Below are 922,746 nucleotides of genomic sequence, written 5' to 3'. Positions count from 1 at the left end.
GGATGGTCTTGAAGATGCCGAGACCGGTCGTCTGATGGGCGCTTTTGCCCAGGAAATGGCTGACAAGAAGGGCTATACCCGCGAGGAGATGGACGAATATGCCATCCGCTCCCTGACCCGCGCCAAAAAAGCCATCGAAGAAGGCCTGCTGAAGGACGAGATCATCCCGGTGACCGTCAAGACCCGGAAGGGCGATGTGGTGGTTGAAGACGATGAACAGCCCCATAACGCGAACATCGAAAAGATCCCGACCCTGCGTCCGGCCTTTGCCAAAGACGGCACAGTGACTGCCGCCAACGCGTCCTCCATTTCGGACGGCGCTTCCGCGCTGGTCCTGATGCGCGAATCCGAGGCCGAGAAGCGCGGCCTCAAGCCACTGGCCCGGATCGTCGGCCACAGCACTCAGTCCCAGCACCCGTCCGAGTTCACCTGTGCCCCGGTCGGTGCCATTGAAACCCTGTTTGCCAAAACCGGGTGGAGCAAAGACGATGTTGACCTGTTCGAGATCAACGAGGCCTTCGCAATGGTTGCCATGATGCCGATCCGTGAACTGGGCCTGGATCCGGAGAAGGTCAACATCCACGGCGGCGCCTGTGCCCAGGGCCACCCGGTCGGCTCCACCGGCTCACGCCTTCTGGTTACCCTGATGTACGCCCTCCAGCGCTACGGCAAGAAGAAAGGTGTTGCCGCACTCTGCATTGGCGGCGGCGAAGCCACGGCCATGGCCATCGAGATGCTCTAAATCTCGGTGTGTGGCAGGGGCGGGAGCCCTTCCCGAAACACGCTGTAAATACGTCCCTGTACGCTTGACGGCAGCATCCATGCTGCCGACAGTTCCGGGAAGGGCTCCCGCCCCTGCCAGTCATACCTTTGAGTAGGCGTCCCCGATAATCCTTTTCGCGTCTCGCATGATCCGTTGAAAGCGAACTCATTGGCCTGGCGCCGAGGGGATGAATGTTACTCCGGGAATGTCGGCGGCCAAGGATGGCCGACGTCAAGCGCACATGGATGTGCTCGTAGCGGTTCCCGGAGAAACATTCATCCCCTCGGCGCTTCGCCCAACCTGGGACGACCATCAGAATCGCGAAAAAACCACAAAAACCAAAGTGGTTGCATCCAATTTTGTTGTCTATAGTGATTTTGTGCGACGAAACCCGGCGGTAACAGGGGTGTGAGAGCAAAATCATACTTTTGACTGATCAAAGCGCCACAGGGCGTTAGCTATAGTGCCAACATCACGAGCACTGTGCATGAAGCCTCCAATACATCGTGAACACCAATAATCAGAGCAGCGACTCAGAACAACAATGGAGTAGCCTTCCAATGACAAGAAAAACACATCAATGGCAGCGTTGGACCAAGTTACCGCTGGCCGTGGCAGTTGCAGCCGGTATGTCCGGCCAAGCATCCGCACTATCGTTTTATCTGGGAGACGTTGAAGCCCAGTTCAACACCACACTGTCTGCCGGTGCCGGCTGGCGGGTTGAAGACCGTGACAAGCGACTGATTGGCCAGGGTAACCTTGGCCCGGAATACACACCCGGTCAGCCCCTTGCCAACATTGGTGCCTCCACCAACAACTACGACGACGGCAACCTGAACTTCGAGAGTGGCGACACCTACTCCAAGATCGTGAAGGGTAACAGTGAGCTCTATCTCAACTACAACGTTGACAGCTCCTACCTCACCCGTGTCGGTGGTCTTCTGCGCGGCCGTTACTGGTACGACTTCGAACTGAAAGACGAAAGCCGTGCCGTTGACTTTGTTGGCCAGCGTCGCGAACTCAACGAAGAGGCCAAAGACAACGCCTCTGGCGGTGAGATTCTGGACGCCTACGTATTCTCGGACTGGTACTTCGGAAACATTCCGGTCAGCGTTCGTTACGGTAAGCAGGTTCTGAGCTGGGGTGAGAGTACCTTCATCCAGGGCGGTATCAACGTTATCAACCCGGTTGACGTACCTGCGTTCCGTGCGCCAGGCTCCGAACTGAAAGACGCCCTGCTGCCGGTTGAAATGTTCTACATGTCGGCGGGCGTGACCGAGAACGTCACTGTCGAGACCTTTGTTCAGGCGGACTGGGAGCCTGTACGCCCGGACGACTGCGGTACCTTCTTCTCCACCAACGACTTTGCCGCTGACGGCTGTGGCCCGGTGCTGCTGGCTGGCCAGCTGCCGGATTCCCAGGCATTTGCCCAAGGCTTCATCGCCCCGCGTCTGGGTGACCAGGAAGCCGACTCCAAGGATCAGTTCGGTATGGCGATCCGGTGGTACGTGCCCGAGCTGAACGATTCGGAACTGGGTTTCTACTACATCAAGTACAACAGTCGCCTGCCGTATGTCAGTGGTCTGGTGAACAACCCGTCGAATCCGGGTACCAACCAGCAGAGCGATCCGAATCTGCCGCCGTCCACGTTCCCGAGCTACTTTATCGAGTACCCGGAAAACATCAACCTGTACGGCATCAGCATCAACACCACCACCCCCGGTGGCTGGTCACTGGGCGCCGAGTACAGCTTCCGTGACAACGTCCCGCTCCAGTGGAACGCTTTTGAGCTGATCTTCGGTGGTCTTCAGCAGCGTGGGCCGAACGGTGAAATCCTGAGTGACCTTGAGCGCCAGCGTCTGGCTGAGACCAATGGTGCCAACCTCGCCGGTAAGCCGGTTGCAGGGTACGATCGTTTCAACGTGTCTCAGGCGCAGTTCACTCTGATCAAGTTCTTTGACCAGGTGATGGGAGCCAGCCGCCTGTCTCTGATTACCGAATTTGGTGCGACCTACATCCACGACCTGCCAGATCCTGACGAGGCTCGTTACGGACGCTCCGGTACCTTCGGGATTGGAACGCTGCCTCTGGAAGGGCCGAATTTCACAGGAGATTTCTGTCGGGCCGGCGCGAACATCAACGTCAACTACTGTAACAACGAAGGCTTCACAACCGACTTCTCCTGGGGTTACCGTACCCGCCTGGTGTGGAGCTACCCGAACGCACTGGCTGGTGTGAATCTGTCGCCGCAGCTGGCCTGGAGCCACGATGTGCAGGGTTACAGCCCGCAGCCGGGCGGCGCCTTTAACGAGGGCAGCAAAGCCATCGGCCTGTCTCTGGAAGCGGTATACCAGAACAAGATTACCGGTGAGATCGGTTATACAAACTTTTTCGGCGGCAAGCCGTACAACGAGTTGACTGACCGTGATTTCGTGAGTGCCAGCGTTTCCTACTCATTCTGAACCGGAAAGAATTCGTTTAACGAGGTAATTTAAATGAAACTGAACAAGAAACTACTGGCCACAGGCGTTCTGGCAGCAACCATGTTTGCTGGTCAGGCCTGGGGTGCGGTTTCTGCTGAAGAAGCGGCCAAGCTGGGTAATTCGCTGACCCCCATGGGGGCCGAGAAAGCCGGTAACGGCGGTGCGATTCCTGCTTGGACAGGCGGTCTGACCACACCTCCGGCGAATTACAAGGGCGACGGTGTCTATGTAAACCCGTACCCCAATGAAAAGCCGAAGTTCACAATCGATCAGAGTAACGTGGACCAGTACGCCGACAACCTGTCCCCGGGCCAGGTTGCCATGATCAAGCGTTACGATGACTACTTCATGCCGGTCTATGAGACGCACCGCTCGGCTGCGTATCCAGAGCCTGTCATGCAGCAGACCATGGAAAACGCCACCGAGGTGGAACTGATCAAGAACGGTAACGGCCTGGGCAATTACAAGTCTGCAACGCCGTTCCCAATTCCCCAGAACGGTCTGGAAGTCATCTGGAACCACATCACCCGTTATCGCGGTGGCTCTGTCATGCGTAACGTCGGGCAGGTAACGCCGACAGAAAGCGGTGACTTCTCAGTGGTTAAATTCCAGGACGAGCTGACCTGGAGAACCTACCTGGAAGACTTTGAGCCGGGCATGGACCCGAACGTGCTGTTCTACTTCAAGCAGGCGATCACCGCTCCGGCGCGTCTGGCCGGTAACGTGCTGCTGGTGCATGAGACCATTGACCAGGTTGCCGAGCCGCGTCGTGCCTGGGTATACAACGCGGGCCAGCGTCGCGTTCGCCGCGCACCCCAGGTTGCCTACGATGGCCCGGGTACCGCAGCCGACGGTATGCGTACCTCCGATAACTTTGACATGTTCAACGGTGCACCGGATCGTTACAACTGGGAGTTGATCGGCAAGAAGGAAATGTACATCCCGTACAACTCCTACAAGCTGGTTGATCCGAGCCTGACCTACGACCAGATCATCAAGGCTGGTCATATCAATCAGGACTTCACCCGCTACGAACTGCACCGTGTATGGCACGTACGTGCAACTCTGAAGGAAGGTGAGCGCCACATTTATGCGCAGCGTGACTTCTACATTGACGAAGACTCCTGGCAGGCCGCGGTCATCGACCACTACGACGGTCGTGGCGAACTCTGGCGGGTAGCGGAAGCTCACGCCATGCAGTTCTACGATCAGGTGGTTCCCTGGTACGCCATCGAAGTCCTGTACGATCTGCTGTCCGGTCGTTATCTGGCCCTGGGCCTGACCAACGAGGAAGAAGAGCCGTACACCTTCGGTGTTGAGCGTCGCTCACGGGATTACACCCCCGCCGCTCTGCGTCGGGCCGGTACCCGGTAAACCGGGCTGGATCGGACAAACGGCGGACCCTCGGGTCCGCCGTTTTTTTATCGCGCTATAAAATCCTTTCACGTCAAAATTTTGCAGCCCACCCCTCAATTGGTTTAACCTCTCACTCATACTAAAGGCGTACCCGATGTCGGTCGCCATATTGGAGTGCCTGTTAAGAACCACTTTTCCGACGGGGACAGGATGCCCGTTACGGATTGAAAGGGGCAGTGCGTGAAACCATTGAATGATGGCTGTGCAGCCAACGACGAGTTCCAGTCAGCAAACGGCGGTCTTCAGCGGGGTGAATTGGTCCGGGATCTATTGAGCCAGAGGGTTCAGGTTCCCCGTATTCCGTCCGATGCACTGAAACGCCCCAGGCTGGATCAGAAAATTGCCGACGCTCTGAGCTCCAGAGGTGTGCTTTTTCTGGAGGCCCCCTGTGGTTACGGCAAATCTCACAGCCTGGTCAGTGCGCTCGACGCCTCTCATGTGCCTGAGGAGCAGGTTCGCTGGATTTCCCTGAACGCCCAGGATAACGCCCCGTCGCGTTTTCTCACTCTACTTTCCATTGCCCTGAATTTGCCGGAAACCCTCGAGCAGGGCGTCCAGGGCGGCGCGAGCTTCTCGGACCTGCTCTCCCTGATGTTGATGGCCATGGCTCGCAGCGGCGGGCAACAGCCGAAGGTGCTGGTTCTGGATAATCTGCAGAACCTGAGCAATCCGGCGGTTGTGGATGTGCTCCAGCAACTGGTCTGCGATTGCCCCTCAGGCTGTTCCGTTGTCTTGATTTCTCGCAAAGCGCTGCCCTTCGAGACCCACAGCCTCGAGCTTGAAAACCGGTTTACGCGCATTGGTGTCGACGCCCTGGAATTTTCCCGCTCGGAAACCTTTGACTTCTTCCGATCAGCGACCGAGAGCAGTCAGATCACCAGCGTGGCGGTTGACAGCCTGTATGACAGGACAGAGGGCTGGGCCACACCATTGGCCCTGTATCGTCGTGAGGTTTTCCGTAATCTTGAGCGCAAGCCAATCCAGGAAACGCCCTGTGTTGAGCGGTTTCTCAAGGAATCGGTGCTTGGCCAGCTCACGCCTGGCCAGATCCGGGCCATGCGAGGCATAGCGGAACTCGAACTGTGTTCAGATGAGCTTTTCCTGGCACTGGCGCCCCTGTTGCCGGAGGTCGGCCTTTTGCCATCGCAGGCCCTGGAAAAGGGGTTGCCATTGAGGTCGATGCCCGGTCGCGGGCGCTGGTACCGGTTGAACCCGCTACTTCAGGAGTGGCTGCAATCACCCGCGATGGCGGGATACGCAGAGCGAATGCTGCAGGCCAGTCGATGGTTTGGTGCACGTGACCAGTTTCCCGAAGCGCTCAAGTACGCACTGCTCGCCGGTGACGCGGATGAGGTCATCCAGATTGCCTCAGAAGGGTCGGAGGCTTTGCTTCTGGGTCAGGATACCGCCTCTCTGCTCCGGCTTCGCAAGAGCCTGCCGGCGCAACTGCTCGAACGCAGTGTGCGCCTGAAGATTGTCTACAGCTGGGTGCACGCGATCGGCGGCCAGTTTCGGCAGGCCCGCGCACTCATTGAAGGTCTGTCGGCAGAGGATGCTGAGTCTCAGGCTACCCGAATCGCCGCGCTCCGGGCGTTTATCCTGCGGGGTGAGGGCAGCGTGGGCCCGGCACTGGCAATGGCAGACCGGGCGATGGCCGGGGGCGAGATGAGCCCCCAGGGCCAACTGGTGACCCAGATGGTGCGGTCAAGTGCGCTGTGCGCCCTCGGTCGCTTTCAGGAAGCCCGGGAAGCGAACCGGATAGCGTCAAAACTGGCTCGGGAAGCCGGAGATTCCGGTTCGGAGGCGCTGGCGGTGTATGCCCATGCCCGGATTGAACTTGGAAAGGGCGCACTCAAGCACGCCGAGCAATTGCTTCGCACGGGGCTGGACACCACGATGCAGGAGTTGGCACGTCCGGCCCGGATTGGTGAAACCCGGCTTCAGCTGAATCTTGCCCTGGTACTATGGCATCAGGGGCGGGAAGCGGAGGCGGATCGCCTTTTGGTAACCTGCGGTCGTCATGCGGAGCAGACCCGGGATCTGGGCCTGTTGCTGGCAATGACTATCCGGGTTCTGATGTGTCGTGCCCAGGGCCGGGTTGAGGACGCCTTTGTCTGGATTGGCCGGGCGGAGCGTACCATGCACGCCTGGCAGGTGGACGAATCCCTGTTCGTGCCGGTTCTTGAAGCGCTGAAGGCCAACTGCTGGCTGTCTCAGAATCAGATCGACAGCGCCGAGCAGGCGGTGCAGAAACTGGCGCCATATCGAGAAGCCGGCTGTGTTCCCGAACTGTTCCCCATGATGCCGGGGCTGCTGGATTGCCTTCAGGTGCGCGTTGATATGGCGAAGGGCGACCTGATTCGCGCCAGGAAGATCCTTCAGGGTATTCGCGATCGCTACGAGGGTGTTATTCCACGGGGCGTGGAGCTGCATATGCGCTTGCTGGAATCGGTCATCCTCCTGGATGAAAAGGGTACAACGGCTGCCCAGAAGGCACTGCAGGCTGCGGTGGCCGAAGCGGCCCGTGAGCACTTCATCAGTCCCTTCGTGGAATTGCGGAGCGAGCTGCAGGAGGTTATGGAGAAGACCTTTGGCCTGCTGCCCGAAGGGCCATTCAAGAGCGCGCTGGGCGGTCTTTTTGAACTGCAGGAAACGACCCTGGGCGCAGAGTCCCTGCCTGAACCCATCAGTGAGCGTGAGCAGGGCGTTCTGGAGCTGATCGCCAAGGGGCTCTCGAATCAGGAAATTGCCGATAAGCTGCACATTTCACTGCATACGGTGAAGACACACGCCCGGCGTATCAATGCCAAGCTGGAGGTGAAGTCCCGGACACAGGCCATCGTAAAAGCCCGGGAGCTCGGGCTCCTGTAGCGTTAGGATCAGACCGGCGATTCGGCCTTGAGTGCTTCTATCCGGTTATCTTTTTCTGCCCAGATCTGGCTTACCCAACGCTGGAACGCAACCCGCGTTTCCCGGTTGTTCTCGTAGTCCATACCCAGGAATTCGCCTGGTATCTCCCGTACCCGGATATCAATGATGATGCGCCGGATTCGTCCGCACAGATAATCCCAGAACCCCGCCTTGCCTTCCGGATATACGATGGTGACATCCAGCATGGTGTGAATCATCTCACCCATGGCGCCCAGCACAAACGCGGTGCCGCCGGCCCTGGGTTTCAGCAAGTTTCGGTAAGGGGAATTCTGGCGGTCGTGTTTCTCCTGGGTGAACCGCGTGCCTTCCATGAAATTGAAGATGGTTACGGGGGTATAACGAAACTTCTCGCAGGCCGCCTGAGTAGCCGCCACATCCTTGCCTTTCAGCTCAGGGCGCCTGGCGATTTGTTCTTTGGTGTGGCGATGCATGAAGGGAAAATCCAGTGCCCACCAGGCGATGCCCAGAAAGGGAACCCAGATCAGCTGTTTCTTCAGAAAGAACTTCAGCAGTGGGATGCGACTGTTGAGCACATACTGGATAGCGGGAATGTCGGCCCAGCTCTGGTGATTGCAGGTTACGAAATACCAGTGCTGGCGGCTGAGGTTGTCGGCGCCCCGAACATCCCAGGCTACCCGATGCAGCAGGTCCATGAGCAGGTTGTTAAAGCCGATCCAGACCCACGCAATGTTGTTGAGAATAACGGTGCAGGCCTTGCGCACGGACGTTAAGGGTAACGCCAGTTTCACGATCGCGAACACCATCAGAACAGGAAAGAGAATTAATGTGTTACACAGGATCAGCAGGGCCGCCAGGGTTCCCTTTAGCGGCGCGGGCAAAAAATCGAGCATCTGGGAGAATCTCTATCCTTCGTTAGGAGTGGCGCTCAGTGAAGACTGGCCGGGCAAGAGCTGGGTTTCCGCTTGTGTTGAGGCCAGTTGTTGCAGGCTGCCAGGCTTCAGGTTTCGGACCACGCTACGAAAATCATCGTCGTAGAACTCCAGGTTGTTGTAATGAATCATGGCCCGGATCTCTTCTACGTATTCTTCGCCTCTTTCGGAATAGCCAAGCAGGCCTTCCGCCAGTTCGATGCCCGACAGGGGTTCCTCATTTTTCCGATCCTTGAGTCGCACATCCCGCAACAGCTGATAGGTGGGATGGCGGTTGAGATTCTGGATGTAGGCGCGTACCGAGCGATAGGGTGAGGAGAATTTGGCCACCTCGTGGCTGGCGCCCTCTTCGCGGCCCCGGGGCACGAGGCCGCAGCCCTTGGAGAAGCACCACTGCCCGAACAGGTTGTTGCCCTGGGTGGCAAAGCGGGACGTGCCCCACGCGGATTCATTGGCGGCCTGGGCGAGGATCAGCGAAGGCGGAATGACATCCAGGCGTTTGTGCAGCAGGGCGAACTGTTCTTTGCTGCCCGGTTCCGCATCCACCCGGAGCCGCTCGGCCTGCTGGGCCAGCCAGTCGTATTCTTTTTCGGTCAGTTCGTCCTTGTTGGCGAGGCTATCCAGATAATCGCGTTCAATGAGAATACGGGAATTGGCCAGAACGATCCTCGGATACAGGAAGGAGAAAAACTCCGCTTTTTTCTGGGTAGTGTCCTGATACTGGGAAAAGTCTGGCAATGGCTCGTTGGCCCAGCCTGGCAGCGGGGGGAGTGATGCCAAAGCCGGCTCAGAGCCGGTGTTGTCGGATTGTCGTTGGGCAAGGCTGGCGTCCGGCACGTAAAAGCCGCCACCGATAGCGAACGCAATCAGGGGCACCAGAAGCACAAACGCCCGTTTACCTGCAGACATAAAACCTCTCGTTAAAGCCGATATAGCAATAATTATAACAGGTTATACGGGCGCGTCTGCGTCTTGGCTCAGGTCCGGCAATTCCCTCTACGGCAGCCGCGTTGCGAGGACCAGGCCGATCTGCTCCTCATCGCCGGCGGTGGTGCGGTATCTGAGGTAGAACTGGTCCTGGCTGGCCGTGTAGAACCCCTCCATCGTGAGAGGGCCAGACGTAAACCTGACCTGACCGCCACCCAACGTGCCATTGTAGGTCAGGCTGACATCGGATTGCTCCACGAGCTTCGGGGTTGTAACCGTTTGATTGGCAACATCATGTGTGCTGTTCAACGTAACCGATGAAAGCGTTGCCTGGGTGCCTGAGTCGATGCGCAGAAGGGCATTGTCGAAATGCCTCAGGCGGTTGGCGTCGGGTGCCAGACCCAATGCTACGCCCTGAAGGCGGAACTGTCCGGTGGTGGGCGCGCTGTTGCTGGTCTGCTCGCCGGCAATCAGCAGGCCGTCACCAAAGCCGCTGTCATCCAGATTGAACGCCAGCAGGCTGCCATCGGGCGTGCTGGCGCCAACCCCCAGGTCGGGCTGCTCCAGATCGCCGGAGGGGGTGCTGATGTCGAGGTTCAGTCGGCCAATATCGCGGTTGCCATTACTGAGCCGGGCCGTCCGACTGCTGAGTGTCCAGGGTTGGGTCCGGGTGCCGGTGTTGTCGCTGGTAACCGAGCCTGAGGAATCACGCTGTACGGTGGTGACCGCTTGCGCCTGGACCACGTTTCCGGAATCCGTTTGCCAGTCGATCTGCCAGGTGCCGAAGCCGCTCTCTACCGCCAGGGGCGTTGCATCTTCGCTGAATCGGGAGCTCAGATACACCACGTTGTAGTCTCGGTTGTCGAGGATGTCGGCGTTGAAACCATCCTCTCTGAGCAGGTTGATTTCGAGTACGGAAAGATAGTGATCTTCGAGCGTGCTCAGTCTCTCCAGGCGCTCGCCCACCGGTTCCAGTTCAATGGCCTTGCCTGCGGTGAAATAGCCGCTGATAACCCGGTCGGGGCCTGTGGTATTGTCGGGCGGCACGCTGGTGAAGGCGTCAAGATAGTAAGGGTTGCGGGTCCAGCCGATGATGGTGGAGCTACCCCTACCGGTAATGCTCTGGAACAGGGCCCGGCCAGCCAACAGGCGGGTATCGCTGAGCAGGGTTGCCGCACCCGGGGAGGAGGCGTGGGTGTTGCGCTCCCAGCGTTCGGAGCCCCTGAGGTAGAAATTGTTGCCCTGCTCGTGGATCAGGGCCTCGCGATCGTAGGGAATGTCGTTGGCCAGGGAGGTGACGTTAATGCCGAAGGCGTCGAAGCTGGTCAGAGTCAGAGCGGGGTAGACGTAACCGGTGCCGTTGGCGTCAGTAAGCACTTCCTCCTGTGCTGTCCGGATGCCCCATTGGCCAGACCCGCTGATCGAGGGTTCAAGGAACGTCTGGCCCAGTTCGATACCGAGGAATACCGAATTGTAATCGGCGGAGCTGGCGCTGATTTTCCCGGAGGAGTTTTCATCCAGAAGCGCGTAATCGGCCATGGCGCTGACGTAGCGTGCGAAATCGCCGCGTGCTTCCAGGAGGTCGAGGGCACCGGAGAGGCCCAGGTTAGAGGGGATCTCAATCTCGAAATCGTGGACCTGGTCGGCGAGCGTCGACCACACATACTTGTTCAGGCACAACTCGCCGCCGGCGTCATTCACGCAATCCAGAATGCCCTGAAACTCCGTGCTGGTGTAGCGGGCAAGTGTATTGCGTACCAGATATTCGGAGAACGGATTCACCTTGACATCGCGATCGGCGTCGGCCGCCAGCGCGCGCATCACGGTGTTGTCAAAACTTGCCTCGATCACCACATTCGGGCCGAGGGGCAGCCCGTTGGTGAACCCGATAACGGTAAAGCCCTGCTCGTCGGTGCGGGTTTCGATGGCCGGTTCGCCCAGGTTTTGCAAGGCGGTGTTGGTAAAGTAAACGCTCACCCTGTCGGGCTGAACGATCCTCAGGTTTCTCCGGGTTGGCGTGCCCTCGGATGTAACTCCGGCGGGCACCTCCATGGTGATCCTCACTTCATTGCGCGCCAGGCCACTGGTGTTGTTGGAGTCACCGGTGCTCCCGGAGCTGAAATCGTTGGCCGGGTTTTTACTGCTTCCGAAATCATTGGGCTCGTTCCGGGCACCCTCCACGGCGTCCTCGCCGCTGCCGCACCCGGCTGCCAATAGAAGTATGGAGGAGAGGAGTAATCCGAGAGAGAGTCGCATGCCTGAGCTGTCCGTGCAGGAAATACAGGTCGTCAGTCTAGCAGTGGTCAATCAGGGAAAGCGTGAGGAGAAGCACAAAGGATGGAGAGGGGGGGTTCCAGAAGAGCGGGCGCCCGGTTCGGGCGCCCGCGCAGGGCTGCGGGTCAGAAGAAGATCTTCATGCCAGCCATAACGCCCTCGTCGAGATTCACGTCGCGGTTGGTACCTTCAATCTCGGTGTTCAGGTAACGGTAGCCAGCGAACAGCTCGGCGTTGCGGATAACCCGATAGCTGCCGCGCAGCTCCAGGCTGGTCATATCATCGGAGTCGCCAAACGACAGGATGCTGGGCGCATAATGCAGGCCGCCGGTAAAGGACAGGCCCGGCACGCGGGGAATGTTCACGGTGGCGAAGCCACCAAGGCCAACAGCGCCGCCATCGGCCCGGTTCTGATCCCAGTAGATGCCGCGCATGCCGATCCCGGCGGTGGTAGGCAGGTTACCGATGGCCGTACGGCCCTGGGCATGGAAATCCGCGTTGAAGATGTCGCGCCCGCCCTCGTGGTAGGTGTAACCGGTACCCAGCTGCAGATCGTTGTTGCTGCCAAAGAAGTTTACCTGGCCTTTCACTGAGTCATTGGTAAGGCTCAGGTCGACATCACCCGCGAAAGCCGGAGCAGCCGCCAGTGAGAGAAGCATCAGGGAAATCCGGGTCGCTTTCATACGTACACCTTCTTGGTTATGGACAGATTGGCGGTATGTTAACGGGGCGTTTGGCACCACTCAACTTAAATGGCAGTAAGTCCGCGTTAACCTGAGCGTTCTTGATTGACCTTGGTGGGCTCAGTGTCGGGTGGTTTCACCGCCCTGGTCGAGATCCTCCGGCGATGCGTTTTCCGCGGGTACCCGGTATTCCTCGTTGGCCCAGGCGCCCAGGTCAATCAACTTGCAGCGCTCGGAACAGAAGGGGCGCCAGGGGTTGGAGTCGGTCCACTCCACGGATTTCTTGCAGGTCGGGCAGTCAACGTTCATGGCAGCCTTGGTCAGTTTAACGGAACAATGGAAATCGCTGGCTATCGGCGCCTCACTCGGAGGGTGTGGCCGATGCCTTGCAGTATTGTTCCAGCACTGCCCGCAGCATTTCAATATTGACAGGCTTGGCGACGAAGGAATCCATGCCGCAGCGGCGACAGCGCTCCTCGTCCTCTTCCATGGCACTGGCGGTCAGGGCGACCACCGGAGTGCGGGCCCGATTGTGGGTTTTCTCCCACTCGCGGAGCCGGCGGGTGGCTTCAAAGCCGTCCATGCGAGGCATCACGCAGTCCATGAACACCAGATCGAACGGGTGCCACTGCCAGAGACTGGCTGCAGCCTCGCCATCGTTGGCGGTCATCACGTCGCAGCCGAGTTTTTCCAGCAGGCGACGCGTGAGGGTTCGGTTGACCGGGTTGTCTTCCACCAACAACACCTTCATCCGACCGCACGGCAGTTCCCGGCGGCGGGCGGTGTCGGACACAGATTGCAGGGAGAACCGGGTGAGGAAACGCCGCTCTTCCCGGGCCGCATCGGCAAACAGCTGGTTCAGGATGGGTGTCAGGCAGGATTCCCGAAGCGATTTACTCAAAAACGCGTCGGCACCGGCCTGGCGGAAATGCTCGGCATCGCCCCGCTGGGGGTTGGAAGAGAGAATCAGCAGGCGCATGTCGGCCCAGAGCGGGTTGCTGCGAATCTGCCGGCAAAGCAGATCGCTGTCCATGTCCGGCACGAAGCCGTCGAGGATGATGGCGTCGAACGGTTGCTGGCCGTCAAAGGCTGTGCGTAGGGAGGTGAGCGCCTCTCCGGCGGACTTCACGGCTTCAATGTGCACCTCATGCCGGGACAGCATCTCCAGGGTGATCTTGCGCGACAGCTCGTAGGAATCCACCACCAGTATCCGGCGGTTTTTTACCATCCGGGTGTCTGGGCGTACCCGGGTTGCGCTCTCTGGAGCAACGGGCAGGGTGAGCTCCATCCAGAAGGTGGACCCTTCCCCGGGCCGGCTTTCCAGGTCCATGGAACCGTCCATCAGGTTTACCAGCTGCCTACAGATGGTCAGTCCCAGGCCTGCTCCAGGCAGCTGGCGCTGGAACTGTTGCCCCAGTTGCACGTAAGGCTCATACACCAGGGGAATATCCTCCGGATTGATGCCCACGCCGGTGTCCTCCACAGCCAGGCGTATACGTGCCTTGTCGTCTCTGCGTCTCAGCACTTCGATGCTGATCAGCACGTGACCGGAATCGGTAAACTTGATGGCGTTGGAGGTGAGGTTGAGCAGTATCTGGCGAATGCGCACCGGGTCGCCCTTCAGGGCCCAGGGCAGGTTCTCGTCAACACGCAGCTCCAGGGCCAGCCCCTTTTCCCGGGCACGAGCGCCCAGCATGTGCACCAGATCGTTGAGGGTTTCCCGCAGATCAAAGGGAATCTCGTCCAGTACCAGCTTGCCGGCTTCCATACTGGAGATGTCCAACAGGTCGTTGATGATGGCGGAGAGGCTTTCCGAGGCACTCAGCAACGTGTGTACGTATTCCCGCTGCTCCTGATCCAGAGGTGTGTCGGTCAGCAGATTGGCGTAACCGAGCACCGACTGCAGCGGAATGCGCAGCTCGTGGCTGACGTTGGCCAGGAACTGGTTCTTGGCGTGATTGGCGCGAACGGCCTCATCCCGTTCGCCCTGGGACTGAATGGTGGTCTGGCGCAAGGAGCGGGTGTCTTCAAGGATTTGCAGGCGCATCTTGTTGAGAGCCTGTTCCAGCTCGGAGAGCTCATCGGGTGTTCGTGGTGCCTTGCGCTTGAGCTTCAGCGGGTCGACCAGGGCGTCGAGATTCAGACGGGCGGCGTAATCGGCCATGGCCTCCAGGTGTCGTGACAAGGTCAGGCGAACGATGATCAGGAGCCCCAGTGTGCCCAGCATCACCACAATGGATTGGAACAGCAGGTTCAGCAGCGCCCGGTTGCGCAGATCTGAATAGATCTGGTCGACGGAGGAGGTGACTGTCAGAGTGCCGACTTCTTCCGGTGGTCGAACGTTGGAGCGGTCGAACACCAGCGGAAAGGTTTGGGAGATAACCCGGCCCTCGGGATAGGTGCCGGTGCTGAAGGCCTCGCCGGTGGAGGTGACCACGCGGGCGTACTGGATGGCCGGCACCGCTTTCATGTCGTCCAGGCTGTTGGCCACCTCGCTGAAATTCATCAGCCAGATATTGTTGCTCATGCTGCCAGACACCAGCTCGGCCGCCTTGGTCTGGGTGCTGAGCAGTTCATCTTTCCGGCGCTCGAAATCGCCAATCATCTGGACGCCGGTTGCCACCAGCGAAAGCACAACACTGAACAGGAGCACGTAGGCCAGTAACCGCGCCGCCAAGGGCCGTATTCCCAATCGTCTGAACAACCGTGTTGAAGGCAAGGCACATGTTCCCTGTGTCGGCTACAAACTGAACAGTAAGAGTCTAACAGACCGTTAGCACTTCGACACGCTTCTGTGACGGGCCATTCACGAACCGGAACCGCACGTTCAGATCGTACAGGTGGGCGCCGTAAATGCGCTCCTCATCTCGGCCCCGACGAAAGGACGGGCGTGGATCGTAGGCGACCACATCCTCGATCAGCGCCCTCAGTTCGGGGTAACGATCCGGCGGCAGCCCGGCGAGCTGCGTTTCGGCCTCTGGGAGGAAAACCACATCCAGTCTGTCGGTGGGGGGCGAATCGGCCCAGCCGAGCGTTGCCTCAGGTAGCGAATCGGCAAACGGCAGGTAGGGTTTGATATCAAGAATGGGCGTGCCCTCGATCAGATCGTGATCGCTGATGCGCAGAACCAGCTCATCGTTCTCTCGAACCAGACCCTCATTGCGAACCACCGACAGCCCCAGGCTGTTGGGGCGGAAGGGCGAACGACTGGCAAACACACCCATCTTGCGATTGCCTCCCAGGCGCGGGGGCCTGACCACGGGCCGCCACTCGGCTCGTACGGCTTCGTGAAACTGGAAGGTGAGCCACAGGTGGCTGGCTGTTTCGAGGCCCCGGAAGGCGTCCTCGCGATCAAACGGAGCCTGTATGACCAGGTCGGCCCGGGCATGGCGGGTAAGCCCGGGCTGACGCGGTACGCCAAACTTGTCACGAAAACAGGAGCGGGTAATTGCCACTGGCGTTAACGTAAGCGCCTCGGCGGCAGGCCTTGAGGGGTGTCTTGGCATCAGAAACGATCTTCCTCGATAACGCCGGAGAAAAACATCTCGACCCGGAAAATCAGTGACGCCCGATCCTTGAAACTGTCCTCCCTCGGGAACTCAAGGGCCGGAATCAGCTCTGCAAACAGCCAGTTGCTGTGCAGGCGGTAGCGGAAGGTGACGTCGCCGAAGGCGGAGGTTGTACGCCATCCCGGCTTGCTCTCGCCGAGCACGCCGATTCGGGGAGTTACAATCAGCCGGTTATTCATCTGTTTGCGCAGACTGAAAATCTGCGCCGCTACGAATTCCTTCTCCCGGTGAATCCATTCGAGCTCGGAGGATGAGCGGAAATACCAGCCATTCCAGGTTGGCCTTCCGGCTCCTATCCAGGTGCGCTCGCCCCAGCCGTCCTGATGGAAGTAGTACAACCGCTGCTGGGCGTTGATGATCCAGTTATCGTCCAGTCTCCATCGCTTCTCTGCGGTAGCGCGCCAGAAGGCATCCGGCGGGAGCCGCAGGCGTACACCCACATCGCTGGAAAAGTTAATGGCGTCGCCAATGCGGGTGAGATAGCGCAGGGCGCCGGTGGCTTCGGTATCGGACCGCTCGGGTTCGGTTAGCTGGCGGTCGCGCTGGCGCTCGCCAAGTGGAATGAGTTCGTCACTTTCACTCTCGATAACCAGTCGCAGTTTGCGTTCGGTTGTTGGGATGTCCAGCCGGAATCGGGCTTCGGGTTCGAACTGGGCCGGATCGCCGTACTCGGATTCGGTGGCAAAGCCCAGGCGCAAGTAGCTTTCGTTATTGGGCAGGCTTCGTTCGCTTCCGGAGAGGGTGCGGTCGGCCCACTGTCCCAGGGATTGTACCTTGGGGCTTTGAATGCGCTCCTGGCGCAAGACCCAGTTACTGAACTTCAGCCAGTAGGAATCCCGGGGCTCGGCCCAGTACTCATCCGGCTCAAAGGTAAAGAAACCGATGGGCAGGCGTGACGGGGACAGAATGTCTGCCACGGGCCGCTCCTGAACCTCGAAAACCGGCTCGGCGGCGTGCGAAACAGGGGGAAGTGCGAGAGCGAGGTACGCCAGCAGGCCTGCATGCCAGGCGCGAAAAGAACTGTCAGCCAAAGTCCACCATTAACCGTTCATGCAGGTCGCGAACCTGACGTTCGACCTCATCCATGGGCCGATCATTATCAATCACCGCATCCGCCCGCTCAAGCCGTTTTGCCCGGGGCATCTGGGCGGCAATGATCCGCTCCACCTGTTCCCGGCTGTTGGTGTCGCGGGCCATGGTGCGGGCGATCTGGGTTTCCTCGGGTACATCAATGACGATTATGCGGTCCACGAGTTCGTGCTGGTCGGTTTCGAGCAGCAGGGGAGAGACAAGCAGAACGTACGGGATGGAAGCCAGACTCCCCTCTCCCCTCGCGGGAGAGGGGCAGGGGCGGTCCGACGTATCGGAGAGGGGGCTCTGTAATTGCCTGATAAGCTCATCCCGAATGACCGGATGCAGCAAGCCCTCGAGCCACTTCCGCTCCTCCGGCTCTTTAAATACAACGCCCCGCAGCTGGGCCCGATCCAGTGCTCCGTCTGCGGTCAGGATGCCGCTCCCGAAATGCTCGGCAATCCGCGCGAGTGCAGGCGTACCCGGCTCTACCACCTCGCGGGCAACGTCATCCGCATCCACCCAGTGCACGCCGAGCTCCCCAAAGAGACGCGCCACCGTGGATTTGCCGGAACCAATACCCCCGGTGAGGCCTACAATTGCCACTCAGACCCCCAGATAACCGAACCAGAACGCCTGGATTTCCGGACCAAACCACAGGCAGAGCAAGCCCGCGGTCGCCAGATACGGACCAAAGGGAATCGGCACCTCACGCCCATGCTTCTTGAACACCATCAGGCTGATGCCAACAACCGCACCTACCACAGAGGACAGCAGAATCACCGCCGGCAGAAGCTGCCAGCCCAGCCAGGCGCCCAATGCCGCCAACAGCTTGAAATCACCGTGGCCCATGCCTTCCTTGCCGGTGACGATCTTGAATAGCCAGTACACCGACCAGAGCGATAGATAGCCGGCGACGGCGCCCCAGAAGGCACTGGTGAACTCAGTGAGCACGCCAAAGTAATTCAGCACCAATCCCAGCCACATCAGGGGCAGGGTGATGCTGTCTGGCAGCAACTGGGTATCAAAGTCGATCACCGTCAGCGCAATCAATGCCCAGACCAGCAGAAGCGCCCAGAGCGCGGCCTCGGTGGGGCCCAGTAATGAGACCGTGACAACCGAAAAGATCGCGGTTACTGCCTCGATGATCGGATAGCGGGGTGAGATGCGGGCCTTGCAGGAGGCGCATTTTCCGCCCAGAACCAGGTAGCTCACCACCGGAATATTCTCCCAGGCCCGGATGCCATGACCGCAGGAGGGGCAGGTGGAGGCGGGCTTTGACAGGGTAATGGTTTCTTCCTGCTTACGTTGCTTCTCCGGGATCTCCAGAAACTCCTCGCACTGACAGCGCCAGTCCCGGTGCATGATTTTTGGCAGGCGGAGGATGACGACGTTGAGGAAGCTGCCTATGCAGAGGGAGAACAGGATGACGGTCAGGTATAGGAGCCAGGGTGTGGAAAGGAAGGTATCAAGACTTAACATCAAGTTTCTCAGTTATCGGTAATTAAGCTCCCCTCTCCCCCGGCGGGAGAGGGGCTGGGGGAGAGGGGGGAAGGACTTACCCAACAACCTGTCCCATCTGGAAGATTGGCAGGTACATGGCGATGATCAAGCCACCCACCAAAACACCCAGGACCGCCATGATCATTGGCTCCATGAGTGCGGTGAGGTTATCGACCATGTCGTCTACGACGGCTTCGTAGTGCTCAGCCACTTTTGCCAGCATCTCATCAAGGTTACCGGATTCTTCCCCAATGGCAGTTAGCTGGACGGCCATAACAGGGAAAATGTCCTGCTGACGCATGGAGGATTGAAGCTGCGTACCACTAGATACATCGTTTTTAATGCGCTGGATGGCGTCGCGATAAACCGCGTTGCCGGTAGCACCTGCCACCGAGTCCAGAGCATCCACAAGGGGCACACCAGCGGCGAAGGTGGTGGAGAGGACTCGGCCGAATTTGGCCACTGCAGATTTGTCGAGAATCTCACCTACAACTGGAAGCTTCAGCACGTATTTGTCGACGAAGTCGGAGAACTTCTGCGAGCGGCGCTTTGATTCCTTGAACAGAAAGATTACCCCCACAATGCCGAGAAGCACCACAAACCACCAACTCTGGAGCCATTCCGATAGTTCGACCACCATTTGGGTGAACACCGGTAGTTCTGCGCCAAAGCCTTGAAAAAGGCTTTCGAATTGAGGTACGACTTTCACCAGAAGGATAGCAGTCACAATGATCGCCACAACTATTACGGCAATCGGGTAAGTCATTGCCTTCTTTACTTTTTTCTTGAGGTTTTCTGTTTTCTCAAGATAGGTCGCAATGCGATCGAGCATGGCCTCAAGTGCACCGGCCTTCTCTCCGGAATCGACAAGGTTGCAATAAAGATCATCGAAATGCCTTGGGTGCTTCCGCAGTGATCCGGCAAAACTAGTGCCCGAAGATATGTCGTTGCGAATTGACATCACCAATTCCTGAAGCCCCTTATTTTCAAGGCCGTCTGCAACAATATCGAAGCTTTGCACAAGCGGTACGCCAGCCTTCATCATCGTCGCCAACTGTCGAGTCAGCATGGCGATATCAAACGGCGTAATCTTCTTGCTGCCGCCGAACAAGGGTTTGGGCTTCTTCTTGACCTTGTCCGGAATAATTCCCTGCTTGCGCAGCTGCGCCTTCACCAGGGCAAGGTTGGAACCGGTCAACTCGCCCTTGGATTTGTTGCCCTTCCGGTCTTTTCCTTCCCAAACGTACGATTCCAGCTTCTGTGCTTTCTCTGCCATGCTTAATCCTTCGTCACGCGGTTGGCTTCCTCAAGGCTGGTTACGCCCTCAATTACCTTCAACAAGGCGGACTGGCGCAAATTGCGGAAACCTTCTGCCTGAGCCTGTTTTGCAATTTTGATAGAGCTGGCTTCTTCCATAATCATGTTTGCCAACTCGTCAGTAATCTTGACCACTTCGTATATACCGACGCGGCCTTTATATCCTCCATTGCATTTATCACAGCCCTTGGGGCGGTACAACGTGAAGCCTGTATCAATTTGTTCCTGTGTGAACCCTTCCGCCAAAAGGACATCGTGGGGGATGTCCGCGGCTTGTTTGCAGGAATTGCAGAGTCGCCGGCCCAAGCGTTGAGCAATAATGAGGCTTACTGACGTAGCGATGTTAAATGCAGGTACACCCATGTTCATCATCCGCGTGAGCGTTTCAGCCGCACTATTGGTGTGAAGCGTGGATAGAACAAGGTGACCGGTTTGCGCGGCTTTGATTGCGATATTCGCGGTTTCAAGATCGCGGATTTCACCGACCATGATGACATCCGGATCCTGACGCAGGAACGCTCGAAGCGCCTCAGCAAATCCTAGGCCGACTTTGGTGTTAACGTTGACCTGGTTGATACCCTCAAGGTTGATCTCTGCGGGGTCTTCCGCTGTGGAAATATTCCGTTCATTGGTATTGAGGATGTTGAGTCCGGTATACAGCGAGACGGTCTTACCGGAACCTGTCGGGCCGGTCACTAGTATCATGCCCTGTGGCTGCTCTAGCGCATCCAGGTAGAGTTGCTTTTGATCTTCCTCGTAACCTAGAACGTCGATGCCCAGTTTCGCTTGGCTGGGATCCAGAATCCTCAGAACAATTTTCTCACCCCAGAGTGTGGGCAGTGTATTCACCCGGAAATCGATGGCTTTGGTCTTGGACAGCTTCATCTTGATGCGGCCGTCCTGAGGTATGCGCCGCTCGGAAATATCGAGCTGAGCCATGATTTTGACTCGCGCGGAGATCTTCGGAGCGAGTTTGATTGAGGGGCGGGACACCTCTTTGAGAATTCCGTCAGTACGGTACCTTACGCGGTAAATCTTCTCATAAGGTTCAAAGTGAATGTCTGACGCGCCACCGCGGATTGCGTCCAGTAGCATCTTGTTTACGTATTTCACTATCGGAGCGTCGTCGACTTCGCTTGTTGCAACCGCTCCGTCGTCTTCTTGTTCGCCTCCTTCGGTTTCAACACCTTCAAGATCTGCGTCTTCAAGGTCACCCATGGAGGTGTCCTGGGTTTCGAGATACTTATCTATGGCTTCCCGGAGTTTGGCGTCGTCTACCAGAACAGCGTCTGTGCTCAGACCGGTGTTAAATTTGATCTCATCCAGCGCCTGGATGTTAGTTGGGTCTGATACCGCTATGAAAAGCCGATTACCCCGCTTAAATAGGGGCAGGGCGTTGTGCTTCCTGATGAGTTTTTCGTCTACAACCTTTTCGGGCATCATTTCGGGTAGTAACGCCGATAAATCTAGGACAGAGACTCCAAACTCCATGGCTGCAGAAAAAGCTAGCTTGGAGCTATTCGCCAAATCGTTTTGAGTTAGATAGGTAATCAGGGGTATGCGATTCTGAGAGGCCTGAAGGAAAGCATCTTTCGCCGCGGCTTCATCAATGAGTCCATCATCCACGAAACGCCTTGCCAGGCCAGTAAGTGTGATATTGCTTTTATTGGTAGACATAAAAAGGGTAAAGAACGCCGTCTAAGTGACTGAAACTGGTATTTTGTAGAATGCCTTGAGTTTAGATGGCCAGTAAACGTTTGGAAAGCTATTCCGCGCCTATACCCTCGGTTTGAAAATTTCTTCAACTGAATTCATCAGGAAAGTGACCAAAAGTGTCACCCACTGACGCCGAGGGACAGTCGGAGTCTGATAGATCTTATTTGAGATCTCGGTCACATATCTACCCAGATTACTGAAAATAAAGGACGTTTAAGTCAAGTTATGGTCGTAATGAATCTTGGCACAAGGGGTGCATTGCACTACGCAGGCTCAAAAAGTCGGTCGCGGGGCGCGACTCCACCTGACCCGGGCCAGTAAAGAAGATCAACGACAAACACAGAGGTCGATAATGAAAAATATGCAAATTAACCACGCCCAGAAGGGTTTCACTTTGATCGAACTGATGATCGTTGTTGCGATCATTGGTATTCTGGCTGCTATCGCTATTCCTCAGTATCAGGACTACACTGCTCGCACTCAGGTCAACCGTGCATACAGTGAGCTGTCTTCGCTGCGCACCGCTGTAGAAGAGAACCTGACCCGCGGTAACACCTCTTTCACGTGGGGAGATCTCGGCCACGTTCAGTCTAACTTGACCGACTCTATCACCAGCACGACTTCTCTGAGCTTCGCTGGTGGCGCGGGCAACCTGTCCGTTACTCTCGGTGGTAACGCTGGTGCTGGTATCCAGGACGCTGTTATTCAGCTGAGCCGTACTTCAGACGGCACCTGGACTTGCACCATTGATGGTTCTTCTGCCTCTGACTGGAAGGCCACTTACGTGCCAGCAGGCTGCACCAACTCTTAATATTAAGAATTGGAGCTAAAGGGCGCCCCGCAAGGGCGCCTTTTTTTTAGGCAATGACCCGTCCTGAAATACGTTGTCATCTGGAGATGCAGAGATGGACAACGTCACTCCCACCCGCAAGAAGCGCACGCAGCGTGATTACAACCTGGGCTTTAAATTAGCGGTTGTTGATCAGGTCGAAAAAGGCGAGCTCACCTATAAACAGGCCCAAAGGACCTACGGCATTCAAGGGCGCAGCACGGTTCTCACTTGGCTGCGCAAGCATGGTAGATTGGACTGGTCCCTGCCGAGGAACTCGCCCATGAACCGATCCCAGGAAACGCCCGAGCAGAAGATCAAGCGACTTGAAAAAGAGCTAGAAGATGAGCGTCTTCGCAATCTCCTGCTCAATGAGATGGTCGATATTATGGATCGGGAATACGGAGCCGGTCTGCGAAAAAAGTATTTATCCAAGGAGCGCGTACGCTGCAAGCAAAAGGCAAAGTAAGCCTGAGCAAAAGCTGCTCGCTCTTTGGAGTAACACGCCAGGCGGTTTATCAGCGTCTTCAGCGGCGGAGAAGGCGCCAAAGTGAGCTGGAGCCGGTTAAAGCGCTTGTGCAGCAGATTCGAAAACGATTGCCGCGACTGGGAACACGCAAGCTGTATTATCTGTTGCGCGAAGAATTTCAGGCCCTTGGCATCAAGCTGGGTCGAGATGGTTTGTTTGATTACCTGCGTCAGCACCAGTTACTGGTTCATCCGAAGAAAAACTATACGAAAACAACCGACAGCCGCCATTGGATGAGGAAGCATCCCAACCTGTTTGCAGGATGTGAGCTGCATCGTCCCGAGCAGGTCTTCGTGAGCGATATCACCTACGTCGAAACAGATGAGGGGGTGCATTATCTATCCCTGGTTACGGATGCCTTCTCACGCAAGATCATGGGCCATAACCTCAGTCACGAGATGAAAGCTTCCGATACCGTGGCCGCGCTGAACCAGGCCGTCCGTCATCGTATGACCGACCAACCCCTGATACATCATTCGGATCGAGGCATCCAATACTGCTCTTCTCTGTACCAAGGAGTGCTGCGGAAACATCAGATTCGGCCATCCATGACCGATGGGTATGATTGCTACCAGAATGCTCTTGCTGAGCGGATCAACGGCATCCTCAAGCAGGAGTTCCTGATCAATCGATGTCGAACCTTTGCCGAGTTGGGCGTACTGATCAAGGAGTCTGTTGATGCCTATAATACCTACAGGCCACACCTCAGCCTCGGCATGAAAACGCCACAAGAGGTACATGAAAAAGCCAGCACCCGAGGGGAGCTGGCTTCAACAAAAACCGTCAACGTATATTAGGACGGGTCACAAATGCTTTATGGAGATTGCTAAGGTGCTGAGATTTTTGCTGGTTCTTTTATTTTGCTTGGGATTCCTGCTGCCTTTTCATTTTTTTCCATACCAGGACCTCCCAAACAATTTGGCTGGCATGTTGGTGGCTAACATTCTTTTTTGCGCAACCTTGGTGATCTATCGAAACCAGCGGATCGCTCTTCCCGTTTCAGGATTGATGATTCTGCTGCTTGGGGTTTTGACAGTTTTTTCATCGCTGGCGCAAGGTGAATTCTTGTTCAGTGATTATTCTTATCTGATGTTTCTCCTTTCAGGCGTCTTGGTTGCTTCGGCGGCTGCGACAATACGAGAGCAGGGCGCGGAGCTCACCCCTCTTTTGGCAAGAGCTCTATATTGGATGGCCATCACCACGGCGACTTATGGGCTTCTGAGGCACTACGGCATATTAAAGTTTCTCTTACCTTGGATAACAGGTGAAACACCACGTCTGTTGGGACCATTGAATCAGGCGAACCTGACTGCTCTGGTTCTTGGGTTTGGTGTGATCTCAAGTTCTTATTTGCTGGTTACCAACCGGATGCGATGCCTCCCAGTACTATTGTCGGTGTCCTATCTGGCCATGGCTGCAGGTTTGACTGGTAGTCGGGCTTTTGTCGCTTTCGTCTCATTGATAATACTGTTGCCCTTGGCGAAGCTGATTTTGTCTCCTGCAAACTTCAGACGGGATTTATTCTCGCGGGTATTTTTTGGTCGAGGGAAACAGCTCGCTTTTACTTTGGTGACCACAATCGCGATTACCTTTCTTTTCCCCAATATTAGTCGGCCGTTAACAGATGTTCTTGTTGAATCCGGATTTATACAGCGGGATGAAGAAGAGTCTATCTCGGATCGTTTCAGGCTCACAGACAACTATAGGGCAGAAGAATGGCGAAAACTGGAGGTTTATTGGGAAGTTGGGGAAAATCCGCTTACTGGTTTCGGGCCGGGGAGATATGGTGTTTTCAGTTTTGAAGCCGACCAAGCAGTCCAAAAGCCCATCAGAATGGGAACATTATGGACGCACGGGCATAATTTGTTTGTGAATGTGTTCGTGGAATTGGGCATTTTGGGGCTATTTGCGGTGCTCTTGATTTTAGGGTACCTCCTTTTCCTGTTTTACCGATGCTCATTCAAGTCGACAGATTTTTTTGTTTTTTCTCTGCTGGGGGCGCTGCTTGTCAACAACATGGTTGAGTTTTCCTTCTGGTTTTTCAGTTTCTTCGCTCTGGCGATCATTTTGGTAGCCCAAGTAGACCGAAAAATAGGCCTCAGGTTTTCAGTAGCTGCAATTCCAGTTTCGATTGGGGTTGCTGTACTTGCTACTGCACTATTGTCCACTGCCTATGTGGCAAACGATGTTTGGGCTTCGGTTAGGGGTTTCCACAAGGTAAACCTCAGTGATGAAGAGCAATATGCTTTTTTCGATGCCAAAAGGAATCGATTCGTTGGTGGTGAAGCTTTGAAAGCCGAAATCCTAAGAGAGCAGGTGTCGTTGTTTGGGGTGAATGCTCAGATACAAGAATTGGAAAGGTATATGTCTTGGCGACCGGAAATGGTCTTCATGTTAAGACATGCGGTTCTGAGATCGATCAAAGGGCCAAAATTACAGGCCTGCGAAAGAGTAAAACAAACTGTCGGTTTTTATCCGAATTCGATTGAACGTTTGGCGGATGAACTCCTTGAAGCCAAACGCCTTGGAGCGACGTTTGATATTGCCTACATTCACGGTTGTCTGGCTGAAGGCATGATGTATTGGGTCAATCGCAGTAAGGGTGCCGACAGTCCAGGCGAAGGTTGAAAGAGCTTATGAGAAGGCTTGAATCAGGCGTCGTCGGAGGAGGCAGGGCCCGCCTGTTGATCTTGACTTTTTGCTGTTTGCTCTTAGTTGCCATGTCGCTGAGCCTTTTTGGTGGCCTTCTGCCACTACCATCAGGTGGCTATTCTGCTCAGCGCATAGCCCTTTGTTTGTTGCTGGCGGCTGTTGTCATTGTCGGGGCTGGATTGTTCATGCTCAATCCAGGATTTATGCGGCAGCACTCTTGGCCGCTAGCTTTGGTTGCTGGTGTGAGTGTATCCCTCCTCGGACATGGGGCGATATCTGAGAACCCCTTTAGGTGGGTAGAGCCAGGCCTTTACATTGGCTTTCTGCTAACAGTGGTCATCTTGGGGGGGATACTTGGGAGGGATTTGGCTCCACGTGCTTATATTGAGCCCGCAGTGTTCCTGGTGGGCGCAGGCGTTGTCGTGTATGCGGCTTTGGCGCTTATCTATGTTCTGTTCTGGCTTGCGGAGCCTCAATCGAAAATATCTGAATACCTTCCCTGGGGGTTCGTAAATATTCGTTACTGGAGTCAGCTTTTAACTTGGTTGATTCCTCTCCTTCCGCTGGCGTTGACTGCTGTGAGGCCTGCAAAGTTCCGCTTGTGGAGAGTGGCGATTATTATTGCTGGGGGAGTCTGGATCTGGATGGCGCTGCTCTCCTCGGCACGGGGCTCGCTGCTCAGTCTCGCAGCCGGAGTAGCGTTCGTATGGATTGTTTTTCGTCGCGACTCCGAACCCTGGTTGCGGCAGTTTCTTTTGTTTTTAGTGGTTGGATTAATTCTTTGGGTTTGTCTATCTATACTAGCCCCGTTGCTCCTGGGGGTCGAGGTAGGGGGGCGCGAACTCGGAACCGGGTCCTCAGGTCGCCTTATTATGTGGCAGGAAGCTTTAGCCATGAGCGGTCAGAACTTCCCGTTCGGAATGGGGCCCCAATCGTGGCTTCTACATAAACCCCTAACCGATGGCTATCAGAGTTCCAAGCCTTTTGGCCACCCCCACAACATGTATCTTATGTGGGCAGCTGAGTATGGGTGGGTGACAGTTCTGTTGCTCGCCTCGCTGCTCTTTGGTTTAGGAAGGCGAGTACTTTACGTTGCAAGACTAGGTATCTTTACAAACTCCTCAAGGGAGCATTTAGTGCTGTGTGGATTTGTTGCTTCTGTTGCTGGAGCGCTTACCCACGCCTCCATGTCCTCGGTTTTTATTGTGCCATCTTCCATGCTGGTAGGGGTGTTCGTTTTGTCGGCACTATGGGCTCTCCTTCAGGCTAGACCGAAAAGTAGCGGAAGACATTTTTCTGAAGTCCCCAGCCCGCGCAAATTCTTGGCAACAGCGGCAAGTCTCTTAGTTGCTTGCGTTGCGACTGCATGGTTAATAGGCGTTTTTCATTACCATCAGGCGATGCTAGAGGACAAGCCGCTTTACCTAGAGCAATCACCACACTCTTTTTTCCCCAGGTTTTGGTACCACGGCTATTTCCCAAGGGAATATGCACCTTAGTCGCATCTCTCACTGCTATTTAGAGTTGGCTGATGATTTGCATGTTCGTTGAAAGATACGAACTTGCGAATTGGAGTAACGGAAACATGGTAATCGATAGTCCTTGCGTTAGTCAGCGTGGTTTCACGTTGATTGAGTTAATGATCGTGGTCGCAATTCTTGGGATTATTTCTGCGAGTGCTATTGCTGTCTATCGAGAATTCGTTCCAAAAAGCCAGGTATCTCGGGTGGTTGGAGAGCTCTCGGCTTTGAAAACCGGGTTTGAAGAGCGCGTATCACAGATGGGTAGCGTCACCAATGCCAGTTTGGGTTACGTACCTTCAGATCTTACGACTGGCAATACCTCTACAAATATAAGCGTACTCAATGGTGACGGTTCAGGTCATATGCAAGTGACCCTTGGGGGCAATGCGCATCCCGCTGTGTCAGGCGTTGTCGTTCGACTTACTCGAAATGTCTCTGGTGTTTGGTCATGCGTCATAGCTCCAGGTGGCGCTGCAGACTGGAATGCGACCTACTTACCTCCAGGCTGTTCTGAGAGCTGAGGGTTGGAGGCATCAAACCTCCACCTCCTCCCCCAACTCCGGCACCTCAACATCCCACCCAAACCTATCTCGAATACGCTTACGCATAACATCGCTGGCCACCATTTCCCCGTGCGTCACATACACCTTCTCTGGCTTCAGGGTGCCTTGCTCCAGCCAGGCAAGGATTTCATTGTAATCCCCGTGGGCGGAAAGCGAGTCCAAGTTGTGGATCTCAGCCTTCACCGGCCAGTACTCCCCATGGATTTTTACGGATTCCGCGCCGCTCACCAGTGCATCCCCACGAGTTCCTGGAGCCTGGAAACCCGCAAACACAATACTGTTGCGTGGGTTGGGTAGCAGAGTTTTCAGGTGGTGCAGTACCCGCCCGCCACTGGCCATGCCGCTGGCGGAAATAATCACACAGGGGTAGCGCACGGAATCGAGCTCGATGGATTCCTCCACCGTGCGGACAAACTCCGTTTTGTCGTCGATCAGTTCGCATTGCGAGGCGTTGAGTTTGTGTTCCTTGTGGTGTTTGCAGAAGATCTCCGTCGCTTTGATGGCCATGGGGCTATTGAGAAACACCGGCAGTTTCGGGATTCGGCCTTCACCCATGATCTTGTGAATCACATACAGAAGCATCTGGGCGCGGCCCACCGCAAAGGCAGGCAGAAGAACAATGCCGCCGCGGCCGGCCGTTCGCGTGATGATGCCGGCCAACTCAGCCTCGGGGTCGATATCACTGTGGGCCCGGTCGCCGTAGGTGGATTCGCATATCAGTACATCGGCTTTTTGCAGGGGTTCGGGAGGCCTCATGATGATGTCGCTCTGGCGCCCGACATCGCCACTGAATACGACCGTTCGGGCGCTTTCGCGGTGATGAACATGCACACAGGACGAGCCGAGGATGTGTCCTGCTGGTGTAAAGGTTACCTGGAACCCTTTAACGGGCTCGAAAGTCTCGTGGTAATGCAGGGACTCGAAGTGTTTCAGCGCTTCCCGGGCGTCTTTTTCGGTGAAGAGAGGCTCGGGTTTCTCATGTTTGGAGAACTTTTTTCGGAACGCATACTTGGCGTCCTCTTCCTGGAGGAAGCCGGCATCCGGCAGCAGTACCTTGCACAGCTCGTGAGTGGCTTTTGTGCAGTAAACCTTGCCCTTGAAGCCGTTCTTCACCAGCGCGGGCAGGTAGCCGGAATGGTCTATGTGGGCGTGGGTTAATACCACCGCATCAATGGTTGCGGGGTCCACCGGAAACGGCGCCCAGTTGCGCTTTCGCAGGGTTTTTACGCCCTGGTACATGCCGCAATCCACCAGCAGACGGTGTTTGTCATCCGACAGCAGGTAGCGGGAGCCCGTAACCGTGCCAGTTCCGCCGAGGAAACGAAGTTTCATGGAGCCATCCTCATCGATGTTCGTGTGGTGAGTGCTACTATGGCTTATCATAGTTCATAACGTTTTGATCTGAGGCAGGAAACCCACCCATGCAGCTAAGCTCCATTCTTCCCGATGTGATCAGGGTAGCCGATGAAGTCAGCGACAAGGTGCTTCGCATCTACCAATCGGACTTCAAAGTCAGCTACAAGGCCGATGAATCACCGATTACGGCAGCGGATACCGCAGCCCACGACATTATCGTGCGGGGCCTTCGCGGCATTTCCCATGACATCCCCATTCTCTCGGAAGAGGGCAGTGACATCCCCTGGGACGAGCGCAAACACTGGCGCCGATTCTGGCTGGTGGATCCCATTGATGGCACCAAGGACTTCACCCAGCGCACCGGGGAGTTCACGGTCAACATTGCGTTGATTGAAGATGGTGAGCCTGCTCTGGGGGTGGTCACGGCGCCGGCATTGAAAGAGGCTTACTGGGGCGTGAAGGGTGAGGGCGCATACAAGCGGGATCGCTCAGGGAAGGTACACCGCATTGAGGTGGCAGAGCCGAGATCGGTTAAGCGCGTGATGGCAAGCAAGAATCATCTCAATCCGGAAACTCGTGAGTTCATTGAGAAGCTTGGTGAGCACGAGCTGGTGCAGGCCGGAAGTTCGCTGAAGTTTTGCCGGATAGCGGAAGGCCACGCTGATATCTATCCGCGCCTGGGGCCGACTTGCGAGTGGGATACGGGGGCCGCCCAGGCGGTGCTCATGGCAGCCGGCGGCAAGGTGCAGACACTCGAGGGCGGCCCGATCAAATACGGTAAACAAGATGTGTTAAATCCGTATTTTATCGCTGCCGGTGGCTGGTACAATCACCGCCTATGACATGGTATGCACTCCAACACAAACCCGCCCAAGGTGATCGGGCTTTTCAGCATCTCCAGAATCAAGATATTACCTGCTTTTACCCGAAAATCACGGTAGAAAAGATCAAAGCCGGCAAGCGCTCTAAAAAGCTGGAGCCACTGTTTCCGGGCTACCTGTTTGTAAAACTGGAACAAACCGATCCCAGATGGGCAAAGCTGCGCTCAACACGCGGTGTTTTAAGGATTGTCGGTTTCGCCAACGAGCCCGCCGCCGTAAGCGATGACGTTATCCGGCACATCGGGGAAAGCCTGGACACCGTAGCAGAGCAGGGCGGCATCAAGCCCGGGCAGGCTGTAGAGCTGAATGAGGGCCCATTTGAGGGCATCAGCGCCATCTTCGAGGCGTATGACGGCGAAGAGCGTGCCATCGTACTGATCAGCTTCATGCAAAAACAGCAGAGGGTTACTGTTCCGGTCTCCGCCTTGCTTAAGCCGTAAGGTATAGGTGCATTTTCAATACTTTAACAATTGTTTGCGGATCATCCCCCGGAAAATCCGGCCCCCTGGCATTTGTCACTTGCGCGTCATGAGTGTAGCCGTAAAATACGCCCGCTCTTGAAACAGAAAATTCATCCACCGACAAGGACGCTGTTGGGGTTCTGCTGTTCCCTCCTAGATTGCGCCTCCTGTCCTCTAAAAGTTCTATTTCTTAATGACCGTAAAACACTGGGCTCTGGTCAGTGGGGCGGTAGCGTGCCAGAAACCTTCATGAACGATTTTTCAAGAACCAAGTTCCACCCGTATCCGCTTACCAGGGTCCGGTTATCCCCGCCCCAGCATGAGCATCCTCTTGCACCGATGACCCGCGCACCCATCAAGTTTATTTTTTGGGGGCAGTGGGCTGTTGCGACGGCATTACAGGTCACCCTTCTGTTAATTCTGACACTCGATAAATCAGGCGACTTTCCCTCCACTTACCGAGTTCTTGCGGTGCTTTCTTCCTTGGTCGCAATCCCTCTTTGTGCACTCTACCGTGTATTCAGCACTCGCAATGGTTACCTCGTTGGCATTGCAAGGTTCGCTGCGGCTTGGGCGACACTCGTGGCAACACTGTTTTTTATTGGTTTTATCACCAAAACCAGTGAATCCTACTCCAGGGAGGTGGTTCTCCAATGGGTGGTTGGCGCTTTTCTGTTGCAGTCAACAGTGTTTGTGCCGCTGCACAATTTGGCACTACGGGTTGAGGCAAAACTGGCATTGACTCGTGTCAGCTTGGTGATTGGCTCGGGTCAGCTCGCTTACAATTTGGCCGCTAAACTACGTTACGAGCGCAGTGAAAATATGCTCGGATTCGTGGTGCTCGACGACGATCAAGACAACGAATTCGAAGAAGCGAGTTACTTTCCAACGCTCGGATATGTCAGCCAACTGCGCGATATTATTCGAACAAGTCAGGTAAACCGTGTTTATATTGCACTGCCTGCTCAGGAAACCGATCAAATAGAAGGTCTATACGTAGACCTCCTGGACGCTAATGTAGACGTCGTCTGGGTACCGGATTTCGCTAACCTGAAACTGTTGAACCACAGTATCCACAACCTGGGCGGAATGCCTGCTATTCACTTGAACGAAAGCCCCCTGACGGCATTCCCCAGCAGTGCGCTAATGAAATCGCTCATGGACAAGTCGCTAGCGCTGGTGGGTATTATCATGCTCAGCCCGGTTTTCCTCGCGTGCGCCATCGCTGTAAAGTATTCCTCCCCGGGCCCGGTACTCTTCCGCCAGAATCGCCATGGCTGGAATGGCAACATTATTGAAGTATTGAAGTTCCGTTCCATGAAGGTCCACAATGATGCGGGGGTTAAACAGGCGCAGAAGCAAGATCCCCGTGTCACCCCCATCGGCCGCTTTTTGCGGCGCTCCTCCCTCGATGAACTCCCGCAACTATTCAATGTGCTGAAAGGCGATATGTCTTTGGTTGGGCCCAGGCCACATGCTGTGGCCCACAACGATTACTACTCTGACAAGATTCTCGCCTACATGGCCCGCCATAGAATCAAGCCTGGCATCACAGGTTTGGCCCAGATCAGTGGTTACCGCGGCGAAACCGAAACACTGGATAAGATGCTGAGGCGTGTAGAGCTGGACCTTGAATATATTAACCACTGGAGCTTGTGGTTGGATGTCAAGATCCTAATAAAAACTCCGCTAACGTTGTTCTCCAATAATATTTACTGAACCGATAGGGACCGCAATGTCTGTATCCCGACTGAAAAGACTGACGATCTCAGGCGTAATACTTGCAACTTCAACTGCATCAAGTGGCGCGCCCTGGCTCGAGCCTGGTGATGCCAGAGCACGGCACTCGCTACAAAAGCTGGCCGACCGAGGGCATTACGACAAAGGCGTAACGACATGGCCTGTGATGTGGGCCGATATCGATAGCGGTGTAAGCAATTCGGTTGCCGCAGACGCAGGCGCCGTTGGCTCCCAGGCAGCTTATCTGAATTTTGAACGGGAACAGTTGGGCAGCCCGGGAGCAAGATTTGAAATTCAGGCTTCCGGCAGTACGGAAGCCACATCAATTCGTGGATTTGCCAGTCAGCCAAAGGAGAAAGGTGAGCTCTCGGTTAATCTGCAGTGGCAGGGCGAATATGTCGCGCTGGGAGTCAAGCCCAGTGTGGTGGCCAATGCCTCCGACGATGAAACCCTCAGATTAGACGGCTCATATCTCGCGGCCACCCCAGGCAACTGGGTGGTGGGTGCCGGCGCTATCGAGCGATGGTGGGGGCCTGGATGGCAATCCGCCATGGTACTCTCCACCAATGCCCGGCCCATGCCAGCGGTTTGGCTGAACCGGAAAGACACCTCGGCGCCGGAATCCGATTGGCTGAATTGGATTGGGCCCTGGAATCTCACAGTCTTCGCCGGCGAGATGGAAGAGGAAAGAATCGTTTCCGATATTAGGCTGGTAGGTATGCGCCTCAACCTGCGCCCGATTCAGGGCCTGGATCTTGGTTTTACGCGAGCAATCATGTTCGGTGGGGAAGGCTACCCCGGAGGCTTCTCCACCTTCTGGGATGCCTTCATCGGAAATGACAACTCCTACGACGGGTCTGATCCAGGTAACCAGATTGGCGCAATCGACATCCGCTACGGCTTCCCGGTGGGGGGGCAGTCAATGAGTCTCTACATGGAGATGATGGGTGAGGACGAGGCCGGATACATCCCGTCACGGAAATCCTGGTTGTTTGGAGTCGACTGGACCAGTCAGCTCCTGGGCGCAGACCAGCAATGGTTCTTCGAATTCACCAATACGCTTGCAGACGACATAGTGGGCGACGCCATTCCAAACTACGCCTACAGCCATTTTCGCTATAAAACCGGTTACCAATACTACGGACGTAATATGGGATCCACCTTCGATGGAGATGCTGAGGCGCTGACGGCTGGCCTGTTTCATTTCCTGCCCGATGGTAGTAACGTCTCGCTGGCGCTGACCTACGCAGACCTCAATAACGATGGAGGTAACCGCGTTTCTCAGCCAGATAATGATATCTTTTACTTCGTCCCGGACGGCGCCCAGAAAGTGGCTATTGTCAAAGCCGGGTACGGGACCGAAGTACTTAAAGGTTGGCTGGACCTTAACCTGCACGCCACCGATAAAAAAATCGAGCTTTTAGGTGGTGAACAAGACCAGTGGGCCGCCAGTGCAAGCTGGACCTACAGATTCTAAAACTCCGCGATACAAACTCAGAAACGGAATTACGTAACCGTGAACCTGAAAAAACGCCTGCTTATCTTCGCACTGCTGCTGCCCATGGTGGCTGCGGCCCAGTCGATTACGCCCGCTCAAGTTGAACAGTTTAAGAGCCTGCCCAAAGCCCAGCAGGAGGCGCTTGCAAGGCAATATGGCGTAGACCTGAACGCATTGACTGGCGGCAATACAGCTGCCGACCGACCACAACCGGTTCAAGTGGTTGAGCCAGTTAGCCAGATCACCGATCAGGAACGCGACAAGGCGTTGGCAGAACAGGCCGAGGAACAAAAAACAGCGGAGAAGAACAATGGCCTCAAGCCCTTTGGCTACGATCTGTTTGCTGGAGACCCCAGCACCTTTGCTCCGGTAACGGAGATCCCGGTGCCTGCAGACTATACGATGGGTCCTGGAGATGTGCTTCGCATTCAACTATGGGGTAAGGAAAATCAGAATCTTGAGCTTCCCGTAAGCCGGGATGGCACCATCAGCTTTCCCGATTCCGGCCCCCTGAGTGTGGCAGGTCTGAGCTTTGATGAAGCCCGGGCGCAAATCAGAAAGCGGGCCTCAGAACAGTACATTGGTGTACAGGCCAGTGTCTCACTGGGTGAACTGCGAAGCATGAGAGTTTTTGTTCTCGGAGAGGCAAGAAACCCGGGTTCGTACACCGTCAGTTCGCTATCTACCATCACCAATGCACTGTATGTGTCTGGCGGTATCAAACAAACCGGCTCCCTCAGAAACGTGCAGCACAAGCGCGATGGTAGATTACTGGGCGCTCTGGATTTGTACGAACTTTTGCTGAAAGGTGACAGCCGAAATGACAACCGCCTTCAGGCAGGAGACGTTATCTTCATCCCGCCAGTGGGAAAACGAGTCGGTATCGAGGGTGAAGTGTATCGGCCAGCGCTCTATGAGCTGGATGGTGAAAACACCTTGTCACAACTGGTCAGTATGGCCGGCGGTCTCACGCCTCAGGCCTACCCGCAACGCATTAACATAGAGCGAACAAACGAAGACTTTCTGCGCATCATCGCGGAGGCTGACTACACCAGCCAAAACGGCCGGAAAGCCAATATCCAGGCAGGCGACAGAATTACCATTCCCTCCATAGCAGACATTACCGGTCAGTACGTAGAAGTTCAGGGAGCGGCAGTCAGAACCGGCAAGTTCGCCTGGGTTCCTGGTATGCGTGTAAGCTCCCTGATCAAGAATTTGGACGCAGATCTGTCTCCTGTGGCCGACAAAAAATACGCCGCGGTTGTTCGCACAGACCCTGAAAATGACACCATATCTGTGCTGAACCTGCAGCTGAGGGAAGTCGTGCGTAACCCTGGTGGCCAGCAGGATCTCCAGCTGCAAGAAAAAGACCGATTGCTGTTTTTCTCAGACGCGGGAAAAATTGATATCGAAAGCGACGCGGATCTGGCGAATCAACCGGAGAGCAAAGCAAAAGTCGACGAAGTGCCTGCCAGTGATACCTTCACGCGCGAAAATTTATTTGAACCTGTGATCCAGCGACTGAAGGCCCAGGCCAGCCCGGCCCAGCCGCAGCAAACCATTGCGATCAGTGGTCCGGTGCGATACCCCGGTGAGTACCCCCTGCCTGCTACCCAAAGGCTGGAAGATGCCATTTTTGTGGCAGGTGGCCTGAAAGACTCGGCGTCGCTCTACCAAGCCGAGATAGCCCGTTACACCGTAGATGAGGACGGCGTGGGCCAAACGCGCATTCTTAACGTGAACCTGTCGGATGCCATGGCAGGTAGAGGCAATATCGAATTGCAAAGCCGCGACAGGGTACTGATCAAGTCCATTCCCGAGTTCGCCAAAACACGCACCATTGAACTCAAAGGAGAAGTCCGTTATCCGGGTATCTACACCTTCCGTGATGGCGAAACCCTCAAAGACGTACTCCAACGCGCCGGTGGTTTGACAGAGAATGCATTCCCTCGCGGAGCCGTGTTTACACGAGAAAAACTGCGTCAATTGGAAGCTCAGCGCCTGCGCGAAGCCGAAGAGCGCCTGCAGGGCGATTTGCTAGGCGTACAGCTAGAGGGTGACAACTTCGGCGGCCAAACCTCGCAGCGTATCCAGCAAGTTGAAGACCTCTTGGAGGATGTCCAGAACAGCCGCCCGGTTGGGCGAATGGTCATTGATCTTGCGGCTGTTGTAAGCGATGAAAACTATCAGCCGATTCGCCTGCAAGAAGGCGATAGCCTGACCATACCCACGATTCCCCAGGCGGTTTCTGTCTTCGGGGAAGTTCAATTCCCCACCAGTCATCTGCACCAGCCCGGCTTGACAGTGGATGACTATCTTGAGCGTTCCGGTGGTCCCACCCGGCAAGCAGATGAAGACCGTATTTATGTGGTCAAAGCCGATGGCTCCGTTATGCTTCCGGAGCGCAGCCGCTGGTTTGGTGGTCGAAGCCAGCAGCTGCAACCGGGCGACACTATCATTATGCCGATTGATGTAGACCGCCTGAATCAGCTTGAACTCTGGACCAACGTGAGCCAGATCGTTTACCAGATGGCGCTGGGCGCCGCGGCAGTAGGAAACCTCTGATGAACGAAACAGCGCCACAACCGACTTATTACCCAGACGATGAAATCGACCTGCGGGAACTGTTCGCCACTCTGTGGCGAGGCAAATGGATAATAATTCTGACGACAGTTGTGTTCGCGGCTGCAGGCGTTGGCTACGCGCTCTACAAACCCAATATCTACCAGTCCAGCGTACTGGTGGCGCCGACCCAGGACGAGGGCGGTGGCCTCAGCGGCCTCGCAAGTCAATTTGGAGGGTTGGCGAGCCTTGCTGGTATTAATCTGGGTGGCGGAAACTCGAATCAGACCGTTATTGCCAAAGAAGTGCTGCAGTCGCGTGCCTTCCTTTCCAGTTTTTTCCGTCGCCATGACTTGGAAATTCCGTTAATGGCCGTGGAAGGTTGGAATAAGAAGACCGGGGACTGGGTGTACGACCGAGACAAGTACAATCCCGAAACGGGCGAATGGCTGCCTGACAGCGATGGTGACAGCTATAAACCTACCGATTGGGACATGGTAGAAGCCTTCCGGGAAGACCACTTCAGTGTTGGCGAAGCCAAAGACACCGGTATGATTACGGTGAGCGTGAAACACTATTCCCCTGTTCTGGCAAAGGAGTGGGCGGAAAAGCTGGTGCAAGATATCAACGAACACATGCGTAAGCAGGATGTGGAAGAAGCAGAAGCCCGGATAGCGTACCTCGAGCAAAAGCTGGACGAAACCAACATTGCGGGCATGCAGCAAGTGTTCTACCAGCTCATCGAGAATGAAACCCGTACAGTGATGTTGGCCAATGCCCAGAAAGAGTATGTGTTTAAAACGGTCGACCCCGCGGTTGTGGCGGAGGAAAAGGCAGAACCGAAGCGGGCGCTCATCTGCGTAATTGCAACGCTTCTGGGTGGCATGCTCGGGGTATTTATTGTGTTTATCAGAGTGTTTATCAGAGGTTCCGATGGTGAGAGCTCTAGCCAGAACAATACCGGCGATACATCCGCGTAATGAAGCAGCTGGTCATCAGGCTCACCAATCTCGGCCTGCGGGGCACTACCTTAGTCAGCAAATTTCTGCTGATTTTCATGCTGGCGAGGTTTTTGGAGCCCGCCGAGCTGGGCTTATTCGGCCTGCTGACGGTTACCATCAGTTATGCGCTCTATTTTCTGGGCTTTGATTTCTACATCTTCACTACGCGAGAGATCCTGAAAGCAGAGCCTGAAAATCGAGGCCAATTGCTCAAAAGCCAGGTTGCTCTCAGCCTGATTTTGTACGCGGTGTTTCTGCCGCTCACAGTTGGTTTGTTCGCCCTGGAACTGCTCCCTTGGTGGTTACTTCCATGGTTCCTGGCCATTCTGGTATTGGAACATATAACCCAGGAGCTGAACCGTCTTCTGGTGGCGCTGCAACGGCAACTCGTCGCTAGTTGGGTTTTGTTCTTTCGTGCTGGCGCTTGGTGTGTGGCAGTAGTTGCCGTTATGTTCCTCAATGAGCCCAGCCAGGAACTGCCAACCGTACTTACCGGTTGGATAGTCGGCAGTAGTATCGGGATGTTGATTGGTGTTGCCGTTTTATGGCGAATACCGATGGGTGGATGGCTTCAAAGTGTAGATTGGGGGTGGCTGAAAAAAGGCCTGAAGATTGCGATTCCCATGCTGATTGCCACACTTGCATTGCGTGGCATCTACACCGTGGATCGGTACTGGTTTGAAGCCCTCGCAGGGCTGGATGTGCTCGGGGCGTACGTGCTTTTTATTGGTATGTGCATGGCGTTGCTGGGCTTTATGGATGCGGGCGTGTTTACTTTCCTATACCCGGCTATGATCGCCGCCCATGCCAACAACAATGCCGCAGAATTCCGGAAAAAGTACCACCAGATGGCCTGGCAGACGGTAGCCCTTACCGCGCTGTTCTCTGCGTGCGCGTGGCTGGCGGCCATGCCGTTACTTCAGTGGCTGGATAAACCGCTTTATCTTGAGCGTATTGACCTGTTTGCCTGGCTGCTTCTCTCCACCGGTCTGTTCGTTGTCGGCATGATCCCGCATTATGGCTTGTACGCCAGGGGCAAAGACAAGGCGCTGATTATTGCCCACATCGTCGGATTCGTGGTTTTCCTGGCCAGTACTGCTGCCCTGGCGCCGATAGTCGGAGAACTAGCAGTGCCTTTTGGGCTGATTTCCGCCTTCGCATTTATGCTGGTCTGGAAAACCTTCCAGTTCTACCGATTAACACCCGCCGACTGGCGGTGATACCATTCATCTTTAAAGTAAAACCCAGAGAAAGTGACTATGCTCGAAAATTCCACCATCCTCGTCACCGGCGGCACCGGCTCCTTCGGCCATAAATTCATTCCAATGACCCTGGAAAAGTACAACCCCAAGAAAATCATCGTGTTTTCCCGGGATGAAATGAAGCAGTGGGAGATGGCGAAGTTGTTCCAGGGCGACGACCGCCTGCGCTTCTTTATTGGTGATGTCCGGGACAGAGACCGCTTATATCGGGCGCTGGATGGTGTGGACTACGTAGTGCATGCAGCCGCCACCAAAATTGTACCCACCGCCGAGTACAACCCGTTCGAGTGCGTTAAGACCAACATCCACGGCGCCATGAACCTGATCGACGCCGCCATCGATAAAGGCATCAAGGGCGTTGTGGCTCTCTCCACCGATAAAGCCAGTAGCCCAATCAATCTGTACGGTGCCACCAAACTGGCTTCTGACAAGCTGTTTGTTGCAGGTAACTCCTACGCCGGTGGCCACCAAACCAAGTTCTCCGTGGTACGGTATGGCAACGTAATGGGTTCCCGCGGCTCAGTTATCCCGTTTTTTATGTCTATCAAAGACAAAGGCGTACTGCCCATTACCGACCCCCGTATGACTCGTTTCATGATCAGCCTGGAGCAGGGCGTGGAGCTGGTATGGCATGCCTTTGAAGACATGGTGGGCGGCGAGATCTACGTGAAGAAAATTCCGTCTATGAAAATGACGGATCTGGCCCGCGTTGTCGCCCCAGACGCCGAGCAGGAAATCGTAGGCATCCGCCCGGGCGAGAAACTGCATGAGCAGATGATTGGCGCCGAGGATTCTTACTTCACCTACGAGTACCCTGAGCACTTCAAGATCCTGCCCAACATCAATGATTGGGGAACCTGCAAAGAGCGCATCAAAGACGGTAAGCCAGTGCCCGAGGGCTTTGTGTACGCCAGTGATAACAACACCGAATGGATGACAGACGAAGAGCTGCAATCCTGGATTGATCGCCACAACAGCGAAATTGGCAAGATCTGACCATGATTCCCTACGGTAAGCAGGACATTAACCAGGCGGATATCGATGCGGTACTAGAGGTGCTGAAGTCAGACTTCCTGACTCAGGGCCCGATGGTGCCTAAGTTTGAACAGGCAGTGGCAAACCACGTGGGGGCCAACCATGCGTTGGCGGTAAACAGCGCCACATCTGCGTTGCACATTGCCTGCCTGGCATTGGGCCTTGGGGAGCGCGACTGGCTATGGACCACGCCTGTTACCTTTGTAGCCTCCGCTAACTGCGGGTTGTATTGTGGTGCGCAGGTCGATTTTGTGGATATTGACCCACAAACTTACAACCTGTGCCCGGTTGCGCTTAAGAAAAAGCTTGAACAGGCAAAGCAGGAAGACCGTTTGCCGAAAGTGGTGGTGGCAGTTCACTTGTGCGGCCAGCCGTGCAACATGGAAGCGATTGGTACTCTCGCAAAAGAGTACGGCTTCAAGGTAATTGAAGACGCATCCCACGCGATTGGCGGCAAATATCAGGGCGAGTTCATCGGCAACTGCCGCTACAGTGACATAACCGTATTTAGCTTCCACCCAGTCAAGATTGTGACCACTGCCGAAGGCGGTATGGCGGTAACGAACGATGCTGAGTTAGCGGAAAAGATGAACCTGCTGCGCAGCCACGGCATTACCCGAGACCCAGCCTTGATGACCCATGAACCTGACGGGCCCTGGTATTATCAGCAAGTGGATCTGGGCTTTAATTACCGGATGACAGAGCTTCAAGCCGCGTTGGGCGTAAGCCAGATGCAGCGGTTGGACGATTTCGTAGCTCGGCGCCATGAACTTGCAGCGCGCTATGACCAGCTCTTGGGCGCGCTGCCGCTGACACTTCCCTGGCAGCATCCCGACAGCTACAGCGGGCTTCATCTCTATGTAATTCGATTGCAGTTGTCGCAAACCCATCTGAGCCATCGGGAAGTCTTTGAGGGTTTGAGAGAGCGGGGCATTGGCGTAAATCTGCACTATATCCCTGTGCACACGCAGCCGTATTACCAACAGATGGGCTTTAAGGAAGATGATTTTCCGAACTCAATGGCCTACTACCGAGAGGCTATCAGTATCCCTATGTTCCATGGGCTCACCTTTGAAGAGCAGGATAGGGTAGTTTCGGTTATAGAAGAGATTCTGGGTAACGTAAAATGACATCTGCAAAGCGTGTTGCGGTTATTCCTGCCCGGGGTGGAAGCAAACGAATCCCCCGCAAAAATATCCGGGATTTCTGTGGTAAACCGATGATTGCCTGGCCGATTGAGGCCGCGATGGAAAGCGGATGTTTCGACCGAATTATCGTATCCACAGATGACCGCGAAATTTCTGAGCTAGCGATGCAGTTTGGCGCAGAAGTACCCTTTGTGCGGCCAGCAGAGCTTTCCAATGATTACGCCGGGACTTTGCCGGTCATTCGGCACGCCGTGGACTGGCTGCAGCGGAACGGCGAGCAGATTGAATATGCCTGTTGCATCTACGCAACGGCCCCGTTTATCTCCTCAGAGGATATCCAGCGAGGCCTGTCGCTGATTCGGATGGAGAGAGCAAATTATGCATTCTCTGTAACAAGTTACGCTTTCCCAATCCAGCGGGCTATCCGGATTACCGAACGTGGCCGCGTGGCTATGTTCCATCCAGAACACTTCCATACCCGTTCGCAGGATTTGGAGGAGGCATGGCACGATGCCGGTCAGTTCTACTGGGGTGCGGCTGAGGCATGGCTTGAGGAGCGTGCGGTATTCTCAGAGGGCTCTGCTCCCGTAATGCTCCCCCGCCATAGGGTGCAGGATATTGACACCCCTGAGGATTGGAGCAGGGCAGAGTGGATGTTTCGTGCCATGCAGAACGCAAAGGCTAACGAATGAAGGTCGTCTTTCGAACCGATGCCTCCATCCGGATTGGGACTGGCCATGTAATGAGGTGCCTGACACTGGCCGAAGAGCTTCGTCGACAAGGGCACACTTGCAGTTTTGTATGCCGTGACCTTCAAGGCCACATGGGGCCTGTAATTTCAGATAGAGGCTTTGGTGTTGAATTATTGAAAGCGCCTGTCAGCGGAGATCTGGACCAGTTGGACAAGGGGATTCCTCATGCACCGTTGTTGGGAGTTCCGTGGCAACTGGATGCTTCCGGGACGCGCGCTGCGCTTGATCGTCTGGATCCGGACTGGTTGATAGTTGACCACTATGCGCTGGACGCTCAGTGGGAGCGATATACGGCCTTAGCAACAAAGAAAACAATGGTGATTGATGACTTGGCAGATCGTTCCCATCACGCCGACGTTCTTCTCGATCAAAATGCGGTCAGTCTGGATACGCGAGAGCGCTATTTCGCCAGAATAAACCCTGATTGCCGTTTGCTTTTGGGGCCGCATTTCGCTCTTTTGGGGAGTGACTATGCTTCGTGTGCGAAAGCTCTCCCTCGGAGAGACGGAACCATATCCAGAGTTTTGGTTTTTGTTGGTGGAAGTGATCCATACCATTTAACGGAAACTTATCTGGAAGTCCTTAAACGGGAGGAGTTTGCTTCACTCTCGGTTGATGTTGTTATTGGCCGGAATCATCCCTCTCCCGAAAATGTCGAGGGCCTCGTTAAGAACAGAGCGAAGGCGAGGCTCTACTCTGAGTTGCCAACTCTCTCTGCACTGATGATCCGAGCGGACTTAATGCTAGGTGCCGGTGGTTCGACCAATTGGGAGCGAATGTGTCTCGGTTTAAATTCTATTGTTGTAAGTGTTGCGCCGAATCAGGACCAGGTTAACCATGAATTGCAGAGCAAAGGACTGATAAAGTTTTTAGGCAAAGCTGAGAACGTTCATCCTGAAACGATAGCTACTGCCTTGCAGGAGCAGGTAGAGAATCCCGCAATGATGGAGACCAGGGCTGAAAAAATGCGTGCATTGGTTGATGGGCAGGGTTGTAAGCGCGTTGTTCAAACACTTACGGATCAGGTTGCTTGATGAATTGTTTTAAATTAGTTCCGTTCAATCCAGAGAATACTGAAAGTGTGCTGGCGTGGCGGAACTCCGAGCGTATCAGGTTAAATATGCTGGATGACTCCACTATAGCTAATGACGATCACGGCAGATTCTTACGGGCTCTGGATACAGATGACTCACGGGCGTACTTTGTCGTTGAGTTAAGAGATACACCGGTTGCAGCCATATACTTTACAGGGCTTGGCGGGAAAGAAGTGACCTGGGGTTGTTATATTGGCAGTGAAAAAGCGATACCTGGTTTGTTCGTGGGGCTAGTCATTATTGCGATCAAATACTCTTTTAGCTTCCCCGCGACCGAGAGCATGCGAAGCGAGGTCGCTTCTCATAACGCCAACCCTATAAAACTGAATCGGTTTCTTGGCATTCCGGAGACAGGTAAGATTTTGCGCTCTACCTCGAGCGGCAGGGAGGTAGAGTTCATCGAATACCGGCTTGTTGCCGGGACCATAGAACCTGTTCTCAACAAAGCGACAAAAGTTATCCCGAGTTCCATTAGAACAGCATGTGAAAATTTAAAAATTGGAGAACTAGATGCAAGTACGTGAAGTTATTCTTGAGCTGTTTGATGAGGCGCTAGAATCGACGGAATCATCGTTACGATGTGGGGAATTAACTGATGACACAGTACTTCTCAATAGCGGTCTCGATTCATTAGGTTTTGCAATCCTCGTCGCAAGGTTAGAAGAAGAGTTGGGGTTTGATCCCTTTGTGGAAATGGAAGAGGCTGTGTATCCCACAACATTCGGTGAGTTCGTCGCCATTTATGAGAATCGGGCTAAGTAGGTTCAATTGTGATTCTGGAAGAGCTACTGAAAAAAATCAGTGACGATCAGGTTTTGTGGGTTTCGCCAGAAGGACAGAAAACTTCTGGAGACCTGATGCGAGACATTGCTGCCTGTAGGGATTTATTGCGAGGCATCGATGCTTCCAGGGTAGCCCTTGAGTTGGCAGACAGCATAGACGCTCTTACTTGGATGATTGCGCTTGATGGAGTGGCGGAAGTTGTTTTTCTGGTTCCTGATTCACTCAGAAGCTCTGATGACTATGGTTCCTTGAAAGCACGTTTTCAGCCGACCCTCTCTGTCGATGAATCGTTTTCAGGCAACGCTCCGGAAAAAAGAGGCGACTTTTCAGGGAACCCCCAGGCAGCTGTTAACACCCTTTGGGTGTTGGCAACGTCTGGAACCACCGGGACGCCTAAGCTCATCGAGCATTCGACGGATAGCCTGACTAGGACCTGTAAACTCGACCCCAATCGAGGGCGAGATTTCATTTGGGGCCTGGTATACGATCCGTTCAGGTTCGCCGGCCTTCAGGTGGTTCTTCAGGCCTTAGCGAGTGGCTCTCGGCTTGTTCTTTGTAACCATATTGGGAACATTCGAGATCAGGCAGCCTTCCTTCGGGAAAACAATACAAATGCGCTTTCGGCAACCCCCACCTACTGGCGGAAACTGCTGATGAGTGGTGTCTTGGGAGATCAGCAATTCAGGCAGATTACCCTCGGTGGCGAGCCGGCAGATCAATCGATCCTGAATGCGCTTAAAGCGGCATTTCCGAACGCCAGGATCGCGCATATTTACGCCTCTACAGAGGCAGGCGTTGGTTTTTCCGTAACAGACGGTTTAGTGGGTTTCCCTGTTCAATACTTGGACCAGGGAGTGGCTGGAAACCAGCTCCGAATTAGTGAATCAGGAACATTGCTGATAAAACCCGAGAGATATGTTCCTTCGGCTGGCGGAGCCTCAATGGCAAACTCTGATGGTTTTATCGATTCGGGGGACCTCGTGGCCATGCGTAACGAGCGCGTTTTGTTTCTGGGCCGCGATTCGGGTGCTATCAACGTTGGCGGCAATAAGGTCGTTCCTGAGGAAGTTGAGGCCGTAATCCGGGAAGTGGACGGTGTTGGCGAGGTACTCGTGAAGCCCAAAGGAAGTGGTGTGATGGGGCAACTCGTAACGGCTGAGATTCAGCCCAGAACGCCCGATACGGACAGGGCAGCCCTGAAAAAGGAAATCATGAGTCACTGTAGGGCGCGGCTTGAGAAATATAAGGTGCCCGCTCTCATTCGGTTTGTGACTGAAATTGAGCACAATCCAACTGGCAAGATCAGCAGGAAATAACGTTATGGATTTAGTACTGGTTTCCGGAGGTACCCGGGGTTTGGGTCTCGCAATTTCAAAGCGGTTGGCTGCAACAGGTTACAAGGTCATCGTAGTAGGCAGAAAATGTTCTTCCGAGTGCGAAGAATGGCTGGCAGTTACCGACAATGCCGTGTTCGAACCGTATGATTTTTCGGATACATCGGGTATTCATGAGTTCAGCCAGCAAGTGACAAAGAAATACGGTCGTCTCTATGGCCTGGTAAACAATGCGGCTTTAGGGCTTGATGGTGTTCTGGCGACCATGCATGAAAGCGATATATCCAAAGTTCTTCGGGTTAATGTTGAGGCGCCGATTCTTCTGACAAAATACCTCCTGCGACCGATGTTGATTAACAGGAAGGGGAGAGTTATCAACATCTCTTCCATCATTGGGAGCACAGGTTTTAAAGGCCTTGCAGTTTATGGAGCCACAAAGTCTGCCATGAACGGCTTTACAAAATCTTTGTCTCGGGAAGTAGGAAAGGCCGGAATAACGGTTAATAGTGTGGCACCCGGGTATATGGCGACGGACATGACCCAGGGACTTGAGGGCGAAAAGCTGGAGTCGATAAAAAGGCGAAGTCCTCTTGGTGAGCTTGCACATGTGGACGACGTAGCAAGTATGGTGAACTACCTGATGTCCGACGATGCCAAAATGATAACCGGCACTGTAGTTACCGTGGATGCGGGAAGCACGGCATGAAGTTTCAGATTCGCCGCGGTTCCGAAAAAGATGCGGAAGGGATTGTTCGCCTTTTTTCCGAAGGAGGCAATCCGCACGGTTGGAGCATGCAGAAGTGGCAACATTATTATCAGGAATATCCCGAAGGAGAAACGGTCTTTTTCGTTGCCGAATCAGAGCATGGAATTATCGGACATTATGGTTTATTCCCGGTCACCATTGGCGAATATAAGGTCTATATGGGGGCGCACGCCTATGTAACCGAATCCGTTCGGGGTTTGGCGGTGATCTCACGCTTAATGAAGTCATTAGACGAATTCTGCATTGATAATGGGATCCCTTTTATAGTTGGCTTTGCTAACCAAAGGTTTACTACCGTAAAAACCACATTGTTCCGGTGGAAGACCCCGTTTTTCGCGAGCTTTGTAACTACCGATGACTTTGATCCTGAGGAGTTTATAGACAGGCCCTTTAGTTTTAACTACTCCGATAACTGGTTGAAGTGGCGGTTTGGAGAAGTTGACCAGCCAGTGATTAGCAAATATCAGAATAAAGAGAGCGCTACCCCGGTCTTTCAGCTCTTACATACGGAATCGCGTGTAACCGCCGCTGAGCATGGGCTCTCGAAGTTCGAATGCTGGTCTCCATCGGGGTACCAGAAAGAGCCGGAAAAAGAAGTTTTCAGTCAGCCGTTTTCCGTAAAAATCTATGACAAACAATGGGGTGGCCCCGACCTTCTGAATCCAGAGAACTGGCACATTCAGATGGGGGACTCCGATACCTTTATCTTCAAGGCTAAATAAAATGGAAGCAATCAAGATAGGCGATCGCCTCGTTGGACCCGATCAGCCGCCGTTTATCATTGCGGAGATGTCGGGTAATCACAATCAATCGCTCGATCGGGCCATGGAGCTGGTACAGGCAGCTTCAGAAGCTGGCGTTCACGCTCTTAAGCTTCAAACGGCAAGCCCTGATGGTTTGACGCTGAATGTCGATAGCCCTGAATTCCTGATTGACGACCCGTCTAGCCCCTGGCATGGGCGCAACCTTTATCAGCTTTATAAAGAGGCTGTTACGCCATGGGAATGGCACAAGCCGATATTTGAGCGTTGCCATGAATTGGGCCTAACCGTGTTCAGTTCTCCTTTCGAGCCTTCGGCAATCGACCTGCTCGAAGAACTCGACGCTCCGTGTTACAAAATCGCTTCGTTCGAGTTGGTTGACCTTCCGCTCATAAGGAAGGCCGCAGCTACCGGAAAACCTCTGATTATGTCCACAGGCATGGCCTCGGTTTCCGATATACACGACGCGGTAGAAGTGGCCAAAGGCGAGGGTAATCACAACCTGATCCTCCTGAAATGTACATCGAGTTACCCTGCAACAGCAGGCGACGCAAATATTGCCACTATCCCTCACCTACGGGAAATGTTCGGTTTGCAGGTTGGGTTGTCGGACCACACGCTTGGTATTGGTGTGCCCTGTGCAGCTGCCGCGTTGGGTGCAACCGTCATTGAGAAGCACTTTACCCTGAGACGATCAGACGGCGGCGTAGACGCCTCGTTCTCACTGGAGCCTCACGAATTCTCGGCACTCGTTGAGGAAAGCGAGCGCGCCTGGGCAAGTGTTGGCAGCGTTGTCTATGGTGGCGCCGAAATTGAGAAAAAATCTCTTAAATTCAGACGCTCCCTCTACATTGCAAAAAGCGTCAAACAAGGTGATGTACTGACTGAGGAAAACCTGCGCATTGTTCGTCCAGGCTACGGATTAGCGCCTAAAAACATCGATGTGTTGCTGGGAAGAAAGGTGAACAGGGATCTTGCGGCCGGCACCGCCATGAAGTGGGAGTTCATTGGATGAGCAAAAATGTTCTGGTGGTAGCCGCCCACACCGACGACGAGGCTCTAGGCTGCGGAGGTACCATCGCTCGCCACGTGGCGGAAGGAGATATCGTTTACGCTGTTTTTCTGGCGGATGGAGTGACATCCCGCCCAGGTGCTACACCTGAAGAGTTAGAGCAGCGGAATGCAGCTGCAGAAAAAGCCCACAAGATACTGGGAATAACCAAAGCGTACATGCTCGGTTTTCCGGACAACCGTATGGATAGCGTTCCGCTATTGGATATTGTTCAAGCACTAGAAGCGGTAATCGAGGAATTAAAGCCACAGGTAGTCTATACCCACCACTACGGTGATCTAAATATCGATCACCGCATTACCCACCAAGCAACAATGACTGCTTGCAGGCCAATGCCAGGCTCCTCAGTGCTTGAATTGTATGCATTCGAGGTGCTATCGGCAACCGGTTGGAATACTCCAGGGGCTACCCCTTTTGTTGCTAACGCGTACATAGACGTCTCAGGCTTCATGGGAAAAAAGATGGAAGCGTTACGGGCCTATGAGTTGGAAATGCGGTGTGAACCCCATCCAAGATCGTTTGTGAATGTGCAACGATTGGCCGAATTTAGAGGAAACACTGTCGGCTTAGCGGCGGCGGAGAGCTTTCAACTGCTCAGAAGTATTGATGTTTTTAGCAAATAGTCAGATAAAGCGTTAGCAAAAGCAATACAGATACCTGCTAAAGTCTGTTCGAGCGATGAACAGCTTTCTGTCTGCGTTGTGTTTGATCATTCGGTTAAGGCTTCGTTTTAAAACGGTCTGGTCGAGACTTTATATTCCTCTGTCTCAAAGCAGTATTCGCAACCGAGTTAATATGCATAACCTATTTATCGCTCTTACACCGCTCCATGTTATAACGGCAACTTGCTCAGATAAACGTGAGCCAGAGGACCTCGTTGTACTCATTGATCAGAACGGATGCTTATTTTATTTTTACGAAATAATTCGCCACTCTGACCTAATTAAAAACCTTAAATATGTAGATGCGTCTGCATTACTGGATAAGATACCTTCTTACTTCTTTAATAATAAGAACCCAATATCAACCCGCTTTGAAAAAAATATTCGTCATCTGACCGACCGAAAATATGAACATGTCTACGTATTTAACGATCTCGCACCAGAAGTTCAACTTATTTTAAGTCGAATAAATTTTTCGACCGTGCACTACATCGAGGACGGAAGCGCAGCCTACAACTCACACTATGTTGCTAGAAACATATATAAAGAAATTATTATAAAGGTGCTCTTCGGTGGATTTTATGATCCAATAAATGTAATTGGAACATCGAAATATATCTTTGATGGGCTTTATTCATACCCGGAAAGCGTGAGGGCAGAGAATAAATCAAAACCGGTAAAAAAGCTAAGCTTTAAAAAAGATTATAGAAGTAATTTGAGGTTGTTGGCTCACCGCTATAGAAATATTTATGGCAAGAGTGACGACACAAGAAAAAAGTGCATAATATTCGTTCCACAAAGTCAGGAATCAGATATTTCAAAGTTGGTAAGTAATGCCCAATCAAATGCTGGAATGCTCGGTTTTTCCGATCTTCAATTTATTTTAAAGTTTCATCCCTTTTCAGATGTAGAGATCGAAAGTGAAGTTTTGAGTGATGAGAGACTTATTTTGTGTCCCAGAGAAATGCCTGGAGAACTTTTGCCCGAGATTTACAAGAACGTGGTGCTAGTTCTAGGTGAGGGAAGCACTATACTTATGAATATAAGAAGGTTCTACGATAATATAAAAGTTTTGAACCTTGCAAAATCAAGTCCGAGCTCTTACGATAAATTTCTCACGAAGATAGGGGTGATCAATTAGAATTGCTAAGGGAGCTGCTATGATTCTAAGAATCTTAAAGAATAGCTTTTACCTTACGGTGCGAATTGATATTGAATTCTTTGAAAAAACGAGATTGTTTTTTGCGCCAATTCGATCCCGCTACCATTTATTTACTCTGTTCGGAAATTACAGGTGCGCATAGCAGTTAGGCCAGTTAAAAAATACTATGCCCTTTCTTACCCATTTTTTTGGTTTTTGGGTCTATATCTATTATTTTTCATTCCATATTTTCTATGGTTCTTTAAAACCGCCACAGGTAAGCGTGATTCGGTGATTGATGGATTTTTATTATTTTTTTTATATCAATTTTTGTCTCTCGTAATTGGCTTTTACTGGAATTCAGAATTTCAATATGCCCGAGTTCCAAATATTCTGCATAATATGGCTGTGTTCTTGTTGATTCCAGCAGGATACTTGATGTGTGCAAGGCCCGGTGTGCCACAATCGGTGCTCAGTTTTTCTCGTCGGATTCTGTTTTCCTTTTTCTTGCTCTCTTGTTTTGTCTTTGTTTACTCTTATGCTAGAAGGGATGCATTGGTATTCTCTTACCCATGGGCCGATGTTTATTTATCTAGGGTCGGATTTATTGGTGGAATTACAATGCCTCGCGTTTCCCTGTTTGCTCCGTATGTGAATGGAACTGCAATACTTTCTTTTTTGACTTATTCAATCTATCTGCATAAAACTGGGGAGCCGGCGCTTTCGAAGCTGATAATTGGTTTTCTTTCACTTTCCATTGCGCTGTTTGCTGGTTCGCGGATCGTTGTTTTTTCGATATCTATTTTGATATTTCTTTCTTTGATTCGCGGAAGATTGTCCTTGATTCTAATATTTATTCTTCTTCCAGTTATATTATATTTATTTTTAGAGATAAATTTTTTAGCAGCTGTTCAATCTGCTCGAAGCGGCTCCAGTGAGACGCGAATGTGGATTTATCAAGTCGGATTAAACTTGATGTTCGAAATTAACTTGCTTACAGGTCTAGGGATAAAGCCCTATATTGATTTGATACCAGATTATCCCGTTGGGTCTCACTCCACCTTTATTGGCTATGTTATAAAACACGGTCTTTTTTCATTGCTATTTTTGTCTGCCTGGCTGTTCTTTGTGGTTAAAGTAACTGCCGATAAAATTTCAGCTTTTATATTTGCTCAAGTTGGAAGCCTTCCGGCGATTGCAACTATGCCGGTAGCACTATTGGTTTTTATGTTTGAAGATGTTGATGCATATGAGCTGAATGCGCTTCTTTTTGGCTTTCTTCTTTATTTTTGGCTTCAAAAGGATTGTTCTGGTGACAAATGCCGCCGAAAAACCTGTTTTAGATAAATTATCGAAAAATCAACAGATCGAAAATAAGTGCCTGAATTCATTCGTAAATCCCTATTCATATATTCTTAGAAGAAAGGGGTACACTGGTATCGATCATTGGTATGTTGACGGTCAATTCGCGGTTTGGTTTCTTAATTTATTCGGCTTCAATGTTAAAAGAAGGTCTTTTGATATGACCTCATTAGCACCAGAGGTTTTTGGTTTCTGCGAGGATAATGTTAAGAGTATTGTTTTTGTAGGCGCTTCCGCAGAAGATGTCGGAGAATTTGTCAATGTCGTCCGTGAAGAATATCCAAAGCTCAATATTCTATTTTATCGTAATGGGTTCTTCCAATCTCAGTCAGATATTGAAGATACTCAACTTAGAATTATCAATGAGGATCCCGATTTTGTGATATGTGGCATGGGTGCGGGTAAACAGGAGGACTTCTTAATAAAGCTTCGAGAAAATGGTTGGTCCGGTACGGGTTATACCTGTGGGGGGTTCATTCACCAAACCGCTTCCGCTGGCATCAGATACTACCCCGCATGGGCTGACAAGCTTCATTTGAGATGGCTTTACCGTATGATCGATGAGCCGAAGCTTATTAAGCGGTATTTTAAATATTATCCTATTTTTCCATTTTTCTTGATTTATGATTTTTGGAGAAGGCGGCCTTAAGTTGAGATTGCTTAACTTCCATTATGGAATTCGATTGGTGGCTCATTAGTTTTCCTTATTTCGCGATCAAAGGAGCGGAGATTTCCGGAGGGTTAGTGGTGTCTCCAATAACTTGCTCCTCAACGGTTTGGTGGTTGAGCCAATTAGGAGTCAGATGTCGTAGTAAAACATTGGCCTCATGGCCACCTTGAATGTCAGCGCGCCCTAGTCCTTGTCATTGAAAGGCATTACTATCTCGTACTCGCTACTGCATGCCTTGCCGTTGCGTGTAACGCCAGCTTTTTTTGAATGGAGGTGCCTCAATATTCCTCCTGCTTCTGTTCTTGCGGTTTCGTTAGGTGTGGCGATGACATCCTCTTTGTCTTTGCAGCAGTAAACCTTTGTCCCGAGGCGGTTTGAATCCAGGTTAGCCTTTTGGGGCCGTTCTGCTCGCCGAGGCCGAAAAAATATTCGCATTGTAGATTTTTCGATGCTGCTCCAACGTGGCCACGAGTGCCCTCAAAAGGGGGTGTTTTGGACTAGGGCGACGTTTGTTGATTAACGTGCTACTTTGAGTTCGATGAGTATGTTTGGGACAGAGGGGTAAGTCTAGGCTGTTTCCGGCACTGGTTTCGAATCGCTGGGAGATGAGTTCGATATTGTGGGATTTGAAGAGAAGTGTTGCCGGTCCTCATTAACATTAGCCGGGAGTCTTAACTTCAAGTGATGGTTGCTGAAATAATCAGGCTTTTGGCGTAAACTGCCGCCCACCTTCAAGAAAGCGGGCTTTCGTAGATTACGATGGCCCGTTTCTGTTTGGTGGGGGCAAAATTTTTGTTGCTGGGTCGTTGGGGACAACCTTATCAGAGATCAGAACCCCGCTCGTTAAGAACGAATTTAGGTCGTTAACCGTATTTAGAGGTTCATAATGTCATCTTCAGAGTCTTTTCTGGTTGAGCTGGCGGCTTTGCTGGTCCGTCTCAGAAAGCTTTTTTTGGGGGCCTTTGTGTTCGTATTGATTGCGGGCGCAAGCTTTCAGTTGTTAAGCAAACCGAAGTACCAATACGTCACTCTCGTTAAGCTGGCGGAAAATGGCGAAGGTGATTTGATCGAGACCAGTGAGGGCGTGATTACATCCATTGAATCACAGTGGCTGCCTCGGGTTTGGAGGGAGTTCCGCGGTAATCGCGATCAAGTACCATCCTTTGAGGTAGATGCAAGAGAGGTTGAGGGCGGTTATATCATCTTAACCTCGGTAGGAGCCTCTGATAATGCCTCTGAAATCGACAAAGTGCATTCCGCTCTGGTGAATAGTGTGGTTGAGCGCCAGGCTGAACTGGTGCGATTGGTGAAGGATAAACTAAAGGCTCAAATCGAGGTGGCTGAGAAAAGCCTTAAAACGGTTAGTCGAGGAGAAGGTTCGGAGTCCTCGGTGTCGGGGGTTCTTGAGACCTTGGTGTCTCTGGAAGGGCGTCTGGCAGGCATGCAGAACGCCGAAATAAGGGTAGTAGCTCAGCAGAAAGAGAAGTCGCTTGGGCTTGACCTCCCTGTCCGGCTGGCGTTGGTATTTTTGATGTCGGTTATTGTTGGCGTTTTGGCGGTACTGTCTTTTCAATTTGCAAATCAGGTTCGCGAGAAAGTGCGGGGAGACACCGGCCAGCTGTGATTCAGTCGCGTGATTTCTGATATGAGACCCCGAATCGGTTTTTCCTGGTTACTCTTACCGTTTCCAGCGGTGCTCGGTGCTTTTATGTACACTGGATGGGTGTTCGAGGGGTACCACTGGGGGTATCTAGGCGTGATGCTGGTCTGGATGCTAGCGGTTATCCTCGGTTTTGGGGTTGTTATTGCGGTGTTCCCGGCGCGCTCGCCGGAAATGCGGTTGAGCTATCGAACGATTGATTTCCGGTGGGATCTTGTGCTCTTGGTGTTAGGAGCACTTGCAATTGCAGCGCTGTTTTACGACCGGTACTTCCTACGAGGGATTGACTATTTGGAGGTGGGTGTCGCCAAAGGCCGCGCGCTCCTCAACGCAGCGGACCATCAGAGCACGGTTTTCAGTATTTTCGGTAATTTCTTTCTTTACTCCTATCTTTTTCCACTCATTCGCTCAATTTTGTTCTGGGAAGAACGACAAACCCGGGTACATATAGCTGTTACTTCAGTTGTCGTCCTGGAATTGGCGGCCGTTTCCTATGTGATGGGTGGCCGCACGGCCATTCTGCTCGCGATTGTGGTTGGTTTGGGTAGTCTTGTTCTTCGCCAATTTGTGGGGAAAACCTATCGGCCCGCTTTTTTCAGTTTCACCAAGTTACTTATACTTACAATCGTCGCAACTATGGTCTTTGCCGTGTTCTTCTGGTTTCGGAGCCACGCTTTCGGTGACGGCAGTTCCTTCGACTACTACTTGAACATTTGCGGTCATCTAACAAGCGGCACGTTTCTTCAATGCGATTTCGGAAGCGCCAGCGGAGCCTGGCGGGACGTCTCCAATTATCTTCACCTGGTACTTTTGTATGGCACCCATGGCACTTGGCTGACCCAAGAAATAGTGCAGTCGGGTATGCCCCAAGGCTGGATTACACCCCAAGGATTGTTTGCTGTACTTTTCTCGCGATTTGGTGCAGAAGCCCCTCCCACGGCTTTTGCCGGGCTTTGGGTTCCGGGTCCTGCGTCACTACTACACGATTTTGGGTTCTGGGGCATGCTATGCTTCGCGGCCACATTAGGAGGAGTCGCTGGGGGGCTCATACGCTATCAAAGGGCATGCGGTGTAAATTTTGCTGCTTACGCCTTGGTTTTCTTGGTGGCGTACTGGTTTCTATCATTCTTGATCTTTCCGTTGAATATTCCTGGGTTTTTGATTTCGGTCTGGCTCGGGTTGTTTTTTTGGCTGACGCACTTGCTATTGAGGACAGTTAAAATGCTAATTACTGAAAGGTTTTCATGAGGATAGGTCTAACCAATATCTTTTCGTTCCGCCCCCATGCGGAGCACCTTGAGTTCATGGCTCGGCTGCTTGAGGATGCTGGCCATGAGGTCGTTTTTCTGACATGTGACTCCGCAGTCAATACCTGCTATGTCCGGGAGCTCCGGGGACGGTCTCGTATTCGCGAATGCGCTCAGTGCATCATAGGCGGTATTCGTAGCTACCGTAGCCATGGCATAACATCGATCGATTCAAAAACTTCAGACTTAGATTCTGCTGACCTGGACCGTCTTGCTTTATCAAGCTCTGCGACACTCACGAGGACGGAATCCGAGCGCGAATGGGATGAGCCAGCCGTCCGAAAGGTTCGTCAACGCTTGGCGGAGCCGATAAGCCAAGTTTATGAGAGTGCTCGAGAGTGGATTTTGAATGAGGGTATCGAAGGTGTTATTTGCTTTAACGGGCGGATGGATTTACCCCGCGCGGTTACATTTGCTTGCGAGTCTGTGGGTATTCCGTACATTACTCATGAGAGAACCTGGTTTGGGGACGGTATTCAACTCATTCCTAATGGCAATTGCCTCTCACTCAAGGCACTTGGTGATCTGGTTCAAGAATTTGATGACAAGCCCCTTAATGCAGTTCAGGCCGCCATTGCCGGGAAGTTGATTGGTGATCGTTTTCTGCAAAGAAACTCTTTGGAGTGGCGGCTTTATAACAAGAATCCGGAACCTGCCCCTTGGCCGCTGGAGACCGATGGTAAACGAGTGCTGGTTTTGCCCAGTAGCAAGAACGAATTTGCAGGTCACGTCGAGTGGCGAACAGATTGGGTGGATAACACCGAGGCACTGGACGATTTCTTTGCGGCGTTTGGTGTAAAACCGAACCAGGTGGTACTTCGCTGCCATCCGAATTGGTCAGAATCTATCGGCAGCGTGGATGGAAGTCGATCACTATGTCTCTACACTCGTTGGGCCGCCCAGAGAGGAATTCATTGCATTCGAAGTGAAGAAAAGGCTAACACTTACGATCTGATTCAACAGGCCGATATTGTGGTGTTGAATGGCGGCAGCTCTGCGGTAGAGGCGGGAGCGTGCGGTAAGCAGGTGGTGTGTTTGGGCCCGTCAACATACCAAGAGGCCGGATTCGTTCATGTGTTTCGTTCGAAGCAGGATCTGAGAGAGAGGCAAGGGGAGCTAGCATTGGACCCAAATGAGGTTCGACGTAAGACCCTCCGGTTTCTATACGTGCGTTCACACCGATTCCCTCAGTTCGTTCCATATGTAAAGGCGTTAGAGACGACGAAATACTGTTATTTCAAAGGCGCTGACGCCTCGGTATTAATAGATATGCTCAGGGAAGGAAGGATCTTTCCTGGCGATCCTGTTCATGCTGCGTCGGAAGTGGAGGAAAATGAGGTGCTGACAGCATTGGAGAATGCTGATTGGGGAAAGCTATCGGATTTTAAGGCGCCAACGGATGTAAAAGTTCAATATGACATTGACAGGCGGCCAGGGCTGAAATGGATTGACGGTTTCAGGGCAAAATTCGCGAGAGGAGATCGGGTCGGATGAATCGAGGCGAACCAAAGGTGTCTATTGTGATGCCTGCCTACAACGCTGGTCAGTATATCGATGCCACTATTGGCTCAGTATTGAATCAATCTGAGCCAAATTGGGAGCTAATCGTCGTTGATGACTGTTCCACAGATGACACACGGGACAGAGTTCGGCGGCTAACCGAATCGGACTCGCGTATTCGTCTTGTTACGCTGGATAAGAACTTTGGTGGCCCGGCGGGACCAAGAAACGTCGGCGTCGGAGAGGCCCGAGCCAGATTGGTGGCATTTCTGGATTCAGACGATATTTGGCACCCTGAAAAGCTGAGTGTTCAACTTAACGCTGTAACTGACGAGGCGTCTGCGTTCATATGTAGTGCGATGATAGATTTTACGGATGATCGCCGTCTGCGATTTTGGCCGATAGCGGACGCTTCAAAACAAGAGGTTTCTTATTTTCAGCAATCAGTTAGGGCTCAGATTCCTACGTCCAGTGTGCTTGTGTCGAGAGAGTTGCTGTTAAAAACTCCGTTTCGGGAAGAGCCTGCCTATAAGGCTGTCGAAGATTATCATTGCTGGCTCCGGATTCTTCAGTTGGTGGGGCATTGCGTTAAGGTAGATGCACCTTTGCTTTGGTATCGAAAAAGTGAGGGGCAGATTTCAGGCTCCAAACTCATGATGATGCGAAAGGTTTTTATGGTGCACCGCGAGTTTCCGGGCCGTTCGCTGATTACGGCCTATGCTTTCACATTCACCCATGTTCTGGGTGGATTGTATTTTCGATTTTTGAAAAAAGGTATGTGATATGCGGATTCTGGTAACCGGGGGAGCCGGCTTTCTCGGCTCTCACCTCTGTGAGCGCTTGCTCTCTGAAGGTCATGATGTGTTGTGCGTTGATAATTTCTTCACCGGCCGAAAGCGCAATATTGCGCATTTGATGAACAACCCCTATTTCGAGGTGATGAGACATGACGTTACTTTTCCTCTCTATGTTGAGGTAGATCAAATATACAATCTCGCATGTCCTGCATCCCCCGTTCACTATCAACATGATCCAGTACAGACCACAAAAACCAGCGTGCATGGCGCCATTAACATGCTGGGTCTTGCCAAGCGTCTTCGAGCCCGGATTTTTCAGGCATCAACGAGCGAAGTTTACGGTGATCCAGAGGTGCACCCACAGCCGGAAAGCTATTGGGGTAAGGTGAATCCTATTGGTATCCGTTCCTGTTACGACGAGGGCAAACGGTGTGCTGAAACACTTTTTTTCGATTATTACCGCCAACATAACTTGCCAATAAAAGTGGCTCGTATCTTCAATACCTATGGTCCGAGGATGCATCCGAATGATGGCCGCGTGGTGAGCAACTTTGTTGTTCAGGCTTTGAAGGGTGAAGACATCACAATTTACGGAGAGGGCCAACAAACCCGAAGCTTTTGCTACGTCGACGATTTGATCGAGGGCTTCGTTCGGTTAATGAATTCACGGGAAGAATTTACAGGGCCAGTGAATCTCGGGAATCCAGGTGAATTCACCATAAAAGAATTGGCCGAACGCGTAATCGAGCTGACCGGCTCATCTTCTAAACTGATTTTCCATCCGCTCCCTCAGGATGACCCCAAGCAGCGTCAACCAGATATCCAGCTGGCCCGTTCGGAACTTGGTTGGGAGCCGACCATTAAACTTGATGATGGCTTACGTAAAACCATCTCCTACTTTGATGAACTACTCGCAATGAAGAACCTGGATTGAAGGATCGTATGGGCAAAAAGATCTTGGTTACCGGATCGACCGGATTTGTCGGTCGTGCCCTATGTGAAGCGTTTCGTGAGACTGGCAAAAGTGTTGTTGGCGTCGGGCGCTCCAGCTGCAAGGAAAGTGAATCTGAGGGTGTAACCTACCTTCAAATAGATCTCGAAACCGGGGATCTTTCTCAGGCATTTTCAGGGGATATCGATTGTGTTGTTCACCTGGCCGGGCAGGCCCATGGCAAGGTCGGAGACAAAAGGCAGCAACTAGAGGGCTTTCGACGCGCCAACGTCGATGCGTCACTCAGGCTTGCAAAATTGGCTATTGAAGCAGGTGTTCGTCGGTTCGTATTCGTCAGCTCTATCGGGGTTCACGGAACCAGCACGAGTGGCGCTGCCGTTTCTGAAAGCACATCCTTTAATCCCGTTTCGCCTTACGCGCTATCCAAGCTTGAAGCGGAGAGGGAACTGACCAGGATTTTTAACTCTGCACAATCGGCAGAACTGACAATTGTTCGACCACCGCTGGTCTATGGTTCGGAAGCGCCCGGTAACTTTGGCAGGTTATTGAAAGTGGCGAACTCACCAGCGCCTCTGCCTTTTGGCATGTGTACAAATCGTAGAAATATGATATCGCTGGCTGGACTGGTGGATTTTCTGGTTGTCTGCGCTGACCATCCTGGGGCAGCTCGCCAGTCGTTTGTTGTGGCAGATACATCGGCCGTCTCTACCAAGGATGTCCTGGCGTCGCTAAGAAGGGGAATGGGACGAGCGGAGCGACTTTTTCCCGTGCCGCCCGTAATTATGGCGGGCGCATTAGGGGCATTGGGTAAGCGCGACATGTATAGCCAGCTATTTGGCGACCTTGAGATCGACAACGAAAAGGCACGCGAACTGCTTGGCTGGGCGGCCTGTGATAACACGGAGCTGGAGCTTGAGCGAATTGGTCAACACTATGCTCATTCGCGTGCATGAAACTACTTTTGCTATAGGTTTGTAGGTAAAAATGAAGATTGCAGTGGTGGGTACAGGGTACGTAGGTTTATCGAACGCGGTATTGCTCTCGCAGCATAATAAGGTTTTTGTTCTCGATATTGATGAGCAACGGGTCGCAATGGTGAATAGCAGACAATCACCGATAGAAGATCCGGAAATTGAGGACTTTCTATCGTCGAAGCAACTCAGCCTTCAAGCAACAACTGATAAAGTTGAAGCCTATAAAGATTCGGATTTTGTGGTTATCGCAACGCCTACGGATTACGATCCGGAGACCAATTATTTCAACACGAAAACTGTGGAGTCGGTGATTTCAGATGTCGTCGAGATAAACCCCGACGCTTTAATGGTAATCAAATCTACGATTCCGGTTGGTTACACCCACTCAGTAAGAAAGCAATTTGGTACCGAGAATATTATCTTTTCTCCGGAATTCTTGCGGGAGGGGCGAGCCCTGCACGATAACCTGCACCCATCTCGCATCGTTGTTGGTGAGCAGTCGGAGCGCGCTCAAACCTTTGCTGGGTTGTTGCGCCAAGGGGCGTTAAAGGAAGATATCCAGGTTCTGTTTACTGAATCCACGGAAGCGGAAGCCATCAAGCTATTTGCGAACACGTATCTCGCCATGAGGGTTGCTTTCTTCAACGAACTGGATACTTACGCTGAGACCCATGGGCTGGATAGCCGGCAGATTATAGGTGGCGTCTGTCTGGATCCTCGCATCGGTGATTTCTACAATAATCCGTCTTTCGGCTACGGAGGATATTGCTTACCGAAAGACACCAAGCAGTTATTGGCTAACTATTCGGATGTGCCCCAGAATCTGATTAAGGCCATCGTCGATGCCAATACTACACGGAAGGACTTCATCGCTGATGCTGTGCTCCGAAAGAACCCGAAGTGTGTCGGAATTTACCGCCTGATCATGAAGTCGGGCTCTGATAACTATCGAGCTTCTGCAATACAGGGGGTCATGAAGAGAATTAAAGCTAAGGGGGTTAAGGTGATTGTTTACGAGCCTGTCATCACAGCATCTGAATTCTTCGGGTCGGACGTTATCAATGATGTCGAACAATTCAAGGATGAGTGTGACGTTGTGATCGCAAACCGCCTTGTTCCGGAGTTGGCGGATGTTAGGGAAAAGGTCTACACCCGGGATCTATTTGGTAGTGATTGAGCGAGCCAACGAAACCCGTAAGTGTCTGTTGGATCATGTGAGGACTGTAAGTGATCAGGTTGTTCGATGTTTTATTCGCTTTACTGGGATTAATTCTAGGGGCCCCGGTATTGATGCTGCTGTTACTCGTTGGTCTGTTAGACACAGGGTCGCCTATCTTCCGGCAGGAGCGTGTAGGGCGCTACAAGAAGCCTTTTACGCTGGTAAAGTTCCGTACTATGAAAAAGGACACCGCATCGGTCGCCAGTCACTTGGCTTCGTCGAACGCCATCACTCCTTTTGGCCGGTTTCTGCGCGGCAGCAAACTCGATGAGTTACCGCAGCTTTGGAACGTGCTCAAGGGGGATATGAGCCTTGTCGGTCCCCGACCTTGCCTTTTCAATCAGGAGGAGTTGATTGAGGCCAGGGAACTTCGTGGAGTGCTTGCTTTCAGGCCCGGGATCACGGGCTTGGCTCAGGTGAACAGTATCGACATGTCCACCCCCAGGCTGCTGGCTGAAACTGATCAGAAAATGCTGGACAATTTGACGCTCGGAGCGTACTTCAAATATATCCTCATGACAGTTTCAGGAAAGGGCTCCGGAGATAGAGTGCCCGGATCAGGTGCCTAGCGTGAAGGACTCACAATGATTAATACCTTTCTGAATTTGCCCAGAGTGCACAAGCGGATTATCTCCGTAGCGTCTGACGTAGTGGTATTGTTCTTTGCGATCTGGGCAGCGTTCGCCTTGCGTCTGGAGCAGCAATTATGGGTTCCGGATCGTGGGCATCTGATTGTTGCTGGTATTACGGTTGTCTTCACAATCGCAGTCTTCATTCGCCTTGGGTTATATCGTGCCGTTATACGTTTTCTTGGTGACAAGGCATTCCTTACGATCGTGTATGGCGTGTTCCTTTCAGCTCTCGCGTTGATCGTATCTGGGTATCTTTTGCAGGTGCTGGTTCCCCGTTCTGTACCGATAATTTACGGAGCCCTGGCATTTGTCTTCGTGAGTGGCACTCGCCTAGGTGTCCGTATGTTGGTGAATCATCCACATCATCGTAATAAAGAGCCCGTTGCAATTGTCGGTGCCGGAGAAACCGGTATGGCCCTCGCTTCAGCGCTGCGCCAAGGAACGGAGTACCGCCCAGTAGTATTTGTAACTTTTGATCGGGCCCATCATAAATCGATGATTGATGGACTGCCGGTGGTCAGCTTTGAGCTGATTGCGAAGAATATGGCCAAGTACGATGTACGCCGTATTCTTTTGGCGCTGGATCCTCACTCTCTGGTGGATCGCAAGGAATTGCTTAAGCAATTGGAACCACTGTCCATACCTGTGCAGACGGTTCCCTCGGTATCAGAACTGGTTGCTGGCCAAGCAAGAATTAATGACATTCGGGATCTTGAGTTGGAAGATCTGTTGGGCCGAGACCCGGTTCGACCGGATGCCGCTGTGGTCGCTGCGACGCTCTATGGCAAATCCGTGATGGTAACAGGAGCTGGTGGCTCTATCGGCTCGGAGCTTTGCCGACAGATCATTCGCCACAAACCTCGTGTACTGGTGCTCTTTGAGCAGAGTGAGTTTTCTCTTTATCGGATTGAGCGTGAACTCTCTGCCATCAGTCAGGTTGAGGGGCTTAATGTCGAGCTGCACCCGGTTTTGGGAAGCGTCGTGCACCGTAAACGATGTGAGGTTGTGATGCGGGCTTTCGGCGTGGAGACGGTTTATCACGCTGCAGCATACAAACACGTGCCCCTTGTAGAGCACAACGTAATCGAAGGTATTCAGAATAATGTGTTTGGTACTTGCCACGTAGCCGAAGCTGCTATTGCATCGGGGGTAGAGCGGTTCGTATTGATTTCGACGGACAAAGCGGTGCGACCTACCAACGTGATGGGCGCGAGCAAGCGCATGGCAGAATTGGTGCTGCAAGGGTTGGCGCAACGACAGTCGAAGACGATTTTCTCCATGGTTCGGTTTGGCAATGTACTTGGCTCCTCGGGTTCCGTGGTTCCTCTGTTCAGAGATCAGATTCGCGATGGTGGGCCCATTACCGTAACCCATCCGGATATCATTCGTTATTTCATGACCATCCCGGAAGCCAGCCAACTTGTTTTGCAGGCGGGTAGCATGGGGCAAGGCGGAGAGGTCTTCGTTCTGGATATGGGAGAGCCGGTGAAAATTGCCGATCTGGCGCGGAAAATGATTCACTTGATGGGGCTGGTTGAAAAAAGCGAGGACCAGCCGGATGGGGATATCGAGATCATTTTTACAGGGCTTCGACCTGGAGAGAAGCTTTATGAAGAGTTACTGATTGGCGACAATCCTCAGGGTACTTCCCACCCTAGAATTATGATGGCCAGGGAGGCAGCATTGTCGTGGGTCGAGGTCGAGCAAATTCTCGATCGTTTAATGAAAGCCAGTCAGGAATTTGATTGCCGCAGCGTTATTGAGACTTTGAAAATGGCGCCCACGGGATTTGCGCCCACAGGTCAAGTAGCAGACCTCGTTTGGTGTACACGGGATGAAAGCGAATCTGAGGTCGATAACCGGCTAGGTAACGTTCGTAAATTGCCGTTTAAGTGAAGATATTTGGAGTGGCGCTTGCCACTCATTGAGTGTCTTACAGATATAATTTAGGACAATCTCAACAAGGACTGTTGATGATGATAGATATCTCCCATCACGGCGCCACCTCTGGCGTAACCGGCTCGTGCCATGAGCTGACCCTGTCCGACAAGGGCAGCCCGTCAGGCATTCTCATAGACTGCGGCCTGTTCCAGGGCCAGGACGAAGGCCGCGGCGCCTCCGCCTCCGATCTCTCCATCGATTTTCCCATAAGCCATATCCGGGCCCTGGTGGTCACCCATGTGCACATCGACCACGTGGGGCGCATTCCCTATCTGCTGGCCGCCGGGTTCGAGGGTCCGATCATCTGTTCCGAACCCTCAGCTATCATGCTGCCAGAGATTCTGGAAGATGCCCTCAAAATTGGCTTTACACGGGACCGCGATCTGATTGAGCGGGTGCTGAATCTGATCCGCTTTCGTTTGGTGCCGGTGCCTTACGGTGAATGGCACGAGGTGTTGGACGACGGTGAGTGCTCGCTATCGGTCCGGTTGCAGCGGGCCGGGCACATCCTCGGATCGGCGTACGTAGAATGCGATGCCCGTTGTGGTGAGGTAGAGGAGCGGATTGTGTTCAGTGGCGATCTTGGCTCGCCCCATGCGCCCCTATTGCCTGCGCCCGATTCGCCGGAGCGGGCAGACCGACTGGTTATTGAAAGCACCTACGGTGACAAGGACCATGAGAACAGGGAAACACGGCGGTACCGGTTGAAGGCGGTACTCGTACATGCGCTGGAGGATGGTGGCACGGTGCTCGTGCCGGCGTTCAGTATTGGGCGGACGCAGGAGTTGCTTTACGAGATTGAGAGTTTGATTCACGAATTTGGGGAGCAGCCTGTTGGCGGGGTGTCGGATTACGCGCCGCGCGGCGGCGCTAATCCGACCTACGAAAGTGCCTCTGATTCCGTAGGTCGGATTAGGCAAAGCCGTAATCCGACAAGCGACCTGAACTGGAACGATCTCGAAATCGTTGTTGATTCTCCTCTGGCTGCGGAGTTCACCCGGATTTACCGCGATTTGAAGCCATACTGGGATGCTGAAGCAACAGAGTTGGTTCGGCAGGGCCGGCATCCGCTCTCCTTCGAGCAGCTCACGGTCATCAATGCCCACGACGATCACCTGAATGCGGTGGATTATCTGGCCCGCTCCCATCGCCCGTGTATTGTGCTGGCGGGCTCCGGTATGTGCGCCGGGGGCAGGATCGTGAACTACCTGAAAGCGATGCTGGAGGATCCGCGCAACGACGTGTTGTTTGTTGGCTACCAGGCGGCCGGTACGCCGGGGCGGGATATCCTGAAGTACGGCCCTCGTGGAGGCTGGGTGGAACTGGATGGTGAGCGTTTTGATATTCGGGCCCGGATTCATCAGGTGGGCGGTTATTCTGCCCACGCCGGGCAGAGTGACCTGATTCGGTTTGTTGAAGGCATGCCGGTCCCGCCGAGAGAAATTCGCATTGTCCATGGCGATGCGGGGGCGAAGCAGGCACTGAAAAGGTGTTTTCAATCCGCTTTCGATACATACATAATCATTCCAGCTGAATAGAGCCGACAGGCACAACTGTATTTCCGGAAAGGGATGTCATATGAAGAAAATTGCGGTGATTGGTCTTGGGTACGTGGGTCTTCCTCTGGCCGCAGCGTTCGGTGAGAAGCGCACGATTGTTGGTTTTGATATAAACAGCCGACGTATCGCAGAACTGCAGGAAGGAATCGATTACACCCGAGAGGTGTCTCGAGAAGAGTTGTCTGCGGCTTCAGGATTATCCTTCACCAGTGAGCTGGAAGGTATTCAAGACTGCCAGATTTATATTGTGACGGTTCCCACGCCCATTGATGAATACAAAACACCGGATCTGACCCCACTGGTAAAAGCCAGTGAAACGGTTGGAAAGGTATTAAAACGCGGCGACATTGTTATTTACGAATCGACGGTTTACCCCGGTGCCACGGAAGAGGTTTGTGTTCCGGTGCTGGAGAAAGTGTCTGGTCTGAATTTCAACCAGGACTTTTTTGCCGGTTATAGCCCTGAGCGAATTAACCCGGGCGACAAAGAGCATCGGGTCACCAGCATTATGAAAGTAACGTCCGGCTCAACGCCGGAGATCGCCGACGAAGTGAACGAGCTTTACGCAAGTATTATTGCCGCAGGCACGCACAAGGCGAGCTCCATCAAAGTGGCCGAGGCAGCCAAGGTCATTGAGAACACCCAGCGCGATCTCAATATCGCGTTGATGAACGAATTATCAATGATCTTTGCCCGTTTGAAGATTGATACTCACGAGGTGCTTGCCGCTGCGGGTACCAAATGGAACTTCCTGCCGTTCAAGCCCGGTTTGGTGGGCGGGCACTGCATTGGCGTTGACCCGTATTATCTCACTCACAAAGCACAGGCCATCGGCTATCACCCGGAAATTATACTGGCTGGCCGCCGAGTAAATGACAATATGGGGCCGTACGCCGCATCGGAATTAGTGAAAGCGCTCATTAAAAGCAATCATGCGGTTGCCACGTCCAGGGTGCTGGTCATGGGCTTTACCTTCAAGGAGAATTGCCCGGATATCCGAAATACACGGGTTATTGATGTGGTTCGCGAACTTGAGGATTTCGGGTGTACCGTCGATATCACCGATTGCTGGGCCGACAACGAAGAAGCCCAGGAAGAATATGGAATCTCGCTTCTGGATTCGCCGAAATCGGGAGATTATGACGCGGTATTTCTTGCCGTCCCACATCGCGAATATGCTCAAAAAACAGCCAGTGAATTGAGGGCATATTTAAAACCCGGAGGCGTATTATTTGACCTGAAGGGTGTGTTGCCATTAGGTGATGCAGATTTGCGATTGTAGAAATATTCGGTAATCCGCGTTCAAAAGCCGGCGACCAAGCCGGCTTTTTATTAAGGCTTCGTAAATAAATAGTTTTGCCTTGGCTGAATTATTTCACTAATATCTTTGGTGACTTTTAGTCAACTCCATCTGAGTATTTGAAGTTTTTAAAACCCCTATTTGAATAAGGTTTTAATTCCATGGCAAAGATTAACGATTATTACCAGAAGAAACAGCTTATGGAAAAGCTTGCGGCAGAGCTGGAGAAGCTTGAAAAAGACCAGGCTCTGAAGGGCGAACTGGAGTTTGAGAACAAGGTTCGCGCTCTGATGAAGGAGTTTGACAAGTCACCGAAGGACGTGCTGCAGATTCTTACCGCCATCGATCCTTCCGTCGCTGGCGCCAAGGCCGATGTGGCAACCGGCAGCCGCCCGAAGCGTCCGCTGAAAACCTACAAAAACCCTCACACCGGTGAAGTGGTCAAAACCCGCGGTGGTAACCACAAGACTCTGAACGAGTGGCGGGAGAAGCACGGTAAGGAAGCGGTGCAGAGCTGGCAGCAGGATTGATTTCCAGCCCCCTCTCCCCCGGCCCCTCTCCCGCGAGGGGAGAGGGGAGAATGACGACAGAGTCTGCGGTCTGCTCTGTTTAGCCCCTCTCCCCTCGCGGGAGAGGGGTTGGGGAGAGGGGGCGATCTTTAACCAACCACCACCCGGTTCCGCCCACCTTCCTTGGCCGCATACAGCGCCTCATCGGCCTTCTGCATCCACTGCATGTAATTTTCTGGCTCGTCGGTCAGTTGGGCAATGCCGACGCTCACGGTATACCGGATCGGCGCCACGCTGGTTTCCACCACACTGTGCTCAATGGTCTCGCGGATGCGCTCGCATATAATCCGCGCGCCTTCGGCATCGGTTTCCGGCAGGATAATCCCGAACTCCTCGCCGCCGTAGCGTCCTGCGCTGTCTGACTGACGGATGGCGTTGCGGGTGAGGCTGGCGGTGTGCTTGATTACCTCGTCACCGGCCAGATGCCCATGGGTGTCATTGATCGGCTTGAAGTGGTCAATGTCGAACATCACCAGGCTGGTGGTGTGGCCGTAACGGCGGAAGCGTTCGAATTCGGCATCCACCAGGTTCTCCCAGGTGCCACGGTTGAGCAGGCCGGTCAGGCGGTCGGTCATGCTCAGCTTGGCTAACTGCTCGTTGGCCCGTTCCAGCGCCATTTTGCTGCTGGCGATGTCAGTCACGTCGTACACCATCAGGCAGACCTTCTCCACCTCACCGGTGGGCCCTGATAGAGGGCTGATGGTGAGGTTCTGGAACATGTATTCCTCGGTGCCGGTGATGGGGCGGGTGTTTCGGAACTGGAACAGGTAGGGCCGCTGCTCCCAGGAGGTAAACGCCCGGGTGTTCAACAGTGCCACCGCATCCACCTTACGGGTCAGCCAGGCCTTGGGAATGTCCGGGAACACGTCAAACAGCACCTGGTTGCGGATCTTGCTGGCGGTGATCCCGCTGTGGTTTTCCATGAAGCCGTTCCAGGCCTGCACCCGGAAGTCCAGGTCCAGCACCACCAGGCCCACCTCAACCGATTCGATCATGTCCACCAGCCAGTGGAAGGAGTTCGCTTCAACGTCGTTCATGGTCATGGGTCAGTCCACCAGGTACTGCAGGCGATCTTCAAGGAAGGGCACGGAATCCTCGGTTAACAGGATCAGCATGTCGCATTCAATGTCCCGATCTTCCAGGGTGTAACAGATTTCGATACACAGCAGCTGTTCTTCCCGGGCGCTATGGTGCTCAAGCAACTCGCTGATCTGCCGGTGCTGCCCCAGTACGGTCGGGTGGCCGAGACCCAGTTTGAGGTCGAGCTGATCGCCGATGCCTTTCAGGAATGCCCCGAACAGGATGCTCGACATGTCCATCAGCACCTCCACATTCACGGCTTCACCCTCAAGGCCCTCGTAGTGCAGGAGCTCTGCCATTTCCTGGAAACTAGCGTCGGCAAACAACAGGAGCGCCTCTCCGGCAATGCCGGCGCCGGTAAAGCCCTGGCAGACGGCCGAATAGGTGTCACTCTCGCTCACCGAGGATATGGCCATGTGCAGCTCGGAGTTGGCCAGAAAGGCTACCTTGGGAATGGGTTGCTTGACGAAAACCCGCAGTAGTCTGGCCAGCAGATCCGAGGAGCGGCCCATGGCCACGTTGGAGATTTCCTGCAGGTAGTCATTCAACGACACCGAGATTTCCGGGGCTGCCTTGCCCGAGCTTTTCAGGCTGCTGTCCTGGAGCGCGACATCTTCCAACTCGCCCGGGCGGTACATCCCGTATTCCATCAACAAATCGAGCACAATGCCGGTGTCGGTGGGTTTCTTGATGAAGTCGAGCGCGCCCAGCTTTTTTACCCGCTCACGGGCCTCCGGCTGGATATCGCCAGACACAACAATGGTCATGACCGGCAGGTCTTCCCGGCGCACGTGCTCAAGCACCTGGTAACCGTCCATTTCCGGCATGTTCAGATCCAGGAACATGAGCTCGGCTTCCCGGGCGCGCAGTCGCTCCAGGGCTTCCGCGCCGTCTTTGGCAAAACTGACCTCTCCACGCAGACCCTCTGGCAGGGCGCGGGCCATCTGTTTTCTGGCAAGAGCGGAGTCGTCGCAGATCAGTATGCGGGTGGTCATGTGTGAATGGCCGTTGGTGTGAGCAAAATTTGGGCGCTTAGTATAGCAGCGCGTTAATTTATGTACATGTCAGCTACATCAATCGTAATCTTTCGTAAGGCACTGTAAGTTCTGAGGGAGTTGTGTTTGTGACTGTGTTCAAACTTGCTCATCTATTGCGGAAGTGTAAGCAGTGATTGTGACTCCGCTCACTCTATTGGCCGATATGCCTTGGTTATAGTGTGTTTGCGGCAAATAAAAAGTGAAAAGACCTGCTGCCTGCGCCCGGAAAAACAGAAAAACAGAAGAATCGACGGCGCGCAGATGAGTCGGGCGTCGGAAACTGACTCAAGCCACTACTTCAGAGACACAAGATTATGAGACAGCAAGCGTACGGATACGCTGCCGTCACCCTGTTCTGCCTGGGGATTGTGCCCGTTGTCCAGGCCGAATTGCAGCCCATTTCAGATGACACGATGGGTGAGGTGACCGGGCAGGCTTTTATGCAGGTTGAGAACATCCCGGGGACCAATCACGAGTTCACTCGCATGACCCTGGGTGTGGATGTTGAAACCCGCGTGAATGTGGACAACATCAAGGTGGGTGAAACCGACCAGGGAATTGACTTCGCGGCGCAACATCTCGCCCTGGGCCACATTGCGCGAACCGACGGCGTGCAGTTCAATGGCCGCAGTTACAGTGCCGGAGAAACCGTACACTTCGAGGCCATCCAGCCCTACATAGAACTGGCTTCAGACCCCACAGAGGGTGACCGGCTGTCTGGCTTTCGGATGGGCTTCGCACAGGCCCGGGGGTCGGTGTCGTCGCTGACGAGTAGCTTCAGCGGCAATATCGGACTGAAGCTGGACGATGGTTCTGGAAACGTCTACGACGCCACCTTGTTTGACCAGAACACGGTAGCGACGGATTACCGTGCCAGCCACATCGGTATCAATGACGGAACGGCCGATTGCGCCGCCGGCGTTAATTGCGCGCCGCTCACACAGCTCCAATCCCTGATTGTCGGCGAAGAAAACACCGACGGCACCACTGGCTTTACCAGCGACTTCTTTATTGGTTTCCAGCGCGAGGGTGTGGACTGGCAGAGCCCGGACGGTTCCACGGTGATCAACGCAGGCCAGGGTGTTTTCATCAACCTGCCCACCAGTATGACTGTCAATATGAACCAACTGATCACCCAGGGTGTGGATCGGTTGCAGACACACAGGCAGGATATGGGGACGAAGCTGTTTTAAATGCTAAACTCCAGCCTGTTTGTTATTGACCTGGCAGGAGTTCAGTCCCTTGATCCGCTCGTTCTACTGGCACGACTACGAAACTTTCGGGGTAGACCCGGTGCACGACAGGCCCTCCCAGTTTGCGGGTGTTCGCACCGATGCGGATCTGAACATTATCGAAGACCCCCTGGTGATTTACTGCAAGCCAGCAGACGATTACCTGCCATCACCCGAAGCCTGCCTGATTACCGGCATCACGCCGCAAAAGGCCCTGGAAGACGGTTTTCCCGAAGCCGAATTTATTGCCCAGATCAACGAGGCTTTCAGCCAGCCGGGAACCTGCGTGGTGGGCTACAACAGCCTGCGCTTCGACGATGAAGTGACCCGACACACCCTGTACCGCAATCTGCGGGACCCCTACGCCCGTGAATGGCAGAACGGCAATTCCCGCTGGGACATCATTGATATGGTGCGCCTGACTTACGCTTTGCGCCCGGAGGGCATCAACTGGCCCCGCAAAGAAGACGGTAGTCCGAGTTTCCGGCTGGAAGAACTCACCGCAGCTAACGGCATTGCCCACGAAGCCGCCCACGACGCCATGTCGGACGTGGAGGCGACGATTGCCGTGGCGAAGTTGATCAAGGAAAGGCAGCCGAAGCTTTTCGATTTTGTGCTTCAAAACAAGGACAAGCACTCTGCCAGGAATATGCTGGATACCGCGAGCATGAAGCCTGTGTTCCACATCTCGGCGAAGTATCCGGCGAGCCGTGGATGCTGTGCCTTGGTGGCACCGGTGGCCGAGCACCCAACCAACAAGAACCTGGTGATCGTGTACGACCTTCGTGAAGATCCTTCCGAGCTGATCAACGCGTCAGCCGAGGAGATTCGTGCTCGCGTTTTCACGGCCCAGTCTGAGCTGGGAGAGGGCGTAAATCGGTTCCCTCTGAAAGGCGTGCAACTCAACAAATGCCCGGTACTGGCGCCGGCCAACATGCTCTCGACACTGTCGCCTGAGCGCCTCGAAGAGCTTGCGCTTGACGGTGACACACTACGGGCCAACCTGGCCAAGTTACGTAAGGCGCCCGATCTCCCTGCGAGAATCGCAGACGCCTTCGACCAGCCTCACGAGAGCGATCTGACCGATCCCGACGAACAGCTCTACGCTGGCGGCTTTATCAGCAAGGCCGACCGCGAAAAGCTGAACTGGGTTCTTGAGCAGCCGGTGGAAACCCTCGGTGAGATCGACGTGAACTTTGAGGACGACCGGCTGCAGGAGCTGCTGTTCCGCTATCGGGCCCGCAACTATCCGGGCACTCTCCAGGGCGAGGAGATGGAGCGTTGGGAGAAATTTCGCAGTGAGCGGTTGATGCACCCCAAGAAGGGCTGGCGATCACTGGAGGCTTATGGGCAGGAGTTGCAACGTCTGGCTGCGGATCCGGAACTGACGCCCGAGCGGCGGCATATTCTGGAGGATCTGCATTTGTATGGGGAGTCTTTGATTCCTTATATCTGATAAGGATGTTGGCTCCGGTGGAGCCGCCGCATTGATTGCCCCCTCTCCCCCGGCCCCTCTCCCGCAGGGGGAGAGGGGAGGGTAGTCGCAGTCTGAGGGGCTTCGCTATGTAGCCCCTCTCCCCTGGAGGGAGAGGGGTTGGGGAGAGGGGGAGAAATGGCAGGTTACCCCCTTTCAAAACCGGGCAGGAAGCCCACTGAGTTTTCAAGGATGAACTATGCACCAAACCGCTTTCGCTAAGCACCTGCGTAAAAACATGACCGATGCCGAAAGGCATCTCTGGTATCACCTTCGAGCCTACCGCCTTAATGGAAAGCGCTTTCGCAGACAGCAGCCGTTAGGGCCGTATATCGTGGATTTTGTGCATTTCGGATCGCGAGTGATCGTTGAGGCGGATGGAGGGCAGCATCATGAGTCAGCTTATGACAGGGAAAGAGATGCGTGGCTAAGAGCCCAGGGTTACAGGGTTTTGAGATTCTGGAACCACGAGATCTTGCGGCAGACGGATGTGGTGCTTGCGGAGATTGATCGGGTGGTAGAGGGGGAGTTGGATTGAGCGGCGAGAGTTCTTCCCCCTCTCCCCCCGGCCCCTCTCCCGCCAGGGGAGAGGGGAGGATAACAGCGTAACCAGGCGGATTTTGCTATTAAGCCCCTCTCCCGTGTGGGGACGTGGGAGGTTAACGACATAACCTGGCGAGTATCGCTATTTAGCCCCTCTCCCCCTGAGGGAGAGGGGTTGGGGAGAGGGGGCGGCGGTCTACTCAACTCACCGAATCTGCATCAACGCCGCTTCACAAAATAAACACTCAGATTCTGCCCCATCAGACTCTGCACCTCACTCCCCAGTGCTTCCGCCTGGATCTGCTGTTGCACCGGGCCTGTAGCGAGGCTGTGGCCGTCCTCATCGCGCGCTTTCACAAGCTTCCAGTCCACTTCGTTGCTTACCAGCGCCATCAGTGCCTTCAGTTGCGCGGTGTCTTGCTGGCGGAACCAGCGGTCCCGGCAGCCGCCCAGGCTGTAGAAATCGGCGTCGGAAATCAGGTCGTGCCAGGTGCCGTCCTGCCGGTTTGCCAGTGCCATGCGGCGTAGCTGACGCAAGGTCTGGCGGGTTGGTTGCAGCTGATGCTCGCTGATCAGCCTGCGAATTTGCCGATCGCCAGTGGTTTGCTCACTCACGGCGGTGTGCATATGCACTACGGCACCGCCCGCAGTCGCTTCGCTGACCAAAGCGGCGAGCGACAGGTCGATCATGGCCGGTGAGGGCAGGCGGCCAACCTCGATCCAGTGAACCTGGTGCCCGTCTGCCACGAAGCGCTGGGCGATAGACCAGGGCCAGAACACAATGTTGTCCAGGCCCATGTCCCCGGCCATACGGGTAGCCTTGGCGATGTTTGTCAGGGATTCGTCCACAGCAATCACTTCCACGTCATCCAGATAGCGGGCCAGTTCCATGGCGCGCTGGCCAGAACGGGCACCGAATACCATGATGCGCAGGGTGTTCGGGAGGTTGTCCGTGGCCAGCCCGAGTTCGGTGGCCATCAGGGCTTTCAGGCTGGATTCGCTCTGGTAAGCCAGTTGCGACCAGGCCGGCCAGGCCTGGGGCACGTCGGATTTCTCGAGGCAGAGCTCTTCCGCCTTTTCGTCGAAGTTCTGTTTTACGGCTTCTTCTTCGGCCCGGTCGTAGTAGCTGGCGGCCAGCACGGGTTGGAGTGCCAGAGGCCAGTCCACCAGGTTCCACTGGCCAAGTCGGGGCGCAAAGCTTTGGTGGAACAGGGCTCCGTACATGGCGCTGATCATCAGCGAACCGACCATGCCGTCCTGCTCTTCACCCATGGCAAGTTGTGCCTGGATGCTGTCGTTAATCGCAGACACCAGGCGCGATTCATCATCTTCTGCCGTCAGGGCATACCCGGTTCTGTCGGCGTACTGTGCAATGGCCAGGGTCAGGCGTTGCAGCTCGTCGCGCAGCTCCACGGTTTGTGCCACTTCAGCGATGATGGCCCGGCGAAGCAACGTCACCAGTTCTTCCACCGCCGGGTTGGGCATCAGGGTTTTCTGAAGGGCAAGGATCAGAAGTTCGTCCTCGGAAGCGGCATCCAGGAAAATCTGCGCGTCTGGATTGTCCAGATCGTACTGTTGATGAATGATGGCGGCGACGAAACGGCCAAGCTCTTGATGCGGCAGACCGTCCCGCTGAAGCAGGGCAATGGCATCCAGGGCCAGGGCGGAATCGGCGGTGTTAACGTGCAGGTGCGAGGCACAGCTGAGCATACCGCTGTATACAGAGTCCCACTCGGCGCCTGTCTCAAGCAGCTTGCGGTAGTGCAGGTAGGCCACATCGAACTGGCCCTGCAGTCGTTTGGCGTGGGCCACCCCGCAAAAAGCGGCGGCCGATTGCCGGTCGTAGTCCAACGCCTGCAGGAAGTAATGCTCAGCCAGCGCCGGACGCTCGGTTTTCAGCGCCCAGTAGCCCAGGTTGCAGTATTGCTGAGCCTGCCCAGGTTGTTGGTCCAGGCTGGCGTTGAACAGGGCGTGGGCCCGCTCAAACTGCCCGTCATCCAGTTCCACCCGGCCAAGCAGGCCCAGGGCACCGGCGTTCTCCGGCTCAAGCGTCAGAGCTTCGTTCAGATAACCGCGACATTCCTGACGCGCCTTTAGCCGCTGGATGTGGCTGAGACCACCGCTGTTCGATTCGCCGTAGGCGAGGTTTGCCTGCAGCAGCAGGCGAGCCACCTCAGCCTGGGTAGATCGGGAAACCTGGACTTGATGCTTGGCTTGCATGGGACACCTCGTGAATTCAGCCGCATTGGGAAGCGGCAAAGGTCTGCAGTTTTTTTGACGGTTTGCCGTGCTTTGAGGGAGGTATTGCGAAAGGTGTGCCAGTTTGGTGATGGGGTTGGCCAGTGTTATTGAGGGGAGGTTGAGTCCGCTCAGTAGGTCGGATTAGCGAAGCGTAATCCGACAAACTCACGAAGATCTCTAAATCAACCGCACTGGCCCCGGATAACGTGCAACCAGCTCATCAGAGGTAAGCAGCAAAAAACCCTCAGCCTCTGCCTGGGCAACCAGAATCCGGTCGAAAGGATTCTTATGTATGTCGGGAAGGTGGCCAACTGCAAGTGTGTGTTGCGAGGTGATCGGCAGTTCAGAATAGCTATTATCGACAAAGCCGCGCCTCAGCAAATCAGGGTCAACTCTAATATCCGGCCGCGCAGACCATTTTCGATAATGACTTCCCAAAGGCTGGCAGCACTGAAAAACAGGCGGCTCTCTTCATTGCCGCTCAGTTCCGTCGCCTCCGGTGATAGTTGGAAAGGCTCAGCTGCCGCCCAGAGCAGAATGTGAGTATCCGGAAGCAGATTCACGTCAGCCTCCGAACATGTCGACTATCTCATCCTGACCCATCCGATCGAAGTCATCTGGTACGGTGAATTCACCAGCCATGAAGCCGATCCTCTTTCGCTGGCCTGCTTCGGGGGACTCGTAAGCGGTTACGCGGGCCACCGGTTTACCAGCTTTTGCGATAATGAAGGCTTCACCCTTGGCCGCACGAGCCACAAGCTGCGACAGGCGGGTTTTTGCTTCGTGCATGTTGATGGATTCCATGGTTTGCGCACCTAAACTTAGCTAAACAGGCCTAGTCTAGCGCCCAGTTTTTATCCGAACCACCGTGAATTAAGAGCAATCTTAAAGCAAAACGGCCGGGCTAATGACCCGACCGTTTTGATTTCACTGTCTAGTTTTACGCCTTTAACCCTGTAGCAGCTGCAGGACCTGCTGTGGTCTGGCGTTAGCCTGGGCAAGGACGGACAGGCCGGCCTGCTGGAGTACTTGGGTTCGGGCCAATTCGGCGGATTCTGCTGCGAAGTCTGCATCGCGAATTCGCGAGCGAGCCGCAGACAGGTTTTCCGAGGTGGTGCTTAAGTTAGCGATGGTCGATTCCAGTCGGTTTTGTGCAGCACCTAAATCGGCTCGAATACCGCTGATCGTCTCAAGAGCTGCATCGACAATGGCCAAAGCGTCGGTTGCACCCTCAACAGTGCTGATGTCCACCCCTGCGACATCCTCAGGGTTTGAGCCGATCGAGGTGTCCTCCGGAGCACTCAAGATGCTTCCCGTATCTACGGCGGTCGGCGCGGCCTGAGTTGCGCTTGACTGAAGCGCAAAGCTGACTGCTGAATCAAAGGTTATCTCACCCGCAACCCGAACGCTGTCATCAACAGGCGCCGTTGGGCCACTGTTTAGCACAGTCGCAGAAGGATCGCCGCTGCCCCGAACAGCAATCTCCTGTCCATCAGCCGCCGTGAAATCCTTGATGAGGATGTCTTTGCCTGTTGGATGAGTCAGTGTAATAGATCCATCGTCCTCAACCTTCGCAGTAATGCCTGTGCGGCCGGATGATGAGTTGATTTCTTGGGCTAGTGGTGAAAAGTCATTCTGGTCTGTAATCTGGGCAGAAACTGTCGCTTCCGATTCCCCATTGGACAGGGTTAACGTGACCGTCTGTGGGACCGAGATAGGAGTGCCGGTCAGATTGTTGCTCACGCTGAGTTCAGTTCGGGCAGATGCGCTTACTCCAGTGGTGGCAGCTGAAGAATTGATTGCTGCGGCAATAGCCTCTGCTGTGTCGCCCCGCTCAATACTGACCGTCTGCGTGTCCAGAGAGCTGGAGATTGTCAACGTTTGTTCGCCGATTGTGTTTTGAGCCAGGACCGTCGATGTAGCTTCAGTGGCCGAACCCGTACCAGAATTGAGCGTGTTATTGGACGCAGTAAGCGTGTTGTTCGCTAGATCCTTAATTCGGGCGCCCTCAATTGAAACGGCAATTGTCTGGTTTTCGTTCGCGCCTGCTTGGAACTGCTGTGCCTGGAAAGAGCCATCAAGGAGTTTTAAGCCGTTGAACTCAGTGGTTGTAGCAATGCGCTCAAGCTCTTCCTTTAATTCATTGACCTCTGCCTGAAGTGCTTTCCTGTCAGATGCCGAGTTCGTGGCGTTTGCAGACTGAACGGCCAGTTCCCGAATCCTCTGAAGAATATTGCCGGACTCCCCGAGTGCGCCTTCCGCAACCTGTGCCAGCGAAATGCCATCATTCGCGTTCCTAATAGCTTGATTGAGCCCCTGGATCTGAGACGTAAAGCGCTCGGATATGGCTAACCCTGCAGCGTCGTCTTTCGCGGAGTTGATTCTTAAACCTGATGAGAGCCTTTGGAGTGCTACATTGGCTTCACCCTGGGTGGCATTCAGATTACGCTGCGCGTTCAGCGAAGCAATGTTGGTATTGATGACCTGAGGCATATCTATTCTCCCTGCTCAGAGGTGCCGGAAGCTTGGTGCCCGATCTTTAATGGGAACCTCTGCCGGCTGAAATTCGTTAAATTGCCGTTTTTCAGGGTGACAAGCGAAGGATGTGCCAGTTTCTATGGGGGAAAGCTTATCGTTTTGTTTTTAAACAGGTTTCTATGTCTCGTGGTCTTCTCAGGAAAACATAACGCGCCAAAGAGCTGCCGTTTGGAAGGAATTAAATTGCCGGTTTTACATTTGTTAACAAAAACGGAGGTTTTTTTTTCTAAAGCAACCGGAAATGGCGCCGTTAAGTGGTGTAACAGGGCGGCGCTCCCAGACTGAAAAAGGGCGCCAGACCTTTTCCATGAAAAAACGACATCCGTCGAAGGAGAAGCATTATGGCTCTCGGTATTAACACTAACATTGCGTCGATATCCGCTCAGAATCAGCTTCAGAAGTCTCAGGATTTGAGCAATCAGGCTCTCGAGCGTTTGTCCTCGGGTCTACGTATTAACTCTGCTAAAGACGATGCGGCAGGTCTTGCAATTTCTACTCGTTTTCAGTCCCAGATTTCAGGTCTGAATGTTGCCCAGCGAAATGCCAATGACGGCATCTCCCTGGCGCAGACCACCGAAGGGGCGCTCGAAGAAATTACTAACAACCTCCAGCGAATTCGTGATCTGGCCGTTCAATCTGCAAACGCCACAAACAGTGATTCGGATCGTCAAGCCCTCAACGACGAAGTTCGAGCTCGTTTGGACGAAATTGATAGAATTTCCAGCCAGACCGCGTTCAATGGATTGAAAGTCCTGGATGGAACCTTTGGGCGGCAAGATTTCCAAGTTGGCGCGAATGCTGGTGAGACCATCGGAATCGACTTAACGCAAGGAACACGGATCAGTCAAATAGGGGCTGTTGCCGAAGACACACGAACTGTTGCGGGGACTGCGCTTGCTGCTGGCGATCTAACGATCAAAGTCGGTGATGGAGACGCCAAGACTATCGGTGCTAGCGCCGATGGATCCGCAAAAGCAGTTGCTGCTGCGATCAACGCCGCGAATGTCGGCGGGCTAAATGTAGACGCTACTAACGTCCAGGAGTTAAATTTTGCAACCGTAGTGGGTGGCGATGCTGGTGATACCTACAGTCTAAAGATAAATGACGTAAATATCTTTTCTGCGCAAGACTTGGGTGCAGGGACTAATAGTATCACTGCAGACGACTTTGTGGCTGCAGTCAACGCACGTACGGATGAGACTAATGTTCGTGCGGTGAACGATGGTGGGACAGTTTCGTTGATCGCTGATGATGGCGAGAACATTAAAATTGAGCAAACTGTAGCCGAGTCAACTAGTACTACTGCTGCAACAGTGACTGGTGGCTTTACTACTGCGACCGATGTCGAAGATACTTCTGTAACGATTGACAAGGTTGGCACCGCAGTGACGTTGAATGGCTCGCTCACGTTGGAGTCTTCAGAGAACATTGTTATTGGGGGAAACACCCCGTCCAATGCCGGATACTCTGTCGATGAGGTAATTCTTTCTTCTGGCTCTATTGAGTCATTGGGGGTCGGTACCGTCGACGCTGCAAATGACGCCATCAAGAGAGTAGATGCTTCCTTGACTGCAGTGAACAGCCTCCGAGGTGAACTGGGCGCCATTCAGAACCGCTTCGAGTCCACCATCGCAAACCTGGCAACCACCTCAGAGAACCTGAGTGCCGCCAACAGCCGGATACTGGACGCAGACTTTGCCGCAGAAACCGCGAAGCTGTCCAAGGCCCAGGTGCTGCAGCAGGCTGGTATCTCCGTACTTGCCCAGGCGAACGCCCGGCCGCAGCAGGTTCTGTCCCTCCTGCAGTAATGGGGGCATGGCGGTATGAACCGGAGTCTACGGGCTCCGGTTTAACGCCGTTTGAGGATAGCGAGGTAAAGCTATGAATGACGTTAACCTGAACAGCCCGGATCTGAAGCTGGTTCGTACCAGTGAACAAGCCCTGGCTCGGGCAATTTCGTCATCTCAGGCCGTAGGCAGGAATGCCTCCGACCTTGCTGGTTCGTCATCCGCTGTCAATCAAGCGCCGGGCGCCGAGAGAGCGCGGGAGGCCTCGAAAGCCGAAAAGCTCCAGGCAAGAAGTGAGGTCCAGCGGGAAGAGCTTGATGAAGCGGTGAGCCAATTGAACGATTTTGTTCAGAATGTGCAACGGGATCTGCAGTTTGAGGTGGATAACGAACTTGGGCAGACGATCGTGAGAGTCGTGGATCAGTCGACCCAGGAAGTCATTCGCCAGATTCCTGACGAAGTGGCATTGAGGTTGGCAGAAAACTTGCAGCAGGATGAACCGCTGACGTTGTTCAGTATCAAAGTATAAGAGCAGTTGCTCTTAGTTCAGCCGATACGAACAACGGTATTTCAGCACCGCCGCACCCGTGAGGGTCCGGCGGTGTTCTGCGTATTGGGTGCGGCGTAAAGATGGGCGCAGAAGAAGGTTTTTTTCTGACCCCCGGAGTTGCATCGCTGTTACATAGCGTTACAAATCGGTGGAATAAAAAGGCAAAGTTTTGCCGCTTTTTGCCGATAAACTGAACAATTAAGAGATTCGCCCCCTTGAGGAGGCATTGGCATGGCAAGCATTTCATCGCTGGGTATTGGTTCTGGCGTTCTGACCTCTGATCTTGTTGATCAGCTGGTTCAGGCCGAGCGCGCGCCCACTGAAAACAGGCTTAAACAGAAAACAGAGCAAACGCAGGCTTTGTTGTCAGCTTATGGCAAGCTCCGCAGCGCTATTACAGAACTGCGCCTACCCATGCGCCAGCTCAGTGCTCCGGATAATCTCAAGGCGTTTTCTGCAAGCTCGTCCAACGAAGGGATCGGGGTTTCCGTCGATAGCACCAAGGCCAGTCGCGGCACCTACAGTGTTGATGTAACCAGTCTTGCCGGCGCGCAGGCTTTGGCTTCGCGGGATGTGTTTGCAGATCGTGATGCAACCAGCGTCGGGCAGGGCACACTGACGCTCAATGTTGGCGATAAAACGACGAACATTACCATTGACGGCAGCAACGACACGCTCCAGGGACTTGCCAACGCCATCAATGATTCGGATGCGGGAGTTTCTGCGGGTGTGATTGACACTGGAAATGGCTTCCAGTTGGTCCTATCTGCAGACGAGACTGGAACGGCGAATGCGGTAAGTATATCAGTATCCGGTGATACCGGTGGTACAGACACCGACAACCAGGGATTGTCTCGATTTGCGTTCAACAGCGGCATGGATGTCGATGCCGGTTTGAAAGAGACGATTGCGGCTTCTGATGCTGTTATGAAAATAAACGGTGTTGAAGTTACCCGCTCGACCAACAGTTTCGAGAATGTAATCGACGGTTTGACTTTCGACATCACGGAGACTGGCTCCTCGATTATCAAGGTTCAGCAGGACTTTGGTGCGGTGGCCGATCGTGTGCAGGGTTTTGTCGATAAATTCAATGTGCTGCAGTCCACGATTGATAGCCTTGCTGGATTCAATGCCGAAGCTGGCGTGGGTAGCCTTCTCACCGGTGACAGCACTGTTCGCTCAATCCAGAACCAATTGCGTCAGGTACTGACGCGGGTTGTGCCTGGCCTGGAAAATTCGAGCGTTCGCAGCCTGGCCGATGTGGGTATTACCACCAATTTTGAAACCGGTGGCCTGCAGTTTGATCGCGCCAAATTTGAAGAGCAGCTGAAGAACAATCCGGACGATGTGACGGCGCTGTTTGCGGAGCAAGGCCGTACAACAGATAGTCAGGTCGAGTTCGTTCGGAGCGGCTTGAATACTGAGCCGGGCCGGTACGAAATCAACATCACCCAGGCTGCAACCCAGGGTTCGCTTGCTGGTGCCGCGTTCACTGCACCCGTGACAATCGGCGTGGGCAACGACGAGCTGACTTTCCGGGTAAATGGTGAAACGTCCGTCAGCGTGCAGCTAACACAGCAAACCTACAACACCGCTCAGGAACTAGCGGATGAGATCCAGGCCCAATTAAATGCAAATAACGCCTTGAAGGCGTCGGGCTCGAGTGTCCAGGTGGGTGTTGGAAGCGGTGGAGAACTGACCTTCACATCTTCAGACTACGGCAGTGATTCGAACGTTAGCCTGACTACAGTTGAAGACGGATCCGCTTACGGTTTGTCGGTTGCCACCGGAACTTCCGGCCTGGATGTCGCAGGCACGATCGGTGGCCGCACCGCTGAAGGAGACGGCCAGGTACTGTTTCTTGGAAACGGTAATGGCGGTGGGTCCGGCTTACAGGTTCGGATCCTGGGCGATCAGACGGGGAGTCGGGGCTCGATTACCTTTGTTGAGGGGGTAGCGGAGAGAACGGTTGATCTCGTCAGCAGTTTTGTAGGTGCAGATGGTGCCATTGAATCTCGGACTGAGAGTCTCAATCGCGACCTGGAACAGATTCAGGAGAACCGGGCTCGACTGGAAGAGCGTATTGCCGCATATCGCGAGCGGCTGGTTAGCCAGTTCTCAGCGGCAGACTCCCTTATCTCCCAACTGAATAGTACCCGGGATTACGTAAGCCAGCAGTTGGCAGCGCTTGCGCCCCAGAACAACCGGAACAACAACTGATCGGCCCCAGCCGGTTAGCGAACCAAGAGGTCTGATATGAACGGTTTACAGGCATACCAGCGCGTAAACACCCAAACCAGCATCACTGATGCCGATCCCCATAAGCTGATCCAGCTTCTGTACAACGGTGCTATCGAGCGCATCAACATGGCCAAGGCCAAGATGCAGGCGAAGGATTACGGTGGAAAGGCACAACTGCTGAACAAGGCCATCGAGATCATTGGCGGGTTGCGGTCATTCCTCGACTTCGAGCAAGGCGGCGATCTGGCTGCGCGACTCGAGGCGCTCTACGATTACATGGAGCGGACCCTGCTTGAAGCCAGCGCCAAGAACGATGTTCAGAAGCTGGACGAGGTGCTCAACCTGCTGCGTTCCGTGAAAGAAGGCTGGGATGGTATTCGCGACGAGGCGATTGGTCAGCAGAAGGCTGGTTGACGCGAAGCGAGAATCTCCCCCCCTCTCCCCAACCCCTCTCCCGCCGGGGGAGAGGGGCTTTATAGCCATTCCCTCCGCTGTCCCGTACAATATCGCCCTTATTTTCAACACATCCATTCTGTTCAGTCTGGAGCAAGGGCATGTCTGATATCAAAAAGGTGGTGCTGGCCTATTCCGGTGGCCTGGATACTTCCGTGATCGTGCGGTGGTTGCAGGACACCTACAACTGTGAGGTGGTGACCTTCACCGCCGACATCGGCCAGGGCGAGGAAGTGGAGCCGGCGCGGGCCAAGGCCAAGGCGCTGGGAGTCAAGGAGATCTACATCGAGGACCTGCGCGAGGAATTTGTGCGCGATTACGTGTTCCCGATGTTCCGCGCCAACACCATCTATGAGGGGGAGTACCTGCTGGGTACCTCCATTGCCCGTCCCCTTATTGCCAAGCGTCTGGTGGAAATCGCCAACGAGACCGGCGCCGATGCCATCTCCCATGGTGCCACCGGCAAGGGTAACGACCAGGTGCGTTTCGAGCTGGGCGCCTACGCGCTGAAGCCGGGCGTGAAGGTGATTGCACCCTGGCGTGAGTGGGATCTGAACTCCCGCGAGAAGCTGCTGGCTTACTGCGACGAGCGCAACATTCCGGTGGAGAAGAAGAAGGGCAAGAGCCCGTACTCCATGGATGCCAACCTGCTGCACATCTCCTACGAAGGCATCAACCTGGAAGATCCCTGGGCGGAAGCCGAAGAGGATATGTGGCGCTGGAGTGTGTCTCCGGAAGCCGCTCCAGACAAGCCCACCTATGTGGAGCTGACCTACAAGAAGGGCGACATTGTCGCCGTCGATGGCCAGGCCATGAAGCCCCACGAGGTGCTGGAAACCCTGAACAAGCTGGCGGGTGCCAACGGCATCGGTCGTCTGGACATCGTCGAGAACCGCTACGTGGGCATGAAGTCCCGCGGCTGCTACGAAACCCCGGGCGGCACCATCATGCTGCGGGCGCACCGCGCCATCGAGTCCATCACTCTGGACCGCGAAGTGGCTCACCTGAAAGACAGTCTGATGCCCCGCTACGCCGAGGTAATCTATAACGGCTACTGGTGGTCCCCGGAGCGGGAGGCCCTGCAGGCGCTGATTGACCAGACCCAGGCCTACGTGAACGGTACGGTTCGTCTGAAGCTCTATAAGGGCAATGTGGATGTTGTCGGCCGGAAGTCTGAAGACTCCCTGTTTGACGAGAAGATTGCCACGTTCGAGGAAGACCAGGGTGCGTACGACCAGAAGGATGCGGAAGGCTTCATCAAGCTGAATGCCCTGCGGTTGCGTATTGCTGCGGGTAAAGGCCGTAAGCTCTAAATAATACCCTGAGCCTTTGAGCTCGGTGGAGTCGCCGGGCAGGTACCGCTTTTCAGGACACGCTACGAGCACATCCCTGTGCGCTTGACGTTGGCCATCCATGGCCAACGACAGTCCTGAAAAGCGCTGCCCGCCTCGCTTTTCAGGCCTCCGGGTTCGTCCCTGACTGACGAAACTCCCCCGGCGTTTTCCCCGTCACCGCTTTAAACTTCCTGTGAAACGACGTGGTTTCACTGTATCCCAGCCTCAGCGCAATATCCGGAATAGCCAGCTCGCTGTTGCGAAGATAGTCCTCGGCCATGGTTTGCCGCACCTCGTCCAGCAGTTTCTGATACGACACCCCCTCCTGGTTCAGCTTCCGTTGCAGCGTTCGGCTGGTCATGCCGAGGTCGTCCGCCACCATGTCCTGCCGGGTAATGCCGTGCATCAATTGCTGCTGGATGCTGTGGCGAACCCGGCTCGAGAGGTCGCTGTCGGTATCCAGAGCGGCCAGTTGGCTGAGGGCATGGGCTTCCAGGGTTTTGCGAAGCATGGGGTCCGGTTGGCGCAGGCGGGTTTCCAGCAGGGATTTCTTCAGCGTGATGCTGTCCTCGCCCGCCGAGAAGATCACCTGGCACCGCCAGCGTTCCCGGTAGGCCTGTTCCACCCCAGCGCCAGGTGAGGGTCGTTGGAGTCTCACGCAGCTTGGGGATGCCTCCTGGTTGTCGGCCAGCCAGCGGGCGTAGTTCACCCATGAAGCGAACACGTTGTCGACCAGGTGCGGGCGCACCACCGGATCGGTGTAGTTGCAGTTCCAGTTGAGCCGGATGTCCTCGCCCTTCATGGCCAGGCTGGTGGTACCCATGTCGCCTACCAGCTTCTCGAACGGAGCGATTCGTGCCACGGCCTCGCCCAGAGTGGCGCAGCTCATGGTGATGTAGCCCAAGACGCTGTAGGAGCCGGGCTGAACAAAATCTCCGGTTTCCAGGCCCAGGATCGGGTTGCGGGTCTGCTCACACAAACACCGGATAAACCGCTGGAACTGATCGCCGTTGATGCGCCCGTCGTCGGTGTCGAGGATGGTTGGGTTAAGGCCCACCGCTTCGAAAATCTGCCGGGTGTCGACGCCTGCCGATTCAGCGGCACGGACATACTGGCGGAGGGCGGCGACGGAGGCGGTTCCGAGGGATGTCATGGTTCGACTACTGCATTGGCGCTATTGGAATGGTTGTAACAGCAGTATAACGGATCTTGAGGCAGGTTAGGCGTGAGGAGAGTTCAAGCTATGGTGCCTGGCTAAGCGGTGGTGGTGTCGGGAAGGCTTTCCCAGAAATGTGGAGCGCCAAGGACGGCGCGACCAAGCCCTACAGGGATGTATTCACGGGCGTTTTCTGGGAAAGCCTTCCCGACACCGCCGCCGCGTAACTCCAATATAAGACGTAAAAGCCAGAAAATAAAAAGGCCAGCTAAAGAGCTGGCCCAAAAACAAGGAAAGAACGAAAGTGCCTGAAAAATTCGTTAATCCGGTGGACTTCATTCCCCATATGGCGGCGGAGGTACTACACGGCTCCTCCACCATGGGGGATACTGCTTGAATCCACGATGTCAGAATAAGCCCCTCGCTCACTCCTGTCTGTTTGTGATGTGTGTCCCAGTGTTACCGAGTGTGTCCCCAAGGCTGACACTGGTTGCTGGATTATGCCGTTGCGCCAATCTCCGGCACGACTTCCGTGAACCGCCGGGTATCGTAGGCGTCCACCAGCCCGTGAACCGCCGCCCGCTCCATGTCCTGGGTAGACGGAGTGCCCTTCTGGGCGTCGGCCTTGCAAAGCACCATGCCTGCTTCCACCGAAATATAGCCGGCGGTGGTCTTCAGGGCCTTGTGATTGATACCGTCGAACACCCGCCGGAAGGCGGTGGTGCTGCAGTGATCGCTGTTGGGAAAATAGGCGATGATCGCGAACTGGTTGTCGCCAACGCGGCACAGGGCATCGATGGGCCGGATCAGCGTGCTCAGCCGGCGGGCAATGCCGATGGCCAATTCGCTCATAACCGTGGGCGGATGCTTGCGCTTGAGTTCCTGCCAGTTGCGGATGCCGCACAGAACATAGGCCGTACAGCCACCCCGGGACTCCGCGTGACGCAGGGTCTTGTTCAGGCGCTCGCGGCCATAGCGGGTGTTACACAGGCCGGTTTCCAGATCGATGATATTGGTGGATTCCAGCTCCCGATTGTTCTCGATCAGCAGGGAATTGGCCCGCAGCAGGGTGTTCTGGCGGTCGGCCATGCGGTCCGCCGCAAAAATCCGGGGAATGAGCTGCTTGGTCATGTCGGACTTGTAGATGAAATCGTCCACACCCCGATCAAACGCTTCCGATAATGCCTCCACGCTCTCCCGTGCGGTCAGCAGGATCACATAGGTGTAGTGGTTGTCCTGTTCATCCTGCTGGCGCACCTGGTCGGTCAGCGCCAGGCCGTCCATCTCGGGCATCAGCCAGTCGGCAATCAGCACGCTCACCGGCCGCTGCTCGATCAGCTCCAGGGCCGCCGGGGCATTGTTGGCGATGCGTACGTCGCGATAACCGGCATTTCGCAGCGTGCGGCTTACCACCATACTGCTGAATTTCGCGTCGTCTACTACGAGGATGGGAAGGTCCAGGTTCGGCATTGTTATCGTCTTCTACCAGTCCGTTGTCAGGTGCGGGAGATCCCGGGGGTTGGTATCATCCCCAGCAAATTCCGGCAGTATACCTTCTTACCCAGTGGGAGAATAACGACCATGCCTTCTTTTGACATAGTTTCGGAAATTGATATGCACGAAGTCACCAACGCGGTGGACCAGGCCAAACGGGAGCTGGGTAACCGGTGGGATTTCAAGAATGTGGAAGCGGATATCGAGCTGGACGACAAGGGCATTACCATCAGCGCGGAGCAGGAATTTCAGCTGGAGCAGCTGATGGACATGCTGCGCATGGCGTTCGCCAAGCGGAACATCGATACCCGGGCGCTGGCCGAAAATGGCGATAGCAAGTCGGGCAAGCTGGTGAAACAGCACCTACAGCTCAAGCAGGGCATCGAGACCGACATGGCCAAGAAAATCGTCAAGATGATCAAGGACCAGAAGATGAAGGTTCAGGCCAGTATTCAGGGCGACAAGGTTCGCGTTACCGGCAAGAAGCGTGACGATCTTCAGGAGGCCATTGCCATGCTGCGCGAAGCCGAGCTGGATATCCCGCTGCAGTTCAACAACTTCCGCGACTGATCCGGAGGCCTGATCATTCTTACCGGCAACCGCCTGGCTTTGATCCGGGACACGCTGTACACCTACACCCGCTGGCAGGTCATTGCGCTCCTGTTCCTGGGGTTTTCCGCCGGCCTCCCGTTCCTGCTGGTGTTCTCCACCCTGAACGCACGGCTGGCGGATGTGGGTGTGGAGACGGCCACCATTGGTTTCTTCAGCTGGCTGGGCATTACCTATTCCATCAAGGTGTTCTGGGCGCCGGTGGTGGATCGGTTGCAGCTGCCGCTTCTGGACCGGCTGCTGGGCAAGCGCCGCAGCTGGATCCTGTTCGCCCAGATGGGAATTGCCACGGGTTTGTATCTGATGGCGCAAGTGGATGCCACCACGGCGCCAGAGATCATGGCCCTGTGTGGTCTGCTGGTGGCTTTTTCCTCCGCCACTCAGGATGTGGCCATTGACGCCTACCGCATCGAGATTGCCGAGGAGCGGTTGCAGGCGGCGCTGGCGGCCACCTACATCTTTGGTTATCGGCTTGCCCTGCTGGTAGCCGGAGCGGGCGCCCTGTATCTCGCAGAGTTCTGGTCCTGGCAGGTGTCCTACGAGGTCATGGCGGCCTTGGTGGGCGTGGGGGCGCTCACCGTGCTGGTGGTTCGCGAACCGGCGGTCAATCATTTCGCCGCCGCCCAGGACATCGCCCATAAAATCGAACAGGAAGCCGCGCGGCGCAGCCACCTGAATCCGCGCCTGGCCCGGCTGGTGGGCTGGTTTTATGCCGCCGTGGCGGGGCCTTTCCTGGATTTCTTCCGGCGCTATCGGGAACTGGCGCTGATCATCCTGTTGATGGTAGCGGTCTACCGGATTTCCGACATCGCCATGGGCGTGATGGCCAACCCCTTTTACCTGGATTTCATGGGCTTCAGCAAAACCCAGGTGGCGGATGTGACCAAGATTTTCGGCTTTTTCATGACCATCGCTGGCTCACTGATCGGCGGGGTGCTGGTGGTTCGTTATGGCGTGCGCCGCATTCTTCTGCTCGGGGCCGTTATGACGGCGGCCACCAACCTGTTTTTTGTGGGGCTGGCCCAGTACCCGCCCAATATCATGACCCTTGCCGCCGTGGTCAGCGCCGACAATCTCAGTGGTGGTATTGCCAACGTGGCCCTGATTGCCTGGCTCTCAAGCATGACGAGCGCCTCGTTCACCGCCACCCAGTACGCCCTGTTCAGCTCGCTGATGACCCTCCCGGGCAAGTTCATCGGAGGCTTCTCTGGCATCGTGGTGGCAGGGTTCGGTTATGCGGAATTCTTCCTGATTGCCGGACTTATGGGCGTGCCCGCCATTCTGCTGGCGGTGTTCATGATCCGACACGGTAATCGGCTGGATGCGCTGGCACCGAGAAAAAGAGAAGCGGAGCCCGATGGCGAATGGGAGCGCAGCTCGGTCTAGGCAGAAGGCGGAATAAGCGGAGCGTGATCCAAAAGAAGACGAGGCGCCAGGAGATATGTCAGAGCCCACAAAAGATCAGAGAATCTGGCAAGTCGTTGCCGCCATTCCACGCGGCAGCGTCGCCAGCTATGGCCAGGTTGCCGCCATGGCCGGCCTGGGGCGCCAGGCCCGATACATAGGCCGAGCCTTGGGCAAGCTGCCGACCGGCCACAGCATCCCCTGGTTCCGGGTTATCCGCAGTAATGGCCAGATCGCATTTCCCGAAGGCTCCGAGGCTTACGAAACACAGGTGAACAGATTGAGGAGTGAAGGTGTTGAGGTCACCACCGGTCGCGTCTCCATGAGCCGATTCCAGTGGCAACCCTAGCGCAGGTTTTCAGCCGAAGGGGTTCTACAGCCGGAGAGCCCCGTCCACCTCAACTATCCGTCCGGAGAAGTAGTCGTTCTCAAAGATGAACGCCGCCGCCGAGGCAATTTCTTCGGGCTTGCCCATGCGCTTGAGCGGAATACCTGCGGTCATCTTCTCCAGGGCTTCCGGCTTCATGGAGGCCGTCATTTCAGTCTCGATGAAGCCCGGGGCGATGCCCGCACAGCGGATGCCATAGCGCGCGAGTTCCTTGGCCCACACAGGCACCAGGGCTGACACGCCAGCCTTGGCGGCGGAGTAGTTGCTCTGGCCCATGTTGCCCGCGCGGGAAATGGAGGCGATGTTGATGATCGCGCCCTGGTCACCATTCCTGATCATCTGGGTAGCTGCTTCCCGGCCACAGAGGAACACACCGGTGAGGTTGACGTCGATTACCGCCTGCCACTGGGACAGTTCCATCCGGCGCTCAATCTCGCCGTCTTTCACTTTCACCATCAGGCCATCGCGAAGGATACCGGCGTTGTTCACCAGGCCGTTCAGGTGGCCGAAGTCGTTGACGATGGCCTGGAAGGTTTTCTCAACGTCCTCTTCTTTGGCGACGTTGCAAACGTAGCTACGGGCCTCGACGCCGGCGGCCTTGCACGCGGCAACGGCTTCATCCAGCTTTTCCGGCACCAGGTCGATCAGCGCGACTTTCGCACCTTTGGCCGCGAGATATTCACCCATGGCACGGCCAAGGCCCTGGCCACCGCCGGTAATTGCAATCACGGAATCTTGAAGTTTCATGGTTTGCCCTAATCACTATTGTCAGGTGGTTTTAAGGTTGCTGTGCGTCCTTTTGCCTTGCACATTGGTGCGGAAGACCATGTGCGGGGCTTGGCTTATTGTTAAAACTGAAGGGCTGCGAGTATACCAGACCTTCCAAAACTCCAGTTCAGTCCCCGAGGTCCCGATGTCCGTGTTTCTGTTTCTATTCATCATCATGCCCATCGCCGAAATGGCGGTGTTGATCAAGGTAGGCGGCATGATTGGTGTGCTCAATACCGTCGGTCTCGTGCTGCTGACCGCCGTGATCGGCGCCTGGCTGTTGCGCCAGCAAGGCCTGGCAACACTGCTGAAAGCCAACCAGCGACTCAACAGCGGGGAATTGCCGGCCAGGGAGGTGGCTGAAGGGCTGATTCTGGCCGTAGGCGGCGCCTTGTTGCTCACGCCGGGCTTTATCACCGACACCGTTGGCTTCCTCTGTCTGATCCCGGGTAGCCGTCACTGGCTGGCCGCCCAGGCCCTGAAAAGGATGGTGGCTTCCGGGCAGAGTCGCAGCTTCTATTTCCGGGCCGGTGGAGGCGCGGATCCCTTTGGTCAGGACCCTTTCGGTGGTCGCGGAAACCCCTTCGGTCGGCAGCGGCCGTTTGATCGGGACAGTGACGGCAACATCATTGAAGGCGAGTACCGGGACGAGACCGAAACCGACCGGGATCGCATCGAAAAAAAGTGAAAAAATTTTCCTGCCGGGTGTTGAAAACCACCGGGCCAGCCCCAGATAAGTCCCACAAGTTCGCTGCGGGCCTGTAACCGCTGAAATCAGTTGGTTATCAAGCCGGGCAATTTGTCGGATTACGCGTTGCTAATCCGACCTACATCAACAATGTCATTGCCACATTAATCTGACTATTGGAGAAGCCGAGCAATGAAAATTCGTCCGCTACACGATCGTGTTGTCGTACGCCGTAAGGAAGAAGAAGAGAAAACTGCGGGTGGCATCGTGCTGCCGGGTAACGCCAAAGAGAAGCCTTCCCAGGGCGAAGTGATCGCCGTGGGTAATGGTCGCATCCTGGACAACGGCGAAACCCGCTCACTGGCGGTCAAGGTGGGTGACACCGTGGTCTTCGGTCAGTACGCCGGTAACACCGTCAAGATCGACGGCGAAGAGCTCCTTATCATGAGCGAGAGCGACATTTACGGCGTGCTCGAGTGATCGCCGAGGCGAATCGCACGAACTCTCATTAATCCGATTGGTTCAACGATTTCGGTTTAACGAACAGGAATAGAAGACATGGCAGCAAAAGACGTTAAATTCGGTGATAGTGCACGCAAGCGCATGGTCGCAGGCGTCAACATCCTGGCAGACGCGGTGAAAGTAACCCTCGGCCCGAAAGGCCGGAATGTGGTACTGGAGAAGTCCTTCGGCGCACCGACCATCACCAAAGACGGTGTGTCCGTGGCCAAGGAAATCGAACTGAAAGACAAGTTCGAGAACATGGGCGCCCAGATGGTGAAGGAAGTGGCTTCCCAGGCCAACGAGAGTGCCGGTGACGGCACCACTACGGCTACTGTACTGGCCCAGTCCATCGTTAACGAGGGCATCAAGGCCGTCACTGCCGGTATGAATCCCATGGACCTGAAGCGTGGCATCGACAAGGCCACTGCCGAGGCCGTGAAAGCCATCCGTGAAATGGCCAAGCCCTGTGACGACAGCAAGATGATTGCCCAGGTAGGCACCATCTCCGCCAACGGCGACCAGACCATCGGCAAGATCATCGCCGACGCCATGGAGAAAGTCGGCAAAGAAGGTGTAATCACCGTTGAGGAAGGCCGTGGCCTGGAAGACGAGCTCGACGTTGTTGAAGGTATGCAGTTCGACCGCGGCTACCTGAGCCCGTACTTCATCAACAATCAGGACAACATGTCCGCCGAGCTGGATGACCCGTACATCCTGCTGGTCGACAAGAAGATCTCCAACATCCGCGAACTGCTGCCGGTGCTGGAATCCGTTGCCAAGGCGGGCAAGCCGCTGCAGATCATTGCCGAGGACATCGAGGGCGAAGCCCTGGCGACTCTGGTTGTGAACAACATGCGTGGCATCGTGAAAGTCAACGCCGTCAAGGCGCCGGGCTTTGGTGACCGTCGCAAGGAGATGCTGCAGGACATCGCCATCCTGACCGGTGGTACCGTGATTTCCGAGGAAGTGGGTCTGACCCTGGAGAACACCACTCTGGACGACCTGGGCACCGCCAAGCGTGTGAACGTGACCAAGGAAAACACCACCATCATCGGCGGTGCCGGCGCGCAGGCAGACATCGAAGCCCGCGTTGAGCAGATCCGCAAGCAGATCGAAGACAGCACCTCCGACTACGACAAGGAGAAGCTGCAGGAGCGTGTGGCCAAGCTGGCTGGCGGTGTTGCCGTCATCAAGGTGGGCGCCGGTTCTGAAGTGGAAATGAAAGAGAAGAAGGCTCGCGTTGAAGACGCGCTGCACTCCACCCGCGCTGCCGTTGAAGAAGGCATCGTGGCGGGTGGTGGCGTTACCCTGATCCGCGCCATTGCGGCCCTGGACAAGGTGGATGCCATCAACGAAGAGCAGAAGGCAGGCGTCAACATTCTGCGCCGTGCCATGGAAGCGCCGCTGCGTCAGATCGTGTTCAACGCAGGCGGTGAGTCTTCCGTTGTGGTTGCCAAGGTGAAGGAAGGCGAAGGCTCCTTCGGCTTCAACGCTGCCACCGAGCAGTACGGCGACATGCTGGACATGGGTATCCTGGATCCTGCCAAGGTGACCCGTTCATCCCTGCAGGCGGCCGCTTCCGTGGCGTCTCTGATCATCACCACCGAGGCGATGGTTGCCGACGAGCCGGAAGACGAGAAAGCCGGCGGCGGCATGCCAGACATGGGTGGCATGGGCGGAATGGGAGGCATGGGCGGCATGATGTAATGCCGGCCAGACTCCAGGCAGCGCTTCATTCCTGAAGTGCTGCCCGGCCCACATCGAAAACCCCGCGTTGGTTCACGCTAACGCGGGGTTTTTGTTTTTTTGTCATGAACTTGCCTATGGGCTTTGCTAGACTCGGCTACCGGTCCATTATCTGTGCAACGCTGAATGAGTGACGCCCAACCCAAATCCTTTCTGCGCCCAGGCAAGCTGCTTGTGCTTCTGCTGCTGGGGCTGATTGTTTACTGTCTGGCACTCGCTGTTCTGGTCCCCGCCGGCTGGGTGTGGCATCACGCCTCGGGTTTTGTGACCCTACCGCAACAGGTTCAGGTTCGCCAGGTTGCCGGCACGCTTTGGGACGGCGAGGCGGGCGTGGTGGTTGCAGGGTTCCCGGTTCGCGTCGACTGGCGCCTGAACACGCCAAGGGCCACCGAGCTCGCGTTGCCAATCGATATTTCTGTGGCATCGTCACACTCTTCCCTGAACGGCAATGTTACGATCGGATGGCCGGCCAGCGCCCGGCTGGAGGCCAGCGGGCAGATCACGGTTGCCGAGTTCGAGGAGCTGATACGCCAGAGCGGTGGGGCCATGATTGAGGGAGAGGTTACGGTTGATCGATTACAGCTGGCCTGGGCAGATAACCGGCTGGTTGAGGCCGAGGGCATTGCCCGATGGCAGGGCGGGCTGGTGACCTGGCCCATGGGCGATCAACGCGGCCAGGCAGAGTTTCCACCCATGCAGGCCACGATGGACACAACCGAGGGCGGCGTTGCCCTCACGGTGTCTGCCCAGGGTGGCGAAGGCCCGGCGGCGGATGCGACCGTGTTGTGGAACGGAATGCTGGAGCTGCGGGTCTACAAACGCATGGTGGATCTTGCCGGGCAGCCCTGGCCAGATACCGCGCGCCCGGGAGACATTGTGTTCCGGGTTCGTCAGCCGCTGGTTCCCGGGCTGTGACCATGTTGCCGTTGAATGAACGGGTAAGCAGGAGATCGACCCCATGGCGTTACTGAGCACGCCGGCGCAAACCCGGGTATCGCGGGCGTTCGCCAACCTGCTGCTGTTGGCATTGGTGGTGTATCTTGCGGTGTTCATGGCCCGGATCAGCTGGCTGATTGCCTGGGATGACCGGCCTGTGCCGCAGGCGCCAGCTTCCGAGGGCCCTGGCTTGGCCGGAAGAAGCGCCGGGCAGAGCGCGTCGATGGCGGTCTATGATTTCTTCGGCCGTTCGGAGAGCCCCGGCCAGGTGGCCGAAGCGGTTCGACGCTCTGCACCGGAGACCCGCCTGCGTCTGCGCCTCGAGGGCGTTCTAGTGGGACAGCGTCCGGAAGACTCCGGTGCTATAGTTGCGGGAAGCAATGGTGAAACGGCGTATTACCGGGTCGGTGACCTGCTACCGGGCAACGCGGAGCTTGCGGAGGTTGAGCCGGGGCGGGTGCTCATTCGTCGGGGAGGACGCTACGAATCCCTGACCTTCGAGGAGCAGGAGTCCTCGGAACTGGTTGCAGAAGTGGCCACCGAGTCGGCAGAATCATCCCCGGATGCGTTCCTGGCCAATGCCAGGGAACAGATTGATAGCCAGGGTGTTGCCGCTCTCGCGCCGTTTGGCCTCAGCCCGGTGGACCAGAGCGGGGCGTCGGGGTACGTCTACGACGGCTCCAACCCCATGCTCAATGCCGTCAACCTGCAGGCCGGCGATGTGATTACCGCCATCAACGGCCAGAGGCTGGGGGATATCAGCCAGGACAAGTCGCTGCTGGAAAGCTGGCGGGGCCAGTCCCAGATTGACATAGAAATCGAGCGTGACGGATCCATCCTCACCATCAGTTATGCCATACCCGAGCAGTGGCGCTGACCGGGTTCATCGAAACAGGACGAAATCGCCAGATGTATAACCACAAGATCAATTTTCTGCGGGCGCTTGTCCTGCTGGTTCTGCTCCCGTTCATGTCCGTGGCCCATGGACAACAAGCCGAAACCTGGAGACTGAACCTGAAAGATGCCGACATTCGCGCTTTCGTAACCCAGGTGGCGGACATCACCGGCTACAGTTTTGTGGTGGATCCGCGGGTGAAGGGGAAGGTCACGGTGCTCTCCAGCGCGCCCATGAACAAGGATGAGATTTACGATCTGTTTCTGGCGGTTCTCAACGTGCACGGCTTCACGGCCATACCTGGTGAAGAAGTGATCAAGGTGGTCCAGCAGGTGGATGCCAAACAGTCCGCCGAGTCTCTGAACCGCTTTGAGGAAACGCCCTCCGAACAGCTGATCACCCGCGTGATCCAGATCGATAACGCCAACGCCCTGGAACTGGTGCCCATTCTGCGACCCCTGGTGGCCAAGTACGGTCACCTCGCCGGTGTGGCGGCGGCGAACGCACTCATCATCAGCGACCATTCGTCCAATATCCAGCGCATCGAGCAGATTGTCCGTGAGCTGGACAGCCCGTCGAAATACGAGGTGGAGGTGATCCAGCTGCAGGAAGCCTGGGTGGGGGACATGGTAACCCTGCTACAGGAGCTCGCCCCGGATGAACTGGGCCGCGGCGGCGGTGGCGAGAACGTTGCCCGTAAATACAGCGTGACCGCCGACGAGCGCAGCAATCGGCTGATTCTGCGGGGTGACGAGACCTTCCGTGACAAAATGCGCGGCCTTATCCGGCAGCTGGACCAGCCTTCGGCTACCGGTGGCACCACCAAGGTGCTGCGTCTCAAGCACGCCGATGCCAAGAATCTGACCGAAATCCTCAAGGGAGTCATGGGTGAGCTGGTGAAAGAGAGCGCCGGTTCCGGTGGCGCAGCCGGCGGTTCCAGGCCAGAGAGCAACTTTGCCGTGTTTGCCGATGAAGGCCTGAACGCCCTGGTGGTTCGGGGTGAGCCCTCCCTGATGCAGGAAGCGGAACAGATTGTTGCCGCCCTGGATGTGCGTCGGGCTCAGGTAATGATTGAAGCGGCCATTGTCGAGATCAGCGACGAACTGGGTCAGGATCTGGGCGTGCAGGTGGCGGTTGGCGACGAGTCCGGGGAATCAACCCCGGTGGCTGGTACCAACTTCGGCAATGTCGGGCGCAGCCTGGGTGAGGTGCTCAGCGCGATCCTCACCGAATCCGCCATTACGCCGGCCACCGGCGGTATCACCATTGGTGCGGGCCAGCGTGATGAGAACGGCATCAGTTGGGGCATCCTGCTGCAGGCGCTGTCTACCTCCTCGGCAGCCAACCTGTTATCTACGCCCAGCATTATCACGCTGGATAACCAGGAGTCCGAGATTACCGTGGGTCAGAACGTGCCGTTCCGGACCGGGCAGTACACCGCAACCGGCAACAACGCCACTAACCCCTTCACCACCATCGAGCGCCGGGACGTGGGCCTTACTCTCAAGGTAACACCGACCATCAGTGCCGACGGCCTGGTGCGCCTGGTGGTGGAGCAAACCACCGAAAGCGTGGCCGACAGCATCGAGAACGCCTCGGACATCGTCACCAACAAGCGTGAAATCAAGACCACGGTTCTGGCTGACGACGGCGAAACCATCGTTCTGGGCGGCCTGACGCGGGACGATTACCAGGTTAACAAGAGCAAGGTGCCGCTGCTGGGGGATATCCCCGTGCTCGGGCGCCTGTTCTCCTCCGAGTCGGAGCGTCGGGTGAAGCGGAACCTGCTGGTGTTCCTGCGCCCGAAGATTCTGCTGGGCAAGGAAGAGGCTGTTGCTGCCACATCAGACAAGTTCGACCAGCTGTGGGAAGTCAATCTGAACATCCGCGAAAAGCTTGGCATTCCCTCGTCTGAGGAGGGCAACCCGACGGCCGATACGCTGTTCGAAGAGGGCACCACCCGGGTTCAGTAACCCGGCCCCTCAAACCGACAGGGGCGGCATCGGACAGTCTATCTGGTCCGCCACCAGTCGCATCAGCTCATACTCCCGCGCGTCTACCCGGCCGTCCCGGGTTATGCAGTAGCCACAGGCATCAATCACCGCCGGCTTGAGTAGCGGTGACAGCCCGTTAAGGGCTGTGAGCGCCTCCCGAAGCTGACGCATGGTGACCTTCTCCAGGGTCGGCGCCTTGTCACTGCGGCCGTCCACAAAGCCCGCCATGGCCTCCTGGTACAAAACCTCTGCCTCGTCTTGGTTTTCGGTGCCCGCCCGTGCCAGCAGGCTGAGAACCCTCTGCAGCGCCGGAAGCACTGGCCGGTAGCTCTTGTAGCGAACGGGAACAACCCGCTCCGCCTCGTCGCCCAGATGCCGTGACAGGAAGCTGGTCAGGGCCAGTTCGAACAGGGTAACGCGGTTATCCGCGGCCACCAGTTTCTGGACGTTGGTGATCAGCAGTTCCCTTTCTTCCGGATCCAGCTTGCGCAGTGCCGGCATCGCCAGCTCAAGGGCAGGAAACCGCACGCCCTCACCGATGGTCTTGAGCGCAGGTAGCAACTTATCGAGCAGGTCGGGCTGGCTTCCAAGCACCGGATGGTCAGGCAGGAGGCCCAGCCGTTCGGTTTGCTGTTGGCGAGGCAGTTCGCTGATCAGCAGCCCGTAGCACAGCTGAATGGCGCCTGCCCGGGTGTACAGAAGATTCCGGAAGGTGGCCGGAAGCCGCTCCAGGAACTGCAGGGCGAAATCTTCACTGCGCCGATTGACCGTGCCCACCTGGTCGGAGAATTTACGTGTGTTGGTGGGCGGCGAAAGACTGGATGCCAGGGGCGAGGTGGAAGCCCTGGGCTGCCCGCCCGCGAATGCCGCCGCCCCGGCTGAAGGCGCAGGGCCGGAATAGAGACGGTTGCCTGGTTCGGTGTCACGAAGCCGGCTCCGGAGCCTGGCGAGCATACCTGGTTGGATTGCATTGATCCGCTCTTCAACCGGGGGATGTGAGGCCAGAAGGGAAGTGAACTTCATCCGGGCGCTCTCGCCAAAGCACATGTGGTTCATGTCGCTGGCGTGACTGGTGGTGTCCAGGAAGCCACCCTTGAGGCCGATCTTGAACAGGGCGCCGGCAATGCCTTCCGGATTCCGGGTAAACTGGACCGACGAGGCATCGGCCAGCATTTCCCGTTGCCGTGAAACCGCAGCCTGGATCAGCCGGCCAAAGAACACACCTACGTAACCGATTACAAACAGGGCCACGCCGATGATGCCCATGGCTGCCTGGGCCCGCCCGTCCCTTGATCGACCCACCCGGTGGCCCCGATAGAAGGAGGCCCGCAACAGGAAACCGCCGATCTGCCCGATCATCAGGATTCCCGCCAGCAACGCAATCAGCCTTACGTTTAGGCGCATGTCGCCGTTCAGGATGTGGCTGAATTCATGGGCCACAACGCCCTGCAGCTCGTCTCTGGTGAGCTGGGTAACCGCTCCGTGAGTCACCACCATCACCGCCTCGCCCGGTGTGTAGCCGGCAACAAAGGCGTTGACGCCGGTTTCCTGGTCCATCACGTAGAGCTCGGGAACCGGCACGCCACTGGCGATGGACATTTCCTCGACAATGTTGCGCAGCTTGCGCTCGTCGGCGTCACGGGTATCCGGATCGATGGGGCGTGCGCCCACCATTTTGGCAACCCGGCTACCGCCGCCGGCCAGGTCAACCCAGCGCAGCAACGAGCCGAGCACGATAAGGCCAACCACGGTTGCGGCCGTCAGCAGCCCGTGGCTCGACAGCAGCCAGTTGTGAAAGGCGAGCCCGGAGCTTTCACTACGGGTCACCAGGTAGCCCACCAGGCAAACAGCCAGGGTAATCAGCGCAACGGCGGTCAGGAACAGAAACACCAGCAGGCTGGTGTTGCGCCGGGCGTGGGCCTGGCGCTGGAAAAAACCGGGATGAGCCATGGGTGAGGGCCTCAGAAGGCCACTTTGGGTGCCTGGCGGGCCTCGGGGGATTCCAGTTCAAGCTGGGAGGTTTCCTTGAACGCAAACATGCCCGCCACGATGTTGTTGGGAAACTGCTCCCGGAAGGTGTTGTAGCTCATCACACCATCGTTGTAGGCCTGGCGGGCGAAGGCCACGCGGTTCTCCGTGCTGGAAAGCTCTTCCATCAGCTGTTGGATGGTCTCGTTGGCCTTCAGGTCCGGGTAGTTCTCTGCCACCGCATAGAAGTTGGCCAGGGCCTTGGTCAGCAGGTTCTCGGCGCTGCCCAGGCGCTGGATCTTGGTGCCATCGCCGGGGTCCCGGGCGGCGTCTTTCTGGGCGCTTACCGCATTGTTGCGGGCTTCCATGACCTGGGTGAGGGTGGACTTCTCATGGCTCAGGTACGCTTTGGCGGCCTCTACCAGATTGGGGATGAGATCGTGACGGCGCTGCAGTTGCACGTCAATTTGCGCAAAGCCGTTCTTGAATTGATTTCTCAGTGAAACCAGGCGGTTGTAGATAAACACGAGGTAGAAGACAACGACGGCAATAACAATCAGGCCAATGACGGTGGTACCCATTGCGGCTCCTCAGAGAGATGAATCAGGCGTTATTTTCCACAATCTGCTCGTGGAAACCCTTAACGAAGGTCTCAAAATCGCGGGGCGATAGCGGCTTGCTGAAATAGTAGCCCTGAGCCAGCTTGCAGCCTCGCTGGCTCAGGTAGTATTCCTGCTCGGCGGTTTCCACCCCTTCGGCGACCACGGACAGGTTGAGGCTTTTGCCCAGGTCGATGATGGTGTTGGCAATTCGGGTGTCTTCTTCATTCACCAGCAGGTCGCGGATGAACTGCTTGTCGATTTTCAGGTGCTGGACCGGCATTTGCTTCAGGTAGGTCAGTGAGGAGTAGCCTGTACCAAAATCGTCGACCGCAATGCTGATGCCGGCCTGGTGCAGCCGGTGTAGTTTGGCGACAGCATCGGAGAGGTTGGTCATGAAACTGGTTTCGGTCACTTCCAGTTCGAGCCGGCCCGCCGGGATGTTGTGTCGTCGGAGTGTGTCCAGGACGTCTTCCACAATCGTATTCTGGCGCAGCTGAACCGCCGACAGGTTCACGGCGATGCGCAGCGGTGCGCCGTCTGAGGCCCAGCGCGCGGCCTGCCAGCACGCCTGATCGAGCACCCATTGCCCGATTTCGACAATCGAGCCGTTGGCCTCCGCCACAGGTATGAACAGGTCGGGCGGCACCAGGCCCCGGATCGGATGCTCCCAGCGAAGCAGTGCCTCGGCGCCGATCACCCGCTTGCTCTCTAGGTTGATCTGGGGCTGATAAACCAGATGGAACTGGTGGTTGGCCAGGGCCTTGGCGAGATCCTTCTCGAGCTGTTTCCGGTCGCGGATTTCCTGGTCGATACTGGCGACGTAGAACTGGAAATGGTTCTGCCCGTTCTGTTTGGCCAGAGTCATGGTCTGTTCGGCACACTGCAGGAGTCGATCGGCCTGTCCGGTATCCGAGGGGTAAAGTGCGACGCCCATGGTAGCCGTCATGGCGATGCTCTGGTCTTCCACCAGCATGGGTTCGCTGATGCAGGCCAGAATCCGATCGGCGGTGTCGGCCGCCTGGAAGCCGTCACGGAGGCCTTTCTCCACAATGACAAACTGGTCGCTACCGAGCCGGGCAATGGTGAAGCGGGCGTTGTCGAGCTTGCTGGTGAGCCGGTCCGCGATGGTCTGGAGGATAAGATCCCCCGACCGGAAACCGCACTGTTCGTTAATGGACTTGAAATCATCGATGCCACAGACAATCAGCGATAACTGAACGCCACGCTTGTTGGCCTCCTCGATATCCCTAACCAGCAGCTCCATGAACGTGTCCCGGCTGGGCAGTCCGGTGAGCTGGTCGTAACGGGACAACCGGCTCACCCGGTCTTCGGCTTCCTGGTGACGTTTCTGGCTGTCGCCAATGGCAACCAGCAGGTTGTTGGTGGCGTTGACCCACAGGCCCAGCTCGTCACTCTGATGCCCGGAGGGCGTGGTCACCAGTCGGTCGTCCGGATGCGCCGGGTCCACCTGTTTGACCGAGGCAACGATTCGTAGCAGCGGCCGGGTCAGCAGGAGGTGGAACACGTAGAACAGCACCATACCCAGTATCAGGGCGGTGGCGATGCCGGAGGCGAAGGTCACCGCTGCCCGGTCCAGCCAGGTGTTGGCGGCCGGTGCGGTATCGTAGTGGACATCGAGGTAGCCGTAGACCATGTCCGGATTGGCCTCGCGGGACAAAGGCTCGCGAAACTGGCGTTCGTCCTCGAAAATCGGGTCGGTCAGTGGACGAAAGGCCGCCTCCAGCAGAGGGCGGCTCCGCTCACCCAGGGGTGTGCCGTCCGGGTGGACGATACGGGCCATATGCACGGACTGTTTGGCGAAGAGACCGTCCACCACCTGCTGGGCAAGATCCGAATCAATGCTGAACACCGCCTGGGTTGCAGCATCCTTGATCATCGCGATGGTCTGGCGGGCATCGTTATCGAGTACGGCGGACACACGCCTGGCGTCCAGCACAACCTGTACGGTGCTGACGACAATACCGCTGATCAGGGCCACGGCAAGAATCCAGCGCAGTATCCGTGAGCCCAGCCGATGTTCTACCTCAAAGGAATTCTGCATTCAGTACTGTCTTTAATCCGGTTCCGTCAGGACGATCGTTTCACAAACGGCAATGTGAAAAAAATCGGACAATGGGCGACCCCCTTGAGGCCGGCCTGTAGATTACCCGTCAGTATGGTTCAGTATGGCCATATCTTCATGGAGTATCGGCGATTTTTTTGAATTATTCAGAGAGCAGTTGTATCGATTTGTAATTGTGTCGGAAAGGTAGACACAAAAACGCCCGCGCGAGGCGGGCGTTCCTGTCTTGGCCCCTGGGGGCCGCTAGCTCGAGTCCGGACCGGATCAGGCCAGGTTTTCGTTTACGAAATCCCAGTTCACCAGGTTCCAGAATGCCTCGAGGTAGTTCGGGCGGGAGTTCCGGTAGTCGATGTAGTAGGCGTGTTCCCAGACATCGACGGTCAGTACCGGCTTGTCGGCGCCGGTGAGCGGGGTTTCCGCGTTGCTGGTGTTCACGATGGCAACACTGCCGTCTGCTTTCTTGACCAGCCAGGTCCAGCCAGAACCGAAGTTGTTGGCGGCCTTGTCGTTGAATTCTTTCTTGAAGTCCTCGAAAGAACCAAAGGCTTTCTCGATGGCTTCCTTGGCGGCGCCGGTGGGCTCACCACCACCGTTCGGGCTCAGGCAGTGCCAGTAGAAGGTGTGGTTCCAGACCTGAGCTGCATTGTTGAACAGCGGGCCGCTGGCGCTCTTGATGATGTCCTCGAGGGACTTGTTGGCATTGTCAGTGCCTTCGATCAGGCCATTGAGCTTGGTTACGTAAGTGTTGTGGTGCTTGCCGTAATGGTACTCAAGCGTTTCCTGAGAGATGTGCGGTTCCAGTGCGTTCTTTTCATACGGCAGTGCGGGAAGTTCAAATGCCATGAGGTCGTTCTCCCTGTCTCTCTGTTTGTGTTTACGTTCACCACCCCAATATAGGGGCGGTTTGATCGATATCAACCCTTTGCTGTCAAAGAGCTTTTGAACTCGGGGCAGCCTGGCAGGAACTGGGCGCAGGTCTTTACGCGCCAAACCAGTTCCTCGTAACTGTCGGCCAGGATATTCACATGGCCCAGCTTCCGGCCCGGGCGCTCTCCCTTGTTATAGAGATGCACGTGGGCATAGGGCAGTTCGAGGATGCGCTCGATGTCGCCATGCTCGCCGATGATATTGATCATGCAGCTCACGCCCCGGGGGGCAACATTGCCCAGTGGGTGCCCGCTCACGGCCCGGATGTGATTCTCGAACTGGCTGGTCATGGCGCCTTCGATGGTCCAGTGCCCAGAGTTGTGCACCCTGGGGGCCATTTCGTTGGCAACGAGGCCATTAGCAGTCTCGAAAAGTTCGAGGGTTAATACGCCAACGTAGTCCAATTCGTTCAACAGCGCCTTGATGTACCGCTCGGCGTCTTCCTGTACGTGCTTTTCCAGCTTTGGAGCCGGAGCGATGGAGTAGCGCAGAATGCCCTCATGGTGGGTATTCTCGGCCATCGGATAGAACGCCAGGTCCCCGTCTTCCGCACGCACTGCGATCATCGACACTTCCCGGTGAAAGTCCACGAACTTCTCGACAATCAGCCGTGGATGACCGATGGACGCCCAGGCCGCCTCGGCTTCTTCCGGGCTTCTGAGCACCGCCTGGCCCTTGCCGTCGTAACCCTCGGTGTTGGACTTGGCAACCACCGGGCAGCCCAGGGCTTCGGCGGCTGCTTTCAGAGAAGCCGCGCTGTCGGCGATTTTCCACTCGGGTGTCGGGATCCCGAGCTGCCCGAACAGGGTTTTCTCGGCTTCCCGGTTCTGGCAGACCTGCAGGGCCCTGGGGCAGGGGTGCACCGGCTTCTGGCTGGCGATCTGCTCAGCAACGTCCACCGGCAGGTGTTCGAACTCGTAGGTCACGCGGTCCACGCGGGAAAGGAAGTCATCGAGGTATTCGCCTTCGCGGTCGATGATGACTTCGCCCAAGCCTGCGCTTGGGCTGCCAGACATGTCATAGAAGACAAAGGTCTTGGCCAGTGGATACCCGGCCAGCGCCAGCATCCTCCCGAGTTGTCCGGCGCCCAGTACACCAATTCTCATTTGAGCTCTCCTGCCGTTTCTTGCACCGAGGTTAATATTACGGATCCTGAGGGTCGGGGTTGTCCAGTATGGTTTGCGTCTGGGTTGAACGGAATTCTTCCACGGCGTTGCGAATGCTCTCATCGAAGGTGCCGAGGATCTGGGCAGCCAGCAAGCCTGCATTGGTGGCACCGGCTTTGCCAATGGCCAGGGTGCCTACGGCAATGCCACCGGGCATCTGGACGATAGAGAGCAGGGAATCCAGGCCGTTCAGTGTCTTGGACTGTACCGGCACACCCAGTACCGGCAGGGCGGTCTGGGAGGCAACCATGCCCGGCAAATGGGCCGCGCCGCCGGCACCGGCGATAATGACTTTCAGGCCGCGGTCGGCGGCGGTTTTGGCGTAGTCGAACAGGAGGTCCGGGGTGCGATGGGCGGAGACGACTTTGGTTTCGTAGGGCACGCCGAGTTTCTCTAGCATGGCGGCAGCGTGTTCCATGGTGGGCCAGTCGGATTTGGAGCCCATGATGAGTCCTACAAGCGGCTGCATGTGCAACATCCTGTGATAATTGGAAAGCCGGCCATTGTATGTTTTGCCTACCTACCATGCAACAAAGCCCGGTGCTTGGCGCCGTTGGGAAGGCTTTTCCGGAAAACGCTACGAGCACCCCTCCGGGGTCCAGCCAGCAATCACAGATTGCCGTCGTTCGCCTGTCGCATGAAGCTTCGCTTCATCAGCGCTCCGTCTCACCCATGTGCGCTTGGCTGAAGCCATCCATGGCTTCAGACATTTCCGGAAAAGCCTTCCCAACGACGCCCCGAGCTGAGGTGCAAGACGCCAGGGGACTCCCAACATTTTTACCCGTGCCTAAGTACAGGTATTATCAGACCCTATCGCTGTAACCGTCCATAGTCAGGAGCTGTAATGGAACCCATCCGTCCAGATGATGATGAACTGAGGGCCGAACGACCGATCGGCAGTGCCGAGCCAAAGAAAACGGCGGAAAGGAAGCCCGGGTCTTCAGGTAGCAAGGCGTCGGCGGGCGGCAAGGCGGAGCCGCCGGCGGGCGGAGCGCCGTCCGGTGGACGGAAGGGGGGCAACGGAGGTGGCGGACGCGGGAGCTCTGCGCTGCTGTGGGTGTTGCTGGTTGTGGTGGCAGCGGCTGCTGGTGCCGGCTGGTACACCCAGGAGCAGCGGGTTCAGGCGTTGGAGAGTCAGCTTGAGGAAGCGGACTATTGGGCGCGGCAGAGCAAGCTGGCGTTGGCACGGTTTGAAGGTGAGCTGTCGGAAACCGGCGAGAATCTGCAGGAGCGGGGTGAGTCGCTGGAGGACAAGATTGCGGCTCAGGAGAAGCGGCTGGATACCGCGGACAGCGAGATCCGCAAGCTGTGGGCGGTGGCCAATGAGCGCAACAAGAAGCGCCTGGACGAGCACCAGGAGCGGCTGGCCGCGCTGGACTCGGGTCTGGCAGAGAATGACAAGGCCATTGGTGCGGTTGAAGCATCGGTTGAGCAGGCTCGTCAGTCGTTGTCCTCCGACATTGCTGCCCTGAAAAACCAGACTGAAACCTCGGTGGCGGCGTTGCAGGACGCGAACCGGCAGGCAACGGAGCAATTGACCCGTCTCAGCCAGCAGCTGGCGGATGTGGATCAGGTGATCGAGAACCGGATTCGGCGTTTCGAGCAGGAGCAGAAGCTGGGCATCAGCGGGCTTGAGGGCCGTGTGGCCGCCCTGGAGCGGGAAACCGATCAGCTCGCCGGGGATAGTCGGGTGCAGGCCCTCAGCAATGAGCTGGCAAACCTGAAGCGCACGGTGGACTCTATTGATGCCTCTCGGTCGCAGCTCACCTCGCGGCTGGTGCGGCTTTCGGAAGAAGTGAATCAGCTTCGGACCCAGGTCAGCGGACAATAAACGCTGGCCTGAACGGGCGGTATCCCGGGTTTTGTAACGGTTTGTAGCCAGCCCTTGCGGTAGCTCTCATTTCTGCCGTTTGCCAGTTGTTATGATCGGGCAACTCGCAATCAGGATGAAGAGTTGCCAACCATGAAAACCCGAGTGCCTTCCGTTCCCGCTTTTCTCCGGCCGCTGGCTGCGGCGCTGCTGTTGCTGGCCTTGTCCGGCTGTACGGTGTACCAGTCTATTGGCAAGAGTGTCGGTTCGTTCCTGCATCCGGTGTCCGGGCACGATTTCGTTCACATCGATAACGACAGCTGGGACCGTCGAAACGCGCTGCTGTATTTCTATCGCACTCACTCCCAGTGGGCGGCCGACGAGATCGAGGCGCCCAGCGTTTACATAGACGACACCCATTACTTCAATATACGTAATGACAGTTTCACCTGGCTGGAAGTCAGCCCAGGGGAGAGACACATTGCCATGCGCAGGCCGCTGCTGGGTCTCGAGGGGCTCAATTCGTTCAGTCTGAGCCTTATTGCAGACGCCACGCTCAAGGTTGAGCCAGGCAAGATCTATTACCTGCGGTATAACGAGCTGACAGAGCCCGACCAGCGGCATCCGCAGCTGGATCCGGACCATCCGCTGGCCCAGGGAGATCTGCAACTGGTGACGCGTGACTATGCCATGCAGGCCGATGAGCTTGTGTCTACCCGTTTTCTGAACAGTGACCTGTTGGCGCCAAACCATGCGGCGACCTCGATCGTGGAAGTAACGGAAGACGTCGACTATGAGCGCAAGCGGGTATTGCTCGAGGAAGAGCGCGAACTGGAGCTCGAGCGCTTGAAGGCCGAGGGCAAGTATGAATCCGCGTCCTGGTTCTGGCCCTTCGGTGGCGGCCCGACCGTTCCGCTGGAAACAGACCGGAAAATCGAGAAACTCGAGCGCGAGTACGCCGAGCTTGAACGTGAGCGGGAGCGTCGCGAGGAGGCGGAGTCCGGCGGTGGCTGGTGGATTTTCTGACGGCTGGCTACACTGTTGGCAGGTATACCGCTTGGAATTGAAACCCCATGTCGCTCAAGGATTCTCTCAGACTTCGTTTTGAAAAACTGACGGATGATGTTGTGCCTCAGCTCCTCGAGGGCTGGGGCGATCTGCAGAAACGTCTGGATGCGCTGAATTGTTCCCTGGCCGAGCGGTCCGTTCCTCAAGACCGTCGGGCCCGGGTGAGTGAGCTGTCGCTGCAGGAAAAGGCCCAACGGGCCGGGCAGCGCAAGCCGGCGCTCCGTAGCGTAAAATCCGTGCCGGACAGTGCCGCTGGCAAAAAGGGAAATTGAACGAAAACTGTCCGTTTTTTAAAGGCTTGCAGGTTTTTTCAGAAAATTCCGGGAAAATATTTGACACCGTCAGCCAAATGCTTAAAATGCGCCTCTCACTTGGTTGAGACAGCTGCGCTGACAACCGGGTGACAGGCTTCAGATGTTCGGCAAAGCGTTACGCCAGCCGTAAAAGCTTTGGGAACGAAGCCAGAAAGTGGGTGGTTAGCTCAGCTGGGAGAGCATCGCCCTTACAAGGCGAGGGTCACTGGTTCGATCCCAGTACCACCCACCACTTTCAAGCGCATTACCGGATCACCCCATCCGGTTTCAGGTTCAGGCCCACGGGCCCGAATTGATGCGGAGCGGTAGTTCAGTTGGTTAGAATACCGGCCTGTCACGCCGGGGGTCGCGGGTTCGAGTCCCGTCCGCTCCGCCATTTTTCCCGGGTGGTTAGCTCAGCTGGGAGAGCATCGCCCTTACAAGGCGAGGGTCACTGGTTCGATCCCAGTACCACCCACCATATTCCAAAAAGGGCCGATCCGAGAGGATTGGCCCTTTTTTTGTGCTTGTGTTTTGTGCTCGAGGAGCCGGATCAGCCAAAGGCATGATCCGACGCCCAGTCCCGTAGGTCGGATTAGCCGAAGGCGTAATCCGACACCACGATCCAGGTGTAACGTTACTTGCCGATCAGAGACTGCCCACACACCCGCACAACATTACCGTTCACCCCGCCGGACGCAGGGCTGCAATACCAGGCAATTGCCTCTGCCACGTCCACGGGCAGTCCGCCCTGAGACAGGCTGTTCATCCTTCGGCCAGCTTCTCGGATGGTCAGCGGCATGGCGGCGGTCATCTGGGTTTCGATGAAGCCTGGAGCAATGGCATTGATGGTCACGCCATTCTTGACCTGCCGGGCCATTGCCTCGACATAGCCGATCACGCCGCTCTTGGCCGTTGAATAGTTGGTCTGGCCAAAGTTACCGGCAATGCCGCTGATGGACGAGATGCAGACAATCCGGCCGTTGGCTCTCAGGAGTTCCCGCTTGGCCAGTTCCTCGTCGATCAGTTCTTCGGCTGAAAGGTTCACGGCAATGGTCATGTCCCAGAAATGTTCCGGCATGTTGCCGAGGGTTTTGTCCCGGGTGATGCCGGCATTATGGATAACCAGATCCACTCCGCCGAAATGCTCTTCAACAAAGTCTGCGATCAGCTTCGGCGCCTTGTCATCGGTGATGTCGCACGCCAGGGCCTTGCCCTTGATGGCGCTTGTGACTTTTTCAAGCTCTTCCAGCGCTGGCGGGATGTCGAGGCCGATTACGGTGGCGCCGTCCCGGGCCAGGGTCTGGGCGATGGCGGCGCCAATGCCCCGTGAGGCGCCTGTGACCAACGCAACCTTTCCGCTCAGGGGCGCCACCGGGTTGGTTGCCGACGCCGGCTCGCTTTTGCTGACACGGACCACCTGTCCGGAGACATAGGCCGAGCGGGCCGAGAGGAAAAAGCGGACGCTGGAGTCCAGCTGCTTTTCCGCGCCTGGTGCCATCCATAGAAGGTTGGCGGTGGCGCCTTTCTTGCCGATTTCTTTGCCAACGCTGCGCACGAAGCCTTCCAGTGCCTGCTGGGCGGCTGCCTGTGGTGCCTTTCGGCAGCTGGCCGGGTTCTGCCCAACCACCAGCACGCGCGCGTTTTTGCCCAGCTTTTTGATGGTGGGATGGAAGAAGTCGTACAGTGCCCGAAGCTCCTCCGGGTTACGGATGCCGGTGGCATCGAAAACCAGGGCGCTGAATTTTTGTGATACCTCGGAGGCGAGATCCATTGGCTGGGCCTTGTTGCCGGCCTTGGCGGAGTCGTTCAGGCGGTCGCTGCCGTTGGCGTGGTGAAGTGTTGCCGCGCTTGCGCCGAGCGTGGCGCCCAGTGCTGCAATGGCCTTGCCGCCGTTGGCGGCACCGATCAGCACGTCGCCCTCGATAAACGGTTGGTCGGTGCGCTTGAGTCGTTTCAGGGGCACCGGGGCGGGCAGGCCCAGGGACTGGGCTGCGGTCTTGCCTACGGGGGTGTTGACTATCCTCAGGTAGAGATCAGACATTGCGGTTCCTTGTGGTTGCAGTCGAGTGACGGATTACGAATCGTCCTACAGGTTAAAGAATCGGCCAGTTTTTGGATTGACTCAATGCCTGTAGGGTGTTGTCAGGGGTGCCAATGAGGCGTTGGGCGTTCACGCTAGACTGTTGCGAATAGAATTTTCACCCGGGTGTGGGAATCATTGGGAGTTCACTTCCCAAAACACGCCCGTGAATACATCCATGTAGGGCTCGGTCGCGCCATCCTTGGCGCTCCACGGTTTTGGGAAGTGAACTCCCAATGATCCCTCGAGCATCACGGTTATCTCCAAGAGGAATGGATTGATTATGGCAGAAGCATCAAAGACTCCGCGAAAGAAGACCAGTTCATCGAAGAAAGCCTCGGCCGCGCCGGCCGGCGTTCGTCGGGTGGCGGTTATTGGGGGCAACCGCATTCCGTTTGCCCGCTCCAATACCGCTTACAGCAAGATCAGCAACCAGGAGATGCTGACCTCAGCGCTGCGTGGGCTGGTGGACCGATATGGTTTGGAGGGGCAGCGCCTGGGTGAGGTGGCCGCAGGTGCGGTGATCAAGCATTCGCGGGATTTCAATCTTACCCGTGAGGCGGTGATGAGCTGCGGTCTGGCGCCGGAGACGCCGGCTTATGATGTTCAGCAGGCCTGCGGAACGGGGCTTGAGGCGGCTATTCTGGTGGCCAACAAGATTGCCCTGGGGCAGATCGAGTGTGGTATTGCCGGTGGCACCGACACCACCTCAGATGCGCCCATCGGCGTGGGTGAGGGGTTGCGGGAGATTCTGCTGGATCTGAATCGCGCGAAGACTGCTGGCGAGCGACTGAAAATTCTGGCGCGGTTCCGGCCGGCGCATCTGAAACCTGAGATTCCGCAGAACGGCGAACCTCGCACCGGGATGTCCATGGGTGAGCACGCCCAGGTTACGGCGAAGGAGTGGGCCATTCCCCGGGAGGATCAGGACAAGCTGGCGTGGGCGAGTCATCAGAAGCTGGCGAAAGCCTATGAGGAAGGCTTCTTTGCCGATCTGATGACGCCGCTGGCGGGGCTGGAGAAGGACAATGTGCTGCGTCCGGATACCACCCTCGAGAAGCTGGCGACGCTCAAGCCAGTGTTCGACCGGGAGAATGGCACCATGACTGCCGCCAACAGCACCGCGCTGACCGATGGCGCTTCCTGCGTGCTGCTGGCCAGCGAGGAATGGGCCAAGGCGCAAAACCTTGAGGTGAAGGCCTGGCTGACCTTCTCCGAGGTGGCCGCGGTGGATTTTGTCGACAAGAAAGAAGGCTTGCTGATGGCGCCCACCTACGCTGTGCCCCGGATGCTGGAAAAGGCCGGCCTGACTCTGCAGGATTTCGATTTCTATGAAATTCACGAGGCCTTTGCCGCCCAGGTGCTCTGTACCCTGAAAGCCTGGGAGGATCCGGCTTTCTGTAAGGAGCGGCTGGGGCTGGATAAGCCGCTTGGCAGCATCGACCGGGACAAGCTGAATGTGAAAGGCAGCAGCCTGGCTACGGGACACCCGTTTGCTGCTACCGGCGCGCGTATCGTGGCCACCCTCGCCAAATTGCTGGAGGAGAAAGGCAGCGGTCGCGGCCTGATTTCCATCTGCGCTGCCGGCGGCCAGGGGGTAACGGCGATTCTCGAGCGATAAGTTTCCGGCCAGGCTGAGGTTTCCTTTGACAGGGGCGACCTCACCCCTTATCATGCGCGCCACGTTGATCGGGGGCTTCCCCGAGAAACAACCAGTTTGATGCGGGGTGGAGCAGTCTGGTAGCTCGTCGGGCTCATAACCCGAAGGTCGTTGGTTCGAATCCAGCCCCCGCTACCATCTTTTGAATAAAGCCCGCTTATGCGGGCTTTATTGTTTCTAGCGGGCACTGTTGTTTCTCAATACCCCTCCGGTTTAACAAATCCTGCCAGTCCCGCCTCTTCGAGCAGTCCGGCAAACCCAATGGTTGTCAGATCCATTCCCGGCGCGCCGATAACCTGCACGTTGTAGGGCAGCCCGTTTTTTGCCCGTCCAAGGGGCACCGAGGTAGCCGGCAGGCCGAGCAGGGTGGCCAGGGCGATCCAGCAGAACTGGTCCAGGTAGGCCCTCGGTTTGCCCGCCACGGTAATTCGTCGTTTGAACACCGGGTTCGAATGGTCGTGGCGGATGGCCGTGGTCGGTGTAACCGGCGTCAGCAGGACATCCACTTCCTGAAACAGGGATTCGATCTGGGCGCGCATTTTCTCGCGCATTTCACTCCACGCCATCCATTGGTGAACCGGCTGGTTCACGCCCCGGCCGTATTCTCCGATGCAGGCTGTGGCGGGGCCCAGGAACTTGAGCCAGGGTTCGAGCCGGGCAATCCATTTCATCTGTCGACGCTGGGACGGCTTGAGCGAGGTGCTGAGCAGACTGCCCAGCAAATTGAAATACGCCGGCAGGATGTGCTCCAGAGCCAGCAAAGGGTGCCGGGCCTCGGTTACCAGGGCGCCGCGGTCGGCAAGGGCGGTACCCAGATGACGGTAGGCCTCTGTCAGTTCCGGTTCCACCGGGCACAGCGGATCCTCAAGCCACAACCCCACCCGGGCCTGATCCAGGCTGGTTACCGACGCGGGCGCAAGCTTGAGGGCCCAGCTGCGCTGCTGGTCCGCCCGGGGGCCCGCAATCACCTTGAGCAACAGTTCCAGATCCCGGGCGTTGCGGGCCATGGGGCCGCCTTCTGCCAGGTCGGGCTGGGACTGGGTGCCGGGTGGTCCGGGGATATGGCCGCGAAAAGACACCAGCGAGCGGGAGGGTTTGTGGCCGAACACGCCACAGAAATGGGCAGGGGTCCGAATGGAACCGGCCAGGTCGCTGCCTACTTCCAGCGGTGTCATGCCCGCGGCCAGCGCAGCGGCGGCGCCGCCCGAGGAGCCACCGGGCGTATGGGCCGGATTATGGGGGTTGTTGGTGACCCCGAAGAGTTTGTTGTAACTCTGCAGGTCGGTGGCATAGATGGGCACGTTGGTCTTGCCCAGGATAATGGCCCCGGCGTTTTCCAGTTGCGCGATAACATCGGCGTGGCGCCCGGGTTTGTGGTCCCGTAGCGGCGATGCCCCGGCGGTGCAGGTCATGCCGGCGACTTCCCAGGTGTCCTTGATGGTCAGGGGTAAGCCGTGCAGCGGGCCTTTTACCTGCCCGGCGGCACGGGAAGCGTCGGCCTGGCGGGCACTGGCCAGTGCCTGCTGTTCGTCCAGGGTGATAATGGCGTTGACTTGCGGGTTCACCTCCCGGATCCGCTCGAGCAGGGCGCGAGTCAGTTCTTCACTGGACAGGGCGCCGGTGTCCAGTTGTTCAAGAAGCGTGTGGGCCGACTGATAATGCAGTGAATCCATGGGTATTCTCTTGTTGTTGGTCGCTTGCAATAACTCTCTGGATCAGGGCAGTTCGGCTCGCCAGTGTTTGACTTTGACCTGGCCCTTGATGGCTTCAATGATCTCAATAATCAGGTTGATCAGCGCTTCATTTTGGGCCTGGTTGGCCCGAACGTCGTCGGGAGAGGGCAGGAAAACATTTACGATGTCTTCGATGAATGCGTGGTTGGATGCCGAGGCGAGATCTTCCAGGATCTGGTGGATGACGTTGGCGACGATGTCGCCAACCGCTTCCTCGAGGGTCTCCTGGATGGTCGGCCCCACCACGGGAAGGTATTTCAGGCGGGATAACTCAAGGTTCTGTTTCAGGGCATGGTCGACCCGATCCTCCAGGTAGCTCCGCAGGGCCCCCCGGTTGGGCACATAGCCCTGCTGCGCGGCCTCGGCTACCCGCTGCGAAATCCAGTCGGATAACATGTCCCGTCTCGGGTAAAGAATGTCGTCCTGAATCTTCTCGAAGAGCGGTGAGCCTCGCTTCACTTCCTGCTGGACACCGCTCAGAACCTTGAGCACGATCCGGTCCGACAGCTCCTCCATGAATGCTTCGTAATAAAAATTGATAAACCGGTAGATGCGCGTGTTGGTAATGTCGATGATCTTGTACTGGTGCAGCCGGTAAATGATCGAGATCACCCGGAGAATCCTCAGGAAACGCAGGCTGCCGACCGGAATGCAGCCCACCAGATCGTACCAGTGTATAAATGGATAGAAATACCAGCGGTCGTAGACCTTCGCCTTCACGGCATAGCCCCAGCGCAGGAAGAATTCACCCAGAAAAATGGAGACAAAAATCAGGTCGTAGAAAATGAAGCGTTCGTGGATGGGATGGTAGAGCGACTGAAGCGTGGGCGCGTGCTCTTTGAGCAGGCTCTGGACCGCCACGAAGTTGTAGATGGAATCCCAGATGATGAAGGCCAGGTTGATGATCAAAAGACCCAGCATCAGAAAGTCGATGACGAACCAGATCAACTGGTGGCTGGATTTCAGGTTCTCGCGGTTTATTTTCAGCATTCGCCTGCGCCTGGTTGTGTGCTAAGTCTCTGACAGGTTAGCGTATTTATGAGCGGCGCACGACTCAGCGTGGATTTCGGTCACCCACTGCCAGTAAACTCCTTTCCATGAACGAAAATCCTCCTCGCACTCACCAACGTTGAACGCCCGGATGCAGTCAATCCATCATAAGGTACCAACTGGCTTCGTCCGGCTTCTTGCAGCCTGGCTGTGCTGCCTGTCCTTTCCGGTGCTGGCGCAGCAGGTGGAGATCAGGATGGAGGGCGACTACCCGGCGCTCAAGGACAACGCAGAGGCGTTTATTGGCGAGGTGGAAGGACGGAGCGAGGGTAACCTGAGGCGTTTTGCGCCCACGGCCGTTGATCAGGCCCGCAAAGCGCTCAGGGCCCTGGGTTACTATTCGCCGCTGATCACCTGGACTGTTGAAGCGGGCGATTCCGAGGATACGGCGACGCTGGTTTTGACCATAAACCCGGGAGAGCCGGTGCGGGTGACAAGCCGGGTGGTGGAGATACGGGGCGCCGCGGCCGATGATGAGGCGTTTACCGCCAACCTCCCCGCCCACCCAGCGGAAGGTGACATTCTCAACCACGGCGAGTACGCCACTCTGCGCAATACCATAGAAAACCGGGCGCGCCGACGTGGCTATTTCGACGGCCGGTTTGAGACGCGGACCTTGAGGGTGGACCCGGACCGGCGCAGCGCTGAAATCACACTGGTCTATGAAAGCGGTGACCGTTATCGGTTGGGCGAGGTGAGTTTCGAGGAGGGACACTGGTTCGAGCTGGACTTGCTGCGGGATTTCGTAACGTTTGAGCCAGGCACGCCCTTTCATTCCGATGAAATCGCCAAGCTGAATCGCGATCTGCGGAGCAGCGGCTATTTCCGGGGCGTTGATATAGACGCTTCTCCGTCCCAGGCCGAGAACGGGGTGATTCCGGTTACGGTGGCCCTTGAGCGACGCGAGGCGCGCTCGGTGGCGGCCGGTGTGGGCTTCTCCACTGACGTGGGGCCGCGCTTTCGCGGGACCTGGCGGGAGCACTGGATCAATCCGATGGGCCACAAGCGCGGGGCCGAAACCGAGCTGTCCGTACCCCGGCAGAATCTGAGCACCTGGTACGAGCTGCCCCTGGATCCGCCGATGACAGATCTGATCCGCCTGACTGCTGGTTACCAGCGGGAGGATATAGAGAACGTCGAATCGGAACTGCTGACCCTCGGCCAGCAGTGGCAGCATCAGCTGGACAGTGGCTGGCTGCAGGTTCTGTCACTACGCTGGGAAGGGGAGCGGTTCAACATTGGAAACGACGAAACTGGCACCAGCTCACTGTTCCTGCCAGGCGCCGGTTATTCCCGCATTCATGCGGACTCGCCGCTGGATCCCTCCCGGGGCTATCGATTGCAGCTGGATATGACCGGCTCGCACAGGGCGTTGTTATCGGACGTGGATATCCTGCACGTTAACGCCCTTGCCAAGGGTCTGTTCACGCTGGCCGAGAAGCACCGTTTCCTGGGGCGGGTCCAGGCTGGCGCCGTGGCCACCAACCGGTTCGAGGATGTGCCGCCTTCCCTGCGATTTTTTGCCGGCGGCGACCAGAGTGTGCGTGGCTATGGCTATGAGACGCTCTCGCCCGAGAACGAGAACGGCGTGCCGGTCGGTGGCCGCTTCCTGATGGTGGCCAGCGCCGAGTACCAGTATCAGTTTGCTGACAAGTGGCGGGCGGCGCTGTTTGTGGATCACGGCAATGCCGTCAATGATGTCAACGATCCTCTCGCCACCGGCGCGGGCGTCGGGATTCGCTGGATCAGTCCGGTCGGTCCCCTGCGCCTGGATGTGGCAAAAGGCCTGGACCCTGAGTTTGGCGGTGGTTGGCGAATTCACTTTTCCATGGGGCCCGAGTTGTGACACAGACCCCGGACACACCAGACAGCAAGCCTGCTCCCCGGCGCAGTCGTGGGCTGCGGTTCTGGTTATTGCTGTGTCTGGGGCTGCTGTTGCTGGTGCCGCTTCTGTTGTTGAGCGCGGTGCTGCTGGCCCTTCGGTCCGAGACCGGCACGGCCTGGGTGATCGATCAGGTGCCCGGTCTTCAGGTGGAAGCCGATCGCGGTTCGCTGTTCGGTCAGTGGCAGGCCCAGCGTCTGGTCTGGCGCGGCTATGGCGTGGAAGTCGTGGTGCAGTCGCCCCTCGTGGACTGGTCGCCGTCCTGCCTGTTCCAGAAGCAGCTGTGTGTTGATCAGCTCAAAGCGGAGGCGCTGAGTGTCACCCAGTTACCGCCGGCAGAACCTTCGGCCGACGGCGGCAGTGCCGTCGCACTACCCGGCATTGATCTCCCCCTCGGGATCCGGATAGATGGCGTGCGTCTGGGACCCTTTACGTTCAACGGTAATACCGTGTGGGACCGGTTTGAACTGGATGCTGGCGGGTCCGGTGCCGATTGGCAAATCGACCGGGTGTGGTACCGGCTCGGGGACTACACCGTCTCTGCCTCGGGACGCGTTGAAACCCGGCGGGATTGGCCGGTCTCGCTGGATGTTACCGCCACGCTGCCGCCACCTGAAGGTGATCAGTGGACTATCGACGCTCGCCTGTCGGGCACAGTTCGCGATGTGCAGGTGTCGGCCCGCAGCAGCGGCTATCTGGAGGCTCAGCTGACCGGGCGGGTGGCGCCGCTGGATCCCTCACTTCCGGCACGGGCGCGGATCAATTCGGAGCGGTTCCAGCCGGTGACCGCCATGCCCGATACCCTGGTGTTGCATGACTGGTTTCTGGAGGCCCGTGGCAGCCTTGCCGACGGTTTCCAGACGCGGGGTGAGGCGCGGTTGCCGGGCACGGCGGGACCCGTGCAGTTGGCGCTACAGGGGAAGGTGACCACCCGGGACGCTCGCGATATCCGGATTGAGCTGAACACCCGGAGCGCAACTGGCGAGGGTCAGGGTAGCGCCGTTGCCAGTGGCCAGGTGAGCTGGCAGGAGGGCCTGAAGGCGGGCGCCAACCTGCGCCTGCGCGAATTTCCGTGGTATACGCTGGTTCCCGGGTTAGAGGCGCCGCCGGTGAATCTGAAGGCCCTGGACGGCAACGTGTCCTGGAGTGATGGTCGCTACCAGGCGGATCTGACTGCCGAAGTGGACAGTCCCCAGGGTACGGCCACCCTGGCGACGAAGGTGAACGGTGACATGGAGCAGGTGACGCTGACCGACCTGTCAGCCACCACCGGTGCCGGCGCACTGGCGGGCAAAGGATCGGTCCAGTTCGCGGGCCCGCTGTCCTGGGATGCTGCTCTGAAGTTGCAGGATTTCAATCCCGGTTACTGGGTTCCGGTACTTGAGGCGAGTCTCAGTGGCGACGTCGCCAGTAGCGGGCAGCTTCGCGAAAACCGTATTCCGGACCTCACCGCATCCTGGCAACTGGACGGAACATGGCGCTCCAACGAGGCTTCATTGTCTGGCTTGCTGGACACGTCATCCGGCAACTGGACGTTGTCGGATCTTGCGCTGGTAGTCGGCGAGAACCGGGTTGAGGGTTCAGGCACCTGGGGCGACACCCTGGCCGGGGATCTGGCCCTGAGCCTGCCGACGCCGGAACTGTTGCTGCCGGGACTGGGAGGTGCCCTGGAGACTGAGCTGACCGCAGGCGGCACGCCAGAGAACCCCACCGGGACGTTAATGGTGAACGGCCAGCAGATGCGCTGGCAGGATCAGGTCGCCATCGATGCACTGAATCTGGAGGCGGTCCTCAAAACGGGCCAGCGCCTGGACGGAAGGCTGGAGCTTGCCGAGCTGCGCGGGTTCGGTCAGGTGCTGGATACCGCCGCCCTTGAGGTGCAGGGTACCCGTGAGCAACACTCCGTTCGCCTCGCCGTTGACCACCCGGAAGCGAATGTTGAGCTTGTTCTCGAAGGGGGCGCACCGAAGGATTGGCAGGGCTGGCAGGGTGCGCTGGCGCGTGGTGAGATCCGGGTACCCGAGCAATCCCAGGTCTGGCAACTGGCGTCGCCGGCAGCGCTGGCCTATGAGGCCGGTGAACTGACCTTCGGCCAGCACTGCTGGCGCTGGCAGCAAAGTTCAGTGTGCGCCGATGACCAGACCCTGCTTCCTGTGCCCCGTATTGCCTACACCATCCAACGGTTCCCCGCGCTTGCCCTGGCGCCAGTGCTTCCCGACACCCTGCGATGGGATGCCAGGATTGACGGCACCATCGAGTTCACCACCACCGACCGGGGGCCGGACGGACGGGTTTTCCTGGATGCGGGCGACGGCCAGTTCGAGATTCTGGTGGACGGCGAGTGGGAGACGCTGTCCTACAACGTGTTGTCGACGGAGCTCACCCTCCGTCCGGAGCAGGCCGACCTGGCCATGCGCCTCTCCGGTCCCGGGGTAGGGGAATTTGGCCTGGATCTGGGGCTGGATCCGACCGCTCCGGACCGGACGGTGGATGGCGAGTTTCGACTCCAGAACCTCGACATTGCCGTTGCCGGATTGCTGTCGGGGCTGGACCAGGTGGCCGGGCGTATTGATGGTCAGGGGCGGCTGTCGGGCCCGCTGATGAAGCCGGCGGTGAACGGCGAACTGCACCTTACGGGTGGCAGTGTGTCGGACCCCCGATTGCCGGTGCCGATCGAGGAGATGGTCGCCAGCGTTCAGCTGTCGGGGTATTCCGCCGAGATCAGCGGGCGTATCCAGAGTAACGCCCGAAGTCAGACCACGCTGGATGGGAACATTGACTGGGAGCAGTCGCCCCGGGGAGAGGTGATCATTTCCGGGAGCCGGGTGCCATTCCACATCGAGCCCTATGCCCAGCTGGAGGTGGCGCCGGATCTTACCATCCGATTCCGGGACGGCACCCTGATGGTGTCCGGGGAAATTGCAGTGCCCAGGGGGAACATCGAGATCAAGGGGTTGCCTGCGCAGGCCGTGTCGGTATCTGAAGATGAGGTGATTGTCGGGGTTGAGCGGGAGGAGCCCCTCGTTACCAACCTCAATATGGACGTGCGGGTGATTGTCGGTGAGGATGAGGTAAGCTTCAGCGCCTTTGGTGTAACCGGGGATCTGGAAGGGGCGCTGCGAATTGGCGACAACATGGACACACGCGGTACGTTGCAGCTGGTCAACGGTCAGTACGAGGCCTATGGCCAGGAGCTGGAGCTGAGACAGGCGCGGCTGCTATTTGTTGGCAATCTGACGCAACCCTATCTGGACATCGAGGCGGTTCGAAAGGTGGGCACGGTGGTCGCCGGTATACGATTGAGCGGCCCCGTCCAGTCGCCGGAGACAACGGTCTTTTCCAACCCGGACATGCCGCAGACCGATGCCCTGTCCTACGTGATTCTGGGTCGTGCTCCGCAAAGCCGCGGCGACGAGGGACAGATGAGTCGTGCAGCCCTGTCACTGGGACTGACGCAGGCCAACAAGGTGACCGGCCAGATCGGCGAGGAGTTCGGTATCCGCCAGTTGACCCTCGAAGCGGAGGGTACGGGTGAACAGACATCTGTAGTGGCCAGTGGTTACCTGACCGATGAACTGAGCGTTCGCTACGGCGTCGGAATATTCGAGCCTATCACCACCGTGGCTCTGCGTTACGACCTGGGGCGGTACTTCTATCTCGAAGCCGCCAGTGGTCTGGCGGCTTCACTGGACATTTTCTACACGCGGGATTTCTGATCGCACGCCGGCTCCGGGGGTCACTCCAGCTCGAAGGTGGCGCTTACCGACGCCTCGATTTCCCGCTCGCCCACGCTTGAAATGCTGTCCGAGGCGGACTTTGCCTCCGCCATCATCATGGGAGCGGGGCGATGTCCGCCGTTGATGTTTATGGTTACGACCTCGCCGCATCCCTGGTCGAGCTGCTTCGCCACGAATTGGCAGCGGGCCCTGGCATCGGCAATGGCCCGCGCCAGCGCCTCCTGTTCCAGTCCGGTCTCGTTGGAGTGGAAGAACTGGTGTGGCCCCAGATGGTAGTCCAGGCCGATGGCCTGGGCTTCCTGGAGCAGGGGATTGAGCAGGGTGAGGTCGTTGATGCTGAAGCTGATGGTCTGGGAGGCAACCGCACGCGTCTCGGGCTCCTTGCTTCGGTCTGTCGGTGGCAGGGTGCGGGTATAGAGATTAACGGTTGCATCGCTGTAGTCTTCAAGACGGTCCCGGTAGTCGGCAATGCCCTCACGCCACTGCGACATGAGGCTGGCGACCCTTTCGGTGGCCTTCTGGGGCAGGGCATGCTCGGCGCTGGCGGTAAACTGCAGCCGGGCACTGTCGGGCTCATAGCGGACCCGGCCCTCGCCCGTGAGTGTGACCTCTCCAGCTACCGCCAATGCCGGCGCCAACAGGACAAGGCTGACGCCGAGGCGCCGTTTGAGTTTCTGTAGATACATGGTGTGCCTCCTATGGGCGCGAATCTGCGCGTCGATTGTCAGATGTCGCCGGTATCCGGATCCAGCCGGGCCAGTTTCAGTTTGCGGGCGGCCGCCACGAACTGGGCAAAGATGCGCCGGTGTCCGCCGTGGTACAACAGGTATTCCGGGTGCCACTGCACACCCATGAGCCACTGCCCCCGGGTGTTTTCGAAGGCCTGGACGAACAGATCGTTGTCCAGTGCCGTCACCCGGAGGTCACGGCCAAGCCGCTTGATGGCCTGGCTGTGAATCCGGTTGGCACCGATAACCGGCGAATCCATGGCCTGCTCCAGGCGGCTGGCGGTGACCACGCGAACGGTTTGCAGTGGCAACAGCAGGGGCCGGTGACGGGTGTTCACTCGCAGCGGCGTGACGTTCTGGCACAGGGATCCGCCCCGGAACACATTGATAAACTGGGCCCCGCGGCAGATGCCGAGCACTGGAATGCCGGTGGCTTCTGCGCCTTCCAGAAGCGCCTGGTCGGTGGCATCCCGTTTCCTGTCATAGCGGGCGCTCACCTGCGGTTGCTGTCCGAAGCGTTCCGGATGCACATGGGTGCCACCAGAGAGGACCAGACCGTCCAGCAGGGTCACGTCGACACGGGCGCCGGGCCTTATGTAATAGGTGCGCGCGCCCTGTAGACGAAGCCCCAGGCCGATAAGCCGGTGAGCCAGGCTTTTTCGTGTGGGACCGCTGATGCCAATGGTCAGGCCGGGTACGTCCGGCTCTTCTGCCAACCTTCGTTCAGACATAGCCCTTCTTGCTCAGCCAGTCCTCGATGGTTTCCCGCCAGCTGTGGGTCAGGTTGTGGAGACTCAGTTTCCGGCGCTCCCGGAACAGGGCCCGCAACTCAGCGAGGTCGTCGGCGCGGTTGGCCAGTTGTTCAAGCACTACCCAGTCGTTCCACACGGTGGAAAAGTGCCAGTCGGGGTTGTTGATGTCGCAGTCGGGCAAGCGGTAGTGGAGCGTGGGCCGGCTTTTGATGCGCGGGTCCTGAACGTGCTGTTCGAGGCGATCGCTGTCGAGGTGCGCAAACAGGGGCAGCAGATCAAGGGCGCGGTTCCGGGTTGGATTGTATTCCAGGTAGTCGTCAATCAGTTGCGACAGATCCGGATGATAGTCGTCTTCCATCAGCAGCTCGGTGTAGCGGGTATGCCATGGCTCGATGTAGGTGGTGAACTTGCGACTGACATCCAGCTGATGTCGATGTTTCAACCAGTCGTAGAGCCCGGCAAATGCCTGGAAGTACCTAACCAGGGTAGCTGGCTGCAGGTCCGGCAGTTCGGGGTTCAGCTGCAGACCGAACGCGAAGTAGATGGCTTCCCGGCTGCCCAGGGCCCCGGCCTCCCTCAGGTTGTCCATCAGGGATTCGATCACGCCGAGATTGGCAAACGGGATCGGTGGGCTGACGATCTCAAGGGGCACGATCCGTTCTGCGGCGGCATCGATCACATCCATCGCCTGGCCACCGAACTCGCGCAGGGATTCGGGAAGTCGTTCATCGGTCAGATCCAGATCCTTGATGGGATCCGAGTCCAGCTCAACGGTAAATTCACCCAGCCCGGTTTCAATGGTGGTCACATAACGTGATCTGAGATCGGGAATGCCCTTCAGGAGCTTTGCCGACAACGCGACCAGATCGTCATAGCCAAGGCCCGACAGTTCAATTTCTACGCCAACCTTTCGGTCGTCTCCCTCCCGTGTCTTCAGAATATCCGGCATCCTGCAGGCTCTGGACTGTGTCATGGTACTCCCTGGTGTGAGTTGGCGTTGGTTCACCATAACACACACCCGCGAACACCACCGTTAAGCGCGGGCAAGAAATTGGACGGATCGGCTTTACACTGGATAAAACACTGTATATAGTCTGATTACTGTATAAAAAAACAGGGCCTGGAAAAGGCTCGTAAAGACATTGAAACAGCGGTCAAGACAGAACTCAGGCCCTCAGCCAGCGGAGTAGGTCAATGAAGCTCACAGCAAGACAGTCACAGGTACTGGACATCATCCGCCGATACGTTGATGAAACCGGTTACCCGCCTACCCGCGCCGAAATTGCGTCGGAACTGGGCTTCCGGTCGGCCAACGCGGCAGAGGAACATCTGAGAGCGCTGGCCCGCAAGGGCGCCATCGAGATGGTGCCCGGGGCAAGTCGCGGTATCCGACTGCCGGAAGCGGAAGCGGATCTGGGGTTGCCGGTGATCGGGCAGGTGGCAGCCGGTAGTCCGATCCTGGCCCAGGAGCACATAGAAGACCACTGCACACTGCAGCCTGAGTTTTTCTCGCCATCCGCCGATTACCTGCTCAGGGTGCGTGGCATGAGCATGAAGGATATCGGGATTCTTGACGGAGATCTGTTGGCGGTGCACAGCACCCAGGATGTCCACAACGGCCAGATCGTGGTTGCCCGGGTAGGTGACGAAGTCACCGTGAAACGCTTTCGACGCGAGGGCTCCAAGGTTTACCTGATTGCCGAGAACGAGGAATTTGCGCCGATTGAGGTGGACCTGGCCGAACAGGAACTGTTCATCGAAGGGCTTGGTGTAGGTGTTATCCGTCGCTCCGATCTGCACTGATCGGCCCAGACAACGGCAGAACCATTTGAATAACGGGTGAATTATGGAACAACTCAGCTTCAACCAGAATCTCGCTTACCAGCCGAATGCCCTGTCCGGTTCCATGTCGGCGAATGTCACGCGCGAGCGACGCACGGTTATCCGTGCCCGGCGGAACCCGGAGCCGGAGGGTGTCACCGGTTCCCAGGCCCCCGGTAACGTGACCGAGATCATCCTGCCGCAGGGTCAGGTGGAGAATTTCCAGTTGCTGTTGCCCATGCTCACCCAGCTGAACCAGGAGAAGCGCTGGCTGGCCTGGATCGATCCTCCCCAGGCGCTCGTCAGCAAGTGGCAGAAAATGCACGGAATCGTGGCTGGCGAGCTGCTGGTGCTCCGCTCAACGCCGGAATATCCGGCCCAGGAGCTGGCAGAGAGAGCCCTGAGCGCGGGCACCTGCCATGCTGTCGTAATGTGGACGGGCAAGCTCGGCAGGGCTGCGCTCGAATCACTGCAGCAGGCATCGGCCAAGGGCAACAGCCACGGCGTTGTGCTCAGGCAGCGTTGAGCCTTAGTGGAGGGTGTAGGAAGGCTGGGCGTCTTCCACGGCATCCAGCTCATCATCCTCCCAGTCAATATCGTGGGTGACGTTGCCAACCGCCTCAATGCCAGCGGCGATCATGGCCTTGGCAACCGACATATCCCGATCTTCCATCATTTCGCGGGCTTCCGCAGAGAAAGAGATCTTCACCAGCGGCGCACTCTCATCGTCAATGCGGCGCAGCGCGTAATCGCCATTGCTGAGTTGAACAATTTCAAAAAACGACGGTGACATTCATTAAGCCTTTACGTTGTTGAATTCGTGGTATCCGGGGCAGGTCTGGCTCTACCACTCGCTATGTTGCTCTTCCAGCTCATTGGCGAACTGTTTGATAGCGGCGAGGGTTTCGAGCAGTGCCGATACTGAGCGATCAGGGCCAGTCTCGGCGGAGATGGCAATGATGTTTTCGGCACTGACCGTTTTCCGCGTGGCCGGCGGCCGCCCCTGCGACGTTTCCAGCTGATCCAGGTGGTTCCACCAGCTTCCGGCGGTTTGCTCCAGCTCCCGCAAGCGTATGACCTCGCTGGACTCCTTCCCGATCAATGTGCCTAACGCTCCGAGCGTATCTGGTTGTCCTGATTTGTCCTGATACAACCTGGCAATCATCACCAACAGAAGTTGGCGGCCCCTGAGCATTAGCTCGATGGCGCCTTGTAGAGCCGCCTCGCGCTGCAGGGCCTGTTCCGTGCCGGCAGCGCCGGCGCCAGCCTCAGCTGCGCGTTCAATCTGCCGAAGCAAGGTGCCGGCCAGAAACAGTTTTTGAGAAACGAGTGAATGCCATTGAGAGGCCATGGGATACCTGCGCGATCAGACGCGGATGAACTCCGGAAAAGTTGACCCGGCAGTATACCATTTTTGTCGGCAGATTTCGCCCTTGCCCTGAATTCTGCATGAGCGCTGCCACGATGGGGGCACGCGAGTTGCGTGTTTCACAATAAAATACAAACGATCACTTGAAACGGGCGTTTGAATTTGGCAAAAAGGGCCACCAGCGTGCGTCGGGAACAGCGGTCGCAGCGAACCAACAGCATGAATTTCTGGAGGCCAGAGGGATGCGGAGTCACGTTCTAGCGGGTGTTGCAGTATTTTGTATGGGTTTTTCAGGGCAAGTCCTGTCGAAAGTGGCAGCCGCTGAAGCCGAACGACTGGGCGGAGACCTTACCCCGGTCGGAGCCGAGCGGGCCGGCAATGACGCAGGTACCATTCCTGAATGGACCGGAGGACTTGCGACACCTCCAAAGGCCTGGCGCCCGGGGCAGGTGGAAGTGGATCCCTACCCGGAAGACGATGCCCTGTTCGTGATCACGGCTGGCAACCTCGACCTGTACCGGGACAAGCTCACAGACGGCCACATCGCCATGCTCGAGAGGTACGGGCCCGAGTTTTTCATGCCGGTGTATCAGACTCGCCGCAGTGCCGCGTTTCCCGAGCATGTCTATGACAAATTCCGGGAAAACGCTGTCACAGCCGAACTGCTGGACAACGGTAATGGGGTGCGCGACACCATTATGACCAGCCCGTTCCCGATTCCATCCAACGGACTGGAAGCAATCTGGAACCATATCCTGCGTTATCGTGGTGAGGCCATCTCTCTGCGCAGTGCCTCGGCAACCCCGCAGGTCGACGGTTCTTTCAATCCGGTCGTGAATGATTACGACTATTTCTTCGCGTACAGCCAGAAAGGCGCCGAACTGGCCGAGATCGACAACAAGATCTTTTACCTGAAAACCGATACGGTATCGCCATCCGCCCTCGCGGGCACCATCACCCTGGTGCACGAAACTCTGGATCAGGTGCGTTCGCCCCGCCTCGCTTGGCGTTACGATTCCGGATCCCGGCGACTCCGCCGGTCACCCAACCTGGCCTATGAGACCGACCTGCCCAATTCGTCCTCCCTGCGCTCGGTTGACCAGAAGGACATGTACAACGGGGCGCCGAACCAGTACGACTGGGAGCTCAAAGGCAAGCGCGAGGTCTACGTGCCTTACAACGCCTACCGGCTGCACAACCCGAAAGTCCGCGCCGAAGACGTGATTGGCGCGGGTCACATCAATCAGGAACTGACCCGCTATGAGTTGCATCGGGTGTGGGTGGTTGAAGCCAAGCGCCGCACCGGGATCAGCCACATCTACGACCGTAGGGTGTTCTATATTGATGAGGACAGCTGGCAGATTCTGGCGTCTGAAGAGTACGATGAGCAGGGGAACCTCTGGCGGGTGTCCGAGGCTCATAACATCAGCTATTACAGTGAGCCGGTGTTCTGGACTACCATGGAGATGACCTACGACCTCAAGGCTGGGCGTTACTACATCGACGGACTGGACAACGGATTTCCGGCGTACAACTTCAAGCCGGGTTACCGTGGCAATGAGTTCACCGCTTCAGCGGCCCGTCGAGCCGCCCGCCGCTGATACTCCGGGAGAAAGGCATGGCAGACCCACAAGCGCATCTGGCGCGACTCGATGAACTGATGGCGAAACTGGGCCGGGCGCTCGCGGATCAGGACTGGGATGCCATGGCCCGTCTCAATGAACAGGTTAAGCCTGCGGTGGCGCCACTGATGGCCTGCCTGGAGGCGGGAGAGATTGAAGCCGAGCCGGTGAGACTCCGGCTCGAGGAACTGCAGCAGTTTATTGACGCGGCCGATCAGTCGGCCCGTGCGGCGCGTCAGGAGGCCGAGGACGGACTCAAAGGCGTCAACCGCAATCGCAGCGCCGCACGGGCCTACCAGAAGGTTTCGTCTAACCCGTCAAAATAGCGTCATAAAATTGACTCGGCCGGTCTTACAGTCTTAAATACCGCACAAATCCCCCAAGAGTTTGGTTTTAATGTCTAAAAATAACAAAGTGCTGGTGCTGAGCGAGGACGAGTCAAGACGTCGGGACCTGGTCACCATTCTTGAGTTCATTGGTGAGGAGCAGATTCTCGCAGGCGACGAAGCCAGAGCGCTTTTGGGCAGTGGTGACGACGACAGTCTGGCGGATATTTCAGTGGCCGTGGTGAACGGCGAGGACGCCGGTGCCCTGGAGAACATCTCACTGGTTTGCCGGGCCGCCGAAGGTATTCCGCTGCTGGTTACAGGTGACCCAAGCCTCAAGGGTCTGCCTGAAGAGATGGGATCCCGGATCATCTCCCGCATGGAATGGCCACTGAACTACACCAAATTTGTGGATTCCCTCTACCGCGCCCAGATCTACCGGGACCAGTTCAGCCGCTCCCGGGAGCGCGGGCAGCAGCGTGGTTTGCAATTGTTTCGCAGTCTTGTCGGGACCAGCCGAAAAGTTCAGCAAGTTCGCCAGTTGATGGAGCAGGTGGCGGACAAAGACGTCAGCGTGCTGATCACCGGCGAATCCGGTACCGGCAAAGAGGTGGTTGCCCGGAACCTGCACTATCACTCCTCCCGCCGCGACAAGCCGTTTGTTCCGGTCAACTGCGGTGCTATTCCTGCCGAATTGCTGGAGAGCGAGCTGTTCGGCCACGAAAAAGGTGCGTTTACCGGTGCAATTACCGCACGGGTTGGCCGGTTCGAGCTGGCCGAGGGAGGCACCCTGTTTCTTGACGAAATCGGTGATATGCCACTCAACATGCAGGTCAAGATCCTGCGGGTTCTGCAGGAGCGCACCTTCGAGCGGGTTGGCAGTAACCGTACCCAGTCGGCTGACGTACGGGTTATTGCGGCCACCCACAAAAATCTCGAGGACATGATCGGCGCCGGTGATTTCCGTGAAGACCTTTACTACCGGCTTAATGTGTTTCCGATTGAAATGCCGGCGTTGCGGGATCGTGTGGAAGACATTCCCCTGTTGATCAACGAGCTGATCTCCCGGATGGAAAAGGAAAAACGCGGCTCACTGAGGATGAATTCGGCGGCCATCATGAGCCTGTGTCGGCACGACTGGCCGGGCAACGTTCGCGAACTGGCCAACCTGGTGGAGCGGCTGGCCATTATGCATCCGTATGGCGTGATCGGAGTCCAGGAACTGCCGAAAAAGTTTCGCTATGTGGATGACTACGATGAGAACCGCCCCGTGGAGGACACCGGCATGCCCTCCGGAATTCCCGGGCTGGTGGGGCTCGATGCGCCGGCCTTGCTGCCGGTCAATGGCATCGATCTCAAGGACTATCTCTCCAATCTGGAAAAACAGCTGATCCAGCAGGCGCTGGACGAGGCGGGTGGTGTGGTCGCAAGGGCCGCCGAGAAGCTGCGTATCCGCCGGACCACCCTGGTGGAGAAGGTCCGGAAGTACGGACTCCGTGAAGAGGAATCCGAACAGCCTTGAGCTCTTTTAGATAGCCCTGGGTGACATTGGAGCGGCGTCAAAGGATCGTAAATCCTGGCGTCGCGCCACCTTCATACCGACGTAAAACCGTCAATAATGACCTCTCTCTTTTCCTTTCCTTCTGAAATATAAAGAAAAAACCAAGTTGGCACGGTGCTGGCTTATTAACCTGCAAACGAAGTATCCGAACACAGGGTCCGCTGAACCAGGGCCGATCGGGGAGTCAGGTTATGAGTCAGGCACAGTTTCTTTTGCAGTCCCGCGTTGGCGAGCAGGTTGGTGAGCAGCAGGCCAATGCCGCGGCGGATGTGAACGACAAGGTCACCGCGTTGTTCCCTCAACAGGACGACGAGGCGGTCGATTCCGCCCTGGAACTGTTCAACCGGATGTCCCGCCAGATCACCGACTCCTACCGCACCCTGGAATCCCGGGTAAACCAGCTCTCCGGCGAGCTCAATCAGGAATCCCGGCAGCGCCAGCAAGAGCTGGAAGAAAAGGAACAGCTGGCCGACCGGCTCTCGACCCTGCTCAAGGCCCTGCCGGCCGGTGTGGTGGTTCTGGACAGCCAGGGGGTGGTAACCCAGACCAATCCGGCGGCCATCGCCCTGCTCGGAGAGCCGCTCGACGGCGCTCGCTGGATTGACGTGATCCATCGCTGCTTTGCGCCCCGGCGCGACGATGGTCACGAGGTGTCCCTGAAAGACGGTCGCCGGGTCAGTATCGAGATCCGGACCATGGAGAACCAGCCCGGCCAGTTGATCCTGCTGACCGATCTGACAGAAACCCGTCATCTCCAGGCACAGCTGGCTCATGCCCAGCGTCTCTCGGCGATGGGCAAGATGGTGGCCTCTCTGGCCCACCAGATTCGTACCCCGCTGTCAGCCGCCATTCTCTATGGCGGTCACCTGAGCGAAGAAGACCTGGATGAGGAGATGCGCCAGCGCTGTGCCTCACGTCTGATGTCGCGATTGACCCATCTGGAGCAACAGGTAAGGGACATGCTGATTTTCGCCCGCGGCGAGACCCGGCTGGCGGAAGAGCTGTCTGCGGATCGCTTGGTTCATGCGTTGGCGTCGGCGGTGGAAGGGCTGCGACCGGCCGCTGGAGCCTCCGTGAGCCTGGACAACGCGCTGAGCGGTGATTGCCGTTTGATGTGCAACCGTGACGCGCTCGTCGGCGCGTGTACCAATCTGGTCAATAACAGTCTGGAGGCGGGTGCTACCCGGGTGTCACTGCAAACCCTGGTGGATGCCGGTGAACTGGTGGTCCGGGTCATCGATAATGGCCCGGGCTTTGCGCCGGAGGACTCCGACCGCCTTATGGAAGCCTTTTACACCACCAAGTCCCACGGAACCGGTCTCGGTCTTGCGGTTGTGCAGGCCGTGATCAAGGCCCACCAGGGCCGTTTTTCCATCGAATCGCCAGAGCAGGGGGGCGCTGTTGCCACCCTGCGTTTACCGTTACTGCGCAACAGAGATTGATCGGAGGTACCCATGGCCAAGGCCCAGATACTCATCGTTGAGGATGATCGTGACCTGCGGGAAGCGCTGGTGACGACCCTTGAGTTGGCAAAATTCCGCGTTCGCGAGGCGTCCAACGCCAGTGAAGCGCTGGCCCGACTGGCCGAGTCGCCGGTGGACATGGTGGTGAGCGATGTCAACATGCCCGGGTTGTCCGGGCACGAGTTGCTGGCAGAGGTGCAGCGCCTGTACCCGGGCCTGCCGATGATGCTGATTACCGCCTATGGCCAGATCAGCGACGCGGTATCGGCCATGCAGGCGGGAGCGATCGATTATCTGGTCAAGCCCTTCGAGCCCCGGTTCCTGGTCGATGCCGTCAGCAAGGTAGTGGGTGGCGGAACCCGGAAGGCTGGTGATGAGCCGGTGGCAGAAGATCCGATCAGCAAGCGAATGTTCCAGTTGGCGGCAAAGGTGGCTGCCAGCGATTCGACGGTGATGATTTCCGGCGAAAGCGGTACCGGTAAGGAAGTGCTGGCACGGTATATCCACCAGCAGTCCCCCCGGGCCGATCAGCCGTTCGTAGCCATTAACTGCGCAGCAATACCTGAGAACATGCTGGAGGCCATCCTCTTTGGCCACGAAAAAGGCGCCTTTACCGGAGCGGTGTCTTCGTCTCCGGGCAAGTTTGAGCAGGCCAACGGCGGCACGATTCTGCTGGACGAGATATCGGAAATGGACCTGGGACTCCAGTCCAAGCTGCTGCGGGTGCTGCAGGAGCGGGAAGTCGAGCGGGTGGGTGGTCGCAAGACCATCAGCCTGGATGTGCGGGTTGTGGCGACCACGAACCGGGATCTGGCGGATTACGTGCGCGAGGGCAAATTCCGCGAAGATCTGTATTACCGCCTGACGGTGTTCCCAATGCATTGGCAGCCGTTGCGGGAGCGTCCACTGGACATCATGCCGCTGGCAACCTCTCTGCTCAAGCAGCACGCCCGCAAGATGAAACTCACAGGCATCAGCTTTGCTCAGGATGCCCGCTCGGCCTTGATGAACCACCGCTGGCCGGGCAACGTGCGGGAGCTGGACAACGCCATACAGCGGGCGCTGGTGCTGCATCAGGGCAACGTTATTCATGCCGGCGATCTCTGCCTGGAACTGGGCATTACCGGTCGGCAGGATGGGCACGCACCGGCGCCGACACCGCAACTGGTGTCCAGACCGGAGTCAACAACTGAGTCGGGCGACGCCGTCGCGGACAACCGGTCCGAAGGCGTTTTCCCGGGCGAGGCGCATGGGTCGGCCTCCGAGGCGGTATCGCTGGGAGATGATCTGAGGCAACAAGAGTTCCGTATTATTATCCAGACGTTACGCAAGGAGCGTGGGCGCCGTAACCGGGCCGCGGAGCAACTGGGCATAAGCCCCCGGACGCTTCGCTACAAACTGGCCCAGATGCGAGACGCCGGTATCGATCTGGACGCCGAGATGTCCATGGCTTGACCCCCTGCAAAAGAACTCCTTCATTGGCACCCTTCGGGGTGCCGTTTTTTTACCGGACGCCCCCGATATGTCCGGTCCCCGGAAAGCCCTGTCAAAACTCCGTCATTGGCTCTTGGTGAGTCGAAAATTTCGGGCTTAAGATGCTGATAAATAGCAATAAAAAGGTATTGGCCTGCCGATTGCTTAGGCTTGCTCAACAGAGTCTCGGTTGAGAATTCCCAGAGCAAAGCTGCCCTTCCCGGGGGCAGAGCCAGGAGTAAGATATGGTTCAGCGTGCCGACATCAACAGCGTTTTGTCCGATATCCGGTCCCTGCGTTCACAGATGATGCAGAACCAGCGAGTCGAACAGGATCAATCGGTTCGTGGCCGGATTGACGGCCCGCGCCAGACCCAGGAAACGCAGGAAACCCCGAGTTTCAGCGATATGCTGGGTAAGGCAGTCAACAACGTGAACGATCTTCAGAAGACCGCCAGCGATCTTCGCACCGCCTACGACATGGGCGATCCCAACGTGGATATTACCCGGGTGATGATTGCCGCCCAGAAATCCTCTGTTTCCTTCGAGGCACTGACCCAGGTTCGTAACCGGGTGGTTCGGGCCTACGAAGACATTATGAACATGCCGATCTGATAACGGAGCAGAGTGATGGCCAGCGTACCTGCAGAAACCAATGCCTCCAACGTGCCCGCGGCCCGTGAGGGCGACGCGCCGGAGAGCCGGAGCGACCTGTTCCTGGGCTTCAACCGCCTGAACCTCCTGCGTCAGATCGGCCTGATGGTGGGGCTTGCCGCCAGCGTCGCGCTTGGTCTCGCTGTTGTGCTTTGGGCCCAGGAACCCAATTACCAGCCTGTGGTGGGCGACCTTTCCTCCTATAACCCCCAGGATGTCACCAGCATTCTCGACAGCAACGGCATTGACTATAAGATGGATCCTCGTACCGGCGCGCTGCTGGTGCCTTCCGAACAGGTTTACAATGCCCGCCTGAAGCTGGCCGCCGAAGGCGTAACGGACCAGAAAACCATGGGCTATGAGCTGCTGGACCAGGAGCGCGGCCTGGGTACCTCCCAGTTTATGGAAACCATCAGCTACCGCCGCGGTCTTGAGGGTGAGCTGGCCCGCACCATTGCAAGTATGCGCGGTGTGCGCAACGCCCGGGTGCACCTGGCCATTCCCGAGCGCTCGGTATTCGTGCGTGACGCCCGTGATCCTTCCGCCTCGGTATTTCTGGAAGTGTTTGCCGGCCGTCGCCCGGAACAGGAGCAGATCAGTGCGATCGTCAACCTGGTGGCGGGCAGCGTGCCCATGATGACCAAGGACCAGGTGACCGTTGTCGACCAGAACGGCAACCTGCTCACCGGCATGGAAAGCAAGGGTGAGGCCGACCGTATGCAGGACCAGTACGAATACACCGCCAAGGTCGAGGAGCGATTGACCCGCCGTGTGGCGTCCCTGATTGCGCCGATCGTTGGCGATGGTCGCTATCGCGCCGAGGTCTCGGCGGATCTGGATTTCTCATCCGTTGAGCAGGCAGAGGAACTGTTCAACCCGGAACAGCAAGCGGTGCGTAGCGAGCGGGAGCTTACCGAGCAGCGGGCGACCGGCGCACAGGGTGGTATTCCGGGTGCACTGTCCAACCAGCCGCCGGCCGACGCCACCGTGCCCGAGCAGGCCGCCGGTGCCGACGGTGAGGAAGGCGCCGCAGCGCAGCCGGTAAACGTGCGCAGGGAGTCCACCCGCAACTATGAAATGGACCGCACTGTCAGCTACGTGCGCCAGGAACTTGGTCGGATCAAGCGGGTAACGGTTGCCCTGGCCGTGGATGACATGAAAGTGGTGGATCCACAGACCGGCGAGGTCAGCTATCAACCCTGGCCGGAGCAGGAACTGCAGCGCCTGAGTATGCTGGTGCGTGACGCCGTGGGCTATTCCGCTGCCCGCGGAGACAGTGTGACCGTTATGAACACTGCCTTTGCGCCTGAGGAGACTGTGGAATTCGAAGCGCCCGGCTTCTGGGAACAACCCTGGTTCTGGGACCTGATGAAGCAGGTGCTGGCGGGACTGGTGATTCTGGTGCTGGTGCTTGGCCTGCTGCGCCCGACGCTCAAGAGCCTGTCCGGTGGCGGTCAGAGAGAGCGCGGTCTGGATACCTCCGACAGCGGCTATGGCGGGCTGGACGAGATTGAGGGTGGCGACGAGTTGCGCAAGGCCATGTCGTCCCAGGATGACCTGCTTTTGCCGGGCGCTACGGACAGTTATGATAGACAACTGAATGCACTGAAAGGGCTGATCGCGGAAGACCCGGCGAGGGTTGCCCAGGTGATGCGCCAGTGGGTGAACGTCGATGACTGAACAAGCCAACCAGCAGGGGGCCGGTACCCCGCAGAAACCCCAGCGGAAGATTCCCCGGGTTGAACAGGCCGCCATCCTGCTGATGTCTCTGGGTGAGGCCGACGCCGCCGAAGTGCTCAAGCACATGGGGCCGAAGGAGGTTCAGCGGGTAGGCGTTGCCATGGCCCAGATGAAGGACGTCAGCAAGGACGACGTGACCTTCGTATTGAACCAGTTCGTGGACGCCGTTGGCGGCCAGACTGGTCTGGGCGTGGGTAACGATGAATACATCCGCGCCATGCTCACCCAGGCCCTGGGCGATGACAAGGCCGCCAGCCTGATTGACCGGATTCTCATCGGTGGCAACACCACCGGCCTCGACACCCTCAAGTGGATGGAACCCCGCGCTGTTGGCGACATTATCCGCTATGAGCACCCGCAGATTCAGGCGATCGTAATTTCCTACCTTGACCCGGACCAGGCCGCGGAAATCCTCGCCACTCTGGATGACAAGGTGCGTCTTGATGTCATGATGCGGGTAGCCTCGTTGCAGAGCATCCAGCCCCAGGCCCTGCAGGAGCTCAACGATATCCTCGAGAAGCAGTTCTCCGGTGGCGCAGCCTCCCAGACCAGTCGGATCGGGGGTGTCAAGCGGGCTGCGGACATCATGAACTTCATGGATCGCAGCATTGAGGGCAGCCTGATGGACTCCATCAAAGACATGGATCCGGACCTGGCCAGCACCATCGAGGACCTGATGTTCGTGTTCGACAACCTCAAGGAGGTGGACGACCGCGGTATTCAGGCGCTGCTGCGCGAAGTGTCCTCGGAAGTCCTGGTGGTGGCCCTGAAGGGTGCCGACGACGAAGTGCAGGAGAAGATCTTCAAGAACATGTCCAAGCGTGCCGCGGAATTACTGCAGGATGACCTTGAGGCCAAGGGGCCGGTCAAGGTCAGCGAAGTGGAAGCGGCCCAGAAGGACATCATCACCATCGCCCGACGCATGGCCGAGGCCGGAGAGATCTCCCTCGGTGGTGCCGGTGAAGAAATGATGTAATGAAAGATTCCACCCGCGACCGCAACCGCATTCCCAAGGAGCAGCTGACAGCCTATGAGCGCTGGGAGCTGCCGTTGCTTGATGAGCGGGGAAACGAAGTGCCCCGCGAGGAAGAGCGTGATGTCAAACCGTTGACGGCGGCGGACATCGAGGAAATTCGCAGAGCCGCCCGCGAGGACGGTTACAACGAAGGCCGCGAACAGGGCTATGAGGCCGGGTTTGCTGAGGGCCGGGAGTCGGGTCACAAAGAGGGGCTGGACTCCGGTCTTACGGAGGGTCGAGAGCAGGGCAAGGGCCAGGGCTACGACGATGCCCGCAAGGAAATTGACACCAAGCTGGATCGCCTGGAACACCTGCTTGGGGAGCTGCTGCTGCCAATCAAGCGCCACGAAGATGAGCTCGAGACCGCACTGGTCAACCTGACCACGGTGCTGGCAAGAGCCGTGGTTTACCGCGAGCTCACCCTGGATTCCTCCCAGATCCAGCAGGTGGTTCGCCGGGCCATGGAATCCCTGCCGTCCACTGCCGATAATATCCGCATCCGTGTCCACCCCGACGATGTTGAACTGGTGCGAGAGGTCGCCGGGCGCCTGGATGCGTCGGCCGCCGTGGTCGAAGACAGCAGTATTCTGCCGGGTGGCTGCCAGGTAGAAACCCGCCACAGCCTCGTGGACTTCACGGTTGAGAAGCGATTCCAGCGTGCGGTTCAGGGCATGCTGGATCAGCAGATGGAAGGCAGTGAAGGCGGTGAAACCGAAGAACTCGACTCCCTGATGGAGGACCTGACCGGTTTCCATCGCGACGTTCTGGATTCCACTGAGCAGGACGCCCCCGGAGACGACGATGACCTCGACTCTCGCTGAACGCCTGAGCCGGTTTCAGGATTATCTTGGCACCGGACCCGAACCCGAATTATCCGGCCGCCTGACCCGCATGGTTGGTCTGACCCTCGAATGCGTGGGTTGCCCCATGGTGGTGGGCGACCGCTGTGTCATTTTTGGCCAAAGCGCAGGCAACGTGGAAGCAGAGGTGGTGGGCTTTGAGGACGACAAGGTCTACCTGATGCCGTTGACGGCCATTGAAGGGCTCCGGCCCGGTGCCCGGGTGGTGCCTCTGTCGGCAGCGAGCCGCGTGCCGGTGGGCCCGCAGCTGCTTGGCCGGGTGGTGGACGGCAGCGGCGAGCCGCTTGATGGCAAGGGCCCGCTTCAGGCCGAGGCCCGGGTGTCCTTGACCGGCGATATCATTAACCCGCTCAACCGTGCGCCTGTACGCCAGTCCATGGACGTCGGCATTCGCGCCATCAACGCGCTGATGACCGTAGGGCAGGGGCAGCGTCTTGGCCTGTTCGCCGGCAGTGGTGTGGGTAAGAGTATGCTCCTGGGCATGATGACACGCTTCACCGATGCCGACATCACGGTGGTGGGCCTGATTGGCGAGCGGGGTCGTGAGGTCAAGGAATTCATCGAGGATATCCTCGGCGACGAGGGCCTGGCGCGTTCTGTGGTGGTGGCGGCGCCGGCCGACGACTCACCGCTGATGCGTCTGCGGGCTGCCATGCTGACCACACGGATTGCCGAGTATTACCGGGACCAGGGCAAGCGGGTGCTGTTGCTGATGGACTCCCTGACCCGTTATGCCCAGGCCCAGCGGGAAATTGCGCTGGCGGTTGGCGAGCCACCCGCGACCAAAGGCTATCCGCCCTCGGTGTTTGCCAAGTTGCCGCAGCTGGTTGAACGTACCGGTAACGGCCGCCCCGGTGGTGGCTCGATCACCGCTTTCTACACGGTTCTCACCGAGGGTGATGACCAGCAGGATCCGATTGCGGACGCCACAAGGGCGATTCTCGACGGCCACATCGTGCTGTCCAGGCGCCTGGCAGAGGAAGGACACTATCCGGCCATCGACGTGGAGGCCTCCATCAGCCGGGTGATGCCCCAGGTTACCGAAACCGAGCATTTTTCGCGCGCCCAGCGTTTCAAGCAGGTGTACTCCCGGTATCAACAGGCCCGGGACCTGATTTCCGTGGGGGCCTACGTGAAGGGCTCGGATCCGGAAACCGATTTCGCCATCACCCACATTGGCAACATGCGCCAGTTCCTGCAGCAGGGGCTGAACGAGAGCGCGCCCCTGGGCGAGAGTATCGAACAGTTACTCGCGGTGGTGCCAGAACGCCGGTCGCCCGAGCGGCGCCGGTCGGCTGTGCCAAATCCCTCGGGTACCGGCGGCGGAGGTGAGGCCTGATGCTTCGGTCCCGTCGTCTGGAAGTGGTTCTGACCCTTGAGGAGCGAAAGGAGCAGGAAGCCCTGGAGCGCATGGGAGAAGCCAGGAAGCAGGTTGAGCAACAGCGTGAACAGGTTGAGAACCTGCATCGTTACCAGCAGGAATACCGTGACCAGATCCGTAACAGTCAGCAGGGCGTGGTTCAGGTGACCCGTCTGCAGGCCTGGCAGGCCTTCATTGCCCAGCTAGACCAGGTGATTCGCCAGCAGCAGAAGCAGCTGGAACAGGCCGAAAAGGTGTTCGAGGCGCGCAAGAAAGCGTGGCAGGAGGCCTGGGAGCGACGGCGCGGCATGGAGAAGTACATCGAAAGCTGTCGGCAGCAGGAGCAGCGAGAGCAGGACCTGCGAGAGCAGAAACTGGCTGACGAAGCGGCCGTGCGGGCCTTTCAGCGCCGGCAGCGCTGAAATACCAGAACCGCCGGCGCAAAATGGATGCAAATCCGGTCAACTCAGCTATCCTTTACCGGTAAGGGAAAGCGGGTGGACGCCCGCGGAAACATTGCTCGTGATGCCCATGGAGGTTTGGAATGCCGATTCAGACGCGCCGCGATGATAACGGTCAGACCCTTGTTATCAGCATTGAAGGGCGTTTTGATTTCAGCACTCACCAGGCCTTCAGGGATGCCTACGAGCACGGTGACCCTTGCGTGCAGGATTACATCGTGGATCTGTCCGAAACCACCTACCTCGACAGTTCCGCCCTGGGTATGCTGCTGTTACTCCGGGACTACGCGGGGGGCGACAATGCCCGGGTTGTCATTGAGAACTGCAACAGCGACGTGCGGCGGATTCTCTCCATTTCCAATTTCGAGCAGCTGTTCCAGATTCGCTGATGCCCGAGCTCTTCCGGAGTTCTCATGGATGATTCCGTTGCAGAACACGGCCCTCTCAGGATCCTGATTGCCGACGATTCCGACAGCGACCGGCTCATTCTAAAGACGCTGCTAAAACGCCTGGGGCATGACGTGGTGGATGTCACCAACGGCTCTGACGCCGTTGACCGCTTCCGGGAGTTGTCGCCCGATCTGGTCTTGCTGGATGCCCTGATGCCGGTGATGGATGGTATGGAGGCCGCCCGTCAGATCAAGGACCTGGCCGGCGAGAAGCTGGTTCCCGTCATTTTCCTGACTTCCCTTTCCGAAGCCGGTGCCCTGGCTCGATGCCTGGAGGCCGGAGGCGACGATTTCCTCGGAAAACCCTACAACCGCATAATTATTGAAGCCAAGATCAAAGCTTTCAACCGGATGCGGCTTATGCACCAGACGCTGTCCAACCAGAGAGACCTGATCCGTGAGCGCAACCGGCAGTTAACCGAGGAGCAGGAGGTTGCCAAGCGGGTGTTCGACAACGTTGCACACTCCGGCTGTCTGGATGCCGACAATATCCGCTATCACGCTTCCCCCCAGTCAATCTTCAATGGCGATGTCTTGTTTGCCTCCCCCAGGCCTTCGGGCGGCATGCTGGTATTCATGGGCGATTTCACGGGCCATGGCCTGCCGGCGGCCATCGGCGCCATGCCGGTGGCGGAGATTTTCTATGGCATGTCCAGCAAAGGCTTCAACGGCCAGGACGTGCTCAAGGAAATCAACCAGAAACTCAAGCGTATTCTACCCACAGGCATGTTCTGCTGCGGTGCCATGATCGAGGCGGATTTCAAGCACAACCAGCTCCAGGTATGGAACGGAGGGTTGCCGGATGGCTGGTTGGTACGGGGTAACGGAGAATCCGAGCTGCTATCCTCCCGCCATCTGCCGCTGGGTATCCTTGCCCCCGAGGTGTTCGATGCCGAATTTGAACGGATCGGAACCCGGCTAGGGGACCGGCTACTGATGATGACAGACGGCTTCCTGGAGGCGGCCAATGCGGATGGTCGGGTGTTTGGTGAGGCAGGGGTTCGGGATACCCTGAGCTCACTCAATCGCGAGACGCATCCGTTCGATGCCCTCATGTCGGCGGTGCGGGAGTTCAAGGGGAGCCCCGGTGATGGCGACGATCTCACCCTGTGCTGCCTGGATATGAGCGATGAGACGGGCATGCCCTCCCTGACGGATAGGGTAACGCCTTCCGCCCTGGCAGGTCCGGCGGAATGGCGGTGCAGTTACGAGGTGCGTGAGCAGACCCTGGGTGAATTCAGTCCGCTGCCTTTGCTGCTGCATATCTGTATGGAGGTGCCCGGGCTGCGTCGTAAGAGCGGCGAAATCTATACCATGCTGGCGGAACTCTACAACAACGCCCTGGAGCACGGTGTGCTCAAGCTGCCGTCGGAGTGGAAGCAATCCCGAGACGGCTTCGGCCAGTATTACGCGGAACGCCGGCGGCGCCTGGCTGAAGTTGACGGCCACTACATCCGCTTTACCCTGCATCACTCACTGAAAGACGGGGGTGGCAGGCTACGCATTATCTGCGAAGACAGTGGTCAGGGGTTCGACTTCCACAATCACCCCGGGCTGGGAACCGAGGGGCTGCCGCTGAGCAGAGGGCACTACTCTGGTCGGGGATTACTCCTGCTCAGGCGTCTTGCCGAGTCGATCCGGTTTCATGGTCGCGGCAATCATGTTGAAATTGTGTACGATTGGCATTTTTCCGAGACCTCCGGCCAATAGGGGGTTACGGTATTGAACACACAAGGAGGGTTGGTCATGGGTGACAAACCACACCTAGATGAAGAGGCTCTGGCGGAACTCCAGGATGTGATGGAGGACGAATTCGAAGTTCTGATCCAGACCTATCTTGCCGATTCACAGGATCGCATTCATAGTCTTCGGCAGGCGCTGGAGGCGGATGATTGCGACGCCTTTACCAAAACCGCCCACAGTTTCAAGGGCAGCTGTATCAACATCGGAGCGCCCAGGCTCGGGGAGCTCTGTCGGCAGGCGGAGCAAACCGGGAAGGCGTCAAGGCTTGATGAGGCACCCGCGTTACTGGACGCCATAGACACCGAATTCCGGCAGGTCACACAGAGGCTGCACGCGCTTCTGGTAAGCTGAAACGATCCATGGCATCACATTTGCTTTGACTATCGCATAACGGAACAAACCGCCTCTACCACGGCTACAAACCGGCAAGGTAAGGGCGATCATGCGATAAAAGCGGCAAGAGGTTGCCATGGCCCAGATGGTTCTCCCCCAAACCCCCGCGCCCGGGACCCACAAGGATCCCGGCCCGTCAAAGTCTGTTTCCAGCCAGGATCCGGCCGACAGGAAAAACGATTTCGAATCTGTCTCAAAGGCGGAACAGCAGCGTCTTGATCGCAAGCAGGCCGAGCGCAAAGACGCTGAAAAAGCCCAGGACGCAAAAGCCCGGGACGCAGAAGCCCGGGAAAAGACCAGTGAATCCCGGCAGGAGTCGCCCAATCAGGCAAAGGCCGGCGAAACCTCCGGCAATGCGGCGTCCAGGGACGCGCAGGCCAGTAACGGGCCTCAGGAGACGCAAGACACTGCAGAACCTGTGTCGGCGGACGCACTGGCGGCAGGGAACGGTGAATTGGCCGTCGATCCAATGCTGTTACCGCTCACCTTTGCTGAACTGCAAAGCCTCGTGAACCCCCAGGGTGCCCGCGCAATGGAAGCGCCCGCGGTGGCAGCCGGGCTACAGAACGCCATGAACGGCCAACTCAGAGAGAGCGGGCTTCAGACAGCGTCGCAGGGCTCGCTGAACGGATTGCGCGGCGTCGCCATCGGCCAGACAATCCCAGGGAATCCCAGCGCGGTGCAGGATGGGTCTACGGCAGAATCCCTGAAAGCGTCACTGGTGACCGAGCTGGGCCGTAACCCGGATGCGGGCTCGCTGCCTGCTAACGGTCGGTTCCAGTCGGCCATGGATCTGGTGTCCCAGCAGGCGGCCGGCGGAAACAACACGGCCCGTCTGACGCCAGAAACAGCCGCACCCCTGCGTGGCTATGCCACCTCCATTGATGTGCCGGTTGGCCACGCCGAATGGGGTGACAAGCTGGTGGGTAAGCTGAGCTGGCTCACCGCCAGAAACATGTCAGTTGCCGAAATTCACCTGACGCCACCGGACATGGGCCCCATGGAAGTCAAGGTGCGCGTCCAGAACGAGCAGGCCAGCATCACGGTCCACTCTGCCAATCCGGTGGTACGTGACCAGCTTGAACTGAACTCCCACCGCCTGCGTGACATGCTGAGCGAGCAGGGGCTGTCCCTGGCCGGCTTTGATGTCTCGGATTCGCCCCAGCAGCAGTCCGGACAGCAGGAGACTGCAGACGGCCAGGCCGCCGGGGGCACCGGCACCGCTCTCGTTGACGGGGATCCAGACGCCGATGGTAGCCACGCCCATACCCTGGATCTCAGCTGGAAGGGCGAAGTGGACATCTTCGCCTGATCGTTTGTCCTGCCTCTTCCAAACTCCTTTGCCCATCCTTCCCTGCAACGCTAAACTGCGGTTCTGAACGGGAAGGCTGGGTGTTCTGGCCCGCCCTTTGCATCCACTCCTGAAAAGTCGCGGAAAAGCGCTTCCGCCGACGGATTTCTGGCAAAGCGGACACTATGGCTGAAAACAACGAAACTCAGGCGGCGCCTGCCAAGAAGGGTAAACTCAAGCTGATCATCATGCTGGTTGTGGTGGTGATTCTGGCCATCGTACTGTCGGTAGTAGGAACCCTATGGTTCCTCGGCGGCGGGTTGCCGGGCATGGGCGATGACTCCGGCGAAGGGCAAGAGGTCGCCGAGGAGACGTTTACCCCGAGCAATTACCATGTCCTGGACAAGGCGGTGGTTACTACCATCCAGGCGGAAGGGCGGCAACGTTACGGCCAGGTTCACCTGGCGCTGGAGTCTGGCAGTCCCCAGGCCCTCGAGGCGGCCATGCTGCATATGCCCCTGATCCGGAGCCAACTGGTGATGGTGCTTGGCAGCAGCGACTTCAACAATCTCCAGACACCGGAAGGACGCCAGGCACTGGCTGACCGTATGCTGGCCACCGTGAACCAGGTGCTGGAACAGGAAGGCGAGGCCCCGATCAAGCGGGTGTTGTTCACGAACTTTGTTGTGCAATAGGGCACTAGCCAGGCATATCAGGGGCAGGACTAAACATGCAGGACTTGTTATCACAGGATGAAATCGATGCGCTCCTCCACGGTGTGGACGACGGCGACATTGATACCTACGAAGAAACCGACGATACAGGTGTAAAGTCCTACGACCTCTCCAGTCAGGACCGCATTGTCCGGGGACGGATGCCGACCCTGGAAATGATCAATGAACGTTTTGCCCGCTATACCCGGATCAGCCTGTTCAACCTGATGCGCCGAAACGCGGACGTCTCCACCGGGGGTGTCCAGATCATGAAGTTTGGCGAATACATCCACACCCTGTACGTGCCCACCAGCCTCAACCTGTGCAAGGTTCGCCCATTGCGCGGCACCTCCCTGTTTGTGCTCGACGCCAAACTGGTCTTCAAGCTGGTGGACAACTTCTTCGGGGGCGAGGGTCGCCATGCCAAGATCGAGGGACGGGAATTCACACCCACTGAAACCCGTATCGTGCAGATGGTTCTCGACCAGGTATTCCACGATATGAAGGAAGCCTGGCACGCGGTGCTGAAGGTAGACTTTGAGTACCTCAGTTCCGAGGTGAATCCTGCCATGGCCAATATTGTGAGTCCTAGCGAGGTGGTGGTGGTCAGCACCTTCCACATCGAGCTGGACGGTGGCGGGGGCGAACTGCATTTTGCCTTGCCGTACTCGATGATTGAGCCCATCCGGGACGTTCTCGACGCCGGTGTTCAGAGTGACATCGACGACGTGGACGAGCGCTGGGTGAATGCCCTCCAGGAAGACATCAAGGACGTGAGCGTGCCCATCAATACCACGGTCTGTCGGAGGAGGATCTCCCTGCGGGATATCGCCAAGCTGAAAGCCGGCGACATCATTCCCGTGGAAATTCCGGAGCAGTTGACGGTGACCGCCAACGGAATTCCCATCTACAAGGCCACGCTGGGTACCCGTGACGGAAAACTGGCACTGAAAGTTCAAGAACGGGCAACGCTGCCCAAGGTCAAGAAACAACTGAAGGTGGGACGTAATGGCTGACGACGACAAGAAAGACGAGCAGGAGCTCAGCGAAGACGAGAAGCTGGCCGCCGAGTGGGAAGCCGCTATGGAGGAATCCGGCGATGACGGTGACCGCGAGGACGAGTGGGCCGCTGCCATGGCCGAGGCCGGTGAGTCGGAAGACGACGACGTCCAGGCGGCGCCAATGGAAGAGTTTGGTCAGGACAGCAGTCCGGCCAAGGGCGGTGGTCAGGCGCCTGACATTGATGTGATTCTCGATATCCCGGTGACCATTTCCATGGAAGTCGGCAACACGCAGATTCCCATCCGAAACCTGCTGCAACTGAATCAGGGATCGGTGATTGAGCTCGACAGACTGGCCGGTGAGCCCCTGGATGTGCTGGTAAACGGCACCCTGATCGCCCACGGCGAGGTGGTCATGGTCAACGAGAAATTCGGCATTCGCCTGACCGACGTGATCAGCCCGGGCGAACGCATCAAACGGCTGCAGAAATAACATGCGATTCTCTTTGCCGGGCGCTCTGGCGCTGTTTGTCACCGCTCCTGCCTGGGCGCAGGAGGCCGCGAACACGGCCGCGAAGCAGGCGCCAGTGCGGGCGCCCGACACCCTGGGCACTATCGTCAGCCTGGGATTGGGACTGGTGGCCGTGGTTGCCGTGATCTATGGCTGCGCCTGGATCATCCGGCGCATGAATGGCATGACGGGCATGAACAACAACGCCATCAAGGTGGTCTCCGTGATGGCCATTGGCGCCCGCGAACGCATTGCGCTGATCGAGGTGGGGGGGCAGCAGATACTGCTTGGCATCACGCCTTCTGCCATTCGCACGCTGCACGTATTCGACGAACCTGTGGTCGATGCCAGTGCCGCCGGCTCCGGGGATTTTGCCCGAAAGCTGCAGGGCATGATCGGTAAGTCCTGGACCTCGCCGACAAGGAATGACTAGGGCCATGCGAGCCGAAACCCTGAAACGACTGCTATCCACGTTGATAGGCATTGCCGGCCTGATGTTGCCGGCATTCGCCATGGCCCAGGATGCCACTGGCGCCACCGGCATTCCCGGTATTCCGGCCTTTACCGTGACACCCGGCGAAGGCGAGGGTGCGCAGGAATACTCGGTGACCCTGCAAATCCTGGCGCTGATGACCGCGCTCACGTTCCTGCCGGCGATGCTCATGATGATGACGTCGTTTACCCGCATCATCGTGGTGTTCGCCATACTGCGTCAGGCCATCGGCCTGCAGTCGACACCGTCCAACCAGATTCTGCTGGGCCTGGCGCTGTTCCTGAGCATCTTTATCATGAAACCGGTGCTGGAAGAGGCGAACCGGGTGGGGCTTCAGCCCTACCTGCAGGAGGAAGTAACCTCGCTGGAGGCGGTAGAGCTGGCGAGCCAGCCATTCCGCAAGTTCATGCTTGAACAGACCCGCGAGGACGATCTGGCCCTGTTCATGCGAATTGCCGACGTGCAGTACGACACGCCCCAGGATGTCTCGTTCTGGGTGCTGATGCCGGCCTTCGTAACCAGTGAGCTCAAGACTGCGTTCCAGATCGGATTCATACTGTTCATACCGTTTCTGATCATCGATATGGTGGTGGCCAGCGTGCTTATGGCCATGGGTATGATGATGCTGTCTCCGATCATCATCTCGCTGCCGTTCAAGATCATGCTGTTTGTCCTGGTGGACGGGTGGGCCCTGATCATGGGAACCCTGGCCGCCAGTTACGGAATATAGGAGCCGCGTCATGACCCCGGAAACCGTCATCGACATCCTCCGAGAAGCCCTATGGATGATCGTGCTGCTGGCGTCGATCATCATCGGCCCTGGCCTGGTCATTGGCCTGGTGGTCAGCACCTTCCAGGCAGCAACCCAGATTAACGAACAGACCCTGAGCTTCCTGCCGAGGTTGCTGGTCACGCTCATTGTGATCATCGTCTGGGGCCCATGGATGCTGACTCAGTTGCTTGATCACGCCAACCGGCTGTTCGGCAACATACCCTACCTGATCGGCTAGCGGATGATACCGGCGGAGATCAGCGTCGACCTGATCGGCCAGTGGGTCGGTCAGCATCTCTGGCCGCTGTTTCGCCTGGCCAGCTTTCTGATGGTGATCCCCATTTTCGGTACCCAGCTGGTTCCGGCCCGCGTGCGCCTGGGGCTGGCGTTGCTGATGACCGTCCTGATCGTACCCATGATCCCTCCGGTACCCCAGGTGGACGCCCTGAGCGCCGACGCCGTTGTCATCAGCCTGCAGCAGATCCTGATCGGGGTGGGCATGGGCTTCGCGCTGACGGCCCTCTGGCAACTGTTTGTTATCGCCGGCCAGATGATCGCCATGCAGATGGGCCTTGGCTTTGCCTCCATGGTCGACCCGGCCAACGGCGTCAATGTACCGGTGTTATCCCAGATCTACACCATCACGATCACGCTACTGTTCCTGGCCATGAACGGCCATCTGGTGGCCTTCGAGGTCTTCATAGAAAGCTTTCGCACATTGCCCATCGGCATGGAAGGCCTGGGCCAGGCCGGCGTCTGGGAACTGGCCCACCGGATCAGCTGGATGTTCGCCTCCGCCATGCTGCTGGCGCTGCCGGCGGTAACTGCGGTACTGATCGTCAACATCTCCTTCGGCGTGATGACCCGCGCCGCGCCCCAGATGAACATCTTCGCCCTGGGTTTCCCGATTGGCCTGATTTTTGGATTGTTTGCCATATGGGTGCTGCACGCCAATTTCCTGCCGCACTTTGACCAGCACACCCGCGAGACGTTTGAATTTATGCGGGGTTTGCAGGGGCAGCCTTGAATTTCTCTCATGTGCGCCTCGGAGACTCCACGCAGTGAGTATGCAGAGGCGGGTGGGGCAAGCTTTCCAAAACTGTGCGGAGCCATGGATGGCGGAGCCAAGCGTACAGGGATGTATCCACAGCGTGTTTTGGAAAGCTTGCCCCGCCCGCCGAAACTGACAATTTCGGAAGACCGGAATGGCCGAAGAAAACGACAACAGTCAGGAAAAAACGGAAGAGGCCACCCCCCGACGACTTGAAAAAGCCCGGGAGGAAGGCCAGACCGCCCGCTCCAAGGAACTGGCCACCATGGCCGTACTCCTGGCAGGCGCCGGCGGCCTGCTGATGTTTGGTGCCAGCCTTGGAGCGTCGCTGGAGGCGATCATGCGCGACAGCTTCGTGATCGAGCGCTCCGCCATCTTCGACATGCGCCACATGAGCGTCCAGCTGATTGCATCCGCCAAGGAAGCGGCCTGGGCACTGGCGCCCATTCTGGTGATGCTGCTCATTGCCGCCATCTTCGGCTCCATCGGCATTGGTGGCCTGCTCATCAGCGGCAAGGCCGTGGCGCCGAAACTCAACCGCATGGACCCCATCAAGGGCCTGGGCCGCATGTTTTCCGCGCGCTCCCTGGTAGAGCTGGTCAAAGCCATTGCCAAAGTCGGCCTGGTCATGGCCCTGGCGATCCTCATTCTCAACCTGCGCACCGAAGACCTCCTGGCCATTGCCGAGGAGCCGGTAGTGCCGGCCATGGAGCACGTACTCTGGACCATCGCCTGGAGCTTTTTCCTGCTGTCCTGCGCCACCATCATCATCGCCGCCATCGACGTGCCCTTCCAGATTTACGATCACCAGAAGAAACTGCGCATGACCAAGCAGGAGGTGAAGGACGAGTACAAGGACACCGAGGGCAAGCCGGAAGTGAAGGGCAAAATCCGCCAGCTCCAGCGCGAAATGGCCCAGCGCCGGATGATGCAGGATGTGCCCAAGGCCGACGTGGTCATCACCAACCCGACCCACTACGCCGTAGCGCTCAAGTACGATCAGAAAGCCATGGCGGCGCCGGTGGTGGTTGCGAAGGGCGCCGATGAGGTGGCCTTTAAGATCATGGAAATAGCCCGGGAAAACAAAGTCGAGATCCTCAGGACGCCGCCGCTGACCCGGGCGGTCTATCACAACACGGACCTCGGCGAGGAGATCCCCGATGGCCTGTACATGGCCATTGCCCAGGTGCTTGCTTACGTGTTCCAGCTCCGCCAGTTCTGCAAGGGACGTGGGCCCAAGCCCGGCATGCCCGATTTCCCGATTCCGTCGGATTTGCGGCGGGACGTCTGAGTTTGAAGTTGGGTTCCTTTTGGTAGCCTGAGGGTTTGGGAGTTTGCGCGGTTGTGGGTGGCCTTTTCAGGACACGCTACGAGCACATCCATGTGCGCTTGACTGTGGCCATCCATGGCCACAGACAGTCCTGAAAAGGCCACCCACAACCGCTTATCAAACCCCTTCGATATCGCTGAGAAATACTTATTTAACTCCGGAGCTTTTGGCGGATTCCCTTCAGGTTTGCGAGGTTTGTGGGGCTGCCTCCCAAAAATGTCGGCGGCCAGGGATGGCCGACGCCAAGCGCACATGGATGTGCTCGTAGCGGTTTTTGGGAGGCAGCCCCACGAACCTCTTCCACCCGAACCTGCAGGCTAGGGCAGGAGTCGACTGGCTAGATCAGCAACCAGCCTCGATAACTCGAACCATCGGCTCGCCGCGGCTTTCGGGAATCGGCAAGATTCCATACCAGGAGCGCGGGTCATGCACGGTGGCCGAGGCGAATCCACAGGACAGGAAATGCTCCCGTGCCTGAGCGTCAGTCTGGAAGTGGAAGGATACCTCGCTGCGGGTTACTGCCCCGAGGATGCCTCCCAATGCTTCCAGGGTAGTGTTCAGCAGAGGCTGGGAGGGCTGGTAATAGCTCTCGGACAGATAGATGGACCCGGGACGTGAGGCCATGGCTGCAGACAGGCGGCGCCAGAACTCGGTGATGGTCTCGAGGGAGAAGTAACTGGTCAGGCCCTCGGTAATGATGATTACCGGCTCCCGATTGTCGAATACCCGGTCGATGACCTTTTCCAGCTGGTACTCGCCATGGTCGGCCAGAATATCGATGGGCGTGACCTGGTGATGGTCGCCCAGGCGGCCGGCGGCCATGAGCCTGAGGGCCTTGCGAGCGGCCATGTCGGGCAGGTCGGCTTCGACCATGTGGAGCAGGGGGTGTTTCTGGCGTAATCGAATGCCCCTTGGGGACATGCCGCAGGCGATTTCCAGGACCTGGGTGATGCCCTTTTCTTTGATGGCCTGATCAATCAGGTGATCGATGATCAGGTGACGTTGTAACAGGAAAGTTCGGATGTTGCCGCCGATGGCTGCCTTGCTGGCGGCTTCGAACGGGGTCATCAGCCGGTAGAGCCAATGGCCTTTTTCGGTGGCCAGGGCATCGTCGGAGATCCCGTACCGGTGCCAGACGGCACCGGTATACAGGGCGGTAAAGCTGATGCCGGAGCTGTCAGTCGGCTTTTTGCTCATACACCGCTTTGCCCCAGGCCTCGCGACTGCCGGGCAGTATCAGGTTCAGGATGATGGCGGCGACCGCGCACAGGGCGATGCCTTCCAGGTGTCCGAGTACCATGCCACCGATGCCGAATACCAGGGTGACACCCACGATCACCAGGTTGCGGGACTGGGCCAGGTCCACCTGGTGGCGGATCAGGGTGTTCAGGCCAACAACGGCAATGGAGCCGAACAGCAGGCACAGAATGCCGCCCATGACCGGTACCGGGATGGTCTGCAAGGCCGCGCCGAATTTGCCGACGAACGCCAGCACGATGGCAACGCCGGCCGCCCACCACATCACCTTCGGGTTGAAGTTCTTGGTGAGCATCACTGCACCGGTTACCTCCGAGTAGGTGGTGTTGGGCGGCCCGCCAAGCATGGAAGCGGCGCTGGTGGCCAGGCCGTCACCGAGCAGGGTGCGATGCAGGCCGGGCTTTTCCAGGTAGTTTTTGCGGGTTACGTTGCCGATCGCGAGCACGTCGCCGATGTGTTCGATGGCCGGCGCAATAGCCACGGGCACCATGAACAGGATGGCGCCCCAGCTGAATTCCGGGGCCACGAAATTGGGCATGGCAAACCAGGCGGCTTCACGAATCGGGGTGGTATCGACAATGCCCACGAACGCAGACAAAACGTAACCGGTGATCACGCCGAACATGATCGGGATGAGCCGGAAAATGCCTTTCGCCCACACCGACATTACGATGGTCACCGCCAGGGAAATCATCGCAATCCAGATGGCAGTGTCGTAGGGAATCAGCTGTGTGGAGCCGTCACCGGTGCGGCCGGAAGCCATGTGTACAGCCACCGGTGCCAGGCCCAGGCCGATGGTCATGATGACCGGTCCGATGACTACCGGGGGCAGCAATCGCCGGACAAAGCCGGTGCCGCGCAGGCGGACCAGTCCGCTCAGTACGATGTAGAGGATACCCGCCGCCATCAGGCCGCCAAGGGTTTCCTCCATGCCGAAGCGGCCCTTGGATGCAATAACCGGTGCGATGAATGCGAACGAGGAGGCCAGGAAGATGGGAATCTGGCCGCCGGTCACCACGTGAAAAATCAGGGTGCCGAGGCCGGCGGTGAACAGGGCTACGTTGGGATCCAGGCCAGTAATCAGCGGCATCAGAACCAGGGCGCCGAACGCCACCAGCAACATCTGTGAGCCGGCAATGGCCTGTTTCCAGACCGGGTCGTTGGTGTGGTCCTGCATGTTTATACGTCCTTCTGCTTGGTGCCGAAGATCTTGTCACCGGCATCGCCGAGACCCGGGAGAATATAGCCTTTCTCGTTCAGACGCTGGTCAATGGAGGCCGTATAGATGGACACATCCGGATGCTTCTCGAGGACTTTCTCGATACCCTCCGGTGCGGCCACCAGCACCAGGGCGCGGATTTCCGTACTGCCCGCCTTTTTCAGCAAATCGATCGTGGAGATCATCGAACCGCCGGTTGCCAGCATGGGGTCGACGATCAGCGCCATCCGCTGATCCAGCTCGCCCACAAGCTTTTCCAGGTAGGTGCTTGCTTCCAGGGTTTCTTCGTTGCGGATCTGGCCAACGACGCTCACACGGGCCACCGGGATCAGGCTCAGCACGCCATCCAGCATGCCCAGGCCGGCTCGCAGGATCGGCACGATGGTGATTTTCTTGCCGTGGATCTGCTCCACGGTGACCGGGCCGGCCCAGCCCTCAATGGTTTTTTCCTGAAGGTTGAAGTCCTTGGTGGCCTCGTAGGTCAGCAGTGCGCCGACTTCCTGTGCCAGCTCACGAAAATTCTTGGTGCTGATGTCCGCACGGCGCATCAGGCCGAGCTTGTGGCGGATCAGGGGGTGTTTTACCTCGTGGATAGGCATGGGGTCACCTGTGGTCTGTGTGTGGTCGATCAAATGGCGCAAGGATACCGCATCTGGCTGAGCGAGTCAGGCCGCCAGCCGGCGTCATTCCGAAAAAATAACCGGTGTGGTACGGATCTTGCCGCTCATCTCCGAAACGACGCCCCGGCGTCAGATTTTCGACCCTGAGAGCGCCCTCGGGCACCGCCAATCGGAGAAGGTTCCGGCATGGACAGAGCTTTGGTCCTTAACAACGTCAAATCCCTGACGCGGGGCAATATCGGCATTCCCCTGATGCTGATGGGATTGCTGGGCATGATGATCCTGCCCATGCCGGCGTTCCTGCTGGACGTCTTCTTTACCTTCAACATCACCCTGTCAATCGTCATCCTGCTGGTGTGCGTGTACGCGCTTCGGCCCATGGAATTTGCCTCCTTCCCGACGGTGCTGCTGGTAGCCACGCTGCTGCGTCTGGCGCTGAACGTGGCGTCTACCCGAATCGTACTGCTCAACGGCCACGAAGGCGGCGATGCGGCGGGTAAGGTTATCCAGTCGTTCGGTGAGGTGCTGATCGGCGGTAACTACGCCGTGGGTCTGGTGGTGTTTGCCATCCTGATGATCATCAACTTCCTGGTGGTTACCAAGGGTGCCGGCCGGGTGTCCGAGGTGAGCGCCCGCTTCACCCTGGATGCCATGCCCGGCAAGCAGATGGCCATTGATGCCGACCTTAATGCCGGCCTGATCAACCAGGACGAAGCCAAGCACCGGCGCGCCGAGATTGCCCAGGAGGCAGACTTCTACGGCTCCATGGACGGTGCCTCCAAGTTTGTGAAAGGCGATGCCATTGCCGGTCTGCTCATTCTGTTCATCAACATTGTTGGTGGTGTTGCCATCGGTATGCTCCAGCACGGTCTGGATTTTGGCCTGGCCATGCAGCGCTACGCCTTGCTGACCATTGGTGACGGCCTGGTGGCCCAGATTCCGTCACTGCTGCTGTCCACATCGGCCGCCATCATGGTGACGCGGGTCACCTCCAGTCAGGACATGGGCGGGCAGATTCTCCAGCAGATGTTCAGCGCCCCCAAGGCGCTGGCCATTGCGGCTGCCATCCTGATCATCCTCGGCCTGATTCCGGGCATGCCCCACTTCGCGTTCCTTGGGCTGGGTGGTCTTGCCGCCGGCGCCGCCTGGTACATCTGGAAGCACCAGCGCCAGACCGTGGAGGAAGACGGCGCGTTTCCGGCGCGGGGTGGTGGTGCGCCGCGGCCTGCGGGCCGGGATCTGCCACCGGGCGGTGATGCCGGGGGCGATCAGGCGCGGCAACTGCCGGCGCCGGGAGAGACCCGTGAGCTGGGATGGGATGACGTCGCCACGGTCGACATTGTCGGGCTGGAGGTGGGTTACCGGCTGATCCCGCTGGTGGACAAGTCCCAGGGAGGCCAGTTGCTCAGTCGCATCAAAGGCGTCCGCAAGAAGCTGTCGCAGGACCTCGGCTTCCTGATGCCGTCAGTTCACATTCGGGACAATCTCGACCTGATGCCCAATGTTTATCGCATCACGCTGATGGGCGTGACCATCGCCGAAGCCGAGATTCATCCCGATCGGGAACTGGCCATTGATCCGGGCCAGGTGTTCGGCAAGGTGGAGGGGATCCAGGGCAAGGATCCAGCCTTCGGTCTGGATGCCATCTGGATCGAGCCCGACAAGAAGGACCAGGCCCAGACCCTTGGCTATACGGTGGTAGACGCCAGCACCGTTGTGGCGACCCATCTCAATCAGGTTCTGCAGAAGCACGCCCACGAGCTGCTGGGCCATGAAGAAGTCCAGAAGTGGCTGGACCAGCTGGAGAAGATATCGCCGAAACTGGCTGAGGAACTGGTACCGACCACCGTCTCCATCAGCCTGCTGCTGAAGGTGCTTCAGAACCTGCTGAAGGAGGAAGTGCCGATCCGGGATATGCGCTCCATCGCCGAGGCGATCGTGAACGTGCATCCGAAGAGCCAGGATCCGAAGCTGCTGACCACCGTGGCCCGCCAGTCGCTGCGCAGGATGATTATCCAGAGCATCTGCGGCAACGAATCGGAGATTCCGGTGATTACGCTGGATCCAGACCTGGAACAGTTATTGCTGAAGTCTGTTCAGCAGAGTCAACAATCCGGCGGTCAGGAGGATATTGGCCTGGTTCTGGAACCGAACATGGTTGAGAAGCTCCAGCGTTCGTTGCAGGACAGCGTCCAGCGGCAGGAAATGCTCGGCAAACCGGCCATCCTGCTGGTGTCCGGCCCGCTGAGGCCGGTGCTGGCGAAGTTCGCCAGCTACGGTGTGGAGCGGCTGCACGTGCTCTCCTACCAGGAAATACCGGATAACAAGCAGATTACGATTGTGGCGTCCGTTGGCCAGTAACGGCGCGGATGACAGAACGGACAGCGCCGGAACGGCGTTGCCGGTGGAGGAAGAGGCATCATGAAAGTAAAACGGTTTTTTGCTCAGACCATGGCAGAGGCGTTGAAACAGGTCAGTGAACAGATGGGGCCGGACGCCGTCATTCTTTCCAACCGGCGCGTGGATGGTGGTGTCGAAATTGTGACGGCCCTGGACTACGACGAAAATATGGCGCGCCAGCGTCTGGGAAGCCGGGCCGAGGAAGCCACCAATGGCTCCCGGCTGGCCGAATTGCAGGCCGACCAGCACCGTCGGCTCGAGGACGAGCTGAGCCGCTCCCGCGATCGGATTCGCGAGGTTCGGGAGAAGCGGGCCGGGCAGGGTGCCGGTTACGCCCGGGCATCGTTTTCAGACATTCAGCAGGTGGTGGACGAGCAGACTGATGTCCAGGCGCCGTCGACCGGCCGCACGGGTGAGGCCTATTCCGATGAGCTGGCGCAGATGCGCGCCGAGATCAGCTCGCTGCGCGACCTCATGCAGGGCCAAAAACCGCAGTCTCCGGTTGAGCCGTCGGCCACCAGCGCCGTCCAGCAACGGCTGGCGGAACGGCTGCAGGAATTTGGTCTTGGCAACGAGCTGGCGGTATCCATTGCTCGCCGCCACAAGGCCGGACGTCTTGAGGACGGCTGGAAACAGTCCCTCAAGATGCTGTGTACCGGCGTACGCACGGCGCGCACCGAGTGGCTGGACCAGGGCGGCGTGTTCGCCCTCGTGGGTCCCACCGGCTCGGGCAAGACTACTACAATCGGAAAACTGGCGGCGCGCTATGTGCTCAAGCATGGCTCGGACGCCGTGGCGCTGGTTACTACCGACCGCTACCGGGTCGCCGCCCACGAGCAGCTGTTCGTGTTTGGCCGTATCCTGAATGTGCCGGTACGGGTGGTTGACGAGAGCCACAGCCTGGATGACATTCTTGATGAACTGTCCGACCGGCATCTGGTGCTGATCGACACCGCCGGTCTGACCAGCTCTGACAAGGGCTATCAGGAACAGTTGGCTGAACTGGCCCAAAGCCACCACAATGTCCGGACGCACCTCGTGGTGTCGGCAACCAGTCAACCGCGGATCATGAAATCCGTGTGGCATTGCTATAAGATGGCAAATCTTGCGGGCTGTGTGATGACCAAGGTAGACGAGGCCCTGACGCTCGGCGAATCCCTCGGCTTTATCATGGAAACCGGCCTGCCTGTGGCCTATTACACCGACGGGCAGAAGATTCCGGAAGATCTGCACCACGCCCAGGCCGTTCCGTTGGTGCGGCTGGCTGTCGATCGCCTGAAAGCCCTGCAGCGACAGCAGGCGGTTGCTGAGGGTGCCTGAAGAGCGAGACCCCTTATCGGATGCGTGGCAGGTGTCCGGACACACAAGACCCGGTTAAACGTGGCGAGAGACAAAAACGAGTATGAGCAAAGCACATCCGGTACAGGTGATCGCGGTTTCGGGCGGCAAAGGGGGCGTTGGCAAAAGTAACGTGTCTGTGAACCTTGGCATAGCGCTGGCCCAGAAAGGGCGCAGGGTTGTGCTCCTCGACGCCGACCTCGGCCTTGCGAATATCGACGTACTGCTCGGCATTACCGCGAACCGGAATCTCCAGGACGTGCTGGCCGGAGAGTGCGATCTCAAAGACGTGCTGGTGAATGGCCCCGGGGGTATCAAGATTGTCCCCGCCTCCTCGGGTACCCAGCGTATGACCCAGTTGAGCCCCATGGAACATGCCGGGCTTATCAATGCCTTCAGCGAGCTGGGCGACCAGATAGACGTATTGATTGTCGATACCGCCGCCGGCATTTCCGAATCGGTGGTGAGTTTTCTGCGGGCTTCCCAGGAACTGCTGCTGGTGGTGTGTGATGAGCCCACCTCCATCACTGATGCCTACGCACTGATCAAGCTGATGAACCGCGACTACGGCACCAACCGCTTCCGTATTCTTGCCAACCAGGTGCGTAACGAGCAGGAAGGTCGCCACCTGTTCGAAAAACTGACCCGTGTTACCGAGCGCTTCCTTGATGTAGCGCTACAATATGTGGGATTAGTGCCCTACGATGAAGCTGTGAAAAAAGCGGTTCAGCGACAGCGAGCGGTACTGGATGCCTACCCCCGGGCCAAGGCGTCCCTGGCCATCAAGGCACTGGCGGAAAAAGTGGATAACTGGCCGCTGCCGTCGTCGCCCCGGGGACATCTGGAATTTTTTGTGGAGCGGCTCGTCGAAGTCTGAATCGGATCCTGTCAAACAACACCGGATACATGGCATTGGCGAACAATCTCGGTATCTACAACCAGTCTGGCACCCAGAGGCCCTCCCGGCTTGTGGAACAGCATGCGCCCCTGGTGAAGAAAATCGCCCTGCACCTGATGGCGCGGCTGCCGGCTTCTGTACAACTGGAAGACCTGATGCAGGCCGGCATGATCGGGCTCCTGGAGGCTGCCCAGCGATACAGCTCCACCCGCGGCGCCACCTTTGAGACCTACGCCGGCATCCGGATCCGGGGTGCCATGGTGGATGAGATCCGCAAGGGCGACTGGGTACCACGCTCTGTGCACCGGAACGCCCGCCGAATCTCCCAGGCCATCAAGGCCGTTGAAGACCGTCTTGGTCGTGAGGCGACCGACCTTGAAGTCGCCGATGAGCTGGGCATGGGCCTGGCCGAATACCATTCATACCTTTCCGACGCCAACAGTGGCCGACTTTTTAGTCTCGATGAGCTCAATGAATCCGGAGAGCTGCCGATAGAAGAGACAGAGACCCAGGACAATCCCCTGGAAGGGCTGTCATCGGATGCCTTCCGACGCAGCCTGGCCGAGGCGATTGAGGATCTGCCGGAGCGCGAGAAGCTGGTGCTGAGCCTGTACTACCAGGAGGAACTGAACCTCAAGGAGATCGGTGCGGTGCTTGGCGTCAGTGAGAGCCGGGTCAGCCAGATTCACAGTCAGGCGGCATTGCGACTGAGAAGCCGGTTGTCGGACTGGCACCAGGGTGCCGGTCGCTGAAGAGCGCGCTGTGTGTCCGCACTCAGGCAGACTGTAGCTTTTGGTAACCGACGCTTTACAACCGTGGTAAAGGCCTGACAATAAGCGGTTAAAACAGCGGCCTGCTAGACTTCGAGCAGATAGGTCAAACGAATTCCGGGTGTTACTAACTGGAGGTCCCATTGGACAAGAACATGAAAATCCTCATTGTGGACGATTTTTCCACAATGCGACGGATCATCAAGAACCTGCTGCGTGATCTCGGCTTCACCAACACCGATGAAGCGGACGACGGCAACACCGCGCTGCCGATGCTCAGAAGCGGCAAATACGATTTTCTGGTGACTGACTGGAACATGCCCGGCATGTCCGGTTTTGATCTCCTGAAGGCGGTCAGGGCCGACGAGAATCTCAAGACCCTGCCGGTGCTGATGGTTACCGCAGAAGCCAAGCGTGACCAGATTGTCGCCGCTGCCCAGGCGGGTGTGAACGGGTATGTTGTCAAGCCGTTCACCGCCGCAGTGCTCAAGGAAAAGATTGAGAAAATCTTTGAAAGAATCCAGTAACCAGAGGTCGGATGGCTCTCATGAGCGATAGCAAACAGAACCATCGGGGCCTGGAACCGGAGGTAACGGAAAAACTCGAGCGGCAGGCCGCCGAGCTGGCGGAGAGCGTCAGCGCTGGCGATTATGCCAAGGCCATGACCCTGATCAATGAACTCAGCGAGGTTCGCGATCAGAGTCTGTATCGGGAGGTGGGCCGGCTGACCAGAAGCCTGCACGAAGCCATCCGGAACTTCCAGATAGATCCCCGAAATGCCGAACAGCAGGAGGCCCTGTCCAAAATGACAGATGCTTCCGACCGGCTTGAGTACGTGGTGCAGATGACCGGTGAAGCGGCCAACCGAACCATGGACCTGGTGGAAGAGACCATGCCGGTGGCCAATGCCCTGCGGGACGAAGCCTCGTCGCTTCGCGATGAATGGCAGCGCCTTCGTCGTCGCGAGATGCAGCCAGCGGAATTCCGGGAGCTGTACGGACGGATCGACCGATTTTTCGTCAGCATGGCGACAGACGCCGACACCATGTACAACAACCTGTCTGAAATTCTTCTGGCCCAGGACTTCCAGGATCTGACAGGGCAGGTGATCCAGAAGGTCACCGCTCTGGTCAAGGAAGTGGAAGAGCAGATGCTTAGCCTGGTGGTCATGGCCAGCCATGTGGATCAACTGACAGGCACTGTCCACCAGCTTGAAGAGCGGCACGAATCCGCGGAACAGGGTGTCGGGCCGCAGATCAAGGCCCACGAGCGGGAAGATGTAGTTTCGGGACAGGACGACGTAGACGACCTGTTGTCCAGTCTCGGTTTCTGATTAAAGAGGATAACGCATGGCGTTCGATGCTGATGAAGAGATTTTGCAGGACTTCCTCGTGGAGGCCGGCGAAATACTCGAGAAGCTGTCAGAGCAGTTGGTAGACCTTGAGCGACATCCGGATGACAGTGATCTGCTCAACGCCATCTTTCGTGGCTTTCACACTGTAAAGGGCGGCGCCGGCTTCCTACAGCTTGAGGCGCTGGTGAACTGCTGCCATTCGGCGGAGAACGTGTTCGATATCCTGCGCAACCACAAGCGTAAGGTGGATTCTGAGCTCATGGATGTGGTTCTGGAAGCTCTGGACCATGTGAACGCCATGTTCGAGCAGGTGCGCAACCACGAAGAGCTCACCCCAGCCCCGGACGAGCTGATTGCGCGCCTCGACGCGTTTGCGCAGCCGGAATCCGAGGACGCTGCCGCCCCGGCGCAGCCCGCCGAGCCGACAGAGACCGCGGAAGCGGCCGAAGAGGGCGGGGACATCACCGACGATGAATTCGAGCAGCTGCTGGATGCGCTGGCCGATGAGCCGAATGCCTCGACACCCGAAAAATCAGCGTCGGAAGCCAAGAGCAGCGACGCGTCCGGTGATGACGACATCACCGACGACGAATTTGAGGCGCTGCTGGATCAGCTCCATGGCAAGGGGCAGTTTGCCGGTGCGCCAGCAGCCGATGAGCCGTCCTCATCCGGCAAGGATGAAACGGGCAGCGCCGGGGGGCAGGCTGCCGACAAGTCGTCGGCGGGAGCTGGCGACGACCTGATTACCGACGACGAGTTCGAAAAACTGCTGGACGACCTTCACGGCAAAGGCGGTGGCCCCACGGCCGGTAAGACCGACGGCCCAGCGAAGCCTGAGAAGCCCCAGGCAGCGGATCCCAATTCCACGAAACCCAAGACTGCCAAACCCGCCGAGCCCACAAAGCCCGACGAAAGACCGGCAGCCAGGGGCGGCGCTGCACCCGCCATGCCGTCGCGGGACAACGCCCCTGCGGCGGAGACCACCGTTCGGGTAGACACCAAGCGCCTGGACGACATCATGAACATGGTCGGCGAGCTGGTACTGGTGCGCAACCGTCTCCAGCGCCTGGGCGCGGAAAGCGAAGACGAACACATGCACAAGGCGGTTTCCAACCTTGATGTGGTAACCACCGATCTGCAGTCGGCAGTGATGCAGACGCGCATGCAGCCGATCAAGAAAGTGTTTGGCCGGTTCCCACGAGTAGTACGTGACCTGGCCCGGAGCCTCAAGAAAGAGGTCAATCTGGTCATGCACGGTGAGGAGACCGACCTGGACAAGAACCTGGTTGAGGCCCTGTCTGATCCTCTGGTGCATCTGGTTCGCAATTCCGTCGATCACGGTATTGAGTCGCCGGAGGTGCGGGAGAAGGCCGGCAAGCCCCGCCAGGGCACGGTCACCCTGTCAGCGGAGCAGGAAGGCGACCATATCCTGCTTTCCATTGAGGATGACGGTGCTGGCATGGATCCGGAGGTCCTGCGTCGCAAGGCCGTGGAGAAGGGCATCTACGACCAGGACGCGGCAGACCGGCTTACCAGGACCGAATGCTACAATCTGATCTTTGCCGCCGGCTTCTCCACCAAGGAGCAGATCTCCGACGTGTCCGGCCGTGGGGTCGGCATGGACGTGGTGAAGACCAAGATCGGCCAGCTCAACGGACAGTTGAACGTTGAGTCCGAGCTGGGCAAGGGCTCGCGAATTGTCATCAAGGTGCCGCTGACCCTGGCGATCATGCCAACCCTGATGATAATGCTCGGCGACCAGTCGTTTGCCCTGCCGCTGGTGAACGTGGTGGAAATTTTCCATCTGGATCTGACCAAGACCAACATTGTTGATGGTCGCGAGTGCATCGTGGTTCGGGAACGGGTGTTCCCGCTGTTCCATATCAAGCGCTGGCTGGTTCGGGACGGCTCTTCCCAGGAGGTGCCGGAGAACGCCCATGTGGTGATTGTTGCCATGGGAACCAAGCAGGTGGGCTTTGTGGTTGACCAGTTGGTCGGACAGGAAGAGGTGGTAATCAAACCGCTGGGCCGCGCCCTCCAGGGAACCCCCGGCATGGCCGGTGCGACCATCACGGGCGATGGCCGGATTGCACTGATTATTGATGTTCCAAGCCTGTTGCAGCATTACGGCTGAGCTGAACCGCGCAGGTGATACCGGGCAGATAGCGAAGGATTGGGTAGGAGAATTGGATGACAGTTTCTGTCCTGGTCGTTGATGATTCAGGTTTTTTTCGAAAACGGCTGACGGAGATCCTGACCAGTTCCGGCCAGATCAAGGTGGTGGGTGCCGCCACTAACGGGCGCGAGGGTGTGGAGCTTGCAGAAAAGCTGCGTCCGGACGTGATCACCATGGACTACGAGATGCCGGTAATGGACGGCATCACCGCCGTGCGGGAGATCATGCGCAAGCGCCCGACACCGGTACTCATGTTCTCGTCCCTTACCTACGAGGGAGCACGGGTCACCCTGGACGCGCTCGAGGCGGGAGCAGTGGACTTCCTGCCCAAGAATTTCGAAGAGATTGCGCGCGACAACAGCCAGTTACAGAAAATCCTCATCGACCGGATTCTGGACGTGGCTCGCAGCCGGCCCGGTAACAAGGCGGCGCCAGCCGCTCCCGGGCCGTCGGCGCCGTCAGGCCGGGAGCCATCTCCGGCGTTGCGGTCCCGAACGGCGTCGGTGGAACGGCCTCGTTCCTCACTGCGGGAACGGCCCGCCACCCCGGCACCGGTCGGCGACGCAGAGACTGGCCGGCGCCCGGTCCGGCGTGGCCCCGCCAGGCATTACGCCGTGGTGGGTATTGGCACCTCCACTGGTGGACCGGTGGCCCTGCAGAGGGTGCTGACGGCTCTGCCGGCCTCGTTTCCGGCGCCCCTGGTGCTGGTTCAGCATATGCCGGCCAGCTTTACCCCCGCCTTTGCCGAACGGCTGAACAAGTTGTGTCAGATTGAAGTGCGGCAGGCCGAAGATGGCGATGTGCTCCGGCCCGGACTTGCATTGCTGGCGCCGGGCGGCAAGCAGATGATGATCGAGAACCGGAGCGGCCAGGCCAGGGTTCGCATACTGCCCGGGGACGAGCGCCTCAATTACAAACCTTGCGTGGATGTCACTTTCGGTTCGCTGGCTCGCAGCTTTCCCGGCAAGACCCTTGGTGTGATCCTTACCGGCATGGGCTCGGATGGCAAGGAAGGTTGCCGGCTGATGAAACAGAGCGGATCAGACGTCTGGTCCCAGGATGAGAAATCCTCGGTCATTTACGGCATGCCCATGGCCGTTGCCAAGGCGGGTCTGACCGACGAAGTGCTGTCACTGGATGACATCGGCCCCCGGTTGATCGAGGGCGTTAGCTGATGGATATCCTCTCCCTGCTCGGGGTTGTTCTCGGTTTTGCCGCGATCCTCGGTGGCAATCTGCTTGAGGGCGGTGCCCTCGCGTCGCTGTTCAATGCCCCGGCGGCGATCATAGTGATCGGTGGCACCCTCGCGGCAACCATCCTGCAGACGTCCTGGCCCATGCTCAAGCGGGCCTTCAGTCAGGTCCGCTGGGTGTTCGTGCCGCCGTTCATCAGCCTGGAGGACGGCATTGGCAAGGTGATCGACTGGAGTGTGAAAGCGCGAAAGCAGGGGCTTCTGGGGCTTGAAGGGCTGGCGGAGCGGGAGCCGGAAACTTTCGCCCGCAAGGGATTGCAACTGCTGGTGGATGGTGCCGAACCGGAAACCATTCGCAGCATCATGGAAGTGGATCTGGAATCCCGGGAACAGCGGGATCTGGAATCGGCCAGAGTGTTTGAGGCCATGGGGGGCTATTCGCCCACCATCGGTATCATCGGTGCGGTCATGGGTCTGATTCAGGTGATGACCAATCTGGAAGATCCTCAGTCCCTGGGCAGCGGTATTGCCACTGCTTTTGTGGCCACCATTTACGGTGTTGCCCTGGCCAACCTGCTGTTCTTCCCTGTGGCCAACAAGATGCGGGGCATTGTGCGCGAGCGCACCCGCTACGAAGACATGATGATTGACGGCATTATTGCCATCGCCGAAGGCGAAAACCCGAAATCCATCGAATTGCGGCTGCGGGGCTTCCTGCAGTGACCGCACGCAGGCCAACTTATGAGGCGCCGTAGGCAAGCCCAGGACGATCTGCACAACAAAGAGCGCTGGCTGATTTCCTACGCCGATTTCATCACGCTCCTGTTCGCCTTTTTCGTGGTGATGTATTCGGTGTCCTCGGTGAACCAGGGCAAGTATAAAGTACTCTCCGAAACCATGACCGGCGTCTTCAACGCGCCCCAGCGGTCCTTCCAGCCCATTGAGGTGGGAGACCAGCCCCGGCGGTCCCTCGAGGCTCCAGCCGAAGACGTGATTCCTCCGACGGTAACGGAAGCCCCGCAGAACCCCGAAATGGACGCCCAGGCCCGGACTGAAGCCCTCCGCGCAATGGCCGACCAGCTGGCACTGGAATTTGATGAGCTGATCAACCAGGGGGTAGTAACCCTGGAGACCAGCGACCGCTGGCTCGAGCTCAATCTGCCGAACAGCCTGTTGTTTGGCAGTGGCGATGCCGAGCCTCATTACGATGCCTTTGAAGTGGTCGAGAAGATTGCCACGGTTCTGAATAACCGGGACAACGCCGTGAAGGTTGAGGGCTTTACCGATAACCAGCCGATCAACAGCTCCCGCTTTCCATCCAACTGGGAACTGTCCGCAGCCAGGGCGGCGGCGGTCGTCCGGATGCTGGTGATGGAAGGCATTGAGCCGGAGCGGTTGGCGGCGGTTGGCTATGGCCAGTACCAGCCGGTAGCCCGTAATGACACCGAAGCGGGACGGCAAAGGAATCGCCGGGTGGTATTGCTGATTTCCCGGGATGCCAGTATCCGGGGCGCGATGCGCTGACAGTTCTCCTCGGCAGATGCGTATATGCCGGTTGGCATGGTTCCTGTATTACTTCCGGTTAATATCAAACGACGGCAACCGCTTGCCGGTATTCCTGTTCGCCGTTCGTTCAAGTTGCCCGCAGACTGGCCGATAACCCCTCAGGTACGCGCCGCGGGCTGTCGGCGAAATGACCTGTCTTCTGGAGAACCAAAGCGTGCGAATCTGGGCAGTAGCCAATCAGAAAGGTGGTGTGGGTAAAACGACAACCGTGGTCACCCTCGGCGGATTACTTGCCGAACGTGGCAAACGGGTACTAGTCGTTGACCTGGACCCCCACGGCTCGCTGACCAGCTGGTTTGGTTACGATCCGGATACCATTGCCCACAGTGTGTTCGACCTTTTCCAGCACCAGGGCAAGGTGCCACAGGGACTGCCAGCCCAATTGATCACGGAGACCAGCTGCAAGGGACTCTCCCTGCTGCCGGCCAGCGCAGCGCTGGCGACTCTCGAGCGCCGCATGATTGGCGTTGAGGGGATGGGGTTGATCGTTTCCCGGGCATTGACCCAGCTGTGGGACGACTTTGACTACGTGCTGCTGGACAATACCCCGTCACTGGGCGTTCTTATGGTAAACGCCCTGGCCGCGGCCCAGCACCTTATTATCCCCGTGCAAACGGAGTTCCTGGCCATCAAGGGCCTGGAGCGGATGTTGCACACGCTTCAGATGATCATGCGATCCCAGAAGAATTCACTTGCCTACACCATTGTGCCGACCCTGTACGATCGCCGTACCCAGGCGTCGGTGAAAAGCCTCAACCTGTTGCGCAAGACCTACCGGGACACACTCTGGCAGTTTGCGATTCCGGTGGATACCAAGTTCCGGGATGCCAGCCAGGCAGGCGTGGTCCCGTCCGCGCAGGATGCGGAAACCCATGGTGTTCGAGCCTACAGCCATCTGTTGGACGATCTGATGTCGCGGATTGGCCAGGTGAGGGAGCGTCAGCATGGCTGACGAAAAGTTGACACGGCTGGCGGACCCGGAAACCGCGATCGCCAGTTACCTGGACGAGTTGCTTCACACCGCCACAGATACCGCCCGGCGTGAGGAAGGTTCCGAATCCCTGGCGCCGGAAGCTGCACCAACGAAACCGGCACCCGCGCCTCGCCCGGCCGTTACCGCCGAAAAACCGGCACCTAAGCCGGAGCCAGCCAGGCCGGAGCCAGTCAGGCGGGTCAGGGCGACACCTCCGGAACCGGCCAGAGCAAAGACGCCGGTGGCCCCTCACATTGCGGAGCCGGTGGTCCAGAAAGCAGAGAAGGCCACGGCCGAACCAGCGCCTGTGGCGCCACCGTCCCGGCCTGAGTGGTCGGACAAGCCGTTCGAGTGCCTGATCTTCACGGTGGCGGGGCTGCAGTTGGCCGTGCCGTTAATACTGTTGGGCGCGATTCACCGGATTGAGGACGAGATCCGCCCGATTCCCGGCAGCCCCCGCTGGTACATGGGCATTCGGGCCGATCGTGACCAGAACCTGCGGGTGGTGGACACCGCCGAGTGGATCATGGCCGGGCGGGTTCCGGAAAATGCCCGGGACAATTACCGGTTTGTGATTCGGCTCGATAACAGCGACTGGGGCCTGGCCTGCGACGATGTGGCCCAGTCCTTCACGCTGAAGCCCGACGAAGTGCGCTGGCGAACTGCCCGCAGCAAACGGCCCTGGCTGGCCGGAACCGTGATTGATCACATGTGCGCACTGATTGACGTTCGCACCATGGCCGACTTGCTGATCAGGGCGGAAAGAGAGCACCATCTGGACTTGAGCTGAAGCAAACAACCGTTACCGAATGAAACCGAGCCTAGCTGGCACGGTTTGTGCCCTTAACTATAGTATTGGGCACTGATGATAATTTTTTGACGATCAGGTTGCCCGCCGGGCAGCCCCAGAGGAGAAACATCGCTATGGCATCCCCGAGCGGAAAAACCAATCAGGCCCAGGACGACCAGGTACTGCAATACGTTACCTTCCGGCTGGATGATGAGACCTACGGTCTGAATGTCATGCAGATCCAGGAAGTGCTGAGATACACCGAGATTGCGCCGGTTCCCGGTGCCCCGGACTACGTACTCGGCATTATCAACCTGCGGGGTAACGTGGTTACGGTCATCGATACCCGCCGCCGTTTCGGTCTGGCGGATGCGGAAGTGACCGACGCCACCCGGATTGTGGTGATGGAATCCGCCAATCAGGTCATGGGTATTCTGGTGGATTCGGTGGCCGAAGTGGTTTACCTGAAGTCCAGTGAAATTGAGACCGCACCGAACGTGGGTAACGAGGAAAGTGCCAAGTTTATCCAGGGCGTGTGCAACAAGGATGGCGAACTGATCATACTGGTCGAGTTCGACAAGATGCTGTCAGACCACGAGTGGGCTGAAATCGCGGCACTGTAACCGGGGCAACCCGCCCAGCGCCCTCCGATGGATGCCTTCCGTGGCCACAAACGGGAGACATCCGTCATGTTTGCAGAAATTCCGTCATACCTTCCCTGGGCCCTGACTGTCACCGCACTGTCCCTGGTTTTCGTGCAGGGATTGATGCAGCGGCGCCAGATCCGCAGCCTGCGCGACCAGCTCAAAAACCGGTGCGATACGCTGGGGCGGGAATTGCACGCCACCACCAGCGGCAGCATGGGCGTGGGCCAGCGTCTCGTTAGCTGCGAGCGACAGCTCCACGAATTGCGCAGCACGCTGGATGAAATGCGACAGAACGATCCGCTGCGGATTTCCTATGATGAGGCCTCCCGCCTGGTTGATCTCGGTGCTGATATCGACGATCTTATGAACACGTGCGGAATATCCCGTCCCGAGGCCGAGCTGGTGTCAGCACTGAGGAAACGTCAGGCGGCCTGATACCATGCCGTTACGGACGTTGCCGAATGAAAAGAGTGTATCCGAGGGCCCTTGAGGCCCTCCACGCAGTAGCTCGCCACGATTTTGTTGCCGGCGCCGACCTGGTCCCTTCCATTACCGGCCATTCCATTCCCCGCCAGGAGACTGTTGCCCACATCCTTTCGCTGATTCCGGAGATCGAGCCGGATCAGGTGGTCATGCACGTGGGCGGCGGCTCCGGGTATCTGGCGGCGGTGCTCGCTGGCCTGGCCCATCGTGTCATCTATGTGGACAAAAATTCGGTTGTGGCTGAGGCTGCCCGGGAACGTTTCCTTCGCCTTGGCAAGCACAACGTGGACGTTCTCGTGGACAGTGCCGAAGAGCTTCTTGAGGTTGATGAGCCCTGTGATCTGGTGCTCTGCACCAGCTTTGTTGGCCAGAGAGATAGCTTCGTTGGTCTGCTGCGTGAGGGTGGCCGCTTGGTGATGCTCGAGGGACGGGCGGGTCCCGTGCCGAGTCTGGCCATGTTCGTGAACCGGAAGGGGCAGCTTGAACGCGAGCGGACACTGGGATGGGTGGATTTCAACCGCAACGCGGAGCAGATTCTGATCGACCTGGGTGTGGTCGATGATCGGATTCTGGCAGAGGCAAAAGCCGAGGCGGCAAAACAGAACGCTCGCCTTCTGGATGTTCTGCGGCAAAAGCTGAACATGGACGAGCTGGACCTTTATCGTTCCCTGGCCCGGCAACGCGGACTCACGTTCACTGACGCAGATACTTTGCTGCCGGCACTCGACCCGGCGCTGTTTCGGGGGTTTTCCAGAACCTTTCTGGATCTTTCCCGGTTGATACCCGTTGCCCGGGAGAATGGACGAATCACCGTGGTGACCGACGATCCGGACGCCCGCACAGATCAGTTGGAGCGCCTCAGTCCCAATCAGGTAATCGAGTGTCTCCTGGTCACGCCCACGGACTTCCGGCGCATCTGGTCGGCCCTGGATCTCACGGTAAAGGGCCGGAACTTTGTTGCCGAGCAGGCCGGGGAGACCAGGGCAGCCGGTGATTCGTCGGTAAGTGCCAGCGCTACCCTGGGCGGAGAAGCAGGGGACGGCCATGTCAGCCCTTATCTGGTTTCTGTCTATGAGGCCATCCTGCTGGACGCCGTCAGCGAGAAAGCCAGCGACATCCACATCGAGCAATACGATGCACGGGTCCGAATCAGGCTCCGGGTGGATGGTGATCTTCATGATCTGCCGCAGTACCAGTTGTCGCCGCGGGAAATCAGGGGAGTGATCAACGTGATCAAACTCCGGGCAGAGCTCAACATTGCCGAGCACCGATTGCCCCAGGGAGGGCGATCTCGCCTCCAGCTTGGCGACATGGCCTATGATCTTCGCATTCAGACCCAACCCTCATTGCACGGCGAACATGCCATCATAAGGTTGCTGCCCCAGACCGGGCGCGCCATGACCATTGCCGAGCTTGGTATGTCGCCGGCCATCGGCGCGCGGTATCAGCGCCTGCTGGATAACCCCGCCGGGCTTGTGCTGGTGGTCGGTCCGACCGGCTCCGGTAAATCCACCACCCTGTATGCCGGTTTACAGACCCTGGCCGACGATGGCCGGCGCAAGGTGATCACCGTGGAAGATCCCATCGAATACTCGATCGATAACGTTCAGCAAACCCGGGCACGCCCTGAAATCGGATTCGGGTTTGCTGACGCCATGCGGGCGTTTGTCCGGGAAGACCCGGATGTGATTCTGGTTGGCGAGATCCGCGACCAGGAGACGGCCCTGGAGGCAATCCGCGCGTCGCAAACCGGTCACGTGGTGCTTTCAACCCTCCACTGTAACGACGCCGTGGATTCGCTGCAGCGTCTCTTTGACCTGGGCATTCATCCCAACTCCATCGCCGGAGAACTGCTGGCAGTCATTGCCCAGCGGCTGGCGAAACGAATCTGCAGCCATTGCCGGCAGCCGTCCCAACCCGATCCGGTGATCCTCTCGGAGTTGTTTCCGGACGGGCCGCCCGCCGATTTCCGGTGCTTTGAAGGCGCCGGCTGTGACAAGTGCAGCGGGCGAGGTACCCAGGGACGAGTTGCGATTGTGGAGTATATGGAGGTGGACCCCGGCGTTCGCAATGCAATCTCCAGTCAGCCGCCTATCGGCGAGCTTCGCTGGCGAGCGCTCGATGTGGGCCTGGTTACGATGCGCGACAGCGCCCTGGATCATGTGATTGAGGGGGTTATCCCGCTTTCGGAACTGCCCCGGATCCTTCCAAGGGAGCGAATGGCGCCGGAAATTCGTGGCGGACGCAGGAGCGAACAATGACTCACACATCAGCGGAACTGAAAGCCGCGCAGAGGGAGCCTGCGGAACAGGTCTACGAGAACGAGCTGACACGGCTTCGTGGCCTGGATCTGGGGCCGGTGCCACCCGGCTGGCTGATGTCGCCCCGTGCCGTTGAGAAGTTCGTCATGGGCGATGCGGAACTGGGTATCGAACGTAAATTCGTGGCCGAACGCACCCTGGTGATACGCATCATCATTTCTTTGTGTACCAGTCGAGGATGCCTTTTGGTTGGCGAACCGGGCACCGCCAAATCCTGGCTGTCTGAATTGTTGACCGCTGCCATTTCGGACTGTTCCACCCTGACCCTTCAGGGAGGCGCCGTGAGCGGCGTGGGACAACTGCTGTACACCTGGAATGAGTCGATCCTCCAGCGCCTAGGCCCCTGTCGGGAGGCGCTGGTGCCCAGTCCCCTGCTGCGGGGCATGATGGAGGGGCGGCTGGTCCGGTTCGAGGAGATCGCCCGTTGTCCGCAGCCCCTGCAGGATGCGCTTCTGTCGGTGCTGTCCGACCGGGTGGTGGTGATCCCGGAACTACCGGGCGACGATGGCATTGTACTGGCGCGGGACGGTTTCAATGTGGTGGCCACTTCAAACAGTGTGGACGCCGGTGTTCACCACATGAGCGCTGCTCTGAAGCGGCGGATGGATTTCGAGGAAATTCGCCCCATCCAGAACCTGAAAGACGAGATGGACGTGGTGCTTCGCGAGGTGCGCCGGGCCAATCAGCGGGCCGGTATTACGGCGGATCTTGATGAGTCCGTAATCGAGGTTCTCGTGACCCTGTTCCACGAACTGCGCAATGGGCAGACCCTGGACGGACGCAGCACTGACCGATTGGCCGGGGCGGCACTGTCCACGGCAGAGGCCGTTTCCGTCGCCCATGCCGCGAGCCTTAATGCCTGGTATTTCGGTGGTGGGCAAATGACAGTTGAGCATTTGATGCACCACATCGTGGGATCGGCGCTCAAGGATCAGCCGGAAGACCGGCGCAGGCTCCGGCACTATTTCGACACGGCGGTTGCCCCAAGGCGTGGGTCCAACTGGCAGAACGCGTGGGCGCTCAGGTCACTTATCCGCTGAAGGGTCGGTGGAGTCGGGCCTCCGGTCCTCGGGCGTGAAACCCCGGATGTGGAAGGCGAACGCCAGGATCTCCGCAATTACCCGGTACAGCGACTCCGGAATCTCCTCGTTCAGCGACAGTCGGGCAAGGATGCTCGCCAACTCGGCGTTTTCATACAGCGGCACGCCATGGTCGCGGGCAATGCGAATGATTTCTTCGGCCAGTTCGTGGGTGCCGGTGGCGCTGATAGTCGGGGCCCGCTCGCCATCATAACGCAGCGCCACTGCGGCGCGACTGCTGAAGTCCTGATCTGTACTCATGCCCGGGTATCCACCAGTCGATGTTCCAGACGGGTAACGCTGCCCTGAGGGGTCCCCCTCCGGCATTCAAGATCCGACACTTCCAGGCCCAGGTCGGTGAGGCTTTGCCGCAACAGCGGCAGTTCTTCGTTGACCCGTTGAAGGGTACTCTGTTTTTCTGCCCACACTCGGGCACTGACCGACTGCTGGCGGAGGGCCACATCGAAATGCAGGGGGCCTGCTTCGTCGAGATCCATGGCCAGCGACAGGCGCCACTCGGCAACCGCTGCGGCCGGAGTCTTGTGATCCGATTCCTTGTTCTCCGGGTACTGTTCAATCCTGAGCTGGGCCAGCCTGGGCTCATGCTGCGGGGTTAGCCAGGGCAAGTCGAGCAACAGGGTGGACGCCGGAGCACCAGCCTCGGCGCCGCCCCGGGCCGTGAGCGCCTGGCTGTGCAACTGGTTGACGGTGATACGGTTCAGCATACCGGCCAGCAGCCGGAGCATCTGCCCGACCGTTGCCGGCTCGCCACCTGCTGTTGGCTGGGGCGTTGTCAGAGGTTGGGGAAATTGCAGGGGGGCCCGCATCAGATCGGCAGTTGCCAGTGGCGTGAGACGGTTGAACTGCTCTGGAGGCTGACCTTGCTGGGCCAGTAGCGAGGTCACAATCCGCCCGAGGGCGAGCTTCAGATCCGGAAGCTGGGGTGAGGGCGCCTGGGCCAGTCGTGATTCGGCAAACAGGCCGCTTTCCGACATCCACTGGCGCACTTGCCTTGCGATCTGTGGCTGGGTACCGTCGCCGGGCGACAGGCTGGTACTGCCCGGCAGTCGGGACAGCATCTGCTCAACGGCCTGCCGGGCTGCTTCCGGCAGAGGCTGAGGTATGCGGGCGGAGGGGAGTTGACCCGGCAACGGATCCGGTTTCAGTCCCTGTTTGAGAGCCCCCAGTAACTGTGCCAGCCCGGCGTCCAGACTCTGTTGCCAGGGCAAACGCTGCGCCATGGCGCGCGCTATTCCGGCCTCCGGAGCTGGTGCCAGTTTGCCCATCAACTGCAGCTCGTTGCCGGCCCGCATCACTTTGACCCAGTCGCCCGCGGCATACTCGGTTTTACCGGTGGCGGCCTGTACCAGCAGGGATTTGCCTCGCACATCCAGCAGCAAATCGGTGCCTTTGCCACCTTGTTGCTGGATGATTTCCGCCACCCGGGCCAGAGTGGTCTCCCGGTTGGCGAGCTGGAGCTGGTCCAGCAACTGCCTCGCCGAGGCGGGGGTTATTGGCTGCCCGCTCTGGCCCGGACCTGCGGCCGGTTCGCCGGAACCGCTGGTCGGTGTCTGCCCGGTTCTGGTTGTCGACACGGGCTGAGGCTGGGGTGCCGGAGGCTGTTGTCCGCTGGGTAGTTTCATCGCCACCGAATTGATGTTGAACAAGAGTAATCGGCACGGGCTTTCGCTATAATACGCCGCGCCGGCCGGCCGCACCTGTTTCGCCACTGACTCAAGGGTAGCGCTGGCAGCGGCTGCGAATACACCCGATGCCGTCAACACGCGCATCGTCCTGGTTACGGGGACCTGATGTCTGAGCCGCTATTACAGGCTGTCGACCTGCAGTGCGAACGGGATGAACGATTACTTTTCCGTGATCTCTCGTTCTCCATAGTGCCCGGTACGGTCACCCGTGTCGAGGGCCCCAACGGCTCTGGCAAGACGACGCTTTTGCGGATTCTCGCCGGCCTCAATGACGCCTGGTCAGGGCAGATTCTCTGGTGTGGTGCGCCCAGGTCTGACAGCCGGGAAGCGTTCCTGCGCAATACCCTTTACCTTGGCCACCGGCCGGGCATCAAGGCGCTGCTGACGCCGGTCGAGAACCTGCGCGCGCTCACCGCCGGGCGGCGGCCCCTGCCGGACAGAGTCCTGCGTCAGGCACTGGCGGGTACCGGCCTGGCGGGCTTCGAAGATGTGCCCTGCCGTACCCTGTCCGCTGGCCAACAACGGCGGGTTGCATTGGCACGTTTGCTGGTGGCGGACGAACCGCTCTGGCTGCTGGACGAGGTCTTCACCGCCATCGACCTGGATGGCGTCGGTGCGATCGAATCGCTGCTTCAACAACGGGCAGCCGAGGGTGGGGCGGTGGTGGTGACCACCCACCACGAACTCCAGCTGCCAGGTATGCAGCGCATCGTACTCGGGGAAGGGGGCGTTTCATGAACGCGGCTAACCGGCCTTCCCTGGCACTCCAGCATGAGACTCCTGGAGTGTTGTCCGCCATGGTTGCGGTTTTCAGCCGGGATCTGCGAGTGGCGCTCCGGCAGCGTCAGGACCTTCTCAATCCCTTGCTGTTTTTCGTAATGGTAGTGGCACTTTTTCCCCTGGGAGTCAGTCCGGAAGTGTCATTTCTGAGAGAAGCCGGAGCGGGTATCCTGTGGGTTGCGGCGCTGCTCTCGGTTCTGCTGTCGCTGGATCACCTGTTCCGGCACGATTTTGAAGACGGCACCCTCGAGCAGCTGGTGTTACAGCCCCACCCGCTGTTCTTGCTGGTGCTGGCCAAAACCGCGGCGCACTGGGTGCTCACCGGGCTGCCGCTGGTGGCGTTGGCCCCGGTTCTCGGCGTGATGGTGCATCTGGACGGGAACTCCATCGGAGTTTTGTGTCTAACGCTGCTGATCGGTACACCGGTACTGAGTCTGATCGGTTCCATCGGCGCTGCATTGACTCTTGGTTTGCGCTCGGCAGGCGTGCTCTTGTCCCTGCTGATCATTCCACTGTACATTCCCGTGCTGATTTTTGGCACGGGCACCGTGGCTTCGGCCGCAGAGGGCGCCCCGGTGGCTGCCTATATGGCCCTGATGGGGGCACTTCTGGTGCTGGCACTGACCCTGGCACCCTTTGCGTCGGCGGCGGCACTTCGAATCAGCCTGTCGAACGGATGAAACAAGCTTACGGTAAGACGGTGACCATCTGATGTGGCAATTTTTTCACAAGCTGGGCTCGCCCAAATGGTTCTTCGGCATAGCGACCCGACTCATGCCCTGGCTGCTGGTTGGTGGTGTCGCGCTGCTGCTGACTGGCATTGTCTGGGGGCTGGCGTTCGCCCCCAAGGATTATCTGCAGGGTAACAGCTACCGGATTATCTTCATCCACGTACCCACCGCGTTTCTGGCCCAGTCGGTGTATGTCATGATGGCCGTTGCCGCGGTGGTGACCCTGGTATGGCGCATGAAGCTGGCCGATGTCTTTGTGAAGGCGGTGGCGCCTGTGGGCCTGGTTCTCTGCTTCCTCTCGCTGTTTACCGGTGCCGTGTGGGGAAAGCCCACCTGGGGCACCTGGTGGGTGTGGGATGCAAGGCTGACCTCCATGCTGATCCTGCTGTTCCTTTACGGCGGTGTGATCGCGCTTGACCGGGCCATCAACGACGAGAAGTCGGCAGCCCGGGCTGTGGCCGTGCTGGTACTGGTGGGCGTGGTGAACATTCCGATCATCCAGTACTCGGTGGAGTGGTGGAATACCCTTCACCAGCCATCCACGTTCAAACTGACCGAGAAACCGGCGATGCCAGCGGAGATGTGGGTGCCTTTGCTTCTGTCGGTACTGGGACTGTACCTGCTGTTTGGCTGGCTGGCCTGTCTGCGCATGCAAACCGAGATTCTGCTCAGGGAGCAGCGCACCCGCTGGGTAAAAGAATTTGTGATGGCCGGGAGGGGCTGACCAATGGCGTTTGATTCCTTTTCGGCATTTGTGGTGATGGAGGGTCATGGACCCTATGTCTGGGCGTGCTACGGCGTTTTTTTCCTGCTGATGATCGGTTTGATGGCCATCTCGCTTCGCCGCAGAAGGGCTGTGATCGAGTCCTGTCGGCGCGGGTTTGAGCACCAGGCGGACGGGCACAGCCAGCAGGCTTCGCAACAGCCGGTGGCGGCCTTCACCCGGATCAAGGTTTCCCAAGACTGAGTGGCAGGTATCTGATGCATCCTATCCGAAAAAAAAGGCTGACCATTGTGCTTTTTCTGGTGCTGGGGCTGGGGCTGGCCGTGGGGCTGACCACCTACGCCCTGAGGCAGAACATCAATCTTTTCTACGATCCCAGCCAGATCTCCGCCGGCGAAGCACCGGTCGATGTGCGGATACGTGCCGGCGGCATGGTGGAAGAGGGCTCGGTAAAGCGTGATCCGGACAGCCTTCGGGTAGAGTTCCGGGTGACGGATTTCAATGCCTCGGTGCCGGTTGAATACACCGGTATTCTGCCGGACCTGTTTGCCGAGGGGCAGGGTGTTGTGGCCATGGGCCGGCTGGACGCCAACGGGCGCTTTGTCGCCGATCAGGTGCTGGCCAAGCATGACGAGAACTATATGCCACCGGAAGTGGCCGATGCCCTGGAAAAGGCGTCCAAAGGACAGCACAAGGCCGGTGGCACCGCTGACACCGTATCCTATTGAACGACTCAACTGACAGCCTGGCTTCTGGAGGGCTTTGATGTATCCCGAACTCGGACAGCTCGCACTGATTCTCGCGCTGTTGCTGGCAGTACTCCTCTCCGTGGTACCCCTGGCGGGCTCACTGACCGGCCGTGACAATCTTCAGGCGTTTGCCAGGCCCCTGGCCTCAGGCATGTTTGTGTTCATTGGCCTGGCGTTCGCGCTGCTGACCCACGCCTTTGTCACCGATGACTTCTCCGTGGCCTACGTGGCCAACAACAGCAACAGCATGTTGCCCTGGTACTACAAATTCAGTGCTGTATGGGGCGGTCATGAAGGCTCGCTGCTGCTCTGGATCCTGATGCTGGCGGGCTGGACCCTGGCTGTGGCCATCTTCAGCCGCCGTCTGCCTTCGGTGATGATTTCCCAGGTGCTGTCAGTGCTGGGTATGGTGACCGTCGGTTTCCTGCTGTTCATCGTGATCACCTCCAACCCGTTTGATCGTCTGCTGCCGAATGTGCCCGCCGATGGCGCCGACCTGAACCCGCTACTCCAGGACTTTGGCCTCATCGTTCATCCGCCCATGCTGTACATGGGATACGTCGGCTTTGCCGTGGCCTTTGCCTTTGCGGTGGCCGCGCTGATCAATGGCCGGCTGGATGCAGCCTGGGCCCGTTGGTCGCGACCCTGGACCACGGTGGCCTGGGCCTTCCTGTCGCTGGGCATTGCGCTTGGCAGCTGGTGGGCCTACTACGAGCTCGGCTGGGGCGGCTGGTGGTTCTGGGACCCAGTTGAAAACGCCTCGTTGTTGCCCTGGTTGTCGGGAACCGCGCTGATGCACTCGCTGGCGGTGACCGAGAAGCGCGGCGTATTCAAAAGCTGGACCGTCCTGCTGGCCATCGTTACCTTCGCCCTCAGCCTGCTGGGTACTTTCCTTGTGCGTTCCGGCGTGCTCACCTCGGTTCATGCATTCGCCTCGGATCCCGAGCGCGGTACCTTCCTGCTCGGACTGCTCGCGGTTACGGTGATTGCCAGCCTGGCGCTCTATGCCTTCCGGGCGCCGGTGGTTCATGTACGCTCCCGTTACGGCTCTCTCTCAAGGGAGGTTTTCCTGTTGCTGAACAACGTGCTGCTGGTGTCCGCCACGCTCCTGGTCGCCGTCGGCACCCTGTATCCGTTGGTTCTGGACTACCTGGAGCTGGGCAAACTGTCCATTGGCGAACCCTTCTTCAACCTGACGTTCAGTCCGCTGGCCGTTGCCACCGGTCTCCTGTTGGGCGCCGGTATCTTCTCCCGCTGGAAGAAAACCGACGGTGGCTGGCTGGCGCGCAAGCTGCTCTGGCCCCTGGCGGTCAGTACTCTGGCCACCACGGCCATTCTGATCGGTTATGGCGGATTCAAGCCCTGGGCGTTCATCGGTGTGTTCACGGCGCTTTGGGTGACCTTGGCCACTCTCTGGGATCTGTGGGACAAGTCGTCCTCGCGCAAAGGACGCCTGCACGGACTCAGAAGACAGTCCCGCAGTTACTATGGCATGGTGCTGGGCCACCTGGGGCTGGCCATCACCATGGCCGGTGCCACCGTGGTGTCCAACTACGGCATAGAACGGGATGTCCGCATGGTGCCGGGGGACGTGGCAGAGGTGGGAGACTACCAGTTTGCGTTCAAAGAGATCGGCGCCCGGCAGGGCCCTAACTTCAGCGCCCAGTACGGCACCTTCGAGGTAATGCTGGACGGCGAGCGCGTCGCGGTTCTGCACCCGGAAAAGCGCCAATACCCGGTGGGCATGAGTGTGATGACCGAGGCCGACATTGACGCCGGTCTGTTCCGGGACATTTTCGTGGCCATAGGCGAGCGTATTACCGATGAGGCCTGGGCCATACGGCTGCAGTACAAGCCGCTGGTACGCTGGCTTTGGCTGGGCGCCCTGTTCATGGCGGCCGGTGGCTTCCTGGCCATTGCCGATCGGCGCTACCGAATCAAGGAACGTGCCTCGGAGCGGGCGCCGTCCCCAGTCTCTGAAAGCGGATCTGGTGCCTCGGCGGGAGCGGTTTCATGAAGCGCTTTCTGCTGTTCCTGCCTTTGCTGGTTGCCCTGGTTATCGGGATTGTCCTCTTTGCCGGGATTGGCAAGGACCCGACCAGGCTGGAATCGGTGCTGGTGGGCAAGCCCGTGCCGGAATTCAGTCTTAAGGACCTGCACGATCCCGAGGTTCAACTGACCAGCGAGCTGTTCCGGGGCCAGGTCACCCTGCTGAATGTCTGGGGAACCTGGTGCCCGGCCTGCCGGGACGAGCATGACGACCTCATGTGGCTGGCGAAGGAAAAGAATGTGGCCATTATTGGCCTGAACTACAAGGATGACCGGGACGAGGCGTTGGCCTGGCTGGACCGCCTGGGCGATCCGTACCGAAGCGTCATCTACGACCCCAGAGGCACACTGGGGTTTGATCTGGGCGTCTATGGCGCACCGGAAACCTTCGTGATCGACGCCTCTGGCGTGGTCCGGTATCGCCACGTGGGTGTGGTCAACGAGACCGTCTGGGAGCAGACCCTGCTGCCGGTGGTGAACGAGGCGCGGGGGAACGGATGATGGCCCGCAGTCTGATCGTTGCCCTGGTTCTGCTCTTTGCGTCCGGCGCGATGGCCGAAGTAGCCGATGTCTATGATTTCGCAGACCGGGCCGAGGAACAGCGCTACCAGGAGCTGATTTCCGAGCTGCGTTGCCCGAAGTGCCAGAACCAGAACATTGCGGATTCCAACGCGCCCATTGCCAAGGATATGCGGGATGAGGTGTACCGCATGATGCAGGACGGTGCGAGCAATCAGGAGATCACTCAGGCACTGGTGGCACGCTTCGGCGAATTCGTCCGCTACAAGCCGGAACTCGACAGCCGTACCTTCCTGCTGTGGGCAACGCCCGCCATTGCCGTGTTGGGCGGATTGCTGGTGGTGGCTGGCGTCGTGATTCGTGGGCGCCGCGTTGCCGCCGGACAGCCGGCCCTGAGCGCCGAAGAAAAAGCGCGGGCCGATCGCATGCTTGCGGACGGCGACGAGCAGCGCCGCTCCTGATTGACAACAGGGCACACCGGCGACAGGCGATGCTTTGTAAGTCCTTCTCCCATTGAACCATTCTGAATCTGTGACTGAGACTTCATGACCAACACTTTCTGGATTGCCGCAACGGTACTTATCATCCTGGCCTTGGCGTTCGTGCTTTATCCGGTGTTTTTCCACAGGACCAGCGCCAGAAAGCAGGCCGATCTGAAAAACCAGAACCTGATGGCCTACCGCACAAGGATGAAGGAGCTGGACAACGAATATGACGCCGGCATCCTGGATGACGACAACTACCGTCAGCTCAAGGAAGAGCTGGCTGGCAGCATGCTTGACGATGTGCCCGAGAACATGACTTCCCGGCCGGTGGTGAGCGGAAGGAAAAGCGCCATGGCGGTGGCCCTGGTGTCGATCCTGCTGATTCCTGCTGCCGCGGTTTTCCTTTATGAGCGTTGGGGCGCCATGGACCGGGTGGAGCAGTTCCTCACCATGCAGGACATGGCCAGTTCCGATGAGGCCCGACAGGCCCAGATGGCCGACCTGTCGCAGCAACTGAGGGAGCGCTTGCTCGCCAGCCCGGACAACCCCGAAGGCTGGGCCATGCTCGGCCGCACCTATATGCGCCTGGAGAACTATGAAGACGCGGCCTGGGCCTTCCGGCAGCTGGCCACCAACGTCAACGGGGACCAGCGCGCCCAGGCGGTTGCTTACGGGTTGGCCGCCCAGGCGCTGTTCTTTCAAAGCCAGGGCACGATGACCGATGAAGTACGAGCCGCCATCGATCAGGCTCGCCAGCTGAATCCGGACGAAGTGAATGCCCTCGGGTTGCTGGGGATCAATGCTTTCAGCCAGGACAATTATCGCGAGGCTATACGCTACTGGGAGCGGATCGAAACGGTTGCCCCGGATCACCCCCAGTTGCCGTCCATCCGTGAGGGAATTCGCGAGGCCTATACCCGCCTGGGTGAACAGCCACCCGCGCAGAAAGGCGAGCCTGGGCCTTCTGGCCCGGGGGTCACTGTTCAGGTAACGCTGGCTGATAATTTTAAGGGCCAGGTTCCGGACGACACCACGCTGTTTGTGTTTGCCCGCGAAGCGGGGAGCAGGCAAGGGCCGCCGCTGGCGGTGGCTCGGCTGACGGCGGCGCAGCTACCGGCAAAAATTCGCCTGGACGACCGTTACGCCATGTCGCCCCAGGCCAGTATTTCCGGCGCCCGTGAAGTGATGTTGACCGCCAGGCTCAGCCGTTCCGGTAACGTTGCCGCCCAGGCCGGTGACTGGCAGGGCAGCACGGATTCTCCGGTGCCTGTGCTCGAAGACCAGGGAACCCCCGTTGAGCTGGTGATAGATCAGCAATTGATTGACTGACGGCTGTCGGGCTGCTCCCGGGCGGCGTCAGCCGAGGCCCTGGGGGTACAACGGCGGCAGGTCGGAGTCGTCGTCTGTTGCCCGGGATTGCCGTATTTCCTGAAGTGATTTTGCCAGCAGCCGGCCGTCCCATGGGGCTGGTTCCTGCCCGCCTGGATCAGGCGCAAACAGCCGGGCCTGCAGACGTCGGATCTCCGCGAGCAGGGTGCTGTGCCCGTAGTATTGGGCCACCTCGGCTGCCGAATGGAAGCCTTGCCCGGGCGCCTTCAGGTTGGCCCAGGCCACCAGCAGCTCTGGCGCCGCTGGTGACCCGTCACGGGCGGCCCGGATCAGCCGTTCATAAACTGCCCGTTCGTTGGCATCGTCGATGACCCCGGCCGGTCCGATGTCGCGCTGGCGAGAATGCTTACGGGAGTACCACCAGGCCAGCGCCGTGATCAGCCAGAGCAACGCCAGGCCCAGACTGGTCCAAAGCCACGGGTTGTCGGTTGCTGACGCAGCCTGCGCAGCACTGGCGTTGGCTTTTTCCGGGGTGCCCGGATTCGCGCTGGTTGCAGCAGCTTCTGCGGGGGCGTTGGTGCCCGGCGCCGCCCCGGCTTCAGTTACCGTGAGGGTCCGCGCAGGAATGACGGCAACGCGTTCACGGTCGGCCTCGGTGTCCCACCAGGGAATACGAATGGCCGGCAGGGTCATGGTGCCGGGTTGCACGGGTACCATGGCAACCGACTGGCTCAGGGACGATGTCAGGCCGGTAGGGGTGGTTTCAGTGTTCCGCTCCGGCGCCTCCGGGTAGCTCCGAAGGCCGTCGGGAACCTGATCGGGCAGAGGCGGTAACGTTTCGGAGGGCAGGCCGGCGGCGGTCATCCGGATTTCGCGGGTCAGGTTTTCACCGGTGGTCACTTCCAGGCTGGGAGGCAGGCCAGATTCTTCCAGTGCCAGTCCGGTCGCCGGCAGCCAGGTCTTGCCGCTGAACTGCGCCGGAACGTCCTTCACCGGTACCTCGAACAATTCCTCACTGTCTCTCAGGAACTTGAGCTTGCCGGCGCTATCCCGCATCTGGCCCTCGAACCGGATGGGGGGCAGTTTGAGCATTCCCGGGCGCTGGGGAAACAGAGCGTAGCGTCGCTCTACAACGCGATACCGCATACCATCCCGATACTGGGACGATTCCTGCTGCCGGCCCAGAGATTCGATGATCACATGGGGATGATCGGGTTCGGACAACTCGCCCCGAATCAGATTGCCCCGGAAAAACAGCCGAACGGTCAGGATCAGCTGCTCCTGGACGTACACCTCTGCCTTGTCTGCAGAGAGCTCGATGAAACTATCCCGGCCGGTTGCCGCCTGGTTTGGTGGTGTGCCGTCTACCACTTCGATGGTCACCGGCTCGGACACCGATTCACGGAACTTGAGCGCCGGAATAGTCAGCTCGCCGGTCTTTTTGGGCGCTAACTGGTAGGTCCAGGTGATTTCGCCCACCATCCGGCTGTTCACGGTCCGGATGCTGTATTGCTGATTTCTGGCCAGGATCTCGAAATCAGGCTCGACCTTTTCGATGTTGGGGGCGGGCAGGTTCGACATGTCAAAATCGAACAGGTTGCTGAGGTTGATATCGATTTCCATGCTGCCCTTGACGGTCAGCGTCAGGACCTCACCTTCGTACAACCGGGTCCTGTCCGGTTCGACGGTTAGTTGCTGGTTCTGCGCCTGGGCTGGAAGCCCGATGGCCGCCAGCCACAACAGGCAGAGGATCGATGTAAAGATCCGCTTTACCATGGTGTATCCCCTTCATCGGATGGAGTCTGGCGCTGCTGATACTGCTGCAGGAACTTGCGTTGCAGAAGCCCGCCCGGGTTGTCGGGTACCCGCCTGAGCCACTGTTCCTGGCTTTGTGTCAGGGGTGTTTCGGAAATCTGGGCCTGCGCCTGGCTCTCGCCATTTTCTGTTCCCGCTTCGCCTGAAGACTCCCCGCGGGACTCCCTCTCGCCTTGGGGTTCTTCCGGAGGGCTGTCGCCGTCCTCGCCCTGTTTGTTCTGGCCTTGAGTGTCTTGTCCCTCGTTACGCTGGCCCTGGGTGTCGCTGGTCTCATTTCCGGGATTCTGATTACCCTGGTCCTGGCTATTCTGATTCTGCTGGCTCTGCCCGGAATTGTCGGGTCTGCTATTGTTTCCGGACTGGTTTTGCTGGCTGTCTGAGGGGCTGTTGTTCTTGCCCTGATTCTTCTGCCTGAGCAGATCCTCGACCAGTTTCCGGTTGTGTCTGGCATCCTCCATGTCCGGGGCCTGGGCGAGCGCCTTGTCGTAGGCCTCAAGGGCCTGTTCGAGCTTACCCGCCCGTGCCAGCGCGTTGCCCCGGTTGTAGCTGGCCTGGGGGCCTTGCGCCTGCGCGAACGCCTCCGCTGCCTGGTCGTATTGCTGCGATCGGTACAGCGCGGAACCGCGCCAGAACGGATCGTCCAGGAGGCGAGCCGCCCGTTCCGGATTGGACTGGATCAGGGCTGGCCCCAGTTGATCTTCCCGCTGCCAGAGCTCATCCCAGCTGATGGCTTGGGCCGGGCGGGGCAGCGCCGGCAGCAGCGCCAGCGCCAGAACGGTGAGGGCACCGCGGCGCCAGCCAAGAAGAATCAACGGCAGCGCCAGCCAGAGCAGCCAGTAACCGTCGTCCTGCCAACGGCTGACGGTCAGGCCGTCCTCGGATTCCTGCCAGTCTTCCTGCGCTTGCGGGCTCAGTTCGAGGGCATTGATATCCGCATTGTCCAGGGTGAGCTCATGGCTCTGCCCGCCGGTGTTTCTGGCCAGCTCCGCCAACTGCGCGGGTTCAGCCCGGCTGATCACGATTTCGCCGTTCTCACGAATAAAACCCCGACGGGCCAGGGGAATGGGCCCGCCTTCCTCGGTGCCTACCACCAGAGTGCTGAGCGTGAACGGGCTGTCCGCAAGCGCTTTACGTATCGGGGCCCGGTACCGGTCGCCGACCGAATCGGTGATCAGCAGGATGCGACCAGTTCCGGGAGCGCCCTGAGCCAGTAATTCCCTGGCGCGCAGCACCGCCAGATCGGCACGATTGCCGGTGGCGGGCATGATGACCGGGTCCAGCACATTGAGCATGCCCTCAATGGTCCTGCTGTCGTCGGTCAGGGGCGTCACCACGTGGGCGTCCCCGGCGAACACCAGAAGCCCTGTCAGGCCGCCTTCGCGCGCTGCGAGTATGTCCCTGATCTTGCGTTTGGCCCGGGTCAGCCGGTCAGGCTCCACGTCCGTTGCCAGCATGGAAAGCGACAGATCCAGTGCAATCAACAGGCTGTCGCCGGGCTGTTTCAGAGGTGTGGGCGCCTCGCGCCACGCCGGGCCGGCAAGAGCGAGGGTGAGCAGGGTGATCGCGAGCATCGCCGGAATGGCGGGTGAAGCGCCGGGTTGCCTGCCGGAACGACCTTCGCGCTGGAGCACCGGTGTCAGCAGCCGCGCGGGAATGAATCGTGACCAGCCGCTGTCTCCCAGGCGCACATGACGCAAGGCGAGGCCAACGAGGGGCACGGCCAGCAGTAACAACAGCCAGAACGGACGCAGGAAGTGGAACTCAGCCAACATCGGTTTGCTCCTCGGCACCAGGCCGCCCGGCACCGGCAAGTTTCCCTGCGTGCCTGTAGAGAAACAGGATCAGCCACAGCAGCACCGCAAAACCGGCCGGCCAGACGTAGAGTTCGGTCACGGGGCGGTAATACTTGCCTTCCAGTTCGATGGGTTCCAGACGGTTGATGCTGTCGTAGATCAACTCCAGCTCGGGCAAACTCCGGGCACGGAAGTACTCGCCCCCGGTTTGTTGGGCCATCCGGGTGAGAAGGTCCTCATCCAGGTCACGGGACGGATTGACCCGGCGCGACCCGAGTAGCCCACGCTGCACCATGGATTCGGCGCCAATCCCGATGGTGTATATCCGCACGCCAGCGGCGGCCGCGATCTCGGTGGCTTTGTCGGGTGTGATTTCGCCTGCGGTGTTGGCACCATCGGTCAGCAGCACCACCACGCGCTGATCCTGTGGTCGGTCCCGAAGACGCTTGGTTGCAAGGCCGACGGCATCACCAATGGCGGTCGCACGCCCTGCCATGCCCAGACCGGCCTCATTCAAGAGGGTTCTCAGGGTTTCCAGATCGAAGGTCAACGGCGCCTGAACGTAGGGTTCGGTGCCGAAGAGTATCAGCCCGAGCCGGTCACCCTGTCGGCGGGTGATAAAGTCATCCAGTACCCGTTTGACGGCCTGTAGCCGGTTGATGCTCCGCCCCTGCAGGATCATGTCCTGCTCGTCCATGCTCGGTGAAATATCAACCACCAGCATCAGATCCCGGCCCGAGACCGGCATCTGCACCTGTTCGCCAACGTGCTGCGGGCGGGCGAGGGCAATAACAAGAAGCACCCATATCAGGAACAACAGTAGTCGCTGCCAGAAGGGCACAGCGGACCCTTTCCGGCTCACACCGGGCAGGTCTGAAAGCCAGTGCCCTACGGGGAGCACCGGCGCATCCACCGATTGCCCCCGGGGTTTTCGCCATTGAAGCAGTACCGGCAGCGCAATCAGCAGCAATACCCAGGGCCAGGCCAGTGTCAGCATGTCTGACCTCCCAGCCAGAGCCGGGCGAAGGCAACCGCTTGTGCCGGCTGCGCGGATGCTGATGGACGCCAGGTGCTTTCCACCAGGGCTTCCACCAGTGGCCTTGAGGCAATGCGGTCCCGGGGCGATGTGGCAAGCAGGAACGTCACCCAGTCCTCTCCCGACATGGCCTCCGGGTGCTGCTCCGGATAACGCTCACGCGCAGCTATCTTCAGTAGGGTATTCAGGGCAGTGAACCAGTCGGGCTCCGGACGAGCGGTCTGTTCAAGCGCCGCCAGTTGCCTGCGCGCGGTTTTCAGCCAGCGGTTCCGGCGCCGGCGTCGCTGAAGCCACCAGGCCATCGCCGCCAGAACGGCCAGCAGAATCAGAGCCAGGACCCACCAGCCCGGCGCGGGGGGCCACAGTCCACCGGTTGCCGGCAAGTGAATGTCCCGGAGCTGGCTCAGGGGATCCTGCGGGTTCATCCGATGCGTCCTCCCGGGCCCAGAAGGGATTTCAGCGTGACCGCCGGGTCCCCGGCCGTCGAGATGTCAGCCGCTGCCACCCCAGAGGTTCTGAAGCAGTCTTCCAGTTGCCGTTCGTGACTGGCCACTTTCTGTCGCCAGGCGCGCTGGAAGCGGGGATTGCCGGCGTCGAACCATACCGGCCCCTCGGGGCCGGCCACGGCCAGGCGGCCGCTTGCTGGCAGGGACTGCTCCAGGGGATCCTGGACCCTGAGGGCGCTGACTGCATTGTGCCGAGCCAGGGCGCCCAGGAGGGTGCTGGTTTCAGAAGAAATGTCGAGGAAATCGCTGATCACGAAGATTCGGCTGCCGGTGTGGGCGACCCGCCTTGCTTCGGTAAGAGCTCTGTCCAGTCTGCCGTCGCCGGCCCCGGTTTCGGGTGCAGGGCCACGGTCTGCGGTGCGCTGCCTGTTTGCCAGTGCGTCGAGCAGTTTCAATACCGACTTCTTGCGTCGGGCCGGGCGCAGTACCTCCAGGGCCTCGCCGTTGAACACAATCCCGCCCACCTGGTCGCCGGCGGACAGCGCCAGCCACGCCAGAATGGCCGCAAGCTGGGCGCATCGAACCTGCTTGAAGGCACCGGTGCTTGCGAAATAGAGGCTGGGGCCGAGATCGCACAGCAGCAGGACCGGTCGCTCCCGCTCTTCCTCATACAGTTTGGTGTGGGGCTCCTGGCGCCGGGCGGTTACCCGCCAGTCGATGCTGCGGATGTCGTCACCGGGCTGGTACAGTCGCACTTCCGCGAACGCCATGCCCCGGCCACGCTGGGGTGACCTCTGCAAACCCGACTGGCGCGACCGGACCGGGCGCGCCGAGGGCAGCCTCAGGGCCCGGGCGTCTGCCTGTAGCCGGATCAGTTCCGGTAAACCGATGTGTGTGGTCGCATTGGTCATGCCCATGGTTGTGGGTTCCCGTGCCTTGCTTCAGCCGTGACTTGGTTGCTGACCGGTTTCAGGCACTTACCGGTACCCGTTCCACCAGCCGCTCGATCACGGTATCGGCGGTCATGCCCTCGGCCTCGGCTTCAAAGGTGAGCAGAATCCGGTGCCGGAGCACGTCGAAGGCGATGGCCCGGACATCGTCCGGCGTAACGTAGTCGCGACCGTCCAGCCAGGCCAGCGCCCGGGCGCATCGATCCAGGGCAATGGTACCCCGGGGGCTGGCGCCAAAGGCTGTCCAGCGGGCCAGTTCCGGATCGAGGGTGGCCGGGTCCCGGGTAGCCAGAACCAGGGCCAGCAGGTACTGCTCCACGGCGTCGGCCATGTAGATGCTGGCGACCTCATTGCGGGCCTCGAAGACCTGCTCTGCGGTGAGCTTCAGCTCCGTCTTCGGGAGGCCGTGGCGGTAATCGTTGCGCGCCAGCTGCAGAATGGCCTTTTCCGCCTCCGCCGAGGGATAGTCGATCATCACGTGCATCAGGAACCGGTCAAGCTGGGCTTCGGGCAGGGGGTAGGTGCCCTCCTGTTCGATCGGATTCTGGGTGGCCATCACCAGAAAGAGTCGATCGAGGGGAAAGGTGCGCATGCCAACACTCACCTGACGTTCGCCCATGGCTTCCAGCAGCGCCGACTGCACTTTTGCCGGGGCCCGGTTGATTTCGTCGGCCAGTACCAGATTGTGGAAAATCGGGCCACGCTGAAACTCGAACTGGCCGGTTTCCGCCCGGTAGATTTCACTGCCGGTAACGTCCGAAGGCAACAGGTCGGGGGTGAACTGGATGCGATGGAAGTCGCCCTCCAGGTGATCTGCCAGCGCCTTGATGGCTGTGGTCTTGGCAAGCCCCGGGGCCCCTTCCACCAGCAGGTGGCCATCCGCAAGCAGGGCGATCAGGAGGCGATCCACCAGTTTGTTCTGTCCGATTATCCGTTTGGCTAACTGTGCCCGTAACTTTCCGAACGTATGCTGTAACGACATTGGAAATGACTGCTCCCTCTCGCTGAGGCTCTTCCGGGGAAACCCGTATCGTTCATAGGTAGTTGCCGCAGTTTTGGCGTCTGGCCGGCAAAAATCAAGGGTTTGACTATGCTTATGTGACGATACCCCGATTACGTTTCTTTCACACTAACTGAGGTCGACCATGAATGCGCTGACAGTGGCCAGCAAGGATCAATTCTTTGAACAGTTGGCTGAGGCTTTCGCGAAAAAGATCAACAAGACCGAAGCTAAAAAAATCAGCGAATTTGCCAAGCAGCATTACGCCCATATACCCCTCGAGGAACTTGTAAGCCGACGGTTCGCAGACACCTATGGCGCCGTATTGGCCGCCTGGCAGTTTCTGCAGAAGCGCTCCGCCGAGGAGACGCCCGTCTCCGTGTTCAATCCGGATCTGGAGAGTGACGGCTGGCAGTCGACCCACACCGTGGTGTTTATCCTGCACCCGAATATTCCCTTCCTGATTGATTCCCTGCGTATTGCCATCAACCAGCGGGAAATCGGTACCCACTCTATCCAGCACTCGATCCTTCAGGTGGAGCGCGACAAGGCCGGCAAGCTCAAGAAGCTTCACTCCACCAAGAAAACCGCCTCCGAGTCCTCCTACGAGGCGTTTATCGTTCTCGAGATTGATCGTCACAGCGACCCGCAGGATCTCCGGGATATCGAGGATTCGCTGCAGCAGGTTCTGCACGAGGTTCGCATTGCCGTGGCGGATTTCCCGGTTGTTACCGAGAAGGTGAACGAGATTCTCGGCGAGCTCGACAGTACCACAGCCGGCATCAATGACGACCAGAAGGCCGAGGCCCGCGCGTTTCTGGAGTGGCTGTCTCGTGACCACTTCACCTTCCTGGGTTATGACGAATACGATTTTGCCAAGGACAAGAGCGGGATGGTGGTCCGTCGGGTCGAGAATTCCGAGCTGGGGATTCTCAGGGTCAATAACGAGCGGCCGGATCGGGTGCGGCTGAACGAACTGCCGCAACGAACCCGGCATGAGATGACCCGAAGTGATGACATTTTCATCTTCGCCAAGTCCGCCCAGCGCTCCCGCGTACACCGGCCGGCCTACCCGGACTACATAGCCGTCAAGAAGTTCAACAGCAAGGGCGAGGTGGTTGGCGAGCGTCGTTTCCTCGGCCTGTACACGGCCCGGGTCTATAACGAGCGCCCCGATGAGATTCCGCTGCTGCGCCGCAAATTCCAGGCGGTGATGAAGCGTTCCGGTTTCCTGCGTGATGACTATGCCGGCAAGGAACTGGAACAGATCCTCACTGTGTATCCCCGCGACGAGTTGTTCCAGATCGAACCGGACGAGCTGTTGAAGGTGGCCAAGAGCATTCTGTATATCCAGGAGCGCCGCCGCATCGAAATATTCATGCGCGAGGACGTGTACGGGCAGTTTGTCACCTGCCTGGCGTTTTTCCCTCGGGATATCTACAACACTGAGCTGCGCCTGAGGGTGGAGCAGGTCCTGGTGGACCGTCTGGAGGCGGAGGACGTGGAGTTTGTTACCCACTTCTCCGAATCAGTGCTGGCCAGGGTCCAGTTCACCATCCGGGTGCCGCAGGTGGAAAACCGCCAGTTGCCCATTTCGGAGATTCGCGAAAAGGTCATCGAGCTGGCCCAGTCCTGGCGGGATGGGCTGTCCGAGGCCCTGAGCGAGGCTTATGGCGAAGAGCAGGGTAACGAGCTGTACCGCCTGTGGGCCGGCGGCTTCCCGCCGAGCTACACGGATATGTTCTCACCCCGGCGGGCAGCGATCGATCTGGAGCACATCTCTGCGTCGGCCAGCCGGCATGACCTGGCCATGAGCTTTTACCGTGCCCTCGAAGAGGACGAGAGCACTCTCCACTTCAAGCTGTTCTACCCGGACGAGCCACTGCCACTGTCCGATGTGATGCCGGTGTTCGACAACCTGGGTTTCCGGGTCATTGGTGAGCATCCGTTCGAGGTAACTGACCGCCACAACAAGACCGTGTGGATCCACGATTTCACTCTGCAGGCCTACACCGGCAATGTGGTGGATATTCACCGTATCCGGCCAATCTTCGAGGACCTGTTCCGTCGGGTCTGGCATGGGGAAGCGGAAAACGACGCCTTTAACCGGCTGCTGCTGTCCTCCTACATGAGTTGGCGTGAAATTGCGCTACTGCGAACCTACGCCCGGTACATGCGGCAGATCCGCTTCTCCAACAGCCAGACGTTTATTTCCAACACACTGGTCAATCATGTGTCGCTGGCGCGGCTGTTGCTGGATTTCTTCGAGATCCGGTTCAACCCCGAGCGGTATCAGAGCCCGGGCAAGAGCCAGGCTGCCCAGCAGAAACTGGAGATCGAGTTCAATGCCGGTCTTGAGGAGGTGGACAACCTCAGTGAAGACCGGGTGCTGCGTCTGTACCTGGAGCTGATGCAGGCGACCCTGCGCACCAACTATTACCAACTGGACGAAGCTGGCGGACCCAAGCCTTACATCAGCGTGAAGTTTGACCCGTCACGAATCCCGGACATGCCGCTGCCGATGCCGATGTTCGAGATTTTCGTGTACTCGCCGCGGGTGGAAGGCGTGCACCTGCGCGGTGGCAAGGTAGCCCGAGGGGGGCTGCGCTGGTCTGACCGTTTCGAGGATTACCGGACCGAGATACTGGGCCTGGTTAAAGCGCAGCAGGTCAAAAACGCGGTCATCGTGCCGGTGGGTGCCAAAGGCGGCTTTGTTGCCAAGCGCCTGCCCGATCCCTCGGATCGTGAGGCGTTCCAGACTGAGGGTATCGAAGCCTACAAGACCTTTATCCGAGGCCTGCTCGACATCACCGATAACCTGGTGGAGAGCGGCATACAGCCGCCCGAGCGGGTCATCCGCCACGACGATGACGATCACTACCTGGTGGTAGCCGCCGACAAGGGCACCGCCACGTTCTCGGATATCGCCAATGGCCTGGCCGCCGAATACGGCTTCTGGATGGGCGATGCCTTTGCCTCAGGCGGCAGCAACGGCTACGACCACAAGAAAATGGGGATCACGGCCCGGGGCGCCTGGGTGTCCGTGGAGCGACATTTCCGGGAAATGGGCATCAACCCGGCGCTGGATGAATTCACGGCCATCGGCATTGGTGACATGGGCGGTGATGTGTTCGGCAACGGCCTGTTGTGCTCCGAGAAAACCAAGCTGGTGGCTGCCTTCAACCACGTGCATATCTTCATTGACCCCTCGCCGGATCCCGAACGCAGCTTCAAGGAACGCAAGCGCCTGTTCGCTTTACCCCGTTCCGCCTGGACCGACTACGACAGCAAGCTGATATCCAAGGGCGGCGGGGTGTTCAATCGCAGCGCCAAGTCGATTCCGGTGAGCCCGGAAATGAAAAAGCTTCTGGGCATCAAATCAGACCGCGTACCACCGAATATGCTGATCTCGCACATCCTCAAGGCGCAGGTGGATCTGCTCTGGGTCGGCGGTATCGGCACCTACGTAAAGGCCAGCAGTGAGTCCCACAGCGATGTTGGCGACAAGGCCAACGATGGTCTTCGCATCAATGGTTCCGAGCTTCGCTGCAAGGTGGTGGGCGAGGGCGGCAACCTCGGTCTGACCCAGCTCGGACGTATCGAGTACGCGCTCCGTGGCGGACGTCTGAACACAGACTTCATCGATAACTCCGGTGGCGTGGACTGCTCCGACCACGAAGTAAACATGAAGATCCTGCTGAACCAGGTGGTGGCCATGGGTGACCTCACCAACAAGCAGCGGAATATCATGCTGGAGGAGATGACGGACGACGTTGCCGAGCTGGTGCTCAAGAACAATTACCGGCAGACCCAGGCCATCAGTATCGCCAGCGAGGACGCGGCGACACGGCTGGAAGAGTATCGTCGGCTGATGAATACCTTCGAGAACGAAGGCAAGCTCAACCGGTCGCTGGAGTTCCTGCCGGACGACGAAACCCTGTCCGAGCGCAAGCTCGACAAGAAAGGCCTTACCCGACCAGAACTGTCGATCCTGATTTCCTACGTGAAAGGCGATCTCAAGCAGACCCTGATTGACAGCACGCTGCCGGACGAGCCGCTGCTGGCCGGCGAAATGTACAAGGTGTTCCCACGGGATCTGACCCAGAAGTTCTCGAAGGAGCTGGGTGAGCATCAACTGCGTCGGGAGATCATTGCCACCCAGATTGCCAACGACATGGTCAATCACATGGGCATCACCTTCGTGGAGCGGCTTAACCAGAGCACCGGTGCCGATGCCGCATCCATTGCCCTGGCCTGGATCATTGCCCGGGATGTGTTCCGGATCGACAACTGGTGGGACCGGATCGAGGATCTGGACTTCCACGTTCCTGCACAGCTGCAGATGGAACTGATGCAGGACCTGATGCGCCTCATGCGACGTTCGGTGCGCTGGCTGCTGCGTAACCGCAGGGCCGAGCTCAGTATCCAGAACCACATGGAGCGCTTTGCAGACAGTGTCTGGGCGATCACCGCCGGCCTGCCTGAATACCTCGGGGATCAGGCTCGCACCGCCTGGGAGAAACGCCACCAGGCGCTGGTGGACGCCGGGTTGCCATCGGAACTGGCTTCCGTAGTGTCCGGCACCGGTCACCTGTACTCGTCGCTGGGCATTATCGAGGCTCAGGAGGCGTCGGGCATGCCGCTCAAGACTGTGGCCAATCTCTATTACGAGCTGGGCGACCGGCTTGACCTTGGCTGGTTCGCCAACGCCATTGCCGCGCTGAAGCCCGCGTCGCACTGGCAGGCGCTGGCCCGGGAAAGCTTCCGGGAAGATCTTGACTGGCAGCAACGGGCGCTTACCACCGGCGTGCTGAAAATGGCCGGCAAACCGGAGGATGTGCCGGCCTCGGTCGAGGCCTGGCTGGACCGGCACCAGCACATGATTGATCGCTGGAAGTCCATGCTTTCCGAGCTCAAGGGTGTGAGGGAGCCGGAATACGCCATGTTTTCCGTCGCACTCCGGGAACTGCTGGATCTGGCGCAGAGCACCATGCACCAGCCAGCCCCCGATACGGCGACTCCCCCGGATTGAGTATTGCGTTCACTGCGGTATTCCCGTTCAATCGGCGGGCGCCAAAACACATGAGGGAATCGGACAGTGGGACAGCTTGACCATCTTCTCGAGAAGAACCGGGCCTGGGCGGATGGTATCAAGGCCCGGGACCCGCAGTTTTTCCATCGCCTGTCGAACCAGCAGGCGCCAGAGTATCTGTGGATCGGGTGCGCGGACAGCCGCGTACCCGCAAACCAGATTGTTGATCTGCTGCCGGGCGAGCTGTTCGTGCACAGAAATGTGGCCAACGTAGTCGTGCACACCGATTTCAACTGCCTGTCGGTGCTTCAGTTCGCCATTGAGGTGCTCAAGGTCAGGCACGTGCTGGTTGTGGGTCATTATGGCTGCGGCGGGGTGCGTGCCGCCATGCTGAACGAGGGCTTCGGGCTGATCAGTCACTGGCTCCGCCATGTTCAGGATGTACGTGACCGTCATCAGGAGGTGCTCGATGCACTGCCCAGCATCCAGGACCGTGTGGACCGCCTGTGCGAGCTGAACGTGGTGGAGCAGGTGGGGCATGTATGCCAGAACGCCATCGTCCAGGAAGCCTGGCTACGCGGGCAGCCGTTGACTGTTCACGGTTTTGTGTATGACGTTGGCGACGGCGTACTCCGGGATCTGGGGCTTTCGATCGGCTGCGAGGAAGATCGTGAATCCGCCCGCCGTGCCAGCATTGAAGAACTGGTGCAGAGGCCCGTTCGTTCGGGGCGCCAGAAAAAAGAACTCCAAAGAATGTTAAATTGCGTCAAAAAATCGTGACCAGCGTCACTTGGTGACCCTCGGCGTCATCACAGCCCGCCGCGCGTCTTCTTGATACAGTCAGTTCTGCAGTATTGAGGAGGTGGATCATGAAAGAACTGATGCAGAAAGCCCTGACAGCCCTCAGCCAGCGCAAAGAGGTCTCCACCGGCAGGCAGTCCCGGGACAATGGCGGTAAAGCCGCAGAACCCCACGTGGCCGAAGACTGGGGCATGTCGCCCGAGGATGCCCTGAGGGTCGGTACCGTGGCCCGCTACAAATAACCCCCGCGACCTTGTTCCCGCACCGTCCCTTGCCCGGGAGACGCGGGGACTGTTTACGGGTAAAGTAGCCCCCTCGGTAATAGCCAAGCGGGACCAGCTGATTCATGTCTTTACCCAATTCCCACGAAGCCCTGCTCAGAAACCGGCACCTGTTGCGCGGCCGGGTCGCCTTGATCGGCGTGACGGCTCGCGCCCTTCTGGCAGATCTGCCCGAGGGTGGGTTGGCCATGAGCGAGAATGCAGGCGTGTGTGCCGCTCTGGCAGGGCAGGCTGACTGGCAGATTGCTTTTGGCTACGAGGATCCCGCTCTGGCCGAGGGCGCATTCGACACTCTGGTGGTTTTTCTCCCCAAGGCCCGCGCTGAGCTGGACATGCGTCTTGCCCTGGCATTATCTCTCGCCAATGATGGCGGTCGCCTGGTTCTGGTAGGTGAAAAAAAGGAGGGGGTGGCCGGCGCGGTAAAGCAGCTTCGTGCAGTGGCTCCCCAGGCCGCCAAGGTGGACAGTGCCCGGCATTGCCAGGTCTGGTGCGCCGACGACATTCGCGGGCACGCCAGGTTTGTTCTGGCGGACTGGTTGCGTTGGACTGCCGTTGAATGCGAATCCGTGACCCTCGACGTGGCAGGCCTGCCTGGTATTTTCAGCAATGGAGAGTTGGACGAGGGCACCAGGATGCTTCTGGAAACGCTCAGCAGCAGGCCATTGCGTGCCAGTGCCGTTCTGGATTTTGCCTGTGGGGCGGGCGTGATAGGCGCCTGGCTGAGCCAATGGTACAAGCAACACGGCAAGCCGCCGGTGACGGTGGACGCCGTGGATGTGCAGTCCCAGGCCCTGGTATGCGCCAGGGCGACCTACCAGCGTAACGGTGTTTCCGGCCGGATCATGGCCTCCGACGGCTTGTCCGAGGTTGCCGGGCAATGGCCGGCGATCGTCACCAACCCCCCCTTTCACAGTGGTGTCAAAACCGATCTCTCAATGACCGAACGTTTTCTGATGGACGTGGCCGGCCACCTTTCCCCCGGCGGAGAACTCAGGCTGGTGGCGAACAGCTTTCTGCCCTACGAAGCCTTGATGCAGCGATTTGTCGGGCCGGTCGAGCGCCTGCGGGAGGACCGCCGATTCACCGTCTATCGGGCGTCTCGAAGGGCCTGAACGAAAAAAGCCCCTGGGGTAAGGGGCAAAGGGTTGGCGTCCAGAACAACGGAGCTAACCGGAAAAGGGTGTTCAGAGTGAACGCCTTTAACGTTAGGCTTAATTTCTAGAATAAACAGCCTAGAATGACCGCTTTGTGACAAAACCCACCCAGGATGCCCGAAATGACAACTGCCGAGCTGGCGCTACCGAAGTTGCCGCTTTCCCTGCGACTCACCCGGCCAGGAGCCTCGGACCCCACATTGCGCGCCTGGGATGCAGCCGACGAACTGTTGATTGAGCAGGCGCACAGGCTGGCCGAAGGCCGACAGCCCCGGGTTCTGGTTGTGGATGATCAGTTCGGAGCGCTGTCCCTGGGGGTTTCGGCATTGTCTCCGACCGTGGTTGCCGACAGTGCCACGCTGCCGGAAGCCCTGGAGTACAACGGACGGCAGAATCCGGAACTGAGCCCTCCGCTGTCGATTCACAGCTGGCTTAACCCACCCACGGGCCCTTTCGATCTCGTGATTATGCGTATTCCCAGGCAGGCGGATTATCTGGCGTGGCTGCTGCGCTGGCTCAATGAGGTGATGACGGACTCCGCACAGCTTCTGGCCGGGGGTATGATCAAGCATCTGCCTGATCGCAGTGTCGATGTCTTTGCCAAAGCCGTACAAACCGATCAGGTGCTGCCCGCACGCAAGAAGGCTCGTGTCATTGTCTGTTCTCCGGGGCGGACCCGGCTGGGGGAGTGGGCGGAATGCTGGAAGGGTTATGAGGGTGTCGCCGGCTGTGCCCGTATTGAGGCCCTGCCCGCTGTCTTTGCCCGTGATCGGCTCGACATCGGCAGCCAACTTTTATTGCCGCACGTGATTGAGTCAGTGGGCACAGCCGCCGGGGAAACCCGGGTGTTGGATCTCGCCTGTGGTAACGGGTTGCTGGGGCTGGCCGCGTTGGGCCGATGTCCCGGGCTGGCAGTGACGTTCAGCGACGTGTCCAGCCAGGCGGTGCTCAGCGCCCGGCGCAACGTCGAGCGCTCGTTTCCCGGTGGCCGTGTGTCATGTGTTCACCGGGACGGAGTGCCGGAAGATCAGGGCCCCTGGGATCTGATCCTGCTCAATCCGCCGTTTCATGAAGGTGGCGTGGTGGGGGATCACATTGCCCTCCGGCTGTTCAGCCAGGCCTCTCGCAACCTCGCGACTGGCGGTCGGTTGCTGATGGTTGGCAACCGGCATCTGGGCTATCACCGCAGTCTTGAGCGCTTCTTTACCCGGGTGCAACAACGGGATGCCAGCCCCAAATTCGTGGTTTTCGAGGCCAGCAACGATTGAGTTGCCGGCCTCTCAGAGGGTAGGGGCCGGGCGGTCGTAGCCCAGCCGGGCCAGTGTGTCGACAATGGTCTGGGTCTGGCTGTCTATCTCGATATTGACCCGTTCTCCCTCGGCGGCTTGGCCAAAGGTGGTGGCCCGCAGCGTTTCGGGAATCAGGTGGACATTGAACCGGTTGCCCTTCACTTCGCCGATGGTAAGGCTGGCGCCGTTAATCGCTATATAGCCTTTCGGAAAGATGTAGCGGGTCCAGGCTTCCGGTACCTCGAACCACAGAGTGACGTTATTTTCCGGCCGCAGAATTTCGACAATGCGTGCCGTGGTGTGAACATGGCCCGAGAGCAGATGCCCGCCAATCTCGTCACCGATGCGGGCGGCCCGCTCGAAGTTCACGGTGCTGCCCGCTTCCAGGTCGCCGAGGGTGGTCAGTCTCAGGGTTTCCTGCATGGCGTCGAAAAACAGAACGTCGCCCTCCTGGCGGGTGACCGTGAGGCAGGTGCCGTTGATGGCTACGGAAGCGCCAATCGTGACCCCCTCTGTACTGTGTGATGGCAGCCGAATGGCGAACGTGCTGAGGCCGGGCCGGGCGGTGATCTCTTCGACGGTTGCGATACCCTGAACGATGCCTGTAAACATGAGGTGACCTCCCGAACTGATGTGCGGCTTCCGTGTTGGCGAGAGCGCAAAGGATAGCGAGCACGCCGGTCAATGCCAAGGGCAGGCGCCAATGGTGGTCAGGCAAAGCAGGGTTCAAGAAACCTGGCCGGTGGCCGATAAACGTGTATCAACCCAGATCCGGACTGCCTGCAATGGCCGAAAACCAGACCAATGTGACACAAGCGGACGGGCCGACCCAGGCGCCGGTGCTGCGGCCCGGCCGCGCTGCCGATCCCGTGCCTGTGCCAGCTGCCGGAGCCGTAAAGGAAGCGCCTGCGTCGTCACCGGCCCAGGCCCCCGCCGATACCGGCAAGACCGATACGACCACCGGCTCCGACAAGCCTTCTGGTTCGGCAGAGGACAGCGGGCAAACCGAGAGTGGAAACGGTGCAAAATCCGAGCGTGTGCTGGCGGAATCGCGGCAACGGAAACTGCGTCTCATGCTGCGGCAATGCGATCGGGTGCTGCTGATGGATTTTGATCTTCTGGCCATGAATGGCTGGCCAGACAATTACGCCATGGCGTTGGCACGCCGGAACCGGGACCTCTGGCTGTTCAGCGCCCTGATCGCGGCCGTCGTGTTCCTGAGCGGGCTGACCGGATTTGTGCCGGCCTGGATCGCCGGGGGCGGGTTCGGGGCGTTTGTGATCATCCTCCTGCTCGGCATGCCGGCCATTCGCCGGATCTACACCTCCAGACCCTCTTACCTGGATCTCGTGCTTGCCCGCCAGCGTATGCTGCGGGAGGCCCGTCAGCATATCGCCCGACTTGAAGGGGATGACGGTCTCATCTGGCAGTGCGCACAGATGGCCGAGTTCAATCCGGCACTCAGAAACACCCGGTTCAGTCACCTGCTCAGGCTATCGGAGAGCCGGGTTCTGGCCAGGAACCTTTCCCGGCGCGAGCATGTGAGGCTGTACCTGATCTACTTGCTCGAAGCCGAGAAAGCCTACGGGCGCGTTGAGAAGGCCTTTTTCGAGGGACACCAGGACGCGATTGATCGGGGTTGGGATGAGGTGGCTGTCGAGCCCCCGCCACGAACTTGACATGCGGGCCTTTCAAACGTATGTTTGAAACAGACGTTTGCTAGAGGCATTAAAACAAGATGGCGCAATCTGATACGGTCGATCGCATTCTCGATGCAGCCGAGGAGCTGTTCGCTGAGCGTGGCTTTTCTGAAACTTCGCTCCGAATGATAACCAGTAAGGCTAAAGTAAATCTGGCTGCTGTCAATTACCACTTTGGTTCAAAGAACGCGTTGATTCATGCTGTCTTTGCGCGCTTTCTGACACCTTTCTCAGCAACCCTGGAAAAGGCGTTTGATGATCTCGAAGCGCGCTGTGATGGCACGCCACCCACCCTCAACCAGACGCTCTGGGCGCTCACGGAGAGTGCCGTACGCATGCCCCAGCGTAACGAGAAGGGCATTTCCATCTTCATGCGTCTGCTGGGTCTGGCCTACACCCAGTCTCAGGGCCATCTGCGAAAGTTCCTTGAACAGGAGTACAGCGAGCCGTTCAGCCGGTTCATGCGGCTGCTCAAGGAAGCCACGCCCCAGTTGTCATCGGTGGACCGCTACTGGCGGATCCAGTTCATGCTGGGCGCCACCGCGTTCACAATGTCCAGTAGCGACGCCCTGCGGGATATCCTGCAGAACAAGCTGGGTGTTGAAACCTCGGTACAGGAAATTGCCGCCCGGTTGGTACCGTTCCTGGCAGCCGGCATGCAGGCCCAGGACACCATGCTCATCCCGCCCCCGAGCACCAAGGTCTCGGTTGCCTGAGTTCCGCTCTCTCGGTTAGGCTTCCCTGATCCATCAAGGGAGCCTGACCAGCGGTGATCGATCCCCAACCTCCAAGCATCGACATTGATCTAGGACGCCAGCAGCTGACCCTGCGCGCCAGTGACGGCGAATCTGTAGCTGTCTATTCCATCTCCTCCGGTCGCAATGGTGCCGGTGAACGGGATGGCAGTGGCTGCACCCCCCGTGGCCAGCATTTCATCCGCGCGCTGATCGGCGCCGGTCTGCCCTCCGGCACCGTGTTTCGCGGGCGGCGTCCCACCGGGGAAACCTACACGCCGGCGCTGGCCGATGAGCATCCAGGCAGGGACTGGATCCTGTCTCGCATTCTCTGGCTTTGCGGCCGGGAGTGGGGAAAAAACCGGGGCCCGGGAGTCGATACTTTTCGCCGGTTCATATACATTCACGGCACGCCGGACAGCGAGCCCATGGGCGTTCCGTTGTCGCACGGCTGTATCCGGATGCGCAACGCCGATGTGATTGACCTGTTCGACCGCGTCAGGCCCGGTACCGCCGTTCTAATCCGCTAAACCTTACTGAAGCCGAGGAATCCGATGATCGGGGATATCACAGCGATGGTGAACAGCTGGATCGAGAATTTCGGTTTGCTGTCTGAGAGTTGGCGCGTCGGTATCGTCGTATTTGCGCTGGTCTTCGGCACAGCGGCCGTCGCCTATCTGGCCAGCCATGTGATCGGAGCCCTCGAAAGGAAATTTGCCAGAACCAACAACCTCTGGGACGACACGCTGCTGCACGCTGCGCGCAAGCCGGTGGTCGCTTTTGTCTGGTTACAGGGTGTGTACTGGGCCGCGGAAGTGGCCCACCGTTACTCCGAGGCAGAGATCTTCAAGGCCAACGCCACGGTCCTTCAGGTAGGCTTTATTTTCATCCTGGTCTGGACGCTCCTTCGCCTGATCAAGGAGGGCGAGAATATTCTGATTTCGCCCATGAAGATGCAAAAGCCCATGGATTACACCACCGTGAATGCGGTGAGCAAGCTGTCCAGGGCCGTGGTCATCATTACCGCCGTGCTGATTGCCATGCAGTCCCTGGGTTACAGCATATCGGGGGTTCTTGCCTTTGGCGGCGTGGGCGGCATCGCTGTCGGCTTTGCGGCCAAGGATCTGCTGGCCAACTTTTTTGGCGGCTTCATCATCCACCTCGACCGCCCCTTCAAGGTGGGCGACTGGGTGCGCTCACCGGATCGGAACATCGAGGGTACGGTCGAGCACATCGGTTGGCGCCTGACCACCATCCGCACCTTTGACAAGCGCCCTCTGTACGTCCCCAACGCCACCTTCACCACCATAGCGGTGGAGAACCCGTCGCGAATGACCAACCGCCGTATCTACGAAACCATCGGTATCCGCTACGTGGATGTCGGGCAAATGGCGAGCATCGTTGCCGATATCAAGTCCATGCTGCAGGGCCATGACGACATTGATTCCGACCAGACCCTGATTGTGAACTTTCTGGCGTTCAATTCGTCGTCGTTGGACATCATGGTGTACACCTTCACCAAAACCACCGAGTGGGTTCGCTTCCATGAGGTGAAACAGGACGTGTTGCTCAAGATCAGCGACATCATTGAAGGCTATGGCGCCGAAGTCGCCTTTCCGACCCGTACTCTTCATCTTCCCAACGGTGTCCGTCTGGCCGGCGAGGATCGGGATGAGGGAGACGATCACGCCGAAGATGCGGAGCCGCGGCGTAATGCTGCCAGGGGGCAACAGGCGCGTGGCAGCCGTGGCGATATCGATAATTCAGGAGATTCAGAATGACAGCACCGGAGAAAATGCACCCTGTAGGCATCATCGGAGGCACCGGGCTTACCACCCTGTCCGGCCTGCAGATTTCCGGCGAGCGCCAGGTGCAGACCTCCTGGGGCGTGCCCTCTGCGCCGCTGGTTGAGGGACGACTGGGAGACCAGCGGGTGATCTTCCTGGCGCGACACGGCAACCCTCACCGGATCCCGCCCCATCAGGTGAACTACCGGGCCAATCTCCGGGCGCTCTACGACGCGGGTGTGCGCACGGTCATCGGGGTCAATGCGGTAGGAGGTATCCATCCCGACATGGGGCCGGCCCATGTTGTGATTCCGGACCAGATCATCGACTACACCTGGGGGCGCGACAGCACCTACTTTGAGGGTGAGCTGGAGTCGGTCACCCATATCGATTTCACCTGGCCGTACGATGAGAGTGCCCGCCAGATCCTGATCGACGCGGCGGGCGCCGAGAATGTCCCGTTCTCCGGCTTTGGCGTGTACGGGGCAACCCAGGGGCCGCGCCTGGAGACGGCGGCGGAAATCATCCGCATGGAGCGTGATGGCTGCGATCTGGTGGGCATGACCGGCATGCCGGAAGCCGCCCTGGCGGCGGAACTCGGCATGCGCTATGTCTGTCTCGGGCTAGTAGTAAACCGCGCGGCCGGCAAATCCGACCACATCATCACCATGGAAGAGATCGAAGAGGCCATCGACCAGGGAATGTCCGGCGTGAAGCGGATTCTGGAGGTGTCGATGGCCGGACTCGGGGTGCTTACTCCGCTTTCTCAACCTTCTTGAAGAAAATCAACACGCCCAGGGTGGGGGAGTCCAGGAAGTGGACTTCCTCGCTGCGCATTCTCCGCGTTTCACGAATCCAGGTGACCAGTTCCAGGGGAGCGGGTTCGGCAAAGGCGGACATTGTCGGATTTGCAGCCGGATTGGCGGATTGTCCGGGGTCTTCGGCCGCAGTCTCGGTCGCCGGCGATTCCATGGCGCCTGTCGATTCGGCGGGATCCGCTTCCGGGAGCGCTGAGTCGGTCGTCCCCGCCAGCTGCCAGTGATTCAGGTGCACGTTGACGTGCAGGTACCGCTGGCGATCAATCGTGATGGTGCCCTCCACGGCGCGGGTATTGGCTTCCTCGAGCCAGTCTCCCACCTCAACCCGCAATGCTTCACCCTGGTAATCTGGCGGAAACGCTTCATACCAGCCTGCCGTGGCCAGTACCCGGTAGCGACCGCTGCGCTCCAGCCGCTCGGCTGCCGACGCCAGATGCAGTTCGTTCCTTGGTGCCAGCTTCAGTGTGGTCCGCGCGGTGCCGTCCTCACCAACGGCCCAGAGTACTTCCCCGGTTTCCGGCGTGGGCTCTACTTCCCGGTCTGCCATCTTTTCATTGACTGCCTCGGGCGGCACGATGCGTTTCAGGATGACAAACTCGGCCCGATAGTAGTCGTCCGGTATGGTTTGTCCGGCTGGCGAGGCGGCCTGTTGGGCGGAGGCCAGGGCTGACAGAGCCAGCAGGAGAGCGGCGAGCGTGGCCCTGGTTGCGACCTGGTACCAGCGAATTCCATCAATCTGCAAGGGACATACTCCACGTGTTTGTCGGGCGTTCATGATCAAGCCGGGGCGCTGGCGGGCGGCGCAAGTTCGGCAAGCATTCTCGAAATGCCGTCGAGTTTACCACCGGTTGTCGCATCGTTCAGCCGAAAGCGAAAGCTGTTGGCCCCCTCAAGGCGGTACTGGTCAGGGGCGGATTGCACTTTTTTAACCAGCACCAGCGGATCCACTGGTGTCGAACTGCCAAACTCGAAGCGCCCCCATTCCTTGCCAGCGTCGACTTTGACGATGCCCAGGGCCTCCGCCTGTAATCGAAGCTCGGTCTGGCGTACGAGATTTTTTGCCGGCTCCGGTAATAATCCGAACCGGTCGATCATCTCAACCTGAAGTTCTTTTAATGCGTCCCGGTCCCCGACACTGGCGATGCGCTTGTACAGCATCAATCGATTGTGGACATCCGGCAGGTAATCTTCCGGGATCAGTGCGGGAATTCGCAGGTTCATTTCAGTGCCGTGGCTCAGGGGCAGGTCGGCATTGGGTGTTCGGCCTTCCCGGATCGCCTGCACGGCTTCATCCAGCAACTGCATATAGAGGGTAAAGCCAATGCTCTCGATCTGGCCACTCTGCTCCTCGCCCAGCAGCTCGCCCGCGCCACGTATTTCCAGATCATGGGTGGCGAGCATGAACCCGGCCCCGAGGTCCTGGGCCTCGGAGATGGCGTCCAGGCGTTTTTTCGCGTCTGCGGTGATGGCTTTGGGGGGCGGCGTCAGAAGATAGGCGTAGGCCTGGTGGTGGGATCGGCCCACGCGACCCCGCAGCTGGTGCAGCTGGGCCAGGCCAAATTTGTCTGCCCGTTCGATGATGATGGTGTTGGCACTGGGAATGTCGATGCCGGTTTCGATGATGGTGGTGCACACAAGCACGTTGAACCGCTTGTGGTAGAAGTCCGACATGATCTGCTCGAGTTCTCGCTCGCGCATCTGCCCGTGGGCGACACCGACGCGGGCTTCGGGAATAAGGGCACGAAGGTCCTGGGCGGTCTTCTCGATGGTGGCAACGTCGTTGTGCAGGAAGTAAACCTGGCCGCCCCGGAGAATTTCCCGCAGGATCGCCTCTTTCACCATGGCGTCGTCCCGCTGACGCACGAAGGTCTTCACCGACAGGCGCCGCGCCGGAGGGGTGGCGATGATCGAAAGGTCGCGCAGGTGGCCCATGGCCATGTTCAGGGTGCGGGGGATCGGCGTGGCCGTGAGGGTCAGCATGTCCACTTCCGCCCGGAGCGCTTTCAGCTTTTCTTTCTGCTGCACACCAAACCGGTGCTCCTCGTCGATGATCACCAGCCCCAGGTTCTTGAAACGTATGTCGCCCTGCAGCAGCTTGTGGGTGCCGATGACAATATCCGCCTTGCCATTCTCCACGGCCTCCAGTGCCTTGCTGGTCTGGCCCGTTGTTCGGAAGCGGCTCAGCAGTTCCACCTGCACCGGGGTGTCCGAAAACCGGTCCCGGAAGGATTCGTAGTGCTGCTGGGCGAGCAGGGTGGTGGGCACCAGTACCGCCACCTGCTTGCCGGACCAGGTCGCCATGAACGCGGCTCGCATGGCCACTTCGGTCTTGCCGAAACCGACGTCTCCGCATACCAGCCGGTCCATTGGTCGTTCGCTGGTCATGTCCTCGATCACCGACTCGATGGCCACCTGCTGGTCCGGTGTTTCCTCGAAGGGAAAACCGGCGGCGAATGCGCGGTAGGCCTCTTTCGGGTCCTCGAAACTGAACCCCTTGCGGGCTTCCCGGCGGGCATAGACATCCAGCAGTTCCGCGGCGGTATCGCGGATTTTTTCCAGGGCTTTCTGCTTGGCGGCACTCCAGCGATCGGTGCCAAGCTTGTGCAAAGGCGCGTGTTCGGTGTCGGTGCCGGCGTAGCGCGAGATCAGATGCAGGCTGGAGACCGGAACGTACAGTTTGGAGCCGCCGGCGTATTCCAGCATCAGGAATTCGCTGGACTCGCCCTCCACGGTAATGGTTTCCAGGCCAAGGTAGCGACCCACGCCATGGTCAATGTGAACCACAGGAGCGCCGATGCGCAGCTCGGACAGGTCCCGGAAACCGGCGTCATCGGCTTCGGTGGGTTTTTCCCGCCGGCGTCTCTGCAGAACACGCTCGCCGAACAGGGCCGTTTCCGTAATCAGGGCAATGGCATGGTCTGGTAATGTCAGGCCCTGCTCCATGGGGGCAATGCTGATCGCCAGGGGGCAGTCCGGGGCCGCCAGAAAATCCTGCCAGCCGGACACCGTGGCCAGCTCAAGCCCCTGGCCTCCCAGATTTTCAAGTAACGCCTCGCGGCGGCCGGAAGACTCGGCGCACAGCAGCACCCGCCCGTTGAATTCGTTCAGGAAGCGTTTGAGGCGACCGGAAGGGTCGGCGGCCCGACCATCCATAGCAACGTCAGGCAGGGCGGCGGTTGAGCAGTTGAAGGATCCCGCGGATTCGGCGGTGTCTGAAGACAGTGTGACTCTGGCAAAACGCTTGAGCTGTCCGAACAGTTCGTCCTGCTGCAGGAACAGCTGGGTTGGCGGCAGGATAGGCCGGAGACGGTCGTGACGACGGTCCTCGTAGCGGTTACGGGTTTCGCTGTCGAAATGGCTGACGGCTTCATTCAGGTCTGCTGCCGTGAACACATGGGTGCTGCCCGGCAGGTAATCGAACAGTGTTGCGGTCTCGTCGAAGAACAGCGGCAGATAATACTCGATACCGGGGGGCGTGATGCCGTGGGTCACGTCCTGGTAGATCGGGACGTCGCGGTCCGCATTGGGAAACTGTTCAAACCAGCGGCTGCGGAACCCCGAGCGGGCTTCCTTGTGCCAGGGAAACTCGAACGCCGGCAGGAGCTCGATGCGGTCTATCCGGTCAATGGACCGCTGGGTTTCAGGATCAAAGGTGCGCAGCGTTTCTATTTCATCATCGAACAGATCAATCCGGTAGGGCTGGCTGGCGCCCATAGGGAAGATGTCCAGAATCGCGCCGCGCACGGCGTACTCGCCGTGTTCATAGACGTTCTCCGCGTGGCGATACCCGGCGGCTTCCAGTTGCTGGCGCCAGGTATCGATGTCCAGGGATTGGCCCACTTCCAGCAGCAGCGTGTTGCCCTGCAGGTAGTTCACCGGTGGCAGTCTGTGCATCAGAGTCCGGGCCGGCACCACGAGCACCCCCTGCCGGGTGGAGGGCAGACGGTGCAGCGTGCGGATTCGCCGGGAGGTAATGTCCTGATGCGGAGAGAACAGATCGTAGGGCAGGGTTTCCCAATCGGGGAGCGAGAGCAGCTCCAGGCCATCTGTTGTTACCGCCGGGCCATCTTCTTCTGCAGGCAGCCCCAGAAAGAAGCGCATGGCCTGCTCAAGCCGAATGGCCTCATCGGTGCTGCGGGTGATCACCAGAGTCAGCCCCTGATGCGCCCGGGCGCTCTCGCAGATGGCCAGGGCGTCGCTGCTACCATGCAACTGGCCCCAGGTACGGTGGTCTCCGGGTTTTGCCGGAAATTCCGGGGCAATCATGGGGCTGGACGCGGGGTGGTTGGTGACACCTTGGCTCATGGACAGTCTGGTTCTCCTGCGGTGGATGTCCGGGCGATGACAAGGCGCGTATTCTAACGCCCGCCGGTGATGCTGTCATGGTAGCGGCCGGGCTACTGGCGTGGGGCGCCTGCGGGCGGCAAAGATACGAAGGCGGGGGCCGGCTGTATTTGCGGTCGGGAGGATTAAGTTGGATAATGTGCGCCCAATTTTCCAAGTGCCAACTGCAGAGGTCCAAGCGTGAGTCACGAACAGATCAATCAGCACCTGTCCAACTGGACGGAAAGAGAATCCACTGCGGAAGCCATGATTCCGCTGATCGGCCGTCTCTACCGCAAGAACAACGTGGTTACGTCTGTGTATGGCCGCGCCATCATCAACCAGTCGGTGATCGACATCATCCGGGCGCACCGGTTCGTGCGTCAGGTTGAAGACAGCGAGCTGTCGGTTCACGACACGCTGCCCATATTGCAGGCCATGGACAAGCTGGAGCTGGGTCGTGCCCACGTGGACATCGGCAAGCTTGCGGTCAAGTTCAAGGCTGCGGGTGGCGATCTGACCGAGTTTCTCAAGCGCGAGATCGGAACGATTGTGGGGCAGTATCCGGCGCAATCCGAGGAAGACGCCAACAAGGGCACCAAGGATGTGGTGCTGTACGGTTTCGGCCGCATTGGTCGTTTGCTCGCCCGTATCCTGATCGAGAAGGCCGGCGGCGGCAACAACCTGCGTCTGCGTGCAATCGTGGTGCGTAACGGCGGCGCCGAAAACGATCTCGAGAAACGCGCCAGCCTGTTGCGTCGCGACTCCGTTCACGGCCCGTTCGACGGCACGATCACCGTGGATGAGAAGGAATCTGCCCTGATTGCCAACGGCAACTACATCAAGGTGATCTATTCCGACGGTCCGGACAAGGTCGACTACACCCAGTACGGCATCAACAACGCGATTGTGGTGGACAACACCGGTAAATGGCGTGACGAGGCCGGCCTTGGCCTGCACCTCAAGTCCAAGGGCGTGAGCCGGGTTATCCTGACTGCTCCGGGCAAGGGCGACATCAAGAACATTGTCTATGGCATCAACAACGACTGGATTACCGACGAGGACAAGATTCTCTCGGCGGCCTCCTGTACCACCAACGCCATCACGCCGGTGCTGAAAGCTATTGATGACGAGTACGGGATTGAAGACGGTCACGTGGAGACCGTGCACTCCTACACCAACGACCAGAACCTCATCGACAACTACCACAAGGGCAGTCGCCGCGGACGCAGTGCGCCCCTGAACATGGTCATTACCGAGACAGGTGCGGCCAAGGCTGTCGCCAAGGCCCTGCCGGCCCTGAAAGGCAAGCTGACCGGTAACGCCATCCGGGTGCCGACGCCCAATGTGTCCATGGCCATCCTGAACCTGAACCTCAAGAAAGAGGTGGATGTGGCCGGGGTGAACGACTACCTGAGAGACATGGCTCTGCACTCGGAGCTGCAAAAGCAGATCGACTTCGTGAACTCGCCGGAGGTGGTGTCCACCGATTTTGTTGGCTCCCGTCATGCCGGCGTGGTGGATGCGCAGGCAACGATTGCTGGCGGCAAGCGCCTGATCCTGTATGTCTGGTACGACAATGAGTTCGGCTACAGCGCCCAGGTGGTTCGCGTGGTCAACCAGATGGCTGGTGTTACCTATCCGATCTTTCCCAAGCGCGCACGGGACTGATCTGCGCCTGGCGTCCCGGTGAACATGCGGGCCCTGAGAACCCCGGCAGCGAGAGCTGTCGGGGTTTTTCTTTTGTGCCAGAGTGTGAAGTGGGCGGTTTACGAAGCGGTACAAACCCATTCTGGTTTCTGGTGGAAATAGAATTCCTTAATCCTTATAATTGGCGCGATTTTGGGTACGTCTGGCACTCCGTTTCTCATTCACTTCCTGGGCCGCAGTGGTCGGGCGTTACGAATCCATTAAACAGTTTCTGATGATTGGACGAGGCTAATGATCAAGATCAAAAAAGGCCTGGATCTTCCCATCAGCGGCGCTCCCGAACAGACCATTACAGATGGCAAACCCGTTCGCCACGTGGCGTTGATCGGTTTTGACTACATCGGCATGAAGCCGACAATGGCTGTGAAAGAGGGGGACCGTGTCAAGCGCGGCACGCTGCTGTTCACGGACAAGAAGACCGAGGGCGTTCGTTACACTTCTCCGGCTGCCGGCGTTGTGAAAGAAATTAACCGCGGTGAGCGGCGGGTGTTCCAGTCGATCGTTATCGAAATTGATGGCGACGATGCAGAAACCTTTGCCCGTTACAGTGAGGCAGACCTGGCGGGCCTGGAACGTCAGCAGGTTGTTGACAATCTTGTGGAGTCGGGTCTCTGGACGGCGTTCAAGACGCGTCCTTACAGCAAGGTGCCGGCAATCGACTCGGCCCCCCATTCCATTTTTGTCTCGGTCATGGACACCAACCCTCTGGCGGCCGACCCGACCGTGATCATCAAGGAGAACAGCCAGGCGTTCGAGAAAGGCCTGACCCTGCTCACCAGGCTGACCACCGGCAAAGTCTTCGTGACTGGCAAGCCCGGCTCCAATGTGTCTGTTCCCAAGTCAGATGCGGTGGAAGTGCACCAGTTTGACGGTGTGCATCCGGCTGGCAATGTGGGTACCCATATCCATCATCTCGATCCTGTTTCCGTCAGCAAGACGGTCTGGACCATCAACTATCAGGACGTGATCGACATCGCCAAGCTGTTCGAAACCGGTGAGTTGCCGGTCGAGCGGATTGTGGCCATCGGCGGTCCGAAAGCCCTGAAGCCCCGACTGGTGCGTACCCGTGTCGGTGCCTGCCTGCCGGAACTGCTGGACGGCGAGATTGCCACAGACTGCGAGGTGCGGGCCATTTCTGGATCCGTGTTCGGTGGTCGCCGGGCGGATGGACCCTGTGCCTACCTGGGTCGGTTCGCCAACCAGGTGTCGGTGCTGGAAGAGGGCAACAAGCGCGAGTTCATGGGCTGGCTGTCGCCGGGCCCGAACAAGTTCTCGGTGCTCAACATCTACCTGTCCAAGCTGACGCGCGGCAAGCTGTTCAATTTCACCACCACCACCAACGGCAGTGAGCGCGCCATGGTGCCAGTGGGAGCCTATGAACAGATCATGCCTCTGGACATTCTGCCGACCCAGCTGCTGCGTTCGCTGATTGTCGGCGACACCGAAATGGCACAGAAGCTCGGTGCACTGGAGCTGGATGAAGAAGATCTGGCGCTGTGCACATTCGTGTGCCCGGGTAAATATGAGTACGGTCCGATTCTCCGCGAGAACCTGACCCGAATCGAGATCGAGGGCTAATACGATGGCTATCAGACAGTTTCTCGATGGAATCGAGCATCATTTTGAAAAGGGCGGCAAGTATGAGCGCTGGTATGCGCTCTACGAAGCTGTGGACACCATTTTCTATACTCCCGGAAAGGTGACCTCAACCACGGCTCACGTGCGTGATGGCGTTGATCTCAAGCGCATCATGATTACCGTGTGGCTGTGCACCTTCCCCGCCATGTTCTTCGGTATGTGGAACATCGGCTTCCAGGCCAACAGCTTTCTGGCGGCCAATCCGGATGCCATGGTGGCCGATGGCGGCTTGCGCACGGCCTTTATCCAGGCGCTGGCGGTAACCGGTGCCGGTGCCGGCGTATGGGATAACTTCGTCTACGGCATGGCCTACTTCGTGCCCATCTACTTCGTGACGTTTGTGGTGGGTGGTTTCTGGGAAGTCCTGTTTGCCACCGTGCGTCGTCACGAAGTGAACGAAGGCTTTTTTGTAACCTCGGTGCTGTTCGCGCTGATCTGCCCGCCCACCATCCCCCTGTGGCAGGTGGCCCTCGGTATTACCTTCGGCGTGGTGATCGGTAAGGAAGTGTTTGGCGGTACCGGCAAGAACTTCCTGAACCCGGCGCTGACCGGCCGCGCGTTCCTCTACTTCGCCTACCCGGCCCAGATTTCCGGTGACACCGTGTGGACCGCCGTCGACGGCTTCAGCGGCGCAACCGCCCTGAGCTGGGCAGCGTCTGGCGGCCTGGAAGCGCTCGAGAGCCAGATTGGCTGGATGAACGCCTTCATCGGCACCATTCAGGGTTCCATGGGCGAAACCTCCACCCTGGCCATTCTCATCGGAGGCCTGATTCTGCTGGTGATGAAGATTGCCAGCTACCGAATCGTGGGTGGTGTGTTAATCGGCATGATTGGCATGTCGCTGCTGCTGAACCTGGTTGGCTCTGACACCAACCCGTTCTTCGGTGTGCCTGCCCACTGGCATCTTGTGATGGGTGGCTTTGCCTTCGGCATGATGTTCATGGCAACGGATCCCGTCTCGGCGGCCATGACCAACACCGGTCGCTGGTGCTTCGGCATCCTCGTGGGCGTGATGACCGTGCTGATCCGCGTGATCAACCCGGCTTTCCCGGAAGGCATCATGCTGGCGATCCTGTTCGCTAACCTGTTTGCGCCGCTGATGGACCACTACGTGGTTCAGGCCAACATCAAACGGAGGCTCGCTCGTGGCTAAAGCTAAAGAAACCGTCTCCCGCACACTGATTGTTGCGCTGGTTCTGAGCATTGCCTTCTCGGTTGTGGTTTCCACCGCGGCCGTTATGCTGCGCCCGGCGCAGATCAAGAACCAGAACCTGGATATCAAGACCAACATCCTGTCGGCGGCCGGCATGCTGGAGCCCGGCTCCAGTGCCGATGAAATCGAACAGCAGTTCGCTCAGTTCGACGTCCGGCTGGTTGACCTTGATACCGGTGAATTTGTTGAGCCTTCCGCCGTGGGCGTGCAGGACCCGATGAAGTACGACATGTACAAGGCGGCGTCTGATCCGGCGATGTCGGTCAACATTCCTTCTTCGGAAGACAAAGCGGGCATCAAGCGCCGACCCAACGTAGCCAAGGTTTACACCATGAGCGAGAACGGCGAGATCACCCGGGTGGTTCTGCCGATTCACGGTTATGGCCTGTGGTCAACGCTGTATGGGTTCATTTCGCTTGAAGGCGATCTGAACACCATCGAAGGCCTCGGCTTTTATGCCCACGCTGAAACACCGGGACTGGGTGGTGAAGTCGACAACCCTCGCTGGAAGCAGCAATGGACCGGCAAGGAACTCTACAACGAGGACAAGACCGAGCCGCAGATCCAGCTGGTGAAAGGTGGAGTCAGTGCCAACACGCCGGAAAAGGAGCACAAGGTTGATGCGCTTTCCGGTGCTACCCTGACCAGTCGTGGTGTGCAGCAGCTTGTCAATTACTGGATGGGCGACCGCGGATACGCGCCTTTCCTGAAAAAACTTCGTGAAGGGGAGGTCTGATCATGGCAGATGCATCCGCCAAACAGGTTCTCTTCGAACCAATCTTCAGCAACAACCCGATTGCCCTGCAGATCCTGGGTATCTGTTCTGCGCTGGCGGTCACCACGAGCATGAACGTGACCCTGGTTATGTGTGCCGCGGTAATCGCAGTAACGGCGTTCTCCAACCTGGCGGTTTCGCTGGTGCGAACCCAGATTCCGGGCAGCATCCGGATCATCGTTCAGATGACCATCATTGCCTCCCTGGTTATCGTGGTGGATCAGGTGCTCAAGGCCTACGCCTATGAAATATCCAAGCAGCTCTCGGTGTTCGTGGGTCTGATCATTACCAACTGCATCGTGATGGGCCGGGCGGAAGGCTTCGCCATGAAAAACGGTCCGTGGCTCAGCTTCCTCGACGGCATCGGCAATGGTCTTGGCTATTCAGTACTGCTGATTTTCGTGGCGTTCTTCCGTGAACTGCTGGGCGCCGGCTCGCTGTTTGGCGTGTCTATCATGCCGGTCGTCAACGAGGGCGGATGGTACATTCCGAACGGCCTGTTGCTGCTTCCGCCGAGCGCGTTCTTCATTATTGGTCTGGCAATCTGGGGCCTGCGTACCTGGAAACCGGAGCAGGTTGAAGAGCCGGATTACAAGATGTCTCGTCACGTCGCCAAGGAGGCCTTCTGATGGAACACTATATCAGTCTGATTCTTAAGGCCGTATTCGTTGAAAACATGGCGCTGGCGTTCTTCCTGGGGATGTGTACCTTCCTGGCCATCTCCAAGAAGATTGAGGCGGCAACCGGTCTTGGTATTGCCGTGGTGGTTGTACTGACGGTCACCGTTCCCGTAAACAACCTGCTCTATAACAGCATTCTCCGTGAGGGAGCGCTGGCGTGGGCGGGTTTGCCGAACGTGGACCTGAGCTTTCTCGGCCTTCTGACGTACATCGGCGTTATTGCCGCGATTGTCCAGATCATGGAAATGGTACTGGACAAGTACATCCCGGCTCTTTATGCCGCATTGGGCGTGTTCCTGCCTCTGATCACCGTGAACTGCGCCATTCTGGGTGCCTCCCTGTTCATGGTTGAGCGGGATTACACCTTCGGCGAGAGTCTGGTGTACGGCTTCGGTGCCGGCCTTGGCTGGGCCCTGGCTATCATTGCGCTGGCGGGTATCCGAGAGAAGCTCAAATACAGTGACGTTCCCGAGGGCCTGCGTGGCCTGGGCATCACCTTCATTACGGTTGGTCTGATGTCCCTGGGCTTCATGTCCTTCTCCGGTATCTCACTGTAATTCACCCGGTGATTCGGTTTAACGAAAAGGCGAGACCATGAATACAGAAATCATTCTTGGCGTGGTCATGTTCACCGTTATCGTACTGGCCCTGGTCGCAGTGATTCTTGCGGCCCGGTCCAGGCTGGTAAGCACCGGTGATGTGACCATCGAGATCAACGACGATCCAGAACACACGGTCAAGACCGAAGCCGGCGGCAAGCTGCTCGGTACGCTGGCCAACAACGGTATTTTCCTGTCCTCCGCCTGCGGCGGCGGCGGCACCTGCGCTCAGTGCAAGTGCAAGGTTCTGGAAGGTGGCGGCGCCATGCTGCCCACGGAAAAGACCCACTTCACCAACCGTGAGGAAAAGGAAGGCTGGCGTCTGTCCTGCCAGGTTCCGGTGAAGCAGGACATGAAAGTGGAAGTGCCGGAGGAATTCTTCGGTGTGAAGAAGTGGGAGTGCGAGGTTATCTCCAACCACAACGTTGCCACTTTCATCAAGGAACTGGTACTGAAGCTGCCTGAAGGTGAGGAAGTCGACTTCCGCGCCGGCGGTTACGTGCAGCTGGAGTGTCCTCCCTACGAGATCGATTTCAAGGACTTCGATATCGAGGAAGAATTCCACGAGGACTGGGACAAGCACAACATCTGGCGCTACAAGGCCGTCAACAAGGAAGAGACTATCCGGGCCTACTCCATGGCGAACTACCCGGAAGAGAAGGGCGTGCTCAAGTTCAACATCCGTATTGCTACGCCGCCTCCGGGTACCGACCATCCGCCGGGCATCATGTCCAGCTATGTGTTCAATCTGAAGCCGGGTGACAAGGTGACGGTGATGGGGCCGTTCGGTGAGTTCTTCGCCAAGAAGACCGATGCCGAGATGGTGTTCATCGGTGGTGGTGCCGGTATGGCGCCGATGCGCTCTCACATCTTCGACCAGCTCAAGCGTTTGAACTCCAAGCGCAAGATCAGCTTCTGGTACGGGGCACGAAGCGTCCGCGAGATGTTCTACGTGGAAGACTTCGACATGCTCCAGGAAGAGAATGACAACTTCGAGTGGCACGTGGCCCTGTCTGACGCGCTGCCGGAAGACAACTGGGAAGGCCCGACCGGCTTTATCCATAACGTGCTTTACGAGAACTACCTCAAGGACCATCCGGCACCTGAGGACTGCGAGTTCTACATGTGTGGGCCCCCTATCATGAACGCATCCGTCATCAAGATGCTCAAGGATCTGGGTGTTGAAGATGAGAACATCATGCTGGATGACTTCGGGGGCTAAGCACGACTGATGACAGCCCGCATGATCCGACCCGCCAGGGTGACCCTGGCCAGCGCGCTTTCAGCGCTGGCCCTGGTTGTTCTGGCGGGTTGTTCGTTTCAGCCCGAGGAACAAGTCTGGGAGATCTCCGGGCCGGTATTCGGCACCACCTACCACATTAATGTCGTATTGACGGAAGATCAGGAAAGGCTCGAGACTCTGGCCAGTGGCATCGAAGCCGTTCTGGAGAACGTGGATGCGTCCATGTCTACCTGGCGCTCCGATTCCGAACTCTCCCGGTTTAACCGGATGGACGACCAGTCCGAATGGGTACCGGTGTCGAACGGCATGCTGGAAGTGCTGCAGACCGCCCAGGAGGTCTCAAGGCTGACCAGTGGCGCCTTTGATGTGACCATTGGCCCGGTGGTCAACCTCTGGGGTTTTGGGCCCGAGGCGCGGCCAGAGCAGGTGCCTTCGCCAGAGGCGCTGGATCAGGTGCTGGCTGCAACCGGTTTTGAAAAGCTGGAGCTGAGGGCGGATCCGCCGGCGGTGAGGGCGACGCCAGCCCAGTATGTTGACCTGTCCGCCATTGCCAAGGGCTACGGCGTGGACGTGGTGGCGCGGTTTCTCGAGGGAGAGGGCATCCAGGCGTACCTGGTGGAGATTGGCGGCGAAGTGCGTGTGAACGGCCGCAAGCCCGACGGTAGCGCCTGGCGGCTCGCGATAGAGCAGCCGGTGTCTGAGGGTCGGCAGGTAAACCGTGTGGTGGCGCTCGAATCCCGCGCTATGGCAACATCGGGTGATTATCGTAACTATTACGAATCGGAAGGTCGTCGCTATTCCCATACAATAGACCCTGAAACCGGTGAGCCCATAACTCATAACCTGGCCTCGGTTACGGTTCTGGCAGACGACTGCATGACCGCAGACGCCCTGGCAACAGGCTTTAACGTGATGGGATACGAGAGAGCCAACGAACTGGCGGTGCGGGAAAACATTCCCGCCTATTTTATTGTCCGGACGGAAGACGGCTTCGAGACGCATCAGACACCGGCCTTTTCGTCCTTTGTGACTCAATAGGGGAGGGCAACATGGGTACCTTTCTTCTGGTTCTGTTTATTGTGGTGCTGTTGGTGGCGGCCATGTCGATTGGCGTGATTTTCGGTCGCAAGCCGATCAGTGGCACCTGTGGCGGCATTGGTGCCCTCGGCATCAGCCAGTCCTGCGAGATCTGTGGTGGCAACACCAAAAAATGCGAAGAGGAAAACGAGCGTCTTGCCAGGAAGGGCGGTGAGGAGCTCGCTTACGATGCGACCAGGGCAGACGGGCAATAAGCCTCCCTGGTGTTGCTGACGCACAATACATACCCACGACGTAGATAAGGAGTCACTGCGCGCATGGCAGAACATCATTACGACGTCGTCGTTATCGGCGCCGGACCGTCCGGCGAAGGCGCGGCGATGAATGCGACGAAACACGGCAAACGTGTCGCGATCATCGAGGACAAGCCGACCGTTGGTGGTAACTGCACTCACTGGGGCACCATCCCCTCCAAGGCGCTGCGTCACTCCGTCAAACAGATCATTACCTTCAATACCAACCAGATGTTCCGGGATATCGGCGAGCCGCGCTGGTTTTCCTTCCCGAGGGTGCTCCAGAATGCCCAGAAGGTGATCGGCAAACAGGTAAAGCTGAGGACCCAGTTCTACGCCCGTAACCGGGTGAATCTGATCAACGGCCGCGCATCTTTTATCGACAAGAATCGCATTGAGGTCCGTGGCAGTAAGTCCTCGGAAATCCTGCACTTCAAGCAGGCGATCATTGCCACCGGCTCACGGCCTTACCTGCCGCCCGATGTGGATTTTCGCCACCACCGGATCTACAACTCCGACACCATTCTCAACCTGTCGCACACCCCTCGCACCCTCGTGATTTACGGTGCCGGGGTTATTGGTTCTGAGTACGCGTCAATCTTTGCCGGCCTGGGTGTGAAAGTGGACCTGATCAACCCGGGCAGCCGGCTGCTGACGTTCCTGGACGATGAAATCTCGGATGCGCTCAGCTATCACCTGCGTAACAACGGTGTGCTGGTGCGTCACAACGAGCAGTACGAGAGTGTGGTGGGCGATGACCATGGCGTGGTGCTTTCGCTGCAGTCGGGCAAGAAAATCCGCGCCGATGCGTTCCTATGGTGTAACGGGCGCAGCGGTAATACCGAGAAACTTGGTCTGGAAAACATTGGCCTGGTGCCCAACGGCCGTGGCCAGCTCGCGGTGGATGAGCACTACCGGACCGAGGTGGAGAATGTCTACGCCGCAGGCGACGTGATTGGCTGGCCGAGCCTGGCCAGCGCTGCCTACGACCAGGGACGCTCAGCCTCCTCGGACATCGTTCAGGACGAGTACTTCCGGTTCGTCTCTGACGTGCCAACTGGCATCTACACCATTCCTGAGATCAGCTCCGTAGGCAAGACCGAGCGCGAGCTGACCGAGGCCAAGGTACCCTACGAAGTGGGGCAGGCGTTCTTCAAGGACCTGGCGCGCGCCCAGATTACCGGTGAGGCGGTGGGCATGCTGAAGATCCTGTTCCACCGGGAAACGCGCCAGATACTGGGGATTCACTGCTTTGGCGACCAGGCTGCCGAGATCGTGCACATCGGCCAGGCCATCATGAACCAGGAAGGGGAGGCCAACTCCCTGAACTACTTCATCAATACCACGTTCAATTACCCGACCATGGCGGAAGCCTATCGGGTGGCCGCACTGAATGGGCTGAACCGGATCTTCTGATCCGTGTCAGCGGGAACTCGGGCTGAGATGGAACGATTTATCCGGCCCGATCCCTTCCTCCCCAACCGTCTCGATCGTCTCCTGAACGGGCAGATTCAACAGGGTGCGGGACCGGTTATCAAAGAATATCCGGGTGCTCGTGGGATAGTCGGTGATAATGCTGTCCACGCCCATGCCTTCAAGTTGCAACATGTCGTGAATGCGGTTCACCGTCCAGGTGGATACATGCATTCCCCGCCGATGGGCGCTCTCAACCAGCTCTTTTGAGCACAGCTTCCAGTTGATGCAGAGGTACTCGCAGTGTAGCCGGGTGGCCACATTGATGGGCTTGGGAAATTTCCGGTCGCTGACAAGTCCGATGCGGATATTCCGGTTGCGCCGGCGAATCTCGTGCAGAAACCAGGTGTCGGAGGACGTAATAGCGACCTTTTCGTACAGATCCCGCCGCTGGATGATCTCGGTCAGGCGATTGCACAGGATGTTGAGTCGCTGACGCTTGTCTTTTTTTACCTCCAGTTGCAGATGCTCCAGATCGCTGAACTGATCCAGCAGGTCCTCCAATGTGGGGATGCCGGTTGCCGTTGGCCAGGAGCTGGTGTTGCGCCGGGCATCCATGGCTGCCAGCTCCTGGGCGGTATACTGGCTGATGCTCCCCTTCTGACTGGTTGTACGGTCCACGGACAGGTCGTGGACCAGCACCGGCTTGCCATCCTTTGAAAGAACAAGGTCCAGCTCGAAATGGCGAATGCCATGCCGATAGGCGTGGCGAAATCCGGGAAGTGTATTCTCGGGCGCTTCTCCCTTGGCGCCCCGGTGTCCGTAGACGATCATTCTGCTGTGTTTTCCTTCAGCCGGTCATAAATGGCCTGGCGTTTTTTCCAGGTGTCGTGGCAGAGCCGGATGTCCTCCAGGTACGCCGGTAATTCATTCATCAACAGGGCTTGCGGGCCATCCACCAGAGCCTTTTCCGGCTTCGGGTGGAAATCCACCAGCACCATGTTGGCGCCGGCAATGACGCCCTGCGCGGTGGCGTGCATCACATCCAGGATGCCTTCGGGGGACTGTTCCCGGCTACCCACGGAATGGGATGGGTCCACGCACACGGGCATACGTGTGAGGCGCTTGACGGCGGGCACATGGGCAAAGTCGACCATGTTCCGGTGCGGCTGGCCGGCCTCGGTTTTCATGCCGCGCAGGCAGAAAATGACGTTGGCATTACCTTCGCTGGCCAGGTACTCGGCCGCGTTCAGGGATTCGTTCAGGGTAATACCGAACCCCCGCTTGAGCAGAACCGGGTAGGTGCTCTGGCGGCCGATGGCCTTCAGCAGTTCAAAGTTCTGGGTATTGCGGGTACCCACCTGCAGCATGACACCGGTTGGCCGGCCCAGTTTTTCGAGACAGTTGTCGATTTCCTCAATGTGGCTCTCGTGGGTGATCTCCATGGCGATCACCTTGATGCCGTGCTTGCCCGCCTTCTCGAACACCCAGGGCAGGCAGCCCCGGCCGTGGCCCTGAAAGGAATAGGGGTTGGTGCGCGGCTTGTAGGCGCCCATGCGCGTGCATACCTCGCCGTGATCTTCCAGAGCCTGCATCATCATTTCGACGTGCTCTGGTACATCCACGGCGCAAAGCCCCGCAAAGACATTCAGGTTGGACTGGCTGAACTCCACGCCGTTGTAGGTGAACCCGCTCTGGCGACGATCGTCCCGGTGCCGGCCAAGGATCCGGTAGTCTTCCGAGATACGGATGGCGCGCTCAACAGCGGGAAGGGCTTCGATTTCTTCCTTGTTGAGGGACTTGGTTTCCCCCAGGAGATAGATCTCGGTTAACCGCTGGCTGGCACCCTGTACCTCGTGGACCCGGATCGATACTCCCGGCAGATGCTCCAGGTAGTGCAGGGTGGTGCGGTACTCCTCGCTGTCCAGCGAAATGTTCGGATGCAGAATGGCTAGCATGATGTCTCCTTTCAGGAACCGGTGTCTTCAGCCCGGTGCCGCGCCTGCATGTACTCTCTGTGATTAAGATGCAGCAGGTCCGCCATGCGGCGAATAAGGTGTTCCTCGTATTTATCGATACGACCATCGGCAAAGGCCACGCGCCAGATACTCTCGAGCAGGGCCTGTTTGTCCTCCTGGTTGAGGTGCTCGTTGATCAGACCGGTAAACTCGTACATTGAGACGGCATCGTCCGCATGGCTAAGCGCATCGGCCAGGATTTCCTCGGCTTCCTCCCGCGACACCTGGTGCGCTTTTACCGCGCCGTCGACAATGGCCTTCAGCTCCCGTTCGTCCTCGTGCTGGTCGACCCTCGACAGCTGAACCATAAGGGCGGTGGCCGCCACGGCCAGTTGGTGGCTGTCGGGTTCCGGCTGATTGCCCTCGGGGCTGGCAAAGAGCTTTTTCAGTCGCTCGATCATGGTTTGGCTATCTGCTCCACTACGGTCGGTCGGGCCTGCTCTCAGGCGGCTTTGGCAAGTTGCCGCACCCGATGCTCCAGCTCGATCTGGTCGGCGGTGAACCGGCGAATGCCATCGGCCAGTTTTTCCGTGGCCATGGCGTCTTCATTGGACTCCCAACGAAACAGCTTTTCATCGATGGCGCCGGGACGGTCCTGACTGCTGGCAGACCCGGGCGCCAGTCGGCGCGGCAGCTCCCCGGTATCGTCCTGCAGTTCCTGCAGAAGGGCCGGGCTGATGGTGAGGCGGTCGCAGCCGGCCAGCATCTCAATCTCGCCGGTGTTCCGGAAACTGGCGCCCATGACCACGGTATCGAACCCGTTAGTCTTGTAGTAATTGTAGATCCGGCTTACCGACAATACCCCGGGATCCTCCGCGGCGGCGTAGCTGTTCCGACCACTGTTGGCCAGGTGCCAATCGAGGATACGACCCACGAAGGGTGAGATCAGGAAGGCACCCGCCTGGGCGCAGGCGGCGGCCTGGATAAACGAGAACAACAGGGTAAGGTTGCAACGAATGCCCTCTTTCTCGAGCTGCTCCGCCGCGCGAATGCCCTCCCAGGTGGAGGCGATCTTGATCAATACTCGGCTGGTGTCCACGCCCTGGCGATCGTACAGCTCCACCAGTCGGCGGGCGCGCTCCAGAGTGGCTTCGGTGTCAAAGGACAGGCGCGCGTCCACTTCGGTGGATACCACGCCCGGGATCAGGCCCAGGATCTCTTTTCCGGCCAGTACCGCCAGGGTATCCGTGGCCACAGTCAACTGCTCGGCATCGGACCCGCCCTGCCGGCGTGCCTCGGCCACGGCTTTGTCCAGCATCGGGCGGTAAGCCTCGGACGCGGCGGCTTTCAACAGCAGCGACGGATTGGTGGTGGCATCTTCCGGCCGCCACTTGGCAATGGCCTCGATATCGCCGGTGTCGGCCACGACTGTGGTCATGGCTTTCAGTTGTTCAAGTTTGCTGGTCATTCGTTCTGTCGTCCCGGTTGATCTGTTACTGGCACGCCCGACTCCCGGGCGCTGGCTATACGCCTACAATAACGGGCCGCCCTGACAGGAACAAGACAACAAAAGGTATGGCGGTGATTGACGCCGGTTACGCTTCGGCAATCTCGGCGTCAGGTTCGCGCACTTTATCGAGCGCTGTTTCGATGACTTCGAGGCCAGCGCCGGACTTGTGGGCGTTTTCGCTGATGTAGCGTCGGAACTGGCGGCCTCCGGGTTGGCCGTGGAACAGCCCGAGCAGGTGTCGGGACATATGGGTAAGGTAAACGCCCCGCTCCAGTTCACTCTGGATGAACGGCAGCATGGCCCGCAGTGCTTCGTGTCTGGTGCGCACCGGGGCGTCGGTGCCAAAGAACTCCGGGTCCACGCCGGCCAGCAGCCAGGGATTATGGTAAGCCTCACGCCCGAGCATCACCCCGTCGGTGTAACGCAGATGCTCGTGGCACTCGTCAAAGGTCTTGATGCCGCCGTTAATGATAATCTCAAGCTCCGGGTAGGTCGCCTTGAGCCGATATACCCAGTCGTACTTGAGTGGCGGAACTTCGCGATTTTCCTTCGGGCTCAGGCCCTCAAGAATGGCAATCCGGGCATGTACGATAAAGGTTCTGCAACCGGCGGCGGCCACTTTCTCCACGAACTCGCAGAGGTCGTCCCAGGATTCGCGGCCATCAATCCCAATGCGGTGCTTGACCGTTACCGGGAGGTCTGTGGCCTCGATCATCGCCCGTACCCCCTCTGCCACCTTGTCGGGGTGGCCCATCAGGCAGGCGCCAATCATGTTGTTCTGCACGCGATCGCTCGGGCAACCCACGTTCAGGTTAACCTCATCAAATCCGTAGTCCCGGGCCAGCTTTGCGCAATGGGCCAGCTCGCCGGCATCGCTGCCACCGAGCTGGAGCGCGAGCGGATACTCGGCCTCGTCGTGGCGAAGAAAGCGCGCCGTGTCGCCATGAATGAGGGCGCCGGTGGTGACCATCTCAGTGTACAGGAGCGTGTGTCGACTCAGCTGCCGGGCCAGGTAACGATAGTGGCTGGTGGTCCAGTCCATCATCGGGGCCACGCAGAAGCGGCGGGAAAGGCCGGGTTCGTTTGTTGTGGCGGAAGGTGATGATATGACTGACATTTCGGTTACCTGATCGACTGAATTGCGGGCAAATCCGGTTACTACGCGGCTGAAAGCGTCCTAGTTTAACAGGGTTGGCCGGCTGATTTCCGTAGGGCTTTGGCGAAGCCCGGGTGAGGCTTTAGTTCGCCACTGCGGTTTCATCTGTCAGGGCGCTAGCCTTTCAAGAAGCTCGGCGGCCGACCCTTCGTGGCAGCCCGATGCGTTCTGCCCGCACCAGAGTGGTGAAAAATCGCCTGAGCCCGCCGCCTCGGCTGCCGCCCGTAGTGGTGCGACTGCGCCTGTGGCGAGAGGAAATGGGGGAGCCTCTCGGGAAATCGGGCCAAGCTCCCGGACCACACGGTTTACAATGCCCCGCGCCGGGCCTCCCGAGAACACATTGGTAACAGCAGTATGCCGGGCATTCGGGCTTTTCAGTGCTTCTCTGTGCACTGGCCTGGTGGTTGCCTCGCGACACAACAGAAAGGCGGTGCCCACCTGGGCGGCGACAGCGCCGAGATCCAAAGCGGCTTTTACGCCCCGGGCATCGGCAATACCGCCGGCGGCAATTACCGGGATTTTCACCTTGGCGACGACCTGGGGCAGCAGGGCAAACGTACCCATTTGGGTGGTCATGTCTGTGGTCAGGAAGATGCCCCTGTGGCCACCAGCCTCAAGACCCTGGGCAATGATGGCGTCGACACCGTGTTGCTCGAGCCAGACGGCTTCTTCAACGGTGGTCGCTGTGGACAGAACCTTGGCGCCCGTTCTGCGGACACGCTCCAGCAGAGAGGGTTCTGGCAGGCCGAAATGGAAACTCACAACTGCTGGGCGGAATTCCTCCACAATGGCGGCCGATTCAAGGTTGAAGGGCATTCGCCCTGGCCCCGAACTGATGGAATCAGAATTGATACCGAATTCCTGATAGAAAGGTTCCAGGGCGCGGCGCCAATTCTGTTCACGTGTTTCATTCTCGACTGGGGGCGTGTGGGCGAAGAAATTGAGGTTGAACGGGCGTCCGGTGGCTGCCTTTAATGTCTTGAGTTCAGCGCGCAGAGCATCCGGGCCCAGCATGGCACAAGGGAGAGAGCCCAAACCGCCTGCGTTTGAGACCGCAGCGGCGAGCCTGTAGTCCTGAACTCCGGCCATAGGCGCCTGGATTATCGGCAGTTCTGTTCCGAAAAAATTGCTCATGATCTCTCCCTCAAGTTGACCCTGGCATCAAATCTTCGCGGCAGCCACATGGTCGTTGCCGGCGCTGCGGGTCGACCAGATCGGATACGGTATGCCGGCAAGCCGATTCATTATAAAGGCGTGAACAAGAAGCAAACCAACGCCGGCCATCAGTATGGGCAGTTGGGCCGGGTCTGGCATCAGCCCCAGGGACACAATCAGTGCCGTCGCGCCGGCAGGCGGGTGAGCCACGCGAAGCAGCACCATCAGGCACCCCGTCAGTCCCAATGAAAGTGATGCGGCGCCCACTCGCGCCAGATCGACGCCGGTGACAAAGGCCGAAGGGTGGTGCTGCAGGCCAAACAGGTAAAGGCTCAGTAGCCCCGCCAACGCCCCGATTAGGTGGCCGCACAGTGTGTTTCTTGGTGACGCCGGCTGGGCAAGAGGAACATAGAACAGGATAAAGGCCGTAGCGCCCAGGGACGGAAAGATAAAGGCTTCCTGTGTGATCAGCGCGACGAAGGAGACCAGCGCTATGCTGAGGCTACCGTTGATCAGATTGAATGCAGCCATCACCGTGGTTCGGCTGTAGCGGCTTGCCAATCGCTCAAGATGTAAGGTCCGGATCAGCCCCCGGACCAGTTGCCAGCGCAGTTGCTCGTTCCGTAATCCCATAACCGATTGTGCCCTGATTTGGTGCAGAGAAAGGCGGGCGATCCTAATCAATGAGTAAAATCAAGGCAAACCGGTATTTTCGATAACCCTAAACGATTCAGGGCGGTCCGTCCTCGCCAGCGTGGCTGATCAGCACGCCGGGCGCGCCCTCTTCGAGCCGGGCCCGGATATGATCCGGAACGGGCAGCTTGGACATGCTCGAAGGCCGGATCATCACGTCGGTGATAGAGGAATCCGCGATGAACTGGCCGTCACTGTACCGGTAGAACTCCAGGTGCAGGGTGAACGAGGTGTTCCCGATCCTCCCGGTTCGTATCCGGGCTTCCAGAACATCATCAAACCGGGCAGGTGCTTTCCAGTTCACCGTAAAGCTCACCACCTGGAAGTCCAGGTCCTGATCCAGCAGGCGCTGGTAATCCCCGAACAGTACCCGAATGTATTCGTTCACGGCGATGTCCACAAAGTCGCCATAGCGTGCGTTGAAGACAACGCCCTGGGCGTCGCATTCGCCGTAGCGCACGCGGAAGCGGAATCTGAAGACGTCATTTTGCGGATGGCTCATGGCAAATATCTCTAACCGGTATCGGAACATTCTGAGAGTAACACGAGTGTGGCGTTGCCATGGTCAGGCGATTGAGAGAAGTCTATGAGGCGTTGGTGACAGCTATTGACCGTCGGATAGCGGGTGCTGGTCACGGCAGACAAAGGCTGGAATGCGGAAAGTGAGTAATATTTCAGGATAATCCAGAAACCGAGGTATCCACGTGTCACGTCCTGAACCAAGCTCAAGCCAGGCCTCTAGAAACAATGCACGAATCTATATCACCGGCGGTGCCAGCGGCATCGGCTTTCAGCTGGCAAAGCTTTATGTGCGCGCTGGCTGCGCCGTTACACTGTTTGATATCCAGTCCACAGAAGCTGCCGTTACCGAGCTTTCCGCCCTCTCCGGTGCGATCCCGGTGCGTGCCTTCGTACTCGATGTCAGTGACGCGGCGTCGGTTCGGGAAGTGTTTGATCAGGCCGCAGCGGAAGCTGCGCCGGATGTGGTCATCCACTGTGCGGGTATCTGCATGGCCGCGCCATTTGATGAGATCGGCGATGATGCTTACACCAGGCTGATCAACATCAATCTGCTGGGCTCCCGCCATGTGGCGGCTGCGGTGCTGCCTCACATGAACGCGGGCTCCCATCTTGTCTTCGTGGCGTCCATGGCGGGGCTGGTGGGGTGTTACGGATACTCGGCCTACTGTGCTTCCAAATACGGAGTGGTAGGGCTGGCGGAAGTACTGCGTATCGAACTGGCGGCGAAAGGTATTGATGTGTCTGTGGTCTGTCCGCCGGAAGTGGAGACGCCGCTTGTGGTCGAGGAGCGGAAAAGCCGGCCGCGACAGACGGAGGCGCTGAAGCTTATGGCGGGAACGTTGCCGCTGGAGTATGCCGTAGCACAGATTCGACGGGGCATTGACCGGCGCAGATTCCTGATCATTCCCGGTAAGCGGGCGCGGGGGTTGTGGTTCACCAACAAGCTTCTGCCCGGATGCCTCACCCGCTGGCTGGCCGATTTTCTGGTCAAGCGCTGAAGTCGCGGACAGGGACCCTGACAAAGTAACCGGGCACTTGGGGTGCCGATAGGGTGGCGGTCAATCCGGGCCGGACTGTGGTTGCCGAAACGATGCCAGAATGTTCTGCCTTATTCCCGAGTGCTCCAATTCTTTCAGGGTTTGCGCCAGTTCTTCGGCGAGGCCCTGGTGACGCTTGTGGAGATAATGATGGAGCGTGAACTTTGCAACTGCATCAGGCAGGATGTTGAGCTTTTGCCATTTGCGCTCGGCAAGCGGCGTGATGCCTTCAATATCTGCAACGAAAGCCAGGTCAACGCGGCCCGACTCGAGCAGATGGAAAAGCTGATCGTAAGTTTCTGCGAGCATAACGTTCAGGCTCAGAGCCTCGGCCGCCTGTTCAGCGATCAGTACACCTCTACGAACGGCAACTGTCCAGTGATCGGCGTCTTGGTTCGCTGGCAGTATTGACAGTCGGTGATCCCGCGCCACAGCACGCAGCTTGCCTCTTAAAAGTGGAAATTCCACCCTGATCAAATCAGGATACTGGGCAGCCACAGAGCCGATTCGGAACAGATCGCCGTCCAGTTGACCTTTATTGGCCATGAACAACGCTCTTCTGGAAGGCGTTGTCACGGCGTCCATGCGAATACCAAGCGTTTCATAGGCTTCATTGAGTATCCGTATCGCCGCAGATGTGCTTGGGACGTTGTCGATAACAGCAATGCGCACGGAGTCAGGGCGGCGGTGATCAGAGGGCCTTGCAAGCGTTGGTAGAGTGAGGAGTACCACGAATCCGACAATGATTAGAGCTTTCGGGCTCATTGTTGTTATAACTCCCCGCACCAAAGGCCATGAAGAGTGACATGTAAACTCCATGAAACCAGGCTACGGAGGAAATTCCCTTCGGTCGATATTTTTGAGTAACTGGATTTTCATCATGTTTTCTGACGGCAGATAGTCGAGGCGACGTAGGCTTCCACAGAGGGCGTATAGAAGCTGAAACCGCCTGCGAGTAGACTGGCGCCTCGTTCCCCTGATTGGAGTAGTAGCGATGCCACTGATGGTCCAGGCCCTGTTGCCGGTGTTTGTCCTGATCATGTTGGGGCACCTGTTCCGGCGTCTGGATTTTCCGGGAGGCGATTTCTGGCCCCAGGCGGAGCGCTTTACCTATTACGTGCTCTTTCCGGCCATGCTGGTGTTCAAGCTGGGGCAGGCGAGATTGCCGGTGTCCGCCTATGGTGATATCGCCGTACTGATTGGTGCCATGCTCTTGAGTATGACGCTGGTACTGGTGCTGGCACAGTGGGTCTGGCGCTGGCAGGGGCCTGTGTTCTCGTCAGTTTATCAGGGAGCGATCCGGTTCAACTCCTACGTGGGGCTGGCGGCCGGGGGTATGCTTCTTGGCGATCAGGGGCTCTCTCTCACCGCCATTGCAGTGGCCATCATGGTGCCGCTGCTGAACCTGCTGTGCATTCTGATGTTTTCTCTGGTGGCGACGGATGGCCCGGTTCGGCTTGGGCCAGTGCTGCGGGCTATTATCACCAACCCGCTCATTGTGGGTTCGGTGGTGGGGGTTGTCTGGAGTTTCTTTGAGTTAGGTTTCCACCCGCTGCTCGCCGGCATTCTGGAACCCCTGAGCAACCTGGCATTGCCCATGGGGCTGATGACGGTTGGGGCCGGGCTGCAACTGAAGGCGCTTCGGGGAGCTTCCATGCCCTTTATCGTGTCCTCGGTGTTGAAGCTGGTGGCGTTCCCGTTGATCACGGCCGGGCTGGCCTGGTTGTTGGGACTCGACGGCCTGATGGTTCAGGTCGCGGTGCTGCTGGCGGCGTTACCGACGGCCACCTCGGCGTATATCCTGGCACGCCAGCTGGGAGGCGATGCCCCCCTCATGGCGGGCATCATCAGCGGCCAGACCTTACTGGCCATTGCCTCCATTCCCCTGATGTTGAGTATCCTCTGGTAGGCATTTGAGTACGGCGTCGACGATGCTTTGCTGGAACTGGTTGTAACCGTCCGATGATACCGCCACGTCGGTGGCCAGGGGGTCCCAGGTGCTGAAGGTGACATTCAGGCCCTGGGTGATCGAACGCCACCATTGGCGATTGAACTGGGGCTCTGTGAGCAGGCAGGGATGATTAGCCTTGCGCAGCTTGTCCTGCACCCCGGCAATATGCCGTGCGCCGGGAGAAAGCTCTGGATTGAGGGTGAGGACGCCGTCCAGCTGCAGATCGTAATGCCCGGCGAATCGGGTGAATGCATCGTGATAGGCAAACAGGCTGATGTCGTGGGCGGGTGCCAACTGCCTGCGGATGGTTTCGTCCATTTCCCTCACGCTGTCCGTGAAACGCGCCAGGTTGCTGTCCAGCGCACGAGTGTCCACGCCTTCGAACGCTGACAGGGTCTGATGGATGGTCTGCGCCATCTCAATGGCCAGTTCCGGATCAAGCCAGATGTGCGGATCTTCGCCGTCCCCGTGGTTGTGGCCGTCGTCGTGTGCCTGCGCATCGTGGCCGTGATTGTCATTTCCAGCGTGGTCCGCGTGCTCTCGGTGGGTGTTGTCGTGGTCGTCGTGCTCGTGTCCGTCGTCCCCAGTATTCGCTTGGTCCCGGGCCATGAGGGCCACAGTCCGGTGCCGGAACTCCTGCCCCGAAACCAGTCGGCTCAGGAACGTTTCCATTTCCGGCCCCACCCAGAAGATCACCTCCGCTTCCTCAAGCGCCCTGCGCTCGGACGGCTTCATGCTGTAGGTGTGCGGGCTTGAGCCGGGTGGTACCAGGGTGGTGGACTGCATGTCGTCCGTGGCCACGGCACGAACGATCAGCTCAACCGGTTTGATGGAGGCGACGATCTCTACGGCTGCCTGGGGGGCGGTGCTGAACGCCAGAGCGGCGAGGGCCGGGGCAATGGCTTTAGGGGAAGCGCGCATGGGCACTGAGTCCTGTGTCTGAATAGTAATGTTATAATATAACAAACATGAGGGTCATGCGAAAGTGGGCGATGGCCGGTATAATGCGTTCCTTTTAACGGCCACTGATTTCAGGAAGGTTTCATGACTGTACGTACCCGAATTGCTCCGTCACCCACCGGTGATCCTCACGTTGGTACCGCCTACGTGGCCCTGTTTAATCTCTGTTTTGCCCGACAGCACGGCGGGCAGTTTATCCTGCGGATTGAAGATACCGATCAGGCCCGGAGCACCGCGGAATCCGAGCAGGATATTTTGAAGGCGTTGCGCTGGCTGGGCCTGAACTGGGACGAAGGTCCCGATGTCGGTGGACCCCACGGCCCCTATCGCCAGTCAGAACGCAAGCATTCTTACCGCCAGTATGCCGAAGACCTGGTAACGGCTGGCCATGCCTTCTATTGCTTCCGGACACCGGAAGAGCTGGAGGCCATTCGTGAGGAACGCAAGGCCCAGGGGCTCAACCCTGGTATCAAGGGCGATCTCGAGTTGCCGGAAGAAGAGGTGAAGCGTCGTCTGGATGCAGGTGAGGCCTATGTGATCCGGATGAAGGTGCCGGATGAGGGTGTCTGCGAAATTGAAGACATGCTTCGTGGCACCATCGAGATTGATTGGGCGCAGGTGGATTGCCAGATCCTGCTCAAGTCTGACGGCATGCCGACCTATCACCTGGCCAATGTGGTCGACGACCACCTCATGGGCATTACCCACGTGCTGAGGGGTGAGGAGTGGATCAACTCGGCCCCCAAGCACAAGCTCCTGTACCAGTATTTTGGCTGGGATATGCCGGTTCTGTGCCATTTGCCGCTGCTGCGCAATCCGGACAAGAGCAAGCTGTCCAAGCGCAAGAATCCCACCAGCATCAACTTCTACGAGCGGATGGGCTTCCTGCCGGAGGCGGTCACCAACTATCTGGGCCGGATGGGCTGGTCCATGCCCGACGAACGGGAAAAGTTCACCCTGGATGAAATGATCGAGAACTTCGACATTCAGCGTGTTTCCCTGGGCGGCCCGGTGTTTGATGTCGAGAAGCTTCGCTGGCTGAACGGCCAGTGGCTGCGTGACGAATTGAGCGAAGAGCAGTTCATCGAGCGCATGCGCCAGTGGTGGTTCAATGAAGACGCCCTCCGTGCCCTGGTGCCGCACATCAAGGGCAGGGCGGAAGTGTTCTCGGATGTGGCACCCATGGCCCAGTTCATGTTCTCCGGCATGCTCAACCTCAAGCCTGAGGATTTTGCCCATAACAAACTGGACGAAGCCCAGATAAAGCGGGTGTTGCAGTTCACTCTCTGGAGGCTGGAGGCCCAGCGCCACTGGAGCAAGGACACCATCTTTGCCGACATCAAGGCGCTGGCCAAGGCCATGGATCTGAAGATGGGGGATTTCATGTTCGCCATCTTCGTGGCCATTGCCGGAACGCCCAACTCCTGGTCGGTGATGGACTCCATGGCTTTGCTTGGACCCGACATGACCCGCTCGCGGCTGCGGCACGCACTGGAGGTGATGGGCGGGTTCTCCAAGAAGGAAACCAAGAAAGTGGAAAAAGAATACGCCGCACTGGGCGCGTAATAACCGGTTTGGCGAAGAAGTAATCGATCTGGACAGGGACGTTCAGAAAACTGAAAAAAAGTGTGTTCAAAAGGTTGACGCCCATAGGGCGTATCCTTAATATACGCAGCCGTTGAGGGGCCATAGCTCAGCTGGGAGAGCGCAACACTGGCAGTGTTGAGGTCAGCGGTTCGATCCCGCTTGGCTCCACCAATTTCTAGTCCCCTTCGTCTAGTGGCCTAGGACTCCGCCCTTTCACGGCGGCAACAGGGGTTCGAACCCCCTAGGGGACGCCAATACGGCTTGACGGTTTAGTCCACCGGAAAGCCATCAAAAAAACCGCCTTCGAGGCGGTTTTTTTGTGCCTGTCTGATAGATTCCGGGAAAGGAGAGCTGCGCCCTCCGTCAGCGGATGGCAATTGCCCCTTTGCCCACCCCCTCAAAAGCCTTAACACGTATGCTGTCAGTAGGGAATTCAACTTTGAGCTTGTCCGCCATGTGAGCGGCAATGAGTTCCACCGTGGTGTCCGTATCCAGCATGTACACGCGCTCTTCTGGAAGAACGAGTGCGAACTCGCCCTGATTCGCTTCGTATTCGAAGGTGACATACCGAACACCGTCTTCGCCCACGTGACGCCGCACCACGTCCTCTTCAGAACCGACATAGATGTCCCGCCACAGGGTCGACCAGCGGCGCTCCAGGTCGTAATCGCGATGGCCATTTCGATCAATCCGGATTGGTGAGCGGTGGCCGTGGGCGATGCGCTGGCAGTTGCCCAGATGCTTCTTCAGTCCGTGCACATAGTGATAGTAGGCACCGTCTATCTCCTCTTCGCGGAGATTGATTTCCACGGAGGTCACGTTGGCGGGAAGTACCGCCTTGATTTCGCGTTCGAGCAATTCTGCAACCGCCGACGGTACCACACGGTCAGCGGATAGCCAGACAATGGCCTCATCCGGGGAACGGTGAAGGATCTCGCTGCCGTCGGTGAGGGCCCAGGAAAAGGTATCTGGCTTCTCTTCGTTCCAGGACAGCCCCTGATACCCGCGGGGAATCACCAGCCGGTGGTCGACCCGCTCATCGATAACCCGCTTGATGGTGCGCTTCACGTTGCTGAAGTCGAACACCATGCCCTGTTCGTCCAGCTCACCGCCCAGCACCACATCCGCAATCCAGCTTTCGCCCACCAGGCCCCGGGTCGGGTCCAGGTAGGCAAAGTCGATCACAGTCAGGTTGTCTACAAACAGATGGTTCATCAAAATTCCGGCGGGTATGGTTGATTGATGGGCGGATTCTAGCAAAAATCACCGAATACAGCAGTCTGGCAAATGGCCAGGGCTTCATTTCTTTTTAACCGTTGGAACCACCATTCTGAACCTCGTCAGGCGCAGCCAAAATCACCAATTCCCAACACTGGTTCTGGCTGCCGGCGCAGCGCGCCGGTTTGGACGCCCCAAGGCGTTGTTGCCTCTGGGTTCCAGCGGGGCATCCCGAAAGCATACCGACAACCGCACGCTGCTCGATTCTGCGATTGCCCAGGGGCGGGTGCTCAGTCCAGATGTCCGGGTGCTGTGCGGTGCCTGGTACCCTTTGATCCGGTTTCGTGGCCGTCGGCAACCGTCGGCCTGGCTGCGGGTGCCGGAGTGGTATGAGGGGCTGTCGGCGTCGCTGCAGGCGGGCCTGCGCAGTGTCGGGCCGCAGGCCAGGGGCGTGTTTGTGCTGGTGGCAGACCAGCCGCTTCTGGATCTGAACGCGCTGGCAGCCTTTGGCGAGGCGGCCCGCTGTTTTCCGGATCAGCCCATCGCCGCGGACTATGGCGACCGGCCGGGCGTTCCTGCCTACCTGCCCCGGTGGCTTTGGCCGTTGGTGATGGATCTGGAGGGGGACCGGGGTGCGGGTGGCCTGCTGGCAGAAGTGCAGGCAACACGTGTCGTGATCCCGGGAGTTCACGAGGACGTGGATACCCCCGGGGATTGGTTGAGGGTCAGGGCACTGCTCAGCCAAACAGACCGGAAAGCCAGGCAATCCCGACGCTGAAAATCCCCAGGCTGACGGCCAGGCCGATCGTGTAAACCCGCGAGGAGGCCGAGCGCTGCTGCGCCACGAACAGATCGATGGTGCGCTGGGCGATGTCTTCAGCGGTTTCCCTTGAGATCTCGTGGGCCTGTTGAATGGCCTCGGATTGCAGGGTTTGCCAGAACTCCGTGTCGATGGTCTGGACACTGGTGATGTGGTCTTTGAGTTCAGCCATGTGTTCGCTGGTAAACCCGGAGTTCTTCTTCAGTTCCTTTCTCAGGGCGGCCAGTTCGCTGCCCAGGTTGAGATTGACCTCGGCGGCGACATCATCCCGGAGATTGCGAGTGCGTTCTTCCACGGTCTCCGTCAGCGCCTGCAGGCGTTCTTCGATGGCAGACTCCTGTTTGCTGCGGGTCTCGTCGAGGGCGCGCTTGAGGTGGTCAAACTGCTCGTCGAACAGGGAACTGAGTAGCTCGTGAAGACGGTTGTTGATGTGGGTTTTCACGGCCGAGCGGGCAATCTGCTCGATCAGTTCACTGGTCAGGGGCACCACGCTGGACTGGGTATTCGCACGTCCCAGGCTGTCGGCAGGCTTGGGGGAGAGTTCCACCGAGGCATCCGCAGGAACGTTCAGCCAGTCATCCTGCTCCGCCGGTTCCGGGTTCTGTGCCGGTGGTTCAGGCAGGGTGCCGCTGGTTACGTCGCTGGCAAGCTGGTCGAGTACTTCCATAAGCCCTTCGGTTTGCGGCGGCTTGGTAAGGATATTGTACACCCCGAAATTTTTTGCCTCTTCCATGAAGGTTGAGGACTTTTTGGAGGTGCACATGATGATGGGTATACTAGCGGTTTCCGGATTGCCCTTGATTGCCTTGGTGGCCTCCACGCCGTTCATTCCCGGCATCAGGTGATCCATGAAAATAACGTCCGGGCGGCCATGGCTGTTCAGGAAGTCCAGCGCCTCCTCTGCCGAACCTGCCATGTTGACTTCCATATCACGACTCTCCAGCAGTTTGCTCAGGGCAAAACGTGCCACTTTGGAGTCATCGACCAGCAGAGCGTTCTTGATCGCCATGTCACTACCTCAATCGTTTACTGCAAACGCGTTTGTCATCGGGCTGTGAATGTCTACCAGCCTTCCAGTGTCGGGCACTCGGTGGCCCGGTAGCTCTTGTCCCGATAACAGACGCCGGGCTCGGTGGTGCGGGCAGTGAAAATCTCCCCTGCCGCGGTGGTCAGGCGCACCTGGCCGTAGGGCTCTCCGTGTCGGAATGTGGCTTCGATGGAACTGCCATTGGGGTTCTTGATCAACCCCTTGCCGTGGAACTTGCCCGCAATGTACTGACCCTCGTACTTCTTGCCGTTGGCGAACACCTCAGAGCCGGTACCGTGGAAAGCTCCATTGGAAAATTCGCCTTCATAATGGCGACCATCAGGGTAGGTCAGGGTGCCGTTGCCGTGGAATTCGTCATTGCGAAAGCCACCCACATACAACATGCCGTCGGCGGTGGTCAGAGAGCCGTGGCCGTTGAGCTGGCCGTCCTGCCAGTGGCCTGTGAGTATGTCGCCGTTGGCGAGAGTTAAAGTGCCCTTGCCGTTGAACTGGTTGTCCTGGAAGTCTCCGGAATAGCGGGCGCCGTCGGCACCGCGCCAGACGCCTTCGCCATGGCGCTTGCCCCCTGACCATTCGCCCTCGTAGCGGCTGCCGTCCGGATACCAGGCGGTGCCTTCACCATCGAACTCGCCTTCCACAAAATGGCCTTCGTAACGCAGACCGTCAGCATTCTCGTAGGTGCCGTCGCCCGTCTTAACGCCGCCAATCCAGGTGCCGTCCTGGTAATTAACCGTGGTGTAGGCCTCAAGCTGACCCACCAGAGTCATGTTGCGGCCGGCCTCAAGGGTGACCTTCCGGGACCAGGGCCGGTAGCCCTGCTTGGCAATGGTGACATCGTAGTCTCCGGGCTCCAGTTCCAGATCGAGGCGGGTAGCGCCGTAGGTCTTGCCGTTGATGGTGACCTGGTCGCCCACGACGTTCGATCGAAGCACCAAGGTGCCCGTGGTTGGGGGCGGGGGCGTTGCTTTGCCCTGTTCCCGGGGGGCTGGAGCCGCATCATTGCGCGTGGTCATGGCGCTGGCGGGTTCGGCAACTGCCAGCATCTGCGGATCATCCGGCATCGGGGCAATGGTAAACGGAGCGTTGGCAGGGTTCTGGCCAAGGTCTGCAGGCGCAGTATCGTTGCTGGTGCCGGTATTTGCCGCGGAAATCAGGCTGGTAGTGGCTGGGGCATCCTCCACGGTTTTCGCATTCGTTACCGGCGCCGGATCGGCTGCTTTGGAAGGGGGCTCTGTGGCGGCGACAACGGTGGCGGTGGCAACGGCTTGCTTAACAGATGGCGCCTCAAGGGTTTCCGTCAGCCGAAACTCATCCCTTACCGACGCAAACCCGGCGGTAACCAGCAGCATGAGTGCGAGGGCATTGATGAACAGAAGCGGTCTGAAATCGACCATGGAGAAACCCCTTGATCCTGCATTCTGGAATTCGGTTTACCGCTTCATCTTAACCAGTGATTGCAACCTTATGTAACAGAAAGTGTCTGGAGTTAACGAGAATGCAGGCCAAATCACACTTTGTCCGGAAGCTGGTCATGGTTGAGCTGCTCCCATGATCTCATGTACACGTCGGCCTCGTATTGATAGGGCGATCGGAATGGGGTCAGGACAAAATCGAACACAAGGAAGAAGAAGCCGATGGACGCCCATGCGATCACCAGAGTGCTGATGGTGGTGGCCTGGACCTCCGGATTGGAGTTGACGAAATCCTGCAGGAGGGGAATGAGGTCCGAAGCCATCACCACCGGGTTGAAACTGGCCAGAACGAAGGGCACCCAGAAAGCGATGAATACCGGGAAAAACCCGAACGACCAGAGCAGGCGGCGCAGCAGGTAGATGGCCACTTCGCGCCAGAACCGCTGCCGGATTTCCGGCACCTTGCGGATGCGTTCGAGATAGCGGCGACGTTCCGCCCAGTAAGCGGCAACTTCCGGGGCATCAACGGCCCTCGATTCGGGTGCGGGTGTGGTCATGGGTGGGCGGGGTACCTTCTGGCTACTCGACTGGTGCATGATAGTCGATACTACGTGTTACCCTACAATTCTCCAATTGTTTAAAGACAGGATAGATTGAATGGCTGCAGTGATCGACAACGCAATTCATCCGGCCTTTGAGAAGCTTCGCAGTCACCGGATCGAGACCCTCAACCTTGAGGTCGAGGAGTATCGCCACAAGAAAACCGGGGCCCGGCACCTGCACCTGGCGGCCGACAACGATGAGAACGTGTTCTTCGTTGCGCTTCGGACCTTCCCGATGGATTCCACCGGCGTTGCCCACATCCTGGAGCACACCGCGCTGTGTGGCAGTGAGCGCTACCCGGTGCGGGATCCGTTCTTCATGATGATCCGCCGGTCGCTCAATACCTTCATGAACGCCTTTACCAGCAGCGACTGGACCGCCTATCCCTTTGCCAGCATGAACCGCAAGGATTTCGACAACCTGCTGTCGGTGTACCTGGATTCGGTGTTTTTCTCGAAGCTGGATCCGCTGGACTTTGCCCAGGAGGGGCATCGCCTGGAGTTCGACAAGCCGGAGGATCCCTCCACGGATCTGGTCTATCGGGGCGTTGTCTACAACGAAATGAAGGGCGCCATGAGTTCGGCCACCTCCCAGCTCTGGCAGAACCTGAGCAGCCACCTGTTTCCGACAACCACCTATCACTACAACAGTGGTGGCGAGCCCGACCACATCGTGGATCTCAGCTATGAGGACCTGGTCAGCTTCTATCGTCATCACTACCACCCGAGCAATGCGATTTTTGCCACCTACGGCAATATCCCGGCCCGGGAGCACCATGAGAAGTTCGAGGAGCTGGCACTCAAGCGCTTCGACCGTCTGGATATAGAGCTCCCGGTGCGGGACGAGAAGCGCCTGTTCGCGCCTGTGCGCGTAGAGCAGGGCTATGCGGTGAATGAAGGCGAGGGCACCGAGAACAAGACCCACATCGTGGTGGGCTGGCTGCTCGGACACAGCTTCGACCTCCAGGAGAACCTGGAAGGCCAACTGCTCTCAGCGGTGCTTCTGGAGAACAGCGCCTCGCCTCTGATGCGCGCCCTGGAAACCACCGATCTGGGCCATGCGCCATCGCCGATGTGTGGCCTGGAGGATTCCAACCGGGAAATGACCTTCGTCTGCGGCATCGAAGGCAGCGAGCCGGAAAAACAGAAAGATCTGGAAGCCCTTATTGAATCCACGCTGTTGAGCGTGGTTGAAGAGGGTGTCAGTGAAGAACGGCTGGAGGCGATCCTGCACCAGTTGGAACTGCACCAGCGGGAGATTGCCGGCGACAGCTTCCCCTATGGCCTGCAACTGATCATGAGCGCGATCGCGCCAATGGTGCATGGCGGCGATCCCGTGGAGCTACTGGACCTCGAACCGGTGCTGGCGAACCTGCGTGAGAAAATTCGTGATCCTCAGTACGTGCCGGACCTGATCCGTCGCAAACTCCTTGAAAACCCGCACCGCGTTACCCTGACCCTCCGTCCGGACGAAAAACTGGAGCACCGCCGGCAGGCGGCGATACGCGATGCTCTGGCCCGTCGCAAGGCCGAGCTGACCGAAGACGAAGTCCGGATGATTGTCGAGCGTGCACAGGCGCTGGAAGAGCGGCAGATGCGCAAGGACGACGATTCCATTCTTCCGAAGGTGGATCTGTCGGACGTGCCCCTGCAAATGCCCGAGCCCGAGGGCCGTTACGACGGTGACATTGCCGCCACGGTCTATGCCCGGGGTACCAACGGCCTGGTCTACGAGCAGGTGGTGGTGCCGATGCCGGCGCTTACCGAGGAAGAGCTGCTGCTGGTGCCGTATTACACCACACTGATCTCCGAGGTGGGCTGTGGAGAACTGGATTACCTGCAGATGCAGGACCGGATTTCCGCGGAATCCGGCGGTATTGGTGCATCGTTCAGTGCCAAGGGCCGGATCGACGATGTGCAGGACCTTTCCGGCTACATCATCTTCAACGGCAAGGCGCTGGCCCGGAACCGCGGCGCCCTGACCAGGCTGCTGCGGGATGTCTGTACCAGCGCCCGCTTTGACGAGCAGGAGCGGATCCGCGAGATCATCGCCCAGATTCGCGCTCGCCGGGAGCAGGCAGTCACTGGTAGTGGCCATGCCCTGGCCATGGGCGCGGCGTCGCAGGGCATGAGCCCGGGCGCCTGGCTGTCATTCCGCCTGGGTGGGCTGGCCGGTATCAAGGGCACCAAGGCGCTGGATCGGGCGCTGAAGGATGCCGGTGAGTTGTCGGCCCTGTGCGACAAACTGACGGCCCTTCATGACAAGGTCCGTAATCAGGCTCGTGAGTTCCTGGTGATTGGTGAGGAGGAGCAACTGCCAGCCATGGTAGACGACCTCAAGTCCGCCTGGGGTGATGTACCTGGTGCCTCCGGCTCAGCCTGGAAGATGGACCCGGTCAACTACACCACCCGTCAGGCGTGGCTAACCTCAACCCAGGTGAATTTCTGCGCCAAGGCCTACAACACCGTTCCCGTGGATCACCCGGACGCCGCGGCCCTGACCGTGCTGGGTGGTTTCCTGCGCAATGGTTACCTGCACCGTGCCATCCGCGAGAAAGGCGGTGCCTATGGTGGCGGCGCCGGACAGGACAGTGTGAACGGCACCTTCCGCTTCTTCTCCTACCGGGATCCACGGCTGGAAGACACGCTGGCGGATTTCGACAAGGCCCTGGAGTGGTTGCAGACCAAAGAGCACGACTATCAGGAGCTGGAAGAATCCATTCTGGGCGTCATCGGTCAGCTGGACCGGCCCCGCTCACCGGCGGGCGCTGCCCGGCACGCGTTCCACAACAAGCTGTTCGGTCGCACGCCGGAGCAGCGCGCCCGCTTCCGTGAGCGGGTGTTGGCGGTAACGCTTGATGATCTCAAACGCGTGGCCGGCACCTGGCTGGTGCCGGAAAAGGCCAGCACGGCTGTGGTCACCAGCCCCGAAAACCGGGACAGGGTGCAAGCGCTGGGTCTGGATATTGAAGAGTTGTAAAAGGCACAGGGCCGGATGACGTCGCCATCCGGCCCTGCTTTACGCTACATCTAACCGTTCAACGATTACGCTTCAGTCCCGTCGTCACCATGATCCGCGTGGAAATCTCCTCAATGGAGTAAGCGGTGGTGTTCAGGTAGGGAATCCGCTCACGCCGGTACATCAGCTCGATCTCTTCAATCTCGTGCATACACTGCTGAATGGACGAGTACCGTGAGTTGGGCCGACGTTCGTTGCGAATGGTGGCCAGGCGCTCGGGGTCGATGGTCAGGCCGAAAATCTTCTCTTTATGGGGCTTCAGCGCCGTCGGCATCTGCTGGTCCGCCAGATCTTCCTCGGTAATCGGGTAGTTGGCTGCCTTGATGCCGTATTGCAGGGCAAGATACAGACAGGTGGGGGTCTTGCCGCTGCGGGAAGCGCCCACCAGAATCAGGTCGGCCTCATCGTAATGCCGCGTGCGGGCGCCATCGTCGTTGTCCAGGGCGAAGTTGACCGCGTTGATGCGACGCTCGTAGCTGCCTTCATTGTTGATGGCATGGGACTTGCCCACGGAATAGGACGAGGAGGATTGCAGCTCCTGCTCAAGGGGATTGAGAAAAGTCCCGAAAATATCCACCATGAAGCCGTCAGCGGTGGCAATGATGTCACGGATGTCGCTGTTTACGATGGTGTCGAAGACCAGCGGCCGGGCGCCGTCGATTTCGGCGGCTTTGGTGATGCGCTTGACCATCTCCCGGGCTTTGTCCTCGTCATCAATGTAGGGAACGGTGATCCGTTCGAACTCGATCTTTTCAAATTGGGCCAGAAGGCTGTGCCCGAGGGCCTCGGCAGTGAGGCCTGTGCCGTCAGAAATGAAGAAAGCGGTGCGTTTCATGCTGTGAAGTCCAGTTCCTTTGTGCCCTAGGTAATTTCCGCAGGTTACAGTATCATACACGCCAAGTTCGAGACTCCGCAGTGGATATTGCCTGCTTTGCCGCTCTATATCGCTGGCCCGGTTTGCTCTTTGCTACACAGATTCAAGGGAGACGTGCTTTGGAAGATTACATTATCTGGTTTGATCACCTGGGAATGTCCGACGTTGATCGGGTGGGCGGCAAGAACGCCTCTCTTGGCGAAATGATCAGTAATCTCGCCAACGCAGGTGTTACCGTTCCGGGTGGTTTTGCCACCACGGCACACGCCTATCGTGAATTCCTCGCCACCGATGGCCTCAAGGAGCGCATCGACAACGCCCTGGACGTTCTGGACATCAACGACGTTAACGAATTGGCCCGGGTCGGCGCGCAGATTCGCCAGTGGATTGTTGATACCCCGTTCCCGGACGTCCTCGAAAACGCCCTGAAAGAGGCCTTCGCCCAGCTCCAGGACGGCAATGAGCACATGGCCGTTGCCGTGCGCTCTTCCGCTACCGCTGAGGACCTGCCGGACGCGTCCTTCGCCGGCCAGCAGGAAACCTTCCTGAACGTGGTGGGCCTTGAGCAGGTGCGCACCTCGGTCAAGGAAGTGTTTGCCTCCCTGTTTAACGACCGGGCCATTTCCTACCGGGTGCACCACGGCTTTGATCACAAGATGGTGGCCCTGTCGGCCGGTATCCAGAAGATGGTGCGCAGTGAAACCGCCGCCAGCGGCGTAATGTTTACCCTGGACACTGAGTCTGGCTTCCGCGACGTGGTCTTTGTTACCGCCTCCTACGGCCTGGGTGAGACCGTCGTGCAGGGTGCGGTGAACCCGGATGAATTCTACGTGCACAAGCCGACGCTTGAAGCTGGTCGCCCGGCGGTGCTGCGCCGTAATCTCGGTAGCAAGGCCATCAAGATGGTCTACCACACCAGCCCCGGCGAGGGTGAGTTTGTGGAAACCGTGAAGGTTGAGCAGGACGACCGTAATCGCTTCTGCATCACCGATGCCGAGGTGGAAGACCTGGCGCGACAGGCCATGATCATCGAGAAGCATTACCAGCGCCCGATGGACATCGAGTGGGCCAAAGACGGCGATGACGGCAAGATCTACATCGTTCAGGCCCGCCCTGAGACCGTGAAGAGCCGGGCAGCGGCTAACGTCATGGAGCGCTACCTGCTCAAGGAAACCGGCAAAGTGCTGGTGGAAGGGCGCAGTATCGGCCACAAGATTGGCAGTGGCCCGGTGAAGATCATCACCAGCATCAAGGAAATGGACCGCGTGCAGGCCGGCGACGTGTTGGTAACCGACATGACCGACCCGGACTGGGAGCCGGTCATGAAGCGAGCGTCTGCCATCGTGACCGACCGCGGCGGTCGTACCTGCCACGCGGCGATCATTGCCCGTGAACTGGGTATCCCGGCGGTGGTTGGCTGTGGCGATGCCACCGAGCTGCTGAAAGACGGCCAGGAGGTCACGGTGTCCTGTGCCGAAGGCGACACCGGCATGATCTACGAGGGTGCCCTGGATTTCGAGCTGCGCGAGAACACCGTGGATTCCATGCCCAATATTCCGTTCAAAATCATGATGAACGTGGGCAACCCGGACCGCGCTTTTGACTTCCAGGCTCTGCCGAACGAGGGGGTAGGCCTGGCCCGCCTGGAGTTCATCATCAACCGGATGATCGGCGTGCACCCAAAGGCATTGCTGAACTTTGACGGCCTGCCCCGGGACATCAAGCAAACCGTCGAGAAGCGGATCTCGGGCTACAGTTCGCCGGTGGATTTCTACGTCGACAAGCTGGTGGAGGGGATTTCCACACTGGCTGCCGCTTTCGCGCCCAAGAAGGTGATCGTGCGGCTGTCGGATTTCAAATCCAACGAATACGCCAACCTGATTGGCGGCACCCTGTACGAGCCGGACGAAGAAAACCCGATGCTGGGCTTCCGAGGCGCGTCGCGGTATATCTCCGAGACCTTCCGGGACTGCTTTGAGCTGGAGTGCCGTGCCTTGCAAAAGGTTCGCAACGACATGGGCCTGACCAATGTCGAGGTTATGGTTCCGTTCGTGCGTACGGTCGGTGAGGCAGAGCAGGTGGTGAACCTGCTGGCGGAGAACGGTCTGAAGCGAGGCGACAATGGGCTGCATGTGATCATGATGTGCGAACTACCGGCGAACGCGCTGCTGGCGGACGAGTTCCTCGAACACTTCGACGGCTTCTCCATCGGCTCCAACGACCTGACTCAGCTGACCCTGGGTCTCGACCGGGACTCCGGCATCATCGCGCACCTGTTTGACGAGCGTAACGAGGCCGTCAAGGTACTGTTGTCCAACGCGATTCAGGCCTGCAAGAAAGCCGGTAAGTACATTGGCATCTGTGGCCAGGGGCCATCTGATCACCCGGATCTGGCCAAGTGGCTGATGGAGCAGGGTATTGATACCGTCTCCCTGAACCCGGATTCGGTGCTGGATACCTGGTTCTTCCTGGCCGACGAAAAGATCGACTGAGTCCAATTGCAGGAAAAGGAGCGCAGCAACGTGACCAAGATTATTACCCCGGATCTTTGCGACGAGTATCCGGAAGTCCAGGTGGTTGAGCCAGGCTTCAATAACTACGGTGGCAACAAGGCGTTTGGCGGCGAAATCGTGACCGTGAAGTGCTTTGAGGACAACTCCGTGGTGAAGGAGCAGGTTGGTCTGCCGGGCAACGGCCGTGTGATGGTGGTGGATGGTGGCGCCTCAAAACGCCACGCCCTGCTCGGTGACATGCTCGCGGAGAAGGCTGCCAACAACGGTTGGGCCGGCCTGATCATCTACGGTTGTGTGCGCGACGTTGACGAGATCGGCAATACCGCACTGGGTGTTCAGGCGCTAGGCACCCATCCGAGAAAGAGTGAAAAGCGCGGGCTGGGTGACCTGAACGTGCCGGTGACCTTCCACGGAGTGACGTTTCATCCGGGCCACTACGTGTACGCCGACAACAACGGCATTATCGTTTCCGAGAAGCCGCTGGTCTGAGCGGTTTCCGGATCCCGGATACAGAAGCGGCGGCCATTGGCCGCCGCTTTTCATCTCAGCGTGTGACTTCGCTGATGTTCGTGCCCAGCAGGAATCCGTCTCCCTCTGGCTCGCAGCGGATTACCTCGCAGACGGTTTCCAGGGGAGGAAACTGGTCACTGCTGGGATGGAGGACGGTCTTGAGTTCCTCGCCCGGTGCAATTTCACGATCCACATACAATTGCATGCCGGTGGCGCTCAGGTCTCGGCACACGCCCCTGAACTGATTGCCCTGACTGTCAGTGATCTCGATCTCCGAGTTCACCTGCATGCGATGAAAATCACGTTTTTCAGAATAGTCCTTCATGGCATCAGGCCCAGTTGTCGGTCTTTCTTGTTGGTTTTAGCATCGGGATAATCAGCGCCAAGAGCACGCCGCCCAGCACCAGGCCAGCTCCCAGCAGCATGAAATCGTACTCTTTACTGGCTTCAAGTCGCTCGTTCTCAGCCGTCAGCACTTCGAGATCGTTGCGGATGCGCTGGTTTTCCTCCCGAAGCTCCCGGTTACGGCGCTCCAGGTTGATGGAGTCCGCCGCGATGCTCTTGATGCGCTGGAGCTCTTCCTGAAGCTCCTGGGACTTGTTTGAGAGCGAATTCTCCGCACTCTCCAGAGCATTACGCTCGTTAACCACCTCGCTCAACTGTTCCTTGACCCGTGCAAGTTCCGCCCGGGTGTCCTCGAGCTGACGGTTAGCCGTCCTGAGTTGATCGGCGGCGATGGGCGTCTCGCTTAGATACTGGCTGGAAACCCAGCCTTCAGTGCCTTTGGGCGTGCGCACGAGCGTGTAGCCGGAATCGGAGGTTTCCAGCACCTCCAGGGGAGTACCGCTTGGCACGGCGTTCTCGATAATACGGAACTGGGAACCGGCGCCCGACCGGACAGGGAGATACAGCTGGTCGTCAACCCAGACGGTCTTGGCCTGGGCCACGGCGACGGACGATACGGTTAGCAGAGCAATGATGGCAAGGCGAAAAAGCGTCACTGGTTACGTTCCCTGAAATCTGCAATTGAAATCGGAGCCTGATCAAAGGCGCAATTCTGTCACAGATGTCGCCCTGTGCAAGCGGGCCACCATTACAATCCGCTCATGCGGGCGTCGCTGTTCACGGCAGCACGGCCTTGAACGGTTTTACGGTGACTTTCTCGTAAACCCCGGCTTCCACATAGGGGTCTGCATCGGCCCAGGCCCGGGCGTCTTCGAGTGAGTCGAATTCAGCAATCACGAGACTACCTGTGAAACCTGCATCACCTGGCTCAGGCGTGTCCAGGGCGGGGTGCGGGCCGGCAACCAGCAGGCGCCCCTCCGCTTTCAGGGATTGCAGGCGTTCAATATGAGCGGGTCGGGCAGGCTGTCGCAATGGCAGGCTGTTCTCGACATCTTCACTGATAATCGCGTAATACATTCAGCTCTCCGAAAAGACATTCTGTCAAAGCTACGAGGAATCGATCAGCGGTCGTGCGGTGAAGATATGGCTGGTAGACTGCAAGGGCAGGCTACTTCATCGATACGCCACTGATTCAGGATGTCACGTGACTATACCGCAAGACCGGGTTTTGTGCATTGATCTGCATTGCCACAGCACCGCATCGGACGGTACACTCTCGCCGGCCGCGCTGGTGGCTCGCGCGGCCGAAAAAGGTGTGACCCACCTGGCGCTGACCGATCACGACACCATCAGCGGGCTGTCCGAAGCGGCTACTGCCGCCCGGGCACATGATATCCAGCTCATTCCGGGGACGGAGTTATCCTGCCTCTGGAAGAGCCGCACGATTCACATCGTCGGGCTCGACTTTGACCCGGCCGACCCCGGGCTACTGGCGGCGCTTGAGCAGCAGAACGACAATCGCTGGGCCCGGGCTCGGATGATCGCCTCCCGGCTGGAAAAGCTGGCGGTGCCGGACCTTCTTGATCGCGCGACCGTCAGGGCCGGGGGCGATGTCCCCGGGCGACCCCACTTTGCCGAGGTTCTGGTGGAGCGGGGCGTGGTGCGTAACGCGGCTCAGGCCTTCAAACGCTATCTGGGCACGGGCAAGGCGGGGGATGTAAAAGCCTATTGGCCGGATTTGTCGGAAGTCGTTAACTGGATCAACGCTGCCGGTGGAATCGCGGTGCTTGCTCACCCGCGCAAATACCAGCTGACGGCGACCAAACTCCGGGAACTAACCGCCGAATTTCGAAGGGCAGGGGGGCGAGCACTGGAGGTGTCCACCTCCGGCCAGTCGAGCGGAGACCTTGGTTTCCTTGCGGAGTTATGCCGGAAAGAACAACTGCTGGCGTCCCAGGGTAGCGATTTTCACTTTCCGGGAGCGCCCTGGTGCGAACTGGGGCGTATCATGAAAATGCCAGACGGGCTTGCGCCGGTCTGGCAAAGTTTCAGGCAGCCTGTTCAGACAGCGGCGACGGCTTAGTCCGGCGCGTGGAAGAGCAGGTAAAGGTCGGTCAGTGAGTCCGGGATAGCGTCAGCCATCTGCCGGGACAGCTTCTCGCTATTGCGTACCTTCTGGAAGTCCTCGTCGTCAAATAACCCTGACAGCGTCAGCATGGGTACCATCAGATCCGCGGCCTCTTCCTCGCTGGCCGCCTCGAGCCATTCTTCCTCATGCGCGAGGAAGGTGTCCACAAAGCCTGCGCACCAGTTTTCCAGCGCGTTCATCGGGTCACCGTCCTCTGGCTCCGGTAGTTCAAGCGTTTGGCCCATGTCCAGGGCGTGAGCCATATCCCGGGCCAGTTGCTCGGCACAACGCTGGAAAACCTCCGGGATGCCGGCGTCGGGGACATTGTCTGTCCCCGTTGCCAACCGGAAGATCTCCTCGGCACCCAGTTCTGTGGGCCCGACCACGCTGGCGCAGACAACTCCGTGGAAGCCGAAGAAGTCCAGGGCGTCATCGCCCCATGGCTCGGCGAACAGAATGTCTTCCAGCGCTTCAATGTCGGCGTTCGATAACATCGGTCAGTTGCTCCCGGCCTTTTTGGCTTCTTCCGCCGCTCTCTGGCGCTTGCGCACTTCACGCGGGTCATTGTAGGCCCTGCCCGGCGTGACCGGTACGTCAGCAGCTGGTGCTTCCGGAGCTTTTGATTCCGCAGCCTTCGACGATTCGGCTTTGGGCTCGGCGGCTTTTTCAGGCTCAGAAGCCTTGCTGGCTTTCGCCGGCTCAGCCTGCGTCGCTTTGGGTGCCTCTACCGCCGGCCTGGCAGGGTTCTCGGTCTTGGCGGGTTGCTGCTCGGCAGCAGATGCAGGCTGCGAAGATGGCTTTGCAGCCTCAGCCGGGGTTTTGGCCGGAGCGGCTTCCTTGCCTGACGACGGCTGTTTCTCCGCTGACGGCTCTTTGCCGGCTGAAGGCTCTTTATTGGCTGACGGCTCTTTACCAGCTGAGGGCTCTTTACTCGCTGATGGCTCTTTACCAGCTGACGGCTCCTTACCGTCTGAGGGCTCCTTGCCAGCTGAAGGTCCTTTATCCGCCGAAGGCGCTTGCTCTACTGCAGGCTTTTTGTCTGCAGACGGCTTTTTCTCTTCTGACGGCTGACGATCGCTCGCCGGCTTCTGCTCGGCCGAAGGTGCTTTATCAGCTGAAGGTTCTTTAGCGGCTGAAGGTTCTTTACCAGTTGAAGGCTCTACCTGAGCTGACGGCTCTTTGTCTTTCGCCGGTGCTTTTTCGGCGGACTGGCCCTTGGCTTCGGCTGCCTTCCCGTCGGTCTTGGGCGTTGACGACTCGGTGGTTTCCTGGCGCTTGGGTTCAGGCTTCTCGGTCTTTTCAGCCTTGGACTCGGGCTTGTTGCCGGAGTTGGCACTCTCTTTCTGAGGCTGCTCCGCCTTGGCTTCGACCTTTTCCGGCGCCTTCTCGGCGGCCACCTGCTGTGACGGCTCGTTCTTCAGTTCCTGTTTGCTGTCGTCCCGGCCGTTCTCGGGCTGGGTGTCCTTCTGGTGCTTCTCGCTGCGAGCCGCCTTGCGGTCTGCCGGAGTGGACGCCGGAGCTTCAGAAGGGGAGCCATCGCGGTTTCGCTGACGACGGGGCTTGCGGCGCTTGTCGTCGGAGCCAGACTTGTCGGCGGCGCCGGATTTCGCAGCGCTGTCCTGCTGGGCCTGGTCCTTTTGCTCGCGGTTGTCTTTCTGGTCCCTGGACGGCTTGTTACGACCACGGCCCTGGTTGTCGCGACGATTGTCGCGGCGGTTTTCAGAGCCTTTGTTGTCGCCGCCTTTACCGTCATTACGGTTGTCCGAACCCTTGTTATCAGAGCTCTTGTTATCAGATCCCTGGCGATTCTGGTTGCCGCGGTTCTGGTCTTCGTTGCGACCGCGCCCGCGGTTGCGGTTGTCGTCGCCGCGGCCCTGCTGGCCACCCTGGCGACGGTCGTTACCACTGCGGTTGCCGCCGGAGCGCTGGTCATCGCCACGGGCAACCCGGGACTTACGACGGTCCTGGCGGCCCTGGTTACGGCGTTCGTCGCGCTGGTTGCGGCCCTGGTCCTGCTTTTCTCCCTGGGTCTGCTCCTCGCCGTTGAAGAATCCGGCAATCTTGCGCCCGAGCCGGCGGAAAAGGCCTTCTTCCTGCTCTGCTGTTTCCTCGGCCTTGGACGCGGCGGGTACCGGAGCCGGTGCGGTCGGGCGGATGGCCTTGACGGCCGCCTGTTCGCGAACCGGTTTCTCCGCCGGTGGTGCCTCGAAGATTTCCTCTTCGCGCTCGCTGTATTCCTGGGCGACCTGGTGGCTGGAGATGTGCTCCGGCGTGGTTTCGTCCTGGCGCATCCGGATGATTTCGAAGTGCGGCGTTTCCATGTGCGGAACAGGAACCACCACAATGTTCACTTCCTGGCGGGCCTCAATGTCGGCCAGCTGCTTGCGCTTTTCGTTGAGCAGGAAGGTGGCCACGGACACAGGCACCACGGCCCGGACCTCGCCGGTCTTGTCTTTCGAGGATTCCTCGTAGATCAGGCGCATGATGCTCAGCGCGAGGGATTCAATACCACGGATGGTGCCCTGGCCTTCGCAACGGGGGCACACCTCGCTACGGGTCTCCCCCAGGGACGGGCGCAGGCGCTGGCGGGACATTTCCAACAGGCCGAAGCGGGAGATCTTGCCAACCTGGACCCGTGCCCGGTCGATTTCCAGCGCCTCGCGCATCTTCTGTTCCACTTCGCGCTGATGCTTGGCCGGAGTCATGTCGATGAAGTCGATCACGATCAGGCCGCCCATATCCCGAAGGCGCAGCTGGCGGGCGATCTCTTCCGCCGCTTCCAGGTTGGTCTGAAGGGCGGTTTCCTCGATGTCCTGGCCCTTGGTGGCCCGGGAGGAGTTGATGTCGATGGAAACCAGGGCCTCCGTGGGATCGATCACGATGGAGCCGCCGGAAGGCAGCTTCACTTCCCGCTGGAACGCGGTTTCGATCTGGCCTTCGATCTGGTAGCGGCTGAACAGCGGAATCTCGTCCTTGTACAGCTTGATCTTGTTCTCGAAGGTCGGCATGACCGCACGAACAAAATTCAGAACGTCTTCGTACACGCCGTTGGCGTCGATCAGTACTTCGCCGATGTCCTGACGCAGGTAGTCGCGTACGGCACGGATGATAACGTTGCTTTCCTGGTGGATCAGGAACGGGGCCTTGCGCTCACCGGCGGCCTGGGTAATGGCTTCCCAGAACTGCACCAGGTAGTCGAGATCCCATTGCAGTTCTTCGGTGGTACGGCCGATGCCTGCAGTGCGCACGATGATGCCCATGGATTTCGGCACCTGGACATCGTTCATGGCTTCTTTCAGCTGGGACCGTTCGTCACCTTCAATACGGCGCGAGATGCCGCCGGCCCGCGGGTTGTTGGGCATCAGCACCAGATAACGGCCGGCCAGAGAAATGAACGTGGTCAGGGCGGCGCCCTTGTTGCCACGCTCTTCCTTGTCGACCTGGATGATTACTTCCTGGCCTTCGGAGACCACATCCTTGATGTTGATCTTGCCTTCAATCTGGCCGGGGGATTTCTTGAAGTACTCCTTGGAGATTTCCTTGAGCGGCAGGAAGCCATGGCGCTCGGCGCCAAAATCAACAAAGGCGGCTTCCAGGCTGGGTTCGACGCGGGTAATGCGGCCTTTATAGATGTTTGCTTTCTTCTGCTCGCGGGAGCTGGATTCAATATCAAGGTCGAACAGACGCTGGCCATCGACCAGGGCCACGCGCAACTCCTCGGGGTGAGTTGCATTGATGAGCATTCTCTTCATGGAAAGAAATCGTTCCTGTCGTTTAAATTGACAGAAAACCGGAGGGGTTCGCACCAGCGAAGCGGAATGTGCGTGCCGCGGGCCCCGTCACACCAGGGGCGGACCGGCGGCCAGACGAATCAGACCCTTTCGGGGATTGATCCTTTCGGTCTGAGACCAACGCCGACGGTCCGGCTGCCTGTAGGCAGGGAGAGGTCGTGTAAGGTTCGTGTCTGTTGACGCATGTTATCCGATGTCAGGTTCACTCAGGTGCCTGGGTCTCACGTCGTATTCGTATGCTGGACGGCCCGGCCCTGGGTGGCAATGATTCTTCGCGATGTCGCCCGCGGTTTTCCGCGTGTTTTCCATCTCCCGGGTACAGGCAGCAGTCTTTCAGGGATCTGGCCTGGTCCTCCGGGAGTTCTTCTCTCGCCGTTCCCAGTAGTGATTGGGTGCTCGGCGTTCAAACTCTCGAATAGTGTCGGTATACTTCTGCCGCTCCGGCTTCTGACGTGAGTTGGTCAGGCCGTAGACAAACGGCAGAGCACGCCGGAATATAACAGTATTCAGGCAGCCGTTCAATCCTGTATTCAAATCGCCACTTAAGGTTCTGCATGTCCCCCAAATCCAGGCGCCCGAACTCGCCGACATCCGGCGCTGATAAGTCCTCCGGCACTTCCCGGCCGAAGGGGGGCGGCGCTCCTGTTCAAGGCGGGGAGGTTCGTCAGGGCGTTCAGTGGGTCACGGTTGACGAAGACAACGAGGGGCAGCGCCTGGATAACTTTCTGCTGGCCCAGTTGCGAGGTGTGCCCAAAAGCATTATCTACCGGGTGGTCCGCAAGGGAGAGGTTCGCGTCAACAAGGGTCGGGTCCGGCCTGATACGCGCCTGAAGGCCGGGGATCAGGTACGGATTCCGCCGGTGACCCGAAAGCAGAAGCCGGAAACCGTGGCGCCGGGGTCCCGCGTGCAGGGGGTGATGGAAGCTGCCGTGGTGTTCGAGAACGATCAGATGCTGGTGGTGAACAAGCCCTCCGGTATCGCGGTGCATGGTGGTAGCGGCTTGAACTTCGGGCTCATCGAAGTGCTGCGCTCGGCCCGGCCATCGGCCAGGTTCCTTGAACTGGTGCACCGTCTTGACCGTGACACCTCGGGGTTGGTGATGGTCGCCAAGAAGCGCTCGGCCCTGCGCTTCCTGCAGGATGAGCTGCGCCGCAAGCACATCCGCAAGGTCTATCATGCGCTGGTGTCTGGGGACTGGCCCGATGGAGTAGACCGGGTGGAGGCGCCGCTGCTCCGCTATGAAATGCCAAATGGTGAACGCAGGGTACGGGTCGACGACGCCGGCAAGCCGTCCCTGACCACTTTTCGCTGTCTGGCCCGCTACCAGGGCTACAGTCTGGTGGAGGCTTCGCCGATTACCGGGCGTACCCACCAGATCCGCGTGCACAGTGCCCAGGTGGGTCATCCGATTGCGGGCGACGACAAGTATATGGATGATGTCAGCCTCAAGGCATTCCGGGCGGTAGGTGGGCAGCGCCTGATGTTGCATGCCCGCGTCCTTGAATTCACATTGCCGGTGTCGGGCGAGCCTATGCGGCTGGAGGCGCCCTACGACGAAGCATTCAATAGCGTGCTTGAGAAGCTCGAGGCGCGCTCGAAAGGAACCAGATCATGAACGTCAGAGTGGTAATTTTTGACTGGGACGGGACCCTGGTGGATTCGGTCGAGCACATTGCCGACAGTCTGCACCAGGCGGCGACTGACCTGGGGTATCCGGCGCTCGAGCGGGAGGCATACCGTGACATTATTGGCCTTGGCATGGTGGAGGCGCTGGAGAAGCTGTATCCGGGTATCAGTCGGGAGGAGATGAACCGGATCCGCGAAGGCTACGCTGGCTATTTCTTCAAGAAGGTGACCACGCCGCAGAACGTCTTCGAGGGCATGGCAGACGTGGTTGCGGATCTCCGTAACGCGGGCCGGCAATGCTCGGTAGCCACCGGCAAGAGTCGCCGCGGGCTGGATTCGGCGCTGGTGTCCAGCGGTCTGGGGGGGCATTTCGAGATCACCCGGTGCGCGGATGAAACCCGCTCCAAGCCCGATCCGACCATGCTCAAGGAGATCCTGCAGTTCTATGGGATCGAGCCTGAGGATGCTGTGATGATTGGTGATACCCGCTACGACCTGGAGATGGCGAAGCGCATTGGCATGCCCTCCATTGGTGTTGAGTGGGGTGTCCACAAGCGCGATGTGCTCGGCGACTACGATCCTCATGCCATCGTCGAATCGGTACCCGAACTGCGGAGAGTGCTGGGGCTTTGAGATTGCCTTGTCGTCAGACGGCTGGCCGCCGGGTCGACGGTTGTTAAGGGTTGAATGTTGTTAACAGGATGCACGCATGAGTGACTGGGAATCGGACAAGCCCGCAGACTGGGGCGACAAGCCTGTCGAACCGGGAAATGAGAAGGAAAGCAAGCCGCTGTTCGGGCGCAAGTCGCCGAACCTGCCGCCGGAGTCCGGCCGCGACTGGCGGCTGATTGAAAAACTGGTGATGTCGCTGCAGGCCGAGCAGCGTCGCAGTCGTCGTTGGGGGATCTTTTTCAAGCTGCTGACCTTCGGGTACCTGTTTGCGCTGCTGTTCATGCTGCGGTTTCCCCTGGGCGAATCCATGGATGCGGTCACCGGTAAACACACCGCCCTGGTAGAAATCAACGGCACCATCGCCGCCGATGAGTTGGCCAGCGCCGACAATATAGTCGGCTCCCTGCGCAGCGCCTTCGAGGAGGAGCAGTCGGTGGCTGTGATTCTGCGGATCAACAGTCCCGGCGGCAGTCCGGTACAGTCGGGATATGTCTATGACGAGATAAAGCGCCTGCGCGAAGAGTATCCCGACAAAAAGGTGTATGCGGTCATTTCAGACATCGGAGCCTCTGGCGCCTACTATATTGCCGCTGCGGCCGATGAGATCTACGCGAATCGGGCCAGTCTGGTGGGTTCCATTGGTGTGGTCTCGGGCGGCTTTGGATTTACCGGTGTGATGGACAAGGTGGGTGTGGATCGTCGCCTGTACACCGCCGGGGAGAACAAGGCGTTCCTGGATCCTTTCTCACCGGTCAACGAAGACGAGGTGCAGTTCTGGGAAAGCGTTCTGGAAAGTACTCATGAGCAGTTTATCGAGGCGGTGAAGCAGGGCCGGGGCGATCGGCTGGCCGATGATGAGCGTCTGTTCAGCGGTCTGGTATGGAGTGGTGAGCAGGCGGTGGAGCTTGGTCTGGTTGACGGCCTCGGCAGCGCATCACATGTGGCCCGCCAGATCATCGGTCAGGAAGAGTTGGTTGACTACAGCCGTCGCAAGTCTCCCTTCCAGGACATCGTCGATCAACTGGGCGTGGCTTTTGGTGAAGGTTTTGCCAGCCAGATGGTCGAGTCTCGCCTGGAGCTTCGCTAACGGGTATTCTCCGCTGGCCGGTCTTCGAGCAGAGGGTTCCGGCCCCAGCGGCAAAGCATTTCATTCAGGGCGATGAGGGGCAGCCCGATCAGGGAATTGGGGTCACGGCCTTCAAGGGCGTCGAACAGGGCGATGCCCAGTCCCTCCATCTTGAAGCTTCCGGCGCAGTCGTATGGTTGTTCCCGCGCCAGGTAGGCCTCGATTTCCCTGTCGGACAGGTCCCGGAATCTTACCTGGTAGGGTTCGCAAAGGCGCTCGAGCTTTCCCGAATCGGCGTCCAGCAGGGCAAGGCCAGTCAGGAACAGCACCGGATGTCCGCTGCTCAGGCGGAGCTGTTCCGCCGCCCGTTCATGGTTGCCCGGTTTGGTGAGTATTGTGCCGTCTGGCAGGCAGGCAACCTGATCCGATCCGATGATCCAGTGTCCGGGAAAGCGGTCTGCCAGTGCCCGAGCCTTGGATTCGGCCAGTCGCAGAGCCAGCGCTTCTCCGGTTTCGCCGTCCAGCGGGGTCTCGTCAGCGTTCGGGCTGGCACTGGTGAATGGAAGTTCCAGCCGTTGTAACAGAGCCCGCCGGTAAGGAGAAGACGAGGCCAGCAGGAGGGGCTTGGGACGCATGGCGCGGGTTCCTTTTGATGGCGGTGTTGGCAAACATTTGCGGGCGTTATCGTAAATTACACCTATCTGTCTGGAAAGCCCCGCCAAAAAGCAACGAAGTCTTTGACAGCCGAGGGCTGCGCCCCTAAAATTGCGCGCCTATGTCAAACGCGTCACTCGCCGAGCTGCCCAAATCTGTTGATCCTTACAGGTTGGCGGAAAATAACAGCACACTGGAGGGAATGGTTCCCCTCAGCGGGCTTGGCCGTTTCCGCGAAGCGGTTCTCGGACTACCGGAAGGTGCCCAGTGCCGGGTAAGACTCTCGTTCACGATGGACGGAGAGCGTCGCCGGATGGTGAAGGGCGAGCTGGAGGCCCCGGTGCAGCTGGAGTGCCAGCGATGCCTGGGACCCATGGAAGCGACGCTGAGTTCCAGTTTCGTGCTTGGTCTTGTGACCAGCGACGAACAGGCGCAGCAGTTGCCTAAAGAGCTGGAGCCGTTTCTGACCGAAGATTTCAGTGCCGATCTCTGGTCGATGGTCGAAGACGAACTGCTGCTGGTGTTGCCGGCGTTTCCGCTTCATGAGCGGAGTGATTGTCCCGCAAGGGAGGCGCTGGCGACCCTTGAGCCGAAAGGCGAGGCCGCTGCGCCAGCGAGGAAATCCGGCGACAATCCGTTTAGCGTTCTGGCGGATCTGAAAAAGACGAAGCATTAGGAAGAGGTCTGCCCCGGTTCAAGGCAGGCATCGAATCCAGGAATACAGGCCGCCCTCCGGGTGGCACAACGTTTACGACAACAGGTCAGGAGCATAACCATGGCTGTACAGCAAAATCGCAAGACCCGTTCCAAGCGTGGCATGCGCCGTTCACACGATGCACTGAGCGCTGCTGCTCTGAGCACTGACGCAACTACCGGTGAAGTTCATCGCCGTCACCACGTGTCTCCGGACGGTTTCTACCGTGGCAAGCAGGTAATCGAAGCGCGCGACGAGTAAGCTCGTTGCCGATATGAGCCGCCCGGAATCAGATGGCAGAACGGTGAAACCCGTCACCATCGCGATTGACGCCATGAGTGGCGACCGCGGGGCGGCCGTGGTGGTTGCGGCATCGCTTCAGGCGGTGCGCGAAAACGAAGCCTTGAGCATCATTCTGGTGGGTATCCGGAGTGAGCTTGAGGCTTTGTTGCGTGAGGGGCACGCGAGAATCCGTATTGTGGAAGCAGCGGACGTGGTTCGCATGAACGAGCGCCCCTCCCACGCCCTCCGACACAAAAAGAATTCCTCCATGGCCATCGCTCTGGCGCTCGTTCGGGATGGCGAAGCCCAGGGGTGTGTCAGCGCCGGAAACACGGGCGCTCTGATGGCCTTTGGTCGCAGCCTGATACGGATGTATCCGGGCATCGAGCGGCCGGCGATTGCCAAGCTGATTCCCTCGCTCAGAGGGCGTTGCCATGTCCTGGACCTCGGTGCCAACGTGGATTCCACGGCCGAGAATCTCTACCAGTATGCTCTGATGGGGTCGCTGATGGCGTCGGCGATCTGCCGACAGGCTGAGCCCCGCGTTGCTTTGCTGAACGTGGGCGAAGAAGAGATAAAGGGCAATGAACAGGTTCGGCTGGCCTCGCACATGCTCGCGCAGTGCGACTCCATCAACTATATCGGCTATGTAGAAGGCAGCGATCTCTTCCGGGATGTGGTCGACGTGGTGGTGTGCGACGGTTTCGTTGGCAACATTGCGCTGAAAACCGGTGAGGGCGTCGCCGGGCTGCTGATTGAATTGATGGAACAGGCGTTCACCCGCAATCTTTACGGCCGACTGGTGGGCCTGCTGGCCAGGCCGATCATAGGCCGGCTCCTGCAACTGATGGACCCTTCACGCCACAACGGCGCCAGTCTTCTGGGACTCCAGGGTGTGGTGATCAAGAGCCACGGCAACGCCAACGAGCGGGCGATGCTATCGGCCATCCGTCAGGCGGTTCGGGAGGTCGAACTGGAAGTTCCCCGTCGCATTAATGAGCGTCTTGACGATCTCATGCTCTGATTCTTTCCCTGAGACTAAAGTCTGTCGCGGTTCTGCGAGTCATTCGCGGATAATTGGCCTAACTTGTACTATTGGCTAATCTCACGTAACCCCTCAATGACGATAAGATTCCGCTTATGAAATCAGCCTTTATTTTTCCCGGACAAGGGTCACAATCGGTTGGCATGCTTTCGGCGGCCGCTGAAGCCTGGCCGATCATCGACCGTACTTTCGGTGAAGCCTCCAACGTGCTTGGGTACGATCTCTGGCAGGTGTGCCAGAAAGGCCCCGCCGACGAACTCAACCAAACCGCCGTTACTCAGCCCGCATTGCTGACAGCCAGTGTGGCGCTCTGGCGTCAATGGTTTGTGGCGGGCGGTGGCAAGCCGGACTTTGTTGCCGGGCACAGTCTTGGCGAGTACAGCGCCCTGGTCGCTGCGGAGAGCCTGGATTTTGTTGAGGCGGTGAAGCTGGTTCGTCTTCGTGGCGAATTGATGCAGGACGCTGTTCCGGCTGGCGAAGGCAAAATGGCCGCGATTCTGGGGCTTGAGGATGACGATGTGATCGCCGCCTGCGAGCAGTCGGCCGAGGGTGACGTGGTGTCGGCGGTCAATTTCAATGCGCCCGGGCAGGTTGTTATCGCCGGCTCAGCGGCCGCTGTCGATCGCGCGGTGGAGGCCTGCAAGGAGAAGGGTGCCCGTAAAGCCATGCCCCTTCCGGTCAGCGTGCCTTCCCACTGCGCCCTGATGAAAGGTGCGGCCGAGGAGCTGGCCAAGGCGTTGGACGAGGTTCGCTTTAACGACGCTGTCATCCCGGTAATACAGAATGTTAACGCCGCAGCCGAGACGGAATCGGCTAGACTGAAGGCCAACCTGCTGAAACAGCTCTATTCTCCGGTGCTCTGGACCGATTCGGTTCGAGCCCTCGTCAACAGTGGCGTGGAAGTGTCCGTGGAATGTGGAACTGGCAAGGTCCTGGCCGGACTGGTCAAGCGCATAGACCGCTCTCTTGCGGTACACAGCATCGAAGATCCGGATTCGCTGGCCAAGGCGTTGGACGCCTTTGGCCAGTCCTGAAACGAAAGGGAGTGATTCATGTCTCTGGAAGGTAAAACGGCTCTGGTCACAGGCGCTACCCGCGGCATTGGCAAGGCCATTGCGCGGGCGTTGGCTGAACAGGGCGCCGAAGTTGTTGGCACTGCCACCAGCGCCGCAGGCGCCGAGACCATCACCAAGGACCTGCAATCGGCCGGGTTCAAGGGCTACGGCATGGTCATGGATGTTGCCGATCCGGCGAGTATCGAGGCCGGCCTGAAAGAACTGACGGAAAAATCCGGCGCGCCGCTGATTCTGGTCAACAACGCGGGTATCACCCGGGATAACCTGTTGATGCGTCTCAAAGACGACGACTGGGCCACGGTTCTGGAGACGAACCTCTCGAGCGTCTACCGTACCAGCAAGGCGGTGCTGCGGGGCATGGCCAAGGCGAAGTGGGGCCGGATCATCAACATCAGTTCCGTGGTTGCCGGTATGGGCAACCCCGGGCAGGGTAACTACTGCGCCGCCAAGGCCGGTGTCGAGGGCTTTACGCGCAGTCTTGCCAAGGAAATGTCGAACCGGGGCATCACCGCAAACTGCGTGGCGCCCGGTTTTATCGACACGGATATGACGAAAAAACTGGACGACAAGCAGCGTGAGGCTATGCTGGAAATCATACCTGCGGGTCGTCTCGGTGAGCCGGAAGAAGTAGCCGCTGTGGTGGCGTTTCTGGCATCCGATGCAGCCGGTTACGTGACGGGTGAAACCATCAATGTGAACGGCGGGATGTACATGGGATAGCTCCCGAAGCGGGGCTGTGCGCAACTCCTTGTCGCACAACATGTTTGACAGAGTCCCTGCTTGTTTGCAGGTAGGGTTTAAACTAAACTGGCAGCACGAAAGTTGCTTGGTTGACACACAAAGTGAGGACATTATGAGTACAGTTGAAGAGCGCGTGAAGAAGATCGTTTGTGAACAGTTGGGCGTTAAAGAGTCCGAGGTTCAGAACTCATCTTCTTTTGTAGAGGATCTTGGCGCTGACTCACTGGACACCGTTGAGCTGGTCATGGCACTGGAAGAGGAATTTGAAACCGAGATTCCGGACGAGGAAGCCGAGAAGCTGACGAGTGTTCAGGACGCGATCGACTACATCGTCGCGCACACCTGATACTCTGCATTCAAGCAAGCCAGGCAAAAAGCCGTCCTTGTGAAACAGCGAGGGACGGCTTTTTTATTGCCCGGAAATCCGGTTCAATCTTCCTTCAGACACACATGGACAAGATCAGGTGCAAGGGGTTATGACCAAACGGCGAGTTGTCATTACAGGCATGGGCATGCTGTCTCCACTTGGAAACGATGTGGCATCGTCCTGGGAAGGGGTGAAGGCGGGGCGCAGCGGGATCGGAATGATCGACCGTTTTGACGCATCTGGCTACAACACCCGCATTGGCGGGGCAGTTCGGGACCTCGACATGGAGCCCTATCTGTCTGCCAAGGACGCCAGAAAGCTCGACGCTTTCATTCATTATGGTCTGATTGCTGCCCAGCAGGCGGTGGACCACAGCGGTCTGGAGTCGTTCGACGGACTGGACAGGGAGCGAGTGGGTATCGCCATTGGTTCCGGGATTGGCGGCCTCGAGTACATCGAAAAGAGCGTGATCACCATGGATAATTCCGGGCCCCGGAAGGTGTCACCGTTCTTTGTGCCGGCCTCGGTCATCAACATGATTTCCGGGAACGCTGCGATCCGCTTCGGCTACCGCGGTCCCAATATTGCCATCGTGACTGCCTGTACCACCGGCACCCATAACATCGGCTATGCCGCCCGCACCATTGCCTACGGCGATGCCGACGTTATGCTCGCCGGCGGTTCCGAAATGGCTACCACCCGCACCGGCATGGCGGCGTTTTCCGCGGCCCGGGCCTTGTCGACCCGTAACGATGAGCCGGAAAAGGCCAGTCGTCCGTGGGATCGGGATCGGGACGGTTTTGTCCTGAGCGATGGCGCCGGCGTAGTTGTGCTCGAGGATCTCGAACATGCGCGTCGTCGTGGTGCCACTATCTACGGCGAAGTGGTTGGCTTCGGTATGAGTGACGACGCCCACCACATCACGGCTCCCCCGGAGGACGGTGAGGGCGCGGCCCGTTCCATGGCCAATGCCCTTCGGGACGCCGGTCTCAAGGCTGAAGAGGTTGATTACATCAATGCCCATGGCACTTCCACCCAGGTGGGGGATGTCGCGGAAGTGGCGGCTGTAAGGAAGGTATTCGGCAGTCATGCCGACAAACTGGCCATGAGCAGCACCAAGTCCATGACCGGTCACCTGTTGGGTGCCGCCGGCGCCGTGGAGGCTATTTTTTCGGTGCTGGCCATCCAGGACGGAGTGCTTCCGCCCACGATCAATCTGGATAACCCGGACCAGGGATGTGACCTCGATCTGGTTGCCCACACCAGTCGCGCTGCAGACGTTCGCGTGGCGTTGTCGAATTCTTTTGGATTCGGTGGTACCAACGGAACCCTGATTTTCCGACGCTTCGAGGACTGAGCAACTCGTGTTCCGCCTTATCTGGGCCGATGAGAGTGGCCTGCCGGCTGATGACCGGGGAGCAGCCTACGGCGACGGCCTGTTCGAAACCATCCGGATGGAGGGACAGCAGGGGGTGCTGTTGTCCCGTCACCTTGAGCGGATGGTCCGGGACGCCCGCCGTCTGGGAATTTCGGTGGCCCACCGTGATCTGGCAAGGGTCTGTTCGGAGGCTGTTGAGCGCCTCCATGCCCGGTACCGGGGAGGCTGGGTGCTCAAACTGGTGCTCACGCGGGGCAGTGGCGGTCGGGGTTACCGCCCCGACTCTGCCATGCAGCCCAACCTGATGGTGCAGTCGTCTCCGCTGCCGCCAACCCCGGGGCCTGAGGGCGTAGTTGTCGACTTTTCACGCATTCCCCTGACCGTCAACCCGCTACTTGCTGGCATCAAATCCCTGGGGCGTCTTGAGCAGGTGATGGCGGCGGCAGATATCACCGAACCATTGTTTGAGGTGGTCATGTCAGACCGGGACGGTCACCTGGTGGAGGGAACCCGTACCAATATCCTGCTTCGCCATAACGACACCTGGGTGACGCCGCCAACGGCCAGCCTGGCGGTTGCCGGCGTCCTCCGGCAGTGGTTGCTCGAGCGGCTGCGGTACCGGGGTGAATCGGTGGTGGAGCGGCCGGTCACCACGGACGATGTGTTGGGACGGGAATGCCAGGGCCTTTTCCTTCTCAACAGTGTGCTCGGAGTGGTTCCCGTTCGCACAATTGCTGGACACGATTTGCCTGTGGACAGCGGACTTGCGACAATCTTCAATCCTCTCGAAATACTGGAATAATCGTTTGATCAAGAAGTTACTGCTTGCCTGCGTCAGTGTCGCGGTGCTGGCCGCGGCCGGAACCGGTCTTTGGGTGTGGCAGGGGCTCCAGAGCCTCGAACGCCCGGTAGAGCTGGAAGAACCCGTGCTGTTTAACGTTCCCCAGGGCGCCACTTTCAGTGAGGTTGCTGGCCGGCTTGAAGCCGAAGGCCTGGTGCCGGACCGACTTTGGCTCAGGGTATTCGGTCGTCTTTACCCGCAGCAGTCGGTGATCAAGGCCGGAGACTATGAGTTTCTCGATGGCATGAGCCCCAGAGAGATGGTGAAGATCATGGTCTCGGGCGATACCAAGCACTGGTACGTGCAGTTTATTGAGGGCTGGACCTTCCGTGATATGCGTCAGGCCCTTGCCCGCGCCGACCGACTGAACAAAGTGACCAGCGACTGGACGGATGAACAGATCATGTCGGCGGTGGGTGCCGAAGGTGAGCATCCTGAGGGTCGGTTCTTCCCGGATACCTACGCGTACACCAGCAGCGGGTCGGACCTCGAGCTGCTCAAGCGGGCCTTCAATCGCATGGAGCAGGTTCTGGCCGAGGAGTGGGCGGCACGGGAAGAGGGGCTGCCCTATGACTCACCCTACGAAGCGCTGATCATGGCGTCGATCGTAGAACGTGAGACAGGAGCGCCGCACGAGCGTGAGCAGGTCGCGGGCGTGTTCGTCCGTCGCCTTCAGAAGGGCATGCGCCTGCAGACCGATCCGACTGTGATCTATGGCATGGGAGACAGCTACCAGGGCCGGATCGGTCGACGGGATCTGCGCACCTACACCCCCTACAACACCTACCGGATCGACGGGTTGCCGCCTACACCCATCGCCCTGCCGGGCCGGGAAGCCATACACGCTGCCCTTCACCCCGACGACGGCGATGCGCTCTATTTCGTGGCCCGTGGTGATGGCACCCACAAATTCTCGCGCACGTTGGCCGAGCATCAGAAAGCGGTGCGCGAGTTCCAGCTCAATCGGCGTGACGACTATCGCTCGTCCCCGGCGCCCGAGGAAGCGGCTTCCGAGGAGAAGGACAAAGGGGGCGCAGGGTGAATCAGCGAGGACTGTTCATTACCTTTGAAGGTACCGAGGGCGTTGGCAAGTCGACCCAGCTGGCCAACGCTGCCAGTACGCTTCGCAGCGCAGGCGTGGACGTGCTCGTCACCCGGGAACCGGGTGGTACGCCGATGGCAGAGGCTATTCGTGAGCTGCTGCTGGCGCCCAGAGACGAAGCGGTTCATGAGACCACCGAGCTTCTGCTGATGTTTGCCGCCCGTGCCCAGCACTTGCATACCCGGATCCTGCCGGCCCTGGACAGGGGGCAGTGGGTACTCTGCGACCGGTTTACCGATGCCACTTTCGCTTACCAGGGAGGCGGTCGCGGCGTGTCTTCGGAGCGCATCGCGCTGCTTGAAACACTGGTGCAGGGCAGCGTACGTCCGGATCATGTCATTCTCCTGGATGCTCCGGTGGAAACCGGCATGGCCCGAGCCCGGAACCGTGGCGAGCTGGACCGGTTCGAGCAGGAGGATCTCGCGTTTTTCCAGCGGATACGGGATACCTATCGCCAGCGAGCCGCCGACGCGCCCGACCGGTATCAGGTAATCGACGCAAATCGTCCACTCGAGCAGGTGTCGTCTGACGTTTCCGGGTTTTTCTCCCGTATTGCCGGAATTTGAGGATTTCCGGGCCGATTTTGCCCACTTCCGTACACTTTTTTTAATGTTCTGCTTTAATTGATGTACATTCTCAGTTAACAGTCGGCAGTTACATGGTTAACGCAAAGCTCCTGAAACTTCCCATTGCTGCCCATCGGCACCGGCATGAGCATCATCAGATTGTCGTCGGGGTTCGGGGAGAAGCTGAACTGAGTGTCGATGGCACCGGCGCGTTGCTGGATACCTGGCAGGCCATCTTTGTACCCACCGAGGCACGCCACGACTACTGCGGCAATGCCGGTAACCACGTTCTTGTTATCAACCTCGACCCCCTGGCACCTGCCATCAATACGCCGGCCCATGCAGACTATGAACGCATGATGCGGGTGTTCGAGAAGCCCCGCACCCTGCACATGGACAGTCGCCTTCAGAGCCTGGTTCAGTTCACTGCCAGTGAATTCAACCGCGCCCCCGAAAACACCACGCTCCAGCAGCATCTGGCTGCCAGCGTCCTCTACTGCATGGCCGACAGAATCGCCGGCGGCCAGGCCCTGTCTTCCAATCGTCATGGCGTCAGCCCTGAGGCTATCCGGTCCTTTATCCTGAACAACCTGCATCGGAAGATTACGGTTGAAGACATGGCGGGTGAGGCGTGTCTCAGTGTCAGCAGGTTCCACGAAGTGTTCCGGGAAGCGGCAGGCATCACGCCTCACCAGTTTCTTCTGCACACGAGGCTGGACCAGGCCGCCCAACTTCTTGCTACCACCTCTTTGACCGTTTCCGAAATCAGTTACCGAACCGGGTTTTCGTCCCAGAGTGCCCTGACCAATGCGTTGCGCAAATACAAGGGAACCACGCCCTCAAGGCTTCAGGCGGGCAAGCGAGCCGCTTGAGGCGGGTGTGGAACGCCAGTCCCGTAGGATTGTGTAAAAGAATCGTAGAATTTCGTAAGCCCGAAAAAGAAGGTGGTACTAACGTATAGCGCTTGGATCTCCCGCTCCAGATTGGACGGAAATCAGGTAAACAAGAAGAACAGTGCAGCCTGTTGGCTTCCCGGCCAGCACTGTGCTTGGCGAGCGGATCGCAATCCGACTCATTAAACCGGAGGAGCTCTATGGCTATTGGTGTTTGGATAAGTCTCTTTGCGTATTTTGCGCTCATGATCGCCATCGGCATTTTTGCGATGCGTCGATCGACGTCGTCATCCGAGGATTACATGCTCGGTGGTCGGGCCCTGAGTCCGAAGGTGGCAGCCTTGTCTGCCGGTGCTTCCGACATGAGTGGCTGGTTGTTGCTGGGTCTTCCCGGTGCGTTGTTCGTGTCTGGTCTGGGATCCGCGTGGATTGGTATCGGCCTGCTGGTGGGTGCCTTTTTCAACTGGGTGCTGGTGGCGCCGCGTCTGCGGGAGCAGACGGTGCACTACGGCAATGCCATTACCATACCGTCGTTTCTTGCCAACCGTTTTCCGACCAAGGCACTGTCGCTGCGAACGGTGTCTGCCATCGTGATTGTCGTGTTCTTTGCGGTCTACACCGCCTCTGGGCTGGTTGCTGGTGGCAAGCTGTTTGAAAGCGCGTTTGCCGGCATTTTCAATTTTGGCGGTCTGAGTGACTACGCGGCCGGTATCATCATCACCCTGGGTGTGGTTCTGGCGTATAACGTCGTCGGTGGCTTCCTTGCGGTGAGCATGACCGACTTCGTGCAAGGCTGCATCATGATGCTGGCGCTGGTGATCATGCCGGCGGTTGTGCTGTTTGGCGAGGGCGGCGGTGGATTCGCCCAGGCATCCCAGACTCTTAATGAAGTGGACCCAACGCTGCTGTCATGGACGGAGGGGCTCACGTTTATTGGCTGGCTGTCGGCAGTCACCTGGGGCCTTGGCTATTTCGGTCAGCCGCACATTATTGTCCGCTTCATGGCCATCCGTACCCTGAAGGACGTGCCCGTGGCCAGGAACATCGGTATGAGCTGGATGCTGATCTCTCTGGTCGGTGCGATTTCGCTGGGTATTTTCGGTCGGGCCTACGCGGTGCGCAACGGCATGGACATCGCCGATCCGGAAACCATCTTCATCATTCTGTCCGATCTGCTGTTCCATCCGCTGATTACCGGCTTCCTTTATGCGGCATTGCTGGCGGCAGTGATGAGTACCATTTCCAGCCAGCTGCTGGTGTCGTCGTCGTCCCTGACTGAAGACTTCTACCGCCTGTTCCTGCGTAAGGAAGCCACGGATCGCGAGTGTGTGACGGTTGGTCGGGTCTGCGTGTTGCTGGTTGGTCTTGTGGCTGCGGTGATCGCGTCCGATCCGGATTCCCAGGTCCTGGCGCTGGTCAGTAACGCCTGGGCAGGCTTTGGCGCCGCCTTCGGCCCGCTGATCATCCTGTCCCTGATGTGGCCGCGCACCAACGGTGCCGGCGCGGTAGCCGGCCTTGTGGTGGGTGCAGTGACTGTCATGATCTGGATCTCCCTCGGCTGGAACGGCGAGTTTATGGGTGGTCCCGGTGTATACGAGATCATTCCGGGCTTTATTGCCGCCTGGATTGCCATCATGGTGGTCAGTCTGGCTACTGAGGACGCTGGCGAATACCAGGCGATCAGCCGGTAACCCAGCGGTTGTCCGGTGTCGGGCTCCGACACCGGACACCAGTAGACGCCATCGGTGTCATTGAAAACCCCCGCGCTCAAGGCGGGGGTTTTCTCGTTTACGAAGGTCGGTTGCGAGTACCCTGGGTATAGCCAATGGTCGCAATAGAGAGATTTTTGCTGGTAGCGGTCTGAACCAGACGCTACATTTATTGCCGTTAGCTCTGGGCTACAAAAAAAATAATGGAGAGAGGACAAAGAGTTATGAAAACCAATTGGTTTGTGAAATCAACCCTGGGGGCGCTGACGGCAACCCTCGTCTCGTTCTCTTCGGCGCTGCACGCCGAAGGCAATTATGTAATGGGCACGGCAACAACGGGCGGTACCTACTATCCCGTGGGCGTTGCCATCTCCACGTTGGTAAAGGTGAAGCTCGAGCCGCAGACCAACATTTCTGTGTCGGCCATCAGTTCGGCGGGTTCCGGTGAAAACCTGAAGCTGATGGACGAAGGGCAGATCCAGTTTGGCATTCTCCAGGGCCTGTACGGCGCCTACGCCTGGAACGGTACCGGTCCGGTACCCAAGGCCTACAAGAATCTGCGTTCGGTTTCGATGCTCTGGCAGAACGTTGAGCATTTCGTGGTTCGCAACAACATGGTGGAAAGCGGCACGATTTCCGATATGACCAACCTGTATGGCGAGAGTTTCTCCATTGGTGCCCGCAACTCTGGAACCGAGGGCTCTGGCCGCTTCATCCTGGGTAAACTGGGCGTTGATCTGGAGCAGGTGGATATTGCATACCTGGGCTATGGTCCCAGCGCCGATGCCATGCAGAACGGCAACATTGACGGCATGAATATTCCCGCAGGTGTTCCGGCATCGGCTGTGACCAGAGCCTACGCCAATCTGGGAGGGGAAATTACCACCCTGAACTTCACCTCCGAGCAACTGGCCCAGGTAAACAGCGATTTTGAGCTCTGGACGCCGTACACAATTCCTGCAGGCACGTATCCGAATCAGGAAGCCGACATCAACACCATTGCCCAGCCGAATATCCTCGCAGTGCGCGCGGACGTTCCGGAGGAAGATGTGTATCAGATCACCAAGACGATCTATGCCAATCTTCCCTTCCTGAACAATATTCACCCGGCCACCAAGGCCATGGCACTTGAGAAGGCCATTGCGGGTCTTCCCATGCCCCTGCACCCGGGCGCAGCCCGCTTTTATCGTGAGCAGGGTCTGACCATTCCTGAGCGACTGATTGCGGAATAGGCGTGGTCAACTCACCAGACAGCGGATCTCCTGACGGAATCAAGGGGATCCGCGACGAGAGTGCCAATGGCGCCACGGAACGGATTAATCACCGGCTTCTCGGGCCGGTGATCTTTGTGGTCGCCGTTGCCACCTCGTTAATTCATCTCTACTTCAATACAGTCTCCACCCTGTCGGAGCTGTGGACCTCCGCGCTTCATTTCGGGCTGTTCGGGCTTATCTGCGCCCTCACAACCCCCATGTTCCGGATGCGCTCGCCCGGCGGGCAGCGGCTTGTTCTCGGGGTGGATGTTGTTCTGGGGCTCGCGGCTCTGGGATGCGCCGCCTATCTGATCCTGTTTGAGAGTGCGCTCTACCAGCGCGGCGTTAACTTCAACACTGCCGACTGGGTGGTTTCAATTGCGTCTGTCCTGCTGATCCTGGAGTTCGCACGACGGACCGTTGGCTGGTTCATTCCGGTGCTTTGCATTGCGGCGCTGTCCTACGTGGCCTGGTGGGGCCAATACGTGGATGGCATTTTCAACTTCCCGGGGCTGACCTGGGAGACGGTGCTTTTCCGCTCTTACCTCGGTGGTCAGGGCATGCTGGGGTCCATTGCCCGTATATCCTGGACCTACGTATTCATGTTCATCCTGTTTGGGGCGTTTCTGGTGAAGTCAGGGGCAGGGGACTTCATCATTGAACTGGCCCGCTGCGCCGCGGGGCGTTTCACCGGCGGCCCTGGATTTGTGGCGGTATTTTCCTCGGGCCTGATGGGGTCCGTGTCCGGTTCCAGTGTCGCCAACACGGTATCCACTGGCGTGATTACCATTCCACTGATGCGCAAGGCTGGTTTCCCGGCGCGCTTCGCCGCTGGCATCGAGGCGGCAGCGTCTACCGGGGGGCAGTTGATGCCTCCGGTCATGGGTGCCGGCGCGTTCATCATGGCTTCGTACACCCAGGTGTCCTACCTCACGATTATTTCGGTCGCCGCCCTGCCGGCCCTGCTTTATTTCCTTTCGGTGGCGATGTTCGTGCGAATCGAAGCCAAGCGCAGCCACGCGGTCAAACTCGAGGATGACAATTCGCCCTCATTGATGACCGTATTGAAAGACGGATGGCACTTCCTGTTACCGCTTTTTGTTCTTGTGGGTGCCCTGGTGTACGGTTTCACGCCTACCTATGCGGCCGGCATCGCCATCCTGTCGGTGATAGTGGCGTCCTGGCTTTCGAGCAAGCCCATGGGCGTGAAGGACATACTCGAAGCGCTGATGATGGGGGCCCGGAATATCACCACCACCGCCATCCTGCTCATTACCGTGGGCCTGATCGTGATGGTGGTTTCGACCACCGGCATCGGCAATACCTTTTCGATCATGATCACCGACTGGGCGGGTGGCAGCCTGCTGGTGACCATCGTGCTGGTGGCGCTGGCATCGCTCATTCTCGGGATGGGTTTGCCGGTTACTGCGGCCTACATTGTGCTGGCAACTCTCTCGGCACCGGCCATCTACCAGCTGATTGCCCAGAGCCAATTGCTCGATCTGATCATGAGCGGCAATCTGCCGGAGCAGGCCAGGTCCATTTTCATGCTGGTGGCGCCGGACAAGATGGAGTTGCTCGGAGCGCCCATGGACCGGGCGACCGCAACCCAGCTCCTGGCACTGGTGCCCGACACCTTCAGTACCCAGCTGCTGGAGCAGGCGCTCTCGCCAGTCACTCTGTCGATGGCGCTGGTGGCGGCGCATATGATCATTTTCTGGCTGTCGCAGGACTCCAACGTTACCCCGCCGGTCTGCCTGACCGCGTTTGCGGCTGCCGCCATTGCCGGTACGCCGCAGATGCGCACAGGCTTCACGGCCTGGAAGCTCGCCAAGGGGCTGTACATCGTTCCGCTGCTGTTCGCCTATTCACCGCTGATCACCGGCGATTTCGAGCAGATGCTGACCGTCTTCTGTTTTGCCCTGTTCGGCATTTACGCCATCGTTGCCGGCCTTGAGGGGTATCTGGAACATCCGCTGCATCCGGTCGTTCGGCTGCTCATGTTCCCAGTGGGGCTGCTCATGCTCTGGCCCCATGGTCAGCTTCTTCTGGACCTGGCTGGCCTGGCCCTGTTTGTCGTCGCCTTCATCTGGAGCAGTCGCCAGGGGCGCCGCCCCTCTGCGCTGGCGGCTGAATAACGGAATCCTTCCATGACGTTGACTCTCTATGAGGTTCTGGCACTCCTGGCGCTCGGTGGCGTCGCCGGCTTTATCAATGTTCTCTCTGCCGGCGGTTCCATGTTGACCCTGCCGTTGCTGATGTTCCTGGGGTTGCCTCCCCAGGTAGCCAACGGCACCAACCGGGTCGCCATCACCCTGCAGAGCATTACCGCAGTCGGCAGTTTCTACCGCATGGGCCATGGCAACCTGATGGTCAGCCTGTATCTGGCCGTGCCCGCCATCCTGGGCTCACTGCTTGGGGCCTGGATTGCCAGTGGCGTGCCGGATGCGGTGTTCGAAGCGGTTCTGATCACGGCGATGATCGGCGCTTCGGTATTCATGCTGCTGCCCCAGCCTTCATTGGATACCCGACCCCTGACCACGGAGCGTCTGACGCCTGTGGTCTATCTGGCGATGTTTTTCGTCGGGATGTACGGGGGGTTCATCCAGGTAGGCGTGGGCGTGCTGTTCATCGTGGTGTTGTACCACATGCTCAAGATCGATCTGCGCCAGGTGAACGTACTCAAGGTGGCTATTGTTCTGCCCTTTACCGTTGCGGCACTGCTGGTGTTCGCTATTAACGATCAGGTGCGGTGGGGCATGGGGCTGACTCTGGCGGCCGGCAACGTCACCGGTGCCTTTATCGCCACCCGGGTAAACATGAGCAAACAGGGCGCGCGATGGGTGAAGATCATTACCCTGATCATGGTGGCCGCCATACTGGTGAGACTGATTTTCTACTGATAGCCAACTGATGAGGTGCACACTGTGAAAGCGATGGTTATTGAACAGTTCGGGGGGCCGGAAGTGTTCGTTGAACGTGAGGTCGCGACCCCGGAGCCGGCTGAGGGGCAGGTCCGCATCAAGGTCGTTGCTTCGAGCGTCAATCCCCTTGAAACCAAGATCCGCTCGGGCCTTGTCAAAACCGGACCCGCCATGCCCGCCATTCTCAATGGCGATGTGTCGGGCATCGTCGACAAGGTGGGACCCGGCGTTACCGGATTTGCCGAGGGCGACGAGGTATTTGGTTGTGCCGGCGGCGTTGGCCAGTGGCAGGGTGCCCTGGCGGACTACATGGTTGCCGATGTACGGCTGCTGACCCGGCGAACACCTGCCATAGCCCTGCCTTTGAACGAATGCGCCGCCGTGCCGCTGGTGTTCCTGACGGCCTGGAGCGCTCTGGTGGATCGTGCCCAGCTCCAGCCGGGCGAACATGCCCTGATTCACGCAGGTACCGGTGGCGTCGGCCATATGGCGATCCAGATTGCCAAATACCTGGGCGCACGGGTTGCCACCACGGTCTCCAGCGAGGCGAAGGCGGAGGAGGCCCGCCGTCTGGGTGCCGATGACATCATCTTCTACAAGGACGAGTCGGTGGAAGACTACCGGCAGCGCCTGACCGACGGCAAAGGCTTCAGCCTGGTGTTCGACACAGTTGGTGGCCAAAACCTGGATCGGACCATCGAGGCCGCCGGCGTCAACGGGCGGATGTGCTCCATCAATACCCGCTCAAGCCATGATCTCACCCAGATGCACTCCAAGAGTCTGACCCTGCACGTAATCTTCCGTTCGATATCCCTGCTGCACGGCGTTGGCATGGATGACCAGCCAAGGCTGCTGCAGGCCATGCAGGATCTGCTGGAGCAGGGCAAGGTGCGGCCGCTGATCGACAGCCGGCGGTTCCGGTTTACCGAGATTGGCGCAGCCCATCGCCACCTGGAATCGGGACAGGCCATGGGCAAGATCCTGCTGGAGCGCTAGCCTTCCACCAACGAAAAACGCCAGCCCGAAGGCTGGCGTTTTCATGGAGTCATACCCCTGAGGGCGGTGCTCAGGCCACGTTGGCCTCAGACGCCTTCTTGGTGTAGTCCTCCATCTGGTCGAAGTTGAGATACTTGTAGATCTCTTTCGACATGCTGTTCAGGTCCTTGGCGTACTCCATGTATTCTGCAGGAGAGGGCAGTTTGCCCAGAACCGCACCCACCGCTGCCAGTTCCGCAGAGGTCAGGTACACGTTGGCACCATCGCCCAGGCGGTTCGGGAAGTTACGGGTGGAGGTGGACAGCACGGTGCTCTTGGGAGCGACTCGCGCCTGGTTACCCATGCACAGGGAGCAGCCCGGCATCTCGGTGCGCACACCGGCGGTGCCGTAAGTGTTGAAGTAGCCTTCTTCCATCAGCTGCTGCTGGTCCATCTTGGTGGGCGGAGACATCCACAGACGGGTGCTCAGCGGGCCCTTGTGCTGTTCCAGCAGCTTGCCTGCGGCACGGAAGTGACCAATGTTGGTCATGCAGGAACCGATGAACACTTCGTCCACCTTGTCGCCAGCCACTTCGGACAGGAACTTGGCGTCGTCCGGATCGTTCGGGCAGCACACGATCGGCTCTTTGATGTCGGCCAGATCGATCTCGATCACGTGGGCGTACTCGGCGTCCTTGTCGGCGCGCATCAGCTTCGGATCGGCCAGCCACTCTTCCATCTGCTGGGCGCGACGCTCCAGGGTACGCGGGTCGCCGTAGCCTTCGGCAATCATCCAGCGCAGCATCACGATGTTGGAGCGCAGGTATTCGGCCACGGACTCTTCGGACAGGTTGATGGTACAACCGGCTGCGGAGCGCTCGGCGGAGGCGTCAGACAGCTCGAACGCCTGCTCAACGGTCAGGTGCTCCAGACCTTCGATTTCCAGGATGCGACCGGAGAATTCGTTGATCTTGCCTTTCTTCTCAACAGTCAGCATGCCCTGCTTGATGCCGTACAGCGGGATCGCGTGTACCAGGTCACGCAGGGTGATACCCGGCTGCATCTCGCCCTTGAAACGCACCAGAACCGATTCCGGCATATCCAGCGGCATTACGCCGGTGGCAGCCGCGAACGCCACCAGGCCGGAACCGGCCGGGAAGGAGATGCCCATCGGGAAACGGGTGTGGGAGTCACCACCGGTACCTACGGTGTCCGGCAGCAGCATGCGGTTCAGCCAGGAGTGGATGATACCGTCGCCCGGACGCAGGGACACACCGCCACGGGTGCGGATGAAGTCCGGCATGGTGTGCTGCATTTCCACGTCTACCGGCTTCGGGTAGGCGGCGGTGTGGCAGAACGACTGCATCACCAGATCGGCCTGGAAGCCCAGACACGCCAGGTCCTTCAGCTCGTCACGGGTCATCGGACCGGTAGTGTCCTGGGAGCCCACGGTGGTCATGTGAGGCTCGCAGTAGGTGTTCGGGCGAACGCCTTTGCCTTCCGGCAGGCCACAGGCCTTGCCAACCATCTTCTGGGCCAGGGTGAAGCCCTTGTCGCCGGCTTCCGGATCCTTCGGCAGGCGGAAGATGTCGGTGGCACCCATGCCCAGAGCCTGGCGGGCCTTGTTGGTGAGGCCACGACCGATGATCAGCGGAATACGACCGCCGGCCTGAACTTCGTCCAGGATCACGTCAGACTTGAACTTGAACTCGGAGATGGTTTCGCCGGCCTCGTTCAGAACCTTGCCCTCGTACGGGCGGATCTCGATCACATCGCCCATGTTCATGTCGTCAACCGGGGCTTCGAATACCAGGGCGCCGGCGTCTTCCATGGTGTTGAAGAAGATCGGGGCTACCTTATTGCCGATGCACACGCCACCAGCACGCTTGTTGGGTACGCCCGGGATGTCTTCGCCGAAGTACCACAGCACGGAGTTGGTGCCAGACTTACGGGAGGAACCGGTGCCAACCACGTCGCCTACGAAGGCGACCGGCAGACCCTTGGACTGGATTTCCTCGATCTGCTTGATCGGGCCAGTAACGCCGGGCTCTTCCGGCTTCAGGCCGTCACGCTCCATCTTGTACATGGCGCGGGCGTGCAGGGGAATGTCCGGGCGGGACCAGGCATCGGGAGCCGGGGACAGGTCGTCGGTATTGGTTTCACCCGTTACCTTGAACACGACCATCTTCATGCTCTCGGGCACTTTCTTCTTGTTGGTGAACCACTCGGCGTTGGCCCAGGATTCAACCACTGCCTTGGCAACGGCGTTGCCCGCGTCCATCTTTTCCTTCACATCGTTGAAGGCATCGAACATCAGCAGGGTTTTCTTGAGCTGCTCACCGGCCAGTTCGGCCAGTTCGCTGTTGTCCAGCAGGTCGACCAGAGTCGCGATGTTGTAGCCACCCTGCATCATGCCCAGCAGCTTGACGGCGTACTCTTTGCTGATCAGCGGAGAAGAGGCCTCGCCTTTGACAACGGCAGTCAGGAAGGCAGCCTTCACGTAAGCGGCTTCGTCGACGCCCGGCGGAATGCGGTTTTCCAGCAGGTATACCAGCGTTTCTTCTTCGCCGGCGGGCGGGTTCTTCAGCAGTTCCACCAGAGCTGCGGTCTGCTCGGCATTCAGGGGCTTGGGAGGAATACCCAGGGCTTCACGTTCGGCAACGTGTTCACGATAGGCTTCTAACACGATATGGACCCTCATCAGTTGGTATGTCCCGCATCCGTGGGCACGGAGCCCGGCGGGAGTTTTGTGGCGAAAAGGCCGCAGGAGCCTCTGAATAAGGCCTCAAATCACCGATGGGGTTTCAGGATTTATTCAGAGACTCCTTGATCTGGCGCTGCATTCTATAGGAAACCCCTTATAAAGTTAAGTTGGACAGTGGTCGGACCAATCTGCTACGTGCGGTATACTCCCTGGCTTTCATTCCATGAATCAGTCAACGATATGAACGCGGCCCTGCAAGACATTCACGATTTCCTGCCTTGTCCAACGCCCCGGCGGTGGATCGACAACGCCCTGGAAAACCAGGACCTGATGCTGATTGACCACGCCCATTGCGAGAAAAAGGCGGCCTCCACTGCGCTGAGTCTGATGTACCGGTACGTTGATAACACCGACCTGCTCAACAAGATGTCCCGGTTGGCGAGGGAAGAGCTCCGGCATTTCGAGCAGGTGCTGGCCATCATGAAGAAGCGGGGCGTGGAATACGGCCACCTCACACCCTCGCGCTACGCGGCGGGACTTCGCCAGGAGGTTCGCACCGAAGATCCGGGGCGCCTGGTGGACGTTCTGGTGGTCGGTGCGATTATTGAAGCCCGCTCCTGTGAACGTTTCGCGGCGCTGGCGCCACATCTGGATGACACGCTCGCGGCTTTTTACACCAGCCTGCTGAAGTCGGAGGCCCGGCATTACCGGGACTATCTGACTCTCGCCGAGCAGGCGGCGGGCGAGTCAGTGACTGGACGTGTGCAGCGCTTCCTCGAACTGGAGCGGGCCCTGATCGAGGCGCCGGATTCGGAGTTCCGGTTTCATAGCGGGCCGTTAGCCTAGGTTCCGGCAGAGGTCGATCCAGGCGTCAATCCCGGCGCTCCGGTATTTCTGTTTATGCAGTATGAAATAGAACTGGCGGTCGAAACGGCGGTGCTCGGGTACCGACAGCGGTACCAGGCTGCCCCGTCGGAACGCATCGGCCAGCACCACTTCGGACAGGCAGCCGATACCCAGATCGGCTTCGACAGCGCGTTTGATGGCCTCAGTGTGCTCCAGCTCAAGCAATACGTTCAGATCCGGAAGCAGGCCGTGCATGCCCCGTTCAAAGCTCTGACGGGTTCCGGACCCCGGTTCCCGCATGATCCAGGTTGCCTCCACCAGATCCTCATCGGTCAGTGCACCTTTTGCGGCCAGGGGGTGAGTGGGTGAGCAGAAAACCACCAGCTCATCACCTCGCCAGGGTATCACCTCAAGCTCGGGCGATTGCAGCTCCCCCTCGATCAACCCGATGTCCAGCTCGAAATCCTTGACCCGCCGGGCGATGGTGCTGGTATTCGCCACTTCCAGCGACACCCGTGGATGGGTAGGGGTATTCATGTATTGGGCCATGACACCCACGGCCAGATAGTTTCCGATAGTGAGCGTGGCGCCAACCTTCAGGGCACCCACTTCGGTGTGTTTACTGAGGGCCTGCTCCAGTTCGTTGGCCTGGGCGAGCACTGCTTCGACCTTCGGCCGGTAGAGACGGCCCAGTTCATTGAGCTGGAGTCGTTTGCCGACCCGATCGAACAGCTGGATGTCGAACTGGTTTTCGAGCTCTTTCAGGGCGCTGCTGGCCGCTGACTGCGACATGGCAAGGGAATCCGCGGCCCGGGTAATGTTCTGGAAATGGGCCGCTGCGAGAAACACCTCCAGCTGTCGGAAACTGTATTTCATAACGATTCGCTCTATATCGGCTCACTCGAATAAGGTTATGAGAATATCCCATTTTCCCGATAGGTTAATGCCGGGTTACACTAGACGCAATCTGAAATTGAAACTGTCGCCGTAACAGCGCAACGAACAGGCAAGAGGTTTACATGAGCAACCTGATCAAAGAGAAAGTGACCAGCGTCCATCACTGGAACGACACCCTGTTCAGCTTTACCACGAGCCGGGACCCCGGGTTTCGTTTCAAGAACGGCCATTTTGTAATGATTGGCTTGGAAACCGACGGCAAGCCGCTGATGCGTGCCTACAGTATCGCCAGTGCCAACTACGAGGAGGAACTGGAGTTCTTCTCGATCAAGGTTCAGGACGGCCCGCTGACTTCGCGTCTGCAGAAAATCCAGGTGGGCGATGAAATCCTGGTGAGCCGCAAGCCAACCGGCACCCTGATTCTCGATAACCTGCTGCCCGGCAAGAACCTCTGGTTGATCAGCACTGGCACCGGCCTTGCGCCTTTCATGAGCATTATCAAGGATCCGGAAGTTTACGAGGCCTTTGACAAGGTGATCCTGACCCACGGCGTTCGCTATGTCTCCGAGCTGGCGTACCAGAAGGAAATCGAAGAGCTGCCGGAAAACGAGTACTTTGGCGATATGGTCAAGGGCAAGCTGGTGTACTACCCGACCGTCACCCGGGAAGAGTTCCGTAACCAGGGCCGGCTGACCGATGCCATGGAGACCGGCAAGATTACCCGCGACCTGGGTCTGCTTGATTTTGATCCGGAAAACGACCGCTTCATGATCTGTGGCAGCCCGAGCATGCTCAAGGATACCTGCGCCATCCTGAACGACATGGGCTTTGAAGAGGCCCGGGGCGGCAAGATGGGGCACTATGTGATCGAGCGGGCCTTTGTGGAACAGTAAACGGGTTCTCTCGAGGCCATAACCCCATAATCAATAAACCGGAGCGTGATGCTCCGGTTTTTTTATGCTTGTATGGATGGCGCGGGCCTTGGTGCGGTCTGACTGTACCAATGGCGACACGGCGTGTACCTGCGGAAAGGCAACAAGGAGGCATTAGTGGTAAAGAGAATGGGCTCGCGGATGGGGGCTGTCATCATCGCATTCCTGATTGCATGGGTGGCCGGCACATTGATTGGAACAGTGGTCCAGACCCAGTTCAACCTGCTGGCATTGCAGAATCTCGGAGTAGCCATCAGTCTGGAGGCGCGTTGGACCGCCACATTGCATGACCTGCTGAATTTTGCTCCGTTGTACGCCGCCCTGTTTGGCACCAGTTTCCTGTTGTCCCAGGCCCTTGCCGCGCCTTTACTTACCTGGCTTCCAGGGTGGATGCGCGGCCCGGGGCACGCTGTTGCCGCGGCGGCCGGTCTGTGGACTGCTTTCGCGATCACCAATGCGCTGCTGCCGATGCCGACCCTGATTGCCGCAACCCGTTCGGTTACGGGCTTGTTGGCCATGTTGCTCACAGCTGCGTGGGCAGGTTGGCTGTTTGTGAGGCTGGCCGCAACCAGAAGGCCACGTAGGGGCGCTGTGTCTCCAGTCGTGGCGTGCGTCCTGGTGCTGGGTTCCTTGGGGGTTACCGACACTGCCCGAGCCCAGAAAGTTGTTGAAGACTACCAGGTGGAGACCGTGGCCTCGGGTCTGGAGCACCCCTGGTCCGTTGCCTTTCTCCCGGATGGCGGTGCCCTGGTGACCGAGAGAGCAGGGCGGCTGCGCCGGATCACGCCGGAAGGTCAACTGGTGAAGGCGCCGATCAAGGGTGTGCCGTCGGTGTTCAACAGTGCCCAGGCAGGCTTGTTTGACGTAGTGCTTTCGCCAGACTTTGCCGACGATCGTCGGATTTTTCTGGCCTATGCCTGCGGCACCGAAGCGGCCAACCAACTGTGCGTTGCCAGGGCGCAGTTGCAGCAAAGCCAGCTCAACGGAGTGGTGGAGATCTTTCGCGCCAGGCCTGCCAAGGAGGGCGGTGCCCATTACGGTGGCCGGATGGTATGGCTACCGGACGACACCCTCATCGTCACGCTCGGTGACGGGTTTGATTACCGGGAGCAGGCCCAGAAACTGTCAAGCCACCTTGGCAAGATCATTCGGCTGAATCCGGACGGCTCGGCGCCGGCGGATAATCCGTTTGTTGGCCGCGAGGGGGCTCTTCCTCAAATATACAGCTACGGCCACCGTAATGTTCAGGGCCTGGTTTACGACGCCCAGGAGGACCTTTTGCTGGCTCACGAACACGGCCCCCGGGGTGGGGATGAAATCAATGTGATCGAGCCGGGCAAGAACTATGGATGGCCGATTATCAGCTATGGCATCGACTACACCGGGGCGATGATTACCCCGTACACGGCGCGGGAAGGCATGAAGCAGCCGCTCCTGCAGTGGACCCCGTCGATCGCCCCGTCGGGCATGACCCGTTACCGGGGGCATCTGTTTCCGGAATGGCAGGGCGACCTGCTGGTAGGCGCCCTCGCGGCCAGGAATGTTCACCGGGTGACACTGAACCGCTTGCAGGCGAACGACGCCGGCACTTTTTTCGGGGAGCTCGATGCCCGTATCCGGGATGTCGCCACCGGGCCCGATGGCGCCCTGTACCTGTTAACGGACAGCCCCGACGGTAAATTGCTGCGGGTGACACCTTTGGCAGGGAGCGACGTTCCGTCCTCTGAAGTCGAACTGGCACTGTCGCCGGGACAGCTTGATTGGATTGGTGAGCAGATATTCCGGAACGAATGCGCCGGGCAAACCCGGTGCCTGGTTCACTGGAACGCCGGGGAGGCCTTTCCGTCCCTGGGTATCGGGCATTTCATCTGGTATCCGGCCGCAGTTGAAGGCCGGTTTGTGGAGAGCTTCCCTGCCCTGGTAGATTTCATGCGTCGGCGCAACGTCGAACTGCCGGAGTCGCTGGCTGAACTTCGCCCGTTTGATGCGCCCTGGCCCAACCGTGACGCTTTTCTGCAGGTATCGGATTCCGCGAGCGTTGAGGATCTTCGTGCATTTCTGATGAAGACCCGGGCCGTTCAGACGGAATTTATCTATCACCGGGCCAGGGAGTCCCTGAGCCGGGTCATTGGCGCTGCCCCGGAGTCGAAAACGGACATGGTGACGGCGCGCGTGGCTGCTCTCAGCGAGACGCCCGGCGGTGTCTATGCCCTGATCGACTATGTCAACTTCAAGGGTGAGGGGTTGGCCGAGTCCGAGCGCTACAACGGTGAGGGCTGGGGCCTTTTGCAGGTGTTGCTGGCCATGTCTGGCCATCCGGCCGATACCGCGCTGGATCAGTTCCGGGAGGCGGCGGCCCGTGTGCTCACCCGCAGGGCAGACAATGCCGAGGCGCCCATCGAGCGGGAACGGTGGCTACCGGGATGGCTCAAGCGTGTCGAAACCTACGTGGAGCCGGCTTCAACGGTCATTCCTGAATAAATTCCCGAAAAAAGCTGGTTGTTTTTCCGAACTTTGATCTACCTTTATAGGGCACTGGCCCCGAGGTCGCTTCGTTTGGGAGCGTTCGGGCGCAGGCTGGCACTGTATGAGTGCAAATTATCGACTCACCGGGCGCCAGAACTTTCTGGACGAACTCAGTGCTGGATAAAAACAATACAAATCAATTGGTTGCGATGAATGGCTCGCAAATTGCTGAGCCAGCATGTTGCAAAAACCAACAGATGTTCGGAGAAATGACAATGAGAAAGACGAAATCGATTGCCCTGGGGATTGCTCTGGCTGTAGGCGCACTGGGTGCAACCAGCTCGATGGCCGCTACCACGCTTGAGAATGTGAAATCGAAAGGTCACCTGCAGTGCGGTGTCACCACCGGCCTGCCGGGTTTCTCACAGCCAGATGATAAAGGCAATTGGACAGGGATCGATGTAGACACCTGCCGGGCCGTCGCAGCCGCAATTTTTGGCGACGCATCGGCGGTTGAATTCACGCCGCTGACCGCCAAGGAGCGATTCACCGCCCTGCAGTCCGGCGAGATCGATATGCTCTCCCGTAACACCACCTGGACGCTGACCCGTGACGCATCGCTGGGTCTGAACTTCGCCGGCGTCAACTACTACGACGGCCAGGGCTTCCTGATCAACAAGAGCCTCGGCGTGACCGACGCCACCCAGCTGGACGGCGCGTCCGTGTGCATCCAGGCGGGTACAACCACGGAGCTGAACCTTTCCGACTACTTCCGTGCCAAGGGCATGGAGTTCAAGCCGATCGTGTTCGATACCTCGGAACAGACCGTACAGGGCTTTTCCGCTGGCCGTTGTGACGTGCTGACCTCCGACCGGTCTCAGCTCGCCGCGCTGCGCTCCAAGCTGCAGGATCCCAGCGCCGCCGTTATCCTGCCCAATACCATCTCCAAGGAGCCGCTGGGTCCGGTGGTGCGCCAGGGCGATGATCAGTGGTTCAACATCGTCAAATGGGTTCTGTTCACTCAGGTCAACGCCGAGGAGCTGGGCGTAACCAGCGCCAACGCCGACGACATGCTGAAATCCGACAACCCGAACATCCAGCGCCTGCTCGGCACGGATGGTGATATGGGCGCCAAACTCGGTCTGCCGGCGGACTATGGCCACAAGGTGGTCAAGCTGGTGGGCAACTACGGCGAAATGTACGACCGCAACGTGGGTCCGGACACCCCGCTTGGTCTGGATCGCGGCATCAATGCCCTCTGGACTGAAGGCGGCATCATGTATGCGCCGCCGGTCCGTTAAGACCTGAAAGCACGCAGACGCGCCCCGCCCGACGGGGCGCGTTCCGCACTCTCTGATGAGGTAATTTGCAGGGACGCTTTTCGGGACATTCCATGAAAAAACCAACGAACGTAAACAAACCAGCGGCCGCCAAGCCCTGGTACGATCCTCGCGTACGAGCACTGTTTTTCCAGGTTGTTGCCATTGCCCTTGTTTTCTGGGCGGGCTGGACCCTGGTCGACAACACCCTTGCCAACATGGAGAGCAGGGGTATCAGCACAGGCTTCGGATTCCTGGATGAGACCGCCGGCTTCGGCATCATCATGAGCCTGATACCCTACGATGCCACCATGAGCTACGGCAGGACCTTCTGGGTGGGTCTGACCAATACGCTCCTGGTATCTGCTCTCGGTATCGTCGCCGCCACAATTCTCGGTTTCATCATCGGTGTGGCCCGGCTGTCGAGCAACTGGCTGGTGGCCAAGGTGTCGCTGGTCTACATCGAAGTCATCCGTAACATCCCGCTGTTGCTCCAGATTTTCTTCTGGTATTTCGCCGTCCTGGGCGCGCTGCCCTCGCCAAGGCAGAGTATCGACGTGGGCGGCACGGTGTTTCTGAACAACCGGGGCCTGTATGTTCCGGAGCCGCTCACTCAGGACGGATTCGGCCTGGTCTGGCTTGCCCTGCTGGTGGCCATCGCCGCGGTCATTGGTATCCGTCTCTGGGCCAAAAAGCGACAGCTGGCGACCGGGGAGATCTTTCCCACGTTCAAGGTGGGGCTTGCCATCCTCGTGGTGTTGCCCGCGTTGGCCTACTTTGCCGCAGGCAGTCCGCTGCAGTGGGAGATGCCGGAGCTTCGGGGCTTCAACTTTGGCGGTGGTATTACCATTATTCCCGAGTTGGCAGCGTTGTGGCTGGCGTTGTCCCTGTATACCGCGAGCTTTATTGCCGAGATCGTGCGTTCGGGCATCCTGTCGGTCAGCAAGGGCCAGACCGAGGCGGCCAAGGCCCTGGGACTGCCCAACGGACTCACTCTCCGTCTGGTGGTTATTCCCCAGGCCATGCGGGTGATCATTCCGCCGCTCACCAGCCAGTACCTGAACCTGACCAAGAACTCCTCGCTGGCAACGGCGATCGGCTACCCCGATCTGGTGGCGGTGTTCATGGGCACGACCCTGAACCAGACCGGCCAGGCAGTAGAGGTGGTGGCCATTACCATGGCGGTGTACCTCACCATCAGTCTGACGATCTCCCTGTTCATGAATATCTACAACAGGGCCGTGGCGATTAAGGAGCGATGATGGCTGAGTCAACCATGAAACCACCCAAGAAAGCTCTCAGTCCGGTCAAGTGGATGCGGGAGCATCTTTTTTCTACCTGGTACAACACACTGTTGACCCTTGCTGTGGGCTATCTGCTGGTTACCAGCATTGGGCCCCTGGTGAACTGGGTGTTCCTGGAGGCCAACTTTACCGGTCAGGATGCCAGCGACTGTACCGGAGCAGGTGCCTGCTGGCTGTTTATCAGTCAGCGCCTGAACTTCTTCATCTACGGGTTCTACCCGGACGAACTGCAGTGGCGAGTCAACCTGATGTTCGCGCTGCTGGCGCTGGCCTTTGTGCCACAGTTCATCGAACGCTTCCCGGGCCGCAAATGGCTGGGTATTTTCGGCATGACAGGGCTGCCGCTGGTTGGCTACTTCCTGATTCCGGGCGGTATGTTCGGCCTCGAGGTGGTCGAGAGCACCAAGTGGGGCGGCCTGATGCTGACGCTTATCCTCGCGTACATCGGTATTCTCGCCTCTCTGCCTATCGGCATCCTGCTCGCTCTTGGGCGACGTTCCGAGATGCCGATCATCCGCGGCCTGAGCGTGGTGTTTATCGAAGTGTGGCGGGCGGTGCCTCTGATTACCGTGTTGTTCATGGCCTCGGTGATGCTGCCTCTGTTCCTGCCCGAAGGGGTCAATTTCGAAAAGCTGGCCCGTGCGCTCATCGGCATCACCTTGTGGCAATCGGCTTACATGGCCGAGGTCATCCGGGGTGGTCTGCAAGCGATTCCCCGGGGGCAATACGAAGCGGCTGACGCACTCGGCCTGGGATACTGGCGCAAGATGGGGCTGGTGATCCTGCCGCAGGCGCTGAAGATGGTGATCCCGGGCATCGTGAATACCTTCATTTCGCTGTTCAAGGACACCACGCTGGTGCTGATTATCGGCCTGTTCGATGTGCTCGGCACGGTGCAGTCCACGGTAACGGATCCCGCCTGGCAGAACGTCGCAATCGAGGGCTATGTCTTCGTGGCCTTCTGCTTCTGGGTGTTCTGTTTCGGCATCTCCCGGTACAGCCAGAATCTTGAACGCAAACTCGACACCGGTCATAAAACCTGATGGGTAACCCAATGACAGAACAAACCCCTGAAAAACAGCCGTCTGCCCAGGGTGGGGCGGGCAACAAGCCGGACATCATCCGGGTGGAAGGGATGCACAAGTGGTACGGCGATTTCCATGTCCTGAAGGACCTGAACCTGACCGTTGCCCAGGGCGAGCGAATCGTGATCTGCGGCCCGTCCGGCTCCGGCAAGTCCACCTTCATCCGGTGCATCAACCGTCTGGAGGAGCACCAGCAGGGCAAGATTATTGTTGATGACGTGGAACTCACCGACGATGTCCGCCAGATCGACAGCGTGCGCAGGGAAGTGGGCATGGTGTTCCAGCACTTCAACCTGTTTCCTCACCTGACCGTGCTGGAGAACTGCTGCCTATCGCCCATCTGGGTGCGCAAGATTCCCCGTAAGGAAGCCGAGGCCACCGCCATGGAGTACCTGGAACGGGTCAAGATACCCGACCAGGCGCGCAAGTACCCCGGTCAACTGTCTGGTGGTCAGCAGCAGCGGGTGGCGATTGCCCGGGCCCTGTGCATGAAACCGAAGATCATGCTCTTTGATGAGCCCACGTCGGCACTGGATCCGGAAATGATCAAGGAGGTTCTGGATGTCATGATCGAGCTGGCGGGCAGCGGCATGACCATGCTCTGCGTAACCCACGAGATGGGCTTTGCCAAGACCGTGGCCGACCGGGTGATCTTCATGGACGGTGGTGAGATTGTTGAGGAGGCGCCGCCCCACGAGTTTTTCAACAATCCGCAGGAAGCGAGAACCCAGAAGTTTCTCAAGCAGATTCTGGCGCACTGAGGCCGGAAGACGAAAAAAGCCGGGACTATCCCGGCTTTTTTCATTTCAGCGGCTGTTTTTTTAATGCCGGCTCTTCATCAGGGCGAGCTTCCAGCCACCAGACATTCTGATCCCAGTCACCCAGGACAATCCGTTGTGCAGGCTGCCCGTTGGCGATGAGTTCGTGCACCGCCGGCCGGTGGGTGTGGCCGTGGATCATTCGTTGAACACCATGGTGCTCCATGTCTTTGACCACCTCTTCGGGCGTGACATCCATGATGAATTCTTCCTTGCCCTGGTTCTTGGCCATGCTGATTTCCCGAAGCTGACGGGCCATCTGCTGGCGGTCCTTCAGAGGGCGCTGCAGAATCATCTGCTGCCACTGCGGATTGCGCATGTTGGCCCGGAACTTCTGGTATTCCACATCGGCGGTGCACAGGCTGTCACCGTGCATCAGCAGGGTGGGGGAGCCATAAAGGTCGATAACGGTCGGGTCGTCCAACAGGGTGGCACCGGCACGGGCACAGAAATCCTCGCCAATCAGAAAATCCCGGTTGCCATGCATGAGGAACACGCGGGTACCGCTGTCGCTGAGCTGGCGCAGGGCGCCCGCCACCTGCTCCTGAAGAGGGGTACGTTCATCATCGCCAATCCAGGCCTCGAAGAAATCGCCCAGGATGTAGAGGCTTTCAACGCCTGTCGCTTTCTCGTTCAGAAAGGCCAGGAAGGCCCGGGTAATGTCCGGGCGCGATTCTTCCAGGTGCAGGTCGGAAATAAACAGCGTGGTCACGCGTCCTCCAGAACCTCGGCTTTCTCGATAACCACATCGTCTGCCGGTACGTCCTGGTGGCCGGCACGCATGGTGGTACGGACTGCGCGAATGGCGTTGACCGTATCCATGCCTTCCACCACTTTGCCGAATACGCAGTAGCCCCAGCCTTCGGCGTTCTTGGCGGTGTGGTCCAGGAAACCATTGTTCTCGACATTGATGAAGAACTGCGCCGTGGCGGAGTGCGGATCCATGGTCCGGGCCATGGCGATGGTGCCCTGCATGTTGCTCAGGCCGTTGTCGGCCTCGTTCTGGATGGGCTCGCGGGTTTTACGTGGGGTCATGCCTGGCTCGAAGCCGCCGCCCTGAATCATGAAGTTGCTGATGACGCGATGGAAAATGAGGCCGTCGTAAAAGCCGTCGCGGACGTACTGTTCAAAGTTTTTCGCGGTTTCCGGAGCCTTGTCGTAATCCAGTTCCAGCTTGATGTCGCCAAGATTGGTCGTCAGCAGAATCATCAGGGTTTCCTGTTCAGAGGTGTTTGGAAAGATGGGTTGTGTCAAACCCGTATTGTACTGAAGAGTTTGCCCCGATGCATGAGTCCGGAAAGGATTTGTGAGTATAATAGGCGGTTTAAGATTCACCCCTTTTAACAGAGATTGTATGAGCGCCGAGTCGAAGAAAGCCCATAACTTCATCCAGAGCCTGATCGAGGACGCCATCGCCGGCGGTGAACATACCGGCAAGGTGGTGACCCGCTTCCCACCAGAGCCCAACGGCTATCTGCACATTGGCCATGCCAAATCGATCTGCCTCAATTTCGGAATTGCTGAAACCTTTTCGGGCGAGTGCAATCTGCGCTTCGACGACACCAACCCCGAGAAGGAAAACCAGGAATACATCGACGCAATCAAGCAGGACGTGGAGTGGCTCGGCTACGAGTGGGCCGGCGATGTGCGCTACGCCTCTGACTACTTTGACGCCCTGTACGATTTTGCCGAGGAGCTGATCGAGCGGGACAAGGCCTACGTTTGTGCCCTGTCTGCCGACGAGATGGCTGAATACCGCGGCAGCCTCAAGGAGCCGGGCCGGAACAGTCCCTACCGGGATCGTCCGGTGGAGGAGAGCCTTAAACTGTTCCGGGACATGCGCGATGGCAAGTTCCAGAACGGTGAGCTGGTGCTGCGGGCAAAGATTGACATGGCGTCCCCGAACATCAACCTGCGCGATCCGATTCTCTACCGGATTCGCTACGCCGACCACCATCAGACCGGCAACAAGTGGTGCATCTACCCGATGTACGACTACACCCATCCGATTTCGGACGCGCTGGAGGGGATCACCCACTCCCTGTGTACGCTTGAGTTTGAGGATCATCGACCACTCTACGACTGGGTTCTGGACAACATTTCGGTGCCCTGTCACCCCAGGCAGATCGAGTTCGCGCGCCTTAACCTCAACTACACCATCACCTCCAAGCGCAAGCTCAAGCGCCTGGTGGATGAGGGCGTTGTGGATGGCTGGAACGATCCGCGTATGCCCACCATCTCCGGTATGCGCCGTCGCGGCTACACGCCTGAATCGATCCGTAATTTCTGCGACATGATTGGTGTGAACAAGGCTGGCGGCACGGTCGACGTGGGCATGCTCGAGCACGCCATCCGTGAGGACCTGAACAACCGGGCACCTCGTGCCATGTGCGTGATGCGGCCGCTCAAGGTCACGCTCACCAACTACCCTGAGGGCCAGACCGAAACCCTGAGCCTGCCGGTACATCCTCAAAACCCGGACATGGGCGAGCGCGAAGTGACCTGGAGCCAGACCCTGTTCATCGACCGGGAAGACTTCGAAGTCGATCCTCCCCGGAAGTGGAAGCGGCTTGCACCGGATCAGGCCGTACGCCTGCGGGGCGGCTATGTGATGACCTGCCGGGAAATCATCCGGGACGACAGCGGCGAGATTGTTGAGCTCAAGTGCGAATACGACCCGGCTACCCTGGGCGTGAATCCCGAGGGCTACAAGCCGAACGGTGTGATTCACTGGGTGTCGGCGACCGACAGTGTAGAGACCGACATCAACGTTTACGACCGCCTGTTCAACCACGAGTCCCCCGACAGCGACAAGGAAGGGGACTTCATGGACCACCTGAATCCGGAATCCCTGGTGGTGCTGCGTGGCGCCCGGGTGGAGAAGAGTCTGGCCCAGCCCCGCACGGATCTGCCGTACCAGTTCGAGCGGGAAGGTTATTTCTTCTGCGATCAGGAGCAGACGGCCGCGGCCGGTCGGCCGGTGTTCAACCGCACCGTCACACTGCGCGACTCCTGGGGCAAGGGGGGCAAATGATCCGGATCCACAACACCCTGACCCAGCAGAAGGAAGAGTTCCGGCCCATCGAGCCCGGCAAGGTGCGGATGTACGTGTGCGGCATGACCGTATACGACTACTGCCACCTGGGCCATGCCCGGGTGCTGGTGGCGTTCGATGTGATCACCCGTTACCTGCGTCATCGCGGCTACGAGGTGCACTACGTTCGCAACATCACCGATATCGACGACAAGATCCTGCGCCGGGCCGATGACAACGGCGAGCCCTACACCGAGCTCACCGATCGCATGATTCGCGCCATGCACGAGGACGAGGCCCGCCTGGGTGTGCTGTCCCCGGACGAAGAGCCGCGAGCAACGGCGTACATCGACGAAATCATCGCCATGATCCACAAGCTGATCGCCAGCGGCCACGCCTATGCCGCGGATAACGGCGACGTGTATTTTGCGGTGGATTCCTTCGAGGGCTACGGCAAGCTCAGCAAGAAAAAGCTGGAAGACCTGCTGGCCGGTGCTCGGGTGGACGTACAGGAAGCCAAGCGCAGTCCTGCGGACTTTGCGTTGTGGAAGGCGGCGAAGGAAGGTGAGGTCAGTTGGCCCTCTCCCTGGGGCGACGGTCGTCCCGGCTGGCACATTGAGTGCTCTGCCATGTCAACCTGCTGCCTGGGCGATACCTTCGACATTCACGGTGGCGGTCCGGACCTGCTGTTTCCGCACCACGAGAACGAGATTGCGCAATCCGAGTGTGCCACCGGTCATACCTTTGTGAATACCTGGATGCACGCTGGCGCCATTCGGGTGAACAAGGAGAAGATGTCCAAGTCCCTGGGCAACTTCTTTACCATCCGGGAGATCATGGAGACCTACCCGGCGGAGGTAGTCCGCTACTTCCTGGTGTCGAGCCATTACCGCAGCCAGGTGGATTACTCCGAGGACAATCTGGCCGAAGCCGGTCGCACCCTGACCCGGCTTTATCACGCCCTGCGCGGCATCGTGCCGGCAAAGGCGGCCGATGTGCCCGAAGGTGAGCACGATCAGCGCTTTGCCGAAGCCATGGACGACGATTTCAACACTGCCGGTGCCATTGCCGTCCTCCATGCCGTGGCCAACGAGATCAACCAGTTCCGTCGCGATGGCCGGGAAGACGACGCCAAGCGCAGCGCCGCGGTGTTGGTGCGCCTTGGAGGCGTGCTGGGTCTGCTTCAGCAGGATCCGGAGGCTTTCTTCAAGGCTGGCGTCGATGTTGAGCTCTCGGCCGAGGAAATCGAGGCGATGATCCAGGCCCGGGCTGACGCTCGCAAGGCGAAAGACTTTGCCGAAGCGGATCGCATCCGGGACACGCTGGCGGGAAAGGGCATCATCCTGGACGACTCCCGGGAAGGCACGACCTGGCGCAAGGCCTGATTGAGGCGTCCGAGCGCTTGGTCTGACCAGTTTTGTGCTCGCAGGCATGATCTTGTAAGGATTTTCCCTTACAATGCGGCGCTCAAATTAGAATGCCCTCTCGTTCGGAAAGAAGAGGGAGTCGGGAAACAACCCACTGAGGCAGACAACGATGACAGAACGCGTACAAGTCGGCGGCATTCAGGTCGCCAAGAATCTGTATGATTTCGTGAACAACGAGGCGATTCCGGGCACCGGAGTTGATGCCGACAAATTCTGGGCCGAGTTCGACAAGATCGTGAACGAGCTGGCACCGCGCAACCGCGAACTGCTGGCCAAGCGCGACGCGATCCAGGAAAAGATGGACAGCTGGAATCGTGACCACAAAGGCCAGAAGATCGACATGGCCGAATACAAGGCGTTCCTGAAAGACATCGGCTACCTGGTCGATGAGCCCGCCGAGTTCAAGATTTCCACCTCCAACGTGGATCCGGAAGTGGCCACCCAGGCTGGTCCGCAGCTGGTGGTGCCGATAATGAACGCGCGCTTCGCCCTGAACGCGGCCAACGCCCGCTGGGGTAGCCTGTACGACGCGCTCTACGGAACCGACGCCATCTCTGAAGAAGGCGGTGCCGACAAAGGCCCGGGTTACAACCCGGTTCGTGGTGCCAAGGTCATCGAATGGGCGCGCAACCTGCTGGACAGCTCCGCACCGCTGGCCTCCGGCAGCCACAAGGATGCCGCCAAATACCTGGTTGACGGCGGCAAGCTCGTGGTCAAGCTGCAGAACGGCGAAACCACCGGCCTGAAAGACGAAGCCGGTTTCGTGGGCTACACCGGCGCTGCCGACGCCCCGGCCGGCGTGCTGCTGGTGAAGAACGGCATGCACTTCGAGATCCAGATCGACGCCAGTCACCCGATCGGCAAGAACGACGGTGCCAACGTCAAGGACGTGCTGATGGAGTCTGCCCTGACCACCATCATGGACTGCGAAGACTCGGTTGCGGCGGTTGATGCCGACGACAAGGCACTGGCTTACCGCAACTGGCTCGGCCTGATGAAGGGCGACCTGGAGGAAACCTTCGAGAAGGGCGGCAAGCAGCTGACCCGCAAGATGAACGCCGACCGCACCTACACCGCGGCCGATGGCAGCGAGCTGGCTCTCAAGGGCCGCAGCCTGATGTTCATCCGGAACGTTGGCCACCTGATGACCAACCCCGCCATCCTGCTGAAAGACGGCAACGAGATCCCCGAGGGGCTGATGGACGGCCTGATCACCTCGCTGATCGCCATCCACGATCTGAAGGGTAACAGCCAGTTCCAGAACAGCACCAAGGGCTCTGTGTACATCGTCAAGCCCAAGCAGCACGGCCCGGAAGAAGTGGCCTTTACCAACGAATTCTTCGGACGCGTTGAAGATGCCCTCGGCCTGCCGCGCTTCACCCTGAAGGTGGGCATCATGGACGAGGAGCGTCGTACCACCGTCAACCTGAAGGCGTGTATCCACGCGGCGAAAGAGCGCGCGGTGTTCATCAACACCGGTTTCCTCGACCGCACCGGTGACGAGATTCACACCTCCATGGAGCTGGGTCCGTTCATCCGCAAGGGCCCGATGAAGCAGGCAACCTGGATCAACGCCTACGAGCAGTGGAACGTGGACATTGGCCTGGAAACCGGTTTCTCCGGCGTTGCCCAGATTGGCAAGGGCATGTGGGCCATGCCGGACCTGATGGCCGGTATGCTGGAAGCCAAGATCGGCCATCCGAAGTCCGGTGCCAACACCGCCTGGGTTCCGTCCCCGACCGCGGCCACCCTGCACGCCACCCATTACCACCAGGTGAATGTGTTTGATGTCCAGAAAGAGCTGTCCAAGCGCCAGCGTGCGGCTTTGGAGGACATCCTGACGGTACCTGTGATGGATGATCCGTCTTCCCTGAGCGCCGAGGAAATCCAGCAGGAGCTCGACAACAACGCGCAGGGTATCCTGGGCTATGTGGTGCGCTGGATCGATCAGGGCGTCGGCTGCTCCAAGGTGCCCGACATCAACAACGTGGGCCTGATGGAAGATCGCGCTACCCTGCGGATCTCCTCCCAACTGCTGGCCAACTGGCTGCATCACGGCATCTGCACCGAAGCGCAGATTGAAGAGACCATGAAGCGCATGGCCGCGGTTGTGGACAAGCAAAACGCCGGCGACCCGGCCTACCGCAACATGGCGCCGAACTTCGATGACAGCGTTGCCTTCGAAGCCGCCATGGCGCTGGTGCTGAAGGGTTGTGAGCAGCCGAACGGGTACACCGAGCCGCTGCTGCACGCCTACCGCCTGAAGGCGAAAGCCAAGTTCGGTCAGTAATACGGACGCATAAAAAACCCCGCTTCGGCGGGGTTTTTTATGCTTGTCGGATTACGGCTTTGCCTAATCCGACCTACCGGAAAACCTGCACTCTCTCGTAGGTTGAATTAGGCGAAGCCGTAATCCAACACTCCGTGAGTTCAGTCTTTGTGCAATACGTCAGCGGCGTACAGGGTATTCTGCAGCAGGGTGGCAATGGTCATCGGACCCACGCCGCCGGGCACCGGCGTGATGTAGGCCGCTCGTTCCGACGCCGTTGCGAAATCCACGTCGCCGTGCAGTTTGCCGTCGTCCATCCGGTTGATGCCGACATCAATCACCGTGGCCCCGGGCTTGACCCATTCTCCCCTGATCAGTCCCGGTTTGCCCGCAGCCGCCACAAGAATGTCCGCTTCTGATACGAACTTTGGCAGGTCCGGAGTAAAGCGATGGCAGACGGTCGTGGTAGCCCCCTTGAGCAGAAGCTCCATGCTCATGGGGCGGCCGACGATGTTGGAGGCGCCGACAATGACCGCGTGCTGGCCCTTGTAGGGCGTGCCAATGCTGTCGAGCAGGGTGATGATACCCGCCGGTGTGCAGGGCCTCAGCGTTGGTTTGCGCTGCATCAGCCGGCCAATGTTGTAGGGGTGGAATCCGTCCACGTCTTTGTCGGGCCGTATCTTGACCAGAATGGGGTCGGCATCCAGATGGTGGGGCAGGGGCAACTGAACCAGAATGCCGTCGACGGAGGGATTCTCGTTCAGTTCATCAATCAGTGCTTCCAATGCCTCCTGGGAGGTGTCTTCCGGCAGGTCGTAGGACAGGGACAGGATTCCGGCCTGCTCGCAGGCCTTGCGCTTGTTGCCCACGTATACCTGTGAGGCGGGATCGTTGCCGACCAGTACCACAGCCAGGCCGGGCGCGCGCAGCCCCTGCTGCCGACGGGCTTCCACGCCGGCGGCAACCTGCTGTCTCACCTCGGCGGCAATCTCTTTTCCGTTGATCAGTTTGGCGGTCATGTCTCGTCTTTTCGGTTGGACATCAAAAAATGAAGGCCGGGCATTGTCTCATGCTTCCGGCGTAACTCCAATTCGCAGGCCGGGGCCAGCGCCGGAACTTTCCTCGCCCCGACCGGTCAGCTTACATGCCCGCATAGGGGGAAATTGGAAATCCGTGTTGACGGAGCACGCCGGCGCCGGTAATATGCGCGCCAACTTTGCTGAGGCACTTGTTGTTCAGTTGCAACGGGGTATAGCGCAGTCTGGTAGCGCGCCTGCTTTGGGAGCAGGATGTCGGGAGTTCGAATCTCTCTACCCCGACCACTTACTGTACGAGTCCGGATTCCGGACACATTCGAGCAGGAGTGGTGGACAGCCAGGTGGGCGAACGGTCAAGCGCCCGTAGCTCAGCTGGATAGAGCATCCGCCTTCTAAGCGGATGGTCGCAGGTTCGAGTCCTGCCGGGCGCGCCATTAAACGTTGGCACCCGCGCCGGAGCGACCGTAACCAGCAAAGTTGAAAGCTTCACGCTGTTGCGTGGTGCTTGAGGAAAGACAAGTCCCTATGTGGTGGACGTAGCTCAGTTGGTAGAGCTCAGGATTGTGACTCCTGCGGTCGAGGGTTCGAACCCCTTCGTCCACCCCACTTTTCCCTCTTGTTCGATTCCGCGTGTGATGAATCCATTGATGGCAGGCTGGTCATCAGGCACTCTTCACCCTGTTGTGCGCGAGTGGCGGAACTGGTAGACGCGCTGGATTTAGGTTCCAGTGGGGCAACCCGTGAGAGTTCGAGTCTCTCCTCGCGCACCACCCCTTTCTTTTCCATGTTATGCCCCCATAAATCACACCAGACCGCAGGGTCGTCGCTGACGTTGGCCAATGCCGCGTAGAGTGATTCTCTCGGCGGGCCAAAGCATGATAAACTACCGGCTTTTAATTTTCGGTCCTTTTGCGGGCAGGCTCCCGTAACCGGACTTTTAGTATTAATTTCATTCACCTACAGAATCTGTAATTTGAGGATCTTCCATGCAAGTGTCTGTTGAAACGACCTCCAACATCGAGCGTCGCATGACGATTGGTGTGCCCGCCCAGGAAATCGACCAGGCGGTTCAGAAACGCCTGCAGGAAACCGCGCGTACCGTTCGTCTTAACGGTTTCCGTCCGGGTAAGGTGCCCATGAGCGTGGTGAAGCGTCGTTTCGGTGACAGTGTTCGTCAGGAAGTTGTGGGCGAGGTCATGCGCGACAACTACATCAAGGCACTGCAGGAGCAGGACATCAACCCGGCGGGCTGGCCGAAGTTCGAGCCGAAAACCATGGAAGAGGGCAAGGATCTGGAGTTCGTTGCCACTTTCGAAGTGCTGCCGGAAATCGAGCTGGGCGACCTGAGCAAGATCTCCGTTGAGAAGCTGACCTCCGAGATCACCGACAAAGACGTCGACAACATGATCGACAACCTGCGTCGGCAGCAGGCCACCATGAAGGAAGTTAAGCGCAAGTCCAAGAACAAGGACGTGCTGACCATTGACTTCAAAGGCTTCATCGATGGTGAGGAGTTCGAGGGCGGTGCCGCCGAAGGCCATCGTCTGACCCTCGGTTCCGGCCAGATGATTCCGGGCTTTGAAAAGGCCATTCAGGGCGGCAAGGCCGGCGAGGACATGGAAATCGAGGTAACCTTCCCGGAGGATTACCACAACGAAGAACTGGCGGGTAAGCCGGCCAAGTTCGAGATCAAGATCCACAAGGTGGAAGAGCCGCAGTTGCCGGAACTGGATTCCGAGTTCTTCAAGAAGTTTGGAATCGACGCCGAAGACGAAGCCGCTTTCCGCGAAGAAGTGAAGAAGAACATGGAGCGTGAGCTCAAGCAGGCCATCTCCAACAAGGTCAAGAACGACGTGGTCGACGGGCTGGTGGAGAACACCGAGCTGGACGTACCGGCCGCTCTGGTCGACCAGGAAATTGATCGTCTGCGCCAGGATGCGGTTCAGCGCTTCGGTGGCCAGGTTGACTTCCAGCAGCTGCCCAAGGAGATCTTCGAAGAGCAGGCCAAGCGCCGCGTGAAGACAGGCCTGCTGTTCCAGGAAGTGGTCAAGCAGAACGACCTGAAGGCCGACCCGGCGAAGGTAGATGAGAAGATCCAGGAAATCGCGTCTACGTATGAACAGCCAGAGGAAGTGATCGCGCACTTCAACAGCAACCCCGAGCAGAAGGCCCAGATCGAGTCCTCGGTGCTGGAAGATGCGGTGGTTGACCACGTGCTGGCCCAGGCCAAGGTCAAGGAAAAGAAGGTCAAGTACGAAGAGGCCGTACAGGCTGGTCAGCCGCAGCGCTGATTTGCCGCGGGGGCAGATTTTCCGCCCCCGAGCGCCGTCCCACGAAACAGCCGGCATGTCCGGCTGTTTTCATCTGGGGCCGCTGCTGGCAAAGTAACGGGTGCAACACCAATGAAACTGCCGTGGCCCATGGCCACGACCCATTGTCCATAAGGAGTTCAGGCGCATCATGACGCAGAAACCAATTGAGGGTCCCGCAATGGTTACCAATTCCGGGCTGGTACCGATCGTTATCGAGCAGACGGCCCGTGGTGAGCGGTCTTTTGACATCTACTCCCGCCTGCTCAAGGAGCGGGTAATCTTTCTGGTGGGCCCGGTTGAGGACCACATGGCGAACCTGATCGTGGCGCAGCTCCTGTTCCTGGAATCAGAGAACCCGGACAAGGACATTCACCTGTACATCAATAGTCCGGGCGGTTCGGTGACGGCCGGTATGTCGATCTACGACACCATGCAGTTCATCAAGCCTGACGTGGCTACCCTGTGTGTTGGCCAGGCCGCCAGTATGGGCGCCTTCCTTCTGGCTGGTGGCGCTGCCGGCAAGCGGGCGTGTCTACCCAATTCACGGGTGATGATTCATCAGCCGCTGGGCGGCTATCAGGGGCAGGCCACGGATATCGAAATCCACACCCGTGAGATCCTTAAGATCCGTCACACCCTGAACTCCATCCTGGCCCACCACACCGGGCAGGATCTGGACACCATCGCCAAGGATACGGATCGGGATAACTTCATGGATCCGGCCCAGGCGAAAGAGTACGGGTTGATCGATTCAATACTTGATAAGCGCGTACCGAATAAATAATACTGGAAGTAATCGCATCATATATGGCCGGCGTAATGCAGGTATGACGCCGGCAGAACGAGATCAGAGGTATTTCAATGGCAGATGAAAGAAACGGCAGGGGCGACGATAACGGCAAGTTGCTCTACTGCTCGTTTTGCGGAAAGAGCCAGCATGAAGTCCGTAAGCTCATTGCAGGGCCCTCGGTGTTCATCTGCGACGAGTGCGTCGACCTGTGCAACGATATTATCCGGGAAGAAATCCAGGAGAATGCCCAGGAAGAGCCGAGCGATCGCCTCCCGACGCCGTCCGAAATCCGGCACACGCTGGATGAGTATGTGATCGGCCAGGATCGCGCCAAGGTCGTTTTGTCGGTCGCGGTCTACAACCATTACAAGCGTCTGCGCTATGGTGAAGGCAAGGGCGATGTCGAGCTCGGCAAGAGCAACATCCTGCTCATCGGTCCCACCGGCAGCGGCAAGACCCTGCTGGCGGAAACCCTGGCGCGCATGCTCAACGTGCCCTTTACCATCGCCGATGCCACCACGCTGACCGAAGCGGGCTACGTGGGTGAGGACGTCGAGAATATCATCCAGAAGCTGCTGCAGAAATGCGATTACGATGTCGACAAGGCCCAGCGGGGCATCGTCTACATCGACGAGATCGACAAGATCTCCCGCAAATCGGACAACCCGTCCATCACCCGGGATGTCTCCGGTGAGGGCGTGCAGCAGGCGTTGCTGAAACTGATCGAGGGCACGGTGGCTTCGGTGCCGCCCCAGGGCGGGCGCAAGCACCCCCAGCAGGAGTTCCTGCAGGTGGACACTGGCAATATGCTGTTCATCTGTGGCGGTGCCTTTGCCGGTCTGGACAAGGTCATCCGCGAGCGCACGGAAAAGAACAGCATCGGCTTTTCGGCCTCGGTTGCCAGCCAGGATGATTCGAAGAACACCGGCGACATCATCAAGGATGTGGAAACCGAAGATCTGGTGAAGTACGGTCTGATTCCGGAGTTCGTGGGTCGTCTGCCTGTGGTTGCGACCCTCAACGAACTGGACGAGGAAGCACTGGTCCAGATCCTGACCGAGCCCAAGAACTCCCTGACCAAGCAGTACCAGAAGCTGTTTGACATGGAAGGTGTGGAGCTTGATTTCCGGGATGACGCGTTGCGTGCCGTTGCCCGGAAAGCCATGGACCGGAAAACCGGTGCTCGCGGCCTGCGTTCCATCATGGAGGCGACCCTGCTGGATACCATGTACCAGATACCGTCTGAGCATGATGTGACCAAGGTGGTGATTGATGAGAGCGTGATCAGCGGGGACTCCGAGCCCTTCAAGATCTACGCGAGCAGCGATCACGCCAAGGCCGTGCCGGAAGATTGAGCCGGCGGTTTCCGGTCACACAAAAAAAGGGGCGGCAACGCCCCTTTTTTGCTTTCCTGTATCCCGATATTCCTACCTTGTTTCGTTTGGTAAAAAGATTGCAATTTTTACGGGCGCCCCAATGAAGGGTGATATGCTGAAAGAAATACCGTCAGAGGACTCCCTATGACCCGGATATCCGAAAATACCGTGCAAGAATACCCGCTGCTTCCACTGCGTGACGTGGTGGTGTTCCCGCACATGGTGGTCCCGCTGTTTGTGGGCCGTGAAAAATCCATCCAGGCGCTGGAAGCCGCGATGGAGGGAAGCAAGGAGATTCTTCTGGTAGCCCAGAAGGACGCTTCCACCGATGAGCCGGGCCCAAAGGACGTGTTTGGCATGGGAACGCTGGCAACGGTTCTGCAGATGCTCCGTTTGCCTGATGGCACAGTCAAGGTGCTGGTGGAGGGCAACGCACGCGCCACAATCAGTGATATCACCGAGGGTGAATACCTGTCTGGCAGCGCCATGCTGATGGACGAGGAGTCTCTGCCGGATCGCGAGAAAGACGTTCTCGTGAAGACCCTGATGGACGAGTTCGAGAAGTATGTGAAGCTCTCCAAGAAGGTGCCCTCGGAAGTCTCCAATGCCCTGACCGGTATCGAAGAGCTGGAGCGACTGGCGGACACCATGGCGGCGCACCTGGAAATGCGCATCCCCGAGAAACAGGAGTTGCTGGAAGCCCTGGATATCCGCAAGCGTGTCGACCTGCTGCTTGGCAAGCTGGATGGCGAGATCGACCTGATCGAGGTGGAGAAGCGTATCCGCGGCCGCGTCAAAAAGCAGATGGAGCGCAGCCAGCGCGAGTACTACCTGAACGAACAGATGAAGGCTATCCAGAAGGAAATGGGTAACCTGGGCGAAGGCAACAACGACTTCGAGGAGCTTGAGCAGAAACTCGAGGAAGCCGGATTGCCGGAAGAAGCCCGCAAGAAAACCGAAACAGAGCTTAACAAGCTCAAGATGATGTCGCCCATGTCGGCAGAAGCCACCGTGGTGCGCGGGTACATCGACTGGATGCTGGCGGTGCCCTGGAAAAAGCGCAGCCGTGTGCGTCACGACATCGAGAAGGCCCGTGAGATCCTCGACCGGGATCATTATGGCCTGGATGAGGTCAAGAAGCGGATCCTGGAATACCTGGCAGTTCAGAGCCGGGTGAAGAAGGTGAAGGGTCCGGTGCTTTGCCTGGTAGGGCCCCCTGGGGTGGGTAAGACTTCCCTGGGGCAGTCCATTGCCCGGGCCACCAACCGCAAGTACACACGCATGGCCCTGGGCGGCGTTCGTGACGAAGCCGAGATCCGCGGCCATCGCAAAACCTACATTGGCGCATTGCCCGGCAAGCTTCTGCAGAAGCTGTCCAAGGTGGGCGTGAAAAACCCCCTGTTCCTGTTCGATGAAATCGACAAGATGGGCATGGACCACCGTGGCGATCCGGCCTCTGCGCTTCTGGAAGTGCTTGACCCGGAGCAGAACCACACCTTCAACGACCATTACCTGGAGGTTGATTACGACCTGTCCGACGTGATGTTCGTGTGCACCTCCAACTCCATGGATATTCCGCCGGCGCTGCTGGGCCGGATGGAGATCATACGGATTCCCGGGTACACCGAGGACGAGAAGGTAAACATCGCCCTGCGTTATCTGCTGCCGAAGCAGATCAAGGCCAACGGCCTGCGCAAGGACGAACTCGAGCTGCCCGAGGAAACCCTGCGGGATCTGATTCGCTACTACACCCGTGAGGCGGGGGTGCGTGGCCTGGAGCGCGAGATTGCCAAGATCTGCCGTAAGGTCGTTCGGGACCACGTCGAGAGCGGTGACAAGGCCTCTGTGGTGCTCAAGCCAGACATGCTCGAAGACTATTCCGGCGTGAAGAAGTTCAAGTACGGCCTCGCCGAGGAAACCAACCAGATCGGTCAGGTGACCGGGCTGGCCTGGACTCAGGTCGGTGGTGAATTGCTGACCATTGAATGCGCCCTGACCCCCGGCAAGGGCCGGGTGGTGAAAACCGGGTCCCTGGGTGATGTCATGCAGGAATCCATCCAGACCGCCCTGACGGTCGTTCGCAGTCGTGCTCCGGGCCTGGGCCTGGCGGACGATTTTCACGAAAAACACGATCTGCACATTCACGTTCCGGAGGGCGCCACGCCCAAGGACGGTCCCAGTGCGGGTATCGGGATGTGCACGGCGCTGGTATCGGCACTCACCAAGATTCCGGTGCGGGCCGATGTCGCCATGACCGGTGAAATCACTCTGCGTGGTCGTGTTCTTGCCATTGGCGGGCTCAAGGAAAAGCTGCTGGCGGCGCACCGCGGCGGCATCAAGACGGTTCTGATTCCAGACGATAATGTCAGGGATCTCAAGGAGATACCCGAGAATATCAAGGAGTCTCTGGAGATCCGTCCGGTGAAGTGGATCGACGAAGTGCTGGACATTGCCTTGGCCTATCCGCCGGAGCCGCGGACCGAGGAGTCGACCACTGAGGCCGGATCAGGTAAACCCCGCGACGACGAGGGTGATGCCTCGGAACGCATAAATACACATTAAAGACTTGATGAGTTGTTGACATGCCAGAGAGCCCGTTGGTATAACTGTTTCGCCGTGAAGCAGCCAATACCAAGGGCTCCCGCGCAGTTAGTGCCTATTCCGATCACCGGTATAAAGCCGCAAGGAATAAGAAAACTGAAGAATGGAATTCTCTGACCGCTTATGCGATAGTCGAGAACGTCCGAGAAAAAACAAACCAACCTATAACATCTTCAACCTGAAATCGAAGGGGTTTAGTGTGAACAAGTCCGAACTTATCGATGCAATTGCAGAGTCCGCAGATATCTCCAAAGCCGCCGCTGGCCGTGCTCTGGATGCCATGACCAACTCCATCACCGGTGCCCTCAAGAAAGGCGATCAGGTTACTCTGATCGGTTTCGGTACCTTCTCCGTTAAAGAGCGTGCCGCTCGTACCGGTCGCAACCCGCAGACTGGTGCCGAGATCAAGATTCCGGCCTCCAAAGTGCCTGGCTTCAAGGCAGGCAAGGCCCTGAAAGACGCCGTTAAGTAACGGTTCTTTCTCAGGTGGTTCCCCTTGACGGGGGCCACCCAAGAAGAATTCAAGGCGCATTCCGAACAGGGTGCGCCTTTTTACGTTAGGCCCGTCCACGCCAGCGCGCTGAAACGAATTACACTGAACGACCTTGAACAGGGATTCGGGAGACACATGCTTCAAGACATTCGGGAAAATGCCCAGGGCACGATCGCCAAGATCATCATCGGCCTGCTCATCGTGTCGCTTTCTATCTGGGGAATGGACGCCATTGTTGGCGGTTTCTCCGGTGAGCCGGAAGTGGCCACGGTAAACGGAGAGGACATTACCGAGCGGGAATTCCTCCGGCTGGTCCAGATGGAGAGCCAGCGCAGGCTGTCCAGCATGGAAACCCCGGACCCGTCGATGCTTAACGAGGACCAGATTCGTGCGGACGTTCTGGATTCCCTGATTCAGCAACAGGTGCTGATCCAGGATGCCAACGCCCAGGGCCTTGAGCTCAACGACGCGGATATCGATTCTCTGATTACCCAGATGCCCCAGTTCCAGGTAGACGGTCAGTTCAATCGGGACCGGTTTGTGGCTACCGTCCGCAACATGGGCATGGGCGTGGGTGAGTTCCGTGAAGCCATGCGCAAGCAGTATGTGGTCAATCAGATACGGGCCGGCATCGCCCAGAGCGGTGTGGTTGCCGATCAGAACGCCCGGCAGTTGCTGCAGATCCAGAACCAGACCCGTACCTTCCGGGTGCTGAGCATTCCGGCGGCCGAGGTTGCCGACAGTGTTGAGGTATCAGCCAACGAAGTCGAAACCTTCTACCAGGAGAACTCCGGGCTGTTCCAGCAACCGGAGCGGGTCGATGCGGCGTACATTACGCTGTCACTTGGTGCCCTGGCAGAAACTATCGACATCACCGACGAGGAAGTCCGGGCCTACTACGAGGAACGGGCGGCGGACCTCGCCAGTGAAGAGCGACGCGCATCCCACATCCTCATAGAAGAAGGCAGTGACGCGGACGAGACCATGGCGACCATTCAGGAACGCCTCGAAGCTGGAGAGTCCTTCGAAGATCTGGCCCGTGAATACTCCATTGATACTGTATCCGCAGAAGAGGGTGGCGATCTTGGCTATGCCGGTCGCGGCATCTACGATGAGGCCTTTGAGGAGGCCCTGTTCGCCCTCGAAGAGGGTGAAATCTCCGAGCCGGTGCGCAGCTCGTTCGGTGTCCATCTGATTCGTCTGGAGGACATCCGGCAGTCAGAAGTGCCGTCACTGGCGGAAATGGAAGACCAGCTGCGTCGCGAGCTGGCCCGTGACCGGGCTCGGGAGAAGTTTGCCGAGATTCGCTCACAGCTCGCCGACTCGGCGTATGCCGCCGATGATCTGACGGGGCCTGCTGAAGAGCTGGGCCTTGAGGTACGCGAGGCAACCGGTATTACCCGCGACGGAGGCCAGGCGCCCTTTGATCATGCCGGTCTGGTGCGCCAGTTGTTCTCTGAAGACGTACTGGAGGCCGGCTACAACACCGAGCTGATTGACGTGGGCGACAATGTGTCGGTGGTGGCGCGGGTGCGTGAGTACCATCCGGCCGAGCAATTGCCCCTGGACGAGGTACGCGAAGATATCCGGGGTACACTGATGGCCCGTAAGACCCGGGAGGCTTTGGCCGAGCGGGCGGATGCCCTGATCGCCGATCTCGAGGCCGACGGAAAGCTTGAAGGCGAGGGCGAGTGGACCCGCTACGAATCGTTGTCTCGCAATGCGTCGGACGTAGCTCCGGCCGTTATGCAGCAGGTGTTCTCGATGGCGCGCCCGAACGAGGGCCAGACCGCTTACGCCAAGGCCGTTTCTGACACTACGGCGTCGGTCATTGCGCTTGAGCAGGTTACCGATGGCGAGGTTGCCGAGGACAGCACCGAGCTGGAGCAACTGCAGCAGTTCCTGGCGTCTCTCGAAGGTCAGCGTGAATACGCGGCTTACCAGCAGTATCTCAGGAACCGCGCGGAGATCGAGCGGCCCTGAGCGAATTGAAAGGCTGAGAAAAGTCTTTCGAGGAGAGCCCGGTGCGATTGCCCGGGCTTTTTGTTATTCGGCCTTCTGGATATACACCTGGGGTACTTCACCTCGGGTGTCAAAGTAGAATCCGTACACCGCCGTTTCCGGTGGCGTGAATCGGAAGTTCTCGAACACCGCCGAACAGTTGGCGTTCACCGGTTGGTTCAGTTCCACCACCTCGTCCTCCTTTTCGGAAAGGTAGCCGCAATTGGTGCCACTGCTCCAGTTGGCGTCCCCAAACTTGAATTCGTAGGGCTGGCCGTCGGCTTTCAGCTCCACCTGCGTCCGGTACAGGCCGGCTTCCACCTTCTTGACCTTGTATTCTGGCAGGGCATCCCACCAGGCAAACTGGCCTCTGAGGTAGAGAGAGTCACTGTAGTCCCTGCCGCCGCCCGTTGAAGCGCAGCCAGAGATGGCGAGCACAGAGGCAAGGGCCAGGGTGGTGAGTTTCTTGTTCATGGTGTTCTCCTTGATTGTTGTTAGAGCCATCGGCATGGCCGATGGCGGGGTGTTACTGAATGAATGGCCAGATCACCGGGCAAAGACCGCGACAGACAGCGCAGGCACCGTGAAGTCGCCTCCCGAAACGTTTGCGGTGGTGCCCGGAGAAGTGTCGGCGGCGACGAGAAACGGGCCGGCCAGTGAGGTGCCCAGTGTCTGTTCGGTGTTGCTGGCATTGATCACGACAACGAGTTCATCGTTGGCGGCATCCAGCTCTGCCAGGTTGCCGCTGCCATCATCGAGCAGGCTGAATGCGATCAGGCCGGGAATCTGGTCTGAGCCGGTGTTGAGGAAGCTGAGGCGGTCCTGGACGTCCTTTGCCGTTTGCAGTCGGAACAGGGGGCTGCTGCGGCGAAGCGCCAGGAGCTCCTTGATCTGGGCATCGGTGTAGGCAATGGCGGCCGGTGTCGGATTGGCGTTGGCTCCGGCCGACTGGATGACTTCAGTGATCAGGTCCCAGTTGGCGCCATCCTTGTCCTGGCGGGGCAGGCCGCGGTTCCAGGCTGATGTCTGGTAGCTGAAATCCACTTCGTTGTACCAGTCCCCGGAATCGTAACTGTCGCGTTCCATGGACTTCGAACGCAGCAGCTCCGAGCCCATGTGCAGGAACGGAATGCCTTGGCTCAGGATGGGCACCGCCAGGCTGACCACCTGCATCTGCGCTCGCTGCTGGGTGGTTGCCGCATAGTCGGTCTTGTACTGGTTGTTGTCCCACAGGGTCTGGTTGTCGTGCTTGGACACGTAGTTGATGATTTCCTGGGGATCGGCGGTGTAGCCGGCGCTTTGCCCGTTGTAGTCGATCTCAGCACCCGTGGTGAGCTGGTCGTTGACCGCAACAAAGCTGTAGTCCTTCAGGCTTCCGGCAATGCCTACGCGGATCCAGTCGCTCACCTGCAGTAGACGGGCTTTTTCCCCGGCGCTGCCGCTGTTGCGATCATTGGGAAAGGTGAACAAGCCGTTGCCGAAGCCCTGGTTGGCACGGATGGCATCGCCTCCGTCGAAGGGCCCGCCGCCGCGTACAGCGTCCCGCAGCCGATCATTGAACGAGCCAATTCCGGTGCCGGCCATATTGGGCTGGATGGCGTTTACACCCCGGGCGTTGTTAGCCACCTCGCCGAAGTTCCAGGCCTCGCCGTAGAAGTAGGTGTCCGGATCGACCGCCTGCACTGCCGTCAGTGCCTTGTCCATGTTGGCCAGCATGTGATGACCCATGAGGTCGAAACGGAAACCGGAAATCTTGTACTGGTCGGCCCAGGTCACCAGCGAGTCCACCATCAGCTTCTCCATCATGGCGTGTTCGCTGGCGGTGTTCTCGCAGCAGGTGGACTGCTCCACCGCGCCGGTTTCCGGATTCTGTCGGTGGTAGTAGCCCGGCACCAGCTTGTCGAGTACCGAATTGGCGGCGAGGCCAGAGGCATTGGTGTGGTTGTACACCACGTCCATGACCACGTTCAGGCCCAGGTTGATGGCTGCCTGCACCATCTCCCGGAACTCCAGAATCCGTTGCGTGCCATTGGCATCAGAGGCATAGCTGCCTTCCGGGACGGTGTAGTGAACCGGGTCATAGCCCCAGTTAAAGCTGTCCAGGCTCCGGAAGGTGCTATAGAGGGCCTGGGCATCGCCGGTGAGCGGATCGAAGCTTGCCAGAACGTCGCGTATGGGTTGTCCACTGTTGCAGTACGAGGCGTAGGTGTCGGCGGCCTCGGACGAGAGGTCACACAGGCGACTGAACGGATCGTCGATATCGACGACTTCCGACGGGTCCTCATTGACGGTGGCCATGTCGAACGCCGGCAGCAGGTGCAGGTGAGTGATTCCGGCATCCGACAGGGACTTCAGGTGTGCCACGCCATCCACACTGCCGTCGGACGGTGCCGCGAAGGCGCGGTACTTGCCACGTACGGCAGGATCCTGGGTTTCATCGGTGGCGCTGAAGTCACGGATATGGGCTTCATAGACAACCACGTCCTCTGGCGCCGCTACCGCAGGCGGTTCAACCGAATCCCAGCCCGCTGGCTTGTAGGCCGAGTCCAGGTCGACCACCTGGGCATACTGACCATTGGTAGAGAGGCTCAGGGCATATGGGTCCGATACCATGGTGGTCTTGATGGCGTCCGTCCGCGGGTGATAGACGGTGACTTCGTACTGGTAGAACTGCTCGTTCAGTTCGGCCAGGCTGCCGGTGTAGCGCCAGACCCCATCGGACTCCGACATGGCGACCGGATAACCGGGCACCAGGGCGCCGGTGGCGTCGAAGGCGTGAAGTCTGACGTTCTGGGCCGTGGGCGCCCAGACGGCAAAACCGACGTCACTGCCGTTGATCACAGCACCCAGTTCGCCTGCATAGGCGTAAAGGTCATCCAGCACGCCGGGAATCTGCACCCGGGTCGCCATCACAAGCTCGTCGCTGCCGTTATACCCGGCCACCACGAGTTGCCCTTTCAGTGCGGATCGGATGTCGCCGCTGGTCGCCTGAACTTCGAAGGCGGGCCAATTGCTCAGGTGGGGAAACTGCGTCGCCAGTGACGGCGCCAGGGTGGTGGCGGACAGGGCGATTGACTCTCCACCTGCCATCGTTTCCTCCGGTGTCACCCGGATGTCAGCCCCGGCGTCGTGGCGAAGTTCGAGGCGGGCGAGACTGCCGGCATCCTTGACCACCAGCGTGGTTTCGTCCAGCCAGTGGGCCGATGCGCCGGCGATGGTCACGGCTTCGGCCTCGAGCGGGGTCTGGGACAGTTGCTGGCTGCCACTGAGGGTGAAGATGCGATTGCCAAGGGCGCCAAAGTGCCAGCGATGGTCCTGGCCCCCAAGATCTTTCTCATCACCCTTGTGCATGATGAAGTTCAGGCATTCGCCTGACTCACGCATGGGAATGAAGTAATAGGCACCGTAGGTATCGTTAATCCCATCGGGCAGTCTAGGGGTATTCCACTCGGTGGCCACGCCCTCAGCCAGACCATCGCAGCCATCGGCGGGATTGTTCCACAGGTGCAGGCCCCAGCCGCTGTAGTTCTCATCGGTGCGTCTGTAGTAGAGCAGGGCTTCGTTCTCGCCGGGTTCGAGCAGCGGGTCGGTCTGGCCGCCTCCGCCGGTTACCGGGTCATCGCTTCCGGAGTTACAGCCAGTCAGTGCCAGCGACAACGCCAGCATCAGGCTGCCTGCAACCAATCGTTGCTCAGGCATGGGAAATCCTCTTTTCCATTGTTTTTGTTGGCTTTGAGCCCTTTCCGGGCTACTTCATGGTTGCGCGATCCGGTGGCCGGAACATCCTTCAGCGAGGAATTTTTCGGGGCGTAGGCGCAATGGGCCGAGGGGTAGTAGGAATGGCGCAGAAGCGGATAAAAAAGGGGCCGGCAGATGCCGGCCCAGGAGGTCCAACGAGAGTGTGGTATTTAAAGCCTTACCACCAGGCTTCGATCTGGGCACCGATCTGGATGTCGCCATCAATGCCTTCACCGCCGCGAGCAGACTCAGCTTCATCACCGAAGAACGTGGCGGCATAGGCGCGAATAACCGGGCGGGCCCAGTAGCCAGGGCCGGCCTGCCATTGCTGGGCGATGGCAAACTTGCCGAGGTCCTGGGATTCAGTGAACCAGGGACGGTCGGTATCGCTGTAGCCGACTTCGATGGCCGTGCTCATCACCGGCGACCAGTTATAGATTGGTCGGGCAACAATGCTCAGGCGTTCGCCGTCTTTGGCGGACGGATCGTGGGATTCGGCCTGTTCGTAGACCACAGAGTGGCCAAGATCCCAGCCTTTACCCAGTTTGATGACACCGTGGTTCAGCACGCGCCAGCTGGATTCGAAATAACCGGCCACATTACCGTTGTCGACGCGGCCGCCACTGGCATTCTCCGCCAGGGCGAAGCCCATGGAATCAGCACCGTACTGGATAGCGAACTTGTTAAAGCCACCCATGACGCCTGAGGAAAGCTCGGCGGTGAAGAAATAGCCGTTCTCGTCCTCAATGCCTGCTGCTTCCTGGGCGTCGGTCAGATCCGCCATGGCGTAGATGCCGATCAGCTCAAGGTTGTTGCCGCCTGCCAGGGGGAAGGAGTAGCGGACATCGACCTTGTTGTTCTGCACAAAGTCTTCGCCGTCACTGGTGTCTGAGTTGGTGTAGGCCAGAGACAGCTGACCGGAGCCGGCCGTGATGTTCTCGATACCTGCGCCGTAGCCGGCGTTGCTAACATAAAAGAGGTCGAGCTGGTGAATGTCTTTCCGCTTATAGAACCGCTTGCCCGCCCAGAGCGTGGCACCCGGCAGTGATTCAATCACGTTGTTGGCGGAGACATACAGCTGGCGCAACGCGATGTCGCCACCGCCGTAGGGGTCAGAGCCGTTAGCGGTGGTTTCCTGGTTGGTGAAATCCACGTTGTTGATATTGTTGAAGCCGTTCAGGGCCTGGTAGTCGTTGCCCTGGCGATTGGCACTGTAGGCAAGCATGGAATCGAAGCGGAAGGTCTTGCCGTCCTGGCTGAACAGTTCATCACCCAGGGCAAGTTCGGCGTAGGTGTCGCACTCATCGGCCAGCCGTCCCACATAGTGGCCAGTGGCGCCGCTGCCGAAACAGGTCTGCTCACCACCGCTGCCAATGTTGGTGGATACGCCGGCTCGTGCGTAACCGTGAAAGTCCACGGCCAGGGTCGGGGTTGCCAGCACGGCGGCCGTGACGGCTGCGGCCAGTGGAAGCTTGTTCAGGGTAAAGCGCTTATTGTTTTGCATCATCTGTGTCCTGTGCTTCTTGTGATTTTTAATGCCAGGGAAGCGGAATCTCCGATCACTGAACGGGGTTCAGCGACTGCCGGATCAGGCTTCCGGTTCCCGCGATAGCAGCTTCTGCCAATCAGACATTGGGAAACCGGATTTCATAGTGTTGTAACGTAAGGGTTAGTACATCCTCCGCCCTGAAAAAATTGGGGGGTGAGTTTTCAGGGGGAGGAGGGGCGTAGGAGGATGAGCCCTCGGGGTGGTGGCTTTGCTAGGGTATGCCCGACGGTTCAGTTGTTGGGGAACCGGGTCGGCTTGAGGCTTTCCTTGATCTTTTTCAGGTGCCCCAGAAAATCCGCACCCCGCTTGAGGGTAACCCCGGTGGCGAGAATGTCGATGACGGTCAGATGAATGATCCGCGACGACATGGGCATGTAGACCTCGGTGTCCTCCGGAGCGGTAACGCCGAGCACGACGGTACAGATCTCCGCCAGGGGCGAGTCCGGGTTGGTGATGCCAATCACAGTAGCGCCGTTGGCGCGGGCAAGCTGGGCAATGTCCACGGTTTCGCGGGTGCGCCCGGTGTAGGAGATCAGGACAATCACGTCGCCTACATTGGAGCCGGCCGCCACCATGCGCTGCATCAGCGCGTCGTCGTAGGACATGACCGGGATGTTGAAACGGAAAAACTTGTGCTGGGCATCCAGGGCCACGGAGGCCGAGCCGCCCATGCCAAAGAAATTGATCTGCTTGGCCTGGATCAGGTAGTCAATCGCGGTCGCCAGGGCCTTGGGGTCCAGGGCCTGGCGCGCCTTGTCCAGGCTGGCTATGGTGCTGAGCATGATCTTGTCGGCGAATTCGGCAACGGTGTCATCCGGTTCCACGTTCTGGCCGATGTAGGGTGTGCCCGTGGCAATGCTCTGGGCCAGGCGAATCTTGAAGTCCGGGAAACCGGTGGCCGAGAAACCCCGGCAAAATCGGTTGACGGTGGGTTCGCTGACGTCCGCGGCCCGGGCCAGGGCGGCTATGCTGTACCGAGTAGCCGCGGTTGGGTCCCGGAGAATCGCCTCGGCCACTTTCCGCTCGGATTTGTTGAGGCTGTCCAGTCGGGACTGAATGTCCTCGAGCAGGTTGTCGTCACGGTGCGCCTGGTTCGCGGCCATTAATGCTACTCCCTGAATCATGGGCGGTCTTTGTTGTAAAAACGCGCTGATTATACCGCTTTTTTACCGGTTTTGGGGTAGTAAAAATATCATTAATGAGAGTTTTTTCTTGGAATATTGATTTTTGAATGTCATTATTTGTTTAAAATTACTACATCAGTCCGGCCCTCGTGCGATTCGAGGGCTTGCCCACCAGAGAGAAGGAACCAATGGTCAACAAGATCAATACCCGTTGTGACCTGATGCTTTTCGGCGCCCTGGGCGATCTGGCCCAGCGTAAACTGTTTCCGGCCCTATATCAGCTTGAGCGTGCCAACCTGCTGGCGGATGGCAGTCGCGTACTGGCCATCGCCCGCACCGAAAATGATACCGCCGGTGTTCGCAAGCAGCTCCTCGAGAAGCTGAAACAGTATGTGAAGCCCGAGGAATTCGATCAGAAGGTGGCAGACGCCTTCCTGTCCAGGGTCGACTACCAGGTTCTCGACTTTAATGATCCGGACAAATTCGGTGTGCTCAACGAGTGGCGGGACGATGCCAACAACGAGCTGATCGTTTACATGGCCACCCCGCCGTCCATGTACGGTGTGATCGCCCGTAACCTCCGGGCCGCCAGTTGCTGTACCGAGCAGACCCGGGTGGTTGTGGAGAAGCCCATCGGCCACGATCTCGAGTCCTCGAAGGTGATCAATGATGAGCTGGGCGAGGTTTACAACGAAAACCAGCTGTTCCGGATTGACCATTACCTCGGTAAGGAAACTGTCCAGAACCTGATTGCACTGCGCTTTGCCAATAACCTGTTTGCCTCCCAGTGGGACCAGAACCATATCTCCCACGTGGAGATTACGGTGGCGGAGAGCGTGGGTATCGAGGGCCGTTGGGGCTACTTCGACAAGGCCGGTCAGATTCGGGACATGATCCAGAACCACCTGCTACAGCTGCTGTGCCTGATTGCCATGGACCCGCCTTCGGACCTGTCTGCCGACAGCATCCGGGATGAAAAGGTCAAGGTGCTCAAGGCGCTCAAGCGGATCACGCCGGACATGATGGACAGCTACGTGGTGCGCGGCCAATACACCGCTGGCACCAGCAACGGCAAGCCGGTCCCCGGTTACCTGGAAGAAGAGGGCGCCAACAAGGGCAGTGCCACCGAAACCTTCGTGGCCCTCAAGGCGGAAATCGACAACTGGCGCTGGTCCGGGGTTCCGTTCTACATCCGTACCGGCAAGCGACTGCCCGAGAAGCTGTCGCAGATCATCATTCACTTCAAGCCGGCGCCCCACTACATCTTTGATCCGGACCAGAAGCATCTGGCCAATAACAAGCTGATCATCCGCCTGCAGCCGGATGAAGGCATGGCCCTGAAAATCCTGACCAAGGACCAGGGCCTGGACAAGGGCATGCGCCTGCGGCAGGGCCCGCTGGAGCTGACGTTTTCCGAGACGTTTGCCACCGACCGCATACCCGACGCGTACGAGCGTCTGCTGTGGGAGGTAATGAAAGGCAACCAGTACCTGTTTGTGCGCCGGGATGAGGTGGAATATGCCTGGCGCTGGGTCGACCAGGTCATCCAGAACTGGAAAGACGGCGGCGAGCCCCCCAAGCGCTACGCCGCCGGCACCTGGGGCCCTGTTGCCTCCATCGCCATGATTACCCGGGATGGAAGGAGCTGGTATGAAGATGTCTGACCTGCGATTGCCTGACGGCGTTGCCGACCGCTCCGGCGAGACCGCCAATGACGTCGCCCTGGCGCTGGCAGACTCGGTCGCCGGTTTCCTCGATGCCCGTCTGAAGGAAGCGCCGAGGGCGAGCCTGGTGGTTTCGGGGGGCTCTACACCCCTGCCGTTCTTTCAGGCGCTCTCCGGCAAGGCACTGGATTGGAGCCGGGTGGACGTGCTGCTGGCGGACGAACGCTGGGTTGATGAAGCCAGCGATGCCAGCAACACCCGCCTCGTGCGGGAACACCTGTTGCAGAACAATGCGGCGGCAGCTCGATTTCTGTCGCTCAAGCAGCCGGGGGCGACACCGGCCGAGGGTCTTGACCGGGTGAGGGCGGAGCTGGCTGAGCTCGGGCTGCCGATTGATGCTCTGATTCTCGGTATGGGTAATGATGGCCACACAGCCTCACTGTTCCCGGATGCGCCTGAGCTTGAGGCGGTCATGAACCCCCAATGCCAGGACATCGTGGCTGCAACAACTCCGGCATCCCAGCCGCAGAAGCGCATCACCCTGACCTGGCCACCGCTGCGCAATGCCCGCTTCACTGCCCTGCACCTGAAGGGCGAGGACAAGCTGCAGACCCTCGAAAAAGCACTCTCCGCGCCTGATCGTGTTCTGGAAATGCCCATCCGCGCGTTTCTGAAACCCGGCCTGCAGGTGTTCTGGAGCCCCTGAGTACCCCCGACTTTTGCTACGGAGAAAACCATGAATCAGTTATCCGACTTTCATCGCGAGCGCGTCAGGGCAGTACTGAATGCTTCCCCCCTGGTGCCCGTCATCGCTATTCACGATCTTGAAGACGCCGTGCCCCTGTGTCGCGCCCTGGTGGATGGCGGCATCAACGTTCTGGAAATCACCCTGCGCACCGAACACGGCGTAAAGGCCATCGAAAAGGTTCGCGAAGCCATCCCCGAAGCCTGGGTAGGTGCCGGGACGGTTACCAGCATTGCCCAGTACCGCCAGGTGGAAGCCGCCGGCGCCCAGTTCGTGATCACCCCGGGCGTCACCGAGCCCATCCTCCAGTTTGGCGTGACCTCTGAGGCCCCGCTGCTGCCAGGCATCGCCACCATTTCCGAGATGATGGTGGGCTACAACCTGGGCTACCGCGAGTTCAAGTTCTTCCCGGCCGAAGTCGCCGGCGGCATCCCGGCCCTCAAGGCCTTCGGCGGCCCATTCCCGGACGTCACCTTCTGCCCAACCGGCGGCATCCGCCGCAACACCGCCGCAGACTACCTGGCCCTTAGCAACGTCCAGGCTGTCGGCGGTAGCTGGCTGACGCCACCTGAGGTGGTAGCCGCCAAAGATTGGGCCCAGATTACCGAGATCGCCCGCGGCAGTCTTGCTGACCTCTGACTTCGGTTGATTGTCCGTGTAGCCTGATTTCTGGGAGTTTTCGCCCTTTGGGGCACGGCTTCCGGGAAACGCTACGAGCACCCCTGCGGGGTCCAGCCAGCAATCACAGATTGCTGTCGTTCGCCTGTCGCATGAAGCTTCGCTTCATAAGCGCTCGGTCTCACCCATGTGCGCTTGGCGCTGGCCATCCCTGGCCAGCGACATTCCCGGAAGCCGCGCCCCAAAGGGCTTGTTAAATCTCACGATATCGCCAGTTCGCGTTGAGATGTCGTCACGCTGTCGTTTGGTTAGACCTGAAGCCCTTAATCATGAACTGACGGCCCTTTTTCCAGGCCTGAATGTGTTGTTTAAGTGTTTGGGGTAACGAATCCGGTTGCTCCATTCCATCTCTGGCATTCGAAAAGCTGTCACATCGGAATAACTGAAAGATCTTGAAGGAGGGAGTGGGGTTCCCCTTTCCAAAAATGTCTGTGGCCAAGGATGGCCACAGCCAAGCGCACATGGATGTGCTCGTAGCGGTTTTTGGAAAGGGGAACCCCACTGCCGCCCGGCACAGACCTTCAGGCTACAAGGTCGAACACCAGACGACTGCGGGCTTTAATACCAAAAGAAAGAATCAGCGAATATCCGACCCAACTCGAACAATCTTCATGGTATTGGTCCCACCCTGCGCATTCACATAATCGCCCTTGGTGATCACCACCAGATCGCCATCCTTCACCGCACCACGGCTCACCAACTCCGAGACCGCCAGTGAATTGGTCCGCTCATTGGGAATTTTCGCGGAATCGAACGGCACCGTCTGCACACCACGGAACAGGGCAACCCGATGCTGAGTGGTGTGGTGCCGGGAGAAGGCGAAGATCGGCAGGCTGGACTTGATGCGGGACATCAACCGGGGCGTGGCGCCGGTTTCGGTCATGCAGATGATCGCTGACACACCTTCCAGGTGGTTGGCCGCGTACATGGCCGACAGGGCAATCGCCTCGTCGACGGCTTCCATGCTCTCGTGAATGCGGTGCTTGGATTGGTGCATGGAGGGGTGCTTTTCCGCGCCCAGGCAGATGCGCACCATAGCCTCCACCGCCTCTTTCGGGTAATCGCCCACGGCGGTTTCGGCCGAGAGCATCACTGCGTCGGTGTAGTCCATCACCGCGTTGGCCACGTCCGACACCTCGGCACGGGTGGGCATGGGGCTGGTGATCATGGATTCCATCATCTGGGTGGCCGTGATCACCGCCCGATTGAGTACCCGGGCCCGGGAGATGATGTGCTTCTGCACGCCCACCAGCTCGGCGTCGCCGATTTCCACCGCCAGGTCACCGCGAGCCACCATGACCGCGTCGGAGGCTTCGATCACGGCATCGAGAGCTTCCACGTCGTGAGCCAGTTCGGCCCGCTCGATCTTGGCCACCAGGCCGGCGTTGGAGCCGGCATCCCTCAACAGGCGTCGGGCGATGTGCATGTCCTCGGCGGTGCGAACGAAAGACACGGCCACGTAGTCCGCGCCCAGTTTGGCGGCGGTCACGATGTCCTGTTTGTCCTTTTCAGTCAGCGCCTCGGCGGAAAGACCGCCCCCGCGCTTGTTCAGGCCCTTGTTGTTGGACAGGGGGCCGCCGATCAGCACGGTGGAGGTGATGCTGTGGTCGTCTACCGACTGCACTTCCATTTCAATGCGGCCGTCGTCCAGTACCAGAATGTCGCCGGGTTTGACGTCGTCAATCAACTGCTCGTAGTCGATGCCGACACGCTCTTGGGTGCCGGCTTCCTTGTCCATCGCGGCATCCAGCACGAAGGTCTGGCCGGCATTGAGGGTGACCTTGTTGTCGGCGAAGCGGGCGATCCGCAGCTTCGGGCCCTGAAGGTCGGCCAGCAGGGCAACAAAGCGGCCCTGGGCGGCTGCAGCCTCCCGTACCCGTTGGGCGCGGCCAATGTGCTCCTCCGCGCTGCCGTGGGAAAAATTCAGCCGGGTAACATCAACGCCCGCGCCGATGATGGCGGCCAGGGACTCTGGCGAGTCGGTAGCGGGGCCGAGGGTGGCGACAATTTTGGTACGCCTGAGCATGGTTGTTGTCCTTTGGTTCTTCAAAATGATCACTGACCGGCCTGGATCAGGGCGATGGCGTTGTCCAGCATGCGGTTCGAGAAGCCCCACTCATTGTCGTACCAGGCCATGACCTTTACGTGACGGCCCAGAACGCGGGTGTGATTGGCATCGAATACGCTTGAAAGCGCGTTGTGGTTGAAATCCACGCTGACCAGCTTTTCGATATTGTAGCCCAGAACCGGGTTGCCTTCGGCCGCCGCTTTCACCGCCTGGTTCACCTCCTCCACGGTGGTGTCGCGCTTGGCAATAAAACCGAAATCCACCAGGGACACATTGATGGTGGGTACCCGGACGGCCAGGCCATCAAGCTTGCCGTTCAGCTCCGGAATCACCTTGCCAATGGCAGCAGCAGCGCCGGTCTTGGTGGGGATCATCGACTGGGTGGCGGAACGGGCGCGATAGAGGTCGGAGTGGTAAACGTCGCTGAGCTTCTGGTCGTTGGTGTAGGAGTGGATGGTGGTCATCAGGCCGCTTTCGATGCCGATCGCGTTATGCAGCGCTTCCACTACCGGTGCCAGGCAGTTGGTGGTACAGGAGGCGTTGGAGATGATCTGATGGTCAGCGGTCAGGGTGTCGTGGTTTACGCCATAAACCACCATGGCATCGGCATCCGGGCTTGGTGCCGAAATGATCACCTTGTGGGCGCCGGCGGTCAGGTGCGCTGCGGCCTTGTCGCGCTTGGTGAACAGGCCGGTGCATTCGAACACCACATCCACCTTGTGGTCTTTCCAGGGCAGTTCCTCGGGATTGCGCAGGGCGGTTATGGCAATGCGGTCACCGTTAACGGTCAGGGATTCGGCGTCGTGGCTGACGTCGGCATCAAATCGGCCGTGAACACTGTCATACTTGAGCAGGTGAGCGTTGGTTTCGGCATCGCCCAGGTCGTTGATGGCCACGACTTGAAGCTGGTTCCGGTAGTTATTTTCATACAACGCCCGGAGCACATTGCGGCCGATACGGCCAAAACCGTTAATTGCGATACGGATAGTCATCGTTCGACTCCTTGTTTGGTTGTTTTTTGTTCGATATGTCTGTGCAATGTAGTAAATATAACAACAAAAAAAGAAGAAATGAACGATCTAACGGTGGAAATACCAAAAAAAGGAGGTAAAATTACGTCTAAAAGCGATCACTCTAATAATGTACGCAATGGAGCCCACCATGCACCCGACCGTTGACAAGGTTACCCAGCGAATTATCGAGCGTAGTCGCTCCACCCGGCAGGACTACCTGAACCGGATGAATGCCCTGAAGGCCCAGTCTCCCCATCGCAGCTCGCTGTCCTGCGGCAATCTGGCCCATGGCTTTGCGGCCTGTAACCAGGGCGACAAAGACACCCTGAAGTTTATGAACAAGGCCAATGTGGCCATCGTGACCGCATACAACGATATGCTTTCGGCCCACCAGCCCTATGAAAAGTTCCCGGATCAGATTCGCGAAGCGGCCCGGGGTATGGGGTCGGTGGCGCAGGTGGCGGGCGGTACGCCGGCCATGTGCGACGGTGTCACTCAGGGCCAGCCCGGCATGGAGCTGTCGCTGTTTTCCAGGGACACCATTGCCATGAGCACTGCCGTGGCACTCAGCCACAACATGTTTGATGCCACGCTGCTGCTGGGCATCTGTGACAAGATCGTTCCCGGCCTGCTGATTGGTTCCCTGAGCTTCGGCTACCTGCCTACGATCCTGGTGCCGGCAGGGCCCATGCCATCGGGCCTGCCGAACAAGGAAAAGCAGCGGATTCGCCAGCTGTACGCCGAGGGCAAGGTGGGCAAGGAGGAGCTGCTGGAGGCCGAGAGCAAGTCCTACCACAGCCCGGGCACCTGCACCTTCTATGGCACCGCGAACAGTAACCAGCTGCTCGTGGAGGTGATGGGCCTCCATCTGCCGGGTGCGGCATTTGTGAACCCCGGCACCCCGCTGCGTGACAAGCTGACCCAGGCAGCCACCGAGCAGGCCATCAAGCTCTCCAAGCCCCACGGCGGCGAGCTGGGTCTGGGGGACATGGTGGATGAGAAGAGCATTGTTAACGCCCTGGTGGCGCTGCTGGTGACCGGTGGTTCCACCAACCACACCATTCACTGGATCGCGATCGCCCGGGCGGCCGGCATTATTATCGACTGGAATGACTACGCCGAGCTGTCTTCCGTGGTGCCCTCGATGACCCGCATCTACCCCAACGGTCAGGAAGATGTGAATGCATTCCATGAGGCCGGCGGCACGCCCTTCCTGATCCGGGAACTGCTCAATGGCGGCTTCCTGCACAACGATGTGAATACCGTGGCCGGTTACGGGCTGGAACGCTACACCGAAATGCCGGAGCTGGAGGGCGACCGGCTGGTCTGGAAGCCGGCGCCCGAGAAAAGCCTGCGCCCGGATGTATTGAGTACGGTGGCCGAGCCTTTCGCGCCTGACGGTGGGCTGCGGGTGCTGGACGGCAATCTGGGTCGCGGTGTGATCAAGGTCTCTGCCGTGGCTCCGGAGCATCGCACCGTTGAGGCGCCGGCGGTGGTATTCAACGACCAGAACGAGCTCAAGGCGGCCTTTGAATCCGGGGATCTGGACCGGGACTGTATCGTGATCGTGCGCTTCCAGGGGCCCAAGAGCAATGGCATGCCCGAGCTGCACAAGCTCACGCCTTATCTTGGTGTGCTGCAGGATCGCGGCTTCAAGGTGGGGCTGGTAACCGACGGTCGAATGTCCGGGGCCTCCGGCAAGGTGCCGGCTGCCATCCACGTCTATCCGGAAGCGCTCGATGGCGGCCCGCTAGCCCGGGTTCGCAACGGTGACCTGGTGCGTCTGGATGCCGGGTCCGGTGAACTATCGGTGCAGGTGGATGAGCAGGAATTTGCCAGCCGCGAGTCGGAAAAAGCCGATCTGAACGGGTATCATCACGGTTACGGTCGGGAGCTGTTCGGCTGGATGCGCCGTGCCGCCAGCAACCCCGAGGAAGGTGCCAGCTTTTTCTGGAATCACGACGCATGACCACAACTCATTACTCGCTGGTGGGCGACATCGGCGGTACCAACGCCCGGCTGGCCCTGGTAGAGCAGGGCAGCGTGCAGCCGCAGGCCATCGAGATTCTGCCCTGTGGCGATTACGACAATCTGGACGACGCTGTTCGGGATTATCTCGCCCGGGTTGGCGTTACCGAGGTGGGTGAGGCCTGCCTGGCGGTGGCCTCGCCGGTCCGTGGTACCCAGGTGCGCATGACCAACAACCACTGGCGATTTGATACCGAAGAGGTGCGCGCACAGTTCGGCTGGTCTGCGTTCAAGGTGATCAACGATTTCACCGCCATGGCCCTGGGTGTTCCCCACGTGGCAGAGGACCGCCTGGTCCATGTGTGTGGTGGCCCGGGCGACGGACACCGGCCCAGGCTGGTGATTGGTCCCGGCACGGGCCTCGGCGTCTCAGGGTTGGTACCGATCAAGAACGGCTGGGTGCCCCTGATGACCGAAGGCGGTCATGTGGATTTTGCACCCACCGACGACACCGAAATGGCGGTGCTGAGAATTCTCAAGGCCAGGTTCGGACGGGTGTCGGTGGAGCGGATCCTGTGCGGCCAGGGTCTGTTGAACCTCTATCAGGCCCACGCGGAGATCCAGGGTGTGGCAGCGCCTCTGGATGCACCGGAAAAGATCACCGCCGCGGCGGTAGAGAATACTGACGCGTTGGCTCGCCACACGCTTCGTCATTTCTGCGAGCTGCTCGGCCGGGTGGCCGGAAATGGCGTTCTGACCCTGGGTAGCACTGGCGGTGTTTACCTGTGCGGGGGCATTCTGCCCAGATTCCTGGATTTCTTCCTGGAGAGTCCGTTCCAGAGCGGGTTCGAGGACAAGGGCCGAATGCGCCCGTTGCTGGAATTCACGCCCGTTTATGTGGTCACTGAGCCGTACACGGGCCTGCTCGGGGCTGCCGAGGCGCTGGCCAACCCCGAAGTGTGAGTGCCTGTTACAGGTAGTGCACCAGTTGGCGTTGATCAAACCGGTACTGGCGGTTGTACACGCCATTTTCGGCACGACGACCGGCGGCGACCACCATGGTAACCAGGTTCTTGGCGGGCAATTTGAGCAGTTTGCGCACCCGGCATTCGTCGAATCCCTCCATCGGGCAGGAATCGAAGCCGTGAGCCCGCAACGCCAGCATGAGATTCTGGGCCGCCAGGGCGGTTGACTTGGTGGCCCAGATTTTCATCTCGCAGGGTGAGTAGGGGCCCCGCGGCACCGGCCGAGTGAGTCCAACAGCCAGGCCCGCCGCCTTCTTGGCCAGACCCAGTACGCCCAGAGGGCCCTGGTTGTAATGAATCGGGGCGACCTTGCGGTAATACTTCTCGACGATAGGTGGCATGGTCTCTTCAGGCCAGTCCTCGAGAGCCTGGCGGGCGTGGTCGCGCCAGGAATCGGGCCGTGCCACTACCACAATCAGCACCGGGGCGGATTTTGCGGCGTTCTGGCCCAGACAGGCGTGGGCCACCTTGGCCTTCAACTCCGGTGTTTGCACCACGTAAAACGCCCAGGGCTGGAGGTTGCTGGAGTTGGGCGCCAATGTCGCAAGCTCCAGGCAGTCCTCTAGCACCTGCCCGGGAATGGGCTCATCGGTAAACCGGCGGATGGATCGGCGCGAACGGACGACTTTGCGGAATTCTTCAACGTCGATCTCCGGAAGGCTGGTCGGGCCGGCTTTTGCGTTCATGGTGCGTCCTCGGGTACTTGTTACGAGTGAGAAGTGCTCCTATCGTTACGGGATTCGCGAGATGATGCAATCGCCGGGGAAGCCAATAACCGATGACTGACGAGCTTGCACACCTTAGTTTTGATCAACTGGTCCGCCGGGTGCGGGCCTGTACGATCTGCGCGGACTATCTGCCCCTGGGCCCGAGGCCGGTCATCCAGATGGCCGAAAGCGCCCGTATTCTGGTGGTAGGGCAGGCCCCAGGCCGACGCGTACATGAGACCGGGCTGCCGTTCAACGACCCCAGCGGCGACCGGCTCCGGCAATGGATGGGCGTTACCCGGGACACCTTTTACGACGAACAGAAAATGGCCATCCTGCCCATGGGCTTCTGTTATCCGGGCACCGGCAAGTCCGGCGATCTGCCTCCCAGGCCCGAGTGTGCCCCGGCCTGGCGACAGGTGCTGCTGGATCGCTTGCCCCATATTGAGCTGACCCTGGTCATCGGCCAGTACGCCCACGCCTGGCACCTGCCCGGACCGCGGCGATCGGTCACAGAGTCGGTTCGGCAGTGGCGGGAGCATTGGCCCGCCGTGCTGCCCATGCCGCACCCAAGCCCCCGAAACAATCTGTGGTTGCGACGTAATCCCTGGTTTGAGGCCGACGTAATCCCCGCACTGCAGAAGCGGGTGGCGCGATTACTGGGACCCGGTGAAGACGATTAACCGCCTGCCACTTCCCACTGCCTCAGCAGGTCCTCGTAGCGAATGGTGACGCCTTTTGGCTTTTCGTTGGCAAGCCTTGGTTTAGGGGCGCCAGGTTGAGCCAGCCACCACTCGGCTCCCCGAACGTCGGCGCCTTCCGCCATCTTCGGCCCACAGTCACCGGCCAGAAAGTTGCGCTCGATGACCGAGAGTGTACGGTCCTGGGCGGCAGCCAGGTTGTCTAGCGCCTGCTGAGGGCTCACCCTGCCGGTTACTGCGTCTGCGATGTTGGGCCACCAGAGCTTGGCGAGGCGCGGGTAGTCCGGCACATTAACCCCGGTTGGAGACCAGGCAAGCCGCGCCGGGCTGCGGTAAAACTCTACCAGCCCGCCCAGGGCCGGCGCCTTCTGCTGCATTTGTGGAGACTCCAGGTCAGACAGACGGATCGGAGTCAGTCCGTAAAGCGTTTTCTGCAGCGAGACCGTTCTTGAAACTGTGAACTGGGCATACAACCAGGCCGCTTTCTGGCGCTCTGCGCCCATGGCGCGGGGTATGGTCCAGGCGCCAACGTCCTGGTAGCCCAGCTTCATGCCGTCCTCCCAGTAGGCACCGCGCGGAGAGGGTGCCATACGCCATTTCGGCGTGCCATCCTCGTTAACGACTGGCAGTCCCTCACGGGTCATATCGGAGGTAAACGCCGTGTACCAGAAGATCTGTTGTGCAACCTGGCCCTGTGCCGGAACGGGGCCGGCCTCGGAGAAAGTCATGTCACGGGCTTCAGGCGGGGCAAAGCGATCAAGCCAGTCAATGTATTTCTCGAGGGCATAGACCGCAGCCGGACTATTGGTGGCGCCACCACGACTGACCGATGATCCGACCGGATGGCACCCTTCCATGCGAATGCCCCATTCGTCCACGGGCAGCCCGTTGGGAATGCCCCTGTCGCCAGCGCCTGCCATGGAGAACCAGGCATCGGTGAAGCGCCAGACTCGGCAGTGTAAACGCCTTGCCCTCGCCCTCCATGTAATCGCTCAGCGCGAGCGCCCAGCCGCTGCGAGCGTGTGTTCCGATCATGTCGGAGTCATTCACGAACGCATCATAGCGACCCTTGGCCGCCATGATGCGCTGCAGGTTGATCTGCCGGATCACTTCACCCTCGGGCTTGCGGTCATGGGTAACGGCAATACCGGTCAGTTGGGAGAAGGCCGGGGCCAGTACCTCGGCTTCGTAATTGTGGGTAGGCAGTTGCTCGGAAAGAACCGATATCTCCCCGTTCTGCAGGCCGCTGGCGGCATGAACAAACCACGCCAGTTCCTCGGCCTGCTCTTCCGGCGACAGGGTGGAGTCAGGGAAGTGGTCCGCAATCAGTGTGCGAATAAGCGATTGTTTTTCCAGTGACAGTCCGTCGAACAGGGGACCGGCCAGAGTGGTGCGACCGAGCAGGAGCGTCAGGATAACCAGAGCGGTGAATGTTTTCATGATCGCCTCTTGTTTTTGTTTGTTTTCGTACAAAAATCGATCATAGAGTTCATAAAAAGGTTCGTCAACGAAAATATTTCATAGTCAATTTGCGGGTGTTAAAAATAATTAAAACAGATAGTTAAGTGTATTTTTGTGGATTTCAGCAATACTGAAATCTAACTAAACGAAAATTTTTTCGATCATAAACTTTTCATTTGAAGTGTTCGGCGCTAGATTTGTTCTGTTTCGAACTGTCTGATCTTCGAACGAAAGCGAATCGCAGTTCGTTAACGGTGCTGACAAGCGGCCTCAGTGTCGGTGGTCAGTGCGACTCAAGCGCTAACAAAAACAGGAAGCTACCATGATCGAAAACAACAAAGTTCCCATGTCGTCCAACTCCCGCTCTTTCCGCAAGGCGCCCCTGGCAGCCTCGCTGCTTCTGGCTGCTGGCGTTGCCACGCCGGCCATGGCCGAGGTTTCCCTCGAATCCGACAATGGTTGGAAGGTAGGTTTCAACGGTCACATTCCGATCTTTGCCGTGTTCGGAAACTATGATGAGCCGACCGACGAAGACTCCTTCACAATCACAACCGGCTTCAACCCGGCGACTCTTCAGACCAACATCTACGCACCGACCCAGAACGGTCTGCAGGTCTCCGGTCACTTCCAGATGAACGCTGACATTGCCCCCGGAGACGCGGAGGCTAATTTCCGCAGCCGGGTGTCCGAAATTGCCGTTGCTGGTGGTTTTGGTACGGTGAACATCGGTAAGGGCTTTGGTATCTATGGCGTGCCTGCCATTGGCGACAATGGCAGCGGACTGGGTGTGGGCCTGATCGGCGGGCCGGATCAGGTTGCCGCGACGGCTGGCCGAATTGGTAACGGTTACTTCTATGCCAACTTCACCCCGCGGGTAATGTACACCTCCAACGACCTGGGTGGCCTTCAGTTCAAGGTGGGTCTGTTCAGCCCCTCCAAGGTGGACGGCGTGGCCGACGCGGAGTACACCATGCCCCGGATCGAAGCCAACGTGGTTTATTCCGGCAGCAACTTCTCTCTATGGTCCAGCGGTTTCACCCAGGACGTGGATTCCAAAACCGGAGCCTTTGATGACTACACCATGTCCGGTGTCGACTTCGGTGGCTCGGTCTCCCTGGGCGATCTGACGGTTCGCGGTAACTACGGCATTACCAAAGGCACCGGCAACTACGTGTTCGCTGCACGCCTGGACCCGAACGAAGAAGAAGCCAGTCAGTGGTACGTCGAAACCACATACAAGCTCAACCGCACCACCCTGGGTGTCAGCTACGGTGAAGGGGAGGACGATTTTGTTGCCGGTGATGGCGACGATACCGATCTGACCATGCTGTTTGCCCGGTATGCGGCAACCGACAACCTGACCCTGATGGCGGAATACACCACCCTTGGTACCGGTAACGGCCAGGGAGAGTACGACGCAATCATCTTCGGTTCGCAGCTGACGTTCTGATTGGTGCGTTCTGGGGCCAGTACCCTGATAACTCGAAGCAAAAAAGGTTGGGGTTAACGCCTCAACCTTTTTTTCAGATTCCGGGGATGTCTGGGAGCCTCTGCCTGCCCGACTTCTCCACAGCCCGGAATCTACGGTTTTGGCACCAAAAAAGCTCCGGGCGGAGATCATCCGGCCGGAGCAAAGATGCCTGAGAGAGCGTCAGGCGCTGTGGTGGAGAGCGGTTCTGTGAGTCTGTGGCGTGACCGTTTTCATCAGGTAACGGTCCAGGGCTTCGACATCGGACTCCGAGGCGTACAGTCCCTGCTTGGTTCGGCGCCAGAGAATATCCTCGGAGGTCATGGCCCATTCGTTGCGGACCAGATAGTCAACTTCCCGTTCATAGAGTGTGCCCGCGAAGTGCCCGCCCAGGTCCTCCATGGCGTGACAATCCCTGAGGATCTCGTAGCTGCTGGTGCCGTAAGTGCGTACGTAGCGTTCGATGACTTTCTTTTCCAGCCAGGGGAAGTCCCGCTTGAGGTTAGCCTCGAGTTCCTCATGGTTGGCGAAATCACCACCCGGCAGCACGCCGGTCTTGGTCCAGCGCCCACCGGCTTCCGGGAAGAACTGGCAAAGCTTGTCGGTGGCGGCCTCGGCCAGTTTTCGATAGGTCGTGATCTTGCCGCCGAATACCGAAATCAGCGGCGCCTTGCCTTTCTCGCTGTTCACCTCGAAGGAGTAGTCCCTCGACGCCTTCTGGGCATTCTCTTCCTCGTCATCCATAAGGGGGCGGACCCCGCTGTAGGACCAGACCACATCCGACGGCGCCAGTTGACGCTTGAAGTGGGAGTTCACGATGTCCAGCAGGTAGTCTGTTTCCTCCGGGGAGATTTTTGCCTTCTTCGGATCACCCTCGTAATCCACGTCTGTGGTGCCCACCAGGGAGAATTCGTCCTCGTAGGGAATCACGAACACAATCCGCTCATCCTCGTTCTGGAGAATGTAGGCCTCATCCCCCTTGTTCAGTCGTGGCACCACAATGTGGCTGCCCTTGACCATGCGGATCATCTTGGGCGCCGGCATGGACAGCGTCTCGCCGAACAGTTTGCTGACCCAGGGGCCCGAGGCATTGACGATTGCCTTGGCCGTAACGGTGGTTTCGCGCTCGCTGGTCATGTCACGCAGGGTGATCTTCCAGTGTGTGTTGCCCTGTTCGGCCTTGACGCACTTGGTGCGGGTGCGGATCTGCGCGCCGAACTGCTGGGCTTTTTTCGCGGTTAACACCACCAGCCGGGCGTCGTCTACCCAGCCATCCGAGTATTCGAAGCCTTTGGTGATATCCGGCTTCAGGGGGTCCGAGCTGTCAAAACGGATCGAACGGGAGCCCGGGAGAATTTCCCGCTTGGCCAGGTGGTCGTAAAGGAACAGGCCGGTGCGGATCATCCAGGCCGGGCGCAGGTGAGGGCGGTGGGGCAGGCGGAAGCGCATAGGCCACATAATGTGTGGTGAGTTCCGCAACAATGATTCCCGCTCGGCCAGAGCTTCCCGCACCAGACGGAATTCGTAGTGCTCCAGATACCGGAGGCCGCCGTGTATCAGCTTGCTGCTGCTCGAAGAGGTCGCCGATGCGAGGTCATTCATTTCGCACAGTAGGACTTTCAGTCCCCGTCCTGCTGCATCCATGGCAATGCCGGTGCCGTTGACCCCACCGCCAACGACAACAACGTCAAACTGGTCGTGCTCCATAGTCATTGTTGGTCATCTCCTGACGCCAATTTGGATAAGACGCACGGTTCTTTCGCGCGCATCTCAAAGTTCTTAACGCGGTCTGCCTATCATTATGCGAAAGGCATGGATCTTCGTAAAGGAAAAATTAGAAAAAAAGCGAAAATATGTTGGCGGTCACATTTTCGAAAAGGGAGGGAATCGAAAAAACGCTGTCAGATCAGACGAGGTGCAGCTGAACGTTGTGTTCGGTGAGGAGCTGACGAATTTCCACTGGCGGCTGCTGGTCGGTAAACACGTGGTCGGCCTGGGTGATGCTGCCCAGCCGGACCATGGCGTTGCGGCCGAACTTGGAGTGGTCCGCCGCGAGCAGCACCTGCTGAGAGTTGGCGATGATGGCCTGGGCTACCCGCACTTCGCGGTAGTCGAAATCCAGCAGCGAGCCGTCGTTGTGGATGCCGCTGATGCCAATGATGCCGAAGTCCATTTTGAACTGGTTGATGAAATCACGGGTAGCTTCGCCAACGATACCGCCGTCCCGGTTGCGCACCTCCCCGCCGGCGATGATGACATGGAAGTCTTCCTTGGCGGAGAGTATGGAGGCAACGTGCAGGTTGTTGGTAACCACCTGCAGATTGTTCTTTTCCAGTAACGCCTTGGCGATGGTTTCGGTGGTGGTGCCAATGTTGATAAACATGGAGGAGTTGTCGGGGATCATCTCCACCAGAGCTTCGGCAATGCGTTCCTTGGCCTCCAGGTCCATGATCTTGCGCGCCTGGTAGGCGGTATTGACCGTGCTCGAGTCAATGCCGGCGCCGCCATGGTGTCGGCGGAGTTTTTTCTGTTTGGCCAGCTCGTTGAGGTCTCGGCGGATCGTCTGGGGCGTGACCTTGAACTGGTCCACCAGCTGTTCAGTGGTCACAAATCCATTCTGCTGGATCAGCTCCATGATCAGATCCTGTCGACGACGCTGTGCCATTCAAACCCCCTGTGCCTGAGTGATCGTTCTCATTCGAAATGCTGCATTGGCGAAAATATTCTGAAGTTTAGTTGTTTTCAGCGGCTTATGCAGCTCTTTTGGTGCGCTCTGGCCCGTCAGTGCGCGATTGTCGTGAAAATGACTTGGCTTTGATGTTCAAAAAGGTAAAAATGCGAAAAAATAAGAAAGCGAGGTCGAACAAACCATGAGCCAATACATACTTTCCATCGATCAGGGCACCACCAGTTCCCGAGCTATCCTTTTTGACCTGCAGGGCAACATTCACGCCACCCGTCAGCAGGAATTCCCCCAGCAGTTCCCCGCCAGCGGCTGGGTTGAGCACGACCCGGAAGCCATCTGGTCCTCGGTAACGCAGACCTGTGATGCGGTGATGTCGGAAGAATGCGGCGAGCGGGGCGAGGTGGTGGCTGTGGGCATTACCAACCAGCGGGAAACCACCCTGATCTGGGACCGCAAGACCGGCGAACCGGTCTACAACGCCATTGTCTGGCAGGATCGGCGTACCGCCTCCTACTGCGAATCCCTGAAGGCCGAGGGCCTGGAATCCTGGGTCAACGGAAAAACCGGCCTGCTGATCGATCCCTATTTCTCGGCGACAAAGATCCGCTGGATTCTGGAGAACGTTGCCGGCGTGCGCGAGCGAGCGGAGCGCGGCGAGCTGGCTTTTGGCACCGTAGACAGCTTCCTGCTCTGGCGGCTGACTGGAGGCCGGGAGCACCGCACGGATGCCACCAACGCCAGCCGTACCCTGCTGTTCAATATCCACACCCAGAAATGGGACCCGGAGTTGCTGGAGCTTTTCGGCATACCCGAGTCCCTGCTGCCTGAAGTTATGGACTCGGCGGACGATTTTGGCCAGATCACCCACGGTGGTGCTCTCAACGGCACCTCCGTCCTGGGCATTGCCGGCGACCAGCAGGCCGCGCTGTTCGGACAGACCTGTTTCGGGATCGGCATGGCAAAGAGCACCTACGGTACCGGCTGTTTCCTGATGCTGAACACCGGCGATAAAGCCCTGCAGTCCAAACACCGGTTACTGACCACCGTGGCCTATCGGGTGAACGGCAAGCCGACCTATGCCCTGGAGGGCAGCATCTTTATTGCCGGTGCCACCATTCAGTGGCTGCGTGACGGTCTTCAGCTCATCCGTGACGCCTGCGAAACCGAGCCGCTGGCGGAGGGGACGCCGGTGGATCACGGTGTCTATCTCGTACCGGCGTTTACCGGCCTGGGTGCGCCCTACTGGGACCCCAACGCGCGCGGGGCCATTTTCGGGCTCACGCGGGATACCGGGATCAAGGAAATCGTGACCGCCGGTTTGCAGTCGGTGTGCTACCAGACCAAGGATCTGCAGAAGGCCATGGAGAAGGACGGCATTCGTCCCGTTACCCTGAGAGTTGATGGAGGCATGGTGGCCAACAACTGGGTACTGCAGTTCCTGGCCGACATCCTGGGCGCGCGGGTAGACCGGCCTTCGCTGGTGGAGACCACCGCCCTGGGTGCTGCCTACCTGGCCGGCCTGAAAGCTGGTGTCTACAGCTCTCTGGAACAACTCTCCGACCTGTGGCGGTGCAACCGGAGTTTTGAGCCGGTCATGACCAAGGAGCATCGGGACAGCCTTTACGAGGGTTGGATTCAGGCGGTCCAGAAACTGTAACAACGGCCTGCGGTTTATCCCGCCCCGCGGGAACCAGGGTTAGCGAACGCCCAGTTCCCGCAGGCGCTTGTAGAGCGTATTGCGACTGATGGCCAGTTCGCGGGCCGCCTGCGAAATGTTGCCGGTGCACTTGTGGTAAACCTGAAGAGTCCGCGCCAACGGGTCCGCTGGCTGCGTGCCGTTCGCAGGATCCACCGTGTCAGGGACGGGCTCCTGCGTTACTTCAACAGCACTGGCTTCAAATTCGGCCAGGAAATCTTCTGGCAGGTGCCAGATCTGCAAATCCTCTCCGTCTGCAATCGCGATCGCAACCCGCAGAACGTTGACCAGTTGCCGGATGTTGCCGGGCCAGGGATGGTTCTCGAGAGCGGAAAGCACACGTGGCGATAACGTGTCACTCTGGCCAGGGTCCCGATGCCGATCGTAGATCGCCTGAATCAGCTGCCGTCGGTCGGCACGGTGCCGGAGGGCGGGGAGTTCCACGCACAGGCCGTTGATCCGGTAATACAGATCGGCCCGGAACTCGCCGTGGTCGATGCGGGTGGCAAGCGGTCGGTTGGTCGCCGTAACCAGCAGAATGTCTACCGGGACGCTCTCGGTGGAGCCAACGGGTGTCACCACCCTTTCCTGCAACACCCGCAGTAGCCGCGACTGTGCCGATAGCGGCATCTCGCCGATCTCATCCAGAAACAGAATGCCCTTGTGCGCTTTGCGGATGAAGCCGACGGAACCCTGGGCCCGGGCGCCGGTAAAGGCGCCGGCTTCGTACCCGAACAACTCCGATTCCACCAGTTCTGGCGGTATCGCCGCACAGTTCACGGCCACCAGAGGCTGATCTCGTCGCTGTGAGGCATGATGCAGGGCTTTCACCAGAACCTCTTTGCCGACGCCGGTCTCTCCGGTGATCAGCACCGGAACCCCCCGCTGAAGAACCTTCAGGCTCTGGCTGGCACAGCGTTTAACCGCCGAATCTCCGTATTCCAGGTGATTAATATCGAGCGGCTGGCTGCCGGGCTGATCCGTTGGCAGCGGCGCCGGAGCGCCCTGGGGTTTGGTGCCGGGCACGTTGGCGGGTCGCCGGACCCGGGCGTACAGCCTGACCCTGCTGCGGGTGGTCAGCTGAAGGGGGTCGGTTTCCGGATGGCCGAGAATGTGATTGCGGTGTGTTGTGAACAGCTCATCGAGCCGGGTATTGGCGGTCGCGGTGGCGAGCAGCTGGTCCGCCCGCTGATTGCCGGCAATCACATAGCCGGCATCATCGCAAACGAGAATGCCCGACCAGGGACTATCGAAGTTATCGGCTGTTGTGTTGAGCGTAATCTGGAAATGGTCCGCTCCGAACTGCCGACTGATCAATCGGTTTTCCACCGACTGCGAGAGCAGCCGGACCATGCCCAGGGTGTGAGCCTGTGGCAGATAGGCGTCACTGAACACACTCAGCACGCCGGCAATCTGTTTGTGGGCGTCAAAAATCGGGGCGGCAGACCCGATGATACTGCGATTGGATTTCAGAAAGTGCTCGTTGCGCTGGATCTGGACGGGAGCACCGATGGCGATGGCGGTGCCGATGGCGTTGGTGCCGCAATTCTGTTCCTGCCAGTTCGCGCCCGGCCGGAACCAGGGTTTCAGTCGCGCCTCGGTAATACGCTCATCGCCCCAGCTGTTCAGCACCGTGGCGTGCTGATCTGCCAGCAATATCAGGCAGCGGCTGTTGGACAGAACGTTCCGGTAGTAGGGCAGCACTTCGGCCTCGGTTACCGAGAGCAGTTCCTCGTATTTTCGTGTGATTTCCTCCAGACGAACCGGTTCCGGGCAGAGTGGGGTGGGCTCGTGATCCTGGTCGAGCCCCCAGGCAATGCAGCGATTCCAGGAATTGGCGATAACGTCTCGATCGTCCGAATATTCGTTTCTATCCATCAGCAAACACTCGACTGTTCGTTTGTTGTTCTGGGTCACGTCCCTGCGAAAAAAACAGGCCCAACGGCCCTGGATTGTTGCTCAATGATCTGTGCAATTGGTGTTCACGTCAATGTTCAATTTGAACAAAGTATTGCTAAACGAACATTCGTATTTTCGAATAAGAAATAATCGGTTTCAGAAAAAGGCATGCATTTCAGTGTTATAGGTAAGAGTACCTATGTCACGTGTGGATCTGGTACGGGCTTTGCGTACAAAGATTCGAAATCGAATTTCCAGGGCCCCGTTGAGTGGGCCCGGAGTGCGTTTCCACAAGAACAAAAAGGAAAACCTATGTCCTTAACACTGGAAAATATTTCCCGTGCTGTCGACGGTGTCGACTACATACGGGATGCCAGCCTCACCTTCGAGGCAGGTTCCTTTAATGTTCTGCTCGGCCGCACACTGGCCGGAAAAACCTCACTGATGCGTCTGATGGCCGGTCTGGACAAGCCCGACACCGGCCGGCTGATCTACAACGGCACAGACGTAACAGGGCAGAGCGTTCAGGACCGCAATATCTCGATGATCTACCAGCAGTTCATCAATTATCCCAATCTCACGGTGTACGAGAACATCGCCTCGCCACTGCGTCTGGCAAAGATGGCGGAATCGGAGATCGATCGGCGGGTCAAGGAGACGGCCGCCATGCTCCGGATCGATCCGCTGCTCAAACGTTACCCGCTGGAACTGTCCGGCGGCCAGCAGCAGCGCACGGCCATGGCCCGGGCCCTGGTGAAAGACGCCACCCTCGTGTTGTTCGACGAGCCCCTGGTGAACCTGGACTACAAACTCCGGGAAGAACTGCGGGCCGAACTGCGGGATCTGTTCCGGGAGCGCCAGTGCATTGCGGTGTACGCCACCACGGAAGCGAATGAAGCGCTGGCCCTGGGCGGCACCACCACGCTCCTGCACGAGGGTGGAGTGGTACAGACCGGGCCGGTCATGGACGTTTACCGCGCGCCGGTGAACACACTCGCTGCGCAGTTGTTCAGCGAGCCGCCCATGAACATGATCCGCGGTCGGGTTTCAGAAACCGAAGTGACCTTCGACGAGTATTCCCACCACGCTCTTACCAAGGAACTGTCGAAGCTCGCCCCGGGTGATTACTGGTTCGGTATCCGTCCCAGCCACATTGGCCTGGTGCCCACCGGAGACGACGATCTGGAAATGTCCATGGAGGTGGAACTGAGTGATATCAGTGGCTCGGAAACCTTCATGCACGTGGAGAACAGCCATTTCGAGATGGTGCTCCAGCTCATGGGCGTGCACCAGTACCACACGGGCGCGCCCATCAAGGTGTACCTGCCCATCAATAAGCTGTTTGTGTTTGATAGCAACGAGCAACTGGTGCACACGCCGGCCCGGGTTGCAGGAGGGTCTCAGTAATGGCTGAAATTCAGTTGAAATCACTTGCCCACAGCTATGTGAGCGCGCCAACGGGACCGGACGATTACGCCATCCGCCAGCTTGACCATGTCTGGCACAAGGGCGGCGCCTACGCCCTTCTCGGGCCCTCCGGCTGTGGTAAAAGCACCATGCTGAACATCATTTCCGGTCTGGTTCAGCCCTCGGAGGGGGATGTCCTGTTCGACGGCAAGCGCGTGAATGAGCTGTCGCCCCGGGACCGCAACATCGCCCAGGTGTTCCAGTTCCCGGTTATCTACGACTCGATGACAGTCTTCGATAACCTCGCGTTCCCCCTGAAGAACAACAAGATACCGGCGTCCAAGATCAAGGCACGGGTGCACGAGATCGCCGAGGTTCTGGAAATCCAGGACAAGCTCTACAAGAAAGCCAAGAACCTCACCGCCGACGAAAAGCAGAAGGTGTCGATGGGGCGGGGGCTGGTACGGGAGGACGTGTCCGCCATCCTGTTCGACGAGCCTCTTACGGTCATTGATCCGCAGCTGAAGTGGAAGCTGCGGCGCAAGCTCAAGCAGATTCACGAGCAGTTCGACATCACCATGGTGTACGTGACCCACGACCAGCTGGAGGCGTCTACCTTCGCCGACAAGATCGCGGTGATGTACGGCGGCCAGATTGTTCAGTTTGGCACGCCCACGGAGCTGTTCGAGCGGCCGAACCACACCTTTGTTGGCTTTTTCATTGGCAGTCCGGGCATGAACCTCATTGAGGTCCAGCGCTGCCCCCGCGGAGTCTGCTTCGGCAGCATCGTGGTGCCCCTGGACAGCTGGAAGGTGGAGGCGCTCCAGCGCCTCAAGTCCGGCAATATCAAGATCGGTATCCGCCCGGAGTTTGTGGAAATCTCGGCGCAGCCCTCCGATGAAACCTTCGAAGCCGAAGTCCGGGACGTTGAAGACCTGGGCACCTACAAGATCGTGACTGTTCAACTGGGACCGGAGACCCTGAAAGTCCGCCAGAACGAGGACTTCTCGGCCGACATCGGCTCCCGGGTGCATCTGTCATTCCCCAGTCAGTGGCTGATGCTTTACGTGGACGAGTTTCTGATCAAGGAGCAGGAATAATGACCAAGACTCCCAATAATCGCGCCTGGTGGCTGGTGCTGCCGGTCTTCTTGCTGGTGGCCTTTTCGGCCCTGATTCCTCTGATGACTGTTGTGAACTATTCGGTTCAGGACATCTTCGGACCCGGCAGCGCCTACTACGTAGGCACCGAGTGGTTCGAAATCATTCTCCATGACGAGCGACTGCAGGAATCGCTGATCCGGCAGTTCATTTTCTCCGGCGCCGTTCTGCTGATCCAGATCCCGCTTGGCATCGGTGTTGCGCTGATGATGCCCAAGTCCGGCATCAAGGCGTCCCTGGCGCTGATCCTGCTGGCGATTCCGCTGCTGATTCCGTGGAACGTGGTGGGCACTATCTGGCAGATCTTCGGTCGTGGCGACATTGGCCTGTTTGGTTGGGCACTGAACTCCCTGGGTTTTGACTACAACTATACCGGGGACACCCTCGATGCGTGGCTCACGGTATTGCTGATGGATGTCTGGCACTGGACCCCGCTGGTGGCGCTGCTCTGTTACTCCGGGCTTCGGGCCATTCCGGAGGCGTTCTACCAGGCTGCGGAGATAGACCGCGCCTCCCGGTGGGCCGTATTCCGTTACATCCAGCTCCCGCGCCTCAAGAACGTGCTGATCATCGCCGTGCTGCTGCGGTTCATGGACAGTTTCATGATCTACACCGAGCCCTTTGTACTGACCGGGGGCGGTCCGGGCAGCTCTACCACCTTTTTGAGCCAGACCCTGACCACCATGGCCATCGGCCAGTTCGACCTGGGGCGCGCAGCCGCGTTTTCACTGATCTACTTCCTGATCGTGCTGCTGATTTCATGGCTGTTCTTTACCGCCATCACCGCCGCCGACAAAGAAAAATAAGGAGACTGTGATGAAACAGACACGATCCAAGAACCTGGGAATCACGATCTTTATCGTGCTTCTGCTGACCCCGATCTACTGGCTCCTGAACATGTCGTTCAAAACCAACCAGGAGATCCTGAGCGGCCTGACTCTGTGGCCGGAAAAGTTCACCTTCGACAACTACGCGGTCATCTTCACCGACCCTAGCTGGTACAACGGCTACATCAATTCGATGATCTACGTGTCCATGAACGTGGTGATCACCCTGTTGGTGGCTTTGCCAGCGGCCTACGCGTTCAGCCGGTACAAGTTCATCGGCGACAAGCACCTGTTCTTCTGGCTGCTGAGTAACCGGATGGCACCGCCGGCGGTGTTCCTGCTGCCTTTCTTCCAGCTGTATTCGTCCATTGGCCTGTTTGACACCCACATTGCGGTTGCCCTCGCGCACTGTCTGTTCAATGTGCCGCTGGCGGTGTGGATCCTGGAAGGGTTTATGTCCGGTGTGCCTCGCGAATACGATGAGATGGCCTACATTGATGGGTACAGCTTCCCGCGCTTTTTCGTGAAGATTTTCCTGCCGATGATCCGATCAGGCATCGGGGTGACGGCTTTCTTTGCCTTCATGTTTTCCTGGGTTGAGCTTCTGCTGGCGCGGACCCTGACGTCGGTGGATGCCCAGCCCATCGGCGCGATCATGACACGGACCGTCGGTGCCAGTGGTATTGACTGGGGCGTTCTGGCTGCGGCCGGCGTGCTGACCATTATTCCCGGCATTCTGGTGATCTGGTTCGTTCGCAACCATGTTGCCACCGGGTTCGCCCTCGGACGCGTTTAAAGGAGAAACAACATGCTTGCGTGGATGAACTGGACTCCGTCGGTGGCGATCTTCTTCGCTGTCATTGCCACCATTCTTGCCGTCATGACCGTTTACGAAATTGTGTCGCCCTGTGTGGAACGCAAAGGCTTTCTGCCGATATCCACCACCCGTGGTGACCGCCTGTTTATTGGTCTGTTGTCGGCCGCTTATATCCACCTGACCTTCCTGGCGGTGAGTGACATCACGCTCTGGATTGCCCTGGCCGTCTCGGTGGTCTGGCTGCTGGTGCTGCTGCGGTGGGGGTGATTGGAGAGGGCGGTCGGAGGTTGTGTTAAATCGAACATCCGGCCGCAAAAAAACCGACAAAATTGCTTGTAAAGATTTCGAAAACGAACTATTTTTTATGGAATGATCGGAATCGATCATTGATCGGTTCCGGACTCAACGGATAGCGACCCTAAAGCGCTATGAAACCGGAACGGAACACCCGGTGATTCGTTCCACTCAAAACAAGACGAACGAGGTTGGATATGTTCAAGAACAATAAATATCCCCGAACCCTGTTTCTGAGCGCCGCGATCGGTGCGGCAGGACTGGGTTTGAGCCTGCAGGTCAGCGCGGATCAGTACACTGAGGCGGCCGAAAAGTGGGTGAATCAGGAGTTCAAGCGGTCAACCCTGACCAAAGAACAGCAGATGGAGGAAATGAAGTGGTTTATCGAAGCCGCGAAAGAGTTCCGTGGCATGGATATCAATGTTGTTTCTGAAACCATCGCAACCCATGAGTACGAGTCCAACGTTCTGGCCAAGGCGTTTTCCGAGATCACCGGCATCAACCTGACGCACACGCTGATCCAGGAAGGTGACGTGATCGAGAAGCTGCAGACCCAGATGCAGTCAGGCCGGAATATCTACGACGGCTGGGTGAACGACTCTGACCTGATCGGTACCCACTTCCGCTACGGAAAAGTATTCCCGGTTGAGGACATCATGAAGGGCGAGGGCAAGGACCTCACGCTTCCGACCCTGGACCTGGACGATTTCATTGGCCTCGACTTCACCACAGGCCCGGATGGCAAGCTCTATCAACTGCCGGATCAGCAGTTTGCCAACCTCTACTGGTTCCGCGCCGACTGGTTCGAGCGCGAAGACCTGAAAAAGCAGTTCAAGGACATTTACGGCTATGAGCTGGGTGTTCCGGTGAACTGGTCCGCCTATGAGGACATTGCCGAATTCTTCTCCGTGCACGTGAAGGAAATCGATGGCAAGCGCGTCTACGGTCACATGGATTACGGCAAGAAGGATCCGTCCCTCGGTTGGCGTTTCACGGACGCCTGGTTTTCCATGGCCGGTGCCGGCGACAAGGGCCTGCCCAACGGTTTGCCCGTGGATGAGTGGGGCATTCGGGTTGAGGAATGTCATCCGGTTGGTGCCAGCGTCAGCCGGGGTGGCGCCACCAACGGCCCGGCCGCCGTGTACGCAACCACCAAGTATGTTGACTGGCTGGAGCAGTATGCGCCGCCCGAAGCCCAGGGTATGACCTTCTCAGAGGCCGGCCCGGTGCCCGCCCAGGGCAACATCGCCCAGCAGATCTTCTGGTACACCGCTTTTACCGCAAGCATGATCAAAGACGGCCTGCCGGTGGTGAACGAGGACGGTACACCCAAGTGGCGGATGGCGCCATCTCCCCGTGGACCCTACTGGGAAGAGGGCATGAAGCTGGGTTATCAGGACGTGGGTTCCTGGACCTTCATGAAGTCCACGCCGCAGAAGCGTCGTCTGGCCGCCTGGCTCTACGCCCAGTTCACCGTGTCCAAGACAGTATCCCTGGAGAAAACCATCGCTGGCCTGACCCCGATTCGCGAGTCTGATATCGAATCGGATGCCATGACCGAAATGGCGCCGAAACTCGGTGGTCTGGTTGAGTTCTACCGCAGCCCGGCCCGGGTGCAGTGGTCGCCGACCGGTACCAACGTGCCGGACTACCCCAAGCTGGCACAGCTGTGGTGGCAGTACATTGCCCAGGCAGCCAGTGGTGAGGCTACCCCGCAGAAGGCTCTCGACGGTCTGGCTGAAGCACAGGACCGCGTGATGGAACGTCTGCAGCGGGCCAACGTTCAGGAAACCTGTGGTCCCAAGCTGAACGAGCCGCGCGATCCGCAATACTGGCTGGACCAGCCGGGCGCTCCCAAGCCCAAGCTGGCCAATGAAAAGCCCCAGGGCAAGACCGTTGCCTATGACGAGCTGTTGAAAACCTGGGAACAGGCCCGCTAAGGCGCAGGTTCCCTGAAGAGCAATGCCTGCCGTAACAGGACCCGTTGGTTACGGCAGGCAGAGCACCGTTGTCACGGTGGGTTTTGGCCGGTTGCTTATAGTTCCCCCCCCTTTAAAGCATTTCAAGGAAACCCCTCCCGGGGTGACCCTGCCGGCCCTTTTTTCCTCCGTTTTGCCCGCCTGAGCGTCCCGCCGGCGGGAAGGGGTCTGACAATGACAGGAATTTCCGTTATTCACCGTTTGTACGCGGGCTTTGGCCTGCTGTGCCTGATTATTGTGTGCTGGGGTGCATTCAATATCGGCATCATGTCGTCCTTCTCGGACACGACGGACAAACTCACAACGGACGTGTTTCCACTTAGCCGATTGGTTCAGGACATGGAGGCCCACCGGTCAGAGGCCGGCAAGATTGTGGTCGAGATTGTAGCGGCCGAAGACCAGATGTCTCTGGACGCGACATCCACAAAGCTGAATGCTGTACTGGGCGCGCTGGATACGCGCCTTGCAGAAATGCCGGACAGGCAACCACAGTTTAGCCAGGCAAAACAGGCTGCAGAGGCCGAGTTGTCTGGCCTGAGACGCGTCTCAGAAGATCTGGTGTCATTGCGGGGAGAGGTTCTGGCGGTTTCTGAATCGGTAAACAGTGGCCTGAGCGAGTTTCTTGCCAATAATGCGGAGATCAAGCGATTGCTGGTCCGGGAAGGAACTGAGCCGGCAGTCAGTGATATATACATTCGCGATCTGTTCACGACGGTGATGGAAAACCTGGCGAACATTGAACTGCTCATCATGCAGATGGTCAGCACGGAAGATGCCCGCAAGCTCGGCGCCATCGTCGAAAATCTCCGATTCAACACCCAGACCATCGAGCAGGATATCTCGGCACTGGTGGAAGAGGTGCCCCGGCTGGAAGCGTTGCCGGCGTTGGTGCAGTCTTTCCTGTCCGCGGTTAACGACGAGCGTGGCATCATCAGCCAGTTCTCTGGCTATCGACAGACCCGCCTTGAACTGGACCAGGCGGCCATGCAGGCGGAAGGCCGCCTGTCGACCCTGGCCTCTGTGCTGGACGAGGCCGGGATGAATGTTGCCGAGCGCGCCAGCGCCTCGGTATTCGCCCTCGATGAAACGGCCCGCAGCTCCGAGGCGCTGGTGTACGCCTTGCTGCCGGCGGTTCTGGTGCTTGCCGTTATTACTTCGTTTCTGCTGGGACGGATGATCAGCCGGCCTCTTCAGGCTACCCATGAGCACCTGGCTGCCATGGCAGAGGGAGACTATTCACAAACCCTGGATTTCCCCGCACGCGGAGAGTTCATCCACCTTAAAGGGTCCGTCAATCAGCTATCAGAGGCCATGGCTACCGTACTGGGAAGCCTCCAGCAGGCGGGATCGGACATTTCCATCATTGCCTCCGGCAATGCGCGTTTTGCCCGGGACTTCAACGAGCGCATCCGCTCGCAGTCCGACGAGCTCGGTGCCATCGCCGCTGCCATGACCCAGATGGAGGCGTCGGCACGGGAGGTGGCCGGCTCGGTGCGCGAAACCCACGGGCTGGTGGGTGAGGTCAACGGGCAGGTAGCCGATAACCGGTCAGCGGCTGAGCGTGGCATGGACTGTGTCGCCGGTCTGGAAAACCAGGCCGAACAGACGGCCAGAAAGTTGCGCCAGCTTGAGCAGGCGTCGCTGGATATTGGCCGGATTACCCAGGCCATCGACGACATTGCCAACCAGACCAATCTGTTGGCGCTGAACGCGGCCATCGAATCGGCCCGCGCGGGAGAGGCCGGGCGGGGGTTTGCCGTGGTGGCCGATGAGGTGCGGGGCCTGGCACAGAAGACAACCGAAAGCACGGACACCATTCGGGGCCTGGTAGAGGATCTGCAGCGTGAAGCGTCGGAATCGGTGCAGTCGATGGACCACAGCGTGGAACAGTTGCGATCGGTCCGGGAAGTGATGGAGAGCGTCTCCGAAAACGCCGACCGTATCGGCGTGGCCATGGCGCAGATACAGCAGGGCGCGGAGCACATTCGCCATGGTATGGATGAGCAGGAAAGTGTCAGTCAGTCTGTGGCACAGCAGGTTGGTGACATTAGCAGCGAGGCGGCCCAGAGCCTGGAAAGTATCGATGAGCTGGTCACCACCTGTGATCGCCTGGAGGATTCGGTTACCAGTATTGAAACACTGATGGCCCGTTTCCGGATTCACTGAGCGTTAAACCGTCGCTAAGGATTGTTTGTTTGCATATAACAAACTCGTCTGAAGCGGCGGCTTTTTTGGGTTGATAATGTTCGTTTACGAATATTAATATCGTTTTAAATGTTCGAAAAACAAATAACTGGTTCGAAAACAACAATGATGCAGCAGGAATGATTATGGAACGCATTCAATCAATCAGGGCCCGGGAAATTCTGGACTCCCGGGGATTTCCCACAGTGGAAGTGGACGTTGAACTGAGAAACGGCGTCCTCGGCCAGGGCCGTGTGCCCTCCGGGGCCTCCACGGGAACCCGGGAGGCCCTGGAGAAGCGTGACGGTGATGCCGGCCGCTACAACGGCAAGGGCGTTCTGCAGGCGGTGCAGGCCGTTAATGAGACGATTGCGCCGGCGCTGGCGGGCCGCGTGATCTTTGATCAGCTGGTCATGGACCGGCTGATGTGCGAGATGGACGGTACGCCCAACAAGGCCCGATTCGGGGCGAACGCCATTCTGGCGGTATCGCTGGCCATTGCCAATGCCGGGGCGAACTATCGTCAGCAGCCGCTTTACCGGTATCTCGCAGAACTCTATGGGTGCACGGGCCCTGGTGTCCTGCCGGTGCCCATGATGAACATCATCAACGGCGGCGCCCACGCTGATAACAACGTGGATATTCAGGAGTTCATGATCCAGCCCGTGGGCGCACCGAGTTACAGTGAAGCGCTCCGTATGGGCGTTGAGACCTTCCACGCCCTGAAATCCCTGCTGCGCAAGAACGGGTTGTCTACCGCGGTGGGCGACGAGGGCGGATTCGCACCGGATCTTCGCTCCAGCGAGGAAGCCCTCGACCTGATTCTGGCGGCCGTGGAAAAGGCCGGATACCGGCCCGGGTCAGACGTGGTCCTGGCTCTGGACTGCGCAGCCTCGGAGTTTTTCGAGAACGGCCATTACCATCTCAAGGGCGCGGGTCAGCAGTACACCTCCGAAGGTTTCTCGGATTATCTGCTGGACCTGGCCATGCGCTACCCCATTGCCTCTATTGAGGACGGCATGGATGAGAGTGATTGGAACGGCTGGAAACTGCTGACCGAAAAACTCGGGGAGCGGGTGCAACTGGTGGGTGACGACCTCTTTGTGACCAACACCGCGATCATCTCGGAAGGCATTCGCATGGGCATCGCCAACTCTGTGCTGATCAAGTTCAACCAGATTGGCACGCTCACGGAAACCTTCGACGCCATCGGCATGGCCCAGGACGCCGGTTACACCACCGTGATCTCCCACCGCAGTGGGGAAACCGAAGATACCTTCATCTCCGACCTGGCGGTGGCCACGAGGTCCGGTCAGATCAAGACAGGCTCGCTGTGCCGATCAGACCGGGTGGCCAAGTACAACCGCCTGTTGCGCATCGAGCAGGACCTGGGCGCACACGCGTTCTACCCCGGCGTTGGTGCCATCCGCTGTGCCCTCGATACCTGATACCGCTTTCCGGAGAAACATCATGAGAAAACCCATCCTGATCGGAAACTGGAAGATGAACGGCAGCCTGCAGGCGAACCAGGCACTGATGGTGCGGGTACTGCCCCGGCTACGACTGTTCCGGAAATCGATTGATCTGGCCGTGTGCCCGCCGTTTCCCTATCTGTTCCAGGTGAGGGATCTGTTGGGCTACACCGGCATCATGCTGGGTGCCCAGAACGCCTCCAGCTTTGTCTCCGGCGCCTACACCGGCGAGGTAAGCGCCACCATGCTTCAGGAGATGGGCTGTCGCTATGTGCTGGTGGGGCATTCCGAGCGGCGGGCCCTGTTTGGTGAGAGTAACCAGGAGGTGGCCGCCCGCTATCGTTCGGTGCAGTCGGTGGGACTGACGCCGGTGCTTTGTGTGGGCGAAACCCTGGAGGAACGGGAGTCCGACCAGACTGCGCTGGTCATTGAACAGCAGTTGCAGGCGGTGATCGATGAAGTAGGTTTGGCCGCCATGGCCAGCGGAATCGTCGCCTATGAGCCGGTCTGGGCCATCGGCACCGGTCGTACCGCCACACCGGAGCAGGTGTCGGCGGTGCACCAGCAGATCCGGCGGTTCTTCGCCCGGAGCGCGCCGGAGGCCGCAGAGGACATCAGCGAGACGGTTCGGATTGTCTACGGGGGCAGTGTGAAGGCAGGCAATGCCTATGAGCTGTTCAGCCTGTCGGATGTGGATGGCGGGCTGATTGGCGGGGCATCCCTGCACGCCGATGAGTTCGGAACCATTGCGGGAGCTCTGGCAGAAGCGTCCGGCGTTCTCGAGGGGGAGTGTGAAACAGACTGACCGAATCGGCGGTCAGTCCTTCGAGAACACCGGGCGCCGCCGGTATCGGGATCTCAGAGCTGAAGCGGCTTGCCGGCCTCCCGGCGTCTGGCTTCCCATTCTTCCCGTGTCTGGGCGGCTTCGTCGCCCGACATGGAGTCGATGATACTGAAGTAGTCAGAGCTGTACTCGTCTGCAACCACGGTATTCCGGGGCTTGATCTTGACCACGTAGACCGTCTGCACGTTCTGATGGTCAAAGGCGCGCCAGTACTGCTCGTCTTTCAGGAAGCTGTAGCGGTGGCCTTCGAGCGCACGGATCACGCTGGCGGTGTTGGTGGTGCCGGCCCGCTCTACGGCGTCCTTGTACTGGTACACGATGCTGTAGGCGGAGGCCGCCGCGGTGGACGGGCGCATCTCGTAGCGCTCGGAGAAGGCTTCCACAAACGCCTTGCCGCGGGGGTAGTTACGCTCATAGGGCAGGTTCCATACCCAGGGCGAACCACCCACGATGCCCTCCATGATGGTGGGGCCCACCTGTCTGGCCATGCCCAGGGTCAGGTTGGGCACCACAATCTGCATCTTCTCGGTCAGCCCCATTTCATAGGCAACGTTCAGGGCGCGGACCATGTCATCGCCAAACAACACCATCATCAGCACCTTGGCGCCGCTGGCGTCGGCTTTTTCCAGGGCCTCCCGGAAGTCGGTAATCAGGGCCCGTGGGAAGGGGGTTTTCACACCCTGGTGGCGGGTGGTGTCTTCCGTGCCGGAGAATTTCCGCACGGATTCCTCAACCGACCAGCCCCAGGTGTAGTCGGCGGTGATGTAGAAATAGTCGTCGTTGGCGTGGTTGGTGGTCAGGTACTGGCTGAGCGCCTTGGCGGCCATCCAGGCGTTGTAGGGCTCCCGGAACATATGGGAGTGGCCCTCGGCACCGGTGGTGGCGTTGGAATAGGTGAGGGTGCCGAAATAGATCCGGTCCCGATCCCGGGCGGCCTTGCCGGAGGCAATGGCGACAGCGCTCGAGACACCGCCGAAGACCATCTGGACCCCTTCGCGATCAATCAGTTGGGCGGTGTTCTCTGCGCCACGGGCGGGTTCGCCCCGGGTATTGCGGATAACCAGTTCCACCTGGCGACCCAGGATGCCGCCCGCCTTGTTGATCTCGTCCACTGCGAGGAAAGCACCCAGGCGCTGCTGCAGTCCCTGATCCTTGTAGCGGCCGGTTTGCGGGTAATTGAGTCCGATTTTCAGGGTTTCGGCAGACACCGTGGTGGTAACGAGCAATAGCAGGAACGCAGAAAAGAGCACTTTTCTGATAGTCATTCGGGTTGGCCTCCAGGTATTCCGCGCCACTGGGGAAGTGCGCGTCTTTTTTTGATTATTTGTTGACCGCCTAAGTGTCGGCACTGGGGAGGACCGCAACAATGGGACTAAAGTGGAAGTTTGGGTAACAATTTGTAGGTTGGTGAACGCCGTCCCAGCGTTCACGCGACCGGCATCTTGCGCATGGCTTCGAGCAGTGCAAACCACAGGGGCCGTGACAGTCGGGCCCGGCTGCCACGAAGCGCTGCCTGAATCCGGTCTGCGCGAAGTGAGCCCAGCACCGGAATGGGCGCGCCGGGAATCTGACGCAGCCAGGCGATGGCAAGCCCGGTTTCGCACAGCCCGGTTTCAGCCCGGGCGGCTTCCAGCAGGGGCGCAGGCAGGGCATTCGGCAAGCTGCCGCCGGCCAGCGGCGACCAGGCCAGCCAGCGCAGGCCGTCGCTCAGGTGGGCTTCCAGGGTGCCGTCGAACAGGGCAGCGGTGTGGCTCAGGGAAAGTTCACTCTGGTTGCACACCAGGGGCAATCCCGTGTGCTGTTTGAGCCATCGCCATTGCTCAGGCAAGAAATTGGAGACGCCAATGTGGCGTATCTTCCCGGCGCTGACCGGCCGCTCCAGACAGGCCATCAGCGAATCCGCCTCGAGCAGCGGGTCAGGGCGGTGAATCAGGAACGTATCAATCTGCTCAACTCTCAAGCGGGCCAGGGAAGCGTCGATGGCCTCGGCCACGTGGTCGGCTTCGGCCCGATAGTGCTTGGTGCGCCAGCCGGACGGGTCGCGGTGGGCGGGCACAATGCCGGTCTTGGTAATGATGCGAAGGTGGTTTCGCAACTCCGGCGCGGCTGCCAGCGCATCACCGAACCGTCGTTCGCACTCACCGTCGCCGTAGATGTCGGCATGATCGAAGGTATCCACGCCTTCGTCCAGGCGCTGTTCAATCCAGGCCGCGAGGTTGGCGGGGTGGCACAGGTCGGGATGGTCCTGCAGGCGCATCATGCCGGCAATCAGTGGGGTTTCCCCGAGAAAATCCGAATAGCTCATGATTGTTCACTTCTGTCCGAAGGCGATGACCACCGTGTCATCACCCTGAGTTCTTGAAAACACATAGGGTTGCTGGCTGATCAGCTTGTGCTTGCCGGCGCCCACGGCCGGGTGACGCTCCCGGAACTGTCCAAGTTTTCGCCAGTGCTGAAGGATGTCGCTCACCTCATTACCCTCGATGGCCGCCCAGTTCATGTCGGAACGGGTGCCCTGGTGAGGGTCGGAACCGGTCGCACCGAACGGCCGCCCGGATTCGTCGCCGTAGAATACCTGTACCGCGCCGGGGGTGAGCATCAGCGCGCCGGCAGCCCGCTTCTGCAGTATCGGGTCGTTGTCGGCAATCTGGCTGAACAGTTTCGTATCGTGGGAGGAGATATAGCTTAGCACGTTGAATGGGTCCGGCCCGTTTAGTCGCTGAGCGTAGTCGCTGTAGATGGATTCCATGGCCGGCAGACAGGCGGCACCGGCCCTGGCTTCCTCCTGCAGGTCGAAGTTGATGACGGCGTCGAATCCGGCATCGAAGTAGGCGCTCTTGCGCACGGAATGGGGGAACACTTCGGCCACCATCCAGAAGTCTTCTGCAGGCAGGGCAGCCTGCGGGTTCCGTCGGCGATAATCGTCCAACGCCGCCTGGGCGGCCAGCTTGAGTTCCAGCCAGGCCTCGGGCTCCACGTGCTTGGCGGTGTCTACCCGGAAGCCGTCCACGCCGAATTCCCGCACCCAGTCGGTCAGCCAGGAAATCAGGTAGTCCCGGACCGTGGCGTTCTCCAGCTGGGTGCTGCGTGAGGTCTGCTTGTTCTGCAGGAAGATTGGCAGATCCACGGATTCGCTGGCTTCGGTCTTGAAGTCGGGCAGGAAGGCCAGGGAGCCGCGCTTTTCGTCAATGGAGGCGTTGGGGGGCGTATCGTAATCGGCAATGCCGGCTCGAACCCAGTCTTTGCCCCACCAGCGGCGCCAGTCCGGATGGTCGTAGTCGATAAAGGCGTGGTAGGCATGGAAATTCTCCCAGGACTCCGGCTGCCAGTCGCCCCAGCGCTCCGGCAGATGCTTCTCGAAGCCCTCATACAGGGAACCAAAGTCAAAGGTCTGCATGTCCTGCAGGGTGCTGTAGCCCGGATGATTCATCACCACGTCCATCACCACGCGTATGCCGCGCTCATGGGCCTCGTTCACCAGTGCCCGAAACTCCTCCCGGGTGCCGAAGTTGGCGTCCGGCACGGTGAAATCGAGGGCATAGTAGCCGTGGTAGGCGTAGTGCTGGAAGTCGCCCCGGTCGCCGCCGCCAACCCAGCCGTGAATCTGTTCGAAGGGCGGGGTAATCCAGAGAGCGTTCACGCCCAGGGACTTGAGGTAGTCCAGCTTCTCGGTGAGGCCGACGAAGTCGCCGCCATGGAAGGTGCCGATCTCGTCCTTGCCGTCGGGTTTGCGGCCATAGTTCAGATCGTTGCTGGAAGTGCCGTTGGCAAAGCGGTCGGTTACCGCAAAGTAAACGGTGGCGCCGGCCCAGGTAAATTGGCCGGTGGCGGCGTCGGCTTCTTCAAGCAGAACCAGACCTTCCGCATCGTTGCCCGGGGTCATGGTCACGGTGCCATCGCTTACCCTCGCGGTTTTTCCGGTGTAGAAATCCCGAACCAGGGTGCCGTCCGGGAAGGCGGAGCCCACCGGAATCGTCATTTCGGCTGACGTCGCCTCACAGAATCCCTTGGTATCATTAACCGAAGGTGGTCCTGCCACCGCCATCGGTGTTTGTGGGTCCGTGCCCGGACCGGAGGCACAACCGGTTAAAAGCAGGCCGGTCGCGATACCGGCGAACAGCGGGCAGCGGCCCGGACAAAGTTTCGGGCTCCATGGGATGAGGCGTGGCATAAGAGGCGCTCCTGTTCGGTTTCTTCATTATTGTGGGTGCCATCAGAGCAGACTCCGCCCCGGGGTGGTAGACGGAATTTTCTACGCCTGACTACTCCCCTCTACTACGCCTCGGTGATTGAAATAAGGGGTGATGCGTAGTCGCGACATTTGTCACACAGTGCCAATACTCGCAAAAGAAACCTTTGCGTTCGGTCCGGCCCAACCACCTCGCGACTGGCCGGAAAACAACAATAAGGCAAGAACACACAGAGGAATTACCTGATGAATCGTCGAACTTTTATCCGCAGTACCCTCGCCGCATCCATTGTTGCTGCCACCTTCGGTGTTTCCGCGCCCGCTTACGCTGAAATTGAGGAAGGCAAGCTGGTTGTCTGGATTAATGGTGACAAGGGGTACGATGGCCTGCAGCAGGTCGGTGACTGGTTCACCGAGGAAACCGGAATCCCTGTCGAAGTTGCCCATCCCGACAGCGCAACCGACAAGTTCCAGCAGTCCGCCGCCACCGGCAACGGCCCCGACATCTTTATCTGGGCCCATGACCGATTCGGCGAGTGGGCCCAGAGTGGCATCATCTCCGAGATCAAGCCTTCCCAGGAGGTCATTGACGCCAACTACGATTTCACCTGGGACGCCGTCACCGTGGACGGCAAGAAGTACGGTTACCCGATGGCAGTGGAATCCATCGGCCTGATCTACAACAAGGGCCTGCTGCCGGAGCCCCCGGCGTCCTTCGAGGAAATCCCCGCCATTCACAAGGAGCTGGCCAAAGACGGCAAGCGGGCGATTCTGTGGGACTACAACAACACCTACTTTACCTGGCCAATGCTGGCCGCTGCCGGCGGCTACATCTTCGGCGAAAATGCTGACGGCACGGTGGACGTTTCCGACACCGGTGTGAACACCGAGGGCGCTATCAAGGGCGCGAAAACCCTGAAAATGCTCATTGAAGAAGGTGTGATGCCCCGCGGTGCCGATTACAGCGCCATGGAGGCCAGCTTCAACAAGGGCGAGACCGCGATGATGATCAACGGCCCCTGGGCCTGGGGCAACCTGGAGAAAAGCGGTATCGACTTTGGCGTTACCACACTTCCGAAAGTGGCTGGAGAGCCCAGCAAGCCGATGGTGGGTGTGATGGCGGCGACCCTGAATTCCGCCAGCCCCAACAAGGACCTGGCCGTGGAATTCCTCGAGAATTACGCGCTCTCCGTGAAGGGCCTGAAAATGGTCAACAGCGACGTTCCCCTGGGTGCGGTGGCCAACAAGGAATTTATGGAGGAGCTGTCGTCGAATCCTCACATCAAGGCCACTTTCGAGAACGCCAAGCTGGGTGAGCCCATGCCAAACGTTCCCGCCATGGGTGCGTTCTGGTCGTCCATGGGGCCGGCGCTGCAGAATATTACCTCTGGCCGCCAGCCTGTTGAAGACGCACTGAACGCGGCGGCCCAGCGGATTACCCGCTGATAGGCCCTTGACCGCCGACCGGCCGTACGCGGACCGGTTGGCGGATGTTGGGACCTGTGTGACACCCGACCGTTGCCAAACGGGCAACGGTCCTCTGCGGGCTGACTACAATGATAACCGATACCCTGTCCTCCTCCGGTTTTGAAAGCAGACCTACCATGACCCGAGTCTTTCTTAAGTGGGGTGCACTGGCGCTACTTGTCGCCGCTGCGCTCTACCTGATCCTGGCGCTCTACGTTCAGCGTGAGTTCGTATTCGCCATGCTGTTCCTGGTGCTGACGGCCTCTGCAGTGGCGGTTTTTGTGAGCAGGAAGCTCTACGCGCATCGCTATATCTTTCCGGCCATTGCCGGCATGGGCCTGTTCGTGATTTTTCCGCTGATGTACACGGTGGGCATCGGCTTTACCAACTACAGCGCCAGCAATCTGCTGAGCTTCGAGCAGGTAAAAGAAAACCTCCTCAGCCGCAGTTATCAGTCCGATTCCGTGCGCTACGATTTCGATGCCTACAAGACGCCGGATGGCTATGTTCTGTACCTCGAGGGCAAGCATCAGGATCTGGTAACCCCGCCCATCGATCTGGCGGCCGGTGAAACCCGGGCTCCTCTGTTCCCGGCCACCTCGGTTCCCGACGGCGAGCCGCTGCAGATACGGGATGTGATCAAACTCCGCCAGGAATTGGCCGGTCTCAAGCTGATTACCGATGACAACCGGGAACTCAGCCAGGCGTCGCTGCGATCCTTCGCCGCGATTCATCCGCAGTTCACCCTGCACGACAACGGCACCCTGACCAACCAGCAGACCGGCGTGACCTATTTCCCCGACCATGACATCGGATTCTATGTCAGCCCGGAAGGTGAGAAGCTGGTGCCCGGCTGGACCGTGAATATTGGTTGGGACAACTACGTCAAGGTTGTTACCGATCCGTCGATTCGCGGGCCGTTTTTCCAGATCTTCGTCTGGACGCTGACGTTTGCGGTGGCGACGGTGGTGTTCACGCTGGCGCTCGGCCTGCTTCTGGCCAACCTGCTGCAGTGGGACCAGATCCGGGGCAAGGGCTTCTACCGCACCATGCTGATTCTGCCGTACGCGGTTCCGGCCTTTATTTCGATACTGGTGTTCAAGGGGCTGTTCAACCAGAACTTCGGCGAGATCAACCTGGTACTGGAAAACCTCTTCGGCATTCGTCCCGACTGGTTCAGCGATCCGGCCCTGGCCCGCACCATGATCCTGATCGTGAATACCTGGCTGGGCTACCCCTACATGATGCTGCTGTGCATGGGCCTGCTGCAGGCGATCCCCCGGGACCTGTACGAGGCCTCGGCCATGGACGGCGCAGGGCCGGTGAACAACCTGTTCAATATCACCCTGCCACTGATCATCAAGCCGCTGATGCCGTTGCTGATCGCCAGCTTCGCGTTCAATTTCAACAACTTTGTCCTGATTGCACTGCTCACCGGGGGCGCCCCGGATATCATCGGTGCCAGCACCCCGGCCGGTACCACTGACCTGCTGGTGAGCTACACCTACCGCATTGCGTTCCAGGACTCCGGGCAGAACTTTGGTCTGGCCGCCGCCATTGCCACCGCGATATTCCTGGTGGTCGGGGCGCTGTCACTGATCAACCTCAAGCTGTCCAAGATCAAGGTGTAAGGAGCTTTTTATGGCCATGGTTGAACCCCGCTCCACCAAATACCGCGTGCTGGCGTCCCACCTCGGGATGCTGGCGTTCATCGCGATCATCCTGTTTCCGCTGCTGATGGTGATTTCCATCTCGTTCCGCAGTGGTAACTTCGCCTCCGGCAGCTTGCTGCCGGAAAACCCCTCGCTGGAGCATTGGTACCTGGCGCTGGGTATTCCTTACACCGGGGAAGACGGTGTCACTACCCAGCCGCCGTTTCCGGTGCTGCTGTGGCTGTGGAATTCCATCAAGATAGCCGTCATATCCGCCGTATTGATTCTCGCGCTGTCCACCACCAGCGCCTACGCCTTTGCGCGTATGCGGTTTGCCGGCAAGGGCTTTGTGCTCAAATCCATGCTGATTTTCCAGATGTTCCCACCGGTGCTGTCGCTGGTGGCCCTCTATGCGCTGTTCGACCAGATCGGCAACCACGTGAGCTGGCTGGGCCTGAATACCCATGGGGCGGTGATTGTGGCTTCGCTGGGGGGCATGGCCCTGCACATCTGGACCATCAAGGGCTATTTCGACTCCATCGACCGCTCCCTGGAAGAGGCGGCCATTGTGGATGGCGCCACGACCTGGCAGGCATTCCGGTACATTCTGCTGCCGCTGTCAGTACCGATCCTGGTGGTGGTGTTCATCCTGGCGTTCATCATGACCATCATGGAGTACCCGATGGCGTCGATACTGCTGGTTGACACGGAAAAGCTGACTCTCGCGGTGGGTGCCCAGCAGTACCTCTATGAGCAGAACTATCTGTGGGGCGACTTCGCGGCCGCGGCGGTGCTCTCGGGCCTGCCCATTACCGTGATCTTCCTCTATTGCCAGAAATGGATTGTCGGCGGCTTGACCGCCGGTGGCGTCAAGGGATGATGCCGTTGTTGTTCCCCCGACTTCCCTGAAGTCTCTCCCGGGCCGGCACGGAAGATCCCGTGCGGCCCTTACGCGAGTATCGCGTCTTCCAGCGTTAACTTTCGCGACCCGGTCAGGTTACTTTCCCCCCTGCTGACCGGGCTTTTTTTGTGCCCATAAAAAAAGGCCGGTACGTGACAGAACCGGCCAAAGGAGTAAGCCCTCAAGGGGCGACGACAGATCGAAAAAATGAGGGGCCAGCGGCCCCTCGGGGGTGGGTCAGAAGTCGATGCAGGGTTCGCGGTAGAGGCGGGGGCAGGCGGTACCGTCCTGCCGGAACAGGTGGCATTTGTTGGCGTTCATACCCAGGGTCACGCGGGTGCCTTCCTGAACCGGATTGCTGCCATCGGTGCGCATGGTAAGCACGCCCTCTACGTTGTTCACATCCAGGTGCACCAGGGTCTGGTAACCCAGGCGTTCAACCACGTGCACTTCGCCTTCCAGGTACATGTCCGCCTCCTGGCCCTCGGTGAGGTGCTCGGGGCGGATGCCAAGGGTGACGGTTTCACCTTCTGTAAGCCCGTTGCCGTTTACCGGTAGCTCCAGTTTGTGGTTGCCGGGAAGTACCACGGTGACCGCCTGGGCACTGGCAGCAGCCACAGTACAGTCGATGAAGTTCATCTTCGGGGAGCCAATGAAGCCTGCCACGAACCGGGTTGCCGGGTAGTGGTAGAGTTCCATGGGCTTGCCCACCTGGGCGATGGCGCCGTTGTCCAGAGCGACAATCTTGTCGGCCATGGTCATGGCTTCCACCTGGTCGTGGGTCACGTAAATCATGGTGGCTCCCAGCCGTTTGTGCAGACGCGAGATCTCGATGCGCATCTGCACACGCAGGGAGGCGTCCAGGTTGGACAGGGGTTCATCAAACAGGAACACCTCGGGCTCGCGGACGATGGTCCGGCCAATGGCCACCCGCTGACGCTGGCCGCCGGACAGATCTTTTGGCTTGCGCTCAAGCAGCTTGTCCAGCTGCAGCAGGTTGGCGGCGTCCTGGACCCGACGGTTGATCTCGGCCTTGTTGGTTTTTGCCAGTTTCAGGCCGAAGGCCATGTTCTCGGCCACGTCCATATGCGGATACAGGGCATAGGACTGGAACACCATGCCCACTTCCCGCTCTTTCGGGGGCAGGTCATTGACCCGATCGTTGCCGATGTACATGTCGCCTGAGGTAATGTCTTCCAGCCCCGCGATCATGCGCAGCAGTGTGGATTTACCGCAGCCCGAAGGCCCGACAAACACCACAAATTCGCCGTCCTGGATGTCCAGGTTCACGTTTCGGGTTACCTGGGCTTCGTCGTAGCTTTTGCAGATGTTGCGTAAAGTGACGCTGGCCATAAGTCTCGTCTTCTTGTTGGTTCAGTGAGGTCTCAGATCCGGGCGATATCCACGCCCCAGGGTCCAAGGGTCAGTTCTTTGCCGTGCCATTGGCCACCCACAAAATCCGGGGTGTCCGGTTCGGAGATGCCGGCATGGGCCATGGCAATGGTGGTCGGGGTGTCACTGAGGTTCAGGGCGACCATCAGGGTTTTGCCATCCAGGCTTCGGGTATAGACCAGTGTGTTCCTGGGGCTCTTTCTGAACTCGATGTCGCCCGTGAGCAGCACCGGCTGGCGTTTGCGCCATCCCAGGAATGCCCGGTAGGCCGCCAGTACCGAATTGTCTTCGGCATGCTGGATCGCCACCGCGGCGTTGTAATGATCATCATAAACCGGCAGCCATGGCCGCGCATCGGAGAAGCCGGCGTGGGACTCCTGGTGATGCCAGACCATGGGAGTGCGGCAGCCATCGCGGCCCTTGTATTCGGGCCAGAAGTTGATGCCGTAAGGGTCCACAAGGTCTTCGTAGCGCAGTTCGGCTTCGGTAAGCCCCAGTTCCTCGCCCTGATAAATGCAGACGCTGCCACGCAGGGTGAGCAGCATGGCCATGTAGGCCTTTAGCTGCTGCTCGGATTGCGCGTTCCAGCGGGTAGCAACCCGGGCAACGTCGTGGTTGCCGATGGCCCAGCAGGGCCAGCCGTCGGTGAGCTTACCTTCGATGGTGTTGACGGTCTTGTGGAAGAAGTCGGCACCGTGCTGCTCGGTAAGCAGGTCGAAGGAATAGGCCATGTGCAGCTTGTCGCCGCCGCTGGTGTAGTCCGCCATGGTCTGTAGCGAATTATCGTCGCCGATTTCACCCACGGTAGTAGTGCCGGGGTACTGATCGAGCAGTGCCCGCAGGCGTTTCAGGAACTCGATGTTCTCAGGCCGGGTCTTGTCGAATTTGTGGAACTGGTAGGCGTAAGGATTTTCCTTGCGCACGCCTATGGAGCCTTCAGCCACGGCCTTGCTGGCCGGATTGTCCCGAAGCCTGGTGTCGTGGAAGCAGAAGTTGATGGCGTCCAGGCGAAAGCCGTCCACGCCGCGATCCAGCCAGAACTTCACATCCGACAGTACCTGTGCCTGCACCGCCGGGTTGTGGAAATTCAGGTCCGGCTGGCTGGTCAGGAAGTTGTGCAGATAATACTGCCTGCGACGGCTGTCCCAGGCCCAGGCGGAACCGCCGAACACCGACAGCCAATTGTTGGGAGGCGTGCCGTCGGCTTTCGGATCGGCCCACACGTACCAATCGGCTTTCGGGTTGTCCCGGCTGGCGCGACTTTCAACAAACCAGGGGTGCTGGTCTGAGGAATGGCTCAATACCTGGTCGATCATGATCTTCAAGTCGCGCTTGTGGGCCTCCGCGATCAGTTCGTCGAAGTCCTCAAGGGTGCCGAAAATCGGGTCCACGTTGCGGTAATCGGAGACATCGTAGCCGAAGTCCTTCATCGGCGAGGTGAAGAACGGCGACAGCCAGATGGCGTCTACGTTCAGGCTGGCAATGTAGTCGAGCTTCGCGGTGACGCCCGGCAGGTCGCCAATGCCGTCGCCGTTGGAGTCGTAAAAACTGCGTGGATAAACTTGGTAGATGACGGCGCCACGCCACCAGTCCGGGTTCTTGATCATGTAGCCTCGCTTGTTAAACCGGCGGTAAACATTCTTATTGTTGAGAGTGGGAGAAGAACTACCCAACTAGACTTGAGTCATACTGCGGCCGGCGGCGCTGCCATTCATCCTCCTGCGCTACTTTTTGTTGGCGTAGTCGGGGGGAGGAGGGGGGCGTAGTAGGGGTGAGACCGGGAGACGCCCCCGGGCGGGGGCGTCACCGTTTTGATTGTCAGGGCAGTGTGAGTGGGCCCTGGCAGGCGATACCGAGCGTGGTTACGCTGCTTTCCTTGTTTTCGAAGACACACCGGCCCAGAGGAGGCTCACCAGACCGGAGCCCGCCAGAGCACCGACGAAAGGCATCAGCGTCGGGATGCCGCCCGGGAAGCTGGCGGCTTCCAGGCCGGCTATGAGGCTGCCGCCGGCCAGCCAGCCGGGCAGAATGGCGCCAATCACGCCTGCCAGGCAGCCCAGGATCGCGGCTCGGGTGGTCATCCGGCCCCACAGGCCCATCAGCACCGGCAGGATGGCGGTGGCACACAGCAGGTCGGCAATCAGGAACAGGCGAAGCACCGAAATGCCCTGCAAGGCCACCAGAACCACCGGAATCATCAACAGCACGATAAACCAGCGAGCGCTGACGATGGACAGCCCCCGTTTCTCCGTTACCGCCAGGGAGGCGAGGGCATTCTGAAGGGTGTCCACGGATGAGGCCACCAATGTGATCGCCAGGATCAGGGACGGCAGTGCCAGCCAGGCCGGCGCATCGGACAGCAGTGCAAAAAAGGGAATGGGCGGGCTGCCAAGATCGGCGCCGCTCATCGCGGCCATAATGCCGAGGCCACCGACCACCGCCACCACGCCAATGGTTACCACACCGCCGAGCAATGCACCCCGGCTGAGTGCATCAGTATCCCGGGCCGACCACAGCCGCTGCCAGTAGCCCTGGTGGAACAGGTTGGCAGCGGTTACCGCGATGATCAGGGTGAGGGCCACGCTCAGGGCAGACGAGGTCGGGATGTCCGGAAGCGCCGCCGGTGCAGTCTCCGGCAGTTTGCCCAGAGCCACAAAACTGACGATAGCCAGCAGGCCAATCAACAGCACGGCCTGCCACTGATCGGTCACGATGCTGGCCCGAAGCCCCCCGATCGCCGTGTAGAGCAGGGTGGTAACCGCCACGCCAATCACCACAATGCGACCATCCACGCCGGACAGCAGTGATGTAATGGCACCGATGGCGGTGAGTTCCGCGGTCAGGAAACAGAGCATGTAGAGCACGGAAATCAGGGAAACGTAGTGGCGAACGCCTCGCCCGTAACAGGCATCTGCAAACTCTCCGATACTTCGGCCCTGCGGCAGGAAGCGCCGGATGGCGGGACCGCAGAACGCGAAAACGATGAACGGCAGTGCCGCCCCGAGGGCATAGCCGGCCAGCGCCACCGGGCCTACCAGGGCGCCTACCTCGGGCGGCGCAAACAGGATCCAGCCGCCCATTCCCGAGGCCAGAAACGACAGCCCCAGTGCCCTGGCGCCCTGGCTGTTCCGGGCGGTGACATAGTCATCGAGGCCGCCGTCAGCGAACCGGGCCCGAAGCCCCAGCCAGGCAAACAGGATCATGGCAGCCGCAATGGCCGCGAATGTGGTGTACAACATCAGGTGATTCTCCGCCGGGAATGGAAATAGCGCTGGCGCAATAGTGCCATAACGGCGTTATTCGGGCGAGGTTCACACCGGTGTCCCGTTTTTGACAGGCATCAATTCAAGGTTCAGCTTATGCTTTACTGTAGGCACATGTGATCCCCGCACGGGCAGGAGAGGCACTATGACGAACCGGAAATCGGAACTGGAAACGCTGCGGGCAGACCTTACCGCCCGGCTGTCCCGCTATGAGGCGCACCAGCATCGCACCGACGGCGCCCTGGACAAGGACTTCGAGGAGCAGGCCACCCAGACGCAGAACGATGAAGTGGTGGATTCCCTGGAAACCGAGACCCGGGCCGAGCTCGCCCAGATCGAGCGGGCCCTGGAGCGCATTGAAAACGGCGTGGGCGACGAGTGTGAGTCTTGCGGTGAGCCGATTGATCCGCGCCGTCTGCAGGTGCTGCCCTATACCACTGTCTGTGTGGATTGCGCGGACGACTGAGGCCGTTCAAAACTGGCAGGGACGGTGGCAACTGCGAGCTGATCTGATACAGATATCCGCTGCGCTCCGCATCGACGGCCACAGTCAGATGTGAATTCGTTAAACCGCAGTCCTGAGCGTTTTCGCCAACGGGAACGGCAGGAAATGTTGTCCTGGTCTGGCTAGACTGAGGCTTCAGAACAACAACAGCATCAGACCAATAACAAGGAAGCCCGACACCGTGGACCTGCTCGATACCCTTATTGTTGGCGGCCGCTACTTCGATGGAACCGGCCAACCCTCCCGAATGACCCATGTGGGTATCAAAGATGGGAAAGTTACCCGCCTGTTTGACGAGGAACCCGATCACGCCCTGGCGCGCGAGGTGATTGATGCCCGAGGTTGCTGGGTCACACCGGGTTTTCTGGACACCCACACTCATTACGATGCCGAGTTGCTGGTGTCGCCTTCGCTCTCGGAGTCTGTGCGACACGGCGTAACGACGGTGCTCATTGGCAGCTGTTCGCTCAGCATGGTCTGCTCCGAGGCCGAGGATGCCTCGGACATTTTCACCCGGGTAGAGACCGTACCCCGGGAAAAGGTCCTGCCCATACTCCAAGAGTACAAATCCTGGCGCTCGCCCCGGGAGTGGGTCGAGTTTGTGGATCGCCATCCCCTGGGCCCCAACGTCATCAGTTTCCTGGGGCACAGCGACTTGCGCACGGCTGTGATGGGGCTGCACCGTGCAACCGACCGGGCGGTCACCCCTACCGGAGCGGAGCAGGCACGAATGGAGGGTTTGCTGGAGGAGGCCCTGCAGGAAGGCTTTCTCGGCCTGTCGACCATGTGCCTGAAGTGGGACAAGGTGGACGGCGATCGGGAATGGTCCAAGAGCCTGCCGAGCACCTATGCCCGCTGGCGGGAGGTGAGCCGCCTGAACCGCATCCTGCGGCGCTACGGCCGGGTGCATCAGGGTGCACCCAACGCCGCCAACCCTCTCCAGGTAACCCAGTACCTGAGGGAAACCCTGGGCTGGCTGCGCCGCCCCCTGAAGACCACCCTGATTGCCATGATCGACCTCAAGGGCAACCCCACCGTGCGGCCTATGGCCAGCCTGGTGGGCTGGCTGGCCAATACCCTGGGCGGAAACTTCCGCTGGCAGTTGTTGCCGACACCCTTTACCGTCTACGCCGATGGCATGGACATTGTCCTGTTCGAGGAGTTCGGTGCCGGCGAGATGGCGCTGGATATCCGCGACCAGCTGGAGCGCAACGAACTGCTCAAAGACGAGCAGTACCGGCGCAAGTTTCGCAAGTTCTACAAGGAGAAGCTCTCGCCCCGGGTCTGGCAGCGGGATTTTGGCGATGCGGTGATCCTTGATTGCCCGGATCCGTCCGTCGTTGGTCGCAACTTTGCGGATCTTGCGGCGGAACGGGGTGTTCACGTGGTGGACTTCTTCCTGGACATGGTCGTGGCCCATGGCCGAGCATTACGCTGGTTCACCACCGTGGGCAATCACCGGCAGGACCGCCTCCGGAAGATGGTGACGCATCCCGGCGCGTTGATCACCTTCTCCGACGCCGGTGCCCACATCCGCAACATGGCTTTCTACAACCTGCCTCTGCGGTTTCTCAAGCTGGTGCGCGACAGCCACGAGGAAGGTGCTCCGATCATGTCACTGGAGCGAGCGGTTCACCGCCTCACCGGTGAACAGGCCGACTGGCTGGGTATCGACGCGGGCCATCTGAGGGTGGGTGACCGGGCCGATGTCGCCGTGCTGGACCCCCGCGGGCTGGACCAGGATCTGGAGCGAGTGGAATGGGCGGAAATGCAGAATTTCGGTCTTGAGCGCATGGTCAATCGGGTGCCCGGTTGTGTGAAGCATGTGTTGATCAACGGGCGCAAGGCGGTCACCGAGGGTGAGGTTGAACCGGATCTTGGCCGCGACAGGGGGTTCGGTCGCTTCCTCAGGGCTGGCGCAAGGGAACAGACAGTAACGGAAGGAGCGTGAATGACTGACAGACTGGCCCCCCTGGCATGGGTTATCGCCTTTCTCGCGGTGTTTTTGTGGTCTGCCATAGATCCGAGGGATAGGATGACCTGGGTGTTGGAAGTGTTGCCCGCGGTCATCGGTTTTGGCCTGGTGATCTGGTGTTATTTTCGCTACCCGCTGACCCCGCTGGTGTATCAGCTGATCCTTGTGCATGCGGTTATTCTGATGGTCGGCGGTCACTACACCTATGCCGAGGTGCCGGCCTTTGACTGGTTCCGGGACTGGTTCGGCTGGCAGCGCAACAATTACGACAAGCTCGGGCACTTTGCCCAGGGCTTCGTTCCGGCCTTGATCGCCCGCGAACTGGTGATCCGTTTCGGGGTGTTTGCGCGCCGGGGCTGGCCGTCTTTCTTTATCGTGTGTTTCTGCCTGGCCCTGAGTGCTTTCTACGAACTCATCGAATGGTGGGTGGCACTGCTGAGCGAAGAGGCTGCAGAGTCGTTCCTTGGCACTCAGGGTTATGTCTGGGACACCCAGTCCGACATGGCCTGGGCGTTGTCCGGTGCCATTCTTGCTCTGATGCTGCTGGGTCGGCTGCATGATCGGCAGCTCCAACTGCTACCCCGGGGAGGCCCTGCAACCGCCCGGTGACGGGACACTAATCCCCCTGAATCTTGCTCAGCAGGTCCTTGGCCAGTTCGATCGCCTCCGAGCGATGACTGATGTTCTGCTTCTGATACAGGCTGCGGATGTGGGTCTTGACCGTAGTCGAGGCCACCTTCAGGTGTTCGGCAATTTGGTCGTTGGAGAGGCCGGCGTGAATCAGGCTGAGAATTTGCCATTCCCGGCGGGTAAGCGGCGAGGTCCGGATCAGCTCGGGCACATCCGGGCGGTCAATGATGTCCTGAATGATGGCCTCGTCCAGAGAAATCCGGATCGCCCGGCTGAAATCCCGTTGCTGCTGCGCCAGCTGGATCAGGCGTTCGGCCCGTTGGAGCTCCATTCCTTCAATAGCCTGTTCGTTGATCAGCGCCTTGAGCAGAACAATCAGCTCCTTGCCGAGGCGCAGAAAACTGCCCACCGCACCTGTGGTGCTGGCCAGCTCCAGTGCGGTTTTCATGTGGCTCAAGGCCGTGTCGCGATCATCGAGCTGCCAATACAGATAAGCCAGGGCAATGTGGTTGCGGTTCAGGTCGGTTTTCAGTCCGAACTCGCCGGCCACCGATGTCAGCGCCTCCAGCAGGGGCCGGGCAAGCTCGTACTGGCCAAGACTGATCAGTGCCCGGGCCTGGTTGCGGCCATTGCACTGGTTGAAATGGTTGGTTGCCGACACCGGATCGCAGGGCGGGGCGATGGTCAGCCAGCGCTGGATGGCGTCGTGATCGCGCACGGCGTCCCAGTAGGAAAGCATGGTGGCGTGGGCATTGGCGACCCAGTCCAGGTGATAGTCACTGGAGGCCAGCATCTTCTGCATCTTGGCAATGTAATCGGCGCACAGACTCTGCCTGCCACGGGCCTGGGCCACCTTGGCGAGGGAGGTGTAGCTCTGCACGTACCAGCGTTCGCCCTGGGCCTCGAGAATTTCGATGCCCTGAAGGGCGCAGCGCTCAGCGCTCTCCAGGTGGTGCCACTCCCACATGATCTGGCTGCGGATCCGGAACAGGAATTCCAGGATCGGCAAATGGTTCAGGTGGTTTTCCTCGGCGTACTGGAAAGCGCGTTCCTGGATATTGTAGGCCTTCTGCAGCAGCCCCATGGCCACGCTGATCTCGCTCTGCTGGCACAGGGCCCAGAGCACGTTCTGGTGCGCCTGGTGTGCGCGGGCCAGGTGCTCGGTGTCCTGCATCCTGGCCAGCGCCTCTTCCAGTTCGCCCTTCACAAACAGCGCCTCGCCAATCACCGAGGCGGCGGCCACCCGCGAGGTTGGCAGGAAGCGGGCCTCCTGCTCTATTGCTTCGCGGGCGAGAACGAGGGCCCGGTCGCCGTCGCCGTAGTTCATGGCCACCTGCGCCCGGATCGCGCTGAATTCACCGTGCACAGCCCGCTGGGTGTCCTGGCTCATGGAGGCCTGCAGCCGGGCCTCCGCTGCCGACAGCCAGTTCTCCACTTCATCGAACTTGTACTGGCCCTGGGCCACCCAGGCTCGCAGCAGGGTCAGCGTGGGATCATCGGCAATAATCTCCTGGGGCAGGGTGTCCAGGCAGCGTTGCAGCAGGCTGAACTGGCCCTCGGTGAAGAACTTGCGACCGTGAAGAGTCAGTACCCGGGTGATGCGCTCCGGATCTTCTGCCGCAATGGCGTGCTTGGCTGCTTCTTCCGCGTGGTTGAGCTCCAGCCAGGCATCGGTTGCCCGTTGGTGAAGGTCGCGCTGGTTCTCGCGGGTGGTACAGGTAAGCAGATGGCGCAGATACACTGAAAAGAGAGGGTGGTACCGGAACCAGAGGGCGGAGTTGTCCACCGGAGTAATGAACAGACCCATGGAGAGCAGGCTGCTCAGTAGCGCCTGACCGTCGGTGTCGTCCATAACCCGCATCACCATGCCGGCGTTGAACCGGTCCAGAATACTGGTTCGCATCAGGAACCGCCGCTGCTGATCGGTCAGATCACTGCCGAGCAGTTCGTCGAAATAATCAAAAATGTTCTGATTGCCCTGTTCCAGCTGATCCACGAACTCACTGAACTCGATGCTGGTGGCGGAAGAGGCCGACAACAACTGGAGAGCGGAGATCCATCCCTCGACCCTGCGCACCGCACGTTCTATGCCCTCCCTCGAGACCTCGAACGGCAGTCTGGCCTGCAGATAGTGCTGGGCCTCGTCCGGGGTGAATCCGAGATGGCGGCTGGTGATCTCCGTGAGCCTGCCCTGCATCCTCAATTGAGCCACCCCGACCGGCGGAACGGTGCGGCTGACCAGAACCAGGGTGAGGTAGCCCGGAAGGTGTCGGAGCAGGAAACGCAGTGAGTCATGGATGTCTGGATTGCTGATCAGGTGGTAATCATCCAGCACCAGATACAGTGGCTGGTCGTCCTGGGGCAGCGCTGCCAGCAGGTCCGTGAGAAACGATTCGAGGTTTGCGTAGCCACGGGTCTGCAGGCTGGCCAGCACGCCTTCACAGGCGCCGCCCGTGGCCTCGTTCAGAGCTTTGGCCAGGTAGCCCGCAAACCGACCCGGGTCGTTGTCGCCAGATTCCAGCCGGAACCACGCCGAGCGGGCCTCAAGCGTCGCCAATCGTTCGGCAATAGTGGTGGTCTTGCCGTAGCCGGCCGGTGCATGCACCAGAAGCAGGCTGACCGGTTCCAGGCCGTGGAGCAGGTCGTTGAACTTCTCTCTGGGCAACAGGGCCGGAGGCGGTACCGGGCTCTGGTTCTTGGCGGCAATAAAGGTGATCTGTCCCGGATTCAGTGTTGTTGTCATCAGGATCTACATCAGGAAGTGAAGGGTCTGGATAAGTGTTGATACCGGCTTTGGGTCCTATCGTCAACTGTTGCCAATTGCCCGAACGGTGTCTTGAACCAGTTCTCAAAAGCGGTGTGCATCCCGGCGGTTGCTGCCACAGATTTGAGGCACAGTTATCTTTCAGGCGCTGGTGATTTCGGTATCTTACCGTAACAACGTGTAACCCGGCGCTGGTCGGGGCCAATAAAAACAGGACGTTCGACTGACATGCTGCTGGTGCTCGCTGGATCCCTTCTCACATTCACCATGGTGCAGGAAGCCACCGTTGTGGAGCCGTTCGAGAAGAACACCATTGTTATCGAGCAGGATGTCGACGCCAGTCCGGTAGAACTGAGACTGGATGCGCGGGTAGAGCCTCTGGTGGAACAGAAGTATCGGAACATCGTTCGCCAGGCCTACGACTACAGCTGTGGCAGTGCCGCGCTGACGACGGTGCTGAATTTCTACCTGGGGCGAACCCTGTCGGAACGTCAGGTTATGGAAGGCTTGCTGCATTACGGCGAGAGCGAGCGCATTGTCGAGCGTCGGGCCTTTTCGATGCTCGACATGAAACGGTTGGTGACGGCCCTCGGCTATCCGTCTGGTGGATTCCGCGCCACCATCGATGATCTCAAGGACCTGGACCATCCGGCCATCGTTCCCATTCACCACGCCGGGTTCAAGCATTTCGTGGTGCTTCGCACCATTCGCGACGGTCGGGCCTATGTGGCTGATCCCTCGGTCGGAAACATTTCCTTCACGCTGGCGCAGTTTGAAGAGAAGTGGGACGACAACGTTCTGTTCATCGTTTTCCCGGGCAGTGACAAACCGCTTGATAACCTCGAGCTCAAGGAAGAGGACCTTCGCTTTGTGGATGACCAGACAATGACCCTCCTGGCGCTGGAGCGGATACCGGCATTTCACGAGGCCACCGAAAGGCGCATCCAGAATCTGCTGGAACGGCAGAAGAACAACCCCGACGGCAGTGTCGAGAACACCCGAAAACAACTGCACTACCGCCGGAACTAATCTTCCGGGGCTACCCCGGGTCAGGACTGAGACAAATAAAATAAGGGAGTCAGGATGAATCGTTGGTTTGTGCGAGGTTTTATCCTTGTTTCCACGGCAGGTCTGCTTCCGGGTATGACCCTGGCGCAGGAAGGCAGTGTAGACCAGGCCCGCGAGGCACTGGCCAAGCAAGAGGGCGACGAAGATGCGTCCCAGCAGCTTGAGGAAGTGTTCCAGGCAGCCGAGAAGAATTACTCGCTGCAGAAGAAAGGCTCCCATTCGCTGAACTACTCGTTCGATTACTCCTACACCGCAGACCAGCGTCTTGATCTGGCCATTACCAATGGTTCGGTGCGCAATCTGGATGTGGTCCCGTCGGCGACCCACAACTTCACCAACGCGTTCTCCTACGATTACGGTCTGCTGGATAACCTGACCGTGGGCACCCGGATTCCGCTGGTGGTGAAGTACGATACCCAGGATGAGTTGACGGTTTACGATTTCGGCGACATTTCCTTCACCGGGCGCTGGCAACCCTTCGCCTATGTCCCCGGCAAGATGTCGACAACGCTGTTTGGCACCCTGACGACCAAGACCGGTGTCAGCCCCTACGAAATTGACATTCAGGAGCAGCTGTCCACCGGCAGCGGTTACTACTCCATCGGCGGCGGCGCAAGCCTGTCGAAAGTGCTGGATCCGGTGGTGGTGTTCGGTTCGGTCAGCGCTACCTATAACCTCCCGGCGGAGGATCTCCAGCAGGTACGCGGAGCTCGCCTTCTGGAAGAAGTGGATCCCGGCTTCGGCCTCTCTGGCTCTGCCGGCTTTGCCTACTCCCTGTCCTACGATATTTCGCTGAGTATTTCGGCCCAGCTGAGTTACAGCGATGAAACCGTGCTGACCTTCTCCAACGGCGACCAGGCGGTGGCGCAGGACCAGATGACCGGTTTCCTGAGCATGTCTCTGGGTACTCGGGTGAGTGACACGACCATCATTAATACCAGCCTGGGTATCGGCCTTACCGAAGACGCGCCGGACTTCTCGCTGGGCGTCTCCCTGCCCATCAATTTCTCCGGACTCAAAGAGTGATTGGTGTCGTTCGCGATCAACGGGAAGGGAAGCATTTCATGGCACAGAACAGCCACAACCGGCAGATTCTCGCGGCCCTGATCGCCACCACCATCTCGTGTGGTGCCCAGGCTCAGCTGGCTCAGAACCTGACCATCCATCCCAAGGCCCTGGCCCTCGGGAACGCGGTGACGGCCGATCCGCCAGGGCTGATGGCCATCCATTACAACCCTGCCGGTCTGACCAAGCTCGAGGGTCGTCAGCTTGAAGTCAACCTGATGAGCGTCTACCTCGATATCGACGCCGATTTCACCGCTCCGGAAGGCTATGAAATTTTCGGAATCGACGGTCTTGAGATTGATCCGCTGACCGGAAAGCAGCGGGATCCGGTAGCCAATACCCACAGCCACACCAACAATGTAGCCCTGTACATCCCCGGCTACGGCATTCTGCGCGCTCCGCCGGGTCCGGCCGTGGCACCATCGGCGGGAGTCAGCATCAATCCCCCCGGATCCAAGCTCACCTTTGGTAACGCCTTTTACCTGCCGCTTGCGGCCGGCTTCTATAGGGATAAGGACGATCCCGGTCGCTATCAGCCGCAGGCTACCGCCCTGCAGAGGACCACCTATCTGTCGCCCACCGTCGGGTACGAGATCAACGACGAATGGTCCGTGGGGGCGGGGATTCACCTGTCTCACATGGGTATTGCCGCCGATCAGTACATGCGGGCCCCGAATATGCTGCTGGGCGTGGCGGAGATTCTGCAGGATGCCTTTAACTGCGAAAGCGGTGATGAGCCGCTGCAGCCGTGGCTGGCGCTGTGTGGGGGCAACGTTGGCCCCTGGGACGACATTGGCGCCCTGAACATCAACGTGCAGGAGACCCTGTCGCCCACCTATGCCCTGGGCGTGATGTGGGAGCCAACGGACTGGTTCAGCTGGGGGGCGAGCTACACCTCCGAAGCCGAAATGAACATGAAGGGCACCTTCGAGATCCAGTACACCGATGACTGGTCCGGCTTCTGGCAGAGCGTCAACGGCTCCGTTCTGGGTGCCATCACCTCGGCCATCCTCAGTCTGCCGTCCGGCGCGCCGAGGGAGGCCGGGAACGTCAGCATGGATCTGGTGTACCCGCAGCATTTCCAGACTGGTATCAGTGTCGATGTGCATCCCAAGCTCACCCTGAATGCGGACATTGGCTGGACCGACTACAAACAGTGGGACGCCTTCGTGTTCCGTTTCGACCGCAACCTGGAATTCCTCAATGCGGCCCGTATCCTGTCACCGGATAACGCAACTCCCAATACCCTCAGGCTGCCCCTGGGCTTCAAGAGCCAGTGGAACTGGGCCTTCGGCATGGAATTCCACGCCTCCTCCCGACTGGATCTGCGGGCTGGTGTCGAGATCCGGGATTCGGTCATTCCGGACGATCAACGGCAGGTCATGGCGCCCTTCGGTGGCGCCAACCTGTACAGCGTCGGCATGGGTTACAAGTGGGATAAGGACACCGAGATCGACATGAACCTGAGTTACCTGCATTCCATCGAATCCATTCCTGCCGACACCAGCTGTAACGTAAACTGCGACAATATCACCAACATTATCTACAACCCCTACGCCGGGCTGGATATCAAGACGTCGTTGAGGGTTGTCATGGCGGGGCTCAGTTTCCGAACCAAATTCTGAGGTCCGTTACTGTCCGGGGAGATGCAAACCGTCGTGACCGAAGCCGCGAGACTGAAACCGCTATGCATCCTGTTGGCTGCTGTTCTGGCCGGCTGCCAGCTGGGCGGGTCGACGGTCTCGGAACGGGAAGGTTATTTCACCTGGGTGGATGAGCAGGGCAGGGTCCGTTACTCGCCCATCGTGGATGGCAGCTCCGGAGAGGCCGAAGAACCGGCGCAAACTGCCAACAGGCCGGATGCCGCCGAACAGGGTTCGGGGACAAACAGAACCCTGTCTTCGGCGCTTGAAGAGGAAACCGAATACACCCTGGAGAATTACCCGGATGCCGAGCAGCTGGCCCGTGACGGCTATGTTCGCCCGGGTGAGCGCCAACCTTATTTTACCTGGCGGGATGCCCAGGGCAATGTCCGGGTCAGCTACTACCGGCCGGATACCCGCCCGGAGGGTGAGAAAGGCCGGGTCGAGCCGCCGGTGCAGCTTACCGAGGCCAGCGTTTACCACCGGCCATCGGAAACAACAGCTACGCAGTCCCCACCCGCAGGTGACCCCGAGGCCTTTGCCATTCTCGGTATCGACTCCGGTGGCCCGGGTTTTCTCCAGCGTTTTACCGACACTTGCTGCGACTCGCTGGACGCGGGCTATGAGCAATGGCAGCCGGATCGGGAGTTCGGCATCAGTCTGGATCAGGATTCGCCCAGACATGACTTTCTCACCGGAAACAGCCGGTACCAGTTGATCCAGCTACCGGAGCCCGGGGCAGGTGGAGACGCGTTCCTGTTCCGCCTGCGCTCTTACGTCAGGAACGGCGTGTTCGTGCCTTCGGTAGTATTTCTGGATGACCAGCGGCAACCTCTGCGTCTGGTTACCGATCTGGTGATGGCATTCACACCCGAGAACTGGCACCGCCGGGGTTATCTGGAAGCCGTCATTCCGGCCTTTCCGGGACGGGGAGAACGATGGCTGCTGGTACTGACCAGGTCGGAGGACCTGGCCGGCCAGACAGTGATCGAGACCGGCTCCGGCCCCAAGAAAATTCCCCATGTTCCGGTGGGCGAAATCGGTTTGGAGGAACTGGAGCCCTGAGGGCTCAGTCTTCCGGTTGGCTCAGGTCCAGCCATTGCTGGGAAAGCCAGTAATAACGCCCGTTGCCGGCGGGGTGGGTACAGTTGTAGCGAAAGCGCCGGCTGTCAAAGCCGCCGGGTGCCGTCACCCGTACGGTGTCATTGATCACCTCAAAATCTATCCGCCCTTTTCCTGAGGCAAAACAGGTCAGGCGGCTCGCATCCATCGCATCCACCAGCGGGAATTCGAGCGTGGGCGGGTTCTTCGAAATCACACCATCGGGCAGCTTACCGGTGTCAATCGGAAACGCCTTGCTGGTGAGTTTGGTTTCCAGGCTGCCCAGCTGGCCATAGGCGTTCGCCATCGGAAAGCGTGGCAGGCGGGTCGTTGCGGTTTTCGGGCCAATGGCGCCGGATTGTTGGCCGAAACCGTACCAGCCGCGCTTTTCAATCTCGCGCTCAAGGCCCTCATCGAATTCGCCGTAGGGATAGGCAAACATCGGGGCGGGGTCTTCGAGCTGGCTTTCCAGGGCTTCCTGGGCCTCATCCAGGCTCTGTGTAATCCGCTTCTGCCAGGCCTCGGGGGATTCACCGGGCTTGCGGGCCAGGTGTCCGTGGTCGGCGCTGTGGTTGGCGATGGTGACCCCTGGCCGGGCGGCCAGTTCCCGAATCTGATCCCAGGTCATGTAGCCCCGACCGCCAACGGCATCGGTATTGACGAAAACGGTGTAGGGATAATCCCGCTCGGCGAGCATGGGGGCAGCCTGGTGGAAAACAGAGTCGTAGGCATCGTCGAAGGTAATGGCGATCCGGTTTTCCTCGGGCTGATTGCCGTTCCGGGTGTTGCGGGTGCCTTCCAGGAGGGGCACCACCTCTAGGCCAAGGTCGTCGATCATTTCCAGCTGTTTGCGAAACAGCGACACCGACGTGGTTGTCGCCGGCGGCGTGCTGTCACTCACATGGTGATACTGGAGGACCACGAGATCGGCCCTCGCGGCCGCGCTGACGGTAACAAGGATGGCCGCAGCCGCAAGCGGGCTCAACAAGGCTTTCATTGGCATGGATCTCCTGTTTTTCATCATGATTTTTCAGGTCTCGTATGGCTGGCGGTGGCTCAGGCGCTGTTACGAAAGTGAGCCTTAAGAACCGCAAACGCCTGGTTCAGGTGCTGGATGGTCTCGGTGTCGCCGCCCCGATCGGGGTGCGCGCGCATCACCGCACGGCGAAACCGTTGTTTAACCGTCGGGAAGTCCGCCGGCACCGATTCGAAGCCCAGGGTCTCGGCTGCCGCCCTGGTTTCCGAGGGCGCCGGGCATTGGCCGGGAACGCCGGCCCAGAAGTCATCCATCATCTGGTGGATTGCTTCCTCGGGCAGCCGGTACTGCGAGAGGTCCAGGTAGAACGCCCGGAGACTGTCGATATCGCCCGGAGGTCCACCACCGTCCACCACGGACTGTTGCTCAAGGCGGATATTGAGGGGCGAGATGTGAAGTGACTCGCCGCCCTCCGCCAGCTGATCCCGGAGTCGGTAAAGTACGTGGAACAGCAGGAAATGAACGGGATAAAGCCGCTCTGGCTCGTTGAACACAACCTCTCCCAGCAGTTCCCAGGGCGGCCGTTGCAGCGCCTTGATCAGGGACAATTCGCTGATGCCCGAGGGCGTGGCCCTGAGCTCGTGTTCAACCGCCACCAGCAGGTGAGCAATCTGCTGTTCCAGATGGTGGTCGGTTGCCGCCGGCCCCGGGCCGGCAGAGATCTGATTAGGGGCGGGCTTGGTCATGGGGTTCATGGTAGGGAAGTCTCGCCGTTCAGGAAAGTCCGGCCAGCTCCGGCAGGCCCCCCAGGAACAGGCGGGTTGAGAATCGAGTGGCGTTTACCGCCTCGTCGTCGGCGGACCCGGGATCACCCTGGGCCCGCCGGGCAAGGGCCAGGCTGGTTTCCCAGGCCACGCCGAAGAACGCAGCACACAGGTACTCCTGATCGATGGAAGGAAGCAGGCCCCGATCCATGGCGTTCCGCACATCGTCCTCCAGGGATTGCATGGTCAGGCCCACGATATCTGCCCCGAAGAGCTCCCGCAGCGCCCGCTCATTGCGGTGTGCCAGTTCGTAGACCAGAGGATCCCGGGCGGTGGCCTGGTAGAGTGCCAGGTAGGCGAAGTGAATGAAATCCTCGGTTGATGCTGCGGCCCGCCGGTGCCGGGTCAGGTTGCTGTTGAGCCGGGTCAGGAAATCGGTCAGCAGGGCGGCGAAGATATCCTGCTTGCTCGAGAAATAGTTGTAGAAGGTGCCGGCAGCCAGGTGGGTTCTGCGCACAATATCCCGGATGGTGGTCTGCTCGTAGCCCTGTTCCCGGAAGCATTCCCTGGCTGCATGCAGAATGGCCTTGCGGTTGCGTATGCGGTTCCTTTCCCGTTTGCCGGAGGCTCCGTCGTTCGCTTCTAACCTATCCATGTTGGTAACCTGTCCCTTGATCCATGTGACGCGTATAATCGTCGCTCCATTTTCCCTGTGAACGACGTTGGTATGTCCGAAGCTATAATCGCCAGTTCCGAACCATCCCTCAACTCTGACCCTGCGTCTGAGCGCGACCGCCGCCAGAAACTGGAGTTGAACAAGCTGCAGAAACGTCTGCGCCGCGAAGTCGGTCAGGCGATAGCTGATTTCTCGATGATTGAAGCCGGCGACAAGGTCATGTGCTGCCTCAGCGGCGGCAAGGACTCCTACGCTATGCTCGATATTCTGCTGAATCTGCAGAAGAGCGCGCCGGTGGACTTCGAGCTGATCGCCGTCAACCTCGACCAGAAGCAACCGGGGTTTCCGGAGGAGGTTCTGCCGGAGTATCTGTCATCGATGGGCATCGAGTATCACATCATCGAGAAAGACACCTACAGCATTGTTAAGGAAAAAGTGCCGGAAGGGAAGACTACCTGCGGTTTGTGCTCTCGCCTACGTCGCGGAATTCTTTACAATTTTGCAGAAGAGCACGGGGTCACCAAGATTGCACTCGGCCATCACCGGGATGACCTCCTGGAAACCCTGTTCCTGAACATGTTCTACGGTGGCAAGCTCAAATCCATGCCGCCGGTGCTGCACAGCGACGATGGTCGCAACACGGTAATCCGGCCGCTGGCCTACAGCCGGGAGAAAGACATTGCCCGGTATGCGGCGTTGCGTGAATTCCCGATCATTCCGTGCAACCTGTGCGGTTCTCAGGAAAACCTGCAGCGACAGGTAATAAAGGACATGTTCAAGTCCTGGGACAAGCAGCACCCGGGTCGGCTCGAAACCATGTTCCGGGCCATGTGCAATGTGGAACCGTCCCATCTGGCTGATACCGATCTCTACGATTTCCGGGAGGGCAAGCGGCTTGGCGGCAAGCGCCAGGCGGTTCAGACCGCCGAGCCCGAGGCGGCTCCGGATTTCGGACGGCTGGACGTTCTGAACATCTAGTCAATCAGTGGCTACCCAGCCCTGAGAACGGCAGCGTCCACAGGCCGAACAGGATAAGCAGGCCACCGGTCACTTTCCGGAACAGCCCGTTGCCCTGCAAGGCCTTGACCCAGCTGGCTGCGTAGCCCGTTGCGAGCATCGACGGCAGGGTCCCCAGGCCGAAGAACAGCATGGTCAGGGCCGCCGAACCCACGGTTGGCTGGAGGGCGGCCCAGCCCAGGGTGCTGTAGATCAGTCCGCAGGGCAGCCAGCCCCACAGGGCACCCAGCAAGAGAGCCTGGCCGCCGTGATTCACCGGCAGCAGCCGACGGGTCAGGGGAGAAAGCCGGGCCCAGATCGGTGCGCCAACCCGCTCTACATAGCGAATGCCTTGCCACCACTGGCCCATGGACAGCCCCATGAAAATCAGCAGCGCGCCCGCCAGGGTGCGCAGTACCAGACCGGCCTCCTGCCACTGATTCGCGGCCGACGTGCTGGCCACAGCCACAAGGGCCGCAATCAGGCAGTAACTGCCAATCCTGCCGGCGTTGAACGCCAGTAGCATCATCGTCTGGCGAAACCGGAAACCCCGCCCCACGGGCAATGCCATGGACAGAGACGCACTGATACCGCCGCACATGCCCAGGCAATGGGTGCTGCCAAGCAGGCCGATCATGAAGGCGCTTGGATAACTGAGGTAGAGGTCCGGGTTCATCCTGTGCGGTGGCTGTTCCTGTCCGGCGCTTCCTGTCCAGAGGGCTCGTCGGTGTCGAGCTCCTCATTATTGTCAGCTTTGACGTCCGTCCTTGCTTCCGGCGGAATCTTGTCCTTGTCATCGTCGTACAGGATGCGGTGGGCAGGACCTTCCAGATCGTCGTACTGGCCGTTCTTGACCGCCCAGGAGAAAAGCACGATGCCCACGGTTACCAGAATGAGCATCAGCGGAACCAGGAACATGACGATTTGCACGGTGAACTCCCGAGGAACAGATTTCCAATTTACGGTATCAGGACAGCGCCTCGACGCCAACCGGGGGATTGTCCGGATGCGACCGCGCCGGTCTCTTGCCAAGCCTGAGCGCATTCAGCACCACCACCAGAGAACTCAGTGACATGCCAATGGCTGCCAGCCAGGGCGGCACCATGCCGGCGGCGGCCAGCGGCAGCGCACAGAGGTTGTAACCCAGTGCCCACCAGAGATTCTGCCGGATGATAGCGCGGGTCTGACGGCTGGTCTGCAGGGCTTCCACCAGCTGCAGCAGCTGTCCGTTGAGGAGCACAGCGTCGGCTTTGAGCTGGGTCAGGTCCGACGCCGAGCCCATCGCAACGGAAATGCCCGCTCCGGCCATGGAGGGCAGATCGTTCAGGCCATCCCCCACCATCATGATCTGTCGGCCTTCGGCCTTGAGTTTTTCCAGGACGGAGAGCTTGTCCTCCGGCGATGCCTGGCCGATCGCTTCATCAATGCCCAGTCGCTCGGCGATCGATGCCACGTGCCCGGAGCGGTCGCCGCTCAGCAACAGGGTCCGGATACCGGCTGCCTGCAAGGTTTCGATGGCCGTGCGGGCATCGTCCCTGGGCTGGTCGTCAAGCGTGAAGCAGGCCAGCCATTCCCGGTTGGACGCCAGCCACACCGTCATACCTTGTTGTTGATCAGTGTCGGGCGCGGGTGCCGAGACACGTTCGGCAACAAACTCCCGGTGCCCGATGAATACCTCGGTGTCACCGAAATGGCCGGAGAGACCTCCACCCAGGTGATTCTGCACGTTGCCGACGCTCGCTGCTTGCCGATGCCGGAAAACCTTCGCAATCGGGTGCTCTGAATGGGCTTCCAGTCCGGCGGCCAGCGCCAGACAGGTCTTCTCATCCAGGCCGCCGGTGATCCGGGTGGCCACCAGGGTCAGTTCGCCCTGGGTCAGGGTTCCGGTTTTATCGAATACCACGGTATCGATATTGTTCATGGACTCGAGGGTGTGTCCCCGTGTCGGCAGAAATCCGAGTCGCCGGAGCCTCACTGTGGCCGAGGTGATGGCCGTTGGTGTGGCCAGTGAAAGCGCGCAGGGGCAGGTCACCACCAACACCGACAGGGTGATGTCGAAGGCGTTGTCGGCGCCGGCCCACCACCAGCCAATCCAGACCACCGGCGCCAGGATCAGCACGCGACCAACGAACTTGCCCGCCATCCGGTCGGCCATCCGGGCAACGCGGGGTTTTTCCGACTGTACCCGGTCGAGTATGCGCAGAATGCCCGAAAGCCGGGTCTGGGCGCCGGCTTTCTCCACCCGGATGTCCAGGGGATGCTCACCATTGATGCTGCCAGCATGGACCGGATCGCCCGGGTAACGCGTTTCTGGAAGGTACTCGCCGGTCAGTGCCGCTTCGTTGAGGGTGGACTGTCCGCTCAGGATTTCCCCGTCCACCGGGAGCGTCTCGCCGGGGCGTACGCGGATAATGTCGCCGGGTCGCACGTTGTGCACTGGCACCACATCGGTGGAATCGCCGATGACCAGGGTGGCCACCGAAGGCTGGAACCCGGCCAGAGCATTGCCCGTCAGACCGGCCCGGTATCTTGCCTGGAGCTCAATGTAGCGGCCCAGCAGCAGGAAGAAGGTGAACATGCAAACGGACTCGAAGTAGACTTCGTCGCCCCCCACAACCGTAACCCAGGCGCTCGCCAGGTAGGCGAGCCCGATGGCAATGGCCACAGGAACATCCATGGTCAGGTGGCGGCTGAGGATGTCCCGCCTGGCATTCCGGAAAAATGGTCGGGCGCTGTAGAACACCACAGGTGTTGCCACCAGCAGGCTGAACCACCGGAAGAAGCTGACAAAACCTGGCGAGAGGTCGTTGACCAGTTCGAAGTACAGCGGGAAGGCCAGCATCATGCTCTGGAACGAGCCAATACCGGCAACCGCAACGCGAATCAGCATGGAACGATGTTCTGCCTTCAGGGCCTGTTCCGCCTCATCGGCCTGGTAGGGCCGGGCGGAGTACCCCAACTGCTGGACGGCGATCAGCAGGTCACTGAGACGGGCCTGGTCCGGAGCCCACACCAGCCTTGCCCGTTGCGTGGTGTGGTTGACTGAAAACGACACCACACCTGGCTGCTGGGCCATGTGGTTTTCAAGCAGCCAGATGCACGCTGCGCAGGTGATGCCACCAATCAGAAGCTGGGCTTCCTGGCCGCCTTTTACCGGCGACACGAAGGACTCCTGAACCAGCGGATGGTCCAGTTCCCGCAGTCGGTTTACCTCGGCTGTCGTCAGCGTCCTGGGAGTGACCGCGTTGCGGGTCCGGATATTGTAAAAGCCGGTAAGACCTTCCTGGTGAATGGTCTGACACACCGCCTTGCAGCCCTGACAGCAGAAATGCCGCGTACTGCCGTCAAGCTCAAGGGTAATCGGGGGCTCGCCGTCTGCCGGCTCACCGCAATGGAAGCAATCCGGGCTGGTCAACCTTGGGCCGACTCCCCGGCCTTGACCGTAATTCCATTTGCCGCAGGCAACAGGGCTTCGCCCTTCAGACGCCACTCATTGGCGGGGCCGCGAAGGTCGTAGTACCAGCGCCCATCAATGTCTTCCAGCAGTTTGCCGGCAAAGCGGCCCGGTTCGATTCGCTGAAACTGGATGGTGCGGTCCTTGTCCGACAGGGTCGGGTGGAACAGGTTGAGAATCAGATAGGGAAAGTCCGCCGGTCCGTTGGTGGTGTCCAGGTCAACGATGACATTCCGGTCCCGGAAATCGATGTGGGCGGTCATGCCCAGATCCGCAGCCTTCTGGTCACGGGCGATGGACATGTTGATACCCCGACCTTCTTTCGACCAGTCATCAGTGACCATCGCATTTTCTGTGTTGATAGCGATGGTGATGGCAATGGCGCAGTAAATGATCGAGGCGCCAGGAAAGATCAGCAAAAACCAGAACCAGGGCTGGCGGTACCAGGGACTTACCGGTGTTTCTTCAGTCATAAATCAGCATCTCATGTCGTTTCTGGTCCAGGCCGTGGCTGGTGTCAGCGGGTTGGACCAACGAATCGGCTTTCAGTTTCAACAACCAGGGAGGCATCCGTCTCGGATTGCGCCCTGAATCGGATCTCGTTGTTCGATTGGTTGATGGACTCCGGCGGGACATCCACAACGGTGGGCAACGACCGGTTCTCTCCACTTTCAACGGTGACCGAGGTATTGGTCAGAATGCGTATGTCCGGAAGCCCGCTGACCGACACATTAAAGGTCTGCGGAACTTCGGTCATGTTGGCAATCTTGAGCGTGTAGGAGTTCTCGATTCGACCTTCACCGTTAAAGCTGTACAGCGCACCACGGTCCCTGAGCGCGTCCAGCTGGGCAGGTACCCGGGTTGCGATGGTGAAGATAATCGCGCCGATCATCAGCAGCAGAACGGCACCGTAGCCGAAGGTTCTTGGCCGTAGCAGCCTCGAGGGCTTGCCCTCAAGCTCGTTTTCGGTGGTGTAGCGAATCAGCCCCCGTGGGTACTCCATCTTGTCCATGATTTCGTCACAGGCATCGATGCACAGGGCACAGCCGATGCATTCGTACTGAAGCCCGTCGCGAATATCGATGCCGGTGGGGCACACCTGCACGCATTGCCCGCAGTCGATGCAGTCTCCAAGGCCCAACTCTGAGGGAGCCGTGCCTTTTTTGCGGCCGCCACGGGGCTCACCCCGATTGGGATCGTAGGAAACCACCCGGGTGTTGGGGTCGAACATGACCGACTGGAAGCGGGCGTAGGGGCACATGTACAGGCATACCTGCTCGCGCATCCAGCCGGCGTTCAGGTAGGTGGCCGCGGTAAAGAAAGCGACCCAGAAGTAGGCCCAGCCGTTGGCCTGGAGCGTGAACAGATCCGCAAGCAACTCACGGATGGGGTAGAAGTAGCCAACGAAGGTCAGGCCGGTTGCCAGGGCGATCAAAAGCCAGACCGTGTGCTTGGCGGATTTCTTGAAGACCTTGGCCCCGGAGCTGGGTGATTTGTCCAGCTTCATGCGTTTGTTGCGGCTGCCTTCAATGCGCTCTTCCACCCACATGAAAATAAAGGTCCAGACCGTTTGCGGACAGGTGTAGCCGCACCAGACCCGGCCAAAAAGGGTGGTGATAAAAAACAGCCCGAAGGCGCAGATGATCAGCATGCCAGACAACAGGAAAAAGTCCTTCGGAAAGAAGGTCATGCCGTACAGGTGAAATTCCCGGGCCGGGAGGTCGAAATGGATGAGCGGCTGGCCGTCCAGGGTCAACCAGACAAACAGGAAATACATGCCCATCAGCAGCGTGAGGCTTACGTTGCGGATGCGCTGGAAAAAGCCCTTGACCTCTTTGACGTAGATCTTCTTGCGACTTGCGTAAAGTTCGACGGTTCCGGATTTGTTGTTTTTGTCGGAGGGGTCAGAGGATGGGTCAATCTGCTTGACCGGAATCTCACTGCTCATCGTTACCTCCAGGGGAAGGGTGTTACGAGGCGGCAGGCCATTGGCGTGCTGATCCTTTCAAGCCTGTACCCGCCGGGCAGGCACAGGGTTGAAAAGACCGGGCCGGGGCAAGCCCGGCCGGTAGATTCAGTTCGACAGGCTGTACACGTACGCTGCCAGAATCTGAATCTGGTCGTCCGAGAGGCGGCCACTCTGCGCCGGCATCTGGTTCTGACGACCGTTCATGACGGTTTCCTTGATCCACTCGTAGGTGGAGCCGTAGAGCCAGGTGTTATCGGTCAGATTGGGTGCACCCATGGCCTGGTTACCCTTGCCGTCCGCCCCGTGGCAGGCAACACAAGCCTGGGCAAACACGGCTTCACCGGCCTTGGCGGCCTCGGCATCCTTCTCACGACCACTGAAGCTAAGCACGTAGTTGACCACCTGGTCCACTTGCTCGTTGGTCATGCTGGGCATGGTGCCCTTGGCCGGCATGTTGCCCATGCGACCGTTGTGCAGGGTTTCCAGGATGGCGTCTGGCGTTCCGCCGTACAGCCAGTCGTCATCTGTCAGGTTGGGAAAGCCCACCTGGCCGCGTGCAGCCGAGCCATGGCACACCGCGCAGTTGTTGGCGAACAGGCGCTGGCCGATTTTCATGGCATCGCCGTTTTCGGCAAGCTGTGGAACCGGTGTCTCACCGTACTGGGCGTAAATTTCCCCGTACTTTTCCTCTGCCTCTGCAACCTCTGCCTCCCACTGGTTGGCCGAAGACCAGCCCAGAATTCCCTGGAAGTTCCCGAGGCCCGGGTACAGAACCAGATACCCGAGTGAGAAAATACAGGTGGCGAGGAACAGGTAGAACCACCACTTGGGCAGGGGGTTATCGTATTCTTCGATGCCATCAAACGAGTGGCCCGTTGTGCGTTCGGTCTCGACATCGGTGGACTGGCTCTTGCGGGTTGCCCACAGAAGCCACATGCAGCCGAATATGGTACCGAGCACGATCACACTGATCCAGAGGCTCCAAAAGGTACTCATTGTTTCTTCTCCGTTTTTTCCTGTTCGAGCGTACGCTTTTCCACTTCGTCATCGTCGAAGGGCAGGTGAGCCGCCTCGTCGTTGGCTTTCTTGCGGCGGGCGCTGTACGCCCACCAGACGATACCGAGAAAAGCCGCCATTACGAGAAGCGTGTGAATTCCGCGTAACTCATTGATATCCATCGGTTCACCGTTTTTCTGAAATCACTGTACCCAACTGTTGCAGGTACGCGACCAGAGCCTCGATTTCAAACTTGCCTTCCACCTGAGCAGAGGCCTCTGCGATCTGCTCGTCGGTGTAGGGAACGCCCAGGGTCTGCAGCGTTTCCATCTTGGCAGCGGTCTTGGTGTGATCTACCCGGTCTTCGAACAGCCAGGGGAATGCCGGCATGTTGGACTCGGGGACGACACTGCGCGGATCGTACAGGTGCTGGCGTTGCCAGGCATCGGAGTATCGACCGCCTACACGGGCCAGATCCGGACCGGTACGCTTGGAGCCCCACAGGAACGGGCGGTCATAAACGAACTCGCCCGCAACGGAGTAGTGGCCATACCGCTCGGTCTCGGCCCGGAAGGGACGGATCTGCTGGGTATGACACACGTGGCAGCCTTCGCGGATGTAAATGTCCCGGCCTTCCAGTTCGAGGGCGGAGAGGGGCTCAAGGCCTTCCACCGGTTCGTTGGTTTCTTTCAGGAAGAACAGGGGGACAACCTCCACCAGGAAGCCACCACTGATGGTCAGGATGATCAGAACGATCATCAGACCGAGGTTTTTCTCGACTACTTCATGTTTCATCTGATCTCTCTCCCGTTACGCCGGCTGGGTCGCCGCGTTGTCCTGCGCTACTGCTTCTTTCTGGCGTACGGTCATGTACACGTTGTAGGCCATAACAAGCATGCCGCTCAGGAAGATCGCGCCACCGATAAACCGCACGAGGTAGCCGGGGTAGGAGGCTTCAAGTGCCTCAACAAAGCTGTAGGTCAGGGTGCCGTCTTCGTTGACTGCACGCCACATCAGGCCCTGCATAATTCCATTTACCCACATGGCAACGATGTACAGGACCGTGCCCACGGTGGCCAGCCAGAAGTGCACGTTGATCAGGCTGGTGCTGTACATGGCCTGCAGGCCCCAGAGTTTGGGAATGAGGTGGTAGACCGCCCCGATGCTGATCATGGCAACCCAGCCAAGAGCACCGGAATGAACGTGACCAATGGTCCAGTCGGTGTTGTGCGACAGCGCATTCACGGTCTTGATAGCCATCATCGGGCCTTCGAAGGTGGACATGCCGTAGAACGACAGGGAAACCACCAGGAAGCGCAGAATCGGATCGGTGCGCAGTTTGTGCCAGGCGCCCGAGAGGGTCATCATGCCGTTGATCATACCGCCCCAGGACGGCGCAAGCAGGATCAGTGACATCACCATACCGGCGGTCTGAGCCCAGTCAGGAAGCGCGGAGTAGTGCAGGTGGTGGCCACCGGCCCACACGTAGGTGGCAATCAACGCCCAGAAGTGAACGATGGACAGGCGGTAGGAGTAAATGGGACGGTTGGCCTGCTTTGGCACGAAGTAGTACATCATGCCCAGGAAGCCGGCAGTCAGGAAGAAGCCCACTGCGTTGTGACCCCACCACCACTGCATCATGGCGTCGGTGACGCCGGCATAGGCGGAGTAAGACTTGAACGCACCAGCTGGCAGCGCCAGGTTGTTGCCGATATGCAGAACCGCCACGGTAATGATGAAACCACCGTAGAACCAGTTGGCAACGTAGATGTGCGGGCTGCTGCGCTTCATGACGGTGCCGAAGAACACCAGCGCGTAGGTTACCCAGACAACCGCGATGGCGATGTCGATGGGCCATTCGAGTTCGGCGTACTCCTTGGAGGAGGTCAAACCCTGAGGCAAGGTGAGGATGGCGGCAATCATGATGGCCTGCCAGCCCCAGAACGTAAATGCGGCCAGGCTGTCAGAAATCAGCCTCGCCTGACAGGTCCTCTGGACAACATAATAGGACGTGGCAAACAGTGCCGAGCCCCCGAAGCCGAAGATAACCAGGTTGGTATGCAAGGGACGAAGACGGCCAAAGTGCGTCCAGGGCAAATCCAGGTTCATTGAGGGCCACACGAGCTGGGATGCGATCAACACGCCCATGCCCATGCCAACAATGCCCCAGACCAACGTCATGATGGCGAATTGTCTCACCACCTTGTAGTTGTAAGTCAGGTTTGCATTTACTGTGCTCATAGCCTTACCAATGGGTTTAGAGTGGGGAATTATGCGGGCGCAAGTATGGAGAAACGATTAGCGGTTTGCAATGACTCAGGTCAACTCCTGACATCCGTCAAATGCGCCCAAATCAGCAACATGGCTTCCTTTATACTGCGTTCGTTGGAGTTGTTTCAGCGGTTGGAAAATGTGTTGCTGGAACTGCAATGATAGTCGCTTGAACGAACGAGGTGAATTTTGTGCCGTTGATTACGACCAAAGGCTATGAAAATACGCCGGACGTAGTACTGATTCTTGCCCATGGCGCCGGTGCGCCAGCGGATTCCCCGTTCATGGAGGGTCTGTCCGACAAGCTCTTTGGCCAGGGTATTGACGTTGTACGTTTCGAGTTTCCTTACATGCAGAAGCGCCGGACCGACGGCAAGAAACGCCCGCCAGACCGACAGCCGGTTTTACTGTCGCATTTTTCCGAGGTTCTGGACCGGGTTCGCCAGGAGGTGGGCGAACAGTGCCGGATTCTGGTCGGCGGAAAATCCATGGGCGGCCGGATGGCCAGTGTGCTGGCCAGCGAGGGCCAGGGCGTGGATGGCGTGGTGTGTTTTGGTTATCCGTTTCACCCGCCCGGCAAGCCCGATCGATGGCGCATCGAGCATTTCGCCGCGCTCACGGTGCCGGCTCTTGTGGTGCAGGGAACCCGGGACCCGTTCGGACGCAGGGAGGAAGTTGAGGGTCGTAGTGAAGCACTGGGCAATGTACGGATTCACTGGCTCGAGGGTGGCAACCACGACTTTCAGCCGCTGAAAAGCCAACCGGACACCCAGGAAACCCTGCTGGCTTCGGCGGCTTCCGCCACCCGTCAGTTTGTCGACGAATGCCTGGGAGCCTGAGCGCTCTGCTCCTGGTCTGTGCCGGACATCATCACCCGATTACGTCCGGCGTGCTTGGCCCGGTAAAGCGCCTGATCGGCCCGGTCGAACAGGTGGCCCTGATCCTCGCCACTCTCGAGGGTGGCAATGCCGGCGCTCAGCGTGATTCTCACGTCGGAGCCGTCGGGGGCAGGGATGGGGGTTTCGGCGAGGTCCTCCAGCAGGGCGATGCAGACCTTGAGGGCGCCGGCGGCATCGGTTCCCGGTAGCAGCAGGGCAAACTCTTCGCCGCCGAAACGAATGGCCACATCCCTCGGGCGCTTCACATGCCGGGTCAGTACCTCGGCGATGAACTGCAGGCAGGTATCGCCGAATCCATGGCCCCAGGTGTCGTTGATGGATTTGAAATGATCAGCGTCCACCAGTGCCAACGCCAGAGGCTGTCCGCTTCGGCGGGCTTCGCCACAGAGTTCAGGCAGTATGTTGTCGAGGTAGCGTCGGTTATGGAGTCCGGTGAGAGCATCATTCAGGCTGAGTGATGACAGTTTGCGGTTGGCTTTCTCGAGCTCTCTCATGGTGTTGCGCAGCTGTGCCGTGCGCTCGTGCACCTTGAATTCCAGTTCGGTGCGGGCATTGTGCTCCACGTCGAGAAGTTTCTGGTTCAGGAGGCGCCAGCGCTGCACCATGGCGTAGTTGAGCAGAATGACCTGGCCGCCCACCGCCACCTGCATCATGGCCTCCCGTGCCAGGAAATCAGTCAGGTAGCCAAACGCGGCCATTGCGTAAATCAGCCCGCCAACCAGCATGATCAGCCAGGCCAGTAGATACCAGGTGGCCGGTTGGTAACCCTGCCGCCAGCGCACGGCGGCAATCACGAACAATGAAGCGATCACTGCAAGTGCCAGCGTGGTATTGAGCAGAATGCTCTTGTTATAGGGCAGTACCACGGACAGAACCAGCAGGCCGATACACAACCAGGCCTCGCCACTCAGAATCTTGGCCGATACCGTGCCCCTCTCCACTTCCAGAAAGGACCGCCCGAACATGAGCATCGCCAGGGCGCACAGCGCCAGTGACAGCGGGATCGACATATTGGCGAAGCCGGGACTGTCCGGCCAGAAATACTGGTTGGCGAACCCGCCCATGGCAAAGAGGAAGAGCCCGAGCGCTGCCAGATAAAACGCGTTGTAGAAGTAGTAGGTGGTGCCGGCACTGAAAAACAGCAGCAGATTGAATACCGCAAAAACCAGCAGGGCACCGTAGAAGAGCCCGTGGGTGAGGGTTAAGTGGTTGCTATCGACAATCACCTCTTCGGCGGTTTCCAGGCTCAGGGGTACATTGAGCGCGCCGTTGCTGTGTACCCGCAAAGTCAGTGACCGCGTCTCGCCGGCATCCAGCGTGACGGGGAACAGGAAATGGCGGTAGTCTACGGGCCGGTCACTGAACGGGCGCTGATCTCCGGTCACCAGTCGCTGTGTAGTATCATCCCCCTCCTGCCAGAGGGTGACCTCGTCCAGCAGCGGATACCCCAGTTTCAGGTACCAGGCGGCCCGCTCGCTTCCGAGGTTGGCAATGTGCAGGTGAACCCAGTAAATGGAGCGGGTGTGGCTGAACACCAGATCCCGACCGTTGGCCGGTGTCCAGTCCATGTCGGCCGGTAACTGGCCGGGTTCGGAAGCGTCGTGACTGGGTGTGCCGGGCGGCGCGCTGTGGTAACAAATGTACTGCATCAGCGCGGCGCGGGCGTCCGGATTACTGGCGTCCAGCGTCGCACAGCCCGACTGGGCAGACCCGGAATCCGCCAGGGCCAGGGCGGGAAGCAGCCAGAGGCTGAAAAGTGCGATCAGGCGTGCGGAGCGGGACATTCAGGGATTCCTGGGCAGTGTAAGTCGGCAAGTGTAGCCAGAGAATACAAACGACGCTGTTAAACAGTTTGAAATTTCGTGGGTTGGCGCAGCCCCGTAGAAAAGGTGAGGCATGGACCAGATACTTCTGTTCTGTCGGCCCGGTTTTGAAACCGAGGCCGGCAGGGAAATGACCGACAGGGCCTCCGAGAAGGGGATGTTTGGCTATTTCGAGCCAGAAGCAAACCAGGGGCGGGTGCGGTTCCTCATATCGGCGCCGGCCAGGGCCGAGGACATCATGGCCAGCCTGCCGCTGGACGAGCTGGTATTCGTGAGAGATTGGATGGTTGTGTTGGGTGCACTGCCACTGCCGGCGAGTGATCGGGTCGGCGCCGTTATTGCGGGATTGCGGTCCCTGAATCTTGGCTGGCCTGGCTGCGCCCGGCTCGAGATCCGGGTGCCGGAGAACAATGCCGATCGGGATCTCGGCAATTTTGCCCGTAAATGGGTTTCGCCGCTGTCGCGGGGGTTGCGAGGTGCGGGCCTTCTTAAACCCGACCAGAATGCCCCGGCCCCAGCCCGTCTGGAAGTCTTCCTTCCCGATTTTGAGACGGCGTTGGTGGGCTACAGCCTTTCAGAAAACCGGGCCCGTTATGTGGGCGGAATTCCCCGCCTGCGGTTACCCGCTTCGGCACCGAGCCGTTCCGCGCTGAAACTGGAGGAGGCGTGGAAGGTGTTCCTGCCCGAGGATCGGGAGCTCGACTACCTGGGCGGCGGCAAGAAGGCGGCTGACCTGGGCGCCGCGCCCGGTGGCTGGACCTGGCAACTGGTCCGGCAGGGCATGCTGGTGACCGCGGTGGATAACGGCCCGATGAACGATAAGCTTATGGCCAGCGGGCAGGTTGAGCATGTGGAGGCGGACGGCTTTGCCTGGCGGCCGAAACGGGGCATCGACTGGATGGTCTGTGACATCGTCGACCAACCCCGGAAAACCGCCCGGCTGGCGGTCACCTGGCTGGGCGAGGGGTTGTGCCGCTACGCTCTGTTCAATCTGAAATTACCGATGAAAAAGCGCTATGAAGAATGGCTGATTTGCCGCGACATACTCGAGAGTGGCCTGGAAACGGCCGGGGTGCATGCTCGCCTGAGGGCGCGACACCTGTATCATGATCGCGAGGAGATCACCTGCTTTATAGAGCGGATTGGTTAGAATGCGCTCTGCTCAAGAACGGTGATGTGTTCTTCCCGATCCATCATCGGGGCCAGTTCCAGCATTAGCTCCCGGCGTTCTTCGGAGTGCAGCCAGCGGTCCCAGTCCGCTTCGGAACGCCAGTTGGCCAGGGTTATGCGATGGTTTTCGTCGTGGGCGTCGATCAGGGTTTCGCCAGAAATGAATCCGGGTGCACTGACTGCTTGTTGAAGAACCTTGCGCGAACGTTCCTCGTATGCTGACTCCAGTGACTCGGCAATGTGGCGCTCGATCAATACCCGAATCATGGCAAACCTCCAAGCATGTTAACGGTCTTATTAACGAATCTAGCAGAAAACTCAGAAAAATCAGGTTGATTAACAGGAGATCGAGAGTGGAAGCATCGGAATTTGACGCAGAGTTGGATGCCCGGGGGCTGTTCTGTCCCGAGCCTGTGATGATGCTGCATAACCGAATTAACGATGTGCAGCCGGGCGGCATCCTGCGGGTGGTGGCTACGGATCCTTCCACCACGCGGGACATACCCAGGTTCTGCCAGTTCCTCGGGCACGAACTGGTTCAGCAGCTGGAGGACGACGACCTCTTTATCTACCTGATTCGCAGGGGCAGTTAGGCGTCTCTGGCTACCTTCCTGAGGTGGTTGAGGAACTGTTCGCGGTCCATTTCACCCAGCACCCGGTGCTCGGCCAGTTCATCCCCGCTCTGGTTGTAGAACAGAATGGCCGGAGGACCGAACAGGCCCAGCTCGTCGAGAAGTGCCTGCTGAGCAGGCGTGTTGTCGGTCATGTCGATTTGCAACAGCGTATAAGGGGCCAGGGCCTGAATGACCTCGGGCTTGCTGAATACGTTGCGTTCCATCACCTTGCACGAAATACACCAGTCGGCGTAGAAATCGAGCATCACCGGCTGTCCCTCAAGACTGGCCTGCTGGAGCATGGCCCGGACCTGTGCGGGATCCTCCACGCGGCGGAAGGGCGCATGGTCGGCCGCGGCGGAGGCCACTGTGCCACTTGCCGTGCTTGCCACGGTAAAGGGCGCAAGAGGCCTCAGGGGATCGCTGGCGCCACCCACTGCGCCTGCCAGAAGCGCCAGGCCATAGGCGAACAGCACCAGTCCCAGCCCTTTTCGTGTTCTTTCCCAGCCGGCCCTGGCGGCGTCGAATGCGCCCAGTTGCACGCCGGTGATGGCCACCAGCAGACCCCACAACACCAGTGCCACCCAACCCGGCACCAGGCGTTCAACCAGCCAGATAGCGACGGCGAGCAGCATCACTCCGTAGAAATGCTTTACCGCTGTCATCCAGTGCCCGGTGGTGGGCAGCAGCTTCCGACCTCCCACCGCCACGAGGATCAGGGGTATACCCATGCCCAGGCCGAGTGAGAACAGCGCGATGCCGCCAATGAAGGCATCCTGGGTTGTTGAGATATAGAGCAGGCTGCCGGCCAGGGGCGCGGATACACACGGCGACACGATCAGTGCCGACAGAGCGCCAATGCCAAACAGGCTGGCCACGCGGCCTCCGGTCAGGCGATGGCTGGCATCGTTCAGTGGCTCCCGAATGAACCGCGGCAACTGGATTTCAAAAAGATCGAACATTGAGAGCGCGAAAATTACGAACAACAGGGCGAAGGTGCCCAGAACCCAGGGCGACTGTAATTGAGCCTGCAGATTGAAGCTCGCGCCCAGCAGTCCGGTTAGAACACCAGCGGCGGCGTAGGTCAGCGCCATGCCCATCACGTAACTGCCGGACAGCATCAGGGCCTGACCAGTGGTCCGGGTGTTTCGGCCGGAAACAAGGGAAGAGATAATGGGCACCATCGGCAGTACGCAGGGCGTGAAGGTCAGGCCCAGCCCCAGCAGCAGAAACACGCCCGCGATCACGGCTGTGGACTGGCGAGAGAGAAAGCCGGCAAGACCGGTGGCGGTCTCGGTGTCGACGGTCCCACTGTTACCGCTGTCATTCTGGGCAGTGGTTGCGCCACTGTCGGCGCTGTTACCGCTGCCGGGGTAGAAGAGCACCTCTCGCGTTTGCGGCGGGTAGCAGAGACCGGCTTCGGCGCAGCCCTGGTAGGTTACCTGAAGCACGGCTTCCTTGGCGCCTTCGGGCAGGGTGACGGGCACGCGGGCTTGCACCGGTTCGTAGAAGACCGTGCTTTTACCGAAATATTCATCCTCGGTTTCGGTGCCGGTGACCGAAAAGGCAGGCTCACCCAGCACAACCCCCTTGTTGTCGGTGGCAATACTGATCCGCTCCTGGTAGAGGTAGTGCCCCGGCGTTATATCCCACTCCAGAACCACGCCATCAGTCGTTGACGTAAAGTCGAAGGGCAGGGCCTCGTCGACCGGGAGGAATTCTCCGCCCTGGCCTCCGAACAGGCTGCCACCGCTGCTGCCGAGAGCCCAGGCGGGACTCGTTGCGGATAACATGACAGTGAGCAGGAGTGTCAGGGACAGGGGATTGGACATCATCGTTGAGCGGTTTTCCTGTTGGTGTCTGATCGGGGCGCAGGGCCACGGTGAATCGTGCAGTGGACACAAGGGCCGGGTCAAAGTTCCCTCTGGTATTGGGGGCCGTAAAGTCGCACAATAGCCCACCAATGAATCACAGCCCGAATGATCTTATCATGCTGTTCAATGACCTGTTCCGGGAAGCCTACCGGACAGTGCTGGTCAGAGGCAGCGATGAACCTGAATATGTGCCCGCCAGCGAACCGGATGGCTTCGCCCGGGTCGTTTTTGCCCATGGCTATTATGCCAGCGCTTTGCATGAAATCAGCCACTGGTGTATTGCTGGTGAGCATCGGCGCACACTCCACGATTACGGTTACTGGTACTGTCCGGATGGCCGCACACCGGAGCAGCAGCAGGCTTTTGAGACGGTGGAGGTCAAGCCGCAGGCAATCGAGTGGCTGTTCGCCCTGGCCGCCGGGTTTCGGTTCCACGTAAGCCTGGACAACCTTTCCGGTGCCGGGGCAGCCCAGGAAACGCGTTTTCGGGAGAACGTCTGCACCCAGGCTGGCAGGTACCTTGAACGCGGGCTTCCCGACCGGGCACAACGCTTTCTGGAAGCGTTGGCAGCGTTCTATGGCACCGGAGCTACCCTGAAAGCCCGTTGGCACGAGGATGTCCGGCGGATTGCACCATCGACTTCTGAACCAGCATTACCCCAGGAAAACTAGGACTCTATGACATCTGACCCAAAACATACCGGCGATCTGAGATTCAGCGACCTGAACCTCGACAAGCGACTGCTGGATGCCATAACCGCCATTGGTTTCGAGTATTGTACCCCCATCCAGGCGGAAACCCTGCCCTGGACTCTGGCCTGCGAGGACCTGATCGGTCAGGCCCAGACCGGTACCGGCAAGACCGCCGCGTTCCTGATCACCGCCATCCAGAGCCTGCTGGAAACTCCGGTACCGGAGAAGGACCGGTTTGCCTCCGAGCCTCGCGTGCTGGCGCTGGCCCCGACCCGCGAGTTGGCCATGCAGATTGCCAAGGATGCCGAGCAGCTGTGCCAGTACACCGGCCATAACGTGGTCACGGTGGTGGGTGGTATGAACTACGACAAGCAGCGGGACCAGCTGCAGAACGAGATCGTGGATATTCTGGTGGCCACCCCGGGGCGGCTGATCGATTTTCTCGGTTCCCAGGACGTGTTTCTGGATCAGCTGGATATTCTCATCCTGGACGAAGCGGACCGCATGCTGGACATGGGGTTCATACCCGATGTGAAGCGGATCATCCGCAAGTGCACCCCCAAGGACGAGCGCCAGACCCTGCTGTTCAGCGCCACCTTCAATCAGGATGTCCTGAACCTGGCATCCATGTGGACGCAGAACGCGGAGTTTGTGGAAATCGAGCCGGAACAGAAAACCGCGGAACGGGTGGATCAGACGGTGTATCTGGTGGCCGACGACGAAAAGCTCACCGTTCTGGTCAATTACCTCAAACGCCCGGAAGTGGAGAAGGCCATCGTCTTCGCCAACCGCCGTGACCAGTGCCGGGACCTTGAGGAAGACCTGAAGAACCAGGGCGTTAAGGTGGCCCTCATGTCCGGCGAAATTGCCCAGAACAAGCGCCTGAAGACCCTGGATCAGTTCAAGAAAGGCAGCATTCAGGTGCTGGTGGCAACGGATGTGGCTGGCCGGGGGATTCACGTAAACGGGGTTACCCACGTCTTCAACTACAATCTTCCGGACAACGCGGAAGACTATGTCCATCGTATCGGTCGCACCGGTCGTGCGGGCAAGCACGGGGTGTCAGTGAGTTTTGCCGGTGAGGACGACTCCTTCGCCTTGCCCGCCATTGAGTCCTACATCAGCCAGAAGCTGAAAACCGCTGTGCCGGACGAAGCCTTGATGGCGACCATGGACAACCCGCCGATCACCCGTAAACGTGGGCGGCGGCCCCAGGGCGGTCGCGGACAAGGCGGACGCAATCCCCGACAGCGCAGGAACTGACAGGACCGGGCACCACCATGTTGATCGTAGCTGACGAGAACATACCCCTGCTGGATTCTTTCTTCGGTGACATTGGCGAGATTCGCCGTGTCTCCGGCCGCTCCATGACAGCGAGCGATGTCCGGGACGCCGATGCCCTTCTGGTGCGCTCGGTTACCCGGGTCAACCAGGAGCTACTCGAAGGCAGTCGGGTACGTTTTGTGGGCACTGCCACGATCGGCACCGATCATGTGGACCTGCCATGGCTGGAAGAGGCCGGTATCCGGTTCTCGGCTGCTCCTGGCTGCAACGCCAACAGCGTGGCTGAGTATGTGCTATCGGTGATTTCCCTGCACGCGGAAAAGCAGGGGCTGGAAGACTGGACCAACCTCAGTATCGGTATTGTCGGCGTCGGCAACGTCGGCAGTGAGCTGGCCCGCAAACTGGAGCGTTTGGGATTTGAGGTTCGGCTCTGCGATCCTCCAAGGGCTGAGTTGGAAGAGTCCGGGCAGGAGTCTGGCGAAAACTTCGTCACGCTGGCCGAGACGCTCAAATGCGATGTGGTTTCGCTGCATACGCCGCTCACCCGGGATGGCAGCCACCCCACGTTCCACATGATCGGTCCACAGGAGTTGGCAGACCTGAACGCCGGGCAGCTTCTGATCAATGCCGGTCGGGGCGAGGTGATTGATACATCTGCATTGCTGGAGCGGCTGGAGCAGGGTAACGCGCCGACGGTCGCCCTTGATGTCTGGGAGCAGGAGCCAAGGATCAACCCCGAGCTGGTGGATCGTGTCTGGCTGGCAACGCCCCACATCGCCGGTTACAGCCTGGAGGGCAAGGTTCAGGGCACGGAGATGATCTACCAGGCCCTGAGTCAGTTCCTGGGTCTGCCCATCCGCAAGAAGGCCGGGCAGTTTCTGCCGGAGCCGGCCCTGAGCAAGCTATCGTTCACCAGTTCCGCCGACGAGGACGATGCCATTCGCATTGCCCTGAGGGCCTGCTACGACCCGCGCCGGGACGATGCCAGGCTTCGGCATGCCATGGACGGAGCACCCGCAGAGCGGGGCCCGGCGTTTGACCGGCTCCGCCGGGACTACCCGGTGCGGCGTGAATGCTCGAGCGTGAAGATTCAGTTGAAGGGCACCAGCAAATCGCTGCAGGACAGCTTCAGGGCCATCGGCTTCAAACTGAAGATCTGATAACGGTCGGTCCTGCAGAACAAAGCCGGGGCAAGTGCCCCGGCTTTTTTGTTTCAGAGTTTGGCGCTCTGGAGGGCCTGAATGCGGTCTTCCAGCGGAGGGTGAGTCATGAACAGGGCGCTCAGGCTGCCGCGGGCACCCCGATTGATGCCAAACGCCTGGAGTGTGTCTGGCATCTGGTCCGGTACCTCGCTTTCCTGCTTCAGACGGGCCAGAGCGCTGATCATGGCGGTGCGTCCGGCCAGCTGCGCACCGGCGATATCGGCCCGATACTCCCGCCGCCGCGAGAACCAGAACACAATGGTGCTGGCGAGGATGCCCAGCACAATTTCGGCGACAATACTTACCGCAAAGAAGCCCAGGCCGTGGCCACTCTCATTCTTGAACACCACCCGGTCGACGAAGGAGCCGATCACCCGGGAGGCGAAAATCACAAAGGTATTCACCACACCCTGAATCAGGGCCAGGGTCACCATATCGCCGTTGGCGACGTGGCCAATCTCATGGCCCAGCACTGCCCGGATCTCGTCCTTGTTGAACCGCTGCAGCAGCCCCTCACTGACCGCCACCAGGGCGTCGTTCTTGTTCCAGCCGGTGGCAAAGGCATTGGACTGTGAAGCGGGGAAGATGGCCACCTCGGGCATCTTGATGCCGGCATTCCGGGACAGGTCTGCAACGGTGTCCATCAGCCAGCGTTCGGCTGGCGTTCTGGGCGCGTCGATCACCCGGGCGCGTGTGCTCCATTTGGCCATGGGCTTGGAAATGAACAGCGACACCAGGGCGCCGGCGAAGCCGAACACGGCGGCGAACGCCAGCAACGAGCCATACTGGATTCCATTCTGGGCCAGGTAGCTGTCCACACCCAGCAGTCGCAGCGTGAAGCTGGCGACAATAATCACGGCAAGGTTGGTTGCCAGAAACAGCAAAATACGCATGTTTGTTTCCCGATCAGTTCGTCACAGAGGAAAAACCCGTCTATCAGACCGATATATGTGGTCGCGGTTCACTCAATCAACAGGCTTACGCGGATTTAATGAACGGGCCTGTCCGCGAAAAAGGTGGCCTGCATGGCCTGGCTGATGCGCCCGGAGTGGCCACTTCTGAGGGCGGTGCGGATCAGGTGTATGTGTGTGGAGAGATCCTCCTGAACGGAGGGGGGCAGCGTGTCGGAGGAGCCTGACTGGAGCTGCCCGAGAGCCTGGACCAGCGTCTGCGGTGCCTGTGCACTTAACCGGATAAAGGCCTCCCGGGTCAGCACAGCCTGGTCGAGGGCTTCCTGCCGGATAGTGTCGACATAACGGATCAGGCCTTCTTCGGCCAGCCACAGGAGCGCCCCGAAACAGGCCATGTGACGCTTGCTGTGGAGCCCGAACTCATCGGGCTCGTCGGCGCTGGCAATGTCCTCAACAAACACGTTGATGCGCCGGGGAAACGCGCCGTAGAGCTGAACCAGGGCGATGGCAGCGTCTTTGTAGAATTCCTCCACGTGGATATCCGCCATGAGCGCCTCCGTTACTGCTGGTATTGCGCCAGGAAGTTGCCGAGCCGCCCCATGGCATCCTCGAGGGTGTCTTCCCGGGGCAGGAACACCACCCGCAGGTGCTGTTTGTCGTCAATGTTGAAAGCCGAGCCCTGCACCAGGAGTATTTTTTCCTGCAGCAGCAGATCAAGCACCAGCTTCTCATCGTTCACAATAGGGAAGTGCTTGGGATCGAGCCTCGGGAACAGGTAGAGCGCCCCCTGTGGTTTCACGCAGCTTACCCCGGGAATATCGTTCAGCATTCGCCACGCCGTTTCCCGTTGTTCGAACAGGCGCCCGCCAGGGGCCACCAGGTCATTGATCGACTGGTAGCCGCCAAGGGCCGTCTGGATGGCAAGCTGGGCCGGTACGTTGGCGCACAGGCGCATGTTGGAGAGCATGTCGATGCCCTCAATCAGGTCCCTGGCGCGGTGCTTGGCGCCGCTGATGATCATCCACCCTGACCGGTAGCCGGCGGCCCGGTAGTTCTTGGACAGGCCGTTGTAGGTGAAAAACAGCACGTCGTCTGCAAGCGATGCCGTGGAGACATGCTCGGTGCCGTCGTAGAGGATCTTGTCGTAGATCTCGTCAGACAGAATGATCAGGTTGTGTTGCCGGGCCAGTTCAATCACCTGCTCCAGAAGTTCGGTCGAGTAGACGGCTCCTGTCGGATTGTTGGGGTTGATCAGCACGATGGCCCGGGTCCGGCGGGTGATTTTCTTGCGGATGTCGTCGATGTCCGGGAACCAGTTCTGCTGTTCGTCACACCGGTAGTGAACCGGCTTGCCGCTGGACAGGGTGACGGCAGCGGTCCACAGGGGGTAGTCCGGAGCGGGAATCAGCACCTCGTCGCCGGTGTTGAGCATGGCCTGCATGGTCATGACGATCAATTCGCTCACGCCGTTGCCGAGGAAAATATCGTCAATGTCGACCTTGTCGATGCCGCGCTGCTGGCAATAGTGCATCACTGCCTTGCGGGCGGAGAAGAGCCCTTTGGATTCCACGTATCCCTGGGCCAGGTGCATGTTGTAAATGACGTCCTGCTGAATCTCCTCCGGGACATCCAGTTCGAAAGCCGCCGGATTGCCTATGTTCAGCTTCAGGACCCGATGACCTTCCTCTTCCAGCCGACGGGCCTCACGCAGAACCACGCCACGTATCTCATAGCACACGTTATCCAGCTTGGCGGATTTGTAGTAGTTCTGCATGAATCGGGGTTTCCTTAGTCCGGGATTGCAAAGTGGCAACGGCCATGCCGACAGGCCTTGTTCGAGGCTTCCCTATTCTAGCGGAGCGAATCGCAGCGGCAACAGGGGAATAGTGATGAATTGTGGCGTGTTGAGGCAGATTTAGCGTTGAAAGCTTACCCGATTTTGAGAAATGGTGCCCAGAGGGCTCACCATGACATGGTTTTTGAAACCGAATCGGCGACAATGGGGTGCAATTCACCCAACCCTGTTGAGGAGCAGCAGATGGCCGGTACGACGGTTTACGATTTCACGGCAAAGGACATCAAGGGCAACGAGCGCAGTCTGTCGGATTACAAGGGCAAGGTGCTGTTGATCGTCAACACCGCCAGCAAATGTGGATTTACACCCCAGTTCGAGGGACTCCAGGCCCTGCATACCGAGCTTGGTGGGCGCGGATTCGAGGTGCTCGGGTTTCCGTGCAACCAGTTCCTGAGCCAGGATCCCGGTAACGACGATGCTATCAGCCAGTTCTGCAGCCTGAACTATGGCGTGGATTTCCCGATGTTTTCCAAGATTGAAGTGAACGGCGACGGCGCTCATCCGCTGTTTCAGTTCCTCAAGCGCGAAGCCAAGGGCCTGATGGGCTCCGAGAAGGTTAAATGGAATTTCACCAAGTTTCTTGTTGGACCGGACGGCCGGGTAGTGAGGCGTTATCCGCCCACCACCAAGCCCGAAGACATCCGCAAGGATATCGAGAAGTTGTTGCCGGCCTGAACCCGCCCGCGTAGCGGGAACTCAGGGGGCGTCTGGATGGCTGCTTTGCGGCTCCGGGCGCCAGCGGTTGATGGCTTCCCGCAGTTCTTCGCGGCGGTAAGGCTTGGTGATGTAATCGTTCATGCCGGATGCCAGGCAGTCTTCACGGTCGCCCTGCATCACGTTGGCTGTCACCGCGATAATCGGGAGATCTTTCCACTCGGGATTCTCCCGGATTCGACGCGTGGCCTCGTAGCCATCCATAACGGGCATCTGGCAATCCATCAGAACCAGGTCGTAGCGCTTCGCGGCCAGTGCCTCGATGGCTTTCAGGCCATTCTCGGCATGGTCCGTTTCATGCCCGAGTTTTTTCAGCAGGCTGCTGGCGACCATCTGGTTAACCTGATTGTCCTCAACCAGGAGAATCGAGAGAGCCCCTCCACCGTCAGGTGCCTCGAGCGCCTGCGTGTCCGTTGAACTTTCGACGTCCGCTTCCGCCAGTCCGGCAGCGCGATTCAGGCATCGATACAGATCCTCCCGTCGCAGCGGTAGCGACAGTAATTGATACTGGTGGCTGGCGGGAGACAGCGTGCCACTGTCGTCCGCCAGAATGACACCGGGACCGGGCCAGTTTTCCGCGAAGGCCAATGCCTCGGTGTCTTTCGCGGTCGCCATGGCAAGCAGCAGTCCGTCCTGATGGCGGCTGGCTCCCCGGATGGGGATGCCCCAGTGCCGCAGAAGGGCCTCAATGCCCGGACGATGCGGGTTGTCAGGCGGAATGGCCATGGCGATGCCCATGGCCTTAAGAGACGGATCGATCGGCAGCGGGGCCGGTCCGGTTTCGGGATCCTGCACCGGCAGGGGCAGGGTAACGGTGAAGTGAGTTCCGGCGCCCTCTTTGGAGTCCACCAGGATCTGGCCATGCATGCGCTCGACGAGCTGCCGGCAGAGCGTCAGGCCAAGTCCGGTGCCACCGTACAGACGGGTGGTATCGGCGTCTGCCTGGGAGAAGGGTGAGAAAATCCGGTGCAGTCCCTCTCTCGACATGCCAATGCCGGTATCGATTACGTCGATCCGCAGGCTGCCGCCAGAGTGGCCCACCCGGATCTTCACGCTGCCATCATCCGTGAACTTTATGGCGTTGCTCACCAGATTGTTGAGGACCTGCCGCAGGCGGGTAGGGTCGCCGAGGAAGTGCTCCGGCAGGTTCGGGTCAACGTCCGACACCAGCTGTATCTTCTTCCGTCGCGCCTGCTGGGCGTGCAGGGTTGCGCACTCCTCAGCCAGGTGGCGAACGCTGAAGGGGATGTTTTCCAGGCTCAGTTTGCCGGCCTCGACCTTGGAAATGTCGAGGATGTCGTTGAGCAGGCCCAGCAGACTCTCGCCGGCATTGAGGGCAATCTCCAGGCGATTACGCTGGGCAGGGTCCAGCTCGCCTTCCAGCGATAGCCCCAGCATGCCCAGAACACCGTTCAGTGGAGTGCGGATCTCATGGCTCATGCTGGCCAGGAAGTTGGCCCGGGCCCGGGCCCGCCGAACGGCGTCTTCCTTGGCTTTGACCAGAGCCCGGTTACCCCGTTGCAGTGCCTCGTTCTTCTCGGATATTTCCCGGGTCCGGTCTTCCACCTCCTGCTCCAGCTGGGTGGAATAGTTTTTCATGGCGCTTTCGGCGGTGCGCAATTGAGCCAGACTGGAATCAATGGTTTCCAGATGCTGGTTGATGATGCTCACCATGGTGCCGATTTCATCGTGCCGATGGTTGGCCGGGATTGGCAGCCGAACCTTCTCTGGCGAGCTGGCGCGAACCTGGCTGAGCGCGCTGATGACGTTGAGCATGGGCCGCGTCAGCACGAAATAGAAGATCATCAGCAATGCCGCTGACAGAATCAGACTCTTGAGCAAGCCACTGATCAGGGTGTAACCGGCCCTCTGCAGAAACTGGGCCCCGTAGTGATAGGTGTCTATGGTCACGATCAGGTGTCCGAGGGGCAGGTCTTCGAGCTGCGGTACCTGCAGCTCCTGCCGAAAAACGCGGTCTGAACCGAACAGCAGGTCGCTGACCCAGCGATAGGACGAGGCAGGGCTGCTCTTGCTGGACGCAGCCATGGTGCCACCGTCGTTATCGATGATGCGGGCGTCAATGGTGGCAGGGTGGCGGAGAAGCCCGTCCAGCAGCTCCTCAGCGAGGCGAACGTCGATGTTGTAGGCGATCTGGGAGGCCGGGCTGTAGCTGATGTCGATCAGCGCGTGGATTTCTTTCTCCATGGCCTCCTCGGCACTGAAGTAGTCCAGGGTAATCTGGACGATGTTCAGCACCAGGCCCAGCGCCATGGCAACCAGTACCGTGTCGCGAGTCAGTCGATAGGAAAGTCGCTGTTGGAAGCCCTTCTTCACGGGTGTGCACTGTCCCTGTTGTCGGGCCCGCTGTCATGACCCGGTGTGTGGCTTCAGTCGTCGTAATCGGCCTTTTTCTTCCACTCGTCGTCGTGGAGGAAGGTGTCCCATTCGCGATCCAGTTTTGATTGCGAGTCAGCGTGCTGGCCTTCCTGGCCCTCGGCACTGAGCGCTTCCAGCTCCTTGATGCGAGTCCGGAAGCTCTTGACCGCTCTCATGGCCAGGGGGTTGTCCCGGGATTTGCCCATTTCCGTGCTGGCAAGATGGTAGGCATGAATGGCCTTTCGAATCTGGTTCTGGCGGACGTAATCCCTGGCCTGGAAAACGTGCAGGTCTGCGTGGGTCTTGTGGACCAGGAACAGCACATACTTCAGGTTTTTCTTGGCAGTAGCCGCATCCAGGCGTCCGCTCTTGTGCATGGCTTCGATCATCTTGAACAGATTCTGAAGCAGTTCTTTGACATAGTTGGATTTTTCGGGCGAATCGATCTTCACCGGGGTGGTGGCATCCCGTTTCTCCAGCACCTGCTGTTTCATCTCGGCCGCCGATTCCTGCCATTGCCGCACCGGCAGGTTGGATTTGAGGCTGGCGAGCTCTGCACAGGCCTCTTCCATCCGTTTGATCAGCAACAGCTTGAGGTCGGGTGTCAGGTACTGGCCCGGGATTTCGGACAGAAGGCGGTGGGCGCGATGGTAGGCATCCTCCTGCGCCGTGATCTTGCGAGCCCGCTCAATCCGGGCTCTCTCACGCATCTGGCTGAGCACGATTATGACAATCGAGACGGTAACGATGGCCGCCAGTACAAGGACAATCGTAGTAGTATCCATTTTGTCAGTTACGACTCCGGCTTCAGGATCAAGGGATGGCAGCCACGCAAACCGCCCGAAAACTCACGATAGTATTCAGCAACTGACGAAAAGACTAGCAGAAATACGACATTAGATCCTTTTCCGAATGTGAACGGAAATCCGGGTGAATTTATATCGTGAATCATGGGTGTCATGTATATTGTTACGCTGAATAGAAGCCCGGAAATCCTGTTTCACCTGCGTTTCGGAGTGACCTGTGGATATATCCCGCGTTGACCTTAACCTCCTTGTGTATCTGGATGTGCTGCTGCGGGAGCGGAATGTGACCAAGGCGGCCAACCATCTGGGGATCACCCAGCCGGCCATGAGTAACGGCTTGCGGCGCTTGAGGGATCTGTTCAGCGATCCACTCCTGGTGCGCACCAGTGAGGGTATGAGTGCCACCGAGCGCGCCCGGGAGCTGCAACCGCTGGTCCGGGGCATCCTGTCCGACATCGAGCAGGCGGTGCAGGAAAAAACGCCGTTCTCGGCGTTGGAGAGCCAGCGGGTTTTCCGGATCATGGCCAGTGATTACGCCGAATCCTGCCTGATGCCGCGAGTGCTGCGCCGTATTCGCCAGGAAGCCCCCCAGGTGACCCTCGACGTGCTCACCCCCAGCGATGTCAGTTTCCTGGACGTAGAGCAGGGGCGACTCGACATGGCGATCAACCGGTTTGACAAGATTCCCCAGTCCTTTCATCAGAAAACGCTCTGGACCGAATACTTTGCCTGCCTTATGAACGCCCGTAACCCGTTGCTGAGGGAGCCCTTCACCCTCGACACCTATCTGGATGCCAGCCACATCTGGGTGAGCAAGACCGGGTTCGGCGTGGGGGTCGGGGTTAACCCCAAGGATGTTCAGCGCCTGGGCTGGGTGGATGAGGCGCTGTCGCGCATGGGGCGCAAACGGCAGATCTCGGTCTTCACCCGCCATTACCAGGTGGCCATGCTGCTGGCCGAACAGCACGACCTGATCGCCACGCTGCCGTCCCGCGCAGCCTGGCTGCAGAAGGATAACCCCAATCTCGTGGTCAAGGTGCCCCCGTTCGAGATTCCGCCCTTCGAGCTGAAGATGGCGTGGAGTCCACTGCTACAGCACAACGCAGACCATCAATGGTTGCGCAAACTGATCGCAGAGGTCGCCAGTGAGGTGGACGCCGAGTTTGCGCCTTTCGGCACAAGGTTCGAGGCGCCGGAAGCGCCCCAGGCCCACCATTCAGAGCGGTAGTTCGCGCAACTCCACGGATGGCCGCGCCGCGTCCCACATGCGCTGGAAATCTTCGGACAGCAGCTTCACACGACCTCCGTCGGCAAACTTGGCAAAGCCTTCCGGCTTGTCGAAGTCGTGGCGGTACACCACACCCTCCCTGTCAACCAGGGCGAATGGCTGGTCGGCTACCGGGTAGTCGGTGTTGACCAGTCGCAGCTCCATGCGGCTGGGCAGTCGCCGCATCAGCTCCACCAGCCGATGTCGCCGCTTCACCAGTGGCTTGTCGTCGTGGATGAGCAGGCGCACTTCGCTGAGGCGATGTCGCCGGGCGAGTGTAGAGATCAATTCACGAAACCGGGGGCGGTCGTAAAGGTCGTGCGACAGCAGGCGATCATACAGCCAGATCCGCTGGCCCGCCTGGCCCACCACCGAGTCCATGAGGGCAACCAGTCGATCTTCACTCTCGAACAGCCAGGAATCGCTGTCCATGCCCAGGATCATCGGGTGGTCCACGGTTGCCAGCGCCTGCGCCGTCAAGCCCGGCGCCAGGCAACGCATGTCGTAGTGGGGGATGCCAGCGTCGTCGTAGACGTCGGAACAGATGTGGAAGCCGGAGCGCTGGTAAAAGGGGATGGCGTGCTCCTGGGCCGAGAGCCGGAGCTCCGAGAAGCGGCCGGCGGATTCCTGGATCAGGTGGCGAAGCAGCGCCTCGCCGATGCCGCTTCCCCGATGCTCCGGCAGGATGGCCATTCGGCCAATATGGCCGGTTTCCTCCAGCGTCGAGAACAGCCGCGCGACGCCGGCCGGGGTGTTGTCCGGGAGCACGGCCAGGTAGTGGTCGGCAATCTCATCGGTCTGGTCCCACTCAAGCTCGGGCGGAACCTTCTGTTCCCGGATGAATACGCGCTCACGAATGTCCCGTACGGAGGCGGGCGCAAGTTGCCAGCTGTATTTTCGGAAACGGATGTCCATGGGGCAGCCTGACAGGAATCGACTCTATTCGAAGTACACCGAGCCCTGATTGTAGAGTGTGGTCAGAAGCCCGAGCAACGCTGCATCGTCAGCAAACCCGGCCAGTGCCTCCATGTCGATGCGCGCGCCAGCGCAGAGCAGGGGCGCCAGAGGCCGGGCATCGCCCCGTAGCAGGAACTGCTCGCCGTCCACAAACAGGGCCGTCTCGGCCTCGAACTCGTAGTAGGCAAAGCGGGAGCCCTCGTTCCAGCGCATCTGCTCGCCCGCCCGGATGGCCTCGGCAAGATCGCCGGCGTCCGCGGGCTCCTCGGCAGGAACGACGATGTCCAGGCTTTTGGGGGCTGTTGAGTACTGACCAAACCACAGGGACAGTTGGCGCCGGTCGCCGAGTTTCTCGCGTATGACCGCTTCCAGGCGGGAAACCACCTCCGGTCCGATGGTTCCGGGGTTGTCCTGCACCTGAAGATCAGGGTCGTTCAGGTGGTCCGCCGCATCCGAGTGGCTACACAGGAAGTCGGTAAAGCCCGTCAGAACGTCGTCCACGGTGGGGGCACGAAAACCGATCGACAGGGTGATGCAGTCGTCTTCGGCAATGCCGTGGTGGCCGATGCCCGGCGGCAGATACAGCATGTCGCCGGGTGCCAGGGTCACGGTTTCCTCGCCGTCCCAACTGCTCAGGATGCGCAATGGTGTGCCTTCCACCCGAGGTGAGGTGTGGTCACAGTGGCCGCCGAAGGTCCAGCGCCGATGGCCCTCGGCCTGCAGCAGGAAGACGTCATACTGATCGTAATGGGGGCCAACGCTGCCGCCCTTCGGCGCGTAGCTGGCCATGATGTCGTCCAGGCGCCAGTTGGGCACGAACCGGAAGTGTTCCAGCAAATCGGCAATTTCCGGAACCCAGTGGTCCAGGCCCTGGACCAGCAGGGTCCAGTCCTGCTCGGGCAACTCGCTGAAGCGATCCGGCGCGAACGGGCCGTTGTGCAGTTGCCAGGGCTTGCCCTGGTCATTCTCGATCACGATCCGGGATTCCACGCCTTCCTCGCAGGCAAGGCCGGCGAGCTCATCGGCGCTCACGGGGCACTGGAACCCGGGAAAGGCCTGGCGGATCACCAGCGGCTTTTTCTGCCAGTAGTCCCGCAGAAATTCGGTGGCTGTGAGTCCGCCAAGCAGTTCCATGGATCGTCTCCGGTTATCAGATGTTCTGTGCCTGATCGACGGCATTACCGATGTAGCGTCCGGGCGTTAGGGCCATCAGTTCGGCCTTGGCCTGGTCCGGTATGTCGAGGCTCTCCACGAAAGTCTTGATCACTTCCGGGGTCATTGCCTTGCCCCGGGTCAATGCCTTGAGCTTTTCGTAGGGTTTCTCGATGTTGTAGCGGCGCATGACCGTCTGAATGGGCTCGGCAAGCACTTCCCAGGCGTGGTCCAGATCCTCATCGAGGCGCGTCGGGTTGATCTCGAGCTTGCCCAGGCCCTTGAGCGTGGCCTCATAGGCGATCAGGCTGTGGGCGAAGCCCACGCCGAGGTTGCGCAACACGGTTGAGTCGGTCAGATCCCGCTGCCAGCGGGAGATCGGCAGTTTGGCCGAAAGATGGCTGAACAGCGCGTTGGCGATGCCCAGGTTGCCTTCGGAGTTCTCGAAGTCAATCGGGTTGACCTTGTGGGGCATGGTGGACGAGCCCACTTCGCCTTCAACGGTTTTCTGCTTGAAGTAACCCAGGGAGATATAGCCCCAGATGTCGCGGTCCAGGTCGATCAGGATGGTATTGAACCGGGCGATGGCGTCGTAGAGTTCGGCGATGTAGTCGTGGGGCTCGATCTGGGTGGTATAAGGGTTCCAGTTGAGACCGAGACTCTCGATGAATTCCTGAGCATTCAGGGCCCAGTCGATGTCCGGGTAGGCCGACAGGTGGGCGTTGTAATTGCCCACGGCCCCGTTGATCTTGCCAAGCAGCTCAACGCCGCGGATCTGGATCGCCTGGCGGCGCAGCCGGTAGACAACGTTGGCCAGTTCCTTGCCAACGGTCGTCGGTGACGCCGTCTGGCCATGGGTACGGGAAAGCATCGGTTGCTGGGCGTGATCGTGGGACAGTTGCGCGAGCTTGTCGATAATCCGGTCCATGGCTGGCAGCAATCCGTGGTCCAGGCCTTCACGGAGCATGAGTGCGTGCGACAGGTTGTTGATGTCCTCGGAAGTGCAGGCAAAGTGCACGAACTCGGTGACTGCGTGCAGTTCCGGCACTTCGGCAATTTTTTCCTTGATGAAGTATTCAACGGCCTTCACGTCGTGATTGGTGGTCCGTTCGATCTCCTTGATGCGCTCGGCGTCCTTAAGGCTGAAGTCGCTCACCAGCCGGTCGAGAAAGGCGCTGGCCTCGATTGAAAAGGCAGGCACCTCGGGAATGTCGGGGTGCGCCGCCAGTTTCTGCAGCCAGCGGATCTCGACGGTGACACGGTTCCTGATCAGGCCATATTCACTGAAAATTTCACGGAAGACGCTGACTTTGCTGCCATAGCGTCCGTCGACCGGGGAAATGGCGGTCAGGGCGGTGAGTTCCATCGAAAACCTCTCAAAGTGATCAAACAGTCGGTCAAAAGAAAATCAGGAGCGCTATGATACACCAGCGCTGGCGTCGATTCAGCGTTGCTGGAGTCTGCGATACAGGTCAGTGATAAAGGGTGTTGTTCGCTTCCTCGGCCAGTTCCCGGGCCAGAGTAATCACTTTTTTTCTCGAGAAGAGCAGCTGCCAGCGACGACCGCCGGTCTGGCGCCAGAGCACGGCTGAACGGATGCCCGCCAGGAGCAGTGCCCGCACCTTGGCGGCGTTTTCCTCCCGCTGAAGGATGGAGGGGTTGCCGCTGACCTGAATACGCATCCGGAAGGTGCTGATGGTGTCCGAATAGACCGAGCCCAGGTTGCTGATCAGGTTCGGGTGGGTGTACCCGAAGTGGCTCGCCGTATGCCGGGCCTGGTCGATCCGGCTCCCGATAACATCCAGCATGTCCGAACGCCGGTTCAGCTTGGACTCCAGGTGGATGAGGTTGAGTGCGTACCGGAGCACCTCGATATCCTGTTGTCGACTTTGCTGGCTGAGTACCGAGGAGAGGGTCACCAGGCCTTCGCGAATGTCACGTAGCTCGCCGCCGAAGACGTCCAGCGTGTTGGCCGGGTTGGTGGCGAATAACGAACGCAGGGACGTTTCAAGGCTCGCTTCGTTGCACTGACCGTTATGGGCAATCTGCTGAACCAGGTTTGCGGCCTGGAATACCCCGGCCAGGGCCAGCGTCTGGTCTTTCAGGGAACGACTCATGCGGGGGTACCCCGGTGGGCGTCGGCCAGGCGGGCAGGCTGGGGTGAGGCGTCGCGCCAGGTTTCCTCGATCACGCCCCCACCCAGGCACACGTCACCCTCGTAGAACACCACCGACTGTCCAGGGGTGACCGCTCGCTGGGCGTCGTCAAAGACCACTTTGACACCATCGTGCAGCACGGTCACGAGACAGTCCTGGTCAGGCTGGCGGTAACGGGTCTTGGCCTTGCACCGGAATTCGGTTGCGGGTGGCTCTCCCGCGACCCAGTCAATGGGCCCGGACACGAGGCCGCGGGAAAACAGTAATGGGTGCTGTTTGCCCTGCACGGCGATCAGGACATTCCGCTCCAGATCCTTCTCGGCCACATACCAGGGGTCGTCCCCGAATTCACTCAGGCCCCCGATTCCAAGGCCCTGGCGCTGACCAATGGTGTGGTACATAAGGCCCTGGTGCCGGCCGATTTTACGACCATCCGGGGTTTCAATGTCGCCGGGCTGGGCGGGTAGGTACTGTTTGAGAAAATCCCGAAACTTGCGTTCACCGATAAAGCAGATGCCTGTGGAATCCTTTTTGTCGTGGGTGACGAAGCCCTGCTGCTCGGCAATCCGGCGCACTTCCGGTTTTTCGAGTTCACCCACGGGAAACAGCGTACGGGCAATGCGGTCGCCGGACACTGCGTGGAGGAAGTAGCTCTGGTCCTTGTTGGGATCCAGGCCTTTGAGCAACTGCGCTTTGCCCTGCGCGCCGGGTACGGGCCGCTGGCGGGCATAGTGGCCGGTGGCGATGAAGTCCGCACCCAGGGTCACGGCGTAATCCAGGAACGCACGGAATTTCACTTCCTTGTTGCACAGAATGTCGGGATTCGGTGTGCGGCCCGCCTGGTATTCAGACAGGAAATGCTCAAACACCCGGTCCCAGTACTCGGCCGCGAAGCTCGCCGTGTGCAGTTTGATGCCAATGGCGTCGGCGACGGCCTGGGCATCAGCCAGGTCGGTCATGGCGGTGCAGTACTCGGTACCGTCGTCTTCGTCCCAGTTCTTCATGAACAGGCCTTCGACCTGATAGCCCTGATCTTTCAGCAGCCAGGCAGCAACGGACGAATCCACCCCGCCAGACATACCGACGATGACACGGGTGTGGGCAGGATCTGTGGCAAAAGTTGTATCGGATGCCTGGCTCATGAGTGTTTCGCTGTTTTCTGCGCGGTCAGGAGGTCGTTACTTTCTGAAAGGGGCGGATTCTAGCACTTTTCCGGTGTCTGCGTCTGCCGGTCGACCACCACCTCCAGGGGGTATCGGCGGCCGCTTCGGTAATCCTCTATGCAACGGAGCACCAGAGGGCTGCGCAACTTGCGACCGAGCGCCCGGATCTCGTCGAGACTCAGCCAGTGGGCGGCAATGATGCCATCGTCCAGCCGGTCGGTGACGCGCTCCCGGGCGCGGGCCGCGTAGCAGAACCGGTAGTAGGTCACCCCGTTTGCGGGCGCCTTGTAGGTGTAGATCCCCAGAAAATTCACCGGTTCCACACGCCACCCGGTTTCCTCGAGGGTTTCCCTGCGCACGGCATCGAGAATGGCTTCGTCTTCCTCGATGTGGCCTGCGGGCTGGTTATAGACAACCCGGCCGTTACTGCGTTCCTCCACCATCAGGAATCGCCCGGATTCGTCTTCAATCACCACGGCAACGGTGGCATGGGGGGTCCAGGTCATGATCGCTTTCTCCCGGTTCGTGCCCCGGGGCGGGGTCTGTTTCTGGCAGGTGAGGGCAGGTTGACCGTGACCGTTCGGAAGTCCCCGGGGGCCAGCCCTTCCAGGGTCCAGTCACCAATGCGGTAGCGGATCAGTCTCAGGGTGGGAAACCCGACCGCTGCCGTCATACGGCGTACTTGCCGGTTCCGGCCTTCGGTGATGGTCAGTTCAATCCAGCTTTCCGGCACCGATTCCCGGAAACGTACGGGTGGCACCCGGGGCCAGACCGCGGGCTCAGGAATTCTCTTTACCCTGGCCGGTCGGGTGAGCCCATCCTTGAGGGTCACGCCCTGCGCGAGCCCCGTTAACGCCTGGTCGGTAATTTCGCCCTCAACCTGTACCCAGTAGGTTTTTTCCATCTTCAGTGCCGGGGAGGCGATGCGGTGCTGCAGCGCCCCCTCGGAGGTCAGCAGGAGCAACCCCTCAGAGTCGTAGTCCAGTCGACCGGCAGGATAGATCCCGGGGACGTCCAGATAGTCACCCAGGGTGGCACGGGCTCTGTCACCGTCCTTTTTCTGGTCGGTGAACTGGCTGAGCACTTGAAAGGGTTTATTGAATAGAACCAGTTCGGCCATATTGGGTGGTGCTTCAGAGAGGTTGCCGTATCGTCATCTGGCGAAGGGTACTGCAATGTGATGCGTGCGCAAAGAGAGAGCGAATTCTTGCACAGTAAAACCTGGGCCCACCGGTGGGCCCGGTGGGGCGGGAAATTGATGGTTCAGCCGGGTTCAGGCGTTGACGGCGCGGGGCGGATAGCCGTCCCGGTCTGAGGCCTGATCTGCCGACTTGGCGGCGTCGTCACCCGACAGCGCTTTCTTCACGGGTTGCTCGTCCGGGACGATGTTGACCGCATGAATGCCCTTGTCGCTGGGCTTTTTGTCGAAGGTAACGGCCTGGCCGGCCTTCAGGGTCTTGTAGCCGTCCATCTGAACCGATGAAAAATGTGCAAACAGATCATCACTGCAGCCATCTTCGATGATGAATCCGTACCCTTTGGCATTGTTGAACCACTTGACCTTGCCTCTTGGCATGATGAACTCCCCTGTTCTTTTGCTGTCTTTCTTCTTGTTGGTGTTTGCCTATCGGCCGTCGCACCGGCGGTCCGAATCCTTTTCGCTGGATCTGTTACAGAAGCCTTGCATGGATTTACATTATTTTACAATGCAACTTTACTTTCGGCCAATCACTGCACCGAGTCAATAGTTTCTGTACCCGGAATGTGTGGTTGAACGCGGTCCGGAAGCGGTATCATGCTCGTATTGATAAATAGTGCACGCCGGGTGAGCGGCTCCGCTTGAAAACCCGGTAACTGACAACCACATTTAGGCAAGGACACCGAGTAACCGGTAAAGAATGATGCGAACTATCGAAAATTCTCTACTAATATTCAATCAGGGGGAGGACGAACAACCGGGGCGACAGGATGACCTCAGTGTTGCTCCCGAGAAGCCTGCTCTGAAGCGCCCTGCGCGCTACCGGGTGGTGCTTCTGAACGACGACTACACGCCCATGGATTTTGTGGTGGACGTGTTGATGAAATTCTTCGGAATGAACGAAGAAAAGGCGACGCAGGTGATGCTGCTCGTCCATACACAGGGAAAGGCTGTATGCGGGGTTTATACCCGGGACATCGCGGAAACAAAGGCGGCACAGGTGAACCAGTATTCCTCGGAATGCGAACATCCGCTCCTTTGCGAGATTGAACGTGCGGACTGACAGACGTTGGGGTGGCCCATGCTGAGCAAAGATCTAGAAATTACGCTGAACACGGCCTTCAAGAATGCCCGGGACAAGCGTCATGAGTTCATGACTGTGGAGCATTTGTTGCTGGCCCTGCTGGACAACGAATCGGCGGTGGGCGTCCTGAAAGCCTGTGGTGCAGATCTCAAGAGACTTCAGGAAGAGCTGGTCGAGTTCGTCGATTCCACAACACCACTGATTCCGAGCAATGACAGCGAGCGGGAGACCCAGCCGACCCTGGGGTTCCAGAGAGTGCTGCAGCGCGCGGTATTCCACGTGCAGTCCTCCGGCAAGAAAGAGGTCACCGGCGCCAATGTGCTGGTCGCCATCTTCAGCGAGCAGGAGAGCCAGGCTGTCTATGTGCTGAAAAAGCAGAGTATTGCCCGGATCGACGTGGTCAACTTTGTGTCCCACGGCATTTCCAGGGTACAGGGCGCCGAAGACCCTGAAAGCCATGATCAGGCCTCCCACGAGGAAGCCGGAGAAGAGGGTGGCCAGTCCAGGCCGCTGGAAAGCTATGCCACCAACCTCAATGAGCAGGCCCGGCAGGGACGCATAGACCCCCTGATTGGCCGGGAGCATGAAGTTGAACGGGTGGTGCAGATCCTGGTACGTCGTCGCAAGAACAACCCACTGCTGGTGGGTGAGGCCGGTGTCGGTAAAACCGCCATCGCCGAGGGTCTTGCCAAGCGGATTGTCGATGGCCAGGTACCCGAGATTATTTCCGACGCGGTGGTCTATTCGCTGGACCTCGGCGCACTGCTGGCCGGTACCAAGTACCGCGGTGATTTCGAGAAACGGCTCAAAGGCCTGCTGGCTGAGCTCAAGAAAGAGAACCACGCAATCCTGTTCATCGATGAAATCCACACCATCATTGGTGCAGGATCGGCCTCGGGCGGCGTGATGGACGCATCCAACCTGCTCAAGCCGATGCTCAGTTCCGGCGAGATCCGGTGCATTGGCTCCACCACCTTCCAGGAATTCCGGGGTATCTTCGAGAAAGACAGCGCCCTGGCGCGTCGTTTCCAGAAGATCGATGTGAATGAGCCGAGCGTCGAGGACACTTACCAGATCCTCAAGGGCCTCAAGCCCAGCTTTGAGAAGCACCACGATCTCAAGTACACCGACAAGGCCCTGAGGGTGGCGGCGGAGCTGGCGGATCGGTACATCACCGACCGTCACCTGCCGGACAAGGCCATCGATGTTATTGATGAGGCCGGCGCACGCCAGCGCCTGCAGCCGGAGAACAAGCGCCGCAAGACCATTGACGTGACGGACATCGAGGATGTGGTCGCCAACATCGCCCGCATTCCGCCGAAGAATGTGTCCACCAGCGACAAGGACCTGCTGCGAAACCTGGAGCGGGATCTCAAGATGGTGGTATTCGGCCAGGATCCGGCCATCGAGTCCCTGTCCACGGCCATCAAGCTGGCCCGGGCCGGCCTGAAAGCGCCGGAGAAACCCGAAGGCGCGTTCCTGTTCGCGGGCCCCACGGGTGTGGGCAAGACCGAAGTCACCAAGCAACTGGCCAAGGTGCTGGGCATCGAGCTGGTACGCTTCGACATGTCCGAGTACATGGAGCGGCACACCGTGTCACGGCTGATCGGTGCGCCTCCAGGCTACGTTGGCTACGACCAGGGCGGCCTGCTGACCGAGGCGGTGAACAAGCACCCGCATTGCGTGTTGCTGCTGGATGAGATCGAGAAAGCCCATCCGGAAGTCTTCAACCTGTTGCTGCAGGTGATGGACCACGGCACGTTGACCGATAACAACGGCCGCAAGGCGGATTTCCGCCATGTGATCCTGGTGATGACCACCAACGCTGGCGCCGAGAGTATGGCGCGCCGTTCCATCGGCTTCAGCGAACAGGACCACAGTACCGACGGTATGGAAATCATCAGCAAGACCTTCACGCCGGAGTTCCGCAACCGTCTGGACGGCATCATCCAGTTTGGCGATCTGCAGAAGGACACCATCACTCACGTGGTGGACAAGTTCCTCACCGAGCTGCAGGCGCAGCTAGACGAGAAGCATGTGGTCCTGCACGTGGACGATGCCGCCAAGGCCTGGCTGGCAGAGAAGGGCTACGATGTCACCATGGGTGCCCGGCCGATGTCGCGCCTCATCCAGGACAAGATCAAGCGGCCCCTGGCCGAGCAGATCCTGTTCGGGCGACTGTCCGAGAAGGGTGGGGATGTCTACATCCACCTGCGGGAAGACGAGCTGGTGTTCGAGTACGAGGACGAGCCGGCCGAGGCGGTCTGAAGCCTTCGGTTGGCGTCTCGAAAAGAAAAACCGCTGTCCGGTTAGCCGGCAGCGGTTTTTTTCTGGCCAACAAAAAAGCCCCGGAGGGGCCTTTTCAGATGTCGTGGCGGCTTAGCGGGCCCGGTACACAATGCGGCCCTTGCTCAGGTCGTAGGGAGTCAGCTCAACCTTGACCTTGTCGCCGGTCAGGATGCGGATATAGTTCTTGCGCATCTTGCCGGAGATGTGAGCGGTCACAACATGGCCGTTGCTCAGCTCAACCCGGAACATGGTGTTTGGAAGCGTATCGATAATAACGCCTTCCATTTCAATGACATCTGATTTCGCCATTCAGTAGAAACCTCGCTTGGAAATGCTTCTCGTGATTTTAAATTGCGCAATTCTGCCTGATTTGTCTGCGTTTGGCAAAGTCAGGCGGGGCTCCGTGTGACATGAGCCACTAGACGAGCTGGCGCCAGTGGCCGTCGTGCAGGGCTTCGATTGGCCGGAAGCGGGTTTTGTAGTTCATCTTCCGGCACTGCTTGATCCAATAGCCGAGGTAGAGATGCGGCAGGCCTCGGCGTTTGGCCTCTTCGATCTGCCAGAGAATCGCGTAGGTACCGAGGCTTCGGTCGTCCATATCCGGATCAAACACGGTGTAGATGGCCGAGAGCCCGTCGTCCAGCAGATCCACCGCCGCCAGGCCTACCAGTCGGTTGTTCAGGTGAATTTCAAGGAAACAGGAATCGGTGGCGCCTTCCACCAGAAACGAGGTGAATTGCTCCCTTGAGGGTGGGTACATGTCGCCGTCCTGATGGCGCTCCTCAATGTAGCGGGCATAAAGCTGGTAGTAGCGTTCTGCAAATACCGCTGGAACGAGCTTGCACTGCAGATCGGCGTTTTTCTTCAACACCCGTCGCTGGCTGCGGTCGGGTTTGAAGTCGTCCACTTTCAGGCGCACCGGAATACAGGCATTGCACTGCTCGCAGTGGGGCCGGTAATAGTGGGATCCGCTGCGACGGAAGCCGAGCGCAGTCAGTTGGCTGTATAGCTTCTTGTCGATATGAGCCCGGGGATCCACGAACATGGTGGTGGCTTCTCGGTCTGGCAGGTAGCTGCAATCGTGGGGCGGTGTTGCGAAGAACACCAGGGTTCTGAGATTGCTCATTTACTCCTCCGGCCCGGGCCATTGCCAGTGGAAGGTCCAGTCGGTCTGATCAGGGTTCTGATCAACACTCATCCTGAGTATAGATAAAAACTCCTCCCTGGGAATAGTCCGGGCACCCATGGTCAGCAGATGCCGGCTCTCCACCTGACAGTCCATGATCCGGTACCCCCAGCGCTTCAACTGGTGGGCCAGGTGCACCATCAGCACCTTGGAAGCATTCGTTTCCAGGGAAAACATGGATTCCCCGAAGAAGCACCGTCCGAGCGCGAGGCCGTACATGCCGCCGGCGAGCTCTCCGCGTCTGTTCCAGACTTCGATGGAGTGGGCTACGCCCATTCTGTGCAGCTTGGAATAGCTGGCAATCATGTCTTCTGTGATCCAGGTGCCTTCGGCCCGGGTGGAGGCACAGAGGCGGATGATTCGACCGAACGCCTGGTCAGCCGTTACCTGGAGTCGGCGCTGGTTGAGGGTTCGGCGCAGGCTGCGGGAGACGTGAATTTCGTCCGGGAACAGCACGCATCGGGGGTTAGGGGACCACCAGAGAATGGGTTGGTCGTCGCTGTACCAGGGAAAGATGCCATTGCGGTAGGCCAGGATCAGGCGGTCGGTGGAGAGGTCGCCGCCGAGGGCGAGCAGGCCGTCCGGGTCGTCTAGGGCTTCGTTGGCCGGGGGGAACCAGAGTTGCTCGGGGTCTAGCCAGGGTAGTGAGGTCATCCTTCTCCGGTTTTTACTGCCGAGTTCGCGTTGATCTTGATGCTATCGGGCCGGGGAGTCGCGACCGGGAGGACCCGCCTTCTAAAACACGCCGTGAATACGTCCTTGTAGGCTTGGCTCCGCCATCCATGGCTTCGCACAGTTTTAGAAGGCGGGTCCTCCCGGTCTCGATCAGCTTCCGAAGTGCCTTCCCAAAAGATTAGATCAATCCTGCTGATCCAGAAACTTTTCCGCGTCCAGGGCAGCCATGCAGCCGAAACCGGCGGAGGTGACCGCCTGGCGGTAAACGTGGTCAGCCACATCGCCGGCGGCGAAGACGCCGGGAACGCTGCTCTGGGTGGCCATACCCTCGAGGCCGGAGCGGATGCGGATGTAGCCGTTTTCCATGTCCAGCTGGCCCTGGAACAGGTCGGTGTTCGGTTTGTGGCCGATGGCGATGAATACGCCCGCCAGGTCGATTTCCTGGGTGGAACCGTCTTTGGTGCTCTTGATACGCATGCCGGTAACACCGGTGCCGTCGCCGAGAACTTCGTCCAGGGTGTGGTCCCAGACGATCCGGACGTTGCCGTTTTCAGCTTTTTCGAACAGCTTGTCCTGGAGGATCTTTTCGGCGCGCAGGCTGTCGCGGCGGTGTACCAGGGTGACTTCGTCGGCGATGTTGGAGAGGTACAGGGCTTCTTCAACGGCGGTGTTGCCGCCGCCGATGACGGCGACTTTCTGTTTCTTGTAGAAGAAGCCGTCGCAGGTGGCACAGGCGGACACGCCCTGGCCCTTGAAGCGCTCTTCGGATTCGAGGCCCAGGTACATGGCGGACGCGCCGGTGGCGATGATCAGGGCGTCGCAGGTGTATTCGCCGCCATCACCCTTGAGGCGGAACGGGCGGCTGCGAAGGTCGGCCTCGTTGATGGTGTCGTAGACGATGGTGGTTTCAAAGCGCTCGGCGTGCTTGAGCATGCGCTGCATCAGTTCCGGACCCTGCACCCCGTCGTTGTCGCCGGGCCAGTTGTCCACGTCAGTGGTGGTGGTGAGCTGGCCACCGACTTCGATTCCGGTAATCAGGGTGGGGTTCAGGTTGGCACGGGCAGCGTAGACGGCTGCGGTGTAGCCGGCGGGGCCGGATCCCAGGATGATCAGTCGGGAATGTTTGGTCTCGCTCATTGAAGATTCTCTCACTGAATGGAACGGTATCCTGACGGGCCCGGGTGCCGGGCCAGACGCTTTGAATAAGGGATGAAAGGCTAACATGAAAGCGGCGGCGTGCCATTCGTTTTGGCCAATTCCGCTTATAAAACCTTGCTATTTGCTCAGGCCCGGACGCGCCGGAATCGCTTATTGCAGTACCGAGACGTTCGCCAGAAGCTGGCGAACGCGCTCGGCACTTTTGCCGGATTCGCCTTGCTCCAGCCGATGCTCGGCAACGGCGGGAAACACGGTCTGGATGTCATCGGGCAGCACATGGTGCCGTCCCTGCATCAGTGCCCAGGCTTTGGCGGCCCGCAGCAGGCCCAGGCCAGCCCGGGGAGACAGGCCATAGAGCAATCCGGGCATTCGGCGGCTCTGCTCAAGCAGCCGCTGAACGTAATCGAGCAGGGCGGGGCTGGCGGTCACGCGGGTAACTCCGTCCTGTAGCGTTTTCAAATCTTCCTGGGAGAGCAGCTTCGCGAGCTTTTCGGTCATTACCCGCCGGTCCTCACCTTCCAACAGCTCACGTTCGGCCCTCGGGTCCGGATACCCCAGACGCAGGCGCATGAGGAAGCGGTCAAGCTGGGATTCCGGCAGCGGGTAGGTGCCGCCCTGTTCGATGGGGTTCTGGGTGGCAATCACGAAGAACGGCTGCGGCAGTGGGCGGGTTTCCCCCTCGATAGAGACCTGTCGCTCCTCCATGGCCTCTAGCAGGGCGCTCTGGGTCCGCGGGGAGGCACGATTGATCTCGTCTGCCAGGACCACCTGGGCAAAAATTGGCCCAGGGTGGAACACCAGATTGCCGGCTTCCTTGTCGTACATGGAGTAGCCCAGTACGTCGGCGGGCAGCAGGTCGTTGGTGAACTGGATGCGCTGGTAGCTAAGCCCCATGACCTTGGCGAGGGCGTGTGAGAGCGTGGTCTTGCCCATACCCGGAATGTCCTCGATCAGCAGGTGGCCTTTTGCCAGGAGGCCGCAGAGCGCCAGTCGAACCTGTTGGTCCTTGCCCAGGAGTATCTGGTTGAGTTCGTCGACTACGGTATCTACCAGTTTTTTCATCCCGGGTTCAGTCCCTCACACGTTTCAGAAGATCGCCGTACGCGTCGATGCGGCGATCCCTGAAATACGGCCAGATGCGGCGAATCGATTCACTGCGGTTGCGATCCACGGTTACGGCGAGGATGCATTCGGACTGATCATCGCCCCGGGCCAGGAATTCGCCCTGGGGGCCACAGATGAAACTGTTGCCCCAGAACCGGATGCCATCGCTCTGGCCGGAGGGATCGGGTTCAGTGCCGACACGGTTGGGCGCCACCACGGGCAGGTTGTTGGCCACGGCGTGTCCACGTTGAACCGTGACCCAGGCCTCGAGCTGGCGGGCCTGTTCCTCGGGATCATCGGTTACATCCCAGCCAATGGCAGTGGGGTAGATCAGTATCTCGGCACCGGCCAGCGCCATCAGACGGGCGGCTTCCGGGTACCACTGGTCCCAGCACACCAGCACACCGAGGCGACCCACCGACGTATCGATGGGGGTGAAGCCGCTGCGACCGTCGTTGAAGGTGGCATCACCGGGGGTGAAATAGAATTTCTCGTAAAAACCCGGGTCGTCCGGAATGTGCATTTTCCGGTAGAGCCCGGCGATGGAGCCGTCTTTCTCGAACACAACGGCGGTGTTGTGGTAGACGCCGTTCATTCGCCGCTCAAATATGGAGCCGACCAGTACAATGTTCAGTTCCCTTGCCAGGTCTGACAGCCGCTGGCTGGTGGGTCCGGGAATTGGTTCGGCAAGCTCGAATACCGAGGTGTCTTCGGTCTGGCAGAAATACAGGGTGGCGTGCAGTTCCTGAAGTACCACCAGTTGGGCGCCGCCGTTTGCGGCTTCGCGTACCAGTTTTTCGGATGCTGCCAGGCTCGCGGCCTTGTCGCTGCTGCAGGCCTGCTGGATGGCGGCAATCTGGATCTGGTTGCTCGCTGCAGTATGGCTCATCAGGTCACTACTCCTGCGGGGATTTGCATGGTGACACAGTGCAGGCTGCCGTGCTGATGGATCAAGGCCCGACAGTTGATGGGCACTATTTGGCGGTCTGGAAAGATACCGGTCATGATGGCGATGGCTTCGTCGTCCTGCGCCACTCCGTACACCGGCAGCAGCACGGCGTCGTTGATGATCAGAAAATTCGCGTAGGTGGCCGGAAGCCGGTGCCCCTCGTCGTCGTGGATCGCGTCCGGCCAGGGCAGGGCGGTCAGCCGGTAGGGCGACCCGTCCGCCTGGCGGAATTCCTGGAGCTCTTCTTCCATGGCCGCGAGTGCGCTGTAGTGTTCATCTGCGACATCGGGGCAGGCGACGTAGCAGATGTGGTCGGGCGCGCAGAAGCGCGCCAGGGTATCAATGTGGCTGTCGGTGTCATCGCCGGCGAGGTAGCCGTGGTTCAGCCACAGGATCCGGTCGGCCCCAAGTACCTCTGACAGCAACTGTTCTATGGCGGTCCTGTCCAGTGTCGGGTTGCGGCTCGGTGTCAGCAGGCACTCCGAGGTGGTGAGCAGGGTGCCCCGGCCGTCGGACTCTATGGAGCCACCTTCCAGCACAAATTCCACCGGTTGCATGGGCGTTTTGCCAAATACCCCGGCCCCGGCCAGGTGGCTGTTGAGAGCGTTATCCTTTTCGAACGGGAACTTGCCGCCCCAGGCGTTGAAGCGGAAATCCAGGAGGACCGGGACGCCACCGTCCGTCACCGTGATCGGTCCGTGATCCCGTGCCCAGGTATCGTTCGCAGGTGCGGGCACCGTGCGGACCCGGCCCGGCAACCCGTTCTCCTCAGCGTAACGGTTGAGGTCTTTCTCCAGAGCCTGAAGACGCACCACGTGTTCACAACTGATAACCAGATGTTCATGGCGGAGTACCGCGCGCGCTATGTCTTCAAAAACGGGCTCCACCTCGGCCAGGCAGTCGGCCCAATCGGTACCTGGATGCGGCCAGGTCAGCAGGACGGCACTCTGGGGTGCCCATTCCGCAGGCAACAGTCGTGGGCTTGTCACTTTAAAGCACCTTGAATCGAAAAGACGCCATTCTAACCAACACTTGGCTGCTGGTCAGGGCCGGGGAGTTGAAATTTGTATCTGCCACCGCCGCGGGCTACTCAGCGGTTGGGCTTCAGTACCGTGTGGATGACCCGATCGCCTTCGAAGTAGACGACGAAGGTCTGATAGTGCCACTGGCTGATGGGCGGCTGGCCCACAGGACCCTGGATTTCCATGGGGGCACCCCAGGCGGCCCGGACCGAGGTCTGGGTGGCGCCGTGCCGCGGCAGATCTGCCTGCTTTCGATCAGCCTGGCTGCCAACGGGCACCCGAACCTCTTCCGCCAGGGCGGACGCCACCGGTGTAAAGATCAGTGCAGAGCCGACGGTGAGCGCGCCAAGAAGGGTTCTGTACTTTCTCATTATTGGATCTCCATGGAAGCTGGTGTCCGTTGAGGGACATGAATAAAGCGTAATATCCGAAAAAGACTAACAAAAGTCACCCGTTTTTCCCCAGTTTAGCCTTTTTGTCGTTGCCGAATCTGCCACCGCATCACATGTCTTGCGATCTGCTGACGGTCGCTGTCGTCCAGATGCACAAATTCGGTATGAACCCTTGTGCCGCCTGAGGCATCGGGCACAACCTCGAGTACCTCTGCAATGGCTTGGGGCTGGAACAGGTCGGGAGGGAGGGTCATGCGTACGGCCATCCGGTCGCCCGGTTGCCAGGCTGGCGTGCGGCTGAAAAATGACAGGCCACCTTCGCTCAGGGTGACGTCCTGCCAGTCGTCCGGTTGCAACGGATTTTGCTCAAAGGCCATAATGCGCGCAAGCGTATCCAGCTTGCCGTTCAGGGATTTGATCAGTCCGGTAAGCAGCCGGTCCCGCTCGGCCAAGCTGGCGAGATGGGACTTTACGTCCTGGTCCAGCCGCCTGAATTCGGCTTTCAGGCTCTCGAGGTGGTCGCCATCGAAAACGTCGCTGTCCAGCGGGGTGTCGGGCGCCAGCTTGCGGATCTCCAGGCCGATCCGGTCTTCAATGCGAAAAAAGTCCCTGCGCTCGGCGGCATAGCCGGCCGGTTTGCCGGGATTATCAGATGACTGCATCTGGACTCCAGGAGACTGAATTTTCTATTGGTACAGAACAGTTTAGCAGCTTCCCACGATGGTGGAACGTCGCCTGCAAGGCGGGCCAGGGAAACATCGGGGATCCACAGATGATGACAGTCCGGAAGTAGGCAACAGGCACCGCTCAATGTTCAGACCACTATCGTTTTATATCGGCTTGCGCTACACCGCAGCCAAGCGCCGGAATCACTTTATTTCCTTCATTTCCCTGACCTCCATGATTGGCCTCATGCTGGGCGTGGCCGTGTTGATCATCGTATTGTCGGTGATGAACGGCTTCGATCGGGAATTGAAGCAACGCATTTTGGGTATGGTGCCTCATGCCACGATTCAGGGTGTGGGCCCCCTCGATGACTGGCAGGCCCTGGATGCCCGGGTCGAGTCACATCCCCGGGTGCTGGCGGCGGCACCCTATATCCAGGGCCAGGGCATGGTAACCGGTGGCGGGAATGTTCGGGGCGTTCTGCTGAACGGTATTCTGCCCGAGCAGGAGCGGACGGTCTCGATCATTGAGAATCATATGACCGAAGGCAGGCTGGACGACCTGGTTTCCGGCGAGTTTGGCATCATTATTGGCCGCCTGATGGCGGCCAGTCTCCGGCTGGAGGTGGGTGATCGCGTAACCGTGGTGTTGCCAGAGGCGTCCGTGACACCGGCCGGGGTCTTGCCGAGGCTCAAGCGCTTCACCGTGAAGGGGATCTTCAGCGTTGGCGCGGAGCTGGATGGCAACTACACCCTCATTCACATGGACGATGCCGCCAAGCTGATGCGTACCGATGGCAAGGCGGAGGGCGTCCGTCTGCTGGTGGATGACCTGTTCGCGGCGCCCCGGGTCGCCACGGAGGCGGCACGGGAACTGGAAGGCCGGTATTACGTATCGGACTGGACCCGCACCCACGGCAACCTTTTCCAGGCCATTCGCATGGAGAAAACCATGATCGGGTTGCTGCTCATGTTCATCGTGGCCGTGGCCGCGTTCAATATCGTGTCCACGCTGGTGATGGTGGTCACTGACAAGACGGGCGATATCGCCATCCTGCGTACTATGGGCGCAACCCCGGGCCGGATCATGCGGATCTTTATCGTACAGGGGGCCGTGATCGGGGTTTTCGGCACCATCATTGGCACTGCGCTGGGTGTGTTCGGCGCCATCAATATCAGCGCATTTATCTCGTGGCTGGAGGGTGTGCTTGGCCACCAGTTCCTGAACGCCGACGTGTATTTCATCAGTTACCTGCCGTCGCAGTTGCAATGGCAGGACGTCGCTATCATCAGCGGCGCTGGTCTTGCCATGAGCCTGCTGGCGACCATCTACCCCGCCTGGCGGGCGTCAAGGATCGATCCGGCGGAGGCGCTGCGCTATGAGTAAGGAATCTTCAGCCATGACGGATGCTCCGCTGGTGATCGACTGCCGTCAGGTCACCCGTACCTATAACGAAGGCCCGGAAAAACTGACCATATTCGCCGATATTTCGCTGGAAGTGGCGGCCGGGGAAACGGTTGCGATAGTTGGCAGCAGTGGTGCCGGCAAGACCACGCTGCTCAATCTTCTGGGAGGTCTGGACCGGCCATCGTCCGGCCAGATTTCCATATGCGGGCAGGACATGAGCCATCTGTCTGAAGCGGCGCGAGCCCGGTTCCGGAATCGTCACCTGGGGTTTGTCTACCAGTTCCACCACCTGTTGCCCGAGTTTCCGGCACTGGAAAACGTCATGATGCCCTGTGTGCTGGGCGGTATGTCAGTGGTGCAGGCGAAGGAAAAAGCCACCTCTTTGCTGGGGCAGGTAGGGCTCGCTGAGCGTCTTTCCCATAAACCCGGAGAGCTCTCGGGTGGCGAACGCCAGCGGGTGGCGATTGCCAGGGCCCTGGTGAACGAGCCGGACTGCGTGCTGATGGATGAACCCACTGGCAATCTGGATGAGCACACCGGTGAGGGGGTACAGGCATTGATTGAGTCCCTGCGGGACAAGCTTGGCATCGCGTTTGTGATGGTTACCCACGATATGAGGATGGCCCGAAGCCTGGGGCGGGTTTTGCGGCTTGAGCAGGGGCGCCTGATTCAGGAAGTCTGATCGGCGGCGCGCCGACGCTGGCGTCGCCTGACTCTGCGTACCTGCCAGTCAGACCGGATTTTCCGGCGCCAGAGGTACTGGATGATCAGGTAGGCCAGACAGGCCGAAACGGTTGCAACAATCAGTGACCCCAGATACAGGGGAATGCCGATGTCGAGCAGGCGCTCGCTGATCCACGACCAGGACAGCTGGAACTCGAAACTGAGTACCGGACGATCAAGTGCCCAGGCGCCCACCTTGTAGTTGAAGTAGAAGATCGGTGGCATGGTCACTGGATTGCTGATCCACACCAGCACCACGGACAGGGGCAGGTTGGCATTGAACCAGATGGCGAATCCTGCTGCTGCCAGCATCTGGAAGGGCATGGGGATAAAACAGAACCAGATGCCCACGAGAAATGCCCGGGCCACACTGTGGCGATTGATGTGCCAGAGGTTGGGTTCATGAAGGATATCGCCCAGAAAGCTCAGCGATTGCATCGCCTGTACTTTCTCCGGTGAGGGCAGATAGCGTTTCATGAACTTCTTCGGCATGTGAAGTTCTGCCTTTAAATGGGGTTGTAAGGCCGGCACATCGGATGTCGCCGGTGAATGTGACAAAAAGGAGGACAAGGATTGTCCGGAACGATCAACCGTCCGCCTGGCGTTGAAGGCGAGGGCGGCCTCGCGGTTTTGGGTGTCATCACCTTCTCTTTTGGCGTTATCTTACTGTATTGGCTGTCGATACTGCCACCTCCCGAGTACGTGCTTGCCACTATTCTGATGTTGGGCTTTCCGGTCTTGCTGCGGCCTTCCGCAGTGGTACGCCGTTGCTCTGTTTCAGCACTGGGCCTTCTGCTGGGGCTCGGATGGGCCTCCTGGCACGCGCGGGACCGGCTGTCGGAGGTGTTGCCACCGGTCCTAGAGGGTGAGGTCGTAGAGGTATCCGGCTACCTGTGTGATATACCATCGGAGGGAAGCTTCCGAAGCCTGCGTTTCAGCTTCTGCGTGACTGAGTGGCATGGTTTGCCCCGGCGATTCGAGAGCCGGGGGCCATCCAGCCAGCTTCCGGGTCTGCTCAGGCTGGCCTGGTATGGCCATGCCGGCGAACCCCTCCCCGACCACAGGCTGCGCCTGAAGGTCGTTCTCAAACGCCCCCACGGCAACCTGAATCCGGCGGGCTTTCGCTATGAGGACTGGCTGTTCCGGAAAGGTTATCGCGCCACCGGTTCGGTACGTGATGCTCAGAGTGACCTGTCTGTGGCGTGCTCCCTTCACTGCCGATACCGGCAAGCCCATGTCGAGCTTAACGAATGGGTGGAAGACCGGTTTGGCGAGGCCCGGCAGTTTCCCCTGATTGCGTCCCTGTTGACAGGACACCGGGGCCATCTGACAGACCAACATTGGGACACGCTCAAGGCGACGGGGACGATTCACCTGGTCGCGATCTCGGGATTGCATCTGGGACTGGTGGCGGTTGGCGCCGGCTATGTCGGCAGGCGGCTCGCCCTGATGATGCCCGCTTGCCGCCTTGACCAGCGCCTTGAACGCCACCTGGTCTTTGCACTGGTATCAACAAGTTGCCTGGCATACGCCCTGGCGGCCGGATTTACCGTGCCGACCCGCCGGGCACTGGTGATGGTGGTCGTGGGCGGCTGGCTGCTGCTTCTGGGGCGCCAGGCACCGGTTTGGCGGACCTTTCTGGTAGCCCTGGCCCTGGTTCTGTTCCTGGATCCCTTCTCACCGCTGGACCAGGGCTTCTGGTTGTCTTTCATGGCGGTTGCGGTGCTGATCGCCGCCTTCGCTTCCCGCCTTGGCGGCTCAGGGTGGTTGTCGGGGTTGCTGGTGGCGCAGGTGGCCGTGTTTGCCGGGCTCTGGCCGATCCTGGCCAGCTTTGGCCAGGGCCAGCCGTTGGCCGGGCTGGTGGCAAATCTCGTGGCCATCCCATGGCTGGCCCTCGTGGTCATGCCGGTGTTGATTGCCGGAGGATTGCTGACGGCGCTGTTTCCTCCGGCCGCGCAGGTATTCGCACCGCTGTTCGACTGGCTACTGGGCGCACTCTGGCGCGGGCTGACCTGGCTGGCGGAACAGCCTTTTCCGGACCTGCAGCAGTCCGCTGGGGAACTGGCCGTTGCCGCGGTTCTGGTCCCGTTTCTTGTGCTGCTGCCTTTCCGGTGGTTTCGCCTCGTCGGGGCGTTATCGGTGGTGGCGTGGTTGGCCCTGGGGCCTGTGCAAGCTCAGCAAAACGACGAAACAGCCTCGCCGGAGGTATGGGTGTGGGATGTCGGGCAGGGGCTGTCGGTGTTGGTCCGGTACCGCCGGCAAGTGCTGTTATACGATACCGGGCCGGCAGTGCCGGGCGTGTTCTCGGCCGTGCATTCCACGCTGTTACCCAATCTTGAGGCTCTGGGCATCCGTCGTATCGATACGCTGGTGATCAGTCATGCCGATAACGATCATGCCGGCGGTCTGGAAGACCTGGTGGCCGAGATACCGGTGGGGCAGGTAATTGCTGGCGAAATGGCGGAAGTGCAGGCCCGGCTGCCGGGTTTATCGGTGTACCCCTGCCGGACTGGACGAGCGAGCCTGGGTGATCTGGAGCTCGAATTCTGGCAGGCCAGTGGTCCGGTTGAGGGTAATGACGCCTCCTGCGTGGTGCGGATCTTCCACCCTGCGTCGGCCACCGAATGGCTGCTCCCCGGGGATATCAGTGAATACGTCGAGCGTCTTTATCTGAACAGCATGGCCGACCGGGCGGTAGTTGCGCCCAGCCCCATTAACCGGATCCTTGTGGCACCGCACCACGGCAGTAAATCTTCGTCCTCCGAGCTTTGGGTCGAGGCCATTCGCCCGCACTGGGTGATCTACACCGCCGGCTACCGGCATCGGTATGGCCATCCGCACCCGGTAGTGACGGCCCGATACCGGACACAGGGAGCCTCCGCTTTCAATACCGCCTGTTCCGGTGGTTTACGCATGACCATTGAGGCTAACCGGTTGGTCGTAAAGGAAATGAGACACCAGGTGCCGTTCTGGATTGGAGGCCCTGGTCTGGCCCGTGAGCAATGTAGAATACCGTGACATTCCGGGTGTGGCCTCCACCGGCAGCTATGCTAAAGTAGCGCGGCTTGCAAATAATCAGGGAGACCCCAAGCGTGTTCGAGCTGTTGAAAGCCGGTGGCATTCTGATGGTGCCAATCGTTGCCTGTTCCATCCTGGCGCTTGCTATCATTCTGGAGCGTTTCTGGACACTCCGCGCCTCCAGGGTGGCCCCTCCCCAGACCATCAACGAGTTGTGGCGCTGGATCAAGAAAAAAGAGCTCAATGGCCGGAAGCTGAAAGCCCTCCAGGGCTCATCACCTCTCGGCAGGATTCTCGCGGGTGGTCTGCTCAACGCCAAGCATGGCCGTGAGATCATGAAAGAGAGCATCGAACACGAGGCAAGCCAGGTGATCCACGACCTGGAGCGCTTCCTCAACCCGTTGGGTACGGTTGCTACCATTACTCCGCTGCTTGGTTTGCTGGGTACCGTTATTGGCATGATCAAGGTTTTTGCGGAGATCCAGCTGGCCGGCGTCGGTAATGCGGGGAACCTGGCCGGAGGCATTTCCGAGGCGCTGATCACCACCGCGGCCGGCCTGAGCGTGGCCATACCTGCACTGATCTGCCACCGTTACTTTATCCGCCGCGTGGATGAACTGGTGGTGGGCATGGAACAGGAGGCCATCAAGCTGGTGGAAGTTGTTCACGGTGACCGCGAAATCGACGTGGAAGGAGCCTGAACCCCGTGAAGTTCAAGCGCCAGAGAAGCCAGGAAGTCGGGGTTGACCTGACACCGCTGATCGACGTGGTGTTCCTGCTGCTGATTTTTTTCATGGTGTCCACCACCTTCACCCGGGAAAGCCATCTTCAGGTGGAATTGCCCGAAGCCAGTGGCGAACCGGCCCAGGCCTCCGAGGTGAAACAGATTGATGTGGTGATCAACGCCGAAGGCCAGTACATCCTGAACGACCGCACCCTGGTGAACAACCGCCGTGAGACCCTTGAGCGGGGCGTGCGGGAACTTGCCGAGGGCAACAATTCGCTTCCCTTCATCATCACCGCCGACGCCCGAACGCCTCATGAATTCGTTGTTCGTGCCATGGATGTGGCCGGTCGGCTGGGCTTTGCCAGGCTGAGCATTACCACCGAGCGGGAGGCGGAGAACCAGTGAGGGCAAACGAGCCACTTCCCGAGCCTCCGGCGACGGTGCCGGCGGGCAGCTGGGACACCTACAAGCGCCTGCTGACCTACGTTAAGCCCTTTCTGCTGGCGTTCTTTCTGGCTGTGCTTGGCAACATTATCTATGCGGCGGCTTCCACCGGTATGGCCGCAGCCATGGAATACGTCATCGCGGCCATTGAGAATCCCACCGATCAGAACCGCCTGTTGCTGACCCTGGTGATCGTCGGTGTGTTCGCCTTTCGTGGCCTGGGCACCTTTCTAAGCCAGTATTTCATCGGTTATGTGGGCCGACAGGTTATCAATGCCCTGCGCAACGATGTGTTCGATCGACTGATGACGCTGCCGTCGCGCTATTTTGACGACAACGCCGCTGGCCGCCTGGTCTCGAAGCTGACCTTCAACGTCGAGCAGGTGGCCGAGGCCACCACCAACGCCATTACCATTACCCTCCGGGAAGGTCTGACTATCCTCGGCCTTCTGGGCTATATGTTCTACACCAACTGGAAGCTGACCCTGATTTTCCTGGCGGTAGGCCCCCTGATCGGGGCGGTGGTCAGCTACGCTAGCAAGCGATTCCGTCGGATCAGCCAACGCATCCAGGGGTCCATGGGCGATATCACCCACGTAGCCTCGGAATCGATTACCGGCTATCGGGTCGTGCGCACCTTCGGGGGCGAGGACTATGAGCGGGAACGGTTCCAGAAGGTCAACGACAAAAACCTCCAGCAAAGCCTGAAAATGGCCTCAACCCAGGCGATCAGCGTTCCCGTGATTCAGGTGCTGGTGGCCATTGCCATAGCCGGCCTGGTCTGGATGATGCTGGCGCCTGAGATTCGTGGCGAGATGACGACGGGTCAGCTGGTCGCCTTCATTACCGCCGCCACCACCATGGCAAAACCGATTCGCCAGGTGACCTCGGTGCACGCCAAGATCCAGAAAGGGGTGGCCGCGGCCTACGACGTGTTTGAGACCATTGATGAGAAACCCGAGCCGGACCCTGGAACCTACGCGCCGAACCGCGTGAACGGTGACATCGAGTTTGATGACGTCGCTTTCCGTTATCGCGATCAGCTCGACAACGTGCTGGAGGGCATTTCGCTGGAGATTCCCGCAGGGCAGAGTGTGGCTCTGGTTGGTCGGTCCGGCAGCGGCAAGTCGACCCTGGTCAGCCTGTTACCCCGGTTTTATGAATATACCGGTGGGGATATCCGCATTGATGGTCATTCCCTGCGGGACTTTTCCCTCAAGGCGCTCAGGGCGCAGATCGCCCTGGTTACCCAGAACGTGGTGCTGTTCAACGATACCATTGCCGCCAACATTGCCTACGGAGCATTGCGGAGTTGTACCCGTGAGGAAATCCGTGAGGCCGCCGCCAAGGCGCACGCCCTGGAATTCATCGATCGTATGCCGGAAGGCCTGGATACGGTGATCGGCGATAACGGTGTGATGCTCTCCGGCGGTCAACGTCAGCGTCTGGCCATCGCCAGGGCCCTGCTCAAGGATGCCCCGATCCTCATTCTTGATGAGGCAACCTCGGCCCTGGACACCGAATCCGAGCGCCATATCCAGGAGGCGCTGGAAACCGTCATGCAGGGGCGCACCACGCTCGTGATTGCCCATCGTCTGTCGACGATAGAAAAGGCCGACCGGATTCTGGTGATGGAAAACGGCCGTATTGTCGAATCGGGTCGGCACGACGAGCTGCTTGCCTCGGGCGGTGCCTACGCCCAGCTGCATCAGATGCAGTTCAGCGAGCAGTCATGAGTTTTACCCCCGCAGCTGCAAGCTCCCTGGTGGAACGCCTGTGGTACGGGAGTGGGCGCCCGCTGCGTTTTCTGGCCCCCCTGGCCTGGTTGTACCGGACCATCGCAGAGCACCGGCGTCGGGCCGCCTGGCAGGCGCGGGAAGCGAGCTTGCCAGTGCCGGTTGTGGTGGTGGGCAACATCACCGCGGGCGGCACCGGAAAATCCCCACTGACAGCCTGGCTGGTGTCGGAATTGGTCTCTGCCGGCTGGCAGCCGGTGATCCTCAGCCGGGGTTATGGCGGCAAAGCAGGGCAATACCCGCTGGAGGTGGACGGCGCCAGTGCACCTTCGGAGGCGGGTGACGAGCCGGTCATGCTGGCGGCCAGTACCGGGTGCCCGGTAGTGGTCGACCCGGACCGACGGCGGGCCGCAGATCATGCCCTGGCCAGAAAGCTGGGCAACGTCCTGGTGTGCGACGATGGCCTGCAACACTACCGCCTGCCCCGGGATCTGGAAATTGCCGTGTTTGACCAGCGGCGGGGCATTGGTAACGGTGCCCTGATTCCGGTCGGTCCGCTTCGCGAGCCGGTAACGCGGCTGGATTCGGTGGATTTTGTTATCGTTAATGGAGCGCAGCCCCTGGCCCAGCCCATGGGCGAGTTTGCCGGCTTTGAGCATGAAGCGATCCATGGCATGGCCCTGGCGCCGACCGCCCTGGTAAACCTTCGGTCCAATGAATCCCGGCCCGTCGAAGATCTCCGTGGCCGGACGGTGAGGGCGGTGGCCGGTATCGGCAACCCGGAGCGGTTTTTCGAGACACTCCGTGGCCTGGGTGCCGAGGTGCGTGAGTCGGCGTTCCCGGACCATCACCGTTTCCGGGAGGCGGACCTGGCAGCTGACGGCGCGGAGCTGATTGTCATGACCGCCAAGGACGCTGTTAAATGCCGGGCTTTCGCGCCTGACAACGCCTGGAGCCTGGTGGTGGAGGCCCGGTTGTCGGATGCGTTCCGGGAGACCTTCCTGGACCGGGTCCGGCACTGTTCTGAACAGATTAATTCCTGAGAGTGAGCAAGCACCATGGACAAGAAACTTTTAGCGATGCTGGCCTGCCCGGTTTGCAAGGGCGACCTCAAGCTCAACGAGGCCCGAACCGAGTTGATCTGTTACCAGGATGCCATGGCTTTCCCCATTCGTGAGGGGATTCCGGTGATGCTGGCGGCCGAGGCACGAACGCTGTCCACCGACGAGCGCCTTCACAAGCGTTGAGTTCGAAAACAACAGGGTTGATGTGATGTCTTTTACCGTTGTTATTCCCGCCCGGTATGCCTCCAGCCGGTTGCCCGGAAAGCCGCTGGCGGACATTGCCGGAAAACCCATGATCCAGCACGTCTGCGAGCGGGCCGGCGAGAGCCGGGCGGCGCGCGTAGTGGTGGCCACAGACGATGAGCGGGTTCGTGATGCCTGCGAGCGGTTTGGAGCCGAGGTCGTAATGACCTCGCCAAACCATGCAAGCGGGACGGATCGCCTTGAGGAGGTGGCCCGGCGGCTGGCCTTCGAACCCGACCACCGGGTGATCAACGTGCAGGGCGACGAACCCCTGATTCCTCCTGAACTGATCAACCAGGTGGCGGATAACCTCGAGTTCCATCCGGAGGCGGCGATTGCCACCCTGTGTGAGCGGATCCACGATCCGGCCCAGGTGTTTAATCCGAACGTCGTCAAAGTGGTGTTTGACCATCAGGGCATGGCGCATTATTTCAGCCGGGCACCGATACCCTGGGCCCGCGACCAGTGGAGCGAAGGCAAGCCCCTCGCCGGCGGCGACGTATCCCTCCCCGAACAAACCGGCTATTTCCGTCACATTGGCATCTACGGATACCGGGCCTCGGTGCTCGCCGATTTTGTTACCTGGGCGCCGGCACCGATTGAAATCACCGAGTCACTCGAGCAGCTGCGGGCGTTGTACAACGGCGCCCGAATCCATGTGGACATTGCGGCCACCAACCCGCCCGGCGGCGTCGATACCCAGGCGGACCTGGACAAGTTGAGAGAGTGGATGGAGAAAAGGGGGTGACGCGTGACTGAACAATCCATAAAGGTACTCTTCGTGTGCCTGGGCAATATCTGTCGCTCGCCCAGCGCCGAGGGGGTGTTCCGGGCGCTGGTAGAGCAGGCGGGCCTGTCAGGCACCATCGAGATCGACTCCTGCGGCACCGGTAACTGGCACGTGGGCAAAAGTCCGGACGCCCGGGCCCAGGAGGCAGCAAGGCGCCGGGGTATCGACATCAGCGGGCTCAGGGCGCGCCAGATTCACGAGGGGGATCTCGATCACTTCGATTATGTGCTGGTGATGGATCGCCAGAACCTGGCCGATGTCACCGACCTGTGGCACCAGAACGGCGGAACCCGCCCGGCCCTGTTCCTGGAATACGGCAGCTCCGGCCATTCGGAAGTGCCCGATCCCTATTATGGCGGTCATGAAGGGTTCGAGTGGGTGCTGGACCTGATTGAAGAGGCAGGCAAAGGGTTGCTTGCGGATATCAGGGGGCGGCTGGCTTGAGCCTGGGGCCCGAGATTCAGGAGAACGTCGAGCTTGGGGCGTTGAACTCGCTTCACGTGGCGGCCGTCGCCCGTTTTTACGTGGAGGTCGGCAGCACCGACGAACTGGTCAATGCTCTGGTTTGGGCCGATTCCCACGGGCATGAGGTGCTTATCCTTGGTGGCGGCAGCAATCTGGTGTTTGCCGGCGATTTCCCGGGTCTGGTGGTGCGGGTGGCGATTCTCGGGCGCCACTGGGAGCAGATTGAAGAGCGTGGTGCGACGCTGGTTCTGGGCGCCGGGGAAAACTGGCACGAGGCGGTTATCTACGCCGCCAGGGCGGGCTACCGGGGCATTGAAAATCTGGCGCTGATTCCGGGCACCGCAGGGGCCGCGCCGGTCCAGAACATAGGGGCCTACGGTGTGGAGCTCTGCGATACGCTGCAGTCGGTGTCGGCTTTGGACCGTACCACGGGCGAGCGGGTCACCCTGGGGGCTGACGAATGCCGGTTTGCCTACCGGGACAGCCTCTTCAAACAGACACCGGGCCGTTATGTCATCACCGAAATCCGTCTGCGGCTGTCACGCACCCGACCGCTGGTTCTGGGCTATCGGGATCTCGAGGAATACCTGGGGCCGGTGGACGCGGATCGTCTGGAGCCGATGGCGGTGGCCGAAGCCGTCATGGCGATTCGGCGGCGCAAGCTGCCGGACCCCGAGATCCTTCCCAATGCCGGCAGCTTTTTCAAGAACCCGGTGATCGACACCGCCCGGTTCGAGGCCCTGAAAGCCCGTTACCCTGACATCGCGGCCTATCCCCAGGCCGAAGGCGTCAAGCTGGCCGCCGCCTGGTTGATCGATCAGAGTGGTTGGAAAGGGTTCCGGAATGCCCGGGTTGGGGTTCATAACCGACAGGCACTGGTTCTTATTAACCATTCTGGCGGCACCGGACGGGATATTCTGGCGCTGGCGGAAACCATCCGGGGCTCCGTCCAGGAACGCTTTGGCGTGACCCTGGAAATGGAGCCCGGAATCGTTGGCGCTCTGGTCTGAAGACCTCTCTGGCCTAGAGACCTTTTCTGGGTGAGGCATTAACCAGGAAGGGCAGCGCCTCGGCCACCGGAACATCCTGTTTTTCCTCGTCCCGGCGTCCCTTGTACTCGAGGGTGCCGGCAGCCAGGCCGCGATCAGACACCACAAAGCGGTGAGGGATACCAATCAGTTCCATATCGGCAAATTTCACGCCCGGGCGTTCGTTGCGGTCGTCCAGCAGTACATCGTAGCCCGCCTGGCGCAACTGCTCGTACAGCTTCTCGCCCGCCTCGGCTACCGTCGGAGACTTGTGAGCGTTCAGGGTAACAATGGCCACCTGGAAGGGGGCGATCGCATCCGGCCAGATGATGCCCTTGTCGTCGTGGTTCTGCTCAATGGACGCCGCCACAATGCGGGAAACGCCAATGCCGTAGCAGCCCATGTCCATGACCACACTCTTGCCGTTCTCATCCAGCACGGTGGCGTTCATGGCGGTACTGTACTTGTTGCCGAGCTTGAAGATGTGGCCCACTTCAATGCCACGGCGGATCTCGAGGGTGCCCTTGCCGTCCGGGCTCGGGTCGCCTTCCACCACGTTACGCAGGTCTTCGACCCGGTCAATGGCAACGTCACGCTCCCAGTTGACGCCGGTGAGGTGATAGCCGTCGCGGTTGGCGCCGCAGACAAAGTCTGCCAGGTGTGCGGCGCTGCGATCCACGATCACGGGCACGGGCAGGTTGACCGGGCCGATGGAGCCGGCTTTGCAGCCCACCGCCTTCTCGATCTCTTCATCGGTGGCCATGGTCAGCGGCTCGGCCACGCCGGCCAGATTTTCCGCCTTGATCTCGTTCAGGGTGTGGTCGCCGCGAAGAACCAGTGCCACCAGGCCGGCCTGCCCGTTTTCATCCGCCTCTCCCTTTACCAGAAGGGTTTTCACGGTGCGGGTTGCGTCAACGTTGAGGAACGTGGCGACGGCTTCAATGGTGCGTTGGTCCGGCGTTGCCACGTCTTGCATGGTTTCGCCGGGTGCCGGGCGTTCACCGGCCGGAGCGACCGCTTCGGCTTTCTCGATGTTGGCGGCATAGTCACTGTCGGTGCTGAATACGATGTCGTCTTCGCCGGAGGAGGCGAGCACGTGGAACTCGTGGGAGGCGCTGCCGCCGATCGCGCCGGAATCCGCCTGGACCGGGCGGTACTCAAGCCCCAGGCGATCAAAGATGGCACAATAGGTGCGGTGCATGACCTGGTAGGTCTCATCCAGGGACTCGGCGTTCAGGTGGAAGGAATAGGCATCCTTCATGATGAACTCCCGGGCCCGCATCACACCAAATCTGGGCCGTCGCTCGTCGCGGAATTTGGTCTGGATCTGGTAGAAGTTGGCGGGCAGTTCCTTGTAGCTTTTGAGCTCGTTGCGGATCAGGTCGGTGATGACTTCCTCGTGCGTGGGTCCGAAGCAGAAGTCGCGACCGTGGCGGTCGTTCATGCGCAGCAGCTCGCCACCGTACTGGGTCCAACGTCCGGATTCCTGCCACAGTTCAGCGGGCTGGACAGCCGGCATCAGCACTTCCTGGGCGCCGCTCTTGTCCATTTCTTCCCGCACAATCCGCTCTACCTTGCGCAGGGTGCGAAGCCCCATCGGCAACCAGGTATAGAGGCCGGCGGCCAGTTTCCGGATCATCCCGGCCCGTAGCATCAGCTGATGACTGATAATCTCGGCATCGGCCGGCGTTTCTTTCTGGGTGGCAATCAGGTAGCGGCTTGCTCGCATCGTGTTTTCCGTTTGTCAGTTGGCATTCAACTCTGAGTGGCCCGTATTGTACGGAGCCTGTCCAGGAAGGTACAGATGGCAAGCGGAGTCAGCCAGCGTTCAGGTACCCGGTCAGGACAGATAGCCCAGGGGCAGGGCGGTACTATCGATCACCCGGCGCAGCACAAAGCTGGAATGCACACCGCTCACCCCCTGGATTCGGGTAATCCGGTTAAGCAGAAAGTGGTGATAGTGGTCCATGTCCGGCACCACCACCTTGAGCATGTAGTCGGCGTCCTGGCCGGTAATAAGGTAGCACTCCTGAACCTCTGGATACTCGGCCACCTGCTCCTCGAAGGCGGCAAAACGCTCGGGGGTGTGTCGGTCCATGCCGATCAGGATGATGGCGGTCAGGGACAGACCCAGCTTCTTGTGGTCCAGTATCGTTACGGTACGGACGATGATGCCCGCTTCCTGCAGGGCGCGAACCCGGCGCAGACAGGGCGAGGGTGACAGCCCGACTTTTTCCGCCAGTTCCTGGTTGGTCAGCGAGCCGTCTTTCTGCACCTGGGCGAGGATTTTCCGGTCAAGATTGTCAATCTTAACGAGTGTTTTCTGATTTTGCGCCATAGTGTGTCTCTGAATAACTTTATCGGGCAATTTTGTATCAATAAAATAGTCTTCGATGGCTCATTTCGCAAACAAATACCGTTTTCTTTGCGTTATGCTGTAGGCATTGAGTATTTCATCCGGAAAACCGCAAGGAATCACCATCATGGCGTTCGATCACCGCAAATACGTTGCGTTCAAACCTGTTGCCAAAACCGACCGTCGCTGGCCGGATAAGGTTATCGAGAAAGCACCGACCTTCTGTGCAGTGGACCTTCGTGATGGCAACCAGGCTCTGGTAAAGCCCATGACGGTGGCCCAGAAGCAGCGGATGTTCGATTTGCTGGTTAAGCTGGGCTTCAAGGAGATCGAAATCGGATTTCCGGCGGCCAGTCAGCCGGACTTTGATTTCTGTCGGAAGCTGATTGAGGAAAACCGGATCCCCGAGGACGTCAAGATCCAGGTGCTGACCCAGGCGCGGCCGGAGTTGATTGAGCGTACCTACGAAGCGCTGGCCGGCGCCCGCAAGGCCATCGTGCACGTGTACAACTCGACCTCGACGGTGCAGCGTGAACAGGTATTCGGCCTCGACCGTGACGGCATCCGTGACATTGCCGTGAATGGCGCGAAGCTGGTGAAAGAGATTGCCGCCCGTCATCCGGAAACCGAGTGGACCTTCCAGTATTCCCCCGAGAGCTTCACTGGTACCGAATTGGACTTTGCGGCGGAAGTGATTGATGCGGTCAGCGATGTCTGGCGGCCCGAGGAAGGCCAACCGATGATTATCAATCTGCCGGCCACCGTGGAAATGGCGACTCCGAATGTTTTCGCCGACCAGATCGAGTGGATCTGCGACAACATCAAGCGTCGGGAACACATCAGTATCAGCGTCCATACCCATAACGACCGGGGCTGTGCGGTGGCGGCCGCCGAACTGGCAGTAATGGCCGGCGCCGACCGGGTGGAAGGTACGCTGATGGGCAACGGCGAGCGCACCGGCAACATGGACCTGGTCACCATGGCCATGAACCTCTACTCCCAGGGCATTGACCCGACCCTGGACCTGTCCGGCATGGCCGAGATCACCGAAGTGGTCGAGGCCTGCACGGAAATCTCGACGCATCCGCGCCATCCCTACGCCGGCGAGCTGGTGTTCACCGCGTTCTCAGGCAGCCATCAGGATGCCATCCGCAAGTGCCTGACGCGTCGCAAGGAGGGCGAGGTCTGGAACGTGGCCTATCTGCCCATCGACCCCTTTGATGTTGGCCGGCGTTATGAGGAAGTGGTGCGCATCAACAGCCAGTCGGGCAAGGGTGGTGTGGCCTATGTGCTGGAGCGGGACTACGACATCAGCCTGCCGCGCTGGCTGCAGATTGAATTCAGCAAGGTGGTGCAGCGAGAGGCCGAGACCAATGGTGGTGAGATCGACTCCCTCACCATTCACCGGCTGTTCGAAGAGCGCTACCTCAAGGTGCATGCGGACTGGGCCCTGACCTCCTACGACCTGCACCGGGATGAGGACGGTGTGCGGGCGGAAGTGGTGGTTGGTCGAGAGGCCCGCCCGATTCGCCTGGAAGGGCGCGGTCTGGGTGCCGTGGAGGCAGTGTCAGAAGCGTTGGAGCAGAGGTTTGGCATTACCATTGCTGTAGAGGCGTACGACGAGTTTGCCCTGGGTGAGGGCACCAATGCCAACGCTCTGGCCTGTATCCGCCTGAACGCCAACGGTCGTTTGTGCAGCGCTGCTGCGTTGGCTGAGGACACCACGTCGGCGACACTGCAGGCGCTGTTCTCGGCGGTGGCTCAGGCGGTGGGCACCGAGATGCCGGCTACCTCCAGGGCGGCCGAGACCGAGGGGGCCTGATAACCGGGGCCCAGAAACGACACAAGCCGGCAAGTTGCCGGCTTGTTGGTTTTCCGATGCCCGTGAGGGGCAAAGGGCAGAAACCTGACCCTGGCTCAGACCGGGGTTACGTTTTCCGCCTGGGGACCTTTCGGGCCCTGGGTTACCGTGAACTGTACCTGCTGACCTTCGGTCAGGGTACGGAAGCCACTGGCATTGATTGCACTGTAGTGAACAAAGACGTCACTGCCACCGTCCTGGGCGATAAAGCCAAAGCCTTTGGACTCGTTAAACCACTTCACGTGGCCAGTTTTAGTTTCGGACATTGATCTTTCCTGTCTTCCTGTAATTTGCCCTCACGGGACCTTCAATACGCCTCGGGACACACCCAAAGGCGAATCATTGCTGAGAAATACCAGAGAGTACTGAGGGAAGGGGCAACGAAGAGCACTTCGGCAGAACGTTGTAACGCATTCACCAAATACCGCTGTATTTTCACAGCAATTTCAGTATAGACCGACTTTGGGGGGCGTCAACGAAATTTTTGCACCGCCGATGCAGGTTTTAAAGTCGCTCAAAAACAAGGGCTTGGGGCTCCAGGAACGGCGTGGCCCGGCCCGATGTGGAGCTCGGGCGGGCCGGTGGTTCGTTGGCAACCTCAGCGGCGGAACTGCTCGCTGATTTCTTCCAGGATGGCGGGGTCGTCAATGGTGCTGGGTACGGTGTAGTCCTCGCCGTCGGCGATCTGGCGAATGACTCGCCGCAGAATCTTGCCAGAGCGGGTCTTTGGCAGTCTTTCAACCACCAGGGCGCGACGGAAACAGGCGATGGCGCCGATCCGGTCGCGGACCATCTCCACCAGTTCGTCTTCCAGCTCGTCGTGGTTGATGGTGGCACCGTCCTTGATCAGAACGAGGCCCACGGGCACCTGGCCCTTCATGTCGTCCTGCGCGCCCACCACGCAGCATTCCGCGACCGCAGGATGGGAAGCGACGACCTCTTCCATTTCTCCGGTCGACAGCCGGTGGCCTGCCACGTTGATGACGTCGTCTGTCCGGCCCATAACAAACACATAACCGTCCTCATCAATAAAGCCACCGTCTCCGGAGCTGTAGAAGCCGGGAATCGGTTCAAGGTAGGTGCGCCGGAAACGCTCGTCGTCGCCCCAGACCGTCATCATGCAGCCGGGCGGCAGTGGCAGCTTGACCGCAATCTGCCCTTGTTCGCCGGCCGGCATCTGGCTGCCGCCGGCGTCGACTACCTGGACATCAAAGCCGGGAGAGGGGAACGTGGCCGAGCCCGGTTTGGTGGCCATCAGTTCAATACCGACCGGGTTGCAGCAGATGGCCCAGCCGGTTTCGGTCTGCCACCAGTGGTCGAGCACAGGCAGCCCGGTGTGTTCCTTGAGCCACTCGTAGGTGGCCGGATCCAGGCGTTCGCCAGCAAGGAACAGCCGTTTCAGGGAGCTGATGTCGTAGCGCGACAGCTGGTCGGCTTCGGGATCCTCCTTGCGGACGGCCCGGAAAGCGGTTGGTGCGGTAAACAGCATGTTCACCTTGTGATCCTGAACCACTCGCCAGAAGGCGCCGGCGTCGGGTGTTTTAACCGGTTTGCCCTCGTACAGGATGCTGGTGCAGCCCGCGAACAGCGGGGCGTAGACGATGTAGCTGTGGCCGACCACCCAGCCAACATCGGAGGCGGCCCAGTAGACATCGCCAGGTTTGGCGTCGTAGACCAGTTTCATGCTGTAGTTGAGCGCCACGGCATGGCCGCCATTGTCCCTGACCACGCCCTTGGGCTTACCGGTGGTGCCGGAGGTGTAGAGGATATAAAGCGGGTCGGTGGCTTTCACCGGCACCGGGTCCACGGGTCGTGCGACTGCCATCAGCTCCTGCCAGTCGTGATCCCGGCCGGTCTGCAGGCTGGCCTGTACCTGCGGTCGCTGGAACACAATGCAGGTTTCGGGCTTGTGTCGGGCCTGTTCGATGGCCTTGTCCACCAGCGGTTTATACTCGATCACCCGGGCCACTTCGATGCCACAGGAGGCGGTGATCACGGCTTTCGGGGTCGCATCGTCAATACGCACGGCCAGTTCGTGGGCGGCAAAGCCTCCGAACACCACGGAATGGATGGCACCAATCCTTGCACAGGCGAGCATGGCCATGACCGCCTCAGGGATCATTGGCATGTAGATGATAACGCGGTCGCCCTTGGCTATGCCCCGGTCCGTCAGGGCTCCAGCGACCCGTGCCACTTCGGCGGTCAGTTCGTTATAGGTGTAGGAACGCTGGTTTCCGGTAACGGGGGAATCGTAGATCAGGGCCTTCTGGTCACCCCGGCCAGCGCGTATGTTGGCATCCAGGGCGACATCACAGGAGTTGAGGGTGCCGTCCGGGAACCACTGTCCATGGCCGTTATCGGTTGGTTTCCAGATGGTTTTCGGCGGCTCAATCCAGTCGATCTGGTTGGCCTGTCCGCGCCAGAAATCTTCCGGATTGTCGATCGAACGCCGAAATTCTGAGTGGTAGTCCATACATTCCACCTCATCCTGCCTATTGTTGTTGTAATGCGTTTTCTCACAACTTTAGGCCGTTTGAGCGCACGGACTAGTAGACCATAGGCTTAGTCTGGCGTGTTTGTGGTCATGCATTTGACGGAGATCACTTCCGCCGTTATTTCGCCTCTGGCGACCCGGGCAGATACCCGCTCGCCGGGTGCAACCGTCTCGGCATCGCGCACGATTTCGCCGTCTCCGTTGCGAACGATGGCATAGCCCCGGCCGAGCGTGGCCAGGGGACTCACCACGTGGAGGGTCTGCGCCGAGTGCTCGAGGCTGCGACGACGGTGTTTCAGGCTTTGAGCGATGGCATCCGTCAAGCGTTCCCCCAGTCTCTGGACAGCTTCCTGGCCTGTCACAAGCTGGCGACGTGGAGATTGCATGAACAGGCGTTGGTGCAGGTGCTCTGATGTTACGCCCGCGCTCCCGAGGCGCTGACGGATGGCTTTGCTGAGCCGGAGCTCCAGGTCATCCATGCGCTGGGCCTTCTCCAGGAGTTCCCGTCTGGGGTCCCTCAGGCGGGCAGTCAGATGGTCTAGGCGGGTACCCAGGCGCTTGATATTGAGGTTGAAGGCATTGGCCAGGCGCAGTCCCCGTTCATCGAGCTGGTTCAGCCAGGTTGACTGATCGGGCGAGATTTTTTCGGCCGCCGCCGAGGGCGTGGGGGCCCGAAGGTCGGCGACGAAATCGGCGATAGTCACGTCCACCTCGTGGCCCACGGCGCTCACGGTGGGAATGGTGCAGTCCGCAATGGCCCGGGCGACAGCCTCTTCGTTGAAGCACCAGAGATCCTCAAGGGAGCCGCCGCCCCGGCCGATGATCAAAACATCAGCAACCCCGTGTTGCTGTGCCGAGGCAATTGCGCGCGCAATCTCTGCCGTTGCCGCCTTGCCCTGAACGGCTGTGGGGTAGAGTGTCACCGGGATGGCGGGGCAGCGCCTGGCGAGCACCGTGAGAATGTCGTGGATGGCCGCACCCGTGGGTGACGTCACCACGCCAATGTGGCGGGGCAGGGCCGGTATGGGCTTCTTCCGGGCCTGATCGAACAGGCCCTCGGACAGCAGTTTGCGCTTGAGCTCCTCGAACGCCTGTTGCAACGCCCCGAGACCCGCGGGTTCCAGATGCTCGACAATGATCTGGAAGTCGCCCCGGTTCTCGTAGAGCGTTACCTTACCGCGAATCCGTATCTGGTCTCCTTCTTTCGGCAGGGTGCGTATGCGCTGGTTCATGCCGCGGAACATGGCGCAACGAACCTGGCATTTGCGGTCTTTGAGGGAGAAATACCAGTGGCCCGACGATGGGCGGGAAAAACCGGACAGTTCTCCCTCAACCCACACCTGCATGAAACTCGACTCCAGAAGGTGCCTGGCCTGGTGGTTCAGCTCGCTGACGCTCAATGCCCGGGGACGGGTATCCTGCATGGGGGAGGTCGCCGGTCCTGCTCCATCGTTATACATACGCAATAGCCGAAAAATGGGAGGTTAAAAATAGCGGAATTTCAAAAAGATGCAATCGAACCTTCAAAACTGTGCGGTTTACTGTCCCCGAGCACACCTTTATAATAGATCGATTAAGGATTTTGCTCTGCTGTGCCGCCGCGGGCATGGCATGGAAATTCCAAACTTAGCACGTTCAAAAGGCGGATCCCAATGCTGCGAATTGCCGAAGAAGCCCTCACATTCGATGACGTTCTGCTGGTTCCCGGTTACTCGGAAGTGCTCCCTCACCAGGTCAGTCTGCAGACCCAGCTGACCAAGGGTATCACGCTCAATATTCCCCTGCTGTCTTCCGCGATGGACACGGTGACCGAATCGGAACTGGCCATTGCCATGGCTCAGGAAGGCGGAATCGGCATCATGCACAAGAACATGACCGTGGAGCAACAGGCGGCAGCGGTTCGCAAGGTCAAGAAATTCGAGAGCGGCGTGGTGAAGGACCCGATCACCGTTTCCCCGGACACCACCGTGCGGGAACTGGTGGATATCACCATGGCCAACAGCATCTCTGGTCTGCCGGTGGTGGATGGTCACGACCTGGTAGGGATCGTGACCGGCCGTGACATCCGGTTCGAAAGCCGCATGGAAACGCTGGTTCGGGACATCATGACCCCCAAGGAGAAACTGGTTACCGTCCGTGAGGGTGCCAGCCTTGATGATGTCAAAGAACTGCTGCACCGGCACCGGATCGAAAAGGTGCTGGTGGTTAACGACAATTTTGAGCTGCGCGGCCTGATTACGGTCAAGGACATCCAGAAGGCCAAGGATTACCCGCTGGCCTGCAAGGACGATCAGGGTCGACTGCGCGTTGGTGCCGCAGTCAGCACCGGTGGCGACACCGAGGCCCGCGTTCGAGCCCTGGCGGAAGCAGGTGTCGACGTGATCGTGGTGGATACCGCACACGGCCACTCCCGTGGTGTGATTGATCGCGTGCGCTGGATCAAGGAAAACTATCCGGACGTTCAGGTAATCGGTGGCAACATCGCGACCTCCCACGCGGCGCTTGCCCTCGCGGATGCTGGAGCCGACGCGGTGAAGGTCGGAATTGGACCCGGCTCAATCTGTACCACCCGCATCGTTGCGGGTATCGGCGTGCCCCAGATCTCCGCGGTCTCCAACGTGGCGGCGGCGCTGAAGGACCGTGGCGTGCCGTTGATTGCCGATGGCGGCATCCGGTTCTCCGGTGACATTGCCAAGGCTATTGCCGCCGGCGCCCACAGCGTCATGATTGGTAGTCTGCTGGCCGGTACCGACGAAGCACCCGGCGAAGTGGAGCTGTTCCAGGGTCGAAGCTACAAGGCCTACCGTGGCATGGGGTCGATCGGTGCCATGGGGCAGGGCTCCAGTGACCGCTACTTCCAGGACGCCAGCAAGGGTATCGAAAAGCTTGTTCCTGAGGGTATTGAAGGCCGGGTGGCCTGCAAGGGTCCGATGCGCAACATCGTTCACCAGTTGGTGGGCGGCCTGCGGGCGGCAATGGGCTACACCGGAAGCGCCACCATGGAGGAGATGCGCACCAAGCCGGAATTTGTACGCATCACCAACGCCGGCATGCGTGAAAGCCACGTTCACGATGTGACGATTACCAAAGAAGCGCCCAACTACCGTATCGGTTAATTACTGCCAGACCAGACGCGGCCCCAGGAGGGCCGCGTTGTTTATTCAGCTCCGAGGATTCCATGGCTCAGAACATTCACGATCACCGTATCCTGATTCTTGATTTCGGTTCCCAGTACACCCAGTTGATTGCGCGCAGAGTTCGGGAAATCGGCGTTTACTGCGAGATCAAGGCGTTTGATATCAGCGATGAGGAGCTCAACGAATTCAATCCCAAGGGGATTGTGCTGGCCGGTGGACCTGAGTCGGTTACCCAGCTGGGCGGCCCCCGGGCCCCGGAAGGCCTGTTTGATCGCAACATCCCGATTCTGGGCATCTGCTACGGTATGCAGACCATGGCCGAGCAGCTCGGAGGCCGGGTGGCCAGTTCCGAGAAGCGTGAGTTTGGCTACGCCCAGGTGAAGGTTCGGGCCAAGGGGCCGCTTCTGGCAGACATTACGGATCACCTGACACCGGCCGGTGAATCCCTGCTGGATGTGTGGATGAGCCACGGCGACAAGGTGGTGGCCATGCCCGAGGGCTTCGAACTTCTGGCGTCTACCGAGAGCGCGCCCATCGCGGCCATGCAGGACGTCAGCCGCAACCTCTACGGCGTACAGTTCCACCCGGAGGTGACTCACACACTCCAGGGCAAGCGCATTCTGGAACATTTCGTCCTCAACATCTGCCAGTGCGAGGCACTATGGACGCCGGCGAAGATCGTCGATGATGCCGTTCAGCAGATTCGCGATCAGGTAGGCGGCGACAAAGTGCTGCTAGGTCTTTCCGGGGGTGTGGATTCCTCGGTGACCGCGGCGCTGCTGCATCGAGCCATCGGCGACCAGCTTACCTGTGTGTTCGTGGACAACGGCCTGCTGCGCCTGCACGAGGGCGATCAGGTCATGGACATGTTTGCCAGCAACATGGGTGTCAAGGTTATCCGGGTGGATGCGGAAGACCTGTTCCTGTCCAAGCTCAAAGGCATCAGCGATCCCGAGCAGAAGCGCAAGATCATCGGTAACACCTTCATAGATGTGTTCGATGACGAGGCGGCCAACATCAAGGACGTGAACTGGCTGGCCCAGGGCACCATCTATCCGGACGTGATTGAATCCGCCGCGTCCAAAACCGGCAAGGCCCACGTGATCAAGTCCCATCACAACGTCGGCGGGCTGCCGGAAACCATGAAAATGAAACTGGTAGAGCCTCTGCGTGAGCTGTTCAAGGACGAGGTGCGCCGGATTGGCCTGGAGCTGGGGCTGCCCTACGACATGGTATACCGGCACCCGTTCCCCGGACCGGGCCTGGGTGTACGCATTCTCGGCGAAGTGAAAAAGGAGTACGCCGACATCCTGCGCCGGGCCGATGCCATCTTCCTCGAAGAGCTGCACCGTGCCGACCTGTACCACAAGACCAGCCAGGCGTTTGCCGTATTCCTGCCGGTCAAGTCGGTGGGCGTGGTTGGTGATGCGCGCCGCTACGAATACGTGGTCGCCCTGAGAGCGGTCGAAACCATCGATTTCATGACGGCGCGATGGGCACATCTCCCGTACGAGCTGCTTGAAACGGTGTCCAACAGAATCATCAATGAAATCACCGGTGTCTCCCGGGTCACCTACGATGTGTCCTCCAAGCCGCCGGCAACAATCGAGTGGGAATAACGGCCAGGTAAGCCTGCCCGATGTCTGAAATAACGGCGGAAGATGAGCGTTGGATGCGGCGGGCGCTGGCTCTGGCCGAGGAAGCGGCCGGCGCGGGTGAGGTGCCAGTTGGTGCGGTAGTGGTGCTGGACGGCAGGGAAGTTGGCGCCGGCTTCAATGCGCCTATCTCCGGCTGTGATCCCACGGCCCATGCCGAGATTCGGGCCCTGCGCGACGCCGGCGCCCGGGTTGGCAACTATCGGCTGCCGGGCGCCACGCTTTACGTTACGCTCGAGCCCTGTACCATGTGCGTGGGCGCTATTGTCCATGCCCGAATCAGTCGATTGGTTTACGGTGCGTCTGAGCCCAAGGCTGGCGCTGTGGAGTCTGCCCGGCGCACGCTGGAAGAGCCGCACCTGAACTGGCAGGTAGAACCCACCGGTGGCGTACTGGCCGATGAGTGCAGCCAGACCATCAGCGCGTTTTTCAGTCGGCGTCGGGCGGAAATCCGGCGGCGTCGCCAACAACCTTCAGGGAAGGAGTAGAGACACCCATGAAAGTCCTGGTTACCGGCGGCGCCGGTTATATCGGCAGCCACGTGGTGCGTCAGCTCGGCGAGGCCGGCCACGACATCGTGGTTTTTGATAATCTGTCCACCGGCTATCGATGGGCGGTTACAGCCGGTGAGCTGGTGGTGGGCGATCTGGCCGACGAGGCCGCCCTCGAAGCTCTGTTCTCCCGTCACCAGTTCGAGGCGGTGCTGCATTTCGCAGCCAACATCGTGGTGCCGGAGTCGGTAGCCAATCCCCTGAAATACTACGGTAATAACACCCGCAATACCCTGAACCTGCTTAAAGCCGTACAGGCCCACGGCGTGCCCTATATTGTGTTTTCCTCCACAGCGGCTGTGTACGGGATGCCGGAGCAGACCGTGCTCGCCGAGGACCTGCCGCTTGCGCCGATCAATCCGTACGGTGCCTCCAAAATGATGAGTGAGCGGATGATCATGGACCTGGCGGCGGCATCAGGCCTCAATTATGTGATCCTGAGGTACTTCAACGTGGCCGGTGCCAATCCGGACGGTCTGCTGGGGCAGGCGACGCCGGAAGCCACCCACCTGATCAAGGTGGCCTGCGAGTGCGTGACCGGCCAGCGTGAAGGCATGAGCGTGTTCGGTACCGATTACGATACCCGCGATGGCACCTGTATTCGCGATTACATCCATGTGGAGGACCTGGCCAAGGCCCATGTGATGGCCCTTGACTACATGGCCGAGGGCGGCAGCTCGAAGGTTCTGAACTGTGGCTACGGTCGTGGATTCACGGTTCGCGAGGTGATCGATGTGGTCAAGCGGAAATCCGGCGTTGACTTTCCGGTCACCGAAACCGCGCGAAGAGCCGGCGACCCGGAGGCGTTGATGGCAGATAACACGCGCATTCGGGAGACCCTTGGCTGGGCCCCGGATTACGATGACCTGGATACGATCGTGGGTACCGCGCTGGCCTGGGAAGCGCTCTGGCAAAAGAAAAAGGCCGAGCACAACGAATAAGCGTCTTACCCTGGACATCACATAATTATCTGACTCGCTATCGGGATTTAAAGGATGAAAATAACGATTTTTGGTACCGGATACGTGGGCCTGGTCACCGGCGCCTGCCTGGCGGATGTCGGCCACCACGTTCTGTGCATGGATGTTGACCAGGGCAAGATCGACAAACTGAAGAACGGACAGATTCCCATCTACGAACCCGGCCTCGAGACCATCGTGAAGCATACGGTTGAGGCGGGGCGTCTCGCCTTCACCACGGACACCGAGGAAGCGGTGCGCCACGGTGCGTTGCAATTTATTGCCGTTGGCACTCCACCGGACGAGGACGGTTCGGCGGATCTGCAGTACGTGACCGCCGTGGCCCGGGCCATCGGTGAGCACATGACGGACTACAAGGTGGTGGTCGACAAATCGACGGTTCCGGTCGGCACCGGCGACCGGGTGAGGGCAGCCGTGCGAGCGGAGCTCGATCGTCGTGGTCTGGAACTGGATTTCGACGTGGTCTCCAACCCCGAGTTTCTCAAGGAAGGTGCGGCGATCAACGATTTCATGAAGCCGGACCGGATTATTGTGGGAACCGACAGCGATCGTGCCGCGGAACTGCTGCGTGAGGTTTACTACCCGTTCAACCGCAACCATGATCGCATGATCTTCATGGATGTCCGCTCCGCTGAGCTGACCAAGTACGCCGCCAACTCCATGCTGGCCACCAAGATCAGCTTCATGAACGAGATCGCCAACCTGGCGGAGCGCCTGGGTGCCGATATCGAAGCGGTCCGTCGCGGCATCGGTTCCGATCCGCGCATCGGCTATCACTTCATTTACCCGGGTTGCGGCTACGGCGGTTCCTGCTTCCCCAAGGACGTACAGGCCCTGGCGCGCACCGCCAGTGATTGCGGTTACGAGGCACAACTGCTCAATGCCGTGGAATCCGTGAACTATGCCCAGAAGCACGTGCTGTTCGACAAGATCAGCCACTACTTTGGTGGCGAGCTGAACGGCAAGGTCGTGGCGCTCTGGGGGCTTGCCTTCAAGCCCAATACCGATGATATGCGTGAAGCCTCCTCCAGAACGCTGATGGAAGATCTCTGGAAGGCGGGCGCCACGGTGCAGGCCTTTGATCCGGAAGCCATGGAAGAGACTCAGCGTCTGTATCCGGACCAGGCCGGGCTGACACTGTGCGGCACCAAGGAGCAGGCGCTCAAGGGAGCGGACGTGCTGGCAATCTGTACCGAATGGAAGGAATTCCGTTCCCCGGACTTCCAGTCCATCGCGGCGGCATTGCAGGAGCCCGTGGTGTTCGATGGCCGCAACCTTTACGAGCCGGAAATGCTGGAGCGTTACGGTCTGATCTACTACGCCATCGGCCGGGGCCGCAACCAGTTCCACGCGGTTTAACAGCTGGAGGTTTCATGCCCAGATCAACGGAATTCCGACTTCACGAACGGCTTCAGGCGGACACCCTCCAGCTGGGTTCGACGCCGCTCTGCGAGATCCGGCTCATGAACGACCGGACCTGGCCCTGGGTGCTGTTGGTGCCGGCAATGCCGGACATTCGTGAAATCTACCAGTTGCCTGAGCAGGATCAGCACCAGTTGCTGACGGAGTCGTCGGTTCTGAGTGAGGCCATGATGGACGTGTTTGGCGGGCACAAGATGAACGTGGCCGCCCTCGGTAACATGGTGCCGCAGCTCCACCTTCATCACATTGTGCGCTTCGAGGGTGACCCGGCGTGGCCGGGCCCGGTATGGGGGAAGCAGGCGCCGGTGGCTTACACGGACGAAGGTCTGGCTGAGGTACGGGGGCGTCTGGAACCTGTGCTGTCCCGCCTGCGGCCGGACAGCTGAAAGGGCAAATCTGACCCGGGCATAAAAAAGCCCGCCAGTGGGGCGGGCACAATGCTGCCGTATCAGGCAACGACTCAACAATAGGAAGTGTATCGTCTTCCACTGCCTGACACGGGGCTTGCCCAGAAAGGTTCCAAAAAATCTACAGATTCATGACGCCTGGCGAGATGCCATGGTCTGTGAGCCCACCAGAATCATCCGCAGTTCCGCCTTCAGCTTGGTCTTGAGCTCTTCCCGCTCCCTCGGCGTGCAGTCCAGTGCCTCGGCCCCCTGATTGAACACCAGCGTTACCATGGCTTCGGCCACCACCTTGGGATCGGAAAGCGGCTTGTTCTGCTCGTCCGCGAAGCGCTTGAGGTCGTCGGCCAGTTCGGTGGCAAAATGGTCGATCTCGGCCTTGACTGCGGTTCGGAAGGGTTTGGACACCCCTGTGCGTTCACGGAGCATGAGACGGAACAGGTTGGCGTTGTTGCCCAGATACTCCATAAAGGTGTCCACCGAGGTGGAGATGGCGCTGCCGTCCCGGGCAATCCGCTTGCGGGCCTGGCGCATCAATTGGCGCAGGGCAACGCCCCCTTCGTCCACAAGGGCCAGGCCAAGCTCATCGAGCTCGGCAAAATGGCGGTAAAACGAGGTTGGAGCAATCCCGGCCTCGCGGGCCACTTCCCGCAAACTCAGGCTGCCAAAACCCCGGTCGGCACTCAGCTGCGACAGCGCTGCATCCATTAACGCCCGCCGGGTTTTCAGTTTCTGCTCCGCTCTGGTCGCCAAGGTAAAACTCCCTGCCTGTGCCGTTTAAAATCAGCATTCTAGCTGCCCGGACTACGTCAGTCACCCTGGCCGCCAATTTACCCGGTTGCACGCCTGATTTTCGGGGTAATTGTGTTTATAATGGGCGGCTTTTCCGCTATGGTCGCTGACATTTACAAGCGGCCTCAGAGTGGGTGCAAGCAAGCCGGTGGGGATGGCTTTCCGAAACACGCTGTGAATACGTCCGTGTACGCTCGGCTCCGCCATCCATGGCTCCGCACGGTTTCGGAAAGCCATCCCCACCAGCTTGCCCAGACGCCACGAATAAACGAACACATTCAGAACACGGGAACCGGTATGCGCAGTCACTATTGCGGTGGGATCAACGAATCCCACATCGATCAGGAAGTCACGCTTTGCGGATGGGTACACCGCCGCCGAGACCACGGTGGGGTTATCTTCCTGGATCTGCGGGATCGGGACGGCATGTCTCAGGTGGTGGTTGATCCCGACACCCCAGAGAGCTTTGCGCTGGCAGAGAAGGTGCGCAGCGAATTCGTCATCAAGGTGACTGGTCGTGTACGTCGTCGCCCCGCGGGTACCGAGAACAACAACATGCCGACCGGGCAGGTTGAATTGCTCGGCAAGGAACTGACCATCCTCAATGCCGCCGCCACGCCTCCGTTCCCGCTGGATGAACACGTAGACGTAGGCGAGGATGTTCGTCTGCGCTACCGCTTTGTTGATCTGCGCCGGCCGGAGATGCTCAACCGGCTTCGCTTCCGGTCCCGGGTCACCAGCTACATCCGTAACTTCCTGGACAGCCGCGGCTTTATGGACGTGGAAACGCCCATTCTGACCCGGGCCACCCCGGAAGGTGCCCGTGACTACCTGGTGCCCAGCCGTACCCATGAAGGCTCCTTTTTCGCACTGCCGCAGTCCCCGCAGCTGTTCAAGCAGTTGCTGATGGTGTCCGGCGTTGATCGCTATTACCAGATTGCCAAGTGTTTCCGGGACGAAGACCTGCGCGCTGACCGGCAGCCCGAATTTACCCAGGTGGACATCGAGGCGTCCTTCATTGACGAAGAAACCCTGATGAACCTGAACGAGGACATGGTGCGCTCCCTGTTCAAGGATGTGCTGGACGTGGAGCTGCCGGAGTTCCCGCGCATGCCTTACGCCGAAGCCATGCGCCGTTACGGCAGTGACAAACCGGACCTGCGGATTCCGCTGGAACTGCTGGATGTGGGTGATCTGGTCGAAAACGTCGACTTCAAGGTGTTCGCCGGCCCCGCCAAAGATCCCAAGGGCCGTGTGGCGGCCCTGCGTGTGCCGAAAGGCAGTGAGCTGACCCGCAAGCAGATTGATGACTACACAAAGTTTGTTGGCATCTATGGTGCCAAGGGTCTGGCCTATATCAAGGTGAACGAGCTGGCCAAGGGCGTGGAAGGCCTGCAGTCGCCCATCGTCAAGTTCCTGGGTGATGATGTCGCCATGGCGATGATGGAGCGGGTCGGGGCAGAAGATGGTGACATCGTGTTCTTTGGTGCCGACAAAGCCACCGTGGTGAACGAAGCCCTGGGTGCCCTGCGCATCAAGGTCGGCCACGATCTGGACATGCTCACTTCCGAATGGGCACCCATGTGGGTGGTGGACTTCCCGATGTTCGAAGAGTTGCCGGATGGCAGCCTGACCGCTATCCACCACCCGTTCACCGCGCCGTCGTGCAGCCCGGAAGAGCTGGCTGCGGATCCGGCCAATGCATTGTCCCGGGCCTATGACATGGTGCTCAACGGCACCGAGCTGGGCGGTGGCTCCATCCGTATCCACAACGAAAAAATGCAGGAAGCGGTGTTCCGTATTCTTGGCATTGGTGAGGAAGAGGCCCGGGCCAAGTTCGGATTCCTGCTCGACGCACTCAAGTTCGGTTGCCCGCCGCACGGTGGCCTGGCCTTCGGCCTCGACCGTCTGGTGATGCTGATGACCGGCGCCACCTCTATTCGCGATGTCATTGCCTTCCCGAAAACCCAGAGTGCCACCTGTCTGATGACCCAGGCGCCGGGTGAGGTAGACGAGAAGCAGCTTCGCGAGTTGCACATCCGCCTGCGCCGTTCGGCGAAAGCGGCAGACGGCAACAAGGCTGAGGGCACCGAGTAAATTCTGGGAGCCGGGAGCGGGTCCGATCCGCTCCCCGGACGATGGACGGAGGTTCGCATGGCTGGTCACAGCAAATGGGCCAACATCAAGCACCGCAAGGCGGCACAGGACGCCAAGCGGGGCAAGATCTTCACCAAAATCATCCGGGAACTGACCGTTGCCGCCCGTCTTGGCGGCGGCGATCCCAACGACAATCCCCGTCTGCGGGCCGTGGTCGACAAGGCTCTGACCGCCAACATGAAGAAAGACACCATCGAGCGGGCGATTGAGCGCGGCGCAGGCGGTGGTGACGACAGCAACTACGAAGAGCTGACTTACGAAGGATACGGGCCAGGTGGCGTAGCCGTGTTTGTCGAAGCCATGACCGACAACAAGAACCGGACCGTTGCCGAAGTTCGTCATGCCTTCAACAAATTTGGCGGTAACCTCGGCACCGATGGGTCGGTAGCCTATCTTTTCAGCAAGCAGGGCATCATCAGCTACAGTCCGGAAACCGACGGCGACCGGCTTATGGAAGCCGCCCTGGAGGCGGGCGCCGAGGATCTGCAGGAGCAGGAGGATGGCTCCTACGAGATTGTCACCACGCCGGAAGAGTACCTGGACGTAAAGGAATCATTGACCGGAGCCGGGCTGATCCCCGATAACGCCGAGGTGACCATGGTGCCGTCCACCCGGGTTGAACTGGATCGGGACGGCGCCGAAACCACCCTCAAGCTGATCGACATGCTCGAGGATCTGGACGACGTCCAGAATGTGTACCACAACGCCGATATCTCCGCCGAGATCATGGAGTCGCTGTGACCGGACAGGACGACTGACGTGGCAATCATCCTGGGTGTCGATCCCGGATCACGGATCACCGGCTATGGCATCATCCGGGCCGAGGGCCGCCTGATCGAGTACATCGACAGCGGTTGCATCCGGGTTGGTGAAAAGCCGATGGCCGAACGCCTGCAGACCATCTTCCAGAGCCTTGCCACACTGATTGGGGAATACCGGCCGGAACAGTTCGCCATCGAGCAGGTGTTCATGGCGCGCAATCCGGACTCCGCCCTCAAGCTCGGCCAGGCTCGGGGCGCGGCGATTGTCAGTGCCGCCAACAGTGGCCTGGCAGTGCATGAGTATTCGGCAAGGCAGGTCAAGCAGGCGGTGGTTGGCAAGGGTGGGGCCGACAAGGCCCAGGTGCAGCACATGGTGCAGGCACTGCTGTCCCTTTCGCGCAAGCCCCAGGCCGATGCCGCCGATGCCCTGGCCATTGCCCTGTGTCATGCCCATATGAGCCAGAGTATCCTCAGGGTGGCCAGTGGGTCTGGAAAAGTTCGCAGCGGGCGCGTGCGGCATTCATAAGCAGCTTAGCTGAAAAAGGAGTAGTCCCTTGATTGGTCGTATCCGAGGTGTACTGGTTGAGAAAGCTCCCGGGCAGGCGCTGGTTGAATGTGCTGGCCTCGGTTACGAGGTCGATATTCCTTACACCACTTTCTTCCACCTGCCCGAAACGGGACAGGAAGTCACCCTCCACACCCACTTTGCGGTTCGTGAGGATGCCCAGAGCCTGTACGGCTTTGCGTCCCGACTCGACCGAGACCTGTTCCGCCTGCTGATCAAGGTGAACGGGGTAGGGCCGAAACTTGCCGTGGGTATTCTCTCCGGGCTTGATGCCCAACAGTTCATTCGCTGTGTCGAAAGCCGCGACTCGGCGTCGCTGGTCAAGCTGCCTGGTGTCGGCAAGAAAACCGCCGAGCGGCTTCTTATTGAAATGGCAGACCGGATAGGGCAACTTGAAGGGCAATTTGTGCCAATGTCGCCGGAAGCGGCGGGTGCTGGCCAGCAGCCGGAGATCGCAGCGACCCGCGGGGCTTCAGCCACCGAGGAAGCCGAGGCGGCCCTGATCGCGCTGGGGTACAAGCCCCAGGAAGCCGCCAAGGCGATCAGTAAGGTGTCGGAAGAGGGCATGAGCAGTGAAACCCTCATTCGCCTCGCGCTGCGAAACATGATCCCGGCCTGAGCCCGCTACCTGTCGCGAATCTGTAGAGAGCGTAACGTGACACCCGCATAGCCCTTTGTACAATTGGGGCAAGCTGCAATTCAGGGGTAGTCAGGCACGATGTTGATTCCCAACCAATGGGTGATGCCATGATTGAATCCGACCGGTTGATTTCGGCCCGGGCCGGTGAATACGAGGAAGTCCAGGACAGGGCCATCCGGCCGACGCTGTTGACGGAATACGTGGGTCAGCCAACGGTCCGGGAGCAGATGGATATCTTCATCTCTGCGGCCCGAGGGCGCCAGGAGGCCCTGGACCACGTGCTGATCTTCGGGCCGCCCGGCCTTGGTAAAACAACGCTCGCGAACATCATCGCCAACGAGATGGGTGTGTCCATCAAGACCACCTCGGGCCCGGTTCTCGAGAAAGCCGGCGACCTGGCGGCCATGCTGACCAACCTGGAAGAGGGCGATGTTCTCTTCATCGACGAGATCCATCGACTGAGTGCGGCAGTGGAGGAAGTCCTCTACCCGGCCATGGAAGATTACCAGCTGGACATCATGATTGGCGAGGGGCCGGCGGCCCGTTCGATCAAACTCGATCTGCCCCCCTTCACCCTGGTTGGTGCCACTACCCGGGCGGGTCTGCTTACCTCGCCACTTCGCGACCGTTTCGGGATCGTCCAGCGGCTGGAGTTCTACAACACCGCAGATCTCACCAGCATCATCATGCGGTCTGCGCGGTTGTCGTCGGTGGCGATCGACGAGGCCGGGGCCTTTGAGATTGCCCGACGTTCCCGGGGGACGCCACGAATAGCCAATCGCCTGTTGCGCCGGGTTCGCGATTTTGCCGAAGTCCGGTCCGATGGCCATATCAGTGCCGACATTGCAGACCAGGCCCTGAACATGCTGAAGGTAGACAACCAGGGATTCGATCATATGGACCGGCGTCTTCTTCTGGCCATGATCGAAAAATTCGATGGCGGCCCGGTAGGGGTGGAAAGTCTTGCCGCCGCCATCAGTGAAGAGCGTGGCACCATTGAAGATGTACTGGAGCCCTTTCTGATCCAGCAGGGTTACATGGTGCGAACGCCCCGCGGGCGCATGGTGACATCGAACGCCTACCAGCATTTCGGCGTGGTGCCACCCAGGTCGGGCAAAGAGGAGGATCTCTTTGGTTGATCAGGCATCAGGTACCTCCTATGAACTGCCGGTACGGGTGTACATTGAGGACACCGACGCCGGCGGCATCGTATTTCACGCCAAGTACCTGCATTACATGGAGCGGGCGCGCACCGAGTGGGTACGCAGTTGCGGCGTCAGTCTGCGCGCAGGTCTGGCAGACAACATCAGCTACGTGGTGCAGCGGCTGACCCTGCACTATGCAGTGCCGGCAAAGCTGGACGACGAACTGCTGGTGACTGCCGAGCCGGTGAATTTTGGCCGGGTATGGATGGATTTCCGGCAGCGGGTCCTGCGGGCCGGTGACCGGACTCTGTTGTGCGATGGGCAGGTGCGGGTTGCCTGTGTCGCCCTGGACAGCGGGCGTCCCCGCCGGCTGCCCGACAGCATGCGGGCGTTGCTGGCCGACAATGCGCGGCCTGAAAACACCAATAACTGAGCGAGCCAGGAGTAAGAAGTGGATTCAGAACTTTCAGTCTGGTACCTGATTGCAAATGCCGGGGTTCTCGTGCAGCTGGTGATGCTGCTGTTACTCCTGGCGTCCGTGATTTCCTGGGCCCTGATCTTCCAGCGCCTTCAGGTGTTCCGGAAAGCCCGGCAGGCACAACTGGCCTTCGAGGAGCGTTTCTGGTCGGGCATGGACCTTGGGCAGCTGTACCGTGAGGTGAATGCCGAGCCGACACCCTTCTCTGGCATGGAATCGCTGTTTCGTGCCGGCTTCAAGGAGTTTTCCAGGCTTCGTCAGCAGAGCCGCGACGCGGACGCGGTCATGGAGGGCACCCAGCGTGCCATGCGGGTGGCCTTCTCACGGGAGCAGGAGCGTCTGGAAACGCACCTGCCATTCCTGGCGACGGTGGGCTCCACCAGTCCCTACATCGGTCTGTTTGGCACGGTCTGGGGCATTATGAACTCCTTCCGGGGGCTGGCCCAGGTGCAGCAGGCAACCCTGGCAACGGTGGCCCCTGGTATTTCCGAGGCATTGATTGCCACAGCGATGGGCCTGTTCGCGGCCATTCCTGCAGTGATTGCCTACAACCGCTTCTCCGCTATGTCGGACGCCTTGCTCAAGAACTACGAAACCTTTGCCGACGAGTTTTCCAGCATTCTGCATCGTCGGGTGCATCAGAGCGAGAAGGGTGCTGCCTGATGGGGCAGGGATACAGGGTCAGGAGCAAAACCGTATGAAAGGCATGGGTATGATGCCCCAGCACAAGCGCAAGCCAATGTCGGAAATCAACGTGGTTCCGTACATTGATGTCATGCTGGTGCTGCTGGTTATTTTCATGGTTACGGCACCAATGCTGACGCAGGGTGTGAAGGTGGATTTGCCGGAGACCACGTCGGATCCGATCCAGCCCGACAAGAACGTTGAGTCGATCATCGTCTCGGTGGACGCCAATGGCGCCTACTACGTGGAGGTGGGTGACGAGGGCAGTGATCCCATGTCGCTCGGGGAGCTTCGTGACCGGGTTGCGAAGATTCTGTCACAGCGGACCTCCAGCGAAATTCTGGTGCGTGGAGACGAGCATGTGGAATACGGCACGGTGGTTCGACTCATGGCCGAGCTGCAGGGGGCCGGAGCGAGCAGCATCGGTCTGATTACAGAATCACCCGGAAACGAAAAGTGACAGTGGTGCGGGCGGGGTTTTTGTGAAAGATCACCAGCGCGAGGTCATAACAACCGGGCAGCCACCCTGGAAATCTCCGGTGGCCATATCGGTGACCCTGCACCTGCTCATTCTGGGCGTTGCTCTGGCGGGCTGGTCCTGGACCAGCCCGGATCATGAACCCCCGCCCAGAAGCATTGCAGCACGGCTGATCACTCAGCAGGAGCCCGAGCCAAGTCCGGTTCTGGAACCGAACAACGAGCAGCAGCGTGAGGATGAACGCAAGGCCGAGGAGCAGCGCAAGCAGCAGGAAGCCGAACGCAAGCGCAAAGAAGAGGAAGCGCGCCGCATTGCCGAGCAGAAACGGCAGGAGGAGCTGAAGCGCCAGGAAGAGCAGAAGCGCCTGGAACAGCAGAAAGAGCGGGAGCGTCAGGAAGCCGAGGCGAAGGCCCGTGAGGCAGCCAAAGCGAAAGCCGAGGAAGCCGCGCGTCAGAAAGCGGAAGCCGAGGCCAAGGAGCGTGCCCGCCAGAAGGCGGAGGAAGAGAAACGACGCCAGGAAGAGGCGCGCCGCAAGGCTGAAGAGGAAAAGCGGCGTCAGGAAGAGCAGCGCCGACGGGAAGAAGCGGAGCGCAAACGGCAGGAGGAGCTGGCGCGCCAGGAAGCCGAGCGCAAACGGCTGGAAGCAGAACGCAAGCTCCGGGAACAGCAGCTGGAGGCCCAGGCAGAGGCCGCACGGCAGGCTCGCGAGGCAGAAGCCCGGCGTCAGCAGGAAGCAGCCGCCGCGAAGGCCAGAGAGGCGCAAATGCTCTCGGAGAGCGAGAAATATCAGGCGCTGATCCGGGAGCGATTGAGTCAGGCCTGGTATCCGCCCTCATCGGCCACGGAAGAGATGACGGCGCGGCTTCAGATTACCCTTCTGCCCACCGGTGAACTGGCAGGTGTCCGGCTGGTCGGAAGCAGTGGCAATACCGCTTTTGATAATTCTGCGCTCAGCGCGGTGCGCTCCCTGAATCGCTATCCGATTCCGGACAACAGGGACACCTTTGAGCGGTATTTCCGACAGTTCACGATTGAGTTCAATCCGCGCAGGATGAACCGATAACGAGATGGATGACACCATGAAGGTTTGGAGTTGGCAGAAACCATTGATAACCCTGTTCACCGTGCTGGTGCTGGGTGTTGCGACGGCTGGCGGTGCTCGGGCGGAACTGTTGATCCGGATTACCGAAGGCGCCGGGTCGGCCATTCCGGTAGCCGTGGTGCCTTTTGCTGAGTCTGGTCAGATGCCCCCGGGCGACAAGGTGAGCAGTATCGTTCAGTCAGATCTGACCATGACCGGAGAATTCCGTACCCTGCCACCGGAAAAAATGCTGAGTCTCCCGTCCAGGCGAGAGGACGTCTTCTTTCGCGACTGGCGCCTGCTCGGCCAGCGCTACGTTCTGGTGGGCAGTCTTACCCGCAGCGCCGATCGGGTTCAGGCCCGCTATGAACTGTTTGATGTGAACCGCGAGGAGCGGATTCTCGGCGAGACCGCCGCGGCACCGGTGTCCAACGTCCGGTCTCTGGCGCACCACATCAGCGACAAGGTCTATGAAGCGATCACCGGTGTGCCGGGTGCCTTCTCTACCAAGCTGGCGTATGTGACCCTGGATACCGCCAACGGCAAGCCCCGCTATCGACTGCAGGTCAGCGACGTGGACGGCAAACGGGCGAGGATTCGGCTGGAAAGCCAGGAGCCGATTCTGTCGCCGGCCTGGTCGCCGGATGGTGAAAAGCTGGCCTACGTGTCGTTCGAAACCGGCAAACCGGTAATCTTTGTGCACGAGCTGGCGACCGGGAAGCGCACCAAGGTAGCGGATTTTCCGGGGCTGAATTCCGCGCCAGCCTGGTCCGAGGATGGCAAATCCCTGCTGATGACCCTCTCCAAGGACGGAAATGCGGAAATCTATCGCATGGATCTGGCCACCCGGCAGTTGACCAAGCTGACCAACCACTGGGCCATTGATACCGAGGCAAGCTGGGACGCCAGCGGAGAGGGCATTTTCTTTACCTCGGACCGGTCCGGCGGGCCGCAGATCTATCACATGGAGACCCCCGGCGCCGAGCCCCGGCGTATCACATTCGGCAGCCGGTATAACGCCCGCCCGAGGCCGGATAACAAGGGTCGATATGTCTATTATGTACACCAGCGGGATCGGGCGTTTCACATTGCCCGTACCGATCTGAGAACCGGGGAGGAAACCATCCTTACCCGCACGGAATCTGATGAGTCTCCGAGCGTCGCGCCCAATGGCCGCATGTTGATTTACGCAACGCGGCAGAACGGGACGAATGTGCTCACGGTCATTTCCGCGGACGGCGGTGCTGCCTACAGCCTGCCGGCCTCCGAGGGTGATGTCCGTGAGCCGGCCTGGGGGCCATTGGTTCGGTGATGGCACGGGACAATGGACCCGGGTCATTCCGTAAAAAATTAACTCCATCAACTGTAAGGAAGGCATCATGATTTTTTCAGCACAGACCAAGGCATTTGCGCTTCTGCTCTCCGTCGGGCTGGTCGCGGGTTGTAGCTCAACCGGTGGCACTCAGGAAGAGGGCGAATACGGTTCCGACGTAGCGGCTATTGATCAGGAAGGCGGTTCCACCGTTTACGGTGGCGAGGGCCAGGATGGCGTGTCCTCTTCGCAGCTGACTGAGGAAGAGCGGATGGCCGCCCGTCAGCAGGCAGAACAGGCTGCGCTGCGTGAAATTACCACCTTCTACTTTGACTTCGACACCGCTGAGATCAAGCCGGAAGCCCGCGACGTGCTGGTGGCCCATGCCCAGTACCTGGCCAACAACCCGGGCCAGAATGTGCGCCTGGAAGGCCATGCGGATGAGCGTGGAACCAAGGAATACAACCTGGCCCTGGGCGAGCGCCGTGCCAATGCCGTACAGCGCTTCCTGATTGTTAATGGTGCTTCACGTGGCCAGATCGAGACCGTAAGCTATGGTGAGGAAAAGCCGGCTGTCATGGGTTCCACAGAAAGCGCCTGGGCCCAGAACCGTCGGGTAGAACTCGTATTCAAGTAAACACACAGGACGCACCATGAGAAAAACGCTCATGGCGGCAGTGCTGCTCCCGCTTGCCTTCGGGCAGGCGGGCGTGGCGTTGGCGCAATCCGCCCAGAACACCAGCCCTGCCGGTAGCAGCCAGGCCACGGCCGAATTGTTCTACATGATCCAGCAGTTGCAGGGAGAAGTTCGACGCCTCCAGGGCGAGGTGGAGGAACAGCGCCACCTGATCAACCGCCTGCAGGAGCAGGGGCGGGATCGCTACATTGATCTGGATCAGCGCATCCTGGAACTGTCCGAGAAGCTGGCATCCCAACCGGCGGAGACTGCCACAGCCAGCAGTCCGGCCGCTGCGGGCACCGCGCCCCAGATGAAGGAGTATCGCCAGCCCGGTGCGGAAGAACGCCAGGCCTATGAAAAGATCCTCGACCTGATTCGCAACCAGAAAAAATACGATGAGGCGATTACCCGGATTTACGAGTTTATCGACAAGTATCCGGAAGGGGATCTCACCGTGAACGCCTATTATTGGCTGGGTGAGGTGTACCTGGTGAAGCCGCAGCTGGAACAGGCAAAACAGGCATTCACCATCGTTGCAACGCGGTATGCCGATCATCGCAAGGCGCCGGACGCCGTGTACAAGCTAGGAATTACCCAGGACCGGCTCGGTGAAAAGCAGGATGCCCGCCGGACCATGAACAAAGTACTTGAGGATTATCCCTCCAGCAGCGCCGCTGATCTGGCCCGTCGTTATCTGGAATCCGGCAACGGCTGACACCCCGGGTAAAAATGTCCGGGATCCGGAAAAAAAGGGGTTGATCAGGCGCCAAAAATCATTACTATATGCGCCTCGTTTGGGTCGTTAGCTCAGTTGGTAGAGCAGTTGGCTTTTAACCAATTGGTCGAAGGTTCGAATCCTTCACGACCCACCAAACACGAAGTGCCGGGTGGGCTGAGTCATTCGGTACGGATTGGGGCGAAAGCGTCAATCGCCAGTCAGGGGTCGTTAGCTCAGTTGGTAGAGCAGTTGGCTTTTAACCAATTGGTCGAAGGTTCGAATCCTTCACGACCCACCAAATAACGGAAGCCGGCGGTTTCCGTGAAAAAAGAGCCTCCGGGCTCTTTTTTTTTGCGTATATGTTCCCACCTAGGTAAACAAGTATCTGAAAGCCCCGAGTGTCTGGGCGATTTGTTTCAGAATCATTAAAGCCCGGACGGCAATGCTATAATGCCCCGGTGAACGCAACACAGAGATGCAGTAATGACCCGAGCCGAAGACCGTATCCTTGTTCAGGAACATCTGGCCCACGCCGCCGAGCCCAAGCCCCTGAGCGCCAGTGAGAAAGCTGATCTGGAATCCCGAATCAAGGCGGCCCTGAAGGCCCGGGATGCGGTTCTCGTGGCGCATTATTACACCGATCCGGACATTCAGCGTCTGGCCGAAGAGACTGGTGGCTGTGTCGCCGACTCCCTGGAAATGGCCCGGTTTGGCAACCAACATCCCGCCTCCACGGTGGTGGTTGCCGGGGTCCGGTTCATGGGCGAAACAGCCAAGATCCTGAACCCGGAAAAGCGGGTGCTGATGCCAACCCTCGAGGCGACCTGTTCCCTGGACGTGGGGTGCCCGGAGGACGAGTTTGCCGCATTCTGCGACCAGCACCCCGATCGCACCGTGGTGGTCTACGCGAATACCTCGGCGGCGGTCAAAGCCAGGGCTGACTGGGTGGTAACGTCCAGCTGCGCCCAGGCGATCGTGGAGCATCTTGATGCCCGTGGTGAGAAGATTCTGTGGGCACCCGACAAACATCTTGGGCATTACGTGCAGAAGACGACCGGTGCCGACATGCTGCTGTGGGACGGCTCCTGCATAGTGCACGAAGAGTTCAAGTACCGTGGGCTTGAGGACCTGAAAGCAGTGTATCCGGAGGCCGCTGTGCTGGTGCACCCGGAGTCGCCGGACGCGGTGGTGGAAATGGCGGACGTGGTCGGCTCAACCTCGCAGCTCATTCACGCGGTGCAGACCCTTCCCAATGAGCAGTTCATCGTGGCAACCGATAACGGCATCTTCTACAAGATGCAGCAGTTGGCCCCCAACAAGACTCTCATTGAGGCGCCCACTGCGGGCAATGGGGCAACCTGTCGCAGCTGTGCCCACTGTCCGTGGATGGCGATGAACGGCCTCGCCAACTTGCTGCACGTGCTGGAGCACGGCGATCAGGAAGTACTGGTGGATGCGGCTTTGCGGGAAAGGGCATTGAAGCCGCTGCACCGGATGCTGGACTTTACCGCCCATATGAACCTGAAGGCCGCCGGTAACGCCTGAGGCGTCAACTGGGTGCCTCAGCCGTTGTTTCGGGCGTAGAGTCGGCTGGTGATCTCGGCCAGCCGCTCGGTCACTATCTGTCGCTGGGGCGCGCCGGCGGGCAGTTTTTCCTGGGCCTGCCTGAGTTGCCTCTGGGCCGACTCCAGGTCGCCCATGAGCACGTCGTATTCCGCCCGCGCGCGGTGAACGCCGACAATATTCCTTGCCATTCCCTCTGCTTCGGCGAGCTTCAGCCACAGGTGCTCCTGGCCTGGCAGCCTTCGGGTCAGTTGTTTCAGATGTTCAGCTGCTGCCGCGCCGTTACCGTCGGCTATCTCGGTTTCCGCCAACTGGAAGGTGATCGGGTAATTGCCCGGGTTGCGTGCAAGTGCGTCCTGAAGGATCGAACGGGCGTCATCCATCCGTTTCTGAGCCAGGCGTACTTCCGCCAGGGTTACCAGAAAGGTAATTCGACCGGGGTTCCTGGCCAGTAGATCATTCAAAAGCTCGGCGGCTTTCTCGTGCTGTCGATTGGACAGGTAGGCGACGGCCAAACCGTAGCGAATGGCGTCGTTGCGCTTGGCGTCTTCACGATCCAGATAGGCCTCGAAGGTTTCTACCGCAACATCGGCCGAGGGCGCGTAGTGTACTTGCAGCCGGCTGCGCATCAGGTGGTACTCCTGGCCATCACGGATGCGTTCGTCAGGGTATTGCTCGGCACGGTTTCGGGTGTCGGCAACCCGGTTCTGGGTGAGCGGGTGGGTTGAGAGGTATTCCGGCAGCCGGTTCCCCTGCATCCGGTTCTGCCGCATCATGATCTCGAACATCTCGGGCATGCCTCTGGGGTCCATCCCGGCGTTGGCCAATATCTCAAGGCCCACGCGGTCTGCTTCCTGCTCATGGGCCCGGCTGTACGCCAACATGTTCTGTACCGCCAGTGCCTGGCTGCCTGCGATCGCCGCGATACCGATGTCAGACTGGGTAACCGCTGACAGCACGATACCGGCAATCATGCCGGCCATGGTGAGGGGAGCGCTGGTTTCCTGCTGTTCCATGCGCCGGGCAAAATGCCGCTGGCTGAGGTGTGCAAGTTCGTGGGCGAGTACCGAGGCGAACTGCTGTTCCGTTGCAGCGTTCAGGAACAGGCCGCCATTCACCCCAACAATGCCTCCTGGCACGGCAAAGGCGTTGATCGCCGGACTGTCGATCAGTGCCAGGGTCAGGTCGCGGTCCTGCAGGGGGGCGAAGGGAACCAGGCGATAGGTAATGGCATTCACATAGTCGTAAACCAGAGGGTCGGTGATCCGTGGCGCCGAACGGCGGATGGATACCATCACCTGTTGGCCAATGTCCGACTCCTGCTGGCCAGCGATCAAACCGCCGCCACTGCCACCGATGCTGGGTAAGCGGCTATCCTGCTGCCCCTGTGCCGGCAGGGCAGTGCCTGCCAGAGCGAGGGCCAGCAGGGCGCTCCTCATCAGTGCCGGAAACGGACGGGTGCGGAAATGTCTTGCCATCATCTGATACAGAATGCCTTTGCCTGGAACTGCCGGTTGGACAGCAGTGCATTGTGAAAAGTTCGGGCCCCCGCTTGCAGAGGACTGTAATGCAGTACATTATCACTCCCGGCACAATGCCCGCTTGTTAAATTCCCTTACAGTTTGTCCGTATGGTGTGTAATCCCGATGGTTGATCGTGTTCTTGATGCGTCCGGGCTTCGCTGCCCGATGCCGTTGCTGAAGACCAAGCTGGAACTCAACAGTATGTCGCCTGGCGAAGAGCTCGAGGTGATCGCCACCGACGCCGGTTCTGCCCGGGATATTCCCGCTTTCCTCGAGTTGTCCGACCATAAGCTCATGAGCAGTTCGGAGTCCGCCGGCCAATACCGGTTTGTGATAAAGTGCGGCGGTTAATGATTCGGAGTTGTCGATGATCAGGACGTTACGGGGTCTTGCCCACAAATATTTCTCGGATGAAGAAGCGGTCATCCTTTTTCTGATACTGGTCACTGGCACTGTCTTTGTGATCTGGTTCGGGGCCATGCTCGCCCCGGCCATTGCCTCTCTGATCGTTGCCTTTATTCTGCAGGGGCTGGTAACCAAGCTCAACCGGCTGGGGGTCCCGGAAACCCTCTCAATCCTGACGGTATTCCTGGTATTTCTCGGGGTGCTGGTCGGCTTTCTGTTCGGGCTACTGCCACTTATCTGGACCCAGCTCAGCAACCTCGCCGGTGAGGCGCCGCGCATCATCCGTGAACTGCAGTCCTACCTGGAGCTGTTACCGGAGCAGTACCCCCATTTGATTTCGGGCCAAGCGGTTGCCCAGGTTTACAGCCAGGTGAGTACCGAAGTGGGGCACCTGACCCAATGGTTGGTGTCGTTTTCCCTGTCAAGTATTCCCGATCTGGTCGCGCTGCTGATCTACATGGTGCTGGTGCCGATCCTGGTGTTCTTCTTCCTGAAGGACCGCGAGGTGCTGCTGGGGTCCATTGCCCGTTTGCTGCCACCGCAGCGGCCCATGATGCTGCAGATCTGGCACGAGGTGAACCTGCAGTGCGCCAACTATGTTCGCGGCAAGGCGCTGGAGATCCTCATTGTGGGCGGTGCCACCTACATTGCATTCAAGCTGCTGGGCATGCCGTACGCGGCTCTGCTGGCGCTGCTGGTGGGCCTGAGCGTGGTGATTCCATACATCGGTGCTGCCGTGGTCACCATTCCGGTGGCGGTGATCGCCCTGTTCGCGTTCGGCTGGGGCAGCCACTTTATCTGGGTGATGGTGGTGTACGGCGTTATTCAGGCCCTGGACGGCAACGTTCTGGTGCCCATCCTCTTTTCCGAGGTCAACAACCTTCATCCGGTCGCCATTATCGTGGCGGTGCTGTTCTTCGGCGGCATCTGGGGCCTCTGGGGTGTGTTCTTTGCGATTCCGCTGGCCACCATGCTGAAGGCGGTCTTTGCGGCCTGGCCGGTTAAGGATGCCGCCTCTGCTCCGGTCGAGACCACGCAAGCAAAGTAGCCTTTCCCGACCAGACAGCTGAACGGGCGCTCGTCAGAGCGCCCTGACTGCCTCCAGCACTTCGTCGGCATGGCCCTTCACTTTCACGCCGCGCCACTCGCCCCTGAGAACACCCTCCTTGTCGATCAGGAACGTGCTTCGGTCCACGCCCATGTATTCCTTGCCGTACAGCTTTTTCAGTTTGATGACATCAAACAACTGACAGAGCGCTTCGTCCTTGTCTGAAATCAGGTGGAACGGGAATTCGTGCTTGGCGCGGAAGTTCTCGTGGGCCTTCAGACCATCTCGGGATACCCCGAGGATCTCGGTGTCCAGCTCCTCGAACTGCTGCATGCGGTCCCGGAAATCCTGGCCTTCGGTAGTGCACCCCGGCGTGTTGTCCTTGGGGTAGAAATAGATCACCACATTACGGCCCTTCAGATCGTCCAGTCGGATGGTCTGGTTTCCCGTGGCCGGTGCTTCAAAATCCGGCACGGGTTTGTTTAACTCAACGGAGGGCATGACATCTCCTTTAATTCCCTTGTGTCAGTTCGTGCCCAACATTACCATATCGGTTTTATTCGGACGGAGCTTTTATGATTACGGGTAGCCTTGTCGCACTGGTCACGCCCATGCATCCAGACGGTGAAATTCACTGGGAAGATCTGGACAAGCTGGTGGACTTTCACCTGGATAACGGTACTCACGGCATTGTTGCCGTCGGAACCACCGGCGAGTCGGCAACGCTGGATCCGGAAGAGCACTGCCGGGTAATTGGCCACATCATCAAGCGGGTTAACGGTCGTATCCCGGTAATCGCCGGCACCGGGGGCAACAGCACCCGCGAAGCGATCGAGCTGACCACCGAAGCCCACAAACTGGGCGCTGATGCCTGTCTGCTGGTGGTGCCGTACTACAACAAGCCCACCCAGGAAGGCCTGTACCGCCATTTCAAAGCCATTGCCGAAGCCGTCCCGGGCATGAGCCAGATGCTGTACAACGTGCCTGGCCGTACCGCGTGCGACATGCTGAACGAGACCGTTCTGCGCCTGGCTGACATCCCGAATATTGTCGGTATCAAAGACGCCACCGGGAACATCCCCCGGGGTGCCGAGCTCATCCAGGCACTCGAGGGCCGACTTGCCGTGTACTCGGGTGACGACGCCACCGCCGCCGAGCTGATGCTGGCGGGTGCCAAGGGCAACGTGTCGGTGACCGCGAACGTGGCACCCAAAGGCATGTCACAGCTGTGTGAAGCCGCCATTGCCGGCAACCGGGAGGAGACTGAGCGCCTGAACGAGCTGCTTATGCCGCTGAACCGCAAGCTCTTCCTCGAAGCCAACCCGATTCCGGTAAAATGGGCCCTGCATCGGATGGGAATGATCGGCGAGGGCATTCGCCTGCCGCTCACTCCGTTGAGCGAGAAGTTCCACGGAGAAGTGGAAGATGCCCTCAAGGCCTCAGGTGTACTCTGAGATTGTCCAAACGTTTCCAAGCCCGGAGTCACCTGATGCAGGTTCCACAGAGAACCGGTAGTACCCTCATGTCAAAGAAATTGCCCCTGTTCCAGCGTGCTGCGGCCGTGTCCGGCGTTCTGCTGCTTACGTCAGTTGCCGGCTGCAGCCTCGTTGAAGACCGCTCGGAGCGGTATGTGAATGCGCCGGAGGGGCAGCCGCTTGAGCTGCCCGAATCCGCTGACAAATCCCGCTTCAGCCAGACCATGCCGATTCGCGACGTCAAGCCCGCGGACGCCAGCAAGATGTACCCGTCCGACATCCCTCGGCCCCCGGACATGACCTCCGATATCCTCGACGAGAATTACGCGATTGAAGAGCTCGACGGACGTGTCTGGCTTTTGGTGAACGACGTGCCCGGCCGGCTCTGGCCAGCGGTCAACAGCTACCTGAGCGATCGTGGGCTGGGTGTCAGTTTTGATAGCCCGCAGCTCGGGCTGTTGCAGACCGAACTGGTGAATTTCAGCAAGCGTGCGCGGCAACTGGCGGAGCTGCCCGACAATCCGTCCGCCGGTGAACAGAAAGTGCTGGTGCAGGTCCGGATGGCGCCGGGCGTTCGTCGCAAGACCACCGAGATACAGGTCCGCCGGGTGAACGTTGAGGATCAGCCCGATGAACTGATTCCCTGGAGCACCACCGCCGAACTCACAGAAGAAGCACTGGCGTTCCAGAAACGGCTGCTGGCAGACATGGGTGACTTCCTGCGTGCCCAGGAAGAAACCAAGGCATTCTCCCGGGCGGCCTCAGGAATGGTGAGCGATCCCCTGGTGAGGCTGATCTCCGAGAACGACGAAGCCGTGGCCATCCGCATGGAGCTGGATTACGGGCGCTCCTGGGCCGAGGTGAACCGGGCCCTGGGCGATTCTGGGATTCCGGTGGTTGACCTGAACCGCAGCGAAGGATGGTTCCAGGTGGACTTCCGTACCGAGGATGAGCGCGACCCTGGCTGGTTCAGCTGGTTCAGTTCAGAGTCCTCACCAGAGCATACCCACACTGTCATGCTTCGCCAGGAGGCAGACGTCGTTGTGATCTCGGCGCAGCAACTACCGGGTACCGAGGCCAGCCGATCGCCGGCCGAGTTGCTGGAACAGCTGTTCGATTACCTATACTGATTGAGAAGGTGGCCGCCCGTGGCGGCCGTTTTTCGGAGATTTCTAATGGAAAAGCGCGAAGAACTCTACGCCGGCAAGGCAAAATCCGTCTACCGTACCGACGATCCCGAGCGGTTCGTCATGGTGTTCCGGGACGATACCTCGGCCTTCGACGGAGAAAAGAAAGAACAGCTGAATCGCAAGGGCATGGTGAACAACAAGTTCAACGCCTTCATCATGGAAAAGCTGGAAGCCGCCGGCGTGCCGACGCATTTCGAGGGTCTGCTGTCGTCTACCGAATCTCTGGTCAAGAAGCTCGACATGATTCCGGTGGAGTGCGTCGTTCGCAACGTGTCTGCGGGCAGTCTGTGCCGCCGGCTGGGTGTTGAGGAGGGCAAGGCCCTCAATCCGCCCACCTATGAACTGTTTCTCAAGAACGATGCGTTGCACGACCCCATGGTGAATGAGTCACTGGCGGTCAGCTTTGGCTGGGCCACTGAGCAGGAACTCGGCCAGATGAAGACACTCACCTACAAGGTGAATGATGTGCTCAAGGCACTGTTCGATGATGCCGGAATGATGCTGGTCGACTACAAGCTGGAATTTGGTCGCAGCGGTGGCCAGATTGTTCTGGGCGACGAATTCAGCCCGGACGGCTGTCGGATCTGGGACAAGGAGACCCGCAAGAAAATGGACAAGGACCGTTTCCGCCAGGGATTGGGCGAGGTTATTGAAACCTATGAGGAAGTCGGTCGCCGGCTGGGCATCCAGTTCGACTGATTACCACTCACTACAATTCCAAAAGGTGCGTTATGCGTAAACTGATGCTAGCTGTAGGCGGTTCACTGATTCTGGTGGCGCCGATGTCCCAGGCCGATGTGGTTGGGCTGGGTGCCAGCGTAAGTTACTGGGATTCCGATCTTTCCGGTAAGGCCGCCACAAACAACGATGTGGTGGATGTTGAGAACGATCTGAACCTGGACAACGACACCAACGCCAATGCCTCGCTCTACGTTGAGCATCCGGTGCCGGTGTTGCCGAACGTTCGTCTGAACTACACGCTGGTCCAGCAAAGCGGCCAGGGTGAGCTGGGTGCGGATTTCGGCGATATCACCACGGTAGGTACCGGTGTGGACGTGCGCTCGGACCTGGATCTGGAACAGCTCGACTTCACCTTCTATTACGAAGTGCTCGACAACTGGGTCAACCTCGACCTGGGCGTGACGGCGCGTGACCTGAGCGGTGAGCTGGTGGTCCAGGAGCAGGCCGGCGCCAATCGGGTGAACCGCACGGAAGTGGATGCCGTGATCCCCATGGGCTACCTCGCCGCGCGCTTTGATCTGCCGTTTACCGGTGTTTCCGTGGGTGCAGAAGGCAACCTGATCAGCTATGACGGCGATTCCCTGCACGATTTCAACGCCTTTGGTCAGTTTGAGATCGCGCTGGTTCAGTTGCGGGCGGGTTACCGCCAGATGTCGATCGATTACGAAGACGGAGACGATCGGCTGGACGTTGAGATTGGCGGGCCGTTCGTTAGTGCGGGCGTAACCTTCTGATCCCGACATAGACTCCAGGGAGAGACACTTGAAGATTCTTGTCACCGGTACTGCCGGCTTTATCGGATCGCACCTTGCCCATCGGCTGCTTGATCGCGGCGATGAGGTGATTGGCGTGGATAACGTCAACGACTACTACGATGTAAACCTCAAGGAGGCCCGGCTGGCGCGTCTGAGCGGCAAGAAGGGTTTCCTGGAAGTACGTCAGGATGTCGCCGACCGTGCATCCATGGCGTCGCTGTTTGCCAAGCACCGGCCCGACCGGGTGGTGCACCTGGCGGCCCAGGCCGGTGTCCGTTACTCCCTGGAGAACCCCCACGCTTATGTGGACGCAAATCTGGTGGGGTTCATGAATATTCTGGAGGGCTGTCGCCATAATGGCGTGCAGCACCTGGTGTACGCCTCCAGCAGCTCCGTCTACGGTGCCAACGAGACCATGCCGTTCTCGGTGCACGACAATGTGGACCACCCCCTCAGCCTCTACGCCGCCTCCAAGAAGGCCAACGAGCTGATGGCCCACACTTACAGCCATCTGTACAACCTGCCCACCACCGGTTTGCGGTTTTTTACCGTCTACGGACCCTGGGGCCGGCCGGACATGGCGCTGTTTATCTTCACGAAGAAGATCCTCGCCGGGGAACCCATCGACGTGTTCAACCACGGCCATCATCGCCGGGACTTCACCTACATCGACGACATCGTTGAGGGTGTCATCCGCACCCTCGATCATGTGGCGGAACCCAACGATGACTGGAGCGGCGCAACGCCGGATCCTGGCACCAGCAAGGCCCCGTACCGGCTGTACAACATCGGCAGCAACAATCCGGTGGAGCTGTCACGCTTCATTGAGATTATCGAGGCGAAGGTCGGCAAGAAGGCCGAGAAAAACCTCCTGCCACTCCAGCCGGGCGATGTGCCGGCCACCTACGCCAATGTCGATGACCTGATAGCGGACGTCGGTTACAAGCCGGCAACGCCCGTGGAAGAGGGCATTGGCCGGTTTGTGGACTGGTATCGGGACTTTTACCAGGTATAACGTTCAGTCAGCAGCCACTGCCTCAAGGCAATGCCGGATGGGCGCAGGAATGCTGACCGAACGGTTCTCTTCGCGATCCACAAACACATGTACCACCTGGCCGACCGCTGAAGCTTCGCTGTCCGATTCCCTGAATATGCCGAGCTCGTAGGTCACCGAACTGTTGCCCAGTTTCAGGACCCGGAGGCCGACCGATAGCGCGTCGGGATAGGCCACCGGCCGGCGGAACTGGCAGGACGAGCTCACCACAAAGCCCACCACCGGCGCGTTGTGTATATCCAGGCCACCTTCTTCAATCAGATACCGGTTGATGGTTGAGTCGAAATACGAGTAGTAGGTGACATTGTTCACGTGCCCGTAGACATCGTTATCCATCCAGCGGGTGGATACCGGGTAGAACACCCTGAATTGGTCACGTTGCATTATTTGTCGCCTCTTAATACGCCGCCTGGTAGATGGCCAGGGCGTCTGCTTCCGTCACTACCCTGGGATTGTTCACGAGCAGTCGGGTCTGCTTCATGGCGTCCGCGGCCAGAACGGGCAGATCCGGTTCGTTAACGCCCACCTCGCGAAGTGTCTGCTCCAGGCCCAGATCCGCACTCAGTGCCTCGAGGCGATCGATAAACTCCCGGGTTCGCTGCTCTGCCGGCGTTGAGGCAAGATCCGGAAAGGCATCCGTTGCCAGCACTGCATAGGACTCATTACAGAGCTCGGCGTTGAAGCGCATCACATGGGGCAGCACCAGGGCGTTGGACAGGCCATGGGGTACATGGAAAATGCCACCAATCGGATAAGCCAGGGCATGGACAGCGGCGACCGGAGAGTTGGCAAAAGCCTGGCCCGCAAGCATGGCTCCCAACAGCATGTCGGAGCGCGCCCGGACATTCCGACCGTCCTTCACCGCGGTTTCAATATTCGCGCCCAGCAATCGCAGGGCTTCACGAGCGAGCGCCCGAGAGACGGGATTGTTGTTGGCGGAGGCCGAGGTGTAGCTTTCAATGGCGTGCACCATGGCGTCGATGCCGGTAGCGGCGGTGACATGGGCCGGGAGCCCCAGCGTCAGCTCGGCATCAAGCAGGGCGATGTCTGGCAGCAGCTGCGGTGCCACCACGCCTTTCTTCTCGGTGTCGCCGACCGTGATGATCGAGATGGGCGTCACCTCCGAGCCGGTTCCCGCCGTGGTCGGAATCTGGATCAGCGGTAACCGCTGCCCCTTGGCCTGACCAACCCCATACACGTCATCGAGCTTTTCGCCACCGCCAATGAGCAGTGCGATCAGTTTGGCCACATCCATGGAGGAGCCACCGCCAAAGCCGATTACGCCATCGATGCTGGAAGCGCGTGCCTGCGCGAGGGCGGCCTCCACCACCGAGACGGGTGGGTCGGCGACCACGTCTCCGAATAGCTCGTAATGCACGCCGGCCTCGTTCAGGGAGTTGATAGCCGAGTCAATGAGGCCTGCCTTCACGAGGCCGGGGTCGGTAACAAGCAATACCCTGGCGCCGATCTGCTCCCTCGCGAGAGTCCCGAGGCGCTTGATGGCTCCGGGCTCGCAAATGACGCTTTTGGTGGTGTTGAAGGTGAATGCAGTCACAGGGTCCTCCAAAGTCAGCGAAGCCAGCGTAGTGGAATGTTGGAAGACTAACACGGTTAGGCGTCCGATGGTTTGCTTCGCAGACGGATGGGGCAGGGGAAAGGGTCAGCCGGGCGGGCTGACCCGGCGGGCGTTAGTTTTCCGGGACATAATGCAGGTATGATGAAGGGGTCTTACCCGCCCTGCCGATGTTCACGAACGATTGGATAATGAAAACGATGGTTCTCTTCCGGTCAAAGGCTACAGCAGTCTACATACGGAGCTGCTTCAGAGATTGGCTCCCAGTGTGTCTGTGCGCCAGCATCAGCTGCTTTGCAACGTCAACGTCCGCAGATCCGGGAGGTGAAGTAGCGGAGCAAGACAATCAGGTAGCCTCTATCCATTATCCACCAAAGGAGGGCGGTGAGGAGCGTGCTGGTGGCCCTTCGGTGCGGCCCACAATTCATCTGACAGCGCCTGAAGATGCCTTCGTGCAAGATGTTTCAATCAGGGTTTTGCGTAAAGCCTACGACAGGTTGGGTTACGAGCTCGTTGTCCACAAACTCCCCAATCTTCGCTCATTGATATCCGCGAACAACGGTACCTACGATGGCGAAGTGTCGCGGGTTGCCAATTTGGCCTCGATCTATCCGAATTTGCATACGGTACCGACAGCCATCAACGTTGTTAACGTGGTTGCAGTTGGACAGCCCGATAGCCCTGACATCCAGAGAATTGAGGATATTCGAGACGATCCGCTGTGCGTGAGAGGCGTTGTCATAGTAGAGCACCTGGTCAACGCCCATCGCATCAAGTGCATGTTTGTGGTCAACATCAATCAGGCGCTGGCAATGGTCAGTCTCGGAAGAGCGAAATACACGCTACTGCCCGATATCAACGCACGAATCTCCGTTTTGCATTCGCCCTTCACGAATGTGGAGGTAGTGAGCCCCGTACTTCATTCGGAAGCGTTGTATCATTATTTACACAAGAAAAATCTGAGACTTGTCGAACCACTCGATAAAGTATTGAGTGAGATGCGGTCGACGGGAGAGATAGACGAGATACGCTCGGATTATTTCAACAGCATCCCGGGTCGCGCGGGTACGGGCCTGGAGGACAACAACAGGTTCTAAGCAGGCGTCGGGATCAGTAAGTAACCGCTCGGGGTGTTATCTGTGCGGACACAAAAAAAGCCACTTGGCTTTCGCTCTAAGTGACTTTTTTCTTGCAGGGATGGTAGGACCACGCGGATTCGAACCGCGGACCTCTACCATGTCAAAATTGGGTTTTTGTCCCCGTAACTGCCTAAAAATGCTCATAAATTCGCGTAAGTGCGACGTATTTAGCGCATATTTTGCCGCAACGCGATATCAATGACTTACATACTGTATGTTGAGAACAAGGCTTTCGACCTTTCCTACCTGAGAATGAAATCTTATCGCTCATTTCAATGTATAGATTATTGCCATTCTCTCGAACTCCAGGCAGCGACAGACCGAATTTTCTAGCTCTGAATGAACCAGAAATATTGAGGAAGAGGCAATTCTGCTCAGTCATCGAGAGTTCTCTGCTACTGTTGAGGTTTAAGAAAAGTATTTCCGCTGCGCTATAGGGAAGCGATTCCGCTGATTCGAGATACTGAACTAGCGGGAATTCAATAAGGATGTGATATGGATAAATTGGTCTGGGTGCTGATATTTCCTCTTCTATTATCTGGATGTGGATTGATTCGTTACTCCGATTATGAAGGAGGGGAGGTTTGGTGTAGCGATCGGTACTTACACGATTTGCCTGCGCCCTTCGGCGAGAAGCAGCTCAGGATTGCGCGGCGGGGATATATCTACGCTCTGGCTTCAACGCTCGTGCTGCAAGGCGGCAGACCGGAAGACCGCGATCATTATTTTGCAAGACCAGCGCGTTTGGTGGAGGTAGATCGACCGGTACGAGATAGGTCCGGTTTTGAGGTGGCTACCTTCGAATTATATTCGCAGAAAGATCCCGTGGATTTGCAGGAAATCATCATCGCATTCACTGGATCCAACGATCTTGACGATTGGTGGGAAACCAACCTCTTGTTTAGTAAGAGTCAGTTCAAGCTGGCTGTTCGCTACGTGCAGCAAATACATAATAGATATCCGAATGAAAGGCTGGTGGTGGCGGGTTATTCCCTAGGAGGGGCCTTAGCAGTGCATGTGGCTAAGAATCCCATCACTAAAAACTTCATATCAGAGGTCTGGGCACTAAACCCAAGCCCTAAAAGCTATTCAAACAGTAATATGGACGCTCGCATCTGGCTGGCGGCCGATGACGACGACGCGGCCAAAATCTTGCGATGGCCAATATTCAGGATCCTGCCTGGGATTTACCGAATCGGAGCCTACGAAGACCAAACTGCCGAGGACTATTACCTTGTCGAGTCCAACAACATTTATGGTCATTTCCGGTGGGTTTTGACCCGCAATCTCCTCTTTGCTGCAGACCTCGCAATCTATAAAGAAAATGGCGCAGAAATTACCGAGCCGTTAGCGATCTTGAAGAAATCTCACTTTGAAGCATGCCCCACTCATAGGGGGTTGGCTGAGAGTGGCAATGACTCTGATCGTCCCTAATAAGGCTTTGCCGAACTTTGGCGGAAAGGGCAAAGAGCTGCCTTGGTGAGGCTCTTAAAAACTTACTATTTATAGGCCAGGTAGGCCCTGATAAGGAGGTATGGAAAAAATTAAAATGACACGTGTAGTTTTAGAACAGTTTTAAGGGAAGTGGGATGCCTAGTTATCGAAGAAGAGCGACAGACATTAGACGTTCACTTGAAGAGTTCGAAAAGACTCAATTTATCGCAACCGTTATCCAGTACTTGAATGAGGACGGTCTGTCGCGATTGGATTTCGCAGGAAGAATGCCTCACCTCTGTTTCCTTCTGATTGAATGGAGATTTCAAGCGGAGCGCACGGAGGGAAGAAGAGAGTGCACGCCCAGCGATATCTCGCGCTTAGTTCGCAAACTAAGTGATTTGCAACCCATTGCTATGGCCAAGCCAGGTCAGCGAATCGATCATCTGGGTTTGAGCCGGATGATGATTAGTCAGTATTGGTTTCAAGAGCATCCCGTTGTATGGAATTACGAAATTGTTAGATATCACCTTCTTCTCCTAGGACAAGGCGCTTCCACTTGGTTTAGGGAAGCTTTCTACAGTGAAACAGATATTAATCTAAATGATTTTTTGATGTTTTGCCTTGCCTTAAATGCCTATTTTCAGCACAAGAATGGCCTATTGGCGTACGGTAGCCTGATATCTTTATTTGTACCGCATTATGACATTAATTATTTGGCCAAGATGATTAGTTTGTTCGGAGGAAAATTCACTGATATCGAAGCTAAGCTTGGCGAATTTTACGAACAGAGTGTCGGCGAAAATGATTATTTCCGGGAAACTAGACTCATGGATTTTCCTATTATACTGAGTGAAAGCAGGGCCCTAGTAATCCACAAAACAGTTAGTTCACGTGGCATTGGTCGAATCGTTGCAAACATACTCAAGCGCGTAGACAGTCAGAAGTTCAGAAAAAAGTTCACGAAAGAATTTGAGAAGCATGTCAATGGCTTGGCTGATGGTCTATCCGGTGATCTCGTTTTGGAATCACAAATCCGTGAAGAGTTGGTACGTCAGGGCAAAAGGTCGAAGGTTGTTGATTGCTATTTGACCCAGGACGATTTTGAGCTATTTATAGATGCTAAGGGTGTAGAGCCTAAAGATAGTCTAAAATATTCGGGTAATGTGGATACTGTCAAGAGGGCTCTGACCGATAACGTTCTGAAGGGCGTGGAGCAGGCATGCGAAACAAAACTTAACTACTCATCGAAAGCCAATAAGATCGAAGAGAGATTTGTTGTGGTTGTCGTTAATGAGGCTCTGCCTTTCTCTTATGGAGCTGGCTTAGAAAGAGCTGTGGGTGGTGTATTCGACTCGGTTAGAGCAACCTATGGAGAGGTGTTTAAACCCGAAAACATATTCTTCCTGGCAATTGATGAGTTTGAAGGGATGGTCGCCCTTGATCAAAAGGAAGGCATAAACGTTTGGGATGTTCTCCAATATGCGGCGGCTGCTAGCTCTACACCTAAGACTGCGAAATACCGTTTTCGTCAGTTTTTTTGGGATCTAACCGGAGAGCGGAACGGTGAACGAAAGAGCCCAATTGCCACGGATCAAATGGCTGAGCTTTCCAGCGGAATCTTGAGCGATGTTGAAAACATAGCAGACGAGTGTTCGGAATTTTGGCGCACTAGGGGGACCACGGATCAGAGAGTCCGGCTTTTTGTCCAGTTATTGAATGTTCTTAACCAAAAAATCGGGGTTTAGGTACACCGACTGACTTTTTAATGAGTGACTCTCTCTCCTAAGGGAACTCCCCGTTCGAAAGCGTGCGTATAACAGCCTCCAGCTGCCCAATTTTTTTGTTGTCTACGGCGCAGTCTACTGGTCGAAGTCCATTTAGAGACGGCAATGGTGTCAAAAACCAGATTAGAGCTGTCTCCAGGTCGCCTTCGTAAATTTCAATTACATCACAAAGGCTTCGTTGCATTGCAAGTTGTAAGGCTGCTGTTGCCGTACTCTTCATTCTTGATCCTTCCCATAGGATTACTTTGGAATAGCCTAAGCCGACGGATGTATTTCAGCGGAAAGGCAAGCTCACCTTTGGTGTAACAGGATCGACTTATCTCGTGGAAATGTGGTCGCTGCTCTAATTTATTGGCTTTCCGATGCTGAAGAGGGTCCAAATCGAGAGGCGGAAAACTCGGATTAGAGTTTCAGTCCCCCCAATTAAATAATAATTGCAATACCTAAACTTGAAGTTCAACTTTGGGATTTTCTTACCGGCGACTCGCGACCTCCGCTAAAATACCCGGCTGCCACATCAAAATATCGAAGCCCTAATTGTGCAAACTGCTCACGGGCATAGAATTGAAATCGATCAGCAAGCTTAATTACGGAAATAGTGGTTCTTATCGTTTGCCAGTTATCTGACATGCAGGAGAGGTCATAACGTACAAATTTAGCCAATGTAGGCCATCCATCATACTCGTTTTCTACTATTACCTGAGCACCGTGAGGGTTGAGAGAATCGGGAAAGATAGAAATAAATTCAGCTTTAGAAATTATCCCATCGCCTAGATCATCTGGCAGTTTATCGTGACAAGTGCAGCCTCGTTGCTTTCGCAGAGTATCAACCAAGACATACCAGGTTAACTCCAAGAAGAACGGGCAGAAACCTATTAATTGCGATGGGCACAATTCATGTCTATCCCGACCGGTTAGGATGCTGTCACCAGCTAGCTTATAAATTCCAATAAATTTAATATTGTTTAACATGACTATCGCTTTTCGTTATTTCCTTCTAAGTTTCAAAATAACAGCCAATTTTCGAAAAAATTGCGCATTCGAAACATGATTATTTTATCTGTGGACCCGTTTTTTTAAGTAAAAATGCAACTAGAACCTCTTTTTATGGTAGGAATTAGTTTGCATTAATAATGTGTTTTCTAGGTCAGTTCATAACTTCAGACAGTTTTTTGGAATTTCGACGTTACGATCTAAAGAAAATATATTCTCAATAGAAGGTTTGGGGTTTATTTCAAAACCGTTTTTCCTAGCTAAAGCCTCTAATGCCAGGTTGGTTGAATATATCTCAACAGCGTTTTTAAGCGTATCAATACCGATTTCTAAAGAATCTCCCTTTTTTTGATGATGAAGCAGTGTTATCACACAATACAGTGGGCCAGCTAAATAGGATCCCCGGTTATTAGTAACGGATTTTTCAACGGGTTGCATCTCAAAAACCTCATTTAATTCATGGAGGATTGAGTCAGGGAGGTTCTGGGGCAAGAGTCCGACCGTTCCCTTAGAAGCAACGTGTTGTTTTAAAGCTGAAACAAGCTTTGTATACATAATATGAGCCAGCCTTCATTTAGATTAGTGTAGGATAATTAAATGATAAAATAATTTTTACTATCTGTTTTTCGAAGAAAGTGTATTTTTTTCTGAAAGTCAGTCAAGACCTGTGGTTTCTTTAACAAGAAACAAGGTTACAAATGAAAGAAGAGCTGGCCTGTATGGAGCGCTATTAATACTTTTAACTAAATAATAGGCATTGTTTAAATTTGTAAACGCTTCTCCTTTTGTGAAATTTTCTTTCTTTTGGGATGTGCGGCAGAACTATTTATGCCGTTTCCATAGGTAATGCTATTGGAGGTATTAGAGATAGCTGAGAGAAAGAGGGTCCTGATGGATTTCAGATATGGGAGGGAAAACGGTCGTTTGTTGGACGCTCCGACTTACCGAGCCAAAACGCCCGATTTCGCCTTGTTTGATGTCCAATAATCACGTACAACAATCTATGACCACAAAAGGTACCTTTTATGATCATAGGTTATGCGCGTGTTAGCACGCAGGACCAAAATTCCGAACTCCAGGTGGATGCCCTGGAACAAGCAGGTGCTGAACAGGTCTTCCAGGAAAAGTTTACCGGTAAGCTCCGAGAACGACCGGAGCTGTCGCAGTGTCTACGCACTCTCCGAAAGGGCGATGTTCTGGTTGTTTGGAAACTGGACCGGCTGGCCCGGTCTCTGAAGGACTTAGTGGAGATCGTTCAGGATCTCCATGATCGGAAAATCGGTTTCAAATCATTGACGGAATCCATCGACACCACCAGTTCAGGCGGTCGCTTGGTGTTCCATATATTCGGTGCCTTGGCTGAATTTGAGCACGACCTGATTCGGGAGCGGACCATCGCTGGATTGGAGGCGGCTCGGGCCCGAGGGCGAAAAGGTGGCCGGAAGCCAGCCATGTCAGACACCGATGTAAAGAAAGCGGCAGCCATGCTGTTAGACCCGAACATCACGAAGAAAGAGGTGGCCGAACACTGACGCGTTCGGTCTTTACTGCGCATAATCTGAGGTTATGGTGAAACGGCTCTGGGCCAGGGAGCCAGGCCTCTCCCTGGCGCGTCACACCACTGGGCAGGTGTCGCGTTTGCCTGGCATCCATGCCAGCTCTGAGCCCCGATCCTCCTGATCAACTGACTCGACAACATTATCGAGCTGTTGAACGCCAACCGTAAGACGATATGGCTGTAAATCGGTTGGGAAATTTCCTACATCGGCAGTCGCAGTCGTCGGCATACAGTCAGTGTCTGCGTGAAACGGAGCCTGAAGTATTTATGGTCGGCGGCATTGGAAAGGGGGAAGAATTTATGATTGCTCTGTGTCGATTCCAGACCGCCAGGATTTCGCTACTAAACATAAGCGAACATTCACGGCTGCTCTTTCGCACACGCTTCTTTCAACAAAAACACTTCGATATTTATCAAATCGTCTAACTGAGAAGCTGGCTTTTTGGTTTGGCTATGTACTGCAAGAAGGCCCGGGCTGTTCTTGGCGTTTGGAATGTCTTGTCAACAGCGCAAAGAAAAGCAGAACAATCAAATTGCCTCTTGCACATCTACCTACTAATAGGTAGATTAATTGGCGCATGTTTAATGACCAACAGAGGCAATCAATGAAAATCTACGATATCGAAGGCTTCCCGAACCCGCTCCGCGTTCGCATCGCTCTGGCAGAAAAAGGCGCAACAAACCAGGTGGAATTCGTCCCGGTCGATGTCATGGGCGGCGAGCACCGTTCCGAGGCGTTCAAGACGAAAAACCCGGATGCCACCGTGCCCATGCTGGAACTTGACGACGGCACCTGCATCGCCCAGTGCAATGCCATCACCGAATATATCGACGGCGTCTTTGATGGTCCGTCCCTTATGGGTACAACCCCAGCGGAGCGTGCCCGTATCGCAATGATGAATCTGCGGGCAGAAAACGGTCTGATGAACGCCGTGGGTGCCTATTTCCACCACGCGACCCCGGGGCTTGGTCCGGATCTGGAAACCTGGCAATGCGCTGAGTGGGGTAATAAACAGAAAGAAATTGCCAGCGCAACCATGGCCTACCTTGACAGCGTTCTGGCGGACAACGAGTTTCTCGCAGGCGACAGCTTCTCGGTCGCAGACATCACCGCCTTTGCCGGCCTGGGGTTTGCGGATTTCGCGAAGGTTGACATTCCCGAGTCTCTGACCAATCTCCAGGCCTGGCGCGCAAAAGTCGCAGCCCGTCCTTCAATTGCCGGGTAATCCGAAACCTTCGGATTTAATGCAAGCGCTGAAAACATGAAGGGCACAAAAGGGAGGAATATCATGGAGATTAATGCAGATTTCTCCAAACCGGTGGTTATGCATTCCGACCAGATTGAATGGCAGCCCTCGCCCATGAAAGGGGTGGAGCGGCGCATGCTGGACCGGATCGGGGACGAAGTTGCCCGCGCCACGACCATCGTGCGTTATGCGCCGGGCAGTCATTTCTCGGCGCATACCCATACCGGTGGAGAAGAATTCATCGTACTCGATGGCGTGTTCCAGGACGAGCACGGTGACTTCCCTGCTGGCACCTACGTGCGCAACCCCCCAACCACGTCACATATTCCGGGCTCTGAAACGGGCTGTACGATATTTGTGAAACTGTGGCAGTTCGACCTGGCCGACCGCACCCAGTTCAGCAAGAATATGGAGGCCGAGCTGGGCGCCCCAGTGGGCGGCGTTGCCACCGCAAAGCTGCATGAGGACGATCGTGAGATCGTGACCTACAGCCAGCTCGATGCGGGGGCGACACTGACCTCTGAGGCGCCCGGCGGAATCGAACTGCTGGTGGTCGAAGGTTCGGCTATCAGGGATGGCGAGGTGCTGGCCAGGCATGACTGGCTGCGCCTCCCTGAAGGACACAGGTTGTCCGTGACGGCCGGGGACGACGGCGCCAAGATCTGGATGAAAACGGGGCACCTGCGATTTGCCGGGGCACCGAGGGTATAAGCCCGGCAATAGCGGGATTGAAAAGGCAGACAGGTGAACAACCATGAACCGTGATACCAGAACAGCCCTGATGGATCTTGCCGAGCACACCGTCCGGTCACGGGGCTTTGACGGGTTCAGCTACGCGGATCTGGCCGAGGCCATCGGCATTCGAAAGGCCTCGATCCATTATCATTTCCCCACCAAGGCGAAGCTCTCCGAAGCCTTGATCGAGCGCTATCAGACCAGTCTGCAGCAGGGTCTGACCGAGATAGACGCAGCCCATGCCAGCGCTGGCGCGCGCCTCAAGGCACTCATTGCCCTGTACCGCGGGGCGTTGCATGATGGCCAGACCGTGTGTCTGTGCGTTGCCTTTTCGACCTGCCGCGAAAGCCTGTCCGACACCGTTATTGCCAGAGTCGGCGCCGTTCGCGCAATGGTTCTGCAGTGGATTACGGCAACGTTTGAACTGGGACAAAGGGATGGATCCGTCTCGGCCATCCTGGGTCCCGCCGATGAAGCGCAGGCGACCCTGGCGATGCTGGAAGGGGCCCACCTTGCCGCGCGCACCGAAGAAGACCTCGCCGTGTTTGATGCCGCAACGCGACTGCTGCGCGCCCGCTGCCAGTAACGACGGGACAGGAATCGCGCTTTGATGTACAGAATCGCTACGCAAATTGACTCATAACGAGCGAAAAGGAGCAAACAGATGATGAGCACCCTGAAAACAGCACTGGCAGCAGCCACGCTGTCACTCACTGTTGCAAGTACGCAGGTACTGGCAGAAACGCAAACCAGAACCATCGAGTATCAAGTCGGCGACGAGACCTTCACCGGCTACATGGCCTGGGATGATGAATTCGGGCAAAAGCGTCCGGGGGTTCTGGTGGTCCATGAATGGTGGGGGCACAATGAATTTGCCCGGAATCAGGCAGAACGACTTGCCTCGGCCGGCTATACGGCGTTTGCGCTGGATATGTATGGCTCTGGCAAACAAGCCGACCATCCCGATACCGCCCAGAAGTTCATGCAGGAAGCCACTCGGGACATGAGTCAGGTCAAGGCGCGCTTCATGAAGGCGATGGACATCCTGAAGAACCACGAAAGTGTTGATGCGTCCCGAATTGCGGCACAGGGTTATTGTTTTGGCGGCGCCGTGGTTCTCAACATGGCGCGCATGGGCGTCGATCTGGACGGCGTTGTCAGCTTCCACGGCGCGCTCGGCAGCCCCCTCACGGCTGAACCCGAGTCCGTGAAAGCCAGGATCCAGGTGTACACCGGCGGTGCCGACAAGCTGGTCCCCTCGGATCAGGTCGCGGGCCTGGTCAAGGAGATGCAGGATGCCGAAGTCGACCTGACACTGGTGAGCTTTCCCGGAGTACTGCACTCATTCACCAACCCAGGCGCCGACAAGATCGCCGAGGAGTTCGGCATGCCGGTTGGTTATGATGAAGAGGCTGCCAGCCGTTCCTGGGATGGCACCATGCGTTTCTACAAGGCCATCTTCACCCAGTAACACAAGCGAGTGCAAACAAACCGAAACCGGCAGTATTTACAGTGAATTCTGGAACACCAACCGAAAAGCATGATGAGGTGCAACATGGCAACTGAGAGTTTACCACTGTTCGATGGAGACAATCGTCCAGGCTACAAGTCGCTGGGCAACTCGGGGCTGTTCGTATCCGAACTGTGCCTGGGCACCATGACCTTCGGCGGCGATGAGGACATCTGGGGCCTGATCGGCCAGTTGCAGCAGGAACAGGCCGACGAACTCGTGAAGATCGCCCTGGAGGCGGGGGTCAACTTTATCGATACCGCCAACATCTATGGTTTCGGCGCCAGTGAGCGCATCGTCGGCCAGTCCCTGAAGAATCTCGGCGTTCGCCGCGAAGATGTGGTGCTGGCGACCAAGGTGCTCGGCCCCATGGGCGCAAGCCCCAATGCCCGTGGTGCTTCCCGCGGCCATATAATGAGCGAATGCAAGGCGAGCCTGGCGCGCCTGCAAACGGATTATATTGACCTGTACCAGATCCACGGTTTTGACCCGGCCACGCCGATCGAGGAAACTCTGGAGGCACTGAACACCCTGGTGCAGCAAGGCCATGTGCGTTACGTGGGCCTGTCCAACTGGGCCGCCTGGCAAGTGATGAAAGCCATCGGCATCACCCGGGCCCGCAACCTGTGCCCGATCATATCCATGCAAGCCTACTACACCCTCGTAGGTCGCGATCTGGAGCGGGATATTATTCCGATGCTGAAATCTGAGAACGTTGGTCTGATGGTGTGGAGCCCACTGGCCGGGGGTTACCTGTCCGGTAAATACGAGGGGCCGGACGTTTCCGAAGAAAACCGGCGCGCCAAGTTTGACTTTCCACCCGTCAACCGCGAGCGGGGCAGCGAAGTCATCAAGGTTATGCGGGAGATTGCCGATGGCAAACAGATCGACGGCGAACCGGTCAATGTGGCACAGATTGCCCTGTCATGGCTGCTACACCAGAAGCCTGTGACCAGCATCATCGTTGGCGCCAAGCGGCCCGAGCAGCTCAGGGACAATATCCGCGCGGCCCAAATCCGCTTGTCCGACGATGAACTGATAGCCCTGGATGAAGTCAGCCGCCTGCCCGAGGAGTACCCGGGCTGGATGATGGCAATGATGGCCGGGTACCGAAACTCTACCGAGTCCTGATTCCAAAACCGACCCAACCCAACCCAACCTTCACATCGTGCTGCGCCCCGACGGCGCAGCCGCTATGCTGGAAAAACCGTTAATGCTGTCAAAACTTAGACGTCCGTGCCTACTGGCCACTTCGACGACTCTCCTGGCTGCTTCAACACCTGACTTTACCGGTTCTGGTGTTGGCGGCAAAACAGGTCGTGTCTAAGGGTTATTTCAGAACTCAATCACCTTCCTGGAAGACTTAAGTGAAATGTAATTGCTAACAAAATTGGCGCTCATTCAAACCTACCTCAATCTTCCATCTGTAAGCGAAACCAAAGAGCATAAAGCGCCGGCACAAACAATAGCGTGATCAGAGTGCCGACCGCCACGCCACCGATAAGGACATAAGCCAGCGGCCCCCAGAACAGGTCAAAGGTCAGAGGAACAAACGCCAGAACGGCCGCCAGGGCGGTGAGTACCACGGGTCGGGCACGCTGGACTGCCGCCTCGACAACGGCTTCCCGGGCAGCCATCCTTGCTTTGAAGTTGTCCTGCACCTGCTGCGTCAGAATCATGGTATTTCGCATCAGGATGCCGCCCAGGCCAATCAGCCCCAGCAGCGCGGTAAAGCCAAAGGGTTGATTAAACAGCAGCAAAGCCAGCACAGCCCCGATCAGACCCAGTGGCGCGGTGGCAAGAACAGTCAATGTGCCGATAAAGGAACGCATCTGAAGCATGATAAAGATCAGCATCAACGCCAACATCACCGGTTGTAATGTCTGGATTGAAGCATTGGCTTTGGCTGATTGTTCCACCGTACCGCCGATTTCAATACGGTAACCCTCCGGCAACTGTTCGCGCAGGCCCGTCATCGCACTCCATATCTCCTTGGTAACATCCGGTGGCTGGGCACCTTCTACATCGGCCTGAACGGCCAGGAAGGGGTCACGGTTGTAACGCTTTATGACGGGGTCCTCGTAACGAACCTGCCACTTGCCCAGTTGCTGTACGGAAAGTTTGCGGCCGTCGCGGGTTTTGATCTCAAGATCTTCCGGCATGATCACTTCGCCACGGGCATTACGCGCCACCAGTTGAACGCTCCTTATGCCCTGGCGCAGTTCGGTGACGGCCACTCCGCGGAGTTGGAACTGCAGTTGCCGGGCAACTTCCGCCGGGGTCAGGCCCATCCAACCCAGGTTTTCCGGGTCCATATCAAGATAGAGAGTGGGCACACGCTCATCCCATTCGAGATGCGGCATGACGATATTCGGATGCCCGGTCATGAGAGTGCGGATCTGGTGCGCGATCTCTCTGAGTTGATCGGATTCCGGACCCAGCACACGAAAACTGACCGGCCAGACCACCGGGGGACCGTACAGCAAACGCGTCACCCGCACTCGTGCCTCCGGAAATTCACCCGCCGCGATTCTGGTTTCCAGCGCCGAGATGATGCGATCGCGCCCTTCAACGTCCTGCCCAATGGCAATCAACTTGGCAAATGCCGGGTCCGGCTGCTCGGGGTTGGCCGATACGAAGAATCGGGGTGCACCGGCACCGATGTAAGCGGAAAGGCTTTTCACCTCCGGCATGTCCATCAGAATCGCTTCCAGGCGTCTGACACTTTGATCCGTGGTGGCAATAGCGCTCCCCTGCGGAGCGTAGACACTGATCAGAACTTCGGGGCGATCAGAACTGGGGAAAAATTGCTTCTGCACCTGGGTTGCCATCCCGAAAGCACTGATCGCCAGCAAACCCACTGTGATAAAAACGACGGTTTTCCGGTACTGTACACACGCTGTGATCACTCTACGCAACCGCTGATAAAACGCGCTTTGGTAGAGGTCCTGGCCCGTATGCCCGGTGTAATCGGGCAAGAGCTTGACGCCCAGATAAGGCGTAAAAGTTACCGCCACCACCCAGGAAATCAACAACGAAAAAGCGAGCACCCAGAAGATGTTGCCGGTGTATTCTCCCACTCCGGACTGGGCAAATCCGATGGGAACAAATCCGGCCACCGTCACCAGCGTTCCAAACAGCATGGGCGCGGCTGTTACGCTCCAGGCATGACTGGCTGCCCGTACCCGGTCCCAGCCGCTCTCCATCTTCACAATCATCATTTCAATGGCGATGATCGCATCGTCCACTAACAGACCCAGTGCGATAATCAACGCACCCAGGGTGATGCGGTCCAGGTTTATGCCCGCCATTTTCATCAACAAGAAAGTCAGGCCGAGGGTCACAGGAATCGCAATGCCCACCACCAAACCCGCGCGCAGACCGATCGCCAGTATGCTAACCCCCATCACCACGACCAACGCAACCAGAAACTTGACCTGAAAAAGATCAACCGCCTGAGTGATGGCTTCCGCCTGATCGGTCAGGGTCTGTATTGACATTCCCAGCGGCAGCCTGCCCTGTTCGGCACTGACAAACTCGCGCAGCCGCTCACCAAACTCCAGGCCATTTTCACCCGCGCGCATGACGACACCTAACAGGATCGCATCCTCACCGTTGGAGCGGACGATGTAGCTCAAAGGATCTTCATAACCTAAACGCACCTCGGCCAGATCAGACACGGTGATAAGCTGGTCTCCGATACGCAGAGGTACTGAGGTGAGGCGCTCAAGGTCAGACAGGTCGATGTTGCTGCGGACATAAACCCGCGGGCCGGCAAGATCAACAAAGCCAAGAGGCTGAAGACGGTTGTTGGCCTCTATCGCCTGCAACACCTCTTCTGCCGACAAACCGAGGTTGTTGAGCCGGTCCTGATCAAATTCGAGATACACCCGCTCAGGACGCTCCGCCAGGAGCTGTGCTTTTTGCAAGCCGGGCAGCCGTTGCAAGCGATCCCGTATCGATTCTGCCTCTCGGGTCAGTTCACGCATTGGCATCCCGGGTGCCGTCAGCGCCAGCAGGGAGAAATACACATCCGCGAAATCATCGTTGACGATGGGGCCGATCACACCCCGGGGCAGATTGGGCCTCTCATCGAGCATGCGTTTGCGGACTTGATAGAAGAGGTCCGGCACTTTTTCGCTGGGCGTAGAATCCTGGAATCGGATAACCATGGCGGCCTGCCCGGGCCGGATGGTTGTTTCAATGGTATCGGTATACGCCACCTCCTGAACTCGCTTTTCCAGACGATCCACGACCTGATTCTGCAGCACCTCAGGGGTTGCTCCTGGCCAGACGACAGAAACCACCATCGCCCGGACGGTGAACGCAGGGTCTTCCGCCCTACCAAGGGAGGAGAACGCGTAGAAACCGGCAACAACGGACAGCAAAAGAAAAAAGAGGGTGACCGAACGCTCGCGCACTGCCAGCGCGGAAAGATTCGGTAAGCTCATTGAGCCAGCTCCCGCACCGCCATGCCAGGCGTGAGCAGGTGTGTCCCCAACGCGACGATGGGCGTTCCCGCGTTGATATCGGCCTTGATCTGCGCATACTCTTCACCCAGATCGATCACCTCGACCGCAAGGGGCTTCACCGTGCCATCGGAGACCAACCAGACCTGCGGCGTTTGCCCTCTCTCATCGAGGGCACCCAGCGGTACGCGATGGCTGGGCGCGGTTTGCTTCTGTGCTAACTGGACACTCACCACCGAACCCAGGGTTAAAGATGAGGGGTAGGGCCCCTCCAGGCTGTATCGGGCACGCCAGCTCCGGCTTGCCGGGTCGGCAGCCCCGGCAATCTCTCTCAGGCTCACAGCAAGCTGTTCGCCATTGGGTAAAGGAACATAACCGCGCCTGGGCGGGCTACTGCCCTCTGGCAAAAAAACCTCGACTTCCAGCGATTGATCTTCGGCCAGAACGGCAAGGGTTTGACCGACACCCACAACCTGGCCGGGTTCAACGATGACCTCAGTGACCACGCCTGCATGGGCGGCTTTCAGTTCCGCATACCCCAGGGCATTCTGAGCCTGCTGATTGCGTGCAGAAGCCGTTTGCACCTGGCTGCGCGCCTCACGCTCTGCCAATTCAAGGCGTTGCAGGGTTTGTTCGCTGACAAACTGACGCCCCACAAGTTGCTGTTGGCGCTGGAGCTCATTGGTGGTAATTGCCAGGGCCGCTTCTGCACGCTTCAGATCCGCGGCGGCTCCCTCCGCCGTTGCTACAAGGTCTCGTGTATCGAGTTTGAACAGTAAGTCGCCTTTTTCCACGCGTTGACCGGCATCAATGTAACGATGTTGAATCCGACCGGCGATCTGAAAGGCCTGAGGAACTTCGTGGCGGCCTCGCAGGGTTCCTGAAAATCTGTGCGTTGTTGGGCCGGCGTCCTTTAGTTCAACTGTTTTTACCCAGGGGATAGGGGCGCGGGCCTCTGGGGGCGGTTCCGAAGACTGCTGACAACCAGACAGAATGAGCAGCGAGATAAACAGTGTCAGCATACAGCGCATGGCAGGTGTCCCGATTGGCAAAATCAAGGTGTGGGTATCAGTTCTCGCGGTGTCTGGACAAAGCAAGTTGCAGGATGGCATCGCGAACGGCTTCCTTCTGTTCCATGGGCAGAAAATGAGTCGTACCCTCAAGAACCCTCACGTCAGCCGAGGGCAACAAGGTCTGCAGACGTTTTTGCGCCGCCGGCGAGAAGGTTGACCCGCGTTCCGCCGCCAGCGCGATAACCGGGCACCGCAACTGACGAATACCGGGCCAGGGGTTGTGTTCGGTATGGGCAAAGGTGGTGCTCTCCCACTCCGGCGCACACGCCAGGCGAACTTGATCGTCCTGCGGCAGAAAAGCGTGTTGGATGTAGGCCTCCAGCCATGCATCGGGCCAGGTCTTGAAGCCACCGCGGCCCCGATAGTTGTCCAGCGCAGCAGCGTGCGAGTCGAATACCCGGCGCCGACGTGCGGCTCCGGCGGCCAGTGACAACCGATGTGACTGGCGTAGCAGCTTGGCCAGCCACAACTTCAGGCCCTGCCCCGGATCCATGATCACCGGTTCCGCCAGAATCAGGCCCAGCACTTTGTCTGGCCGTCGGGCAGCGGCCATGATGCTGGTGGTGGCACCGATAGAATGGCCGGCGAGCCAGACCGGCTCGTCCAGGCTACCCAGCAGAGCGGTCATGTCGCGATAGTAGGTTTCCCAGCCCCGGAATGTCGAAAAGTTCGCCGCACCGGCGCTGGCCCCGTGCCCCCGCATGTCCCAGGCCAGGACATTGACGTCCGTGGCAAGCCCATCAAGGAGGGGGCGGTACAGGCGGCCATGGAAACCCGTTGCATGCGCCCAGTGCACCGTGGGGCGCGCTTTGGATTGCGGCCAGCGCCACAGTGCGATCTCCGCGCCATCCGGCGCCTGGAATTGGTCGCGTTCAGGGTTGTTGTGCTTATTGTTCATGAAGATCTGCTTCTTTGGCCGCCACTGTCGGGAGCAACAACTGAACCTGACCGCTGGCGATCGGTTTGCGCTTATCGCCCTGCCAGCAGGTCACCCGGACCAGGCTGCTCCGCCTGCCTTGTCGAACAATTTCGGCGCTGGCGAACGTCGATCGGGCCTGCGCGGAACGGAGGTAGTTAATGTGGCTGTCGAGAATGCGTGGGCAACGTTTGTCGGTATCCTGGCTTTGCGCAGCGACCCGCGCGGTGAGTTCGATCAGGGCGCCAAGCACGCCGCCATGGAGGGCGGGTAGCATAAAGTTGCCAATGAGCGCTTCACGACACGGCATATGAACCACTAGACCTACATCGTCGCGTTGAACCTCAAGCCCAAGGTGCCGTGCGTAGGGAATGCGCTCCAGCAGAGCCTGCCAGTCGGAACATTCTTTCCCGCTTTCGGTAGGGCCTGAGATGGGTTGTGCCGAATCGCCAGTCGTGCTCATGCGCCCTCCTTTTTTCGTCCACCGGCCTGGAATCGCTGGCCCTGGGTGTTGCGCATGAAGGTGGCGTTTGCCGTCGCTAACAGTGCACTATCGCTCTCGCTGAGGATGTCGCAATGGATGAACGCGACCTCGTCCGTTAAATGACGACAGGTGGCCACCGCCAAGAGGGCACGGTCGCCGATGGCGGGCCGCAGATAATCCATGCGCAGATCCAGCGTGGCAATGGGCATCAACTCCAGGGCCCCCGCGAATACCGCCAAGCCTCCGGCGGAGTCGGCCAGCGAGTAGAGCACGCTGGTGCAGATTTCTTTTGTATCCTCTTCGGCGAACATCCACGGCTGTGGGGTCAGGCGCATGCAGACCTGGTTTCCGTTCACAGAGACAACCTGCATACCCAGATCCCTGCCGTGGGGAACCTGTTCGGTGAACTGCCACGCCGTCGTCACAGCGTCACTGTGCTGAGCTCTGTTCGACTCCGTCATCAGATCTGCCCACCCCGGTTTGCATTTCGCACAGGGGCGGAAGTGGCGGGAAACAGCTGATTGTCATATGTCATTGCCATGTCAGTTTCTTCCGAATAACATTGTTGCTGGATTTTGGTTGGTTAACCAACCAAAAGTCAAGAATCTGTTGAGGCAAATGGCACGCCACCCGTGCAATGGCGTACGATCAGTGTAACAAGTCAGGTGGTGGCCGCTCTGATGAATAACGAACTGGCTTGCTGAGGAGATACTTAAGCGATGGTTAACAGACAGATGGCTCCTCCAAGCAAACTGGGCGACCAGGGCGACGTTTTGTCTAACGCAGCCAGGCTTTTTCGTGAGAAAGGCTTTGAAAGGACGTCGCTCAAGGAGATTGCCGAGGCCTGCAATATGCTGCCCGGAAGTCTGTATTATCGTTACAACAGCAAGGAAGCGCTGCTTGTCGAGCTGATGCGCCGGGGGGTGGACCTGGTTACCGCAGAGGTCGAGTCGGCTTACGCCAGTTCGGATGACCCGGTTGAGCGTTTACGTCTTTGTATCAACGCGCATCTGCGAGCCCTGTTGGTCGATTCGGACGCGGTTTACGTGCTGCTGTTTGAATGGCGGGCGCTGGGCCCGGAGGCTCGCGAGGAAATCATCGAACTGCGTGACCAGTACGAGTCCCTGTGGGCCGGTATCCTCGAAACAATGATTGCGCAGGGCGTGGTCCGCAAGAATATTGATGGCCGCCTGCTTCGCCTGATCGGCCTTGGGGCGCTCAACTGGGTTGCAACCTGGTTCGACCCGAACGGGGCTCATTCACTCGACACCATTGGCGACTTGATCTGGCAGATCGCTATGGACGGTGTGATCAATAAAGGGGGGCAGGCATAGGTTCTGGCTTCACAAACGCAAGCAAGTAGCCTCTGTTTATGATCGCTAATCATGCGGATGCACGGTTTGTGATCTGACATTTTGCCTGAACTGCTCAGGCGACTGGTCAAACCAGCGCTTGAAGGCGCGTCTGAAATTGGCACTGTCGTGATAGTTCATCAACGCGGCAATGGCCTCGATTGACAGCTGGCTGTCACGCAAGTAGGTCGCTGTCTGCTGGGACAGAATCTCGTCGCGAACTTTCCGAAAACCGCTGCGTTCCTGTTTGAGTTTGCGTGCCAGGGTGCGTTTGCTCATGAACAACGAGGCTGCTGCTTCGTCTTCACTGAGCGTTCCGGGCGGTCGGGACAACATCATCATCTTCAGCTGGGTCTGATAGCTCGGTTTATCCGACTGAAGTTGCGCAAGCATCGATTCACACTGTTGCAAGGCCAGACGATAGTTTTCGTGATTGGCGGAGGCATTCGGTTCCTGACACAACGACATCGGCAACGTAAGTTTTAACTGGTCGCAATCAAAGCGAATCTGCCCGGGCAAAAAATCGGCATACATTGCCTGATACGGGGGTTCAGGATGAGCGAAGCATATTTCAGCCTCATGCAAAGGGCGACCAATTATAAACTCGCCAAATTCAAAAAGGGCCTTAACCATCGCATCCGACAGGCACCGCTGTATGTCATCGTCCAGCGACTCCTGGTAGTCCAGAATACATTCCAGGCGCTCGTTGACTTGCCGCAAATGCAGTTGGATGAAGCTCGCGCGCGTGGGCAGAAAAGTATGAATCGCTTGCAGCGCAGTGAGAAAGTCGGGGCTGCTGTAGGCCACGAATCCCATCGCACCATGGGTTGCCGGGGTCAGTCGCTTGCCTAGCCATAACCCTAATTCCGGCTGGCCGGACAAATCCAGTGCGTTGCGCAGAATCCGCACCTGCTGCGCTGCGGTAAGCAGGCTTTCCTCGCTCAGGAATTGCGTCACACCAAGCCCGGTGCCGAGCAGCAGACGTGGCAGTTGTTTGGCTGTTAAATCGAGCTCACGTGCAATGAGCCGTGAGTAATTCGATGGAATACCGGGACCGGATTTTTGCAAATCACCCGTCTTCTGCGTCGTCATCATCGATCTTCCCCGTCCTAAATGATCGTCATTTTGTCTTTAAATGACCTCAGCTTGTCAAGAAATGACCTGACAGGAGTGTCGTCAGACAGACAATATCTATTACTGAACACTACTGGCAGGAGAACAATAATGGGCAAGATTACTTTTATAGAACATGATCAAACTGAACATGTTGCTGAATTCAAAGCTGGTTCCTCGGTAATGCAAATCGCCGTTGACAATCTGATTCCCGGTATTGACGGGGATTGTGGGGGAGAGTGTGCCTGTGGTACCTGCCACGTGATCGTCTCGGACGATTGGTTCAGAAAGACAGGTACGCCTGGTGGTGAGGAAGAGCAAATGCTGTCAATGACCCCGGAGCGGGCAAGCACTTCGCGCCTGGGCTGCCAGGTGGTCATTACTGATGAAATGGACGGCATGACCGTGCATTTACCCGAGTTCCAGATGTGATCATAGGAGGACGCATGCCAACACTGTCCAAAACATTTGACGACATTCAGTCCCGAGTGATTAATGCTACCTCCAGGGTGGTGCCGATGCACAGGCAGATCCAGGGGCTGAAACTGTTAATGGGCGCCAAGAAGAAGGCCTTCGGCCCACGCCGGCCCGTGCCCGAATTTGTTGAATCAGCCATCCCGGACGTTAACACGCTGGCCCTTGAGGACATCGATGTCAGCAATCCGTTTTTATATCGGCAGGATCAGTGGCGCGCCTATTTCAAACGGTTGCGTGATGAGGCTCCGGTCCATTACCAGAAGAACAGCCCCTTCGGCCCCTTCTGGTCGGTGACTCGCTTTGAAGACATCATGTTCGTGGATAAGAGTCACGACCTGTTTTCCGCCGAGCCGCAAATCATTCTGGGTGACCCTCCAGAGGGGCTGTCGGTGGAAATGTTCATAGCCATGGATCCGCCAAAACACGATGTGCAGCGCAGCTCGGTTCAAGGCGTGGTGGCACCGAAGAACCTGAAGGAAATGGAGGAGCTGATCCGATCGCGTACCGGCGATGTGCTTGACAGCCTGCCTCTGGGCCAGCCCTTCAACTGGGTGCCCACTGTATCGAAGGAACTCACCGGTCGCATGCTCGCAACCCTTCTGGATTTTCCTTACGAGGAACGTCACAAGCTGGTTGAGTGGTCGGATCGGATGGCCGGGGCAGCATCGGCAACCGGCGGCGAGTATGCCGATGAAGAGATCATGTTTGACGACGCGGCTGACATGGCCTGGTCCTTCTCCAGGCTCTGGAGGGATAAGGAAGCGCGCCGCGCGGCGGGCGAAGAGCCCGGTTTCGATTTGATCAGCCTGCTACAGAGCAACGACGACACCAAAGATCTGATCAATCGCCCGATGGAGTTTATCGGCAATCTGACGCTGCTTATCGTTGGCGGCAATGATACCACTCGCAACTCAATGAGTGGTGGCCTGGTGGCCATGAACGAATTCCCAAAGGAGCTCGAAAAACTGAAGGCAAAACCGGAACTGATTCCGAACATGGTGTCGGAAATCATCCGCTGGCAAACGCCGCTGGCCTATATGCGCCGAGTCGCCAAGCAAGATGTTGAGCTGGGCGGCCAGACCATCAAAAAGGGCGATCGCGTTGTGATGTGGTACGCCTCGGGCAACCGTGACGAGCGCAAGTTCGAAGACCCCGATCACTTCATTATCGATCGCAAGGACGCACGAAACCATATGTCATTTGGCTACGGTGTTCACCGTTGCATGGGCAACCGCCTGGCCGAATTGCAACTGCGTATCCTATGGGAAGAGATTCTCAAACGCTTTGACAAGATCGAAGTCGTCGGCGAGCCGGAGCGCGTGCAGTCCAACTTCGTGCGGGGCTATTCGGAGCTGATGGTCCAGCTGACACCAAAAAGTTAATGAACAGGCTAACCAGGATGACGACCGAACAATTTGACTATGTCGTGGTTGGCGCGGGCTCGGCCGGATGTGCTGTCGCCAGCCGCCTGTCGGAGAGCGGTCGCCATTCTGTGCTGCTGCTTGAAGCCGGTCCGGAGAGCCGCCGCAACCCTTTCGTGAACATGCCGCTGGGTTTCCTGCAGCTAATGTTCAGCCGCCGCTACAACTGGCAGTTCAATACCGAACCGCAGCGTCACATGCACGACCGGGCGCTTTTTCAGCCGCGGGGCAAGATGCTTGGCGGTTCCAGCGGCATGAACGCGCAGGTCTATATTCGCGGGCATGCCCGGGACTACGACGAGTGGGCACGGCTGGGGTGCAAAGGGTGGTCATACGCCGAGGTGTTGCCCTACTTCCGCCGATCGGAACATTTCGAGCCCAAACTTACGCCGAATGAGGCAGAATTTCATGGTCAGGGTGGTCCGCTGAACGTTGCCGAGCGCCGCTATACCAATCCGCTGAGCACGGCGTTTGTCGAGGCGGCGACCCAGGCAAAGTACCGGCTCAATACAGATTTCAACGGCAGTGAGCAGGAGGGCGTGGGCTTCTACTACGCCTACCAGAAAGACGGCACACGCTGTAGCAACGCGCGGGCCTATCTCGAACCCGCCACGGCGCGTTCCAACCTGACGGTTTGCAGCGGCGCGTATGTCACCCGGGTGCTACTCGAAGACACCCGCGCCACCGGTGTCGAATACCGCGATACAAAGGGGCTGACGCAGGTTCGTGCCGGGCGCGAAGTTGTGCTCTGCGGCGGCGCGTTCAACTCGCCGCAACTGCTGATGCTGTCCGGGATCGGTCCGCGGGAGGAGCTGTCCCGGCATGGCATAGAACTGCGCCATGCGTTGGAGGGCGTCGGGCAGAATCTCCAGGATCATATCGACGTGTTCGTGCGCGTCAGCGCCCGCAGCCGCCAAAGCATCTCGATGCATCCGAGCTACTGGCTCAAGGGGCTGTGGGGCGCTTTGACGTATCTGAGCGGTCGGCGGGGCGTGCTGTCGAGCAACGGCGCCGAGGCCGGCGGGTTCATCCGCTCCCGGCCCGAGGAGCCGGTACCCGACCTGCAGCTGCACTTCGCGCCAATGCTGTACGACGATCACGGGCGAGACCTGAAGACCGCGATGAGCGGTTATGGCTACGCGGTGATGATCTACGGGCTTAGGCCGTCGTCGCGCGGGCGCGTCGGTCTGCACAGTGCCGACCCGTTTGCCGCGCCGCTGATCGACCCCAACTACATGGCCGAGTCCGCCGATGTCGAGCGACTGGTGCGCGGTGTCCACCTGGTGCGCAAGATCCTGGCGCAGGCGGCGTTTGCCCCGCACCACGAGGTTGAGGTCTTGCCCGGGCCGGCGCTGCAGAATGACGACGATCTCGCCGCATGGGTACGGCGCAGCGGTGAATCAGCGTACCACCCGGTTGGCACCTGCAAGATGGGTGTTGATCCGATGGCGGTGGTCGATCCGCGCCTGCGCGTGCATGGCCTGCAATGCCTGCGGGTGGTCGATGCCTCCATCATGCCGACGCTGGTCGGCGGAAACACCAATCAGCCGGCAACCATGATCGGCGAGAAAGGTGCCGCGATGATACTTGAGGATGCCGGGGAGATGGTCGGCTGAGCTCCGCGCGCGCGGGCGTCACAGGGCTCAGTTGGCATCTGGACTTCTGATCAATCTGATTCCAAAGAACAGTAGAAAGAGACAGGCTATGGCAAACCAACAGAAAGAGACGACAGTCATCGTTGGCGGCGGGCACGCAGCAGGTGCGCTCCTGACAACCTTGCTGCAAAAGAAATATCAACATGAGGTGGTCCTGGTGGGCGAAGAGCCACATCCACCCTATCAGCGGCCGCCCCTGTCCAAGAACTACCTGGCAGGCGAGGTGGATCAGGAGTCGCTGTACCTCAAGCCGCGCTCGGTGTACGAGAACGCCGGCCATCAGTTGCGGCTCGGTGTACGTGCCGAACAAATTGATCGGGACAACAAGACCATCAGTTTGTCGGACCAGAGCACATTGAAATACGATCGACTGGTCCTGGCCACGGGGTCACACGTTCGACGCCTGAACGCACCCGGGGCTGACTTGAAGGGCATTCATTACCTACATGACATAGCTGACTCGGATGCCCTGCGTGAACAACTGGTTCCGGGGAAACGCTTGGTCATCGTGGGTGGTGGTTACATTGGCCTTGAAGTGGCAGCCAGCGCTACCAAAAAAAGCGTTGATGTCACGGTACTGGAAGCGGCCGAGCGTCTTATGCAGCGTGTAACAGGCCCGGAAATGTCGGAGTTTTTTTACACCAAACACAGTAACGCTGGCGTGGATCTACGCCTGAACACGGCGGTAACCGGTTTCGAAGCTAGCGATCAGGGGCATGTGGCTGGCGTGACATTGGCGAGCGGCGGCACTGTACCGGCCGACATCGTGCTCGTTTCAGTGGGTGTTGTGCCGGAAACCGCGCTGGCTGAGGCCGCCGGCCTGCCCTGTGATGACGGCATTATTGTTGACGAGTTTACCCGCACAGAAGATCCAGCCATCCTGGCGATCGGCGACTGTACCCGCCACCGGAATCTTTTCTTCGAGAAGATGCAGCGCCTTGAATCTGTCGCCAACGCGGTTGATCAGGCCCGGACAGTGGCGGCAACCCTGATGGGCGAGAAGAAACCCTATAATAGCGCTCCATGGTTCTGGTCGAACCAGTATGACGTGCGTCTGCAGATGGTGGGGTTGTCGCAATATCATGATCAGCGTGTGCTGCGCGGAAGCCCGGAAGACAAGGGATTTGCGGTGTTCTATCTCCGCGATGGCTGTGTCATTGCTGTTGATGCGGTCAACCTGCCCATCGCTTTTATGGTCGGCAAGACCCTCGTTCAACAACGCAGGCAGGTCAATCCTGAAATGTTGAAGGATCCGGATATTGAACTGAAGTCCTTGGTGAGCGGTCAGTCCATAAATTGAAATTGACGACCGAGTAGAGCTGTGCCCTTAGTTTGCCCAAAATTGCGAAAGCAATGCACAACTCATACGGCCTATGGATATCATATCCTACGACCGACAGCTTTCAGTGAGCGCAAAGGATGCGTGAGCCACAACCGGCGGAATTTCCCGTAGCCAGACACATTACTGTTGCTCTGGTAAACCGAGAGCACCATAGCGAATGATATGGACTCCCCCTGCTCCCACGGCATCGATGTGCCACATTGAAGGTGTCTGACATCTTCAATCAAAAGCAGGAGGAGTCATCATGAATGTTACAACCATTGGCATCGATCTGGCGAAAACTGTGTTCAGTATTCATGGCACCGATCAACACGGCAAGGTCGTGGTTCGCAAACGACTGAACCGGCCCAAGCTGTTGCCTTATATCGCTCAGCTCCCACCCTGCCTGATTGGCATGGAAGCCTGCTCGGGTGCCCACCATTGGGCTCGGGAAATGACCAAACTCGGCCACGATGTCCGAATCATTGCACCCCGGTTTGTCGCGCCCTATCGCAAGAGCAGCAAGAACGACGACAACGATGCCGAGGCCATCTGTGAGGCAGTAGGTCGGCCGAATATGCGGTTTGTTCCAATCAAGACCGAAGACCAGCAAGCCGTACTGTGCCTGCATCGTATTCGCCGTGGACTGACCAAAGAACGCACCGCGCAGATCAATCAGATTCGTGGGCTGCTGGCCGAGTTCGGACTGATCATTCCCCAGGGCCGTTACGCCGCACGGCGCCGGGTTCCCGAAATCCTGGAGGATGCCGAAAACGACTTACCCATGCTCGCTCGCCGCTTAATCAACAACATCAACCAACGCATTCGACAGCTCGATGAAGAAATCCTGGCTTACGATCGGGAGGTCGAAGCGATGGCCCGGAGCGATGAGCAGGCCAAGCGCCTTATGGCCATACCGGGTATCGGACCACAGACCGCAACAGCCCTGCTGGCCAGTGCGCCTGACCCCAGACAGTTCAAAAGTGGGCGACACTTTGCCGCATGGTTGGGTCTGGTGCCCCGACAATACTCGACCGGTGGCAAGGTGCGACTTGGCCGAATCACCAAGCGCGGGGACAAATACCTGCGAACGCTGCTGATCCATGGCACCCGGGCAGTGATTGCAAAATTACCGGATAAGAATGATCGACTCAGTGACTGGGCCAAAGACCTGGTGGAACGACGTGGATACAAGCGGGCCGCCGTTGCGATGGCGGCCAAGAACGCCCGGATTATATGGGCACTACTCATGAATCAAACCGAGTTTAAGACACAGCCTGTGGAGGGCTAAAACCGAGCACCAACGACAGGCAGAACAAGCCTGCCAGAAGAGTCTTGCAACGGCAAGCGATGACGGAACGGTCAGACCGAGAGTGGGAGAACCTGTTTATTTCTGCGGCTCAGCGAAGCCGACTAGACATTATGACTCCCCACTAAGGGGGCTGCCCCCACCTCGTGGGTTAGCCTCAGCCAGAGCCATAATTTACGTGTTCACATGCGTAAAATCGGGGGGCAGCACCATGAAAAAACATAGCACAGTGTTCATTGGCCTGGATACGCACAAAGACTCCATCTCCGTGGCCTACGCCACAGATTCTCGAACGGAACCGGTCACTTACCTCGGTGCTATCGGCACCCAGCACTACGCCATCCGAAAGATGGTTCGACAGTTCCAATCCCGACACCCTGGATGCCAGCTTCAGTTTGTCTATGAAGCCGGTCCCTGTGGCTACTGGCTCTATCGTCTGCTTTCAAGCTGGGACTATCCTTGCTTTGTCGTCGCACCATCACTGATTCCGAAGAAACCCGGCCAGCAGGTCAAAACCGATAAACGCGACTGCATGCAGCTCGCTCAGTTGCTGCGTAACGGTGACATCGATCCTATCTACGTGCCAGAACCGGAAGACGAGGCCATTCGCGATCTGTCACGGGCCCGGGAAACCGCCATGTGGGATCTCAAGAATGCCAAGAGCCAACTCAAGGCATTCCTGTTGAGGCACGATATCCGATACGCGGGTACGGCCAACTGGTCGGCGGCACACATCCGATGGCTCTCGGAACTGGTCATGCCAACACCAGCACAGAACACCGTGTTCCGGGAGATGCTCTACACCATCGTCGAACGCCACAAGCGTCTCGAACGGCTCGACAACGAACTCACCTATCAGGTGCGTCGATGGCGATTCTACCCACTGGTCAAAGCAGTCCAGGCACTACGGGGTGTTCAGTTGCTGGTCGCTACCAGCGTTGTCGCTGAACTGGGGGATCTCCAGCGCTTCGACAACCCCAGAAAACTGATGGCCTATGTCGGACTGACACCCAGTGAACGATCCAGCGGTAACCGGCGACGAATTGGGCCGCTCACCTGTGCTGGAAACAAACGAGCAAGGCGCATGCTCATTGAAGCGGCTCATGCCTATCGATACCCGGCCAAAACCTCCCGGATACTGCAGCAACGGCAAGAGGATCTACCAAAGGCCATCGTAGAAAAGGCCTGGGATGCCCAGGTTCGGCTCTGCCGACGCTATCGATCGCTGATGCAGCGAGGTAAACATCGAAACGTCGTGGTGGCCGCTATTGCCAGAGAACTGGTCGGTCACATCTGGGCCATTGCCCGGGAAGTCGTGATCGTCAAACCCGATCCAAGGTTGATGCTATGACAACGATTATGGGACAGGACAGGCGCTTCAGGCCGCGGAGTGTGAAGCAACCCTCGACGCGCGTTAGGAAGCCTGGCTGAAGCCTCAGACCAGACGCTCGTTCCTAGACGGAGGACCGGCTTCACGACGGAAAAGTAAGGTGGTGAGAACCCACGGATATCAGCATGAGAACCGTCGACGATTACTGGCCTCAACGTCTGTCCTGACCCGCCCTATATCAGCGGGAACCTAGCTCTGAAAAACGGGCCTGGACTGGTACGTGCTTCTTGACGTGGGGAGTCATATCAGACATTATGACTCCCCACTAAGGGGGCTGCCCCCACCTCGTGGGTTAGCCTCAGCCAGAGCCATAATTTACGTGTTCACATGCGTAAAATCGGGGGGCAGCACCATGAAAAAACATAGCACAGTGTTCATTGGCCTGGATACGCACAAAGACTCCATCTCCGTGGCCTACGCCACAGATTCTCGAACGGAACCGGTCACTTACCTCGGTGCTATCGGCACCCAGCACTACGCCATCCGAAAGATGGTTCGACAGTTCCAATCCCGACACCCTGGATGCCAGCTTCAGTTTGTCTATGAAGCCGGTCCCTGTGGCTACTGGCTCTATCGTCTGCTTTCAAGCTGGGACTATCCTTGCTTTGTCGTCGCACCATCACTGATTCCGAAGAAACCCGGCCAGCAGGTCAAAACCGATAAACGCGACTGCATGCAGCTCGCTCAGTTGCTGCGTAACGGTGACATCGATCCTATCTACGTGCCAGAACCGGAAGACGAGGCCATTCGCGATCTGTCACGGGCCCGGGAAACCGCCATGTGGGATCTCAAGAATGCCAAGAGCCAACTCAAGGCATTCCTGTTGAGGCACGATATCCGATACGCGGGTACGGCCAACTGGTCGGCGGCACACATCCGATGGCTCTCGGAACTGGTCATGCCAACACCAGCACAGAACACCGTGTTCCGGGAGATGCTCTACACCATCGTCGAACGCCACAAGCGTCTCGAACGGCTCGACAACGAACTCACCTATCAGGTGCGTCGATGGCGATTCTACCCACTGGTCAAAGCAGTCCAGGCACTACGGGGTGTTCAGTTGCTGGTCGCTACCAGCGTTGTCGCTGAACTGGGGGATCTCCAGCGCTTCGACAACCCCAGAAAACTGATGGCCTATGTCGGACTGACACCCAGTGAACGATCCAGCGGTAACCGGCGACGAATTGGGCCGCTCACCTGTGCTGGAAACAAACGAGCAAGGCGCATGCTCATTGAAGCGGCTCATGCCTATCGATACCCGGCCAAAACCTCCCGGATACTGCAGCAACGGCAAGAGGATCTACCAAAGGCCATCGTAGAAAAGGCCTGGGATGCCCAGGTTCGGCTCTGCCGACGCTATCGATCGCTGATGCAGCGAGGTAAACATCGAAACGTCGTGGTGGCCGCTATTGCCAGAGAACTGGTCGGTCACATCTGGGCCATTGCCCGGGAAGTCGTGATCGTCAAACCCGATCCAAGGTTGATGCTATGACAACGATTATGGGACAGGACAGGCGCTTCAGGCCGCGGAGTGTGAAGCAACCCTCGACGCGCGTTAGGAAGCCTGGCTGAAGCCTCAGACCAGACGCTCGTTCCTAGACGGAGGACCGGCTTCACGACGGAAAAGTAAGGTGGTGAGAACCCACGGATATCAGCATGAGAACCGTCGACGATTACTGGCCTCAACGTCTGTCCTGACCCGCCCTATATCAGCGGGAACCTAGCTCTGAAAAACGGGCCTGGACTGGTACGTGCTTCTTGACGTGGGGAGTCATATCAACGAATAAGGTCCCCGCTCACACGCATCATCATCCTGGCCCGGGCAAAAACGCCCACAAAGAGGCCGAATGTAGAGCCGCAGTCTCAAACCGCTTCGGATTCAAATGGCGTTGCTTGACCGCAGGGGGAGTCCATGTAGGTGAAATAATTCTCTATATGTCCCACTAATAACCTCACCTTGCAATTACCGACGAAAATATGAACTTGATTTTACCCACAAAGAAAAAGCGAAGTCTCTATCGGCCATTATGGGTAGAGGTTCCGATCACTCAATCCTTCATAAGCAACATCGCCCATTCGGTGTCGACCTCTTGTTTTGGTTCATCTGAGCATATGCTTTTTCATGCGGATGGGTGGTGGCAGCCAAGACAGGGCTTTTCAGACTGCAAGCTTCAAGCGGTGTGTAAATCAAACAGAGTAAGATTCCGGCTTATTGATGGTGGACATCAAGAACCGATAGTTACGAGCGGTATTAATGTTAAGACACTTGCTCGATTAAATGAAACTTGCGGGACTACTGAAAAGGTTTTCTATAGTAAGGACGTGCCGGTCCTGATGGCTATATACTACTCGACTAAACGATACGAGACCTTTAAATGATGCATAAGGCTGGGGCTATATACCTAAGGAAGATCTGAATAACCGCTGGTTTTTGCCCCTTTTCCGCAATCTTGGCGGAAAAGGGGCGCATTGGTCTTACGCTGCAGGTTTTTTATCAATCAGCAGGTTGCTGAAAGCGACCAGCAAATGCAGACGGTTGGTATACTTGGCATTTAAAAGCGATATGCAACACCGATGCTCACGATAGTGGGGTCCACTTCCACTTTTGCCTGAACAGGGGCCGGGCCCAGGTTACCGGTGATATCCGCCTCGAAGGGTGCATATCTAACGTCAAAATTTGCCGACCAGTTATTGTGTATCCTCCAGCGAAAACCAGCCTGAACCGCAGGGGCCCATGTATCTTCGACGTCGAAGTCGGTTAGTGCGCGATCCTTCTCATCTAAAAAGAGAATCCGTCCTACACCCGCTCCAAAGTACGGAGAGAAGTTGCTACCCGTCAAAACATGATACTGAAGCGAAAGAATTACCGGACCATAATCTGTTTGACCAAGAAAAAGACCGGAGAGAGACTCTTCGCCCTGGAGGTCCGCACTAGCGGGAATGCCGCCAAAAATGTTAAATGCCAGCTGATTACTCAGAAAATACGACACGTCGAATGATACGGTCGTATCGTTGTTAATAGACAGGTTGGAATTTGGAACGGGGGCACTCCCCGCAGAGGCTGATCGCAAATCTTCATCGGTTAGAACTCTAGTGGCATTCAGCCCAACCACCCAGTCGCCTCTACTGTAAACCGGCTCAGATTGAGCGTTGGCCAGGCTCGCAGCAAGTGAAAGTAAAAGGAACGCCACTAACGAGACTTTACTAATTATTTTAGGTTTCATTTTTTATTATCCTTTTTGGTATTAAAACAAATTGGCTTTAGGTAAAACTGCAATTTTTCGTAACACAAATGCCACTCATTGAAGCTAGCTTGCCGGTTTATTGACTAATACTTCCCCATACTCAGAACGCAGCTTGTTTTTTAATACTTTCCCAGTGGCATTGCGTGGCAATCCTTCCACAAAGATCGCGCGATCCGGGATCTGCCACTTGGCGACTTTCCCTTGATAATGAGCAAGAAGTTCCTCCTCAGTAATATTTGCGTCGGGTATTTTTACTGCCAACAGGATCGGTCGTTCGTCCCATTTATCATGGGAGGCCGCCACTACGGCAGCTTCATTGATGGCAGAATGGCCCATTGCGATTCCCTCCAATTCGACTGTAGATATCCATTCACCACCAGATTTAATAATATCTTTTGAGCGGTCACGTATTGTCATAAATCCATCATCATTGATCGAAGCAACATCACCTGTCTCGAACCAACCGTCTTCCTCAAGAGTCTGATTTGGTTCAACACCGAAGTAATCGGCTACCACCCAATGACCACGGATGCGGAGATTTCCCTGAGCAATGCCATCTTCGGGCAGTTGATGGCCGTCTTCACCCACAATTTTGAGCTGCACCCCGTAGGGAGGCCGTCCCTGGCTTTCACGGATTTTGTTTCTTCCTTCCTCCGAAAGAGTATTGTGTTTCGACAGCAGTGCATTGACGGTTCCGATCGGTGATGTTTCTGTCATTCCCCATGCATGGACAACTTCTACGCCATACTTACCACGAAACTCCGACATCATTGAGGGCGGACAAGCGCTACCCCCTATCACCGTCCGTTTAAGCGACTGTGCCGAGGAGCCAAGCTCGTCCAAAGCCGAGAGAAGTCCCTGCCAAATTGTAGGCACACCCAGCGCAATCGTTACGCTTTCTGAATCGATCAGCTTGACCAAACTTTGTCCATCCAGGCCAGGACCAGGCAACACCAGTTTGGCTCCAACCATCGCCGTAATGTAGGGTACCCCCCACGCATTTACGTGAAACATAGGAACAACCGGCATCACCACGTCCCGTGCCGATAAATTCAGTGCGTCGGGTTGAGCAGCTACCAGCGCGTGCAGAACGGTGGAGCGGTGTGAATAGAGCACCCCTTTGGGATTTCCAGTGGTGCCCGATGTATAGCAGAGGCTTGAAGCCTGGTTTTCGGCGATTTCAGGCCAATTCGCGTTAGGCGTTCCTCGCTGGAGAAACTCTTCATAAAACAACAATCCTGGAAATTGCGCTGCAATTTCTTCGTCCGGTTCGGACATCAATACAAATTTCTCAACCGTCTCCAGTCGGTCTCGGATATTTGAAACAATGGGAAGGAACGTTTTGTCAAAGAATATGACTTTGTCTTGAGCATTGTTGATAACGTAAACGAGTTGTTCTGGAAACAGTCGCGGGTTAATGGTGTGACACACCATCCCGCCACCAGAGATGCCAAGGTAACATTCCAGGTGCCCCACGTTATTCCAACAAATGGTCGCGCACCGATCCCCCTGGACATAGCCTGCCGTTCGAAGCGCTGACGCAAGTTGTCGCGACCGCTCCGAAACAGTTGCCCAGTCAGATCGACTGGGATTTCCATCCGTTCCTATCGACACAATCTCAGCGTCTCCATGGTAGCGAGCAGCATGGTCGATCAAGGAATTCACGGTGAGCTCCATGTTCATCATTTGGCCAAGCACGTTTATCTCCTGTCGTTTTTGTAGTTGGTTGACGCGAGTATCTGGCGTCATTAAGGTCCAATGTAGAAGGCATAATCCGGGTTTGAACCTAAACATTTCCCAAGAGGATGTCGGCTGCATTTTCGGCAATCATCATGGTGGGTGCGTTGGTGTTACCGGCAACCAAACTGGGCATTATCGAGGCATCGACAACTCTTAGCCCTTCAATCCCTCTGACTTTTAATTCCGGATCAACGACTGAATCCGGATCCGCGCCCATACGACAAGTGCCAACGGGGTGGTAAATAGTCTCTGCATTTTCCCGGATAAAGTCCGCAATCTGACCGTCCGAAGACACCGAGTTTCCGGGCTTAATTTCTCGTTTACTATGTAAAGCCATTGTTGGTGCCCCGAGTATCCGTCGTCCAAATTTAACGGCCGAGATCATTGTTTTGATGTCTTCGGGGTTACTGAGATAATTGGGTTGAATCAACGGGTCGGCCAATGGGTCAGGGCTTTTGAGACCTATAAAACCGCGGCTTCTGGGCATTAGATCGCAAATATGCAAGGTGTACCCATACCCGGCCATCACTTTTCGTCCATGATCCTTCAGGTAAGTTGGCAAAAAGTGGAATTGCACATTTGGCCGTTCGCACGAGCGCTCGGATTTAACAAAGCCTCCGGACTCGGCAACATTACTGGTAAGAAATCCACGTCGCGCAAAGATATATGAGAATAATGCGCTCACGCCCCGAAACAGGAAACTGGGAGCAACGCCAATGGGCAAACGTGAGTTCGCCGCGTGCATGATCGTAATATCCAAATGATCAACCAGATTCTGGCCGACCTCAGGGAGATGATGCACAAGGGGGATCCCGTGTTTTCCAAGCTCTTCGCTATCACCGATTCCCGAAAGCATAAGTAGTTGTGGTGAATTAACCGCACCACCAGACAATATGACTTCACCGCCGTTATTGAGTCTAAGCTGGCGATATTCGCCCCCCTGGTTCAGTGTCACGCCGACTGCCCGCTTACCGTCCATTACCACCCGGGTTACCCGCGCGTCCGTTAGCACATCAAGATTAGGCCGGTTCTCCGCGACACGCAGAAATGCCTGCGCTGAACTCCAACGGCGACCATTTTTTTGTGTCACCTGGTAGAGTCCCAATCCCTCTTGCGTCTCTCCATTAAAGTCCGTGTTTATCGGGAGCTCTACATGAGGTGCCGCTCGAACAAAATCTCGACTCAACGGATTGACTGATTTGAGTTCACTTACGGTGAGCTCACCGCCCTCCCCATGGTAAGAATCTGCGCCAAAACGTTTATTATCTTCCAGTCGACGAAACAATTTTAAAGCGCGATCCCATCCCCAGAGGTCTGTCCCGGCAACTTGACCCCAGTGGTCATAATCGGCTTTGTGACCTCTGATATAGACCATGGCGTTGATAGAAGAGGACCCGCCAAGTGTTTTCCCACGAGGCCAAAACAGGCGGCGCTCCTTTAGATGTTCTTGAGGTTCGGTTTCAAGAGCCCAATTCAGCTTTTTACTATTGGAAAGGAGTGCTATACCTATAGGCATATGTATGAGTGGATTTTTATCCTTTGGGCCCGCTTCTAGCAACGCTACTCGCTTTGAAGAGTCCGCCGTAAGCCGATTGGCCAATACACAGCCCGCCGATCCCGCACCGACAATAATGTAATCGTACATAATAACTCTCTTATTATTTGATTATGCTCAGCCCAGAATACGAACAGCAGCCTCTATAAGACGCCGGACCCAGGCTGTATAGGGTGGAAAAAGAAGATGCATAAGAGAATGTTTATCCTCCATCAACGCCTTTTCATGCGAAAAAGCGCGGAAACCGTATTCACCGTGTGCCGCCCCTATCCCGGAATTATTAACTCCACCAAACGGCAGACCCGGATGTAGAAAATGCACAACTGTAAGGTTGACTCCTACAGCGCCGGAGCTCGTTCGCTCGATAATATCCGTGGCAAAAGACTCGTTTTTGTCGAATATGTAAAGCGCAAGCGGTTTAGGGTTATCGTTGATTTTCTTGATAACCAGATCAATATCGTCGAATTCAATAACGGGTAAGATCGGGCCGAATAACTCCTCACGTGAAATATCCATGTCGCTGGATACATTTGAAATCAACGTCGGAGCAATAAAATTCTCTTCAGCATCTGTAACACCGCCCTCAAAGACTCTTGCACCTTTGTTTTTGGCATCATCTATCAGGTTTGAAACTCGCTGGAAATGACGTCGATTTACAATCCGGCAATAGTCGGCGGTCGATTTCTGGGCTTCTGGTGTTTTTCCATAGACTCGCCCAATTTCCGTTTTAAGTGCTTCATTGAATTGATCTGCGATATTAACGTGCACAAAAACATGATCTGGGGCGATACAGGTCTGTCCATTATTGGCAAACTTACCCCAGACAATGTTTCTTGCAGCCCTCTTTATGTTGGCATCTGGGCCAACAATGGTCGGGGACTTACCCCCCAATTCCAGCGTCACTGAGGAAAGGTTCGTGGCGGCAGCCTCCATGACCACCTTGCCTACCGCAGGACTGCCCGTGAAGAATATGTGGTCGAAGGGTAAGGCCAACAGTTTCTGCGCTACCGCGGCATCACCCTCAATCACGGAAACCAGATCGGGAGGGAAGGTTTCGGCGACAATGTTGGCAATCACCTTTGAGGTATGTGGTGTCATTTCCGAGGGTTTAATGATGGCTCCGTTCCCTGCAGCCAACGCTGAGACGAGAGGCCCGAGCGCAAGATTGAGCGGATAATTCCACGGTGCAATAATCAGGCACACTCCCTTTGGTTCTGGCCGAACATAAGATTTCGTGCCCAGAACACCAACGGATGCAGCCACTCGCTTCGGACGCATCCATTTACGCAAGTGTTTTTTAGTGTGTCGAATTTCCTGAAGCACCGGCAGGAGTTCAGTTAATTTGACTTCTGGAGCGGGTTTTCGAAAGTCCGCCGCGCAAGCCGCAATGATGTTTGATTCGTGGCGTTTAATTGAATCCCGCAGCTGGTCGAGCTGCGCTATTCGAGCCTCCAAGGTAAAGCTTCCGCGACGCGCAAGTTGTGCCCGCTGTAGGGCCGCGAACGTTGAATCAATCGTATCGCTGGTTGACACATTGGTCACCCCAACCTCCGCCAGACTAGCAATCTGCATTATAAAATCACCTCTTGCCGAACGAGACTGTTGTTATTTTCAATCGGATTACTAGTCTTCATAGAGGACATAGTCCTCTTTTGTGGCACCACAGTCCGGACAGCACCAATCGTCTGGAATATCTTCAAAACGAGTGCCGGCAGGGAAGCCTTCGGCTTCATCTCCGAGAGCTTCATCGTAGATATGGCCGCAAGTGATGCAGACCCACTTCCGATAGGTATCTTTTTGAGTCGAGTCTTTCGGCGATTTTGAAGAGTTAGGCTTGGGTTTCGCTTTGGGCTTTGTTTTATTTTTAGCTGAAGGAGTAGATGCGCCCGTTGCTTTCTGCGATGCTCCCTCGGTCTTAGCTTGGCTGGCAGGGCGGACCGCTGTATTGGTTGCGGACACCGAAAGTTCCGGGTTCGCTTCTTGAAGCGCAACGAAGTCAACCTTATCCCTGACGGCACAGTCTGGACAGGACCAGTCTTCAGGAATTTTTTCCCATGTCGTTCCTGCAGGAAAGCCTTCGTGCGGATCACCAACCACTTCGTCGTATACATAACCACAATCAGGGCATTGATATTTAGCCATCTAGAGCACCTTTCAAACGATATTATTGTCTTTGTTTTGGTAGCGCCCGACGCGCACCCTCTTTCAGGTGCACGTCAGAGGCTCTTTTTCTGCAACGTAAATAAAGTAAACGAGGTATATAAGTTCCGATTAGCCGATCATTTAGCCGCGGCGGTATCGACTGATTCAGAATCAGTCCCACCAAATTTACGCTCATAGAATTCACGCTTGCCGGGTTGAATCTGAATCTTATCGAGATCTCCTTTAGCCCAATCCAGCACCCGGTGGTCCATTATCGAACGAAACCATGAGGGAAACATTGCGGCCAGGAACATCCCGGGATATCCCGATGGTAAGGAAGGCAGGTCTTTGAAGTCGCGAAGCGATTGATAGGACCTTGTAGGATGGGCGTGATGGTCGGAATGTCGTTGCAAATGAAACAGAATCAGGTTCGACATAATATGGTTTGAGTTCCATGAGTGGTGCGGTTGTTGACGCTCATAACGTCCATCCGACATCTTCTCGCGCAGCAATCCGTAATGCTCAATGTAGTTGGCGCTGGTCAGCTGCCACCAGCCAAAGGCCATTTGAATGGGCAAAAAGATCAGCATTAACGGGCCAAAAAACGCCAGCAATCCCGCATAAAGCACAGCGGTCAAAATCATAGGCTGAAGAACTTCGTTCTCCAGGCTCCAGACACTTTTTCCACAACGACTGAGGCGCTGTTCCTCTAAATCCCATGCCCGCTTGAAAGCACCGGGAATTTCACGCAGTGAGAATGAGTAAATGGACTCACCCATGCGGGATGTCGCCGGGTCCATCGGCGTAGCCACATCACGGTGATGCCCCTTATTGTGCTCAATGAAGAAATGACCATATCCGACCACGGCGAGGACAAGCTTCGCCATCCAACGGTCAAACGTTTCTTTTTTATGGCCAAGTTCGTGGCCTGTGTTCAGAGCCAGGCCATTCACGATTCCCAGGGAAAGGGCCAATGCCAGAAACTCGAAAACACTCATTGGTTGCGTGGATACCCACCAGGCACTGACAATCAAGGCGGCATAGTGAATAGGAACCGTCAAGTAGGTCAGTACCCGATAGTAACGATCCTGTTCAAGCCGAGGCACAGCCGACTCAGGGGGGTTTGAAAAATCCTCTCCAAACATGGCATCAATCAAGGGAACTGCGCCATACCAAAGGATCAACACCAATCCGTACCAAATGCTCCATCCAGTCTGGGATACCAAATAAAGGCCAATAAGAGGCGTCGCTGGCCACAGCACAGAAAGGACCCACAGGTGGCGTTTTCTGTCCACATAACCTTCGGCATCAGGGTCTCTCTGAAGAGACTCTGTTGTTAAGACATTTTCTGACATTGACATTAGGATCACCTTATTGTTTTTCAGCTTGATCATTTTTCTACATTGTGCGAACACCGAGTCCCTCAGGTGAACGGACAAGTTGTAGGCATGAACAGGTTTGGCCAGAACCGGAGATCAAACAACTACTCTAAGGGGTAGTTTTCGCACTAGACATCTATCAATATGCTTTCACCCCATAGCGCCCTCGCGTTTCGGGGAGACGAAGCAGGAGATCGGATTGTCATGACCCGCCATAGCTTGGAAGACTGGTGTCGGAGGATGTCTGAAAGGATGTGGGCTCGTCAGTATTTCATTACTCAAGGGTGTTTAGACCGCTATTGCCTGAGGCCTTCTGCTACGCCTGAATCAAAGGTAGTTCTGTATCGGGCCCCGCCAGGCTATGGAAAATCTGTACAAGTGGCCTTGGCAGCAAACACTCGCGAACTGGAACGTGAGAGCGCCGTTTATATCAATACCCGGTCGTGCCCTGACTCATGTGACGTTAATGGCAGTTTGTTTGCAGCGTTAGTTTTATATCAACTCGAAGGAGTTGAATCCTGGCGCATGATAAAAAGTGACATCGACACCATCGAAGTTCTTCGAAACGCACTGTGTAATGCAAAAAAGACGATAAGAATTTGCCTTGATGGGGTTGGCGAGGCTAAACATACCGCGGATTTGATTGAGGATTTAATCTGTGAAACACCGAGCAATGTGAAATTTTTCATTGCACCGAGTCGCGTCGGGGCGTTGCCACGTTTGTCTATGATGGCGGGTGTTGTAACGTATGGTGCTGATGAACTTGTATTTACAGAAGAGGAGGTTAGTGAATTATCTGGTATGGGTGGCCCCGAAGCCAGCAACATCATAAAAGCGACCGGTGGATGGCCAGCACTTGTCAGGCTTATGTGCCGAACCCCAAACCCAAATCTCCCCGCAGCGACTTGGCCGGAAACTCGCTCGTATTTCAGGGACAACCTCTTAACTGCGTTACCCAATAGTACGAGGACCTTTCTTTGCAATGCAGCGATGCTCGAAGTAATCAGCGCTGAATGCTATGGCTATGTCTATAAGACAGAAGAGGCCGACCGGGAAATTACGTTTCTTAACGAACATTATGCTCTTTTAGCTCCCACCGGGACTTCTGCTGATCGTATGGATATGCACCCTGTGCTGCGAGAGTATTTGCGTAGTTTATTTAACACCACCCAACGAGAACGTCGCTCGTATGTACTGAAACGGGTCGCGTTCTGGCATTGGCGTAGGGGAGAGTACCTCCATTCAATCAATGCAGCTCTGGAAGCCAGTGACCATCGATGGGCTCGCGTCGTAAGTGACAGCATTATCCTGGACGTGGCACTCAGACAGGGTGAAATCGAAGTACTTCGCACCTGGTTTGGAAAAGTACCGGCTCGCACGATAAAAAAAATTGCCGCCTTGAGCATAGGTTACGCGTGGATTTTGTATTTCAGCCAACAAGCTCGTCAAGCAGACGAAATACTGGCTAGTTCGCTTCATCCGAGCTCCAGGGGGGCGAGCAATCTTGATGAGGAAGGATGGCGGGAATTGGTTAATGCGATAGGCAAAGCTACACAGGATGAATTACTGGAGAGTCAGGTTCTCTGTCAAAAATGGATAGACGCCTTTGGCGACCGTAACATGGTTGGCAAAGGCGCAGCACTTACTTGCCAGGCATTCATTGCCTCCAGTGGACGCCATTTTGAAGAGTTGGAGCGATTGTCCCATCGAGCGGCTGTGGCCATCCAGTCATCCAATCAACATTACGCTTTTATCTGGCTTAAAACTGCAGAAATTCAGGCTGAACTGTTCAAGGGTGACATCGCCCGAGCAATGAGTGTGTTGATCCAGGCGAATAAAACAGCAGAAAAGATTCAGGTGCCAAAAACTTTTTTAAATAAAATGTTTGGCACCCTTGAGTTACAAATCCTGCACGAACAGAACCATCACCTGGTTACCCAGGAATCTGCACAGGCTTCGTTCGATTTCGCTTTGAACTATGGCGTTACAGATATTCTGTGGGGGTGTACACAGGCCTACAGCCGTTTTCTGTACCACCAAGGGTTCCGAGATAGAGCCATGGCCTTGTTGGAACAATCCCGCTTAGCCTCCTGCGAGCGAGAGCTCTCTCGTCTAAATATCCTGACTAAAGTTCAGTTAGCTGAGTTTACTCTCCTGAACAACGAGGAATTGGGTCCACCCATACTCCCCGATGAATGTGAGCTGACGTTCCTGCCAAATCAAAACCAGGCCATTCAAGCACGTATGGCCCTGGTAACCTCAATGTATAGACTACGGCTTGGGAAACAGTTTGGTGTCGCCGAAAAATATGCCAAACAAGCACTACAAAGCGCCAGCGCAATTTCAGACGCTAGAACCAGGATCGCCGCCCACTATTGTCAGGCCCTGGCAGCGTTTGCCCTCGGCTCATCAAAATCGGCGAAGCGCATGATTCTTGATGCAAACCTACTTTCGGAACATTTGAACTGTCACTTCACACGGCTCTGGATCAAAGAAGCGCTACTTTCTCTTAGCCCCCTTGCTCAGGATCTTTTTAACGATCTGCCAGACGACTCTGAAGCTAAAGCTACGAAGGATCCCGATGTCAGAATAGAAGACTCCAGCGTGCCACCTGTGCCCGGCAATGCCCACTCAACTATCACGATAAAGCAGATTTCTCTGTTGAAATGCGTAAGCAACGGAATGACCAACAGAGAGATCGCTGAACGGCTTCTCGTGACGGAGGATACCGTCAAATGGCATATGAAGAAGATTTTCAGCGAACTTAAAGTAACCAACCGGGTTCAGGCAGTCACTGAAGCTCGACTGCGCGGACTTTTATAGTGCTACAAAAACAAAAGAGGAATCGAGCGAATATGCAAAAAATAGTTATCATTGGCGCTGGAATAGCCAGCCTGACTGCCGCAGAGGCTCTCCGCCAGAATGGATTCGACGGAACGATTACCATTTTGGGCGAGGAAAACACGCTGCCTTACCAGCGTCCCCCGTTGTCCAAAGCCTATTTGACCTCAGATGAGTTGCCCTCGCCAACTCCGATCCGTTCTCCTAATTTCTTTCGGGACAACAAAGTTGAATTTGAACAAGGCGGTAAAGTAATAGCGCTTGAACGATCGGCAAAGCAAGTAGTGATTCAAGGCGGCAGGAAAATTAAATACGACACGCTGATTTTGGCAACAGGAGCGAGGCCACGTCCTATTGATTTACCTGGTGAGAGCGCAAAAAATGTTTTCTATCTCAGGAATCTTGACCACTCCGCCGCATTACGTAATGCCCTGTTAGCCCCGGAATGCGAGAAGGTGGCCATTCTCGGCGCGGGTGTTATCGGGCTTGAAGTCGCCTCCGCTGCCAATCTACAGGGAAAACAAGTCTCTGTGTTTGAGGCCAACAGCCGAGCGATGTGTCGAGTAGCGTCACCATTAACAAGTAATTTTGTCAGAAACCGCATGGCCTCCGCCGGCGTAATGTTCTACTTCAATGCTAGCGTCAACCAGATTCTCACTGAGGGAGACCGAGTTTCCGGTATCCGTTTGTCCGACGGCACTACGAAACCCGCAGACGTCGTTGTTATCGGTATAGGAGCCATCCCCAATGCTGAACTTGCGCAAGACGCAAACCTGGATTGCGACGGTGGTATTATAGTAGACAGCGGCATGCGTAGCTCTGACCCTGACATATTTGCGATCGGAGATTGCGCTAAAGCCGTCAACGTTTCCACCAATACACCCATCCGAATAGAAACTATTCACAATGCCATGCTTCAAGCACAAATTGCGGCGGCTCATATTTGTGGTAAACCGTCTCCGCCTGCCTCTCCTCCTCGTTTTTGGTCAGATCTCAACGGCATGAAAGTCCAGTGTATTGGAATCGCCACTGGATACGACCGAATTCAGCGGCGTCCCACAGAGAGTGACAATGCCTGTGAATTCTGGCTCTTTTCCGGAGACCGGATGATCGCAGCTGAAACGGTCAATCTTCCCACCCGGCAAGCCAAGCTATCTAAAGCTCTCTCCGGGTAAGTGTAAGCGAGATGGGATGCAACTCATTCTCATCTCTGAGATTTCTATGTGTCGAGCCTCGTGACTGAGCATATCCAGCTGCAGGGGGATTCTGGCCCTCCCACAAGCTCTGCTGTAGAGCAGGAGATACAGAATCGCCCAGCCCAGCTGTGATGGCCACAGTGACCAGTCATTCACCCGGGGCTTACCTAACGACCAGGAAAGTGGAGCAATTGCCAAAGCGATTATTCAGATGGGACATAGCCTAGGACTCGATGTACTGGCCGAGGGAATTGAGACCAAAGAGCAAGAAAACCATCTCCGAATCCTTGGCTGTGATGCGGGACAAGGCTATCTATATGCTAAGCCGCTCTCAGTCAAAAGGTGCGAGGAGTACCTACAAGTTACTGACTGGGTTTAATTGGCCCGATGGTGGTCATCGAATCAATTTGGGATCACCGAACGCTTAGTGTGCGCCGGCGTTATCGCACCATCTGAACGTTCGCTTTGCGACCAGGGGCACCTAAACAATGGCGAACATTCATCATCCCCCTTTGTAAACGCGTCTGCCCTGGCATCAGTAACCTCCCTAGGGTATGAGTTCCAGTTCCTTGCGAATTTCCTCGGCAGTCGGCCGCAACTGAGCAAGCCCTTTCCTCGACCGTCGCTGCCCCAGATAATAAAGGATTGGCGACGCGATAAAGACCGAGGAGCTGGTGCCAATTACAATTCCGAACAGCATGGGCAAGGCAAAACTCGCAACGGCGGCTCCACCCGCAATGCCCATGGGTAGCAGCGCCAGAAAGGTCGTTACCGAGGTAAACACAGTGCGGGTAAGCGTCGATGAAATACTATCGTTCAGCAGTTCCAGCATGGGGCGGTCCGGCGTCTTGCGGATGTTTTCCCGGATGCGGTCAAACACTACCACCTTATCGTTGACCGAATATCCCATAAGCGCGAGCAGTGCCGCAACTGCCGTCAGGTTGAACTCCACGCCGGCGAGGGCGAAGAAACCGATGGTTTTGGTGAGATCCAGCGCAATGGTCAGTGTGGCGGCCCAGGCGAAATGGGACTCGAATCGGAACCATAGGTACGCCAACATACCAACACCGGCCAACAGAATAGCCAGAATGGTGGCATCACTAAAGCCACCGCTGACTTTAGGCCCTACCATATCCACTTTCGGGAATTCCGCCGTTGGCTCGACAGAGGTAACAGCGGTTTTGAGCAATGCCACTTGCTCCGCGGTCGCCCCCGGTACTCCTTGCTCTGCTGGCAGGCGAATAAGGAAGCGCCCATCCGCGCCTGCTTCCTGAATGGCGGCGTCCTCTAGGTCTTTCGCCTGAAGCGTGGTTCTCAACTTATCAACAGTGACTCCCTGGGCCTGTACCTCCACTACCGTACCGCCGGTAAAATCGACGCCGTATTTCAGTCCCGGCTGCACAAACAGAGCGATTGCCGCAATGGAGAACACCGCCGATACCATGAGACCGATCACGCGACCGCGCATGAAGTTCACGCCCCGCTCACTCAGGCGGTCAAGCAGGGCTATGCCAGAAATCACTAACGGTTCCCGTGCACGGCCCCGGATGCGCCACTCCATGATCAGGCGGGTGACCGCTATTGCCGTAAACAACGACGTTACCAGGCCTATGCCGATTGTGACGGCAAAGCCCCGGACCGGCCCGCTGCCAAACAGGAACAACAGGCTGACCGCGATCAGTGTCGTGAAGTTGGAATCCAGAATCGTTCTGTAGGCCTTGCCGAACCCCTCTCGGAGGGCCATCCAGGCAGGCTTGCCCTGGCGGGATTCTTCACGGATACGCTCGTTAATCAGAATATTGGCATCCACCGCCATGCCAATGGTGAGGATAATTCCAGCAATACCTGGCAGAGTCAGGGTAGCCCCCAGCAAGCTCAATATCCCGAACACCAGCCCAATATTCACCGTCAACCCGACACAGGCAATTAGTCCCCAACGTCCATAAAGCCCGATCATGAAGGCAATCACCATGGCTGCGCCCAGCAAACCGGTGGTCAGCCCCATGGCGATGGCGTCACTGCCCAAGTCAGGGCCCACGGTACGTTCCTCGACCACATACAGGGGCACGGGCAAGGCACCAGCTCGCAGTAGCAGAGCCAGGTTACTGGCTTCTGTTGTGGTAAATCCACCGCTGATCTCTCCACTAGCGCCAATGGCGCTGCGGATTACCGGCGCTGTAATCACTTCACCATCCAGTACAATGGCTAGGGGCCGGCCAATGTTGTTCCGGGTCATATCCCCAAACAGCCGGGCACCCTTGTCATCCAGTTTGAAATTGACCACCGGCTCGTTGGTATCCGGATTGAAAGCCATGCGTGCGTCACGGATGTGCTCGCCTGCTATGGCAACCCGTTCTTCCAGTTTGTAGTCTCTGTCTTCGTAGGCACCCGGCAGAATAATGGTTGCGATATCTTCCTCCGCCGTTGCCCGGGCTGCCCAGTGAAACGTCATTTTCGCGGTGGTACCGAGCAATTCACGAATCTCGCTCGGGTCGGCGACGCCCGGCATTTGTACCAGAATGCCGTCACTACCCTGGCGAGTGATGCTGGGCTCCACCAGTCCGGTTTCATCCAGTCGCCGTCTGACTACCTCCAGGCTTCGCTCCACCGCATCTCGGGAAATACCTGCACGCCAGGACTCGGTCAGCGTCAGCACCAGCCGTCCGCCGTTGATATCAACGTCGAACCGACGCGTGCCATCCGGAGTATCCGTTGCCAGTTTTCGAGCAAGGCTGGCTGCTTCAGACACCCGTTCGGGCTGGCGCACCGGTAGCTCGATGCCTCTATCAGTCATCTGGATGCGCCCGTATCGAATGTCCGCTTCACGCAGGGAGTTGGTCAACTCGCCGGCCATCGCTTCGTGCTCGCTGGCAAACAGTTCCTGGATATCCGCTTCCAGAAGCAGGTGTGAGCCACCTTGAAGGTCAAGCCCCAGGGAGACCGTATTCTGCTGGTACCAATCCGGGAGCTTCCCGGACATTGTAGGGGAAAGAAGGTTCGGCAACGCACTCAACAACCCGAGCACAATCACCAGGCCGTAAACGACGGCCCGTGTATGCAACGATTTCATGGGTAATCCTCGAAGAAAACTTCACTAACCGGTATGACTGCCCAGATGCACAGCCATGATAAAGCGGAGGACTACGCCAGAGGGGGTGCGCGAAGAAGCGGGATTAAAAAACGAGGAGATGCAGGGGGATGTCCCGCTCCTGCGGTGATGATGCAGTTACTGCGGCAAAGACCGACGCCTAGCACCATCGGACTGGCAGGCCACCAGTCGGAAAGGTCCGGATCACCACCCACTGCGGCATCGTTCTCAGAATTGCCACCTAGTACCCTGATGGACTCGTTATGACTCGCAACAACCAGATGATCCACGGTTCCGATAAAACCATGGTTGGCCTTAGTAGCTGAGGCTTGCTGGTGGGTAATTGAGGAGATAAAGACAAGCAGCAATGCCAGTAGTGAAAGCACTACAAGAGGCACTTGGAACCGTCCGCGAGGGAGAGGGTGATTGTCGTTGGTCATGCTGCTATCTCAAAATGTCGAATGAATCTTGAAACGCGGACTAACCGAAGTCAACGAGTTTATGTGGCCGGTTGAAGAAGTTGCCTGGCAGGGTTGGAGGATGGAGTAGCGTCAGCGTCAAGCCACCATACCTTGTCGGAAATAGTCGGCTTCCAGTTGTGGGGCAATAGCTCGACGATGGCAGTGTTCTTCTGCGTCGGCAGTCGAGTCAGCACACCCTTCAGGTAGGCATAGGGATCATGCCCGTTCAGCTTTGCTGGCTGGATCAGTGTCATAACAGCAGCAGCACGCTGACTACTAGAAAGAAAGCCAAAAAGTGAATCTGCTCCAATATGATTGAATGTCCGCTTTGCGACCGCCGGTCTTCTCTATCTCCTTAAATGTAGGCCGAGGGCTCGCACCTTTTAATAACTCAATATTCCCATTGCTCAGTCGGGGCCGACTTTCCCTTGCCGACGACCCGGTTAAAGTGGATTGAACGATTTTTCAGCAAGATCGTACTCTAAGAGGTAGATGGTCACCGGGGCTGGCTTATCCTGCTGTGGATAAAACTGATTTACACGCTCAGCTCCAATGAAAGTCCACCGTGACGCGATTCAACTTGTTTTAGGCATGCCGTCGATCCGTAGTCACCTGTTCGGCCATCAGTCGGGCCAGAGGAGAAAAAGATAACCGAAATACAGCGCCAGCAGCACAGCACCCTCTACCCGGTGCAGCATGCGCCCTGTATACAGAAGCGGGATCAGCAAAACCGTAAAGAGAATCATCACTCCGTAATCCAGAGTCGAAATCCCGGGTGCTTCTATAGGCGAAACAATCGACGCCACCCCCAGTATTCCAAGGACGTTGAATATATTGGAGCCAACGATATTGCCTATTGCGATGTCAGGCTGCTTTCGGAAAGCTGCAACCAGCGAGGTTGCCAATTCCGGCATGCTGGTCCCCGCCGCGACAATCGTCAGACCGATCACCGCTTCACTGATTCCGAAACTGACCGCCAATGCCACAGAATTCTCAACCAGTAGGCGGGAGCCAGCCACAAGAATCGCCAGCCCAACCAGGATCAGAGCAATATCGACACACCAATGACGTGATGTATTGACTGCCAGAATGTTTTCCTCATCCGCACTGGCGGGGGGAGGTTCTCTGCGGGCCAAAATGACGCTCATCCATGTGTAGGCGACAATTCCTGAAAACAGAAGCACGCCCTCAAGGCGGCTGAGAGTTTGGTTCAGTAGTAGCAAAACCAACAGGAGGGCGACTCCCAGGGCGACAGGAGCGTCTATCTTGATAACCTGGCGGTGAACCGGAATAGGGCACACCAATGCTGTTATTCCAAGAATCACAGCAATATTGAAAATATTTGAGCCCACCACATTGCCCACCGAGATATCTCCCTGGTTGGAAAGCGCAGCTTCCACGCTTACCACCAGTTCCGGTGAGCTGGTTCCAAATGCAACGATGGTCAAGCCCACCATCAGGCGATTGAGACCCGCCCGCAGTGCCAGTGATGAACTGCCCCTGACAAGGCCCTCTGCCCCAACGAAAAGGAGGACAAGTGCGAACGCGATATACACAAGGTTGGCTAGCAATTTGATCGACCACTTATATTACTGGGGGCTTAATCACGGCTCGTTCTGTGTCCAATCGTCGGTTACCTTACACAAAAGCTGTTGCCGTGTCTGTTCAGCCCGCTCGTATACCGGGCGCCGGAATAACGACGAAAACAGCACTGTAGTTGGCAACGGCAAAACTGATACTTTCAGGTTAGATCATGGGTTCTACCCCATTACTGCGGACATGCCAAAAAAGAGGCTGAATTTCTCCAAAGGTGAGTGCTGGTCTATCCGCCTGAATGTTCGCTTTGCGACCAGGTTGGCCAGCAGAGAACAATCTTCTGAACCATACTTAAAGGCCCTTACCCTCCAAAGAGGGCCATGTCATGACATTTCCTACCAGCAAAGCTCCCTGGAACAAAGGGAAGCTCGTCGGCCAGAAGCTACCGCTCAAACTCGAACAAATATGGGCTATCCGTATCCGGTTAGAGATAGCGAAGAATATCCGCGAGCTGGCGATGTTCAACATGGCAATTGACTGCAAACTCCGATCCTGCGATCTGGTAAAGCTTTTGGTTCGAGATATTTCCAGAAACGGTGAGGTTCTGGACCGGGCGCAAGTCATCCAGCAGAAGACCAGTCAGCCTGTTCAGTTTGAGATAACCAAAAAGACGCGCGAATCGGTCGAAGCATGGATCGAGTTGCGCGGACTTTCGGGTATGGATTATTTGTGGCCGAGCCGGATGCGAAAGTTCGACCATATCACTACTCACCAATACGCCCGTCTTGTCAAAAAGTGGATTACCAGCATTGGACTTGACCCTTCAGTCTACGCAACCCATTCAATGAGACGCAGCAAAGCGACATTGATCTACAAGAAGACCAAGAATCTTCGAGCCGTCCAGTTGCTGTTGGGACACACGAATATGTCGAGCACCGTGCGGTACCTTGGTGTTGAGGTCGAGGATGCTCTGGAGATAGCTGAGAGTATTGAGATCTAGGTGCGTAACTTGTGTCCTTGGTCCCTTTGGATGCCGCAGACGCTGCCAGCCCCGGTCGATGCTCACCCTCGGGTTTCGATCAGGCTCCTCCCGTCGCTAAACAAAAGCGAACATTCGCCCCACCTCACTTTTTTAGCCGCTTTTCGACCCAATTTGAATGTTGGTGAACCACTTCAGCTGTTCGGCAACCGATCAAATGGACATAACCTGCACCCAATGATTGAAAAGCTGGCCGGATTTTTTTCCAACTAAGGATGGACCTAATTCGGGGTAGGGCCATTGCTGTACGAGCCGTGTGGCTGAGCTTGGCTGATCCGGGATAGAACGAACAACCAGCGACAGAAAATCGCTGGTTGTTCTTAACCGAATTACCAAAAGTAACCAATTCACTACCCTCCCAAACAGTTTTATGTAGCTGACTCGGTCACACTTTGCTGAACCGTAACATGACATGAATAGACTTCAGCAAAGGGACTTCCTGATGAGTAGATTTAAGGGTTTCGGCAGTAAGATTTCATCCCAAGCCCAAAGTTGGGCGGAAGCAACCGGGGAATGGGTCGAACGTGCTGCTGATAGCATTGGGGAATTGACAGATTCCAGGCTTCATGAAACCGGTGAACATTACTGCTCATGGTGCTTTGAGCCTCACACATGCACCCCCGTAGACAGCTCAAATTTCTCAAGAAACGTTTACACCTGTGATGGGTGTGGCAATCAGATCGTGAAATGCAGAGCTTGTGATAATTACGCAAAATTGCAAGCCAAGGCCGAAGTAGTCGAAGACATCGCGATGCAGGATGGGGAAGTTTCCAGCCCTGAAAAAGTGTCAACGTGGGGCTGGGATAATCATTTCTGTTCCGTACACTCCGGCACGATTGCAAACTTTGAACATCTTAACGATAGCCTCGACGGAATCAGTGACTACGGTCGAATCTTCGAGCGCAGTGGCCGTAATTTCAGAAAGATTGGTACCGCTACTGCCTGCACCGTGGGAACAGCCGCTGTAATTGGGCCGATGGCGTTTTTGGCCGCACCTGCAATGGGAGCCGCTATAGGTTCCACTTTTTATGGTTTGAGCGGCGCAGCCGCAACCAGCAAGGGTCTGGCACTGTTAGGTGGTGGAGCCATTGCCAGCGGAGGCTTCGGAATGGCAGGGGGCGTGAGCGTTATAACTGCTACTGGAGTAGCGCTTGGCGCGCGAGACGGCGGCATCATCAGCAATGGATATTTTGGTGACGTTGAAGGTTTTCATATAGAGCAGCTCACTGAGGGAGAAGGTCCGACTATTGTCTGCATTAACGGTTTCCTGAATGAAGGCAACGAACATGCAAGCGCTGAGTGGCTCAAGTGTGTCATCCGGGAGTATCGCGACAATCCAATCGTACACGTATCTTGGGAATCTAAGCGTCTGCGGCAAATCGCAGAATTTGCGGGATCATCTAGCGCTAAACAAACCGCGTGGCACACAGCCTGGGTGGTAGGAAAACGAGGAATCAAAACGGCTGCCAAGAAAGCTGCTCCGTTTGGCTGGAGTATGACTGCATTAGGACTCGCGTCTAATCCGTGGACCATTGCGTGCGTAAAGGCTGCTGAAACCGGTGCCCTGCTTGCTGACCTGATCGCGCGCACAGATCGTGAGTATATTCTTTTAGGACACTCCTTGGGGGCTCGCGTAGCCTACTTTTGCATGGAAGCACTTGCTACCAAATCAGATAGGTTTATCCGAGAAGCCCATCTTTTTGGCGGAGCAATTGACTGCGGAGATCGTTCAGAGGAGAACAAATCGAGCAAAGTAGACTGGGATAACGCAACAGCCGCAGTTACTGATGGCATTTGGAATTACCACTCTGACAACGATGGTGTCCTGAAATATTTATACCCGAAGGGCGACCATTTCCAAGGCTACCCTATTGGTCGCAACCCTATTAACCATCCAAGGGTTAAAAATATCGATGTAACAGATACTGTGGCAGGCCATTCACATTACATTCCAAATTTTGGAACCATTCTGAAAGGGGGAAGCGGCTCCAGAAGTTGACGCATGCCCGCGCCACTAGCACTTTGGTGAATTAAATATATACGCTAACTTACTGGAACTTTGAATCTGTGGTTGATTTTTCTGGGGAAGTAGAAAGGTATTTTGAACGGGCGGAAGGCGAGCAATTTCCTCGGTTGCAAGCATGGGAGATCATTTATGACTATGTCAACGATCCTCGATTCCGAACTTGGGCAGACTTGGCGTCTGAGCAAAACGTGGAGAAAACCGCCCTGCATCTCGGATTTTTCCTATCTAATTGGGGAATGTTCAGGGGTTCCTCTGGCTTGATGAGATCCAATCTTCGTTTCTTCCGGAAATTGGTTGAAGTTCTTTTTACTCAGATCCCGCCTGATCTTTGGAACCTGCACCTGGAGGAATTCACTGAAGATGCCCACGAGCAGGTGAAACTTCTCGATCGCTCCTTGGAAAAGCTGCGCGGGCACTTGGAAAAAATCACAACGCCCACCGACACCTTGGTAACCAAGATTCTAATGGGGGTCTGGGGGGAGTGTCCTGCCAGAGATCTTTACTTTGAGGCTGGCTTTCGGAGTGTATATCCAAACATGCGCGTCCCTCGGTTCTCTGGCGAGTACATGGTTGGTTTGAACCAATTACGTTTAGAAGAGAGCTGGAGTCTACCTGTAAAGAGAACTTCTGGTGGTAACAATTATCCCTCAGCAAAACTTATCGATATGACATTCTTTGAGATAGGTTTTAGAGCCAAAAGCGGAAATAAATCATAAGGAGAGGTGTTTTGTTTGGTGTAATTGGGGAAATTTTCAAACGCAACCTCATTGGTGTAATCCAAATTGCCGCTATACCTCTAATCGGCGTTTTCCTGTTCGGGCAATATATCTATGACTCCTCGTATGAACTCCTTTTTAGCAACGAGGACCATTCCCTTGAGGCAGCTCAAGATTTTCCAATGAGTGTTCCCCGGGAGTTAATCATCGGGAGCGACCGAAAATACCTCATCAGATATTCCTTAAGTCCGGTCAATGCGATCAACACATTCTCACAATACGTCGGTTTTATTGAGATCTTTGATCTTCACTCTGGGCGATCTGTATTAAGCAAAGCAATCAGAAAAGAAAGCCTGATAGAACATGCGAACGGGCGAGATAGTTTTCAGGATGAGGTCATGGACCAACTAATGTCCCTATCGAACAATGAGGACAACCGGTTCGCGAACGCGATTATCCCGAATAAGGGAGAATCAACAATCGTTATTTCTGGTAAAAATTGGATCAGGAAAGGCGGTGCTTACTACACAGAGCTGAACCTCGAAAACGATACAGCGCTCGACTGGTCTGGACTGGCTGACTCGTATGTTCATGCAAAAAATCGTGGGACGGAACTCCCCAATTTTATCCAATTTAGGGTGAACAGTTCAGACGATTCAGCTGAAGTCCATTATTCCTCAAAGGAAGGAAAGGGAAAGTTCACAATGACCTGGGTGTCGAGCTATTTTCCTTCAGGCGCTTATCCTGAAACCTTCGAGACGTTCCAGGATTATCTAATTATTAACTCACGGAAGGAAGGTTCAATTAACTGGATCTACGTATTTGATCGGAAGAGCGGCGATCTTGTACGCGAACTGTGCTGCACCGAAGGTTGGACTAGCAGGGTCATCTCAAGTGAGGCTGGACCAAATTATATCGCGTCAGGAGGGGATGGAGACCACAGCATAAAGCTCTGGAACCTCTCTACCCTTCAGAAATAAGCGGAGTCACTCCGCCCAAGAAAAGGTCCGCTTTGCGACCGTAGCTTCAGTTCTGTACCTTCGCCGATATCCATTGGCACGCCGCATTCAGTTTTGGTGTGACGTGCTACGCTGAGGAGTGACCCTGACCCATAGTCCGGCAACCTGCGGCAATCTCCAGTGGATTCTGTTAGTGAAAATCAGTAGTTCGCTTCACCTTTCCTAGAATGAGCGTCGACGGGCCTTTTCGGCCAGAAAAGGGAGTCCAAGTGGCTGATTTGTTCAAGAAGATTATCCACCGGATACGCTTTGACGTCTCGTGTGTGTACCGTGCTGAGGATTTTGGCGACCTTGCCGATCAGGATGATATCGAGCGCGCCTTGGTTCAGCTCGTCGAGTTGAATGTTCTCTGGCCAATTGGCGAAGGCTTCTTGGCCAGAGTCAGAACCAACAGACTTACGAATCAGCTGATGCTAGATGCGCCCGGCGGATTCGAGCAGGTCGCCCACGAGGCACTTGATAGGCTCGGTATTGAGTGGTTTCCAGGTACAGCTTCCGCAGCCTATCAGCAAGGTTCCAATCAGATACCGGCAAACACGTCCGTCAGAGTCGTTGGCGAGTTCCAGCCAAAGATTACATTCAAGAACTATAGAATCATCTACGAATAGGCCAGAGCTGGGACCGGCAGCTGATTCATGGCTGATAGCTTGGCAAGTGGACTCGAAGTGGACTCCAAGTGGACTAATCGAATTAGAGCCCCGGTAGGGCTGTGACCAAGAGCTTTCGAAAGTCCACTTGGAGTCCACTTGGAGTCTACTTGAGCCGATGACTGCCGTTCATTCCCCACAGCCAATGCTCGGCTAAACGCAAATATATTGCGTTTACTCCGCTGGACATCAACAAAGAGATCTTCAACAATGGATCGGTATTGAGGCTCTGCCTCTGACGCGCCTAGCTGGGGCTCGATGAAATAAAACAGCACAGCGATCCGATCTATTAATCGGATCCAGAAGTCCCTTTCCTAATGAGCTCCTGAAGCTCACCCCTAAAAACGCCGGCTTGGCGACATTAACAGCAAACATATCTCGATTTTTCCGTTCTGGTTTTATGACCTTAGAAAATTGAGATGCATTAAGTTTGGTAAGAGCTCACCGCCTGGAATCAGGCACAGAGAGCTGTTTCCAACTCAGCAAGCAACGAAACCCCGAACGAAACCTGTCGGGCCGGGTGGATCACTCCCATGATCAGGGGTGCGTCATCACCGTCATCGCTCAATTTTCGTTCTTGCTCCAACCCCACCACTGAATGTGGTACCCACTCCTCACGAATCATGTTGACGACATGAAGCCCGCCCCGGCCAGAAATGGTTTCGCTGGTCCATGAGGAAAATTCAATCGCGCTTGCAGCAGCGCAAACGGAGGCTCGGAGCCATGATCTGGAAATGGTTAAAACTGACTCAGCTTTACGGGGACAGGGCCTTCGAGTGTGGAAAACCGAGCGGTCCTGCCCCCATACGCTGAGGGTTTGCCACACAACCATGCTGCACTTTTTGAAGGAGACAACTTACTGTAAGGAATTATCGAATGAAGAAAAGCAGGCAACTGAAACGGAATCGCAAGCAACGAAACTTTGGGTTAGGCCACCAACCGGCATATGCCGCCAAAGTAGCTTTAGCACAGGCTTATGGCGGAGACAGCCATTATTATACGCGGTATACCCACCATGCCAGGTTCAAGCTCGTGCTCGTGTGGCTGTCGAAACTCGACCCGCCGATTCGAGACCTTCGGGACATTACCAGTGCTCATGCTGTGGCGTACGCGGAACATTTGGCAGCGGCTGTTGCAACGGGAGGCATGGAAGTCGCGTATGCGCAGAATCTGATCTCGACGGTTAACACAGTGATGCGAGCCATCCGCCTGGACAAAGAGATTTGGCTGTCACCATCAGATGCAGTGGGAAAACGTTCATACATCCGAACCGTTCTGCCGATGGCATCCTGGGACAAAGTGATCGAAGCGGTACGATTAGCAGAAAAGGCAGGAAACTATCGCGGGGCTGCCCTTATTCTTCTTTGGCGCGCATTTGGCATGCGACTAAGGGAGGCTGCGCTGGCTGATCTGCATCGAATGAGGTCAGAAGCGGAAATGTATCGTGCGGTTTGGATCTGGGAGGGAACCAAAGGCGGTTTTGTGTCGGAGGACCGGTGGATTCCGGTTGAGAGCGTACAGTGGCAGGCCCTCGATTATGCGATTCATACGATTTCCGACACTGGCACGTGCCTGATCGACACCAACAGCTCATTGAAGGAGTTTCTCGCGCGGCACGCCCCGCCTATCCGCAAAGTGCTCAAGCAAGTTGGAATCAAAAGCCCTAAAGAGTTACGAGCAGAGAATTTCATTGAGCTGTATGAACGAGAAAGCGGCCAGGCAGCTCCACTGAAACAGTCTGGGCCATTCGATAGAGGAGCAGACCTCAGAGGTCGGGAAGTTGTGGGTAAATCGGGCGGTCACAAACGTCCCACAGTCTCATCAGCATATATTGGAAAGCGACATCGTTCGGATCGTCCGGGAGAGGAGGCTGAGCAATGAATCTCTCCAGCGTGTATCGGCGAATTAAGACTGGCAACGGCTCTGAAAGGGGCCGCCGTCGTCATATCAGTCGCATCGAAAAAATGATGACTGCCGTCGAGACTCGATTTCCAGAAGTAAAGAGCCAGCAACAGATTCAACAGAAGCACATTCGTTGGTTATTGGAGCACTGGTGCAGCCCGTCCACGATGCGGGATTATCGCAGTTCCCTGCGACTATTGCTGGAGGCACAGGGTCGAGATCATAATTGGTTAAGACAGGTAGGAATGGCTCCGGCTTCTGCAGGAGGTCGTCCCAGGGATGTCTCGATAGTCCGATCTCGCTCCGCCAAGACATGGTAGGTAGAGGGTGGGCTGCTGTAAGGTAAAATTCTTGACGAGTACTGGCACAGGAAATTTGGAAAGAGCACTTGGTTCATAGCATCCAAAGCAGGGCATTAACAGCAACCACTCTGTAAGGTGGAAAACGATTGGTGGAGTCACTCGCTATGCCTATAAATGACAGTGAGATCCCAGGCAGTGTTGGAGCCGGGCGTTATCCCCAAATCTGAATGATCTCTTTGCGAGCAATGCGACTCATGGATCCTGGCAAAACTAAACCGAGCAATGGGGGACAGGTCAGAGTCACCGACGGGTTAATGGGCCTTTATATTGAGGCGTTTAAATAAAAAATCAAAAGGCTGAGACCTCCATACCAGCTCTTTAGTTCTGTTTAGTAGTGAAGTTTACTAATTTAGTAGGAGCGATTACTAAAGTGTACTAATCCGCTGTGAGGTCCGGAATCATTGAACCACTGCAAGTGCGGTTATGTGGCGAGGTTTGTACGTATCGTGCGGCAGTACAATCTGGAGCCTTCCTCGGAGGAAACCCGATGGTTAAAAGCGTTTCTGGAGGATTGCCGTAACTGACATCTAGACAGGCGAGCCCCTAGCACCTTGGCTCTTTATAAGGAAACGAGTAGGTTGAATCAAACACGCTTTGCTGCGTAAACGATGCGAGAAGGTTTGGGCGCATTTCAGCGAGCGCCGGTGATTTTAACCATCCCTCAATAAAGAACACGGAAGCCTCATTTGGACGAGTAGCAGCGCTAGCCAGCTGCGTAAATCCCAGATTTGATCAGTATTTCGTATTGATTAATGAGTCGATGTCCAGATCTGCTGAAACTTCGATCCATGTCTCTTCGTGTCCAGATTGATACTCCGCTGTTGTCTTTTCATCGGCATGCGCCATGAGCGGTCGAACATACGTTTTATTGTCATACCCATTTTTCTTGTAGAGCCATGATCCAAGTGACCGAATCTCGTGAAATGTCGGTCTCTCTTCTGCAGGGATTTCTGAGAAAAATTCATGGGAATCAACCAAATTGCTGAAAGCCTTTGTGAGATAGTCTGGCATAACTTGAGTCCAGTGAGTGCGATCCTTGGCTTTTACTTTGCGCTCTGGGCAACGGTGAACAACATACGGACTCGCGATACCTGAATTTCTGGATCTTTTAAGAATTTCATGGAGCCTGCTGGCGGAGATCTTCAGGTGTGAGTGTTCGTGCTCCTCAATCTTTTTTCGAACAACCTTTAACACCCCATTTTCAAAATCATCAAACTTCATTTTCAGAACCTCATCGCGTCCTTGAAGGGTCAGAAGCGACAGCTCCATGGCTATCTTGATCCACCTCGGCGCGATCTCATGGACCGCATTGAACCCTTGAAGCGTTAACCTTTTTCGGACCTTTTCCTTTGCCGGTTTAGAATAAGTGACCTCTGCTGGGTTCATTCGATCGGATGGGAACAAACCTTTAGTGGTTGCAAACGTAAAAAGCTCTTTCAATACTTTCCTATGATTTATGTATGAGTTATTTTTAAAATTATCGTCAAGGTAAGAGGCTATAAATTGAACATCCAGAGACTCGATTTCTAAGCTTCCTAAATCCCTTTTGAGCCGGTCCAACCATTTTCCCCAGTTATAGTTTACAGCGGGTTTGTAATCTTTCTCTGGCAGTCTTTCCTTTCGAAAACGTTCAATTAAATGGGCTATGGTTTTATTGGTCGTCGCCAAAACCTTCCTGGTGAGATCAGTTTCTCCCATTAGTTGAGCATTGAGAGTGCGAGCTGCAGAAAACGCCTCTGTCTTTGACGAGCCCATAGAAAAAAATATCTTTTTCACCGGATGTCGATATTTGTAGTAGATCTTTCCATTTTTCTTTTCCCTGTAGAGGTTTTGTGGAAGATCCGAGTTTTTTCGAAGTCTGCGAGTAGCCATTTTAGATTCCTGAGGTTTAGCTATTCAGAACACGATCGACCAATGGGTTACCGGTGGTTTTCTCGTTTATTTCGATATCCACAAACCATAGGTTCCCAATTTTTTTAGCGCCTGGTATTTCACCTTCCGAGCACCATTTTTGGAAAGTCCGTAGGGAGGGTCTGGGCTCGATAAAGTTTCTTTCCCGCCACTCAATTAAGAGCATAAGTTTTGCCATATCTTAAAATTTCCTATCTGATATAAGAGACACTGACAGGATAAAGAAAACTATGGTTTTTTAGGCCTCTCTAATTACTGTAAAAATGCAATAACTCTCGTCTGGGACATGTAAAAATTGCCCTAACTCATACTGTTTTAGATAACGTACACTAAAATGTCTGGGCAGCAAGAAAATAGAAGTGCCTTTGTGTTTGACCAAGCAATTGGGGAGTAGATGCTTAAGAACAACGTTTAGCGATAAAAGATTGCACACATATTTCGGTGTTTATTCGAGTCCAAGTGCAGGCTCTAGGGAGCCCTGATAACGTAATCTTCTCAGGGCTCCAGATCTTTCGGAGAGGAGGATTAAAAATTGATTTCTTTAGAGGGATCCTGGGGCGCCGGGTTGGTCGGATAGCCTTTTGGTGTATATTTCGCCGGAAACTTTTTGGGCTTCTCCCACTCACCATTTTTGATTAATTTGACCGCGATACTTAGTCGCTTTTTGTCCGGCGCAAATTCTGGAGCGCTGAGCTGACCGTCGTAGATACTCCATGCTACCTGGTTGCAAAGAGCTTCTTTGTCGTAGTAATCGACATTTATTTCTTTGTTCGCGAAAAGCCCTGCAATAATCTGCTTAATATCCTCAGGTTTCAGAGCGGATCCATCACCGTCGTTTGCATCGTTTGATTCGGCAATCTGAAGTAGCTCAGCAAATGATTTGATTTCTCGAAGCGTTGCAGGGTCGCGATATGGCTTGCGCATTGGGCTGGATTTGAAATGCTCTACCAACTCACGCGGCACTGCGGGCAGGGTAATGGACGGCAGGTTCTCTGCATTGTCGGATTTGCTCCTTCGTTTTTGTAATTTGCGCCTGATGAGACCGGCCTCTACCAATTTTTCATTTGCACGCTTTACTGACGAGACATGAACGCCCAGCTGATCTGCCAGGTCCTGGTTAGAAATGACAACTTTGAAGTCTTTGTAACGCCATTTCCGCCAATAGTAGAGGTAGACCAGGATATCAATTCCTGAAAGCTTCTTTTCCATGTGTCCCAAATATGCAAGCAGCTCTTCCGGAATGTTGATGAACGGCAAGTATTCAGACGCCAGGCTGATCACCTTTTGATCGTTTAGCATGTTTTGACTCCATCGAGATTAAGTGTTGATGGAGTTATCGTATGGTGTCTGGAGTGGCGATTGGTGCGGCTAATTTCGCGTTTAGCGTGATTAGGCGACTTGACATAGATATGGAAATTGGGCGTTCGTTTTTGGAGGTATGCATTCACCCAACGCACGAACAGGTGTGACCTGTTGGTTACGGGCGATTTCCGCAAGGTGGACAATTTTAGTTCAGCAGGAAAACACGTTTCATTTAGGCATGCTCATTCTGTTTGTCCCGGCCAGGTAAAACTGTTTTGTTCCCCGCAGCAGGGAATTGCCGCCCAAAGCAGTCGAGGTTTGTGTCCGGATGGATGGACGTTCCGAAGCTTCTGAACGAAAACCAACAACAACACTCCTCGCGACTGAATCAAATGCTTGGAATTTTGGTGAGCCGAGGGGTATTACCAAAATTTTCGACCCGGCCCTATTCTTATTTCCTGGCCGGGTAATATCTTCAACACTGATGAACAGGAGTATTTATTAGTGGCTCATTCTCGGTACCACCCTCTGAAACATTTGCGCCTAGGGTCGGATCACTAAATTTATGCTTGAGTGCGTGCCGGGGTGTCTTCCCGATTAGGGGGCAAAGAGGCGTGTTTTAGCGCCAGAGGTTGCTACTCGCAAACAGCCTGATTGGTCTTTTGTAGACCCGATTTGCGATGAAATGAACCACTGTATAAGAGAAGGATTTTGCGAAAATTTTGCGAAAATTTTGAGAAGGGCTGTGCAGAATCCACGTAACTTATTGAAAAGTGGTAGGACCACCCAGATTCGAACTGGGGACCTCTACCATGTCAAGGTAGCGCTCTAACCAACTGAGCTATGGTCCTGTGTCCTGCAACGGGGACGCAATATACTGATTCCCTCGGGGCTGGTCAACCTCTTTTAAGCGGTTTTCCGGTTCCTCAACTGCGCTTTGAGCGCCTTGCTCAGCACCGCCCAGCGGTTGACGATCAGTGCCGCAAAAATGAGTCCGCAGCCGCCCAACTGAATGGTTGTCATGGACTCGCCGAACCAGGCAGCAGCGAACAGCGCCACCCACACCGGTTCCAGCACCAGGATCACTACACCGTGGCTGTTGGCCGAGAGGCTCTGAGCCAGGGTTTGTAGCAGAAAGCGACCGGCGGTACCGATCACGGCGCTGGCGGCCACCCACCACACCAGTATCGGAGTAAGGTTGCCCAGTGTGGGCTGCCAGGGTTCCAGCAACAGGGATTCCACGAGTGTCAGCACGCCCACGGTCAGCAGGGCAATCGCGGTCAGGGGCAGGGCTGGTACCCGGTGTTTTTCCACGGTTTTGCCCAGGCGGTTCACGACGGTTCGCTGGTTTGCGGCCCGGGTATTGAGGTTGAAGTAAAGGGCAAAAATGCTGGCCGCAAGCACAAAGAAAATCTGACCGGCTTCAGGCCGGAAGCCGTTCTCCAGCGATAGCAGGGCCAGGCCCGCAACCGCAATGGGGATTGCCAGCCAGGTGCTTGGTGGCTGTACTTCCCGGAAAACAAGGCGGGCAATGATGGGCACGATGACCACCCCGAGGCTGGTGAGGAAGGCGCCTTCGCCAAGGCTGGTGCCATGAACCAGCCCCATGACCCAGCAGGTCATGGCGGTGCCGAATACCAGGCCAACGCCAACACTGCGGCGGAGCTGGTCCAGACTGAGCTTCATCAGCGAGCGCCGGGCAAAGAAGGCCAGTACCGCACCGGCAATCAGGAAGCGGGCGGCCATGAACATGAGCGGGGGCATCAGCAGCACTGCTTCCTTGGAAAACATCCAGCTGATGGCTGCAAACAGGGTAACCACCAGCAGCAGAAGATCGGATTTGTGGGAGTCAGACATGGTATTGCGCCCGCCGGCATTGGCTCAGTCAATCGGGAAAGCGCACCAATGTATAGTTTGCGAACTAAAAAGAAAAGATGGGTAGAACTACCGAGGAGTGGGTGGGCTCGTCCCTGAGCCACAATTGCGCAGAGCTTCAGTTGTTGAGGGTGGTGTAAACCAGGCTGGACATGTCGGTCTGGTCGGAGCCCGGTACTTCAATGTACTGGTCACCGGAACCCCACCACTGCCACCAGGCCCGCTGGTTGTAGGTGCGGCTGGCGAAGTCGACCCGCAAGCCTCCCAGGGTGGTGTTGTTGACCACGGGCACCGAAATATTGCCGGTTTCCGAGCCAAGCACCCCGCTGTGGCTGGCGCCCTCGTTCATCAGGATCGGGTAGTGGTTGTAGTAAAGGGCATCCGGGCCATTCTGGCTGGTGACCTTACCCGCGAGGCTGATGCTGTTGGCGCACGAATCGATGCCCGCAGCCGATGTGGCGCCGCAGGCCGAGTGGGTGGGCACCACGCCGTCATCGGTGCCTTCGATGAATGGCTTGGTGATGCCGCCGTAAGAGGAACCTCCGGCCACGAACCGCAGTCTGGGGATGTTGTTGGGACTAACGGCAAGGTTGCGGGCGGCGTTGGTTTGCAGGTCGTTCACCACGCCGAGTTTGCCCGGTTCCGGCTCAATGCCGGTAAACGCTTCCACCGCGGCGCGCAAGGGCCAGTTGTACCAGCTGTCGTTGTAGGCCAGGCTCATGGCGAGGTTGGCCAGCTCGGTTCCGCCACCGGCGCCGGAATAGTCCAGGGCCGCCAGGATCTTCAGCGGCGGCAGGCCTTCGGCCTGAAGCCAGCGCGCCTGGTTTTCCAGCAGGTAGCGCGTTACCAGGTCGCCCGTGGAGTGGGTCACCACCAGGCACCAGTTGTTGCACAGGCCCTGCTGGCTGATCTGGCGCAACTGCTGGTAGGCCTGCTGGGCGATACCGCCCTCGACCCGACCGTTACTGCCCCAGTCGATACGCGCTTCGGAGCGCGATAGCCAGAAGGTTCGCCAATAGTCTTCACCGGCACTCTTCACTTCCTGAAGGTTGGCGGGTGGATTGGCCAGGTCTTCCTGCTGGAAGCCGTGTACCAGAATGACATTATGCCCGGCCAGCTGGGCCTGGGCGGTACCGGCAAACAGACTGCCGGTGATGGCGACCGCCAGGGCGGTCTTACAGGCACTTCCGATTGTTGTTGATTTCATGCTTGCTCCGTCTTCGCTGATTATTGTTGTTTCAAGACGTTTCACCGCCTTCATGGCGGTACTTCCCGGCGTCAGCCGGCTCAGGGCCGGAGCCCTGTTATCAGAACTTGTCGGCCAGTTGCCTGAGCAGCGCTGCCCGTTGTTCCGATTCGGGATTCGCCGCCGGTGTGTCGGTGAGCCGATCCAGATCCGGCGGCGTGAAGGTGTAGCCCTCGTCGGGCCCGTAAGCGTAATGGGTGCGGTCGCCGGGTTTTGCCGGCAACTGGCGAATCTGAAGGTGCCTGAGCTGGAGCTGTCCATTGAAATTACGGTTGGCCAGCACCGTGCCGTGGGCCCGGAGCTCGATAACATCGCTGGTGCTGTCCAGGCGTTTCTCGGCCTGGAGTTGCGCAACCGGTTGTTGTCCCGCCCAGAGCTGGGCAGAAAGAGCGTAATAGCCGGGTTCCTCTGGTGCGAAATTGACCGGTATCACCAGGTTGTTATTGCTCAGGTAAGAATCGCCCAGACCCTCGAAATCACCCAGATCAGGCTCAATGGTAAGTGCAGAGGCGTGGCGCACCGGCCGGCCGTCCACGCTGGCCTCCACAATAAGACGGTATTCGCCGGGCTCGGCATCGGCGGTCAGGATCCCCTCGTAATAGCCGGGGGAGCCGGCTTCCTCCAGGCGCGTACTGACAACCGCATCCCGGCTTTGTGGTGTTTCCAGGGTTGCTTCCATGGTATTTCCGACCACCTGGGAGCCCTCAATGGCGGCGGCCACCAGGATGGTGTCTCCACGGGTGTAGCGAAACTTTTCAAGGGTGACCGTGAATCGTCCATCACCCGGCAGTGGCAGGGTTACGGGTTCATAGTGGTTAGCCCGGTAGCCACGGGCCTGGGCCGGGCTGAGGGGAATCGACCAGTCCGGATAACGGCTGGCCTGTTCGTACTGATCGGCGACGCTCGCGAGCATGAAGCCCAGGGCATTGTCGGAGGGCGGCTTGGGTGAGGTCGCTTCGGGCGACTTCCGGCTTTCTGCCGTCGTGGTGGAATCAGGCGTGGGCGCCGGTGAGCTGCCAGCCAGGCTGCGCAGCCATTGGAATTCAGAGCGGTTCTCGGCAGACAGAAAATAACCGGTGCCAATAACCGTCGTCAGTATGAGGACTGGAATCAGTAGTGCCTTACCGGGCATGCGGCAGGTCCCTGTCTTGTTCTTGTTTCCTTAACCATAACGGGAATACTGCCGCACCCCAAAAATCCGGGCCGCTTTTGTAACAGAATGTTTCCAGGGTGTGCGCTGGGTCACATCGCAGACATCAAGAGACTCTGTTGATCTGAACGCCTGTTCAGAAAAGACCGCCGGATTCGCGAATGGCCTCGAACCCGAATCTCAGCGTCACCTCATCGCCCACCATGGCCTGGTCAATCCCGTAGGTCATACCCCATTCGCTGCGCTTGAGTGTCGTGGAGGCGCTGATGCCCAGGGTGTACTCCTCATGCCCGAAGGGATAGACGGCGCTCTTGTTGAGGGTCACGTCCAGCACCACGGGTCGGGTCTGGCCGAGCATTTCGAGGTCGCCGGTCACCTTGCCGGTATTTTCTCCGGTAGTTTCAAATCCGGTCACCGTGTAGGTGATTTCCGGGTACTCCTCACTGTTGAGGAAGTCTTCATTGCGCACGTGTTCGTCCCGCTTCTTGTGATTGGTGAACACACTGTCGCTCTGGAACACCAGTTGACCAGACTTCAGCTCCCGTGCTTCCTCGTCGTAAACGAACTGGCCTTCCACCTCACGAAACATGCCCATCACCGGCGCGTAACCGATGTGCATGATTTCGAACACAATGGAGAAGTGTTCGTCGTCCACGATAAATTTTCGGGGTTCGGCCATCGCCCCGGTGCTGATCGCCAGCGCGGCGGGCAGGGCAACGAGGGTTCTGGTCAGCGTTCCGGTGTTAACTGCAGTCATGGCAATGTCTCCTTTGGTAGAGCCAGCGAATGTCCACGAAAAAGGACCACGCCAGCAACGCCAGCGCGGTGGCCAGTGTGGTGCTGGCAAACAGGGGGGTGGCCGGTGGCAGGATCGCCACAAGCAGGGTGACGATCTGCCACACGCAGATCGTTTTGCGTCGGAAGCTCTCGGGCAGGGGCTGGTTCATCCAGGGCAGCACCGGGCTGGCGGCGACGAAACCATAGCGCATCAGGCCGAGAGCCAGGACCCAGACGCCGGCTTTTCCGAGCGCCAGAACCGCAACGCACAGCCCGAGAATGAACAGCGAATCCAGCTCCATGTCAAAACGGGCGCCGAACTCGCTTTGCGAACCGGTAGCTCTGGCCACCTTGCCGTCCACGCCGTCCAGCAGCAAAGCCAGCAATGCCACTACGGAGTACAGCCAGAGCCCGCCTGTACTCCCGTTTTCGCCGTTCAGGTTTCCTGCGTAGGGAGCCAGCGCAACCAGCGTTATTACCAGTGTGCTCCGCAGAAGGGTTGCGCGATTGGCCCAACCGAAATCCCGGCCCCGGGGCCACGCGAAGCCGGCGCAGGCGCAAACGAGCAGATACAGAATGGCGGCCAGGGCGATAAACGTCAGCGGCGGCTGGGCCAGCCAGCCAGTCAGAAGGCATAGCAACGCCAGCAATCCGCCTGCCCAGGCAAGATCGAACCCCAGCGAGAGGCGGCCTGGGGAGGTGTGCCCATTAGAATCCATCATCAGGCTCCAGCGTATACATTGGCAGCCAGCGCGGCCTTGAGCCGCGCTGCCACGCCCCGAATACAAAGACTATAGTAGTCGGGAGGGTGTGAACATTTACGAGAAAAGACCGCGTTCAGACCGTCGGCTTCGACGCCCTTTCCCGGGCGCCGCGGAGCGAACAGGGAGCGGGTAGCAAACAAGGAGATGGCAGTGCCAAAGGAAGCCGGAGCAACGAGTTCGCCATGTGAGGCCAGGGCCTGGTGGGTGACCAGTCCCGGGAAGGGCGAAATTCTGGAAACGTCATTGGCCGGAGGCAGTCGTGAGAGCCGCGGCGACTGGGTAACGGTCCAGGCACTGTATTCCGGGATCAGTCGGGGCACTGAATCGCTGGTATTCCATGGGCGCGTGCCGAAAACCGAGCATGAGCGTATGCGGGCGCCTTTTCAGGAAGGTGAGTTCCCGGGACCCGTCAAATACGGCTATGCAAGCGTTGGAAATGTGATTGAAGGACCGGCAGAACTGGTGGGGAAGAGGGTTTTCTGCCTGCACCCCCACCAGGACCGTTACCAGGTTCCCGCTTCGGCGGTGACGCCTCTGCCCGAGGATCTGCCGCCGGGGCGCGCGGTGCTCGCGGCCAACATGGAGACTGCCGTGAATGGTCTCTGGGACGGTTTGCCCGGAGTGGGGGACAGGGTTGCCGTCGTTGGCCTGGGCGTTGTCGGGCTCCTGGTGGCCTGGCTGGCCAGCCGGATTCCCGGCACCCGGGTAATCGCTATCGACACCAACCCGTCCCGGGCGTCGGTGGCGGAGCAACTCGGCCTCGACTTCAGCGACGGCACAGAACCACTGCCGGACGATCACGATCTGGTCATCCACGCCAGCGGCCATCCCTCCGGCCTGGAGACTTCTCTGGCGCTTGCCGGCGCGGAGGCAACCATCGTGGAGATGAGCTGGTACGGCGACCAGCCGGTCCCGGCGCCCCTGGGCGCGGCCTTTCATCCCCGGCGCCTGACACTCAAATCCAGCCAGGTGGGGCAGTTGGCATCGGCCCGACGGCCCCGCTGGGATCATGGCAAACGGCTGGCCCTGGCCTTGAGCCTGCTGCGTGACGAATCCCTGGATTGCCTGATCACCGGTGAAACCCCGTTTGAAGATTTGCCCCAGGCCATGAACCGCATTCTGATTGATGGCAGGGATACGCTCTGCCATCGCATTGTCTACGCCTAGACAACCAACCACTGCTCACTGCTAAGGAGAGACCATGTTCGGCCTGACCGTCCGTGACCACATGATGATTGCCCACAGCTTCAACGGCGAGGTCTTCGGGCCCGCGCAGAAACTTCATGGGGCAACCTACGTAGTCGACGTGACCTTTGAGCGGCATCAACTGGACGAGGACGACCTGATCGTGGATATCGGGCTGGCTTCGGAAGTGCTTAAAGACGTTCTCTCGGAATTCAATATGAAGAATCTCGATGAGATTCCGGAGCTGGCGGGGCGCAATACCACCACGGAATTCATGGCCAGGATGGTGTTCGATCGCATGGCCAGGGCCATTCACGAGGGTCGTCTTGGCGAAACCGGCCGCGGCATCGCGAGTCTCAAGGTAACCCTTTCGGAGTCGCATATTGCCTGGGCAAGCTACCATGCCGGAATCTGAGGCGCCGCACGCCATCGAATTTCTGGTGCCGGGCGATCCTGACCAGAACACCGGCGGGTATCGCTACGTCCGAAAACTGGTGCAAGCCCTGAATGAGCAGGGCCAGCTGGCCCGGGTAACCGGGCTGGACGGGCAGTTTCCTCGGCCGGACAAAAAGGCGTTCGAAGAACTCGACCGGCGCCTGGCGGCACTGCCGGAAGGCACCTGCGTGATTCTGGACGGTTTGGCCATGGGTGGGTTGCCAGACGTTGTGGAAAAACACCACGGGCGGCTTCTGTTACTGGCGCTGGTGCACCACCCCCTGGCGGATGAGACCGGGCTGAGCGAACCCGACCGGCAATGGTTTCTCGATTCCGAGCGGCGGGCCCTGGCGTTTGTGTCGGGCGTTGTCACCACCAGCCGATACACGGCAGCACGGCTGGCGGACTACAACGTTCCAGAGGAATTAGTCCGGGTTGCGGAACCCGGAGTCAGCGTGTTGGCCGGCAAAATCGAGCCTGAGCATGCAGAAGATACTTTGGATGCTCCGCACTTGCTCTGTGTTGCGCATCTGTCCCCGCGCAAGGCGCAGCACCAGATGGTGGCGGCGCTGGCAGCTCTCAAATCCTTACCCTGGCACTGCACGCTGGCGGGCTCCGACACACGGAACGCAGGGTACGCTTGCCAGTTGCGCAAACAGATTGCCGAGTCTGGCCTGTCCGACCGTGTTGTCCTGACTGGAGAGCTGGACGAAGACGGTTTGAAAGACATCTACCGTCGGGCCGACCTGTTTGTGTTTCCCTCGCTCTACGAAGGCTACGGCATGGTGATCGACGAGGCGCTGGCTGCCGGTCTGCCGATCATATCTTCTGACGGCGGCGCGCTGGCAAACACCGCGGAAAGACCCGGCGTGGTGCAATACAGTGCCGGTGATGTTCAGGCCCTGACGGCACGAATCGAACAATGGCTGACCCATCCGGAAGAGCTTGCTCACGCCCGTAAACTGGCGGTTCGGGAATCGAGGCAGGTACGGTCATGGCAGGCTGCGGCAGATGATTTCCTCAGCGCCGCTGAGCAATTCCGGTACGGAGAGTCCGGGTGGCATCAGCACTCGGCCTTCGACAGCCAATGGCTCTCGGCCCGTGAGCCAGCTGATCACAGGGCTCGCTCCAGGGAACTGACGGCGGCTCTCAATCAGTGGCTGGCCGATCGTTACGAGCGGCAGACGGGAGCTCAGGCACGGCCCTGCCGCATTGTCGACATTGGTACCGGCCGAGGCTCCAACGTTGTGTACCTGGCACCGGCCCTGCAGGTACCCCAGGCCTGGCTGGCAGTCGATCAGGACCAGGCATTGCTGCGCGAGGCCCGGGAGCGCGCCCGTGGTCTGGACGTGCCCTTTGAAACGGCACCGGTGCAGCTGACACCGGAAAACATCGAGCAGATCTTGCCCCGGGAAACGGCGCTGGTAACGGCATCGGCCCTCATTGACCTGGTGTCCCGCCCCTGGCTGACGGCCCTGGGCCGGGCAGTGGCGAACAGAAACGCCGCAGTTCTGATTGTGCTGAGTTATGCCGGCCGGTTCGGGCTCAGCCCGGAGCATCCTGACGATGAGCTGCTCCGGGATCTGGTTAACCGGCATCAAAACGGTGACAAGGGCACCGGTGCCGCCCTGGGGCCAGACGCATCGGACGTTCTGGCAACCTTGATGGCTGAGGCGGGCTATACGGTTCAAACCGCCGAGTCCTCCTGGGTCCTCGGTGGCCCTGCCCGTCCTGGCGAGAGTTCCGACACCGCCCTTATACGAATGCTGATGCAGGGCTGGGTGGAAGCTGCAATAGAACAGTCGCCGGAAAGCCGTCCGCAACTGGAACGCTGGCTGTCCGAACGGGAAGCTCTGTTAGCCGGGGGAGCGCTTCAGATCGTGGTGCACCACACCGACGTGCTGGCTGTGCCGCCGGAGCCGGCCGTTTGACCGGGCTGCAACGCAGGCTAGTTGGTCTGGCCGGTCGCTGGCTGGTTACCGGCCTGGTGATTGGTCTGGTCGTCCAGGCCGTCGATGGGCCGGCACTGTGGCGGGAACTCTCCGGCATTGCCCTGTGGGTGCTGGTGCCGGCCTTGCTGTTGTCTGTCTTGCAGGTAGTGATCTCCGCGTGGCGATGGCGGTATACGGCACGGAGGTTGGGCGTCCCCCTGAGACTCGGCCTCGCCGTACAGGAATATTATCTGGCGACCTTCCTTAACCAAGTGTTGCCCGGCGGGGTGCTGGGTGATGTCCACCGCGCCTGGCGTCATGGAACCAGCGCCGGTGAACGGCTGGCGGCGGCCCATGCGGTTGCCATTGAGAGATTGTCGGGGCAGGTGGCGTTGCTCCTGGTTGTGCTGGCTTCGGTCATCGGGCTTGTTCAGGCCGGCCGTCTCCATGTCGGGGCGCCCGGTGGAGGCTGGTGGCCGGTGGTGGCGATTGCCATTCTCGGGCTCGCCGTCTGGCTGGCGGCCCGATTGGGTGCTGGCGACTATCTTGTGCGCCTCAGGCGCGACCTTCACCGTGCGCTTCTGAGCGGGGCTACGTTGCCCGTGCAGATGGCCTCCTCCCTGCTGGTCCTGGCCAGTTATCTCGGTGTCTTCCTGCTGCTGGCCGCTGGCGCCGGCTATCTCGCCGGGCTGGCACCATCGCTGGTGTTGGTCGGCCTGTGCAGTGTTCTGCTGCTGAGCATGGTGATTCCGCTGACAGTTGCAGGTTGGGGTGTTCGGGAAGGCACGGCCGCCGTGCTGTGGCCTCTGGCGGGTTTGCCAGCGGAGCAGGGCGTGGCCCTGAGTGTCGGGTACGGGGCCCTGGTTCTCATCTCGAGTTTGCCAGGCGCAGCCATGATCTTCATGGGGCGGGGCACGGCCAGGAACGTCCGCCGATCAGGTGCCTGAGAAATCCAGGTCGAACAGCATGTCACTACCGAGATTGACCAGTTGGGCCCGCGGGCGCAGCGCGTCGTCCAGCAGATCAATCTCCGGCAGTGAAAAGGCCGGGCGACCGCTGCCAATGATCATGGGCGCCACCATCACGTGCAGGCGGTTCAGAAGCCCGGCGTTCAGGAAAGCGGAAACGGTAACGCCACCGCCTTCCACGAAAATCTTTCTCAGCCCGTAGTCTGCCAGGACTTCCAGGATGTGCGCGGGATCTACCGGTGCATCATCTTCGGGCCGCCCGAGGCAGGGCACTTCGGTCACTCCCGGCGGTACTTCCGCATGCGCCGGCTTGCTGAAGGTGCCACTGATCAGGCGCAGGGTTGGTGCCTCGCCATCGGTAAACAGGTGGTGGCTGTCGGGAACCCGGCGATGCCGGTCGATCACCACCCGTACCGGGTTCCGGCCATGGGTGCGTCGCACCGTGAGTCTCGGGTTGTCGGTTAAGGCGGTGCCCGCGCCCACGATCACCGCGTCGGACACCGCCCGTATCCGGTGCAGATGGGTTATGCCGTCGTCGCCGTTAATGAATCGTGACCGGCCGGTTACCGTGGCGATCCGGCCATCCAGGCTCTGGCCAAGCTGGCCGATTACGTTCAATTGAGCGTTGTCTGGCAAGGGCCGGCACAGGGGCAGGAATACCGATAGCAGGCTTTGGGCCTCACGGGTGGCGGGTTGCACGAGTTTCCAGCTGCCCTGGCCATTGATCCTGACAGCGGGCGTCTCGGTGCCCGGAAACGGCAGTGTCACATTGCTGCGGTCTACTGCACTGAGGACCAGTTCCCACGCCGTATCGATATCCAGAGGTCTCGCTGCCATAGTCCTTCCGTCAGGTTTCATTCGCCCTTTATGCACCCGAGGTAACGGTCGATTGTGTTTCTGGCTATATGTACGTTACATTTTCGGTTTGTTTCACTTCTCAGGGCATTTTCCGGCCAGTGTGCGCCGGATTCAATGACGAGGTCAGGGCCATGCAGGACATGCACCCCATTCAGCACTGGGATCCGGAAGCGCCCGGAGACGATGGGCAACTGGAACTCCCGGGCATTGCCCTGGACCGCAGTGACGAGCTTCTGGAATCTCTGGAGGAGCTGGAAGATGTGCTGGACAAGGTACAGCTGACAGCGGAGGAAGTGGAATTGCTACGCCGGTTTCGCCGAACAACGGCGGAGAACCGGCGCATGATCCTGCAGTTACTGGCCCGCTGAGGCGGGCCCGGACCTTACTTCTTGCCCTTCTTGTAGATATTCTCGTACACGTAATTGGTGGCTTCCACAAAGCCATCGATGCTGCCGCAATCAAACCGCCGACCCTTGAACTGATAGGCCAGTACGCAGCCGTTGCGTGCCTGCTCAAGCAGGGCATCGGTAATCTGAACTTCGCCGTTCTTCCCGGCGGGCGTGCGCTCGATGATCTCGAAGATATCCGGCGTGAGGATGTACCGGCCAATAATCGCCAGGTTGCTGGGTGCATCCTCGGGCGCCGGCTTCTCCACCATGTCGGTAATGCGGTACAGGCCATCTTTCATGGATTCACCGGCAATCACACCGTACTTGTGGGTCTCGTCGGCCGGTACTTCCTCGATGGCAACAATCGAGCAGCGGAACTGGTTGTAGAGCTTGACCATCTGCGCCAGTACGCCGTCTTCACCTTCTGGGCCGATGCAGAAGTCGTCTGCAAGAACCACGGCGAAGGGGCTGTCACCCACCAGGTTGCGACCAGTGAGGATGGCATGGCCGAGGCCCTTCATCTCGTTCTGGCGGGTAAACGCGAAGCTGTTGTTGTCGATCAGCTCGCGGATGGAGGTCAGCAGATCCTCTTTCCCGGAACCGGCAATCTGGTGCTCCAGTTCGTAGCTGATGTCGAAATGGTCCTCAATGGCGCGCTTGCCGCGACCGGTCACAAAGCCGAATTCATGAATGCCGGCTTCTGCCGCTTCCTCAACCCCGTACTGGACCAGGGGTTTGTTCACCACTGGCAGGATTTCCTTGGGCATGGCCTTGGTGGCGGGCAGGAATCGGGTGCCGTAGCCGGCAACGGGGAACAGGCATTTCTTGATCATGGGTTTCGTCCTTTGATGTTCGGTTTCACGGCCTGTGGCTTCGCAGTGACGACGCTGTAGTGGGGCCTTTTCAGCTGTTCAATCACAAAGTGTGCCGAGTTTACCCAAGTTGTTGCCACAAATGCAGGGGGGAGGCTGGTTTTGTAACCGGGCGTATCATCGGGTGTTCCTGGGCAACGCCGGTATACATTCAGATACAACTTTCATATTCGATTGTAAGTAACTGGTTTTCCGAAACATTAAAATTGTAAGTTTTGGAAATATGGGATGGTCTGAGGACTGTCGGTCTTTTAAAGTGTCGGTAATCTTTCTTCCGGCCCCGAGACATTTGCGTTGCGTAAGTACGGTTTGTTTGCACTAATTTGGTGCGCTCCCGCCAGTGCGGTCTCACTGGCGGACGCGGTACCCGAGAACCTGGCAGTCTGGACACAGTATCCGGAAAGCCTGCTTCGATCCGTTACCCACTATCTCGCCTCCACGCTGCAATTCTCGGGCGATTCCGTTCACACCGATGAGTCGGCCAACGGAAGGCTGCGCATGGCCGGCAATGACATGATCCTCTCCCGCCACGATATTGCCCTGGACTTCGAGGATTCGGTGTCCCGGACCGAAGGCGGCGAATGGCAGTCGCTGGCGTTACGCTACGGATTTCCGGTGGGCGGCGTCGATTTTGATCTGACTGTGAAAGAAACCGACCAGCACCTCGTGACTACCCGTTCGGGCCAGCAGCTGGATACCCGGGTTGATTACCGGGGCCTTGATCTTTCCGGCAGTCGGGCGCTGTGGTCCTGGGAGGGTTTTGAAGTGGACGGCGTGTTCAGCCATGCCACCGGCACCAGTGACTGGTTCGAGGAGTCTTCCTGGACATCGGAAACAGAACACCAGCTTTCCAGCCTTGCGCTGAAGTGTTCAGGGCAGCGGGAACTGGCGGGCGGCTTCCGGGCGGGCTCCATGGCGGTCGCACTGGCGGGATTCGAGAGGCTCGAAACCACAACGTCGACCGACATCAGCGAGCAGTCCGCCGGGTTCTACCGGGTAACACTGGGGGCATCGCTCAATCGCTCGTGGCGTGCCTGGGATCTGGGCGTTCAGGGCCGTTACCAGATAGCGCCGCCGCAACTGGCTTCGTCACAGTACCTCCAGATTGCAGGGCCCGCCATGATGCACGGGTTCAACGGCCAGTCGATGCACGTGGCCGAGGGCGGGTGGCTGCGCATGAATGCCCGGAGCCCGGGTTATGCCATTCCCTTCACATCGGCGCTCAATTCCCGAGTCACGTTTTCCGTGCTGAGAGGATGGGCGCCGGCCCGGAAAACCGGCCTGAGAAATTTCGAGGCCAGCTCCGGAGAAATTGCCCTGCAGCTCGAGGGCCGGGGCTTTAACGCCAGCATGAGTGTTGGCCAGATTCTCGACCTCTCCGGTGAAGCGATGGAGCGCCCGGACACTCCCGACGTCTCCCTGTCCCTGTCCATGGTCATGTAAGCCTACCCTCAGCTACCCACCACAGAACAATCCTTTCAAGGTGTTACGAAGATGTCACTTGAGGCGATGCCAACACCAGGTGCTACATTCTTTTCATGGCACAGAAGGGATTTTCTGCATGAAAGGTTCAGGATTACCGAAACCCCACCTGGTGGCGCTTTTGCTTTTGGCGCTGCCTTCGATGGTGAGCGCATTCAGCTATGACGATGTGCTCAGCAAGGCGGAGAAGCTGGCGGGCAGTGACTACCAGGCACCCTCGCGGGCACCGGAGTTTCTCCGGACAATCGACTTTGCCACTTACCAGGCCATTGGCTTCAAACCGGAAGCTCGCCTCTGGCAGGGCGGGCGCTCCCGGTTTCAGGTGGCGATGGTCGCCCAGGGTGCTCATTACCGGCACCCGGTGACCATCAACCAGATTGACAGCGAGGGCGTGAGGCCGGTCAATTTTGATCGCACAGATTTTACCTACCCCAACCCCGAGCTCGCCAAGCGCATTCCCGCAGACCTTGGTTACGCCGGGTTCCGGCTGTTTTTTACGCCCGAGAAGGCATCCGCCGGCGAGCCGTTCATGGTGTTTGCCGGCAACAGTTACTTTCGCGCCGTCGGCAAGGACCAGCGGTTTGGCCTGTCCGCTCGGGGTATCTCGGTGGATACCGGTCTGCCATCGGGCGAGGAGTTTCCGTCGTTCAAGGAGTTCTGGATTGAACGTCCGGCTGCCGGAAGCGAAACGCTGGTGGTGTACGGACTGCTTGATGGCCCCAGCCTTACTGGTGCCTACCGATTTGTGATCCGGCCAGGTGAGAGCACGCGGGTGGATGTGACGGCCGAGCTTTTCTTCCGGGAAAACATTGAGCAGCTGGGCCTTGCACCGCTGACATCCATGTTCTATTTCGGCGAAAACTCCGTGCCGCCACGGGGAGAATGGCGTCCCCAGGCGCACGATTCAGACGGCCTGCTGATTCATGACGGCAAGTCCGGTGAGTGGCTCTGGCGGCCGTTGGTTAATCCTGCTCAGTTGCATCTGAGCTTTCATCAGGTTGAGGAGCTGGCAGGGTTCGGGCTGATGCAACGGGATCGTGCTTTTCATCAGTTTCAGGATAGCGAAGCCCGCTACGATCTGCGTCCCAGCGCCTGGGTCCGGCCCAGCGAATCCTGGGGAGCCGGGTCGGTGGTCCTGGTGGAGATCCCTTCAGGCGCGGAAACCAACGACAACATCGTTGCCTTCTGGCGACCCGACGAACAAATAAAGGCCGACGGTAGCAAACGCTTCGAGTACGAACTGAAGTTTGGTGCCCCGGATATTGCGGGCCATCCCTCCGGCCGCGCCGTGCATACATTTCTGGGCCGGAAGTCACCCGGAAGTGGACCTGAAGATCTGGGCGCCTACCGGTTTATTGTTGATTTCCGGGGCCGGGAGCTCAGTGCCCTGAAAGCGGGGGCGCCCGTAGTCAGTGAGGTGAGCGCCAACGAGGGCGCAGAGGTGGTTGAGCACTTTGTGGAGTACGTGCCCGCCAGTGATGTCTGGAGGTTGTCGGTGTTGGTTCGCCCGCCCGCTGGCAAGGCGTTGTCGTTACGGGGCTTCCTCAGTCTTGAGGGCAAGCCATTAACCGAAACCTGGACCTATTCCCCGGGGCCGTCTTCGGGAATATCCGGCATTCCAGACTGAACGGTAACAAGGAGTCTCGATGAACGTTAACGTGCTGCATCTGACCCTGATCCGGACATCCGGTTACCTGGTGGCCTCCGGGGTTCCGATGACCACGGCCAATTGCCGAACCTTGCTGGCCATGATTGACCGCCTTCTCTCCGAACTGGAGGCGGCCGGTGTTGCGGGAGAGGAGCTCGAGAACCAACTGCTCCGCATGGCCATGGATCGTCTTCCGTGTGAGTTTCCTTTCCCCGAAAACCAGTCGCCTGAAGTGACACCTGCGCTTTCACGCGGCAGCATCGGGTACGCTGCCCATGGCTGATGTTGCTGTTGAGATGCCAGGGCGGGCACACCGCTGGCGCCATATCGCCTTTTTTCGCCGCGCCCTGCTGATTGTCTTCGTACTTGGGCAAACGGCGGTGGCCAGCTACTACCTGCTCTGGGTGCTGCCGTATCACGGCGGAACCTGGGTAGAGATTGGCATGACCGCGCTTTTCGCCATTCTCTACGCATGGATTGCCGTTGGCTTCTGGACAGCGGTGTTCGGGTTTTTTCTGCGTCTTACTGGTGGGGACAGGCACGCGCTGTTACGGCGCCACTCGGAGGACGCCCTGGCAGCCACGCCGCTGGCAAAAACTGCCATTGTCCTGCCGATCTACCATGAGCCCGTGCAGTGGACCCTGAGCGGTCTCAGAGCCGTGTACCGGGACATCGAGCGTACCGGGCTGATCGAACACTTCGAGTTCTATATTCTCTCCGACAGTCGCGATCCGGATGTCTGGCTCGAGGAGCAGCGGGTATGGGCGGAGATGGTCAGTGAACTGGGGGCAGAAGGGCGCCTGTTCTATCGGCGACGATCAGTAAATCTCAACTACAAGAGTGGCAATGTTGCGGATTTCCTGCGCCGCTGGGGGCGCCGCTGCCGGTACATGGTGGTGCTGGACGCCGACAGCCTGCTTGCCGGTGACACCATCGTGCGCATGGTGCGGCTGATGGAGCGGGAGCCGGGCGTGGGCATTCTGCAGACCAATCCCACGATCATCAATGCCGAGTCTTTTTTCGCGCGTATCCAGCAGTTTGCCAATCGGTTCTATTCCACCCTGTTTGCCACGGGGCTTGCGGCCATCCAGATGGGCGATGCGGCCTTCTGGGGCCATAACGCCATCCTGAGAATCGAGCCCTTCATGAAGCATTGCGGGCTCCCCAAACTACGCGGCCCTGGAATCTTTGGCGGCCCGATCATGAGCCATGACTTTGTGGAAGCGGCCTTCATGGGAAGGGCCGGGTACGAGGTGTGGCTGGAAACCGGGCTGGGCAACAGTTTTGAAGAGTCGCCGCCCACCCTGGAAGATGAGCTGACCCGCGACTTTCGCTGGGCCAAGGGCAATCTTCAACACCTCTGGGTGATGCTGCGGGAACCGGGCCTGCGGTTTGCCCATCGAATGGCGTTCCTCAACGGCGCCATGGCATACCTGGCTTCGCCCCTGTGGCTTGGGTTTCTGGTGCTGACCACACTCGAAGCTGCGCGCATGACACTGGCGCCGATCGAATATTTCCCCGAGGGCCATCAGGGGCCGTTCCCGCTCTGGCCCGAGTGGCGGCCAGGCTGGGCGCTGATACTGGCCCTGAGTACCTTTGCCCTGCTGTTCCTGCCAAAGTTCCTGGCCCTGCTGGATGCCCTGTGCCACCGCTACGCCCGTGATTTCGGCGGGTTCCTGAAGTTGTTCGGGAGCGTATTGCTGGAAATTGTGATCTCGATTCTGCTGGCGCCGGTAAGAATGTGGGCACACAGCCGGCACGTACTGGTGGCCCTGTTCAGCCTGTCCCTGTCCTGGGCCGGCCAGAACCGTACCGAGGAAACCACCTGGCGCAAATCGCTGGCGGCCCAGTTCCCTGGAATGCTGGTGGGCGGCTGCTGGTCGGCGTTTGCCTGGAGCCTCGACACCATGTTCTTCCTGTGGTCCCTGCCGGTGGCCATTCCGCTGCTTCTGGCCGCGCCCACGGCGGTTTTTATCAGCCGCAAGGGGCCTGGCGATGCACTCCGGGGGCTCGATCTGTTGCGAGTGCCCGAAGAGAAAGAGCCTCTTAGGCCCATGCTCGCCGACGCGCGCAGGTTCCGCCAGGCGAGAGCACCCAGTGAGGTCTGGCGCCCGTTTGAGCAGGCGGTGCTGGATCCTCGGTTGAATCGCCTGCATCAGGCGCTGGCGCGCGATCATCGCAGGGGGCCAAGGCGCAGGCATCTTGAAGCCGCAGTTGCCCGGTGTCTCGTGGACGGACCCGATGCGCTCAACCGCGGCGAACGGAGCGACCTTGCCCGTGACAGGCAATCCCTCGCAGCCTTGCACGAAGGCGCCTGGCGCGCGCCAGACAACAGTTACTGGGGGCAGTGCCTGCGAAGGAAATCACTCCAGGGAAGTGTTGGAACATTGGCGCAACCGGAAGGTGGGGCGACATGAATCTGTTGAGCAGAAGAGACGGAGGAGCCGGAATGGACAAGATCGAAAGGCGACGTGTGTTGAAGGTTCTGGCTGCGCTGGTGGGCAGCAGTGCGGTGCCGCTGGCGCCAACGGTGTTCGGGGCGAGGGTCAAATCGGTTGCCGGCGGCGAGGCCCAGCCTTTCAGTTATGCCTGGCTGAAGGGCCGCGCCCGGGAACTGGCCGGGAAGGAGTACGTTTCTCACAAGGGTGAATTGCCGCCGTCTCTGAAAACACTGTCGTGGGACGATTACCAGGCCATTCGCTTTCGCGAAGATCAGGCACTCTGGCGTGACAGTGACAGCGCTTTTCAGGTTCAGCTCTTCCATCTGGGGCTTTATTTTCAGGAACCGGTGAAAATCCATGAAGTGGAGGAAGGGCAGGCCCGCCAGTTGGCCTATCAACCCGACCTTTTCGACTACGAAGGCGAGCAGCCGCTCGGCGACCTCCCGGAAGATCTGGGCTATGCCGGCTTCCGCGTCCACTATCACAACAACTTTTCGCTCGATCTGGCGGCGTTCCTGGGCGCCAGTTACTTTCGTGCGGTGGGCTCTGAAATGCAGTACGGCATGTCGGCGCGCGGGCTTGCCGTTGATACCGGCATGAACCGGGAGGAGGAATTCCCCCGGTTCTCGGAGTTCTGGCTCGAAAAACCGGCTCCGGGGAGCCAGGTGATGCGGGTATGGGCCCTGCTGGACTCGCCGAGCGTCACCGGCGCCTATGCCTTTGTGCTGGACCCCGGGCGCAATATGGTGATGGACGTGGATGCTGCACTCTACCCGCGTCGGGAGATTACCCGTGCCGGCATTGCGCCGCTGACCAGCATGTATCAGGTGGGCGAGAACAGCCAGCGCATGGATTACGACTGGCGCCCGGAAATCCACGATTCCGATGGTCTGTCGATGCTCACCGGCGCAGGGGAATGGCTCTGGCGGCCCCTGGTGAATCCGGCCAGCCTGCGCTTCAACAGCTTTCAGGACAACAATCCGGGTGGCTTCGGCCTGTTGCAGCGTGATCGCAACTTCGACCACTACCAGGACGACGGCGTATTCTACGATCGCAGGCCGAGTGTCTGGGTGCAGCCCAAAGGCGACTGGGGCAAGGGCAGTGTGGATCTCGTGGAGATTCCGACGGTGGATGAAACCTTCGACAACATCGTTGCCTTCTGGCATCCCCAGAACCCTATGCAGCCAGGCCAGGAATATCTGTACAGCTATCGCCTCCACTGGGGCGCCGAGCCCCCCGTTCGTCCGAGGGAGCTGGCCACGGTGCAGGCCACGCGCACCGGACTGGGCGGGGTTGTCGGCCAGAAACGCGAGTACTTTTCCTGGCGTTTTGCCGTGGACTTTGCCGGCGGGGCGCTGGAGATGCTGAGCAAAGAGGCGGAGGTGGAGCCCGTGATTAGCGTCAGCCGTGGAGATGTGGAAATCACCTCGGCCCGGCCATTGTCAGCAATCAATGGCTACCGGGCCATGTTCGACCTGGTGCCCGATGACTCGCAGGAGCCCATTAATATCCGCCTTTACCTGCGTCTGGGCGACGAGGCGCTTTCGGAAACCTGGCTTTACCAGTATTCGCCGCCTCCGGCTTCGGAGCGCCGGCTCTACTGAGTGAACCCCCGGATGTTTACAATTCCGGGGTTCGCTTCCTTCGCATTGTTGACAATCCATGGATCCAGGCGTAGATTTGCGCAAAATAACCTGGGTTTTGTTGACAAACTATGCCTGAAATCCTGTCTCCTACCTACACGCGTGCTGACGAAGCCTTCGATTGTCTGCAAACGGCCATCGTAAAGGGCGATCTGGCTCCCGGTGAGAAAATCGGTGAGCTGGAGCTGTGTTCCCGCTTCAACCTTACCCGCGGCCCCCTGAGGGAAGCTCTGGGACGCCTTGAATCCCGGGGCCTGCTGGTGCGGCGACCCCATGCGGGTGTAAAGGTGGTTTCCGTCAGTGCGTCCGAGTTGATGGAGCTGTACCGCATCCGGGAAGTGATGGAGGGCCTCGCCGCGCGCCAGGCGGCCGAGCGCATGACCGATCAGGAGATTGCCGATCTCCAGGCCACCCTCGACAGCCACGAGCGAATGATTGACGAAGCCCAGGGGCAGGCCTACTACCAGGCCGAGGGCGACTACGACTTCCACCATCGAATTGCCACCGGTAGCCGCAACACCAAGCTGGCCCAGATGCTCCTCGGTGATCTTTACTACATGGTGCGCATGTACCGCTACCGGCTAAGCACCTCCACCGGGCGCCCCCAGCGGGCACTCGGTGAACACCGCCGTATCGTCGAGGCCATCGCCCAGCGCGACGGCGAGCTCGCCGAATTTCTGATGAAACGACATATCAATGCCGCCAGACAAAACATTGAAAAGAAAATCCAGGAAGGCGAAATCACCATCTAACGTAGGTCGGATTAGCCAAAGGCGTAATCCGACAACAAGAATCCAAAAGAGAAGAGGCCAACACCATGTCCAACAAACTCAGCCCCGGCGCCCGCTTTCGCAAGGCGCTCAAAGACAACCATCCTCTGCAGATCGTAGGCACCATCAATGCCTACGCCGCGATGATGGCCGAGAAAGTCGGCCACCAGGCCATCTACCTCTCCGGCGGTGGTGTAGCCAACGCCTCCTACGGCCTGCCGGACCTGGGCATGACCACCATGAACGACGTGGTGGAAGACGTTCGCCGGATTACCGCAGCCACCGACGTGCCGCTGCTGGTAGACATCGACACCGGATGGGGTGGCGCTTTCAACATCGCCCGCACCATCCGCGAGATGGAACGCGCCGGCGTTGCTGCTGTCCATATTGAGGACCAGGTTGCCCAGAAGCGCTGTGGCCACCGGCCGAACAAGGAAATTGTCTCCCAGGAGGAAATGGTCGACCGCATCAAGGCCGCCGTGGATGCCCGTGAGAACGACGATTTCTTCATCATGGCCCGCACCGATGCGTTCCAGAAAGAAGGACTTGAGGCCGCCATTGAACGTGCCAAGGCCTGCATCGACGCCGGCGCCGACGGCATCTTCGCCGAGGCGGTGACCGAACTGGAGCACTACAAGGCGTTCTCTGAAGCCCTGGACGTGCCCATCCTGGCCAACATCACCGAATTTGGTGCCACACCGCTGTACAACCGCAAGGAACTGGCCGAGGCCGGCGCCGACATGGTCCTGTACCCGCTCAGCGCCTTCCGTGCCATGAACAAGGCGGCCCTGACCGTTTACCAGAACATCCTCGAAAAGGGCGACCAGAAAGACGTGGTAGACCTGATGCAGACCCGCATGGAGCTGTACGATTTTCTGAACTACCACGAGTTTGAACAGAAGCTGGACGAGCTTTTCAAGCAAAGTAAAGGCTGATCAGGTTTGTTGGATTACGCCCTTGGCTAATCCAACCTACAAAAATTCGGCATCAATGATGTAGGTCGGATTAGGCAAAGCCGTAATCCGACACACCAGACAAGATACAAATGGGGGAACAACCATGGCTGAAGCAAAACAACTGAGCGGCGCGGGCCTTCGTGGCCAGGTGGCCGGCGAAACGGCCCTGTGTACAGTCGGCAAGAGCGGCGCAGGCCTCACCTATCGCGGCTATGACATCGCCGACCTGGCGGAGAAAGCCCAGTTCGAGGAAATCGCTTATCTCCTGCTGCGCGGCAAACTGCCGAACCGCCAGGAGCTGGACGCGTACAAGAAAAAGCTCCAGAGCCTGCGCGGCCTGCCCGCGGCCCTGAAAACCGTACTCGAGCAGATTCCCAAGAACGCCCACCCGATGGACGTGATGCGCACCGGCTGCTCCATGCTGGGCAACCTGGAAACCGAGGAAGACTTCAGCGAGCAGGACGACAAGATCGACCGCATGCTGGCGGTTTTCCCGTCCATCATCACCTACTGGTACCGATTCGCCCACGAGGGCGTGCGCATTGAAACCGACAGCGACGTGGATTCCATCGGCGGCCATTTTCTGGAGCTGCTGCACGGCAAGAAGCCCAGCGAGCTGCATGAGCGGGTAATGAACGTCTCACTGATCCTGTATGCGGAGCACGAGTTCAACGCCTCCACCTTTACCGCTCGCGTGTGCGCCTCGACGCTGTCTGACATTCACAGCTGCGTGACCGGCGCCATCGGCTCGCTGCGCGGCCCGCTGCACGGCGGTGCCAACGAAGCGGCCATGGCCCTGATCCAGAAGTTCAAGACCCCGGACGAGGCCGAAGCGGGCCTGCTGGGCATGCTGGAGCGCAAGGAAAAGATCATGGGCTTCGGCCACGCGATCTACAAGGAATCCGACCCGCGCAACGCCATCATCAAGCAGTGGTCGAAGAAGCTGGCGGAAGAAGTAGGGGACACCGTGCTGTACCCGGTGTCTGAGCGCTGCGAGGCAGTGATGTGGCGCGAGAAGAAGCTGTTCTGCAACGCCGACTTCTTCCACGCATCGGCCTATCATTTCATGGGCATCCCCACCGAACTGTTTACGCCCATCTTCGTGATGTCCCGCGTATCCGGCTGGGCCGCCCACGTGAAAGAGCAGCGGGCCAACAACCGCATCATCCGCCCGAGCGCTGATTACACCGGCCCGGCGGATGCCAAGTGGGTGCCGATTGACGAACGGCCGTGAATTAAGCTCCCCTCTCCCCAGGCGGGAGAGGGGCTGGGGGAGAGGGGATGCAAACTCCGAAATGCTCGGTTTCCCCCCCTCTCCCTGACCCTCTCCCGCCAGGGGAGAGGGGATCAACACATCCAATTTCCGAGTACTGCCCATGAACACCGACTACCGCAAACCCCTACCGGGCACCGACCTGGATTATTTTGACACCCGTCAGGCCGTGGAGGACATCCAGGCTGGCGCCTATGACAAACTGCCGTACACCTCCAAGATCCTGGCCGAGCAGCTGGTGCGCCGTTGCGATCCGGCCATGCTGACCGATTCCCTCAAGCAGCTGATCGAGCGCCGTCGCGACCTGGACTTTCCCTGGTACCCGGCGCGAGTTGTATGTCACGACATCCTGGGCCAGACCGCGCTGGTGGATCTGGCTGGCCTGCGGGACGCCATCGCCGAGAAGGGCGGTGACCCGGCCAAGGTCAATCCGGTGGTACCCACTCAGTTGATCGTGGACCACTCCCTGGCCGTGGAGCACGCCGGCTTCGAGAAGGACGCGTTCGAGAAGAACCGCCAGATTGAAGACCGCCGTAACGACGACCGCTTCCACTTCATCAACTGGACCAAGACCGCGTTCAAGAACGTGGACGTGATTCCCCCGGGCAACGGCATCATGCACCAGATCAACCTGGAGAAGATGTCGCCGGTGGTGCAGAACCGTAATGGCGTTGCCTTCCCGGATACCTGCGTGGGCACCGACAGCCACACCCCCATGGTGGACGCTCTGGGCGTTATTTCCGTGGGCGTAGGCGGCCTGGAAGCCGAGAGCGTGATGCTGGGCCGTGCCTCCATGATGCGCCTGCCGGACATCGTGGGCGTTGAGCTCACTGGCAAACTGCGGCCGGGCATCACCGGTACCGACATGGTGCTGGCGATCACCGAGTTCCTGCGCAAGGAGCGCGTGGTGGGCGCCTACCTGGAGTTCTACGGTGAAGGGGCCGATAGCCTCTCCGTGGGCGACCGGGCTACCATCTCCAACATGACACCGGAATACGGCGCCACCGCCGCCATGTTCTACATCGACGGCCAGACCATCGACTACCTGAAGCTGACCGGCCGCGAAGACGATCAGGTGGCTCTGGTTGAGAAGTACGCCAGGGAAACCGGCCTCTGGGCCGACAGCATGAAGAACGCAGAATACGAGCGTGTGCTGAAGTTTGATCTGTCGAAGGTAACGCGCACCCTGGCGGGCCCCTCCAACCCACACGCGCACCTGCCCACCTCCGAGCTGGCCGAGCGCGGCATTGCCGGTGAGTGGGAACAGGAAGAAGGCAAGATGCCGGATGGCGCCTGCATCATCGCAGCCATCACCAGTTGCACCAACACCAGTAACCCCCGGAACATGGTGGCGGCCGGCCTGATTGCCCGGAACGCCAACAAGCTGGGCCTGACCCGCAAGCCCTGGGTGAAGACCTCCCTGGCGCCGGGTTCCAAGACCGTCAAGATGTACCTGGAGGAGGCCAAGCTGCTGCCGGAACTGGAGCAGCTGGGCTTTGGTGTGGTGGCCTTTGCCTGCACCACCTGTAACGGCATGAGCGGTGCACTGGATCCGAAAATTCAGCAGGAGATCATCGACCGGGACCTGTATTCCGTGGCAGTACTCTCGGGTAACCGGAACTTCGATGGCCGCATCCACCCCTACGCCAAGCAGGCGTTCCTGGCGTCACCGCCGCTGGTGGTAGCCTACGCCATTGCGGGCACCATCCGCTTCGACATCGAGAAAGATGCCCTGGGCTACGACAAGGACGGTAACCCCGTCACCCTGAAGGACATCTGGCCCGATGACGCGGAAATCGATGCCATCGTGAAATCCAGCGTGAAGCCGGAGCAGTTCCGCAGCACATACATCCCGATGTTCGACATTACCCGGGATGCCCAGGCCAACACCAACCCGCTTTACGAGTGGCGGCCCCAGAGCACCTACATTCGCCGCCCGCCGTACTGGGAAGGCGCACTGGCCGGTGAAAAGACCCTCAAGGGCATGCGTCCGCTGGCGGTGTTGCCGGACAACATCACCACGGACCATCTCTCGCCGTCGAACGCCATCCTGATGAACAGCGCGGCCGGTGAATATCTGCACAAAATGGGCGTGCCGGAGGAGGACTTCAACTCCTATGCTACCCACCGGGGCGATCACCTGACTGCCCAGCGGGCCACGTTTGCCAACCCGAAACTGTTCAACGAAATGGTTCGGGACGAGAACGGCAACGTGAAGCAGGGCTCCTTGGCGCGCATCGAGCCGGAAGGCAAGGTAACCCGCATGTGGGAAGCCATCGAGACCTACATGGCACGCAAGCAGCCGCTGATCATCATTGCCGGCGCCGACTACGGCCAGGGTTCCTCCCGTGACTGGGCCGCCAAGGGCGTGGCGCTGGCCGGCGTGGAAGCCATTGTGGCCGAGGGCTTCGAGCGCATCCACCGCACCAACCTGGTGGGTATGGGTGTGATGCCGCTGCAGTTCGAGGAAGGCACTACGCGCAACACCCTCGCCATCGACGGCACCGAAACCTACGATGTGGAAGGCACACCGGCGCCGCGCGCCGAGCTGACGCTGGTAATCCATCGCAAGAACGGCAGCACCGAGCGGGTGCCCGTGATCTGCCGGCTGGATACCGCCGAGGAAGTGTCCATCTACAAGGCCGGTGGCGTTCTGCAGCGCTTCGCCCAGGACTTCCTGGAATCCGAGGGGGCCGCATGACACACGCGCCGCAAATCAAAATCCCCGCCACCTACATGCGTGGCGGCACCTCCAAAGGCGTGTTCTTCCGGCTGCAGGACCTGCCGGAAGCCGCGCAGGTACCGGGCGAGGCCCGCGATAAACTGCTGCTACGCGTGATCGGCAGCCCCGATCCCTACCAGAAGCAGATCGACGGCATGGGCGGGGCCACCTCCAGTACCAGCAAGACCGTGATCCTGGCCGAGCCCACGGTGCCCGATCACGACGTGGACTACCTGTTTGGCCAGGTCTCCATCGACAAGCCGTTCGTGGACTGGAGCGGCAACTGCGGCAACCTCACGGCCGCCGTGGGCGCCTTTGCCATCAATAGCGGCTTCGTGGCCAAAGACCGGATCCCCGAGAACGGCACCTGCACCGTGCGCATCTGGCAGGCCAACATCAAAAAGACCATCGTTGCCCATATTCCCATTACCAACGGCGAAGTGCAGGAAACCGGCGACTTCGAGCTGGACGGCGTGACCTTCCCGGCCGCCGAGGTGCAGGTGGAATTCATGGACCCGGCCGACGGTGAGGGCGCCATGTTCCCCACCGGCAATCTGGTGGACGACCTGGAGGTGCCGGGCATCGGCATCCTGAAAGCCACCATGATCAATGCCGGCATCCCCACCATCTTCGTGAACGCCGAAGACATCGGCTACACAGGCACCGAGCTGCAGGATCACATCAACTCCGATCCCCAGGCCCTGGCCCGGTTCGAAACCATCCGTGCCCACGGTGCGGTGAAGATGGGGCTGATCCAGAACATCGAAGAAGCCGCCAATCGCCAGCACACCCCAAAGGTGGCCTTCGTGGCGAAGCCGTCCGATTACGTATCCTCAAGCGGCAAGCACATCGGTGCCGGAGACGTGGATGTACTGGTGCGGGCGCTGTCCATGGGCAAGCTGCACCACGCCATGATGGGTACGGCTGCGGTGGCCATTGCGACCGCCTCGGCGGTTCCGGGAACCCTGGTGAACCTGGCGGCGGGCGGCGGTGATCGCACCCACGTGACCTTTGGGCATCCCTCCGGCACCTTGCGTGTAGGCGCGGAGGCCAAGCAGGTCGACGGGCAGTGGACGGCAACCAAGGCGATCATGAGCCGGAGTGCCCGGGTGTTGATGGAAGGTTGGGTGAGGGTGCCCCAGTAATCCGGGACTGTCGGGTTGCTTTACACTTCGCTCAGGAATCCCACATTGCTGTTTTGTAACGCGCTGTTTTCTGGTGACACTGTCGAAGGTGGCACGAAACGCGCGTTACGACCTCGCGATTCCCATTTTCGGGAATTCTGACAAACAGGAATAGTGGGGTCACAACATAAAGTATGGAAAACTAATCGCCGCTGCGGCAACGGCGGGCTTGTTGGCAAGTGGCAGTGCGAATGCCCTGTTGATCACCGTTGAAGCTGGAGGCGTATACAACAGCAGCGTGTCCGGCATTACTGAAATTGATTTCAGCAGTGGGTGTAGTTACGCGGGTGGTTGCTCCGGCAGCTTCGATGTCGTTACTGGCAGCGTAAGTGGCCAGTACGCAGCACCGTTTAACCTGGGCTCTGATAACCCGTACCTGACGGTGCCGGAACCCTACACCAGCGCACTGTCCGCAACTCTGGACCCGGGTGGCAGCTACAATTATTTCGGTCTTTTCTGGGGCTCGATTGATAACTACAACTCAATCAAGTTTTCCAATTCCGTGACCGGAGACGACTGGCTGGTAACGGGGCTGGATCTCCAGACCGTGGATCCCAATATCCTTGTAGAGGGTAACCAGGTAAGCCTGAACGACAACCGGTACGTCAATTTCTTCTTTGGCGCGATGTCGTTCGACACCATTGAACTGATCAGCACCAGCAAGGCGTTCGAGACCGATAATCATGCCTTTGCGCAGGTTCCGGAGCCGGCCACCTTCGCGCTGCTCGGCCTGGGCCTGATGGGTATGGGGCTCAGGGGCCGCAAGCGTAAAGCCTGATTGCTCTATTTGCTCCCAAAGTAAAGAAGCCATTCAGATCCAGTCTGAATGGCTTCTTTGTTTTACGACGTTACATCACATCAACTGTGCTGGACATCCACTCGCTCAGGCAGAGCGTGAGAACAGCCGGCGTCTGGCGCCCAGCCCAAGCAAGCCAAGGCCCAGCAGTGCCAGGGTAGCAGGCTCCGGTACCGGGGTGGGCGTTACCTGCTCGGCATCTCCAATTACCATGTCGTCGAAGGCGAACAGATCGCCACCGCCGGCGTTGGTAAATTCAATGCTGGTGAAGGACTGCGCCAGGTCGTAGAACCCGAAGAATAGTGTTGCCTGGGCCAAGTTGCCGATACCCAGTGAGTGAGGAACGGTCAGTTCCGTGGTGTCGCCCAGCGTGTTGGTCAACTTGAGCACCATCTGGTTGGTGACAAAGTCGCCAATGTCGATACCGTTAAAGCCGAAAGCGCTCACCGGATCGAGAAAATCGATCACGAACGAGCCGGTGCTGACTTCAAGGTATTTTGTACCGGACGTCGCAAACCGTCCAACTGCCGGGGAACCAGCAATGACGCCAGTACCTGTCAGGGTGGCACTCAGCGAGCCACTGCTACCCGGGAAGCTCAGGTTCAACGGGGAACTGCTCCCCGAGGTGAATGATTCAAAGTCCTCGTTCCCAACACCGGTCAGGTTAGCCAGAAAATCCGTGCGCGCCTGCGCGGAATTCGTTCCAAGGACCCCAGCTGTTGAGGTGTCCTCGCCAAAGAAAGTAATAGGAGCGGCCAGAGCACTGGAAGCTCCCCCCATGAGAGCAAGCGCGAGCGAAGCGCCTACAACGTGTCCACCGATTGTCATATTCCTGTTCATTGCTTTCGTCCCTTTAGTGTTTCCACGGTGTATTTCTTGAGTCTTTATGGAGCGTCAGTGCCCCTTTACACCGGTGCAAGGTGAAGGCCAACTATGAAAAGTGCATTTATAACAATCAGATAACATGTGTCTTCATGAGATCATGCCTGAAAATGTTTAATTTCCTGACATATCCTGTGCCAGCTGGCTCTCAGACTGTCAGCAACTAGACTCTGGGGTAGGCGTCAGGCAACAAGAGGAGGATGGTTCCAATGTCGCAGACCTCAGATTCGAACGAGCGCCCAGACTACGACCAGGTACTGCAGAAAATCGCGGACTATGTGCTGACCTACAACATCGACAGCGAAGAGGCCTGGACTACGGCCAGGTATTGCCTGATGGACTCCATTGGCTGTGGTTTACTGGCGCTTAGGTTTCCCGAGTGTTCAAAGCATCTCGGGCCCCTGGTGGAGGGCACTCACGTTCCCGATGGCGCCCGTGTCCCGGGCACACATTTCCGCCTGGACCCGGTGAAAGCGGCCTGGGACATCGGCTGTATTATCCGCTGGCTGGATTACAACGACACCTGGCTGGCGGCAGAGTGGGGGCACCCCTCCGACAACCTCGGGGCCATCCTGGCCGTTGCCGATCACCTCTCGCGTAAACGTGTGTCGGCGGGCAAGCGCCCCCTGGCGGTTCGCGACGTTCTCGAAGCGATGATCATGGCCCATGAGATACAAGGCGTGCTCGCGCTGGAGAACTCGTTCAATCGGGTGGGGCTGGACCATGTTGTACTGGTAAAAGTGGCCTCAACTGCCGTGGCGGCCCGCCTGATGGGCGCCAGCCGGGAACAGATGCTTTCGGCACTGTCTCATGCCTGGGTAGACGGCCAATCCCTGCGGACATACCGTCACGCCCCCAATGCGGGCCCAAGGAAATCCTGGGCAGCCGGCGATGCCTCCTCCCGGGCCGTGCGGCTGGCGGACATTGCCATGCGCGGAGAAACCGGCATTCCGGGTGTGCTGACGGCGCCGCAGTGGGGGTTCTATGACGTTCTATTCAGCAAGACCAACAAAGACCAGCAACTGAAACCCGAAGACCAGCGTCAGTTTTCCCTGCCTCAGCCTTTTGGCAGCTATGTGATGGAGAATATCCTGTTCAAGATCTCGTTTCCCGCGGAGTTCCATGCCCAGACTGCCGTAGAAGCTGCACTGGCACTGCACCCTGAGGTCAAGGACCGGTTGGCGGACATCGAGCGAATAGTCATTACCACCCACGAATCGGCCATCCGGATCATTTCGAAAACCGGAAAACTCGCTAACCCCGCAGATCGGGACCACTGCCTGCAGTATATGACCGCCGTTCCCCTCATTTTCGGAAAACTCGAGGCGGAGCAGTATGAAGACAGCTTCCACGAGGCCCATCCGATCATTGATGAGCTTCGGAACAGAATGGAGGTGGTTGAGGACAAGCGTTACAGCCGGGAATATCTGGAGCCGGAAAAGCGATCCATTGCCAATGCCATACAGGTGTTCTTCTCAGATGGCTCCAGTACAAAGCCCGTTGCCGTGGAGTATCCCCTGGGGCACCGGCGCCGCAGGGACGAGGGCATTCCGGAACTGGTGAAGAAATTCGAGACCAATCTGGCGACGCGATTCTCTCGCCAGCAGTGCGCCCGGATTCTTGCTCTGTGTGAGGATCAAAAGGCACTCGAGGCGGTGCCCGTTCACGAATTCATGGATGCTTTGGCTGGCTGACAGGGACCGGGCAAATTGGTGGAATCCTGTCGCTTGCGATTGCAGTAGCCTGAAATTGCAGTAAACTGCTGCTCTTGGCGCTGTATAACGCGGGATGCGTTTTTTATTGCTTGGGTAGCAAAAGGAGTTGGCGTGGCACACGTCAGATTGTTCAGACACTACATACACCTGCCTTTTGTCATTCTCGGGCTGATAGACCTGCTGGTCCTGGCACTGGTCTTCTCGCTTGCTGTTTTCTTCCGGTTTTTTGGTGATCTTCCGTTCTTCTGGGACAACCTCGTTTTTGTCCTGCCCTCAGCGGTGGTATTCGCGGTTATCTGCCTGATTGTCATGATTGCCCTTGGGGTTCACCAGTCCCGGGTTGAGGAAGGCATGTCGGGCATGATGCTCAGAACCATCATGGCGCTGATACTGGCCATTCCCGCCCATGGCTTCGCCTATGTAATTGCTGACCAATGGCTCTGGTATATGGGCAGCTTCGGCCTGCTCACCACCGCCACGGTGCTTTCGGTGTTTGCCCTCGGCGTTGCCCGTGTTCTGTTTTTCAGCATCGTCGGCAAAGAGGCCTTCAAGCGCCGGGTGCTGGTGCTGGGCGCAGGTCGCAGGGCCAACCAGTTGCTGGTGGATCTCGAAACACCCTTTAACCGGAAGGGCTTCACGCTCGACGGCTTTGTGCCACTTCCTGATGAATCGATCGAGGTGGAAGAGCAATACCTCATCAACAACCCTGCCTCGCTCCACGATTACATCCTCAGGCACCCGGTCAGAGAGATCGTAGTGGCGGTAGACGACCGCCGGAAGGGGCTGCCGATGGAAGACCTTCTCGAATGCAAGATGGAAGGTGTCCATATAATTGACGGTGCCAGTTTCTACGAACGAGAGTCCAGAAAAGTGGCTCTTGAGATGATTACCCGGGGCTGGCTGGTCTTTTCTGACGGCTTTACTGTGTCTTCTGTGTACGGCTTCGGCAAAAGAACGCTGGATATCCTGGCGGCCGGCAGCCTGCTCATTGTCAGTGCGCCGATCATGCTGCTCACGGCGCTGGCCATCAAACTTGAAGATGGATTGAAGGCCCCTGTGCTGTACAGCCAGGAGCGGGTAGGTCTGAACGACAAGGTCTTCCGCGTACACAAATTCCGGTCGATGCGGACGGATGCCGAGAAGGATGGCGCCGTGTGGGCGAGTAAGAATGACACCCGCGTGACCCGTGTGGGCGAATTCATTCGCAAGGTACGGATCGACGAGCTGCCACAGATCTTTAATGTACTGAATGGCACCATGGCATTTGTCGGCCCCCGGCCCGAAAGGCCGGTGTTTGTTCAGCGCCTCACCGAGACCATTCCCTTCTACGGAGAGCGGCATCGGGTAAAGCCGGGGCTGACGGGGTGGGCGCAGCTGTGTTTTGCCTACGCGGATAATGAAGAGGACACTCGCGAAAAGCTTCGCTACGATTTGTACTACATAAAAAATCAGAGTTTACTTCTTGATCTGTTGATTATAATTCAGACAGTGGAAGTGGTATTGTTCAAGAAAGGATCCAGGTAGTTTCGGGACGAGCTCTCCCCGAGACACGGAATAAGAGACGGAACCAGAGAGGAATAAAAATGTCATCGAAGTTTTCACTGTGGGGGCTCTTTGTGCCCCTGGCGGCGGTATCTCTTATTGCCGGATGCGCTTCCAACTCCCCATCCTCCAGCGAAAAGATTCAGCAGGCGCTTCAGTTAGAAACAACCAACAGTGTCGACCAGTACATTCTGGGGCCAACCGATGTTGTGCGCGTGTCTGTCTGGCGTAATGAAGACCTGAGTATCTCAGTACCCGTGCGCCCCGATGGCAAAATATCGGTTCCGCTGATCGGGGATGTGCACGCATCCGGCGAGACGCCCGAAGGTCTGGCAAGCGATATTGAGGCCGGGCTTTCAGCCTACATCCGAGAGCCGCAAGTAAGCGTTGTGGTTACCAATATGGGAAGTCACGAATATATTGATCGGGTTCGTGTTACCGGAGCAGTCAAGAGTCCGCTTTCCGTGCCTCACCGAACTGGCATGACCGTACTGGATATGTATCTGACCGCGGGCGGCGGAAATCAGTTCGCGGCCGCAAATGATGCGATGCTTTACAGGCCGATGAGAGGTGAAGTCGTCGCAATTCCTGTCAGGTTGGACGACATTCTAACCAAAGGTGACATAGCAACAAATTACCCGATGCGGCCTGGCGACATACTTGCCGTGCCGGAACGAAGTTTCTGAGCGTTAGGGTATTTGATTATGGCAGTGCCACTGTCCAGTTTACCGGTTGAGATTCTCAGGGAAGTGCGGTCGCGCAAATGGCAGGTGTTGTTTGCGTTTGTCGTGCTGAGCTTCCTGGTGCTTGGTGCCGGGTTCGTATGGCCTTACAAGTACCAGTCAGAGGTCGTCATTTTCGTCGATGATCAGAATATTATTCGACCACTTATGGAAGGCAGCGCAATAACCACAAAGGTTAGCGACCAGACATCGTCGGCGCGCCAAACGCTTTCAAACAGAGAAGCGCTGGTACAAATTGCCACAGATCCAAGCATTTATGGTCCGGGGGCGGGCAATCAAACTCCAGACATCATTGAGTCGCGCATTGCTACTCTCCGAGCGAATCTCACCGTTAAACCAGCCGGCGGCAGCTATTTTTCAATTGGTTACACCTCACAGTCGCCGGCGGAGGCGTTCCGGATAGCCCAGCGTTTGGGACAGCTTTTTATCTCTGAGAGTTCAGAAAGAAAACGTCTCGAAAGCCGCAATGCTTATGATTTCGTCGACAAACAGGTAAAGAATTACGAGCGGCAGCTGGCGGAAGTTGAGGAACGATTGCAGAACTTTCTCTCAGAGAACAAGGACGGCACTGAAGAGGAAGCCAACGCACGAATGAACAGCCTGAAGTCTCAGCTTGAGCTGGCCGAGCTCGAAAAGGCTGAGCTGCAGTCGCGAACTCAATCGCTTCAGGTTCAACTGAGTAGCATTGATCCGACCGTTAGCCAGGGCAGAACTGCAGATGCTTTCCAGAAGCGCATAGCTGATATGGAGTCGCGGCTGGACGATTTGCGTCTGCGATATCTTGATACCTACCCAGACATCGTCATCCTGAAGGAACAGATTGCTGAGTTGCGAAAGCAAAGGCAGAAAGCCCTGGAAGAAAGTGGCGATGAAAGCGATGCTCAAACTTTATCCGGCACGGACATTGTTAACCCGGTGTATCAGGACATTCGCGCATCGTTGACAGAAGCCCGGGCAGACCTCGTGACCACCACGACGCGAATCAATTCTCTGAAACAACTGATCGCCGAACAGGAACAGAGAATGGCGCGTATTCAAGAAAACAAAACCCGGTATGCGGAAATCACCCGGGATATGAAGGTGAATACACAGATTTACAATGATCTTCTCCGGCGCCGGGAAAAGGCCAGGGTTTCCATGCATCTGGACGTGGAAGGTCAGGGCCTCAATTACGAAATATACGAATCTGCCCAATTCCCGACACAACCGGAGAAACTGAAGTTTCCAATGTTTGCATTCGCCGGAATACTTCTGGGCGCGATTGCACCTTTCGGAGCCATAGCCGGGTTACTTCAGATTGACCCACGGGTACGCGCCCGGCAGCAACTCGAGGAGGATATAGGTCTGCCGGTTCTTGCTGAGATCCCCTTGGTGCGCACGCCCTATGAGAAACGGCGCGACCGAAGGGTCACCATTATTGTTTCAGTATTTGCCATAGTGGCGGTAGCGGCCTATGTGGCTATCGTGGCTGCCGCACTTATGGGAGTTGTTTAATGGCAGATTATAAACAGGGCAGGTCTGATTCAGAGCAGAGCGTTGAAGAGGCTGGCTTTGATAAATGGCGGACCACGAACGATAAAGCCGAAAAAGGCTCCACGCCCGATGAGAGGGAACTCCTCAAGGGTGGTGGTTCGGATCATCGCCTTCAGCGCAGCAACACCTACTTTGATGGTGATGATTCTCGCATGCTGGTGCCTAGTTCGCTGGAACTTGGCCCTGGTGCGGTAGACAGATACGTTATCAGTAAACAAATCATCAAGATGCAGGAGCCGCGCAGGCTCACTCCGGACGATCTGGACGAGCGCCGAATTGTTTACCCGGAGTCGAAAAACCGGGATCTGGTCAATCGATTTCGCCATCTTAGAACAAAACTTCTTGAACTGTCCGGCGGCAACAACTTTACCCTTGTCGTAACCGGTACAGGAGAGGGCGCAGGCACCTCGTTTATGGCGCTGAACCTCGCCGCAGCCTTTGCGTTTGATCAGGCAAAAACGGCGCTTATTATCGACTGCAACCTGCGGAACCCAACACTCCACACCCAGCTTGACCTTTCTGCTGAGACTGGCCTGACTGATTTTCTGGAAGATTTTGACTACGACATCGGAAAGATCATCTACCCGACGGGGATTCCCCGACTGCGCCTTGTTCCGGCAGGCAGTCAGCGAGAGGATGCCTCTGAGTTTTTTACATCATTTCGAATGAAGCAGTTTCTCCAGGCCGTAAGGCGCAGGTATCCGGATCGTTTTATCGTTCTTGATACGGCGCCGATCTCACATTCACCGGACGCCAGAATTCTCGGCGAGCTTTGCGACTTTTCCATGTTGGTAGTTCCTCATGGAAAGATTACGGGTAGTTCGGTTGAAGACGCCGCTAGAGCGTTTGATCCCGACAAGTTTGTAGGAGCCGTAATCAATGGATAGGTTATTCGGAGCAGGGAAGCTCCGGCATACACTTCCCCTTTTGCTCGCAGCAGCCCTGTTTACGACGCCAGCCATTTCGCAGGGTCAGTTGCGTCTTACTGGCAACCAGTCCGCGCGATTCACAGACAATGCTGCAAAGGCTCCGAACAACGAACAAAGCGACATCGAGAGTACCACGTCTCTCACCGCTTCTTACGAATCGGATCCCGGAAAGTGTAACGCCAGCTTTTCGAGCACTGTCGGCTACTCCATTTGGCTGGATGAAACTTTTGATAACGAAACCAACGCCAGCATGAACCTGAACAGTGAATGCGAGCTGGCAACCGGCCTTTACTGGGATCTGGATAACAATCTGCGGCAGGTTCGCCAGGATGTGACTCAAAGCGATACGCCCGCAAACCGGACCAGAAAGAACGTCTTCAGCACCGGCCCCCGTTACGTATGGCGCCTGGGCGCTCTGGATACCATTACAGTCAGCAGCCGTTACGAAAATACCGAATTCGAAGAGCCGGAAGAAACCGACAGCGAGCGCCTGACTGGCACCACGGCCTGGTCTCATCTGTTCAGCCCGACCCTTAGCGGGGGGGTCAGTGGTTCTTACACCTCAACAGAGCTGGATACAGGTGCGGACATTGATGTACGCACCCTGCGGTTAACCGGTGGTAAAACATGGGCAACGACTTCGGCTTCCGGCTCAATTGGTGTGAGTGAGATTGAAACCAGCATCGGCAGTTCCTCCCAAACCAGCGATGGCGTGGTTGGCCAATTGGAACTTACTCGGACTGTAAGCCCCAGCGCCAATTGGTACCTCCGAGCGGCCCGGGAACTAACGGATCGGACCTCAAGCTTCGATATCCAGTTCGAAGAGTTCGAGTTCAATCTGAACGAGAGTATTACCGTTGAAACAACCAGCGTTGCGACTGGCCTCCGGAAAGGTTTTTCGGATGGCGGTAACCTGAACGTAGAAGCCTTCGCCAATCAGTCGGACTTGCTGGAAACAGACGAATTGGAGCGAGCGTCGGGACTGAATGTCCGGTATGGACGACCTATCAGCGGTCAACTGAGCGGTAACGCCAGATTTGGCTACCGGTACCTGACGTTTGAGCAGAATGAATCGGACGACCAAATCGTCAATCTCGCATTGGACCTGAGTTATCAGGCAAGCCGCGAACTCAGTCTGTCTGGCAGGATCGGCCAGGAACAGAAGACCAGCGACGTGTCGAGCCGCGAGTACGATGAATTCTGGCTCCAGATTTCGGTGGGATACAGATTCCGCTAGGCTGATGGCCATCGGAATAGGGCACAATTTATGACAAACACTATCGAGAACGCCCTCACTATCGACGTGGAGGATTACTTCCAGGTAGCCGCGCTGGCCGAAGCCGTTCGTCCTGAGGACTGGCATTCGATGGAGTACAGAGTTGAAGCTAACACCAACCGTCTGTTGGATTTACTGGATAAACACAACACCAAAGCCACCTTTTTCACCCTGGGCTGGGTGGCAGAGAAATCCCCGGAGCTGGTTCGCACCATCCAGAGAGGCGGCCACGAAATCGCCAGTCACGGCTACAGCCATCAACTCATCTACAACCAGACACCGGATGCTTTCCGGGAGGAAACTCGTCGTTCCAAGCGGATTCTGGAAGACATCACTGGCCAAGCCATAACCGGTTATCGCGCGGCCAGCTACTCGATCACCAACCAATCGCGCTGGGCTCTGGACATACTGGCGGAAGAAGGCTTTGTGTGGGATTCCTCCATTTTCCCCGTGCATCACGACCGTTACGGCATGCCCGGCACACCACGATGGCCACACAAGCTCACCACGAATGAAGGTCATGAGCTGGCCGAATTTCCGCTGAGTACGCTGAAATTCCCCGGTTACACCCTGCCCATTGCCGGAGGCGGCTATTTCCGATTGTTCCCCTACTGGTTCAGCCGCTGGGGCCTGGGCAGCATCAACCGCCAGGGCCAACCGTTTGTGTTCTACCTGCATCCTTGGGAAGTCGACCCGGGCCAGCCGAAGCTGGACGTCAAATGGTTCTCCCGTTTCCGGCACTACAACAACCTGGATGTGTGCGAGGCGCGGCTGGATAAGCTTTTGGGCCACTTCTCATTCGTGCCCATGGGTGAGGTGCTCCGCAAACAGGGTCTACTGAATGACAGCCAACGGCCCGAGCCCGAATCCCCGAACACGGTGAGCGGACTGGCATAATGGTCTTCCTGTTCTGGGCGTCGTTCTTCCTGTTGTTCTATATCTACTTCGGATATCCGCTGGCTATCAAGGCCGTTGCCATGCTGCGCCCCAAGCCGGTGGATAAAGCGACTGCATACCAACCCAGTGTGTCCATACTGATCGCCGCCTACAACGAAGCCAAAGACATCGAATCCACGTTGCGGAACAAACTGGCTCTGGATTACCCGGCGGATCTGATGGAAGTACTGGTGATTTCCGACGAATCCGATGATGGCACAGATGACATCGTAGAACGGGTCGCAGAGACCGCGCCTTTTCCGGTACGCCTCTACCGGCAAATTCCTCGTCAGGGGAAAACAGCGGGTCTGAACACGCTGCGCGGACACGCCAAGGGCGAGATTCTGCTGTTTTCCGACGCCAACTCCGAATGGGACGGCCGGGCAGTAACGGCGTTGGTCAGCAATTTCAACGATCCGACAGTGGGCTACGTCACCGGCAAGATGATCTACGTCCACCAGGACGGCTCGCTGGTGGGCGATGGCTGCAGTGCCTACATGAAATACGAAAACTGGCTGCGGCAGCAGGAAACCCTGGCCGGCTCCGTCGTCGGCGTCGACGGCGGCATAGACGCCATGCGCAAATCCCTGCATCAGCCCCTGCGCGCTGACCAGTTGCCGGACTTCGTGCAGCCCTTAAAGGTCGTAGAACAGGGCTACCGCGTGGTGTACGAGCCGGAAGCGATGTTGAAGGAAGAAGCGCTCACCGACGGCACCAGCGAATTCAGCATGCGCGTCAGGGTCAGCTTGCGAGCGCTCTGGGCCTTGAAAGACATGAAGCGGCTACTCAGCCCTGCTTGGAACCCACTGTTCGCCTGGCAACTGTTTTCTCACAAGGCTTTGCGATACGTAGCCTTTCTGCCAATGGCAACACTTGCGCTGGCGACGCTGTATCTGGCGCCGCTCAAAGGACTTTACGGCCTGGCGGCAATTGGCTACGCGGGCTTCCTGATCCTGGCCTGGAGCGGGCACAAAAAAGAATCCAATGGGGAATCGCTCTCGGCGATCTACTCAATACCCTATTACTTCATGTTGCTGAATCTTGCTTCTTACAAAGCGTGCGTTGCATTTTTCAGGGGCGAGAAGAAGGTTATCTGGAATCCACGGAAGGGATAATGAGTGACATTCACCACGAACGCATCGGATAAACCAATGGCCTTCGGGTCTACTTCAGTTTTACTGAATCGCTATCTGCCTCTCGGGATTGTGCTGCTTGTTTTTCTTTTTTCTTTGGGAAACAAGCTTAGCGTTCTCGAAGTCGGAGCTCCCTACGTCACGATAGACGACCAGACAAAATATGAAGGCGGTTTTCATGTCTGGTTCGGCCAGGCTCCGCCGCAGCGTATGTACATCGAGAGCTGGATCAGCGGTGTCTCCTCCATCGCCACCTACGTCGCCCGACATGTTGGTCAGGACGGGGCCATTGGATTGAATCTGGTGGCGGATGCCTACCGAGACTTTCACGCCAATCCCGACCCCTATGTGCAGACCTATCGTTCCCTCATGCTGTTCGTGGATTTCCTGACGGCACTACTGGTGTTTTTACTGGCAAGGGAAATCGCCAGGCGCCATGCGGAAGTAAATTGGATCGCAGCCATCGCGGCCAGCCTCTACATGCTCAGTTTCAATACCCTCTGGGCCTACGTTGTCGCTCGACCTGACACGTTGACGGTACTCTTCGCGGTATCCGGCTTACTCCTTTATTACCGTTCTGATTTCGGAGAGCGCCAGAAAACGCTGGTATTAAGCGGTGTACTTTTGGGGCTAGCCTCAGGCATGAAATTGCACGGCGCCTTCTTTGTGATTTTCATCTGTCTGGATCTCTGGCGACAGCTGGGTTTTAAAGAGGCCGTCAGGCGGGCGTTCTGGTTTGGTTTGATCGCGGTAGTTGTGTTTGCGGTGTCGGCCGGCTCGGTAATTTTCGACCCGGCGCTTTACGTCAAACTCCGTCTGCTCAATGCCCGTGATGATGCTTCACCCTGGTTGGAGTGGGGCGATCAATTCTACACCCTTCTGCATGGTACCGGCTGGCTGATCGTTCCGTTGATTGCTGTGTCGATCTGGATGGTACGTCGTTTACCGCAATGGAAAGGCAATCCGCGGTTTGCCAGCGTCATATTTCTCAGTATTTGCTGGCTGATCCTGTTCGCCAGTCTCAGAGTCTTGCGGGGGTACTGGATGCTGCCGGCCTTGCCATTGTTTTACATCACGGCGGCTCTGGTCATCGTGCAGGCGGCCCGGAATTATTGGCGTCTGCCGGTTCTCGCACTGCTATTCGGAATATTTGGGGCCCAGCTTTGGCAGGAAGGTAGAACTTTTCGAGATGTTCCGTTCAATGAATTGCGCAGCTGGGTTACCCAGAATGTTGCGCCTGACGACACGGTTTATATTCTTGGATACACCGCGCTGAGCCTGCCGTTGAATACCAGTGCTATCCAGCAACACAAGCAAGTACTTGAAGCGGGCTTTACCGATGCAGTGGCGGAAGGAGAGTCGTTCACGGACCGACATATCAGGCTCTGGGAAGAGCGGGCCAGATACCGGCTGCTTGACATGCTTAACTTCCGTTCCGACACAGGCTACCGGTATTTCGGTTACAACAGTTTCCTGCCCGACGTCATGGAGCAATTCGTACCCTTCGACAGCGTTGACTTTATTTTGCTGCAAGAGCACTTCGATCTTTCTGAGAAAAGGGTCCTCGTTAGGCTATTGCAAGATGAGTATGAAAAAGTCACTTCCCTGACTGCTCCCGGCGGCGGTGGTTATGGGCTGTCCTACGACGTATACAGGCGGGCAGAATAGCGTGTCTGGTTCATCAACCCGAATCCTGCACTTCATTGAAAGCGGTGGTCTCTACGGCGCAGAACGGGTCATCCTGAACCTGTCCCGCGAGATGGCTCAGAACAGCGAACTGGTGCCTGTGGTGGGGTGTATTGTCAGTGCGCCGGCGGAACAAAGCGATCTATACGATGCAGCAGTGACTGAAGGAATCGAAGCGGTAAAGCTGGTTATCCCGAACAGCCGGTTTCCCGCAGTTATGCCACGGATAGCCCGGGAACTGAAGCGGCTGAATGTTGGCTTGATTCACTCCCACGGCTACAAGCCATCTGTTTACGGATTTCTGATCAAGATTTTATCTGGCATACCAGTGATGGCCACCTGCCATCTGTGGTTCGAGATGGACAAAGGACCGCTGAAAACACGCATATTAATTGGGCTGGAGAAGCGTCTTTACCGATGGTTTCCGCGGGTTGTCGCGGTTTCCGACGACATACGGCGTGTTCTGACAGGCAACGGCGTGCCCGAAAATAAGGTCATTGTGGTTGAGAATGGCGTATCGATCGAGCCCGTCAGTACACCTGAGCAATCTGCCATGCTCCGGCAATCATTAGGCATTGGCGCTGAAGACTTCTGTGTGCTCAATGCGGGCCGGCTGACCCGGCAAAAAGGCCAGTGGACTTTGATAGAGGCCGCCGCGATTCTTAAACGACGTCAGGTGCACATCAAGGTGCTGATCGCAGGGGAAGGGCGCCTGAAAGATTCGCTTGCGGAACAGATCGAGCAGCATCAGTTACAGGATCGGGTCAAGCTACTCGGTTTTCGCCGCGATATCCCGGAACTGTTAGCCATGAGCGATGCATTTGCGCTGCCGTCCCTTGATGAAGGCATGCCGATGATACTGTTGGAGAGCACGGCCCGTGGTGTTCCATCAGTTGTCACGGCAGTCGGTGATATTCCCAAATTGATTCAGGCCAACGAGACGGGCCTTGTGATAGCAAAGGAAGATCCGGAGGCGCTGGCAGACGCTATTGAATCCTTACTGGCAGATAAAGAGCTGCGTGAGCGGCTTGCAAAAAATGCCCGGATCAGAATGCAGGCGATGTATTCCAGTAGGTCCATGCATCAGAAGTATCACGAGATTTACCAGAACCTGCTGGACGGAGTAAGGGAATGACGTCGGTTTCTGGCAACCTGGACTCCCCAGTACGGATACTGTTTTGCATTGACCAGTTGGTGCGCGGCGGCACCGAGCTTCAGCTGATTGGGCTCATTGAACGCCTGGATAGGGATCGTTACGCGCCCTATCTGCTTACGATTCGCCCGACGGATCCGACGCTTATTCCGGCGGATTGCGAACACGTCGATCTAAGCGTGCCGAAGTTGTTCTCACTGGATGGCCTGCGGTCTTTATGGTGGCTGGTAAGGTTTCTGCGCCGTGAACATATCCGCATCGTTCAGACATATTTCCAGGATTCGACGGTATTTGCCGGATTGGCAGCGAGAATAGCAGGGACCCCGGCGCGAATTGCGTGTTTTCGCGACCTGGCATTCTGGAACAGCCGAAAGCAGGCCGTGCTTCTCAAAGGGATATACCCGTTGATGAATGGCTATATTGGAAACGCCGGGGTGGTGATTTCTCACTTTGCCCGGGTTTTCGGAATCGACCCGGAACGGGCAACGGTCATAAGAAACGGTGTCGATGCATCACAATTGCCTTTTACGGAGCACGCACAAGCGACGACCGACATTGGTATTGTTGGCAACATGACCCGACAGGTAAAGCGCACTGATCTGTTTATACGCGCTGCGGCCATCGTGCACCGGCAATATCCCGACCTGCGATGGCATATTGTGGGCGATGGCCATTTACGACCGGAACTGGAAGCATTGGCGGAAGAGCTGGGTGTGAGTGATCAGATCATCTTTGCCGGGCGGATCGAGGACGTAACCGGTTATCTGGGAAAACTGCAAATCGGTGTAATCTGCTCGGATTCCGAAGGCCTCAGTAACGCCATCCTGGAATACATGTTTCGTGGCGTGGCCACTGTGGCGACCGAAGTCGGTGGCAATACCGAACTTGTTGAAAACGGGGAAACCGGATTGACCGTCCCACCGGACAACGCCGATGCGCTTGCGCAGGCGATTTTGCAGTTGGTGGAAAGCCCCGAAACCAGGCAAAGAGTGGCTCACAGGGCCCGGAACCGGGTTGAAACTAGTTACAGCTGGTCGCGTTGCCTGTCAGACCATAATCAGCTTTACCAAAGCCTCCTGGCGGGCCAGGCGATTGAGAGGTCCGTATGAGATTTGCCAAATTCCTGGGGGTCGGTGGCGTTGCCACCCTGATGCAATACGGCATCCTGATTGCGATGGTGGAACTGCTTTCCGCCAGCGCATTCGTTGCCTCCACCATTGGTTATCTGGTCAGTGGGATTTTTAATTACACTCTAAACTATTACTTCACCTTCACCAGTTCTGCCAAACATGGACTGGCGGCGACTCGGTTCATCATTGTGGCCGTGATCGGGCTGGCACTTAATAGTAGCCTGGTGTTTTTGCTAACCGATGTGATTTCGGTGTTTTACATCACCGCGCAGGTAATCGCTACGGCCGTAGTGGTCATCTGGAATTTCATTGCACATAAACACTGGACGTATCGCTCAGTAAAGGACGATGGATGTGATGTCTGAAATGGAAAATCCCGTTGTGCTGTCCATAGTCATTCCCTGTTACAACGAGGAAGAGGTGTTACCGGAGACCGCAAGGCAAATGGGCCAATTGCTGGACAGCATGGTCGCTGAAAACCTGCTACACGCAGACAGCCATCTTTGCCTGGTCGACGATGGCAGCAAGGACCGCACCTGGGCGATCATTCAGGAACTGGCAGAAAAATCCAGCCAGGTCCGCGGCCTGAAACTGGCCAGAAACCGGGGGCATCAGAATGCCTTGCTTGCCGGGCTCGAAAACGCCGAAGGCGATGTTCTTGTCAGCATTGATGCCGATCTTCAAGACGATATTACCGTCATCCGCTCAATGATCCTGGAGTACTACAAGGGCCATGAGATTGTCTACGGTGTGCGGAAAAAACGAACTACAGACAGCTTTTTCAAGCGGTTCACGGCGGAGGGCTACTACTATCTGCTCAGTAAAATGGGCGTCAACATCGTTTTCAACCATGCTGACTACCGCCTGATGAGCCGCCGGACCATTGAAGCGTTGCGTCGGTATGAGGAGGTAAACCTGTTTCTTCGGGGAATTATCCCGACCATCGGGTTTTCAACAACCGAGGTCTACTACGACAGGGCAGAGCGCTTTGCTGGCGAGTCCAAGTATCCCCTGAAAAAAATGCTGGCACTGGCAGTGGATGGCATCACCTCGTTTTCTGCCGTACCGTTGCGGTTTATAGCGGCCCTTGGATTCATCATTTTTATTTTCAGCATGCTGATTTCGGTTTGGGCACTGGGTGTTCGGCTTTTTACCGATGACGCTATTCCTGGCTGGGCGTCGTCTGTTCTGCCCATGTACCTTCTGGGCGGTATCCAGATCCTGAGTCTTGGCGTTATTGGCGAGTATGTCTCCAAAATTTATATGGAGACCAAGCGTCGGCCTCGCTATTTTATTGAACGAGCGGCAGGGCAGCCACTTGAAGGGCAGTCACAGCCTCAGAAAATCAGGGAACAGATTCCAATATGATGGATACGCTTTCCAGATATATCTTCTATCCGCTCTGGGAGTTGAAAGACCGTAGTAGCCGGTTGAAAGAATTAGCTGCTCTGGAACAACAGCAGTGGTGGCCCAAGGACCGGCTTGAGGAGCTGCAATGGCAGCGGCTGGAGCGCATGCTGACCTATGCCGGAAAACACAGCCCTTTTTACCGGACGTTGTTTAGCGCTGGCAACCTGAACCCGGGCGGCCATTGGAACTGGGAAGCCTTTCGGCGAATTCCTGTGACCCCCAAGCAGGCGATCCGTAACCAGACGGACCAGTTCATCAGCGATGAGTACGACAAACAAAATCTGGTAACCGCTAAAACCGGCGGTTCGACTGGGTTTTCGCTCAATCTGTTTTTCGATGAGTCATGCCAGGAACGCCGTAATGCGGCTCAAATGTGGGCGGACCGATGGGCAGGTTGGCAACTGGGCGAGAAAAAAGCATCGATCTGGGGCAATCCACCCGTGGCAAAGGGGCTGAAACAACGTCTTCGGCTCAGACTTCTGGATCGAACTATTTATCTGGATACCATGAATCTGAACGATCAGAGCATGGGCGAGTTTGTATCGCAGTGGCGTCGAGAAAGGCCAAAGGCAGTTTTTGGTCACGCCCATTCCATCTATTTATTCGCCCGATACGTTCTGGAAAAAGGGCATCAGGATCTGCGCCCCAAAGGTATAGTGGCTACGTCGATGATGCTGCTTGAGCATGAGCGACAGGTGATTGAAGAAGCCTTCGGCTGCAAGGTCACCAATCGATATGGCTGCGAAGAAGTCGGGCTGATTGCCTGCGAGTGTGAGCAACATAACGGAATGCATCTGAATCTTCCTCACCTGATCGTGGAGTTTCTGGACGCCAACGACAAGCCGGTAAAACCAGGCGAGCCGGGTAAGATCGTAGTTACCGATCTGAACAATTTCGGTATGCCGCTGATCCGTTATCGGGTTGAAGATGTAGGCGTGCATACCCTGAAGCAGTGCGCGTGTGGGCGTCAGTTACCAATCCTGGAAAGGCTTGAAGGACGGGTGGCGGATTTTCTGAAGTTACCGGAAGGAGGCCAGGTTGCGGGTATATCACTGGTTGAGCGGACTCTGACAAAAGTTCCTGGCATTGAGCAGATGCAACTGGTCCAGAATAGCCTTCAGGAAATCATCATTAACCGGGTCAAAGCGCAAGACTATTCGGACATGACCGACGCCATGCTGATTGATGCAATGCGCGAGGTTTTTAACGACTCTGTGAGCATCAGAATTCAGGATGTTTCCAATATTCCCCAGGAGCCTTCCGGGAAGTACCGTTTTTCTATTTGTAAGGTCTGAAATATGACAGAACAACCACTTGTGAGCGTCGTCATCGCAACTTATAACATGGGCCAATATCTGCCCTTGGCGATAGACTCTGTGCTTGCGCAGACCTGGTCTAACTTGGAGCTGATCGTAATCGATGATGGCTCAGAAGATGATACGAGCGAACAAATGAAGCGTTACGAAAGAGATTCGCGCGTACGTTACGTCCTTACAGTGAACCAGGGGCAGCCGAGGGCAAAGAATCGAGGGCTGCTTGAGTCCAGGGGCGACTTTATTGCCTTTTGTGATGCAGATGACCTCTGGCAACCACGTAAGCTGGAAATCCAGATGCCGTACTTTACAGATTCAAAGGTCGGAGTAGTTTACAGTGAGGTCTCGTACGTTGACGAGAAAGGGCATCCTGTTGACAAGGAAATTCCTTACGAACGCCACAGCGGCAAAGTAACAGAAAACCTGGTAATCAAAAATTTTGTTCCCTTTGGAACTGCGGTGATTCGACGGGAATGCGTGGAAAAGAGCGGCAACTTTGACGAAACCCTTCCTATGGGGATCGACTGGGATCTCTGGTTACGATACTCAATGAGCTGGAATTTTCAGTATGCACCAGATGCAACTTATATTTACCGCATTTGGCCGGGACAGATGTCCAAAAACTATAGGGGCAGGTATAAAAATGCTTTCCTGATTTTGGATAAGTTTATCCAAAATCATCCAAAGGCCGTATCGAAATCGTTGATGGCAAAAGCTTGGGCCGACATGTATATCAGCCGGGGGATGTCTCTTGCCAAGTCAGAAAGAATCTATATTGAGCCCATTAAAGATGTGCTGACTGGCTTGCGTTACGATTGGTCTTACTTTCCTGCATGGAAATCATTGGCAAAGCTTATTCTGAGAAGGGTGTAGCCAAATGCTGTTGCAAGGACGCATTCAATGAATTTAAACCAGCTAATTTATCGCTTTTCACGCCCCGTCGGCGGATTAACGCTGGCTAAATACTTGGCGCGTAAGCACCCCCGAATATTGATGTACCATCGTGTACGAGGCCAACACGGTGTTGAAGGAATTCCTGTTGATTTGTTCCGCTGGCAACTCAAAAAAATCAAGCAACATTTCAATCCGATGGCACTTGATCAAATGGTTGATGCACATGAGTGTAACAGGCTGCCTGATCACGCAGTTGCATTGACATTTGACGATGGGTATCGGGACTTTTATGAGTTAGCATATCCGTTACTCAAAGAGTTTGACCTGCCAGCGACTTTGTTTCTAACAACTGGCTTTGTGAGCGGTGAATTATGGCTTTGGCCTGATCAAATAAAATACATTTTAAGTGAAACAAATCACAAAGTTGTGGAGATACTCGATACTAAAAAGTCTCTAACTTCAGAATCCGATCGTTATGAAGCTTGGAGCGAAATCGGAGACACATGTTTAAGGCTAACGAATACCGACAAGCACCTGCTTATTGAGCGGATTGCAAAATCCCTCGAAGTGAGCTTACCGCCTAGTGCCCCAGAAGGATTCGAGGGATTGAACTGGAATATGGTGAAAGAGATGAAAGCTAATTCCAGATTAACGATCGGTAGTCACTCCGTGAGCCATCCAATCATGACAAGTCTCAGCCCCAAAGCTCTCAGCTATGAGCTGTTAGCATCAAAAGAGACAATAGAGACTGAAACCGGACAACCCGTAAGTGCTTTTTGTTATCCGAATGGTCAGCCTGAAGACATTAACGACATAACCCGTGTTGCAATCCAGCACTCGGGTTATGCCTACGCGCTTGCAGCATATCCGGCTCCTGACCCTCTGAGAGATCGATGGGCAATCGCCCGCTATCCCGGTGCTTCGACGGTAAGTAATTTTGAAAAATCCATATACGGTATGAGCTATCTCGCTACCCGCCACTACTAGACTGATTGAGACAAAATAGTCGAAAACGACAGACAAGGTTAAAATACACTCTTCTCGGGGACAAAATGGAAAAGCCTAGCGTAAGTGTTCTATTGCTGACTTATAATCGTCCTGAAGAGATAGGAAGAAATGTTTCCGAGCTTATGAAGGTTCTATCGAAAGACATCGAAATCGTGGTAGTTGATAACTGTTCATTGCTAAAGGCTAGCGACGTCCTTGAACCATATTTAGATCGCCTGAAAGTAATAAGAACTAGTGAAAATTTAGGTGTAGGTGCTCGAAACATAGGAATGAAATCTTGCTCATCCGATATTGTCATTACACTTGACGATGATGTTTTCGGGCTGACTCAGGAAGCCATTGATTTGATTGCCGAGAAATTTTGGGTGAATGCTAACTTAGCGGCGCTCAATTTCAAAGTTATTGACGACGTGACTGAAGAACAAGTCAACTGGATTCATCATCGAAAACTTTCAGATTGGAGTGATAGCGAGTTCGAAACTTATGAAATAAGTGAAGGAGCTGTTGCTTTGAGACGCGAGCGGTTTCTTCATTGTGGAGGTTATCCGGAACATTTTTTTATAAGCCACGAAGGGCCATATCTTGCCCTTACGCTGCTTAACGCAGGCGCAGAAATAATTTACTGTCCTATGATCTCAGTTCGACACGCTCACGCTGAGGGAGGAAGATCTTCCTGGCGGAGATATTATTACGACGCTAGAAATGTAATATGGCTTTCTTTTAGACTTCTTCCGATGAATTTATTTATCGAGAAATGCATTTTAGAACTCGGCGCTCTTTTCGTTTATTCCGTTCGAGATGGGTATTTTCGATATTGGCTAAAGGGTGTTAGAGATGGGATTCTGGGGATCAATAAAATAGGAATTGTCCGATCGCCAATTGGGCTACAGGCTGAGAAAAGATATAGAAAAATGAAGTTAAATAATCCGAGTATCTTTTATATGATAAAGATTAGAGTTTTCAGCGGTTTTCGAAAGGTTAGAATTTGATCGTATAAAGAGGTGCATTTGCTTATGGTGCCGTGTGAGAAGCGCGGGTATTTCGATCTCACTACGGCACCAAAAATCAGAGTACTATCTTATTTGTATTTTTACCGGGTCTGGACACATTGGGCAGAGCTTTTCACCAACTAAGGTACTTTGGTTTTTAGAATCATAAACGTGAATGAAGATGCTTTGCCAATCAGGAATCAAAGATCTATCAATAATAATCTTTTCATTTGACCAGCTTAAAGGTGGCAGAGTGACCGCCTTGGTGCTATCGGAAATTAGTTCGCGATCGGTAATGACAACTCGAGACCTCGAGTTCTCCCCAACTGCAACATATACGTTGTCATAGATAGCTTGGAAGTTGGATGTATCACCGTTCCCCCACCACCCTGGAACGTGGAGTTTGTCAAACTGATAGTCCGTTCCAGAGAAATTAGCTGGATCGGTCACATCCGACCGCTGGTAAACGGTGGTCGTATTTATTACAGAAAAGTCCCACAATACAGGCGTTGTGGAGGGCGCTATCTCATCGGTTTCAATGTAAAATGACATGTTGTTGAAATCATGCCAACTCCACCAATTACCCCCGCCTGAGATCCACGAGATATTACCATCGTTACCGCCGATCAGAAAGCTGCCGCGCCCAACATGACTAGGTACCGCCAAATCGAACCGTCCGTCATTCGCGTACAGACCTTCCCCGGACATCAGCCAGACAAATTTCCAAGAGCTATTATCTGGAAAAATTCTATCGGAAGATGCTCCGGGAAAGTAATTGTCCTCAGGAACTTTTACTGAATAAGAAAAAAAGACCTTTCTATAGGGCTTGCCAAAAGATAATTTCAAAATCGGGCGTTGACTACCGACAGGCATGGTTAGATCGCGCGCAAGAAATCCAGTATTGCCCGAAGCCTCTCGCACATAATAAGGTTTTGCCGCGGATTCAGAAATTGAGTTCCAAGAACCTAAATTGGCGCTTTCCGGGAGCACGTACTCACCTGGTTTTCCGTTTTCAAAATTGTCGAATAAGATAACCGTAGGAGGACCAGAAAAGCCCGAGCCTGAAATTTCCAGAACCTCTTTATTTTCATATAGGCCCGACTCGAGCGTGTTAATGACCGGCTTTGCGTGAGCGGTGAGGGTCAAAGGAGCCAGTGCCAATGTCCAAAGAAGAGCCTTTGGTGCGTTGAGTTTAAAATGTTCAGCGAAGCTCGGCCGCATAAAATTTACCCCATTGAATACAAAAAAACTCTCTTTAGAACAAAAGTTAATAAAAGGCTATCTTAAACGATCTTTGTCAATTTTGAAGTTGGCTAAGTGCACGGGCTGTATCTAGCTGCTTCCAATGCTTTACGTATAGGTTCACTTTAGCTGGTGACGAATCATTATCCTATTTTTGTGATTCGGAATAAAGTAGTGTTGAGTTACTAATGATTTCTAATAGTAATTTCCCGTTGTGTGAGCTGGTCGGTCGCTATTTTTTGATGCACCTTTTTGTTCCTGAACGGGCTTATGGCTAATTCGCCACAATGACATTGTTATGCCAGCTGCGAACCACCAATAAATTTCATATGTGTCCATTCCGAATAAGCCGAGGAAAAGCCGTGCATACACGAACGCTACAACCGATCGGCTAAGGGCGATTAATATTTGGTTGTTCTCGTAGTAAGACTGCGCTTCTGTGGCTTTTTTTTCAATGAGCTGGTTAGTTTTAATAATTGTAAGAATTAAATAAAGGAAAGCTATTAGGCCAAATATGCTTAAGTTGGTTAATAATTCTAGGTAAAGGTTATGAGTATCTTGAATCCTTCCAAACATTTCCATTCGAACTGTTGGAAAGGCTGATACGCCGACTCCCCATGGGTGGCTGAGAAAAACTGATACGGCGTCTTCCAGTATCTGAAGTCTAGTCTGAGACGACGAACCCTCTGCCTCCTGCATCGTGAATATGGATTCAAAGCGGCCTATATAGTCGGCCGGAAGGACAGAAATTGCTATTGGTATTAGCAATACCAAAAATACAAGAAGTTTTATCTTTCCTGTTCCTTCCTTTTGCCACCAAAAGTAAAATGCTAATAGAAGGGTCGCAACGTAACCTGTTCTAGATCCAGTGAAGACTATAATGATTACGCAGGAAACTAGAAGGGCGGCGAGAGCTAATTTTTGGAGTTTGTTGACAACTGGAAAAAGGTAGTAGATGAATGGTAAGCACCCAACCGCCATTCCACTGAAAGAGTTTGGATGACCATAAAGGCCTCCCTGTTGCCCGTGGAGCCGAGGTATACCCTGATTCTCCCAAACCATTCCGCCAGTTATCCAACCCATGAAACCTTCCTGCCCCAGTTTCATCATGGCTAGCAGGAAAGCACCAACGGCCATTTTTAGTGCCCATTCCGTTCTGATGAAGGCGGTGAAGAAGAGCGCAAGCATTGAGAACTTTACAACTCGTTCGTAAAACGTCGTCCAGGATAATGAGTGGTCGTAAGAGAAGGCGGTGTAAAAAATCAGCACGCCAAAAAAGAAGCAAATTGGCTTCTTTAATGGGGTTGCGGGATTTCGGTCGTTCAGTAATCGAACGATGGCGCATGCAACCAGAAACGTACCCAAAAGGAATTCAAAACGAATCGCACCTAACAGGTCTACTCGGCTTCCTAATTGCAGATACCAGGTAATGATGAACAGGCAGGTGAGATAAACAAGCGGTTTGTTTTCTGCTGTTTTTCTTGTATCAGCGGATTCTGGAAACGCCCGCGCCGAGGACCGTCGTGTGGGGCCATATTTAAGCTGTTGGTTCATGCTACCGCCATTAAAACGAGAATTGCTCAAATCTTCAGAAAATGCTGGCGGAGAGTTTTGTAGGAAAAGCCTCCATTTTCTGGATTCCGAATTCTGAAGTTCCGAGCGAACTTTGGTTCTAAATACAAGAAAAACTACGAGATTTTGATCTGTAATGCGGCCAAAGTTCTTGTACTATGAATGCTGTATTAGGCACGTTCGAGTACCCAACGGCTCTTGTTTAATCCTATCCCATTTGCGAAGAAGTGTCTTTATTAAAGAGGTTTGGTTGTAGTGAGCCTATTTCAAACGAGTGCCTGGCAGAGCGCGTGGTGGCGAGAGTGGTCGACAATTCCAGGAACCAAATTGTTGCGGGCTGGCGGTAGTGGTCGGTCGGGCCTTTATCTACACACCTACAGTGGTGGCGTAACCCCGGAGATCCAGTGCCTCCAATTCGTTGGCACAAGTTATCGCCAGTTTTCTGCTCCTCGAACTGAGTACAATACAATGGCGGCCTCGACCAGACTGGAGCAGACGTTAATGAGGCTAGAGCAAGCTAAGTGGACGGAAGCGGTGTTCTCAGACATGAAATCCGATACTGGAGAACTCCCGGCGATAGCATGCTGGGCGCAGAATAATGGTTGGCTTGTTCGTAGTATAAGGAAGGACACTTCCTATGGTGTCGATGTTTCAAGCGGTTATGAGAATTACCTTGGTGGCCTTGGGAAGAGCACGCGCTTGAAACTTTTTAATCGTCGAAAGGTTTTTGAATCGTTGGGAAGTGTGATCGAAGAGAACTTCTGGCCAGAGCGGACCACCGAATTTTTCGAGCTGCTCAATCAGTTTCACCGGGTACGTTGGGGAACTCCTTGTTTCAGCGAGCGGAGCATTTCTTTTCACCGGGATTTCCTGAACTGCGCCGCATCGGAAGGCATCAAGCCTTATCTCATGGTTTTGCACATTGGGCTTCGCCCCGTCTCTGTTCTTTACAACGTTCTTTACGATGGTTGTGTATACAATATCCAGTCGGGTTACGAGCAGGCTTTTCACAAGAAAGTGGCGTTGGGCACGCTGCACTTGGGCTACGCCATCGAGGCGGCGTTCAAGGACCCAGAAGTATCGTATTTCGACCTCTTGGCAGGTGAGGGCAAGAACACAGACTATAAGGCGCACCTGGCCACTGATCGCGTGTCTCTCATTAGTATAATGGTGGTAAGAAGCCGGGTATTTCGTTTGCTTTATCGCGCCAAAGACTTTCTGCATCGCGTTAAACAACGCACTTTGGCCTGATTCAAGGGAAAATAGGAACATCGATAAAGAGGGAACTGTGACCAGAGGCAAAGAACCTACAGCGGCAACTGTCGTTATTCCGTCTTTCAATGCAGCAAAGACTTTGCCCGAAACGCTCGGAACGGTGCTTCCCGAACTCGGGCCCTGCGATGAAGTCATTATCGTAGATGATGGCTCGAATGACGACACCGGCTCCATCGTGCAGGCATTTGAAGATGAGCGTATAAGGTACATCTATCAGGCGAACAGCGGTGGTCCAGCCAGCCCACGCAACCGTGGTGTTGCCGAGGCGAGGGGAGAGCTTGTATTCCTTTTTGACTCAGATGATTTGATGTTACCGGGGAAGATTGCAGCCGCAAAGGAGGCTTATGAGCGCCATCGAGATGTTGGGCTGATCTTCTCAAATTTTCGGACTATTAACGAAAAAGGCGAGATTCTTACACCGCGCTTCCTTGATGGCTATGAGCTCACCGGGCCCTTTGGGTTATGTGATGAGCCTGTCAGGATTGAAGCACCGGAGGCGTATCGTGCGCTGGCGAGGGAGAACTTCGTGGGTACCTCAGGAGTCGCCATCCCTAAGAAAGTTCTTGATAGTGTCGGTCCATTCGACGAGTCGCTTTCGAATGGCGATGACAGGGATATGTGGTTCCGCCTTACTCGGCATTTTCCGGTTGTTTACATTCCCCAGGTTTTTCACTGCTATCGTATTGGAGAAAACAGCATATCAAAAGGCAGTGCACATAAACGGACGCCGGCGAAGCTGAAAGTGTTAGAGCGGCAACTTGTTGAGCCCCTGGATCTGCGTTTTGAGTATGACATACGGGATCAGATCGCTGATAACTATCACGCACTCGCCTATGAAAGTTTTTCGCAAGGTAACATGCAAGAGTGTCGCTATGAGATTGCTGAAGGTTGGAGGGCGAGAAAACGTTGGGTATGGTTTCGGCTGTGGATTCTGTCTCTACTGGGTAGTCGGATTACCGCAATTTTAAGGAAGCTCAAGAAGGCATTAGTGAAATGATGCGGACTCCCAGGGTCTCGGTAGTTATACCCGCTTTTAATGCGGCATTGTTTTTGCCCGAAACACTACAGTCTTTGTCCGGGCAGATGCCTGATCTTGAGTTGATAATTATTGATGACGGGTCTTCGGACAATACCGATTCCGTCGTAAAGCCCTTCGTTTCAGAGTTGGTGCGTTATAAAAAGATTGATAATTCTGGCGGTCCCGCCAGGCCACGTAATCTGGGTTTGAAAATGGCGCGGGCGCCGCTGGTGGCTTTCTTTGATGCTGACGATTTCGCATTACCGAATACGCTTGAGCCTTCGGTCAGGCTGATGGAGGCTAACGATAGCGTTGGGATGCTGTGTACCAATTTCCACATTGGTGACGAACGCCTTGAAATAATCAGACATCGGGTTGCTGATGAGAAAGAGAGTCTGAAGCGCGCCAAAAAGGAGCTATTGGCGGAGGGAGTTTGGAGAATTCCCTCTTCGGCTGCCTTCTCTGCGTTGTTACAGAATAATTTTGTTGGAACACCCAGTGTGATTATCCGCCGGGAAGTGTTTGATCGAGTGGGGGGCTACGATGAATCCCTCAGAAATCTTGACGATCGGGACATGTGGCTCCGGATTGCGCGCCATTACGATGTTATTTACAGGGATGAGCCGACGTTTATATACCGTAGTGTTCCAACCAGTATCTCCAGACAAGGTTTGGAACGACAGGCAATAGAAAGGACTCGGGTGGGAAAAAAACTGTTCTCGCAAGCTCTCTCGGCATACCAGAAACGGCTCGTGAGGAGCTGGATTGGCCGTAATTACCTTACAGCGGGGTATATGAGATTCGAAGCTTCTTCAAAGAGGGCTGCTTTGAACGCCTTTGTTCAGAGTTTTTTCTACTCACCTTCCTGGGCGGGCTTCAAGGGGATCGTCAAAAGCCTGTTACCGGATTCGATCTACCGCCATTCTCGAACGATAAAGCGTTAGCATTCTACCGAGTGCCCCGAATAGCTCTCGATAATGCGGAGATAACGAGAGACAAAAGGCCTGCGTAGCCCCCACGGTTGGGTGGTGCCGGTTTCGGCTGAGGAAGATCGGACGGCGCATTGGGGCAAAAATCAAAAAACTCGTTGAGGGCTGTCATTACTGCCGATGCTCGTTCAACGACGGCGGGCTCTCGATATTTCGACACCAGTTCCTCTGAGTCTTCGGGTACAAAACGCTCCACTTCGGCCAGAATTCGAGCGCAATCGAATGCTGTCGAATAGGTTCTGAGTTTGTAGCTGTTGAAGCCTGGATCAAGATAGTCAGAGAGTGAGTCATTAACACTAGAGAATACTTTACACCCGCACGCAATGGCCTCGAGCGGTGGTAGCCCGAAACCTTCACTGGCTTTCATTTGTGCCCAATGATCGGTGGAGTCGTATAAATAGATTTTTGTTCGGTTGAGGTAATGGGAGAGATCGTCTACCCATTCATCCAGAATCACCAAGTTACATTGTTCTGCAAGTTTTGGTGCAAGTGCATCTAGCAGGTAGGCTGATGATTTGCGCTTTTGGATCAGTACATCGATATCACGATCACCGCTCTTGGGTCGATATTCTTCTCCGATAATATTGGGCAGCCTCATAATGAACTGGTTAGGTGCTTCGCGTCCCCAATAGGCCTGAGTATGCTTACTTACCGTTATGACCGGCACTTCCGGAGGCAAAAGGAAACCCCACCCAGTGCTGTGTGCGAAGTAAACAACGTTGCGCCCTTTAAGCCGGTTTAACAGCGCAGGAACGTTAGGGCCCCAGTGAACCACGAAAATTTCTTCATCCTCGGGAGGCTCGGACAGCTTATCATCAAGAAAGGGGAATCCGTCGACGCGATGTTGATAGGTTATGGCGCGGGTCGTAGGAGCGAGTTTCCTAAAAACTTCGTAAAAACGCCATTGCGCGATATGACCCCCGCTCTGGATATCCATTCGTGGAAACAGGAATACCAGCTTTCTCATTCAGATATCCCTATGTTTATATTCTTTGACTTCACTCGCAATCTTCTGGAATAGCGAGTCGAGAGTCCTTTGCCTTTCTGCGAGGACTAATTGGTCGGGCTGAGTCGCCTTGGCAAGCATTTGATTCACTGTCAGATTAATGTCCAGTTGCACCGGTGGTAGCTGCATACTTAAAGAGGATGCGTAGTCCCGGAATTTGAAATCCCCACCTTTGAGCCTGTCCGAAATTTTCAACCACATTGCCGAGATGCCTAGAGCGTGTGCAGCGATAATGCCATGCAATGATGAAGATACGACATAGTCACACTGCGCAATATCATTGATGACAACATGGGGTTGTCGTTCAACGTCAATCAGATGAACGGCCTGGGCCTGCTTCAATAACCACTGCTGGAGAGCAGGATCGTCCTTGTCCGAGTAGTGAGGAATGAGCCCCAATGAATGCTTCTTTTTGGGTGCTTTCTGCGAAAGTAGCCTGCCGGACAATAAGCCAGGATCACCGAGTGCTGTGTCCGATGGCGCGCCACTTCGGTCGCGAGATAGCTCCCCCCTAACTGCCAGGAATCTTGCGTGTGGCAGAGATAGTGTTCGGTCTTCGATCAAACCAGAGCCCAGGACAATACCTGAAAAAGTTGAAGGTAACTGCTGGAGAACGCTACCCGTAGAAACCAGATCTGCCATTGCGGGCTTCTCGAATCTGGGAGTAAGGCCGTAACTTTTGAGTAGCGCCGGTGTTATCAGATCGCCGAAGTTGATTCGTTCTTTCCACCAATAAGCGTTGATGGGGTAACCAGTTACGTCTAACCAAGTGCCTTGGGCATGTTTGGTAAACTGTTTTAGCGCACGCTTCATGTTCATTCCATAGACTCTTGAGAGGACGGAACTCCTTGTTAACACAGAAATGCTTAGATCTGATGACACAATGATTAGGCTTTAGCCTTTTTCCCGGGTTTTTCCGGAATGTCTATTCAGTTTGTCCGGTAGCATCTTTCTAATATAGGCCCATTCTTCTTTAGTCAGACTTGGAAGCATTAGCGCCCAGTAGAGTGCGCTAATGATAAGTGCGCTCCCTAAAAGGCTCCAGAAATTCGAGGCCTTCAAGACATCCAATAGGATACTATTTGCAATAACACTTGAAACGATGAGGAGAAGAACGGGTTTAAGTAGGTTTCGATATAGGCGTGATACGTGTAAATCAATTTGGCGCTGGATGATAATAGGCAGTATCAGCGTTCTTGTAACAAAGAAAGGCAAAACAATGGCAACTGCGGCACCAGCGATGCCCGCCTCGAGAAAGACTAGGGCCGGGTAAATCAGAACTAAAGAGACAACTGCTTCAAACATGCTTAGATAAGCGAGTAGCCTGGGTTTGGAGATTGCCATTAGAACATTGCTAAGCGGTGCAAAAACGAATGCGACGATACGGCCGACAATCATGATGGCAAGTACTTCATACGCTGAGTGGAAATTAAACTCCGAACCCATCCATATTCTGATGAGTGGTTCCCCGAGCAAAATAAGGCCATAGGCGGCAAAAGCCCCCAGTAATAGATTGATTCGAATAAAAATTACGGTTTTACTTCGGAGTCCCTCGTAGTCTTCTCTGGCCTGGTATCCAGCGAAAACAGGAGTTGTCATGCCTGTTGCTTTGGTCAAAAAGTCCAGACTGTACTCAACAAGGCGTACGGCTACATAGTAGATTGTAAGTGGGCCTGTACCAAGTAGGCCACCGATAATGAAAATGTCCGCTTTGCCCTTGATGAGCTTTGTCAGATCGAGAAGGAAGGCCCATCCACTATAACCCGCGAGTGAGCGGATCGTTTCTCTGTCGATAAAGTCTGCTTTCAATCTAAGTGGTTTAAAAAGGTACTTTGCGATCAATAGAGTTGCGAGGTCACTGGCAATCGATCCCCCCAACTGTACCAAAGCAACGGCAATAAGTTTGTAACCGCTAAGGAGCGCGATGATTGTAAATGCCGTAGTTATGAGCTTTATGGCAATACGGGTCCATGCCATTAGGTCGTAGCGAACGTAAGCTGCACCAATCCCGGCAAAGGCTTTGAATGGAAATGAGATTACTAATCCGAGTCCGGCCAGGAAAACAAGCAGTCGAACCATATCAACGTTGGAAGGATCTTCAACCCATATTTTCGACACGGCTGCGATCGTCAAGGTGGCCACTAAAACTAACAGTGCCAACCCGGTATAAATGAGGAGTGCAGAGTTTATAACCCTATTGGCGGCATCTTCTTCACCTTGACTGATGAAGCGTGACATAAAACGGGTGACGGCCGTGGCAAAACCGAAATCAAAAAGATAAAGACTTGCCGTGAAGCCCCCAATCAAGATCCAGAAACCATACAGCGATTCGCCCAGCTGGCTGACCATAAAGGGCAGCATGAACAACCCAACGGCGATATTGACCAATGTCATCAGTGTCTGTGCGACAGAGCCACGAAAAAGCTTTTTAGGAAGTGACATTCAGATCCAGAGTCCTTGGTTAGCGCGTTCAGGTTTTTAGTAGATACTTTGTCTCCACTTCCTTTACCGTTTTCCAGCGATTGGAGAATGGAGAAGATACCCGACCACAATTCAATAAGAAATCTCTGATAGTTTCTGCGCTATTAGAAGAATCTGAGATGAAATGATCTCTAAGCTCTCTGATAGACCGAGTTTTATCATAGTCTGGATGGGTTATTGTTTTGATTGCTTCTTGAAGACTGGTTAGATCGTTAAAAACTTCGGACGATTCTCGATACAGTTTATCGGTAATTTCAGATTGGCACTGAAACTGCGAATTTCGATAAAGAGCGGCCGGTCTCTCGAGAAGGCTATATTCGACTCGGATGGAGCTATGGTCACAGAGCAAGTAGTCAGATGCAGCCATCATTTCGAAAGGATGGCCTGTTGGGCAAATCCTCAAACGTGAAGGATAGTGATCCACTAATGATTGCAAACGATCAAGTAGTGCTTGTCCATTAAATCCGTCTTTTTTGACTGTTAAATTCCATAGTTTTGGATGTCCCGTGACGATAACGTTGTACTCACTGGCCCACTCACACACAGACTGAACCACAGGAACGTCAAGATCTCTTAAAAGAGACATCTGCGTCCAGTGCGAGGAAATTAGAATAGTTTTTCTGTTCCCATCTAGGTGCAGTTTTTCAAGAACAGCTTTCTTGTCTATTTGGTTTGAAGAAAGCGTCGACAATTTAGGGTTGCCTGCAAGCAAGAAGGCCTTTCTGGGGTTCATGCGAAGCTCCGACGAACTTTCGATCAACTCGTTGTAAAAACCCCTTCCTGGGCAGACCACAATTGAAACGTTGTCTTGTTCCGCGGTTATCTGAGCCCAGGGCTTCTGGTTGATGCGTGAGCGCCGACCGTTTCCAAAGCAACTGCCATGTCCAATGGACACGCCGACAGATGGCCAGGAGAGCCAAAAATGGTGGATGTCGGTGGAAACGACATAATGCCATAGTGTCAGCGCTGCTTTTCGTCCGGTAATCTCATTCTTTCTGAAGAGCTCAGAAAGATCATCATCAGAAAATTCAATCATTTCATCTCTATTCGCCCCTGTTGTCGCACATCTAAATGACGGATGGTTAGACATTGCTTTAAGTATGGGGGCTTGGTTTGTAAAACCTATTTCGTTGTGCACAAGGAACAGAACACGTATAGGTCCAAATTTCTCAAATGTACTGGAGACTGCGGTGCGAATTAATGTTTTTAGTCTGATCACACTGTGTTTCCACTCTGAGCTTTCTTAACGAAGGCGGGATATCATGACATCGGTTGGTGGGGTGAATGGCTTGCAATCAATCTTGAAACTTAGCCCAAAGTGTACACCATGGGTCCGGGCTCTATAAAACGATCTTTGCCCGTAACAGGCTCGTTCAACGGAAAGTTCCCGACGAATCTATGCAATGAGTGGCGACGCACTGTCGACAGGTCAGTGAGTCCGATGTTGACCCTTGCTATCTGTGTGGTTGGCAACTACTGCCATGCAGAAGCAGCTTACCATTGGTTTCGCTTGTAGGAGTGCAAGGCGATGGTAAAAAATTGTTCTGGAAGGCAGAATCCTTGAATGAATAGTTGTCTTCTTGAGGGATCAGAAAGATATGAGCATTGAATGGACGCGAATTCGATGTATGGCGAAGGATCTTCTAACTTTTGGGTTGGTTCTTTTTTCCATCGGTTTCCTGGCGTCGGAGACCGTTCTGGGAATTGTAAACCGTTGGTTTAAGTTCGACCAAGCTTACTCTCATGGTCTCTTGCTGCTTGCTGTCTCCGTATTCCTTATAGTTCGTTCAGCAAAGCGACAACCTGTGTCGCTGGGCTTCTACCCAGGTTGGTTGGTGCCTTTTGTTCTTGTACTCGTTGTTTACGCCTTGGGTGACATAATGCGGGTGCAGGCACTGAGTGAGTTGACCATCGTCCCGATGATACTGGGCGCCGCCGCTGTGCTTCTTGGCTGGCGGCAGGTGCGCCAGTTTATTGTACCGATCGGCATACTTTTTCTGGCCGTGCCGGTCTGGGACTATCTCGCCTGGACACTGCAGATCATCACCGTGGAGGTGAACCGCCTCTTGCTCGGGATATTCGGTATTGATTTTAGAGTTGAAGGCATTTTTGTTTACCTGACAGGTATCGGAATCTTTGAGGTCGCCCATGGCTGTTCGGGGCTTCGTTACCTCTTGGTAGGGCAGTTACTCGCTCTTCTTTATGGTGAACTCAATCTTAAGAGTGTTTCATCGAAAGTCTGGCTTTATCTGTTTGCTGTGTGTTTGGCCCTGGTGGCTAACTGGATACGCGTATTCGTTATCATATACGTAGGGCACGAGAGCAACATGCAAAGCAGTCTCATAAACGAGCACGACAATTTCGGCTGGATGGTTTTTGCGGTAACTCTTATTCCATTATTTTTCGCTGGTCGTGTTCTTGAGAAACGTGAGGGTAACCTGCCTGGTTCTCCCGCTGGTGAGGAAAAATCACTCAGAGCTCCCTTCGCGAGAGATGCGCACAGTAAATCTGTCATAGCCGCATGTACGCTAATTTTCTTGAGTTTGCTAGCGTGGTTTGCACTGCCTGGGGTGCCCGACAGCCACAATGTCGGCACGTCAAAGCACGCGAGTTCCTTTGTTCCTCAAGACAACTGGATGCCCCTGTTTACGGGAAACATGTCGGGCTGGTCTCCGTCCATTGAGCGTCCGGATCGATTTGTAGAACGGAGTTACATAAGCAAGGTGAGTCTGGGCACAGATGGTGAAACAAGCGAGCGATTGTTTTTGGGCCTCTATAGCTACGATGTGCAGCGGGCTGGACATGAGTTGGTGAATTATAATAACCGGTTGTATGAGCCTTCTAGATATAGCGTTAAGAGTGTATTTGAAGTGAACTCAGAAAACGGCCCATTGATGTCTGGCATGACTTTAAAACCTCTCGGCGCAGAAAATCTGATTCACTTGGCTTACGGCTATTACGTTGAAGGGCGATGGGAGAATAATGAGTTACAAGCGAAACTCGCGCAATTGCCGGGCATCATGAATAAAAGAACGGATGCGTCCCTGCTTGTAGTAGCTTTGGAGTGTGCTGATTGCGAACCCCAGCAACGTCTTTCTGAGGTTATCCCGCAGATTCGTTCGGAAGTTGAGAATTACCTGGACCGGGTCTATGCATCTGTTTCCAGATAATGCATTCGTGAACCGGCTTTAGGCAGCGATGTAGAAACGAAAAAGCGGCACCTGGGGTGCCGCTTTTATCTATATGTGAGCTGTTAAGCCTTGCGTCTGCGGGCCACACCCAAGCCGACCAGGCCAAGTCCCAGGAGGGCAAGGGTGCCTGGTTCAGGCACTGACGCGCGGCTCACCCGAATAACCATGTCATCATGGTTATCGTCGTTGTTGTTTCCGTCATCGTCAAACGCCAGGAACAAATCCCCACTGAAGTTAGGGCTGCTGGTGGCAACGAAGTAGTTCACCAGACTGGTTGGTGCGGGGTTGCTGCCGTTAACCGCTGACCCGTTTGGGCTCATGAACGCAAAGTCGAAGTAACCTCCCCAGAACGTGGTGGTATAGGTGCTTCCGACGGAAGACGAGCCATAATTACTGAATACCTTTGTGCCTTTAACATAGAACTCGTTGTTAAAGCCGGCCTCAAAGCCCAGGAACTCGAACGTTACGGTGATCGGTCCAACAGACGATAAGTTTGCGCCAAAACCTGCCGGTGCTGCTTCAGTCACGCTGCCCAACACATCGTTAACAACACCTACTTGCGGGATGGAGCCACCGCTACCATCGCTTACGATGATAGAGGCGTTAGCCGAATAAGCTAAGCTGGCACCAAGGGCAAGTGCAGAGACGGTTCTAGTAAATTTCATTGTGTTACTCCTGTAATCGCGCTGAGGGTACTGCTCCTATTCTGAAAAAAAGCACATGTTGTGCCAGCACTAAAGTTTCTATTGAATTCAATAAGATGGGATCTGTACTGGTTGGGTGGGAAGTGCTTTGTGTAAAGAGAGCTGACGTTCGGAGCGGTGTGGAGCTTTCTGTTTTGTTTCTTTGTGGAGATGAGCGCTTGTAGGTCCATCATTTTGACCGACTTCGCGCTCGCTCACGGTTCAGGCGCCGACCATCTGTGTTAGAAGAATTAGCTGTAAGACGATCCCAACTCACGAGGTCAAAGAGGGTATCAGCTAAGGGCACTCACTTTTCCAGACTCTCAAGAATACGTTTAGCGTCTTGATTCATTCCCGAGGCTCTATAGGATTCAGCAAGATGCATCGCAATCTCCTGCGAATCAGGCTGCAGTTGATAGGCCTTCTCCAGAATTGGCAGGCTCTCCTTGGTCTTACCAGCTTTGAACAGAATCCAACCGTAGGTATCGGCCACAGCTGCGTTGTTGCTGCTTAGCCCGTAAGCTTTTCGAGCGAGCTCGAGGGCTTGCGGGTCGTTCTGTTGATGGTAAATCCACGCGAGATTGTTCAGGGCAATCACATTGTCTGGAGCGATTTCGACCAGCTTCGCGTAAGTTTGTGCTGCGGCTTCCGTGCTTCCTTTTTGTTGCTGAAGGATGGCCAGATTGGTCAGTAGTGTTTCTGATCCCGGGAAACGGTCTTTTGCTGCCTCCAAGCTTTTCAGTGCTTCAGTTTCTTGCCCGCTGTTGGCCAAGGCCTTAGCGTAGGCCACTTCGAGCTCCGGTGTACGTTCTTTATCCAAGGCCAACTGGTAGAGGTCTGCGGCTTGTTTGTACTTTTCTTGCTCCAGCAGGTACTGCGCTTCCACCACAAGGGGGCCTGCTGATTCGGGATGGCTCTGTTTGACGTCGCTGAGTATCTCACGGGCGCTCTTGGTGTCGTCCGTGGCGAAGGCGACGGTGGCAGCCTGGAGGCCAATCTGCTCATTTTCCGGGAAGAGCACGCGGCCGCGATTCAGGATCTTCATCGCCTGTTCCAGTTCGTCACGCTGAGCGAATTGCGAGGCTATCCCGTGATAAACGGTCGCAACCAGGTTGGATGCAGGGGCGGGCTCATTCGCGTCTTTCCGCTCTAGTAATAGGGCGGTGAGTTCGTCGGCTTTGCTCTGGTTGCCATTGATCAGGGCAGACTCCAGCAATATCAGTCGGGGGCCGATGGCTTCTGGCTGTTTTTGAAGGATACCTTCCATCAGGGTTGTAATTTGACTGCGGTCCATAACAGATGTCAGACCGCGAAGTGCTTGTTGGTTATCCGGTTGGAGTTTGACGGCCTGAATGAAAAAGTTCTCTGCTTGTTTCGGCTTGTTCTGCGACAGCGCCAGAGTGCCCAGCGACACCAATGGAGCGGCGCTCTCCGGCTGGGCTTTGGCAGCTTGTTTGAAGTACGTTTCAGCTTTGGCCGACTCGCCAGAACGGGCGGCAACGTTACCCAGCGCGATCAGGGCATTGAGGTTGTCAGGCTGCTGCTCAAGCCATGTTTCTGCGGCCTTGCGTGCGGCTGTGAGGTTATTTGCAGAGGCGTGTGCCTGAATCAGAAGCAGGCGGGCCTGATCAAGCTTCGGGTCGTTCTCGATGACAGTCTGGATCTGACTAATCGCTTCGGAGGTCTGCCCTTGCTGTGTCAGGTAGATCGCGTAACGAAGCCGGAGACTATTGTTGGTTGGGGCTAATTCCAGAGAGCGTTCGATCATCGTTTCGCCGCCTTCTTTGTCGCCACTTGCCAACGAGGCGATACCAACCAGCGCCATAGTCGCTGGGTCGGAGTTTTGATCTTTGAGGCCGGCTAAGACTTCTTTGGCGCCATCTACGTTGCGCAACTGCAGTCGAGTAGCGGCAAGCAATTTCTGAGCGCGTTCTGAGTCTTCCAGAGCGGCGAGCGGCTCTAACAGTGCTTCTGCCTCCTCTGGCCGGCCCTGGCGGTAGCGGATAAGTCCCAGCATAATTGCGGCTTGCTCATGGTTCGGAGCCTGATTCAAGATAACGGGCCGCCGTAGTCAGTTCGCCCTTATTGGCGGCTTCTTGCGCGGCAATTAAGTTGCTGCGAATGGTGCCGGGAGCGGATTTGGAAAGGATTTCCTCGTAAACGAAGGCCTCAGACGCCTTGCCCTGTTCTCGAAGAACATCAATCAAGGCTGACATTGTCTCGAATTTCCGGTAGGTCATAACATCGTACTGACCAATGGATTCTAACGCTTTGATGTACGCCTGTTCTGCTTTTTCCCACTTGCCCTCTCGATGGGCTAGCTGGGCAATCCATAGAGACAGCTCCGCACTCTGCGGGTCAATTTTCTGAGCCTCCTGAACCAGGTCTTGAGCTTTTTCAGGTTCATCCTCAAGAATTGCCGCTTTCGACAAGCCAACCAGAGGTTCAGCTGAGGTCGGCGCCAGTGCCCTGGCAGTCTCATAGGATTCTCGGGCAGCTTGGACGTTCCCTGAAGCCAGCTCAATCTGCCCCTTCAGCAAAGCCGCTTTCTGTTGTTGTGCGCGGTCCGCGCCCTGAATAGCATCAAGAGCTGTGAGCGCATTCTTTAGGTCGCCCTGCCTGAGATTGGATTCGGAACGCACCAGCGCGGCTTCATTAAGAGTAGATTGGCTGATACTTGAGGGATCAATTTCTTCCATCAGTTGATTGAGCTGTCGCTCGGAATTCAGGGCATCCCCAGCGATCAGAAGATTGTTGATGATGATTAAATAAGGTTCGGCACTATTGGGCTGCAGATCAATTGCACTACGAGCTTCTATGGTGCTTGCCTTCAGCTCTCCCTGGCGCTGGAAAAAACGAGCCTGATCGATATGGCTAAGGTACTGGATTTCTTCCTGACTCATTTCCTCGCTGTTACCACCGCATCCCCCCAAAAGCACTGAGAGAAGCACGATCGGGATAATCGACTGCAGGCTGATCGCTTTATTCATGATCCTGATTCCTTTTCTTTTGATCCTTTGGATTCCCTGGGCGCCTCAAGCGTTTGATGGTTCTTGCGAGGTTTCGATCTTGTACTTGTCAGTCAGGTTGTAGAGAGTTGGGCGGGTAATGCCAAGCAGTCGCGATGCTTTTGCCATGTTATAGCTGCAGGACTGAAGCGCTTGAAGAATGGCCGCACGCTCCGCGTGTTCACGAACCTGGCGAAGGTTCAGGTGATTCTGAGGGGATCCTTCATTATTCGTTATTAACTCCAGGTCATCCGCGGTAACCCGTTTACCTTCGGCCATTATGGTTGCGCGCTTTACCTTGTTGATCATTTCTCGCACGTTTCCGGGCCAGGAATATTGATTGATGGCGGCAATGGCATCCTCGCTAAAGCAAAGGTTCGCCCGATCCATTTGCTTGCCAAGGGTGTTGAGTAGAGAGCGTGCGATTACCAGGGCATCACCATCCCTATCTCTAACGGACGGTACATCCAGAGTAATTTCACTGATTCGGTAATACAGGTCCTCACGAAACTGTCCGGAATCGATCAGTCTCTGCAAATCACGATGGGTAGCGCAGACCACCCGAACGTCAACCGGTACAGGATTAACCGAGCCGACACGATCAACAACTCGTTCCTGGAGGAATCTCAGAAGCTTGGCTTGAAGCGCCATGGGCATGTCGCCAATTTCGTCCAGAAATAACGTGCCGCCATTGGCGCTTTCAATTTTTCCTTTTTTGGATTGAGTTGCCCCAGTGAAGGAACCTTTCTCAAACCCGAAAAGTTCGCTTTCAAGAAGGTTTTCAGGAATTGCCGCACAGTTAATTGCCGCGAAAGGTTTGGCTGCCCGTTGACTTAGATCGTGCAGTGCGCGGGCCAACAGTTCCTTGCCGGTGCCGGTTTCGCCGGTGATTAGAGTAGTGACGTCAGTAGGAGCTACTTTTTCCAACGTGCGGCAGATGGCTAACATCTGCGGGCTGGAAGCGACAATACCCTTTATGTTTGCGCCATTGCCACGGGCAGCAAGTTCACGGTTTTCTCTCTCGAGCTCTGCCAGGCGGAACGCCCGGTTGACAACAAAAGTGAGGATGTCCGCGTCTAACGGTTTTTGATAAAAATCGGCGGCGCCCATTCCGACGGCCTTGACGGCATTTTCTTTATCTTCACGACCGGTAACCACAATGATCTTGGTCATGGGTGCAAGCTGGAGAATGTCCTCAAGCAGCCGGAAGCCTTCGCTGGCTCCTCCGGGGTCGGGCGGCAGGCCGAGATCCAGAGTGACAACTTCGGGCTCTTCCCGCCGCAGGCAGGTCAGGGCCGAGTCCCTGTCGGAGGCTACAGATACCTGCAGATCCTCACTGAAACACCAACGCATCTGGCTCTGAAGGCCGGGATCATCTTCTACTATCAAGAGTCGTCTGGTCACAACAGCAACAAGTCCTTTGTTTTTTTATTTCCACAGCCTAGATTCTCAACCGAACATTGACACTTTGCAATGCTGGTTTAATCCTCCGTTAAGAAACGACAATTAATTGGCGTTTTGTCTGGCCTCTTCTGTTACGGAATCCGGTCGCACCTCTGGCAGTTCGGTCACTTTCGGTTGCTCACTGGCAAGCGGAATGCGGACTGAAAAGCACGAACCCACCCCGGGCTCGCTGGTCACATCGATGTCGCCACCGATTCGCCGAATGTATTCCCTGGCCTGGTAGGCACCAATGCCCATGCCCGTGAGCCCTTTGGTGCTTTCGAACGGTTTGAACAACTGGCTGGAGATGAACTCTCTGGTCATTCCTGTGCCGGTGTCCTGGATGAACAACACCACTTTGCCCTTGGCAAGTTTCAGCGCGATCGAGATGTCACCGGTTGGAGGCGTGGCGTCCTGGGCATTCTGAATAAGATGCCCCAGCACGCTGCGGAGCTGCTCTTCGTCCGCTTTTATCAGCGCGGTTGGTGTGTCGCCGTCGATTCGTGGTGCGGGCGCCTGCCGCTGGTGATGCTCAACCAGCTTGCGGGTGAGGTCTCCCAGGTTCAGCAATTTGAGCTGGGAATCGTCGTCATCGCCGGGTCGGCGAATGTGGTCGACCAGGCCGGACATCTTGCGAACGGCGTGGTCGGTGGTGTTGATCATGTCGTCGATGAATGCCGGGTTGTTCCGGTGTTTCGGGGCGTTTTTTACCAGCAGGGAGAGCTGGGCAATGACGGTTTTCAGGTCGTGCACCATAAATGCTGAGGCTTTGCTCACCGCCTCAAACTGCATGGCCCGCGACAGGCGGTTCTGGGCATCGGCCTGCGCGAGAAGGTTACAGGTTTGTCGGGCCACCACCTTGATCAGATCAAAATTTTCCCAGTTCAGCTCAACCCGCGCATAAGGGTTGCCGACCAGGGCCATTCCGTAGAGATCGTTTCCAAGATACAGCGGTATCACCAGCCAGCCGTCGGCGGTTTTGGCGATGGCGTCCGGAATTTCCAAGAGGTTATAGCTGACGGGGTCGGACTTGTATTCGTGCAGGTCAACGATCCATTCCCGGTCTGTGAAAAAGCGGACCAGCTCGGCGTCGTCGTCGATCATGGTGTGCTTGGGCGTGGTAAGGTTCACGGCGGCCTTCAATACGTAGGCATCACGCTCTCCTTTGAGCCAGATCGCGCCGCTGTTGCTTTCCACAAGGCCCGCGAGAATCCGGATCACCCGTTCCGGCAGCGGGGGATCGTTACTGAGGTCGGCCAATTCGCGGGTCATTCTCAGCCATTCCTCCCGGTAGTCGTACTTGTAGTCAAAGAAATTCTGGCTGATCAGGACCATGAGCCGGGCGCGGATACGGCGCGAGAGGAGCAGTGTGGCAAGAAAAACCAGGGAAATGGTGAGGAACAACACCTGGAGCGCCTCGCCCCAGTTACCCCCCAGAACGCGAACGTAGTAGCCGCCCATGGCAAGGAACAGCAGATAACCACCGGCGAACACCAGCGTGCTGGCATGGAACACCGCGGTTCTTGAGAGCTGGAAGTCAATGGGCTGCTTGCGAGTGTTGATTACGTTTACCGCAAACAGGGGCACCATGGCGGCGTTGATGAACCCCCGGGCGTTCCAGAAAGAGTCGGAGATCTGGCCAAAAAGCAGGGCGTCGGTGTACATGAAGAAATCGAAGGCAAAAATGGTAATGATGCCGATGCACAGGTACTTCATGCTGGTTCGCCCGAGGCCGCTGGAATTGCGCCAGATCTGCTCAAGTACAGTCAGGCCGAGCAGCGAGAGGCCAATCTGTCCGAGGACCTTGGCTTTACCTCCGATTGATTCCCACTCAAACAGATATTCGGCAATAGCCAGTATCATCAGGCCGGCAACCAGAATGCCGCCCGTGGCGACCATGAGGGTTCGGGCGCGTACACTGATGCCTGAAGACTTGAAGGAGTCCTTCAGAATGGCAAAGAGCAGAAGTAGCCAGGTAGCGTCGCGAAGAAGTTCAAGGAGGTAGCGAATCAGGAAGTCCGGCTGGCCGAACAGGCTCTGGGTAACGAGAGAGACAGCCCAGAGACAGGACACGAGGGCAGCAAGAAATAGGGCCCGATCTACGTTCCTTCGAAGGTAACGAGTGCCGACCACCAATGCGAGAAGCAGAAAGCAAGTGGCTGCCGCACCATGACTTAAGACGCCCAAATCCCTGAACATCACCTGAATCCTGAATATCCGTCCCAGCCTAGTTTGGGAGGATTGTTAAAATCGATCAAGTCTCCTGACTGTATCGAAAACTTAACACTTTTGGCCAGGCATGTCGGTATGTTTTACACATTTATTGAATCTATTCAGCTGCAGGTCGGTCGGTAATATTTAAGTGTCTAACATGCCGACACTTTTCATGTTCTGGCCCCAACCCTGCTTTTCTGGCCACACGTTGCGAATCTCTGGATTCGTTGTTGTAGGAAGCAGTCAGGGAAGTAGGTGTTATGGATATGAAAAAGGCATGGCGGTCGCTGGGTGCAGGGCTGATGTTAGCGGGGGCGGCCACGTTTGCCCAGGCGGTTCCTCTCACCATGGACCTGGATTATGAAGGGTTCAGCAAGGATTACCAATCTGGAACCATTACTGACGACGGGGCCAGCATGTCCGTCCGGGCCGGCATGTTTCAGTTCGATGTGAGCAATGTCTCCGGCTCCAGTTCGTTTTCGATTAGCTCGAACGATGTGCTTGAAGCCTTTTGCGTTGACATCGACACCTATCTCGATACCCAGAACATTGTTTCCTACACCCTCCTGGGTGCCGGTGATTACTTCGGGGATGCTGGCAAGGTTGATCGCATCAGCAGGCTTTACACCGGATACGAATCAGCAGTAACAGACGCTACATCGTCGGCGGCGTTCCAGCTTGCACTCTGGGAGATCATTAACGAGGATTCGGCTTCCCTGAACCTCTACAACGACGGAACGTTCAGATCTTCCTGGTTTGATTCGGCGCGAGGGCTCGCCAACGGCTGGCTGGGCTCCCTGGACTCCCTCCAGAACGCTTACAGCCTGTATGTCCTCTCATCAGACACTGACGGCCAGCAGAGGAAACTCTCGCAGGACCTTCTGGTGTTTTCGCCAAAGCCGCCGGTACTGGTGCCGGAGCCCGGCACGCTGGCACTGTTGGCCCTCGGTATCGTGGGCCTTATCCTGCGCAAGGCCTCCCGGCGTAGCAGAGACTGAAAGGCGGTTTCCTGTCTATGCAGGATCGCGAGCCCTGAGACGCAAGTCTCGGGGCTCTTTGTAACTGACCTAGACCGGCCGCTTATTCTCCCGATAAAACCGGAAAATCTCTTTCAACGGCCGCTTTGGCTCAAAGCCAAATTCCCGCGCGAACGCCCGCCCGTCGATCACCACCGGGTATTTGAAAAACGCCATCAGGTACGACGGAAAACTTTTCAGTTTCAGCGTGTTCAGGATCAGCTTGGGCACCACCGGCGGAACCGAGAGAATCGGGAAACGTTTACAGCCGCAGAGTTTCAGCGCGTGCTGGTAGGCTACCCAGTCCTGCGGGGCGACGTTGTACACGCCACGTGTCGGTTTTTTATACGCCAGCACAATGGCGTCCGCCATGTCATCAATATGAATGAACTGCATCATCGGAGAGAAGCCGGCCAGTACCGGCGCCCGCTCGCTGCCCAACAGGGTGCTGATGGTGTTACGCACGCCGGGGCCCACGATATTGCAGGGCCGCAGGATGGTGATGTTCAGTTCCGGATAGCGCCACAGGTAGATGTTGGCGAGGTTTTCCAGTTCCACCGAATCAATCAGGTCGGCGCTCAGGCCGGCGCTCTTCAGGGGCGCGGATTCGTCTATGAGCGCAGGATTGTAGGCCACGGCACCGTAGACGTGGAAGGTGGAAAGCACCACTACGCGCTTGATGCCGTACTTGTGGCTCAGGTCCAGGAGCTTCTGGGTGCCCAGCACATTGGCGTTGTAACGGCGCATTCGGGTGAGCTGGCTGGACATGATGCGGCCCAGGTGAATCACGCCGTCGAACTGATAGCGGCGGAACAGGTCCTCGAACACCCGCTTGTTGAAGTCGATGCAGTAGCTGGGAATGTCGTCGCCCAGGTACACCTGTTCGCGGAAGTCCACGGCCACCAGGTCGCAGGTGTCTCGTAACTGCTCGATGACTTGCTGGGCGAGGGCGCCAGCGGCGCCGGTAATCAGGATGCGGGGTCTGCGTTGCTGGGTCATCAGAAAAGCCTTTTCCTCTCGCTCAGTCCTTTGTCGATCAGTCGGCTGATCTCCGATTTTACCTTTTCCACCCGCTCGGTGACTTTCTCTTCCGGTATTTCGAGGTCGTCAAAATACATCGGCTGGCCGAAGTTCAGGTGTACCTTGGCCGGCAGTACTACGGGCAGGGCGACGGGCGCGTAGGGAATGCCCAGCGCCTTGGCCAGTGGCTTGATGTTGGCGATGGCGGGAATGGTCTCCTCGCAGCCAACAACGCCCACCGGAACGATTGGAGCGTTGTATTTCATGGCCAGGTGCATGAAGCCGTTGCCGAAGCGCTTGAGCTTGTAGCGATCCTGGTAGAGCTTGCCGGAGCCACGCACACCCTCGGGGAAGACGATGACCGCTTCATCGTTGGCCAGCATCTTGGCGCAATTTACCGGATCGCCAAGCACCGCGCCCACTTCGTTCAGCAGGTTACCCAGCCAGGGCACGGTCGGGAAAAAGCGTTCAATCATGGCCCTTGGGATCCGGGGATTCTCCTGCCGCGAGGCCAGAGCGTAGCCGATCAGCAGGCCATCAATGGGAAGCTGCCCGCTGTGGTTGGCAATGATCAGTACCGGGCCTTCGGCGGGAATGTTCTCGACGCCGTGGGCCTGTACCCGGAAGTATTTCTCGTAGATCTGTTTGGTGATCGACAGGCCGTACTTGATGGCCTCGTTGTTGTAGCCCCAGGGGTCATAGCCCAGCGTGCCAATGGGCTTGCGGATGCGGTTGACGTGCTCGTCCAGCGCCGCCGGAACCAGACGGGACTTCAGAATCGATACCAGGCTCATGCTTTCCTTCCGATGAACACACCGAGGGTGTGGCTTTGTCCTTTATTGAGCACTCTGTAGTCGCCACCGGCATTGGCGGTTTCGACGCAGAGCATGGTCTTCCAGGCCGAGTCGGGGAAATCGGCAAGCCGCGCGGCCTTTTCCGGCCCCGGATTCCACACCACGGTGGAGTCGCTGCCCACAGGCGAGAGTTTGCGGCTGCCGCGGGGCGTTACCACGTTCAGCGGCTCTCCGCTCTCGTATATGCGGTCGGTTTCGCCGTCAAAGTACACCGGGCCTTCCTGCCGCTTGTACTCCCAATTGTCGAGGGTATCGATGTACTGGCTCTCGCCCAGGCCCGACACCCGGGTGCGGGCAATGTCGCTGGTGGGCAGGTACGTGTGCAATGCCTGGCTGAACGCGAGCGGATCATTGGCCAGGTTGGTGCTGGTCAGCGCCAGCTGGCAGCCACGGATGGAAAAGCTGAACGTTAATAGCGCCAGGGCATGTCCGCTCCAGGCGTCTGCAAAGTCCTCGTTGGCGTCCAGCGAGAGGCTGATTTCCACCTCGTGGGCGCTTTCCCGAACGTCTTCCAGTTTCCACAGCGCGGTACGGGCAAAGCCGTGGGCGCTGTCGGTGTGGATGCGCTTTCGTACCTCCGGGGCATTTCTGGCCGGATCGCCAAACCAGGGCCAGCAGATCGGGATGCCGCCGCGTATGGCCCGGCCAGGCTCGTAACGCGCCGTGGGGCTCATCCAGAGCCAGTCGGCTTCGTCCTGGGGAATGAAGCTCGCCAGATGCGCTCCCTGGAGGAAGAGCGTGGCCTGAAAAAGAGGGTGGTGGACCTCAAGGGCTTCCAGTTGCCCGATGGTTTTCCAGCGCGTGAAAGACCATTGCCCCGGAGACAGTGAAATCGGAGGCCTGTTACTGCTTTCTGACATGGTGAGTTACTGATTGATTAAGTGTATTCGCTTACCTAGAGAGTAAATTAAAACTGCCGCCCCGGCGACATTTGCGCCTAAAATATGGCCAAAATTTAAACGAGGCCCGTCCATGGAAACGTCGGTTGTCACCCCCATTCACGAATCGCTGACCGCGCCGGCCGAAGGGCTCGAGGGGCGTGCGGAGCGCTGGCTTGACGACCTTGCCGAGGGTTTGACCGAATACGGCTGGATGTCGCTGGATGTGCGGGATCTGCTGGGTAGCGACCTGCTGGCGGCCCTCAAACAGGAGGTGCAAATCCTGGATCGAACCGATGCCATGCAGAAAGCGGGCATCGGCCGGGGTAATGACCTGGTGCGGGACCGCTCCGTGCGCCGGGACCGGATTGCCTGGCTGCAGGGCATTACCGCACCCCAGGCTGCCCTGTTCGAGTTCGTTGAGTGCATTCGTGCGGGACTGAACCAGCGCCTGTTTCTGGGGCTGAAGCGATTCGAGACCCACTACGCCACCTACCATCCGGGGGATTTCTACAAGCGTCACCTGGACAGTTTCCAGGGGCGTGCCTCCCGGGTAGTGAGCCTGGTGCTGTACCTGAATGACGGCTGGCAGCCTGAAGACGGCGGTGCTCTTCAGGTGTTCAACCGCGACAGCGAACACGAGGTGTGCGGAACCGTAGTGCCCGAGATGGGCCGCATGGCGGTGTTCATGAGCGAGGAGGTGCCCCACGAGGTGCTGCCCGCCAATCGCACGCGCCACAGCCTGGCCTGCTGGTTCCGCCAGGATGAAGTGCCGCTGCCCCTGTGAAGCCGGCCGATTTCTCATTGTAGTCCGCAAACCCTTTTGCTAATATGCGCGCCGCTTTCGGGGAATTGTCCCGGAACGCCGTTATGGTGGCTCCATTGGTGCCTCCGCAACATGAAACCGTGAACCCGGTCAGGCCCGGAAGGGAGCAGCCGCAGCGGTGGATTTGTGTGCCGGGGTGTCGCTGATGGAGTCACCCCCAGTTTTCTCCCCGTCTTTTCCTAGATCCCTGATTTTTCTCGATACTGACCGTCTGGGCCAACCACGGCGAGCGGTGCGCTTTGCTTCTTATTGGGCACTGGTCCGTGGTAAGGTTAAGGCCATTTTTCAGAGCGGTTGGCGGAACATGAGCTACCAGGTACTTGCCCGTAAATGGCGCCCACGCACGTTTGAAGACATGGTGGGCCAGGAACACGTGCTCCAAGCGTTAATCCACGCCCTGGAAAGCCAGCGTTTGCACCACGCCTATCTGTTTACCGGCACCCGTGGGGTGGGCAAGACCACGATCGGGCGTCTGCTGGCCCGCTGCCTTAACTGCGAAACCGGAGTAACGCCCAACCCGTGCGGTGAATGTTCCAGTTGCCAGGAAATCCAGGAAGGGCGATTTGTTGATCTGATCGAAATCGACGCCGCGTCCCGAACAGGTGTGGACGACATGCGCGAACTCACCGATAACGTGCAGTACGCGCCAACCCGTGGGCGATACAAGGTGTACCTGATCGACGAGGTGCACATGCTCACCAATCAGTCGTTCAACGCCTTCCTGAAGACCCTCGAGGAGCCGCCGGATCACGTCAAGTTCCTGCTGGCCACCACCGACCCCCAGAAACTGCCGGTAACCGTGCTGTCCCGGTGCCTGCAGTTCAACCTCAAGCGGATGACCCCGGAGCACATCGGCGGCCACCTCCGCAATGTGCTGACCGCCGAGAACATTCCCTTTGAAGAGCCCGCCCTGTGGCTGCTTGCCCGCGCCGCCGATGGCAGTATGCGCGATGCCCTGAGTCTCACCGACCAGGCCATTGCCTTTGGCAACCAGAAGCTGGCGGCCAGCGATGTCAGTAATATGCTGGGTACCATTGATCAGCGCGACATCGAGCGCATGGTTGAGGCCCTTGTGGAAGGCGACGGGCCGGCCCTGCTGGCGGAGATCAACCGTATCTCGGATTTTGCCCCGGATTACAGCGTGATCCTGGCGGATCTGCTGTCGCTGTTCCATCGAGTGACCATGGAGCAGGTGGTACCGGGCAGCGCCGATAATGCCCTCGGGGACGCCGAGCAGGTACAGGCCCTGGCCCGGAAACTCAGCGCCGAAGACGCTCAGCTGTTCTACCAGTCCGCGCTGATTGGCCGGAAAGACCTGTCGATTACCCCGGACGCCCGGATGGGCTTTGAAATGACCCTGCTCCGGATGCTGGCATTCCGGCCCGGCGCTGACCGCCGGGAGCCTCCGGCGTTGGGTTCTGGTGACAAGGCAGCGGCGCCAGAACCCAGGGACGAGCCCGACCCGGCGCCAGCGCCACAGCCACAAACCCCGGCCGCGGAGCCGGAAGCGGTGAAACCGGAGGAGCCCAAGCCTGAACCCGAAGTTCCGGAGCCGCAGGCTCAGGTTTCTGCCGAGGATGATGCGTGGCTTGCCAGCCTGGACGCCCAGGCCGAGTCCGCAGCCGATCCCTACGAAGAGGCGTTGACAGGTACGGGTGAAGCGCCCGTTCAGCCGTCAGCACCGGAGCCGGAGTTCGCGCCGGAACCCGAATCGGCTGCGACGCAAGAACCGGTAGCGGAGCAGGAGCCGGTCTCACCGCCCGTGCCGGAACCGGCGCGAGAGGCGGTTCCGCAAGAGGCGCCCGCTTCGGCCGAATCCGGCGAGCCGGACAACGGGGAGTTTGTCTGGCATCGGGATTTCCGCAGTCTCGGTATTGTCGGTATGCCCGGTAATCTGGCGAGTTACAGCGCCATGAGCCGGGAAGGTGAGACCATTGTTCTCACCATAGATGAGGGCCATGCCCGCCTGCTGAACAGTCGCCACGAGGAGAAGATCCTGGCGGCCTTGAGAAACCGCTTCGGCGACTCCATTCAGTTACGGGTAGAGCAGGGCGACCCGGGCCCGGACACGCCCGCCGCCTACGAGGAGCGTCGGCGCCAGGAGCGACAGCAAGCGGCGGAGGCGTCCATTCGACGGGATCCCGTCGTACAGTCTATCGTTGAACGATTCGAGGCGCGGGTAGTCGAAGACAGTATCCGGCCGGCCGACCCTGGCCAGAAGCAAGCAGGAGACAAGGCATGATGAACAATATGGGCGACCTGATGAAAAAAGCCCAGAAGATGCAGGAAGAGATGCAGAAAGCCCAGGAAGAGATCGCCAAGGCCGAGGTAACCGGCGAGGCGGGCGCAGGCCTGGTGAAGGTGACCATGAACGGTCGCCACGATGTCCGCAAGGTGGATATTGATCCGTCCCTGCTGACTGAGGAAAAGGAGATTCTCGAAGACCTGCTGGCTGCCGCCGTGAACGACGCGGTGCGCCGTGTGGAAGAGAACCAGAAGGAAAAGATGTCTGGCATGATGTCCGGGATGGGTATGCCGCCCGGTTTCAAGATGCCGTTCTGAGATTCGTTGCCCGCAGTTTGAGGACATTTCATGGCGTTCAGCCCCCTGGTTGATGAGCTTGTAGATTCCCTTCGTTGCCTTCCTGGCGTTGGGCAGAAAACCGCCCAGCGCATGGCCTTCCACCTGCTTGAACGCGGACGCTCCGGTGGTACACGGCTCTCTGAGGCCCTGAGCCAGGCCATGACCGGCGTTCGCCGCTGTGAGTGTTGCCAGAACTTCTCGGACACAGAACTCTGCGGGATCTGCGAAAACCCCCAGCGCCGCACCGGCACCCTGTGCGTGGTTGAAAGCCCCTCCGATCTCCTCGCCATCGAACAGGCGGGCGATTATCGCGGCGGATATTTCGTGTTGATGGGTCACCTGTCTCCGATTGATGGCGTTGGCCCCGAGCAGATCGGCATTGAGCGCCTGCTCAAGCGGATCCGCGAGGAAGGCGTTACCGAACTGATTCTGGCAACCAATCCCACGGTTGAAGGCGAGGCAACCGCCCACTACATTGCCGACCGACTCGACGGCCAGGGCATCCTCATAACCCGGCTTGCCCATGGCATTCCCGTGGGAGGCGAGCTGGGCTACGTTGACGGCTTTACGCTCACGCACGCCTTCCGGGGCCGCAAACCACTCTCTGACTGATTCAGTCCAGGCACCTTTATGACCGCTGTTATGGAAGGCTTTGATGGATAGCTCTAATGGATAGCTTTAATGAATAGCCCGGTTCAGGCCGCCTTGGCGGCCAGCGTTCCACCGGCACCCGCCGAGATTCCCTGGATACACGAGCCGCAAGAGCTTGATCGTTGGCTGGAGCCCGCGCAGGGCAGGCTGCTTGCCCTCGACACCGAATTCGAGCGGGTGAACACCTTCTATCCCATACCCGGACTGGTCCAGTTGGGGATCGGTGAAGAGTTCTGTCTCGTGGATCCGTCGGTTGCGGAGCAATCGCCACGTTTTCGTGAACTGCTCGCCGATCCTGCCACTCCGAAACTGCTCTACGCCATGAGTGAAGACCTGGAGCTGTTCCGGCAATGGCTCAAGCTGGAACCGGCAGGGGTGATTGATCTTCAGATCGGGGCCGCCATGGCGGGCGCCGGCTTCTCCCTGGGCTACGCCAAATTGGTGGCAACCCTGTTCGGGGAAACACTCGACAAATCGGCAACCCGTTCAGACTGGCTGGCGCGCCCCCTGAGTGAGGCCCAGCAACGCTACGCCATCGATGACATCCGTTTTCTGGAACCCATGTATCACTGGGTCATGGGCCATCTGGAAAAGCGCGGTCTGGAGGAGGCATTGCCGGAGGAATCCATGCGCTTCGCCAATGAGCTGGCCAGCCAGGAAGACCCCGACAATCACTACCTCAAGCTGCGGGGCGGCTGGACCCTGTCGCCCCAACAGCAAGGTGTGCTGAAAGAACTGGTGAAATGGCGCGAGCTGGAATGCCAGAAACGGGACCGGCCGCGGAATCGCGTGCTGGCGGATGCCCTTCTGATTGCGATTGCCGAAAGGCTGCCCCGGTCGGTTAGGGAGCTTTCCAGCATCCAGGGTGTGCCGGGGGGCGCCGTGCGCCGTTATGGTGAGACCCTGGTGGAACTTGTGAGTCGGGGTTCTACTGCGGATAATTCGGGCCTTGAGCGCATCGCGCCGCCGCTCTCGAGGGATCAGCAGGGCTTCTACAAACAGTTGAAGCGCCTTTTCAAGAAAGCGTCAGAAGATGCTGATATTCCAATGGAATTGTTGGCTCCGCGCAAGCGCCTCGAGAAAGTGGTCCAGGATCCGGACCTGGCCCGACACGATTTTTTCCAGGGCTGGCGGGCCCGTATCCTGGCGCCCGTGCGCACCGAGATCGAGGAATTACTGACATCATGAAAGACCGGGCGTTTGTCTCCGTATTCCGCAGCAGCAAGAAGAACGATACCTTTGTGTTCGTTCGACGCGACCAGAAGTGGGAAGACCTGCCCGAAGGGCTGCGGACCATTTTCGGCCAACCGGTTCATTCCATGGACCTGTTGCTGACACCCGACAAAAAGCTGGCCAGGACCACCGGCAAGCAGGTGCTTGAGGCGATTGCCGAGAAGGACTTTTACCTGCAGATGCCGGAAGAGCAGGAAAGCTACGTGGTGGACTTCAAGCGCAAGCTGGAGCGGCACAGCCCGTGATAGCCCAGGTTCCGTTCTGGCAGCGCAAGCGTCTGCACGAGATGACCCCACGGGAGTGGGAATCGCTCTGTGACGGTTGCGGCAAATGCTGCCTGAACAAGCTCGAGGATGAGGACACCGGCGAGGTGTACCACACCGATCTGGTGTGCCGGTACATGGACGACGAAACCTGCCAATGCACGGTTTACGAACAGCGCCTCGAGAAAGTGCCCGGTTGTACGGTGCTGACACCGGAGACCGTCAACGACTACCATTGGCTACCGTACACCTGTGCCTATCGCACGCTGGCCGAGAACCGGCCACTGGCGGACTGGCACCCGCTGCGCAGCGGCGATCCGGAATCGGTGCACGAGGCGGGCGTGTCTGTTCGCCACAGGGTTCTGTCTGAGGACCGTGTGCCGGAACAAGACTGGGAAGAACACATCATTCACTGGATTCTGTAATGATCGATACCGATGCACAACTGGCCTATGGCATTTTCTGGGCCGCCTACGCCCTCGCGTTCGTGGTGTTTTTTTACATGGTCAAGCGCTTTGTGCGCTTCCTCCCACTCTACGGCCTGCGGACCCTGTTTCTCGCCGCGCTGGTGGCCCTGCTGCTGACGCCGGTTGAATCACCGGAGGTGGCGGGCTGGTGGATTCCTGCCTGGCTGTTTGGCGGTTACGAGATGATTCTTGGCAACGTTGATGCGGCCGGACGGGCGGCGTTCAACCTCGGGCTTGCCGGTCTGGTAATGTTGCTGGTGTGGTTGCTCGACCTGGTGCGCTATCGCCTGGTTCGACGGTAAACCCGATAAGAAAAAGAACGCAACCGATAAAGGGACGAATGGTTTGAGCATAAAATCAGCCGGTTTTGTACACCTTCTCGCGCTCATGCTGGTTATCGGTGTGTCCGGACCGCTTGAGGCACAGCAAACCAGCGACGATGTTCAGCTTCCCGAACAGTCGGATGTGCGGATCATCGTTGATATTTCCGGCTCCATGAAGGAAACGGACCCGGAAAACCTCAGACAGCCGGCGGTTCGCCTGCTGGCCAGGCTGCTGCCGGAGGGTTCGACCGCGGGCGTGTGGACCTTTGGCCAGTACGTCAACATGTTGGTTCCGCACCAGGAAGTGACCGATGCCTGGCGGGACATGGCCATTCAGCGCTCGGCCCAGATCAACTCCGTCGCGCTTCGGACCAACCTCGGTGCCGCCATCCAGACGGCCAGCGACGACTATGTCACCGACGGCGACCTGAGCCGGACCCACTTCATTCTGCTCACCGACGGCAAGGTTGATATATCGGACAAGCCGGAAGCCAATGCCGCCGAAGAACAGCGCATTCTCGATTCCATTGCCGCACGCCTGATCGACAGGGGTGCAACCTTCCATCCGGTGGCTCTGTCCGAGGCGGCGGATACCGATTTTCTGAAAGCTCTGGCAACACGCTCTGGCGGCCGCTTCCAGGTGGCCCAGACCGCCGATGCGCTCAATCTGGCCTTCCTGGAGGCGCTGAATACCGCCGTGCCCCAGGAGCAGATCCCCATCGAAGGCGACGGATTTACGGTAGATTCCGGGGTTCAGGAGTTCACAGCGCTGATCTTCTGGGGGGAGTCCGAGACCGCAGCTACCCGTGAACTCACACTGGTTCGCCCCGATGGCCAGGCACTCAGTCTCAATGACGTGCCCGACAACGTGCGATGGGCCAGGGAAGCGGGCTACGACCTCATTACTGTAACCGGCCCCCAGGCAGGGAAATGGGGTATCCAGGGAGAGCTCGGTGAGGGCAGCCGGGTTACCGTGGTCAGCGACCTGCGTATGGTGGTGAGCCCGATGCCCGCGACTTTTTCGGCGGAAGCGCCACTGGACATCCGCGTCGCGTTCTTCGAGGAACAGGAAAAAATCACCAATCCGGATTTTCTGGGGGTACTCGAGGTCAGCCTGAGTATCACCTCTGAAGATGGCCGCAGCGGCACCAAGATTCTCTCCGGAGAACAACCGCCGGCAGATGGCACCTACCGAGACACCGTTGGCCGTTTGCCTGCCCCGGGGCTGTACACCATTGACGTGGTGGCGGACGGCCAGACCTTCAGCCGGAAGTTCAGCGCCACTGTGGGCTTTACCGTGCCCGAGGGCGCTGAGGCGCCGGCGCCAACCGAAGCCATGGGCGAGCCATTTGCCGAACCGGAGAGCGAAGAGGGGACCGCTTTACCGGAGGCGGAGCCATCCGGGACGGCGCCCCAGGCCGAGGCAGAACCCGTAGCTGAGCCGGCCATCGAGTCTCCGATCGATGTCAGTCAGGTCGAGTCTGCTCCTGCGACCTCAGAGGAGGCGCCAGAAGCGCCAGAAACAGCAGCGCCGGAAGAGCAGGCGCGAACACCTTCCGAGGCTGCTCCGGAAGAGGCAGAGCCGACGTCCGGACTTCCTGTCTGGGTCTACGGTGCAGCGGGCGGTGCGGTTGCCATGCTGGCGGGTATTGTCTGGTTTGCTTTGCGCCAGCGTCGTAAGCGTCAGGAGGCGCAGGCCCAGGCGGCCGCTGAGCGGGAAACCCTCGCGGACCTCGATGAAGAGCCAGAGGCTGAATCAACGGCTGAGGCGGTTGCCGAACCGGAACCTGAGCCCGAGCCCGAGCCTGAACTGGAATCAGAGCCAGAGCTCGAACCCGAAGACATTCCCGAAGTCACAGAACCTCCGGCTGAGGAAGAGTTCGCCAATCTCGAAGCGGAGACTGATGAATCCGAACCGCCAAAGGTGGAAGAGGAATGGCCGGCTGAGGCCGGTGACCTGGTCGACGACGATGTGGAAATTCCTGTAGCCGATACGCCGGTGGATGAGGAACCGGCCGGGGACGACGATGACGACGAGGAATTCGGCCTGGAGGATTTCGATCTCTCGGAGTTCGACGATCTGCCGGATTACGATCAGGAGGAGTCCGGACTGCCGGATGACGACACCGACGATAAACGCAAACAGAAAGACTCGAAAAAGTAACCAACAGGAACCAGACCATGAAGTTTACCGGTACCGAGAAATACGTAGCCACCGATGACCTGCAAATGGCCGTCAACGCCGCCATCGGGCTCCAGCGCCCGTTACTGATTAAAGGCGAGCCGGGCACCGGGAAAACCCTGCTGGCCGAGGAAATGGCGGCGGGGCTCGGCATGAAGCTGATTCCCTGGCACATCAAGTCCACCACCAAGGCCCAGCAGGGCCTGTATGAGTACGACGCGGTCTCGCGCCTGCGGGACTCCCAGCTGGGCGATGAGAAGGTCAAGGACATCCGCAATTACATCGTCAAGGGCAAGCTGTGGGAGGCGTTCGAGGCGGATGAGCAGGTGGTGCTGCTGATCGACGAGATCGACAAGGCTGATATCGAGTTCCCCAACGACCTGCTGCTGGAGCTGGACCGGATGGAGTTCTATGTCTATGAAACCCAGCAGTTCGTAAAGGCCAAGCATCGGCCGATCGTGGTGATCACCAGCAACAACGAGAAAGAGCTGCCCGACGCCTTCCTTCGTCGCTGTTTCTTCCATTACATCAGCTTCCCGGACCACGACACCATGAAGAACATCGTGGACGTGCACTTCCCGGGCCTTCAGCAGGCCATCGTGCGCGATGCCCTGGAAGTTTTCTTTGATGTGCGCAAGGTGCCCGGGCTGAAGAAAAAGCCATCAACCTCCGAGCTGATCGACTGGCTCAAGCTGTTGATGGCCGACGAACTGTCCGCAAAAATGTTGCAGGAGAAGGACACCAGCTCGGCTTTGCCGCCGTTGTATGGCGCCCTGGTGAAGAACGAGCAGGATGTACACCTGCTGCAGAAGCTTGCCTTCATGGCACGTCGCCGCAGCTGATCCCGGGCAAGAGTCCTGGCAAACGTCCTGGCAAGAGTCATCGTTTATGTTGATTGATTTTTTTCTCGAGGTAAGGCGCGCGCGGGTCCCGGCCAGTTTGCGGGAGTTCCTGGATCTGCTGGAGGCGCTGCAGAAGCGCCTGGCCTTTGCCGACATGGAAGAGTTCTATTACCTCTCCCGGCTGTGCCTGGTGAAGGACGAGCGCCACTTCGACAAGTTCGACCGTGCCTTCCAGGCCTATTTCGAGGGCATCGAGAACCTCGACGATCTGCTTGAGGCCCTGATTCCGGACGACTGGCTCAGGGCGGAGTTCGAGAAGCACCTGACCGAGGAGGAGAAGGCCAAGATTGACTCCCTCGGGGGTCTTGAGGAGCTGATCGAAACCTTCAAGAAGCGCATGGAGGAGCAGCAGGAACGTCACGCCGGTGGTAACAAGTGGATTGGCACCGGAGGCACATCGCCGTTCGGTGCCAATGGCTACAATCCGGAAGGCTTCCGCATTGGCCAGAAGAACGGTCGCCATGGCCGTGCGGTCAAAGTGTGGGAAAAGCGCGAGTTCAAGGATCTGGACGACAGCGTCACCCTGGGTATCCGGAACATCAAGGTAGCGCTGCGTCGGCTGCGGAAATTCGCCCGCCAGGGCGCCGCGGACCAGCTGGATATGGACGACACCATCCGTTCTACCGCCCGCAACGCCGGTTACCTTGATCTGAAAATGGTGCCGGAGCGGCATAATGCCGTGAAGGTACTGATTTTCTTTGATGTCGGCGGGTCAATGGACCCCCACGTTCGGGTGTGTGAGGAGCTGTTCTCGGCGGCCAGGCTCGAGTTCAAGCATATGGAGTATTTCTACTTCCACAATTTCATCTACGAGAGTGTCTGGAAAAACAACATTCGCCGGATGAATGAGACCACCAGCACCTGGGACATCCTCCACAAGTACACGCCGGACTACAAAGTGATCTTCGTGGGTGATGCCACCATGGCACCCTATGAGATTTCCCACCCTGGCGGATCCATCGAGCACTGGAACGAGGAAGCCGGTGCCACCTGGTTCCAGCGAATTACCGAGCACTTCCGTAAAGTCGTCTGGCTGAACCCGCTGCCGGAGAACTATTGGGGCAACGGTGGATCGCTGGGCATGACCAGGCAACTGGTCAACGACCATATGTACCCGCTGACGGTTGAGGGCCTCGAATCGGCCATGAAGCAGCTGAGCAAGTAAAACAGCGATCCAAAAAAAGCCGATGCGGTTGAGGGCATCGGCAAAGCTCGGCATATCAAGCGGGGTTGCCGCAATGGCAGTCCCGCCATCATGTTGAGAGCAATTACAGGGCCAAATGCCCAAATGTGCCATAAAACAGTTATTTAAATACTTCTCTCTGGTCTTATCCGAGAGGCAAGATACCCCCCGAGCCGCCACGCCTGTCAAAGAACTCGACACTTCCGAGACCCTCCGTTTTTAATTTGGTGATCTGGATACCGTTCTTGGCGGTTACCAAGTGTTACGCTTTCTGCCGATCTGTTACAGAAGATTGCTTCGGTTACAAGGCACGACGGAGTAGGCAGGAGGCTTATGTTCGGCTCAAAACAACCACAACAACGCCGGATACACGGGTGGATTTCAGCCTTGCTGGCCACAGTGATCCTCGCAGGCATCGCCGTCCCGGTCAGCGCTGCGCCGACACTCGATGAACAGATCGCGGAGCTGAACACGCAGGTAGCGGAGCACGCCACCGAGGTGTTGGCGCTTGAACAGAAGCTGCTGCACCCACCCAATACCCGACTGGCAGTTTTCCTGACACTTCAGAACCGCAATGCCCTGAATCTCGATTCGGTGGAGCTGTTTGTCAATGACCAGCCGGTAGCCGCCCATTACTACACCGACCGCGAACGGGCCTCCCTGGAGCAGGGTGGTGTTCAGCAGCTGTTTATCGGCAACCTGGAAAATGGCGAGCACGAACTGCGAACGGTGATTACCGCCCGCTCTGCTGATGAGGATTTCGTCCGTCGAGAGGCAAGTCATCTTTTTCGCAAGCGCCCGGGTGTGCTCAGGCTCCAGATGAGCCTCGACGCCCGCGCCCCGGACTATGAGCCCAGAGTGGCATTCCGGGAGTGGGAGTAAGCCGGCATGGGTCTGCGTGCGTTTCTGCTGGTAGCCGCTGTGGGGCTGGGTAGTACCTGTGCCGGTGCGGCCTCGCCCCTGCCGGAGGAGATCCGTTCCGGGCTCGCATCCTTCCGGACCGCCGAGGGTGTGGGTATACACATTGGAGAAGCCCGGCAGCAGGCGCTCTATGGAGAGGCCGAATCGGCGCGCGCTGACGGCAGAACGGATGACGCGGGGCGCATTCTGGCCGGCATGAAAGAAGGCTACTGGTCTGCCCTCGGTTACCTGAATCTGGCCACCGATTACGCGAGCACTGACCTCAATCCCGCCCGCGCGTTGGTGGCCCTGAGAGTTGCCCTGGCCATGGCGGAGGGCGATCCGGTAATCGAGCGCCGGGCGCACCTGCGCAACAACCTGCTGGTTCGAGCAGGCTACCTTGCCTACCAGCATGGGGAATTCGACAAGGCCATCGGGTTTCTGGAAAAGGTGGATCTGGACAGCTTCAGCACACCTCGGGCGCTTTACCTCCATGGCCTTGCCCTGGCCGAAAAAGGCAATCATCGGGCGGCCATGCAAAGCTGGCATCGGGCACGCAAATACCCGCTGGCCTATCCGGGCGTGGCCGATGCCTGGATCGGCATGGGCCGGGGGTACGATCTCTCCGGCTATCTTGGACAATCCGGGGAAGCTTACCTGGCGGCCAACGCCGCGTTTGAGAGTGAACGGGTGACGTTGCGAAAGCTGGCGGAGAAGATCGGGCGCGACGGCGCCTATAAAACCTTGATCCTTGACGCCCGTGATACCGGCGTTGACTGGTTTCTTGCCGACAGCCGCACATTGACCCAGCCCAGGATGGCTTACCTGCTGGCGTTCATGGAGCAGCCAGAAGCGCAGCATGCGGCCGGGCGGGTTGCGGAGCTGGAGTCACTCAGAGGGCAGCTTGAGAGGTTCGGGCGTGACCTGCAGGTTTTCGAGAGGGCGCTCGAGGCCGCCTTGAGGGATGTGTCCTCAGGGTCGATCGGGAATGGTGATGACACCGAACGCTTGATTCGGGAGGGAGAGGCGCTTCTTGAGCGGATAGAGCGCTTCTCTGTTGGTGCGGGCAAGGAACAGGCCCTCCGCCTGCGGGCACTCAGGACCACCATTGCAGATGCCCGAAGCCGCCTTTACCTTCTGGATCAGCGGGCAACCATCCGGCCAACCGTCCTTGAGTCTCTCGCTGACCAGGCGAGGGCACTCCACCAGCGAAACGAGCGGTTGTTAACCGCAGTGCGCGAACTCTCCGGGAAATCCTCCGAAGCCCTCGACGAAATGGCACTGACGTTTGTTCGGCAGCAGGACCAGAGGATGACCTACGCCCTGGACAAAACCGAACAGCAGATCGCACATCTGTACGAATACCTTGCCCTTCAGAATCTCGGGGAGAGCAGCCAATGAGTGCGTGGCCCCGGAACTTGCCATTTGCTGCTTTTATGGGACTGGTCCTCGTTACAGGGGCGACAACTGCCCAGGAGTCATTCCGGGTGGAGCTTGGAGGCGAGGGCGAAACCCTGGGGGATATGCGGCCCGTGTTCCTGCCATTTGAAAGCCGACCGCTTCCGGCCATTTCGCCGTCGGAGGTTGCCCGGCGGTATCAGCGCTTGTTCCAGTCATCCGATGAACCGGAAGTCCGGATAGATGCCCTGAACCGGCTCGGCAATATTCGGGATCGATCCGGTGAGGACGTGGGTTTTTCACCGACGGAGGAAGAGCAGGCCTACCGCGAGGCCATAGCCAGTTATGAAGCGATCCTGGAGCGGGGCGCCTACGCCGGTCGCCTGGATGAGCTGCTGTACCAGATGGCCAAGGCCCATGCGCTGACCGGTCAGGCGGAGGCCTCTATCCAGCGGTTAAAACAGCTGGTGGGATTGTATCCTGACTCGCCGCTGGTGCCTGAGGCGCGGTTCCGACTGGCAGAGCACGCCTTTGCCGCCGGTGACTATGCCCGGGCCGAGACGGCTTATCGCCAGCTGCTGGAATCGGGCAAGGCCGGCGAATTGGGCACCAAGGCCCGGTACATGCTTGGCTGGAGCCAGTTCAAGCAGGGTTCCGCTGCCTGGGATCGTGCCGCCGGAACCTTTGTAACGGTGCTGGACGAATTCCTGCCGGATTCGGCCAGTCTCTCGACCGTTGCCGAAGCCAATGTCGATACGATTGACGATACCTTCCGCGTACTGGCGTTGATGGCAAGCCGTAATCAGGGGCCTGAATCGCTGGTGACATGGCTCGAGGATTCGGGGCACCCGGCCTGGGAGCATCTCCTGTTCGACCGGCTGGCGGATTATTACGCGGTACGGGGTGAAACGCTTGCCAGCGTTGAAACTCACGAGGCTTTTTTCGATTGGGCGGTTGAACACCGGTCGGAGCCGGACTTCCGGTTGCAGCTGGTTGAGGTGTGGCGCGCCGCCGGCGACCCCGACCAGGCCAGGCGAGCCCGCGCTGAGTTCGTTGCGCAGTATCGTCCGCTTGAGGCCTATTCTGCCCTGGCGGTCGAGCATCAAGCTCGTTGGCAGGAATTCAGTCGCGAACTGGCCGATCATGCGTACGCACGGGGCAGCAGGTTCCTGAAAGGGAATCAGGACGGACTGGCGAGGGACGAGTTCCGAATGGCCGCTGGCTTTTATGAAGGCCTCGCGGCGCGCGTCGACCATGCGGGTGAGGTTCTGAGACTGGCGGGCGATGCGCGCCTCCAGGCAGGCCAGTACCCGTTGGCGCTGGCCGATTTCCGTCAGGCGGCCTATGAGCAGACCGGCTTTGCCGAGGCCGCCGACGCAGGCTGGGCGGGCATAGTTTTGCTTCGAGACGGTGTTGACGGACGAAAGACCGATGAGGCCTTTGCTCCGGGCTTATCGGACCTCACTGGAGAAGCAGACCGCTTCCTCGCGAGGTTTCCCGGGGACCTGCGCGGCATTGGCCTGATGGCAGATCTTGCGGCGCGTTGGCTGGCTATGGGTGATCAGACTCTGGCCCTGGATTACAGTGCCCGGGTAATCGGAAGCTCCGGTGCCTCCGGCGACGAGCGGTTCGCCGCCTGGCAGGTCACCGCCCGTATCCGGCAGCAGAACAGGGAGTACGGTCTTGCTGAACGGGCCTGGAACCAGGCCCTGAAACTCGCAGAGAACGAGGGCGTGTCTGGGAAGGTAGCGGGGCAGACTGAAGACCTCCGCCAGCAATTGGCCACGGTTGTTTACCGCCAGGGCGAGCAGGCCGCCGCGGCGGGCAGGGTAGAGGAGGCCGTTCGGCATTTTCAACGCGTGGAGCCCATTCTTCCCGGCTCCGAGATTGCTATAAAGGCTCGTTATGACGCCGCCAACACGCTGCTCAAGGCGGAAGCCTGGGGCCCAGCGGTGGCAAACCTTGAAGAGTTTCGCAAGGCGTTCCCGAACCATGGCCTGGCTGACGGCATCAGTGAGAAGCTGGTGCTTGCTTGGACCGAGTCCGGCGACTACACCCGTGCGGCTTCCGAGTTATTGCAGACATCGGCGAACCAGGCGGACCCCTGGCCGTTCAGACTTCGTGCCGCCGAACTCCTTGATCGGGCGGGCAATCTTGTTGAGCGCAACCAGCTGTATCGGGATTATCTCGCCGCCCACCCCACCCCCGACGATGGTCAGCAACATCAGCAGTTGCAGACATTGCGTTACCAGTTGATGGAATCCACTGAAGACGCTGACCACTGGCGTGAGGCGCTTGTAGCCGCCGAACTGGACAGTCCGTGGCACAGTGATGCCTCACTGGAATGGGCCGCCCGGGCCTCTCTGGTGCTGGGTGCACGGGCGGCGGCAGCCTTCACCCGCATCGGGCTCGACCATCCGCTCGAGCAGTCGCTTGCTCGCAAACAGGCGGCGCTGGAAGCCGCCCGACAGCGGTTCCTGGATGCCGAAGCATTGGGGGGCGAACAGGTGCTGTCTGAATCTCTGTTTCGGCGCGCGGAGCTTTACCGCGGCCTTGCCAATGATCTGATGGCGTCGTCGGTGCCTGCGGAGCTGAACGAGATGGAGGCCATGCAGTATCAGATGCTCCTTGAGGAGGAGGCCTATCCCTTCGAAGAGAAAGCCATAGGCCTGCATCGTCAGAATCATCAACGGATAACTTCCAGCGGATACGATCCCTGGATTGGCCGAAGCCTGAGTATTCTGGCCGAGCTCCATCCGGGCCGCTATGAACGGAATCTGAAATGGTTGAGCTGGAACATGGAGGTGGCCGATGGTGCTTGAAACCCGGTTTTGCAGGCGTGTGTTCCTGACGCTTCTGGTGGTCGTTTTATCCGGTTGTGCAGGCAAGGCCCCAAAGGAGCCTGAGGCTACCGGAGTGAGCCCGGAAGAGGCCAGAGTGCACGTGCAGGCGGGCCGCGAAGCCTACGATGAGGGCCGGAAGGACGCTGCTGTGGATTCCTGGCAAAAGGCGGTAGCGCTGGACCCGGCTAATTCAGTGGTGGTCAATAATCTCGCGCTTCTTCTCAAGGAGCAGAACCGGTTCGCGGAGGCCGCCGAGCTGCTCGGGCAGGGCATCCGCCGTTCGCCTGCCGTGGCCGAACTGCACTACAACCTGGCCGTGATTTCGGAACTCTACCTGCTGGACCTGGAAACGGCATTGCACCACTACAACCGCTACCGGGAGCTTGCCGCCGAAGAGGACGAATCGGTGGCCGGCTGGATTGCGGATCTGGAACGGAGGCTCCAGTAATGCTGAGCGTTTTCGATAAGGCAACCGCATGGCTATTCCTGGCCTGGATGGTGCTGGCGTTTCTGATGCCCGGGGCGGCAGCTGCCGAGAAGACCACCGACGAATTGTCTTCCCGCCTGAGCGTGGAAGGCATTTCGGCCAGCCTTGGCGAGGATGAACCCAGGGTCCTCTATATCCTGCCCTGGCAGGCACCCAGTCTACCGAAGCGGCCCCGTGCGGAACTGGATGACCAGGCGCCAGAACTGCTGGCCCCGGTCGACCCGCTGGCGCTGGAACGACACCGAGTTTTTCGCGACAACCTGAACCCCCTGATTCTGAGCCCGTTTGCGGGCCCAGCCGGCACTGAGCAGTCATTCACAGGAGAATAACAATGCTGGACACCATCGTACGTTTCTTCCAGGAAGGCGGACCCTTCATGTACCCCATCGCCGTGGTCCTGGTGCTGGGCCTTGCCATCACGCTCGAGCGGTTTTTCTACCTGTCGGCGGTGCGCCGCCGGAACCGCGTGGCCTTTGAAAAAGGCATCCTTCCTCTGTTGCAGAAGCGGGACTACCCGCGGGCGATGAAGCTGGCCAGCAACTCCAACAGTGCGATCGCCTCGATCATGGGTGCGGGCATCGGGCGGCTGCTGAATAACAGCCGTCGGGAAGAGATTGAATACGCCATGGAAGAGGGGCTGATGGAGGTGCTGCCGCGACTTGAGAAGCGCACCCAGTACCTGGCGACCCTGGCCAACATTGCCACACTTCTGGGGCTGTTGGGCACCATTATTGGCCTGATTTCCGCGTTTACCGCCGTGGCGGCGGCCGACCCTTCCCAGAAGGCCAGCCTGCTGTCGGAGAGTATTTCCGTGGCCATGAATACCACGGCCTTCGGGTTGATGTCGGCTATCCCGCTGCTGATGTTCCATGCCGTCCTGCAAACCCGCACCAACGAGATTGTCGACAGTTTCGAGATGGCTGGAGTCAAACTGCTGAACCTGATCTCCGAGCCCGGCACGCGGCAAACGGCCGCCTGAGGAAAGCTCATGAGACGTCGACATCGCAGGACCAACGTTGCGCCGGAGCTCGACATCACCGCCTTCCTCAATCTGATGATAGTGCTGGTGCCCGTGCTGCTGCTCGGCATGGTGTTCAGTCAGGTGCGCATGATCGAGCTGAATTTCCCGGGGTTGCCGGCCGGTGAAGCGCCCAAGGCAGAGGAGCTGCGGCTCGTGGTAACGCTGATCCCCGAGGGCATGGAGGTGGCGGACAGTCGCCTCGGGCTAATCCGGGTGCTGCCTGCGAAGAGCGGTGGTCAGGATTTTGCGGGGTTGCGAGAGGTGCTCCGTCAGATCAAGGCCCGGGTGCCGGAAAAGACGGATGTGATTCTCGAAGTAGGCCCGGAGGTGGATTATCAGACTCTGGTGACCGCCATGGACACGGTCCGGTCGTATCCGGCCGTTGTGGCTGCCAGCGTGGTGGAGGGGGAGCTGTTTCCGGATGTCTCCCTGATGGATGCCACCGATGACAGGCAGTTAGCGTCCAGCGACAAAGCGGCAAGCGGGGAGGGTGCATGAAAACCTCCCGGAAGGCACGTCGTATCCAGCGGCACTACAGTCGCATGCACAAACCCGGTGGCCTGAACCTGGTGTCACTGATGGACATCTTCACCATCCTGGTGTTCTTTCTGATGGTGAACTCATCCGATGTAAAGGTTCTGCAGAACACCGCAGACGTGCCGCTGCCCGAATCCACGGCACGGCAGGAAGCAGTGGAGAACCTGACGGTACGGGTGACCGGGGAGTCGATTCTGGTTCAGGGCAAGGAAGTCGCCCGCCTGGAGGGTATAGAAACCGGAGACACGCACATCTCTGGCCTGTCTGAGGAGCTGGCGTGGCGGCGGGCGCGCTGGGCTGAAGTTCCAGAGGAAGGTCTGGCGGTGACCATCATGGCGGGCCGTGATACCGATTACCGGCTGTTGCGGAAGGTTATGCAAACCTGTGTAGACGAGCAGTACCGGCAGGTCAGGCTGGCGGTTGAATCCGTGGATGTGGCCGAGGGCCTGCAGGAGGGACCTCACAATGGCTGACCAACGGTCGTCTCCGGAGGTCCAGAGCCTGCTGCCCTGGAGTCGGGAGGCAGGTGAGAACCGGCGGTTTATCGTCATACTGGTGGTCATGCTGGCACTGTTCCTGCCACCCGCGTTTCTGATTCCGTCCCTCCAGTTGCCGGAGCGGGACCGCAGCGAGGTAGAGCAGATTCCGCCACGACTGGCCCGGCTTGTGGAAGCTCCGCGGCCCGTGACGCCACCCGAACCGCTGCAGCCCGAACCGCTGCAGCCCGAACCGGAACCTGAGCCTGAACCCTTGCCAGAGCCTGTGCAGCCACCGGAGCCGGTAAAGCCGGAGCCGAAAGTGGCCGAGCAGAAATCGGACCCTGCGCCGGAGCCAGCGCCCGAAGCGACGCAGCCAACGGAAAAGCCTGCGCAGACGGTCGAGCAGGCCCGGGAAAAGGCATCCAGATCGGGTCTGTTGGCAATGAAAGACCGGTTGGCCTCCATGCGAGCCCCTGAGCCGGCATCCGGAAAGCGATTTACCGCTAATAGCGGGACGGAACCGACGAAGGCCGAAACGGCGCCGGATGAGTCGTCGGTCCTCGCCGGCAGTGGTGGCGTCGCCGATCAGGTAATGGAAGACACCTCGGTGGCGGTGGCGGACCATCAGGTGAAGAGCGTAAAGGTTGCGAAAGAGGCGGCGCCGCGGGAGGTTGCGGCGAGCCCTGGCCCTGCCAAGCCCTCGACCGGCGAGCGGGCCATGAGCAACATTCGAAAGGTGTTCGATGCCCAGAAAACCGCGCTTTATTCCCTTTACCGGCGGGAGCTGCGCCAGGATCCGACTCTGGAAGGCAAGGTGCTGCTGGAACTTGTCATCGAGCCCGACGGGTCGGTTTCCGCCTGTGAGGTGGTAAGCTCGGAACTGGAGCACCCCACGCTTGAACAGCGGATTGCCATGCGCGTACGCCTGTTCAATTTTGGCGCCGACAATGTCGAAGCCCGGAGGGTGCGCTTCCCGATCGACTTCCTGCCCGGCTGAGCCTGCGCACAAGCAGTTCGGGGCAGGGCGTCGTCGCCCATCCCCGGCGGTGCAGCAGATCAGCGGTCGATGGTAATCTTCGGCAGTTGGGGTTTGTGCAGGGACACTTTCGTGGTTGGTGCGATGACCTTGGCCTCTCCAATCACCACCTGCTGGTCATTCTGGTTACGCACGTCGCATTCCACCAACACGCGATTCTTTGGCTCCTTGCTCAGCACTTTGAGATTCACCGTCAGGGTGTCATCCAGCTTGACCGGGCGCTTGAACGCCAGGTTCTGTTCCAGATAAATGGTGCCCGGGCCAGGCATCACCGTGGCCAGTGCCGCGGAAATCAGCGAACCGCTCCACATGCCGTGGGCAATACGCTCCTTGAACATGGATCCGGCCGCGAATTCGGGGTCCAGGTGCACCGGATTTACGTCCCCGGAAACCGCCGCAAACAGCACCAGTTCGTCTTCGGTGAGGGTGCGTGTAAAGGTGGCGGTATCGCCTTCATTGAGTTCCTCGTAGGTGAGATTTTCAAGGGTATCAAGGGTATCGCTCATGGCGTGCTCCGCACGAAGGTTGGCTGGTACAGGTGTTCCGGTTATCAATCCGAAAACTACCTCATCGTTAACAAAACTGCTATTCTCTCCCCTCTTTTTTGAGGCTGATACTTTTGTCGGGTTGATTTTCTTCTCAGTCTGGCATTGGTCGATCATTACAATCAGAAGCGCCAAACAGGAGATGGTGATGGATTTTGAGCAGTTCTATCAGGACAAATACCCCGCCGGCGTGCCCCGGGAGATAGACCTGAACAAGTACAAGAGCATGGTGGATGTGTTTGAACAGGCGGTCAAAAAATTTGCCGACCGTCCCGCATTCAGTGCTGTTGGCGCTACCCTGACTTACCGTGACCTGGATACCCAGAGCCGCAACTTCGCGGCCTGGTTGCAGAACAAGACCGACCTGAAACCCGGCGACCGTATCGCCGTCCAGATGCCGAACGTCAGCCAGTACCCGGTAGTGGTGTTCGGCGCCATGCGTGCCGGCCTGATTGTGGTGAACACCAACCCGCTGTACACCACCCGGGAGATGGAACACCAGTTCAACGATTCCGGTGCCAAGGCGCTGGTGGTTCTGGCGAACATGGCGGAGAACGCCGAAAAGGTATTGCCGCACACCGGCATCGAGCACGTTATCGTGACCGAGATTGCCGACATGCACCCGCCAATCAAGCGCACGCTGATGAACGCTGTCATCAAGCACGTCAAGAAGATGGTGCCTCCGTTCAATCTGCCCCAGGCCCATAAGCTCCCGGCGGTCCTCAACGCGGGTGCCCGCGAGACCTTTACCCCCGTTGAGTGCAAGCAGGATGACATCGCGGTGCTGCAGTACACCGGTGGTACCACCGGTGTTGCCAAGGGCGCGATGCTGACCCACGGCAACCTGGTTGCCAACCTCCTGCAGACCCGCCCGATGATGGAAGACATGGTGGTGGAAGGACAGGAAGTGGTCATTGCGCCGCTACCCCTGTACCACATTTATTCGTTCACCCTGAACTGCGGCATCATGCTCGAAGCCGGTGCGCACAACGTGCTGATCCCCAATCCGAGGGACATTCCGGGCTTTGTGAAGGAGCTGAAAAACCACAAGTTCACCGCGTTCCTGGGCCTGAACACCCTGTTTGTGGCGCTGTGCAACAATGAAGAGTTCCAGGATCTCGATTTCAGTGCCCTCAAACTGACCTCTTCCGGGGGCATGGCTCTGACCAGTGACACAGCGAAGATGTGGGAGCGGGTGACTGGCTGTGAGATCTGCGAGGGCTTTGGCATGACCGAAACCTCCCCAGTGGTGACTTTCAACCCGCACAGCGCCATCCAGTTGGGAACCATCGGCTTGCCGATCCCGTCCACCAAGGTCAAGACCATTGATGAAGAGGGCAACGAGACACCGCTGGGTGAGCCGGGTGAGCTGTGTGTGAAGGGGCCCCAGGTTATGCGCGGCTACTGGCAGCGCCCGGAAGATACCCAGAAATCGTTCACCGAAGATGGCTATCTTCGCACCGGGGACATTGCCCTGATCCAGGAAGATGGTTACATCCGCATTGTTGATCGCAAGAAGGACATGATTATCGTGTCTGGCTTCAATGTGTTCCCGAACGAAATCGAGGACGTGGTGAGCAGCCACCCGAAAGTGGTGGAATGTGCCGCTGTGGGTGTACCCGACGCCAAGAGTGGCGAGGCCGTGAAGGTATTCCTCGTGCCCACCGCCGAGGGCGTGACCGAGAACGAGCTCAAGGAGTTCTGTCGCGAGCGGCTGACCGCCTACAAGGTGCCCAAGCAGTTCGAGTTCCGGGACGAGCTTCCCAAGACCAACGTTGGCAAGATCCTGCGCCGCGAGCTGCGTGACGAGGCCAACAAGAAGTAACGGCTCCTGCCGCTGGCACGATCAAAACCCCGCTTCGGCGGGGTTTTTCTATTTTTAAGACCCGGAAATTCCCGATAGACTGTCGCCCAATCCGAATCCAGAGAGCGCACGCCGGTTTGTAAATGACAGATACCGATTCCCCGATTGCCAATAACCCGACCCCGAAGCCTGACGGCGTGGCCGCTGTCAAAGCCATAACCGAGCAACTCGATGCCTGCAATCAGCAGGAGGCGGCCCGGATTGTGAAAGCCGTGGCGCGCAGCAAGGGCCGGCCAGGCCCGAAGGATCTGGAAAAGATGGCCGGTTGGCTGGAGCAGGGTCTGGCAAAGGTCCAGCAACGCCATGCACTGCACAAGCCTGCCAGTTTCCCGGCCGGGCTGCCGGTATCGGACCGGGTGGACGACATCCGGGAGGCCATCGAGAACCATCAGGTGGTGATTATTGCCGGGGAAACTGGCTCCGGTAAGACCACTCAGATCCCGAAGATCTGCATGAACAGCGGCCGTGGGATCCGGGGCCTGATTGGCCACACCCAGCCCCGCCGGATTGCCGCCCGCAGCGTCGCCGCCCGTATTGCTGAGGAGCTGGGAGAGCAGACCGGCCAGCAGGTTGGCTATCAGGTGCGGTTTACCGACAACACCTCCGAGCAGTCGCGGGTCAAGGTGATGACCGACGGCATCCTGTTGGCGGAAGTTCAGCACGACAGGTTTCTCGACCGCTACGACACCCTGATCATCGACGAGGCCCACGAACGGAGCCTTAACATCGATTTCCTGCTCGGCTACCTGAAGCAGCTGTTGCCCAAACGGCCAGATCTGAAGGTCATCATTACTTCGGCCACCATCGAGGTAGAACGCTTCAGCGAGTTCTTCGACAAGGCGCCGGTAATAGAAGTCAGTGGCCGAACCTATCCGGTGGATATCCGGTATCGTCCGTTGACCGGTGACGAGGACGACCGCGATCAGGGCTGGACCGATGGTGTGCTGGGCGCCCTGGACGAAATCGAACAGCATGAACGCAGCGAGAAGCAACCGCCCGGTGATGTGCTGGTGTTTCTGCCCGGTGAGCGTGAGATCCGCGCGCTCAGCAAGGTGTTGCGCCACGTCGACCTGCGCCATACCGAGGTTCTGCCGCTGTACTCCCGGCTCAGCAATGCCGAGCAGAACCGGGTGTTTCAGCCACACAAGGGGCGCCGGATTGTGCTCTCCACCAACGTGGCCGAAACGTCGCTCACCGTTCCGGGCATCCGGTATGTGATTGACACCGGGGTCGCCCGGATCAGCCGGTACAGCGTGCGCTCCAAGATCCAGCGCTTGCCCATCGAACCCATCTCCCAGGCCAGTGCAAACCAGCGGGCCGGCCGTTGCGGTCGGGTGGCGCCGGGTATCTGCTTCCGTTTGTACGACGAGACCGATTTCATCAATCGTCCGGAATACACGGACCCGGAAATCCTGCGGACCAATCTGGCGTCGGTTATTCTCCAGATGGCCACCTCCGGTCTGGGGGAAATACGCCATTTCCCGTTCCTCGAGGCGCCGGACAAGCGACAGGTGAACGACGGCTACAAGCTGCTCGAGGAGCTGGGGGCCGTGGACGACCGGCGCCGGGTCAGCCGGTTGGGCCGAACCATGGCCCGGCTGCCCCTGGACCCTCGACTGGCCCGGATGCTGGTAACGGCGGGCGAGCTTGGAAGTCTTGCGGAAACCCTGGTAATCATTGCCGGCCTGAGCATACAGGACCCGCGGGAGCGCCCACAGGACAAACAGCAGGCCGCGGATCAGGCCCATGCGCCGTTCAATGACAAGGAGTCGGATTTCGTCACCCTGCTGAATATCTGGAATTTCTTCGAGGAACAGCGCCAGGAACTGTCCCAGAACCAGCTCAAGAAGGTCTGCCAGAAGAGCTTTCTGAGCTGGATGCGAATGCGGGAATGGCGGGATATTCACCGGCAACTCACGCTGATCTGTCGTGAGCAGAAGCTACCGGTAAACAAGGAGTCGGCCAGCTACGAATCGCTGCACAAGGCCATTCTTGCGGGTCTGCTGGGGCAGGTGGCGTTCAAGCTCGAGAAAAAGGAGTACCTGGCGACCCGCAACCGGAAAGTGCTGATCTTTCCCGGCTCAAAAGTGGCCAAAACCGGGCCCAAATGGATTGTGGCAGCCGAGATCGTGGAAACCAGCCGCGTATTCGCCCGTATGGTGGCGTCCATTCAGCCGGAGTGGGTGGAGCCTCTGGCGGGCCATATTCTCAAGCACCATTACTTTGAACCGCACTGGGAACAGAAGCGGGCCCAGGTGATGGGGTATGAGAAGGTGACGCTTTATGGCCTGGATATCGTGGCCAAGCGACGTATTCCGTACGCCAAGGTTGACCCTGCCGAATGCCGGAACCTGTTTATCCGCCGTGCCCTCGTGGAAGGAGATTACCGCTCCAGGGCGCCGTTTATCGCTCGCAACCGCGAAATGCTCGATACCGTTGAAAACCTGGAAAAGAAGACACGGCGGCGGGATTTGCTGGTGGACGATGAGGTGCTGGTGGCGTTCTACGAGGAGCGGCTGCCGGACGACATCATCAGTGGTCGCCACTTTGAAAGCTGGTGGAAAGGGCTCTCGGCCGGGGAATTGAAGGACCTGGAGCTTACCGAAGAGGATATTCTGCAGCGCCCGGTGGACGCCGGCGCCCGCGATCTGTATCCGGACTACCTGGAGTGGGAGGGGGTTCGTTACCCGCTCAGCTACGAGTTTGAGCCCACCAGCGAGCAGGATGGCGTGACTCTGCAGGTTCCCCTGATGGCGCTCAAGCAGATTCCGGCCCGACGCCTGGAATGGCTGGTACCGGGCCTGCTCCGGGAGAAGTGCATTGCCCTGGTCAAATCACTGCCCAAGGCGCTGCGCCGGAATTTTGTGCCGGTGCCGGATTTTGTGGATGCCGCCTTAGAGAATCTTCAACCCTCCAATGAGCCGCTCACGCTCCAGTTGGGCGAGCAGTTGCGGCGGATGACGGGTGTCCAGATTGATCCCCAGGCCTGGTCCGAATCGGAATTGCCGAGACATCTCCGGATGAACCTGCGGGTTCTGGGTGACGGGGGCCGGCCGATTGCAGAGAGTCGCGACACGGCCGAGCTGCAACACCAGCTCGAGGGCAAGGCGGAGCAGGCGCTGGCCTCGGCTGCTTCCGACAGGGCAGCGGAGGAACCGTCCGGGGAGTACGCTGACTGGCAGTTCGGCCGCCTGCCAGCGCAGGTGCAGACCGAGAAGGGCGGTATGCAGATTACCGTGTATCCGGCACTGGAGGACCTTGGCCGGAATGTCCGGCAAATCCGCTGCCTGGACCCGCTGACCGCCGAGGATACGTCGCGCAAGGCGGTTGCCCGGCTGATTGTTAACCGATTCGGGAGAACCCTCGATGACCTCGAGCGCAAGCTTCCTAAATTCAAACAATCGGCGCTGATGTTCGCGCCGGTCGGGCAGTCCAGGGTAATGCTGGACGACCTTCTGCTGGCTACCGCCATGCAGCATTTCCTGGAGGACGGCATTCCGCGCAGTGCGGACGAGTTTGAGCGGGTGTTCGATGCACACCGTGGCGACTTTATACCGGTTCTTGAGCAGGCGGATGAACGGCTGTACCAGGCCATGGCGGGCTACCAGAAGGTGGCAAAGCACCTCAAGGGCAAGATTAACCTGGCCCTGGCCAACAGCATGGCGGATCTGAAATTCCAGTTGCAGAACCTGGTATACCCGGGCTTTCTGGTGAACACGCCACCCCAGTGGCTGGCGGAGTTCGGGCGTTACTTCGAGGCGGCGTTGATTCGCATGGAAAAAATGCCCAGGGAAATGGGACGTGAGCGGGAATTCCTGTACACGATCGAACCGCTCTGGTCGCGCTATGCCGTAAAACGGGACGAGCAGAAGCGGCAAGGTGTGCGCGATCCGGAGCTTGTGCTCTACCGTTGGATGCTGGAAGAGTTCCGGGTGTCTTTCTTTGCCCAGCAACTGGGCACCGCGATGACGGTCTCCGTGAAGCGTCTGGATCGGCAGTGGGAGAAGACCCGCGTGTAACGCGGGGGCCATGCACCAGATCGGTGCCAGTGACTGTGATCTGGCGGGCAAAACCCGGAGACTGTGTTAGTATTTCTGACAGTGGGTTTGCCCAGACATACTGTTTCCATAATTATTACGTGGGGTTAGCGTGATCAAAGCCGTTATCAGCGGGACCGGCCTCTATACGCCGCCAGCAACCATCGACAACGATGAACTTGTCGAAGCCTTCAATCAGTACGTTGAAACGTTCAACGCCGAACACGCCGAGGCCATTGAGCGTGGCGACGTGGCGCCCCTGCAGCCGTCGTCTTCCGAGTTCATCGAGAAAGCCTCTGGCATAAAACGCCGCCACGTGATCGATAAGGATGGTATCCTGGATCCCCGGCGCATGACGCCCTACATCCCTGAACGCAGCAACGACGAGCCCTCGGTGCAGTGCGACATGGCTGTTGCGGCCTGCCGTGAAGCCCTGGACCAGGCGGGTAAATCCGTTGGCGATGTCGACGCGGTGATTGTCGCCTGCTCAAATCTTCAGCGGCCTTATCCTGCGGTGGCCATCGAAGTTCAGGAGGCCCTGGGAATTGACGGTTTTGCCTACGACATGAACGTGGCGTGCAGCTCCGCGACCTTCGGGCTGCAGGCAGCGGTGAATTCGGTGGAGAACGGCAGTGCCCGTTCGGTGCTGGTGGTCAGTCCGGAGATCTGCTCCGGGCACCTGAACTTCCGGGATCGGGACAGCCATTTCATTTTCGGCGATGCCTGCACGGCCATCCTGGTGGAGCGGGAAGAAGATGCCCGTGAAGGGCAGGGCTTTGAAATTCTGGGTACCAGTCTGAAAACCAAGTTTTCCAACAATATTCGCAACAACTTCGGTTTCCTGAACCGGGCGGATGAATCCGGTATCGGCAAGCCGGACAAACTGTTTGTTCAGCAGGGCAGGAAGGTGTTCAAGGAAGTGTCACCTCTGGTTGCGGAAACCATCCAGAACCAGTTGAAGAGTCTGTCGCTCACACCTGAGGATCTGCGCAGAATGTGGCTGCACCAGGCCAATCTGAACATGAACCAGCTGATTGCCCGAAAGGTGCTGGGTCGTGATGCCACTGAGGAAGAGGCGCCGGTGATCCTGGACGAGTATGCCAACACCAGCTCCGCCGGTTCGATCATCGCGTTCCACAAACACAGGGACGACCTGGCCAGCGGGGATCTTGGCGTTATCTGCTCGTTTGGTGCCGGCTATTCAATCGGCAGCGTGGTTGTGCGGCGCCGCTAGAGCGGCACCGCATCAGTTGCTGGCCAGGGCCCGAAGGCTGTCCGGCAGCGGCGCCGATTTGCGCGTTTTGCGGTCGAACCAGACGATTTTCGCGTATCCCTCCGCATAGACCTCGCCAGTATCGGCATCTGTCATCAGGTGATAGGTGTCGAGACTGGTGTTGCCGGCTTTGTCGGCAAAGGTTTTCACTTCGACGGTGGCCGGGTGATTCAATTCCTTTAGAAAGGTGGCGCTGGTCTTTATAATGACCGGCCCGGTGGGCTGTTCACCACTGCCCAGTTCCAGTGAGGCCAGCCAGACAATGCGAGCCTCCTCGAAGAAACGGAAGTAGACTGTATTGTTGGCATGGCCGTATGCGTCCATGTCGCCCCACCGCAACGGGATGTTGATGGTTGCTACAAGATTGCCCGGTACTGACATGGAGTTCCTCCGGAAAGATAGGTTAATAACAATAATAGCGCCGGTATTTTCGACGAACTGAAACGGAATAGACAACCCAAGAGCTGACAAATGAGAGAATTTCTTTCCCGGCGCCCTCTGAACCCTCTGGTCATGACGCTTGTTCTGGCGCTGGCCTGCACCGGCCCCGCGCTCGCTCAGAACATGCAGGAACCGGCCCCGGAAGGCTCGGTGCCGGTGAATCCGACAGACCCCTGGGAGAACTGGAACCGCAAGGTCTTTTCCTTCAACGAAACCATCGATCGTTGGTTCCTGAAACCGGTGGCCCAGGCTTACCGGTCCTTTACGCCCCGGCTGGTGGATCGCGGTATCACTAACTTTTTCAACAACCTCACCGAGCTCAGGAACTTCACCAACAGCGTCCTGCAGTTAAAAGGGGAGTCGGCCGTGGTGGCACTGGGCCGTTTTACCTACAACACCACGTTTGGCCTTGGCGGGCTGATTGATGTTGCTACCGCCTTCGATCTGCCCGAGCGGCCGGAAGACTTCGGTCAGACCCTTGGCTATTGGGGCGCCGGCTCCGGGCCGTATCTGATGCTGCCTTTTCTCGGCCCGTCAACGCCCAGGCATTTTACCGGCTTCGCGGTGGACGGCTTTGTGCTGCCGTCGGCGTGGGATGCGGTGGATAGCCCCGAAGTGTACTACGCTCGCGCCCTGCAGATTGTGGATCGGCGGGCAGACCTGATTCCAGCGGAGAGTTTTATTTCCGGTGACAGCTATATATTTGTGCGTAACGCATTCCTGCAGCGCAGGGAATTCCTGATCAACGACGGCAAGGTGGTCAACGATCCCTTCGCCAGTGATGATGACGAAGATCTGATGCTCGAGGATTTCTGAGCTCATATCGGTTCGAAAGGAGGTCAGCGGTGTTCAAGGATCCCAGAATAGCCAGATTCCGGAAAATGCTGGCCGAGGCGCCCAACTACGAGGTCTGGAAGGCGGCGGCCCTGGAACTCGATTTTCTGGAGGGCAACGCCGACTGGAAAGAGGATTTTGCATCAGATCTCTACCACTACGAACTGATCTACGACCGCCTCAGTAACCTCAAGCAGTATCGCCAGCAAAACGATTTCGAGCGTCTCAAGCGGGCGTTACGTGAAGGACTGCACCATGACCTGGGTAACATGGGTAACCCCGCGCTCTATACGCGCTCCCGCGTGGGTACCAAACATCTGATTGAGGAATACATCACCCAGGTCTGCGAGGCACTGGATTTCCTGTGTGACCATCCGGTCTCCGATTTCCCCGTGGCGGACAAGCTCCAGTTCTTCCGGGATACCCTCACCAGTTACGGTCGGCCGGCGCTGTTGCTGAGTGGCGGTGCCACGCTGGGCATGTTTCATTTCGGTGTCATCAAGGCGCTCTGGGAGAAAGGTCTGCTCCCTCAGGTAATTGCCGGGTCAAGCATAGGTGCAATCATCGCCGGTATCCTCGGGGTTCATACCGATGCCGAAATCCCGGAGATGCTGGTACCGGAGAATCACAACCTCAAGGCCTGGAAGTGGCGTGGTCTGCTCAGTGCCGTGCGCGGCGATGGCCTGATGGATCAGGAACAGCTGCGCTCCTGCCTGCGGGCGAATATCGGCGAGTACACCTTCGAGGAAGCCTTTCAGCGCACAGGGCGCTCGATCAATGTCAGTGTTTCGCCAGTGCAGGCCCATCAGAAGGCCCGGCTGCTGTGCGGCTACACGTCGCCGTACCTGATGGTCTGGAGCGCCGTGCTGGCCAGTGCCGCCGTACCGGGGATCTTCCCGCCCGTTACCCTGATGAAAAAGGACATCCAGGGCAACATTCTGCCGTACATGCCGCGGCTGAAGTTTGTGGACGGCTCGGTAGTCAGCGATCTGCCGGTGGAGCGTCTGATGCATCTGTACGATGTGAATTACACCATCGTCAGCCAGACCAACCCCCACGTGGTGCCCTTCCTCAGCCGGGGAGGCCGGGATGAAAAGCTGTCGCTTGCGAGGCTGCCCATGCACCTTCTGAAGTCGGAAGTGCAGTTCCACGGCCAGGGTGTGTTCGATTACCTGCGCAAGCGCGTTCAGCCGGAACTTCTGCGGCAGATGTCCGGTCAGCTTTACACCATCATGGCCCAACGTTATTCCGGAGATGTCACCATCGCGCCCTCCTATTCCCTGAAGGATTATCGACGCATGCTCGCCAACCCGGACCCCGAGTATGTGCGCCGTATGATACTCGCCGGGGAGCGGGCAACCTGGCCAAAGATCTCGATGATCCGATCACACGCCCGGATTTCGAAGACCCTGGAGCGATGCGTGCGGCGGCTGAAACAGCAGAACCGGCGCACCGCCGAGCTGCGGCTGGTCACCAACGCGGACGCCGGTACCACCTGATATGTATTACGATTTTTTCGGCTTTCGGGAGCCACCGTTTTCCATAGCCCCGGATCCTCGCTACCTGTACCTGAGTGACCGCCACAAGGAGGCGCTCGCCCATCTGATGTACGGTGTGAAGGGGCAGGGCGGGTTCATTGTCATCACCGGTGAGGTGGGCACTGGAAAGACCACGGTATCCCGCTGTTTTATTGAGAACGCACCCGATAACGTCGATATAGCGCTGATCCTGAATCCGAGGCTGTCTGCCCGGGAGCTGCTGTCTTCCGTTTGTGATGAGCTGGAGATCAGCCATGATGTGGGCGCCAGCATCAAGGAGCTGGTGGACCTGATCAACCGGGATCTGCTCAGGGCCCACGCCGCCGGCCGGCACAAGGTTCTGATGATCGACGAGGCCCAGAACCTGTCAGCAGACGTGCTGGAGCAGCTACGCCTGCTCACTAACCTCGAGACAGCGGAAAAGAAACTGCTGCAGATTGTGTTGCTGGGCCAGCCCGAGCTCCAGGACATGCTGGCACTGCCGGAACTGCGCCAGCTCAATCAGCGGGTGACTGCCCGTTATCATCTTGATGCCATCGGCAGGCAGGAGTTGCCGGCCTACCTCCGCTATCGCCTGGGCGTGGCCGGGCTGCGGGGGGACGTCTTCTCTTCGGGTGCTGTTCAGCGGCTGTACCGGGAGAGCCAGGGCATCCCGCGACTGATCAACCTGATCAGTGATCGGGCCCTTCTGGGCGCCTACGCCGAGGGCGAGCATGAGGTCTCTGCCAGTCACATCAGGCATGCGGCAAAAGAGGTTCGTGGTAATGCAGTGGCAGCAGGTGGGCGGTCCGGACGCAGGCCGGATCGTTCCCAGGTGCTGGTGGTGGCTGCATCCATACTTGTGGCGATCATTAGTACGGTCTGGCTGTTTCAGCGGTGGAATCCGGAACCCGCGCTGATCGCGCAGGCCGAGGAGTCGGTTCTCCAGGGCGCGGTTGAACGGGCCGAGGAGCCCCCGGTAGAGGCTGATGCTGACGAGCCCGAAAAAAGCGTTGAGGAGCCCGAAGCACTGCCGTCGCTGGCTGTACCGGCTCAGTTACTGGACTCGGTCCCGGCGTTCAAGGCCCTGTTTAGCGCCTGGGGAATTCAGTACACCCCCTCCAGCGCACCGGTGGCCTGTGACTACGCGCGAAATCAGGGGCTCGGTTGCCTCGAACGCCAGGGAAGTCGCAGAAGCCTGGAGTTTCTGGACCGGCCGGCCATGCTGGCGTTGCAGGATGCGCAGGGTAATCGGGGGTTTGTGGTACTTCGCCACCTGGACGGTGATCGGGCCGAGATTATGCGTTCGGATGGACCGTACACCGTCTCTTTTGCCAGCATCGAGCCCTACTGGTATGGCGACTACCGGGTGTTGTGGCGCCTGCCGGAGTACATGACCGACGAACGGTTTTCTGGCAACGGGGCCGGCGAGCAGCTCTGGATTGGTGCCCGGATGATGGATCTTGCCGATCAGTTTGCCGGTTCCCGCTCAGACAGCAACCGGATCAAACGCCTGGATGCGGAGGCCCAGGTACGCTGGTACCAGTCCCTTCGTGGATTGACCGTGGACGGAATTGCCGGAGCCATGACGATCATCCAGATGAACAACGATCTGGGCGCGGCGGTGCCGAGGCTCAGCTCCGAAAAGGCGGCACCGCAGCCTCAATCCGGAAGTGCGCAGCGGCCCCGTGAGAATGAGTGATCATGTCGTATATTCTTGATGCATTGCGAAAATCCGAGACTGAGCGCCGACAGGGCCAGGTGCCGGACCTCGGCCAGCAGGTTCAGCTGATTCATCGCCCGAAGAAGAAGGGCGTGTCGCCGATGGTGTGGGTTGCCATTGCGCTGGTGCTTAATGCGGCGGTTCTTGCCTATGTGTTCTGGCCGGAGCGTGAGAGATCGGTTTCGGCTGCGCCTACGGCAACGCCTGCAGATACCACGTCGGCCGAGGGGGCATTGGAGACGACCGCCAATCCGGGCTCATCCCCGGCGGTGCAGTCCGAAACAGAGACCGGGCCGGAAACGGCGGTTGCAGAGTCCGGCAATCCGGCTCGGTCTCCGGGCGGCCAGCCGGATGAGGATCGGTCGGTTCAGGAGGCTGGAGCGCCCGCAGTTCCACCAGTCGAGGAGCGGGCAACCATTATTGTTCCCTCGGTGGAAGTCCCAACCACCAGCGCGTCAGCCGAAGACGACCTGCAGTCACCACCGGAACAGGCCGGCCGGGTACCTCATCTGGTAGAGTTGCCCCTTTCATTTCAGAAGGGTATTCCGGATTTGACCTTCAACAGTCATATCTATTCGTCGTCGCCGGGCTCCCGCCGTGTGATGATCAACAATAGCTACCTGCGGATCGGTGACTCGTTCCAGGGCCTTCGCGTGGACGACATCACCGAAGATGGTGTGGTGTTGAGCCGGGACGGTCGCCGCTTCCGGGTGGGTGTGGTACGCGACTGGGTGAGCCCCCGCTGATGGCCCTGACCGACGAGATCAAGCAGCAGATCCAGCAGGGCTATCGGGACGTGTTGGCGGGTAAATCCGTCCGGGCCCGTTACGGACAGCGTCTGATGATTGCGGAGATCGCCCGTTACATGGGAGATATCACCGACAATGACGGCCAACGAACGTCCCCACCGGCTGCCTGCGTGGTTGAGGCAGGCACCGGTACCGGCAAGACCCTTGCCTACCTGATTGCAGCGATTCCCGTGGCCCGGGCGCTTGGCAAAACCCTGGTGATTTCCACGGCAACGGTCGCCCTGCAGGACCAGATCGTACTCAAGGACCTGCCGGATCTGAAAAAACACAGCAAACTGGCGTTCAACTGGACCCTGGCCAAGGGGCGGGGGCGTTACCTCTGTCTGTCTCGGCTGGAAGCGAGGCTCCATGACGAGGGCAACGGAGACAGTGACACAATGCCGCTGTTTCTTCTGGACGGCCCGAAATCGGAGGAGGCCGGCACCCGGGCTTTCTTTGAGGAAATGCTGGCCAGTTATGGCTCCCGGCAGTGGGATGGCGATCGGGACCACTGGCCCGAGCAGATTCCGGACGATGTGTGGCGGCAAGTCACCACCGACCACCGGCAGTGCACCAACCGGCACTGCGCCTATTTCGACAGCTGTGCGTTTTTTGACGCCAGAAAGGACCTCGACGAGGCCGATATTGTGGTTGCCAACCATGATCTCGTGTTGGCGGACCTGGCCCTGGGTGGCGGTGCCATCCTGCCCGAGCCGGAAAACGCCCTCTATATTTTCGATGAGGCGCACCATCTTCCCGACAAGGCGCTCAATCATTTCGCGGCCTCGGTGCCGTTGAATGCGACCCGACAATGGCTGAAACAGCTGTCCCAGGCACTGGTCAAGATGCAGCCGTACCTGCCGGGTGGCAGCCAGGCGGCAAAATCCCTCGACCGCATCGGCGGTGCCTCCCGGGAAGTGGACCTGGTACTCAACCGCGTGTATGAGGAAGCGGAAAGCAACACCGGCTGGGAATTCAATGAGGAGAGGCGTACCGCCCAATGGCGTTACCCGGAGGGTGAGCTGCCGGAGGCGATGGCGGAACTGGCGGCGGAAACCCGCATTGCCACCGCCAATCTGGTGCGACACCTTGGGGTGCTGGCGGATGAGCTGCAGGGCGCGTTTGACGAGCGCAAGGAACATGAGCTCGACCGTGAAACCGCCGAGGCCTGGTACCCGGTGATCGGTTCCTTCCACAGCCGGGCCGAGGACCAGTTGCGGTTATGGACGGCCTGGTGCGAGCAGAACGCGGCCAAACCGGAGGGCGAAGCCGATCCGGACTCCGAGGGCGATGACACCCAAAAGGCGCCTGCAGCGAATCGGAAAAGTCCGCCACCGGCACGCTGGGCCGTACGCCAACGATGGGACCATGCTGAGGACATTACCCTCTACAGCTCCCCGGTGCTGGCGGATAACCTGCTGTACACAAGGCTCTGGTCCCGGGCCTACGGTGCGGTGCTGACCAGCGCCACACTGACGGCCCTGGGCCGGTTCGACCGGTTGAACGCAAGGGCAGGACTTCCAAATGACAGTCGGTTCCTCGTGGTGCCGAGTTCCTTCCGGTATGGCGATATGGCAACGGTGGAAGTACCGGCAATGTCCACCATGCCCACGGACGATGGTTTCGCGGATGAACTCATCAGGCGCCTTCCGGGGCTTTGGGCTGGAGAAAAAGCCACGCTGGTGCTGTTCACCTCCCGCCGGCAGATGCAGCAGGTGCGTGATGCGCTGGCGCCGGAATACCCCGACCTGATCATCACCCAGGACGACATGGCCAAGGGCGAGGTGCTGAGGCAGCACTGCAGCCGGGTGGATGAGGGGCGTGCCAGCGTACTGTTCGGTGTCGCCAGCTTTGCCGAGGGCATCGATCTTCCCGGCAAGTACCTCCACCACGTGGTGATCACCCGCCTGCCGTTCTCGGTGCCAGATGATCCCATTGAGGCGAGCCTCGCGGAATGGGTGACGCAACGTGGAGGTAATCCGTTCATGGAGATCACCGTGCCAGACGCGTCCATCAAACTGGTTCAGGCCGTCGGTCGTCTGCTTCGTACGGAACAGGACACAGGTCGGGTGACGATTCTGGATCGCCGGATCATTGCGCGGCGCTACGGGCAGCTGCTTCTGGATGCCCTGCCGCCGTTCCGCAGGATCATCGAGCCCTGAGCCGGCACCGATGAATCATCCGGCAAAAAAAAGAGCCAACCTGTGAAGGATGGCTCTTAGGGAAGGGGTTCTCTCGAACCCGGGGCGTCGAAACAACGCGAAACAAGAAATCTGAAGGCCTGAAGTTTCAGAATTCCGGGTGAGGTTTCCCTCACCGATGGGAGAATCATAGGGCAGCAGGGGGCGTAAACGGATCGTCCAAAGGGCGTAGTCCTTTTCGATAGTCACTCCAAAGTGTGATGCGTGTCACAAAATGGAATGACCGGATCAGGTCGGAAGCAGGCCCAGCTCCCGGGCCCTTGCCAGGGCTTCTGTGCGCCGGCCAACGCCCAGCTTGCCGTACAGGTTGCGAATATGGGCCTTTACCGTTGCCGGGGCTACTGCCATACGGGTGGCAATTTCCTTGTTGGCATGGCCCTCATGAATCAGGGCGAGCACTTCCAGTTCTCGTTGGCTGAGGGGCTCGGGCAGCGTTTCAGCACTTCTTGCGGGTGGTTCTGGTGGTCTGCTTGACGGGGCAGGGGCGGACTCCCCCGACGAGCGCTGCGCTGACAAAGAGCCTTGCTCAAGAGACGCTTGCAACAGCGACCGGACCCGCTCGTTCCAGCGACCGGGAGCATTGAGGGCAGGCAATGCCAGCAACCGTGACCGGAGGTCCGTGCTTTCCTCGGCCAGCAGTCTTAAAAAGCCCGCTTCTGCGGCCAGGCCCAAGGCGCGGGAGAGTACCTGCTCGCTTTCTTCCCGACGCTCCAGCAGGGCCAGTGCCTCGCCATACACCAGCAGTATTTCTACCAGATGGCGGTTGTGGCCGTTTTCCTCAGCCGGTGCCATCAGGCGCTCAAGGAGTTCCAGGGCCTGCTGGGCCTGCGCGTGGGCAAGCAGCACGCGGGCTTCGGCGAGCTGGTATTGCTCCAGGTTCAGTGGGTTGGTGAACCGGGTGTCCGACCAGGACTCCAGGCATGCCCGTGCCTTTTCCGGCTGGTCGCTGGCGAGGTAGCAGCGGGCCAACAATGCGGCGCTCGCTGGCGGCTCGAAGACAATCTGGTCGCGACGCTTTCTACCCACGTAGGCGGCGTCTTTGAGGATCTCGATGGCTTCATCGAGCCGGCCTTCGCTGAATGCCAGGTGTCCCCGGACATACTGAATGACCACATGCTGGCCCGGTTCGGTGCCACGTTTCACATGCTCCAGCAAGGGCTGGAGATGGCTCGCTGCAAGTTGAGGGTTGTCCCTTTCCCGGTAGATTTCACATAGGGTGCTGTTCTGCCAGCAGGAAATCAGCCGGGGCTGGCTGGGATCCGAGTAATGCCGGTCGACCCATTGCCGAATCTCGAGGCAGGTGTCGAGAGCCAGATCAATATCGCCGCGGTTATAGAGTATCCAGGCCAGCAAACCGCCGCTGGACAGCACCGTGCTGGGTTTGTGCTCCACCTGACCGTACCGAACCGCGGAGCGCAGTGCATCCTCTGCCTCTACCAGCTCGCCCTTGCCGAAGTAATCCAGACCCAGACCGTAGTAGGTAACGGATTTCAGCGGAATGCGGGTGTGATCGATTTCCCTGAGGACCTGGCGGGTGAGATCACTGGCGCTTTTGTCATCGCTGCGGGTGCGGGCCAGATAGGACCGCATCAGAGAAATCTCGCTCTGCAGGCCCAGCGCGCCCTCCGCATCGGGATGGGAATCGGCGACCCGGCGGTCCAGGAGGTCTTCGAGAGCGCCGAGGAGGGGTTCGAGACTGTCCAGCCGATTGGCGAAGAACAGGCCCCAGATCTTCAGCATCTGCAGCTGGGGGTTGTCGGTCACCAGGTTCTGGGGCAGGGCATCCAGCCAGTCCAGCACCGGCAGGTGGAACCCACTGTGAATGAGATTGTTGCCGTGCCTGGCCAAAACCTCAGACAGCCATGGCCAGTCTTCCCGGCGCACGATCTGGGCAATGGCTTCCTGTACATGGCCGTGGGCGAGGAGCCAGTGGATGGTGTTCTGCCAGAGTGTCGCCGCCTTTTCAGGTTGGGTCTGCTGGATTCGCAGTAACAAGGCATCACGGAAGAGATCGTGGTACCGGAACCATTCGTTGCGGGTGTCCAGGGGTATCAGGAACAGGTTCTGGCCGAGCAGGCGCTCCAACATCTCCTGGCTGTTGGCCGATTCCCGAACCTCATCGCACAGTGACGCACACAGTCGAGGGCAGCAGGCGGTTTCCAGGAGGAAATCGGCCAGCTCTGGTGGCTGCTGGTCGAGCACTTCGGTCAGAACGTAATCGCTGATATGGCGCTCATCAACGTTGATTTGGTGTCCTTCGGTAGCACTGCCGTGGCCTGAGAGCGCAGACAGCTGCATGGCGGCAACCCATCCTTCTGTTTTCCGACAGATGGCTCGGGCGTCGTCGCTGGAGATAGTAAGGCCCATGGTGCCCTCGAAGAACTGGCGACACTCTTCTTCTGAAAATGCCAGCAGCCCCGGATGAATGTCCTGCACCCACCGCCTCACACGCCAGCGGGCCAGGGGTAGCTGGGGTTCGGTTCGGGAGGCGAGGGTGACCAGCACTCCGGGCGGCAGGTAATCGAGGAAATAGGAAAACTGCCGAAGCAGCTCCGCCTGACCGACGTAGTGAAAATCATCCAGCACCAGAGTCCAGCGGCTGCCGTCGCTGGCCAGGGTATTGACGAGGCCGGTGACGGTCTCGATGAAGTCATCGTCGGTCTGCCGGGCCAGGCTTTTGCGAAGGTCACTGGCGCCGGGCAGCCCCGCATGTTCGAACGCGCCGACAACGTACTGCCAGAATCGCCGTGGCTCGTCGTCGTGTTCGTCCAGAGAGAGCCAGGCGGTGGGAGAGGTGTTCTGTGCGCACCATTGCGCGACAAGCGTGGTTTTACCGAAACCGGCCGGTGCAATCACCAGATTCAACCGACGCTGATGGTCGGGCACCAGCAGCACACTCAGCCGGTCGCGCTTGACGGCGCGCGGATCGGCGGTCGGCCGGAGGAATTTGGTGGTTAACAGCATGGCAATCCTGAAAGCTGGCGCGTGGATAACGTGGATTGTGTCGGAAACAAAGAGTTTTGTCAGGGGCTGCGTAAATGCATTTTTGGTCTAAACTGTGTACAGGGAATAACCTAGAATAAAAAAGAATGAAAAATTCTGTTTTTATGCGTATTCTTCTCAAGCGTGCCCGGATCCGCAACAGGCCTGATCGCGACTGCACGTTGATTCCAAAAGCCCTTTGATTTGAAGGTCTTCTGATGTCCAGGGAGCAGCAGACTCGATGAAATTACAACAGTTGCGCTATATCTGGGAAGTTGCGCATCACGACCTGAATGTGTCCGCAACCGCTCAGAGTCTTTTCACATCCCAACCCGGTATTTCCAAACAGATTCGCCTGCTTGAGGACGAGCTGGGCCTCGAGGTGTTTGCCCGCAGCGGCAAGCACCTGACCCGCATCACCCCGGGTGGCGAGATCATCATCCGGGAGGCCGGAGAGATCCTGCGCCGTGTAGAGGGCATCAAGAAGATCGCCCAGGAATTCAGCAACCAGCGCAAGGGTGATCTGAGCATCGCAACCACCCACACCCAGGCGCGCTATGCGCTGCCGCCCATTATCAGCGGTTTTATTGAAGAGTACCCGGATGTCTCCCTGCACATGCACCAGGGCACACCGATGCAGATCTCCGAAATGGCGGCCAATGGCGCCGTTGACTTCGCCATCGCCACGGAAGCCATGGAGCTGTTCAACGATCTGATCATGATGCCCTGTTACCGCTGGAACCGGAGCGTCATTGTGCCTCGCGACCATCCGCTCGCAAAGCTACCAGAGCTGACGCTGCCGCAGCTGGCCGAGTATCCGTTGGTGACCTACGTCTTTGGTTTTACCGGGCGTTCCAAGCTGGATGAGGCCTTTCAGAGCCAGGGCCTGACGCCCAAGGTGGTGTTCACGGCCGCCGATGCCGATGTCATCAAAACCTACGTTCGCCTGGGGCTTGGCGTTGGCATTATTGCCAGCATGGCGTTCGATCCTAAGGCCGACACTGACCTCGTGGCCCTTGACGCGCGTAAGCTGTTCCGGCCCAGCGTGACCCGTATCGGCTTCCGCAAGGGCACCTTCCTTCGGGGGTATATGTACGATTTCATCCAGCGCTTTGCGCCGCACTTGACCCGAGACAAGGTGGACGAGGCCGTCGCCCACCAGGGGAGCCGTTCCGAAATCGAGGAACTGTTCAAGGATATCGAGCTACCGACATACTGACAGCCGGGCTGCCGGTAGGGGCGCATGTCGGCAGCCCGGCGCCCGCTCAGCTGCGGGCGATCAGGTTTCCGGCGTGCAGGCCACATTCCTTCTGAGTGGCTTCTTCCCACCACCAGCGGCCCTCCCGCTCGTGTTGTCCCGGCAGGACAGGACGGGTGCAGGGCTGGCAGCCAATACTGACAAAGCCCTTCTCGTGGAGTGCGTTGTACGGGGCCTCAGACATCCGGATGTAGTCCCACACCTCTTTTGACGTCCAGTTTGCCAGCGGGTTGAACTTGACCAGCGTTTTGTCCGGGGTGGAGAAGGCCGTGTCTTCCTGAACCACGGGTACATCGTTGCGGGTGCCAGGGCTCTGGTCTTTGCGCTGGCCTGTAATCCAGGCGTCCACCGTGGCCAGTTTTCTTCGCAGGGGATTCACCTTGCGAATGCCGCAGCACTCGCTGTGCCCGTCTTCATAAAAACTGAACAGGCCCTTCTTGTTGACCATTTCCTGAACCTCGGCCTGATCCGGAAACAGTACTTCGATGTGAATGCCGTAGTGCTTGCGCACCTTTTCGACAAATTCGTAGGTCTCCGGGTGCAGGCGACCGGTGTCGAGTGTGAACACCTGCAGGTTGTCGGTCAGCTTGTGGGCCATTTCGATCAGCACCACGTCTTCCGCACCGCTGAAGGAGATGGCGATGTTGTCGTACTGTTTCAGGGCCGCCTTGAGGATGGCGCGGGGGCTCTGGCCTTCAAGCTCTTCCCGCAGGGTTTTTATGTCGGTCATGGGCGGGTATTTCCTCCTCTGAATTTGCGCCAAGGCTATCACTAAATCGCTCATAGCCTGAAGGAATGAGGATCTATATGGTTATTCCGTTGGTGGGGCGGAATTTACACTTCCGCGATGCATTCCCGCGCTGTTTTTCTTATCATACGCCCCGTACCCGGGCCAGCGGACTCGCCGTTGCGGCCCATTATTCAGCAAGCAGGAGATCGTTGTGGAACTGGCATGCCTTGACCTTGAAGGAGTATTGATTCCGGAAATCTGGATCGCGTTCGCCGAAAAAACCGGCATTGAGGAACTCAAGGCGACCACTCGTGACATTCCCGACTACGACGTGCTGATGAAACAGCGGCTGAAACTCCTGGACCAGCATGGCTATGGCCTGCCACAGATCCAGGAAGTGATTGGTGAGCTGGACCCGCTGCCCGGCGCCCGGGAGTTCCTGGACTGGCTGCGTGAGCGTTTCCAGGTGGTGATCCTGTCGGATACTTTCTACGAATTCGCCATGCCGCTGATGAAGAAGCTCGGCTACCCGGCGTTGCTGTGCCACAAGCTCGAAGTGGCGGACGACGGCCAGATCACCAACTACCTGCTGCGCCAGCGGGACCCGAAACGCCAGTCGGTGCGGGCCTTCCAGCTGCTGAATTACCGGGTGATTGCCGCCGGTGATTCCTATAATGACACCACCATGCTGGGCCAGGCGGAAGCCGGCATCCTGTTCCACGCGCCGCAGAATGTCATCGACGAGTTTCCGCAGTTCCCGGCGGTGCACAACTTTGATGACCTGAAGCAGCAATTCCTCAAGGCCAGTAATATCCACAGCGCCTGATATCGATGTCTCGGGGCCGGCAGCAACAAACTGTCGGCCCCGGTTTATTCGATCACCAACTCTTCCAGAAACCGCATCAACGGCCCTACCTTGGCCAGCGTTTCCTGATACTCCGCCTCGGGATCAGAGTCCGCCACAATCCCACCGCCACCCCAGCAACGAATGGTGCCTTCGCCATCACACAGCATGGTGCGTATGGCGATGTTGCTGTCCAGAGTGCCGTCCAGCCCCCGATAGAAGATGGAGCCGCAGTAGGGTCCGCGCCAGTGGGGCTCCAGCTCCCGGATAATCTCCATGGCCCGGATCTTAGGTGCGCCGGTGATCGATCCACCGGGAAAGGCGTCGAACAGGGCTTTCATCGGTGACACCCTGTCTGCCAGCTCGGCCCGGATGTGACTGACCAGGTGGTGAACGTTGCGGTAGGACTCCAGGGCAAACAGCTTGTCGACCTTCACGCTGCCGGGTTTGGCATTCAGGCCCAGGTCGTTGCGCAACAGGTCGACGATCATCAGGTTCTCGGCGCGGTCTTTCTCCGAGGCTTCGAGTTCGGCTGCAAGGGCCCTGTCTTCGGCTGGGTCGCTTCCCCTGGGCCGTGTTCCCTTGATGGGGCTTGTGGTGACGGTTCGATCGCGTATTTCAAGGAAGCGCTCCGGAGAAACCGATAGAACAGACAGGTTCCCAGACCGTATGAAGGCACTGTAGGGCGTCGGGTTTGCCTCTGCCAGAGCCTTAAAGGCCTGCCAGGGATCGCCTTCATACTGGCCGGTGAATTCCTGGGAGAGGTTTGCCTGGTAGCAGTCTCCGGCTTCGATGTAGTTGCGGATTTTGTTGACGCTTGATTGAAAGTCCCGTTCGGATTGACGCGGCATGAACGTAGATGGCATGCGCCAGTGGCTTTCCCTCGTTGGGGCGGAGACGTTCAACCACGACTCCAACAGGGCCCGGGTTTCAGCAGGGCATGCGGGATGCACCCAGAGATAATAGTGGCCGGTTTTTCGGTTGTGGCTGGCGGTCCAGAGGTAGAAGCCAGCACTGATCAGCGGGCAGGGCGATACAGGCATCTGGTGGGAAAGCCGCGCCTCTCTGGCATAGCCAAGTTCATAGCTAAGATAGCCAATCCAGCCACCGGGTAGTGACAAAGGGCCATCCGCGCCGTCGATGCCGTAGTGGGCCAGTAATAACTCCATTTCCCGTGCGACTTGATCGCTGTCGAAGACATTACCTGAAGGCACGTCTGTAGCGGGCAGGTGAATTGTCCTCAGGGCACGGGCGCTGAATCCACAAAGCGCGCCGCGGGCCTCACTGTTGCCGAGACTACCAATATAGGCGAAATCGGGCTCAGCGCTCGCGTGTTTCAGGAGCTGGTCATAGCTTTCCCTGGAAATGGATCGCTTCAACTTACCCTCGGAAATTCAAAAGAATGATACCCAGGCCACAAAAACAGCATTGTCCGCCCGGGAAGGCCACTGCTCTAATACCGTTTGAGAACGACGTGGCCTGCTGCTTGTTCGAGAACCGTCATTCTACCCGAGATGCACTGGCCACGTGGATACGAACCACAATAAAAAGGAAACCTACGCCATGACAGTGAAACGTCGATCAGCCCTGTTGGGCATTTGCCTCGCCAGTATCGCTCTCTGCAATCCCGTCTATGCGGCGGAGGAAGGTCAAAGTCTGGAGCTGAAGATTCCTCCGAACAGTGTGATTTCGGACGGCACACTGACACCAAAGGAAATGGCACAGTATGCGGTTGTCGCCAAGGAGCAGCTTGCTTACCTCACGTCCAAGGCAACCGAGGAGTACGCTCCGGTTATTGAAAACGACTCCAATGCAATGCCGGCTGCCTGGATGTTGATGGACGATGGCGTGACCGTGAAGGAGTTGACTCTGGATGAGGCTGCGGGCGACGCACCGGCGTCAATTCGAGTGGTGATGTTCCGGGCAGCCCTTAAATCCATAGCCCGTAGAGGAAAGATCAACGCCGCCGTGATTCTCTATGCCGGACAGATTTCCGAGGAAAACGACCAGCGCGCTCTTGTGGTCGAACACGAGCACCGGCTAGGCATTTCCGCAACCAAGATCGTACCGTTTGTCGTTGATAACGGGCAGGTTAAATACGCCCAGTCTGTTACCCGCAAAAAGCCCTTCCAGTTGTTCTACGACGACAAATCAGGCGTTCCGGCGGCTGCATCCTGAGCTGCGTACCACCTTTGTTGAGATGTGCGACACAATTGTTTCAGGTTGTTAAGAGCGGGTAAGGTTTTGTGAATGCAGTCACGGACTAGGACTGTAAAACAATCTTAAATGGATTCGTGAGGTCGCGAACCTCACATCCAAAATCCAAAACTCGCATAAGAATAAAAGAGTTTTATAAGGAGATAAGAATGAAAGGCCTGAAGAAAATTGCTCTTGTAACTGCAGTTGCCGCTGCTCCATTTGCAGCCAACGCTGAACTGAAAGCCCTGAACGACAGCGCAATGGGCAACGTCACCGGTCAGGCCGGTGTGACCATTGAACTGGAAACCAAGGTAAGCATCGGTCAGTTCAAGTACACCGACGAAGGCTCCTTCGCGGTCAACGACATCGTGCTTGGTGGTTCTGGTGTTGCGGGCGGCACTGGTACTGAGCTGTTGGACCAACTGAAGATCGATATCGACGTAGCGGATGATGGCGATGCCGTTATTCACGTTGGCTCACTTCAAACCGACCCGAACACTGGTGCACCGGTTCCCATCGACTGGGGTATGACTGCGGGTTCCATGGAGTTGCTGGCAGGTGGCACTGGCACCGACAGCACCACGCTGATCTCCAACCTCGCCATGCGCGGTGACCTCGCCGCTCTGGACCTGCGTGTTGACACAGCTACTGATCACCTGAACGTAGCCGTTGCCTTTGATATCGACGACATGGATTTCGACGTTGACTTCCTGGGCATTGGCATCCGTGACATGGTTGTTACCGGTGCTGGCGACAACTTCGATTACGATGGCGATGGCTTGCTCGTGAGCGATGGTAATGAGACCGAGGAGGGCGGCTTTAATCTGGCTGATCCGGTCCAGAAACTGGCCTACGGCAAGCTGAGCAAGTACGCCAACGTAAACCTGGACGTGTACAAAGGCGCTGGCCTGGGTGCGTCTACTGCTACCGACGTACTGCGTGTTGACGTAAACAACGTTTACATGGATATGTCCATCGGCGCCATCGAAATCGGCGGCACTTCCATCGGTTCTGTAGCGCTGGACAACCTCGCTGTAACCGACACCAAGCTGGCTATCTACGGTCACTAATCTGACCTGATATCCAAGTTGGTAAGACGCCCCGCCCAGCGGGGCGTTTTTCGTTGGCCGAATCAAAACTCAGCCAACAAAAAGGGGCAGCCACTGAGTGGCTGCCCCTTTTTCTACCTCTTGGGGTCGCTACTTACTGGTCCGGCACTGCAATCGAGAGATCAAACCCGCCACCTGGCCGCGGGGTAAGTGTAATCGGCCCCTCGTTGATCGCCTCGGGAATCTGAATCTGATCGATGCCCGGCGGGTTGCCGATGCTGAAATTCAGGTTCTGCCCGTCAAAGCCAATGCCCAGCTGGTCATTCAGGAAGGTCTGGGTGAACGGCTCCTCCGGAATCTGGGCCTGCTGGCCAAAAATCAGAGGCGGAATGGTCGGCGTAAATTCTGCCGGAGGCTGAGCTCGGGCCAGCTCTTCCTGGGGAAGCAGCAGGGCGCGGCGAAGGAATTCGTCTTCGGCGTTTTCAAGGGCGTCGGATTTACCTTCTTCTATGTAACGCTGGAGCGCTTCGCGGTAGGCTTCCTCTTCGGCTTCGGTCAGCACGGGCTCGCCCGGGGATATGGTCAGGGCGCGGATGATGCGCTGGCGGTCGGCCTCGGGTTTCCGTTTTTCTTTCGGCACCACGATAACCGCAGAGTCCTTGACGTAAGTCTCCACCATTTCGTCCGATGTGAGCGCCTGAACGCCGCCCACGGCTGGCAGAGACAAGGTCATGCCGCTGATGGCTGTTATGCTACCCACGGCCGTGGCAAGCAGATTGTGGCGTTTCATGGTTTGGCCCTCGTGGTTGGACTATCGCCCTCTATAATCGAGTATTCGGTTTGTAGGACAGGAATTCAAGCTGGAAACCCTGTTTGTGTGATCAGAATCTTTGATTCAGGGGTATCTTTTAAGGGATGTTGGAAACTTTTCCCGACAGTGGCGGCCTCAGGGACACTATGAACAACCTTCTCAGACAACGTTGGCAACGCTGGATAAACCGTCGCATTCCACGCTCGGATCTTCAGACGTTCAGTCAAAAGACCATCTTCATCCTGCCTACAGGTGCCGGAGTAGTGTTCGGTCTGTTGCTGGTGATCATGCTGCTCACCGGCATCAACTACCAGAACAGTCTCATTTATCTCACCACGTTCCTGCTGGGCGCTGTTTTCGTGGGTGCGATGCATCAGACCCACAGAAACCTCTCTGGCCTGGAACTGAGCCTGATTCAGCCTGGAGAAGGGTTTGCAGGCGATGACATCCCTTTTCGTCTCAGGCTCAGGGCGGGCCGTGACGATGCGGTCGCTGTGGTTATCTCCTGCGACGACTCCCGGCACACGCCGATCCACGTGCGCTCCGGCCAGGCTGAAGATACGGTCTTGCCGGTGCACTCGGCGCATCGCGGGTATTTGCGCCCCGACCGCATTCGGGTAGAAACCCGGTTTCCCTTTGGCCTGTTAAAAGCCTGGTCCTGGCTTCGGCCGGTCTCCGCGGGTCTTGTGTTTCCAAGGCCCATTGCGGCGCCGGAAAGCCTGAGCCAGGTCGATGACGGCGAGGAGTCCGAACAGGCCCGGTCTGTCGAGGGCAATGATCACGCCGATATCCGCCCCTGGCGAGAGGGCGACCTGAGCCAGCGGGTGCAGTGGAAGCGGTTCGCCCGAACCGGTCAGATGGTGGTGGCGGACTGGGAGGGCGAGCAGGGCAGTCCGCACTGGCTGGATTTCAATGCCTACCCGGGGGTCGATCATGAGTTGCGCTTGAGTTACCTCGCCTTTCTGGTCACGGAACGTGGTAAAAGCGGGGCCCGATTCGGGCTCAGCCTGCCCGGGCAGATGATCGAGCCGGACTCGGGCCCAGCCCACGTAGCCAGATGCCTCCGGGTGTTGGCCACCTGGGGTGAGGAGCGCCCCAGGGATGCCACGGTCGAGGCCCACGGCACCCGCCGGCGAGGATCCCTCCGTTCATCTGCATCCGTCACGGAGGGGCAGGTTTGAGACTGTTTTCAGGGTTACGATCTGCTCCCGAGCCGAGTGATTCCGGCGTGCTGCCGTCCCGGGCTTTGCTGTGGTTGATTGGCAGTTTTGTACTTTTGCTGGTGCCACAGTGGGACCGGTTGCCCCTCTGGCTGATGGCCGTCTGCGCGATATTGGCGGCCTGGCGCTGGCTGGCGCAGACCGGACGGGTGAGGTTGCCGGGACGATGGCTGCGCACGGCCATCATGCTGGTGCTTGTGGGTGTTTACCTCGCCACGGTCCAGGGCCGATTTACCGTCGACACAGCGGCTTCGTTTTTTGTGCTGGCGGTGGGCCTGAAGTGGCTCGAAACCCGCTCCCTGCGGGATTTCTATGTGCTTTTCTTCATCCTGGTCTATCTGGCCACAGTGAATTTTCTGTTTCACCAGGAAATTCTCTGGGCGCTGCTGAATTTCACCGGTATTGCCTTTCTGCTGGTGGGTCTGCAGGTACTCAATGCCCCGGATCTGCCCGCCGGTATGACCTCGGGCTGGCGCCGGCTCGGCGTGCTGTTCCTGAAGACGCTTCCGGTTGTTGTGCTGTTGTTCGTGTTCTTCCCCAGGATGGCTCCGCTGTGGAGTGTGCCACTGGTATCCGGCGAGGCGCGCACCGGTATCAGCGATTCCATGCGGCCCGGGGACATATCCAATCTGGCCCAGAGCAGCGAGCGTGCCTTCCGTGTGACCTTCGGCGGTGAGATTCCGCCACACCGTGACCGCTACTGGCGGGGGCTTATTCTCGACTACCTCGATGGAGAAACCTGGCGGCAAGGCCAGAGAGAACCTTTCCGGCCTCTTGGTCGGGTTGCGGTGGACGGTGGCGTCGGAGAACTCAAGGCTAGCGAATACGATGTGCTGCTGGAGCCAACGGACCAGCGCTGGGCGTTTGCGCTGGAAGGTTCCGAGGCGGTCTCCGACAACGTTTACGAGGCCAGTGCCGATCTGTTTCGCTTCCCCCGGCCTGCCGACAGCCCGGTGCGCTACCGTTTGGCCCTGCAGTCAGAGCCAGACGAAGCCACGGAGCTGGGAGCCACGGAACGCCGGCGCTATCTGCAACTGCCGCCTGATGGCAATCCCCGGGCCAGGGCGCTGGCAGCAGATCTGCGTCGGGAGATGGCGGACGAAGACATTGTGGTGAATCTGATGGAGCGGTTCCGGCAGCAGCCCTATTTCTACACATTGCGGCCACCGGCGATGCCGGAAAACGGGATTGATGCGCTCCTGTTTGACGTAAGGCGTGGATTCTGTGCCCACTACGCTGGCGCAACAGCCTTCGTGCTTCGCGCCGCCGGGATTCCCGCACGAATCGTGGTTGGCTATCAGGGAGGGGAAGCCGGTGCCGGGGGCGAGTACCTCATTGTTCGCCAATATGATGCCCATGCCTGGGTGGAGGCGTTTATTGACGGCAGGGGGTGGGTCCGGATCGATCCTACCGCCGCCATCGCACCGAATCGTATTGAATCGGGCCTGCGGGACGCCGTGGCGGAAGAGGGATCCTTCCTGGAGGATAACTGGGCCTCGCCCCAGCGTTATGCCGATGTGGCGCTGGTGCAATGGGCCAGCCTGCAGCTGGATCGGATCAATTATCAGTGGCAGCGCTGGGTCGTGGGCTACCAGGGCCAGAGCCAGATGGATCTGATGTCTCGGCTTCCTGGCGGTTTTGGCATTCGGGAACTGGGGTATCTGACCGCCGGCATCGTGGGCGCGGGTCTGCTGGTGGCCGGGTTGGTCTCGGCGCTGCAGCTGCGCAGGGGCGAGCGCCGTGATGCATTCCGGAGGATGGTGGACAACTGGCATCAGCTCTGTAACCGCGTTGGCGTGCCGGTCCGGCACGGCGAAACGCCTTCCGGGCTGGCGGCGCGACTGGCGAGGGCCGAGCCGGCTGCGGCCGACTCGGCCAGGCTTTTTGCCCGAATGGTAAACAGCCATTACTATAGCGCGGACAGGGACCGGGCCGACGGCCAGGAGCTGAAGCGCATGCGCCGTTTACTGGCGACCATGAAGCGTCAGTTACGCCGCCGTGGCGCCCGAAAGAAACCGAAAGGTCGTGGTCGCGGTTCGTCTTCGACTCACCAGCAACAACTTCGCGGGAATAGTCAGTGACCGACATTGTTCAAGATATGCCCTGGCTGGCCAGAGCCTGGCAAACCGTGCAGAACCGGGTTGCCGAAGACCGGCTGCCCCATGCGCTGATCGTTTCCGGCGAGCGCGGCATCGGCAAGCGGGCCTGGGCTGATGCCGTTGCTGGTTTGCTGGTGTGCGAGCGCCCCTCAGGACAGGAAAGCGGGAAGCCTGTGGCCTGTGGCCGGTGCAAACAATGTGAGCTGTACGGCGCAGCCAGCCATCCCGATGTACGGGTCTATGGGCCGGAAAAGTCCCGCATGGTCAAGGTGGACCAGGTTAGGGCGTTGTCGGCGTTCGCCGTGGCTTCTCCCCAGGTGGGGCACCACAAGGTCGCCATAATCGACCGGGGCGATCAGTTGAATATCAATGCCGCCAACGCCCTGCTCAAGACCCTTGAGGAGCCGCAGCCTGACGTTACCCTGATTCTTCTGCAGGAGAGCGGTCGACCGTTGCTGCCGACTATTCGCTCAAGGTGCCAGACACTCACGATACCGGTGCCTGACAACGCGGAGGCCAACCAGTGGCTGGTCAACCAGGTCGGGCAGATGCCTGAGGGCGAGCGGCCCGCCGCTGACGCTCTTGCCAAGGCGCTGATGCTGGCCGGTAATGCTCCGAGACTGGCCCTCGAGTATGCGACTGGCGATTTTATCGCCCTCAGGGACGAGGCGCTGGAGCGCTTCAAGGAATTCATGAAATCCCGCATTCCGCTCGGGGAAGCCGCCCGGGCGTTCAAGGCCATGGGGCTTGAGGATACGCTCTGGTTGTTCGAAACCTGGGCTGCAGACCTTGCCCGCATGATTGCCGGGGGTACGGCGAAGGATACGGATTCCGCTGATATGATGGGTTTTCTGTCCAGGACAACGCCCGCCTGGCGAGCCCACGAGCTGCTGGAGATGGTGCGGGACGCCAGGGCTGCCGGTGTCTACAACGCCAGCCCGGAGCTTGAGGCAAGCCGGCTATTGATGGCCTGGCAGGCACTGATGCCGGCAAAACGGTCGGCGTAGGCGCTGCCCGGCAACGCACAGGGTTGCGCCTTTGCACGCAACAGCTGCTATGATTGCCTGATGAAAGGGATGTTCAGGATCCCTTCCAACCCAATGATAATTCCGGAGAAAGGTGTCAGATATGGGGCCCGGTTTTGGCGCGCGCAGTGGCATTCTCACCCTGACCATCAAGGATAAGGCGGTACTGTACGCTGCCTATATGCCGTACATCCGTCAGGGCGGCCTGTTTATTCCCACCCAGAAGCAGTATCAGCTGGGCGACGAGGTGTTCCTGTTGCTCAACCTGATGGATGAGCCGGAAAAAATTCCGGTGGCCGGCAAGGTGATCTGGATTACGCCCAAGGGCGCGCAGGGCAATCGTGCGGCTGGCATCGGCGTGCAGTTCAATGGCGACGACGAAACGGCCCGGACCAAAATAGAATCCTACCTGGCAGGCTCGCTGAGCTCTGATCGCCCGACACACACCATGTGAGGGAGCCGCCGATGAGTGACACGGCAACACAGGTTTCTACGGTTGCCAGCGAGAGCGCTTCCGGAATTGCCGATGAGGGGTCGCCAGCTTGCCGTGAGGCTGAGTGGAAGCTCCGGTATATCACCCTGGCCGGTCTGAGTTGGCCCTGTGAACCGGGTGTTCACGACAACACACCAACGCTCCTTGTCCATGGCTGGCTTGATAACAGCCTGAGTTTTGCCAGGCTGGCGCCGGAACTGGCGCGAATCGGGCCGGTTCATGCCATCGATCTCGCCGGCCACGGGCACTCCGGCCACCGCCCGGACGGGCAAAGTTATCTGCTGATGGATTATGTCGCCGATCTGGCGGAACTGGTTGAACGCTATTTCCAGGAAACCGAGGATGGCTGTGTCAATCTTGTGGGCCACTCCCTCGGTGGTATCGTGTGCGCCCTGTACGCGGCCACATTCCCGGAGCGCGCCCGTCGGCTGGTGATGATTGACAGCCTCGGCGCCATCAGCCGGCCGGCCTCGGAAACCGTTCCGCAGCTGCGCAAGGCCATCAAGAAGCGCATTTCCGGTTCCGGGCAGCCGCCGGTCTATCCCGATATAGCCGCTGCAGCAAGGGCCCGCGAGGGTGGCTTGAGTCCCCTGAGTCCTGATGCCGCGTTGACCCTGAGTCCCCGCAACCTGACATCTGTCGAAGGGGGGCACGTTTGGCGGACCGATCCGCGCCTGCGCCACCCCTCGCCACTAATGATGACCGAGGAGCAGGTGTTGGCCACCCTGGAGGCCATCGAGACACCGACGCTGTTTATCAGGGCCGATGCCGGACTTCTTTCGTACAGAAAAGACCTGGATGCCCGGGCCGATGCTATTGCACGGCTTCAGACCACCCGGGTACCCGGCGGTCATCACTGTCATCTGGACGGAGACACCGCACCGGTTGCTGATGCCGTCGTCCATTTTCTTGAAGGTGAGTCATCCTTTGATTAAAACGCTTTACGCCCGCCTCGTTCTCGCTCTTGTCCCATTGGCGATGCCGTCCCTGGTTTCCGCCTCGCTCGCGGATTTTCCAGTCCCGTTCGCCCAATCCACGTTGGAAAACACCGTGGAGATTCAGTCCACCGGGCACCTTGTCCTGTTCAGCCCGGTGCGGGAAGTGAACGATGAGATTCGCTCCGAGAGCCTTGCCCGGTTGCCGGTTGAGGGGGAAGGGCGTCTCTATCAACTGTCGCGGGACGCCAGGCGGGAAAGCGCACGGGATCACTACCAGCGGGTACTGAACGAGCGCAATGCCCAGGTTCTGTTTGACTGCGCAGGCATCCGCTGTGGTCGCAGCAACGTCTGGGCCAATCAGATTTTTGGCCAGCGCACGCTGCTTGGTCGGGACGATACCCAGGACTACCTGGTAGCCGGTTCCATCGCCGAGGATGGTGCCCGTTGGTTGACCCTGGTGTACACGGTTACCCGCGGCAACCTTCGTGAGTATGTGTGGGTGGAGCACCTTCGGGTCGGAGCGGGTGCGACGATCCCCGGCCTGGGAACGGTGGATGAACGGGTCAAAGGCCCTATCATTGTGCCCTGGCGAGGCGGCGTCACCTACCGTTTTGACTGGCGCGGATCTGATCGGCGCCGGTTGTCGGATCTGGCCTCCCAAAAAGGGGCAGTGGTTGTCCTCGTAGGCTATTCTGAACTGGAAACCGACGAATCCTTTAGCGAAGCGCGGGAGCGCGCCCGAATGGCCGCCGAATCCCTGTCGGAGGTGCTGACCAAGACCGGCGTTCCCCGGAACCAGCAGACCATCATCGTGCCGGGGCCGGCGGGGGTATTCAAGGACCCGGATCGCCAGGGCAACCGGGTGGAATTAATTGTGGTATCGGGGTGAAGGTAATGGGTAGATCACAGGACGACGACCCGCAGAAAAGTGACTTGGCCCAGGACGACGAGCCCAAAGATCACGCGTCTACGGTGCTCAAAAGCTCGGATATCTCTGCGAGTCAGGCCCCGGCGAGTTCCGAACAGGGCGCTGTTTCGGGGAAACGCCGGAAAACCGTTGCACTCACCCTTGGTAGTGGCGGGGCCAGGGGCTATGCCCATATCGGCGCCATCGAGATTCTGGTCGAGCGGGGCTACGACATCGTGGCCATTTCCGGGTGCTCCATGGGGGCCCTCATCGGCGGAATGTTCGGTGCTGGCAAGATGCAGGACTACAAGGACTGGGTGACCGGGCTGGGCCAGTTCGACGTACTGAAACTCCTCGATGTGACCTTCAATTCGGTGGGCGCCATACGTGGCGAGAAGATTTTCTCCGTGGTGCGCGAAATGCTGGGCGACACCCGCATCGAGAACCTGCCAATCGCCTACACAGCGGTGGCCACCGATCTTCTGGCGCATAAGGAAATCTGGTTTCAGGAAGGGCCACTGGACCAGGCCATACGGGCCTCGGTGGCCATTCCGAGTGTGGTTACGCCACTGGTCCTCAACGGGCGCGTGCTGGTGGATGGTGCCTTGCTCAATCCGTTGCCGATTATTCCGACCATTTCATCCCACGCAGACCTGATCGTTGCCGTCAATCTCAGTGGCGAGGATGATCGTCGCCGCCGTATCCCTGACGCGGCCTTCAGCAGTAACGACGATGAGGGCGGTGACATGGATGAATGGGTTGATGCGATCCGCGAGAAGGCCTCACGCTGGTTTGACTGGGACACGCTGAAATCCCTGGGTGCACGCAAAAACGGCAATGACGACAGCCCGGAAGAGAAAATCAGCCGGGAAGTCAGTAAAAAAGAACATCAAAAGCACACTGAGCGAAGATCGTTGGATGCGAAAACCCAGGAAGAGCATGAAACGATTGACTGGGACAAGCTGGGTATCGGCAAGTTTGATGTCATGAACCTGACCATCGAGACCATGCAAAGCGCGCTGGTTCAGTACAAGATTGCCGGTTATCCGCCGGATCTCCTGGTGAATATTCCCAAGAACGCCTGTCGAAGCTACGACTACCACAAGGCACCGGAGTTGATTCAGCTCGGCCGCGAGCGCATGGCGGCGGCATTGGACCGTTTCGAGGAGAGTCGCAACAGTTCCGGGCCCCTGGCAATCTGACAGTGTTGCTTATCAGCTTGTCCGCAAGGCTGCAGTGTCGCCCTTAAACAGCGTATAATCCGGCGCTGACACGCTCACGGACAGGACAGACTTTGTGACCAGCCCCATCGACGACCTTCACAGCGTTCGGGATTACCTTCGCTACGCGTCTTCCCGCTTCGCCGCCTCGCCGCTGTTCTTCGGCCACGGCACCGACAACGTCTGGGATGAGGCGGTTCAACTGGTGATGCGCAGCCTGCATCTGCCGCTTGAGAACAATACCGTTTTTTTGGATGCCAGGCTTACCTGTGAAGAGCGGAATACCATCCTTGAGCGCATTGATCGTCGCGTGAATGAACGGGTTCCCCTGGCGTACCTGCTGGGTGAGGCCTGGTTCATGGGCATGCCATTCCATGTGGACGAGCGTGTGCTGGTGCCGCGTTCCCCCATTGCTGAACTTATCGAGAATGGGTTCCAGCCCTGGCTGGGTGACCGGCCTGTTGAGCGGATTCTGGATTTGTGTACCGGGAGCGGCTGCATCGGAATCGGGGCGGCGTCGGTGTTTGTTGATGCCGAAGTGGTGCTCTCGGATATTTCAGCGGATGCGCTGGAGGTGGCGGAATCGAATATTGACCTTCACGGTCTGCGTGGCCGGGCAAGTACCGTGCAATCCGACGTGTTCGAAAAGATTGAGGGGCGCTTTGATGTCATCGTCAGCAACCCGCCGTATGTGGATGCTGAAGATATGGCGGACATGCCGGACGAGTATCGCCATGAACCGGAACTGGGGCTTGCAGCCGGGCAGGATGGTCTGGACATTGCGCACCGTATTCTTGCCGGGGCGGCTGACCATTTGACGCCGGGCGGTTTGCTTGTGGTGGAAGTGGGTAATAGCTGGGCAGCGCTTGATGACGCCTACCCGGATCTGCCACTGACCTGGCTGGAGTTCGAGAACGGCGGAGATGGTGTTTTCGTGATTGGCGAAGCCGAGTTGCGGCAGTGGTTGGCTTCACGCTAACCCTGTTTCTTACAATTGCTTAACAAGATACTGAATTATGTCGGGAAATTCCTTCGGAAAACTGTTTACCGTAACCACCTTTGGTGAGAGTCACGGCGCCGCGTTGGGCTGTATCATCGACGGCTGTCCTCCCGGGCTTGAGCTCTCGGAAGCCGATATGCAGCGCGATCTTGATCGCCGCAAGCCGGGTACTTCCCGACACACCACCCAGCGCCGAGAAGCGGACGAGGTGCGGATTCTGTCCGGTGTGTTTGAAGGCAAGACAACCGGCACACCGATCGGGCTGATCATCGAGAATACGGACCAGCGTTCGAAGGACTACTCCAAGATCGCCGAGCAGTTCCGCCCCGCCCACGCCGATTACACCTACATGCACAAGTACGGCGTTCGGGACTACCGTGGCGGTGGTCGCTCCTCGGCCCGCGAAACCGCCATGCGGGTAGCGGCAGGGGCGGTGGCGAGGAAGTTCCTTGAGCAGCGCCTGGGCATTCGTATCCGTGGCTACCTGTCGCAATTGGGGCCGATCCGGGCGGAGAAGCTAGATTGGGACCAGGTGCACCAGAACCCGTTCTTCTGCCCGGACGCCGATAAGGTGCCGGAGATGGAAGCCTACATGGATGCCCTCCGAAAGGAAGGCGATTCCATCGGTGCTCGCATCAATGTGGTGGCAGACGGTGTGCCACCGGGGCTTGGCGAGCCGATTTTTGATCGCCTGGATGCGGATCTTGCCCATGCGCTGATGAGCATCAATGCGGTGAAGGGCGTGGAGATTGGCGCCGGGTTTGACTGCGTAGAGCAGAAGGGCACTGAGCACCGTGACGAGATGACGCCGGAGGGCTTTCTGTCCAACAACGCCGGTGGTGTGCTGGGCGGAATTTCCTCAGGGCAGCCGATTGTGGCGAGCATTGCCCTGAAGCCGACTTCCAGCCTGCGGCTTCCCGGGCGCAGCATCGATGTGAACGGCGATCCCTGCGAAGTGATCACGACCGGTCGCCATGACCCCTGCGTTGGGATTCGCGCTACGCCGATCGCCGAGGCCATGATGGCCATCGTGTTGATGGATCATTACCTGCGGCATCGGGGCCAGAATGCGGATGTTTCTGTTTCTACGCCGGTGATTGGGCAGCTTTGACCGCAGGATTTGGAGAAGCGGCTTCGGCGGGATCGATTGCCCAAAAAACGCCCGTAAATACGTCCATGTAGGGCTTGGTCGCGCCATCCTTGGCGCTTCACATTTTTGGGCAATCGATCCCGCCAAAGCCACCGGGCATCCGGGGCAGGCTGACAGGGGTTTCGCCATTTACTTTCGACTCTCTAACCTCTATTTCTGGTTCTTCGCTCTGCTTGGCGGGCTCCTCCCATATTGGTCTCTCTATCTTGAGGGCCAGGGTTTTTCCTATCTCCAGATCGCCACGCTCATGGCGACCATCCAGCTCACCAAGATCGTTGCGCCCAGTGTCTGGGGTTGGCTCGGGGACAGAACCGGGCAGCGGGTGCGGCTGGTGCGTTTTGGCGCCATTACCGGGTCGCTGTTTTTTGCCGGGGTGTTTCTGGAGCCGGGTTTCTACGGTTTGTTGCTGGTTATGCTGGCGTTCACGTTTTTCTGGAACGCCATCCTGCCCCTTTATGAAGTGATTACGCTCCGAACTTTGGGCACCCAGAAAGAGAAGTATGGCCGCGTACGGCTCTGGGGCTCGGTGGGCTTTATTGGCGCGGTGGCTCTGGTGGGTGGCCTGTTGGAGTTGATGCCTATTCAGTCGCTGCCGTGGTTGCTGCTCCCGGTGTTTGCCGGCATTGCGGTATCGGCGTTTCTGGTTCCTTCGGAGCGGGGAGAGCGCAAGCCGCCCGCGCCGAAAGGCAGCCTGAAAGCCATCGTGACCCACCCGGCGGTGGTGACATTCTTCCTGATGAACTTCCTTCTTCAGGTCTCGCACGGTGCCTACTACACCTTCTTCAGTATTCATCTGGCCCAGCACGGGTATGGCAAGCTGTCCATTGGTTTGCTCTGGTCCCTGGGGGTGTTTGCTGAAATTGCATTGTTCCTGGTAATGCACCGGCTGACCCGGAACTTTACCGTTCGGCAGATCGCCATTGGGGCATTGACCCTCACCATGATCCGCTGGATCCTGATCGCCGAGGTCACGGATGTGGTGGTTGTGCTGTTGTTTGCGCAACTGCTCCATGCTGCGTCCTACGGGGCCCTGCACGCGTTGTCCGTTCAGTACATCCAGGGCTTTTTCGGGCAGCATCACCATGGCCAGGGCCAGGCGCTTTACAGCGGGCTGACCTTCGGTGCTGGCGGCGCTATCGGCGCCTGGTTGTCCGGTTTCCTCGTGGATGGGTTTGACACGTCCGCCGCGTTCTGGGGCGGGGCCGCGGCCATGCTGATCGCTATCGTGATTACCTGGCGGGGCCTGCGGCCGCCACCGGTTCCGAACCAGAACTGACCGTCAGGCGTTTTCTTCCTGCTGCACGATCTCAAGCAGGGCTCTCGATGCGTTGCTCAACTGCCTGCCAGCCAGGCCTATGCCTCCCAATACCCGTGAGACTGGCGTTCCAATGTCCAGCACCCGCAGACTGGCGTCGAGCATGCGGGTGGGCAGCACACTCCAGCCGAGGCCAACGCTGGTCATCATTTTGATGGTTTCGAGGTAGTTCGTGGGCATTTGCGGATTCAGCGGCAGATTGGCCTCAAGGAAAAGCCGACTGACGACGCGATAAGTGGCCGTGCTTGTATCCGGGAGCAGTGCCGGATGCCCGGCAAGGTCGGCCAGCGTTGGCTGGGCCAGCTGGGACAGCGGATGCTCCGCACCGGCCACAAACACCATGTCGTCCGGCCACTGGGCAAAGACCTGAAAGCTCGGATCCATGCTGTCGCTCAGAGTGACGAAAGCAAGTTCGGCATTGCGTTTGCGCATCTGCTCGTAGGCCGCATCCGACTCCATGAACTGCAGGTTGATCGATACCTGCGGGTATTCCCGTTTGAAACGCCGTAACCAGTTGGGTAGATGGTGCAGGCCAATATGGTGGCTGGCGATGATCTGCAATTCGCCTTCTACCTCACCGGAGTCCGGGGAGAGGGCGACCCGGGCGTTGTGGATTTCATCCAGTATCTTGCGGGCATGCGGCAGCAGCCGGCTGCCGGCGTCGGTGAGCCGTATCTGGCGGTGGCTGCGGTCGATCAGAGTGGTGCCGAGCTGGTTTTCCAGGGCGGCCAGGCGTTTGGAGATGGCCGGCTGCGTCAGGTGCAGAGTTTCGGCCGCCTCCGAGAAGGAGCCCTGGTCGACGATTGTCAGAAAGGCTTTTAACGCGTTCGAATCCACGGAATTCTTGCTCCACAAAATCAACCTTGTGCAGGTTGCCTGGAGGCTCCGGCCTCCGAAAACACGCCCGTAAATACGTCCCTGTAGGGCTCGGTCGCGCCATCCCTGGCGCTCTACGGTTTTCGGAGGCCAGAGCCTCCAGTCAACACGGGCAGCCAGGGTACACCTACAAGGTTCGGGGCGCGGGTTGGGATAGTCTTTTCAAAACCGTAGAGGGCCAGGGATGGCCCGATTCGAGCCCACATGGATGTGCTTGTCGGCGTGTTTTTAAAAGACTATCCGAACCCGTGACCTTCTCCCAAGTATAACTGATAGGGATGGTATGGATAAAAAACATGAATTGAGGTTATTCAGGACCTGGCGTTAGAATAAACGAATACTGAGCAAGAACCAGAAACCCCCAGAGAGTGAGAGAGAACCATGGCGGGCAAAACCTTATACGACAAATTGTGGGACGACCATCTGGTCAAACAGCGGGACGATGGCTCCGCGCTGATCTACATCGACCGTCACCTGCTGCACGAAGTGACCTCGCCTCAGGCGTTTGAGGGCCTGCGTCTTGCCGGCCGGAAGCCGTGGCGTATTGATGCCAACATTGCCACGCCAGACCATAACGTGCCGACCACCGATCGCGAACGGGGTGTTGAGGGCATTGTTGATCCGGTGTCCCGGATCCAGGTGGAAACCCTGGACAAGAACTGTGACGAGTTCGGGATTCTGGAATTCAAGATCAAGGACCAGCGCCAGGGCATTGTGCATGTGATTGGGCCAGAGCAGGGTGCCACCTTGCCGGGTATGAGCATCGTCTGTGGTGACTCCCATACTTCTACCCACGGCGCTTTCGGCTGTCTGGCTCATGGTATTGGCACCAGCGAGGTGGAGCACGTGCTCGCCACCCAGTGCCTGGTGCAGAAGAAAATGAAGAACATGCTGGTGAAGGTGAACGGCAAGCTCGGGCCGGGTGTCACTGGCAAGGATGTGGTGCTGGCCATCATCGGCAAGATCGGCACCGCCGGTGGTACCGGTTATGCCATTGAGTTTGGTGGCGAGGCCATTCAGGGCCTGAGCATGGAAGGGCGGATGACCATCTGCAATATGTCCATCGAGGCCGGCGCCCGGGTAGGTATGGTGGCGGTGGACGACACCACAATCGAGTACGTCCGTAACCGCCCGTTCGGCCCCAAGGGTGAGCAGTGGGATGCGGCGGTTGAGTACTGGCGCACGCTGCGCAGTGATGATGACGCCGAGTTTGACAAAGTGGTGGAGCTGGAAGGCTCCGAGATCAAACCGCAGGTCAGCTGGGGCACCTCGCCCGAGATGGTCGCCGGTGTTGATGGCAATGTGCCGGACCCGGAGCAGGAAGCCGACCCGATCAAGCGTGAAGGAATTGTCCGCGCTCTGAAGTACATGGGCCTCAAGCCGAATATGCCGATCACCGAGATCAAGCTGGACCGCGTATTCATTGGCTCCTGCACCAACAGCCGGATTGAGGATTTGCGCGAGGCGGCAGCGGTGGTTAAGGGCCGCAAAGTATCACCGACGCTCAAGCAGGCGATGGTAGTGCCGGGTTCCGGCCTGGTTAAGGCTCAGGCCGAGCAGGAAGGTCTGGACAAGATCTTTATCGAGGCCGGTCTCGAGTGGCGTGACCCGGGCTGTTCCATGTGCCTGGCCATGAACGCCGACAAGCTGGGGCAGGGGGAGCATTGTGCCTCCACCTCGAACCGGAACTTTGAGGGCCGTCAGGGCTTTGGCGGGCGGACGCATCTGGTGAGCCCGGCCATGGCCGCTGCGGCCGCGGTTACCGGCCATTTTGTTGATGTTCGTGAGCTGATGCACTGATCCACAGGAGAGAACCATGCGCGCATTTACGCAACACCAGGGTATTGTTGCCCCCATGGACCGTTCCAATGTGGATACGGACATGATCATTCCCAAGCAATTCCTCAAATCCATCAAGCGCACGGGCTTTGGCCCGAACCTGTTTGATGAATTGCGGTACCTCGACGAAGGTAAGCCGGATCAGGATTGTTCCACACGGCCCCTCAATCCGGATTTCGTGCTCAACCAGGATCGCTACAAGAACGCCAGCGTGCTGCTGGCCCGTCGCAACTTCGGTTGTGGGTCAAGTCGCGAACACGCGCCCTGGGCGCTTGAAGACTTCGGGTTCCGGGTGATCATTGCCCCAAGCTTTGCCGATATTTTCTACAACAACTGCTTCAAGAATGGTCTGTTACCTATTGTTCTTCCAGAGGAAGTTGTAGATCGTTTGTTCGAGGAAGTGGACCAGAGCGAGGGGTATCAGCTGTCTGTCGATCTGGAGGCCAGGACCGTCACGACCCCCTCCGGTGAGACTTTCACGTTCGAAGTGGACGACTTCCGCCGGCATTGTCTGTTGAACGGTCTGGACGATATTGGCGTCACGCTGGAAGACGCGGATGCTATCAGATCTTACGAGGAGAGCCGTCGCAAGACCGCTCCCTGGTTGTTTGGCGCCGGCAGCTGAGTTTGGTGTCGGATTACGCTGCGCTAATCCGACCTACGATCCCGAAATGTTCGCAAGCTCCCTAGTAGGTCGGATTAGCGCAGCGTAATCCGACATAAAGGAATTCAACAAGGAAATAACATGTCCAGAACAATCCTCATGCTTCCCGGCGACGGCATCGGTCCGGAAATTGTCGCGGAAGCGGAAAAGGTCCTTCACAAGGTTAACGATCAGTTCAGTCTCGGTCTCACGTTCGAGGCGGGACTGGTGGGTGGCGCCGCCATCGACGCCACCGATACGCCGCTTCCGGACGAAACCCTGGAGAAAGCGAAGGCCGCCGACGCCATTCTGCTTGGTGCGGTCGGTGGACCGAAGTGGGACAGTCTGCCCATGGCCAAGCGGCCGGAGAAGGGGCTGCTGGGCTTGCGCTCCAACCTTGAGCTGTTCGCCAACCTGCGCCCGGCGATCCTGTATCCGCAGCTTGCTTCAGCGTCCTCCCTCAAGCCCGAGGTGGTCTCTGGCCTCGACATCATGATCGTGCGGGAGCTCACTGGCGGTATCTATTTTGGCCAGCCCAGAGGCGTTCGGGAGCTCGAGAGCGGCGAGCGCCAGGGGTATAACACCTATGCTTACAAGGAATCCGAGATTCGCCGAATCGGTCGCGTTGCCTTTGAAGCGGCCCAACAGCGGGGCAAAAAGCTGTGCTCCGTAGACAAGGCCAATGTGCTGGAAGTCACGGTTCTGTGGCGGGAAATCATGAACGATCTGCGTCGGGAATATCCCGATGTCGAGCTGTCTCACATGTACGTGGATAACGCGGCGATGCAGCTCGTCCGAGCGCCCAAGCAGTTTGACGTGATTGTGACTGGCAACATGTTTGGTGATATTCTTTCGGACGAAGCGGCTATGCTGACCGGTTCTATCGGCATGTTGCCTTCGGCTTCCCTGAATTCCCGGAAGCAGGGCATGTACGAGCCGTGCCATGGCTCGGCACCGGATATCGCCGGCAAGGGCGTTGCAAATCCTCTGGCCACGATTCTCAGCGCGGCCATGATGCTTCGTTACAGTCTGAACGAAGAGAAAGCGGCCGAAGCGATCGAGGCCGCGGTCAGCAAGGTGCTCGATCAGGGGCTGCGAACAGCAGATATCATGTCCGAGGGCGCGAACAAGGTGTCCACCCGGGAAATGGGAGAGGCTGTTCTCGCTGCGTTATAATCAGCCGCTGAACAATCCGAGAATTTGAGACCCGACGGTAACGGGATGCAGTTGCCGCGGGATCATCCACCCTGTCCCTGCCAGCGATAACGGTAGCGGGCGGGCATAAAACGAGGTCTGAAGATCGCCCATGAAGCGAGTTGGACTTGTAGGTTGGCGTGGCATGGTGGGCTCTGTCCTCATGCAGCGCATGCGTGAAGAAAACGATTTCGCAGACATCGAGCCGGTGTTCTTTACCACATCCCAGGCGGGTAAGCCTGCACCGGATGTGGGCAAGGAGGGCGTACCCCCTCTGCAGGACGCCTTTGACATCGACATTCTGAAAACCATGGATGTGATCGTTACCTGTCAGGGCGGCGACTACACCGGTGAGGTTTATCAGAAGTTGCGCGATGCTGGCTGGCAGGGCTACTGGATTGATGCGGCATCCACATTGCGGATGGCCGATCATTCCGTGATCGTGCTGGATCCGGTCAACCGGAACGTCATTGATGCCGCGCTTGAAAAAGGCGTCAAAGACTACATCGGTGGCAACTGTACTGTCAGCCTGATGATGCTGGCCCTTGGTGGCCTGCTGGAGCAGGACCTGATCGAGTGGGTGTCGCCCATGACCTATCAGGCGGCTTCCGGCTCCGGTGCCCAGAACATGCGTGAGTTGCTCAATCAGATGGGCGAGCTCAACAAGAGCGTGAAGAGCGAGCTTGAGGATCCATCCTCCGCGATTCTGGAGATTGACCGCAAGGTTACCGAAACGATGCGCTCCGGTGATTTCCCCACCGAGCACTTCCAGGTTCCGCTCGCTGGCAGTCTGATTCCGTTCATCGACAAGCAACTCGATAACGGCATGAGCAAGGAAGAGTGGAAAGCCGGCGTTGAGACCAACAAGATCCTCGGTCGCTCCGCCAATCCGATTCCTATCGACGGTATCTGTGTGCGGATCGGTGCCATGCGCTCCCACAGTCAGGCGCTGACCATCAAGCTCAAGAAGGATCTGTCGGTTTCGGAAATCGAGTCGATCCTGGCCAAGGCGAATGACTGGGTGAAAGTCATCCCCAATGAGCGTGATGCGACCATTGAGGAGCTCACCCCGGCGAAGGTCACCGGCACCCTGAGCGTGCCCATCGGCCGTATCCGCAAGCTGTCCATGGGGCCGGAGTACATCTCCGCGTTCACCGTGGGTGACCAGCTGCTGTGGGGCGCTGCCGAGCCGCTGCGTCGGATGCTCCGGATTCTTCAGGAGCGTTAAAAATTGTTACACAGAGGCAATAAATGCCAACTGTGTCCGGTTTCAATGAACCGGTAAGGGGGCGGAGGCTGATTTCAGTCTCCGCCCCTGTTATTTTCAAGAGCGCTAGGCAGTTCCGCGTGATTGATAAAAAATCGGTACAAGGATTGCGGCTGATTGATTGATAAAAGAGGTTTTATCAACAATACTTGCCGGACTGAATATTAAAAAGAACACATAATAACGAGAACGATCCAGACGGAAGTCATCCAACCTCGTCCGATTCTGTTTGAAAAAAAGCAGTAACGAATAACGGAGACTGGAAAGGAAAAAGCATGAAGGTACGCAAGCTTGCGGTTGCCCTGGCTCTGGCGGGAGGGCTCGGATCCGGCGTCGCACAGGCCCTGGGACTGGGTGAACTCGAACTTCAGTCCTATCTGAACGAGCCACTGGACGCGGAGATCACTTTGCCTCAGAGCCGAGGCATCAATCCAGCGGACGTGTTCGTCAATATTGCTTCACCCGAGGCCTATGAGCGCGTGGGGCTGGATCGCAACCAGTTTCTGAGCAAGCTCAGGTTCCAGGTGGTGCCGGGTAACGACGGTCGTCTTATCATCAACGTCTCTTCTCGCGAGCCCCTGCGCGAACCGTACCTCAATTTCCTGCTTGAGCTGACCTGGCCGAATGGCCGTTTGTTGCGGGAATACGCGGTGCTGGTTGATCCGCCAGTTTATGCCGAAGAGTCCGGTGTCGAGGAGCAGGTCAGTGCACCCGCCGTGAGCTCGACACAGTCAGCTCAGCAGCCGACCGCCGTACGCAGTGCCGAGTCTGCCAGGCGTCAGGCCCGGGCCGAGCAGTCTCTAAGCTCCGGCTACCGCGCCAACACCTTCGGTCCCACCGGTCCGTCCGACACCCTTTGGACAATTGCCTCGCAAGTTCGCCCGGACGACAGCGTGTCCATGCAGCAGGTGATGCTGGCAATCCAGGATCTGAATCCAGACGCCTTCATGGGCAACAACATCAACCGTCTCAAGCGGGGTGAGGTTCTCCGGATTCCTTCCATGGATCAGATTCAGAGCCGCTCCCGTGCCGAAGCCACCCGCCTGGTCGCCCAGCAGAATCAAGCCTTCCAGACGCCTCAGCGCACCGTAGACGCCACCGCAGAGCAGTCCGCAGGTTCGGCAGCACAGGGCGCCGGCGGTACAGGTGGTGATGAGCTCAAACTGATCGTAGCCAACGACGGCGACCAGCAGCCATCAGACAGTGGCTCAGCCGGTGGCGACGGCCAGCTGCCCGGTGGCGTTGATGCGGGCACCGCAGTCGCCATGGAAGAGCTCGAGAGTGCGCGGCGAGAGAACGCCGAACTGAACAGTCGCGTGGAAGATCTGCAGGATCAGGTTGAAACCCTGCAGCGTTTGCTGGAGCTGAAGAACACCCAGTTGGCCGAAATGCAGCAATCTGCTGCGACGGGCGATGAGGCTGCCGAGGGCGCCGGTGAGCCTGCAGAGACTGCATCAGCCGAAGCCGGGGCCGATGCCGGAGCGAGCCGGGCAGAGGCGGAAACGTCTGCAGAAAGTGCCGAGCCGACAACACCGGCCGAGGGCGACGATGCCTCCGGTGACATGGCGGATACCGAAACCGCCGGCGCTGAGGCGCAGGCGTCTGCGGAAAGCGCCAGAGAAGTGCCCGCCGACACGGCTCAGGAACCGGAACAGCCGGTGGCCGTGGATGCCGATGCAACAGCCGATTCCGATCCCTCGGATCTGGACGATACCTCGGCAGAGAGCGCCCCTGCGGCAACCCAGCCGGCTCAGTCTCAGCCGGAGGCCCAGCAGCCGGCGCCCAAGCCAACTCAGCCGGCCGCAGATAAAGGGTTCCCGGGCAACATCATTGATGCCATCACCAGTAATCCCATGTACCAGATTGCTCTTGGTGGCGGCCTCATTGTCCTGCTTCTGCTGTTGCTGCTGCTTGCCCGCAGGAACGCCAACCGCGAAAAAGCGTTTTACGAGCAGCTCAATAGCGAGTCAGACGAGGGTGCGGATTCCTTCGATCTCAGTCTTGAGGATGAGGGCCAGGAATCTGCAGAGGGCGATGCGATTGCCGAAGCTGACGCTTATATCGCTTATGGTCGTCACGATCAGGCGGCTCAAACCCTGGAAAACGCCATCTCCCGTGAGCCCAGCCGTACCGACCTTCGGCTGAAGCTTCTGAGCGTGTATGCCGATAACCAGGATCGGGACTCCTTCGAAAAGCAGTTTGGTGAAATTGAGGCGCTCGACGACGAAGACGCCGTTGCCAGTGCGAACGAGCTGCGTGCACGGCTTGAAGAAGCCGAATCCATGCCGAGCATCGATGATCTGGAGTCTGAGTTGCGTTCCGATTCCTTCACGGCTTCCAGAGAGGCTGCCGATGAGGATGAGTCGGATTACAGTGCGGATTTCGAGAGCGCATTTGCCAGTGAAACAGAAGAAGCCGGCGACGAAGACAAGCCGGCCTCCGATGAGCTTCTGGCCGATCAGTTCGACGCCGAGAAGGAAGAGCCGCAGGAAAACGAATTTGGGGAGTTCGATACGGACTTTGCAGACGTTGACCTGAGTGAGTTCGAAGAACAGGAATCCGATCAGGCTGAAACGTCAAAAGAAGAAAGCAAGGACGACATGATCGAGTTCGACCTGTCGGGTATCGAACTTGAATCGGACGACGACAAATCCGCTTCCTCGGAAGAAGTAACCGAGACGGGTGAATCTGGCGAGTGGGATCTTTCCTCCGAATTCGAGACCGATGTTGAAGAATCCGCGCAGACTGAGGTTCCCGATGATTTGTCTGAGGAAGAAGATCTGAGTCTCGATTTCGAGGCGTCGGACCTGACTGACGAGGAAACCGTTGCGGAAGAAGATTCCGGTTCGGATAAATCGGGTCAGAGCGAGGAAGAATCCGAAAGCGACCTGGAGTCGCTAGACGAGTCGTTCCTGGATGACCTGGATGCGGAACTCGACAAGGTGGCCGGCGAAGAGGACGAGCTTGGCGGCAGCGAAATGGAGGAGTCTTCGCTGGATGACCTCGAGCTGGATGTCTCTGATGAAGACCTGGCGCTGATGGAAGAGATCTCCGATTCCGGTGACTCTGCTAACCGGGATGATGAGCAGGAGTCGCTGGACGAAGAGCTCGGACTGGAGGATGCCCTGGGTGAGGACGATACCCTGGGCGATGTCGCTGGCGCAGGTCCCGAAGAAACCGTAGAGAGCGCGGAGGACCTTGAGCAGGAAGGGCTGGATACGCTGGAGAATGCCGAAGAGTCCGCTGACGCGAGCGCCGGGGAAGACGCCGAAGACGAACCCGAACTCCCGGTAGCCTCCGACGAGGTGGGTGGCAGCGAGAAAAAATCCGCGGTCGCTGACATCGACGAGAGCGAACTCGGTGACGACGATGATTTTGATTTCCTCGCCGGAACCGACGAAGCGGCCACCAAGCTGGATCTCGCCCGCGCCTATATCGAGATGGGTGATACTGACGGTGCCCGAGACATCCTCGAGGAAGTCGCACTTGAGGGTAACGAGGAGCAGAAGGCGGAAGCGCAAGATCTCCTTAAAAATCTGTCCTGATTCGTTATAATCAGGTTCAGGCAGCAAGCGCCGGCAACCGGAAGCAATTCCGGTAACAAGCCGGCGCTTTGCTTTTCAGGGCAACACTCATTCCGGGCCAGCATTTGTTCCTCCAGAACCCGCCATTGACCACCGATAACGCCATAGGCAATGGGCGCGTGATTATTGCATTTGAATACGACGGCCGGGGTTTTCACGGCTGGCAGTTGCAGAAGTCCGGTGTCCGGTCGGTGGAATCCGAGCTGGCCCGTGCCGTGAGCAAGGTTGCCGATCATCCGGTTGAGCTGGTGTGTGCCGGCAGGACCGATGCCGGGGTTCATGCCAGCTACCAGATTGCTCATTTCGATACGCCTTCGGTGCGTAACCTTCGCTCGTGGGTCATGGGTATCAACACTGCACTTCCCGAGGATATTGCCGTTCATTGGGCGGGTAACGGTGTTGGCGATTTTCACGCGCGCTTCTCGGCGACCTACCGGCGTTACCGGTACATCATTTACAACCATCCGGTCCGACCTGGCATTCAGAGGGGGCAGGTGAGCTGGACGTTCCGGCCGCTGGATGCCGACCGGATGCATCTGGCGGCCCAGGCACTGGTGGGCGAACACGATTTCTCGTCCTTTCGGGCAGCGGGTTGCCAGTCCAGGACACCAATCCGTTTTCTGGAGCGGATATCGGTAAGCCGAAAAAGGGACTTTGTCGTAATCGATGTTCAGGCGAATGCCTTTCTCCATCATATGGTTCGAAACATTGCCGGTGCGCTCATGGCGGTCGGGTCCGGCAAGGAGTCTGTCGAGTCAATTCGTGAGATACTGAACCAGAAGGACCGGACAGTTGCCGGTGTGACCGCGCCGCCACATGGTCTCTACCTGGTCGACGTGGGTTATCCAGGCGAGTTCGGCGTGCCGGAAGCCGAGTGTGGGCCCGGGTTTCTGAGGCCGTGGTTCACCCGTTCAGAAAACAGCCCGTTCGCCCCGACACACATTCATCCTAAACAACGGGTGACAGCACAATGATTGCACGGGTGAAAATCTGTGGGCTGACCCGCCCCGAGGATATTCGGGCCGCAGTGGAAAGCGGGGCCGATGCGATTGGTCTGGTGTTCTATCCGCCCAGCCCCAGAAGCGTGTCCCCGGCCCAGGCGCGGGCTCTGGCAAAGGAGGTACCCGCCTTTGTGACGGTTGTTGGTCTGTTCGTCAATCCCACCCGTGAAGATGTTGAGTCGGTTCTTGAGCAGGTGCCGTTGGACCTGCTTCAGTTCCATGGGGACGAAACGCCGTCGTTCTGTGCCGGATTCGCTCGCCGCTGGATCAAGGCCATACGGGTCAGGGAGCCGGGTCAGATTGAGCGGGCCTTTGCGGATTATCACGAAGCCTCAGGTCTGCTGGTCGATGCCTGGGATCCCGATCGCTATGGTGGTACCGGAAAAGTATTCAACTGGGACCTGATTCCCGAAGAGCGCCCACTGCCGCTCATATTGGCCGGCGGATTGTCATCTGATAACGTATTTGCCGCTGTGGAACAGGTCCGTCCCTGGGCTGTCGATGTCAGTGGTGGTGTAGAAAAAGACAAGGGCATCAAGGATATCCGGAAAATCTGTCACTTTATTAACGAGGTTCACCGTGTCTGTAAAACTGACTGAAGAAATGCTGAGCGCACTGCCGGATGCACGGGGTCATTTCGGGGCCTTCGGGGGGCGGTTTGTATCCGAGACCCTGATGGATTCCCTGATGACGCTGGAGAAGGAATATGCCCAGCTTAAGAAGGATCCTGAGTTCCAGGCGCGTTTTGATAAAGAGCTTGCGGACTACGTGGGCCGCCCGACGCCGCTGTATTTTGCCGAGCGTCTCACCCGGGAGACCGGTGGTGCCCAGATCTGGCTCAAGCGGGAGGATCTCTGCCACACCGGCGCTCACAAGGTTAATAACACCATCGGGCAGGCGCTGCTCGCCAGTTTTCTGGGCAAGAAGCGAATCATTGCCGAAACCGGTGCCGGACAGCACGGCGTTGCAACCGCGACCGTATGCGCTCGGTTGGGCCTTGAGTGCCACGTGTTCATGGGGGCCGAGGATGTTCAGCGCCAGTCTCTGAACGTGTTCCGTATGAAGCTGCTCGGGGCCACGGTTCATGCGGTTCAGAGCGGTACCAAGACACTGAAAGATGCCATGAACGACGCCATGCGTGACTGGGTGGCAAACGTCGACGATACCTTTTACATCATCGGCACTGTGGCCGGTCCGCACCCGTATCCGCTGCTGGTTCGTGATTTCCAGTCGGTGATCGGTCGCGAGACCCGTCGTCAGGCCCTCGAAAAAACCGGCAAGCTGCCCGATGCGCTCGTAGCCTGTGTAGGTGGCGGTTCGAACGCCATTGGCATGTTCTATCCGTTCCTGGCCGACGAGAGCGTGCAACTGTACGGCGTTGAGGCCGGCGGGCTGGGAATTGAAACCGGTAAACACGCCGCGCCCCTGTGCGCCGGTCGTCCCGGCGTGCTGCACGGTAACCGGACCTATCTGATGGAAGATGAGAACGGGCAGATTGCGGGTACACACTCGGTCAGCGCCGGTCTTGACTATCCGGGAGTTGGGCCCGAGCACAGCTGGCTGAAAGACATCGGTCGGGCGCAGTACGTGTCTGTCACCGACGACGAAGCCATGGAAGGGTTCCGTAAGCTGACCCGGGTCGAGGGTATCATGCCCGCCCTGGAGACGGCGCATGCCGTGGCTTATGCCATTCGACTGGCCGCCACCATGGATAAGGACCAGACCGTTGTGATCAACGTCTCTGGCCGCGGCGACAAGGACATCAACACGGTCGCCAAACTCGAAGGCATCGAGATCTGAACAATTGACAGGAGCAGGCATGAGCCGAATTGAAGGGGTTATGAAGGCCCTCAAAGGGCAGGGGCGCAGGGCACTTATTCCCTACATTACTGCGGGCGATCCACATCCGGATGTGACCGTTGATCTGATGCACGCACTGGTTAAGGCCGGTGCCGATATTATTGAACTGGGAGTGCCGTTCTCTGACCCCATGGCGGATGGCCCGGTTATCCAGCTGGCTTGCGAGCGGGCCCTCGTGCATGGCACCTCCCTGCGGCAGGTAATCGCCATGGTGCGGGAGTTCCGGAAAACCGACAACGATACGCCCGTGGTACTGATGGGGTACCTTAACCCGATGGAAGCCATGGGATATGAGACGTTTGCCGAGGCTGCCAAGGAAGCGGGCGTGGATGGTGTATTGACCGTTGACCTGCCACCCGAAGAGGCGGACGAAGTGGCACCCCTGTTTACACAGAGGAACCTGGATGCCATTTTCCTGCTGTCGCCGACCACCACCGATGAGCGTATTCGCGCAATCAGCGAACACTCTTCCGGCTATGTGTACTATGTTTCTATCAAGGGCGTAACGGGCTCGGCTACCATCAACGTCGACGAAGTGGCTGCCAGGGTGAGCCATATTCACGAATTGACGGCGTTGCCGGTGGGCGTTGGCTTCGGTATTCGCGACGCCGAGACGGCTGCTGCCATTGGTCGGGTATCCGATGGTGTAATTGTTGGCAGTGTCCTGGTCGATACAATAGCCAGAAATCAGGCAGATACCGATCAGCTCAAACGGGCCTTGACCGATCTGCTTCACCCGATGCGCGAAGCACTGGACAGTCTCGCCTCCTGATATCCGGGCGGCGGGGCAGACAGGCATCAAAGGACAGGATGACATCATGAGTAACTGGCTGGACAAGATCATGCCGAGCAAGATTCGCTCGGAATCCAAGCAAAGGACGGGCGTTCCCGAGGGGCTTTGGAAAAAATGCCCCAAATGCGGTGCCTTTCTTTACAAGCCGGAACTCGAGAAAAATCTGGACGTGTGCCCCAAGTGCAACCACCACCTGCGCGTGTCCGCCCGCCGGCGTCTGGATATCTTCCTCGACGAAGATGGCCGTGAGGAGATTGCCGCGGAACTGGAGCCGTGGGATCGACTCAAGTTCAAGGACAGCAAACGCTACAAGGATCGCCTCTCCCAGGCCCAGAAAGGGACCGGTGAGAAAGATGCGCTAGTGGCCATGAAAGGCGCCACGATGGGGGTTCCGCTGGTGGCCTGCGCGTTCGAGTTCAACTTCCTGGGCGGCTCCATGGGGCAGGTGGTTGGCGAGAAGTTCGTTCAGGCAGCCAACGTGGCATTGGAAGAGCGCATCCCCCTGGTGTGTTTCTCGGCCAGTGGCGGTGCCCGGATGCAGGAAGCCATTCTTTCCCTGATGCAGATGTCCAAGACCGCTGCGGTGCTGGAGCGCATGAAGCAGGAGGGCATTCCCTACATATCCGTGATGACCGATCCGGTGTTTGGCGGTGTGTCAGCCAGTCTGGCGATGCTGGGCGACCTGAACATTGCCGAGCCCAACGCCCTGATTGGCTTTGCCGGCCCCCGGGTTATCGAACAGACGGTCCGGGAACAGTTGCCGGAAGGCTTCCAGCGGAGTGAATTCTTGCTGGATCACGGGGCCATCGACATGATCCTGCACCGGCACCAGATGCGCGAGCGCATCGCCCACGTTCTGGCCAAGTTTACCGGTCAGGAGCGGCCCGGAACCGAAGAGCCCATCGAGTTCGAAGTGTCTGAAAAGCCCGAAACCGATGCCCCGACCGAGTAACACCTCCGCGGCCCTGGCTTCCCCAGGGCCCGGCTCCACTGTCGATCAGTGGCTTGCCTACCTGGAAGCGATCCACCCGAAAGAGATTGATCTTGGACTGGATCGTGTGCTGCTGGTGCTGCGTAAGCTCTTTCCTCGAAAACCTTCGGCCCGCATCATTACGGTCGCCGGTACGAACGGCAAGGGCAGCGCGGTGGCCGCTCTTGAGACGCTGCTTCGGGCCGCCGGGCGCAGTACCGGGGCCTACACCTCTCCGCATCTGCAGAACTATAACGAACGGGTGCGTCTTGATGGTACTGACATATCGGACCAGGCGCTGATCCGGGCCTTCGAGGCCGTTGAGAAGGCCCGGGGACGAGTGTCGTTGTCCTACTTCGAGTTCGGAACCCTGGCGGCCTTTGTCGCTTTCGCAGAAGCGGGTGTCCAGGACTGGATTCTTGAAGTCGGTCTGGGCGGACGGTTGGATGCCGTGAATACCCTGGACGCCGACTTTGTCATTCTCACATCGGTCGATATCGATCATGTCGCCTACCTCGGCGACAACCGGGAGGTTATTGGCTTCGAGAAAGCCGGTGTTCTCCGCCCGGGCATTCCGGCCGTGTACGCGGATGTCGATCCGCCATCATCGGTGCTACAGCAGGTGGCCGCCCAAAAGGTCGGACTGGCCATGCTGAACCGGGACTATACACTTTCTGATCCGGACGGCGCTCAAGCTGGCCCGGGACATCTGCTGTTGCGTTACCGGGGAGAGACCATTCGAATTCCGGATGGACCGCTGCCTGTGAACAGCGTTGCCGCAGCGGTGGTTGCCATTCGTCGTCTGGAACCTGATCTGGCTACTGAGACGGTCGAGAAGGCGCTGAGCGGGCTCCGAGTGCCAGGTCGGTTTGAACAGCTCGGTCGTGAGCCAGCCGTCTACGTGGATGTCGGGCACAATCCCCACGCCGCCACCTGGCTTGCGGGGCGCCTGAACCGATTGAAACGTCCCGGGGTGCGTATTCACGGCGTGTACGGTGCCCTGTCGGATAAGGATGTGGAAGGGGTGGCTGCCGCCCTCTCGGGTGTGGTGGACGCCTGGTACCTTGGTGGTCTGTCCGTTCCCAGGGGGTTGTCTGACCGTGCGCTTGAGGACCGACTGGCCACGGCAGAGTTGCCAGAGGTAACGGCTTTTGCAACGGTCACCGAAGCCCTCCAGGCCGCATTGTCGAGTGCCGGGCCCGCCGACCTCGTGATTGCGTTCGGCTCTTTTTTCACCGTGGCAGAGGCGAGAGACTATCTGGCGGCAGCGTCCGGTTCATTGGCGGCCATTCCGTCTTAAACTTTGTCCATGCCGGGCTGTGAGACTTTGAGTTCGACCGGCGGGACCGTTAGTATCTGCGGGTAAGCGCTTTTGCCAGCGCGGCGACAACAGTGGGGAGCCTAGAACGTGGATGGATTGAAGCAGAGAATCATCGGGGCACTGGTCCTTGTTTCCCTCGCGGTTATCTTCGTTCCCATGCTCTTCGATGAGCCCCACACCGAGCGCACCTCCACCACCATCAATATCCCTGAAGAGCCGCCATTTCCTGAGGTAGAGGCACCGGAAACCACGCTGCCGGCGACGCCCGCACAATCCCCCGGCCAGTCTGATGAACCCGGATACCGTATCCTTGAAGAAGCGCCACCGGAGACTTCCACTGCGGCGCCTGGACAGCTGACGGCTCCGGAGCGCGAGACCTCTGGCCAATCCGCGCAGACAGCACAGCCAGTTGCCGAGACCGGCGAATCTGCTGCCAGCGAAACCGTAGCCCCTGCACCTGCTGAAACAGAAAGCAGTCAGGCGAAGAGCACCGAAACGGAGTCCGCCGAGTACCAGCGTTCTCTGGAGGGCGCCTGGGTGGTTCAATTAGGCAGCTTTGGCAATGCGGATAACGCCAGGCGTCTTCGTGACCGTGTCCGGGAGAAGGGATACGGTTCCCATCTGCAGCAGGTCACGCAGGGTGACACGACCTTCACACGCGTATTCAGCGGACCCTTCGCCACGGAATCCGAGGCCAAGGCAGCCAAACGCGCATTGGACGACGCCTTTGGCCTGAACAGTCTGGTAACCTCCGGCGGAAAATAACGCCTTGCGGCAGCCTTTATGTGCTCAAGGCGGTTTGGTGAGCGGGGGTTTCCTGATAGAATTCGCGCTTCCTTTTCTCCACCGGGTTTTCCATGGAAGCGCTGATCTGGATTGACTGGGTCATCATCGCCCTGATTACAGTTTCCACGCTCATCAGCCTGAAGCGGGGCTTTGTCAAAGAAGCTCTTTCTCTGGTGACCTGGGTCGGCGCGTTCATTCTGGCCCGAACGTTTCATCCGCAGATGCAAACCCTGCTGGAAAGCACCGTCGAGACCCCGCTGGTGCGTCTTATCGCGGCTTTCGCCATTCTGTTCTTCGGAACCCTCATCATTGGTGCGATCATCAACAACATGATCGGGCATCTGGTCCGGGCAACCGGCCTGTCGGCCACCGACAGGGTTCTTGGCATGGGGTTCGGTCTGCTGCGCGGTGTGGTGGTGGTGATCGTGGCGATTGCCTTCACCCGCTACACGCCCCTGGCACAGGACACCTGGTGGCGGACATCGATCATCATCGATCGTCTGGCAGTGGTTGAGGACTGGTCGCGGCGAACCCTGGGCGACGAATTTGCCCGGTTTCTGGGGCCGGCACCGGAGCAGGCGCCGGTACCGGATACAGATCTACTGCAAGAAGGCGTGGAACCTGCGTCCGCGTCCCGCTAACATTCAGTTTTAACACTCGGAGACTTCCTTATCCATGTGTGGCATTGTCGGCATCGTCAGTACTACCAACGTCAATCAGTCGCTTTATGATGCGCTGACTGTACTTCAGCACCGGGGCCAGGACGCGGCGGGCATTGTTACGTTTCAGGATGATCGCTTCTATTTGCGCAAGGACAACGGCCTTGTACGGGATGTGTTCCATACCCGTCATATGCGCCGGCTGGTGGGCAATGTCGGTATCGGTCATGTCCGGTACCCGACCGCCGGAAGCTCCAGTTCCGCAGAGGCCCAGCCGTTCTATGTCAACAGCCCCTATGGCATAACCCTGGCCCACAACGGCAACCTCACCAACGCCGATGAACTGAGCCGTGACCTGTTCCGCACCGACCTGCGGCACATCAACACCAATTCGGATTCGGAAGTCCTGCTCAACGTGTTTGCCCACGAATTGCAGAAGCTGGGCAAGCTGGACCCCACCAAGGACGAAATCTTTTCGGCCGTACGGGCGGTGCACAAGCGCTGTCGGGGCGCCTACGCGGTAATCGCGATGATCACCGGCTACGGCATTGTCGGATTCCGGGACCCCAATGGTATTCGCCCCGCGTGCTATGGAGAGCGCACCTCCGAGGACGGACGCAAGGAATACATGATTGCCTCCGAAAGCGTTGCCCTTAGCGCCGCCGGTTACAGCCTGGTGCGCGACATTGCACCGGGTGAGGCAGTTTACATTGAAACCGACGGCACCCTGTACACCCAGCAGTGCGCAGAAGATCCACACCTGTATCCGTGCATTTTCGAGCACGTGTACTTCGCGCGCCCGGACTCGATCATAGACAAGGTGTCGGTGTACAAGGCCCGCCTGCGCATGGGCGAGACGCTGGCTGAAAAGGTGCTCAGGGATTTCCCGGATCATGATATCGACGTGGTCATGCCGATCCCTGACACCAGTCGCACCTCCGCCATGCAGATGGCTCACCGGCTGGGCGTCAAATTCCGCGAAGGCTTTATCAAGAATCGCTATATTGGCCGGACCTTCATCATGCCTGGCCAGAAGATGCGGAAGAAGTCGGTGCGTCAGAAGCTTAATCCGATTGACCTGGAATTCCGTGGCAAGAACGTGATGCTGGTGGACGATTCCATCGTGCGGGGCACTACCTGCAAGGAAATTGTCCAGATGGCGCGGGACGCCGGTGCCCGCAAGGTTTACTTTGCGTCTGCGGCGCCTCCTGTGCGCTACCCCAACGTCTACGGTATCGACATGCCTTCGGCCAGTGAGCTGATCGCCCACGACCGTACCGAAGAACAGATCCGGGAGCTGATCGGAGCTGACTGGCTGTTGTACCAGGACCTTGAGGACCTGGTGACCTGCGTCAGTGACGTTAATGAAAACATCGAAGGCTGGGAGTGTTCGGTGTTCACCGGGAACTATGTCACTGGAGACGTGGACGACGCCTACCTGAACCGGCTGGAAGAGATGCGCAATGATGAGAAGCGCTTCGAGAGTGCCGGCGCCACCTCCGGCGATAATGCCATTATTGACCTGTACAATGACGAAGACTGAAGTAGCCCACGGGGGCAGGAGACGTTCATGACCTTTCGCCGCGAAGAAACTGTCTGGATTCCGGAATCGGATCTGGAGGGAATGTCGGTTGATACCCTGGCGGTGAGGGCAGGGCAGATCCGCTCAGGGCAGTTGGAGCACAGTGATGCGATCTATCCGACCTCCAGCTTTGTCTACGGGAGCGCGGCCCAGGCTGCCGCGCGCTTTGGTGGCGATGAGCCGGGCAACATCTACTCCCGTTTCACCAATCCCACGGTACAGGCATTCGAGGCCCGGATAGCCGCCATGGAAGGGGGAGAGCGTGCGGTGGCAACGGCTTCGGGCATGGCGGCCATCCTCAGCACCTGCATGGCATTGCTCAAAAGCGGTGACCATGTGATCTGTTCACGGGGCGTGTTTGGCACAACCAATGTGCTTTTCCAGAAATATCTGGCCCGTTTCGGTGTGGAGACAACGTTTGTGAGCCTGACGGACCTCGAGGAGTGGACGTCGGCGATTCGCCCCGAGACACGTATGCTGTTTATCGAGACGCCGTCCAATCCGCTGTGCGAAGTGGCGGACATGGACGCTCTCTCACGACTTGCCCGCGAGAACGACGCGCTGTTCGTAGTGGACAACTGCTTCTGCACGCCGGTGCTGCAGCGGCCATTGGAGCAAGGGGCCGACATCGTGATCCACTCCGCCACCAAATACCTCGACGGCCAGGGCCGTTGCGTTGGTGGCGTGGTGGTCGGTGATCACAAGACCATGGAAGAGGTTTATGGCTTTCTGAGATCCGCCGGGCCCACTATGAGCCCCTTCAACGCGTGGGTGTTCCAGAAGGGTCTGGAAACCTTACCAATCCGTATGCGCGCCCACTGTGACAATGCGTTAGAGTTGGCCCTGTGGCTCGAGCAGCAGGCGGAGGTTGAGCAGGTATTCTATGCCGGGCTTGAAAGCCACCCACAGCACACGTTGGCGAAAAAGCAACAGAGCGGATTCGGTGGCGTTCTGTCATTCCAGGTCAAGGGTGCGCGTGATGAGGCCTGGCGCTTTATTGACGCAACCCGGATGATTTCCATTACTGCCAATCTGGGCGACGTGAAGACCACCATTACTCATCCGGCCACCACCACTCACGGGCGGTTGTCGCCGGAAGACAAGGAGCGGGCCGGCATCACGGAGAACCTGATCCGGATTTCTGTCGGCATCGAGGCAGTCGAAGACCTGAAAACCGACCTCAATCGGGGGTTCCAGGCGCTTCGGAACGCACGAAACGAAAACGTCTGAGCATTCATGGCCGAATCTGCAAAAGCGAAGAAAGCACCACAGGAACTGACAGAGAAGCAGCTGCGCTTTCGCCGCCTTGCCGCACAGGGTGCCCGCGAGGGTGCAGTGATTGCCCTGATCGCCCTGGCGATCTACCTGGCCATGGCGTTGGTGACCTTCAGCCCCTCTGATCCCGGCTGGGCCAGCATCGGCCATGACACCCGCGTGGATAACTATGCGGGCAGAACCGGGGCCTGGCTGGCCAGCCTGTTTATGGATTTCTTCGGACAGGTTGCCTATCTGTTCCCGCTGATGATCGCCGGTTACGCGTTGATGCTGATCCGCCGTCGCAATGATTCCCTGGACCTCCACTGGCCACTTTTCCTGATGCGGTTCGGCGGTTTCATTCTGATTCTCCTGTCTGCAACCAGTCTGCTGTCGCTGTATTCCGTGTTCGGGCTCGGTGTGTCCTCCGGCGGCGTGCTGGGTACCGCCGTGGCTGATGCCATGGTGCGGTTCTTCAACCTGCCTGCCACCACCTTGCTGCTGATAGCGATCTTCCTGTTTGCCCTGACGGTGACGACTGGTCTGTCCTGGTTCTGGCTGATGGATCAGGTCGGCGGGCTAACCCTGAAGACCGGTCAGGCCATTCGTAACCTCTTCGCTGGCAAAGGCAAGGCCGATAAAACACCGGCGCGCCCTCAGCCGGCGCCTGCCCGGACTTCTCCGCCAGCCAAGGAGCCACCGGTGGTCAGCGACCGGGTTGCGGAACCCGAGCGGAAAAAGCCCCGTACCGGTTCTGAAAAGCCGCGTGGGGACAAGCTCCGCTGGTGGCAGCGTATTCCCGGTTTCCGGCCCAAACAGGCCGCCAAGGCAGGCTCTACTCCCGATGATTCCCTTGCCAGGAAAGAACCGGCGCTGGGCGGATTCTCCGCCGGCGACGATCCGGAGCCGGCAAGGCTGGAAAGCTTCAGCTCCCGCGACGATACGGTGGCCGATGTCGAGCCCCGGCTCAGCGCCGCGAAAGGCTCGCCGCAGCCGGCTTCCCGGTCGGTGAAGATCTCGCCGTTCAAAAAAGACGAGCAGCCGGCCAAGGCGAAGGATAAGGACAACCGGCAGCCGTCGTTGTTGGAGGACATCGAAAGCCCGATCCCCCCGATTTCGCTTCTTGATCCGCCCGAGGAGCACAAGGAAAAAGGGTATTCCGAGGAATCCCTGGAACACATGTCGCGGTTGCTGGAAGAGAAACTGGCGGACTTCGGAGTATCGGTCGAGGTGGTGGAAGTAAACCCCGGGCCGGTGATCACCCGCTTTGAAATCAAGCCCGCCCCCGGGGTCAAGGTGAGCAAGATCTCCAACCTTGCCAAGGACCTTGCCCGTTCACTGGCGGTGCTGAGTGTTCGCGTTGTGGAGGTAATCCCCGGCAAGTCCGTGGTTGGTATCGAAATTCCCAATGAGGAACGGGAGATCGTTCGTCTCAGTGAAGTACTGGGTGCCAGGGTTTTCGAGGAATCGAGTTCACCGCTCACCCTCGCACTGGGTAACGACATTGGCGGAAACCCGATGGTGGCCAATCTGGCCAAGATGCCACACCTCCTGGTAGCCGGCACCACCGGCTCCGGTAAATCGGTTGGCGTCAACGCCATGCTTCTGAGCATGCTGCTGAAGGCGGGCCCGGACGATGTCCGGTTCATCATGGTCGACCCGAAGATGCTGGAGCTCAGCATCTACGATGGCATTCCCCATTTGCTGGCGCCGGTGGTCACCGATATGAAAGAAGCCGCCAATGCGCTGCGCTGGTGCGTTGCGGAAATGGAGCGCCGGTACCGACTGATGGCCAGTCTCGGCGTCCGGAACATTGCCGGTTACAACCGCAAGATCAAGGATGCCATGGCTGCCGGTGAGCCTATTCTGGACCCGCTCTGGAAGCCGGATGAATATCTGGCGAACGATGAACAGGAGCGGCCCGAGCTGGAAACGCTGCCGTTCATTGTGGTGGTGATCGATGAATTCGCCGACATGATGATGATCGTTGGCAAGAAGGTTGAGGAACTGATTGCCCGGATTGCCCAGAAGGCAAGGGCGGCGGGTATTCATCTGATTCTGGCCACCCAGCGGCCATCCGTGGATGTGATCACCGGCCTGATCAAGGCCAACATACCCACCCGGATGTCGTTCCAGGTGTCCTCGAAAATAGACTCGCGTACGGTACTGGACCAGGGCGGGGCAGAGCAGTTGCTTGGGCATGGTGACATGCTGTATCTGCCGCCGGGCTCGGGTTTGCCAGTGCGTGTCCACGGCGCCTTTGTGGATGACGATGAAGTGCATCGGGTGGTCAGCGCCTGGAAGGCCCGCGGCGAGCCAGTGTACGTCGACGATGTGCTCAGCGGTGCCGAGGGCGAGAGTCTGCCCGGCGTGCCCAGTCTGGCCGAAGGCGGTGGCGACAGCGAAGGCGATGCGCTCTACGACGAGGCAGTTGCATTTGTAACCGAGGGCAGACGGGTGTCGATTTCTTCGGTGCAGCGAAAATTCAAGATTGGTTATAACCGGGCGGCCAACCTGGTGGACGCCATGGAGGCCTCCGGTGTGGTCAGCGCTGCCGGTCATAACGGTGCCCGCGAAGTTCTGGCGCCGCCACCCCCGAGAGACTAGGAGCAAACACCTATGGGACAGTCCCTCCTGAAATCCCTGTTTACCCTGCTGGCACTGGCGATGATGGCCACTCCGGCTGCCGCCGCAGAATCCGCCAAGGCGAATGGTGTGAAACTCGGCGCTGATGAGCTGGCGCGGGCGCTCGAGAGCTACCAGTCGTATCAGGCGGACTTCATCCAGATTGTGGTGAATGAAAACGGAAACCGGGTTCAGGAAACCCGTGGCTCACTCAAGGCCAAACGGCCCGGGATGTTCTACTGGGAGACCAGCGCGCCCCTGTCGCAGTTTATCGTCAGTGATGGCGACACGGTTGAAGTCTACGACCCGGATCTGGAGCAGGTGACCATCCACGACCTTGACGACCGGGTTCAGTCCACACCCGCACTTCTACTCAGCGGTGAGGTGGATGACCTCGAAAAAACCTACCGGGTTTCCGGTCGCAGCATGGGTGAGCACACCCGGGAATATACCCTGGAGCCACGCAGCCCGGATTCTCTGTTCACGTCGCTGCGGTTGACCTTCTTCGACGGTGAGCTCCAGGAGATGCGGATGCAGGATTCCCTGGGTCAGCTCAGTATCCTCAGTTTCGACGACATTCGCTTGAACGAACCCGTTGAGGCCAGCGCTTTCACCCTCGAGTACCCGGAGGGTGTGGATATCATTCGGGACGGGGCCTGATGCAGGATAGCCTGTTCGCGGAGGCCTCGGGCTTCCGTCCACTGGCCTCCCGGATGCGCCCGTCAACGCTGGACGATTACGTGGGTCAGGCCCATCTGGTGGGCCCAGGCAAGCCGCTGCGGAGGGCGGTGGAACAGGGTCAGCTGCATTCGATGATTCTGTGGGGACCACCGGGCGTTGGTAAAACCACCTTTGCCCAGCTCCTCGCCAATGTCAGCGACCTGAGCTTCGAGACCGTCTCGGCCGTGCTCAGTGGCGTGAAAGAAATCCGCGCCGTTGTCGAACGTGCCCGTAACCGGAAGCAGTCTCAGGGCCGCGACACGCTGCTCTTCGTGGATGAAGTGCATCGTTTCAATAAAAGCCAGCAGGATGCCTTCCTGCCGCACATTGAGGATGGCACCTTTATTTTTGTCGGTGCCACTACCGAGAACCCCTCCTTCGAACTGAACAGCGCCCTGTTGTCCCGCACCCGTGTCTACGTCCTGAAGAATCTCGAAGAAGACGATATCCTCAAATTGCTGAGTCGTGCCCTGACTTCGGAAGAGGGATTCGGGGGACGACTGTCGGTGGATGAGAGCGTTCTTGCAGTGATGGCGTCGGCTTCCGGCGGCGACGCCCGAAGAGCTCTCAATATTCTGGAGGTGGCCGCGGACCTCGCAGAGCCGGACGCTTCAGGTGTCGAGCGTGTGACCGCAGAGCACCTTGAGCAGGTGATGCAAACCAGCCTGCGGCGGTTCGATAAAGGCGGTGACGTTTTCTACGATCAGATCTCCGCACTGCACAAGTCTGTCCGTGGGTCCGATCCAGACGGTTCGCTTTACTGGTTGTGCCGGATGCTGGATGGCGGTTGCGACCCACTGTACGTGGCCCGTCGTCTGGTGCGGATTGCCAGCGAGGATATTGGCAATGCCGATCCCCGCGCGCTCCAGCTCAGCATGGATGCCTGGGAGGCACAGGAACGGCTGGGCTCGCCCGAGGGCGAGCTGGCTCTGGCCCAGGCAGTCACCTACCTCGCCCTGGCGCCCAAGAGCAATGCGGTGTACAAGGCCTTCAACCAGTGCATGGCCGACATTCGCCAGGACCCGGACTATGAGGTGCCGGTACACCTGCGCAACGCGCCCACCAAGCTCATGAAAAGCATGGGTCACGGTGATACCTACCGCTATGCCCATGACGAGCCGGACGCCTTTGCCGCCGGCGAATCCTACCTTCCAGAGGCCATCCACCAGCGCCGTTACTACCAGCCTGTGGACCGGGGCCTGGAAATCAAGCTGGCGGAGAAGCGCCAGCGCCTCGATGCCCGGAACGCAGAGAGCGCCAACAAGCGCTACCGCTGAGTCCCTCTGGCCCCGCTAGCCACCAGCAGCTGTGCAGGTATAATGGCCAGTCATTCATCCCATCGCTAACCGAAAGATTCAGGATAAACATGCTCGATCCCAAACGTGTCCGTACCCAGACAGAAGAGATCGCCCGCAGGCTGGCCATCAAGAACTACGATTTTGATGTGGCGGCTTTTGAACAGCTTGAGGAGCGTCGTCGTGCCATCCAGGTACGCACGGAAACCCTGCAGAGCGAGCAGAACAAACGGTCCAAATCCATCGGCAAGGCCAAGGCGGCGGGTGAGGACATCCAGCCTCTGCTGGACGAGGTGGAGAACCTGAAAAAGCAGAGGTCCGAGGCCGAAGATGAGCTCCGTTCACTCCAGGAAGAGTTGAACGCCTTCCTGGCCGGCATCCCCAATCTCCCGGACGAAGACGTGCCACCGGGCGCGGACGAAGACGATAACGTCGAGATTCGCACCTGGGGCACCCCGAAGGCGTTTGATTTCGAACCCCGGGATCACGTGGCCCTGGGCGAAGGGCTCAAAGGACTGGATTTCGAAACCGCCAGCCGTCTGGCGCGCTCCCGCTTCGCGGTGATGCGTGGGCCGGTTGCCCGGCTGCATCGCGCGCTGGCCCAGTTCATGCTGGATCTGCATACCCGGGACCACGGCTACCAGGAAACCTACGTTCCCTATCTGGTGAACGCCGACACGCTTTACGGGACCGGTCAGTTGCCCAAGTTTGAGGAAGACCTGTTCCGGATGGAGGGGGAGAATCCGCTTTACCTGATCCCGACCGCCGAGGTGCCGGCTACCAACCTGGTGTCGGACACCATCCTCGACGCCAGCGAGCTGCCGCTGCAGATGGTCTGCCATACACCGTGTTTCCGCAGTGAGGCCGGTTCGTATGGGCGCGACACTCGGGGCATGATCCGGCAGCACCAGTTTGACAAGGTGGAGCTGGTGCACGTTGTACGACCGGAGGATTCCGAGGCCGCTCTCGAGGCCTTGACCGGCCACGCCGAAAAAGTTCTTCAGCTGCTGGAACTTCCGTACCGCGTTGTGGCCCTGTGCGGCGGCGATATGGGCTTCTCTGCGGCAAAAACCTACGACCTGGAAGTGTGGCTGCCTGGGCAGCAGAAGTTCCGTGAAATCTCCTCCTGCTCCAATACCCGCGATTTCCAGGCACGGCGCATGCATGCACGTTGGCGTAACCCGGACACCGGAAAGCCGGAGCCTGTGCACACCCTGAACGGGTCGGGGCTTGCGGTAGGACGCGCCCTGATCGCGGTAATGGAGAACTACCAGCAGGCGGACGGCAGCATTCTGGTTCCGGAGGTCCTCAAGCCATACATGGGAGGCATTGACCGAATCCAATGACTGATCCGAAGCAAGTCGCACCAGGGAAGGGCGTTGGTGCAACGCCTGCACCAATCCGGTACAGGAAGAATCCGGTAACCTCGAATCCCAACACCTCGGCCGGCGAGGTGGCTCTGGTCGGGGCCGGGCCGGGCGACCCGGAACTGCTCACGCTCAAGGCCTGGCGACTGATCACTTCCGCTGAGGTGGTTCTGTACGATCGACTGGTGTCACCGGAGATTCTGGCGCTGATTCCCGAATCGGCCGAGCGGATTCATGTGGGCAAGCAGCGTGCGAACCACACCCTGCCACAGGATCAGATCAACCAGAGATTGGTAGACCTGGCCCGGCAGGGCCGCAAGGTCGTGCGACTCAAGGGGGGCGATCCCTTTATTTTCGGGCGTGGCGGCGAAGAGATCGAGACCCTGGCCGACGCTGGCGTTCGTTTCCAGGTGGTGCCGGGGATCACTGCGGCGTCTGGGTGTGCCGCTTACGCAGGCATTCCGCTGACGCACCGTGATTACGCCCAGTCGGTCCGGTTTGTCACCGGTCACCTCAAGAACGACACCTGCGACCTTCCCTGGAAGGACTTTGTCCAGAATAATCAGACCCTGGTGTTCTACATGGGGCTTGTTGGATTGCCCATCATCTGCCGCCAACTGGTGGCGCACGGCATGTCGCCGGAGATGCCGGTGGCTCTGGTTTCAAAAGGCACCACGCCGGAGCAGCGTGTGGTGACCGGTAATCTGGATAACATCGTCGAGCGCGTGCAGGCCGAGGAAGTTCAGCCTCCCACCCTGGTGATCATCGGGCAGGTTGTTGCTTTGAGAGAGCGGCTTGACTGGATCGGTGGGGTAACCGCGGGGAGCTGAAGCTCCCCGACTGTTTTGTGAGGGGAGGCCTCAGCCAACCTTGCGCTTGGGCAGTACGTCCTTGAGTTTCTCCCGCATGTCCCGAATGGCCTTTTCCGTGGTCGGCCAGTCGATGCAGGCGTCGGTGATGGACACCCCGTATTTCAGGTCTGCCAGGTTGTCCGGAATCGACTGGTTGCCCCAGTTGATATTGCTCTCAACCATCAGGCTCTGAATGGACGAATTACCTTCCAGAATCTGGTGGGTGACGTCCTGCATCACCAGCGGCTGGATGGCCGGGTCCTTGCTCGAGTTGGCGTGGCTGCAGTCGATCATGATGGACTTGCGCAGGCCGGACTTCTCCAGCGCCTGCTCGCAGAGCGCAACGCTGACGGAATCGTAGTTGGGTTTGCCACCACCGCCGCGCAGTACCACGTGGCCGTAGTTGTTGCCCTTGGTCCGGATGATGGCCACCTGGCCCTGCTGGTCGATGCCGAGGAAACTGTGTGGGTGTGATACCGATTTCATGGCATTCACCGCCACATCAAGGCTACCGTCGGTGCCGTTCTTGAAGCCAATCGCCATGGACAGGCCACTGCTCATTTCGCGATGAGTCTGGGACTCGGTGGTGCGTGCGCCGATGGCGGACCAGGCGATGGTGTCCTGCAGGTACTGGGGCGAAATCGGATCCAGTGCCTCTGTTGCCGCCGGCAGGCCCAGTTCGTTGATGTCCAGCAGCAACCGACGGCCAATGTGCAGGCCCTGTTCGATATCGAAGGTGTCGTTCAGGTGCGGGTCGTTGATCAGGCCTTTCCAGCCAACGGTTGTCCGCGGCTTTTCGAAATAGACACGCATGACGATCAGCAGGGTATCGCTGACTTCATCAGCGAGTTTCTTCAGGCGAGTGGCGTAATCGCGCGCGGCCTCAACATCGTGGATGGAGCAGGGGCCCACCACTACAAACAGGCGATGGTCCTTGCCGTCCATGATGTCGTAAATGGCCTGGCGGCCTTTGGCGACGGTGTCCGCGGCCTTCTCGGAGAGCGGCATCTCCTTTTTCAGCGCCTCAGGAGTAATCAGTGTTTCCTGGCTCGCCACGTTCAGATTCTCAAGTTTGTTGCCCGACATGTTGTTCTGCTTCCCGATTCTGATCGTAGTCACTGTTTTTGGTTGCGCGTTAGTAGAGCATCAGCGCATGCCCGTCGCAGTGTCAATTTGGCTCGATAAGCGCCGGTACACGGTTGCGGTAAACCCCGGCGAGTTGGTTATACTGCGTTATTTACTGGGCCTTTTCAACGCTTCTTGAGTATGAGGAACGGATGTCGCGAAATAGATCAGGAACAAAACCAGAGACTGAAAAAAGTGCCCAACATTAAGGTGGTTTCCGGCCGGATTGATGACGTTCTCGCCGGTATCCGGGTTCCGGATCTGCCGTATCCTGCGGGCAAGCTCGAGCCCGACGCGGTCAGCGACTGGCGGCCCCTGCTGATTTCCTGCTGGTCGGAGCAGCGCGACGAGCGGGTGACCCATGTGATTCGCTCGGTCCACCTGGAGTGGTCGGCCCGTCAGGTCAACGCAGCCTACGTGGCCGATCGGATCATGGATGTATTTCTTAAAACCAGTGGTCTGCACCCGACCCTGGCCCGACGCATCGCGCGGTTGCGTTTCTACCTGGCCTGGCGAATGAACCTGGAGGGCAAGAAGGCCTTCAGTGCACCGCTCGTGGCATGGCTCGACAGTCTGCAGGAATGGCGCGGCTGGAGCGACTCCGGGGGCCGTTCCGCAAGGGTTCTGCTGGATCAGCTCGACGCGCTGATTATCGCTGTGTCTGCCAGCTTCGAGGAAGGCAGCACCCAGCCGGTCGAGGTTTTTTGCCGGCAATGGGAAGCCGACGCGGTAAAACGTAATTCCCAGGCAGAAAAACTCCGCCAGCGTCTCCTGGAAACCGAACAGGGCGCTGCAAAGCAACGCCGGGCAGAGCAGACCGCAAGGGCGCTGGTGGGACGGGCGTTGCAGGGTAGAGAACTACCGGTACCGATTGTCCGGTTCATCCTGGATTTCTGGCAGAGCCTGATCAAACAGGCCGTGTGGGAAGGCGGACTCCAGGGCGAGGCGTTCCGGCATGGCAGCAAGCTTCTTGAGTGGCTGGTGTGGATAGGGGATCCGTCGCTGTCGGACCAGGACCGAAACCGGCTGTACCACGTGGGTGAACAAATCGGCGACCGCATTCTCGATGTCTGGAAGAAGGTCTATAAGACCGACCTGCCGGGCGACGCTTTGTCAGGGATTGAGTCAGTCATGGTGTCACGCCTGCGTGGCGAGACTCCGGCGCTCGTAAACGCTCTGGAGGAGGCGGGACAGTTCCAATGGGATGGCCGCTGGCTGGGCTTCGAACTGCCCGCCCCGGAGACCTACCAGGCGGTTGAGGGGCAATGGTTCGTGGAGGGTGAGGGCGCGCGCGAGCAACGCCGTTTTTGCTTTGCCTTTCTCGCAGATTCCGCCGAAATCCTCTGGACCAACGGCGCTGGGGTCAAGCTGGGCGTTCAGCCCTGGTCGGAATTCCAGGCGGAACTCGATCGCAATCAGCTCCGTCCACTCCCAAAAATGACCCCTTTCGGACAGGTACTTTCAGAGACCGTGGAATTGCTTGCGAACGTTTGCGAAAAGCAGCGCAAGCAGCGGGAACAGGCGGCTGAGGCAGCCAGGGTCAGGGCCGAGGAGCTGCGACGCCAGCAAGAGGCCGAAGAGGCTCGACGGAAGGCGCAGGAGGCGGAACGCGAGGCCGAGCTGGAGCGTCAGCGGCAGGAGGCGGAAGCTCGCAGAATCGCGGATGAAGAGGCGGAACAGGCGCGTATCCTCAAAGAGCGAACCTTGCTCGCGGAGAAGCAGGTGGCCGGCATCAAGCTGGGTGGCTGGATTGTGGTAGAGTCCGGGGAGCCGGATTCGGATGCCGCCCGACTCAAGCTGGCGGTTCGCATCAACGCCTCAAGAAAACTGGTCTTTGTGGACCGGCTTGGTTTGAATCGGCGAGAATTCCTGGAAGACGACCTGGTGGCGGGCATTGTCGCCGGAAAAATCCGGGTGCTGGGAACCTCCGCGGAGTTTGATGACACCCTGAGCCGGGTCGTCGGCCGCATTCGTGTGGGCCGTAACTGAGCCGGTCAGCGCAGGAAGAGCAACATGGCAGAGAACGACTACAGTTTTGGTACCGGCGACGAACACCAGGTCGATCAGGACAACCGGACCAGTTATCGCCTGACCGCCCGGGCCCGAGCCATTCTGGAGCTGGAGTCCGGGGAGCCCGACCAGACCTCTTCCGACAACAGGGATCTGGTCTGCGGTATTCGGGACATCTCCGCCGGCGGGCTGTGCCTTACCACGCCTGAACCGCTGTCTCTGGATGCCCTGTTACCGGCGAGGGTGTTCCTCGGTAACCACCGCGAACCGTTTCTGTTGATGGTTGAGGTGGTCTGGTGCCGTCCCCACGAACAGGCGTTCCTGGTAGGCGTCAGAATCATCGAGTCCGATGACACGGCCTATGTGGAGTGGGTGGAGGCCGTTGCCCTCGCGATGGAGCAGGGCTGAACACTAAAAAGCCGGCATGACGCCGGCTTTTTGCTTTCTTTCGTCGGTACCAGAGGCTTTTATTCTTCCAGCTCGGCCATTCCGGTAATGTTGAACCCGGCGTCCACGTACATGATCTCACCGGTGATACCACTGGCCATATCCGAGCCGAGGAATGCGGCGGCGTTGCCGACTTCGTCTATGGTTACGTTGCGACGCAGCGGGGCCCGCTTGGCGTTCTCTGCGAGCATCTTGCGGAAGCTCTTGATGCCCGAGGCGGCCAGGGTCTTGATCGGGCCTGCGGAGATGCCATTCACGCGAATGCCGTCGCGGCCAAGGCTTGAGGCCATGTAGCGAACGTTGGCTTCGAGAGAGGCCTTGGCCAGTCCCATCACGTTGTAGTTCTGCAGCACACGTTCAGCGCCCAGGTAGCTCAGGGTGAGCAGGGAACTGCCTTCGTGCATCATGCCGCGGGCCGCCTTGGCCAGGGCAACAAAGCTGTAGGAACTGATGTCATGGGCAATGCGGAAGCCTTCCCGGGTAGTGACGTCCACGTAATTGCCGTCAAGCTCGTGGGCCGGGGCATAACCCACTGCGTGAACAATGATGTCGACGTGGTCCCAGTGCTTAGCCAGCTCCTTGAACACGTTCTCGATTTCGTCGTCCTTCGCCACGTCACAGGGGAAGGTCAGCTTGCTTCCCCAGCCTTCTGCAAATTTTTCCACACGGGGCTGAAGCTTTTCGTTCTGATAGGTAAACGCCAGCTCCGCACCTTCGCGGGCGAAGGCATCCGCGATGCCGTAGGCAATGGACAATTTGCTGGCTACGCCAACGATCAGTGCTTTCTTGCCACTGAGGATTCCCATGGGTCGTTCTCCCTGTGTTCCTGATTTTGGTGCATTATCCCCGAACTCAGGGGCCCGGGGTAACGCTCAAATAGTCGTAGTGGTGTCCTGGTAGAAAAACGCCGCACTGAGCAGCTCGCGCGTGTAGTCCCGGCGAGGCGCCTGAAAAATGTCGGCAGCGTTACCGTATTCCACGATCTGGCCGTGCTGAAGCACGAGTAACTTGTGGCTGAGCGCTCGAACCACCGCCAGATCATGGCTGATAAAGATGTAGCTTAGACCATAACGGGCCTGGATATCCCTCAGCAGCTCAATCACCTGCTTCTGGACTGTGCGATCCAGCGCCGAGGTGGGCTCGTCGAGAATGATCAGGTCGGGCTGAAGAACGAGGGCCCGGGCGATGGCGATCCTTTGCCTCTGGCCTCCGGAGAACTCGTGGGGGTATCGATGCCGGGCCTCCGGATCGAGCCCGACATCGCGCAGGGCGCGGATCACTTTCTGGTCGTGGTCCTCGGCGCCGGCAGCGTCATGGATTTCCAGCCCCTCCCGGATAATCTCGGCCACCGACATCCTGGGGCTGAGGCTGCCAAACGGGTCCTGGAAGACAATCTGGACTCTTCGGCGCCAGGGCCGGAAGGCCTTCTGATCGAGCCGCGCCAGCTCTTCGCCGTCCAGTTGGATGCTGCCGGTGCTGGCGGTCAGCTTGAGCAGGGCATGGCCAATGGTGGTTTTGCCACTGCCGCTTTCCCCGACGATGCCCAGGGTCTCGCCGCGCTTCAGGTCGAAGCTCGCAGCCTGGACCGCGTGAAACGATTCCTTCACCCGGCCGAACAGATTCCTGCGAATGGGAAAGCGAACATCGAGGTCGGTGACGGAGAGCAGGGGCGCGGCCTGGCCCTCCAGGGCTATGGGTGCCTCCGGCGGTTCGGCATCCAGCAGTTTTCGGGTGTAGGCATGGCGGGGCGCCTGGAACAGGGTTCGGGTGTCGGCCTGTTCGACCAGTTGTCCCTGCTCCATGACCGCGACGCGATCGGCATAGCGGCGGACGATGGTCAGATCGTGGGTAATCAGCAGAATGGCCATGCCCAGCTTTTTCTGAAGGTCACGGAGCAGCTCGAGCACCTGCTTCTGCACAGTGACGTCCAGCGCCGTTGTGGGTTCATCGGCAATCAGCAGGTCCGGCTCGTTCGCCAGGGCCATGGCGATCATCACTCGCTGCTTCTGCCCACCAGACAGCTGGTGTGGGTAGGCACCAAGCTTGGCCTCGGCGTTCTGGATACCCACGAGGTTCAGAAGCTCCAGGCAACGAATGCGCGCCTGATTGCCGCGCATTCCCTTGTGCAGCTCCAGGGTTTCCCCGATCTGTCGCTCGACGGTGTGCAGGGGGTTCAGAGAGGTCATGGGTTCCTGGAAGATCATCCCGATCTCCCGACCCCGAATCTGCCGCAAACGTTTGGGGGTGGCGGAGAGCAGGTTTTCACCGCGATACTGAATTGCGCCCCGGGGATAGTTCACGTGGCGCTCATCGAGCAGCCGGAGAATCGAGAGGGCCGAGATGGACTTTCCGGAGCCGCTCTCACCAACAAGGGCCAGGGTTTCACCTTCGCTGATCGACAGTGACAGCGAGTTCACCACCGGGGCTGCCTGATCAAAGGCAATGGTCAGATCGGAGATTTCAAGCAGTTGGGTCATGTCAGCTCTTTCTCGGATCAAAGGCATCACGGACGGCCTCGCCGACAAACACCAGCAGGGTCAGCATCAGCGACAGCGACACGAAGGCGGAAATACCCAGCCAGGGGGCGTGCAGGTTGGCCTTGCCCTGTGCGATCAGCTCACCCAGCGATGGCGAACCGGACGGCAGACCAAAGCCCAGGAAATCCAGCGATGTGAGGCCGGTGATGGCCCCGGTCAGTATAAAAGGCAGGAAGGTCAGGGTGGCGACCATGGCATTGGGCAGAATGTGCCGGAACATGATCTTCCGGTTGCCGAGACCCAGGGCCCTGGCTGCTTTCACGTATTCGAAGTTCCGCGCCCGAAGGAATTCGGCGCGCACCACGTCCACCAGGCCCATCCAGCTGAACAGCAGCATGATCCCGAGTAACCACCAGAAGTTCGGTTGCACAATACTCGAGAGGATGATCAGCAGGTAGAGCACCGGCAAACCTGACCAGATCTCGATAAACCGCTGCCCGAACAGGTCGACCTTGCCGCCGTAAAAGCCCTGGATGGCGCCAACCACCACGCCCACAATGCAACTTGCGATGGTGAGCGTCAGCCCGAACAGTACCGAGATACGAAACCCGTAGATGACCCGAGCGGCCACATCACGCCCCTGATCATCGGTGCCTAGCCAGTTTTCCGCGCTGGGGGGCGCCGGCGACGGCACCTCCAGATCGTAGTTGATGGTGTCGTAGCTGAACCGGATGGGTGGCCATATCATCCAGCCGTTGGCCTTGATCTCATCGGCGATGAACGGATCCCGGTAGTTCGCTTCGGTTGGCAGAAACCCTCCGAAGGTTTCCTCAGGCACCGACTCGACAACCGGAAAATAGAGCTCGCCCTGATAGGACACGATCAGCGGCGAGTCGTTGGCAATCAATTCGGCCACCAGGGAGAGACCGAACAGCGCCAGGAATATCCACAGCGACCAGAAGCCCCGGCGGTTACTCCGGAAGCTTTGCAGGCGCCGCTTCTGGATAGGCGTCAGGGAACGAAACGTCACGCACCCTCCCGGCTTTCAAAGTCGATACGTGGGTCCACCAGCACGTAGGTGATGTCGCTGACCAGCTTCAGGATCAGGCCCATCAACGTAAAGATGTAGAGGGTGCCAAAGATTACCGGGTAATCCCGGTTAAGAGCGGCCTCAAAACCCAGCAGCCCCAGGCCATCCAGGGAGAAGATCACCTCAATGAGCAGGGAGCCGGTGAAAAACAGGGCCACCAGTACTCCCGGGAGGCTGGCGATGACAATCAGCATGGCGTTACGGAATACATGGCCGTAAAGCACTTGCTTGTCGGTAAGGCCTTTCGCCCTTGCGGTCACGACATATTGCTTGCCGATCTCGTCGAGAAAGGAATTCTTGGTGAGCAGGGTGAGCGTGGCAAAACCGCCAATCACATTCGCGGTAACCGGCAGCGCCAGATGCCAGAAGTAATCGCCGATTTTCTGGTACCAGGTCAGCTCGTCGAAATTCGAAGAAGTCAGGCCCCGCAGCGGAAACCAGTCGAGATAACTGCCGCCGGCAAAGAGCACGATCAGCAGGATGGCAAACAGGAATCCGGGTATTGCATAACCCACCACAATGGCAGAGCTGGTCCAGACATCGAAGCGGGTGCCGTCCAGAACCGCCTTGCGGATGCCCAAGGGTATGCTGATCAGGTAAATGATGAGCGTCGACCAGAGCCCCAGAGAGATGGACACGGGCATCTTGTCGAGAATCAGTTCGATAACGCTTTTTTCACGGAAAAAAGAGTCGCCGAAATCGAATGTGGCGTAGTCTCCGAGCATCTTGATAAAACGCTCGTGGGGCGGCTTGTCAAAGCCGTACATCACCTCGATTTCCTTAAGCAGCTCATCCGGAATACCGCGGGAACCCCTGGAATCTCCGGATGTGTCCGCCACTTCGCCGCCCGTTCCACCACCGGAGGCGCGCGCCAGGGCGCTGCCGCCGTGGCCCTGCATCTCGGCAATCAGTTGTTCAACCGGCCCTCCGGGCGCTGCCTGAACTATCACAAAGTTCAGCAGCATGATTCCGATCAGGGTAGGGACGATCAGCGCCAGTCGCCGGAGTATGTAGATGCCCATGTAACGGCGCTTTCCTCAGGGCCTGGCCCACCAGTTGTCGAGGTCTATCCCGTTCTTCGGGGTGGTGGCTGGTCTCTGAAGGTGGTTCCAGTAGGCAACCCGGTCTTTGGTGAGGTGCCAGTGTGGAACCACGTAGTGCCCGTGCAGCAGCACGCGGTCGAGTGCCCGTACCCGATGCACCAGTTCTTCGCGGTTCGGCGCCTGAATGACCATGCTCACCAGTTCGTCGACCACCGGGTCGCTCACGCCGGCGTAGTTGCGCGAGCCTTTGGTGTTCACGTTGGATGAATGCCAGTAGTCCCGTTGCTCGTTCCCCGGGGAGTCTGACTGCCCGAACACCTGGGTAATCATGTCGTAGTCGAACTCGCGCAGGCGCTGGATATACTGGTTGCTGTCCACCAACCTGACGGTCACGTCGATACCCAGGCGTTCAAGATTCTTCTTGAAGGGAAGCACCACACGCTCGAAACTCTTCTGGAAAAGCAGGATTTCAAACGCCAGGGGCTTGCCGGTCTCGGCGTTCGTCATCTTGCCGTTGCGGATCTCGTAACCAGCTTCATTGAGCAGGTCCAGTGCAGTTTTGAGGTTCTGGCGGAGCCCCTGTTGGCCTTCCGTGGTGGGAGGCTGGTATTCCTCATTAAAGACGTCTTCGCTCAACCGATCACGGAACGGCTCAAGAATTTCCAGCTCGCGCCCCTGGGGCAGACCGGAGGAGGCCAGCTCACTGTTCTCGAAATAACTGTCGGTTCGGGTGTACTGACCGAAGAACAAGTTCTTGTTGGCCCACTGAAAATCGAACGCATAAGCCAGGGCCTCTCTCACCAGTGGGTCAGAGAACACGGGCCGGCGCGTGTTGAACACAAAGCCCTGCATGCCGGCGGGGCGATGGTGTTCAATGGCTTCCTTGACGATGGTGCCGTTGTTGAACCGCTCACCGGTGTAGGCGGTTGCCCAGTTTTTGGCAGAGGACTCAAGCCGGAAGTCAAAACTGCCCGCCTTGAACGCTTCCAGGGCGACGGTGTCGTCGGTGTAATAGTCATAGACAATGCGATCGAAATTAAACCGCCCGGTGCGAACGCCGAGATCTTTGGCCCAGTAGTCTTTGACCCGCTCATAGCTGACACTGCGGCCGGCCTCGAATTCGCCGATACGGTAGGGGCCGCTGCCCAGGGGGCGTTCCAGACCGTTGTCGCCGAAGTCACGGTCTGCCCAGTAGTGGGCCGGAAGGATGGGCATCTGGCCAAGAATCAGCGGCAGTTCACGGTTGTTCGTTTCACCAAAATCAAACCGGATGCGACGTGGGCCCTCAACGGTTACCTTGCTGACGTCCGCATAGTAGTTGCGGAAGAACGGGTGGCCTTTGGTGGTCAGTGTCTCGAAGGAGAACTTGACGTCTTCGGCGGTGATGGGCTTGCCGTCGTGAAACTTCGCCTGCTCACGCAGGTTGAAAACCACGTAACTGCGGTCCTCCGGGGTTTCGATGGATTCTGCAATCAGGCCGTAGGCGGAGAAAGGTTCGTCGTCTGAGGACGCCAACAGAGTGTCGTACAGGTAACTGCTGATGCCTGCGGCGGCAACGCCCCGGATGTCGAACGGATTGAACGAATCAAATCCGTTGGCCACCACCGCGAGCTTCAGGGTGCCGCCTTTGGGAGCTTCCGGGTTGACGTAATCGAAATGGCTGAAGCCCTCGGGGTACTTGGTCTCACCGTGCATTGCCAGACCGTGCGAGGGTGTGACTTCCTGTGCCAGGGATCCAGCCGAGAACAGCGGCGCCGCAACCAGCGCCATAACTGAACAGAGGGACGTAAGGAATGAGGTTGTTCGAGTTGTTGTCATGGGGCTCGCACGTCAAGGGCTGTTTCGAATGTCCACGTAGAGTACCAGACTTTGGCCGGGTTGCAGATAACGCGCGGTGTTGAGGTCGTTCCAGCTTGCGATGTCACGCACATTCACCGAAAAACGACTGGCAATGCGTGCCAGCGAATCGCCTTTACGTACCCGATAGCCCACCTTCCGTACCATGGCGTCGCCGCGTCGGCTGTTGGCTGCCACCACGGTCGGTTGACTGGTTTTCGACCAGATCACCAGTTCCTTGCCAGGAATCAGCGGGTCACCCGGGGCCATTCCGTTCCAGGCCGCCAGTTCCCGAACAGAAACCCGGTGCTCCCGGGCAATATCCCAGAAGGTGTCGCCCCGACGCACGGTATAGCGCACCTTGTTGCCATCGCGCTCCCGGGATTGCTTCCGTTCCAGGCGCTGGGCGGCACTGAGGGCGTAGGCATCACTGTTTTTGGAGGCCGAAGGAATCATCAGACGCTGTCCGATCCGGATCAGGTCACTGTTCAGGTTATTGACCTGCTGCAGCACGGACGGCGTGGTGGAAAACTTGCGGGAGATGGTATTGAGGCTGTCGCCTGATTTCACCACGTAGTTGCGCCAGGACACCCGCTGGGCGACCGGAAGTTTGTCCAGGGCGGCGCGAAACGCCTCGGCACTCGCCACCGGGACCAGCAGGCGGTGTGGACCGTCCGGAGACGTGGCCCAACGGTTATAGGACGGGTTAAGCAGATAGATTTCATCAATGTCCACGCCCGCCATTTCGGCAGCCTGGGCGAGGTCGAGCTGGGAGCCGGTATCGACAACTTCGAAGTAGGGCTCGTCTTTCAGCGAGGGCAATTCGATGCCGTAGGCGGAGGGGTCGTCGAAGATCTTGGCCAGGGCGATCAGCTTGGGCACGTAGTGACGGGTTTCCCGGGGAAGCTCCAGCGACCAGAAATCGGTCGGCCGGTTGCTTTTATTGTTGCGTCTGATGGCGCTGGAAACCGTGCCGCCGCCACTGTTGTAGGCAGCCAGGGCCAGCGTGTGGTCTCCGTCAAAACGATCTGCCAGCCGTTCGAGGTAGGTCAGGGCCGCGTCGGTTGCCGCAATTACGTCCCGGCGCTCGTCGTGCCACCAGCTCTGGGTAAGTCCGAAGTACTTGCCGGTAGAAGGAATGAACTGCCAGAGACCTGCAGCCCGGCCATGGGAGTACGCGAAGGGGTCAAAGGCGCTCTCCACCACGGGCAATAGCGCGTATTCAGCCGGAAGGCCGCGTTTTTCGGTTTCGTTCAGGATGTGATGAAGGTAGCGGCTGCCGCGTTCCACCACGCGTTCGATGTATTTGGGGTGGCTCGCGTACCAGTTCAGTTGGTCCCGTACCCGTTCATTGTCCACGCTGTGATCCAGGACAAAACCCGCTCTCATGCGGTCCCAGAGATCCGCCCGGGCAACGGTTTCCGGTTCCGGCTCGGTCACCGGGTTGTCGAGTTTGTCCCTGGCCTCCTGAGCGGCCTTTTTCAGTTCCGGTGCAATGGCATCGTCCAACGGGCCATCCTGGGTTTCGGCGTTGTCATCACCGGCAGCGACTGCCTGCTTCAGGCCTTCATCGCCGGCGGCTACGGCCAGTTGCTCGGTATCAAGCGGGTTGTCCGAATCTTCTCCGCTCTGGTTTAGCAAACTGCTGCACCCGGTGATCAGGGCCCCTGTGAGGAAAAAAAACGACAAGCGTCTGAGCGACATATCAAGACATCCGGAAACGGTTCGAAAAAAGGTTTTTGATTCTATTGGAGCCTGTCAAAAAGGGTCAAGAATCCTCTCGTTACGGCTCTGAGAGGATTTGTTAAGTACGTAGGGCACGGCGTCAGAAGTGGTCCTTGCCGTGACGGATCGCCGCAAAGATTGCATTCTCCGAATCAGCGGGCAGGCCATGGCTGGCGCAATAGCCCCGGGCAGCATCCACAACGGGCGGATCATCCCAGCGCAGGAAAGGGTTCAGGCGTTTTTCATCGGCCAGCACCGAGGGCACGGTTGGCTTGCCCGCCTCCCGGGCCTTCTTGCAGAGGTCCTCGAACTCCCGGAGGCCGTCGTCCTCCGGCAGCCAGCTGCGGGCAAAACGCAGGTTGGCAAGGGTATACTCGTGGGCGCAGTAAACGGCTGTTCTTCCGGGCAGGGCGCGCAGGGTTTGCAGCGACTGGCGCATCTGTTCCGGCGAGCCCTCGAATAGCCGCCCGCAGCCGCACACAAAGAGGGTGTCGCCGCAGAACAGCACAGGGCGCCCTTCGACCTCAACATCCGTGAAGTAGGCAATGTGGTCAAGGGTATGGCCGGGCACGCCGAGTACCTGGAAGGTAATCTCCTCCCAGATCACCTCGTCGCCCGGGTGCAGGGTGTTGGTTGCGCCCTTGAACGGAGAGTCAGCCGGGCCGCTGACACGGCAGTCGGGAAAGGCGGAAACCAAAGACTGAACGCCGCCCACATGGTCCGGGTGGTGATGGGTAACCAGAATGGTATCGAGCGTGAGATTGTTTTCAGACAGGTAGTCCAGTACTGGCTGGGCCTGGCCGGGATCGACAATCAGGGCCTTGCCGCTGGCCGAATTCGACAGGCACCAGATGTAGTTGTCGCTAAACGCTGGTATCGCAGTAATTGTCAGCATAGGGCCCCACATGTGCTTGGAAAGTGTGACTGTTATGATAGAGCAATACCTTCGAGGCCCCAACCACAGGTCCGGATCCCGGGAGCGTCCAAACAGTGAGTGAATCCCAGGCTTTCGCCTATGCCAGTAGACATGAAAGTTTTGAACGATGGTTCCAGACGCCGCTTGGGCGAGCTTTGCTGGCGGACCAGAGGCGGTTCGTGGATGCCCAGCTCCAGAGCCTGACCGGCGCGCGGCAGCTGCAGGTGGGCGTGAGTCATCGACTACCGCTGGCCACGGGGACGGACTTCTCCCAGAAGATCATGACCACACCTCGATGGACGCCGCAGATTCCGGATGGCGTGACGGTTTGCGATGCGGATGAACTCGCTTTTCCGGGCGATTCCATGGACCTCGTGTTGCTGCACCATACCGCGGATTTCTCGCCTTATCCGCATCAGGTTCTGCGCGAGGCAGCCCGGGTCTTGCGAGGCGAAGGGACCATTGTGCTGATCGGTTTCAACCCGCTCAGCTTCTGGGGTGCCCGAAAACTGATTACACGGAGTGAGGAAGGCCCATGGGGTGGGCGCTTCCTGTTCCGGGGACGCATGGAAGACTGGCTTAATCTGCTGGGTTTCAATGTCGAAGCTTCGGTTACGCGTTTTTGTCGCTGGCCCCTGCAGCGCAGTGGTCGCAAGCCTCGCTCGCGGATGGATCGCTGGATTTCAGGAAATCGGTTCCTGCCAGTGGGCGCCTATTACTGTATCCTTGCCAAAAAACGCGTACACGCACGGTTGCCGAGGCGCCCGGTGTGGCGCAAGAGCAAGGTTATCGCGTTACCGGGCACCGGTACCGTCGGGGCGTCCCGCGGCTGCAGCCGGGAAGAGCTACCCGCCCGCCTGGCCGAGTAACGGATGGAATTAACAGAACAGGAGTAGCAATGGCCGGCAAGGTAACGCTTTATACCGATGGTGCCTGCAAGGGCAATCCGGGCCCGGGCGGATGGGGCGTAGTGCTTCGTTACGGAGACGCCCGAAAAACGCTGCATGGCGGCGAGGCGAATACCACTAACAACCGCATGGAGCTGATGGCGGCCATCCGGGGGCTCGGTGCCCTGAAACGTCCCTGTGAGGTGGAGCTGTACACCGATTCCCAGTACGTGCGAAAGGGCATAACCGAATGGCTGGCCGGATGGAAACGCAACGGCTGGAAAACCTCGGCCAAAAAGCCGGTCAAGAACGAAGACCTCTGGCGCGAGTTGGACGCAGCCGTGGCCAGGCATCAGATCAACTGGCACTGGGTGAAGGGCCATTCGGGTATTCCCGACAACGAACTGGCCGACGAGCTTGCCAACCGCGGCGTTGACGAGCTCACCAACGCCTGACATCTTCCCGCACACACAGACAATCGGACGCAGGCCATGAGACAGATCGTACTCGATACCGAAACCACCGGCATTGATCCGGCCGAAGGCCACAGGATCATCGAGATTGGTTGTGTTGAGCTGATGGAACGTCAGCTCACCGGTCGCAACTACCACGTATACATCAATCCCGATCGTGAGGTGGAAGCCGAGGCCATTACGGTGCACGGCATCACTAACGAATTCCTGGCCGACAAGCCGCGCTTTGCCGAGATTGCCGATGAGTTCTTCGAGTTCATCAAGGGTGCGGAACTTGTCATCCACAACGCAGCCTTTGACGTGGGCTTCATGGACGCGGAGTTTGCCCGCCTGAAGCCCGTCCGGAAGACAGCCGATCACTGCGGCATTGTCGATTCCCTGGCCATCGCACGGGCCCGCCACCCGGGCCAGAAGAACAGCCTTGATGCCCTGTGCAAACGCTATGGCGTTGATAACAGCAACCGGGAGCTGCACGGCGCACTTCTGGACGCCGAGATACTCGCTGATGTCTATCTGCTGCTGACCGGCGGTCAGACCGCGTTGTCCCTGGACGCCGGGTCTGACAGTGGGGGAGGGGCCGGTGGCATTCGCCGGCTCTCCGGCGATCGATCGCCCCTTGCGGTGTTGCGGGCATCGGAAGAGGAAAGTGCCGCTCACGAGGAGTTCATGGCCGTGCTGGAGAAACAGGCCGGCGAGTCAGTGTGGCGTAAACTCGAGAACGCGGAATGAGAACTGGTTTGGCCTGTACCAAATGTTACATTCCGCCTTTCTTGAGCTACTTGAGTTTTATGTTATAAGTAATGATAAGTTCGCCAGTTTTTTGCGAACGCTTTGGCCGGACGAGGGTGCCCGGCCCAGAACAATAAGGCCGGGTCCGTGATTACCGGGCCGTTGTCCACCAAAGAGGATGCGGTAGTCTCCGCAAAGCTAACGGGAAGCGTGTATGGTTCAGTCGTCTCTCGCGACGAAATCGCAGTCGTTTGACCTGGTCAAAAGTGAAATCGAGCAGACCATCAAGCAGGCAGAATCCAGCCTTGAACGCTTCCAGGAGAACCGCGAACGGGGAGAGGATCTCCAGAACTGCGTGGACTTCATCAATCAGCTCCGGGGCATCTTCATTCTGGTGGAGCTGCGCGGCGGCACGCTGCTTTGTCAGGAAGCGGTCACCATGGCCAACGATGTCCCCGTTGGCGCCAACGATGACAAGAATATCCTGCTTACCACCCTCAACAGCGCGCTCTTCATCCTCCGTCGATACGTCGAGTATTACCACCAGCAACGGCAGGACCATCCGGAACTTCTGCTGCCGGTCATCAACGACCTGCGCGAGGCACGTCGCGAAAAGCCGTATCCCGAGTCCTGCTTCTTTGATGTCGATGTAAAAGAGCGTCCGGATTTCTGCGGTGGTCTGGCACTTGAGCCCTTCGATGGTAACGAGGCGGATTACGAAATCATGGCCAGGCGCATGCGCCTGACGTTCCAGGTGGCGCTGCTTGGCATCCTGCGCGAGCGCAACGACGCGGTGAACAAGAAGCTGATCGGGCGTGCTGCACGTGGCCTGGCCCGTCTTTGCCAGGGCGCTCCCATGGGCCAGATGTGGTGCCTCGTGGGCATCGTCGCGGACACCATGCTTGATCGTGCCATGCTGTTCACCAAGGCCCGCAAGCGCATGTTCATGCGCATCGAGAAATACGCCCGGGAAGTGGTCTACGTGGGTAAGGTCGCCACCGCCAAGGACGCGCCGGACTCGTTGATCCGGGATCTGGTTTATCTGTTGTATCGTAGCGGTTCGGCCAACCCGGAAGTCACCTCCGTCCTGTCGGCCTACAAACTGGCGCCCGCTGATTTTCCGGATGCCATGCTCGAGGCCCACGCGCGCCGTCTCTATGGCCCTGGCAGCGATGTTCTCAAATCCCTCTCGGACGCATTACAGGACGAGCTGAACCAGCTGAAGGACAAGCTCGATATCATCGAAAGGGGAATCGAGCCGGACCTTGCCGAGCTGTCCTCCATCGCGGACGCCCTGGAGCGCCTGGCCAACACCCTGGTGATGCTTGATCTGCACAAGCTGGCGGGCATTTCCCGGGAAGAGGCCGTCAGGCTGCGTGGATGGGAAGAGGAAAAACGACTCCCGGGCGATGAGGAGCTCTATCGTCTGGCTGATTCTGTGCTGGGCATCGAAGATGCCATCATGCAGATCGTAACCCGCGGGATCACCTCCGAGACCGATGCCCTTGCCGGTAGCGATCGCAAACAGGAAGAGTCGGTCTACCTGAGGGAAGCCTTGTACGTTGTTGCCGACGAGGCCCGCAGCGCGCTGACACTGGCCAAGCGTGCGATCACCGCCTTTATCGAATCGGACTACGACAAACTCCACCTCGCGAATCTGCCCGCGACGCTGCACAGCATCTGGGGTGGGCTGCAGATGGTGAACGATCCCGAGGCCGCCAGTGTGCTCGAACGGGTGGCTTCCTCCATTCAGGAGCGCCTGCTTGATGCCAAGGAATCGCCGGCCGCCCAGGTTCTGGAAGCGCTGGCTGACGCCCTGACTTCCCTGGAGTATTACATCGAGAGCATTGGCAAGCGCGAAGACCGCAACCGGGATCTGCTCAAACTGGCCGAATCGTCGCTGGACGACGTGGGTTTGTAAGTCATGTCTCACGACCTCGCCACCATGGTAATTGGCGCCCTCGGCGCGATACTGGTGATCGCAGGTCTGCTGTTTTTCCTTCGCCCGCGCTGGCTCCTCGGATGGCTCAAGGGCATGGCGGTATTCGGCGTTATTGTCCTTGGCCTTTACGCACTCGCGATCGCTGTCAACCTGTCCGCGTATCAGTCCCTCGAGGGAATGAAAACCGTAGCGACTATTTCCACGAGTCAGGAGGGCGAGCAAATCTGGCGGGTGACGCTGGAAACAGCGGATGGCACTCCAACCGTGCGAACCCTTCGGGGTGATCAGTGGCAGATCGATGCCAGAATCATCCGCTTTGCGGGGCCGATTCGCTGGCTTGGTGTTGCTCCGGGGTACCGGCTAGAGCGTCTCGGAGGTCGGTATACCTCTCTTGAGCAGGAGCGTTCCGCGCCCCGTACGGTCATCGGGCTGTCCGACGCCACCTGGCCGGATCTCTGGGAACTGGACCGGCAATTCAACCTGCCGTTTGTAGAGGGGGTGTATGGCAACGCCACCTTCATGCCAATGCGCGACGGGGCTATGTTCGATGTACGCCTGTCAGCTTCGGGGCTGGTTGCAGTGCCGGTCAATGAACAGGCTCGCGCGGCGGTTCAGCTCTGGGACCAGTAGCGCTGGAAATTTGGCCCGTCCGTTGCCCATTGGATTCTGTTCCGATAAATCTTCAGACATAAAAAAACCTGCGCAAAAGCGCAGGTTTTCCGGATGTCCGTTGAGGCGGGCATCAGCCCATCTTGAACAGTTCACCCAGCTTGGTTGCCAGCATCATGTCGCCTTCGGCGCGCAGTTGGCCCGCCATGAATGCCTGCATACCATCGGTTTCGCCTGAAACGATGCCCTGAAGGGTTTCGGAGCTCATGATCAGGGTAACGGAAGGATCGTCATGGGCGCCTTCGTGCAGCTTGCAGGTGCCGTCGTTGATGACCAGGTGATAGGTTTTGTCGTCCTCGATGTCGAACTGGAATACCAGGTCCAGGCCTTGCGCTGCGTCTGCGTTGAAATTCTGTTCGAGTTGTTCAAATACCTGAGCTACAGACATGGTTTTACCCTTTTGATGGTTGTCTATTCATGATCACGACGGCTGGGCGTCCCCGGAGGCCTGAGCCTGAGGGGTTCCCGGGCAGAGCCGACCTCGCAATCCGACTTTATGGTGAGTGGTCGGTCCTGTCAAGGTCGATCGAACGCTTGTTTTAATTTTTTTGCTCTTCTTATCACCGTAATTTCGGTAAGTTACACTTTACCCTTCAGCACACACAGATGGAGAAACACCTTGGAGTTCCTCACAGAATACGGTTTGTTCCTGGCCAAGATCGTCACCTTCGTGATTGCGGCCGTGGTGGTGATCTCGGTGGTTGTATCGGCGGCCCAGAAGGATCGTGGCGATCAGGACGGGGAGGGCGAACTCAAGATCCGGAAACTGAACGAAAAATACCGGAAGTTGCGGGAGGCCATTGAAGCCAGGCTGATGTCTGATCAGCAACGCAAGGTGTTCGAGAAGGCCCGCAAGAAGAAGGATAAGCTGGAGAAGAAGGCGAGCAAAAAGAAAAAAGAAGAGTCAGACGAGGACTCAAGCCGTGGGCGCGTCTTTGTGCTCGACTTCGATGGCGATATCAAGGCCAGCGATACCGACCCTCTGCGTCGGGCGATTACCGCCGTGCTCAGCGTTGCCGATCCGGAAAGGGACGAAGTGGTGATCCGTCTGGAAAGTGGCGGTGGACTCGTACACTCCTATGGTCTGGCGGCCGCACAGCTGGACCGCATTCGTAGCAAGGGTGTTCGGCTGACCGCCTGTGTCGACAAGGTTGCGGCCAGCGGTGGCTACATGATGGCCTGCGTGGCCGACCGGATTGTCGCGTCCCCGTTCGCCATCCTCGGTTCCATCGGCGTGGTCGCCCAGCTGCCGAATTTCCACCGGTTTCTTAAAAAGAACGACGTCGATTTCGAGGTGCTCACTGCAGGGGAGCACAAGCGCACCCTCACCATCTTTGGGGAGAATACCGACAAAGGCCGCCAGAAGTTCCTGGAGGACCTTGAGGACACCCACGGGCTGTTCAAGGAGTACGTCAGCGAACGTCGGCCAGACCTCGACATCGCGGCGGTGGCCAATGGCGACATCTGGTTCGGCAAACGGGCGCTGGATGTAAAACTGATCGATGAGATTAAGACATCCGACGAATATCTGATTGAAGCCTGCGACCGGGCAGACGTAGTCTCGGTGAGTTACCAGCGCAAGCGTAGCCTTCCGGAAAAGCTCGGGCTGGCCACCAGTGTGGCGCTCGAACACACCGTCTGGAAAGTTCTGGGCGTCTTCCGGAACCAGAAATTCCAGTAGTCCAATCACAACGGGGAAGCACAATGACAACCAACACCGAGTTCAAAGCCTGGCGTGTGGAAGAACAGAGCGGCGAGTACGTCGGCAAAGAGCAAACCTTGAGTACAGCCGATCTTCCAGAGGGGGAGGTTCTGGTTCGGGTCAGTCATTCCTCATTGAACTACAAGGATGCGCTGTCGGCATCCGGCAACAAGGGGGTGACTCGCACCTTCCCCCATACCCCCGGTATCGATGCTGCGGGTGAGGTGGTTGAGTCGGCCACTGGCAATCCGGCGCAGGGAACGCCTGTTATCGTTACCGGCTACGATCTGGGCATGAATACCGCCGGTGGCTTCGGCGAATATATCCGGGTTCCGGCCGCCTGGTGCGTACCCATGCCGTCCGGCTGGAATGCACGAACCGCCATGATCTACGGCACTGCCGGCCTGACGGCCGGTCTGTGCGTGCAAAAGCTCCTGACCATGGGCGCAAAACCGGAACAAGGCAGGGTTGCGGTGACCGGGGCGTCCGGTGCGGTTGGTACCGTGGCGGTGGAGTTGCTGGCGAAACTGGGCTTCGACGTTGTTGCTATCAGCGGCAAAGCCGACCATGCCGACGACCTGAAGGCCCTGGGTGCGAAGGAAGTGCTGGGTCGCGACACGCTGGCGGAGGAAAAGAAACCCCTGGTAAAACCGGCTTTCGCCAATGCCGTGGATACCGTGGGCGGTGGTCCGCTGGCCGAACTGCTCAAACAGATCCAGCCGGGAGGATCGGTGTCCTGCTGTGGCCTCGTGGCCGGCCCGGGTCTTCAGACCACCGTGCTGCCGTTCATTCTGCGTGGGGTAAACCTGTTGGGCGTCGATTCTGTGGAAATTCCACTGGCGGAAAAAGAGGCGGTCTGGAAGAAATTCGCCGGTGAGTGGGCGTGCCCGAAAACCGAAGCTTCAGCCCGGGATATTGGTCGGAAAGACCTGGATGGGGCACTGAAAGCATTTCTGAAAGGTGAATCTTCCGGGAAGATTGTGCTTGATCACGCAAAATAATCGCGTACAGCAAAAGCTCGGGAAATAAAAAAAGGGGCGTTGTTACGCCCCTTTCCTCGTTCCGTTCAACGGGACTCAGGAAGCCCTACGCCGAAACAGCGGAATGTCGGTATCCGTGGCTGCCTGGTAGCTCTGGCTGAAGAAATTCAGGCACCGCTGGGCCTTGGTAATGTCCTTGTCGGGACGCAACACATAGGCATCAAACCCGCAGCGCTTCATGAACTGCAGCTGGTCCAGCAGCACATCCCCTATGGCTCTCAGCTCATTCACATAGCCAAACCGCTCACGCAGCAAACGACCAATGCTGTAGCCGCGACCATCGCTGAATTTGGGGAAGTTCACCGCGATCACCGGAAGCTCGTTCACGCGACCTTCCAGGATCTCCGGCTCGTCGTGGCTGTCAAACCACACGCCGATGTCCTGTCGACCTGTGAAATGCTCGTAGCCGGCCAGCCAGAGATCCGCGGGAATCAGCGCAGGCTGAGCGGAGGGAATATCCAGGGATTCGCCCTCGGCGGGGCGTGGTACCACCACCCAGTTGTCCTGGCGGATGGTGCCATCCGAAGCGATAACGTTAGGCATAAACCCGCTCCTTGAAAGGATCAATTCCAACGCGCCGGTAGGTGTCGAGGAAGGTTTCCTCTTCGGTGCGCTTGTCGACATACACATCAATGATCTTGGCAATGACCTCGGGCATTTCTTCCCGGGCAAACGAGGGCCCGAGGATTTTCCCGATGGCAGCATCGTGGTGGGAGGAGCCGCCCAGGCTGATCTGGTAGAACTCCTCACCTTTCTTGTCCACGCCAAGCACACCGATGTTGCCCACATGGTGGTGGCCACAGGCATTCATGCAGCCGGAAATGTTCAGGTCGATGTTGCCCAGGTCGTAGAGGTAATCCAGGTCGTCGAACTTGCGCTGGATGGCCTCGGCCACCGGAATGGACTTGGCGTTGGCCAGGGCGCAGTAGTCGCCACCGGGGCAGCAGATCACGTCAGTCAGGGTGTTCAGGTTGGCGGTACCGAAACCCATGGGGGTGATGGCCTGCCAGAGCTCCAGCAGACGATCCTGGCGCACATCCGCCAGCACCACGTTCTGCTGGTGCGTTACCCGCACCTCACCAAAGCTGTACTCATCCGCCAGATCGGCAATCTGCTCGAGCTGACGATCGGTCACATCGCCCGGAGGTGTACCGGTTTTCTTCATGGTCAGCGTGACAATGGCATATCCAGGCTTTTTGTGGGTGTCCACGTTGTGGGCAAGCCACTGGTCGAACTCGCGATTCTCAAAACGCTGCTTTGCCAGAAGATCGGTGGCATTCGCCAGGTCCGCATAGTCAGGCTCGGTAAAGTAGGCCTGGATGCGCTCAATGGCTTCCCGGGTAAGGCGGGTAGGGGAATCCTTGATGTGCTGCCACTCGGCCTCCACCTTTTCAGCAAAGCCCTCGGGGGTCAGCGCTTTCACCAGAATCTTGATCCGCGCCTTGAACTTGTTGTCGCGGCGACCGTAGCGGTTGTAGACGCGCAGTACCGCTTCCAGATATGTGAGCAGATCCAGCTCCGGCAGGAACTCGCGGATGACCGGCCCTACCATCGGCGTACGGCCAAGACCGCCGCCCACGTGAACACGGAAGCCCAGCTCGCCGGCGTCGTTGCGCACCATCTGCAGGCCGATGTCGTGAACCTGGATAGCGGCCCGATCCGTGTGCTCGGACGCATTTACCGCGACTTTGAACTTACGGGGCAGGAATGCGAATTCCGGATGGAACGTCGACCACTGGCGGATAATCTCGCAATAGGGCCGGGGATCGGCAATCTCATCGGACTGCACCCCCGAAAACTGGTCGGTGGTGGTGTTGCGAATGCAGTTACCGCTGGTCTGGTTGGCGTGCATTTCCACTTCCGCCAGTTCCGCCAGGATATCAGGCACATCTTCCAGCGCCGGCCAGTTCAGCTGTACGTTCTGACGGGTGGTGAAGTGGGCGTAGCCCTTGTCGTAGTCCCGGGTAATGCGGGCAAGCCTGCGCAGCTGGTCAGAGCGCAACATGCCGTAGGGAACACAGATCCGGAGCATGGGAGCCAGACGCTGAACGTACAGGCCGTTCTGCAGACGAAGGGGAAGAAACTCATCTTCGGCAAGCTCGCCAGCCAGAGCCCGTTCGGTCTGGTCACGGAACTGTGCAACCCTCTCGGCAGCCATTTGCCGATCGTGTTCATCGTATACGTACATAGTGGGGAAATCCTGATTTAACGCGTCATATTCAGGCTGGTGCCTTATATCTGCCGGGAAGGATAACAGCGGCTTTTTATTCTTAAAATGATTATTTCAAAATATAGTTATCGATTCAGGCGATAAGCAGGCGGAACAATGGACTGGACGAATATCAATTAACTGCTTAACTTGAAAGTAACGGAAGGCCTTCCAGAGAACAAACTCGGAAAGAGGAAACTGATATGAACAAATCAACTCGCCCGGACAGCCAGGTAGATGCGGTTGCCGCGATTCTGCTGGTTATGCTCGTCGTTGCATTTGCCGTGGTGTGGGTGTCCGGCCAGTAGGGTCACTGACTGGCCAGCACCAGTTTCACGATGACGATCAGGCCCACCACAAAGCCCGCCGTAAACAGTATGCCGGCGATGATGTAGGGCCACGGGCTGTGGCTTGAGAAGTCTTCCGCCCGGCGCTTATCGGACTGCACCCCGAAAGCGCCGGCCAGAATGCTCTGCATTACCTTCAGAACCCCCGGCCCCCGACGTTTCGCATTGCGCTGTTTGTCTGTTCCGGTGGATTCTGACATAACCCGTTCCTCTTTCTGGTTTCCCGATCTAACCCTTCTATTCAGCGGGATCGTAAGCCAGGCTGGGAGCCAGCCAGCGCTCGGCGTCGGCCTTTGAGACGCCCTTGCGTTTAGCATAGTCCTCAACCTGGTCTGCGCCAATCTTGCCCACGGCGAAATACTTGGAGTCCGGGTGGGCGAAATACCAGCCAGATACGGCGGCGGCCGGGAACATGGCGAAATGCTCTGTCAGCTCGATACCGGCATTCTCGGTGGCCTGCAGGAGACTGAACAGGGTTGCTTTCTCGGTGTGGTCCGGGCAGGCCGGGTAGCCTGGCGCAGGACGGATACCGCGGTACCGCTCCTTGATCAGATCCTCGTTTGCGAGCTGCTCTTCGTTGGCGTAACCCCAGAACTCCTTGCGGACCCGCTCGTGCATGCGCTCGGCGAAGGCTTCTGCCAGACGGTCGGCAAGGGCTTTTACCATGATGGCGTTGTAGTCATCGTTGGCGTCCTTGAATTCCACAGAGAACTCTTCAGCGCCAATGCCGGTGGTCACCGCAAAACCGCCGACGTAATCCAGGGTGTCCGTGTCCTCCCGGGCAACAAAGTCCGAGAGCGCCATCATTGGCTTGCCGGGTGCCTTGTCGTCCTGCTGACGCAGGTGGTGCAGGGTGGTGAGCTCCTTACTCCGGCTGTCGTCGGTATAAAGCACGATGTCGTCCCCGCGCCGATTCGCCGGCCAGAAACCGATGACGCCACGGGCAGTGACCCGCTTCTCGTCGATCATCCGCCTCAGGATTTTCTGGGCGTCGTCGAACAGGTTCCGGGCCGCCTCGCCGCGCTTGGGGTCGTCAAAAATAGCCGGGTATTTTCCGGAAATGTCCCAGGACAGGAAAAAGGGCGTCCAGTCGATGTAGTCGACCAGCTCTTCCAGGTCATATTCCTCAAACACCCGAACGCCGGTAAAGGCCGGCTTGGGAGGCTGGTAACCCTCAAAGGCGATCTCCGGCGCACGTTCGCGGGCTTCCTTCAGCGATACCAGCTTGGTGCGCTCGCCCCGGTTCTTGCGCCGTTCCCGTATCTCGTCGTATTCGGTGCGGGCCGCGCTGACAAAGTCGGGCTTGGCGGTCTTGCTGAGTAGCTGCGACGCCACATTCACGCAGCGCGAGGCGTCCGAGACGTACAGGGCAATGTCGTTCTTGTACTGGGGCTCAATCTTGACCGCCGTGTGCGCCTTGGAGGTGGTGGCGCCGCCGATCATCAGCGGGATGTTGAAATCGAGCCGCTGCATTTCACGGGCCACGTGCACCATCTCGTCCAGGGAAGGGGTGATCAGTCCGCTCAGACCGATCAGATCGACATTGTGCTCTTTAGCGGCGTCCAGGATCTTGTCGCAGGGCACCATTACGCCCAGGTCGATTACTTCGTAGTTGTTGCACTGCAGCACCACGCCGACGATGTTCTTGCCGATGTCGTGGACATCGCCCTTCACCGTGGCCATCAGGATCTTGCCCTTGGCCTGCTGGCCTTCGGTTTTCTCGGCCTCAATATAGGGGATCAGATGGGCGACCGCCTGCTTCATGACGCGGGCACTTTTCACCACCTGCGGCAGGAACATCTTGCCGTCGCCGAACAGGTCGCCGACCACGTTCATGCCATCCATCAGAGGCCCTTCGATCACCTCGATCGGGTGGTCTGCATTCTGCCGACACGCCTCGGTATCCTCGATGATGTAGGTGGTGATGCCTTTTACCAGGGCATGCTCGAGACGTTTCTCGACTGGCCACTCACGCCAGGCGAGGTCTTCCTCCTGGGTCTTGCCGCCTTTGCCCTTGTATCGCTCTGCGATCTCCAGCAGGCGGTCAGTGGCATCGCCGCGCCGGTTCAGGACGACGTCTTCCACCAGCTCTTTGAGTTCCGGGTCAATCTCGTCGTAGATCACCAACTGGCCGGGGTTGACGATGCCCATGTTCATGCCGGCCTTGATGGCGTGATACAGGAACACCGAATGAATGGCCTCGCGGACCACGTCGTTGCCACGGAACGAGAAGGACACGTTACTTACGCCGCCGGAGATGGAGGCGTGGGGGAGGTTCTCCCGGATCCAACGGGTGGCGTTGATAAAGTCCACCGCGTAGTTGTTGTGCTCTTCGATGCCGGTGGCAATGGCGAAGATGTTCGGGTCGAAGATGATGTCGGCTGGATTGAAACCAATGCCCGTGAGCACCTCGTAGGAGCGCTTGCAGATCTCCGTCTTGCGCTCGTAGGTGTCGGCCTGGCCCTTTTCGTCAAACGCCATGACCACAACCGCGGCGCCGTAGCGCATGCAGTCGCGGGCGCGCTTGATGAACTCTTCCTCGCCTTCCTTGAGACTGATGGAGTTGACGACGGCCTTGCCCTGGATGCAGCGCAGGCCGGCCTCAATCACATCCCATTTGGAGGAATCGATCATGATGGGCACTTTGGAGATGTCCGGCTCCGAGGCTACCAGGTTCAGGAACGTGACCATCACTTCCTTGGACTCCAGCATGCCCTCGTCCATGTTGATATCAATGATCTGGGCGCCGTTCTCCACCTGATCGCGCGCAACGCTCAGGGCCTCTTCGTACTGTTCCTCCTTGATCAGCCGAAGGAAGCGCTTGGAGCCGGTCACGTTGGTGCGCTCACCGACGTTGATGAACAGCACGTTGTCGTCGCCGGTGAATGGCTCAAGGCCAGACAGGCGCAGGGCCTTGGGGCGTTCGGGAATTTTCCGGGGCGGATATTTGGCCACGGCTTTTGCGATGGCTTCGATATGGTCCGGTCGTGAACCGCAGCAGCCGCCGATGATGTTCAGGAAGCCGTCCCGGGCAAACCCCTCAATAATCTCGGCCATCTCCTCCGGCGTCTGGTCGTACTCGCCGAATTCATTGGGCAGGCCGGCGTTGGGGTGGGCACTGACGTAGGTTTCTGCCTTGTTCGACAGCTCTTCGACGTAGGGGCGCAGGGCATCGGCGCCCAGGGCGCAGTTCAGGCCCACGGAAATGGGTTTGGCGTGGGCGACGGAGTTCCAGAAGGCTTCGGTGGTCTGGCCAGACAGGGTGCGGCCAGAGGCATCGGTAATGGTGCCGGAGATCATGATCGGCAGCTCGGTACCGCTGTCTTCGAAGTACTGCTGGGTGGCGTAGATCGCTGCCTTGGCGTTGAGGGTGTCAAAAATGGTTTCAATCAGGATCAGGTCGCAGCCGCCTTCCACCAGGCCTTCAACCGCCTCGTAATAGTTGTCTACCAGGGTCTGGAAATCGACATTGCGGTAGCCGGGGTTGTTAACGTCCGGTGAGATAGACGCGGTTCGTGACGTTGGCCCGACCGCGCCGGCAACAAAGCGTGGTTTGGCCGGATTCCGGGCGGTGTACTCGTCCGCGACCTGCCGGGCCAGCTCTGCCGCCGCCACGTTCAGCTCTTTGGCAATCACCTCAAGCCCGTAATCGGCCTGGGACAGCCGGGTGGAGTTAAAGGTGTTGGTCTCGATAATGTCCGCGCCGGCATCCAGGTAATCCGCGTGAATGTTGCGGAGCAGGGCGGGCTGGGTGAGGTTGAGCAGGTCGTTGTTGCCCTGGACCTCCTGGTCATAATCCGCAAACCGATCGCCCCGGAACGCCTGCTCATCCAGCTTCAGGTTCTGGATCATGGTGCCCATACCGCCATCCAGGATCACGATTCTTTCCTGCAGGGCCATGTGGAGCTGGTTGAGACGGGTGGTACGGTCGGTCATAGGTTTACTTCCGGGTGTCGGTTAAGGCGCTTTATCGAATATCTGTCAAAGTCAGAGGCGCGGGATCATAGCAAAAATGCCAAAGCCCGTCTTAGTACGAATGACGATTATCAATTGCTTTCCCGACATGAGCTTTCGTAGGGGAAATTCATTACGCCGGTAAAGCCCGACTATTTTACTTGGTCTTTCATGTTCCCGCGAACTCACTTAAAATGAAGTCAAACTTTCAAATGGGTTGGAAACATGGCACTGGTTACTGTGACTGATTCCGCGAGGGATTACCTCGCACAACTGATCGAAAAGCAGGACGTTGAGGGTATGGGCGTACGCATCTTTGTTACCCAGCCCGGCACCAAGCACGCAGAAACCTGTCTGGCTTACTGTCCGCCCAACGAGGTGGTACCGACTGACGAACAGTTGGATCTCGAGAAGTTCACGCTGTACCTGGATCACAACTCGGTGCCGTTCCTGGAGGAAGCCTACGTGGATTACTCCAAGGATCAGATGGGCGGCCAACTGACCATCAAGGCCCCGAACGCCAAGGTGCCGAAGATCGACGACGATGCACCGCTACCGGATCGCGTTAACTACGTGCTGGCGTCCGAGATCAATCCCAACCTGGCCGCGCACGGCGGCGATGTGTCCCTGGTGGAAATCGTTGACGAGTCGGTTGCGGTTCTGCGATTTGGTGGTGGCTGCCAGGGCTGTTCTGCCGTCAGTCTGACCCTCAAACAGGGCGTCGAGTCCACTCTCAAGGAGCGGGTTCCGGAAATTACCGCGGTACGAGACGTTACCGACCACTCCTACACTGAGAACGCTTACTACCAGTAATCGGTTTCTCTTCGCCGATCGCGCCCGCGGAGGGCGCGATGCCGGCGCCCATCCGCGTTAAAGTTCACGGCTATCTGCCGCAATTCCCGTCTGTTACTGGCTGCACGGCCAATGTTGTGACTTTTCAATTACTTCATCATGCGTCACATAAACAGAAACGGCAGACGGTTACCATGCGGTCTGTCCTGGCTGGCCGTTGAGTGGCCGAACCGATTTCATTCTCAGACCGGGGTCAAACTTGTTCGACGCTGCACTTCTTTCCGTGCCCATCATGGCGGCCGTGGTCGGTTGGCTCACCAACTGGCTGGCCATCCAGATGTCGTTCTATCCGGTCCAGTTCGTTGGCGTTGGATTGATCGGCTGGCAGGGCGTTATTCCCCGCAAGGCCGAGAAAATGGCCCACATCTGCATCGATCGCACGCTGCAGCAGTTCGGGGATCTGAATGCGGTTTACCGGCAGCTCGAGCCCCAGCGCATCGTTGAGCAGGTTATTTCCCAGGTAACCCCAAGGATGGACGAGTACATTGATGAAGTGATGTACGAGATCCAGCCGGTGCTGTGGGACAACCTGCCGCTCTTCGTCCGGAACCGCATCTACCAGTGGGCACGGGAGCAGCTACCCTCCCGTGTCGAGGAACTGGTGGAGGATTTCGGAGATGACCTGAACGAACTCGTCGACCTCAAGGCGCTGCTCAGCCGGGAGCTGGAGCGGCATCCGGATATCATGAACCGGATTTTCAAGCAGGCGGGTGCCGTAGAGCTGCAATCGGTCATCCGCCGCGGTGCGGTGATCGGCGGCCTTCTCGGGGCATTGCTGGTGCCGCTGTGGACCCGTTTTCCCGAACCGTGGCTGTTGCCGGTGGGTGGTTTTGTCGTGGGCTTCGTCACCAACTGGATTGCCATCAACCTGATTTTCGCTCCGCTCAAACCGCGCCGTATTCTGTTCTGGAAACTCCAGGGCCTTTTCCTGCGCCGGCAGTCGGAGATCAGCGATATCTGGGCGAAGCTGGTTGCCGAAGAGCTGATTACCGTCGAGAAAGTCGCCGATGCCATGATTAACGGCAAGCACGGCGATCGCACCAGGGCGATCATCCAGAAGCATCTCAGGCCTCTGCTCGACAATTCCGTGGTGATGAAGCTAACGGCCCAGGTAACTGTGGGTATGACAGGCTACACCGAGCTGAAAAAGGTGATGAACCAGAAGGCCGTGCTGGCTACCCGAGACGTGTTCAGCGACCCGGCCTTCAACCGCGAGCGGGCGCCGGTGGTGGCCTCTGTCCTTGCCAGCCAGATGAAGGCCCTCAAGCCTCACGAGTTCCAGGATATCCTTCGCCCGGCGTTCCGTGAGGAGGAGGTCCAGTTGATGGTTGTGGGCGGTATTCTCGGCGCCCTGGCCGGTCTTCTACAGTTCGCATCTCTGTCGGTTCTGTGATCGGTTGTTTCAGAGGTCGCAGTACTGGCTGATTTACACATTGAGGAGGAGGCACTATGTCTTTCTGGACGATGCTGACAATACAGATAGTGGCCACAGCGGGCGTGGTTCTGATGACGCTCTGGGGGTTCTGGCGGCTGGTGGTCAGGCCCTATCTGGACCAGAAGGTGGCGTCTCTGATTGAAGCCGGGCAGGCCATAGAGCCGGCGGTGTCGCGGGGCGTAAAGAAGGGCGTGGCCGAGAGTCTCCGAGAACTGCCAGAAACCGCCTGGGACGGCACCGTGAAGGAATCCACGCGCCAGTTTCTGAAGTTCGGCTCGGGGCTCTTTGAGAACGGACTGAGCAGTTTTCTCGGATCGGCGGCCGACCTTGAGCGGAGCCGGAGCGACGCCCGGACCGCGGGAGAGTCTACAGGCAGTTCGTAGGCCGGGGCAGGCCGGCGATCCTGCAGGCTGTTTTGGCCGGCGTACCCGGGAACAGCTGCATCAGGTAGATGCTGTTGCCCCGGTCTTCGCCCAGCGCTTCCTTGACCGCCTTCACGAATAGTCGGTTTGATGGCGGTGACATCTCATGCTCTTTGTAAAAATCCCTCAGGAAGTGCAAGATTTCCCAGTGTTTTTCGTTCAACGAAAGGCCATCCTCTGAGGCAATGACTTCCGCAACCTGCTCATCCCAGGCGTACGCATCCTCAAGAAAGCCCTCGTTGTTGCGCTGTGGCATCGTTGGGTTCGTCATAGGCCTTACCAGCTGATTACCCGTTTTGCCGCCAGTGATAGCGATACCATGTCGCTGTAATCCACCGCTTTCATCTGTTTGGTGTCCACCCGTAGCCCGCGGGCCTGAATATCCGGCGCCAATGCGAACAGCTGACACGTGGCTGGCACGCCCTGGGTGGCGAGGAGCAGGGTGCCGTTTTCAATCATAAGCAGGGCATCTTCCGGCGCCAGCGCCGCAAGGCATTGTGCGGTGCGGGGATGCTCCGGGGCTTTGTTCAGAATGTGCAGGGTTGGATACTCGGCCATGGTTTAACCTGCGAACGCTGTGTGATCGTATTGTCGGTACAGGTCCGGACACTGGTCCACCAGGGTGACGCCTGCGATCAACGACGCCTCACTCAGGCCGTAGCGAGCGCAGGCCGAGCGGTCAGCCATGATCGCTTCAATACCGAACACCGGTGCTGCGGCCAGGTTCTTTTCCACGGTTTTCTGGCCGATTTCTGATGCCTGCTGAGCCTTCCGGAGCCAGTTCACGCCAGGCCCGGTGAAGAGCAAGGCCGCCTCCTGGTCAAAGGCCGCCAGTGAAAACGTCATATCCAGTGCCTCTCGGCCAGCCCAACTGCCGTAGGGTGCCTGGTCGATTACGATCAGCGTGCTCATGGTCAGCTCCCGCCGTGGAAATAGAGTGTGCGCGTGGACTTGATGCGGCCTTCAACCCACTCCCCGAGACCGGCAATCTGGAACGGGGAGAGCAGGTTGTGGGAGGAAAGCTCGTATCTCAGCTGTTCCGACTCATCCACCAGGCCACGACGCAACGCTGAAGCGATACAGGCAATGCCCGGAATTTCCTGCGCCTGCAGGAAGCTCGCCCACTCCCTGGGCCAGTGGGTTTCGTCGGATGGAGGTGTACTGAGCGCCGAGGCCAGATGTACGCCTTCGCCATACAGAAAAACCCGGTCTATCCGGTGGCCCGCCTCCAGCGCTGCCCGGGCAAAGGCCAGGGCGGTCTGGGGCGCCTGTGACGCGTAAGGCGCACCGGTAATTACCAGGGTGAAGGAGTCGCGATCAGTGGCGGCCATGATTACCGTTCTTTGGGTTCGGGGCGTGGATCGGGGTTCGAGGCTTTCAGTGTACCTAAAGCAAAAGCCCCGGCAACTGCCGGGGCTCGTATGCGAGGCCGATGAGCCTGTCTCAGTCTTCGCCGCTGAAGGCAGAGAGCAGGTGCAGCAGGCTCACAAAGAGATTGTAGATGGACACGTACAGGCCAACGGTGGCGATAATGTAATTGCGCTCGCCGCCCTTGATGATCTGGCTGGTCTCGAAAAGGATCATGATGGAGGCAAAGATTGTAAAGCCTGCGGAAACAGCCAGATGCAGCGCTGAACTCTCCATAATGAAGGCCAGTACCATGGCGCCGATCAGCACGAACGCGCCGGCGGTCAGGAAGCTGGACATGAAGCTGAAGTCTTTCTTGGTGATGATCGCGGTGGCGGACAGACCCACGAAAGCAACAGCGGTGAGGGTCAGCGCCTGAGCGACGATCTGGGAAGCTCCAGCGGCCACGAACGCGCCAATGATCGGCCCAAGGGTGTAGCCCATGAAACCGGTGAGTGCGAAGGTGGTCAGGATGCCCCAGGGGCTATTCTTCAGTTTGTAGGTGGCGAACAGCAGGCCAATGTATCCCACAATGGTGATCAGGAAGCCCGGATGGGTTCCGTTCATGTTCAGGAACGCGGTGAGTGCCGAAAAGGCGAGGGTCATGCCAAGGAGCATGTAGGTGTTACGCAACACCTTCATGGCATCATCGCTGATACCCGCGGTCGCGCGTTCGGTCTGGGGAGTTGAATAGGCTCCCTGAGAGTTCTGAACGCCGAATCGTCTGTCTTCCATTGTCATCTCCGTTTATAACGACTGGATACTGATTCCCATCATAATGTCAGATACGCAACTTTCAATCATTTACGACAGGAAACTTGTTCCCGGATTCCATTAAAAACCGTTAATGTTGAAAAATACGGGGGGTTTTATGCAGAGCGTTGACAGCACAGGCAATTCCGGTATCATGCACACCGCTGTCGCAACGGTAGCAATGGAAAAACGGTGGGCTGGCAGAGTGGCTGAATGCAGCGGTCTTGAAAACCGCCGAGGGTTAGTAGCCCTCCCGGGGTTCGAATCCCTGGCCCACCGCCATTTTTCCTTTCTTCCTCTCCAGATTCCCCGAATTCCCCAAACCCTGCAGTAGATGATGCCCAAAGACGGCGGCCGAACCGGAATCAGAGATCCCGGCCCGGATAGGTCAGGTCTTTCTGCGCATCGGCGCGCTGCTGTCGCGCTGACAGATCTTCCGGTTCGTTAGCAGGCTTCTGCCAGCCCTGCAGGTTTTCCTCAATCAGTTGCACCAGGGCGTCAATGTGTCCGGGTGTGGCATTGAGAGCCGTGATGTAACTGAACGCTTCCCCGCCGGCTTCCATGAAGTATTCCCGATTTTCTTCGTTGATCTCCTCGATCGTTTCCAGGCAGTCCGAGGAAAAACCCGGGCAGAACACGTCGATCGACTTGGTGCCCTGGCCGGGGAGCGCCTTGAGGGTCTCGTCAGTGTAGGGTTTCAGCCACTCTTCCTTGCCAAATCGGGACTGGAAGGTGGTCAGGTAGTCTTCCCGTCCCAGACCAAGGCGTTCGGCCAGCAGCCGCGAGGTCTTGTGGCATTCGCAATGGTAGGGGTCGCCTTTGGTCAGGTATTTCAGCGGCACCCCGTGATAGGAGAATACCAGCTTCTGGTTGCGTCCGTGGTTGGCCCAGTGCGCCTCGATATGGCGGGCCATGGCCTCGATGTAAGGCGGGTAGTCAGGGTAGTGAGAGACAAACCTGAAATCCGGGAGCCAGCGACGCTTGCTGAAATCCTTTGCAATGGCATCGAACGTAGAAGCCGAGGTAGACGCCGAATACTGGGGGTAGAGGGGCAGCACCAGCAATTTCCGGACACCTTGCTCCTGCATCTCGTCCAGAACCCGTGGTATGGATGGATTGCCATAGCGCATGGCAAAACCCACCACCACGTCGGGGCCATACTTGGCCTTGAGGGCCTCCCGGATACCTTCTGCCTGTTTGGCCGTGTGAATGAGCAGCGGCGACCCATCCGGCTGCCATACGCCGGCATAAGCCTGAGCACTGCGCCTCGGCCTGATGCGCAGAATCACCCCGTGCAGGATCAGCCACCAGAGCGGGCGGGGCAGCTCAACCACCCGTGGGTCCGATAGAAATTCAGCGAGGTACCGACGCAGGGCCGAGGTTGTTGGCGCATCCGGCGTGCCCAGGTTGGTAACCAGCACCCCGAGTCGTTCGGGCTGGTTGTGGCTGAAGTTCTCGGAACCTTTATATCGCATGTGGTTGATCCTGACCGTGGTTAGCTCTTGGGATGTCAGTCCTGCCTGGACGCCTGTTGGGCCATGCGGGGCGCCAGACCAGCGATATCATACCCGGCGCCGCGAGCCTTGGTGAAAATCTCGTTGGCGGGGGTGTGGCGGGCCGCGCTCAGAGCCCACAGAACCGTGCAGCGGGTGCCTGACCGACAAAAGGCCAGTACGGGCTTCTCGGCGTCACGGATCATTGGGGCGAAGCGGTCCACGTCCTGATCGGTGATGTTGCCGGACTCGACCGGCATGTATACCCAGTTGAGGCCATGGTTGCGGGCGGCGGCTTCCAGTTCGGACATCGGCGGCTGGCCGGGTTCCTCATGATCAGGTCGGTTGGCCACCAGGGTTCGGAAGCCGAGGCGCGCGGCCTCGGCCACGTCGTCTACCGAAATCTGGGGGGCTACGGAAAGGGTGTCGTCAATTTTTCGGGGATCCATCGGGTGTCCTCGTCGGGTTGGGCCACGGGAATGCAGGCATGATCGCATACCGCGGCCGCTGTTTCAGGCTGATGGCGAAGAAAGGTATCAGAAATCGGTCAGGCTTTCGCGCGCTGCCGCTCGATCAGTTCAAACAGCGCCATGCCGGCCACCATGGCAGCCACAAACACCACCGCTTTGGCTTCGCCGGCTCCCAGTGCCACCAGTCCGGGGCCAGGGCAGAATCCGGCGATTCCCCAGCCCACACCGAAGGTGAGTCCACCAACCACCAGGCGCTTGTCGACTTTGGTGCTGGAGGGAAGCTTCATGCTGAAACCGAGGAACGTCAGCGTGCGCCGGCGCGCCATGGTAAAGGCAAAGATACCCACCAGAATGGCGCCAGCCATTACCAGGGCAAGGGAAGGATCCCACTGGCCCGCGATATCGAGAAAATCCAGTACCTTTTCGGGGTTGGCCATGCCGGATACCAGCAGGCCGACCCCGAAGATCAGACCGGCGAACAGTGAAGCAAGTGTGTATTTCATGGCATCAGACTCCCAACAGATGGCGGATCACATAAACGGTGACGAAACCGGCACCCATAAAGCTGGCGGTGGCCGCCAGTGACCGCACGGATAATCTAGACAGCCCGCATACACCGTGGCCACTGGTGCAGCCGGAGCCGTAGCGGGTGCCTATGCCCACGAGCAAACCGGCAATGATCACAGCGGGATAGCCCGCCTCAATCCGGATCGGGGGCAGGTCGGCAACGAGGAGCCAGAGCAGGGGGGCACCAACAAGCCCGCCAAGGAAGGCGAGGCGCCAGAGGATATCGTCCTTTGCCGGCGTAAGAAGCCCGCCAAGAATACCGCTGATGCCGGCAATACGGCCATTGAGCAGGATGAAGCTGGCGGCCGCCAGGCCAATCAGAATGCTGCCGCCGAGGGCGGACCAGGGCGTGAAATTGTTCCAGGCAATATCAATCATAGGCAAATCTCCAGAAGCGATTCCTGTCAATTATGGAATAAGCATATATCTGGAGGCAATATTGCCAAAAAAAAGCCCGGCAAAATTGCCGGGCAGAGGCGTGCGAGTAGTATCCATGAAAGACTTCCAGACAAACCGACATCAGCAGGGATGTCGGTACAGGGAAGTATTGACTATATTTTGAACACTTCAAGCGAGAGCCGGATTCGTTTGAAAACATTTTTTCATATCGAATGCGTCTTTATACTGCGGCCTTTCACTGCGCGCGTCTCAGGCCGACTGAAATCCGCAGAGACCTGTAATACAATGGCCGGTGTCACAGAAAGATTCCCACCCCGAGGTTGTTGTATGTCTGACGAAAGCGACAAAAAACCGGAAAACGATCCGCAGCTGGCGGCAAAAATCAAGGATTCCGCCCGCCAGATCTGGCTTGCGGGTCTGGGAGCCTATACCAAGGCAGAAGAAGACACCGGGCGCTTTTTTGATCGGCTTGTTCAGGAAGGCGAACAACTGGAAAGCAAAACGCGGGGCGTGGTCGAAAAACAGATCAAGTCCGTGGAAGACCGGGTGGAAGGTGTTCGCGAGCGGGCGACGGGCACCTGGGATCGCCTTGAACACATGTTCGATGAGAGAGTGTCCGGGGCGCTCAAACGTCTGGGCATTCATCGTCGGGAAGAAATCGAATCCCTGGAGCGTCGCATCGAAGCCCTGGAGGCGGAACTGTCCAGACTGAAGGACAGGGCAGGCGACGACGAAGAGGAATAGGAGTAGCCCGCCTTACAGATAATCCCGGCTCATCAGACGAGCCTCTTCCCGTTGTTCAGGCGCCAGGTAAGGCAAAACCAGATGCATCATCTGGTACACGCCGCGGCCGGGATTGACAGATTCCCGGTCGTCCAGATGGGAGAGGGTATCGAAGGCACTCCAGTAACATGCTGTCAGGGTGAGCTGTTCACACAGGGAATCCAGTTCCTCCGGCTCGATGGACATCATCCCCTGGCGCCGGAAACTGTCGCAGATAATCCGGAATGCCAGCGCCTTTTTCTTCTGAATGCGCTTGAAGCGCACCCGCAGCTGATCGTAGCGAGCCAGCACATTGACCAGATCCTGATAGAGAAACCGATAGCGCGCGACCGTCTCGAACAGCAAATGCAGGAAAAAACCCTGCTGGTCCAGGGTGATATCGGCATCTTCAGGCACCCCGAGTAGATCCATCATTTCCCGTTCGTACTCGTCGAACAGTTCCTCGACGATATCGCCCTTGCTCTTGAAATGGTAATAGAGGTTGCCGGGACTGATATCCAGCTCATCGGAAATCAGCAGAGTGGTGACATTGGGTTCGCCGACGCTGTTAAACAGCGCCAGGCTGGTCTGGAGGATACGGTCGCGGGTTTTGAGTTTTTTCATGTCGCGCCGGGCAATGTTCAGAGCTCGAAGCTCGCCCAGACAGGACAATGGTCGGACGGCCGCTCCATGGCCCGGATATCGTAGGAAACGCCAGACTGTCTGGCCTTCGGCAGCAGGCTGTCGCTGGCCATGATCAGATCAATACGCAGGCCGCGCTTGGGGTCCCGCTCGAAGCCCTTGCTGCGGTAATCGAACCAGCTGAAGGTGTCTGCCTCTTCCGGATGCAGGTGACGGAAGACATCGGTATAGCCAAGCGCCTCAACCTGGGCCAGCCACTCCCGTTCCTCGGGCAGGAAAGAGCATTTGCCGGAGCGTAACCAGCGCTTGGCGTTGTCGGCACCGATGCCGATGTCGCGGTCTGTGGGAGAGATATTCATGTCGCCCATTACCACAACGTAGCCGCCGGCCTTGTTCAGTTCGTCGAGGTAGCGCATCAGGTCGGCGTAAAACTTTTCCTTGGCGGGAAATTTCACCGGGTGGTCCCGGCTCTCACCCTGGGGAAAGTACCCGTTCACCACCGTGAGCCGCTCGCCATTGACGCTGAACTGCCCGGTGATCAGGCGCCGCTGTGAGTCCTCCCCGTCCCAGGGATAGCCCTTCTGTACATGCTCGGGTTCGGATTTCGAAAGCAGGGCAACGCCGTAATGGGTTTTCTGTCCATGGAAGTGCACGTGATAGCCGAGTTCGCGCACGGCCTCTGCCGGAAAGTCCTCGTCCTGGACCTTGGTTTCCTGAAGCCCGATTACATCTGGTGAGAAGGTTTCAATTACGGCTTCGAGCTGGTGCAGGCGGGTTCGGATACTGTTGACGTTGAACGACACGAACATCATTTTAAAACACTCTCCGGCTTTGGCTTCCGCCGGAGTTTACCACAACGGCCCGGGGTTACGGCCTTGGCAGGGGAGACGGATTCACGGAGTCAGTTCACAATCCGGGTAGGTCTCAACGGAATAGCGGATGTGAGCGGTGTAGTTTTCGTCCGCGTTCTTGCGGATGTTGGTCAGGCCCAGGTAGTCCGTCAGTGCCCCGTTTTCGTTGTAACCCAGGACAATAGGGTCCACCAGGAAGCGAAGCACCATTCCGGTTGGTCGGATCTGCAGCACGTGCTTTGCCTCGATTTCCCGATTCTCGACGGGTTCCAGCACGAAAGCGTAATGTTCGCCGCGGGTGGGGGCCAGAAAGCGAAACTCGATGGACTTGCCGGCCAGCACGGCTTCCCAGTTCTGGCGAACAAAGTTATCGAAGCCCGCATCCACCACCGTCTTGTCCGTAAACGCCACCGAAAAGTTTTCGATGTCGTCGCCTGACCCTGGCGTATTCCAGCGGATGCTCAGCTGCTGCGGCTGCGGGTAACGAATCTCCATGCGCTCATTGAAGTCGGGCTGGGCAAACTCCACCGTTGGCCGGATCACCGATGTCTTATAGCCGAGATTCTTGGTCGCAAAAGGCTGGTCCGAGTCGGGCTCGAGGTAGGCAACCTCGTGCTTTACCGGCCGAAACAGGTCCCCCTCGCAGTGACCGGCTACCTGATGGCGCTCGGTATAGAGCACGGCGCCGTCATCGGCTTTGGCGGTGCCGGTAAAGCGCATGTCCGAGGCATGGGATGGAAGTGTTGCGAGCATTCCTGTAAGCCCAAATGCGGCCAGCACGGCGCGGGTGTTCATGGGACCAACTCCGGATACAGGGTTTTACGGGCGTAAAGAAGCAGGGGAAATACCACCAGCCATCCCAGCGCCAGGGCGACCAGCGACGGGGTCAGTGACGGCAATTCAACGGCACCCAATTGGCTGGCCGACCAGTAAGCGAAGGGCCCGGCGATGGGCGCCAGCACAAACGGAAGCCACGCTTTCCGGCTTACCCAGTCCAGCGAGTGGCTGAGGGTGGTCATGAAAATGGCCCAGATTGCCACCAGCCAGGGCGGCGTGAGCGCGACCTCGCCGCTGCCATCGTCCAGGATGCCCGTACGAAACCAGATGCCATCCAGTATCGAACCGGCCACGGTGCCCAGGCCGATAAACTGCAACTCCGTGAAGCGGTGCTGGCTGACCAGAGCAAAGTGCAGTGCCAGGAACAACAGTACGATGACGGCGCCGAGCAGGTTCGGGTACAAAACGCACGCGAACCACCCCGCCTGGAACAGCACGAAGTTCAAAACGTTACGAGCGGTTTCTGACGCAATCATACGCTAAGAATATTGTCACGTTTGTTGCCGGGCTTGGCGAACACCAGCTGGGATACACCAATGGCCCTTTCACTGAAGCCCGCCTCGCAGTAGGCAAAATAGAAGTGCCAGAGGCGTTCGAAGGCCTCGTCGTACCCCAGTTCAGCGAGATGCGCCCGCTGGGCCATGAACCGGTTGCACCAGTCCCTGAGCGTGCGGGCGTAATGAAAGCCGATATCCTCCGCGTGGGTCAGCACGAGATTACTTTCGTTGCGCACCGATTCGAGAATGGCCCCGAATGACGGAATAAAGCTGCCAGGAAAGATGAACCGCTGAATGAAATCGACGTTCTTGAGGGCGCGGAGGTAACGCTGCTCCGGCATGTTGATGGCCTGTACCAGCGCGAGCCCGTCGGGTTTCAGCAACGCATTGATCTGGTAGAAGTAACTGTCCAGGAACTGGGGGCCGACGGCTTCGATCATCTCGATGGAAACCAGCTTGTCGAACTGGCCCTCAAGGTCGCGGTAGTCGTCGAAAAGCAGGGTAATGCTGTCCTCCAGGCCTTCATCGTGAACGCGGGGCTTGGCCAGCTCCAACTGCTCTCGTGAGATTGTGGTGGTGGTCACGTGACAGCCATAGTGCTTGGCCGCATGGATGGCGAATCCGCCCCAGCCGGTACCGATCTCGATGACCTTGTCGCCTGGCTTCAGATCGAGCTTGCGACAGATAGTGTCGAGTTTGTGGACGGCGGCCTCTTCCAGGGTTGACTCTGCGCTAGGATAGATTGCCGACGAATACATCATGGTCGGGTCAAGGAACGCCTCGAACAGTTCATTGCCCAGATCGTAGTGGGCGCTGATGTTCTTGCGGGAACCCTCTTTGGTGTTGCGGTTCAGCCAGTGCAGGCCCTTCAGTGCGGGCTTGGTGACCCAACTGAAGCGGTCCTCGAACTGGTTCATGCGATCGACGTTGCGACTGAAGAAGCGGAGCAGGGCCACCAGGTCCGGGGTAGACCAGTCGCCAGCGACAAACGCTTCGGCCGCGCCGACACTGCCGCCGGTAAGCAGGTCGCGCCAGGTGCTGTGGTCGTGTATGTGGAGTTCTGCTGGCGGATAGTGGTTATCGCCATCGCCAAACACCAGATCGTCGAAGCCTGGCTCGCGCACAGTAAGCCGACCATCCTGCAGTAACTGCAACTGCTGGATGACCAGGGCCCGGGCGAAGCGGCTCAGCACCGGCAGGCTGCTGGCACTGGATGAGGACTTTTCAACCGAGGTATTCAGGTTCTCCATGAACTTACCCTTCCACGCGTTTGGCCACGTATCTGGCCAGGAGTCTCGTCGTTATGGTCCGGGTCGGTAACGTCCAGCCCGGCGTCGTCATGCCCCCGGCGATGGGCCGGGTCGTCTTCAGAAAGTTTGTCCGGGTGTGTGTAGAAGGGCGCGCCCTTGAGCTTCAGCTTGAGGGCATGCCAGTAGATTCCGGCGACCACCTTGAACGCTTCCAGCGGAAACTTTCGAAGACTTTTATGCACATCTTTACGAGTGAGAGGGGTGCGTTGGACTACCAGAGTGGCATCAAAATGCTTTCGTCCCTCCTCGAACACATTCATGTGAATGCGCAGCTCACGTCCCCGGAAACTGAAGGTCCATTCGTATTGCTGGTCCATACCGTTAAACGGCGACACGTGGAAGCGCTTGCTGAAACCGAACCGTTCGGTTCGCCATCCGGCCTGATTAGCCTCGCTGCCGCGGGTTTCCAGGCAGTAGACGTGGCGATCGTGCCAGGGCGTGTTGGTGATCTGCGCCACGATGACCCGGGGAACCGCGCCTGATTCCGGTCGTTCCCCCTGCTGATAGCAGAAATAGAAACTGACCGGATTGAACACGTAGCCGAAATAGCGCGGATGGGTGATCAGTTCCACTTCGCCGTCCGGTCGCCAGCCTGTGGCTCCAGCGACATGGTCGCGAATCGCTTCTGACAGAAGGCCGGCTTCCGGTCGAAAGTAGTCCTTTCGCCTGAGCGACAACCAGTTGAAACGTTCCAGGGAAAACAGGGGGCTGAGCCGGGTCACGCTGTGCCACTCATCGGTATCCAGGGCCAACATGCCGGTGCTGTAGCGGAATTCGTGTTGGACCGGGTACTTCCGTCTGTGCCGGACAGTACCCTCAAGCCACTGGCTGTTCACGGTCAGAACTCCATCCCGAACGCGCGGGTTACCCGCAGTGCGCTACGCACACCGTCCTCGTGGAAACCATTAAACCAGTAAGCACCGCAGAAGTGGGTGCGATTGTGGTTGCCAATTTCGTCGTAGCGTTCCTGCGCCCGAACCGCATCCATGGTGAACACCGGATGGGCATACTCAAAGCGTTTGATGATCCGTGCAGGATCGATGTCCTGGCTCCGGTTCAGGGTCACGCAGAAGGTTTCCGGCGCCTCGTGGAAATTCTGCAGGATATTCATGTTGTAGGTCACCGAGACGGGCTCGGTGCTGTGGCCTGGAATGAAATAATTCCAGGCCGCCCAGGCCCGACGGTTGTCGGGCAGAACGCGACTGTCCGTGTGTAATACAACATCGTTGTTCTGATAGGCAATGGCGCCAAGAATGTCCCGTTCCGAGTCGGTGGGGTCGGCCAGCATCGCCAGGGCCTGATCACTGTGGCAGGCGAATACCACCTGGTCGAAGCGATGACTCTCACCTTTCACCAGAACGGTTACCCCGGTGTCGTCACGGCTTACGCGCTCTACCGGGCTGTTCAGGTGGGTGGCTTCGCCCAGGCGATCCATCATCTTGCTGACATATTGAGCGGAGCCGCCGGAAATCACCCGCCAGGTTGGCCTGTCATCCACGGACAGCATGCCGTGATTGTTGAAAAACTGCAGGAAGAACCGGATCGGGAACTGCTCCAGAACGATTTCGGGTGCCGACCAGATAGCGGCCCCCATGGGCACGATGTAGTAGTTGCGGAAATACCTCGAGTAACCGTTCCGGTTCAGGTACTCGCCCAGGGTCTCCTCGTTGCTGATGGCGCCGGCCTGGAGATCGGCACGGGTTTCCTTGTTGAACCGGAGAATTTCCCGAACCATTTTCAGAAACGGCAGGTTGAACAGGTTACGGCGCTGGGCAAACAGCGTGTTCAGGCTGGTACCGTTGTACTGCAGCCCGGTGGTGCTGCAATCCACGCTGAAACTCATATCGCTGACTTCCGAGGCCACGCCCAGGCGGTCCATCAGCTTGATGAAGTTGGGGTAGGTCCAGTCATTGAAAACGATAAAACCGGTGTTTACCGGCCAGTTACGACCTCCTGCTTCCACTTGCTCGGTGTTGGTGTGTCCTCCGGCATAGTCGGCGGCTTCGAAAATCTGCACATCGTGTTTCTCGGCCAATAACCAGGCCGCGGTGAGGCCGGATACGCCGGCCCCGATGACAGCAATCCGCTGACGTTCGTTACTCATCCATTCGATTCCTGCTCGTTGTTGCTTTTACGGACCATGGACGCCGACATTCGGTCGATCAGGGGCCGGGGAAGGGCGCCGAGAATTCTCAGCATCCAGGTAAAGCGCTTGGGAAAGGCGATGTCGTTGTGGCCTTTGGCCAGCCCGCTGACGATCCGCTCGGCTGCGTCCTCGGCCGAGACCAGAAACGGCATGGGAAAATCGTTGCGGTCGGTGAGAGGCGTTTTCACAAACCCGGGCGAAACAACCACCACACCTATGCCTTCAGCGGCCAGATCAGCCCTCAACGCGTGTGCAAAGTACGACAGTGCGGCCTTTGAGGCACCGTAGCCTTCGGCTCGACCGAACGGGAACCACCAGGCGGAGGAACTCACGATGACGATCGTGGCCGGCTTGCCTTTCGCCCGGGTTCGTCGGAGTGCGGGGAGGGCGATGTCGAGACAGCGGGCAGTGCCAATTACGTTGGTGTGAATGTTTTTTTCAATGACATCGCTGCTGTAATGGGCGATCTCAAGGTATTCACAGGTACCGGCGTTAAGGATGGCCATATCCAGATCGCCGTCGTGTTCGAGCTCTTCCGCGATCGCCTGCAAGTCTTCCTTGCTGGTCGTGTCCCCAGCAGCACACCGGATCTGTTCAGGTGCAACCGACGCCAGCTCCTCCAGCGCGCCTTTGCGTCGACCGGTGATAACCAGCCGATGGCCGCCGCGGGCGAGGGCGCGGGTTACTGCCTCACCGATGCCAGAGCTGGCGCCGGTGATCCAGATGTTCGAGGTGTCCTGAAGTCGATCACTCATCCTGCCTGATCCTTTATCCAACGAATGACCCCACCGATGATGGGCAGGTTCTCGTAGAGCATCTCCCCCGCGTCGAAATAGTCCCGGTGGTAATAGACCCGGCCGTCGCGGATCCTGAGATGACTGATGCCCTGCACCTGAACTTCCCGACCTTTGCGAATGCGCTTGTGCCGGAGGTGCATGACCCAGGGCAAAGCGGCAGTTTCGCCCTGAACCACGGCCTCTCCGAACTCGAAACGGCAATCCACGACGTTGGCGTACGCGCCGGCGAAATAATGGGTCAGTTCGTCCAGGCCGTTCACAGTACCCAGAGGATCCTGAAAACGAATGTCTTCGCTGTAAAGATCGGCAAGTTTGTCGAGGTTACCCTTGTCCAGTTTGTTGAACAGGGCCCGGAAATCCTCCAGCGTTGCGGGAACGGCTGAATTGCGCGTCCCAACTTCAATTTTTGAGGCGGTTGTCATGATCTGCTCCTCCTCATTCTGTCCAGTTCGCGTGTCTCTTCCTGAATGTGCTGCGGGATTGGGTTCAGCTCCCAGATAATGCCCAGTTTCGACATCAGCCAGAGGCCGTACCAGGTAATGTCAATTTCATACCAGCGGAAACCCTGCCGTACCGATTGCGGCCAGCGATGGTGGTTGTTGTGCCAGCCTTCACCCAGCGTAATCAGGGCCAGCCAGAAGTTGTTGCGACTGTCGTCCGCGGTGTCAAAGCGGCGCTTGCCCCAGACGTGAGACAGCGAATTGATTGAGACCGTGGCATGGAACAGCGCCACCGTGGAGATGAAGAACCCCCACACCAGTAACTGAAGGCCGTTGGTGCCAAGACCGGGCGCCCAGGCTGCCAGGGCTTCACCCAGGGCATAGATAGCCACCGCTGCCAGCGCGGGCACCAGGGAATCGAACCGGTTGATCAGTTTCAGTTCGGGGAACTTGAGCCAGTCGCGAACACGCCGTTCATCCATTGCAAAGCCGGCGTCGCAGGTGAACCAGCCCATGTGAGACCACCAGAAACCGCCATGATGGGGCGAATGCAGATCCTGCTCCTGATCTGAGTGCTGATGATGATGCCTGTGGTGTGCGGCCCACCAAAGGGGCCCCCGCTGAGCCGCACTGGCGCCGAGAACAGCAAATACGAACTGTGCCGGGCGACTGGTCTTGAAGGTTTTGTGGGCAAAATACCGGTGGTAAAAACCCGTGATGGCAAACATGCGAACAACAAAAAATGCGATCGCAAACCCAATGGCAAATGCACTGGCACCGGTGTAGAAGGCCAGCAGACACGCGAGGTGCAGTGCGATGAATGGGATTACTCTAAGAAAATTGAAGGATCTGGAGTTGGTGTCGATGTGATCCGAACCCGCCTCGGAATCGAACCACCTCAGAATGTTTGTAAGCCAGTGTTGCACTCGGGTCATACCCTGATTGCCTTCCTCTGTTCTATAACCTTGATTGCTGAACCGGCTGACAACCGGTTGCGATTGCTGTCAAGTTGTACGATGTCACCACTTGAATTGGATGCACGATAACTCATGTTTAATCAGACCGCTGATAATCCGTCACTACGCCGTATAGCGATTGTTGGTTCAGGCATGTCGGGCCTTACTGCGGGCCTGCAACTGAAAGGGTTGGGGCACACCGTCACCGTATTTGAAAAAAGCCGCGGCCCGGGTGGCAGGCTGGCGGCCAAACGGGTGCCCTCGGGGTCGGTCGACATTGGAGCTCAGTACTTCACCGCCCGTAACCCGGATTTCCTGCCATTCCTGGAAAAGTACGCAGGCAAAGGCACGTTTACCCCCTGGCAGGGCCGATTGGCCTACCAGGCGCCCTCCGGGGAGTGGGAGCCCTTTCCGGAAGAAGCTCGGTTCGTGGGCACCCCCAGGATGACCGCCATCACCAGGGCCCTGTCGGCCAACCTCAACGTGGTGACGGAAACCCGGGTAGGGAGATTGGCCCGAACAGACAACGCCTGGCGTCTTTACGATACCGAAGGCGTGTCGCTTGGGGAGTTCGATCAGGTAATTATCACCGCGCCGCCGGCCCAGGCCCGTGATCTTCTGGCCAGCAGTGGACTTCCCGAGCTTGCCTCTGAGCTGGACGAGCCTGTTGGCAAAGTGTTGCCATGCTGGGCGGTAGCCGCTCATTTCCCCACCAGTCCCTGGCCTCACCACGACGGAATGCGTTGCCAGCATCCGGCGCTCTATTGGGTTGCCCATAACTCCAGCAAGCCCGGACGAGAGGACGCTGGCCAATGGTGGGTTTTGCACGCCGGCGCCAGTTGGACCCGGAAGCATGTCGACACCGCGGCGCCGGAGGTAGCCGAACTGCTGGTAGAGGCCTTCCGGGAGGTTACCGGTTTTCAGACCGGCCCGGATGATGTGGTGGCCCATCGCTGGCTTTATGCCCGCTCCGAAGGCGGCGAACAGCCCGGCCATCTCTGGTACCCGCAACACGACATTGGTCTGGCCGGCGACTGGCTCAGTGGAGGCAGGGTAGAAGGTGCGTTCGACAGCGCCTGCGGCCTGGTCGCGGAAATGCACGCGGCGTCAGTTACTCCGTGAGCGACCCCTGGCTGCCGGTGGTGACATCCGGCCGGGTGTAAAAGTGAGTAATGGTGCCGTCGCGAAACTTGCTGAAAAAGGCGCTGACCTCGGTGATTTTTTTCAGGGAGCGCACCCGGTGGATGGGCTCCCGCACCAGCACCTTGATGCCATTGAAGTTGTCCTGGATATTCGAGAAGCGAGCCCGCATGGAACAGGTAACCACGCGGGCAGGGCTGATGCCGAGTTCCCCGGCCAACCAGGTGCTGTGATGTCGGATGCCCTCCGCAGAAAGGTCTTCGCGGGTATCCAGATGGTTCAGTTTTACCCGGTTTACGATGCAAAAGGAGTAACTCTGGGGATGCTTGCGGGCCACTTTCCGAAACGCTTCCCAGAAAAAGTTGTCGGTAAGCTCGGCAAAGTAGGTCATGTCGCTCAGGCAGGTGTCCACCCAGTCAAAGTTTTCAGGGTCGTCCAGCACCTCGTTGATTGCCTCCCGCAGGAGCCAGTCGAATCCCAGCGCGGTCTTGTGGGCGTAAACCTTCCGGTACATCTGGTGGCGGCTGTACACAAAGTCTTCCAGCGCGCCCAGGCCCTTCTGGGTGATGGCCAGCCCAAGCCAAGGCTCCGAGACATCCCAGCCGAAGCGCAGGTTGCTGAGCAGATGGTCCAAGTTAAAGCCGCCAATGGTCACCGATGAGTGGAACCCATCCCGAAGCATGTAATCCGCGCGGTCGGCGTCAATTTCCCCGGACACGATAGAGGACAGCAGGTTCATGACCAGCCCGGGAATGTCGTCGCTCAGGGGTGAACCGACCGCCGCATCCTCACCGGCAATGAAGGCCCAGAACGTGCGGGCGTGACGACAGAAGGTCTCACTTGGCGTAACCCCCGTGGTTTCCATGATGCCGATGACATCCCGGGCGTGGAGACCGGCGCTTTCCAGACCCACCGCCGAAAGCACTTCGTGGGCCACTCTCACGGAATAATGCTCGTGCTCCAGTTCTTCCGGCTCGTCGGGGTGGTAATCCGAGAAATCCACACCTCGCCAGAGATCCCGAAACCGGCCGGGTCGCGACATTAGTTCCCGGATTCGGCGGGCCTGAGTGAACTGGTGAGAAAAACTGGAATGTCCGCTGTCGTGGAGCAGGCAGCCCAGGCGAATGGTTTTAGCCAGGTAATCGATGGCATCGAGCTGGCTCAGGCTCAGGTCGGTCTGTTCACTGAGCTGGCGCTCTCTCAGGTAGGCGTCAATCATCGACCGGAACATCCGCGTGCCCACGTGCATAACGCCAATGCTGTGCAGGAAGCGGGAGTGGGTGGCACCCGGGAACACCAGGCTCAGGATATCGTTCTGGCAGATGTTGCGCAGCCTCTGGAACAGCGGATGGTCAATCACCTGGATTTCGTGCCGGTACAGCGGGATCCCGCCATGAACCGGATCCATGATCAACTTGTCATAGGCTCCGAGAAGGTCGTTGACCGCACGTCTCATCAGCTGGAATCTCCCGAATTCATGAACTTGGCCTTGTTATATCACAGGGGCGTGCCAGAATAGGCTTATCCGAGGCAATTTCCTGTTTCACGCTGGTAGTTTAGGGCAGTCGCCATGACCTCGCGCACCGAGCGCATACTAATCATTGATGCCGATGAACGGGCCCGCACCGATCTTGCCCGATACCTCGAGGCCCGGGGCTTTTACGTAACCGGCTATACCGATCTGGCGGCGGCCAGGGCGCTGTTCGACGATAACATTCCGGATGTCATCTTTGCAGACCTGCCACCGGCCGCCATTCGAGACCTTGCCAGCCGGCTGGAAGAAGCCGAAACCTTTACTCCCATTGTCGCCTGTTCCTCGAGCCAGTCGAGTGTCGATGTCGTTAACGCCCTGCGGGCGGGCGCGGCGGATTTCGTTCTGAAACCCTGCAACGACGACAAGGGCGCCCTGGATGATGTCATTGGCAAGCTGTTTGACCGGGTGCGGGTAAACCGTCTGAATCAGCTCTATCGGCAGGAACTCGAAGAAGCCAACCGGGACCTCCGGGAGGGTATCGCCGAGTTGCGGGCAGACCAGAGGGCCGGGCGTAAAGTGCAATTGCGGATGCTGCCGGAGCACGAACAGCTCATGAGCGGCCTGCATGTGGACCACATGATCAAGCCGTCGCTGTTTTTGAGCGGCGATTTTCTGGATTACTTCCGCGTGACTGACGACAAGGTCCTGGTGTACATCGCCGATGTCTCCGGCCATGGCGCCAGTTCTGCGTTCGTTACGGTACTGCTGAAGAACCTCACCAATCGCCTGCAGCGCAATCTGCGTCGTGGTTCCAGTGACGATATTCTTTATCCTGACCGATTTCTCGAACGCATTAACTCCGAGCTGCTGGATACCGGCCTGGGCAAACACGTAACGGTGTTCGTCGGCATCATCTCCCTGAGCGAGCGCAAGCTGCACTACGCGGTGGGTGCCCACTTCCCGATGCCCATTCTGTCGTTCGAGGGTGGAGAAACCGCTTTTCTGGAGGGCAGTGGCCTGCCCGTGGGCCTTTTTGAATCCCCCGAGTGGGAGGTGTACGAGCGGCCTTTGAACAAACCGTTTCACCTGACCCTGTTTTCCGATGGAATCCTCGAGGTTATCCGGCAAAAAACTCTTGATGAAAAGGAGGGGACACTACTTGAACTCGTCTCGGGAGGTCGTCACACTATCGCATCGCTCAACGACGCTCTGAATCTCGACGAGATCACAGAGCTGCCTGACGATATCGCTATTGTGTCGGTTACTGATACCATGAATGGGTCAGAGAACACTTCGTCGAAATAGTGGCAGTGTGGAACATGGCTGGTTACAAGATCCTGCAGGCAGAGAAACAGGGCATTTATGTCCTCAAGTTTATTGGGGAAATCCGGCTGAACCTTTGTTCGACGCTGGACAATCTGGTTGAGTCGATCACGCAGGACCCGGAGTTCAAAACGGTGGTGGTGGATCTCACGGAAACCGAGATCATCGACAGCACAACCCTGGGCCTGTTGGCCAAGATTGCCATGGCGGCCCAGAAACAGAGCCACTTCCTGCCCACCCTGATTTCCACCAATCCCGACATTACCCGCATTATCACGTCCATGGGTTTCGACAAGATTTTCATCATTGTCCGAGAGCCTGCGTCCCGTATTGAAGAACTTGAAGAAATACCCGTGCTCAAGGCCAGTGAACAACAGGTTCGCGACAAGGTACTCGATGCCCACAAGGTACTGATGGGTCTGAACAGCCGAAACAGGGAAGAATTCAAGAATCTGGTGCGCGCTCTGGAATGTGAAGAGCCCGGCTGAGCCGAAAGCCCCCGGGCCCCAATGCCGGTGTCACACCTGATCTGACAACAATGGAAGCATTATGTCTGAACAAACGACGCCCCGTCGCGATGGGGCATCCGGGCCAACGCACGACGTTGCGGTGCTTGGTGGCGGGAGCTTTGGCACCGCCATGGCCAAGGTGCTTGGCGAGAATGGCCACCGGGTGCATTTCTGGATGCGCGATGAAGCACAGGTTGAGGAAATCCGCAGCCACCGTACCAACAGCCGGTACATGCCCAATGTGGAGCTGAAAGGCGACATTCTCGCCACCACCGATCTCGGTGACGCAGTCAGCAAGGCCGAGCTCGTTTTTATCGCCATTCCAAGCAAGGCATTTCGGGCCGTTATTCGCGAGAACTGCGACAAATTCCGCGATGATCAGATCGTGGTCAGCCTCACCAAGGGTATCGAGGAGCACGGTTTCAAGCTGATGAGCGAGATCCTCCAGGAGGAGATCCCCCGCTGCCGGATCGGCGTACTCAGCGGGCCCAACCTGGCCAGCGAGATCGTCGACAGGGACCTGACCGCCACAGTCATCGCCGCCAAGGACCCGGACGTGCGCAGAACCGTCCAGGAGTTGCTGGGCTGCGAGTATTTCCGGGTTTACGCGAACGTGGACGTATACGGCGTGGAGCTCGCCGGTGCGCTCAAGAACATTTATGCCATCGTCGCCGGCCTTGCATCCGCTCTTGAGATGGGTGAGAACGCCAAGGCCATGCTGATTACCCGCGGGCTGGCGGAAATGAGCCGCTTTGCGGTGAGCCTCGGCGCCAATCCGATGACCTTCATGGGCCTGGCGGGTGTGGGCGATCTGATCGTTACCTGCACGTCGTCAAAGAGCCGCAACTTCCGGGTGGGTTACGCGGTTGGGCAGGGTCAGAAGCTTGACGACGCTGTGGCGGAGCTGGGGCAGGTGGCCGAAGGCATCTACACGCTCAAGCTGGTCAAGGAAAAGGCCGAAGCGATCGGGATCTACATGCCTCTGGTCCGTGGCCTGTACGAAATTCTCTACGATCACGCGTCGATCAAGGCGGTCATCAACAGCCTGATGATGTCTGTCCAGAACTCCGACGTTGAATTCATTCTGCCTCGGACCATCACACAGTAGGCGGCCAGCAGAGGAAGACTGCCCTTGCAACTGCTCATCATGCGTCATGGCGAAGCCGGCTGGCACACCCTGGACCAGGAGCGGGAGCTGACCGAGCACGGGCGGCTTGCGGTGGCTGAGGTGGCGGCCCAGATTGCCGAATCGCCCTGGCGACCGAAGCTGATCTGGAGCAGCCCCTACGTCCGGGCCCGGCAGACGGCGGCTATTGTGTCCGAGATTCTCAATTGCCCCGTGGAAGAGAAACTGTTCATTACTCCGGATGACGACCCCGGGGCCTGCCTGGACGCACTGATCGAGCAGCACGAATCCCCGCTGATGGTGGTTTCCCATATGCCTTTGGTGGGCGGTCTTGCCACCCTGCTGGTGGATGCCCACCGGCGCGGCATCCCGTTCATGACCGCCCAGGCGGTTGCCCTTGAAATGCCGGTGGTCGGCCCGGGCTGCGCCGACCTCAAAGCACAGTTTCTGCCGTGATTGGAGCCACCGTAATGACGACAAATCCGGATAAACTGGCAAAACAGGTGGAGAAAACCGTGAAGAATCCCGGCCATCCGCCCCTTGAACAGTGGAATCCCGAGCTTTCGGGCGATATGGATCTTCGCGTCAGCCGAGACGGGCAGTGGATCTTCAAAGGCGAGCCCATGGCCCGTGAGGCCATCGTCCGTCTGTTCTCAACCATTCTGCGACGGGAAGCGGATGGCCATTACTACCTGGTGACCCCGGTCGAGAAATGGCGCATCCAGGTGGAAGATACCCCGTTGCTGGCCCATTCGCTGGAAGCGTCCGGGGAAGCTGAACAGCAGGTGCTGTCCCTGACCACCAGTGTCGGGGAAACCCTGGAGATTGGGCCGGACCACCCTCTGGAAGTTGGTACCTACGACAACTCGGACGAGCCCCGGCCGGTGGTGACGGTGCGCCACGGCGTTGAGGCCAGGCTGGTAACCGCCGCTTTTTACGATCTGGCCGAACACGCCATCGAGCGGGTAGAACACGGTCAATCGGTCTTTGGCGTCTGGAGCCATGGAATTTTCTACAAAATCGGGCAGGGTGGTTGAAAAGCCCCGCCGCGTCCCCAGAATTACGGTAGAAAACGCACTCTGACCATTGTTAAACTGTGTTTTCATACTTGTTATGAGCCTGGCTCTCTAACGAGGCCCGGTGGTCGTTAGTCCCTCTGTGCAGTCTGGCTGTTCACGATCACTTTCGATTGCCTAAATCAATTAAACAGTCATTGCGAGACACGCAAGGAGATCACATGGCCCAACCTCGTGTTGTCACCATCCATTACACGCTCACTAACGATCAGGGAGAGCAGCTTGATTCCTCCCGTGTAGAAGGTCGCGAGCCTCTGTCTTACCTGGAAGGTGCACAGAACATCATCGGCGGACTGGAAAGTGCGTTGAACGAAAAGAACGCAGGCGACCAGGTAAAGGTGTCTGTAGAACCTGCTGAAGGGTACGGCGAAGTTAACGAAGAGCTGATTCAGCCTGTTCCTCGTTCTGCATTTGAAGGTGTCGATACCATCGAGCCGGGCATGCAGTTCCAGGCACAGACTCCGGGCGGCCCCCAGGTTGTTCGCGTGGTTGAAGTGGGCGACGACACCGTTACCATCGATGCCAACCACCCGCTGGCCGGTCAGACCCTGCACTTTGACGTGGAAGTGGTCGAGACCCGCGACGCGACCGACGAAGAGCAAGAGCACGGTCACGCTCACTAAGCTTTTCCGACGCGTACAGAAACGGCTCCCTCGGGGGCCGTTTTTTTATGTCTGGAGATAAGCCTGTCTGATTAGACCGTTAGGTCGGATTAGGCGAAGCCGTAATCCGACACCAACAAAAAACGGCCCCCAGGGGGCCGTTTTGGTTGGCTGAAACCCGAACTTACATGTTCGGATAGTTCGGGCCACCGCCCCCTTCCGGAGTTACCCAGGTAATGTTCTGGGCAGGGTCCTTGATGTCACAGGTCTTGCAGTGCACGCAGTTCTGGGCATTAATCTGGAACCGCTTGCCGCTGCCGTCGTCCTTTTCAACCACCTCATATACACCAGCCGGGCAGTAGCGCTGCGCGGGCTCGTCGTACTTGGGCAGGTTGTCACGGATCGGAAGGTCCGGATCGGTGAGCTTCAGGTGAACCGGCTGGTCTTCCTCGTGGTTGGTGTTGGAGATAAACACCGAGGACAGGCGGTCGAAGGTCAGGGTGTTGTCCGGCTTCGGATAGTTCACCTTCTTGCACTCGGACGCCGGCTTCAGAGTGGCGTAGTCCGGTGTGGTGTCGTGGAAGGTGATTGGCAGGCTGCCACGCAGGATGTTCTGCTCGAAGAAGGCGATGGCGCCGCCCACCACATTGCCGAACTTGTGCATGGCGGGGCCGAAGTTACGCTCGGCATAGAGTTCCTTGTACAGCCAGCTGTCTTCAAAGTGCTTCTGGAAGCTGGTGATTTCCTCACCGCTCTTGCCTTCCTTCAGGGCCTCAAACACTGCTTCTGCACCCAGCAGGCCGGATTTCATGGCGGTATGGGAGCCCTTGATCTTTGAGCTGTTCAGGGTGCCGGCATCACAGCCCAGCAACAGGCCACCCGGAAAGCTCATCTTGGGCAGGGCATTGTAGCCGCCCTTGGCGATGGCACGGGCACCGTAAGACACGCGCTTGCCGCCTTCCAGGTGCTTCTTGATCTCCGGATGCAGCTTCAGGCGCTGGAACTCTTCAAACGGGCTCAGGTGCGGGTTGCTGTAAGACAGATCGGTGATCAGGCCCACGTAAACCTGGCCGTTTTCCAGGTGATACAGGAACGAACCGCCGGTGGAGCCGGTCTCGTTAAGCGGCCAGCCGGTGGTGTGGACGACCAGTCCGGGCTCGTGTTTGGCCGGATCGATATCCCACAGTTCCTTGATGCCGATGCCGTAGTGCTGGGGATCCTTGCCTTCGTCCAGCTTGAAGTCGTTGATCAGACGCTTGCCCAGGTGGCCACGGCAACCTTCGGTAAACAGGGTGTACTTGGCGCGCAGTTCCATGCCCGGCATGTAGCCGTCTTTCTCGGAACCGTCGCGGGCCACGCCCATGTCGCCGGTGATGATGCCTTTAACCTGGCCGTCTTCAACAATGGTCTCGGCGGCCGCAAAGCCCGGGTACACTTCAACGCCCAGCTGCTCGGCCTGCTCGGCCAGCCAGCGGCAGAGGTTGCCCAGGCTGATAATATAGTTGCCGTGGTTGTGCATGTTCCTGGGCACAAAGGCGTTGGGAATCTTGGTGGCGCTTTCCTGGTTCTTGAGCAGGAAAATATCGTCGCGGGTAACCGGCGTGTTCAGCGGAGCGCCTTTCTCTTTCCAGTCCGGGAAGAGTTCGTTGAGGGCAGTGGGCTCGAACACGGTACCGGCCAGGATGTGCGCGCCGATTTCAGAACCTTTTTCTACCACGCATACGGTGAGTTCCTCGCCAGCTTCCTGTGCCAACTGCATGACACGGCACGCTGCCGACAGGCCCGCCGGGCCGCCGCCGACGATAAGAACATCAAATTCCATCGATTCGCGTTCCACGTTGGTCTCCTCAAACATCTTTGATGAATATTGTATGCCCGCAGGCGAGTTTTACGGGTCGCCATAATACCGGCTAAAAGGCCTGTAGACGACTGCCACAGGCCGATTTGGCCTGCCTGACTATCTGAAAGGATACCGCATTTGAGAAATCAAACAAACGTTTGTTTGAAATTCGCTCTAACCTTTGGCACTCTAAGAGCACACTGAAACATGGTGTATTTTGAGTCGAAATCTAGTATCGTCTCATTACGGTTCCCGGTCAAGGCCGGTGAATTGGCTGAAACTCAGTCCTGGCGCGTCGTTTCAGGTCATTGAATCTGCCGAGCGTTGCCTCCACCATTGTGGCGCATTGAACTCAGGCAGGCTCTGCGCGAGGACTGCAAGTCATAAACCCATCGTAGAAGAACGAGGAATCTATGAAGGTTCTGGTCGCTGTAAAACGAGTTATCGACTACAACGTGAAGGTGCGCGTCAAGCCGGACAACACCGGTGTTGATCTCGCCAACGTCAAGATGGCAATGAACCCGTTCTGCGAAATCGCCGTGGAAGAGGCGGTTCGCCTGAAGGAAAAGGGTGTTGCTACCGAAATCGTGGTGGTGTCCATTGGTCCCAAGGCCGCCCAGGAGCAGATCCGTACCGCTCTGGCGCTGGGTGCAGACCGTGGTATCCACGTTGAAACCGACGAGGAGGTTCAGTCTCTCGAGGCGGCCAAGCTGCTGAAGGCGGTTGTTGAGAAGGAAGAGCCGAAGCTCGTGATTCTCGGCAAGCAGTCCATCGATTCCGACAACAACCAGACTGGCCAGATGCTGGCCGCGCTGACCGGCATGGGTCAGGGCACCTTCGCTTCCGAAGTGGTTGTTGAGGGCGACAAGGTAAACGTAACCCGCGAGGTAGACGGTGGTCTGATGACCGTTTCCCTGAACCTGCCAGCGGTTGTTACCACCGACCTGCGTCTGAACGAGCCGCGCTACGCCTCCCTGCCGAACATCATGAAGGCCAAGAAAAAGCCGCTGGACGGCATGAGCCCGGCCGATCTGGGTGTCGACATTGCTCCGCGCCTCTCCACCCTGAAGGTTGAAGCGCCCGCTTCCCGTCAGGCAGGTGTGAAAGTGGCTGATGTAGCCGAGCTGGTCGATAAACTGAAGAACGAAGCGAAGGTGATCTAAATGAGCATCCTTGTAATTGCTGAACATGACAACAGCAGCCTGAAGCAGGCTACTCTGAATGTTGTAGCGGCTGCCAAGGCCATCGGCGGTGACATCGACGTACTGGTTGCCGGCGAAAACTGTGGTGCCGTTGCGGAAGCTGCGGCGAAGGCCGAAGGCGTGAACAAGGTTCTGGTTGCCGATAACGCTGCCTATGGCCATTTCCTGGCCGAGAACCTCGGCGAGCTGGTTGCCGAAGTGGGCAAGGGCTACAGCCACGTGCTGGCCGCTGCCGGTACCACTGGCAAGGACTTCATGCCGCGCGTCGCCGCACTGCTGGACGTTGCCCAGGTATCCGATATTATCCGTGTTGAGTCTGACGACACCTTCGTTCGTCCGATCTACGCCGGTAACGCCATCGCTACTGTTAAATCCAGCGACAGCGTCAAGGTGATCACCGTTCGTCCGACCGCATTCGATCCGGTAGCCGCAGAAGGCGGTTCTGCCGCCGTTGAGCAGCTGGATCTGGTCAAAGACGCTGGCCTGTCTTCCTTCGTTAGCGAAGAGAAGGCCGAGTCGGATCGTCCGGACCTGGCCTCCGCCGGTATCGTTATCTCCGGTGGTCGTGGCATGCAGAACGGCGACAACTTCAAGATGCTGGAGCAGGTTGCCGATCTGATGGGTGCAGCCGTTGGCGCCTCCCGTGCTGCAGTTGATGCCGGCTTCGTGCCGAACGACATGCAGGTCGGCCAGACCGGCAAGATCGTTGCTCCGCAACTGTACATCGCCGTGGGCATTTCCGGTGCCATCCAGCACCTGGCAGGTATGTCTGACTCCAAGGTGATCGTTGCGATCAACAAGGACGAAGAAGCGCCGATCTTCCAGGTAGCGGACTACGGCCTGGTAGCGGACCTGTTCGAAGCGGTGCCGCAACTTGAGGAAGAGTTGAAGAAAGTTCTGTAACTTTCTCTCAAGTATCGAAAAAGGCACCTTCGGGTGCCTTTTTTGTTGGGCCGACCACCATTACCTGCGATCATAGGCAACACCATTCCGGACAAGACAAACCCACAATGACCAGCATTCCTTTCGATGCGCTTGCCTGTCCCCTGGACCATTCTCCGCTCATGCATACCAACGGGGCCTGGCGTTGCGAGCACGGCCACAGTTTTGACGTTGCCCGGCAGGGCTACGTGCATCTGCTGCCGGTGCAGAAGAAACGCTCTCTCGATCCCGGCGACAGCAAACCCATGGTTGCCGCCCGCAGGCGCTTCCTGGAGACCGGATACTATGACGGGATTGCCGAAGCTGTCAGTCACCGGGCGATAGCGGCCCTTGGCTCGATGGTCAGGTCCGGGAGCACCGTTCCAGCGATACTGGATGCCGGATGTGGTGAGGGTTATTACATCCGCCATCTTGACGCGGCCGCGGGTGAGCAGCCCCTAGCGATGATTGGCGTGGACATTTCCAAGTGGGCCGTACTCTCTGCTGCCAAGCGGGAAAGGGCGTGTCGCTGGGTGGTCGGGAGCAATGCCAACCTGCCGGTGCTGCCGGCGTCGGTGGATCTTATCCTTTGCCTTTTCGGCTTCCCGTCCTACGGCGAATTCGCTCGGGTACTGAAGCCTGGCGGCCGCATTCTTCAGGTGGATGCAGGTGCTGATCACTTGAAGGAGCTGCGCGAAATCATCTATCCGGAGTTGAAGCCAACCAGGGAACGAACCTCGTCGGCGCCTGAAGGGTTCGAGGAACTCGCGTCCAGCACGCTCCGGTTCACAGCAGTGCTTGGCGATCAGGACGCGATTTCCGATCTTCTTGCCATGACACCACACTTGTACCGGGGCAGTGCCGAGGGGCTGGAGAGGGCTGCAACCCTCAGCACCCTGACGGTGACAGTAGACGTCGTGATTCGTGAATTCGAGAGGCAGGCAGATAGCCTCTAGGAGGAGCCGGGGCGGCGCTTGCGTGCCACCAGACGTTTTTCTGCCTGCCCGATGATCAGGGTGTCCGCCAGAATGTGCAGCGCCCGGTTGGTGGTGCGGACCGTCCGGTAGATTTTCTGGCTGGTCTCATCGTGACTGGCTCTCGCCTTGCGGGCACTGCTCCGGAATTCCTCGTCGCTGGAAAACAGGTCAATCAGCCCGAACGTGGTGTTGGAAATCGCCTTATGCAGTTTTTCCACGGCGGTGGCGCCCCCGGTTACCGAGTCTTCCAGAAGGCGCGCCCGGTTACGGACTTCCAGCAGGTCCATCCGGCTTTTCTGTATGGCGCTATTTGCGGCCACCCGATGGGAATTGAGAATCCGGGCTTCGCGCCGGCCCAGTATGAGCAGGCGGAAAGCCTGGCAAAGCACCGCCAGTGCGAGCAGCTCTAACACTCCGATCAAAGCAACAAGAAAGGTTTCCATGGTCGATCACCGATACTCGATGTGCATTTCCACGTCGATTTCCCGCTCGGCCAACTCCGACTCCAGCTCCTTCATCACTTCCTGGTACACCATCTTGCGCACCATCACCGGGAGTTTATCCGCCAGGATCCGGGCAGAGCGGGATTCCCGTTTCGCCAGGGCAATCGGATCCAGTACCCGAAGCGTAAGCACCAGCTCGGGTTCCTGTGCGTTGCCCGGGATATCGTCATTTTCCATCATGCGGGCGATCATTTTGCGCTGCTCCAGCACTTGCCAGCACAAAAAGGCACTGAACAGCACCAACAGCAGGCTTAGCACCAGAAGAAAGGTGGTCAAGGCGAACCTCCGGAATTCGGTTAATACACGTGCAGGCAGTGTGCCCGAGGAATCATGACAAACGATTGGCCCTATCGACGGTATTCTTTGTTCTATCAGGAAAGTGGAACCGGCGCTCAAAACCGCTAACATCGTTTGCAGTCGGGCGGTGCACCACGCAGAATCAACGGGTTAAAGCGAACTAGTCACACCATTAGAGGATGAAATCATGGTCTGGTTGAAGGCGTTTGCAAGCGGTTTTCTCGCAACTCTGGTGTTTCACCAGGGCCTGTTTGCCCTGTTCTGGTTGGCAGGCGCGGTGCCCGCGGCTCCGTTCAACCTTTCGCCGGTTCCGCCTTTGGGTGTGCCCCAGGTGGTATCGCTCGCCTTCTTTGGCGGTCTCTGGGGCATGGTGCTCTGGATGCTTCTGGGGCGCCTGGCGGGGGTGACCTTCTGGCTCGGCCATGTCATTGTGGGTGCGATAGGGCCCACGGTTGTCGCCATGCTGGTGGTGTTTCCCATGAAGGGACTGGACGTGTCCGCGCAAACCTGGGTAGGCGGCCTGATCCTGAATGGTTTCTGGGGCCTTGGCGTTGCCGTATTCATGCGCCTGATGGGTGCCCGTGCGGCCGCCGGGCCCCGCTGAGTTGTCAATTCAATCGGTTGATTAAGGAAGAGCAATGACCAAATCCACAGACACGGCCTACGACCTCGTGGTCTTCGGTGCCACCAGCTTTGTTGGCCAGATTCTCACCCGATATCTGCTCGAAACCTACGGCGTGGATGACCAGGTAAAGTGGGCCATCGCAGGGCGGTCGGAGAGCAAACTGACGGCTCTTAAAACCGGCCTTGGGAAGAAGGCGACAGACATACCCGTCATTCTTGCCGACGCATCAGACGAAGCTGCCCTGCAGTCCATGTGCGAGCAGACTCGTGTGATTATCTCCACGGTCGGCCCCTACGCACTTTACGGCGAGCCCCTGGTGCAGGCCTGCGTTCGCTGCGGCACCGATTACTGTGATCTCACCGGCGAAGTGCAATGGATCCGCCGGATGGTTGAACGTTATGAGGAAGAGGCGAAAGCCTCCGGGGCCCGGATCGTCCACTGCTGTGGATTTGATTCCATTCCGTCGGATATGGGCGTCTGGTTCTTGCAGAACCAGGCCGAGCAGACCTTCGGCAAGCCCTGTCAGGACGTTCGCATGCGCGTGAAGACCGCGAAGGGGGAGTTCTCCGGCGGCACGGTGGCCTCGATGATCAACGTAGCAAAGGAAGCGGCGGCCGACCCGAAGCTGAGAAAGGAGCTGGCAAATCCGTTCTCCATCTGCCCGCCGGAGCACCGTTCCAAAACCCGGCAGCCAAGCCTGAAAGGCGCCGAGTATGACAAGACGTTCAATGCCTGGCTGGCGCCGTTCGTAATGGGGGCGATCAACACCCGCGTGGTGCACCGTTCCAATGCCCTGCAGAACGCCCGATACGGCCAGGAATTTACCTACGACGAGGCGATGATGACCGGCCGTGGCACCAAGGGCCGGCTTGCCGCCTATGCCATCACCGGCGGACTGGCCGCGTTTTTTACCGCCTCCGCGATCAAACCAACCCGCTGGCTGGTGGAGAAGTTTGTGCCAAAGCCCGGTGAGGGGCCCAGTCCTGAGGCCCAGAAAGCGGGCTTCTACGACCTGCGGTTCGTCGGTCGCACGGAGGACGGCAAAACACTGATCACAAAGGTAACGGGAGACCAGGATCCGGGCTACGGCTCCACCGGGAAAATGCTCGGCGAGGCGGGCATGTGCCTGGCGTTCGATGTCCCGGCTGATCAACCCGGAGGCTTCTGGACGCCGGCCTCACTGCTGGACGGCAAGCTCCTGGAGCGCCTGACCAGTAAAGCTGGCCTGACCTTCGAAGTGGTTGAAACCCGCTAACGGGGCCTCCTAGCTGGAAAGAGAGATCACGCGGTCGGTGCCCGGGAGGGCATCCGGCCCGTGTGCCAGCACAATCACGGTTTTCCCTGCCAGCAGCGTTTCCAGCCGGTTCGCGATCCTTGCCCGGGTGTCCATGTCCAGCCCCGTGAACGGCTCATCAAGTATGAACAGTGGGGCCGGGCTCAGTAGCACCCGTGCCAGGGCCAACCGCCGCGCCTCGCCGCCCGAGAGACGACTTCCGGAACTTCCCAGCCAGGTATCGAGCCTGTCCGGTTCTGTCGCAAAGCGATCAGCCAGTTCCATTTGCTCGAGAATTCGCCAGAGCTCGGTATCCGAGGCGTTTGGGGCGCCCAGTAAAAGATTTGCCCGAAGGGTGTCGTCGAACAGCACGGTTTTCTGGGTGAGATAGGCGCACGCCTCGCGGGCGAGAGTGCCGTGGGGCAGCGGAAGCAGTCCGGCCAGCGCATCGGCCAGGGAAGACTTGCCGCTACCCGAATGGCCAATCACGCCCACCCGCTCGCCCGACCGCAGGGTCAGGCTGAAGTGGCTGAACAGTGGCGCGTAGCCGGCATGCTTTACCGTGATGTTATCGGCCTGGAGTGCCGTGCCCGAGGTGAGTTTCCCAACCGCGCCCACCTGCGGCCGTTGACCTTCCCGGCAGTCCCGATTCAGCCGTGCCGCAGAGGCCAGGGTAGCACCGAGTTTACCGAAGGCGTCTGGCAACATGGCGAATACTTCGGCCAGGCCGAGCAGGGCAATGGGCAGCAATACAAGCACCGGGCCGGTAATCGTTCCCGCCTGGAAGAGGGCAAGACCCAGCCAGAGCGCCAATACGGTGGCCAGATGGATGAGCAGGTGCGAGCCGGCCAGGTGCCAGCCAACCCGGGTGTCAACACGGGCCTGCTCGGCATTCGCCTGATGCGCCTGCCGCATGAGCCAGGCGGCATGCTTGCCAGTACGCCCGGCGGCAGTCAGCTCGGGGAATCCCTCAATATGCTCAATCAACGCTGTGCGCAGTTCGTCCTGTCGGGTGCTCTGCCTTGCCGAAAGGTTACGGGTAGCCAGGTACACCGACGCCGTGGCCATGAACAACGCCACCAGCAGCACGAGCGTCAGCCAGAGCGCTGCGTGGGCATCGAAAAGTGCAGCGGCAAGGATCAGCACCAGCACGGTCGTCAGACCCGCCAGGGCAGTGGGCGCCATCAGACGCAGGTACAGGGTGTCCAGCGCGTCGACGTCCGAGGTGAGCCTGGAAAGCCACTGGGCACCACTCAGACCACTGCGGACCAGCCCATGAGTGCCGGCCAGCCCATGGAACAGCGCAACCCGGATGTCGGTCAGCAGTCGCAGCACGGTGTCGTGGTTGTAAACCCGCTCCAGATACCGGAATACCGTGCGCGACACCGCGAAGAAGCGGATGGCGCCGCCCGGGACGTACAGGTTTATGGTGGCGGCCGCCCCGGCGGCCAGTAACAAGCCAACCACCGCCGTTTCGGTGATAAACCAGCCGGAAACCGCTAACAGCGCCAAACCCGACACCAGGGTGCCAAACATCAGCGCGCCGCCGGCCAACAGACGAACCGGGCGCTTGAAGATCAGTTGCAGCCAGGGTTTGAGTTCACGCATCGCGCACCTCCCCGCCGGATACCAGCAAAATCCGGTTTGCCAGAGTCAACAATGCCTGATGGTGCGTTGAGAAAACCAGAGTCTTGCCAGCCAGCGCCAGTTTGTGCAGCGCTTCAAGCACAAAGACTTCGCTGTCGCTATCGAGGCCCGCCGTGGGTTCATCGAGCAGAACTAGGTCGTAATCGGCCAGGAAAATACGGGCCAGGCTGAGCCGTCTGGCCTGTCCCCCGGAGAGGCCTTGTCCTTCTTCGGAAACCGGGCTGTGCACACCGTCTTTGCGAGCCGCCAGCAAGCCGCCCAGCCCTACATTACGCAATGCGGTTTCGATGGCTACATCCGAGGCTTCGGGCGAGGTCAGCCTGAGGTTGTCGGCCCAGGTGCCATGAACCAGGAAGCCTTTCTGGCCCAGCCAGCCGAAACGGAATTCGCCCGGTGCCTGCCCGAATGCACTCAGAGTGCCGCTGTCGGGCGTTGTGAACCCGGCCAGCACATGCAGCAGGGTGGACTTGCCGCCCCCCGTCGGGCCGGTGAGGGCGACCACGTCGCCCCGGTTTATGGTGAGGTTGCAGTTTTGGAGCACAGGCTGCTCCGGGCGATAGCTTTTGTAGACCGCCCGAAGTTCGATGCGCTCCGAGCTCCCGACAGGAGCCGGTGCGTTTTCTGGTTGCCCGGTGGCTGGCTGAGAGGCCAGCCGTGCCAGGATTTCGGAACTGGCGCCAAGGGCCGCTGCACGGTCGTGATAGTGTTGTGAGAGCGTGCGAAGCGGCTGAAAGAATTCCGGCGCCAGCAGGAGCACCAGCAACCCGGAAAACAGGGTGAGCTCATCCGCCGGCCCGAAGCTGATGTAACCCAACAGGCCGAAGCCGATATAGATCGCGACCACGGCAATGGCGACCGAGGCAAAAAACTCCAGAACCGCCGACGACAGAAAGGCAACCCGGAGCGTTTTCATGGTGACCCGACGATACTGGTCGGAGCGCTCTCGAATGAGCTCCGATGCCCAGGCCGTCTGACCAAACAACTGCAGGGTGGTGAGGCCGCGTACCTTGTCGAGAAACTGCCCGGACAGCCGGCTGATGGTGATGAAATGCTGCTGGTTGAGCTTTTCAGCGCCCATGCCCACCAGGGCCATGAACAGGGGAATCAAAGGTGCCGAGGCCAGTAAAAAAAGACCGGCAAGCCAGTCCAGCCAGAAGACCAGAACCAGGATAACCAACGGCACAATAACCGCCAGGGACATCTGGGGTAGGAACCGGGCAAAGTAGCCATGCAGCGCTTCAACGTGGTCTATCCACTCCCGGGCCAGGGTGCCTGCGGAGAACTGGGCCAGTTCGACCGGCCCGGTGGCCTGCCAGTGGTGATGCAGCTGGCGACGGACATCCCGCCGTACTCGCTCGCTGCTCAGCGCGGCGAAACGGGTCTGCGCGCCTTGCGCCAACGCCCGGACAACCAGGGCAAGAATCAGGCTGATAAAGAGGGGCGCAAGCTCAGCAACGGGGACCTTTTCAATCACCCCGAGATGAACGATTCGCGCGAGCAGCACCATCTGGATAACGGTGGCAACGCCAGCCACCGTACCCGCAATGACCGTACTGCGAATCCACAGGCGGCTGCCTGTAGCCAGATCGGCAAGCCAGCGACGAACCTCCTGCGGATCCGCCTCGGCCACTCAGTGGTATCCTTCGCCCGCGCGGACTTTGCCCCGGAACACCCAGTAGGTCCAGGCGGTGTATGCCAGCACAATGGGAATCACGAACAGCAGCCCCAGCAGCAGGAACAGCTGCGATTCATAGGCGGAAGCGGCGTCCCACAAGGTGTACTCCGGTGGCACCACATAGGGCCAGCGGCTCACAACCAGCCCGAGATAGGTGAAGATGAACAGCCCCATGGTGGCCACAAACGGCATGCCTTCGAAGCGGTTGCGAACGGAACGGAAGATCTGGAACGCGCACAGAAGCGTGAGCACCGGCAGAATCCAGATCACCGAGAGATTGGAGAACCACCGCTCGCGCACCATGTCGTCCACAAACGGCGTCCACACGCTGATAATCCCGAATACCACCAGAACGGCGCCCAGCAGGGGTAGGGAGATCCGGTAGGCCCACTCCTGCAGATAGCCTTCGGTTTTCATGATCAGCCAGGTTGAGCCCAGCAGGGCGTAACCGGCCAGCATGCCCAGCCCGGTCAGCACCGTGAACGGCGTGAGCCAGTCCAGTGCGCCGCCGACGTAAACACCGTTGGCGGTTTCAAAGCCCTGGATGTAGGCACCCACCACGGCACCCTGGGCGAAGGAGGCAACGGTGGAACCGCCCGCGAAGGCCCAGTTCCAGAGGTAGCGAGAGGTTCTCGCCTTGAACCGGAACTCGAACGCCACGCCCCGGAAAATAAGACCGGCAAGCAGCAGAAACACGCCGATATACAGCGCGGGCAGGAAGATGGAATACACCATCGGGAACGCCGCCAGCAGGCCGGCGCCGCCCAGTACCAGCCAGGTTTCGTTACCGTCCCACACCGGCGCGACCGAGTTCATCATGGTGTCGCGGTCCTCCTCATTGGGCGCAAACGGGAACAGGATCCCCACGCCGAGGTCGAAACCGTCCATAAGCACGTACATGATGATGCCAAAGCCAATGATAAAGGCCCAGATGAGTGGCAGATCAAACAGTTCCATAATCAGTGACCTCCCTGGCTTGCCGGTTTGCCGCGTTGCTCATCGTGCTCTATCTCAAAGGGAACGTGGGCCGCAGAAAATGGCCGTTTCGGACGCTCCGTTTCGTGTTCTTCCTCGGGCCGATCTTCCAGACCCACGTACAGCACCCGCATCAGATAATAGACACCCGCTGAGAACACCAGCGCATACACCACGATATAGCCAATGAGCGTGAACAGTGCCATGCCGCCTGTCAGTGACGGTGTCAGCGCCTGAGCCTGGGTCATCTGCCCGTAAACCAGCCAGGGCGCCCGGCCGATCTCGGTGACGAACCAGCCGGCCAGAACGGCAATGAACGGCGTAATGCTCATGAAGCGCATGGCCTGCAAAAACCAGGGGGTTTGCCAGTAGCGCCCTCCGGCCCGAAGTACCAATCCGGTAACGGCGGCGGCGATCATTAACAGGCCAAGGCCGACCATCACCCGGAACGACCAGAACACAATAGCCACCGGCGGCTGCTGTTGCACCGGAACTTCATTAAGCCCCGGCACCTCGCCATCCCACTCGTGGGTGAGGATGAAACTGGCCAGGCTGGGGATGCCGATCTCGTACAGGTTGCGCTGGCTTTCCTGATCCGGAATCGCAAACAGCAGCAGTGGCACATGACGGGAGGTTTCCCAGTTGCCTTCCATTGCTGCCACCTTCATGGGCTGGTGCTCAAGCGTGTTCAGGCCATGGAAGTCGCCCACCACCGCCTGAGTAGGCGCAAGCAAAAGAAGGAGCCACAAACAGATGGACAACGCCTTGCGGTTCGCTTCCACCTCTCGACCTTTCAGCAGATACCAGGCACTGACACCGGCCACCACAAACCCGCCTGTGAGGAACGACGCCAGCAGCATGTGACTGAACCGGTAGGGGAAGGACGGGTTGAAGATGGCTTCGCTCCAGGAAGTGACGAAGAAAACGCCATCACGAAGCTCGGTGCCGGCCGGCGTATGCATCCAGCTGTTGGCGGAAAGAATCCAGAACGATGAAATAAAGGTGCCGGTAGCCACCATGATGGCCGCGAGCAGGTGAATGCCGGCGGGCACCTTGTCTCGCCCGAACAGAAGCACGCCCAGGAAGGCCGCCTCCAGGAAAAACGCCGTCACTACCTCATAACTCAGCATGGGCCCGAGGAAGTTGGCGGAGGCCTGGGCGAAATTGCTCCAGTTGGTGCCGAACTGGAAGGACATCACAATGCCCGACACCACACCCATGCCGAACACAACCGCGAACACTTTGGTCCAGAACCCCGAGAGTTTCACCCACACCGGATTACCGGTTTTGAAGGCCAGTGCCTCCAGGGTGGCAATGAACGAGGCAAGGCCGATGGTAAACACCGGGAAAATGGCGTGAAATGACACTACAAACGCAAACTGAATTCGCGAGAGCATCAGGGGATCAAGTTCCATGGGAACCCTCCGGTTACGTTCACATCAAAAGACACGGGCCCAGCGAACCCGTTCATCCGCTGCCTTCGCTCATTTTGTTGTGTTGTACTGCCGGCAGATAGTTAACATGCTACTAAATAATAGGGGCGCACCGGTATACCGGATTGCTCCCTCCTTGATTTAAAACAAGTATGGTGAAGCCAATGAGCTTTTACGAAGACCGGATCCTGCCGCACATCATAGACTGCGCCTGCTCCATGGGCCAGGTGATGAAGCTTCGCAGCGAGGTGGTGCCGCGTGCCAGGGGCCGCGTATTGGAAGTGGGCATGGGCTCCGCCATCAACCTGCAGTTCTACCGGGCTAACCAGGTGGAAATGGTGTACGGGCTTGAACCGTCCGAAGGCATGCGCCGAAAGGCCCGCCCAAACCTGGAAAAATCGCCGGTAACGGTGGAGTGGCTGGACTTACCCGGCGAAAAGATACCTCTGGAAAAGGATTCGGTAGACACGGTCCTGCTCACCTTCACCCTGTGTACCATTCCCGACTGGCAGGCGGCCCTTGAGCAAATGTGGAGGGTACTGAAGCCGGGCGGTGAACTGCTGTTCCTGGAACACGGTGAATCGCCCGATGAGCGCACCCGCAAATGGCAGCACCGGATTACACCAGGCTGGAAGAAACTGGCGGGGGGCTGCCACCTGAACCGCCACATCGCCGACCTGATCCGCCAGGGCGGTTTCCAGATCGAGGAACTGGAAAACCTCTACGTTCCCAGGGCACCCAGGATTGCCGGGTATATCTACAAGGGCAGGGCAATCAAGCCGGCCAATGCCTGATCACACATCGCAAAGCACGCTGCTGCAGCGGGCGGAATGTGAATTGCGTTACCCCACGCAGACTTATACAATTCCGCCCGTCAAATCCCCCTCCGATTGCCCGGATGGTGAAATTGGTAGACACAAGAGACTTAAAATCTCTCGGCCGCAAGGCCGTGCCGGTTCGATTCCGGCTCCGGGCACCATTACTTCTTCGACATCGCCTCCAGCATCCGATTCACCGCCTCCAGGTGCTCCGGCTCGTTGTGGCACAGGCCCTGGAAGTTCGCGCACACATCCAGGAAGTCCTTCAGGTCCATCCGTGGGGCCATTTTCATCAGGCGCTTGGTCAGCCGGGTTGCCTTGGGTGGCTGGCTGGCGATGCGGTTTGCCATGGCGTTGGCGGCAGTCATCAGCTCTTCCGCAGGTACAACCTCCAGCACGATGCCCAGCTCCCTGGCTTCGTTGGCATCAATCACGCGGCCGGTGAGGGTCAGTTCGAACGCCCGCTGGTAGCCGATCAGTCGCTGCATGAACCAGGCGCCGCCGTCGCCGGGGATAATGCCGAGGTTCAGGAAGGTTTCGCCGAATCTGGCGTTTTCAGAGGCGATGCGGATGTCGGCCATGTTGGCCAGATCAAAGCCTGCGCCGATCGCAGGGCCATTCACGGCGGCGATGATCGGTACTTCGACGTTCTGCAACGCCAGCGGAATGCGCTGGATGCCCTTGCGATAACGGTCGGCGCATTCGGCCGGATCGCCCGCGAAATCGCCGCTGCGGTTGGCCATGTCACGGATGTTGCCGCCGGCGCTGAAGGCGGAACCGGCGCCTGTGATCACCAGTACCGACACATCCTCACATGCGTTCACCCATTCCGCCGTGGTAACAATGTCCTCAATCAGGTTCGAGCCTGTCAGAGCGTTGCGCAGGTCGTGGCGGTTGAAGGTGAGGGTGGCTACCCGGTTTTCCAGGGTAAGCAGGGCATCGGTGAGCGTCGGGACGTTGGTCATGGCTTTCTGATCCTTGTTATCGGTAGGGCGGTATCTTCGCGCGGAGCCGTTGGTTTTATCAACCGCAGGGGGCCTATCGACTATCCGTGCGTCGCGCGATGGAAATATCGCTTGCGCGTTTTTGAGACAGGTGCATTATACTGTAGCCGTTGCGGACCGATTTCATGGATAGCAGGAACAGTCTGTTTCTGGTCGCTCCAGCGCCTTTACCGGGGTGTTTAAAGTGGCCGATAAACCAGTCTTATCGTGCTCTCCAGGTTCCGAATCTTCGAGAAGATCCAGTTCTCCGTACCCTCTGTTTGCGCCTCTTGATCGCTTGAACCGCCGCTTTCCGCTGTGGCCAGCCACGTTGCTCCTCGCCGTTCTTGCGATTGCGGGTAACGCCCTGGCAATCCAGCTTTACTACGGCGTTCATTTCATCTTCGGCTCGATCTTTGTGCTCGTGGCCATCCGCACGCTTGGTGCCCGGCAGGCGGTTGTGGTCGGACTGGCGGGAGCGCTCTACACCAGTGTTCTCTGGGAACACTACTACGCGGTGATAGTGTTCCTGGCTGAGTGTCTGTTCGTGCTGGCGTTCAGCCAGCGCACGAGGCGTTCATTGTTTCTGGCCGACAGCCTGTTCTGGTGTCTTCTGGGCATTCCGGCCACGCTTACTCTGTACCACCTGGGCATGGATATCCCGGTTAAAACCGCCTTCGTGATCGCCGTGAAGCAAATGTTGAACGGTATCTTCAATGCGGCCATGGCGGGGCTCATCCTTTGCCTTTACTACCTCCTGAAAAACCGCATCTCCACCGGTTATCTGGTGAGCTCCCAGATTCGCAGCATTCTGTTCCATACCATTCTGATGACGGCCCTTGTGTCTGGGTCCGTTCCGGTCCTGCAACTGGCCGAAACCAAACAACAGATCCAGGCCCGGGAGCTGGAGCGGGAGCTGGCCGAGAGCTTTCAGCGGGTAGCCCGATTCTTTGCGGCGAACCCGGACTACTCCCAGGATGAATGGCGGGCCCTGAAAGACTCCATGGGCCCAGACACCCGGATCTTCCTTTATCCCGTTGCCGCCGCGCCCGACAGGGCGGGCGGCACTCCGGAGAGCGGGTTCCGGGTGGATCATGTACGGTCCACGAACCAGCCCTCTGTGATCAAGAGCTGGCAGGAGGGCACTTACCAGCTGTCCGGCGTTCTTGAAACGCACCCGACCACCGGTGTGGTAATCAGTCGGAGCGCACGATCGGTGTCGACGGAAATGGATGCGGCCAGCCTTGAATTGCTGGGCTACATGGCTGCTTTGCTGGCGCTGGCCATTGCGGTCTCCCGAGGTGTGAGCAACCTGCTAACCCGGCCCATCTGGCGCTTATCGACCCTTCTGAACAGTTCCACCAACGGCATTATCACCACCGACATCCAGGGCCACATCGAGTGGGTTAACCAGGGTTTCGTGCACCTAAGCGGGTATGAGCTGGACGAAATCCGGGGCCGAAAGCCGGGTTCGTTCCTGCAGGGGCCCGACACCGATCCCGATACCGTTGAAAGAATTCGCGGGCACCTCAGCCAGCAGGAGCCCTTCGAAGAGGAGCTGCTGAACTACCATCGGGAGGGCTGGCCTTACTGGATCCGTATCAATTGCGAGCCACTGCTGTCAGAGGACGGACGACTGGCCGGCTACATCGCCGTGGAAACGAACATCACCGAACAGCGAAAAATTGTCCATCTTGAAAACGTGGGCAGCGAGGCGCTTGAACGGATTGCCGAGAACGGCAGGCTAGATGACACACTGCTTGCCCTGGCCAGCAGCGTAGAGGACTTTGTGCCGGACATCCGCTGCTCCATCGAGTTGTCCGCCTCATTGTTGGGTGACCATTGTGATCTGAATGCTGCCTGTTACTTCGATGTCAGCGGCGGTTCGATGGCTGGCTATCGATACTGTGAGGCAATGTCGCCGCTGATTCTTGATCCGGCGAAGAACGCCATCGGGCGCCTGAACGTGTTCTACCGTGGTGGTGACATCCCCTCGAAGAATGACTGCGAGGTCTTCAAGCGCGCCGCCCATATTGTTGCGATCATTGTTGAGCGTTACTACGCAGACTACCGCCTGGCGGAGGCGGCCGGCGTTTTCAGACACGCCAACGAAGGCATGGTGGTTGCCGATGCATCCGGTGTGGTTCTGGATTGCAACCAGGCATTCACTGACATCACCGGTCTTGACCCGGAGCAGGTGCGCGGTCGGCCAGCCCTGGACCTGCTCTGGGAAATGGAAGCGGTGCAGGAACCGGGTACCGAGTTACACGTGCCGGCAACAGACGACCAGCGAATCCGGGATACCTGGATCCGCCATCGCAACGGCAAGACCTCCTGCGTGCGCCGAAGCGTAAGCCTTGTGCGGGACAAGCACGGGGATGTTCACCGCTACATCTACATCCTCAACGATATCAGCGAGCTGAAGGAGTACCAGAGCCAGCTTGAGAGCATGGCGAAGTTCGACCCTCTCACCAAACTGCCCAACCGGACGCTGCTGAGCGACCGGTTACAGCAGGCCATGATCAACTGTGAACGCAACGGATCGGAACTGGCGGTTCTGTTTATCGATCTGGATGGCTTCAAGGAGATCAACGACAGCCACGGTCATGCGGTGGGCGACGAACTGCTGCGCTCCCTCGCGCGCCGTCTGCGATCCATCATGCGGGAAGGAGACACCCTGGCGCGTTTCGGTGGCGACGAGTTTGTGATGGTGGCTCCCGTGGAATCGGAGGTGAAATCCTGCCCGGTGCTGCTGGACCGCATTCTGTCTGCAGTGGCCCAGCAGAGCCGGGTGCTCGGCAAGCCGGTGGCGCTGACGGCCAGCGTTGGCGTAACCTTCTATCCTCAGGCCGATCCGCTCGATGCCGAACAGCTGCTGCGCCAGGCCGACCAGGCCATGTACCTGGCCAAGCAGGGCGGCAAGAACCAGTATTGTTTCTACGACGCCGACAACGAACGCGCCGTTCGCGATCTGTTCAAAGACCTGAAGCGGGTAGAGGAAGGGCTGAACAATGAAGAGTTCGAGCTTTTCTATCAGCCCAAGGTCAACCTTAGAACCCGTCAGGTTATCGGTGTGGAGGCATTGATCCGCTGGCGGCACCCGATTCGGGGGCTGCTGGGCCCCGCCGATTTTCTTCCGGTAACCGAGCGCCACCCTCTGAGCGTTGGTATTGGCGAGTGGGTCATTCGCACAGCGCTCGCTCAGGTGCGACGCTGGCGCAAGAACGGTATGCGCCTGCCTGTGAGTGTCAACATCGATCCCTTCCACCTTGTTCGCGAGGACTTCGCCGAGCGCCTGCAACGGACGCTGGGTGAATTCCCCGAAACCCGGCCAGGCGACCTTGAGATCGAAATTGTGGAAACCTCGTCCCTGGAAAACTTCAATGCGGTGAACAAGGTGATCCAGCAATGCCGAACCCTGGGCGTCCGGTTCGGGCTCGACGACTTTGGCACCGGGTATTCGTCCCTGACATACCTGCGTCAACTGCCCCTCGACTATCTCAAGATTGATATGAGTTTTGTTCGGGGCATGCTCGAGAACCCGGACGATCTTGCCATTGTGAAAGGCGTGCTGGGGTTGGCGGACTCCCTGAACCTGCCGGTTATTGCCGAGGGCGTGGAAACCCTGCAACACCGCAACAAGCTTATGACTCTTGGCTGCGAGTTTGGCCAGGGCTACTGGCTGTCCCGTCCCGTTTCGGGCGACGACCTTGAGGCCTGGATGGCCCATTGGCAGGAGGCGCTGCCCAAGATGGCGACGGTCTCAGGAAACCTGGTCGGCCCGGTCTAGCTGCAACCGTTTAGCGCGCTGGTAGCGTCGCACCTCCAGCCACCCGTGTGCCGCCAGGGCCGAAAACACGATCACGCCACCTACTAGGCTTAGCTGTGGCGGTACTTCTCCCAGGAACAACCACACCAGGAAAGAACCCAGCACCGTCTCAAGCAACAGCATCAGGCTGACTTCCGCGGCCGGGATATAGCGCGGGCCAATCTGGATCAGGATGCAGGCGGTGGGCAGGAACACCAGGCAGAGCAGGGCAATAAAGAAGAAATCCCGGGTGGAGGGCCATTGGGCGCCGCCCATCAGAGCTGCAGCGCCGGCCAGAACCAGGGCGCCGAACATCAGCATCACGCTCATGTCGCTGTCCGGCTTTGAGCGGGCCACGTTGAGGTTGGATGCCAGTGCGGTGGCGGCAACCACCGCCATCAACAATCCAAGTGGATCGCCTTTTCCGAATTCGCCCACGGCCATGAGGGTGGCCCCGGCCACGCACACCAGGATCACCAGCCAGGTTCGAAGCGGTAGTGTTTCCTTCCAGATCGCCCAGGCAATCAGGGCAGCGATGACCGGGGCGGTATTCAGGATTACCAACACGTTGCCGGCGGCGGTGTTTTTCATGCCGACCACAAAGCCCAGGGTGCTGACGGCAAACGCACCCGCGCAGAACAGGCCCTTGCGGCCGCATTTGCGGATCTCGGGTATCAGTCTGGCCCGGTAGCGGGCCCAGTTGATGACCAGAAAACTGAGGGCCAGCAAGAGCCCTCGCCAGAACAGGAAAACCACCGGCTCAACGGAGGTGATCTTCACCAGCAGGGCGTCCGGTACGATGAACAGCACGCCCAGGGCAGCGATGGTCAGTCCTTTGATGCGGGTGGTCTGCACGCTGTGTTCGCCTTTACTGTTGTGAGCCTTCTGGCTTGGGTATCCGGTTTACGGGTTGTCCTGCTTGGGCAGGGGTTCTATGCGGTTGATGTCGCCCGTGGGTGCGGCCGGCTTGTCCTGGTAGATGACAAGCATCGCGCCGCCTATCACGGCAATCGCGAACAACACTTTCAGGATAATCGATTTCGACACGGTTTCTTCGGCTCCTTTTCCAGGCTATACGTTCTCCCTATGGGCGGTGCCGAGGTTTCACAACGGCGAGGCCGGAGAAACTGAGCATCCTACAAAAGTCGCTTCGACAGTATAGCCGCGGTCAGCAATACTGAAACCTGACGTTCAGAGAAGGCAGGCTGAAGGCCGCCCTGCAGTCGACTGCCCGACAATGAGGAGACACGCCATGACAGGTCAGACGGAACCCCTGGTTCGGACATACAGCGAAAACGGTATTACCACGCTCACACTGAACCAGCCGGAAAAGCGGAACAGTCTGTCCATGGCCATGCTGGAGGCATTGTCCGAGGCGCTTGAAACCCTGGCCTCCGACGGCGATACCCGCGTGGTGGTGCTGGCCGCTGCCGGCAACGTGTTCTGCGCCGGTCACGACCTCAAGGAAGTGCGCGAGCAGTTTGACAGCCACGACTTCCAGTTGGCACTGTTCAACCAGTGCAGCAAGGTGATGCAGCAGATCGTTAATCTGCCCAAGCCGGTGATTGCTCGGGTGGCGGGCGTGGCCACTGCGGCCGGCTGTCAGCTGGTGGCAAGCTGCGACCTGGCGGTGGCTGCTGATACCGCTCGTTTTGCCACGCCCGGGGTCAACATTGGTCTTTTCTGTTCTACGCCCATGGTGGCGCTGTCTCGCAACGTGTCTCGCAAACACGCGATGGAAATGCTGCTGACTGGCGAGATGATCGGCGCGGTCAAGGCGGAGCGGCTGGGGCTGGTGAACCAGGTGGTTGACGAACAGCATCTTGACGAAATGGTCTACAAGCTGGCTCGCACCATCGCCGATAAATCGGGGCTCACCCTGAAGATCGGCAAGGAAGCGTTCTACCGCCAACTGGAGATGCCGTTGGCAGATGCCTACGAATACACCTCGAAAGTCATGGCGGATAACATGATGGCAAACGACGCCCAGGAGGGTATCTGCGCGTTTCTGGAGAAACGCAAACCTGACTGGCAGGACCGCTGAGTCTTCCGGTGCCGCGGCTCAGGGGTTAGGGCAATTCTCGGCACCCAGCCTGAGCCGATCGCCCGGTTTAATGCCGTGCTCCCTGAAGAACCCCGCGTTCATTTCCACCGCGCTGATGAACGGCACACCGGCCGGGTAGGTGGGACAACCCGAGCCGGAGGCCGAGGCACAGGGCACCATGTGGCGGATGCTACCTACGGTGCCGTTTTCGTCCAGAAATGCGATATCAAGCGGAATCCGTGTCTTGTACATCCAGAAACCGTGGCTGGCATCGCGCTCCTGTTCATATTGGAAGAGCATGCCGTGATTCGGCGAAAGAGCGTCTCTTCCCATCAGGCCCTTGCGGCGCTGTTCCGGGGTGGAGGCCACTTCCAGGGTTACCGGTACTACCGGGTTACCGCCGACAAAACACGCCTGGATCTCAGGCAGGCTTTCCTGTGGTGCCGCAATGCCGGTGCGACACCCCTGCAGCGATGCGACCGCCAACAGCAGGCATAGCCAGGGTAACGGCCGGGGCGACGTGGCGGCGATGTTCACGAGCGCAGCCGATAGCCGGTCTTGAAGATCCACCAGATGGCTGTCATGCAGGCGGCCAGGAACACCAGGGTCATACCCACGCTGATGCCCACATGCACATCCGACACGCCGTAAAAGGCCCAGCGGAAACCGCTGATCAGGTACACCACGGGATTGAACAGGCTTACGGTCTGCCATACCTCCGGCAGCATGTCGATGGAGTAGAACGTACCACCCAGGAACACCAGGGGGGTCACGATCATCATGGGCACAATCTGCAGCTTCTCGAAGCCGTCTGCCCAGATACCGATGATGAAACCGAACATGCTGAAGGTAATGGAGGTGAGCACCAGGAAAGAAAACATCCAGAAGGGATGCAATACGTCGTAATCAACAAAGAACTTGGCGGTGGCCAGAATGATCACGCCCAGGATCACCGATTTGGTGGCAGCGGCCCCCACGTAACCAAGCACCACCTCAACGTAGGAGACCGGCGCAGACAGCACCTCGTAGATGGTGCCTGAAAACTTCGGCATGTAGATACCGAAGGAGGCGTTGGAGATACTCTGCATCAACAGGGAGAGCATGACCAGGCCCGGAATGATGTAGGCGCCGTAGGCGATGTTGTCGATGTCGCCCATGCGAGAGCCAATGGCCGAACCGAAGACCACGAAGTAGAGGCAGGTGGAGATTACCGGGGAGAGGACACTCTGCATCACTGTGCGTCTCATCCGGGCCATTTCAAACTTGTAGATAGCGCGAACGCCGTAAAGGTTCATTGCCATTCCTTATCCGTTTGCTTTACTGGCGGGCTTACTCGTGTACCAGTCCCACGAAGATTTCCTCAAGGGAGCTCTCGCGGGTCTGCAGATCCCGGTATTCAATGCCCAGATCGCTCAGGGTGCGCAACAGTCGGGCCACGCCGGCCTGCTCCTGCTGTGAGTCAAAGGTGAAAATCAGCTCGTAGCCATCATCGGACAGCTCCACCGGCTCCAGGGTCAGTTCGCCGGGCACTTTCTCGAGCCTTTGTTGCAGCTGCAGGCGCAGTTCCTTCTTGCCGAGCTTGGTCATCAACTGGTCCTTGTCTTCCACCAGGATGATTTCGCCCTGACGGATCACGCCGATGCGATCCGCCATTTCCTCGGCTTCCTCGATGTAGTGGGTCGTCAGGATGATGGTAACCCCGTTCTCGCGAAGTTTACGCACCATCTGCCACATGTCCCGACGTAGCTCCACATCCACGCCTGCGGTGGGCTCGTCCAGGAACAGAATCTGCGGTTCATGGGATAGGGCCTTGGCAATCATCACCCGGCGCTTCATGCCACCGGAGAGCGACATGATGCGGTTGTTGCGCTTGTCCCAGAGGGAAAGATCCTTCAGCACTTTCTCGATGTGCGCCGGCCTGGGTGCCTTGCCAAACAGGCCCCGGCTGAAAGACACCGCGTCCCAGACGGTTTCGAAGGAATCGGTGTTCAGTTCCTGGGGCACCAGGCCAATGGTTTCCCGGGCTTTCCGGTAATCCTTCACGATGTCGTATCCTGCGGCCTTCACCTCACCCTCGGATTTGTTCACGATGCCGCAAATGATACTGATAAGGGTGGTCTTGCCGGCGCCGTTGGGGCCGAGCAGGGCGAAGATTTCGCCACGCTGGATTTCCAGGTTGATGTCTTTCAGGGCCTGGAAGCCGTCTTCATAAAACTTGCTGAGGTGCTTAACGGAGATGTCCGGCTGCACGGGCGTTTCCTGTAGTCAGATTGGGTCTGAGAGAAGGCCACGTATTTTCTCATGACTGGCGCCGGTTTAGAAACCTTTGCCTTGTTCGCGGAAACCACCATAATGCCGCGAAGACCAAAAACAGGGGCATTACGTGAAGTATCTGGTACGCGCAGTGATCATTCTGGGATTTCTGGTAGGGCTGATGACCCTGTTGATGTTGGTGGTGGCCCTGTTCGGCCCGGCCGATGACAGCACAGGTTCGCAACCGGCGGCGGCACGTTGCGATCTGCTGAAAGCTGGCCCGTGCGTCTGGAACACCGATGCCGGCCGATGGTCGGCCAACCTGGAGAGGGTTCGCGATACCAGCGATGGAACCGCCTACCGCCTTGAGGTAAGTGCACCGGAAGCGCCCGATCGGTTCCTGGCTGTCCTGCGTGGCGAATCCATGTATATGGGAGAGTATCCGGTAGCCCTCGGCCAGGATGCCGACAATCTCTACACCGCGCAGTTCAATGCGCCAATCTGCAGCGTCGACGCCTCCATGACCTGGCGGATCGACCTGCAGGAAGGTCAGGCTCCAATCGAAGACGTGCCGGTAATCCTGGTGTTCGAGGCTGCCGGTCGATGAGGCCCGCAAAGCGTGCTCCAACCCGCTGACAACCATTGAAGAACGTGTAAAATCACGAAATCCGGCCGACAACGGCCAACTCTAACGACAACACCGCCGAACCGGGGACAACGTGATGGATTACGGAGATAGCGTTCAGAAAGTCCTGCTCAGAAAGATTCGCAAGGCCGAACAGGACCTGATGCAGTTGAAGCTGGATTATTGCCGGTTTGTGTTCGGCCTGAGCCACAGGGCCCGTGTGCTGGCCAATGGTGAGGTGTACGTGGTTCGTTCCGTAGACGTCGACACCATGACCCACGCCGACGATGGTGGCTTTACCCGCCCCGCTATTACCGGCAGCCCGGCGGAAGGGAAGGACGAGGGCCAGACCCGGGACCTGGGGACCGACTGGGTGCTGGAAGGTTCTCAGGTTCGGAGCTGAACTGAGGGCACATGACGGGTGCCAGAGGCCCTCAGATGAACGCGTTACTGGTAATCGCTTCGTAGAGGCTGGAGGTCGGGGGGACGTAATGGCTGTACCGCCAGAACTCCGCGCCCTCGAGCCCCGATCGATAGCAGGCCAGTAACACCGAACTCGAGGTAAGAGTGGCCAGGGCCTGGAACGCTTCCGTCTGACGGATCCCAGTCTTCCTGCTGATAATGTGCGCCACGGTTGCCGCGAGCCTGTCCGTGTGCCGGGCCTGCCGGTCGCACAGGGCACAAGCTGCTCCATACAGCCAGGCTGCTGAATAACCTCGCACCGTCTCCGGTGCGGTGGCCAGGTCCAGACCCCGTACGCGACAATCCCTCTCCTGCAATCCCGCCAGAATATGCAATTGGGTGATCAGTTCGGTTCGGTCTGGCGCGACCGCAGCCGAGGGCCGGGCAACCTCATGAGCGCGCTCCCGAAATGACGGTGTCGGTGCAGGGTGGCCCGCCGCCATGGGTTCGGTGCGCACGAGGGCCGATACCCGGAAGGCCAGGAGAAAAAGTAGCGCCAGGAGCCCCGCCTGGGTCAGAAGTATCAATCCGTTCACAGTGTTCACCGACTTCCGCAATGTTGCAAAACGTGATCGAAGTGTAACGGAATGTATCCCGGTCAGAACGCCTACCGATCAACAGATTCGCACAGCAATTGACTGAAGTGACGGAACTGTGACGGGTATCGCACCGGGTTGTGACGCGGTTTGCTCAGCAGGTGGGCATCGTCTGCAACGCCAGTTTCCGTCGGATGAAGCGGCCGAGGGCATCGATTCCGATATTCAGCAGTGCGGTGATGAGGATAAGCACCATGGCACGATCAAACCGGATGTTCTGGATGGCGCTGTCCACGTAGAAGCCCAGGGTATAGATGCCGAGAATCCCGAGAATGGCCGTTTCCCGCATGATGATTTCCCACCGGTAGAACAGGAAAGCGAGAAAGGAACGATACACCCGGGGCACAAGCTCCCAACTGTAGCGATTAAAGCCGGTGGGCGCGTCGGGGCGTAGGCGAATGCCGTTTGTCTGCCGGCCAATCAGGTGGCCGATAATGCCGCCGTTGTGGAGGGCCAGCGCCACCACGGCCGGCAGCATGGAGGGCCCCCAAAGCTGGAGCAGGATGTAGGCAAGGATGTATTCCGGTGTGGAGCGGGCAATCACCAGGAACACATGGCCTGACGTACGGCGCACAGGCCCACCAAAATGATTGGAAATCAGCGGGAAGGCCAGCAACGTCAGAATGCCAGTGGCCACCAGGGCAATCTGAGTGAGGACAACGGTGTTCCAGATTCCCGGAAGCGCCTCATTGATCATCAAATCGTTCAGCCATGGCAACAGACCGGCCAGCCCTTCGCCGTCCCTCAGCGGGCTGGGAATGATGTCCTGTGTGAAAAATCGCTCGACATTACCCCATACGATGGGCAGCCCCTCGCCAAGGAAAAACGGGGCGCCCAGGATGTAAACGGGCAGCAGCCGAGGTTTTACCCAGAGCGGAATGGTGGCAATCAACACATAAAACAGGATCAGCATGGCGCCTGCGTCGGAGTAGAGGCCCTGGGAGAACGACGACTCCAGGTAGAAGCCAAGAGTGGGCAAGCCCACAAACCCCAGGATGGCGCTCGAGCGCAAGCCGCATTCCAGGCGGTATGCCGTGTAGGTTCTCAGTTGCACCCAGCAGTCCGGAATTCGGGTGTAGAGGAAGGTTGCTATCACACCTGTGCCGGGCGGCAATAGCCGTGCTGGCTCGGGATCGACCTCATCCAGGATTTCGGAATAGACCTTGGCGAAGATTCCGGCATAGGGAATGGCGATGGCAAGAACACCGGTGAGGGGGTGGAAGCCGAAGAACTGAAGAAAGATCAATGCCCAGAAGAGCTCGTGGATGGCGCGGATAAAGGCGCAGAAGATACGGACCGGTAGAAAGCGGTACACCAGTGACAACAGGAAACCGCAAATGCTACCCAGCGCCACGCCCACAAAAGCGAAGGCAACGGTCCGCAACAGCGCCGTCATCAGGCCTTCACTGCTGAAGAAATTCGGGGTAATCACGCCCAGAAAGAAGTTGCCGAGATCCCGCCAGGGGTTGGAGGCGGTGATGGCAATGTCGGCAAACAGCAGCCCGACGAGAGCGATCGCCAGGAAAATCAGGCTGGTGCGTACCGTGGGGGAAGAAAGCATGGTGCCGCTCCGTTCCCTAGTACAAGGACATGATGTCGGCGGACGTCAGCCGATCGCTGCGCTCATCCAGAGCCACCTGACCGTCCTGAATACCGACAATGCGGGTACAGTATTTAAGCGCCATGTCGACGTCATGCAGTGCAATCACGCTGGTGGCAAACCGCTCCTTGAGAAGCTCCATCACCATATGGGCCATGGGGCCGTCCAGGGCGGAAATGGGCTCGTCCGCAAGCAGAATGGGGGCGTTCCGGTAGAGTGCGCGGGCAATGGCTACTCGTTGCCGCTGGCCACCGGATAATGACGCCGCCGGCATCCAGATTTTCTCAGACATGCCCAAGGTCTTGAGCAGCCCGCTGACTTCGGCCCGGTTGCGGGCAAAGGGGCGGATCAAGGTTATCGTGCTGTACCAGGTGGCGTGCCGGTCCAGTTGCCCCATGAACACGTTGTGAAAGACCGGTAACGCGTTAACCAGCCCCAGTTCCTGTGGTACCAGGGAGGCATCCCGGTTTACCCGTTCGTGAATCAGGCGGATCAACGTTGACTTACCAGCCCCGCTCTTGCCCACGAGGGCAACCTGTTCACCGGATTCTACCCTCAGAGAGAGCGGGCCTATAACCCGCTCACCGCTGAAGGAAGCCGTCAGACCGGAAAAGTCGAAACCTGACATCAATCCAGGATTCCGATCTCTTCCGCTGTCCGGCGAATCGGCTCGTAGTCGTCGTTCGAGGCGGGAATGAAGCCAGACCGCGGGAAGCTCTCGAGCAGGGCAGGATCGTCAAGATTCAGAAGGGCTTCGGTAACCCGCTGCTTGAAACCTTCGCCGAACCGTTGATCCACGTCGCCCCGGATGGTCCACTGGTAATCAGGGTAGGGAGGGGTTTCCCAGATAACTTTCACGGCGTCGGTATCGATGTTGCCATCTTCCAGTTCTTTCTCCCACACCTGGAAGTTCAGGGCGCCTACCTCATAGGTTCCTGCTTCTACCAGCCGCAAGGTGCGGGTGTGGTTGCCGCTGAAGCCAACCCGGCTGAAAAAGTCTTCCGGCTGCTGACCGAACACTTCGCGGATGTAAAACTCAGGCATCAGGCGGCCAGACGTGGAGCCCTTGGAGCCAAAGGTAAAGGTCTTGCCCTTGAGATCCGCTTCCAGTTCCGCCAGTTCGCCTGCGGGCTCAATGCCGGTGCTGGTGTTGGCAATGAAATAGGTCTGGAAGGCCTCGTCTTCCACGCCCTGGGCAATGGCTTCGGAGCCAGGAACCAGACGCCGGGCCTGTACGCCGGAAAGTCCGCCGAACCACGCCAGCTGCACCTGGTTATTCCGGAAAGCCGAGACGGCAGCGGCGTAGGATTTTACGGGGATGTAGCGAACATCCACGTTAAGTTCACTTTCCAGGTAGTCCGCAACACCCCGGAATCGCTCCACCAGCTTGGTCTCGTCTTCATCGGGAATAGCGGTGAAAACGAAGGTTTCGGCAGAGGCAGAAGCTGCGGTGAAGCAGAAAAGGCTGGAAATCATCAATTTCCGTATAAGATTGCAGGCCATGTGCGTTCCTTGATTACCAGAGGATTTGACGGGACATCGTTGAGAATCAACGTTTACTGGTATCGAGGAGGATACCTTGATTTACGTTAACTCTGAACAGCTATACGATTTGCAGGTTTGATTGGCTCAGGGCCATCTCACTGATCGAAGGAAATTTTTCTCCGGGCGAGCGCGATGCACATTATCATGATCACACCAGCGAAGCCGGGCTCGAGAGCCGGCAACCGGGCCACCGCTGAGCGCTGGCAATGGTTGCTGCAACGAGCGGGCCACCGGGTGACGGTAGTCACCGACTACACCGGGGAGCCCTGCGACGCGTTCATCGCCCTGCACGCCTGGCGCAGCGTGGCAGCGGTTCGACGTTTCCGGTCATCCTGGCCCGAGCGGCCGCTGATCGTTGCCCTGACAGGCACCGACATCTATCGTCACCAGCGCGAGTACCCTGAGGACACGCGGTACTCCATGACCGAGGCCGACGCCCTCATCGGCCTGCACGATCGGTTGGCCAACGACATCCCCGCTGAGTTTTCCGACAAGCTGGTAACCCTCTACCAGTCTGCTGCCGGCCCCGAAGACTTCCCGCAAGTACAGCCTGAGGTGGCGGGTGGAGGCTTTAACGTGTGCGTCATCGGGCACCTGCGGGAAGAGAAAGACTCGCTGCGGGCTGCCTGCGCATCCAGGCTGCTGCCTCCGGAGTCCCGTATTCGGGTGCTCTGCGCCGGCAAACCTCACAACGAACAGTGGCAGGCCATGGCCGAGCGGGAAATGAGGGAAAACCACCGCTTCCGCTGGCTGGGCGAGCTGGATCAGGCGCAAACCCGGCAACTGATGGTCAACAGCCAGTTGATGGTCATCAGTTCGGTAATGGAAGGCGGCGCCAATGTAGTGTCCGAGGCCTGCCGCGCCGGTTTGCCGGTAATTGCCTCCGATATTCCGGGCAACCTGGGACTGTTGGGATCGGATTATCCCGGTTATTTCCCGGTACAGAACGAACGGGCGCTGGCTGACCTGCTCAACCGGGCAGAAACCGACCCGACATTCCTCGGCAGCCTGAAAACCGCTGTCTCCCGTCTGGCCCACCGTTTCACGCCGGAGCGCGAACAGGCCTCACTGGAGCAGGCGCTGGCCCTTGCCGTCCAGCGCCGTTCACAGCAGAGTTAGTCCCGAAGGGCGATGGGCTCGATGGGCCCGGACTCATCCTGGGCCATCACCCGGCCGATAATGGCCGTGTGGGGATAACCCAGAGATCGCAGTTCCCGCACGCAGGCCTCGGCCTGATCCGCTGACACACTGGCCAGCAGACCACCGGCGGTCTGAGGATCGAAGATGAGAGGGTAGCGGGGATGATTCACCCATTTCTCCTGTTCGCGAATACCACGCCGCAACCGGATGTTGGCCGGTTGGAGCGAGCTTAGTATGCCGGCGGCCGCGGTTTCCTCCGCGCCGGGCAAAACCGGAATGGCTGAGAGATCCAGCTCGGCGTCCACGCCCGAGGGTTTGGTCATCTCTACCAGGTGACCCAGCAGGCCAAAACCGGTCACGTCGGTACAGGCTCTGGAACCGTACTTGCGAAGGCAAATGGCAGCCGCTTTGTTGGACTGAACCATGGAGGCAAGAGCGGAATCAATCCACCGGCCCTTGGCGGCAAGACGGGCATGGGCAGCAAACAGGGTGCCGGTGCCAATTGGCTTGGTCAGGATGAGCGCATCGCCGGGCTTCAGGCCACCCTTGCTCATGACCTCATCAGGATCGATCAGGCCGTTCACCGCAAACCCGAGAGCCAGTTCCTTGCCTTCGCCAGTATGCCCACCGACCAGTGCGCATCCGGCCTCATTGAGGACCTCCACCGCACCGGACATCATCTGATACACCACGTCCTCAACCTTGGACTCGATTCCGTAGGGCACGGTGGCCACCGCCGTGGCACTCTGGGCCTCCGCACCCATGGCGAACACATCACCCAGACTGTGGTTGGCGGCCACCCGGCCGAACACGTAGGGGTCGTCGATGAAGGCGCGGAAAAAATCCACGGTGTGCACTACCGCCTTACCGGGTGGAACCTTCAGAACGGCGGCATCATCGGGAGCGTGCAGCCCTATAAGAATGTCGTCGCGCTCGATGGGCTTCAATTCACCCAGGGCGCGGGAGAGTACCGTGCTGCCTACCTTGGCGCCGCAACCGCCGCAGCGCATGGCGACCGCCGAGATTGCCTGGGAAGCTTCCTCCGGACTTTGGGCGGCTGCGGTATCCGGCAATGAAGACGACTCCTCCATGGGCGGAAGATCGTTGAATTTCTTCATGAAGCGGCGATCGATCCAGTCTTTCCAACGCCAAACCCAGGCGCCGTCAAAGGCTGTCTCGCCACGGGACGCCACGGCATAACGGTCGCCGGTGCTGATCAGGGCAAGCCACTTCTTCTGAGGATGGAAATCCCTTGGCGGTTTGCCGGTAGCTAGGCGCTTCAGGTTGTCTGCCAGAGGCGGCCCCTGGCGAACCGCAAACACACCGGCTTTTTCCCGGGGGTGATTGATCACATTGGCGATGTCACCTGCGGCAAAAATACTATCGTCGTTCTCCACCTGAAGGGTATCCCGCACACGCAGGAACAAACCGTCATCCAGAGCCAGCCCGGTGTCCTTGAGCCATTCAGGGCCCCCGGCGCGGGTAACCCAGAGCACTTCGTCGGTTTGCAGGGTCTCACCGGATTCGGTGACCAGAACGCCCGCTTCAACCTTTGAGACAGGCGCGCCCAGGTGCAGTTTTACACCGCGCTCTGAAAGCGTACTGCGGAAAACTTCCCGTACCTTGGGGTTGTGAGTGGGCAGAATCTCACTGGCGGCATCAAACAGGTGAAAATGCAGCTGGTCCGGGTCTTTGCCCCGTTGTTTCAGTTCTCTCCGAAGGCGGTACTGCATGGCCAGGGTAAGCTCAACGCCACCGGCTCCCGCGCCCACAACGGCGACCGTCAGAGGTCCGTCGTGATTCTCGATACGCGAAAGCAAGGCCAGCCAGCGACTGTTGAAACCGGTAATCGGCTTAACCGGGACCGCATGGTCGGCGGCACCTTCCACCTCGTTCACCCGGGGCGATGAACCGATATTGATGGAAAGTATGTCGTAGGGCACATCGGGTCGGCCACGGCAGATCACGCGCTTTCGATTCCGGTCGATACCAATGGCTTCGGCACGGTAAAACCGTGCGCCCGCGTATTCTGCAAGGCGGCTCAGGTCGATATGAACGTCATCGTAGCTGTAGTGGCCGGCCACGTAGCCAGGCAACATGCCGGAGTAGGGGGTATGGGTGTCACGGCAGATGAGCGTCAGGCGCACGCCGGGTACCGGGTTCATGGCGAACCGTTTCAGTACCCCGACGTGGCTGTGCCCGCCGCCAATCAGGACAATGTCCCGTAAAACAGGCTGGTCAGGCGTTCGCATCAGATAATTTTCTTGGCTTCAACGGTAAATTGGCTGTATCCCTTCACGTTTGAGAAAGCTTTCAGCTTGTCCTGATCTTCCGCAGACGGATTGGCAATCTGGTCAATGGAGGTGATGCCGGCGTCCTTCATTTTCTTGGCGGTGGCAGGGCCGATGCCTTTTACTAGCGTGAGGTCGCTCTTGTTGACCGGTTTCGAAGCCTTGGCCCCGGAGGTTTTGCTGGCAGAAGCCTTGCTGGTTTTGGTGGCCGGCTTTTTCGCGGCGGATTTGGTCGCCGGTTTCGGTTGGGCCGCGGATTTTGCCTTGGCCGGCGCTTTGGTGCTGGTGGAAGCCTTGGCCTTCGGCTTGGCTGGTGTCTTGGCGGCTTTGGCCGGTGCCGCTTTCCGGGCGGCCGTTCTGGCCTGCTGGCTGGCCTCATCGGTGAGTTTCTTCACCTCGTCGCCGGCTTCTTTCGAGGCCACGCCGAGCCGCTCAAGAATGTTGCTCTGGAGCTCGTGGAATTCGTTCAGACGACGCTCGAACTCCTCGTGAAATCGCTTCATCTCCCGGTCGCGCAGCTCGTCGATTTCCTTGAGCAGCTTGCGCACAGGCTCCTGCACCTGATTCTGCAGGCTGTCGAACTGTTTCAGGGCGTCATTCACCAGGTTTTCAATCTGTGACGACGTCTTTTCGAATTCCTTGTTCACCTTTTTAACAATCTTGTCAACGCTCTGCTTGGCTTTTTTCGCCATGGAATGTCTCCTTGCGGACAGGGTTCAACGAGTGAGCAGAATCAGGCCATTTGCCGAAAACCGGAAATGGAACCTGAGGAACGACGTGACTTCAGGGACTGCTTTTTCGACAGGACTTCCCGGATCCGACGCAGTTTTTCCGATGTGGAAGAGGTACCGTTCGGATCGGACTCTACGAAATCGATGGAATAGAAAAAATTGCTACAGTGCTTCCTGCGCTCGGTGACCAGTCCGGACAGGTTTTCCGCCCGAATCTCGTCAAAGGGCATATCCATGACCAGATCCAGCAGCACTGTGTCTCCCGGATTAAACACCTTGTCGGTTTTCATCACACAACCGTAGCCGTCCAATTCATACAGGGCCGCTTCCACCGTTTCCTTCCGGAACAGTCCCTGCTTTACCCGAAAGCGGGCGACCAGGTCTGGTAACGCTTCGTTCATGAATTCTGTTTCTCTGATGATGTCCGTATCCACTGCAACCTGCCCATTGGGAGGACAGGCTGGATATTGGTTAAACAATAGACACGGACTTTCGCTTTTGCAACGCCGTCAGTGCCATACCGCCGACCCCTCACGCAGTTTTTCAGATGCCTGCCGTGCGGATCCCGTTATTTTGTCTTGAGTTCGTACATATCAACCCGACGATCTTTCAGGTTGGTGACAGAACCCTCGTTTCGAACCAGTTTGAGCTTCTCAAGGTCCATATCCGAGAACATGATCATCTCGGTATTGGGTGTGGTTTCCGCCATCACCGCATCGTGCGGGAAGGCAAAATCCGACGGCGAGAAGACCGACGACTGCGCGTACTGCACGTCCAGGTTCTCGACCTTGGGCAGGTTGCCAACACTGCCGGTGATGACCACATAGCATTCGTTCTCGATGGCCCGGGCCTGGGCGCAGTGGCGAACCCGCAGATAACCGTTCTTGGTATCCGTCCAGAACGGCACCATGATCACATCCACGTCCTGGCTGGCTGCAATTCGGCCCAGCTCCGGGAACTCGATGTCGTAGCAGATCATGATGGCCACCCGGCCGGCGTCGGTGTCGAACACCTGGAAATGGTTGCCGCCTTCGATAACCCAGTCGCGGCGCTCGTGGGGCGTGATGTGAATCTTGCGCTGCTCGTCCACGCGCCCATCCCGGTGACACAGGTAGGAAACGTTGTATACCCGGTCGTTCTCGATCAGGGGCATCGAGCCGGTGATTATGTTGATGTTGTAGCTGACCGCCATCTCCGACATTTCTTCCCGGAACTGCTGGGTAAAGCCCGCCAGGAATCGAATCGCCCGGGTCTGGTCCAGCTGGTCGGTCAAGCCCATCAGCGGCGCGTTGAAAAACTCCGGGAAGAGGGCGAAGTCGCTCTTGTAGTCAGACAGCGCATCCACGAAGTACTCCACCTGTTTGAGTACCTCTTCCACAGAAGTGAATTCCCGCATCTGCCACTGAACGGCGCCCAGGCGCACCTGGGTTTTCTTGACACTAAGCACCGGAGAGGGCGGGGTGTACAGGATATTCCGCCATTCCAGCAACGTGGCGTAACCGAGGGATTTCTCATCTTCCGGCAGGTACTTGTGCATCAAGCGCGTAACCTGGAAATCGTTCGAGAGCTGGAAGCTCAGGATCGGATCGTAGATTTCCTTGCGGTCCACCCGCTGAATGTACTCCGCCGGGGTGTACTGATCGGCGTACTTGAAGTAATTGGGAATTCGACCGCCGGCCAGAATGGCGCGCAGATTCATGGAACGGCACAGCTCTTTGCGGGCCTCGTAAAGGCGACGGCCGAGGCGATAACCCCGGTATTCCGGGTGGATAAAGACATCCAGGCCGTAGAGGGAGTCGCCGTTGGCGTTGTGCCAGATCTTCTCGTTACGCAGGATCAGATCGTCGTAGGTGTGGGGGTTACTGAAGCGCTCATATTTCACACACACAGTAAGCGCCACGGCCACCAGCTGGCCGCTCTCCTCAATACAGATCTGACCGTCGGGGAACTGCTCGACGAGGGCCTTGATGGTGTCCTTGGGCCAGGCTCCGCCGATGTCGTCGTACACGCGGTCCATCAGAACCTGAAGCTGTTCGTAGTCGTCGAGCCTGAGATTTCGCAGGTTGAGGTGCAGTTCTTCGTGCGCCATTCAGTTCGGCTCCCGTCGGTTTTGTGAGAAGAGGACAAAAGGCTGAAACCCGCCAATACTTAAGAAGTTTAACAGAAGCCGCTAAAGACTTCGCATCACGGGCCGAAACAGATATTGATTAATATCAGGAAATATTCCAGAGGACACGACTGTGCACATGACATTCGGGCAAAAGCTCCTGACCGCATTCGGTATCCTGCTGTTGCTGGTGATGGGTGCTTTCACACTCTCCGGCGATCTTCGCCTCCAGAACACCACCGAAACCTATGTAGAAGCGTTGATCGACGACACCGTGGAGCAGAGTACGTCCAGTATTGCGCAGTGGCTCAATACCCGGCTGAAAATGACGGAAGCAACCGCCACGGCGCTGGAGCAGGCCGAAAATGACGAGCAGGCCCGCGTGATCCTGCAGGCCATGACCACCGGCGGCGGTTTCCGGGATGTCTACGTGGGCCGCACGGATGGCTACATGCTGATGAAATCACCGGAGGCCAACGCAACGCTGCCGGCGGACTACGATCCGAGAAAACGGCCCTGGTACCAGAAAGCCATGGCACTGGGCAGCGCTTCTTTCACCGAGCCTTATCAGGACGCCAGTACCGGCGACATGATCATCTCCACGCTGGCACCCGTGAAGCGTGGCGAGTACGAAGGTGTGGCAGGCGCCGATATCGGCCTGGGTGCCATAGCCAGGACCCTGTCCACGGTGACCCTGGCGGAGACCGGCTATGCGGCGCTGATCAACGGCGAAGGCACAGTGCTGTTCCATCCCCGGCAGGAGCTGGTGGGCAAGAATATTGCCCAGCTGATTGGCGGGCAGCCGAATCTGGACGGCCGTGAACACGAGTATGCCTCCGACGACGGGCAGTGGGAGGCGAGCTTTCATTCCATCAGTGACGCCCGGGGTGTGGAATGGTACCTCGGCACCTTCGTGAACGCCGACAAGATCAACGCTCCGGTGCAAAGCGCCCGAATGACCGGCCTGGTGATGGCCGTGATCGGTCTGATCGTTTCACTGGTTCTGCTGCATGTCGGCATCAAATTGCTGATGGCACCGATACGCCGACTGAACGGCGCCATGGCTGACATCGGCAGCGGCGACGCCGATCTGACCCAGCGTCTGGATGCCAGCGCCAGCGATGAATTCGGCCAGCTGGCGCGCAGCTTCAACCAGTTCGTCGAGAATATCCAGACGGTGGTGCGCGATGTGCAGCAAGGCAGCGCCGAGCTGGGCGAAAATGTTGTGTCCCTTCGCGAAACCGCAAGCAGCAGCCGTGCCAGTGTGGAGAGCCAGCAGGCTGAAATTGACATGGTAGCGACGGCAATCAATGAAATGTCCGCTGCGGCGGGGGAGATAGCCCAGAACGCCCAGCAGACTGCCGATGCAGCCAATACTGCGGACGAGGACAGCCGGGCCTCCCTGGAGACTGTTGCCGCTTCCCGCGATGCCGTGCAAAAGCTGTCCCAGGAGGTCAACGCGGCCGCTGAGGTCATCGACACCCTTGGCCGGGACGTCACGTCCATTACCTCCGTTCTCGAGGTCATTCAGGGAATCGCCGAGCAGACCAACCTGCTGGCCCTGAACGCCGCCATTGAGGCTGCCCGGGCAGGAGAGGCGGGCCGTGGCTTTGCGGTGGTGGCCGACGAGGTACGCAACCTCGCCCAGCGCACCCAGTCCAGTACCGAAGAGATCAACAACATGATCGAGCGTCTGCAGAAGGGCGCCAACGATGCGGTTGAAGTCATGAAAGCGTCAACGGCGGTCTCCAACGTCAGCATGGAGAAAGCTCAGGACGCCATGGACGCGCTCAACCGCATTGCCGAGGCTATCAGCTCCATCAGCCAGATGACTTCGCAAATCGCGACGGCATCCGAAGAACAGACCTCGGTGACCGAGGAGCTCAACGCCTCGATTACGCGTATCGCCGACCAGGGACAGGAAGCCGCAGCGGCGGCCAGCGAGAACGATGTCTACAGCGGACAGATTGAACGGATCGGCACGGCCCTGAACCAGAACGCCTCCAGATTCCGGGTCTGAAGCCCACACCTCAGCGACTGAGGATGTCCAGGCGCCGCCGGAGGTTGCTGAACGTCTGGCGGCTCACGTAGCGAGACTCTTCGCTGAGGTAGGGGTTGTCGAGGGTAATGACGGTGCGCTGGTCCAGGCCGAGGGCTGTTACCGCGGCGCCATAGTAGTTCCGGAGAAATTCCGCGAAACTGCCGTCGTGAATGGCACGCTCCATACCCAGTTGCAGGCGGTGAGCCGTGAGTTGATCGCCCGGCGCCACAAACAGGTAAGAGGGCATGGGGTAGGCGAGAAGAAGGTTAGGCTCGATGACCAGGTCGGGGTCTTTTTCCACTTCCAGATCGTAGAGGACCTCGCTGACCCCTCGGGCAAAGCATTCAAACCGATGGTTGCGCAGCATCCCGAACAGGATTTCGTATCGGGAGTGCGTGATCACCGGAATGCCGTTGGATTCGAGGATTGGTGTGTCTGGCCAGTGGGACCCCTGGCCAATACGAATGTTACTGGCGCGAAGATCTTTCAGGTTGTGTATGCCTTCGAACATCGGAAGGGACTCGGGCAGCACAACGCATACCCTGAAACCGAGCAGACCTCCGTCAACCGGTATGGGCACGGCGGTGAGAAAGCTCTCCCGCTCCTCCGTGGTTGCTACATTGGCGATATCCACCAGCCGTGACTGGTGATCGGCAAGTTCCCTGAGGGCCCGACCCTGGCTCAGCTCCTCGCTGCGAATCAGTCTGAAATCCCCATACTCCGGGGTCTTGCCCAGGGCGAGTTGCACCAGAGCGCGAATAGCGGGGCTGTCGTAATTACGGTACCAGAGCACGTATTCCCGGGGGGCCGGTAATGCGCTTTTTCCCGAGTCTGGCTCCAGCTTCGCTGCGCTGGCCAGCGGGGCCATGGCGCCGGCGATCAAGACGGCCAGGATGGTCAGGCTGTGAGCCAGTTTCAGGGCCACGACGCGGAGGGCGCGACAGGAAAAATAGGTGTCCAAATCAGAATTCCTTTCTTAATCCGGGAAAGCCCGTTCCTGGCAGGGGCAGCGTACAGGCACCATTCACTCTAGAACACATACCCCGAAATAAATCGGACGGATTCCAAAAAAATTGTAAAAGATTCTTGCGAGGCGGAATCCGCGTTGCAATGATCGGCTTCTACTCTTTACTGGATGACGGTTATGGCGTTCATTGACAACCTGATCGGTGCCACCGGCCAATGGGTGGCCAGCACTGATCCCAAAGCCACGCTGGCAAGCCCTCTGGAATGGCTCAAGAAAACGGGCGGTTACGCGGCAGTGAACCGCATCATCGGGTTTTCCATCCCGTTTGCTCCACGCAATGGTTTTTCAGTGGAGGAGGTTCAGCCGGGCTATGTGCGGGCGAAAATACGCTTGAAGGGCAACAAGAACCACTTTGGCAGCCTGTACGCTGGCGCCTATTTCCTGGTGGCAGAAATACCTGGTGGGGTGCTTACGCTGTTTGATCTGGGGCCGGCCTATATTCCAATCCTCAAGGAAATGACGCTGCAGTTCCTGCAGCCAGCGAATTCCGATGTGACGGTGGAGTTTCGCCTGCCTCCGGAAACCGTGGCGCAGATCCTGGCGGACGCCGACGCCAAGGGCAGGGCGAAGTTTGTTCTGGAAGGCAGGCTGGTGGACGCGGAGGGCAACCATGTGGCCACCTCCATCGCCCATTACCGGGTGCGCAAGAAAGGCTTTCAGGCTGCGGACTGAACGTCAGGCCGGGTCGAGACCGGCGATGGTTTCGAGGAATACCTCACCGTACTTTTCAAGCTTGGCGGCGCCCACGCCGCTCACCTCTGCGAGCTCGTCCAGGGTTCTGGGCCGGCGCTCGAGCATGTCGAACAGGGTGGTGTCGTGAAAAATAACGTAGGGAGGGACCGCCTGCTTGTCCGCCAGCGCTTTCCGGCACGCGCGCAATGCATCCCACCCTGCCTGATCGGTAATCTGGTCCCGGACCGGGGCGCTGGCACGGCCGCTTGAGGCTCGTGCTGAGGCTTTTTTAACCACCGGGTCCTTGCGCAGTTCGATGGTCTGCTGGCCTTTCAGCAGTGGCCGGCATTGCTCCGTGAGCTGAAGGGCTCCGTAGCCGTCAGGATCGGCGCGCAGGTAACCGTTCGCCACCAGCTGACGAAACACCGATTTCCATTCGTTGGCACTGAGTTCCGTGCCGATGCCATAGGTGGATACCTGATGGTGGCCGGACTGCAGGATTCGCTCGTTTTCGGAACCCCGGAGCACGTCGATCAGGTAGGTCACGCCAAAGCGCTGGCCGGTCCGGAAAACACAGGAAAGCGCTTTCTGGACCGCCACCGTACCATCCCAGGTTTCTGGCGGGTTCAGGCAGGTGTCGCAGTTTCCGCAGGGCTCGTCGAGCTGGTCGCCGAAGTAGCGCAACAGCACCTGGCGGCGGCAACTGGTTACCTCGCAAAGGCCAAGCATGGCGTCCAGCTTCTGGCGTTCCACGCGTTTGAACTGATCGTTCCCCTGGGAGCTTTCCAGCATCTGCCGAAGCTTGATCACGTCCTGCAGGCCATACACCATCCAGGCGGTGGAGGGCTTGCCATCTCGCCCGGCACGACCGGTTTCCTGGTAATAGGCTTCAAGACTCTTGGGCAGGTCCAGGTGTGCAACGAAACGCACGTCCGGTTTATCGATGCCCATGCCAAAGGCAATGGTGGCAACGATGATCACCCCGTCTTCCCGCAGGAAGCGCTCCTGATGCCGGGCCCGCTCCTCAGCCGACAGACCCGCGTGGTAGGGCAGAGCGGCATAGCCTTTCTGAGCCAGGGCTTTTGCGGTGGCGTCGACCTTGTTCCGGGACAGGCAGTAGACAATGCCGCAGTCACCCTCATGCTCAGCTTTAATAAAATCCAGTAACTGCTTGTTAGCGTTGGTTTTCGGCGAAATTCGATATTGAATGTTCGGTCGGTCGAAGCCGCTGATGAAATGCCTGGCCGAGGTCAGCGACAGGCGTTCGGCGATTTCTTTCCGGGTGCGCTCATCGGCGGTCGCGGTCAGGGCGATTCGCGGCACATCTGGAAAAGCGTCGGCGAGCAGGTTCAGTTGCAGATAGTCGGAGCGGAAATCATGCCCCCACTGGGACACACAGTGGGCTTCGTCGATGGCAAACAGGGCGATGGACGCGTTGTGGAGCAGCTCGATGGTCCGTGGCTGAATCAGCCGTTCCGGAGCGCAGTAGAGGAGGTCCAGCTCGCCGGTCATGAGGGCGTATTCGGTGGCCCGTGCCTGCTCGAAATCCATGGTGGAATTCAGGAAGGCTGCCCGCACGCCCAGCTCGTTCAGAGCCGCCACCTGGTCTTGCATCAGGGCGATGAGCGGGGATATGACAATCGCAGTACCCGGGCGCACCAGCGCCGGCACCTGATAACACAGGGATTTGCCACCGCCGGTTGGCATCAGCACCAGGGCATCACGACCCGCCACTACCTCGCGAACAATGTCGCCCTGCAGGGGCCGGAAGGTCTCATAACCGAAGACCTCGTGCAGCACCTGCTCCGGATCCCTGCCGGATGTCGTTGGGCGTTCAGTGGATAGCTGGTCGTAATCCTGGTGGTAGTCCTGGTGTGAATGCATAAACTAACCGGTTCGTCGGCGCCGGGCTCTTGGTGTGCCGGGCCTTTTGAATATAGGAGCCTGATAGGTGCTGGCCGGGATTGCGCCCTCAGGCGCGGCGCAAATGATACCAGAATCGGCCGCCTCCGCGCGATTGACTGGCGTGTACGCCGAGGTGTGACAGTACCGGAAAGCCGAACCGCAGATGGAGGCAATGCAGTGGAAGAAACGCTACAATACCGCGGTTTTAAACCTCCGTTTCACGCCATACCGTGACAGACACAGATAATAACAGGGCTCACATGCAGGAATTTGATGCCATCCGTCCCTATTCGGACGAAGAAACCGGCGCTGCAATTCACCGCCTGGTCAACGACCGGGAATTTCTGGACATGATCGGCCGATTCAAATCACCCACCCTGGCTCGGTGGGCGCCTGCGGTGCTGCGGGTCATGACCCGGCGCTGGCTGTCGAGCCATTTTGGCCACTATACCCGGGTGGACGATCTACAGGCCGGGCTTTCCGGCTACGTTGGCGAACTGGTTGAGAACACTACATCCCGGGTCACCGCCAGCGGCCTGGAGAACCTCAGCAAACAGCATGCACATCTGTTCATCTGCAACCATCGGGACATCGTCTTTGATCCCATGGTGGTGAACTACCTTCTGTTCCAGAACGGCTTTCACACCACGCGCATCGCCATTGGGGACAACCTGCTGGCCAACCGCGTGTTCGCTGAAATGATGCGCCTGAACAAAAGCTTTGTGGTTCGTCGCAGCATGACCAGCCCACGGGAAATGCGGGATGCCTACATAACCCTGTCGGGGTTCATCAACCACAGCATCGATACCAATCACAGCATCTGGATTGCACAGCGGGAAGGGCGCGCCAAAGACGGGTTGGACTACACAGATCCTGCCATCGTCAAGATGTTCTACATGAGTCGCAAGAAGAGCGGCCTGGGCTTCGACGAGGCCATGAACCGCCTGCACATCGTGCCTGTGTCGATTGCCTACGAGTACGACCCCTGCGACGCCGACAAAGCCAAGGAGCTGGAAACGCGTGCCCGTACCGGCCAGTACATCAAGCGCGAGGGCGAGGACACCGAACAGATCATGAAGGGGCTGACCGGCTTCAAGGGGCACGTGCACGTTCACTTTGGGGCGCCAATCCATGATGCGCCGGACAATCCGAAGGACCTGGCCGCCCGGATTGATCGGGAGATTCACTCGAATTACCACCTCCACGCCTCCAACCTCGTGTGTTACGAGCGCCGGGGTCTGCATCCGCAGGCCCATTCAACGCCCGAGACCGTGAGCGATTCGGTGGTCACCGCAGAGACCTGGTCGCCGGCCGAAATGGAAGCCGCCGAGGCGGAAATGGAGCGTCGCCTGGAAGCGTGTGAGCCGGCTATCAGGCCGTATCTGCTGGATATGTACGCCAATCCCGTGGTGACCGCCCTGCAGGCAAATGCGGAGCAACGCGGGTAACACAACTGTTCGTTATCAGACCGACCACCAGAACAAGGGGTATGCCGTGCAGGACCTTGAGACCATCGAAATCGAAACGGGAGATCAGCCCACCGCCGCCGTTATCTGGCTTCATGGCCTGGGCGCCAGTGGTCACGACTTTGAGCCGGTGGTGCCGGAGCTGGGGTTGCCCGCAGACGCCCGGGTTCGCTTCATTTTTCCCCACGCCCCGGAGCTGCCGGTAACCATCAATGGCGGCATGACCATGCCCGCCTGGTACGACATCAAGGCCATGGACATTGACCGGGTGGTGGACACCGAACAACTGCGGGCGTCTTCGCAGGCGGTTGGTAAACTGGTAAGGCGGGAAATCGAGCGTGGCGTCCCGGCGCGGAACATCATCATTGCCGGATTTTCCCAGGGCGGTGCCGTGGCCTACGAACTGGGACTGAGTTATCCGGAGCGTCTGGGCGGACTTCTTGCCCTGTCCACCTACTTTGCTACCGCCGATTCGGTGCAGCGATCAGAGGCCAACGCGGACATTCCGATCAGCGTCTATCACGGTACCTTCGACCCCATCGTACCCGAAGCCCTCGGTGTCCGTAGCGTCGAAACCCTGAAGGGCATGGGTTACGATCCCTCCTACCAGACCTTTCCCATGGAGCACAGCGTGTGCCTGGAAGAGGTGGTGGACATTGGCCGCTTTATTCGCCGTCACGTGCTCTGAGATAACCTAAACCCAGAGCATGGCGCCCATCTCCAGGGGATGGGTGAGCGCCTGGTGGAATGGGTACATTCGTAGGCGTAGCGTTTGCAGGCCGGGATAGGGCGGTGGTATCCGGGTGGCGAAAACGGTTCGTCCGCCCGACTCGCTCTCCATGTCAAGCAGGAAGCTGTCGGGACCGGGTTCGCTGTGGGTTCCGGTGCATTCCGGGTTCACCAGGCACTCCACCCTCACATCGCCAGCGCCCAGCCCGTTCAGGAAGGCTTCTACCCGAAGTTCCACAGCCTCATCATTGGCGCATCTGGTCTGTACGCAGCCCAGGATGTTCAGCTCCACACCGGGCCAGGCATCACGGACACGGGCTTTCCAGTCAGCCAGTGCGCCCGCGATCTTGCCGTTTTCCGCCGCCATGCGCGCGCCTTGCGTGGCTGCCGGATGGTAGAAGTCGGTAACATAATCCATCACCATTCGCTGGGCGTTGAAACGCGGAGTGATGGAGATCATGGACGCCTTTGAACGTTTGACCCAGGCCCGGGAATAGCCCTGCGAGGCGCTTTCGTAATACAGCGGCACCACCTCGAATTCCAGCAGATCCAGCAGGTCCCTGGATTCCTCCTGATTCCGGAACTCCGGATCCAGACCAGTGTCCCGTGGCACGATTCCCCAGCCATTCTTGCCGTCGTAACCTTCCCCCCACCAGCCGTCGAGCACGCTCAGATTGAGCGCGCCATTGAGGGCGGCTTTCTCACCAGACGTTCCGCTGGCTTCCTTGGGATATTCCGGCGTATTCAGCCATACATCCACCCCGGCCAGCAGCCTGCGAGCCATGGCCTGGTCGTAGTCTTCAAGAAGAATCAGATGGCCCATGAGCGCCGGGTGCATGGACAGATCGTGGATCACCTTGATCAGTTGCTGCCCCGGCTTGTCTTTGGGGTGTGCCTTGCCTGCAAAGACCAGCACCACCGGTCGGTCGGCGTCGGTCAGAATCCGCTCCAGCCGCTCCAGATCGGAGAAAATCAGCGTCGCCCGTTTGTAGGTCGCGAAGCGTCGGGCGAAGCCGATCACCAGGGTATCCGTGTGCACCGAAGCCAGTTGGCGGGTCATTCGTTCGGTCACCGAATGACCTATGCCGTTACGTTTGTGCTGCCGCTTGAGTCGCCGAACGATGTAGTCGGTCATCTGCTGCTTGAGCGCCTTGTGCACACTCCAGTAGTGATAATCCGGAATCTGTTCAATAAACTGCCAGTACTCGGGATTACGCAACTCGCTTTTCCAGGTCGGCGCCTGGATGTCGAACAGGCTTGCCCACTCCGGCGCAAGAAACGTGGGCACATGAACACCGTTGGTGATGTAGCCCAGCGGGTTCTCTTCCGGCGGAATCTGGGGCCAGATGTCGCCTTCCATCTGCGAAGCAACCCTCCCGTGAATCCGGCTTACCCCGTTATGAAAACGCGACCCGCGCAGGCCGAGGCTGGTCATGTTGAAGCTGTCACCGGCGTTCTTGGCACCCAGCGCGAACACCTCGCTGAAGTCCAGTCCCGCCTGCTCGAGGTAGGGCCCCAGGGCATGCTCGACCAGATCCCTCGGGAAAATGTCGTGACCGGCAGGAACCGGGGTGTGGGTGGTGAACAGGGTAGCTGCCGCCACCGCCTCCAAAGCGCCGTGGAAACCCAACCCGGTTTCCATGGCCTGTCGACAACGTTCGAGAATCTGGAACGCCGCATGTCCCTCGTTGATGTGCCAGACGGTTGGTTTCAGGCCCAGAACCTCCAGCACCCGGGTGCCGCCAATCCCGAGCAACATTTCCTGACAGATTCGGGTGGACTCGTCACCGCCGTAGAGTTGAAGGGTCAGCTCCCGGTCCTCCGGGCTGTTTTCTTCGGTGTGGCTGTCCAGAAGATACAGCCGGATGTGACCGATCCGTGCCTCCCAGACCCGTGCGAACACCAGTCGGCCTGGGAAGGGCACGGATACCTTCAATAGTGTGCCGTCGTGCTCAACGGGCACGATGGGCAGCTCGTCGCTGGCGTGGGAGCGGTAACGGGCAATCTGATGGCCGTGGGCGTCGATGGTCTGGATGAAGTACCCCTGCTGGTACAGCAGGCCCACTGCTACGAACGGCAAGGCAAGATCGCTGGCCGCTTTGCAGTGGTCACCGGCAAGGATTCCCAGACCGCCGGAATAGATCGGAAAACTCTCGTGAAAGCCGAACTCCGCGCAGAAATAGGCCACCAGTTCCCGATCCGGGTCCAGTCGTTCGGTGACTTCCGGCCCCGGGCCGGCCTCCAGATACGCATCGTAGGTGCTGAGCACCCGCCGATACTCCGCCAGAAAAGCACGATCCTCGGCGGCTTCGTCCAGTCGTTCCTGGGCGACGCGACGAAGAAACAGCTTCGGGTTGTGTTCCACCTTTTCCCAGAGCCCCATATCCATCCGAACAAACAGGCTGCGCACGCCGTGATCCCAGCTGTAGAAGAGATCGTTCGCGAGTTCTTCAAGCCGCGCCAGGGCCTCGGGAATACGAGGGTTAGCTTCCAGTCGAAATTCCGTTGCCTTTTTCATGGTGTCAGCCTCCGGGCGGGTAAGTGCCCGCCCTGATCCTTCGATGGTGGTTGGCGCTGCTTGAGAATGCTCTGGTAAAGCTCGCCGTAAACCCGGGCCCGCTGCCGCCAGGAATGGTCGACCGCCATTCCGTTTTCCTGCAGTCGTCGCCAGTGCCGTCGGTGGTTCACCACCGCCAGAGCTCGATCAATAGCGGATCTGAGACCTTCGGCGCTGGCGTGCCGGAAACAGAACCCGTTCGCCTGATCCAGGCCCACGTCGAGCGGATCGAACACCGTGTCAGCCAGGCCGCCGACACCGTGCACCACAGGCACCGTGCCGTAGCGCAGGCTGTACATCTGATTCAGCCCGCAAGGCTCGAACCGGGACGGCATGAGGAACAGGTCACACCCGGCGGTAATCCGGTGCGACAAGCCTTCGTTGTACCCCAGGGTGAGGGAGAACTGCTCTGCCGACTGCCTCGCCAACGCCCTGAGCGGATCCTGGTAGCGCGGCTCTCCCGAACCCAACAATACAAGCTGGCAACCCTGATCCAGCAAACCCGGAATCACATCAACCAGCCAGTCGACGCCTTTCTGCTCCACCAGACGACCGATGAAACCCAGAACCGGAGCGCCTTTGACCTCCAGCCCCAACTCCCGCTGCAGTCCGGCTTTGCAGAGTGCCTTGTTCTTGAGGTGATCGCGGCCATAGTGAAAGGCCAGTTCCGGATCGCTCTCAGGGTTCCAGACCCGGGTATCGATACCGTTGAGGATGCCGGTCAGGGCCTGTTGCCGGTGCCGTAGCAGACCGTCCAGGCCGTGGCCCAGCTCCGGTGTCTGGATTTCCCGGGCATAACTTGGGCTCACCGTTGTCAGTCGGTCACTGAACACCAGGCCGCCCTTGATGAACGACAGCTGGTCGTGGAATTCCAGCCGGTCCCAGCGCCACAAGGCATCGGGCAGCCCCAGGGCCCGGAAGGTTTCCCGGGAAAACAGGCCCTGATAGGCCAGGTTGTGGATGGTAAACACGGTCCCCGGGCGATCATTGCCTGCCTCCAGGAACACCGGGATCAGGCCGGTCTGCCAGTCGTTGCAGTGCACCAGGTCCGGTTTCCAGGTCAGGCCGGCTTCGCCCCTGGCAATCATGGCGCCTACTTTGCAGAACAGCTGGAAACGGTGCGCATTATCCCACCAGTCGGCACCTTCCTCATTCCGGTAGGGGTCTCCGGGGCGTTCGAACAGGGGTGGACAATCCACCAGCCAGAGGGTAACCGCTGTTCCGGGCAGTCGGGTTTGCCACAGACTGACGCCATACTGGCCAAGCCGGAAGCGCGCCTTGCGGCGTGAACCAGCCCGGCGGGCGGCGCCAATCGCCGCGGGATAGCCGGGCAACAGAATCTGAACGTCGTAATCAAGCCGGCACAGGGCCTCCGGGAGGCTCGCAGACACGTCTGCCAGGCCACCGGTCTTGATCAGTGGATACACCTCGCTGGTGGCAAACAACACCCGGATCATGGCACTGGCCTCAGAATCAGCGCTGCCAGCGGAGGCAGCGTGAGCGCCACCGACCAGTCACGGTGCATCCATTGCCCTTGCTCGGCCTGCAACGGATAGGGGTTCCCCAGGTTGCTGCCGCCGTAATATTCCGAGTCGGAGTTGAGCACTTCGCGCCATATGCCGCCGCCAGGCAACCCGATGCGATAGTGCTCCCGGGGCACCGGGGTGAAGTTGGCCACCACTACTGTCGTTTCGCCCCGGCTCTGGCGAACAAAGCTGATGACCGACTGCGGAGAGTCGGGGCAGTCGATCCACTCGAACCCCTCGTTGCTGTAGCCATGGCCATGCAACGAGGGCTCTTTTCGGTAAAGCCCGTTGAGATCCCGCACCAGCCAGCGGATGCCGGCATGGCCCGCGTCATTGAGCAGCGACCAGTCCAGCTCCCGGGATTCACTCCACTCCCGGGACTGGCCAAACTCACCGCCCATGAACAACAGCTTGGCGCCCGGGTAGGTGTACTGATAGGTCAGCAGTAAACGCAGGGAGGCTTTCCGTTGCCAGCTGTCGCCGGCCATCTTGTTGATCAGGCTACCTTTGCCGTGCACCACTTCGTCGTGAGACAAGGGCAGCAGAAAGTTCTCGGAGAACGCGTACAGCAGGCCAAAGGTGAGCTTCTCGTGGTGGTAGGGCCGGTATACCGGGTCCTGGCCCAGGTAATCGAGGGTGTCGTGCATCCAGCCCATGTTCCACTTGAGGTTGAAGCCCAGACCGCCTATTTCCGGTGGGCGCGTAACCCTCGGCCAGGAAGTGGACTCCTCGGCACAGATCAGGACCCCGGGAAACCGACTCTGACAGACACTATTCAACTCCTGGAGGAAACCGATCGCCTCGAGGTTTTCATGGCCGCCATACTCGTTCGGCAGCCACTCGCCTTCCTTGCGGGAGTAGTTGAGGTAAAGCATAGAGGCCACGGCATCCACCCGCAGGCCGTCCACGTGGAAGGCATCCAGCCAGAACAGGGCACTGCCGATCAGGAAATTACGGACTTCGTGGCGCCCGTAGTTGTAAATGAGCGTGCCCCAATCCTGATGCCGGCCTTTTCTGGGGTCTTCATGTTCATACAGGGCGCTGCCATCGAAGCGGGCGAGGGCGTGTTCGTCGGTCGGGAAATGCCCGGGCACCCAGTCCAGAATGACACCAATATTGTGCCGGTGACACTCGTCGACGAGGTATCGCAGGTCATCCGGGGAGCCAAAGCGGCTTGTGGGTGCGTAATAGCCGGTGGTCTGATAACCCCAGGATTCGTCCAGGGGGTGCTCGGTAACAGGCAGGAGCTCTAGGTGGGTGAAGCCCATCTCGGCCACATAGGGCACCAGTTGATCCGCCAGCTCACGATAGGTTAGCCACCGGCCCGATCCATGATGGCGCCAGGAACCGGCGTGAACTTCGTAGATGGCTACGGGCGCATGTTGCCACTCCCAGTGGCTGCGCCGGTATAGCCAGTCGCCATCACCCCAGCCAAAACTTCCGCGTTGCGTCACCACCGCCGCGTTGGCAGGGCGCAGTTCGAAAGCCTGGCCGTAGGGGTCGGTTTTCAGGAGCCACTCACCTTGCGCCGTGCAAATCGAAAACTTATAGAGTGCGCCCGCGCCAATGCCGGGAACGAAGCCCGACCAGACGCCGGCTTCACCCTGAAGCACGAGCGTGTGGACACCCGCCTGCCACCCATTGAAATCGCCTACCACGCTGACTTCCCGGGCGTTAGGCGCCCAGACCGCGAACCGGACACCCTCGCCACTTTTGCTCCGACAGAGATGGGCTCCCAGAACGTTATAGATGTGCCAGTGCCGTCCCTCGGAGAACAAATGAAGATCGAAGTCGCTCAGGGTGGGGCTGTCCATAGATCATGAGCTTCCTGGCCAGATGTCGCGCTCAGCGGCGTTCTGTCATTGAACGCCACCCGGGCTGTTCAAAAAATGACCCAAGACAATTTTACGTCATTAATGTCTGCTACTGTTCTAATATAGATTAAGGCGTCAAAAACGTGGCATTCCTGACCGGCGTATCGCCGTTCCAGGGAAGGGTTTCTTCAGGGAAGCAGCTATGCAAACGGCCAAGCGTTTCGTCAGTCGTCTCACTCGCCAGACCCTCGCACTGGTTCTTGCCGGAGGGCGGGGCTCCCGCCTGCACGACCTGACCCGTTGGCGAGCCAAACCGGCAGTGCCTTTCGGGGGCAAGTTCCGGATCATCGATTTTCCACTGTCCAACTGCATCAATTCGGGGATCGGACAGGTGGGCGTTATCACCCAGTACAAATCTCACTCGCTTATTCGGCACATTCAGCGCGGCTGGGGGTTTCTGCGGGGCGAGCTTGACGAGTTTGTGGAGCTGCTGCCGGCGCAGCAACGGATAGAAACTTCCTGGTACGAGGGCACTGCCGATGCCGTGTTGCAGAACCTCGACATCATTCGCAGCCATACCCCGGAATACGTCCTGATTCTGGCCGGCGACCACGTCTACAAGATGGACTACGGCACCATGCTCGCCGCGCATGTGGAAAACGACGCCGACATAACCGTAGGCTGCATCGAGGTGCCGACCGCAGAAGCCTCGGCATTTGGTGTGATGTCTGTGGACGAGGAATTCCGCATTACCGAATTTGTGGAAAAGCCCGAGCAGCCACGCTCCATGCCCGGCAATCCCGGCAGATCACTGGCCTCCATGGGCATTTATGTGTTCAGCACCCAGGTACTGTTCGACGAGCTGATGCGTGATCACCAGAAGGACGGTGGCTCGTCACACGACTTCGGCAAGGACATCATCCCATCGGTCATCAAACGGCTGCGGGTTCAGGCCTTTCCATTCCGTGATCCGGTCAATAACAAGCCGGCCTACTGGCGAGACGTGGGCACGATTGATTCCCTTTGGCAGGCAAATCTGGAGCTGATCGGCATCAGCCCGGAGCTGAACCTTTACGATGCCCACTGGCCAATCTGGACTTATCAGGAGCAGTTACCGCCCGCCAAGTTCATTTTCGATGACGACCACCGACGGGGCATGGCGGTAGACTCGATGGTGGCAGGCGGTTGTATTGTCTCGGGTGCCCAGGTAAAGCATTCCCTTATATTTTCACAGGTTAAGGTTCATTCCTACAGTGAAATATCAGATTCGGTTATCTATCCGGATGTGGATATCGGCCGCCGATGCCACATTCGCAAGGCGCTGATTGACCGCGGCTGCCGTATTCCCGAAGGCACGCGGATCGGGTTCGATCACGCCGAGGATCAGAAGCGGTTTCACGTTTCGCCCAAGGGCATCGTGCTGATCACGCCCGAGATGCTCGGGCAGGACTATCCACATGGCCTCTGACGCCCGAACCCCGGTGGTGCTGTGCTGGCACATGCATCAGCCGTCTTACCAGGACGCCCGAACCGGAGAATTCCTGTTTCCGTGGGTCTACCTGCACACCATCAAGGACTACAGCGACATGGCCGCGCACCTGGAGCAGGAGCCCCGGGCAAAGGCAGTGGTCAACTTTGCACCGATTCTGCTGGAGCAGATTGAAAGTTACCTGGTGCAGATTGAACGCTGGCGCCACGGCGCCGGTGCGATCGGCGACCCATTGCTGGCCGGACTGGTAGCTGAGCAGCTGCCTGAAGCCGGTACGCCTGCCTACACGGTACTTGTGGAGAAATGTCTGCGGGCCAATCCCGAGCGCATCATTCGCCGTTACCCGGCGTACAGCCGTCTGGCCGATCTGGCTGACTTCTACCACCAGAAACCGGAACTTCAGCGTTACGTGGCCGATCGCTTCCTCGCCGATTTACTTGTGTGGTACCACCTGGGCTGGATGGGGGAGACCATCCGCAAGGAGAACCACTGCATCCAGAGCCTGCAGGAGAAAGCCCAGTATTTCTCCCTGGACGACCGACGAGCGCTGTTGGACGTGATTTTCGAGATACTGTCCGGAATAGCACCCCGTTATCGCCGTCTCGCCGAAAAGGGGCAGGTTGAGTTATCGGTAAGCCCATACGCCCACGCCATGCTGCCGCTGCTGATTGAACTGGAGTCGGCGCGCGAGGCCATGCCGGACATCCCTTTGCCAGCGCGTCCGGCTTACCCCGGGGGGGCTGAGAGGGCTGATTGGCAAATGCGCGAGGCCAGAGCGGTTTTTCATCGCTTTTTTGGCATGGAGGCCGTCGGTTGCTGGGCCTCTGAAGGCGGTCTCAGCCAGCAGACACTGGCACTGCTGGACGAGCACGGGTTTCGCTGGACGGCCAGTGGCGATTCGGTCATTCACAACAGTCTCAACCACGCCAGGCAGGAGAACCCGGAGCTGCCGGAACATGGGGTCCATCGACCCTATCGGTTTGGCGAAAGCCAGATACCCGTGTTCTTTCGCGACGACGGCCTGTCCGATCTGATCGGGTTCACCTACGCGGACTGGCACGCAAAAGATGCGGTTGGGGATCTGGTGCACCACATGGAGAATATCGCCAGCGCCTCCCGCAATGAGCCCCACAGGGTGATTTCGGTGATCATGGATGGCGAGAATGCCTGGGAGTATTTTCCGCAGAACGGCTTTCATTTTCTCAACGAGCTATACCGGGTGCTGGCCAGTCACCCCAGGCTGGAACTGTCCACCTACCGCCAACTGCTGGACCAGGGGCGAGTTGAACCCCTTCATCTACCGCATCTGGTCGCCGGCAGCTGGATTTACGGCACCTTCTCGACCTGGATAGGCGATCCGGACAAAAACCGGGCGTGGGACCTGCTGTGTGAGGCCAAGGGGCACTACGACCGGCTCACAGGTAATGGCGATCTGAGCGCAGGGCAAAAGGCCGCCGCCAGTCGACAGCTGGCGATCTGTGAAGGATCGGACTGGTTCTGGTGGTTCGGGGACTACAATCCCGCGCGGATTGTCAGCGATTTCGAGCACCTGTATCGCCGCCACCTGGTCAACCTGTACGACATGATTGGCTGTCCGGCACCGGCCTCGGTGTTCCAGCAGTTGAGCCAGGGCAGCGGTGAACCCGCCAGGGGCGGCACCATGCGCCCTGGGCATGAGCCTGGCAACGAGCCATGATCATGGATAGCTACCCGGATCTGTTCAGTATCCGCAGAGCGGGCGTACTGCTGCATCCGACCGCCTTACCCGGAGCCTGGGGAGTGCTGGGCGCCAGCGCACGACGCTTTGTCGACTTCCTGGCGGCGTCCAGGATGACGGTCTGGCAGACTCTGCCGCTTGGCCCAACCCATCGGGACCTGTCTCCTTACCAGTCTCTGAGTGCCCATGCAGGCAATCCTGCCCTGATTGACCTGGCTGAGTTGGTGGATTCTGGCTTGCTGAACGAACGGGAACTGGCTCCCTGTGGCAGCCCGGATCGGAACGGTCTGATTGCGTTGGCTGCGGAGCGGTTTTCCATGGGAGAGGGCGGTTCGGGCCTGGAACGGCGTTCGTATCAGCAGTTCAGGGCGGATAATGCCGACTGGCTTGATGATTTCTGCCTGTTCTGCGCGCTGAGGGAATGTCACAACGAGCCGTCCTGGCTGGACTGGCCTGCCCCCCTGAAAAACCGTGAATCGGTCGCCTTACGGATGTTTTCTGAGCAGGAAGGCGGTCGAATCGAGCGGATCGGCTTTGAGCAGTTCCTGTTCCACCATCAATGGCAGGCGCTTCGGGCGTATGCCCATGCGCGCGGGATTCTGTTGTTCGGGGACATCCCCATTTTCGTCGCCCATGACAGCGCCGATGTCTGGAGCCATCGCTCGTTGTTCAAACTGGACGATTCGGGCAAGCCGACAGTGGTGGCCGGGGTACCACCGGATTACTTTTCTCCCGACGGCCAGCATTGGGGTAACCCGTTGTACCACTGGCAAACCATGGCCCGAGACGGCTATCAGTGGTGGCTGCGGCGCCTCGAAAGCCAGCGCCACCTGTTCGACCTGATCCGCATCGACCACTTCCGGGGCTTCCAGGCCTACTGGGAAATTCCCGCTGCCACACCGGAGCCCCGTCACGGCTATTGGGTGCCAGGCCCGGGAGAGCATTTTCTCGAGTCCTGCTTCCGGCAATTCCCCGGGCTGCCACTGGTGGCCGAGAATCTGGGTATCATCAGCGAAGACGTGGAAGCCCTGCGCAAACGCTTCCAACTACCGGGCATGACGGTAATGCAGTTTGGCTTCGACGGCAGCCCGGATAACCCGCACCTGTTGCACAACCATCACGAGCGGGACCTGGTGTACACCGGCACCCATGATAACGACACCACGCTGGGCTGGTATCGGAGCCTGGATGAGCGCACACGTCACTACGTGAACAGTTACCTGAGGACATCGGGCGAGGGTATGCCCTGGCCCATCATTGAGGCTGCGCTGCAATCGGTGTGTTTTCTGGCGATTGTGCCTCTGCAGGATCTGCTGGGCCTGGGCACGGAAGCCCGCTTCAATACCCCCGGCACGGTGGTGAATAACTGGATGTGGCAACTGGACTGGAATCTTTGCAACGACGAACTGTCCAAACATATTACTGAATGCGTTCAGCGAAACCGGCGCGCCCCCGAGCGTTGAGTATTTATTGATCAGTGTCAAAGAGGCGTTCTGGAGACTCGGATATAAAAATCAGGCAGTACACATTCAAGCGTTATTGTTGAGTCACGGGGAGGGACCATGGAACACAGACTCAGTCAACGCGTACAGGGAAAACTTGGCCTGCTGGTTTATCGCCGTGGTATGCCGGTGGCGACCGGCCAGATCCGTGATGCGTCCAAACGCGGACTGTTCATCGCCACCGACTACACCGACGTGCAGCTGAACCAGATCCTCGAACTCGAATTCCGCTTTCCAGAAAAGCAGGAGAAGCAGTTTCGTCGCCTGAAAGCCCACGTGGTCCGCAAATCGGATGACGGCATTGGCCTGGATTTCGAAGGTGTAGACAACGACGGCTTCGCCATTTCAGCGCTCATTCAGTGGCTGACCCGGCATTACAGATCGGTCGGCTATTTCCCGGTTCGCCGGCAGCAGGCTTACTGATCGGGGACTGTAAAGAGGAACCGTGGCTTGACGCTGGCCGCCTATACGCCGCGCTATCTGCCGGAGTCTCTCCACGGCCTGTTCACACTCGCCCTGGACCTGCACTGGACCTGGCATCATGGCAGCGACGAGCTCTGGCGCACCCTCGACGAGGACACCTGGAGTGCCACTCGCAACGCCTGGCTGGTACTGAACAGTGTTTCCGGTGACCGGATTGAGGCACTGGCTCAGGATCCGGTTTTCCAGCAGCGTTACCGTGAACAGGTTGCTGCCCATAAGGCGTTTTCATCCGCAGGCACCTGGTATTCCGACGAGTGTGCGCCGGCGCTCGACCGGGGCATCGCCTACTTCTGCATGGAGTATGGACTGAGCGAATCCCTGCCGTTATACAGTGGCGGGCTGGGCGTGCTGGCCGGCGATTTCCTCAAGGCGGCCAGCGATCTTGGGATTCCGGTGACCGCTGTCGGGCTGCTTTATCAGCAAGGCTATTTTCGCCAGGCCATCAGCCGCACCGGCGAGCAGCTTGAGTTTTACCCCTATAACGACCCCACCATGCTGCCGGTCTCACCGCTACGTGACGCCGACGGAGAATGGGTGAGGGTGGTTGTACCCTTGCCGGGCCGGCCCGTGCGGCTGAGAGCCTGGCGAGCCCAGGTGGGCCGCTGCGAATTGTTGCTCCTCGACAGCAACGACCCGCGCAACGAGCCCGGAGACCGCGGCATCACCAGCGAGCTGTACACCGGAGACCCGGAGAAACGCCTTCAGCAGGAAATGGTGCTCGGAATCGGTGGCTGGCGACTGCTCCGGCAGCTGGACCGGAAGCCGGCGATCTGTCACCTCAACGAGGGACACTGCGCACTCGCGCTGATTGAGCGTGCCTTCGGCTGGCAGGACGATTATCAACAGGATTTTGAAACTGCCCGTACCGCCACAAGGGCCACTAACCTGTTTACTACCCACACCTCGGTGGCATCCGGCTTTGATCTTTTCCCAGCCTCGCTCCTCCGGCTTTATCTTACGCCCTGGCTTGCCTCCCGGGACCTGGATATCGATGCCCTGATGGCACTTGGCAATGGAGCGAGCCAGGGCGCTGGCGGCGACCACGGAGACGGCGAAATCCGGCTTAATATGGCCAGACTGGCCCTGAACATGAGCGGGCAGTTCAATGGCGTAAGCCGCATTCACCAGACGGTGACCCGGAACCTGTTCCAGCCCTGGTTTCCACGCTGGCCGGCAGAGGACATTCCGGCCGGTTACGTCACCAACGGCGTGCACACGCCCACCTGGGATTCACCGGAATCGGACGCCATCTGGACCCGGGCCTGCGGCCAGGACCGCTGGCGCCGACCGCTGGAGCTTCAATGCCCGATGGCTGAAGTGAGTGATCAGGAGCTCTGGGACATGCGACGGGCACAACGAAAACGCCTTATCCGCTACCTGAGACATCGACTGGCAGGCCAGCACTGCGAGCAGAATCCGGGCGCTGACCACGACGCGGCCTGCGGGCTGCTACTGGATAGCGAAACGCTCACCCTCGGCTTCGCCCGACGTTTTACCGATTACAAACGCCCCGATCTCCTGCTGAAATACCCGGAGAGGCTGGTCTGCCTGCTGGCCAGCCGCGACCATCCTGTGCAGATAGTGCTTGCGGGCAAGGCCCACCCCTACGATGAACAGGGCAAACGGATGATTCGCCAGTGGAAGGTCTTTTCCCGCCGACCTGAAGTGGCGGGCAAAGTGGTTTTCATCGAGGACTACGATCTGGGCGTGGCCAACCAGTTGGTTCAGGGCGTTGACGTGTGGCTGAATTGCCCAAGGCATCCCTGGGAGGCCTGTGGCACCAGTGGCATGAAGGTTCTGGTGAACGGCGGCCTGAATCTTTCGCAGTACGATGGCTGGTGGGCCGAGGCGTGGCAGCCGGCCGTGGGCTGGGCCATACGACCAGGCGCCACGGTTGAGCAGCTGCGCAGCGACAACAATCACGATCTTCAGGACGCGGAGGAACTGTTCGATCTACTCGAGCAGTCTGTTATTCCAGCATTCTATGACGCAGGTGCAGAGGGTATACCGCGACAGTGGCTGGCGATGGTACGGGCCAGTATGGACGGGCTTACCGCTACCTACTCGGCCAACCGGATGGTGCGCGACTACGTTGCTCAATTCTATCTGCCCATGGTGGAACTGGGAGCGCAGCGTTCCCCTGAAATCGCGAGGCAACTGGTGGCCGAGAGTCGCACGCAGGCCCTTCACTGGTCCCACATACGGTTCGGGGCTTTTATGGTCGACACCCACGGTGAAAGTCAGAGCTGTACCGTGGAGGTTTACCTCGATGGCATTGAGCAGGACCACGTTACAGTGGAACTTGTTGCTGAGGCGTCTGATTTCGGACCCCGGGTCATTGCGATCATGAAGCTGGTGCACCCGTTGAGTGGCTCCAAGAACACCTTTCTGTTCGAGGCTACGGTGCCCACGCGCCCGGAGGGCCACTACACCCCCCGCCTCAGACCCCGAGATGCACGACTGAACCTGCCGCTCGAAAATCCGGCGGCCCTGTGGATGAAATAGGCCTGGTCTGAAAGGGTGTGGGGCGCGTCAGCTGCGCCAGAAGGCGGGCGACAGCACAATGACAACACTCAGAATCTCGAGACGCCCCATCAGCATGCCCACCGACAGTACCCATTTGGCACCATCCGGCAGCGGGCCGAAGTTGCCGGCCGGGCCAATAATGTCGCCAAGGCCGGGGCCAACGTTGGTCAGGGAGGTGAGGGCACCGGAAAGCGCGGTAATGAAATCAAGCTGCATGGCAGCGAGGGCAACGGTAATGAGCAGGAGACAGAGCAGGAAAATAAAGGTGTAGGCGATCATGGAGGAGATAATCTCGTCGCTCACTGACCGACCATTGTAATTCCGGGTCAGTACTGCCCTCGGGTGCAGCAGCCGCATGAGCTGTTCACGGAGGATGATCAGCGACAGCTGGAACCGGAAAATCTTCATGCCACCCGCCGTGGAGCCGGAACAGCCACCCACGAACATCAGGAAAAAGAACAACACAAACGCCAGGGGACCCCAGGCTGAGTAATCCTCCGAGGCGTAGCCGGTGGTGGTTACCACAGAGGTGACGTTGAACAGCGTGGCCGCATAATTGTGGACCGGATCGAAGGGAACCGGGGAGACCAGCCACCGGTACAGCGTGAGCAACAGCGGCACCAGGAACAGGATCATCAGGAACAGGCGAACCTGTTGGTCGCGAAACAGCACGCCATGCTGGCCGTGCAGCTCGCGCACAAACAGGAAGAAGGGCAGGCTGCCGATGATCATGAACAGGGTGGCTTCCATCAGGATCACGTCGTTGAACTTGCCCATGGACATGTCCGATGTCGAGAAACCGCCGGTCGCTATGCTGGTCAAACCGTGGTTGAAGGCGTCAAACAGGGTCATACCCGAGAGCCAGTAAGTCACCACCGCGATTACCGAGAACGCTACGTAGACCAGCAGCAGTCCCCGGCTGAGGGTCTTCATGCGGGGCAATGCCTTGTCGGTCCATTCCGATGACTCGGTCGCAAACAGTCGCATGCCGCCCACTCTCAGGAAAGGCAGGACGGCAACGAACATACCGATGATCCCGACACCGCCGATCCACTGCAGAATCGACCGCCATAACAGCAGGTCCCGGTCCATGGAGTCGAGCCCGCTGAAAACCGTGGCGCCGGTGGTGGTGATGCCGGAGGTGCCTTCAAAAAACGCATCGGCGGCCGAAATGCCGTGATCGCTGAGGTAGAAAGGAAGCGCTGAGAGCAGGGCAATGATGAACCAGGAGGAAACGGTCAGCACGAACATGAAGCGAGGCTTCAGATCCCTGGGTTTCCGGTAGGTGGCGATCATGCCAACCAGACCCAGCGTAAACACGATGGCCGCCGACTCGGCGAACGCATCGGCGTTGGGCGCGCGGCCGCCGGCCAGAAGCAGCACGGGCAACGTCATGAAAATGCTCAACAGCACGAACATGACACTGACGATGAAAATGACAGGGTAAAGATTTCTCAATGGATGCTCGAGCCAGCTGAAACCGGGGAACGGCGTCAGAATACCTGCGAGGTGGGTTGTCCGCAAGGTAACCAGCCGCTTTCCCGACAATTAACAGCTGATTAAATCACTGTAAATTTGGCGTAAATGCGGATCTTTCTGATGGCAAAAATCGTGGGTCTGGTGCAAGTTCATTGCTGGAATCCGAAAGATTCGGTCAAGGAGATGCAATTATGAAAAACACAAAGCTCATCGCAACCGTGTTCGCGTCGGGACTGGCGGCTGCAGGAACAGCGCACGCCCAGGACATGTACAAATCCGGGGTTGGTGGACTGTATTCCGGTCTCAACTATTCATTCGTGAGCCTTGATAACGGCAACGCCGATGCTGATGTTGGCACGCTTTCCGCGAAAGTGGGTGTAATGGCAACGCCGTTCCTCGGCATCGAGGCCCGGGGTGGTTTTGGGGTAGATGACGACCGGATTGGCGGAGTCGACTACTCGCTGGATAACTTCTTCGGTGGTTATGCCACCTTCAACCTGGCCAACGAATCACCCCTGACACCCTATGCGATTCTCGGCTTCACCCGCGTTGAAGTGGAGGCCGAATCCGCCTTTGGCTCGGCAACCGAAGATGATTCGGATGTGTCTTACGGCATCGGCATGAACATGGAATTTGCCCCCAACCTGTCGGGCAACCTGGAATACATGCGTTACTATGAGGATGGCAATACCGAAATCGACGGGCTCGGTGTCGGCTTGCAATTCAACTTCTGACAGCTATTGACCGGGGAGACTGCTTGAATCATCTGGCCCATGTATTTCTCGCGCCAGACTCACCCGAGGCCCGGGTGGGCAGTATTCTCGGCGATTTCAGCCGGGGCGTTGATCTGTCAGCGCTGCCGGCTGGGGTAAGGCAGGGCGTTCGGCATCACCTCGCCGTTGACAGCTACACCGACCAGCACCCGAGTGTTCTGGCCAGCAAACAGCTGTTCTCCGCCCAGCGCAGACGCTTTGCCGGTGTGGCACTGGATATCCTGTACGACCATTTCCTGCTGATGCACTGGTACCGCTTCACCCATACCGACAAAGATGCCTTTATCCGCCAAACGTACACAGAGCTTCAACAGAGTGAACACCTGATGCCCGAATCCATGGCCCGGGTGACTCGCCGCATGGTCTGGTATGACTGGTTCGGTGCCTACGAGGATCTCGACAACATCGGTGAGGCTCTGGATCGTGTGGCAGCGCGGATCCGATTCAGGAACCGCTTTCACGGGATAATTGCTGAAATCCGGGAGAACCACTCACAGCTAGAACAGAATTTCCTTTCATTTTTTCCTGATTTACAGGAGTTTGCAGGAGGTATTGAATGAGGTTTATTAAAACTGCAGCGATGGTTGCGGCGCTCTCTGCTTTGTCGCCATTGGCCCACGCAGCCGATCCGGACGCGGAATCCGGGCAGCGGGTGCCGGAGACCCTTGGCTACGTTGAGTGGATGGTGATGCAGGACACCAGCCTGAGGTTAAAAGCCAGGCTGGATACCGGTGCCAAAACCTCTTCCCTGCACGCAGTGAACATTGAGGCCTTCGAGAAAGACGGCGAGGAGTGGGTAAACTTCCAGATCCCTCTGGGCGACCATGAGGATCAGCCAACAGAAGGCGAACTGGATCATGAAGACGTCATCCTAGAATTTGAACGCCCGGTAGAGCGCACCGTACTGATCAAGCGTAAAGGAGCGCCGTCCCAGAAACGCTATGTGGTGGTCATGGATTTCTGCATCGCCGGCACTACCCACAGCACCCAGTTTTCCCTTACCGACCGTTCCAAGTTCTCCTACCCGGCATTGCTGGGACGGCGTTTCATGAGCGACGACAACATCCTCATCGATTCTGCAGACGCCTTCCTGGCGGAGCGGGAATGCGAGTATATGACGCTTGAGGAACTTGCAAAACGACACGTGGATAGTCTGGCTGAGGCCTCAGATCCTGATTGATTCCTGAAAGCTGGGGGAAAGGAGGGCAATCGGGTTCAGCCGACCGGGAATTCGGTCTGAGCATAGCGGACCCGGGATTTTCTGCGAACCGTGAGCGTGTAGCCCAGAGTAAGCGGCCCCAGGCGGCCAATGAGCATCACCGCCATAATAACCAACTGACCGGCGGTGCCAAGCTCACCGGTGGTTCCACGCGACAAACCCACGGTGCCAAAGGCAGAAACGACTTCAAAGGCGATATTGAGGAATTCGTCCTCTACCAGGGCACTGAGCGACAGCACCCCCAAAAACACCACGGCCATGCCGATCGTTGCTGTGGCCAGTGCCTTAAGCACGGTTTCGCTACTCAGGGAGCGCCGGAAGAAGGTGACGTTCAGGTTGCCCCGCAGGAACGAACGGGTGGCCGCCAGCATGATCACGAAAGTGGATATCTTGATCCCACTGGACGTGGAGTTTGGCGCACCACCAATGAACATCAAGAGCAGCATCATAACGCTGGTTGCCGCGGTCAAAGCACCGATATCGAGGGTGTTGAAGCCTGCGGTGCGAGGGGTAACGCCCTGAAACCAGGCAGCCAGCAGCTTGTCCCCGAAGCTGTCCAGTGCACCAAGGGTGGCCGGGTTGCCGAATTCAAAAAGCAAAACCGCGCCGGTGGCAACGAGATTGAGAAAGAGGGTGGCAAGCAGGATGACTTTCGCGTACACCGATAAACTCGACCAACGCCGTTTGTCCATCAGCTCCATGATAACGATGTAGCCAAGTCCCCCGACAATGAACAGGCCCGTTATAGCCAGGGTGATGCCTGGGTGGCTCACGTAATCAATAAGACTGTCGGCCGAAAGGGCGAATCCGGCATTGTTGAACGCTGAAATCGCATAGAACACAGCGTGGTAGACGCCGTCCCAGAAACCCAGCTCCGGCACAAAGAACAACGCAAGCAACAGGATGCCGACGGCTTCGGCCGCGAGCGCAAAGAGGGCGATGGAGCCACTGGCCCGACGTGCTGTTTGCAGTGAAATCTCATTAAAAGCTTCTTGGGCGACCAGCTGCTGTCGTAATCCCAGCTTGAACCCCAGGGCCAGGGCAGTGAGCACGGCAAACGTCATCAGGCCAAGCCCGCCCAGCTGAATCAGGGCGAGAATAACCAACTGCCCGAACAGGGTGTACTGGCTGCCGGTATCGACCACCACAAGCCCGGTTACCGTGACCGCCGAGGTGGCGGTAAAGGCAGCCTCCATCCAGGTGACCGGCTCCACGGTGGCGAAAGGGAGCTTGAGCAGGCAGGCACCCAGGGCAATGAGCACCAGAAAGGCTTCCAGAAGCAGCCGGGGAGGGTTGATGCCCTTGGCCGGTTCACCATGTTTCCGGTACGAGACCAGATCCAGGAAATGGACTTTCATAGCCGATCGACCAGGTCCCTCAGGTCTTCCAGCTGTCCGCCAAGAACCAGGCGATCGCCCTTACGGATCTTCCAGGTATGGTCAGGGTGAGGGTGAGCCTCCTTCATCCTTTTCACCACCAGCGCCTCCACGGGCTCACCCTTGATTACCTCGCCGATGGTTTTGTCGATCAGGTCGTCGGTGGTGTGAAAGTCCACGATGAAGTAATTGTCGTCGAGCCCCAGGTAGTCGTGCACCATGGGGTAATTGAGCTCCTGAGAAATGCGCACGCCCATTTCGTATTCCGGACCAATCACGCGGTTGGCTCCAAGCCGCTCCAGGATCCGATGGTGCTGGTTGGTCAGCGCCTTGGCCCAGACTTTTTTAACCCCCAATTCCCGCAATTGCAGCGTCGCCAGCATGGTGGCCTCTACGTTCCTGCCGATGGCAACCACAGCAGCATCGTAGGTGCCCGCGTTTAACTCGATCAGGGAGTTTTCGTCGGTTACATCGGCAATGACCGCATGGGTGATCTCGTCAGCCAGTCGATCGACGCGCTGTTCATCGAAATCGATCCCGAGCACCTCGTGGCCAAGACGGGTCAGTTCGCGGGCAATCGTTGCTCCAAAGATTCCGAGGCCAATAACAATGAACTGCTGCTTTTCGATCATGGCTGCGTTCCCTGTAGTCAATAGGTTTTGGCGACGGCCGCCGAAATCATCTCACAACAGGCCGGAATTCCTCTATGCTAACCCGGCTGCGCGTGCATAATAGCCCCACCAATTCCGTTGCTTCACCTTAGCCAATCCACACCGGATTGATTGACCGGATATAGCTGAATGCCGCAAACAACGCCCATGACCTACGATCGTTTGATGAATCCGGTGCTGGTAGCCGGCTGCATCATCATTCTGGTGAGTTTTGCGGTGCGCGCGTCTTTCGGCCTGTTTCAGCTGCCGATTGCCCAGGAGTTCGCCTGGCCCAGGGAGTCGTTTTCCCTGGCAATCGCTATTCAGAACCTGTTCTGGGGCATCGGACAGCCCATCTTCGGCGCCCTGGCTGAACGATTCGGCGACCGTAAGGCCATTCTGGGTGGCGGTGCGTTCTATGTCGTAGGCCTGGTGCTTTCGGCCTATGCCATCACCCCGGGCCAGCACCAGCTTCTGGAAATGCTCGTGGGTTTTGGCATTGCCGGCACCGGTTTTGGCGTGATTCTGGCGGTAGTAGGGCGGGCGACCCCGGAACGGCATCGTTCCATGGCCCTTGGCATCGCCACAGCCGCAGGATCTGCAGGGCAGATCGTAGGGCCACCGGTTGCCAACGCGTTGTTGAGCCAGATGCCCTGGCAATCGGTGTTTGTGGCTTTCGCGGGTTTCGTCGCCCTCTCGATGTTTGCCCTGTTACTGATGCGTGCGCCACAGCGACAGCCAGCTGCCGACACCGATGAACCCATGGGTGTTGTGGTCAAGAGGGCACTCAAGGACCCCACATTCCTGTTTATCTTTATCGGTTTCTTCTCCTGCGGCTACCAGTTGGCATTCATAACGGCCCATTTCCCGGCCTTTATCACCGAAATGTGCGGGCCAATTACGCCGGACAGCCTGCTCTACGTACTGGGCGTAACCTCCGCCACAGGCCTTGGCGCCATATCCATCGCGCTGATTGGGCTTTTCAACATTGGCGGAACCCTGCTGGCCGGCTGGCTGGGCAACCGCTATTCCCGCAAATATCTGCTTGCCAGCGTCTATCTGTTGCGGACACTGGTATCGGCAGCGTTCATTCTCACACCCATTACACCAGAAACCGTCGTCCTGTTTTCAGTAGCCATGGGTTCCCTCTGGCTTGCCACCGTACCGCTGACTTCTGGCCTCGTGGCCCACATCTACGGTCTTCGGTACATGGGCACGCTATACGGGCTGGTGTTCTTTTCACACCAACTCGGTGGCTTTATGGGCGTGTGGCTCGGCGGAGCGCTGTACGATCTCTACAACAACTACACGCTGGTGTGGTGGGTTGGCGTAGGCGTAGGTGCTCTGTCGGCGGTGATTCATTTGCCGATCAAGGAGTATCCGTGGTCGGAGCGCCCAAGGGTGCCTGTTGCTGCGTGATAGAAGCCTCCTTGAACGACCATTTAACCAAGAAGGTTTTCGAGCGTCCGTAGATATCAAGCTAATAAACTGCCGCAATCAATTGATCGTATAAGCAGGTATCGCAGGGCAGGAGAACACATCATGAGAAAAACCTTCGTTCAAGTTGCAACATTTATGGGTGCCCTTACATGTTACGGCCCCTTGTATGCCGCAGAGCCAAGAACGGCTCTGGTTCCGCTCCCTTCAATCGAGGATTTTACTAATGGAGAGGGCTGGGGCTTCGGGCTTGGCCTGGGCGTTGAATACGAGACGGCTTATGAGGGCTCGGACGAGTTCGAGGTTGAGGTCGACCCGGCCGGGGGCGTTCAGTGGCGAACCGGCGACCACGTTTTGTTCTGGGCGGGAGAAGCCATTGGTTGGCGGGCTCTGGCGAGCGGTTCGTGGCTGGTTCAGGCCTCTGTAGGTTACGAAGAAGGTCGCGAAGAGGGCGATTCAGAAGATGGCAGGCTCGATGGGCTAGGGGAATCCAGTTCCGGAGTAGGCGTGCTGTTGCAAGCTCGCTACGCGCTTACGCCAGATTGGCGTTACTTCCTGGATGGCCGTGTATCCACGGGAGAAGTTGGCACACTCGGGATTTTTGGCGCAGGAACGTGCCTGGCTTGCCAACCGGATGGAACGGGCTGGGAAATCGGCGCTGTTGTCACTTTCCATGACAGTAAGCTCGCCAACCGGGATTTCGGAGTAAGTGCCACGCAGGCAAACAACTCAGGACTTCCAGAAACTGACGTAGATAGCGGCTACCGATCAACCGGTTTCAATGTTAATTACCGTCATTACCTGAACACCAATTGGCAACTCTTCGGCGAAGCGCTCTATGAAATTTACGGGAGTGAGGTTTCAGATAGCCCGATCTCCAGAAACGATTATGAAGCGGAAGTAGGTGTCGGCTTTATCTATGTTTTTTGAGGCTGGTCGAATGCCGGTCCGCGGAGAAGGAGGTGAAGGCGCTTTTACAGGAGGCCTTCACTTCGAGAGTGCGGAGCTTATGCCGTATCAGGAGAGACACTAGTTATCGGCGAGCGGACTTGACCTTATGTCCATCAGGGGCGCCATAACATATTTAACATAATATACATTATGCGCAGTTATGGATGGGAACGTCTTTGCAAAAGGCCACATTAAATTGGCTGATCCTGACGCTACCTCCTATTCTCTAATTATGGCTGGAAGCCCCAGCTGCACCCGAGTACGTCCACCAATGGGCACAACACATGAATGTCAGGGATGCACTACTCGTCGTTTTGTTTTTCTGCGCCTCGAGCGTGCTCTCTGCTGAAGAGATTCGTGTCAGTCTCCAACTCCAGCCAAACCAGCGTGACACATTCGAAAGGATCTTCCAGCAATTCCAGGTCGAGACTGGAATCAAGGTTGTGTCTGTTGTGGAAACAGATCTGGGTTACAAACGTAAGGTACCCGTCTGGCTAATCGAAGGAAAAGATACACCGGACGTCATGTTCTGGAGTGCGTCGCAACGGCTGTATCTTTATGCGGAAAAAGGTCTGATTCTGCCCATCACCGAGCTTTGGGATGAGCAAAATTACGACGAGCTATTCTCACACGTTAAAACGGGCGTTACGCTCAACGACGAAGTCTACGCGATTCCATTTGCCTACTATCACTGGGGGCTTTTCTTCAGGAAATCCATGGTCGAACAGTTCGGAGGCGTGCCTGAGGATTGGGAATCCTTTATTTCGGTTTTAACCAGAATGAAGAAGGCAGGCATTACTCCGATCGGTATCGGAACACGCCAGAACTGGCCTGCCGCCGCCTGGTTTGATTACATCAATCTTCGTATGAACGGCCTGGATTTTCATCTGGAGCTGCTCAATGGAAATGTCTCTTTTCACGATGCACGTGTACAGAACGTTTTATTGGAGTGGAAACGACTTATTGATAGCCACTTTTACAATGAGGACCATGAAAACTACGACTGGGACGGCGTGCTCCCGTTTTTCTACCGACATAAAATGGGCTTTATGCTGCTGGGCAACTTTGTTGCCAGCAGATGGCCAGTCAGGGATCCGCTGTTCGAGGACATCGGTTTTATGCCATTTCCCACCATTAATCGAGGCATCCCCTACTATGAAAATGCCCCAACCGATGTATTCATGATTCCCAAGAGCACAACGAAAGTGGCCGAAGCAAAAGCCTTTCTCCGGTTCATGGCGCGTGCCGATGTTCAAACAACGCTGAACAAGGATCTGGGGTATCTTCCGCCAAACAGGGAAGCCACTGTTGGCGAAGACAGGTTCATCAGAGACGGTGCCGAACTCATCAGCCGGGCTGCGGGGCTCGCCCAGTACTTTGACCGGGATACACCCCCTGCTTTCGATGAGCTGGCAACCCCGTTACTGGCGGACTATGTCAGCACCGGAAATATCGATGCCCTTACAGAAGGCCTGGAAGCGGCCAGAATCACGATTTTTGGTTTGACGCCTAACCCGTAGGATTCTCAGCCAGTTCCTTGAGTGCCCGCAAGGCTTCATCTGTGCGGTCGCTCGGCACGAACATATGGTCGTGGTAGAAACCAGCGATCACATTCGTCGTGATGCCTCGCTCTGCCAGCAGGCTGGTGACTACCGATGTAAGCCCGAGGGCCTCAAGGCTGGAGTGGCCTTCAAGCGTGATACGACGGAATACACGGTAATAATCCAAGGCCTTCGGCCTCCGCCTGTTCCAGCGGAATCACCAGGGTGAGCCCCTCCAGTTCGGCGATGCTTACAATGGGCTTGAGGTGTTCCAGCTCCCCGTACGCAGCTTTCGGTACGGTGCAGTACACGTAAGACACCGGATCCAGCTTCGGTGAAAGCTGACTGATCAGATTCTGGAGGAATTCGGTTCGCATCATTTTTACTGCCCTCTGGCCCAATGGCTTGGCTTCCTTTAGAAGGTAGCATGTTCAGCGTTCCACGGTAGGAATACGTTACTGAATGCGAAACCGGTTATTTGTGGAGATATATCGCTCTCTCCCGCACTATTGCGTGAGTTTGCCCTGCCGATAGCTCAGTCCGGCGCGGCTGAGTCATCGGCAGCGCTGCACTCTATTCCGGCGTAATTCCAAGCCTTGCATTCACCAGATCGCGGATTTCGCGGTAGCGGTCGGCGTCGTGGCTGAGGGTCTGCAGGTTGTCCTCAGGGAACATTTCCTTTTTCTTTGCCTGCGCTTCCGGCTTGCTGAACAGATCCGGCATCAACTGTTCCAGGCAACGCAGCATCACCTCAGGAGACACCGAGGCCCCGGGCGACGCCCCCAGCAAAGTACCGTAGGTCTTGTCGCTGTTGACGAGAATCTCGGTGCCCATCTGCAGGTCGCCGTCGCGGATAATCTGCACCCGCTGGCCGGCCTCGACTGGCTTCCAGTCGAACTTCTTGCTCATGCCGGGAGCGAAGCTTTCCAGCTCCTCGAACATGCTCTTCTCGCCCTTGAAGGTCTCCGACACCAGGTATTTAACGAGCGGGAAGTGCTCAATGGCAACGTTCAACAGGCTCGGGATGTCGTGCAGGCGCATGGACTTCAGGTAGTCCAGAAAACCTCTTCCACGTTCCAGAACCGGCTTGAAGGAAGCGAACGGCCCAAACAGCAGGTAATACTGGCCATCGGCCACCCGCAGGTCCAGATGGGGCACAGACATGGGCGGAGCCCCTACCTTGGCTTTGCCGTAGGTTTTCGCCCGGTACTGCTCTGCCTGCTCGGCGGTGATCGGCGCCTGCAGGAAACGGCCGCCCACCGGGAAGCCGGTGAAACGCCGCGCAAACGGCAGATGGCTTTTCTTGAGGATGGGGAACGCACCGCCACCGGCACCCACGAACAGAACGTCTGCCCGATACTGCTTGGGCAACATGTCACCTCGATGATGGGTCTCGATCAGCCAGGTTCCGGACGGGCTCCTGTGCACCCGTTTAACGTGGGTGCCATATTCAATTTTCACACCCAGCTTGTTAACCGCGTACTCGGCCATCTGTTCCGTCAATGCGCCAAAGTTCACGTCGGTACCCGTCTCAATTACCGTGGCGGCCATTTTGTCGGAGCGCGGACGCTCTTCCATGGTGAACGGGATCCAGCTCTTGATCTCGTCGAAATCCTCGGAGAAGCGCATCTGCTCGAAAAAGTGGTGAGCCGACATCTCCTTGTAACGCAGCTTGAGCTCCGGGATTGAGGGCTCAGACACGATGGTGCAGTGCTTGGTACGGTTGATGAAGGTTTTCGGCTCCTTGATCGCGCCCTTCTCCACCAGATAGGCCCAGAACTGTTTAGCCACGTTGAACTGGGCGTGGATCTTGAGGGCCTTCTCTACAGAGATGACTTCTTCATCCACCGGGGTGTAGTTCAGTTCGCAGTTGGCCTCATGGCCCGTGCCGGCGTTGTTGAATACCCACGAGTTACCCGCTCCCGGCCCATCAAGCCGTTCAAGGATGGTCACCTCAAGCTCGGGCACCAGTTCCTTTGCCAGTACGGCAAAAGTGGTGCCCATAATCCCTGCGCCAATGATCGTTACGTTCATACAGAAAGTCTCACCCGTTCCAATGTGTTCCAATCCCGTTGCGGTTGCTGAATTTATCACGCTTCCGACATCTGGCGGAAATCAACAGAACCTGTAGACGCTTACGGTCACCGGGCCATTCTGTATCAAAATCCATGCTCAACTAGCGAAACGCCCCGGCGTCGCCATAACGAATGTTCGCATCGGCCTACCCTAAAAGCGCAGTTTACGTTAAGGTAACCCTGTTCCGAAGCATCACACCAGATTCTTCAGGACTGTCTACAATGACATTAACGACATGCCCACAAGGCGTGTTTTGTTCCTCAGGCCATTACCCCAGGAAGAGGATTATGACAACAACAAAGTCAAAAGTTGCGTACTCCCCGGTATTTACCGACGGTGCGGAATTCCGTATTCCCACGTTCAAACTTCTCAAGCAGGACGGCAAGCTCTACAAGAGCGCCAAGGCGCCGGACCTGGATAAAGACAAGGCCCTGCGAATCTACCGGGCCATGGTCACCACCCGGATTCTTGATGAACGCATGCTGGCCGCCCAGCGCCAGGGTCGTTTGAGTTTCTACATGCAGTGCACCGGTGAGGAAGCCGCCGTGATCGGCAGCGCCGCGGCACTGGATGATGGCGACATGATCATGGCCCAGTACCGTGAACAGGGCGCCCTCGCCTATCGCGGCTTCACCATCGACGAGTTCATGAACCAGCTGTTCGGCAACGAGCAGGATTATGGCAAGGGCCGGCAGATGCCCGTGCACTATGGTTCGAAGAAGCTCAACTACATGACCATTTCCTCGCCGCTGGCCACCCAGATTCCCCAGGCCACCGGCTATGCCTATGGCCAGAAAATGGCCGGTGATGGCCACTGCACCATCACCTACTTTGGCGAAGGCGCGGCCTCCGAAGGCGATTTTCACGCGGCCCTGAACATGGCGGCGGTACACCGGGTACCGGTGATCTTCCTTTGCCGTAACAACGGCTACGCCATTTCCACCCCTGCGGCCGAGCAGTTTGCCGCCGACGGCGTGGCACCCCGGGCCTACGGCTACAAAATGGACGTAATCCGGGTAGACGGCAATGATGTACTGGCCATGTACGAGGCCACCCGGGCCGCTCGCGCCATGGCCGTTGAGCACAATCGCCCGGTCCTGATCGAGGCCATGAGTTACCGACTGGCCGCCCACTCCTCGTCAGACGACCCGTCCGGCTACCGCAGCAAGGACGAAGAGGCCGTGTGGCGGGAAAAAGACCCGATCCTGCGCATGCGCCTGTGGCTGGAAAGCAAGAAATGGTGGAGCGAGGACGAAGAAAAGCAGCTCCAGGAATCCATGCGCCGTGAGGTGCTGGAAACCATGAAGCGGGCCCAGAAGCGACCGCCTCCCCCACTCGAATCGCTGGTGACCGATGTCTACGACGAGGTGCCAGCCTCGCTCGCTGAGCAATTCGACAAACTCAAGGCCCACATTCGCCGTTATCCGGACGAATACCCCAAGAGTGCCGAACACGCCAAGGGAGGAGCATGATATGAGCAAGATGAACATGCTCCAGGCGATTAACAATGCCCTGGATACGGCCATGGCCGCCGACGAGCGGGTGCTGTGTTTTGGTGAGGACGTCGGCGTATTTGGTGGGGTTTTCCGGGCCACCAGCAACCTCCAGCAGAAGTATGGAAAGGCCCGCTGCTTCAATACGCCCCTAGTCGAACAGGGGATTATCGGCTTTGCCAACGGCCTGGCGGCCCAGGGCTCGGTTCCGGTGGCCGAGATTCAGTTCGCGGACTACATTTTCCCGGCCTTTGACCAGATCGTGAACGAATCGGCCAAGTACCGGTATCGCTCTGGCAACCTGTTCAACGTGGGCGGCCTGACCATCCGGGCTCCTTATGGAGGCGGCATTGCCGGCGGCCTGTACCATTCCCAGTCACCGGAAGCCTACTTTGCCCACACCCCGGGCCTGAAAATCGTGGTGCCACGCAATCCGCACCAGGCCAAGGGCCTGCTGCTGGCAGCTATCCACGACCCCAACCCGGTGCTATTTTTCGAGCCCAAGCGCCTCTACCGCGCCTCCGTGGGCGAAGTGCCCGATGAGGACTACCGCCTGCCCCTGAGCGAAGCGGAGATCACCAAGGAAGGCACGGATGTGACCGTACTGGGCTGGGGCGCACAGATGGAGGTAATCGATCAGGCCGTGGAGCGGGCCGAGAAAGAAGGCATCTCCTGCGAGGTGATCGACCTGCGGACCATTCTGCCCTGGGACGTGGAAACCGTGGCCAACTCGGTGTTCAAGACCGGGCGCCTGGTGGTCACTCACGAAGCGCCATTGACCGGCGGATTCGCCGGCGAGATTGCCGCTACCATTCAGGAGCGCTGTTTCCTGTATCTGGAATCCCCCATCGCACGGGTTACCGGGATGGACACCCCCTTCCCGCTGGTGCTGGAAAAAGAGCACCTGCCCAACCACCTGAAGGTCTACGAGGCCATCAGGGCGAGCGTGGAATTCTAGGCTGATATCAGGACAGGAGAGCTGCAATGAGTGATCTTATACTGCCCGATATCGGCGAAGGTATCGTGGAATGTGAACTGGTGAAATGGCTGGTCAGCGAGGGCGACGTTATCGAGGAAGACCAGCCGGTAGCCGAGGTGATGACCGACAAGGCCCTGGTGGAAATCCCTGCCCCCTACAAGGGCCGTGTTACCCGCCTCTACCACAAGGAAGGCGACATCGCGAAAGTGCACGCGCCGTTGTTCGAGCTGGTGGAGGAAGGCGAGCCTTCTGAATCCACGGAAACAACGAGCACAGAGCAACCAAAAGACGTCGAGAAGGCCGAACCGGCGACCAAACCGGCAACCTTGGCCGATACCGGCGACGATGCAACCGAAGACTTTATCCTGCCGGATATCGGCGAGGGTATTGTCGAGTGTGAGGTGGTGGAATGGCGCGTGGCCGAGGGCGACGAGATTGAGGAAGACCAGCCCGTGGTCGACGTGATGACCGACAAGGCCATGGTGGAGATCACCGCACCAAAGGCAGGCCGTATTACCAAGCTCTACCACGAGCAGCAGGCCATGGCCCGGGTGCACTCCCCGCTGTTTGCCTTCATACCTCGCGAGCGCGAAGATTCCGTTGGAACGCCCGCGTCCCAAAAACCGCAACAGCAGCCGCAAGCGGATACCGCAACGCCACCGGCAAAGGCGGTCAATGGCACCCATCGCCAGCGGATACCGGCCAGCCCGGCGGTGCGTCGCCTGGTGCGTGAGCATGAGCTGAACCTGGCGGACATTGCCGGGTCCGGTAAAGACGGCCGGGTACTTAAGGCGGATGTTCTGGCCCACCTGGAGCAACCCGAGGCGAAAGAGCCAGGGAAAGCCACTGCCGACAAGGCGCAACCGGCGGCTACAGGGTCACTTCGCCCGCAAGCCGAAGCAGAGGTGCGCGTCGAGCCCATCAAGGGCATGCAGGCGGCCATGGTACGCAGCATGACCCAATCGGCCAGCACCATTCCGCACTTTATTTACAGTGAGGATATCGACGTAACCGACCTGCTTGCCCTGCGGGAAAAGCTCAAACCCGAGGCCGAATCCCGGGGTTCAAGGCTCACCCTGATGCCCTTCGTGATGAAGGCCATGGCGCTGGCCATCCAGGAATTTCCGGTGCTCAACAGCCGCATTAACGACGACGTAACCGAGATCCACTACCTGCCCCATTGCAACATCGGCATGGCCGTGGACGGCAAGGCGGGGCTGGTGGTGCCCAACGTGAAGAACGTGGAGCAGCGAACGTTGCTGGGTATCGCCGACGAAGTCTCCCGGCTCACCGAGGCGGCCCGCTCCGGTCGGGTCAGCCAGGAAGATCTGAAAGGCGGTACCATTACCATCTCCAACATCGGCGCGCTGGGCGGCACCTACGCGGCCCCCATCATCAACGCACCGGAGGTGGCGATTGTGGCCCTGGGCCGTACCCAGAAGTTGCCGCGGTTCGATGCCAAGGGCCAGGTGGTGGAACGGGCGATCATGACCGTCAGCTGGGCCGGGGACCACCGCATCATCGACGGTGGCACCATTGCCCGTTTCTGCAACCGCTGGAAGGGCTACCTGGAAGCGCCGCAGACGATGCTGCTGCATATGGGCTAACGGTTGGTCATGGTGCAGCAGAAACCTCTTCAGCAGTTCTACATACCCGAAGAGCAGTCGATCTACCTGCTCAGCCATGACGATGCCAAAAAGCTCAAGGACTGGGTGGCGCTCTGCGCCGCCCAGCTCCGCCAGCTCGGCTACCGCGATATCGAACTGATTGGCAAGGGTGCCTACGGATTCGTATTCGCGGGTCGCCTGCCCACACCGAGCTCCCAGGGCCCGGAGCACGTGTTCAAGTTCACCCGGATCAACCTGCCCCAACACCTCCAGGACCGCCTGGAAGACGAGGCCTACATTCTTGAGCAGGTCCGACACCCCCGGGTTCCGCGGCTGATCTCCTACCAGCGTGCCAACAACCAGCCCATCCTCGTGATGGAGCGGGCCGCAGGTCTGAATCTGGAAGAAGTATCCCTGCAGGAAGGACGTCTCAAACCACGGTTGATCATTCGTATTGCCGACCAGATCGCCGATATCCTTCGCTGCCTCCGCCGAGAGAACGGTCCCGCCGGGCGGCCGATCGTCCATGGCGATATCAAGCCCTCCAACCTTGTGTTCGATGCCCGCACCGAGAACGTTGCCCTGATCGACTGGGGCTCGTCGGTGTTCGCCCAGCTCGACGCCAACCAGCAGTTCATCACCGCGAATGTAATGGAGTTGATGTCCGACAACCTGCAACAGACCAACGCCCGGCTTGGGGATGTGTATTTCATCGGCGAGGAGCAGCTCAACGGCGGTCTGTCGTCGCCACGATTCGACGAACAGGGTGCCGCCGGGACTCTCTATGCCCTGGCCTCGGCCCAGTCATGCCGCTTTGGCCACCGGGCTATTCCAGCTACCTCTCTCGGGCTGCCCATGGAGTTTGCGCGCATGCTCGATGGCATGCTCTCGCCGGATCCGGAAACCCGTCGCAAAGCCGGAGACTACTACCTTCGGGAAATGCCGCGCATGGCTCGCACGGTCATGATCGATCTGAAAGAACCGCCAGTGCCGCCCCAGGTGCCGGTGTGGGTCCGCGAGTCTGACCAGGAGATCGACACCGTGGTCTACAGCTCGCGCAAATCTTTCCTGCGGGAGGAAGGCGCCCCGGAAACCCTGAGCGATGTGAACGACGTTCAGCTGGATCGCTACTACAAGAACTTCATGCAGGGCATGGGCGAAACTGAAAAGGCCTTTCTGGCGGCGGTCAGTCGCCTCGGCCGCTACCCCGTGGAAGGCGGGCTCGCGGTACGCTGGGAAACCGATGGCATTTACATCGACACCTCCCTGAACCTGCACGACCCGGCCCTGAAATCCGCCTTTGTTCAGGCGGTGAACAACATGGTGTATCTGGCCCAGGCCATTTACCGCAAGGGCATCTTCAAGAGCTGCCTGTTCAACGCCCGCAACACCCTGCACGTGGATCGCGACGATCCGAGCCAACCGTTCCGCATTGAGCCGGACCTCAAGCTCCATTACGAAGTCAGCGCCGCCCCCGAGGTGGAGGACGAATCCCGCGTGCACTCCTACTTCGAGGACGGGCCGGACCCGGAGGAATTCCTGGTACTGCCGGACACGATCATCGAGGCCCTTGAGGCGCTGAACGACATCCATCACACCGGCATGATCATCTTCGAGGCCCTGCCCCGGCACCTGAAGATCCACAGCCACTACCGCCTGCTGGACCCGGAACGGGAAGCAGAGTTCAGCCACCTGCTGGATGAGATCCTGTCCGCTGTCGAGCAGATCACCGGGCTGGGCGTATCCGGTTATATGAAGATGCCCTACAAGGACACCCGCTTCTTTCCCCACATCGAGCGCCTGCCAGACCGTTACTATCCGCGCAATCCGAGGGCCGACATGGCGCCCTCCTGAACAGCTGCGAGAGGATCACTTTCTCTGGAAGCAGTGCAATACTCAAAACAGCCAATGCGCCGTAATGGAAACTCGAACGTAACGCTTCAGGTTTTGTCGGCGCTGCCGATACCCGTGAAAACAACTTTAGAAAGGATCACACTTTGGCCTCCTCTGCCTTCGCATCGATTGAGCGCAAACTGGGTGTTCCCGGAAAGCTCCTGATTGCACCCGTTTTCATCCTGCTGCTGTTTGCCGCAGTCACGTTCTTCAGTGTCTATGAGTTCCAGGAACTGGACCGGCGAATGAATACCGTCGCCCGGGATCTGGCGCCGGATACTGCCATCGGCACGGAATCGGTTATCAGCGTCTACCGGATGCGACTGCGGGTATTTGACTATTACTCGTCTGGCCATGAAGAGGCCCTTACCCACTTTGACGAGCTGGAGCAGGAATTTAATGGCGTGATGACTCGGGCCCAGGACCAGATCGCCGATCCTGCGGCTGCGGAACTTGTTGATCGCATCGAAGAGACAACCCGTGAATACATCGATGCCTTCCGAAACGAACTGGTTCCGGCCAAGCGACAGGTGTTGGCGATTGTTCGCGACGAACTCAACCAGCATGGCCCCAATGCCACCCAGGCCCTGCGCATGGCCCTAAACGGGGTTGCCAACCGCGAGCCGGAAAGCGACCTTCGTGCTGGCCTCGAACAACTCCTGAACGACGCACTGGTGATGCGTTTGACCGCGCAGCGATACCTGGCCAGCGGTGAAAAGGACGCACAGGATGCGCTGGGATGGGCGATCGAGGACCTGACAGACGCCCTGGAGCTGCTGGATACCGAGAACGGGCCCGAGTTTGTCCAGGTCTATCTGGATACCGTGGTGGAAGAACTGGCCAACTACCGGGCCGCGGTCCAGAGGATGCTTGAGCAGCAAAACATCGTGGTAACCGTGAAGCGGGACAAACTCGATGTACTGGGACCTGAAATCGCCAGTATGGCCCGGGAGCTGGAAAGCAGCATCTTCGCGGCCCTTGAAGTTGAAGCCGACGCCGCAGGCGAGGAAACAGACCTGGCCCTGAGGTTCACACTGATTGCCTTTGGTATTTCCCTGGTGCTTGGCCTGGTGGTGGCCGTTCTGATGAGCCGGATGATGGGAGCCAGCGTTAAGCGCGCGAAAACCGAAATCCTTGGCTACCTGGATGACATTGCCCAGAACAATGGCGATCTCTCCACCCGCCTCACACCTGGCCGCCCCGATGAGATCGGTGATTTCATTGGCGCCGTCAATGCCTTCCTGGAAACTCTGGAACAGACGATCTCCCGAATCGTCAGCGCATCGCGCCGTTTGACCTCCGAATCCGAATCGCTTTCCGGTATTACCGAGCGCACCACCGCCAACTCCGAGCAGCAACGGGACCAGATCACGCAGGTGTCAGCGGCCATGCAGGAGATGGTGTCCACCTCCGAGGAAATCGCATCGAACACCAGTGACACCGACGAATCTGCGCGCCGGGCGGCCTCGCTCGCGGACACCGGACAGGAAACCGTCAGCACGGCCATTCGCTCCGTCACCAACCTGGCGCAACAGGTGGAAGAAGGTTCCAGGCGTATTCAGCAACTGGAGAACGAGTCTGCCGAAATTGGCAAGGTGCTGGCCGTTATTCAGGGCATTGCAGAGCAGACCAACCTGCTGGCCCTGAACGCTGCCATCGAAGCGGCCCGGGCGGGAGAAGCCGGGCGAGGGTTTGCCGTGGTGGCGGATGAGGTGCGCGGGCTGGCCAGACGTGTCCAGGAGTCGACGGTCGACATCGAACGGATCGTGTCCCAACTGCAAAGCGGAGCTGCGGGCGCCGTCGTTGATATGAGCCGCGCCAAGCAGATGGCCTCGGAAGCCAGCGAGGAAGCCGGAAAATCCGGCAAGGCCCTGGCCGATATACTCTCTGCGGTTAACAACATTGTTGAAATGACCACCCAGATTGCCAGCGCCACCGAACAGCAGCGGGCCACCGCCGCTGAGATGACCCAGAACGTCGAGGTCAGCAGCAATGCCATAGAAGAGCTGGCCGGAGACATTGGCCAGGTCAACCAGTCCAGCCGGTCCCTGGCAGAGATGGCTGATGATCTGAACACTCTGGTGAAGCGGTTCCGCGTGAAGGAGTAGCGCCAACGGCAATCGTTGCAGATGTTAACCACGTCATGGGCGGGTTCCTGAAATACTGATACGTTGGGCTGTCGGTTACAGAATGTAACCATCCAGGACAGCCTTGGACACGTTGGAGGGACCCACCATGACCCACGCCCGCAAGATCGTAAAAGCCCACCCAGGTCGCCGGAGTGCGGCAATTCTGGCCACTGCCCTGCTCTTGAGCCACGCCCCACTCGGTTTTGCGCAGGCCGGTCAGACCGAGCAGGTTATCTTCTCTGCAGAAAACGCACTCTATGGTGCGGGGTATGACATCGGGCGTGCCGACGGCTGGTTCGATAATGACCTGCGCAGCGCCGTGCGCGCCTACCAGAAGGCCAACGCGCTGGCGGTCAGCGGCAAGCTCGACAACCCCACGCTCTCCGCTCTTGGCGTCAAAGCCAGCTTGGTGCAAAGCGTCTCGGGCAATGCCCTGAGCAGCCGGGCCCAGTCTCTCAAGGTGCTCGAGTTACCATCGCCCGCGACAATGCCGGTCGCTCGTCCTGAAGTGCGAAAGACGGTTGTAGAAAAAGCGGTCGCCCAGAAGCCGGTTGTCGAAAAGCCCGTTGTTGAAAAGATGGTTGAAAAGACGGTCGTTGAAGAGCCGGTTTTGGAGAAAGCGGCTGTTGCCGAAGTGGAACCAGCTCCGCCTTCCTCTCCGAAGACTGAACCGACCACAGCCGAGGCGGTTAACGAAAAGGTCAGCAAAAGCACCGGATCGGTGGAGCTGGCTGAAATTTCTCCAGCCGAAGTTCCTACAAAACAAACACCTGCAGACGAAACCTCGATAAAACCTGAAGAAAAAATCCAGGAACCAGTTGCAGAAAAAACAGAAGAGGTAAAACCGGCAACCGTGGCCTCCACCGAGACGACCACGGTTGAGCCCGAAGCACAGCCTCAAGCGGCTATCGAGCCCGCTCAAAATGTAGAGCAATCACAACCAGACCCGGCCAAGCCTGAGGAAAAAGTGGCTGTGGCAGAACCTTCAGAACAGGAAACCCCGGTTGAGGCCCGACGGGCAAGCACCGGAGGCGGGTTTTTCAGTGCCCTGTTCGATTTCTTCTTCGGCTGGCTGGTGTAACCTTTCCCGAATCAGAATTTCCAGAACGGGGTACTGAGTTTCCGCTCGACGATCTCGGGCGAAAAACCCACGTCATTCAACAGACGCGGATCCATAGTCGATACCAGATGGACGAAGTTACGCTTCATCCGCCAACCTTTGTAAAGAGACGCTGCTCGTTTCATGTGACTACTCCTGGACAGTGTAAGACGTTCGGTCTCAAAAACGGGACCCTGTTTAATTAGTGTCCTATTTTAAACCTGGCCAGGAGTGTTCTGAATACTTGGAAACCCCTATGAACAGGGGCTTCCAGCGCATTTCAGTGAAATTTTGATGACGGGTCTGTTACCCGTTCATGAAGACTTGCCGTTTGAAATCAGAGTCTGATACAGGTCGTCCTTGAGTTGGGCGCGTTTCTGTTTCAAGCGGTGCAGCTTGTCGTCGCCAATGGGCGCATCCCGCTTCTCCAGCCCCTCAATTTCATGATCCAGGTCTGTGTATTCCCGGAGCTTCTCGTTGAACCTGAGGTCGTTGCTTTTGAGTTCTTCGATGAGGCCTTTGTACTGGGGAAATTCTAGGTGAAGCTCGTGGCTGGAAATGCCCATTTTCCAAGTCTCCTCTATTGTCCGGAGTGTGTGCGCAATCGTGATCATTCCGATCACTTTCAGCATAGTCGAGCCTGCCACTTTCTGGGCTTCTTTGACAAATCGCTAATTACGCACGACGTTTCATGGGTATAGCATGGTCTTACGTTCATCCAGTTACGTCTCGGGACACTCGCGAATGACCTTTGCACGAATTACCGGCACCGGCTCCTATCTGCCAGACAATGTTGTGACCAACAAAGACCTTGAGAAGATGGTCGACACCAGCGATCAGTGGATTCGCGAGCGTACCGGTATTGAGCGCAGGCACATTGCCGTTGAGGGCCAGACCACCGTTGATCTGGCCGAGCAGGCCTCCAGAAACGCCATTGAGGCGGCAGGCATCAACCCCAACGACATCGACCTGATCGTGTTTGCCACCTCCACGCCGGACAAGATCTTCCCGAGCTCTGCCTGCATCCTCCAGGCCCGCCTGGGGATTCACGGCTGTCCGGCGTTCGATATCCAGGCGGTATGCAGTGGTTTTGTCTACGCCCTGGCCACCGCCGAGAAGTTCATCAAAACCGGAAGCAGCAAAAAGGCGCTGGTGATTGGCGCCGAGGTCTTTTCCCGCATTATTAACTGGGAAGACCGGGGCACCTGTGTCCTGTTCGGCGATGGTGCCGGCGCGGTAATTCTGGAGGCAGACGAGGAAACCGGCATCCTCTCAACCCATATTCACGCCGATGGCCAGTACGAAGAGCTGCTGCACGTTCCCTGTGGCATTGCCGATGGCTACGAACAGGTCAAGGCCGGACGGGCATTTGTCGAAATGAAAGGCAATGAGGTGTTCAAGGTTGCGGTCAATACCCTTGGCAAGATCGTCGACGAAACCCTCGCCGCCAACCAGATGAAGAAATCCGACATTGACTGGCTGGTGCCGCACCAGGCCAACCTCCGGATTATCTCAGCGACGGCACGCAAGCTGAACATGTCCATGGACCAGGTGGTGGTCACCGTGAACGAGCACGGCAATACCTCTGCGGCGTCCATCCCCCTGGCACTGGACGCTGCGGTTCGGGATGGTCGCATCAAACGCAATGAAGTGGTGTTGCTGGAAGCCTTTGGCGGCGGTTTCACCTGGGGTTCTGCGCTGCTTCGCTACTGACGCCCTGCTTCAGCCCGGAGAAGCGGCCCACAAACCCGGTTACGCCCGGACTCCTTGGCCTGGTAGAGAGCGTTATCAGCCTCGTCAACCAGTAACACGGGCCCGGTGCCCTCCTGATCCCCCTGCTCTCCTGAAGCCTCTCGCTTCAACGACTGTTGTTCTGAGGACAGCTCGCTTTCGGAGAGCTCGCTCGGCGCCAGCATCGCGACACCCACGCTGATGGTGACGGATTCAGCAACCGATGAGAGCCGGTGAGGAATCCCACGCGCCTCAACCGCTTGACGACAGGCCTCGGCGATCGTCTCCGGCTGGGGGGTGTCGGGCAGGATGATCGCGAACTCCTCTCCACCATAACGTGCAACCAGGTCAGCGGGACGTTTGACCACCTCCTGCAAAATCCCTCCGACGTCACGAAGGCACGAATCGCCGGCTGGATGGCCGTACTCGTCGTTGTACTCCTTGAAGAAGTCGATATCGACCATGACCAGCGACAGGGTTGTCTTTTCCCGCAGCGCCCGCCGATACTCTCTGCGAAGCACCGCATCAAACTGCCGGCGGTTAGCCAGACCTGTCAGGGCATCGGTGAGCGAGATTCGTTCCAGCTCGGCCGTGGCAAGACTCAGCTGGGCGTTTTTTCTTGCGCCGGACAGGAAGTAACCCACCAGTACCACAACCAGCACAGTGCCCGAGGCGCTCACAAACAGTGGCAGGATGCCGCGGCGGGCCTCGATATAAGACCGGGAGGGGACAGCTTCCACCGACCACTGGCGACCCGCAATCGAGATGGTCTCTGCGGTATAACGGAGGTCGGGCTGCCAGGACAGGTGCTCCGGATTACGGGAGCGGTACAGCAACAGTTTCTGACTGCCGGTGATGTCCAGCACTTCAAACAGCAGGTCTTCGGTGAGCTCCGGCCCCACGGCCTGCGCCACTAACTCCCCCACCCGGAAAACGCCGTTGATAAACCCATAATGCTGGCGGGTATCGATCCCGGCACCCGGGCTTGTAGAAAGGGTATAAAGCGGTGCAAACACCAGGAACCCTCTCTGGTTCTCCGGTTCCTGAACAAGCCGGATTCCGGCCGTTGCGACCATTTCGCCAGATTCCCGTGCTTCCAGCAGCGCCTCCCGACGGGAGGCCTCACTGGCCAGGTCAAACCCGAGCGCGGCGCGATTCTGCCCCAGTGGCTCTATGTACTGCACCGGCACATACCAGGCCCTGTCCGTCAGGCCAACCAGGCCGTCAGGGCTTGCCTCTGTCATCGCGAAATCGGCAAACGCCTCTTTCTGTCGGCGGATGAATTCATCAAGTTCGCTGTGCTCGACGGAAGGCGCCCAGGCGAACGCCTGAATCGCTGGCGAACGCTCCAGGATCTCATAGGTCAGGCGATTGAACCTTTCGGCCGTCATCTCCGGCATCACGGCCACGGCCGATCTGAGGGCAAAGAGAATTTCAAGATTCAGCAGGGCTTCACGCTCAAGGCTGGCAGACAGTTGGTCAATCTCGGCCTTGAACTCCAGTTCGATGGCCCGGGTTTCTTCCTTGTACAGCAAACGCCCCAGTCCCAGGCTGAGTGCAATGCCAACAATCAGTGCGGCGATCGCGTACAACGACGCCCTTTTTTTCTTCATCTGCAATTTACACAAGACACACCCTGCTTCCGCTGACTAACGATTCTGGCGACCACGGGTGCCAAAACGCGCTGATTTTTCCCTACTTTATATACGCACGCGGCGCATGCCGGGATGTCAGCGTTTGTAACCGGGCGTGGCTATCTAAGAGATTCCGAAGGTATGACGTACGGTCAGGCGACCCGATGCCATGCGCCATTGTAATAACGTTCGATGCCATGATCCCCCATCCGGTGGATGAACAACCAGGCGTTGTCGACCAGCGCTGCAACGTCCGGCTGCCGACCTATGGCCGCTTCAATGCGATCGGCGGGGGCCTCGATAATCACGGTCAGGCGCAGAGGCTCATGACGCCAGCGGGTGCCGTCATGGACGGATTGCAGTGGCAGCCCTGTTCTGAGGTCCGAACCATTGCCTTCCACCACGCCCACATTGCCACCAACAACGGAGTGCAAAAGCTTGTTCCCGGCACCGTAGACGTCCGGTACCGTCACCGAGCCGAAATATTGCAGGTTGATCCAGTTGGCAACCAGAAGGGGGGCCGCCAGAAGGCTTTCGAGGCGCTGGCCGTCTTCGTCCGAAACGGGATCGTAGTCGTGCAGGAACACCCGCCCCGCCAGGTCGCAACCACGGGTGCGACTGCGCCTGGCAAAGATAATGGCAGCATTGCCTGCCAGGCCCCACTCCGGTCGTACCTCCGACCAGTCCCGCGTTCGCGTTTCCATGGCTTCGGTCAGTCTGTCCGATTCCCCGTTTTCCTGGCCTTCGCCCAGCCTGAGGGATTCCGCGCGCTCATTGCGAGCCCGCACACCGGCCTGCCCGAAGCCGGCCTCAAGGTCCGCCAGTTTTTGAAGGTGGGTATGAGGCACCCGGTCTCGATCAGCAAAGGTCACCCGGTCGGTCACGGTGCAATGCTCGGCAGCCACAGCCCAGGTGTGGTCGGGAATGCGTATGCCCTGCTCCGACAGGCCAGCCCGGACCATCGGGTCATTGAACAGCTTCGCCGCCAGACGGGCGCTGACGCCGCCACTCTGGCCACCACAGGCGCCGCATTCCAGCCCGGCCTGGTGGGGGTTGTTGTCGGTGTGACTTCCGTGACCCACGAAAACCAGCAAGGGCGCAAAGCCATCCGTCAGGGACATACCCCGTAGCATATTGGCGACCAGCGCGGTTTTTTCCGGATCCATCAGTGGATCTCCGCCGAGTTCATGGACCAGCAGCGTTTCCTGGTCCTCCGGCCTCGTTCTGGAACGGCCCCGCTTGAGCGTATCCTTGATCAGCTTCCACACCCAGGCCAGCCCGGTCGTCTCCACCAGGATGAAAGTCGAGAGACTGCTGTATTTGGCCTTGCGCACGGTTTCCCGGGTAATCTCCCGCTGATCCCTGGCCCGGTTCTCCGCAAGATCCGCGCGCAGGTTACCCCGGGTATCGATCAGACGATAAGGAGCCTGTAACAACCCTGGCAGCCGGCGAACCGGCTCAAAAGGCCCATGACGCTGGTGCGCAACCGGCATTCCGAAAAAGCCGGCAAACCCGAGGGTCTGTACCCGGGGCATCACCGCCTCAAGGTGGCGGCGTATCACTTCCGAACGCACATCAATACAGAACACGGCCTGCGCATCGGGAATGGCCGGCGGAGGCTCTGGTGCCTGGCTGTTGTTGGTTCGGTTCTTCAACGCACTGAACAGCGTTCTCTGATACCCACACTCAAATGCCCGCTGCCACACCCACAGGGGGCGCCTGTCTTGCTGGTGCATGCCGTGGCGACTTCGGGACCGTTCCAACTGGTTTTTCTGGGCGACCGATGAAAAGCGAAGAGCGGCGGCTTCCCACACCAGCAGCACCGCCAGCAGCTCACCGAGCTGGTCGGAGGCTTGCCCGTCCAGGGCGCCCCGCCAATCCAGGCCCCGACACCAGGATGCCCAGCCATTCAACCGGAGTAATAGGCTGTGGCACAGGGCCCGAAGCTCGTCGCCAGGCAGCCCTAGGGCTTCTGTGGCCTGGTTAACTGCCTGATTCCGGTCATCCGGCACCGCCCTGAAAAAGGTTCTCACACCGGCCAGCCCGGTGGTGAAATCCAGGGAAAGGTCCTGTCTCACGGAGTTGAGCCAGAACCCGAACAATCCGGCGGACTCTTCAGAGCCGTGTTCCCCGGCCGACCACCGGGCCTGACGTCGATCGAAGAAGGCACCGCACACACGGGCCACCTGATCATTAACAATCTGCCCGAGCGGTTCTGTGGTGCCGTCACCCTCGAACGTATCAAGGATGCTCATCGTGGCGCGTCCATGGGTCTTCTCATGCTTGTGAGGCGTCCGGACAGAGGCAGTATCAACCCATTCGAGGTACCAGGAGGGGTCGCGACGCTCACCGCGTTCGGCAACACTGGCGGCCAGGTCCTCCGGTTGAATTCTGCCTTGCTGCCAGGCCTCCCGATAGAACGCCGCCGGCATGAGAAGGCTGAAGCCGCCCCGCTCCTGCAAAATATCGTCGGCTTGTTCCGCCGGCAGGTGTCGCAATCCCCAGAAGGGGTTTACAGCGATCCACTGGTCCAGCGGCCACACGGGTGCAACCAGCTCGCAGGCTTCACGAAACGGTGATTGCCAGGACTCAGCGCCCTGCGATTGCTCCGGTATCGAGACCGAAACACCGCTCAAGGTTCTCATGACTCTTCCTCAAGCCTGAACGGATGATGCGGAACCCGCTTGAACACCTGCGGAACCCGGAGCGCCTCGGCGGCAAGCAACCGGGTGAAACGGTCAAAAGGCAGTGCCAGATAGAGCCCGTGGCGAAAATGGACCGAGAGAACCTGCGTAACCCGGAGTTGCCCGCCAAAGGCAATACACAGAGCGCACAGTGCCAATAGAAGCACCATGACCGAACCTGCCACATAGCCCGCCAGGGGAATCGCGAAACCGTTCTGGTCCGGCACCGCCGGTCCCAGCAACAGGTGCAGCATTGCATAAAGCGGTACCAGGGCCACGGCCATGGCAGCACCCCTGAGTTTCACGCCGTTCGTGGCGCCGGCCGGTATGCCCATGGCCGAGGCGGCAACCGCCAACACCAGCAGCAGACCAAACACCAGGTTGTGCTCAACAATCCAGGGCGCCCACCAGAGGATGACGGCCGCCACCACACCGGTTGCAAGACCGAACGACATACGACGCCCGGCTGGCAGCTCGGGCAGTTTCCGGGCCGAGGACACCACCACGGTGCGCCCGGACGCCAGGAACGAGTGGGCCTTGTAGAGGGAATGCGCAAGCAGGTGCAGTAGCGCCAGTGTGTAGGCACCCATGCCGATCTCAAACAGCATGAATCCCATCTGGGCGCAGGTAGACCAAGCCAGCGCGTGTTTGACAGAAAACTGGGTCATCATCGTCAGCACCGCCACCACGGCAGTGAAGCCGCCCACCACCAGCAGGATCATGTGGCCGGTGGTGAAACCGTCGAACACCGGGAACAGGCGCAACCACAGGAAGCCCCCCAGGTTGATCACGCCTGCATGGAGCAGTGCCGACACCGGGGTCGGCGCTTCCATCACCCGGATCAGCCATCCGTGAAAGGGAATCTGCGCACACTTGAGGGCTGCCGCCAGGGCCAGGGCCACAGACGCCACCGTTAACGCCAAGGAACCTCCGGCACGTGCTGCTTCACTCTGAACCATGTCCGGCAGCAGGAAGGTGTCGTAATGCAGGTAGAGGGCAATCACGCCGGTGATCACCAGGGCATCCCCCGCCCGACTGACAATAAACTTCTGCACGGCGGCCACACGTGCTTCCGGACGATCCGGATACAGGGTCAACAGGTGGTGCAACGCCAGACTGACGCCAATCCAGGCACCCGCCAGGATAAGGAGATGATTGGTAAGCACCAGCACCAACACCGAGCCCACGGTAACCAGGAACCAGGGCAGAAACCGCTCCCGCCCCGGATCCCGTCGGAGGTAGTTGTCCGCGTAGCGCAAGATGACCCAGCCGACGAAGGCCACCATCAGGGCCATCCAGACGGCAACTCCGTCCGGGTACACACCAAACCGTGCCGCCAGGCCGACCAACTCATCAGCACCGAGTAGCCACGGTTCGAGCACGAGCATTGCCCCAACCGTCAGGGACGAAACCATGGACGCCAGCATTACCCAGCCGGCCAATCGCCAGCAGCGGTCAAGCTGTGGACAGCTCTGAAGCCAACCGGTCAATGCTGCCAGAACAAACAGGCTCACGGGAAAAAGCAGCCAGAGGGCGAGCGTTACCAGAGATGACAGTTCGGCGATCGGGTTCATGATGGTAAACCTCCTGAATCGCCACTTTGCCTGCGTTCTTCATATATAAAAAATGGTTTATAATTATCACTTCATTCTATTTATTAGAACGGTAGCCCATGAAGCTGAACTACCATCATCTTTATTACTTCTGGAGTGTCGCGCGAACCGGGCACCTGACCCGAGCTGCCGAGGCGCTTCATATTTCCCAGTCGGCGCTGTCGGGCCAGATCCGAAAGCTCGAGGAAAGCCTCGGGCATGACCTGTTCATCCGTGAAGGACGACGACTGAAGCTCTCGGAAGCCGGACGTCTTGCGTTTTCCTACGCCGAGGAAATCTTCCGCCAGGGCGAAGAGCTGTCCGCCCTGTTCGATTCCGGCGTGCGGCCAAACCGCGAGGTGCTCAGGATCGGCGCTGTGGCCACGCTGTCACGAAATTTCCAGGAAGGCTTCCTGCAACCCCTGCTGGACCGTGAAGATCTCGAACTCAGTCTTCAGAGCAGCCATATTGACGAGCTACTCCGTCGGCTGTCCGCACACCGGCTGGACCTGATCCTGTCCAATCAGGCGGTCCAGGGCAGCGAACAGAATCCGTGGCGATCCCGCCTGATCGCCAAACAGCCGGTCAGTATCATCGGGCCTTCGGGCATTCAGGTTGAAGGCGAATTCGCCGACGTTGTACGCGGGCGAAGCCTGATTGTGCCAGGCCCGGACAACAACATACGCCAGGCCTTCGACCAGCTGTGCGAGTATCACCGGCTACGGCCAAATATCGCGGCAGAGGTCGATGACATGGCCATGATGCGACTCCTGACCCGGGATACCGGCCACTTTGCCATCATGCCGCCCGTGGTTGTTCGGGACGAGCTCAGGAGCGGAGCCCTTGAGGACTACGGCGCCCTGCCCGGCGTGTTCGAGGAATTCTACGCCATCAGCATACGCCGGCAGTTCCAGACGGCGGCATTACGTGAACTTCTGGCCCAGCCTGCCGAGAACTTCCTGAATCAGGACTCGGTTGATCTTTCTTACTAACGGCGCTGTCAGAAAAAGTCATCCATCAGCGCACCATGGCTCCGTATACTGGGCCAAATCCAATACAACAAGAACCGGACACCCCAGGATGAGCCAACACAATACTGACCAGCCCGCCATCGTCATTATCGGTACGGGTTTCGGTGGACTGGGCATGGCCATCACGCTCAAACAGGCCGGCTACACCAACCTGACGATCCTGGAGAAGGCCGAGGATGTGGGGGGCACCTGGCGCGACAACACCTATCCGGGCGCGGCCTGCGATGTGCAATCCCATTTCTACTCCTTTTCCTTTGAGCCCAAGCACGACTGGTCCCGCAAGTTCGGGCTGCAGCAGGAAATCCTCGGGTACATGCACCACTGCGTGGAGAAGTACCAGCTGGGCGATCATCTCAGGTTCAACGCCGAAGTCGCCTCCGCCCGCTTCGACGATCAGAGCAATCGCTGGACCCTTACCCTGGCCAGCGGTGAGCAACTTCTCGCCGACGTGGTGATCACCGCAACCGGCCAGCTCAACCAGCCGGCGTGGCCAAAACTCGAAGGGCTGGAACGCTTTCAGGGCCGGATGTTCCACTCAGCGCGCTGGGACCACGATTACGATCTGACCAACAAACGGGTAGCGGTGATTGGCACCGGGGCCAGCGCCATCCAGTTCGTTCCGGAAATAGCGAGCCAGGTAAAGCAGCTGAATCTTTTCCAGCGTTCAGCCGCCTGGGTGCTGCCCAAGCCCGACCGGCCATTCAAGCCCTGGGAACAGACGCTGTTCCGAAGGGTACCAGCCTGGGACCGGCTCTATCGCTACCTGATCTACTGGAAAAACGAGAGCCGCGCCCTGGCATTCACGCGGTTCAACGGGTTGCTGAAAGTCTTTGCCAATCAGGCACGGCGGGAAGCCCGCAAACACGTAACCGACCCGGAGAAGCTGGCGCACATCATTCCCGACTACCAGATCGGCTGTAAGCGCATCCTGATATCCAACGATTGGTACCCGGCCATCAACCGGCCCAACGTGGATCTGGTGACCAACCCGATTGAAAGTATCGATGAACACGGGGTGCAGACCCGCAGCGGCAGGCACTATGCGGTGGATGCCATTATCTGTGGCACCGGGTTCCGGGCCTCAGAGTTTCTCTCACCCATAGAGGTCATCGGTCGGGGCGGCAAATCCCTCAATGAGGCCTGGCAAACCGGAGCATCTGCCTTCAAGGGCATCACCGTGAGCGGCTTTCCCAACCTGTTCATGCTCTATGGCCCGAACACCAACCTGGCCCACAACTCCATTGTGTACATGCTGGAATCCCAATTCCGCTACATCCGCACCTGCATTAACGCGCTGCAGAAATACCCCGGCGCTGCCATGGACGTTCGTCAGGATCGTCAGGACCGATTCACCCATGTGATTCAGCGAGGCCTGCAGCACTCGGTCTGGAGCTCCGGCTGCACCTCCTGGTACCTGGACGAAAACGGCCACAACAGCATCAACTGGCCCGGTTTTACCTTTACATACCGCCTTACCACACGGCGCGTGGATACCGCCGACTACCAGTTCCTCAACCCCTCACACAGCGATCGCTGAACCGGCAACTGTTACGATTGTTGCGGTTCGACTCAATTCATAGGATGATTGGTTTATCGGATAGAGGGATGATAGACCCATGCTGCAACGAATTCGCAAAGGATCTCTGGTGGAAACCGCCATAGAGAGCCTCAGAGGCGCCATTGAGGACAGAGTCTGGTCAGTCGGCGATCGCCTGCCCGTTGAATCGGAGCTCTCGGAATCGCTGGGAGTGAGCCGCAATACCGTTCGCGAGGCAGTGCGGGTGCTGGTCCACGTGGGCATGCTGGAGACCCGTCAGGGCGATGGCACCTACGTGCGGGCGACCCGGGATGCCGGAGAAACCCTGCGGCGTATCGCACGCACCCAGCTGGCGGATCAGCTGGAAGTACGCATCATGCTGGAAACCGAAGCGGCAAAGCTGGCGGCCTCGCGCCGCACCGACGAGGATCTGCGTAGCATGACCAACGCACTCGATGCCCGCGCAAAGGCCGGCGCGGTCCTGCCCTTGCGTATCCGGCACGACGAAGCCTTCCACCATGCCCTGGTGGCGGCTTCTCATAATTCCGCACTGGTGGAACTGTACGACTACTTTTCCCACGCGGTGAGCCTGACCATCGAGCAAACCGAAACCGACTCCGACTTGCCTGAACCCTCCCAGGAAGACCACGAGCTGTTGCTGGCCGCGGTTCGGCGCCGGGATGCAGACAAAGCCGAACAGCTTGCCCGGCAGTTGCTCGCCCCGAGCCTTCGAGCCCTTAAGCGTCTGGAGTTGTAATCCATGAAGTTCCGTATCGACACCTTTACCCTGCTTTTGCTGGGCGCCATTGTCCTGGCGACGTTCCTGCCCGCCACCGGCCAGGCGGGCGATTTCCTGGCCAAAGCCGGCACTGTTGCCGTTGCCCTGCTCTTCTTCTTTCATGGCGCGGCACTTTCGCGGGATCAGATCATTGCCGGTGCCACCCACTGGCGCCTGCACATCCTGATTACCGCACTGACGTTTGTCTTCTTTCCCCTTGTGGCCCTGCCCATCAACGAGCTGAGCAACATCGTGCCGAGCTGGATGCCCAAGGATCTAGGGCTCGGCTTTTTATACCTTGGCGTGCTTCCGTCGGCGGTGTCTTCCTCTATTGCCTATACCGCCATGGCGCGGGGCAACGTGCCGGCCGCCATCTGCAGCGCGGCCGCATCCAACGTGTTCGGTATGATGCTGACCCCGTTTCTGCTACTGCTCCTGGTCAGCACCTCCGGCGGCGGGGACTTCTCCATTGCGGAAGCGCTGAAGGACATCGTGATGCAACTGCTGCTCCCCTTTGCGGTCGGGCATGCCATGCGCCCCTGGCTCGGCGGATTCCTGTCCCGCAACGAGCAGCTCATGGCCCGCTATGATAAGTGCGTGATCTGGCTGATTGTCTACTCGGCATTCTCGCACTCGGTGGAAAGCGGGCTCTGGCAGAACCTTCCGGTGCAGGCCATTGTCCTGACCATCCTGCTCTGCCTGGGCCTATTGTTGCTGTTCATGCTGCTGGCGCGGTTTCTGGTACGACGCTTCGGCTTCAGCCTGGAGGATGAGGCGGCAGTGGTATTCTGCGGCTCAAAGAAAAGCCTGGCTTCGGGGCTGCCCATGGCCAAGGTGCTGTTCTCCGGCCACCCTGGCTTCGGCATGATCGTGCTTCCGATCATGTGCTACAACCAGATTCAGGTGATTGTGGGGGCAATTCTGGCGCAGAAATACCGGGAGAAGATCGAGCAGGCGAATGCGGAATAAAAAGGGCGGCCTCAGCCGCCCCCCATGCCGCCGAACAGCGTGGCCAGGATGACCAGGCCGACGATCCAGCCAATCACCGCTGGCCAGAAGTTCACCATCTGGGGTGGCTGTTCCGGCACATCTTCGGACTCGTCACCTTCAGTGCTATGGCGCTCGTCCAGCGGTTGTGGTGCCTGCTCCGGACTGAACCAGCCAAACCACTCCCCGAGGAAATGGGCAACGGGCTGTGGGAAGGAGCCGTTTTCAGCCATGGGCCTGAGCTGTGGCTCAAGCTGCCGACCGATTTCCGCACGCAGAGCCGCCTCGTCCGCCGGTGGCTCACAGAGAATGGCCTTCCATATGCCGGCATCCTTGCTGCGGGTAGCATCATTGAGTAGCGCTTTGATCTGGATGACAACCTCGCGAACCACCTGCCCCTCATTCGCATCCAGAGGACGGCTAGGGGACTCTGCAGAAGGCTCTGGCGCTGCAGAGGGCTCTGGCGTGCCGGTTTCCCGCGGCTCCGGGGCCGCTTCGCTCCGCGTTTCGCGCGCGGGCTCTGGCGCCTCTCCCACGGCCTCTCGATACGCCTGGTCCAGGCGCCGGGCCTCCTCGTCGGAGGCGAATTTGAGCTGCTGTTCGTACGCATCCTGGATTTTCCGGCGGTCGCCGGTAGGGTCAATTCCGAGGATTTCCCAACAATTCATACAACCTGAACTCCAAGCCTGATATTCATTACATTTTGGAGAGACAAAACGCCTGTAGTCCCTTACGATAGTCCCGAAAAGACAAAACGCTCGACAAGACTTTCACCCGGCCACGGGCCCCAGACAACTGAACTCGGCAAAGTATAAAACGTCCACCATGCATCATTCTAAAAAAATATTGTCGGTGCGTAGCCACGGTTCGAACATAACCGTTTTCGGCGCCGCACTCGCTCTCACCCTTTTTCCAATCGCTGGGCATGGACAGCCTGACTCACCCGATCTGACCACCGGTCTGCTGGCATTACACGGAGACCAGGCCGAAATTCCCGAAGTGCTGACCACAACGCGCCTGCGTCAGTCCAAGCTACGGGTCCCGGGTACCACCACCATTATCACCGGGGACATGATACGCGAACTTGGAATCCGGAACCTGCAGGAAGCGCTTCGTCTGGTGCCCGGCATGGTCGTGGGCCACTGGGGCAGTACCAATCCGGTGGCAACGTACCACGGTACCTCCCAATACGAACAGCGTCGGCTTCAAGTCCAGATCGACGGTCGTACCGCGTACCGGATCAGCCTTGCGGATGTGGACTGGCTGTCGATGCCGGTGGCCATCGAAAACATCGAGCGCATTGAGGTGAGCCGCGGCCCCAATTCAGCGGCCTACGGGATCAACGCCTTCCTGGGCAGCATCAACATCATCACCCGCTCACCCCAGGATACCGCCGGGGTCGAGGCGTTCGCATCCGCCGGTTCACGGGGCTATCTGCGAACCTTTACCTCCGTTGGTGATGCAGACAGCGATAACAGCTGGCGACTGTCCTACGAGAAGCGCAAATCCAACGGCTTTGACAATCAAATAGACGGCGGCGAGGAAATTCCGTTCCACGATGGCCACGATATCAACAACTTCAATTTCGACAGCGTGTTCCGGGTGGATCGCCAGCATTCCGTCGAGTTTCGTGCTGGCGTGCTTGAAGGTGTGAACGAGGAGGATCTGGAGAAATCCGGCAAGCTCGAAGCGACCACAAACCCTGACATCCTGATGGACGACTACTACCTACACGTCCGCTTTAATGGCAAAACCTCCGAACGCCACTTCTACCACATTCAGGCCAGCTACCAGAACCAGCGCCAGAGGCAGCGCTGGTCGGTATCGGTTCCCGCCGCCGACATAAACGCGCTGCTGCCGCCGGAGTTTCCGCCCTTCCCTGAGAACCAGGGACCGTTTATTGCGGACCTGAATGAAGACATCGAGGAAACCCGTCAGGAAATCGAGATCCAGGACACCCTGATTTTCAGCGACCAGCTGAAGCTGGTTTCCGGCCTGGGTTATCGAAAAGACACCTACGATTCCGAAACCTTCTTCAACGGTGAGGGCAACAATTACCAGTCCCGGATCTTCGCCAACACCGAGTATTCACCGTACCGGTGGCTCACCTTTAACCTGGGCGGCAACTGGGAACAGACGACGACCACCAACGAGGACTATTTCTCCCCACGGGCCGCCGCCAACTTCATCTTCAACAACAACCATGCCCTGCGTTTTGTATTCTCAAGAGCGGTAAGAACGCCCGACGCCTTCGAGCAGGAACCGGACTGGTCTTACCGCCCAAGCAACGTCCGCCCACCTTTCGAGGCCCTCGAAGGCCAGCGTATACTGGTGGAAGACCTGCTGGACCCGACCACTTCCACCTATGGCCAGGAGCTGGAGGAGGAGTGGATTACCTCGAGGGAGATCAGCTACTTCGGTCAGTTCCATCTCGATAGCGCGCTGCTGTCGGTGGAAGTGCGTTACTTCAATGATTATTTCCGTGACATGATCAGCGGCGTGATCAACGAAGAGGAATGGTACATCGCCAACAACGTGGCCCTGGATCAGGAAGGCGTGGAGCTGGAAACGTCCCTTGAATTCTCCGGTACGCGACTGAGGGCAACCTACGCCTATCTTGAGCAGGAAGGTCGCTACACCGGCGACCCCAACGCCTTGCCGGCCAATGACCAGCGGCGCGCCGTCGATCTTCTGGGCCGTCTGTCGGCCCGGGATTCCGGCAGTTTTGCCTGGATACAGGACCTGCCCGCAGGGTTTATGGGCTCAACCGCCCTTTACTGGACCAACGAAGTCCGCAATACCCGGTTCGAGCGCGCAGACTTCCGGCTGGCGCGCCGGGTGGACAGAAGCGACTATAGTTATGTCCTGGCCCTGGTTATGCAGCATTACCTCAATCACAAGCCATGGATCAGCCCAGATAACCGGATTGAGGATCAGAACCAGTTCTTTGTAGAGGCTGGTGTCCGTTTCTGAGTCTTACAGGGATAACGTGAACCCCGGACGGTATGGAACGTAGTAATAGCATGGAAATGCGACAACCTGATCAGCGCTGGCGACGTCTCCTTATGGTGGCCCGCCGCGCGTTGGTGGTTCCTTTGCTGGCGTTGCTGGCGCCCATGGCTGCTGCTCAGGAACCGACCGCACAGACGGTCTATTTCGCAGGCTCGGGCAACGCCGCCCTTGACCAGCACCTCATCCAGTTGCTTGAACAGGAGCTTCCGGCTGACACCACGCTTGAGAAAGTGTCGGACGACCAGCTGCCGGCCATCACCTCACGCCCTATCGTTACGGTCGGGCCAGCTGCCTTCACACGTGTGCGCCAGGCCAGTCGTTCGGCCCCCATATTGGCGACCCTGGTAGACAAGGAATTCATCACCTCCTTTGCCGAGCGGGCTCCCGGCCAGATCTCGGCGGTTTACTACGACGTTCCGCTGATTCGCCAGGCACTGACCGGCAAGGCCATACTGCCACAGGCCACCAAGATTGCCCTGTTGGCCACGGCCGATTCCGTAGAACTCTATGAACCTCTGATCGATGAACTTCCGCGCTTCGGCCTGGAGGCCCGGGTATTTCTGGTGGAGCGTCCCGATCGCCTGATTCCCACCCTGGTAAGGGCACTGGGGTATGGTGACTTTCTCCTGGCAGCACCGGACAGCGCCATCTACAACCCTCGCACCATCAAACACATCCTGCTGACAGCCTACCGCCGCAATCAGATTGTCATCGGGCCGTCGCAAGCTTATGTCAAGGCCGGCGCGTTGGCCTCCAGTTATGCGCCCTTCCCGGAAATGGCTCGCCTGGCCGGCGATTACCTGGCCGAGTTCTTCGAGTCTGGCGCCTTTCCGGCGCCCACGTACCCGGAGCAATACCGGGTAGAGATCAACGAGCAGGTGGCCAGGTCCATGAACATTCCCTTGCCGGGCCGGGACGAAATTGCCGAGCGTGTAAACCGCCAGTTGGCGAACGACGGGGAGACGGCGAATGATTAAAACGTCTGCCCAGCAACGCCCACTTTCCCGCAAGCTTCTGTTGCTTGGTGCCCTGCCGGCGGTGGTTATGTTCATCGTGTTGATGGTGTTCTTCACCTCTGCCCGCCTGGCGGACGCCCGCAAGGACCTGGCCGACAGTGGCCAGCTCCTGGCTGACAGCCTGGCGCCGGCCCTGGAGTACGCGGTCGTGTCAGGCAACACCGAGGCCCTGGAACAGATCCTGTCCCAGTCGTTGCGACGCAGCAAGACAGACTGGATTCGTGTTACCGATGTCATGGGTGAGCAGATTGGATTTGTTGCCAATGGCCCGGTGAACCTGGAGGCCAAACACCAGGATTACTATGTGTACGAGTCCGAGATCCTGCAGCAGCCGCTGGAAATGAGCGCGGGCCGTACTGCCGAATGGTTCGAGCCGGATTATGGCTTTGGCGGCGGCTCATTGAGAGTCGGCACCGTGGAGGTGGGGGTTGACGTTGATGTGCTGACCAACCGGCGCCACGACATTCTCTGGACCTCCATTGCGGTGGGCGTCTCCCTGCTGATCTTCACCATACTGATCATCAACCATTACCTGGGAACGATCCTGGCACCCATCCGGGATCTCGCCGGCCGCATTGGCAAACTCACCGGCGGTGATTACCGGGAGCGTCCCCTCAACACCCACCAGACCTCCCGGGAAGTGGTCGAGATCGAGGAGCAGCTTAACCAGTTGGCCAGCCACCTGGTTGACCTGAAAACGGCCAGGGATCAGACCGTGGCAGCCTCTGAACATGCCCGGGAAAAAGCCGAGGCCGCCAACCAGGCGAAGTCCGAGTTCCTGGCCACCATGAGCCACGAATTGCGCACTCCGCTCAACGGTGTGCTCGGAATGGTCGATCTGATCCAGGAAGAGCCTCTCACCCATCGCCAGAGGGACTACCTGAATACCGCCAGGCAGTCCACGGAAGACCTGCTCACCGTGATCGGTGACATCCTGGACTATTCCCGGGTCGACAGCGGTACCCTGCAGCTGGAGAACCAGGAGTTTGACCTGAAACAGTTGATCTCCAACTGCACCGCCACGTTCCGCCACATGTCCGAACAGCAGGGCCTTGCACTCAATCTCACGTTTTACGGAGATTGGCCAGACAACCCGAAGGTTATCGGCGACCCGGCTCGCCTCAGGCAGGTGCTGGCCTGCCTGATCGACAATGCCATCAAGTTTACCGGGGATGGGTTCATTAACATCCAGGCGGGCTCCTTCCCCCTCGAAGAAAACTGCGTGATTCTCAACTGCACGGTGAGTGACTCCGGCTCAGGCATCCCCTCGGAGCGCCTGCCGGACATTTTCAACTCCTTCGAGCAACTGGATGGTGGCAACAGCCGATTGCACGGAGGCACCGGCCTCGGTCTGTCGCTGGTACAACGCCTGGTGGAACTGATGGGCGGCCACATCCAGGTGGAGACGGATCTGGGCAAAGGTTCGTCCTTCCGCTTTGAGTTGCCCTTCGAGCTTGCCAACCCGGGCGTCCGCACCGCTCCCGCTGCACCCGCCGCTCGGGAACCGGTAGACAAGGTCAGCCACGCTTTGGTGGTGGAAGACAACCCCGTCAACCAGCGGGTGGCAACGGCCATGCTCACGCGGCTTGGATTCCAGGCGGACTCCGCCAATAACGGTAAGGAAGCACTGGAGAAAGTGACCAGCAATCACGCCGGTTACGACATAATCCTGATGGACTGCCAGATGCCCGTAATGGACGGGTACGAAGCCACCCGTTACATCCGTGAGTGGGAGAAAAGCAACGGCCAGACAGGAACGCCCATCATCGCCCTCACCGCCGACGTCCTTCCCGGCACGGAGCGTACCTGTCTTGAGAGCGGCATGAACGACTACATCGCCAAACCGGTGCGTAAAGAGAATCTTCGGGAAACTCTGAGCCGCTGGATCAAGCTGTAGCAGGAGCCGGCGCCCAAACGCAGGGGCGCCGGAGCCCGGGACTTAGCTCGCTACCGGTTCCCGCATGGTAACGAACTCTTCGGCGGAGGTAGGATGAATGCCGAGGGTAGAGTCGAACTGGGCCTTGGTGGCGCCGGCCTTGATGGCCACGGCCAGCCCCTGGGTGATTTCTCCGGCATCCGGGCCCACCATGTGGGCGCCCAGCACGCGGTCTGTGTGGTCATCCACCACCAGCTTCATCAGGCACCGCTCATCCCGGCCACTCAGCGTGTGCTTCATGGGCCTGAATTCCGAACGGTAGATCCGGAGCCTGTGGCCCGCCTCCCGCGCCTCTTCCTCGGTGAGTCCAACGGTACCGATGTTGGGCTGACAGAACACGGCCGTGGGTATGGCCGAGTAGTCCATCTCGCCCTGGCCGTCACCAAACAGCCGGCGAGACAGTACCATAGCCTGGGCCAGTGCCACCGGAGTCAGTTGCGGCGTACCGATGACATCGCCCAGAGCGGTAATCGACGGCACGGCGGTCTGGAAGTGTTTATCCACCACCACATGCCCCGAGCCACTGAGCTGAACACCAAGATCGGTAAGCCCCAGGCCATCCACCAGCGCGCGGCGGCCGGTGGCCGCCATCACCAGCCCGGTTTCCAGGGTTTCACCGTTATTGAGATGTACCCGGTAATGGGCGTTTTCCGCTTCCACGGATTCAATGGTTACGCCGAATCTCAGGTTAACGCCCTTCTTGCGCATTTCCTGCTCGGTGAAGCGCCGGATATCGCCATCAAAACCTCTGAGGAACAGATCGCCCCGATACAGAAGCGTGGTTTCAACACCCAGCCCAGCCAGGATGCCGGCAAACTCCACGGCGATATAACCGCCACCCCACACCACCGCGTGCTTGGGCAGTTGCGGCAGATAGAACATCTCGTTGGAGGTCAGGATGCATTCTTTCCCGGGCACATCCGGCACCACCGGCCAGCTGCCGGTCGCCACGGTGATGTGCCTCGCCCTGTAGGCGTGGTCACCGACCACCACGGTGTTGGCATCCCGCAGGGTTGCAGTACCCTGGATGATGGTCACGCCGGCATTCTCCAGAAGGCGGCCATAAATGCCATTGAGCCTTTCGATCTCGGCGTTCTTGTTGGCCACCAGCTTGGGCCAGTCAAAGCGGACATCGCCCAGCGGAACCTGCCAGCCATAGCCGGCGGCGTCTTCCAGGTCTTCATGCACGTGGGCGCCATAAACGAACAGCTTCTTGGGTACGCACCCGACATTGACACAGGTACCGCCGAGATACCGGGATTCCACCACGGCTACCCGTGCGCCACGCTGGGCAGACATGCGGGCAAGGCGAACCCCGCCGGAGCCGGCTCCAATGACAATCAGATCAAATTCCTGCTGGTCAGACACAGCAACTCCCATTACCGAATGAAACGTCAGTTCTGGCCGGGCGCGGCCGACTTGCTTTCCGGTTGAACTTCCCGGAACAGCACATGATCTTCAAAATCCCCGAGCTGGATCTTGCCCAGGCTCCGGAAGCCCTCGGATTCGTAAAACGGCAGATAACGGCTGTTGCCGGTATCCAGCACAAGACCACTGCCCCGGGGATTCTCCGAACAAAGTCGTTCCACAGTTTTCAGCAACAGCCGGCCATAGCCGCGATTCTGATACGCCGGATTCACGCCCATCAGGGGCAATTGGTGAGCCAGGGGTTGCGGCAACAGATCGCGAATCTTCTGGTGATAATCCAGGTAGCGGCGGGTGGCGGCAAACCCCGTGGTCAGCACCATCCGGATGCGCCAGCTGAACTGGTCAGCCAGGTTCATCCGCAGTTCCGGATCACCAATGAAGGCGACCGCAACCAGGGTGTCGTTCACCATCACTCCCACCGCGTCCTGCCGCAACTCGTAGTACAGGTCGATCAGTTCACGGATCGTCGCCCTGACCCGCTGCTCATAGCCCGGCCGGCGGTGGTCAAACAGGTACTGGAACGTCGGTTCATTCCGGTAGGCATGATAGAGAATGGACCGGGCCTCGTTGGCCGCAGTTTCATCCAGCCGAACAATGACAGGCTCAGGCTGATTCCTGTTGTCGGTACCGTTGGTCATGGCGTCCTACTCCTGTTGCAGTTCCGGAAACCGGCCCGGAGTTATTATTGTTAAATCCGCGCGCTGGATCAGATCGTCAGGGTTAAACGAACGGATACCCGCCCCGGTTCACTGGCCCGGTCCATGGCGGCCTGATCTATGACCACTCCATGATCCGCGCTGAGCCTTTCCAGCCACGCGGCCACCTCGGCAAACGGGGCGTTTTCGAGCCAGACCCGAATGGCGTCTTCGCCACTGGGCTCAAACCGTTGCAGGGAGAGCCCTGCTTCGCCCGCCGAGCGTGTAACCAGCGCCATCAGGGCCCGGCCATCCGCCGGTTTGTCTACGGCTGCCGCCTGCGTATCGCTGCCTGCGCCACCCAGGCGCCGGATGGTCTGTTCGTTGGCCTGCATCCAGGCCAGCAGTTCTCCGGCGTTTTCCCGGGCACTGGCCGATTGTTCCTGGAACTCAGCCGCCGGCTGCCATACGGCAAAGTAAAGAATGGCCAGCAATACTGCCACTGCAAGCGCCCCGAGCGCCTGCTGGTCGCGTCTCGGCAACTGGTCATACTGGGCAATCAGTTTGCCAACGGCGGGCTGATCCTTCAGTCGTGAAAACATGGGCTCAACCTCCTGAAACCGTCAAACGGCCGCGGGCGCCGCTGGCTTCGTTTACCACCGAGCCAATCTGCGCTTCCAGCCCCTGGCTCGCCAGGCCATTGCGCAGGGCACTCAGCCGATCATAGCTGTCGGCCCGAACATCAACAATCAACTCGCCCCGGGACCGGCTGTAGTTGACCGAATTGAAGTTCACCGACCGGGTACCCGGCAGTTGCGCGTATTGCTGGCCGGTGTATTTCATCAGGGTTATAAAACCCATGTCCGGGCCACTGCTGCCAGCCACCCGGAGCTGCCCTTCTATCACCCGCTGAACGTTCCCGGCGTGGGTGCGGCGGTCGTTCGGAAAGGCATCCCGGTAAATGGCCATGGCCTCTGATCGCAGCTGATCGGCCTGGTTCTGGTAATAGAATCCCATGCCAACATTCAGAGCCACCTGAACCACAAACCACACCGCGGCAACGGCGATCAGGGGTTTCCAGGGGCGGAGTGGACTGGCCCGGTCAGAGTCTGCTGCAAAGACTCCCTGGCAAAGATTGATCGGCTCGCACAGATGATGGTGGTGGGCATGAGCCAATAGCTCCAGGGGCATCAGTTCGAGGGCTTCCGTGCGAAGAGCGAGACGGCCTGAGGCACCCAGTTCAGAGATTGCGGACTGCTGAACCTCCAGCTCCTCTGCCGTGCCGTACAGGGTGACGGGAATCTCGGCCACTACCTCCTCGGCCGACGGTGCCGCCAGCGTGTAGGCGAACATGCCGAGGTTGGCCGATTGCATGCTGAGCCATTCTCCCCGGTCGCTGACCATCATCGCCGATTCGCCATCCAGGCAGATCGACCAGCCGCCCTCGGTCCTGGGCAGCAATGCCGCATCCGGGTATACGGCATCCAGGCGCACATGATCCCAGTCGCTGAACAAATGTACCCATTGTGCCATCTGCTCGCGATCAATGGCCGCCACCCGGTAACCGGCGTCGGTGTGTTTTCCCAGGGCCAGATGAACGGAATCGATGTCCTGGGCAATCTGCTCCTCAACCGCATAGGGCAGCGCCTGCCGGATAAACCGGCTCTGCCTGGCCGGAATATCGGCCAGACAGTAAAGAGCTTCCTCACCCGGAATCAGGCCAATCAGCAGGACATTGTCGAGGGCATTCTGCGCCAGCGTCTGCTCGATTCGATCGCGGCTGTCCCCGGTGCCCCGGGCCTGGGAGTCACCACTGGCATCGTGCAGCACCCAGTTGAACAGCTGGGCATCCGGGTTCTGATCAACGTCCGCGAACGGTGGGATCGGGCGAACATAAAGGCGGTAAGACATGTTTATCCTTCTGAAACTGTATAGGGCTCTTTAGTGATCCTGTTCTTCTGCCCGGTGTCCCGATGCACTGTCCGCACCTCGCCTTCCGGAGTCCGGAATACGGTACTGACCAGATTCACAACGCGGTTATCGTAGGTAATCCGCGAGACAACTTCAAAAAACCGGGTCTGCAACCCAAGACCAACCGACTTCAGCCCGAGCCCGGCAAATTCGGGAAGCGCCAGAAAGTCCTGCAGGTTCTCAAACCGCTCTTCCTCACGCCTCTCAAGGATAGCCGCGGCCTGTGCATCCGTCAGCTCCTCATGCAGGGAACGGATCACCATGGCGGTGGCGGTGTTCACGTTGACACCGGCGCCGCTCACCGGCAGGGCCGCCACGTGGGGCTGCAACGCCTGATAGATTTCCTCGGTCATGCCCTCAATCAGGCGCAGCTCGGAAACACTGGTAAACGGCTGGTTGGCCGCCCGGTAGCCCGGATCCGCCAGCAGATACTGGCCGTCCTCAGCACCGTAGGCCGTCACCGTCTGGTCGTCCGGGTCGGTCCAGTCAATCAACGAATCGACGGATACCGTCGTGATGCCCAGCGCCTCGAACAGCTGCACAAACCGCTGGCGCGCCACCGGATCCACCTGTCCGTTCGGCCCCACCAGATCGTTCAGGTTCAGGCGTCCACCAAGATCATCAATCTGGACTTCCGCCACGCCATTGTCATCCAGCGGCAGAACCGCCGCATTGGCCGCCCAGAACTCATCCAGGCTGTCCACCATGGCGTTGTTCTCCTTGTCTTCCTCGAAGTCGCGGGTCAGGATCTGCCGGGCAAACGCCTCTGCCCCCAGGGCAATGCTCAGGCCTTGTTGCTGGGCAAGGTAATGGCCGGCCTTGAACACCCGCAGGCTCTGCTGCTGGGTCATCCCAGAGGCCAGCATCACCACGAGGGCCATGGCCAGCAGTACCATGATCAGGGCCACGCCCCGTTGACGCCCAATACCCGCCATCGGTTACTGGCCTCCCTGCCCCGGAGTTTCGGTGGGCTCGCCGCCCTGCTCCCCGGTTTCCGGTTCTTCAGTCTCTTCCGCTTCGCTGGCGGCCTGATTGGCCTGGTTCACCGCGCCCTGGGCGACGGTCGGATCGAAATCCGGCAAGGCGAACGTTCGTACCAGGGTGCCGAACCGCTCATGCTCCAGGGTAAGCTCAATGCCCAGGGGCAAAGGCGCGTCCGGACGGCTCCCGGGCGCCATGGACGCCATCACCTCGTCGGTGGGCCATTGCTCCTGCCAGTTGCGGTCGCTGTCCAGAAAGCGGATATCGACCCGATTCACCGAGTCCAGAAGCAGCACGTCCCGATCCTCCGGCTCCTGGGCCTGGTCGACCTGAGGCCAGTAATGGCGCCGCAATTCACTGCCCGTATACTCCCAGCCCACCCGCTGCAGGCCGCTGCGACGAATGCCCAGTGGATTACGCCAGCCCTGGCGGGTGAGCAAGAGAACGTATTCCTCCTGGCGGCTTGAGAAGGCCGGTTGAAAGTCGCCGTAAAGGTCTCGAGCCGGCCGATTAACCACCTGGATAATATCCCGCTCCAGCAACAGCATGGCCCGCTGAAGACCAGAAAACTGCTCGGCCAGCGCATCCACCCGGTCGCGGGAAGTGACCACGCCGGTAATCACCTGCCACACCCCAAGGCCAATCACCGCGGTGATGGTTACGGCAATCAACACTTCCAGAAGGGTAAAGCCCCGGGCTTTTCGCAGAGATGAAATATCAACCCTGGGCATCATGGCACACCCACGAACGCCGAGAGCGTGTGCAGCGGCACCGGCTCCTGGGACTCTTCCCGGTATTTGGCAACACTCACCTCAATCCTGCGCATCTTGGCATCGGCGGTGGCCAGTATCGCGGTTGTTACCTGCCAGCGATAGGGACCAAACTCCGTATCCCGGGAATTTTCCGAGATACCCGGCAGCGTTTCCTGCAGCCGCAACTCGTTGATCCGGTTATCGGCCAGCCATCCCGCCAGGGTTTTATCCCGAACCCGTTCGTAACTGGCAATGTACTGGCTGCCCACCTGCGCCGCGGCGGTGGCAATCAGGCCGAATACCAGCAGCGCCACCAGCACCTCAATGAGGGTGAATCCCGCCTGTCGATTCACGCGTCGCCCCCGTCGTCGCCGGGCTTGCGCCACTCCAAGGGCGACACGCCATCAGACGCCAGCACATGGGTATAGTCAGAGCTCGATCCGAGGGTGAATTCCAGTTCAAAAGGCGTGGTTTCACCGCTGGAGAAAAACACGACATCCGGCCGCAGGCGATCCTCAGCCGACGCCAGCCGAGGCGCGTCGCTTTCGATGAACTCGGTCACGGTTATCCACTCAGGCAGGTCCCGGGCCCGGAACATGCTCTCCCCGGAGGCTTTCCAGTCGCCGGTCTGATCCTCGAACGCCACGAACTGATACTCGCCTTCTTCCAGCCTGAGGCCCAGTTCCTGATTGTTCAGCACCGCCTGCTCGGATGCGGTCTGCATCAACAGAAACAGCTCGCGAACCTCATTTTCGAGTTCCCGCTGTTGGGAGCTTCCCGCCATGGTGAACACCGCCAGCGCCGCCAGCAGACCGATAACCACAAGCACCACCAGGATTTCAATCAGGGTGAAGCCTGCGGAGCGGGTTCGGGGCAGCACTCTCAACTAGCCCTTGGTGTTCCAGACGCTGATATCGGCGGCGTCGCCCTCCCCGCCTTCCTGGCCATCTGCCCCGTAAGAATACAGGTCGTAAGGACCCTCGGTACCCGGGCTCACGTACTGGTATTCATTGCCCCAGGGATCCTCCGGAACGCTTTTGAGATAGCCGTCCGGGTTCCAGTTCTTGGGCTCCGGGCTACCACTGGGTTTGGAGACCAATGCCTCCAGGCCCTGCTGTGTAGAGGGGTAATGGCTGTTATCCAGTCGATAGAGATCCAGGGCGTTGGCAATGTTGCTCAGCTGGGTTTCGGCCACAGTGACCTTGGCCTGATCGCTACGGCCCATGATATTCGGCGCCACGATAGCTACCAGCAGGCCCAGGATCACCATAACCACCATGATTTCGATCAGGGTGAAGCCACGGCTTCGGTTGGTTGGATCGGGGTTCTTGATCGTCATTGTTTCACTCGTCATTGGCATGGATTCCGTTCGTTCTGGAGACCTCTTCTGACCCGCCCGCCACTGCAGCAAAGCCGGTCAGCCTACGAGGTTACTCATATTCAGTATTGGCAACATGATTGCCAGCACAATAATCAATACCACAACGCCCATGACCAGCAGCATCATAGGCTCGAACAGGCCCACGATCGCTGCAATCTTGGACTGGAGGGTGTTCTCCTGCATCCGCGCGGTGCGCTCCAGCATGCTGTCCAGCTCGCCACTGGCCTCACCGCTGGCGATCATGTGCAGCATCATGGGCGGGAAATACCCGGTCTGGTCCAGGGACCGGTGCAGCGAACCACCCTCGCTCACCTTGCGCGCCGCATCCCGTAGTTCCTGGCGCAGATAGTCGTTGGACAATACCTCGCCGGCAATGCGCATGGCCTCCACCAGCGGCACCCCACTGGTGGTCAGGATGCTCAGGGTACTGGCATAACGGGCCGTATTCACACCCCGCACCATCCCGGAAAACAGGGGCAGGTGCAGCAACCGTTTATGGAACCGCAACCGGAAGCCGGGTTTGGTCAGCAAATACCGGAACACCATTAGCCCCAACACCAGCAGGATAAAGAGATAGACACCGTAATCGGCCAGAAAATCCGAGACTGCCAGCATGGCAACGGTCAGCGTGGGCAAATCCTGACCCTGCTTCAGAAATACCTCAATGATATCGGGCACTACATAGGTCAGCAGGAACACAACGATCGCGATGGCCACCACGCTGAGAATGATCGGGTAAATGGCAGCCAGCTGAATTTTCTGGCGGGCTTCCTGCCGGCTCTCGGTGTAATCCGCCAGCCGATTGAGAACCAGGTCCAGGTGGCCGGCGTGCTCACCAGCGGCCACGGTAGAGCGGTACAGGCGCGGGAACGCCCGGGGAAATTCACCCAGACTGTCGGCCAGGGTATAACCTTCCATAACCTTGGCCCGAATGGCGATCAGCATGCTGCGTATGCGTGGACTGGTGGACTGCTGAGAGGCGGCGGACAGTGCCTGCTCAATGGGAATACCGGACTGGATCAGGGTGGCCAACTGGCGGGTAACCAGGGCCAGATCGGCGGCGTTCAGAGAGCCGCGCCCGCTCAGGGGGCTGCTACGACGCTGCTTTTCCGCGGCAGGCTCCACCGCCAGTGGCGTCAGTCCCCGCTCCCGTAACTGCTGGCGAACGGCGCGGGGAGCGTCCGCTTCCAACACGCCGTTTTTCTGCTTGCCCCGGGCATCCAGCGCCTTGTATTCGTATGCCGGCATGGTTTACTGGCCCCGGTGCGTTACGCGGAGCACTTCCTCCACGGTGGTCACGCCGTCCAGTATCTTCTGCACGCCATCTGCATGAATGCTGGGCCCCCTGGTTCGGGCCACGTGCTCGAGATCCAGCTCGCCCGCCCGCTTGTGGATCAATGAACTGATCTCCTCCGACACCTCAACCACCTCGTAGATACCGATACGTCCCCGGTAGCCCAGCTGGTTGCAGTGGGAGCAGCCCTTGGCACGGTAAATGGTAGGCGGGTTAGCGGGATCCAGCTGCAGGAACTCGCAGTGCTCTTCGGACGGCGTGTAAGGCTCGCGACAGTCCTTGCACAACACCCGCACCAGGCGCTGGGCCACAATGCCCACCAGGCTCGAACTGATCAGGAAGGGCTCAATGCCCATGTCCATCAAACGGGTGATGGCGCCGACGGCGGTATTGGTGTGCAGCGTGGAGAGCACGAGGTGGCCGGTCAGACTGGCCTGCACCGCGATTTCAGCGGTTTCCAGATCCCGGATCTCACCGATCATCACCACATCCGGGTCCTGACGCAGGATCGCCCGCAGACCCCGGGCGAAGGTCATGTCCACCTTGGTGTTAACCTGGGTCTGGCCAATGCCCGGCAGGTTGTATTCAATCGGATCCTCGACCGTGAGAATGTTCCGGCTGCGATCATTGATTTCCTGCAGCGACGCGTAGAGCGTGGTGGATTTACCGGAACCGGTGGGGCCGGTTACCAGCAGGATGCCGTAGGGCCGGTGAATGAGGCGCCGCAGCACCTTCAGATCGTTGGCAGCCATACCCAGGGATTCCAGGCGAATGGCGCCTGCCTGCTTGTCGAGCAGACGCAGTACCACCCGCTCGCCGCTGGAAGACGGCATGGTCGACACCCGGATGTCCACTTCCCGGCCTGCCACCCGCAGGGCAATGCGGCCGTCCTGGGGCACCCGCTTCTCGGCAATGTCGAGTTTGGCCATTACCTTGATCCGGGACACCAGCAGCGGCGCGAGGGCGCGCTTGGGCTCCACAACTTCCCGCAGTACGCCATCGACCCGGAAACGAACCACCAGGCGCTTTTCATAGGTTTCGATATGAACGTCCGAGGCACTGGTTTTCACAGCCTCGGTCAGAATCGCGTTGATCAACCGGATAATCGGCGCGTCGTCTTCCTGCTCGAGCAGGTCCTCGGTTTCCGGCACCGAATCCGCCAGCGAGGCCAGGTCCATGTCATCACCGATGCCCTCCACCATCTGCATGGCTTCGGCGGAATCGTTCTGGTAGGCCGAGTTCAGGGCTTCATCAAATCGATCCGGATCAATGGTGGCAAAGCGGGCACGGCCGCCGCTGATGCGATTGGCCTCCGCCAGCGCCGAATGGGAGGCGCCCGGGCGTACAAGAATGACCGGATCGCCCTCGTCTGAACGGGTCAGGATCACGCCGTTGCGCTTGGCAAAGGTAAACGGAAGACGGCCCAGAGGAGCATCCTGCGCCTGAAGTTCGGTGTCTGTGTTCAAGGTCGTCCTCGTGGGTGAAACCCTTTTCGATTCAATCAATTCAGGAAGGCTACCACAGGATATGGACCCGCTGAATAACTCTATACACTATACTGCCACTAAACGCCGGCAGTCTGATAACCTGTGGGCTTTTTCACGGCTCACCAACTTGCATTCAGGAAGATCAATGCTCCTAGACAATCAACGGCTTCCCCTGGTTCTGGCATTGGTGGCGGGGGCCGCCATGGTGGCGCTGACCGGCTGGCAGGGCTACCAGTTCTGGCAAACGGTGAGCCAGCAGAGCCAATTCGGCGCGGTGGAACCGCTGGTTTCCGGTGCATCCGGGGTGCAGGAGCCGCCCAAGGTAGAACTCGCTACCCTTAGCCTATTCGGATCCGCCAACAGTGACGGCACGCCGCAGGAGATCGACACGGAAAACCTGCCGGAAACCAACCTGCGCCTGGCTTTGCGCGGTGTTCTGGCGGCCCAGGGCGACTTCCCGGGGAGCGCGCTCATCGAAGATGACAAGGGCAACACCGAGGCCTACCTGGTGGGCGACGAGCTGCCGGGCAATGCCACCCTCCGCTCCGTGCACCCCAATCGGGTCATCATTGCCCGCTCCGGAAAACTCGAGAACCTCTATTTCCCGGAAACCGAAGACCGCAGCGGCATGTCCTTTGCCGCCGAACCGGACGAAGAACCCGCCACTGCGGCCCCGCCGACCGAGGCCCAGAACACGGTCCGAAGCCCGGCGAACACCGCCAGCGACGAGCAGCGTCGGGAGGAAATCCGCCGTCGCCTCGAACAGCTCCGGGAACGCCTCCGGACCAACAACTGAGGCAACCCATGGAGACGGCAGCCTGCCAGATTCGCCGCCGCTCCAGCCTCTTGCCTGCCCTTGTGCTTGCGGTTTCCGTAGTTGGCGCCTTTGAGCTCAGCTCACGCCTGATGGACTACGTTCAGGAAGAATTCGGTACCGAAGCCCACCAGCGACTGCAGAACTGGCAGCGACTGCACGATCTGGCTGCCAACGCGCCCACCGACCGCCAGCTCCGGCTGGTGAACTCCTTCTTCAACCGGGTCAATTTTGTCAGCGATATCCGCCATTGGGGCGAGGAGGACTACTGGGCCACGCCGGTGGAACTGCTGACCACCAACGGCGGCGACTGCGAGGACTTTTCCATTGCCAAGTACCTCACCCTCAAATCCATGGGCGTGCCCGACGAAGAAATGCGCATCGTCTATGTCAAAGCCCTGGAACTGAACCAGGCACACATGGTTCTTGCGTGGTATCCCGAACCTGACGCCGATCCGCTGATCCTCGACAACCTGATAAACGACATTAAACCTGCCTCACAACGCACTGATCTTGAACCTGTTTACAGTTTTAACGGGGAAGGCCTCTGGGCGAACAAGTCAGGTGGCGAGCGCACCCGCATAGGCGATGCAGCCAAGCTGTCACGCTGGCAGGATCTCAACAGCAGGTTGACGGAATCGCTCCGGCCGTAACGGGTAAAAAATCGACAATCCACGCGTTTGCGGCGGCGCTGTCGGTAAATGACATTACCCCTGTCGTGAACCGACAACCGATTCATCACCGAACCGATTAGACTGCCGGGCATTGCTTTTCACTCAGGGAGATTCACATGCGACGCTGGAACGGCTGGGGCGATGACAGCTTTAACCTTGAAATGCCCGAACAGGGGCAGGAATTCCTTGCGAACCGGGTAGGTTCCAGCAAACCACTGCAAGACGCCACGCTCGAAAGCGTCTGCGCCCGGGTACCGGCAAGCCGCCTGACGGTTCCGGCGGAACTCGCTTCCCTCATCGACACCACAGCCGAAACCCGGGTGCGACACGCCCGGGGCCAGAGCCTGGCCGACTGGCTGGCCATGCGCAGCGGCGACTTTGGCGTGTTTCCCGACGGTGTGGCACAGCCGGAGAGCAGTGACGATGTGCAAAGGCTGCTGACCTGGGCGGCGACCGAAAACATCCACGTAATCCCCTACGGCGGTGGCACCAGCGTGGCCGGGCACATCAACCCGGAAGACCGGGGCCGCCCAGTACTCACCCTCGCCCTGGGCCAGATGAACCGCCTGCTGGACCTGGATACAGAGAGCCAGATTGCCACCTTCGGCGCGGGTACGCCGGGCCCTCTGGTGGAATCTCAGCTGCGGGCCCACGGCTTTACTCTCGGGCACTTCCCGCAATCCTTTGAACTCTCCACCTTGGGCGGGTGGGTGGCCTCCCGCTCCAGCGGCCAGCAGTCCCTGCGCTACGGCCGTATCGAGCAGCTGTTCGCGGGCGGGCGCATCGAAACTCTCCAGGGCACGCTGGAGATCCCCACATTCCCGGCCTCCAGTGCCGGGCCCGACGTTCGGGAGATGATCCTCGGCTCCGAGGGCCGCATTGGCGTGATCACGGAGGTGAAAGTGCGGGTCACCCCACTGCCGGAGAAGGAGCGCTTCCACGTGGTGTTTTTCCCGGATTGGGACAGCGCCCGCACCGCCAGCCGGCAGCTGGTGCAAAGCCGCATTCCGCTCTCCATGCTGCGCCTGAGCAACGCCGTGGAAACCGAAACCCAGCTGGCCCTGGCCGGCCACCCTACCCTGATCGGCCTGCTGGAGCGGTTCCTTTCGGCCCGCGGTGCCAGCGACGGCAAATGCATGATGACCTTTGGCGTAACGGGAAGTTCGCGGCAGTGTCGCCACGCCCTGCACGAGGCCCGTTCGGTGTGCAAGGCGCACAAGGGCGTGTACACCGGCACCCGCCTGGGCGACAAGTGGGCCGCCAAGCGTTTTACCATGCCCTACCTGCGCGAAGCGCTCTGGCAAATGGGCTACGCCGTGGATACCCTGGAAACCGCCACCGATTGGGACAACGTGGACAACCTGCTGGGCCGCATTGAAGCCAACCTGCGCGACGGCCTGGCCGAGCGGCAGGAGCGCACCCACGTGTTCACCCACCTGTCGCATTTCTACAGCCAGGGCTGCAGCATCTACACCACCTACGTGTTCCGGGTGGCCGACAGCTACGAGGAGACCCTGGACCGCTGGCGCACCCTGAAGGAAAGCACCTCCCGGGTGATCGCCCACAACGGCGGCACCATCAGCCACCAGCACGGCGTGGGCAAGGACCACGCGCCCTACCTGCCGGTGGAAAAAGGCGAACTGGGCATGCTCGCCATCCGTTCCCTGTGCCATGCGTTCGACCCGGGCGCGCTGTTGAACCCGGGCACGCTCTTCGATACGGAAACCGACACCCGGGAGCCGACAAAGTGACTGGTAGCAGCACTCGAACCGCTACCCTGGCCCAGCTCCGGGACGGCGAGCAGACCTTCGATCTGGTGGTGATCGGCGGCGGCATTACCGGCGCCGGCGTGGCCCGGGAAGCCGCAGGCAGCGGCCTACGTACCCTGTTGGTGGAACAGAAGGACTTCTCCTGGGGCACCTCCAGCCGCTCCTCCAAGATGGTCCACGGGGGCCTGCGCTATCTCGGCAGCGGGCACCTGGGGCTGACCCGGGACGCCGTGCGCGAGCGCGAGCGCCTGATGGCCGAGGCGCCTGGCCTGATCGAGCCGCTGCGTTTCATCATGCCCCACTTCCAGGGCCAGTTCCCCGGGCCTCGCCTGTTCCAGGGGCTGCTGCGGGTTTATGACGCCCTTGCCCGCAACCACAGCCGACATCGGCTCAAGCCGGCCGAGACCCTGTTCTGGGTGCCGGGCCTCACCGACCACCAGCTGGCCGGCGCCAGTGGCTTTACCGATGCGGTCACCGACGATTCCCGGCTGGTGCTGCGCCTGATTGCCGAGGCCCGACGGGACGGCGCCCTGTGCCTGAACTACACCCGGGCTTTGTCCATTACCCGGGATCAGGGCCGGGTAACCGGCGTGAGCATCCTGCCCGCGGGCACCGATGCGCCCATCCAGGTTTCCGCGCCACTGGTGATCAACGCCACCGGTGCCTGGGCGGATCGGCTTCAGTCGAAAGACCCGGCAGACAAAGCCATGACCCTCCGCCCCCTGCGCGGCAGCCACTTGGTGCTGCCCTGGCGGTGCCTGCCGGTGTCCTGCTCGGTGTCGCTGTTCCACCCCCGTGACAAGCGACCGGTGTTCGCCTTTCCCTGGCAGGGCACCACGGTGCTCGGAACCACCGACCTGGACCACGAAGGCGACCTGAACCAGGAGCCGGTGATTTCACCCGATGAGGTGCGCTACCTGCTGGACATTGCCGGGCGCCTGTTCCCGGGCAGCTCCGTTGCCGAAACGGATATCCTCTCCACCTGGGCCGGTGTTCGGCCGGTGGTCACCGACGGCACCGGCAAGGAGCCTTCGAAAGAAAACCGGGAACACGCCATCCAGAGCGACCGAGGCCTGGTGAGCATCGCCGGCGGCAAACTCACCACCTTCCGGGTAATCGCCCGGCAGGCCCTGAAGCTGGGCCTGGGTGACGATACCGGGGACCGCATACGCCCCGACGCCGAACCGGTGTTCCCCACGCCGCCAACCAAGGCTCGCCCGGAAGACATCGGCCACCAGACCTGGCAACGGCTCCGGGGCTTTTACGGCCAGGACCTGGCCTCCGTACTCGAAGCCGGCCCGTTGGCGCCGGTCACACCGGGCGGACCTAGCGATCTGCTCTGGGCCGAACTGTGCTGGGCCTGCCAGGCCGAGGATATCCAGCACCTGGACGACCTGATGCTGCGCCGCAGCCGCCTTGGCCTCGTTCTTCCTGACGGTGGTACGGCTCTCCTGCCCACTATCCGGCAACATTGCCAGACCCTGCTGAGTTGGACCGACGACACCTGGCAGGAGGAAGAAGCCCGATACCTGGCCATCTACCATAGCGCCTACTCTCTGCCCGGCCGGGAGGCGCACCATGGCGACTGAACCGCTGATCCTCGCCATCGACAACGGCACCCAGAGCGTGCGCGCCCTGCTCTTCGACCGCCAGGGCAACCTCGTGGGCAAGGGCAAGCAGGACATCGAGCCCTATTTCTCCCGGCAGCCGGGCTGGGCGGAGCAGCATCCGGAGTATTTCTGGGAGCAGCTCGGCCAGGCCTGCCGGCTACTCTGGGATTCCACGGACGCCCGCCCCGAGCAGGTCGCCGGCGTTACCGTCACCACCCAGCGCGGCACCGTGATCAACCTCGATGCCAACGGCCAGCCCCTGCGCCCGGCCGTCATCTGGCTCGACCAGCGCCACGCCCGGGTGGACGGCCCGGTGAAAGGCCCCTGGGGCTGGCTGTTCAAGCTGGCAAGGCTGGAAGACACCATTCACCGCTTCCGGGAGAACACCCAGGCCAACTGGATCGCCCAGAACGAGCCGGACATCTGGGCCAAGACCCGGCACTACCTGCTGCTTTCGGGCTACCTGAATTACCGCCTGACGGGCGAGTTCCGGGATTCCACCGGCAGCCAGGTGGGCTACATCCCGTTCGATTACAAGAAACACCGCTGGGCCGGGCGCCGGGACTTCAAATGGCTGACCATGCCAGTGAAACCGGAGATGCTGCCAGAGCTGGTACCGCCCGGAGGCACCCTCGGGCACCTGACGCCGGAGGCCGCCGAGCATCTGGGCCTCCCGTCGGGGCTGCCGGTGATCGCCGCCGCGTCAGACAAAGCCTGCGAGATCCTTGGGTCCGGCGGCCTGTCGCCCGAGATCGGCTGCATGAGCTACGGAACGACGGCCACCATCAACACCACCAGCGAGCGCTACGTGGAGCCCATCCGTCTGATGCCGCCCTACCCGTCGGCCGTGCCCGGCCGCTACGCCACCGAAGTCATGATCTACCGGGGCTTCTGGATGGTGAGCTGGTTCAAGCGCGAATTCGGGCTGCGGGAACAGAAGATTGCCGAAGAACGGGGCATCGAGCCGGAAGCGCTGTTCGATGAACTGGTTCGGGCGGTGCCGCCGGGCTCCATGGGCCTGATGCTGCAACCCTACTGGTCACCGGGCGTGCGCCAGCCGGGGCCGGAAGCGAAAGGCTCGATCATCGGGTTTGGCGATGTGCACACCCGCTCGCACATCTACCGGGCCATCCTGGAGGGGCTGGCCTACGCCCTGCGTGAAGGCAAGGAAAGAATCGAGAAGCGCAGCGGCGTGAAGATCACCAAACTGCGGGTGGCCGGCGGCGGTTCCCAGAGCGATGCCGCCATGCAGCTGACCGCCGACGTGTTCGGGCTACCCGCCGAGCGGCCCCACACCTACGAGACCTCCGGCCTGGGCGCGGCCATCGACGCGGCCGTGGGCCTGGGGTTGCATCCGGATTTCGACACGGCGGTGGCCGCCATGACCCGGGTCGGCGACGTGTTCGAGCCCAACCGGGACACCAGCGCGCTCTATCAACGGCTCTATTCGGAAGTGTATCTGAAGATGTACCCGCAGCTGCAGCCGCTGTACCAGACCATCCGCGAGATCACCGGTTATCCGCGCTAGGCGCAGATAACCGGCAACCCATTCAGCAAGGAACAGCCAGAGACAGGCTCAGTCTTTGCCGGCGACCGTTTCCGCCAGCATCTGGGCGGTGATGGCAGAGAGCGTCCAACCCAGGTGGCCGTGGCCGGTGTTGTAGAACACCGTCGGCAGCTTGCCGCGTCCTACCCGGGGCATCATGTTCGGCAGCATCGGCCGCAGCCCCGCCCAGGGCACCACGCGGCGGGTACACACGCCCGGGAAGCACTGCTCCACCCAGCGGATCAGCGGCTGGATGCGGTCGTCCCGAATATCCCGGTTGTAGCCGCTGAACTCGGCGGTACCGGCTACCCGGAACCGGCCATCGCCCAGGCGACTGGTGACGATCTTGGTGGCGTCGTCCAGCAGGCTCACGGTAGGCGCCGCCTTCTGGGAGGCCTCGTCGTCCAGCTGCACGGTAATGGAATAGCCCTTCACCGGATAGATGTTCACCCGGTCGCCCAGCTTGCTGGCCAGGGAACGGCTGCCAACGCCGGCACAGATCACCACGCCATCAAACGTATCCCGGGTCTGTTCCGTGCCGTCGTGGGAGGTCACCCAGGCGTTACGGGCGTCGGCGCTCAGCTCGGTCACGGTATGGCCGTAACAGGTTTTCACGCCCAGACGCACGATGGCATCGGCCAGGCCGTTGGTGAACTTGTGGATGTCGCCGGTGGAGTCGCTCTCGGTGTAGAAGCCCCCGTAGTAGGTGCCCGCGAGAGTCGGCTCGATGGACTTCATTTCCTCCGGCGTAACCGCGCGGCGCTCAAGGCCACCGGCGGCCAGCAGCTTGGACACGTGGGCGGCGTGGTCAAAGCCGGCCTTGTCGCGGTAGATGTGCAGGATGCCCTGCTTCTTCAGGTCGAAATCAATGCCCTCCTCTTCCGCCCACGCAAACAGGTGGTCGCGGGCCGCAATGGCCAGGCGGGCGGTTTCGGTGGTGTTCTTCTCGTACTGGGGAATGGCGGCAATGAACTCGGCAAACCAGCTCAGCTTGTGCCAGGAAGGCTTGGGATTCACCAGCAGCGGCGCATCCCGGCGAGACATCCACTTGATGCCCTTCATCACCGTTTGCCAGTTGTTCCAGACCTCCGCGTTGGAGGCAGACAGCTGGCCGCCGTTGGCGAAGGAGGTTTCCATCGCCGCATAGCGGTGTTTTTCATAGACGGTGACATCCAGGCCGCGCTTGGCCAGGGTGTACGCCGTGGTAATACCGGTAATGCCACCGCCAATAACAGCGATTCGCTTCATAACAGTCTCCGTGGAGCGCCAAGGGTTACCTCACTGCCCACATGGCAGCAAGCACCCCTTCCGTCACGGGACCTGAGAGATTCACGGCGTGCTCAGCTGGGCGAGCAACAGCCGCTTGCTCCTTCGGTGTGCCGACGGACGCAGACTGTCGGCAGCTCTTCGGAAAGTAGTCATGTCAGCGGTCCTTTTGCCTGAGAGTTTCCGGGGCAGTTGCTCCTTCGGCGCCGGTGCCATCGCCCAGGGCTTTGAACCCATGGACAGTGGACCGATCTCTCCCGCAGACATGTGTGATCTGCATAAAATGCAATCAACAGGCGCAAATTTAGCAAATAACAGCCATTCATGAAACTGTCTCAATGCAAAGCCCGGCGTGGATCGGCTATGGTGAGACTATGAATCAAACCACGGAACCAACCCCAAAACATAACGCCCGCGCCCGCAAGCAGCTCCAGAAAGAACTGGAACGGGCGCGGGACTACGAGCAGTGGCTGGCCACGGCCACCGCCCTGGACGACCTGGACGGCCTGCTGGCCTGGCGCGAGCAGGAAGAGACCGGCATGCTGCATGAAAGCCTGATGCGCCAGCACATGGCCAGCATGCAGCAGTGCCGCACGAATACCGACACCCGCCGACTGATCCGGGTGTTGCAGGAAAGCCTCTATCGACACCTTGGCGAGCTCTCCAACCCGGAGCTCTACAACGTGGCCCGCAGTGGCACCAACCGCCTGGTGCAGGAATTCCTCAGCGAGGTGGAAACCTCCATGGAATTCATCTGCAGCCACCCCATCCCGGAAGTCAGCACCGCCCGGAAGCTGGAGATGTTCCGCGACGCCGAGCGGGTCTACGGCCGCCCGGCACTGATGCTAAGTGGCGGCGCGGCTTTCGGCATTTACCACATCGGCGTTGCCCGGGCGCTCTGGCGCCAGAACCTGCTGCCGGATGTGATCGCCGGCTCCAGCATGGGCGCCGTTGTGGCCGCCGCCATCTGCACCCGGAACAACCGCAAGGTGACCGAATTCTTCGAGCACCCTGAACGCATCCACCTGCAGGCGTTCCGCTGGCTGGGCATGCGGGACGGGCTGCGCGAAGGCCATGCCATGGACCCGCGCCAGCTGCACGAACACCTGCTCGCCAACCTGGGCAGCGTAAGCTTCAAGGAAGCCCACGATCACAGCGGCCGCACCCTGAATATCTCGGTCTCGCCCACCCGCACCCAGCAAAAGCCGAGATTGCTGAACTGGCTCTCCTCACCCGAGGTACTGGTGGATTCCGCGGTGATGGCCTCCTGCGCGGTGCCCGGCATCTTCCCGCCGGTGACCCTTCAGGCCCGGGAGGCCACCGGCGGCCCGAACAGCAGCGTGCCCTACATGCCCACCGAACGATGGATCGATGGCAGCGTGCACGGCGACCTGCCGCTGATGCGCATGGCCCGCCTGCACAACGTGAACAAAACCATCGTGAGCCAGGCCAACCCCCACGTGGTGCCGTTTATTACCCATCACGATGAAAGCGGGCTCAAGGCCTGGGCCAAAAAGGCCGCCGTCTCCCTCGCCCACGGCCAGCTGGCCACCGCCCTGAAACTCACCCGCCAGAGCCCGACACCCGGGCTCATCCGCCCGCTGATCGAGCAGGCCCACGCCATGGCCAGCCAGGAGTACCTGGGCGACATCAACATCCATTTTCCGCTCCGGCCTTCGCTCTACCGCAAGGTACTGGCAAACCCGAGCCCCGAGGACCTGGACATGTTCATCCAGCTCGGCGAACAGGCCACCTGGCCGAAACTGGCGATGATCAAGGACCAGACCCGCATCAGCCGGGCGTTTGACCGGTGCATTCGTGGCCTGGAACAGGTACTGGCGAAGGAATCCGCGTAACCCGACGCCAGCAAACCGCTGCCAGGCGACCAATCGCATCCGGATGTGCATATTCGTACATATTCTCTTATAATGACCATATGTGCACATACCGGGAGGCCAAACCATGGCTGAGCCACTGAAAAAACTGCCTGAAACCGTCGACAACGACGCCCTGCGCGGCCACGTGGCCCTGAAAGGCTTCTTCAACATCTGCCGGGAATGGGGCTGCACCCAGGAAGAGATGATGCAGATGCTCGGCGGCATCTCCCGGAGCACCCTGGCCAAGTACCAGAAGCTGCCCTACGTGCGGCTTTCGCGGGACACCCTGGAGCGCATCAGCTACATCCTCGGCATCTACAAGTCCCTGCGAGTGATGTACCCGACGGCCGAGCGCGCCAACCGCCGCATCCGGCTGGCCACCACCGAAGTGCCCTTCTCCGGCGCCTCCGCCCTGGAATTCATGACCCGCGGCTCCATGAAGCACCTGATGCAGGCCCGGCGCTATTTCGATGCCAAGCGGGGCTGGGCGTGAGACCCACCCCGCCACTGGTGCTGCCCGAGTGGAAAGCCCACCGCATCATCCCCAGCCACTACCCGCCCATTGACCTGTTCGAGCGCATCTACGACACCGCCGAAGAACTGGACATCGCCTTTGAAATCGAGGCCATGACCAACGACCGCCTGCTCGACCAGGCCGGCAGCCTCCAACTCGTGCCCACCGAAGATCGCCTCATCGGCCCCGGCGCCAGCCCGGTCATGGCCGCCTTCACCCACCTGGGCTTTGGCAGCCGGTTCACCAACGGCGATTTCGGCGTGTACTACGCCGCCGATTCACTGGAAACCGCGATCGCCGAGACCGTCTACCACAAAGAACTGGAAATGGCCGCCGCCAACGAAGAATCCATCGAACTCACCATGCGCTGCTACATCGGCGACATCGCCCGGCCCCTGCACGACATCCGTGCCAGCGACTTCGCCGATCTGCACGATCCAGACGACTACGCCGCCAGTCAGGCCTTCGGCGCCAAATACCGCGCCAAGGGATCGGACGGCCTGCTCTACCACTCGGTACGCAGACCTGGCCACGAATGCATTGCCGCGTTTAGGCCGGTGGCCTTACATGCGCCGGTTCAGGGTGAGCATTTGCGGTATTTCTGGGATGGGCAGAAGCGGCGGATTACGCATTGGGCGCGGATTTCGGATGCGCATGAGGTGATGCCCGGCACAGACAGAACCGGCTGGTAGCACCAGGACTGACCACCCAGCATGTTGATCACTTTGATCGGCATCAGCCTCACAGACGCATCAAGCGTAAATCCGCCCTTGCGGAAGTCGCTGGGATTAAGAAGGAGTCGGGGCGCAAAATAACTCATAAAGCATTATCATGGAGCCCATACACGGCCCTTCACCACTCTTGGAGCAAACACTATGCGCCTTCAGGATTTGATTGACGAGGCTAGCGCTCTTCCCGTCGACGAGCGAGCGCTGGTTGTAGAGTCACTATTGAAAAGCCTAAACCCAATCGAAGCCACTGTTGACGAAAAATGGGCAGAGGTCGCCGAGAGCCGCCTGGAGGAACTGGAATCCGGCAAGGTAAACCCAGTGTCCGGCGATGAGGTTTTCAGGAAAATTCGGAGTAGGCTGCACAAATAATGGATTATTCCTTTCACCCCGCAGCGGAAGCGGAATTGAATGATGCAATCGATTACTACGAATCAATCCAAACTGGCCTTGGAGTCGATCTGGCCGAGGAAGTCGAGCAAGCAGTAGTCAGGGCTGTCAAATTTCCGCAGGCCTGGAGCTTCATTCGGAAACCTGTTCGTCGCTCACTCGTCAAACGATTCCCCTACGGCGTTCTTTACGTTGAGAAAAAGAACAGCATTTTCATTCTTGCTGTGATGAATCTTCATCGTGAGCCAGATTATTGGAAAAACCGGCAATAACCAAGGATTCCTCGCTGTCAGTTCAGAAGTCGGAAAATCACGCTCATTGGACTGCTACCCTCATGGCTCTGATACTCGACAGGCCCAAAATAAGTGAAGGGCGCCGCTTTGCCATTACGCAGCTTATTTTCCCGGACAAATAAGTGTACTGAAAGTCCAAGTTTCTTGTGTTCAATAAGCTCCCGACCGCGCTTGTTTTGAGGAGTGGTTGAGTTCTGACTCTGCCAATGGAAGGTATGTTCATCTATCCAATGATCGACATAACGGTGTTGGGCGCCTTTGCCCTGCTTATTCAGTGTCACCAGCAGAACATGGGCGTTGGCCTCTTTCAGAAACACGTGACCACTTTGCCAATTACCCGGATTAAACGTTGCGCCGAATAGAGACGGAATCTCCTCTCTTGGAATTTCCTGGCCGACAGCCATTTCCAACGGATTAATGATTTCGCAAAAGCGGGCGAATGTTCGAAACTGTTCGACCAGTTCGGGAGTGACAACAATATCTTGGTAGTCTGGGTTAGCCGCTTCCAGCCGATACTCGCCGACAGGTGATTTGCGAACCGTCCGAAGAAGGTATTGTGTGTCGCCTGAATCATCCATCCGTTCTATTGCCAGGGTTTTTCCAGTGATAGAACCTGCCTGGTTGGGATTAATCTGCTCAAGCAAAAGATAATCACCGTCGTGGATCGGCTGCTTGCCACCATTCATGGAGTTACCTGAAGCTCTGGCAATGAAATGGCGATTGGGTTCTATCCGCCCATGCCCCAACCCAATGGACCTGTACTCCGGTTCTTCCGCATTGCTGGTTCTGAAATGGCCACACGCAATTTTTAGTGATGGAAAATAGGGCAACTCTATTCCGGAGGGCGTAATCGGAACCACGTTTTCAAAGTGCGACTGGTCTTGTTTTTGAGACTGGCGAGCCTCATAGGACGCCAATCGATAGTCAATCAGTTCCTGAACCATCTCTTCGAACGAAGAAGTTTGATTGCCCTCAAGCTTAATAACGGGTTTGAAGCGACTATTCTCAATCTCAAAAACAGCGGGAGATTTATTGGTCCAATGATCGATAGGGTTCTTTTTCCAATACTGCTGCCATTGCGGCGAGGACCCCTCAACGTGTTTTACTGAATCAGCTATTTCGTTAAAGAGCCTGGGGCGGCGTTTCAGCGTCTCCCAGGATACTTGGGCCAGTGTCGAAAGCTCTGGGGGAGTACGCCACCCGCCCAGTTGTTGGAACGCCTCAAGCAGAATCATCTTGAAAGATTTGCTCATAGCCGTCGTTTCGACTTCTAGTAAAAAGGCCTCGTAACTGGAGAGAAGCTCCGCTTCAATTTCAGTGAGGTCGTCCATGTCCCGAACCAACCCAAACCAACTTCCGTGCAGCTTTCGGGTCTTAGTGATACTGGCACCGAAATGGTAGTACTCAGTCAGCGTCGGGCGGCGACCTAATGTGTCTTTCAATGCCTGATAGTCCTTCTCAGTGCCCTGATCATCAAGACCTTTGAGAAAATCGATCACCTTTAGGTCGTAATTGATGAAACAACCGTCGGGCAGGTCCAACTGCTGCTTTTCCGCTTTCCTGGCAAACTCTGCCAGTTGCCGGTGGTTCATCGCCTGACCGATTAGCGCCTGGGGCTTATGCAGGAAACTTCGGTGATTGCCCACAAAATCAAGAATCACGAGCTTGTCTTTACCGGTCGACACGCTTTGCCGTAGTCCACGGCCAATTTGCTGAAGAAACAAAATTTTGGACTCTGTGGGGCGCAGCAGAAGAACGGTATCGATGGCGGGTAGATCGACACCCTCATTGAAAAGGTCGACTGAAAAAATGACATCGAGCTGGCCGTTTTCCAGTCTCTCCAACGCCTCACCACGGGACATCTCAGATTCACCATGCACGGCCGCCGCACTGATTCCGCTCTTCGTGAACTGGCTGGCCATAAAATCCGCATGTGTTCGTGAAACGCAGAAGGCCAGGGTCCGGCTTTGCTTTTCTTTACTCCATACCTTTAGAACATGCTTGGCACGCCCATAGGTTGCCAGCTTGTTGGCCAGCAAATTGGGGTCAAACTTTCCGTTACGCCATGGGATTTCAGTGTAATCGACGGTTTCGTCGTAGATACCAAAGTAATGGAATGGCACCAGGAACTGGCCCTTTACGCCCTCAAACAAAGGGTATTCGAAAACCAGGTTGTCGTCACACAGTGACAGGATGTCCGAACGATCCGTCCGGTCTGGGGTTGCCGTTAATCCAAGCAGGAACTGTGGTGCAAAGTAACTCAGAAGGCGATGATAGATAGGCGCTGCGGCATGGTGAAATTCATCCACCACAATGTAGTCGAAATGCCGTGGGTCGAATCGGTCCAGATGGGTTTCTTTCCCAAGCGTTTGCACCGAAGCACACAGGATATCGACCGTTCGATCCCGCTGCTTGCCCATGTAGAACCCAACGCGGCTATTCGGCTTGATTCGCAGGTACGTCTCGGCCGCCTGGTAAAGAATCTCCTCGCGATGGGCGACAAAAAGGATTCTCCTGGCACCCACCTGAACGGCGTCAAAGGCAGATAACCAGGTTTTGCCAAGGCCCGTCGCTAACACGACCAAGCCTCGTCGGTAACCCTCAACGCGAGTCAGATTCAGTGCTTCCAATGCTTCTTGTTGCACTTGATTTGGCGTTGGAGTTTCCAGCTTCTCGTCACTGCCGGGTTCCAAAGACTGTACGGGTGGCTTTCTCCGTTTCTCGTACTCGTCGATCCAGTTGTCAGTGAGCGGCACCACATTCGGGTGTTGAAAAAGTTCATCGAACCTACTGGCAGCCTCGAGGTAACCAGAATCCGGAGGGAAATCCACCTGGTAATTCCATTCCAACCCATCCTGAAGCGCCTGGCGGCTGATATTGCTGGAGCCGATAAATGCCCGACCCCACATTTGGTGATTCTCGACATGGCCTGCGAAGAGATAGGCTTTCAGATGGAAGCTGCTCCCCCGGCTTTCATAAATGCGCACCTGAGCTCCGTGGTCGTGCAGCAGGACAAGCTTTCGCAGTGCCTCGGAATCGGTAATGTCGAGGTAATCGCTTGTGAGAATGCGAATACAGGCGGGATCAGGCTCTCTTTGCAGCGCACTCACCAAATCCGGGAACAAGAGATTTAAGCCCGTTGTTTTCACAAACGCTACGGCCATATCTATTTGGTCAGCGGCTTTAATGGCCTGACACAATTTCGGCAGAAAATGGTGATCTTTACCGCCCGTCGTTAACTTATCCGGAGAAGCCGGGGACTTACTCAGCAGAACATTCAACCATTGCTCATCTCTGTCGGGCCGCTGATCATCGCTGCGCCACATCCGACAGGATTCAAATCCTGGCAAATCACGGATCCACTGCTCGGCAATCGTTTCATCAGCATCGGTAAAATGACGGCCATCGTGTTTGCGCTCTCCATTACCAACTTTGAAACTCATGTAGAGAACGCCATCGGGTTTCAGGGCATTCCAAAGCCTGCAAATAGCGACGGGTACCTCTTCAATTGGTAAATGCAAGAGGCTTGCACAGGCCCATATGCCGTCGTATGTACTGGACTCTCGGACATCCGAGAAATACCGATGCTGAACAGCTAAACCGGTTTTTTGCCGGGCAAGCACGGCAATGGCGTCTGAACCATCAAAGGCAGAAACACGATAACCATTCTGTTTGAAGAACAGCGCATCCCGACCGGAGCCACAGCCAGCATCCAGAATATGTCCTCCCTCCGGAAGCTTTGGCAGGAACTCTTTGTAAAGCTCTTCCATGCTGACTTGAAAGGTTGATTCAACAAACGCATCGGCATTGTCGTTGTAATAGGCCAGCGTTTCCTTCATTAAATCGTTCCCTTGCGACCAATTAGCCTGGTTTCTTTCCGTACCAGGCTACCAGGAGCGGGAGAAGCGGCCAACAGACTTTTTGGAGGAGACCCTCGCTAGCCCGGCGTCACCCGACAAGCCGCATACTTAAACTCCGGAATCTTCCCAAACGGATCCAGCGCCGGATTGGTCAGCACATTGGCCGCGGCCTCCACAAACGCAAACGGCACAAACACCATCCCCTCGGGCATGGTCTGGTCCGCCCGGGCAACCAGGGTGATGGCGCCACGGCGGGTTTCGATCCGGATGTCCTCCCCTGAAGCAATACCCAGGCGTTCCAGCTCGGCGGGCGCGAGATAGGCGGCGGCTTCGGGTTCGCGCTCGTTGAGCACGCGGCTTCGGCGGGTCATGGAGCCGGTGTGCCAGTGCTCCAGCAGGCGGCCGGTGGTGAGTACGGTGGGATAGGCCTGGTCCACCGGCTCGTCTGGCGGCAGGGGGCTGGCTGGTGAGAAGTGGGCGCGGCCTCCGGGTTTGGGGAAGGCATCGGAGAAGACCACGTCGTGCCCTGGCGCGTCGTCGGCGGAACAGGGATAGGTGACCGAGCCCTCACGCTCCAGGCGCGCCCAGGTGATGTGGTCGAGGGAGTGCATGCCCTGTTTCATTTCCGCGAAAACTTGCTCCGGGCCTTTGTAATCCCAACTCAGGCCGAAGCGCCGGGCGATTTCCTGGATGATCCACCAGTCGGGTTTTGCCTCCCCCGGTGGCGCCAGGGCGGCACGTCCCATCTGCACCTGCCGGTTGGTGTTGGTCACCGTGCCGGTTTTCTCGGACCAGGCGGCCGCCGGCAGGATCACATCGGCAAACTGGGCGGTTTCGGTCACGAACAGGTCCTGCACCACCAGGTGTTCCAGGGCTGCCAGCGCCGCCCGGGCGTGGGTGAGGTCCGGATCGGACATGGCGGGGTTTTCGCCGAGGATGTACATGCCTTTGATGGTGCCGGCCCGGATGGCGTCCATGATCTCCACCACGGTCAGCCCTGGTTCCGGGTCGAGTTCGGTGTTCCAGAGTTCTTCGAAGGCGGCCCGCAGCTGGCGATCAGCCACGGGCTGGTAGTCTGGCAGTACCATGGGAATCAGGCCGGCATCGGAGGCGCCCTGTACGTTGTTCTGGCCCCGCAAGGGATGCAGGCCAGTGCCGGGCCGGCCGGCGTGGCCGCAGGCCAGGGCCAGGGAGATCAGGCAGCGGGCGTTGTCGGTGCCGTGCACGTGCTGTGAGATGCCCATGCCCCAGAAGATCATCGCGCGGTCGGCACCGGCGTAGGCGCGAGCCACTTCGCGAATGGTGTCCGGTGCCACGCCGCAGACCGGGCTCATCACCTCCGGGGTCATGCCCGCCACGCTGGCCTTCAGATTCGCGAAGCCCTCGGTGTGGCCGTCGATGTAGGTCTGGTTGTAGAGGCCTTCGCTGATGATCACGTTCAGCATGGCGTTGAAGAGGGCCACGTCGCCGCCGGGCGAGAAGCGCACACTGCGCCAGGCGTAAGCATCCAGCGACTGGCCCCGGGGGTCGATGATAATCAGCTTGGTGCCGTTCCTCGCCGCCTGTTTGAAGTAGGTGGCCGCCACCGGGTGGTTCACCGCCGGGTTGCAGCCGGTGAGGATCACCACATCCGCCTGCAGCGCCTGCATGAAGGAGGCGGTCACGGCGCCCGAGCCCAGGCATTCCATGAGCGCGGCCACGGAACTGGCGTGGCACAGCCGGGTGCAGTGGTCGACGTGGTTTGAACCAAAGCCGGTGCGGACGAGCTTCTGGAACAGCCAGGCTTCCTCGTTGGAGCATTTGGCGCTGCCGAAGCCGGCAAGCGCACTAGGGCCGTGTCGGTCTTTGAGTTGGGTCAGGCCGTTGGCGGCCAGCTCGAGGGCCTCTTCCCAGCTTGCTTCCCGGAAATGGGTGAGCGGCTGGGCGGGGTCAAAGTCCGGGTCCAGGCCCTTGGGCACGCCCTCCCGCCGGATGAGGGGCCGTTTCAGCCGCGCCGGGTGCGACGGATAATCGAAGCCGAAGCGGCCTTTCACGCAGAGCCGTCCTTGGTTCGACGGTCCGTTACGGCCTTCCACGAAGAGAATGCGGCTTTCGTGACCTCCCGTTGCCGCCGCTGGCTCAGCCGGTTCGTCTTTTACGTGATAGGTGAGCTGGCAGCCGACACCACAATACGGACACACGGAATCCACAGTGCGGTCGGCCACGGCGGAATCGCCCCGGCCCTGTTCGTCGATCAGGGTCGCCGGCATCAGCGCTCCGGTCGGGCAGGCCTGAACACACTCGCCGCAGGCCACGCAGGTGCTCTCGCCCATGGGGTCATCGAAGTCGAACACCACTTTCGCCGCAGCCCCGCGATGGGCCAGGCCGATCACGTCGTTGCCCTGCACTTCCCGGCAGGCGCGCTCGCACAGCCCGCAGGTGATGCAGGCATCCAGATTGACGTTCATGGCCGAATGGGTGGCGTCCTGCCCCTGGGCGTGGGGCAGCGATTCGGCGCGTGGCTGCACGTGATGAACGGTGGGTTCGGTTCGCTCGAAACGAAGCGGAATGCGGTGGCGAACCTCGGCGGCATCGATGGCCAGCGCTTCTGCGGTATCCCACAGATGGCTTGAACGGTCGGGGCTGTTTTCCCGGGCCGGCTGGTCCGCCAGCAGCAGTTCCAGCACCCCTTTGCGGGCGGCCTGAACCCGGTCGGACCCGGCGCTTCGCACCACCATGCCGGGCGCGGCAGTTGCCATCGGCGCGGTAGCCAGGCGCGTCCTTGAAGCACAGGTGCGGGATGGTCTCGCCGGCCCGTTTGGCCACCTGCCAGAGTGTTTCGCCCGGGAAGGCGCGAACCTCGGTGCCGTCGAGGGTCAGGGTGAAGCCGTTATCGTGATCGCTCATGCCGCCTCCCTACCCTTTGGCAATCAGGTTGTGCCCGGCCAGTTCGCCGCGGAAATCCCGCAGCAGACTCAGAACCGGGTTCGGCGCGGCCTGGCCCAGGCCGCAGATGGAGGCATCGGCCATCACGCCGGCCAGTTGGCGGAGGGTTGCCTCATCCCAGGTATCCCGCTCCAGCAGGGTGAGCATTTTCTCGGTGCCCACACGGCACGGGGTGCACTGGCCGCAGGATTCATCCGCGAAGAACGCCAGCAGATTGGACGCCGCAGCGGCCAGGTTGTCCTGGTCGGACAGCACGATGATGGCGGCGGAGCCGATAAAGCAGCCCTGCTCCTGAAGGGTGTCGAAATCCAGTGGGATATCAGCCTTGCTGGCCGGCAGAATGCCACCCGAGGCGCCACCCGGCAGATACGCCAGCAGGCGGTGCCCCTGTGCCATGCCGCCGCAGTACTCCTCGATCAGCTCGTTGAGGGTAATGCCCGCCGGCGCCACGTGAACGCCGGGTTTTGCCACCCGCCCGGATACCGAGAAACTCCGCAGCCCCTTCCGGTCATGGCGCCCCTGGCCGGCGAACCAGTCGGCGCCCCGCGCGTGGATGCGCGGAATCCAGTACACCGTCTCCACGTTGTTCACCAGGGTGGGCCGGTTGAACAGCCCCTTCTGGGCCACGAACGGCGGCCGATGCCGGGGTTTGCCGGGTTTGCCCTCGAGGGATTCAATCAGGGCGGACTCTTCGCCGCAGATGTAGGCACCGGCGCCTCGACGCAGAACCACGTACCCGGGCGCCACCAGGCCGGCGGCTTCCAGTTCGTCGATGGCCTCTTTCAGCACGGTGAGCAGACCCGGGTACTCGTCCCGCAGGTAGAGGTAGAGTGCCTCGGCCTCCACGGCCCAGGCGCTGACCAGGGCGCCCTCCAGAAAGGTGTGGGGCTCGCGTTCAAGGTAATAGCGGTCCTTGAAGGTGCCCGGTTCGCCTTCGTCGGCGTTGATCACCGCATACCGTGGCCCCGGCTCAGCCCGCACCGCCTGCCATTTGCGAAAGGTGGGGAAGCCGGCGCCGCCAAGCCCGCGCAGGCCGGCGTGTTCGAGGTCTTCCAGAAGCTGCTCAACGCGCACCCGCCCTTCGCGGCAACCGGCCAACAGCTGATAGCCACGGCTGGCCTGGTAATCGGCCAGGCGTTGCCATTGGATGGGCGCCGGCTGGGTGCGTCCCTGGTCGATGGCTTCCGCTACGTTGTCTGGGGTGGCGTTGCTCACATGGTGATGCCCTACTGCCACCACGGGCGCTGCGTCGCAGCGACCCATGCAGGGGGCTCTCAGCACCCTCACCCGGTCAGGATTGGCGCCCTGGCTGAGCGCCTGGTGCAGAGCCTCGGCACCCGCCAACTGGCACGACAAGGAATCGCACACCCGCACCGTGATTTCCGGCGGCGGGGTTTGTTCGTCGTGAACCACGTCGAAATGGGCGTAGAAGGTGGCGGTTTCATAGATGGCCGCCATGGGCAGGTTCATGTAGGCCGCTAGGGCCCGGAGGTGTGCCATGGAGAGGTAGCCATGGGCATCCTGCAGCTGATGCAGGTGCTCGATCAGCCGGTCGCGACGGCGCAGGCCCGGGTCCGCCCGTTCGTCGCCGATCCGTTCCCGCAACTCCGTCAGGAGGGCCGGTTGCAGTTGGCGACCCCGGGGAGCCGAGCGCCGGTGTTTGGCCATCTTCTCGTCTGTTTTCATTGTTGTCGACCAGGCGCTGTGTATCCAGAACCAGCCTTGCTGGTTGGCTTTACCGCTGTAAAACCATTGAAGCACACGGGCCCGGGGTGACGCCAGGCACTGAAAACAGCAAGGTCAGAAAGCCGAAGTGCGTTCGGGAACGTGGGATAAGAAATCGGAGTAAGAAATCAGGGAAATAATGGAGGCGCGGGTCTCTGCCCTTACCATGTACTGCGCAGTAACATACTGCACCAAAAACCCCTGTTTATACTGACCTTTTCCTGATCCCTTGTAGCAAAGCGTAGTATAGAGTAGCATCCAGATTCAAGGTTTTTGTTGGATTTATGTTGGAACGCTACCAAGGGATTACAGCCTAGTGCCGAAAAAATCGAAGGCTCTATCAGCCAAACAGGTTGAGCATTTGAAGACCCCGGGGCTGCACAATGTTGGTGGTGCAGACGGTCTCTATTTGAAGGTATCAGATACCGGCGCCCGATCCTGGGTATTCAGATACGCTACTCCGGAAGTGCGCATCTCGAAAACCGGCAAACCTTTTCGAGCTCGCCGTGATTTGGGCTTAGGCGGTTATCCAGAAATCGGATTGGCTGAGGCTAGACAGGCCGCCCGCGAATATCGTCATCGCATCAAGAATTACGGTGAAGACCCTGCAGAACAACGACGAGCCGCACAACGGGAGTGGGCCGAAAGCCTCCGAAAGAATGTGTCGTTCGAGCAAGCCGCCCGCCAGGCTTTCGCCAAAAAGGCGCCAGAATTCCGAAGCAAGAAACACCGTGACCAATGGATCAGCCGGCTGGAACATTACGCCTTTCCAAAGATTGGCCAGCTACCGGTTTCTGAGATCGACGTTAACCACGTTTTAGACGTTCTCCGGCCTATCTGGCACACCAAAACGGAAACGGCTACACGGGTGCGTCAGAGGATTGAATCGGTTTTGACCTGGGCGAAAGTGTCCGGCCTTCGTGAAGGTGACAACCCTGCTGAGTGGCGGGGAAATCTGAAAGAGCTGTTACCAGATCCCAACAAACTGAGAAAGGCGCAACACTTCCCGGCCCTGCCATATAAGCGTCTTCCTGATTTCTTCAAAGCCGTGCGGGCTCGTGAGGGGTTTTCGGCTCGTGCGCTTGAGCTCGTCATTCTCACCGCCGCCCGATCTGGGGAAGTTCGCGGCGCCACTTGGAATGAACTCGACCTCAAAGCGGGCACCTGGAAGATTCCAGCCGACCGAATGAAGAACGGCAAAGCGCACACCATCCCGTTGACTAAGACCGCCGTGGAATTGCTGAAGGCCTTGCCGAGGCTTGAGGGCAACAACTATGTGTTCCCTGCCGTTCGGGGAGGCCAAATGTCTGACATGTCTCTCACCCAACTGGTAAGGCGTATGAATACCGATAACGAAAAGCCCTGGATCGATCCATCGACTGGACGAAATATCACGGTTCACGGATTGCGGAGCACCTTCAAAGACTGGTGCCGAGAGCGCACACGTTACCCGGATGAAGTCAGTGAATTGCAGCTTGCACATATCAACGACGACAAAACCCGGGCCGCCTACGCCCGCTCAGAGCTGATAGACAAGCGCCGCCTTATGATGGCGGATTGGGAGCAATTCTGTGTGCATGGCGACGGCGAGAAGGAAACAGGAAACGCAATGCTCACAGAGTTAGGGGGTAAGGCATGACAAAGGTTCTGAATAAGGACTGGCTGACCATCGCTGAAGCTGCATCGCACCTTTCTCAAATGGTTAGTGCAACGCCGCCGATTACCGACTCGGATATTATCCATTACGCCGCGTCAGGAAAGCTCACTCTCTCAGTGAAAACGTTTTCTTGTACCCCTGGGGTGTTTGGGTATTTTTATCCGAGAGGTTCGCGTCCGCCTCAGCCTGATAAAAGCCCCCCAGAATTCGAAGGTGAGGTTGTTTATCTTTGCGGAGCCCCATCTCAATTGGCTACGCAGCTCCACACCTATGAAAATGCCAAAAGGATGGAGACGGAGGAACCTAACCTGGACGAGATTTGGGAGGGGCCAGCGCTGGCGGTCATCGATAACAACTCTATACTTCGCCCGGGCGTCTGGGACATTCTTCATACTGCCATGGCACAAGAATACTTTGAGGCCCACTGGAGAAGCTGTATTGAGGCAGCCTCGAACGAGATCAATAAGCTGAGGAATGTTCAAAGTGAAAATTTCATCCGGCGTGGCGGACCTGGGGAACAGAATTGCTCTGACTTTGAGCTTTGCTTGGTCGAATCAGATCAAGCCAGCGCAGCATTGGTGAATCTTTCAGAACTGGCGTCGAGCGCAATCCTCTGTGTTCGGCAAAGGAATCTGGAAAGGCTGTTGTCAGACGCCGATTCAGAACATAGCCCACGGTATTCGAGACCCCCAACAACGCTTGAGGCCCAGAAAGAGGCAGTTCTTCACACTCTTACCCATGAACTTGGCCTCAATCCGCTAGACCTACCAGAGCGGAGGTTAGGCCCGAACAAAGGGGCGAAAGGCCAGTGTTGGGACATTCTGCAATCCAATAGACAGCTTTTCACCGAAAACTCATTTAAGGAAGCATGGAAAGAGCTGAAAAGAAGCGGAGAAATTAAAGGGGGGTGAAATTATGTGGTGAAATTCCCCACATCCCCCATATTGAAGTCCCCCACATCATCGAACCGAAACTGCTCATGTGTTCAACAATCTCTGTATCAGGAGAGCGCAACAATGAGCAGGCCCGCATTTCATTACTTATCGGATAAACAGCTTTCTGAACGACTGGAAGTTAGTCGGCAAACAATCTGGCGATGGGTTCGGGAAGGAAACCTTCCCCGACCGGTAAAGCTTGGCGCGAATTGTACTCGCTGGAAGTCAGCAGATATTGAAAGCTGGGAAGCCAGCAAGGGGGCGGCAGCATGAATGTTCGCAAGCCTCTAAAACCAGGTTCCTTCCTCCGCAACGGCCGTGAATATTTGGCGCTTAGTGAAGTTTCCAGAACCCTGAACCTACCCGCTCACGAAATCACTGACGCAGTTTCCCGTGGAGATCTCCATGTGGAGCGCGTATCCGGCTGCAAGGTCGTGGAGCTGGCGGAAGTAATGAGGTACATCAGCCTGAGGGAGTTGCGGGAGGCCAGGAAATGAAAAAGACGCCCGCCCCTACAGCAAAGCGCCTTCTTTCCCCAAGGCAGTATAGAGCACTCCGAGAACTCCTGACAGGTCCCCGATCCGTCCGCCAGCTGTTCGACACGGTTGGATGCAACGGCGTCCCTCAGTTGATTGCCGCACTCAAGGCAAAGGGCCTGATTATCCACAACGTAGAGAGATCCGGTGTCGATCGAGACGGCCGAAAGATTCACTACGGTGTTTACCGAATTGACCTGCGCTCAGTGAATCAAGCGGCAGACATGGTCGAGGCCTACGAGCGCGAGGAGGGATTGGTGTAATGGCTCGAGCTCGAAACATCAAACCCGGATTCTTCACCAATGATGAGCTGGGGGAGCTTTCTCCCCTCGCCCGCCTTGCGTTCATTGGTTTGTGGGGCCAGGCAGACTTCAATGGCAACCTCAAATACAAGCCCAAGCGCTTGAAGGTTGAGATCCTGCCCTATGACAACGTGGACTTCTCAGAGCTGCTGGGCGAACTCGAGAGAGCCGGCTTCCTCCAGCTCTACACCGTTGGCTCTGAAGAATACCTGCACGTTGTTAACTTCAGGAAGCATCAGAGGCCCCATAAAAACGAAGTGTTGCGCGGCACGGACGTTCCGAAGCCGTCGCCTGAAAACGGCCCGAACGGCCTCGACCCAATACAGGAACGTACCGGAACGGAACAGGGACAGTATGAGAACCGTTCTAATCCGCCGGATACCGGATACCGGATACCTGATACCGGATCCCCTCAAACGGATTCCAGTGAAAGCACTGGTCCGGCTGAAGCCGAACCGGCGCGTGAGTCTACCCCTGGCAAATTCAATGACGAAGACTTCGAGAAATTCTGGAAGTTCTGTCGAGAGCATTGGTTTGGGAGAGTCGGAAACAAATCCCAGGCCAGAGAGTCTTTCAAGAAGCTAAAACCTGGCAAGCACGACCTGAGAGAAATTCTTCGGCTCACACGCCAGGAATGCGAGTTCCGCCGGCGCGTAAAAGCTACGGAGGGCTTCTGCGAGAACATGAAGCACGTCTTCCGCTGGATCAAGCACGAGGGTTGGAACGACACCAGGGAGAGACTTGAGGCCGGCCCTGCCCTTTCCGTGATTCAGGGATCGGACCCGACCAAAGTCAACGCCCCCTACCGTGGGGCAATGCCGAGGCCCGATCGCCCAGCCCGCCAGCCAACGGGGACAGAGGGCGCCGAATGAGTATTCAAGCGGAACAGTCGGTGCTATTCGCGGTACTGACGGATAGCTCCCGCATGAAAGAGTGCGACCTGGAACCACACGAATTCGCTGATTGGCATCACCAGGAGGCTTTCAGCGCTGCCAGGGATATTGTGAATCGGGGAGAAATTGCTGACCTGGTCACCGTTTGCGAAGTCCTAGAAAAGCGGGTCCCGGGCGTGGAGTTCGCCAAATACCTCGCCGGCGTTCTGGAAAATGCGTTCTGCGGCTCCGCCTTCGGCCAGTACGTTGAGATTGTCCACAAGAGCTATCGCAAACGGCAAGCGCTGAGTATTGCCCAGAACCTGAAAACCGCATTGAGTGAAGGTCAGGATGGTGATCCGGTGGATACGGCCATACAGCAGCTCATGAGCCTAAACCAGCTCGGCAGAAACTACGACCACGACATGAAGAGCGTCATGGCAGCCGGCATTCGCATGATTGACCAGGCTATGGCTGCAGATGGAATCGTTGGCGTTCCGAGCGGCCTACGCGATCTGGATGAATGCCTCGGTGGATTCCATGATACGGATTTGATAGTGATCGGTGCCCGGCCGGCCATGGGAAAAACGGCCTTCATGCTCAACTTGGCCCTGGCCGCCGGCCAACCCGTTGGTGTGATATCGGCAGAGCAAGGCCACGAACAGATGGGGCTCCGATTGATATCGATCGAGGGCAAGCTGGATAGTCAGAAAATCCGGACCGGCGGATTTTATGATGAGGAGTGGGACACCCTCCGCAAAGCTGTTACCCGGCTCACTGACAAACCGATCCGCGTCAACGATGAACCAGGGATGAAGATTACCAGCCTGGTTCGGCAGGCCCGGGACTGGAAGTACCGCTACAACATCAACGCTCTGTATGTGGATTATCTGCAGAGGATTGCTGGTACCGATCCCCGATCGAAGCCAACCGATCGAGTCTCAGAGGTTGCCCGCTCTCTGAAGAATCTCGCCCGGGAGCTGGAAATTCCCGTAATCGCCTTGGCCCAGGTCAGCCGGGAATGCGAGAAACGCCCCAACAAGCGACCAATGAACTCCGACCTGGCAGACGCCTCAGAGATCGAAAAAGAGGCTGATGAGATCTTGTTCCTCTACCGGGACGAGGTCTATAACCCGGACACACCGGACAAGGGAATCGCCGAGATTGATATCTCGAAGAACCGGCACGGCCCAACGGGCATGGTCCGGTGCGTGTTCACCGGCAAATTTATGCGATTCGACCAGTTGGCGCCGAAGTCCCTCCAGGAGCAATACGGAGGTTCAGCATGAGCGCGCACTCCAAATTCAACTGCAACCATCCTGGAAGCACTTCACCGGGTCAGTCGCTGTTTAATACCGGAATGACGCCCCCTGAGTTCGCCAAGCGGATCAACGGCGTAAATTGCCAACGGATAAACCAGGAACTGGCACGGAGGAAATGGCTGTATTCAGACATCGCTGGGAGCTGGCGGGTTAACCGTTGGGCGATGGGCCGGTATCTGACTGAGCGACATCACAACATTGAGCGCAGCAGCGGTTTGGTAGTGGTTCGTTCCACTCCTGTGCTTCTGGAAAAAGGCGCTGCCGTGATCTACAGCTTGTACTTGAGCAACGAACTGCCGATGAAGCGCTCCTGGAACGGTGAATTCACCGAGAACGAGACCCTGTTAGGCGCCGCCTGAATCTCGATAGAAGGAGCATCACCGCTGGCGGAACACCGGTCTAATGTTTCTCGTGTCGTTGAGAGTCGCGCACCAGGACACGGCCCTGAATTTCTGCGCCGTTTTAAACCGCAGCTCAACGAATACCGCACCATGAATGGACAGCTCCATGGATGAAATTCGGATATTTGAGGCAGAACAGGTACCAGGTGAAAATCCAAGCGAACGAGATCGGGCTGAGGACATTGCAGAGCGCTTAGTCTTGGCCCTGACCGGCTGGACAGCACACGCAAACGACCGGCTTCCAGAAGCGGCTCAATTAGGCCTACAGCTTGCCCGCCCCGAGTGGATCGATATTCGAAACCCTGCCCACGCCATTCATGAGCTGCACCGGATCGGCAATCAACTCCCCCGGCACCTACCCGCCCCCTCCCTCTCTGTGGAATGGACTGACAACGAGTTCAATGCCTACAGGGTCCTGACTGGTATCAGATCTTGCAGCGACGCCCTGAAGGCCATCTCAGCGGCGCCCGATGAGATGGTTTCAATAGCCAAATCCTTTCTGGATCTCGGCGCGGTCGTTACGCAGGCGCACGTTCAACCGTGGGAGAAGTACGCAGCCCGGGCGATGAGATCGGAAATTGCCCTCACCACAGCAAATCGTAGGACCCCGCCCAGTTCCCCGAACGCTAAGCGGAGGCTCAATTCCGCGGATGAGCTGGCGGCATATCAACGCGAGGCAGACAAAATATGGGCTGAGAACAAGCGGCACAGCGCATCGGGAGTCGCAAGGATCATAGTCGAGCGGCTTGGCCTTCCACTCCATCGGATTCAATGGATACGAAAGAACATCGCACGCAATAAGCAAAGCTCACCCTGAACAACAGAAAGTTGGTAGAGCCTGCTAAGTACCAACTTTGAATTACTGAAATCATACCCTCAGCCGAACAGCACGGCGGTTCACTGGAACCATGAGGGCAACACCATGAACAACGCATCACCCGAATCAGCGCGAACTGTAGATTCCCCCTCCCTCCTGACGCTGAACCAACTTTGCGAAGCTGAACCGGCTCTCACACCTGGTGGCATTCGCTACCTCCTGTTTCAACGTGGACACGATATCCCCGGCGTCTACAGATTCGGCCGTCGAATCCTATTCGACCGGGCTGAATTCGTGGAAGCCATCAAACTCGGCAAAACCGCCATCATCACACGGAGAAGGCCTTTATGAAAAAGCTGTCTGGTTCCACGAAAAAGCTCTCAGCAGCTCAGCGTTTCGACCGTCTCAGGGAAATCGAATCCCGGCGCGAAGAGTTGATGTCACAGGCCAATCACTTGAAAGCTCGTATCGAGCAATCGGCCGGTCGGAAAGAGACGCTCGAGCGTGAACTGTTGTGGGATCAGGGGATTCGCCCAGCCCGCGCCTATTCGACCCGCCCCGCCACAAAGAGCGAAATTGAGGCACTGAAGACTGAAATCGCCAGCCTTGAGCAACTGCTTCAAGACCTGAAAGAGGAGAGGGCTCCAATCCAGGCCGAACTTGACGACCTCAACGCTGAATATGAGGAACTTCAAAACAACCACCAGAAAGTGTCTTTAACTGATCTGAAGGGCGCAGGTTCCGAGATATTGAAGATCGAATCAGAAATCACTCGAGTAGAGAATGCTCGCGACGATGCGCTCGCCAAAGTTCCGAGTGAGCAGCTGCAGAAGCTCAAGAGCGAGATGGAAGAAGCAGCTTCTGAGCACGACCTTTTGGCGGCCGATGTTGATCTTGGTGAGGCGCCAGAGTCCGATTTGAAAAAAGCCAGTTCCCGTCTTGCTTCGTTGAAGAAACAGCTGGCGGAGTTCGAGGAAAACGCCCGCCTCGCAGAATCCGCCGGCCGAGGTTATGCCCGGCGCCTCGAGCGTTTACAAACTGCGAAGGCTGCCGCAGAAAAAGAATTGTCCTGCCTTCTAACCCTGTACGCCAGGCAAATGCACGAATCCGAGGTCGAGCGTTTAAATTCCGCCTTGGAGCAAGTAGAGCAAGCCCTGACGACGTTGCAAGCTGCGACTGTGCTTTCCGAGAGATACGGTGATGGTACCCCGCTTAGCACAGGGCTTTATCGCTCCCGGCTCGATATACCCAATCTGCCAGGCCTGACCAAGGAGAGAGTGGAGGCAGACTCAGCCGCCGCCGAGAAACAGATTGAAGTCATTCTGAGGAAGGCCGGTTCAGCTTGATTGAGAGCCCGGGTGGCCCTGCCGCCCGCTCCACCCTGAGCGCGATTAACCGAGAGAGACGGAGCCATGGAGCACATTCCACATCAGACAGGAAACAAGACTGCGATAGGGTTTGGGAACCTACCCTCCCCCTACGTTTGTCTTGCTGCCTGTGTGGCGTCTCCTGCTCGCACGGCTGGTCGTTCTCGGCTACACCAGGCAGCGCGCCCTGCTATCCGTTTGAATCGACGCCTCCCTGATTTCTCGAGTCGAACTATGTGCACAGAATTCCAGGGGGCCCCTGGGCCTTCCTGTAGCCCGCGGGGGCGGCGCATCCACGCGGTTTTCGGAAAATTTTTGCGCGCATATGGCGCCTCACCAGATGAGATTAAAACGAACAATAAAAACAATGGATTAGAAGTGAGCCAACTGGGGAATACACCGCGGGAGTTTTGCAGAAACGACACAGATGGAATTCCCGACTCTATCAGAGGCCTGTAACCATGGCAGATAAAACCAAAACCGTTGAGATTATTTTCGGAGGGATTGACCGAACCGGCTCGGCCATCAGTTCGGTAGGCAGAAATCTCGACAGCCTCACTGGCCAGGTTGGCGACCTCACCGGCCCCTTGGCCAATATTACAGACAGCATCATCAAGCTTGATGCAGCCCTGGCCGCTGCCGCCATTGGCGTAACTGGCTATGCGGTCAAGATTGCAGATGATTTCGATACCGCATTTGGCGAAATCGCGACCCTAATCGGCCAGCCCGCCGACAGCCTCCGCGACTTTCAAGCCCAGATCCTTGAGTATTCGGAACGCTCGAGCGCCTCGCTCGAACAAATCACCAGTGCAACCTACAGCGCAATTTCGGCGGGAACAGACTACAAAGAATCTCTTACCCTGATTGCTGCAGCTGAACAACTGGCCATTGCCGGCAAGGCCGACCTGGGTGAGACGACGACCGCCCTGGTGAGCACACTGAACGCCTTTGGAGCCTCTGCCGACCAGGCAGGCGCATACGCAGATACTTTCTTTACTGCCGTCCAGTTGGGCCAGACCACGATTCCAGAACTCTCCGGCGCCATTGGCCGCCTTGCTCCTATTGCAGCCGCGGCCGGCCTTTCCTTCAATGAGATGGCCGCTGCGATCGCAACCATTACGGCCGAGACTGGCACCAACACCGCCGAGGCCATCACGGGAATCCGTGCTGCAATCAACTCGCTATTGAAACCGTCCAAAGAGGCTTCCGATCTGGCGGCCGAACTCGGAATTGAATTCAACGCAGCGGCCCTTGAGAGCAAAGGTTTCTCCGGCGTTTTGTCGGACGTTGCGGAAGCCACCGATGGCAATGTAGATCTGATGGCCAAGCTGTTCGGCTCTGTAGAAGCCCTTGCACCAGTGCTCGCCCTTACAGGCAATGCCTCGGATAAGTTTGCTGAGAACCTAGCTGCCTTCAAGGACAACGCGGGCGCCGCTGAGACCGCCGCAAAGGAACTGAACGATTCATTAGGGCTGATTACCCAGACCCTGCAGAACAACCTGAACTCGGCCCTCATCGCCTTCGGCACAAACCTTACCGATGAGACCAGGAGCATCGTTCGCTCGATCACCTCAATCTTCAACAGTATTGGCAGCGAGCTTCGCTTAGAGGATGGAGTGTTTGCACCAATTTTGGAGGGGCTGGAGGGCCTTGCGCAAGACATCGACCAGAAGCTTCGAACCATCGCCACCAATTTCCCGGAAGCGCTGTCCGGAATCGACCTTTCCGACCTCCTCGGTGCCTTTGGAGACCTGAGCGACGAGCTGGGGGATGCCTTCACCAATGTTTTCGGAGACATTGATCTGAACACGGTTGAAGGTCTCCAGGACGCTCTCCAGCGTGTTGTGGATGCTTTCACCGCCCTAGTAAATATCTCAAGCGGCATCGTGGATGGCTTGCAACCGATCTTTGCCGCCATCGGGAAAGGTATTGAGGAGTTCGAACAGCTGGACGACTCTACGAAACGGTCAATTGGTGAGCTTCTGGGCCTGTCAAAAGCCATCGATACCGTTTTGCCCGCCCTTGGCGCCCTCGGCGGCGGCCTGGAGTCGGTCGGTAATGGTCTTGTAGCACTGGCAGGTGCGCAAGGCTTCAAGGCGCTTCTCGGTAACCTGGGCGCCGTTCAAGGCATCGCCGCTGCAGCCGGTAAAGGCGGTCTCATTGGCCTGGCCCTGGCTGGCGGGTATGGCGTCGGGACACTGATTAACGAATACGTCATTGAGCCGATGGAGAAGGCGTTCGGGACTTCTATCGGCTCCTGGCTCTATGAGCAGTTCAACGCCGAGGAAATTGAGAAGATCAAGAACCAGCTCAAGCCGTTGACCGAGGAGGAAAAGAGACTTGCCAAGGAAACCGGCGAACTCAAGGATCTTAATGACCGGCTGGCCAACGCGCTCGATAACACCAAGCAGGCCGCCGAGCTGGACACTGAAGCTCTGAATGCCCGGGCTGCCGAATTGGTGAAGAACTCGCAGGAGCAGAGCAAATTCAACAGCTCCTTGGAGGAGTTTACCGGCAACCAGCGAACCGCGACGAACGCAGTCGAGGAGCTCAACAACCGAGTGAAGAGCAGCGGTGGCGCCCTGGGTGAAGTCGGAGAAACGACGCGCCAGCTGGCGGAGAACAACAAGACTCTGACCCTTGGCTATGACGAGGCCACCGGCAAGGTAAACAGCTGGTCCGGGACCATAGTCAAGTCCAACCGAAACCTGGACGATGCCGCACAGAAAACCCAAAAAGTAATTACCGAAACCGAGAAATACGGTCTCGAGCTGGAAAAGCTCCAGAGCAACGAGCGCATAAAAACCATTGAGGCCGTGGTCTCCCTGAACATTGCTGAGGTAGAAGCAAACGCGGATAAAGTTGTGGCTCTCGCGCAGACCATCAGCGAGGCATTCGGCAGCACCGGCAACCTTATTTCAGACCTTTTCAGCGAGAAGTCCGGCGCGAGCCGCTCTGACCAGATCGACCTAGAAAAACAGATTCGAAAGGAAAATGAGCGCCGAGAAGAAGCATTCAAACTTCAGAAGAAGCTCACGGAAGCAGAGGTCGAATACGTCAAGGAAAAAACCAAACAACTTTCGAAAGGCGACGCTATTGTCAAGGTGGAAGGCGCCGGACTGCAGCCGCACCTGGAAGCATTCATGTTTGAGATTCTGCAAAGCATTCAAGTCCGGCTCAACGCACAGGGCCAGGAGATGCTCCTCGCACTGCAGGGCGGGCAATCAGAAGGCACTCTGCCGTAACTCCTCCAGGGTCAAGCAGAGGTCTAGGCTCTGGCACATGGCCCTGACAATGTGCCCGCGGCAGCTTAGGGCTGTGCACTCAAGGATGACTGCTGGTGGAGGCAGATACACCCGGCAAAAAACACTCTGCGGCCCGGTCCAAACCAGCCGGGTTGATGTTGGCAGACCATCCGAAAAAAACTGCCGCTCTCTCATCAAACATCGAGGCACCCCATGACAAGCGAAGAGTTCGCAGAAAGATTCCAGCACCATCCTTTGGGATTCTCATTCCAGAATTTGGAAACAACCGAAACCGAGCAAACTCTCGAAACAACTGTCTCCATGGCGGAGGGCATGCTTCTCCTTTTGGAGTTCCAGGGCGACATTACGAAAGCCGAGTATGTGTTCTTGAGGGAAGCACTGCAGGGAAATGCTCAGCGGAATTTGAAGCGCATTGAGAAGACCAACTGCAAAGGCATCCAGACGCGTCAGTAGCGAAAGCTAAGCCCCTCTCCACTGCTCAGACAATGGACCTTTCGATCAAAATTGGATCGGGCTCCACCAGCTCAGCTCGATGGCTGGGGCTCAATGGTATGACCGAAACCGGAGATGCCAGGGCCGGCGTGCAGCCCTTGGATAACTGTCCACCCAATTAGTTGAGCAAGCTCGGAAGGATGGTGAAGGCGCACAGAGGCGATACGGCACAGGGTCAGCTTTGTCGATTCAAATAGCAGCTGGCGGATTTCTGCAGGTATATTGCAAGTAAGAGAAACCGCTCGCCAACGAGCATTAAGCAGAATTCTAAGCGGCCAAAGCGATCTCTCTCAGCAAGTGATCCGGCCCGCTGTACTCAATCACTCTGGCAGCATTCTGAAGAATCACTTCCGCCTGGTGTATCGATTCAATGCTATTCGCAGATTCAATCACCACCAAACGGCTGCCTGGAATCTCGTTGTTCTTAATGTCCAAGAACTTGCCCGTAGCCTGGTACACACTACGCCAGTTAACCGTGCCATCGGACCTCGAACCAATCGGTTGGATAAACTGTTGCTCCCGCTTCCCAACATCCAAACCTAGAGGGAATTGGACCGCATGACCGCTGGCACCGACCGCAGTAGCCCCTCTCGTAAGCCTCAGTCCATATTTTGCAGACAATACTTTGGTGATTGTTCTCTCAAAGCCAGAAGCCGGCTCAGGCCGCTTTGCCTCGAGGACTTCGCCAAACATGAATGCAGCCTCAAGGAAGCGAGCGAAAAGCTCCCCTGTTTTTGATTTATCGCAAACCGCGTGAAGCTCTCCATTTTCTCCAAGAGACAGTCCACGGCTTTCAGCTATTGCTCGCAAGGATTGGATTGTACTTTTGCGAAACTGAACACCGTAAGTCATGGCATTGAAGACCGTATCTGCATTATCGGAGAGTCGAACCCTATTGGATCCGATGTCTTGGATGTATGCTCCGAGATGGGCTCCATCGCCAGCCAACAGGAACGGTGATTCTGCATACAGGACACCGTCTGCCACGGTTTGGCAGGTGTAACCCCATTGTTTTTGCAGAAGTTCGCAGTTCATCGCGATTGCCTCACAGCGCCAATTCCAACTGCTCAGATGGAGGTAATTGTAGAGCAGGCGCTCCGATAATTCCCGCAGCTTCCAGAAAAATATGCCACATGTTTTGGATGTCCCGATTGTCTATTGGTTCAGCATAGCCGTCCATGCTCTCTGCCACCGGAATGTGAATGTGCGGGTGCTCGAGAGTCTGTCCGAAATACGGCATGCCAACACCAACTCGGTTCGTGTGGCTCCTAGGGCCGTTTTCATCCAAAGAGATGATGCGCTGTTTCTGATAGAGCAGTATTGCATTTAAGCAATCAGGAACGCCTGGTATGGCGCTTGATTTATGACGAAGCACAACTAGTGCATCTTCTATCACAACGCCGTGCTCGTCTTTGAGCGTGACATGGCATTCAAGCGTGGGCGGAATGCCGTTGCGATCCTTCAGCGTCCAGGGGAACGAATTGGCATTCCAGCTCTTCTGTAAGCCCAAAAACTCTGATGCTTCGCTATAGCTCAGGCCCATACACGATCCCTGTATTCTTTCGTCCGGATTAGCATAAAAGGGACTACCAGGAGACACGGCCTATGGCCCTGGTGTTGTTATCTATGGCTTTCTGAGCTGGCATCACTCTGTCTGGTTCTCAGCCAAATTATGGCTGACACTTTCGAAGCCGCCGCCTGGCCTCGAGTGCAACCGCGTCACCCGAGCATGCCACTTTGATCTATCGCCAAGATCTCCCCTCGCGATTTTTTTATATCACCCGGGGGCCCCCAGACCCAGTTGGGGGATGAGGAACACTCTCGGCGTTATCGGCTGAGCAAATACCGGCAATCGATTGCTCTGCAGCAGTCACTAGGGTTTCGAGACAATCCCAAATAGCTCAATTAGGAATGAACCGGTTCAAATGAAACACAAGCATGGCCCATACTCGCCGGAATTGCCACGAATTGGCTCAGACCTAAAGGGTGGCGAGGGCGACTCTGGAGCCTCGTCGTGCCCTCTGCCGCGCATGACGGTGACTCTCTAAGCCAGCGGTCGCTCCACGTACCGTTTGTCTCGACTCTCTGCGTGGAGTAATTTATTTGGCCCTTTTGAATCGAGGCATGGAGCCATGGGAATTCAAGCCAGAAACCGATTGAGAGCGCTTAAGTACCTTTTCCGGACAGAGACGCACGAATCAACTGTCGCCTCAGCCCGAGATGACTACGACACCTACTGGGTGTATCTCACCAGAAACGAACAAAGGGCATTTGTGAATGAGGACGATCCGCTCGACCCCCCGACCGAACTGGTGAGAATGATTGTTCATCCGACCGAAGAGAACAGAATTCTTGTTTCTCGTTGCAAAGTAAGTGAGGAAGACAAACCCCCTATCCAAACCCTCACGGAACGGATAGCCGGTGAGGCTAATTTTGAGGTTGCCCACTACTTCAAAGACTCGAAATTGACCTATTCCAGCCCAATTACCGCCGCGCTTTTCCGGCGCCTGGGACTCACTCACGTACAGTATTGGATTTTCAATCTCACGACCCAACTCCTGGCCAGAAGAATTAGACCGGTCAAGAGTCGAGCCGACGTACTGGAGGCTATTCTTGATCTACATGAAGAGAGGTATCGAGACATCAAATTTTATACCGTGAGTCATAGGCTGCTAGGCCCCAAAAAGAGCAATGTTCGACACCGAAGAAAACTGGACCACTGGCGCCAGGTCAAGAACATCATTGATTCTCTACTCTACACCGGTGAGCTGAAGACGAAGGGGAACCACGGCTCTGTGGTACCGACCGGCAAGGCCTATGCCTCATTGATGGACTGGCAACGGGAAATAGCCAGGGAGAAAGGTCAGTTGAAGAGAGAGCTTTTTGTGATCATCCTCACCGCCCTCATCGCCTTCGGCACGGTTAAGCAAGCGATAACGGACGAGGCACCAGCGCATGGTGGTCAGGACGCAAAAAATGGTGTCTTGAGGGCTGGCGGTTTAGCCGACTCTGAATAGTGCAGAACAGTCAGGCCACTTTGTCCGTTGCCGGCTCCAACTCGCTGCGGAGCTTTTCATAACCACGATGAACCCTCAACCGAAATTGATTCGGCGTAATGCCAAGCTCCCTGCAGATCCGCTCAGAGCTCCACTGTATTTCGGTTCTCCGCCCCGTCACGGGATCCTCAATGACTGTTATTCGGTTATGGTAGGCACGATGGATGAGGACGGCTTGCCGGTTCTGTGGTGTGAGCTTCTCCAGTAAAGAAATCGCCTGGCGGTGCTTCGGCCTCCAGTTCCCTAGGAGCCACCCTTTCTTCCAGACCGAAACGGTCGATACTTCGCCGGAGGGCAGAACCCCACCGCAGTCTTGTAGGCGACCCAGCAACCCGGAATTCTGCCATCCTGCGTCCGCGTCCCGGGACATCAACACGTCAAGCGCCAGATCCACGATGGACTCAAGCCTTTCCCTTGTCGCTCTCTCCATGTCTGTCCCCTTTCCCCACTTTACAAACCGCATTTGGATCGGCCGGCAAAAAGTGCCGAATCACCGAGCCGGCCATGCGGTCGCTGCCGGTCATCGAGTGAATCCTGCAATATTCTGCCGCGACATGCGGTTGAGCACAATTTAATCGCCAGTTTTATGCAACTAGCTCTCGGGTTGGTGCTACCAGGCGCCGAGTTCGAGATCTACCGCTTCGGATTTTGAGAGCTGGCGGACACCAAAACACCATGCCAAACCCCGAAGATCTGCAAATCCTTGAAACTGTATATTTGTACAGCATACTACACCGATGGAATTTCGCAGACGACACAACATGGTTTATTCCTCCCTGGGTGAGACCGCCACACTCTCGCCCGTGGGCATAGTTACGGCCCGAGGTATCGAAATCAGTCGTTGGCTGGGTATCGCTGACCGGCGGTTAATTCGTCGTTTGCCGGCCGCCAGGGGCGTTCTGCTGGACGTTGAGTGCTGGCGGGCTACGATCCTCGACAACTATCAATGGCTGGGCCCCGGGGTTTACATGGTAGGCGCCCAACTGGGAGACGAGGGCGTTGTTGGCGTGATGGACGGCCGCCAGCCCATGCTCAAGATAATTGAACCCGAGCAGGATCGATTGAACAGAAACGGGGCCAGTCTCTCCTGACAGTCCCACCATTGGGCAGGTGGCGCGGCCGCTGGGCAATCCATGCGAGCGACAGCGGAACCTTACCCCATGGGAGCAATCTTTGCGAATCGAGCAACCGAGGAACACCATGGGAGGCCCGGAGGGTGAACGCTGCCACGACCCCAAAAACACTCTCACGAACAGGCCCCGATTCAGAACTGCATGAAATCGCGACTCTTCTCCACCCATCCGCATCCAACAGCCGGCTGTTTGTTGGTGCCTCAATGACCGCGGAATAGAGCCTCTGCCAGCACCATATGGCCGCTGGCGGTCACTTGAAGCACTACGAATTGGGCCACCAGCCCGGGAAACCCCGGGCACCGTTGAGCGAGTTTGTGTTAATCCGCAGCGGTTTCAGGCTCCAGGGTTTCTGACTGAGACACGATGCAATCAAGTTCGAAGACAGCGCGATCGACCGACTTGGCCAATGCCATAACCCCCCTCTGCATCGCCCCAAGCGCTACGGAGTTCAGATATTCAGGACACTCGGGGTTTGCTTCAAGATCGGCCCGCATTTCCTCGTAGAGAGCGGTAAGGCCGGAAAGACTTCCGGCATCCAAGGCCAGTTCCCTCAAAAGCTTTGTTGTCTCAGCTTTATGCAGCACAATTTTTTCAGAGTTCATTTGTATATCTCCTCGAAAACTACTTGATTGAGTAAACAAACAAGGCGCTGGACTGTGTGACCGCTCCGCACAACATCGTTAATCTCGGACTGGCCAGCGCCATCACATTCACTTCATTGTCTTTTACAGCGCCCCTGCCCCCTCCTGGGCTTGGTTTAGGCAACCCAGAAAAGCGACCAGCAATGACTCCCCATGAGTGTTGAACTCTCCGACCAAGCAGAGGCAGTGTAGCGGAGAATTAACCTCCTCCACTTTCATGGCCGGTGCCTGAAGCTCTTCTCGCAGATCCGAATCACTAAAATCGTTCGCGGCTTCACAGTCATACGAAGCGCTAGCAACCAGATTCCAGGCTTGGTCAACCAGTGCGTCAACTACGATATCCAGACACTCATGCCCAAACAGGGCACCGAGGAACTCACGTTTGCGGAGGAGGTTGAGCGTGGACTTGGCATCGAACAAATGCGAGCGGCAGTCGGCCAAACGGTCTGAGATACTTAATTGGGCCGACTCCCCCGCAGCCTGCTCTTTCTTGGCCTGCTGGGCCACCCAAACATGATGGCCGGTAATGCGCACTTCGGTGGGATCGCCTTTCATGGCTTCGCCGGAGTACAGGGCTGCAATGGTTTCGGTGAGTTCTTTTGAAAAGTTGTGCATGGTCACAGTCCCTCAAATTGATTTGGCCCGAATGGGCGAAATTAAGGGATCAGTGAATCAAACTCAGGATGTTGACTTAATGTTGGACAGGATTTTTACCTGTCGATAAGCAACTGTTTTAAAAGGAGTAATGGAGGCGCGGGTCGGAATCGAACCGGCGTACACGGAGTTGCAGTCCGCTGCATAACCACTCTGCCACCGCGCCGGGAAAGATCGAAGGGATCGGATCTTTGTGCTCTCAGGTGGGCAATGAGAGACTTGAAATTGGAGCGGGAAACGAGATTCGAACTCGCGACCCCAACCTTGGCAAGGTTGTGCTCTACCAACTGAGCTATTCCCGCTCTGCAGTTGCCGGGGCGTTGCCTCGTCAACGGCTGCGTATTCTACGGATTACCGTTCGGGCGTCAACCGTTTTTTATCAAGTTTTTGTTTTACCGAACTTTGTGGTCAGAAACTGGCCATGGTGGCTTGCAGTCTCTAAGCTGTTCAATGCCGAGCAAATTTACTCATGGAATGAACGCACGTGCCCAGCGCCTCGCCATCCGAGCAGTCCCAACCCGGTATCTCGTCGCCTGGCTCCATCACTCTGGAGGGCGACCAGCTTACCGTTGCCGGCGACTGGTTGTTGAGCCACTACCGCGCCCTCTCCCGGCAGGCGGCGAACCTGGCTTCCTCAGACTTGAAGAACGTGCACATTGATCTCTCCGGGCTTCGGCGGATAGACACCGCCGGAGCGGCGCAACTGGCATACCTGCTTGGCCCCGAACGGCTGCTGGCCGAAGCCTCCGGTGAGAACAATCTGCCAAAGGAGAAGTCGGCCCTTATCCAGGCCGTGTGCGAGGCGCTGAAAGACCAGCCGGAAGCCCGGCCGGCCAAGCCTTCACTGGTGATGAGCGTGGTGGTTGGAACCGGCCAGAAGGTGGAAAGCATTGCCCGGTTGCTCTGGACCCTCACCGGGTTTATCGGGCAGACCCTGGCCACCCTGGGCTGGACCCTCGTTCGGCCCGCGCGCTGGCGGATGACCCCGTTTGTGGCATCGGTTCACGATACCGGCCTGAATGCCCTGCCCATCGTTGCCCTGCTCACCTTCCTGGTGGGTGCGGTGGTCGCGTTTCTTGGCGCAACCGTGCTGGAGGATTTTGGGGCCACCATTTACACGGTGAACCTGGTGGCGTTCTCGTTCCTGCGGGAATTCGGGGTATTGCTGGCCGCCATCCTGCTGGCGGGCCGAACCGCCAGTTCGTTCACGGCCCATATCGGCGCCATGAAGGTGAACGAGGAGCTTGACGCCATCCGCACCCTCGGGCTGAACCCCATCGAACTGCTGGTGCTGCCGCGGGTCCTGGCCATGGTGGTCAGCCTGCCGATTCTCACCTTCGTGGGCATGATTGCCGGCATGGTGGGCGGCGCCATGGTGTGTGCCCTGGTGCTGGATATTGCCCCCACCCAGTTCATGGCGATTGTGGAGCGCGACATTGCTCTGCGCCATTTCCTGGTGGGGCTGGTGAAGGCGCCCGTTTTTGCCTTTCTGATTGCGGTGATTGGTTGCCTGGAGGGCTTCAAGGTGGCGGGCAGCGCCCAGTCGGTGGGCGAACACACCACCTCCAGCGTGGTGCAGTCGATCTTCATGGTGATCCTGCTGGACTCCATTGCTGCGCTATTCTTTATGGAAATGGGGTGGTAACCATGGCAGGCGACGGATCGGCAATGAATGGCCAGAAACCCGCAGAACCCGTGATTGAGGTTCGCCAACTCAGCAACCGTTTTGGCGACCATCTGGTGCATGAGGATCTCGATCTGGATCTGCTCCGTGGCGAGATTCTCGGGGTTGTGGGCGGCTCCGGTACCGGCAAAACCGTGCTGCTCCGAAGCATCGTCGGGCTGAACACACCCTCCGCCGGCCACATCCGGGTTTTTGGGGAGGACCTCATCGAGCTGCCCTCTGCCCAGCGGTCGGACATTGAGCAGCGTTTTGGCGTGCTGTTCCAGGGCGGCGCGCTGTTCACCTCGCTCAACCTGCAGGAAAACATTGCCGTTCCCCTGATTGAGCACGCGGGCCTTAAGCGGTCCGAAGCGGAACAGCTGGCCCGGATGAAGCTGGCGCTGACGGGCCTGCCGCCCGAGGCCGCTACCAAATACCCCTCGGAGCTTTCAGGCGGCATGGTGAAACGGGCAAGCCTGGCCCGGGCCCTGGCCCTGGACCCGGAGATCCTGTTCCTGGATGAGCCCACCGCCGGCCTCGATCCCATCGGAGCCGCCGCTTTCGACCGGTTGATTGTCACCCTTCGGGACGCCCTGGGGCTGACGGTGTTCCTGGTGACCCACGATCTGGATACCCTGTACGCCGCCTGTGACCGGGTTGCCGTTCTGTCACAGCGCCGGGTGCTGGTGGCTGATAGACTGGACGTGGTCGCCGCCACCGATGACGACTGGGTTCAGGACTACTTCAACCGATGACGACTGGGTTCAGGACTACTTCAATGGCCCCAGGGGGCGGGCGGCCAGCCAGGCATTCAATGCACACAACACTCACCCCATTCACCGGAACCGGGAGCAGTAACCGTGGAACCGAGGGCTCACCATTTTATCATCGGGCTGTTTACGCTCGTTGCCTTCGCAGCGTCGCTGATATTCTCTCTCTGGCTGGCGAAATCCTCCGCCGACCGGGAGTGGGCCTACTACGAAATCGTGTTCAACCAGCCGGTCAGCGGACTTTCCGAGGGGAACCCGGTGCTCTACAGCGGCGTTCAGATTGGCGATGTGGTTGAGATGCGCCTGGATTCGGATAACCCCGGCCATGTACGTGTGCTGGTGCGCGTGGACGAATCGGTGCCGATCCGAAAGAACACCCGGGCCGGCCTGGTGTTGGCCAACATTACCGGCAGCATGAACGTGCAGTTCAGCGGTGGCAGCCCCGACCAGCCGGCATTGCGAGGCAACCGGGAAGACCCGCCCACCATCATTGCCGAGCCCTCTGCCTTCCATAACCTCCTGGCCAACGGCGAGCAGCTGGTGGTGAAGGCCGATGAGCTGTTGAGCAAGGCCACCGAACTGCTTTCCGATGACAACATTCGCAACACCACCGCGATTCTCGAGAATACCCGGCTGGCCACCGACGCACTGCTCGCCCGCCGGGACCAGCTCTCAGCGCTGCTCGAACAATTCGATGCGGCGGCGGTTCGGGCGGAGGAAGCGGCCATCAAGGTGTCCCGCGTGTCCGACAACGCCTACGAGCTGCTGACCACCGACGGCAAGCAGGTTCTGCAATCCATGGATCGAACCCTGGTGGTCCTGCACAGCACCCTGGCCCGGGTGGACGAACTGACCCGCAACAACGCCGGGGCCATGGCGTCCGGGCTGCAGGGCATGGGCGAACTGGCTCCGGCCCTGCGAGAGCTGAGGGCCACCTTGCGCACGCTGAATCAGTTCACCCGCAAACTTGAGCAAGATCCGACAGGCACCCTGTTCGGCAACGACACCATCAAGGAGCTGCCTCAGTGAGCAAACGGTTTTTCGATGTCATCGCGATTACCCTGGGGATTTCGGCAGCCGCCGGCTGCACCGTGTTCCCCAACCCCGAACCTCCCCGGGTGATGGATCTGGCGTGGCCCGGCACTGAACGCGCCCCGGACCGCCAAATCCCCTACGTGTTAAGGGTGGACACGCCCTACGCATCCGAGCCGCTCAACAGTACCCGGATACTGGCCAAGCCCACCGACTGGGAATTCCAGTCCTACCCGGACGTGCGCTGGCGGGATAGCGCCCCCATGATGCTGCGGGATGCGATGATCGTGTCACTGCGCCGCAACGCCGGCTTTGCAGACGTGATCGCGGAAACCAGCCCGGCGGAAGCGAATCTGACTCTGGTGAGCGAGCTGTCGGCGTTTCACACAGAAGAGCCCTCGGGATACCCGAAGGTCAAGTTGCAGCTGCACGCCCAGGTAATCGATGCGGGCACGCGAGGCACCCTCTGTCGACAGACATTCGACATTGAGGAGACGGCCGGGGGACCGGCCATAGAACAGGTCGTTCAGGCCTTCGGTGATGCTAGGCAGTCACTGAGCGCCCGGATGATCGACTGGCTCAGCGGTTGCGACTATCCGCCTGTTCCGGAAACAACTCCGGCCAGGCAGCCCTGATGTACAACCCCATGGACCAGAGGGTGAGAATCGCAGCGATGTAGAGAAGCAGCAGCGCCACATCCGCCCACACGTTGCCCGGCGGAAACGCGAGCAGGCCCACAATGGCCGCCATCTGGGCCGTGGTCTTGATCTTGCCGATGTAGGATACGGCCACACTGGCACGGCTGCCGATTTCCGCCATCCATTCCCGAAGAGCCGAGATGACAATTTCCCGCCCGATGATCACGGTGGCGGGAATGGTCAGCAGAATCGCCGCGTGCTCTTCGATCAGTACCGCCAGGGCCACCGCCACCATGAGCTTGTCGGCCACCGGGTCCAGGAAGGCACCGAACGGAGTGCTCTGGTCGAGCTTTCGAGCCAGGTAGCCGTCGAGCCAGTCCGTGGCCGCCGCCAGCGCAAAGATGGACGCGCTCACGAGGTAACTCCACCCCACCGGAAGGTAAAAGATCACCACGAACACGGGGATCATGATGATGCGGGAAAGGGTGAGGATGTTTGGTAGATTCATGCTGTCCTTACTCGTCGTGCAACGCGGCGTAGATGCTCTCCGCCAGTGATTTGCTGATACCCGGCACCTTGGCCATCTCATCCACACCGGCCTTGCGGATTTCCTGGATACCGCCGAAGTAGCGGATCAGGTCCCGGCGTTTCTTGGGGCCGACGCCTTCGATGCCTTCCAGTGTAGACTGCCGGCGCTTTTTGTCGCGCCGGGCCCGGTGCCCGGTAATGGCGAACCGGTGAGATTCGTCCCGGATGTGCTGGATCAGGTGCAACGCCGGCGAATCGGCCGGCACCCGGAACACGTCGCCGGTCATGGCGTCGATCAGTTGCTCCATACCCGCCCGACGGGTGACCCCCTTGGCCACACCGATCAGCGGAATATCGGAAATCTCAAGCTCATCAAAGACTTCCCGGGCAATGTTCAACTGCCCCTTACCACCATCGATAAACACCAGGTCTGGCCGCTTGCCCTCGCCGGCCACCATGCGCTTGTAGCGGCGGGTGAGCACCTGGCGCATGGCACCGTAGTCGTCGCCGGCGGTCACGCCTTCGATGTTGTACAGGCGGTAATCGCTTTTCAGTGGGCCATTCTCATCGAAAACCACGCAGGATGCGACCGTATTCTCGCCGTGGCTGTGGCTGATGTCGAAGCACTCCATGCGCGAGGGCGTCTCGGCCAGTTCCAGCAGGTCCCTGAGGGCCAGCAGGCGGCGGTACACGGTCTCCTTGCTGGCCAGGTGCGTAAGCAGGGTCTGGCGGGCATTGGTCATGGCCAATTCCAGCCAGCGCCGACGCTCGCCCCGTACGTTGCCCCGAATGCGGGTTTCCCGGTTGGCAGACTCGCTGAGCGCCTGGGCCAGCAGCTCCTGGCCTTCAACCGCCACCGGCACCAGGATATCCCGGGGAATTTCCCGGCGGGTGTTGCCGCCGAAATAGTATTGGCCCAGGAAGGCGCTGAGCAGCTCGCCCTCGGTCTGCTCAATGGAGTAGCGGGGAAAATAGTCCTTGGTGCCCAGCACCCGGCCGCCGCGCACAATGATCACCACGATGCACACCACGCCGGCGTCCTGGGCAATGGCGATCACATCCGCGTCGCCGCCCTCGCCTTCAATGGATTGCTGCTCCTGCACGTGGCGCAGGTGGTTGATCTGATCCCGGTAGGCAGCCGCCTTTTCAAACTCCAGGTTTTTCGAGGCCGCCTCCATGGCGTTCATCAGGTCGTGGAGGATGGCCGGGTTCTTGCCCTCGAGGAACATGGTGGCGTGGCGAATGTCCTCCAGGTATTCCTCGGGGGTGACATAGCCCACGCACGGGGCTGTGCATCGGTTGATCTGGTACTGCAGGCAGGGCCGGGTCCGGTTACGGAAAAAGCTTTCTGTACAGTTTCTTATGCGGAATATCTTCTGCAGAACATTAAGACTTTCCTTGACCGCCCCGGAGCTTGGAAACGGCCCGAACCAGGTGCCTCCGCCCTTTTTGGTGCGGCCCCTGCGAAACGTCAGCGACGGATAATCGCTGTGGGAGGACAGGTAGATATAGGGGTAGGATTTGTCGTCCCGCAGCAGGATGTTGTAGGGCGGGCGCAGGGATTTGATCAGGTTCTGTTCAAGCAGCAGCGCTTCGGTTTCGCTGCCGGTGATGGTGACCTCGATGGAGGCAATCTTGCCCACCAGGGCTTCGGTCTTGGGCGCCAGGCCGGCCTTGCGGAAGTAGCTGCCCACCCGTTTTTTGAGGTTGCGAGCCTTGCCCACGTAAAGCACCGAGCCGCCCTCGTCGTACATTCGGTACACACCGGGCCGCTCGGTCAACTGCTTCAGGAAGCTCTGGCTGTCAAACTCCCCGAGGGTCTTCTGCTCGGGGTCAGACCTTGTCGGCATCAAGCAACCCGAGCCGTACTGCCATCAGGGCGAGTTCCACGTCGCTGGAGATCTCCAGCTTTTCGAAAATGCGGTAGCGGTAGCTGTTCACTGTCTTGGGGCTGAGGCACAGCTTGTCGGAGATGTCCTGCACCTTCTGGCAGTCCACCACCATCATGGCAATCTGCATTTCCCGCTCGGACAACCGCTCGAACAGCGACAGCTCGCCGTCTTCGTCCCGATCGCCACCCAGTTGCTTGAGCGCCATCTTCTGGGCAATTTCCGGGCTTATGTAGCGCTGGCCGGAGTGGGCCATGCGGATGGCACGTACCATTTCCTTGATGTCGGCACCCTTGGTGATATACGCCGAGGCGCCGCTCTGCATAACACGGGTGGGATACGGGTCGTCGGCACAGGCGGTTACGACGATCACCCGGATGGAGTCGTCGATGCGCAGGATACGCCGGGTGGCTTCCAGGCCCCCGATACCGGGCATCCGGATGTCCATGAGCACAATGTCCGGGCGCTGCTGACGCACAAAGTCGATGGCATCCTCACCAGACGACGCCTGCCCGATCACTTCAATGTCGGGGTTGTCTGCCAGCATCCGGGTAATGCTGGAACGCACCAGCTCGTGGTCATCTACAACCAGTACCCTGATCAAAATTCACCTCGTGCACGGCTTTCGGGGAAACAGCGAGATTGTAACGTGTCGTTCAGGCTGCGGGTAGGTGCCAGAGCAAATACTGCGGCGATATGCCGCCTAAGCTGGCACACCCAAACCCGCGGTGTTCTCCACCGGATCAAACCATACCACCAGCTCACCACGGCGTACCGCCGCCATGACCCGATCAACCTCGGCCATGGGGCTCTCGGTGTCGTTCAGCCCGTGGTAGCGGGTACAGTACTCCTCCACCAGGCCTTGGAGCTGGTCTTCGGTCAGCAATTCGGTATCGACAACGAATTTTTCCTGGCGGGGATCCTGCTCGGGCTGATGCTCGGTACTGCTGGTCATAGGGCCTCCTCTGATACCCATCCATGGTAAGGGCTTTGCCGGCACGGTAGAAGCCCCGGGGGCTGACGCTTCAAAAACCAGCGCCAATTCACTATGATCCTCGCTTTCAGAACGTTTGGATGCTAATGAACCAGTCCGTTTTTCGCCTCACACTGCCCATTCTGTTTGGCTATCTGCCCCTGGGCATGGCCTTCGGCGTGCTGTTTACCACTCAGCTCGACTACGCCTGGTGGGCAGCGCCGCTGATGGGGCTGGTGATCTACGCCGGCGCCGGCCAGATTCTGGCGGTGAGCCTGCTGGCGGTGAACGCCGGCCTGCTGGAAGTGTTCGTGGCCATGTTCGTGCTCAATGCCCGGCACCTTTTCTACGGGCTGTCACTGCTGGGCCAGTTCCGTGGCGCCGGCTGGAAGAAGCTCTATCTCATCTTCGGGCTTACCGATGAAACCTATTCGCTGCTCACCAGCCGACCGAGGGGGACAGACCGGGACCATGAACAGCAAGTGGATTTCCGGATCACCGCCTTCAACCAGGGCTACTGGGTGGTCGGGTGTGCGCTGGGCGCCCTGCTCGGAGACAACGTGGCGTTCGACAGCACCGGCATTGAATTTGCGCTGGTGGCCCTGTTCATCGTGTTGACCCTGGAACAGTACAAGGCTCTGGGGGATGGTTTTCCGGTTTGGCTGGGCGCAGCGGCGGCGGGACTGGCCATGCTGGTGCTTGCGCCAACCCATCAGTTGATTGGCGCGATTGCGCTGGTAACGGGAGCTTTGCTTGTGGAATATCGACGAACCCGAGGCCAGGCAGCCCGTGAGGAGTCCCACCATGGGTGATTCCCTGTACCTGGGCCTGTTTATCGCGGTGGCGGCAGTGGCGACGTTCGCCACCCGTGTGATTCCCTTCCTGTTTTTCGAGCGGCACACCGACCACCCACTGGTTCGTCACCTGGGACGCTATCTGCCAGCGGCCGTCATGGCGCTGCTGGCCACGGTGTTCCTGCAGCGGTCCGCCAACTGGTCCGGTGCCTGGTACGGGTTCGATGCGCTGGTTCCCGGAGCGCTGGTCGTGTTGGTACACCTCTGGCGCCGCAATGCCCTGCTCTCCATTGCCGCGGGCACGGTCAGCTATATGCTCATCAAACAGGCGGGCTTCTGACTCAGCCGGCGTTGCCTTCGATGTTGGCGACCAGTCTGGAATCCCGAATCGCCGCCGTGCGGTGCTTCACCACGCCCTTATACTCGGGGCTTTCGATCATGGCCATGAAGGCATCGATCGAGGGATAACGCACAAGCAGAACCTGATCCCAGGATTCATCCGGGGGCGCGATCAACGATCCGACGCTCCGTCCAGACCAGATAACCTCTGCCCCTACGGCCCTCACGCAAGCGGCTGCCTCGGCCATGTAGAGTGAGTAGGCTTCTCGGCCGGTACGCTCCGGTGCCTCCTCCTGATAATCGGCACGGTCGCGAAATCTCAGCAGGTTGAGCATAACCACAGGCTGATCCTTCGGTGTCTCCGCCAGCACCTTCTGGAGCTGCTCCGGGGTGGGATTAACGGCTTCCATCCTGTCCTCGCTGTCAAGTGGCTACGGGGCCTACTATAGCCTACGGCGAAGGCCGTAGGACAAGGGTTTTCATTACCTTTACTTCAGAGAGCACTTTTTGCGTTCTTTGACCGTACAGCTACAGTGAGAGGTTCAAAACACGCCAACAGAAGGGGACAACATGGCCACCCTCACCATTAACGGCGAGCAGTATGAGCTCGATGTGCCAGACAACATGCCACTGCTCTGGGTGATCCGCGATGTCGTGGGCCTGAAGGGCACCAAATTCGGTTGTGGCATCGCCCAATGCGGAGCCTGCACCGTGCACATGAACGGTACCGCCATCCGCTCCTGCGTTACCCCGGTTTCGACGGTCAGCGGCGAGATCACCACCATTGAAGCCATGGCCGAGGATGCGGTGGGCAGCAAGGTGCAGCAAGCCTGGCTGGACCTCGGGGTTGCCCAGTGCGGTTATTGCCAGGGCGGCCAGATCATGAATGCCACGGCACTGCTCAAGCGCACACCCAAACCGGAAACCCAGGAGATCATTGACGCCATGGCCGGCAATCTGTGCCGCTGCGGCACCTACAACCGCATTCTTGCGGCCATTGAGCGGGCATCGGATGCGGAGGTGAAGTCATGAGCGAATCAAACAGTACTCTCCTGCTGGCCAACGTCAGTCGCCGCGGGCTCCTCAAGGGGCTTGTCGCTGCCTCAGCGCTGGTTGTGGCTGCCCGCTGGGATCTTGCTGGTGCCAGCGAAAAGGCGCAATTCGGGGCCGGAGCCATGCCCGGCGGCTGGGTGGATAACCCCAACGTGTTTATCCACATCGCGCCCGACGGCATCGTCACGATCGTTAACAACCGGTCCGAGATGGGCCAGGGTATCCGCACCAGCCTGATCATGGTTGGCGCCGACGAACTGGGCGCCGACTGGGACCAGGTCCGGGTACGCCAGGCCGATGCCAATCAGGAGAAGTACGGCAACCAGAACACCGACGGCTCCCGCAGTATGCGCCACTGGTACGACCCCATGCGCCGCGCCGGCGCTGCTGCCCGGCAGATGCTGGAGCAAGCGGCCGCCAATCAATGGGGTGTGCCGGTGCATGAGGTGAAAACCGCCGTGCACAAGGTGGTGCACACGCCCTCCGGCCGGGAGCTCGGCTTCGGCGAACTCGCCGAGGCTGCGAGGGAACTTGAGGTGCCCGGCCGCAATGCCCTGGTGCTCAAGGCAGACAACGAACTGCGTTATATCGGCAAGGAATCCGGGCTGATCAATGGCGATCTCAAATCCGCCTACCCCATGGCCATCGACGGTGAGGACATTGTCACAGGCAAGGCTATCTATGGCGCGGATGTGAAGCTTGAGAATACGCTCTGCGCGGTGATTGCCCGGCCTCCCGTTTACGGCGCCAAAATAAAGAGCCTCGACGACAGCGCTGCCCTCAAGGTTCAAGGCGTCAAGAAAGTGATGCGCATTGATGGCGCCAGCCAGCCGGCAGCGTTCAGCCCTCTCGGCGGCGTTGCTGTGGTGGCCACCAACACCTGGGCCGCCATGGAGGGACGCAAGGCGCTCAAGATCGAGTGGGACAATGGGCCCGCCGGCGACAATGCCAGTTACACCTCGGAAGCCTACCGGAAGTCGCTTGAGAAAGCGGCCCAGTCTCCGGGTAAAGTCGTGCGCATGAATGGCGGCGACGTGGATGCGGCCCTGAAAGCGGCCGACAAGACCGTCTCTGCCACCTACTACATGCCCCACATGGCGCAGGCGCCCATGGAGCCGCCCGTGGCCACGGTGCGCGTGGCAGACGGCAAGGTAGAAGTCTGGGCCCCGGTACAAAATCCCCGCGCCACACGGGAAGGTGTTGGTGGCAGACTTGGCCTCGACAAAGAACAGGTAACGGTACACGTGACCCTGCTCGGTGGCGGCTTTGGTCGCAAATCCAAGCCGGATTTCGTGACCGAGGCGGCCGTTATTGCCAATGCCTTCAAAGGCCAGCCGGTGCGGTTACAGTGGTCGCGGGAGGACGACGTGCACCACGCCTATTTCCATGCGGTGTCCGTCGACCACCTGGATGCCGGCCTGGATGCCGATGGCAAGGCCACCAGCTGGCGCCACCGGACGCTCTCACCCAGTATCGCCTCGCTGTTTGCGCCGGATCCGAAGCACATTCAGGAGTTCGAACAGGGCATGGGCTTCAACACCATGCCGTTCGACGTGCCAGCCATACGGCTTGAAAACCCGCCAGCACCCGCCCACGTGCGCATCGGCTGGTTCCGCTCGGTGTACAACCTGCCCCACGCGTGGGCGATTCAGAGCTTTGCCCACGAGCTCGCCGTTGCGGCGGGACGGGATCACCGGGATTACGTGCTCGAATTGCTTGGGCCGGATCGCGAGATCCAGAACCTGTCCGTCGGAGACGGGTGGAACTACGGCGAGAACCCGGACCTCTACCCGATCGACATTGGCCGTCTGCGCCGCGTGATTGAACGCGCCACAAGCGAGGCGGGCTGGGGCAAGGAAACCGCGAAAGGCCGCGGGCTCGGCCTCGCCTTCCATCACAGCTTCGTGTCCTACACCGCCATCGTCTTTGACGTGGAAGTGGACGACAAGGGCAACCTGACCATCCACCGGGCGGATATCGCGTTCGACTGCGGCCCCCAGGCCAATCCGGAGCGCATTCGCTCCCAGCTGGAAGGCGCCTGCGTGATGGGCATCGGCATTGCCCTGAAATCCGAGGTTACGTTCAAGGACGGCGTGGCCCAGCAGGATAATTTCAACAATTACCTGATACCGCGCATGCCGGATGCACCGAAGACCGTGCGGGTGCATCTGATCGACAACCCGAACGATGCCATGGGCGGGGTGGGTGAACCAGGCCTGCCGCCGGTTGCGCCGGCCCTGTGTAACGCGATCTACGCGGCCACGGGCAAACGCATCCGGCAACTACCGGTCGGTGACCAGCTGAAGGGGTGAACCGCCCCCAGAACAGCCTATAACTGAGGGCCCTGCGGGGCCCTTTTTTGTTTCCTCCGGCCACTGCCCCCGACCTTGGTGGTATTCCCATAGCAGGCTAGCTATTTCGCCGCTTATAATGTCCTGCATTCGACCTTCCCCACTCGCCGGCGACCCTATTCGATGACTCTGACCGAGATATTCCTGCAAACACTGGAAACAACGCTGCCGGTATTTGCCATGGTGTTTATTGGCCTGGGTTTGCGTCGCGTCGGCTGGATAGACAGCGCGTTCATCAACACCGCGTCGGCACTGGTTTTCCGGGCAACGCTGCCCACACTGGTGTTTCTGAGCATCATTCGGGCCGATCTGGATACAGCGTTCAATCCGGGTTTGCTGGTGTTTTATCTGCTGGCCACGCTGGGCAGCTTCGCGCTGGTGTGGCTATGGGCACACTGGCGGGTAACGCGGGAAGACCGGGGCGTGTACGTACAGGGGGCCTTCCGGGGCAATTGCGGCATTGTGGGGCTGGCCCTTGCGGCGAATCTCTACGGGGATTTTGGCCTGTCCGCCGGTGGCATTCTCCTTGGCCTGGTCATCATTTCCTACAACATGCTCTCGGTGGTTGTTCTGGTCGCTTACCAACCCGGGCAGCGCATGGACTGGCGTCGGATTTTCCACGATATTCTCCGCAACCCGCTGATTATCGCGGTGCTGGCCGCCATTCCGGTCGCGGCCCTGAACATCACGCTGCCCGGTTGGGTGATGACCAGCGGTGATTATTTCGCCTCGCTCACCCTGCCACTGGCCCTGCTGTGCATCGGAGCCACCGTGTCTCTTGGTGCCATCCGCAGTGACAGCACGACTGCCCTGGGCTCCAGCCTGTTCAAGATGGTGTTCCTGCCTTTTGTGTGTACGGCTTCGGCCTGGCTCGCCGGATTCCGGGGCCCGGAACTGGGCTTGATGTTCCTGTTTTTTGCCAGCCCGACCGCAGCCGCCAGCTTTGTGATGGTCAAGGCCCTGGGCGGTAACGACCGGTTGGCAGCCAACATCATCGCGCTGACGACCCTGCTCGCAAGCCTGACGGTTACCTTCGGCGTGTTTATCCTGCGCAGCGCCGGCCTCGCCTAGACCTGCCCCTGACCGATGGCCTCGATGGTGGCGAAGCCTTCCTGGCAACCCGCCAGGTAGCCGCCGCCAAACAGGTTGTAGTGGTTCAGATAGTGGTACAGGTTGTAGACCTGCCGCTTCACCGCATACTCCGTTGTTCGGGGATACTGCCGATCGTAGGCTCGATAGAATGCGGCATCGAAGCCGCCGAACATCTCGGTCATGGCAATGTCCACCTCCCGATCACCACAGTAAACCGCAGGATCAATCAGCCAGGGTCCCTGGTCATCGAACAGCACGTTGCCGTTCCATAGGTCGCCGTGTAGCTGGCTGGGGTGATCACACACGCTGTTCAACCAATCCATCAGGGCGTCTCCATGGCGGGTTAACAGCTGTTGGAACCGGGAACGCTGGCCCGCATCCCTCACCCGCGACACCTGGTATCCCAGGCGGTCCTTCACGAAGAACTCTCCCCAATTGTCGCACCAGCGATTAGGCTGAGGGGCAAGGCCGATATAGTTATCACGGTTCCAGCCAAAGGCCTTGTGCCCCTGCCTGTGGAGTTTGGCCAGGCCCTCGCCCAGAGCCTCCCAGGCCTGATCAGAGCCCCGGGAGCCTCGGATCGCTGTCATTTCCAGCGCGGTTTCATCCACGCGGTAGACCTGCGGCACCTGCACGGCCGAATCACCGGTGCTCTTCAACCCGTCGGCAAGCGCGGCCAGGCCTTCCGCCTCACGTATCAGGGCATCCGGGTAACCGGTGGTATTCCGTTTGGTGTGGGTCTCTGCCATCCCGATCTACGCTCCGCTTCAGTTATCCACCCATCACAAGGGCAAGGTTCCGGTTGCGGTTGTTGAAGAGCTGCCGCCGGAACCGGTAGATTGAAAGAAGCCTGACACGAGGGAACCAATGGAGGCAAACATGGACACACAGCGCTGGCAGCTTCTGATATCCGGCCGGGTTCAAGGCGTCTACTATCGGGCGTCGACAGAACAGAAAGCGTCGGATCTGGGCCTGACCGGCTATGCCCGGAACCTGGCCGATGGCCGGGTGGAAGTGGTGGCAGAGGGCCCGGAAGACGGGCTGCGCGCACTCAAATCCTGGTGCAGCGACGGCCCGCCGGAGGCTCGCGTGGATGACATCGACGTAACCACCCATCCCGCCACCGGCGAATTCAGCGGTTTCAGCGTGCGTTAGTCGATACGCTTCAGCCAGAAGGTCATGGGCTTGTCCGTTTCACCGGGCTTATCAATATCTTTCCAGCGATAGGTCGTCGCCAGCTCAGGCGCCTTTCGGTAGCCGCGATTGTGCCAGAACGCATCGAGCGGCTGGTAACCGTCTGGCCGGAGCGGGTGGTCTGCCGGTCGCTCCACCGCACAAAAACAGCAATGGGTAAACCGCCCCTGATCCCGGGCATGACCTTCCCGGTGGTCGAAAAAGGCCACGCCAATGCCCCGGCCCCGGTACTCCGGAAGCAACACCGATTCCCCGAAATAGAAGATCTTCCCTGGTTCATAACCCTGTTCGATAAACGGCCGCTTGAACTCGTCGGTTTCATGATCCATCGGTATACCGGTAGCAGCGCCCACCACGGTTTCGCCGTTTAGCGCCAGCACAAACAGGCTGTCCGGCGAGCGGGCATAGGTATCCAGGTAGTTCCGCTCGTAGGCCATGTCGCCGTCGTAAAGGTAGGGAAAACTGCGGAACACCTCGATTCTCAGCCGTGCCAGGTCGTCCAGGTATGGGTTAATCTGGTCACCCGCAAGCCGGACCATGGTTATCGCCATTCATTACCCCCTGTTCAAAGGTTGGAACATGCACAAGGACAAACCGTTTTCCCAAGCCTGTGAAAACAATAAAGGGCCGATTCTGGAAAAACTCGCCGATCTTTTCAATCAGCCAGGTACGATCCTGGAAATCGGCACGGGCACCGGCCAGCACGCCGTGCACTTTGCCCGGCATTTGACCCACCTGACCTGGCAACCCAGCGATCACCCACAGAATGCGAGGCTGTGCCTACCCTGGCTGGAAGAGGCCGCCCTGGCCAACATCAACCCGCCGCTTGCGCTGAATGTCACCGACGGCGACTGGAGCAGTCTGCCGGCTATACACGGCGTTTTTTCCGCCAACACGGCCCATATCATGGCGTGGGAGGAAGTGGAGGCCATGTTCCACGGGGTTGCGCGGATTCTGCCGACCGACGGACGCTTCTGCCTGTACGGGCCGTTTCGCTATAACGGGCAGCACACCAGTGAGAGTAATGAGCGCTTTGATCGGTCGCTCAGGATGCAGGCGGGGCATATGGGGATTCGGGACAGGGAGAATCTGGAGCGTTTGGGACGGTCTGCGGGGTTGGTGATCAGCGAGGATTTTGGGATGCCGGCGAATAATCGGTTGTTGGTTTGGCGTAAGGACTGAGGCTCGGTCTAGCCTGCGAGGTACGAGGGAGGGATTATTCGGGCCTTTGGCCCTCACCCCTTCGGGGCCGTCGTCGCGTTGCTCCGACGTTCCTCAGCCTGCGTTGCAGGCTTCGGTCGAACCCACGAGGATTCTTCTACCCGCCCACTCGGCCAATAAAAAACCCCAGCATTTCTGCTGGGGTTTTGTATTGGCGGAGAGGGAGGGATTCGAACCCTCGATACGCTATTAACGTATACACACTTTCCAGGCGTGCGCCTTCAGCCACTCGGCCACCTCTCCAATAGACCAGCCAGAGCCAGTCCAATAAACTGTTTCAAATCAGCGATGTCGTCGCTCATTTGAGGGCGCAAACTTTAATGGTTTTGGGGGCGGTTGGCAACTCCCGGAGGTAAAATCGTTGAAAAAAGTACTCGCCGGCGCTTCCTTGTTTAACGCATGGGGGTATTCGGGGCTATCGTGAACACACTACCGATATGGAACGGAGACATAAACCATGCTGATGAAGGCCGAACAATCGACGCTGCTGCTGATCGATGTTCAGGAAAAGCTCATGCCCGCCATTGCCCACGGCGAAGAAGTCGTGGACCGCTGCGTCACTCTCGCTACCATTGCCGGGTTGATGGAGGTGCCGGTACTTGCCACGGAACAGATTCCGGACAAGCTCGGCCACAACGTTGAGGGCGTTCGGGAGTTGAGTGACCAGGTGCTTGCCAAGTATCACTTCGATGCCTGTCCTGACGGCCTTGTGGATATGCTCCCCGAGGGTCGCCAGCACATCGTTGTCGGTGGCTGCGAAGCGCACGTGTGCATGCTGCAAACTGCATTAAGCCTTCTCGACGCCGGCTACAAGGTGTGGGTGGTGGCCGATGCTACCGGCTCCCGGAATGAGTTTGACCGGGATGTGGCGCTGGACCGGCTGAGCGAGAGCGGTGCGCGCATTGTTACAGTGGAGATGGTGGCCTTCGAGTGGATGCGTCATTGCCGGCATCCCCAGTTCCGGAATATTCAGGCACTGATCAAATAGAGACATCCGGCGCTGATCGGCGAGCGTAGAATGGGGCCCGATCAGCTAACCGATCTCCGAGGTTCTGCATGCTCAATATGGATTTCTCCCGTCGTGTGGTCATCCGAAGCCAGGAACAGGACTGGGTGCCCAGTCCCGCCGGAGGCGTACTGAGAAAGCCGCTGGCCCGCGAGGAGGCCGAACGCGGCCATGCCACCAGTGTGGTGCGCTACGAGCCGGGCGCCTCGTTCAATCGCCATGAGCACCCACTGGGTGAGGAAATACTGGTCCTGGAAGGGGTCTTTTCGGACGAGACCGGCGACTACCCGGCGGGCACCTATCTGCGCAATCCTCCGGGCAGTGGCCATGCGCCGTTCAGCAAGGAAGGCTGCACGCTGCTGGTAAAGCTGCACCAGTTCGATGAGCGGGACACCGCCACCGTTCGCATCAACACCAACACTCAGCCCTGGCTACCCGGCATCGGGGGCCTGCAGGTCATGCCCCTGCACGAATTCGAGCATGAACACGTGGCCCTGGTGAAATGGCCGGCCAACGAGGTGTTCCAGCCCCACCGACACTTTGGCGGCGAAGAGATTTTCGTGCTCTCCGGAGAGTTCTGTGATGAGCATGGCCGGTACCCGGCCGGCACCTGGATTCGCAGCCCGCACATGAGCCAGCATCACCCGTTTGTCGATACGGAAACGGTTATCTGGGTAAAAACCGGCCACCTGCCTCTTACCCAACCGCAATAGCGCTCATTCCCGCGCACGCCAGGCCCCCATAAAAAAGGGCCCCGCAGGGGGCCCAAGTATCGTCAGGAAACTGGTTTATGAAATCGCTGTACGCTGCCAGTGCTGGCGACTGAAGGTGTCATTACTGGCGCCCTCACCCGCCGGATTGAACAGCGATTCCTCTCCGACCGGCACGGCAAATACGTGGTAGGCCTCCGGATCAAACGGATCCAGCGCCGTGTCCAGGTACTCATAGCTGTCGGGCACCGGCTCTCCGGAGTGCGCGACCCGGAACTGACGTTCCAGCGTCGGAGTGGTCACATTCAGCGGCTGCTCCACCCAGAGGTAAACGGCCTTGTGCGGCACGATGTACTCGCTGCGCACCACCCGATAGCCCTCTTTGAGCGTGAGCGTTGTCGGCTCTTTGCCCGGTTCCAGGCGGAATTTGTGGATGGTCTTCATGGCTCCTGCTCCTCTTCGGATTGCTGCCTCTCACAACTCCATCATGAACAGGTACACGGATCGATAAAATAAGCTTTTCTGATCTTATTGGTTCGCTTTTTTCGAGGCTTTCAATTTTTGACGTTAATGTGCCTCCTGGGCAACGCCATGGGCCTCGCAAATGGCCCGCACACCCTCGTGGGCAATGTTCCGGCCCCGGGTAATCGCGAACAGCTCGTCCACCACCTCGTTTACCGACGCAATCTGCTCAACCTCGTACTGCCGGCAAACCTCGTCTCGAATGGCCGTCGGCGCCGCAAATACGCCGTATCCCTGACTGCCGAATACCTTGATCAACGCACTGTCGTCCACTCGGGCCACCAGTCGCATGCGAACGCCTTTCAGCGAGAACCAGTTCATCAGCCGCTCGAAATACGGGGCATCGGTGGCATTGGCCAGCAACGGCTGGCCGTTGAGGGATGCCGGAAAGCCCTTGCGCAGTCCCCGGGCCAGTTCCGGCGCAGCAAAGAGGCTCATGGTTGATCCCGCCAGCGGATGAACGGTCAGATTGCCTTCTTCCTGGAGGCGGGGCATCCGGTCGGTCAGGACCACATCGAGCTCTTTGCGCTTCAAGCTCAGGATCATGTCTTCGGTCCGCCCGGTCTGGCATTCCAACTGTATCTGGCGGTCGCCGGCCATGGCGGGCTGCAGCAAGTAATAGGCGATGAGTTTATGAATGGAGGCGGAAACACCGGCCCGGAGTGTGAGGGGGCGCTCGGAAGGATCAAGACGGAGCGTTTCGGAAAGTTCACCGGTCAGCTCAAAAATCTCGTCGGCATAGCTAAGGATCATTCGCCCCAGGTCGGTCAGAATCAGCTTACGACGCTCCCGGATGAACAGTCGCCCACCCACCGATGCCTCGAACGTGGCCAGCTGACCGCTGAGAGTCTGGGGCGCCAGTTCAAGGACCTCGCTGGCGCGGGCAATCGAGCCCTCACGGCTGATCACCCAGAAGTAATAAAGATGACGGAGGTTCAGCTGCTCCATAGCGGTTTCCTCTGCCCGGCTCAGGTGGGACGGGGAATCTTGAATACCTCACCAAACGTGACGTATTCGCTGCCGCCAAGTCGACCAATGGGGTCTATGGCCGCGCCATCAAAACTCAGCCGATTCTTTTCGTCGTACCGGGCAACGCTGTCGGCCACCCAGGCCGCCGTTACCCTGCCGAAAATGAGGGATTGCGGCGCGGCGCCGATTTCCTTGATGTCGTAGAGCTCGCACGCCAGCGCCACGTGGCAATCCTTCACACGGGGCAAAGGCGAGCCCTCGAGGGGTGCCAGTTCCAGGCCCAGATGATCCAGTTCAGATTCTCCGTGGGGCAAGGGACGGGAGGATTCCGTGACGGCCGGCGCCAGGTCCCGGTTGGCGATGTGGACCACAAAATGCTTTCTGGCCTCGATATTGACGCGAGTATCTTTCGCAACGCCCTCGGCAGGCTTTCTACCCACCGAAATCATCAGGAGGGGCGGGTTACTGGTGATGGGCGTAAAAAAGGAAAACGGCGCCAGGTTGAAGTCGCCGTCGGGATTCTCGCTCAGGACCCAGGCGACCGGTCTCGGAATAACCGTCTGGGTGAGAATATGATAAGCCTCTGTCGGATCCAGTCCGTCAAAATCGATCAGCATCTGTCATACCTTCAGTCTGTTGCGGCCGCTGTGGAACGCTCCCGCAAAAGCCAGAGAGCCATAAGCAGCCCGTGAAGAACAAGGAACGGCACGGCAACCATCACCAGACCACCCCAACCCAGCCAACTCAGAATGGCCCCGGCGGAAAGTGCGGCCGTGGCCTGGGAACCGAACACCATGATGTCGTTCAGGCCCTGCACCCGGAAGCGCTCGGCGTCCTGGTATCCACGGGGCAGCAAGGTGGTGCCACCAACAAAAAGGAAATTCCAGCCAATGCCCAGTAACAGCAGCGCCGACAGGTAATGGTGGAAGCTGATACCGCTGGCCGCCAGGCCAACGCAACCGAGATAGGCCAGCAGGCCCAGGGCCATCATCAGAGGAATACCCAGCACCCGTGTCAGCCAGCCACTGATCAGTGACGGCAGGTACATGGCCATGATGTGGAGCTGGATAACGCGCTTGGCGTCGTCGAGGTCGTGCCCGGCAATCCCGGTCATGCTCAGTGGCGTCGCGGTCATCACAAAGCTCATGACCGCGTAACCAATAGCCGCGGCGCTGATGGCTGCCAACACCAGGGGGTTTGCAATGATCTGCCGTAACGGTCGGCCACCGCCGGGCTGAGACTCTCGAACCAGCTCCCCTTTAGCCCGGTAACCGGCGCCAAGGATCACCAGGGCCAGGGCCTGGACGACGGCCAGAGCCGCCCAACTTGAAAGGAAGGGATGGGCCTCGCCAGCCCCACTGCCAATACCCGCAACCTCGGGCCCGAGCCAGGCCGCCACCAGTCCGCCCAGAAGCACCCGGGCGGCCGCCGAGCCTGCCAGTTCCGACGGAACGGACTCCATGGCGGCAAACCGGTATTGGTGAACCACGGCCAGGCCCGTACCGCCAATCACCGACGCCAGGCACAGCAACAGGAAAGACCCCGCCCAGGACGCCGTGGCGCCAACGAGGCCAGCCACGATGCCCATGGTAGCTCCGAGCAGCATGACCCGTTTGCGCCCTACCCGCTCCATCAGCCAGGTAGCGGGCTTGATGGCCAGCACGGTACCTACGACCACCAGGCCCACCGGAAGCGTGGCCCACTCGGGCGCCGGAGCGAGCAGGCGCCCCTGGATACTGCCGATAAACACTATGAAAGGCGCCGTGCACATGGCCAGCGCCTGCGCGGCAACCAGAACCCAGACATTCAGGGGCATGGATTACTTTTTCCTGTAGATGATGCCCGGGTGACACTGCACCATTTCGTAGAGATGCGGCAGCCCGTTCAGTGACTCGGATGCCCCCAGCACAAGATAACCCCCGGGGTTCAGGGTGGCGTGAATCCGGGTAAGGATGTCTTTTTTGAGGTCCGCGGAAAAATAGATCAGCACGTTACGACACATCACAATGTCGAACTTGCCCAGCATGTAGCGTTCAAGCAGATTCAGCTCCTTGAACTCCACCATGGTCTTGATCTGAGGCTTGATCTGCCAGCCGCCATTGAGAGAGGGGGTGAAGAACTGCTTCTGGCGATCCGGCGAGAGGCCGCGACCGATGGCGATCATCTCGTATTCGCCCTTGCGGGCAACCTCGAGGACGCTCTTGGAGATATCCGTTGCGGTGATTTTCACGTCCCGCAGTTTACCCGGCCGGAGGCGGCGAAATTCTTCCACGATCATCGCGATGGAATAAGGCTCCTGACCCGTGGAACAGGCGGCCGACCAGATCCGGAGCGGCTGGCTGCCCTTGCTTTCCGCAAACTCGGGGAGCAGTTTCTCCTGCAGAATACGGAATGGATGGCTATCCCGGAACCAGAGGGTTTCATTGGTGGTCATGGCGTCGATAACCACCTCGCGCAGACTGCCCCGCCCGGGTCGGCGCAGTCGCTCGAGCAGCTCACCCAGAGAATTGAGACTGTTTTCCTCCAGGATCCGGCGCAGCCGGCTTTTCACCAGATACTGTTTATTGTCTCCCAGCAAAATGCCACAGGCATCCTGCAGGAACGACTTGAAGGCTTCATATTCCTGTGGGGTTATATCCGCTTTCATTGGGTCTCTGTTCTGAATGAATCGATCGGCGGCCCATCAACCCTGGTCGATGATTTCCATCACCCGCTCTGCGAGTTCGTCCGGACTGAACTTCGCCATGAAGTCGTCTGCCCCGACTTTCTTGACCATGGCCTGATTGAACACGCCGCTGAGCGAGGTGTGGAGCATTACGAATATGTCTCCCATCGCGGGATCACTTTTTACCTTGGTGACCAGCGTGTAACCGTCCATCTCCGGCATTTCAACGTCAGAGATGATCAAGGAGAAATGATCTTTGACCCGGGAGCCGTCCGCCGTGATCTCCTTGAGGTACTCGTAGGCCTGTTTGCCGTCGTTCTTGGTGACCACCTCCATACCGATGGCCGTGAGGCATCGCTCGATCTGGCGGCGAGCCACTGCGGAGTCATCAACGACAAGCACAGGCAGATGCCCGGGAACCCGCTCGGCACTCTTGCTCAGCACCGCTTCGGTAACGTCCTCTCCAAGCGGAGAAACTTCTGCAAGAATCTTCTCTACATCTATGATTTCGACCAGCTTATCATCAATCCTGGTGACAGCGGTAAGGTAAACATCCTTACCGGCGCCCTTCGGGGGCGGGAGAATCTCTTCCCAGTTCATGTTCATGATCCGATCGACACCGGTCACCAGGAAGCCCTGGGTCTTGCGGTTGTACTCGGTAATGATCACAAAGCTGCTGGCAAGCTCTTCCTGCGGAATGCCCGGCAGCCGGATGGCCATGCTCAGATCGATGATCGGAATGGTTTCGCCGCGTATGTGCGCGACTCCCCGAACCACCTGACGGCTGTTGGGGATGGAGGACAGCCGGGGGCACTGAAGCACTTCTTTCACCTTGAAGACATTGATGCCGTAAATCTGGCGCCCCCGAAGCCGGAAAAGAAGCAGCTCAAGACGGTTCTGCCCTACCAGTTGCGTACGCTGGTTAACACTGTCCAATACCCCTGCCATTTGGTTTCTCCTGGCTTGCCGATTACTGGCGGCATGTATCTTGCTGGTTACTCGTGTAAGCGTGGAAAGACGGAAATCTGTCGCGCCACTGTCGATCAGCCCGGTTAACGGCTGAACGTCCCGAATCATTAATGCATTCGGCAGATCCACACTGATACCAACAGCATAGGACAAACTGATACGTATGCGCATCACCAATTTGGCCCTGATCCTGGTAATGTCCATCGCGAGTGGACCGCTGCTTGCCGAAACCACGGCCAAGCAGATCCGGAAGGCGGCGGTGGCATTCCTCCAGGACTTTGCGACAGAACAGGCCAGCCAGGGTTATAAAGTGACCTTCGAGCCCGGCGCCATTGACAGCCGGCTGGCGCTGGCCGAGTGCGTCTCGCCACTGGAGGTGCAGTTCAGTGGAGATCCCTGGAAAACAACCAGCCCCTCGCTGCTGGTCTCCTGTGAAGGCGAACGTCCCTGGCGGATGTTCGTGACTGCATCACTCTCCATAAAGGGGCCGGCTCTGGTGGCAGCCCGCCCGCTGACCCGAGGCGAGCGCATCACCGAGGCGCTTCTGCTGAGCCATTCTGTAGAGGTAAATGCCTCCCGGCGTGGTGTCATCACCGACCCTGGCCAGGCGGTCGGCATGGAGGTCCGGCGCTCGGTCAATGCCGGCTCGCTGATTACCCCGGACATTCTCTCGGCTCCGGATGCCGTTGCCCGGGGTGACCATGTTATTATCACTGCCCGAAGCGGCAACTTCTCCGTGCGCTCCCGAGGCAAGGCACTGGCCAGTGCCAGCATCGGCGAGCAGGTCCTGGTTGAAAACCTGAGGTCTTCCCGCACCATCAAAGCCAATGTGGTGGGCCCGGGCCAGGTCGAGATTCCCATGTAATCCGGCACCGGCAAGCGATTGCCGAGGCGGCAAGGCTCTGCCCCGTAAAATCTGTCAAAAAAGGGTTAAAGAATTCGGCGCCACAGCCGATATGCAGATACAAACTCGAGTTAATGCCCTGTAAACAAGGGCTCACCAGGCAAGCAGGTACGAATATGTCAGTTGACTTTAATGGAATTGGCCCCGGCCAGGTCAACACCCAGAGAACCACGGCCGACAAGAGCGCGGGCAACCAGAATACCCAGCCCGCAGCGCCGGAACAGGCGAAATCCCAGGCGCAGGGCGCCCGGGGCGACAGCGTCAGCCTGAGCAACCAGGCCAAGAACCTGAAACAGCTGGAACAGAAGCTGGGCGATTACCCGGAAATGGACGACGATCGCATCGAACAGATCCGCACCGCCCTGGAAAACGGCACCTATAAGGTCGATGCGGAGAAGCTGGCCCAGAAAATGCTTGAGATGGATGAAAGCATTTTCGGATGAGTAAATCATGGCCGCAATTGATGACCTGAAAACCCTCCTCGCCCAGGATATCAGCCAGCTCGACGAACTGGCCGATCTCCTGGGTAAGGAAAAGACCCTCCTTGGTAAGTCCGATCTCCGCCAACTGGAAGCCCTGACGCAGGAAAAGAACCGCCTGCTGGGTGCTATCCGCGAACGAGCGAAACAGAAAATCCGCACTCTGGTCCAGATGGGCTATCGACCTGACAACGGTGAGCCTTCCCGGTTCATTCGCAGTGCAGGGCTGATTGAGGTGACGGAGCTCTGGCAACAGGCCGACCGCAAGCTGAAAACCTGCCAGGCGCTGAACCAGACCAACGGTCGGGTTATCAGCCACCTGCAAAAGCGGCTTTCACGCCTGACAGACATTTTCCGCGGCGCCACGGGCCAGCAGAAACTTTACGGTGCCAGGGGCGAGCAGACTTCGGTTTCAAGCTCCACCGTGCTCGCCAGCGCCTGAGCCCTGCGCTGGCTGGGCGCTAGCGCGTGTAGAGGGTCATCCTCGAATCCGGGTGAAAACGGATGTCGTGAATGCTCACGTTCCCCATGGACGCGCCGCGGCCACCGGCAACCCGAATGTTGTCCATGCGTATCTGCTCGATTCGCTCAGGCAGCGCAAGGACAACGCCGCCATCTTCCCGGACTCGAAAGCGTGGCTCCCCCTCTCGATAGTGCACACCAGACACCGTCAGATCCGATTCCAGAAAATTCAGAACGGGCACAAACACATTAGCGGCGAGCTTCAGCCCCTCGATCGCGTCCGGTCTGCTCTCCGGGTCTTCCGGCTGAGCGGCCATGGCCGACACCGTCGCAATACGTTCAAACAGTGCCGAATCGCCCTGACCGGCAACAGACGCCAGCTCTGCCTCGGAAAGCGGTGAAAGGCCACCCTTCTCATAGAGTTGACCTGCCTCGGCCGTTGCCTGGGAAGACGCGGTGTTGCTGGAGGCAAAGCTGACCAGAGGCTGGAACGGCAGGGCCACCATGGTCACCAGCGCCGCGGCGTTTCGGTATCTGGACTGATGTTTGAGGACCCGATGCAGCTCCTTCTCGCTGATCCAGCCAGCCTGAATCAGCACCTCGCCCAGGCGCTGACCGGTTTCCCGCTGGAGAATCAGGCCCCGGTCGAGCTGGCTCTCTGACAGATAGCCGCGGTTGACGAGCAACCGACCAAGACGCGACTTTTCCTCAAATCCCTGACGGATATTCACCCACCTTCTCCTTATGTCGAAAGCCGTACTGCCCGGCTCGGCAAACAGTATCCTGAGTCGTCAAGAAGGTTAGTCGATTGTCCGGCAATCTGCGTTGATCCAGTCGCTGTTTTTCCACCGGCTTCTGATAAACTCTGGCGCCAGAGAGCAAACTTTACTGCCCTACTGCGGGCCAAAACCAACTGCCACCTGACGAGAGAGCAGCTGACAATGACAAATCCGGTCAAACTCCTGCAATGCATGATTTCACTGTTCGTGCTGTTAACCGCATTTGCGGCCTCGCCGGCCCTGGCGCAGCAGAGCTCAACCAGCAACGAATCACTGCCCAAGGTCCGGATGGTCACCAGCGAGGGCGCCATTGAACTGCAGCTTCGGCCCGATGTTGCACCCGAGACCGTGGCCAACTTCCTGCAGTACGTACGTGACGGTTTCTACGACGGCACGGTATTCCACCGCGTGATTCCCGGCTTTATGATCCAGGGCGGCGGCTTCACCGAGACCCTGTCCAGAAAATCAACCCGCGACCCCGTTCGCAACGAAGCCAGCCCGACGCTGCCCAACCTTCGCGGAACCATTGCCATGGCTCGCACCAGCGCCCCGGATTCGGCCACATCGCAATTCTTCATCAACGTGGCCGACAACGGCTTTCTCAACGCCGGCGTGCGTGGTGCCGGCTACGCTGTATTTGGCAAGGTGACCGAAGGCATGGGCGTTGTCGACGCCATTGCCCGCAAGCAGACGACCCGTAAACAGGGCATGGCCGACGTACCGGTTGAGCCGGTGCGGATTGAGAAAGCCACGGTGATCGAAGCCGCCAAGTAACCCGTGGAATCATTGTTCAAACCTCCGGCCATTGAGCCGGCCGAACTGATCTGGCGCGACGGTGTGCCGGAGTCTGTGCGCTTCGGCGATGTCTATTTCAGCCGTGACAACGGCCTGGAAGAGACTCGTCACGTGTTTCTTGGCCACAACGATCTGCCCGGGCGCTTCGCCACGGTGCCTGCCGGGGGCACCTTTGTGATTGCCGAAAGCGGCTTCGGCACCGGCCTCAACTTCCTGGCCGCGTGGCAGGCCTGGCAAAGGTCTCGGCCTGACCACGAGGCATCGCTGCATTTTGTCTCCGTGGAACGATTCCCCCTGACCAGAACCGATCTCGCGAAAGCTTTGGCGCTCTGGCCGGAACTGGCGAGCCTGGCCGACGCATTACTGGCCAACTACCCGCCCCTGGTTCGTGGCACCCATCGGCTGGTTCTGGACGGTGGCCGGGTACGGCTGACGCTGTTTTTCGGTGACATCAGAGACGCCTGGCAGGCACTGGATTTCAAGGCCGATGCATGGTTCCTCGACGGCTTCGCGCCGGCCCGAAATCCCGATATGTGGCTCGAGACCACCGTTGCCGACATCCGCGCACACAGCAAGCCCGGCACCTCCCTGGCCACCTTTACCTCGGTGGGACGAGTTCGACGCGCACTGTCAGAGGCCGGGTTTGAAATGCAGAAAGTTCCGGGCTTTGGCCGCAAGCGGGAGATGCTCAAAGGCTGTCTGCCGACCGTCGACCCGGAGCAAGCACCCGATCTGAGCCCTGTGGCCATCATTGGCGCAGGCATTGCCGGTTGCACACTGGCTGCGAACCTGGCGGCGAGGGGAATACCGGTCACGCTCGTAGATGAGGAGGGGCCCGGCGCCGGCGCCTCGGGCAACGCTCAGGGAGCGCTCTATGTGAAACTGGGCGTGGATTACAACGATCAGACCGAGCTGGCGCTGAGCGCCCTCACCTTTTCTCAACGCTTTTATCGCCCCTTCAGTAACGAGGGCTGGTACCCGACCGGCCTCCTCCAACTGGCCCACAACAACCAGGAGGCGGATCGTCAGCACCGTTTCCTGGAGCGCAACGGCTATCCCGGTGATGTACTTAACGGCGTAACCCGGGAACGGGCCTCGGAGCTGACAGGGGTTCCCGTGGATACTGGTGGGTTATGGTTCCCGGACAGTGGCTGGTTGGAGCCGGCGCGGTTGTGTCGTGCACTGGCCGAACAGAGGGGCGTAACCTGCTTTTGGCACTCGCCAGTGGAAAAACTGGTCCCTGAGGCAGAGGGCTGGCGTATCGAGATCAAGAATGCCCGGCCCGTTTACAGCCGGCGCGTGGTGGTTTGCGGAGGGGCTGCCAGTGGGGGCCTGTTACCTCTGGCGGGCACCGCTCGACTCAAATCCATCCGTGGTCAGGTCACCGGCCTTCCGGCCACCGCGCTGACCCCGCCCAGGGCAGTCATTTGCGGCAGTCGCTATCTGAATCCGGCACTGGACAACAGAGTACTGACCGGGGCGACGTTTGACCTTCACGACGACAACCCGACCCCCACCCTGGAAAGCCGCGCCGAGAATATCCAGGAGCTGAAAGCCATGCTCCCCGGCGCTTTTACGGAGGGAGGTTCCGGGCAGGCAAAGCAGACCGGACCTAGCCGGGACGACAACCTTGCGGACGACCGGGTGGCCTTCCGATGCACGACGCATGATTACCAGCCGGTTGCCGGTCACGTGCGGGATGGGCTGTACCTGTTTACCGGCCTTGGCAGCAAAGGCCTCACCTACGCCCCTCTCCTTGCCGAATATCTGGCGGACCAACTGACCGGGCAACCTGGCTGTTTGCCCGCCAATCTGGTGCGGCGACTGGAAACCGGACGCCTTTACCAGTCTGATATGGCAAACTCGTAATAAAGTTCTACTGGAGAATGTGCTGCGATGGCCGATAACCGGCTATAGAAACCTGTTCACGGAGAAAGTCCATGTCCATATTCGTCAGCGAACCGGGCCGACCGGTCGGAACCCGGCTTCCGGAAGCCTTTCGGGCCAGGCGCGTCGATGACGTGACCGAGCTGACGGAAACCCATGCCATTAACCCTGGCCGAAGTGAAGCCACCGACGCCGAGTTCCAGGCAGCAGCCAATGCGGGACGCTACCGGGCGCTTCAGGAGTACGGCGCCGCAGCCGCCGGAGAGCGCCGGGAACAGCGGCCGTATCTGCCAGTGTCGGAGATTGCCTCACCTGCTCTTTACCGCCTGCCAGCAACGGCAACCATCGCCGAGGCCTTGTCGGTCATGGATGAACATCAGGTGCACCATCTGGTCATCACCGCTGACGACAATGTCGCGGGCCTGATCGACCTGCGTTGGCTCCTGGCCTGGCTGCACGAAAACCATGCCGATGCCATGAGCCAGACCTTTGTTCATATCGAGCTGCCGGCTTTTCTCACCGCTTCCCCGGAAACAGACGCCCACCAACTGGCCAGGCTGATGCTGGCCCATCAGTTGAACGCCGCACTGGTGGTCGATGAGCGGGGTGCCGCCTCTGGTATCGTGACCAGCACAGACTACCTTCGCCTCTACGCCAACGCCGGCCGCCACGAAGGCACCGTTTAGGGCAAGGGCGTCAGCAACTGCCCTTCCGGGCTGAACACCAGCAATCGCCAATCACTGCCCAGCCGGGCCAGCGTTACGATTTCATCATCCCGATAGGTTTGCACGGCCAGGAATCCGGAATTATCCGCCGCCAGCTGATAACGCCAGTTTCGGAAAGCAGCACTGCTGGTGTTGGTATCCGTGGCTACTGGCAGACGCGCGATGATGGCCTGGTTCTGGCCAGAGGTGGCTGCCTCGCTGGCAAAATCGCCGTCTGAGTTCCCCGCAACAACGAGATCACCATCGAATCCGGCCAGTGCCAGCAGTTCCTCCTTTGCAGTGTCATTGTCATCATTCAGCGAGAACGCCTGTCGCACCTGGCCAATGGTGGAGTAACCCAGCAGGAATCCGGCATCGCTGTCGGTCTGTTCACGGGTCAGTTCCGGGTCGCCCTCGTCAGGATTCGAGACCCCGTAGAGGCCGGTGCTGCTGCCGGTCAGCCACAGCAGATTGCCAAACAGCAGGCCATCTGAGACCGGTTCATCGGCATCTGAACCCACCTGGTACACGTTCAGATTGCCGCCCCCGCTCTGGGTGTTGTAGAAAAACGCATCAATGCCACCAATTACCGCAGCGCCACCCACAGAGCCGGACGCGGAGCCAAACAACAACGGGGTAACCGATTCCGTACTACCACCCGCCACCTCGTCGTCATTACCTGAGCCAGCCTGGCGGGTCCAGGCCACCACCGGCACCTGGGAATTACCATCCAGTTGTGTATCGATCCGTTGGAGGAAACTGTCCACACCGCCAGCTGCGGTCTGGCCATCAAAGGTGCCATCGGTTTCGCCCGCCAGCACCACATAACCGCCCTCCTCATCGATGCCCGCCCATTGCACGTTGTCATTTCCCGATGTGCCGGTACGTGTTGTCCAGGTCTCGACGTATTCGCCACCGTTACTGGCACTGTCGTACCAGTAGAGCGAAGTTACCGCATCGGCGGCTCCCTGCTGGCTAGTGCCGGCAACCGGCTGGTCGGTGCTGTAGGACACAACGAATTCGAAGCGGTCGACTTTGGTATCGCCCTCGGAGACCTTTCGCCGTACCGTACTGATCACCGCAGCCGGCTCTACCAGGCTGTCGCTGACGGACGATACCACAACCTGCTGAAGCTGGTTGCCGCGCTGATCGTAGATCCGTACCTGCACCCGGTCATTGTCCTGGCTATCGTACCCAGCCACGAAACTTCGGCCGTTATGCCCCATGGCGAAATCGGTGGCCACAAAGCCGTCGGCATTGTTCAGCACCAGTGGCGACGTAAGCTGATTCAGGCTGATGCGAATCAGGTTCTCGGACTGGGCCCGGGCGTAATCCTCCCGCCCGGCCTGGTAATCGTTGTTGATACCCAGCAGGATGAACCGGTCGACAAAGTCCGGGTTCGAGTAACTGCCTTCAGGCACGCGAATCCGGAACGGCACCTCGTCGGTCCCCTCCGGAAACACCAGTTCATCGTTTTCTACCCAGTTACTACCTTCCCGCCGCTCAATAACGAATTCCGAGTTCAGGCGCGCGGATGAGTCTTCTGTGTCAGTCAGTTTGGCGTAAATGGTCCGGTCCCGTTCACCACTCAGTCTGGCCACGTATTCACGAACACCTCCCACGTTCAGTGCATCCCGTACCCCACCGTTGACGGTTTCCAGGGCCAGCGACGGCTCGTTATCCTCAATCGAGAGGTTGATATCGATGCCTTCGTTGGAGCTGCCCAGGCCGGCCAGCCCGGAGCGCACCTCAGTCAGGGCCAGTTCGAGGGACTCCGCCTGTTCCGGAAAACCGTCATCAATCACCTCAAGCGGGATGTAGCATTCAGTAATACCCGGCTCGAGCGTTATCACTCCCCGGGTGTAAAAGCCGTTCTCATCCTGCTCATAGGTAACATAATCAATTTCCCGCTGCTCGGATTCCGCCCGTGGCGGCAGGCTGCCGCTGCCCAACCCGACAATATCCTTGCCCGGAATGGCATCACCCAGGTTGGCCGCGCTGTGGTCACAGTTCTGGTGCGGAGGGTTGAAGCCCTGTTCGCAGTTGGTGGCGTCGTATTCAGAGCGAAGCTCAAAGGCGATGGCCACCCGGGTAACCGAAGGCTTGTCCAGAAGCACCTTGGAATACACTCGCCGTGTCGTGGCGGTGACATCCTCAGTGCCCGATACCGAGCCGTCATCGTTGTAGAGATTGATGGTAAAGGTGTGCTCGCCTTTGTTTGACAGGTCGGGGAGCGCGCAGTGGTTTGAGCTGCTGGCGCTGGCAGATCCACTCTCGCCTTCCTTGAACGCCTCCACCTCAAGCGACACCAGATTCTGTTTGACATCAATGTCGAACGGCTGGGTGCCGAAGCTGGAGCCATCGGTGGTCACCAGGTTGATCCCGGTGGTCTTGCCGAGATCCGCCTCTCCTCGGCTGCCCCCGGTGAGCCCGGGAACCCCTCGCATGATAATGCCCTGACGGGCCTTGTTACTGGTGTCTTCCAGGGCCAGCCAGGACGGGGCGTTGGTGAGCGAATAATCGAGAATGCCTTCGCCACCATAGGCGCCAAAGTTGTAGTAATACTCGACGCCGAGGTAGGCAGACGTGGGCGGCACGCCGAGGATGGTGGGCTGGTCGGGATCTTTCTCGGTTTTACATCCGGCCAGCCCCACCACGATGAGGAAAGCAACGGCAATACGGTGAACAGGAGACATGCGAGGGGAAAGATCGGCGCCCATGAAGAAATCCGTTTACGTTGTTGTTGTGGCGGCGACCGCCCCACGGAAACCGGGCGGTTTACACACCGTTACAGAACAACGCCATGGTAGCCAATTTGCTCCGCAGTGGATCTGCGCGAGTTCTCAGATTCGGTCAGCTTGCCCCGGAACCGTGTTTCTCCAGCAGTTCCACCAGCCCCGTCTCATCCAGGACCGGAACACCCAGCTGTTCCGCTTTAGTAAGCTTGGATCCGGCCGCCTCACCGGCCACCACGCAGGCGGTTTTCTTGGAGACACTGCCGGACACTTTCGCGCCCAGGGCCTCGAGCTTTTCCTTGGCCTGGTCCCGGGTCATCGCCGAGAGCGTACCGGTCAGCACCCACGTTTGGCCGTTCAGCGGACGTTCGCCCTGGCGGATCTCTTCTTCCTGCCACTCAACCCCGGCATCGCGCAGGGCATCCAGGGTTTCCCGGTTGTGGGGTTGCTCGAAGAAGCTGTGGATGTGCCCTGCGACAATGGGGCCGACATCCGGCACGGTCTGCAAGGTCTCTTCGTCGGCTTCGGCGATGGCTTCCAGGGTGCCGAAATGGGCCGCCAGTCCTTTTGCGGTCGCCTCGCCGACCTCGCGTATTCCAAGGGCGTACAGAAAACGCCAGAGCACCGGCCGCCGGGACTGGTCAATGGCATGGACCAGGTTGGCGGCGGACTTTTCGCCCATACGGTCCAGCTTCACCAGGTCATCGACGGTCAGGTGATACAGGTCGGCCACCGTCTTGACCATGCCCTGGTCCACCATGATGTCGATCCACTTGTCCCCCAGGCCCTCGATATCGAGGGCTTTGCGGGAGGCATAATGACGAATGGCTTCCTTGCGCTGGGCCGGACAGAACAGGCCGCCGGAGCAGCGGGCCACGGCCTCACCCTCAATCTGCACCACATCGGATTCACACACAGGGCAGTGGGCCGGCAGTTCAACAACGCGCGCATTGGCAGGACGTTTTTCCGGCACCACCTTGACCACCTGGGGGATAACATCGCCGGCGCGCCGGATAAACACGGTATCGCCGATGTGCACGTCAAGCCTTCGGATCTCGTCCATGTTGTGCAAGGTCGCGTTGCTCACAGTGACGCCGCCCACGAACACCGGCTTGAGCCGTGCCACCGGCGTTACCGCCCCGGTGCGGCCAACCTGGAATTCGACATCCTCGATAACGGTGAGCTCTTCCTGGGCCGGAAATTTCTGGGCAATAGCCCACCGCGGCGCCCGGGAAACGAACCCGAGGGCTTGTTGCTGATCCAGCCGGTTTACCTTGAAAACAATGCCGTCGATCTCGTAGGGCAACTCATCGCGCTTGCCCATAAGCTCGTTATACGCCTCAAGGCACTCCTCTACCCCACGAGCCCGCCGCATTTCCGGATTGATCCGGAAGCCCCAGCCCTTCACTCTTTGCAGACCTTCCCACTGGGTATCCGGCAGCAGGCTCTCATCCATGACGGCCATACTGTAAGCGCACATTTCCAGCGGCCGTCTGGCGGTGACCGTGGATTTTTTCTGGCGCAAACTGCCGGCAGCAGCATTGCGCGGGTTCACGAAGGTTTTCTCTCCACGCTCCGCAAGCGTTCGATTGAGCTTTTCGAAACCACTGCGAGGCATATAGACCTCGCCCCGGACTTCCACCAGGTCTGGCACCGTGTCACCTCGAAGGGTCAGGGGTACCGAGGGAATGGTGCGAATGTTGGCGGTAATGTCCTCACCGCTGTATCCATCGCCGCGGGTGGCGGCCCGTGTGAGCTGGCCTTTTTCGTAATGCAGGCTTACCGCCAGCCCGTCGAGCTTGGGCTCGCAGACGTATTCGATGTCTTCCGTTACACCGAGCCGTTCCCGGACTCGCCGATCAAAGTCTCTCAGCTCGTCTTCGCTGAAAGCGTTGTCGAGGGACAGCATGGGCAGGCGATGAACCACTTCCTCGAAGCTGGTCTCGGCGGAACTGCCAACACGACGGGTGGGCGAATTGTCCGACGCCAGCTCTGGGTAGTCCCGCTCCAGGTTCTGTAACTCGCGGAACTGGCGGTCGTACTCGGCGTCCGGTATGCGCGGATCATCCAGCACGTAATAACGGTAATTATGGTCGTCGATGGCGGACCGGAGTTCCTCAACACGCTGGATAACGTCTGGCGTGGCTCTGCTCATTGGCTGGCGTTCTCGCTTCTCAGAAAAATGCCCGGTACGGACCGGGCATTTATACGTTTCTGGTGTTCATCAGGGTTTGCCCGGGCTCATGCCTTCTTGGAGCGCTGCTTGCGCTCGAATTCCCGGATCCTCTGGCGGCAGTGCTCGATAGTCTGGGGCGTCATCACACTGCGGCGTTCATCCTTCAGCTCGCCCCCGAGGTTGCGAACCACGCACTGCGCTGTTTCAAGCATGAAATCAAACGCCTGCATCGCGTTCGAAGGCCCTGGCATGCTCATGAAGAAACTGATGCCAGGAGTTGCCATGGCCGGCATATCCTCGGGCTTGAAGGTGCCCGGCTCCACCGCATTGGCAACGCTGAACTGCACCGGACTGGTGGTGTCCGCCTGCTCGTGCCGATGGTAGATGTCCATGTCCCCGTGCTCCAGACCGCAAGCCTCAAACAGCTTTTTGAGGGCCAGCCCCTGGAACTCTTCTCCCTTGCGGGCGAGAACGTTAATCACGACCACTTCCCTGGCCTCGGGACGGTTGGCGCCCGCCAGCGGCTGCCCGCTTTCACGGCGTGAGGGCGCTCGCCTTGCGGTGTCTTCTTCCACTTCCGTGGTTACCGTTGGTGGTACCGCCTCTGCTTCGGGTTCAGGTGCCCTTTCATGCTGATTCTCGTCGGCAGTCTCATCTGCACTTTCCACCGCCCCCCAACCGGATTCGAGTTCGGTGTCGTCTGGTTCCCGGCTCGTTAGCGGATCGTCCGGGGCGTCATCTCTCTGCTCGCCGGATGGCTCAGGCGACGGTTGGGGCTCTTCAGGTTTATCAGCCGGCGCAGTGACAGGACGTGTGGGCTTTGGCTTGGGGGCAGCGAACCGGCTGGGTTTTTCCCGTTTCACATAACCCCGCTCCTCGAGCGTGTTCCGGGAAATTGTGCGGGCACCTCCGTTCGGAAGTTCGGGGTTGTATTCATCATCCAGTGGCGAATCTTCCAGGTCGTCGGCGCCCATGCCAGATGAAATCGCCATGGATTCCTTGCGGGCACGACGCATGCGGCGCAGTCCGTCCAAAACAATGCCGATGATAAGCAGGGTACCGATGGCAATTAACCATTCCCTAAGTGACATAGTGCTGCTGTCCTGTTTGCAGATCCCGTAACGTTGCTACTCTAAGAAAAGCCCGTAATGAATACAACGCACACCGGGCCCAGATGGCGTTATTGTCATGGTTGGCGCGCCGATAATCAGCCCTATGCCTCCGCCAGCGCTGCCGCCTCGTCCACATCCACCGAGACCAGCCTGGAGCATCCGGGCTCGTGCATGGTAACGCCCATCAGCTGGTCGGCCATCTCCATGGCAATCTTGTTGTGGGTAATGTAGATGAACTGGACCTGTTTGGACATCTCCTTGACCATATTGGCGTAGCGGCCAACGTTGGCGTCGTCCAGCGGCGCATCCACCTCGTCCAGCATACAGAAGGGCGCGGGGTTCAGCTGGAAGATCGAGAACACCAGGGCGATGGCAGTAAGGGCTTTCTCGCCGCCCGACAGCAGATGGATGGTGCTGTTCTTCTTGCCAGGAGGCCGCGCCATGATCGCCACACCGGTTTCCAGGAGGTCCTCGCCGGTCAACTCCAGGTAAGCATTGCCGCCACCGAAGACCTTCGGGAACAGCGCCTGTAGGCCGCCATTGACCTGGTCAAAGGTCTCCTTGAAGCGCTGCCGGGTCTCGCGATCGATCTTGCGAATCGCGTTATCGAGGGTCTCCAGCGCTTCCATCAGATCTTCGTGCTGCTCATCGAGGTAGGTCTTGCGCTCGCTCTGCACCTGATATTCCTCGATGGCGGCCAGGTTGATGGCACCAAGACGCTGGATGCGGTTACCGATCCGCTCCAGCTCCTCGGCCCACTCCTTCTCGTTGGCACCCTCGGGCAGCTGCTGCAGCACATCCTGCAGTTTGACATCCAGCTCCTTGAGCTGGTCGATGTGGTTGCCCGAGCGGATTTCCAGGGCCTGGGATTCCATCTTCAGTTTTTCCAGCCGAGAACGCACATCCTGGATCTGATGATCGGTGCGGCTTCGGCCCTGCTCCTTCTCCCGGACTTCCCGGTCAATGTCCTCCAGGGCGTCACGGGCGGCTGACAGCTTTTCTTCTTCGGCAAGACGACGGTCCAGTAACCCTTCCAGCTGCATCTGCAGGTCTTCAATAGGCTCCTCGGCACTCTCGCGGGACTCCCGCAGAATCTCCAGGCGCTCGTCGATCCGTTCCTTCTGGAGCTGCATGCGCTCGATGGTCTGTTTCAGACCATCGCGCTGGCTGTTCAGGGACTGCAGTTGTAGTTGCAGCTGATGGGCATGGTCTCTATCGTGGCGGGCCTCCTGGCGCAAACGGTCCAGATTTTCCCGCAGGCCATCCCGCTGTTCAAGCAAGCGCTCCTTCTCTTCATCGCTGTCCTCGCTAGCTGCCAGCGCCTGCTGCCATTCCTCGCGGGCGTCCTGAAGGCTCTCCTTCTGGCCGGAAACGCTGTCGTCCACATCCGACAGATCCTCCCGGATGCGCTGCAGCCGGGCCTCTATCTGTTCCGCCCTCGCCTTCAAACCACTGACCCGGGATGTCAAAGCGCTCAGCTCCCGGTCACACTCACCCAGGCGCGCCTGGGCGTCGTCACGGGCGGCTTCGGAGCGTTCAGCCCGCTCCTCCAGGTCTTCCAGGCGCCCGGTGGCCGCCTCCAGGGCCGCTTCCGCCTGGCTCAACTGTTCTGCCAGCGCGGAGACTTTCTTTTGCCGCTCGATCACGCCCACCTGCCCGGCATCCGAATCCGGCATCAGCACCCAGTCGGCGGACATCCAGACGCCGTCAGGCGTGATGACACTTTCGCCGGGCTGAAGCTTCGATCGGATACCAAGCGCCTCTGACAGGGATTCCACCGCGCGAATACCGGAGAGCAGACCAGACAGCGCCGGCACACCAGAGACTTTCTCCGCCAGGCCGCCAGAGTCATGTACAGTCGCCGAGCCGCCGCCAACCAGCGCCAGGCCCCGGGGCGCTTCATCGAGCGACGAAGAGAGGGCGTCCAGATCCGGCAGGCAAAGTCCCTGGGTAAAACGGCCGATGACCTGCTCCACGGCAAATTCCCAGCCGTCTTCAATGGTGAGTTCACTGGCCACCCGGGGGCTGTCGCTCAACGCGTTTCGGGACAGCCAGCCCTGCAACACATCATCACCAGCACCCATCTGCTCATCCAGCAACGCCTGCTGGGACTCCAGGGAGGCCCGCAGGCTCTGTACCCGCTGGCGTTCCCCGGCGGCTGCCTGCTCGGCTTCCTTCTGGTTCTGCCGGGCATCGTACAGTTCGTCCTGGATGGCGGCGATGCGCTCGGCCGCCTCCTCCCGCTGGAGCTCCAGGGTTTCCTGCTGCTCCAGCAGGCTTTCCAGCTCGGCACGATCCATCTGGCCTTCCAGCAGCTCCTGCTCATCGCGCAGTTTGCGCTGGCGAGCCAGTAGCTGTTCTATGGCGTCCTCAAGTGAGCGGATGCGGGACTGGGCCAGTTCCGCCTGGCGTCTTGCGTCCGAGGATCGGGCGCTGAACTCTTCCCACCGGTGCTGCCAGTCACTCATGGCATCCTCGGCATGCTGGAGCTTCTCTCCGGACTCCTCGGAGCGGATGGCAAGCGCCTCCTGTTCCGGCTCCATCATGTCCAGTTCTTCCTGGATACCGGCCAGTTTCTCTTCGTCCTGTTCCAGCTCCCGCGACAGCTCCCGCTGGTTGGCCAATGCCTGGTCCAGCTCGGCCGCCATCTGGCGACTGCGCTCACGCTGGTGTTCCAGGCTCTGTTCGATACGGGCGATGTCGGCGCCGGCCTCGTAGTAACGGGCCTGGGCGCGGTTGAAATGCTCGGTACGGTCCTGGTGACTTTCCCTGAGGGACTCCAGCGAGGTTTCCAGGCTCACCCGCTCGGTGAGCAGTTTTTCCAGCTCCAGCTCGGTGTCACGGATCTTGCCCCGCCAGGCCTGGAGGTCGTTATCCAGCGACTGCCACCGCAGGACCGTGAGTTCGGCTTTTTTCTGGCGTTCGTCCTGCTTGTAGGCCTTGTACTTTTCCGCCGCGGCGGCCTGGCGCTCCAGGTGCTGAAGCTGTCGGTGCAATTCTTCTCGCAGGTCGGTCAGGCGTTCCAGGTTTTCCTGGGTCCGGCGTATGCGGTTCTCGGTTTCCCGGCGACGTTCCTTGTACTTGGAAATGCCCGCCGCTTCCTCAATGTAAATCCGCAGTTCCTCGGGCTTGGCCTCAATGAGCCGGGAAATCATGCCCTGTTCGATAATGGCGTAGCTGCGCGGCCCCAGGCCGGTACCCAGGAACAGATCGGTGATGTCTCGGCGACGGCACTTGGAACCGTTCAGGAAATACTCGGACTGCCCCTCCCGGGAGACTCGCCGGCGCACGGAGATTTCATTAAACCGGACGAATTCACCCGGGGCCGAGCCATCGCTGTTGTCGAACACCAGTTCAATCGACGCCTGCCCAACTGGCTTGCGGGCACTGGAGCCGTTAAAGATGACGTCGGTCATGGACTCCCCCCTCAGGTACTTGGCGGAACTTTCGCCCATCACCCAGCGCACGGCATCGATGATATTGGACTTGCCACAGCCGTTGGGGCCGACAACGGCCGTCATGTTGGAGGGAAAAGGCACCGTGGTAGGATCAACGAAGGATTTGAAACCCGACAGCTTGATCGACTTGAGCCGCATCTCAGGCACCCTCTTCCTGATGGAGAATGGTCAGAACCTGCTGGCGCTGGTGCTCGCCAAAGGCACGGATAACGGCCTCGAGCTGATCAATGTCGTCGCTGACCGCCGCCTCGGCAAGCTGCCGGAAAAAGGTTGCTGTGTCAGCGATCTCCTCCCGGAAGTTTTCCAGAGCCACAAAGTAGGTCCGGCTGATGGCGGGACGAAAGTTCTCCAGGGTCTCTTCCAGGAACGGGTTTTCCACGAGGCCGTAGGCGTAGCGCATAACCCCGAAACCGGCATCGATCACCTGTTCGGCGGCGTCAGTGCCCGGGGCATTGAGGGCGTCAATCACAGCCTGAACCTCGCGAACCTGTCCCATAACGCCGCCGAGTTCGCGGCCCGACCGGGACTCCAGGACTTTTCTGCCCAGCATGCAAAGCAATTCGATGTAGATGTCGTAGAGACTGTTGACGCTGTCCACCGTCAGACTGGAGACCACCGCGCCACGCCGGGGGAAAATCTCGATCAGATGCCGGCGCTCCAGGATCAGCAGAGCTTCCCGCACGGAACCGCGGCTGACGTTCAGCTCGCCGGCCACCTTCAGTTCCTGAATACGCTCGCCGGGTTTGAGATCCCGCGTAATAATTCGCTGCCCAAGATGCTGGGCAATCTGTTCGGACAGACTTTCCGGGGCCTGGAACCTCATAGAATGGATCGCTCGCTTCTGCAGACGGCACAATTGCAAACGCAGGAGTTTACCACAGGGTTCTGGCAGCCCCATCCCCTTGCGGGACATTTTGCCAGCGGTTTATCAAACCGCGGCAATCAAATGCCGTGTTTTTGACGCCTCGCGCCCCTGCCCGCGACAAAATCCAGAACCAACTTTAGATTAAATTCCTAACCACCTGTTTTCATTGGTCATTAAATTATAGGCACAGTTTCTGCTTTTCATGAGCTCAAAGCCTTGTTATAGCCTCGACAGAGGGACCACTTTGAAACACATTCCATCAATTCAAGAGCGCACTTCCCAGCCCCAGAAACTGGCCGCCCTGCGTCAGGCGCATCAGGACTGGAACACCACATCGGATGTGCTCACCCGGCTCACCCGGAGGTTGGCTACCACCCTGTCTCTGGAAGAGCAGCTGGCGATCCTCGCCGCGGAACTGAACGAGATCGTGCCCTTTGGCACGATGAATTACCGGCACCGCATCGGTAACCAGGATTTTGTTTACGCGACAGGCATGGGCGGGCCCCATCGTTGCGAGTATCGCCTGACACTGGAGGGCGTATGCTACGGCACTCTGATTCTGCAGAGGCGCCAGCGCTTCACTGAACAGGAACTCGAAGGCATTGAGATACTCCTGGGCGCCGCCATTTGCCCGATTCGAAACGCCTGCAAGTATGCCGCAATCGAACAGGCGTCACTCACAGATTCCCTGACAGGCGTTCCTAACAAGAGGGCCCTGGATGACGCGCTCAGGCAGGCCGGGCAGCTGTCCGAGCGCCACGGCCAGCCCTACTCACTGATTTTGTGCGATCTGGACCATTTCAAGTCGGTCAACGACACCCACGGCCACGTGGTGGGCGACCATCTGCTGCAGGTGGCTGCCACAGAACTCGAGCGCTCGGTGCGAACGTCTGACAGCGTTTACCGTTTTGGAGGTGAGGAATTTGCCATCCTGTTGCCACACACCGATGATTTGGCGGCACGGGAAGTGGCGGAGAGAATACGGGAAGCCATCGCCACGATTCGGGTAGATACCGGCGAAAAAGAACTCCAGGTTACCACCAGTTGCGGCGTGGCAACCTGTCTGCCCGGAGAGTCTACCCAGGCCTGGGTGGCACGGGCGGATGCCGCCCTGTACCAGGCCAAAAGCCACGGCCGGAACTGCACCCGCCTGTTTGCCAGTATTTCCTGACCGTCAGCCTTTCGGTGACGGTCGCCGCGGCCTTGCGGATGCCCGCCCCGATCGCTTCGCCGGGGGTGCATCACTGACCGCCCATTTGTTGCCCGGAGCCTTCTTGCCAGCCCGCCCGGGGCTCTTTCGGCGCTGCCGGTCATGGGCAGCCTGCTCATTCGGCGTTTTCTGGGGAATCTCCACCGGGGCCAGACCTACGGTCCGGCTGAGGGTATCAACCGCTTTCTGATCCAGTTCTTCCCACTTGCCCAGAGTCAATCGACTGGGCAGGAAAATGGGCCCATAGCGCACGCGCTTGAGGCGGCTGACACGAACGCCCTGTGACTCCCAGAGGCGCCTCACTTCCCGATTCCGCCCTTCCAGCAGGGTGACATGGAACCAACGATTCATGCCACTGCCGCCGGCTGGCGTAATGTCTGAGAATTTCGCCATGCCGTCCTCGAGCAACACGCCTTCGAGTAGCCGCTCAATCATGGCGTCGTCGACCTCGCCGAAGACCCGAACGGCGTATTCCCGGTCGATCTGGCTGGACGGGTGCATCAGCCGGTTGGCCAGTTCGCCATCGGTGGTGAACAGCACCAGCCCGGTGGTGTTGATATCGAGGCGACCAATGGAGATCCAGCGATGCTCCCGGAGCCTTGGCAGGCGATCGAAAACCGTCGGCCGCCCCTCGGGGTCCTTGCGGGTGGTCACCTCGCCCTCGGGCTTGTTGTAGATGAGCACACGACGCATAACGTCGGCAGCGCCGCCCACGTCGAGGCGTTTGCCATCAAGTTCGAACCGGTCAGCCACCGTTGCTTTCTGGCCGGGGCTCACGGGCTGGCCATTTACGGTAAGGCGACCAGCCTCCATCCAGCCCTCGACCTCGCGACGGGAACCGACGCCGGCCCGGGCCAGCAGCTTCTGAACGCGCTCTGGGCCGGTATGGCTGAGTGTATCCTGACCGGCTCGCGCCGGTTTTTCGGGGCGATCTGCCGCCATGAATCAATCCTTAGTCTCTGACCGATACCCGTCTGGTATCAGTGAAGTGTCTCACCGGGCGATTCGTCATCGCCGTCGTCCTGGGCAGCGTTCTTAGCCCCGGGCGAATCAAACTCGATCTCGGCCTGCATGTTCTTTTCAATCTCCCGGCCGATCTCCTCCAGGTCCCGGATTTCCGACAGGGGTGGCATCTGATCCAGCCCTGTCAGGTTGAAATAATCCAGGAATTGCTTGGTGGTTGCGTACATGGCAGGCCGACCAGGCACGTCCCGGTGCCCTACCACGCGCACCCACTCTCGCTCAAGCAGGGTGCGAATGATATTGCTGCTTACCGTAACGCCCCGAATGTCCTCGATCTCGCCTCGGGTAATGGGCTGGCGATAGGCAATCAGGGCGAGGGTCTCAAGAAGCGCCCGGGAATACCGTTGGGGCTTGTCCTCGAACAGTCGGCCTACCCAGGGCGCGAACTCTTCGCGGACCTGCAGGCGATAACCACTGGCCACTTTGCGAAGCTCGAAGCCCCGTCCCTCACAGGCCGCTTCAAGCAGAACCATGACGTGCTCCATGACCTGCCGGGCCGGCCGCTCATCCTCGTTGAACAGGTCCCGCAGTTGGTCCAGCGACAGCGGCTTGCCTGCCGCCAGCAGGGCTGCCTCGGTAATGGCCTGGATTCTGAGAAGATGTTCTTCGTTCATGGTCGTCAATCCGTGGTTCGCGGCTTACATCGAATGGGGCTGTCTCAACTGGCGGCCCGGGCCCGCACGTGAATCGGCCCGAGCACTTCTGCCTGCACCACCTCTATCAGCTGCTCTTTGACCAGTTCCAGGGTGGCCAGAAAGGTCACCACAACACCCAGGCGCCCTTCTTCGGGGGTGAACAGGCTTTCGAAGCTCACAAACCGGTCATCCTGCAGCGCCGAGAGAATCGCGGACATACGTTCCCGGGTCGACAATTTTTCTCGTTCAACATGGTGGCTGGTAAACAGGTCTGCACGCTTCAGAACGCCCTGCAACGCCAGCAGCAGCTCCCGCAAATCGACATCCGGGTGTGGCTGGCTGGAGGGCATTTTCGGAAGCGCCGCCGAACCGGCGAAGGTGTCCCGCTCCATGCGTGGCAGCTCGTCAATGTCCTCGGCCGCCTGTTTGAACCGCTCGTACTGTTGCAGTCTCCGGATCAGCTCCGCCCGGGGATCGATCTCTTCCTCATCGTCACTTTCCTGACGGGGCAGAAGCATCCGGGACTTGATTTCCGCCAGGGTGGCGGCCATCACCAGATACTCCGCCGCCAGTTCGAAGCGCATGGCCTCAACGGCGCCGATGTAATCCATGTACTGCCGCGTGATCTCACTGACGTCGATGTCCAGGATGTTCATGTTCTGGCGACGGATCAGGTACAGCAACAGGTCCAGGGGGCCTTCGAAAGCCTCGAGGAACACCGCCAGCGCATCCGGGGGTATGTAGAGATCCTTGGGCAGATCCACCACCGGCTTGCCGGACACCCGGGCCAGCGGCGCCTGATCCGACGCCGGCTCGCCGGCTTCCGGGCGGACCTGCTCTGTGGATTCGTCGGTCATCTCTTCTCCCTGCATGACGGCATCATGCCAGAACGCCTCGCGCCCCGATTGCAGCGTGGATCAGGCCTTCAGCGGTAGTGCAGCCCCATGGCAGCCCGTACTTCTTCGAGCGTATCGCGGGCCGCGTCCCGCGCCTGCTCCCGGCCTTCCTGAAGGATTGAGTGCACCAGATCCGGATTGCCCTCGTACTCTCTTGCCCGCTCATGCAGCGGGCGTTGCTCCTCGACGATCGCGTCGATCAGGGGCTTTTTGCAGTCGAGGCAGCCGATCCCGGCGCTTCGGCAACCGGTCTGCACCCATTCCTGGGTGTCTGCGTCAGAATAGATCTTGTGCATACCCCAGACCGGGCACTTCTCGGGCTCGCCCGGATCAGTGCGGCGCACCCGCTGGGGGTCCGTCTGCATGGTCCGGATCTTCTGGGCCACACTGTCGGGCTCTTCCCGCAGGCCAATGTAGTTGTTGTAGGACTTGGACATTTTCTGGCCGTCCAGTCCCGGCAACTTGGATTCGGGCGTCAGCAGCGGCTGCGGCTCCGGCAGGATCACCTTGCCGCCGCCCTCGATGTACCCATACAACCGCTCGCGATCGCCCAGGGAGATGTTCTGCTGTTCTTTCAGAAGGGCGCGGGCCGTCTCCAGGGCATCCATATCACCCTCTTCCTGATACCGCTTCTTGAGGTTGCGATACAGCTTGGCGTTCTTCTTACCCATCTTGACAATGGCGCCCTCAGCCTGCTCCTCGAAGCCCGGCTCCCTGCCGTAGATGTGGTTGAACCGGCGGGCAATCTCCCGGGTAATCTCCACGTGGGACACCTGATCGGCACCCACCGGTACCTTCCCCGCCCGGTAGATCAGGATATCCGCGCTCTGCAGCAGCGGATACCCCAGGAATCCGTAGGTGGCCAGGTCTTTTTCCCGCAGCTTTTCCTGTTGATCCTTGAACGTAGGCACCCGCTCCAGCCAGCCCAGCGGCGTGATCATGGAGAGTAGCAGGTGCAGTTCCGCATGCTCCGGTACCTGCGACTGGATGAACATGGTGGAGGAGCCGGGATTGACACCGGCGGCCAGCCAGTCGATGACCATGTCCCAGACACTCTGTTCAATACCGGAGGGGTCGTCGTAATTGGTGGTCAACGCGTGCCAGTCGGCCACAAAGAAAAAGCATTCGAATTCATGCTGGAGTTTCACCCAGTTTTTCAGGACACCGTGATAGTGGCCTAGGTGAAGCTTGCCGGTCGGACGCATGCCGGACAAAACCCGTTGCTGGGAATCTACAGAACTCAAAGCACGAACTCCTTATTTGGTATCGGAACCGCCATCATAGTCCAGGCGACCCGGCATTATAAATAAAAAACCCCCGCTCTGCAGGGCAGAAACGGGGGTTTTTCCTGAAAGAAAGACCGCTTACCAGCCGGTGACTTCCTTCAGTGCCTTGCCGATTTCGGCCAGGCTGCGCACAGTTTTAACACCGGCGTCGTTGAGGGCGGCAAACTTCTCGTCTGCAGTGCCCTTACCGCCGGAGATAATCGCACCGGCGTGGCCCATACGCTTGCCAGGAGGCGCTGTTACGCCGGCAATGTAGGAAACCACCGGCTTGGTGACGTTTTCCTTGATGAAGGCAGCCGCTTCTTCTTCAGCGGTACCACCAATCTCACCAATCATCACGATTGCTTCGGTTTCAGGGTCTTCCTGCAGCAGCTTCAGGATATCGATGAAGTTGGATCCCGGAATCGGGTCGCCACCGATGCCCACGCAGGTAGACTGGCCGTAGCCGAAGTCTGTGGTCTGCTTGACCGCTTCGTAGGTCAGGGTGCCGGAGCGGGACACGATGCCCACCTTGCCCTTCTTGTGGATGTGGCCAGGCATGATGCCAATCTTGCACTCGTCCGGAGTGATCACACCGGGGCAGTTCGGACCGATCATGCGCACGCCCTTGCGATCCACGTATTCCTTGGCGTAGAGCATATCGATGGTAGGGATGCCTTCGGTAATACAAACGATCAGCTGAATGCCTGCATCGGCAGCCTCGATGATGGCGTCCTTACAGAACGGCGCCGGTACATAGATCACGGTGGCTTCCGCGCCGGTCGCTTCAACGGCGTCACGCACGGTGTTGAAAACCGGCAGACCCAGGTGCTCGGTACCGCCCTTACCCGGGCTTACGCCGCCGACCATCTTGGTTCCGTAGGCAATGGCCTGCTCGGAGTGGAAGGTGCCCTGCGCGCCGGTAAAGCCCTGACAGATAACCTTGGTGTCTTTGTTAATCAGGATGCTCATTATTTACCCCCTGCGGCTTTAACGACTTGCTCTGCCGCATTCGACAGACTGGTGGCGGCAATGATGTTCAGACCGCTGTCGGCGAGTACCTGGGTACCCTTCTCAGCGTTGTTGCCTTCAAGACGAACCACAACAGGCACTTTCACACCCACTTCCTTCACGGCACCGATGATGCCCTCGGCGATCATGTCGCAGCGAACGATACCGCCGAAGATGTTGACCAGAACCGCCTTGACGTTGGAGTCAGACAGGATGATCTTGAACGCTTCGGAGACACGCTCCTTGGTCGCACCGCCGCCAACGTCCAGGAAGTTGGCCGGCTGGCCACCGGAAAGCTTGATGATGTCCATGGTGCCCATGGCCAGGCCAGCGCCGTTAACCATGCAGCCGATGTTGCCTTCCAGAGCCACGTAGTTGAGCTCCCACTTGGCCGCCTCCGCTTCCCGGGAGTCTTCCTGGGAAGGGTCGTGCATCTCGTGGATCTTCTTCTGGCGGTACAGTGCATTGCCGTCAACGCCAACCTTGGCGTCCAGGCAGTGCAGGTCGCCAGCCGGGGTAATAACCAGCGGGTTGATCTCTACCAGTGCCAGGTCGCACTCTTCAAACAGCTTGGCCAGGCCCAGGAAGATCTTGGTGAACTGACCGATCTGCTTGCCTTCGAGGCCCAGTTTGAACGCCAGCTCGCGACCCTGGTAAGGCTGTGCGCCAACCAGCGGGTCGATCTCGGCCTTCAGGATCTTTTCCGGAGTCTCTTCGGCAACCTTCTCGATCTCCACGCCGCCTTCGGTAGACGCCATGAACACGATGCGGCGGGTACCGCGGTCAACAACCGCGCCCAGGTACAGTTCTTCCTGGATGTCGGTGAGGGATTCAACCAGAATCTTGCTGACCGGCTGGCCTTTCTCGTCGGTCTGGTAGGTAACGAGGTTCTTGCCCAGCCACTTCTCGGCAAACTCACGGATCTCGTCTTTGCTCTTGACCAGCTTTACACCGCCAGCCTTGCCACGGCCACCTGCGTGAACCTGGGCCTTGACCACCCAGCCGTCACCGCCGATTTCGTCGGCGGCCGCAACCGCTTCCTTCGGCGTGTCACAGGCAACGCCCTTGGATACCGGCAGGCCATATTCAGCAAAAAGCTGTTTGCCCTGATATTCGTGCAAATTCATAGTTAATGTCCCGAATTAAAGAATTCCTGGTTTGCGTTACTTCTTCTTGCGGCGGTTGGCGATGTGAATCGCGCCACCACCGACGGCCAGTGCTGCTTCGTGCACGGACTCTGACAGAGTCGGGTGTGCAAAGCAGGTCAGGGCCAGATCTTCGGCGCTGGAACCGAATTCCATGGCGATCACGCCCTGGGCAACGATTTCAGAGGCCTGGGGACCAACTACATGAAAACCGACGATGCGGTCAGTCTTCGCGTCCGCGATGATCTTGACCAGGCCAGCCGCCGAGTTTGCAGCCATGGCACGACCATTGGCGGCAAACGGGAACGTACCCACATTGTATTCCTCACCCTCAGCCTTGAGCTGTTCCTCGGTCTTGCCGACCCAGGCCACTTCCGGAGAGGTGTAGATCACGTTCGGGATGCAGTCGTAATTTACCTGGGGCTTGTGCCCGGCAATACGCTCGGCAACCATGATGCCTTCTTCAGACGCCTTGTGGGCCAGCATCGGGCCACGCACCACGTCACCGATAGCCCAGACACCCGGGGCCTCGGTCTTGCAGTTGTCATCAACGAAGATGAAACCGCGCTCGTCCATCTGAACACCGGAATCCTCGGACAGCAGGTTGTCGGTGTACGGACGACGGCCAACGGCAACAATCAGCTTGTCAAACTTGGCTTCTTGCTTGCCCTTGGAATCTTCATAGGTCACGTTGACCAGCTTGCGCTTGACTTCAGCGCCGGTCATACGGGCACCCATGACAATGTTCAGGCCCTGCTTCTGGAACTGCTTGAGCGCGTCCTTGGCGACCTGCTGGTCAACCGCCGGCAGGAAGGTATCCACGGCTTCCAGAACAGTGACTTCTGAGCCCAGGCGCGCCCACACGCTGCCCAACTCAAGACCGATAACGCCGGCACCAATCACGCCGAGGCGCTTGGGCACTTCGGTGAACTCCAGGGCGCCTTCGGAATCGACAATGTACTCGCCGTCAAACGGCGCGGGCGGAATCTGGATCGGCTTGGAGCCGGTGGCCAGAATCACGTTCTCGGCCTCGTAGGTCTTGGTCTTGCCGTCCTTGTCGGTCACTTCCACCTTGCGACCGGCCAGCAGCTTGCCGTGCCCGTGGATGGAGGTGACGCCATTGGACTTGAACAGACCGGCAATGCCCCCGGTCAGCTGCTTAACGATGCCGCCCTTGCGCTCCATCATCTTGCCGATGTCCATCTTGACATCCTTGGCGATGATGCCCTGCATCTCGTAGTCGTGGGTGGTTTCCTCAAACTTGTGGGAAATCTCCAGAAGTGCCTTGGAGGGAATACAGCCCACGTTCAGGCAGGTGCCGCCCAGAACCTGGGACTTGCCGTCTTTGGAAGTCCAGGACTCAACACACGCGGTCTTGAGACCGAGCTGCGCCGCCTTGATGGCCGCAACGTAGCCCCCCGGGCCCGCACCAATGACAATGACGTCGTACTTATCAGACATAATTAATCCCGTTTTCCGATTCGTTAAAGGTCGGCTCAGACGTCCAGCAGAATACGTGCCGGGTCCTCAAGCATTTCCTTGATGGCAACGAGGAACTGCACCGCTTCCTTGCCATCGATCATCCGGTGGTCGTAAGACAGCGCCAGGTACATCATCGGCAGGATTTCCACCTTGCCGTTGACGGCCATCGGACGCTCCTGGATCTTGTGCATGCCCAGGATGGCTGTCTGCGGCGGGTTCAGGATCGGCGTGGAGATCAGCGACCCGAAAATGCCACCGTTGGTAATGGTAAAGGTCCCGCCGGTCATGTCTTCGATGGCCAGCTTGCCCTCTTTCGCCTTGGTGCCGTATTCGACGATCTTCTTCTCGATGTCGGCCAGGCCCATGGCGTCGGAATCACGCAGGACCGGAACCACCAGGCCGCGATCGGTGGATACCGCCACGCCGATGTCCTGGTAGCCGTGGTACACCATGTCGTTACCATCAATGGAGGCATTCACCGCCGGGAAGCGCTTCAGCGCCTCGGTAGCCGCCTTGGTGAAGAAGGACATGAAGCCCAGCTTGATGCCGTGACGCTTCACGAAGCTGTCCTGGTACTGCTTGCGCAGTTCCATGATCGGCGCCATGTTCACTTCGTTGAAGGTGGTCAGCATGGCCGCGGTCTGCTGGGCATCCACCAGGCGCTTGGCGATGCTGGCGCGCAGACGGGTCATGGGTACCCGCTTCTCGGGACGCTCACCCTGGGCAACGTTCACTTCCGGCATGCCGGCCGTCGACTTGGGCGCAGCGGCACCGCCGGAGGACTTGGCGCTGTCCACGTGGTTCTGCACGTCTTCCTTGGTCACACGGCCGTCTTTGCCGGTGCCCTTGATGGCGTTGGGATCGACGTTGTTTTCCTCGGCCAGCTTGCGTGCAGCCGGGCTCAGGATCGCCTCACCGGACGAAGCCTCGCTCTTGGCCTCTTCCTTGGGCGCTTCGGCCTTGCTCTCTTCTTTCTTGCCTTCGGCAGGCTTGGACTCACCCGCAGCGCCTTCCTTGAACTTGCCGACTACCTCACCGCTTTCAACGGTATCGCCTTCGTTCTTGATGATTTCCTCAATGACGCCGTCCGCCGGCGCAACCACCTCAAGAACCACCTTGTCGGTTTCGATATCGACAATCAGTTCATCGCGTGAACAGGCTTCACCGGGCTGCTTGTGCCAGGTCGCAACAGTACCCTCTGCGACCGACTCCGGGAAAACGGGGGCTTTAATCTCAGTTGACATTACAGATCCTTAGTTCGGTAGCTCGTCAAATTTCAAACGCGTCGTTAACCAGTTTCTTCTGCTCTTCAATGTGGACCGACATATGGCCACAGGCGGGAGCAGCAGAAGCGTCACGACCGGCGTACTGAAGGTACAGCTTGGGATTCAGGCGATGCAGTGCGTTGCGCATATGATGCTGACTGCAGTACCAGGCACCCTGGTTCATCGGCTCTTCCTGGCACCAGACCACGTGCTTGAGCTTGGAGTAGTGGCTCAGAAGCTCATCCAGATCGTCGGCCGGGAACGGGTACAGCTGCTCGATCCGGACGATCGCAACGTCGTCGCGTTCATCGGACTTTTTCTTTTCCAGGAGATCAAAGTACACCTTGCCAGAGCACAGGATCAGGCGGGTGACCTTCTTGGGATCCGACGGCTCTTTCTCTGGCAAAACGGTCTTGAAGGTGCCAGTGGTCAGATCGTCCAGATCAGACGTGGCTTCCTTGTGCCGCAACAGGCTCTTGGGCGTGATTGCCACCAGCGGCTTGCGCAGCGGGCGTTTGACCTGACGACGGAGCATGTGGAACACCTGGGACGGCGTGGTGGGCACGCAGACCTGAATGTTGTGTTCCGCACACAGCTGCAGGAACCGCTCGAGACGCGCGGAACTGTGCTCCGGGCCCTGCCCTTCGTAGCCATGCGGCAGCAGCAGGGTCAGCCCGCACAGGCGGCCCCACTTGTGTTCGCCACTGGTCAGGAACTGGTCGATGACCACCTGGGCGCCGTTGGCAAAGTCACCAAACTGGGCTTCCCAGACCACCAGACCGCTCGGAGAGGTCGTTGCGTAGCCATACTCAAAGGCCATGACCGCTTCTTCCGAGAGCAGCGAGTCGTAGATCTCGAACTTCGGCTGGTCGTCGGCAATCTGCTCCACGGCGATGTGGGTGGAACCGTCCTTCTGGTTGTGCAGTACTGCGTGGCGATGGGAGAAGGTGCCACGGCCCACGTCCTGGCCGGTAATCCGGATCGGGTGACCCTCGTTGAGCAGTGTGGCGTAGGCCATCACTTCACCGTAGCCCCAGTTAATGGGCAGGGCGCCGGCGGTCATCTTCTCGCGGTCAGAGACAATCTTCGCAACCTGGCGCTGGATACTGAACCCTTCTGGAACCGAGGTCAGCTTTTTACCGAGCTTCTGGATAGTCTTCAGTGCCACGCTGGACTTGCACTTGGCCGTCCATTCGTGACCCAGGTAGGGAGTCCAGTCAACGTAGAGTTCCTTGTTGGGCTCCTTGACCAGGGACTTGACCACATGATCGCCGTTGTCGAGCGCGTCACGGTAGTCGTTCTCCATCTGCTTGGCTTCTTCCTCGGTGATCACACCGGCTTCAACCAACTGATCCACGTACAGGTTGCGGGTGGTCTTGAGCTTGCGAATCTTGTCGTACATGACCGGCTGGGTTGCCGCCGGCTCGTCCGCCTCGTTGTGACCACGACGACGGTAGCAGACCAGATCGATCACCACGTCGTTCTTGAACTCGTTGCGGTAATCCATGGCCATCTGGGTCACGAACATCACCGCTTCCGGATCGTCGGCGTTCACGTGCAGAATCGGCGCCTGAACCATCTTTGCCACATCGGTGCAGTACTCGGTAGACCGGGCATCTTCCTGCTTGCTGGTGGTAAAGCCGACCTGGTTGTTGATCACGATATGGATGGTACCGCCCACACCGAAGCCCCTGGTCTGGGACATCTGGAAGGTTTCCATCACCACGCCCTGACCGGCAAAGGCCGCGTCACCGTGCATGATGATCGGCACCACCTTGCTGCCGTCCTCGTCGTTACGGCGGGTCTGACGGGCGCGAACCGAGCCCTCGACCACCGGCGACACGATCTCCAGGTGAGAGGGGTTGAACGCCATGGCCAGATGCACTTCTCCGCCCGGGGTCATCACGTTGGACGAGAAGCCCTGGTGGTATTTCACGTCACCGGAGCCGGAATCCGCCAGTTTCTTGCCTTCAAACTCGTCGAAGAGCTCCCGGGGGTTTTTGCCAAGGGTGTTGACCAGCACGTTCAGTCGGCCACGGTGCGCCATGCCCAGAACGATTTCTTTCGCGCCATAGGAACCCGCCCGCTGGATCAGCTCGTCCAGACACGGGATCAGGCTCTCGCCCCCTTCCAGGCCAAACCGCTTGACACCCGGGTAACGGGAGCCGAGGTATTTCTCGAGACCTTCAGCGGCAGTCAGTCGCTCAAGGATGTGCTTGCGGGTGGCAGGCTCGTACTCGGGGCGCGAACGCACGGGCTCCATGCGCTGCTGGAACCAGCGCTTGATGCGGGTATCCACCACGTGCATGTATTCAGCGCCGATGCTCTCGCAATAGGTCTGACGAAGGCCCGAAACGATGTCTCCGAGCTTCATGGTCTCGGAGCCGAAATTCAGCGACCCGGTCTGGAATTCGAGGTCGTTATCGGAGGACGAAAGCTCGTGGAACGACGGATCCAGATCTTCAACCTGCGGACGCTGCCAGACACCCAGCGGATCCAGCTTCGCTTCCTGATGCCCGCGGAAACGGTACGCGTTGATCAGCTGGAGAACGCGAATCTGCTTTTTATCCGCGTCGGAGGTGACGCTGGCAGGGACGCCGCTGGCGAGGAAACGTTGGTTGCGGGAGATGTGTTCGAATTGTTCGCGGATGGAAGAGTGGACAATATCGCGGCCGTGGTAGCCATCGACACTGGGGAGTTTGTCGAAATAGCTGCGCCACTCTTCAGGTACGGCGTTCGGGTCGGTCAGATAGGTTTCGAAAAGCTGTTCAACATAGGCCAGATTTCCACCCTGCAGGTGGGAAGTCTGCCATAACTGCTCCATTATGCTTTCGTGCATCTTGAATAGCTCACCTTGGGCTGGTGCGGGGAGCCAGATATGGTCGGCCAGGGGTATATCTCAGTCAATACGGGTTTTTACGGGATCGACTTTGGCCACCACACCCGACATTGGATGTTTTCCTTTCCCCGGTGGTTTTTTGTGCTCAGCAAACTGGGTGAAAACTTTATAAGTTCCCGCCACGGCTTGCGTAGTGTGCACCCGGGTAAGACTTTTGACTATAAGCCTTTCGTTGAAGACCCCGCAATTTGCGGGGCCTTCCGGGTACAACTCTGGTCAGAACAGTATAGCGTCTGTCGTCAATCCTGCTGCTCAAGTAGCCCGTTGCAGCAGAAGATTCCGGATGTGGCCGATAGCCCTTGTGGGGTTCAGGCCTTTCGGGCAGACACTGACACAGTTCATGATGCCCCGGCAGCGGAACACGCTGAACGGGTCGTCCAGGCTGGCCAGACGCTCTTCCTGGGCGGTATCGCGGCTGTCCGCGAGGAACCGGTAAGCCTGCAGCAGGCCGGCAGGCCCCACAAACTTGTCCGGATTCCACCAGAATGACGGGCAGGAGGTAGAGCAACAGGCGCACAGGATGCACTCGTACAGGCCGTCAAGCTTTTCCCGGTCCTCGGGCGACTGCAGCCGCTCGATGGCCGGTGCCGGCTTGTCGTTGACGAGGTACGGCATGACCTTCTCGTACTGCTTGTAGAAGAGGCTCATGTCGACCACCAAGTCACGGATGACCGGCAGGCCCGGCAGAGGACGCAGAACCAGCTTGTTGTTCTTCACAACCTGCGACACCGGCGTGATGCACGCCAGGCCGTTCTTGCCGTTCATGTTCATGCCGTCGGACCCACACACGCCTTCACGACAGGAACGGCGGTAGGCCATGGAAGGATCGCGCTCCTTGATCAGGTTCAGGACATCCAGAACCATCAGGTCCTTGCCTTCCGGAAGCTCCAGGTCCACGTCCTGCATATAGGGCGCGTTGTCGGTTTCCGGGTTGTAACGATAAAGGCTTACTAACATTTTCGGCGTCCCCCTTAGTAAGTCCGAATCTTCGGTTCAAACTTGTCCACGGTCTTCGGCGCGAAGTTTACATCACGCTTGCCAACACGCTTGTCGAGCGGGAAGTACATGGAGTGCTTCAGCCAGTTTTCATCGTCACGCTCGGTAAAGTCGTTACGGGCGTGAGCGCCGCGACTTTCCTTGCGTTCGAAGGCGGACACAGCAGTGGCCAGGGCCACTTCGTACAGGTTATCAAGCTCCAGCGCTTCAATCCGCGCCGTGTTGAAGGCGCTGCTGGTGTCAGCCAGCTTGGTCTTGCGAACGCGCTCACCAATGGCTTCCAGCTTCTTGAGGCCCTCTTCCATGCTCTTGCCGTCACGGAAAACGCCGAAGTACAGCTGCATGCAGTTCTGGAGATCCTTGCGGACCTCGGCAACGCTTTCACCTTCAGAGGCACTGTTGAGACGGTCAAGACGCGCCATGGCACGCTTGATGTCGTCTTCGCTGGCGCCGTCTACCTCGAAGCCACCACGCAGCTGCTCCTCGATGTGCAGACCGGCCGCGCGGCCGAATACCACCAGGTCGAGCAGCGAGTTGCCGCCCAGGCGGTTGGCACCGTGTACCGATACGCAGGCAGCTTCGCCACAGGCGAACAGGCCGGGAATCGGCTTGTCGTTGCCGTTTTCATCCTGGGTCAGGGCCTGGCCACCCACGTTGGTGGGAATACCGCCCATCATGTAGTGGCAGGTCGGCACAACCGGGATCGGCTCTTTTACCGGATCCACGTGCGCAAAGGTGCGCGACAGCTCACAGATACCGGGCAGACGCAGATTCAGGGTTTCCTCGCCAAGGTGATCCAGCTTCAGCAGTACGTGATCCTTGTCCGGACCACAACCACGACCCTCGAGGATCTCGATCACCATGGAACGTGCAACCACGTCGCGGCCAGCGAGGTCCTTGGCGTTCGGCGCGTAGCGCTCCATGAAGCGCTCACCCTCGGAGTTGATCAGGTAACCGCCCTCACCCCGACAGCCTTCGGTCACCAGGGTGCCCGCACCGTGGATACCGGTCGGGTGGAACTGCCACATTTCCATGTCCTGTACCGGGAAGCCGGCACGCAGGGCCATGCCGATACCGTCGCCGGTGTTGATCAGGGCGTTGGTGGTGGAGGCGTAGATCCGGCCAGCACCACCGGTGGCCAGGACGGTCGCCTTTGACTTGATGTAGGCGACTTCGCCGGTTTCGATCTCGATGGCGACAACACCGACTACTTCGTCTTTGCTGTTCTTCACCAGATCCACCGCGTACCACTCGTTCAGGAAGGTGGTGCCGCCCTTGAGGTTGGCCTGGTACAGGGTGTGCAGCAGCGCGTGACCGGTACGGTCGGCAGCAGCACAGGTACGGGCAGCCTGACCACCCTTACCGTAATCCTTGGACTGACCACCAAACGGGCGCTGGTAGATGCGGCCCTGCTCGGTACGGGAGAACGGCAGACCCATATGCTCCAGCTCGAACACGGCTTGCGGACCAACGGAACACATGTACTCGATGGCGTCCTGGTCACCAATGTAATCCGACCCCTTGACGGTGTCATACATGTGCCAGCGCCAGTCATCGTTCGGGTCGGCACTGGCAATCGCGCAGGTGATACCGCCCTGGGCGGAAACGGTGTGAGAGCGCGTTGGGAAAACCTTGGTGATACAAGCAGTATTAACGCCAGACTCGGTCAACTGGAGGGCAGCACGCATACCGGCACCGCCGCCGCCGATCACGATCGCGTCAAAGGACATGGTCTTGATATTTGCCATCGATTAAAGCCCCCAAAGAATCTGAATGCCCCAGACCACATAGACGAACATGGTCAGCCCACACGCCGCCTGAACGACGAACCTCGGACCCATGGCCTTGATGTAGTCAGTGGTTACCGTCCAGAGCCCCACCCAGGCGTGAGCGCCAATGGAAAGCAGTGCCATGAGGGTGAAGATGCGGAACCAGGTCTGGTTGAACAAAGCATTCCAGGTGTCGTAGTTGACGTCCGAGGTCAACAGAAAACCAAGAAGAAAAATTGTATACAAAGCAAGTACGTAGGCCGTTACCCGCTGGATCAGCCAGTCGTAGACACCGCTGCGACCCAGGTTCGTGACGCTGTTTACCATACCCAGACTCCTGCCAGAACGATGAGAATGACGGAAACCACAATCGTGATCTTGGAGGCGAGGCGGCCGCTCTCGAGCTCTTCACCGATGCCCATATCCATTAACAGGTGCTTGATACCGGCCACCAGGTGGTAAAGCAGAGCAGACAAGATGCCCCAGATAATCAGCTTGGCAAGGAAGCTGTCCAGCAGTTCACTCACACGGCTGAAGCCCTCTTCCCCGGAAAGGGAAAGCTGAAGCCCGTAAAGCAGGAACGCAACACCAACAAAAATGATGATGCCGCTGATACGGTGCAATATGGACGTAATGGCTGGCAGCGGAAAATGAAACTTGCCGAGATCGAGATTTACTGGTCGTTTGCTATTCACAGCGCTCTCACACTCTCTCTTGGTTCCGCGGGACCGGAAAACCGGGTGCGGATGGTTGGTATGTAAGGATCAGTACGACGACACAGGACCGACGCATGATTGGCTCGGAAGGGTGCAAGGCTTACCGGAAACCCGCTATAGACAGGTTGAGTCCGGGCGTTCCCCCTATTTCCGGGCTACGGATTATAAGGAGTAGGCTAAGCAATTACAAACCTGCAAGGCCGCACGGGCCGGGTATTTCAGAGGGTTAAGCCAGCTATAAGGATGATTGACAAACCCTTTTGATACCCGCAGGGTGCGTTATTGGTGATATCCCTCATTTACAGCCAATGTCAAATTCTGACTTTTCCCGCCCCTTCCATTGACAAAAAAAGCCAACGCCCTATATTTTGCCGCCAGTTTTGCGATAATACGCGCCTTCCATAAGTCTGCGCAGCGGGAACGGCCCAGACTTTATGCGCATCTATAACCATGTAGATAAAGCTGTCAAAGCTGATAAATAGGAGAGCACCATGACCGACAGGAAAGCCACGCTCTCGGTGGGGGAAAAGTCCATTGAGCTACCGATCTATTCCGGCACCGTCGGCCCTGACGTTATTGACGTACGAGGCCTGGTCCAGGAAGGCGTATTCACCTACGATCCGGGATTCGTTTCCACGGCCGCCTGCGAATCAGCCATCACCTACATCGACGGCGCAAACGGCGTTCTCCTTCACCGCGGCTACCCTATTGACCAGCTGGCCGACCACTCCGACTACCTCGAAGTCTGTTATCTGCTGCTGAACGGCGAGCTGCCTAGCGCCGAGGAAAACCGCAAGTTCCACGAAACCATTAAAAACCACACCATGCTGCATGACCAGATGCGCAATTTCTTCAACGGCTTCCGCCGTGATGCGCACCCGATGGCCATCATGTGCGGCGTGGTGGGTGCCCTGTCTGCGTTCTACCACGACCAGATGGACGTAACCGACGAAACCCAGCGCCAGATCACGGCGCATCGCCTGATCGCCAAGATGCCGACCATTGCGGCCTGGTGTTACAAGTACAGCCTGGGTCAGCCGTTCATGTATCCTCGCAATGACCTGTCCTACTCAGAGAACTTCCTGCAGATGATGTTTGGCGTGCCCTGCGAGGAGTACAAGCCGAACCCGATCCTGGCCAAGGCCATGGACAAGATCTTCATTCTGCACGCGGATCACGAGCAGAATGCGTCTACCTCCACCGTACGCCTGGCTGGCTCCACCGGCGCCAACCCGTACGCGTGTATCGCCTCTGGCATTGCCGCCCTCTGGGGCCCGGCACACGGCGGCGCCAACGAAGCCGTTCTGGACATGCTCGCGGAAATCGGCGACGAAGCCAATATCGAGAAGTTCATCGCCAAGGCCAAGGACAAGGACGACCCGTTCCGTCTGATGGGCTTTGGTCACCGCGTTTACAAGAACTTCGATCCGCGTGCCAAGGTGATGCGCGAGACTGCCCACGAAGTGCTGCAGGAACTGGGCCTGGAAAACGATCCGCTGCTCAAGATCGCCCAGCGCCTGGAGAAGATCGCCCTGGAAGACGAATATTTCGTGGAGCGCAAGCTGTACCCGAACGTCGACTTCTACTCAGGCATCATCCTCAAGGCGATCGGCATCCCGACCTCCATGTTCACAGTCATCTTCGCGATGGCCCGCACCATTGGCTGGTTCTCCCATTGGAACGAAATGGTCAGCGGCAACTACCGCATCGGGCGTCCGCGCCAGCTGTACACCGGTTCAGACAAGCGGGACTACCCGAAGAGCTGATTGCCTTAACGGCACACCCGGTTGAACAGAAAAGGCCGCTGAGACCAGCGGCCTTTTCTTTTTTCGGCGCCTGATCATCAATCGAAAAAGCACGAGCGCCGGATCTGCGGTATGCTCTTGCCTGTTTCCTGTTATACGATCCTGTTCACAACCAATCATAATCAGCAACTTACAGCAGGCGGAGATCACTATGACAACGACAGTATCCTTCATTGGCCTCGGCGTTATGGGCTACCCGATGGCGGGCCACCTGGCGAAGGCGGGCTACGAGGTGCGCGTATGGAACCGCACCGCCTCAAAGGCCGAACAATGGGCCAACGAATACCAGGGTACGGCCTGCAAAACCATCGCCGAGGCCGTTCAGGGTGCGGAATTTGTCATGACCTGCGTGGGCGCAGACAAGGATCTCGTCGAGGTGTTTCAGGGTGACGACGGCATCATTGCCAAGGCCCCGGAAGGTGCCATCCTGATTGACCACACCACGGCCTCCGCCGGCATTGCGGAATGTCTGTCTGCGGCGGCCGCAGAACGCAACCAGGCCTTTATCGATGCCCCCGTGTCGGGTGGCCAGCAAGGGGCTGAAAACGGCAAGCTCACTGTGATGTGCGGCGGTCCCGAGTCGGCGTTTGCCAAAGCCAAGCCGGTGATGGACAACTATGGCCGGGCGGTCACGCTGATGGGCCCCGTGGGTAGCGGACAGAAAACCAAGATGGTGAACCAGATTGCCATTGCCGGCCTGGTTCAGGGGCTGTCAGAGGCCCTCCACTTCGCCGAACAGGCAGGCATGGATGTGGAAAAGGTGGTGGAAGTGATTTCCAAGGGCGCTGCCCAGTCCTGGCAGATGGAAAACCGTTCGGGAACCATGATTGCCGGCGAGTTCAATCACGGCTTTGCGGTGGACTGGATGCGTAAGGATCTGGGTTTTTGCCTGGATGAGGCCCGGAAGATCAATGCCTCGCTGCCGGTGACGGCCCTCGTGGACCAGTTTTACGCGGACGTGCAGTCCATGGGTGGGAATCGATGGGATACGTCGTCGCTGATACAGCGGCTGCGGAAGTTTCGCTAGGAGAGAATGGTGGTAACGCCCCCCTCTCCCCAACCCCTCTCCCGCCAAGGGAGAGGGGCTACTGCGGAACTTGAAACCTGAACCTTAGAGCACCCTTTCCCCTCCGCGGGAGAGGGGCCGGGGGAGAGGGGGAATTGAGGAGTCGCGCTACTTCTCTTTCGGCTGCCACTTCCCGTTCACATACCACGCCGACCAGCCTGTCGCTTTGCCGTCCTTCTCCGACATCACGTACTGTTCCTTGGTCTTGCGGCTGTAACGGATCACCGTGGGATTGCCTTCAGGATCCCGCTCCGGAGCATCCATCAGGTAATCGTATTTCGGGTCGATTTCCTTGCGATGGGGTTTGATCTCCATCACCAGGGGCGGACGGGTCTCACGGTTCTTGGGAAACTTGCTGGCCGCCAGGAACAGCCCTGAGGCGCCATCCCGGAGCACGTAGGTGTCGTCCACCTTCTGGCACTGCAGCTCCGGCATGGGCACCGGATCCATCTTGGGCGGCGCAGGTTCACCGTTTTTCAGCAGCTTACGGGTGTTCTTGCACTCGGCGTTGGTACAGCCGAAGTACTTGCCGAAACGGCCGGTTTTCAACTGCATCTCGGAACCGCATTTGTCGCATTCCAGTGTGGGGCCGTCGTAGCCCTTGATCCGGAAGGTGCCCTTCTCCACTTCATAACCGGAACAGTCCGGGTTGTTACCACAGACATGAAGCTTGCGGGTCTCGTCCACCAGGTAGCTGTCCATGGCCGTACCGCACTTGGGGCAGCGACGTTTCTTCCGCAATAGCCGGGTCTCGCCCTCGCCTTCCACGTCGTCGTCGGCACTGACCACCTCGTCACCGGACACCAGGTTGATGGTGGTCTTGCAGCGTTCTTTCGGCGGCAGGGAATATCCGGAACAGCCGAGGAACACGCCTGTGCTGGCCACCCGAATCTGCATGTTTCGGCTACAGGTAGGACACGGAATATCGGTTTCCGTGGGGGTATTGGCGCGCATCCCCCCTTCTTCCGGACTCTCCGCCTTCTCCAGCTGCTGTCGGAAACGGCCGTAAAAGTCGTTCAGCACCTTTTTCCAGTCAACGTCGCCCTCGGCGATCTCATCGAGCTCGTCTTCCATCCTCGCCGTGAAATCGAAATCCATCAGGTTCGGGAAAGACTCCGACAGACGCTCGGTAACTATCTCGCCCATCTTCTCCGCATAAAAACGGCGGTTCTGCAGACGAACATAGCCACGGTCCTGAATGGTGGAAATGATCGAGGCGTAGGTGGAGGGCCGGCCAATACCCTGCTTCTCGAGCTCCTTGACCAGGCTGGCCTCGGTATAACGGGGCGCCGGTTTGGTGAAGTGCTGACTTGGGTCCAGCTTCTTCAGGTCGAGAACCTCGCCCACCTGGATATCAGGCAGCGCGACATCCTCGTCTTTCTTGGCGGCCTGGGGAGCGGCCTTCAGGAAACCTTCGAACTTGATGATCCGACCCCGGGTACGCAGCTCGTAGTCGCCATTAGCCACCACAATGGAGGTGCTCAGGAATTCCGCATCGGACATCTGGCAGGCAATGAACTGGCGCCAGATCAGGTCGTAAAGCTTCTCTGCGTCCTTTTCCAGCCCGGTGATATCAGAGGGCCGACGACTCACCTCGGTGGGCCTGATGGCCTCGTGGGCCTCCTGGGCGCCTTCCTTGCTGCCGTAGACACGGGGCTTCTCGGGCAGGTAACGATCGCCAAACTGTTTCTGGATGAAGCTCCGACAACTGGCCACCGCGTCCTGACTCAGGTTGGTGGAGTCGGTACGCATGTAAGTTATAAAACCCGCCTCATAGAGCCGCTGTGCCAACATCATGGTCTTCTTCACGCTGAAGCCCATGCGGTTGCTGGCCGCCTGCTGCAGGGTTGAAGTAATGAAGGGCGCGGACGGGCGCGAGCGGGTGGGCTTGTCCTCACGCTTGGCCACCTTGAAGGTGCCGGCCTTGAGGCGATTAACGTGTTCGGTGCTTTGCTGTTCGTTGACCGGGCGGTAGGCTTTGTCGCCGTGGCGGGTTACCTCGAAGCGAACCGGCTGGTCGGCCTTGCCGGACAGCAAATCAGCGTGCAACTGCCAGAACTCTTCCGGGACGAACTTGCGGATTTCCCGCTCACGTTCGACGATCAGACGCACGGCCACGGACTGTACCCGGCCAGCAGAGAGCCCGCGAGCAATCTTGGCCCACAGCAGCGGCGATACCATATAGCCAACAACCCGGTCCAGGAATCGGCGGGCCTGCTGGGCGTTCACCCGGTTGTTGTCGAGATTGCCGGGGTCCTTGAAGGCTTCCTGAATGGCGCGCTTGGTGATCTCGTTGAACACCACACGTCGGTATTTGTCCGCCTCGCCACCAATGGTTTGCTGGAGGTGCCAGGCAATGGCCTCCCCTTCACGGTCCAAATCCGTTGCCAGATAGATGTGATCTGCCGACTTGGCCAGGCGCTTCAGTTCGCTGACCACCTTTTCCTTGCCGGGCAGAATTTCGTAGCGGGCGCTCCAATCCCGGTCGGGATCTACCCCCATACGGGCAACCAGCTGCTCCCGCGCCTTGCGCTTCTTGTGCGCGGCCTTCTCTTCGGGACTCATCTTACGGGTGGCGGCTGCCTGCTTTGCCCGCTCCTTGGGATCAGACTGGCTGCCGCTCCCGCTCACCGGCAGGTCACGGATGTGGCCAACACTGGACTTAACTATGTAATCGGAGCCCAGGTATTTGTTGATGGTCTTCGCTTTCGCTGGCGACTCGACAATAACGAGACTTTTACCCATATCGGAGATCTGTATCCTTGGCGATCATTCGGTTGTTTTCTGACCAGAACCGTAAACTCGCATAAAAATCAGGCAACTGGAAACCACAGAGGCTGCCATTCTGTATAGGCTCACTGTTTTACAGGGTCAAGATAGGCAAGACAACCCATTCTTTGTTAATGGCCCGCCTTTTTCTGCGGCCGGTCGCATTTTCCAGAGCCATAAACAACAAGGCCCGGCATACGCCGGGCCTTGCATTCGCTTGCAGATCAGCAGGGCCGATCAGAGGCGTTCCCACACGGTGGCAATGCCCTGGCCGAGGCCGATACACATGGTGGAGACACCAAGCTTACCGCCTTTGGCCTGCATCACGTTCAGCAGGGTTGTGGAGATCCGGGCGCCGGAACAGCCCAGCGGATGGCCCAGGGCAATCGCACCGCCGTTCAGGTTTACCTTCTCTTCCATAACGCCCAGCAGCTTCAGGTCCTTCAGAACCGGCAGCGACTGGCCTGCGAAGGCTTCGTTCAGTTCCCAGAAGTCGATGTCTTCGACTTTCAGGCCTGCACGCTTGAGCGCCTTCTTGGTGGCCGGCACCGGACCGTAGCCCATGATCGCGGGATCACAGCCGGCAACCGCCATGCTGCGGATCTTGGCAATCGGCTTCAGGCCCAGGGCTTCGGCACGCTCGGCGGACATCAGCACCATGGCTGCAGCGCCGTCGGTCAGCTGCGAGGAGGTACCCGCGGTAACCGTGCCGTTTTTCGGATCAAACGCCGGACGCAGCTGGGACAGCGACTCCGCGGTGGTTTCCGGGCGAATGGTCTCGTCCTCTTCGATCAGCTTCACAAAGCCGTTCTCGTCGTGACCTTCGATCGGCACGATTTCGTTCTTGAAGCGACCTTCAACGGTCGCTTCATGTGCCAGGCGGTGAGACCGGGCACCGAACTCGTCCTGCTGCTCACGGGTAATGCCGTGCATCTTGGCCAGCATTTCCGCGGTCAGGCCCATCATGTTGGAGGCCTTGGCGGAGTATTTGGACGCAGCCGGGTTGTGGTCGAAGCCTTCGGTCATGGGTACGTGACCCATGTGCTCGACACCACCCACGAAGAACACGTCGCCGTTGCCGGTCATGATGGCCTGGGCCGCGGTGTGGATCGCGCTCATGGCGGAACCGCACAGACGGTTGACGGTCTGGGCCGCAGACTCGTGAGGAATACGGGTCAGCAGGGAAATCTGCCGGGCCACGTTAAAGCCCTGCTCCTTGGTCTGGTTCACACAGCCCCAGATCACATCTTCCACTTCTTTCGGGTCGAGCTTAGGGTTGCGCTCAAACAGTGCTTCAATCAGCGCGGCCGACAGGGTCTCGGCGCGTACGTTGCGGAAACAGCCGTTTTTGGCACGACCCATCGGAGTCCGCACGCAATCGACGACGACAACGTCTCTCGGATTAAGGCTCATAGATCTTTCTCCGTTCGGAAATCTCGTAAGGGTTAGCCAAAGAACTTCTTGCCAGTCTTGGCCATTTCACGCAGCTTCTCGGTCGGTGCGTACAGAGGACCAAGATCTGCATACTTGTCTGCCAGTTCGACGAACTTGTCGACGCCCATGTCGTCGATGTAGCGCAGAGCACCACCACGGAACGGAGGGAAACCGATACCGTAGATCAGGCCCATGTCTGCATCGGCCGGATCTTCAACAATGTTGTCTTCCAGGCAGCGAACGGTTTCCAGGCAAAGCGGGATCATCATACGGGCGATAATCTCGTCTTCCTCGAAGTCCTTCTTGCCGTTAACCACCGGCTCGATGAGCTGGTAGGTTTCTTCGTCGACAACCTTCTTGGGCTTGCCCTTCTTGTCTTCTTCGTACTTGTAGAAGCCTTTGTCGTTCTTCTGACCGTAACGCTTGTTCTCGAACATCACGTCAATGGCAGACTTGAAGTCGGCCTTCATGCGCTCGGGGAAGCCCTCGGCCATCACCTCGTTGGCGTGCTTGGCGGTGTCCATGCCAACCACGTCCAGCAGGTAGGCAGGACCCATGGGCCAGCCGAACTTTTCCATGACCTTGTCGATCTTCTGGAAATCGGCACCGTCGCGTACCAGTGCTGCAAAACCGCCGAAGTAAGGGAACAGAACACGGTTAACCAGGAAGCCCGGGCAGTCGTTGACCACGATCGGGGTCTTGCCCATGGCCTTGGCGTAGGCAACGGTGGTGGCAATGGCGCGATCGCTGGTCTTCTCGCCGCGGATAACCTCAACCAGAGGCATCATGTGCACCGGGTTGAAGAAGTGCATGCCGCAGAAGTTCTCCGGACGCTTCAGGTTCTGGGCCAGAAGGTTGATGGAGATGGTGGAGGTGTTGGAGGTCAGGATGGTGTCCTCGCGAACCGCATCTTCGGTTTCGCGCAGTACCGCGTCCTTCACCTTCGGGTTTTCAACAACCGCTTCAACCACCAGATCGACGTTCTTGAAGTCGCCGTAGTTCAGGGTCGGCGTGATGTTGTTGAGCACGTCGCCCATCTGGCCAGCGTCCATCTTGCCCTTGGCAACACGCTTGGACAGCAGCTTCTTGGCCTCATTCAGGCCCAGCTTGATGCCGTCCTGATTGATGTCCTTCATGATGATCGGGGTGCCTTTCAGTGCAGACTGGAAGGCCACACCACCGCCCATGATGCCCGCGCCGAGAACGGCCGCCAGGTTCACGTCAGACGCTTCCTTACCCCAGGCACTGGCTTTCTTCTTGAGGGCCTGGTCGTTCAGGAACAGACCGACCAGACAGGCAGCCACGTTGGTCTTGGCCATCTTGGCGAAGCCCTTGGCCTCTACTTCCAGGGCCTTGTCGCGGGTCATGCCCGCATGCTTCTGCATGGTCTTGATGGCTTCCACCGGCGCCGGGTAGTTCTTGCCAGCCTTGCCGGCCACGAACGCCTTGGAAATCTCGAACGCCATCATGCTTTCCATGGCATTGAGCTTGATCTTGCCTTTCTTCTCTTCGCGACGGGCCTGATAATCCAGCTTGCCGTCGTTGCACTGATTGATGATAGCAACAGCAGACTCAACCAGCTTGCCATTATCGACCACGGCATCCACGGCGCCGGTCTTGAGGGCTGCATCGGCACGGTTTTCAGCACCGCCGGAGATCCACTCAACCGCGTTGTCCACACCCACCAGGCGCGACAGACGCACGGTACCGCCGAAGCCCGGGAAGATACCCAGCTTCACTTCCGGCAGACCAACCTTGGCCTTGGGCGCCATAACACGGTAGTCCGTGGCCAGGCACATCTCGAAACCGCCGCCCAGGGCAATGCCGTTGATTGCGGTTACGGTCGGGAACGGCAGATCTTCAATGGCATTGAAGACTTCGTTGGCGCGCAGGTTGTTGGCAACGAGGTCTTCCTCGGAACCGGCAAACAGCTCGGTGAACTCGGTGATATCGGCACCGACAATGAAGCTGTCCTTGGAGCTGGTGACGACCAGACCCTTCAGATTCTTCTGGGCTTTGAGCGCTTCAGCCGCTGCGCCCAGCTCTTCGATGGTGAGACGGTTGAACTTGTTGACTGACTCGCCCTGCAAGTCGAAGTTCAACTGTGCGATCCCGCCTTCGATCTCTTTAACCGTGATGGCTTTACCTTCGTAAATCATCAACTGATCTCCAGTCTGTGTTTGGAACTGCTGACAACCGGCGCCAATACCTTTGAGCCGGCTGCTTGTGCAGCGAGATTTCGGTCACTGCCCGATCATTCGATCCAAAATTCATACAGTCGTTTGAATCGTGAGGGCACACGATGAAAAAAAACAGCGCGTTTGTCAATTTGTTTCTTTCGGAAGGGCTGCAAAAGTCCCCGAAAAACCAGGGGCAGCCGAAGAATCTGATGCGGATTTGTTATATTTCAGGGCACTGCGGGCCAGTGCTGAGAGAAAACCGGAACTTCATCACGCAAATTTAATAGTTCTTTACATTTGCCTGAGCCGGCGGCGCCAAAACTGCTTGATTGGCTGTCGGAGTTACTTTACCTTCGACCTACGACTTTGGTCCACAATAATAAAACCGTATTACGGAGCCCCATCCGATGAAAGACGCTTACCTGCGGGTCCGATCGCTGATCACCGCACTCGTTTTGCTGGTAGTGACATCCATGAGCGCCCAGGCCCAGGAAGGCGCCGACGGATTTCTCTCCAACCTGCACAGTTTCCGCGTCAGCAATTACATGGCGCTGGACGCCTACTATCGATTCAGCGGCACCGGCGACACCGACACCCTCAACGAAATCGTCCAGGGCATAAACGCGGCCAACGATGCCATGAACTATCTCACCGGCAGCGACTCCACCGCGCTGTCTGACGAGGAACTGAGCTCCCTGAATCAGGAGTTCGACAAGTTCAAGAATCTCATGCGCGACAACATCAACGATGTCCGCAATCGGGGCTACCCGGATCTCCGCCTGGTATCCGACATGGCCAACCAGGCCCTGACCATGAACGAAAAGGCCACCGAGCTTTACCGCATTGCCCAGGAAAGCTCGCAGACCGAGACCAGCCCGCGGGTTGAGGCAGCGCGCTCCGCCGCGGTCAAAATGGCCCAGATGATGGCGAAGTACTCGGTGCGGACGAACTCTTCCGTGGCGCAGACGTTCCAGGGCTCCGATCTCGAAGTGCCGCTGGATGAACAGGCCCGAGAGCTCGACAAACTCCTGGCGTCCGTTGCCCAGGGCGAGAGCTCGCCGGAGCTCAAGGCCACCCTCGACGACATCACCTCCAAGTGGCAGTTCATCCGGGGTTCATATATCAACTACAACGAAAACAACGTTGGCTTCGTGATCGACAGGTACTCGAAAGGCATCCTCGAGGGACTGGCCACCACAATCCAGCTGCTGAAGGGCAACGCCTGACCCTTTCTGATCCATCCTATGGCCCGCCTTTGCAGCGGCGGGCCAACCCCCTCATCGCAACTGCCTTTTCACCGGATTATTGATGCCTGTCAGGTCGGTGCCCGGCTTTTCTGATTAGAGTTAAGGTACTATCCTCAAGACAAAAGCCCGTGTACGAAGGAGCGATACGATGTCTGCCTACAAGAAAATGCTTGTTGCCATTGATCTTACGGAAGAAGCCCCACAGGTTCTCGACAAGGCCAAGGCCGTCTGTGAAGCCCATGGTGCTGACTTGATGCTGGTACACGTGGTTGAGCCTGTTGGCTACGCCTACGGCGGCGATATCCCGATGGACCTGACCGAACTGCAGGACCAGCTTGACAAGGCCGCGCGGGAGCAACTGAGCGCCTATGGCGACCAGTACGGCGTTGCGAAGGAAAATCAGGTGGTGACTGTGGGGCGCCCCGAATCGGAAATCCATCGGTTGGCCAAAGAGCAGGAGGTTGATCTGGTGATTGTCGGCAGCCATGGGAGAAAAGGCTTCCAGTTGCTGCTGGGATCGACCGCAAATGGAGTGTTGCACGGCACCGAATGCGATGTGCTTGCGGTGCGCATTCACTGATAGCCTGGCCAGTCTGTAGCATCAGCCCGGGAGTCCCTCACCCCGGGCTGCCACCTCGCTGAGCTGGCTCAGCTGCCCTCCCCCTTCATTTTGGCTTCCAGCTTTCGCAGCTGGCTCTCCAGGGAAAAACTGACGCTTGAGGCCATGGAGAAGAAATTCAGCAGCGCCTTGAGGTTGCTGTCCCCCTTGCAGACCGAATGAATTCGCTGCCAAAGCGCCTGGTTTACCAGCTGTAGCCTCTGATTACGCTCCACAAGCCCCTTCAGTTCCCAGTCGGGCGTCTGATGGTTACGCTTGGCAAAATACTGCTGGAGCAGATAATGGGACACACTGCGCATGATGAACTCATCGCTGCTGGCAAACGGCAGGTGGTGAACAGCCATGGGCTTGAGCTCCGACAGCACAGGGCATCCGCTGGTGGCCATCTTGAGACCGAGCAGCGAGCGAAGCGCCTCCTCGAGGGACGTTTCCTTGGCATAGCTGCGTCGGTCATCGGTGACTTTCACGGCCACCTTCTGATATGCGTCCTCGGCCTGGAATGCTTCCACCACCGGAAGAATTTCAGTGGCCGCGGGACAATGCGGTGATTCCGATGCCTTGAGCGGACAATTGCTGCACTGACAGTGCTCCAGCCGGGTCCACGCCGGCAGGCTGCCGGTCCGGGTGGAAGGCTGATCGGTGACCTTGAATTCAACGGCGCGGCCGTCGTTAAAACTGAAACTGTAATTCACGTTCATTGGTTTGCCTGTTCTTCCAGCTCCATCCACCGCTCGATGACCTTCTCCAGACGGCTCTCCGTTTCCGTCAACTGCTCCAGAGTGGCCGAGACTTCATTCGGCGGGCCTGAATAAAAATCTGGTGATGATATTGTCTGCTGCAGGCTGGCGACTTCCTGCTCAAGGGCCTCAATCTGGCCCGGCAGCTGCTCCAGTTCCAGCTTCAGTTTATAACTGAGTTTGGCTGGCCGGGCCTTGCTTTCCTTAACGGAACCACCGGCGGCCTTTTCGGATGCCCCACCCTGTTGACTGGTATTGACTTTCTCCGCCCTGGGCGCCTTGTCCTGCTTGTCAGGTCGGTTGCCACCCGCTTCCGAGGGAAACCTGCCGCCCTGTCGACGCCAGTCAGTATAGCCGCCAACAAACTCCCGGACCCGACCGGAGCCGTCCAGGAAGATGGTTTCGGTGACTACATTATCAAGAAATTCCCGGTCGTGGCTGATCACGATCACGGTTCCGGAAAATTCCGCAAGCTGCTCTTCAAGCAGCTCAAGAGTTTCTACGTCGAGATCGTTGGTCGGCTCATCAAGCACCAGAATATTGGCAGGTTTACTGAACAGTTTGGCAAGCAGGAGCCTTGCCCGTTCCCCGCCCGAGAACACCCGAACCGGCGAACGTGCCCGCTCAGGCGTGAACAGGAATTCCTGGAGATAGCCCAGCACATGTTTGCTCTGGCCATTGATATCGATGTATTCCCGCCCTTCCGAGAGGTTATCAAGGGCGTTTCGTTCCAGATCCAACTCACCCCGGAGCTGGTCGAAATAGGCCACCTGCAGATTGGTGCCCAGGCGCACCGAGCCCTCAGTGGGTTTCAGTCCTCCCAGCAGTAGCCGAACCAGGGTGGTTTTGCCAGTGCCGTTCTCTCCGACCAGGCCAATCTTGTCGCCACGCAGAATGGTGAGATTCATGTCGCGGATCACCGGAGTTCCGTCCGGATAATGGAATCCGGCGTCCCGGGTCTCCACCACCAGCTTTCCGGAGCGGGCTGCTTCTTCTACTGCGAAACTGGCGGTACCGCCCCGGTTTCGGCGCTGCCGATGTTCCTCGCGCATGGCCTTGAGTGCTCGCACGCGCCCCATATTGCGAGTCCGCCGGGCCTTGATACCCTGTCGAATCCAGGCCTCTTCCTGCTTCAGACGCTTGTCGAACAGCGCATTCTGACGCTCCTCTTCCTCCAGAGCCTTCTCTTTGAGCTCAAGGTAGCGATCGTAAGTGGCAGCAAAGCTCACCAGTTTACCCCGGTCCAGCTCGACGATGCGTGTGGCCATACTGCGGATAAAGGCCCGGTCGTGGCTGACAAACAACATGGCGCCCCGAAACTGCCCGAGAGCCTCCTCGAGCCACGCGATGGCTGGCACATCCAGATGGTTCGTGGGCTCATCCAGCAACAGAATATCGGGATCGGCGACCAGCGCCCGGGCCAGCAGGACCCGTCGCTGCCAGCCGCCGGACAGAGTGTTCAGCCGTCGGTCAGCGTCTACACCGTACTGGCCCAGGATGGTGGTCACCTTCTGGTCCAGGCGCCAGCCATCCAGGGCTTCCAGACGCTCCTGGACTTTCATCAGTCGATCGAGTCCGGCTTCGTCTGCCTCCTGTGACAGCTGATGGAACTCGGCCAGCAGCTCGCCGGTCTCCGGAAACGCCCCAGCGACAACTTCATAGGCAGTTCTGGAATCATTGGTGGGCAGATTCTGAGGCAACACCGCCAGAACGGCACCGTCCTCGAGCCGCACGACTCCGCCATCGGGCACCACCTCTCCACTGACAATCTTCAGCAGGGTGGATTTACCCTCACCGTTGCGCCCGAGCAGACAGACCCGCTCGCCTGCCTCGATGACCAGCGACGCGTCGTCCAGCAGCGGATGCATTCCATAGGCCAGCGACACAGCATCCAGAGTTAAGAGTGGCACCTTTGTTTCTACTCCGATCGTTTGACAGTGACGGGATCGCCCACGCGAATCCTGCCCGTCGATTCGTGAATGGCATTCTGCCCGAAGATGACGCCATCGGCGGTTCGGCGATAGCGAGAGAGTGTTCGAAGAGGCTGAACCGCAGGGTCTTTGATCCCTGACTCCGGGTCCACCGTAGTGACCACGCAACGGGAACAGGGCTTCACAATACTGAAAACCTGCTCAGCAATGGTCAACGCCTGCCAGCCGTCCTCGTCCCACGGTTGCGCCCCTTCAATCACGATGTTAGGACGGAACCGGCGCATTTCCACCGGTGTATCCAGCCGGCCATTCAGCTCATCCAGGGACGATGTACTGGTTATCAGAAATGGAAAACCATCGGCGAAGCCGACGCGGCGATACGCCTCAACACGACCCGCGTCCACGCGTCGGAAACTGCTGTCCGGCATGAACACAAAGCGTACCGGTTTGCCGCAGAACCGGCTCAGGGCTTCATTGGCCTGCGGTTCGCCAATCACGGCTTTGACCCAGTCCCGCCAGACCAGAACGCGCAATTCTTCCGCTGTTTGCACCAGGGGATATGCACCCTCTCCGGGAATCTCCACCCTCACCTGCCCGTTCTCCAGCGACGTTGTGATCCGGGCCAGCTCCGGGTGCTCACGCTGGGTGACAAACCGCCGATCCTCATCGACGATCATCCAGCGCCTGTCCTGCTCGGGGCCGAAATCGTCCATTGCAAACGCAGGGACTTCGACGCCCGAGAGGGCTTTGACCGGGTAAACGAAGAGCGAGTGAACCTTCATGGCAGGCGGACCTCCACCGGGCGAATGAAACGGGATACTCCGGCCGGAGAGTATACCCGACCGACGCTTCGGTAACCGAGTTCGAGGGGTCCAGAAACGAAAAAACCCGGGCCTTTTCAGGGCCGGGTTCTGGAATTCTGGAGCGGGAAACGAGATTCGAACTCGCGACCCCAACCTTGGCAAGGTTGTGCTCTACCAACTGAGCTATTCCCGCAATGCTGATCGGCTGTTACCGACAACGGAGGCGTATTCTACGGATCCAGTCGAAGCCGTCAACCACTTTTTTTCAGGTTTTTTCCTGCCAGTGTCCGGTTGTCACACTTGAGGAAACCGGAACTGTGGAGCCACTGCTGGTCGGGGAAGTATTTGAACACCAACTGCCCTCCTTTCAGGTTGTCGACAACCTTGCGGATAACCTGATTGTCCACAGCGGGGCATCCATGGCTGCGACCAATGCGACCGTACTTGTTGATCCAGTCTTCATTCACGTAGTCGGCACCGTGAATAACAATGGCGCGCTGCCGGGCAAGATCGTTGATACCGGGCTCGAGGCCATCCAGACGCAGCGAGTAACCGTGCTTCCCGTAGTAGCTCTCGCTGGCACGGAACAACCCGATGCTCGATTGATGACTGCCTTCCACGTTGGAAAACTCGGTTGACTCCAGGTTACCAGAATTCTTGCCATGGGCCACGAGGTCCCGGAGCAGCAGTTTTCCGGTTTTCAGGTCAAAAATCCAAAGTCGCTCCTCCGTTGAGGGCAGCGAGAAGTCAATCACCGCCAGCCGGTCTGGCATGTCCACACCATTGGAAACCGCGCAGCGGGAGGCACTGAAGGCTGTTTTCAGAACCTGTTTATCGATCTTTGGTGCGGATTGCCCCATCCGGGCCAGTAACTGTTCGTCGAGAGAAGCCGAAAATGCCGACGCTGACCAGATGAGCCCCAGGTACAGAGCCACCGTTGCCGGCACGAAACGCCGAATGTTTTTCATCAACTGTCCTCGATAAGATGCGCACGGGGACGGTAGCGAAGCCTACCGCCTTTCCGAAATTCAGTGTCGCGCATTTTATCAGGCAAAATTGCCAACGCCTTCCGAATGTACGATTTTTATACAAAAATTTAACGGAAACGCCGTACTCGGGCGCACCCTGCCCAGGGCATCCGGATGCCTTTACTGCCCAAAGCTCCGGCCACCGTCGAGATAGTCCAGTTCATCCGGTGTCGAGGTCCGGGATAGGGCACGGTTCCTGTGGGGAAAGCGTCCATATCGCGCGATGATGTCCCGGTGATCCCGGGCGGACTGCAAAAAACTGCCCATGAAGTCAGCAACCAGGCCCTGTGTGGATCGGGCGAGTTGCTCGTAACATTCCACCGAGTCATCCTGATCTTCCAGGCGTTCGGAATGCTGCAAGGGCATGTACAGGAAGGCTCTCTGGACCGGAGGCAGCATCATGTCCTGCCCCTTCTGCATGGCCTGGCGGCAGAGCTTGCGTGCCTGGCGATCCTGATCGAACGCCATGGCAGCACCCCGGAAAATATTGCGTGAGAACTGATCAAGCAGAATGATTTCCGCCAGCACGCCGCCGGCCTCCTTGCGCCAATGATCAAGACCCTGCTCCGATGCGAACAGCACCATGGACAGGAAGCGGCGCCGGATTTCCTGATCAAACCGGCGATCCGAGCGAAACCACCGGTTGCGGTGTTCCGCATCCGGCAAGCCGTTCTCATCCAGTTCACCGAACCAGAAATCCAGAATTTCTTTCCAATCGAACATTCTGCGTCACCCTGTTAATTTAGGAACATCACTCCGTGACTCGGCCGGGGGCGAAATGTACGACCGCTCCCGCCAAACTGACTACCACACGTGAACCCCGGGAGAGGTAATGAACAGCCCCTGCATCATTCTGTTGGCCCATGGAAGCAGTGACAAGCGTTGGTGTGAGACCTTCGAGAAACTCGCGGAACCGACACTGAACTCAATCGACAATGCCCACATCGCCTATATGGAACTGGCCGAGCCTTCCATGGATACCGTTATTGGAGAGGCCGTTAGCCGGGGCAACAAAGACGTGGTCATCGTACCACTGTTCCTGGCGGCCGGCCGCCACCTGCGCAAAGACGTTCCGGCCATGATCGCCGAGCTGGAGAAAACCCACGGAGCCCGGATACGACTGGCACCGCCGATCGGGGAAAACCCGCTCCTGGGCGAAGCCATCCGGGATGTTGTTATGCTTCAATTAGAGCAGGCGCCCGCCTGAGAGGCGGTGTCGCTGAGCGTCGCTCGCTGAACAGGCAGAGGGGGGTACCCACCATGGCAAAACGGATACTTGTCACAGGCGGCACTGGCTTCATAGGCCAGGCCCTGTGCCGGCAGCTACTCGAACGGAAATACGAACTGACGATTTTCAGCCGACAGCCTCCGGAGTCGGTCAAGGCCTGTTGCGGGCGAGTCGAGGCGGTGCGCAACCTGGAGCAACTTCGGGGCCACTCCGGATTCGACGCCGTCATTAACCTTGCCGGCGAGGGCATTGCCGACAAGCGATGGTCCAGCTCGCGCAAACAGGCCCTCAGGGACAGCCGCATAGGCGTCACCGAGACCCTCGTTGAGGTGATACGAAGCTGGGAAAAGCAGCCGGACGTGCTGGTGTCCGGTTCCGC

General features: G+C 58.5%; 804 protein-coding genes, 20 tRNA genes, 1 other RNA gene, 7 pseudogenes and 1 riboswitch (2 of these 833 cut by a window edge). Of the genes and pseudogenes, 503 read left to right on the top strand and 329 right to left on the bottom strand.

What is annotated here, in order from left to right:
- The 4 genes from AC0J1C_RS12040 to AC0J1C_RS12025 form a co-directional block, all read left to right on the top strand.
- Positions 1-742: the 3' portion of a thiolase family protein gene (locus tag AC0J1C_RS12040; RefSeq protein ID WP_473044100.1), read on the top strand. It extends 443 nt beyond the left edge of the window; only the last 742 of its 1,185 coding nucleotides appear in the window; the start codon falls outside the window, past its left edge; it ends in the stop codon at positions 740-742.
- 581 nt (positions 743-1,323) lie between these two features.
- Positions 1,324-3,225: a DUF1302 domain-containing protein gene (locus AC0J1C_RS12035; protein WP_091986628.1), complete on the top strand. Its 1,902-nt coding sequence runs from the start codon at positions 1,324-1,326 to the stop codon at positions 3,223-3,225.
- Between the two features lie 33 nt (positions 3,226-3,258).
- Positions 3,259-4,620, top strand: coding sequence for a DUF1329 domain-containing protein (locus tag AC0J1C_RS12030; RefSeq protein ID WP_473044098.1), 1,362 nt, complete (start codon positions 3,259-3,261; stop codon positions 4,618-4,620).
- A gap of 222 nt (positions 4,621-4,842) precedes the next feature.
- Positions 4,843-7,533 carry a LuxR C-terminal-related transcriptional regulator gene (locus AC0J1C_RS12025; RefSeq protein WP_473044097.1) on the top strand — a complete coding sequence of 897 codons (2,691 nt, stop codon included), beginning with the start codon at positions 4,843-4,845 and terminating at the stop codon, positions 7,531-7,533.
- An 8-nt stretch (positions 7,534-7,541) separates the two neighbouring features.
- On the opposite strand, the gene AC0J1C_RS12020 is transcribed toward AC0J1C_RS12025, so the two are convergent.
- The 12 genes from AC0J1C_RS12020 to pilB all read right to left on the bottom strand — a co-directional run bounded on the left by AC0J1C_RS12020 (position 7,542) and on the right by pilB (position 21,504).
- Complete coding sequence (locus AC0J1C_RS12020) at positions 7,542-8,444, bottom strand: acyltransferase (RefSeq protein ID WP_473044095.1); 903 nt, start codon at positions 8,442-8,444, stop codon at positions 7,542-7,544.
- Positions 8,445-8,456: 12 nt separating this feature from the next.
- Complete coding sequence (locus AC0J1C_RS12015) at positions 8,457-9,392, bottom strand: glucosaminidase domain-containing protein (protein ID WP_473044094.1); 936 nt, start codon at positions 9,390-9,392, stop codon at positions 8,457-8,459.
- An 87-nt stretch (positions 9,393-9,479) separates the two neighbouring features.
- The gene (locus AC0J1C_RS12010) at positions 9,480-11,666 is read right to left on the bottom strand and encodes a hypothetical protein (RefSeq protein WP_473044093.1); all 2,187 of its coding nucleotides are present in this window, start codon (positions 11,664-11,666) and stop codon (positions 9,480-9,482) included.
- Positions 11,667-11,809: 143 nt separating this feature from the next.
- Complete coding sequence (locus tag AC0J1C_RS12005; RefSeq protein WP_091986609.1) at positions 11,810-12,367, bottom strand: YfaZ family outer membrane protein; 558 nt, start codon at positions 12,365-12,367, stop codon at positions 11,810-11,812.
- A 120-nt stretch (positions 12,368-12,487) separates the two neighbouring features.
- Positions 12,488-12,676 (bottom strand): DNA gyrase inhibitor YacG, encoded by a 189-nt coding sequence (yacG, locus tag AC0J1C_RS12000; RefSeq protein ID WP_091986606.1) that lies wholly within the window; start codon positions 12,674-12,676, stop codon positions 12,488-12,490.
- A gap of 52 nt (positions 12,677-12,728) precedes the next feature.
- The gene (locus tag AC0J1C_RS11995) at positions 12,729-15,086 is read right to left on the bottom strand and encodes a response regulator (RefSeq protein WP_473044092.1); all 2,358 of its coding nucleotides are present in this window, start codon (positions 15,084-15,086) and stop codon (positions 12,729-12,731) included.
- Positions 15,087-15,129: 43 nt separating this feature from the next.
- Positions 15,130-15,873, bottom strand: coding sequence for a tRNA (N6-threonylcarbamoyladenosine(37)-N6)-methyltransferase TrmO (gene tsaA, locus AC0J1C_RS11990; RefSeq protein ID WP_473044091.1), 744 nt, complete (start codon positions 15,871-15,873; stop codon positions 15,130-15,132).
- Positions 15,873-16,967: a hypothetical protein gene (locus AC0J1C_RS11985; protein WP_473044090.1), complete on the bottom strand. Its 1,095-nt coding sequence runs from the start codon at positions 16,965-16,967 to the stop codon at positions 15,873-15,875. Before AC0J1C_RS11985 ends, tsaA begins: the two co-directional genes overlap by 1 nt.
- Entirely contained in the window at positions 16,960-17,613 is a 654-nt protein-coding gene (gene coaE, locus AC0J1C_RS11980; RefSeq protein ID WP_473044089.1) for a dephospho-CoA kinase, read from the bottom strand. Before coaE ends, AC0J1C_RS11985 begins: the two co-directional genes overlap by 8 nt.
- Entirely contained in the window at positions 17,614-18,489 is an 876-nt protein-coding gene (locus AC0J1C_RS11975; protein ID WP_473044088.1) for a prepilin peptidase, read from the bottom strand. It lies immediately after the preceding gene.
- 76 nt (positions 18,490-18,565) lie between these two features.
- The gene (locus AC0J1C_RS11970) at positions 18,566-19,786 is read right to left on the bottom strand and encodes a type II secretion system F family protein (RefSeq protein ID WP_473044087.1); all 1,221 of its coding nucleotides are present in this window, start codon (positions 19,784-19,786) and stop codon (positions 18,566-18,568) included.
- 2 nt (positions 19,787-19,788) lie between these two features.
- Positions 19,789-21,504 (bottom strand): type IV-A pilus assembly ATPase PilB, encoded by a 1,716-nt coding sequence (gene pilB, locus AC0J1C_RS11965; protein WP_473044086.1) that lies wholly within the window; start codon positions 21,502-21,504, stop codon positions 19,789-19,791.
- A gap of 391 nt (positions 21,505-21,895) precedes the next feature.
- Here pilB and AC0J1C_RS11960 point away from each other — a divergent pair, with 391 nt between their 5' ends.
- The 5 genes from AC0J1C_RS11960 (at position 21,896) to AC0J1C_RS11940 (ending at position 27,597) form a co-directional block, all read left to right on the top strand.
- Positions 21,896-22,354 carry a pilin gene (locus AC0J1C_RS11960; RefSeq protein ID WP_473044085.1) on the top strand — a complete coding sequence of 153 codons (459 nt, stop codon included), beginning with the start codon at positions 21,896-21,898 and terminating at the stop codon, positions 22,352-22,354.
- A 94-nt stretch (positions 22,355-22,448) separates the two neighbouring features.
- Positions 22,449-23,698 (top strand): IS3 family transposase gene (locus AC0J1C_RS11955; protein WP_473044084.1). Its coding sequence is split into 2 segments (ribosomal slippage): positions 22,449-22,803 and positions 22,803-23,698, totalling 1,251 coding nucleotides; the frame shifts between segments, so codons are not numbered across the junction.
- 19 nt (positions 23,699-23,717) lie between these two features.
- Complete coding sequence (locus tag AC0J1C_RS11950) at positions 23,718-25,529, top strand: O-antigen ligase family protein (protein ID WP_473044083.1); 1,812 nt, start codon at positions 23,718-23,720, stop codon at positions 25,527-25,529.
- A complete protein-coding gene (locus AC0J1C_RS11945; RefSeq protein WP_473044082.1) occupies positions 25,526-27,052 on the top strand; it encodes an O-antigen ligase family protein in 1,527 nt (508 codons plus the stop codon). Before AC0J1C_RS11950 ends, AC0J1C_RS11945 begins: the two co-directional genes overlap by 4 nt.
- An 86-nt stretch (positions 27,053-27,138) precedes the next feature.
- Positions 27,139-27,597, top strand: coding sequence for a pilin (locus AC0J1C_RS11940; RefSeq protein ID WP_473044081.1), 459 nt, complete (start codon positions 27,139-27,141; stop codon positions 27,595-27,597).
- 12 nt (positions 27,598-27,609) lie between these two features.
- Here the strand turns inward: AC0J1C_RS11940 and AC0J1C_RS11935 are convergent, their stop codons facing one another.
- Positions 27,610-28,971, bottom strand: coding sequence for an MBL fold metallo-hydrolase RNA specificity domain-containing protein (locus AC0J1C_RS11935; protein WP_473044079.1), 1,362 nt, complete (start codon positions 28,969-28,971; stop codon positions 27,610-27,612).
- 89 nt (positions 28,972-29,060) lie between these two features.
- Here AC0J1C_RS11935 and cysQ point away from each other — a divergent pair, with 89 nt between their 5' ends.
- The 33 genes from cysQ (at position 29,061) to AC0J1C_RS11770 (ending at position 65,351) form a co-directional block, all read left to right on the top strand.
- A complete protein-coding gene (cysQ, locus tag AC0J1C_RS11930; RefSeq protein WP_473044078.1) occupies positions 29,061-29,837 on the top strand; it encodes a 3'(2'),5'-bisphosphate nucleotidase CysQ in 777 nt (258 codons plus the stop codon).
- Positions 29,834-30,316: a transcription/translation regulatory transformer protein RfaH gene (rfaH, locus tag AC0J1C_RS11925; RefSeq protein ID WP_473044077.1), complete on the top strand. Its 483-nt coding sequence runs from the start codon at positions 29,834-29,836 to the stop codon at positions 30,314-30,316. The genes cysQ and rfaH overlap by 4 nt, the downstream gene beginning before the upstream one ends.
- Before the next feature lie 360 nt (positions 30,317-30,676).
- Positions 30,677-32,056, top strand: a complete 1,380-nt coding sequence (locus tag AC0J1C_RS11920) for an undecaprenyl-phosphate glucose phosphotransferase (RefSeq protein WP_473046541.1) — start codon at positions 30,677-30,679, stop codon at positions 32,054-32,056.
- 16 nt (positions 32,057-32,072) lie between these two features.
- Complete coding sequence (locus AC0J1C_RS11915) at positions 32,073-33,554, top strand: capsule assembly Wzi family protein (RefSeq protein ID WP_473044076.1); 1,482 nt, start codon at positions 32,073-32,075, stop codon at positions 33,552-33,554.
- A 39-nt stretch (positions 33,555-33,593) separates the two neighbouring features.
- On the top strand, positions 33,594-36,140 hold the full coding sequence (locus tag AC0J1C_RS11910; RefSeq protein WP_473044075.1) for an SLBB domain-containing protein: 2,547 nt from the start codon (positions 33,594-33,596) through the stop codon (positions 36,138-36,140).
- Complete coding sequence (locus tag AC0J1C_RS11905) at positions 36,140-37,117, top strand: Wzz/FepE/Etk N-terminal domain-containing protein (RefSeq protein ID WP_473044074.1); 978 nt, start codon at positions 36,140-36,142, stop codon at positions 37,115-37,117. Before AC0J1C_RS11910 ends, AC0J1C_RS11905 begins: the two co-directional genes overlap by 1 nt.
- Complete coding sequence (locus AC0J1C_RS11900; RefSeq protein WP_473044073.1) at positions 37,117-38,358, top strand: lipopolysaccharide biosynthesis protein; 1,242 nt, start codon at positions 37,117-37,119, stop codon at positions 38,356-38,358. Before AC0J1C_RS11905 ends, AC0J1C_RS11900 begins: the two co-directional genes overlap by 1 nt.
- Before the next feature lie 39 nt (positions 38,359-38,397).
- Positions 38,398-39,396, top strand: coding sequence for a UDP-N-acetylglucosamine 4,6-dehydratase (inverting) (pseB, locus tag AC0J1C_RS11895; protein ID WP_473044072.1), 999 nt, complete (start codon positions 38,398-38,400; stop codon positions 39,394-39,396).
- 2 nt (positions 39,397-39,398) lie between these two features.
- On the top strand, positions 39,399-40,565 hold the full coding sequence (gene pseC, locus AC0J1C_RS11890) for a UDP-4-amino-4,6-dideoxy-N-acetyl-beta-L-altrosamine transaminase (protein ID WP_473044070.1): 1,167 nt from the start codon (positions 39,399-39,401) through the stop codon (positions 40,563-40,565).
- Entirely contained in the window at positions 40,562-41,275 is a 714-nt protein-coding gene (gene pseF, locus AC0J1C_RS11885) for a pseudaminic acid cytidylyltransferase (protein WP_473044069.1), read from the top strand. Before pseC ends, pseF begins: the two co-directional genes overlap by 4 nt.
- Positions 41,272-42,369, top strand: coding sequence for a UDP-2,4-diacetamido-2,4,6-trideoxy-beta-L-altropyranose hydrolase (gene pseG, locus AC0J1C_RS11880; protein ID WP_473044068.1), 1,098 nt, complete (start codon positions 41,272-41,274; stop codon positions 42,367-42,369). The genes pseF and pseG overlap by 4 nt, the downstream gene beginning before the upstream one ends.
- Positions 42,369-42,953 carry a hypothetical protein gene (locus AC0J1C_RS11875; RefSeq protein WP_473044067.1) on the top strand — a complete coding sequence of 195 codons (585 nt, stop codon included), beginning with the start codon at positions 42,369-42,371 and terminating at the stop codon, positions 42,951-42,953. The genes pseG and AC0J1C_RS11875 overlap by 1 nt, the downstream gene beginning before the upstream one ends.
- A complete protein-coding gene (locus AC0J1C_RS11870; protein WP_473044065.1) occupies positions 42,940-43,191 on the top strand; it encodes an acyl carrier protein in 252 nt (83 codons plus the stop codon). The genes AC0J1C_RS11875 and AC0J1C_RS11870 overlap by 14 nt, the downstream gene beginning before the upstream one ends.
- Before the next feature lie 8 nt (positions 43,192-43,199).
- Positions 43,200-44,528, top strand: a complete 1,329-nt coding sequence (locus tag AC0J1C_RS11865) for an ANL family adenylate-forming protein (RefSeq protein ID WP_473044064.1) — start codon at positions 43,200-43,202, stop codon at positions 44,526-44,528.
- A 4-nt stretch (positions 44,529-44,532) separates the two neighbouring features.
- Complete coding sequence (locus AC0J1C_RS11860; RefSeq protein ID WP_473044063.1) at positions 44,533-45,252, top strand: SDR family NAD(P)-dependent oxidoreductase; 720 nt, start codon at positions 44,533-44,535, stop codon at positions 45,250-45,252.
- Complete coding sequence (locus tag AC0J1C_RS11855) at positions 45,249-46,034, top strand: hypothetical protein (protein WP_473044062.1); 786 nt, start codon at positions 45,249-45,251, stop codon at positions 46,032-46,034. The genes AC0J1C_RS11860 and AC0J1C_RS11855 overlap by 4 nt, the downstream gene beginning before the upstream one ends.
- A gap of 1 nt (position 46,035) precedes the next feature.
- Positions 46,036-47,088 (top strand): pseudaminic acid synthase, encoded by a 1,053-nt coding sequence (gene pseI, locus AC0J1C_RS11850; RefSeq protein WP_473044061.1) that lies wholly within the window; start codon positions 46,036-46,038, stop codon positions 47,086-47,088.
- Positions 47,085-47,768, top strand: a complete 684-nt coding sequence (locus tag AC0J1C_RS11845; RefSeq protein ID WP_473044060.1) for a PIG-L deacetylase family protein — start codon at positions 47,085-47,087, stop codon at positions 47,766-47,768. The genes pseI and AC0J1C_RS11845 overlap by 4 nt, the downstream gene beginning before the upstream one ends.
- Before the next feature lie 172 nt (positions 47,769-47,940).
- A complete protein-coding gene (locus tag AC0J1C_RS11840; protein ID WP_473044059.1) occupies positions 47,941-48,948 on the top strand; it encodes a glycosyltransferase family 52 in 1,008 nt (335 codons plus the stop codon).
- 153 nt (positions 48,949-49,101) lie between these two features.
- A complete protein-coding gene (locus AC0J1C_RS11835) occupies positions 49,102-50,295 on the top strand; it encodes a hypothetical protein (protein WP_473044058.1) in 1,194 nt (397 codons plus the stop codon).
- A complete protein-coding gene (locus tag AC0J1C_RS11830) occupies positions 50,261-50,959 on the top strand; it encodes a WecB/TagA/CpsF family glycosyltransferase (protein ID WP_473044057.1) in 699 nt (232 codons plus the stop codon). The genes AC0J1C_RS11835 and AC0J1C_RS11830 overlap by 35 nt, the downstream gene beginning before the upstream one ends.
- A gap of 907 nt (positions 50,960-51,866) precedes the next feature.
- A complete protein-coding gene (locus AC0J1C_RS11825) occupies positions 51,867-52,604 on the top strand; it encodes a hypothetical protein (RefSeq protein ID WP_473044056.1) in 738 nt (245 codons plus the stop codon).
- Positions 52,605-52,736: 132 nt separating this feature from the next.
- Complete coding sequence (locus AC0J1C_RS11820; protein WP_473044054.1) at positions 52,737-53,888, top strand: hypothetical protein; 1,152 nt, start codon at positions 52,737-52,739, stop codon at positions 53,886-53,888.
- A gap of 404 nt (positions 53,889-54,292) precedes the next feature.
- Complete coding sequence (locus tag AC0J1C_RS11815; protein ID WP_473044052.1) at positions 54,293-55,441, top strand: capsule biosynthesis protein; 1,149 nt, start codon at positions 54,293-54,295, stop codon at positions 55,439-55,441.
- Positions 55,438-56,229 (top strand): glycosyltransferase family 2 protein, encoded by a 792-nt coding sequence (locus tag AC0J1C_RS11810; RefSeq protein WP_473044051.1) that lies wholly within the window; start codon positions 55,438-55,440, stop codon positions 56,227-56,229. Before AC0J1C_RS11815 ends, AC0J1C_RS11810 begins: the two co-directional genes overlap by 4 nt.
- Position 56,230: 1 nt before the next feature.
- Positions 56,231-57,178: a UDP-glucuronic acid decarboxylase family protein gene (locus AC0J1C_RS11805; protein WP_473044050.1), complete on the top strand. Its 948-nt coding sequence runs from the start codon at positions 56,231-56,233 to the stop codon at positions 57,176-57,178.
- A gap of 8 nt (positions 57,179-57,186) precedes the next feature.
- Positions 57,187-58,149 (top strand): NAD-dependent epimerase/dehydratase family protein, encoded by a 963-nt coding sequence (locus AC0J1C_RS11800; RefSeq protein WP_473044049.1) that lies wholly within the window; start codon positions 57,187-57,189, stop codon positions 58,147-58,149.
- A 31-nt stretch (positions 58,150-58,180) separates the two neighbouring features.
- Positions 58,181-59,347, top strand: a complete 1,167-nt coding sequence (locus AC0J1C_RS11795) for a nucleotide sugar dehydrogenase (protein WP_473044048.1) — start codon at positions 58,181-58,183, stop codon at positions 59,345-59,347.
- A 50-nt stretch (positions 59,348-59,397) separates the two neighbouring features.
- Positions 59,398-59,958: a sugar transferase gene (locus AC0J1C_RS11790; protein ID WP_473044047.1), complete on the top strand. Its 561-nt coding sequence runs from the start codon at positions 59,398-59,400 to the stop codon at positions 59,956-59,958.
- A 15-nt stretch (positions 59,959-59,973) separates the two neighbouring features.
- Positions 59,974-61,917: a polysaccharide biosynthesis protein gene (locus tag AC0J1C_RS11785; protein WP_473044046.1), complete on the top strand. Its 1,944-nt coding sequence runs from the start codon at positions 59,974-59,976 to the stop codon at positions 61,915-61,917.
- An 80-nt stretch (positions 61,918-61,997) separates the two neighbouring features.
- The gene (locus AC0J1C_RS11780; protein WP_473046539.1) at positions 61,998-63,500 is read left to right on the top strand and encodes an MBL fold metallo-hydrolase RNA specificity domain-containing protein; all 1,503 of its coding nucleotides are present in this window, start codon (positions 61,998-62,000) and stop codon (positions 63,498-63,500) included.
- Between the two features lie 40 nt (positions 63,501-63,540).
- A complete protein-coding gene (gene tviB, locus AC0J1C_RS11775) occupies positions 63,541-64,803 on the top strand; it encodes a Vi polysaccharide biosynthesis UDP-N-acetylglucosamine C-6 dehydrogenase TviB (RefSeq protein WP_473044045.1) in 1,263 nt (420 codons plus the stop codon).
- Between the two features lie 179 nt (positions 64,804-64,982).
- Positions 64,983-65,351, top strand: coding sequence for a histone-like nucleoid-structuring protein, MvaT/MvaU family (locus tag AC0J1C_RS11770; RefSeq protein ID WP_473044044.1), 369 nt, complete (start codon positions 64,983-64,985; stop codon positions 65,349-65,351).
- Between the two features lie 128 nt (positions 65,352-65,479).
- On the opposite strand, the gene AC0J1C_RS11765 is transcribed toward AC0J1C_RS11770, so the two are convergent.
- Together AC0J1C_RS11765 and AC0J1C_RS11760 are read right to left on the bottom strand one after the other, a co-directional pair.
- Positions 65,480-66,427: a GGDEF domain-containing protein gene (locus tag AC0J1C_RS11765; protein ID WP_473046538.1), complete on the bottom strand. Its 948-nt coding sequence runs from the start codon at positions 66,425-66,427 to the stop codon at positions 65,480-65,482.
- A gap of 9 nt (positions 66,428-66,436) precedes the next feature.
- Positions 66,437-67,465, bottom strand: a complete 1,029-nt coding sequence (locus tag AC0J1C_RS11760; protein WP_473044043.1) for a response regulator — start codon at positions 67,463-67,465, stop codon at positions 66,437-66,439.
- A 356-nt stretch (positions 67,466-67,821) separates the two neighbouring features.
- On the opposite strand from AC0J1C_RS11760, the gene AC0J1C_RS11755 reads away from it, so the two are divergent.
- From AC0J1C_RS11755 to AC0J1C_RS11745, 3 genes are all read left to right on the top strand, one after another.
- A complete protein-coding gene (locus tag AC0J1C_RS11755) occupies positions 67,822-68,700 on the top strand; it encodes a hypothetical protein (RefSeq protein ID WP_473044042.1) in 879 nt (292 codons plus the stop codon).
- Positions 68,701-68,749: 49 nt separating this feature from the next.
- Positions 68,750-70,195: an exodeoxyribonuclease I gene (gene sbcB / locus AC0J1C_RS11750; protein WP_473044041.1), complete on the top strand. Its 1,446-nt coding sequence runs from the start codon at positions 68,750-68,752 to the stop codon at positions 70,193-70,195.
- A gap of 217 nt (positions 70,196-70,412) precedes the next feature.
- Positions 70,413-70,751 (top strand): endonuclease domain-containing protein, encoded by a 339-nt coding sequence (locus tag AC0J1C_RS11745; protein ID WP_473044040.1) that lies wholly within the window; start codon positions 70,413-70,415, stop codon positions 70,749-70,751.
- Positions 70,752-70,975: 224 nt separating this feature from the next.
- Here AC0J1C_RS11745 and AC0J1C_RS11740 read toward each other — a convergent pair whose 3' ends face one another.
- The 5 genes from AC0J1C_RS11740 to AC0J1C_RS11720 form a co-directional block, all read right to left on the bottom strand.
- Complete coding sequence (locus tag AC0J1C_RS11740) at positions 70,976-72,976, bottom strand: tetratricopeptide repeat protein (RefSeq protein WP_473044039.1); 2,001 nt, start codon at positions 72,974-72,976, stop codon at positions 70,976-70,978.
- A 198-nt stretch (positions 72,977-73,174) separates the two neighbouring features.
- Positions 73,175-73,378, bottom strand: a complete 204-nt coding sequence (locus tag AC0J1C_RS11735; RefSeq protein ID WP_473044038.1) for a PIN domain-containing protein — start codon at positions 73,376-73,378, stop codon at positions 73,175-73,177.
- Complete coding sequence (locus AC0J1C_RS11730) at positions 73,372-73,560, bottom strand: type II toxin-antitoxin system VapC family toxin (protein WP_473044037.1); 189 nt, start codon at positions 73,558-73,560, stop codon at positions 73,372-73,374. The genes AC0J1C_RS11735 and AC0J1C_RS11730 overlap by 7 nt, the downstream gene beginning before the upstream one ends.
- Before the next feature lies 1 nt (position 73,561).
- The gene (locus AC0J1C_RS11725; RefSeq protein WP_473044035.1) at positions 73,562-73,801 is read right to left on the bottom strand and encodes a type II toxin-antitoxin system Phd/YefM family antitoxin; all 240 of its coding nucleotides are present in this window, start codon (positions 73,799-73,801) and stop codon (positions 73,562-73,564) included.
- 144 nt (positions 73,802-73,945) lie between these two features.
- Positions 73,946-75,490: a flagellin N-terminal helical domain-containing protein gene (locus tag AC0J1C_RS11720; RefSeq protein ID WP_473044033.1), complete on the bottom strand. Its 1,545-nt coding sequence runs from the start codon at positions 75,488-75,490 to the stop codon at positions 73,946-73,948.
- A 386-nt stretch (positions 75,491-75,876) separates the two neighbouring features.
- Between AC0J1C_RS11720 and AC0J1C_RS11715 the strand changes: the two genes are divergently transcribed.
- The 5 genes from AC0J1C_RS11715 to AC0J1C_RS11695 all read left to right on the top strand — a co-directional run bounded on the left by AC0J1C_RS11715 (position 75,877) and on the right by AC0J1C_RS11695 (position 81,879).
- On the top strand, positions 75,877-77,343 hold the full coding sequence (locus AC0J1C_RS11715; protein WP_375191722.1) for a flagellin N-terminal helical domain-containing protein: 1,467 nt from the start codon (positions 75,877-75,879) through the stop codon (positions 77,341-77,343).
- 73 nt (positions 77,344-77,416) lie between these two features.
- Entirely contained in the window at positions 77,417-77,851 is a 435-nt protein-coding gene (locus AC0J1C_RS11710; RefSeq protein ID WP_375191723.1) for a flagellar protein FlaG, read from the top strand.
- A 252-nt stretch (positions 77,852-78,103) separates the two neighbouring features.
- The gene (fliD, locus tag AC0J1C_RS11705; protein ID WP_473044032.1) at positions 78,104-80,092 is read left to right on the top strand and encodes a flagellar filament capping protein FliD; all 1,989 of its coding nucleotides are present in this window, start codon (positions 78,104-78,106) and stop codon (positions 80,090-80,092) included.
- Between the two features lie 36 nt (positions 80,093-80,128).
- On the top strand, positions 80,129-80,527 hold the full coding sequence (fliS, locus tag AC0J1C_RS11700; RefSeq protein ID WP_473044031.1) for a flagellar export chaperone FliS: 399 nt from the start codon (positions 80,129-80,131) through the stop codon (positions 80,525-80,527).
- Positions 80,528-80,667: 140 nt separating this feature from the next.
- Positions 80,668-81,879 carry an argininosuccinate synthase gene (locus AC0J1C_RS11695; protein WP_375191726.1) on the top strand — a complete coding sequence of 404 codons (1,212 nt, stop codon included), beginning with the start codon at positions 80,668-80,670 and terminating at the stop codon, positions 81,877-81,879.
- A gap of 142 nt (positions 81,880-82,021) precedes the next feature.
- Here AC0J1C_RS11695 and AC0J1C_RS11690 read toward each other — a convergent pair whose 3' ends face one another.
- Both AC0J1C_RS11690 and AC0J1C_RS11685 read right to left on the bottom strand, forming a co-directional pair.
- Complete coding sequence (locus AC0J1C_RS11690) at positions 82,022-83,053, bottom strand: AraC family transcriptional regulator (RefSeq protein ID WP_473044030.1); 1,032 nt, start codon at positions 83,051-83,053, stop codon at positions 82,022-82,024.
- Positions 83,054-83,554: 501 nt separating this feature from the next.
- Positions 83,555-84,526, bottom strand: coding sequence for a response regulator (locus tag AC0J1C_RS11685; RefSeq protein WP_473044029.1), 972 nt, complete (start codon positions 84,524-84,526; stop codon positions 83,555-83,557).
- A 111-nt stretch (positions 84,527-84,637) separates the two neighbouring features.
- Between AC0J1C_RS11685 and AC0J1C_RS11680 the strand changes: the two genes are divergently transcribed.
- The 3 genes from AC0J1C_RS11680 to AC0J1C_RS11670 are packed head-to-tail and all read left to right on the top strand — an operon-like array spanning position 84,638 to position 86,912.
- On the top strand, positions 84,638-85,120 hold the full coding sequence (locus AC0J1C_RS11680) for a YajQ family cyclic di-GMP-binding protein (protein WP_091986476.1): 483 nt from the start codon (positions 84,638-84,640) through the stop codon (positions 85,118-85,120).
- A gap of 39 nt (positions 85,121-85,159) precedes the next feature.
- The gene (locus AC0J1C_RS11675; protein WP_473044027.1) at positions 85,160-86,545 is read left to right on the top strand and encodes an AmpG family muropeptide MFS transporter; all 1,386 of its coding nucleotides are present in this window, start codon (positions 85,160-85,162) and stop codon (positions 86,543-86,545) included.
- 55 nt (positions 86,546-86,600) lie between these two features.
- Complete coding sequence (locus tag AC0J1C_RS11670) at positions 86,601-86,912, top strand: MGMT family protein (RefSeq protein WP_473044026.1); 312 nt, start codon at positions 86,601-86,603, stop codon at positions 86,910-86,912.
- Between the two features lie 24 nt (positions 86,913-86,936).
- On the opposite strand, the gene AC0J1C_RS11665 is transcribed toward AC0J1C_RS11670, so the two are convergent.
- Positions 86,937-87,698 (bottom strand): SDR family oxidoreductase, encoded by a 762-nt coding sequence (locus tag AC0J1C_RS11665; RefSeq protein WP_473044025.1) that lies wholly within the window; start codon positions 87,696-87,698, stop codon positions 86,937-86,939.
- Between the two features lie 166 nt (positions 87,699-87,864).
- Between AC0J1C_RS11665 and AC0J1C_RS11660 the strand changes: the two genes are divergently transcribed.
- The 6 genes from AC0J1C_RS11660 (at position 87,865) to gspD (ending at position 94,461) form a co-directional block, all read left to right on the top strand.
- Positions 87,865-88,407, top strand: a complete 543-nt coding sequence (locus AC0J1C_RS11660) for an FxsA family protein (RefSeq protein ID WP_473044024.1) — start codon at positions 87,865-87,867, stop codon at positions 88,405-88,407.
- A gap of 192 nt (positions 88,408-88,599) precedes the next feature.
- The gene (gene groES / locus AC0J1C_RS11655) at positions 88,600-88,887 is read left to right on the top strand and encodes a co-chaperone GroES (RefSeq protein WP_053112533.1); all 288 of its coding nucleotides are present in this window, start codon (positions 88,600-88,602) and stop codon (positions 88,885-88,887) included.
- A gap of 78 nt (positions 88,888-88,965) precedes the next feature.
- Positions 88,966-90,618: a chaperonin GroEL gene (groL, locus tag AC0J1C_RS11650; protein ID WP_375191732.1), complete on the top strand. Its 1,653-nt coding sequence runs from the start codon at positions 88,966-88,968 to the stop codon at positions 90,616-90,618.
- Positions 90,619-90,783: 165 nt separating this feature from the next.
- Positions 90,784-91,572, top strand: coding sequence for a type II secretion system protein N (gene gspN, locus AC0J1C_RS11645; protein WP_473044023.1), 789 nt, complete (start codon positions 90,784-90,786; stop codon positions 91,570-91,572).
- A gap of 43 nt (positions 91,573-91,615) precedes the next feature.
- Positions 91,616-92,470 (top strand): type II secretion system protein N, encoded by an 855-nt coding sequence (locus AC0J1C_RS11640; protein ID WP_473044022.1) that lies wholly within the window; start codon positions 91,616-91,618, stop codon positions 92,468-92,470.
- 32 nt (positions 92,471-92,502) lie between these two features.
- A complete protein-coding gene (gspD, locus tag AC0J1C_RS11635; RefSeq protein WP_375191735.1) occupies positions 92,503-94,461 on the top strand; it encodes a type II secretion system secretin GspD in 1,959 nt (652 codons plus the stop codon).
- Positions 94,462-94,470: 9 nt separating this feature from the next.
- On the opposite strand, the gene AC0J1C_RS11630 is transcribed toward gspD, so the two are convergent.
- The 6 genes from AC0J1C_RS11630 to purE form a co-directional block, all read right to left on the bottom strand.
- Complete coding sequence (locus AC0J1C_RS11630; RefSeq protein ID WP_473044021.1) at positions 94,471-96,432, bottom strand: M48 family metallopeptidase; 1,962 nt, start codon at positions 96,430-96,432, stop codon at positions 94,471-94,473.
- An 11-nt stretch (positions 96,433-96,443) separates the two neighbouring features.
- Complete coding sequence (locus tag AC0J1C_RS11625) at positions 96,444-97,031, bottom strand: LemA family protein (protein WP_091986460.1); 588 nt, start codon at positions 97,029-97,031, stop codon at positions 96,444-96,446.
- A gap of 22 nt (positions 97,032-97,053) precedes the next feature.
- Entirely contained in the window at positions 97,054-99,114 is a 2,061-nt protein-coding gene (locus tag AC0J1C_RS11620) for a putative bifunctional diguanylate cyclase/phosphodiesterase (protein WP_473044020.1), read from the bottom strand.
- Between the two features lie 285 nt (positions 99,115-99,399).
- Entirely contained in the window at positions 99,400-99,978 is a 579-nt protein-coding gene (sodB, locus tag AC0J1C_RS11615) for a superoxide dismutase [Fe] (RefSeq protein WP_136631545.1), read from the bottom strand.
- A 71-nt stretch (positions 99,979-100,049) separates the two neighbouring features.
- Complete coding sequence (locus AC0J1C_RS11610; RefSeq protein ID WP_473044018.1) at positions 100,050-101,168, bottom strand: 5-(carboxyamino)imidazole ribonucleotide synthase; 1,119 nt, start codon at positions 101,166-101,168, stop codon at positions 100,050-100,052.
- 37 nt (positions 101,169-101,205) lie between these two features.
- A complete protein-coding gene (gene purE / locus AC0J1C_RS11605) occupies positions 101,206-101,697 on the bottom strand; it encodes a 5-(carboxyamino)imidazole ribonucleotide mutase (protein WP_473044017.1) in 492 nt (163 codons plus the stop codon).
- A 375-nt stretch (positions 101,698-102,072) separates the two neighbouring features.
- Here purE and AC0J1C_RS11600 point away from each other — a divergent pair, with 375 nt between their 5' ends.
- From AC0J1C_RS11600 to AC0J1C_RS11575, 6 genes are all read left to right on the top strand, one after another.
- The gene (locus tag AC0J1C_RS11600) at positions 102,073-103,059 is read left to right on the top strand and encodes a hypothetical protein (protein ID WP_473044016.1); all 987 of its coding nucleotides are present in this window, start codon (positions 102,073-102,075) and stop codon (positions 103,057-103,059) included.
- 132 nt (positions 103,060-103,191) lie between these two features.
- Positions 103,192-104,064 (top strand): DUF2846 domain-containing protein, encoded by an 873-nt coding sequence (locus AC0J1C_RS11595; RefSeq protein WP_375191741.1) that lies wholly within the window; start codon positions 103,192-103,194, stop codon positions 104,062-104,064.
- A gap of 101 nt (positions 104,065-104,165) precedes the next feature.
- A complete protein-coding gene (locus AC0J1C_RS11590) occupies positions 104,166-104,378 on the top strand; it encodes a hypothetical protein (protein ID WP_375191742.1) in 213 nt (70 codons plus the stop codon).
- A gap of 198 nt (positions 104,379-104,576) precedes the next feature.
- Positions 104,577-104,652 (top strand) — tRNA-Val (locus AC0J1C_RS11585).
- Positions 104,653-104,719: 67 nt separating this feature from the next.
- Positions 104,720-104,796 (top strand) — tRNA-Asp (locus tag AC0J1C_RS11580).
- 8 nt (positions 104,797-104,804) lie between these two features.
- Positions 104,805-104,880, top strand: a tRNA-Val gene (locus AC0J1C_RS11575).
- 156 nt (positions 104,881-105,036) lie between these two features.
- Here AC0J1C_RS11575 and AC0J1C_RS11570 read toward each other — a convergent pair.
- On the bottom strand, positions 105,037-106,443 hold the full coding sequence (locus AC0J1C_RS11570; protein ID WP_473044015.1) for a 3-oxoacyl-ACP reductase: 1,407 nt from the start codon (positions 106,441-106,443) through the stop codon (positions 105,037-105,039).
- Between the two features lie 322 nt (positions 106,444-106,765).
- Between AC0J1C_RS11570 and AC0J1C_RS11565 the strand changes: the two genes are divergently transcribed.
- Positions 106,766-108,103: an acetyl-CoA C-acetyltransferase gene (locus AC0J1C_RS11565; RefSeq protein ID WP_473044014.1), complete on the top strand. Its 1,338-nt coding sequence runs from the start codon at positions 106,766-106,768 to the stop codon at positions 108,101-108,103.
- 100 nt (positions 108,104-108,203) lie between these two features.
- Positions 108,204-108,280: transfer RNA gene (locus AC0J1C_RS11560), tRNA-Met, on the top strand.
- A 59-nt stretch (positions 108,281-108,339) separates the two neighbouring features.
- Here the strand turns inward: AC0J1C_RS11560 and AC0J1C_RS11555 are convergent.
- Together AC0J1C_RS11555 and AC0J1C_RS11550 are read right to left on the bottom strand one after the other, a co-directional pair.
- Positions 108,340-109,815, bottom strand: a complete 1,476-nt coding sequence (locus AC0J1C_RS11555) for an amidase family protein (RefSeq protein WP_473044013.1) — start codon at positions 109,813-109,815, stop codon at positions 108,340-108,342.
- Between the two features lie 42 nt (positions 109,816-109,857).
- Positions 109,858-110,865, bottom strand: coding sequence for a hypothetical protein (locus tag AC0J1C_RS11550; RefSeq protein ID WP_473044012.1), 1,008 nt, complete (start codon positions 110,863-110,865; stop codon positions 109,858-109,860).
- Positions 110,866-111,016: 151 nt separating this feature from the next.
- Between AC0J1C_RS11550 and AC0J1C_RS11545 the strand changes: the two genes are divergently transcribed.
- Complete coding sequence (locus tag AC0J1C_RS11545; protein ID WP_473044011.1) at positions 111,017-112,771, top strand: autotransporter assembly complex protein TamA; 1,755 nt, start codon at positions 111,017-111,019, stop codon at positions 112,769-112,771.
- Entirely contained in the window at positions 112,768-116,523 is a 3,756-nt protein-coding gene (locus AC0J1C_RS11540) for a translocation/assembly module TamB domain-containing protein (RefSeq protein WP_473044010.1), read from the top strand. The genes AC0J1C_RS11545 and AC0J1C_RS11540 overlap by 4 nt, the downstream gene beginning before the upstream one ends.
- A 20-nt stretch (positions 116,524-116,543) precedes the next feature.
- On the opposite strand, the gene AC0J1C_RS11535 is transcribed toward AC0J1C_RS11540, so the two are convergent.
- Genes AC0J1C_RS11535 through AC0J1C_RS11525 form a run of 3 tightly spaced genes read right to left on the bottom strand, consistent with a single transcriptional unit; the run spans position 116,544 to position 118,997 of the window.
- The gene (locus AC0J1C_RS11535) at positions 116,544-117,230 is read right to left on the bottom strand and encodes an SIMPL domain-containing protein (protein WP_473044009.1); all 687 of its coding nucleotides are present in this window, start codon (positions 117,228-117,230) and stop codon (positions 116,544-116,546) included.
- Between the two features lie 38 nt (positions 117,231-117,268).
- Positions 117,269-118,003: a gamma-glutamyl-gamma-aminobutyrate hydrolase family protein gene (locus tag AC0J1C_RS11530; RefSeq protein ID WP_473044007.1), complete on the bottom strand. Its 735-nt coding sequence runs from the start codon at positions 118,001-118,003 to the stop codon at positions 117,269-117,271.
- Entirely contained in the window at positions 117,996-118,997 is a 1,002-nt protein-coding gene (locus tag AC0J1C_RS11525; RefSeq protein ID WP_473044006.1) for an amidoligase family protein, read from the bottom strand. Before AC0J1C_RS11525 ends, AC0J1C_RS11530 begins: the two co-directional genes overlap by 8 nt.
- A gap of 221 nt (positions 118,998-119,218) precedes the next feature.
- On the opposite strand from AC0J1C_RS11525, the gene lexA reads away from it, so the two are divergent.
- Positions 119,219-119,827 (top strand): transcriptional repressor LexA, encoded by a 609-nt coding sequence (lexA, locus tag AC0J1C_RS11520; protein ID WP_473044005.1) that lies wholly within the window; start codon positions 119,219-119,221, stop codon positions 119,825-119,827.
- A 43-nt stretch (positions 119,828-119,870) separates the two neighbouring features.
- A complete protein-coding gene (locus AC0J1C_RS11515) occupies positions 119,871-120,371 on the top strand; it encodes a cell division inhibitor SulA (protein ID WP_473044004.1) in 501 nt (166 codons plus the stop codon).
- A 3-nt stretch (positions 120,372-120,374) separates the two neighbouring features.
- On the opposite strand, the gene AC0J1C_RS11510 is transcribed toward AC0J1C_RS11515, so the two are convergent.
- Both AC0J1C_RS11510 and AC0J1C_RS11505 read right to left on the bottom strand, forming a co-directional pair.
- Positions 120,375-120,638, bottom strand: coding sequence for a hypothetical protein (locus AC0J1C_RS11510; protein WP_375191753.1), 264 nt, complete (start codon positions 120,636-120,638; stop codon positions 120,375-120,377).
- Positions 120,639-120,689: 51 nt separating this feature from the next.
- Positions 120,690-121,196, bottom strand: a complete 507-nt coding sequence (locus tag AC0J1C_RS11505; RefSeq protein ID WP_473044003.1) for a DUF6586 family protein — start codon at positions 121,194-121,196, stop codon at positions 120,690-120,692.
- Between the two features lie 260 nt (positions 121,197-121,456).
- Between AC0J1C_RS11505 and AC0J1C_RS11500 the strand changes: the two genes are divergently transcribed.
- The 23 genes from AC0J1C_RS11500 to flhB all read left to right on the top strand — a co-directional run bounded on the left by AC0J1C_RS11500 (position 121,457) and on the right by flhB (position 143,459).
- Positions 121,457-122,815 (top strand): DUF1329 domain-containing protein, encoded by a 1,359-nt coding sequence (locus AC0J1C_RS11500; protein ID WP_473044002.1) that lies wholly within the window; start codon positions 121,457-121,459, stop codon positions 122,813-122,815.
- Positions 122,816-122,832: 17 nt separating this feature from the next.
- The gene (locus tag AC0J1C_RS11495) at positions 122,833-123,162 is read left to right on the top strand and encodes an SOS cell division inhibitor (protein WP_473044001.1); all 330 of its coding nucleotides are present in this window, start codon (positions 122,833-122,835) and stop codon (positions 123,160-123,162) included.
- A 70-nt stretch (positions 123,163-123,232) separates the two neighbouring features.
- Positions 123,233-124,684: a sigma-54 dependent transcriptional regulator gene (locus tag AC0J1C_RS11490; RefSeq protein WP_473044000.1), complete on the top strand. Its 1,452-nt coding sequence runs from the start codon at positions 123,233-123,235 to the stop codon at positions 124,682-124,684.
- A 230-nt stretch (positions 124,685-124,914) separates the two neighbouring features.
- A complete protein-coding gene (locus AC0J1C_RS11485) occupies positions 124,915-126,165 on the top strand; it encodes a PAS domain-containing sensor histidine kinase (protein WP_375191757.1) in 1,251 nt (416 codons plus the stop codon).
- Between the two features lie 12 nt (positions 126,166-126,177).
- On the top strand, positions 126,178-127,641 hold the full coding sequence (locus tag AC0J1C_RS11480) for a sigma-54-dependent transcriptional regulator (RefSeq protein ID WP_375191758.1): 1,464 nt from the start codon (positions 126,178-126,180) through the stop codon (positions 127,639-127,641).
- A gap of 263 nt (positions 127,642-127,904) precedes the next feature.
- Complete coding sequence (gene fliE, locus AC0J1C_RS11475) at positions 127,905-128,273, top strand: flagellar hook-basal body complex protein FliE (protein WP_473043998.1); 369 nt, start codon at positions 127,905-127,907, stop codon at positions 128,271-128,273.
- Between the two features lie 15 nt (positions 128,274-128,288).
- On the top strand, positions 128,289-129,992 hold the full coding sequence (gene fliF / locus AC0J1C_RS11470; protein ID WP_473043997.1) for a flagellar basal-body MS-ring/collar protein FliF: 1,704 nt from the start codon (positions 128,289-128,291) through the stop codon (positions 129,990-129,992).
- A complete protein-coding gene (gene fliG / locus AC0J1C_RS11465) occupies positions 129,985-131,028 on the top strand; it encodes a flagellar motor switch protein FliG (protein ID WP_375192753.1) in 1,044 nt (347 codons plus the stop codon). Before fliF ends, fliG begins: the two co-directional genes overlap by 8 nt.
- A complete protein-coding gene (locus AC0J1C_RS11460) occupies positions 131,028-131,891 on the top strand; it encodes a flagellar assembly protein FliH (RefSeq protein WP_473043996.1) in 864 nt (287 codons plus the stop codon). Before fliG ends, AC0J1C_RS11460 begins: the two co-directional genes overlap by 1 nt.
- Positions 131,872-133,269, top strand: coding sequence for a flagellar protein export ATPase FliI (gene fliI, locus AC0J1C_RS11455; protein WP_473043995.1), 1,398 nt, complete (start codon positions 131,872-131,874; stop codon positions 133,267-133,269). Before AC0J1C_RS11460 ends, fliI begins: the two co-directional genes overlap by 20 nt.
- Positions 133,269-133,712 (top strand): flagellar export protein FliJ, encoded by a 444-nt coding sequence (gene fliJ, locus AC0J1C_RS11450; protein ID WP_375192756.1) that lies wholly within the window; start codon positions 133,269-133,271, stop codon positions 133,710-133,712. The genes fliI and fliJ overlap by 1 nt, the downstream gene beginning before the upstream one ends.
- 122 nt (positions 133,713-133,834) lie before the next feature.
- Entirely contained in the window at positions 133,835-134,140 is a 306-nt protein-coding gene (locus AC0J1C_RS11445; RefSeq protein WP_473043994.1) for an STAS domain-containing protein, read from the top strand.
- Positions 134,141-134,164: 24 nt separating this feature from the next.
- On the top strand, positions 134,165-135,910 hold the full coding sequence (locus tag AC0J1C_RS11440; protein ID WP_473043993.1) for a PP2C family protein-serine/threonine phosphatase: 1,746 nt from the start codon (positions 134,165-134,167) through the stop codon (positions 135,908-135,910).
- Positions 135,911-135,946: 36 nt separating this feature from the next.
- On the top strand, positions 135,947-136,294 hold the full coding sequence (locus AC0J1C_RS11435) for an Hpt domain-containing protein (RefSeq protein ID WP_473043992.1): 348 nt from the start codon (positions 135,947-135,949) through the stop codon (positions 136,292-136,294).
- 118 nt (positions 136,295-136,412) lie between these two features.
- Complete coding sequence (locus tag AC0J1C_RS11430; protein ID WP_473043991.1) at positions 136,413-137,648, top strand: flagellar hook-length control protein FliK; 1,236 nt, start codon at positions 136,413-136,415, stop codon at positions 137,646-137,648.
- A 164-nt stretch (positions 137,649-137,812) separates the two neighbouring features.
- Positions 137,813-138,322 (top strand): flagellar basal body-associated FliL family protein, encoded by a 510-nt coding sequence (locus tag AC0J1C_RS11425; protein WP_473043990.1) that lies wholly within the window; start codon positions 137,813-137,815, stop codon positions 138,320-138,322.
- 35 nt (positions 138,323-138,357) lie between these two features.
- Entirely contained in the window at positions 138,358-139,356 is a 999-nt protein-coding gene (fliM, locus tag AC0J1C_RS11420) for a flagellar motor switch protein FliM (protein WP_375192762.1), read from the top strand.
- Positions 139,349-139,834: a flagellar motor switch protein FliN gene (gene fliN, locus AC0J1C_RS11415; RefSeq protein ID WP_473043988.1), complete on the top strand. Its 486-nt coding sequence runs from the start codon at positions 139,349-139,351 to the stop codon at positions 139,832-139,834. Before fliM ends, fliN begins: the two co-directional genes overlap by 8 nt.
- Before the next feature lies 1 nt (position 139,835).
- Positions 139,836-140,285: a flagellar biosynthetic protein FliO gene (gene fliO / locus AC0J1C_RS11410; protein ID WP_091986373.1), complete on the top strand. Its 450-nt coding sequence runs from the start codon at positions 139,836-139,838 to the stop codon at positions 140,283-140,285.
- A 4-nt stretch (positions 140,286-140,289) separates the two neighbouring features.
- Positions 140,290-141,075: a flagellar type III secretion system pore protein FliP gene (fliP, locus tag AC0J1C_RS11405; RefSeq protein ID WP_375192763.1), complete on the top strand. Its 786-nt coding sequence runs from the start codon at positions 140,290-140,292 to the stop codon at positions 141,073-141,075.
- Between the two features lie 10 nt (positions 141,076-141,085).
- Positions 141,086-141,355, top strand: a complete 270-nt coding sequence (gene fliQ / locus AC0J1C_RS11400; RefSeq protein WP_008173075.1) for a flagellar biosynthesis protein FliQ — start codon at positions 141,086-141,088, stop codon at positions 141,353-141,355.
- Between the two features lie 3 nt (positions 141,356-141,358).
- Positions 141,359-142,144 carry a flagellar biosynthetic protein FliR gene (gene fliR, locus AC0J1C_RS11395; RefSeq protein ID WP_375192764.1) on the top strand — a complete coding sequence of 262 codons (786 nt, stop codon included), beginning with the start codon at positions 141,359-141,361 and terminating at the stop codon, positions 142,142-142,144.
- 178 nt (positions 142,145-142,322) lie between these two features.
- Positions 142,323-143,459 carry a flagellar biosynthesis protein FlhB gene (flhB, locus tag AC0J1C_RS11390; protein ID WP_473043987.1) on the top strand — a complete coding sequence of 379 codons (1,137 nt, stop codon included), beginning with the start codon at positions 142,323-142,325 and terminating at the stop codon, positions 143,457-143,459.
- A gap of 381 nt (positions 143,460-143,840) precedes the next feature.
- On the opposite strand, the gene AC0J1C_RS11385 is transcribed toward flhB, so the two are convergent.
- Genes AC0J1C_RS11385 through upp form a run of 3 tightly spaced genes read right to left on the bottom strand, consistent with a single transcriptional unit; the run spans position 143,841 to position 146,573 of the window.
- Positions 143,841-144,695: a class I SAM-dependent methyltransferase gene (locus tag AC0J1C_RS11385; RefSeq protein ID WP_473043986.1), complete on the bottom strand. Its 855-nt coding sequence runs from the start codon at positions 144,693-144,695 to the stop codon at positions 143,841-143,843.
- Positions 144,676-145,932 carry a uracil-xanthine permease family protein gene (locus tag AC0J1C_RS11380; RefSeq protein WP_473043985.1) on the bottom strand — a complete coding sequence of 419 codons (1,257 nt, stop codon included), beginning with the start codon at positions 145,930-145,932 and terminating at the stop codon, positions 144,676-144,678. The genes AC0J1C_RS11385 and AC0J1C_RS11380 overlap by 20 nt, the downstream gene beginning before the upstream one ends.
- 2 nt (positions 145,933-145,934) lie before the next feature.
- Positions 145,935-146,573: a uracil phosphoribosyltransferase gene (gene upp / locus AC0J1C_RS11375; RefSeq protein ID WP_375192768.1), complete on the bottom strand. Its 639-nt coding sequence runs from the start codon at positions 146,571-146,573 to the stop codon at positions 145,935-145,937.
- A gap of 207 nt (positions 146,574-146,780) precedes the next feature.
- Here upp and flhA point away from each other — a divergent pair, with 207 nt between their 5' ends.
- The 16 genes from flhA to AC0J1C_RS11295 all read left to right on the top strand — a co-directional run bounded on the left by flhA (position 146,781) and on the right by AC0J1C_RS11295 (position 164,542).
- Positions 146,781-148,955: a flagellar biosynthesis protein FlhA gene (gene flhA / locus AC0J1C_RS11370; protein WP_473043984.1), complete on the top strand. Its 2,175-nt coding sequence runs from the start codon at positions 146,781-146,783 to the stop codon at positions 148,953-148,955.
- 60 nt (positions 148,956-149,015) lie between these two features.
- The gene (gene flhF, locus AC0J1C_RS11365; RefSeq protein ID WP_473043983.1) at positions 149,016-150,314 is read left to right on the top strand and encodes a flagellar biosynthesis protein FlhF; all 1,299 of its coding nucleotides are present in this window, start codon (positions 149,016-149,018) and stop codon (positions 150,312-150,314) included.
- An 82-nt stretch (positions 150,315-150,396) separates the two neighbouring features.
- Positions 150,397-151,209, top strand: coding sequence for a MinD/ParA family protein (locus tag AC0J1C_RS11360; protein WP_473043982.1), 813 nt, complete (start codon positions 150,397-150,399; stop codon positions 151,207-151,209).
- Between the two features lie 29 nt (positions 151,210-151,238).
- Positions 151,239-151,982: an RNA polymerase sigma factor FliA gene (locus tag AC0J1C_RS11355; RefSeq protein WP_473043981.1), complete on the top strand. Its 744-nt coding sequence runs from the start codon at positions 151,239-151,241 to the stop codon at positions 151,980-151,982.
- Between the two features lie 161 nt (positions 151,983-152,143).
- Positions 152,144-152,527, top strand: coding sequence for a chemotaxis response regulator CheY (gene cheY / locus AC0J1C_RS11350; protein ID WP_048495094.1), 384 nt, complete (start codon positions 152,144-152,146; stop codon positions 152,525-152,527).
- Between the two features lie 20 nt (positions 152,528-152,547).
- On the top strand, positions 152,548-153,333 hold the full coding sequence (locus tag AC0J1C_RS11345) for a protein phosphatase CheZ (protein ID WP_473043980.1): 786 nt from the start codon (positions 152,548-152,550) through the stop codon (positions 153,331-153,333).
- Positions 153,334-153,349: 16 nt separating this feature from the next.
- Positions 153,350-155,488, top strand: coding sequence for a chemotaxis protein CheA (locus tag AC0J1C_RS11340; RefSeq protein WP_473043979.1), 2,139 nt, complete (start codon positions 153,350-153,352; stop codon positions 155,486-155,488).
- 56 nt (positions 155,489-155,544) lie between these two features.
- Positions 155,545-156,705 (top strand): chemotaxis response regulator protein-glutamate methylesterase, encoded by a 1,161-nt coding sequence (locus AC0J1C_RS11335; protein ID WP_375192775.1) that lies wholly within the window; start codon positions 155,545-155,547, stop codon positions 156,703-156,705.
- Complete coding sequence (locus AC0J1C_RS11330; RefSeq protein ID WP_473043978.1) at positions 156,705-157,445, top strand: flagellar motor protein; 741 nt, start codon at positions 156,705-156,707, stop codon at positions 157,443-157,445. The genes AC0J1C_RS11335 and AC0J1C_RS11330 overlap by 1 nt, the downstream gene beginning before the upstream one ends.
- Before the next feature lie 18 nt (positions 157,446-157,463).
- Positions 157,464-158,246 (top strand): flagellar motor protein MotD, encoded by a 783-nt coding sequence (gene motD, locus AC0J1C_RS11325; protein WP_473043977.1) that lies wholly within the window; start codon positions 157,464-157,466, stop codon positions 158,244-158,246.
- A gap of 196 nt (positions 158,247-158,442) precedes the next feature.
- A complete protein-coding gene (locus AC0J1C_RS11320; protein WP_375192778.1) occupies positions 158,443-159,240 on the top strand; it encodes a ParA family protein in 798 nt (265 codons plus the stop codon).
- Positions 159,233-160,051 (top strand): chemotaxis protein CheW, encoded by an 819-nt coding sequence (locus AC0J1C_RS11315; protein ID WP_473043976.1) that lies wholly within the window; start codon positions 159,233-159,235, stop codon positions 160,049-160,051. Before AC0J1C_RS11320 ends, AC0J1C_RS11315 begins: the two co-directional genes overlap by 8 nt.
- A gap of 134 nt (positions 160,052-160,185) precedes the next feature.
- On the top strand, positions 160,186-160,674 hold the full coding sequence (locus tag AC0J1C_RS11310) for a chemotaxis protein CheW (RefSeq protein WP_091986340.1): 489 nt from the start codon (positions 160,186-160,188) through the stop codon (positions 160,672-160,674).
- A 66-nt stretch (positions 160,675-160,740) separates the two neighbouring features.
- The gene (locus tag AC0J1C_RS11305) at positions 160,741-161,133 is read left to right on the top strand and encodes a DUF2802 domain-containing protein (protein ID WP_375192780.1); all 393 of its coding nucleotides are present in this window, start codon (positions 160,741-160,743) and stop codon (positions 161,131-161,133) included.
- Between the two features lie 26 nt (positions 161,134-161,159).
- Positions 161,160-163,442 carry an ATPase, T2SS/T4P/T4SS family gene (locus tag AC0J1C_RS11300; protein WP_473043974.1) on the top strand — a complete coding sequence of 761 codons (2,283 nt, stop codon included), beginning with the start codon at positions 161,160-161,162 and terminating at the stop codon, positions 163,440-163,442.
- A complete protein-coding gene (locus AC0J1C_RS11295; RefSeq protein WP_473043972.1) occupies positions 163,439-164,542 on the top strand; it encodes an ATP-binding protein in 1,104 nt (367 codons plus the stop codon). Before AC0J1C_RS11300 ends, AC0J1C_RS11295 begins: the two co-directional genes overlap by 4 nt.
- On the opposite strand, the gene AC0J1C_RS11290 is transcribed toward AC0J1C_RS11295, so the two are convergent.
- Both AC0J1C_RS11290 and fliK read right to left on the bottom strand, forming a co-directional pair.
- The gene (locus AC0J1C_RS11290; RefSeq protein WP_473043971.1) at positions 164,528-164,842 is read right to left on the bottom strand and encodes an EscU/YscU/HrcU family type III secretion system export apparatus switch protein; all 315 of its coding nucleotides are present in this window, start codon (positions 164,840-164,842) and stop codon (positions 164,528-164,530) included. The genes AC0J1C_RS11295 and AC0J1C_RS11290 overlap by 15 nt on opposite strands.
- The gene (fliK, locus tag AC0J1C_RS11285) at positions 164,839-166,224 is read right to left on the bottom strand and encodes a flagellar hook-length control protein FliK (protein ID WP_473043970.1); all 1,386 of its coding nucleotides are present in this window, start codon (positions 166,222-166,224) and stop codon (positions 164,839-164,841) included. Before fliK ends, AC0J1C_RS11290 begins: the two co-directional genes overlap by 4 nt.
- A 168-nt stretch (positions 166,225-166,392) precedes the next feature.
- Between fliK and ccmA the strand changes: the two genes are divergently transcribed.
- The 9 genes from ccmA (at position 166,393) to ccmI (ending at position 173,653) form a co-directional block, all read left to right on the top strand.
- The gene (ccmA, locus tag AC0J1C_RS11280) at positions 166,393-167,025 is read left to right on the top strand and encodes a cytochrome c biogenesis heme-transporting ATPase CcmA (RefSeq protein WP_473043969.1); all 633 of its coding nucleotides are present in this window, start codon (positions 166,393-166,395) and stop codon (positions 167,023-167,025) included.
- Positions 167,022-167,747, top strand: coding sequence for a heme exporter protein CcmB (gene ccmB / locus AC0J1C_RS11275; RefSeq protein WP_473043967.1), 726 nt, complete (start codon positions 167,022-167,024; stop codon positions 167,745-167,747). Before ccmA ends, ccmB begins: the two co-directional genes overlap by 4 nt.
- A 31-nt stretch (positions 167,748-167,778) precedes the next feature.
- The gene (gene ccmC / locus AC0J1C_RS11270) at positions 167,779-168,522 is read left to right on the top strand and encodes a heme ABC transporter permease CcmC (RefSeq protein ID WP_375192785.1); all 744 of its coding nucleotides are present in this window, start codon (positions 167,779-167,781) and stop codon (positions 168,520-168,522) included.
- A gap of 3 nt (positions 168,523-168,525) precedes the next feature.
- Positions 168,526-168,765: a heme exporter protein CcmD gene (gene ccmD / locus AC0J1C_RS11265; protein WP_375192786.1), complete on the top strand. Its 240-nt coding sequence runs from the start codon at positions 168,526-168,528 to the stop codon at positions 168,763-168,765.
- A gap of 14 nt (positions 168,766-168,779) precedes the next feature.
- Positions 168,780-169,250 (top strand): cytochrome c maturation protein CcmE, encoded by a 471-nt coding sequence (ccmE, locus tag AC0J1C_RS11260; protein WP_375192787.1) that lies wholly within the window; start codon positions 168,780-168,782, stop codon positions 169,248-169,250.
- A gap of 37 nt (positions 169,251-169,287) precedes the next feature.
- Positions 169,288-171,288, top strand: a complete 2,001-nt coding sequence (locus AC0J1C_RS11255) for a heme lyase CcmF/NrfE family subunit (RefSeq protein ID WP_473043966.1) — start codon at positions 169,288-169,290, stop codon at positions 171,286-171,288.
- Positions 171,285-171,821 (top strand): DsbE family thiol:disulfide interchange protein, encoded by a 537-nt coding sequence (locus AC0J1C_RS11250; RefSeq protein ID WP_473043965.1) that lies wholly within the window; start codon positions 171,285-171,287, stop codon positions 171,819-171,821. The genes AC0J1C_RS11255 and AC0J1C_RS11250 overlap by 4 nt, the downstream gene beginning before the upstream one ends.
- The gene (locus AC0J1C_RS11245) at positions 171,821-172,300 is read left to right on the top strand and encodes a cytochrome c-type biogenesis protein (RefSeq protein WP_473046537.1); all 480 of its coding nucleotides are present in this window, start codon (positions 171,821-171,823) and stop codon (positions 172,298-172,300) included. Before AC0J1C_RS11250 ends, AC0J1C_RS11245 begins: the two co-directional genes overlap by 1 nt.
- Positions 172,301-172,384: 84 nt before the next feature.
- Complete coding sequence (ccmI, locus tag AC0J1C_RS11240; protein WP_473043964.1) at positions 172,385-173,653, top strand: c-type cytochrome biogenesis protein CcmI; 1,269 nt, start codon at positions 172,385-172,387, stop codon at positions 173,651-173,653.
- A 27-nt stretch (positions 173,654-173,680) separates the two neighbouring features.
- Here the strand turns inward: ccmI and AC0J1C_RS11235 are convergent, their stop codons facing one another.
- The 6 genes from AC0J1C_RS11235 to AC0J1C_RS11210 are packed head-to-tail and all read right to left on the bottom strand — an operon-like array spanning position 173,681 to position 180,675.
- On the bottom strand, positions 173,681-175,429 hold the full coding sequence (locus AC0J1C_RS11235) for a BatD family protein (protein WP_473043963.1): 1,749 nt from the start codon (positions 175,427-175,429) through the stop codon (positions 173,681-173,683).
- Complete coding sequence (locus AC0J1C_RS11230) at positions 175,423-177,240, bottom strand: VWA domain-containing protein (protein WP_473043962.1); 1,818 nt, start codon at positions 177,238-177,240, stop codon at positions 175,423-175,425. The genes AC0J1C_RS11235 and AC0J1C_RS11230 overlap by 7 nt, the downstream gene beginning before the upstream one ends.
- Complete coding sequence (locus AC0J1C_RS11225; protein ID WP_473043960.1) at positions 177,230-178,258, bottom strand: vWA domain-containing protein; 1,029 nt, start codon at positions 178,256-178,258, stop codon at positions 177,230-177,232. The genes AC0J1C_RS11230 and AC0J1C_RS11225 overlap by 11 nt, the downstream gene beginning before the upstream one ends.
- Positions 178,252-178,722, bottom strand: coding sequence for a DUF4381 domain-containing protein (locus AC0J1C_RS11220; protein ID WP_473043959.1), 471 nt, complete (start codon positions 178,720-178,722; stop codon positions 178,252-178,254). Before AC0J1C_RS11220 ends, AC0J1C_RS11225 begins: the two co-directional genes overlap by 7 nt.
- Complete coding sequence (locus AC0J1C_RS11215) at positions 178,719-179,660, bottom strand: DUF58 domain-containing protein (RefSeq protein ID WP_473043958.1); 942 nt, start codon at positions 179,658-179,660, stop codon at positions 178,719-178,721. Before AC0J1C_RS11215 ends, AC0J1C_RS11220 begins: the two co-directional genes overlap by 4 nt.
- Positions 179,661-179,712: 52 nt before the next feature.
- Entirely contained in the window at positions 179,713-180,675 is a 963-nt protein-coding gene (locus AC0J1C_RS11210) for an AAA family ATPase (RefSeq protein WP_473043957.1), read from the bottom strand.
- Between the two features lie 163 nt (positions 180,676-180,838).
- Here AC0J1C_RS11210 and AC0J1C_RS11205 point away from each other — a divergent pair, with 163 nt between their 5' ends.
- From AC0J1C_RS11205 to AC0J1C_RS11185, 5 genes are all read left to right on the top strand, one after another.
- Positions 180,839-185,725 carry an NAD-glutamate dehydrogenase gene (locus tag AC0J1C_RS11205; RefSeq protein WP_473043956.1) on the top strand — a complete coding sequence of 1,629 codons (4,887 nt, stop codon included), beginning with the start codon at positions 180,839-180,841 and terminating at the stop codon, positions 185,723-185,725.
- A 66-nt stretch (positions 185,726-185,791) separates the two neighbouring features.
- Complete coding sequence (can, locus tag AC0J1C_RS11200) at positions 185,792-186,505, top strand: carbonate dehydratase (RefSeq protein ID WP_473043955.1); 714 nt, start codon at positions 185,792-185,794, stop codon at positions 186,503-186,505.
- A gap of 89 nt (positions 186,506-186,594) precedes the next feature.
- A complete protein-coding gene (locus AC0J1C_RS11195; RefSeq protein ID WP_375192799.1) occupies positions 186,595-186,768 on the top strand; it encodes a hypothetical protein in 174 nt (57 codons plus the stop codon).
- Positions 186,769-186,872: 104 nt separating this feature from the next.
- Positions 186,873-187,919, top strand: coding sequence for a methyltransferase (locus AC0J1C_RS11190; protein WP_473043954.1), 1,047 nt, complete (start codon positions 186,873-186,875; stop codon positions 187,917-187,919).
- A 164-nt stretch (positions 187,920-188,083) separates the two neighbouring features.
- A complete protein-coding gene (locus AC0J1C_RS11185) occupies positions 188,084-189,229 on the top strand; it encodes a class I SAM-dependent methyltransferase (protein WP_473043952.1) in 1,146 nt (381 codons plus the stop codon).
- 12 nt (positions 189,230-189,241) lie between these two features.
- Here AC0J1C_RS11185 and AC0J1C_RS11180 read toward each other — a convergent pair whose 3' ends face one another.
- Positions 189,242-189,862, bottom strand: coding sequence for a riboflavin synthase subunit alpha (locus tag AC0J1C_RS11180; RefSeq protein WP_473043950.1), 621 nt, complete (start codon positions 189,860-189,862; stop codon positions 189,242-189,244).
- Between the two features lie 173 nt (positions 189,863-190,035).
- Here AC0J1C_RS11180 and AC0J1C_RS11175 point away from each other — a divergent pair, with 173 nt between their 5' ends.
- From AC0J1C_RS11175 to AC0J1C_RS11155, 5 genes are all read left to right on the top strand, one after another.
- Positions 190,036-190,929, top strand: coding sequence for a hypothetical protein (locus AC0J1C_RS11175; RefSeq protein ID WP_473043947.1), 894 nt, complete (start codon positions 190,036-190,038; stop codon positions 190,927-190,929).
- A 59-nt stretch (positions 190,930-190,988) separates the two neighbouring features.
- Complete coding sequence (locus AC0J1C_RS11170) at positions 190,989-191,666, top strand: TetR/AcrR family transcriptional regulator (RefSeq protein ID WP_091986288.1); 678 nt, start codon at positions 190,989-190,991, stop codon at positions 191,664-191,666.
- Between the two features lie 104 nt (positions 191,667-191,770).
- Positions 191,771-192,214: a L,D-transpeptidase family protein gene (locus AC0J1C_RS11165; RefSeq protein WP_473046536.1), complete on the top strand. Its 444-nt coding sequence runs from the start codon at positions 191,771-191,773 to the stop codon at positions 192,212-192,214.
- A gap of 24 nt (positions 192,215-192,238) precedes the next feature.
- Positions 192,239-193,465, top strand: a complete 1,227-nt coding sequence (locus AC0J1C_RS11160; protein WP_473043945.1) for a mechanosensitive ion channel family protein — start codon at positions 192,239-192,241, stop codon at positions 193,463-193,465.
- Complete coding sequence (locus AC0J1C_RS11155) at positions 193,462-194,250, top strand: S-methyl-5'-thioinosine phosphorylase (RefSeq protein WP_473043943.1); 789 nt, start codon at positions 193,462-193,464, stop codon at positions 194,248-194,250. Before AC0J1C_RS11160 ends, AC0J1C_RS11155 begins: the two co-directional genes overlap by 4 nt.
- On the opposite strand, the gene AC0J1C_RS11150 is transcribed toward AC0J1C_RS11155, so the two are convergent.
- On the bottom strand, positions 194,225-195,031 hold the full coding sequence (locus AC0J1C_RS11150; RefSeq protein ID WP_473043941.1) for a CsiV family protein: 807 nt from the start codon (positions 195,029-195,031) through the stop codon (positions 194,225-194,227). The genes AC0J1C_RS11155 and AC0J1C_RS11150 overlap by 26 nt on opposite strands.
- Positions 195,032-195,066: 35 nt before the next feature.
- Complete coding sequence (mfd, locus tag AC0J1C_RS11145; RefSeq protein WP_473043939.1) at positions 195,067-198,594, bottom strand: transcription-repair coupling factor; 3,528 nt, start codon at positions 198,592-198,594, stop codon at positions 195,067-195,069.
- Between the two features lie 234 nt (positions 198,595-198,828).
- Here mfd and AC0J1C_RS11140 point away from each other — a divergent pair, with 234 nt between their 5' ends.
- The 10 genes from AC0J1C_RS11140 to sthA all read left to right on the top strand — a co-directional run bounded on the left by AC0J1C_RS11140 (position 198,829) and on the right by sthA (position 209,217).
- Positions 198,829-200,283, top strand: a complete 1,455-nt coding sequence (locus AC0J1C_RS11140; RefSeq protein ID WP_473046534.1) for a glyceraldehyde-3-phosphate dehydrogenase — start codon at positions 198,829-198,831, stop codon at positions 200,281-200,283.
- 270 nt (positions 200,284-200,553) lie between these two features.
- The gene (locus AC0J1C_RS11135) at positions 200,554-201,900 is read left to right on the top strand and encodes a Na(+)-translocating NADH-quinone reductase subunit A (protein WP_473043937.1); all 1,347 of its coding nucleotides are present in this window, start codon (positions 200,554-200,556) and stop codon (positions 201,898-201,900) included.
- Positions 201,901-201,904: 4 nt separating this feature from the next.
- A complete protein-coding gene (locus AC0J1C_RS11130) occupies positions 201,905-203,113 on the top strand; it encodes an NADH:ubiquinone reductase (Na(+)-transporting) subunit B (RefSeq protein ID WP_091986270.1) in 1,209 nt (402 codons plus the stop codon).
- Entirely contained in the window at positions 203,106-203,909 is an 804-nt protein-coding gene (locus AC0J1C_RS11125; protein ID WP_473043935.1) for a Na(+)-translocating NADH-quinone reductase subunit C, read from the top strand. Before AC0J1C_RS11130 ends, AC0J1C_RS11125 begins: the two co-directional genes overlap by 8 nt.
- Positions 203,910-203,911: 2 nt before the next feature.
- Positions 203,912-204,577, top strand: a complete 666-nt coding sequence (locus AC0J1C_RS11120; RefSeq protein ID WP_473043933.1) for an NADH:ubiquinone reductase (Na(+)-transporting) subunit D — start codon at positions 203,912-203,914, stop codon at positions 204,575-204,577.
- Entirely contained in the window at positions 204,577-205,185 is a 609-nt protein-coding gene (nqrE, locus tag AC0J1C_RS11115) for an NADH:ubiquinone reductase (Na(+)-transporting) subunit E (RefSeq protein ID WP_375192812.1), read from the top strand. The genes AC0J1C_RS11120 and nqrE overlap by 1 nt, the downstream gene beginning before the upstream one ends.
- A 37-nt stretch (positions 205,186-205,222) precedes the next feature.
- Positions 205,223-206,449 carry an NADH:ubiquinone reductase (Na(+)-transporting) subunit F gene (gene nqrF, locus AC0J1C_RS11110; protein WP_091986264.1) on the top strand — a complete coding sequence of 409 codons (1,227 nt, stop codon included), beginning with the start codon at positions 205,223-205,225 and terminating at the stop codon, positions 206,447-206,449.
- Between the two features lie 9 nt (positions 206,450-206,458).
- Positions 206,459-207,508 (top strand): FAD:protein FMN transferase, encoded by a 1,050-nt coding sequence (locus tag AC0J1C_RS11105; protein WP_473043931.1) that lies wholly within the window; start codon positions 206,459-206,461, stop codon positions 207,506-207,508.
- A gap of 11 nt (positions 207,509-207,519) precedes the next feature.
- Positions 207,520-207,762, top strand: coding sequence for a (Na+)-NQR maturation NqrM (gene nqrM, locus AC0J1C_RS11100; RefSeq protein ID WP_375192814.1), 243 nt, complete (start codon positions 207,520-207,522; stop codon positions 207,760-207,762).
- Between the two features lie 63 nt (positions 207,763-207,825).
- A complete protein-coding gene (sthA, locus tag AC0J1C_RS11095) occupies positions 207,826-209,217 on the top strand; it encodes a Si-specific NAD(P)(+) transhydrogenase (protein WP_375192815.1) in 1,392 nt (463 codons plus the stop codon).
- A gap of 6 nt (positions 209,218-209,223) precedes the next feature.
- Here the strand turns inward: sthA and AC0J1C_RS11090 are convergent, their stop codons facing one another.
- The 8 genes from AC0J1C_RS11090 to AC0J1C_RS11055 all read right to left on the bottom strand — a co-directional run bounded on the left by AC0J1C_RS11090 (position 209,224) and on the right by AC0J1C_RS11055 (position 216,188).
- Positions 209,224-210,048, bottom strand: coding sequence for a glycerophosphodiester phosphodiesterase (locus AC0J1C_RS11090; protein ID WP_473043927.1), 825 nt, complete (start codon positions 210,046-210,048; stop codon positions 209,224-209,226).
- Entirely contained in the window at positions 210,045-211,172 is a 1,128-nt protein-coding gene (locus AC0J1C_RS11085) for a 3-deoxy-7-phosphoheptulonate synthase (protein WP_375192817.1), read from the bottom strand. Before AC0J1C_RS11085 ends, AC0J1C_RS11090 begins: the two co-directional genes overlap by 4 nt.
- A gap of 11 nt (positions 211,173-211,183) precedes the next feature.
- Positions 211,184-211,633 carry a tellurite resistance TerB family protein gene (locus tag AC0J1C_RS11080; protein WP_375192818.1) on the bottom strand — a complete coding sequence of 150 codons (450 nt, stop codon included), beginning with the start codon at positions 211,631-211,633 and terminating at the stop codon, positions 211,184-211,186.
- Positions 211,634-211,674: 41 nt separating this feature from the next.
- Positions 211,675-212,640: a transaldolase gene (gene tal, locus AC0J1C_RS11075; protein WP_473043924.1), complete on the bottom strand. Its 966-nt coding sequence runs from the start codon at positions 212,638-212,640 to the stop codon at positions 211,675-211,677.
- Positions 212,641-212,767: 127 nt separating this feature from the next.
- Positions 212,768-213,799 (bottom strand): tRNA dihydrouridine(20/20a) synthase DusA, encoded by a 1,032-nt coding sequence (gene dusA, locus AC0J1C_RS11070; RefSeq protein WP_473043922.1) that lies wholly within the window; start codon positions 213,797-213,799, stop codon positions 212,768-212,770.
- A 147-nt stretch (positions 213,800-213,946) separates the two neighbouring features.
- The gene (locus AC0J1C_RS11065; protein ID WP_473043921.1) at positions 213,947-214,972 is read right to left on the bottom strand and encodes an NAD(P)H-dependent flavin oxidoreductase; all 1,026 of its coding nucleotides are present in this window, start codon (positions 214,970-214,972) and stop codon (positions 213,947-213,949) included.
- A gap of 27 nt (positions 214,973-214,999) precedes the next feature.
- A complete protein-coding gene (locus tag AC0J1C_RS11060) occupies positions 215,000-215,626 on the bottom strand; it encodes an HPP family protein (RefSeq protein ID WP_473043919.1) in 627 nt (208 codons plus the stop codon).
- 97 nt (positions 215,627-215,723) lie between these two features.
- A complete protein-coding gene (locus AC0J1C_RS11055) occupies positions 215,724-216,188 on the bottom strand; it encodes an acyl-CoA thioesterase (RefSeq protein ID WP_375192823.1) in 465 nt (154 codons plus the stop codon).
- A 202-nt stretch (positions 216,189-216,390) separates the two neighbouring features.
- On the opposite strand from AC0J1C_RS11055, the gene AC0J1C_RS11050 reads away from it, so the two are divergent.
- Entirely contained in the window at positions 216,391-217,206 is an 816-nt protein-coding gene (locus tag AC0J1C_RS11050) for an SDR family oxidoreductase (protein ID WP_473043916.1), read from the top strand.
- Between the two features lie 60 nt (positions 217,207-217,266).
- On the opposite strand, the gene AC0J1C_RS11045 is transcribed toward AC0J1C_RS11050, so the two are convergent.
- The gene (locus tag AC0J1C_RS11045; protein ID WP_375192825.1) at positions 217,267-218,010 is read right to left on the bottom strand and encodes a substrate-binding periplasmic protein; all 744 of its coding nucleotides are present in this window, start codon (positions 218,008-218,010) and stop codon (positions 217,267-217,269) included.
- Between the two features lie 229 nt (positions 218,011-218,239).
- Here AC0J1C_RS11045 and AC0J1C_RS11040 point away from each other — a divergent pair, with 229 nt between their 5' ends.
- Positions 218,240-219,154: an AEC family transporter gene (locus AC0J1C_RS11040; protein ID WP_473043913.1), complete on the top strand. Its 915-nt coding sequence runs from the start codon at positions 218,240-218,242 to the stop codon at positions 219,152-219,154.
- Here the strand turns inward: AC0J1C_RS11040 and AC0J1C_RS11035 are convergent.
- Positions 219,107-220,117, bottom strand: a complete 1,011-nt coding sequence (locus AC0J1C_RS11035; protein ID WP_473043910.1) for a zinc ABC transporter substrate-binding protein — start codon at positions 220,115-220,117, stop codon at positions 219,107-219,109. The two genes, AC0J1C_RS11040 and AC0J1C_RS11035, sit on opposite strands and share 48 nt — an antisense overlap.
- Positions 220,118-220,240: 123 nt before the next feature.
- Here AC0J1C_RS11035 and gltX point away from each other — a divergent pair, with 123 nt between their 5' ends.
- From gltX to AC0J1C_RS11020, 3 genes are all read left to right on the top strand, one after another.
- Complete coding sequence (gene gltX / locus AC0J1C_RS11030; RefSeq protein WP_473043907.1) at positions 220,241-221,722, top strand: glutamate--tRNA ligase; 1,482 nt, start codon at positions 220,241-220,243, stop codon at positions 221,720-221,722.
- A gap of 116 nt (positions 221,723-221,838) precedes the next feature.
- Positions 221,839-221,914: transfer RNA gene (locus AC0J1C_RS11025), tRNA-Ala, on the top strand.
- A 7-nt stretch (positions 221,915-221,921) separates the two neighbouring features.
- Positions 221,922-221,997: transfer RNA gene (locus AC0J1C_RS11020), tRNA-Glu, on the top strand.
- A gap of 109 nt (positions 221,998-222,106) precedes the next feature.
- Here the strand turns inward: AC0J1C_RS11020 and AC0J1C_RS11015 are convergent.
- On the bottom strand, positions 222,107-222,958 hold the full coding sequence (locus tag AC0J1C_RS11015; protein ID WP_473043905.1) for a 6-carboxytetrahydropterin synthase: 852 nt from the start codon (positions 222,956-222,958) through the stop codon (positions 222,107-222,109).
- A 208-nt stretch (positions 222,959-223,166) separates the two neighbouring features.
- On the opposite strand from AC0J1C_RS11015, the gene AC0J1C_RS11010 reads away from it, so the two are divergent.
- The gene (locus AC0J1C_RS11010; protein ID WP_473043903.1) at positions 223,167-223,739 is read left to right on the top strand and encodes a nucleotidyltransferase family protein; all 573 of its coding nucleotides are present in this window, start codon (positions 223,167-223,169) and stop codon (positions 223,737-223,739) included.
- On the opposite strand, the gene AC0J1C_RS11005 is transcribed toward AC0J1C_RS11010, so the two are convergent.
- The 3 genes from AC0J1C_RS11005 to AC0J1C_RS10995 all read right to left on the bottom strand — a co-directional run bounded on the left by AC0J1C_RS11005 (position 223,699) and on the right by AC0J1C_RS10995 (position 226,798).
- Positions 223,699-224,790 carry a response regulator gene (locus AC0J1C_RS11005; protein ID WP_473043901.1) on the bottom strand — a complete coding sequence of 364 codons (1,092 nt, stop codon included), beginning with the start codon at positions 224,788-224,790 and terminating at the stop codon, positions 223,699-223,701. The genes AC0J1C_RS11010 and AC0J1C_RS11005 overlap by 41 nt on opposite strands.
- Before the next feature lie 53 nt (positions 224,791-224,843).
- Positions 224,844-226,223 (bottom strand): MORN repeat-containing protein, encoded by a 1,380-nt coding sequence (locus AC0J1C_RS11000; RefSeq protein ID WP_473043900.1) that lies wholly within the window; start codon positions 226,221-226,223, stop codon positions 224,844-224,846.
- A 113-nt stretch (positions 226,224-226,336) separates the two neighbouring features.
- Complete coding sequence (locus AC0J1C_RS10995) at positions 226,337-226,798, bottom strand: hypothetical protein (protein ID WP_473043898.1); 462 nt, start codon at positions 226,796-226,798, stop codon at positions 226,337-226,339.
- A 100-nt stretch (positions 226,799-226,898) separates the two neighbouring features.
- Between AC0J1C_RS10995 and AC0J1C_RS10990 the strand changes: the two genes are divergently transcribed.
- Positions 226,899-229,823: an insulinase family protein gene (locus AC0J1C_RS10990; protein WP_473043896.1), complete on the top strand. Its 2,925-nt coding sequence runs from the start codon at positions 226,899-226,901 to the stop codon at positions 229,821-229,823.
- A 58-nt stretch (positions 229,824-229,881) separates the two neighbouring features.
- Here the strand turns inward: AC0J1C_RS10990 and ppsR are convergent, their stop codons facing one another.
- Entirely contained in the window at positions 229,882-230,697 is an 816-nt protein-coding gene (ppsR, locus tag AC0J1C_RS10985) for a posphoenolpyruvate synthetase regulatory kinase/phosphorylase PpsR (protein WP_375193510.1), read from the bottom strand.
- A gap of 194 nt (positions 230,698-230,891) precedes the next feature.
- Here ppsR and ppsA point away from each other — a divergent pair, with 194 nt between their 5' ends.
- Both ppsA and rraA read left to right on the top strand, forming a co-directional pair.
- Positions 230,892-233,228, top strand: a complete 2,337-nt coding sequence (ppsA, locus tag AC0J1C_RS10980; RefSeq protein ID WP_473046533.1) for a phosphoenolpyruvate synthase — start codon at positions 230,892-230,894, stop codon at positions 233,226-233,228.
- Positions 233,229-233,258: 30 nt separating this feature from the next.
- Positions 233,259-233,738: a ribonuclease E activity regulator RraA gene (rraA, locus tag AC0J1C_RS10975; RefSeq protein WP_375193508.1), complete on the top strand. Its 480-nt coding sequence runs from the start codon at positions 233,259-233,261 to the stop codon at positions 233,736-233,738.
- A gap of 55 nt (positions 233,739-233,793) precedes the next feature.
- Here the strand turns inward: rraA and AC0J1C_RS10970 are convergent, their stop codons facing one another.
- From AC0J1C_RS10970 to AC0J1C_RS10960, 3 genes are all read right to left on the bottom strand, one after another.
- On the bottom strand, positions 233,794-234,084 hold the full coding sequence (locus AC0J1C_RS10970) for a PilZ domain-containing protein (protein WP_375193507.1): 291 nt from the start codon (positions 234,082-234,084) through the stop codon (positions 233,794-233,796).
- 4 nt (positions 234,085-234,088) lie between these two features.
- Positions 234,089-234,760 (bottom strand): TIGR04211 family SH3 domain-containing protein, encoded by a 672-nt coding sequence (locus AC0J1C_RS10965; protein WP_091986212.1) that lies wholly within the window; start codon positions 234,758-234,760, stop codon positions 234,089-234,091.
- 121 nt (positions 234,761-234,881) lie between these two features.
- A complete protein-coding gene (locus AC0J1C_RS10960) occupies positions 234,882-235,181 on the bottom strand; it encodes a YciI family protein (protein WP_091986211.1) in 300 nt (99 codons plus the stop codon).
- Between the two features lie 127 nt (positions 235,182-235,308).
- On the opposite strand from AC0J1C_RS10960, the gene AC0J1C_RS10955 reads away from it, so the two are divergent.
- Positions 235,309-236,187, top strand: coding sequence for a PHP domain-containing protein (locus AC0J1C_RS10955; protein WP_473043892.1), 879 nt, complete (start codon positions 235,309-235,311; stop codon positions 236,185-236,187).
- Here the strand turns inward: AC0J1C_RS10955 and AC0J1C_RS10950 are convergent.
- Entirely contained in the window at positions 236,184-236,726 is a 543-nt protein-coding gene (locus tag AC0J1C_RS10950; protein ID WP_473043890.1) for a YecA/YgfB family protein, read from the bottom strand. The two genes, AC0J1C_RS10955 and AC0J1C_RS10950, sit on opposite strands and share 4 nt — an antisense overlap.
- A 3-nt stretch (positions 236,727-236,729) precedes the next feature.
- Entirely contained in the window at positions 236,730-239,984 is a 3,255-nt protein-coding gene (rne, locus tag AC0J1C_RS10945; protein ID WP_473043888.1) for a ribonuclease E, read from the bottom strand.
- A gap of 593 nt (positions 239,985-240,577) precedes the next feature.
- Here rne and rluC point away from each other — a divergent pair.
- The 3 genes from rluC to AC0J1C_RS10930 all read left to right on the top strand — a co-directional run bounded on the left by rluC (position 240,578) and on the right by AC0J1C_RS10930 (position 243,409).
- Complete coding sequence (gene rluC, locus AC0J1C_RS10940; protein WP_473043886.1) at positions 240,578-241,639, top strand: 23S rRNA pseudouridine(955/2504/2580) synthase RluC; 1,062 nt, start codon at positions 240,578-240,580, stop codon at positions 241,637-241,639.
- Positions 241,636-242,283: an HAD family hydrolase gene (locus tag AC0J1C_RS10935; RefSeq protein WP_473043883.1), complete on the top strand. Its 648-nt coding sequence runs from the start codon at positions 241,636-241,638 to the stop codon at positions 242,281-242,283. The genes rluC and AC0J1C_RS10935 overlap by 4 nt, the downstream gene beginning before the upstream one ends.
- A gap of 76 nt (positions 242,284-242,359) precedes the next feature.
- Positions 242,360-243,409 (top strand): S49 family peptidase, encoded by a 1,050-nt coding sequence (locus tag AC0J1C_RS10930; protein WP_375193501.1) that lies wholly within the window; start codon positions 242,360-242,362, stop codon positions 243,407-243,409.
- Here the strand turns inward: AC0J1C_RS10930 and AC0J1C_RS10925 are convergent.
- Positions 243,406-244,023 (bottom strand): Maf family protein, encoded by a 618-nt coding sequence (locus tag AC0J1C_RS10925; RefSeq protein WP_473043880.1) that lies wholly within the window; start codon positions 244,021-244,023, stop codon positions 243,406-243,408. The genes AC0J1C_RS10930 and AC0J1C_RS10925 overlap by 4 nt on opposite strands.
- A gap of 140 nt (positions 244,024-244,163) precedes the next feature.
- Here AC0J1C_RS10925 and AC0J1C_RS10920 point away from each other — a divergent pair, with 140 nt between their 5' ends.
- The 16 genes from AC0J1C_RS10920 (at position 244,164) to AC0J1C_RS10845 (ending at position 259,909) form a co-directional block, all read left to right on the top strand.
- Positions 244,164-244,718 carry a YceD family protein gene (locus AC0J1C_RS10920; protein ID WP_473043878.1) on the top strand — a complete coding sequence of 185 codons (555 nt, stop codon included), beginning with the start codon at positions 244,164-244,166 and terminating at the stop codon, positions 244,716-244,718.
- Positions 244,719-244,817: 99 nt separating this feature from the next.
- Positions 244,818-244,997 (top strand): 50S ribosomal protein L32, encoded by a 180-nt coding sequence (rpmF, locus tag AC0J1C_RS10915; protein WP_008174968.1) that lies wholly within the window; start codon positions 244,818-244,820, stop codon positions 244,995-244,997.
- Positions 244,998-245,040: 43 nt separating this feature from the next.
- The gene (plsX, locus tag AC0J1C_RS10910) at positions 245,041-246,042 is read left to right on the top strand and encodes a phosphate acyltransferase PlsX (RefSeq protein WP_473043876.1); all 1,002 of its coding nucleotides are present in this window, start codon (positions 245,041-245,043) and stop codon (positions 246,040-246,042) included.
- 116 nt (positions 246,043-246,158) lie between these two features.
- Positions 246,159-247,097, top strand: a complete 939-nt coding sequence (gene fabD / locus AC0J1C_RS10905; protein ID WP_473043873.1) for an ACP S-malonyltransferase — start codon at positions 246,159-246,161, stop codon at positions 247,095-247,097.
- A gap of 18 nt (positions 247,098-247,115) precedes the next feature.
- Entirely contained in the window at positions 247,116-247,859 is a 744-nt protein-coding gene (gene fabG / locus AC0J1C_RS10900; protein ID WP_473043871.1) for a 3-oxoacyl-ACP reductase FabG, read from the top strand.
- A gap of 133 nt (positions 247,860-247,992) precedes the next feature.
- Positions 247,993-248,226, top strand: coding sequence for an acyl carrier protein (acpP, locus tag AC0J1C_RS10895; RefSeq protein ID WP_008174976.1), 234 nt, complete (start codon positions 247,993-247,995; stop codon positions 248,224-248,226).
- Positions 248,227-248,356: 130 nt separating this feature from the next.
- Positions 248,357-249,604: a beta-ketoacyl-ACP synthase II gene (gene fabF, locus AC0J1C_RS10890; protein ID WP_473043868.1), complete on the top strand. Its 1,248-nt coding sequence runs from the start codon at positions 248,357-248,359 to the stop codon at positions 249,602-249,604.
- 7 nt (positions 249,605-249,611) lie between these two features.
- Positions 249,612-250,427 (top strand): aminodeoxychorismate lyase, encoded by an 816-nt coding sequence (pabC, locus tag AC0J1C_RS10885; protein WP_473043866.1) that lies wholly within the window; start codon positions 249,612-249,614, stop codon positions 250,425-250,427.
- A 4-nt stretch (positions 250,428-250,431) separates the two neighbouring features.
- Positions 250,432-251,508 (top strand): endolytic transglycosylase MltG, encoded by a 1,077-nt coding sequence (mltG, locus tag AC0J1C_RS10880; RefSeq protein WP_473043865.1) that lies wholly within the window; start codon positions 250,432-250,434, stop codon positions 251,506-251,508.
- Positions 251,505-252,134, top strand: a complete 630-nt coding sequence (gene tmk, locus AC0J1C_RS10875) for a dTMP kinase (RefSeq protein ID WP_091986179.1) — start codon at positions 251,505-251,507, stop codon at positions 252,132-252,134. Before mltG ends, tmk begins: the two co-directional genes overlap by 4 nt.
- 92 nt (positions 252,135-252,226) lie before the next feature.
- Positions 252,227-253,006 carry an AraC family transcriptional regulator gene (locus AC0J1C_RS10870; protein WP_375193494.1) on the top strand — a complete coding sequence of 260 codons (780 nt, stop codon included), beginning with the start codon at positions 252,227-252,229 and terminating at the stop codon, positions 253,004-253,006.
- A gap of 221 nt (positions 253,007-253,227) precedes the next feature.
- The gene (gene putP, locus AC0J1C_RS10865; RefSeq protein WP_473043864.1) at positions 253,228-254,718 is read left to right on the top strand and encodes a sodium/proline symporter PutP; all 1,491 of its coding nucleotides are present in this window, start codon (positions 253,228-253,230) and stop codon (positions 254,716-254,718) included.
- Positions 254,719-254,960: 242 nt separating this feature from the next.
- Entirely contained in the window at positions 254,961-255,968 is a 1,008-nt protein-coding gene (locus tag AC0J1C_RS10860; RefSeq protein WP_473043862.1) for a TAXI family TRAP transporter solute-binding subunit, read from the top strand.
- A gap of 2 nt (positions 255,969-255,970) precedes the next feature.
- Positions 255,971-258,127, top strand: coding sequence for a TRAP transporter permease (locus AC0J1C_RS10855; RefSeq protein WP_473043860.1), 2,157 nt, complete (start codon positions 255,971-255,973; stop codon positions 258,125-258,127).
- A 12-nt stretch (positions 258,128-258,139) separates the two neighbouring features.
- On the top strand, positions 258,140-258,892 hold the full coding sequence (locus tag AC0J1C_RS10850) for a sulfite exporter TauE/SafE family protein (RefSeq protein WP_228143545.1): 753 nt from the start codon (positions 258,140-258,142) through the stop codon (positions 258,890-258,892).
- Positions 258,893-258,925: 33 nt separating this feature from the next.
- Positions 258,926-259,909 (top strand): zinc-dependent alcohol dehydrogenase family protein, encoded by a 984-nt coding sequence (locus tag AC0J1C_RS10845; protein WP_473046532.1) that lies wholly within the window; start codon positions 258,926-258,928, stop codon positions 259,907-259,909.
- A gap of 70 nt (positions 259,910-259,979) precedes the next feature.
- Here AC0J1C_RS10845 and AC0J1C_RS10840 read toward each other — a convergent pair whose 3' ends face one another.
- Complete coding sequence (locus AC0J1C_RS10840) at positions 259,980-262,574, bottom strand: bifunctional aconitate hydratase 2/2-methylisocitrate dehydratase (protein ID WP_473043858.1); 2,595 nt, start codon at positions 262,572-262,574, stop codon at positions 259,980-259,982.
- Between the two features lie 258 nt (positions 262,575-262,832).
- On the opposite strand from AC0J1C_RS10840, the gene AC0J1C_RS10835 reads away from it, so the two are divergent.
- Entirely contained in the window at positions 262,833-263,438 is a 606-nt protein-coding gene (locus AC0J1C_RS10835; RefSeq protein ID WP_375193490.1) for a tRNA-(ms[2]io[6]A)-hydroxylase, read from the top strand.
- Here the strand turns inward: AC0J1C_RS10835 and AC0J1C_RS10830 are convergent.
- Entirely contained in the window at positions 263,430-264,314 is an 885-nt protein-coding gene (locus tag AC0J1C_RS10830) for a LysR substrate-binding domain-containing protein (RefSeq protein ID WP_375193489.1), read from the bottom strand. The genes AC0J1C_RS10835 and AC0J1C_RS10830 overlap by 9 nt on opposite strands.
- A 143-nt stretch (positions 264,315-264,457) precedes the next feature.
- Between AC0J1C_RS10830 and AC0J1C_RS10825 the strand changes: the two genes are divergently transcribed.
- The 6 genes from AC0J1C_RS10825 (at position 264,458) to AC0J1C_RS10800 (ending at position 272,202) form a co-directional block, all read left to right on the top strand.
- Positions 264,458-265,228 (top strand): ferredoxin--NADP reductase, encoded by a 771-nt coding sequence (locus AC0J1C_RS10825; protein WP_473043855.1) that lies wholly within the window; start codon positions 264,458-264,460, stop codon positions 265,226-265,228.
- A gap of 156 nt (positions 265,229-265,384) precedes the next feature.
- A complete protein-coding gene (locus AC0J1C_RS10820) occupies positions 265,385-267,748 on the top strand; it encodes a PQQ-dependent sugar dehydrogenase (protein WP_473043853.1) in 2,364 nt (787 codons plus the stop codon).
- Between the two features lie 254 nt (positions 267,749-268,002).
- Positions 268,003-269,034 carry an amino acid ABC transporter substrate-binding protein gene (locus tag AC0J1C_RS10815; RefSeq protein WP_473043851.1) on the top strand — a complete coding sequence of 344 codons (1,032 nt, stop codon included), beginning with the start codon at positions 268,003-268,005 and terminating at the stop codon, positions 269,032-269,034.
- 92 nt (positions 269,035-269,126) lie between these two features.
- Positions 269,127-270,314 carry an amino acid ABC transporter permease gene (locus tag AC0J1C_RS10810; RefSeq protein ID WP_473043849.1) on the top strand — a complete coding sequence of 396 codons (1,188 nt, stop codon included), beginning with the start codon at positions 269,127-269,129 and terminating at the stop codon, positions 270,312-270,314.
- Positions 270,314-271,399, top strand: coding sequence for an amino acid ABC transporter permease (locus tag AC0J1C_RS10805; RefSeq protein ID WP_473043847.1), 1,086 nt, complete (start codon positions 270,314-270,316; stop codon positions 271,397-271,399). The genes AC0J1C_RS10810 and AC0J1C_RS10805 overlap by 1 nt, the downstream gene beginning before the upstream one ends.
- 92 nt (positions 271,400-271,491) lie before the next feature.
- Positions 271,492-272,202 (top strand): amino acid ABC transporter ATP-binding protein, encoded by a 711-nt coding sequence (locus tag AC0J1C_RS10800; RefSeq protein ID WP_473046531.1) that lies wholly within the window; start codon positions 271,492-271,494, stop codon positions 272,200-272,202.
- A gap of 40 nt (positions 272,203-272,242) precedes the next feature.
- Here the strand turns inward: AC0J1C_RS10800 and lpxH are convergent, their stop codons facing one another.
- Positions 272,243-272,971 carry a UDP-2,3-diacylglucosamine diphosphatase gene (gene lpxH, locus AC0J1C_RS10795; protein ID WP_473043845.1) on the bottom strand — a complete coding sequence of 243 codons (729 nt, stop codon included), beginning with the start codon at positions 272,969-272,971 and terminating at the stop codon, positions 272,243-272,245.
- Positions 272,968-273,468 (bottom strand): peptidylprolyl isomerase, encoded by a 501-nt coding sequence (locus tag AC0J1C_RS10790; protein ID WP_091986151.1) that lies wholly within the window; start codon positions 273,466-273,468, stop codon positions 272,968-272,970. Before AC0J1C_RS10790 ends, lpxH begins: the two co-directional genes overlap by 4 nt.
- Positions 273,469-273,613: 145 nt before the next feature.
- Between AC0J1C_RS10790 and AC0J1C_RS10785 the strand changes: the two genes are divergently transcribed.
- The 3 genes from AC0J1C_RS10785 to AC0J1C_RS10775 all read left to right on the top strand — a co-directional run bounded on the left by AC0J1C_RS10785 (position 273,614) and on the right by AC0J1C_RS10775 (position 279,010).
- A complete protein-coding gene (locus tag AC0J1C_RS10785; RefSeq protein WP_473043842.1) occupies positions 273,614-275,293 on the top strand; it encodes a glutamine--tRNA ligase/YqeY domain fusion protein in 1,680 nt (559 codons plus the stop codon).
- Positions 275,290-276,678: a cysteine--tRNA ligase gene (cysS, locus tag AC0J1C_RS10780; protein ID WP_473043840.1), complete on the top strand. Its 1,389-nt coding sequence runs from the start codon at positions 275,290-275,292 to the stop codon at positions 276,676-276,678. The genes AC0J1C_RS10785 and cysS overlap by 4 nt, the downstream gene beginning before the upstream one ends.
- A gap of 151 nt (positions 276,679-276,829) precedes the next feature.
- A complete protein-coding gene (locus AC0J1C_RS10775) occupies positions 276,830-279,010 on the top strand; it encodes a malate synthase G (protein ID WP_473043839.1) in 2,181 nt (726 codons plus the stop codon).
- 140 nt (positions 279,011-279,150) lie between these two features.
- On the opposite strand, the gene folD is transcribed toward AC0J1C_RS10775, so the two are convergent.
- On the bottom strand, positions 279,151-280,008 hold the full coding sequence (gene folD, locus AC0J1C_RS10770; protein WP_375192399.1) for a bifunctional methylenetetrahydrofolate dehydrogenase/methenyltetrahydrofolate cyclohydrolase FolD: 858 nt from the start codon (positions 280,006-280,008) through the stop codon (positions 279,151-279,153).
- A 226-nt stretch (positions 280,009-280,234) separates the two neighbouring features.
- On the opposite strand from folD, the gene AC0J1C_RS10765 reads away from it, so the two are divergent.
- The 10 genes from AC0J1C_RS10765 (at position 280,235) to AC0J1C_RS10720 (ending at position 289,581) form a co-directional block, all read left to right on the top strand.
- A tRNA-Pro gene (locus AC0J1C_RS10765) sits at positions 280,235-280,311 on the top strand.
- Between the two features lie 72 nt (positions 280,312-280,383).
- Positions 280,384-280,460, top strand: a tRNA-Arg gene (locus tag AC0J1C_RS10760).
- Positions 280,461-280,556: 96 nt separating this feature from the next.
- Positions 280,557-280,632, top strand: a tRNA-His gene (locus AC0J1C_RS10755).
- A gap of 79 nt (positions 280,633-280,711) precedes the next feature.
- Positions 280,712-280,796, top strand: a tRNA-Leu gene (locus AC0J1C_RS10750).
- Between the two features lie 216 nt (positions 280,797-281,012).
- Entirely contained in the window at positions 281,013-282,317 is a 1,305-nt protein-coding gene (gene tig / locus AC0J1C_RS10745; protein ID WP_473043837.1) for a trigger factor, read from the top strand.
- A 169-nt stretch (positions 282,318-282,486) separates the two neighbouring features.
- A complete protein-coding gene (clpP, locus tag AC0J1C_RS10740; RefSeq protein ID WP_473043835.1) occupies positions 282,487-283,122 on the top strand; it encodes an ATP-dependent Clp endopeptidase proteolytic subunit ClpP in 636 nt (211 codons plus the stop codon).
- A 77-nt stretch (positions 283,123-283,199) separates the two neighbouring features.
- Complete coding sequence (gene clpX, locus AC0J1C_RS10735) at positions 283,200-284,483, top strand: ATP-dependent Clp protease ATP-binding subunit ClpX (protein WP_375192402.1); 1,284 nt, start codon at positions 283,200-283,202, stop codon at positions 284,481-284,483.
- Positions 284,484-284,648: 165 nt separating this feature from the next.
- Positions 284,649-287,066: an endopeptidase La gene (lon, locus tag AC0J1C_RS10730; RefSeq protein WP_473043833.1), complete on the top strand. Its 2,418-nt coding sequence runs from the start codon at positions 284,649-284,651 to the stop codon at positions 287,064-287,066.
- Positions 287,067-287,304: 238 nt separating this feature from the next.
- Positions 287,305-287,577 carry an HU family DNA-binding protein gene (locus tag AC0J1C_RS10725; protein WP_008174603.1) on the top strand — a complete coding sequence of 91 codons (273 nt, stop codon included), beginning with the start codon at positions 287,305-287,307 and terminating at the stop codon, positions 287,575-287,577.
- Positions 287,578-287,733: 156 nt separating this feature from the next.
- Positions 287,734-289,581, top strand: coding sequence for a SurA N-terminal domain-containing protein (locus tag AC0J1C_RS10720; RefSeq protein WP_473043830.1), 1,848 nt, complete (start codon positions 287,734-287,736; stop codon positions 289,579-289,581).
- Positions 289,582-289,644: 63 nt separating this feature from the next.
- Here the strand turns inward: AC0J1C_RS10720 and AC0J1C_RS10715 are convergent, their stop codons facing one another.
- The 4 genes from AC0J1C_RS10715 to AC0J1C_RS10700 all read right to left on the bottom strand — a co-directional run bounded on the left by AC0J1C_RS10715 (position 289,645) and on the right by AC0J1C_RS10700 (position 295,989).
- Positions 289,645-290,073, bottom strand: a complete 429-nt coding sequence (locus tag AC0J1C_RS10715; protein WP_473043828.1) for an early set domain-containing protein — start codon at positions 290,071-290,073, stop codon at positions 289,645-289,647.
- 72 nt (positions 290,074-290,145) lie between these two features.
- Positions 290,146-293,298, bottom strand: a complete 3,153-nt coding sequence (pulA, locus tag AC0J1C_RS10710) for a pullulanase-type alpha-1,6-glucosidase (RefSeq protein WP_473043826.1) — start codon at positions 293,296-293,298, stop codon at positions 290,146-290,148.
- Positions 293,299-293,515: 217 nt separating this feature from the next.
- Positions 293,516-294,844, bottom strand: a complete 1,329-nt coding sequence (locus AC0J1C_RS10705; protein WP_473043824.1) for a carbohydrate porin — start codon at positions 294,842-294,844, stop codon at positions 293,516-293,518.
- A 272-nt stretch (positions 294,845-295,116) separates the two neighbouring features.
- A complete protein-coding gene (locus tag AC0J1C_RS10700) occupies positions 295,117-295,989 on the bottom strand; it encodes a MurR/RpiR family transcriptional regulator (RefSeq protein WP_473043822.1) in 873 nt (290 codons plus the stop codon).
- A gap of 209 nt (positions 295,990-296,198) precedes the next feature.
- Here AC0J1C_RS10700 and zwf point away from each other — a divergent pair, with 209 nt between their 5' ends.
- The 3 genes from zwf to AC0J1C_RS10685 are packed head-to-tail and all read left to right on the top strand — an operon-like array spanning position 296,199 to position 299,058.
- Positions 296,199-297,674: a glucose-6-phosphate dehydrogenase gene (zwf, locus tag AC0J1C_RS10695; RefSeq protein ID WP_473043820.1), complete on the top strand. Its 1,476-nt coding sequence runs from the start codon at positions 296,199-296,201 to the stop codon at positions 297,672-297,674.
- The gene (gene pgl, locus AC0J1C_RS10690) at positions 297,667-298,380 is read left to right on the top strand and encodes a 6-phosphogluconolactonase (protein ID WP_473046530.1); all 714 of its coding nucleotides are present in this window, start codon (positions 297,667-297,669) and stop codon (positions 298,378-298,380) included. The genes zwf and pgl overlap by 8 nt, the downstream gene beginning before the upstream one ends.
- 30 nt (positions 298,381-298,410) lie before the next feature.
- Positions 298,411-299,058, top strand: a complete 648-nt coding sequence (locus AC0J1C_RS10685; RefSeq protein ID WP_473043818.1) for a bifunctional 4-hydroxy-2-oxoglutarate aldolase/2-dehydro-3-deoxy-phosphogluconate aldolase — start codon at positions 298,411-298,413, stop codon at positions 299,056-299,058.
- A gap of 616 nt (positions 299,059-299,674) precedes the next feature.
- Here AC0J1C_RS10685 and pyk read toward each other — a convergent pair.
- Positions 299,675-301,123, bottom strand: coding sequence for a pyruvate kinase (pyk, locus tag AC0J1C_RS10680; protein ID WP_375192410.1), 1,449 nt, complete (start codon positions 301,121-301,123; stop codon positions 299,675-299,677).
- Positions 301,124-301,152: 29 nt separating this feature from the next.
- Positions 301,153-302,157 (bottom strand): type I glyceraldehyde-3-phosphate dehydrogenase, encoded by a 1,005-nt coding sequence (gap, locus tag AC0J1C_RS10675; RefSeq protein WP_375192411.1) that lies wholly within the window; start codon positions 302,155-302,157, stop codon positions 301,153-301,155.
- A gap of 169 nt (positions 302,158-302,326) precedes the next feature.
- On the opposite strand from gap, the gene edd reads away from it, so the two are divergent.
- Together edd and AC0J1C_RS10665 are read left to right on the top strand one after the other, a co-directional pair.
- Positions 302,327-304,147 carry a phosphogluconate dehydratase gene (gene edd / locus AC0J1C_RS10670; RefSeq protein ID WP_473043815.1) on the top strand — a complete coding sequence of 607 codons (1,821 nt, stop codon included), beginning with the start codon at positions 302,327-302,329 and terminating at the stop codon, positions 304,145-304,147.
- Positions 304,144-305,109: a glucokinase gene (locus AC0J1C_RS10665; protein ID WP_375192413.1), complete on the top strand. Its 966-nt coding sequence runs from the start codon at positions 304,144-304,146 to the stop codon at positions 305,107-305,109. The genes edd and AC0J1C_RS10665 overlap by 4 nt, the downstream gene beginning before the upstream one ends.
- Before the next feature lie 7 nt (positions 305,110-305,116).
- On the opposite strand, the gene AC0J1C_RS10660 is transcribed toward AC0J1C_RS10665, so the two are convergent.
- Positions 305,117-305,857, bottom strand: coding sequence for a nitroreductase family protein (locus AC0J1C_RS10660; protein WP_473043812.1), 741 nt, complete (start codon positions 305,855-305,857; stop codon positions 305,117-305,119).
- 92 nt (positions 305,858-305,949) lie between these two features.
- On the opposite strand from AC0J1C_RS10660, the gene AC0J1C_RS10655 reads away from it, so the two are divergent.
- Positions 305,950-306,561 (top strand): uracil-DNA glycosylase family protein, encoded by a 612-nt coding sequence (locus tag AC0J1C_RS10655; RefSeq protein ID WP_473043809.1) that lies wholly within the window; start codon positions 305,950-305,952, stop codon positions 306,559-306,561.
- Here the strand turns inward: AC0J1C_RS10655 and AC0J1C_RS10650 are convergent.
- A pseudogene (locus tag AC0J1C_RS10650) lies at positions 306,558-308,052 on the bottom strand (hypothetical protein). The gene AC0J1C_RS10655 and the pseudogene AC0J1C_RS10650 overlap by 4 nt on opposite strands.
- Before the next feature lie 310 nt (positions 308,053-308,362).
- Between AC0J1C_RS10650 and AC0J1C_RS10645 the strand changes: the two are divergent.
- Positions 308,363-309,490 carry a porin gene (locus tag AC0J1C_RS10645; protein ID WP_473043808.1) on the top strand — a complete coding sequence of 376 codons (1,128 nt, stop codon included), beginning with the start codon at positions 308,363-308,365 and terminating at the stop codon, positions 309,488-309,490.
- Positions 309,491-309,691: 201 nt separating this feature from the next.
- Here AC0J1C_RS10645 and glpD read toward each other — a convergent pair whose 3' ends face one another.
- On the bottom strand, positions 309,692-311,221 hold the full coding sequence (glpD, locus tag AC0J1C_RS10640; protein WP_473043807.1) for a glycerol-3-phosphate dehydrogenase: 1,530 nt from the start codon (positions 311,219-311,221) through the stop codon (positions 309,692-309,694).
- 193 nt (positions 311,222-311,414) lie between these two features.
- A complete protein-coding gene (locus tag AC0J1C_RS10635) occupies positions 311,415-312,173 on the bottom strand; it encodes a DeoR/GlpR family transcriptional regulator (RefSeq protein ID WP_091986100.1) in 759 nt (252 codons plus the stop codon).
- 205 nt (positions 312,174-312,378) lie between these two features.
- Here AC0J1C_RS10635 and glpK point away from each other — a divergent pair, with 205 nt between their 5' ends.
- On the top strand, positions 312,379-313,851 hold the full coding sequence (gene glpK, locus AC0J1C_RS10630; RefSeq protein ID WP_375192419.1) for a glycerol kinase GlpK: 1,473 nt from the start codon (positions 312,379-312,381) through the stop codon (positions 313,849-313,851).
- 39 nt (positions 313,852-313,890) lie between these two features.
- Here the strand turns inward: glpK and AC0J1C_RS10625 are convergent, their stop codons facing one another.
- Positions 313,891-315,768 carry a sigma-54-dependent Fis family transcriptional regulator gene (locus AC0J1C_RS10625; protein WP_473043806.1) on the bottom strand — a complete coding sequence of 626 codons (1,878 nt, stop codon included), beginning with the start codon at positions 315,766-315,768 and terminating at the stop codon, positions 313,891-313,893.
- Positions 315,769-316,101: 333 nt separating this feature from the next.
- Here AC0J1C_RS10625 and AC0J1C_RS10620 point away from each other — a divergent pair, with 333 nt between their 5' ends.
- The 9 genes from AC0J1C_RS10620 (at position 316,102) to tpiA (ending at position 326,734) form a co-directional block, all read left to right on the top strand.
- A complete protein-coding gene (locus AC0J1C_RS10620; protein WP_375192421.1) occupies positions 316,102-317,196 on the top strand; it encodes an ABC transporter ATP-binding protein in 1,095 nt (364 codons plus the stop codon).
- Positions 317,196-318,296 carry an ABC transporter ATP-binding protein gene (locus tag AC0J1C_RS10615; RefSeq protein ID WP_375192422.1) on the top strand — a complete coding sequence of 367 codons (1,101 nt, stop codon included), beginning with the start codon at positions 317,196-317,198 and terminating at the stop codon, positions 318,294-318,296. The genes AC0J1C_RS10620 and AC0J1C_RS10615 overlap by 1 nt, the downstream gene beginning before the upstream one ends.
- Entirely contained in the window at positions 318,296-319,162 is an 867-nt protein-coding gene (locus AC0J1C_RS10610) for a carbohydrate ABC transporter permease (protein ID WP_375192423.1), read from the top strand. Before AC0J1C_RS10615 ends, AC0J1C_RS10610 begins: the two co-directional genes overlap by 1 nt.
- 10 nt (positions 319,163-319,172) lie before the next feature.
- The gene (locus AC0J1C_RS10605; RefSeq protein ID WP_091986086.1) at positions 319,173-319,979 is read left to right on the top strand and encodes a carbohydrate ABC transporter permease; all 807 of its coding nucleotides are present in this window, start codon (positions 319,173-319,175) and stop codon (positions 319,977-319,979) included.
- A 12-nt stretch (positions 319,980-319,991) separates the two neighbouring features.
- Positions 319,992-320,267 (top strand): DUF2160 domain-containing protein, encoded by a 276-nt coding sequence (locus AC0J1C_RS10600; protein ID WP_375192424.1) that lies wholly within the window; start codon positions 319,992-319,994, stop codon positions 320,265-320,267.
- A 224-nt stretch (positions 320,268-320,491) separates the two neighbouring features.
- Positions 320,492-322,234: an ABC transporter substrate-binding protein gene (locus AC0J1C_RS10595; RefSeq protein WP_473043804.1), complete on the top strand. Its 1,743-nt coding sequence runs from the start codon at positions 320,492-320,494 to the stop codon at positions 322,232-322,234.
- A gap of 213 nt (positions 322,235-322,447) precedes the next feature.
- Positions 322,448-324,439, top strand: coding sequence for a methyl-accepting chemotaxis protein (locus AC0J1C_RS10590; RefSeq protein WP_473043803.1), 1,992 nt, complete (start codon positions 322,448-322,450; stop codon positions 324,437-324,439).
- 164 nt (positions 324,440-324,603) lie between these two features.
- Positions 324,604-325,905, top strand: a complete 1,302-nt coding sequence (gene eno, locus AC0J1C_RS10585; RefSeq protein WP_473043802.1) for a phosphopyruvate hydratase — start codon at positions 324,604-324,606, stop codon at positions 325,903-325,905.
- 22 nt (positions 325,906-325,927) lie between these two features.
- A complete protein-coding gene (gene tpiA / locus AC0J1C_RS10580; RefSeq protein WP_375192428.1) occupies positions 325,928-326,734 on the top strand; it encodes a triose-phosphate isomerase in 807 nt (268 codons plus the stop codon).
- A gap of 53 nt (positions 326,735-326,787) precedes the next feature.
- Here tpiA and AC0J1C_RS10575 read toward each other — a convergent pair whose 3' ends face one another.
- The 3 genes from AC0J1C_RS10575 to AC0J1C_RS10565 form a co-directional block, all read right to left on the bottom strand.
- The gene (locus AC0J1C_RS10575; protein WP_473043801.1) at positions 326,788-328,038 is read right to left on the bottom strand and encodes a substrate-binding protein; all 1,251 of its coding nucleotides are present in this window, start codon (positions 328,036-328,038) and stop codon (positions 326,788-326,790) included.
- Positions 328,039-328,199: 161 nt separating this feature from the next.
- On the bottom strand, positions 328,200-329,078 hold the full coding sequence (locus AC0J1C_RS10570; protein WP_473043799.1) for an aldo/keto reductase: 879 nt from the start codon (positions 329,076-329,078) through the stop codon (positions 328,200-328,202).
- Positions 329,079-329,084: 6 nt separating this feature from the next.
- Positions 329,085-330,752, bottom strand: a complete 1,668-nt coding sequence (locus AC0J1C_RS10565) for an alpha-amylase (RefSeq protein WP_473043798.1) — start codon at positions 330,750-330,752, stop codon at positions 329,085-329,087.
- 456 nt (positions 330,753-331,208) lie between these two features.
- Here AC0J1C_RS10565 and malE point away from each other — a divergent pair, with 456 nt between their 5' ends.
- From malE to malG, 3 genes are all read left to right on the top strand, one after another.
- Positions 331,209-332,408, top strand: coding sequence for a maltose/maltodextrin ABC transporter substrate-binding protein MalE (gene malE, locus AC0J1C_RS10560; RefSeq protein WP_473043796.1), 1,200 nt, complete (start codon positions 331,209-331,211; stop codon positions 332,406-332,408).
- Positions 332,409-332,566: 158 nt separating this feature from the next.
- Positions 332,567-334,060, top strand: a complete 1,494-nt coding sequence (gene malF, locus AC0J1C_RS10555) for a maltose ABC transporter permease MalF (RefSeq protein ID WP_473043795.1) — start codon at positions 332,567-332,569, stop codon at positions 334,058-334,060.
- Positions 334,061-334,070: 10 nt separating this feature from the next.
- Positions 334,071-334,961, top strand: a complete 891-nt coding sequence (gene malG / locus AC0J1C_RS10550; protein WP_375192434.1) for a maltose ABC transporter permease MalG — start codon at positions 334,071-334,073, stop codon at positions 334,959-334,961.
- 258 nt (positions 334,962-335,219) lie between these two features.
- Here the strand turns inward: malG and malK are convergent, their stop codons facing one another.
- From malK to AC0J1C_RS10535, 3 genes are all read right to left on the bottom strand, one after another.
- Complete coding sequence (malK, locus tag AC0J1C_RS10545; protein WP_375192435.1) at positions 335,220-336,335, bottom strand: maltose/maltodextrin ABC transporter ATP-binding protein MalK; 1,116 nt, start codon at positions 336,333-336,335, stop codon at positions 335,220-335,222.
- 32 nt (positions 336,336-336,367) lie between these two features.
- On the bottom strand, positions 336,368-337,981 hold the full coding sequence (locus tag AC0J1C_RS10540) for an alpha-glucosidase (RefSeq protein WP_473043794.1): 1,614 nt from the start codon (positions 337,979-337,981) through the stop codon (positions 336,368-336,370).
- 255 nt (positions 337,982-338,236) lie between these two features.
- Positions 338,237-339,613: a sodium:solute symporter family transporter gene (locus AC0J1C_RS10535; protein ID WP_473043793.1), complete on the bottom strand. Its 1,377-nt coding sequence runs from the start codon at positions 339,611-339,613 to the stop codon at positions 338,237-338,239.
- A 169-nt stretch (positions 339,614-339,782) separates the two neighbouring features.
- Between AC0J1C_RS10535 and AC0J1C_RS10530 the strand changes: the two genes are divergently transcribed.
- The 3 genes from AC0J1C_RS10530 (at position 339,783) to AC0J1C_RS10520 (ending at position 342,726) form a co-directional block, all read left to right on the top strand.
- Positions 339,783-340,103, top strand: a complete 321-nt coding sequence (locus AC0J1C_RS10530; RefSeq protein WP_375192438.1) for a TraR/DksA family transcriptional regulator — start codon at positions 339,783-339,785, stop codon at positions 340,101-340,103.
- A 220-nt stretch (positions 340,104-340,323) separates the two neighbouring features.
- Positions 340,324-342,093 (top strand): N-acyl-D-amino-acid deacylase family protein, encoded by a 1,770-nt coding sequence (locus tag AC0J1C_RS10525; RefSeq protein WP_473043792.1) that lies wholly within the window; start codon positions 340,324-340,326, stop codon positions 342,091-342,093.
- Complete coding sequence (locus tag AC0J1C_RS10520) at positions 342,094-342,726, top strand: DUF2238 domain-containing protein (protein WP_375192440.1); 633 nt, start codon at positions 342,094-342,096, stop codon at positions 342,724-342,726. It abuts the gene before it with no gap.
- A gap of 7 nt (positions 342,727-342,733) precedes the next feature.
- Here AC0J1C_RS10520 and malT read toward each other — a convergent pair whose 3' ends face one another.
- Positions 342,734-345,490: an HTH-type transcriptional regulator MalT gene (malT, locus tag AC0J1C_RS10515; protein WP_473043791.1), complete on the bottom strand. Its 2,757-nt coding sequence runs from the start codon at positions 345,488-345,490 to the stop codon at positions 342,734-342,736.
- Between the two features lie 249 nt (positions 345,491-345,739).
- Here malT and AC0J1C_RS10510 point away from each other — a divergent pair, with 249 nt between their 5' ends.
- Genes AC0J1C_RS10510 through AC0J1C_RS10495 form a run of 4 tightly spaced genes read left to right on the top strand, consistent with a single transcriptional unit; the run spans position 345,740 to position 350,352 of the window.
- Positions 345,740-346,540, top strand: a complete 801-nt coding sequence (locus AC0J1C_RS10510; protein ID WP_091986039.1) for a C39 family peptidase — start codon at positions 345,740-345,742, stop codon at positions 346,538-346,540.
- 54 nt (positions 346,541-346,594) lie between these two features.
- Positions 346,595-347,605, top strand: coding sequence for a flagellar protein FilC (locus AC0J1C_RS10505; RefSeq protein ID WP_091986037.1), 1,011 nt, complete (start codon positions 346,595-346,597; stop codon positions 347,603-347,605).
- A gap of 38 nt (positions 347,606-347,643) precedes the next feature.
- On the top strand, positions 347,644-349,269 hold the full coding sequence (locus tag AC0J1C_RS10500) for an OmpP1/FadL family transporter (RefSeq protein ID WP_091986034.1): 1,626 nt from the start codon (positions 347,644-347,646) through the stop codon (positions 349,267-349,269).
- A 33-nt stretch (positions 349,270-349,302) separates the two neighbouring features.
- Positions 349,303-350,352, top strand: coding sequence for a MalM family protein (locus AC0J1C_RS10495; RefSeq protein ID WP_473043789.1), 1,050 nt, complete (start codon positions 349,303-349,305; stop codon positions 350,350-350,352).
- 4 nt (positions 350,353-350,356) lie between these two features.
- Here the strand turns inward: AC0J1C_RS10495 and AC0J1C_RS10490 are convergent, their stop codons facing one another.
- The 3 genes from AC0J1C_RS10490 to AC0J1C_RS10480 are packed head-to-tail and all read right to left on the bottom strand — an operon-like array spanning position 350,357 to position 352,783.
- Positions 350,357-351,391 (bottom strand): polysaccharide deacetylase family protein, encoded by a 1,035-nt coding sequence (locus tag AC0J1C_RS10490; RefSeq protein ID WP_473043788.1) that lies wholly within the window; start codon positions 351,389-351,391, stop codon positions 350,357-350,359.
- Between the two features lie 53 nt (positions 351,392-351,444).
- Entirely contained in the window at positions 351,445-352,119 is a 675-nt protein-coding gene (locus tag AC0J1C_RS10485; RefSeq protein ID WP_473043787.1) for a DNA-J related domain-containing protein, read from the bottom strand.
- A gap of 19 nt (positions 352,120-352,138) precedes the next feature.
- The gene (locus AC0J1C_RS10480) at positions 352,139-352,783 is read right to left on the bottom strand and encodes a TetR/AcrR family transcriptional regulator (RefSeq protein ID WP_473043786.1); all 645 of its coding nucleotides are present in this window, start codon (positions 352,781-352,783) and stop codon (positions 352,139-352,141) included.
- A gap of 72 nt (positions 352,784-352,855) precedes the next feature.
- On the opposite strand from AC0J1C_RS10480, the gene ttcA reads away from it, so the two are divergent.
- Positions 352,856-353,782, top strand: a complete 927-nt coding sequence (gene ttcA, locus AC0J1C_RS10475; protein WP_375192447.1) for a tRNA 2-thiocytidine(32) synthetase TtcA — start codon at positions 352,856-352,858, stop codon at positions 353,780-353,782.
- A 4-nt stretch (positions 353,783-353,786) separates the two neighbouring features.
- On the opposite strand, the gene AC0J1C_RS10470 is transcribed toward ttcA, so the two are convergent.
- The 9 genes from AC0J1C_RS10470 to ccoN form a co-directional block, all read right to left on the bottom strand.
- Complete coding sequence (locus tag AC0J1C_RS10470) at positions 353,787-354,476, bottom strand: sulfite exporter TauE/SafE family protein (protein WP_473043785.1); 690 nt, start codon at positions 354,474-354,476, stop codon at positions 353,787-353,789.
- Positions 354,473-354,730, bottom strand: coding sequence for a cbb3-type cytochrome oxidase assembly protein CcoS (gene ccoS / locus AC0J1C_RS10465; protein WP_375192449.1), 258 nt, complete (start codon positions 354,728-354,730; stop codon positions 354,473-354,475). Before ccoS ends, AC0J1C_RS10470 begins: the two co-directional genes overlap by 4 nt.
- Positions 354,731-354,767: 37 nt before the next feature.
- Positions 354,768-357,215, bottom strand: a complete 2,448-nt coding sequence (locus AC0J1C_RS10460; protein ID WP_473043784.1) for a heavy metal translocating P-type ATPase — start codon at positions 357,213-357,215, stop codon at positions 354,768-354,770.
- Positions 357,212-357,727, bottom strand: a complete 516-nt coding sequence (locus AC0J1C_RS10455) for a FixH family protein (protein WP_375192451.1) — start codon at positions 357,725-357,727, stop codon at positions 357,212-357,214. The genes AC0J1C_RS10460 and AC0J1C_RS10455 overlap by 4 nt, the downstream gene beginning before the upstream one ends.
- 44 nt (positions 357,728-357,771) lie before the next feature.
- Positions 357,772-359,202, bottom strand: a complete 1,431-nt coding sequence (ccoG, locus tag AC0J1C_RS10450) for a cytochrome c oxidase accessory protein CcoG (RefSeq protein WP_473043783.1) — start codon at positions 359,200-359,202, stop codon at positions 357,772-357,774.
- Between the two features lie 126 nt (positions 359,203-359,328).
- Positions 359,329-360,219: a cytochrome-c oxidase, cbb3-type subunit III gene (gene ccoP / locus AC0J1C_RS10445; RefSeq protein WP_375192453.1), complete on the bottom strand. Its 891-nt coding sequence runs from the start codon at positions 360,217-360,219 to the stop codon at positions 359,329-359,331.
- Positions 360,216-360,401: a cbb3-type cytochrome oxidase subunit 3 gene (locus AC0J1C_RS10440; protein ID WP_091986005.1), complete on the bottom strand. Its 186-nt coding sequence runs from the start codon at positions 360,399-360,401 to the stop codon at positions 360,216-360,218. Before AC0J1C_RS10440 ends, ccoP begins: the two co-directional genes overlap by 4 nt.
- A 4-nt stretch (positions 360,402-360,405) precedes the next feature.
- On the bottom strand, positions 360,406-361,014 hold the full coding sequence (gene ccoO, locus AC0J1C_RS10435) for a cytochrome-c oxidase, cbb3-type subunit II (RefSeq protein WP_091986003.1): 609 nt from the start codon (positions 361,012-361,014) through the stop codon (positions 360,406-360,408).
- 15 nt (positions 361,015-361,029) lie between these two features.
- Entirely contained in the window at positions 361,030-362,460 is a 1,431-nt protein-coding gene (gene ccoN / locus AC0J1C_RS10430) for a cytochrome-c oxidase, cbb3-type subunit I (RefSeq protein ID WP_091986001.1), read from the bottom strand.
- Between the two features lie 221 nt (positions 362,461-362,681).
- Here ccoN and AC0J1C_RS10425 point away from each other — a divergent pair, with 221 nt between their 5' ends.
- Entirely contained in the window at positions 362,682-363,329 is a 648-nt protein-coding gene (locus AC0J1C_RS10425; RefSeq protein WP_375192454.1) for an alpha/beta family hydrolase, read from the top strand.
- Here the strand turns inward: AC0J1C_RS10425 and AC0J1C_RS10420 are convergent.
- Complete coding sequence (locus tag AC0J1C_RS10420; RefSeq protein ID WP_473043781.1) at positions 363,299-365,173, bottom strand: sensor domain-containing diguanylate cyclase; 1,875 nt, start codon at positions 365,171-365,173, stop codon at positions 363,299-363,301. The genes AC0J1C_RS10425 and AC0J1C_RS10420 overlap by 31 nt on opposite strands.
- A 112-nt stretch (positions 365,174-365,285) precedes the next feature.
- Between AC0J1C_RS10420 and rlmM the strand changes: the two genes are divergently transcribed.
- Positions 365,286-366,362: a 23S rRNA (cytidine(2498)-2'-O)-methyltransferase RlmM gene (gene rlmM, locus AC0J1C_RS10415; RefSeq protein WP_473043780.1), complete on the top strand. Its 1,077-nt coding sequence runs from the start codon at positions 365,286-365,288 to the stop codon at positions 366,360-366,362.
- Here rlmM and AC0J1C_RS10410 read toward each other — a convergent pair.
- The gene (locus AC0J1C_RS10410) at positions 366,359-366,649 is read right to left on the bottom strand and encodes an antibiotic biosynthesis monooxygenase family protein (RefSeq protein WP_375192457.1); all 291 of its coding nucleotides are present in this window, start codon (positions 366,647-366,649) and stop codon (positions 366,359-366,361) included. The two genes, rlmM and AC0J1C_RS10410, sit on opposite strands and share 4 nt — an antisense overlap.
- An 86-nt stretch (positions 366,650-366,735) precedes the next feature.
- On the opposite strand from AC0J1C_RS10410, the gene tusA reads away from it, so the two are divergent.
- Positions 366,736-366,975 carry a sulfurtransferase TusA gene (tusA, locus tag AC0J1C_RS10405; RefSeq protein WP_473043779.1) on the top strand — a complete coding sequence of 80 codons (240 nt, stop codon included), beginning with the start codon at positions 366,736-366,738 and terminating at the stop codon, positions 366,973-366,975.
- Here tusA and dsbD read toward each other — a convergent pair.
- Positions 366,972-368,831 (bottom strand): protein-disulfide reductase DsbD, encoded by a 1,860-nt coding sequence (dsbD, locus tag AC0J1C_RS10400; RefSeq protein ID WP_473043778.1) that lies wholly within the window; start codon positions 368,829-368,831, stop codon positions 366,972-366,974. The two genes, tusA and dsbD, sit on opposite strands and share 4 nt — an antisense overlap.
- A gap of 155 nt (positions 368,832-368,986) precedes the next feature.
- Here dsbD and AC0J1C_RS10395 point away from each other — a divergent pair, with 155 nt between their 5' ends.
- Genes AC0J1C_RS10395 through pdxB form a run of 3 tightly spaced genes read left to right on the top strand, consistent with a single transcriptional unit; the run spans position 368,987 to position 372,006 of the window.
- Positions 368,987-369,541, top strand: coding sequence for an elongation factor P hydroxylase (locus AC0J1C_RS10395; RefSeq protein WP_473043777.1), 555 nt, complete (start codon positions 368,987-368,989; stop codon positions 369,539-369,541).
- Positions 369,542-369,547: 6 nt separating this feature from the next.
- Complete coding sequence (locus tag AC0J1C_RS10390; protein ID WP_375192461.1) at positions 369,548-370,825, top strand: DEAD/DEAH box helicase; 1,278 nt, start codon at positions 369,548-369,550, stop codon at positions 370,823-370,825.
- 17 nt (positions 370,826-370,842) lie between these two features.
- Positions 370,843-372,006, top strand: a complete 1,164-nt coding sequence (pdxB, locus tag AC0J1C_RS10385; protein WP_473043776.1) for a 4-phosphoerythronate dehydrogenase PdxB — start codon at positions 370,843-370,845, stop codon at positions 372,004-372,006.
- A 53-nt stretch (positions 372,007-372,059) separates the two neighbouring features.
- Here the strand turns inward: pdxB and htpX are convergent, their stop codons facing one another.
- The 3 genes from htpX to AC0J1C_RS10370 form a co-directional block, all read right to left on the bottom strand.
- The gene (gene htpX / locus AC0J1C_RS10380) at positions 372,060-372,941 is read right to left on the bottom strand and encodes a protease HtpX (protein WP_473043775.1); all 882 of its coding nucleotides are present in this window, start codon (positions 372,939-372,941) and stop codon (positions 372,060-372,062) included.
- Between the two features lie 95 nt (positions 372,942-373,036).
- Complete coding sequence (locus tag AC0J1C_RS10375; protein ID WP_473043774.1) at positions 373,037-373,507, bottom strand: hypothetical protein; 471 nt, start codon at positions 373,505-373,507, stop codon at positions 373,037-373,039.
- Between the two features lie 11 nt (positions 373,508-373,518).
- Positions 373,519-374,733, bottom strand: coding sequence for a pyridoxal phosphate-dependent aminotransferase (locus tag AC0J1C_RS10370; protein WP_473043773.1), 1,215 nt, complete (start codon positions 374,731-374,733; stop codon positions 373,519-373,521).
- Positions 374,734-374,997: 264 nt separating this feature from the next.
- On the opposite strand from AC0J1C_RS10370, the gene AC0J1C_RS10365 reads away from it, so the two are divergent.
- Positions 374,998-375,489, top strand: a complete 492-nt coding sequence (locus AC0J1C_RS10365) for a glutathione peroxidase (protein WP_473043771.1) — start codon at positions 374,998-375,000, stop codon at positions 375,487-375,489.
- 21 nt (positions 375,490-375,510) lie between these two features.
- On the opposite strand, the gene AC0J1C_RS10360 is transcribed toward AC0J1C_RS10365, so the two are convergent.
- Together AC0J1C_RS10360 and AC0J1C_RS10355 are read right to left on the bottom strand one after the other, a co-directional pair.
- Entirely contained in the window at positions 375,511-377,799 is a 2,289-nt protein-coding gene (locus tag AC0J1C_RS10360) for a hybrid sensor histidine kinase/response regulator (RefSeq protein ID WP_473046529.1), read from the bottom strand.
- 116 nt (positions 377,800-377,915) lie between these two features.
- Positions 377,916-378,689, bottom strand: coding sequence for a hypothetical protein (locus tag AC0J1C_RS10355; protein ID WP_375193975.1), 774 nt, complete (start codon positions 378,687-378,689; stop codon positions 377,916-377,918).
- A gap of 238 nt (positions 378,690-378,927) precedes the next feature.
- Between AC0J1C_RS10355 and AC0J1C_RS10350 the strand changes: the two genes are divergently transcribed.
- Positions 378,928-379,938, top strand: a complete 1,011-nt coding sequence (locus tag AC0J1C_RS10350; protein WP_375193974.1) for a LysR family transcriptional regulator — start codon at positions 378,928-378,930, stop codon at positions 379,936-379,938.
- Here the strand turns inward: AC0J1C_RS10350 and AC0J1C_RS10345 are convergent.
- From AC0J1C_RS10345 to AC0J1C_RS10310, 8 genes are all read right to left on the bottom strand, one after another.
- On the bottom strand, positions 379,927-380,892 hold the full coding sequence (locus AC0J1C_RS10345) for a GNAT family N-acetyltransferase (RefSeq protein WP_473043770.1): 966 nt from the start codon (positions 380,890-380,892) through the stop codon (positions 379,927-379,929). The genes AC0J1C_RS10350 and AC0J1C_RS10345 overlap by 12 nt on opposite strands.
- Positions 380,893-380,916: 24 nt before the next feature.
- The gene (locus AC0J1C_RS10340; protein ID WP_473043769.1) at positions 380,917-382,068 is read right to left on the bottom strand and encodes a JmjC domain-containing protein; all 1,152 of its coding nucleotides are present in this window, start codon (positions 382,066-382,068) and stop codon (positions 380,917-380,919) included.
- Positions 382,069-382,084: 16 nt separating this feature from the next.
- Positions 382,085-383,452: an adenylosuccinate lyase gene (gene purB, locus AC0J1C_RS10335; protein WP_473043768.1), complete on the bottom strand. Its 1,368-nt coding sequence runs from the start codon at positions 383,450-383,452 to the stop codon at positions 382,085-382,087.
- A gap of 106 nt (positions 383,453-383,558) precedes the next feature.
- Positions 383,559-384,203 carry a high frequency lysogenization protein HflD gene (gene hflD, locus AC0J1C_RS10330; RefSeq protein WP_473043767.1) on the bottom strand — a complete coding sequence of 215 codons (645 nt, stop codon included), beginning with the start codon at positions 384,201-384,203 and terminating at the stop codon, positions 383,559-383,561.
- Positions 384,200-385,384, bottom strand: coding sequence for a tRNA 2-thiouridine(34) synthase MnmA (gene mnmA / locus AC0J1C_RS10325; protein WP_473043766.1), 1,185 nt, complete (start codon positions 385,382-385,384; stop codon positions 384,200-384,202). The genes hflD and mnmA overlap by 4 nt, the downstream gene beginning before the upstream one ends.
- 59 nt (positions 385,385-385,443) lie before the next feature.
- Positions 385,444-385,911, bottom strand: coding sequence for an NUDIX hydrolase (locus AC0J1C_RS10320; RefSeq protein ID WP_375193968.1), 468 nt, complete (start codon positions 385,909-385,911; stop codon positions 385,444-385,446).
- Positions 385,908-386,525 (bottom strand): pseudouridine synthase, encoded by a 618-nt coding sequence (locus tag AC0J1C_RS10315; protein ID WP_473043763.1) that lies wholly within the window; start codon positions 386,523-386,525, stop codon positions 385,908-385,910. The genes AC0J1C_RS10320 and AC0J1C_RS10315 overlap by 4 nt, the downstream gene beginning before the upstream one ends.
- Before the next feature lie 153 nt (positions 386,526-386,678).
- The gene (locus AC0J1C_RS10310) at positions 386,679-386,981 is read right to left on the bottom strand and encodes a cold shock domain-containing protein (RefSeq protein ID WP_473043762.1); all 303 of its coding nucleotides are present in this window, start codon (positions 386,979-386,981) and stop codon (positions 386,679-386,681) included.
- Between the two features lie 325 nt (positions 386,982-387,306).
- Here AC0J1C_RS10310 and clpS point away from each other — a divergent pair, with 325 nt between their 5' ends.
- A complete protein-coding gene (clpS, locus tag AC0J1C_RS10305; RefSeq protein ID WP_091990741.1) occupies positions 387,307-387,666 on the top strand; it encodes an ATP-dependent Clp protease adapter ClpS in 360 nt (119 codons plus the stop codon).
- Between the two features lie 18 nt (positions 387,667-387,684).
- On the top strand, positions 387,685-389,955 hold the full coding sequence (clpA, locus tag AC0J1C_RS10300) for an ATP-dependent Clp protease ATP-binding subunit ClpA (protein ID WP_473043761.1): 2,271 nt from the start codon (positions 387,685-387,687) through the stop codon (positions 389,953-389,955).
- 111 nt (positions 389,956-390,066) lie between these two features.
- Here the strand turns inward: clpA and infA are convergent, their stop codons facing one another.
- The 9 genes from infA to AC0J1C_RS10255 form a co-directional block, all read right to left on the bottom strand.
- Positions 390,067-390,285 carry a translation initiation factor IF-1 gene (gene infA, locus AC0J1C_RS10295; protein WP_014421226.1) on the bottom strand — a complete coding sequence of 73 codons (219 nt, stop codon included), beginning with the start codon at positions 390,283-390,285 and terminating at the stop codon, positions 390,067-390,069.
- A 109-nt stretch (positions 390,286-390,394) separates the two neighbouring features.
- Positions 390,395-391,102 (bottom strand): arginyltransferase, encoded by a 708-nt coding sequence (locus AC0J1C_RS10290; RefSeq protein WP_473043760.1) that lies wholly within the window; start codon positions 391,100-391,102, stop codon positions 390,395-390,397.
- A complete protein-coding gene (gene aat / locus AC0J1C_RS10285; protein WP_473043759.1) occupies positions 391,103-391,816 on the bottom strand; it encodes a leucyl/phenylalanyl-tRNA--protein transferase in 714 nt (237 codons plus the stop codon).
- Between the two features lie 204 nt (positions 391,817-392,020).
- On the bottom strand, positions 392,021-392,974 hold the full coding sequence (gene trxB / locus AC0J1C_RS10280; protein ID WP_375191913.1) for a thioredoxin-disulfide reductase: 954 nt from the start codon (positions 392,972-392,974) through the stop codon (positions 392,021-392,023).
- A 171-nt stretch (positions 392,975-393,145) separates the two neighbouring features.
- Positions 393,146-394,057 (bottom strand): AAA family ATPase, encoded by a 912-nt coding sequence (locus AC0J1C_RS10275; protein WP_473043756.1) that lies wholly within the window; start codon positions 394,055-394,057, stop codon positions 393,146-393,148.
- A 7-nt stretch (positions 394,058-394,064) separates the two neighbouring features.
- On the bottom strand, positions 394,065-394,988 hold the full coding sequence (locus tag AC0J1C_RS10270) for a carbon-nitrogen hydrolase (protein ID WP_375191911.1): 924 nt from the start codon (positions 394,986-394,988) through the stop codon (positions 394,065-394,067).
- Complete coding sequence (locus AC0J1C_RS10265) at positions 394,988-395,986, bottom strand: agmatine deiminase family protein (protein WP_473046528.1); 999 nt, start codon at positions 395,984-395,986, stop codon at positions 394,988-394,990. The genes AC0J1C_RS10270 and AC0J1C_RS10265 overlap by 1 nt, the downstream gene beginning before the upstream one ends.
- Positions 395,987-396,138: 152 nt before the next feature.
- Positions 396,139-396,441: a hypothetical protein gene (locus AC0J1C_RS10260; RefSeq protein ID WP_473043755.1), complete on the bottom strand. Its 303-nt coding sequence runs from the start codon at positions 396,439-396,441 to the stop codon at positions 396,139-396,141.
- Positions 396,442-396,536: 95 nt separating this feature from the next.
- Positions 396,537-397,124, bottom strand: coding sequence for a PilZ domain-containing protein (locus AC0J1C_RS10255; RefSeq protein ID WP_091985881.1), 588 nt, complete (start codon positions 397,122-397,124; stop codon positions 396,537-396,539).
- Positions 397,125-397,272: 148 nt separating this feature from the next.
- Between AC0J1C_RS10255 and AC0J1C_RS10250 the strand changes: the two genes are divergently transcribed.
- The gene (locus AC0J1C_RS10250) at positions 397,273-398,514 is read left to right on the top strand and encodes a lipoprotein-releasing ABC transporter permease subunit (RefSeq protein ID WP_473043754.1); all 1,242 of its coding nucleotides are present in this window, start codon (positions 397,273-397,275) and stop codon (positions 398,512-398,514) included.
- 13 nt (positions 398,515-398,527) lie between these two features.
- Positions 398,528-399,217, top strand: coding sequence for a lipoprotein-releasing ABC transporter ATP-binding protein LolD (lolD, locus tag AC0J1C_RS10245; protein WP_375191906.1), 690 nt, complete (start codon positions 398,528-398,530; stop codon positions 399,215-399,217).
- Here the strand turns inward: lolD and AC0J1C_RS10240 are convergent.
- The gene (locus tag AC0J1C_RS10240) at positions 399,205-399,750 is read right to left on the bottom strand and encodes a DUF2062 domain-containing protein (protein WP_375191905.1); all 546 of its coding nucleotides are present in this window, start codon (positions 399,748-399,750) and stop codon (positions 399,205-399,207) included. The genes lolD and AC0J1C_RS10240 overlap by 13 nt on opposite strands.
- Before the next feature lie 81 nt (positions 399,751-399,831).
- On the opposite strand from AC0J1C_RS10240, the gene AC0J1C_RS10235 reads away from it, so the two are divergent.
- The 9 genes from AC0J1C_RS10235 to murB all read left to right on the top strand — a co-directional run bounded on the left by AC0J1C_RS10235 (position 399,832) and on the right by murB (position 408,755).
- Positions 399,832-402,276, top strand: coding sequence for a DNA internalization-related competence protein ComEC/Rec2 (locus AC0J1C_RS10235; protein ID WP_473043752.1), 2,445 nt, complete (start codon positions 399,832-399,834; stop codon positions 402,274-402,276).
- 74 nt (positions 402,277-402,350) lie between these two features.
- Positions 402,351-402,977 carry a MotA/TolQ/ExbB proton channel family protein gene (locus tag AC0J1C_RS10230; protein WP_008169179.1) on the top strand — a complete coding sequence of 209 codons (627 nt, stop codon included), beginning with the start codon at positions 402,351-402,353 and terminating at the stop codon, positions 402,975-402,977.
- 5 nt (positions 402,978-402,982) lie between these two features.
- A complete protein-coding gene (locus AC0J1C_RS10225) occupies positions 402,983-403,408 on the top strand; it encodes an ExbD/TolR family protein (protein ID WP_375191903.1) in 426 nt (141 codons plus the stop codon).
- Entirely contained in the window at positions 403,405-405,183 is a 1,779-nt protein-coding gene (gene msbA / locus AC0J1C_RS10220; RefSeq protein WP_375191902.1) for a lipid A export permease/ATP-binding protein MsbA, read from the top strand. Before AC0J1C_RS10225 ends, msbA begins: the two co-directional genes overlap by 4 nt.
- Positions 405,180-406,226, top strand: a complete 1,047-nt coding sequence (gene lpxK, locus AC0J1C_RS10215; protein ID WP_473043751.1) for a tetraacyldisaccharide 4'-kinase — start codon at positions 405,180-405,182, stop codon at positions 406,224-406,226. Before msbA ends, lpxK begins: the two co-directional genes overlap by 4 nt.
- Before the next feature lie 15 nt (positions 406,227-406,241).
- Positions 406,242-406,430, top strand: coding sequence for a Trm112 family protein (locus AC0J1C_RS10210; RefSeq protein ID WP_091985862.1), 189 nt, complete (start codon positions 406,242-406,244; stop codon positions 406,428-406,430).
- Positions 406,431-406,455: 25 nt separating this feature from the next.
- Complete coding sequence (gene kdsB, locus AC0J1C_RS10205; RefSeq protein WP_473043750.1) at positions 406,456-407,238, top strand: 3-deoxy-manno-octulosonate cytidylyltransferase; 783 nt, start codon at positions 406,456-406,458, stop codon at positions 407,236-407,238.
- Between the two features lie 18 nt (positions 407,239-407,256).
- Entirely contained in the window at positions 407,257-407,724 is a 468-nt protein-coding gene (locus AC0J1C_RS10200; RefSeq protein WP_473046527.1) for a low molecular weight protein-tyrosine-phosphatase, read from the top strand.
- Complete coding sequence (gene murB, locus AC0J1C_RS10195; RefSeq protein WP_473043749.1) at positions 407,721-408,755, top strand: UDP-N-acetylmuramate dehydrogenase; 1,035 nt, start codon at positions 407,721-407,723, stop codon at positions 408,753-408,755. The genes AC0J1C_RS10200 and murB overlap by 4 nt, the downstream gene beginning before the upstream one ends.
- Before the next feature lie 13 nt (positions 408,756-408,768).
- Here the strand turns inward: murB and AC0J1C_RS10190 are convergent, their stop codons facing one another.
- Positions 408,769-410,502, bottom strand: coding sequence for a proline--tRNA ligase (locus tag AC0J1C_RS10190; RefSeq protein ID WP_473043748.1), 1,734 nt, complete (start codon positions 410,500-410,502; stop codon positions 408,769-408,771).
- A 111-nt stretch (positions 410,503-410,613) separates the two neighbouring features.
- The gene (locus AC0J1C_RS10185) at positions 410,614-411,111 is read right to left on the bottom strand and encodes an Lrp/AsnC family transcriptional regulator (protein ID WP_375191897.1); all 498 of its coding nucleotides are present in this window, start codon (positions 411,109-411,111) and stop codon (positions 410,614-410,616) included.
- 145 nt (positions 411,112-411,256) lie between these two features.
- Between AC0J1C_RS10185 and leuA the strand changes: the two genes are divergently transcribed.
- A complete protein-coding gene (gene leuA / locus AC0J1C_RS10180) occupies positions 411,257-412,951 on the top strand; it encodes a 2-isopropylmalate synthase (RefSeq protein ID WP_473043747.1) in 1,695 nt (564 codons plus the stop codon).
- A 95-nt stretch (positions 412,952-413,046) separates the two neighbouring features.
- On the opposite strand, the gene AC0J1C_RS10175 is transcribed toward leuA, so the two are convergent.
- From AC0J1C_RS10175 to xseA, 3 genes are all read right to left on the bottom strand, one after another.
- Positions 413,047-413,256, bottom strand: a complete 210-nt coding sequence (locus AC0J1C_RS10175) for a cold-shock protein (RefSeq protein ID WP_091985846.1) — start codon at positions 413,254-413,256, stop codon at positions 413,047-413,049.
- Between the two features lie 332 nt (positions 413,257-413,588).
- Positions 413,589-415,463, bottom strand: coding sequence for a propionyl-CoA synthetase (locus AC0J1C_RS10170; RefSeq protein WP_473043746.1), 1,875 nt, complete (start codon positions 415,461-415,463; stop codon positions 413,589-413,591).
- A gap of 89 nt (positions 415,464-415,552) precedes the next feature.
- On the bottom strand, positions 415,553-416,944 hold the full coding sequence (gene xseA / locus AC0J1C_RS10165; protein ID WP_473043745.1) for an exodeoxyribonuclease VII large subunit: 1,392 nt from the start codon (positions 416,942-416,944) through the stop codon (positions 415,553-415,555).
- Positions 416,945-417,136: 192 nt separating this feature from the next.
- Between xseA and guaB the strand changes: the two genes are divergently transcribed.
- From guaB to AC0J1C_RS10135, 6 genes are all read left to right on the top strand, one after another.
- Positions 417,137-418,600, top strand: coding sequence for an IMP dehydrogenase (gene guaB, locus AC0J1C_RS10160; protein ID WP_091985838.1), 1,464 nt, complete (start codon positions 417,137-417,139; stop codon positions 418,598-418,600).
- A 62-nt stretch (positions 418,601-418,662) separates the two neighbouring features.
- Complete coding sequence (gene guaA / locus AC0J1C_RS10155) at positions 418,663-420,240, top strand: glutamine-hydrolyzing GMP synthase (protein WP_091985836.1); 1,578 nt, start codon at positions 418,663-418,665, stop codon at positions 420,238-420,240.
- Positions 420,241-420,260: 20 nt separating this feature from the next.
- On the top strand, positions 420,261-420,764 hold the full coding sequence (tadA, locus tag AC0J1C_RS10150; protein ID WP_375191894.1) for a tRNA adenosine(34) deaminase TadA: 504 nt from the start codon (positions 420,261-420,263) through the stop codon (positions 420,762-420,764).
- An 8-nt stretch (positions 420,765-420,772) separates the two neighbouring features.
- Positions 420,773-421,768 carry a UDP-glucose 4-epimerase GalE gene (gene galE / locus AC0J1C_RS10145; protein ID WP_473043744.1) on the top strand — a complete coding sequence of 332 codons (996 nt, stop codon included), beginning with the start codon at positions 420,773-420,775 and terminating at the stop codon, positions 421,766-421,768.
- A 54-nt stretch (positions 421,769-421,822) separates the two neighbouring features.
- Complete coding sequence (locus AC0J1C_RS10140; protein ID WP_473043743.1) at positions 421,823-423,166, top strand: UDP-glucose dehydrogenase family protein; 1,344 nt, start codon at positions 421,823-421,825, stop codon at positions 423,164-423,166.
- A 14-nt stretch (positions 423,167-423,180) separates the two neighbouring features.
- A complete protein-coding gene (locus AC0J1C_RS10135) occupies positions 423,181-423,615 on the top strand; it encodes an HIT domain-containing protein (protein WP_473043742.1) in 435 nt (144 codons plus the stop codon).
- Positions 423,616-423,765: 150 nt separating this feature from the next.
- Here the strand turns inward: AC0J1C_RS10135 and fabR are convergent, their stop codons facing one another.
- On the bottom strand, positions 423,766-424,386 hold the full coding sequence (gene fabR, locus AC0J1C_RS10130; protein WP_473043741.1) for an HTH-type transcriptional repressor FabR: 621 nt from the start codon (positions 424,384-424,386) through the stop codon (positions 423,766-423,768).
- Between the two features lie 336 nt (positions 424,387-424,722).
- On the opposite strand from fabR, the gene aspS reads away from it, so the two are divergent.
- The 15 genes from aspS (at position 424,723) to nadA (ending at position 436,668) form a co-directional block, all read left to right on the top strand.
- Complete coding sequence (gene aspS, locus AC0J1C_RS10125) at positions 424,723-426,522, top strand: aspartate--tRNA ligase (protein ID WP_473043740.1); 1,800 nt, start codon at positions 424,723-424,725, stop codon at positions 426,520-426,522.
- A gap of 57 nt (positions 426,523-426,579) precedes the next feature.
- Positions 426,580-427,323 (top strand): YebC/PmpR family DNA-binding transcriptional regulator, encoded by a 744-nt coding sequence (locus tag AC0J1C_RS10120; protein ID WP_473043738.1) that lies wholly within the window; start codon positions 426,580-426,582, stop codon positions 427,321-427,323.
- 18 nt (positions 427,324-427,341) lie between these two features.
- Positions 427,342-427,869, top strand: coding sequence for a crossover junction endodeoxyribonuclease RuvC (gene ruvC / locus AC0J1C_RS10115; protein ID WP_473043737.1), 528 nt, complete (start codon positions 427,342-427,344; stop codon positions 427,867-427,869).
- A 28-nt stretch (positions 427,870-427,897) separates the two neighbouring features.
- The gene (gene ruvA / locus AC0J1C_RS10110) at positions 427,898-428,527 is read left to right on the top strand and encodes a Holliday junction branch migration protein RuvA (protein ID WP_473043736.1); all 630 of its coding nucleotides are present in this window, start codon (positions 427,898-427,900) and stop codon (positions 428,525-428,527) included.
- A 128-nt stretch (positions 428,528-428,655) separates the two neighbouring features.
- Positions 428,656-429,687 (top strand): Holliday junction branch migration DNA helicase RuvB, encoded by a 1,032-nt coding sequence (gene ruvB, locus AC0J1C_RS10105; protein ID WP_375191885.1) that lies wholly within the window; start codon positions 428,656-428,658, stop codon positions 429,685-429,687.
- Positions 429,680-430,126, top strand: coding sequence for a tol-pal system-associated acyl-CoA thioesterase (ybgC, locus tag AC0J1C_RS10100; protein ID WP_473043734.1), 447 nt, complete (start codon positions 429,680-429,682; stop codon positions 430,124-430,126). Before ruvB ends, ybgC begins: the two co-directional genes overlap by 8 nt.
- A gap of 18 nt (positions 430,127-430,144) precedes the next feature.
- Positions 430,145-430,834 (top strand): protein TolQ, encoded by a 690-nt coding sequence (gene tolQ, locus AC0J1C_RS10095; RefSeq protein ID WP_375191883.1) that lies wholly within the window; start codon positions 430,145-430,147, stop codon positions 430,832-430,834.
- A gap of 34 nt (positions 430,835-430,868) precedes the next feature.
- On the top strand, positions 430,869-431,315 hold the full coding sequence (gene tolR, locus AC0J1C_RS10090) for a protein TolR (protein WP_091985809.1): 447 nt from the start codon (positions 430,869-430,871) through the stop codon (positions 431,313-431,315).
- Positions 431,316-431,394: 79 nt separating this feature from the next.
- Complete coding sequence (gene tolA / locus AC0J1C_RS10085; RefSeq protein ID WP_375191916.1) at positions 431,395-432,396, top strand: cell envelope integrity protein TolA; 1,002 nt, start codon at positions 431,395-431,397, stop codon at positions 432,394-432,396.
- 16 nt (positions 432,397-432,412) lie between these two features.
- Positions 432,413-433,726 carry a Tol-Pal system beta propeller repeat protein TolB gene (gene tolB, locus AC0J1C_RS10080; RefSeq protein ID WP_375191882.1) on the top strand — a complete coding sequence of 438 codons (1,314 nt, stop codon included), beginning with the start codon at positions 432,413-432,415 and terminating at the stop codon, positions 433,724-433,726.
- Between the two features lie 67 nt (positions 433,727-433,793).
- Positions 433,794-434,363, top strand: coding sequence for a peptidoglycan-associated lipoprotein Pal (gene pal / locus AC0J1C_RS10075; protein WP_375191881.1), 570 nt, complete (start codon positions 433,794-433,796; stop codon positions 434,361-434,363).
- A 16-nt stretch (positions 434,364-434,379) separates the two neighbouring features.
- The gene (gene ybgF, locus AC0J1C_RS10070; RefSeq protein WP_473043733.1) at positions 434,380-435,120 is read left to right on the top strand and encodes a tol-pal system protein YbgF; all 741 of its coding nucleotides are present in this window, start codon (positions 434,380-434,382) and stop codon (positions 435,118-435,120) included.
- A gap of 81 nt (positions 435,121-435,201) precedes the next feature.
- Positions 435,202-435,277 (top strand) — tRNA-Lys (locus tag AC0J1C_RS10065).
- 68 nt (positions 435,278-435,345) lie between these two features.
- Positions 435,346-435,421: transfer RNA gene (locus AC0J1C_RS10060), tRNA-Lys, on the top strand.
- 185 nt (positions 435,422-435,606) lie between these two features.
- Positions 435,607-436,668: a quinolinate synthase NadA gene (nadA, locus tag AC0J1C_RS10055; protein ID WP_473043732.1), complete on the top strand. Its 1,062-nt coding sequence runs from the start codon at positions 435,607-435,609 to the stop codon at positions 436,666-436,668.
- 17 nt (positions 436,669-436,685) lie between these two features.
- On the opposite strand, the gene AC0J1C_RS10050 is transcribed toward nadA, so the two are convergent.
- Positions 436,686-438,164, bottom strand: coding sequence for a M48 family metalloprotease (locus tag AC0J1C_RS10050; protein WP_375191915.1), 1,479 nt, complete (start codon positions 438,162-438,164; stop codon positions 436,686-436,688).
- 168 nt (positions 438,165-438,332) lie between these two features.
- Between AC0J1C_RS10050 and AC0J1C_RS10045 the strand changes: the two genes are divergently transcribed.
- Both AC0J1C_RS10045 and AC0J1C_RS10040 read left to right on the top strand, forming a co-directional pair.
- Complete coding sequence (locus AC0J1C_RS10045; protein WP_375191878.1) at positions 438,333-438,560, top strand: sulfurtransferase TusA family protein; 228 nt, start codon at positions 438,333-438,335, stop codon at positions 438,558-438,560.
- Between the two features lie 16 nt (positions 438,561-438,576).
- Positions 438,577-439,662: an AI-2E family transporter gene (locus AC0J1C_RS10040; protein WP_473043730.1), complete on the top strand. Its 1,086-nt coding sequence runs from the start codon at positions 438,577-438,579 to the stop codon at positions 439,660-439,662.
- 33 nt (positions 439,663-439,695) lie between these two features.
- Here AC0J1C_RS10040 and AC0J1C_RS10035 read toward each other — a convergent pair whose 3' ends face one another.
- On the bottom strand, positions 439,696-440,163 hold the full coding sequence (locus AC0J1C_RS10035) for a peroxiredoxin (protein WP_375191876.1): 468 nt from the start codon (positions 440,161-440,163) through the stop codon (positions 439,696-439,698).
- 74 nt (positions 440,164-440,237) lie between these two features.
- Here AC0J1C_RS10035 and dapA point away from each other — a divergent pair, with 74 nt between their 5' ends.
- The 5 genes from dapA to AC0J1C_RS10010 all read left to right on the top strand — a co-directional run bounded on the left by dapA (position 440,238) and on the right by AC0J1C_RS10010 (position 444,838).
- Positions 440,238-441,116, top strand: a complete 879-nt coding sequence (gene dapA, locus AC0J1C_RS10030) for a 4-hydroxy-tetrahydrodipicolinate synthase (RefSeq protein ID WP_091985791.1) — start codon at positions 440,238-440,240, stop codon at positions 441,114-441,116.
- Positions 441,117-441,184: 68 nt separating this feature from the next.
- Positions 441,185-442,267 carry an outer membrane protein assembly factor BamC gene (gene bamC, locus AC0J1C_RS10025; protein ID WP_473043729.1) on the top strand — a complete coding sequence of 361 codons (1,083 nt, stop codon included), beginning with the start codon at positions 441,185-441,187 and terminating at the stop codon, positions 442,265-442,267.
- A gap of 45 nt (positions 442,268-442,312) precedes the next feature.
- Positions 442,313-443,026 (top strand): phosphoribosylaminoimidazolesuccinocarboxamide synthase, encoded by a 714-nt coding sequence (gene purC / locus AC0J1C_RS10020; protein WP_375191874.1) that lies wholly within the window; start codon positions 442,313-442,315, stop codon positions 443,024-443,026.
- 32 nt (positions 443,027-443,058) lie between these two features.
- Positions 443,059-443,802 carry a TIGR04219 family outer membrane beta-barrel protein gene (locus AC0J1C_RS10015; RefSeq protein ID WP_473043728.1) on the top strand — a complete coding sequence of 248 codons (744 nt, stop codon included), beginning with the start codon at positions 443,059-443,061 and terminating at the stop codon, positions 443,800-443,802.
- A 28-nt stretch (positions 443,803-443,830) separates the two neighbouring features.
- Positions 443,831-444,838 carry an NAD-dependent epimerase gene (locus AC0J1C_RS10010; protein WP_473043727.1) on the top strand — a complete coding sequence of 336 codons (1,008 nt, stop codon included), beginning with the start codon at positions 443,831-443,833 and terminating at the stop codon, positions 444,836-444,838.
- A 3-nt stretch (positions 444,839-444,841) separates the two neighbouring features.
- Here the strand turns inward: AC0J1C_RS10010 and AC0J1C_RS10005 are convergent, their stop codons facing one another.
- Together AC0J1C_RS10005 and AC0J1C_RS10000 are read right to left on the bottom strand one after the other, a co-directional pair.
- Complete coding sequence (locus AC0J1C_RS10005; RefSeq protein ID WP_473043726.1) at positions 444,842-445,261, bottom strand: acyl-CoA thioesterase; 420 nt, start codon at positions 445,259-445,261, stop codon at positions 444,842-444,844.
- A gap of 13 nt (positions 445,262-445,274) precedes the next feature.
- Entirely contained in the window at positions 445,275-446,432 is a 1,158-nt protein-coding gene (locus tag AC0J1C_RS10000; RefSeq protein ID WP_473043725.1) for an iron-containing alcohol dehydrogenase, read from the bottom strand.
- 209 nt (positions 446,433-446,641) lie between these two features.
- On the opposite strand from AC0J1C_RS10000, the gene AC0J1C_RS09995 reads away from it, so the two are divergent.
- Positions 446,642-447,547: a substrate-binding periplasmic protein gene (locus AC0J1C_RS09995; RefSeq protein WP_473043724.1), complete on the top strand. Its 906-nt coding sequence runs from the start codon at positions 446,642-446,644 to the stop codon at positions 447,545-447,547.
- Between the two features lie 101 nt (positions 447,548-447,648).
- Here AC0J1C_RS09995 and AC0J1C_RS09990 read toward each other — a convergent pair.
- Positions 447,649-447,721 (bottom strand) — tRNA-Val (locus AC0J1C_RS09990).
- A 363-nt stretch (positions 447,722-448,084) separates the two neighbouring features.
- Here AC0J1C_RS09990 and AC0J1C_RS09985 point away from each other — a divergent pair.
- Both AC0J1C_RS09985 and gapS1 read left to right on the top strand, forming a co-directional pair.
- Complete coding sequence (locus AC0J1C_RS09985; RefSeq protein ID WP_473043723.1) at positions 448,085-449,023, top strand: Tle-like phospholipase domain-containing protein; 939 nt, start codon at positions 448,085-448,087, stop codon at positions 449,021-449,023.
- A 155-nt stretch (positions 449,024-449,178) separates the two neighbouring features.
- Complete coding sequence (gapS1, locus tag AC0J1C_RS09980; protein ID WP_473043722.1) at positions 449,179-450,771, top strand: GapS1 family protein; 1,593 nt, start codon at positions 449,179-449,181, stop codon at positions 450,769-450,771.
- Positions 450,772-451,266: 495 nt separating this feature from the next.
- Here gapS1 and AC0J1C_RS09975 read toward each other — a convergent pair whose 3' ends face one another.
- On the bottom strand, positions 451,267-451,782 hold the full coding sequence (locus AC0J1C_RS09975) for a hypothetical protein (RefSeq protein ID WP_473043721.1): 516 nt from the start codon (positions 451,780-451,782) through the stop codon (positions 451,267-451,269).
- 180 nt (positions 451,783-451,962) lie between these two features.
- Positions 451,963-452,358, bottom strand: coding sequence for a hypothetical protein (locus tag AC0J1C_RS09970; RefSeq protein ID WP_473043720.1), 396 nt, complete (start codon positions 452,356-452,358; stop codon positions 451,963-451,965).
- A gap of 470 nt (positions 452,359-452,828) precedes the next feature.
- Between AC0J1C_RS09970 and AC0J1C_RS09965 the strand changes: the two genes are divergently transcribed.
- The 6 genes from AC0J1C_RS09965 to AC0J1C_RS09940 all read left to right on the top strand — a co-directional run bounded on the left by AC0J1C_RS09965 (position 452,829) and on the right by AC0J1C_RS09940 (position 457,984).
- The gene (locus tag AC0J1C_RS09965) at positions 452,829-453,335 is read left to right on the top strand and encodes a recombinase family protein (RefSeq protein WP_473043719.1); all 507 of its coding nucleotides are present in this window, start codon (positions 452,829-452,831) and stop codon (positions 453,333-453,335) included.
- Positions 453,336-453,966: 631 nt separating this feature from the next.
- Entirely contained in the window at positions 453,967-454,587 is a 621-nt protein-coding gene (locus AC0J1C_RS09960) for a glutathione S-transferase family protein (RefSeq protein ID WP_041654905.1), read from the top strand.
- A gap of 63 nt (positions 454,588-454,650) precedes the next feature.
- A complete protein-coding gene (locus tag AC0J1C_RS09955; protein ID WP_008170339.1) occupies positions 454,651-455,319 on the top strand; it encodes a cupin domain-containing protein in 669 nt (222 codons plus the stop codon).
- A gap of 43 nt (positions 455,320-455,362) precedes the next feature.
- Positions 455,363-455,929 carry a TetR/AcrR family transcriptional regulator gene (locus AC0J1C_RS09950; RefSeq protein WP_008170337.1) on the top strand — a complete coding sequence of 189 codons (567 nt, stop codon included), beginning with the start codon at positions 455,363-455,365 and terminating at the stop codon, positions 455,927-455,929.
- A 78-nt stretch (positions 455,930-456,007) separates the two neighbouring features.
- Positions 456,008-456,814 (top strand): dienelactone hydrolase family protein, encoded by an 807-nt coding sequence (locus AC0J1C_RS09945; RefSeq protein WP_008170335.1) that lies wholly within the window; start codon positions 456,008-456,010, stop codon positions 456,812-456,814.
- Positions 456,815-456,898: 84 nt separating this feature from the next.
- The gene (locus tag AC0J1C_RS09940; RefSeq protein ID WP_058091238.1) at positions 456,899-457,984 is read left to right on the top strand and encodes an aldo/keto reductase; all 1,086 of its coding nucleotides are present in this window, start codon (positions 456,899-456,901) and stop codon (positions 457,982-457,984) included.
- 281 nt (positions 457,985-458,265) lie between these two features.
- Here AC0J1C_RS09940 and AC0J1C_RS09935 read toward each other — a convergent pair whose 3' ends face one another.
- The 5 genes from AC0J1C_RS09935 to AC0J1C_RS09915 are packed head-to-tail and all read right to left on the bottom strand — an operon-like array spanning position 458,266 to position 464,256.
- A complete protein-coding gene (locus AC0J1C_RS09935) occupies positions 458,266-461,304 on the bottom strand; it encodes an efflux RND transporter permease subunit (RefSeq protein ID WP_058091239.1) in 3,039 nt (1,012 codons plus the stop codon).
- Positions 461,301-462,344 (bottom strand): efflux RND transporter periplasmic adaptor subunit, encoded by a 1,044-nt coding sequence (locus tag AC0J1C_RS09930; protein WP_227510245.1) that lies wholly within the window; start codon positions 462,342-462,344, stop codon positions 461,301-461,303. Before AC0J1C_RS09930 ends, AC0J1C_RS09935 begins: the two co-directional genes overlap by 4 nt.
- Before the next feature lie 46 nt (positions 462,345-462,390).
- Complete coding sequence (locus AC0J1C_RS09925) at positions 462,391-463,293, bottom strand: alpha/beta fold hydrolase (RefSeq protein ID WP_014422286.1); 903 nt, start codon at positions 463,291-463,293, stop codon at positions 462,391-462,393.
- Positions 463,283-463,774, bottom strand: a complete 492-nt coding sequence (locus AC0J1C_RS09920; protein ID WP_014422287.1) for a PaaI family thioesterase — start codon at positions 463,772-463,774, stop codon at positions 463,283-463,285. The genes AC0J1C_RS09925 and AC0J1C_RS09920 overlap by 11 nt, the downstream gene beginning before the upstream one ends.
- Positions 463,771-464,256: a PaaI family thioesterase gene (locus AC0J1C_RS09915; protein WP_014422288.1), complete on the bottom strand. Its 486-nt coding sequence runs from the start codon at positions 464,254-464,256 to the stop codon at positions 463,771-463,773. Before AC0J1C_RS09915 ends, AC0J1C_RS09920 begins: the two co-directional genes overlap by 4 nt.
- Positions 464,257-464,514: 258 nt before the next feature.
- Here AC0J1C_RS09915 and AC0J1C_RS09910 point away from each other — a divergent pair, with 258 nt between their 5' ends.
- Positions 464,515-465,129, top strand: a complete 615-nt coding sequence (locus AC0J1C_RS09910; protein WP_014422289.1) for a TetR/AcrR family transcriptional regulator — start codon at positions 464,515-464,517, stop codon at positions 465,127-465,129.
- A gap of 45 nt (positions 465,130-465,174) precedes the next feature.
- Here the strand turns inward: AC0J1C_RS09910 and AC0J1C_RS09905 are convergent, their stop codons facing one another.
- On the bottom strand, positions 465,175-466,242 hold the full coding sequence (locus AC0J1C_RS09905; RefSeq protein WP_014422290.1) for an AraC family transcriptional regulator: 1,068 nt from the start codon (positions 466,240-466,242) through the stop codon (positions 465,175-465,177).
- Positions 466,243-466,371: 129 nt separating this feature from the next.
- Here AC0J1C_RS09905 and AC0J1C_RS09900 point away from each other — a divergent pair, with 129 nt between their 5' ends.
- The 7 genes from AC0J1C_RS09900 (at position 466,372) to AC0J1C_RS09870 (ending at position 475,325) form a co-directional block, all read left to right on the top strand.
- Entirely contained in the window at positions 466,372-466,692 is a 321-nt protein-coding gene (locus tag AC0J1C_RS09900) for a 2Fe-2S iron-sulfur cluster-binding protein (RefSeq protein ID WP_008170311.1), read from the top strand.
- A gap of 14 nt (positions 466,693-466,706) precedes the next feature.
- Positions 466,707-468,119, top strand: a complete 1,413-nt coding sequence (locus AC0J1C_RS09895) for a cytochrome P450 (protein WP_041654913.1) — start codon at positions 466,707-466,709, stop codon at positions 468,117-468,119.
- A gap of 17 nt (positions 468,120-468,136) precedes the next feature.
- Entirely contained in the window at positions 468,137-469,774 is a 1,638-nt protein-coding gene (locus tag AC0J1C_RS09890) for a GMC family oxidoreductase (RefSeq protein ID WP_225316732.1), read from the top strand.
- An 88-nt stretch (positions 469,775-469,862) separates the two neighbouring features.
- The gene (locus AC0J1C_RS09885; protein ID WP_041654915.1) at positions 469,863-471,113 is read left to right on the top strand and encodes an NAD(P)/FAD-dependent oxidoreductase; all 1,251 of its coding nucleotides are present in this window, start codon (positions 469,863-469,865) and stop codon (positions 471,111-471,113) included.
- A 286-nt stretch (positions 471,114-471,399) separates the two neighbouring features.
- A complete protein-coding gene (locus AC0J1C_RS09880; protein WP_008170306.1) occupies positions 471,400-472,425 on the top strand; it encodes an IS110 family RNA-guided transposase in 1,026 nt (341 codons plus the stop codon).
- Between the two features lie 229 nt (positions 472,426-472,654).
- On the top strand, positions 472,655-473,794 hold the full coding sequence (locus AC0J1C_RS09875) for an IS110 family RNA-guided transposase (protein WP_473043714.1): 1,140 nt from the start codon (positions 472,655-472,657) through the stop codon (positions 473,792-473,794).
- Positions 473,795-474,185: 391 nt separating this feature from the next.
- Positions 474,186-475,325, top strand: coding sequence for an IS110 family RNA-guided transposase (locus AC0J1C_RS09870; RefSeq protein WP_473043714.1), 1,140 nt, complete (start codon positions 474,186-474,188; stop codon positions 475,323-475,325).
- 1,060 nt (positions 475,326-476,385) lie between these two features.
- Here AC0J1C_RS09870 and AC0J1C_RS09865 read toward each other — a convergent pair.
- From AC0J1C_RS09865 to AC0J1C_RS09840, 6 genes are all read right to left on the bottom strand, one after another.
- Complete coding sequence (locus AC0J1C_RS09865) at positions 476,386-477,057, bottom strand: OmpW/AlkL family protein (protein WP_008170303.1); 672 nt, start codon at positions 477,055-477,057, stop codon at positions 476,386-476,388.
- Between the two features lie 84 nt (positions 477,058-477,141).
- The gene (locus tag AC0J1C_RS09860) at positions 477,142-478,827 is read right to left on the bottom strand and encodes a long-chain fatty acid--CoA ligase (RefSeq protein WP_236040830.1); all 1,686 of its coding nucleotides are present in this window, start codon (positions 478,825-478,827) and stop codon (positions 477,142-477,144) included.
- 37 nt (positions 478,828-478,864) lie between these two features.
- The gene (locus AC0J1C_RS09855; protein WP_058091244.1) at positions 478,865-480,463 is read right to left on the bottom strand and encodes a GMC family oxidoreductase; all 1,599 of its coding nucleotides are present in this window, start codon (positions 480,461-480,463) and stop codon (positions 478,865-478,867) included.
- Between the two features lie 27 nt (positions 480,464-480,490).
- Positions 480,491-481,945: an aldehyde dehydrogenase family protein gene (locus AC0J1C_RS09850; RefSeq protein ID WP_058091245.1), complete on the bottom strand. Its 1,455-nt coding sequence runs from the start codon at positions 481,943-481,945 to the stop codon at positions 480,491-480,493.
- Between the two features lie 51 nt (positions 481,946-481,996).
- Positions 481,997-482,515, bottom strand: a complete 519-nt coding sequence (locus AC0J1C_RS09845) for a rubredoxin (RefSeq protein WP_011783984.1) — start codon at positions 482,513-482,515, stop codon at positions 481,997-481,999.
- Between the two features lie 137 nt (positions 482,516-482,652).
- Complete coding sequence (locus AC0J1C_RS09840) at positions 482,653-483,876, bottom strand: alkane 1-monooxygenase (RefSeq protein WP_197463861.1); 1,224 nt, start codon at positions 483,874-483,876, stop codon at positions 482,653-482,655.
- A gap of 222 nt (positions 483,877-484,098) precedes the next feature.
- Here AC0J1C_RS09840 and AC0J1C_RS09835 point away from each other — a divergent pair, with 222 nt between their 5' ends.
- From AC0J1C_RS09835 to AC0J1C_RS09825, 3 genes are all read left to right on the top strand, one after another.
- Positions 484,099-486,717, top strand: coding sequence for a helix-turn-helix transcriptional regulator (locus AC0J1C_RS09835; protein ID WP_058091247.1), 2,619 nt, complete (start codon positions 484,099-484,101; stop codon positions 486,715-486,717).
- A 32-nt stretch (positions 486,718-486,749) separates the two neighbouring features.
- Positions 486,750-487,910: an NAD(P)/FAD-dependent oxidoreductase gene (locus tag AC0J1C_RS09830; RefSeq protein WP_041654924.1), complete on the top strand. Its 1,161-nt coding sequence runs from the start codon at positions 486,750-486,752 to the stop codon at positions 487,908-487,910.
- Between the two features lie 133 nt (positions 487,911-488,043).
- Positions 488,044-488,310, top strand: coding sequence for an EAL domain-containing protein (locus AC0J1C_RS09825; protein WP_081496573.1), 267 nt, complete (start codon positions 488,044-488,046; stop codon positions 488,308-488,310).
- A gap of 168 nt (positions 488,311-488,478) precedes the next feature.
- On the opposite strand, the gene secD is transcribed toward AC0J1C_RS09825, so the two are convergent.
- The 3 genes and pseudogenes from secD to AC0J1C_RS09810 form a co-directional block, all read right to left on the bottom strand.
- Positions 488,479-491,001, bottom strand: coding sequence for a protein translocase subunit SecD (gene secD / locus AC0J1C_RS09820; RefSeq protein ID WP_058091248.1), 2,523 nt, complete (start codon positions 490,999-491,001; stop codon positions 488,479-488,481).
- 604 nt (positions 491,002-491,605) lie between these two features.
- Positions 491,606-491,770, bottom strand: a pseudogene (locus AC0J1C_RS09815) (transposase domain-containing protein); the annotation flags it as partial.
- Between the two features lie 333 nt (positions 491,771-492,103).
- Positions 492,104-493,036, bottom strand: coding sequence for a calcium/sodium antiporter (locus AC0J1C_RS09810; protein ID WP_197463860.1), 933 nt, complete (start codon positions 493,034-493,036; stop codon positions 492,104-492,106).
- A 365-nt stretch (positions 493,037-493,401) separates the two neighbouring features.
- On the opposite strand from AC0J1C_RS09810, the gene AC0J1C_RS09805 reads away from it, so the two are divergent.
- From AC0J1C_RS09805 to AC0J1C_RS09780, 6 genes are all read left to right on the top strand, one after another.
- Positions 493,402-494,016 (top strand): tyrosine-type recombinase/integrase, encoded by a 615-nt coding sequence (locus AC0J1C_RS09805; RefSeq protein WP_075195161.1) that lies wholly within the window; start codon positions 493,402-493,404, stop codon positions 494,014-494,016.
- Positions 494,017-494,497: 481 nt separating this feature from the next.
- Positions 494,498-496,054, top strand: coding sequence for a DUF726 domain-containing protein (locus AC0J1C_RS09800; RefSeq protein ID WP_473043711.1), 1,557 nt, complete (start codon positions 494,498-494,500; stop codon positions 496,052-496,054).
- 68 nt (positions 496,055-496,122) lie between these two features.
- The gene (locus tag AC0J1C_RS09795; RefSeq protein WP_473043710.1) at positions 496,123-496,797 is read left to right on the top strand and encodes a hypothetical protein; all 675 of its coding nucleotides are present in this window, start codon (positions 496,123-496,125) and stop codon (positions 496,795-496,797) included.
- A gap of 11 nt (positions 496,798-496,808) precedes the next feature.
- Positions 496,809-497,777, top strand: coding sequence for a hypothetical protein (locus tag AC0J1C_RS09790; protein ID WP_473043709.1), 969 nt, complete (start codon positions 496,809-496,811; stop codon positions 497,775-497,777).
- A gap of 248 nt (positions 497,778-498,025) precedes the next feature.
- Positions 498,026-498,424 carry a hypothetical protein gene (locus AC0J1C_RS09785; RefSeq protein WP_473043707.1) on the top strand — a complete coding sequence of 133 codons (399 nt, stop codon included), beginning with the start codon at positions 498,026-498,028 and terminating at the stop codon, positions 498,422-498,424.
- 915 nt (positions 498,425-499,339) lie between these two features.
- A complete protein-coding gene (locus AC0J1C_RS09780; RefSeq protein WP_473043705.1) occupies positions 499,340-500,344 on the top strand; it encodes a hypothetical protein in 1,005 nt (334 codons plus the stop codon).
- A 1,115-nt stretch (positions 500,345-501,459) separates the two neighbouring features.
- Here AC0J1C_RS09780 and AC0J1C_RS09775 read toward each other — a convergent pair.
- From AC0J1C_RS09775 to AC0J1C_RS09740, 8 genes are all read right to left on the bottom strand, one after another.
- Positions 501,460-502,599 (bottom strand): phage integrase Arm DNA-binding domain-containing protein, encoded by a 1,140-nt coding sequence (locus tag AC0J1C_RS09775; protein ID WP_473043703.1) that lies wholly within the window; start codon positions 502,597-502,599, stop codon positions 501,460-501,462.
- A gap of 564 nt (positions 502,600-503,163) precedes the next feature.
- Positions 503,164-503,937 carry a helix-turn-helix domain-containing protein gene (locus AC0J1C_RS09770; protein ID WP_473043701.1) on the bottom strand — a complete coding sequence of 258 codons (774 nt, stop codon included), beginning with the start codon at positions 503,935-503,937 and terminating at the stop codon, positions 503,164-503,166.
- A gap of 777 nt (positions 503,938-504,714) precedes the next feature.
- Positions 504,715-504,791 (bottom strand) — tRNA-Val (locus tag AC0J1C_RS09765).
- 55 nt (positions 504,792-504,846) lie between these two features.
- A complete protein-coding gene (locus AC0J1C_RS09760) occupies positions 504,847-505,797 on the bottom strand; it encodes a DMT family transporter (protein ID WP_473043698.1) in 951 nt (316 codons plus the stop codon).
- Positions 505,798-505,933: 136 nt separating this feature from the next.
- Positions 505,934-507,022 carry a hypothetical protein gene (locus AC0J1C_RS09755; protein WP_473043696.1) on the bottom strand — a complete coding sequence of 363 codons (1,089 nt, stop codon included), beginning with the start codon at positions 507,020-507,022 and terminating at the stop codon, positions 505,934-505,936.
- A gap of 100 nt (positions 507,023-507,122) precedes the next feature.
- Positions 507,123-508,193, bottom strand: a complete 1,071-nt coding sequence (locus AC0J1C_RS09750) for a hypothetical protein (protein ID WP_473043694.1) — start codon at positions 508,191-508,193, stop codon at positions 507,123-507,125.
- 154 nt (positions 508,194-508,347) lie between these two features.
- A complete protein-coding gene (locus AC0J1C_RS09745) occupies positions 508,348-508,968 on the bottom strand; it encodes a YceI family protein (protein WP_375191788.1) in 621 nt (206 codons plus the stop codon).
- Positions 508,955-509,710 (bottom strand): CDP-alcohol phosphatidyltransferase family protein, encoded by a 756-nt coding sequence (locus tag AC0J1C_RS09740; protein ID WP_473043692.1) that lies wholly within the window; start codon positions 509,708-509,710, stop codon positions 508,955-508,957. Before AC0J1C_RS09740 ends, AC0J1C_RS09745 begins: the two co-directional genes overlap by 14 nt.
- A 186-nt stretch (positions 509,711-509,896) precedes the next feature.
- On the opposite strand from AC0J1C_RS09740, the gene AC0J1C_RS09735 reads away from it, so the two are divergent.
- From AC0J1C_RS09735 to AC0J1C_RS09720, 4 genes are read left to right on the top strand one after another with little or no spacing between them, the layout of a single operon-like run.
- Positions 509,897-510,919, top strand: coding sequence for a zinc-dependent alcohol dehydrogenase (locus tag AC0J1C_RS09735; protein ID WP_473043691.1), 1,023 nt, complete (start codon positions 509,897-509,899; stop codon positions 510,917-510,919).
- 34 nt (positions 510,920-510,953) lie between these two features.
- The gene (locus AC0J1C_RS09730; protein WP_091985759.1) at positions 510,954-511,352 is read left to right on the top strand and encodes a 6-pyruvoyl trahydropterin synthase family protein; all 399 of its coding nucleotides are present in this window, start codon (positions 510,954-510,956) and stop codon (positions 511,350-511,352) included.
- A complete protein-coding gene (locus AC0J1C_RS09725) occupies positions 511,339-513,303 on the top strand; it encodes a glycosyltransferase (protein ID WP_473043690.1) in 1,965 nt (654 codons plus the stop codon). The genes AC0J1C_RS09730 and AC0J1C_RS09725 overlap by 14 nt, the downstream gene beginning before the upstream one ends.
- The gene (locus AC0J1C_RS09720; RefSeq protein ID WP_473043688.1) at positions 513,300-514,250 is read left to right on the top strand and encodes a lysylphosphatidylglycerol synthase transmembrane domain-containing protein; all 951 of its coding nucleotides are present in this window, start codon (positions 513,300-513,302) and stop codon (positions 514,248-514,250) included. Before AC0J1C_RS09725 ends, AC0J1C_RS09720 begins: the two co-directional genes overlap by 4 nt.
- Here the strand turns inward: AC0J1C_RS09720 and AC0J1C_RS09715 are convergent.
- Positions 514,239-515,108: a RibD family protein gene (locus tag AC0J1C_RS09715; protein ID WP_473043686.1), complete on the bottom strand. Its 870-nt coding sequence runs from the start codon at positions 515,106-515,108 to the stop codon at positions 514,239-514,241. The genes AC0J1C_RS09720 and AC0J1C_RS09715 overlap by 12 nt on opposite strands.
- 152 nt (positions 515,109-515,260) lie before the next feature.
- Between AC0J1C_RS09715 and AC0J1C_RS09710 the strand changes: the two genes are divergently transcribed.
- Positions 515,261-515,497, top strand: coding sequence for a hypothetical protein (locus tag AC0J1C_RS09710; protein ID WP_375191781.1), 237 nt, complete (start codon positions 515,261-515,263; stop codon positions 515,495-515,497).
- A 14-nt stretch (positions 515,498-515,511) separates the two neighbouring features.
- On the opposite strand, the gene galU is transcribed toward AC0J1C_RS09710, so the two are convergent.
- Positions 515,512-516,351 carry a UTP--glucose-1-phosphate uridylyltransferase GalU gene (gene galU / locus AC0J1C_RS09705; protein WP_091985747.1) on the bottom strand — a complete coding sequence of 280 codons (840 nt, stop codon included), beginning with the start codon at positions 516,349-516,351 and terminating at the stop codon, positions 515,512-515,514.
- Between the two features lie 348 nt (positions 516,352-516,699).
- On the opposite strand from galU, the gene AC0J1C_RS09700 reads away from it, so the two are divergent.
- The 11 genes from AC0J1C_RS09700 to AC0J1C_RS09650 all read left to right on the top strand — a co-directional run bounded on the left by AC0J1C_RS09700 (position 516,700) and on the right by AC0J1C_RS09650 (position 531,287).
- Positions 516,700-517,833, top strand: coding sequence for a ShlB/FhaC/HecB family hemolysin secretion/activation protein (locus AC0J1C_RS09700; protein WP_473043685.1), 1,134 nt, complete (start codon positions 516,700-516,702; stop codon positions 517,831-517,833).
- A 118-nt stretch (positions 517,834-517,951) separates the two neighbouring features.
- Entirely contained in the window at positions 517,952-519,499 is a 1,548-nt protein-coding gene (locus AC0J1C_RS09695; RefSeq protein WP_473043684.1) for an OpgD/OpgG family glucan biosynthesis protein, read from the top strand.
- A gap of 19 nt (positions 519,500-519,518) precedes the next feature.
- Positions 519,519-519,803: a hypothetical protein gene (locus AC0J1C_RS09690; protein ID WP_473043683.1), complete on the top strand. Its 285-nt coding sequence runs from the start codon at positions 519,519-519,521 to the stop codon at positions 519,801-519,803.
- Positions 519,796-521,937, top strand: coding sequence for a glucans biosynthesis glucosyltransferase MdoH (gene mdoH, locus AC0J1C_RS09685; protein WP_473043682.1), 2,142 nt, complete (start codon positions 519,796-519,798; stop codon positions 521,935-521,937). Before AC0J1C_RS09690 ends, mdoH begins: the two co-directional genes overlap by 8 nt.
- A 32-nt stretch (positions 521,938-521,969) precedes the next feature.
- Entirely contained in the window at positions 521,970-523,565 is a 1,596-nt protein-coding gene (locus tag AC0J1C_RS09680; RefSeq protein ID WP_473043680.1) for an OpgD/OpgG family glucan biosynthesis protein, read from the top strand.
- 110 nt (positions 523,566-523,675) lie between these two features.
- Complete coding sequence (locus tag AC0J1C_RS09675) at positions 523,676-524,356, top strand: GntR family transcriptional regulator (protein ID WP_473043678.1); 681 nt, start codon at positions 523,676-523,678, stop codon at positions 524,354-524,356.
- A gap of 65 nt (positions 524,357-524,421) precedes the next feature.
- A complete protein-coding gene (gene prpB, locus AC0J1C_RS09670; RefSeq protein ID WP_473043677.1) occupies positions 524,422-525,309 on the top strand; it encodes a methylisocitrate lyase in 888 nt (295 codons plus the stop codon).
- A gap of 124 nt (positions 525,310-525,433) precedes the next feature.
- Positions 525,434-526,564: a bifunctional 2-methylcitrate synthase/citrate synthase gene (gene prpC / locus AC0J1C_RS09665; protein ID WP_473043676.1), complete on the top strand. Its 1,131-nt coding sequence runs from the start codon at positions 525,434-525,436 to the stop codon at positions 526,562-526,564.
- Positions 526,565-526,706: 142 nt separating this feature from the next.
- On the top strand, positions 526,707-529,304 hold the full coding sequence (gene acnD, locus AC0J1C_RS09660) for a Fe/S-dependent 2-methylisocitrate dehydratase AcnD (protein ID WP_473043674.1): 2,598 nt from the start codon (positions 526,707-526,709) through the stop codon (positions 529,302-529,304).
- On the top strand, positions 529,301-530,470 hold the full coding sequence (gene prpF / locus AC0J1C_RS09655; protein ID WP_473043673.1) for a 2-methylaconitate cis-trans isomerase PrpF: 1,170 nt from the start codon (positions 529,301-529,303) through the stop codon (positions 530,468-530,470). Before acnD ends, prpF begins: the two co-directional genes overlap by 4 nt.
- A 211-nt stretch (positions 530,471-530,681) precedes the next feature.
- Positions 530,682-531,287, top strand: coding sequence for an Npun_F0296 family exosortase-dependent surface protein (locus AC0J1C_RS09650; protein ID WP_473043671.1), 606 nt, complete (start codon positions 530,682-530,684; stop codon positions 531,285-531,287).
- Positions 531,288-531,392: 105 nt separating this feature from the next.
- Here AC0J1C_RS09650 and AC0J1C_RS09645 read toward each other — a convergent pair.
- A pseudogene (locus AC0J1C_RS09645) lies at positions 531,393-531,488 on the bottom strand (PEP-CTERM sorting domain-containing protein); the annotation flags it as partial.
- Positions 531,489-532,396: 908 nt separating this feature from the next.
- On the opposite strand from AC0J1C_RS09645, the gene AC0J1C_RS09640 reads away from it, so the two are divergent.
- The 17 genes from AC0J1C_RS09640 to AC0J1C_RS09560 all read left to right on the top strand — a co-directional run bounded on the left by AC0J1C_RS09640 (position 532,397) and on the right by AC0J1C_RS09560 (position 551,577).
- On the top strand, positions 532,397-533,881 hold the full coding sequence (locus AC0J1C_RS09640) for a bifunctional 2-methylcitrate dehydratase/aconitate hydratase (protein WP_473043669.1): 1,485 nt from the start codon (positions 532,397-532,399) through the stop codon (positions 533,879-533,881).
- A 132-nt stretch (positions 533,882-534,013) separates the two neighbouring features.
- A complete protein-coding gene (locus tag AC0J1C_RS09635; protein ID WP_473043667.1) occupies positions 534,014-535,426 on the top strand; it encodes a TIGR03013 family XrtA/PEP-CTERM system glycosyltransferase in 1,413 nt (470 codons plus the stop codon).
- A gap of 59 nt (positions 535,427-535,485) precedes the next feature.
- Positions 535,486-536,130 carry an XrtA/PEP-CTERM system exopolysaccharide export protein gene (locus tag AC0J1C_RS09630; RefSeq protein WP_473043665.1) on the top strand — a complete coding sequence of 215 codons (645 nt, stop codon included), beginning with the start codon at positions 535,486-535,488 and terminating at the stop codon, positions 536,128-536,130.
- Between the two features lie 18 nt (positions 536,131-536,148).
- Entirely contained in the window at positions 536,149-537,681 is a 1,533-nt protein-coding gene (locus tag AC0J1C_RS09625; protein ID WP_473043662.1) for an XrtA system polysaccharide chain length determinant, read from the top strand.
- The gene (locus AC0J1C_RS09620; protein ID WP_473043660.1) at positions 537,681-538,607 is read left to right on the top strand and encodes a P-loop NTPase family protein; all 927 of its coding nucleotides are present in this window, start codon (positions 537,681-537,683) and stop codon (positions 538,605-538,607) included. The genes AC0J1C_RS09625 and AC0J1C_RS09620 overlap by 1 nt, the downstream gene beginning before the upstream one ends.
- A complete protein-coding gene (locus AC0J1C_RS09615) occupies positions 538,600-539,886 on the top strand; it encodes an outer membrane beta-barrel protein (protein ID WP_473043658.1) in 1,287 nt (428 codons plus the stop codon). The genes AC0J1C_RS09620 and AC0J1C_RS09615 overlap by 8 nt, the downstream gene beginning before the upstream one ends.
- Positions 539,887-539,916: 30 nt before the next feature.
- Positions 539,917-540,822, top strand: a complete 906-nt coding sequence (locus tag AC0J1C_RS09610) for an XrtA system polysaccharide deacetylase (protein ID WP_473043657.1) — start codon at positions 539,917-539,919, stop codon at positions 540,820-540,822.
- Positions 540,822-541,976 (top strand): glycosyltransferase family 2 protein, encoded by a 1,155-nt coding sequence (locus tag AC0J1C_RS09605; RefSeq protein ID WP_473043655.1) that lies wholly within the window; start codon positions 540,822-540,824, stop codon positions 541,974-541,976. Before AC0J1C_RS09610 ends, AC0J1C_RS09605 begins: the two co-directional genes overlap by 1 nt.
- A gap of 3 nt (positions 541,977-541,979) precedes the next feature.
- Positions 541,980-543,662, top strand: coding sequence for a hypothetical protein (locus tag AC0J1C_RS09600; RefSeq protein ID WP_473043653.1), 1,683 nt, complete (start codon positions 541,980-541,982; stop codon positions 543,660-543,662).
- A gap of 1 nt (position 543,663) precedes the next feature.
- Entirely contained in the window at positions 543,664-544,815 is a 1,152-nt protein-coding gene (locus AC0J1C_RS09595) for a glycosyltransferase family 4 protein (RefSeq protein WP_473043651.1), read from the top strand.
- The gene (locus AC0J1C_RS09590) at positions 544,812-545,942 is read left to right on the top strand and encodes a glycosyltransferase (protein WP_473043650.1); all 1,131 of its coding nucleotides are present in this window, start codon (positions 544,812-544,814) and stop codon (positions 545,940-545,942) included. The genes AC0J1C_RS09595 and AC0J1C_RS09590 overlap by 4 nt, the downstream gene beginning before the upstream one ends.
- Positions 545,939-546,328, top strand: a complete 390-nt coding sequence (locus AC0J1C_RS09585) for a GtrA family protein (protein ID WP_473043648.1) — start codon at positions 545,939-545,941, stop codon at positions 546,326-546,328. The genes AC0J1C_RS09590 and AC0J1C_RS09585 overlap by 4 nt, the downstream gene beginning before the upstream one ends.
- Positions 546,321-547,331 carry a glycosyltransferase family 2 protein gene (locus AC0J1C_RS09580; RefSeq protein ID WP_473043647.1) on the top strand — a complete coding sequence of 337 codons (1,011 nt, stop codon included), beginning with the start codon at positions 546,321-546,323 and terminating at the stop codon, positions 547,329-547,331. Before AC0J1C_RS09585 ends, AC0J1C_RS09580 begins: the two co-directional genes overlap by 8 nt.
- Complete coding sequence (locus AC0J1C_RS09575; protein WP_473043646.1) at positions 547,328-548,668, top strand: phenylacetate--CoA ligase family protein; 1,341 nt, start codon at positions 547,328-547,330, stop codon at positions 548,666-548,668. Before AC0J1C_RS09580 ends, AC0J1C_RS09575 begins: the two co-directional genes overlap by 4 nt.
- Before the next feature lie 3 nt (positions 548,669-548,671).
- Positions 548,672-549,559, top strand: coding sequence for a glycosyltransferase family 2 protein (locus AC0J1C_RS09570; protein WP_473043645.1), 888 nt, complete (start codon positions 548,672-548,674; stop codon positions 549,557-549,559).
- 27 nt (positions 549,560-549,586) lie between these two features.
- Positions 549,587-550,567, top strand: a complete 981-nt coding sequence (locus tag AC0J1C_RS09565) for a polysaccharide deacetylase family protein (protein ID WP_473043643.1) — start codon at positions 549,587-549,589, stop codon at positions 550,565-550,567.
- A 65-nt stretch (positions 550,568-550,632) separates the two neighbouring features.
- Positions 550,633-551,577, top strand: coding sequence for a glycosyltransferase family 2 protein (locus AC0J1C_RS09560; protein ID WP_473043641.1), 945 nt, complete (start codon positions 550,633-550,635; stop codon positions 551,575-551,577).
- A gap of 84 nt (positions 551,578-551,661) precedes the next feature.
- Here the strand turns inward: AC0J1C_RS09560 and AC0J1C_RS09555 are convergent, their stop codons facing one another.
- Both AC0J1C_RS09555 and AC0J1C_RS09550 read right to left on the bottom strand, forming a co-directional pair.
- Positions 551,662-552,798, bottom strand: a complete 1,137-nt coding sequence (locus tag AC0J1C_RS09555; RefSeq protein ID WP_473043639.1) for a hypothetical protein — start codon at positions 552,796-552,798, stop codon at positions 551,662-551,664.
- Positions 552,799-553,014: 216 nt separating this feature from the next.
- Entirely contained in the window at positions 553,015-554,373 is a 1,359-nt protein-coding gene (locus AC0J1C_RS09550) for an O-antigen ligase family protein (RefSeq protein ID WP_473043637.1), read from the bottom strand.
- A gap of 564 nt (positions 554,374-554,937) precedes the next feature.
- On the opposite strand from AC0J1C_RS09550, the gene AC0J1C_RS09545 reads away from it, so the two are divergent.
- Genes AC0J1C_RS09545 through AC0J1C_RS09535 form a run of 3 tightly spaced genes read left to right on the top strand, consistent with a single transcriptional unit; the run spans position 554,938 to position 557,628 of the window.
- Positions 554,938-555,642: a GNAT family N-acetyltransferase gene (locus AC0J1C_RS09545; protein WP_473043635.1), complete on the top strand. Its 705-nt coding sequence runs from the start codon at positions 554,938-554,940 to the stop codon at positions 555,640-555,642.
- A gap of 37 nt (positions 555,643-555,679) precedes the next feature.
- A complete protein-coding gene (locus AC0J1C_RS09540; protein WP_473043633.1) occupies positions 555,680-556,663 on the top strand; it encodes a glycosyltransferase family 2 protein in 984 nt (327 codons plus the stop codon).
- The gene (locus AC0J1C_RS09535) at positions 556,660-557,628 is read left to right on the top strand and encodes a glycosyltransferase family 2 protein (protein ID WP_473043632.1); all 969 of its coding nucleotides are present in this window, start codon (positions 556,660-556,662) and stop codon (positions 557,626-557,628) included. Before AC0J1C_RS09540 ends, AC0J1C_RS09535 begins: the two co-directional genes overlap by 4 nt.
- 4 nt (positions 557,629-557,632) lie before the next feature.
- Here AC0J1C_RS09535 and AC0J1C_RS09530 read toward each other — a convergent pair whose 3' ends face one another.
- The 4 genes from AC0J1C_RS09530 to AC0J1C_RS09515 form a co-directional block, all read right to left on the bottom strand.
- Positions 557,633-558,640, bottom strand: coding sequence for a glycosyltransferase (locus AC0J1C_RS09530; protein WP_473043630.1), 1,008 nt, complete (start codon positions 558,638-558,640; stop codon positions 557,633-557,635).
- Positions 558,641-559,498: a polysaccharide pyruvyl transferase family protein gene (locus tag AC0J1C_RS09525; protein ID WP_473043629.1), complete on the bottom strand. Its 858-nt coding sequence runs from the start codon at positions 559,496-559,498 to the stop codon at positions 558,641-558,643.
- 75 nt (positions 559,499-559,573) lie between these two features.
- The gene (locus tag AC0J1C_RS09520; protein WP_473043627.1) at positions 559,574-561,121 is read right to left on the bottom strand and encodes an oligosaccharide flippase family protein; all 1,548 of its coding nucleotides are present in this window, start codon (positions 561,119-561,121) and stop codon (positions 559,574-559,576) included.
- A 28-nt stretch (positions 561,122-561,149) separates the two neighbouring features.
- A complete protein-coding gene (locus AC0J1C_RS09515; protein ID WP_473043626.1) occupies positions 561,150-562,379 on the bottom strand; it encodes a CDP-glycerol glycerophosphotransferase family protein in 1,230 nt (409 codons plus the stop codon).
- A gap of 379 nt (positions 562,380-562,758) precedes the next feature.
- Between AC0J1C_RS09515 and xrt the strand changes: the two genes are divergently transcribed.
- The gene (xrt, locus tag AC0J1C_RS09510; protein ID WP_473043625.1) at positions 562,759-564,330 is read left to right on the top strand and encodes an exosortase; all 1,572 of its coding nucleotides are present in this window, start codon (positions 562,759-562,761) and stop codon (positions 564,328-564,330) included.
- An 83-nt stretch (positions 564,331-564,413) separates the two neighbouring features.
- On the opposite strand, the pseudogene AC0J1C_RS09505 reads toward xrt, so the two are convergent.
- The 5 genes and pseudogenes from AC0J1C_RS09505 to prsK all read right to left on the bottom strand — a co-directional run.
- A pseudogene (locus tag AC0J1C_RS09505) lies at positions 564,414-564,497 on the bottom strand (PEP-CTERM sorting domain-containing protein); the annotation flags it as partial.
- Positions 564,498-565,341: 844 nt separating this feature from the next.
- A complete protein-coding gene (locus tag AC0J1C_RS09500) occupies positions 565,342-567,087 on the bottom strand; it encodes a tetratricopeptide repeat protein (protein ID WP_473043624.1) in 1,746 nt (581 codons plus the stop codon).
- Positions 567,065-568,024 carry a tetratricopeptide repeat protein gene (locus AC0J1C_RS09495; RefSeq protein WP_473043622.1) on the bottom strand — a complete coding sequence of 320 codons (960 nt, stop codon included), beginning with the start codon at positions 568,022-568,024 and terminating at the stop codon, positions 567,065-567,067. The genes AC0J1C_RS09500 and AC0J1C_RS09495 overlap by 23 nt, the downstream gene beginning before the upstream one ends.
- A gap of 45 nt (positions 568,025-568,069) precedes the next feature.
- Positions 568,070-569,395: a PEP-CTERM-box response regulator transcription factor gene (gene prsR / locus AC0J1C_RS09490; protein WP_473046524.1), complete on the bottom strand. Its 1,326-nt coding sequence runs from the start codon at positions 569,393-569,395 to the stop codon at positions 568,070-568,072.
- Positions 569,396-569,548: 153 nt separating this feature from the next.
- Positions 569,549-571,684, bottom strand: coding sequence for an XrtA/PEP-CTERM system histidine kinase PrsK (gene prsK, locus AC0J1C_RS09485; RefSeq protein ID WP_473043620.1), 2,136 nt, complete (start codon positions 571,682-571,684; stop codon positions 569,549-569,551).
- A gap of 281 nt (positions 571,685-571,965) precedes the next feature.
- Between prsK and AC0J1C_RS09480 the strand changes: the two genes are divergently transcribed.
- A complete protein-coding gene (locus AC0J1C_RS09480; protein ID WP_473043618.1) occupies positions 571,966-572,697 on the top strand; it encodes a PEP-CTERM sorting domain-containing protein in 732 nt (243 codons plus the stop codon).
- Positions 572,698-572,766: 69 nt separating this feature from the next.
- Here the strand turns inward: AC0J1C_RS09480 and AC0J1C_RS09475 are convergent, their stop codons facing one another.
- Genes AC0J1C_RS09475 through AC0J1C_RS09465 form a run of 3 tightly spaced genes read right to left on the bottom strand, consistent with a single transcriptional unit; the run spans position 572,767 to position 575,449 of the window.
- Positions 572,767-573,714, bottom strand: coding sequence for an SDR family oxidoreductase (locus tag AC0J1C_RS09475; RefSeq protein WP_473043616.1), 948 nt, complete (start codon positions 573,712-573,714; stop codon positions 572,767-572,769).
- Positions 573,714-574,529, bottom strand: a complete 816-nt coding sequence (locus AC0J1C_RS09470) for a lysophospholipid acyltransferase family protein (protein WP_473043614.1) — start codon at positions 574,527-574,529, stop codon at positions 573,714-573,716. The genes AC0J1C_RS09475 and AC0J1C_RS09470 overlap by 1 nt, the downstream gene beginning before the upstream one ends.
- Positions 574,526-575,449, bottom strand: a complete 924-nt coding sequence (locus AC0J1C_RS09465) for a D-hexose-6-phosphate mutarotase (protein ID WP_473043613.1) — start codon at positions 575,447-575,449, stop codon at positions 574,526-574,528. The genes AC0J1C_RS09470 and AC0J1C_RS09465 overlap by 4 nt, the downstream gene beginning before the upstream one ends.
- Positions 575,450-575,561: 112 nt before the next feature.
- On the opposite strand from AC0J1C_RS09465, the gene AC0J1C_RS09460 reads away from it, so the two are divergent.
- The 21 genes from AC0J1C_RS09460 to AC0J1C_RS09360 all read left to right on the top strand — a co-directional run bounded on the left by AC0J1C_RS09460 (position 575,562) and on the right by AC0J1C_RS09360 (position 594,742).
- Positions 575,562-576,254 carry a 2OG-Fe(II) oxygenase gene (locus tag AC0J1C_RS09460; RefSeq protein WP_473043612.1) on the top strand — a complete coding sequence of 231 codons (693 nt, stop codon included), beginning with the start codon at positions 575,562-575,564 and terminating at the stop codon, positions 576,252-576,254.
- A gap of 93 nt (positions 576,255-576,347) precedes the next feature.
- An RNA gene (gene ffs / locus AC0J1C_RS09455) (signal recognition particle sRNA small type) lies at positions 576,348-576,444 on the top strand.
- A 153-nt stretch (positions 576,445-576,597) separates the two neighbouring features.
- Complete coding sequence (gene dnaX / locus AC0J1C_RS09450) at positions 576,598-578,535, top strand: DNA polymerase III subunit gamma/tau (RefSeq protein ID WP_473043611.1); 1,938 nt, start codon at positions 576,598-576,600, stop codon at positions 578,533-578,535.
- On the top strand, positions 578,532-578,855 hold the full coding sequence (locus AC0J1C_RS09445) for a YbaB/EbfC family nucleoid-associated protein (RefSeq protein ID WP_091985637.1): 324 nt from the start codon (positions 578,532-578,534) through the stop codon (positions 578,853-578,855). Before dnaX ends, AC0J1C_RS09445 begins: the two co-directional genes overlap by 4 nt.
- A gap of 30 nt (positions 578,856-578,885) precedes the next feature.
- A complete protein-coding gene (recR, locus tag AC0J1C_RS09440) occupies positions 578,886-579,488 on the top strand; it encodes a recombination mediator RecR (RefSeq protein WP_091985634.1) in 603 nt (200 codons plus the stop codon).
- Positions 579,489-579,557: 69 nt separating this feature from the next.
- The gene (locus tag AC0J1C_RS09435; RefSeq protein WP_473043610.1) at positions 579,558-580,715 is read left to right on the top strand and encodes a ribonuclease D; all 1,158 of its coding nucleotides are present in this window, start codon (positions 579,558-579,560) and stop codon (positions 580,713-580,715) included.
- Positions 580,712-581,005, top strand: a complete 294-nt coding sequence (locus tag AC0J1C_RS09430) for a YcgL domain-containing protein (RefSeq protein ID WP_473043609.1) — start codon at positions 580,712-580,714, stop codon at positions 581,003-581,005. Before AC0J1C_RS09435 ends, AC0J1C_RS09430 begins: the two co-directional genes overlap by 4 nt.
- Positions 581,002-581,448: a YcgN family cysteine cluster protein gene (locus tag AC0J1C_RS09425; protein ID WP_473043608.1), complete on the top strand. Its 447-nt coding sequence runs from the start codon at positions 581,002-581,004 to the stop codon at positions 581,446-581,448. The genes AC0J1C_RS09430 and AC0J1C_RS09425 overlap by 4 nt, the downstream gene beginning before the upstream one ends.
- Positions 581,448-581,792, top strand: a complete 345-nt coding sequence (locus AC0J1C_RS09420) for a hypothetical protein (RefSeq protein ID WP_473043607.1) — start codon at positions 581,448-581,450, stop codon at positions 581,790-581,792. The genes AC0J1C_RS09425 and AC0J1C_RS09420 overlap by 1 nt, the downstream gene beginning before the upstream one ends.
- Positions 581,793-581,835: 43 nt before the next feature.
- The gene (locus AC0J1C_RS09415) at positions 581,836-583,977 is read left to right on the top strand and encodes a VWA domain-containing protein (protein WP_473043606.1); all 2,142 of its coding nucleotides are present in this window, start codon (positions 581,836-581,838) and stop codon (positions 583,975-583,977) included.
- Positions 583,978-583,994: 17 nt separating this feature from the next.
- On the top strand, positions 583,995-584,837 hold the full coding sequence (locus AC0J1C_RS09410) for an AAA family ATPase (RefSeq protein WP_473043605.1): 843 nt from the start codon (positions 583,995-583,997) through the stop codon (positions 584,835-584,837).
- A gap of 46 nt (positions 584,838-584,883) precedes the next feature.
- Positions 584,884-586,062 carry a vWA domain-containing protein gene (locus tag AC0J1C_RS09405; RefSeq protein WP_473043603.1) on the top strand — a complete coding sequence of 393 codons (1,179 nt, stop codon included), beginning with the start codon at positions 584,884-584,886 and terminating at the stop codon, positions 586,060-586,062.
- Positions 586,063-586,413: 351 nt separating this feature from the next.
- Positions 586,414-586,962: an AraC family transcriptional regulator gene (locus AC0J1C_RS09400; protein WP_473043602.1), complete on the top strand. Its 549-nt coding sequence runs from the start codon at positions 586,414-586,416 to the stop codon at positions 586,960-586,962.
- 6 nt (positions 586,963-586,968) lie between these two features.
- Positions 586,969-588,381 carry a tetratricopeptide repeat protein gene (locus AC0J1C_RS09395; RefSeq protein WP_473043601.1) on the top strand — a complete coding sequence of 471 codons (1,413 nt, stop codon included), beginning with the start codon at positions 586,969-586,971 and terminating at the stop codon, positions 588,379-588,381.
- Positions 588,378-591,200 carry an outer membrane protein assembly factor BamD gene (gene bamD / locus AC0J1C_RS09390; protein WP_473043600.1) on the top strand — a complete coding sequence of 941 codons (2,823 nt, stop codon included), beginning with the start codon at positions 588,378-588,380 and terminating at the stop codon, positions 591,198-591,200. Before AC0J1C_RS09395 ends, bamD begins: the two co-directional genes overlap by 4 nt.
- Positions 591,190-591,669: a tetratricopeptide repeat protein gene (locus AC0J1C_RS09385; protein WP_473043599.1), complete on the top strand. Its 480-nt coding sequence runs from the start codon at positions 591,190-591,192 to the stop codon at positions 591,667-591,669. Before bamD ends, AC0J1C_RS09385 begins: the two co-directional genes overlap by 11 nt.
- Entirely contained in the window at positions 591,669-592,037 is a 369-nt protein-coding gene (locus AC0J1C_RS09380) for a hypothetical protein (RefSeq protein ID WP_473043597.1), read from the top strand. Before AC0J1C_RS09385 ends, AC0J1C_RS09380 begins: the two co-directional genes overlap by 1 nt.
- A gap of 2 nt (positions 592,038-592,039) precedes the next feature.
- Entirely contained in the window at positions 592,040-592,687 is a 648-nt protein-coding gene (locus AC0J1C_RS09375; protein ID WP_473043596.1) for a MotA/TolQ/ExbB proton channel family protein, read from the top strand.
- Between the two features lie 9 nt (positions 592,688-592,696).
- A complete protein-coding gene (locus AC0J1C_RS09370; protein WP_473043594.1) occupies positions 592,697-593,227 on the top strand; it encodes an ExbD/TolR family protein in 531 nt (176 codons plus the stop codon).
- Positions 593,224-593,739 carry an ExbD/TolR family protein gene (locus AC0J1C_RS09365; RefSeq protein WP_375192879.1) on the top strand — a complete coding sequence of 172 codons (516 nt, stop codon included), beginning with the start codon at positions 593,224-593,226 and terminating at the stop codon, positions 593,737-593,739. Before AC0J1C_RS09370 ends, AC0J1C_RS09365 begins: the two co-directional genes overlap by 4 nt.
- Positions 593,732-594,742 (top strand): AgmX/PglI C-terminal domain-containing protein, encoded by a 1,011-nt coding sequence (locus AC0J1C_RS09360; protein ID WP_375192880.1) that lies wholly within the window; start codon positions 593,732-593,734, stop codon positions 594,740-594,742. Before AC0J1C_RS09365 ends, AC0J1C_RS09360 begins: the two co-directional genes overlap by 8 nt.
- Before the next feature lie 59 nt (positions 594,743-594,801).
- Here AC0J1C_RS09360 and AC0J1C_RS09355 read toward each other — a convergent pair whose 3' ends face one another.
- Entirely contained in the window at positions 594,802-595,287 is a 486-nt protein-coding gene (locus AC0J1C_RS09355; protein WP_473043593.1) for a MaoC/PaaZ C-terminal domain-containing protein, read from the bottom strand.
- Positions 595,288-595,474: 187 nt separating this feature from the next.
- On the opposite strand from AC0J1C_RS09355, the gene AC0J1C_RS09350 reads away from it, so the two are divergent.
- The 3 genes from AC0J1C_RS09350 (at position 595,475) to AC0J1C_RS09340 (ending at position 602,461) form a co-directional block, all read left to right on the top strand.
- On the top strand, positions 595,475-597,151 hold the full coding sequence (locus AC0J1C_RS09350; RefSeq protein WP_473043591.1) for an AMP-binding protein: 1,677 nt from the start codon (positions 595,475-595,477) through the stop codon (positions 597,149-597,151).
- A 122-nt stretch (positions 597,152-597,273) separates the two neighbouring features.
- Entirely contained in the window at positions 597,274-601,209 is a 3,936-nt protein-coding gene (gene hrpA / locus AC0J1C_RS09345) for an ATP-dependent RNA helicase HrpA (RefSeq protein WP_473043590.1), read from the top strand.
- A 130-nt stretch (positions 601,210-601,339) separates the two neighbouring features.
- Positions 601,340-602,461 carry a beta-ketoacyl-ACP synthase III gene (locus tag AC0J1C_RS09340; protein WP_473043589.1) on the top strand — a complete coding sequence of 374 codons (1,122 nt, stop codon included), beginning with the start codon at positions 601,340-601,342 and terminating at the stop codon, positions 602,459-602,461.
- Positions 602,462-602,473: 12 nt separating this feature from the next.
- Here the strand turns inward: AC0J1C_RS09340 and AC0J1C_RS09335 are convergent, their stop codons facing one another.
- Positions 602,474-602,881, bottom strand: a complete 408-nt coding sequence (locus AC0J1C_RS09335; protein ID WP_473043588.1) for an acyl-CoA thioesterase — start codon at positions 602,879-602,881, stop codon at positions 602,474-602,476.
- A 90-nt stretch (positions 602,882-602,971) separates the two neighbouring features.
- Here AC0J1C_RS09335 and AC0J1C_RS09330 point away from each other — a divergent pair, with 90 nt between their 5' ends.
- From AC0J1C_RS09330 to dinG, 5 genes are read left to right on the top strand one after another with little or no spacing between them, the layout of a single operon-like run.
- Positions 602,972-603,757 (top strand): MlaA family lipoprotein, encoded by a 786-nt coding sequence (locus tag AC0J1C_RS09330; protein ID WP_473043587.1) that lies wholly within the window; start codon positions 602,972-602,974, stop codon positions 603,755-603,757.
- Between the two features lie 29 nt (positions 603,758-603,786).
- On the top strand, positions 603,787-605,274 hold the full coding sequence (locus AC0J1C_RS09325; protein WP_473043586.1) for a DUF3336 domain-containing protein: 1,488 nt from the start codon (positions 603,787-603,789) through the stop codon (positions 605,272-605,274).
- 1 nt (position 605,275) lies between these two features.
- Entirely contained in the window at positions 605,276-606,994 is a 1,719-nt protein-coding gene (locus AC0J1C_RS09320) for an ExeA family protein (protein WP_473043585.1), read from the top strand.
- A 2-nt stretch (positions 606,995-606,996) separates the two neighbouring features.
- Positions 606,997-607,761, top strand: a complete 765-nt coding sequence (locus AC0J1C_RS09315; protein ID WP_473043584.1) for a general secretion pathway protein GspB — start codon at positions 606,997-606,999, stop codon at positions 607,759-607,761.
- Positions 607,761-609,965: an ATP-dependent DNA helicase DinG gene (gene dinG / locus AC0J1C_RS09310; protein ID WP_473043583.1), complete on the top strand. Its 2,205-nt coding sequence runs from the start codon at positions 607,761-607,763 to the stop codon at positions 609,963-609,965. The genes AC0J1C_RS09315 and dinG overlap by 1 nt, the downstream gene beginning before the upstream one ends.
- Before the next feature lie 267 nt (positions 609,966-610,232).
- Here the strand turns inward: dinG and AC0J1C_RS09305 are convergent, their stop codons facing one another.
- Positions 610,233-612,968 carry a winged helix-turn-helix domain-containing protein gene (locus AC0J1C_RS09305; RefSeq protein ID WP_473043582.1) on the bottom strand — a complete coding sequence of 912 codons (2,736 nt, stop codon included), beginning with the start codon at positions 612,966-612,968 and terminating at the stop codon, positions 610,233-610,235.
- A 259-nt stretch (positions 612,969-613,227) separates the two neighbouring features.
- Here AC0J1C_RS09305 and cysB point away from each other — a divergent pair, with 259 nt between their 5' ends.
- Positions 613,228-614,205, top strand: coding sequence for an HTH-type transcriptional regulator CysB (gene cysB, locus AC0J1C_RS09300; RefSeq protein WP_473043581.1), 978 nt, complete (start codon positions 613,228-613,230; stop codon positions 614,203-614,205).
- Between the two features lie 46 nt (positions 614,206-614,251).
- On the opposite strand, the gene AC0J1C_RS09295 is transcribed toward cysB, so the two are convergent.
- On the bottom strand, positions 614,252-614,974 hold the full coding sequence (locus AC0J1C_RS09295) for a phosphoadenylyl-sulfate reductase (RefSeq protein WP_473043579.1): 723 nt from the start codon (positions 614,972-614,974) through the stop codon (positions 614,252-614,254).
- A 211-nt stretch (positions 614,975-615,185) separates the two neighbouring features.
- On the opposite strand from AC0J1C_RS09295, the gene thrH reads away from it, so the two are divergent.
- Entirely contained in the window at positions 615,186-615,800 is a 615-nt protein-coding gene (gene thrH / locus AC0J1C_RS09290; RefSeq protein ID WP_473043577.1) for a bifunctional phosphoserine phosphatase/homoserine phosphotransferase ThrH, read from the top strand.
- A 44-nt stretch (positions 615,801-615,844) separates the two neighbouring features.
- On the opposite strand, the gene pabB is transcribed toward thrH, so the two are convergent.
- A complete protein-coding gene (gene pabB / locus AC0J1C_RS09285; RefSeq protein ID WP_473043575.1) occupies positions 615,845-617,197 on the bottom strand; it encodes an aminodeoxychorismate synthase component I in 1,353 nt (450 codons plus the stop codon).
- Positions 617,198-617,381: 184 nt separating this feature from the next.
- Between pabB and AC0J1C_RS09280 the strand changes: the two genes are divergently transcribed.
- A complete protein-coding gene (locus AC0J1C_RS09280) occupies positions 617,382-617,996 on the top strand; it encodes a hypothetical protein (protein ID WP_473043573.1) in 615 nt (204 codons plus the stop codon).
- 188 nt (positions 617,997-618,184) lie between these two features.
- Positions 618,185-619,087: a DUF6160 family protein gene (locus AC0J1C_RS09275; protein WP_473043572.1), complete on the top strand. Its 903-nt coding sequence runs from the start codon at positions 618,185-618,187 to the stop codon at positions 619,085-619,087.
- Between the two features lie 133 nt (positions 619,088-619,220).
- Here the strand turns inward: AC0J1C_RS09275 and AC0J1C_RS09270 are convergent, their stop codons facing one another.
- Complete coding sequence (locus AC0J1C_RS09270) at positions 619,221-619,856, bottom strand: hypothetical protein (protein WP_091985557.1); 636 nt, start codon at positions 619,854-619,856, stop codon at positions 619,221-619,223.
- A gap of 167 nt (positions 619,857-620,023) precedes the next feature.
- Here AC0J1C_RS09270 and AC0J1C_RS09265 point away from each other — a divergent pair, with 167 nt between their 5' ends.
- From AC0J1C_RS09265 to AC0J1C_RS09220, 10 genes are all read left to right on the top strand, one after another.
- Entirely contained in the window at positions 620,024-621,058 is a 1,035-nt protein-coding gene (locus AC0J1C_RS09265; protein ID WP_473043571.1) for a DUF58 domain-containing protein, read from the top strand.
- Positions 621,055-623,178 carry a transglutaminase TgpA family protein gene (locus AC0J1C_RS09260; protein WP_473043570.1) on the top strand — a complete coding sequence of 708 codons (2,124 nt, stop codon included), beginning with the start codon at positions 621,055-621,057 and terminating at the stop codon, positions 623,176-623,178. Before AC0J1C_RS09265 ends, AC0J1C_RS09260 begins: the two co-directional genes overlap by 4 nt.
- Positions 623,175-624,203 (top strand): DNA polymerase III subunit delta', encoded by a 1,029-nt coding sequence (locus AC0J1C_RS09255; RefSeq protein ID WP_473043569.1) that lies wholly within the window; start codon positions 623,175-623,177, stop codon positions 624,201-624,203. Before AC0J1C_RS09260 ends, AC0J1C_RS09255 begins: the two co-directional genes overlap by 4 nt.
- A 121-nt stretch (positions 624,204-624,324) precedes the next feature.
- Complete coding sequence (locus AC0J1C_RS09250; protein ID WP_008171779.1) at positions 624,325-624,675, top strand: PilZ domain-containing protein; 351 nt, start codon at positions 624,325-624,327, stop codon at positions 624,673-624,675.
- An 11-nt stretch (positions 624,676-624,686) separates the two neighbouring features.
- Positions 624,687-625,649 (top strand): alpha/beta fold hydrolase, encoded by a 963-nt coding sequence (locus AC0J1C_RS09245; RefSeq protein ID WP_473043568.1) that lies wholly within the window; start codon positions 624,687-624,689, stop codon positions 625,647-625,649.
- 115 nt (positions 625,650-625,764) lie between these two features.
- Positions 625,765-626,541, top strand: coding sequence for a DUF4892 domain-containing protein (locus AC0J1C_RS09240; protein ID WP_473043567.1), 777 nt, complete (start codon positions 625,765-625,767; stop codon positions 626,539-626,541).
- A 5-nt stretch (positions 626,542-626,546) separates the two neighbouring features.
- Positions 626,547-627,761, top strand: a complete 1,215-nt coding sequence (locus tag AC0J1C_RS09235; RefSeq protein WP_473043566.1) for a patatin-like phospholipase family protein — start codon at positions 626,547-626,549, stop codon at positions 627,759-627,761.
- Between the two features lie 94 nt (positions 627,762-627,855).
- Positions 627,856-628,758 carry a 50S ribosomal protein L3 N(5)-glutamine methyltransferase gene (gene prmB / locus AC0J1C_RS09230; RefSeq protein ID WP_473043565.1) on the top strand — a complete coding sequence of 301 codons (903 nt, stop codon included), beginning with the start codon at positions 627,856-627,858 and terminating at the stop codon, positions 628,756-628,758.
- A gap of 37 nt (positions 628,759-628,795) precedes the next feature.
- A complete protein-coding gene (gene aroC / locus AC0J1C_RS09225) occupies positions 628,796-629,890 on the top strand; it encodes a chorismate synthase (RefSeq protein ID WP_375192981.1) in 1,095 nt (364 codons plus the stop codon).
- Positions 629,891-630,002: 112 nt separating this feature from the next.
- A complete protein-coding gene (locus AC0J1C_RS09220; RefSeq protein ID WP_473046523.1) occupies positions 630,003-631,205 on the top strand; it encodes an MFS transporter in 1,203 nt (400 codons plus the stop codon).
- Positions 631,206-631,208: 3 nt separating this feature from the next.
- Here the strand turns inward: AC0J1C_RS09220 and AC0J1C_RS09215 are convergent, their stop codons facing one another.
- Positions 631,209-632,081, bottom strand: a complete 873-nt coding sequence (locus AC0J1C_RS09215; protein ID WP_473043564.1) for a LysR family transcriptional regulator — start codon at positions 632,079-632,081, stop codon at positions 631,209-631,211.
- A 420-nt stretch (positions 632,082-632,501) separates the two neighbouring features.
- Here AC0J1C_RS09215 and leuC point away from each other — a divergent pair, with 420 nt between their 5' ends.
- The 20 genes and pseudogenes from leuC to cobA form a co-directional block, all read left to right on the top strand.
- Entirely contained in the window at positions 632,502-633,920 is a 1,419-nt protein-coding gene (gene leuC, locus AC0J1C_RS09210; protein WP_473043563.1) for a 3-isopropylmalate dehydratase large subunit, read from the top strand.
- A gap of 16 nt (positions 633,921-633,936) precedes the next feature.
- Positions 633,937-634,584 carry a 3-isopropylmalate dehydratase small subunit gene (leuD, locus tag AC0J1C_RS09205; protein ID WP_473043562.1) on the top strand — a complete coding sequence of 216 codons (648 nt, stop codon included), beginning with the start codon at positions 633,937-633,939 and terminating at the stop codon, positions 634,582-634,584.
- A gap of 120 nt (positions 634,585-634,704) precedes the next feature.
- Positions 634,705-635,778 (top strand): 3-isopropylmalate dehydrogenase, encoded by a 1,074-nt coding sequence (gene leuB, locus AC0J1C_RS09200; protein WP_473043561.1) that lies wholly within the window; start codon positions 634,705-634,707, stop codon positions 635,776-635,778.
- Positions 635,779-635,908: 130 nt separating this feature from the next.
- Positions 635,909-637,024: an aspartate-semialdehyde dehydrogenase gene (gene asd / locus AC0J1C_RS09195; protein ID WP_375192985.1), complete on the top strand. Its 1,116-nt coding sequence runs from the start codon at positions 635,909-635,911 to the stop codon at positions 637,022-637,024.
- 314 nt (positions 637,025-637,338) lie between these two features.
- Entirely contained in the window at positions 637,339-640,608 is a 3,270-nt protein-coding gene (locus AC0J1C_RS09190; protein WP_473043559.1) for a FimV/HubP family polar landmark protein, read from the top strand.
- Between the two features lie 104 nt (positions 640,609-640,712).
- Positions 640,713-641,621, top strand: coding sequence for a tRNA pseudouridine(38-40) synthase TruA (gene truA, locus AC0J1C_RS09185; protein ID WP_375192987.1), 909 nt, complete (start codon positions 640,713-640,715; stop codon positions 641,619-641,621).
- Positions 641,618-642,247, top strand: coding sequence for a phosphoribosylanthranilate isomerase (locus AC0J1C_RS09180; protein WP_375192988.1), 630 nt, complete (start codon positions 641,618-641,620; stop codon positions 642,245-642,247). Before truA ends, AC0J1C_RS09180 begins: the two co-directional genes overlap by 4 nt.
- Entirely contained in the window at positions 642,240-643,448 is a 1,209-nt protein-coding gene (gene trpB, locus AC0J1C_RS09175) for a tryptophan synthase subunit beta (RefSeq protein WP_375193030.1), read from the top strand. The genes AC0J1C_RS09180 and trpB overlap by 8 nt, the downstream gene beginning before the upstream one ends.
- Before the next feature lie 19 nt (positions 643,449-643,467).
- Complete coding sequence (trpA, locus tag AC0J1C_RS09170) at positions 643,468-644,280, top strand: tryptophan synthase subunit alpha (protein ID WP_473043558.1); 813 nt, start codon at positions 643,468-643,470, stop codon at positions 644,278-644,280.
- A gap of 46 nt (positions 644,281-644,326) precedes the next feature.
- Positions 644,327-645,253 (top strand): acetyl-CoA carboxylase, carboxyltransferase subunit beta, encoded by a 927-nt coding sequence (accD, locus tag AC0J1C_RS09165; protein WP_473043557.1) that lies wholly within the window; start codon positions 644,327-644,329, stop codon positions 645,251-645,253.
- A complete protein-coding gene (locus AC0J1C_RS09160) occupies positions 645,237-646,571 on the top strand; it encodes a bifunctional folylpolyglutamate synthase/dihydrofolate synthase (protein WP_375192991.1) in 1,335 nt (444 codons plus the stop codon). The genes accD and AC0J1C_RS09160 overlap by 17 nt, the downstream gene beginning before the upstream one ends.
- Positions 646,572-646,679: 108 nt before the next feature.
- Positions 646,680-647,357: an SPOR domain-containing protein gene (locus AC0J1C_RS09155; RefSeq protein ID WP_473043556.1), complete on the top strand. Its 678-nt coding sequence runs from the start codon at positions 646,680-646,682 to the stop codon at positions 647,355-647,357.
- A 92-nt stretch (positions 647,358-647,449) separates the two neighbouring features.
- On the top strand, positions 647,450-648,019 hold the full coding sequence (locus AC0J1C_RS09150) for a CvpA family protein (RefSeq protein ID WP_375192993.1): 570 nt from the start codon (positions 647,450-647,452) through the stop codon (positions 648,017-648,019).
- A gap of 34 nt (positions 648,020-648,053) precedes the next feature.
- On the top strand, positions 648,054-649,580 hold the full coding sequence (gene purF, locus AC0J1C_RS09145) for an amidophosphoribosyltransferase (protein WP_375192994.1): 1,527 nt from the start codon (positions 648,054-648,056) through the stop codon (positions 649,578-649,580).
- Between the two features lie 27 nt (positions 649,581-649,607).
- Complete coding sequence (locus tag AC0J1C_RS09140) at positions 649,608-650,849, top strand: O-succinylhomoserine sulfhydrylase (RefSeq protein ID WP_473043554.1); 1,242 nt, start codon at positions 649,608-649,610, stop codon at positions 650,847-650,849.
- A gap of 6 nt (positions 650,850-650,855) precedes the next feature.
- Entirely contained in the window at positions 650,856-653,480 is a 2,625-nt protein-coding gene (locus AC0J1C_RS09135) for a DNA translocase FtsK (protein WP_473043553.1), read from the top strand.
- 60 nt (positions 653,481-653,540) lie between these two features.
- Complete coding sequence (lolA, locus tag AC0J1C_RS09130; protein ID WP_473046522.1) at positions 653,541-654,158, top strand: outer membrane lipoprotein periplasmic chaperone LolA; 618 nt, start codon at positions 653,541-653,543, stop codon at positions 654,156-654,158.
- Positions 654,158-655,495: a replication-associated recombination protein A gene (locus tag AC0J1C_RS09125; RefSeq protein ID WP_473043552.1), complete on the top strand. Its 1,338-nt coding sequence runs from the start codon at positions 654,158-654,160 to the stop codon at positions 655,493-655,495. The genes lolA and AC0J1C_RS09125 overlap by 1 nt, the downstream gene beginning before the upstream one ends.
- A gap of 89 nt (positions 655,496-655,584) precedes the next feature.
- Positions 655,585-656,859 (top strand): serine--tRNA ligase, encoded by a 1,275-nt coding sequence (gene serS / locus AC0J1C_RS09120; protein WP_473043551.1) that lies wholly within the window; start codon positions 655,585-655,587, stop codon positions 656,857-656,859.
- Positions 656,860-656,954: 95 nt separating this feature from the next.
- A pseudogene (cobA, locus tag AC0J1C_RS09115) lies at positions 656,955-657,710 on the top strand (uroporphyrinogen-III C-methyltransferase); the annotation flags it as partial.
- A 30-nt stretch (positions 657,711-657,740) separates the two neighbouring features.
- Here cobA and AC0J1C_RS09110 read toward each other — a convergent pair.
- Positions 657,741-658,817 carry a 3-deoxy-7-phosphoheptulonate synthase gene (locus tag AC0J1C_RS09110; protein ID WP_091985480.1) on the bottom strand — a complete coding sequence of 359 codons (1,077 nt, stop codon included), beginning with the start codon at positions 658,815-658,817 and terminating at the stop codon, positions 657,741-657,743.
- A gap of 234 nt (positions 658,818-659,051) precedes the next feature.
- Between AC0J1C_RS09110 and AC0J1C_RS09105 the strand changes: the two genes are divergently transcribed.
- Together AC0J1C_RS09105 and AC0J1C_RS09100 are read left to right on the top strand one after the other, a co-directional pair.
- Positions 659,052-660,845 (top strand): DUF1631 family protein, encoded by a 1,794-nt coding sequence (locus AC0J1C_RS09105; protein WP_473043550.1) that lies wholly within the window; start codon positions 659,052-659,054, stop codon positions 660,843-660,845.
- 24 nt (positions 660,846-660,869) lie between these two features.
- The gene (locus AC0J1C_RS09100) at positions 660,870-661,274 is read left to right on the top strand and encodes a PilZ domain-containing protein (protein ID WP_473043549.1); all 405 of its coding nucleotides are present in this window, start codon (positions 660,870-660,872) and stop codon (positions 661,272-661,274) included.
- 59 nt (positions 661,275-661,333) lie between these two features.
- On the opposite strand, the gene AC0J1C_RS09095 is transcribed toward AC0J1C_RS09100, so the two are convergent.
- From AC0J1C_RS09095 to gloB, 7 genes are all read right to left on the bottom strand, one after another.
- Positions 661,334-662,119, bottom strand: coding sequence for an enoyl-ACP reductase FabI (locus AC0J1C_RS09095; RefSeq protein WP_473043547.1), 786 nt, complete (start codon positions 662,117-662,119; stop codon positions 661,334-661,336).
- Between the two features lie 66 nt (positions 662,120-662,185).
- A complete protein-coding gene (locus tag AC0J1C_RS09090; RefSeq protein ID WP_473043546.1) occupies positions 662,186-663,790 on the bottom strand; it encodes an ABC transporter ATP-binding protein in 1,605 nt (534 codons plus the stop codon).
- 1 nt (position 663,791) lies between these two features.
- A complete protein-coding gene (locus AC0J1C_RS09085) occupies positions 663,792-664,820 on the bottom strand; it encodes an ABC transporter permease (RefSeq protein ID WP_473043544.1) in 1,029 nt (342 codons plus the stop codon).
- Positions 664,817-665,902, bottom strand: coding sequence for a microcin C ABC transporter permease YejB (locus AC0J1C_RS09080; RefSeq protein WP_375193002.1), 1,086 nt, complete (start codon positions 665,900-665,902; stop codon positions 664,817-664,819). Before AC0J1C_RS09080 ends, AC0J1C_RS09085 begins: the two co-directional genes overlap by 4 nt.
- Before the next feature lie 15 nt (positions 665,903-665,917).
- The gene (locus AC0J1C_RS09075) at positions 665,918-667,693 is read right to left on the bottom strand and encodes an extracellular solute-binding protein (protein WP_473043543.1); all 1,776 of its coding nucleotides are present in this window, start codon (positions 667,691-667,693) and stop codon (positions 665,918-665,920) included.
- Between the two features lie 60 nt (positions 667,694-667,753).
- Entirely contained in the window at positions 667,754-669,463 is a 1,710-nt protein-coding gene (locus AC0J1C_RS09070) for a lytic transglycosylase (protein WP_473043542.1), read from the bottom strand.
- A gap of 121 nt (positions 669,464-669,584) precedes the next feature.
- Complete coding sequence (gloB, locus tag AC0J1C_RS09065; protein WP_473043541.1) at positions 669,585-670,379, bottom strand: hydroxyacylglutathione hydrolase; 795 nt, start codon at positions 670,377-670,379, stop codon at positions 669,585-669,587.
- Positions 670,380-670,474: 95 nt separating this feature from the next.
- Between gloB and AC0J1C_RS09060 the strand changes: the two genes are divergently transcribed.
- The 5 genes from AC0J1C_RS09060 (at position 670,475) to AC0J1C_RS09040 (ending at position 675,061) form a co-directional block, all read left to right on the top strand.
- Complete coding sequence (locus tag AC0J1C_RS09060) at positions 670,475-671,269, top strand: class I SAM-dependent methyltransferase (protein ID WP_375193006.1); 795 nt, start codon at positions 670,475-670,477, stop codon at positions 671,267-671,269.
- Positions 671,270-671,298: 29 nt separating this feature from the next.
- Positions 671,299-671,742 carry a ribonuclease HI gene (gene rnhA / locus AC0J1C_RS09055; protein ID WP_473043540.1) on the top strand — a complete coding sequence of 148 codons (444 nt, stop codon included), beginning with the start codon at positions 671,299-671,301 and terminating at the stop codon, positions 671,740-671,742.
- Between the two features lie 36 nt (positions 671,743-671,778).
- Positions 671,779-672,489 (top strand): DNA polymerase III subunit epsilon, encoded by a 711-nt coding sequence (gene dnaQ, locus AC0J1C_RS09050; protein ID WP_375193008.1) that lies wholly within the window; start codon positions 671,779-671,781, stop codon positions 672,487-672,489.
- A gap of 214 nt (positions 672,490-672,703) precedes the next feature.
- Positions 672,704-674,410, top strand: a complete 1,707-nt coding sequence (locus tag AC0J1C_RS09045; protein WP_473043539.1) for a FimL-related protein — start codon at positions 672,704-672,706, stop codon at positions 674,408-674,410.
- A 3-nt stretch (positions 674,411-674,413) separates the two neighbouring features.
- Positions 674,414-675,061: a multidrug transporter gene (locus tag AC0J1C_RS09040; protein WP_473043538.1), complete on the top strand. Its 648-nt coding sequence runs from the start codon at positions 674,414-674,416 to the stop codon at positions 675,059-675,061.
- 112 nt (positions 675,062-675,173) lie between these two features.
- On the opposite strand, the gene AC0J1C_RS09035 is transcribed toward AC0J1C_RS09040, so the two are convergent.
- Positions 675,174-675,488 (bottom strand): SCP2 sterol-binding domain-containing protein, encoded by a 315-nt coding sequence (locus AC0J1C_RS09035; protein WP_091985448.1) that lies wholly within the window; start codon positions 675,486-675,488, stop codon positions 675,174-675,176.
- Positions 675,489-675,719: 231 nt separating this feature from the next.
- On the opposite strand from AC0J1C_RS09035, the gene sohB reads away from it, so the two are divergent.
- Positions 675,720-676,781, top strand: coding sequence for a protease SohB (sohB, locus tag AC0J1C_RS09030; protein WP_473043537.1), 1,062 nt, complete (start codon positions 675,720-675,722; stop codon positions 676,779-676,781).
- Between the two features lie 23 nt (positions 676,782-676,804).
- Complete coding sequence (locus AC0J1C_RS09025; RefSeq protein WP_473043536.1) at positions 676,805-677,803, top strand: YhdH/YhfP family quinone oxidoreductase; 999 nt, start codon at positions 676,805-676,807, stop codon at positions 677,801-677,803.
- 75 nt (positions 677,804-677,878) lie between these two features.
- Here AC0J1C_RS09025 and AC0J1C_RS09020 read toward each other — a convergent pair whose 3' ends face one another.
- The 4 genes from AC0J1C_RS09020 to metH form a co-directional block, all read right to left on the bottom strand.
- On the bottom strand, positions 677,879-678,385 hold the full coding sequence (locus AC0J1C_RS09020) for a DUF934 domain-containing protein (protein WP_473043535.1): 507 nt from the start codon (positions 678,383-678,385) through the stop codon (positions 677,879-677,881).
- Complete coding sequence (locus AC0J1C_RS09015; protein WP_473043534.1) at positions 678,378-680,030, bottom strand: nitrite/sulfite reductase; 1,653 nt, start codon at positions 680,028-680,030, stop codon at positions 678,378-678,380. Before AC0J1C_RS09015 ends, AC0J1C_RS09020 begins: the two co-directional genes overlap by 8 nt.
- A gap of 331 nt (positions 680,031-680,361) precedes the next feature.
- Complete coding sequence (locus AC0J1C_RS09010; protein WP_473043533.1) at positions 680,362-680,598, bottom strand: DUF2970 domain-containing protein; 237 nt, start codon at positions 680,596-680,598, stop codon at positions 680,362-680,364.
- Positions 680,599-680,635: 37 nt separating this feature from the next.
- Complete coding sequence (gene metH, locus AC0J1C_RS09005) at positions 680,636-684,334, bottom strand: methionine synthase (protein ID WP_473043532.1); 3,699 nt, start codon at positions 684,332-684,334, stop codon at positions 680,636-680,638.
- Positions 684,335-684,577: 243 nt separating this feature from the next.
- Here metH and nfuA point away from each other — a divergent pair, with 243 nt between their 5' ends.
- From nfuA to AC0J1C_RS08990, 3 genes are all read left to right on the top strand, one after another.
- Positions 684,578-685,165 carry a Fe-S biogenesis protein NfuA gene (gene nfuA / locus AC0J1C_RS09000; RefSeq protein WP_375193017.1) on the top strand — a complete coding sequence of 196 codons (588 nt, stop codon included), beginning with the start codon at positions 684,578-684,580 and terminating at the stop codon, positions 685,163-685,165.
- Between the two features lie 238 nt (positions 685,166-685,403).
- Positions 685,404-686,597, top strand: coding sequence for a DUF445 domain-containing protein (locus tag AC0J1C_RS08995; RefSeq protein WP_375193018.1), 1,194 nt, complete (start codon positions 685,404-685,406; stop codon positions 686,595-686,597).
- Positions 686,598-686,653: 56 nt separating this feature from the next.
- Entirely contained in the window at positions 686,654-687,022 is a 369-nt protein-coding gene (locus AC0J1C_RS08990) for a hypothetical protein (protein ID WP_473043531.1), read from the top strand.
- On the opposite strand, the gene AC0J1C_RS08985 is transcribed toward AC0J1C_RS08990, so the two are convergent.
- The 5 genes from AC0J1C_RS08985 to AC0J1C_RS08965 form a co-directional block, all read right to left on the bottom strand.
- The gene (locus tag AC0J1C_RS08985; RefSeq protein WP_473043530.1) at positions 687,006-687,332 is read right to left on the bottom strand and encodes a TusE/DsrC/DsvC family sulfur relay protein; all 327 of its coding nucleotides are present in this window, start codon (positions 687,330-687,332) and stop codon (positions 687,006-687,008) included. The genes AC0J1C_RS08990 and AC0J1C_RS08985 overlap by 17 nt on opposite strands.
- A gap of 5 nt (positions 687,333-687,337) precedes the next feature.
- Positions 687,338-687,619, bottom strand: a complete 282-nt coding sequence (tusB, locus tag AC0J1C_RS08980; protein ID WP_473043529.1) for a sulfurtransferase complex subunit TusB — start codon at positions 687,617-687,619, stop codon at positions 687,338-687,340.
- 3 nt (positions 687,620-687,622) lie between these two features.
- Positions 687,623-687,973, bottom strand: a complete 351-nt coding sequence (locus AC0J1C_RS08975; protein ID WP_473043528.1) for a DsrE family protein — start codon at positions 687,971-687,973, stop codon at positions 687,623-687,625.
- Positions 687,974-687,975: 2 nt separating this feature from the next.
- Entirely contained in the window at positions 687,976-688,392 is a 417-nt protein-coding gene (gene tusD, locus AC0J1C_RS08970) for a sulfurtransferase complex subunit TusD (protein ID WP_473043527.1), read from the bottom strand.
- Positions 688,393-688,504: 112 nt separating this feature from the next.
- Positions 688,505-689,203 (bottom strand): Bax inhibitor-1/YccA family protein, encoded by a 699-nt coding sequence (locus AC0J1C_RS08965; protein ID WP_375193024.1) that lies wholly within the window; start codon positions 689,201-689,203, stop codon positions 688,505-688,507.
- Positions 689,204-689,412: 209 nt separating this feature from the next.
- On the opposite strand from AC0J1C_RS08965, the gene AC0J1C_RS08960 reads away from it, so the two are divergent.
- Positions 689,413-689,503, top strand: a tRNA-Ser gene (locus AC0J1C_RS08960).
- A gap of 83 nt (positions 689,504-689,586) precedes the next feature.
- Here AC0J1C_RS08960 and hemH read toward each other — a convergent pair.
- From hemH to AC0J1C_RS08940, 4 genes are all read right to left on the bottom strand, one after another.
- The gene (gene hemH / locus AC0J1C_RS08955; RefSeq protein ID WP_473043525.1) at positions 689,587-690,696 is read right to left on the bottom strand and encodes a ferrochelatase; all 1,110 of its coding nucleotides are present in this window, start codon (positions 690,694-690,696) and stop codon (positions 689,587-689,589) included.
- A gap of 35 nt (positions 690,697-690,731) precedes the next feature.
- Positions 690,732-691,163: a protein tyrosine phosphatase family protein gene (locus AC0J1C_RS08950; protein ID WP_473043523.1), complete on the bottom strand. Its 432-nt coding sequence runs from the start codon at positions 691,161-691,163 to the stop codon at positions 690,732-690,734.
- Positions 691,164-691,261: 98 nt separating this feature from the next.
- Entirely contained in the window at positions 691,262-691,687 is a 426-nt protein-coding gene (locus tag AC0J1C_RS08945; RefSeq protein WP_473043522.1) for a DUF6691 family protein, read from the bottom strand.
- Positions 691,688-691,691: 4 nt separating this feature from the next.
- A complete protein-coding gene (locus tag AC0J1C_RS08940) occupies positions 691,692-692,129 on the bottom strand; it encodes a YeeE/YedE family protein (protein ID WP_473043521.1) in 438 nt (145 codons plus the stop codon).
- A 348-nt stretch (positions 692,130-692,477) separates the two neighbouring features.
- On the opposite strand from AC0J1C_RS08940, the gene AC0J1C_RS08935 reads away from it, so the two are divergent.
- A complete protein-coding gene (locus AC0J1C_RS08935; protein WP_375193931.1) occupies positions 692,478-692,894 on the top strand; it encodes a phasin family protein in 417 nt (138 codons plus the stop codon).
- A gap of 12 nt (positions 692,895-692,906) precedes the next feature.
- Here the strand turns inward: AC0J1C_RS08935 and AC0J1C_RS08930 are convergent, their stop codons facing one another.
- From AC0J1C_RS08930 to AC0J1C_RS08885, 10 genes are all read right to left on the bottom strand, one after another.
- Positions 692,907-693,536 (bottom strand): TetR/AcrR family transcriptional regulator, encoded by a 630-nt coding sequence (locus AC0J1C_RS08930; protein WP_473043520.1) that lies wholly within the window; start codon positions 693,534-693,536, stop codon positions 692,907-692,909.
- A 17-nt stretch (positions 693,537-693,553) separates the two neighbouring features.
- Entirely contained in the window at positions 693,554-694,366 is an 813-nt protein-coding gene (gene xthA / locus AC0J1C_RS08925) for an exodeoxyribonuclease III (protein ID WP_473043519.1), read from the bottom strand.
- An 81-nt stretch (positions 694,367-694,447) separates the two neighbouring features.
- The gene (locus AC0J1C_RS08920; RefSeq protein WP_473043518.1) at positions 694,448-695,200 is read right to left on the bottom strand and encodes a hypothetical protein; all 753 of its coding nucleotides are present in this window, start codon (positions 695,198-695,200) and stop codon (positions 694,448-694,450) included.
- Entirely contained in the window at positions 695,197-695,718 is a 522-nt protein-coding gene (locus AC0J1C_RS08915; protein WP_375193935.1) for a DUF2878 domain-containing protein, read from the bottom strand. The genes AC0J1C_RS08920 and AC0J1C_RS08915 overlap by 4 nt, the downstream gene beginning before the upstream one ends.
- Positions 695,715-696,989: a class I SAM-dependent methyltransferase gene (locus AC0J1C_RS08910; RefSeq protein ID WP_473043517.1), complete on the bottom strand. Its 1,275-nt coding sequence runs from the start codon at positions 696,987-696,989 to the stop codon at positions 695,715-695,717. Before AC0J1C_RS08910 ends, AC0J1C_RS08915 begins: the two co-directional genes overlap by 4 nt.
- Positions 696,977-697,885 carry a DUF1365 domain-containing protein gene (locus AC0J1C_RS08905; protein WP_473043516.1) on the bottom strand — a complete coding sequence of 303 codons (909 nt, stop codon included), beginning with the start codon at positions 697,883-697,885 and terminating at the stop codon, positions 696,977-696,979. Before AC0J1C_RS08905 ends, AC0J1C_RS08910 begins: the two co-directional genes overlap by 13 nt.
- A 2-nt stretch (positions 697,886-697,887) precedes the next feature.
- Positions 697,888-699,153, bottom strand: a complete 1,266-nt coding sequence (locus AC0J1C_RS08900; protein ID WP_473043515.1) for an NAD(P)/FAD-dependent oxidoreductase — start codon at positions 699,151-699,153, stop codon at positions 697,888-697,890.
- Positions 699,150-699,950, bottom strand: a complete 801-nt coding sequence (locus AC0J1C_RS08895) for an SDR family NAD(P)-dependent oxidoreductase (protein WP_473043514.1) — start codon at positions 699,948-699,950, stop codon at positions 699,150-699,152. The genes AC0J1C_RS08900 and AC0J1C_RS08895 overlap by 4 nt, the downstream gene beginning before the upstream one ends.
- Positions 699,947-700,414, bottom strand: a complete 468-nt coding sequence (locus AC0J1C_RS08890; protein WP_473043513.1) for a nuclear transport factor 2 family protein — start codon at positions 700,412-700,414, stop codon at positions 699,947-699,949. Before AC0J1C_RS08890 ends, AC0J1C_RS08895 begins: the two co-directional genes overlap by 4 nt.
- Positions 700,411-701,367, bottom strand: a complete 957-nt coding sequence (locus tag AC0J1C_RS08885) for an acyl-CoA desaturase (protein ID WP_473043512.1) — start codon at positions 701,365-701,367, stop codon at positions 700,411-700,413. Before AC0J1C_RS08885 ends, AC0J1C_RS08890 begins: the two co-directional genes overlap by 4 nt.
- A gap of 174 nt (positions 701,368-701,541) precedes the next feature.
- Here AC0J1C_RS08885 and AC0J1C_RS08880 point away from each other — a divergent pair, with 174 nt between their 5' ends.
- The gene (locus AC0J1C_RS08880; RefSeq protein WP_473043511.1) at positions 701,542-702,510 is read left to right on the top strand and encodes an NAD(P)/FAD-dependent oxidoreductase; all 969 of its coding nucleotides are present in this window, start codon (positions 701,542-701,544) and stop codon (positions 702,508-702,510) included.
- On the opposite strand, the gene AC0J1C_RS08875 is transcribed toward AC0J1C_RS08880, so the two are convergent.
- Positions 702,500-703,984 (bottom strand): HD domain-containing protein, encoded by a 1,485-nt coding sequence (locus AC0J1C_RS08875; protein ID WP_473043510.1) that lies wholly within the window; start codon positions 703,982-703,984, stop codon positions 702,500-702,502. The two genes, AC0J1C_RS08880 and AC0J1C_RS08875, sit on opposite strands and share 11 nt — an antisense overlap.
- A 114-nt stretch (positions 703,985-704,098) precedes the next feature.
- Between AC0J1C_RS08875 and AC0J1C_RS08870 the strand changes: the two genes are divergently transcribed.
- From AC0J1C_RS08870 to AC0J1C_RS08845, 6 genes are all read left to right on the top strand, one after another.
- A complete protein-coding gene (locus tag AC0J1C_RS08870; RefSeq protein ID WP_473043509.1) occupies positions 704,099-705,307 on the top strand; it encodes a PP2C family protein-serine/threonine phosphatase in 1,209 nt (402 codons plus the stop codon).
- A 14-nt stretch (positions 705,308-705,321) separates the two neighbouring features.
- Positions 705,322-705,813, top strand: coding sequence for an STAS domain-containing protein (locus tag AC0J1C_RS08865; protein ID WP_091990697.1), 492 nt, complete (start codon positions 705,322-705,324; stop codon positions 705,811-705,813).
- Between the two features lie 61 nt (positions 705,814-705,874).
- Entirely contained in the window at positions 705,875-706,942 is a 1,068-nt protein-coding gene (locus AC0J1C_RS08860) for an NAD(P)H-dependent glycerol-3-phosphate dehydrogenase (protein WP_473043508.1), read from the top strand.
- 24 nt (positions 706,943-706,966) lie between these two features.
- Positions 706,967-707,416, top strand: a complete 450-nt coding sequence (locus AC0J1C_RS08855) for a SixA phosphatase family protein (RefSeq protein WP_091985366.1) — start codon at positions 706,967-706,969, stop codon at positions 707,414-707,416.
- Positions 707,417-707,430: 14 nt separating this feature from the next.
- Entirely contained in the window at positions 707,431-707,997 is a 567-nt protein-coding gene (locus AC0J1C_RS08850; RefSeq protein WP_473043506.1) for a DUF1285 domain-containing protein, read from the top strand.
- Positions 707,998-708,197: 200 nt separating this feature from the next.
- Positions 708,198-708,659 (top strand): FKBP-type peptidyl-prolyl cis-trans isomerase, encoded by a 462-nt coding sequence (locus AC0J1C_RS08845; RefSeq protein ID WP_091985361.1) that lies wholly within the window; start codon positions 708,198-708,200, stop codon positions 708,657-708,659.
- 163 nt (positions 708,660-708,822) lie between these two features.
- Here the strand turns inward: AC0J1C_RS08845 and AC0J1C_RS08840 are convergent, their stop codons facing one another.
- Entirely contained in the window at positions 708,823-710,475 is a 1,653-nt protein-coding gene (locus AC0J1C_RS08840; RefSeq protein ID WP_473043505.1) for an electron transfer flavoprotein-ubiquinone oxidoreductase, read from the bottom strand.
- A gap of 416 nt (positions 710,476-710,891) precedes the next feature.
- Between AC0J1C_RS08840 and AC0J1C_RS08835 the strand changes: the two genes are divergently transcribed.
- The 3 genes from AC0J1C_RS08835 (at position 710,892) to AC0J1C_RS08825 (ending at position 713,557) form a co-directional block, all read left to right on the top strand.
- Positions 710,892-711,641, top strand: a complete 750-nt coding sequence (locus AC0J1C_RS08835; protein WP_375193946.1) for an electron transfer flavoprotein subunit beta/FixA family protein — start codon at positions 710,892-710,894, stop codon at positions 711,639-711,641.
- Positions 711,642-712,583 carry an electron transfer flavoprotein subunit alpha/FixB family protein gene (locus AC0J1C_RS08830; protein WP_473043503.1) on the top strand — a complete coding sequence of 314 codons (942 nt, stop codon included), beginning with the start codon at positions 711,642-711,644 and terminating at the stop codon, positions 712,581-712,583.
- A 107-nt stretch (positions 712,584-712,690) separates the two neighbouring features.
- Complete coding sequence (locus AC0J1C_RS08825) at positions 712,691-713,557, top strand: putative RNA methyltransferase (RefSeq protein ID WP_473043501.1); 867 nt, start codon at positions 712,691-712,693, stop codon at positions 713,555-713,557.
- On the opposite strand, the gene AC0J1C_RS08820 is transcribed toward AC0J1C_RS08825, so the two are convergent.
- Together AC0J1C_RS08820 and AC0J1C_RS08815 are read right to left on the bottom strand one after the other, a co-directional pair.
- Positions 713,554-714,021: a hypothetical protein gene (locus AC0J1C_RS08820; protein ID WP_473043499.1), complete on the bottom strand. Its 468-nt coding sequence runs from the start codon at positions 714,019-714,021 to the stop codon at positions 713,554-713,556. The two genes, AC0J1C_RS08825 and AC0J1C_RS08820, sit on opposite strands and share 4 nt — an antisense overlap.
- 6 nt (positions 714,022-714,027) lie before the next feature.
- Complete coding sequence (locus tag AC0J1C_RS08815; RefSeq protein ID WP_473043497.1) at positions 714,028-714,357, bottom strand: hypothetical protein; 330 nt, start codon at positions 714,355-714,357, stop codon at positions 714,028-714,030.
- 208 nt (positions 714,358-714,565) lie between these two features.
- Between AC0J1C_RS08815 and AC0J1C_RS08810 the strand changes: the two genes are divergently transcribed.
- Both AC0J1C_RS08810 and AC0J1C_RS08805 read left to right on the top strand, forming a co-directional pair.
- Positions 714,566-714,982 (top strand): hypothetical protein, encoded by a 417-nt coding sequence (locus AC0J1C_RS08810; protein WP_473043495.1) that lies wholly within the window; start codon positions 714,566-714,568, stop codon positions 714,980-714,982.
- Positions 714,983-715,016: 34 nt separating this feature from the next.
- On the top strand, positions 715,017-716,258 hold the full coding sequence (locus AC0J1C_RS08805; RefSeq protein WP_473043493.1) for a saccharopine dehydrogenase family protein: 1,242 nt from the start codon (positions 715,017-715,019) through the stop codon (positions 716,256-716,258).
- 9 nt (positions 716,259-716,267) lie between these two features.
- Here AC0J1C_RS08805 and cydC read toward each other — a convergent pair whose 3' ends face one another.
- The 4 genes from cydC to AC0J1C_RS08785 are packed head-to-tail and all read right to left on the bottom strand — an operon-like array spanning position 716,268 to position 721,988.
- Positions 716,268-717,884 carry a thiol reductant ABC exporter subunit CydC gene (gene cydC, locus AC0J1C_RS08800; RefSeq protein ID WP_473043491.1) on the bottom strand — a complete coding sequence of 539 codons (1,617 nt, stop codon included), beginning with the start codon at positions 717,882-717,884 and terminating at the stop codon, positions 716,268-716,270.
- Complete coding sequence (cydD, locus tag AC0J1C_RS08795; RefSeq protein WP_473043489.1) at positions 717,877-719,553, bottom strand: thiol reductant ABC exporter subunit CydD; 1,677 nt, start codon at positions 719,551-719,553, stop codon at positions 717,877-717,879. Before cydD ends, cydC begins: the two co-directional genes overlap by 8 nt.
- Complete coding sequence (cydB, locus tag AC0J1C_RS08790) at positions 719,554-720,555, bottom strand: cytochrome d ubiquinol oxidase subunit II (RefSeq protein WP_473043487.1); 1,002 nt, start codon at positions 720,553-720,555, stop codon at positions 719,554-719,556. It abuts the gene before it with no gap.
- Between the two features lie 2 nt (positions 720,556-720,557).
- Entirely contained in the window at positions 720,558-721,988 is a 1,431-nt protein-coding gene (locus AC0J1C_RS08785) for a cytochrome ubiquinol oxidase subunit I (protein ID WP_473043485.1), read from the bottom strand.
- 182 nt (positions 721,989-722,170) lie between these two features.
- On the opposite strand from AC0J1C_RS08785, the gene AC0J1C_RS08780 reads away from it, so the two are divergent.
- Entirely contained in the window at positions 722,171-722,800 is a 630-nt protein-coding gene (locus AC0J1C_RS08780; RefSeq protein ID WP_473043484.1) for a class I SAM-dependent methyltransferase, read from the top strand.
- A 98-nt stretch (positions 722,801-722,898) separates the two neighbouring features.
- A tRNA-Leu gene (locus AC0J1C_RS08775) sits at positions 722,899-722,985 on the top strand.
- Here the strand turns inward: AC0J1C_RS08775 and AC0J1C_RS08770 are convergent.
- Positions 722,986-723,789: an enoyl-CoA hydratase-related protein gene (locus AC0J1C_RS08770; protein WP_473043483.1), complete on the bottom strand. Its 804-nt coding sequence runs from the start codon at positions 723,787-723,789 to the stop codon at positions 722,986-722,988.
- 349 nt (positions 723,790-724,138) lie between these two features.
- Between AC0J1C_RS08770 and AC0J1C_RS08765 the strand changes: the two genes are divergently transcribed.
- A complete protein-coding gene (locus tag AC0J1C_RS08765) occupies positions 724,139-727,597 on the top strand; it encodes a sensor domain-containing protein (protein WP_473043482.1) in 3,459 nt (1,152 codons plus the stop codon).
- Here the strand turns inward: AC0J1C_RS08765 and AC0J1C_RS08760 are convergent.
- Both AC0J1C_RS08760 and AC0J1C_RS08755 read right to left on the bottom strand, forming a co-directional pair.
- Positions 727,571-728,470: a DMT family transporter gene (locus tag AC0J1C_RS08760; RefSeq protein ID WP_473046483.1), complete on the bottom strand. Its 900-nt coding sequence runs from the start codon at positions 728,468-728,470 to the stop codon at positions 727,571-727,573. The two genes, AC0J1C_RS08765 and AC0J1C_RS08760, sit on opposite strands and share 27 nt — an antisense overlap.
- A gap of 48 nt (positions 728,471-728,518) precedes the next feature.
- Complete coding sequence (locus tag AC0J1C_RS08755) at positions 728,519-728,662, bottom strand: hypothetical protein (protein WP_473046482.1); 144 nt, start codon at positions 728,660-728,662, stop codon at positions 728,519-728,521.
- A gap of 205 nt (positions 728,663-728,867) precedes the next feature.
- On the opposite strand from AC0J1C_RS08755, the gene AC0J1C_RS08750 reads away from it, so the two are divergent.
- Positions 728,868-729,659 carry an enoyl-CoA hydratase gene (locus tag AC0J1C_RS08750; RefSeq protein ID WP_473046481.1) on the top strand — a complete coding sequence of 264 codons (792 nt, stop codon included), beginning with the start codon at positions 728,868-728,870 and terminating at the stop codon, positions 729,657-729,659.
- Positions 729,660-729,677: 18 nt separating this feature from the next.
- On the opposite strand, the gene AC0J1C_RS08745 is transcribed toward AC0J1C_RS08750, so the two are convergent.
- The 3 genes from AC0J1C_RS08745 to AC0J1C_RS08735 are packed head-to-tail and all read right to left on the bottom strand — an operon-like array spanning position 729,678 to position 731,909.
- Positions 729,678-730,229 (bottom strand): DUF192 domain-containing protein, encoded by a 552-nt coding sequence (locus AC0J1C_RS08745; protein WP_473046480.1) that lies wholly within the window; start codon positions 730,227-730,229, stop codon positions 729,678-729,680.
- Entirely contained in the window at positions 730,193-730,954 is a 762-nt protein-coding gene (locus tag AC0J1C_RS08740; RefSeq protein ID WP_091985314.1) for an ABC transporter permease, read from the bottom strand. The genes AC0J1C_RS08745 and AC0J1C_RS08740 overlap by 37 nt, the downstream gene beginning before the upstream one ends.
- 34 nt (positions 730,955-730,988) lie before the next feature.
- Positions 730,989-731,909 carry an ABC transporter ATP-binding protein gene (locus AC0J1C_RS08735; protein WP_473046479.1) on the bottom strand — a complete coding sequence of 307 codons (921 nt, stop codon included), beginning with the start codon at positions 731,907-731,909 and terminating at the stop codon, positions 730,989-730,991.
- A gap of 133 nt (positions 731,910-732,042) precedes the next feature.
- Here AC0J1C_RS08735 and AC0J1C_RS08730 point away from each other — a divergent pair, with 133 nt between their 5' ends.
- Positions 732,043-732,519, top strand: a complete 477-nt coding sequence (locus tag AC0J1C_RS08730) for a hypothetical protein (RefSeq protein ID WP_473046478.1) — start codon at positions 732,043-732,045, stop codon at positions 732,517-732,519.
- Positions 732,520-732,634: 115 nt separating this feature from the next.
- Entirely contained in the window at positions 732,635-732,940 is a 306-nt protein-coding gene (locus AC0J1C_RS08725; protein WP_091985310.1) for a hypothetical protein, read from the top strand.
- 31 nt (positions 732,941-732,971) lie between these two features.
- Here the strand turns inward: AC0J1C_RS08725 and AC0J1C_RS08720 are convergent, their stop codons facing one another.
- The 4 genes from AC0J1C_RS08720 to AC0J1C_RS08705 form a co-directional block, all read right to left on the bottom strand.
- A complete protein-coding gene (locus AC0J1C_RS08720; RefSeq protein WP_473046477.1) occupies positions 732,972-733,535 on the bottom strand; it encodes a hypothetical protein in 564 nt (187 codons plus the stop codon).
- Positions 733,536-733,689: 154 nt separating this feature from the next.
- Entirely contained in the window at positions 733,690-735,156 is a 1,467-nt protein-coding gene (locus AC0J1C_RS08715) for a PhnE/PtxC family ABC transporter permease (protein WP_473046476.1), read from the bottom strand.
- 16 nt (positions 735,157-735,172) lie between these two features.
- The gene (locus AC0J1C_RS08710) at positions 735,173-735,823 is read right to left on the bottom strand and encodes a phosphonate ABC transporter ATP-binding protein (protein WP_473046475.1); all 651 of its coding nucleotides are present in this window, start codon (positions 735,821-735,823) and stop codon (positions 735,173-735,175) included.
- Entirely contained in the window at positions 735,823-736,698 is an 876-nt protein-coding gene (locus AC0J1C_RS08705) for a putative selenate ABC transporter substrate-binding protein (protein WP_473046474.1), read from the bottom strand. The genes AC0J1C_RS08710 and AC0J1C_RS08705 overlap by 1 nt, the downstream gene beginning before the upstream one ends.
- Before the next feature lie 174 nt (positions 736,699-736,872).
- Here AC0J1C_RS08705 and senB point away from each other — a divergent pair, with 174 nt between their 5' ends.
- Complete coding sequence (senB, locus tag AC0J1C_RS08700) at positions 736,873-737,859, top strand: selenoneine biosynthesis selenosugar synthase SenB (protein WP_473046473.1); 987 nt, start codon at positions 736,873-736,875, stop codon at positions 737,857-737,859.
- Here the strand turns inward: senB and selD are convergent.
- The 4 genes from selD to AC0J1C_RS08680 form a co-directional block, all read right to left on the bottom strand.
- The gene (gene selD, locus AC0J1C_RS08695) at positions 737,856-740,132 is read right to left on the bottom strand and encodes a selenide, water dikinase SelD (RefSeq protein ID WP_473046472.1); all 2,277 of its coding nucleotides are present in this window, start codon (positions 740,130-740,132) and stop codon (positions 737,856-737,858) included. The two genes, senB and selD, sit on opposite strands and share 4 nt — an antisense overlap.
- Complete coding sequence (locus AC0J1C_RS08690) at positions 740,132-740,863, bottom strand: helix-hairpin-helix domain-containing protein (RefSeq protein ID WP_473046471.1); 732 nt, start codon at positions 740,861-740,863, stop codon at positions 740,132-740,134. The genes selD and AC0J1C_RS08690 overlap by 1 nt, the downstream gene beginning before the upstream one ends.
- 41 nt (positions 740,864-740,904) lie before the next feature.
- Entirely contained in the window at positions 740,905-741,303 is a 399-nt protein-coding gene (locus tag AC0J1C_RS08685; RefSeq protein ID WP_375193467.1) for a hypothetical protein, read from the bottom strand.
- A gap of 167 nt (positions 741,304-741,470) precedes the next feature.
- Entirely contained in the window at positions 741,471-742,991 is a 1,521-nt protein-coding gene (locus AC0J1C_RS08680; RefSeq protein ID WP_091985295.1) for a carbon-nitrogen hydrolase family protein, read from the bottom strand.
- A 151-nt stretch (positions 742,992-743,142) separates the two neighbouring features.
- Between AC0J1C_RS08680 and AC0J1C_RS08675 the strand changes: the two genes are divergently transcribed.
- The gene (locus AC0J1C_RS08675) at positions 743,143-745,029 is read left to right on the top strand and encodes a methyl-accepting chemotaxis protein (protein ID WP_473046470.1); all 1,887 of its coding nucleotides are present in this window, start codon (positions 743,143-743,145) and stop codon (positions 745,027-745,029) included.
- Positions 745,030-745,039: 10 nt separating this feature from the next.
- Here the strand turns inward: AC0J1C_RS08675 and AC0J1C_RS08670 are convergent, their stop codons facing one another.
- Positions 745,040-745,918, bottom strand: a complete 879-nt coding sequence (locus AC0J1C_RS08670) for a hypothetical protein (RefSeq protein WP_473046521.1) — start codon at positions 745,916-745,918, stop codon at positions 745,040-745,042.
- A 276-nt stretch (positions 745,919-746,194) separates the two neighbouring features.
- Here AC0J1C_RS08670 and AC0J1C_RS08665 point away from each other — a divergent pair, with 276 nt between their 5' ends.
- Entirely contained in the window at positions 746,195-746,749 is a 555-nt protein-coding gene (locus tag AC0J1C_RS08665) for a PaaI family thioesterase (protein WP_473046469.1), read from the top strand.
- A gap of 3 nt (positions 746,750-746,752) precedes the next feature.
- Here AC0J1C_RS08665 and recQ read toward each other — a convergent pair whose 3' ends face one another.
- On the bottom strand, positions 746,753-748,633 hold the full coding sequence (gene recQ / locus AC0J1C_RS08660; protein WP_473046468.1) for a DNA helicase RecQ: 1,881 nt from the start codon (positions 748,631-748,633) through the stop codon (positions 746,753-746,755).
- 281 nt (positions 748,634-748,914) lie between these two features.
- Here recQ and AC0J1C_RS08655 point away from each other — a divergent pair, with 281 nt between their 5' ends.
- A complete protein-coding gene (locus tag AC0J1C_RS08655) occupies positions 748,915-750,102 on the top strand; it encodes a 1-acyl-sn-glycerol-3-phosphate acyltransferase (RefSeq protein ID WP_473046467.1) in 1,188 nt (395 codons plus the stop codon).
- A gap of 46 nt (positions 750,103-750,148) precedes the next feature.
- The gene (locus AC0J1C_RS08650; protein WP_473046466.1) at positions 750,149-750,808 is read left to right on the top strand and encodes an alpha/beta hydrolase; all 660 of its coding nucleotides are present in this window, start codon (positions 750,149-750,151) and stop codon (positions 750,806-750,808) included.
- A 6-nt stretch (positions 750,809-750,814) separates the two neighbouring features.
- Here the strand turns inward: AC0J1C_RS08650 and glgP (AC0J1C_RS08645) are convergent, their stop codons facing one another.
- The 3 genes from glgP (AC0J1C_RS08645) to glgB are packed head-to-tail and all read right to left on the bottom strand — an operon-like array spanning position 750,815 to position 756,746.
- A complete protein-coding gene (glgP, locus tag AC0J1C_RS08645) occupies positions 750,815-753,367 on the bottom strand; it encodes an alpha-glucan family phosphorylase (protein ID WP_473046465.1) in 2,553 nt (850 codons plus the stop codon).
- The gene (gene glgA / locus AC0J1C_RS08640) at positions 753,364-754,863 is read right to left on the bottom strand and encodes a glycogen synthase GlgA (protein ID WP_473046464.1); all 1,500 of its coding nucleotides are present in this window, start codon (positions 754,861-754,863) and stop codon (positions 753,364-753,366) included. Before glgA ends, glgP (AC0J1C_RS08645) begins: the two co-directional genes overlap by 4 nt.
- Positions 754,860-756,746, bottom strand: coding sequence for a 1,4-alpha-glucan branching protein GlgB (glgB, locus tag AC0J1C_RS08635; RefSeq protein WP_473046463.1), 1,887 nt, complete (start codon positions 756,744-756,746; stop codon positions 754,860-754,862). Before glgB ends, glgA begins: the two co-directional genes overlap by 4 nt.
- A gap of 202 nt (positions 756,747-756,948) precedes the next feature.
- Between glgB and glgC the strand changes: the two genes are divergently transcribed.
- The 5 genes from glgC to glgP (AC0J1C_RS08610) all read left to right on the top strand — a co-directional run bounded on the left by glgC (position 756,949) and on the right by glgP (AC0J1C_RS08610) (position 764,442).
- Positions 756,949-758,214, top strand: coding sequence for a glucose-1-phosphate adenylyltransferase (gene glgC, locus AC0J1C_RS08630; RefSeq protein WP_473046462.1), 1,266 nt, complete (start codon positions 756,949-756,951; stop codon positions 758,212-758,214).
- Positions 758,204-759,931, top strand: a complete 1,728-nt coding sequence (locus AC0J1C_RS08625) for a glycoside hydrolase family 57 protein (RefSeq protein ID WP_473046461.1) — start codon at positions 758,204-758,206, stop codon at positions 759,929-759,931. Before glgC ends, AC0J1C_RS08625 begins: the two co-directional genes overlap by 11 nt.
- Positions 759,932-759,933: 2 nt before the next feature.
- Positions 759,934-761,415: a 4-alpha-glucanotransferase gene (gene malQ, locus AC0J1C_RS08620; protein ID WP_473046460.1), complete on the top strand. Its 1,482-nt coding sequence runs from the start codon at positions 759,934-759,936 to the stop codon at positions 761,413-761,415.
- A 99-nt stretch (positions 761,416-761,514) separates the two neighbouring features.
- Positions 761,515-761,877 (top strand): PilZ domain-containing protein, encoded by a 363-nt coding sequence (locus AC0J1C_RS08615; RefSeq protein ID WP_375193478.1) that lies wholly within the window; start codon positions 761,515-761,517, stop codon positions 761,875-761,877.
- A gap of 27 nt (positions 761,878-761,904) precedes the next feature.
- Entirely contained in the window at positions 761,905-764,442 is a 2,538-nt protein-coding gene (gene glgP / locus AC0J1C_RS08610) for an alpha-glucan family phosphorylase (protein ID WP_473046459.1), read from the top strand.
- A 27-nt stretch (positions 764,443-764,469) separates the two neighbouring features.
- On the opposite strand, the gene AC0J1C_RS08605 is transcribed toward glgP (AC0J1C_RS08610), so the two are convergent.
- Complete coding sequence (locus tag AC0J1C_RS08605) at positions 764,470-765,882, bottom strand: TrkH family potassium uptake protein (RefSeq protein WP_473046520.1); 1,413 nt, start codon at positions 765,880-765,882, stop codon at positions 764,470-764,472.
- Between the two features lie 251 nt (positions 765,883-766,133).
- On the opposite strand from AC0J1C_RS08605, the gene AC0J1C_RS08600 reads away from it, so the two are divergent.
- From AC0J1C_RS08600 to AC0J1C_RS08590, 3 genes are read left to right on the top strand one after another with little or no spacing between them, the layout of a single operon-like run.
- Complete coding sequence (locus AC0J1C_RS08600; protein ID WP_473046458.1) at positions 766,134-766,676, top strand: porin family protein; 543 nt, start codon at positions 766,134-766,136, stop codon at positions 766,674-766,676.
- 23 nt (positions 766,677-766,699) lie between these two features.
- Complete coding sequence (locus AC0J1C_RS08595; RefSeq protein WP_375191219.1) at positions 766,700-767,275, top strand: acyl carrier protein phosphodiesterase; 576 nt, start codon at positions 766,700-766,702, stop codon at positions 767,273-767,275.
- The gene (locus AC0J1C_RS08590) at positions 767,272-767,895 is read left to right on the top strand and encodes an ATP-dependent zinc protease family protein (RefSeq protein WP_473046457.1); all 624 of its coding nucleotides are present in this window, start codon (positions 767,272-767,274) and stop codon (positions 767,893-767,895) included. Before AC0J1C_RS08595 ends, AC0J1C_RS08590 begins: the two co-directional genes overlap by 4 nt.
- A gap of 35 nt (positions 767,896-767,930) precedes the next feature.
- Here AC0J1C_RS08590 and AC0J1C_RS08585 read toward each other — a convergent pair whose 3' ends face one another.
- The gene (locus tag AC0J1C_RS08585) at positions 767,931-769,292 is read right to left on the bottom strand and encodes a TrkH family potassium uptake protein (protein WP_473046456.1); all 1,362 of its coding nucleotides are present in this window, start codon (positions 769,290-769,292) and stop codon (positions 767,931-767,933) included.
- Positions 769,289-769,942, bottom strand: coding sequence for a potassium channel family protein (locus AC0J1C_RS08580; protein ID WP_473046455.1), 654 nt, complete (start codon positions 769,940-769,942; stop codon positions 769,289-769,291). The genes AC0J1C_RS08585 and AC0J1C_RS08580 overlap by 4 nt, the downstream gene beginning before the upstream one ends.
- A 168-nt stretch (positions 769,943-770,110) precedes the next feature.
- On the opposite strand from AC0J1C_RS08580, the gene AC0J1C_RS08575 reads away from it, so the two are divergent.
- The 3 genes from AC0J1C_RS08575 (at position 770,111) to AC0J1C_RS08565 (ending at position 773,868) form a co-directional block, all read left to right on the top strand.
- The gene (locus tag AC0J1C_RS08575; protein WP_473046454.1) at positions 770,111-771,379 is read left to right on the top strand and encodes an MFS transporter; all 1,269 of its coding nucleotides are present in this window, start codon (positions 770,111-770,113) and stop codon (positions 771,377-771,379) included.
- 123 nt (positions 771,380-771,502) lie between these two features.
- On the top strand, positions 771,503-772,327 hold the full coding sequence (locus AC0J1C_RS08570; RefSeq protein ID WP_473046453.1) for a MipA/OmpV family protein: 825 nt from the start codon (positions 771,503-771,505) through the stop codon (positions 772,325-772,327).
- 305 nt (positions 772,328-772,632) lie between these two features.
- Positions 772,633-773,868, top strand: coding sequence for an ABC transporter substrate-binding protein (locus tag AC0J1C_RS08565; protein WP_473046451.1), 1,236 nt, complete (start codon positions 772,633-772,635; stop codon positions 773,866-773,868).
- Here AC0J1C_RS08565 and AC0J1C_RS08560 read toward each other — a convergent pair.
- The 3 genes from AC0J1C_RS08560 to AC0J1C_RS08550 all read right to left on the bottom strand — a co-directional run bounded on the left by AC0J1C_RS08560 (position 773,858) and on the right by AC0J1C_RS08550 (position 775,923).
- On the bottom strand, positions 773,858-774,076 hold the full coding sequence (locus tag AC0J1C_RS08560) for an ACT domain-containing protein (RefSeq protein WP_473046449.1): 219 nt from the start codon (positions 774,074-774,076) through the stop codon (positions 773,858-773,860). The genes AC0J1C_RS08565 and AC0J1C_RS08560 overlap by 11 nt on opposite strands.
- Positions 774,039-774,269, bottom strand: a complete 231-nt coding sequence (locus AC0J1C_RS08555; RefSeq protein ID WP_473046448.1) for an ACT domain-containing protein — start codon at positions 774,267-774,269, stop codon at positions 774,039-774,041. Before AC0J1C_RS08555 ends, AC0J1C_RS08560 begins: the two co-directional genes overlap by 38 nt.
- A gap of 193 nt (positions 774,270-774,462) precedes the next feature.
- Positions 774,463-775,923: a malate:quinone oxidoreductase gene (locus AC0J1C_RS08550; RefSeq protein ID WP_473046447.1), complete on the bottom strand. Its 1,461-nt coding sequence runs from the start codon at positions 775,921-775,923 to the stop codon at positions 774,463-774,465.
- A 329-nt stretch (positions 775,924-776,252) separates the two neighbouring features.
- Here AC0J1C_RS08550 and AC0J1C_RS08545 point away from each other — a divergent pair, with 329 nt between their 5' ends.
- The 6 genes from AC0J1C_RS08545 to AC0J1C_RS08520 all read left to right on the top strand — a co-directional run bounded on the left by AC0J1C_RS08545 (position 776,253) and on the right by AC0J1C_RS08520 (position 785,147).
- Positions 776,253-777,437 carry a thiamine pyrophosphate-dependent dehydrogenase E1 component subunit alpha gene (locus AC0J1C_RS08545; RefSeq protein ID WP_473046446.1) on the top strand — a complete coding sequence of 395 codons (1,185 nt, stop codon included), beginning with the start codon at positions 776,253-776,255 and terminating at the stop codon, positions 777,435-777,437.
- Between the two features lies 1 nt (position 777,438).
- Positions 777,439-778,416 (top strand): alpha-ketoacid dehydrogenase subunit beta, encoded by a 978-nt coding sequence (locus tag AC0J1C_RS08540; RefSeq protein WP_091985180.1) that lies wholly within the window; start codon positions 777,439-777,441, stop codon positions 778,414-778,416.
- A gap of 26 nt (positions 778,417-778,442) precedes the next feature.
- Positions 778,443-780,044 (top strand): dihydrolipoyllysine-residue acetyltransferase, encoded by a 1,602-nt coding sequence (locus AC0J1C_RS08535; protein ID WP_473046445.1) that lies wholly within the window; start codon positions 778,443-778,445, stop codon positions 780,042-780,044.
- A gap of 9 nt (positions 780,045-780,053) precedes the next feature.
- Positions 780,054-781,898: a protein kinase domain-containing protein gene (locus tag AC0J1C_RS08530; RefSeq protein WP_375191252.1), complete on the top strand. Its 1,845-nt coding sequence runs from the start codon at positions 780,054-780,056 to the stop codon at positions 781,896-781,898.
- A 143-nt stretch (positions 781,899-782,041) separates the two neighbouring features.
- Positions 782,042-784,045 carry a methyl-accepting chemotaxis protein gene (locus tag AC0J1C_RS08525; RefSeq protein ID WP_473046444.1) on the top strand — a complete coding sequence of 668 codons (2,004 nt, stop codon included), beginning with the start codon at positions 782,042-782,044 and terminating at the stop codon, positions 784,043-784,045.
- A 127-nt stretch (positions 784,046-784,172) separates the two neighbouring features.
- Positions 784,173-785,147, top strand: a complete 975-nt coding sequence (locus AC0J1C_RS08520; protein ID WP_473046443.1) for a peptidoglycan-binding domain-containing protein — start codon at positions 784,173-784,175, stop codon at positions 785,145-785,147.
- Positions 785,148-785,158: 11 nt separating this feature from the next.
- Here AC0J1C_RS08520 and AC0J1C_RS08515 read toward each other — a convergent pair whose 3' ends face one another.
- Both AC0J1C_RS08515 and AC0J1C_RS08510 read right to left on the bottom strand, forming a co-directional pair.
- Positions 785,159-785,311 (bottom strand): YjiS-like domain-containing protein, encoded by a 153-nt coding sequence (locus AC0J1C_RS08515; protein WP_375191255.1) that lies wholly within the window; start codon positions 785,309-785,311, stop codon positions 785,159-785,161.
- A 168-nt stretch (positions 785,312-785,479) separates the two neighbouring features.
- Positions 785,480-785,731 carry a YdcH family protein gene (locus AC0J1C_RS08510; protein ID WP_473046442.1) on the bottom strand — a complete coding sequence of 84 codons (252 nt, stop codon included), beginning with the start codon at positions 785,729-785,731 and terminating at the stop codon, positions 785,480-785,482.
- A gap of 178 nt (positions 785,732-785,909) precedes the next feature.
- Here AC0J1C_RS08510 and AC0J1C_RS08505 point away from each other — a divergent pair, with 178 nt between their 5' ends.
- On the top strand, positions 785,910-786,878 hold the full coding sequence (locus AC0J1C_RS08505; protein WP_473046441.1) for a beta-ketoacyl-ACP synthase III: 969 nt from the start codon (positions 785,910-785,912) through the stop codon (positions 786,876-786,878).
- On the opposite strand, the gene AC0J1C_RS08500 is transcribed toward AC0J1C_RS08505, so the two are convergent.
- From AC0J1C_RS08500 to AC0J1C_RS08490, 3 genes are all read right to left on the bottom strand, one after another.
- Positions 786,872-788,509 (bottom strand): CHASE domain-containing protein, encoded by a 1,638-nt coding sequence (locus AC0J1C_RS08500; RefSeq protein ID WP_473046440.1) that lies wholly within the window; start codon positions 788,507-788,509, stop codon positions 786,872-786,874. The two genes, AC0J1C_RS08505 and AC0J1C_RS08500, sit on opposite strands and share 7 nt — an antisense overlap.
- Positions 788,510-788,682: 173 nt before the next feature.
- Positions 788,683-791,175, bottom strand: a complete 2,493-nt coding sequence (locus AC0J1C_RS08495; RefSeq protein WP_473046439.1) for a YbcC family protein — start codon at positions 791,173-791,175, stop codon at positions 788,683-788,685.
- The gene (locus AC0J1C_RS08490) at positions 791,172-792,788 is read right to left on the bottom strand and encodes an NADH-quinone oxidoreductase subunit L (RefSeq protein ID WP_473046438.1); all 1,617 of its coding nucleotides are present in this window, start codon (positions 792,786-792,788) and stop codon (positions 791,172-791,174) included. Before AC0J1C_RS08490 ends, AC0J1C_RS08495 begins: the two co-directional genes overlap by 4 nt.
- Before the next feature lie 98 nt (positions 792,789-792,886).
- On the opposite strand from AC0J1C_RS08490, the gene AC0J1C_RS08485 reads away from it, so the two are divergent.
- The 4 genes from AC0J1C_RS08485 (at position 792,887) to AC0J1C_RS08470 (ending at position 797,121) form a co-directional block, all read left to right on the top strand.
- Positions 792,887-793,798, top strand: a complete 912-nt coding sequence (locus tag AC0J1C_RS08485) for a LysR family transcriptional regulator (protein WP_473046437.1) — start codon at positions 792,887-792,889, stop codon at positions 793,796-793,798.
- Positions 793,799-793,886: 88 nt separating this feature from the next.
- Positions 793,887-795,374 (top strand): flavin-containing monooxygenase, encoded by a 1,488-nt coding sequence (locus AC0J1C_RS08480; RefSeq protein ID WP_473046436.1) that lies wholly within the window; start codon positions 793,887-793,889, stop codon positions 795,372-795,374.
- 79 nt (positions 795,375-795,453) lie between these two features.
- On the top strand, positions 795,454-796,131 hold the full coding sequence (locus AC0J1C_RS08475) for a FadR/GntR family transcriptional regulator (RefSeq protein ID WP_473046435.1): 678 nt from the start codon (positions 795,454-795,456) through the stop codon (positions 796,129-796,131).
- Between the two features lie 3 nt (positions 796,132-796,134).
- A complete protein-coding gene (locus tag AC0J1C_RS08470; RefSeq protein ID WP_473046434.1) occupies positions 796,135-797,121 on the top strand; it encodes a bile acid:sodium symporter family protein in 987 nt (328 codons plus the stop codon).
- Positions 797,122-797,132: 11 nt separating this feature from the next.
- Here the strand turns inward: AC0J1C_RS08470 and AC0J1C_RS08465 are convergent, their stop codons facing one another.
- The gene (locus AC0J1C_RS08465; protein ID WP_473046433.1) at positions 797,133-797,807 is read right to left on the bottom strand and encodes a J domain-containing protein; all 675 of its coding nucleotides are present in this window, start codon (positions 797,805-797,807) and stop codon (positions 797,133-797,135) included.
- Between the two features lie 157 nt (positions 797,808-797,964).
- On the opposite strand from AC0J1C_RS08465, the gene AC0J1C_RS08460 reads away from it, so the two are divergent.
- The 3 genes from AC0J1C_RS08460 to AC0J1C_RS08450 are packed head-to-tail and all read left to right on the top strand — an operon-like array spanning position 797,965 to position 803,064.
- Positions 797,965-800,112, top strand: a complete 2,148-nt coding sequence (locus tag AC0J1C_RS08460; protein WP_473046432.1) for a TonB-dependent receptor plug domain-containing protein — start codon at positions 797,965-797,967, stop codon at positions 800,110-800,112.
- Positions 800,113-800,162: 50 nt separating this feature from the next.
- On the top strand, positions 800,163-801,128 hold the full coding sequence (locus AC0J1C_RS08455; RefSeq protein ID WP_473046431.1) for an ABC transporter substrate-binding protein: 966 nt from the start codon (positions 800,163-800,165) through the stop codon (positions 801,126-801,128).
- A complete protein-coding gene (locus AC0J1C_RS08450; RefSeq protein WP_473046430.1) occupies positions 801,121-803,064 on the top strand; it encodes an ATP-binding protein in 1,944 nt (647 codons plus the stop codon). The genes AC0J1C_RS08455 and AC0J1C_RS08450 overlap by 8 nt, the downstream gene beginning before the upstream one ends.
- A gap of 42 nt (positions 803,065-803,106) precedes the next feature.
- On the opposite strand, the gene gorA is transcribed toward AC0J1C_RS08450, so the two are convergent.
- The 11 genes from gorA to gspE form a co-directional block, all read right to left on the bottom strand.
- Entirely contained in the window at positions 803,107-804,483 is a 1,377-nt protein-coding gene (gene gorA / locus AC0J1C_RS08445; RefSeq protein WP_473046429.1) for a glutathione-disulfide reductase, read from the bottom strand.
- Positions 804,484-804,497: 14 nt separating this feature from the next.
- On the bottom strand, positions 804,498-805,169 hold the full coding sequence (locus AC0J1C_RS08440) for a GNAT family N-acetyltransferase (protein WP_473046428.1): 672 nt from the start codon (positions 805,167-805,169) through the stop codon (positions 804,498-804,500).
- A gap of 68 nt (positions 805,170-805,237) precedes the next feature.
- A complete protein-coding gene (gene gspM / locus AC0J1C_RS08435) occupies positions 805,238-805,768 on the bottom strand; it encodes a type II secretion system protein GspM (RefSeq protein ID WP_473046427.1) in 531 nt (176 codons plus the stop codon).
- 4 nt (positions 805,769-805,772) lie between these two features.
- Positions 805,773-807,077, bottom strand: coding sequence for a type II secretion system protein GspL (gene gspL / locus AC0J1C_RS08430; RefSeq protein WP_473046426.1), 1,305 nt, complete (start codon positions 807,075-807,077; stop codon positions 805,773-805,775).
- A gap of 2 nt (positions 807,078-807,079) precedes the next feature.
- Positions 807,080-808,072: a type II secretion system minor pseudopilin GspK gene (gspK, locus tag AC0J1C_RS08425; protein ID WP_473046425.1), complete on the bottom strand. Its 993-nt coding sequence runs from the start codon at positions 808,070-808,072 to the stop codon at positions 807,080-807,082.
- 3 nt (positions 808,073-808,075) lie between these two features.
- Positions 808,076-808,852, bottom strand: coding sequence for a type II secretion system minor pseudopilin GspJ (gene gspJ, locus AC0J1C_RS08420; protein ID WP_473046424.1), 777 nt, complete (start codon positions 808,850-808,852; stop codon positions 808,076-808,078).
- Positions 808,849-809,223 (bottom strand): type II secretion system minor pseudopilin GspI, encoded by a 375-nt coding sequence (gene gspI / locus AC0J1C_RS08415; RefSeq protein ID WP_091985131.1) that lies wholly within the window; start codon positions 809,221-809,223, stop codon positions 808,849-808,851. The genes gspJ and gspI overlap by 4 nt, the downstream gene beginning before the upstream one ends.
- Positions 809,220-809,747, bottom strand: a complete 528-nt coding sequence (gspH, locus tag AC0J1C_RS08410) for a type II secretion system minor pseudopilin GspH (protein WP_473046519.1) — start codon at positions 809,745-809,747, stop codon at positions 809,220-809,222. The genes gspI and gspH overlap by 4 nt, the downstream gene beginning before the upstream one ends.
- A 9-nt stretch (positions 809,748-809,756) precedes the next feature.
- Positions 809,757-810,224: a type II secretion system major pseudopilin GspG gene (gene gspG / locus AC0J1C_RS08405; RefSeq protein ID WP_473046423.1), complete on the bottom strand. Its 468-nt coding sequence runs from the start codon at positions 810,222-810,224 to the stop codon at positions 809,757-809,759.
- A 63-nt stretch (positions 810,225-810,287) separates the two neighbouring features.
- Positions 810,288-811,499 carry a type II secretion system inner membrane protein GspF gene (gspF, locus tag AC0J1C_RS08400; RefSeq protein ID WP_473046421.1) on the bottom strand — a complete coding sequence of 404 codons (1,212 nt, stop codon included), beginning with the start codon at positions 811,497-811,499 and terminating at the stop codon, positions 810,288-810,290.
- A gap of 3 nt (positions 811,500-811,502) precedes the next feature.
- Positions 811,503-813,011: a type II secretion system ATPase GspE gene (gene gspE, locus AC0J1C_RS08395; RefSeq protein ID WP_473046420.1), complete on the bottom strand. Its 1,509-nt coding sequence runs from the start codon at positions 813,009-813,011 to the stop codon at positions 811,503-811,505.
- A 166-nt stretch (positions 813,012-813,177) separates the two neighbouring features.
- Here gspE and AC0J1C_RS08390 point away from each other — a divergent pair, with 166 nt between their 5' ends.
- From AC0J1C_RS08390 to AC0J1C_RS08370, 5 genes are all read left to right on the top strand, one after another.
- Positions 813,178-813,828 (top strand): type II secretion system protein N, encoded by a 651-nt coding sequence (locus tag AC0J1C_RS08390; protein ID WP_473046419.1) that lies wholly within the window; start codon positions 813,178-813,180, stop codon positions 813,826-813,828.
- Positions 813,829-813,836: 8 nt separating this feature from the next.
- Positions 813,837-814,499, top strand: a complete 663-nt coding sequence (locus AC0J1C_RS08385) for a transglutaminase-like cysteine peptidase (RefSeq protein ID WP_473046418.1) — start codon at positions 813,837-813,839, stop codon at positions 814,497-814,499.
- A 137-nt stretch (positions 814,500-814,636) separates the two neighbouring features.
- Complete coding sequence (locus AC0J1C_RS08380; protein WP_473046417.1) at positions 814,637-816,271, top strand: FAD-binding oxidoreductase; 1,635 nt, start codon at positions 814,637-814,639, stop codon at positions 816,269-816,271.
- Entirely contained in the window at positions 816,268-817,878 is a 1,611-nt protein-coding gene (locus tag AC0J1C_RS08375) for a glycerol-3-phosphate dehydrogenase/oxidase (RefSeq protein ID WP_473046416.1), read from the top strand. The genes AC0J1C_RS08380 and AC0J1C_RS08375 overlap by 4 nt, the downstream gene beginning before the upstream one ends.
- Positions 817,868-819,427 carry an FGGY-family carbohydrate kinase gene (locus AC0J1C_RS08370; protein ID WP_473046415.1) on the top strand — a complete coding sequence of 520 codons (1,560 nt, stop codon included), beginning with the start codon at positions 817,868-817,870 and terminating at the stop codon, positions 819,425-819,427. Before AC0J1C_RS08375 ends, AC0J1C_RS08370 begins: the two co-directional genes overlap by 11 nt.
- Before the next feature lie 48 nt (positions 819,428-819,475).
- Here AC0J1C_RS08370 and AC0J1C_RS08365 read toward each other — a convergent pair whose 3' ends face one another.
- Positions 819,476-820,693 (bottom strand): D-amino acid dehydrogenase, encoded by a 1,218-nt coding sequence (locus AC0J1C_RS08365; protein ID WP_473046414.1) that lies wholly within the window; start codon positions 820,691-820,693, stop codon positions 819,476-819,478.
- A gap of 169 nt (positions 820,694-820,862) precedes the next feature.
- Positions 820,863-820,981, bottom strand: a riboswitch (glycine riboswitch).
- 104 nt (positions 820,982-821,085) lie between these two features.
- Here AC0J1C_RS08365 and AC0J1C_RS08360 point away from each other — a divergent pair.
- From AC0J1C_RS08360 to AC0J1C_RS08340, 5 genes are all read left to right on the top strand, one after another.
- Positions 821,086-822,567, top strand: coding sequence for a DUF3336 domain-containing protein (locus AC0J1C_RS08360; RefSeq protein ID WP_473046413.1), 1,482 nt, complete (start codon positions 821,086-821,088; stop codon positions 822,565-822,567).
- 106 nt (positions 822,568-822,673) lie between these two features.
- Positions 822,674-823,081, top strand: a complete 408-nt coding sequence (locus tag AC0J1C_RS08355) for an antitoxin Xre-like helix-turn-helix domain-containing protein (protein ID WP_473046411.1) — start codon at positions 822,674-822,676, stop codon at positions 823,079-823,081.
- On the top strand, positions 823,078-823,794 hold the full coding sequence (locus tag AC0J1C_RS08350) for an RES family NAD+ phosphorylase (RefSeq protein WP_473046410.1): 717 nt from the start codon (positions 823,078-823,080) through the stop codon (positions 823,792-823,794). The genes AC0J1C_RS08355 and AC0J1C_RS08350 overlap by 4 nt, the downstream gene beginning before the upstream one ends.
- Before the next feature lie 183 nt (positions 823,795-823,977).
- The gene (locus tag AC0J1C_RS08345) at positions 823,978-824,202 is read left to right on the top strand and encodes an addiction module protein (protein ID WP_473046409.1); all 225 of its coding nucleotides are present in this window, start codon (positions 823,978-823,980) and stop codon (positions 824,200-824,202) included.
- Complete coding sequence (locus tag AC0J1C_RS08340; RefSeq protein ID WP_473046408.1) at positions 824,202-824,492, top strand: type II toxin-antitoxin system RelE/ParE family toxin; 291 nt, start codon at positions 824,202-824,204, stop codon at positions 824,490-824,492. The genes AC0J1C_RS08345 and AC0J1C_RS08340 overlap by 1 nt, the downstream gene beginning before the upstream one ends.
- 17 nt (positions 824,493-824,509) lie before the next feature.
- Here the strand turns inward: AC0J1C_RS08340 and AC0J1C_RS08335 are convergent, their stop codons facing one another.
- The 4 genes and pseudogenes from AC0J1C_RS08335 to AC0J1C_RS08320 form a co-directional block, all read right to left on the bottom strand.
- Positions 824,510-828,352: a DUF3427 domain-containing protein gene (locus AC0J1C_RS08335; RefSeq protein WP_473046407.1), complete on the bottom strand. Its 3,843-nt coding sequence runs from the start codon at positions 828,350-828,352 to the stop codon at positions 824,510-824,512.
- Positions 828,353-828,450: 98 nt separating this feature from the next.
- Positions 828,451-831,111, bottom strand: coding sequence for a formate dehydrogenase subunit alpha (fdhF, locus tag AC0J1C_RS08330; RefSeq protein WP_473046406.1), 2,661 nt, complete (start codon positions 831,109-831,111; stop codon positions 828,451-828,453).
- Between the two features lie 46 nt (positions 831,112-831,157).
- Positions 831,158-831,259, bottom strand: a pseudogene (locus tag AC0J1C_RS08325) (2Fe-2S iron-sulfur cluster-binding protein); the annotation flags it as partial.
- A gap of 9 nt (positions 831,260-831,268) precedes the next feature.
- On the bottom strand, positions 831,269-832,984 hold the full coding sequence (locus tag AC0J1C_RS08320; RefSeq protein WP_473046405.1) for an NAD(P)H-dependent oxidoreductase subunit E: 1,716 nt from the start codon (positions 832,982-832,984) through the stop codon (positions 831,269-831,271).
- A 355-nt stretch (positions 832,985-833,339) separates the two neighbouring features.
- Between AC0J1C_RS08320 and AC0J1C_RS08315 the strand changes: the two genes are divergently transcribed.
- The 10 genes from AC0J1C_RS08315 (at position 833,340) to AC0J1C_RS08270 (ending at position 844,951) form a co-directional block, all read left to right on the top strand.
- Entirely contained in the window at positions 833,340-834,662 is a 1,323-nt protein-coding gene (locus tag AC0J1C_RS08315) for a tyrosine-type recombinase/integrase (RefSeq protein ID WP_473046404.1), read from the top strand.
- Positions 834,659-835,591 (top strand): hypothetical protein, encoded by a 933-nt coding sequence (locus AC0J1C_RS08310; protein WP_473046403.1) that lies wholly within the window; start codon positions 834,659-834,661, stop codon positions 835,589-835,591. The genes AC0J1C_RS08315 and AC0J1C_RS08310 overlap by 4 nt, the downstream gene beginning before the upstream one ends.
- 105 nt (positions 835,592-835,696) lie before the next feature.
- Positions 835,697-835,888, top strand: coding sequence for a helix-turn-helix transcriptional regulator (locus tag AC0J1C_RS08305; RefSeq protein ID WP_473046402.1), 192 nt, complete (start codon positions 835,697-835,699; stop codon positions 835,886-835,888).
- Between the two features lie 525 nt (positions 835,889-836,413).
- On the top strand, positions 836,414-837,325 hold the full coding sequence (locus tag AC0J1C_RS08300) for a hypothetical protein (protein WP_473046401.1): 912 nt from the start codon (positions 836,414-836,416) through the stop codon (positions 837,323-837,325).
- Positions 837,322-838,614: a replicative DNA helicase gene (locus AC0J1C_RS08295; RefSeq protein ID WP_473046400.1), complete on the top strand. Its 1,293-nt coding sequence runs from the start codon at positions 837,322-837,324 to the stop codon at positions 838,612-838,614. The genes AC0J1C_RS08300 and AC0J1C_RS08295 overlap by 4 nt, the downstream gene beginning before the upstream one ends.
- On the top strand, positions 838,611-839,006 hold the full coding sequence (locus AC0J1C_RS08290) for a hypothetical protein (RefSeq protein ID WP_473046399.1): 396 nt from the start codon (positions 838,611-838,613) through the stop codon (positions 839,004-839,006). Before AC0J1C_RS08295 ends, AC0J1C_RS08290 begins: the two co-directional genes overlap by 4 nt.
- Before the next feature lie 148 nt (positions 839,007-839,154).
- A complete protein-coding gene (locus tag AC0J1C_RS08285; RefSeq protein ID WP_473046398.1) occupies positions 839,155-839,865 on the top strand; it encodes a hypothetical protein in 711 nt (236 codons plus the stop codon).
- Between the two features lie 347 nt (positions 839,866-840,212).
- On the top strand, positions 840,213-841,211 hold the full coding sequence (locus tag AC0J1C_RS08280; protein ID WP_473046397.1) for a hypothetical protein: 999 nt from the start codon (positions 840,213-840,215) through the stop codon (positions 841,209-841,211).
- 482 nt (positions 841,212-841,693) lie between these two features.
- Positions 841,694-844,477: a phage tail tape measure protein gene (locus AC0J1C_RS08275; protein WP_473046396.1), complete on the top strand. Its 2,784-nt coding sequence runs from the start codon at positions 841,694-841,696 to the stop codon at positions 844,475-844,477.
- 213 nt (positions 844,478-844,690) lie between these two features.
- Positions 844,691-844,951, top strand: coding sequence for a hypothetical protein (locus AC0J1C_RS08270; RefSeq protein ID WP_473046395.1), 261 nt, complete (start codon positions 844,691-844,693; stop codon positions 844,949-844,951).
- Between the two features lie 306 nt (positions 844,952-845,257).
- Here AC0J1C_RS08270 and AC0J1C_RS08265 read toward each other — a convergent pair whose 3' ends face one another.
- Together AC0J1C_RS08265 and AC0J1C_RS08260 are read right to left on the bottom strand one after the other, a co-directional pair.
- Positions 845,258-846,025: a DUF1828 domain-containing protein gene (locus AC0J1C_RS08265; protein WP_473046394.1), complete on the bottom strand. Its 768-nt coding sequence runs from the start codon at positions 846,023-846,025 to the stop codon at positions 845,258-845,260.
- A gap of 10 nt (positions 846,026-846,035) precedes the next feature.
- Positions 846,036-846,533 carry a hypothetical protein gene (locus AC0J1C_RS08260; RefSeq protein ID WP_473046393.1) on the bottom strand — a complete coding sequence of 166 codons (498 nt, stop codon included), beginning with the start codon at positions 846,531-846,533 and terminating at the stop codon, positions 846,036-846,038.
- A gap of 589 nt (positions 846,534-847,122) precedes the next feature.
- On the opposite strand from AC0J1C_RS08260, the gene AC0J1C_RS08255 reads away from it, so the two are divergent.
- A complete protein-coding gene (locus AC0J1C_RS08255; RefSeq protein ID WP_473046392.1) occupies positions 847,123-848,007 on the top strand; it encodes a hypothetical protein in 885 nt (294 codons plus the stop codon).
- 10 nt (positions 848,008-848,017) lie between these two features.
- Here AC0J1C_RS08255 and AC0J1C_RS08250 read toward each other — a convergent pair whose 3' ends face one another.
- Positions 848,018-848,476, bottom strand: a complete 459-nt coding sequence (locus AC0J1C_RS08250; RefSeq protein ID WP_473046390.1) for a hypothetical protein — start codon at positions 848,474-848,476, stop codon at positions 848,018-848,020.
- Positions 848,477-848,807: 331 nt separating this feature from the next.
- On the opposite strand from AC0J1C_RS08250, the gene AC0J1C_RS08245 reads away from it, so the two are divergent.
- The gene (locus tag AC0J1C_RS08245; RefSeq protein ID WP_473046388.1) at positions 848,808-849,137 is read left to right on the top strand and encodes a hypothetical protein; all 330 of its coding nucleotides are present in this window, start codon (positions 848,808-848,810) and stop codon (positions 849,135-849,137) included.
- 359 nt (positions 849,138-849,496) lie between these two features.
- On the opposite strand, the gene AC0J1C_RS08240 is transcribed toward AC0J1C_RS08245, so the two are convergent.
- The 4 genes from AC0J1C_RS08240 to AC0J1C_RS08225 form a co-directional block, all read right to left on the bottom strand.
- Positions 849,497-849,781 carry a hypothetical protein gene (locus AC0J1C_RS08240; RefSeq protein ID WP_473046387.1) on the bottom strand — a complete coding sequence of 95 codons (285 nt, stop codon included), beginning with the start codon at positions 849,779-849,781 and terminating at the stop codon, positions 849,497-849,499.
- Between the two features lie 123 nt (positions 849,782-849,904).
- The gene (locus tag AC0J1C_RS08235) at positions 849,905-850,435 is read right to left on the bottom strand and encodes a hypothetical protein (RefSeq protein ID WP_473046386.1); all 531 of its coding nucleotides are present in this window, start codon (positions 850,433-850,435) and stop codon (positions 849,905-849,907) included.
- 131 nt (positions 850,436-850,566) lie between these two features.
- Positions 850,567-850,640: transfer RNA gene (locus AC0J1C_RS08230), tRNA-Cys, on the bottom strand.
- A 60-nt stretch (positions 850,641-850,700) separates the two neighbouring features.
- A tRNA-Gly gene (locus tag AC0J1C_RS08225) sits at positions 850,701-850,776 on the bottom strand.
- Positions 850,777-850,958: 182 nt separating this feature from the next.
- Between AC0J1C_RS08225 and AC0J1C_RS08220 the strand changes: the two genes are divergently transcribed.
- From AC0J1C_RS08220 to AC0J1C_RS08205, 4 genes and pseudogenes are all read left to right on the top strand, one after another.
- The gene (locus AC0J1C_RS08220; protein ID WP_473046385.1) at positions 850,959-852,119 is read left to right on the top strand and encodes an ABC transporter permease; all 1,161 of its coding nucleotides are present in this window, start codon (positions 850,959-850,961) and stop codon (positions 852,117-852,119) included.
- A 23-nt stretch (positions 852,120-852,142) separates the two neighbouring features.
- Positions 852,143-852,995, top strand: a pseudogene (locus AC0J1C_RS08215) (ABC transporter ATP-binding protein).
- A 2-nt stretch (positions 852,996-852,997) separates the two neighbouring features.
- Positions 852,998-853,936: an MlaD family protein gene (locus AC0J1C_RS08210; protein ID WP_473046384.1), complete on the top strand. Its 939-nt coding sequence runs from the start codon at positions 852,998-853,000 to the stop codon at positions 853,934-853,936.
- Entirely contained in the window at positions 853,933-854,574 is a 642-nt protein-coding gene (locus tag AC0J1C_RS08205) for an ABC-type transport auxiliary lipoprotein family protein (protein WP_473046383.1), read from the top strand. The genes AC0J1C_RS08210 and AC0J1C_RS08205 overlap by 4 nt, the downstream gene beginning before the upstream one ends.
- On the opposite strand, the gene pgsA is transcribed toward AC0J1C_RS08205, so the two are convergent.
- From pgsA to AC0J1C_RS08185, 4 genes are all read right to left on the bottom strand, one after another.
- Positions 854,519-855,085: a CDP-diacylglycerol--glycerol-3-phosphate 3-phosphatidyltransferase gene (pgsA, locus tag AC0J1C_RS08200; protein WP_473046382.1), complete on the bottom strand. Its 567-nt coding sequence runs from the start codon at positions 855,083-855,085 to the stop codon at positions 854,519-854,521. The two genes, AC0J1C_RS08205 and pgsA, sit on opposite strands and share 56 nt — an antisense overlap.
- 7 nt (positions 855,086-855,092) lie before the next feature.
- The gene (uvrC, locus tag AC0J1C_RS08195; RefSeq protein WP_473046381.1) at positions 855,093-856,955 is read right to left on the bottom strand and encodes an excinuclease ABC subunit UvrC; all 1,863 of its coding nucleotides are present in this window, start codon (positions 856,953-856,955) and stop codon (positions 855,093-855,095) included.
- Positions 856,939-857,598 carry a UvrY/SirA/GacA family response regulator transcription factor gene (uvrY, locus tag AC0J1C_RS08190; protein ID WP_473046380.1) on the bottom strand — a complete coding sequence of 220 codons (660 nt, stop codon included), beginning with the start codon at positions 857,596-857,598 and terminating at the stop codon, positions 856,939-856,941. The genes uvrC and uvrY overlap by 17 nt, the downstream gene beginning before the upstream one ends.
- Positions 857,599-857,697: 99 nt before the next feature.
- A complete protein-coding gene (locus tag AC0J1C_RS08185; RefSeq protein ID WP_473046379.1) occupies positions 857,698-857,949 on the bottom strand; it encodes a YheU family protein in 252 nt (83 codons plus the stop codon).
- Between the two features lie 125 nt (positions 857,950-858,074).
- On the opposite strand from AC0J1C_RS08185, the gene AC0J1C_RS08180 reads away from it, so the two are divergent.
- Together AC0J1C_RS08180 and AC0J1C_RS08175 are read left to right on the top strand one after the other, a co-directional pair.
- The gene (locus AC0J1C_RS08180) at positions 858,075-858,779 is read left to right on the top strand and encodes an AzlC family ABC transporter permease (protein ID WP_473046378.1); all 705 of its coding nucleotides are present in this window, start codon (positions 858,075-858,077) and stop codon (positions 858,777-858,779) included.
- Entirely contained in the window at positions 858,772-859,101 is a 330-nt protein-coding gene (locus AC0J1C_RS08175) for a branched-chain amino acid transporter permease (RefSeq protein ID WP_473046377.1), read from the top strand. The genes AC0J1C_RS08180 and AC0J1C_RS08175 overlap by 8 nt, the downstream gene beginning before the upstream one ends.
- Before the next feature lies 1 nt (position 859,102).
- Here AC0J1C_RS08175 and AC0J1C_RS08170 read toward each other — a convergent pair whose 3' ends face one another.
- Positions 859,103-859,510, bottom strand: coding sequence for a DUF1330 domain-containing protein (locus AC0J1C_RS08170; RefSeq protein WP_473046376.1), 408 nt, complete (start codon positions 859,508-859,510; stop codon positions 859,103-859,105).
- A 160-nt stretch (positions 859,511-859,670) separates the two neighbouring features.
- On the opposite strand from AC0J1C_RS08170, the gene AC0J1C_RS08165 reads away from it, so the two are divergent.
- The 3 genes from AC0J1C_RS08165 (at position 859,671) to AC0J1C_RS08155 (ending at position 863,575) form a co-directional block, all read left to right on the top strand.
- Positions 859,671-860,132, top strand: coding sequence for a (2Fe-2S)-binding protein (locus tag AC0J1C_RS08165; protein WP_473046375.1), 462 nt, complete (start codon positions 859,671-859,673; stop codon positions 860,130-860,132).
- Complete coding sequence (locus tag AC0J1C_RS08160) at positions 860,129-862,465, top strand: xanthine dehydrogenase family protein molybdopterin-binding subunit (RefSeq protein ID WP_473046374.1); 2,337 nt, start codon at positions 860,129-860,131, stop codon at positions 862,463-862,465. Before AC0J1C_RS08165 ends, AC0J1C_RS08160 begins: the two co-directional genes overlap by 4 nt.
- A 162-nt stretch (positions 862,466-862,627) precedes the next feature.
- The gene (locus AC0J1C_RS08155) at positions 862,628-863,575 is read left to right on the top strand and encodes an AEC family transporter (protein ID WP_473046373.1); all 948 of its coding nucleotides are present in this window, start codon (positions 862,628-862,630) and stop codon (positions 863,573-863,575) included.
- Here AC0J1C_RS08155 and AC0J1C_RS08150 read toward each other — a convergent pair.
- Positions 863,572-864,345, bottom strand: coding sequence for a fructosamine kinase family protein (locus AC0J1C_RS08150; RefSeq protein WP_473046372.1), 774 nt, complete (start codon positions 864,343-864,345; stop codon positions 863,572-863,574). The genes AC0J1C_RS08155 and AC0J1C_RS08150 overlap by 4 nt on opposite strands.
- 130 nt (positions 864,346-864,475) lie before the next feature.
- On the opposite strand from AC0J1C_RS08150, the gene AC0J1C_RS08145 reads away from it, so the two are divergent.
- Positions 864,476-864,751, top strand: coding sequence for an acylphosphatase (locus tag AC0J1C_RS08145; protein WP_473046371.1), 276 nt, complete (start codon positions 864,476-864,478; stop codon positions 864,749-864,751).
- Here AC0J1C_RS08145 and AC0J1C_RS08140 read toward each other — a convergent pair.
- Positions 864,748-865,341, bottom strand: coding sequence for a GNAT family N-acetyltransferase (locus tag AC0J1C_RS08140; RefSeq protein ID WP_473046370.1), 594 nt, complete (start codon positions 865,339-865,341; stop codon positions 864,748-864,750). The two genes, AC0J1C_RS08145 and AC0J1C_RS08140, sit on opposite strands and share 4 nt — an antisense overlap.
- Positions 865,342-865,369: 28 nt before the next feature.
- Between AC0J1C_RS08140 and AC0J1C_RS08135 the strand changes: the two genes are divergently transcribed.
- Complete coding sequence (locus AC0J1C_RS08135; protein ID WP_473046368.1) at positions 865,370-865,972, top strand: DUF938 domain-containing protein; 603 nt, start codon at positions 865,370-865,372, stop codon at positions 865,970-865,972.
- Between the two features lie 191 nt (positions 865,973-866,163).
- Here AC0J1C_RS08135 and AC0J1C_RS08130 read toward each other — a convergent pair.
- A tRNA-Ser gene (locus AC0J1C_RS08130) sits at positions 866,164-866,254 on the bottom strand.
- A gap of 214 nt (positions 866,255-866,468) precedes the next feature.
- On the opposite strand from AC0J1C_RS08130, the gene AC0J1C_RS08125 reads away from it, so the two are divergent.
- Both AC0J1C_RS08125 and AC0J1C_RS08120 read left to right on the top strand, forming a co-directional pair.
- Positions 866,469-866,999, top strand: a complete 531-nt coding sequence (locus AC0J1C_RS08125; protein WP_473046367.1) for an isochorismatase family protein — start codon at positions 866,469-866,471, stop codon at positions 866,997-866,999.
- A 68-nt stretch (positions 867,000-867,067) separates the two neighbouring features.
- The gene (locus AC0J1C_RS08120; RefSeq protein WP_473046366.1) at positions 867,068-867,730 is read left to right on the top strand and encodes a cupin domain-containing protein; all 663 of its coding nucleotides are present in this window, start codon (positions 867,068-867,070) and stop codon (positions 867,728-867,730) included.
- A 75-nt stretch (positions 867,731-867,805) separates the two neighbouring features.
- On the opposite strand, the gene AC0J1C_RS08115 is transcribed toward AC0J1C_RS08120, so the two are convergent.
- The 6 genes from AC0J1C_RS08115 to AC0J1C_RS08090 form a co-directional block, all read right to left on the bottom strand.
- Positions 867,806-868,171, bottom strand: coding sequence for a DUF7352 domain-containing protein (locus tag AC0J1C_RS08115; RefSeq protein ID WP_473046365.1), 366 nt, complete (start codon positions 868,169-868,171; stop codon positions 867,806-867,808).
- Between the two features lie 123 nt (positions 868,172-868,294).
- Positions 868,295-869,197, bottom strand: a complete 903-nt coding sequence (locus AC0J1C_RS08110; RefSeq protein ID WP_473046364.1) for a LysR family transcriptional regulator — start codon at positions 869,195-869,197, stop codon at positions 868,295-868,297.
- 20 nt (positions 869,198-869,217) lie between these two features.
- Positions 869,218-869,835 carry a flavin reductase family protein gene (locus AC0J1C_RS08105; RefSeq protein WP_473046362.1) on the bottom strand — a complete coding sequence of 206 codons (618 nt, stop codon included), beginning with the start codon at positions 869,833-869,835 and terminating at the stop codon, positions 869,218-869,220.
- An 11-nt stretch (positions 869,836-869,846) separates the two neighbouring features.
- Complete coding sequence (locus AC0J1C_RS08100; protein WP_473046361.1) at positions 869,847-871,034, bottom strand: MFS transporter; 1,188 nt, start codon at positions 871,032-871,034, stop codon at positions 869,847-869,849.
- Between the two features lie 3 nt (positions 871,035-871,037).
- The gene (locus tag AC0J1C_RS08095) at positions 871,038-871,865 is read right to left on the bottom strand and encodes a CheR family methyltransferase (protein WP_375191320.1); all 828 of its coding nucleotides are present in this window, start codon (positions 871,863-871,865) and stop codon (positions 871,038-871,040) included.
- 36 nt (positions 871,866-871,901) lie between these two features.
- On the bottom strand, positions 871,902-872,831 hold the full coding sequence (locus tag AC0J1C_RS08090) for a chemotaxis protein CheV (RefSeq protein WP_473046360.1): 930 nt from the start codon (positions 872,829-872,831) through the stop codon (positions 871,902-871,904).
- 184 nt (positions 872,832-873,015) lie between these two features.
- Between AC0J1C_RS08090 and flgA the strand changes: the two genes are divergently transcribed.
- From flgA to AC0J1C_RS08075, 3 genes are all read left to right on the top strand, one after another.
- Positions 873,016-873,717 (top strand): flagellar basal body P-ring formation chaperone FlgA, encoded by a 702-nt coding sequence (flgA, locus tag AC0J1C_RS08085; RefSeq protein ID WP_473046359.1) that lies wholly within the window; start codon positions 873,016-873,018, stop codon positions 873,715-873,717.
- Between the two features lie 155 nt (positions 873,718-873,872).
- The gene (gene flgM, locus AC0J1C_RS08080; RefSeq protein WP_375191323.1) at positions 873,873-874,199 is read left to right on the top strand and encodes a flagellar biosynthesis anti-sigma factor FlgM; all 327 of its coding nucleotides are present in this window, start codon (positions 873,873-873,875) and stop codon (positions 874,197-874,199) included.
- Between the two features lie 7 nt (positions 874,200-874,206).
- Positions 874,207-874,677 carry a flagella synthesis protein FlgN gene (locus tag AC0J1C_RS08075; protein WP_473046358.1) on the top strand — a complete coding sequence of 157 codons (471 nt, stop codon included), beginning with the start codon at positions 874,207-874,209 and terminating at the stop codon, positions 874,675-874,677.
- A 19-nt stretch (positions 874,678-874,696) separates the two neighbouring features.
- Here the strand turns inward: AC0J1C_RS08075 and AC0J1C_RS08070 are convergent, their stop codons facing one another.
- The gene (locus AC0J1C_RS08070; RefSeq protein WP_473046357.1) at positions 874,697-875,428 is read right to left on the bottom strand and encodes a pilus assembly protein PilB; all 732 of its coding nucleotides are present in this window, start codon (positions 875,426-875,428) and stop codon (positions 874,697-874,699) included.
- Positions 875,429-875,638: 210 nt separating this feature from the next.
- On the opposite strand from AC0J1C_RS08070, the gene AC0J1C_RS08065 reads away from it, so the two are divergent.
- The 3 genes from AC0J1C_RS08065 to AC0J1C_RS08055 all read left to right on the top strand — a co-directional run bounded on the left by AC0J1C_RS08065 (position 875,639) and on the right by AC0J1C_RS08055 (position 878,844).
- Complete coding sequence (locus AC0J1C_RS08065) at positions 875,639-876,250, top strand: peptidylprolyl isomerase (RefSeq protein WP_473046356.1); 612 nt, start codon at positions 875,639-875,641, stop codon at positions 876,248-876,250.
- A 3-nt stretch (positions 876,251-876,253) separates the two neighbouring features.
- Entirely contained in the window at positions 876,254-878,140 is a 1,887-nt protein-coding gene (gene mnmC, locus AC0J1C_RS08060; protein WP_473046355.1) for a bifunctional tRNA (5-methylaminomethyl-2-thiouridine)(34)-methyltransferase MnmC2/FAD-dependent 5-carboxymethylaminomethyl-2-thiouridine(34) oxidoreductase MnmC1, read from the top strand.
- A 71-nt stretch (positions 878,141-878,211) separates the two neighbouring features.
- Positions 878,212-878,844 (top strand): CBS domain-containing protein, encoded by a 633-nt coding sequence (locus AC0J1C_RS08055; protein WP_473046354.1) that lies wholly within the window; start codon positions 878,212-878,214, stop codon positions 878,842-878,844.
- Here the strand turns inward: AC0J1C_RS08055 and AC0J1C_RS08050 are convergent.
- The 5 genes from AC0J1C_RS08050 to AC0J1C_RS08030 all read right to left on the bottom strand — a co-directional run bounded on the left by AC0J1C_RS08050 (position 878,841) and on the right by AC0J1C_RS08030 (position 889,166).
- Positions 878,841-881,582 (bottom strand): hypothetical protein, encoded by a 2,742-nt coding sequence (locus AC0J1C_RS08050; protein WP_473046353.1) that lies wholly within the window; start codon positions 881,580-881,582, stop codon positions 878,841-878,843. The two genes, AC0J1C_RS08055 and AC0J1C_RS08050, sit on opposite strands and share 4 nt — an antisense overlap.
- Positions 881,583-881,715: 133 nt before the next feature.
- Complete coding sequence (ligA, locus tag AC0J1C_RS08045; protein ID WP_473046352.1) at positions 881,716-883,752, bottom strand: NAD-dependent DNA ligase LigA; 2,037 nt, start codon at positions 883,750-883,752, stop codon at positions 881,716-881,718.
- 86 nt (positions 883,753-883,838) lie between these two features.
- Positions 883,839-884,864, bottom strand: a complete 1,026-nt coding sequence (gene zipA / locus AC0J1C_RS08040; protein WP_473046351.1) for a cell division protein ZipA — start codon at positions 884,862-884,864, stop codon at positions 883,839-883,841.
- Positions 884,865-884,986: 122 nt separating this feature from the next.
- Positions 884,987-888,481, bottom strand: coding sequence for a chromosome segregation protein SMC (gene smc, locus AC0J1C_RS08035; protein WP_473046518.1), 3,495 nt, complete (start codon positions 888,479-888,481; stop codon positions 884,987-884,989).
- A gap of 1 nt (position 888,482) precedes the next feature.
- Positions 888,483-889,166 (bottom strand): GntR family transcriptional regulator, encoded by a 684-nt coding sequence (locus AC0J1C_RS08030; protein WP_473046350.1) that lies wholly within the window; start codon positions 889,164-889,166, stop codon positions 888,483-888,485.
- Between the two features lie 286 nt (positions 889,167-889,452).
- On the opposite strand from AC0J1C_RS08030, the gene AC0J1C_RS08025 reads away from it, so the two are divergent.
- Positions 889,453-890,379, top strand: coding sequence for a GGDEF domain-containing protein (locus tag AC0J1C_RS08025; protein WP_473046349.1), 927 nt, complete (start codon positions 889,453-889,455; stop codon positions 890,377-890,379).
- A 3-nt stretch (positions 890,380-890,382) separates the two neighbouring features.
- Here AC0J1C_RS08025 and rluB read toward each other — a convergent pair whose 3' ends face one another.
- From rluB to sdhC, 13 genes are all read right to left on the bottom strand, one after another.
- A complete protein-coding gene (gene rluB / locus AC0J1C_RS08020; protein WP_091984987.1) occupies positions 890,383-891,360 on the bottom strand; it encodes a 23S rRNA pseudouridine(2605) synthase RluB in 978 nt (325 codons plus the stop codon).
- 38 nt (positions 891,361-891,398) lie between these two features.
- A complete protein-coding gene (gene scpB, locus AC0J1C_RS08015; RefSeq protein ID WP_091984984.1) occupies positions 891,399-892,055 on the bottom strand; it encodes an SMC-Scp complex subunit ScpB in 657 nt (218 codons plus the stop codon).
- 44 nt (positions 892,056-892,099) lie between these two features.
- Positions 892,100-892,933: a segregation and condensation protein A gene (locus AC0J1C_RS08010; RefSeq protein ID WP_473046348.1), complete on the bottom strand. Its 834-nt coding sequence runs from the start codon at positions 892,931-892,933 to the stop codon at positions 892,100-892,102.
- 68 nt (positions 892,934-893,001) lie between these two features.
- Positions 893,002-894,216, bottom strand: coding sequence for a tryptophan--tRNA ligase (locus AC0J1C_RS08005; protein ID WP_473046347.1), 1,215 nt, complete (start codon positions 894,214-894,216; stop codon positions 893,002-893,004).
- Between the two features lie 120 nt (positions 894,217-894,336).
- Entirely contained in the window at positions 894,337-895,209 is an 873-nt protein-coding gene (sucD, locus tag AC0J1C_RS08000) for a succinate--CoA ligase subunit alpha (RefSeq protein WP_091984979.1), read from the bottom strand.
- On the bottom strand, positions 895,209-896,375 hold the full coding sequence (gene sucC / locus AC0J1C_RS07995; RefSeq protein ID WP_091984976.1) for an ADP-forming succinate--CoA ligase subunit beta: 1,167 nt from the start codon (positions 896,373-896,375) through the stop codon (positions 895,209-895,211). The genes sucD and sucC overlap by 1 nt, the downstream gene beginning before the upstream one ends.
- A 36-nt stretch (positions 896,376-896,411) precedes the next feature.
- The gene (lpdA, locus tag AC0J1C_RS07990) at positions 896,412-897,854 is read right to left on the bottom strand and encodes a dihydrolipoyl dehydrogenase (RefSeq protein WP_091984974.1); all 1,443 of its coding nucleotides are present in this window, start codon (positions 897,852-897,854) and stop codon (positions 896,412-896,414) included.
- A gap of 35 nt (positions 897,855-897,889) precedes the next feature.
- Positions 897,890-899,119 carry a 2-oxoglutarate dehydrogenase complex dihydrolipoyllysine-residue succinyltransferase gene (odhB, locus tag AC0J1C_RS07985; RefSeq protein ID WP_473046346.1) on the bottom strand — a complete coding sequence of 410 codons (1,230 nt, stop codon included), beginning with the start codon at positions 899,117-899,119 and terminating at the stop codon, positions 897,890-897,892.
- A gap of 25 nt (positions 899,120-899,144) precedes the next feature.
- Positions 899,145-901,979, bottom strand: coding sequence for a 2-oxoglutarate dehydrogenase E1 component (locus AC0J1C_RS07980; protein WP_473046345.1), 2,835 nt, complete (start codon positions 901,977-901,979; stop codon positions 899,145-899,147).
- Positions 901,980-902,291: 312 nt separating this feature from the next.
- Positions 902,292-902,996 carry a succinate dehydrogenase iron-sulfur subunit gene (locus AC0J1C_RS07975; protein WP_473046344.1) on the bottom strand — a complete coding sequence of 235 codons (705 nt, stop codon included), beginning with the start codon at positions 902,994-902,996 and terminating at the stop codon, positions 902,292-902,294.
- A 14-nt stretch (positions 902,997-903,010) separates the two neighbouring features.
- Positions 903,011-904,783 (bottom strand): succinate dehydrogenase flavoprotein subunit, encoded by a 1,773-nt coding sequence (sdhA, locus tag AC0J1C_RS07970; protein ID WP_473046343.1) that lies wholly within the window; start codon positions 904,781-904,783, stop codon positions 903,011-903,013.
- A 3-nt stretch (positions 904,784-904,786) separates the two neighbouring features.
- The gene (gene sdhD / locus AC0J1C_RS07965) at positions 904,787-905,131 is read right to left on the bottom strand and encodes a succinate dehydrogenase, hydrophobic membrane anchor protein (RefSeq protein ID WP_091984961.1); all 345 of its coding nucleotides are present in this window, start codon (positions 905,129-905,131) and stop codon (positions 904,787-904,789) included.
- Positions 905,125-905,499: a succinate dehydrogenase, cytochrome b556 subunit gene (gene sdhC, locus AC0J1C_RS07960; protein WP_375191343.1), complete on the bottom strand. Its 375-nt coding sequence runs from the start codon at positions 905,497-905,499 to the stop codon at positions 905,125-905,127. Before sdhC ends, sdhD begins: the two co-directional genes overlap by 7 nt.
- A gap of 512 nt (positions 905,500-906,011) precedes the next feature.
- Here sdhC and gltA point away from each other — a divergent pair.
- Together gltA and AC0J1C_RS07950 are read left to right on the top strand one after the other, a co-directional pair.
- On the top strand, positions 906,012-907,286 hold the full coding sequence (gene gltA, locus AC0J1C_RS07955) for a citrate synthase (protein WP_375191344.1): 1,275 nt from the start codon (positions 906,012-906,014) through the stop codon (positions 907,284-907,286).
- 190 nt (positions 907,287-907,476) lie between these two features.
- Positions 907,477-908,352, top strand: coding sequence for an NAD(P)-dependent oxidoreductase (locus AC0J1C_RS07950; RefSeq protein WP_473046342.1), 876 nt, complete (start codon positions 907,477-907,479; stop codon positions 908,350-908,352).
- Positions 908,353-908,499: 147 nt separating this feature from the next.
- Here AC0J1C_RS07950 and topA read toward each other — a convergent pair whose 3' ends face one another.
- The 3 genes from topA to fadB all read right to left on the bottom strand — a co-directional run bounded on the left by topA (position 908,500) and on the right by fadB (position 914,753).
- Positions 908,500-911,136: a type I DNA topoisomerase gene (topA, locus tag AC0J1C_RS07945; protein ID WP_473046341.1), complete on the bottom strand. Its 2,637-nt coding sequence runs from the start codon at positions 911,134-911,136 to the stop codon at positions 908,500-908,502.
- 261 nt (positions 911,137-911,397) lie between these two features.
- A complete protein-coding gene (gene fadA, locus AC0J1C_RS07940) occupies positions 911,398-912,573 on the bottom strand; it encodes an acetyl-CoA C-acyltransferase FadA (protein WP_091984945.1) in 1,176 nt (391 codons plus the stop codon).
- A gap of 32 nt (positions 912,574-912,605) precedes the next feature.
- On the bottom strand, positions 912,606-914,753 hold the full coding sequence (fadB, locus tag AC0J1C_RS07935) for a fatty acid oxidation complex subunit alpha FadB (protein ID WP_473046340.1): 2,148 nt from the start codon (positions 914,751-914,753) through the stop codon (positions 912,606-912,608).
- Between the two features lie 428 nt (positions 914,754-915,181).
- Here fadB and AC0J1C_RS07930 point away from each other — a divergent pair, with 428 nt between their 5' ends.
- Together AC0J1C_RS07930 and AC0J1C_RS07925 are read left to right on the top strand one after the other, a co-directional pair.
- Positions 915,182-916,000, top strand: a complete 819-nt coding sequence (locus AC0J1C_RS07930) for a hypothetical protein (RefSeq protein WP_375191347.1) — start codon at positions 915,182-915,184, stop codon at positions 915,998-916,000.
- Between the two features lie 169 nt (positions 916,001-916,169).
- Positions 916,170-916,601 (top strand): universal stress protein, encoded by a 432-nt coding sequence (locus AC0J1C_RS07925; protein WP_091984937.1) that lies wholly within the window; start codon positions 916,170-916,172, stop codon positions 916,599-916,601.
- Between the two features lie 68 nt (positions 916,602-916,669).
- Here AC0J1C_RS07925 and AC0J1C_RS07920 read toward each other — a convergent pair whose 3' ends face one another.
- From AC0J1C_RS07920 to AC0J1C_RS07895, 6 genes are all read right to left on the bottom strand, one after another.
- Entirely contained in the window at positions 916,670-917,338 is a 669-nt protein-coding gene (locus AC0J1C_RS07920) for a DUF6901 family protein (RefSeq protein ID WP_375191348.1), read from the bottom strand.
- Positions 917,335-919,287: an ATP-binding cassette domain-containing protein gene (locus AC0J1C_RS07915; RefSeq protein WP_473046339.1), complete on the bottom strand. Its 1,953-nt coding sequence runs from the start codon at positions 919,285-919,287 to the stop codon at positions 917,335-917,337. Before AC0J1C_RS07915 ends, AC0J1C_RS07920 begins: the two co-directional genes overlap by 4 nt.
- Before the next feature lie 8 nt (positions 919,288-919,295).
- Entirely contained in the window at positions 919,296-920,090 is a 795-nt protein-coding gene (locus tag AC0J1C_RS07910; RefSeq protein ID WP_473046338.1) for an MOSC domain-containing protein, read from the bottom strand.
- Positions 920,091-920,228: 138 nt separating this feature from the next.
- A tRNA-Gly gene (locus AC0J1C_RS07905) sits at positions 920,229-920,304 on the bottom strand.
- Positions 920,305-920,362: 58 nt separating this feature from the next.
- On the bottom strand, positions 920,363-921,079 hold the full coding sequence (locus AC0J1C_RS07900; protein ID WP_375191351.1) for a murein L,D-transpeptidase catalytic domain family protein: 717 nt from the start codon (positions 921,077-921,079) through the stop codon (positions 920,363-920,365).
- A gap of 180 nt (positions 921,080-921,259) precedes the next feature.
- Positions 921,260-921,862: a DUF924 family protein gene (locus tag AC0J1C_RS07895; RefSeq protein ID WP_375191352.1), complete on the bottom strand. Its 603-nt coding sequence runs from the start codon at positions 921,860-921,862 to the stop codon at positions 921,260-921,262.
- 109 nt (positions 921,863-921,971) lie between these two features.
- Here AC0J1C_RS07895 and AC0J1C_RS07890 point away from each other — a divergent pair, with 109 nt between their 5' ends.
- Entirely contained in the window at positions 921,972-922,346 is a 375-nt protein-coding gene (locus AC0J1C_RS07890; protein WP_473046337.1) for a sirohydrochlorin chelatase, read from the top strand.
- A gap of 53 nt (positions 922,347-922,399) precedes the next feature.
- Positions 922,400-922,746 carry the beginning of a TIGR01777 family oxidoreductase gene (locus AC0J1C_RS07885; protein WP_473046336.1) on the top strand. 571 nt of this gene lie beyond the right edge of the window, so the window shows 347 of its 918 coding nt (coding positions 1-347); it begins with the start codon at positions 922,400-922,402; the stop codon falls past the right edge of the window.

Source organism: Marinobacter sp. E2, from assembly GCF_055755345.1.
The sequence above is the reverse complement of the archived record's forward strand: the minus strand, read 5'-3'. Positions and strand labels throughout refer to the sequence as shown.

Bases quoted from the DNA above. Each gene is read 5' to 3' on its own strand.
- AC0J1C_RS12035 (WP_091986628.1), top strand. From the start codon at position 1,324: ATGACAAGAAAAACACATCAATGGCAGCGTTGGACCAAGTTACCGCTG.
- AC0J1C_RS12030 (WP_473044098.1), top strand. From the start codon at position 3,259: ATGAAACTGAACAAGAAACTACTGGCCACAGGCGTTCTGGCAGCAACC.
- AC0J1C_RS12020 (WP_473044095.1), bottom strand. From the start codon at position 8,444: ATGCTCGATTTTTTGCCCGCGCCGCTAAAGGGAACCCTGGCGGCCCTG.
- AC0J1C_RS12015 (WP_473044094.1), bottom strand. From the start codon at position 9,392: ATGTCTGCAGGTAAACGGGCGTTTGTGCTTCTGGTGCCCCTGATTGCG.
- AC0J1C_RS12010 (WP_473044093.1), bottom strand. From the start codon at position 11,666: ATGCGACTCTCTCTCGGATTACTCCTCTCCTCCATACTTCTATTGGCA.
- AC0J1C_RS12005 (WP_091986609.1), bottom strand. From the start codon at position 12,367: ATGAAAGCGACCCGGATTTCCCTGATGCTTCTCTCACTGGCGGCTGCT.
- yacG (WP_091986606.1), bottom strand. From the start codon at position 12,676: ATGAACGTTGACTGCCCGACCTGCAAGAAATCCGTGGAGTGGACCGAC.
- tsaA (WP_473044091.1), bottom strand. From the start codon at position 15,873: ATGCCAAGACACCCCTCAAGGCCTGCCGCCGAGGCGCTTACGTTAACG.
- AC0J1C_RS11975 (WP_473044088.1), bottom strand. From the start codon at position 18,489: ATGTTAAGTCTTGATACCTTCCTTTCCACACCCTGGCTCCTATACCTG.
- AC0J1C_RS11970 (WP_473044087.1), bottom strand. From the start codon at position 19,786: ATGGCAGAGAAAGCACAGAAGCTGGAATCGTACGTTTGGGAAGGAAAA.
- pilB (WP_473044086.1), bottom strand. From the start codon at position 21,504: ATGTCTACCAATAAAAGCAATATCACACTTACTGGCCTGGCAAGGCGT.
- AC0J1C_RS11960 (WP_473044085.1), top strand. From the start codon at position 21,896: ATGAAAAATATGCAAATTAACCACGCCCAGAAGGGTTTCACTTTGATC.
- AC0J1C_RS11950 (WP_473044083.1), top strand. From the start codon at position 23,718: ATGGAGATTGCTAAGGTGCTGAGATTTTTGCTGGTTCTTTTATTTTGC.
- AC0J1C_RS11940 (WP_473044081.1), top strand. From the start codon at position 27,139: ATGGTAATCGATAGTCCTTGCGTTAGTCAGCGTGGTTTCACGTTGATT.
- AC0J1C_RS11935 (WP_473044079.1), bottom strand. From the start codon at position 28,971: ATGAAACTTCGTTTCCTCGGCGGAACTGGCACGGTTACGGGCTCCCGC.
- cysQ (WP_473044078.1), top strand. From the start codon at position 29,061: ATGCAGCTAAGCTCCATTCTTCCCGATGTGATCAGGGTAGCCGATGAA.
- rfaH (WP_473044077.1), top strand. From the start codon at position 29,834: ATGACATGGTATGCACTCCAACACAAACCCGCCCAAGGTGATCGGGCT.
- AC0J1C_RS11920 (WP_473046541.1), top strand. From the start codon at position 30,677: ATGACCCGCGCACCCATCAAGTTTATTTTTTGGGGGCAGTGGGCTGTT.
- AC0J1C_RS11915 (WP_473044076.1), top strand. From the start codon at position 32,073: ATGTCTGTATCCCGACTGAAAAGACTGACGATCTCAGGCGTAATACTT.
- AC0J1C_RS11905 (WP_473044074.1), top strand. From the start codon at position 36,140: ATGAACGAAACAGCGCCACAACCGACTTATTACCCAGACGATGAAATC.
- AC0J1C_RS11900 (WP_473044073.1), top strand. From the start codon at position 37,117: ATGAAGCAGCTGGTCATCAGGCTCACCAATCTCGGCCTGCGGGGCACT.
- pseB (WP_473044072.1), top strand. From the start codon at position 38,398: ATGCTCGAAAATTCCACCATCCTCGTCACCGGCGGCACCGGCTCCTTC.
- pseC (WP_473044070.1), top strand. From the start codon at position 39,399: ATGATTCCCTACGGTAAGCAGGACATTAACCAGGCGGATATCGATGCG.
- pseF (WP_473044069.1), top strand. From the start codon at position 40,562: ATGACATCTGCAAAGCGTGTTGCGGTTATTCCTGCCCGGGGTGGAAGC.
- pseG (WP_473044068.1), top strand. From the start codon at position 41,272: ATGAAGGTCGTCTTTCGAACCGATGCCTCCATCCGGATTGGGACTGGC.
- AC0J1C_RS11875 (WP_473044067.1), top strand. From the start codon at position 42,369: ATGAATTGTTTTAAATTAGTTCCGTTCAATCCAGAGAATACTGAAAGT.
- AC0J1C_RS11870 (WP_473044065.1), top strand. From the start codon at position 42,940: ATGCAAGTACGTGAAGTTATTCTTGAGCTGTTTGATGAGGCGCTAGAA.
- AC0J1C_RS11860 (WP_473044063.1), top strand. From the start codon at position 44,533: ATGGATTTAGTACTGGTTTCCGGAGGTACCCGGGGTTTGGGTCTCGCA.
- AC0J1C_RS11855 (WP_473044062.1), top strand. From the start codon at position 45,249: ATGAAGTTTCAGATTCGCCGCGGTTCCGAAAAAGATGCGGAAGGGATT.
- pseI (WP_473044061.1), top strand. From the start codon at position 46,036: ATGGAAGCAATCAAGATAGGCGATCGCCTCGTTGGACCCGATCAGCCG.
- AC0J1C_RS11845 (WP_473044060.1), top strand. From the start codon at position 47,085: ATGAGCAAAAATGTTCTGGTGGTAGCCGCCCACACCGACGACGAGGCT.
- AC0J1C_RS11840 (WP_473044059.1), top strand. From the start codon at position 47,941: ATGCATAACCTATTTATCGCTCTTACACCGCTCCATGTTATAACGGCA.
- AC0J1C_RS11825 (WP_473044056.1), top strand. From the start codon at position 51,867: ATGTCATCTTCAGAGTCTTTTCTGGTTGAGCTGGCGGCTTTGCTGGTC.
- AC0J1C_RS11810 (WP_473044051.1), top strand. From the start codon at position 55,438: ATGAATCGAGGCGAACCAAAGGTGTCTATTGTGATGCCTGCCTACAAC.
- AC0J1C_RS11805 (WP_473044050.1), top strand. From the start codon at position 56,231: ATGCGGATTCTGGTAACCGGGGGAGCCGGCTTTCTCGGCTCTCACCTC.
- AC0J1C_RS11800 (WP_473044049.1), top strand. From the start codon at position 57,187: ATGGGCAAAAAGATCTTGGTTACCGGATCGACCGGATTTGTCGGTCGT.
- AC0J1C_RS11795 (WP_473044048.1), top strand. From the start codon at position 58,181: ATGAAGATTGCAGTGGTGGGTACAGGGTACGTAGGTTTATCGAACGCG.
- AC0J1C_RS11785 (WP_473044046.1), top strand. From the start codon at position 59,974: ATGATTAATACCTTTCTGAATTTGCCCAGAGTGCACAAGCGGATTATC.
- AC0J1C_RS11780 (WP_473046539.1), top strand. From the start codon at position 61,998: ATGATAGATATCTCCCATCACGGCGCCACCTCTGGCGTAACCGGCTCG.
- tviB (WP_473044045.1), top strand. From the start codon at position 63,541: ATGAAGAAAATTGCGGTGATTGGTCTTGGGTACGTGGGTCTTCCTCTG.
- AC0J1C_RS11770 (WP_473044044.1), top strand. From the start codon at position 64,983: ATGGCAAAGATTAACGATTATTACCAGAAGAAACAGCTTATGGAAAAG.
- AC0J1C_RS11765 (WP_473046538.1), bottom strand. From the start codon at position 66,427: ATGAACGACGTTGAAGCGAACTCCTTCCACTGGCTGGTGGACATGATC.
- AC0J1C_RS11760 (WP_473044043.1), bottom strand. From the start codon at position 67,465: ATGACCACCCGCATACTGATCTGCGACGACTCCGCTCTTGCCAGAAAA.
- AC0J1C_RS11755 (WP_473044042.1), top strand. From the start codon at position 67,822: ATGAGACAGCAAGCGTACGGATACGCTGCCGTCACCCTGTTCTGCCTG.
- AC0J1C_RS11745 (WP_473044040.1), top strand. From the start codon at position 70,413: ATGCACCAAACCGCTTTCGCTAAGCACCTGCGTAAAAACATGACCGAT.
- AC0J1C_RS11740 (WP_473044039.1), bottom strand. From the start codon at position 72,976: ATGCAAGCCAAGCATCAAGTCCAGGTTTCCCGATCTACCCAGGCTGAG.
- AC0J1C_RS11725 (WP_473044035.1), bottom strand. From the start codon at position 73,801: ATGGAATCCATCAACATGCACGAAGCAAAAACCCGCCTGTCGCAGCTT.
- AC0J1C_RS11720 (WP_473044033.1), bottom strand. From the start codon at position 75,490: ATGCCTCAGGTCATCAATACCAACATTGCTTCGCTGAACGCGCAGCGT.
- AC0J1C_RS11715 (WP_375191722.1), top strand. From the start codon at position 75,877: ATGGCTCTCGGTATTAACACTAACATTGCGTCGATATCCGCTCAGAAT.
- AC0J1C_RS11710 (WP_375191723.1), top strand. From the start codon at position 77,417: ATGAATGACGTTAACCTGAACAGCCCGGATCTGAAGCTGGTTCGTACC.
- fliD (WP_473044032.1), top strand. From the start codon at position 78,104: ATGGCAAGCATTTCATCGCTGGGTATTGGTTCTGGCGTTCTGACCTCT.
- fliS (WP_473044031.1), top strand. From the start codon at position 80,129: ATGAACGGTTTACAGGCATACCAGCGCGTAAACACCCAAACCAGCATC.
- AC0J1C_RS11695 (WP_375191726.1), top strand. From the start codon at position 80,668: ATGTCTGATATCAAAAAGGTGGTGCTGGCCTATTCCGGTGGCCTGGAT.
- AC0J1C_RS11690 (WP_473044030.1), bottom strand. From the start codon at position 83,053: ATGACATCCCTCGGAACCGCCTCCGTCGCCGCCCTCCGCCAGTATGTC.
- AC0J1C_RS11685 (WP_473044029.1), bottom strand. From the start codon at position 84,526: ATGCCGAACCTGGACCTTCCCATCCTCGTAGTAGACGACGCGAAATTC.
- AC0J1C_RS11680 (WP_091986476.1), top strand. From the start codon at position 84,638: ATGCCTTCTTTTGACATAGTTTCGGAAATTGATATGCACGAAGTCACC.
- AC0J1C_RS11670 (WP_473044026.1), top strand. From the start codon at position 86,601: ATGTCAGAGCCCACAAAAGATCAGAGAATCTGGCAAGTCGTTGCCGCC.
- AC0J1C_RS11665 (WP_473044025.1), bottom strand. From the start codon at position 87,698: ATGAAACTTCAAGATTCCGTGATTGCAATTACCGGCGGTGGCCAGGGC.
- AC0J1C_RS11660 (WP_473044024.1), top strand. From the start codon at position 87,865: ATGTCCGTGTTTCTGTTTCTATTCATCATCATGCCCATCGCCGAAATG.
- groES (WP_053112533.1), top strand. From the start codon at position 88,600: ATGAAAATTCGTCCGCTACACGATCGTGTTGTCGTACGCCGTAAGGAA.
- groL (WP_375191732.1), top strand. From the start codon at position 88,966: ATGGCAGCAAAAGACGTTAAATTCGGTGATAGTGCACGCAAGCGCATG.
- gspN (WP_473044023.1), top strand. From the start codon at position 90,784: ATGAGTGACGCCCAACCCAAATCCTTTCTGCGCCCAGGCAAGCTGCTT.
- AC0J1C_RS11640 (WP_473044022.1), top strand. From the start codon at position 91,616: ATGGCGTTACTGAGCACGCCGGCGCAAACCCGGGTATCGCGGGCGTTC.
- gspD (WP_375191735.1), top strand. From the start codon at position 92,503: ATGTATAACCACAAGATCAATTTTCTGCGGGCGCTTGTCCTGCTGGTT.
- AC0J1C_RS11630 (WP_473044021.1), bottom strand. From the start codon at position 96,432: ATGGCTCATCCCGGTTTTTTCCAGCGCCAGGCCCACGCCCGGCGCAAC.
- AC0J1C_RS11625 (WP_091986460.1), bottom strand. From the start codon at position 97,031: ATGGGTACCACCGTCATTGGCCTGATTGTTATTGCCGTCGTTGTCTTC.
- AC0J1C_RS11620 (WP_473044020.1), bottom strand. From the start codon at position 99,114: ATGCAGAATTCCTTTGAGGTAGAACATCGGCTGGGCTCACGGATACTG.
- sodB (WP_136631545.1), bottom strand. From the start codon at position 99,978: ATGGCATTTGAACTTCCCGCACTGCCGTATGAAAAGAACGCACTGGAA.
- AC0J1C_RS11610 (WP_473044018.1), bottom strand. From the start codon at position 101,168: ATGAGAATTGGTGTACTGGGCGCCGGACAACTCGGGAGGATGCTGGCG.
- purE (WP_473044017.1), bottom strand. From the start codon at position 101,697: ATGCAGCCGCTTGTAGGACTCATCATGGGCTCCAAATCCGACTGGCCC.
- AC0J1C_RS11600 (WP_473044016.1), top strand. From the start codon at position 102,073: ATGGAACCCATCCGTCCAGATGATGATGAACTGAGGGCCGAACGACCG.
- AC0J1C_RS11595 (WP_375191741.1), top strand. From the start codon at position 103,192: ATGAAAACCCGAGTGCCTTCCGTTCCCGCTTTTCTCCGGCCGCTGGCT.
- AC0J1C_RS11570 (WP_473044015.1), bottom strand. From the start codon at position 106,443: ATGTCTGATCTCTACCTGAGGATAGTCAACACCCCCGTAGGCAAGACC.
- AC0J1C_RS11565 (WP_473044014.1), top strand. From the start codon at position 106,766: ATGGCAGAAGCATCAAAGACTCCGCGAAAGAAGACCAGTTCATCGAAG.
- AC0J1C_RS11555 (WP_473044013.1), bottom strand. From the start codon at position 109,815: ATGGATTCACTGCATTATCAGTCGGCCCACACGCTTCTTGAACAACTG.
- AC0J1C_RS11550 (WP_473044012.1), bottom strand. From the start codon at position 110,865: ATGCTGAAAATAAACCGCGAGAACCTGAAATCCAGCCACCAGTTGATC.
- AC0J1C_RS11545 (WP_473044011.1), top strand. From the start codon at position 111,017: ATGCAGTCAATCCATCATAAGGTACCAACTGGCTTCGTCCGGCTTCTT.
- AC0J1C_RS11535 (WP_473044009.1), bottom strand. From the start codon at position 117,230: ATGTATCTACAGAAACTCAAACGGCGCCTCGGCGTCAGCCTTGTCCTG.
- AC0J1C_RS11530 (WP_473044007.1), bottom strand. From the start codon at position 118,003: ATGTCTGAACGAAGGTTGGCAGAAGAGCCGGACGTACCCGGCCTGACC.
- AC0J1C_RS11525 (WP_473044006.1), bottom strand. From the start codon at position 118,997: ATGACACAGTCCAGAGCCTGCAGGATGCCGGATATTCTGAAGACACGG.
- lexA (WP_473044005.1), top strand. From the start codon at position 119,219: ATGAAGCTCACAGCAAGACAGTCACAGGTACTGGACATCATCCGCCGA.
- AC0J1C_RS11515 (WP_473044004.1), top strand. From the start codon at position 119,871: ATGGAACAACTCAGCTTCAACCAGAATCTCGCTTACCAGCCGAATGCC.
- AC0J1C_RS11510 (WP_375191753.1), bottom strand. From the start codon at position 120,638: ATGTCACCGTCGTTTTTTGAAATTGTTCAACTCAGCAATGGCGATTAC.
- AC0J1C_RS11505 (WP_473044003.1), bottom strand. From the start codon at position 121,196: ATGGCCTCTCAATGGCATTCACTCGTTTCTCAAAAACTGTTTCTGGCC.
- AC0J1C_RS11500 (WP_473044002.1), top strand. From the start codon at position 121,457: ATGCGGAGTCACGTTCTAGCGGGTGTTGCAGTATTTTGTATGGGTTTT.
- AC0J1C_RS11495 (WP_473044001.1), top strand. From the start codon at position 122,833: ATGGCAGACCCACAAGCGCATCTGGCGCGACTCGATGAACTGATGGCG.
- AC0J1C_RS11490 (WP_473044000.1), top strand. From the start codon at position 123,233: ATGTCTAAAAATAACAAAGTGCTGGTGCTGAGCGAGGACGAGTCAAGA.
- AC0J1C_RS11485 (WP_375191757.1), top strand. From the start codon at position 124,915: ATGAGTCAGGCACAGTTTCTTTTGCAGTCCCGCGTTGGCGAGCAGGTT.
- AC0J1C_RS11480 (WP_375191758.1), top strand. From the start codon at position 126,178: ATGGCCAAGGCCCAGATACTCATCGTTGAGGATGATCGTGACCTGCGG.
- fliE (WP_473043998.1), top strand. From the start codon at position 127,905: ATGGTTCAGCGTGCCGACATCAACAGCGTTTTGTCCGATATCCGGTCC.
- fliF (WP_473043997.1), top strand. From the start codon at position 128,289: ATGGCCAGCGTACCTGCAGAAACCAATGCCTCCAACGTGCCCGCGGCC.
- fliG (WP_375192753.1), top strand. From the start codon at position 129,985: ATGACTGAACAAGCCAACCAGCAGGGGGCCGGTACCCCGCAGAAACCC.
- AC0J1C_RS11460 (WP_473043996.1), top strand. From the start codon at position 131,028: ATGAAAGATTCCACCCGCGACCGCAACCGCATTCCCAAGGAGCAGCTG.
- fliI (WP_473043995.1), top strand. From the start codon at position 131,872: ATGACCTCGACTCTCGCTGAACGCCTGAGCCGGTTTCAGGATTATCTT.
- fliJ (WP_375192756.1), top strand. From the start codon at position 133,269: ATGCTTCGGTCCCGTCGTCTGGAAGTGGTTCTGACCCTTGAGGAGCGA.
- AC0J1C_RS11445 (WP_473043994.1), top strand. From the start codon at position 133,835: ATGCCGATTCAGACGCGCCGCGATGATAACGGTCAGACCCTTGTTATC.
- AC0J1C_RS11440 (WP_473043993.1), top strand. From the start codon at position 134,165: ATGGATGATTCCGTTGCAGAACACGGCCCTCTCAGGATCCTGATTGCC.
- AC0J1C_RS11435 (WP_473043992.1), top strand. From the start codon at position 135,947: ATGGGTGACAAACCACACCTAGATGAAGAGGCTCTGGCGGAACTCCAG.
- AC0J1C_RS11430 (WP_473043991.1), top strand. From the start codon at position 136,413: ATGGCCCAGATGGTTCTCCCCCAAACCCCCGCGCCCGGGACCCACAAG.
- AC0J1C_RS11425 (WP_473043990.1), top strand. From the start codon at position 137,813: ATGGCTGAAAACAACGAAACTCAGGCGGCGCCTGCCAAGAAGGGTAAA.
- fliM (WP_375192762.1), top strand. From the start codon at position 138,358: ATGCAGGACTTGTTATCACAGGATGAAATCGATGCGCTCCTCCACGGT.
- fliN (WP_473043988.1), top strand. From the start codon at position 139,349: ATGGCTGACGACGACAAGAAAGACGAGCAGGAGCTCAGCGAAGACGAG.
- fliO (WP_091986373.1), top strand. From the start codon at position 139,836: ATGCGATTCTCTTTGCCGGGCGCTCTGGCGCTGTTTGTCACCGCTCCT.
- fliP (WP_375192763.1), top strand. From the start codon at position 140,290: ATGCGAGCCGAAACCCTGAAACGACTGCTATCCACGTTGATAGGCATT.
- fliQ (WP_008173075.1), top strand. From the start codon at position 141,086: ATGACCCCGGAAACCGTCATCGACATCCTCCGAGAAGCCCTATGGATG.
- fliR (WP_375192764.1), top strand. From the start codon at position 141,359: ATGATACCGGCGGAGATCAGCGTCGACCTGATCGGCCAGTGGGTCGGT.
- flhB (WP_473043987.1), top strand. From the start codon at position 142,323: ATGGCCGAAGAAAACGACAACAGTCAGGAAAAAACGGAAGAGGCCACC.
- AC0J1C_RS11385 (WP_473043986.1), bottom strand. From the start codon at position 144,695: ATGAGCAAAAAGCCGACTGACAGCTCCGGCATCAGCTTTACCGCCCTG.
- AC0J1C_RS11380 (WP_473043985.1), bottom strand. From the start codon at position 145,932: ATGCAGGACCACACCAACGACCCGGTCTGGAAACAGGCCATTGCCGGC.
- upp (WP_375192768.1), bottom strand. From the start codon at position 146,573: ATGCCTATCCACGAGGTAAAACACCCCCTGATCCGCCACAAGCTCGGC.
- flhA (WP_473043984.1), top strand. From the start codon at position 146,781: ATGGACAGAGCTTTGGTCCTTAACAACGTCAAATCCCTGACGCGGGGC.
- flhF (WP_473043983.1), top strand. From the start codon at position 149,016: ATGAAAGTAAAACGGTTTTTTGCTCAGACCATGGCAGAGGCGTTGAAA.
- AC0J1C_RS11360 (WP_473043982.1), top strand. From the start codon at position 150,397: ATGAGCAAAGCACATCCGGTACAGGTGATCGCGGTTTCGGGCGGCAAA.
- AC0J1C_RS11355 (WP_473043981.1), top strand. From the start codon at position 151,239: ATGGCATTGGCGAACAATCTCGGTATCTACAACCAGTCTGGCACCCAG.
- AC0J1C_RS11345 (WP_473043980.1), top strand. From the start codon at position 152,548: ATGAGCGATAGCAAACAGAACCATCGGGGCCTGGAACCGGAGGTAACG.
- AC0J1C_RS11340 (WP_473043979.1), top strand. From the start codon at position 153,350: ATGGCGTTCGATGCTGATGAAGAGATTTTGCAGGACTTCCTCGTGGAG.
- AC0J1C_RS11335 (WP_375192775.1), top strand. From the start codon at position 155,545: ATGACAGTTTCTGTCCTGGTCGTTGATGATTCAGGTTTTTTTCGAAAA.
- AC0J1C_RS11330 (WP_473043978.1), top strand. From the start codon at position 156,705: ATGGATATCCTCTCCCTGCTCGGGGTTGTTCTCGGTTTTGCCGCGATC.
- motD (WP_473043977.1), top strand. From the start codon at position 157,464: ATGAGGCGCCGTAGGCAAGCCCAGGACGATCTGCACAACAAAGAGCGC.
- AC0J1C_RS11315 (WP_473043976.1), top strand. From the start codon at position 159,233: ATGGCTGACGAAAAGTTGACACGGCTGGCGGACCCGGAAACCGCGATC.
- AC0J1C_RS11310 (WP_091986340.1), top strand. From the start codon at position 160,186: ATGGCATCCCCGAGCGGAAAAACCAATCAGGCCCAGGACGACCAGGTA.
- AC0J1C_RS11305 (WP_375192780.1), top strand. From the start codon at position 160,741: ATGTTTGCAGAAATTCCGTCATACCTTCCCTGGGCCCTGACTGTCACC.
- AC0J1C_RS11300 (WP_473043974.1), top strand. From the start codon at position 161,160: ATGAAAAGAGTGTATCCGAGGGCCCTTGAGGCCCTCCACGCAGTAGCT.
- AC0J1C_RS11295 (WP_473043972.1), top strand. From the start codon at position 163,439: ATGACTCACACATCAGCGGAACTGAAAGCCGCGCAGAGGGAGCCTGCG.
- AC0J1C_RS11290 (WP_473043971.1), bottom strand. From the start codon at position 164,842: ATGAGTACAGATCAGGACTTCAGCAGTCGCGCCGCAGTGGCGCTGCGT.
- fliK (WP_473043970.1), bottom strand. From the start codon at position 166,224: ATGAAACTACCCAGCGGACAACAGCCTCCGGCACCCCAGCCTCAGCCC.
- ccmA (WP_473043969.1), top strand. From the start codon at position 166,393: ATGTCTGAGCCGCTATTACAGGCTGTCGACCTGCAGTGCGAACGGGAT.
- ccmB (WP_473043967.1), top strand. From the start codon at position 167,022: ATGAACGCGGCTAACCGGCCTTCCCTGGCACTCCAGCATGAGACTCCT.
- ccmC (WP_375192785.1), top strand. From the start codon at position 167,779: ATGTGGCAATTTTTTCACAAGCTGGGCTCGCCCAAATGGTTCTTCGGC.
- ccmD (WP_375192786.1), top strand. From the start codon at position 168,526: ATGGCGTTTGATTCCTTTTCGGCATTTGTGGTGATGGAGGGTCATGGA.
- ccmE (WP_375192787.1), top strand. From the start codon at position 168,780: ATGCATCCTATCCGAAAAAAAAGGCTGACCATTGTGCTTTTTCTGGTG.
- AC0J1C_RS11255 (WP_473043966.1), top strand. From the start codon at position 169,288: ATGTATCCCGAACTCGGACAGCTCGCACTGATTCTCGCGCTGTTGCTG.
- AC0J1C_RS11250 (WP_473043965.1), top strand. From the start codon at position 171,285: ATGAAGCGCTTTCTGCTGTTCCTGCCTTTGCTGGTTGCCCTGGTTATC.
- AC0J1C_RS11245 (WP_473046537.1), top strand. From the start codon at position 171,821: ATGGCCCGCAGTCTGATCGTTGCCCTGGTTCTGCTCTTTGCGTCCGGC.
- ccmI (WP_473043964.1), top strand. From the start codon at position 172,385: ATGACCAACACTTTCTGGATTGCCGCAACGGTACTTATCATCCTGGCC.
- AC0J1C_RS11235 (WP_473043963.1), bottom strand. From the start codon at position 175,429: ATGGTAAAGCGGATCTTTACATCGATCCTCTGCCTGTTGTGGCTGGCG.
- AC0J1C_RS11230 (WP_473043962.1), bottom strand. From the start codon at position 177,240: ATGTTGGCTGAGTTCCACTTCCTGCGTCCGTTCTGGCTGTTGTTACTG.
- AC0J1C_RS11225 (WP_473043960.1), bottom strand. From the start codon at position 178,258: ATGCTGACACTGGCCTGGCCCTGGGTATTGCTGCTGATTGCGCTGCCG.
- AC0J1C_RS11220 (WP_473043959.1), bottom strand. From the start codon at position 178,722: ATGAACCCGCAGGATCCCCTGAGCCAGCTCCGGGACATTCACTTGCCG.
- AC0J1C_RS11215 (WP_473043958.1), bottom strand. From the start codon at position 179,660: ATGGGCATGACCAATGCGACCACACACATCGGTTTACCGGAACTGATC.
- AC0J1C_RS11210 (WP_473043957.1), bottom strand. From the start codon at position 180,675: ATGTCGTTACAGCATACGTTCGGAAAGTTACGGGCACAGTTAGCCAAA.
- AC0J1C_RS11205 (WP_473043956.1), top strand. From the start codon at position 180,839: ATGAATGCGCTGACAGTGGCCAGCAAGGATCAATTCTTTGAACAGTTG.
- AC0J1C_RS11195 (WP_375192799.1), top strand. From the start codon at position 186,595: ATGAAAGAACTGATGCAGAAAGCCCTGACAGCCCTCAGCCAGCGCAAA.
- AC0J1C_RS11190 (WP_473043954.1), top strand. From the start codon at position 186,873: ATGTCTTTACCCAATTCCCACGAAGCCCTGCTCAGAAACCGGCACCTG.
- AC0J1C_RS11185 (WP_473043952.1), top strand. From the start codon at position 188,084: ATGACAACTGCCGAGCTGGCGCTACCGAAGTTGCCGCTTTCCCTGCGA.
- AC0J1C_RS11180 (WP_473043950.1), bottom strand. From the start codon at position 189,862: ATGTTTACAGGCATCGTTCAGGGTATCGCAACCGTCGAAGAGATCACC.
- AC0J1C_RS11175 (WP_473043947.1), top strand. From the start codon at position 190,036: ATGGCCGAAAACCAGACCAATGTGACACAAGCGGACGGGCCGACCCAG.
- AC0J1C_RS11170 (WP_091986288.1), top strand. From the start codon at position 190,989: ATGGCGCAATCTGATACGGTCGATCGCATTCTCGATGCAGCCGAGGAG.
- AC0J1C_RS11160 (WP_473043945.1), top strand. From the start codon at position 192,239: ATGATCGGGGATATCACAGCGATGGTGAACAGCTGGATCGAGAATTTC.
- AC0J1C_RS11155 (WP_473043943.1), top strand. From the start codon at position 193,462: ATGACAGCACCGGAGAAAATGCACCCTGTAGGCATCATCGGAGGCACC.
- mfd (WP_473043939.1), bottom strand. From the start codon at position 198,594: ATGAGCCAAGGTGTCACCAACCACCCCGCGTCCAGCCCCATGATTGCC.
- AC0J1C_RS11135 (WP_473043937.1), top strand. From the start codon at position 200,554: ATGATCAAGATCAAAAAAGGCCTGGATCTTCCCATCAGCGGCGCTCCC.
- AC0J1C_RS11130 (WP_091986270.1), top strand. From the start codon at position 201,905: ATGGCTATCAGACAGTTTCTCGATGGAATCGAGCATCATTTTGAAAAG.
- AC0J1C_RS11120 (WP_473043933.1), top strand. From the start codon at position 203,912: ATGGCAGATGCATCCGCCAAACAGGTTCTCTTCGAACCAATCTTCAGC.
- nqrE (WP_375192812.1), top strand. From the start codon at position 204,577: ATGGAACACTATATCAGTCTGATTCTTAAGGCCGTATTCGTTGAAAAC.
- nqrF (WP_091986264.1), top strand. From the start codon at position 205,223: ATGAATACAGAAATCATTCTTGGCGTGGTCATGTTCACCGTTATCGTA.
- AC0J1C_RS11105 (WP_473043931.1), top strand. From the start codon at position 206,459: ATGACAGCCCGCATGATCCGACCCGCCAGGGTGACCCTGGCCAGCGCG.
- nqrM (WP_375192814.1), top strand. From the start codon at position 207,520: ATGGGTACCTTTCTTCTGGTTCTGTTTATTGTGGTGCTGTTGGTGGCG.
- sthA (WP_375192815.1), top strand. From the start codon at position 207,826: ATGGCAGAACATCATTACGACGTCGTCGTTATCGGCGCCGGACCGTCC.
- AC0J1C_RS11090 (WP_473043927.1), bottom strand. From the start codon at position 210,048: ATGATCGTCTACGGACACCGGGGCGCCAAGGGAGAAGCGCCCGAGAAT.
- AC0J1C_RS11085 (WP_375192817.1), bottom strand. From the start codon at position 211,172: ATGCTAGCCATTCTGCATCCGAACATTTCGCTGGACAGCGAGGAGTAC.
- AC0J1C_RS11080 (WP_375192818.1), bottom strand. From the start codon at position 211,633: ATGATCGAGCGACTGAAAAAGCTCTTTGCCAGCCCCGAGGGCAATCAG.
- tal (WP_473043924.1), bottom strand. From the start codon at position 212,640: ATGACCAGCAAACTTGAACAACTGAAAGCCATGACCACAGTCGTGGCC.
- dusA (WP_473043922.1), bottom strand. From the start codon at position 213,799: ATGTCAGTCATATCATCACCTTCCGCCACAACAAACGAACCCGGCCTT.
- AC0J1C_RS11065 (WP_473043921.1), bottom strand. From the start codon at position 214,972: ATGAGCAATTTTTTCGGAACAGAACTGCCGATAATCCAGGCGCCTATG.
- AC0J1C_RS11060 (WP_473043919.1), bottom strand. From the start codon at position 215,626: ATGGGATTACGGAACGAGCAACTGCGCTGGCAACTGGTCCGGGGGCTG.
- AC0J1C_RS11055 (WP_375192823.1), bottom strand. From the start codon at position 216,188: ATGAGCCATCCGCAAAATGACGTCTTCAGATTCCGCTTCCGCGTGCGC.
- AC0J1C_RS11045 (WP_375192825.1), bottom strand. From the start codon at position 218,010: ATGAGCCCGAAAGCTCTAATCATTGTCGGATTCGTGGTACTCCTCACT.
- AC0J1C_RS11040 (WP_473043913.1), top strand. From the start codon at position 218,240: ATGCCACTGATGGTCCAGGCCCTGTTGCCGGTGTTTGTCCTGATCATG.
- AC0J1C_RS11035 (WP_473043910.1), bottom strand. From the start codon at position 220,117: ATGCGCGCTTCCCCTAAAGCCATTGCCCCGGCCCTCGCCGCTCTGGCG.
- gltX (WP_473043907.1), top strand. From the start codon at position 220,241: ATGACTGTACGTACCCGAATTGCTCCGTCACCCACCGGTGATCCTCAC.
- AC0J1C_RS11015 (WP_473043905.1), bottom strand. From the start codon at position 222,958: ATGAACCATCTGTTTGTAGACAACCTGACTGTGATCGACTTTGCCTAC.
- AC0J1C_RS11005 (WP_473043901.1), bottom strand. From the start codon at position 224,790: ATGGCGATCAAGAACGCTCTGCTGGTCGATGACTCCAAAGTGGCACGT.
- AC0J1C_RS11000 (WP_473043900.1), bottom strand. From the start codon at position 226,223: ATGGTCGATTTCAGACCGCTTCTGTTCATCAATGCCCTCGCACTCATG.
- AC0J1C_RS10995 (WP_473043898.1), bottom strand. From the start codon at position 226,798: ATGACCACACCCGCACCCGAATCGAGGGCCGTTGATGCCCCGGAAGTT.
- AC0J1C_RS10990 (WP_473043896.1), top strand. From the start codon at position 226,899: ATGGCTGCAGTGATCGACAACGCAATTCATCCGGCCTTTGAGAAGCTT.
- ppsR (WP_375193510.1), bottom strand. From the start codon at position 230,697: ATGAAACGCACCGCTTTCTTCATTTCTGACGGCACAGGCCTCACTGCC.
- ppsA (WP_473046533.1), top strand. From the start codon at position 230,892: ATGTCCGACGTTGATCGGGTGGGCGGCAAGAACGCCTCTCTTGGCGAA.
- AC0J1C_RS10970 (WP_375193507.1), bottom strand. From the start codon at position 234,084: ATGAAGGACTATTCTGAAAAACGTGATTTTCATCGCATGCAGGTGAAC.
- AC0J1C_RS10960 (WP_091986211.1), bottom strand. From the start codon at position 235,181: ATGTATTACGCGATTATCAGTGAAGATGTCGAGAACAGCCTGCCATTG.
- AC0J1C_RS10950 (WP_473043890.1), bottom strand. From the start codon at position 236,726: ATGTTATCGAACGCCGACATTGAAGCGCTGGAAGACATTCTGTTCGCC.
- rne (WP_473043888.1), bottom strand. From the start codon at position 239,984: ATGAAGAGAATGCTCATCAATGCAACTCACCCCGAGGAGTTGCGCGTG.
- rluC (WP_473043886.1), top strand. From the start codon at position 240,578: ATGTCCCCCAAATCCAGGCGCCCGAACTCGCCGACATCCGGCGCTGAT.
- AC0J1C_RS10935 (WP_473043883.1), top strand. From the start codon at position 241,636: ATGAACGTCAGAGTGGTAATTTTTGACTGGGACGGGACCCTGGTGGAT.
- AC0J1C_RS10930 (WP_375193501.1), top strand. From the start codon at position 242,360: ATGAGTGACTGGGAATCGGACAAGCCCGCAGACTGGGGCGACAAGCCT.
- AC0J1C_RS10925 (WP_473043880.1), bottom strand. From the start codon at position 244,023: ATGCGTCCCAAGCCCCTCCTGCTGGCCTCGTCTTCTCCTTACCGGCGG.
- AC0J1C_RS10920 (WP_473043878.1), top strand. From the start codon at position 244,164: ATGTCAAACGCGTCACTCGCCGAGCTGCCCAAATCTGTTGATCCTTAC.
- rpmF (WP_008174968.1), top strand. From the start codon at position 244,818: ATGGCTGTACAGCAAAATCGCAAGACCCGTTCCAAGCGTGGCATGCGC.
- fabD (WP_473043873.1), top strand. From the start codon at position 246,159: ATGAAATCAGCCTTTATTTTTCCCGGACAAGGGTCACAATCGGTTGGC.
- fabG (WP_473043871.1), top strand. From the start codon at position 247,116: ATGTCTCTGGAAGGTAAAACGGCTCTGGTCACAGGCGCTACCCGCGGC.
- acpP (WP_008174976.1), top strand. From the start codon at position 247,993: ATGAGTACAGTTGAAGAGCGCGTGAAGAAGATCGTTTGTGAACAGTTG.
- fabF (WP_473043868.1), top strand. From the start codon at position 248,357: ATGACCAAACGGCGAGTTGTCATTACAGGCATGGGCATGCTGTCTCCA.
- AC0J1C_RS10870 (WP_375193494.1), top strand. From the start codon at position 252,227: ATGGTTAACGCAAAGCTCCTGAAACTTCCCATTGCTGCCCATCGGCAC.
- putP (WP_473043864.1), top strand. From the start codon at position 253,228: ATGGCTATTGGTGTTTGGATAAGTCTCTTTGCGTATTTTGCGCTCATG.
- AC0J1C_RS10860 (WP_473043862.1), top strand. From the start codon at position 254,961: ATGAAAACCAATTGGTTTGTGAAATCAACCCTGGGGGCGCTGACGGCA.
- AC0J1C_RS10850 (WP_228143545.1), top strand. From the start codon at position 258,140: ATGACGTTGACTCTCTATGAGGTTCTGGCACTCCTGGCGCTCGGTGGC.
- AC0J1C_RS10845 (WP_473046532.1), top strand. From the start codon at position 258,926: ATGGTTATTGAACAGTTCGGGGGGCCGGAAGTGTTCGTTGAACGTGAG.
- AC0J1C_RS10835 (WP_375193490.1), top strand. From the start codon at position 262,833: ATGAACGCGGCCCTGCAAGACATTCACGATTTCCTGCCTTGTCCAACG.
- AC0J1C_RS10830 (WP_375193489.1), bottom strand. From the start codon at position 264,314: ATGAAATACAGTTTCCGACAGCTGGAGGTGTTTCTCGCAGCGGCCCAT.
- AC0J1C_RS10825 (WP_473043855.1), top strand. From the start codon at position 264,458: ATGAGCAACCTGATCAAAGAGAAAGTGACCAGCGTCCATCACTGGAAC.
- AC0J1C_RS10815 (WP_473043851.1), top strand. From the start codon at position 268,003: ATGACAATGAGAAAGACGAAATCGATTGCCCTGGGGATTGCTCTGGCT.
- AC0J1C_RS10810 (WP_473043849.1), top strand. From the start codon at position 269,127: ATGAAAAAACCAACGAACGTAAACAAACCAGCGGCCGCCAAGCCCTGG.
- AC0J1C_RS10805 (WP_473043847.1), top strand. From the start codon at position 270,314: ATGGCTGAGTCAACCATGAAACCACCCAAGAAAGCTCTCAGTCCGGTC.
- AC0J1C_RS10800 (WP_473046531.1), top strand. From the start codon at position 271,492: ATGCACAAGTGGTACGGCGATTTCCATGTCCTGAAGGACCTGAACCTG.
- AC0J1C_RS10790 (WP_091986151.1), bottom strand. From the start codon at position 273,468: ATGATTCTGCTGACGACCAATCTTGGCGACATCAAGCTGGAACTGGAT.
- AC0J1C_RS10785 (WP_473043842.1), top strand. From the start codon at position 273,614: ATGAGCGCCGAGTCGAAGAAAGCCCATAACTTCATCCAGAGCCTGATC.
- cysS (WP_473043840.1), top strand. From the start codon at position 275,290: ATGATCCGGATCCACAACACCCTGACCCAGCAGAAGGAAGAGTTCCGG.
- AC0J1C_RS10775 (WP_473043839.1), top strand. From the start codon at position 276,830: ATGACAGAACGCGTACAAGTCGGCGGCATTCAGGTCGCCAAGAATCTG.
- folD (WP_375192399.1), bottom strand. From the start codon at position 280,008: ATGACCGCCAAACTGATCAACGGAAAAGAGATTGCCGCCGAGGTGAGA.
- tig (WP_473043837.1), top strand. From the start codon at position 281,013: ATGCAAGTGTCTGTTGAAACGACCTCCAACATCGAGCGTCGCATGACG.
- clpP (WP_473043835.1), top strand. From the start codon at position 282,487: ATGACGCAGAAACCAATTGAGGGTCCCGCAATGGTTACCAATTCCGGG.
- clpX (WP_375192402.1), top strand. From the start codon at position 283,200: ATGGCAGATGAAAGAAACGGCAGGGGCGACGATAACGGCAAGTTGCTC.
- lon (WP_473043833.1), top strand. From the start codon at position 284,649: ATGACCCGGATATCCGAAAATACCGTGCAAGAATACCCGCTGCTTCCA.
- AC0J1C_RS10720 (WP_473043830.1), top strand. From the start codon at position 287,734: ATGCTTCAAGACATTCGGGAAAATGCCCAGGGCACGATCGCCAAGATC.
- AC0J1C_RS10715 (WP_473043828.1), bottom strand. From the start codon at position 290,073: ATGAACAAGAAACTCACCACCCTGGCCCTTGCCTCTGTGCTCGCCATC.
- pulA (WP_473043826.1), bottom strand. From the start codon at position 293,298: ATGCCTGAGCAACGATTGGTTGCAGGCAGCCTGATGCTGGCGTTGTCG.
- AC0J1C_RS10705 (WP_473043824.1), bottom strand. From the start codon at position 294,844: ATGATGCAAAACAATAAGCGCTTTACCCTGAACAAGCTTCCACTGGCC.
- AC0J1C_RS10700 (WP_473043822.1), bottom strand. From the start codon at position 295,989: ATGGCCGCGAACCAGGCGCACCGTGACGACAACCTGCTCGAGGACATT.
- zwf (WP_473043820.1), top strand. From the start codon at position 296,199: ATGGTCAACAAGATCAATACCCGTTGTGACCTGATGCTTTTCGGCGCC.
- pgl (WP_473046530.1), top strand. From the start codon at position 297,667: ATGTCTGACCTGCGATTGCCTGACGGCGTTGCCGACCGCTCCGGCGAG.
- AC0J1C_RS10685 (WP_473043818.1), top strand. From the start codon at position 298,411: ATGAATCAGTTATCCGACTTTCATCGCGAGCGCGTCAGGGCAGTACTG.
- pyk (WP_375192410.1), bottom strand. From the start codon at position 301,123: ATGCTCAGGCGTACCAAAATTGTCGCCACCCTCGGCCCCGCTACCGAC.
- gap (WP_375192411.1), bottom strand. From the start codon at position 302,157: ATGACTATCCGTATCGCAATTAACGGTTTTGGCCGTATCGGCCGCAAT.
- edd (WP_473043815.1), top strand. From the start codon at position 302,327: ATGCACCCGACCGTTGACAAGGTTACCCAGCGAATTATCGAGCGTAGT.
- AC0J1C_RS10665 (WP_375192413.1), top strand. From the start codon at position 304,144: ATGACCACAACTCATTACTCGCTGGTGGGCGACATCGGCGGTACCAAC.
- AC0J1C_RS10660 (WP_473043812.1), bottom strand. From the start codon at position 305,857: ATGAACGCAAAAGCCGGCCCGACCAGCCTTCCGGAGATCGACGTTGAA.
- AC0J1C_RS10655 (WP_473043809.1), top strand. From the start codon at position 305,950: ATGACTGACGAGCTTGCACACCTTAGTTTTGATCAACTGGTCCGCCGG.
- AC0J1C_RS10645 (WP_473043808.1), top strand. From the start codon at position 308,363: ATGATCGAAAACAACAAAGTTCCCATGTCGTCCAACTCCCGCTCTTTC.
- glpD (WP_473043807.1), bottom strand. From the start codon at position 311,221: ATGACTATGGAGCACGACCAGTTTGACGTTGTTGTCGTTGGCGGTGGG.
- AC0J1C_RS10635 (WP_091986100.1), bottom strand. From the start codon at position 312,173: ATGGCACAGCGTCGTCGACAGGATCTGATCATGGAGCTGATCCAGCAG.
- glpK (WP_375192419.1), top strand. From the start codon at position 312,379: ATGAGCCAATACATACTTTCCATCGATCAGGGCACCACCAGTTCCCGA.
- AC0J1C_RS10625 (WP_473043806.1), bottom strand. From the start codon at position 315,768: ATGGATAGAAACGAATATTCGGACGATCGAGACGTTATCGCCAATTCC.
- AC0J1C_RS10620 (WP_375192421.1), top strand. From the start codon at position 316,102: ATGTCCTTAACACTGGAAAATATTTCCCGTGCTGTCGACGGTGTCGAC.
- AC0J1C_RS10615 (WP_375192422.1), top strand. From the start codon at position 317,196: ATGGCTGAAATTCAGTTGAAATCACTTGCCCACAGCTATGTGAGCGCG.
- AC0J1C_RS10610 (WP_375192423.1), top strand. From the start codon at position 318,296: ATGACCAAGACTCCCAATAATCGCGCCTGGTGGCTGGTGCTGCCGGTC.
- AC0J1C_RS10605 (WP_091986086.1), top strand. From the start codon at position 319,173: ATGAAACAGACACGATCCAAGAACCTGGGAATCACGATCTTTATCGTG.
- AC0J1C_RS10600 (WP_375192424.1), top strand. From the start codon at position 319,992: ATGCTTGCGTGGATGAACTGGACTCCGTCGGTGGCGATCTTCTTCGCT.
- AC0J1C_RS10595 (WP_473043804.1), top strand. From the start codon at position 320,492: ATGTTCAAGAACAATAAATATCCCCGAACCCTGTTTCTGAGCGCCGCG.
- AC0J1C_RS10590 (WP_473043803.1), top strand. From the start codon at position 322,448: ATGACAGGAATTTCCGTTATTCACCGTTTGTACGCGGGCTTTGGCCTG.
- eno (WP_473043802.1), top strand. From the start codon at position 324,604: ATGGAACGCATTCAATCAATCAGGGCCCGGGAAATTCTGGACTCCCGG.
- tpiA (WP_375192428.1), top strand. From the start codon at position 325,928: ATGAGAAAACCCATCCTGATCGGAAACTGGAAGATGAACGGCAGCCTG.
- AC0J1C_RS10575 (WP_473043801.1), bottom strand. From the start codon at position 328,038: ATGACTATCAGAAAAGTGCTCTTTTCTGCGTTCCTGCTATTGCTCGTT.
- AC0J1C_RS10570 (WP_473043799.1), bottom strand. From the start codon at position 329,078: ATGAGCTATTCGGATTTTCTCGGGGAAACCCCACTGATTGCCGGCATG.
- AC0J1C_RS10565 (WP_473043798.1), bottom strand. From the start codon at position 330,752: ATGACGATTCCGGTGGGCTCCGCCTTCCCGGACGGCACCCTGGTTCGG.
- malE (WP_473043796.1), top strand. From the start codon at position 331,209: ATGAATCGTCGAACTTTTATCCGCAGTACCCTCGCCGCATCCATTGTT.
- malF (WP_473043795.1), top strand. From the start codon at position 332,567: ATGACCCGAGTCTTTCTTAAGTGGGGTGCACTGGCGCTACTTGTCGCC.
- malG (WP_375192434.1), top strand. From the start codon at position 334,071: ATGGCCATGGTTGAACCCCGCTCCACCAAATACCGCGTGCTGGCGTCC.
- malK (WP_375192435.1), bottom strand. From the start codon at position 336,335: ATGGCCAGCGTCACTTTACGCAACATCTGCAAAAGCTACGACGAAGCC.
- AC0J1C_RS10540 (WP_473043794.1), bottom strand. From the start codon at position 337,981: ATGATCAAGAACCCGGACTGGTGGCGTGGCGCCGTCATCTACCAAGTT.
- AC0J1C_RS10535 (WP_473043793.1), bottom strand. From the start codon at position 339,613: ATGTTGTACACCACATTCGCGGCCATTGCGGCTGCCATGATCCTGTTT.
- AC0J1C_RS10530 (WP_375192438.1), top strand. From the start codon at position 339,783: ATGACGAACCGGAAATCGGAACTGGAAACGCTGCGGGCAGACCTTACC.
- AC0J1C_RS10520 (WP_375192440.1), top strand. From the start codon at position 342,094: ATGACTGACAGACTGGCCCCCCTGGCATGGGTTATCGCCTTTCTCGCG.
- malT (WP_473043791.1), bottom strand. From the start codon at position 345,490: ATGACAACAACACTGAATCCGGGACAGATCACCTTTATTGCCGCCAAG.
- AC0J1C_RS10510 (WP_091986039.1), top strand. From the start codon at position 345,740: ATGCTGCTGGTGCTCGCTGGATCCCTTCTCACATTCACCATGGTGCAG.
- AC0J1C_RS10505 (WP_091986037.1), top strand. From the start codon at position 346,595: ATGAATCGTTGGTTTGTGCGAGGTTTTATCCTTGTTTCCACGGCAGGT.
- AC0J1C_RS10500 (WP_091986034.1), top strand. From the start codon at position 347,644: ATGGCACAGAACAGCCACAACCGGCAGATTCTCGCGGCCCTGATCGCC.
- AC0J1C_RS10490 (WP_473043788.1), bottom strand. From the start codon at position 351,391: ATGCCAATGAAAGCCTTGTTGAGCCCGCTTGCGGCTGCGGCCATCCTT.
- AC0J1C_RS10485 (WP_473043787.1), bottom strand. From the start codon at position 352,119: ATGAACCCCATGACCAAGCCCGCCCCTAATCAGATCTCTGCCGGCCCG.
- AC0J1C_RS10480 (WP_473043786.1), bottom strand. From the start codon at position 352,783: ATGGATAGGTTAGAAGCGAACGACGGAGCCTCCGGCAAACGGGAAAGG.
- ttcA (WP_375192447.1), top strand. From the start codon at position 352,856: ATGTCCGAAGCTATAATCGCCAGTTCCGAACCATCCCTCAACTCTGAC.
- AC0J1C_RS10470 (WP_473043785.1), bottom strand. From the start codon at position 354,476: ATGAACCCGGACCTCTACCTCAGTTATCCAAGCGCCTTCATGATCGGC.
- AC0J1C_RS10455 (WP_375192451.1), bottom strand. From the start codon at position 357,727: ATGACTGAAGAAACACCGGTAAGTCCCTGGTACCGCCAGCCCTGGTTC.
- ccoG (WP_473043783.1), bottom strand. From the start codon at position 359,202: ATGAGCAGTGAGATTCCGGTCAAGCAGATTGACCCATCCTCTGACCCC.
- ccoP (WP_375192453.1), bottom strand. From the start codon at position 360,219: ATGAGTACCTTTTGGAGCCTCTGGATCAGTGTGATCGTGCTCGGTACC.
- AC0J1C_RS10440 (WP_091986005.1), bottom strand. From the start codon at position 360,401: ATGGATATCAATGAGTTACGCGGAATTCACACGCTTCTCGTAATGGCG.
- ccoO (WP_091986003.1), bottom strand. From the start codon at position 361,014: ATGAAACATGAAGTAGTCGAGAAAAACCTCGGTCTGATGATCGTTCTG.
- ccoN (WP_091986001.1), bottom strand. From the start codon at position 362,460: ATGAGCACAGTAAATGCAAACCTGACTTACAACTACAAGGTGGTGAGA.
- AC0J1C_RS10420 (WP_473043781.1), bottom strand. From the start codon at position 365,173: ATGTCCCGCTCCGCACGCCTGATCGCACTTTTCAGCCTCTGGCTGCTT.
- rlmM (WP_473043780.1), top strand. From the start codon at position 365,286: ATGGACCAGATACTTCTGTTCTGTCGGCCCGGTTTTGAAACCGAGGCC.
- AC0J1C_RS10410 (WP_375192457.1), bottom strand. From the start codon at position 366,649: ATGATTCGGGTATTGATCGAGCGCCACATTGCCGAGTCACTGGAGTCA.
- dsbD (WP_473043778.1), bottom strand. From the start codon at position 368,831: ATGATGTCCAATCCCCTGTCCCTGACACTCCTGCTCACTGTCATGTTA.
- AC0J1C_RS10395 (WP_473043777.1), top strand. From the start codon at position 368,987: ATGCTGTTCAATGACCTGTTCCGGGAAGCCTACCGGACAGTGCTGGTC.
- AC0J1C_RS10390 (WP_375192461.1), top strand. From the start codon at position 369,548: ATGACATCTGACCCAAAACATACCGGCGATCTGAGATTCAGCGACCTG.
- pdxB (WP_473043776.1), top strand. From the start codon at position 370,843: ATGTTGATCGTAGCTGACGAGAACATACCCCTGCTGGATTCTTTCTTC.
- htpX (WP_473043775.1), bottom strand. From the start codon at position 372,941: ATGCGTATTTTGCTGTTTCTGGCAACCAACCTTGCCGTGATTATTGTC.
- AC0J1C_RS10375 (WP_473043774.1), bottom strand. From the start codon at position 373,507: ATGGCGGATATCCACGTGGAGGAATTCTACAAAGACGCTGCCATCGCC.
- AC0J1C_RS10370 (WP_473043773.1), bottom strand. From the start codon at position 374,733: ATGCAGAACTACTACAAATCCGCCAAGCTGGATAACGTGTGCTATGAG.
- AC0J1C_RS10365 (WP_473043771.1), top strand. From the start codon at position 374,998: ATGGCCGGTACGACGGTTTACGATTTCACGGCAAAGGACATCAAGGGC.
- AC0J1C_RS10360 (WP_473046529.1), bottom strand. From the start codon at position 377,799: ATGGCGCTGGGCCTGGTGCTGAACATCGTCCAGATTACCCTGGACTAC.
- AC0J1C_RS10355 (WP_375193975.1), bottom strand. From the start codon at position 378,689: ATGGATACTACTACGATTGTCCTTGTACTGGCGGCCATCGTTACCGTC.
- AC0J1C_RS10345 (WP_473043770.1), bottom strand. From the start codon at position 380,892: ATGGACATCCGTTTCCGAAAATACAGCTGGCAACTTGCGCCCGCCTCC.
- AC0J1C_RS10340 (WP_473043769.1), bottom strand. From the start codon at position 382,068: ATGGAACTGCTTGGCGGACTCACAGCCACCGAATTTCTGCGGGACTAC.
- purB (WP_473043768.1), bottom strand. From the start codon at position 383,452: ATGGAACTCACCGCCCTGACCGCCATTTCCCCGGTCGACGGACGCTAT.
- hflD (WP_473043767.1), bottom strand. From the start codon at position 384,203: ATGAGTCGTTCCCTGAAAGACCAGACGCTGGCCCTGGCCGGGGTATTC.
- mnmA (WP_473043766.1), bottom strand. From the start codon at position 385,384: ATGAGCCAGGCATCCGATACAACTTTTGCCACAGATCCTGCCCACACC.
- AC0J1C_RS10320 (WP_375193968.1), bottom strand. From the start codon at position 385,911: ATGACCTGGACCCCCCATGCCACCGTTGCCGTGGTGATTGAAGACGAA.
- AC0J1C_RS10315 (WP_473043763.1), bottom strand. From the start codon at position 386,525: ATGGCCGAACTGGTTCTATTCAATAAACCCTTTCAAGTGCTCAGCCAG.
- AC0J1C_RS10310 (WP_473043762.1), bottom strand. From the start codon at position 386,981: ATGCCAAGAGGCAAGGTCAAGTGGTTCAACAATGCCAAAGGGTACGGA.
- clpS (WP_091990741.1), top strand. From the start codon at position 387,307: ATGCGAACTATCGAAAATTCTCTACTAATATTCAATCAGGGGGAGGAC.
- clpA (WP_473043761.1), top strand. From the start codon at position 387,685: ATGCTGAGCAAAGATCTAGAAATTACGCTGAACACGGCCTTCAAGAAT.
- infA (WP_014421226.1), bottom strand. From the start codon at position 390,285: ATGGCGAAATCAGATGTCATTGAAATGGAAGGCGTTATTATCGATACG.
- AC0J1C_RS10290 (WP_473043760.1), bottom strand. From the start codon at position 391,102: ATGAGCAATCTCAGAACCCTGGTGTTCTTCGCAACACCGCCCCACGAT.
- aat (WP_473043759.1), bottom strand. From the start codon at position 391,816: ATGACCTCACTACCCTGGCTAGACCCCGAGCAACTCTGGTTCCCCCCG.
- trxB (WP_375191913.1), bottom strand. From the start codon at position 392,974: ATGAGCGAGACCAAACATTCCCGACTGATCATCCTGGGATCCGGCCCC.
- AC0J1C_RS10275 (WP_473043756.1), bottom strand. From the start codon at position 394,057: ATGAAAAAACTGGTAGATACCGTAGTCGACGAACTCAACCAGATACTC.
- AC0J1C_RS10270 (WP_375191911.1), bottom strand. From the start codon at position 394,988: ATGAGCCATACTGCAGCGAGCAACCAGATCCAGATTGCCGCCATCCAG.
- AC0J1C_RS10260 (WP_473043755.1), bottom strand. From the start codon at position 396,441: ATGAGAAAGTACAGAACCCTTCTTGGCGCGCTCACCGTCGGCTCTGCA.
- AC0J1C_RS10255 (WP_091985881.1), bottom strand. From the start codon at position 397,124: ATGCAGTCATCTGATAATCCCGGCAAACCGGCCGGCTATGCCGCCGAG.
- AC0J1C_RS10250 (WP_473043754.1), top strand. From the start codon at position 397,273: ATGTTCAGACCACTATCGTTTTATATCGGCTTGCGCTACACCGCAGCC.
- lolD (WP_375191906.1), top strand. From the start codon at position 398,528: ATGACGGATGCTCCGCTGGTGATCGACTGCCGTCAGGTCACCCGTACC.
- AC0J1C_RS10240 (WP_375191905.1), bottom strand. From the start codon at position 399,750: ATGCCGAAGAAGTTCATGAAACGCTATCTGCCCTCACCGGAGAAAGTA.
- lpxK (WP_473043751.1), top strand. From the start codon at position 405,180: ATGAGTTTTACCCCCGCAGCTGCAAGCTCCCTGGTGGAACGCCTGTGG.
- AC0J1C_RS10210 (WP_091985862.1), top strand. From the start codon at position 406,242: ATGGACAAGAAACTTTTAGCGATGCTGGCCTGCCCGGTTTGCAAGGGC.
- kdsB (WP_473043750.1), top strand. From the start codon at position 406,456: ATGTCTTTTACCGTTGTTATTCCCGCCCGGTATGCCTCCAGCCGGTTG.
- AC0J1C_RS10190 (WP_473043748.1), bottom strand. From the start codon at position 410,502: ATGCGAGCAAGCCGCTACCTGATTGCCACCCAGAAAGAAACGCCGGCC.
- AC0J1C_RS10185 (WP_375191897.1), bottom strand. From the start codon at position 411,111: ATGGCGCAAAATCAGAAAACACTCGTTAAGATTGACAATCTTGACCGG.
- leuA (WP_473043747.1), top strand. From the start codon at position 411,257: ATGGCGTTCGATCACCGCAAATACGTTGCGTTCAAACCTGTTGCCAAA.
- AC0J1C_RS10175 (WP_091985846.1), bottom strand. From the start codon at position 413,256: ATGTCCGAAACTAAAACTGGCCACGTGAAGTGGTTTAACGAGTCCAAA.
- AC0J1C_RS10170 (WP_473043746.1), bottom strand. From the start codon at position 415,463: ATGGACTACCACTCAGAATTTCGGCGTTCGATCGACAATCCGGAAGAT.
- xseA (WP_473043745.1), bottom strand. From the start codon at position 416,944: ATGTATAACGATGGAGCAGGACCGGCGACCTCCCCCATGCAGGATACC.
- guaB (WP_091985838.1), top strand. From the start codon at position 417,137: ATGCTGCGAATTGCCGAAGAAGCCCTCACATTCGATGACGTTCTGCTG.
- guaA (WP_091985836.1), top strand. From the start codon at position 418,663: ATGGCTCAGAACATTCACGATCACCGTATCCTGATTCTTGATTTCGGT.
- tadA (WP_375191894.1), top strand. From the start codon at position 420,261: ATGTCTGAAATAACGGCGGAAGATGAGCGTTGGATGCGGCGGGCGCTG.
- galE (WP_473043744.1), top strand. From the start codon at position 420,773: ATGAAAGTCCTGGTTACCGGCGGCGCCGGTTATATCGGCAGCCACGTG.
- AC0J1C_RS10140 (WP_473043743.1), top strand. From the start codon at position 421,823: ATGAAAATAACGATTTTTGGTACCGGATACGTGGGCCTGGTCACCGGC.
- AC0J1C_RS10135 (WP_473043742.1), top strand. From the start codon at position 423,181: ATGCCCAGATCAACGGAATTCCGACTTCACGAACGGCTTCAGGCGGAC.
- aspS (WP_473043740.1), top strand. From the start codon at position 424,723: ATGCGCAGTCACTATTGCGGTGGGATCAACGAATCCCACATCGATCAG.
- AC0J1C_RS10120 (WP_473043738.1), top strand. From the start codon at position 426,580: ATGGCTGGTCACAGCAAATGGGCCAACATCAAGCACCGCAAGGCGGCA.
- ruvB (WP_375191885.1), top strand. From the start codon at position 428,656: ATGATTGAATCCGACCGGTTGATTTCGGCCCGGGCCGGTGAATACGAG.
- tolR (WP_091985809.1), top strand. From the start codon at position 430,869: ATGAAAGGCATGGGTATGATGCCCCAGCACAAGCGCAAGCCAATGTCG.
- tolB (WP_375191882.1), top strand. From the start codon at position 432,413: ATGAAGGTTTGGAGTTGGCAGAAACCATTGATAACCCTGTTCACCGTG.
- pal (WP_375191881.1), top strand. From the start codon at position 433,794: ATGATTTTTTCAGCACAGACCAAGGCATTTGCGCTTCTGCTCTCCGTC.
- ybgF (WP_473043733.1), top strand. From the start codon at position 434,380: ATGAGAAAAACGCTCATGGCGGCAGTGCTGCTCCCGCTTGCCTTCGGG.
- nadA (WP_473043732.1), top strand. From the start codon at position 435,607: ATGACCCGAGCCGAAGACCGTATCCTTGTTCAGGAACATCTGGCCCAC.
- AC0J1C_RS10050 (WP_375191915.1), bottom strand. From the start codon at position 438,164: ATGGCAAGACATTTCCGCACCCGTCCGTTTCCGGCACTGATGAGGAGC.
- AC0J1C_RS10045 (WP_375191878.1), top strand. From the start codon at position 438,333: ATGGTTGATCGTGTTCTTGATGCGTCCGGGCTTCGCTGCCCGATGCCG.
- AC0J1C_RS10040 (WP_473043730.1), top strand. From the start codon at position 438,577: ATGATCAGGACGTTACGGGGTCTTGCCCACAAATATTTCTCGGATGAA.
- AC0J1C_RS10035 (WP_375191876.1), bottom strand. From the start codon at position 440,163: ATGCCCTCCGTTGAGTTAAACAAACCCGTGCCGGATTTTGAAGCACCG.
- dapA (WP_091985791.1), top strand. From the start codon at position 440,238: ATGATTACGGGTAGCCTTGTCGCACTGGTCACGCCCATGCATCCAGAC.
- bamC (WP_473043729.1), top strand. From the start codon at position 441,185: ATGTCAAAGAAATTGCCCCTGTTCCAGCGTGCTGCGGCCGTGTCCGGC.
- purC (WP_375191874.1), top strand. From the start codon at position 442,313: ATGGAAAAGCGCGAAGAACTCTACGCCGGCAAGGCAAAATCCGTCTAC.
- AC0J1C_RS10015 (WP_473043728.1), top strand. From the start codon at position 443,059: ATGCGTAAACTGATGCTAGCTGTAGGCGGTTCACTGATTCTGGTGGCG.
- AC0J1C_RS10005 (WP_473043726.1), bottom strand. From the start codon at position 445,261: ATGCAACGTGACCAATTCAGGGTGTTCTACCCGGTATCCACCCGCTGG.
- AC0J1C_RS09995 (WP_473043724.1), top strand. From the start codon at position 446,642: ATGAAAACGATGGTTCTCTTCCGGTCAAAGGCTACAGCAGTCTACATA.
- AC0J1C_RS09985 (WP_473043723.1), top strand. From the start codon at position 448,085: ATGGATAAATTGGTCTGGGTGCTGATATTTCCTCTTCTATTATCTGGA.
- gapS1 (WP_473043722.1), top strand. From the start codon at position 449,179: ATGCCTAGTTATCGAAGAAGAGCGACAGACATTAGACGTTCACTTGAA.
- AC0J1C_RS09975 (WP_473043721.1), bottom strand. From the start codon at position 451,782: ATGTTAAACAATATTAAATTTATTGGAATTTATAAGCTAGCTGGTGAC.
- AC0J1C_RS09970 (WP_473043720.1), bottom strand. From the start codon at position 452,358: ATGTATACAAAGCTTGTTTCAGCTTTAAAACAACACGTTGCTTCTAAG.
- AC0J1C_RS09965 (WP_473043719.1), top strand. From the start codon at position 452,829: ATGATCATAGGTTATGCGCGTGTTAGCACGCAGGACCAAAATTCCGAA.
- AC0J1C_RS09960 (WP_041654905.1), top strand. From the start codon at position 453,967: ATGAAAATCTACGATATCGAAGGCTTCCCGAACCCGCTCCGCGTTCGC.
- AC0J1C_RS09955 (WP_008170339.1), top strand. From the start codon at position 454,651: ATGGAGATTAATGCAGATTTCTCCAAACCGGTGGTTATGCATTCCGAC.
- AC0J1C_RS09950 (WP_008170337.1), top strand. From the start codon at position 455,363: ATGAACCGTGATACCAGAACAGCCCTGATGGATCTTGCCGAGCACACC.
- AC0J1C_RS09945 (WP_008170335.1), top strand. From the start codon at position 456,008: ATGATGAGCACCCTGAAAACAGCACTGGCAGCAGCCACGCTGTCACTC.
- AC0J1C_RS09940 (WP_058091238.1), top strand. From the start codon at position 456,899: ATGGCAACTGAGAGTTTACCACTGTTCGATGGAGACAATCGTCCAGGC.
- AC0J1C_RS09935 (WP_058091239.1), bottom strand. From the start codon at position 461,304: ATGAGCTTACCGAATCTTTCCGCGCTGGCAGTGCGCGAGCGTTCGGTC.
- AC0J1C_RS09930 (WP_227510245.1), bottom strand. From the start codon at position 462,344: ATGCTGACACTGTTTATCTCGCTGCTCATTCTGTCTGGTTGTCAGCAG.
- AC0J1C_RS09925 (WP_014422286.1), bottom strand. From the start codon at position 463,293: ATGAACAATAAGCACAACAACCCTGAACGCGACCAATTCCAGGCGCCG.
- AC0J1C_RS09920 (WP_014422287.1), bottom strand. From the start codon at position 463,774: ATGAGCACGACTGGCGATTCGGCACAACCCATCTCAGGCCCTACCGAA.
- AC0J1C_RS09915 (WP_014422288.1), bottom strand. From the start codon at position 464,256: ATGACGGAGTCGAACAGAGCTCAGCACAGTGACGCTGTGACGACGGCG.
- AC0J1C_RS09910 (WP_014422289.1), top strand. From the start codon at position 464,515: ATGGTTAACAGACAGATGGCTCCTCCAAGCAAACTGGGCGACCAGGGC.
- AC0J1C_RS09905 (WP_014422290.1), bottom strand. From the start codon at position 466,242: ATGATGACGACGCAGAAGACGGGTGATTTGCAAAAATCCGGTCCCGGT.
- AC0J1C_RS09900 (WP_008170311.1), top strand. From the start codon at position 466,372: ATGGGCAAGATTACTTTTATAGAACATGATCAAACTGAACATGTTGCT.
- AC0J1C_RS09895 (WP_041654913.1), top strand. From the start codon at position 466,707: ATGCCAACACTGTCCAAAACATTTGACGACATTCAGTCCCGAGTGATT.
- AC0J1C_RS09890 (WP_225316732.1), top strand. From the start codon at position 468,137: ATGACGACCGAACAATTTGACTATGTCGTGGTTGGCGCGGGCTCGGCC.
- AC0J1C_RS09885 (WP_041654915.1), top strand. From the start codon at position 469,863: ATGGCAAACCAACAGAAAGAGACGACAGTCATCGTTGGCGGCGGGCAC.
- AC0J1C_RS09880 (WP_008170306.1), top strand. From the start codon at position 471,400: ATGAATGTTACAACCATTGGCATCGATCTGGCGAAAACTGTGTTCAGT.
- AC0J1C_RS09875 (WP_473043714.1), top strand. From the start codon at position 472,655: ATGAAAAAACATAGCACAGTGTTCATTGGCCTGGATACGCACAAAGAC.
- AC0J1C_RS09870 (WP_473043714.1), top strand. From the start codon at position 474,186: ATGAAAAAACATAGCACAGTGTTCATTGGCCTGGATACGCACAAAGAC.
- AC0J1C_RS09865 (WP_008170303.1), bottom strand. From the start codon at position 477,057: ATGAAACCTAAAATAATTAGTAAAGTCTCGTTAGTGGCGTTCCTTTTA.
- AC0J1C_RS09860 (WP_236040830.1), bottom strand. From the start codon at position 478,827: ATGACGCCAGATACTCGCGTCAACCAACTACAAAAACGACAGGAGATA.
- AC0J1C_RS09855 (WP_058091244.1), bottom strand. From the start codon at position 480,463: ATGTACGATTACATTATTGTCGGTGCGGGATCGGCGGGCTGTGTATTG.
- AC0J1C_RS09850 (WP_058091245.1), bottom strand. From the start codon at position 481,945: ATGCAGATTGCTAGTCTGGCGGAGGTTGGGGTGACCAATGTGTCAACC.
- AC0J1C_RS09845 (WP_011783984.1), bottom strand. From the start codon at position 482,515: ATGGCTAAATATCAATGCCCTGATTGTGGTTATGTATACGACGAAGTG.
- AC0J1C_RS09840 (WP_197463861.1), bottom strand. From the start codon at position 483,876: ATGTCAATGTCAGAAAATGTCTTAACAACAGAGTCTCTTCAGAGAGAC.
- AC0J1C_RS09835 (WP_058091247.1), top strand. From the start codon at position 484,099: ATGACCCGCCATAGCTTGGAAGACTGGTGTCGGAGGATGTCTGAAAGG.
- AC0J1C_RS09830 (WP_041654924.1), top strand. From the start codon at position 486,750: ATGCAAAAAATAGTTATCATTGGCGCTGGAATAGCCAGCCTGACTGCC.
- secD (WP_058091248.1), bottom strand. From the start codon at position 491,001: ATGAAATCGTTGCATACACGGGCCGTCGTTTACGGCCTGGTGATTGTG.
- AC0J1C_RS09805 (WP_075195161.1), top strand. From the start codon at position 493,402: ATGACATTTCCTACCAGCAAAGCTCCCTGGAACAAAGGGAAGCTCGTC.
- AC0J1C_RS09800 (WP_473043711.1), top strand. From the start codon at position 494,498: ATGAGTAGATTTAAGGGTTTCGGCAGTAAGATTTCATCCCAAGCCCAA.
- AC0J1C_RS09780 (WP_473043705.1), top strand. From the start codon at position 499,340: ATGAAGAAAAGCAGGCAACTGAAACGGAATCGCAAGCAACGAAACTTT.
- AC0J1C_RS09775 (WP_473043703.1), bottom strand. From the start codon at position 502,599: ATGGCTACTCGCAGACTTCGAAAAAACTCGGATCTTCCACAAAACCTC.
- AC0J1C_RS09770 (WP_473043701.1), bottom strand. From the start codon at position 503,937: ATGCTAAACGATCAAAAGGTGATCAGCCTGGCGTCTGAATACTTGCCG.
- AC0J1C_RS09760 (WP_473043698.1), bottom strand. From the start codon at position 505,797: ATGTCTGACTCCCACAAATCCGATCTTCTGCTGCTGGTGGTTACCCTG.
- AC0J1C_RS09755 (WP_473043696.1), bottom strand. From the start codon at position 507,022: ATGAAATCAACAACAATCGGAAGTGCCTGTAAGACCGCCCTGGCGGTC.
- AC0J1C_RS09750 (WP_473043694.1), bottom strand. From the start codon at position 508,193: ATGCCCGGTAAGGCACTACTGATTCCAGTCCTCATACTGACGACGGTT.
- AC0J1C_RS09745 (WP_375191788.1), bottom strand. From the start codon at position 508,968: ATGACTGCAGTTAACACCGGAACGCTGACCAGAACCCTCGTTGCCCTG.
- AC0J1C_RS09740 (WP_473043692.1), bottom strand. From the start codon at position 509,710: ATGATGGATTCTAATGGGCACACCTCCCCAGGCCGCCTCTCGCTGGGG.
- AC0J1C_RS09735 (WP_473043691.1), top strand. From the start codon at position 509,897: ATGGCAGTGCCAAAGGAAGCCGGAGCAACGAGTTCGCCATGTGAGGCC.
- AC0J1C_RS09730 (WP_091985759.1), top strand. From the start codon at position 510,954: ATGTTCGGCCTGACCGTCCGTGACCACATGATGATTGCCCACAGCTTC.
- AC0J1C_RS09725 (WP_473043690.1), top strand. From the start codon at position 511,339: ATGCCGGAATCTGAGGCGCCGCACGCCATCGAATTTCTGGTGCCGGGC.
- AC0J1C_RS09715 (WP_473043686.1), bottom strand. From the start codon at position 515,108: ATGGCAGCGAGACCTCTGGATATCGATACGGCGTGGGAACTGGTCCTC.
- AC0J1C_RS09710 (WP_375191781.1), top strand. From the start codon at position 515,261: ATGCAGGACATGCACCCCATTCAGCACTGGGATCCGGAAGCGCCCGGA.
- galU (WP_091985747.1), bottom strand. From the start codon at position 516,351: ATGATCAAGAAATGCCTGTTCCCCGTTGCCGGCTACGGCACCCGATTC.
- AC0J1C_RS09695 (WP_473043684.1), top strand. From the start codon at position 517,952: ATGAAAGGTTCAGGATTACCGAAACCCCACCTGGTGGCGCTTTTGCTT.
- AC0J1C_RS09690 (WP_473043683.1), top strand. From the start codon at position 519,519: ATGAACGTTAACGTGCTGCATCTGACCCTGATCCGGACATCCGGTTAC.
- mdoH (WP_473043682.1), top strand. From the start codon at position 519,796: ATGGCTGATGTTGCTGTTGAGATGCCAGGGCGGGCACACCGCTGGCGC.
- AC0J1C_RS09680 (WP_473043680.1), top strand. From the start codon at position 521,970: ATGGACAAGATCGAAAGGCGACGTGTGTTGAAGGTTCTGGCTGCGCTG.
- AC0J1C_RS09675 (WP_473043678.1), top strand. From the start codon at position 523,676: ATGCCTGAAATCCTGTCTCCTACCTACACGCGTGCTGACGAAGCCTTC.
- prpB (WP_473043677.1), top strand. From the start codon at position 524,422: ATGTCCAACAAACTCAGCCCCGGCGCCCGCTTTCGCAAGGCGCTCAAA.
- prpC (WP_473043676.1), top strand. From the start codon at position 525,434: ATGGCTGAAGCAAAACAACTGAGCGGCGCGGGCCTTCGTGGCCAGGTG.
- acnD (WP_473043674.1), top strand. From the start codon at position 526,707: ATGAACACCGACTACCGCAAACCCCTACCGGGCACCGACCTGGATTAT.
- prpF (WP_473043673.1), top strand. From the start codon at position 529,301: ATGACACACGCGCCGCAAATCAAAATCCCCGCCACCTACATGCGTGGC.
- AC0J1C_RS09640 (WP_473043669.1), top strand. From the start codon at position 532,397: ATGTCGCAGACCTCAGATTCGAACGAGCGCCCAGACTACGACCAGGTA.
- AC0J1C_RS09630 (WP_473043665.1), top strand. From the start codon at position 535,486: ATGTCATCGAAGTTTTCACTGTGGGGGCTCTTTGTGCCCCTGGCGGCG.
- AC0J1C_RS09625 (WP_473043662.1), top strand. From the start codon at position 536,149: ATGGCAGTGCCACTGTCCAGTTTACCGGTTGAGATTCTCAGGGAAGTG.
- AC0J1C_RS09620 (WP_473043660.1), top strand. From the start codon at position 537,681: ATGGCAGATTATAAACAGGGCAGGTCTGATTCAGAGCAGAGCGTTGAA.
- AC0J1C_RS09615 (WP_473043658.1), top strand. From the start codon at position 538,600: ATGGATAGGTTATTCGGAGCAGGGAAGCTCCGGCATACACTTCCCCTT.
- AC0J1C_RS09610 (WP_473043657.1), top strand. From the start codon at position 539,917: ATGACAAACACTATCGAGAACGCCCTCACTATCGACGTGGAGGATTAC.
- AC0J1C_RS09605 (WP_473043655.1), top strand. From the start codon at position 540,822: ATGGTCTTCCTGTTCTGGGCGTCGTTCTTCCTGTTGTTCTATATCTAC.
- AC0J1C_RS09590 (WP_473043650.1), top strand. From the start codon at position 544,812: ATGACGTCGGTTTCTGGCAACCTGGACTCCCCAGTACGGATACTGTTT.
- AC0J1C_RS09585 (WP_473043648.1), top strand. From the start codon at position 545,939: ATGAGATTTGCCAAATTCCTGGGGGTCGGTGGCGTTGCCACCCTGATG.
- AC0J1C_RS09580 (WP_473043647.1), top strand. From the start codon at position 546,321: ATGTCTGAAATGGAAAATCCCGTTGTGCTGTCCATAGTCATTCCCTGT.
- AC0J1C_RS09575 (WP_473043646.1), top strand. From the start codon at position 547,328: ATGATGGATACGCTTTCCAGATATATCTTCTATCCGCTCTGGGAGTTG.
- AC0J1C_RS09570 (WP_473043645.1), top strand. From the start codon at position 548,672: ATGACAGAACAACCACTTGTGAGCGTCGTCATCGCAACTTATAACATG.
- AC0J1C_RS09565 (WP_473043643.1), top strand. From the start codon at position 549,587: ATGAATTTAAACCAGCTAATTTATCGCTTTTCACGCCCCGTCGGCGGA.
- AC0J1C_RS09560 (WP_473043641.1), top strand. From the start codon at position 550,633: ATGGAAAAGCCTAGCGTAAGTGTTCTATTGCTGACTTATAATCGTCCT.
- AC0J1C_RS09555 (WP_473043639.1), bottom strand. From the start codon at position 552,798: ATGCGGCCGAGCTTCGCTGAACATTTTAAACTCAACGCACCAAAGGCT.
- AC0J1C_RS09550 (WP_473043637.1), bottom strand. From the start codon at position 554,373: ATGAACCAACAGCTTAAATATGGCCCCACACGACGGTCCTCGGCGCGG.
- AC0J1C_RS09545 (WP_473043635.1), top strand. From the start codon at position 554,938: ATGAAATCCGATACTGGAGAACTCCCGGCGATAGCATGCTGGGCGCAG.
- AC0J1C_RS09535 (WP_473043632.1), top strand. From the start codon at position 556,660: ATGATGCGGACTCCCAGGGTCTCGGTAGTTATACCCGCTTTTAATGCG.
- AC0J1C_RS09530 (WP_473043630.1), bottom strand. From the start codon at position 558,640: ATGAGAAAGCTGGTATTCCTGTTTCCACGAATGGATATCCAGAGCGGG.
- AC0J1C_RS09525 (WP_473043629.1), bottom strand. From the start codon at position 559,498: ATGAACATGAAGCGTGCGCTAAAACAGTTTACCAAACATGCCCAAGGC.
- AC0J1C_RS09520 (WP_473043627.1), bottom strand. From the start codon at position 561,121: ATGTCACTTCCTAAAAAGCTTTTTCGTGGCTCTGTCGCACAGACACTG.
- xrt (WP_473043625.1), top strand. From the start codon at position 562,759: ATGAGCATTGAATGGACGCGAATTCGATGTATGGCGAAGGATCTTCTA.
- AC0J1C_RS09495 (WP_473043622.1), bottom strand. From the start codon at position 568,024: ATGAATAAAGCGATCAGCCTGCAGTCGATTATCCCGATCGTGCTTCTC.
- prsR (WP_473046524.1), bottom strand. From the start codon at position 569,395: ATGCGTTGGTGTTTCAGTGAGGATCTGCAGGTATCTGTAGCCTCCGAC.
- prsK (WP_473043620.1), bottom strand. From the start codon at position 571,684: ATGTTCAGGGATTTGGGCGTCTTAAGTCATGGTGCGGCAGCCACTTGC.
- AC0J1C_RS09480 (WP_473043618.1), top strand. From the start codon at position 571,966: ATGAAAAAGGCATGGCGGTCGCTGGGTGCAGGGCTGATGTTAGCGGGG.
- AC0J1C_RS09475 (WP_473043616.1), bottom strand. From the start codon at position 573,714: ATGACCCAGCAACGCAGACCCCGCATCCTGATTACCGGCGCCGCTGGC.
- AC0J1C_RS09470 (WP_473043614.1), bottom strand. From the start codon at position 574,529: ATGAGCCTGGTATCGATTCTGAAGTCCCGTCTGGTTCCGGCGGCGCTG.
- AC0J1C_RS09465 (WP_473043613.1), bottom strand. From the start codon at position 575,449: ATGTCAGAAAGCAGTAACAGGCCTCCGATTTCACTGTCTCCGGGGCAA.
- AC0J1C_RS09460 (WP_473043612.1), top strand. From the start codon at position 575,562: ATGGAAACGTCGGTTGTCACCCCCATTCACGAATCGCTGACCGCGCCG.
- dnaX (WP_473043611.1), top strand. From the start codon at position 576,598: ATGAGCTACCAGGTACTTGCCCGTAAATGGCGCCCACGCACGTTTGAA.
- AC0J1C_RS09445 (WP_091985637.1), top strand. From the start codon at position 578,532: ATGATGAACAATATGGGCGACCTGATGAAAAAAGCCCAGAAGATGCAG.
- recR (WP_091985634.1), top strand. From the start codon at position 578,886: ATGGCGTTCAGCCCCCTGGTTGATGAGCTTGTAGATTCCCTTCGTTGC.
- AC0J1C_RS09435 (WP_473043610.1), top strand. From the start codon at position 579,558: ATGAATAGCCCGGTTCAGGCCGCCTTGGCGGCCAGCGTTCCACCGGCA.
- AC0J1C_RS09430 (WP_473043609.1), top strand. From the start codon at position 580,712: ATGAAAGACCGGGCGTTTGTCTCCGTATTCCGCAGCAGCAAGAAGAAC.
- AC0J1C_RS09420 (WP_473043607.1), top strand. From the start codon at position 581,448: ATGATCGATACCGATGCACAACTGGCCTATGGCATTTTCTGGGCCGCC.
- AC0J1C_RS09410 (WP_473043605.1), top strand. From the start codon at position 583,995: ATGAAGTTTACCGGTACCGAGAAATACGTAGCCACCGATGACCTGCAA.
- AC0J1C_RS09405 (WP_473043603.1), top strand. From the start codon at position 584,884: ATGTTGATTGATTTTTTTCTCGAGGTAAGGCGCGCGCGGGTCCCGGCC.
- AC0J1C_RS09400 (WP_473043602.1), top strand. From the start codon at position 586,414: ATGTTCGGCTCAAAACAACCACAACAACGCCGGATACACGGGTGGATT.
- AC0J1C_RS09395 (WP_473043601.1), top strand. From the start codon at position 586,969: ATGGGTCTGCGTGCGTTTCTGCTGGTAGCCGCTGTGGGGCTGGGTAGT.
- bamD (WP_473043600.1), top strand. From the start codon at position 588,378: ATGAGTGCGTGGCCCCGGAACTTGCCATTTGCTGCTTTTATGGGACTG.
- AC0J1C_RS09385 (WP_473043599.1), top strand. From the start codon at position 591,190: ATGGTGCTTGAAACCCGGTTTTGCAGGCGTGTGTTCCTGACGCTTCTG.
- AC0J1C_RS09380 (WP_473043597.1), top strand. From the start codon at position 591,669: ATGCTGAGCGTTTTCGATAAGGCAACCGCATGGCTATTCCTGGCCTGG.
- AC0J1C_RS09375 (WP_473043596.1), top strand. From the start codon at position 592,040: ATGCTGGACACCATCGTACGTTTCTTCCAGGAAGGCGGACCCTTCATG.
- AC0J1C_RS09370 (WP_473043594.1), top strand. From the start codon at position 592,697: ATGAGACGTCGACATCGCAGGACCAACGTTGCGCCGGAGCTCGACATC.
- AC0J1C_RS09365 (WP_375192879.1), top strand. From the start codon at position 593,224: ATGAAAACCTCCCGGAAGGCACGTCGTATCCAGCGGCACTACAGTCGC.
- AC0J1C_RS09360 (WP_375192880.1), top strand. From the start codon at position 593,732: ATGGCTGACCAACGGTCGTCTCCGGAGGTCCAGAGCCTGCTGCCCTGG.
- AC0J1C_RS09355 (WP_473043593.1), bottom strand. From the start codon at position 595,287: ATGAGCGATACCCTTGATACCCTTGAAAATCTCACCTACGAGGAACTC.
- AC0J1C_RS09350 (WP_473043591.1), top strand. From the start codon at position 595,475: ATGGATTTTGAGCAGTTCTATCAGGACAAATACCCCGCCGGCGTGCCC.
- hrpA (WP_473043590.1), top strand. From the start codon at position 597,274: ATGACAGATACCGATTCCCCGATTGCCAATAACCCGACCCCGAAGCCT.
- AC0J1C_RS09335 (WP_473043588.1), bottom strand. From the start codon at position 602,881: ATGTCAGTACCGGGCAATCTTGTAGCAACCATCAACATCCCGTTGCGG.
- AC0J1C_RS09330 (WP_473043587.1), top strand. From the start codon at position 602,972: ATGAGAGAATTTCTTTCCCGGCGCCCTCTGAACCCTCTGGTCATGACG.
- AC0J1C_RS09320 (WP_473043585.1), top strand. From the start codon at position 605,276: ATGTATTACGATTTTTTCGGCTTTCGGGAGCCACCGTTTTCCATAGCC.
- AC0J1C_RS09315 (WP_473043584.1), top strand. From the start codon at position 606,997: ATGTCGTATATTCTTGATGCATTGCGAAAATCCGAGACTGAGCGCCGA.
- dinG (WP_473043583.1), top strand. From the start codon at position 607,761: ATGGCCCTGACCGACGAGATCAAGCAGCAGATCCAGCAGGGCTATCGG.
- AC0J1C_RS09305 (WP_473043582.1), bottom strand. From the start codon at position 612,968: ATGCTGTTAACCACCAAATTCCTCCGGCCGACCGCCGATCCGCGCGCC.
- cysB (WP_473043581.1), top strand. From the start codon at position 613,228: ATGAAATTACAACAGTTGCGCTATATCTGGGAAGTTGCGCATCACGAC.
- AC0J1C_RS09295 (WP_473043579.1), bottom strand. From the start codon at position 614,974: ATGACCGACATAAAAACCCTGCGGGAAGAGCTTGAAGGCCAGAGCCCC.
- AC0J1C_RS09280 (WP_473043573.1), top strand. From the start codon at position 617,382: ATGACAGTGAAACGTCGATCAGCCCTGTTGGGCATTTGCCTCGCCAGT.
- AC0J1C_RS09275 (WP_473043572.1), top strand. From the start codon at position 618,185: ATGAAAGGCCTGAAGAAAATTGCTCTTGTAACTGCAGTTGCCGCTGCT.
- AC0J1C_RS09270 (WP_091985557.1), bottom strand. From the start codon at position 619,856: ATGAAACGCCACAATCTGCTTGCCACGGCCGTGGGTAGCATAACAGCC.
- AC0J1C_RS09265 (WP_473043571.1), top strand. From the start codon at position 620,024: ATGAACAACCTTCTCAGACAACGTTGGCAACGCTGGATAAACCGTCGC.
- AC0J1C_RS09250 (WP_008171779.1), top strand. From the start codon at position 624,325: ATGGGGCCCGGTTTTGGCGCGCGCAGTGGCATTCTCACCCTGACCATC.
- AC0J1C_RS09245 (WP_473043568.1), top strand. From the start codon at position 624,687: ATGAGTGACACGGCAACACAGGTTTCTACGGTTGCCAGCGAGAGCGCT.
- AC0J1C_RS09235 (WP_473043566.1), top strand. From the start codon at position 626,547: ATGGGTAGATCACAGGACGACGACCCGCAGAAAAGTGACTTGGCCCAG.
- aroC (WP_375192981.1), top strand. From the start codon at position 628,796: ATGTCGGGAAATTCCTTCGGAAAACTGTTTACCGTAACCACCTTTGGT.
- leuC (WP_473043563.1), top strand. From the start codon at position 632,502: ATGGCGGGCAAAACCTTATACGACAAATTGTGGGACGACCATCTGGTC.
- leuD (WP_473043562.1), top strand. From the start codon at position 633,937: ATGCGCGCATTTACGCAACACCAGGGTATTGTTGCCCCCATGGACCGT.
- leuB (WP_473043561.1), top strand. From the start codon at position 634,705: ATGTCCAGAACAATCCTCATGCTTCCCGGCGACGGCATCGGTCCGGAA.
- asd (WP_375192985.1), top strand. From the start codon at position 635,909: ATGAAGCGAGTTGGACTTGTAGGTTGGCGTGGCATGGTGGGCTCTGTC.
- AC0J1C_RS09190 (WP_473043559.1), top strand. From the start codon at position 637,339: ATGAAGGTACGCAAGCTTGCGGTTGCCCTGGCTCTGGCGGGAGGGCTC.
- AC0J1C_RS09180 (WP_375192988.1), top strand. From the start codon at position 641,618: ATGATTGCACGGGTGAAAATCTGTGGGCTGACCCGCCCCGAGGATATT.
- trpA (WP_473043558.1), top strand. From the start codon at position 643,468: ATGAGCCGAATTGAAGGGGTTATGAAGGCCCTCAAAGGGCAGGGGCGC.
- accD (WP_473043557.1), top strand. From the start codon at position 644,327: ATGAGTAACTGGCTGGACAAGATCATGCCGAGCAAGATTCGCTCGGAA.
- AC0J1C_RS09160 (WP_375192991.1), top strand. From the start codon at position 645,237: ATGCCCCGACCGAGTAACACCTCCGCGGCCCTGGCTTCCCCAGGGCCC.
- AC0J1C_RS09150 (WP_375192993.1), top strand. From the start codon at position 647,450: ATGGAAGCGCTGATCTGGATTGACTGGGTCATCATCGCCCTGATTACA.
- purF (WP_375192994.1), top strand. From the start codon at position 648,054: ATGTGTGGCATTGTCGGCATCGTCAGTACTACCAACGTCAATCAGTCG.
- AC0J1C_RS09140 (WP_473043554.1), top strand. From the start codon at position 649,608: ATGACCTTTCGCCGCGAAGAAACTGTCTGGATTCCGGAATCGGATCTG.
- AC0J1C_RS09135 (WP_473043553.1), top strand. From the start codon at position 650,856: ATGGCCGAATCTGCAAAAGCGAAGAAAGCACCACAGGAACTGACAGAG.
- lolA (WP_473046522.1), top strand. From the start codon at position 653,541: ATGATGGCCACTCCGGCTGCCGCCGCAGAATCCGCCAAGGCGAATGGT.
- AC0J1C_RS09125 (WP_473043552.1), top strand. From the start codon at position 654,158: ATGCAGGATAGCCTGTTCGCGGAGGCCTCGGGCTTCCGTCCACTGGCC.
- serS (WP_473043551.1), top strand. From the start codon at position 655,585: ATGCTCGATCCCAAACGTGTCCGTACCCAGACAGAAGAGATCGCCCGC.
- AC0J1C_RS09110 (WP_091985480.1), bottom strand. From the start codon at position 658,817: ATGTCGGGCAACAAACTTGAGAATCTGAACGTGGCGAGCCAGGAAACA.
- AC0J1C_RS09100 (WP_473043549.1), top strand. From the start codon at position 660,870: ATGGCAGAGAACGACTACAGTTTTGGTACCGGCGACGAACACCAGGTC.
- AC0J1C_RS09095 (WP_473043547.1), bottom strand. From the start codon at position 662,119: ATGGGAATCCTCAGTGGCAAGAAAGCACTGATCGTTGGCGTAGCCAGC.
- AC0J1C_RS09090 (WP_473043546.1), bottom strand. From the start codon at position 663,790: ATGACCCAACTGCTTGAAATCTCCGATCTGACCATTGCCTTTGATCAG.
- AC0J1C_RS09080 (WP_375193002.1), bottom strand. From the start codon at position 665,902: ATGGGCATCTACATACTCCGGCGACTGGCGCTGATCGTCCCTACCCTG.
- AC0J1C_RS09075 (WP_473043543.1), bottom strand. From the start codon at position 667,693: ATGGCGCTGGTTGCGGCGCCGCTGTTCTCGGCTGGATCCCTGGCACAG.
- AC0J1C_RS09070 (WP_473043542.1), bottom strand. From the start codon at position 669,463: ATGTCGCTCAGACGCTTGTCGTTTTTTTTCCTCACAGGGGCCCTGATC.
- gloB (WP_473043541.1), bottom strand. From the start codon at position 670,379: ATGCTGACAATTACTGCGATACCAGCGTTTAGCGACAACTACATCTGG.
- rnhA (WP_473043540.1), top strand. From the start codon at position 671,299: ATGGCCGGCAAGGTAACGCTTTATACCGATGGTGCCTGCAAGGGCAAT.
- dnaQ (WP_375193008.1), top strand. From the start codon at position 671,779: ATGAGACAGATCGTACTCGATACCGAAACCACCGGCATTGATCCGGCC.
- AC0J1C_RS09045 (WP_473043539.1), top strand. From the start codon at position 672,704: ATGGTTCAGTCGTCTCTCGCGACGAAATCGCAGTCGTTTGACCTGGTC.
- AC0J1C_RS09040 (WP_473043538.1), top strand. From the start codon at position 674,414: ATGTCTCACGACCTCGCCACCATGGTAATTGGCGCCCTCGGCGCGATA.
- AC0J1C_RS09035 (WP_091985448.1), bottom strand. From the start codon at position 675,488: ATGTCTGTAGCTCAGGTATTTGAACAACTCGAACAGAATTTCAACGCA.
- AC0J1C_RS09025 (WP_473043536.1), top strand. From the start codon at position 676,805: ATGACAACCAACACCGAGTTCAAAGCCTGGCGTGTGGAAGAACAGAGC.
- AC0J1C_RS09020 (WP_473043535.1), bottom strand. From the start codon at position 678,385: ATGCCTAACGTTATCGCTTCGGATGGCACCATCCGCCAGGACAACTGG.
- AC0J1C_RS09015 (WP_473043534.1), bottom strand. From the start codon at position 680,030: ATGTACGTATACGATGAACACGATCGGCAAATGGCTGCCGAGAGGGTT.
- AC0J1C_RS09010 (WP_473043533.1), bottom strand. From the start codon at position 680,598: ATGTCAGAATCCACCGGAACAGACAAACAGCGCAATGCGAAACGTCGG.
- metH (WP_473043532.1), bottom strand. From the start codon at position 684,334: ATGACCGACCGTACCACCCGTCTCAACCAGCTCCACATGGCCCTGCAG.
- nfuA (WP_375193017.1), top strand. From the start codon at position 684,578: ATGGCACTGGTTACTGTGACTGATTCCGCGAGGGATTACCTCGCACAA.
- AC0J1C_RS08990 (WP_473043531.1), top strand. From the start codon at position 686,654: ATGTCTTTCTGGACGATGCTGACAATACAGATAGTGGCCACAGCGGGC.
- AC0J1C_RS08985 (WP_473043530.1), bottom strand. From the start codon at position 687,332: ATGACGAACCCAACGATGCCACAGCGCAACAACGAGGGCTTTCTTGAG.
- tusB (WP_473043529.1), bottom strand. From the start codon at position 687,619: ATGGCCGAGTATCCAACCCTGCACATTCTGAACAAAGCCCCGGAGCAT.
- AC0J1C_RS08975 (WP_473043528.1), bottom strand. From the start codon at position 687,973: ATGAGCACGCTGATCGTAATCGACCAGGCACCCTACGGCAGTTGGGCT.
- tusD (WP_473043527.1), bottom strand. From the start codon at position 688,392: ATGGCCGCCACTGATCGCGACTCCTTCACCCTGGTAATTACCGGTGCG.
- AC0J1C_RS08965 (WP_375193024.1), bottom strand. From the start codon at position 689,203: ATGGAAGACAGACGATTCGGCGTTCAGAACTCTCAGGGAGCCTATTCA.
- hemH (WP_473043525.1), bottom strand. From the start codon at position 690,696: ATGCGATATAAAGGTTCCGAGAACTTCAGCCACAACCAGCCCGAACGA.
- AC0J1C_RS08950 (WP_473043523.1), bottom strand. From the start codon at position 691,163: ATGGATCCCCGAAAAATTGACGACACCCTTTCCGTAGCCCCCCAGATT.
- AC0J1C_RS08945 (WP_473043522.1), bottom strand. From the start codon at position 691,687: ATGAAATACACACTTGCTTCACTGTTCGCCGGTCTGATCTTCGGGGTC.
- AC0J1C_RS08940 (WP_473043521.1), bottom strand. From the start codon at position 692,129: ATGATTGATATTGCCTGGAACAATTTCACGCCCTGGTCCGCCCTCGGC.
- AC0J1C_RS08935 (WP_375193931.1), top strand. From the start codon at position 692,478: ATGTCTGACGAAAGCGACAAAAAACCGGAAAACGATCCGCAGCTGGCG.
- AC0J1C_RS08930 (WP_473043520.1), bottom strand. From the start codon at position 693,536: ATGAAAAAACTCAAAACCCGCGACCGTATCCTCCAGACCAGCCTGGCG.
- xthA (WP_473043519.1), bottom strand. From the start codon at position 694,366: ATGATGTTCGTGTCGTTCAACGTCAACAGTATCCGAACCCGCCTGCAC.
- AC0J1C_RS08920 (WP_473043518.1), bottom strand. From the start codon at position 695,200: ATGAACACCCGCGCCGTGCTGGCCGCATTTGGGCTTACAGGAATGCTC.
- AC0J1C_RS08915 (WP_375193935.1), bottom strand. From the start codon at position 695,718: ATGATTGCGTCAGAAACCGCTCGTAACGTTTTGAACTTCGTGCTGTTC.
- AC0J1C_RS08910 (WP_473043517.1), bottom strand. From the start codon at position 696,989: ATGGAGAACCTGAATACCTCGGTTGAAAAGTCCTCATCCAGTGCCAGC.
- AC0J1C_RS08900 (WP_473043515.1), bottom strand. From the start codon at position 699,153: ATGAGTAACGAACGTCAGCGGATTGCTGTCATCGGGGCCGGCGTATCC.
- AC0J1C_RS08895 (WP_473043514.1), bottom strand. From the start codon at position 699,950: ATGAGTGATCGACTTCAGGACACCTCGAACATCTGGATCACCGGCGCC.
- AC0J1C_RS08890 (WP_473043513.1), bottom strand. From the start codon at position 700,414: ATGACAACCGCCTCAAAAATTGAAGTTGGGACGCGCAATTCAGCCGTT.
- AC0J1C_RS08885 (WP_473043512.1), bottom strand. From the start codon at position 701,367: ATGACCCGAGTGCAACACTGGCTTACAAACATTCTGAGGTGGTTCGAT.
- AC0J1C_RS08880 (WP_473043511.1), top strand. From the start codon at position 701,542: ATGTCGGGCCTTACTGCGGGCCTGCAACTGAAAGGGTTGGGGCACACC.
- AC0J1C_RS08875 (WP_473043510.1), bottom strand. From the start codon at position 703,984: ATGAGACGTGCGGTCAACGACCTTCTCGGAGCCTATGACAAGTTGATC.
- AC0J1C_RS08870 (WP_473043509.1), top strand. From the start codon at position 704,099: ATGACCTCGCGCACCGAGCGCATACTAATCATTGATGCCGATGAACGG.
- AC0J1C_RS08865 (WP_091990697.1), top strand. From the start codon at position 705,322: ATGGCTGGTTACAAGATCCTGCAGGCAGAGAAACAGGGCATTTATGTC.
- AC0J1C_RS08860 (WP_473043508.1), top strand. From the start codon at position 705,875: ATGTCTGAACAAACGACGCCCCGTCGCGATGGGGCATCCGGGCCAACG.
- AC0J1C_RS08850 (WP_473043506.1), top strand. From the start codon at position 707,431: ATGACGACAAATCCGGATAAACTGGCAAAACAGGTGGAGAAAACCGTG.
- AC0J1C_RS08845 (WP_091985361.1), top strand. From the start codon at position 708,198: ATGGCCCAACCTCGTGTTGTCACCATCCATTACACGCTCACTAACGAT.
- AC0J1C_RS08835 (WP_375193946.1), top strand. From the start codon at position 710,892: ATGAAGGTTCTGGTCGCTGTAAAACGAGTTATCGACTACAACGTGAAG.
- AC0J1C_RS08830 (WP_473043503.1), top strand. From the start codon at position 711,642: ATGAGCATCCTTGTAATTGCTGAACATGACAACAGCAGCCTGAAGCAG.
- AC0J1C_RS08825 (WP_473043501.1), top strand. From the start codon at position 712,691: ATGACCAGCATTCCTTTCGATGCGCTTGCCTGTCCCCTGGACCATTCT.
- AC0J1C_RS08820 (WP_473043499.1), bottom strand. From the start codon at position 714,021: ATGGAAACCTTTCTTGTTGCTTTGATCGGAGTGTTAGAGCTGCTCGCA.
- AC0J1C_RS08810 (WP_473043495.1), top strand. From the start codon at position 714,566: ATGGTCTGGTTGAAGGCGTTTGCAAGCGGTTTTCTCGCAACTCTGGTG.
- AC0J1C_RS08805 (WP_473043493.1), top strand. From the start codon at position 715,017: ATGACCAAATCCACAGACACGGCCTACGACCTCGTGGTCTTCGGTGCC.
- cydC (WP_473043491.1), bottom strand. From the start codon at position 717,884: ATGCGTGAACTCAAACCCTGGCTGCAACTGATCTTCAAGCGCCCGGTT.
- cydB (WP_473043487.1), bottom strand. From the start codon at position 720,555: ATGGAACTGTTTGATCTGCCACTCATCTGGGCCTTTATCATTGGCTTT.
- AC0J1C_RS08785 (WP_473043485.1), bottom strand. From the start codon at position 721,988: ATGGAACTTGATCCCCTGATGCTCTCGCGAATTCAGTTTGCGTTTGTA.
- AC0J1C_RS08780 (WP_473043484.1), top strand. From the start codon at position 722,171: ATGAGCTTTTACGAAGACCGGATCCTGCCGCACATCATAGACTGCGCC.
- AC0J1C_RS08770 (WP_473043483.1), bottom strand. From the start codon at position 723,789: ATGACCAACGTCCCGACGCTCACCGATGCCCTGCTTACCCTGGAAAAC.
- AC0J1C_RS08750 (WP_473046481.1), top strand. From the start codon at position 728,868: ATGACAGGTCAGACGGAACCCCTGGTTCGGACATACAGCGAAAACGGT.
- AC0J1C_RS08740 (WP_091985314.1), bottom strand. From the start codon at position 730,954: ATGAACCTTTACGGCGTTCGCGCTATCTACAAGTTTGAAATGGCCCGG.
- AC0J1C_RS08725 (WP_091985310.1), top strand. From the start codon at position 732,635: ATGGATTACGGAGATAGCGTTCAGAAAGTCCTGCTCAGAAAGATTCGC.
- AC0J1C_RS08715 (WP_473046476.1), bottom strand. From the start codon at position 735,156: ATGCTTTCTTCCCCCACGGTACGCACCAGCCTGATTTTCCTGGCGATC.
- AC0J1C_RS08710 (WP_473046475.1), bottom strand. From the start codon at position 735,823: ATGTCAGGTTTCGACTTTTCCGGTCTGACGGCTTCCTTCAGCGGTGAG.
- AC0J1C_RS08705 (WP_473046474.1), bottom strand. From the start codon at position 736,698: ATGGCCTGCAATCTTATACGGAAATTGATGATTTCCAGCCTTTTCTGC.
- senB (WP_473046473.1), top strand. From the start codon at position 736,873: ATGCACATTATCATGATCACACCAGCGAAGCCGGGCTCGAGAGCCGGC.
- selD (WP_473046472.1), bottom strand. From the start codon at position 740,132: ATGCGAACGCCTGACCAGCCTGTTTTACGGGACATTGTCCTGATTGGC.
- AC0J1C_RS08690 (WP_473046471.1), bottom strand. From the start codon at position 740,863: ATGGCGAAAAAAGCCAAGCAGAGCGTTGACAAGATTGTTAAAAAGGTG.
- AC0J1C_RS08685 (WP_375193467.1), bottom strand. From the start codon at position 741,303: ATGAACGAAGCGTTACCAGACCTGGTCGCCCGCTTTCGGGTAAAGCAG.
- AC0J1C_RS08680 (WP_091985295.1), bottom strand. From the start codon at position 742,991: ATGGCGCACGAAGAACTGCACCTCAACCTGCGAAATCTCAGGCTCGAC.
- AC0J1C_RS08670 (WP_473046521.1), bottom strand. From the start codon at position 745,918: ATGGCCCCGCTGGCCAGCGCAGCGAAGCTGGAGCCAGACTCGGGAAAA.
- AC0J1C_RS08665 (WP_473046469.1), top strand. From the start codon at position 746,195: ATGGCGTTCATTGACAACCTGATCGGTGCCACCGGCCAATGGGTGGCC.
- recQ (WP_473046468.1), bottom strand. From the start codon at position 748,633: ATGCATTCACACCAGGACTACCACCAGGATTACGACCAGCTATCCACT.
- AC0J1C_RS08655 (WP_473046467.1), top strand. From the start codon at position 748,915: ATGCAGGAATTTGATGCCATCCGTCCCTATTCGGACGAAGAAACCGGC.
- glgP (WP_473046465.1), bottom strand. From the start codon at position 753,367: ATGAAAAAGGCAACGGAATTTCGACTGGAAGCTAACCCTCGTATTCCC.
- glgA (WP_473046464.1), bottom strand. From the start codon at position 754,863: ATGATCCGGGTGTTGTTTGCCACCAGCGAGGTGTATCCACTGATCAAG.
- glgB (WP_473046463.1), bottom strand. From the start codon at position 756,746: ATGGACAGCCCCACCCTGAGCGACTTCGATCTTCATTTGTTCTCCGAG.
- glgC (WP_473046462.1), top strand. From the start codon at position 756,949: ATGCAAACGGCCAAGCGTTTCGTCAGTCGTCTCACTCGCCAGACCCTC.
- AC0J1C_RS08625 (WP_473046461.1), top strand. From the start codon at position 758,204: ATGGCCTCTGACGCCCGAACCCCGGTGGTGCTGTGCTGGCACATGCAT.
- malQ (WP_473046460.1), top strand. From the start codon at position 759,934: ATGGATAGCTACCCGGATCTGTTCAGTATCCGCAGAGCGGGCGTACTG.
- AC0J1C_RS08615 (WP_375193478.1), top strand. From the start codon at position 761,515: ATGGAACACAGACTCAGTCAACGCGTACAGGGAAAACTTGGCCTGCTG.
- AC0J1C_RS08605 (WP_473046520.1), bottom strand. From the start codon at position 765,882: ATGTTCGTGCTGTTGAGCATTTTCATGACGTTGCCCGTGCTGCTTCTG.
- AC0J1C_RS08600 (WP_473046458.1), top strand. From the start codon at position 766,134: ATGAAAAACACAAAGCTCATCGCAACCGTGTTCGCGTCGGGACTGGCG.
- AC0J1C_RS08590 (WP_473046457.1), top strand. From the start codon at position 767,272: ATGAGGTTTATTAAAACTGCAGCGATGGTTGCGGCGCTCTCTGCTTTG.
- AC0J1C_RS08585 (WP_473046456.1), bottom strand. From the start codon at position 769,292: ATGAAAGTCCATTTCCTGGATCTGGTCTCGTACCGGAAACATGGTGAA.
- AC0J1C_RS08580 (WP_473046455.1), bottom strand. From the start codon at position 769,942: ATGATCGAAAAGCAGCAGTTCATTGTTATTGGCCTCGGAATCTTTGGA.
- AC0J1C_RS08575 (WP_473046454.1), top strand. From the start codon at position 770,111: ATGCCGCAAACAACGCCCATGACCTACGATCGTTTGATGAATCCGGTG.
- AC0J1C_RS08570 (WP_473046453.1), top strand. From the start codon at position 771,503: ATGAGAAAAACCTTCGTTCAAGTTGCAACATTTATGGGTGCCCTTACA.
- AC0J1C_RS08565 (WP_473046451.1), top strand. From the start codon at position 772,633: ATGAATGTCAGGGATGCACTACTCGTCGTTTTGTTTTTCTGCGCCTCG.
- AC0J1C_RS08555 (WP_473046448.1), bottom strand. From the start codon at position 774,269: ATGATGCGAACCGAATTCCTCCAGAATCTGATCAGTCAGCTTTCACCG.
- AC0J1C_RS08550 (WP_473046447.1), bottom strand. From the start codon at position 775,923: ATGAACGTAACGATCATTGGCGCAGGGATTATGGGCACCACTTTTGCC.
- AC0J1C_RS08545 (WP_473046446.1), top strand. From the start codon at position 776,253: ATGACAACAACAAAGTCAAAAGTTGCGTACTCCCCGGTATTTACCGAC.
- AC0J1C_RS08540 (WP_091985180.1), top strand. From the start codon at position 777,439: ATGAGCAAGATGAACATGCTCCAGGCGATTAACAATGCCCTGGATACG.
- AC0J1C_RS08535 (WP_473046445.1), top strand. From the start codon at position 778,443: ATGAGTGATCTTATACTGCCCGATATCGGCGAAGGTATCGTGGAATGT.
- AC0J1C_RS08530 (WP_375191252.1), top strand. From the start codon at position 780,054: ATGGTGCAGCAGAAACCTCTTCAGCAGTTCTACATACCCGAAGAGCAG.
- AC0J1C_RS08520 (WP_473046443.1), top strand. From the start codon at position 784,173: ATGACCCACGCCCGCAAGATCGTAAAAGCCCACCCAGGTCGCCGGAGT.
- AC0J1C_RS08515 (WP_375191255.1), bottom strand. From the start codon at position 785,311: ATGAAACGAGCAGCGTCTCTTTACAAAGGTTGGCGGATGAAGCGTAAC.
- AC0J1C_RS08510 (WP_473046442.1), bottom strand. From the start codon at position 785,731: ATGGGCATTTCCAGCCACGAGCTTCACCTAGAATTTCCCCAGTACAAA.
- AC0J1C_RS08505 (WP_473046441.1), top strand. From the start codon at position 785,910: ATGACCTTTGCACGAATTACCGGCACCGGCTCCTATCTGCCAGACAAT.
- AC0J1C_RS08500 (WP_473046440.1), bottom strand. From the start codon at position 788,509: ATGAAGAAAAAAAGGGCGTCGTTGTACGCGATCGCCGCACTGATTGTT.
- AC0J1C_RS08495 (WP_473046439.1), bottom strand. From the start codon at position 791,175: ATGAGAACCTTGAGCGGTGTTTCGGTCTCGATACCGGAGCAATCGCAG.
- AC0J1C_RS08490 (WP_473046438.1), bottom strand. From the start codon at position 792,788: ATGAACCCGATCGCCGAACTGTCATCTCTGGTAACGCTCGCCCTCTGG.
- AC0J1C_RS08485 (WP_473046437.1), top strand. From the start codon at position 792,887: ATGAAGCTGAACTACCATCATCTTTATTACTTCTGGAGTGTCGCGCGA.
- AC0J1C_RS08480 (WP_473046436.1), top strand. From the start codon at position 793,887: ATGAGCCAACACAATACTGACCAGCCCGCCATCGTCATTATCGGTACG.
- AC0J1C_RS08475 (WP_473046435.1), top strand. From the start codon at position 795,454: ATGCTGCAACGAATTCGCAAAGGATCTCTGGTGGAAACCGCCATAGAG.
- AC0J1C_RS08470 (WP_473046434.1), top strand. From the start codon at position 796,135: ATGAAGTTCCGTATCGACACCTTTACCCTGCTTTTGCTGGGCGCCATT.
- AC0J1C_RS08465 (WP_473046433.1), bottom strand. From the start codon at position 797,807: ATGAATTGTTGGGAAATCCTCGGAATTGACCCTACCGGCGACCGCCGG.
- AC0J1C_RS08460 (WP_473046432.1), top strand. From the start codon at position 797,965: ATGCATCATTCTAAAAAAATATTGTCGGTGCGTAGCCACGGTTCGAAC.
- AC0J1C_RS08455 (WP_473046431.1), top strand. From the start codon at position 800,163: ATGGAAATGCGACAACCTGATCAGCGCTGGCGACGTCTCCTTATGGTG.
- AC0J1C_RS08450 (WP_473046430.1), top strand. From the start codon at position 801,121: ATGATTAAAACGTCTGCCCAGCAACGCCCACTTTCCCGCAAGCTTCTG.
- gorA (WP_473046429.1), bottom strand. From the start codon at position 804,483: ATGGGAGTTGCTGTGTCTGACCAGCAGGAATTTGATCTGATTGTCATT.
- AC0J1C_RS08440 (WP_473046428.1), bottom strand. From the start codon at position 805,169: ATGACCAACGGTACCGACAACAGGAATCAGCCTGAGCCTGTCATTGTT.
- gspM (WP_473046427.1), bottom strand. From the start codon at position 805,768: ATGTTTTCACGACTGAAGGATCAGCCCGCCGTTGGCAAACTGATTGCC.
- gspL (WP_473046426.1), bottom strand. From the start codon at position 807,077: ATGTCTTACCGCCTTTATGTTCGCCCGATCCCACCGTTCGCGGACGTT.
- gspK (WP_473046425.1), bottom strand. From the start codon at position 808,072: ATGGCGGGTATTGGGCGTCAACGGGGCGTGGCCCTGATCATGGTACTG.
- gspJ (WP_473046424.1), bottom strand. From the start codon at position 808,852: ATGATGCCCAGGGTTGATATTTCATCTCTGCGAAAAGCCCGGGGCTTT.
- gspG (WP_473046423.1), bottom strand. From the start codon at position 810,224: ATGACGAGTGAAACAATGACGATCAAGAACCCCGATCCAACCAACCGA.
- gspF (WP_473046421.1), bottom strand. From the start codon at position 811,499: ATGCCGGCATACGAATACAAGGCGCTGGATGCCCGGGGCAAGCAGAAA.
- AC0J1C_RS08390 (WP_473046419.1), top strand. From the start codon at position 813,178: ATGCTCCTAGACAATCAACGGCTTCCCCTGGTTCTGGCATTGGTGGCG.
- AC0J1C_RS08385 (WP_473046418.1), top strand. From the start codon at position 813,837: ATGGAGACGGCAGCCTGCCAGATTCGCCGCCGCTCCAGCCTCTTGCCT.
- AC0J1C_RS08380 (WP_473046417.1), top strand. From the start codon at position 814,637: ATGCGACGCTGGAACGGCTGGGGCGATGACAGCTTTAACCTTGAAATG.
- AC0J1C_RS08370 (WP_473046415.1), top strand. From the start codon at position 817,868: ATGGCGACTGAACCGCTGATCCTCGCCATCGACAACGGCACCCAGAGC.
- AC0J1C_RS08365 (WP_473046414.1), bottom strand. From the start codon at position 820,693: ATGAAGCGAATCGCTGTTATTGGCGGTGGCATTACCGGTATTACCACG.
- AC0J1C_RS08360 (WP_473046413.1), top strand. From the start codon at position 821,086: ATGAATCAAACCACGGAACCAACCCCAAAACATAACGCCCGCGCCCGC.
- AC0J1C_RS08355 (WP_473046411.1), top strand. From the start codon at position 822,674: ATGGCTGAGCCACTGAAAAAACTGCCTGAAACCGTCGACAACGACGCC.
- AC0J1C_RS08345 (WP_473046409.1), top strand. From the start codon at position 823,978: ATGCGCCTTCAGGATTTGATTGACGAGGCTAGCGCTCTTCCCGTCGAC.
- AC0J1C_RS08340 (WP_473046408.1), top strand. From the start codon at position 824,202: ATGGATTATTCCTTTCACCCCGCAGCGGAAGCGGAATTGAATGATGCA.
- AC0J1C_RS08335 (WP_473046407.1), bottom strand. From the start codon at position 828,352: ATGAAGGAAACGCTGGCCTATTACAACGACAATGCCGATGCGTTTGTT.
- fdhF (WP_473046406.1), bottom strand. From the start codon at position 831,111: ATGGCAACTGCCGCGCCCGGCATGGTGGTGCGAAGCGCCGGGTCCGAC.
- AC0J1C_RS08320 (WP_473046405.1), bottom strand. From the start codon at position 832,984: ATGAAAACAGACGAGAAGATGGCCAAACACCGGCGCTCGGCTCCCCGG.
- AC0J1C_RS08310 (WP_473046403.1), top strand. From the start codon at position 834,659: ATGACAAAGGTTCTGAATAAGGACTGGCTGACCATCGCTGAAGCTGCA.
- AC0J1C_RS08305 (WP_473046402.1), top strand. From the start codon at position 835,697: ATGAGCAGGCCCGCATTTCATTACTTATCGGATAAACAGCTTTCTGAA.
- AC0J1C_RS08300 (WP_473046401.1), top strand. From the start codon at position 836,414: ATGGCTCGAGCTCGAAACATCAAACCCGGATTCTTCACCAATGATGAG.
- AC0J1C_RS08295 (WP_473046400.1), top strand. From the start codon at position 837,322: ATGAGTATTCAAGCGGAACAGTCGGTGCTATTCGCGGTACTGACGGAT.
- AC0J1C_RS08290 (WP_473046399.1), top strand. From the start codon at position 838,611: ATGAGCGCGCACTCCAAATTCAACTGCAACCATCCTGGAAGCACTTCA.
- AC0J1C_RS08285 (WP_473046398.1), top strand. From the start codon at position 839,155: ATGGATGAAATTCGGATATTTGAGGCAGAACAGGTACCAGGTGAAAAT.
- AC0J1C_RS08280 (WP_473046397.1), top strand. From the start codon at position 840,213: ATGAAAAAGCTGTCTGGTTCCACGAAAAAGCTCTCAGCAGCTCAGCGT.
- AC0J1C_RS08275 (WP_473046396.1), top strand. From the start codon at position 841,694: ATGGCAGATAAAACCAAAACCGTTGAGATTATTTTCGGAGGGATTGAC.
- AC0J1C_RS08270 (WP_473046395.1), top strand. From the start codon at position 844,691: ATGACAAGCGAAGAGTTCGCAGAAAGATTCCAGCACCATCCTTTGGGA.
- AC0J1C_RS08265 (WP_473046394.1), bottom strand. From the start codon at position 846,025: ATGAACTGCGAACTTCTGCAAAAACAATGGGGTTACACCTGCCAAACC.
- AC0J1C_RS08260 (WP_473046393.1), bottom strand. From the start codon at position 846,533: ATGGGCCTGAGCTATAGCGAAGCATCAGAGTTTTTGGGCTTACAGAAG.
- AC0J1C_RS08255 (WP_473046392.1), top strand. From the start codon at position 847,123: ATGGGAATTCAAGCCAGAAACCGATTGAGAGCGCTTAAGTACCTTTTC.
- AC0J1C_RS08250 (WP_473046390.1), bottom strand. From the start codon at position 848,476: ATGGAGAGAGCGACAAGGGAAAGGCTTGAGTCCATCGTGGATCTGGCG.
- AC0J1C_RS08245 (WP_473046388.1), top strand. From the start codon at position 848,808: ATGGTTTATTCCTCCCTGGGTGAGACCGCCACACTCTCGCCCGTGGGC.
- AC0J1C_RS08240 (WP_473046387.1), bottom strand. From the start codon at position 849,781: ATGAACTCTGAAAAAATTGTGCTGCATAAAGCTGAGACAACAAAGCTT.
- AC0J1C_RS08235 (WP_473046386.1), bottom strand. From the start codon at position 850,435: ATGCACAACTTTTCAAAAGAACTCACCGAAACCATTGCAGCCCTGTAC.
- pgsA (WP_473046382.1), bottom strand. From the start codon at position 855,085: ATGAATCTACCAAACATCCTCACCCTTTCCCGCATCATCATGATCCCC.
- uvrC (WP_473046381.1), bottom strand. From the start codon at position 856,955: ATGCCGACAAGGTCTGACCCCGAGCAGAAGACCCTCGGGGAGTTTGAC.
- AC0J1C_RS08185 (WP_473046379.1), bottom strand. From the start codon at position 857,949: ATGACCAGCAGTACCGAGCATCAGCCCGAGCAGGATCCCCGCCAGGAA.
- AC0J1C_RS08180 (WP_473046378.1), top strand. From the start codon at position 858,075: ATGAACCAGTCCGTTTTTCGCCTCACACTGCCCATTCTGTTTGGCTAT.
- AC0J1C_RS08175 (WP_473046377.1), top strand. From the start codon at position 858,772: ATGGGTGATTCCCTGTACCTGGGCCTGTTTATCGCGGTGGCGGCAGTG.
- AC0J1C_RS08170 (WP_473046376.1), bottom strand. From the start codon at position 859,510: ATGGAAGCCGTTAATCCCACCCCGGAGCAGCTCCAGAAGGTGCTGGCG.
- AC0J1C_RS08165 (WP_473046375.1), top strand. From the start codon at position 859,671: ATGGCCACCCTCACCATTAACGGCGAGCAGTATGAGCTCGATGTGCCA.
- AC0J1C_RS08160 (WP_473046374.1), top strand. From the start codon at position 860,129: ATGAGCGAATCAAACAGTACTCTCCTGCTGGCCAACGTCAGTCGCCGC.
- AC0J1C_RS08155 (WP_473046373.1), top strand. From the start codon at position 862,628: ATGACTCTGACCGAGATATTCCTGCAAACACTGGAAACAACGCTGCCG.
- AC0J1C_RS08150 (WP_473046372.1), bottom strand. From the start codon at position 864,345: ATGGCAGAGACCCACACCAAACGGAATACCACCGGTTACCCGGATGCC.
- AC0J1C_RS08145 (WP_473046371.1), top strand. From the start codon at position 864,476: ATGGACACACAGCGCTGGCAGCTTCTGATATCCGGCCGGGTTCAAGGC.
- AC0J1C_RS08140 (WP_473046370.1), bottom strand. From the start codon at position 865,341: ATGGCGATAACCATGGTCCGGCTTGCGGGTGACCAGATTAACCCATAC.
- AC0J1C_RS08135 (WP_473046368.1), top strand. From the start codon at position 865,370: ATGCACAAGGACAAACCGTTTTCCCAAGCCTGTGAAAACAATAAAGGG.
- AC0J1C_RS08125 (WP_473046367.1), top strand. From the start codon at position 866,469: ATGCTGATGAAGGCCGAACAATCGACGCTGCTGCTGATCGATGTTCAG.
- AC0J1C_RS08120 (WP_473046366.1), top strand. From the start codon at position 867,068: ATGCTCAATATGGATTTCTCCCGTCGTGTGGTCATCCGAAGCCAGGAA.
- AC0J1C_RS08115 (WP_473046365.1), bottom strand. From the start codon at position 868,171: ATGAAGACCATCCACAAATTCCGCCTGGAACCGGGCAAAGAGCCGACA.
- AC0J1C_RS08110 (WP_473046364.1), bottom strand. From the start codon at position 869,197: ATGGAGCAGCTGAACCTCCGTCATCTTTATTACTTCTGGGTGATCAGC.
- AC0J1C_RS08105 (WP_473046362.1), bottom strand. From the start codon at position 869,835: ATGCTGATCGATTTTGACGGACTGGATCCGACAGAGGCTTATCATATT.
- AC0J1C_RS08100 (WP_473046361.1), bottom strand. From the start codon at position 871,034: ATGCCCCTGAATGTCTGGGTTCTGGTTGCCGCGCAGGCGCTGGCCATG.
- AC0J1C_RS08095 (WP_375191320.1), bottom strand. From the start codon at position 871,865: ATGAAAGCGGATATAACCCCACAGGAATATGAAGCCTTCAAGTCGTTC.
- AC0J1C_RS08090 (WP_473046360.1), bottom strand. From the start codon at position 872,831: ATGGCAGGGGTATTGGACAGTGTTAACCAGCGTACGCAACTGGTAGGG.
- flgA (WP_473046359.1), top strand. From the start codon at position 873,016: ATGCGCATCACCAATTTGGCCCTGATCCTGGTAATGTCCATCGCGAGT.
- flgM (WP_375191323.1), top strand. From the start codon at position 873,873: ATGTCAGTTGACTTTAATGGAATTGGCCCCGGCCAGGTCAACACCCAG.
- AC0J1C_RS08075 (WP_473046358.1), top strand. From the start codon at position 874,207: ATGGCCGCAATTGATGACCTGAAAACCCTCCTCGCCCAGGATATCAGC.
- AC0J1C_RS08065 (WP_473046356.1), top strand. From the start codon at position 875,639: ATGACAAATCCGGTCAAACTCCTGCAATGCATGATTTCACTGTTCGTG.
- AC0J1C_RS08055 (WP_473046354.1), top strand. From the start codon at position 878,212: ATGTCCATATTCGTCAGCGAACCGGGCCGACCGGTCGGAACCCGGCTT.
- AC0J1C_RS08050 (WP_473046353.1), bottom strand. From the start codon at position 881,582: ATGGGCGCCGATCTTTCCCCTCGCATGTCTCCTGTTCACCGTATTGCC.
- ligA (WP_473046352.1), bottom strand. From the start codon at position 883,752: ATGAGCAGAGCCACGCCAGACGTTATCCAGCGTGTTGAGGAACTCCGG.
- zipA (WP_473046351.1), bottom strand. From the start codon at position 884,864: ATGTCACTTAGGGAATGGTTAATTGCCATCGGTACCCTGCTTATCATC.
- smc (WP_473046518.1), bottom strand. From the start codon at position 888,481: ATGCGGCTCAAGTCGATCAAGCTGTCGGGTTTCAAATCCTTCGTTGAT.
- AC0J1C_RS08030 (WP_473046350.1), bottom strand. From the start codon at position 889,166: ATGAGGTTCCAGGCCCCGGAAAGTCTGTCCGAACAGATTGCCCAGCAT.
- rluB (WP_091984987.1), bottom strand. From the start codon at position 891,360: ATGGCGGCAGATCGCCCCGAAAAACCGGCGCGAGCCGGTCAGGATACA.
- scpB (WP_091984984.1), bottom strand. From the start codon at position 892,055: ATGAACGAAGAACATCTTCTCAGAATCCAGGCCATTACCGAGGCAGCC.
- AC0J1C_RS08010 (WP_473046348.1), bottom strand. From the start codon at position 892,933: ATGACCGACGAATCCACAGAGCAGGTCCGCCCGGAAGCCGGCGAGCCG.
- sucD (WP_091984979.1), bottom strand. From the start codon at position 895,209: ATGAGCATCCTGATTAACAAAGACACCAAGGTTATCTGTCAGGGCTTT.
- sucC (WP_091984976.1), bottom strand. From the start codon at position 896,375: ATGAATTTGCACGAATATCAGGGCAAACAGCTTTTTGCTGAATATGGC.
- lpdA (WP_091984974.1), bottom strand. From the start codon at position 897,854: ATGTCTGATAAGTACGACGTCATTGTCATTGGTGCGGGCCCGGGGGGC.
- odhB (WP_473046346.1), bottom strand. From the start codon at position 899,119: ATGTCAACTGAGATTAAAGCCCCCGTTTTCCCGGAGTCGGTCGCAGAG.
- AC0J1C_RS07980 (WP_473046345.1), bottom strand. From the start codon at position 901,979: ATGCACGAAAGCATAATGGAGCAGTTATGGCAGACTTCCCACCTGCAG.
- AC0J1C_RS07975 (WP_473046344.1), bottom strand. From the start codon at position 902,996: ATGTTAGTAAGCCTTTATCGTTACAACCCGGAAACCGACAACGCGCCC.
- sdhA (WP_473046343.1), bottom strand. From the start codon at position 904,783: ATGGCAAATATCAAGACCATGTCCTTTGACGCGATCGTGATCGGCGGC.
- sdhD (WP_091984961.1), bottom strand. From the start codon at position 905,131: ATGGTAAACAGCGTCACGAACCTGGGTCGCAGCGGTGTCTACGACTGG.
- gltA (WP_375191344.1), top strand. From the start codon at position 906,012: ATGACCGACAGGAAAGCCACGCTCTCGGTGGGGGAAAAGTCCATTGAG.
- AC0J1C_RS07950 (WP_473046342.1), top strand. From the start codon at position 907,477: ATGACAACGACAGTATCCTTCATTGGCCTCGGCGTTATGGGCTACCCG.
- topA (WP_473046341.1), bottom strand. From the start codon at position 911,136: ATGGGTAAAAGTCTCGTTATTGTCGAGTCGCCAGCGAAAGCGAAGACC.
- fadA (WP_091984945.1), bottom strand. From the start codon at position 912,573: ATGAGCCTTAATCCGAGAGACGTTGTCGTCGTCGATTGCGTGCGGACT.
- fadB (WP_473046340.1), bottom strand. From the start codon at position 914,753: ATGATTTACGAAGGTAAAGCCATCACGGTTAAAGAGATCGAAGGCGGG.
- AC0J1C_RS07930 (WP_375191347.1), top strand. From the start codon at position 915,182: ATGAAAGACGCTTACCTGCGGGTCCGATCGCTGATCACCGCACTCGTT.
- AC0J1C_RS07925 (WP_091984937.1), top strand. From the start codon at position 916,170: ATGTCTGCCTACAAGAAAATGCTTGTTGCCATTGATCTTACGGAAGAA.
- AC0J1C_RS07920 (WP_375191348.1), bottom strand. From the start codon at position 917,338: ATGAACGTGAATTACAGTTTCAGTTTTAACGACGGCCGCGCCGTTGAA.
- AC0J1C_RS07910 (WP_473046338.1), bottom strand. From the start codon at position 920,090: ATGAAGGTTCACTCGCTCTTCGTTTACCCGGTCAAAGCCCTCTCGGGC.
- AC0J1C_RS07900 (WP_375191351.1), bottom strand. From the start codon at position 921,079: ATGAAAAACATTCGGCGTTTCGTGCCGGCAACGGTGGCTCTGTACCTG.
- AC0J1C_RS07895 (WP_375191352.1), bottom strand. From the start codon at position 921,862: ATGTTCGATTGGAAAGAAATTCTGGATTTCTGGTTCGGTGAACTGGAT.
- AC0J1C_RS07890 (WP_473046337.1), top strand. From the start codon at position 921,972: ATGAACAGCCCCTGCATCATTCTGTTGGCCCATGGAAGCAGTGACAAG.